Source organism: Zestosphaera sp., assembly GCA_038727705.1.
Taxonomy (GTDB): domain Archaea; phylum Thermoproteota; class Thermoprotei_A; order Sulfolobales; family NBVN01; genus Zestomicrobium.
In genome coordinates this window covers 1-757,268 of record JAVYVJ010000001.1, presented here as the reverse complement: position 1 = coordinate 757,268, position 757,268 = coordinate 1, and the positions used below count along the sequence as shown (strand labels likewise).

Sequence of the window (757,268 nt, the reverse complement as noted above, 5' to 3'; positions counted from 1 at the left end):
GCTACGGGAGAAGCACGTTAAAAGAGACTTGAGGAACAAGGTTGCGTCTTTCGTTATTAAGGTAGCTAGGGAGGAGAGAGCTGTTGTTGTTCTGGAGAAGCTTCCCAAGAGGTTTCAGGATAGAGCACTAGAGAAGAACGGGCTGAAGTCACTAGATGCTCACAGGCTTAAACAATCAGCCATCAGAGGCATCCAGAAGCAGGTAGTGGAGAAAGCACTAGAGTTCGGAGTAAAGGTATCGTTTGTAGACCCAAGAGGTACATCTGGAAAGTGCCCTCTCTGCGGCTCCAACTTATCTCCTATGACGGGCAATGCCCAGAGGAGAGGTTGGAGCCCTAGGTTCGTGAAGTGCACGAGGTGCGGTTTCACCCATGACAGAGACGTAATAGGAGCATGGAACATAGCTCTAAAACTAGATGTGAGCCCCGTGCCGTTGGGCTCGAACGGTGTCCATGACCCCTGCGTAGAGTGGCTAGTAGCCACGGTGAACCGCAGGGCAAGAGGCACAACCCGTCCTAGAAAAACCTACAAAAACCTAGGACGGGAAACAGAAGATGCACTAGGGAAGCCTTGATTTTAGTAGTGGGATCGAAAATTCCCCATATAAAGTTCTGCAAGACCTGTCCTTCATTTTTCATACTTCTTTATGAGATCACTAAGTAGTTGGTGATGCTCCTCTTCATTCCTGGCAAGAGCTTCTGCCAGATCTCTAAGAACTAAATGTGGAACTTTTTGAGCCAGTTCTTTGTAATGGTCTATCATCTCACTTTCTATAAGTAAGTGATCCTTAAGAAGCTTTATTATATATTGCTTTTTCCTCAGCTGAGGGCTCTATCTCTTTTAACTTCCTCAATGCTTCAGTATCTTTTTTAAGTGCTTCATCGTAAGCTCTTAACATCCCGTTCATTAACTCTCTATGAATCAGCGTTTCAATAGCTACTTTTTTAAGTACCTCTTCTAGATCCCGCATTTCCATACCGTGTAATCTAAGTACGCTCAGCGCATGCATATATGAATTTACGGCGCTTTCTTCCGTCTCGTGTGCTTTCCTAATTAATTCATAAGTCATTTAAGTACACCTATTTATAGTCTTTTGAATCAAAGCTGATAAATCAGCCTTAACACGTCAACATTTCACATTTTCATCAAGGCGAGGGATTAACCGCCAGGTGCTCCGTGAAAGATCACGTCTTTCCATATAAGCCCCCATAAATCGCTCTCAGTGAAGGCCTCTTTGCGTATGATCATCTCGTAGATCCTTTTTAGGAGCGCGTGATGATAGAGCTCATCTCTGAGGAGAGTCTCTAGAAGGAACTTAATTGCCTTGTTGCTTGTCCCACTTTCTATCGAATCCCTCAAATACTTTATCATCTCTTCCTCAGTTCTTATGTGATGTTCTATTTCATCACCTATCCTGACTAATTCTGTCTCGTCTATGACTGGTCTCTCCCCCCTAAGCAACTCTACCAGTGCATCATAAATCATGGAGTGTTTAAGAGAGTCTTGAGCAACAACTACCATAACTATTCTGACTACGTCATTCTTAACTTCCTTGGCAGAGTCTATTAATTTTCTGGAGTATTCCCTCTCTACTTTACTCATCTCACCAAATGAAGAATCCCGCAAAACTAATACCACCTCCATTAATTAACTAAGAAAAGTATTAAAGCTAAACAAGACTTAACTTTATGGAATAGCAATATTGAATTGCCTGTCTATCTAACATTACGAACTCATTTATTTAGGTCAGCAATGAAATTATTGGGGTTGGTGTGAGTTGCCTGCAGGTGAGGGAACCCCAGGCTCTAGGCTTTTTGACTCCGTCATTGTTAGACCGCCTACTAAAGACCTTACTAAGTGTGTTTCAACCCATCCTTTTAAAGATACGTTAGATGTGAACCTGGCGCTCAAACAACATGAAGAGTACATTAAGATACTTTGTGAAGAAGGCATCCACGTCTACACGCTACCTCAGCTTGAGGGCTCTCCTGACTCCGTATTCGTACAGGACACCGCGATAGTTAGGTCCTCTAAGAGACAGGCGCTGATCTCGAGATTCGGGGAGGCGAAGAGGAGGGGGGAAGAGGACAGTGTGGAGAATTTTCTCAAAAAAGCAGGATTTACCACCTACAGAGTAGGGCCGCCGGCGACGCTTGAAGGCGGAGACGTCCTGATTACCAACATTGGCATGGTGTATGCCGGCATGACTTCCAGGACGAATTCCTTTGGCATTGAGGCCCTGAGGCATTTTCTCGAAGACCATAAGGTAATAGCTGTTCCTACGAGTAAGGTGTTTCACCTACTCTCAGCAGTCAATTACATAGGAAATAAGGCGGTTGCAATAGTCCCAGAGCTTGTTGACCCACTATTTTTTGAAGGGTTCATGCAGATCCGCGTGCCATTGGAGGAAGCGTATGCAGCGAACATGCTGTATCTGGGCGACAACAAGATACTTCTTCCTGAAGGATACCCTAAAACTGTTGAGAGGTTGAGGAGCTCAGGATATAGAGTCATTGAAGTAGATGTGTCTGAGTTCAGGAAATGCGATGGAGGTGTAACGTGTCTAAGCCTTCCACTCTACTTAATCTAAACCTATAACGTGTTGACGCATTAAGAGTACCTCAGAATTAAGTAAGGCTTAAAGCTCGTACATCCGCATTTTTAATATATTCTAGATGTTATATAATAACAAAGTTTTTAAGGTCCTCCCACTATACTTATATTGTATGTAGTCTGGTGACTGTGAAATGAATCGAAATATCATCAAGTGGGTCGTAGTCGTTCTGGTAATTATAATCGCTCTAATTGCGTACGCACCGCCGAACGCTGAGTTCATGCCTGAGGAGAAGAGATTTCCCTACGTAACGTTCCCGCTACTGCCTCCTATACTCGCCATAGCCCTGGCGATGAGCACTGGTGAGATCATACCAGCGTTATTCGCCGGTGTCTGGATAGGTGGCCTCATGGTGGCTGGCTACAACCCTCTAGGAGCTACGGTCCAGTTGATTGACTGGTATATAAAAAACGCAACGGACTCTTGGAACGCCGCGATATTACTTTACGACTTCGTGTTAGGGGCCTTTATGGGTCTCCTATACGCGTCAGGCGCAGTACACGAAGCTGCAAGAGCGATCTCCAAGAGAATCAAGACCGCCAAGGGCGCGAGCACGGCGGCTTCACTCCTGGGAGTCGCTGTGTTTTTCGATGACTACGGGAACACGGTTATAGTCGGTAACTCCATGAGACCTGTTACAGATCAGTTGAGAGTCAGTAGAGAGCTGCTCAGCTATATAGTCGACTCAACGGCAGCCCCTGTCGCGGGGATAGCGCTCGTGTCCTCCTGGATCGGGTATGAAGTAAGTCTGATAAAAGACTCCATAGATACATTGAGGATGCAGGCAGAGCAGGGGGTTGTAAGTGCGGCGCCTGCCTACGAGGCATACTTCATGTGGCTGAATGCAGTTCCATACCACTTCTACTCCATCTTTGCTATTTTGATGGTATTTCTAGTGGTTCTAACGAGAAGGCATTACGGTCCTATGTTGCACGCAGAACATAGGGCTGTTAAGGAGGGTAAGGTACTTAGGGACGGGGCTACTCCACTGTTGCCGACGGAGGAGGTTTTGGGTGCTGAGCCTAAGTCCAGAAAGCTCGCCTCAGGCTGGCTATTCGCAGTGGCTATGCTGGTCCTAGTTATAATGACCCTCTTCGGCATGTGGGGAACGGGGGCTGAGAATTTATCCAGGTTCTGGGAGACGCCCTTTGTGGACGCGTTAATGAACGCTGACACTGCTAAGGCTCTCTTCTGGGCTGGTATGGCTACATACTTTGTGACGTTCGCATGGATACTCTTCGGGAGGATCATGAGCTTCAGGGACGTGATGAAACAGACGGTGAGGGGGATGTACCTCATGGTCCTGCCCAACACTATATTACTTCATGCGTGGTGCATCAAATCGGCCACAGATGCTATAAGCACCGCTGACTACACAATCCACGGCGCTGTAGCTGTAGGACTCTCGGCGTTGTTAGTCCCGCTGATAATATACGTGGTCTCCATGTTCATATCATTTACCACAGGAACAAGCTGGGGGACATTCGGTGTGATGATGCCGATAGCGATGCCTATGGCTTGGCAGTTAGCCCTACTGCAGTTTCCTAACGACATCAACATGGCTTACATGCTCGCATTCGCTTCTATAGGCGCAGTCTTCGGGGGAGGCATCTTCGGTGATCACTGCTCACCCATAAGTGACACAACGATAATGTCATCAATGTTCTCCGCAGCCGACCACATAGACCACGTCTCAACTCAATTACCATATGCTGTGACGGCAGGGTTCGTGGGCATAGTGCTCTACGCACTCCTAGCCGCAGGATTCTCTAATCCGTTAATCCTGTTGCTGATAGGCTTTGTGCTGCTCATACTACTGCACATGATTCTCAACAGGTGGTACAGCAAGAAAGCTAAACTACCGCCTGTAGTTCCTAATTACCCCACGTAATGTTTTTAGTAATATTAAAGTATAAAAACGTGAGCAACTACTTACTTTTCTACTAGCGGTATCTCGCCCAGCTTCTCCAAGGAATCTATATTGAATACCTTAATCAAGTTCGCCGAGACTGTGTACAGTTCGTCACCCACGTAAACTGATCTGACAGCATTCTCATGCTGTAGCAGCGTCTTCACCGCCAGATAATCGTTGTTGTAGGTTACCACGAGCATTCCACCCGACGTATATGACCAGGCGTAACCGCTGACAGGTATGAAGAGTAGGCTTCTATCTAGGTGCACTGTTACTGCGTGATGGTCATTGAGTGCCGGCGTCCACGCGGGAGATATTTTTACACTCGCTACCTCCTTCATGTTCGTTGGGTCTGACACATCGAAGAGCGAAATCTTGAGTTTGGAATCCTCCATACCTATGCCGAGTAGCCTATCCTTAGGTAGTGGGTGCAGGTACTCGCTGAAGCCAGGTATCTTCAGGTATCCAAGAACCTTTGGGGTCTCTGGGTTGGAGAGGTCGATCGCAAACAGTGGGTCGACTTGCCTGAAGGTAACTAGGAAGAAGACGTTCTTCATCAGTCTGGCCGAGTATATTCTCTCACCGCTGGCGAGTCCTCTGAGAGATCCTGCGACCTGCAATGACTTCAGCTCCACTGCGAACACATTATTGCTGGTTTCACCTGCAGAATACACTGATACCAGCAGTCTGGGCTCAGTATATTCACTAGGGATCCGGGGAGTCCCTTCCGAAGCCGGGACAGTGACCTTCCTTGTCGTGCATACTCCACCTCTACACTCCTCTACCTCAATTGTTTGAGGTCCTTGCGTCTCCTTGAGTGTGTAATACCTGAAGATGGGTTCGTACACTACTCTAACCGAGTAATTGTTGCTGGTCGTAGCTACTATGAAGTAATTCCCCATCTCTTCCATCGCGAACTGATCAAGCAGGTTGCCTGGAACCTCAAACGACCCCCTTAAATTCACCTCAAGGCCATCTATGCTGAAGACGTAGAATGCAGTAATTTCAGACTTAACCTTAGTGTTGACCTCTTCAGTCACTAATGCAAGCAGATTCTTACGATCCTCCTCAGGTAGTCCTGACAGATGCGTCTCAACCACCTTTATCCCATCCTCTACACGGCCCTCTCTGAGAATCTGCGATAATTTACTAGCTACTTCTCCAGGTAAATATTTCATGAAGGCCTCAAGCGTGGATAGGTAAGCCTCAACTACGTTGTAGGATCTTCCTTGAGCTACGTAGAGGTTCTCACGGGACATGTAGAGCCAGCTACCACCTCCGGTGATAAATGAGTACGTTGCGTATCTTAGGTCCTTCAGGCTCAGCGCTACTATCACGGTGTATGAGTTAGGGCTTCGGTCAACAGCGACCAGGGACTTTAGAGATACCGGCGCATTATTTACTAAAGGAACGGACGGTTCACTGAACGGCATGTTAGTCACGATGTAGAGGTAACTGCCCGAAAGCCTGGAGCTGAGCAGACTCCCGGTTATGGTGACTTTACCTAGTAAGGCAGGTTTGCTGGCGTCACTAATGCTGAACACGTATGCCGTGATGTTGGAAATCCCCGGAGGAACTATGAGGCACCTGCATTCCGCTTCAGCCCTCAATGGGTATGGAGCGCCTTGGCTCTCTGTCAAGACTATCAACTCGTTCTCATAGAGGAAGAGGCCTGTGACGTATTCGTCAAAACTAAGCGTGCTCAAAACCCTCTTCTCAGCGATCCCCACTACATGCACCTTACTTCCGGAAGCAACTGTGATCACCTTGCCGTCCGTCTTGACCACATCAGATTCATCAATCCCTTCAACCTGCACGTTGGTTTTAGAGACACTGGTGGTTGAGGAGCCTTGAGACGCGTCCTTGGAGGGAAAAGCCTCGAAGGCAGGAGTGGCTGTCAGGGTGGCTGAAGCTAATGTATTCGGCACCCCCCTCAAGTACGTGGAATACCTGGTGTACGGGTTGGACAGACGAGCGGTCAACGCGTTCAAGTTACTCACGTTTTTTAGATACTGTGAGAGCTCCTCATAGCTGTTGAAACTCCTCAACCCTTCCACACTTACTAGCTTCAAGTCAGCCTGTTGCGCGCTGGAAACGCCTGTTAGGTATCTGTAGATGGTCTGAGTGGTTGTTTGGCTGTAGTTGAGCACGTTAGTGAACATGGTGTTCGAGGCTAGGGGTAACGAGATCCCTATAGTAAGGATCACGAGGGCCACTAGCACGAATGTAGTTCGATTCACACGCATCACCTCAACTATATCTACCAACTAGAGACTAGATAACTCTACAGTTGAAACGGGGCTGTTCCAACATTAGAACACGGTAGCCTATGAAACAGTGGGGAGCTATTGCACAATCCCAGCCTAAGAAAGCCTGAGCCTGGACCTCATATTTAATGCCTCAGCAGTGAATAATATGAAAGCCAGGGCGCATGAGGCTATTAGTAAAACCCTGTCGACGTCGAGCAGGCTTGTGGTCGCTATCACGAGCACTTCACCCAGGGCTATGCCTAGAAAGAATAAAGAGTATATTGCAAGCCTCGGTATGAGCTTTCTGCCAAGGAGCACGTAGCCCTCTAATGTAACCATCCTAGTTATCACGTACCCATCCCCCCTTCTACCGATGAAACCCAAATCCTCAAGCCTCTTGAGATGGTAGTAAACACTGCTCACCGGGATCTCTAGCGCTCTAGCGATCTCCCTCACACCTCTAGGCTCGCTAGACTCTAGAAGGTAGACATAGATCCTCAGGGCGACCCTTCCTAGCTCATCAACCTGCACTGACATCAAACATACCAAAGATACATCTACGACGTGGACTAAAAACCGTAGATCAAGACACCTCCTCAAAGATCGCATAGCATCTATGGACTATCCTTCAGCCTACTTAACCTATCCTCCACATTTTTTATCTGTTCCTGAAGAAAGGCTCTTAACTCCTCCAGATACCTTACCTCATCCTCCCTACTCAAGGTTTCTAGCGTTTTTGTAGTCTGCCACCTCCAGTAGCAACCTCTAAACACCCAATCAGGGCTCTCTAAAGTATGTGGTTGCACGAAGGACCCGTGCTCTAAGCGATGGCTATATCTCCTCCAACCCATACGCCTTCACCTCTGATGGATGGTAGGTCCTGGTACTACTCAAGACCGGCTTCATTCAAATATCCTCCATAAATGAATTACCTTTAAGGATTTTTATTGTTCTGATAACAAAATATTGAATGTAAACAATTTAAGGTAGTGATGAAAGGTTCACGATGACTATAGCTGGATTCAAGTCCATGCAGTTGTTCATGAGCTACTTGAGAGTTTTTTGAGGTGACTAACCTATATTCACCTTATCACTGGCTTAGCCCAATTCCCGTACTTAACCCACGCAACGGAGCCTAAACCGCTGATTATGTTACTTAAAGCCATTGCAAGCCAGATCCCGTAAGATTGCAGGCCCATAACGTAGGATAGCAAGTAACCCAGACCTATCCTGACACCCCATAATCTAACCATGCCTATGACCGTTGGTACTGTGGTATGTCCAGATCCCCTGCCCACAGACATGCCTACGAAGAACATGGTGAAGAACGGTAGGCTGAAGATGAAGGTCTCAAGAAACAGCATTGCCTCTCTAAATATGAGGGGATCCACAGTGAAAACCTGGATAAGTTCCCTCCTAACGGTAAACACCGCAAACGCCCCTGCTGCAGTCAGTAAGCCTACAGATAGGGTGGCTCTGTATGCTATCTTTCTGGATCTACCGATATTACCGGCACCGAGATTCTGGCCGATCATTATGGCTGTCGGCATTGTTAAACCCCACATCACTGCGTCCGCTATGTCCATAACTATGAACCCTATCGCGGCAGCCGCTGTGGCGATCACTCCGAACGAGTTGATTAACGCATTCTGAAGCATGAAAGCGACGCTGTTGGAGGCGTGGAATACGTAGACAGGCCCGCCTATACGTAAGTTTCTGGAGATCCAGTACCTATCGATATTGCTGGTAAAAGCTATCCTCAAGTCAGGGAACTTACGCTTTGTCAAGTAGATCAGCGTGGCTACTCCAACAAGCCTCGAGAGGACTGTGGCTATTGCAGCCCCGGTAGCCCCCATCATTGGGAAGGGCGGCATACCCAATATGAGGAAGGGATCCCAGACTATGTTGATTAGTGCTGAAATCCCCCCAACGACTGCTGGGGTCCTTGTGTCACCGACTGACTGAAGGATGGTTGAGTAAGTTATTGAGAAGCCAGACAGTATTAGATCCATGAAGATTATTCCAGAGTAGCTCATAACTTCGTCAAATATCTCAGGCGGAGTTCTGATGACGTAAGTGAACAGGTAATACCTTAGCATAAAGTACGTAATGCCAAACATGAGGCTGGTGATCGCTGTGACTGTGAAGAACCTGGATGCCACATCACTAGCCCCTCCATATCTCCTGGCGCCTATATACTGGGATAAGAGTGCCATGTTAGCTGTCGAAAGTGCCATGTTGAAGGCGTTGAAAAACGTGAAGGGCGGCCACGCCTGCCTAGGGACGGCCATAGCCACGTCGCTATACTTGCTCAGCCAGAAAGCGTCGGCAACGTTATATGAAACGTTAACGAGCTGTACAATCATTAACGGAAACCCTAACCACAGTAACGTCTTAACTATGGGGCCGTTGACTATCTCGTTTCTGTATCTTTCGATCGTGATTGCTGATGTCCAAGCCACCTGTGGCACCTATTTTTACGTTTGCTATATTCTTTAGGAATATATTTTAGCCAGGCTTAATAAGCTATAGTACAGCCTAAGCCACGCAATGCCCTTATTAGGGTTCTCTAAATATATATGTGGTATCGTCAGGCGGCGGGTGTTAGCGTGGCTAGAAGAAGAAGGACGCAGGTGCTCAGACACCTAATCTTAGCTGTCCTAGCTACTGAGGTAGAGCTTCATGGTTATGGAATATATAAGAGGATTGTTTACGTGACTCAGTCCGTGTGGAGGCCGTCTATAGGGACTTTGTACAGAACCCTGAACGAGATGACCCGTGAGGAGCTTGTGAACAAGGTTGTCGTGAGTGGTAGGAAGGTTATCTACAGGATAACTGAGAGGGGGTTCGAAACCCTCGCTAAAGAGACGCTCCCTCACGCGACGAAATCGGCAGGCATATTGTCTGAGTTTATCGAGGCTTACAGAATGATGCATGGGAGGGGTGATCTAACTGCCTTACCTGAAGAGTTCAAAGAGAGACTGTTACGCCTACATAAGGCTTTAGAAGAATTTTTGAAGGAGTTTAAAATAACTTAAGCCTAGGCTCAGGTAGTTAGAGCTCCACCTCAGTACCTAAGCCTCTGGCTCTGGCGAGTTTGTAGGCGAGGGCGGCTGCACACACGTCCTGTATTGCCAGACCTACACTCTTAAATAAGGTTAGTTCATCACCCTCACGACCTTTCTTAATGCCTGAAGCCACCTCACCTAATTCAGCCACGTCATCAATCCTTATGAGACCTCGTTCTATCGGCACTCGTATGTCACCAGTCTCCTCAAGTACTGCCTTCCTAGAGTCAACTACGACTTTACTGAATTTAGTTATTGCACCGTCATCTAGCGCTCTATGGTCCCTCGCGTGAGCACCTATGCTCACAACATGTTGATTCCTACCTAACCACCTGCCAAAGATCACGGGCTCTTTGGTCGTGGACGCTTCAACAATGACCCTAGATCTTCTCACTAGGTCCTCATGTGAAGAGGCCTCCATGACTCTGAACCCAGCATCCATAGCCCAAGCCTTAAAGGACTTCATCGCCTCACCTCTTACGTCATAGATTATCACGTCATCCGTCTTGTAGACGGAGGCTATAAACTTGAGTTGTTGCTTTGCCTGAAAGCCCGTCCCTATTATCCCTACAGGTCCTGACTCCCTAGGAGCCATGTATTTCGCCGAAACCGCACTTGCTGCACCAGTTCTCAGAGCCGTCAGGATGCCGCCCTCCACAACTGCCACGGGAGTTCCGGTCACTGCGTCGAATAAGGCCACCACAGCCTGTATGGTAGGTAGCCCTCTACCAGGATTCTGAGGTATTAAACTAACTACCTTCACACCCACTCCGTAGCCAGGTACGTATGACTGCATGACACCCCACCAGTTGCCCTCAACCCACATAACCGTCCTGGAGGGGGTTACGGTTTCATTCCGCGAAAATTTAATGAATCCCTGCTCGATCTCAGGTATCAGTACCTCAGGCTTAAGCAATTCCTCAAGCTCGCGACCCTTAATCAGAAGAAGTCTGACCAAGTTAGAACCACCTATTGTTAGAACGTGTTAAGGTTAAAAAATGGAAATCAATGCGTAGCATTGAACAACCCTCGTCCTCTAACTCTAAAAGCCTGAAGGACGTAGGTTAAGAAGGAAAATTCTAGGAGGCCAAAATCCGTTGCTCTCGTACTCTCTTAACGTAGACTCTAGTTTTAACGATCCAGAGGGCCAGTATGACCGCTACTAGGGAAACACTACTGACAAAGAGGTCCACAGTAGTTTTCGAGATTACCGATATGTATATCTCCCTAATAGCTATAACCGCCGCCGTCTCCATTAACGCTAGTAGATACTCCTCACCCCTCACAGCCAGGACGCTTCTAAGGAGTTCCGAAAATATGAAGAGCAGTAGTATGTAGTCAACAATCAGCTTTAGCTCATTTACTGTTGAGGTGTAGGATACGAGTTGCCCCAAATCCCTTACAAGGTAGTATAGAGTTATGACTATCATGATGCCTAGAGTTGCTAGGATCACCACGTCTACCAAGTACATCATTAGGTTTACAATTCCCCTCACTTTAGCGTGCGTTGACGTAAGCCCCACGCTGATGCCCTTGGAATTATACCTGACTTAGCTTATTAATAAGTCATACGCTGTGGTTACTGACTAAAGGCCCGTGTTGGGCAAGTCTATGTTCAGATATTGCCGGCTAGCTTAAGTTGTGCGGTATTAGTGAAATTCAAATACGCTGAGGATCCAAATGCCCTAATAAGATCTGTGTGCTAGAATGCTAGGATTGCGTCCTTAATTCCGCAACCTTCTTGACAGCCTTGATTATGTTGATGTATCCAGTACATCTGCACAAGTTACCCCTCAGGTACTCTTTGATCTCCTCCTCAGTCGGTGTTGGTTTCTCCTTGAGCAGATATTCACTCATGACCACAAACCCTGGTATGCAGTATCCACATTGGACAGCACCCTCTTCAATGAAGGCCCTCTGCACCTCGCTTAGTTCACCTTCCCTAGACAATCCCTCAATGGTGGTCACCTCCTTCCCACTGACTTCTACAGCAAGTGTTAGGCAGGAGAGTGTAGGCTCACCATCGACCAATACCGTGCATGCCCCGCATTCACCCACACCACATACGTATTTCGTTCCGGTCAAGCCCAACCTATCCCTCAAGACATTCACTAGTAATTCATTAGGGTTGACGTCAAGCGACACCACATTGCCGTTAACCTTAAACGAGATCTTTACCATAGTTCTCACCTCCTAGCCCTGGCTAAAGACCTTACCAGCGAGTCATAAACTAGAGCCTTGGAGACCTCCCTTCTGTACCAAGCGGAACTCCTAACATCATCTATAGGGCTCACCTCGCTGACTACTGCCTCAGACGCTGCTCTAAGCACATCATCGTTAATCTTCCTTCCCTTCAACATAGCCTCACATCCCCTGGCTCTGATGGGCTTTGGAGCCACGGAGCCTAAGGCCACCCTAATCTCACTCACAACCCCGTCTTCAACGACCACATAAGTTGCCGCGCTTGCTATGGCTAAATCCACGGCAACTCTGCCTATCTTAATGAAGGAAGACCCTCCCTTCCCTCTCCTAGGTATTATGATCTCCTCGAGTAACTCATCAGACCTCAGCGTCGTCTTCCCTGGTCCTGTGATTAGTTCTTCTATTTTTATTGTTCTTGTTTTTTGTTTGCTTGTTAGTTTTGCTTTTGCTTCGTGTACTAGTAGTGGGGGTGCTGAGTCTGCTGCTGGGGATGCATTGCACAGGTTACCGCCCACAGTAGCCATACACCTAACCTGCACACTACCCATGCTCTTGGCAGCGTCATGAAGTGCCGGCACCTCCTCTCTAACCAGCTCTGATTTTTCTAAGTCACGCCATGTCGTCAGGGCGCCTATCCGTAACAATTCGCCATCCATGACTATATACCTTAACCTACTGATCCGCTTGATGTTTACTATATACTTAGGTACAACCGTTCGCATTTTCATCTTGACTAGGAGGTCGGTACCTCCTGCCAGGATCTTAGCCTCTGGCCCGTATTGGCTGAGCAACTGCAACGCTTCATCGAGGCTCTCAGGCTCGAAGTATTGAAAGTTGAAAGGAATTATGCGCGTATTCCTTAGGTTCACTGGGGCGGGTCTGGAGTTGAAGGTCACATACATCACCTCCCCCTGCTTTTAATGGCCTTGAGTAGCTTGTCCGGAGTCATCGGTAGCTCGTAGATCCTAACCCCTACCGCATTGTACACAGCGTTAGCTATGGCTCCTACCGCAGGATTCATAGCAGCCTCACCCAATCCCTTAGCTCCGAACGGGCCTGTGGGCTCGTAAGTATTGGCGATCACCACCTTGAAGTCCTCCAACGGCGGGATATCCTGTGCAGTAACTACCTTGTAATCCGTCATAAACCCCTTGCTGAGCAATTCGCCTGTCTCTAGATCGTATGGAGTGTCCTCCACGAAAGCCATGCCCCAAGCCATGGCGAAGCCTCCGTGAAGCTGGCCCTCAACAAGGTCCCTGTTAATAGGGGTCCCCACGTCGGCCCCAGCAACTACTTTAACAGGTCTCACCTTACCGGTCCAGGTATCGACCTCGACCTCAACAAAGTATACTGTGAAGCTTGGCGGTGCTGAGGTGGCCCTATAGGTCGTGACAGCCGCTATGGTGCCCCAGTTCCTTTGCCATGCTGCTCTAGCTAGATCCTTCAAGGTTATCTTAACGTCCGGCAAACCCTCCACGAACACCACGGCCTGCCTCAATTCCTCATCATACTTGATCCGCAAAGCTTCAGGACTAACCACCCTTCCCAGAAGCCTGATCGCATATTCGAGCACCTTCTGCTTCACTATTTGAGCCGCTCTCCTAGCCGCCTCGCCCCCAACGTAAGTACCTCTTGAAGCGTGGGTACATACATCATATGGAGTATTCTCCGTGGAGGCAGTCGACAAGTTTATCATATCGGGAGGAACCCCTAACTCCTCAGCTATTATCTTGATGTGAGCATCAAGAGTCCCCCCACCATGATCCTGAAGGGCTGTTATGTAGTCGAGAGTCCCGTCCTCGTTCAGCTTGAGGACCGCTCCTGAATAATCGATCACCTCACCCGATATCGGACCTCCAGCACCAGATGTGTGGAAGCCTCTGCCGACACCCACACCCCTTCTGAACCTACCTCCCTTATCCTCAGGTCTCCCCCTCGCATTCCACCCTATGAGCTCCTTACCCCTCATAAGTAACTCTGGAACACCATCCGACTTAATGACGGTCTTCACGGTTGGTCCTTGACCCCAGAACACGTCTCCTAAACCGACATAGTTCTTCAGCCGTAGATCTATCGGGTCAATACCCAGCATCTCAGCCAGCTCGTCCATAAGAACCTCAACCGCCCAGGTCACTTCAGGCGCGCCGTAACCTCTTAAGGCACAGCCAGGCACCTTGTTGGTGTAGACGGCCCTGCCCACGTACCTAACATTCCTCCACTTATAGAGGGACATGAACCACCCTAAAGATGTTCCCAGCAATGGGTAAGGCTGTATCTGATGGGCCCCTACATCAAGGATGTTCTCAAACTCTGCACCTGCGAGAGTGCCATCATTCTTGACGCCCACTTTGATCCTGAAAAAGAACGTGAAGTTGGAGTGATCTAACATGTCCTCTTCTCTGGAGTAGGCTATCTTAACAGGCCTCCCAGATTTTAAAGATAGCGCCACCGCTATGGGAATGAGTACATTGGTCTGTATGCTTGAACCGAAGCTACCACCTAAAGGTATCTTAACCACGTTCACCCTACTTAAGGGTATGTCGAATATTTGATGTATGAGAATCCGGGTATTGTGGATTGTCTGCGTTGTTGCGTATATAGTTATCCTACCATCGTCCTCGGGAACACAAAGAACTGCCTTAGGTTCTAGCTGCATGTGATACCTCCTACCACTTTTAAAAAATCTCTCGACCACCACATCAGCCTTCCTGAATGCCTCGTCGACGTCGCCCTCTGAATAGTCAAGGGCGGCTGCGATATTGTTCTTGACGTTAACAAACTCGTCTCCTTTCATGATCTTATCATGTATTAGAGGCGCCGCAGGACTCATAGCCTCAAAAGGGTCAAGCACTGGCCGATATACCCTCTCTACGTTAATCTGAATGGATTCAGCGGCCCTCTGGGCCAGCTCCTCAGTCGGAGCGGCGACGGCAGCTATCGGGTCGCCAACATATCTTGGTCTCTTAGTCAGGACTACGTGATCCTTGAACGTTACTTCGTTCACGCTAACCAGCCTAGGGTTAAAGAGCTTCTGCGGAACATCGGCGGGGGTTATGACTACAGCGCCTAACTTCTCAGCTTCACTGGCGTCGAAACTCTTTATGTCGGCAAACGCATACGGGCTTCTGACGATCTTACCTATAAGCATTCCCGGAATCTTCAAATCATTGACAAACCTGAGAGATCCCCTAACCTTAGGGACACCGTCTCTCCTAAGCGTCTTGGAGTTGAGGAACGTGATCTTAACACTCAATTAAATCAGTCCACATAACTATAGGGTGGCAACTATTTTTAACTTTATTTAATCTCACCTCAATATATACAGGGTCTTAAATTGAGTTATGGAGCCAGCCTGCTGGTTAAAGGAGGCACGCTTGTAACTCCTGACGGCCTTCTCAGAGCGGATGTTAAGATAGTGGAGGGTAAGGTAACAGCAATAGGAAATAACCTTACTCAAGCAGAAGTTGAAGAGGTTCTGGAGGCCAGCAACTTGCTTATTTTCCCAGGAGTGGTTGACGAGCACGTGCATATGAGGGAGCCAGGGCTGGAGTATAAGGAGGATTTTTCACACGGGACCTCAGCGGCCGCGGTCGGCGGTGTCACGACCGTTATTGAACACCCAAACACCCTGCCGCCTGTTGAGAATTCAAGTAAGTTGGTTAATAAGGCAAAGCTACTTGAGAGTAAAGCTTGGGTTGACTTCGCACTCCATGGTGTGCTTCATGACTCAAACTCACACGAGCTTGAGGATATGGTTGGTGCAGGAGCTGTTGGCTTTAAAGTGTATATGGGACCCACGGTCGGTGATTTACCCTCACCCAGTGAGGGAACCCTCTACGAAATACTTGCTAAATCCTCCCAGCTTGGGCTAACTCTGATGTTCCATGCCGAAGATAGGTCCCTGGTCGAGTTCTTCACTAAGAGAATAGCAACCTCCGGGAGATCGGATCTACGGATACACGAGGATTCAAGACCGCCCATCACTGAGGAGATGTCGATATTGAAGTTAATTATTCTGTCAAAGAGAACTGGCGGGAGGGCGCACATAGCTCACGTCGCATCAACCGAGGCAGTAGAACTGATTAGACGTGCAGCAGCTGACGGCGTCAAAGTTAGCGGTGAAGTGTGTCCGCACTACATAACCTTCACCAACGATGATTATGTCAAGTACGGTGCACTAATTAAGGTGTTCCCACCCATAAGGGGTAGGACACACAGAGAATCCCTGCTGAGAGCTATTAAGGAAGGCGTGATCAGCGCTCTGGGATCAGATCATGCACCGCATGCTAGGGAGGAGAAGTTGAAGAACATATGGGAGGCGCCTGCTGGGATTTCCGGAGTTCAGACGTTCTTTCTAGTATTTCTTGACTTGGCCTTGAAGGGTGAGCTACCAATAACTGTGCTACCAAAGCTAATGTCCGAGAACCCAGCAAAGCTCTTTGGTTTATGGCCCCGCAAGGGAGGTCTGAGAGTGGGCAGCGATGGAGATTTAGTGATTGTGGATCCTAGAGGACGCACGAGGGTTACTGAGGAGTGGCTACGATACAAGAATAGGGTCACTCCCTATCTTGGTTGGGAGTTTCAAGGTGAGATACGGCATGTAGTCATTAGAGGACATCTAGTGGTTAGAGGGGGCCTTCTAAGCGAGAAACCTGTCGGGGTCTGGCTTAAAAGGACTGAGTAAACGATTCCCGAATGCATAGCAGTACCTCACGCCACTGTTTTAGGTTTCGTATAAGGTCTATGATAGTTGGTGTTTAATTGCTCTTGAGATCTCCTGCCCACGGTGTAGGTGTTGTGTAATGAAGACCCGAGGGGCTTGATGAGGGGCTGTGGGTTGGAGTCGCTCTGAACAGGTGAAGTACGATGACGTGGTTTTCAATGAAGGAAGCCCTCGAGATCCGTGAAGTCAAGGACTGATACTAAACAACATCAAATGGCATGAAGCCCGAAGTCCTCAACTAGATCTCAGTTTTTAACTAATAGGTAGTGAGTTTAATTAGGGGCAATCCTAGATGGGATTTTCGGTCGAGGATCCACACAAACTGTTAAGTAAATGGCTTGAAACTAAGGAGTTCCTAGTTGTAGGTAAGAACGTTGCCAGAGTGGACGCCTTGAACAAAGCGTTGGGGAGGGTTAAATACACTGAGGACTATCTAACTAGTGAGGTCCTTTTTGTAAAGCAAGTTCTCAGCTCAGAGCCGCACGCGTTGATTAAACGCATAGACTCTTCTGAAGCTCTTAGAGCTCCGGGCGTTTGCCGAGTGATTACATCCAGCGATATCCCCGGAGTTAATCAAGTCGGGTATGCGTTGCCTGATCAGCCGCTACTTGCTGAGAGGAAGGTTAGGTATGTCGGTGAGGTGATAGCGTTGGTGGTTGCATCAGATCATGAGAGAGCGCTTAGTGCTGTGAAGGAGGTTAGAGTTGATTATGAGCCGTTGCCGTATGTACTCGATCCCCTAGAATCCATGAGGAACAATGTGTTGATACACGAAAATACGGGATCGAACATAGCCTTCAAAACTAGGGTAGTAAGAGGTGATGTGAACGACGGTTTCAGCAAATCCGATGTAGTGGTTGAGAATGAATACAGAACTCACCATCAGGATCACGCTTATTTAGAGACTGAGGCAGCTCTGGCGATTCCGGATCTCGAGGGTAGGATAACGATAGTGGGTAGCATACAATACCCGCACCTAGCGAGAGATATATCCGCTAAAGTGCTTGGCGTGCCATCAAGTCACGTTAAGGTGGTAGTTCCCTACGTAGGTGGGGGTTTTGGAGGTAAGGATGATGAAGGGCCTCTAGTGGCTGCTAAAGCGGCGTTGGCGGCGTACCTAACCAGAAAACCTGCCTTCCTACTGTACAGCAGGGAAGAATCAATATGCATACATCCAAAGAGGGAAGCGACCATTATAAGGTATAAGAGCGGTGCCGATAGGAACGGTAAGCTTCAAGCTATTGATGTCACAATAGTTCATGATACGGGTGCCTATGCTAATAGATCGCCTTTCATATTGTGGAGGGCCACTATGCATGCGTCAGGACCTTACGAAGTCCTCAACGCTAAGATAGATGGTTATGCGGTGTACACTAATAAAGTGTATGAGGGATCGTTTAGAGCCTTTGGAAACGCTTCAATACAGTTCGCTGTTGAGAGGCAGATGGATCTGCTGGCGGAGAAGCTAGGTATGGATCCTGTTGAGTTCAGGTTAATTAACATTCTGGAACCTGGTAAGCAAACCATTACAGGACAGTTACTGGATCACTCCGTAGGTGTAGGTGAGGCGGTTAGAAGGGTGGCGGAGGTAGCAGGGTGGAAGGGAAAGCGCGAAGAGTATAGGAAGTTCAACGAACGTAGTGACAGGTTCAAGAGGGGTATTGGGATAGGTGTTGCTTGGCATGGAATAAGCACTTCAAGAGGGGTTCCCGACTGGTCTAACGCCTACATAAAAGTTGAGAAGGACGGCTCAGTAACTCTATATACGGGCATCACGGAGATAGGGCAGGGGTCGCCTACATCATCACATGTTCAGATGGTGTGTGAGGTTCTTGGCATCCACTCAGACTACGTCAAGGTAGTTTTCGGTAGCACTGACGCGCCTGACTCTGGCGCAACCCACGCATCGAGGGGTACTAGCATAGGCGGCATAGGCGTTTTAGTGGCGTCTGCGAGGTTAAGGGAGAGATTGACCTCCCTCGCAGCCTCAATCCTAGGTGTAAGTCCTGAGGAAATCATACTTAAGGATGAGAAGGCCCAAGTCAAAGGAGATCCCGCCAAATATATCTCCTGGAGGGATTTAATCAAGGAGGCGCTCTCCAGGGGGGTTGAGTTAAGCGCTACCGGGTACTTCTTCCTGCCTAAAGGGAGGTTTGACGACGCTGCAGGGCAGGGAGTCGCCTACCCAGCCTACAGCTACATAGCGGTCGTAAGTGAGGTCGAGGTCGATACCTGGACCGGTAAGGTGAAAGTGCTTAAGGTGTGGCCAGCTCTAGCGGCCGGAAGGATAATAAACCCGCAACAGGTTGAGGGGCAGGTCGAGGGTGCAGTCGTTCAAGGAATGGGTTACGTCCTCATGGAGCAGTTAGTGTTCGATAGTAGGGGAAGGGTGATCAACGCGGACTTAACGGACTACGTAATACCGTCGATTAAAGACGTGCCTGAAGTAGCTAAGCCGATTTACGTGGAAGACATATTTAAGTACGGCCCCTTCGGAGCTAAGGGCGTCGGTGAAATGGCATTGATACCAATGCCTGCCTCGCTATCCAACGCTATGGCGAATGCGCTGAATGCCAACATAACTAGGTTGCCTTTGACGCCTGAAAACATTCTTAAAGTACTGGGTAGGCTGGAGTAGGTGATGGATTAATGTTCTACAGCATTCCTGAGGTGGAGTATATACGGGTTTCAAACCTAGATGAAGCGTTACAGTTGCTCAGTCAATACGGGCCGGAGGCTAAGATCCTGGCAGGAGGTACCGACCTCCTAGTCGATTTAAAGGTCGGTAGGTGTAGACCAAAAGTAATTCTAGATATGTCCGGTGTTAAGGATCTTCGTTACATAATCGATGATGGGGATAAGATCCGCATAGGAGCTCTGACTAAGGTGCAGGAAGTCGTGGAGTCGCCCGTGGTTAAGGCTAAGGCGCCCCTCCTCACCGAAGCTCTCTCCGAGTTAGGTTCCTGGCAGGTTAGGTGTATGGCTACTGTGGGCGGTAACCTGTGCAACGCATCCCCAGCAGCAGACTCAGCACCCCCACTACTAGTACACGAAGCAAAAGCAAAACTAACAAGCAAACAAAAAACAAGAACAATAAAAATAGAAGAACTAATCACAGGACCTAGGAAGACGGCTCTTCAGAGTTCTGAGTTATTGTGTGAGGTGGAGGTACCTTACGATGAGGAATTAACCAGAGCATATTCCTACATCAAGCTGGGTAGAAGAAATGCCTTCACGCTGTCAGTGGTCTCCGTGGCTGTAGCCGTTAAGGTTGTTAACGAGAGATTCAAGGATGTTAGGGTGGCACTCAATTCGGTAGCGCCAACTCCAGTGAGAGCGAGAAGCGTTGAGTCCTTCTTAGTTGGGAATGCAGTAAGGAGAGAGAGGGTGGAGGAAGCATCAGAACTGGTTCTGAAGGATATTATGCCGATAAGCGATGTTAGAGCCTCTGCAGAGTATAGGAGGCACGTGTCCAAGGTCTTGGTTAGGGACGCTCTAATCAGAGCCCTTAGGAGATCGGGTTGGGTCGGAGGTGGTTAGAAGTGTTGGTCAAGTTTAGGCTTAATGGAGAGGAGGTCGAAGTCGAGGCAAGACCTAACGAGATACTTCTTGACACCTTGAGACTTAAGCTGAACGTGAGGAGTGTCAAAAGAGGATGTGAGAAAGGTGAGTGCGGAGCGTGCACAATCCTGTTGAATGGAGACCCAGTAACTTCATGCCTTATACTAACGCCTCAGGTTGAGGGATCTGAGATCCTTACCGTAGAGGGTCTTGAAGAGGATCAGGAGTTCAAGAAACTTGTCGACAGTTTCGTCAGTGAGGGCGCCGTCCAGTGCGGGTACTGCACACCAGGATTCCTGCTTACCGCCTACGCGGCCTTATCTAAAGGGAAGATAAGATCGGTGGACGACGCCAAGAAGTACTTAGAAGGTAACCTATGCAGGTGTACAGGGTACAACAAGATAATTAAAGCGGTTGTTAAAGCAGTATCCTAAAGAGTACTGAACATCGGGTACGCGCTAGAATAAACGTTGTCGTAGATGAAGCTTTGATTTAGATGAATAAAATTCCTGAAACCTTAACACGTACAATCATATATACTCCGTAGACGATACTTATAATTGGTGGTTTGTATGGGTGCCGAGAGGGAGATTTACAACGATGTTCAAACAAACGGGATTATAGGACCGCACACCAAAATGATAGGACCCGTTGCTGACGGGGGGCAAATAATTTTCATCACCGCTCCAGGCTGTTGGGGGCCGATGATAACACCGAACCTCAGAGGGGGACACGAGGTAAACATTCCAGTGGCGGTTGAGGGTGCTAGGGTTGGTGACGCATTAGTACTCCGGGTTGCGAGTATAGAGGTTCTTTCTAAGGCGACGGCGTCAGGCATTGACAGTCCTAGGTCAGGGACTTACGTCGGGGATCCCTACGTGATGAAGAAGTGTCCATCGTGTAATGAGCCGTGGCCTGAATACTACGTTGACGGCTTAGGAGACAACGCTGTTAAATGTAGAAAGTGCGGAGCACCTGCATCGCCGTTCACCATGTCCAACGGATATACCATGCTCTTCGACTTAAGCCTTGGTGTGGGAATCACTGTCAACAAGAGGCTTGCAGAGGAGATAGCCAGGAACGCTGCTGACTGGAGCGCCCTTCCTAAGAACTCCAAACAGGTTCCGGTGTTGGTCTTGGGTAAGAGCGATATTGTGGGTTTAGCGACTAGAATACAGCCGTTTCTAGGTCAGCTAGGTAGCGTACCCGCTGTAGATATCCCTGATTCACATAACGCCGGTGACTTCGGCTGGTTTCTTGTGAATGCGCCGCACCCGTACTCAATAACTAAGGAGGATTATGAGACCAAACTGACTGACGGGCATTTAGACGTGGACTCGGTCAGGAAGGGAGCTGTCCTAATAACCCCTGTTAAAGTTGACGGTGGAGGGGTTTACGCGGGTGATGCTCATGCTATGCAGGGGGACGGTGAGGTAGCAGGCCACACAACAGACGTTGCTGCAAGAAGCGTGGTTGAGGTCTCTGTGATTAAAAATCTAAAGCTTAGCGGGCCTGTGCTCCTGCCTCCAGAGGATGACCTGCCGCCGCTGGCCAAGCCGTGGCGGAGGGATGAGTGGGAGAATGTTTTAAGTTTAGCCAAGAAACTAAAGATAGACGTAGAACCAGTAGCACCTCTTCAGGTAATAGGTTCCGGTCCAACGATAAATGAGGCAGTCGTAAGAGGTTTCGAAAGAGCCTCTAACCTTCTCGGAATGAGTATTGAGGAGGTAAGGAACAGGGTTACGGTCAGCGGTGCTGTGGAGGTGGGCAGACTACCTGGAATAGTGCAGATATCTCTACAGGTCCCTCTGAGGATTTTAGAGAGATTGCGAATGGATAGAATAGCTATAAGTCAATACAGGTTACCCTATTAATAGATCGCTTAACAGCTTCTTACCCTATAATACGCTAACTAGGTTTAAACCTGTCAGAAGTATCGTATAAGCGTTTACAGTCCCGGTGAGGGCCTTACGTTCAGGGGAGACAGGCTGACCCCAAACGCTTGAAATCGTAAACGGCTTAAAAACTAATGTCGATACCCCAATATCTGCTCATGTTAGCTCTCAAGGAATCTCTAGTTCTTTTGCTCAACCCTTCTGGAACGGCTCTGATGTTATCAGGGTGTCTACATCGAGACAGCAGGCCACCAATGTAGCTCAGGAGACCTGCTACTAGACCATCGCCGTAGCCTCCCTCGACTACACTGACCACGCTCCTTGTAACACCCTTAGCTAGAAGTTCTCCTAAGTAAGCACCAATGTTTCCGTATGTGATTTTGGTAGCGGCTAACGATGTAAGGGGATCTCCTAAGTAAGCGTCAAACCCTGCTGAAACGGCTATGGCATCTGGTTTGAACACCTCCACAATTCTCGCTATAATCTCACTAAGGACCCACATGAATGTCTCATCGCCAGCATTGGGTTGGAGAGGAATGTTAATCATCTTACCAGCCCCTGCTCCAGAACCCACATCCATCGCGTCCCCTGTTCCAGGATATATTCCATCCTGATGTAAGTCCACGTGAACCACTCTTCCATCACTCCAGAAGATCTCCTGCGTGCCGTTACCGTGATGAGCATCGAAGTCTATAATCAGCACCTTATTGACGCGCCTTAAGTAAGCTATGGCTGCTGCGGCTACGTAGTTAAATATGCAGAATCCTAACGTCGGCGCTCCTAAGGCCCTCCCCGATCTGCCCGCGTGATGCCCTCCGGGACGAGGAATCACCAGCACTAGCTCCCCGCTCTCAAGCGATCTTAGAGCTTCATGATATGTCGTAGTTAAGTACGACGCTGCCACTGAGTAGGTGTGTTCGGTAACATATGTGTCCAGGTCTATGTAGTGAAAGCCTTTGGCGGACTCCCTCCGTATATACTCTACATACCCGGCGTCGTGAACCGATATGAGGACTTCTAACTCTGGCTCAGAGAGCTCTGTAAAGTTCATCTGAGTGGAGAACCCTGACTTCGCTAAAGCTTCAAGAACTTTAACTGCTCTAGATGGATCCTCCGGGTGTCTACGGGAGGGGTCTAGGTGTAGCCTGTGTTTCGAGTCGTAAACTACCAACAACCCCCAGATACCTCAATATAGTATTGAAGTGTCAAACCAACTTAAATACACCTTTCCACCATAAAGGACGAAGTTTAATGGTTTAACATCATTCACGATCGTTATGTTAAGGTAAATAAGGGCAGAAAACCCTATTAAATAGAGTGTTGGCGATGCTCGAGCTGAGGAACGTTGATGTGTCGGTTGGCAAGCGCAAACTCTTGTCAAACATCAACTTGACCGTAGGTCTGAAGGAACTGCATGTGGTCATAGGACCTAATGGTTCTGGAAAGACCTCACTCTTAAATGCTGTGATGGGCCTTAAACCATATGAAGTTGTTAAGGGGCAGGTATTTTTCATGAACTCAGATGTAACTCAAGAACCTCCATATGTGAAGGCTAGGAAGGGCATCATACTGGCTTACCAGTTACCTCCTGCCATTAAAGGCGTGATGACTGAGAGGTTTGTGGAGGAGCTGATCAGGAGGTTCAATGCTGACAGGAGGTATGTAGAGGTGCTTTCCGAGGTTCTGGAGGTCAAGAATCTCTTCAGTAGGTACTTGTTTGATAAAATGAGTGGCGGCGAGAGGAAGAGGCTAGAAACATTTCTAACCTTGTTAACAAACCCTAAAGTGGCTATGTTGGACGAGCCCGACAGCGGCGTGGATATAGAGAGTCTTAACAACATGTCAGAGGCTCTGAAGATCGCCCTAAATAGGGGATCCTCGATAATACTAGTTACACATTCACTCCACATGCTCAGACTGCTGAGAGAGCAGATTAGCGCCGTGCACATGCTGTATGGAGGCACCATGATGTATTCAGGCATCTACGACGAGGTAGTACCCCTCATAGAGAGGCATGGGTTCTCCGGGGCTTTGACGCAATTAATCGCTAGGTGAGTCAGGGTGAACCGAGAGAATGTGGTTAAGGCGCTCAATAAACCGTCACCCTACGGACCGGATGTAGATCTAAGTAGATTCGATATAGCTCCTGCAGAGACGGGGGCTTTCAGCGATGTTACGACAGAGAGAATATCAGACAGATTAGGCCTTGGCAGAGAGACCTTCAGGAAGGCTGAATACCTTCAGGTGAACGAATCCGCCGTCGCCAGGGCAATGAGTGAGAAGCTCGTCAAGCACGGCGCTATAGTGTTACCGACCAGTGAGGCACTCAAGAAGCTTGAATGGGCTAGCAAGTATTCCTGGCGACTTGTAAGCCCCGACAGAGACAAGTACACGGCCGCTACCTACCTCTACGGGAGGGAGTCAGGATACTTCATATACATTCCTGCGGGAGTCAAACTTAAGGAACCCATCTACACATGTCTTTTCATAACCAGGAGAAATTATGCGCAACTGATACACAACATAGTGATTGTGGATGATAACGCGGAGTTAAACCTTATCACGGGCTGTGGTGTGCCTGACCAACCCCTCAACTCCCTCCACATAGGAGTTTCTGAGTTTTACGTAGGTAAGAATAGCAAATTGACGTTTGCAATGATACACGCATGGGCCCCTGATATGGTCGTCAGGCCGAGAACTGCTGTAGAGGTCTCTGAAGGCGGAGAGTATGTCAGCTACTACGTGATATACTCTCCAGTAGAGTCCCTGCAGACGTACCCGACTGTCCTCTTGCATGAAGACTCTAGGGCCACTCTAAACTCCGTGATAATCGGAGAGAAGAACGGAGTCTACGACGTTGGGTCAGCCATAGCACTCAACGGCAGAAATTCTTCGGGAGAGATAATCTCGAGAAACCTAGGTAGAGGAAGCTCGACCATATACGCTAGGTCTAGAATTGAAGGCAGAGTGGGACCTTCGAAAGGGCATATAGAGTGTTTAGGGCTCCTAGAAAGTAGCGAGGCCATTATAGACTCAAAGCCTGAGATAAGCTCATCAACTCCTGAGGCCGTCTTAACGCATGAAGCAGCGATAGGTAAGGTGGGAGAGGAGTTAATTAACTACCTCTTAAGTAAGGGATTCTCCGAGGATGAAGCCCGCGCGGCAATAATCAAGGGGTTCCTCAGCATAGAGGAGCCCAAACTACCACCGCAGGTCATGGAGACCATTAGGAGGACAATCGACTACATAGTCTCTAGAGCTACTGGGTAATCACACTTATAAACGTCGATCCGATAGTATAGGGTAAGCTGAAGTGCGGACAGTACTGATAACTCATACAGACCTTGATGGCCTGGCCTCAGGCGCTTTAATATTAAAGAAGCTAGGTAGTCTAGATAGGGTTTATTTTGCTCAGCCACACTACCTGCACAGCAAATTGGCTGGGGTTCCTGGTGGAAGCACTGTTTATGTGACTGACTTGGGGGTAAACAGCAATACATTAGATAAGGTTAAGGAGCAAGTTAAGAAGATACTGGTCTCTGGAGGTAAGGTATACTGGTTTGATCATCACGTGTGGGAAGACAGTTGGATTGCAGACATGACTAAGCTTGGCGTTGATCTCTATGTGGACAGGACTGCATGTAGTGCATGGGTCGTTAGTAAGTACCTTGATGTGAAGGATTCCGACGACCTGGTAAGGACTGCGTGTTCTGTTGATCTATGGCTAATGAATGACTGGAGGGGCAACTACCTCTCTAGATACGTAGGATACACAGGGGGTAACGCCTGGAAGGAGAGAGCCCTCAGAAAACTGGCTCAGTTCAGCGGCTCCGTAGATCATGAGATATTCGAAGTTACGGAGAAAGCTATTACTAAGGAGTTAAACGTGTACAGTAAGGCGCTCAAGAAAGCGAATGTAAAGGAATGTAATGGAGTAAAAATAGTGTATTATCTAAAAGACGAGGAAGAGCACCTAACGTCATATATAGCTAACACATTAATCGCTAGGTATGAAGCCGACGTAGCGGTAATATGCCGTAGAGGTTCCGTAAGCCTCAGGTCCAGGGAAGTAGATGTGCGGGAGATAGCTATGCGTATGGGGGGTGGTGGTCACCCGAAGGCAGCAGGAGCCAGTTTAAGACCAAGCATTATTATGAGGATCATGTACGTGATTGGGCTTAAGAAATTCTACGCTGAGTGGTGTGTTGATAAAGTGCTTGAGCATATCTGCATCCCAAACGCCATGCACTCAGAACGTAACGCTCAGACGTGCAGGTAGCAAAACCCCGACTATAAATTACACTTTCGTTAGTAATAATGTATGGTGTGTTGAGAGATTGTCAAAACCCCTGTACCGCCTCAAGAGGAAACTGACTGTTGAGAATCTATGGATCTACGTAATAGCATCGTTAATGATTGAGCCTACATACGCCTACCGAGTGAAGAAGCTGATAAATGAATTCTTTAGATTTAATCCGACGACCATAACCCTTTACTCAGTTATCTACAGACTTGCAAAAAGCGGGCTAATCAAAGAAGAGACGGTGTCAGGTGAGAAGATTTACAGACCAACTAGAGAAGGCATTGAGGAGTTAGAGGAGGCAGTGTTACTCATGGAGGACTTAGTGAGCCGTCTCAAAGAGGTTCTTCGCTCCAACAACTCTGGAGTGATCCACTGATGAAACATGCAATAGGTTTAGATCTTTCAGCCAAGCCTGAGAGATGCTCAGGAATCGCAGTAGTAAACACTTCACGCAGGGAGGTCACCGATCTGAGTTGCTTAGGTTCTGACGAAGAGATACTGAATTCAGTTCGCGACTTATCAGAATCCGTCATCGCAATAGATGCGCCCTTGACTGCGTACCCTCTGATGAGGGAGGTTGATAGGCTCATGATTAAATCTGGCCTAAGAGTGCTTCCGCCTAACTTCAGGTGGATGAGGCAACTTACCCTCAGAGGTTATAGTATAATGTCTGAGCTAAGTAAAGTAGGCTTTACTGTAATTGAGACCCACCCGAGAAGCGTCATGAAGCAACTTGAACTTAAGGACGTTAGGGAGCTTCTCAAACTACTGGGCATACGGCTGAATGGGGCTTGCAAGTTAAACAAGCACCTTGAAGACGCTTTAATAGCAGCTGCTGTAGCTTACTGCTACCTCACTAACTGCGTGACTTCCATAAGCGCGCATGACGGGACCGTATACTTGATAACTGACCGCATCCTGAGGGGCTAACGTTGATTCTTAGGGTTAGAATGCGGGTCTACAGTAAGGGCGCGCATGTCCTTACTTAAATTTCGCTATCCATCGGCAGATATGGTATCACTATCCCCTGGAATTTCCTGGCCCACCACCGCAGGTACTCCTGAATGGATTTCCTCTCATCCACACTGATGGTGAACCGTTTCTTAGCCCACTCAACCTCGTTAGAGCTTACAGTACCTTCACCCTTGCTTGCTGACAACCTAAGTAACGCATCAAGCTCCGCCAGAGAGAACCACTTGCTGAGCTCGACTATCCTGTCCGGTATTGCGTCATCCGTGAATTTTATGGAATACCTCCTGGCGTTGTTCAGAATAGCCTTTCTCCTCATTTCCTTATCCGGGTAACCTAGGATTATCGCAATGTCTATCCTGCCGGGTCTGAGGAGCGCTGGATCTATCAGGTCGGGGTTGTTTGCAGTGAGTATAGTGAAGGGTCTCTCGGGTCTCTGGAGGTGATACAGGATCGTTGAGATCTCACTTATATGCGCTTCATGAATTGTATACTTTCTTGACGATATGAACTCCGCATCATCTATTACCAAGGCGACCTTACCTCTTTGCTTGAAGATTTGCTGGAAGATCGCGTTGAGAGCCTTCTCAGTAGCTCCGTACCACATAGACCTGTAGCTCTGAGGTCTTAACTCTATAACGTTCAGATTCAACGCCGAAGCGAGAGCTTCAGCCATCACTGTTTTACCAACCCCTGGGGGTCCTGTTATGAAGGCGCCTCTCACTGAGAACGGTAGCTCCTTAAATATAGGGTTAACCAATACCACGTTGATCTCATCGATGAGCTTCTGGGGTAGATCGCTCATGGTCCAGGAGGGCTTCCTAATAGGTATTCTTATATCCCTGTACTCATTACCGTCGCTGACGATGACTCTGAGTTCGTTATGTTCCACTGATCTCAGAGATATTACTGAGAGTGGTGGGAGAATTTCATAAGGCGTTATGTCGACCCTCTGTTTTCTCAAGTCATCCACCAATCTAACCCAGAAACCCGTCACCACCTCGGATATCCTGCTCTTGATTTTTTCGTCATCCTCGTCGGGAGATACTAGAATGATCACAGGTCTTAAACCCTCCAAATCCTTGCCCTCCGCCGTAGTGATGGATGCCGACAGCATTTCAGCTCTCCTAAAACCACCCAAAACCAACCCCAGAATTCCGTAGAACTTCCTCCTAGACACTATCTTAGAGAAGACGTTGAGTGAGAGGGGGATCAGGGAAAATGAAATATCTCCGTCCCTGACAGGAACTCTAGATCTAATCTTCAGATAGTAGGCGAAGTCCAGGTTATCTATGTTCTCTAGATAGTTGTAGTGCTTGCTGAGCGTCGCCAGCAACCTATATGACACGTAGGACTCCCTGTAGGGGGCATATGCTACAAAGAGGTTCTTGACGTCCCTGTATAGATTGCTCCAAAGCACTTTAGCGTCTCTGAGCTTCCTGCTCATCTCTAACCCAATTGTAGGATATAAAACAACGCATATAAACGTAACTAGCCATGAAATCGCTTCTATCGCCTGGACGTCATGGGGAGTTGTCTAGCTACGTGTCATTAGTAACCCTCCTCGGACCTGTTTATTGAGGTACAGAGGTTCAGCCATAGTCGCCGCCTAATTTAATTTAGCAAGTGTTGTAAGGTATATTAGGGGTTTCGATTGTCTGGATTAAGAATCACAGTCATACCCATAGGAGGCGAGGCTGTTAGATTAAGACCTCTGACAATAGAAACCTCTAAGAGTATGGTTAGGTTCCTCAACAAGCCTCTACTAGAGCTAGCTCTTCTTAGGCTGGCTAAATCCGGCATCAGGGAAGTGTATCTGGGTGTCAGGGGATATCATAACTACAGGGATCTATTCGACTACTTCAGGGAGGGCTATTGGTTTAGAGAGAGGTACGGACTCAAGGAGGACTTGAGAATCAGGTACATGCCGAGATACGACACTCTAGGAAACGCTGATGCCGTAAGGTTAGTTATGGAGTATTACGATATTAGAGAACCTGTCGCTATAATTCAGGGTGACAACTTATTTGATTTAGATATCCAGGAAGTGTTCTGGGCTCACATTAGGAACAACGCCTTCATGAGTATAGTCCTCAAAGAGGTTGACGACGTCCAAGGATTCGGCGTTGCCGAGGTCGATGATAGAGGAAGAATACGCAAGTTCATCGAAAAGCCAAGGCCTGAAGAGGCTCCAAGCAGGCTCGCGAACACAGGTATCTACGTAGTGAGCCCGGAAATACTTGACTTCTTCAGGGAAGGTGAGGGGCTCAGGATGCTTAAGGAAGGTAGGATGGATTTCGGCAACGACGTGATACCCAAGCTCATAGAGCTTGGGTATCCAATACACGGATACGTGATGGGCGGATATTGGTTTGATGTGGGATCTCCGGACAGGTACCTAAAAGCTATGATATACCTTCTCTACAACATGAGTTCAGAGGATCTTGAGGCCAAGGAAATAACGAAGGAGGTTCTAGGCATGGGTAAGTCACAAACCTCCCTCAGACTACATAAGGAGATAGAAAGGAGGGTTAGTAACGGTGATCTGATTTTCGTCGGCAGGGCTTTGATAGGAAGGCACGTGAGTATAGGGAGCAGATGTATTGTGGAGGACTCAACTATAGACAATTACGTGATCGTAGGTAATAGGTGTGAGGTAATCAGGTCGACAATCATGGATAGGGTTAATGTAGGGGAGAGGGTTAGAGTGGTTGACTCGATAGTAGGCAGGCATGCCGCGATAGGCGATAACAGTGTAGTGTTAAACAGCGTAATCGGCGATGATGTGGTGATCGGGAATAACGTCAAGCTCGTCAACGTTAGAGTATGGCCTCATGAGCATGTCCCCAGCAACGCGTCAATAGAGAACTATGAGGTCAAACCCCACTATCATCAACAACGGTGAGAGGGAGTCGCTTGCTGATCGCGCCGCCGGAGATTAGGAAGGTGTGGGTCCTGACATTCGAGTATGCAGGGATTAAGAAATTAGGTGGTTTGGGGGAGGCCGTCAAGAATATCTCGGAGGGATTAAGCTCCTTGGGTTTTGACGTCACGGTAATCATGCCATCGCATGGTGTAGAGGCAGGATCCGAGATGGAAGGAGTTGATTGCAACGGGCTTCGCGTGGGTGTGGACGGTTCGCATTATCCCTACAGAATTAAATTCAACCTGCTGAGGCTTGGGGATAAACTTAAGGTAGTCTTGGTCAGGGGAGGCGATTCAAGAACTTCAGTAATACTCGATGACCCATACATATATGGAAGGGTGGAGGAAAAGGCGTGTCTACTCAGTAGGGCTGTCTCATGCCTGACTAAGGCTATCGGATTCCCCGATGTAGTGCATAGTAATGACTGGCACACCGCGCTAGCCGCTATGTCGCTTAAGATAGAGGCAGAGTTGAATGGGTTGGCCCTCCCATATCTACACCAAGTGCATCTGCCGGGATCGCCCAGGTTTTCATGGCACTACCTATCCCCAGAATGGTGCGCCCTCCCGTCAGAACAACACAGAGTCTGGAGAGTCTGTTGCCATAGGCTAGAGAATACCTACGATCTGTGGAATTCGGCGGGCGGTAACCTAGAGGCACTGGCCGTGGTGGAAGCTGATGGGATTGCCTCAGTTAGCCATAGCATGGTTAGTGAGTTGTTGAGGAGATACGGCGAGTGGCTTAAACCTAAGACCTGCGTCATATATAACTCGACTGACTGGTCATTGAATGAGGTCGTAAACTATGCTATAACTAGGTATAGATATAGCGGCAGGGATAAATTGAGATGGACTCTGTGCAAGGAGGTGATTGAAAGGCACAAGCATGTAGGACGGCTCTCAGAGGGGGAGGCACTGGTCCTCAGTACCGGGAGGTTAACACCGCAGAAAGGCTTCGAGCATCTACTCAGAAGCTTCAGGAAAATCTCAGACGGCCTGAGACTGATCTTACTAGGTATTCCGGTCGGCGATGTCGACTATGAAGACCTCTTGCGGCAGCTACTCGAGGATCTAGACGGTAGAGCGGTCCTGGTCACTGAGAGAATAGAACACCAATTGTACAAGTTATTGCACTACGTCGCTAATGCGTTCGCAGTTCCATCAGTCTACGAACCCTTCGGCATAGTGGCGATTGAAGCTATGGCGGTCGGAACGCCGCCGGTGGTGAGTGATGTGGGCGGTTTAAGTGAGATAGTCGAAGATGTAAGGTTCAGTAAGGAGGGATGCGGCGTTAAAGTGACGCCGGGTAGCGAGGAAGAGTTAGGTGAAGCGTTGCAGAACGTTGCCTACATGACCCTCTTTAGTGAAGAGGGTAGAGGGCTTGAGCGCATTACCTTCAAGCAACTTGTAGAGGCTCTTAAGGCGGACCCCTCAGCAGGTCACAAGGTAAGGGATAACTGCGTTAGGCGGGTAGATGAGAATTTCCGGATCCACAACACTGTGGCGCAGACACTTAAGTGTTATGAGTTAAGTAGGGAAATGGCATACTATAGATCCCTCTGACCCACGTCGAGAGGTTCAACCCCGCAATTTATCGGAATCTTGTTTGATGGCCCGGCCACTAGAAACCTTACCTAGATTCTCTCGATGCCTAATGCCCTAGCAAGTTCATATATGACTGGAGGCTTCCAGTACTCCCTACCTAATGACTTAATCAAACCTAAGACCCACAGTATCAGTAAGGCCAGCCCCACCAACGCGTTTATGAGCCATCCAATAATCGGTATGAAGCTTAAAATCCTCGTTACTATGGAAGCGACTATGATTATTATGAAGAAGGAGATCGACAAGTAAGCCCAATACTTAACGTACTTGTAGTTGGGCTTCAGAACTAAGGCCAGTACAGCACCTATTATTGAGAGTAGCCAAGCAATGAAACCCCATATCTTCTCCTCCTCACTTATCTCCTCTCCAACCCCTGCCAAAATTAACACCACAATAATATAGTGAGAGCTAATCTATATAAAGACAAGGCCTTCAAGATCAGTTGGGAATCGGGTTGAGATCCTACTTCAGGGTGTTAAGAACAGGTAGAACGAGATCACTATCATCATTAAAGCCCCTAAAGCCCTAATTGGCCTTTCTCTACTCAGTAAGACTTCATGTACGCTTCTCACTCTAGACACACCGACGAACACTAGAAGCACCAGGACTAGAGGAGATTCAAATATAGCGACATACAGCATCGTGAGAGGTAACCAAGTCAGAAACCCGTACTGGGACATGATGACGTTGTAGAGTATGTAGAGCCCTGCACTACAGGGGAGCAGCGTGAACGACACTATAAGTCCTAAGACGGCTGTTGAGAGAACTTCAGCCCTAAGGATTTTGTTGAGACCGAGCATGCTAGCTATCCTACAGGGTAATTCGTCCTCCCTGCAGATGAGCTGGTTCCCATCGGACTTCCTACCTCTGGCGAGACTAAGTAAGGAAGCTAGACCGTAGAATATCATCACTGAAGCCATTAACCATCTGGGCAGCCCGCTTGCCAAGATCCTCAGCAAGAACCCGAAAATCATGTATCCTGCAAACGTTGCGGCGATGAATGAAACGCCTACCTTAGCAACGTGTTTTACACCTATCAATGAAGCCGACGTTAGTATGGAGACAAACAGGACGAAGATGCATGGATCTACAGAGTCTGCCAACGCCCAAGACACTAGCAGGCCCAGCAACCCTGGAAATTCATTCATGGATCATCTTACCTAATATTTTATTTTACAATGTCTATATAAGTTGAGTTCAGAATACTATGCATGAGATGGTGGAGGATGTATTGGTCGATACGTGATGGACTAGCACGCTACGTCACCCTAGTGTTGCTACTGTCTTTGATTGTGCAGCCAGTTCAGGTTCTCTGTCTCGCTGGGGATTCGAGGGGGGTGGGTTATAGCTTAGTTATGCTTGGTTCTAAGACGTGTCCCTACTGTCAGGCGCTTCATAAGTTCTTCAGCGCTAACTACGCGGGGGTTTTCACAGTCCTTAACGTGGAGGACGTCGGCACTGAACTCCTCTACAAGATCGCTCTCCTGGAGGTCAGCTACAATCTCAGCTCCTCATACGCCGGCGCAACACCCCACACGCTGGTCTTCAACAACGGAACCTTAGTAGCTATAGTGATAGGGGATGTGGAGGGCAGGGAGTTCTGGGACAACATGATAGGGTTGAAGGCAACGGACAAAGTCCCAGTATATCTGGGGAACAACACCGAGATAGAGATCCCACGCAACGCGTTAGCAGAAATCACGACCAAACTAGAAACTCTTCTGAACACTACCACAACACCGCGCCCTAGTAGCATCGCCTCGGAGGCTACCGGACTTATCCTAGTAGTTGCTGGTGTCATGATCCTCCTAACATATATCATTATGCGTAGACGTCACTAGTCAATACTTTTTCCCTAAGTTTCAAGGCTGTGAATCCCGCAAGCATCACTGCAGTCGCGACCATTAATACTAGCACGGAGACTGGCACCCCGTAATATGACGTGAGGAATGTTCTTCTAGGTCCTAGAATGGAGGCATGCGTAATTGCCACGGCAAACCCCGCTAGGATGGATAGCAGGGACGCAACCTTTAAGGGTCTCTTTCTACTTGCGTGTGGTGTGATCCATGCGACTATGGTGACAGGCGCCAGCGGCAATAGCAGGACCGATGTAAGTACTGAAAGATCTACGACGAATCCAACCTTCATGAACGCCAGCGTCGATGAGATAAGCGTTAGCGCGGCTACTATGACGTTGGAGATGCGGTACGTGTTTAGGTCAGGCTTGCCGCGACTCTCTATTACGTCCCTCACGAATGAGGATGCCACCGCCAAAATTATAGAGTTGGCAGTAGATACTGCAGCAGCTATTATGGACATGTATATGAAGGAGGCTAGTACCGGCTCCAGACTCGAGAGTAGCTTAGAAGTTACTAGGTCAGGGACGGTGATGCTCTCAAGTAAACCCAGTTCGACGAGACCTCTAGCAACGAGGCCTACGTAAACCACCGCCAGTGTGTATGTGAAACCGAAGATCGAGAAGAGCAGTACTGATCTCTTGTATGAGGCCCTGTCCTTAGGAACGTACAGTCTTACAACCACCTGCGGGTTAGTTACAGCGAAGAATAACCAAGGCATCGTGTAAGCCAGGAAAGTCTGAAAAGACCAGAAGTCCGTCAGACCGAGCAGGCCTCCCTTGCCCAGGACCTCATTCAGCTGCGTTATGGTGATGCCGGAGTTTGGTATTAAGCGGTTCGTAAGCAAGAAGACTAGGAGCAGAGCTGCACTCAACATCCAGAGCCCCTGATACGCGTCAGTGGTCGCTACACTCCACATGCCGGCCAGTGCAATCCACGCGAGGACAAGGACGGCTACGACTACAACGCCAACTTCATAACCTAGTCCAAGACCCTCGAATATGGTGGCCGCACCTATCACCTGAGCCGAGACGTAAGGCACCATCGCAATCAGATAAATTATCGTGATAACGTAGCCAATCAGTTTAGAGCCATACAGATCTGAGAGCATCTCGGACGGACTGACCCAACCCCTCTCCCTGGCCATTGACCACACCCTAGGACCTAGGATAGCTAAAATCACTACTGTGACCAGCAGGTAGGCCAGTTCAAAGCCTAAAGCTCCGATACCGCTCGTGTATGTGAGTCCAACGAGCCCGACCATCATGAACGCACTGTACGTAGTGGCGGCGTACGTCATTGAGGAGAGAAACCAACCCAACCTGTAACTAGACACGAAGTAATCCCTGCTGGATTTAACTCCATGGCGCCTGGAGAGGTAAGCTATCAGGGAGCCTACCGTTATATAAACTACTAACACAGCAGTGAACGTCCAAATCAATGGACTCATACCAAATCGCCTATCAACAGGATGTTCGTCACCGTCAGCCAGGTTAGAGACAAACCAACCCAGAAAGCAAATAACTCAAGTCCTAAGACTTTCCTAAGAAACATGTAAGGGATTATGTAGAAAAGACACATAACAATGATGCTGGCCAAGATGTAGTGCTTCCTCAGACTTCCCGGCTTCATCCGGACCTCCGAACATATGTTCGACCAACACATATAAGCTTTAAGACCTCCATAGCGTTGGGGGCAGGGGATTTAGAACGAGTGTTCGTGAGAGAGTGTTAAAAGCCCTTGGAGTAAGGGCGGGTGAGTTAGTGCCTCAGAGCCACCTCCATAAGTCTCTCGGTCTTTCTAGGAGTAGGGTCTCTGAAGTCTTAAGTACACTTGAGCGTGAAGGCTTGATTGCCAGAGTTAAGGTAGGTAATCAGTATCTAGTTAAGTTGCTTGAGACTCAAGGGACTGCCGCATCAAGTGTTCTCAAGTCGCTGAAAATAGGGGTCGTGTGGTCAAGTGAATATCCCTTCCTAACAGTCTTCGCTAAACGAGTTAGAGAGAAGTTAAATATTTCACTAAACGTGGTGGTCTTCGCAAGCTCACTGCAGGCCACTAAATCCCTAGTCCTAGGGGATGTGGCATTAGCTCTGTCCCCTGCGATAACTCAAGTGCACTTTTATCTAGCTTTCAGAAATTTCAAGATAATCGGAGGCGGTGCCTACGGAGGATCGGCAGTCATGACGAGAGGAGATATTGTTTCAGATTATATGTACTCGAGCGAGCTATCAACAATGGATCTAATCAGGTCGCTGGTAGTGGGCGAAGGCATTATACCCGCTACTGAAGTAACTACTAGATACTTCAGAAGTCCTGAGGAGGTGATTAAGGCGGCCTCCACAGGTTTAGTTAAGTATGCTGTTGTTTGGCATCCTCTATATAGAAGACTACAGAGTATGGGCTATAAAGCCCTTGTGAAGGGTGAAGAGCTTGACATTCCGTATTGCTGCACCCTGGCTGTGTCCAACATAATACCTAGCGAGATCCGCCATAAACTCGGCAACCTCTATAGGGAGTCTCTCGAAACCTACAGTAAGACTCCTGAGAGATGGATTGAGTGGTACGCGTTGCAGGTGGGCATACCTAGAGATATGGTTATAGACGGCATTAGAGAGTACGGAATTAATCCTCACTTGGATAAGAAAGAATTACTGAGATACTTCAATAAAGTGCCAATTAAACTCCCTGACATGAACGCATTAGCAGGAGAAATTCTTGAAGCACCAGGTTAAAGAATTATCTGGTCACTTACACCTGGACTGGTCACTTACACCTGGAAAGGAAAGGCTTCCATGTTGTAGGCAGCATCCCAGAACATGTACTCGTAAATGGAACTCAGTCTAAAAGCTTTCGTCGCCTTAGCCCATACAAGCCTGTTAACATAGCTTAACGACTCGTCAACTATGTCGAGGATTCTGGCCACGTACTTAGCATACTCTTTGGATGAGTAAGTGGCTATCCATCTCTTGTAGAGTTCATTGGGGGAACCTTTAGCCTCAAGATAACGACCAACCTCAAGATATATCCAATAACACGGAGTCACCGCTGCCACACCCACGGGGAACTCCTCCAGGAGGGCGGATCTCCAAAGATGATTAACGTAAGCAAGGTTAGTGGGGTTCTGCGGCGCTGATCTCACTTTCTCAGGGCTTAGATCCCACACACTGAAGTACTCTCTATGGAGGGCTTTCTCAAAATCTATGATGGCTGAGGAGTCCTCCACGAAGGACCTAACCCACTCCTCCCTAGGGGCTTTACTTGCAAGTAACGCGAGGATCCGTGCGTATTCGTCCAAGTATAGTGCGTCTTGAATCACGTAATTTCTGAAGACAGCCTCGGAGAGAGTTCCTTTGCTCAACTCCTCTATGAAGGGATGCCTTACTATCGCATCAAATATCTCCTTGATCCCAGACCACAGCATCTCCGAGGGCTTCATGACATTCAACACCTCCTAAGATCCTTAATTACCTCGTCAGCCACCTTCCTCCCTGAGAGGAGCATCCCACTGAATATAGGGCCCATCCTAAACAAGCGGTTTAGTGCAGCAACAGCCATACCAGCTACGTAGAGGCCCTCCACAACCTTACCGGTCATCTCAGCTACCGATGACTCACCTGCCTCTGAGTACGCTGACCTCTCAGTAAATACCTTGACGCCTGCTGTGGGGTTCTTCTTCTCAAGTATTCTGAGGACCTCTGCCTCATGTCCTGTAGCATCTACCGTGGCTCGCGAACGAATGAAGAGCGGATCCACATGTAAACCTGCCATGTGGACTGCACTCCACTGAACTACAACCCCTTCCACTCTAAATGGATTCTCACGCACTATGAGATCCTCTGCAGTGATTCCGTGGAGTATCTTAGCCCCTGCATCTATTGCCCCAGTGGCGAGTTTGCTCATTAATTCAGATGAATCCACTGTGTAGAGGTCGTAGTCGCCCGCGTACTCATACTTTATGTTGAACTCTTTAAGTATTGATACGGCCCTTCCATCAAGCACTACCTTATGAAGTAACATCCCACCGCCTCCGATACCGCCGCCGAAACTCAATCGTCTCTCAAGCACTACCGTCTTAAACCCTGCCTGCGCTAGATACTTGGCTGCTGTAAGTCCTGAGGGACCGGCGCCGACTACCACTACGTCAGAGTTGGTAAGCTTAAGCCAATCATCTGCAGTCGATCTCCATATGGCTTTAGTGATCCTCGACTCTAGGGATTCCATATTAACATCCCTTGTAAAACTTGATTATTAAGGTTTTTATTTCTTAGTAATAATGTTTGTGGTGGTGATGGGCTTTGGACGGAGCTCGCTTATGGAGGGTTGCGATAACTATAGCTGGTAGCGACTCGGGCGGAGGAGCTGGGATCGAGGCAGACTTAAAGGTCTTCAGCACCCTGGGCGTCCATGGGACCGTAGCCCTTACTAGTGTCACAGCTCAGAATACGTATGAAGTGACTGCGATCCATGATATACCTCCCGAGATTGTTTACAAGCAAATTGAGGCAGTAGCTAGGGACATGGGGATAGATGCTGGAAAGACAGGCATGTTAAGTAGTAGTGGCATAATACACGCCGTGGCCAAGGCTGTTAAGGAGTTCTCATTCCCCCTGGTCGTGGATCCTGTGATGATTGCTAAGAGCGGTGCCAGACTGCTTAGGGAGGATGCTGTAGAGGCGTTGAAGAGAGAGATATTACCATTAGCCAAGGTGGTGACGCCTAACGTTCCTGAGGCGGAACACCTCACGGGGATAAGAGTTGAGAGTATAGAAGATTCAAAACTGGTGGCCAGGAGAATAGTTGAGGATTTCGGTTGCGAGGCGGTGGTCGTTAAAGGAGGCCACCTGGGCGATGAGGAATCAGTAGACGTTCTTTACTGGAGAGGCGGTCACTACATCTTAAGGGGTCCTAGAATCAGCACTGGCTGCACTCACGGAACTGGATGCACCTTCTCAGCAGCTATAGCTGCTGAATTAGCTAAGGGTTCGAACATCTACGAGTCCGTCAAGAAGGCTAAGGAGTTCGTGACTAGAGCTATAGAGTTCGGGACGAAGCTCGGTAAGGGGCATTGTCCCGTCAACCCGACTGCCTGGCTGGAGATCCCCGCATCTAAGTATCAGACCCTAGTGAAAGTTAAGGAGGCTCTTAAAATGCTGCTTGAAAATTCAAGACTAGTGGTTGAGGCGATTCCTGAAGTCGGCATGAACGTTGTTATGAGTGTGCCGCTACGGTATGTGAGGGGGGTTGATGATGTAGCGGGGGTTGCAGGCAGGATAGTTAGATGTGGTGGTGAGGTAAAGGCGGTGGGCCCGGTTGAGTTCGGAGCGTCATCACATCTAGCCAGATTAGTCATGGAGGTAATGAAGAGAGATGCCGAGGTAAGGGCCGCACTAAACATCAGGTTCGATGAAAAGTACGTTATTAGGGCGAGGAGCATCGGTTATGAGGTAGTTCACGTTGACAGGATGAAGGAGCCTGAAGACGTAGAGAGAGTTGAGGGGGGTAGTCTAAAGTGGTTGGTGGCGGAGGCTTTCAAGGCTAGTGGAAGGACCCCCGACATCATATACGATACTGGATGTGTGGGTAAGGAAGCCATGATAAGGATACTGGGTAAGGATGCTGTAGAAGCTGTGATGAAGTTGGTTAGAATTTTAAGTATGGACTAACCTTCTTGAATCTTGCGCTCCCTGACGGCATATGGGTTGTAATCCCAGCTCTGCGTGATTTCGCTCAGCCAACTGGTCAGCCAGGCCGATGTAAATGACTGAGGCCCAGCAATCGTGGCTACAGGTTTGGCCAGCGACTTGAGTTTCACGTGATGCTTTACAGCAGCAACCGCTGCCGCTATCTCCTCATGTGGGGCCGTGCCCACCTCTTTAGGTCCCTCGGCAATCTTGAGCTCCTCCTTTTTAGGCTCCTCTCCAGGCTTCCCCTCAGCCACACTTACTGCCGAGGGCCTGACCTTCTCTATCACTAGCCTTCTGTAGAGGTAAAGAATACACACTATAATGCCTATAATCAGGAAGGCATTGAAAAGACCTAGGAGTGCAGGCACTAGACCCTCAGTCAAACTGTCCACTCGATCCACCGATAACTTTCTTGTTCAAGACCTATTAATAAGCTTATCCAGGTGAGTCCAGATATGGTTTAAGATTAAATCTGTCATGAGTAGTATGTTTGGTGGTGTACGACGTCCGTCTGTCCTATTGAGTTCAGGTATGGCAGTGATGAGATGAGGAGGCTCTTCAGCCGAGAGAACATCCTTGTAAGGATGATCGATGTCGAGGTTTCCCTCATTAAGGGTCTGGAGGAGTGCGGTCTAATACCTGAGGGGTCCTGTGCGGGAGTAATTGAGTGTGCGCGCTCGGTGGATGTAGCTACAGTTGAGGAATGTGAGAGGAGGTTGGGTCATGAGGTGATGGGTTTGGCGGTAGCCATAGCTGAGGCGTGTGGGGAGCGGGGTAGATACGTACATTACGGCGCCACAAGCAATGACGTCATCGACACCGTGTGGGCTCTCACACTTAGGGAGGCACTGCGTTTAGTTAGACTCAAGCTGGTTAATCTCATCAACCTCCTGATTAAATTATCGAGAAACTATAGCACAACGTTAATGGTCGGCAGAACTCATGCGCAACACGCCCTCCCAATAACTCTAGGTTTTAAGTTTGCTAACTACGTGTATGAATTCACACGTAGCCTAGATAGACTGATGAGTGCGGAGTCAAGGGTCGTGCTGGGGAAAATGGCCGGGGCTGTAGGCACTATGGCTGGCTGGCAGGACAGAGGGCTTTGCGTTGAGTCAGTAGTTATGAGGGAACTAGGTTTAAGACCTCACTTGATAGCCACTCAAGTAGCGCCCAGAGACGGCTTCGCTGAACTGATTAGTTCCCTAGCCATAGTAGCCGCTCAAGCTGAGAGGCTTGGCATAGAGGTTAGGGAGCTTATGAGACCCGAGATCATGGAGTTGGCAGAAGGCGTTAAAGGCAGGGTTGGGAGTAGCACAATGCCCCATAAGGAGAATCCCGTGCTCAGTGAGAAGTTGGCTGGACTTGCTAAGCTATTGAGGGGGTTAGTCATTACTGCACTGGAGAACATCCCTCTATGGCACGAGAGAGATCTAAGCAACAGCAGCTCTGAGAGGTTGTTAATTCCTCACGCATTCCTAGTGGTGGATGAGATTCTTGAAACCGCCATCAAGCTTCTTGAGGATCTCAGGATTTATCCTGAGAGGATGCTTAGGAACATCGAGTTGAGTAGGGGGGCTATAGTCAGTGAGGCATTAGTTCTTAGGCTAACCGATAAGGGCATGAGGAGGCATGAAGCCTACGAGCTTGTTAAGGAACTAGTAAACAGGGCGCTGAGTGAAGGCACGGATCTTCACATTATAGCATCTACCGACGTGAGGGTAACTAAGTACCTCTCGCAGGATGAGATAAGGGAGGTTCTTGACTACAGGAAGTACTTAGGTAGTTATGCGGAGTTAATGGAACGGGCTATAAATTACGCAGAGGAGGTTATGAGGAGGGCTTCACAGGAAGTCATGTCTCAATCAGGTTGACGCTTATTTAACTAGGCGACACTCACATATTATGGGTTCCTGCAATGAGAGTCGTGATTTTAGGCGCAGGTAATGTCGGCGCTTTAGTGGCACATGATCTAAGCAAGGACTTCGAGGTGTGGGTGGCCGATAAAGACCATGCGAGGCTTTCGAGGGTTAGTAGGGTGGCTGAGGTAGTCACGCTCGACGCATCCAAACCTGAGAGTGTAAGCGAGCTAGTCAGGGGTTTCGACTTAGTTGTTAATGCACTGCCAGGGTTTTTGGGCTTCAGAGCGCTCAAGGCATCCCTGCAGGCTAAGCGTGACACTGTAGACGTGTCATTCATGCCTGAGGACCCACTCCACCTTAATGCAGAGGTCTCTAGACTTGGGATTAAGGTGGTGGTCGATGCCGGCTTCGCTCCGGGACTCAGTAACATCCTAGTAGGTCACATCTACAATAAACTGGGACCCATGGATGAGGGCGTCATAAACGTCGGAGGCCTGCCTAAAGAACCTAGGCCGCCACTCTATCATCAAGTGCTCTTCTCACCTTATGATCTGATAGATGAGTATTTGAGACCTGCTAGGTGTGTGGTAGAAGGCAGGGTCGTTGATGTAGATCCATTGCAGAGGATTGAGTCAGTCCGTGTGGGGAATTTCATCTTTGAACGCTTTATAAGCGACGGCCTCAGGACCCTATTAACGACTGTGAAGGCGAGGAACATGGCTGAATACACTTTAAGATGGCCTAGGCACTTGGAGAGAATGAAGACGCTGAAAGAACTCGGCTTCTTCAGGAAGGAGTTTCTGGAGCACACGATTAAGGTGATCCTGCCTGCGATGCAGTACGACTCACCAGACTTCTCCATAATGGAGGTATATGGGAGGAAGGATGATGTGACGTTGGGCTACTACATGTATGACGAGGCCAGCAGTGGCTTCACCTCGATGTCTCGTGTGACAGGCTTTATGACGGCGATAATTACACGTCTAGTGGCTAGAGGCAACATAGCACCCGGGGTGATCCCTCCAGAGTATCTAGGCATGGATGATAGGAACTTAGAGTACGTGCTGAGCGAGCTCAGGAAAAGAGGAGTTACTATTGAATCCACATCCCTTCGCAACACGTAGTTCTTAAGGGACTGCAAGAGCCTTCCCTCCACGTCCCAGCAAAGGTACAGGAAGTGGAAGTGATATACAGCCGTGCTATGTCGGAGCGTCAAGGTTTATTAATCCTTCATCCTAATTTAGCGGGGGTATATGTTGGCAGGTGAGTATGTTTGCTACACTTAGGATCTACAATACGAGAACTCGATCGCTAGAGATTTTCAGACCCCTCAATGGTAACAGGGTTTTCATGTTTGTATGCGGTCCTACGGTCTACGACCACTCACATATAGGTCACGCTAGGGTTTTCGTCTTCTTTGACGTGGTTGCGCGCTGGTTAAGGAGGTTAGGGTACTCACTATTCTACATAGTTAACATAACCGACGTCGACGATAAGATAGTTGGGAGGGCGGTCGAGGAGGGAGTGCATCCCCTAGACCTAGCCAGAAGATATGAGAGGTACTTTCTCGAGGACATGGCTTCCCTTAACGTGACCACGCCCAACCTATACGCAAGAGCCTCCGACTACTTGAAGGAGATAACCGAGCAGATAGAGACTCTTCTAGCTAAGGGATATGCATACGTAACGCCAACTGGAGTGTATTTCGACATAAGCACGTTCAGCGATTACGGAAAGCTTTCGGGCAGAGATCCTGAGGAGCTTGTCGTGCACAGGATAGAGCCTGACCCTACTAAGAAGAATCCCGGGGACTTCGCCCTGTGGCGAGTCAGGCCCAGACACGAGTTCGGATGGGAGTCTCCCTGGGGGTATGGCAGGCCGGGATGGCATATCGAGGATACTGCAATAACTATAAGGCATTTCGGATTGCAGTACGATATACATGGAGGCGCTGTGGAACTAATATTTCCGCATCATGAGGCCGAGATAGCGCAGGCAGAGTCCTTCAGCGGTGTTAAGCCTTTCGTCAACTTCTGGATTCATGTAGGGCTCCTGACCGTGGGCGGTGAGAAGATGAGCAAGTCGCTAGGCAACATAGTCACTATAAGAGAGGTAATAGACAAGTACGGAGCTAACACGCTCAGGCTGTACCTGCTTCAAACACACTATAGGTCGCCAATAGACTTCACGTGGGACGCTTTAGATAATGCACGCAGAACCTTCTCTAAGGTTGAGGTAGCCTATTCAAGGTTAAGACAGCTTGAGATCAGAAACGATGATGAGGTTAATGAAGACGAGAAGACCCTCTTAAGCAGGATTGAGGGAGCGAGGATGGACTTTGACGAATCAATGAATAACGATTTAAACACTGCAGAAGCGCTAGCAGCATACCTGGACGCGGTATCCGCTATAAATGAATACTCTAACAGAAGAAGTGATGTGAGCATTAGAACGCTTAACTCCGTAACGTTGACTACGGACTACATGAACAATGTGTTAGGTTTCACTATAGTTCCGGAGGTCCAGGGGGGAGCTCTGGAGGAGCTGGTGAAGCTAATAGTGGATGTAAGGTCTGAGCTGAGGAGGAGGAAGCTCTGGGATCTGTCAGATAGTATCAGAGACCGTCTGAAGGGATTAGGCGTAGAACTTCAGGACACCTCCTCAGGAACCAAGTGGGTTATTAGACCTCTCGGAGGGCAGGCAAGGTAATGGATGTTACCGAGATACTCAAGAAATTAATATCTGTGAAAAGCCTCCCGGGCGATGAGGGAGACGTAGCGGGTCTCATTAAGGACCTTCTGAGCGCGGCAGGAGTCGATAAAGTCCTCATAGACGGTATGGGTAACGTGATCGCCCCCATAAAGGGTAATGGTTTAGGAACCCTTGTCCTGGAAGGGCATATGGACACGGTTGACGCAGGTGACCTGCTGCAGTGGGAGGTTGATCCCTTCAGAGGCATGGAGGTTGATGGCAAGATCTACGGGAGGGGAGCTGTTGACATGAAGGGTGCTCTGGCCTCACAGATAAAAGCTATAGAGGGGCTGAAAACGCTGGAAAGTGATCTTTACATAGTTTACACGGTGCTTGAGGAAATGATTGAGGGGGTCGCATTAGGATTTGCGTTAAGTAGGTCTGTGGGGAGGCGCCCGGACGTGATGGTGACAGGAGAGCCGACAGGTCTTAAGCTGGGCTTAGGGCATAGGGGGAGGGCCGTCGTGAACGCCGAGATTCGTGGAGAGACTGCACACGCTTCCATGCCCTCTGAGGGCGTCAATGCTCTCGAAGGCGCGGCTTCACTGATATTGAGAATCGCTGACCTAACAAGTAGGTTGCCAAGGCATGAGGTACTTGGTAGTGAGTCCGCCGTTGCAACCCTCATAGAGTGCTCGCCGAAAATGCAGCCACAGATACCCGATAAATGCACGGTCATGATAGATCACAGAATCATTCCAGGCAGGAGCGGAGACGATATTCTCAAACCCTACGAGGAGCTGTGCTCAGAGGTTGGAAAAATTCATGGTGTTCATTGTCGGCAGTCGATAAATGAAGCGCTGATGAAATCCTGGACAGGGGTTGAGGTTAGGGTTAAAGAGTTCTTTCCTGGATGGGTCAATGATGACATAATTATGATTAAAGCGTTGCTAGGTCCTCTGAAGAGGCTCTACGGTGGTGTGACAAGGCATTACTGGAGATTCTCAACAGATCTGGTGATAATCAATGACTACAACGCTGAAGGCCTAGGGCTCGGTCCAGGGGATGACACGCTTGCGCATAAGGCCAACGAATGCGTCGACATCATTGAGTTAAGAAAGGCTGTTGACATGTATCGAGAGCTACTCAACATATTGAGTCAGCATATATCTAGTAGGCTTAAGTAGAGTTTCCTGAATACGTGATGATTAGCTTTTAGAAGGAGAGAGGACTTTTACAATGAACGTGAAGACAGGTTCCGCGCTGTTATCCCTCTAAATACGCTATAGCCTCAACCATTAAGTCAGCATCCCTGGGTATTGAAGCCACGCCAACTACCACCCTAGCGGGTTTATGATCCTTGAACAATTCGCTGTAGACCTCGTTAAACTCACCAAACCTAGCTATGTCCTTCAGGTAAACCGTAACTTTAACGATGTTATGTACGTCTCCTCCAGCAGCACGGACTATCTCAATCAAGTTGTTTAAAGCTCGCATGGAAGCTTCTTTAAACGTAGTTTTGATTAACTCCCCCGTAGCAGGGTTTATGGGTAGTTGCCCAGACACGAAGACCATGTTTCCGACTACAACAGCCTGTGAGTAAGGTCCTACGGGTTTCGGAGCCCTCTCAGTATAGACATACCTCACCTGAGATCACCTTGATTAACTTATGGAATAAGGTTATTAAAGGTTATTAAAGGAGAAGTAGTATTGGGGTTTGAGCTTTCGCCGGACTTCACGTTAGCTGATTTCAACTCGTACTCACTCCACCGCCCCTGTTTCCTAGTCTGCTCCTGAGATCAGTTACTTTCAGATGTACTAGGAAAGCTCTAGTGAGCTCATTGTGTAAAGTTCATCAGATTCAACTAGTTGAGTTGATGGTGTCTTAAATATGCAGGCAACATATGACATTCTCAGCGCCTAAAACGCTAAGAAGTACTGAGTTAGATACGGACTTCAACCACTGCAAGCATGCATGAAGCCCAAAACAGGAGGTGAGGACAACTGCGTTTTTATTATCTTACCACTTTATTATTAATGAGGCGCTAAGGAATGGCATACCTCCGGCCCGTCCCCTCCATCACTTGGGCTTCCGGATCACAAGGATGTTGAGGGGATGTCTCATGCCGGATTCTAGAAGCTCCACGTCATTCTACAGCATCCTTATTCTAGGGTCTGAGGATGTCTTGCATTCCTCCTTCATCAACAAACTACTTAAGGACGCGACGGCCTATGGGTCAAGGAATGTGGTGCTTAAGGTCGTAAGTCCGCGGGGGACTCCATACTACATTGAGCAGGTGAGGAATCTACTCCTCTCCAACATACACTTAAGCATCACTGTAGAATATGCTGGATCCTACCCGGAGGACGTTAAAAAAGTAGTCGAGGAACTGCGTGAGTCACAAGGATTAAGAGTCAAGGTTTACGTGTCTTCAGAAGTTCAAAATAGGCTCTTGGACATGATCGAGAATCTCGAAGTAGAGTATGATATGGTGGATGGAAGATGACAGGTTTCGAGGTAGTTATAACTGCCGACAGAACGATGATGTCTAATCACAGGGGTAAGGAGTTCTTGGGCTTCATGACCACAGGACCTGCCACAGGCATACCTGAATTCCTGTGGATGTGGATAGCGGCGCCAAAGGTCAGGGTCGATGAATTGGGAAGACCTGTCGAGGCGCCCTACGGCCTGAGGAAGATCGAAGCTAAGCTTCTGGACCTAGGATATAGTGCTGCAGTTATCGATCCCGACCATGTTAGCAAGCACCTGGACACGATGAAAGTCCTCATGATAGGGCATCACGACTACTTCGCATATGGACCGCCTAGCAGTGAGTGGTGGTTCATAACTGGTGAGGAGCCTGTCAACAGGAAGTCATTCATAAGGTTTATGAGGAGTGAAGCTGTGCGTAAGGCCAGGGAGCGAGGGGTCAAGATCATAGTCGGTGGTCCTGCAGCATGGCAATGGTTGTGGGAGGTCGAGTTGTGGAGGGAGTTTGGGGTCCACACAGTGATTGATGGTGAGGCCGAGTCGGTGATAGGCGATTTAGTTAAGAAGGCTCTGAATGATGAGAAGCTACCGCAGTATGTTTTCGTGGGACCTCATGAAGCCCCTTCCATAGACGAAATACCGGTGATTAGGAAGGCTAGCGTGAACGGCTTAGTGGAGATCATGAGAGGCTGTCCAAGAGGGTGTAGATTCTGCTCAGTGACTCTAAGACCGCTTAGGAACATCCCACTAGAAAGGATAGAGTCGGAGATCAGCATCAATGTAAGCAATGGCGTTGATAACGTGATACTGCATAGCGAGGACGTGCTACTCTACGGTGCCGAGGGCGTGAAGCCGAGAGAGGAACCTCTAATCAGGCTACACGAACGTGTGAAGAAGCTAATTCCTGGGAGTATAGCGTGGGCCCATACAAGCTTTGCCGCAACTAAGTTCGCTGAAGATAACTACAGACTAATATCTAAGCTGATGAATGAAATACTATACGACAAACAGAATTACCTAGGGGTTGAGGTAGGCCTTGAGACTGGAAGTCCTAACCTAGCCAGGAGGATAATGCCTGCTAAGGCAGCCCCATACCAGCCCGAAAGATGGCCTGAGGTAGTTGAAGATGCCCTAGGAATAATGCATGAGAATAGGATCATCCCTGCCGTTACCCTTATACTCGGAATCCCTGAAGAAACCCCTGACGACCTAGTTAAGACCATGGAACTTCTAGATAGGGTGCGGCATTACAGAAGCTTGATAGTACCTATGTTCTTCGTCCCTATGGGAGCACTCAAGAACAGGGACTGGTTCCGGAGGGAGGCTGTTAAGGGGGAGCACGTGGAGGTTATGCTTAAAACGCTTGATCATTCCATCTACTGGGCTGAAAGGATAATGGATGAGTTCTATATGAAGGGACTCAAACACCTACCCATAAGAGTAATGCTTAAGTTCTTCACTGCGTACGTTAAGCATAAGGTGGATAAATGGAGACCTCAGCTTGAAGAACTGGCCAGATTATGAGGTGATAACTGTGGGTAAGTCATACCTAATACCCGTAGCCTCTCCCCTCCATAACCCTGAACAAGTCTCTGAGGTACTCCTACAGTACTTAAGTGCGAAACTGCCGGTTGATGAAATACTTGGCCTAATAACGACGCGTGAGCACGTCGACAAGGCTCAGATAACTGCTGACGACTTAGCGGTGGTGGCTCCGATAACCGGGGGCACTGAGGAGCTGATCGTAGAGCTCGCTGGGAAGGCCAGGTTCACACTTATATTACCGCACAATCAGATGAATAGTCTGCCCGCCTCGCTGGAAGCGTACTCCATGCTGAGACTTGCTGAGAGACCTGCAACACTTATAGCTGAATGGCCGCTGTCGCAGAATGCTCTAAGCTTCATTAATGCCTGGAGAACCGTTGATAGCGTAGGCAAGTACGTACTAGGCATTATTGGAGAGCCTTCCCCATGGTTGGTCTATAGCGCCACTAACGAGGTTGGAGAGCTCCTGAGGCAATTACTGCCTGGCCTCAGAATCGTTAGAATTAATATGAATGAAGTTATAGAGTTGTTCGCCAACATAGGTGATGAGGAGGTCGCTGAATTAACTGGGAAAGTTATTGAGAATGCCGTCATGGTCAAGGTGCCATCCTCGGAAGTCCGGAAGGCTATCAAGCTCTACGTATCCCTTAAGAGACTCATAGCTCGACATGGGCTAAAAGCTCTCACGATACGGTGTTTCGACCTCATAAGGGACTTAGGAACCACTGCATGCCTAGCGCTCTCGCTACTTAATAGCGAGGGTTTAGTAGCAGGATGTGAAGGGGATCTCTCGGCACTGGTTACTATGGCAATCCTTAAGGAATTGACTAAGGGGCCTGTCTTCATGGGCAACATTTCATGGGTTGAGCGTGAGGAGATCCTCATCACCCACTGCAGCATTGCATTGGGAATGACGTGTAAGTATGGGCTGGACACGCACTTCGAGTCAGGGGTAGGCGTTGGGATAGCGGGCCATATACCTAGAGGTTCTCCCGTCACGCTCGTTAAGCTAGACCCTCTCTCGAATACCCTACGCATAATCAGGGGTACAGTAATAGATGGAGAGCCGTTAAGTAGCAAGCACTGCAGAACTCAACTTAAAGTAAAGGTGTCGGGGGGATCTGAAGTCACATCGCAGATCCTGTCAAACCCGATTGGAAATCACTATGTTCTAGCCCTCGGCGACTACGAGTTGGACTTACGTTACGTAGCAGAGATTACAGGACTCATATATGAAGACCTTGCACATTAAAACTTGGTAATAAGCAAACGTTCTACGGGGATCTATACATACAATCAGCGTTCTTACTGGTAAGGTTTTAGGTGGGGTGGGCATGTTAAGCCTCATGCGAGTGGCCGGATTAGTGTGATGGAGATTCTAAATCTTCCTGACTCCTTCAGGACTGCGAGTGAGTCAGTTATAAGGTGAGTTAGCTGATTAAATCTATATGGTGGTTTGGATGAGCATCTGGAATGTGAGGAAAGACGAGGAGAGAAGTTGGGGGGGTCGTCCACGTAGTTGTTTTTGTTTTCCTAAGTGCGTTAGGGGCTCTCTCAGCAACTCTAAGTAGCTTTCTTCAAGTTAGTTATGGTATTTCATGGTTCTACTTGGCGGTGGTGATCCAAATACTTGGCGGAGTGTGGTTCGGCTTATGGGGGGTTCTTGCCGGCGTTTTCTTCCCAATCGTAGGAGACTTGACTGGAGGGATACCTATATCGATCAGCATATCATTACTTCCAGCTAATCTCGTGCAGTCGTTGATTCCCGCCCTCGCCTTTAGACTTCTTAAGGCTGATCCCAGACTCAGATCAAGTCGTGACTGGATTACCTTCATCATATCATGCGTGATATTTAATAACGTGTTAGGGGCCTATCTCGGTACTACAGCAATGCTTTCATGGGGCTTTATAACGGGGGAGATATATTATGGCGTTATGGCTTCATGGTTCCTAGGTAATGTCTTACCGGCAGTCTCAGTTGGGGTGCCCGTACTTAAGGGGCTCTCACCGATGGTAGTTAATCACAGGGCTTTCTGTAAGGGGTGGTTGACTTAATCAATGTTCAGCGATAGAGTCTCTTGCAGGGTTAGAACCATAGCTGGGTACATAGATAGGGAATCCCCATTCCTCGACCTGAATCCTTTGGTGAAGCTCTCCTTAATACCCTTCACAGCGATCTACGTGGTCTTCATGAATATCCTGGAGGGTAACCTCCTGACATTGTCGGTGGTACTGTTAAGCTTTAAGCTCTCTAAAGTTAGGTTGAGTGAGCTGAACAGATATCTAAGGATCTTAGTAGGCTTCTTAGTGGTGATAATAGCTAGTTACATTGTGTTTGCCAAAGTACAGGGTTCCAACTCCTTAACCTGTACAGCCCCTAAACCACATGTCGAGAGTCTAGTGATTGGTTTAACGCTCTACTCTAAAATACTCGTGACGGTTCTCACTATGGTTCTCATGCTCTCAATAACTACCGAGGGCGATGTCGTTAAGGGATTAACAAGTCTGGGGCTGGACTTTAGAGCATCTATCATAGTCGGGTTGGTTTTTAAATTCCTTTACTACCTTCAGATCAAGTTCGAGGAAGTTAGGCTGGGCGAGCTCTCTAGGGGTTTAAGCTCATCCAACGCGGACATTGTAGGTAGAGTGAGACGCTTCCTACACAGGTTTCTCCCGCTCTTCGCCATAACCCTGCTGAAAGTGGATGAAGTGAGCGACGTCCTTGAGTTAAGAGGCTTCAGTCCAAAGGCCCGAGCTCATGTTAGTGGTGAGTTGAGGTTAAGTTGTAAAGATGTCGTTGTCCTCTCGTTGCTGGGTGCAGCAATCGCTATCATGATCTACCTGGGTCTGGAAGGGGTTCTCCAGCCCTCAAACTCGCCCATTTGTAGGATTCTCCTTCAATACTCGGTGGATTTGAGATGTCCTGCATAATAGAGGTTAAAAATCTGTGGTGGATGTATGAGGCGTCTTCTGACTGGACCCTAAAGGGCGTCAATTTATGTGTGGAGGAGAATGAGCTAGTGATCATAACAGGCCCTAACGAGGCTGGAAAGACTACCTTGGCTAGAAGTATGACTGGGCTGATACCCAACAGCTATAGAGGCTTTATGGACGGCGATGTTAGGGTCCTAGGCAATAGCGTGAGGTCTGTTAGACCATACCACTTGTCAGAGTATGTGGGATTCGTGTCCTCAGACCCTGAAATGCAGTTCCTGACTATGAGCGTTGAAGATGAGATCTCACTACGTCTCAAGCTCCTAGGTTTCAGCGCCGAGGAGATTCGTGAGAGAGTGGTTTGGTCTTTGAGTCAAGTAGGTCTGGATCCCTCCTTCTTAATTAAATCCCCTTACGAGTTGAGTAGCGGTCAGAAGCAGAGAGTAGCTATTGCTGCAGCTCTGGCATCAAGACCAAAAATATTAATTCTTGATGAGCCGCTCTCGAACCTTGACTGGGTAGGTGTTAACGAAGTGGTAAAGTCTATAGAATCACTGAGGCGTAGCTTCAGAGTGACCACCGTAGTCATAGAGCATAGAATGGACGTGTTTCTGCCCTATGCGTCCAGAGTCGCGTTGATGTATAGTGGTAGGATAGTGTTGGCTGAGGAACCGAACGAGTTCTTCAAGAGATTACCACCCGACTATGAAGACTTAATCAGGGTTCCTGAGCTGGTGAGGGTGCAGAAATACCTATTGCAACACAGGATTCTCGCAGACTACGACCTGAGGATTCAGGATATGAAGCAACTCCTGAACAAAGCCAGTGGAGTGGGTCACAATGTACTTAGTTGAGACCAGAGACCTGGCGTACGAGTATCCTGACGGCACGAAAGCTTTAAGTGGAGTAGACCTGGCCATCAAAGAGGGAGAGTTCGTGGGTATTCTAGGCAACAACGGCTCCGGTAAGACCACATTGGTTAGATGCATAGCCGGTTTAATTAAACCCTCATCAGGTTCAGTGTTGGTTAAAGGCAGGAATATTAGTGAATACGGGAGACGCGACCTAGTGAGACTTATCGGATTTATCTCCCAGGACGTCAACACGCAGTTGCTCAACGTAACGGTACTCAGCGAGATTCTCTTCACAGCAAGAGTTATTGGGGTTGAGAAGGAGCTGACCAAGATCAGGCTTAATGAAATTTTAAAGCAGGTGGGGATAGGTGATGATCTACTTGAGAAACCGGTTCTTAGCCTACCTAGGTACATGAAGTTAAGGGTGTTGCTTGCGTCCTACATGTTGGCGGGAACCAGGAATTTCATAGTCGACGAGCCCACCACAGGCCAAGATTGGTATCGTTCAGTGCAATTTATAGAAGTGTTGAGGCGCTTAAGAGAGGGCGGGGCAACCGTAGTGCTAGTCACTCACGATGTGGAGTTGCTCTCCAAGTACTCTGAGAGAGTTATTGTCATGCATTCAGGACGAGTGGTAGCTGATGGGGAGACCAGAGATGTGTTGAGTGATGTCAGTCTGTTAAGGAAGTACTCGCTTACGTCAACGTACACAGCACTGATAGCGCAGGAAGTAGCACGAGATGCTCGTGTACTCCTGCCGGAGGATTTGATAAAGTATTTGAAGGCGTTAGGATTTATAAAGTAGCGATCAAGCCAGTTATAAGTGTTCTTAACCCTTCATTTTTATGGGGGGTATGATGACTAAACAGCCTTTGTTAGATCATTACGAGTTCGGGTTGATTATCATCAACGGTGTTGAATACGATCATGACGTTGTGGTAACTCCTGAGGCTGTATTCAGTGATTGGTGGCGTGTTGAGGGACATAGACTCCAGTTAGCAGATGTTAGGGATTACCTTAACATAAGGGTTGACTTAGTGATAATAGGTACTGGCTATGATGGCATGATGAGAGTGGATGAGGAGGTGATTGAAGAATTCAGGAAGTTGGGTCGGGAAGTCTACGTTGCTAAATCTAGGCAGGCTGTACGTAAATACAACGAGGAAGTCAGCAAGGGCAGGAAGGTCCTTCTCTTCATACATTTGACATGCTAAATGCGGTTTCGAATGCATGATACCTTAAAATTGCAACTAACAGTTTACTTATTTGGGCTGGTATGATTGTCAAACTTCAGTTCCTTGTCTGAAGTGGCAGTGGAAGTCAAGAATCTCAGGAAAGACTATGGGGGCTTTACGGCTCTTAGGAATATTTCATTCAGCGTGAAGTCCGGTGAGGTGTACGGGCTCGTCGGCCCTAACGGTGCGGGTAAGACGACCACCCTTCGAATAATTGCTACATTAATCAGACCGACCGCAGGGGAAGTCTCCATCCATGGACTGAACGTGGTCAAAGATGATGAGAAAGTGAGGAAACTCATAGCCTACCTACCTGAGGAGGCAGGCTCCTACAAACACCTAACTGGAAGGGAGTACCTCAGGCTGATAGCTAGTGTATACGGATATGGGGAGGAGGTGGTTAACGAAGCTGTTGAGATAAGTGGACTGGGTAGAGACATAGATAAGTATACGGGTACATACAGTAAGGGGATGAAGAGGAGGCTTCAGGTGGCTAGGGCTCTGATGGTTAAACCTAGGGTGGCAATACTTGATGAGCCGACGTCAGGGCTTGACGTCATCCACGCGGTATACATAAGGAAAGTCATAAAAGAATATTCAAGAAGGTTCGGAATCACTTTCATAGTCTCCTCCCACAACATGCTTGAAGTGGAGTATCTATGTGACAGAATAGCATTGATAGACAGGGGACTTATAGTGACTGAAGGAAGGGTCAAGGAACTACTTGACAAACACAGTGTCGAGAATCTGGAAGAGCTTTTTACACGTTTGGTGGGGCCCCATGCTTAAGGAACTCGCGCTTAAGGAGATTAAGGTAATGCTGAGGGACAAGAAGATTCTGATTCCAGCAGTCGTCCTCCCGCTCATAATATTTGTTGCACTAGGGGGGATCATGAGGTTTGCCATGACGTCCACATTTCAGGAGGCGGTGAAGTCGGTAACTGAGGTGAATTTATATGTGTGTGACTTAGACGAAGGAGGTTTCACGCAGTTGATGCTCCGCTCACTTGAAGGCATACTTAAGAGCGTTACGTTAACACGTGAATGTAGTGAAGACGACTTAAGGAGGGCTTTATCAGGTGGTCAGTACTCCATAGCGGTCTTGATACCTCCCAACGCTACTGTAGACTTCAGCAACTCGATACCGGTAAGGCTGGTAGTCTACGGCAGGGTCTCCGGCATCTCATTTACCACGCTGGGAGGAACTGCGGCACCGGCTACCTTCGTGAACGTCCTCAGCGAATCGTTGAGAGCGTATTTGATAGCCTCAGGAGGCATGAACCCGAATTTCACGTTAACACCTGTTAGAGCTGTGACTCAGATAGTCTTCAGAAACATGACTATGGATGCCAGTACCCTTAGCAACCTAGCACTCTCCAGCTATGCTATGTTCTTCATCCCAGTTATTTTAGTCAGCAGTGGGCTCGGCTACGCAACCACCTTCATGGCTTACGAGAACGAGGAGAAGACGCTTGAGATACTTCTCTCACTTCCTGTTAAGAGGAGGACCATACTACTCTCAAAGGTTGTGGGGGTTTTCTTTCTCATACTACTCTCAACCATCTCATTCTTCGCAGGCTTCATGTTCTACATGACGTCACTATTCTCCGCTATCGGTGAAGCAGCTGGCGGTGGCGCTTCAGAGATAACCCCGCAGTTAAGTGCTCTTACAAGCATAATTAACCCCCTCACAATATTGCTGTTAGTTGTTTCTATCGTAATAACCTTGCTCAACGCGGCAGGCTTAGGACTCCTCCTGGGTTCCATATCCCCGGATGTAAGGACTGCCGGAACTTACTCTGGACCGCTTACGATGGTGTTCATAATACCGTCATTACTGCTAGCCTACGTTGATCTAACCTCTCTCGGTATCTGGGGTCCGGTGCTCGGCTTGATGGTATCACCCTTCATAACGCCGTTAGTAGTTATGAAGGCAGTTATAGAGGGTTATGAGTGGCTGGCTTTCACGTCAATAGTCTTCGGCATTACTACGATGTCTCTTTTCATATATGCGGCCTCAAAGATAATTAGTTCGGAAAGAATATTCTCAATGCAGTTTAGAATATCACTCCGGAGGAGGGTTCGAACCTCTTAAAAGAAGACAGAGCTGTTTGCCTCAAGCAGTAACTCAGCTGTGTTCGGATTTATTAACATATAAATACCTTTAGTGTTTGGTGGGTTATGTGAATTCGAAGACAACTGTTTTAACGGGTTTAAGAATTGTAGACGGAACTGGAAGCGCTCCCATTGAGAACGGAGTCGTTGTAGTTGAAGGTCGTTACGTACGTGATGTGGGTTCCACAGGTTCAGTCGAGGTACCTCGAGAGGTCGAAGTGATTGATCTAAATGGTTACACAGCGTTACCTGGACTAATAGACGCGCACCTTCACCTAACTGGTTTAAGATCGGGTGACTTCATAAGGGAATCACTACTGACACCCCATGAGGTTCTGGTGGCTAGGGTGATTCGAGATCTGGAGTCCTTACTTATGGCAGGATTCACTACAGTATGTGATGCTGGCGGTGCTATAGCTTTGGGACTAAGGCACGCTGTAGCAGAGGGAACTATCAAGGGACCCCGCATAGTAGCTGCAGGCTATGCGTTGAGTCAGACGTTCGGTCATGGTGATGATCATTACCTGCCTTTGGAGTACGTTGACGTCAGGACCTCGAGACTAAAGCCCGCTTTCGGGGCGTTGATTTGTGATGGTGTTGATGAGTGTAGGAAGGCTGCTAGGTATGCTTTGAGGGAGGGGGCTGACTTCATAAAGATAATGGCTTCAGGAGGGGTCCTATCAGAGAAGGACAGACCCGAATACACGCAGTTCACCCTAGACGAGATAAAAGCAATAGTAGAGGAAGCGGAGCACGCAAACAGATTCGTACACGCACACGCTGAGGGCAGCAAAGGAATCGCGAACGCCCTGAAGGGAGGGGTTAAAGTCATAGCACACGCTGATTTTATAGATGAAGATGGAATCGAACTCGCTAAAGAAAGAAACGCAATAATAGTACCAACATTCGCCGTAGACGAGCATCTAGTCAAATACGGTGAGGAGGTGAATATACCTAAATGGGGGTTGGAGAAGATAATCGAGCTTTATGAATTACACAGAGATAACGTAAAGAAAGCATACAGGGCTGGCGTTAAACTGGCCACAGGAACGGACTTCTTCGGTGGGGTTAAGGCGTTCAGACATGGGGATAATGCATTAGAGTTAATACTGTTTATTGAGAAGTTAGGTATGACTGTTCTCGAAGCTGTAGCGTGTGCCACCAGAAACGCTGCGGAAGCTGTTGGACTAAAACACTTGATAGGCACGATAGAGCGAGGTAAGATAGCAGATATCATAATACTGAAGCGTAATCCGCTGGACGACGTAAAGGCCCTTCTGGATAGCAATAACGTGGTTGCAGTGCTTAAGGAGGGTCTGCCTCTCAAAGATTCTGCACAGCTTTTTTATATCCACTAACTTAATACTTGGTCGCGTTTAAAGTGAATATTTTTGGCTGAAACCAGCATTGTGCTGTTAATGTATTCAAGTATTTAAACCCCAACCTAAAATACTACATTGAGGTGAACCTGAATTCAAAACGATGTTTCCCGATTAACTAGAGTCACAGGGTCGGCGTTGATTATGTTCATATTACTCGTGCTGTCATTGATGATGCACCAAGGTCTCGTAACTTACTCGCAGGCTCCAGGAACCACAACCTTCAGGGTTGGTTGGGGTGGCACGTCCTTCGATACCTTCAACCCCTTCACAACATACGCTCAGATCTCGTTGTGGGCGACGACGGACGTCTACGACACGTTAGTCAGGCTTGACAAAACCTACTCCATATTCATACCTGACCTCGCGGAGTCATGGACTATGAACAGCACTACTGTCGTGTTCCGGCTGGTTAACAATGCAACCTTCCACGATGGTATTAAAGTTACTGCAGAGGACGTCAAGTACAGTTTCGAGCTGGCTAATCAAAGCTGGTCAAGACTGGCACCAAGCGTTGAAATGGTTGAATCTATTCAAGTTTTAGACGAGCACACAATATCATTTAGGTGTAAATCTACCGCCATATTCATGCTTACAGCCGCACCGGCCATACCTATAGTTCCTAAACACATATGGGAGAAGATTCCAGACCCCTCCACTTACCACGACTACCCGCCAGTGGGATCAGGGCCTTTTAAGGTCACAGACTACAGGGAGGGACAGTATGTAGTACTGGAGAGGAATCCAAACTTCTTCAGGAGATCCTGGCTTCCTAAGGTGGACAAGATCGTAATAGCTTTCTACTCTGACGTAACCGCCGCAACAAACGCCTTAAGAGCAGGCGACATAGATGCCGTAGGTCCCTACATACCGGTCGCGATGATCGATGAAATAAAAGCCAACCCCAATATGGACATATTAGTATCGCCTGGCACTATGTACTTCTATATGGCCTTCAACATGTATCCACAGGGTAAGGGTAACCCCACCCTTAAGGATCCGATAGTAAGGAAAGCTCTAGCCCATGCAGTCGACGTCAATTACATTGCAGAGCTAACTTGGCATGGATATGCCAGGCCGATCGCAACAGTGCTACCGACTACACACATGTTCTATCACCCCAACTTAACACCCTATAAGTTCGATCTTGATCTGGCTAGGAAAATGCTCGACAATGCAGGCTACACTGTAGGTTCAGACGGTGTAAGGAGGGCACCTGACGGGACACCAATGAAATACTCACTCTTAGTGCCAAGCAACATGCCTGAAGCCGTCAGAGCAGCACAACAGATAAGCCAATGGTGGTCTCAGATAGGTGTTCAGGTTGACGTAGAGGCCATGGACACAGGTAGCATGGCAGCAATAATATGGACTAAAAATGAAAGCGGTGAAACAACGTTAGGGCATGATTTAGATATCTGGGACTGGTTCTTCTCCCCAAATGACCCTACGGTCTTATCTGTGTTCCTATCGAATCAAGTGATAATGGGCACCTCAGACAGCGGTTACGTCAACCCTGAGTACGATGCCCTATATAACAAGATGATGTATGCCCCTGACATAGAAACTGTGAAGCGGATTGCATGGCTCATGCAGGAGATTTTGCACGAGGATCTTCCCTACCTACCACTCTACGAAGTGCTGTCGCCACAAGCTTATGTAAAGAACTTTGCAGGCTTCGAGCTTGACTGGCCAGGAGGACCTTTTGGAGGCTACGACTGGACGGTGTTCCTTAAGGTACAACCAGTGCCACAACAAACAACCACTCCTGTAACTACGCCTACCACAAAGCCCACAACGCCGACGAGCACGCCAACTACGGTACCACCCCCCGCTGAAGCATTCCCAACGGGCCTGGTAGTCGGGTTGATCGTGGTCATCGCCATAGTCGTCTTAGGTTTAGTATTGCTGAGAAGGAGGTAAAGGGAGATCCTTAGTGGTTTCGAAGTACGTTGCCTACATACTAAGAAGGATGGTAGCAAGCTTAATAGCTATTTTTGCTATAGTGACAATCAACTTTATCTTATTTCGTGTTCTTCCAGGCAATCCAATACAGCTTCTGTTCAGAAATCCTAGACTCACTTTAGAGCAGATAAGGACTCTTGAGAGGCAGTTCGGACTAGACAGACCGTTGCTAGATCAATTCTTCATATACTTAGCTAACGTAATGCAGGGAAATCTGGGGATCTCGTTCTTCTATAAGACGTCGGTTACAGACGTACTGATACCTAGGATAATTAACACAATAGTCTTGGTGTTGCCAGCCACCATCACAGCCATACTCCTAGGCGTTCTTACAGGAATGATTGCAGCTTGGAGGAGGGCGAGCAAGACCGATGTAGTCATCATGACAACCGCTATGGGTCTCTACTCGCTACCCACATTCTGGCTCGGTGGGGTTCTAATACTTCTCTCCATATACTATATTAAGCTTCCCATCTCAGGGATGCTGACGTACGGCGTCACGTACCCTGACCTCACCTCCTACCTGCTGGACTTCCTCAGGCACTTCATACTGCCTTACACAACCCTGACCCTAGTTACCTACGGAGAGTTCACCATCATCTTGAGAAGCGCTTTGATAGACGTTCTAACTGAAGATTATATAATGGCAGCGAGAGCCCAGGGAATTCCAACCTACAGACTCTTAAGCAGGTATGCCCTGAGAAACGCTATGTTACCAACAGTAAGTATAATAGCTATAAACTTAGGCCTAGTGGTGGCTGGTGCGGTTCTAACTGAGACCGTCTTCTCTTGGCCGGGCGTCGGCAGGCTCATCTATGACGCCATACTGAATCGCGACTACCCAATACTTCAAGGAGCGTTCATAATAGTGACTATATCTGTGGTTCTAGCGAACCTCATAGCTGACATAATCTACGGGTATCTAGACCCAAGGGTGAGACGGTAATGTCGAAACCAACTCATCTCGTAACTTCATTAATTGATTTCTGGAGGGTGTATAAGAGGAACGGGTTGGGAGTAGTCGGGCTAGCTATAATAGTGTTCTTCACAGTTATCGGTCTTCTAGCGCCCGTCATAGTCACGCAAGATCCGTACAAAACTGATCCCTCTAAGTACATGCTACCCCCTAACTTCGAACACTGGTTCGGCACCAACGAGGTAGGTCAAGATCTCTTCGCTCTCAACATCTACGGCTCGAGGATATCTATAATAGTGGGCATCCTCGCCGCGCTAGTCGCCGTGACCATAGGCACTTCTGTAGGACTAGTCAGCGGTTATTTCGGGGGTGTGGTGGATGAGATCTTGATGAGGATCACAGACCTCTTCCTCGTTATACCTCCTCTGATCTTGATGATAGTCGTGGGTGCAATCTTAGGACCTAGTTTAATCAACGTCATTTTGATTATAGGTGTCCTGAGTTGGAGTCCCACAGCTCGGGTCGTGCGGTCCATGGTCCTATCGATAAAGGAATGGCCGTACGTTGAGTCAGCTAGGGCTCTCGGAGCTAGTAACCCCAGGATAATCTTCAGGCACATACTACCTAATGTAATGCCTGTAGTGTATGCTAACATGGCATTAGCGACATCCAACGCCATATTCTCTCATGCTGCACTAGTGTTCCTCGGTGTGGGAAACGTTAATGACATAAGCTGGGGAATGATACTTCACTACGCCTTCGCCTCCGGAGCGCTCTCAACGGGAAGGTGGTGGTACTTTGTTCCGCCAGGCATGTTCATCTTACTCCTCATATATGCATTCGTCTTAGTAAGCTACTCACTAGAGGAGGTCCTGAACCCAAGGCTTAGGCGCACCTGAGAGCGTTGCGAGGTGCGAGATCTAGATCGCTCACGCTGAAGGAAGAGCCGTGAATCCTCTGAATATGAGGGACGGAAGTTAATGCGGTGGGAGGCCTTGATGGAACTGCTGGAGGGATTGATCTTGACGCATAATCATCTACCAGGAAACGAGTGGGAGTTGCTAGCCACCCTCATAGAGCGGTAGCATTATGGTCACTCTATCCCCGTTCTTTAACACTTTGCAGTAAGCCGCCTCAACATCATTAACGAAAACCTGAAGGAGAGGACTCGCCTCCAAGAACTTAGACAACAAAGGTTTCAGACGCTGCAAGTAATCGATGAGCCCCTTAACGGTAACCGCATCCGTCGGTACCTCTACCATCTCCGCATGCGCACCGATCACGTCGGCTAAAGAACCTATGAAAACAACCACAACTCTGACCACACAATCACCCTCACATCATACCGTTGTGAGTCTAATTAACCTTAGATATTGAGTAAAAGCCATGGATTGTTTAAATCTCAGTGCTCGAGTCCTCAATCATCGATCAGAGGAGTTCATCTCATCACGGCGTGCAATCGTTGCCGACGGATTACAGCGATCCCAACTATAGTGGGTTTAGGAGATATTTTATATTCGCACCCTTCCCGAAAGGCCTCCTATCCTTCAGAGCAGGGAGAAGGTCAGGCTACTTACTCGATGTCAGATTAGCTTCCTGCAATCCGCACCCTACTGAATTTTAGAGAGGGGGTTGAGACCCCGTAGCTCGGTCTGACATCACTACCTATTTCTTCCAGTCCGTCTTTAAGAAGCTCGTATATGTTAGCCGTGATAACCCCATTCCCAACAGGCTTGACGAGCTCGCCGTTACTCACTACGTACGCGTGTGTTATGGTGGCGTTCAGATGACCGCTCACAGGGTTTGAGAGCCACTCACCTATAGTGTTCATTACCAATACACCTTTTCTAACTTCGCTGATCAGCTCCTCTAATGATGCTTTACCTGGTTGTAGGTGAAGGTGGTGTGGTTGGGGGACAGGTCCTGAGGAGTACGTCCTTGATGCGTTGCCCGTGGAATCCCGTCCTTCTATGGCGGCTGTATAGGTATCGTAGAGGTAGGTCTTAAGGACTCCCTTCTCAACTATAGCTAGATTGCTTGTGGAATGCCCTTCATCATCGAAGGGTTTTGAGCCGAGCGCGTGTGAAGATGCTCCTAAATCAACAATGGTTATCTCCCCGGACGTCAGTGCCTCGCCCAACTTTCCTATGAGTGGGGATCTGCCTCGTTGAACATTTAAAGCCGAGACTGCAGGGCCTAACATAATCGGCAACACGGAGTTGACTACTCGGCTGGCTAAAATTAACTCGTAACTACCATCTGGGAGCGCTCCAACTTTAATGAAGTCCCTAGCTCTAGCACCTACCTCAACGCCTACATCCCTCGCTCTCAGCTTCTTGTAACTTCTCTGAATATCGTAATCGAAATACGTTCCAATCCTCCCACTTTCATTGACCCTAGCGTATAGGTAGAGATTAGAGAGGGTCTCAAACCTCACTACAGGTCCTCCGTAAGTGCTGGCGTAGGAGACTTCGACCGTTCTAGCAACTACCTCCCCCCTAACGGGTTCAGCATCCTTACACCCCTCCTTGACAGCTTCAATCAGCTCTCCAGCCACTAAAGACAGGTCTTCTGGTGTGGCTTCAGCCGTGTCTCTGTCGAACGACTCACTTGCGTAGGACGGCGAGACCTTGTCGTTGATGCTGATCCAGTTCGGATCTGGTGGAGTGACTCTAGCTATAGATATTGCAGACTTCAGAGCCTTTATGATTCCCTCCTCACTTAAGTCTTGCGTACCGACGACGGCAACGGACTTACCAACGACGACTCTGATGCCCAAGGACGATAATTTAGTGGACTTAGACGCCTCAATAACGTTAGATAGTCTGAGCAGAGTCTCTGTCGCCTTACTCAGGTAGACATCAGCTTCGGAAGCCCCAAACCCCACAGCCTTCTTAACTATCTTTTCGAGATCCATTCTAACCACCGCCCACTATCAGCTCCTTAACCAACATGTGCGGACCACCGTCACCAACTCTGACACTCTGTCCTTCCTTACCGCATCCACCAAAGACTGAGGTAGCTATCCTGAAATCCTTCCCCACCGCCTCCACGCTCTTCAGGACTTCCAGTATAGAACCCGAAACAACTACGCCTCTGACCAGCTCGCCTAACTCACCATTCTTGATTAGTCTCGACGGCCCTGCAGAGAACGTAAACGTCCCTGCACCTGTATCGACCTGCCCTCCCATGCTACTCTTACCTACTAGGTAAATTCCATTCCTAACCTCCTCAAGCATTTCATCAAGATTCCAGTCTCTCGGCGCCATGTAAAAGTTAGTCTGTCTAACTATCGGCATGTGTGTGAAGTCTTGAGCCCTCCCATTACCAGAGACGGGTAGATTAAGTCTTGCAGCTGTCTCCCTATTAGTGAGGAACGCCTTAAGTACGCCATTCTCAACCACGACAGTCTTCCTCTTCAAATTACCTTCATCATCGAAGGGTATGAAATACCCTCCCTCGACCATACCCTCGTCGTATATAGTTACGAGTGGCGAAGCTATAGCCTCACCCAACCTGCCCTTAAGAACGGATGTGCTGGAAGCGACTAAATCCCCCTCGCTCGCGTGTCCGAACGCTTCATGAAGTATTAACCCAACCATCTCAGGGTCCGCCACAACCTTCGCCTTGCCTGAAGGGGGTAGGGGGGCTTTGACAGCCTTTCTAGCAAGCTCGCTAACTTCAATGGCAAAGCCTTCCCAGTCCTTGCTTTCAATGAACTCCCACCCCATCATAGACGATTCCTGGTTACTTACTCTCTCCATAGAGCCTGACTCGAAAGCAATGCTCAAGTGACTTAGACCTAACATGGAGGACTCATACTCCAACTCCACCCCGTCAGAAGTGACGATGAACCTGTGATCACGCTGTATGCCCAGCCTAGTCACAGCTGACTTAACCCCATCAACACTTAACCCAGCCTTGTTTACTTTTAGAGTAAGCTCTGACTTGACGTCGTCTGACACGTCCTCCGGCTTGATCTTAAAGAAGGATGTGAACCTACCTTTATATAACTCCCTCTCTCCTAAGCCTTCTACCCTCTTAGAGACTCTAGCAGTTGCTACCGCCCTATTGACAACCTCCTCAACACTTACCTTGTTCAACTCGTTAGTCGAGGAAAAACCGAAACTACCATTATAGAGGACTCTAACACCTAACCCCATTCTGAAGGTCTTCGAAAACTCCCTTAACACAGAGTTGTCGGCGACTATCAATTCGTAAGTCACCGACTGCGTCCTTACCTCAGCATATGAAACTCCAAGAACCTCCGCAACCCGTAGAGCGTACAAAGCTATATCTCTTAACAGAGGCTTCACCTACAATAGTTCTCAAATGTACAGTAAAATAAGTTGTGTAGTTAGATAGCCAAGGACCAAAGTCGAGTAAATAGCACGTAACCTTGAATTTAAGTAGCAAAAAGTAGATGTACGTAAGGTCTTCGTCCGGGTCATCGACCTAGCATTCCTCTTATCGTTTAAAAATGCAATGTCACTTTCTCCGCACAAGAACGAGACCTACAACGACCCCTACAACGCCTAAACCAACAACACCAACACCAACGCCTAGTGATGGCATAGTGTTGTATGTTATAACCAGGCATTCAGGTGATATACAGGATATTGCTAGGAGAGCTTTCCTAGAGTCTGGCATTGCTAAAAATATAACATTAAGAATGTCGAGTTTAAGTACATAGAGGCTGGGTGGTGGGTTGACACAATAAAGAAAAAGGACTACGACGTGGCATGGGGTGGTGGTCCTACACTCTTCGATACCGTGTATCAGGCAGGTCTTCTCGCCCCTCTAACATCACCAGAGGTCCTAGAGGCCGTTAGTCAGATCCCTGATTACATTGCAGGGGCCCCCATGAAGAGAGTAGGCTCTGATGGTAGAATATATTGGGTTGCTGCAGCCATGTCTTCATTCGGCTTTACTATCAACACAAGAACGCTGGCTAACTACGGCCTGCCTCAACCAGGTAGTTGGAGGGATTTAGGCAATATTGACTATGCTAAGAAGTTGGTTAGCTTAGGAAGTTGGGCAGTAGGCATAGCCGATCCGACTCAATCAACAAGCAATAAAGGATGTATGAAATAATACTTCAGGCTTACGGGTGGGATGAGGGCTGGAAAGTATTAACGACTATGGCGGCAAACTCTAAAGTATATTCAGGCTCTGCAGACGTCCGTGAGGGAGTAATTATAGGTGAGGTTGATGTAGGAATTACCATTGACTTCTACGGATACACAGCACACTACCAGAACCCAGACTGTAAATACATAATACCTGCAGGTGAGACCATAGTTAACGGAGATCCTATCGCCCTTCTGGCTACTTCACGCTACCCTGAGGCGGCGTAGGCCTTCATAGCTTGGGTTCTCACCGAGGGACAGTGGAAGGTCTGGTTCAACCCAGATATAAATAGGCTTCCAGTAAATCCAAGAGCCTTCGAAACTCCTGAAGGGATGAAAAGACAAGACCTCTACCAAGCGTTTCTAGAGATAAACAGGACGGTCGGGATACAGTTCGATGATAATGTAGCCCTCTCCTATGAGAAGGCGGTGATATACTACTTCAAGTCAGTCTTAGTAGATCTCAACAGCGAGTTAAAGCAGGTCTGGGTTAGGTTAGTGGATAAGTACCTCAAGGGACAGATAACACAGGATCAATTCAACCGCTACGTGAATAGATTAAGCGAACCACTCACGTACATAGACCCCATAACCAAACAGACTCTCAAGTTTACAGAGGAGGATGCGGTAAGAGTGACGAACGCAATAGCGCAGAATCCTAGTGCGATAGACCTATACAAGCTAGCCTGGAGTCAAGCGGTTACGCAGAGATATCAGCAAATCCTAAGTGAACTCGGCTGACCATTAACGCTCAGAGCAAACAGTTTCCTGTATCCAGGTCGCCGTGGGTCTTAATGAGATAGACTGCACCATTCGTTTCATAGTTAATAGCGGCTACGAACCACTCTACGCTAGGGTTGGGGGCATTGTTTGAATGCGATGGAGTCCACAGTTAGTTTCAAAGCTATGCCTCGTGCTTCAACCGCATCTTTAGGCACAGCCCGTCATGGGGGTGAGTGGAAGCACAAATAGGACGCGTTGAGAAGTTTTCTTCCATTCAGTAGTTGTTTAAAGATTTTAGGAATTGCCAAGACTTTAGCAGGCTCAGTGCACCTTCTTACAAGAGAAAGACACCACTAACTCAAAAATCAATATTGGGCGAGACTGACCGTCTTCAAGATCACCTGTCCTTAAACGGCAAGACCTGAGAGCGGGTTCACGAACATCAAGTCAAAAGAGTTAATGCATTACCTCAGGTGCTCTTAGTTTTAAGAGTCTCCGAGCTGAATCACATTACAGGAGTGAGGGACTATGAAGACCAAGGTAGTTAAGGTGGATCCCCTGAGACCGGATCATGGGGTTATTGCCGAAGCTGCTGAGGTACTCAGGAACGGTGGTTTAGTGGCTTTTCCAACTGAGACAGTGTACGGGTTAGGAGCTGACGCGTATAACGCCAATGCGGTGAGGAGGATATTCGCTGTTAAGGAGAGGCCCCCTGACAACCCGCTGATACTTCACATCGGGGATCCCGGTGACCTGGATCTGGTGGCCAAGGACGTGCCGCAGATAGCGTATGAGGTCGTTGGTAAGGTTTGGCCAGGACCTGTGACCTTAGTACTTAAAAGGAATGAGACGGTACCGCCTGAAGTGACCGCTGGTCTGCCCACCGTTGCCGTGAGGTGTCCAGCACATCCCACGGCACTTTCCCTCATCAAAACTCTAGGAAATCCCATAGCAGCTCCGAGCGCTAATCTCTCAGGCAGGCCTTCGCCGACGAGTGCGCGGCACGTGATTAAGGATATGAGCGGCAGGGTTGAGCTGATAATAGATGGCGGCGATACGTTCTTAGGAGTTGAGTCCACTATACTCAACCTGATGAGTGATCCACCTACACTGCTGAGGCCAGGCCCTGTAGGGGTTGACGTCCTGGAGAGGTTAATGGGGGTCAGGGTGATCGTGCCCTCCTTTGCTAAGGGGATAATGGAGGCCGAGAAAGCGTTAAGCCCCGGCCTTAAGTACAGACATTACTCTCCTGAAACACCCTTAACCCTGGCCGACTTAGGCCAGTGCTATGACACAGATAGCTACGTAGGGTGTGTTAAAGCAGTGGTTGAGGAGTATTTGAGGGCAGGCCTCAAAGTGATCGTTATATGCAGTAGTGAGACTTGCAGACATTACGCCGGGGTCACCACGCTAGAGCTTGGTTCCAGGCAGAATCTGTATGAGGTGGCGAGAAACCTCTTTAAAACTCTCAGGGAAGTTGATGAGGTAAGTGCAGATATAGCTGTCGTAGAGGGGTTTGAGGAGCGAGGTATAGGGCTTGCAATAATGAATAGACTCAGGAAGGCGTCAAGCAGAGTATTAAGTTGTTAAGTGAGGTCGAATAAAACCGTGGGCAAGAACGTTAGATGTACTCCGGGTAGGTCTCCAACAACATTCCTTCGATGCTTATTGGTCTTAGCTTGCTGATCAATTCCAACGCTTCGTCAAGAAGACTTTCCGAATTGCTATAAATTTCGAGAAGCAACTGCCCCTCCCTGACCTTATGGCCAGTCTTTACATGAAGCTTCACACCAGCCCCTTTGTCAAAGGGCGCACCAGCCGCTACAGCCAACTGTGTCAGTGATTTATTGTAGACATTCGTTACATATCCGTCTATAGGTGCTTTAACCTCGGCCTTGTACTTGCCCACAGGTATCTCCTCAGGCCTCACATTAGGATTACCTCCCATAGCCTCCACGATTGCCTTGAATGTCAGGTAGGCTTTTCCAGAGTCGAGAATGTCGGAAGCCACCTTGCGTCCCCCACCCTTGGGAGCCACTCCCGCCATCTCAAGCACTAACCCCGATAGAGCTACGGCCTTCTCCCTCACCGACATAGGTCCTTCACCCATAAGGGTTTGAAGCGCTTCCTGGGCCTCTAACGCAGGACCTATAGAATAGCCTATAGGTTGCCCTCCGTATGTTATGGCGCACCTTAAGTTAAGCCCTAACCTGCCCCCTACCTGAGTGAACAACGATGACAGGTTCCGCGCCTCCTCAACGCTCTCAACCTTCGCCTCTCTCCCCGTAGGTATGTCTATAATCAAGCTACTTATCCCCATGCTCAGTTTCTTGGATAATATCGAAGCTATCATCTGCGAGACCGGATCCAACTTTAACTGATGTTCCACACGTATGAGTATGTCGTCAGCAGGAGCTAGATTGAGGGTTCCGCCCCATATTATGAATCCCTTTACCTTCTTAATCAGGTTGAATACCTCCTCAACCGTGAATGTGACAGGTGCGAAAACCTCCATAGTGTCGGCAGTCCCGGCCGGTGACGTAATCGCTCTTGAGGAAGTCTTGGGTATAAGTACGCCTGCCGACGCTACTATGGGGACAGCAACTAAAGAGACCTTAGAGTTCCCCGGCACCCCGCCGATTGAGTGTATATCGTAGGCGGGCTCCTCAAATCTAAGTAAGTTACCTGCCTCAACCATGGCTCTAGTTAGGAATACGATTTCGTCTACATCCATACCCACACTTGCTTGAGCGGCTACTAAGGCAGCTATCTCTGCATCGCTTAGGAGACCAGATACTAGATCCTTAATGATTACGTATATCTCATCCTGACCCAGCTTAAGACCGCTGAGTTTCCTCCTGATGTAGTCGACAGCAGGAGTTGATGAGTGTATGCTTGCATCAACTTTATCAGGGCTACCTAGCGACTCCGCAACACTCTTACTTAATAATATAGCATCATCCTTAACATCGCTCACCATAACCCATGCCGAGGAGGTTCTCTCCCCGCTTCTGAGCTTAACCCTCAGACCGCCAGCAATTCCCATGCTTTCGGCTATGTTCCTCGGCACTAGAACCAACCTTAAATCTCCGACGTCGAGATCGAGGATCTTAACGTTAACGAGCATCTGAATCACCTTAGGAAATACTCTATCGGGAGTTTTATCTGTATACAATACCGTGAAGCCAGAAAAGGACGGGACAACATTGCTCGCAATGAAATCCGAACCTCTGGCCGTTATCTATTAATTTGGACCGCTGAAATTCCTCGTCGGGAATTAGATGTCTATTGAGTCTAATGTTAGCTGATTTTCAGTTTTGTATTCATCACCCTTAAAGTCGTCGTTAAAGATGTTACCTTGATGGATTTTCGTAATTCACTTATACCCGAGCTCTATGTCACCCACTTCTCAACGGCACTAGCTCCGCCAAGGAGGGCTAGATGAAGCCCTAGATGATCAGAGTTGATTTGCCCGACAAGTGGGACTACGGATAAAAAGACTCAAGCCTCCTTGTTGAACTCATCGAGTCCGCTATACGAACCCTCTAATTAATATATCAGCCAGGAAGTTGTTGGTACCCTCAACATATTAAGATCCGCTACAACATCTATTGAAAATCATGAATAACTACAAACATGCGAGCTAACTGGAAGACTTAATAGTGGCGTGTCAGGATAGCGCTTAAAAGTGGTTTCTCAATACAGTCCTGTGGTAGGGGGCCTAAGGCAGTGTGGCTGTTGCTGTCCACTATGTACGTTGCTTTTTTAGGACTTACGGACTTATTGGTAGACCTGGTAGCCATTAACTACTACGGCATTGACGCAGTGACTCTAGGCCTCCTTTCCGGATTGTGGGTCATTCTCTACGCGCTAACATCTAAGATTGCTTCAAGAACGGCTGAGAGTAGGGGGCCTAAAACCCTTATAATGATATCTATGCTAACTGTTCAGACCTTCATATACTTTCTGCTGGTCCTTAAGGGTATACAGTACCTCTTCATTGCTCAAGCGTTACACGCAGTCAGCGTCGCTCTGGCAAAGAACGCCGTCTCCATAGCTATACTGGACAATATGGATGAGAGGGAGTGGGATAGTGTTAACAGAAGGTATTTTCAAGTCACTCTGTTCTTCGAAGGTTTCCTACTCTATATCACGTCGTGGTTCTCCCTAAGCCTCGTGGTCGACTCCGCCCTCTGGTTCTCAATCGTATCAGGCGTGATATGCTCGTTACTATTCTACTACATACCTAGCGGCAGGTTCTCGTTAACCAGGTCTCTCTACAGAACTGAAAGGAGTATTAACACGTCGCTCACCGCCGTGGGCATACTGGCTTCCCTTGGTTACGAACCCCTGTACATACCTTCTAAAGCAAGAGCTTTCTCACGCGTATGGAGTTCTAAGGTCGCCCTGACAACGGCTGACGTCATGTTCTCAACTTCAGCATTCAAAGTGAGTAACTCTTTCCTGTTTACGCCGTTATCATTCATATTCATCAGATTACTTAACCTAAGCAACGAAGTTGTCTTAACGATCTACGGAGTAGCGAAGCTCTCGGCTGCCCTAGCTCTAACTCTCCTACCAACCTCCTTTGGAAGGAACCTGACTTTAGCAGCGTTAATACTTAGACTACTGGCTGCGTCCCTGATAATCTCGGCATTCCTTACGAAGAACTATGAAATAACACTTACACTTGCGCTTGTTTACCTGGCCAACGTGATCGTAGACTCTAAGCTCTACTCACTCTACATAGACGCATCCCTTGCCAGCAGCCCGGCAACGTACACGATATTATCCGAGATCTCCAGCTTCGCCGGCGCACTGACTTCAGGTTATGTCCTTACGCTGGGTGGCATGTCATTACTGTTGACAACTATGACAGCTTTAACTCTAGTAGCGGCTAGAGCACCCTTCAAGTCAGGAAATTGAGCCGAGGAATGAGGAACTTGTTTAGGTTAAGTGAACTTTAGCTCTCCTCCTATTCTCGGTCTTCAAGCCGGTGCTTTTCACTACTCCGTATGTCGGTGTTCTTTAGAGACGTAGTTGAGTTTCAAGAAGTGCGTTGCGCATGAAATGCAGGGGTCGTAGTTCCTGACCGCCTGTTCCGCTAGCCACTGTGCTCTAGTCTGGTCCAGCGTTACTAGCTTATCACCTAGTGCCAGCAGATCCTGTTCTATGCTTGCTAGGTTCTGGGAGGTCGGCGGTATTATATTAACGTTGACTACATAACCCTTCTCGCTTAGCGTGTACCTGTGATACAGTAGGCCCCTAGGAGCCTCCGTTACCGCTGCCCCCACACCCTCGCACAACATGCCTTCCATGTAGGGTTGCTTAGGCTCTCTGTAGTTGTTGATGAGTTCCTCAAGTTCTAGGACGGCATGGTATACCTCGGCCGCCCTGGCTATTATGCTTTGGAAGCTGTTGCTTAACGGTGCTTTGTAGCCGTGTGATTCAACAACTTCTCGGACTTCAGGTTTTAACAGATCGTAGTTGTTATTATACCTTGCCAGAGGACCTACGACGTAGGGCCCTCTACCCTTGAGTCTATACCTGAGCGATGTGGAGTACCTTGCCTGCTCTGTCGTTAGACATTCTTCGAACTCGTCCTCATGTATGTTGAGTCCTTTATTAGAGACTATTCTGCCGTGTAGCACTGGATACTCCTCCTCATTTCTGAGGGACAGGAATTCAATATCCCTCTTGAAGTCAGGTATGGGTAGTTCGAGCACCCACTCAAGTAACTCCTTCGCATACCCCTCTACCCTTCTTAAATCTCTTGTAAGGGGGAGTAACTCCTCCTTTCTTATGACTCTATGGAAGCCACCCACTCTGCAAGAGACGGGATGTACTGAGCGTCCACCAACCACCCTAACTACTTGATTACCCCACCCCTTCAAAACTAGGCCCTTCCTGACTATATCAGGTTGCTCCTTTGCAAGACTTAGAAGTGAATCGTGTCCTAGGAAGTCAGGCGCGTGGAGCATTAGCACGTGTAGCACGTGGCTCTCAACCCATTCGCCAAGGTATATGATCTTCCTAAGTTGCTCCACCTCATCAGAAACATCGATCTGCAATATTTTCTCGAGCGCTTTGCTGGAGCTCATCACATAGGCAACGGGGCATATCCCGCAGATTCTAGCCGTTATGTCAGGTACTTCATAGTATTTCCTACCATTTAGGAAGGCCTCAAAGAATCTCGGAGCTTCAAAGATTCCAACCTCGACTCTTAACACCTTGCCATTCTCTATCTCTAGGTAGAGGCTCCCCTCGCCTTCCACCCTGGCTAAGTAATCCACCTCAATAACTCTATTCGTATTCATCAATAACACCTCTAAACTCTTTCGACCAACCTGTGAACTGTTTGAAAAGAAGCTGTATATCCTTAGGTCTTATGTTAAGTTCTTTGAGACGTTTGTTTAATACGGCTGGTCTTGAGTCTGCCATGGGACCGTAGCAACCATAGCAGCCCCTGCTGTAGGAGGGGCATAACGCTCCACAACCACTCATTGTGACTGGACCTAAACACGGCATCCCTCTAACTACTAGGACGCAGACGTTGCCCTTCCTCTTACACTCCAGACACACGGAGTCGACGGGAAGTGAGGGAGTCTTACCTTTGAGCAGTTGTAGCACGAACAACATTAGTTGCTCCTTACTCACCGGACAACCTCGTATCTCATAGTCCACCCTAATGTACTTCGAGGGAGGTTCTGCATTTTTAAGAACTTCAATCCATTCAGGTCTGGGGTAGACCTGACGTTTAAACTCCTCAACGTCCGCCCAGTTACGGAGTGCCTGTATTCCGCCTGACGTTGCGCAGGCACCTACAGCCACGACTAACTTGGAGTCTTCCCTTAGCTTAGCAAGAAGTTCAACTTCGTGCGGTGTCGAGACCGAGCCCTCTACGAAGGTAATATCATATGGACCTGGTTCTGCAAACCTCCTGGCCTCATAAAATAGCGCGAACTCTATGTTATCCATCAAACGCAGTAACTCCTCCTCCATATTGAGGAACTGTAGCTGGCAACCGTCGCAACTAGAGAATTTAAACACAGCTACCTTCAGCTTCCTCATATCTGATCAACCCAGAAGTACTTACTTATGAACCAAAGCGGAAACACGGGACCGTGCTTGCACACGAAGTAAGGGCCCATCTGACAGTGACCGCATAATCCTACACCGCACTTCATCCTTCTCTCTAGAGATAGATAGATCCTGTTGGTCTTAAAACCCTTCCTGAGTAATTCTTGAGTTGCCTGCCTCATCATCACCTCAGGACCACATACAAAGGCATAGGTCTCGTCAGGATTCACGTTGACCACCTTTACTAGGTTCGTGACCACCCCTGAGTTGCCTTTCCACTCCTCGCTCGGGACGTCAACGGTCAGCAGTAATTCTGTGTCTGGGATGGATTCGTATTCCCTGTACTCATAGCTGAATATGAGATCTTTAGGTGTTCTCGCTCCATAAAGGATTATTAGTTTGCCGTATGCACTCCTGTTTCTGGCAATCTCTCTTATGACAGGTCTTAAAGGCGGGAGACCGATACCGCCTGCGATCAGGACTAGATTTTTATTAGTGACTAGTTCTATAGGCCACCCCACACCATAGGGACCCCTGAAGCCAACTATGTCGCCTTCCTTAAGTAAGGCGAAGGTTCGCGTTACTGAACCTGCGAACCTAGTCGTGTGCGCCACAGCCCTTGAGTCAGCGTCCACGTCGCTGACAGATATAGGCACTTCACCAACGCCGTGGACGTAGAGCATGTTGAACTGTCCTGGCTTGGGTAATTCAACCCCCTCAGGCAATCTGACGTAGTAGGTCTTTACGTTCTCGGTCTCCACTCTGACACGGGTTATCACGGTCTTCATGGGAATTAGAGACGCTGAGGCTCTACTCATCAACATCGCCCCTGAGAACCTTCTTCACGGACTCCCTGAGATCTATTCCTGTGGGACACCACGTGATACACCTTCCACAACCTACACAACCATAGGTACCGAATTGTTTTATCCAGTAGGTGAATTTATGTAGTACAAAATGTCTGTACCTGGCCCATAGATCTGACCTGAAGTGCCCTCCCGCCACCTGAGCGTAGGTGAAGTTCAGGCAACCGTCCCACACTCTGACTCTGTCAGCGAACCCGTCAATCTTAGGCACGTCAAGCACATCGAAGCAGAAGCATGTTGGGCATACCATGTTGCAGTTAGCGCAACCCAAGCATTTTCCTGCCACCTCCTTGAAGGCTTTCGATCCTATGTTCAGTTCAAGCAACTCAGGCAACTCGCTCAATTCAAAACCTGCTCTAGCCTTCTCACTAGCTTTACGCATTACTGTTTCGAAGTCCCTGTAGGTGGAGTCATCTATGGGCTCTACCTCCAGTAAGCTGAGGAGTCTCAGCCCGAGATCACTCCCAGCCTCTAGAACTAACCTACTGTCTAGCCTAGTATAAGCCAAATCAAAGGAATCTCTGGCTCTAGGTCCGGTACTCATAGTAGCGCAGAAACAGGTATTACCAGGTGCTGTACAGTTCTCTATTATGAGAGCTGTATTCCTTCTGAGTCGTGTGTAGTACTCGTCAACATTTAGGAGCACTCTGTCAAGCACTTTGAGGGCTACCAGATCACAGGGCTTTATGCCAAGGAAAGCTATCTTACGATTCACATAGTCCGGCATACTCATGTCCCACTTGGGTGAGATGCTGAAGAGGGTTAGGGTCGGTGGATAGAAGAATCTCTTGAGTGAGTCGGGACCGTGTCTAGAGAACTTACCCCTGACAAGGTAATACCTACCTGGATTCTGTACGTCCTCAACCCCCGATGCGAGTTCTTCGAAGGAATTGAGCTCGCGTAACTTCAGCACATCCTCCTCCACCTTATACCCAACTACGACATAATCAAGCCGCTTTAACTCGTTGAAGATCATCTCTATCCCTTTAGTGTGACCTACATATAGTCCTGAGACAGACATACACATCACCAGCCCCTGTCATGCCTTCACTACAAATCTTCCTAAAATTTTAAATTTTGAGTACGATGAATCGATGAGAGATCATTAAACCATATACAGAATAGGTTGCTTAGACGTTGGAAGCACCATAGTTATTCATGTAACTAGACATTATATTTTTATACTGCTTCCCAAGGCGGACGAATGTCTCACTCGAGATTTGTCGATGAGTTTAAGTTATAGAACTAAACTTGAGGGAGAATGTTTAGGTTAGTCGGGTTTTAAGTTGTAGTGGATTGCGTTACCTTATGGGGTTTGGTACTTAACAGTTTTATTGTTTCCTTGAGGACCTGCACGCCCGTTCCAACGTCATTCCAGTCAGTCCACTCAAGCGGTGAGTGGCTGATCCCCCTAACACTCGGAACGAATATCATGCCCGTCTTAACCCTTTCCGCCATGTTCTGGGAATCGTGTCCAGCACCGCTATTCATTCTTTTCGATCGTACGCCAACCCGCGCAGCAGCATCCTCAACGGCGCTGATTACCTCCGGCGAGAGAGGAGCTGGTTTATGGGTGAAGAGGGTCTGTACGTCAACCTTGACTCCATATCCTACTTCCAGCTGCTTAAGCTTCTCTATCACCTCATCCCTGAACATGAGCATGTTATCCTGAATGACGTCCCTGATGTCTATACCCATCTCCACCCTGCCTGGGATTATGTTGATTCCATTGGGGTGGACGTTTAACCTGCCGACAGTCCCGACTGTAGTTGGACCTATTTCCTTCGCACGTCTATTAATCAACTGAACAATTTCAGCCGCTGCTACTAGGGCGTCCTTACGCATTGTCATGGGAGTTGTTCCAGCGTGGTTGGCTTCACCCTCTATAGTTGCTGCAAGCCATGTTATGCCGGTTATGTTCTCCACAACCCCTAATGACACCCCCTCCCTCCAGAGGACGGGCCCTTGCTCTATATGTAACTCAACCATATACTCTACATCGTCCAGATTTCTCACGAAGTCCCCCTTATATCCTATCCTATCCAGGGCCTCCTCTAAAGTAACTCCTTCATCATTCCTAGCACTTAGGGCCTCTTCACTCCTTAGCTTCCCCACCAGAACCGAACTACCTAGGAGTGATGGTTTGAAGGCCGAGCCCTCTTCCCCTGTGAACACGACGATCTCTATTGGCCTTTCGTTAATGAAGCCCTCCTCTATCAAGCTCCTGACGGCCTCGATAGCTCCAAACACTCCTAAAGCGCCGTCGAACTGACCGCCGTTTATGACGCTGTCTAGGTGGGAACCCATCATAACAGCACCTACTCTTGTTTTTGCCCCTTCCAGTCTGCCGAATATGTTTCCAACGACATCAACCCTAACCTCAAGTCCTGCTTCCTCCATGAGCCTCACAGCATAGTCCCTCACCATCCTATCGGCTTCACTGCCCGTTGGTCTAGTCACCCCCTTCCCCAAATCGAGATCCTCGTAATTCTCCACCCTAACCGGTGGGTTCCTCCCAAACCTACCCGACTCCACGAGGCTCTCCTTAAGCCTCTTAAGGTTTATGCAACCCCCTGGGCGATCCCTACAATCTAAAGAACCTAAGCTATTACCCACTTAACGAGCACCTCCTGAGATACGCTACGATTATCAATCAACTCGAGGCATTTAAATTATAGATTATAACGATATCGAACATTTCCTGCCGGCAGTGCCTTACTTTTACTGGAGGTTCGAGTTTCATTGGACCTTGCAATCGACCTCTACACACTTGAGGCGACAATTATGAATGCAGTGAGTTCTAACCTCCAGCGACGAATCGTTCTTTAACCTTTAGGGACTTGCGTTCTTGACCTCCTTCAGGAGCTTGCCGTAGCCCATGCCTTCACGTATCCCTATACTCCTCATAGCTAGCCAGAAGGACGCAGTATTACTTGTAACGACGGGTAGCCCGGCCCTATCTTCAAGAGCGTTTACAACCTCCAAGGTCCTAAAGTTAGTGCAACTTATGAAGATTCCATCTACCGAAACCCCTTCAATAGCCTTCAGTGCCAGTCTATACGCTACCCAAGGAGGTTGGCGACCTATCTCAGCGTTTTTAACCAGCCCTAGACCTTCCACCTTAGGAACTTCGAAGCCGTTATCCTCTAGGAACTTTCTCTCCCTTACGTTGAGTTCCTCTACATATGGTGTGGCAATAACCACCCTCTTTACATCAAGAGATTTTAGCGCTTTGACCACGGCCTCAGCCGCTGTTATGGTCTTAACTCTGGACGCCCTCTCTATTCTTTCCCTCAGACTTAACTCCCACCCTACCCCCTCCAGGAGGGAGCCTGTCGTACATCCATACACAATCACGTCCACTTCTGCTGTGGCGAGATCCTCAGCAGCCTTAACGCTCTCATCAGCCATCTCTCTTAAAGTAGTTGGGAGCACCTCGGATAGGCGAACCCGAGCCGCATGAATGCTGACACCCTCGGGAGCCATCCTCCAGAACTCAGATTCCATGGTGGTGTTAGAGGAGGGAATTATAAGCCCGATCCTTCCACGCCAACCAAACATAACATCACCTGCAACATCTCTCCCACACTATTAATAAGGACCAAGTTGCTCGCCTTTAGTGTAGCACGCTGGGCGTGCGTTCGTGAAACGAGTTCCCACCGTAGATTCGATGATGAGAAGCAATAGATTAACTTCATTACCTGTGTGAATGGTAGCTGATTTGCATCAAGCCCAATCTTAATTAACTTATTAACCCTTGCCTTGATTAATGTATGGACCACATTCTTACAGGGGTGATGTAGTAGTGGTAAAACTATGGGACTCGATCAATAAAGTTCCAGGCGGTTTGATGGTTATACCACTAATAATAGGCTCACTGGTTAGGACGTTCTTCCCAGACTTCCTAAACCTCGGTAGTTTCACGACAGCCCTTTTCAGAGACAGTGCACTGCCTCTGATAGCCTTGCTCATCTTTGCCACTGGAGCGAACACCTCACTTAAGGTCGCCGGGATCGTGGCTGCGAAGACTGCTGCTCTGATGACTGCGAAGACCTTCCTGCCTGCATTGCTGGTCGTGGGTTACGGGTTGGTGTTCGGTAGGGTTGAGTTACTGCCCGGACTTTCGCTACTGGCTTTGATGGCGGGTACGATAAACTCCAACGGCGGTCTGTGGATAGCCCTCTCGTCGAAATACGGTAATCAGACCGACGTTGGTGCTTACATTGCTTCGGCGCTGAATGACGGTCCTTTCTTCACCATGCTGTTCCTCGGTTTAGCCGGTCTGGCGAACATACCTGCTCAATACCTGCTTGCGGCGATTCTTCCATACCTACTGGGTCTAGCGCTCGGCAATCTCGATCCAAAGATAGCAGAGATATTCAAGCCCACGAGCAGCATAACCATACCGTTCTTCGCGTTCGCGCTGGGTGCAGGGATAAACATAAGTGCGTTGGGTCAGGGTTTCGTCGGTGGGATAGTGATAGGATTACTCTCCACCTTCCTCACAGGGTCTCTAGGATATCTAGTCTATAAGACCTTCTTCAAGAAAGACACCAACCCTGGCGTGGGCTTCGCCATAGGAACCACGGCAGGGAACAGTGTGGCTGTCCCGGCACTAGTCGCTCAAGCCGACCCTAGCTATCAGGCGTTCGTCCCCACTGCAACGGCCGCCACTGGAATGGCGGTCCTCATAACTGCTGTCCTGACCCCCATAGTGACTCACTACCTTGTGATGAGGGAGAACAGGAGGGCAGGCTGACTTTTAATGAAGGTTTTCAGGTCGGTCCTGATAATCGCTGACGACTTCACCGGAGCTAACGACACCGCCGCACAGTTCTCAAAGCTAGGGTTTAGAACAATCTCCACATTAAATCCAAACCTGATTGCTAAGTACTTACGTGAGTGCAGCGTCGTAGCCATCAACACAGAGAGCAGGTCCGACGAGGCTTCAGAAGCCTATAGAAAGTTGTATGAAGTTGGGCTTAGGATCAAGCACTACGATGATATTCTACTATATAAGAAAATCGACTCCACACTGAGAGGTAACGTGACTGAAGAGATTAGAGGACTCTTCGACTCTGTACAGCCTGACCTAGTGATTTTTGCACCAGCATACCCGAAGCAAGGCAGGACCACAATAAGGGGTGTGCATCTGGTGAATGGGATTCCAGTGGACCAGACATTCTTTGGCAGAGACCCCAGAACTCCGGTTAAGAGCTCCTACATACCTTCGTTCTTCAGCAATGCCTTCGAGAAGTTATACACTCATGTCTTTCTAGAGGACCTCAGATCCGGTGAGTTCAGGAGCAGGTTGTACGCTTATAAAGTGATTTCCTTCGACGTAGAGAACGAAAACGACCTGAAGTCCATAGTAGAGTCTCTGATGGAGTTTAATGGAAGAGTCCTGTGGGTCGGCTCAGCTGGCCTCTCAGAGACGTTGGCTTATAATGTGATAGTTGGAAGTCCTGCTGGAAAACCTACATTACTCGTCGTGGGATCACTTAACGACGTTACCAGAAGACAGTTAGCCAGCTTCATTGGGAAGTTCAGCTGCAAACTTGTCAAACTAAGTATTAAGAGCTTACTCGCGAATTTCGAGGAGGAGCATTCCAGGACTATGAGTCAGGTAGCGGAAGCTTTAAAGATGGGAATAGACGTCGTGGTGACGACTTCATATGATTCAACTCAGGTTAACGAGGGGAAGGCAGCCGCTTCTGAGATGGGACTCTCCTCCTCCGAGCTCGGCGCTAGAATAGCTGAGGGCCTCGGCAGAATCGCATCTGGCATAGTGAGGGAATTCGGCACGAAAGCCTTCAGCGGTGTTTTCGTAACGGGAGGCGACACTGCCATGTCATTGATGAAGAACATGAACGTTGACTCGCTAGAAATAGTAGGTGAGGTCGAGCCAGGCGTCCCCCTCCTGAGGTCTGGAGATCTCTACATAGTAACCAAGGCAGGGGGTTTCGGTAAAGACTCAACCATAATACGTATAGTTGCTAGAGTCAAGGGTGAGTCACGTCATGTCACATCGTAAGGTGATAATAGGAATCACCATGGGTGATCCGGCTGGTTCAGGTCCTGAGCTGACCTTGAAGGCATTGCGTAAGGCTGACTACGACATCGCTAAGTACGTCATCATAGGCAGCCATAAGGTGCTTCTGAAAGCTTTGAGTATTGTCGGGTTTAGAAACCTAAGCATGTTCAAGGTTGACGACCCAACTATGCTTCCTGACGAGCCTAACGTGATTGGGGTGTATGACCTGGATAACGTTGACTTAAGCAGGCTTGTGTACGGCAAGCCCTCTGTCATGGGCGGGAGGGCCTCGTACGACTATATAGTGAAGTCAGTTGACCTAGCGTTAAGAGGTCTAGTGGACGCTATCGTGACAATGCCTATAAGCAAGGAAAGCCTCAACATGGCCGGCCACAACTACCCTGGTCACACGGAGCTGTTGGCAGAGCTGACCAGGGCGAGGGAGGTCAGGATGATGTTGGCCGCGAGGCACCTGAGAGCTGTTCACGTAACAACTCATATTCCTCTGAGGAAGGTCCCGGATTCTGTGAGAAAGGAACGGATTCTGAAGACCATAGAGTTGACTTACGAGTATCTCAGGAACTACTTTAATATACTAGAACCCAGGCTTGCTGTGGCAGGATTGAACCCACATTCAGGCGAGGGTGGGTTATTCGGCGACGAGGAAATTAAAGAGATAATACCAGCTGTAGAAGAGGCTAAGAGTAAAGGTCTCAACGTGTTAGGACCCTATCCACCGGACACCGTGTTCTATAGGGCGTATTACAACAAGGAGTTCGACGCCGTGGTGGCAATGTATCATGATCAGGGACACATAGCGGTGAAGATGGTGGGCTTCATGGAGGGGGTCAACGTAACGTTGGGTCTCCCTATAATCAGGGTATCCCCGGATCACGGCACCGTGTGGGGTAAGGCGGGTAAAGGCACTGCAGACGAGACTGCCTCCTACGAAGCGATTAAATTAGCTGTGGAGCTTGCTAAAAACAAGGTCAGCAAACAAATGCCATGACTGGTTTTCGGATGACGCCCCCCTTATTTACTTATTTAGTTCAAAGTTCACTTATTTTTTGCCTCTCGGGGACTTCTGAAGGGAGGGGTCGTTTCACATTAACCTCCTCCTGCATTAACATTAAAAGATTTATTTGGATCCTCGTCCTTGTTGTTTGGTGTGTCATGTGCCGAGTAACTTAAGTCCTGAGTCTTTCATAGCGGAGAAGGTTGAGTGGCTTAGAAGGGAGATAGGAGGAGAGGAGGCTATAGTAGCCCTCTCCGGCGGTGTGGACAGTTCCGTGACTGCTGTGCTGGGTTTCAGAGCTATCGGCAACAGGTTAAAAGCAGTCTTTCTAGAGGATGGATTCATGAGGTTGGGTGAGGCAGAGAGAGTCAAGAGTGTGTTCAAAGACCTCGGACTGGAGGTACGAGTGTTCGACGTGTCGGAGGAGTTCATAGGGGCTTTAAGCGGTGTTAGGGATGCTGAGGAGAAGAGGAAACGCTTCCGTGATACGTTCTACAAGGTCTTCTCAAGAATCGCTAAGGAGTACAGGGTCAACATCGTATTGCAGGGTACTATAGCTGCTGATATTGTGGAGACGAAAGGAGGTGTTAAGACTCAGCATAACGTTCTCGAGCAAGTTGGCATAAACCCGCTCACGAGCTATGGCTTCAGAGTTCTCGAGCCAATCAAGGATCTCTACAAGAGTCAGGTCAGGCTCGTGGCTAAGGCTTTAGGATTGCCTGACGAGATAGTGAGGCGCAGACCATTCCCCGGTCCCGGCCTCTCAGTGAGGATCCTGGGTGAGGTTACAAGAGAGAAACTCTCGATAATAAAGAAAGCCACAGCAATAGTCGAGGAGGAGCTGAGGGATATCGAGTGCTTCCAGGCCTTCCCAGTCCTATTGGAGGGAAGGGCTACTGGGGTTAGCCCTGAGGGTATGAGGAAATACGGATACATCGTAGCGTTGAGGGTGGTTGAGTCGCAAGACGCTCTGACCGCCAAATACCTAAGGCTTGAATGGGGGAGGCTCGAGAGAGTAAGGGACAGGATATTGTCGGAGGTGCCTGAGGTGGCGAGAGTACTCTACGATATCACTGACAAGCCTCCAGCGACCATAGAGTTTGAGTAGGTACACATCTCAGCAACTCGAACCTCCGTGCTTTAACACTTATAATGACTTCATCCCTATTCTTGTAGTGATGTCGATGACCCCGCATATTTACCGTGGTAGGGGCGTGTACTGGGGCAGTGAGGTATTCGATTTAATTGTTTCGTGGGCCGTCCTCACCTTCTCATTCGCTCTCGTTATGCAACATGATCTCAGACTACTGTATATTAGTCTTCTCTACTCCTCCGTTGGCGTGGGGACTGCGTTCTTGTTCCATGAGCTGGCTCATAGGGAAGTAGCTAAGGCATACGACCTCGTCGCCAGGTACAGGGCCTGGTACTTAGGACTTATGATAACTCTGGCCATCGCTCTCCTGAACATAGCTGTAAGAATTCCTATCTTGTTTGCGGCCCCCGGTGCTGTCATCATATATGCGTACTGGGGTCGTGTAGATCCGCATACCGAGCTGAGGATAGCTGAGGCAGGCCCGCTGATGAACATAGCCTTAGGTGTTGGGGCGTGGTTATTACTCACTGTGGTACCTGTTGAGGCGTTTGTGGCACGTGAGCTAATCTACTACGTAGCGAGGATAAACGCTTGGCTCGCTTTCTTCAACATACTTCCACTGCCCCCATTGGATGGCTCAAGGATATTCAGAAGATCTCTCATTGAATGGTCAGTGATTTTCATAGTGAGTGTGGTGATGCTGAGGCTTATTGTCTGACCTTGAGCTCCACGTTGTTAGGAAAGCTAAGACCTTGAATTACATAAGGTTATGTTCGGAAAACTTGGGTTTAGCACGTGACTCGCGATATTAAGTTCCACTTAAGGCGCAATTCTTGTCTTATAATGTTCCTCAGTTCATAGTTTTCGGCTAGGGTGGTTGACGGTTGAGAGATCGCTTTAGATGGGTTGTGTTGGCTTTGTGCGTTCTGACGAACATGCTTGTCGTCGCTTCCCAGCTTGCCGTAGCCTCCCCCTCAGTTCCCATCTTAATGACGGTCTTCGGAATCAGCTCGGCTGTCGCCGGCTTGATCACCTCTGTTTGGGCTGTGTCAAGGGTTATTGTATCAATTCCTGCCGGTGCTATCGCGATGAGGCTTGGTACCAGGTCCGCACTTGCTGTAGGGGTCTTGATCTCCGTCGCCGGCTGGGCTCTGTCCTCATCAGCCCCCGACTTTCTGAGCGTTCTATTAAGCAGATTCATCATGGGTTTCGGATCCGGCACTATAGCCACAGTCGCTCCCGTCACAATCTCCGAGTGGTTTAGTAGAGGTGAGCTAGGCACTGCAATGGGTTTCTGGGCGTCCTCCATGACTTTAGGGCTTGTGTGGGAGATCCCGCTCTCGGCTTGGATGATCAGTAACTGGGGGTGGAGGCAGGCTTACACCGTATTCATGTTTGCCTCCCTCCTTATGGTAGTTCCCATCCTTGTCATACTGAGGAGGCGACCACCTTACCCCTTGGATCCTCCAAGCAAGTTATCGTGGCATGAGGTGTTAGAGCCGCTTAAGAACCACACCTTCCTAAAGACGTGCATCGCTATATTTTTTGGTGTAGGTCTCTGGAGCGTGTATTCAACCTATGTAGTTAAGTGGTGCATGGCTAAAGGATATGGGTACATGGAGGCGTCACTACTCGGCACCGTCCTCAATGCAGGGTGCATAGTATCACAGATACTTAGCGGTCAGATCGCCGACAAGATGCTTAAGGACGGACATAAATCTCTTTTCATAGTCGGGACTACACTGACGTCTATAGCCACACTAGCCTTCACCTACACACCGCCAGGGCCTGTGACGACCGTGATAGTAGCGGCACTAGGGGCCGGGATAGCGCCAATCTTAGTAACGATGTTCTCAATACCCATCAGCGCAGCAAAACCAGAGCAGAGGAGTCTGGCAATGGGTTTGGCAGGATCATTCATATATGCGGCGTACACGCTAACATCACCAGTAGGCTACATGTATGATGTACACGGATTAACAGCGGCTTCAATCCTCACAGCAACAATGGGGTTAACGGGGGCGCTAATAATGCGCACCAGCCATTAGAGGAGGCTCATAGCCTACAGTGAACCTCTTACTCAGTGCAGGAGTGAGATCAGAGTTACTGTCAGCCGACCCGCTTGAACTTCAGGGTTGGGCATTCTAGTTGCAGTATGCCCGGTTATGTGTATAGCTTTAATCAACCTGATTCATCTATTGATTTAGGGTACTGGGAATGGATGTCTTAAGGACCTTCACTGCTGAGTGGCCTGGAAATCAATTCTTCAACCTAGCGTTTGAAGAAGGATTCTATTCCGTAGCACGAGAACCCACCATACGTTTCTGGCGTAATGATAGGGTAGTGATTATAGGGAGGTTTCAGTCACCTGTTCTTGAGGTTAACGCGGTGGAGGCTTTGGGTCTTGGCGTTAGGCTTGTGAGGAGGTTCACGGGGGGCGGTGCTGTATACCATGATTTGGGCAATTTGAATTACGCGTTGGCTCTGCCGGGCTACAGTCTCGACGTCGAGGAGGCATTCAGACTTGTCGGTGAGGCAGTGGCGGAGGCTCTGAAAGATCTGGGGGTTAAGGACGCTTACTACAGACCACTGAATGATATTGAGGTCGGCGGACTGAAGGTCTCCGGTATGGCGGCTCACAGATCGCATGACAGAATCTTCGTTCATGGGGCCATGCTCCTCTCGAGTGACATATCCGTACTCTGGAGGGTTCTCAAAGTATCCGAGGTTAAGCTCTCCGACAAGAGATTCACTGGGAGCAGGGTTAAGAGGGTGGTCACTGTTAGTGAGGCTCTCGGAAGAGCAGTTAGTCCTGAGGAGGTTATCGATGCAATCCTAGAGGTCCTTGCAAGGAGAATGAGGTTGAGGATCAAGCAGAGCGATGTAGGACGGGAGGAGTTGGTGAAGGCCCTAGATCTCTACAGGAGCAGGTACTCCAGACTTGAGTGGAATCTGGCGTACGTAGAGGAACTCAGAGACCTCCTCAATGAGGAGGAGTATGAAGCACTTAAGGAGATCTCGAAACCAAGTCCGCAGCAGGAAGAGGTGCTCTCGTCTTGGATGAAGTGAGAATAGCGTGTGCTGAAGTAAAGCGTCCCGGCGGAAAAGTCATTAAGGCGTGTCTCAAAATCCAGGGAAGTTTAGTGAAGGGTGCAGTACTGACGGGGGACTTCTTTGCCGACCCAGCAGAGGGATTTGAGGAGGTTCTGCAAGAACTCACTAAAATGGAGACTCCTGTGAGTAAGGTGGTGGAGAAGATTCTGGAACTGCTGAGAGGGAAGGAGGTGAGGTTCTACGGGGTAACTCTCGAGGATGTTGAGGAAGTTCTCAGCCTGATAGCACAGCGGGCAATCGATTCAAGTCGTCAAGACGAATCCGCGGACCTTCTCTCCAAAAACGTTAATAAGAGTTGAGTCGTTTACATTGAGGTGATGACACATGTTCTCAGATTACGCAGTCAGACGTAATCTGGGCTGGAGTATCTGTGGTCTCAAGGACGTGATATCCATACCGACCATCATCCCGCCCGACAACGGGTGGAGCACAGACCCCTTTAATTCCGTTGTGAGTAACAACAAAATATTCAGGGAGGTGCTAAGACGGACATGGTTCCAGCTTACTACGCGTCCTCTATCGATAGGAGGGTCACACCTGAGGAGAGACTTGAGGATGTTGAAAAGAAATTCAGAGGGTTTGTGGATATGATTGCTTCAGAATATCCTGAAGTGAGGGTGAAGGTTATGACAACTAACAAACTCAATCCCGCATTAATGAATCCTGAGCCAAGGATCGTCAATCCCGTCAGGAGCGCTACTGAGGAGGTCCTAGGGCGGTAACGTATAGACCTGGCGGGTTAGGCATGGCCACGTGGCTGACGAGTACCTGAGCATAGAGGAGCTCGAAAAATGGGTGAAGTCTACCTGAACGTATTGAACAAGATACTGACAATTTCCCAGTAAAGAATTACCCATAGCTTCATTCATAAAAACAACGTGATTATACATTTTACATCGGATCATCTTCTCCTCAACGGCCATGCCTTCCTTGCTCATCAGGACTTTTCGAGGGGTTTTGGGAGGTTTATGAGGGTTTGTTGATATTCTTAGGTGATTTGTAGTCCGCCTGGATGTAGGTATGTGGTGAGTGCTTCGAGGAAACCGAGCCTGTGGAGACAGGATGCGGGAGTTCCTCATAGTGTTGAGAAGATAATACTTCAAAGCCATGTTAAGGACTCTTACATCTCCTATTAAGAAGGTTTATTAAGTCGTGTACAACTACTATTTTGTAGGTGTCGTTATGAAGGGAGTTTCGAAGACCCTCATTGTAGCCATAGCAGTGGTAGTTCTCATGGTCGTAGGTTTACTTGCTTACTATGCCTTCATGCCTAAGGCGCCGTATAAGGTCACAATTTACACCGGGGGCACAGGGGGAGTCTATTATCCTATTGGTGTCAAGCTGGCCGACCTGCTTAACAAGTACGCGGGCGACAAGATCACGGCCTCAGCGTCCTCGAGTGGCGCGTCGGTAGCCAACGCGAGGGCTTTAGGAACGGGTGATGCTAACCTGGTCTTCATACAGAACGACATAGCCTACTACGCTCTCAACGGTCTCTACATGTTTGAGGGTAGCAAGGTAGATAAGATAAGGGGTCTCGCAGCCCTCTACCCAGAGATCATCCAGATTGTGGTCAGGGCTGACAGTGGGATCAAATCCATCACTGATCTCGCTGGAAAGAGGGTCGCTGTCGGTGCCGCAGGTAGCGGAACAGCGGTTGAGGCCGAGATAATACTTAAAGCTGCAGGAGTCTGGGATAAAATAACGGTCCAGAACCTAGACTTCACACAAGCAGCCCAGGCCCTCAAACTTGGCCAGGTTGACGCGGGCTTCGTAGTAGCCGGTATACCTACCTCAGCAATAATGGAGCTGGCTGCGACAACTCCCGTCAATCTAGTGGAGGTGCCTGACGCCCTCTTCAACACGCTGAAACAGCAGGGTTACCTCTTCTTCGTACCATATACTGTGCCGAAGGGTACCTACACCGGCATGGAGAAGGATGTGAAAACAGCGGCAGTAATGGCCATGCTCGCCATAAGCTCCGACGTGCCTGACGACGTCGCCTACACAATACTGAAAGTGATGTATGAACGCATAGACGAGTTAAGGCAGGCCCATTCAAGAGCTCAGGATATAAAACTCGAGACAGCGTTGAATGGAGTACCAATAAAGCTACATCCGGGAGCTGCTAAGTACTTCCAGGAGAAGGGCATCACCATACCCTCAGAGCTGAGACCATAAACGTGAATCAGATGGTGGGTAAAAGTAAGCTCGTCTTTTTGCTCGCAACCTTGTTTTTTGGAGTAACGCTCCTCAGCCTTCCAATAATCCAAGTGACTGAGGTAGTGATGGATAACACAGTGTACTTAATCCAACCCAATGTAAAAGTTACGGTAGCTTTGGAGTACTTGCACAGTGTAGAGTTGATGAAGGTTGTCGAAACCTACGAGGTAGTCGGGTGTGAGGTTAGGCTCGTCAAGCTCGTGTGGCCGGGACACGGGGCCGGGTTACCTTCAACACCGAACGACTTGCCGGTTCAGATTGTTGGCTCTGACGGGGGGTATACGGCTGAGGACATATCCTTAGGGCCGGTAGTGATGGTGAGCATGAGACATAGAGTAGATCCTACACTAACTGTTAATGGTAGAAGGGTTACGTGCAACGGGACTGTAGAGATTAAAGCCTGTGTGCGAGTGCCACCGGTCGCTCTCCTCCTGCAGGCCGTGCTAGGTAGTGTTAAAGGTTTAAATTATATTGCGTGATACTATCCTAGTGACCATTGGTTTAGGTGTCTCAGCATGGCTGAAGCACTGACCGTTGAGAGAGCCAAGTCTGGACCAATTGCTAAGATGATTCTGATTATGGGAATTCTGTTTGCGGTGTATGAGCTTCTGTTTGTCATGGGCCTCAACTTTTCCCTGTATACAATACTGAGGAATCTGGGTCTTGACTTTAGACCTCTCCTTTACGCTCCCGACATACAGCAGAGTATGGCCTTCCTGTTAGGCATACTCCTGTTAGTGGCTTTCATAATATACCCTATAAGGAAAAAGACTGGAATAGAGAAGGTACCTCTATACGACTACGTCCTTGGCGTCATGGGTTTCGCTTCAATGTTCTACCTGGTGATAGTGTATCCGATGGTTGTTCAGTACGGATACGTGGAGGCGACTTTGCTTAACATCTTAATCCCGTTCATGGCTATAGCCCTCCTCTTGGAGGCTTCCAGAAGATCCCTCGGAGTGGCGTTACCCACTATAGCCCTCGTTATAATGCTTTTCGGCATCAGCTACGAGGGCTTCAACCTGAGGCGATTCGTCAATCATATGTTTTATGCGAGGGAAGGAATTTTCTCAATACCTCTCTATGTGATGGTCTCCTACGTGTTCGCCTTCGTGTTCTTTGGTTCAATACTTGAGAAGGTAGGAATTGGGGACTACATAACAAAGTTCGTCATGTCCCTCGTGGGGCAGAGGTGGGGCGGCCCCGCGAAGACCGCTGTTGTGGCGAGTGCTCTCATGGGCACAGTCTCGGGAAGCTCCGTAGCCAACGTCCTGACTACTGGGACCTTCACTATACCCCTCATGAAGAGAGCTGGCTACCCGCCTGAGGTAGCGGGGGCGGTGGAGCCCGCGGCCTCGACCGGAGGTCAGCTCATGCCCCCGATAATGGGGGCCGCTGCGTTTGTCATGGCGCAGTTCCTAGGTAGACCCTATAAGGACATAATCATAGCTGCAGCTATACCGGCGATCCTTTACTTCACTTCAGTCTACGTCTTCATCGATAGAGTGACTAAGAAGTTGGGTGTGAGACCCGTCTCAAGAGAGTTACTGCCGAATTTCAGAGAGCTGGTGAGGAGTGCCTACCTCCTCAGCCCCATACCCGTTGTCACTTACCTATTACTTTCAGGGCTTGAACCTCAGTACAGTGCTCTCGGAGCCATCGGGGCGGCAATCATGTCTGCCTGGATCTACCAGAGGGGGATAGGGCCGGTTCCCAAGTTATTAGTAACTGGCGCAATCGCTCTGGTTGGAGCAACCTCTTACATCCTCGGATTGCCTGTGAGCGCCGCTGTGTTCTTCGCCGGTGTTCTTTCGGTCTTCGTGGCGGTAATAATCGGGTACACGATCAGGGAAAGCAGGGAGATGTCACTTGCGCTCGTCAAGGCGTTCGACTCGAGCCTAAGGAGCACCATAACCGTCTTCTTTGCGGCATCATGTGCCGGGTTAATTCAAGGTGTCCTTACGATGACAGGATGGGCGACCACCATAGGCTACCAGCTAGTGGAGATCTCCGGTGGAAACATATTCGTGTTGATGGTAACGGCTATGATGATTAGCCTCGTGCTGGGTATGGGAGTTCCCACAACAGCCAACTATATAATAACCTCAACAATCGTAGGGATCCCTATGGCGAGAGCTATAGCCTCGATAACAGGTGTGGAGTTTGAGATGGCTAAGCTCGTCGCACACATGTTTGTCTTCTACTTCGGAATCCTTGCAGATCTAACTCCTCCTGTAGCCCTAGCATCATATGCTGGCTCGCTCTTGGCTAAGTCGGAGTTCTGGAAGACCGCCCTCAACGCAACTAAGTACGCCTTAGCAGGCTACCTAGTACCCTATATATTCACTCTAGATCCTGTGCTCCTAATCCTTCCTGCAAGCGGTCTGAACCTCTACGTTGCCTACAGAATGACCTACGGAATAGCAAACACGCTCCTCTCCATACTCATGCTGAGCGCCGGCATAGTGGGGTGGCACGGTACCCATATAGGGTTAGCTCAGAGGGCTTTGCTGGTAGTGTTGGGCATAACCAACTTAACCCCATATGAATACCTAACTCCCGTGCTTGCGGCCGCGTATGTGGTGCTATACCTCCATAACGTGAGGAGATCAAAACATGAAGCAACGAAGACCCCAGGGACCGTGGTCCTCTCATCACCCGCCCAAGCAGTTAATCCAGCATCCCGTAGTCCTCCAGTATCTTCTTAATCCTCTTCAGCTCCTCGTGAAGCTGATAGCCCTGGAGAGTTAGGACTACAGTCTGCGACCTTCCATGATCCTCAAGCATGACTAAACCTCTCTCTATTAGTTCGTTAAGCAACTTCCTCAACCTGTCGTACGGCATATTTGCAAGCGTTGCTAACCTCGTAGGGTTAACTGCTTCTTTGCTCAGGGCATCGAGCACGTCGAACACTACCTCCAGCTTACTTCTCTTCCTGCTCATGGGTCAGTACCTGCATCATATGGTGTAGCGACATGAGGATTGCAGCGAAAGCCCTTAAGGTCTCTGAGACCAGTAGTCCCAGAAGGGAGCCCTGAGCAGAACTCAGAACTATGCTTAATCCCCTAACATAGTAGGAGAGTGATAGAATCGTTAGGAAAGACCTGGTCCTACCACGCACACTCCTTATCACAAGGATCGTAGACACCAATCCAGCGAGCATGTCTGGCGTCGTTACTAGCAATGGCACTAACATGTAAAACCTGCTGGACCTGCGTGGGAAAAGCATCACCATAAACCCCGCCATAGCCAGTGAAGATGTTGCGACGTACAACGTAGCCGCAAGTCGGCCTTCTGAAACGATGGTTGAAAGCAGACTGCATACCTGACTGAGGGTGAGCAGTATGAAGGATGTCGTGTATGCAAGGAGCTCGTCGGACTTGAGCCTGACGTAGATCCTGAGAAACAACGTACTCAAGTATGCGAAGGCCACGGCGCCGACCACTTCAAGAAGTGCAAGGACTGTTGAGTAGAGATCCATAAACCGTCAGCTCCTCGGAACTCACCTAACGTTTGGGGGCCACTGTGAAGATCCTATCCCCAACAGTTACCTCCACCACGACAAGCACAAATCCTCTAGGTGAGGCAAAAACATCTCCTTTCAAAACAACGGCACTACCGTTGCTGGCAAGCTTAGCCAAGTCCTCACCACTAACCTCGGTCCACGTGTCAGTGGACACGTACCTTGGCATGAATAAAGCTAGCATAACACCGTCATCCCTATCCTGTTGTATCAATCCCATATAATGATTCATGAGTCTAAGTGGGCCCCTCGCCCTGAAACCAACCTCCCTAAGTGTCACGAAGCCCCCAACTCCACTCACGAAGCCAGGCGGTCTGCCGGGAACTGGCACACTGTTAACACTCATGATTGCCTCAGCAGTTTCAGGAGGGACTGAGTACAGGCAGTAAACAATCAGCGGCCAGGAGATAGCGGTAGCAATAACCGCGATTAACATCGCTATGAGACCTCTACTCATGGCACCCCATCGTTAAGTAGACTTGCTACGAATGCATATAAATATTTAACTCACTCTAAGTGAGTTAAGCGTTCAGTGACTGCGTGCTCAACACAATGCCTGTACCTCCGCTTAAATTAGCTATTTAATGCAGCCCTCCCTGTTGAGGGTCGTGTACGGCAATCCACCCTCCTTGATGAAGCGCACTGCCTCTCTAGTAACGAATTCGCTGGTCCCTCTGAGCGCTTCGTGGGCGAAGCCCGCTATATGCGGTGTTAAGACCGTGTTCTCCAGCTTTACCAACTCTGAATCTTTTGGAAGAGGCTCTACAGCGTAGACGTCTAGTCCAGCGTAGATCCTACCCTCACTGAGGGCTTTTACGAGCGCCTCCTCATCCACTATAGGACCTCTTGAAACGTTGATGAGCACAGCGCCAGGCTTGAGCATCGAGAGTTCTCTATGGCTTAAGAGTCCCTTGGTCTCCGGAGTCAGCGCTATGGCTATCACCACAACGTCCGACGTTTTTAGGAGTTCCTCAAACTCAATGTACTTTAGGTCGAGGGCGTGTTCCACTTCAATCTTTCTCGACCTGCTCCAGTAGATAACCTCCGCACCAAGCGCGTTGAAAAGTTTAGCTACCTCAGAGCCTACCCTCCCTAATCCAATCACCCCTACTCTCTTACCCCTCAAGAGTCTCGTGGTCAAGTATCTTTGGGTCTCAGGATCCCAGCAGCTCGACCTGATGCATGCATCGCCTCTGACCACATTTTTCATCACCGCCAGCGTTAATGCTAGAGCGTGTTCAGCGACTGCCTGCGCTATCATATCAGGCGCGTTAGCTACGCACACACCCCTTCTGCTTGCCTCGTGCACATCCACTTTATCAACTCCTGATCCGTGAATTAGGATAAGCCTAAGATTCGGAGCGAGATTCATTAACTCTGCGTTAAGTGGTTGCCATGCGGGCGCTATAATTACCTCAGCATCCTTTAGGTTTTCCTCAAACCACTCCTTAGGTGGCATGCGACCCTCGAAATACACGTAGTCCACACCCTCCCTCTCCAGAATCTCGAAGACCGTTGAATACGGTTTAAACGTGAATACTACCCTAGCCACTAACACACACCTAGCAACATTTGCCCGTCATATCTAATAAGCTTTGCCAGTAAGATCCTCCTCCACCGTTTTAGAGTAACTGCGGGGATATCTCCCTAAGCAAAGTGATCTACGCATATTCCTCATGTTCCTTCACAAGGTAGGCTGTTTTTAATCTCATACGGGCCTGTAGGTCCTGCTCTATGGATAGTAATAAGTTAGCTTAGAGTAACAGTAACTAAAAACGCATCCAGCGGCTCGGCCAGTGCTAAACGTTATTAGGGAGTTAGCCTTCTTTTCTTAGGTGTTGAAGATGAGCGGTGTTAAAGCGTACATCCTCGTAGTCACGAGCCTAGGACTTGAATACGACATAGCTGATGAGCTAGTAAAAATGAGCAAAGATGTAAAGGTAAGCGTTGATGTGGTCTTTGGAGAGTACGATCTAGTGGTGACCGTTGAAGGTAGAGACCTGAAGGACATAGATAAGTTCGTAACCATGTTGAGAAGAGTTAACGGAGTTCACAAGACCTCAACACTCATAGCCTCCAGGAGCTAGTCCTCCATGAATTCAGAAGCGAGGAATCTCCTTCTCAAACTGCTGGAGGATAGAGATGCCTTCTTCGACAAGAATAACGTGCTCAACTCCGATGGTCGTAGACTGTTGAATAAGGTGCTGAAGCTAGTGCTTAGAGACCGGCCCAAGCTACGCGGTGTAGCAGGCAAGGTCAGGAGGAATCCGACATATGACAATGTCCTGCGTTTGACTAAGGAGCTTCTGGAGGGTCCAGCCGATCTGTAGGATCTCATGATGGCGACGAGGATCCCAGCTCTAAGCGCTCTCACTGCTGGAGTGAATATTCAGTGAAGGCAGGCTCACACAAGACATTCCTTTCCCTACACATCCTCAGGATTTTGTCCTCCACAGTTTTGCGCCACCCTAACTGCGCACTACTCCTGAGGTACTGAGCAGGTTCAAGTCCTAAGGAGTTGAAGAACTCTCTCAACTCGCCCTTGAATCTAAGCCAATCGTAGTATAGTACGGAGTTAGTTTCCCCAGCTATACTGATGACGCCTTCTAACTGACTTAAGTCATCATTCAACCCTGGTATTATGGGACCTAGGAAGACCCAAGTTCTAACACCAACTTCCGAGATCTCTCTCAGTGCCTTAACCCTAGCGCTGGGTGGCGGCGCTCTAGTCTCGACTTTTCTTACCAGAGTGTCATCAAGTGAGGTTATCGTGAAGCCAACATCAACAAGTTTTGATGCGCCTGCAAGTAGATCCAGATCTCTCAGCGCTAACGATGACTTAGTCTGTATGGAGACTCTGAAGCCTGCCTTCAGGAGAATCTCCATACACCTTCTCGAGAGCCTTGTAACAGCCTCAATCGGTTGATAGGGGTCTGTGATAGTCGAGAGTCCAACGATGCCGGGCCGAACCCTCCTAACCTCACTCCTCAGGAGTTCCACTAAATTCTCCTTAACGTAGATAACGTCGCCCCAACGCTTCCTTGGCTCCTCATACCTACAGTAGCTTCTGGCGTAGCAGTAAGCACATTTATGATAGCAACCCACATAGGGGTTGAGGGCGTAGTCAAGACCGGGTAGTCCGGATCTACTGAGTGCTGAAGACGCGCGGATGTTGACGTACTTGACGTTGCCCTCAACACTGCTTCCCCCAGTAAGTGTCAAGGGTTCTCACCTTACCATAGGTTCTTAGTATGTGCGAGTTCCTAACTATCTCCTCGACACGCACTCTAGTTAAACCGCTTAAGCTCTTCAGCGCCTCCTCAAGACTGCTGAATTTCTTTGGCACACTTTCAAAGAGTCTCCTTACGTTTTCCCTGACGAACCACACACCGATAGGTATGTTGAAGCCTTCGTAAATCTCTCTGTAAAGGACCACAGTAGCTTGCCTTCCAAGTCTGTGTAGGAGGTGTTCCGCCGCAGCCAACCTGGCGGCGTAGTAGCAACCCCCCGTCAGGGCGTACTCCGTCTTACCCATAGGACCTTCGTGGTCACCTCCCACCGAGACGGTACTTCCAGAGGGGTTCCAAGTACTTCCAGGGAACCACGCTTCAATCCATTCATAACTCCATACGCCCGGCAACAACACGGCTATGAATAGGTTCTGCATGTACTGTCTTACGTGAACCAACACCTCACCCAACTCAGGTAAGTTCCTCACCCTCCTCACAAGGAACTTTGAGACCATATCGTCCACGGCGGTTATTGACCACCTAGTAGGGACCAACCTCCTATTCTCATGTCTGCCTAAAGCACCAATCGAGAAGATCCTCTGTATTCTTGAGATTGGAAGCCCGTCCCTGTATAGCAGAAGAACCGCGTCAACAGCCTTAAGATCTGTGTCCCCATACACCTTCTCAACAGACCTGCCGAAATACGGGTTGCTCACCACCCTAACGTTCTTCAGCATGACCCTAGGACCTACGGGCGGCAACTCCTCACCAAAGAGAGGTCTCCTCAGATACTTTTTGTCAAGGAGCATCTCGGCGTCTACGGGCCTTTCTGATAGAGCTAACTCCTGCAACTTAGGGACAAAACCCGTACCAACGTCCCTAACCCTGACTTGAGTGACTCCAACCACCATTGAGAGCCTCTTAATCAGTATATCCTCGAGAGGCCTACCTATCCAAGCCTCAGGTAATTCATACTCGGAAGTGTCACCGACCTGAGGAGGTATTGAGGGTCCCACACTGACCCTCGGGTAGCCAATCCTGCCAACAAACACTGAAGGCGGTGAAGTGCCCTGAAGGATCTCGCTCAACTCGACTTGCCTTACGTTAATCTTGCTGTAGAATCTGACTAGAAGCGGGCAATACGTCAACCCGCAGAGATATCTGGAGCCCCTACAGATGCTACATAGTTCTCCTCTAACCACTCCCAAGGCCTAATTAATGTAGCGTTACTCGGAATATTAAAGAGTTATCCCGACGAAGCTCTCGCGATGATCCAGTCTACATCATCAAGACCCAATCTAACCCTGTCACCTTTACAGACTCTCTGCACCCCCTTAGTAGCACCTTCAACGCATATCAATCCCTTCAACGTCGTTGTAACATGCCTCCTTCTGAGATCCTCATACAACTCAGAAGGGATCCAAGCAATTCCCTTCAGAGGAAGGACCTGATCGAGGAAGGTGGCTGATACTATCGTTAAAGCAATCAGCACGAAGATGGCCGTGATTGTTGGATCTACACTCTGAGTCGCTATTAATGCGTATCTGAAGGGATTCGTGAGCGCCGCGGCGATGTAGCTCAGGTTACCAGTGCTCAACACTTCGGAGATTGTGAGGGGTCTGAGGCCATACTTTGAGGATTCTATGTAGACTGTTCCTGAGGGACAGAGATCGGTAAGAAGCGCGCTTACCAGCTGGACATAGGGGTTATTAGGGGAGGTGTCGGTAAGGGCAGCGTTCGTGAAGATTGACCCATCACTCAGCACGTAGACCACACTCTTGCCAACATCGATCCTCACCCCCAACACCACATTACCTCTCGACATTACTATCACATCACCTCTGCTGCGTCGCACGCTGGAGGCATATGCAAAGTATATGACTGCGTCGAACCTGCTTAAGTTGACCTTAGCCGGAAAGATGTAAGAACCGTTGAAGTTGACGTACTCCCCAGATATCCTGGACTCAAGTCTCAGAGATTCAAGCAACACGTTACTGTGGATGTACTCATCCGCTATGATGAGGTGGGCACCCTCGCGGACAAGGCCTGATATGATAGTGGCTTCTTCGGATGTGAAGGGTCTTTCAGGGGATACAACGATTAGAACCCGGCAGGTATCCGTTCTCGAAGTCAGCCACGTGAGTCCCCATGATCTAACCAATCTAACGTCATAGCCTAGATCCTTAAGTACATCAACCAGCGAGGAGGTACCGTCATATCCCGTGTTGATCGGGGATGCGCCGCTGACTACCACTCCAACAGGTATTGGCTCTGCAATGAACGCCATCAGAAGGAGTGCTAAGAGTGCTTTACCCAGCTCCCTCACTCCTATCACCACAAGACCCTCCCCTCAGATGATTGAGCAAAGTCAGTCCAGCGATCAGAGACATGACGGAAGCGACGTATCTCTGAATGAGCGCCAACGTGATGGCTACAACCAACATCACTAGACTCAGGTAGAGGAGTGCTGACTCGACTTTAACTCTAACCAAGTACGCCCATCACCTCCTCAACCAACTTAATGACCCCCTCAAGCAGCCCCACCAAGCGGGAGCCGCCAAGGATAAGAAAAACTGATGTAGCAATCAAGAGGAGTGCCAACCTAATACGAGAGTCTCGTAACATAGTCCAGACTAAGAATACGGCTGACCCGGCTATGAATGAGATGAAGGCCGACTGCACAACACTCGGCCCGTACGCCAGCAGAGTTACGAAGGTTAGAGTGAATGTCACAATAAAGAGGTAGAGTCCTACAATGAGTTTCAGCAACTTATTGATCCTGAAGAACGAGAGTACGTCAACGCTCATTAGCTCGAGCGTTGTGCGTCCATACGCAATTAACTCCTCAAAGACCCTAAGAGAGTATCCTACCAGGAGGGCAGTAGCGGAGAGGAAAACGTAGTGGAGGAACGGCGTCTCGACTGTTGGGTAGGAAGTCAATGCGCATACCGAAGAGGACATGAGCACGGGGAGGAGGAGAAGCGCTGACCTACCCATTCTGAGCACGGCTATGGAGGTCGGCAGGAGCAAGTAGTAAATGAATATATAGAGTGAGTACCGCCCCACCATTAATATCTGGAAAGGGATTGACGTTAGCATCACTAACGAGGCGCTGACGAAGTGCCCAGACATAACTAAATACGCGTACATAACTAACCCCACAAGCGAGACCGTTGTGTAGTCACCCAGTTTTGCAGAAACCATTAACGATATAGTAAATGACGCCAAGAGGAACACATTGAGTACTGTCTCATTCCTTAAGTATCGATTCCTCAATACGTCTAACCTCAGACTTCACCACCTCATCCTCACACATGTTGCCGAACCTGACCAGCTCATAGTATTGGGTAAGCATGTCCATAAGCTCCGTAAATCCTTCGTTCATAGCCCGACCAGCTTTCTCAACTATCCTAGTCTTGAGTTCCCTATGCGTCTCATGCCTCCCTACATGCATCTCCAGCCTGCTAGTCAGTTTGCTAACAACTCTCCAGAAAGACATCACAGCAACACTGTTTATCATGTTCTCGTCCCGCGGGAATTCAATAGATGCCGTTGAGGTTACTGGTATGCGGCGTGTTCTGCCGAACCTTATGGCGAGCGGTACCACGCCCAACGTTAGTGTGAATGAGATAACGACTATGAATACGGTGTCGTAGAAAGTCGCTGAACTATCGATTAGCATTGAGGACTTGGAGGGTGTGCCCCCCGAGATTATGGAGCTTTTCCGTAGTGCCTCCAGCGAGGTCTTAGACGCCACTAAGTTCATGAGGGTCTTCAACTCGTTAGTAAGTCTGTAGGAGAATGTCGAATCTCGTCCCTCTACCAGGGGCTCGACACTGACTACTGTAGTACTGGTGCTCCAGGGTCTAGGGAGAAGCCCGGTCTCGAGAGTGTCGTCAAAGTGCCGCTCAACCAAGTATTTGTTGATTTCTTCCACAAGCATACCCTCGTCGACCCCCTCTAAATTATTGAGAATGTTGAGTTTGTTAAGCACGGCCCACAACTCTTCGGCAGGGATTCTCCTGAGAATCTCCGAGACCGTCGTTGTTAGGTTCATACGCTCGATAATCTCCAGTACGCGCAATACAACCCCACTGTCTGAGCTCTGAGAGCTGGTAACAGGGTTGACTGTTGGTACGTGTTTGAGATAGATCGAGGCCACGACGTACATGTAGGATCCTATGACAAGGGAGTCCGTGTGTGACGTGTTAACACCCAGTTCTACCGCCTTCTTGAACTCGCCTAACTCAACGTAGTCAAGGAAATTAAGGATCTGAAGTCTCAAGCTACTTCTCAACCCCTCACTTACGTTAGGCAGTGTTTCACCCCTGGTCAGGTAGAGCATAAAGTAGGAGAGGTCGCTGTGGTCGCCATAGCTCACGAGCCCTGAGAGAACCTTTAACAGAACTCCTGAGAGGGTGGTGTAGCCCGTGCTGTTTAGATATAGGGTTGTGTAGAAGAGTAGCTGACTTAGATCCTTCACACCTATTGAGAGATCCTCAGATCCATTGAGCAGTCTAAGAGCTATAAGGTGCTTAGCCCCCACGAACAATGACGCAGGGGAACCGCTGAACATAAGATCCTGGACAGTTCTAAGCACTGAGCTAACTAACGTCCGGTTATCTTCAGCCAGGACCTTCCCTAGCAACACACTTAAGTCCTCTCTGCCAATGCTATTCAACCATGACGTTAGAACTTCTGGGGCTTCCTGAATCTCAGCAGACCTACCTCGAAGCTCTGGTGAATGTCTTCCCCCGGCGTATGCAGTGAGGGAACTAACTATGAGTAGGGAGAACACTAGGAAAGCCATTAGACCCCTGACAACCTTGAGGAGCACTATCCCGAAGTCCATCGCCTAGAATATAGGGGCTTCAAGGAAAATAAGGATGAGCCTACCCATTTCTTCAGGGTAAGCCTCTCGTGTTTAGGAATAGAAGGTGGATGTGAAGCCCGCTCCGCCTGCCCTAATCTCATACAGCGCAAGCCCATTACATCGAGGAGCTTCGGCAGGCTTGAGAAAGCAGGCTTTTTTGATTTCATTTCTTGAGCAAATACATTAAGGTCCAGTATGTCTAAGGTGTTGTTGGTGCTTAAGGAGGTCTGTGAGAAGCTTGGTGCCAGCTAACACTACTCTTTGTAGGTGAATTAAAGCAGAGCGTACATAAGGCTACTGGATCTACAGGTGACAAGTACAGGATCTCAGAAACCAGGATCAAGAGAATTCATGTGCTCAAACCTAGAGATAGTTAAGAGGGCTGGTATTGTTTGCCGTTAGGGGTTTCTATTCTTGATCCCACAGCCAGCTCATATTACCTCCGTGTTGGTTATGTATTTGTGGGGGCTGTTTTGAACAAAGTTGAGTCTATAGTGGACAGGGTTGCCAACGCGTCGGAGGAGGTCCTAGTTGAAAGGAGATGGGACGTTAAGTTGCTTGTTCTGTCCGTTATCGCGGGAGGTCATGCCCTGATCGAGGGTATCCCAGGCATCGCCAAGACCCTTACGGCCAAGACAGTCGCTAAGTTACTTAACCTCAGATTCAGCAGAATTCAGCTAACTCCTGACTTATTACCTGCAGATATTGTAGGTACTAAGGTCTTTAACCAGAGGACGGGGGACTTCGAGGTTGTTGTTGGACCTATAAACGCTAACCTGGTCCTGGCAGACGAGATCAACAGGGCGTCGCCTAGGACTCAGAGCGCTCTGCTTGAGGCAATGCAGGAGAGGCAGGTCACCATAGAGGGCTTCACCGTTAGATTGCCGGAACCCTTCACTGTTGTAGCGACTATGAATCCAGTAGAGCTGGAGGGTGTATTCCCATTGCCTGAGGCACAGCTCGATAGGTTTTTCATAAAGGTGGACATGCACTCGCTGAGCAGGAATGGTTTGATAGAACTCCTCAAGAGGGGATCTCTCAAGATTGAAGAAGTCTTCGAAAGTCTCAAACCCGTTGTTAGCGTTGAGGAGATATTTGAGAGCAGAAGGGAATTAAGTAGAGCGCATGTTGATGACTCGGTTCTAGACTACATGCTGAAGATCTATGAAGCGCTGAATAATCACAGGTATGTGAGGCTTGGCGTGACGCCGAGGGGGTTAATGATGTTACACACCCTGGCCAAATGTCTTGCTTTGGCAGATGGCAGAGACTACGTAATACCTGACGATGTTAAGGCAGCCGCTGTGCCTGCACTAAGCCACAGAGTACTTCTCAAGCCGGAGGTGATTGTTGAGGGAACGTCGAGTCGGGAGGTAATTGAGGAAGTCCTAAGAAATGTGGGGGTGCCTAGACCATAGGAAGGGTTAGAGTCAGCGTCACATACCTCAGCTACAGCGGCATCTACCTCCTAATACTGTCCTCCGTGCTTCTCACCGTAGCTCTCATTGTGTCAGGTACCCCGCATCCCTCTATTATATTTAGCCTAGTCGGCTTGAGTCTTGTTGGCTACGTCTCGGGGCTCGTGCGCTCTTTCGGTAGGCTTAACGCAGTTGATTTCGAGCATCCGGATTACGTGAGAACTGTTGTAGGTGAGGAGGTCTGCATTCTGCTTAACCTGAGTGCACAGCACCTCGAGTTAGTCAGGATAACCAGGGTTGAGGTTCTATGCGATGTTGGACTCAATGTAACAGGATATGATATCGACAGGAACTTATCAGGGCTGAGGCTGAGCCTCTACGCTCGTCCGCGTGTAGGCACTCACAGAATAAGCGGGCTGAGGCTCTACTTCAGGTTGTTGGGAGGGCTTGCGGATGGTTTTATAACCCTAGATGCAGACGTGGAAGTGCGTGCTATTCCATCATTTAAGACTGCTCACCTACCGTACGTGTCGGCCGGACTCAAACATGTTGGTGCCGGACCTTCAAGGACTCGAGGAGGAGGCACAAACATACTTGAAATCAGGGAGTACGTGCCAGGCGATGAGTTCAGGAGAATTGACTGGAAGGCTACAGCCAGACTCTCCAGGCTGGCTGTGAAAGAGTTCGAGAAGGAGATGAGAAAGGATGTGTTAGTGACACTTGTACTGAGTGACAGATTTTTCGATCCCGGGTCAAGAGCTCTTGAGTACCTAGTAAACGACGTCTGCAGGTTAGTCTCAGGTCTATTGCACAACAGTCTCCACGTAAGGTTACTCGTGGTAACTGAGAGAGGTTTCGTGTTAAGCGATAAGGTGGTGACCACCCTCAAGATTGGGAACCTGCTTGAGGCGTTATCTAGAGTGGAGTGGCCTGAGGAACCCCTCCTAACTTACTCAGCACTCAGGGTTGCGTCGTGGCTGCTGCTCCCAGTGGTTACTAACTCCTGCACCACGCCGTGCATGGTAGTAAATATAGTGAGTTTCGAGGACTTAAGCGATGTTGAGGCAGCGCAACGTATATGGAGAGGACTTAAGACTCTATCACACGAGGTATTCTTCGCCGTTACATCTCCCTCTCTAACCATCCTCAGGCATGAGGAGGTGGGGCTGGAGGATCTGAGCAGAGCATATCGGGAACTGGAGGTTTTGACCAGACTTTCCAGGCTGGTGCCTAATTGCATCGTAGCCCCGGACTTACCAAGCGTGTTGATTGAGAAAGTGCTAAGGCTGAGGATGTCCTTCTGAAGGAACTCAGTTAGGAAAACCGTGGTTGTTAAGATAGGTTTTAAAGATACTTACATAATCTGAATATGAAGTAGGGTGGCTTGTTTTTGGTTAGAGAAGCTGTCGTGGCTTCCGGCTTGATGAAGAAGTACGTAAGCAGGAAGAGAAGTGGGCTCCTGCGCAGTGAGGTCTTAGTGGTTGAGGCTCTGAAGGGCATTACCTTCAGCGTGGGCTATGGTGAGGTTGTAGGGCTTCTCGGACCTAACGGCGCTGGCAAAACGACCACGATTAAGATAATATCCACACTTCTACTCCCGGACTCCGGAAGAGTTACTGTGGAGGGCTTTGACGTAGTTAGGGAAGCCCCCTCCGTGAGAAGAAGGATAGGGGTAATGCTTAGTGTTGAGAAGGGGTTCTATGGTAAGCTGACCGGTAGAGAGAACCTTGTTTACTTTGGCTCTCTCTACGGACTGAGCGGGGCGGAACTCGCGAGGAGGGTTGATGGGATGCTTGAGCTTGTTGGCTTAAAGGAACTGGAAGCTGAGGACAAGCTCTATGAGGAGTACTCAACAGGTATGAAAGCCAGGCTGGCGCTGGCAAGAGCACTTCTGAAGGATCCACCTGTCCTCCTACTTGATGAGCCTACCTTAGGGCTCGATCCGGCTAGCGCTAGAAAGGTCAGGGAGCTAGTTAAGTCCCTGGCCTCTAGAGAGGGTAAGGCAGTCATATATACCACTCACAACATGTTCGAGGCTGAGCTAGTCTGTGACAGGATACTCCTGATCAACAAAGGAGTTGTGGTGGCTACAGGCACTCCGGAGGAACTAAAGAGCAAGATAAGTGATGTAAGGACTGTGGTTCTTCAGATCAGAGGAGGGGTTGGTAATCTGAATTCCTTCCTAGGAAGACTGAGTGAAATAGCTGTGGGCAACATCTCCATGGAAGGGCTTGACGAGGACTTCATTGAGGTTAGGTTCAACGTTAGGTCGACTGAGGAATCGCTGGACAAGATAGTTAAGCTAGTCGTGGCAAGTAACCTCTTCATGAGCTCTCTTAAGGTGATTGAACCCACGCTTGAAGATGTCTTTATATACCTCACTAGGGGCGAGGCAGGTTGAACGTGGTCGCCCTGGTTAGATCGGAGATGTTGCTTGTGTATGGTGAGTTGTTGAGGAGGAAGCAGGTCTTGTTCACGTACATCGCGTACCCCTACATAATGACCTTCTTCATAGTCTTCATAGGCTCCTCTGTAGGATCTGTAGAGTATTTCGAAGCAAGAGTCGGCGTCAATCCGCTACTTTTCTTCATGACAGCATCCTTTAACTTCCTCGTGATACTGGGTATAGTGGATGATGTACTGTGGAGTCCCATCTACGACGACAATATAGGTACGCTTCCCTACATACTCTCAAGTCCTACGCCCTGGTTCTTAAGGCTTCTCATAATACCTGTACCTCGCTTAATGCTGTCAGTGGTTCTCGGACTCACCAGTATTGTCCCCTTATATGTGTACTTCACAGGTTTTACAGGTCTTGCGATTTCGCTTACCTTGATGTGCCTAGCCGCTTTAGCTGGGCTACTCCTCTCGACCTTCGCGATACTCTTGGCTTGCGGACTGCCCACCATGGTTGGGGAGTCTTGGAGATTGCTCAACATAGTGAGACCCATTATGATGATTCTTTTGGGGGTCTACTACCCGAGGTTCGTGATGCCGCCCATAGTTCAAGCGATCTCCTACCTCCTTCCCTCATCGCATGTAGTGGATGCAACGCTCCTCACGCTAGTAAGTGATAGAATTCCTGAAATGACAGTGCTTCTACCTCTGCTAGGAGTCGGTACTGCATTGACCCTCCTTTACGGTCCGCCATCATACGGCAGCGCTAGATTCCTGGAGAGGAAGAAGTTGAGAGAGGGTGTCAAGACTTGAGACTCAATGTATGGAGTTTCATCAGCTCAGCTAAAGTGGTCTTTGAGAGCTACGTTAAGGCAGAGTTGCTGAGGAGTAGAGGATTCTTCATAGGGCTCATCTCGATGGCCACATGGTTGGCTGTCATAATGCTCCCTATGACTCTCTTCAGGGATCCTACCACCTCTGCCGAACTAATCTCATCCCACATGTTTGTCGGTGTGGCCATCTTCCAGGCCTACTCGGCAAGTACTTGGGATTGGGGATGGGAGTTGAGGGATGCGTTATTTAGGGGTGTTCTAGAGAACGTAATTGTTAGCGGATCTAGTATGTTCGTGCTCTACGTGGGTATAGTGCCAGTAACTCTCACGTGGCTGGCCCTCTCCCTGACAATAACGTACATGATGCTCTCATTTCTTGCCGCCCCGCCTGCTTTAAGCGTGGTTAACGCGGCGTTACTTACTCTAAGTATTTTCTCATTGATGGTCGTGCTTTTCAGCTACGCCCTGATACTTGGTGCTACTTTAATGGCGTCAGGCACTTCAGGTGCGGTGGTCGAGTTCATCTCCTGGATCCTCCCGGTAGCTACAGGGGGCGTCACACCCTTAGCTAATCTACCATCCGTCATGAGGCAGATAGCGTTGCTGACCCCCTTCAGCTATCCAGCGGAACTCCTGAGGCATTCTCTGGGACTCTCAACACCAGTTATACCTGAAGTAACTCTCATTGCGCTCTCCATCGTCTATCCCCTAGCTTTCCTCGCGTCCGCTTACACGTATTTCAGAATTCAATTACGTAGGATGCTCAGGGAAGGCGTCAAGACGGTGTCGCTGTGGTAGTCAGTCCAGTGAAGGTTCAGAGAGCGGTAACTATTATGCCTGCCGACGTAAGGAGGGCTCCTGTGATGTTCGTTAATAAAGGCTTCTCTCGTGCTATCAGTCTGGTGGTGATTGTAGAGAGCACCGGTGTGAGGGCGGTGACCACAGCGGTTGCTGAAACCCCGATGATGCCTATAGAACATACAAAGATATACATTCCTAAGGTCCAGTCAAGAGTTGCCGTGATTGTGGCTATCAGCAGTAGTAGTTTTAAATCCCCCTTCAGTGGCACTCCTTCGCTCAGGAGTCCCGCTGGTAGGAAGACAATAGCTATTGTTGACAGTCTTAACAGCGTTAGTGTTAACTCATCAGCGAAATTTAGAGCGACTTTAATCAGGGAGGCGGACACACCCCAGCTGACTGAAGCCATCACGGCATATGCCACGCCCCTCGCCTTTATGTTGAGGGGCCTTTCCCGATTTATACCTCCCTGCACAGCAATCACCACTCCAACGAATGCGAGAAGACTGCCGAACACCAGCGTAGCTTTAGCGAGTTCTCCCAGGAAGAACACAGCGATCGCCTGAGCTATGAATATGTAGGTGTAGCCGAGTACCACGGCTAGGAAGCCGCCTAGCGCTTGAATCGACTTTGTGTACAAGACGTCGCCGACTCCCGGCCCTATGATGGCTGACAACGTAACCACAGCTATCGCAACGTAACTCAAGCTATCTATTCCCGCACCCCTGACTAAGAAGAGAATGAGTAGCGTGGCCGAAGCTATGGAAGCCCTTAGCCCTGTAAAGGTTACCGGTCTTATGCGTCTGCTAAATCTGCTTATAATCGCTGGGCTCAGACTCCACAGAATGGACGCAATTACTATCAGCAGATAGCCCAGCAACATGAAACTCCCTCAATCCCTGACTCATGTTGCCTGCAGGAAGTCACATCGACACCCATATGGTGTGTATGAGTGAAATATAAAAGCTAGGTATTGAATAGTTCTCTAGTCTCATGCATGTTGGAGGTATTAGAGAATGAACACAGGCATATACCTGAACGTGCTAACCCCCATCAACTTAACGGCGGAGTTGCTGTATGCTTGCATCCTCTTCATATATGTGTTGATGGTAGTCTATGGCACTAAGTACACATACAACCTCATGACTAAGAAGGGGCTTCAACATAATGTCGCGGTTTATTTCAACAGGAAGATAATTCACATCCTGGCGGGAGGTCTCGTGGCGCTCCTGGTCCCGTTCCTCTTCACCTCACCAACCATACCCTTCGTACTGGCTCTAGTTCTAGCTCTAGTCACCTGGCTACCGCACAAGACCGGTAGATTGATGCCGTGGTTTCAGGTGAGGGAGAACATGTATGAGGTCAACTTCTGCGTAGCTTGGGGGACCATCCTGCTGTTATCTTGGCTAGTCTTCTCAACGCCTGTCTACGGCCTGATCCCCGTTCTCTTTATGTCTTTTGGTGATGCCGCGACAGGGGTGGTCAGAAACCTCATCTACAGGAGAAGAACTAAATCCTGGTGGGGCAACTTCGCCATGTTCCTAGTCTGCCTCCCAATAGGCTACTACTTCATAGGCCTGTGGGGAATTCCCGTAGCAGCCCTCTCGTCGTTCATAGAGCACTACGAATTCAACCCAATAGATGACAACATACTGATTAGCATAACATCCTTCCTGTCATTGATGATACTTTCGTACACAGGTTTGATAAGCGTGTGAGGAACTCCACAGCTAAGTGTTTTATATGTAATCGGTCCGTAACCGGCGTATAATCGACCTAGCCACACCTCAGGTTAAGGATACTACCCAGATCTTCAAGCATCCGCATGCCAACGCACATGCCCTCAATACCTTCTCTACACATACTCCTAACCTCAGTCCCACGCTCCTTGATCAGCACGCATAAGGAGGCTCTCGTCCTCCATAAACCTCTAAGGCCCTCCAAATCCTTCGCCAACTCCTTAACTATTAAGATGCTTAACGCAATCCTTGTTAAGTCACTCAAGTTGAATTGCTTTCTGGCCAGACTAATTAGTTGCTCAGAGAGCTTCTCATCAAGCCTGCTCAAGATGTCGGACATCTTCACGCGCATCTCCTTGCTTAGGGACAGCACACCATAGAGCCTAATAGGGTCGTGTAACATAGTGTTAAGTAATTCGCTGAGCTCTTTTGAGGTCTGGAGCGTGAGAAGTTCCGTTATGTAGTTGAGGAGGCGCGTTCTATGAGAGACGTTCTTCATCCCAGCCAGGAGATCGATCATAAGCACGTCCTCCACTTTAGTGAAGTGAAGAGATAGAACCCCCCTGAGGCCCTTTGAATCCTGCACCTTGACATGCTCAAGAACCTCGTGATTTAAGGATCCCAGGTCCACCCTTCTGGAAGGGCCTGAGGCCCCCAGTATTGTGTGATCATCTGCCATGTGCGCGTAGTAGGCACATTCAATGGGTTCGAGGGTAGTTGAGGAAGTGACTACAGCTTTCCCCAACACCGCGTCAAACATGCCTGACGTAATCGGTAAACTCATCAAGTCGCTGACTGTATAGCCGAAGATTCTTCTCCCATCCTTTCCTAGAGGAAGACCTACTAGACTAAGTACAGCGTGAAGTATACATATGTCGTAGTGATCGATGCTCGCATTCTTCACTAACTCTCTGTAGATGTTTTCCCCGTTGACCAGTTCAGGCACGTTGCTCCTTGCCTTCCTAACGTACCTTAGGAAGGTATTCTCCAGATCAATCCCAGTAAACTCCTTCGCAAGCTCCATGGCTCTGGCAGCATGCTTCATTATCTGGACAGTCTCTATGTTCGATATATCATCAAAGAACCAACCGTCGCTGGACTGCATGAGGAGCGCATGTCTCATCATTTCCAATAACTTGAGGGATTCGACCTTAGCATTATCACTGAGGGATGTCTTGCAGACATCTTTCAGATACTCTACAAGCAATCTCTCAGGCTTACCCGCTACGCTCACGTAGTTTAGGAGAGCCCTCCATGGGTCTTTAAACAGCTCTGACCCCTTATTAAAGTATGTGCTCACCAAGACGCTATTCAACCAGTCGATGGCTTCTCTAAGATGCTTCCTCCATTCCTGACTCCATGCCCTGCTTGTATCTACCCTACATCCGCAATCGTTCCTCCACCTCTCGACCCCGTGAGAGCAACTCCATGAGGATCCCTCAAATATCCTAACCTCATGCTCAGGTGGACTGAGTTCCAAGAACTCACTGAAATTAGTAACTCTGGCGATTCCCTGCTCGGTGAGAGTTCTTAAGGCATATGCGAGCGCTAGATGCCCGTGCCTTTTATGGTGTCCGTAGGTCTCCCCATCGGTAGCTATGACGACTAACTCTCTTTTACCTTCTTCGCTGAAAGCCTTAGCTATGCTCTCAGCTAGTGTGTCGCCGTTACACAACAAGTCTCCGAACGCCACGCCATGTGAAAGTCGAGCGTCGTAGAAGAAGAGGGTGATTGCCCTGCCTGAGGAGGTTCTATAAAGGTAAGGCATCCTGACGTTAATCCTCCCGCCACTCACATCCGCCCATTCACCACTCCGGGTTCTCACCATGCTGGCTTGATGAGGTGCTAGAATCGTGAATTTAATACTCAACTCTGCTAGGACGTCAAGAGTTTCATCGTCGACCGCCGTCTCAGGCAACCACATACCCTCAGGAGATCTTCCAAAGGCTTCTCTAAACGCTTCCACACCCCAGTAGGTAGCTAGGTACTTAAGCTCCCTCTTAGCAAGAGGCATTATCATGTGATTGTAGACCTGGGCTATTGCAGAGCCATGGCCTGAGAACCTTCCCCTGCTCACGTGGTCCGCTTCCACAACGGCTTCGTAGACGTCAAGTGCGTTCTCCCGAAGCCACGTCAATAAGGTAGGGCCGACATCAAAACTCAACCAAGAGTAGTTGTTGACAGCGTCGACTACATATCCATCTTTATCCACTATAGGTATCAACGCGTTAGGTCTGTAGCACTCCTCCATGACCTTCTCGTTCCAATCATGGTAAGGGCGGGCACTCGCCTCCTGAGTCACTCTTGAGAGCCAGGGATTCTCTCGAGATGGTTGGTAGAAGTGCGCGTGAATCACCACATATCTTCTCATGCCGACCCAAACACCGAATAATGTGTTGAGGACACTCTTAAAACCTTCTCTTGAGAGAAGGTGATCATTACAGCTCCTTCACCTATTTTTATTACAGGAATCACATCAAAAGCCTTAGATTAGCTGGAATTCTTAATATCGCTCCCTATGTTTAAGGAAAACCGCCGCCAGCGGAGGTAGTGTTAACACCAATGAGTAAGGTCTTTCATGATATGGTATGTTCTCGGACATTACGCCTGGGGCGTTGCTTACTCCTGAGCCCCCATAGGTCCTTAGGTCACTATTCAGTAGTTCCTCCCAAAAGCCCGATCTCGGCACACCCACTCGATAACTTGATCTGACGACAGGAGTGAAGTTGAGGACCACCAGCATTAAGTCACCGCTTGAGCCCTTCCTGAGGAAGGCTATGACGCTCTGCTCCCTATCCCTGAAGTCAACCCACTCGAAGCCTTCATGGCTGAAGTCCAGTTCATGAAGGGCTGACTCCCTCACATACACTAAGTTCAGGTCTCTCACCCAAGCCTGAACGCCTCTGTGTTCTGGGTGCTTAAGAAGGTGCCAGTCAACACCTCTCTCATGGTCCCACTCATCCCACTGGGCTATTTCATTGCCCATGAAAAGCATCTTCTTCCCAGGATGTGCATACATATACCCATAGAGGAGCCTCAGGTTGGCGAACTTCTGCCAGTCATCACCTGGCATCTTACGTACCAGAGACTTCTTGCCGTGAACCACCTCATCATGCGATAGTGGGTTGATGAAGTTCTCATAGAATACATACCACACGTTGAAGGTCAGTATGTCGTGATGATACTTACGGTATATGGGATCCTTAGACATGTAGTAGAGCGTATCATGCATCCATCCCATATTCCACTTCATGTCGAACCCCAATCCACCGTTCTCCACTGGTCTCGATACCTTAGGCCACGCGCTGGACTCCTCAGCTATAGTCAGAACGCCTGGGCAGTATCTGTGTACAACCTTATTGAAGGTTCTCACGAAGTCCACGGCCTCCAAGTTTTCCCTGCCGCCGAGGGGGTTAGGAGTCCACTCACCGGGCTTCCTTGAGTAATCTAGATAAAGCATCGATGCTACAGCATCCATCCTTAGACCATCGACGTGATACTTCTCGATCCAAAACAATGCGTTACTTATCAAGAAGGACCTCACTTCACCTTTACTGTAGTCGAACACGTGGCTACCCCAGTCCGGGTGAATTCTTTTCCTCCAGTCCTCATACTCGTATAAGCAGGTCCCATCGAAGAACACCAGTCCGTGCTCGTCCGTAGCGAAGTGGGAGGGAACCCAATCAAGCACCACTCCAATGCCATGTCTATGCAGTTTATCAACTAAGTACATGAAGTCTTGTGGTTTCCCATACCTGCTCGTTGGTGCGTAGTAACCCGTTACCTGATAACCCCAAGAACCATAGAAGGGATGCTCCATTACAGGTAGGAACTCCACATGCGTATAACTCATGTCAACTAAGTATTCACACAGCTCATCCGCTAACTCACGGTAAGACAGGAATCTATTACCTTCGTCAGGTCTCCTTCGCCAGGAACCTAAGTGAACTTCATATATGGATACAGGAGCTTCATATGAATTCCTAGCCTTCCTACTGCGTAACCACTCATCGTCTCTCCACTCGTAACTCAAGTCCCAGATTACTGAAGCCGTCTTGGGGGGCTTCTCCCATAAGTACGCGTACGGGTCGCCCTTAAATACCCTGTACTCACCGTTTCTAGAAACCACGTAGTACTTATATCTAGAGCCTATCCTAACCCCCTTGATGAAACCCTCCCAAATTCCAGAGCCATCCTTGCGAGGAATTAGCCTGTGTGAATTAGGTCTCCATTCGTTAAAGTCACCGACTACATAAACCTCTGTCGCGTTAGGTGCCCACACAGCGAAGTAGGCTCCCGAAGCACCATCAATGACTAGGGGATGGGCGCCTAGTTTCTCGTAGATCTTGAAGTGAGTGCCCTCCCTGAAAAGGGTAACATCGTGTTCAGTAATTAAGCTGTACTCGAGCACATCTCCACTCATAGAGCCCCACGTTGGATAAAATCACGCTACTTTAGAGCTTGCTCAGTTAGGCTAGTTAACTCCCTGAGTATTCTAATCACTTCGTCCAAGTCACTAACACTCAATTTACGGGCCAGCTCTTCATCTTCCAGCACATCCCTAACCCAACCCGAGATATACCCTCTCCTTAAGTGTTCCCTTATCACATCCTCAGGAGCAAGTCCGTACTTGATGACCGCATAGAGTTGCCTCAGACTCTTAATCTTGAGGTTTAGTGGAGTGCCCGTGCTGGGATCGGTTACCACGTAAGCCCTCTCGTCGTCAGCATTCTTTAAGACCCTCTGAAGCGACTCCCTAACCGCCCTCCCCTTATCAGTCAATATGAATACGTTTCTGGACCTCTCAATCACGTAGCCCTCGTCAAGTAATTCCCTCATGTATCTCCTAGTAGTGCTCCTGCTAAGTCCCACCAACTCGCTTAACTCATCACACCTAACTTCTCCCTCGATCTTAGTCAAGATATTGAGTAGCGAAGTCCTCACAATCCCGCACCTACTAAAAGATCCCGCAAGTAGGAAATAAATGTCATACCACGTATTTATAAGCTCCCACCCCAACTATGAGTCGGTGATTGCGGGATGCAATGCATGACACTCCAGGGACTTCCAAGGAATCACCTTATGGTGTGGCCTGAGGGCTCAAGCGCTACGCAACGATTCTATAAAAAGGTTTCATACGTGCCGGATACTGTAGAACTTGCCTCGCTAATGTGAGGAGTGAGAAGGGTGGTCGAAGAAGGAAGGAAGGAAATGCCGGAAGGCAATAGGGATTTAGGAGCTTTCGAACATGCCGGAAGGCACTTAACTCAGGAACCATTGATTGAGGTCAGGGAATACTCTGACCACGTTAAGATACTGGTTGAAGTATCAGACAATGACCCGCACTCGCTGATAGTAAGGCGCATAAATACATCCAAGATTGAGTTGCTCTTTAAATACAGGGGACGAAACGTACGGAAACTTATAATGTTGCCCGGTCCCGTTAAGGCAAACAGCTACGAGGTAAAAATAAAGAACGGGGTTGCAAAGCTAAACATACCTAAAGGTTAGTCCTCTATAAATAGAGGACTCGAGAACCTCAAATCTCCTAGTAGGTGGCCTGCCATAGAAATCCGGCCATGTTTGTTCAGGAGATTTCCATAGAACACAGATGACTCAACCTCCTACTCTTCAGGATGGTCCATCAATTCGTGATTCACTGTAAAAGATAAAAACCTTGAGAGGTTTACTAGTTTGGCGTGGGTAGGGCTGGGAGGGTCGCCGCCTCCTGGACCGAAGGCGTAAGGCGGGGCCAGTAACCCTTCGTGGCCTGGAATCCCTGACGACCTCTTCAAGGTTTGCGATGAAGCTCGCCCTGTGGGGTCGGCGGTGGTGGAGCGTCCCTTGGAGGAGGGACGTCAACCACCTCTGCAGGGGGAAGTTGGCCAGGTCCGGAAGGAAGCAACCTAACTCCTGACGCCGACGTTCACAGGTCACCGAGTGGAGGACGGCCTTGAACTCCGGGTCGTTAGGGAAACCGAGTCACGAAGGGAGCCACGCCACTAGCATTATCGTCCACGGAATATCATTCTAGTCTTTATCTATTCGAAACACACTTAGGATAGTGGGTTGGCAGACGTGGTTTCAGAGTGTCATGAATTACTGAGTTTTCCCAATGTTAAGAGGGACATCATTGAAAGGAGGCTTGCTAAGCTAGAGTTGCTGGGGTATAATGGATGCCGTGATTTGGGGGATTACACAGTGGGTGGTCTAAACGTCTTAGGTAGGGGGCATTCCTCAGTAGTTTTCGCAGCTGAGTTCAGAGGCCTTGATCTAGCCGCTGTTAAAGTGCTTAGAACTGACTCTAAACGTGATTCCCTGATTAATGAGTGCTCCTTGATGAAGAGGGCGTACCCCATAGCTCCTAAGGTGCATTTCTGCGATGATGAATTCATAGTAATGGAGTTGATAAGGGGGGTCAGACTGGGGGAATTAGTTAATCGCGTGACCAGGTGTGAAGATCTTATGTTACTCTGCGTCAGGGTTCTAGCTGCCTCACGCTACCTTGATGTGAAGGGGGTGACGCACAAGGAGCTAAATATCCTTAAGAAACACGTCATAATCGACGAACTCCAGAGAATCAGGATAGTCGATTTTGAATCCGGGTTTACGGGGTTCTCATGCAATGTCTGCAGGGTCTTCTCCTCCCTAATCATGAGGAATCACCATATCCGGGGGTGTTGCGATCTCCGACAGTCTTCAATGGAAACACTCCTGAAGCTACTAAGAACCTATAAGGAAAACAACTCAGCCAACGCGTTCGTAGATCTGATTAGGACCTTGTCTGCGATATGCCAACATAATTCGTGTAAATGCGTAGATTAGTGCCTATACCGCCCCTCCCTAGATAGTAGTTAAGGCGGTCTAAACGCATTTCCCTTAAAGCGTTCTTGAATTTTATGAGCTCCATCATGTCCTCCTCCAAGAAAGGTCCTACCCTCATTATAGCGAAGTGGCAGTCACTTGCCACAATCCCCCCACCAAACCCCCTACCCATTAATATATGGGTCAACGCCCTCACATCATGCGGCGAGGGAATGCAGTTATCCGGATGTGTGTGCATGCTAATGATCATGTTAGTTAAAGGAACATACGCTCTGTTCCTCTCACCTTCAATCAAGTATCCTTTACCGTCGTTCAAGATGACAAACAAGTGCTCTATGCCGGACTGACGTGTTAACGTGGAGTACGGAAGTAATAGGTTAACCGATTCCTTGACGACCGAGTTAATCACGTCGTTAAGTATCGATGTAACATCAACTCCGTTTCTGCAGACATTGGCCTTGTAACTGCTCACAAGGTTCTTCTCCCTAGCCTCATCCAGAATTAGGAGCTCCTTAGGAACTTCCTTCAACTCCTCGCAACAGTATTCGATTACATAGCTTCCGAAACCCTGCCTCACCTCCACTCTTGGTCTAACGCATCCGTAATCTTCAACCAACTCGTAGACACCTCCTTCCAGGTAGTAGATTAACGTCACTAAGGTAATCCATTTTCCGCTAACCTCCTTGAACTCCCTGGTCATATCATAACCCCTAATACCTGAATAGTAACATTTGCTGATTTATGTACGGGTCATATTTAGATAGCTCCTTAAGTACCGTGTTAAACGTTTCTTCAACGACGCTCAGACTTCCTGTTAAGTATCCGTTGAGAACTAGGTTGGAAGAAACTATTTCTGCATACAGTTCCCCGTTTATGAGACCCTCGTCAAGGGCTATTGAGGCCAGATTCGTTATATCCAAGTCCGGTAGGTAGTGACCACTCGAAAGTAAGATGTAACTCCTGAGCAGGTTTGATAAGGCGTGCTTTAAGTCATTAATCCTGCCGTTCCTCTTAAACCTATTATATGAGTCTATAGCGTCGTTTATTAGGCATAAAGCATCAGAATAGCTGGACATACGCAAGAAGGGTCCCTACTCTATGTTGGCGTGTCTCAGTTTAAGATCTTCCTCGGTCTTTCCAAGTCTTGCCATCAGTTCTGCAGTCACGGCATCCAGCATAACCAACGTCGTTATCTCAAACAGTGTTCCCAGCGGGGCCAGCGGTTCGTAGATACCTTTAAGTTGTCTAATGTTATAGTCGTCCTCACCGCTTATTTTAGTTCTACCGGGAACTCTAATTACCACATCCGACATCCTCCCCAACGGGGAGTCCGGGTATGTTGTTATGCTAATGACTATAGCGCCTAACGTTTTAGCGACTTCCGCCGCGGTGACTACTAACCTAGTTCTGCCGGAACCCGATATGGCCATCAACGCATCCCCCGGGTTAATGGGCGGGTTTATGGTCTCTCCGAAGACGTAAACGTTGAACCCGAGGTGGGAGAGCCTCATGGCGAAGGCCTTGCCCACCAATCCCGACCTACCTGCTCCTAGAACCAGGATTTTCTTAGAGTCGTAGTAGATGCTGACAAGCTTATTAATGAACTTCTCTATGTCCTCTAGCGACAGCTCGCTTAACGAGTACGTCAGGAACTTAGAGATGCTTGTGAACGCCTCTCTGAATACCTGCACCTACTCCCTGTCAGATATGCTGTATTAAGGTATAAAAATAATATTTGTTGTAGAGTGTTAATCTTGGATGATGTGGGAGGTGAACTCTGAGCAGTGAAGAGCGGCTTAAAGCTGACTACCACGTAATGGATTAGGGGATTTCCTCTGCGTGATCGCGAAGCCCATCTGTGGATCACGTTAATGCGTGAAGCATCGTCCGGCAGATGCATAAGCAGCGAACACACACGTGACCGTGTAGCCCCGGAGGACGCTTCAGTGCTCGAAGCTACATACAAGGGTGTTGACGGAGGAATCTGCTTTAAATCACTTCTTCCATTGGCTTTCAGAGCCCTTGAGGCAGGAGCCGATATATATGAGGTGTCAAGCCTCCTCAATTGGAGGGATTTCGAGGAGTTGGTTCTTGAGTACGCCAAACTCTCAGGGCTGGAGGGTCTCAGAGGGTTAAGAACTACACTGAGGAGATATGAATATGATGTGATAGCTGTTAACCTATTATCGGGTGCCGGTCTAATCGTGGATTGCAAACACTGGTCCCCCGGCTACGGCAAGAAAGGGAAGTTAAAGTATGTGGCCAGCGTGCATGCTCTCAAGTGTAGGTATTTGATTAACGAATGCGATGTTCTCTCCAAAAACTACGGGATAATACGTAAGGCTAAATGGTTTATACCGACGCTCGTGACATTGACCGAGGTTATTAGAGGACCTCTCGAGGGCACTCTCGTAGTCCCTATAAGGATGCTGAGAGACTTCATGGTAAATCTAGAGTACTATGTAGACTTAATCAGAGAACCAGGGCTAAAGATACTTAATAAATGCTGGTCAACCGGCCCTTCTTCCCGCGGTGAATGACGAGAGATTTTATGGTGTCGTGATGCTACGTGACTCCGATGCTATGCAGGTTGATATGGATGTTCCGTCGTCGTGTTGGTGGGTGCAGTTATGGGAGTGGATGTCGTCGCGTTCGTCATTACCTGACTTTCGGTGGTTATGGGTGATGTGTTGGACGGGGAGGTATTGGTTGAGGTTCTCTCTATATACAATCCGTAGACTCCTAACATCAACGACAACGCTATCAACACTATGAAGATCAATAACCCTCCTAAAGTGGTTTGCCTGGCTCTACACGTTATCTCCTTCACACACATTTTTCATACCTAAAATCATTAAGGAGGCGTCTTATTAAAAGCTAATATACTCTTAAAGACAGTGTTATTAGGTCAGGCTGATGAGCGAGCCGTACATCTACATAGTCGTCCTACTGCTAGTTGAGGCGTTGATCTACCTTGTTGTTAGGGTTAAGAGGAGCCTGCGTGAGACCTTGAGCAGGCACGGCGTTAATGTAGATTTCCTAACTGTGATGATAGACTTGGGCGATGCCTCCAGATTGCACAAGGTAGCGTCCTTCGGTAGAAAGCCTGTAAGATACGTCATCTTCATAGCCGGGATATTCAACATGGCATTCTTGGTAGCCTACCTCTACTTAATTTTGGCTAGCTCCTTAAAAGGCATATTTGCAGCGATTTCGTCTGGCGGGACCCCTACATCGCCTTTCGTGCCAGTGATACCTGGCGTCACTGTAGGCGTCGACATGCTGATCCCCCTGCTCCTGTCGATAGGCGTTGCTGTGGGTGCTCACGAGTTAATGCACGCTATAGCCGCTTTCATTGAGGGTGTTAAGATAGATTCTTGGGGTGTGGGGATCTTTGCCATATTCCCCGTAGCATACGTCAGGCCCTCCGAGACTTCCTTCAACGAAGTCCCCAGAAGGTCTAGGATTTCAGTACTCAGCGCAGGGATCCTGGGGAATTCACTACTAACACTTCTCTGCGTTGGCTTTATCGGTATTCTATCTCAGCAAGTGGTTGTGGTGCCGGTCATAATAGACCTTGACAGAAGCAACCCAACCCTCCCCGCTGTTCAAACTAACATATCGACGCCTTCCATAATTCTTGAGGTAAACGGAACTAAGATCTCAAGTCTCAACGCCTTCACCTCCCTGCTCAGCGAGTTCTATAATCATAGCTTGATCATTGAGTTGAAAGTAGAGAAATGTATTGTAGAGGGGTATAAGGCAGTGGGGACGGGGATTATTGACAACTACGCAATGTATAAGCCTGCAGGATCTAAGCTAGGCGTGTATTTAAGAGAGCTGATTTCGTCAACCACCCCAGATCACGTCATTACCACACTGACGTACCTTAATTGGGTCTTCGTGGTAAACTTTTCGCTAGCACTAATAAACGCCGCACCTCTCTTTATAACAGACGGGGGTAGAATAGTTTCAGAGATGCTAAGTAGGGTCAGCATGAAGGTTAACTATTTAGTGCAGGCAGTGACTTCAGTGGCTATAGTGATCCTACTCCTAATAGGATTAGCCAGTTACATCTAGAAGTTGGGATCCCGGCTTTAATAAAAACTGAGAGACCTCATCCGTTTCACTAAACTTCATAAACCTTGTCTCACGCTTTCCCGCTTAACTCCATAATAACTCTTTGGGTATAAATTATGCTTTCGTAGGCTGCTTTATCCGGTTCTCTATAGTGTGGATATATTTCCATAGAGATGAATCCTCTATAATCCACATCTATGAGGCTTCCGAGGATGGAGTAAAAGTCGAGCTCTCCCCTCCCAGGTACTAAGTGAAGGTGAAGTCCGTCTATCGTATCGCTGAGATGTATCACCCTTATATAATCCTTGTACTTCCTTATCACGTAGTTAGGGTTTTCATGATTCACTATCGCGTGCTCAACGTCTAAAACCAGCCAAACCCCGGGCAACTCCTTTAGAATTATTTCGTAAGTTTGGTAGCGGTTAATTATGGGGGTCTGCGGGGACAAGTAAGGCCTGACCTCAGGCTCTACAGCAACCTCGATTCCGTAACTCTTAGCGTTATCACGGAGTTCACCAAGGAGGGTGATGGTTTTCTTCAACACGTCGTCAAAGTCATCACTAGGTCCGTAGGGGAGTCCAGCACCTAGGTTAACTACAGGGCAATCTAGCTTCCTCGCTAACTCTATTCTACTCTTAGCGAATTCGACATCAAGGAATGGACCCCAACTTCCTTGAATGTTGTATATAGAGATCCCATAGTAGGTGGAAGCCCCCTTAGCCCTGACCAGATCTTCCTCGCTTACCTCCCTATACCTCCCGCACAGATGGGTACGCGCTACGTCAACTCCCTCATAACCCATCGCTGAAGCTCTCCTTATTACCTCGTGAAGGGGATAATCGATATACACGTTCGTATTGAGACCCAACTTCAACTTAAGACACCCTGTATATGTTCTCCGAAGGTATAAAAACATTGGGAGGCTGTCAAAGGCTTGGTTAATCGCTTTAAAGAGGCATGACTTCGTGACCATAGTTTCGGCACAGTCTTCAGATGCTGAGGTACCTTTGATTTGTGTGAGCTAACTTTTTAGGACCCCATACTGATAACACTATTGCTGCAGTAACTACGTTGAGGATTAGCAGGTAGAGACCGCCTGACGCAGTTCTAAGCGTTGGGAAGATTACGAGAGATAGGTTATTCATAGTGTGGAAGAGCATTACAGCTAAGATACTACCGCCGGTATTGTTATAGATCCAGGTGAACAGCAGCGAACCACAGATTATCAAGCTCATGAAACCCCAGAATGGGGTTTGAGACTGTATAGTCCCGGGCATGAAGAACAGCGGTAGGTGCCAGAGCCCCACATAAGTCCGAGCAAAATACTTGAGGTGAGGGCACTCCACCTTTCTTGAAGCCTATCTAACGCATACCCTCTCCAGCCCCACTCCTCCTGAAAGGGTCCTCCTAGGAAGAATATGTAGGTAAAGATCATGGCGACCGTGAAGAGATCGTAGGAGGTAGTCAATTCAGGCGGTGTTTCACCAGCAAGCATTGTTAGCAGAAGAGCGCTGCCTGTCATTACCGGAAAAAGGAGGAAAATAGGGATAAACCATACCTTCCTGAAGTTACAGTCCAGCCCTCTCTTAAGTAGGGACTTCAATCCACTCACTCCCTCATTCAGATAGGTTAGAGAGAATGCTGAGACGAGGGGGCCGAAGGCTGCCGGATTAAAAGGACCTAACAGGAAGTCTGTGATGATTGACGGCGTCAGCAATATTCCTCTCGCAACCAGGACTTGAGGTATCCAAAATATCCACGAAAAAGCGAAGGCGACTATGAAGTAAAGCAAAAGATTAAGATTACCTAACTTAAACATTCTCCAGACATCTCTTCACTATCAGTTCTTGGAGGTTAATAAATAACTGCCATAACTTAAGGTGGGAGACGTCCTGAGCCAGGTTCAGCGCGGCTTAACAGTTTCAGCAGGTGCTGTACTAATGTTATCTTGCTGAGGTCTTCAAGTGCTTCCAGCGCGTCGAGACAACTGTAGAGATCCTTACATGCTGAGATGACACCGTGGTTTAAGAGTACTGCGACCCTGCATCTTCTCAACGCCTCTGCCGTCGAGTTAGCTAACTCTAGAGAGCCTGCAGGCTTGTAAGGAACTGTCTCAACACACTCGCCGATCGAGTATGCTTCTACGAACTTAGTGACGTCTACTCTTAGTCCAGCGTCGTAGAGGGCGATGGTGTATGGATTATGTGTGTGGAGTATTGCGTAAGCCTCAGGTCTGGCGACGTACACGGCTTTGTGCATCCTCCACTCTATTGAGGGCCTTCTACTTGAGCTACTTATTACCTGGTTATCGCCCAGCCTTATGAAGACGAAGTCCTCTATGCTGAGGGAGTTTTTAGGCACTTGGGAGGGCGTTATGAAGAAACCTTCACCACACCTAATGCTAGCGTTACCCCCCAGCAGGTTGATGAGGTTTTTCTCGTAAGCTAACTTCATAACATAGCTCATTATGCCCAGCCTGTCCTTACAGCCCTCCATAACCATCATACAAACATAAGTCATTTACCCTAATAAAGTGAATCATTATATGCGAAGTCAACGTTGGGACCACGTCAACTTTAAGTTTTGGGTTAATGCGGTGGCACGCTGTTTAAAAAAGTGTGCATGTTTTTATACACAGCTCAAATATATAAAGTCATGTTTAAATATTAACATGTGGTGACATGAGTGTCTTACCTTGAGTGGATGTTAAGAGTTTTGAAGGAGTCGATCGAGCTAGCTGGATTACCTCACGAGGTCTACGATTACATGAGCAAACCTGACAGGGTCTTGATGGTCAAGATTCCAGTCAGGATGGATAACGGCAGTTTAACCCTCTTCGAGGGTTACAGAGTTCAGCATAATAACGCATTAGGCCCGTACAAGGGTGGTATAAGATTCCATCCCGAAGTTACCCTAGAAAGTGACATGGCGTTGGCTCTTGGTATGACTTTGAAGAATTCGCTGGCCGGGATACCCTATGGAGGCGGTAAGGGTGCAGTTAAGGTTGACCCTAAGAAACTATCTCTACGCGAGCTTGAGCAGTTAAGTCGAGGCTACGCTAGAGCTATAGCTCCCCTGATAGGCGACCTTGTAGATATTCCAGCACCTGACGTCGGCACAAACCCGCAGATAATGATGTGGATGATCGACGAATACAGTAAGCTGAAAGGGTATAATGTTCCTGGGGTATTTACCGCGAAGCCTCCAGAACTGTGGGGCAATCCGGTTAGAATGTATTCAACAGGCTTCGGCACCGTAATCGCTGCTAAGGCAGCAGCAGAGGCGTGGTTAGGCGGGCTTGAGAACAGGGTAATTTCCATTCACGGCTTCGGAAACGCAGGTCAGTACGCGGCTTACTGGGCTAAACACTACGGTGCTAAGGTAGTCGCGGTGAGTGATACTTCAGGCACTGTCTATGATCCTAACGGATTGAACGTAGACACCGCCATAAAGGTTAAGAACGAGACCGGTAAAATCATTAACTACCCAGGTGGTGAGAAATTAAGCGATCCTGATGCATCACTGTATGTAGATGCTGACATATTAATACCAGCGGCTATCGAGAACGTTATAACGGGTGAGAACGTCAACAAGGTGAAGGCAAGACTAATCGTTGAGGCGGCCAACGGACCCACAACCCCTGAGGCCGAGAAGGTACTCTATGATAGGAAGGATTTCATAGCCGTGGTGCCTGACATCTTGGCTAATGCCGGAGGCGTAATAATGTCCTACCTAGAGTGGGTTGAGAACCTGCAGTGGTATTTCTGGGATGAGGAAGAAACCAGAACTAGGCTAGCCCTGATAATGAGGGGCAACTTCAAGAGGACTGCAGATAGATGGGAGAAGCTAAAGGCTGAGAGAAAGGATAGAAAGGTAACAATGCGTGACGCTGCATTCGTTCTAGCCGTTGAGAGGGTTTACAAGGCCATGAAACTCCGTGGTTGGCTCTAACCGAGTTTTAAAATTAAAACATTTTTTGTTTCACTCTTTTTTAAGACTAATCATGCCCAATAAGCATTGTGGCAGGTTCACGTTCCTATGACAATTTCTTATTTAATCCTCTACACCACATATCAGTCGGTGGTATAATAGTGTTAAACAAACTTGCTAAATTAATTACTGAGTACTGCACTAACGTTAAAGCAGGTGATGAGGTTCTCGTGATTTCCACTTATGAAGCATACCCGCTAGTGCGTGAGATATGGAGGGAGGTAGTGGTGAAGGGTGGTTACCCGAGGTGGAGCCTAAACGATGAGATCCTCAATGAAATATTCTACAGACACGCGCCAGAGGAGCTCCTCAGGTTTCAGTCTAGGATAGACGAGTTCATGAGTGAGAACGTTGATGTAAGGATCTCCGTGCTTTCATCGACGCATTCGAAGCACCTAGTAAGCGTCGATCCTGAGAGAATCAAAATAAGGGCTCAGGCCATGCGTAAGCTGAGCGAGATATTCATGAGGAGAGATAGCGAAGGTCTTCTAAGGTGGGTTGTCACTGCGTATCCTACGAGGGCTATGGCTCAGGAGGCCAACATGTCCCCACTCGAGTACGAGGACTTTGTTTTCAGATCTCTCAAGCTCCACGCGGAGGATCCGGTCAGCGCCTGGGTGTCGCAGGCAAGCCTTCAGCAGAGAGTTGCAGAGGTTTTGAGCAAAGTTTCTGAGTTAAGGATACTGAGTGATGATACAGACATACTGCTCAATGTTGGTGGGAGGGTTTGGATCAATGATGACGGAAGGAATAACATGCCCGGAGGCGAGGTCTTCACAGGACCTCACGAAGATTTCACAGAGGGCTTCATCAGGTTTGACTTTCCAGCAGTATGGAGGGGGGTTGAAGTAAGGAATGCTAGACTAGTTTTCCAGAGGGGTGAGGTCGTGAAGGCTGATGCTGAAGTCGGTGGTGAACTCCTTCGGAAAATGCTTGAAACTGACGAGGGTGCAAGGAGGTTAGGTGAAGTAGCTTTCGGCCTGAACTACGACATAACTAGGTTTACCAAAGAGATACTGTTCGACGAGAAGATCGGAGGAACGACACACATGGCCTTAGGCGCTTCATACCTAAAGACAGGAGGAATCAACAAATCGTCGATACATTGGGACCTGATAAAGGATATGAGAAGAGGTAAAGTGTTTGCTGATGGAGAGTTAATATATGAGGACGGCAGATTCATCGCAGAGGTAGTCAAGTAGATTTATGTGAGTTAATCTTGGTCGAATGTGGAGGGATCCCAAAGTCCTCACATAGGGTTAAGATTTATAGTGGAGTAAGTACAATAATACATTTAGAGATGACTGGTGGGTTTTGATGAGCCTCTGGTCTTTATACGTGTTTGAGGGTTTCTTAAGCTCTTTAGACTTTATAGACTACAGTAAGCTGGCAGTGATTGTAGACACTCCTTTCGCAGATCTGCTTATAGATCCTCTAGTGAATAAGGGCTATGCCATAATCAAAGCTAAAGAGGAGAATCGCGAGAGATCCGTAAAGTTTGTCAAGCCGAACACTTATTTAGTTCTTGGGTCTTCCAGGCTTCCATATCGCTACACAGCCTGGGTAAGCTTCCAGGATAAAGTTACTGACACCGTATCGGATGCTGAGTCCGTCTTTTCCTCACTACTGACTGACGACGTTGGCGAGTTATTTCTCCTACTCAGGGCGCACACGGAGGATTTCTTCATCAATTACAGGATACTTGAGAAGTTTAGAGCGTTTAAAGGTAGCACTGGTAGAGCGGAGGCGTTAATTCTGGTGGAGAACGATCTAAGTCTTGTAGATAAGTTTAACTTAATTACCTTCCTGGCGAAGACGTTGAAAGAGAGATTAGTTAATAGAGTGAGTGTACTGAGGATAGATAGGTTACGCAAGTATTTTTACAGCGACGTGTTAGAGGACTTGGTGAGGTGGGCCCTAAGGCTCTACTCGGAAAATATAGGTAGGGACATTATAGGTAGGGACATCATACTGGCGGACACCAGGGAGACTAGGCACGTGTATTTCATTTCTCTATTCAGTATCAACGACGCTTCCTTATTGATAAGGAATATAGCCGGGGCTTCCAGTCTGGCTAAGTTCCTCACTTGGGGGGCCGTCTTCACAGGGGATTTGGGGTATGCATATCTAGAGGGTAACGCAGAGCTCCTTAACGAAGTAAGTATTACTGACATGATTAAGGCATGTGGCTGGACTATACATAAGGTGTTCATCCCTAAACAGTCTGATACGGATTATGTGCGTATGTTTCTAGCTGAAAGCAGTCAGGAGCTGATAGGCATCCTCGCTAGTGATATATGGCGAATTACCGAAGTTCTTAGTGGAGAAGAGAGGAACCTTAAGACCATCTTGCCTGCCATCAGATTGACTAGGGAATTCCTATCAGAGGTGGAGAGGGGCTCGCAATGACAAACTACCCTATATTTAGAGGCATGAAGCTAAGAACTTTCCTAGTTTCGCTGGTAATCTCATCTTGGATACTGCTGACCAGTCATGCATTAAGAGTCATGCAAGACCCTATAGGAATACCGCTGACTGGATCCTTAATAGTCATAACTCTCATTGCACCGCTACTTTACCCTAAAGATAGTCCGAGATACGACGCTTTATCGTTTTCCTCTCTATTCGTAAGCTACATAGTGATAGTCAACGTTGCTTTCTCCTTCTCTTCCGCCAGACTTCCACCGATAGGAGGTTTATACATAATACTGACGACATTGCTGATGATCACTGTGATTGCGTGGAACCTTGCAACCAAGCTTAGTTTCTGGGAGTTATCCACACACCTGCCGATATTCTTCTTCCTAGCTATGCTGCTCATGGACGAGCTCCCCGGTGTGGAGGTTAGTGCTTACATGCTCATCTGGATACCTGCGTTAGCAACCCTTGCATCTAGGAGCTTTAAGGTCTACTTGTCAGACGTTATGAGCATCTGCTTCGCCTTCCTACCATTTGTAGGTGTCTACTATCTAGTCCCAGACGTGACGATAGTTCCTCACATGCTTGTAGTGACAGCGGCAGAGTTAACTAATTTGATCTTGGCAGTGATAGCTAGTTTCACTATAGCTTCGTTCATCTCCATAATTACGCGAACTACGCCAGGTGGGGAGGTGAGCAACATTCTTGCTGTGGTGATGAGTCATCTGCTACCTCTCCTAGGTTTTGTGGGTTCCTTCTACTTAAGCATGTCGGTTTTGAGGTCTGAGCCGTTCTACAGCTATCTAGAGCTAAATACGGCCTCAGTTATCCTGGCCGGAGTTATAACCTCCTTCCTGACAATGTCTTCATACTACGTGAAGGTGGTAGTAAAGGAGAAAAAATATCTGATGTCGATCTTAGATAGACTGACACGTGAGATAGATGCACTGAAGCAAGTTTACGACGTAATGAAGAGCAGTGGCTTATGGAGTGAGGAAGAATTAGAACCTATCAGAAGCGTTATAGCCGAACTCGAGTATGCGGCGGGTAGCTCGAAACTCGAGCTGTCAAGGAGACTGATATCCACAGCCAAGTTCCAGGCCCTCCACAATGCTATGGAGTCTATAAAGCGTGACATAGACAAGGTCTCAACAAACATGCTAGAGTTATTTGACAAATCCTTAAACACTCTATCAAAGTCTATAGCTTTGATCACCGCAACACCCTACAGCAGCGAGTATTTGCGGGAGAAATTACCAGGCGTACAAAGCGCACGCTCTGTCACAGACATCCTGTCATACATAGGGGCTGTATCCGGCTTGTTGAGAGACAGTTGTTCAAGGCTTAAGGGTTTAATTCTAAACACGTACATGACCGTTGCTGAGCAATTCGGCCCTATCTCACTGAGGATAAATGGAATGGAAAGCGTTAATTGCTTTTCAAGCTCGGCTATGGTGAGAGACACGAATTCTATGTTGGCCATGTACAGCAGCTTGGTGGATTTCACACTACCCAAGCTGAGAACAATCCACAGCGGGTTAGTGAAACTTGGAAGTTTACTAAATGATATGTTAGGCAAGTTGAGTAGGAAGCCATTGAGGGATCTTGACTCAGCATTGCTAATTGAGAAAATGCGTCATATATTAGCGGACGTACCGGAAATAATCAGCGAGCCCGAAGTGATCTCGTACTTAAGAACATATGCGGCCACCTACACTAACTTACTCAACGTTACAAACGATCTATGCAACAGTCTTTACTCCGATATAAATAAAGTAGGCATGAAGATAAAATCGATGTACGGAGAAAAAATAGATGTAGAGGAACTACTTTTGAGCCGATTGAGAAGACATGTAGACTTAATTAGGTCTAAGGTAAGTAAAGAAAGTATTGTAACGCCGGACAGCTTGACGAGGGGGTTTAATGAACTCCTTACAGAGATGCCTAGCGTGCTTGAAAACGTCACCTTGGTCTTAGAGAGGTTAACCATCCTAAATAATCTCGCCGAGCACCTGAAGCTCTTTGGTGATTACATCATGTACGAGCTCTCTAGGAGAGGTACGGTGAATATTAACGAACTGCCATTCACTACAGAAGTCTCTATCCAGTTGCTGTGGATTCTGTTAATGAGTAGAACCGACATAGAGGTTCGTGAAGGCGTCGTGTATATGAAGAGGGGGTCTTAGGTATGTCGACTAGGTGTTTCGAAAACGGATTGGAATATAAGTGTTTGGTGCGGGTGACTGATACAGCGCTTGTTCTGGAGAAGAAGGAGGCGGTCGGCGAGTCTAGAAAAATATCCTTATCCCAAGTTAAGGTCTTGGAAAAAAGCAATGAAACGAGAATAAAAATCACAACGATCGACGGTGTTGTTACGGAAATAATTATAAACGAGTTGGTTAAGGGGGACATCGAACGATTCGTCTTCCTGTATAAGTTCATGAGTGAAGGACAGGAGATAACGAACATTATTGAGAGGACGCTACATAACTATGTTCTGTTATTATCTCCTATATTCAGGGTCATGACAGTTCTCACGAAAGGTAACGTTCCTGAATGGAATTTTCTCGCAGAAACCATGAGCAGACTACGGGAGTTTGTCGAGTCCGTAGATCTTCCTACAGGTTCGGCAGACGTTAGAAAGAATATAATCGATTATGTGAAGGCGTTAAGCACCTCCGTGGATAGGAGAAACGTATCTACACTACTAAGCGCTGCAAGAAATTATGTAAAGTATATTACAACTCGTTTCAGCGACTCGCTCAAGAGAATGTTGATATATGTCGATTTCTCGCACATGATCGACCTGACTCTGACAACATTCATATACTTCTACTCAAAGAATCTAGGGTTGCCTCTTCAGGCGGAGAGGGCTCACAACGAGTTCAAACACCTCGTTCAAGAGCTGATTTCTGGAATTCACATAAGTGATGAGGCATTCAAAGACAGGGTAGTAACATCATTCGAATTGGTGCTGGGAAGTTCCGGAAGTCCTGAGGAGGCCTCTCAAATGTTCTTGAGCGTTCTGCGGGAGGAAATAATCAGGTATATCTTACGGTCTACGTGAGTACATCACTATAAACATCTGAACCTGTAGAGGAATTCATCGCCGAAAACATGCGTTCAGTAACTTCTTAAGATCATGGAGTGTGTTAAGCATTATGTAACTTGTTCCCTCTGGCAACAGCACGTCGCCATGACTAAGAAGCACTGGAAGCCCCACGACGTTCAAGGCTTCGAAATCCCATTCAGAATCACCGACGTACATGAAGTCACTAAGTGGTATTCTGAGATCTTCTGAGAGCTTCCTTAGGACACCCCCTTTCTTGAGAGGGTTGACCACCTCTATTCCATAGGGAGCTAAATGATTGTTCTTATCAAAGACCAGCTTGTTGGCAAGTATTATGTCTATACCTAGTCTATTGCCGACCATCTCGGCAAGTACGTCCACTCCACCACTTAATATCGCTGTGATGACATTAGCCGATTTTAGGAAATCTATCAATTCCGTTGCACCTTCTGTTAACTCATATCTAGTGAGGGCTCTAACTATCTCGTCTCTGCTTGGAGGTCTGCCTAGAAACTTTATTATGGCTTCAAGATCCCTTCTCATCCACTCCTCATAAGATAGTTCCCCCTTGAGAAATTTCTCGGCGTCTCTACTCTCATTAACTATGTTTATAGATCCGAAGTACTCGTGAAGGGCTCTCCAAGAGGATCTCCACTTAACCAGAACACCATCCATATCGAAGACAGCTATTTTTACTCTGCAATACATGGCTTACTTCAGCCTCTTAAACTCTAAGAAACAGTACACCTCATAAGTGTTTAATGTAGTCCACGCCTCTCCGGTATGCGAGTAGCGAGGGTTCTCTCGTGCTATTGCTGAAAAGGCTTGAGACGGCTTCAGTAACTGCACTTTCACTGAATAACTTTGATATGCCGTTTAAAACTCCCAGTAGAACCATGTTGGCCGCTCTTGAAGAGCCAAGTTCTATTGCAATGCGTTTGGCTGGAACTAAAAAGAACCTTGCAGAGTCTATGGTACTGCTAATCTGCTTGAGCAGGACACTCTTAATCTCTGAACCGCTGCCTACGAGACTCATTGAGGTAGGGGGTTTCACCACGTCGTCAACTATCAAAACACCATCCCTTCCTAGATATTTCAGCGCCCTTGCGCATTCAATAACCTCCATACACACCATATAGTGCGCTTCTCCCTCATCGAAGAGGGGAGAGTAGACAATCCCATCAATGCCTACCCTAACGTAGCTCAGCACACTACCAAATCTCTGAGCCATACCCAACGTCTCGCCGGTCCTTACAGAATAGCCTGAAAGGACGGACGCTACCGCTATGACCCTAGACAGTGTTAAACCTCCCTGGCCTCCTACTGAGGATATCAGAATATTCACTATCTTGGATTCACTCACGTTGCCTCCACCTCAACTATAGCTTTGTACGGACAGTACCTGACACAGAGGCCGCACCCGACACAGTCTTCAGTTGACACAGCGACCTTCTCGTCACTCACATATAGGGCGGGACATCCAGTAACTCTTACACAAGCTAAACATTTAGTGCATTTGTCACTTAAGACTTTATACCTTCTCTTCACGCCCTCTCTTCGAACCTTAAGGATTGCGCAGGGGGCTCTGGCTATCAAGACGTTGACGCCCGGTTTCTTCAAGAACTCACTCACTTTAGTCGTCATCTCATCTAGGTTGAAGGGATCCACTACCGCTAAATTCTCAACCCCCACAGACCGTACAATCTCAACTATATCCACGGGCTTTACGTTTCTACCTGACTCAGTAGTTTCCCATGCTGGCGTTGACTGATGGCCTGTCATAGCCACTACCGAGTTATCAAGCACCACAACTAAAAGGTCAACCCTTTTATTAACTGCTTCAATCAACGGTTGTAAGCCTGCATGAAAGAATGTGGAGTCACCTATCGTAGCTATCACAGGTCTGTTATAACCACTTATCTTAAAGCCTATAGCCATAGAGATGCTGGCCCCCATACTGTGCTCTACCCATATAGCATTGAGCGGTGGGTTAACACTTAACGCATAACATCCTATATCACCGAATATGGGTATATCCTCACGCCTGTATCCAGCCTTGGCTATACCGAAGAGTATGGCTATGTAGGAATTTCTGTGGGGACATCCAGGACACATGGGTGGTGGACGCGATGGGACTTCTAAACTCTTCAGCCTAGGCTCCGCGCTCAGCACTCCGAACCCCAGTAGTTTAGAGAGGGTTTTAGCAACGAGAAGCGCGCTGAGCTCGCCTTCTAATGGAAGAAACCCGTTCGACTTACCGTATACGTTAACCCTGATTTTCTGTTCGTTAAGCAAAGCTTTAACGGACTCCTCTAGATATGGATCAAGCTCCTCAACGACCAATACCTCCTCACAATCACTTAGCGAGTTAAGCAGGAATTCTCTTGGGATGGGCCACAGAAGGTCGACTTTGATCACCTTAACGTTATTGCCGGTAGGGCGGTACCTGCTCAGAACCTCCATGACGTAGTTGTAGCTCACACCTTCAGTAACGATGCATTTGTTACCACCTTCAACAACTCTGTTTAGACCATATTGCTTAACAAGGCCTTCAACTAGTCTAAGTTGATTATTAAGCCACTTGTGTCTCTCAAGATTCCAAGACATGCCAGCCCTAACATATCTGGGCGGGTCAGCTCTGAACCCCTGAAATCCCCTAGGGAGTTCCGTACCTCCTGTGATCACTTCACCTACTGTATGATTCACCCTGGTAGTGGTTCTAAGTATAACAGGCAACTGCAGTGCCTCACTTAATCTCTGGGATACGACCATGAAATCCTTTGCTTCCTGAGGTGAGGAGGGAGACACCATAGGTAGCTTAGATAGCTTAGCGTACCACCTGCTATCTTGCTCAGTCTGGGTGGTCATAGGCCCTGGGTCGTCGGCAACTAAGATAGTCATGCCTCCGTTGACACCGGAGTAAGCCGCTGATAAAGCAGGGTCTGAGGCCACGTTAAGCCCTGGACCCTTCATAGTCACTAACGACCTAGCTCCTCCCAGAGAAGCCCCTAGTGCGATCTCGAACGCGACTCTCTCGTTGACAGCCCACTCAGCGTAAATATCTAGTCCAGAGCCATACTCGTGAAGGGTCATTATGATTTCACTTGAAGGCGTGCCAGGATAGCCTGTCACTACGTAAGTCCCTGACTCGACGACACCCCTAGCTATAGCCTCGTTACCCATTAACGCTATTCTAACGCCCTCAGGAGCCTTCAAGGGATTATAATTCCTCAAACCAACCTCCTCCTAGAGTTAAACTCCCTTATAAATGCTAAGGCTCTACTTAAAAACCAGGATGAAGTGGCTACAGGAATATCCCCGGACACTCTAGTAATCACATCTACCGAACCCTCGCCCGCGAAGTACCCTATGACCGGTAGGCTAAAATCTTTTGCCTTGTTATTAATAGTTCCAGCTATTTTGTCAGGGGATTCCGCTGCAGTAGGGACATAGGCCAGCACCACTACGTCATAGTATTCCTTCAGCATGTCCAGCAGAAGTAGATCGGTTAGCTCCTCTATGTAGGTATCCCCTCCCAGATCTATAGGGTTAACCGGCTCGGCTTGAAGATTGTAATCACGCAGCATGTTGGTCAGATCACGTGGAGGTCTAGGTAGTTCGAAGCCTTGTAACTCCAGGTTAGACGCTGTAAGGACCCCCAAACCGCCAGAATTCGTGAGTACTAACACTCTCGACGGGTTGAGGTCCTTACAGCGTCTTGAGAGCTCACATACTTCCACAGCGTCGGGAATGTCAGTCGCTAGGTACCCGCCGACTTTGGAAACGGCGGCTTTAAATACTTCGAAGTTGGGTGTTAGACCTCCTGTATGCGATCTAGCGGCTTCCGAGCTTCGCTTATCGACGCCCCCCTTAAGAATACACAGAGGCTTGCCGGTCCTCAGTAACTTAAGACCTCCTTCAATGAAGCGTTTGCCATCACGCAACCACTCCAAATACGTTATCACGGCCTCCGTACCCTCATCTTCACTACTATATTCCAAGACTTCCTCGACGGAAACGTCAAGACTGTTGCCTAGACTTACGAAGAAGGACGCGCCTGATGAGTACCTCTTCAATTCACTAATGACTACTCCGCCTACAGCACCGCTCTGAGCAGCAACCCCCACCTTCCCTTTAGTAGGAGGGAACTCTATGCTCGCATGTAAGGAATACCTGCTGATAAACACTCCTGCTGAGTTAGGACCTATGACGCGAATGTCTGAGGCTCTAATGATTTCCTCAAGAGCCTCCTGTAGGTCAGATCTACCAACCTCGCTAAACCCTGATGAAATGATTACCGCCAGCTTAACTCCAACCTCTACCGCTTCACCCACCAACTGAACAGCCATGCTCGCAGGTATGGCGACTACTACGGCATCAGGAGCTTCGGGGAGCTCTTTTAAACTCCCGTAAGACTTAAACCCTAATACCTCAGAGTATTTGGGATTGATGACGTAGATCTTACCTTGGAAACCGGACTTAACTATGTTCTCAAGTATAGTATTGCCTATTTTGCCCTTAACAGGGGATCCGCCGACAATTGCTATTACGTTAAGATCATCTAATGCTTCCTTTAACGAGAGCTTCATGCCTATACAGCCCTACATTTCAAGACTTCAAGCAAGATTTAAGGCTGACATTATTTTTGTCTTGGAGATGAGGTGATGTCTAAATTCCTGATCCCTAGTTGGGAGGAGATACATATGGCCGTCCTGAGGCTGGCCACCCTAATCCTGGAAGATGGATTCAGAACGGATTTGGTGGTAGGGATTCTTAGAGGGGGATACATAGTGGCGAGGGTGTTGTGCGATCTGCTTGGGATAAGCGATATAGGGGTTGTCGAGGTCAAATTCTATAAGGGTATTGAGGAGAGAGCGGAGAGACCTATAATCACTCAGCCGCTTACAGCGGATGTTAAAGGTAAGAGTGTGCTAGTGGTGGATGATGTTGCAGATTCGGGAAGAACATTAGAGGTTGTTACGGAACAGACAAGGCTGAGAGGGGCTAAGAGCGTTAAGACCGCCGTCCTTTACTACAAACCCAGGTCGATAATTAAACCAGATTATTATTCGCATGAAACTATTGAGTGGGTGGTTTTCCCATGGGAGTTATGTGAATTTATTAGAGAACTGATAATGCATGGACATATCGCCAATGGCGAAATACTTGCCCAGAAGCTGAGGTCGTTGGGTTTTCCGCACTCGGAGGAGTTTCTGAAGGAGCTAGCTGAGTATGTGGTCAGTGCCAGGACGCCTTAAGGAACCTCTAAAACACAGTGACGGTTTTAGCTAGGTTCCTAGGCTTGTCAGGATCCAGCCCCCTTCTAATGGCTGTGTGATAGGCCAATATCTGGAGTGGTATCACGTAAGTAGTTGCTGACGCTACCTCATGCAACGCTGGCATCTTGAAGCTCATGTCCGCTAATGCCAGCACGTCTTCAACGTTCCTAGGAGAAACCACAATTATTTGAGCGCCCCTTGCCCTCATCTCCTCTATGTTGCTCTTTATGAGGTCTCCCTCATCCTTGTTCAATACAACAAAAAGTACTGGGAAATCATTCTCAATTAGGGCTATCGGCCCGTGTTTGGACTCGCCGGCAGGGTATGCCTCAGCATGCACGTAGGCAATCTCCTTTAGTTTAAGAGCTCCCTCCATCGCTATCGGTAACCCCAATCCCCTACCCAGATAATACATACTACTCTTAGAATGTATCCTACTTGACAACCAAATCGCCTTATGTCCGACTTCCTCTAAAATAGATGAGGCGATTCTAGGGACCTCTTGAAGAGATTTGTAGGCTTGTGATGTGTCCGAAGGGCTTAAGAATCCGCTGAGTTCTCCGGTCCTGAGGGCCAAGTATGATAGGAGGGCTACTTGTGAGGTGAAAGTCTTTGTGGCCGCGACCCCTATCTCAGGCCCAGCTCTAATGTATGCAGTGAGGTCGGATTCTCTGGCTATTGTTGATCCCACTACATTGGTTACTGCCACAGTTACGGCGCCCCTAGCCCTAGCTTCCCTAATTCCTTTGAGGGTGTCTATAGTCTCACCCGATTGACTGACTCCTATAACCACATCGCCTTCCCTTAATCTGTTAATCCACCATGGACTTTCGGAGGATACGAGTGCCTCAGCCCACACACCAGCGTACTTTCTTAAAAGCAACGCTGCTAGCAGTGCAGCATGATATGAGGTTCCTGCCCCTAAAAGGATTACTCTCTCAGACCTGGTGAGAAACCTGGCCAGGCCCTCCACAGACTCACTTGCAGCGCTGAGTGTTGAGGCCAGGGCATAAGGTTGCTCGTAGATTTCTTTGATCATGAAGTGCTCATAGCCGCCTTTAGTGGCCATCTCCGGAGTCCATTCAATAGTCCTAATTCTGGGTTCCACGTTAACGGGTCTCCAGACAACGATTCCATTCTCATTCCTAATTTCCTCAACCAATATGGTGTCAGGGGTCACGTAGCCGACCTCGCCGTCCTGCAACACTATCACTTTCTTAGTGAAGTTCATGAAGGCCACAACGTCGCTGGCTATGAAGTTAGCTTGAGTCCCTACACCAATTATTAACGGTGACGTGTTTCTAGCGAAGAACAACTTGTCAGGCTCGTCCACATCCATGACTACAACAGCGTACGCTCCCTTCAGCAACCCCACCGACTTCTTAAAGGCCTCATATGGATTGTGCCCACTTCCTTTAAAGAACTCAATCAAGTGCGGCAACACTTCAGTATCCGTATCTGAACGGAACCTGTGTCCGTGCGTGGTCAGGAACTCCCTCAGCTCTCGATGGTTCTCTATAATCCCGTTATGCACGACAGCTATACGTCCGCTGCAGTCCGTATGAGGGTGGGCGTTCTCATCGCTGGGAGCTCCATGTGTAGCCCATCTAGTATGACCTATTCCTGCGATACCTGTGAATAAGTCGAACTTAAGCTTCTGCGCCACAGCATCTATCATACCCCTAGACTTCCTTACCTCAAGCACTCTGTCCCGCGTCATTATAGCAAAGCCTACCGAATCATAGCCCCTATACTCAAGCTTCTTAAGAGCCTCCTTGATAATCTCACCTAAAGGTTTGGTTAGGAAGTCCTCACTAGCCGTGACCCCTATTATACCACAGACCACTCCTACAGCAACCTCACATTATTATCATTGCTGATTATTAAAATTACACTGATTAATTTAAAATGGCTGAGGAAGTCGTCAGAACGGCTTAAGCCTCGATAACGGAGGGCTCGTGAGATGAGTAGGAGACTTGATGGGTTCATGCGTTTAGAGAAGTATGAGGTTGTGCTCTCAAAGCTTTTAGAGCACGTTAAGATACGTATAGGCATTGAGGCTATCTCAGTAACTGAAGCTACTGGAAGGATAGCTGCTGAGGATGTAGTCAGCCCGAGAGACTACCCCCCAGTAGACAGAGCGGCTCTCGACGGCTACGCTGTCAGATCTTTAGATACTTCCGGAGCCTCCCCCAGTAACCCAATACCTCTCAAGATAGTGGGCAACGTCAAAGCCGGTGACGTCCCCCGGCCTACAGTGGGTGTTGGGGAAGCAGTGGTAATATTCACTGGCGCTACCATGCCAAGGGGATCCGACGCAGTAGTGCCTTTCGAAGAGGCTATGAGGGACGGTGACTACATATACGTCCTGAAGCCTATGCATCAATACAAAAACGTTAGCAGAACAGGCGAGGATCTCAAGTCAGGCGACCTCATAGTGAGAAGAGGCACTGTAATTAGGCCGTGGCATATCGCAGCCCTGATAGAGGCAGGAGTTTTGGAAGTCAAAGTATTCAAGAGGCCTAAGGTAATCATAATAAGCATAGGCGATGAATTGGTGGCAGACCCAACACGCAGCACTGGCTACACCATACCTAACTCGACAGGCCCCCTGATCTACGCATACTTGAGGGAACTAGGGTGTGAGCCGGTGCTGAAGGGAGTCATCACTGACGACGCATCAGAGATAATTAACAGCGTCTCAAAATCGCTGGATGACTGCGACATAGTAATAACAACTGGAGGGACTTCAGTCGGCGGCACGGACTTAACTCCAGACGCTATTTCACGAATTCCGGGAGCGCAGCTGGTCTTCCACGGCGTCAACATAAGACCTGGCAGAACTGCGGGAGCTTATGTAGTTGGTGGTAAACCTGTGTTCATGCTGTCCGGCCTGCCGGTAGCTGCTCTAGTAGGTCTTGAAGTGTTTGTGAAGCCTCTCATCAGGCACCTTGTTGGCGCTGAGCGACCCCCGCAGCCCTCAGTAAGGGCTAGGGTTCGTAGGAGGATAGCTAATGTAGTTGGATTTAACTCGTTCTTTAGGGTAGTAGTCTACCGCGAGGGCGGAGAGTTAAACGTAGAGCCCCTGAGGTTGACGGGCTCAGGCATCGTCTCATCCCTTTTGAGGGGCAATGCAATATTGACTGTTAGTGAGAATGTTGAAGGTTATGACGAGGGCGATTACGTTGACGTCCTCCTAATAGGACCTATATATGAGGGAAGACCGGCTTTCCTAGACCAACAATCTTCATGATCATAGCGAGGCTCTAGGTGCTGTTGATGATATCTACTATGACGATAAGCTGAGGTCAAACTAAATTATTCAGGAAGGAGAGTAGTTCTTGCGGGACTCCCTTGACATCACCCCTCTTGGGGACTAACACGTAGTCGATGTTAAGCTCGTTAGCAGCTTCATGGTCTGTAAAATGGTCTCCGAAGAAAAGCACTTCCCTAGCTTCAACCCCTAACAACTTGATAGCCTCTCTCAGTTGCTCAGCACGTGATATGTGTGAGTCTCTTGTGAGGATGAGGTCCACGTGTTGAAGACAGCCAAGTCTATCTAGAACTAGCTCAGCAGTTTCTTTACTTCTCAACGTGACGACCGCTATGAGGTAGCCGGCATCTTTAAGTTTTTTCAGTACATGTATTAGCCGGGGATCACTCTCAACACTTAACGCTGACCTCAGTTCCTCCCCTTTAACCACTTCCTCGACTAACGCCATCTTCTCCTTAGGAAGCTCACTACCATGTCGAACTAAGTACTCAGCTATCGGGTAACGAGGTAATTCGAAACCTAGAATCTCCCTCAACCTATTTCTTACAACACTCCACTCAATACCTGTCCTCACCATGGTGTCGTCAATGTCAAGTATCAGTGCCCTGTATCGCTTCCCCATAACCCCCTAACACCTCAACGGAAGTAGGGGCTCGGTCTGCAGTGATGTGAATTGGCTTCGAGGAGATTGAGTTGGGCACGAGCACCCTGCATCGGCTACTTGAAATCTGCTCCCAAAACTCGCCGACAACATAATCCATCACCACAACACATTAGCATGCAGAACCTAATTAAACACTCCGTAGTAGCTGTTTTAGCACATTTTATATGCGAGCGTTTGGCGAGTGAAGCCAACAGTTCACTAAGTGCTTTGCATCTCCAACATTAAATGCAGGCGGCTCTTCCTTTTTACAGACATCCATCACGTATGGGCATCTCGTGTGGAATCTACATCCTGGTGGCGGATTGATGGCGCTAGGTATCTCGCCCCGGGATTCGATCTTGGCAGGCAATATCCTCTCATCCTCCTCAGTCATGACAGGTATTGAGGAAAGCAGCATTTGTGTGTAAGGATGTGTAGGTCTACGGAAGAACTCATCAGTATTGGCGACTTCACACATCTTACCTAGATACATTACTATAACTCTTTTCGAGATATTCCTGACAACGCCTAGATCATGTGTTATCAGCAAGTAGGAAACCCCGCGGTCTCTTTGAATTCTCGAGAGAGTCTTCAACACCTTAGACTGCGCTGAGACATCTAAAGCAGAGGTGGGCTCATCAAGTATTATGAATGCTGGATCAACGGCCAATGCCCTCGCCAAAGCTATTAATTGCTTTTCACCACCACCTAACTCACCGGGTAGCTTAAATAGATGCTCTTCTGCTAATCCCACATAACTCATCAACTCTAAAATCCTCCTAAATCTCTCAAGCCTTGAGCTCTTCTCATGCACTCTTATCGCTGATTCGAGGATGTCCTTCACAGTCTTTTTTGGATTGAGCGAGGTTGCAGGATCTTGAAATACTATCTGTATTTCCTTTTTCAATCGAAGAGGTCTCTTTTCGATGGGGATCCCTATGTTAATGCCTTTATACATTACTACACCGTCAGTCGGGGTGTAGAAACCCATTATTATATGCGCGATCGTCGTCTTACCTGAGCCTGACTCACCGACTAACGCCAGGGTCTCCCCGGCGTCCATAGTGAAAGTCACCTCATCCACAGCCCTAACTAACCCCCTCGGTGTTCTGAAGTACTTTCTGAGGTTTCTCACTACTAATAGATGCTCCAAAGACGTTTTCACAATGTCCTTGTCTTGCGTCGTCACTGCCTCACACCCCTGTCCACGGGGGACTCACCGTGATACATATGACACGCAACGTACCTGTGTTGAGATACTTTAACGTAGGACGGCTTCACACTCTTACATATCTCCATCATATGAGGGCATCTTGGGTGGAATCTACATCCTGATGGTGGATACCTATAATCGGGAGGGTTGCCTTTTATCCCCTCACCGATTTGCGTGCTGGCAAGCCTCGGCGTGCTGTCAATTAACATGCGGGTGTATGGATGCAGGGGTTCCCTAAATAATTCAGGGGTTAAGGCTTCCTCGATTATGTTCCCTGCATACATTACGTAGACTCTGCGGGTCATCTTAGCAACCATACCTAACGCGTGAGAGACCAACACCATACTCAAGCCTCTTTCCTCCACCAACTTATTTATGAGTCTAAGTATCTGATCTTGTATGGTCACGTCTAGATTGGTGGTTGGTTCATCAGCCAATAGGAGATCCTTAGCGGAGGCTAACGCCATCGCTATCACTACCCTCTGCCTCATCCCTCCGCTTAACTGGAAAGGATATGAGTCTAGAACCCTTGCGGTGTCAGGAAGCATTACTTTACGAAGGAGTTCATCAGCTATGCCTATTAAGTCTGACTCATTGTGGTCACTGTATGACTGCTTAAGTATGTCAATCATCTGATCCTTTATCTTAAAGACGGGATTGAGAGCCCCTAAAGGATCCTGGAAAATCATCCCTATCTCCTTCTTCCTAACGCTCAGGACGTACTTCTTGTCGGCCCTGATGAGGTCTACCCCCTTCCACAATACCCTCCCGCTAACGATCTGGCCTTGAGGTGGTAGTATCTGCAGAACTGACTTCAACAAGGTGGTTTTCCCGCTACCGGACTCCCCTATTAAACCTATCTTCTCCCTCTGAGCCACGTTGAGGCCTACATCGTCTAAAACGTAGTACGTATACCAGTAACTTCTGTAGTTTACGTTAAGATTTCTTACCTCAAGCAGAGTCATATTCACCCACCTGCAAAGACGTCTCTGAAGCCATCGCCGATTAAGTTGAATGAAAGAACTAGGACCACTATTCCGAGTAGGGGGCCTAACGTCATCCACCAGTAGCCGGGCAGATAGCGGCAGTACTCGGATAGCATAGTCCCGAGGTCTGGAGTCGGTGGTTGAGCACCCAAACCTACAAAGCTTATGGAAGCGCCTATGATTATCACCCAGCTCGCGTCAAGCGTGGCTTTAGTTAGTATAGGTCCTAACATGTTCGGCAGGAGCTCTCTAAACAGTATGTGTACGGTTCTAATCCCTACTGCTTTAGCCGCCCAGATATAGGGCTCATTACGTAGTGAGGACGTTATAGAGTAGACCATCCTCGTGTACCAAGGCCACCACATAAGTGTTATAGCCAACAATGCGTTGAAAACATTCGGCTCCAGCACAGAACATATTGCGAGCGCCAAAACCAGGGGTGGGACTGCTACAAAGACTTCTGAAGCCCCCATTATTATGTGATCTATTAGCGTGCCTTTGTAGTAACCTGCAATTAACCCTAAGATGGTTCCGGAGGGAACCACTATCCCGAGTACTACGCCAACCATCATGAGCGCATACCTAAATCCGAACACCACCCTAGTAAATACGTCTCTGCCGTACATGTCGGTCCCAAGTATGTGATTAGGATTCGGAGGTTGATACTTCTCCTTGAAGTTTATGTAGAGTCCCGCATGACTTGGATAAGGCGTCACGTATTCGGCCAGCAATGCCATCACTAATACAACTGTCAACATAACTAATCCTGCTACCGCTAGCTTATTTCTGGAGAATCTGAACCAAGCTCTTCTTATGCCCTCTATCTTAACTTCTCTCTCCTTATGGGCTAGGGCTCCGTAATCTTCACTCCTCACGATCCTTCACGCTCCCTAAACCTAAGCCGTGGGTCAATGGCGTAAAGTATTAGATCCGTTATGGTGTTTATGACTATGTAGACTACGCCTATGACTAGAACCACCCCCACAATCGCGTTCAGGTCCTTCCTCAACATCGCCATCATACCGTATCTTGACATACCTGGCCAGTTGCATATTGACTCCACTAAAAATGCGTTACCGACGGTGGCGGCTATGTCGAGACCCATAGTCGGAACTACCGCTATAATGGATGGTTTGAGGACGTACTTAAAGTATATTACTCTTTCAGGGATGCCGTGTGACTTCATGTTAAGCACGTAATCCTTACTAATGTTTTCGATCATGCCGGATCTGAGGATCCTGGCCTCCTGAACGGCTCCGCCTATCGAGAGTGCTACAGTGGGTATCAGCAGGTGTTTTAAAGCGTCCACGAATGCCGGCAGGTTACCATTAAGCAACGTGTCAACTGTCATTAGTCCGGTTATTCTCTGAATATTCATGAACTCCTCAGAAATCCTCCCTACTGCTGGAAGCCAGTTGAGCCAGTAGGCGAAAGTCAGTTGGAGTATGATGGCCCATCCGAAGGTGGGAATACATATGCCTATGTAGGCTATGACTCTTATTATGTTATCCATAGCTGCTCCAGGCTTCCTTCCGCTTAGGACTCCTAACGGGAACGCTACGATTATGCGGAAAACGGCTGAGGCGATCAGCAACTCTAGTGTAGCAGGGAAGAAGTCGGCTATGTCGGCACTCACGTCTCTAATAGTCACTAAGGATCTGCCAAGTTTCATCTGAAATACATCCATGAGCCAGTAGAAATACTGAAGGTACAGCGGTTTATCTAAATTCAGCATCTCCCGATATCTTTGTGCAACGTCTTCAGGCACGTCGGGGCCGAGGGCAGCCCTAATGGGATCCCCTGGTAGAACTCTGGCAAGCACGAATATCAGGAAAGAAAGCCCCAGCAGGGAGAGGAAAGATCTTACTGTCCTCCTAATAAAGACATTCCTGTATGCTTTCCTTAAAAAAGGCTTTAAACCAGCCATTTCAGGCACCTATGCTTTCCACCAAAGTGCGTTACTACCCCAATAACTCAGCTCTCTTCTCTGGATATACTTGAATCCACCTGCACTCCAGCTGGTATCCTACAAGAGGGGCGACCTCCCCCCTAGCGGCTGGGAAGTCAACGTAATAGGCCTGGTAAGCCCTGAGATCCACATAGTCGTACACGTAGAGGGTCGGATAGAGATTGAATATGTAATGCTGTATCTTGCAGTATTTAGATAACCTCTCATTGAAATTTATTGTGGAGATGGCGTCTTCAATCATTTTATCGAGTTCAGGTATGAAGAGCCACTCATTCTGATAGTACTTGCCGTAAGAGGAACTGTGATACCGCTTCATGAGCATCGCGCCTGCTTCAGCGTAGTCCGCGCTGTTGATCACGGTCACTGCGTGTGGGGAGGATTCTAGGGTACTCAGACCCTGGATCACGGAGAGCCAGGGTTGCTTGATTACATTTACCTTAAGTCCTATCTCTTCCAAGTTTGCTTTAAACAATAGAGCAGCTCTCTCCTCCCACGGAACCTCTGCAACCCACCACACATCAATAGGGTACTTATCTAGGCTACCCCAGTACTTCGACTTCTTCAATTCCTCTATAGCTGCTTGGACGTTCCTCTTTAGGATTTCAGGTGGTTGACAGAATCCGGCCAACGAGCTTGGAACAGGACCCAGACCTCTCTTCTGATAGGGGTTAATACCCTCTATGGCGGCTTCATAGTCGAAAGCGAGGGATATGGCTTTCCTCACATGTATATCATCCAATGGGGGTTTCTGTGTGTTTAACATGAAGTAGAATCCCCGCAATGTTGGAATGGTGGTTAAATTAATTCCCTTAATTCTACTCATGGCCTCGTAGTTCTCTATGGATTGCCACGTGTCAGTAATCTCGAGCTCCCTTTTACTCATCAGAGTTAGTATTGTAGTAGGTTCGGTAGTCCCTAACATTATCACCCTATCTGGGGCGTTAGGGGCGAATTTACCCCACCAGTTGACATTTCTACGCAGTACAACCGACTCCCCCCTCCTATATTCAGCAAGCATGTAAGCTCCTGAACCGGCATCGGCTGAACCCTCTGCGAGCCACTCAGTGCCGTAATCGCCTAACGCACCGTATGGACCTGGAGTCTTTATGTGCTGCTTTACAAGCTCGCTATCAAGTATGAAGAGTCGGACCAGTATTTGAAGGAACGGACCGAAAGTAGACTTCAAAGTTATCTGTATTGTGTAATTATCTACCACCTTGGTCTTGTTAATATCAACGATAGGCGTGAACAGGTATGCATACCCTCGACCTATAGTAAAGAGTCTCCTCAACGAGAACTCGACATCATGAGCAGTCAGCTCCCTACCGGTTACATGGAATTTAATCCCTTTCCTTATATAGAACGTCCATGTAAGTCCGTCAGCGGAGACAGTCCATCTCTCGGCGGCGTGAGGAATAATAGTGCCGTTAGGCAACGGATACACTAATGTGTCATAGACATTTATGAAGTAAATAGCGCTAGCTTCATCGCTTCCAACTGCAGGGTCTAAGTTGGGAACATTAGCGTTTGAGAACCTTAGAAGTCTCTCCCCTACAGGCGTTGTTGTTGGTGTGGGCGTGGGTGTTGGCTTGGGGGTTGTCGGAGTTGTTGTTGGTGTCGGTGTTGGCGTTGGCGTTGTTGGCTTAGGCGTCGTCGGGGTCGGAGTAGGCGTTGATGTAGGCGTCGGTGTGGGTGTGGTTATGAATATGACTGTAGCAACAGCGGCAACAACCACTATAAAAGCTATTATAGCAACATATAGTCTACTAATGCCTAACTTAAGGAGTGTATTCATTATACATCACACTACTATAGTATTATAGAGTTTTTAAAGTTTTAGAATGGTTAGCCTCTCAGAATGCAGGGCTAACAGAAATAAGTTTATATTGCATCTCCCAAGTTATGTTGGGGGTTTGATTTTGATAAAGATTCTTGTAGTCGTCCCGGTTGGGACGGATGTTAGGAACAGAAGCCGTAAGGCTGTCTGCGAGAGGTATGCATCTCCGGGCACAGTGATTGAGGTTGTTTCACTTACGCGGGGGCCTCTTTCGCTTGAGACGCGACGGGATCACGATGAAGCAGTACCGTTAATAATCGAGACTGTTGAGAGGGTAGGTGCAGTGAATTATGATGCGGTCGTGATTAGTTGTTTCTTAGACCCCGCGGTTGGGGAGCTCAGGAAGATGATTAAGGATAAGGTGGTAATAGGCTCGGGGGAGGCGTCCCTATATCTAGCTAGGTTTCTAGGGGAACCAATAACTGTGATAACCGTTGGGGCTATTAGAGAGACGCTTGAGATGATGGAGGAACACGTTGAGAAGCTTGGTCTCAGGGACGTGGTTGATGTTAGAGGCATTCCATACGGAGTTCTCGACGCTGACAGGGATAAAAACACGGCTTTAAAGCTACTTGCAGAAGAGTCTATGAGAGCTAAGGAGAATGGCAGCAGGGTGGTGGTCGTGGGTTGCACGGCCATGGCTGGTTTTGCGGAAGAACTTGAGGAAGTAGTGGGAATCCCGGTCGTAGATCCTCTCAAAGCATCCATAATCTTGGCTGAAGCTCTAGTTAGACTTTATGGAGGCGGTTGCGGTACTACCTAAAGCATGTATATTCATATTCGTGATGACTGCTGGGATGGTTCGTGATGGATAAACCCTTCGCAATCGTAAAAGGGGTGCATGTGCACCCTTACAATGAATTTAAATAAGGAACCATAGAATTTTTATCGGTGGTCTTGGTGCCTCAATACATGGAGTGGGAACTTTATCGTGCAGCTTACAAGCTCGTGAGCGAATTGCTAGGGTTGAAGCCGGATGAAACCATAGTAATTACCGCTGACACCGAGTCTGACGAGAGAGTAATCAACGTGACTGCTGGTGCGGCATACCATATTGGGGCCAAACCCTTGACAGTCTGGATGAGAGCCTCGCCTTTCGGCGTTGGGAAGCTCACGGACCCTGTTATACCGGTGGAAGCGCTTTCAGCCCTGCTGGCCAATGCCGACGTGTGGGTTGAGTTTAACTATAAGTGGCTTCTGTACTCAACAACCTACGAGAACGCCATGTCACAGAATAGGAGGTTAAGGCATTTATGTCTAGTCGGCATGGATGTCGACATGATGGTCAGAGTTATCGAACGCGTTGATCTGCAGGTGCTCAGGCACTTCCAGGATATACTGGCTGACATGCTAAGAAAGACTAGATACATTAGAATTACAACCCCAACCGGAACCAACGTCGAGTTTGAGAGAAGCCTCACCGGTTCAGTGCTAAATAATAAGGGCGAGGCGTTCACGCCGGGTTCACATATGTTGCCGGGTCAGATAAGCGTTGCACCAATATTTGATAGCATTAATGGTGTGATAGTTTTCGATGGATCTGTCTACCCACCGTTAGGACTGATTAAAGAGCCTATCAAACTGCACATCAAGAACGGCGAGATAGTGAGGGTTGAGGGTGGTGAGGACGCGATAGCGTTCGATAAGTGGCTTAGGGGGTTCAACCACCCTCAAATGCTTAGGCTAGCGCACCTGAGTTTCGGCATTAACCCTGGCGCTAAATTAACGGGGAATATCCTTGAGGATGAGCGGGTTTGGGGTGCTACCGAGTGGGGGATAGGCTACGTAAGCCGTAGGCTTACGGGATCCACCCCCATTGAGGCCCCATCACATACAGATGGAATATGCCTAAACTCCTCAGTGTGGTTGGATAACGTGCAGATACTGGATAAGGGGAGGTATGTAGAGCCTAGGCTTGCTGAACTAGCTAAGAAGCTTAATAAGCAGTAACTCGCTGACTTAAATGAATTACTGAAGCACTATTCAATGAGGCGAAGAGTTTTTAATTGTAAGCCATATAATATGGGGGTGTTTAATGCGAGTTGGTCTTCTGACAATAGGTCAATCACCTAGAGTAGATGTTCTCAAGGATCTAAGTAAACTGATGCCCGAGTATATCGAGATCATTGAAGCGGGAGCTCTCGATGACTACGATGAAGAATACATTAAGGATAGATTATCTCCAGCGCCTGAGGATGTAGTATACGTGAGCAGATTACGTACAGGGACTGAGGTCAAGATCTCAAAAAGTAAAATCATACCTCTGATGCAAAAGAAAGTGGATTATCTAAACTCAGTGAGAGTTGATCTGATAGCTATTCTGTGCACAGGAGAGTTTCCTGAGTTCACTTCGAAAGTACCGGTAATCTACCCTGAGAAAGTTTTGAAAGGCTTGGCTTCAAGCCTGGGGCTTCGAGGTAAGGTGGGCGTGCTAATACCAGACCAGAGTCAAGTAGGCTACGCGGAGAGTAAGTGGCGTGAATTCTTTGATGATGTAATAGTCCATCCCGCATCACCCTACAAGTCCACGCAGGAAGATTTCGTTAAAGTGGCTGAAAGACTGCGCTTAGAGGGCGTGACGTTGGTAGTCATGGATTGCATAGGCTATACTGTAGAGCATAAGAATTTGGTTCGAGACATTGTCAAGAAACCAGTTATAGCGTCTAGGACTATCTTAGCTAGAACGCTGGCAGAGTTATTGGGCTAGCACTGTGTAGAGAATCTTAATCTAGGTCAAAATGTTTTTATATCTTTTATTAGTAGCTCTATGTGTGTGGTGATGGATGATGGTAAACAGTAAGAAGGAGTTCGATTTCTTCTTTAAACCTAGGAGTGTTGCGGTGGTGGGGGCTTCCCCTGTGGAGGGCACTATTGGGAGGGCTATAATAACAAACTTAATCGAGAAGTTCAAAGGCTTAATACTTCCTGTGAACGTTAAATACGATGAGATCTTCGGTCTGAAGGCCTACAAGTCTTGCAGAGAATTGCCAGAGACCCCTGATTTAGTGGTGGTCGCCGTTCCTGCGAAGGTAGTTCCTCAAGTGCTCAACGAATGTGGGGAAAGGGGGGCTAAGTCAGCGGTAGTCATAAGCGCCGGGTTTAAAGAGACGGGTTCTGAGGGTGAGAAGTTGGAGAGAGATCTAGTGGAGACTGCAAGGAGACATGGAATGAGGGTAATAGGTCCTAATTGTTTAGGTATTTATGACGCCTACTCACACCTCAACACCATATTTAATCCGCCGGACAGACAGAAGATGCCGCCGCCAGGCAATGTCGCTTTTCTTTCCCAGTCTGGAGCTCTTGGTGCGTCAATACTTGACTGGCTTGCTGAGTCTAATATAGGGATGAGTAAGTTCGTTAGTTATGGAAACGCCGCTGACGTGAAGGAATGGGAACTACTGGAGCACTTGATTGAGGATCCCTACACCAAAGTGATAATGATGTATCTTGAGGGCGTTGAGGATGGGAGGAGTCTGGTTAAGGCTATAAGGAAGGCTACGATGGCAGGGAAACCCGTCATAGTGTTGAAGGCAGGTAAATCTGAGAGGGGCATGAAGGCAGTGGCATCGCACACAGGGTCTTTAGCCGGCTCTTATCAGGTCTACGAATCCGCGTTAAAGCAGAGCGGAGCCCTGGTGGTCAACGAGCTAAACGACTTTATACTAGCTGCTAAGACGCTCAGCTGGTTGCCTATGCCGCGTGGTGACAGGGTGACTGTAGTCACGAACGGTGGAGGGGCGGGCGTTCTGACTACAGATGCTGTTGAGCTTCTAGGGCTGACCCTCAGTGAACTCTCCAAGGAAACTAAGGAGTATTTGAGAAGTAGGCTACCGCCTGCAGCCTCGGTGGGGAACCCTGTGGATATACTGGGTGATGCGCCGCCTGAAAGGTATGAGGCGGCTGTTGAGGCTGTGTTGAGGGATGAGAACACTGACCTAGTGATTGTGATAGGCATTATGCAATCGCCCGCCTTCAGACCTGCGGACTTTATCATGAGTATGAAGAGGCTGCTAGTGGAGTACGGTAAGCCCATGATATTCGTAGCCCCGGGTGGGGCTTACACTGCTGATAATTTAAAGATGATGGAGCTGAAGGCAGGAATACCCACTTTTAAGACTCCTGAAGAAGCTGCTAGGGCATACCACTTTTTAGTGTCGTGGTACAAGGGTCATCAACGCTTGAAGAGCATCCACGCCGAGGGTGAAGGTAGTTAGGTAATGGGCCTTCATGCCGATTTTCACATTCACTCATACGTAAGCGACGGTGAGCCCTCTCCGACCAGTATAGTTAGGTATTCTCTAAGGAAAGGTCTTAATGTAATATCTGTGACGGACCACAACTCGTTCCTAGGTTCTATCCTAGCGTCCAGGACTGCCAAGGATTTAAGGAAGGTTGTAGTGGTCTGTGGGGCCGAGATCAGGACATATTGGGGTGATGTATTGATTCTGTGTCGAGAGCCTATCAAGATAGTTAGGGATCCCATAGAGCTTCGTGATGAAGCCCAGAGAAACTCCTGTCTGTTGATACCAGCGCACCCTTTTGACGTACTAAGACTAGGCATCGGACTTAGAATAAAATACGACTTTCTGTGGGATGGTTTTGAATTATTCAACTCTTCGTCGGATCCGATGAGTAATCTGATGTCATTCCTCTACCTCAAGAACATGGGGAGACCTCTTCTCTCAAACTCGGACGCACACACCCTAGAGGGTGTGGGAGTTTCGAAGAACATCATTGAAACTAACGATCCGAATCCCGAGGAAGTGTTAGAGGCTATACGTAGGGGTTTGATTAAGCCGATGCCCAGCTACTCAATCCCCGCATGGATCTTTAAGCTGAGGTGGAGCTTCAGGACAAAGCCCTTTCAGAGGCTCTTGAAAGAGCGTCACGAGCTCTTAAAGAGGTTGCGAGAATTACACCCTCATCTCTTAACCTGAGCACCTCCCTCGCCACCCTCTCTTGGTTCAACCAGCTCCCATATGCCCTACCAGAGCCCACAAGTTTTAACACTTCATTCTTAACCCATGAAGGAACCTCAGAGGGGTTTCGCAACGCGTAAGGAGTGCCTGGTAACGGTATGAAATAATGAATACGAATCCTTCCGCCCTTCTTAACCACCTCCTTCATATGAGCTAAGGTTAAACGGAGATCCTCAGGCGTTTCATCAGGCAGTCCTAGAATATAGTCGACATCCACTGAAAAACCCGTCTTGACGAGATCATCAACAGCCCTTACTACGTCCTCTGAGGTGTGGCCTCTATTGATTTTCACCAGCGACTCGTCTGAGCCTGATTGAGCACCTATGTTGACCCTTTCATTACTCACATGACTTTTCAGGAATCTAGCCACCTCCTCGTCAATATGCTCAGGCCTCATCTCCGAGGGAAAAGTCCCGAAGTATATCCTACCACCCCTCTTCTTCAGGAGACTTAGCCTCTCAACTAGGTTGAAGACATCACCACTTATTCTAGATGGGGCGTTGCATCCATATGAGAGGGCGTCGGGGGATATGAATCTAAGGTCCCTAATCCCCCTGTCAAGGAGTAAGCCACACCACCTCAAAACATCGTCTACACTCCTGTGCCTGACTTTAGTTGAATGAATGTAACTGACTTGACAATACCTACATGAATGGAAGCAGCCTCTTGACAGCTCTATTGGGTTGAACAATCCTAACGAAGGTGAGAAAGGCGGGTATTTGTTGATGTCCTTAACAAACCCTCTTCCGTTGAGGAAGAACCTGTCGGAATTAATGTAGAATAATCCAGGGACTGCGGACGGGTCTAATTTCCCAAATCCTAACTCAACCACCTGCGGTAATACTTCCTCCACTTCACCTACGAACGCGTAGCTAAACCCTAGAGATAACACCGTACCAAAGGGATCTCCAGTCGCGTGGGGGCCTCCACCAACACTCGCGATTCCCAGCATCTTCAACTTCTCGTTTACGTGAATAAGTCTCCTGTAAATAGATGGCAACTCAGTAGTCAGTAGGGTCTGCATGTAAAAGACTTTTGAGTACCTATCCTTCAACTCGCTAACTGTCTGAAGCACATTCTCCAGATCAACTAAGTAGAAATCAACTTCATCAACCAGACCGTGAGACTCAGCCGCCCCAAGGATCACGTGAACACTATATTTTACGCTGGACCAATACCCAAGCACTACGGCATAGTTTTTCAACGCGTCCACCGCTTGACGGAGGTCACTTACATCAGTGATTCAGCATCTTTTATTTAGGCACTCAAGATTTTTAAGTATTGGGAGCGGGTTGGGTTTAATTGCATGTCGAAGCGTTGGAGCTTCCGAGTGATGTAATAAATGCTTTGAAGGCAAGGGGTATAACAGAGCTTACACCCCCTCAGGCAGAGGCCGTTAGGAGAGGTTTACTCAAGGGAGCCTCGCTAGTGGTTGTAGCGCCTACTGCGAGCGGCAAGACTTTGGTCGGAGAGCTCTCGCTAATTAATTCCTGGATCAATGGCGGTAAAGGGGTCTACGTGACCCCATTGAAAGCTTTGGCTGAGGAGAAGTTCGAGGAGTTCAGACTATGGGAACGGTTAGGAGTTAAGGTTGGCATTACGACCGGTGATTACGATGAGCCCGGTGAGGAGTTAAAACGTTATGACTGGATAGTCGCTACTTATGAGAGAATGGATTCCATCTTCAGGCTGAAGCCTTCATGGTTAAATAACTTGCAGACCATAGTGATCGATGAACTACATATGGTGGGTGATGAGGAGAGGGGATTCATTGTTGAGTTAATTGCGGTTAGGTCGCTCCTCAGCAAATTACAGTTGGTAGGGCTTTCCGCGACAGTGGGTAAACCTCAGGTACTAAGCGAGTGGCTGGATTCAGAGCTCGTTGTTAGTGACTGGCGCCCAGTTAAACTAATTGAGGGTTTCTATTTATCTAGAAAAAACGTCATAGTATTCTCGGACGGGCGTTTAGAGGAGGTTCATAAAAAGTTCACATTACCACAGCACTGCTATATGAAGGCTGTCGACGAGAACTATCAACTCTTGGTTTTTGTGCAGGCTCGAAGAAGGGCTGAGGAGATGTCTTTAAAGTTAGCTACGTTGAATGCGGAGAACATCCCTGACGCCAGAGAGTTGGTCGATGAGCTAGAGTCTTCCGACGCACCGAGATCTGAGATTGAGTCACTCTCTAGAGTGATTGTTAAGGGACTTGCATATCATCACGCCGGACTTTCACTGTCTTCGAGGAGAATAGTGGAGAAAGGGTTTAGAGACAGAGTTCTCAGGGCAGTCATCGCCACCCCGACCCTCTCAGCAGGCATAAACCTCCCGGCCAGGAGGGTTTTGGTTTACACACGAAGGTTTGAAGGATTCATCAAACCTATTACGGTTGCTGAGTTTAAGCAGATGGCCGGCAGAGCGGGTAGGCCGCAGTACGACCCATATGGTGAGGCTATAGTTGCTGACGTGACTTCGGAGGAGGAGGGATGGAATTATGTCCTAGGGAAGCCAGAGCCCGTTAAGTCGACCCTCCTCCAGGATAGGGCCGTTAGGATTAACATGCTTGCGTTGATAGCGTCTGGAGATGCCAGAACACCTGATGACTTAATCAGCATACTTGGGAGGACGCTTGCAGGGTTCCTCCTCGGAAGCAGTACGATTACCTATGCGGTGAGCTATGGATTGAAAACACTTAAGGAGGAGAAAATGATTGAAGATAGTGGCGGGTTATTAAGAGCTACTAAACTAGGGGCAACGGTCTCGAGGCTCTATATAGACCCTCTGACGGCAGTCATCATAACCAACGACCTAGGGAAGTTAGTTACTGCTAGGCCTCTGTACTACCTAACACTGATAGCGCTAACCCCCGACTTCAGTAAGGTAAGGGTGACAAACTATAGAATGTTTTCAGAGGAGGCCCGTGCATCACTTAAGATGGGACTAGTTCCAGAACCGCCGGGGGGAATCGAGGAAATAGGGTACTATGACTGGTTGAGAGCCTACAAGGTAGGGCGAGTGCTTAACGCATGGATTGAGGAAATGCCGGAGGATGAGATAATAAGCAGGTATGGTGTCGGATCAGGTGACTTGCGAGTCCTAGTTGAAACTGGCGAGTGGCTAACATACGCGGCGTCAAGGGTGTGTGACGTGGTAGGACTTAAGGAGCACTCCAAGAGACTTGACCTACTCAGCGTGAGGGTAGGTAGCGGAGTTAAAGAGGAGCTGGCTGACCTAGTTAGGGTTAAAGGTGTCGGCAGGGTTAGAGCTAGATCCCTCTTTGAGAACGGTATCAAGACTGTTGAAGACCTAGCCTCGGCAGATCCGACTAGATTAGCTAATCTCAGAGGCTTTGGCCATAAAGTAGCACGTGAAGTAGTTGAGGAGGCTAGAAAGCTCATTAAGTTCAAGAACTCAGCACGGTAAATAATTTGCTTAGGTTTATCTCAGCTATAGTGGCAGGTACGTAGATGTTTAGGCTAGTTAGGATCTCAGGACATGCTTCACCGACCACCCCTACAATCTCGTCCTTAACCACAACTTCCGCCGACCTACCCCTTATAAAGGACTTCCTAGAGCTTCTCCTTAACTCATAGTTAACTCCGATGACCGTCATAAGTGATTTAAGCACGATGAGTCCGTCAGTTAGGGTGTACTCATCTCCGGCTAAACCGTATGCAAGCATCTTAACGTACGTCGGACGTGCATCGCCAGACAGTTTAACTACATCACCTACTTCAAAAATTCCGAAAGACCTTCTCTTAGTGCTATTAACCCGGATGGACATAAGTAGCGTCGGCGTCAAGGAATTCCTGACCGCCGAGTATATCTTCATTTTAGGATTCTTCAGCTTGACGAAATCCTCCTCGCTGATGAGACCCAGCACATCAGGGTCTGTGAGCATGAAGTTCATGACCTCCTGAAGCCCTAGCCCCAGCAGTATCTCCCTTACGTAGTCAGCAAACCTCTCCAACGGGTTGACACTTCCGAAATGCGGTGATGGGGTGATCCCACCGCCTAACTCGTTGTACCCATAAGCAATGGCTATGTCTTCTATGACGTCAACGTATGATAGGACGTCTATCCTGAACGGGGAAACCTCAACTACGATCTCCTTGGCATCAAAATGCAATACATTGTATCCCATCAGCTCTAGAAGTTTTGAATCCCCCTTCGCAAGGGGGTCGATACCTAGTAGCGACTTTATTGAATCCTTCTCAACCCTTATCTGCGCGCTCTCCAGCAAAGGACTTACCGAGTAAGTTGAGCCTCCCTTGATAAGCACTTTCTTAATTACCGGGTTTCTAGATCTCTCACTAACGGACGTAGTGACGAGATTTAATATCTTCATCATAAGGTGTGGTTCGGTGCCGGTGACATCTATCACTATTCTTCGAGTGTTCTCAGTCACCTTGTTGTCCTCGGGATTAAGTATTGGCGGAAAACCCATCACCTGTCCTTCTGAATCCACCAACAGTGGGTATCGGCCCCTGCGTACTAAGTGAGCGTATTTAACCCCCTTTTCCGTCTTAGTCAGAACTTCCTCAAGACTCATTATACTGTCATATCCTAAAGGTCTGTACCTGGCAGTTTCCACCTCAACATACTTAACTGGTAACTTTATTTTATCAAGATCATAAAGGCCTATGGCGGCTAACTCTCGATCCCCGCAGTAGCTGGTATGCAGCTTCTCTTGTAATTGAAAGAGCTGCCTCACCGACTCTTCATCAAGGTCTAGGTTCTCTACTATTGCGAAGTACGCATAAGGTCTGTAGGAAGGCGCGTTTCTGACATCTAAGTAAGTGCCTGAGTCCTCTACCACATATTTAATCGGCTTTCTAGCTCCTTTAAGAAGACCTATGGCTCTCCCTAAACCCTCAGCTGAGAAGAGATCGGGCCTATCGTGGCTTGCATCATATACCACCGTGTCCCCCCTGACCTCCTCCACTTCAGCCTTCAGGAGTTCAAGGTGTTTTCCCAGATCCTCTAGCGTGAGAGGGGTTTTAGCCACCCTCTCCACATCCCATAACTTGACCTCTACTTTAGGCATTTCTAAGCATCACCTCAGGTATTTTAGTTGCTTCTATCACGTCCAGGTCGTTTGAGTAAAGATCTCTTATGTCATCAACTCCTAGAACTATCATCGCTAACCTGTCTATGCCTATACCCCATGCAGCTACTTTATAGGTTGTCGGTAACGCGACGCTGGCAAGCACTTCAGGTCTGAACATGCCTCCAGGGAAGACCTCCACCCATCCTAACTTAGGATGCCTCACAAAACCCTCCACGCTAGGTTCCGTGAACGGGAAGTATGCGGGCTTAAATCGCACTTCCTTCATACCTAGGCGGCTCGCAAGTTCTTTGAAGAACCCGAGTAGCTCTCTAAATGTGACCTCCTTACCCACAATTATACCCTCCAGTTGGTGAAACTCCATCAGATGTGTTGGATCTGGGGTGTCAGGCCTGAAAACCCTGTCGAACGAGAAGACTCTATACTCACCAGCGCCCCTTTCATATATGGTCCTCATTGAGACCGGGGTTGTATGAGTTCTTAGCACCGGAGTTGCCGCCACTTCACTCCTCCAGTTATATCTCAAGACCTCCTCATGAACTTTCTTAGTTCTCTCAAGTACGTCCTTCTCACTGACCGGCAACTCCACGTTCTCTACATAATACACATCGGATTCCTTCCTTGCTGGATGATGTTGAGGCACGAATAAGGCGTCGAAATTCCATAACGAGCTCTCTAGGTAGGGTCCTTTAACCTCCTCGAACCCCATCCCTATAAGGATTTCTTTAATGTACATCATGAACTGTGTGTAGGGATGCCTTAGTCTCGGAGTGCGTTTGGGCACATCAACACCTAGATCGAACTCTTTTATTATGGCGGTCCTCCAAGAGCCTGACATTAGCATCTCCGAGGTAAGATTAGTTATGAGGTGCCCCTCAATTATTTTGCCTTCACTTAATAGTCTAAGGAGGTTCTGTGTTGGGTGAACCTTAATCTCTCTAACTTCATCAACCTCCACGATCCTCCTGTGTTTAAGGAGCACTACCCACTTAGGCACCTCCTCATAGATTACAGGCTTCACATGCCTCCTCATCAACTCTTTTATCTGGAGCGATTCTGAGGAAAGGCTTTCAACACCCCCGTTAACCAGCGTTATTAATCCTTTCTCGAGTTTCACTAGCCTATGCTTACGCAACTGACCTAAAGCGGCCTTGACCTCATCCTCGTTAAGCCCTAACTTCCTCAGATCCTCCAGGGGGGCACTCCCTCCACGCATCTGCAGGTGCTTTAGAAGCCGTTCCTCAGGGAGGCCTTCCTCAAGGTACTTGAGACCTAGGTTACTTAGCTTGATAGAGTAGCTTACACGTCTCTCCAACCTAACTAAAGACTTACTTTCGAGCTCCGCCAGGTCCCGCATAAGGTCTGACTCTCTGAGGCCGAGCATGTTGCCTACTTTAGTAACGGTTAACGCTTCCTCAGACGTAGCTAGACATTGGATTAACCTATACTGCCTCGGCGGCAGCACTATGTTCTCAGTCATCGCTTACACCGCTACTTGAGTATATGGAGGATAAGATAATTAAATTATTTAGCGTATCAGGATATAGTCGGGGATGCAATGACGTTCATTGAGGCTTATCCCAAGCAGCGTGAAGGAGTGCTGATGTGGTTTCCTGTCGCGATAGCCGAGTTCAATGAATGCAGAACTCGTGGTGAAAGGCTGGTGATTGAGTGCTATCTAAGTCACGTTCTCAAGAACCCATTGCTGAGATTCCTTACAATAAGGAGACTTGACAAGAATACAAAAGTTCTCACATACCCTACTATTGAGGTAGTGAAACTTAAGCATGAGGGTTGCAGTGAGTATGAATTGCTTAGAGACGCTGAGAAGGTCGAGTCAATATTGAGTGACAGTGAGGAGGCTAGAAAGTTCTTCAGCGACTTGATATCAAGACCGGAGGACTCAGAGCGAGGCAAGTCTAGGAGATGGTGGGCTCCTACACTATTCAGACCTCCTAGAATCGACACGCAGGAGGTGTTATTAAGAAGTAATATAGCAATACTGAAGGAGATACTGGCTAATCTTTGCCTGGATAGACGAATAAAACCTTCCTCCTGGACCCCTTCTTACATCCTGCTAAGGCTTGACGTCAACGCCGGTCGAGTCAGTATAGTGGAGAGGGATAGGGAGGAGACGTCCAACATATATTCGAAGCTGATGATGCGTGATGAGATAAGAAACTCCATAGGGCGGTAGGGCAATGCCCTCACTTACTACTAGGTTTTTGACAGTTCGTACAGTAGGTGACGTGCCTCAGGTAGGATGAGTTGGCTCATGGCAGTCTCAACAGCGTCAGGGGAGCCCGGAACGACGAATATCAATGCACTGCCGACTACGCAGGCGAAACTCCTTGATGCCATGGCTGCCGAACCGTGTTTCAGGAATGACAGGTACCTGAAAAGCTCTCCAAAGCCAGGCATGTCTTTCACGCAGTAACCTCTTAAACTCTCAACGCTTACATCCCTAGGACTTATTCCAGTACCTCCAGTAACTAGGATTACGTTGCACTCACTAAGTAGGCTCGTTAAAGCTTTCTTAATCTCCTCCCCGTCATTTGGAACTACTAACCTGTTTACGAGGGGAACACCATGTTCCACGCAAAGCCTCTCGACCGTTGGGGAGATCACGTCCTTCTTTAACCCCATACGTATTGAGTTGCTTGTGATCAGTAAACATAGCTTGACCTCAACTCTTGAGGACTCCCTCCTGTGCTCCTCCACCGGCATATCTGACTAGGCCTCCTAGCGTGTTAGCCCTTCTTAGAGAGTTCCAGATATTTCTCCACTATGTCGTATCCATGTCTAGATCTAAACCTCTCCCGCCCTTCTGGAGTGATGTTCAGTGGGGTCCATCTAGGTGTGAAGACCACGTCAACGTGGAGATCCTTAACTCCTTCAATCAAAAGCACTTTTTTATATACCTCGTAAAGTAAGTGCTTGCCGACCGGGCATCCCGGAGCTGTAAAGGTCATCCTGATCCTGACCACTCCAGCATCATCCACTGAGACATCGTATATTAGGCCGAGGTTCCATACGTCGATTTCCACCTCGGGATCCTCTACCTCCTTCAATGCCTTAATGACCCTATCTTTAACCTCATCCACCATTAGGGTGAACCTAGGTATCATAACGATTCCGTGTTATTTAAGTCGATAGGATTTCTTCGCTTCCTCTACATAGCTCAGCACACTCTTTAAACTTATTCCAAAGCTTAACATGGCCAGCAGAAACAACGGGTACTCACCTAGCACTATAAACACTCTAGTGAGGACGCTAAGGAGCGCCGCCACACCCCTGTCAGTGCCTACTAACGTCAAAACACCTGTTTGCGTTAGCTCGTAAATCCCGACATTTCCAGGCGTGACTACTGGAAGAAGCCACATGATCATGTATATAGAGTCGAATCCTAGCACCAGTTGCCACACATTGAGGGAGACCCCGATAAGCAGAGAGAGGGAGTATCCATGAAGTACATTAGCAAGTCTCTCCAGTATTGAGAGCGAGGTAGCTAACAGAATCAGGTCATGACGTGTCGCAAGCTTGAGGAACTCGTTGTTGTACTCCTCGTGAAACCTTAGCTCACCTCTCTTCCCTGAAGTTCTGAGAACCCTGTTTACTAGCGATTCAAGTTTCCTGCTTCTGGGAAGTGCCAAGAGGGCTACGTTAATTATTAGTAGTGCAACGGCAGGCATCACAAGAATCATGGCACGGGGTAACGAGACGTGGAGACCTACTAACGCGACGACCATGAAGAAAGTCATCGTTAGAGTGGTCACAACTCTGTGGGAGGCTATGCCCAGTATTGTCCTGCTTGACGCAAGTGAAGTGTACCTGTTCAGGAGTGCGAACTTAGTTACTTCCGTGATCCCTCCTATAGGGACTATCAGCTCGGTGAAGATAGATATGTAGGTTATCTTCAAAACGTCGCTCAGGGCAATCCCTCCAAACATTTTCACTAGAACATAGAAGGTCAGCGCATGTAGGGTGACCGATGCCATCCTAGAGGTCAGAGCTAGTAAGGCGTATCCTAGACTCTTCCTTCGCAACAGGATATCATAGACGAAGCTTATATCACTGAGGTACATGACTAGAAACAGTATTGTATATGATATGAGAGCGACCGCTAACGCCAGCAGTAGTGCTTTACGCATCGCGACCATACGTTAACCCTTACTAAGAGTAGATTAGCCCATTAAGAAAATATAAGCATGCGAACACACAATCCGCCCTACCTTAAGCCCGAGGATGCAGTATATTAGACAATTGATTAATCAAGACTTAAACAATAAAAGAAGTGACCCCCATATTATTCAGGGTGGTAAGGATGCCAGCCCTTAAGGAATGGAGGCTCTATATCCCTCGATTCTCCGTTAGCGTTAACGGTGCGAGACTGCCCTCACCCTATAGGGATGAGGATGAGATAACAATGGCGTATGAGACGCTCAACAGACTGAGCATTAATGACGGTAGCTCCTTTGTTTTCGTCTACGATGGCAAGAAGGATGTGGATTTTCACGTGGTCCTTGATCTGATAGGAAGAAGCGACGCTCCTATAGTGACCTTTAAGTCATTCAGTGAGGGATTAGCATATAGCATCAGAAACACGCCCTCCGTCCTCACGGCCGTCAGCGCCGACCCCCCTGCGGGGTCAGTGACTTTAACTCTGAACAGCAAAGGGAAGACCCTCATATCTAGGTATGAGTTGAAGAAGGAGTTCCTGGGCTTCTTAAAGACCGAGATCACTGACGAGAGAGCGTTAAGTGAGTTGATAGTTGAAGCCTCAACATCCACCACGTCCCGGATACTCACGAAACTCTCTAAGTCTAGGAGGGTTAGGAACGGTCAAGTCAGGGTGGTTAGTGGGTTTGTAAATAATCCAAGACTACTTGATAGAGTACTAGCTTCGCTCAAGCTTAAGAGTGCTGACTCCTCAGTGGCTGAGGAAATTAGGAAGTCGGGTTATAAAGGGAGTCTCGGCACGGCCCTTGCCCTGGTTAAGGTGGCTGAGAGGTGCAACGATGGTGAGAAGCTCGTTTTCGTCGGTGGATCCATATCTGAGGGCATTATCATACTGTATATGAAATGCTCCGGTGGCTAACTTGAGGAGAGTCTACGTGGCTGGAGTAGGGATGACTAGAGTAGGAAGGCACATGAATGTGGCATTGAGGGACTTGGGCGGGTTAGCGGCCCTCGAAGCTATAGAGGATGCAGGCAACGAAAAGCCTGAGGCAATAGTGGTCGGCAACATGCTAAGTAGTCTTGTGGAGCAGGAGAGCCTCGCATCCCTTATAGGGGATCACGTAGGTTTGAGGGGGGTCAGCGGCTTTAAGGTGGAGGGGGCGTGTGGATCTGGGGGCGCCGCCATAATGGCAGGGTACTCCCTAGTGGCTTCAGGCCTCTTCAGGAAAGTGCTTGTAGTCGGTGTTGAGAAACTCTTTGAGAGACCTTCAAGCGATGTGATCAGGGGTCTGGCCTATGCAGCTGACGCTGATTATGAACTGATATATGGAGTTACCTTCTCAGGACTTAACGCATTGATTATGAGATACTACATGGAGAGGCATGGTGTTAAGTATGAGGAGATCGCACAGTGGTCTGTGCTCATGCATGAGAATGCATCCCAAAACCCCTTCGCCCAATTAAGAAATAGAATTACATTAGAGGACGTCATGAACTCCCCCATCATAGCCGAGCCAATAAGACTCTACGATGCATGCCCTCTCAGTGATGGGGCGGCTGCAGCATACCTGGTCAGTGAGGACTTCAGGAAGATCAACGACTCGCCAGTAGTGATTGCGGGTGTAGGCAACGCTATAGATAGTACTGACCTATCCTCAAGAATAGAACTTGATGACATGCTTGCTTCAAGGATTTCTTTAGGGAATGCTATGAAGATGGCTAACATTGAAGTTAGGGATGTAGATGTAGCTGAAATTCACGACGCATATACGATCACAGCCGCGTTAAGCATAGAGTCAATAGGATTTGCAAACAGGGGTGAAGCACCTAAGATGTGGTGTGAAGGTAAATTTGCTCCTGGCGACAGACCAACGATAAATCCGTCAGGCGGCTTGAAAGCAAGAGGGCATCCTGTAGGAGCTACTGGGTTATATCAGTTGGCCGAGGTAGTGATGCAACTCAGAGGCGATTTCCCAGGAGTCAGAGTGGCGGCTGAAGTAGGCCTGACCCAGAACATAGGTGGGGTGGGGTCGAACATAACGACCGTCATTTTGAGGAGGTGAGTACTCGGTGACAACGATTCAGAGGGTTTGGAGGATAAAGGATGTGCTACTCAACATAATAGCCACTAAATGTTTAGAATGCGGCTACGTTGTCTATCCTCCTAAGGCAAGGTGCCCTAAGTGCGGCTCAGAGAGAGTGGTACGTGAGAACCTGCCACGCGAGGGTGAGGTGCTGACCTACACAATCATTCAGGTGCCGGCTAAGGGGTTCGAGGAATTCGCACCCCTTATAATAGCTTTAATCAAGTTAGGAGACGCTAAAGTGCTTTCCGAGATCGTGGAGGTCAGGCCTGAGGAAGTGAGGATCGGCATGAAGGTGGTGGCTACGGTAAGAAGGACTGCCAAGACTATTGACGGCGGGATTCCATACGTTGTTAAATTCAGACCTATCGAAGAGGAAGACGTTGGGAGGTAGTTCGGGGTTAGGGGCTTCACAACAGGCAACATCGTCCTGCAAGACTCTTTAAAGTTCCATGAAACTCAAAATTGCTAAGGTTCCTGGTTATAAACTCAGCAACGTGATTTAAGATGTGGTGAAATAATGAGCTCCTCAGAATATGTGGATATCTCGGATTTTCAGAAGCTAGACCTAAGAATAGGTCTAGTGGAGAGTGCGGAGAGGATCGCGGGCTCCAAGAGACTGATCCGGTTAGTTGTTGACTTAGGCGAGAAGGGAAGGAGGCAACTCGTAGCAGGCCTCGCTGAATGGTATAGACCTGAAGATTTGGTTGGTAAGAACGTAGTGGTTGTTACCAACCTCAAGCCGAGAAAAATGATGGGTTTCGAGTCCCACGGCATGTTGCTGGCGGCAGGCTGCGGTGAAGGGGAGATTCCAGTTATACTAACGGTTGAGAAACCCGTTAAACCGGGTACTAAAGTGTGCTAAGGAGGTTTAAGTTTTAGTTTTACCTGAAATGTTACACAATAAGTTCTGCGGGTGTTACTCTCCAGATTCCTTTCTACCCAACTTCTCGGAGATGGTTGCTTGAGCAGCAGCAAGCCTGGCTACAACTATTCTGAATGGGGAAGCGCTTACATAGTCCAGGCCTGCCTTGTGTAGGAACATAATGGACGCTGGATCTCCTCCGTGCTCCCCGCATATACCTACCTCTAGATTCGGATTGGCTTTCTTGCCTTCTTTGGTGCCCAGCTCAACTAATTTCCCGACGCCGTCAACATCTATAGTCTGGAATGGGTTCTCGGGTAGTATCTCGTACTCCAAGTATTGAGGCATGAACTTGTTCTCGACGTCATCTCTGCTAAAACTGAATGTACCTTGAGTCAAGTCATTGGTTCCAAAGCTGAAGAAGTCGACCTCCTTGGCTATCTCACCTGCTGTTAAGCACGCTCTCACAGTCTCTATCATTGTACCTATCTTAACGTCGCTTAAGTCAATGCCATACTCCCTCTCGACATCCTTTATAGCAGGTATTACTGCTCTCTGTTTGACGAATTTAACCTCGTTGACGTGCGCTACCTGTGGTATCATTATCTCTAGTACAGGTTTGTAGCCCTCCTTCTTCAGTTCAGCTGCAGCTTCTAACATCGCCCTGCTTAAGTAGTAGTATATCTCAGTGAAAGTAACCCCGACCCTCACACCCCTGTGACCCATCATGGGGTTGTGCTCCTTAAGGGTTGAGACCCTCTTGTAGAGGGTCTCAAGCTTCTTAAGCCTGTCTTCAAGTTCTTTAATCAGGGTAGGCATTAGCTCTCTAGCGGCTTGAGAGGTGCTGAGCTCGAGATACGCCGTTCTGACCTCGTAGAGGTCCTTAAGTATCTCCTCCGGAGCCGGCAGGAACTCGTGCAGCGGCGGGTCTATCAGCCTTATAACCACAGGCAATCCGTCCATTATCTTAAGCATCTCCTTGAAGTCAGGTTTTATCATCTCCACAAGCTTCCTCAGGTGTTCCTCCCTACCTTCCCTCGTGTCTGAAAGTATTACATTCCTCAAGGCTTCTAATCTTTCGGGTTTTCTGAACATCCTCTCTATCCTGAGTAGGCCTATTCCTTCAGCGCCGAACTTCCTTGCAATGAAGGCATCCTCGGGCACGTCCGCGTTGGCTCTGACGCCAAGCCTCCTAAACTCGTCAGCCCACCTAAGCAACCTATCTAGCTCGGATATCATCTCAGGTTCTACAGTCGGTACTCTACCCACATAGACGTTGCCGGTGTTACCATCTATAGTTATCCAGTCGCCCTCCCTCACCTGCTTCCCGTTAACCTCGAAGACCTTCCTCTCGTAATCCACTTTAATGGCCTCAGCCCCCACGACCGCGGGCTTCCCTATACCTCTAGCCACTACCGCTGCATGTGACGTCATCCCACCCTTAGACGTCAATATGCCTACCGCTGCATAGAAACCATGTACATCGTCGGGCTTAGTCTCGACTCTAACCAATATTACTTTCTTACCTTCCCTCGCCCTAATGACTGCGGTGTCAGGGTCGAAGACCGCTTCACCGCTGACCGCTCCCGGCGAAGCAGGTAGACCCTTAGCCACGGGCTCCGCTTTGGCTTTAGGGTCGACCCTCGGATAGAGGAGTCTAAGAACAGTGTCCGGCGAGACCTTCATAATCGCTTCCTCCCTCAGTATTATCCCCTCCTCAGCCATCTCCACAGCAGTCTTCACTCTGGCCACCGGGGTCATCTTAGCTACCCTGTTCTGCAGGAAGTAGAGCCTGCCCTTCTCTATAGTGAACTCTATGTCCATCACGTCTCTGTTTAACTTCTCAAGAGTCTTGCCAGCCCTTATCAAATCCTCATAGATTGCAGGCATCCTCTCCTTCAACTCATCAAGACTTAGCGGCGTCCTAATGCCTGCTACCACGTCCTCGCCCTGAGCGTTGGGCAGGAACTCCCCATAGGGTCTGTTATCGCCTGTAGCGACGTCACGAGTGAAGTAGACGCCTGTGCCTGAGTCCCAGCCCATATTACCGAATACCATAGTTACTATGTTGACAGCTGTGCAATCAGCTATCTCAGGCGTTATGTTGTTGGCCATCCTGTAGAATATCGCACGCGGATTCATCCAAGATCTGAAGACCGCTTTGACGGCCAGTTCTAGTTGCTTCCACGGATCCTGCGGGAACTCACCCCAGTTCTCCTTGATTAGTTTCTTATACTCATCAACTATCTTCTTCAGGTACTCCACTGAGAACCTCCACAGATTAGGGGCCGTGTCTGCTGGTGGTTGCGCGTCAAGCCTTATGGTATACTTGGGGTACTTGACCTTAATCGCTTCTAACTCGTTAGCGTACAGCCTCTCAGTCTGCTGCTTAAATTCCTCTTCATACTTGTCGAAGACCTGATTAAACAGTTCCTCGTTAATCTCGAGGACTATTCTACCGAACATGGCTAGGAACCTTCTGTAGGCGTCGTAGGCAAACCATTCGTTATTAGTGAGTCTTGCTAGACCCTTCACCACGTCATCGTTAATACCTAGATTCAGAACTGTGTCCATCATGCCGGGCATGGAGACCGCGGCTCCGGATCTCACAGAGACCAGCAACGGGTTCTCCGGCGAGCCGAAGATCTTGCCGGTCTTCTCCTCAAGTTGCTTCATATACTCCTTGACCTGATCCATCAAGCCCTCTGGCATCTCCATGCTTCTTATGATGTCCCAGATTTTCCTGATCAACTGATCCCTCACGTGAGGCGGTGGATTCCTCTCAAGCTCCTTAACTATGCTCTCTATCTCATCGCGGCGACATGTGAAAAACTCTCTGCATGCTTGGGTAGTTATTATGAATCCTGGAGGTACAGGCAACCCTAATTGAGTCATTTGTGCTAATGAAGCGCCCTTACCTCCCAGCGTCCTTTTATCCTTCCAATCGGCCTCTTCAAAACTGAATACGTACCTCACACCTCAACCCTCGCTTAATTACCTTAAGCGGAGTTTTTAAATGACGTTATCACTCTTCAATTACTCGTCTGAAATAACGAGCCTCATGCTGACCGAGACTTCCCCGGCTAACCACATGCTGATTACGTTCAGGATGCGGCGCCATCTCTTAACTAATTCACGAATGTTGGCAGGAGATGCTGTAAGGTAGTAAACTATCATTACCAGCGTTGTGTAGAAGAGGGGAACTACTTGAACAGCGTAGAAGCTGTACTGAGTCCTCCCTCCTAGAAACCACATTGCCACATACATTAAATAGGTAAGCCAAGTGAACACGTGAGTCACCCCCTTATCAGGGAGATCGCGGAGTGAGGGTAGGATAATCAGGGAGAGGGCGGCTGTAAGAGTGTACAGGACTGGGTTACCTGACGCAATCAAGTCGGCGATGAACTGACCACTACCTGCATCCCACACATAGTGCAGTGGGAACGGGTTTCTGCCTAATAACCAGTCCCATGGCATAGCCTGCGGCGGACCTTCCGTCGTCTTGACGCTTAAGTGCCATCTGAAGGCGCCTTCAACTGATGCATTCCACCACTGGAGGAAACCATCTCTAACTATGTACGGAATCCCCAGAAGCAGTAGGAGGAGTATTGGAGTGTATACAATCAGTAAGAACACCTTAGCAGGTTTCTCCCTCTTAATCCAGTAGAGCACTGCGGGAACCGCCGGGAATGCCCCGCTGAACTTGCTGGCGAAGCCAAGACCCACGAAGATCGACGTTAGTCCAAGTCTATTAGTTAGCACGGAGTAGAGGGTCAGCGTGGTGAATAGAGCCACAAATATATCGAGCATCGCCACCATAGACATCGACCTGAACGTCTTGTCAAAGGCCGTGATTAAAGCCGTGGCCAGCCCTAACACTAGCCAGGTATCTTTTTTCACTACCTCTCGAAACAACAGGAATATGAAGACTAGGATCAACGTGCCTGCGATGATCGAAGGCACTCTCCAGAAGGCAGGGTAGTCGCCTAGAAGAACCATGGAAAGTCCTATAAAGTACTTAACTAGGGGCGGGTGCTCTAAGTTCATATAGCTAAACACTCCCTCAGCATTGGGATAGCAATACCCCCTGATTACCTGCTTAACACCAGAATAACTGAGCAGACTTGCTATGAGGGATTGATTAACCTCCACACACAAGGCTGGCAGGAACTTCCCGTCCGAGCTGAACTTGTAGTACTCCTCACCCTTAATTATCCTACCACCTAAATCATTTTCTATAAATCCCTTAACCCTACTAACTATTTTCAAATACTCGTACTCACTCAATGGATTATACAGTTCCACAGTCACGATTGTCATGCCGCGCTGAGCTCTGTCTGGGCTCACCCCTAAGTACTTAATTATCGTATTTCTTGCCGCACTTACATACCAGCACTCATCGGATATGTAGTCCTCTATGCCTGAGGCGTAAGTGTACGTTAGATAGCCGTAAGCAAGCAGGAAAGCAATCACGACCAGGGCGCTTAAAAGTCTGTGTGCGGATTTCCCGACTTTCTGCCTTTTGAGTACGTCCACAACTATTGAACACCACCTTCATCAACTTAAAATTTAAGACATACGTTAAAAACAGTTTTAATGCGTCCAACCTACGTCAGTAACTCACGGCCCGCTATGCAAAATTACAAATCGATCTTACAAGAAACTAACAAATGGTCTGAAGCGTTATGAAGCCCCTCAGCAAAGTATTTTTGATCGTAAAACCTCCTATAGCAGGAGGTGAGTTGGTGAATGTACAGGGTAGCCGACATTGATTTGAGAGATGCTGGTTTCAAAGAGATTGAATGGGCGGAGAGACATATGCCCGTCCTGATGAGGATTAGAGATGAATTCTATAAAGAGAAGCCATTGGCAGGAGTCAGAGTTGCAGCAGTCCTCCACGTAACTAAGGAAACTGCTGTGTTGGTCAGGACTCTAACGGAGGGGGGTGCTGAGGTCTGGTTGGCAGGGAGCAATCCCCTCTCCACGCAAGACTCGGTGGCTGCCGCGCTAGCCAGCGAGGGCATTCATGTGTTTGCATGGAGAGGTCAGACCCAACACGAGTACTATGAGTGTATCGCTCAGGCGGCGTCGTCTAACCCTGACGTAGTAATAGATGATGGTGCTGATCTTCACGCGTACTTGCATGGAGTTCTCAGAGACGCAGGTTCAAGAGTTTGGGGTGGAACCGAGGAAACCACCACAGGTGTCAATAGGTTGAGATCCCTTGAGAGGGAGGGAGGGCTCCTATATCCCGTGATAGCGGTTAACGACTCGCTAACTAAATTCATGTTTGACAATAGATATGGTACTGGCCAATCCGTTATAGACGGCGTCTTGAGAGCCACGAACCTGCTTCTGGCCGGCAAGGTATTCGTGGTGGCTGGATATGGGTGGGTTGGTAGAGGCATAGCTATGAGGGCGCGCGGCATGGGCGCTAGAGTAGTTGTGACTGAGGTGGATCCTGTGAGGGCCCTGGAGGCGGTGATGGATGGCTTTGAAGTAATGAGCATGGGTAAGGCGTCTGCAGTAGGGGACGTGTTCGTGACTGCTACAGGAAATAAGGGAGTTATAAGGGAGGAACACTTCAGGTTGATGAAGGACGGTGCAGTGCTGGCTAACGCAGGGCATTTCAACGTGGAGGTGTGCGTTGAGGATCTGGAGAGGATTTCACTCCGTAAGAGGTCCGTGAGACCTAATCTGGAGGAATATACGTTACCTGACGGGAGGAAGCTGTATCTAATAGGTGAGGGGAGATTAGTGAATCTAGTGTCGGCCGAGGGACATCCGAGCGAGGTGATGGACATGAGCTTCGCAAACCAAGCGTTGGCTACGAAGTATATAGTCAGGAACAGATCTGCCTTAGAGAAGCGTGTTTACGTCCTTCCGAGGGAGATAGATGAGGAGATAGCCCAATATAAGCTGCGTTCGATGAATGTAGAGATAGACAAGTTGACGGAGGAGCAGATCCGCTACATTTCTGCTTGGAAATACGGCACGTGAAGATGGCTTAGGGCTTGCGGCTTTGATACTTAATCGGTCTTAGAGGAAAGACAGTACTTCATGCATGAATTCATGCAGAGCTCTAGCTCTTCATCCTTCTTCATGTTACAGAAGTCGGTACAGAGCTCCTCACACTTCATTATTGAAGAGCTTAATCCATCCATATCTACATCACTAGGGAGATATAGTCATGGAAGACTTTTTATAATTTCGCTCCTACTTAGATTATATGGTGTTATCATGAGTGACGCGAAATTTGAAGGAAATGAGCTACTAATCGGAGATATCAATAACGTGTGGTTTGAGTACGATAGGCAAACTGATATTCTCTACATAAACTTTGGCTACGATATAGAAGACGCTGATGAGGCAGTGTTAACGGAAAGCAACGTCGTGGCGAGGATTAAAGGGGGTAAAGTGGTCTCACTGACTGTCTTCGACTTTATGAAGAGATTGGGTATTGGAACATGAGCTTGACTCAACTATTTAATGAGGTCAAAAGCATTTCAGATCACCTAGAGTTAACCAGATTGGCTTTAGATCTCTCATCGTACCATAGGATACAGGGCTCAAGGGAGATATTGCGGAGTGCTGACTTCATAAGAGCATCTCTGGAGGACAGGGGTGTTGGAGTTTCCGTACACACATTTAGCTATGCAAGTCCTCAGAAATGGATAAGTCCTCTCGTCGGTTGGGATCTCCGTGATGGTGAAGTCCGTGTTACATACCCGTATCAGAAAACCGTCTCTTCAGTGAGGAGGGCATGGACCGCCGTTGCAGCACATTCACCGGGCGGTGAGTTCGCTGGGCGTGTGAGTTACGTCGAGAACGAGGAGTCTATACCAAGCGACGCTGAGGTGGTTTTGACGAGCAACAGAAGTCTAAGCATGTACCTGAGACTGGTTGAAAAAGGGGTTAAGGCTGTCCTCATTTACAGGAGGGATGCGGTACTCGACGGCGTACCCTACGTGAGTCTCTTTCCGACGCCTTCGGAGTTGCCTAAGATGAAGTCTCCAGTGCTGTGCATATCACGAAGAGATGCGGAGATGATGAGGTGGAGCATCCTCAAAGGGGAGAGGGTTCAAGTCGAAGGCTTCGTCAAGGCAAGCTACACCGACCCAAGGGATATTAAAGTAATATCCGCTGAGTTTGGCGATGGTGAAAAGGAGGTTCATCTAACAGCGCACTACTGTCACCCAAAGGGGACTATCAACGATAATGTGAGCGGTGCTGCCGCACTCTTATGTATAGCCAGAGCCCTCGGTAGGTCTATTAAGAGAACGGGATGTGAGTTGGGAGGGATGAGGGTCAGGTTTGTATGGATACCTGAGCATTACGGGTCGCTTGCTTTAGTTAGGAAGCTGCTTAAGGAGGGAGTTAAAATAGAGGGCGCGTTAAACTTGGATATGGTGGGTGAGAAGCAATCGCTTACAGGCTCTGTTTTGAATTTCATACGTTCGCCTGCATTACTGGCGAGCGGGTTTGAGGCCCATGCTTTCAGGAATTTCTACGTAGAAGTAAACAGAGGTTGGGGATTACCAGCCCTTAACGAAATTAAACCATCATTAAGGTTTGACAGTAGATGCTATGTGGCGGGTAGCGATCATGACTCGTACATCGTATTCGGGATTCCCGCAGTCTCCCTGACTAACTGGCCTGACAGGTTCTATCACACAAGTCTTGACATGATAGACAAGTTCAGCGCAAGTAACGCATTGCTCATCGCCCTCACGGCCCTTAAGACTGTGCTGACGTATGAACCGCGAAATAAGTCAGCGATGAAGCACTACATAAGTTATGTGTCGGAGCTTGAGTATTTCAGAGCCCGTGGCTCGCTGGCCATGCTGCGTCAGAGGATCTACACCAGCGTAAGGAAGCGTGTGAAGTGCATGGAGGTAGCTGAGAACTCGGGATTTCCTTCCACGCAACACATACTCAGGGTGTCTAAGGAACCTAGACTCCGCGAAGAACTGAGGAAGTTATTCAGCAGAGAGCCTTGGACCCCCACGGCCTTAGCTGTAGGGGCTCTGTACTCGTCGTGCGGGATCAGCGACAACGACTTAAGAAAGTTCATGTCTGCAGAGCTCGGCATCAGCATCAAGGAAAGCGACTTTAATCTAATACTTGAGGCGTTGCAGAGCTTAAGAACCGGTTCGTGAGGTATGCTATATGTTATTAGTGTATTACGGCAAAGGTAAGGGCAAAACTACGGCTGCAATTGGCACTGCATTACGTGCGTTAGGTTGGGGTTGGAAGGTCCTCGTACTGCAGTTCATGAAGGGTGAAGTCAGTGGCGAGTACGTGTTCATAAATAAGTTGTCTCGCATGCTTAGGAAGCAGATCTACGTGATGAGGCTAGGTTGCGAGGGATTCGTTAATCCGGAGGATCTCAGTAGCTATGCTGCATCACTTAATATGGCGCTGAGTTACGGATTCCTAGTGCATGTATATCCGTCCCTTACACGCAGGTTAAAGCCCAAGCTGGTAGTTTTTGATGAACTAGGTCTGGCTGTGCACATGGGTTTGATTGACGAGAGCTTAGCTATCAGAATATTGAGAAACTTTGTGAGTAACACCGAAAGGCACGCCATAGTTACCGGGCGATATGTGCCGAAAACGTTAAGGGAGATCGCCGATCTAGTGACGGAGGTTAGAGAGGTCAGGCATTACTTCAAAAAAGGCTTTGCAAACATCAAGGGTTTAGATATCTGAGTTTAGCGGACGAGGAATACGTATAAGTTGTAGGTGGCTATATAGTAGGCGAAGACTAGGGAGACTATGCTCATTAACTTTATCAGGATGTTTATGGAAGGGCCTGCCGCGTCCTTCATGGGATCACCTACAGTATCTCCTATGACCGCCGCTTTATGGGCCTCGCTTCCTTTACCGCCGTGAGACCCGGCTTCTATGAATTTCTTGGCGTTATCCCACGTGTTTCCAACGTTGCCTTGGAATAGCCCCAGTAACAGGCCTGAGATCGTAGCGGCGAGCAACATGCCGGCCAGGCCATAAGGTCCTAGAATTAAGCCGACGGCGAGCGGGGTTACGATAGCTATTATGCCCGGCAGAACTAACCTCTTTATAGCGTAGGTCGTCACTATAGCTACAGCCCTCCCATAATCGGGCCTGTCCTTAAACTCAAGTATCCCCGGCTTTTCTCTAAATTGTCTCCTAATCTCTTCTATAAGGACGAAGGCTGAGTCACTGACCGCGAGAATTACTATCGAAGTGAATACAGCAGGCATCACCACCCCTATGAACATGCCTGAAATTAGGCCGGCGTCTAGGATTGTCAGCCGCTGGAAGAGCTCAGTTAACTTCACGCCTGTGTGGTGTTGGAGTACAGAGGCGTATGCGCCTATGAAGGCTAAGGCAGTTAGGGCGGCTGAGCCTATGGCAAATCCCTTACTCACTGACTTCATGGTGTTTCCAGCGGCGTCGAGTTTGTCTGTTATAGAACGCACCTCCTCGCCCAGTCCCGCTTGCTCGGCTATCCCCGCGGCATTGTCAGTTATAGGGCCGTACGCGTCAGCACTTACGACAACCCCCGTCAAGGACAGCATGCCCACAGCGGATAGGGCAACCCCGTAGATGCCAAGCCAGAACTCTTGCGTGTACAGCCATAGAATCAAAAACGATATCAGTGAGGCGACGGAGATCATAAGTGCTGGTATGAATGCACTTAGTAGACCGTAAGCAAAACCTGTTAGGATGGTTAAGGCCGGGCCGGCTTCAGACATCCTAGCGACTTTCCTGACGGGGGAGTATCTAGCATTAGTAAAGTAATCGCTCGTCAACCCTATCGTAACCCCTGCCACTAACCCGGCGACTATGACGACCCAGATTCTGAGCCCTAGCTCACCTCCTATCAACTGCGTCACCGCGAAGCCCGATGTAATAGCTATCAGGATGGAGGCAACTACGGTGGCCGAAGTTAGTGACTTCGAAGGATCGCCTCCCTCCTTAGTACGTACAACGAAGGACGACAATATAGAGGCCACAATTCCTGCAGCAGCAACGAGCAAGGGGATTAGAGCGAAGCTACCCCATGAGTAAGTCGCGAAACCCCTCAGTTGGGTGGATGCTATGATCATCGTTGAGATTATAGCACCTACGTACGACTCAAATAAATCAGCGCCCATCCCTGCCACATCGCCCACATTATCGCCCACATTATCGGCTATGACCCCGGGGTTCCTGGGGTCGTCCTCCGGTATACCAACCTCAACTTTACCGACTAGGTCGGACCCTATGTCAGCAGCCTTAGTGTAGATCCCGCCGCCCACTCTTGCGAAGAGAGCGACTGACGAAGCACCGAAGCTGTAACCTATTATGTCATTTATTGCTTCAACACCCTCGCCGTAAATCACGTACTGAATAACTATCAGTAGTAGTCCAATTCCTACAGTCATCAAACCCATTACTAGACCGCCGTTGAACGCTAGTCTGAGCGCTTTGTTAATTCCATTCTCTTTAGCAGCGTGGGTGGTGCGCACGTTAGAGTCTACAGCTACCCTCATGCCGACATAGCCGGCGATGACTGAGGAGAGCGCCCCTAGGACGTAACTGAAAGCCATTCTCAGAGAGCTGAACAGTGCCAAGAGAACCGCCAGCACCACGGCTATTACGAATATGACTGTGTATTGCTTTTTAAGGTAAGCTCTAGCGCCCTCCTTTATGTATTCATGTATCTCAATCATCTTGCCGGATCCGCTGGGCTCTCTAACTATCCTGTAGGACATTAATAACGCGTACACGATCGCAACTAACGCGATTATCAGGATAGCGGATTCCACATACATGATCTGCACCTGAACTCTACATAAGGGTTAACGCTTAAAAGCTTTATTTGGGTAGAGGTTCTGTAAACACTAGGGTAGTGAACGTGATGCTGCTGAGGTGGTGTTGAGGATTTGACTATCCAGAACACGTCAATCTACTCTAAGGTAGGACTGGACGAGGTCTTGGCTACAGCCATACTCTCAAACACCTTGACCAGCAAGGGGGTGCGGGTCTATGTTGAGTTCGTGCCACAGACGATCAAGACTCCTCTTAAGATAGTTAGAAGCTATGCAGTGGGTCTCACACCGTCCCAATTTATCAGCATATATAGCTCAACAGGTTTCCACATCCTTTCAGAGAAGAAACTTGGCATCGTAACTAAGTATGATGACTCAGGGAAGGGGGAGATCCTCATGAGCCTTTCTGAAACAACCACATTAACCCAGACAATCCTAGAATATATTCAAACATTGAACGCGGCAGTAGAGCTTCCGGAGCAACTGCTTAAAGATGTGACGTCATACACCTCCGGACGAGTAAATGACATGAGTAAGATAGGTAAGGCACTGGCTAAAGCAGTAAAAGTGAATTACAACTCGACCGACTTCCCTAACGTGCTCTACACATACTTCCTCAACGTGATACGTTCAAGATCCTATAAATTGAATCCCGAAGTGGAGAAGGAAGCTACTAAGTATGATGAAGCTCTAAAACTCATTGACGAAATTCTCAATAGTGAGAACGTGATCCGTTATGGACCGTTGAGGGTTGCAGTGGTCTCACGCGATTTCGATAAGCAGATTATAAAGGATAACTACTGGCTGTTAAAGCCGCTAACGCACGACATGTTGTCAAAATTGTGTAGGGAGGATGGAGTAGGCATGGTGGTTCTAGAGACAGAGCTGGGACACACTTTAAAGGTGTGTTTGGGCGTCAGAAGCGTCAGCTTCGTCAACATAATATCGTCACTGCCTAAGGAACTCTCCAGCGAACTCAGCGTATCCTTAAGAGGAAGTCACGTTATGATAAAGTTTAAGGACCCGTCGAAGAGCTCGTTAGACACTATGTTGAACGTGGTTGATATAATTGCCTCTAACATAGTATCTTTGTTAACCAAGCAGTAAGGTCTGGCAGGTCATTTTAATGAGGGCTCTAGTTACCGGTGGGGCGGGCTTCATAGGTTCCCACGTAGTTGATTACCTGGTTAGGGAGGGTTACGAGACATTCATAGTAGATAACCTGAGTTCAGGCACTACAAGGAACATAGAACATTTGCTAAAGGGTAACAAGGTCGGGTTCTTAACCAAGGACCTAAAGGTCCTTGACGAAGAACTGAAGGCAGCGTTCAGAGACGTCAATACGGTCTATCACTTTGCCGCGAACCCGGAGGTCAGGATCTCGACGACGGAACCGCGCGTTCATTTCGAGGAGAACGTCGTGGTCACTTTTAATGTCCTCGAGTGCTGTAGACTCGAGGATGTTGAGGAGCTGGTCTTCGCCAGCTCCTCCACAGTATACGGCGACGCCGACGTGTTCCCCACGCCGGAGAGTTACCCAACGAGACCTATATCTGTCTACGGCGCCTCGAAGCTCATGTCCGAGAACTTGATAATGACATATAGTGAGGTATATGGTCTGAAGGCGCTTATTCTCAGATTTGCCAACATAGTCGGTCCTAGGCAAACACACGGAGTTATAGTGGACTTTATCAAGAAGTTAAGAAGCAACCCTAAGACATTGGAGATACTGGGTGACGGAACTCAAAAGAAGTCCTACCTGCATGTTAAAGACCTAATTTCAGGCATGAATAAAGCATTAAAACACCTCAGGTCGTCGGGAAGAAGCCAGGAGGTCTACAACATAGGTAACGTCGACTGGATATCTGTCAGAGAGATAGCCGATTTAGTAGTCGAGGAGATGGGGTTAACTGAGGTCAAGTATACCTACAAACCAGCCACCCCTGACGGGAGAGGTTGGGTAGGCGATGTCAAGTTCATGCTACTTGATGCAAAAAAGTTGATGAACTTGGGTTGGTATCCTACCCTGACCTCTAGGGAAGCCCTGAGAGAGACTGTAAGGTGGATGCTGGGGAAGGACTGAAGCTGGTTTTATGGTTTTAAGGAGCCGATATCGCTGGACTTAACCAGTGAAATCGGTGTAGGCTTCACACCTAAATCGTGTGCTGGTTTTATGGTTTTAGGATACTGGAAACTCCATCCTGAAGAGCGGGGGTCACTAAAAGGGCGCTATGAAGTCATCGGGCTTCGGTGGTTCCGGCTTCAGGCCCTTTCTCTGTCTTATTTGAGCCACTATATCGAATAGCAGAGATTCAGGAACGGAAGCCCATTTACTGAATTCAGTGCCCCAGAACGCCCGACCTGCCGTCGCTGATCTTAAGTCATTAGCTAAGTCTAGGGATTCAGCCACAGGTATCTCTGCTATAACTCTTGAGACATCGCTGCTAAGGGTTATCACGTCCAGAACCTTACCTCTCTTCTTTGTGATGACGGAGATTGCGGAGCTCATTAAGTCCACAGGGACCCTAAGGTCTATCTTCTGTATAGGCTCTAGTAAAGTTGGTCTGGAGAGCAACATTCCTGCGTAGATCGGATTCCTAATGGCTGGGTATATCTGTGCAGGCCCCCTGTGGGCTGGATCTTCATGAACGACGGCGTCGTGGAGTATTACCTTCACTCCTCTAACTCTCTCCATTGCTAGAGGTCCTTCATTCATAGCTAGCCTGAACCCTTGTATCAAGGTGTCTTTAATCTCCCTCAGGTATTGGATGCCAGAGGTCTTGTCCACGAAGACGTTGATTCCCTCATCGATCGCCCATATCTTCTTTCCCTCATCATAATCCCAACCGGCCTGATCCCTTAAAATCCTGGCCATCTCCCTTGGATCCATATTCTCTGTTATCGCTCCTTGTTGGATGAGCGTGATGGTCTCCTCGTTGAGGGGTTCAACACTCACGTAGAACTTATTATGTTTGTTAGGGGACTTACCCTCAAGAATCTGAGAGGAGGTTCTTATGGCTTCCCTATAGACTATTATAGGTGGCGTCGTGTCGACCTCTATACCGTAATTCTCCTTAAGGAGTGTAAGTGTGATCTCGAGGTGTAGGGGTCCCATACCTGCCAGGAGATACTCTCCCGTCTCCTCATTTATCTTAACTATCAGGTTCGGGTCCTCTATCGCCATCTTTCTTAAAGCGTCTATGAGTTTCGTCAGGTCTTGGGTCTTCTTAGGCTCCACGGCCATGGTTACGACAGGCTCAGTCACGTACCTTAGCCTCTCGAAAGGAGCTGCTACGTCTTTGAACATCATATTAACCGCTGTCTCGCCAGCCCTGGCTCTGTCCAGACCTAGCACTGCACCTATGTTACCTGCAAACACGGACTCCACTTGCTCCCTAAAGGGTCCCATGTAGAGCGATACCTGAAGGACTTTCTGCGATGTCCTCGAATTAACTAGCCAGACTTCCTCACCGGATTTCAGAGTGCCCGACATCACTCTCCCGGTCGCTACAAAACCTGCGTGAGGATCGAGCCTCATGTCGTTGATCATGTAAACTATCGGTCCTTTCGGATCTGCCTCCATCATGGCCCTGCCTAACTCTGTGTTTATATCGCCCTTCCATATCTTCGGGATTCGGTATCTCTGTGCATCCCTCGGGTTAGGAACATGGGTAATGACCGCCTCAAGGAGCGTCTCATGCAACGGCGCTATCTTCTGGAATTCCTCTACAGCCTCTCTACCTTTCTCATAGGCTTTAATCAGATCCATCACGTTAACTCCTTTCCTCTGAGCGTGGGGTACTGTCAACCCGATTTTATCCTTGGCCGAGCCGAAAATCACTTGGCCTTTGGCAACGTCTAGAGTCCATTTATCCCTGAATTCAGGGTCAGCGTTCTCGACTATGAGTCTGTTGACTTCCTTTATTATATCTACGAATCTCTTCTGTATTTCTTGAGGGGAAAGCTTAAGTTCCTTTATTAGCCTGTCTATCTTATTGATAAAGAGAAGAGGCCTCACCCTCTCTTCGAGCGACTGCCTAAGCACCGTCTCAGTCTGCGTCATTACACCCTCGACAGCATCAACTACCACTATGGCGCCATCAAGCACACGTAAAGACCTTGTAACCCTGCCTGAGAAGTCGACGTGCCCCGGCGTGTCAATCAGGTTTATTACGTAGCCCCTTCCTCCCAGCTCGTGATACAAGCTGATGTTGGCGGCTTTAACTGTAACTCCCCTCTTCTGCTCCACGTCAAGGTAGTCGAGGGCCAGGGCCTCGCCAGCTACCTTAGCTGATATTATGCCTGCGGCCGCCAGCAGCACGTCTGAGGTGGTGGTCTTGCCGTGGTCGACGTGCGCTATTATACCTATGTTCCTTACATGTTCCAAGTCACTCATTATTCTCTGCACTTGCTCTACAGTCTTGTACCTAGGCATGCCTATTACCTACAAAACTAACTTTAAGGAAGTTATAAGCTTAACCATTTCTACAGCTGGAGATGCGTTACTGACCCTGCCTAGATTTATCGAGGAATTTCTCAAGCGATGGACTCGTCGAGTCTGAGGAACTCTCCTCAACGATCTTCTTAAGTAGTTTAACCCTCTCCTCAGTCATCCCCTCAACCCTAAGGAGTTCTACGGCCTGAGCGTTTATGACTGCCTTCAAACTGCCAAACTTACGTAGGAGTCTCTCAGCCAACGTAGGCCCTATTTTAGGGAAGGATGAAAGTATGTAGATCTGCCATGACTTAATGTCCTCGGTCTTTGGTTTCCTGACTTTTCTATAGGTTGGTAGTAGAGTAACTACCTTGCCTCCTGAGGCCTTCGCCTTACTCTTTTGAGTTCTCTCAGCCACATACTTTATTAGTTCAGCAGTATGGTGTGAATCCTTAGTATAGAGGATCGGGACATTGAAGGACAGGATCGCTGCGATGAGCGCTGCCTCAACGGACTTAGGGTTCTCGACGTACCTCCCGATATCCAGTATGTTGCCCTCTATAACTAGTAGGGGTTTACACCCCTCAACACTCTTCAACCTCTTTAACTGATTAAAGAACCTTCCTTCGTAGACGGATTTGACGAGGTCGTTCACCCTTTTCCTTTCAATGATTATTTCCTCGTCAATAGCGTAGTCACCTACCTCGAGAACCTTAAAGACTACAGTAACCCCCATGCCTGACAAGTGAACGGGCACGTCAGACGATCTTTCACGTTCGTCAACGTACACTTTAACCGTGACTTAACACCTCACCAGTGTCCTTAAATAAACCTCACCCTTACAATGAGCCCGCATACCCGACACCTAAACTCCGGTATTGTATACAGTAAAAATATGTGGTGCGGTCGAGCATGCAGGGCTTAAGAGCACTTCTCAATCCACCTGCCCTCCTCCAAAACCTCAAACCTCATGCCGGCCCTCGTGAAGTACTGTCTAACATTCTCCAGTATCCCCTCAGCGCATACTGAAGAAGAGACTACCACTCCGGCAGCGCCCTCATGCCCCCCACCAGAGCCCCCTAAGCTCTTCGCTATTTGCGTGGCGATATCTGAGGCTATTGGGGTCTTGAGCGTGTTTATCGCTCTCTGCGAAGCTCTTACGTATATTCTGGTCTCTCCAGACCGTTGGGATATTGCTATCGCTACATCCGCTCCAGCATTAATGACTGTTTTGAGTACTGAAGCCTCATACGCTCCTACACAGGTTATTGCTAACAACAGATCCTTGTTTAGTTCATAAATACCGATTCTTGAAATACCCTTAAGTACTGCCACCACCTCACTCCTCACTACCTCAGTACCGGTGAGCAGTGAGTACGCTTGGTTAAAGCACTCGGGACACATGCTAGTGAGGTGGTAAAGGGCTTTGAAGCTCGTCGGCTTAGCTAGCCTCAAGTTCTTTGTATCGTAAAGAATCCCGGATATGAGAAGGGTTACTAGGTTGTTGTACGGTGTTATATTCAAGCACTCCATCATTAAGGCGAGGAGCTCACTGGTTGAGGCCGCATCTCTAAAATGAATTGATAGTAACGCGTCACTCGTCAGTTCGTTAGACTCGTGATGGTCTATAACTATGTACCTGGCGAGCCCCTCCCCTCCAGGGCTCATGACCTGGTATCTGCTTGATGCGTCGACAAACACGTGGAGGTCGCACTGCCCTGTTAATGCGGAGCTTAACTCACGCTCCATGTTTAGGCTCATGACTAACCTGCTGGCCACCTTATTGAGTCCCTCGGGAAGGATCACGTATGTTGAGGGGTTGTGATGTGTTGATTGAATCACATGCTTGAGGGCTATGGCTGAAGCAACTGCGTCCGGATCTGCGTCCTTATGCGTGGAAATACATATGGATGTGCAGGCTCTCACCGCTTTAACCAGTTCGTGGGCCAGTTCCTTGAGTTTTTCCATACCTGCTAAGTAACTCATGCTCAAGCGTCTCCAAAGCATTATCAACTACCTGATCTAATAAGGACTCAAGCTCCAAGGTTAAGGGCTCGGGGGAAGTGATTTCCAAGTCTAAGGTCACGCTAATACAGTCCGATTTTACCTCAGCCGATATCAGGACATTATACTCCTCCCTACGCCCCGAGAGGCCCTCCAAGGAGCTTCTGATTTTCTCCTCAAATAGCGTTGCGATATTTTTTAACTCTAGACCGTCTATTCGGCTTATGTTAAGACCCAGCGACTTAACGTAATTCCTACTATCCGCCTTTCTCCTCGCCTGGGATCACCCTATATCTCTCAAGCTCCTTCTTCACAGCCTCGAATTGCTTGCGTAGCGACTCCTCAATCTTCTCAAAACTCTGGAGTCTTACCTCAAGCTCTTCCTTCTTTTCCTGAAGCTCTTTAATAGTAGCGTCCTTATCTACCTTAACGAAAACAAAGCCTGTATTCTTGTAGACAGTGGTTTCAGGCGTGACGTTCTGCAGAATACTTAACGCCCTTTCAATGTCCTTCAGCTCCGAGGAAATCACTGATTTCTGAGTTATTATTGACGCGAGCTGCGACTCTATTTGCTGGTACTTAACGACAGCCTGCTCGAGCTCCGGCGGTATTCTCTGAGCCATACCATCACCCTCACATACTTAGCAACACGCACCTTATAAAACTTACCCTGAGCCCGCCCTACACGGGATGTCGGCAGGGCCCGCCCAGCGTGGTTTAAAACCCGAAATGCGCCGGACGAACTGCGCCACTTCATGTACTCCCAGCGTCTTAAGCTTGGGAGGGTAGTGCAATCTCCAGGGCCTTAAGCGTTTCTATGAGCGAGCTGGTTAACTTAAGGGAGTTGACGACTGGAGGTATTAGAGCGCTCGCATCCTGGCTTCTGGCTATGAGTTTAAATCCGCATTCATCGCATTTTATCTGCAACGTAACCCCCTTCAGCGTTAGCTTTGCCTCAGGAGCAAGCGACTTACAGACAGCATTGCTGATCAGACACTCGTCCGGCTCAAAAACCATCTCCACCACTACCTCGTGAGCCGGGCTACTCAACATTTAGACACCTCACACCGATCATCCTCCGAGAGCCTCTCATTGACTCCACGTCCTACCTCACTAACGAATTAATAATTGGGAATCGGTGCTGCACTTTCATCCGCTTTAATTACCTTCAAAACCCTGAACATAGGCCCGCAGGGTCTTCCGGTGGACGTGCAGTAGAAGGACACGTTAACGTCATCACCGTTGCCTGCGATAATCAACTCTATCGCTTCAGTTGATGCGACCCTCTCTGAAGTCAGTTCGGGGTTGAAGATCTCCGTGAACACTTCATATACTTCGTGCAGGAGTCCTTGAAGCGTCGTCCTACTTGCATTTAGCAAGAGCTTGTCAACGTTAAACGGCGTTTGCGCTTCATGCACCTCCCTCAACAGTTTGAGGGAGCGTATCAAGACCACGTACCGCGTCTTCAGGGACGCTTGACCACTACCTGGGATTAGGTATTTCAACGCTGAGGGATTGCCCTTCCTCTCCATAACCATTAAAACGCCTCGAGAGTTTTGACGCTTAACCAGCAGAGCAAGATCCTTATAGGTAGCCTTACCCCTGTTGAATCTAAGGGAGTTGGGTACAACTCTTACCAGATCATTAACGAAAGACCTAGTCCTTCTCGAGGGCTCCCGTGAGGTGGTTATTATGAGGGTCGCCACACATCTCACTTACTGGGCGGTCTTAGAAGTCCCTACCTCAGTCTGGGGTACGTAGGCACCTCCAGCGAAAACGGTGCCGCACTTAGGGCACTGCCAGATCCCGACGGAAACTCTCTTCATAACCACTCTGGCCCTGCAGAAAGGGCATGGGACCTCACCGTACCTTCTACTCATGATTTCTCTCCATCTCTTCCTTAGCGAGGACCCGTATCTGGCACCGAACCTGCCCGAGATCCCTGAAACCTTCAACCGACCCACTGTGCATCCCCTCACAAAATACTGCCGAAGGTTTTAAGCGTTGTTGTCAGGCATGCCTTCCAACGGTTTTAAACCCTCTTGAATCGTGGTGGCGGGTTCTGCAGTCTCCACATGAGTCCCCTCACGAGGTTTTAGACACTCATTGATCTTAGCTATTAACTCGCTACCCTTCCTTAAGGCCAGGGATACTGCCCCCTCAATCTCCTGCTTAGTCAAATACCCGTCGCCAGTCTTCTGAAGCCCGGCTATTAGCCCATCCTCCCCCACACCGATTATTATTTTAGACGATATTACGCTCTCCTCCTCAAGGGTTGGATCCACTATTAGTGAATCACCTAACTTGCCTATGGTGACTGTGACCGCTTTCCTCAATATGGGCAGAGGCCCCGAAGCTACGGTCTTATCAACGTGGATGGACTCGCCCTCGCCCAACACATGTTGAGGTATCTTAGCCGTCAAAAGGGCGGCTAAGACGGCTATCGACGAGGCGTCAACGAGGTTCCCTCCATGATCTAGGACGTAGATGTCTATCCACACAACCCAGACCTTCCTTCCAGGTATCACGGCCAGTTTACTAGTATCTATTACTCCATACTCTCTAAGAACCCTATCTATCACTCTAGCCAGTTCGATTGCGTTCTCATCCGGCGGCCCAGGCTCAAAGGCAGGCGATGCCGTAGGCACGAACTCTGCGGAAACCACCAACACCCCCTCATCCGGGGTGTCTGGGTATGGGGATCCTAACTCCAGCTTGACTCCGACCAGAACCTGCGTATCACCGAGCCTTACCAGGGCGGAGCCCTCAGCCTTAGGCAGGTAGTTAGTGACTATTTCCAGCCTCCTGAAGTCCTCCAGAGCCCTTTCATCAGATCTAACCCCCTTCTTGGCAAGCGCTGCGAGGGTCTCTGCTTTAAGTTTAGATATTATTACATCCGGTGAAGTCGGCGATACAGACATTTCTACTCCACCCTAACTAAATACTTATTACGTAGTGTCTCCTTCTGGAGCCTATACACCTCGTTTATGCCTTTAAACGCTAGGTTAAGCGCTTCGCTAAACTCGGAGGGCGACAGCACGCCGTTCAACTGGAGCAATGTTATCGCGTTGATGGATGGCGCCATCGCCACCGGCATGTCAGCCTCACCGTAGTTGTCCTCGACCTGATCCACGTCTAAAATTAGGTGCCCGTCAACCTTGCCAACCGCTACTGCCGCCACTAAATCCTTCATCGGTATTCCTGCGTCGGCGAGGGCTAGGGACGCTGCGTTGAGTGCGGCTGTCCTAGTCCCACCGTCCGCACTGATGATCTCTATAAATATATCTATTGACGTTCTCGGAAATAACTCGCTCATGACCACGGGCTCAAGGGCTTCCCTTATGACCTTGGACAGTTCTATTTCCCTCCTTGAAGGTGCTGGATTCTTTCTCTCGTCTGTGGAGAACGAGGCCATGTGATACCTGCACCTGAGTACTGCTCTGTGGGGCAAGACCATATACCTCTGCGGTGGTTCCCGAGGCCCGTAGACCGCGGCTATCGCTCTGGTCTTGCCGAATTCCACGTAGGCAGAACCGCTTGCGTTGCTGAGGACCCCAACCTCCATTTTGGCCGGCCTGAGCTCGTCAGGCCTTCTTCCATCATGACGCAAGCCATTCTCGTCGATGAGCTTAGGTCTTTCGCTCTTCAGCACCTGTCAAACCCCTCCTAACTTTCTCCACCATAATAAATTCTTTTATGCGGTCCGTCAGGCCGGATATGTGGGCTTCATTCTCAACCTTCCTGATGGCTCTCACCGCTATGTCTTCATGTTGTTTGTTCTCACACTTGACCAGCACCCTACCGTTATTGCCTATGATTAGCTTACAACCGGTCTCCGACTCTATCAGGGATTGCATGGAGCCCTTCTTGCCGATGAGTCTCGGGACTTTGACTGGATTTATATCTACGAGAGCCCCTCCAGTGGCCTTCCCGAATTCCTTGCCTTTAGTGGATATAACTGGATCCCGTGCTCTATCAAACACCTCGACCTTACCCACTACCACGTCTCCCACGTCAAGTATGTCCTTCAGGTTATCCTTGGCAGGGTTGATCGGCCTGCCGAGAAAATCAACTGCATGAAGAACTCCTGGGAACGGTGCCTTTATGTCAAGCTCCCAGCCTGTGAGTCCGATGTCGCTAACTATGCCTATGACTACGTCCCCGACCTTAGGGTAGTAGAAGCCCTCAAGCGGTATGACCCTGACACTCTTCTCCTGAGCGTTGAGCTCGAGGAAACCTACTACGGATGAGTAGTAGGCAGTGCCGACCTTATACACTGTTGTCGGCGTCAATACCTTGAAGTCCCCTTCCGCCAGCTTGTCGCCAGGCGTTACGAGGACCCTCTCAACCTTCTGCTCCGGTGGACTGCTCACCTCACATCACCTTCACGCTTAACTCCACATCACCCTTAGTTACTCTGTTAATAGAGTCTATAACCTCGTTCTGCATCCCGGCAGGTATCTCCACCTCCATGTAGAGTGCGCCGTCGCTTAGCCACCTCTCATTTTTAACCTCACCCAGCTTCTTCAGCTCGCTGTAGGCTCTTCCGGCGATCGCGGGCGGTACCTTGATGGTTATCAGAGCTTTAGCGACCTTAATTGGGAGCACCCTAACAAGCTCTTTAACTATTTTTGAGGCCTGCTCCTCCACAGTCTTGTAGAGGTCCACGGAGATCCTTGCCTCATCCATGGCCTTCTCAATACGTTGGGGCGGGATAGGGGTCTTTGTCTTCGGATCTACTACCGACTTAGCTATGTAGCTGACTATCAGCCTCTTTTTCTGCTCTATGAGCCTTCTCCTCTGATCTGTGGTCAGCTGGAGTTCCCCCTTCTTAAGTATAGTGTCAGCAACTACCCTCACGTCAGTCGTTCCGAACGCCCTGATCAGGTCCTGCGGCGATGCCTTATCGCCCTTCTTAACATTCTTGTAGACTATGTCACCTACCAGAACCTCCGCGACGTCCCCTAGTTCCCCCTCCTTATATTTGAGGGCCTTCTCCGGGTTGACCAGAATCTCAAATCTCGAGCCGCTCTTCTCCAGTCGGGCTATCACGTACTCCTTACTCACTTATTCACACCTGTCTTCGAGATGAAGTCAGAAGTCTCGTCGTAGGTAAGCTTCCTGAAGACACCGTCCTCCAACGTCACAATCCCTATCTCAATCAGTTCGGGTGTCAAGCCCTCCTCTGAAGCGGATCTAAGCGCTTTAAGCGCCAGCTCTACAGAGTCCTCCCTCTTTAGATCCTTCCTGTAGTTCTTCTCAAGGTATTCCATAGCTGGCTGCTCCCCGGAACCTACTGCCAGGGCTAGGTATGCGAAATAATAGCCGTTTATCTCGGTTTTGTAGACGTGGATCCCCTTCTTATCCTTACCGACGAATATCAGTGAGACTCCGAAGGGTCTCACGCCTGCGTGTTGTGTGTACAATTGTTTCACATCGCATACTGATTTAACAACGTACTCGACGTCAGCTGGTTCATCGTATATGAATCTGTAGTTGAGAGCCTCCTTCCTTGCGTAGTCTATTAGAATCCTGCCGTCAGCGGCGAGACCTGCGAAAGAGGCCCCCATATGAGAATCCACTAAGAAGATCTTAGCTATTGAGTTCATGTCTATTAGTGTTGAGATCTTCCTCTTCTCAGCTACTAGAACGCCTACACTATCAGTCCTGAGAGCTACTGTAGTCCAGCCCTTTCTGACGTTCTCCGCAGCATACTCCACTTGATAGAGCTTGCCATCGGGAGAAAATACCGTTATCGCCCTATCATACCCGAGTGCCGGCGGACCGAAAGCCATTCTCCTCAACCCCTTAAATGATTAAGCACGCGAAAGAATATAAACTTAAGTCTAACGCCGGTTTTTGATATGGAGGTAACGAGGGTTGGGTCGTTGGACTACGACTTTACGTAGCTCCAGAGTTGTTGTGGTAGGCGCTGGGGGTGGTGGGGACGTCGTTTCAGCCTACGTCTTCTGTAAGGTGCTTGAGGACGTTGTGGGTACGCGTGAGTGCCTCCCTGCGGGAGTCCTGTGGGAGAGATGGGTAGTTGACCCATACCCCGGGCCCGTGCCTAGAGCCAGCCTCAGGAACGCCAGGCTGGATAAATGTGTGTGGGTTGGCAAGGACACTTACGTCGTGCGTGGTGAGTATGCGTTCAGACCTCACACAGCGTACGTCGCTGAGGTGCTTGGAACAGAGATCCCTGCAGTCACTTTAGAGCACGGTGTTGAGGGGGTCTACAGATGCTTCAGCGAGTTAAGTGATGGGGCTCTGCTGATAGACCTGGACGTAGGCGGTGACATACTTGCTGAGGGGTGGGAGGAGGATCTATGGTCACCGCTCGCAGACGCGATCACGTTAGCAGCTACTGAAAGAACAGGGGGCTTGGTAGGTATTGCGGCACCAGGCGCTGACGGCGAGTTGCCTCAGGAGGTAGTGCTTCAAAGGATAGGTGAAGTACTGCGGGCTGGTGGCTACGTCGGGGCGCTGGGTCTGTGGGATCATCACAGAAGCCTCTACGAAGCTATAATAGATCGTGTAAAGACCGAGGCAAGTAAGGCGCCTTTCCTAGCGCTTAAGGGCGACGTAGGGGCTAAGCCGATAAGAGGCGGTAGTAGGGTGATGAACGTTAACGTAGCCACCCTAATGACGTTCTTGCTGAGGAGTGAAGAGGTAATCAAACTAAACAAGCTGGCTCAGGGGATTAGGTACACGAGATCGCTTGCCGAGACATGGGCTGAGGCAAGGAGGCTAGGAATACCCACCGAGCTAGACCTCGAGGTCATGGTAACCAAGAAATATGGGGTGGGGCCAGGAACCACACCCGAGTGGAACGCTCTCAGGGCGGCTGTGAGAGCCCAACGCTTAAAAACCTCTTTAGACAGTATGAAGAATGGGGGGACAGAGTAGCGGGGTGGGGTAGCCAGGTTAGCCCGCGGGGCTCATAAAGCCCCGGTGGACCACTCAAGTCCCCCCACCAGGAGTATTTCTGCGATCACTACCAACCTTATTTGATTGCCTGAGGGAGTTTACGAGCTATTAAGCTAATATTTCCAGCAATGTCCTCTGACCATTATTGCGGTAAGGCACTCTGTGGGGGGCCGATGGATCTTTACCTACCAAGAAACGATAATGTTTATAAGGGGCGAGGGGTATAGTAGTATATTGGGTCTACCGGGGTAATGGGAGACCCCGAGGTCGGTGGTTCAAATCCACCCCCCGCTACCACTTCTCCTCCGGTTAAGCATGATGACCTTGTAAGTTAATATTTCAGTTAAGCTAGATGTCTTTGGGGTATTGCTTTGGGTCTTGGAGGCTTGTTTATAGGTCCGGCTGGAATTCCTTTGGCTGCTAAGGGTTCAGGGGTTGTTGAGGGTGTTAGGAAGGTCAGGGAGTTGGGTTTAAGTGCGATGGAGATAGAGTTCGTGAGGGGTGTCTGGCTTAAAGGCGGGGACGCCTCCACACTCAAGGATGTAGCGCGAGGGGTGGGTGTTGTGCTAACGGTTCACGCGCCTTACTACATCAACCTTCTATCTAAAGAGGAGGGTACTGTGAAAGCTTCTACAGAGAGAATCCTTAACTCGGCTAGGGTAGGGCACTTGGCTGGGGCTTGGTCCGTCGTGTTCCATCCGGGCTACTACGGTAAGTTGAGTTCGGAGAAGGCCGTTGAAGTTGTGAGGAAGAGGCTCAGGGAAATTGCTGCTGAGCTGGTTGATGAGGGCATTAGAATATGGGTTAGACCTGAAACTATGGGTGGTTTGGCCGAGTTTGGATCTCTTGAGGAGGTAGTGGCTGTTGTGGAGGGTGTTGACATGGCTAACGTAGCCTTGGATTTCGCGCACCTCTACGCCAGAAGTAGAGGCATGTTCAACAGGGTGGATGATTTCGCCAGGGCTTTGGAGTTCGTGGAATCGAGGCTGGGTAGTGACGCGTTAAGAAGCATGCACATACATCTCTCAGGCATCGAGTATGGTGAAAGGGGGGAGAGGAAGCACGTGGACTTCAAGGATTCAGCCTTCAACTGGGCTGGAGTCCTGCACGCTTTACGGGACTACGGCGCTGAGGGAGTCATTATATGTGAGTCACCAAGTCTGGAAATAGATGCGCAACTGCTTCAGGGGAAGCTACGGGAATTGCAGGGGCGGTGATGAGGGTGTGAAGGCCTCGGGCCGTACTCTGAATTTATTAAATTTTCTGTAACTTAGTTAATGTTTTGGTGAGTGGGGATAGTTGAGTGTGAGGAGGCCGAGGTGAAAGTGCTTGGTAAGTCAGTCTTCATTAAAACCAAGTCGGGAGCCACTGCTTTCATACCTATCGACCAGATCTGCGTTGCGTTAGACAAGTTCAGGATATGTTACCCCAAGGACTCGAAGTTAAAGTGCGGCTGAACCAAAACTTGAAGGGAGCGAGATAGGAGATTGGACTAGCTTGCTAGAGTCAAACCTGCGATCACCGCCAACGCTATTGAGATAGGGGTCATTAGAGCGATCAGCAGTGTTGCAAAATCTGATTCCAGCTTGTGCACTTTCGCTATTACCACCGTGCTGACGGCCGGGGACATGACGCTCTGAATCATTAACCCCGGGAAAAACGCTGAGAGTGACTGCTTAAACGATGCCGCGAACACGTATAACGTTAATGCTGCAATGGGTGATATGACGTACTTTATGGTGAATGGGAGAAGCAGCCTTCCTAGCGATCTCTTAAGGTAATCTAACCTGAGCCTGGCTAGCTGGCCGCCTATTATTAGGAATGAACTATAGTTCGTGTAGCTAAGCAACGTGAACGCTGTGTCCAGCTTCAGGCCGAGACCGGGTTCTGTCAATCTGAGGGCTAAGGCAATTATAAAGGCCATTAGATGCGGCAACGACTTGAGGTAGTTACTTAAGTTTCCACCACCGCCCCTCATTCTTCCTGTCTTAATGGTGACGAAGAAAATGAAGGGGGCCAAGTATATGTTGAAAGCTATGAAGTAAGGCAATACGGTCGTGGGGCTCCCCGTACATCAGCGTCGCCAACGGTATAGCTAAAAACACGGAGTTCGCGAGAACCAACGAAGTAGTCATCGTAAGACGTGTTACCATATCCTTAATGACGAACCTAGTTCCACAGTATGACACGACAAATGTGATGCTCATGTGAATAAGTGAAACGCAAAGCATTATGAGAAAGTCTTCAACGCTGCTGATCCTCACTATGGAGAGAAATATAATCCCAGGCAACGTTATGTAGAACAGGAAGTTATTGACGAGTGAAAGCACTCTACTAACTCCACCCAATGCCAAAACATAACCTGCTATTATCAGTAACATAATCATCAAAGACTCTAGTACCTTCCATCACCCGAAATGCGATAGCAACAGTGCTGGAATATAAGCTTTACTTTCAATATGAGTCTCGCGAGATAACCGGGGTCAATCACAGCAACTCAAAGACGAACCCACCGGGATTTGAACCCCGGGATCTCCGGCTCCGCAGGCTCGAACACGTACGTCCTGAAGTTCCATGGAAATATGCTTAATATATGAACATACTTTATATTGTGATATTACCTTAACATATCATATACTACTACTTCATTGATTGGAGCTCGACATTTTTCTATGGAAAGTCCATGAAGTTTTTAAATTCCTTTCATATATCCTCTTTTCCTAGGTGATTCAACATAGATCTTTCAGTCTTTTCTTATTGCTTCGTATAGTATCCAGCAACGACCGGAACGCCGCACGCCATCTTTCAGTCTTTTCTTATTGCTTCTAAAGAATGACGCCGAACGAGACGCGCCTGCCGAACTGCTTCTCATACATCTTTCAGTCTTTTCTTATTGCTTCAGAAACGTTGTTCTTCCCGAGAACCGCTACGGCGAAGTCAGTCCGTCTTTCAGTCTTTTCTTATTGCTTCAGCGCATCATGGCGTTCCTAGACACGATGCTCAGTCTGCCGACGGGGGCGGTGGTGTCGGGCTTCAGGACGGACGGCAAACTTTATTTCATTATAGGCGGCTCGGGCATCATATCGTTGATCATCTTTCAGTCTTTTCTTATTGCTTCACGCGTCCGTCGGAATGTAGACCGATGCTCCTGAGCTGAGCGCTGTGTAGAGCTTTCAGTCTTTTCTTATTGCTTCAGCTCCGGCATGTTGTTCCTGTTTGCAGCAGGCTCGCTTTCAGTCTTTTCTTATTGCTTCGAAAAAAGAGCGAATTAGTGCCCGCTGACGCAGAACTTTCAGTCTTTTCTTATTGCTTCGTGCTCGAGGCAGTCGTTCATCAACACCTCGTCCGCGACGCCGTCCGGAATGAATGATCTTTCAGTCTTTTCTTATTGCTTCTCCGTTGGATAAGATAATTGAGAAGTGGAGGAGTAGAGCACTTTCAGTCTTTTCTTATTGCTTCCCTCATACCCTATCCCATTTGCTTTGCACATTGATTCGAGGCCCGCGTCGTAGCCTTTCAGTCTTTTCTTATTGCTTCCCTATGGGGGTAATAAGTTTGAATTCAGTGGTCCCAGTAATCCCAGTTCTCTTTCAGTCTTTTCTTATTGCTTCGCTCATCAGCTCTTACCCTCCATTGATACGCTGAATGTGAATGATGGTGATGTACCTTTCAGTCTTTTCTTATTGCTTCTCTGTTCCGAGGACAGAGCTTGAAGCACAGCTACGCGGTGTTGGTAAGAGCTTTCAGTCTTTTCTTATTGCTTCCTTTGACGGACTCTTGACGATTGTGGATAAGTACTTCTTTCAGTCTTTTCTTATTGCTTCATCGTCATATGTTTGCTCGTCCTGCCGAAGCCCGTCGGAATGAACGGACTCTTTCAGTCTTTTCTTATTGCTTCTGTAAACTTACAGTAAACCAGCCCATACAAACAGAGAGCTACATACAAACAACTTTCTTTCAGTCTTTTCTTATTGCTTCTGGTGGGACCCTCGTGTTTGTCTCTACATGGGCGGACACGTGCACGACCTGGGGTCGTCTTTCAGTCTTTTCTTATTGCTTCAGGCATTTCTTATCACGTCGAATATACCTCCGACAGCCCCGTCGAAGTACTTTCAGTCTTTTCTTATTGCTTCACACGTTGTTAGCGGTGTCTATCGAGTCCCAGTGTAGCCAGAGGACCAGTCCACCTTTCAGTCTTTTCTTATTGCTTCGCGTCCAATTCTTGTACGCTAGTCTCTTTTTATACGCCGCGTTGGCCTCTTTCTTTCAGTCTTTTCTTATTGCTTCTCTATAGTAATAGACGCAAACACTGGTGAGCGTCTGGAGCCACTACAGAAAATCCTTTCAGTCTTTTCTTATTGCTTCGTTATTCTTATTGTGAAGTTGTTTTTATTCTTGAATATGTATAGTGTCCAGTCTTTCAGTCTTTTCTTATTGCTTCGCTCGGCGCCTGTCCGTTCAACACTCAGTCGGAATGCATCTATTATCCGTGGATCGCTTTCAGTCTTTTCTTATTGCTTCGCAATATATGCCTTCAGGCGAGGGATAATCAATGAGTCCGAGCTTTATACTTTCAGTCTTTTCTTATTGCTTCACTATCACGTCCTTCACGACTCCTGAACTCATGCACTCACCTCAAGAAATGCTTTCAGTCTTTTCTTATTGCTTCTATTCTTATGTTGTCCAATATTTTTCGGGATAGTAATGTATTGTATTGTGTCTTTCAGTCTTTTCTTATTGCTTCCTGTCATTGTTTTGTGCTGGTTGTTTATAAATTTTTGTTGATCGATTCCGGAAAATCCATCAAGCCTCCTTAGGAACCGGATGGTGTTGCAAGCGTGATGTGTCCAAAGCCTGTTGCTCTTGATGTTCCCGTTCCTAGTGTGAGGATTGTTGAAAGGGTTTCTTCCAGAAGTGACCCTATGTTTATATGTTTTGCGTGTTGGTTGTAGTAGTATTCATTAAGGAAGAGGTTTACATAACCTGTAAGTGTGGGTATGGGGTTCTTGTCTTTGCTGTATCTTACCCACGTAATCTTTGTTGTCTTGTGAGTAGAGTACGGCTCATTGAGTAGTCTATGTAGGATGATGAGTGTTCTGATGAATGATTTCCACCTAAGAGCACCGGTGAGGTACAGGTTTATGTAAACTGGTGTGGAGAAGATGTTTATGGGTGTTGGGGTTAGTGATTTATGCTTGCCTCTCCTGAGCGGGTCTCTTAGAAGTGTGGGGGAAGAGAACACTATCTTCATCTTTTTTAGTCTACTAAGATCCGAGACTACTTTCTTGATATCTCTCACCACATCTATCTCTTCTACGGAGATGAGCTCTATATCAAGAACTTGAGCCTTAAAGCGATGGTGTCCGGATAGATTAAGTAGAGCTTGATACACGTCATCCGAGGTTGGACTGTATATGGCATTAGATTCGACTAGCCCTATATAGAAGCTATATCTCGCCATTTCATTATTGCTGTCATCTCTGTATACGTAGATGCACTTTACCTGCTTTCTTCCATCGATTACTCTCTCAACGTAGAGGGGGGAAACGTGGACCAATTTAGGAGCGCTTCCAGACATCTTCTCAAAGAACTGCCTTAACAGGGGATTACCGTCTATGATTAAAGACTTCACGAGCTTACCCGTAAATACTTCCTCTAAATCTCTTAGTTTCTTTGAATGCTTTTCAGCACTCCTTCCAATTGTAACAGTAGCCTTGAACAGACGTCTCTCCATTCTCTCATCACTCTCCCTTCTTCTCTATTTCAAGAGCTTCGCAAACAAGGCGTCCGAGATCAGTAAGCGTGAGAGTATCACCATCAACTATTATGAGTCCCTTCCCAGTTAGGTTTTTAATTACCTTGTACACCATTGATTCAGAGATCCCAGTCTCGCGTGAAACGCTCTCAACGAGATGACTTCTCTTCATAGTTCTTTTTTCGTAGAGAACCCTTAATACGGCGGCATCCTTAGAAGTAATAGATATTCGGAAAACCTCAGTGGGTAGAGCAACATCGTACAGTCCGTCCTCACGCATCAAGTGAATCCTGGCTCTGATGCCCGAGAGACTGCTGTACAGTAATACGGCGGTCAGCACCTCAAATATAATTAGCCTCATTCCCCCGGCGAGTAATGCTATAACCTCTCCTGCTGGGTGCTCTCTTAAAGCCCTAAGCACTATAGTAGCGTCTTCGTAGAAATTCATCCCTGAAACTGCAACGTCTACTACCTTAACTCCCGTCTTAACAACCAAGTCTTTAACAGTCTCAACAGCTTTCTCAACCTTTCTAACCTCGAACTCACCACCGCTCTTAGAATAAACTAACATAATAACGTCATCTACGTTTACGCCGATCTTCAGCAACCCCCTGATCGAGAGTTTCTCATCAAAGCCGACAGTGATGGCGAAGAGCCTCATAGTTTTACGCCCTAATTCTCTCCCTCATTCTAATGTATATCTTTAAACAAGATTTATAAACTTTCATTCCAAATCTTATTTTGGTGTAAAGATTGGAGAGTTTCATTTTAGAGCTGAGAGAAGCCATTGCGAGTGACATCACGAAGCTCATCCCAAATAAGATAGAAACTGGTGTATACGGTTATGCACTTCCTTGCAATCCTAAATCATATCTTATTTCAGGTCTTCAGCACTTCTTCGGCGCAGCCTTCATAGCGGCTAGACTAGCAGAGTTCTCCGAGATGAGCGAGTACGAACAGGCAACAGCTTTTCTAGCTGGTCTCCTACACGATTACGAAAAGATGAGGCTAAGTCTTCAGATTCTTAAGGAAAAAGCAGACGAGGTCTTTGCTAATGAGAGACTATACGATGTTTTAGACGGGTATCTCGGTGGGCGCTTTGACGATGCTCTGGAGGTAGCTTCGAAGCTGGAGAGCGGTGGGCTCCCGAGAAGACTTCAAGTTATTGCCGAGTTCGTTAGGCTCGGGGACTACCTAACCGGTGGGGAAGAGAGCTGGAACATAGCGTATGTTATGGATAAAGTCGGAGAGACGCTGAGTAAGCTTGGCGTGAAGCACCACCTAGTCCCTGTGGTTATAGGTAAGCAGAGACCTATTATCGCGATAGTTGCTGAAAAACTTAATGAAATACTTATGGAGGCCGAGCTCACACCGCTGGTCTCTACTCCGACAGGTTCTCTGTACTTATCTAGAAGTTGCATCGGAGGCGACGATATTAAGAAACTATACGACGGTCTAGCTAACTACATTTCTAACGAAGTTACAAAAGCGCTAGCACCGACCACCACCAGTAAGCCTAAGGTTGCAAGCCTAAGGTCTGTTGATGGCATCGTTCACGCTGGTGATAAGAAGCTGAACACCGGCCGGGTTATAAGTTCATTACCAAACCTACGTCAGCTCAGCATCAGCGATATAGAAGAGACCTTCAGAACCTATACCACACCAGCAGACAAGGTACTGTTAGTTATATGGTCGGTGCTCACCTATGCGAAAACACTCGGTAGCGTAAAAGAGAACCTTCGAGAAGCTCTCAGCGAACTTGAGCTGGGGTTCATCAGAGGTAAAGACGTTCAAGAAGTAATCAAAAACCTCTCCAACCACCTCAATGAGTTCGGTTCTCAAGACTTAAGCAACTTGGTAGAGAGGACTAAGGATAAGCTGGTTAAGAGGATGCTGTCAGCAGAAGTTGACGTTAGCGATGTGAAAGAAGTGGTTGAGAAAACAATTAGCATCAGGTACTTCGGTATAACAGGAAGTGCCCAGAAGAGACCTAAAGAGGGAGCGGTATGTGTTATCTGTCGAGAGAGGGTTTCGAAAACAAGAACCCTGCGAGCATACCTTGATAGATTCAAGCGTATTCTGGATATAAACGTCTCCGAGCTATTCCACCCAGACAGACAGGGTAGACCAGATGACTACAGAGCCTTAGAGGGTTTCTCGGACAGCGTGCCCATCTGTCCAGTGTGCGAGTACGAATCAATAATCTTTCCAGCTACAACATCCTTCTTTGACGGCATGTGGGCATCAAACATAATCTACTACCCGGCTATGAGCACGGACCTGCTGCAGATAGTCAGAGAGGTCGCCAGAGAATACGTGGTTCTTGGACTGAAGAGAAAGAAAAAGGAAGAGACAAAACCTTTGGTTATACCAGACTACGTCTCCAGCAGAATAATAGTTAAGACATCGGATGAGCGTGGACGCCTTGGAAAAGGCGACCTGCTAACAGCACTAGACCTCTGGTACTACATTGGCGGGAGTCTCGTACTGACGACCAATGCTCTGAGCATGCCACCACCCTGGAGCGGTCTACCCATAGAGATGGAGGTTAGCGACGTCGTTATGGAGGAGTCCGTACTCCACTTCGTACGAGAGCTGAAGATAGCTAGGGAGAGAAACGAGTGGAGCAGGACAAGGAGGTTGAGGAGAATACTATATGAGCAACTGAGGACGTACGTCATGAACCTAGATGAGGCAGAGGTAAAGATAGGTAAGACCAGGTTCACGAAGAGTGGGCTCATAACCACTGGTGCCCCGGCTCTGGACGTTTATTCGTACATGCTTAGGAAGCTCATGTGAAGCAATAAGAAAAGGGGTGGGATGGTATGTCCGTGCCCCAACCCCAAACCCAGTCCAGGATAAGACTACAGATCTACCCAAGCGAGATGAGGTACGTAAAGCCGCTGGAGACTATAGCTAACTACATCAGGAGTAAGACCAGGGGGGAGAGAGTGTCAAGACACCACATAGCAAGGATATTCAACCCCCTAGAGGAGTTCCTAGCGGGCTCCGGCGGTAAGGCAGATACTGTTGCCAAGATAATGGACTTGTTCGCGAGGCACTACGGGTTCGCCGACGAGCAGGAGAGAAATACGGTAAAGGAAGCGGCCATAAACTTGGTTGACTACGTAGCAATGCAGAAGTCGATAAACCCGGTCGGAGCCTTCAAAATGCTGAAAAACATGCGGATTCTACTGATAGGACTTGCGACTGGGCTACTTTCAAGCGTCTCCATTGAACCGCTTGAGAAGAAATCCTAAAAGAGGTGAAATCAATGTCCCAGACCCAACCCCAAGTCAAATCCCCATACGAGAACTCTATCAAAAAACTTAGGGAAGTGTTAGGGGACGACAACTTCAAGAAAATAGAACCATACCTACACACATACACGGGGGGAACAGAATCAGTAAAGCCCGTTGCAAAGCATATAACGATATACTGGATCGGGAGAGTAGAGGACAGGATGATACTGAGGACGGAAGGAGAAGACGACATAATCCTGAGCGAAGCAGCCGGCGAGGCTGTTCCAACACTCATTTTCAGGAAGCTGAAGGCTGTGTACCTAAGGGAGTTCATGCAGCTACTGAGAAGACAGTGGGAGTTACATAATAGCGTCATCAAGGCGGCTATAGGCGATCAAAACTACGACTTCCTAGCATCCTGCTCTATATCACCAGGCCTAGCCGGCGAAGGAAAAGGCGTAATGCACGGCAGGTGCATGAAGTGTCCAACTGACGTATTGATGGGTGCTACGAGTGCTGCCGCCAACTACAACCTAGCCAGCAGGTTTGTCGGAGATTCGGCATATGCATTAACTCCCAGCTACGAGAGAAGGACGGGGAACGCCGTAGACGAGATTACCTACACAACGATAATGATTAAAGAAGGTCAGAAAGCAGAGGGAGAGGAGGCGAGAACAGGCGCCCTGTTCGCCGAGACCTTCGTAGAGCCCGGCACACTCTTCGTAGGTAAAGTAGTGTTGTTCATGTCATCACCAGTAGAATTACTGTACGTCCTTTGGCTCCTGACGAGAACTATTAGAGTAGGAGCGAGGACATCTTTATGGGGGACACTCAAGGTCGTACCCGTAGCCACCGTAGCCGACCTATTTGAAGTCGGCTCAGCCTACGAAGCCACCGAGAGGTTGGCAGGCGAAGCAAACGAGGCAGAGGCTCGGAGGAAGCTCCTAGAATACGTAAGAAGTGTATCGTACGCCACCGGAGCAGGAGTCGTTGAGGTAACCGAGGATATCCTAGCTAAGCTGAAGAACGTAAACATACTTGACGCTAACCTAGTAAAAGAGCTCTGGACAAACTCCAGGAACTATATAGACGCCGTAAAGAGCTACATCACCGCCAAGTAACCTAGGATAAGAAGGGGCATCAGCGAAATGATGAAAACATACATCTGCACCCTGAGACTCTGCGACTACCTAACATACTCGTCGTCAGTCGGCTACGCCAACGTGATGGGCGTATCCTACGCCGTCTACAAGCCCCAGCCGTACCTTCACAACTACTCGCTGATGTACGGCTTCAGCGGGCTACTACACGCCTCGCTAGCGTCCTCAGCCATAGAGGTAGGAGAAATAGACTACTATTGGCTTGACGAGGTAGAGAAGAGGCTCTACGTCTATCCCGCTAGACCCCGCAGGGTTAACCTCAAGAGGATGTTACTGAATATTAAGGGCGAAGGAGCGGTAGAGATAGTGCAACCCAAACCTAAGTCCATGTACCCGTGGCATGTGGTACACCTATACTTCGCTCCGGGTTCGGAATTCGAGACAGTACTTGTGGCTAGATCAGCCAATGTGAAGATACCTAATGCAGTTAGAGTTGGCGTCAAGAGGCAGGGAATCTTCAGTGTTAAGTGTGAAGAAGCCGAAATCAAGAGTCGTACCAGTGGACCAACCGACCCAGTCAATCTTGGGGATCTCCTAAGAGATGGTGTAGAGCCAGCCTCCTACGTTGCGTTGCTGGACACTAAGACCGTGAGAAGAGGCGTTCCAAATTCTAACGTAATTGCAAAGGCATACTTCAACGAGCCAGTCGTAGCCACGCTAGAGTCTCGTAGCGGGATAAGATTCAGGGTGCCGCTCATTGACTTACGCCATTGAATTAGAGCCGGTATGTGTAGAGCTAGGTAATATCAGGATGAGAGGCAAAGCAGAGCTCACTTTAAGGAGATTTCAGGAAGAAACGATAGATTTTTTTAATTCTCCTCATCAATACCTTTTCCTTACAGCTCCAACCGGGTCGGGTAAGACCTTCACACTTCTCACACCTCTTCTCTCTAACATTTTATACGGAACAAGCTATGACGGTGCCCTAGGTATATACCCAACCAAGCCCCTGACCGTAGACCAGTTCGAGTCTCTTAAAGCAACCCTCGGAAAACTATCTGCTAGTGAGGCTAGAGAACTTGGGCAGGGAGTAGCAGTCCATGATTTAGAGTTCGAGGTCTTGAGGAATGATGGGAAGGTGAAATACTACAAGAACAAGGTAGGGATGGTATTGCTTACTAGGGATACTATCGAGAAGCTAAAGAATGCCCTGAGTGTGGGTTCTGGACGGCACGTTCTAGATATTATGCGCAGAACCATGTTAACTGAGAGCGTGGACTACCTAATAACCCTCGCTGTTCCTGAGTACCCTTACCTCATGTTCTCCCATATGTATAGAAGCCATCACGACCTAGCCAAGCTACTAGATCTGACGTCTTCAGGGGAATTCGTTAAGAGGGTTGTCGAGAAAATGCTGTCATCGATGAGCAATGAGGATGAGCTTAGACAGTACGTTGAGAAAATTGTTAAGAGGGTTAGATTGCTGGTAGAGGGCAGGGTCGCGGAGAGGGAGCTGGCTGAGCTCTCATCAGCTCTCCTATCACCTGTGCTCTTTTTTGACGAGTTCCACACCTGGGGCTTCTACGAGCTACCAACAGCCATATCACTAGTCCTACTACACAGGCTCTCTTCGCTAACCTCCACTAGGAGCGAAATGTATAAGGTGGTCTTCTCGTCTGCGACACCAAGCCGATACGTTCTAGATATCGTAGATAAGACTGCTGGAAACACGGCTGTTAGACAGGTAAGAGCCGACGCCGTAATCTGTGATGAAGGATCAGTCGTCAAGATAAGGGGCAAGACCATTGTTGAACTCGTCTCTATAAAGACGAAGCGAGCAGGTTACCCGGCTTGGATCGAGCTCGACGAGTGGCTGCCAACCATTGTTGGCTCGAAGTCGCAGGAAATCCTGAAACATAAGAGGGCGCTCGTGTTCGGCAGGAGAGTCTACTCTGTAGAAAAGTCGGCTAAGATGTTTAATGAGAACACAGGTGTTGCCCCGACGGTGGTCATGGGGCTTACATCTCCGTCTGGATTCCACGGCAAGGAAGAGCTGGTGGCGAAGAGAGCAAGTGGAGACCTGTATGTATTCGGGAACTACGCTGTTGAGCTGGGTGTAGACCTCCAGAATATATTCTATAGCATAATTAGTGCTACAAGTCTCGGGGAACTTGTTCAGAGGATGGGTAGAAGTGGTAGAGGAGGCATAGACTCAAAGGTCATAATACTCATACCCCAGAGTTACGCTAATACTCTAATTACTCATAGACTTAAAGGTAAATCCACGATACAATACAGTGAGTTCGTCAATGCCCTCTCATGGGTCATGGCAGAGGAGTCGGTCATCAAGAAGCTTGGGGACGGAGTGATACTGAGAAGTAGAGTTGGCAAGCTAAGACTGTACTTACCTCTCTCTAACTATATACTACTATCAGTTATGAGGCATAGAGACAAACCCCGCGACTTAAAACCTGTGCTTTCAGAGTTCATGAAGACCCTGCAGACAATAGAAATAGACAGGAAGTTTTTCTTATGGCTTAGAAAAAGGGTTTCAAAGAACCCAGACGTGCTTGTAGAGTTAGCTTCCTTCAGGCTCTCTCCAAGCGTTCCATATGTGCGGGCTGGTAGTAGAAACCAAATTGACGGAGAGTCTAGTCCCATTACCCTGCTCTCAAACTACGAGGTCGAGGTCGATACCTCAAGCGGGTTCAGGCTAGTCATTAAGGACGTTAAGCGCAGTAAAATAAAAGACGTAGTCACGGTAGGAATGCGCGCCCCCAATAGAGAGGTGCTGAGTAGTATTAGTGAGAGTATCCTTCCAAGCAGGCTAGCAATAGAATTGACCGGCGTCGTTAATAGTCAACTAGTTGAAATCCTTAAGAGGATGAAAGTGCCGCTTTATGTGAAGTACACTAGAGGGGAAGAGCCGGTATTCGAGGTTTTGCGTGCATACGGGGAGGCAATAGCGTTGGAGTGCTCGGGTGAGGTATACGCGTATCTATTATTGCTCTAGGTCGATGCACGTTGTTCCTGGTGGTGACGTATGACTGCAGAGACGAGAGGACGAGGGGGAAAGTTAGGCGTTTACTTAGAAAGTATTCGTTCACGATGCTCACCTACTCGGTCTACGTTGGAAGAGGGTCGAGAACACTCGCCGAGAGAATCTCTTCGCATCTATCTAGATTGCTTGACGAAGGAGATAGAGCGACTGTTATCCTCCTCAACGACTTTCAGTATGAGCTTCTCGTGGAGGTTGCCAAGAGGTCTGTATCCATACGTGGTGAGAGGATGCCAGTCATCGCCTTCTACGGTGTGCACAGAGCTAGAGTTACCGATGAAGGTGCTGGACGACCTAGCAATATGCAGAATGAGAGTGAGGCTGAGAGCTCAGACAACCCTCCAAGCGAGTCCCACCCCGGCTGAAGTCCACGGAAAGAAGGCATGGACTGTACTACGGAAACTGTTTGAAACCATGGTCGAGAATAGCATTCACCACGCTGGAGGAAAAGTCTTGAGCACCTACAATGAAAAAGACGTTGCCCTCTCAGCAGTCCTCAAGAATGGCACACGCACGTGGGGTATCTTGCTCAGGGGAAGGATAGACCTAGCCACCTTAGTCTACTTCAGAGGGTCTCTGTTCACCGTGCTGTTCGAGGTCACGGAATATAAGGAAGCCTCAAGAGTTGTGCGACACCGGTTACAGTCATATGCCTCCGCTCTATACGGGGAGATCGGTTTCCCAATCGTGCCGGTTCTGGTAATAGTGAGGGATCATGACACAGTCGAGGACGTGTTGGTAATGAGTAGTGATGCTAGTGTGTCCGGGCGTGACCTGATGAAGGTCATCTCCAGGCTGATGAAGACACTGTCCGATGAGAAAGAGCCTGAACCGCCTAGCGGAGAGATATGCGCGTTCTGCGACCCCCCGATAAGGAGGGTGTGCCCATACACGCACTAGGTGATCCCTAATGACGATACTGGTCGTTGAGGGAACATCGAAGATATATAGGAAGGAAGGCAATATCCTTGTATCAGACAAAGAAGGTAACAGCGTGGAGGCATCCGTACCGGACCTAGAGCTAGTAATTGTCGTTGGTGAGAGAGTTCTGGTAACGTCTTCAGCGGTGATAACTCTTCTCTCGAACGGCATACCGATAGTGTTCATCTCGGGAAAGCTGGACACCTATGGAGTTCTCTATGATGTCGTTCAGGTTGGAACCATCAACATTAGAGAAGTGCAGTACAGGTGCTTCTCAGACGAGGCCTGCAGGGCGATGTATGCCAGGTCAATCATATACTCAAAGATTAGGGGTCTATATAACGTTCTGAGATACGAGTACAAGTACTATAAAGACTTGATGAAGGATTACGAGGACGTAAAAATAAAGATATTAGAGGTTTTAGAGTTCGTAGAAAAGACCAACAACATTGATGAGCTCCGGAAACTGGAGGCAGTTGGCTCTAAATACTTCTGGAATGTCGCCACTAACCTCATACTGCCAGAATATGGGTTCACGGGCAGAGAGCCACGAAGAGGTGATGTTATAAACTCCTCGATAGACTTCCTCTACGCCATACTCTACGGAATTATAACCAAGTCGATAGTTACCGTAGGACTAGATCCCTTCTACGGGCTAATACACGCACTAAGAAGTGGGCGAGTGTCACTAACGTATGACTTATCGGAAATTTTCAAGCCACTAGCCGTGCATAGCGTTATACAAGCAAGCAGAAAAACAAAGTTAAAGACGCTAAGAGGCTCCAGGATGCTAAGCCCTAAAACGATCGAGATCTTAGTTGGACACCTTTACAACCGACTCTCACGGGAAGCAGAAAGATTCTACAACAGAAAGTCGATATGGATATTACCGCTAAGAGATATAGGAAAATTTAAAGACTCCATCTTAAAGAAACTTAAATACGAGCCCTATATCTATGACCCAACATCCGGTTCCTAAGGAGGCTTGATGGATTTTCCGGAATCGATCAACAAAAATTTATAAACAACCAGCACAAAACAATGACAGGAAGCAATAAGAAAAGACTGAAAGCTGGAAGGTCGTGTGAGTATTGCGCGTACCTATCCCTGGAGGAGTATGTTAGGAGAAGCAATAAGAAAAGACTGAAAGTGAACGCCGAGTCGCCGACCGCACTCAATGATTCAACGACTTTCGACTGAGCACCGCGCGAGTAAGTGAGAAGCAATAAGAAAAGACTGAAAGATCTTTAAGTTCACGCTCTTCGGCACTAACGCCACCGCTAGACCGCGCCAATCGCCTTTCAACTGACTCAGGAGAAGCAATAAGAAAAGACTGAAAGTCTGTGTCGACGTATCGCCGCTTCTCGGCGAAGTTGTTTGCGAAGCAATAAGAAAAGACTGAAAGAAGAGGAAAGAGCGGGGTACAGAAAAAGACTACCATACCGAAACTGGACACTATAGAAGCAATAAGAAAAGACTGAAAGTGGGTAGTAATCCAACCTCGGGCAATCCAAGCACGTAGTAGGCTGTAGGAAGCAATAAGAAAAGACTGAAAGTAGGCTAAGTCTTGTGCCGTGTTTTACGTAGCTTATTACAATGAGGGTCTTGTCTAATCCGAAGCAATAAGAAAAGACTGAAAGGATAACATCGCTTCTAACGTGGTCAGCAATGTGAGTGTGAACACCAACAATAACGGAAGCAATAAGAAAAGACTGAAAGTGACTGCCCAGCCCCCCACAAACTTATTTCTTTTCTCGAACTCAGTTACGAGTGAAGCAATAAGAAAAGACTGAAAGTCTATCTCAAGCTTTAACACATCGTCTGCATCTTCTAACGCTAAATGCGAAGCAATAAGAAAAGACTGAAAGGTGCGCGTTAATACGTCGTCAGGTACTACGTCTATTTCCTCCTCGGTTGTGGTGAAGCAATAAGAAAAGACTGAAAGAACCACGTTTCTGGCACTCGTAGCATCGGTTATTGATGCGTAAAAGCTTAACTGAAGCAATAAGAAAAGACTGAAAGATTTGCCGGGCGGCATCGCTCTGACGGTCAGCTCTGGGGACAATGCGGTATTCGAAGCAATAAGAAAAGACTGAAAGCATGCAGTCTCCCCTCTACGTCGTAGAACTGCAGAAAAATACCTTGACCTTTCCTCTCGATGATCTTGACTGGCTTGCTCGGGTCAGAAGCAATAAGAAAAGACTGAAAGCTGAACTACCTGACAGGAACTCTTGAAGATCTGAGAGTGAAGCAATAAGAAAAGACTGAAAGAGATGCTCTCAATTCTGTTGCTGGGCACGGTGATATTCAAGGTTGCTGGCGCGTTGCGCAAATCTTAAATTCCTCTTTTTCTGAAGCAATAAGAAAAGACTGAAAGGAATCTACTGCTCTCGGCCACGTCCGACCTGCCGACATATGTGAGGACATGTCCTTGAAGCAATAAGAAAAGACTGAAAGCAAAATATGCGGCAAGCTCTACTGGGAGCATGAACGAGGACGTAAGAAGCAATAAGAAAAGACTGAAAGATATCAAGTACTTAAGGGAACTGCTGGAGGAGACGGAGATAACACTTAAAAGACTGAAGCAATAAGAAAAGACTGAAAGCTTTTTCTAAATTAGTAGGGGGGTTGTTAAGGGGGGAATCATTTACTCCAGTGAAGCAATAAGAAAAGACTGAAAGCAGACAATAGCGTCCCTGGCTGTGGACATCAAGGCTCAGAGCATTGGCGCATTGAGAAGCAATAAGAAAAGACTGAAAGCAAATTCCTCAAAGTCCTGACTAAAAGGCTGAAAGCGCTTATCGTTCTTAACTTAGAAGCAATAAGAAAAGACTGAAAGTCAGTCCCCCTACATCCTGAGCTTACTAGCACGTCGTATATTAGTGTGTAGGGAAGCAATAAGAAAAGACTGAAAGAGTCAGGCGGGCAGGCTGTTCGACTTGTTTAGTCGTTCAGCTGTCAGTGGCGAAGCAATAAGAAAAGACTGAAAGTCTACGCGATTCGCGGCTCGCCGGACGACGAGTCTGTGAAGCAATAAGAAAAGACTGAAAGAGCGCAGCTTCAGGTGACTACGCTGCTGGTGTTGAGAAGCAATAAGAAAAGACTGAAAGCACACGAACACTGCCACCGTCAATGAACACCGTCAATGAAGCAATAAGAAAAGACTGAAAGGTAATGATACACTGCAACGCCGCCACGCATGTCCGCTAACGTCTGATACGGATTCGCAGGATTGAGCGTCGCGTGATGTGTTGTGACGATCGGCACTGAAGCAATAAGAAAAGACTGAAAGAATGATGTACGCCCAACGTCTGTCGAGCATGATCATATACGAAGCAATAAGAAAAGACTGAAAGAGGTCAGTCAGCGTTCGTCTGGACGCGTCGCGCGATATCCGCAAGGCGTGAAGCAATAAGAAAAGACTGAAAGACGTCATCTTGGTTTCGACGGGCAAAAAGTTCAGAAACGCAATCGTTGCGAGGTGAGGAAGCAATAAGAAAAGACTGAAAGAGGTCTCGTAGTTATGAGAGCTGTGATTTTGCTTTGAAGCAATAAGAAAAGACTGAAAGTCGATATAAACATGTATGTTCACATCAGGATCGCTAAAACGACACGAAATGAAGCAATAAGAAAAGACTGAAAGTATGAGGTTGAGTGCCCTCAGTTCTTAGTGGATATATGAAGCAATAAGAAAAGACTGAAAGGTGGACACATTCATGAAGGACTTACCTAGTTACACGGACTATGAAGAGGTTGAAATAGAAGCAATAAGAAAAGACTGAAAGTCTTCCTGACTCCCGGGACTAGCTTCACGTAATTACTTAAGAAGCAATAAGAAAAGACTGAAAGAATTTAGTGATTGCGGCGCTGAGCAGGCCGCATGTTCGGATAGTGGCAGGGAAGCAATAAGAAAAGACTGAAAGCAATTAGTGTTGGCGAGTGCAGCTATTACGTTTCGGCAATGATCAAAGTCGATGATGAGAAGCAATAAGAAAAGACTGAAAGTCATATGTTGCTCCCTGAACCAGCGCGTGCTTGACTGAATCATCTATCACGTTCATGAAGCAATAAGAAAAGACTGAAAGCGTCGGTCGCGGCGGCACCAGGTTTACACTTTGCGCTGGCGGCTCGCGGCGAGCTCAGCCGCGAGTGTCGCGGCGGCACCAGGTTTACACCGGTGTACGAATATCTTGTTCGAAGCAATAAGAAAAGACTGAAAGCTGGTGAAGCAGGTTTGTTCTGAGCGAAATTCGGTGAAGCAATAAGAAAAGACTGAAAGGAATCTCTTAACAGAACAATACAAAGCCGGAATAATCTCCTGGGATCAGTTAATAGATGAGAAGCAATAAGAAAAGACTGAAAGGGTCAAAAAATGTGTTTTTCTCTACTAACGACCAGTCATGCTTATATAGAAGCAATAAGAAAAGACTGAAAGACATCCTTCTCAACTCACTCAACCCATTTATCATACGGGTCTGAAGCAATAAGAAAAGACTGAAAGATTGATTGCAGAGAGCTACGCGGTTCAGATATTCGTGTCGGTTCGCATCGGAAGCAATAAGAAAAGACTGAAAGCTTCCAGAAGTCCGTAGACTTAGTCGTTACGTTGGTTGTTGTGCGTTAATGTTTATTACTGGGGGTAGCGATAGTTACTGGGTGATACCCCTGTTATTCGATCCGATACCTAAGGATAGGATTGACGACTTCTATGATTTCCGTGATGAGTTGAGGTTATTTGTTGATCACGTGGTGAGGTCTAGGTTGACCGTGGTTTCAGGTCTTCGGAGGACTGGAAAGACCTCCTTGGTTAAGGTTGGGTTGAGCTTGGTTAACGCGCCGTATATCTACCTGGACACGCGATTCACTATATATCCGGGATTTGAGGATATAGCCAGGGTTATCGGGAAGTCGCTTGAGGATTCTTTGAGGAGGCACACTAATTTGAGGGAGGCTCTAGCAAGTTACTTGAAGATGGTTAAGGGGGTTACTATAGGTCTTAAGGATTACTCGGTTTCAGTGGTTTTCAGAGGTAACGGGAAACTTGACCTTCAAGACCTCTTCCTAAGGCTCAATGAGTTCGGTGAGGACATCGGCTCCCCAGTGATCCTGGTCTTTGACGAGGCACAGGACTTGAGGAAAGCTACTTGGGCTAGATTCGACAGATTCCTCGCTTACGTTTACGATAACTTAAAGTACGTCAACTTAACGTTGACTGGATCGCAGTTCGGGATTCTGAAGGACTTCCTAGGGCTGGAGGACCCCGAGGCACCACTCTATGGGAGGCCGTACCTCGAGGTCAAGACAAGGAGACTCAGTGAGTCGGAGGGCGCGGAGTTCCTCAGGCTAGGATTTGAGGAGGCTAGAGCACATTATAACGAGGAATTAATAAGGGAGGCAGTGAGTAGGTTAGACGGTATTATAGGGTGGCTGACCTTCTTCGGCTACTCATACATCACGGGAACTGCTGGAGACCTAGAAGAGGTATTCAACAAGGCAGTAAGTCTAGCGGGAACCGAGCTAACGAACCTGCTGAGCGAGTTGAAGAGCAGTAGGTACAGGAACGTCCTCAAGACGTTGAGCACCGGCGGGATGTCCTGGAGCGAACTAAAGAAAACCCTGGAGAGGGTTGAGGGAAGAACTATCGAGGATAAAGCGTTCAACGAGGTTTTAAGGAGACTAAGCGCGTTCGGGTTAATTGAGAAGGTAGGTGAGAACTACGTGATAATAGATCCAATATACCGAGCGGCATCAGCGAACATCTAGAGACTATCACAGGTCTTACCCTCTACAATCATCTCACACTCAGTGAGGGCTAAGATTTTGAAGGTTCTTAGCAAGAAGTCGCCCAGCTCCCCTTACCCATGGAGTTCACTGCATGGGTGTGGCGGGCCCGCCGGGATTTGAACCCGGGGTCTCCGGCTCCGGAGGCCGGCGCCTTATCCTGGCTGGGCCACGGGCCCTAGATATTTATGGCTTCAATAATAAAATTAATTCTGCGCTTCGGCTTAGCAGCGTATTTTATTATAGTTTCATATGCGGAATATACCGACCTTAAGAAAAACGTGAGGTTAGTTGGTTGCAGTGCTTGAGATCTTCTTACTCCTTGCTTCCTTAAGGTACTGTATTGCGGCTGATATGCTTCCCCTAGCCTCTATCAGCGGTCCCCATCTGACTCTGAATTTCCTAGGTGCCAGCGGCCTCACCCTCTTCTTTATCTTCTTAGGTATGTAGGTGGTCTCCATATCTTTGAGTCCGAAGGTGCCGTCGATCATCTCAACGACTATGTCGCGGTCTATCAGCTTGAGCAACGCCTTCCTTAGCCTGTCCTCGCCCACTAAACCGCTTAATTCCTTCCTTAATTCCTTCCAGGCTAACGGTCTCCCCTTACTGCCTATGATCGCAACTATCATTTCTTCAAGCTCCTCGTCGCTCGGCGCTCTCATAACCAGTATCTCCTCGTCCTCGTAAATAATCTTAGGCTTTCTGCCCGCATTCTTAACAGTGCTAGCTCCTACCATCCTCTCACCCAAGATATATGAGTAGATTGTTGCATATAAACCAACTCCCTAAACAGCTTTAACACCGTTAAAGAAGGGAGGTATTACGGCATAAGAGCCTGCGCAACGTGGGGACCGAGCTGAGTGAAGCAATACTCCTGGGTATTCTTAGGCACTGAATTCACTAAATGAATTCACCCCACACCGTTTCCCGCTCTAGGTTTTTGTAGGTTTTCCTAGGGCGGGGCATCACGGTTTCCCTGAGCCCCCTCCCCACGGTCTGCCATGGGTCTCGGAAACCCAGGGTCACCAAGGATTTTTAAGCGCTCAGAGTTTATAAATTTGAAGGGGTATATCCCTATGGATTTGGATTATGTAACGATTAGTCTACCTTTTCACGCTACTGGAGATGTGGCGAAAAGCATCTACTGGACTGCGTGGTTGAGCAAAGCGTGTGCTCACAGAGTGTTTGAGCATGTTAAAGCGAACCTTGTGTTAGCTAAGCTGAGTGAGTATGACTTCATCAAGTTCACGAGAGAGTTGTGCTACAGCTTACTACCTAACAGGAGGTATGTTGATGGAGTAGCGACACTAGTGTACTCGAGTCTTCAGAGCGTTAGGAAGCTGAAGGTTGATGTATCAAGAGTAGAGCTCAAACCTTGGCTCTTATTCCAGAGCGAGGGAGAACCTTGGGCTAAGGGGAACCTGAACATACAGTTCACAGATTACGAGACGGTCAAGGTGCTGGTTTTCAAAGCAAGCGGTGGAAGCGAGAGAGTAGTCGTTAAGCCAGTAGTTTCTAAGAGGTACAACAGGCTACTCAAGGAGCTTGTTGATAGAGCTATGAGAAAAGAGATTGGCTATCCAGCTAGAGTGTACATTAGGAGCTATAGCGGAGACCTAGAGCACCTCTACGGCGAGTTGCAGATCAATGTTAAGCACAGCCTCTACCTAGAGATTATGAAGAGGTTCGATAAACCGTTGGGAAGCAATGTAGCGGGGATAGATGTGAACACCGATAGATTGAACCTGGTGGTGGTGAACAAAGATGGTGAAGTTGTGTGGATGCACACAGTCAGGTTTCCCCAGATCTTAGCCAGAGGTTTCCCGAGGAAAAGAGCCTGGAGCATTATTGGAGAGAAGATACACGAGGTTCTCAAGCATGCTTACCACCACGGTGCCTCAGCTGTTGCTCTCGAAAACCCAGGTGTAATCGGCTACTTGAGGTACTACTGGGTTAGAAACGGTGAAAGAGGAGGTAGAAACTACAACTACAAAGTAGCCGTGTTCAGAAGCTCGATCATTGAGAGAATATTGTGGAAAGCACCACTCTACGGTTTGAAAATAGTATATGTAGACCCCAAGGGAACAACTAGTTCACGAGAACACGCAGAAACCATGAAGAAGCATAGACTCAATAAACATACTGCTAGTGCATACCTAATCGCATCAAGAGCTCTAAACATCCTAGAGAGACCTACAAAAACCTAGCACACTAAAACAGTTGCACACCCTCGACTTTCCTCACCCCTTAAAAGGAAAAGCAATCACAAGTATATCACGTGGTGCTTGATGAAAGTCCTGACTTTAGTCGCCGAGATACCCCCTCAAATGAATAAAGCCTATATGAGGAAGTTACTGAAGATAAAGAACTACATCACCGAGGAAATAGGGGTCAATGTATCACTCGTAGTCATGTCGACAAACGATCAACCAAGACTAATAGTCTTTGATGAAGTGATCAGCCTGAACGAGAGCTTATCGAAAATACTTAAGGTAATAACGCAGGGACTAGCCAACGACTTAGGCGACCCCAACTTCCTGGAGAAGGCGGTAGGGGGTGTTGAGTCAGAGTAGGCAAGAGATCTTAACACATCGCTCTCCGTTCTAGGTTGTTTTAGCGTGGTTTCCTCTAACCCCCAACTCTCATTAGACTGTGAACTTACGTCACTCTCTAGTAGCTACCACTGCGCACGACCTCTCTCGAAGGCACGTAGTTACCCTCCAGTGTCTTGGCAACACCATATCCGACAATCCCAACTTCAGTCGGAGGGCGCTCAACGGGAGTTGAAAAGGATGCTACTTACATGCTTCTCACTCAAAGACTCAAAGATCTGTAAATGAGCCTCCCAAGCTCCTTCGAAATCAAACACGCCATTAAGGCATCAAACTTCTTTATGAAGCTACGCGCATCTAGCTCTGGTTGCGGAGGTGGGGCTATAAAAAGAACCCTGCGGGATCTGGGATCTAGACAGCCGTAATTCCATCTGTTCCTCTGGATTTGCCTGTTTAAAGTGTTTCTGCATATATTAGGTTTTCTTAAATATGTCCTATGGAAGGGTGAGATTGATTGGACACTGATATGAGGTTAATGGCGGTCGAGTTATTAAGTGCTTACAAGAAAATTCTTAAGTACAGAGACCTTGAAAACCTCACAGGCTTAACAGCCCCCGGCTTATGGAGGTATATAAATAAACGCATACGCCCGACTAAGGAAAGATCTCTTGAATTGTTTGAAGTGCTCACGAATCAACGAGTGATTGAGGAGATCCTTAAGGATAGGCTTGTGGAGGTCGACAACATAATAAGCCTGTCGATGATAATAGATGAGATCCCTATCTTGAAGATCTTATCCTACGTCATCTTCAAAGAGTTCCACCGTTATGACATAGATGCGGTGGTGACCGTCGAGGTCGACGGGATACCTCTCGGGGTTATGGCGGCGGACGTGCTTGACTCAAAGCTGGTGATAGTCAGGAGGAGGCCTGAAATTGGCGTTAAGGAGTACCGTCAGGTGAGCTACATAGCGAGGGACCCACCGGCAGTGGTTTCCCTGTTCATGCCTTCGGACGCGCTCAAAGCCGGTGATAGGGTTTTAATAGTTGATGATCTGCTGAACAGCGGAAGGACCTCATCCGCCCTAGTGAAGCTGATACGCATGAGCGGTGCCACACCGGTGGGGTTGTTCTCGATCGTGGCGATCGGGGAGAGATGGCGTGAGCAGATAGAGAACGAGATAGATAAGATCTACATAGTCCTGAAGGTCAGCAGATGATCTTCGGGAGTGGGGGGCCGGAAGGACGTCAAGGGTTCACTATGCGGCGGCGTTACAACATCCTTAAACAGCTTGTAGATATCTTCTCGACCTCGATACTGATAGAGGCTCTAGCCCCGTCGAAACTAAGCACCGTCAGCGGGTATAAGAGCGTTAAGGAGTTGAGCTTAGTCAGTTTCGCATACACCCCGCACTTAATAAAGGAACCTCTTGAGGGAGTGGTTAAAGATGCACTAGGCAACAGGGGGTTCAGACTAGGCCCTAGTTTGAGGAAGTACATCCTCAACGCGATCAATCACCCGCTCGTCCGGACTAACACAGCCTTCGGATATGTAATGCTCGCCGCACCGCTGGTTTACATTCTCGTCAAAGCGTGCCAGACGGACAGCAGGTTGGGGTTGGTTGAAAGCCTGATTGAGAGGTACATGCCCTCCGTGGTAGAGGGTCTGAAGAAAGAGCCGTGTACGGATTTTTATACAGCTCTGAGAAAGGCATCGATGAGCCATATGGGTGAGTACTTCGGCACCATCCCCTCAGCAACGAGCGCGGACCGGGGGGCACTCAGAAAGACCAGCTTGTGGAAAGTTCTGAGAGACTCAATGCACATGGATCTAGTAAGCCATGAGATAGTGACAGGGTTTAAGAGGGTTCTGAAGGTGTGCAGGTACCTGAGGGACGAGGTTCCCGAAGGCGATCTCCTGCAAAGAGTGAGCTCCGTCCATGCAGAGATGCTTAAGGAACACGTAGACACGTTGGTATTGAAGAGCAGGTGCTTAAACACAGCCCTCCTAGTTAAGTACTTATCACTCGCAAGGCCTTACCTCAATGATGGGGTGTGGGAGACGCTGGACGCGCACGTCAGGAGGTACGGGATAAACCCAGGGACTACATCCGACATAGTTGCAGCAGGTCTAGCACTCTATCAGGTGACCGCCTATATTATTGAGGATCCTCAACGGTAGGGTGGTGAAACTCAGGAAGGAGTTGTCCGCGTTAACCAGAGCCAACGCAGACCTATACATATTCTTGGGAGGGCCTAGAATTCCCTTGAGGGATGTAGAAGAGGTTCTTAAGAAACCCTTCTACATAGTTACTGGGAAGTACGACGACATATACGTAGCTAAGTCCACTAGAGCTACTGGCAGGTCGCTTGACGCACACGTGATTACTCTGGATCAGTACACCCTAGCCGGAATTAACGGCGTGGACCCGCACTACTGCATATCGAGAGTTGCGGAATTACTTCATAGCATGAGCTCGAGTAATGTGTTGATTTTCTCATGCATGCCAGCTCTTGGTTACTGCGATACTGTGGATAGACTGAACATTAGGGTAGGATTGCCGGAGCTTACTGAATTCATCAGTAATGTAAAGCCAAGACTCTTTGTGAGTTTAGGTAGTAGGGATTGCGTTGAGTTCTACGGGAGCACGCAGTTAGCCGTGATGAGCAAGCACACCAAACACCTCGACGTGGACCTCAATCCCTTAGATCTCCCTAGCCATAACCCAGGCGTCTTCACCGTCTAGGTAGTAGAACCTGACTCTCTGAACCTTCTTAAAGCCCAACTTCTCGTAGAGCCTAATAGCCGGCTCATTACTGACCCTGACCTCGAGATACACCTCGCTCGCCCTGTAGAAGTCTTTTAACTTCCTCAACGCCTCAACCATCAATGAGTACCCTATCCCCCTCCCCCTGTAGTCCGGGTGAACGGCGATGCTGATAATGTGCCCCACCTTCTTAAAGAGGGACTTGTTTATGAAGCCTAACCCCCTCTCAACCCTGCACATGATGTAGCCAACTACCGTCGAACCCGCGTCAGCGACCAGGAAGGCCTCACCCCACGTCTCAAGATGCTGCCTCCAGAAGTCTTCAGGGTAATGCTCCTTAAGTGAGATCATGTTTATGTTTATGACGGCAGGCAGATCCTCCGGCCTCGCCTTCCTTATGTGCGCTCCAGTCATTTAGGTACCCAAGTAATTAACGAGGGGCCTGCAATTATATTTAATACTCTATAGTGGAATTGTTGTTGGATGAACGTATAATGCTGAGGGAGCTGGAGTTCCACCCAGTTGATGAGATAAGGGGTTCTCGCTCTAGGCACTTAGAAGGCATTAAGATAGGCTTTGGACTCACGGGATCCGTCGCCATCTATAAAGTTATCGATATTATGCGTGAGCTAATCAGGAGGGGGGCAGAGATCCACGTGGTCATGAGTCAGGCGGCAACCGAGTTGCTGAATCCCACACTGGTCGAGTGGGCCGTCGGGAGTAAGGTGCTCACGAAGTTCGAGGGTGAGGTTGGTCACGTCTCTCTAGGGAGGGAGGCTAGCTCCTTCGTCTTAGCGCCGGCCACCGCAGATATAATAAGTAAGGTCGCTCATGGCGTGTGTGATAACCCTGTCTCGCTCGTCGCTGTCAACATGATGGGGCTCAGGAAGTCTTTGATAATAGTTCCAGCCATGCATTCAGGCTTGTGGCATTCACCCCCGGTAACGGCTTCATTGAACCGTCTTGAGGAGCTAGGTGCAACCGTAGTTCACCCGGAAGTCTCCGAGGGCAAGGCTAAGTTCCCAGAGGACGAAGATATTCTAGCGGCTGTGGAGGCCTCCACACTACGAGGGAGGGATTTACACGGGTTAAGACTGCTGGTTACGGCCGGCCCTACTAGGGAACGCCTGGACGACGTGAGATTTCTGACCAACTTGAGCTCCGGTAAGATGGGTGTGGCAATAGCTAGGGAGGCGTACTTCAGGGGGGCGGAGGTCACGCTGGTTCACGGGCCTCTGTCAACGAGCAGGCCGCATTACATTAAGAGCGTTGAAGTGGAGACCACGGAAGAGATGCTTAATGCTGTGACAGCGGAGGTCAGGAGTAGGAAATACGACGCAGTCATCCTAGCTGCGGCGCCTGTGGACTTCAGGTTTAAGGTGACCAGTGAAGGGAAGATCAAGTCGGATGTGGGCGGGCTAAGCGTGGAGTTGGAAGCCACGCCTAAGATATCGCTTAGCTTAAGGAGGGAGTACTCAGGCCTTGTAGTAGGCTTCGCCGCCGAAGTCGCCAGAGGGGATCTCGACAAGCTGGTTAAGTATGCGGAGGATAAGATGGAGAGTAGGGGTTTCGACATGATTGTAGCTAACGACGTGGGCCGGACTGACACCGGGTTCGCAGTCGACTATAACGAGGTAATCATAGTGACTAGAAAGGGTCGTAGAGAGGTAGTTAAGAAGTCTCTAAAGGAAGTGGTGGCAAGAAGAATAGTAGATATGGTTAGAGAGGAGTTAGGTAGTGCTCATTAGGGTGCCGCTCCACATCTCCGGCTTCTGGGTCCCCCACATAACCGACGACCCGCTGACTACAGGCTCACTGGGGGCTGGAATAACTTTAAGACCGTGGGTAGAGGCACACGTGGCGGGGAATGGGAAAGACGAGGTGCTCGTCGGCTCCAACATGCTGCATCACGGCCTGATCGAATGCGTTAAGAACCTCACTGGCGTTAACTTAATTAACGCCAAGATCACCACCCCGGCGTACCTAGGGGAGGGTTTAGGCTTCAGCGCCGCCCTCTCAATAAGTTTAGCTTCATCGGCGTTGCTCGGATCCGGGAGGGACTTGACTTTAGCCAGGGCAGGTGTCATAGCGCATGAGGCGGAGGTGACGATGATGACGGGGTTAGGCGACGTCGTTGCCGAGCTGCGGGGTGGCGGGCTAGTTGTCAGGGTGAAGCCCGGCGCTCCAGGGGTTGGCGAAGTCGATGTGTGCCCAATCAGGGACTCAATCAACTTGGTAGCTTGCCTGATTAGACGTGACCTTACCACGCCCCTCATGCTTAAGACCTACGGCAGCAAGATAAGGGAGGTGGGCGGTAACGTTTTCAGAAGGTTTTTGAAGGAGCCCTCGTTCGACAGGTTCCTCGAGTTAACACGGGAATTCAGCAAGTCCATTTTCTTACCCAGTGAGTTGGACTCCACGCTCATGGATCGACTAGGTAAGTACCTAAGATCTGGGGAGGTCTTAACGTACTTCGTTAAGAAGGGGACTTTAGCTGTGATCACTTCACGCAGACCTAGCGAGGAACTGCTGGAGTCGATCAAGGGGCTCGGCATCAGACTTGTAGGGGTGTTTGAGCCCTCGCTTGAAGGCACTGCAATGCTTATCTAACTCACTAGCTGTTTTGATGCCGGCAGAGTTCATCTAAACCATCGTCACTGAGGTGCCCGACAACGATTCAGTTAGGCAAGGAATATTAGTCCTGCAAAAGTAGTTATGCCATGGTGCTGAAAGGTGGAGATCAACATACCGCGTACCCACCCTAGATACGAGTCCTTGATCATTAGGGAGAAGTTAATTAAAGGGTTTGAGGAGGGCTACGTCGCTAGGGCGGGCTTGATAGCTCACGGCAGGGGGGAATGCTTTGACTACATCATAGGTGAGAGAACAATAGAGCCGGCTCTGAAGGCCATTGAAGCCGCTGCGGCCGCGTTGCTATTGGCTGAGAATCCGGTAATATCGGTGAACGGAAACGTGGCTGTCCTAGTTCCTGAAGGTGTGGTGAGGTTGGCGGAGGTTGTTAACGCTAAGTTGGAGGTGAATCTATTCTACAGGAGTGAGGAACGTGTGAGGAAGATAGCCGAGATCCTTAAGGCTTACGGGGCTCGAGAGGTGTTGGGAGTCGATGATGCAGTGGCGGAGATCCCCGAATTGCTGAGTGAGAGGAGGAAGGTCAGCCCCAGGGGGATACTAACCTCCGATGTTGTTCTAGTACCTCTTGAGGATGGAGACAGAACTGAAGCCCTGAGGAGGCTGGGTAAAACAGTAATAGCCATTGATTTGAACCCACTTTCAAGAACCTCTAGAGCAGCTACGATAACAATAGTTGATAACGTCGTGAGGGCGGTGCCTAAGATGATAGAATATGCAGAGAAACTGAGCACGGCACCGAAGGAGGTGTTAACCAACATATTGAGTAACTACGATAACAACGAGGTCCTCTCCCAAACGTTAAGACACATTATTGATAGACTAGGGAATCTATCACAAACGAGCCTCGGACTATCTCTAAGGTAGGTGGGAACGTTAAAAAGTCGTTCCACCAAGCCTCTCCCTAAATTTCCTGAATTCCTCTTCGCTCATGCTCCAGAACTCGCCGGAACCCGGAAAAGTGCCCTTTCTAACGTCTTCGGCATACTTAATTAGCGCCTCTATCGCTTGTTCGTATAGGTTAGCGTATTTTCTGACGAACGGGGGTGGTGCGGGGTTTATGCCTAGTAGATCATGTATAACCAGTATTTGACCGTCGCACTGACCACCTGCCCCAATGCAGATGGTCGGTACGCGTAACCTATTAGTTACCTCAGCCGCTACCTGCCATGTCGTGAACTCTATAACTATTGAGAATGCCCCAGCTTCCTGAAGAGCCTTCGCGGCCTCAACTATCTCGAGCGCGTCCTCAACGTTCTTACCTCTGAGTTTGTATCCACCGATCATCAGGTACCTTTGAGGGTTAAGCCCTATATGTCCCATTACGGGTATCCCCGCTCTAGTTAAGGCTTTAACGGTGTCGCATACCTCGAGACCCCCCTCAATCTTGATGGCGTCAGCCCCCAACTTGATCAGCTCACCGGCATTCCTGATAGCTTCAGGTATGCTTACCTCATAGCTAAGGAAGGGCATGTCAGCTACTACTAGAGCCTTAGGCCTCGCGTTAACTACTGCTCTGAGGTGATGTTTCACCTCCTCGAGTGTGACCGGAAGCGTTGACGCATAACCCATTATGACCATGCCTAAGGAATCGCCTACGAGTAACCCATCAACACCCGCTTTATCGGCTAAAGCGGCGTCGTAGTAGGAGTATGCAGTGGTCATGACTATCTTCTCGCCTGACTTCTTCTTCTTTATAAAGTCGTGTGGATATACCTTGTCATTCATATGAGCCCCACAATTATAGTGCTCAGCAATTAAAATAGCGTTGGGATTAATTTACACCACCAGATTTCATTCCGCGAGACTCCTTGAACTTAATCATTAACCACAGCAGCTCGTTGAAGGGGGTCTCCACACCAACTCTCTTACCCCTGACTACCACCTCACCGTTTATGTAATCGACTTCGGTTCTTCTCCCGTTCATCAAGTCCTGACACATAGAGGAGTAGTTCTCTCCCGTGGCTTTAACGACCCTCACCATCTCCTCTAGGGGGTCTTCATAGAATCTCACGTTAAACTTCTCTGCGACGTCACGCACTTCCTCAACAACCTTAACCGCCGCTTTGAAGAGGTTCTCATCCATCACTATATACTTGTTCTTAACGCCATGTAGTGCTGTCAGGGGGTTTACGGCCGCATTGACGGAGAGCTTAATCCATCTATAGGGTTCTATGTCGTTGACCGCGTTAACCGAGAGGATTTTCAGAAGCGATGAAATCCGCTTAAGTAACTCCGCAGAAACCCCTCTCGATCCCAAATAACTGGTGGATCCGCCAATCCATTCAAATTCATGAGAGCGGACTCTATACACGCCGTGGTTCAGCACTAGCGCTGCGGCCTTGCTGGGACCTAGAGTTTCAAGCGCCTCCTCATACGATCTCAACCCATTCTGACATGTCAGCAGGACGCCCTCCGGGCTTAAATGTGTGCTCACGGACTTCAGCGCCTCTGAAAAATCGTAGGCCTTGGTGGCTATCACAATTAGCTCGAAAGCTCTAAGCCTTTTCAATTCCTCATACGTTATGAAGTGGGCATCGTTAACCACTGCTACAGAGCCGTCGGTTAAGTGGAGTTTCAAACCGCTCTTCTCAACTAAGAGGAGTTGTTGACGGTCTTTAAACAGTACGTAGGGACGCACGCCGGACTCAATCAATGCATGAGCTATTAACGTCCCTACGGCCCCGCCGCCAACGATGAGAACTTCCTCAAGGCCCACCCCTAAGACACCGTCCTGTGAGGATAATCTTCACGAAGCTATATTTACTTTAACTCAGATCCTCTATACTTTTGTTGGTGGGGATCGATGAGAGGCGTCAATGGAGTGGCCATATCTATTAACGGGGTAGTGAAGAGCTTTGGTAAGGTCAGAGCCCTCGATAACGTTAGTCTTGACGTGAAGGAGGGATCGGTTTTCGGCCTGATAGGTCCCAACGGCGCTGGAAAGACCACCCTCCTGAGGATCTTAGCGACTTTACTCAAGCCGGACGAAGGCTCGGTTGAAATTCTTGGTTACAACCTGCCTCAGCACAAGACACTTGTTAGGAAGTACATATCGTACTTGCCCGAGGATGCTGGGTTATACTCGCGGCTGACGGGTTGGGAGAATCTATATTACTTCGCGATGCTTTATCATGGTAGGACTTCCAAAGCGTTAGAGGTGGCTGAACTCGGCGCTAGAATCTCGGGCCTGAGTGAACGTGATCTTCACCGGAAGACCTCAGAATACAGTAAGGGAATGAGCAGAAGGATAGCTATAGCAAGGACGCTCATGATAGGCTCTAAGGTAGTGATCCTTGACGAGCCAACTTCAGGCCTGGACGTATTCTCGGCCTACGCAATACGTAAAATGCTCAAGAACTACGTTAAGGACTACGCCGTCACCGTAGTTATCTCGTCCCACAACATGATCGAGGTTGAGGAGGTATGCGATGATGTAGCTCTTATAAATAGGGGGCGCATCATAGCCAAAGGACCGCCCGGTGATCTAATACGTACCCACGGAGGGAGGAACCTGGAGGAAGTCTTCATAAGTCTTGCGGGGGAGAGTGCATGAACGCCGTGTATGTGGTGATATGGAAGGAGATTAAGGACATGATGCGTGATATACGTACACTGGCGGCAATCGCGCTTCTACCTCTGTTCATGCTCCCGTTAATGAGCGTAACCTCCCTCTACGCTCAGGGCCTTCAACCGGGACGCGTCTCCATAATCAATTACGACGAGTCAGTGGGCTTCATAGGGGGTGTTAACTTCACCTCAGCGAGGTTCGTAAATGGGATTGCTGAGGAGCTGGTGAGGAACGGGTTCACAGTCATATACGGCGAAGCTTCTAATGTGGACGCCATAATCATAGTTAGGGACGGCTTCATACGTAACTTGACGTCGTTAACTAACAGAGCCTCGTTAGAGGTAACCAAGAGTTTAGGATCCGCTAAGGCGGATCAGGTTGAAAACATAGTCGCGGGATTCATCAGCAACTACAACTACGTAGTGGCTACGCTGAAGGTGCTTGAGCTCGGCAGTATGGCAGGCGTCAACGTATCGGCCGACTCGGTCTTGAGTCCCATCCAGACCAGAGTCAGCGTCGTGGGGGTTGGTGGCATTCCAGTAGGTTATGAGGAGACCCTAAAGGTCTACATAGCCAGATTCTTATCCTTTAGCTTAATATTCGTCACCACCCCCTCAACAGCCTACATAACCGATTCAGTCATAGGTGAGAAGGAGAGAAAAACGTTGGAGGCCCTGCTGAGCACGCCAGTGCCTAGGCCAACGTTGATCGTGGGCAAGATAGTATCGGCTTCGTTAATCGGGCTGATCACAGGGTTCACAAATGCTCTAGGTCTGCTGCTCTTTGCATATGTACCCTCGCTGATCTATGGGATCAGCTTATTCCACCTACTTCCACTTAACGTCATGATGGCTCATTTCACTGCGATATACCTGTCAGTTTTAAGCTCCCTTGCTCTAGTGGCTCCTGTGGTGATTAGGTCCGGGAGTTACAGGGCTGCGCAAGCCTTCTCGATGATCGTCATCAGCATAGCTTCAATAGTCTTCTTCGTCTCCCTCTACGTCGACATAGAGCAACTAAGCGGTGTCTACAGGGCACTACTTTATGCGGTTCCCTACACTCACGCATCGCTCTTCATAAAGTACACGGCCCTCAACATGCTCCAGGACGCATCCTTCCACTTAGCGGTGTTGATACTAGTTATATTGGCCTTGATATACCTGTCTGTAAGACTCTTCAGTGAGGAGCGAATAATATATGGGAGGACTTAGAAACGTGGGATCGAGTTACGCGGATCGCACCCTCTAGCTTGCTGAACGTTTATAAGACCGATGATGGTGTTTGTTTAGGTGGTGTGATTAGTGTTCGTGACCAGAATCCCTGAGTCCGGCGGGATTAATGCCATGTTTAGTGGGCTTGGTCTCGAGGGCCTTCAACCTAACCAAGGCGTCAGTCGTTTAGGTGGGATGACCTCGGCAAGCACCGAACACCCCAAAGATAAGATCGCATGTGTAGGGTTCAATGCGTTGGTGATCGATTAGATGAAGCCAGGATTGGCCGCCCTCTTGAGGAAGGAGAAAATAATAGTTGTTGCCTCTCTGACGGTCCTAGTGATCTCTGCATTCATCGGCTCCTACTTGAGGCTTTATCCCGTATTCAACGCCTTTAGGCTAGGCTACCAGCCAATGCTTAACGAGTTAGATCCTTACTCAGAGTACTGGACCGCCGAGAAGCTTCTTGAGAAGGGCCTCGGCTACTACTTCAGCTTAGTTAGATCGAATAACGAAACACACATCTTCTGGTACCCGTGGGGAAGGGACTTCGTACGAACCTCGCTACCGCTCACGCCGATGTTCTCAGTAATCACGTACTATGTAGCTAGGTTATTCAACCCTGGGTTGAGTCTGTATGAATGGATGGTCTACGTACCGGTGATTTTCTACATCCTGTCGGTCATAGGCGTTTACCTGAGCGCGAGAGAGGTGTGGGGCGATATTCCAGCGGCCGTGGCCGCCGTGATCGCTGCCCTAATGTTCAATAGTAGGCAACTCGCGGGTTTCACAGTGAAGTACTCTGCGGGGCTGGGATTCATGTTTCTTGCAATGTATTTCCATATAAGGGCGTGGAAGAGGAGGTCGTTAAAAGACGCTTTAATGAGCGGTATATTCATATCGTTAACTGCCGCCGGCTGGGCTGGCTTCAACCTGCTTTTAGCCGCCATGTTCCTGCAGGTAGTTCTCCAGCCTCTAATATTGCGTGTGTCTAGAGAGGATGCAATTATGTGGGGTCTGGAGACCCTGCCTCTAGCCCTGACCATCGCACTCATTCCCTTCTACGGGCCGCTCTACCTGGTTTTAAGTGTTGGCGTTCTAATACCGTTAGGCTTCCTAGTCATAGGTGTTGCACTGCTTTTCGAATATGTAGCCTCACTGAGGACGGTCAAGCTCAAGTATCCGCTATTAGCTAAGTGGCGTGTTATGTACTTGCTGATGATAGTCCTAATAGGTGTTGGAGGTCTCGCAGGACTCACTACAGGAGTCATACATGTTAAAGGCAAGGGTCTGGCAGCGATGGGTTTAGGAGGCTTAACGCACGTCTTAGTAGGCACTGTTCAGGAGTACACGCCCGCAGACGCCCAGAGTTTCATATGGAATAGCGGTGCCCCCCTAGTGATCTCGATTATGATGATTCCATACCTGGCCTACAGGGCTTTCATTAAGAGGGAAGTTTCAATCCTCTTCACAGGTATATTCATGCTCATATCCGTTTACGCGACGGTCAACATATCATATTTCTTCCCGCTCCTAAACTGTGTGGTGGCGATATCTCAAGCCGGCTTCATAGCCCTGCTAACGCCCTACCTCCTTAGGAGGAAGGACTTACTCCTCTCACTGTTGAGCACGTCGTTACTGGTAGCGTATCTATTCACTGTAGTGTTTCAAGGGGTTACCACGTGGGCGCCCTCGTATATGTCGCAAGTGCCTTTGATCCTGGACTCAGGTCTCGGGGTAGGCAGCGATGTTCCGGCATGGCTTGACACGCTTGAATGGATCAGAACTAGCACGCCCCAAGACTCCGTCGTTATTTCATGGTGGGATTACGGATACTGGATCAGCGTACTTGGCGAGAGAGCCACTGTAGCCGATGGGGCCACACTAAATTCCACGCAAATAGAGCTGCTGGCTAAAGCGCTTACAGGAACTGAGAAGGATGCTTATGAGATCTTCACCAAGTATTTCCACGTGTCTCCAGGCAAGACTTACCTAGTGCTCTACGACGTCGTCCTATTCTCGGAGCAGCTGGGCTCTGTCTATGTAGGGCCTTTAGTATTTCAGGGCGGGGTGTACATAGGGGCTGACATGGCTAAGGGTGTCTCAGCAATCTACAGGATAGCTGGTAAAACACCCCCCACCACCACTGCAACCCTAGACCAGTACACCTACCTCGTTCCCGACTGGACTAACTCAGAACTAACTAATGCAACGCTCTATAAAATCTTCCTACACTCCGTCCACGAGGTGTTCGGCGCCGGCGGGTACGTAGTGAGGTTCCTGTACGGCTCCCTCCAGTATCCTCAGTACGCACCCCAGCTAACTAAGCCGAATCTGACGCTCTTCAAACCCGCGCACATATCCGTCAGTCAACTCTATGAGGGAAGCAACGTTTACGTGATAGTGGCTACCTACGCAATGGATGGATGAGCCCTTTGAACGAAATCTGCGGAGACTACGTGTTGATCAACCCGTATGTATGGTTATCTAACGCATGCGTCTGCTTTACCGACAGGATTGAAGAGGTCTTCGTCCATTCTAATGAAAGCAAGCCCAAAGATCGTGAGGTAAGGGTGATTACACATGGCATGGCCTCTACACACACTCACTTGGGACTGTACCCTATAAGGGATACAGTATCCTTGGGACTGAATCTAGATTCGTGGGTTACTGATAAGGCGTGGCGCTGGGAGAAGTTCCTGAGGAGATTTCCTGAGGTCAGTTACCTCTCAGCCCTACTAGCAATAACTGAGTTACTATCATCCGGAGTTACCGCGTTTGCTGACATGCACTTCAATGAAGAAATGATTTGCAGGGCAGTTAGGGAAGCGGGTGTCAGGGCAGACTTAAGCGTGGCTATAATGGACGGCGGGGTCTTCGAGGATTATGAGGAGGCGCTCGAGGAGAACCTCAAGCTACTCAAGGTAGCGCGAGGAAACGATATTAGAGTGAGGTTCGGGCCGTGCACCCCTCGACTGCTGAGCCCCAGTCATTTCAGGGAGGTTGTGGAGTTAGCTAAGCAACACGGGGTGGGGGTCCATACACATCTGGCGGAAGTGCGTGAAGATCTAGCATGGCTCAAGGGCAAGTACTCCCTTTCACTGAGGGACTTCATAAGTATGACAGGCCTGCTTGAGGTTGATACTATAGTAGCGCATGCTGTATGGGCCGAGGAGGTTGCTGACGTGTTGTCTATGAGCAACTTCACAGTATCCCACCCACCGAGATCTAACGTGCTCCTCGGTGACGGGAGAGCTCCCATAAGGAGTTTCCTGAGGCGGGGTGTCAATGTTACACTAGGAGTTGATGTCGCCCCGACCTACAATCTGTTGGAGGACGTTAAGGCGTATATTTTCCTCCACTACAAGGGTGAGGGGCCCCCAGATATTCATGAGGCTTTCCGGCTTGCGACCACGAACGCGTACAGGGGGCTGGGTTTCGGCAGCGGAGATATAGTTCAAGGCGAGGTGGCGGATCTAGTGATTTGGTCTGTTACTGGACCTGCGTTCAGTGACCCATTGGCTAGAGTCGTGTGGGGATCACCTAGAGTGGAGGAGGTGTACGTGTCTGGCAGACTAGTTCTTAAGGATGGAATGCCCGTCTTAACGAGCCTGAGTCTTAACGAAGTCGCGTCTGCGTTGTATGAGTACGTCAGAGAATTTTCGAGAGCCGAGTCTTAACGCCCGTGATGAGCCCCTTACTCACCACATTCACTTCGTCGAAGAAGCATTCAATGGATGCCTTAAGCCCCTTATCAGTATGCGTTTCAAGGACTCTAGACCAGTCAATCTTTATCACGTAATAGGCGATAATGACAGAAGCCAATATAAGGAGGGGTGTTATTTGATACCCTAGACTCTCGCTTGCCAGCGCTATAACGCTACCGTAGAACACCACTAACGCCTTCAAGAAGACCTTACCAAGAAAAACTGCTATGAAGTAAGTCGCTACGGAGAATCCGGAGATTCCGAGTGGCAGGTAAAGCACGTCATCAGGCAGTGGTAGTGCTGCGAAGATAAATATGGCTATTGCGGTAGATTTCTTGGCGATCTTGTTAAAGAGCTCTGCATTCCTTCTGCTAGCGGGGCTTAAGGTCTTGGAGAAGCCTTTTCCAATCGTGTATATCACGAGCTTCCCGAGAGACGCTCCCAGCGCTGATGAAATCACTATGAGTAGCTTATCATATATATCAGGGTGTCTGATCGCGTAGGAGAGTATTATGATCAGGTAGGGGAGTGAGACGAACGGGATAGAATTACATACGAGACTGATTATAAGGGGTCCTAGGAGCGGTGAGCTGAGGAATCCTAAAGCCCGTAACACCATCCTCAACGCTTCAAGTATCATGAGCCCCTCTCCCTACGAATATAGCCTGAATTGCTTAATAAGCACCCTTAACATTAATGGAGATAGTGTGGTGTGATGCAACTCGAGCAAATCTTCAACACCACTGTCGAATGCCCGGCATGTGGAGTTAAAGCACTCAATGTAAGCGTCTACATTTACGAGACCCCGCTCATCGGCAGGATATTGCTTGAGGTGTGGAAGTGCAGTAACTGCGGCTATAGGAGGTCTGACGTGGGGACCGCTGAGAGCAGGGACGCCGTGAATATCGTCTTTCGAGTGGAGAGCTCGAATGACCTGAAAGCCCTCGTTGTGAAGTCCTCCTCAGCCTATATAGAGATACCTGAGCTAGGCATTGAGATAAGTCCCGGCCCAGCGTCACAGGGCTACATAACAACTGTTGAAGGCGTGCTGGAGAGAGTTCTTGATAACACTCCTTCCGAGTGCTTTAATGAGAGCAGTCAGTGCAGTGAGTTCGTCAAAAAAGTAACTAGAGCGATGAACGGTGAGATCCCATTCACATTAATACTCTCAGACCCCGCTGGTAAGAGCGAGGTAAAGAGAGTATAAAACCTATTCCACTTAATATGCTGATCATTCAACTTTAATCTCGAATTCCCCGGAGCCTCCTCTAACCTTCTTAAACTCCACCTCTAATATCCCGTTCTTATAGTTAGCTTTAGCGCTCTTAACGTCTATCTCATCAGGTAGGGCGACTTTTTTAAAGTATTTCTTGCCATCACTTGCCTGGATAGTCAACTCCTTCCCCACGGCTTTAAGTTTGATTTTATCCTTCTCAACTCCTGGCATCTCGACAATTACCCTTACCTTATCTCCCTCATCAATGACGTCTGCGAGAGGTTCTGTCTCCTCAGTTATCTTAGGTTTGATGCCCTCCCGTCTAACATTGCCGAATTCATCCACCTTGATCTTCCCGTCGGGACCTACGTAGATCCTGTACCCGTAAACGTACGGTCCGAGTCCCCTCTCACGCAATCTTTCAAACTCCTCAGGCCTCATTCTGAGCAGTCTCTCACTCTCCTCAACAAACTCCCTCATCTCCTCCTCCAGCTCCCTGAACAGTTCGTCGAACACATCGAAGAACGATCTTCTCCTTCTCCTGTCACTCATGGGTCCATCACCAAGTTAATTACAGCAATACAATATTTAAATGATAATTGTAAGGCATGCAGGAAGTCCTACCCCGACGCTCAGGGACTTGTGGTCTGCAATCGTTTAAGCAATCTCTGCTAGCACGAAGTTGTTCACACCCTCCCTTATTAAATCCGCTACGTCTGGATCTACAGCTACTACGTCGTATATCATGTTGACGTCCCCTCCCGTAGTCTCAACAGTCCTCAAGTTGAGGAAGCCTGAGACTTTGTTACGTATGGCTTTGAGTTCGGATTCCGTGTATGAGTGCGCTATCACGAATCTCCTTCGGACCCTTATGTTGGATCCTAGCGGGGAGTCAACGTGTGCGAACCACACCCTTGATACCCACTATTCATAAACACCTCAGCAAATAAAGCTTCCTCGGCGGGAACTCCTACTTAGAGGTGTTGGCGCTAGGGGCGCTTCTGAAGTCGTTGATGATCTCCTTCACCGTTTCGTCCACATAATCTACGTGCTTCCTCCTTATATGGTTCTCGGCAGTCACCTCATTGTTGAAGGACTGATCGCAGAGCAGACATATGAATCTGTCACCAACCTTAATCACTGCAGGCTCTACTTCAAGGATTAGAGGAAACACCTGCTTAACTATGCTTGATGCCAGATACGGGTTTCTGATCTTCTCCGTGACCCTCTGGATATAGCCCCTGACTCTAAACTTAGAAACTCTATACTTATAACTTATTGTGCTGGGGGATACACCATCGACAAAATACTCCTTAGCCACCATTATCATTAATGAATTACCGGCCAGCCTCTTAATCACTAAGTGCTTAGTAACAGCTGTTACAGGGTCCTCCAACTACTCACCTATGAAATAGGTAAAACCAGACTTAAATGGATCTCGGTCGGGCAGGAGCCATGCCCTCAGTGAATACTACTTCATAATTCTATTAATAATAATTGGAAGATATATTTAAAATCTTGGTATTATTTATAAAAAGGGTGTATATGTCAGGTGATAAGGTAATATCAGTTAAACTTCCAAGCGACGTCATAGATATGATAGATGAAATAGTGGCTGGAGAGACGTACAGCAATAGGAGTGACCTGATCCGAGACGCTATTATTTGGAAGCTTGGCAAGCATGGATACCACACCCCACTAAAGAGCACGTCTCTTTAGCCCATCAACTCAGCTGATGTGGGAATTATCTCGACGCCTTATCTTTATCTGCAATCTGATGAAGATCGCTTTAAAAGCGGCGTCAATGCCGACATAAAAACCTATAATCCTCTGATCATGGATGACGAGACTTCCAGTATAGCTTAGTTATATTCCCTGGTGAGTGTTAATATTGGGGTGTAGTGAGTGTCCCTTTTTTGGGAGCCCAAGTGGCGCAGAATCACCTTCAACGTCGCAGGTCTCCAAGTGGAGACATGTGTAGATCTGACTACCAACCTCCTAGTGTGTCCAGCGTGCGTTAAAATCGACGAGGTGTGTCCTAAGGATTCAGAGCCCCTAAGGTCTTCCGTGGGCGGGCCGGCCTTCTTCACTGCAGAAGATCTGATACATCACTTAAAGTCGCACCTAATGGCTGATGAAATTAAGCGGATTGTAATTAGAAGGGAAGAGGAAGAGGAGAGTGCTGAGGAAGAATCTGAGGAGGAAAGTTAAGACCGTATATCTAGGGGATTCTCTAAGTAGTAACCTAACTGCAGACGTTGAGAACGCTCTGATAGTTTCGTGGCCTAACACACCATGTTCGCTGGACGGCCTTAATTTGGGCGATCTATGCATAGATAGAATCCCTATTTATGTGGGGGATCCTAAATGCATAAATAATCTAGGATTTGAGGCAAGGAGGGTAATCTATAACTACATACTCTTCGGCGAGGAGGAAATCCTTAAGGATAAGATATACCCACCCAGTATTAAGGATACGCATCACTTCTGGTATGATGTCCTCCCTGAAAGATATGGTAACCTATACCACCCTAAAGATGGGTGGTGTTCTGTAATGAGGGTTCTGAGAAGAAGGCTTGAAGTCCCTCGCATCTACGCAAACATCGCGGGGATAGATCCTGTCAAAAAAGAGATAAGGATTGAAGGGGGTTCCATACTAGAGTACGAAAAACTAGTTAGTACAATTCCTCAAGACTTGTTATTAACCAGATTGAGGGGGGTTTCTTACGATGAAGTATTGAAGGATTACGTGCACGTACCATACAACATATCTGCGGTAATTGGTACTATAGAACAAGGGTTCGGAGATTATGAGGTGTTGGTCTATGCATTAGGGAAGAGAAGATTCATCTCCTCACACGTGATATTGGTTAAGTACCCTGCCACGGATCCTAACTCAAAGCAGGTTCTTATCTATGTCCTGACGCCTCTGAAGCGTGAGGTGCCCAGGAGCGAGATACTGTCTAAGAGCATCTCGGAACTGAGGAAAATAGGTATTAAGGTTAAAGGACTGTCGTTCATTAGATCCTACGTAGAGAAGTACGGGGTCGTGTGCAGGAGAGGCGAGGGAGCGTCTGTGAGGTTGCTTGCAGAGCTAGGTATTGAAGTCAGGGGTCGGTACGGCTCGTGGGCAGAGTTAAGTGTTTGCGACATAGTTAAAGAAGCCGGCATCGGTTAAAATCTACGCCTGGCGTTACCGCGTTATCTCAGAGTATTATCTGTGCGTTTCCGAACTCGTTTTCGTCGGGGATTACAGCCCCAATGAATGCCATGTCCTTCAACTTGCCATCACCCTCACAAGCCGTCAGGATTAGATCCTCAACCTCTTCGTGAGTTAGTTTTCTGGAGACCATGAACTCGATGTTATTGATTAGCAGCATCACCCTAGACTCTCTGGAAGTGTATGGAATCACATACACCTCCAACCCATACTCATGAAACAGCTTCTGAGCGACCTCCCAGACCAGCCTGACTACATCCTCGCCGAACGATGATCCGTCTGTCACCACTATAACGTCCACAGGCATAAGTCCCCCTCAAAAAATCCCTGTCCTGCGAGGGCTCTTTTAAGACTTAACCCCTATTGTGGTTAGGGTCCTGCATTCAGGGGGCTCCAGACCCTACTGACTTACCTGTGATGCATTCATTTGTTGATGTAGTTTAAGGAAGCCTAAAATGTTGAGGTCCGCTGCATCTATCTTCATGTCGTTACAGTAGATTTCCACACCGCTATATGTGGAGCCCTTCCTTTTAATCACCAATTTTAACTTATTCTCTCTGAGTATCTCCTTAACATCTTCATATTTCAGCATGTCATATAGTATAGAGTCGTTAAGCAACGACAGCGCATCTGGAATTAACGTCTCACACTTCTTCAGCGTTAGAACGGTGTTTATATAGTGTTTAATGAGCGAGGGGTTTGTCTCTAGGTATCTTTCATATCTTAAAGCATGAAGCTCATCGCATTCGAGACTCCTAACAAGCTCAGCAAGCAACTCCTCAAGCGCCGAGTTCGAGGAAGCCTCCACTAAATTTTTCATTAGCAACAGCGGTGAGTAAGTCGGTCTGAAGAGGTTGAGATATTTAACCCAGAAAGAACTGTAGCACTCAGTTCTGCAGGCATTCCTTAAAACGCGTGCCAGCCTCTGATGTCCATGTACAGGGTCTTCTAAGACTAGGCTGAAGATTAAGAGGATCTTATTTGGCTTCCCAAGCGTGCGGAGTTCTTTGAACCCCTGCCTCATTAGTTCAGCGATCTCCTCCTCACCGACCTCGTTCGGCGAGTTAATCAAGCTGACCAGCGACACCCTCTTTTTGAAGTACACACTCCCTCCACGATTCTGCCAACGCAGGATACTTAAAAACTTTAGGTGTTAAGGATATTGGTGGGGTCTTACTGAAATGCATTAAGTGGAGTAATGGCAAAGCAGTTTTAGAAAGCGCCCCCATACCACCCATCCCTTCAGGAAGTGCATTAGTAAAAGTCTTAAGTTCCCTTATCTACTCACCATTCAAGAACAGGAATTTACTCAAGAACATCAGGCCGGGGCTAACTTTAGGTAGCTTCGGCGTTGTGAGAGTTACTGAGCCTGGCATTGGAAGTAACGTCATGCCTGGCGAGGTGTACGGCGTAGTGCCGTACTCCCGTAGAGGGGTTCTTGGCCTGGATCTTGACGGCCTTGCATCAGAGTACGCGGTTGTCCCCGCCGAATGTTTGGTAAGGATGGAGGTGAGTCATCTACAGCAGTTAACGCCCCTCTACATGGAGTTCAGCTACATTGACGAGGTGGCTAAGTTGTTGAGAAGATCCAGCAGGACGCTCATAGTCGGTTGCGGATTCACTGCCTACGTTTTGGGGTTGCTCGCCAGAAATCACAGAAATGTTGAGGTGCTTTGTCTTGACGTAGATCGAGTTAAACAACTGCGTGAGCTAAGTCTGCCGCTTAGGAAGAGTGTGGAGGATGTGGAGAGGGGGGTCGATCTACTCATCATGGCGGGTGATGTAGACATTGATATAACGGAGGTCCTTAACGACGGCGGGAGGATCTATCTGACGCCGGGGGTCTTTGTGATGGACGTATGCTTTAAATGCACTCCATCAAGGATTAAGTTGATGAGGCCCAACTACTTCAGGCCGGAACGCGGCAAGACCTACGTTGACAGAGTGAGTAAATACATGTTGAGCACTCAAGTAGGATTCGTCAGTGACTTGAACCAGGCCATAAGCACCCTGGAGATCTTCGAAAGGATCATCATAACCTAGCAGATCCTGCCGCGTAAATATGATTATGTAGTAATTCGTAAAACGTTCCCCGCCCTGGATTATTCTATGGCGCCCTAGAGTGATTCACAGCAGCCCCTCGAATCCCTCTCCACGAGCCGCCGTGAACCTCAGGAATCTAGGCCCGCCGATAAATTCGAAGTGATATAGCACTCCAGAAGTCTGAGGATGCCAGCTATTATTCTAATGCCTAAGGTGGGTTTGTAGGTGGTGGCTTGTAACTGCGAAGACAAGCAGGCCTCTGTGAAATGAAAAACGGGTATCAGGGGTTGGCAGGTCAGTTCGATGGTCTATAGAAACTTTCAGGCGTTATAGGGCCTGAGGGTGTCTTAATCTTCTCCTTGGCTAGATCCCCTATTATCTTAACTCCCTTAGCTATCTTGTCTGGAGTTGGGAAGCTAAAGTTAAGCCGCATCGAATTCCAACCACCGCCGTTGGCGAAGAAGGAGGCGCCAGGCACGTATGCAACCCCCTTAGCGATAGCCTCAGCAAGCATGTCCTTCGTATTTACCTCTAGAGATGGGAGGAATATCATAATGAACAACCCACCTACCGGTTTAGGCCACCAGGTATTCTTAGGCATATATTCGGCAAGCGAATCAAGCATTACATCCCTCTTGACTCTATAGACCTGCCTAGCCTTCTCTATGGTCTTCTCAACAACGCCCCTTCTTATAGCCTCGAGAGCTATGTGTTGCGAGAGCGTGGAGGTGTGTAGATCCGTGACCTGCTTAATTCTTTCAAACATATCGATGACTACACGATCTCCTAGAACCCATCCTATCCTTAACCCCGGCGAGAGGATCTTACTGAACGTGCCTAAGTATACGACCCTACCCTCAGCGTCCAACGTCTTAAGAGGCGTCACGTCAACCCCGCTTTCGTAGGTAAAGTACGAGTATGGGTCGTCCTCAATAACTACTATATCATATGTGGAGGCTAGTTCAAGAAGCGCCTTTTTCCTCTCTATACTTAACGTGACGCCGGCTGGGTTATGCGCGACTGGTATCGTATATATGAACTTGACATTCCTACCCTCAGCATACACCTTCTTAAGCTCCTTCTCAAGGAGGTCGACACGCATGCCATTCTCGTCCACAGGAATGCCTATGATTCGCGGGCGTGCTGGCGTGAAGGCGTTTAAGGCCGCTAAGTACGTAGGCAACTCCACCACTATCGTATCGCCCTGCTCTATGAAGGCCCTCCCTATTAGATCCAGGGCTTGCTGGGATCCTGTGGTGACTAGTAGGGCGTCGTTGTTGTTGATCCTCACATCTTTCCTTCGCAGAAAGTTCATCAACTCTTTCCTGAATTCAGTCACTCCTGGAGTAGGTCCGTACTGCAGTGCCGCCTCACCGCGCTCATTGATGACTTCCTGAGCTATCTCGGCTAGCTCATTCTTTGGGAATGTTTGAGGATCCGGTAACCCCCCTCCAAAACTTATTATTTCTCTCCCCTCAGTAAGCTTAAGGAGCTCCCTAATGTCAGAGGCTTTAAATAGCTCAGACTTCCCAGCAAACATCTTTAAGTAATCAACCGTTGATATCTCACCATAATTAAAGGGTCGCTAAAGCTTTTAAGGATTTACTTTATTGTGTATTAGCATTTTCAGTCCTTTTTTATTACAGGCATAAACTTCAACCCATAGTATATTAACCCATTAGGGTCATCGCTTGAGTATTTCCTTAACACGGCCTCTACACGCATGCCTATAGTGAGCTCAGCCGGGTCCGCGTCGACCACCTCACCCACTATCAGAGGTCCCTCGTCAAGCCTCACAAGGCCTATGATCCTGGGCAGGTGCTGTTCGTGACCCTCAACCCTGTAGTAAGAGATTGCGTAGTTAATTAACTCACCAGTGCCCCTGGCTTCAGACACCCTTACGTTGCGCGATCCGCAGTACGGGCATCTAATGCGTTTGGGCACGGACAGTCTGCCGCAGTCATCGCACTTCGTCAGCAGAACTCTGTAGTGGTTATCTTTTGAACGCCAAAATATAGATATCGAGTGTTTCATTAACCCCACCCCCTCAGCAAAATCAACCACGAGCTGTTGTCAGGACCTGACATCGAATGCACTAAAGCAATATCTCCATCATACTTAACCCAACTGCGTCCATTAAATAGCTCACACACCTCATGTATCTGATAGAGCGGGGTTGCACCAATAGGATGGCCTCTCGCTTTCAGACCTCCCCCCACGTTAAGGTATGGCATCTTTCCTATGACTTCAGGAGATCTCCCTCTCTCAGAGAGTCCGAGAGCCTCAATCGTAAGGAAACCATATATGGTGTACGTGTCGTATACGTTGAGGGCCACGTTATGATCTATCTTGAGGTTATGCCGCTTCGAGAGCTTCTCATATGCAGTTGCAGTTGCAGTGAAGTAGGTTACGTCATCGCGGAGGTATGGAGGAGCGTTAACGGCGGCCTCCACGTCCACCAATTCAACGGGCGTTGAGCCGGTCCTTCCTATAGACTCATCATTGGTTACGAACAACGCTGCTGCGCCGTCCCCTATCGGGTGGGAGTCAAGGATGGTCACGGGTTCAGACACCCTTAAAGCCTTACTTAGCGAGTCAAGCGTGATGGTGAAGGGCAACTGAGCGTTCGGATTTCTAACAGCATTCTCATGCATTTTAATAGACCACTTAACTATCTCCTCCCTAGACACCCCGTATCTCCTCATGTACTCCTTCATAATTAGGGCAGCATAGTCGGGTGGAGACACATTCCTAGTACCCTCAACCTCATACTCGAGGATCTTACTGTAGGCGTTGTTTATTATCCAAGACGGGTACTCACTCATTTTCTCGAAGCCAACTACCAAGACCCTGCGGGCTCTTCCAGACTTGACAAGCGTCAGGGCGTAGTCAACGGCTGCGGCGCCGGAGACCTCACCCGTGCTTACAGTTAGCGTCTTAACCTTACTGAGACCCAGGTTCTGAGCTATTGTGGTTGAGGGATCTGCCTGATTGATGGTAAGTTCTGGCAGCGCTGACGACACTATCAGGTACTCAACATCGAAGAGGTTTAACCCCACGTCTGCGGTGGCTTTTGCCACAGCCTCGTCAACTAGATCCAGGTAACTCTTCTCGTAGTGTCTGTCCACCTTAGTAACCCCACTACCTAACACATATGCCCTCAACAGCATCACCCAACATTCCTGATAATCAGGTTTCTAAACTTAGCGTACTCGGCGTACGTTATATATCTCTTCCTGGAGATGAGCTCCTCAACAGTCGGCGCCTTACCAACTTTGTCAATTATCTTATCAGTTACGCTGAGACTCATGGCATCGGCACCGGCCCCTGAACCGAAGGGTGCGACTAGTATCCTCTCCCCCGGCTTAGCAATCTCGAGTACCTTGGCCAACCCAAGTAGTGCTGAGGCGTTGTAGGTGTTGCCTATCCACGGCGTGACTATCCCTGGAAGCACCTTCTCCCTCTGAAATCCAAGCATCCTCCCCACCTGAAGGGGGAACTTACCATTGGGTTGGTGGAAGACGGCGTAGTTGAAGTCGCTTGGCCTGAGACCGGACTCCTCCATGAGCATCTCGACGGCTGTGGTTATGTGGTGGAAGTATGCAGGCTCTCCAGTGAATCCCTCACCGTGTGCTGGGTACTTGGAGCCCTCCCTCCTCCAGAAGTCCGGCGTGTCAGTCACATAAGTGACTAGGGCATCGAAGACGGCCACAGACTCGTCCGAACTACCGATGATGTATGCTGCCGCGCCTGAGGAGGCCGTCAACTCTAACACGTCGCCTGGACTGGCTTGAGCTGTGTCAGAACCTATAGCCAACCCATACTTTACGGTCCCGCTCATGACTAGAGATACTGCAAGCCTGACTCCCTCACTCCCAGCCCTGCAGGCAAACTCGAGGTCCGTGGCGAGCTTCTTGGTTGATATTCCAAGGGCGTCAGCTATTATTGTTGAGGATGGCTTGACAGCGTAGGGCTTTGACTCAGTGCCTACAAAAACTGCCCCGACGTCCTGTGGATCCACGCCAGCCCTGGCTAAAGCGGATCTGGCTGCATACCAACCCATCGTCACTGTGTCCTCGTCAGATCCTGCCACAGCCTTCTCTTCAATCCATATGGAGTCAGTCAATCTCTCGTCAAAACCCCACTGACGCGCTATGTCCTTGGCCCTCACTCTGTACGTAGGTACGTAGGCACCCCAGCCTACAATACCTGCTTTAAGTGAGTGATGCATCAATACATGGACCCGTAAATGAAGATAAGGCCAAGGCTTTTATTGTTTTACGTGGAGCCAGCACGATGCATAATGCCCAGACTCGACCTCGACCATAGGCGGCTCCTGCGTCCTGCATACGTCAGTCGCGTAAGGACATCTTGGGTGAAGTCTGCACCCACTTGGTATGGCAGCCGCACTCGGTATCTCACCCTTAATCGGAACTTCCCTAATCTTCAAGCGGTTCGATGGGTCTGGCTCCGGTATCGCAGAGACCAACGCTATGGTGTATGGGTGGCGTGGGTTGTTAATCACCCTGTCCGTAGGTCCAGTCTCAACTATCTTGCCTAAATACATGACGGCTATTTTACCACATATGTAGTTAGCCACGGCTAAGTCGTGAGTTATGAAGAGGTAGGAGAGATTCCTCGAGCTCTTTAAGTCAAGCATCAACTGAAGGATCTCAGCCCTTATGGAGACATCAAGCATGCTGACAGGCTCGTCAGCTACTACCAGCGAGGGATTAAGTATCATCGCCCTGGCTATCGCAACCCTCTGCCTCTGACCACCCGATATCATGTGCGGGTACCTCTCAACGAACTCCTCAGGAGGACTAAGTCTAACCTCGCTCAGCGCCTTGTAAACTATCTCCTGTCTCTCCTCCTTACTCGACCCTATGGAGTGTATTATCAGAGGCTCCTCAAGAATGCTCCCTATAGTCATTCTGGGGTTGAGCGACCCGTAAGGATCCTGAAATATTATCTGTATATCACGCTTCAGTAACTTATCGACGTTATCCGGCAATTTATCGAACAAACTGACGTAGGTCCCGTCAACAAACACCTCCCGACTCATTAACTTCCTGACCTCGTCGGAGACTTTATAAAGTGCCTTCCCACCTGACACCTCTATCAGCCTAGCTATTAACCTGCCGGTCGTCGTCTTACCGCATCCGGACTCCCCAACTAGGCAGAAGATATCGCCTTCATCGATCTCGAAACTTATCCCATCAACAGCTTTAACACTCCTAGGAGGCTTACCACTTAAAACTTCAACTATACTTCTCTTTATAGGGAAGTACTTCTTAAGGTTCTCCACTCTGAGCTTAACCTCAACCACTTAATTCACCTCTTCAACCTGGGCTCTACCACCTTCTCCAGTGAGAGACCCAACAAAACGAATGTGAGTGAAACTATGGCTATCAGGAATCCGGGGGGAAGTATCCACCACCAATAGGCCATGGTTCCGTTTAGTCTTGCTTCAGACAGTATATTACCCCACGTTGGGAAGCCATGCTGTATGCCCAGCACCGAAAGACCGGCCTCCGTTATTATGGCATTAGGAGTTGAATACACTAGTGAGGCTGCTATGTAGGGTACTAGCTGAGGCAGTATGTGTTTGGAGATTATCCGCATATTACTCGCGCCTACAGCCTTAGCTGCCTCAACATATAGCTCGCTCTTTAGGCTAAGGGTCATAGACCTTATGACTATCGCTAAGCCACCCCAGCTGAACACTATCAACACAGCGAATATGGTTGCCAGCATAATAAGAGGTTTATTCTCGCCGGTGTAGGTCACTTGGATAGACTTACCAACAAGAATCAGTATGGGTAGTAAGGGTATCGATCCTAGGATATCTACAAATCTCTGTATGAGCTCGTCTATGAAACCACCGTAGTACCCGCTTACGAGCCCCGCTATAACTCCTATCGCCGAGGAAATCAGCGCTACTAAAAGACCTATAACAAGAGCTATTGGGAAGCCGTAGAATAGGCCCTCGGCTAAGTCCCTACCCTGATAGTCTGTGCCCATTATCCCATAGCAAGTCCCTACAACCACGACTAGAAATGTTTGAGACCTTCTCAGATACTTAAGGATGTCCTGTGATGATACTCCATCAACTCTGAAACTGAGTTGTATGTTGAACACATACCTACCCTGAAGAGGTGTCACCGCAACCTCCCTATTATCCGTTAGGATTAAAGCTCCAAATAGGTACTTACTGGGACGGAGCGAGATCTCATTGATATCTATCCGGGAAACCAAGTCTCTGTAGGCTTCAAGCATTGCTAACGTGAGCCCTCCAAGCTCGTCGAAGTCCACCTTCAGCACGGAGGTGTTTATGAAGTCAGCAGTGTAGTCTATCAGACGCCTTAGGGTAACGCCGTCAGGCTTTATCAAGTTCAAGACCAGTCTTAGATTACGGACACCCTGAGGCACACCTATGTTGACGCTTACCTTAACTCCCTGAGGGTAGTCTTTAACTCCAAGATCGTATGTCAAGTTATATGATATATCTAACCTTCCCGCGCCCTCGCTTACCTGGACTGGTTCTGCAAGTCTTAGGTCATAGCTTCTGTGTGTAACGCATGCATAGCCTAGTGAAGAGACCCACTCAGGTGGTGCGTTCTTAGGGTTATGCCTCCAATAAACCCCTACATTCCAGTACCTGTTATAATCGGGAGGCATAGTGATGACTGCATAGACAGAGATAATTACTAACGCCAACAGCAATGCGAATGCCACCTTGCCGGCAGACTGGCTCAGGATCTCCTTCCTCAACCAGACCCAAGAATCGTATGCTTTGCTTGCAAGGCTCATAGTCTCACCCTCGGATCTAAAGCTACGTAGAGGATCTCGAGTATGAATCGAGCAACCACATAAACGAGGGTGAAGACGTATGTCAGAGCCAATATAGTGGGTGCATCGCCACCGGTTATGGCCGCGTAGTACAGGGTGCCCATGCCCGGCCAGTCGAACACGGATTCAGTGATTATATAGCCCCCTAAAGTGCCTGCCAGTCCTAACAGGACGTTAGTGAGTATTGGCGATATTGATGGCCTTATAATGTACCTCCTCAGCACTTGCTTCTCCGGAAGCCCTCTAGCCACTGCGGCGGTTACGAAGTCCTCCTTAACTATTTTAATCAGCATGGCCCTGATGCTATATATCCAGGGTCCTAGTAAAACTATCACTATAGTTAGTATTGGAAGCCATACATAATTTAGGATTCCAATAAAAGCCGTGAGGTCGCCACTGAGGAACTTATTTATCTCATTTATAACCGGCCTGAATTGTCTGGGCGCTACTCTGAGTTGGTAGCCTAACGTCAGCAGGGTTAACATGCCCACCCACCATACTGGAAAGGCATTCATGATGGCGGCGTAAGCTACTATAACCCTATCTACGAACGACCCTATCCTATACACCACGAACGGTCCTATTAACAACGCGATAACTATGACAATGATTTCAGCAAATGTTATCATGAATATGGTTCGGGGGAGGCAGGAGGATATAACGTCGGCCACTGGGGAATAAGGCTGGAGACCAGCCACGTTGGTGACCTCAGGACTCTGCGTCTTACCCAAGTTAAGCATTAAGGTGTTCAGGGCCATGGGTATTATCCTAGCGTACCAAGGTTTATCCATACCCCAGTAGGAAATCAACTCACTCTTACGCTGATTAACCAAGGAATCAATCACAGAGGCGTTAGGTTTCTGTGGTAACATGATTAAGGTCTGCCTATAAGCACGCACCTCCTCATTTATTATTGCATTGATTATAGTGTCCACGTATCCGGTAATCCCCAGAATAAACCCAGTCAGGAATACAGCTAGTATAAGAGCTATGCATAGAAATACCGCTCTACGTATCAGGATTCCAGCAACTCCCAACCATCCGACACCCACAGTTACTTTCACTGGCGCTTTAAAAATTTTCGCTGTTTAACGTTAACTTGATTTTGACGGGTGGCTGATGGATGCTATTGATTAGTCTATGGATCGAATTTGGTCATAAAAGGGTTTGTATTCCAAAATGACTAAAAATCAATTTAGGTTCTTACTTTTTCCTGATAAACAGTACTACAGTCAACAACAAGTTAACTAAGGATAACACCAGAACTATCATTACATATGTTGATAACGTGCCTACAGTGCTACCTAATCCCTGTACAGTGCTACTTAGGTCATCTACCTTACTACTCACTGTCGCTACTCTGCTTAACGCGCTGTCCACTCTACCTGATAGTGTGGTGAACTGACTGTTGACGTTGGTATTGATGACAGAAGTGGAAACGTTGAACAGATATGCCATGTTCTTATTTATGTCAGACAGTTGCGAAACCAGATTTTCACCGATCGTTCCTAGAGCTTGTGATAGAGACGCCCTTAGCGACTCTATCTGGGTCTGCGTCTGTTTAGACACATCGCTTATTGCATCCCTTAGGGTTGTCTCCAGTTTCGCTAACGATGGCATGGATTCGAATGTAATTGTTGCGGTATCGATCACTGCGGCAGCCTCGCTTGTGGCTATCAACAGCAACTCGTAGTAATAGTAGGCCCTGAATTTGGACGTAACGTCCTTCCCTATGAATACGTTAAAGACCCCAGGTCCTACCTCAGTACCCATACCAACCGACAAGATCTTATTTGTGCCCTTTTCCCTCAATATGTACTTGAGGTTAAATGGACCCACACCAAGCACCATGGCAGATACGGTTCCATTACCTTCTATCTCTATCGATGCAGGGGCTATTATGTTAGTGAGTTTCGGAGGTACTATACCACCCAAGTTCCAAAAGTTTGGCGCGAGTGGATACGTGGGGTCTCTGAATGCCTTGATGACTGCCTTCTGAGCAAGCCTGTCGAAGGTGTCGAGATAGAACGGACCTTGAGATATCCAAGCATGGTTGTGTGAGGATATCCACGAGGACAGAGCATTCAATCTACCACTCCACTCGGCATCGCTGACCAGGCTTCTACCGTCAGGTAACGTAAAGTACTTGCTTGGTACGTAGCCGCCGGTCCTCCAACTGTCCGCAACATCCTTTATTGAGTCAGCGTGATCGGGGAACGGGACGGGGTTCAGTACGGGTAGGCCCGTCTTAGTTGACAGCGTCGTTGAGAACGTATACTTTTTCGCGTCGAAGACTAGGTAGTTCTCTACAATGAGGAGCTCTGCTGGGTTGATAGGGGTTAACGTGGCGAAGTATGCTATGTATGCTGGTTCAAAGTGCCAGTAGTTGACATAGACCTCCAGCGTGTTACCAACGGTTCTTAAGGCTACAAATTGATCGAAGATTACCTTATTAGGTCCTGATACCGCGGTCTCGTAATTTGCTTTAGTACTGTTGTAACATATGTCCAACCATAGCGCCCAACTAGTGAGTATGTCAGCCCAGGTGATTGTCTGGCCGTGGTGCCATTTACTGCCTAAATACTTAGACATGTCAAACTTAACGACGCTCGTTGCCTTAGTCCTTCCCAGTGTGTTAGCGTACACCCACTTGCCTTGACCGGCGTCCCACCATATGGCGTCTGAGGGGACGGAAAGCTTCCCATTAGGACCGGCAGTCTCAACCTCATAACTTGCCCTAATAGATATCGGCAGGCCGTTGTGTGGGTGATTCCACATCAGGGCATCATAGGTAGCTCTTTCAATATCGACACTGTAAACATCTGTGAAACCACCGTAGATGTTCCATATAGTCCTGGCGGTGTAGACCCACAACGTGCCAAACACTAGGTTTGGCTTATTCTCGATGTAGACACCTTTAGTGTTGAAGGGCGATCTCATCCCAGCGCCGAGATCCGTTGTGATACCTTTCATGGTCTTAAGCGTTGGATGTATGTCCATCCTAGTTACTATCCATATCCTTATGGAGTCATCAATACATTTCTCAGTAACGGTTCTGTACATCTCGTTCCTTTCCTCACGACTTGTGAACTGTCCGTTGTATATCTTTAAACCGAGGTCGTCTATGAGGTCGTTCCTGTACCACCACCAGCCTTCGGTCTGCCATCCAGGCATGTAGCCAACCCAGGGAGCGCAGAATTGATTAATGGTTCCTGAGTCATACTTATCTGGCGCTGATTTACCCCAACCCTCAGTGTAGATGTGCCACTGGAACTCAGCAGGGTCTGTATCGTAAACTATCCCGAGAGCCACGTCGAAAGTAGTCTCGACTTTATTGATCGTGAAGCCTATGTCCTCAAGAGCCGCAGCAATCAGCCTACCTATATCGAGTCTCTCGTCCTCTTGTCTGATGATGAAGGTTAGTGTTACTGGCTTGCCTGCGTAATACCACCTACCCCCCTGCAGGTAAGCGCCAGCGGCAGTCAGTTCGCTGGTGATCAGTTGCTTTGCATAGAGCGGTTCATACTTGAAGCCGTATTTCAGCACTATGTCAGATACCAGCGCATAGTCCGGATCGTAGCCGGAGAGGAATGTTTGCATCGGAGATGCGAAGCCTTTGTAGATGGAGTTTATTATATAATCTCTGTCAACAAGGTAGTTAATTGCCTGCCTCACCCCCTTGATGCCCAACGGATTTATTTTCTCACCATCGGCAGCCAGATCGACGAACGTCACCTTCTTATCTGCATCGTAGTAGTATTGGACAATGACGTTCGGAGGGACTTTAAGCATTGAAGCAATCTCCTCAACAGTCTTTCTGCTGTAATCGCCGGGAAGGTCAACAGTCTTTACGGGTGCTGGGTTGAGCACTAGGTCTACAAGACCTCCAGGCACCGTTACGTAGGACATAATGTCTTCTATTCCTTTAAAGGCGTCCATCTGCGTACCTCTTAAACCGTAGATGTATGCATCTATCTCACCGTTCTTAAATGCACTGACCAGGGTGTCTGGAACTGCTGGATACCTTACAAAGGTTATAGACTCTGACGCAGGTCCTACTGTTTGCTGTTGAGCCAGAAGTGGCATCATAGAGGTCAGCGATACTAATATAGCTAGTATTATGAACATTGACATACATTTTTTCATTTTACACACCTCAAAATATAAGTTTACTGAATCCCTAATAAATGTTAGCGCTATAAAGACTGTGGCGAAGCAGATGAAGTTAGTGTATGTGACATTGATGGGTCTGTCTCTGATGCTTACATCGCTAGCGCTGGGCTTAGCATTGTTGATCCCTGAGCTCAGACTCTATGAGGACTGCAGGGATCTTTACACGCCTGCCTTCAGGACCTTGTTTGTGTATTGGGGTAACTACTCCTTACCGGGCAATCTTAAGAACGTCTCACTGAACGTGGTGAGCACTCAGGGAATCACTCTTAACATATCGTACGGCGTCAGCTTCGGGGAAGCTCACAGCGTTGTCACCCAGTCAACCTTCAACTATTTCGTCAACAATTCCACCTACTTCTATCTGTTCATAGTACCTCATCAAGACACAGAACTAAGAGTATGTTTAAGTGGTTTACTCATGACCCTCAGATCATACCTGCTTTTACCAACCATAGCCTCATGGTCGGCAGGAACGGTCATGATCATGTACTCAGTCCTAATGCATTTTGAACGAATGCTTATGAAGTCTGTGAGGGGTAGAAAGTAGAAGTTATTAAAGGAATTCCTCATTTCCTCGCGTGTAACCAGCACGTAACGTAATGCTCTTCGTTAACTTTAACGGTCGGCGGTTCCTCACGTCTGCATATATCCATAACGTGGGGACATCTTGGGTTAAACCTACACCCTGTTGGTGGTCTTCTGAGATCCGGGGGTACCCCGGGGATCCAAGTTATCTTCTCCTTAGATCTAAGCCTGGGTATACTCCTTAACAGTCCTTGAGTGTACGGGTGCTTAGAGTCATTAAATATCTCCTCAGAAGGCCCATTCTCCACTATCTTGCCTGCGTACATTATGGCTATCTTATCGGAGATCTCGGCGATTATGCTTAGGTCGTGAGTTATGAAAATCATCGCCGATCTTTCTTCAGCCTTGATCTTCTTTAGTAGGTTCATTATCTGCGCCTGGATAACAACATCTAACGCAGTTGTAGGTTCATCGGCCACCACGAATCTGGGCTTGAGGATTAATGCCATAGCTATTACAACTCTCTGCTTCATACCACCGCTTAATTCGTGTGGATATCTTTTTAACAACTCTGGGTTGAGGCCTACCTCCTTCAACGCGTCCACAGCAATGCCGATCGCCTCCTTTTGAGTTATTCCTTTATGAACCATTAAGACCTCAGTCAATTGCTTCTCGATGGTGTAAACAGGGTTAAGGACATTCATCGCTCCCTGGAAAATCATGCTTACCTTACTCCATCTGACCTTTCTTAGGTCGCCCTCACCCATCTTAGTTATGTCGTTGCCGTCAATGACAACGTTGCCTCCTTCAATCCTCCCCGGAGGCGGAATCAGACCAAGTAGCGCGTAACCCAGCGTAGACTTACCGCACCCGGACTCCCCCGCAAGACCCATCACCTCACCCTCCCTAACAGTAAGCGTGACCCCGTCAACCGCCCTCACAACTCCTGCCAATGTACGGTAGTACACCTTCAGATCCTTAACCTCAAGCACCGCATTCAGCAGACTCAACTAAACGCACCTAAACAACATTAGAAAGACTAATTTAAACTTTTTTACTCTGTAATCCCATGTATATCTGATGATGAGGTGGGCAGCCTAGGACTCGATCGAGGATGAAGATCGCAGTTCACTCTGAGTAACATGTGTATCACCAGCTTCTTCTATTGACTTTAAGCAAAGCGACATAATACCGAATAAAGCTATACGGTACTCAGAACGTACAAAACAGGTTTACTACAGACTCGATGCTATTTCTCTAACGCACTCTAGCTCCTTAAGTCTACTGAAAATCCTGTGGACGGCCGTATTTACCTCGTCCTCATCCTTAGCCCCCGTTATTACCATCTTACCGCTACTGAATATCAGTAAGACGACCTTAGGTTCATCCATCCTGTGAATCAATCCTGGAAATTGCTCCGGCTCATACATCACATTGGGCAGCAGCAACGCCGCTTTCTCAAGGTCTACTTCGACACCTAAGCTGGCTGATGCAACTATGTTCTGTATCTGTATCCTAGGCTTCCCAACTATTATTATGCCGTGCCTGACGAAAGCCCTGACTATCTTCTTGAAGCCTTCAATCAACTGATTCTTGCTCTTAGCTCCTGTAATCACCATCTTACCCGAGTTAAATATGAGTGCAGTCAACCTAGGCTTACTCAGCCTGTAGATAAGTCCCGGGAACTCCTCAGGGTCGTACTCAACGTTTGACACGGTCCTAGCTACCGCACCTAAGTCCAGGTTCTGGTCGAGAGTGGCTGTCGCTACAATATTCTCAACTCTTATGATGGGTCTAATCTCCACTTTTAAACACCCAATAATTTAAAGCGGGCCTAGGCTTTTAAATAGGGTTATTCCCTATTCAAAGAATTACGTCAGGACCACACATTAGTCAGAATATGTAGTCCGCGATCTCCATGAGTGATGGAAGTTCAAAGACCCCTACATCCTCGTCAACTATGATCGGCTTAATCTCGTGGATCACTGCCTCATGCTTCAGCACCGGTGATATGTAGGTGTCCGGGGTCAGAGTTATCCTGGAGCCGGTCTGATATGCCCCTGTGGCCGGCAGAGTTATGAAGGGCTTCCCAGCACTCCTCAGCTTTCCTACCAGGAAGCACGGAAACTTACCGAGTCTGCCTACACTATCCCTCAACGTTATACTTGGATGTTCATGCCCCAAGATAAGATAATCCCAACCCCCCGCCGAACCCTCAGGCAACGTCTTGTGGCCGTGAATTATCAAATACTCCCCTACGGTGAAGGACTCCTCCAGCTTAAAATCAAACCTTCTCTTGAGTATGGGGAGGTAGTTGTCGTGATTCCCTCTAACAACAATTACCTCCTCCACGCGTGGGATGACGTGCGAGAACAAGCTAGCTAACTCTCTCCTCTCAGCATGGTTTAATCTATCAAAACTGTGTTTCAGGTCCCCGGCAATAATCAGCCTATCGACTTGCAATTCGTTAAGAAGCCTCTCAATCAGATCTAAAGTCCTCCTTAACTGGAAGCGCGGTAAGTAAATTCCTTTAGAAGCTAGCTCATCCTCATATCCTATATGTACGTCAGCTATAATCAAAGCTTTGTACTTCCTTAAGTAAAGCGCTGATGATGTACCCACTATCTCAACGCCTGGCATTACTTCCATTCATATCACGAATGAAGTTACTGCAAGCATTTAAAGTTTTGTTAAGTTATTACTTTGATGATGAGGCTTACAAGGGTTGATTGAGTGATAGTAGAACCCGCGTCTGAGACTCCACAGGAATAGGTTCACGAATTCGAATGGATTTAAAAGCGATTGCTAAGTTCAACTATCTTCCCACTCAACTCTTGAGGGCGTTCCGCTATGATTTTCCTCACGAACGCGGTGACGGTCTCTAAATCCACTGCGTTCCTGAAGCCGCTCTCAGGCATTCTCTTCGACGGCACTCTAACCCAGTCAAGAGCTATCCCGATAACCTTAATGTTGTCTGGAATGTAGTTTCTCGATTCCCTAATCAACGCGTGAACAGCCGCGGACGACACTATAGTAGGTAGTGAAGGGGTGAGTCCTTCATATATCGTGGAGCCTCTTATCGGGGTAAGGTCTGTGAGCAACAATATCAGGGAGTCCCTCCCTCTCATGAAGGAGCTCAACACCTTCAACAAGGTTAACGGGACTACTACGTTAAGGTATATAACCCTCCTAACAGTGTCCTCACTGAGGTTCTGAAATCCGGTCTGGTTGAAGACCGGTAACCCAAGTATCACTGCATCCAACGCGTTCGTCAGATTACCTATCTTATCTCCTAAACTCTCAACACCCTCCACGATGAAGTCATGCTTTACTAAACTTACACCCTTACCTTCACTCCTCCCACAGGTCTCCAACAGGAATCTTGCGAGCTCCTCACAACCTTTATTGCACTGTAGAATCAACTGATGTAAGTCGACTAGTGCGAGCGCTATATGACGCATTAGTTTGCCTGAGGCACCCATTATGAATAGCTTACTCAAGCAATTCCCTCAGAGGAACTTGATCAACAATAATCCGTAGATAGGTGAGGTTATAGGATCGGTTCTAACGTAAAGAGGAAATACCTCAGCATTGCGGGTGATGGATAAAGCCCTCACCTGTTTTAGCGAGTATTCCTCCACATCCGTGGATATCACGAGCACTCTATTCACCCTACTCACGTGCTTGTATACCGCCTCAGGACGGACTAAGTAGGTGTTATCGAAGTGATTGTAGACCAGCTCCTCCGCAACTCCCCACATTGAAGGGCTGGCAGTCGTTATGAAGGGCCTTTGGATGAAGATCTTCAATTCTTTTAAAACGTTGCTATATGATTGAAGGAGATCCTTAATCATGATAGCGTCTATGGAGTTCAGCTCACTCATGATTCTTGACTTACGCACTGAACCCTCCTCAGCTAACTCGCTTGCGGCAAGCGACGCTACTATATGCGTGTCAATCAACCACTCGCTTGAATCTAAACTCACCGGCTTACTGTCGCCCAACCTGTACTTTAGCTCCTCACTTAACTGCTTCTGAGCAATCAGTAGAATCTCGTGGCCGGTCCACGTTAGCTGGTCTATCAGCATGCTAAGGGTCTGCAACCCTTCCTCCGAGGAGTAAATCAGGACCTTCGACTCCCTGCCCTCATCGTAGGGGGCTATGTAATACATTAGATCTTCAGGGTCTACGTACGTAACCTCCTTACCGGCTATTGACGAGAATACCATCGCCGTGTACCTAGCTGATGACTCGTAGGAATCGCATGTGGTGACCATCACCCTGTTGGAGTCTCGCACAAAACCGGCAATCACTAAAGCGTGGGCTCTTAAGCTATTGATTCTCTCTTTGCTTAACGTTCCAGCTAATTCATTAATTAAATCAGGGCGTCTCTCAAGCTCGTCTCGCACCCACAACTCACCTTTTCATCAGGTCCGGGCAACCTAGGTATCAGCTCTGCCAGTATCTTCTTGGCTTTCACCACGTTCTCGGACATCACCCTAGCCACCTCCTCAGCCGTGACGGGCTTCTCAGCCCACACATCGTAATCTGTTATCAACGCTATCGTGGCGTAATGCATTTCAGCTTCCCTAGCTAGGTTGATCTCAGGAATTAAAGTCATGCCGACGATGTCGGCCTTGAACACATCCTTCCAGATCCTGGATTCAGCCCTGGACGAAAATCTCGGACCCTCTATACAAACGTAAGTTCCTCTAGGATGCATCCTTATGCTTAAGGACTGAGCCACTGACGTGATTAAGGACCTAAGTGTCGGGCAGAATGGGTCGGCCATGCTCACATGGGCTACCGCAGGCCCGTCGAAGAAACTGTATTCCCTCCTCTTCGTCATATCTATGAATTGGTCAGGAGCAACTAGATCTCCGGGCATGAAGTCATCCCTAAGAGATCCCACGGCTGATACAGCCACAATCCACTTAACCCCTAACGATTTGAGGGCCCAGATGTTAGCACGGTAGTTGATTTTATGAGGCGGTATCTTATGGCCCCTGCCATGCCTAGGGATAAAGGCAACAGATCTACCTCTATAGATACCGGTCACCACGTTATCCGAGGGATTCCCATATGGCGTGTATATCTTAAGCTCCTTAACATCCTCAAACATCCCTGGATCGTACAGCCCACTTCCGCCAATAATGCCCACCTCGATCCTAGCAGGGGGTTTTACAAACACCTGAAGCACCACCAGATATCTATCAAACCCAAGTTTAAAATTTAAAAGATGTCGCTACTTAAGCGCTGGTGCGGGGGAGGATTTACGCATTAATTTACTGGTAAATTATATCTCCTATCTTCTTTGTCACGACTTTTTAGCGCTGTCTCGGTGATATAAACTTTTTCGGTAAAACAAGGGATGTTTAAAAAGGCAATCGAAACGCTGAACCCCTAGTTTTATGTCAAATTTCTGGGTTTTATCGGCTGTGGTCTACATGCAAATCGCTGATCCGAAGGTTTAGAGTTTGAAAAATTTTTGAAGATTTTAGCGGATTGTGCGCATAATTCTAGGATCTCTGGATGGTCAGCTGAGATCGTGTAAAGGGTTTCTTCTGCTTTATTGCATATATTTGCGATTTCTTCAATGAAAGGCTTAATTTCGTTTTTTTAATGTTTCTAAAACTTCTTTCTTTATGATGAGTTCCGGCTTTAACAATGGTTTAGGTAAAGGGATCTCTTTAATGAGCGGTGGTGGTTTAGTTTCTTCCCAATCAGACCAATCTTTGTCGAGGATTCTCTTTAGAGAATGTAGAGTACTTGCAAGTTTTTGTTCAAGTTCTAGCACGTCCACGGAAGGATCCACCACCCCAGCTATTCGAAGTGCTGTGTATGGCAAAACTATTTTCTCCCAAGGTTTGAGTACTCTGAAAATTTTTAAGTCCACATTGGGAACAAAGAGACTATTATGCTGTACATAGCGTCAATGTAGTGGTAAAGGTTGGTCATATAGGTTTTCAAAATCTCTTCTGTTATGGTAAGTTTGAGCTTTATCATTGGGGCGTTTCTGAGGATTTTTGCAAGAGTTTGAGCGTCGATGTCGGGTAAGTTTTCGGCTAGCGAATGGGTGAATGACACCATCGTCAACTTATTTTTCTGAGCGTACATTATAGACTACATTTATGGGGACATTTAAGCGTTACGTAACCGTAACGTAAATATATCTAGGGAATGGTTCTCTTATTAACAGGTGAGCGTGATGTCTTTGTATTGTCCTAAATGTGGTGCACAACTTCCAGATGATGCAATATTCTGTATCAAATGTGGAACTAGAATTCCTGCTTCACCTATGCCGCAGGCACCATCAAAGCCTGTTATCGCCTCTTTAGAAGCTAAGTCGCTTAGGTGCCCTCACTGCGGTGCTCCAATTACGCCGAAATTCGGTGAGATGGTCATAAGTTGTGAGTACTGTGGAACTGCCGTAATATTGGGAAGCGAGGGGTGGAGAGGCATACATAAGCAGACAATGCTTCTGCTTAAGCTTGCAGAACAAGACTAAGGTGATTGCTGAAATTCGCAGCTTATTGGATAGAGGGTTACTGCATAGACACTTTTACGAAGGATCAAGGCTGGAGGAAATGAACTTAAGCTTTACTCCATACTGGATTGTCTCAGTTTCAGCAAGAACTTCGGTAATAGCTAGTGGCATAGCAGTCCAAGCTGGAGAAATTGCCGCAACAGCAGCTCTTTTCGGCGTTATGGGGTCAGCGATGAGCGGCAGAAGACGTGGAATAGGAATAACTGGGCCTCTTCTTGCAGGAGTGATGCTTGGCACTATGATGGGACCCGGCCAAGCAGGTGCAAAAAGAGCCTATCATAAGGACAATAATTACAACATAGCCATTGTAGCTGTCAAAGCATTTAACGAATATCAGCCAAGAAGCTATCAATATCAACTTGCATGAGAGAATGCTGTTTGATATTTCTAAAATTCCAAAAAGCGTAAAAATTTTGAACGGAGACGTAGGCGAAGAAGCAGCAAAATATCAGGCGAAAACTCTTGCAGACCAATTGCAATCAGAGAAGGCACATGCACAGTACCATATAATCCAACAACTTCACACAGATGTGGATGTTACAGAAACTGAACTGCTTTATGCGCCGATATGGTTCGCTCAATACGACCATAAAGGCAATAAGATAATCCAGTCATTGATGGCAACTCAGGCGGCGTAATCAACAGCATAGGCTTATAATTTGACAGAGAAACAACATTATGGGTCCTTTCGAACGTTTAATTTGTATTGAGGATATATTATTGGGTAAGAAAATCATTCATTGCCCTCATACTTATGGCATTTTTATAATTTTATTGCTGTTTCTTGTTTTAGTCGTCGGCTTAGTTTTCGTTGACGCTGTAGGTCTTGCTTTTCGTCAAGTTGGCTTCGGCTCGCAAGTGACCGTGCCGATTTTGGTGGCTACCTTTTTTTGGAAGTTATGTGAACATCCCATTGTTGAAGCTTAAGGCTGTGATTCCAATAGTCAAAGAGGATTATGTAAGCTTTTTCGGCATAATCTTTAGGATTCCACAGTTTGAGTGTGGAGAAACAACCACACTTGCCGCCATAAACATGGTGGTGCAATAATTCCCACGTTAGTATCTCTCTACCTGCTCTGGAAGCTACCATCAGCCACACTCTACGCTTTAATTGGAATAGCAATTGTTGCATCAGTAACACACTTGCTTGCCAAACCAGTTACAAGGACTGGGCATAGCCACACCAGCTTTCATCCCACCATTAACAGCAACGTTAGCAACCTACATTCTGCCCTCCAACGCACCCATCATAGTGGCTTACTGATAGGAGCAGAAATAACCAACCTGCATAAAATTCCAAAACTCGGAGCAAAAATAGCAAGCATAGGCGGAGCAGGAACATTCGACGGAATCTTCCTAAGCGGAATAATAGCCACCCTACTCGTCTAAAACCTAGACCAAACACCACACGTCTGTTAGTGTCTCTTAACAGAACGAATACAAAAGAACTTTCAGGATTGCGGGAATGCGTTCAAAATCATTCCTGGTGCTTCAATAACGGTTTGCTTGGCTTTCACTTTTCAGTTCTTGGAATTTTCTGATGGCGTATTTCGCGATTTTCATGGCTTCTTTGGCGTTTTCCACTCCTTAAAATTTGACCAACTTATGGGGTTCTAGGCGCTTGTAACTTTCAAAAAATTCTTGGATTTCCCTAAGCTTGTGGGAGTGCACGTCGCTTATATCCTTGTAGCCGTCAAACCTTGCGTCATTTACAAGCACCGACAATATTTTTGGGTCTATGCCCTTCTCGTCCTCAATTATTAATGCGCCTACAACCTAACCTTCACAAGGTAGCCAACTTCAAGAGGCTCATAACTGAGCGCCATAATATCCAACAGATCTTCATCGTCAAACCATGTCTGCGGAACAAAACCATACTCAACAGGAAAAACCACCGAGGAAGGTATTATGTGGTCTAAAGCAAAGGCTTCCCATTTAATATTATACTCGTATTTATCTCTTGAACCACTGATAACTTCGATAATTATGTTTAGGATTTCAGGAGGCTTTTCACCGCATGGAATGTCTCGCCAAAGGTTCATAAACAAATATCTCTAGCCAAACTATCTAACCTGGTATTTAGGGCTTTCTAATTTTCTCTGATAGTCTTCTGATAGAACTGTGGGTTGGTGGAAAGAATTTTATGAATGGTTATGTTTGTAAGAATATAAGAGCCCAGGTTTGGAGTTATTCGGCGAATATGGATGCAGGTGGGAATAATGATGGATCAGGATTTAGAAATGTCAAGCGTTGGCGAGGTTTCAGGCTGGGCTCTGCCGAGCGATGAAGAAGTTTTAACATTGCCTGTTGAAGAGCTCCTTTCACGCTTAAAGACCTCATTAAATGGGCTTTCCTCTGAGGAGGTGGAAAGACGTCTTGAATACTTTGGTTACAATGAGCTTGTTAGAAAAAAGAGGAGAGCAGCTATTATTGATTTTCTCTTTCATTTTAAAAGTCCGTTGGTAATAATTCTTCTTATCGCTGGGTTGATTTCAAGCTTTTTTGGAGATGTTGTAAATACAGTTATTGTATTTGTTATAGTGCTGTTTAGCGTGATCTTAGACTTTTATCAGGAGTCTAAGGCTGAAAGGGCAGCTGAAATGCTAAAGCAGAGGGTGGCGACAACGGCCACAGTTTTGAGGGACGGAGTTAAAAAGGAAGTTAGGCTTGCAGAGATAGTTCCCGGAGACATCATATTTCTTTCCGCAGGCGATATCGTACCTGCAGATGCTCGCGTCATAAGTGCGAAGGACTTGTTCGTGAACCAGTCTGCATTGACTGGCGAATCTTTCCCAGTTGAGAAAACGGGCTTACAGCTGAAAAGTTTCGACCCTTCGATAACGAAGTGGGACAACTATCTTTTTATGGGCACCTCCGTTGTGAGCGGGACTGGAACCGCCGTTGTCGTAAAAACCGGCAGCCATACAGAGTATGGAAAAATCGCCAAGAGACTTGCGGAAAGGGAGCCTGAAACAGAGTTTCAAAGAGGCATTCGAAGTTTTGGCTATATGATAATGCAGGTAACCTTTCTGCTTGTTCTTTTTGTGTTTTTCATTAACGCGCTTTACATGAGAAGCGTGCTTGATTCACTTCTTTTCGCTGTGGCTTTGGCTGTGGGCTTGACGCCGGAGCTTCTGCCAATGATCATCTCTGTGAACCTCTCTAAGGGAGCGGTGTCGATGGCTAAGAAGGGTGTCATAGTCAAGCGATTAGCAGCCATACAAAATTTCGGAAACATGGATGTCCTATGCACGGACAAAACTGGAACTCTAACGGAAAACAGGATAAAGCTTGTCCTGCACGTGGACCTTAACGGCGACGAAAACGATAAGGTTCTGCTTTACTCCTACCTCAACAGCTACCACCAGACTGGAATTAAAAGCCCCCTCGATGAGGCCATACTAAGATTTAGGGACGTGGATGTTAAGGGTTATATGAAAGTTGATGAGGTTCCTTTTGACTTTGTCCGCAAACGTCTCTCCGTGGTTGTCGAGTATCAAAATCAACGGTTTATGATCACTAAAGGTGCTCCAGAAGAGATCGCTAAGATATGCTCCTATTACGAGGTTGGAGAGGTTATAGCTGAAATAACGGATGAAGTGCGCAGAAATATCGAGCAAAAATATCTTGAGCTTAGCTCTGAGGGCTACAGGGTTTTAGCCGTAGCCTACAGGCGTTTAAGGGAGGACAAAACCGTTTACACGGCAGGCGACGAAACGGAAATGGTGTTTTTAGGCTTCATAGCTTTCCTCGACCCGCCGAAGGAAACAGCCAAAGAAGCCTTACAGCTTCTTAAAAACGCCAGTATAGAATTGAAAATTCTCACAGGCGACAATGAGCTGGTAACAAGAAAGGTTTGCGAGTACTTAGGCTTCGACATAAAGAGGGTTGTAACTGGAAGCGAAATTGCCCAGATGCATGATGATGCCCTTGCAAGAGTTGTTGAGGAGGCCAACGTTTTCTGTAGGGTTACACCATCCCAGAAAAACAGAATAATAAACGCTCTAAAAAGCAATGGGCATGTCGTTGGATTTTTAGGTGATGGAACAAACGATGCACCTTCGCTGAAAACGGCGGATGTCGGCATATCCGTTGAAAACGCTGTTGACGTTGCAAAGGAGTCTGCCGACATAATTCTTTTGCGGAACGATTTACGGGTGCTTCACGACGGGGTTTTGGAGGGCAGGAAAGCCTTCGGCAACACCATGAAATATGTTATGATGGGTGTAAGCTCAAACTTTGGAAACATGCTCAGCGTTGCCGGCGCATCATTGTTTCTGCCTTTTCTGCCGATGTTGCCCATACAAATACTACTTAACAATCTTCTTTACGACTTTTCCCAATCAACAATACCTACAGACGAGGTTGATCAAGAATACATTGAGAAGCCTAAAAGGTGGGACATACAGTTTATTAGGCGGTTTATGGTGTGCCTTGGGCCTGTCAGCTCCCTTTTTGACTTCATAACGTTCTTTATAATGCTTTTCATCTTTAACGCTTCTGAGCCGCTGTTCCAAACTGCTTGGTTCATTGAATCCCTAACCTCACAGACTCTCGTAATTTTCGCCATTAGGACAAGGAAGTCGCCCTTCTGGAAAAGCAAACCAAGTCGACTCTTGCTTTTCAGCACCATAGCAGTAATAACATTCACGCTGATAATTCCCTACACACCATTAGGGGAAATTTTCAGATTCGTAAAGCCTCCAGCAACCTTCTATATAGCATTAGCCGCAATCCTCGGCGCCTATATGGCATTAGCCGAAATCATTAAAAGCTGGTTTTACAAGAGATACGGCTACCGCCTAGAACAAACCCTAATCCCACCCAAGAAGATGGGTATATACCTCACCAAAACTGCAAAGCCCATCCAGAACATTTAGCTGTCACCTGTCTGAGCCCAGAAGACGAAATATCAGTTGACTCCCTCCTAGAAGATCTGGAAAAGTTTGGAATATCCCTTGATCGCCATCAAGTAGGCCATATGCTCCAATACTTGAAACGCGCAGGCTTCATAAGCTTCGAGTGATGACAAAGAAAAATTAAACGGGAAAAAACCACTAAAAGAATACGTAACAAAACAGCTAATGACCAGCGAATTATGGCCAAAAATAGCCCAAGACTGGCGTAAAATCACCGGAACCCTCAAAGAAAAACACGGAAAAGTAAATCCTGAATACCAAGGAGCTTCTACTTCAAGAATAGCCCCTAAAACGTGCAAGCCTCATTCGTTTAGTCGCTGCTAAGAGCAAACGTGCGCAGGCATGTTTTTATGTCATTTCATTAAGGTGAGGCGATGATAATTTAGGACATTAAAAATGGCCAGAAGACTGGCGTTTTGCGAATGTTTTCATTTAATGTTATACAGGTTTGTATTGTTGCTGAGACAACAAATATGCACCTTTGTTTGTTCCATAATTAACCGCTTATTAGGGGTGTATGTTTTATGGTGAATTAGTTTAGAGAATTGTGATGCTAGGTATTGTCCGAAGGTCATTAGTGCTTTGTTCACTTCTCTGGGCTCTTTGTCTGTTTCTTTAGCGATTCCATCTCAAGCGAAGGCAGATAAACATAAATAGCGCGATCCTTAATCGTACGCGTCTTACCCCTATCAGGCTTCGTCACAACCATCAACAAAAACAACAGCTCACAAGTATTTGTAATTTTACCAGTAAATTAGTGCGGGGGGTGGGATTCGAACCCACGCAGGCCTGCGCCATCAGGGCCTAAGCCTGACCCCTTTGACCTGGCTCGGGCACCCCCGCACCAAGAGATATTAGGGGTGTTCGGTATTAAAAAGAATTACGGGCCTTAAACTCGACTTACGCTTATTATGGTTTCGCAGGTTTTGATTGCGGGTGTCCATGCTGGCGGATCGTCACATGAGGTGTTGCGTGGTGGTGTTGTGATGGATTGTAGCGTTCCTGATGAGTTAGTAAATGAGCTGTTCGGCGAGGTGGTGGAGGGGTTGCCATGCTTCTGTCTTGAGAGGTGGCAGAGCCTCCACGAGACGTCGGCTAAGGTCCTGCTCAGTGATAGCGGTGTACATCCGCTGACGGTTGGTGAGCTTAGTGAGTACGGTGTTGACTTGAGCAAGATCTCGGGTCTTGAGGTGGGCTATGGGTGGACTAAAGGCTCCCCCAGCATTAGGGGGAGAATCTCTGAGCTGTATGGCGGTGCTGTAGGTGCTGAAGGTGTGGTGGTTACTAACGGCTCTGCCGAAGCTAACCTGACTAGCTTGCTGAGCGCGGTTAAGCCGGGTGACACGGTCCTAGTCGACATGCCCAACTACATGCAGATCCCCGGGCTACTCAGATGGGTAGGGGCCCGCTCTATACCGTTATGGAGAAAACCACCTAGCTGGAGATTCCCCCTAGAAGACGCTCTCGACCTGATGAGGAAGTACAGACCTAAGGCTCTCTTCGTGAACGACCCTAACAACCCTACAGGAACCGCCATGAGCGAGGCTGAGTTGAGCGAGCTCGCGCGGGAATCCGAGAACGTTGGAACGCTGTTGGTATTTGATGAGGTGTACTGGGGGTCTGAGCTGCATGCCGATAGGCCAAGCATATTGGAGGTCGCGGGCGTCGAGCACGCTCTGTCGGTGTCAGGTCTTTCTAAAGTGTATGGACTGCCCGGCTTAAGGATAGGGTGGGTAGCAGGTGATAAGAGGGTGGTGAATAGAGTGTGGGGCGTGAAGGACTACACGTCAATAGCGCCCTCAGTATTGAGCGCCTACATAGCGTCGATCATACTTGAATCAGGCAACGTCAAGAGGCTCAGGGAGAGGGCAAGAAGTATGGTGAGGACTAACCTAGAGGTTCTTAAGGGAGTGCTCGCCTTAGGAGGCGTGATCGATCCATACTGGCCTGAGGCCGGGGCATACCTCTTAGCCAGGATACCGTGGAGCAACGACACCTTAGCAGTATCCTACAAGCTGTTCAAAGAATACAGCATCTTGATCAACCCTGGCGAGTGCTTCGAGCTTCCCGGCTACGTCAGAATCGGAACAGGGCAGAACCCAGCAACGTACGGCAAGAGCGTTCATGCGTTAATCAACGCATTAAAGAGGATGGTTGAGACGCACTAGCTCCGGTTGAGGGTTGAACAGTGTTGCTCTTTCTAGCTCCATTGGTGGGGTTTGCGGCAGGCGTGCTGGGCTCGATGTTTGGACTCGGCGGTGGGTTCCTGCTAGTTCCACTGCTGAACATCGCTGGAGTCGACATGAAAGTGGCTGTAGGCACTTCAGCAAGCGCCATATTCTTTAACATGCTCTCATCAACCCTAGCATACTCGAGATATAGGTATGTAATTTACAGAGCAGGACTCCTCCTATCTGCGACCGCCATCATAACGGCGTACCTCGGCGCGCAACTGACCAGCCTGCTGGACGCAAACACACTTAGAGTATTGTTCGGACTGCTGCTCATCTTCGTTGGAGCGAGAGTATACCTAAACAGAGGAGGTAGAAGCGATTTGGATGGGAACGGGTTAAAGTGGAGCCTAAGGAATTACGCGATCTTGTCCTTAGGCGGCTCCCTTGCAGGACTCATGGCTGGACTACTCGGCATCGGGGGCGGGGTGGTGAACGTCCCGCTACTCACCTCGCTGGGGGTCACCATCCACTATGCAGTAGCTACGTCGTCTATGGCAATCACCTTAACCTCCATAACGTCAGCGCTAACGCATCACACTCTGGGCAATGTGGATCTGCAGCTTCTGGTTCTGCTAGCGCCCTCCTTAATCATAGGGGCTCAGGTCGGTGCGTCAGTAGCTAGGAAAACTAAGACCGGCACACTTAAGAAGGGGTTCGCTGTTACGCTTTGGTTTGTTGCAGCAAGGATGGTGCTTAAGGGCATAGGTCTGCCGATTCCTTGACGAGGGTTATTTACGCATCTAGGGAAATCACCTTGAAGCGCGTGACTTCAGAACCTCCAGGAGTTTGGTTCCCTTGGTTAGTTCCGACGCCACTAAATCCGCAACTCTCAAGGGCTCTGGAATAGCTGATAGATGCTGTAGCCTCACTACTATCCTAGCGGTCTCGTTGAGGCCTAGGCCGTATGGCGTGATCCTTAACTTTCTCTTAAGGGTCACTACTTCACAGGATTTTGTGTAGTTATCCTTGATTAAATCGAACCTCCTCCTCCAGTCGGTGAAGTGATTCATCAACGCCTTCCTAATCCTATCCAGCTTCAGCTCAGTCTTGAATATGACCGCGACCGGCACACGCAAATTGTTGTGGAGTTCTAAGGGATCCACGTAGTTAAACCCTGCTACGGTGACCCCGTCGAGAAAGAGTGTGTCGACTGCCTCAACGTTGAGGTCCCTCTCAAGCCACTCCACAAGTGCTTCTGCTTTAGCGGTTCCATCATCCCCATCCACCGTTATAGTGTCTATCCTAACGGACTTAGGGATCCTGCCAACGCATAATACCCCTGCCAACACGGTTTTCAGCTTTAATCCCTTGAACTCCTGCGGGAAGAAGCCGTCGTCAACTCCTGCAGTTATTAGATCGGCCTCCACGACCAGCACGCCTTCCTAACGCACTCACCACGAGTTACTTCGTAATCACCTTAACATCGTCCTTCAAGGACTTCACTATTATATTGCGGTCGACCGCTAGCTCAACCTCCTTAGTTTTACCATACCTGCCTCTATTGACCACCTTAGCTATGACTAGACCAGCCATCTCCAACTCACTCACTATATCGGAGACCCTGCGCTGGGTAACGGGCTCAAGACCCAAAGACCTGGTGATCTCACGGTATTTTATGTAGAGATCTCCAGTGCTGCTGAACCTTCCCCCAGCTAGGGCTATGGATAGCAGAACCATCTTGCTGTGTTGGGGCAGCGTCCTCACGACAGCTGAGACCATGTCGTTCTCCAGCTCCTCCCTAGCGACCTTCACATGCTCTATTCTAACAACGCCATCGCCCGACCTCTCGGCGACCTCACCGGCAACCCTGAGTAGATCCAGAGCCCTTCTGGCGTCACCGTGCTCCTTAGCGGCTATGGACGCGCAGTAATCAATCACGCCCTCGGCAATCACTCCGGACTTAAATGCTTTAGACGCCCTATCCTTCAGGATGTCCGAGAGTTGCAAAGCGTCGTATGGCGGGAAAAGTATCTCCTCCTCACTAAGGCTTGACCTTACCCTAGGATCCAGGCCTTCCCTAAAGCGAACGTCGTTGGTTATCCCTATTACTGAGACCTTACCCTTATCGAGCTCTTCATTCACTCTAGTGAGTCTGTAGAGGATCTCATCACCAACCCTCTTAACCATGGCATCCACCTCGTCAAGAACTATGACCACTATCCTTCCCGTCATGTTTATTCTGGTCTTAAGCCTCCTGAAGACCTCTGCCGTGGAGAGTCCTGTGAAGGGGACCTTGCCGCCAAGCGACTCAACCAGGGTTGAGAGGACCCTATATGTCGTGCTTTCATGCCTGCAGTTTATATAGACTGGAAGGAACTTATTGTTACCCACCCTCCTGGCGTACTCGTCAATCCTCTTCAACACGTACTTCACGACCGCCGTCTTCCCTGTCCCCGTAAGGCCGTAGATGAAGACATTGCTGGGTCTCTCACCCTTCAGCAAGGGTGAGAGAACCTCGGTCAACTTCCTGATCTGCTCCTCCCTGTGAGGGAGGTACTCGGGGATATAGTCAGATCTAAGTACCTCCCTATTCATAAAGACCGTGCTCTCAGACCTTATCAGGGTCTCAGTCACTATGTCTCTCGCACCGCTGCTCAACTCTACTCACTCCACAGGAAATTGTGGTTCCCCTAAATAGTGACCGATACAACTTAATAAGAACTTGCTAATAAATGGATCTCACGTTAATTATTAACCTAATCATGAGGGGTATCATTATGGAAGATAATACCGTCAGCGCTACAACCCCGTGGAAGAGTTCCCCGGAGATTAGTCCACTTGAAAGCGCGGCGACGGATAAGACCGTTTCAATAGATCCTCTCGAGTTCATCACGAGACGCCTAGGAGGCTCTCACTAAGGCTTAAGTCCGTGGCCACGCGTGCGTATATAAGGAAGCCGAGAAGCTTGCCAATGAAGGCAACAGGTAGCAGCAGGAGTGTGTAGGAGTTAAAGAACGCCGCAGCGTTCAGGTAGGTCCCTATAGCGACGAAGAAGAACGGCATTATGAAAAACTTGACCTATGGTTGTGAAGTGATCTAAGAGACTGTAGAGCTTCGTAGAGTATGAGAGGGTTGGATCGCTCTTAAGCTTAAGTGCGCTCAAAGCTAGTCCAGCGACGTACATTCCGAAGTACTCAGAGATGCCGAGCGAGCTGGCCGCAAAAGCCGTGGTAAATGCTAACGCGGACGCGAATGTCACGTAACCCTCCCATGACAAACTGCCAATGAATTTAGGTGTTATGATGAGTAAGAGGAATGACATTGCGAGGAAGGCCACGTGCGCCACTACTGTTACTACTCCATGCACCAACGGAGCCTTAAACACGGCGCTCTGCGTCAAGGCAGCAAGGACCACTAGAAGCAGATCGTCCATGAAGGACGCTGCCACAATCAAGTTCCTGAGCTCGGCAAGGTCTATTCGTGACTCATGCAGCATGAGGACGGCCACCTCGGTGGCTGTGTTAGCTAATGTCACACCAACTATTAGAGATGCTACTGGATCAACGCCTAAGCAAGTGAGGAGGGTAGCCACCAAGGCTGCAGTAAGCGACACGCCTAACGAGGTCAGTAGGGAGGCCTCCCTAAAATACTTCCTAACGGCATCCATGTTCACATTAACTCCGGCGTAGAAAAAGAGGAACAGCAGGACTACCCGCATCAACGCGTCAGTCATTTGGGAGTGACTGTAACCGATGCTGCCTAAGAGCATGCCTGCTAGGACATACACCGCCATGTTTGGGATGCCGTACCTGGCAAGCGTTAACGATACCCACTGACTCAAAGCGACAGCGACCAGTAGCTCAACGCTCATGACTGGACACCACCTTCGGGGAGGGTTATCTGACCACGTTAACTAATCCTCAACGCCCTCCCTGATCTCCCTAACCGCCTCCGATTCGAAGGTCACTTCATCGATACTATGCAAGGCTGCGCCCAACTCTCTTAAGGTTCCCTCCAACTCCTCGAAATTTATGTTATTGCCGTTCACCGTGACCACGAGACTCACGGTCTCCACGTCCATCTCACTAACGACTATTGACACTTCCTTCACGCCGGTGACTCTGGCAAGATTTCTGGCGAGCGTTATCAGTGTTGGACCCTTAATGGGTTTAAGTACGTCAAGCACTATTCTCTTCAAACCCATCGGTATGTACTCACCTTGAGATTTAAAGATCCCAATACCAACTAGTGGGTCTGAGGTTATAAGCGTTAAGCACGAGTGCTTTCATGCTGTGTTGGGTAGGCCCATCCATTCACTTAATCCTCACCCCGTTGACCTTCTTGCTAACCCACGAGTATCTCTTGACACGTTTCGAGCGCCCGAAGCCGCAGGCCGCGCAGTAGCCCTTCGCCGCGTTGTATGAGTGTCTGCCGCACCTCCTGCACCTTATGTGTGTCTTGCCCTTGCTTCTCCTACCCATCGACGTAGTTCCCTTCATCTGAGCTCACCCACAGCATTCAAACAGGAGACATGAATATTATGTTCTCCCCTCTGATCACCACAACGCCCAACCTTCTGGCCCCGTTCTCAAGAATCTCCTCCGTATCCTCCAGAACGATGTTTAAATGCTGGTCAAAGCTCCTTAAGACCCCTCTCAAAACCTTATTCCCCCTAAGCTTAACCAGCATTAACCTCCCTACATTCTCGTTCAGGAGACGTTGAGCCGCATCACTCACTCTCGACACCTACCACTTATGATCCTAGATTTATACTGCACTGGTTTTAAATATTTCCGAGCCAGTGATGCTTGGAGCGAGAAGATGAGGGGATACGCCCTTAGAAAGAAGGACGTAAGGGAATTCAGCACCCTCCTTGAGTCCAAGTTTCCGAAGCTGCTTGCGAGGTTAGGTGAGCTGGACACAGGCTTCGCTGTGGAGCTGGAGGACGCTAAGAACGTGAGTAGATTAATAGTCCTCAATGGGGTTCCCGCGTTGATAGAGCTTAAGGACGGTGGTAAAATCCCGACTCTAGTCCTGATTAAGTTGTCTGGGTTCGAGAGCACCCACAGTGCAGTCGTTGACGAGGGTGCGGTTAAGTACGTTCTCAACGGCGCCGACGTCATGGCGCCAGGCATAACGCACGTCTCAAGTTTTGAGAAGGGTGACGTCGTCTCTGTGTGGGGGCCCACCAGGGAGACCCCCTTATGCGTGGGGAGGGCGCTCATAAGCGGCGACGAAATCATGAAAATCCGTAAAGGGAAGGCGATAGAGAACATCCATTACGCAGGAGATAAAGTATGGAGAGTATGTCTTGAGTGGTTAGCGAAGAGGTAATCACTTAGGAAGTTAGGAAGTTAGCATACCTCACGCTATTCATGACTGGGATTGGGGTTTAAGATCCTGAACCTAGTTTCTAAGTACCTTCTATCGATGCCTAAGTCAAGATATTTCATCCAAGGAGGTTCGCTCCAGCCTTTCATGATGTACGCCAGTCTGCTTAACCCTGATTCACGGATTACTCTCCTGAAGGAACCTAAAGACACCCCCCTCATGCCTAAATCCACTATGAGATCCGAGACGGCGGTATCGCCGAGCGCGATGACGGCCTGAACGAATGACCACTCCACACTGTAGGTCTCGATCTCGACAAACCTGCCGCTTAAATACCTCCTAAACACCTCAAGGTTCTTCTCCCGTTGCTTCACGTGGTAGGCAGGCAGGTATTGGAAGGGCGTCCACGGCTTCGGTATCAGCGGGTTGATGCTTAACCTAATGAATTTAGGTGGAACCCTCCTCCCCTTAAGGAACCCCTTGATAAGGTCTCCAACTGCTCTAACACTTAGCTCGGCGTCCTCCGACGGAAAACCCGTGATTAGGTACAGCTTAACGTGTCTAAAGCCCTTGGCGGCGGCGTGATCCAATATGGACTCAAGGTGGTCAGAACTCACGCACTTACCTATTGAGCATGAGACGTCGGGCAACAGCGTCTCAGGAGCCACTGTTAAAGTGTTCTGCCCGCCGCATCTAACCAACTCTATGCGGCTTTCCGATAGGTAATCAGGTCTTAAGGAAGGGATGCTATATTCCACACCTTCAGAAATCAGCCACCTGAGCAACTCCTCTGAGTGCGGCACGTCGAAGAAGGAAAGCGAGTAAAACACTACCCTCCTCTTAGGCGAGGTCTCCAGCCCTCTCGAGATTAAGCCCTTCAACCTGTCTAGCGATCTGCACCTAAGTGGGAATGTTGCATGCCCCTCCAGGCAGAACGCACAGAATCTCCTGCAACCCCTTGAGACCTCGACCCTGATGCCGTGGCCGTAGGTCGGCTCCTCGTCTAACGGGTGAACTTGCCTCTCAGGAGTGATGGCGTCGTCCAGATTGTGGACTATGGCCCTACGCTTGACACCCTCAGGAGGGAACGTCACGATATGTTCCTCCTCACTCAACCTCCTCAGAGGATCGGCGGAACCCATGCAATCAATCACCCTATCAAACACAGGTTCCGCCTCACCCACTACAACGGCGTCCGCTATCCTGGCAAGCGGGAGTGGATTGGCGGTCGGCGCCACACCCCCCACTATTATTAAGGGCCTCCCCTCACCTCCCTCAGGGAGGATCCCCAAACCTGCTAAGGCCCTCGCCACGTAAAGGTAGTCAAGTTCAAATGACGCCGATATCATCAAAACATCTAGCTTCTTAGGGCTTAAGTTGAGGTCTAGAGCTTCAACGACGTCCTCCTTAGCGTCGTAGACGTATCTAAAAGCACGCACGCCTTCAATACTGTTCAGGTAGGAGTACGCTAAATGCATGAAGACGGAGTTAACGGCGGCTGAGTACGGCATAGGCAGGAAAACACCCACCTTTAAATCTGATGGACGTCCCTTCTTCAGAATCCGACCTAACTCCCTTCTAGGTTTAAAGGCAAGTCCTAGAGGTATGGAGCCACTCCACGTCATACATCCACACCATCAAGATTCAAAGACATGCGACCCCTGAACCTGAAACGTATAAGTGGGTGACGGGTAAGCGAAAGTTTTAAAAATTGGGGACAACTATGTATTGTGGGCCGGTAGCTCAGCCTGGAAGAGCGCTCGGTTGGCATCCGAGAGGCCCCGGGTTCAAATCCCGGCCGGTCCACCAGTCCTCTTAGACTCTCCATCAAGTTATCGACGACGTATTGGGCTATGCGTCGAAGCATGCGTGGTGTGAGGCGTCGATAACTCCCCTGCGTCGAGTCATCGACGAGCTGTGAGGCCTGAAAACTCCTAACCAGTTCTTCTAAAGAACTGATGTATCGCTCGACCTTCCTGCCGTCAGGCAGTCTGACGTACTCGTAGACGTATAGCTTCCCCTTAACACGCTTGACCAGAAAGCCCAACTCAATCCCCTTCTAGACACTACATTCTGGGAAACTTATCCTCACCCACGGCTTAATAGTTGATTAAGTTATTGATGTAGTGTGGTGAATGTCTTTAGTTCCTCCCTGCTTTGAGGATTCCCACGCCTGCGGGTGTGTTCACGAGGAAGTCCACCTCAGCATCGCTCAGCTTGTAGATCTCCCTCACCGCGTCCCTCCCCTCCAGCTCCTGCCTGAGTATAGGTCTTCAATCCTCTGACTAACGTACATGAAGACAACGTCAGTACTTGCAAGTTAGTAGCGAAGAGAGGTTTAAGCATGATACCAGTTTCCCATGCGTCATGGATGAGAGCTAAATGACGTATGAGTCTACATGATGATGTACGTAATGTTCTTACGAATCTCAATAATGCGTAGGAACCGAGAACCTGACATTATCTAGTGTTAAGCTCTATGAAGCTCCTGTCCATGCTTAAAGACTACAACTTCGTTAATGTTTTTCCTCTTCCTTAACCTAGGTTCCTCCGACGGGTATCCAAACGCTATTACAGCTTGAAGTTCACACCCTTGTGGTGGGTTAAGTAGCCTGTCGAACTCTTCTTTAAGTAGAAGGGGTACCCCAAGCCACACACTACCTACCCCTAGGAGCCATGCCGATATAATCATATTCTGAAGTGCTGCCGAGAGAGACTGTATCGCGAGCACTCTCTCATATTGAAGATATTCATCCCTGTGTATTCTCTTCCTTAGATCTAGGAAGGCGGCTATATAGAGTGGTGCATAATACATACCTTCATCTATTCTCTTCATCCACTTTACTATAGAGTCCTCTGAATAGGGTTCTAACAGGGAATCTCTAGCGTAGATCTCGTGAGCTCTCCTTAATAGTCTATGCACAGACTTCCTGGTCTCTTCATCAGCTATTACCATGAAGAACCACTGCTCGCCACCACTAGCTGTGGGGGCTCTAGTGCCTGCCTCCAAGATCTTAATTATAACTTCATCTGGTATAGGAGTGAGTTTAAACCTCCTAATACTAGTTCTCGTGAATATTGCGTCAAGACACTGAGTGTTGAGCACCCACGTATCCCCATTACTATTAGTATGATCAATGATTTAAGTCTACTGATGACGTCAATGGGTTAAGGAGGAAACAGTCTTCTTTAAGATCTTGAGGTCTTTAAACGAAGGACTAGGTTATTCGACGTGATTCACGTTTTAGGAGGAACTCTTTAACTAGCAGAGACACAAATATCAGAACGCCGATGAGATTGAGCACAGTATTTGGTATTAGCATGAGTATTGAAACACTTAAGAACGTTGCCCTCTCCACTAGGCTTAGCTTACGTCGTAGATAACCAGCTGTTCCAATGCTTATAGTTACAATCCCTACTAGGGCTTGAGCTATGTGCATTAACCCGAAAATGCTGTTAGGGTGTAATATATCATTGTATGTCAGGAAGTACCAGGGGATTATGTATAGAGGTGCTGAGGCTTTAAGAGCCTCTAGACTCACTGCCCCTATTGAGGCTTTAGAGAGCGAGGCGCCCGCGTAAGACGACACCGCCACTGGGGGTGTAATAGCTGATAAACAGGCGTAGAAGAATATGAACAGATGAGTTGCCATGCGGTCAAACCCGGCAAATATAAATATTGGAGCTGCTATGGAGGACGTTAGCACATAAGCAGCCGTCGTCGGCATGCCCATCCCCAACAATAAGCAGACTAACATGGTAAGAGCTACTGTTAGCCAAAGAAACCCCATCGACAAGCTCGATATTAATATGACTAACTTGCTTCCTAAACCCGTTATCGACAGTATACCGACAACCACGCCTACGCCCGCCAAAACGTTAGCCACGGTGATTGCCTCCTTAGGAGCTTCAGCCAGTCCATTGAGGATCTTCATTAAATCCTTTGGCTTCCTATCTACGAGAGTTATCTTAATGACTGCTATTATAAAGCACGCGATTATGGAGTCGAGTACGGCGCTTATCACCGAGAGTGTTGTCGCTAATCTGTAAACTAAAACCGCGAGAGGTACTAGCAGGTAGGCGTCCTTGACTGTTTCTCTCCAAGTTAATCTCTGGGTAACACCCATGAGTCCTTCCTTCTTAGCGATCAGATCTATGTATATGTAGATGGCTGTGAAGTACAGTAACGCTGGGATTATAGCGGCTACACACACATCCCAGTAGCTAACGCCTAAGGCCTGAGCGATTAAGAATGCCGCTGTACCCATTATAGGAGGCATTATCTGCGCCCCGGTCCCTGCGAGAGCTGTTATACCTCCGGCAAAGCTCGCTCTATACCCTAGTTGCATCATGAGTGGAATTGTGAAGACCCCGGTAGCTAGAACCGCCGTGACCGAAGCACCTGTTATAGTCCCGAAGAGGACGTTAGCAACTACCGTCGCTTTAGCCCCACCTCCTTTCGCTCTTCCTACACCCACCAGGGCTAACTTCATGTAGAAATCCCCGACCCCAGTCCTGCTGAAGAGCGATGAAAACACTACTAGCAAGAAGACGTACGTCGCTGAGATGAAGAGTAGTGTACCGTAGATCCCTGCAGTCCCGATAGCTATCTGCTCGAAAACGAGCTGAGGACTTACCCTATGTCCTACCTCTGGTATGTATCTTCCTAAGAAACCGTACACAGCAATGACGGATATGAATATAGTTAACGGTAACCCAGCCACTCTCCTAACGCCCTCGATAACCAGTAATATTAATAAAGTCCCAAATACTAGGTCCTGGTTACTCAATGGAGTGATGTAGGGAATCCTGGCATTTATCAAGTCAGCTATTTGGAGGAAGTAAGCACCGGTAACAATCACAAGGGCTATCAAAACTACATCTACTACTCTACCCACAGGTATTTTTAGATGTTTGTAGATAAAGGTGTAAATCAAAGCGAACGTTATGTGGATTATCATAAGTCTTGTGAGCTCGAAACCGACGTATGTAGCATACAATTGAAATGTAGTCCATACTAATCCCGTAACGTATAATGAGGCTCGCCTTAGGTTAAAGTCCTGACCCAGTAATATCTGGTTTAAGTTAAAGATCCCGCCGGGCTTGTGATTACTCATATTGAAAAACCCTCTTTTGGACGAAAATTTAGGTGGTTGCCTTTAAAAGGCCGACAGACCTAAAGTAGAGTTGCGCTCCTTCATGAAGGGGTGCAGGCGAGTCATATGCATGCTCTGCATCGAATCGACTGAAACCTGCGAACAAAGCGGTGAGTTTCTCTTTGTTTTCAACTAACGCCTTAGTTACATAATAGATGACCTCCTTAGGCACCTCCGTGCTGGCTACCAAGCAAGCCCAGAGACCCACGGTCTTTATATCTGCATCCACACCCTTATAGGTCCCTTTCTCAACTACATAGGGCGTTAGACCATAGTTTTTAAATCCTTCCCTCACAGTTTCGTTCAACGGAAGGACTATTATATCTGTCCCGGCAGTTAGCGACTCCCACGTAGGATGATTATACGTGCACACATCACTAAATACCTGAGCTAGACCCTGCCGGAAGACCTCGACCCTATAGTCATCTGTCGCGCCGAAGATTATATCGCCGCCAGCTCTCTTGACGTCATCGTAAGTCAGTCCGTACAGTTGTAACATGATCCTCGTAGCGTACTCGTCCAGACCACCTACCGAACTAGTCACTATGACGACTTTCTTACCGTTCTTAATCATTTGAGCAATGTCATCGAAGGTCCTTACGTTGTTCGCTGAAGCCCAATCCCTAGGAACAGCCACCAGCAGGAAGTAAGGACTTAACCTATTTACAACCATGGCTATGTTTGTGATAGGCGTCTCGTAAGGTGGCAACCCTTCTCTTGCAAAGAACACGTAGCTATCCATAGTTATAGCTAGCTCAGCGTCCCCTTTTGATACGAGCGGTATGTTCCCGATAGTACCAGGACCTGTCATCACGTCGATGACGGAACCCGAAGGTAGGTACTCCTTAATCACCGCCGCGAAGGCTGACCCCATCATATACCATGAGGAGCCCATGCTATGTGTCGCTATCCTCAATGTTACTGGTTTTGAAAGCGCAGGAGGTGTAAATGTGGGTGTTGTTGGTGTGGGCGTTGTTGGCTTAGGCGTCGTTATAGGGGTGGTCGGTCCTGTAATGATGAGTGTTTGAGTCTGCGTTATGATGTTCGTCACGACACGGGTCTCAGACTTCGTTACAGTTAGTGTAGCTGTTGGAGCGGCTGAAGACCCAGCCAGATATCCCATAACACCCGCAACAACTACTAAAACCACTAACAATCCAGTTGTATACTTACTTAAGGGGTTAGCACTCAAAGCAAGTACACCCCTTTAGTATCTTACATTTAGCTTTATATATCTTATCGACAATATATAACCTCCTCCTCCTCAAGCTTATTTATTTCATCTTCATTAAGGTTTAAGAGTGTCGTGAGTACTTCTTTAGTATGTTGTCCTAACAGCGGGGCCTGGCCTCCGACCTCTGAGGTTAGATTCTTCATCTTGAGAGGGGTTCCAACGACCGGCATTTCACCTATCTCTGGCTGATTTATCTTAACTAACATCTTTCTATGTGTGACTATATGTTCGTCCCCCCATACGTCTTTCATAGTGTATACTGGTGTGACTGGTATCTCATATCTCTCAAGTATTTCAGCAATTTTCTTCGTAGTTAGTTTTGATGTCCACTCTTCTACTATCTCCTTCACCTTAACGTGGTTCTTAACTCTCTTCATGTTTGTGTTGAAGTCCTCGTGGTTTATTAGGTCGTCCCTTCCTATGGCCTTGCAGAATCTGCTCCACATTTCGTTATTCCCAACCCCTATAGCAACCCAGCCGTCCTTCGCTTTGAAGGTATCGTACGGATAAATGAATTCATACCTATTGCCTATTCTGGTAGGTACTCTGCCTTCAACCAACCACATCATGTTGTAGGCTTCACACGCCTGGACAACGCAGTCAACCATCGCTATATCTATCCTCTCTCCCACCCCTGTCACCTCTCTAGCTTTTAAGGCGGCCAGGATAGCTATGGTAGCGTATAGAGCACCTAGAATATCTCCTATGGCCGTGCCCACTCTGGTCGGTGGCGATTCAGGCCACCCAGTGATGCTCATTATGCCTCCCATAGCCTGCGCTATCAAGTCGTAAGCTGTCTTATTTCTATACGGACCTTCCTGGCCGAAACCTGATATAGACGCGTATATTACTCTCGGATTGACCTTGTTAATCACGTCGTAACCTAACCCTAACTTCTCCATGGTTCCGGGAGCGAAGTTCTCTACAAGCACATCAGCTTTCTCCACCAATCTTAAGAATATTTCTCTACCTTTAGGTTTCTTAAGATCTATTACAACACTCTTCTTACCTCTGTTTATATTAATGAAATAGGCACTTTGATTATTTATGAATGGTGTGAAATGTCTTGAGTCATCCCCAGTTCCTGGCCTCTCAACCTTAATCACCTCAGCACCTAAATCAGCTAAGATCATAGTACAGTAAGGTCCTGCTAGAACTCTTGACAAGTCGATAATCCTAACACCCTCTAAAGGTTTCTTCAAAACACTTCACACCCCCTTTACCACCGGCCTAAACTTACAGGCGTAGTATATTATGCCTGATTCGCTCTCCTCGCCAATTTTTCTGAAAGTCGCTTCAACCTCAGTGCCTATGTCGATCTCCTCCGACGAGCAATCGACGATCTCTGCAGTTAGTCTACAGCCGTCATCAAGCTCTACTATAGCCATTATGTAAGGGCCATACTTCTCTCTCTCCATGGGTGGGGCCCTAATGACTGTGTATGAATATATCTTGCCTCTCCTACTCAGCTCAACGTACTCAAATTCCGTACTCTTGCATTGAGGGCAGACCTTCCTTAATCCTACGAAGAGCCTCCCACACTTTAAACACTTACTACCTACTAATCTGTACCTCCTTTCAGCTAATTGCCATATCCTTGGTGCCTTTGGCACGGACATGTTACTCATACGTCTCACCTCCTACTCCTCCCTAAAATATGGACAACACATGAGGCGCCTGAACCTCCGATATTGTGCGTTAAGCCTATCTCGGCGTTAGACACTTGCCTCTTACCAGCCTCATTGCGGAGTTGCAATGTCACTTCCACCACTTGAGCGATCCCCGTTGCACCGACTGGATGGCCTTTAGCCTTTAAGCCACCGCTCGGGTTCACCGGTATCTTACCTCCTAATTCAGTCATCCCCTCATCAATTAACCTACCACCCTCACCCTTTTTGACAAAACCCAGATCCTCGTAGGCTAGGATCTCTGCTATTGTGAAGCAGTCATGCACCTCAGCGAGGTTCACGTCCTCAGGCTCCACCTTAGCCATGCTGTAGGCCTCTTTAGCTGCTAACACAACAGACCTTAGGATTGTTATGTCGTCTCTGTCGTGGAGGGCTATCGTGTCAGTTGCAGTGCCGCTACCCAGTACGTAGACCGGCGTGTCCGTGAACCTTCTTGCTATGTCGGATCTCGCTATGATAACGGCCGCCGCACCATCGCTGATCGGTGAGCTGTCGAGTAGCCTTAACGGGTCCGCTACCAGAGGTGAATTGAGGACATCATCTATCGATATCGCTCTCTGATACTGCGCCTTAGGATTATAGGAACCGTGTTTATGGTTCTTGACAGCCACTTTAGCCAGTTGCTCTCTAGTAGTCCCGTACTGCTTCATATGCCTCCTGGCTATCAAGGCGAAGAGGCCTGGGAACGTCACTCCGTAGAATGCCTCCCACTCTCTATCAGCTGCTGTCGCTAAGTGATGTGTAGACTCACCAGTTGTCACATCACTCATCTTCTCAACACCCCCCACGAGGACTATGTCATGAAGACCTGCTGCAACAGACATAAACCCTAATCTAAATGCCATTCCTGAAGACGCACACGCAGACTCAACCTTTAAGGATGGCACTCCAGGAATCCCTAGGTAGTCAGCTAACAAAGGACCTAAATGCTCCTGCTCAACCCACATGCCTGAGCCCATATTACCAATGAACATCGCTTTAACGTCCTTAAGATCCACGCGTGCGTCATCAAGAGCCTCTAGAGCCGCCTCAACAAAGAGATCCCTTAGTTGCTTATTCCAATGCTCATCAAACTTAGTCATGCCTACCCCTATTACAGCCACGTCCCCTCTCATGATTACACCCCATATATCTTATCCCAGAACCTTAGATACGTTGAATAATCAACATATTTCTTTCTGCTGATTTGCTCATCAACTGTTGGTGCCAGCTTCTTCTTCTCTTCTATAGCTTCCTGTGACACTATGCTGAAAGCGTCAGCACCGGCCCCAGATCCGAATGAGACCAGCAATATCCTCTGACCAGGCTTGGCCTTATCCAACACTCTCGATAACCCAGTTAATGAAGATCCGGAGTAGAAGTTCCCGACCCATGGTGATATGAGCCCCGGCTTAACCTGCTCCAACTTAAAGCCTAACCTAAGAGCAACTCTAACAGGGAATGTCCCATTTGGTTGATGCGGCACGAAATAATCGAAGTCGCTTGGCTTAAGACCCTCTCTGCTCATTAGCTCGTTAGCGGCTAATGTGATGTGCTTGAAGTACGCTGGCTCTCCTGTGAACCTACCCATGTGTCTAGGGTATTTGATTTCATCTCTTCTCCAGAAGTCAGGAGTATCTGTGGCGACGGAGTATTGACTCTCAAAGTAAGCAACGCTGGTATTGGATTTAGGCCCAATTATGTACGCTGATCCGCCCGCGCCTGCTGTATACTCTAACACATCACCAGGCCATGACTGAGAAGTGTCAGCGCCTATAGCCAAGCCGTACTTGATCATTCTGCTTGCTACCTGAGCTATTACGGATATGACGGCCTCCGTCCCGGCTTTACAAGCGAACTCGTAATCAGCAGCTCTGATGGTTACCGGTGCACCTACGGCAACGGCAACTATGGTTGCTGTTGGCTTCACAGCGTAGGGCTTAGACTCAGAACCAACGTACACAGCGCCTATGTCTTTAGGGCTAACCTCAGGAGCCCTTTTTAAGGCATTCCAGGCAGCGTTTACCGCGATGACTACCTGATCCTCATCTCGACTCCTCACCGAGATTTCCTCGACCTGTAGCCCGCTCTTGACCCTGGCAGGTTCATCACCCCACACCCTAGCTATTTCGTCGAGTTTAATCCTGTAAACAGGAATGTATGAACCCCAACCATAGATGGCTGGGATCTCTCCCTTAAAGTTCATAAAGGTATACCCCAAAGACTAGGGGTAGATAGGGTTTAAAAAGATTATGTTAAGAGTTTTATAGACAATAGTCTAATCAACACTCTCGCAATAGAGGACACAATCCTGTATGCCTCACTCCTCTGGGGTATGGACGAGCACCTCTTCGAGAAATTTTAGTAGAGTCTCTACTCTATATATGAGCTTAAGCACCTCCTCTTTGCAAGTGATTACAGTATATGTGAATATGTAGGCTCAGCATCTTCTCACGGAAATACCTCACAGACCCACTTAAAACCTGCTCCATGGTCGTGGCTGTAGAGAGGAAGATTCCCACGAAGCCGATGGCATCGAACGCGTCTAGTTTGTCAACCTCTTTAAGCACCTTAGTCTCCTTGTCCATGGACTGAATGTCGTGAGTTAAGGCGTAGCTGTAGCTGTGATACAGTATTGCGCTTCCCACGGCCTCATATAGCTCATTCACTTATTCTAAGACTCCTTAGAAGCTACTAACTACAACTGCCGAGAGTTGCTCATGAAGCTCTCCTAAAAGTCCCCTCACAGGGCATGTAGCCTGTATAACTGATCCATAAGTCGTTTAACTCACACAACCAGCGCTAGTGAGTCGAGCACTCTAGGCTTGTAGAGCTCGGTAGTTGGTGGTAGGAATGTCTTATTCTTCCTCCTCCTCTCCTCTATCAGGGTGTAGAGTCGGCTAGTCGCTTCAGGCTCTCCGTGGTTCAGTATCACTTTCTTGGGTTTCGGTGACACACTCTCCAGATACGCTAGTAGCTGATTCTGGTCTGAGTGTCCCGAGAAACCCTCTACGGCGTCGACCTCCATGTTGATGGTCACTGACTCCAGCTTGTCCTCCACAACTAGGTTGATGTTCTTCACGCCGTCTCTTACCTTACGTCCTAAGGTTCCCTCAACCTGGTAGTTGACGAATATTATGGAGTTCTTAGGATCCGAGGCCATCGCTCTGAAGTACTCGACGGCAGGGCCTCCGGTGAGCATGCCTGAGGTGGCGAGTATCACGGCGGGCTCGTCCGAATCTATGATCTCCATCCTAGCTTTCCCCGTATCAACTACTTTGAACGACTTATGGAGGAACGGGTTCCTGCCATCGTTTATCAGACTACGCAATTCGCTCGAAAGCAGGTCCGGATACGCGGTGTGGATGGCGGTCACCTCATTTATCATGCCTTCAACGTAGACGGGCACCTCCGGAATCCTGTTTTCATCCATAGCGGCCGCAATGATGGCCAAAACCTCCTGAGCTCTGCCTACGGCGAGCGTCGGTATCAGAACCTTACCCTTCCTAGTGAGGGTCCGGTTAATCAGATCTATGAATTTGGCTTCCGCCTCCTCCCTCGGGAGCTGGGTGGCATTCCCGTACGTGGACTCCATTATTAGAGTATCTACTCGGGGGAACTCCGTATGGGCCTCATCAAGCAGTCTAGTCTTGCCGTACTTGAAGTCGCTGGTGTAGACCACGTTATGAAGACCTATCCCTATATGTAGGTGCGCTATAGCCGAACCCAGTATGTGGCCTGCTCTGTAGAACGTGAGCCTGATGTCAGGCGCTATATCGGTGACTTCACCGTATTTGAGGGTTATCGTATGGAGCAAAGCCTTATGAACGTCCTGAAGGTCGAAAGGCAGCGGTCTCCCCTCACGCCTCGAGATGTCCAGCAGGTCAAGCTGGAGCAGCACCATAAGATCCCTAGTAGCCTCTGTGGCGTAGACCGGCCCGTCATAGCCGAACTTAAAGAGGAGGGGGACTAGCCCGCAATGATCGAGATGGGCATGCGTAACCACGACCGCATCTATATCCTCTAGCGATAGATTAAGGATGTCCAGCTTAGGCATTGACTGCTTGAGCGCGGGTGCTGAGGGGTTATACCCGAAGTCCAAGAGGATTCTGGACTCCTGCGTCTCCAGAAGTATTGACGACCGCCCGACCTCCTGAAACCCCCCTAGAGCCGTCATCCTCACGTAAGGATCCTTAAACAGTGTGTCCCTATGTATACGATCGCCAATGCTTCTAAGTATTCTCCTCCTTAGATCCGACTGAGTCACCAAATACTTTATAGTTGACTCCAGAATCGATGACCGCAGGGGGGGCTTCCTCACTACGCGCGGCCTCCACCCTGACTCCATGAAGATCTTGTTATACAGTTGACGTTTATCCTTAAAGAATATTAGAGGGTTGACGGACTTAATGACTACCTCCCCCAGAACCTCGTCGAAGGTGATGTCATCTTTAGTGACGCCGGCGTCGGGCGGCACTTCATTGAGTACTATCTGCAGCACCTCGTCAACGTCTTTGCGTGATGACTCATCGACCCTGACGACAACCCTCTTCTTTATAACCTTAGCTATGGACTTTATCAGCTCCTCCTTCTCTAGGACGGACTTCACGTCCTTAAGGTATATGGCTATCTCGGGCCCCTCAAACTCTATCTTAGTGAGACCTGCCTCAGGCGGTATGTTCTTGTATATCTCCTCTAAAATCTTCATTCTTACTTTATCAACTAAAGTCACTTGAATCATACCTCTTAAAGGCTGAAGGTCTGGAATTCCGTTGCGTCCCTCCTCACCACAGCAACGTCCACGCCCTCACCACTGAAAACATCCCTCCTTGTCGAAGCCCTGATGGCCTCTAGGGCGAGCTTGACGGCTTCATCAACACTCATACCCGGCGAGTACCTGCTTTCTATTAGGCCGACGGCTACAGGACTTCCCGAGCCGGTGACCGTATAGTTCTCCTCAACGTAGTCACCGAACCACTGGACAGCGTAGAGTCTTGGCTCGGTGTCGTAACCGCCTACAATCAGCTGAACCTCGAAGGGAAAGTATTTGTATGCGTTGAGCAGGAGCCCCAGATATGAGACTAGGGTTCTCACAGGCACTGGAGCCCCCTCCTCGTACCTGTGCTTCCTAGCTAAGTATTGGAGTTGCGATGCAAGGATCTGCGCGTCAGCGACTAACCCAGCTATGGACATTACTATGTGATCATCTATCTTCACAATCTTCCTGACCCTCTTGTGGGCGATAAAGTATCCTTGACTAGCTCTCTTATCCGCCGCTATCACTACCGAATCCCTCAACCTAAGACCTACTGTGGTTGTTCCGTGCAAAACGCTCATCCACCTCACCTCAAAATCTATCTGTCAAGTCTTTTAAATTAACGGCCTCCGTCCACTATTAACTATATATTCTCACGCTATATAAGTTTATCTTTAGGTATAAGAGTTGAAGAAGGAACCTCACGTGATTGACTTACCTAAGAAGATAGTGGTCGGCAGGAACGTCGTTTGGCAGATTCCTAAAGTGCTTGAGGAGCTGAAATTAGGGAAGCGGGTGCTGATAATCACGGGCCCTAACGTGTGGGGTTTGGTCGGTCGTGTAGTGGACGAGATACTGACCTCCAGTGATGTCCAGTATGAGGTAAGCAAGGTCTCCAGACCTTCAGTCAGCGAGGTTAACGGCCTTGCAGACTCCTCAGGACGTCTCCAACTGGACGTAGTGGTAGGTCTGGGCGGGGGCAAGCCAATAGATATTGCCAAATGCCTTTCCACACGGTTAGGTTTGCCTTTCATAAGCGTCCCAACCACCTCATCACATGATGGGATAGCATCGCCCTTCGCCTCCCTTAGAGGTGGTGAGTCCGTGACCTCAGTGATGGCTAAACCCCCTATGGCCGTTGTGGCGGATCTGGAGCTAATAGCCTCAGCACCTGGCAGGGCGATCAAGGCAGGTGCTGGTGACTTAATAGGTAAGTTCACCGCAGTTCTTGATTGGAGGCTGTCCCACAGGCTTAAGGGGGAATATTATGGAGGTTATTCAGCACAGCTCGCCCTGCTCTCAGCTAAACACATCATCAACTACGCGGACATGATATCCAAGCCTGAGACAGATGGGATCAGCGTGGTGGTGGAGGGATTGATAAGCTCGTCAGTCGCTATGTGCATAGCCGGCAGCACCAGGCCGGCTAGCGGGTCGGAACACCTCTTCAGCCACGCTCTAGACATAGTTGCTGGCTACCCAGCCCTCCACGGTGAGCAGGTAGGGGTCGGCACCATAATGATGTCCTACCTCCACGGGCTTAAATGGCGTAAGATCAAGAAAGTCCTCAAGAGGATAGGACTACCAACAACCGCGAAGGAGCTGGGGGTTAAGGACGTTGACGTTATTAACGCCCTATCAATAGCCCATAAAATAAGGCCAGATAGGTATACAATCCTCGGGGAAAGCGGCCTAACGTATGAGGCGGCAGAGAGACTGGCCCGAGTCACGGGCGTGATAGATTAAAGCTCTCGTAACTGCCTAAATGCATCGCTTTGTTAAAAGATGTTTAAGGTAAGAGAGGATGGAAGTGTTGGGTGACGGTAATGCCTACGATAACTCTGGTTAACCACATAGTGGCTAGGGAGGGCCACGTATTCATACACGGTAAACCGTCTGAGGAATGCGTTGGTTGCAGGTTCAGAGCTGTGTGTGTAGATAAGCTTAAGCCGAATCACCTTTACGAAGTAATCAGGGTCACGGGCATTAGGAACCCCTGCAGGCTCTACGGGTACGTAACAACCGTCGAGGTTGAGGAGAAACCCGTAGTCTTGGTGATCCCTAAGAGGCTTGCATTAGAGGGACTTAAGTTCGTCTACACCCCCGTTAACTGCGGTGAGAAGAAGTGCCCGTATTTCACCACATGCAATGCGCCCTACGTTAGGGAGAGCCTGCCCGTGAGGGTTGTTAGCGTGAGGGGTAAAGTCAACTGCAGGGCGTCCAAAGAATCCATGGTGGCTGCGGAGGTAGTTTTAGCGGATTAATTTAGTGTTGATTTGAACTATCTCCTCCGTTATTGTATTCCCTCTCACGTACTTCCTCCTACGCTCGCCATCGTCTTTAGGATGGAAGCCCGGGGGTTCCGACAGCAGCAGTGCCTTCTTAACTCCTCCCTGCAGCGCCGCTATCATAGGAAAGCCTGAGTTGTCCGAGCCCCCGGTGATGAGCAGTTTCCACTCTGCCGGTAGACCCAGAACCGAGGCAGTGATGGTGTCCCCTATCTTTTTACCTATGAATGCGTTAACTTTCTCACCGGTGATGGTGAGCTGGAACGACTTAGCCCTGAAGACCTCCCCTAAAGACGTGTCAGACCCGACCTTCTCAGCCAAGAATGCGGAGGGGACGATTACCGTATCTTCCGGGACGGAGGCGTCCTCAACCAGCCTCACACTCAAGCTGACTTTCTCCTTATTGGCTTTGTTCTTCCATATTCTGAGAGTCGCCACACCTAGCGGTGCGTTAATCATGTCCTTTGTCTTGGGATTGATCCTACATACCGTCAGAACCCTGCCATTCTTCTGATCCTCGCCGTAGCTGAGCTCATCAGAGCCCACAACTTTGACTAGGACGGGCTTCGGCTCCCCGGACTCCGGATCCGACAATATCACTTTGAATTCAGGCATACGACTACTCACCTAACCTGCTACTCACGACATACGTACTTGAGGAAAATAATGTTTTCATGACGTCTAAGACATCGCGTCTTTCACGTAGATCTCTACCTATCCCTTTCCAGCCAGCGAGTGCGAACACCTCAAATCCGCCACAACCTTAGAAGGACACGAAGGTTATAAGCTTTACGGTCGCTCAATAAATGCTTGAGGACTCCCCCCATCTCTTAAACCCGTACTCACCCACTAAAGGCACGAAGACGCAGTGAATGGAATCCTCTACACTTAGAGAGCCCTCCATCTTCTCAACTATCTTAAGCACTTGCATGTAAGCAGTTCCAACCGGGATCACCATCCTGCCGCCCTCCCTGAGCTGTGAGGCGAGGGGGGTTGGTATGGACGGTGCTGCGGCAGTAACTATTATCTTATCGTAGGGAGCTGCCTCCGGATAACCTTTACTCCCATCGCCCACCAGGACGGTCACGTAGTCGCTGTAGCCGGTCCTCCTTAAGTTGTCTTCAGCGAACCTCGCCAGCTCGGGCACTATCTCGATAGTCCACACATGGCCCTCCGGCTTAACCATCTCGGCGATAAGAGCAGCCTGATATCCGCTGCCAGCACCCACTTCAAGGACCTTGTTCCCCTTAGAAGGCTTCAACGCCTCAGTCATTATAGCGACCATGTGCGGGGCGCTAATGGTCTGTCCGAAACCTATGGGTAATGGGGTGTCGCTGTAAGCTAGGTCTCTATACCTCGGGGGAACGAACTCCTCCCTCGGAACTTTAATCATAGCGTCAATGACCTCCTTGCTTCGGAGGATGCCCTCCCTAACCAGCTCCCTAACCAGCTCCTCCCTCCTAGCTTTAAAGATATCGCTTGAAGTCACCTTAAACCCAGCCAACAATATGGGGGTCTCCAAGCTTAAATAAATAGCTCAAGCTTAGGCCTCGACAAAGTGGCGGAGACCTCCGAAACCCCCTCCATAATGAAGGAGTTATAAGCCCTTCCTTAAGAAGCCCTAACCGTATGTGGTGAGGCCTATTATATAGGCTTCAGCATGAACACCGCGTTTTAAGTCCTCTATCAACTCTCTGTTAAGGTCTGCCGCAGACTTGGTCGCTCTGATGGCTAGAGTGCTTGAGTTAACGTATGAGGACTTCCGTACTATCAGCCTTCTCCCATCACTTAACTCAAGTTGCAGGTCTCCTGAACCCAGCACTACGTCACGTTTCCCGAGCTCATCAATTATCAATATGACGACTAGGGAGTCCTTACTTCTGATGATCTCCCTCAGCTCCCGGTTCAGATCTGCCAGCGCCTTGTCGGCGCCGACCCCTATTATGCAGTCCCCTCGAGGGCTTAGCTCGAGATCCTTAGTTATCTCGAAAGTAGTTTCATGTGTTGCTCTCACGTTGGCATGTCCTTTGAAACGCACGATATCAAGTCCTATCCTGTATCGAGTGCTTTCCGAGGAAATCACCTCCGACCAACTGCTTGAAGTTTATCGACGGTCGTTAATACGTTGGCTTCAATAGACTTCTGGAGCCCTCCACTCTCCCCAGACTTCCCTCAGCGTCTGTGAAACCTCACCTAGAGTTGCCTTACTCTTTATCGCTTCATAGATGTAGGGGAAGATGTTGACATCCTCCTTCTCGGCAGCTTTCCTGAGGCTGTCTAAAGACCCCCTGACTTTGACAGGGTCCCTCTCCCTCTTCAACTGGTCTAGCCTGACGATCACCCTCTCCCTGACTTTAGGGTCAACCCTCAGTATCTTCACGTTGGGCATTTCCTCCTCGACTAAAGTGTTCACACCTATTATTGGTACCTCCCCCTTCTCAACCTTCAATTGCCATTCGTAAGAAGCCCTTGCTATCTCCCTCTGCGGGTATCCGAGCTCTATCGCTTTAATCATACCGCCGAGCCTATCTATCTCGTCAATCATCCTCCATGCCCTCTCCTCTATCTGATCCGTGAGCCACTCTATGTAGTATGAACCGCCAAGCGGATCCACCGAGTCTACGACCCCAGCCTCATAGAGTAGGGCCTGCTGAACCCTGACCGAGAGCTTGACGGACTCCTCCGTAGGTAGTGAGAGCGCCTCATCATATGAGTTAACGTGTAATGACTGAGTGCCTCCCAGAACTGCGGCAAGCGCCTGGAGTGTAGTCCTTATCAGGTTGACCAGCGGCTGTTGCGCCGTCAGCAGGACCCCTGCAGTTTGTGTGTGGAATCTGAGCATCATAGATCTTGGATCCTTTGCATTAAATCTGTCCTTCATGATTTTGGCCCACATCCTCCTAGCAGCCCTGAACTTAGCTACCTGCTCGAAGAGGTTGGTTCTAGCCGCGAAGAAGAACGATAATTGCCCTGCGAACTCATCCACGTTCATCCCCCTCTCGATGACCCAGTTAACATACTCTATAGCGTCGGCCAGCGTGAAGGCCACCTCCATTGCTGGGGTGGCACCAGCCTCCTCGAAATGATACCCCGAAATACTTATGGAATTCCACTTCGGTATGTTCTTGGCGGCGTACATTATAAGGTCGGTCGCGTAACGCATGGAGGGCCTCGGCGGATATATGTAATTATTCCTCGCTATGTACTCCTTCAGAATGTCGTTCTGCACGGTCCCCCTAAGCAAGGACCTACTAACACCCCTGGACTCAGCCACCGCGACATACATTGAGAGCACTTCGATCGCCGTTGCGTTTATGGTCATGGATGTGGATATTTTATCCATAGGTATGCCTTGAAAGACTAAATCCATCTCCCTCACCGAAGGCATCGAGACCCCTACCTTGCCCACCTCATACCAGGCTAACTTGTTGTCTGGGTCTAGGCCGAGTTGGGTCGGCAGGTCGAAAGCCATGCTAAGGCCTGTCTGACCGATGTTTAGTAAGTACCTGTAACGTTCGTTAGTGTCCTCGGCTGAACCGAAGCCAGCGTACTGCCTTATAGTCCATGCCCTACCTCTATACATGGTCGGGTACACGCCGCGTGTAAATGGGTATGAGCCCGGAAATCCTAGCTTATCAACGTAATTCCATCCAGTGCCCTCAGTATCTAGGGGTGTGTAGAGGCCCTTGACCTCCAGCCCCTCCTCGGTGAGGAAGCGTGCTTTCGCCTCAGGAGATTTCCTTAGGGTGGGCTCCAAGACCTCCTTAACCCACACGTTAAAACGCTCTCTTAAGTCCTTCAGGTCATCCATGGCTACCCAACCTCTCAACTACCTCAAGCAGAACACCGCCTGTCGACTTAGGGTGTATGAAATTAATTTTCCTAGAACCCTTAGAGACTAACTTAGCCTTATCGTAAGTTAGGAGAGCCCCCCTACTCTTCAGATCCTCAACAACCCTGTCAACGTCCTCCACACCAACAGCTATGTGATGTATCCCCTCACCCCTCTTCTCGATGAACTTGCTGATGGCTGAGTCTGGGCTGGTTCCTTGAAGGAGTTCTATATGCGTATCGCCGACTCTGAGCATGGCGACCCTAACATTCTCCTCAGGAACTTCTTCAACGCCTTCAAGCTCGAGACCAAGCACGTCCCTATAGAATTTCAGAGAGTCCTCAAGACTCTTGACCGCTATACCTATGTGATCGAGCTTCACGCGTTACTCACCCCACAAGCCTTCTCGAAGACCTCAACTATCTTCCTTAAGGGCGTGCCCGGCATGAAGACGTCGAACACCCCCAGCCTTTTAAGCTCGTTCAAGTCCTCCGGCGGTATTATCCCGCCGACGACGAGCGGGATGTGAACCCCCCTCTCCCTCATAAGTTTGAGTAAGTCAGCCACTAGCTCTAGATGGGAGCCTGAGAGTATCGAGATGCCGATCGCGGCGACGTCCTCCTCAACAGCCGCCTCCACAACGTCCTCCGGAGACTTGTGGACCCCCAGATAAACCACTTCAAAGCCAGCGTCTCGTAAGGCCCTCGCTACGACTTTAGCCCCGCGATCGTGGCCGTCAAGACCTAACTTGGAAACAAGGACCTTCCTCCTTAACCCCATCGTTTGAGGCATTGTGTCTACGGTCGACGCGGTCACGTGAATCCCTATATATAGTGACGTCTGAGACTTAAAAATGACCTGAAGCGAGTTCTAAACAATCTTTAATAGGGTCAGAACCATCATCGCTTCACCTCCATATAGCTTATGAAGAAGCCCTCCGTCAGGCTTTTGTGTGGGAAGAGCCGCATCACGTCCTCTGAGCAGGAATATCTTGAGTAGCCTTTCCCAGACCATTCGATGGTTCTGCGCAGCCTGGCCCGATGTAACGTTATACAGTGTTCTTGAGAGCACCCTAATGATCAAGCGTCTGTTCAAATCATGAGAGAACTCCTCCATCCCCCTCAACACCCCCACCAGGAACCCCTCATTAACACCGTGGAATAAGAGGCAACTGGACACATAAACGCCACGCTATGCAGCCTGCTTAAAAACGTGGTAGACGTTATGTTAAGTGATGATGTCGCCGCTCCAGACTGAAGGGTGAGGATCTCGCGACGAACTGATCAACACTGTTTTATGTTTACGTAGTATGTGAATCGAGAATATCGCTCCTCAGGGCTGCGTGGTTTCACAGAACCCTGAACCTCCGCATCATAATCCTTAGACTCAAGGCGTCTTTAAGTACTTTCTGGCCTTCTTGTAGGTTCCCGTGGTCCTTTCAGGAATTAGTGAGGCAACCAGACCCTTTCTCTCCAGGACCGCGAGAGCTGTTAACACCTTCCACTTATGTTGCGCCCGCACCCTGATTATAGCCCTAGACGAGTTCGTGTCTAGGTAGAGCACTTTAGGCGATGCCTTAGAATAATTCAGCTTTCCGTACAACTCTATGAATGCTTCATCTACGTACTCCTGGAGTTTCCTGCAATCTAGGTTATCGTTCAACCCCACGAACCTCACAATAATGTACCTCCTCCTAGGCTTCGTCCGCGCCTCAAGCCCCCTGATCACCTGCCTCACTGTCCTCGAGTTAAGACTATCTGAAATAAGCCTAAGCTTCCTATGCGTTACCCTAACATAGAATAGAGCTAGCACCGAGGCCGCTAGGGCCAGCACAGCCACTGCAAGGAGCGCCTCATACATTAGGGCTGAGTCCAGCACTTCTAAGCACCGATAGTGGATTCGTGGTTAACGCTGATAAGGATTTAGCTTCCGAGAGCCCTAACTCCAGCAGGAGTGCGTAATACACGCTTGGGTGATGCATCTCGCTTAACGTGCGGGCCCCACTGCCTAAAGACAGAAGGAGAGAGCTCTTCTCGTAGAGACCTAACAATACATGCAGGCCTGGGAGATCCCTCCCCATGAGCAATGCGTCCATGATCTCTGACGCATTTATCACGACAGGCTTTCCCACGTTAACTAGCTTGGTGAAGGTCTTCTTAACCCTCCCGTTCGTGAGGAGCGTGTGACCTATTTCCACAGCGTCTATTGACTTAATGATGCGATTGTTTAACTTCAGCTCCCCTGGTGTTCGCGCTACCAGAACTTTAAACGCCCTTCCCTCCTCCCTCCTTGAGGGGGCCTCGAGGTTCAGCGCGCGTTTAGGGATCAACACGACGTTTCCAGCCGTCCTGACTTTGGTGAGGCCGTGTAGCGCCACCGCACCGTAGCCGTAGGCGTTTGCTTTTTCAGTCAGTTGCGTGAGCGACTCGGAAGGGATTTTATTGCTTAGGTCAACGTACCTTGCTCGCACTCCCTCATCACCCCCTCCATATACTTAATCAGGTCCTCCACCCTCCTAACCCCTATTACAGTCGCGGAGAGCCTGACGACGTCGTCCCCATCCATCAAGATTGCCCTACCTAGCAGAGCCTCCTGTTTACTGAGCCTCAGATGAATTACCGAGTTCTTAGCTCCGACACGTCTAGGCAGGGTAGCCATAAGGAGGGATCTGTCGACGACCGCTAACGAGCACACCACATGCTTGAAGGCAAGTACCTCGGATTCCCTCTCCTTCAGCCTGAACGTGATCAATATTATAGGATTGCCGTAATGCCCTTTAGCTACCTGCTCTTCAATGATGACGCCCGACCTCAGTTCGGGAGGCAGCAGATTAAGCACGGCCTGCTTTACTTTAGCAGGGTCCTCAGTGCTGTGTGAGAACGCTGTCAGTGTTAAATTAGTTAACGTGAGATTCCTGTGCATGATCACTTCTCAATTCCTAACTCCTTAGCCTTATCCCGCGTTACTATGAGGCGCGCGCCTCTTGAGGCTTCATGCCTCCTCTTTAATCCCCTCTCCTTAGCCTTCTTCTTCCACTTCCAGTGATGAGTCCCTTTAACACCTCTATTGCCGAGGAGGCCTCTCATGCGTCTGCCGGCTGCGGTCTTTCCTCTGAAAACTCTCCCCCTCTGCGATGGTGACGCGATCCAGCTTACGTCGCGGTCGGACCTTATCGCTGGGTGATCAGGGTCTACCAGGATTACCTCGAAGTACTCGTAAATGCCGTCTTCCCCTACCCAGTAGGAGCCGAGGACCTCAGCATTGCTGAACTTCCTGGCCGCCTTCTCCTCAGCTATCAACTGTTGCGGCTTCTCAGGAGCGTAACCATACACACCCATCCTCTTAGGTCTGCGGCCTGAGTTAGGTCTTACCTTACTCAGGCCTCCCTTCTTAACCCTGACCCTAGCCACTATGAAGCCTTGCTTGGCCTCGTAACCTATCGCCCTGGCTCTGTCAAGCCTTGTGGGTCTCTCAACCCTGGCGACTGTAGGTCCCCTCCTCCACGATATGTAGCGCTCCCTCATTAGTTCTCTCATAGCGCCTGATTCGAGATCTTTCCACGCCTCTGAGATATGGCTGTATATTGAGCGTCCCATGCTACTTCCCCACATCCTCAAATTAGATGCTACGGGGTTTAAAAGAGTTTGGTGCTTGGACGCAGGCTCATCTAGCCGAGACTATCTTGACCACATCGTTGTTGCGTAACTCGTATGACGCGCCCACCCTCTTGCTCTCCTTAGCCAGTAGGGCATATAAGAAGCCCTTCCCTAAATCCGTGTGCACTAGGTAGGCGAGCTCCTGCGCAGTCACCCCCTTCCTAACCAGGTAAGCGTCGGGCAGCACGTTGCCGTTACTGTCGGCGTACTTATGCGGATCCTCAACAGGGTACACCACTATCATGTTAAGGACTTTGAAGACCGCTGTGTTCAGGGATTGCTGCACCCCAGTCCCTCCGAACTTCCTCATGAACTCCCTCACCCTCTCCAGCACTGCTCTTTGTTTAGGGTTCAACTTATCTTCATCTACTATCGTGAAGTCAGGATCGCCCGGCAAGTACTTCACCAACCCAGCCTTAGCGGCCTTCCTCAAGACCATCTCATAGATAGAGCTTGCTGGGATGAAGACCCTGTCCTTAAGCTCCTTAGTCAGGCGTTTAACGTTATCCTCGGATTCAGGGATGTCCGCCTTATTGCCAACCACCACCATCGGCTTTGAGACTTCACGCAGCTTAACCACGAACCTCCTCAACTCCTCATCACGCCAGGAACTAGGCTTGGACATCTCGAGGCCGCTGGCCTTCAAAGCCAGGATCACGTGTTCCCGCCGTATGGAGAGGCCTGAGACCCGCTTGGTTATCGCTTCAATCGCCTGATCCCACGGCATGCCGTCAAGCCCTCTAGCAAAACGGAGCCAGTCCCTGCTTATTATACCGTAGAACCACTCGTTAACCTCCGTCTCAATGCTTAACACCTCCTCCAGCGGGTCATACGTGCCTGGCGTTACAGGCCTCCCCTCCTCATCTGTGGAGCCTGAGGCGTCTATTACATGAAGTAACACATCAGCCTGCCGTAAATCATCCATGAACTTATTACCTAACCCCCTCCCCTTATGAGCATCCTTTATCAGACCGGCAACGTCCATCAGCTTGACCGGTATTAGTCTCTCCCCACTCACACATATGGAATTTCTCGCGTCGCACCTAGGCAACCCCAGCTCCGCATGAACGCACTTGACTCGGACGTAAGCTACCCCGATGTTCGGTTCTATGGTCACGAAAGGCCTGTTTTCTATCTTGACGTCTATCATGGTTGCCGCGGAAAAGAAAGTGGATTTACCGACGTTCGTTTTGCCTATGACCCCTACGAGAGGGGGGTTCGGAGGCAGGCATAACACCTCAGTGGTAATATACGCACCGAGTCTTAAAAAGAATGTCGGGATGATGAGTGGGGGACGCCCCCGCCATTATCTGAAGATCCGTGGCAACGCCTCATCTCTAGAGCCACACACCCCTGTCCACTCTGCACTCGCCCTTCAGCTCGCGTAAATCATTCTCACCCACGTAAACACTGCAGGGTGGAACGTCCCTAGTAACCACCACCCCAGGGTATATCCATGAGTATGCCCCCACCTTAACCCCAGGCATTAGAGAGACATCTACACCCGTCTTAACGAAGTCCCCTAACACGGCACCGAACTTAACCCTTCCGGTGGACTCCCTCACACCCTTCACGACATAGCTTACAGGCCTCTCATCAAACCTAAGGTTAGCGGTTATTGTGCCGGCCCCTAGGTTACAACCTTCACCAATTATTGAGTCTCCTACGTAGGCGTGGTGTGATACGTGCACCTTACTCATTAACACACTCTCCTTAACCTCAACGTTATACCCTACCTTAGAACCGCTTGAGATCACTGTGTAGGGTCTAATATAGCTGTTTGGCCCCACCACGGAGTTACGTCCTATGTAGGCTGGACCCACTATGTATGTCCCGGAGAGGACCTCCGCACCCTCATCTATGTAGACAGGGTTCTTGATCGTGACGCCAGGCTCTACACTACCTTTGACCACCTGCCTGCTCCAGGAACTCATTAGATCCTTATTTAACTCAAGCAGGCTCCAAGGCCTTCCCAGATCCTTCCAGTAGCTTAATCTATAGACGTGGACTGGTTCCTCGCTAGCCAACATCGTCAGAGCGTCCGTCAGCTCATACTCACCCCTAGAGCTTAAAGGCAGGTCATTCAGGTACTTTGCCAACTTCTGGCTGAGGATATAAACCCCCGCATTGACCAGGTTGGAGTGAGCGCTCTCGGGCTTCTCCACTATACCCTTAAGTAAGGAGCCCTCACTAATTAGAACGCCATACCTTCTAGGGTCGCTGACTTCGTAAGCACCGATAACGTTCCTCCCCAGCTTGACAATATTCTTCAGATCCTCAAACCTCACGTAGACGTCTCCATAGATTATTAGAAAATAGTCAGAGCTGACCTCCTCAAGCCCTCGCCTAGCGGCGTCGCCAGTGCCGAGGGGTTTCCCCTGAAGGACTAGTTTTATATCGCATGAAACCTTTTCAGCTAACCTACTCACATACCCGCTCACCTGATCTGCCATGTAGTTGGACACTATTACAACTCTCTCAACGCCCAAGGTTGCTAGATTATCGATGTGATGTTCAAGCAATGGCTTATCAATAACGGGGATCAGGACCTTATTCCTTGTGTGGGTCAACGGCTCCAGTCCTCTACCGTATCCGGCGGCGAGGAGTATTGCCTCCATTAACTCGCCCATTATACCATGCGGCAATACATTATAAAGGCTGAAGAAAACGACCGCTGAACGCAGGTTACGGACAATCTAACAATTAATGAGTCCTCATCAAGCCCTACATCACGGTATTCACACGCCGAGAACTTGGGCTTCATGCTTGAGGCGCTGGGAGTACCTCCTCACCGCCTTCAGAGGGTGTGGCTTGAAGTAGCTTCGACTTATATATTTCAACCTTCCTTAGCGGGTATATCTTCTTACACGCGACGAAAATGTCGGTTGCCAGAGTTCCTAACATTATGGACTTGATGAATTCAGCGAGATTCATCTGGGACGCCTTCTCGGCAAGCACCTTCATCATCTCCCTCCTGATCGCGTTCCTCTGGCTTGTCTTACACCTGTATGTAGTCAGGGAGATTGCGGTGACTCTCATCGTGTGACCATCGCTGGTGGTCACGTTAACTATGGCACTGACCTTACTGGACTTCCTCCTTATAAGGGATCTCATGTAATCCCTAGCCAGCTCGTGTCCTTTAAACCGAGTGCGTGCCACGTCGCCGTCGACCTCAACCACCTGGAATTTAAGCATTACATGGTGTTTGCTGAAATCGCCTGTGAGGTCGAAGAGGGAGACCTCAAAAGTTCTGCCAATGACTCTGGAGAAATCCTCTGCGGGGGTTGTGGCTATCTCGGCGCTCCCAAAAACCTCTGGTGCTAACACCTTGTACCATTTCTTCAGTTTCCACTTATCCTTAACCTGCGGCGCTCTTGACATCTCCACGACCTAATACCTTTCTCAGGTAGAGCTTATAAAACTTTAGCACCTCCTTCACGGGGACCCCGCGTCACTACGACCTGTAAACCCCAACCACGTCTTGGGGGTTGCTCAGCGTCGCTTGATCGTGCGGTTCTGCCTGAGTGCGGGGTCACCTCAAGCTAGTGGAGGTGAGGTCCGCAGAGCTAAAGGCAGGGCAGGCAACATTAACGAATGCGAAACATCAACAATAATGAAACCTGAGCCTCGAGAGGGTAGGCGGGTGGCAGAAATCCTATTGAGTCCTGTGCTCTAAGATGGTGCCTGAAAGCATTCTATATATTCTTAAGAACTCCTCAATTATTGAGGAAGCGGTTCTCACAGCCTCAGAGGACGTGCTACCCTCGTAGACTGCGCTGTACGTGAAGCGTCCTTCCCCTACCTCGTGAGCTATTGCGTAGTTTCTCGGAGGTTTCATATCGTCTGGGAGTGTAGCCCTGTGAAGAGACTCTAGAAGCTTTGGATCTCCCTCCCTTACCTCAATCTTCACCAAGATTCTCAAGTTACAGAACCTCTGACGCGTTAGGCACTATTAGGTACCCTCCTTGAACCACGTACTTGGGGGCTGACGCGCGTCTGATGTTTTGGGTTAAGTAACTCAGAGGTATGTAATGCTTCCCGCTATACTCTATAATCACAGGTGTTTTAGAGGGATCAATTAAGTTGAAGCTCCAGAGCACCTTACCTATCACTGTTGCAGAGAGTCTGGCGGGGTCCCCCTTTATCACCACGTACTTGACCTTGGACGCTTCCACCCCCTCGCTCAACACTGGCTCAAGGCACGATTTCATGTACTTGATGTTCCTAATGAATTCAAGGTAACACTTCCTGAGATGCCCTGGACTGATCATCGACGAGAGGTAGCCCTCATACCCCCTAACGTCAAGCAACCAGGTCATGAAATACGCTAAGGTAGTTAGGTCCCTCACGAACCAGCTGAATTTAATGAGGTGGGTCTTAAGCTTCAGCCTGTCCTGCGGGATTTTGTAAACCGCAGCTACTGCCGTCAGCGTCTCGCTCAAACCCCCCTTAGCTGCAGTTAAAGTTATGTAGGGATCGAGTCCCATATCCGCCGTATATGTAGGTGATGTGAAGTACGGCACTAGCGGGGCATCCACACTCTCCAGCAAGCCTTCACTACCTAACTTACTGAGGAACTCTTTCTCATGATCGCTCGGGTTCAATTCCTTAAGCCTCGGTATGTACTTAGCGCAGACGGCTGAGGCGACTAATACTTTTATCTCTTTGGAGATGGGCACAAACTCGTTCAGCAGGTTCGTTATACCTGGGAGTAGTGAGGGGTATCTAACAACGTAATTGTGCTTCAAGAGTGATGTCTGGTTGGTGCTGGATGCCTGAAAAATCAGGCATTCACTGCAGTCTGTGTTGGGTATGTTAATCCCGATGACTCTAGCGGCAATATCTGCGCTTAAGCTGATGTAGTCCGGAAGGAACTCTGCGTCTAGCTCCATGGAGTTGAGGGCCTTAAACAGCACCCCGCCTGCTGTGATCGATTCCACATCGAAGCTCGACACAACCCTGACTAGCCTCCCGCTTTTCCTTATCTCGTTTAGAAAACTATGGAAAGCCTCAACGTCAGTTATGACTCTATTCGGCTGGGGCAAAAACACACCCGCTTAATCTAACTACTCTTAACCTTAATATTCGTGATCCCTACTTGACTTCTGTGTACGGTATTAGGGGCCTCTGAGTGAGGATCTTAGCTCCTTCAGGGTCGTACTTCCAATCTGAAGGAAGCTTACCCACTCTCTTGTAGTATTTAATGAGCCTATGTATCTTGGACTCCACAGCGATGAGACCTCTCTGGGAATGCGTGTCCTTAGGATGTTCGCTGAGGTGTCTTCTTAGGTTGACTGCTTTCTTTATCAGGTTGTAGAGATCCTCCGGTATCACTGGGTTCATCCCATATCTCTCCAGAACCTCGGTGATCTCTAGACCCAACACCGCCTTAGCTAGAGGAACTCCATATTGATCCCTCAGAATCACTCCAATCATCGAGGGTGGGTACCCCTTCCTAGCTAACTCCACTATGATGGTCTCTATCTCCTCAGGTGTGTACTGCAACCACTTCGGTGGTACTAGCGTCGGCGGTCTCGTAGAGTGTGACTTTCCTTTCTCCTTTCCCTTCCTCATCCCAGCACCTATTAAATCTCCTATATCTGGGATTTATAAGTCGTTCTCAACCACTCGACCATGGCCCTGAACGCTTTCCCCCTATGTGAGAGGGAGTTTTTCGCCTCAGTCGGCATCTCAGCAAAAGTCTTGCTGTGCCCATCCGGTATGAATATGGGGTCGAAGCCGAAACCGCCGAGCCCCCTGACCTCCCTAGATATCGTACCCTCCACGACCCCCCTGAAAAGTCTGAAGCCATGTTCAGGATAGTAGAGCACTATCACTGACTCGAATCGTGCTTGCCTCTCCGTAAGTCCCTCCATGAGCTTCAGAATCCCTCTAACGCCCAATGTCCTGTAGACATAACTGCTGTAGGGGCCTGGGAAACCGCCTAGGGAGGGTATGTAAAGCCCCGAGTCCTCTACGAAGAACGGATCACTCAGTTGCAGTGAGGCCTGCACAGCGCTGTAGAGCGCTATAGCCGATAGCTCGTCGGACTGTATTTCAATCTTGCTTAGCTCGGCCGGGCTTACATCCACGCACTCCTCAACACCAAGCCTCTGAAACTCCCTGACCTTGCCTGCGTTCCTTGAGATTAAATACAGTTTAAAGACCTCTCCGCACCCTTCTCTCCTCGACATACCTCCCCCTAAGCCTTATCTCCTTAACCTTACCTAATAAAGAGTCCGTCAGGCTCTCACCGCTGACGTCGCTGTACCCTCTTACAAAGCTCCCCAGCAAGACCTCCTTGTGGCCGAAGTGCGTGCTCTCCACAGCCCTTATGAAGAGATGTATGTCAGTGGCCAAGTCCTCCAACCTCCTGGAGTACCTGGCCAGGCCGAAATCTATCAAGAACACCTCCTCACCACTCACTATCACGTTCGAGGTGGTTAGGTCGCCGTGCACTATCCCCGCCTCGTGAATCTTAGCAACCATCGCTCCCAAGCTTCGCAGGTATTTGGAGACCCTGCTCGCCCCGCTCGACACGAGGTCCTTGAGCAGAACCCCTTCCACAAACTCCATCACTATCAACCCTTCGCCTGCGTCCACGTAGTAGATAGCCGGCACATTAAGTCCCCTCAATCTCAGCTCAGCGAGTATCTTAGCTTCGGTCTCGCTTCTCTCCCTGACGATCAGGGCGTCCAACCTGTGATCCCTGTAGGGCTTGCCCACCCTAACCTTGTAGATTGAGGTCATGCCATCGTAGCACGCCTTAACTATGAGTGCTTCGGCACCCAACGCTAGCAACTCAGGCATGCCAGAGCACGTCAACCTGGTCAAGCTTCCACCTCTGCCTCACGTGGGCTTCCTCAGGCTTCACGACCACGCCGTGCTTGAACATGAGGAGCCCGGTCCACGCTATCATGACGCCATTATCTACGGCGTACTGCGGTGGGACTATACCTAACTTGACCTTCCTGATTGCGCTCATCACTTCGAACTTCTCCTTAAGTATTGGGCTGGATGCCACGCCGCCCACCACGAGCACTTCCTTCTTCCCAGTGTGGGCTACGCCCCTCTCACTCACCTCAATCACGGCTGAGTACGCTATTTCCCTAGCACTGTAGCATAAGTCATTGAGAACGACACCGCCGGCCTTAGCCAGCCTCAGAGTTGCCGTAAGCAAACCGGAAAACGAGACGTCTTGCCCCTTGACGACATAGGGGAGTTCTACGAATTCTCTGCCTTCAGAGGCGCATCGATCAATTTGATGAAGTCCCGAGACCACGTATGGCGGGGCTAGGCCCAGCTCACGGGCCAACGTGTCGAGGAAGTTGCCGAGCGATATGTCGAGAGTCTCTCCGAAAATTCTGTACCTACCCTCTGTGAATGAGGCTATGAGTGTGTTTCCTCCTGATAGGTAGACTACCAGAGGATCTCTAAACTGGAATAACATCCTCCCTACCTCCACGTGTGCTAGTGCATGATTAACCGGGATGAGAGGCTTGTTAAAGTATGTGGCTATCCCCCTGGCTAGGGTGGCGCCTACCCTCAGGCAGGGTCCCATGCCCGGTCCTAGAGCCACTGCTACAGCATCTATGTCTCTTATAGTCACCCCTGCGTAACTCAATGCTTTGCTAAGCGCTCGGGGGGCGTTGTCCATGAAGTATTGGGCAGCCTCCTTCGGGTGGATGCCGCCTACCTTAGGTCTATATTCGAACCTGACGTCCGCTACTATGTGCGGGGTCTCATCCTTAACGATCCCGACCCCCAGGGTATGTGCGGAGGATTCTATACCTAAGACAAGCATCTTCTAACCATGTTCCAGCTATGTCTGCCTTACGTACTCGACGTGGTGGCAGTAGCCACAGTACCAACGTGGACTTGATCCCGCGTAGTACCCCATAATCCTACCGCATTTAGGACATATCCTCCTCTTCAGCTTTATCCTGCCCGTTCCTGGATCCACTTCATATAGCTTGTGTCTCTCGGCCAAGGCTCAGCCCCTCTTGACTAGGTATTCAGGCTCAAAGAACTTGAGCCTATCTATGGAGTCATATACGTTGGCTCTAAACGTTGAGCGATGAGAGCCGTACTCGCCCTTAACGTACCTCACAACTACGTGGTCGGGTGTCCTACCGTATAGCTTGGCAAGCGTCTCTCTGAGAAAACCTCTGTTAGGCGTTCCTCTACCAAGGTGTATGATCTCACCCATGACCTCCGTCCTCCCGACCACTCTGTTAGCCTTCTCCAGCAATACATTAACTATCACTCCTTGGTCGATAGCCACTGACCTCAGCGGCGTGTGACTCATCGCTACCACACCATTAAATTAAGAGGTGTGAAGGGTTTTTTAAGTTCACATCCCTAGACGCAGGGCGTACTTCCCTTCCTTCCTTATGTTCAGGTGTCTGCTGACCAGCGATCTCTCAGGATCCAATATCAGCACTACCCCCCTCCAATCCTCGGTGAAGGTCTCTCCACCGCAGTTAGGGCACTTAGACTCGTCCCTACCTACCAGGTACTTGCAGTTGCTGCATGCCTTAAACAGATATTTTCTACTCTTAGTCGCTGACGTCCTCATCACCCTACCTTAGCTTTCCTAAACCCGGTTGCCTGAGCGTTAGCCCAATCCTTATGTGGGCCGGTTGTGCTATTGACACATTAACAACCCTGCCCCTGACGACGTCCCCCTTAGCGAACGTGACCTTAGTCGCCTCGCCGACCAGGACGTCCCTCGCCTCATCGTACACCAGCTTATCGTCCGCTAACTGACTGACGTGAGCGAACGCGTCCACAGGACCTACATTAACGAATAAACCAGACCTCTTCACGTCAACGATCTCGCCTTCGATCACCTCATTGCTTACAGGGTAGAACGTCACCATGTCCGCCACCACTTTGTGGTATGTGGCTCCGTCACCGGGCAGTATCTTACCCTCAGGCTCTGTGGTGACTCTCCAGACGGAGACTATCACCCCGAGAGTCGGATCTATCCTCCCCACGTACCGTTCCTTGAGTTGCTTTAATGCAACCTTATCCAGATCCTCTCCGAAGAGCTCCGGCGGCACTCTGACCACATCCTCCACAGTGACTATCCTGAACACTTCGAGCCACCTACATAATATCTATCGAAAATTTAAGATCGGGTTATTTAAGCAGTAGTGAATCTACGCTTGCTGAACCACCAGGTAGCGACCCTGACCCCCGCTACCTTAAGAAGCTTCCTCAGCCTCTCGTCGAGGGTGACGATTATGTACTCCGGATTACTGGCGGCATACTTTAAGATCGAGTTGTCTCCAGATGCCTCCCCTTCGCCAGCCTTCAGCACAGCTACACGTTCCCTGACGTAGTTCAGGGCGTGTCTGGCCGGCGGCGCCTTCCTCACACTCCTGCTTGAGGCCAACGACTCCAGTTCCCTGACTACTGCGTCCAGGGTGTAGAGCTCCACCCTATCGCAGTCTAGGTCCTCCTGCAGTTTAGTACTTAGGTCCACACCCTCGGAGACCAGGAGGAGCGTGCTTGTGTCCAGCAGGAACTTACATAAGCGCATTAAGCCACCTAAATAACACAGGTTACTTGATTAATCCCCAGCCGACGAGCCTCCAGCGACCCAACACCTGCCTACTTATCGCGACCCTCAATCCGGGCCAAGTCACGATCGGTCTCCTTAAGGTTAAGGTCATAGACTCCCTGCTCAATGTGTCCACGCTTGCGAGAGTTACTGCAACCCCAGCGGTTATCATAACCACTTCCTTAGACTTAAGAGGCTCCACCTTCAGGAGCTCCTTAGTTCCGGGAACTCTCTCAAGAAGATTATACTCGACTGTGACCTGCATCACCGGGTCTGGGACTGTGTCCGCCTTGCCGCACACATTACCCACTAGACTGTCGGCCTTAGTCAAGGCTGGGTCGAGCTTCGTCCCAAGCGCCACTAAGCCGCCAGGCCTGGCCTCGCTGTAGGACCTCTCGCCGAACTTAATGCTTACCACCTCAGTGGTGATGGGCTCGTAAACCTCCCTACCTCCCTTACGTACCCTCAGACCAGGCTTTATCTCTATCTCATCACCCACCCTAATGACTCCCCTGAGCAAGGCACCGCCTATGACTCCCCCCTTCAAGTCTGAGGGAGGAGTTCCCGGCCTGTTAACGTCGAAAGATCGAGCGATAAACATCAACGGCGGTGAGGCGAGATCCCTCTCGGGGGTCGGCACAAGCTTCTCTATGGCTGACGTGAGTACATCTACATTTATCTTGTGAAGGGCGCTCACAGGTATCACGGGAGCGTTCTCCGCCGGCGTTCCCCTTAGAAACTCCCTAATAGCTCTGTAGTTCTCCAGCGCTTTCTCAGGGGACACTACGTCGACTTTGTTCTGAACCACTATCACGTTCTTGACGCCTATTATGTTGAGGGCTGCGAAGTGCTCCCTGGTCTGTGGTTGGGGGCACGGCTCGTTAGCGGCGACGACCAGTAGGGCCCCGTCTATGAGTGCTGCCCCGGAGAGCATGGTCGCCATCAGAACTTCGTGTCCTGGAGCATCTACGTAAGAAACGCTTCTCCTGTAGACGGCGTTCACACACGTTGGTTGAGGGACGTACTTGCGGTTAGGTTCGGCGTCAGGGCACTCGTATATGTCGCCGTCCGCGTATCCGAGTTTTATGGTCATCGCCTTCTTGAGTTCCTCCGAATGTCTGCCGGTCCAGATCCCTGTCAGGGCCTGGACGAGGGTGGTCTTACCATGGTCCACGTGACCGACAATACCTATGTTTACCTCAGGTTGTCTCTTCTCTTGATGCACTAGCTTCACCACCCCCGAATTCGGAGGCACTGTACCTTTCTATGAACACCACCTCCTTAATTCCCCCTACCCACCTCAGCAGGTCTCTAGACACTAAGTACTTCGTCACTTGTATGTTCTCACTCAACCTGTACTCCTTCGGCAACTCCACCTCAGCCACCCCGTCCTCCATCTTCAGGGCTAGCTTCAGAGACTCTATGTTTATGCTCTTCAACCTCCTCCTGATTACGTACCTAACCTGCTCTTCAGGGCTTTCGAGCTTCCTGAGTATCGTGAACTCCACACGTAGAGTCTTGCCGGCCAACGGGTGGTTGAAGTCTACCGTGACTCTGCCTCCGGTCACCGCTATTATCCTCCCAACGCTCTCATTTATCGTCACCTCCTTACCGACTTCAGGCACTATGTTATTTCTGAGGAAGGTTCTGGCCGGGAGGACTTTGACTTTATCCGGGCTCCTCTCACCGTATGCCTTGCCAGGCGGGACCTCTACCTCATACTTCCTGCTGAGTTCCTCCGCGTTAGCCACGGCCTCCTCGAATCCCTTAATCAACCTCCCCTCACCGACTATAACCAACTCCGGCCCGTAGGCTCTCCCTTCCTCGTATCTCTTATACTGCTTGGCGATGGACTCGACCGTCGTCTCTATAAGCTCTCCAGTCTCTCTTATGTATATAGCGTAATCCACCAGCAGCATGTCCCCACTCTTAAAGGCCATTCCCATACACCATATCTAAATCTACTAGACCAATGTATTTAAGCACTATAAGTTAGTGCGTGACTCAGGAGGCTTCCCTACGTATTCTGAGTTTGAACGGCTTGCCCAACTCTCCCACAACCTCGTACTCCAGCCTGAGGAATTGCTTCAGAACCCATAGAGCTGTGTGTGCGTGCATGCTGTACTCAGCGCCTGTTACTGCGGATGGTCCGTCGCTTAAGGCTAGGTAGATCATTATGTTGTCGGACATATGCCTGTCTAACGCAACGCCGTGGCTGAGGTCCTGCACGAGTTTCCCAGCCGCTTCAATGCCGACGGTCTCGGCCTTCTTACCTTTAGCCCCTAGGGCGTCTCCACCAAGCACTGAGTGCTCCGTCTCCGCCCAGAGCACTATGCCAGACCCAGGTCCTAAGTGGGGGTCTCTGCTTGGCTCGTAGAACTCTAGGCCTATATCTATCGGCTCCCTAACACCCCTATCCATTAAGTACTTCCTAGCGCTCTCCGCCTGCCTTAACGCAACGTCTTTAGGCAGTTTAACGCAGTGCGATACACCCCTAACCCTTCTCAGCAAACCCCTCTCAAGCAGGTTAATCGCTTTGAATGTCTTGGGGTTGTTGAGGGTCCTTACTCTGGCAAGTCCCCCTCCCTTAGGGTAGTGGCCCCTCCTGAGGACTTCGACCTCCACCTGATACCCCATCATACGCAGGATGGGTGTGGTTACGTGCTTCACATAGTCTATGGGTGGTGACCAAGGGACGTCCGTACCCCCGCGGAGCTCTATCTCAGCCCGCCTCTCGCTGAACGCCAGTATCGGGAGGATTGTCTGAAGGATTAACGTAATCGAGCCGGCGGTCCCCACGTCGAATAGAGTGTCGCTGGGACTTATGGTGGAGGGTCTGAACACTATCTCAGTGGATCCGACGCTCAAACCCTCTGTCTGCGCTCTGCATATTTGCTCCGCTGCTCTGATGGAGGTCAGGTGTTGTGGGCGTAGGCCCGGGTTATCGCGCTTCGCCCTTATGTTTATGACCTTTACGTCCTCCCCCGTTATGCATGAGAGCGCCACTGAGAGTCTGAGTATCTGCCCTCCGCCCTCACCATAGGACCCGTCTATCACTATCATCTATCTATCCCTGTAACCTCCCTTAACCTCTCAACGCCTCCCAGCTCCTCTATCATTCTGGCAACGGATGCCGGTACCAATTCCTTCCAGCTATCGTCGCCTAAGAGCATTGACTTCCTTATCGCGGTGGATGAGTACCTCCCCCTCTCGAAAGGCGGGGGTATCAGGACGTCATACCCAGCGTCTTTAAACAATCTCAGGACTAGCGGGTTTCTGGCTACGCCGTACCGGAACTTCGGCACGTACATCTGAAGGTATTGAGGCCACACCGAGTTCATCAGGATGTCCGGCACCGGGATTATGTAGACTCTTGAGAGATCGACGGAGCGCTCCCTCAGCGCCTCCCTAATCATCAAGACCCTTTCCCCAGCTGTGAAGGGATTGACGACTGTGTGGGACTCTTGGGCAGTGCCTATCGCTATTATCAGCTCGTCCACCCTGCCGAGCACCCACTCAATCACGTTAAGGTGCCCTAGGTGGATAGGTTGGAACCTGCCTGGAAAGACCGCTCTGGACACGTCACTCCACACCATATACTCGCCACCACATAATGAATCTGCAGCGAGTTTTTATGCAGTATGACGGGGCTCACGCGGGTTGCCGCAGTGCGGGGTTCCTGAATATGACTTCAGCACCCCTCAACTCGTCCGCTGCCGAGCCCATGTACTTAGCGATCTCCACCAGCTCGTAACTACCCTCATAAATGGCGAACTCCCCAGCCTTAACGCGGGAGAACGTGTCGACGTACCTCGCACCATGCCACTCACGCCCGTCCATCGTGAAAATCACTTCATCACCCAGCCTCAGGTTCAGCGCTTCCTCAAGGTCTTTCCCACATGCTGACGTGACTACGTTGCCGAAGTCATCGACGTGAACCACCTTAGCCCTAAGACCCTCCTTGACGGGCTCCACCCAGCTGAGATTCAAGGGGGGCTGCTTGAGTGTGTCGCGGGGTGTGGGGCTCCCTATCGAGTCAGGTCTAACCCCGCATGCCACCATGGCGGCCGCCGGAGCGTAGACGTCCCTACCGTGGAAAGTAGGGGTCACTTCAAACAACCTGACTTTATCAATAAGTATTTCATATGCTTCTAGCTCGTCCCCTAAGGCCGCCGGCAGCAGGATACCGTTGTCGGGACCGACATACATATAGTCCCGTGTCTTAAGCAGGAGGTTACGTCTAGCACCGCCCACCTCAGGATCGACTACCGCCAGGAAGACGGTGCCTTTGGGGAAGTACTTCCTAGAGATCTTGAGTACGTGCGCACCTAGAGTTATGTTGTACTTTGGTATGCTGTGAGTTATGTCCACTACTTCGGCCTCCGGGCACACCTTCTTTATGACTGCCCTCAGATGGCCCGCATAGTGGTCTTTAAGCCCGTAGTCAGTCAGGACCGCTATCAATCGCCTCACTTCCTCCTCGCCTCAAGACTTAGCTCAAGGTATGACTTTACTATGTTCTCCTCTCTGCTTAAGTCGAGGAGTTCCTTAACCTCGTTCAGCGCACTCACGTAGTCACTCCTTGACGCTGGGTTTATCACCTCCACCTCCACGAATGACCCGAGTCCGAACACCTCATCCAGGTACACTTTAACATTACAGCCCTCTCTAGAGTAGATCCTCCTCCTCTTAGAGACCGTGATTATGGGGAAGCCCGAGAGTATCAGGATCTTAGTTACGGTGTCCGGGTCGACGAGGGGTGCCGTCAGCTCCTCACGTGCTTTGATGCCCTCCTCCGTCACCCTGCCTTTGAAGGTCAGCTCGCTCGAGATCTCGTTGCTTATCAGGCTCTTCCTCAACCTCAGACGTAACGCGATCTGGCGCGCGGGGTTGCCCGCGCAGTGTGTTAAGCTAACGTACCTGTCCTCCTCGTCGAGGAAGTCCTCAAGCCTCCACCCGGCGGAGATCAGCTTCCTTTCAACGGCATTTAAATCTTCAACCCTTACTTTGACTTCATACTCCCTGACCGAAATGAAGGCCACCGATAAGTATGGGGTTTGAGGGTTTCTTAAGCTTTATATTTTCTCTCCCTACGTGCCTCCCCCCGGATATACCACCCCACGTCAAACAGGTTGGCGGCCACCTCCTCCAGGTCCTTGAGTGCGTCTAGATCATCGCAACCCCTTATCTTAGATATTCCTAAACCATAGACATTCCAGTCCGTTCCGACTACGGCGACGACTTCCCCCTTAGTGAGGGGTGGGTGGCAGCCCACTACAGACTTTCTGAGTATGTCCCCGCCATATAGGAAGGGCTTCAAGCCCTCCTGAGCGACCACCAACGCGTTGTACAGAACACCCTCCACTTGATACAGCTCCTGCAGCACGTTCGTTGAGGGAACGAATACGGGCTTACCCTTCCTGAGCCTGCCCAGGTAGACCCCTGCGGAGTAGGGGTCTATGCCGTTGGTGAGGAGAGCTTCGACCACCTCGGCCAACGTTCTGCTGATGAGGAAGACTTCCTGGAACTCTCCGCTGCAGATGAGGGCTAAGTGTTCAGCGTACCTCCTGCTTATGTAGTGATGTATGTATGGAGGGATAACCCCCTCGAGCTCCTTAAGCCCAGACGTCCTGCAACTCACTCTCCTGACTTCTCCAGCATGCACAGGAAGAATCCCTCCATGTGGTGTATGTGCGGGTACGTCCTCCCGCATAGGCGGACTTGGGGATTCATGTGGATGCCGTAGTAGTCCGTCACGGGCGGCGAGAGCATCACAGGGGTGTTGAGCCTCACTGTTCGCACGTCACCACTGCTCTCGAGGACCTCGCTCACCACCAGTTCGTTCTCTTCAGGCGCTATGGAGCATGTGGTGTACAACAACCTGCCGCCCTCCTTAAGTGTGTTTAGAGCGGCTCTAAGCATCTCGACCTGCTTTACATGTTGCCTCACCAGATCGTCGAGCGATGTCCTGGTCTTCCTGCCAGGATCCAGCATTATTATCCCCTCCCCCGTGCACGGCGCGTCCAGCAGGGCTTTGCTGAAGTAGCCCCTGAAGAGGGTGTCCGCCCTCCTTGCGTCGAGTTTGAGCAGTACTGCGTTCTTAACACCCATCCTCTCAACGTTGTTCCTCAAGATGCTCAGCCTGTCCCTCCGGGGCTCTAGCGCCACTATGAGTCCCTCGTTACCCATGATCTGAGCCATGTGGACTGTCTTGCCGCCGGGTGCGGCGGCCAAGTCCCCTACTGCGTCCTCCCTGCTGGGCGTGAGTGTCGGCGGCGGTATGAGCGACGCCTTACCCCTATAGAGGTAGTAGAGGCCCAGCAGATGCTTGTGGGTAGAGCCTATCGAGGGCCTTCCCGGCTCGCTGATCACCTCGTACGCCCCTTCGGACCATTCGATGGTTCTGAGGGTGAAGCCTAGGGCCTCCAGTCTCTCACCCAACTCACGGCAGTCGTTGAGCTTCAGTTTATTACACCTAACGACGTTCCTTAACCCCCTTTCGAAGGACCTCAGCAGTTCCTCCACCTCGCTGAAGTCACCGAACATCTCCACGTACCTGCTGACCATGTAGGGCCTGTAGCCGTACCTACTAGCCAATCCCTCGACCCTTGAGTTGATCCTAACCTTGCTCCTGAGGTGCTCCGCTAGGCCCTTCAACACCTCACACATCAAGGACTTAATACTCTATCATTGTTTTTAATTGTTGAGGGCCTGGGATGGGTAAGTGCGTGAGAGCAAGTTTAAGGATCTACGGCCTAGTTCAGGGGGTTTTCTTCAGATCCTCAATGCGTGAGGTGGCGTTAGGGCTTGGCTTAGTTGGCTGGGTCCGCAACCTCCCGGACGGGAGTGTGGAGGCGGTCATTGAAGGCCCTCCGAAGGAGGTTGAGGAGCTTGTCAAGTGGTCTCACAGAGGGCCGCCGACCGCGGTCGTGGAGGATGTGAAGGTAGAGTACTCGGAATGCCTCCATGAGTTTAGGACCTTCAGAATAAGGTATTAGGTCCTGAAAGTAATTAGCTAAGCAGGGCTGATGCTTAGAATAGATGGGGAAGGACGCCGCGCACAGGCCAAATCAACACCGCACTGGCCAACACCCTTGAGGAAAGCGTCGACATCGGGCTGTTGGGAGCGGCGGGCATACACCCCCGCCCCATCAAACCCGTCTTCTACGGGTGCCCTCCCCCCTCCCGGGAAACCCGGAAGGGAGCGGCCGCCTCTTTTCGGGGGGAGCTTCCCGCTTAGATGCTTTCAGCGGTTAGCTCTCACGGCGTAGCTGCCCGGCATGCCCTGCCGGACAGCCGGTACACCATGGGCCGCGGCCTCCCGTTCCTTTCGTACTAGGGAGACCTTCCCCTAAGGCGGCCCACACCCCCCGTGGGTAGAGTCCGAGCTGTCTCACGACGCTCTAAACCCAGCTCACGTTCCCCTTTAATGGGCGGGCAGCCCCACCCTTGGCGGCTGCTGCACCGCCAGGATGGGAAGAGCCGACATCGATGTAGCAAACCGCGGGGTCGATGGGGACTCTCGCCCGCGACGACCCTGTTATCCTCGGGGTAACTTTTCTGTCATGCCCGGCCCCCACTGAAGGGGGCACGAGCGTTCGCTAGGCCGCGGTTTCCCGACCAGACCCCTCGCGACGCGAGGTCTGGTAAGGCCGGCTTTTGCCCTTGCGCTCTACGGCGGAGTTCTGACCCGCCTGAGCCGACCTTTGGGCTCCCGTGTTACCTTTTCGCGGGAGTGCCGCCCCAGCCGAACCGCCCACCTGACGCTGTCCCCCGGGAGGACCCCGGGGTTAGACCCCCAGATCGCGATAGGCGGTGTTTCAATTACGGCTCACCCGCCCCCGGAAGGGCAGGCTCACAGCCTCCCGCCTACACTACGCACCGCAACCCGAGAGCCAACGCCAGGCTGCGGTAAAGCTCCACGAGGTCTTCTCTCCCTACGGGGGGATGCCGGCCTGTGCACCGGCTCCGTGGGCTTCACGGGGACCCAGGCTGGGACAGTGGGGCCCTCGTTGATCCGTTCATGCGCGCCGGAACTTACCCGGCAAGGCATTTGGCTACCTTAAGAGGGTCAGAGTTACCCCCGGCCTTCAGCGGCGCTTCACCCGGTTGTACCCGGGCTTCACGTACCGCCAGTGGCCAGGATTCACCCCCCGTACTAACCCTTTCGGGCTAGCGGGGAGCTGTGTTTTTATTAAACAGTCAGGACCCCCTAGTCACTGCGGCCCGCGGTTCCACGGGTGATCCGCAGAACCGCAGGCACCCCTTCTCCCTAGGTTACGGGGCTAATTTGCCGAGTTCCCTAGCCTGAGTTAGACCCCACAGGCCTTGGGCTTCTCACCCAGGGGCACCTGTGTCGGTTCTCGGTACGGACGCGGGGGGTCGTTCCCGAACCCCTTTTCATGGGCGCCAAGGACCGGTCGAACCCCCTAACGGGGGCCATTCCTCCCTTCAGCCGGTTCTCACCATTACGGTACTCCCCGGCCTTCGGGTAGTTAGCCGGGGCGGCTGCCCCGGTCGACCTACCTCGACGCGTCAGGGTTCGGGCCTGCGTTGCCGCGTCTACCCCCGCGGCACGGGAGTATTAACCCGTTTCCCTTTTGGCGACTCCGTGTTACGGGTCGCCTTAGGACCGGCTAACCCTCAGCTGACGAACGTTGCTGAGGAACCCTGGCCCTTACGGCCGTGGGGATTCACACCCCACTTTGCTGTTACTACCGCCGGGATCCGCACTCGGAGCGGGTCCATCGGACCTCACGGCCCGACTTCTGCCCCACCCCGACGCCCTCCTACCGGATCACGACCTCAGCGAGGTCGTGCCCCGAGGTCTCGGCGGCCGGCTTAAGCCCCGACGTATTTTCGGGGCCCGCGGCCTCGGCGGGTGAGCTGTTACGCACTCCTTAGAGGATGGCTGCTGTTAGGCCCACCTTCCCGCTGTCTTAGGCCGCGGACGCCCTTTACGCTTGGCACTTAGCCGGCACTTAGGGGCCTTAACCCCGGTCTGGGTTGTTCCCCTCTCGGCCCCCAGGCTTACCCCGGGGCGCCCCACTCCCGCCGTCTACGGTGGTCACGGGTTCGGAGTTGGACTAGGAGTCCGGGGTCTTCCGACCCACGGTGCCCCTAATCCGTAGCTCTACCTCGTAACCAACCTCAGACGGGGCTGAGCTAAGACTCATGTCGGAGGGAACCAGCTATCACCGGGCTAGATTGGTCTTTTGCCCCTAGGCGGAGGTCATGGGAGCGAATTGCACGTCAGCACCCCTTCGGGCCTCCACCGGGGTTTCCCCCGGCTTCGCCCTACCCCCGCCTAGATCGCCCGGTTTCGGGTCTCACGGCAGTGACTCCGGGCCCTTGCAGACCCCGCCCCTCACGGGGTTCGACCCCGCTGCGGGCTTGTCGGTTTCCCTACGCCTTCGGGGGTTAATCCCCTTAAGCTCGCCACTGCCGTGAACTCCCCGGCCCGTGTTTCAAGACGGACGATGCGACCCCGGTCAGCCCTCCTCGTACTCAACGGTCACCCGTTTTTCCTTCAGAGGACATCACTCCTTCCGAGCCGCACCGTGATTGGCCACCCGGTTTCAGGCTCTTTTCACCCCCCTCACGGGGTTCTTTTCAGCTTTCCCTCACGGTACTTAGTGCGCTATCGGTCTCGGGACGTATTTAGCCTTGGAGGTCAGTGACCCCCGGCTTCCCACGGCAGAACCAAGCCGTGGTACTCTAGCCTCCGGCGGAGGCCTCCACAGTTTCGCCTACGGGACTATCACCCTCTACGGTGGGGCTTTCCAGCCCACTTCAGCTACTGTGGGTCGGCCTCCTGGGCTCGAGGCCCAGCCGGAGGCTCGCAACACCACATCCCCGTCGGCTCGTCGCCAACGGGTTTGGTTTGGGCTAACCCCCTTTCGGTCGCCCCTACTCAGGGGATCCCGATTGGTTTCTTTTCCTCCCCCTACTAAGATGTTTCCGTTCGGGGGGTTCCCGACCCCTGAATGGGGTCGCCGGAGGCTGTTAACCCCCGGCGGGAAGTCCCATTCGGGGATCCCGGGTTCGACGGCTGCATGCGCCTCCCCCGGGCATATCGCAGCTTGCCGCGCCCTTCCTCGGCGCCCGAGCCGAGCCATCCACCGGACGGCTTGGCGTCGACGCCTCAGGGCGTTGGCCAGTGCAGTTTTGTTGAGGTCTGTGCGCGGCGCTCATCCTACACAGTACTTCGCGCCCATCAGTCCAGGAGGGATTCTCCCAGACCTCATTCAAGGGACCACCCAAACATTCACGTAGGCAACCACCCACTAACCCGGACATCAAAAGGAGGTGATCCAGCCGCACCTTCCGGTACGGCTACCTTGTTACGACTTCTCCCCCCTCGCAGAGGAAGGGTTCGACCCACCCTGCAGGAGAGCCCACAGAATGGGCCTCACCCTCCCCCCACTCGGGTGGAGCGACGGGCGGTGTGTGCAAGGAGCAGGGACGTATTCACCGCGCGATGTTGACGCGCGGTTACTAGGGATTCCTCGTTCACGAGGACGAGTTACAGTCCTCGATCCCAACCACGGCGGGGTTTGAGGGATTGCCTTCCCCTTTCGGGGTTGGATCCCGCTGTCCCCGCCATTGTAGCCCGCGTGCAGCCCGGGGGTTTCGGGGCATGCTGACCTGCCGTGGCCCCCTCCTTCCTCCGCCTTAAACGGCGGCAGTCCCCCTAGTGTGCCTCAGCCCCTGAGGACTGAGTAGCAACTAGGGGCAGGAGTCTCGCTCGTTGCCGGACTTAACCGGACATTTCACAACACGAGCTGGCGACGGCCATGCACCTCCTCTCAGCGCGTCAGGCAAGGTCGTTAGCCTGGCCATCATCCTGCTGTCGCCCCCGGTAAGATTCCGGGCGTTGACTCCAATTGAGCCGCAGGCTCCACCCCTTGTGGTGCTCCCCCGCCAATTCCTTTAAGTTTCAGCCTTGCGGCCGTACTCCCCAGGCGGCGGGCTTAACGGCTTCCCTGCGGCACTGGACGGGCCCTAAGCCCGTCCAACACCTAGCCCGCATCGTTTACAGCCGGGACTACCCGGGTATCTAATCCGGTTCGCTCCCCCGGCTTTCGCCCCTCACCGTCAGGCGCGTTCCAGCCGGCCGCCTTCGCCACTGGTGGTCCTCCCGGGATCAGCGGATTTCGCCCCTACCCCGGGAGTACCGCCGGCCTCTCCCGCCCTCTAGCCCGGCAGTATCCCCCCCGTCTCGGGGTTGAGCCCCGAGTTTTAAGGAGGGACTTGCCGGGCCGGCTACGGGCGCTTTAGGCCCAATAACCGTCCCAACCACTCGCGGGGCTGGTATTACCGCGGCGGCTGACACCAGACTTGCCCCCCGCTTATTCCCCCTCCATCTTACGGAGGGGAAAAGCCCCTCTTCGGGACACTCGGGGTGACCCCGTCACGGTTGCCCGCATTGCGGAGTTTTCGCGCCTGGTGCGCCCCGTAGGGCCTGGGCCCTTGTCTCAGGGCCCATCTGGGGGCTCCCGCTCTCACGGCCCCTACCCGTTATCGGCTTGGCGGGCCGTTACCCCGCCAACTACCTGATGGGCCGTGGCCCCATCCTCGGGCGGTGGTGCGGACATCCCCGCATCACCTTTTCGGTGAGGAACCCTTCCAGGCCTCCTCACCTATCGGGGATCAGCCCCAGTTTCCCGAGGTTGTCCCCGTCCCGAGGGTAGGTTAGCCACGTGTTACTCAGCCGTCCGCCACGCCCCGGTTGCCGGGGCGTGCGACTTCCATGGCTTAGCCTCACCCCGATAGCGGTTGGGTCCGGCAGGATCAACCGGAATCGCGGCCGCAGGCCGCGGGGTTGGGGTGGTTGCCTACTACGTGGTTTGGGTGGCCCCTGTCAGGCGTGAATGTGCCGGGGTTAGTGCCCCGGCTTATTCACGCCCCCATCTCCATGAGCGTGATCTCTGTCGCCGCGGTTGGAGGGCGGTTCTTCACTCTCGGGGTCTCACCCCGTGTCCGACCTAGCCGCCGTCTTAACCGCGGCGTTATCGCCGTAAATAATCTGGGGGTTGAGAGCTTATAAAGTTTAGCGGTTATTTCCGGGGTGCCGCTTTTGCGCTCTTTTAGCGTTTTTGTATAATAAACCTACTGTATTTTGTATATTTGCAACCTATATAAGTGTGGCTACACAACATACTTAACGGTGGGCAGGGTTGAAGATAGGCATCACAAGCAGGTCAGCCCTCGTGGTCGTGGATATGCAGAATGATTTCTGTGAGGGGGGTTCGCTACCGGTGATCGGTTGCGGATCGATCGTCAGCAAAATCAACGACTACATCAAGCTCTTCAGTAGCGCAGGAGTGACTGTAGTGGCGAGTAGGGACTGGCATCCTCCAAATCACGTGTCGTTCAAGACTAGGGGAGGGCCCTGGCCACCGCACTGCGTGGCAGGAAGTGAGGGTGCTGAGTTCGTTGAAGGGCTGCAGCTCCCGGAGGGTACTATAGTGGTTTCTAAAGCGACAGAGCCGGATTTCGAGGCTTACTCCGCCTTCAACTCAACCCCACTGCACTACATACTCAGCGTCAGGGGGGTGAGGAGACTCTTCATCGCAGGCATCGCCACAGATTATTGCGTCAAGGAGACGGCTTTGGAGGGGTTGAGGTTGGGCTACGAGGTCGTGGTGCTTGCGGACGCGGTAGCCGGCGTGAGTGAGGCATCGAGTGAGAAGGCCCTCAAGGAGCTAGTCGGAAGCGGGGCGGTGCTGGCGGTCAGCGAGGACCTTGAGGCGAGGTCGGGCTGAAGGCGCTTAAACTCCCTGAGGAGTTGAGAGGCCTCCTCAGCAGGGGTCCTGAAGACGTAGTCAGAGGGAGTGAGCCTAAGGAAACCATGAAGGAGACGCTGAGAAGATTGAAGGATTGCGATAAGTTGATAGCCGTCGGGGATCTGGTGTGTTACTCACTGATAGCTAATGGTGTGACTCCCGACATATGCGTGATCGATGGGAAGACTAAGAGGACGTGCGGAGCGCCAGGGATAGAGGAGGGGCGATTCAGTAAGGTATTGAAGTCCTGGAACCCCCCAGGCCACATAACTTACGCCTCATTAAGGATCCTGAGGAAGGCTGTGGCCGCGTTGAGGAACGACGAGAAGGTTCTGGTGAGGATTTCTGGTGAGGAGGACCTCCTAGCGCTTCCGTTGATAATTAGTTCGCCTGAGGGAAGCTGCGTAATCGTGGGGATGCCCAATGTCGGCGTCGGCTACATGAGGATCGACGAGGGGGTCAAGAAAAGAGTGAAAGAGATAATGGAGAGATTCACCACTGTCGACTTGAAACGTGTGGAGCGAGGGTAAGGCAAAACACGTGAAAGTAGTTGAGGCCCACCTACATCCCCTGCAGGCCATCACCACATTTCCGAGGCTGATGCCTTCCTCCTGGACCCGGACAGGTAGCCTAGCAATGCACCGGAGATCGCCGAGACCGCCGCCACAGCCACTAGGTAAACCCACTCGCTAGCATCTGTGTCGCCAGCGCCGCCGTCACTGCCCTTACTAGTAGGGGTCACGGTGGGAGTGGCGTTGGGGGTGTTGCTGTGAGTTACCTCAGCTTTACCGGCCTTAGCGAGGATTAAGAACCATATGGTATTCAAGATAGCCTGATCCAGAAAGTTTGCGGCACTCTCATCGTCGACTCCCGCCAGCGAGGAGCCCCTTTCAAGGTAGATCAGCGATACGACAGGCTCGACGCCGAGGCTCTTAGCCAGACCCACATACCCTCGGGCAGCGTTGGTGAGTCTTGAAATAAGTGAGGTTACGTTGGATTCAAAGCTTAGGTGGGTCTCCACAGCCGCATAGGAGGAGGCCTTGAACGCAAGCCCTAAGGACATCAGTACATTCCCCAAACCGCCTCTAGAGAGGAGGGTCTCAGCACTGTTTAAGTAGCTAAATAACTCGCTAACACCTGATACCGAGCCCGCGAGGGACTGCAGGTATGTAATCGAAGCACGGGAGAAGCTGAGCAGCGCCTGAGTCCCCGACTCTAAAGACTCGACAGGGATGCTGACACCGCACTCTCCGAGAACGTCGTAGATTAGACCCCACCCAAAGACGGATCTAGCCCTCATGTACGTGTAGGCGGCCTGGTACACGGCATTAACTGTAGCTCCCCGAAGAGCGCGTAGTTGGGTCAGCGAATAGTTCGATTCGTAGACCCGGCTAGCGATCTCCACCAACACACCAAGCCTGGATATGTCGAGGCGGGAGGCCTCAATGGACGACATCAACCTGTTAAAGTAACCCGTTGCGTTACTAACCTCGCCGCCTACTAGCTCCAGAACATCAGGCCAATTCACGTCACGGACAACCATATCCACCAGAAGCTTAGCGGTCCACACATAAACGAGCGCGCCAAAGTAGTCGGAGGCAGCCGCATAGTAGTTGCCAACACCATACATCTCCTCACCCCTCTTAGCCTCTGAGGCGGAGTTGCTTAGAAACCCCCTAACGTCGCTGAGGACGAAGGAGTTCGCCAACCTCCTGCCGTACACACTAACAGCATCACTGACGTTTGAGTACAATTCCCCATACTCAGACATGTACTCCTCAGCAACGGTCTTGAAGGTCTTAAGCACATTAGCGCTTAAATTAACATTATCAACTACCGGAAGACCTACTGGAATTCCGAAGTAGTTAAGCACGTCGTATATTGTGGAAGCCTCGACGACCGTGACCCCGAACTTCTTACCCCTCTCAACCACGTCAACCGAGGTGCCGGTTTTAAGACTTGTCGACATCCTCTGACCTGCAGGTATGATCATCAGCTTAGCACCGACGGAGGCCGCGGCCTCAAGCTTCTCTGGAATCCCGCCCACAGGGCCTATCAGAGTGTCAGGCATTATCATTCCCGTGACAACAGTTGAATTGCTTAGCGGCGTGTTCGTGAGGAGGGCTGTGAGAACGGCCGTCAAGGCCGCGCCCGCTGAGGGCCCCCCTACTATGGGGGTGTCGGACTGAATCTTCACAAGCACGGAATAGTTGCTGAGGTCAACACCTGAAACAAATCCCGCTACAAGGGACGCGACCTTCAGGGAGGACTGCATATCCAGCTCGGACAGAGGGTCGATGGACAGGTACACAGACCCATCGCCTGGGATGAGCGAGACCTTCAGCAACGTCGTCACACCGGTGTAGGAACCTCCCGAACTACTTACCGCTAGGAGGTGGAGATTCGCCTCCCTAACAACGCAACTGCACAACCCGCTCAGCAAGAGCGAGGTTGGGGTCAGCACAACGATGAATATCAATAGCGTCGTACCGAGGCAGCGTAGACCCCGCACCCCAATCACCACACCAACTAAGGTACAGCAATTTATAAATATTGCTAACCATAAGTGAGTAGTCAGACGTTCAGGGCCTGTGACCGCTGAAATGGGGGATACGTGTGCAGTACGTCGTAATAGATAACTGGGAGACGTGCCCTTCGCCATGGCTCCTAGCAGAGTACAGATACGTGGCGGAGCTGTTCGGGGACTCTCTAGTGATAGCTAACGTGCGTGGTAGGGCAATGTCACAGGTGTTAGAAGATGTGGCGGAAACCACCGCACTAGACCTCACAGAGTTCATCAGGTCTGAGTCAATGCGAGAGGAGAACGTCGTGATCCTGGACCCGCTCGCAGAGAAGGAGTTAAGACCTGAGGAGGTGAGGAGGGCTGATGCCGTAGTCATAGGGGGGATAATGGGTGACTACCCCCCTAAAGGAAGAACGCGGGAACTAATATCCGGGAGGCATCCCCACGCCATCCTCAGGAACCTGGGTAGGGAGCAACTGACGATAGCTGGCAGCGCATACATGCTGAAGAAGATCTCTGAGGGGCAGTCTCTAGGAGATATCGACGTGAGGTTTGGACTGACGGTAGAGCTCAAAATACTCAACTCAGAGGTAACTGTATATCTCCCTTACGCCTTCCCCTACGAGGGTGGTGTGCCGGTCCTGCCTAAGAAATATATAGAGACAGTGGCGATGAGGTCGGTCTACTTCGAGGGTGCCGAGGTCAATGACCTGTGTTTGTAGAGTTCATCAGAGGAGTTCGAACACATCATTCTAATCAGGAAGGATGCTTAACATCATCAAGGCTGCAAGAGTCCCGACCGCTGACCTGCAAGATACCGGCCGCCCCAGTTAAAGTAGTGATGACGGACCTTATAATCTGACGTGACTTGAGAGGGACCGTTAATCCTTGATCATGTCAACCCTAAACACGTATTTCCTCGGCGCGTAGTCAAGGACGCGTCTCGTGCCGGAGATCATCAACCGCATGGATTCACTCGCCTTCTGAACGCTCTGAATGGCTTCGGCCTCGGAGGTGCTGACAGTGTATAGGTGGATCATCCCGCCCTTACGCACTTTACTGCATGACATTTCAAGATATTCGATTGCCTTGTGCGGCAGGTTCATGATGATGCGATCGAAGGCCTCGTCCCTAACTATGGTGAGGAAGTCCTTAACGTCGTCAAGCACCGGCACCACGCTACCTTTCAGCATCTTTTTATTGAGTTCAATGGATTCGAGCAAACACTTGATGGCGTCCGGGTTTAAGTCAACGGCGTACGAGCTAACCCTCTTCAAAGAAGCCATGTGAAGTGAGAAAGGCCCCACCCCGCAGAACAGGTCGCCGACCACCTCACCCTCGTTGATCAACTCAGCAACTCTCCTATGCTCTTCCGAGAGCGACGGGTTGTAGTAAGTCCTCAAGACATCAACGGAGATGCTCAAGCCGTACTCCTTATGAACGGTCTTGCTGATGTTCTCACCGTACACATGCCTCAAAGCCCTAACTCTGAAGTCCCCGCTCACGGAACCGCCAGCGTACACAGCCCTAATATTGGGCGACAACCTAACTATCGCCTCACCCACCAGCCTGCCGTACCGACTTAGATCCTCAGGCATGTTGACTATAGCCACATCCCCTACGACGTCATACGAGGATGGTATCCTGCTAAGATCGTCGTCGGGGATCAGCCCCTTAAGCATGTCCTTAAAAGTCAACCCCCTATCACCGCCCTCAAAAGTTTCAAGGCACTCGGCAACGCTGAAGTTCCTGAGGACCCCCCTAACCGTTTTGAAGTCCGCAGCGTCGTTGACCGGCAACGCTACCGTGCCGTCATCCAACCTCTTGGCTTTATAGCCTCTGGCGTAGAGTCCACTCGATTTCAACGCTCTGATGGCGTGCTCAGCCTCAACGGCGGGGACCCTGAGACACAGCGGCATCCCTGTCTAGACACCAAAATAAATTTCCTGACGTAAATATTATTTTGGTGGCGGCAGTGAAGTTGGGGATAGTTCCGAAGCTTAACAGCGTTGAAGCGCTCCAGCTAGCTAAGCTTGTGCTCAAGCACGCCGAGAGTAAGGGCCTAGCGGTGTACCTCGACTCAAGAGCCAGGGATCTACTTACTTGGGATAAGTTCTTCCAGCTGGGTAGAGATCAGTTGGATATGTTGGTGGTCATAGGCGGTGACGGGACCGTGCTTAACACCCTTCATCTGCTGAAGGACGCGGAGGTGCCGGTAGCAACGATAAGGTACGGCAGGCGTGGGTTCCTATGCGACGTCCCCCCCTTCGAGTATTCCGAGATGATCGCTAGAATAGCCTCAGGGGACTACAGGCTGGTGGAGTACATGAGGTTGGAGGGCAGTGTGAGGGGGGTTACTGACATACCTCCGGCGCTCAATGAGTTAGCTATCGTGAGCTCGGGCAGTGGAAGAGCTAAAGTTATAAGACTTTACGTTCAGAAGGACGGTGAGGAACTCTACAGGAGGCTCGTTGGGGACGGGCTTATAGTGGCGACGCCCGTGGGCTCGACTGCATACAGCCTCGCAGCAGGAGGCCCGATACTGGACCCGCTGATGGACGCGTTAGTCTTAACGCCTCTCGCATCGATAACCCTGTGCACGAGGCCCGTGGTCCTGCCGTCGCAGTCGGAGGTGGCGGTCACAGTGTCCAGAGACTCGCCGGAGGCAGTTCTGATAGTGGACGGCGCCTACAGCGTGCCGCTCAAGCCGAGGGACTCAGTCATCATCAGGAAGTATCCCAAGCCAGCGAGGTTCGCCAGGTTCTATGTGGGTGATTACTACGTCAAGATCTTCGAGAGATGCTTGTAGTGAGGCCTACGTACTAGATGCTGCAGCATTCTTCGCGGCATATCAACTCTACTTGAGCACCAGCGCGTACACGGTCAAGGAGGTTATAGGGGAGGTCAGGGACGCTGAGAGCCTTAAAAACCTACAGCTGGCCCTCTCAGCCGGGAAGATAAGCCTCGACGAGCCTTCCGAGGAACACAGGGGTAGAGTAGCCCGAGTTGCTGAGGAGCTCATCAAGGCAGGCAGGCTATCAAAGACGGACCTAGAGCTCCTGGCGTTAGCGAGCAAATTACTGGAGAGGTGTGGTAGGGTGGTGGTAATAAGCGACGACAGGGCGGTCCAGAAGGTAGCACTTAAAATAGGTGCAGAGACCGTAGGCATAAAGTACAGGGAGCTCAAGAAACGATAGGAACGCTGGTATGGTTCGACGAGTCTGAAACATTTAATGAATTCTCACACATACTCTCTCGGGTGTCGGTAATGGAGATCATACTCAGGCCCGTTGGGGTCGTTAGGATTCAATACGCTGATGAGGAGGTCAGGAACTCCGATGATGGAGTGCCGGGAGTCATAGAGGTCTACGACGAGTTCAAAGGGGGGCTTGACGGGATAGAGGGATTCTCACACCTGATTGTAATTGCATACCTTCATAAAGTCTCCGAGGAGCAGAAGAAAGTCCTCAGAGTGAGACCCAGACGTCTGCTTAAACACGGATTCAGGCTGGATGAACTCCCTGAGGTGGGCGTGTTCTGCACCGACTCCCCCCACAGACCATCGCCGATAGCGCTCACAGTGGTTAGGCTGATCAAACGTGAGTCAAGATTACTATATGTCGAGAATCTCGACCTCTTCGACGGGACCCCAGTACTGGATATTAAGCCATACACTCCGGGAAGGTGTGTGGAGGATGGAGAGCTTAAGCTCCCTGAATGGCTGTCGAGGCTCTACGAGGAGATACGGGTTAGGGAAGGTGGCAGGAAACCGAAGGTTTGAAACGCTTAAGCCAGCAGGGTTTTAGAAACGAAACTAGCATCACTTAAAAATCCGGGTGATACAGTATTATTGGTGCGGGGGTGCCCGAGCCAGGTCAAAGGGGTCAGGCTGAGGCCCTGATGGCGCAGGCCTGCGTGGGTTCGAATCCCACCCCCCGCACCAGTTAACTAGGTGGAGTAATTCAACCGCGGGCCGCGTGAAAACCTGAACTACCTTCACATAATGCATAAATACCTCTACTGGGGTGTTAGTTTGTGTTGGGAGTGAATCGCGTTGAGCCTGCAAAGCATTATTAAGACGGATGTGCTCATAGTGGGTAGCGGCCTCAGCGGGCTTTCCCTAGCGTACTTCATTGGCAAACAAGGTAACCGGCCCTCAGTGACCATAACGTGTAAGTCAGCCCTAGGCTACGGTACCTCAACGTACTACTCTCAAGGCGCCTTCAGATGTGCGGTCGGCGGCTACAAGGCTGAGGAACACGCGAGAGACACGTTGGAGAGCGGCAGATACGTTAACAGAAGGTTCTTAGTTGACCTGCTCGTTAACGAATCCCCGGAAAGTGTTCTAGCACTTAAGGAAGTGGGTATTGAGTTCAGGGAGTCGAGGGGTATGTTGAGGGTTGTGGGCGGCGATTCCCTCTTCCCGGGCATGGATCTAGTAGCGCGTCTTGGAGGGTATATTGCGAGAACAGGGGTTAAAGTCCTTGAGAGAACCCACCTGCTCGATGCATTAAGGTGTGGTGACGGTACATACTTAACCACGCACATCCATGGAGGAAGAGTCCTGGCAATCAACAGCAAGGTCCTAGTCTTGGCTACCGGCGGGGCCGCTAACGCGTACCTGAGGAGCGATAACCCGCAACAACTTGCCTGCGATGGTCATGGGACAGCCCTCAAAATGGGTCTGCCTCTAATAGATATGGAGTTCGTCCAATTCTTTCCCTTAGGCATCGCCGAGAAAGACAGGCCCAGCTTCATAGCACACTTCACTAAAGGCAAGCTCCTGAACAGCCTTGGCGAGGACGTGTTGATTAAGTATGGATTGAGGGACCTTTACAAAGCGACTACGGTTCAGAGGGACCTGCTCTCAAGATATATGATGCTCGAGGTAAGCAACGGGAGAGGAGTTGATGGCGCTCTGCTAATGCATCCGGAACCCTCGACGGATCCACAATCGAGGACAGCGTATGAATTAATGAAGAAGTTGGGACTCCAACCCCCAGTCAGGGTGTTGCCGACAGCGCACTACACAATGGGAGGAGTTGAAGTGGATAAGGCGCTTAGAACGGGATTGCCGGGGCTCTACGTCATCGGGGAATTAGTTGGCGGGGTTCACGGGGCTAACAGGTTAGGCGGTAATGCGTTGTCAGCCTGTATGGTGATCTCACGTAAGGTGGCGGTCGACGTAACTGAATACCTGAACAAAGAATTCAGGGAGGACGTCAACACATCGCGAGGCCCTGAAGATTTCGGGGAGCTCAGAGAGGTGCTGAAGGACTATAAGTTTAGGGAGGGAAAGCTTAACGCTAAAGAGGTCAGGCTGGCTACACGCGACATCACGTGGAATTACGTCGGCATCCTCAGGTCAGCGGATGGCATCAGTAAGGGTATTGAAGAACTGCATAACTTGCTGGAGATGCTTGACGGAGTTCATGTAGGGAGCTACGAGGATCTTGCCAACCTCAGAGAGGCTGAGAACACCCTGCTGACGTCGTTAGCCATAGCGTACTCAGCACTGGTTAGGAGGGAGAGTAGGGGGAGCCACTTCAGGCTAGATCACCCGGAAGAGAAGCCGGAGTGGGTGAAAAACGTGAGGGTGTGGTTACGTGAAGGCAAGGTGAGTTATGAGGTAACGCCTGCCAGCTAACCTCCACATGGCTCCTGAGGAATGTTTCACGAGATGTTCAAATAGCTGAACAGTGCTGTGCAGGTGTTAGAGTTATAGTTGCTTGAGCCACATACAATGTGTGGTGTCAGAATGGGGAGAAGAATCATTACGTACCTAGCCTTGATATTCGTGGTTTCAGCTGCCTTAACATCCGCGGCCCTCATTATAAGAAACGTGTTCGAGGTTAGTATAGAGGGGATTGTCAACGTGCCACCCACCGGCGCAGTAATGGATATTGAGTTGAACGTGGATGAGAAGGAGGGTGAGAGAGTTATCAACCTAGGTGTCTTCAACATACCCGCCGGCAGTATCATCGTTAGACCGAATCTAACTAGACGTGAGGGCTCCTTCGCCATAGTCTTAGGCGGCGAGCTCACGTTGAAGTCTGACAAACACGTCTATAGGATCTTAATGCCCTGTTTAATGAGTGTTGGTAAGCCCTGCTACAGGATCATGATGTTGATACCGGGATACGACACGCCACTGAACGTTGAGGAGGGGGTATACAACGCCACGCTCACACTAAGGTGGACTGCCGAAGGCTCTGGAAAATTCCGTCTGAAACTAACTCTAGAGTACGGCGGGAACGCTCCTGAGCCGTCCATCGAAGTGATCGGAGTCAAGCCCGAAGCAACTGACGACTGGACAGTCACGCCTAACTCGACAAGGACGTACTCAATGCTTGTGAAGACATTTTCACAAACCTCAACGCTGGCGTGGATATGGATATTCGACCCCAATAACCTGAGTGCAGGCAGACTCACACTCAAGCTGATTGACAGCGACTCAGGGGACGTAGTTGCTGAAGAGTCTGTGAGAGCTTTCAGGGACGGGTTCTACTGGAGTGTGCTGGTTGAGGTAAGAACACCCGGCGAAGGTAACTACGAAATCGCTTGCTTCTTGGAGGGGGGCGCGGTATTGAGCGCCCGTATCACCAAGACCAAGTGAGGGACATAAACAGACGCGGGAACGCCTCGGCGAAGAATAGACCCTGCAGGGACCTGTGAGACCAGGATGGAATAGTGATTAGGCTGTATTACCCATTATGAAACCTAAGTCTCCTAGTCCCTCTCTTCCATGATCGCCTTAACTGCCAACCTTGCCGCCACTCCACACACCCCACCGCTCCTCGTCACGCCCCCGCGAGAGCTGAAGCTGCTTTGAAGACGTTGTTGTCCTCTAGGTTTAAGACCTCCTGAATAGCTCTTAACGTCATCTGTGAGCAGCCGTGATACTTGCGGTAAAGCTCCTCAGCAAGTGCGCCCACCCTCTCAAGCAAATCCTCACGACTTGACACTATGACCACCTATCAAAAACCGGCGTCCCGACTAAAAACCTTCTTGAGGGAATGCAAGACCCACAGCCGCAGGACGTCGCGTTCAGGGCTATGGATATGAAGCGGGTTTAGTCCTTAAAAAATTCTAGCAACCTATGCGCCCTAGTTACGCGCTCAAGCCTGTCCCTCCAGACTACGTGAGTGTCCTCAAACTTCATGGTTCCAAACCCCTTCAGCATTAATGGCGTGTGCACGAAGGCCAAAACCATTCTCTCCCTCACTTCAAGGGCTCTATGAGCGGGAACTATAGTTACTACAGGGTATTCCTCCGGTTGCAGGCCCACACCGTGAGTGTATTCAGTAAGCCTGTTCTCCACGAGGCCGTGCTTCACGAACAGTTCGTCAATATGCCTAATTACGTCGATGAATCTTCTTCCAGGACTTGTCAGCTCACATGCCCTGAGGTAAACCTCCCTCACACACCTAAAGCTCCTACCCACGACCTCTGGCGGTGAGTCGCCAATGAACGTAGTTGCTGAAGTGTTGGCGTAGTAGCCGTTGTAGTCTGAGGCCACCACCACAGTGACCAAGACCCCCTTCCTAGCCACTACATCGCTCATTGGCTCGGCGTGAACTCTTGGGTGAGGACCGACATTCACATATATATGTGGTTCCTCAGAGCCCGCTCTGTAGGCCTCATAGTATGCCTCAGCAGCTATACTTGTCTCAGGCAAATTCTCAGTAACCATGGCGAGGGTTTTCTCAAGAACCCTAGCTGAGATCTCCCCCGCTTTCCTAATCAACTCGATCTCGTAGTCGTCCTTCACAACCCTGAGTTCAGAAAGTATGGGGTTAATGTCAACTACCTCAACATCTCTGTTGGCTTTCTTAAACATCTCGTAGAATAGGGTAAAGGAATCCCTCTCAACGCTGAAGACCATGCCAACCCTCTTAGCCCCTAGCGTCCTGATGGTTGATGAGACCTTGCCCATAAGATCGCCCCCGTCGGTATACGTGATCACGTTAACCTCCTTGAGGGCGGATCTATCGTTGAAGAAGTCCTCTTCGCCTCGAGCGACGAACGCTGTAGGGGCTTCGTCAGCAGGGATTAGTAACGCCGGCCTAAGCCACTTGAACCCCATAAGATACTTAAAATCGGACAGGGTTCTAATCATGGCGCAGTCCACCCTCAGCCTCCTAAGACCCTCCTGCAGCTGTGATAGTCTCTTGCTCAAGACGGGTGCTGGTAGCAAGCAGGTCACCAAGTAGGTCCTAGCTCAAGAGCTAATAAACATTGCTCATAAAGAAAACTCAGTCCCGATCATAGGGGTTATCGGTGTGTGCCGCTGTATCTAAAGCGAAGTTCCGTCACGAGGGAGAAGACGTGAAGTCCTAAACAGTGTTCGTGGGTTCAGCTGGCCCGCAACGCCTCCCTTATGTAGTTCAAAAATCCCTCATCATCCCCCCTCTCCACGTATTCAAGGAGATCGTTGGCAGCCAGCGGATCCCCCAGCTGCGTCGCTATAGGACCTAGGAAAAAGAACTTGAACGTGAAGTTAGCTGTGTTAACGTCACCCTTATAATACTCGATCAGCAGAATGTAAAGCTTGGTAGGCGACGTGAATAACAAGTCAATTGCTCCCATACCATACCGCTTAGTGGTGAGGAGGCCGATGAGCCCTAGGAGTCCGGGTGCCACACGCAGGACGTGCCTTCTAACAACGTCCTTGAGCTCGCTAATCACCTCGTCATCCAAGAAAGATATCACCTCATTTCAAAAGCGCCTTTAGTAATCCTCACCTGAAACAACCTCTCCACTACAATCTCGGTCGGTAAATAATTTAAACCTTACTTCACATTATGCATGCATGTCTCACACGGAGTTTGCCAAGCTCTCCACGTCCTCACACACAGGGCTGAAACGTAAACCTAGGCCCCACGCACTTGAAGACTGAAGATTAGTGAAGACTTATTATCAATCGATCACAGTAATCAGGGGGATGGTGAATGGCGATAGGTTATTATTTCGACTTCGACGGCACTCTAAGCCCCATCGATGTTGGGAGGGATGCTGCCTACCCATCTCCCGAGGTCTTCGAGATGCTTAGACATCTCAGTGAGAAGCACGTCGTGGCCGTCGTAAGCAGTAAGGATTGCCACTTCCTCCTGAGAAGATTGCCCTACGTGCACGGGCTTGGATGCATCAACGGTAGTGAGGTGGTGGGGGGCGGCTACGTGGCCGTAGATGAACTGGTCTACAGGGGCGGGCTGGTTGAAGTTCTGGAGAGCATTCTTAAGATGCTTAGGCGGCGTGCCGACTGCTATATCGAGGAGAAAAGGACTCTGCAGGGGATCCTTGCCGGAGTCTCCATTGACTGGAGGGCCTCCGGCAGGATGCCTGACGGGCTTGACGATGCGCTTAAACTGGCTAAGTCACGCGGTTTAAACATCCTGAGGTATGGCGGCAATCCCTTCATCGACATATACGTATCGAGTAAGGGGAAGGATTCGGCCGTGAGGGTATTAAAGACGCTCCTAGGCGTTAGCAAGGTCGTCTACGTTGGTGATGGTGAGAACGACATACCTGCCTTCAATGTGGCCGACGTGAGGGTCTTAGTGAGACATAAATATAACAAGGGGCTTATGATAGAGTCGGAGTATGAGGTGGGTTTCGAGGAACTCCCAAGGTGGTTGATCGAAAATGCCTCTAGAATTGTATGATGTGCTAGTCAGTTTGGGGGCTTCCATACTCATAGTCCTGATGGGTTATGCAGCTGGCAGGAGCTTCAGGTGGGCTCTAAGGAACGCCTTAGAGAGGTTGGGGACTGACGAGTGGTTTAGGAAGTTCGCTATAGGCAAAGCCATACTTAGGGGTGGATACAGTCCTAGCGAGTTCTTCAGCCTTGTTGCGTCGTGGATAATATATGTGGCCTCCGTACTCACGGCGACGTACTACGTCTCCTCATCACTAGAGCTGACTGAGATACGCGACATAGCGTACGCGCTCCTCACGACGTACTTAGTGGGGTTCGTGAAGGCGTTCTCCATAATAATCACGGGCTTCATACTAGTGGATTCCTTTATAAGCTACCTCTATAAGAGCTCTGAGCTCAGGGCCGAGCAGGAGCTCCTCACGCCTGTGGCAGAGTACTTGCGCATTCTTCTCTACGTGGTCACAGTGGTGTTTGCGTTAGAGCAGGGTGGGATAAGCATTCAGGCGTTAAGCAATATGCTGACTCCGGTGATATGGGGGCTCACAGCGGTCATGATCATCATAATATTGGGTCATGTCTTGGGAAGGGTTCTGAGAAAATGAATTTCCTGTCAGTTATGTATCAGACTTCCCGTAGTAAGGGTCAGGAGCTCCTAGCGCAGAGGATGGTCAAGTGGGTTAGGAGGCTTGGTCACAACGCCTGGGTGGTGACCGGAATATATCATGACGGGAAACCCGTAGTTTCTCAAAGAACTATAGCAAGGCAGGAGAGGGGGTACATCGTATTCGAGAAAGACCCAGCGGTAGATGTACCCTCAATAAGGGTCGATAGTTTGAGGACCACGTGGCCGCCGAGAAGGATAATGTTCAGGGATTTCATAACGACGCTCAGGAACATAGACAGTGATGTGGGGATAGATTTCCTTGTAACGCATTCAACATTGTGGAACGGTCCTGAGGAAGCTGCTAAGTGGGTTCTGTGGAGGAGGCTTATGATAAGCATGGGCGAGGAGGGGGGTAGCGTCACCTACGCTCACATGTCGCACTACCAGCCGCCAGACCCGGGCAGGTATTCCCCAATAGAGAGGGCGTTCAGAATGGCGTGGAATGCGACGGCCTTCCCGGCGATCTTCAGAGCGGCAGACCTTATTCTGTGTCTGACCAGTGTTGAGGCTGAGGACATGCTCACATTGGGGGCTAGACCGGATCAGATGCACTTGTTCCCAGGGGGGCTGGATGACGACACTGCGGCTTTAATAGATTCCGCAGACCCTATGCTCGTACGTAGTAAGTACGGCATACCCGACGATAAGTATGTAGTGTCTTACTTAGGAACAATCGAGGAGAGGAAAAACCCTCTGGCGGTTGCTCAGGTGGCTAGGAAGCTCTCCACGCTGAAGGATGTAGTGTTCGTGATAGCGGGCAAGCCTGGAGATCAGTGGGAGGATCTACTCAGGGAGATCCGGGGTCTAAGTAATGTAGTACTTACTGGGGAGCTGGACGAGGAGATTAAGGCGTCGCTCATAAGGACCTCATACCTCAACATAATAATGTCGAGGATGGAGGCTTTCGGACTAACACAGCTGGAATTCATGTATGGAGGAGTCCCGGTAATAACTAGCGCTGTCTACGGACAGAGATGGCTTGTGAGGAATAATGTCGATGGAGTCCATGTAGGAGGACCTGAAGACGTTGACGGGGCTTCTAAAGCTATTGAAGAATTAGTGCGGAACCCAGATAAGAGGGAGGAGATGTCTAAAAAAGCCAGGGATAGAGCGAAATCCTTCCTAATGTCAACTCTTGCTAAGGAGTTGCTGGGCAAGGCTTCACAACAGTATAAGAAACGCTAACACAGCACACCCATTGAACGGCGAACTAGGTCAACTTTCTACTCGACCACTGCTGGTAAGGGAGGGGTCTGCCGGGAAGGACCGAACACCCCTTCCCAAGTCTTCGAGACGTGTTGTCCTCACCCTATAGAGGACGGGACTCAAAGTATGTATCTTACTCTTTGAGTTAGATGCTGCATGTCTTCATCAAACCTACTCATGTCATACTACTTCCACATTGCCATTATTATGGAAGACGAGGCCCGTGAATTCTTCATGGAGTGAAAGGAGGTGTGGCGGGCCCGGGGGGATTTGAACCCCCGACTTCCGGCTTAGGAGGCCGGCGCTCTATCCTAGCTGAGCTACGGGCCCAGCTCAAGTCTTATTTCGCAGTGAGTTATTTAAGTGTTTTTATGACGTTCTAGACGGTAGTGTCAGGTGATGTTGGTGTGAGGAAGATCTTTCACGAACTCTTCACTATTAGTGGGGTCATTGAAGTTATTTCCTCTTACGTGAGGTTGGACCCTCTGGGGGCTGAGTGTGTTAGTCTGCGTGAGGCTGTAGGTAGAGTTCTTGCCGAGGATACGTACGCGCTTCACGACCACCCGCCGTTCGACAGGTCTGAAGTTGATGGATATGCCCTCCTCTCCTCCTCCCTAATCGGTGTTGAGGAGGACGCGCCTGCCAAACTAAGGCTCAAGGGCTCGGTTAAGATTGGGGGGACCCCCATCATCGAGGTCGGTGAGGGGGACGCGGTTGAGGTGGATACGGGTGCTGCAATTCCGAGAGGCGCTGACTCCGTTGTGATGGTTGAGTATAGCAAGAAGCTGGGCGATTACGTGTACGTCTACACCTCAGTAACGCCGGGGGAGAACGTGGCTAAGACAGGTTCCGACATCATGAAGGGTGAGCTGCTGCTACGCAGGGGGACTGTGTTGGGGCCTGCGGAGCTGGCGTCGCTGGCGGCGGCCGGGGTCGGCAGGGTTAGGGTGTACGTGAGGCCTAAGGTAGGCGTGGTGTCGGTGGGTTCTGAGTTGCTGGACGTGGAGAAACACCCACTTCAAGACTATAGCGTGTTTGAAGTGACTTCACACTACGTGATCCCATTGTTGATGGAGCTCAGTGCAATCCCTAAGTTCTACGGTATAGCGCCTGACGACGAGAGCGCTCTGAGGGAGGTTCTAGAGAGCGCTCTGAGGGAGAATGATGTGGTCCTTACCGCGGGGGGCACGTCTGCAGGGGTTGAGGATCTAACTTACAGAGTGATTGACAGTCTGGGGGAGCCGGGGATAGTTATACATGGCCTGAAGGTCAAGCCAGGCAAGCCGACCATAGTGGCGGTCATTAACGGGAAGCTCGTATTCGGCTTACCCGGCTTCCCGCTGTCGGCGGCCATGATATTCAGGTCGGTCGTGGCACCCGTCATATCAAGGCTTGCTGGTCTGCCGCCTAATTATCTGGAGCTGGAGGTCAGGGCTAGGATTGCTCAGAGGGTCCTAGGCGTTAGGGGGAGGTCCACCCTAGTTCCTGTAGCCCTAATCGAGAGACAGGGCTCCTTAATAGCTCACCCAGTTCAAGTTCCCTCAGGGTCTATAAGAGTGATGACTTATACGGATGGGTTCGTGGAGGTGCCTGAGGACTGCATCGCCTTGACTGAAGGGAGTGAGGTCAGGGTCAAGCTATTCAGGAGGTATTGGAGTCCCCCGGAATTCGTTTTCATAGGTAGTCATGACTATGTTGTTGAGGAGTTAATGCGCTTAGCTGCGGAGACCCCTAACTATAAAGTCATCAACGCGGGGTCGCTCGGAGGTCTCCTAGCTGTCGGCAGGGGGGAGGCCGACTTGTGCGGCACGCATATGCTGGATGAGGAGAGCGGCGAATATAACGTGCCGTACGTCAGGAAGTTAGGGTTAGCAAAGGATGTTATGGTGATTAGAGGGTGGGTTAGGGAGGTAGGCTTCATACTGCCTAAGGGTAACCCTAAAAACATAACGTCCTTCAAGGACCTCTTTAGAGAGGACGTGGTTTTCATTAACCGAAATAGGGGGTCGGGTACCAGAGCGCTTATTGACATCAACCTGAGGAAGTCCGCGGATGAGTTTGGCATGAAGCATGAAGACATACCCAGGGTCGTTAGAGGCTATCTAAATGAGGCTAGAACACACACGGGCGTCGCGGTGGCTGTGTTGCAGGGAAGAGCTGATGTGGGTGTTGGAGTGAGGCACGCGGCCGCCATATACGGGTTAGAATTTCTTAAAGTGGGTGAGGAGATATACGATATAGTTGTGCGTAGAGACAGTATTAGCAAGCATGCAATCTCTAGGACACTTAAATTACTGGGCAGCGAGGAGGTGAGGAATCTAGTGTGTAAGTACCTGGGATATAAACCACACGAAGATACGGGCAGAACCATATTCCCGGCAGAGACTTAAAAACTGCGCACACGATTATGATCGTTATTCTCACGCATGACAAAGCTTTAAATAATTAGCCAAGAGATATGTATTGTGGGCCGGTAGCTCAGCTGGAAGAGCGCCGCCCTCGCACGGCGGAGGCCCCGGGTTCAAATCCCGGCCGGTCCACCATGATAATCGTTCGTTAATGAATTCGTTGAGAGAATTTTCATGAACTCACCATGCAAAGTGCGCCTATTTCAGGTGGTGAATCACACACCCAGCATGTACTTTAGCATCAGACTTAACATGATTGAGGTTGTGATGGCTACGATGGGGTGTTGCTTGAGAACCATGACTGTGGCGAAGGCAATGATGAATATGCTAAGCTCTACGGGTCCCACTAGACCATCCCGGATAAGCACGGTATGACCTACCTTAATGAGGGCTACTAATATTAGAGCTACAACAGCAGCGTTTATTCCTCTTAGAACAGTCTTAACTGCCGGGTTTTCGAAGTACCGTGATAAGCCCATCACGATCCCTAGGATAATAGCGTAGGCCGGAAGCACCACGCCAAGAGTTGCTATAGCAGATCCAGGGACTCCGTAGACCCTATAACCTATGAAGGTAGCCATGTTCACAGCTACCGGGCCTGGAGTGCTCTCAGCAATACCTAATATGTTGACGAACTCTTCGTCGGTCAGCCAGCCCCTCATTTCAACCATCTCCTTATGAAGGAGGGCTAGGCCACCGTAACCCCCTCCAAACATGAAGAACCCTATCTTAAGAAACTCCAGAAACAGATCAAGGAGCATGTTCATGCAACCACCAAAAACCTACGTCTCGAGGAGTTTTAATGCTTTCGCACCACATCGTTGTCGTTCGCTTAGGAAATATTAGATACGTTGCGTAGGTTATGGGTGGCGGCTCTTTATGCCGAAGTGGGATGTCTTCCTGCTAGGCGACTTGAATGTGGATTTAGTCCTGTTTGTGGGCAAGCTACCCAGACCCGACACAGACATTCAAGTCAAGGACATAAGGACCCTACTGGGGGGCGTTGGATACAATATGAGTGCGGCAATGCGCGATTTAGGACTTAATCCGTACCTAGTTGGAAGTGTCGGTAATGACTTCCTTGGAATGAAGCTTCTGGAAGGGTTGAGGAACCTGATGCTTGACGTTAGCGGGGTGAAGGTGGTGAGCGGGGTGAGCACGGGTCTAGTGGTAGTTTTAGTTCTACCTGACGGGAGCAGAGCACTGCTGAGCTTCAGAGGGGCCAACAGCCATACAGCCCTCTCAACGCATGACCTAACCTCCTTAGAGGACGCTAGGCACGCGCATGTCTCAGGATACATGCTCCTGAACATTGATGGAGGTAGGGCGGCAATAGAGGTTCTCAGGAGGGCTGGCGAGTTACGTATCTCAAGGAGTGTGGACCTGGAAGGGATTGCTTTCAGCAACGAGGAAAGACTAAAGCTCATTGAAGGACTTGCCGAGCACGTCTTCATGAATACGGAGGAGATGAAATCGCTCACAGGTCTTAACGACGTGGTGGAAGGTGCTCGCAGAATACGTAAGTTACTGAAGCCGGAAACCGTCGTGGTTAAGATGGGGGCCGAAGGCTCATTAGCACTAACAGATAGCGAGGTCCTGAGAGAGAGGGCACCACCCGTTGAGGCGGTGGACTGCACCGGTGCGGGCGATGTCTTCAACGCAGGATTCATCTACGGCACTCTAAAGGGATTAGAGTTACGTAAGGTGTTAAGAATCTCCAACGCATTAGCCGCGTATAAGTGTGGTAGGAAGGGTGATAGGAGATTGCCGGCCGGCCCTGAGATTCTTGACGCACTGAAAGACCTCTGGAGCGACGCTTAAATGATCCCCCTCAATGCTTACGGCAGGGCTATTCCCTTAGGTACGGAACGCCGCTCTTTCTGGGCGGTTTAGCCTTCCCTATGATGCCGGCCACCGCCGCGAGCGTCACTATGTAGGGTAAGGTATTTATTAACGTGACTGGAATAACGTCTTTAACTCCTGGCAGGATCTTAAACCATTCAGTCACAGCCCATGAGGATCCGAACAACACACCCCCAACCAAAGCTAGAAGCGGTTTCCAATTGCTGAAGACCACTAGAGCCAGCGATATGAAGCCTCTCCCGGCAGCTATCTCCTTGGTTATCGTTCCCAACCAGTCTAGACTCATGAAGGCGCCCGCAAGGCCTGCCAGGGCTCCTCCATATACGGTGGCTATTAACTGCAGCCTCTCCACATGAATCCCTAACGTATCAGCTGCCTGAGGCTCCTCACCCAGAGCCCTCAACTTAAGCCCAAAACCAGTTCTGAAGAGTAAGTAGTGCGTAAATACTGCGAGCAGCACACACAGGATGAAGATGGGGCTTACTAAGCCTGCAATCCTAGGCACCCTGCCGGCCTCGGGGACCTGCTTGTACCCAGCGACGCCCCAGAGGGCTATTATCATGTAGGGGACGAAGCCGAGCGCGAATATGTTTATCCCAACACCCGATACGATCTGGGCCCCCTTACCGTACGCTGATATCAGGCCGTGGATAAGCCCTATCAACGCTCCAGCCCCCACGCCCGCCAACACCCCCAACCACGGGTTGAGGGTGTAGGTCGCGACCGCCACAGAAACCAATGCCGAAACACTAATCATTCCCTCAAGACCTATGTTCACTATCCCCGCTCTCTCAGCAACTATCTCGCCGACCGCAGTCAGCGTCAGGGGCGTCATGGCGTAAGAAGTTGAGACCAGCAGGTTAATTATGACGTTCATGACGGAACTCATCAACTCAACACCTCCTTACCGCGTCGTCGGATGCCTACGTACTTACGTATGATATTTATCACCCCAGGCATCGCTAAAGAAATCACTATCACACCTTGAACCAGCCTAACCAGCTCGAAGGGCACCCTAGCCTCTATCTGCATGCCTCTAACGCCTGCGTTCAGCGCACCCACCAGCATTGACGCAAGGATTATCGCCACCGGGTGGTTAAGCCCTATCAGAGAGACCGCTATTCCATCAAAGCCCAGACCTGCTATATTTGAGAGGCCGGTCGTTATTGAGTAATGCGGCGGCCTGCCCGCAACCTCACCTATACCTGCTAGAGACCCCAGCACGGCACTGAAAACGAAAGAGATGATCATCAACTGGGATGTCTTCATTCCAGCATATTTAGCGGCGGCTAGGCTGGTTCCGACAGCCCGTAACTCATACCCCAGCACCGTGTACCACAGAATGAAGTACGTGATTAAAGCAGCAGTTATAGCTATAATTAAAGAAGCTGACAGCTCAGTACCGGTGAAGAGTAGCGGTATGCGCGCGCTGACAGGCACTGCAACAGTCTTCGACGCATCCTTGGGGTCAGGAAACACGTTAACCCTCACGTACTCGACCAACCAGAAAGCAATCCAGTTAATCATTATCGTGGTTATGACTTCATGGACCCCCCTATACACCTTCAGGAACGCGGCGATCAGCGAGAAGGAGACACTCAATCCTAAACTCGTTAAGACACCTACAATCAAAACCAAGGGTGAGTCAACCTTAAGCATGCCGGAAGTCATCACGAGCCCGAGAGCGCCGAGATACACCGAACTCTCAACCCCTATGTTGAAGAGCCCTGACCTGACGCTGACGGCGAAGGCCAGTCCCGTAAATATTAGGGGCGTAGCGTAACTTAATGTAGTCGACAGAGGATATGCATCCACGAGCGGGTTTCCGAACGCATGCGTGAATAGGCTGTAGTAAGCGTGCAACGCATCGTACCCGTAGGCCTGCATGATGAGACCTCCTATGGTAAGGCCGACAACCATCGCTACAAACACATTACCTGCCTTAACACATACCTCCTTAATAAACTCCCTCCTCAAACATTAACACCCCCTAACATTAGGCCGAGCTTCTCCTCAGTCAACTCACTGACGTGCTTTACCCCTATGAAAGTACCCTCATACATAACCGCGACCCTGTCGCTCAGCTGAAGCACCTCCTCAAGGTCTGAGGATATTAGGAGGACCGCCTTACCCTCCCCCCTCAACCGCAGAAGGAGGGACCTTATATATTCGGTAGCTGAAATGTCGAGACCTCTCGTTGGCTGCGCTGCCACTATCAACGACGGTTCTTTAGAGATTTCACGAGCAACCACCAACTTCTGCTGATTGCCGCCGCTAAGGAACTTGACCGGTGAGGAAACGCTTGGCACGACTATGCTGAACCTCTCTATCAACCCGGAAGCGTGCTTGACTACATTACCCCATAGGATGGTGCCCAACGGTCCTAGAAAGCCTCTAGAACGATGTATTCCTAGAACGCTGTTCTCACTCACCGTGAAGTCCATGATCAACCCCGCCGCGGCTCTGTCCTCAGGAATGTGGGCAACACCCATGCTGTACAGTTTTGACGGAGTCAGGTTTTCGACTCTGCGTCCATCAAATATGACCTCGCCCTTCTCCACCCTCCTCAGACCTGTTAAACCCTCCACAAGCTCCTTCTGACCGTTCCCCTCAACACCGGCGATCCCGAAGACCTCGCCCTCCCTGACGCTGAAGGAGACCCCCTTAACAGCCCAAGTGCCTAAGTCACTGCGAATCCATAAATCCCTAACGACGAGTAGATCCTTACCTACAGTGACGGGAGGTTTAGAGAGCGCGGGAACGACCTCCCTCCCCACCATCAAGCGTGCTAGGAGGTTTAAGCTGGCATCTTTACGAAGGACCTCACCTACTACCCTACCCCTCCTCAAGACCGTGATTCTGTCCGCAATCTCGAGGACCTCACGCAACTTATGGGTTATGAAGACTACGGATCGCCCTTTTTCCTTGAGCCTGCTTACCATGCTGAACAGCTCCTTAATCTCCGTTAAGGTGAGGTTAGTCGTGGGCTCGTCGAGAATTAAAACTTCAACATCCCTATAGAGCATCTTAAGAATCTCCACTTTCTGCCTGACGCCGAAGGACAGCTCCTCCACGGGAACGTTGAGGGGGATTTTCAAACCACTCATGGCCATAAGACCATCAATTTTCTCCCCCGCATTTGAAAGTCGCTCACTCGGCAGTCCCAAGACGATGTTTTCATACGCGGTGAAGGAGGGAACTAGCGAAAGATTCTGATGAACCATGCCGACACCAAGTTTGAGTGCATCAGCAGCGGCCGAGAACCTGACCTTCCTTCCCTTAACGTATATGGAGCCTGAGGTGGGTTTAAGGATCCCGGCCAGAATCTTCATTAATGTGGTCTTCCCTGCACCGTTTTCACCTAAGAGGCCATGAATCTCACCACGTCTTACTGAGAAATCAACTCCCCTCAAGGCGACGGTGCCGTCCGGGTATATCTTCGTTATGCTCTTCATTAAAACTAAGTGCTCGCCCGCCTCGTTATGGGTTGCGGTATTTTGCACTCCACCCGACCTAAAGAAAGAACATAGAATCCGTTTAAAAGGCTTAAGACCGAGGAGACCCCGTGGATTTTTATGGAAAAAGACCCGTCTGAACCCTCTTAGCTTAAGTCACGCCTAGAGCTTTTCTGACCTCAGCTATAGACTCCGCCGTGAACGGTATCTTAGATTCTATGTCCGAGAATTTGACCCCCCTCGTAGCCAGTGATTTGTTCGTCTTAAGTGTCTCCTGCAACTTGTATGCCTCCTCCCAAATCCATGATGGTACTGAGTTCCTCATGGAGTTGACAGCGTTTAGGATCTTGTCCTTGTCCTCGGCCTTGACGGTCCCTGCCTGGATACCTAACGTTAAGAACGTCTCCAAATCCTCCACACGGCTCATGGCTATACCGCCTTCAGCAATGCCTAACTCTAGAATCCCGCCATACTTTGTCACGTTCTTGTGCACCAGGTAGTTCAGGGCTTTCTTAGCGGCTGTGTAGACACCTACGTCAACCCTCTTCATCATCGACGCTATTATGAAGCCTGGCTTTATATAGTCTTGGTCAGCGTCAACCCCTATGGCGAAGGGCGGCCCCGTAGTCCTCCCGGCCCTGGAGCCAGCCTCAGCCACTGCCTCAAAAATCCCTAACCCAGTAGCGCCGGCCACGTTATACACGACCACAGCACCCTCTCCAAGCATGGCATCGGTAGCAGTCTTGCCCTTTCCAGGGTCGTTGAAGGAGCCTGTGTAAGTGTACAGAATCTTCACATTAACGTCCTTGCCTGTCTTCTGTTTGTATATCTGCTCGCCGTATCTTATACCCCAGTAGTAGCCGGCCTCGAACTTGTAGAGAACCGGGATCTCCATACCCAGCACGACGCCGACCGTGGTTCTATTGTAATGTGCTGCGAGCATCGCGGCCAACGCACCCACTACAGCGCTTCCCTCATGTTCCTTGAAGAGGACGCTCAACACATTACTTCGGTTCTCCACGACGCCGTCGATTATAGCGAAGAGCTGGTTAGGATACTCTGAAGACACCTGACTCACGGCATTCGTCAGCAGGAAGCCTACGCCTACAATGAGTAGGCAGTCCCCTGCGCGTGCCAGGGTCCTTAGGTTGGGTAGATAGTCCGCTTCAGACCTGCTCTGCAATTCTGTGAGCACTAAGCCGAACTCCTTGGCAGCTCTATCACCGCCTAGGTATGCCATGTCGTTGAAGCTGAGATCCCCCCTCCCGCCGACATCATACACTATGCATATCTTCGTGAGCTTCGGGGGCGTCGTCGCAGGCGTTGTGGGCGTCGTCGGTTTAGGCGTGGTCGGTGTTGTAGTAGGAGTAGGCGTTAGCTGGGGTATCAGTAGCCATATGCTCGCTCCTATTACAATCAACAGGACGATAATCACTAGAGCAAAAGTCTTGGAAATGCCTTTCGAACAGCAATGCACTTGAGTTTACACCTCAAATAATATTCAGGAAACCGGCTTAAAAGTGGCTGAGGCCCAACTTCCCTTCTGCCCTTAGAGGCGGGATTCCAAGGAGGGAGGTAAAGCCATCAACCCATCCCCACGATTTCAAGAGTGGATCTCACTTTCTCTCTTTAAAGCGTTTCTCCCTCAGACTGAGGAACCTATCCTCCACATACAGAAGCGCTGCTATGACCTTACCTATAAAGGGTATTGGCGTGAAGGACTCGCTCAGGAACTTGTTATCGTCTCGAGTGTAGCCTCCAGTAAACGCTAGTAGTAGCATGAAGAGAGTTAGGGAGGTGAGCGTCTCGGCGAAGAACCTTACGATGTAGTTGTTAATCGGTGCGTAAAGCAGGGCCGCCAGCAGAACTGAACATAAGGAGGAGATGTATATGTTAAAGACCGACCTCCAGTCAGCCTGAACACCTAACTTACTGGTGGTGCAGAGGAGGTAGAGGAGCGTCGGGATGCCGGAGACCGACAGGGCTGTGACGTAGCCTGTAGGGCCAAGAATCTCTATGAGGACGTAACTCGCTGGGAGCATTACGAGGAACTGGAGGAGGGACGAGTACATCAAGTCCTTAGTTCTTCCAAGACCGCTCAGCATGGCGCTCAGAGAGGTTGAGAACGGTGAGTACAGGTACCCTAGAGATATTAGGGTTAGGTAGTACGGCGCTGTTGTGTAGGACCTACCGTAGATGAGCCTCACCACATCGGTTGAGAAGACGCTGATCATTAGGGTGATGTGGACTGTGAATATGACCATGTACTTCAGTATTTTATTGAAGAAGCTTTTAATCCCGCTTAAGCCGCCCCTGGCCTCCAGCCTTGAGAAGGCAGGGAATAGCGTTATCGAGAACGGGGTTACCGTAAGCCCTATTAGGGAGATGAATTGATTAGCGGCTTGGACGTTACCTAGTTCAACGTTCGTGGCAACCCTGGCAAGCATGACGTACTGAATCCTCTGCAACGACGCTGTAAACAGACCTGACATATAAAGGGGTAGGCCGAACTTGATCAGGTCAAGAGCCCCCACAATCCTTTCACGGCGTCCTGCCGGTCCCACATACCTGAATAACATAACAACCCCTGCAACGCAGGCTAACACGTAGCTGATAACGTGCCCAATTATAGCGCCTGAAACGCCTAAGCCGATGACGACAAGCAGAGGGCTTAAGCACAACTTGATGAGGGACTGCAGGACAGTGATGAAGGACCTTGACTTCATCCTTCCTAACGCGCTGAACGCCGCGAGGGAGGTATTGAGGATGGTTATAGCGAAAGTAAGAAAGGCCGTCAATCTAACGTATTCGCTCAGCTCAGGTCTCCCCGTCAGAGCAGCAGACAGCTGACCGGCGAACAGGTAGTTAACAAGTGAGACGGTGGTCGCTATCGATAGCTTAAGTAGTAAGCCCCTGTGCACAACTTCACTCACTCTATCATCCCTCCCAACAGCCTTGAACTTAGACACGTACTTGACCAACGCTGAGTCGACGCCGAAGTCTGTAAGTAGGAGCAACACGTTAGAGGCCGTCAGGGAGACTGAGTACACGCCGTAGTTCTCAGGTAGCAGTATCCTCGCCACGACTATAGCTGAGAGAGCTAAGAACAGCGTTGAGAGGAAGTTGCCGGCAAACACTACCAGAGTATCCCGAGACGTCCTGACCAACAACCTATCGAAATCCTCTGACAACTTGCCTTCCGTGAATAACTTAGGGAGCCCATATTAAAAGTTAGAGCCACTAATGACACGCTCACCCTGAAGTCGTACTTCTGATTCCCTCTCAGCCCTGAGGATCGGGTTTGTTCATCACTACCATCTTTGACTAGCGCACGTCAGCGGGTTCAAAGAACTCCCGTGGCGCCGGGGGCGGGATTTGAACCCGCGTGCCCCGTCGGGGGCAGTGGGTCTCTTGCCTCTAATGCCGGACTTGACTCGAGCCCACCCCCTTGGACCGCTCGGGCACCCCGGCCAATTAAGTAGACGTTTCCGTCTAATTAAGTTTTTGTTTTAGAAGTCAGGTACTTCAACCAACGTCTTAGCTAGCTCGATCATCTTGCCCAGCTTCTCCTGGTGTTCTTCAAGGAATTTCTTGAGCCTCTCCGCCGTCGCTAACTTGCATTCACCGCACAACATCGACCCGCTTCTGCAGTTCCCGTAGACCTTGCTTAGCTCACCATCATCTGGCACGAGATGCATGGAGTTCAGCTCGAAGATCGGGCATTTATCTGGCTCACCGCCCAGCTTCCGCTGCTCTTCCGCCGTCGCCCTGCCGCCGGTGAAGGCTCTCATCAGCTTACCCACGGATTCCTCGGGAGGGTCTGACAGTGCGATGAAGGTCTCTGGCTTTGAGGAGCTCATCTTACCTCCTGTAAGCCCGCTTAGGAACTTATGGTATGTTGAGGCGGGCCTGGTGAAGCCCAACTCCTCATTGAATCTGTCGGCTATGTCTCTGGTCAGTCTTAAATGCGGGTCCTGATCAACCCCTACAGGGACTAGGACCGTCTTGAAGCCTCCGAAGTGGGGTAGCTCTGGGTGAAGTATGTCGGCTGCCTGAGTCAGCACCGCAACTATTTTAGCTGGCTCTAGATCCTCACCGTATATGGCCTCTAACTCAGCCATCGTGATTTTCTTAGCGAAGAGCTGTATCAGCCTATAGTACTCTTTCCTGTAGTTTGACTGGAAGTATATGCGGAGTCCCTCACTCCTCAGACCTAGTGCCAAGTAGTTAGCGACGTACTCCTCAAGAGCTATGTTGATGACCTCCTCCCTGGAGAGTTTCCTGACTCCGTAAGCCTCGACGTCAGCTATAGCTAAGAATATCTCCGCTCCCAGACTTTGGTAGTATATGATCTGATCTATGAGCATCTTGTGGCCTAAATGCATTTTACCGGAGGGCATCAACCCCGTCAGTAGGGCGAATCTCTCGCCAGTCTTAAGGGCGTTTAGAACCTTCTCGAAGTCCCTGTGCCCTATAACCGCACCCCTCCTGATGGGCAGCGGCATCACGCCGTAGAGCTCCAGTTGAGGAATGACCTCGTTGAAGGGCCTCATGCCGAAATAAGAGAACAGCTTCTCATAATCCCTCACGCCCTCCGAAGACCACGGGTCTATCCTAAACGCCACAATAGGCACCACCACACAGAAATAGACCCATCACCCTTATAAGCATAACCTTATGAAAAGGCCATCACGAAGCAGCCAGCCTGATGCTGAGGCTGTGAGGACTCGTCTGGAGTTTGGTGTTGGTGCCGCGGCCGGGATTCGAACCCGGGTCACGGGCTTTCCACGCCTAACGTTGCTCGAAAGGCCCGCATACTTGACCGGGCTATACTACCGCGGCGCCAAAACAAAAATAAAACAAGAGCTTATAAGGATGTACCTGGTGCGGCGGCCGGGATTCGAACCCGGGATCTCCGGCGCTCCGCGTGGACCACTCATGGCAGGCCGGCGTCCTAATCCAGGCTAGACGACCGCCGCCAATAAGATTAGGTCGGTAGGGATTATTAAGTTTTCCTCAGTGTCATCATCCCTTACACAGTCCCTAATCCCGCATCTCCCCTCACTCCTGGCAATCCATCGCAGGCGAGTTCCTTAGAGCTTTCTCTCGCGTTTGAGTAAGTACCAAGTAAGTGACATGAGAAATAAGACCATAGAAGCCATTAGGGCTATTGTTTGCGGCACCTCCAACACCGCCAACCCAGCATAGAAGAGAAGGGAGCCTAAGGACGAGGTTATAAGACCTATCAACAGCTTGAAGAGATTGTAAACCAGAATCAGGGAGGCTGTGAACAACAGGAGCTTCACTACAACCTCCCCCACTCCAGAGAGAGTGATGCCCAACGACATAGCGAGCAAAGCCCTCACAGGCGTGTAGTAAGTCACTACCGCGCTTATGAGGAAGGCAGCAGTAATTCTGTGTTTAAGGAAGCCAGCGATGAAAAACACTAGAAACACTAGTAATCCGATGATGAAGGCGGTAGGTACGAAGCCCCTCAAATAGTTAGTCACTAAAGCTGACGCAAGCCAACCGAGCCACACCCCTGAGACTAAGGCAACAGCCAGCCTCACGAAGAACTGCCCCCAGAACGATATGAATACACCGGCAAGAATCAGTAGGAACCCCTCTAAACCCATCCAAGCCACCAGGAGAAACATGCTGAGGTAGATTAAAAACCTATATAGCAAAACCTGAGCACCTAGCATACTCCTAGAGCGGAGGGCTTGACTAGGTTACTGGACGCAAGATTTTTAAATCGTTAAGACACACTTCAATAGGGCCCGTAGCTCAGCATGGTGGAGCGCCCGGCTGATAACCGGGAGGTCCGGGGTTCGAATCCCCGCGGGCCCACCACATTCCCTAGATTCCCCATTAAGTTATCGATAACCATGGAGGTCACACATCGGACCGTATGCGGTGTGGATGTATGACTAAGCTCTACAGAGGGGATAAAGTAGCTGGTGCTTCCTAACCTCATACACGAGGTGCCGGCCGCGGACTAATTCGCTATATCTCTAAAGGTGGTTGGAAGTCAGAGTCACTTCTGTGCAACGTTTAAGACTTTCAAACCTTCTTAGGGGTGCACAGCCCTGGCCATAAGTAGAGGTAAGCTGGACCAAGTGATTAGGAACTACATGAGGGATAAATTTCCAGGTGTGTTTAACGTGTTGGAACTCGCCTGCCGCAGGGCTACGGACAGAGGTTATGTGGATCTCTTGATTGATGAGCCAGAGAAGTTGAGGTATTTACTGGAGCAATTATACGGGAACCCCTCAACAGTAGAGCTCATCGCAAAGACGTACATTCGCTCTGTTCTCCTGGAGGTCGATAAGCCTGAACTAACCAATGAGCCTACTGCGCTACTCTTAAACAACCGCAAAGAATTCTCAAACAAACTTAAGGAGCTACTTGAGAAGCGGCCTTAACTGTCCAAGCCACAAGGATTCCACGTTATTCTTCTAGTAGAACGTCCCTTACCATAAAGGACAGGATTTCAGAGAACCACCGCTGAGAGCACCTAAAGATTTAAGTTTCGGTATGATTAAATGTATGGTTGCGGGGGTGCCCGAGCTCGGTCAAAGGGGGCGGGCTTAAGACCCGCTGGCGTAGGCCTGCGTGGGTTCGAATCCCACCCCCCGCACCAGAGCTTATTCATTGCCTCGTTAACGTTTGCCTTCGCCAGGAATCACTCACTAAGCCTGCGGGCATCTCCTAGCAGGTGGTTTAACACTGTTCGATTTGCAGAGCTTGCTACTCTCGTAGATTGATTTAACGCTGAATTTGGCTGATTACCTGCTTCCTTATGTTAGGTTGAGACCAGGATGTACATGGCTATTGTGAAGTAAGTTACTGATGTCACTATGTCACCTATGGTCGTTATTAAGGGTGCTGAGACTCCTGCTGGATCCACACGGTATTTTGCTAGGGCGACCGGCAACAGAGCTCCGATGACGTCCGCCAGGAGCATTGAGACTAGGAGGGCTGTGCCGACTACTAGCCCTACGTATAGGGCGTGAAGCAGTTCCCCGCTGTAGAAGAACCAAGTTATTGTGAAGGCGATGGCGAAAGCTACTGGAAGCAGTATTGAAGCCATGGCTAACGAGGTTAGGACTTCCTTGCGGAGTATCTTGAGGACGTCTTTAGGCTTCACCTCACCTAGGGCGAGACTCCTTATTATGAAGGTCGATGCTTGAGACCCTATATTGCCTGAGTTGTCCGAGAGCATTGGCAAGAATGCCGCGAGCACCGCCACCCTCTCAATGATCCCAACAAAGGACGCCACGATGCTTCCAGTTATGGCATTCATTAAGTAGAGGAATAATATAGGGGGAACTCTACGAGTGAGGATCGACTTTATGTCAGCACTCATGTAACTGCCTTTGATAACGTCCGTGAAGCCGCCGAACTTAACCAAGTCCTCGGAGAACTCGGCTATGGCAACGTCGAGTACGTCATCCAGGGTGACGATCCCCAATAACTTCCCCTCCCCATTCACGACCGGTAGCTCGACCACATCGTAAGTTACGGCAAGCTTGGCAGCTACTTCACGGTCAGATATTGCGTTAACGGTTGCCGGGGGCTTACTAACAACATCCCTGAGTAACTTACTCCTCGGCTTAGTCAGAAGTGCCTTGACCTCGATCCACCCGACCAGCTTACCCCCCTCATCCACCGCATACAGGTAGCTGTGCTTGTCGTAAGCTCCAGCACTCTCCCTAGCTATGTACTCCCTGACCACCTCATCAACCACTGCTACGGCTCTGAAGATAGGTATTCTCGTAGTCATGATGCCTCCAACACTCTCAGGGGGGTACTTAAGTAACTCCGAGATCTCCCTTGCCTTCTGAACAGGCAGTGCGTTAAGGGTCTTGGCAGCTACCTTAGGAGGTAGCTTCTGAATTAAGTCAACGGCCTCATCTATAGGGATCCTGCCAATCAACTCAATTAATTCGTCTATGCCCTTCAGAGACGCTATCTCATGCAGCAAGTCCTCACTAAACTTGGATATGACGGAACTCATACTCAGCAGAGGGATGTGAGGTATTATCTTACTCCTCAAGCTGGGCTCTAGCCGTTCCAAGACGTCCTTAATTACGTGCGGGTCCAAACCACTTAAAAAATTCTTCAGAGCAGCTATGTCGCCCCCCTCAACCAGCTCCTCAACCCTCTCCAGGATCTCTGAGAGCTCCACACTTAACAACGTCCACACCAAGACTAGAGGCGCGTAAGTCTTATAAAACTCACAAACATCCACCACACAGGACTTTCTCTTGAAAACTTTAAAATAATACCCACACCTACATCAAGGGTCTGATAAAGATGCGTGAGACATGCACTGAATTCCTCCTCACGCGGAGGAGCGTGAGAGTCTTTAAAGAAGAGGAAGTGCCTCTAGAGGCCCTACTGAAGGCCATCGACGTAGCTAGGTATGCGCCCAGCGCGCGCAACAGTCAACCCTGGAGATTCATCATAATACGTGATGCGGGAAGACTTAAAGAGCTCTCCAAGATACTCCAGCACGCTAGACCACTGTCCAACGCTAAGGCAGCTGTGTTAGTCCTCGCGAACACGGAAGAGTCGCCGACATCATACATGGTTGACGCATCACTTGCCGCAATGTACTTCTGGCTTGCGTTGCACTGCGCAGGTTTGGGCGCTGTCTGGATCCAGACGTTAAGGAATGTGGAGGAGCTACGCAGATTTGCCGACGTGCCGCCTAACTACATCCCGATAGCGCTCTTTGCGATAGGTTGGCCGGCCGAGCAACCGGAGCCGAGGAAGAGAAAAGACGTGGGTGAGATCGTCTACCTAGAGAGATATGGCTCAATGCTGGGCAGGTGAGCCTCCCTGTCCTGGAAGGCGGCTTTTCAGTATCCTAGGTAATATTATCGTTCAAGCAGATTACTAACATAAGGTTCAGAGCTTCTGAGGGTAGGTGAGAGAGCTTGAGGTTGGAGGAAGTGGAGGGAGGAATACTTAACGAGGTACGGGAGTTGCTCAGCTCCTGCAAGGGGTTCTGCAGAGACGAACGTGAGGAGGACGTGCTGAGGTTGAGGGAGGAGACCCTGTACGAGGGATGTGAGTACTGCATCATCAGAACTTACTTTGACGCAATCGGACTACCGACCTACTCCATCCAAACCAGCGGGGGGAAGTACATTGAATACACAATCCTAGAGGAGCACGTGGCTGAAGTGGGTGAGGACTTCATCCAGTTCATCCGTATCGATAACTTCTCAGAACATGTGGATGACTTAGTTGAATTCGGCATCATAAGTGCTGAGACTGCTGAGGAGCTGGTGAAGTGGGTATTAGACCGTAGAGGGAAACGGTTTTAAAGTTTTCTTCTCATGTTTTTTGGTGGGTGATGTGAGATTCTATATAGCGAGGGAGGAGGACATACTGAGCGGTAAGATAACCGACATCTACTTCGTCAGAACCAAGAGAATCATAAAGGCCAAGGGTCTAGAGGGTTTAAGGGTTAGGATGGAGGTACATGTTCTGAACCTGCCTGAGGGCTACCAGTGGGCGGTGTATGCGGGGCTTGAGGAAGCCATCCACCTGCTCGAGGGCAGGCCCCTGACAGTATACTCGCTCCCTGAAGGCACATTGATAGGCGAGAACACCCCGGTCATGGTGGTTGAAGGCAACTACTACGATATGTGCGAGTTCGAGACCCCTCTCCTCGGCATTTTAAGACACTATACATCAGTGGTCACTAAGGCGGCTAGGTTCAAGAGACTGGCCCTGGATAAGACCTTCTTCTACTTCGGTCTAAGGAGTGCTCATCCTGCGATTCACCCCATGCTTGATAGGGCCGCCTACATAGGCGGGATGGACGGAGTGTCTGGAGCTTTTAACGCAGAGACGCTGGGAGTTAAGCCCTCTGGCACCATGCCTCACGCGTTGATACTCATGTTCGACGACGAGGTGGCTGCCTGGAAGGCCTTCGACGAGGTCGTCGAGCCCGATGTGCCTAGGATAGCCCTTGTGGACACATATAATGACGAGAGATTCTCAACTGTTGAAGCCGTTAAGGCTCTTGACGAGAGACTTCACGGAGTGAGGATAGACACCCCCAGAAGCAGAAGAGGGGACATCAAAGCCATTGTGGAAGAGATAAAGTGGACCTTAAAGGTACTTGGTAAAGAGCGAGTCAAAATATACGTGAGTGGAGGGCTCAACGAGGAAACCATTAAGAAATTGAGGAGCCTTGTCGACGGCTTCGGCGTTGGCACATCCATAACCTTCCCACCTTCGGTGGATTTGAGCATGGACATAGTTGAGAAGCAGCACAACGGTGTGTGGACCCCGCACACGAAGAAAGGTAAGTGGCCTGGTGCTAAGAAAGTGTGGAGATGCGGCACCCTGAACTACGAGATAACGCCGTTTAACAGCAAACCCCAGACATGTAGTGAGGACATTATGGTTGAGTGGATCAGGGAGGGTAAGGTCGTCCGGGAGTTACCCTCACCTCCAGACATCAGGAACTACGTCATAAATCAGCTTAGGGAAGCCCCGGAACCCCTCTAGCCTGGGCGGCTGAAGACCCTACTGTATTTCTACCCTTTAGACTCAATCACCTCATTAGGGTCTGTAGGTTCTGAGGGGTTTCAGACCGTAGCGTCCTATTAACTCCATTACGTGGGGGTACGTAAGCACATACTCCCAATCCACGTTGGACGTCAGCCTCTCATCTATTTCCGACAGCAACATGACGAACTTGGCCACACTCTCGTCTGGGCTGAAGCCCACCATGGCGGCGACTCCGAAGTCCTTGCGCGGCTCTAACCCAGAGTCCAGGAGATTCCTCAGGGCCTGTAGCTGCAGCTCGAAGCCTTCAGGACCAGCTCCAGTGAGGTTCGTGAATTCCTGAGGGTTCGTGCCTTTGAAGGATACTCTAACATACATGTTGCTGAACTGAGCCAGCTCCTTAACGTAACTTGCATCAGCCCCCAGCAAAATGCCGTTAGTCTCAACTATGAAGAGGAGCTTCGAATCCTCCGCACGCTTAAGGATCCCCTTCAAATGCTCCCTCGACAACGTCGGCTCCCCTCCGGTCAGCCTTAAATACGTATACCCCCTCTTTGAAGCTATATCAGTCAACCTTTCGAAGACTTCGTTAGGATTCAGAAAGAATCCCAGATCATACCTATCCCTAAAATACCAAGACCAGCAGAATCTGCACCTCAGATTACATCCTATAACATCGGCCGAAGCAGTACCTCCATACCATCTGCCACCCCTAAACCTAAAGTACCTCCTCTCCACCAGACCCCTAACAACTCTAGTGACCAGAGGTTCAACGCTTTTTGAGAGTTCGAGCGGGTTATATAGAGACCTCTCAGACACCATAAAGATCCTTCCTTCCGGCCTCAAGCAATTCGGGTTCCCTGCCCATGAATTCAGCCGCAGTCAATAACTTAGTGCCCCTCAAGTGAGGGGACAACCTCCTGAAGAACTCGCCGTAGTTCAAATCCCTGAGCATGTGATGATCCAACACAAGAAACTCAGGTGCGTTATGAGATAGGTAGGTGGACAGCTTAAGTATCGCTGTATTGGGGTCACTTACATCCCTCTTGAGCCCAAAAAGGTAGGTGGGAGGGCCGTCGACTATAATCAAATCCGCTGGGTTCTCGACCATGAAGGACAGGGCATCGTCGTTAACGGGACCCTCAACGTCGGAGGTGTGAAGGACTGAACCTTCCGCGTCTTCGACAAATACCTGGACGACGTAGCCTAACCTAGGGCTAGGGCCATGGGGTGTAGGTCTCGAGATTAGGAGGCGTGTCCCCCCGTAGGTGCTGATGCTGGAGTCAGCGACTTTTACCTCCTTTGGGAGGCCTGCGACACGCTTAAGAAACTTGGAGGCTCTGACGCGCTGAGATAAATTTATGTTGTTCTTTGGATCTTTAATTAACAATGTTTTACCTTTATATATATCGATAGGGACCAGCTCCCCGAGATCGTGGTGGTCGTAGTGGTAATGTGTGATCACAATGACCTCAGATTCGTAAGCCCTCGTAGCGATCCTGGTTGCTACCTCCTCCAACCTCTTTAACTCAACTTCATGCGGGGGCAATCCATACCTCATCGGAGCTATGGACACTGCTGGATCGATGAAGAGGGCTATGTCTGAAGTCTCCAAGAAGGTAGCCATCGATCTTATGCCCAGGCTGTCGAACCCTATCAACTCAACCCTCGTAGCAGACACCGGAGAGGCTCTCTTCTAAGAGCCTTCCTCGATCACTGACTTAAAGAATTTCTGCGGTATCGGCTCCCTCTCCTTAACAACGTCAAGGAGTATTGATGGATAAACACTGGTAACGCCGGGTAGCTTCCGTAAATCCTCGATCTCCCTAGCCAATTCCTCCGAATCCTTAGCCCACACTTCAACTAAGAGATCGTGATCCCCGGACGTTAACGCCATGTAAGTTACATTGTCTTTGTCTTTAAGAGACTGGAGCACGTCAAGAACCTTATCAGGGTTTGTGTTAACCCCTATTAAAGCCACTATATCATAACCGAGCTTCTTGTTATTAGGCACTATCGTATACTTCTTTATAATGCCGCTCTCCTCCAGCTTAACTATTCTCCTCTTCACAGCGACATCAGATATTGAGAGAATCTTAGCTATCCTAGTTATTGGCGTTCTCGCGTTTGTGGCTAGCTCACGCAGGATTACTGCATCCCTCTTGCTTATCGCGTTTCCACGCATACGACCTCACACCTCACTTACTATGCACTCCAAGGTTAATAACTATAAATTGAATATTAAATATAGTTACATAATAATTATCAAAGTTTCAGGAATAAGCTATAAACCTTCTAGCCAAATAGCGATGAAATTCCTTCAGCTATCTCCTCTTCACTTACCTCTTTCTTCTCCTCCTCGGCCTCCTCCTTAGCTGGGGCGGGCTGCTGAGCTTGGGTCGTCGCCGGCGTCGGGGCCACTACTGGAGTAGTCACCACTGCAGGCGTAGCCGTCGCCTGCCTCAACACCTCATCTATGTTTATCTCCTTAAGTGCCGCAACTAACATCTTAACACGCACTTCATCCGCTTTAATCCCGGCAGCGTCTAGGATCCTCCGTATGCCCTCCTCACTTATCTCTTTACCGGCAGCGTGAAGGAGCAGTGACGCGTACACGTACTCCATATCCCTCCACCTTCCACCTCTTGATATACATGAGATTGGGAATTTTTAAGCGTTACTAGCCAGCCTAGCGCGGGTCTTGCTGTAGTTAATCAGGGCTGCTATAGCTGAGGCGGCCCTTTCAGGCATTGGGTATGCTGGGATGCCTGCATCGTTGAACTTCTGTATTGCCCAGTAAACCTCTTCACCACCTATGAATGATATTACGAGAGGCTTCGGAAGTCCTCCTAGCTCCTTAATCTTCCTCACAATGGAGCCCGCGATTATCGTCGGATCCGTCACCGCTGTCTGGCAGTAAACAGCTAGGACGGCTCCTACTCGCTCGTTCAGTAATGCAGACATGACCGCGTCAACATAGCCTTCGTTAGTTATCATGCCCGTGACGTCGATCGGATTGCCGAGCGACGCGAAGCCCGGCAGTTTAGGTTTAAGCTCGTTAACCAGGGTCTCGGGAGGCGATGATAGCTGGATGCCGTTCAGCGCTAGGGTATCCGTCACCAACACTCCCGCACCGCCGCCGTTAGTGACCACCACTAGGTCTCCTCCCTTATATTCCGGCAGGTAAGAGAGCGTTCTAGCCCAGTCGAAGGCTTCCTCAATATTCTTGGCTTCAAGTATTCCGGTTTGCTTGAAGACCGACGAGTAGATGACCACGTTGCCGGCTAGCGAGCCAGTGTGAGACGCAACCGCTTTAGCACCGACCTCAGTCTTGCCGGCCTTAATCACGATCACAGGCTTGACTGTAGAAACCTTGCGAGCCGCATCTATGAATCTCCTCCCGTCCTTAACCCCCTCAAGATATATTAAGATAACTTTAGTGTCCTCATCGTTTATAAGGTAGTCCAGCAGATCTGCATCATCTATATCCGACTTATTCCCGATACTGACTATAGCAGAGACTCCTATCTTCTCTACTATAGTCATTCCTATCAGGGCTATGCCTAACGCGCCTGACTGAGTCAAGAAAGCTATGCTCCCGGGGATCACGTCCTTAGGACCGAATGACGCGTTCATCCTCATAGGTGTGTACACAACACCGAAGATATTAGGCCCTAACACCCTCATACCATACTTCCCAGCCCTTCTCACAACCTCCTCCTCAAGATCGTGCCTGCCAACCTCCTTGAAGCCTGAGGATATGATGACCGCCACCTTAGCCCCTTTCTTGCCGGCTTCATCTATAACGTCGGGAACCATGGCCGCCGGAACCGAAACAACGACCATATCTATCTCGTCCGGAACTGCTGAGATACTTGGGTAAACCTTAATACCAAGTATCTCCTTAGCTTGAGGATTTATCGGGTATATCTTGCCCGTATACCCGTACTCCTTAAGATTCCTGAGTATCTCGTACCCAATCTTGCCCGGCTGCCTCGACGCACCGACCACCGCTATGGATCTGGGCTTGAACAGCGCTTCTAACCCACTCATCAATGACCCCTCACTAGAAAGATAAAACTAAGCTTAAATAAGCTTATTGCTACAGCGCCTCGAATCAATGTTTGCAGACGTGAGTTGGAGGAACCCTAGCTAATTATTTTGAGTTCTTTCAGTTACTTGGGTTTTCCATGTTTCTGGTTTCTGATGCTTGCAAGCGTCTGCTCCATATAGGTGTTGTGGAGCCTGCGAGCTGGTGAGCCGTTGGCGAGGGACGAGGCTCTGTGAACCACTCCCCGCCGAAGGCTCTGGAGCCGCAGGCAGGATGAACCCGGGACCACGGTAGCCAACGTGGCCGAAGAAACCGGGACAACCTAGTTAATGGGCATCGATAACCGCATTACTTAATCAGCATATCCACAAAGAGCCTGTCAACGTCTCTACTGACTATGAGTTCATCATTGCTGAACAGAAAGTCGTCGGTCTCTATCTTCACGGAAGGCAATGAGATTAGTTGCAAGGCGTTGGAATCTATCTCAGGCACGTGCACAATGCTCACATCGTCGAATAAATGCTTAATCTGAGAAACCTTCTTAAAGACCGCATTGCTCCTCTCGTCATACCCAAGGAAGACCACCAACCGCTTCACTTAACCCAACACCCCGAACAACGCCTAGGAATCACGGATTCTTAAAAAGATGAGCCCACGATGGTGAGTGCCCAACACGCTCAGAGAGGCCTTTATCCCTTAAAGCAGGGGCAGGTCTCGATCACCTCGAAGTTCGATGTCTGTTGAGCTTTTCTTAGATTCCGACATGCTCCCGTCCAAGGATTTACGGCCCCAACTAGCTAAAACAGGTGATGTGGATGGTGCCGAGCTTTCTTGAAGAGAGGCAGACTCAGGGTCACAGCGAGTCAACACACAGAAGCCCGGGAGGACCGCTAGTGCGGAGAGGTTTTGCTAATCGCAGGCTAAATGACCATTTTCTTCAAGGTTTCATAGGTTCTCTGGTATGATTCGAGCATGTCTCTAGTCAAGGATGGTTTAATAGTCTTCAATGCTTGGAGGAAGTACCTCATGCTTATAGGTCTTGGCTCAAACTTTTCCCGCAGAGCCAACATGACCGCCTCCCTAACCAGCGCCTCTAAATCGGCGCCTGAGAACCCTTCCGTCATCTCGGCTAACTTCTCCAACTCCACATCTTCTGCTAGGGGGACTTTCCTAATGTGGACCTTAAGTATCTGCAACCTACTCCGCTTGTCCGGGGGCGGGACAAATATTATCCTGTCGAACCTCCCTGGACGTAGTAAGGCTGGATCTAGTATGTCCGCGCGATTCGTCGCTGCAATAACCACCACGTTCTTAAGAGTCTGTATGCCGTCCATCTCAGCGAGGAGCTGGTTAACTATCCTGTCGGTGACTCCTGAATCCCCCCCTCTGAAGCCTCTAGCGGGGGCTATTGAGTCTATTTCGTCGAAGAATATTATTGCTGGTGCTACTTGTCTTGCTCTTCTGAATATTTCTCTTATTGCTTTTTCTGATTCTCCTACCCATTTGCTTAGTATTTCTGGTCCTTTTATTGCTATGAAGTTTGCTCCTGATTCCGTCGCCACGGCCTTAGCTAGGAGGGTCTTACCACAACCAGGAGGACCATAAAGAAGAATACCCCTAGGAGGTCTTACACCCATGTTCTCAAAGACCTGCGGGGCCTTGAGAGGCCACTCAACAGCCTCCTGAAGCTGTTGCTTCACGTCCTCCAGACCACCTATGTCGGACCACCTGACCTCAGGGACCTCGACGAAGACCTCCCGCAGTAATGAGGGGTGAACTATCTTCAACGCTTCCATGAAGTCCCCCTTCATCACCACCAACTTCTTGAGGATCTCCGGCGGTATTGGCTTGTTTAGATCTACCTGCTCACTTCTCATGAAGCGTCTTAAAGCGGACATCGCTGCCTCCTTAACTAACGCCGCTAGATCAGCCCCCGTGAAACCATGCGTTATACTGGCCAACTCATCCAGGTTGATGTCCTCCGCTAGAGGCACGTTCCTAGTGTGGACCTCTAGAATGGCCTTCCTAGCTCTCTTGTCCGGGGGCGGTATCTCTATTTCCCTGTCGAATCTTCCCGGCCTTCTCAGGGCTGGGTCGACTGCGTCTATCCTGTTCGTAGCCCCTATAACTACTATCTTACCCCTCTCCTGAAGCCCGTCCATTAGTGTTAGTAGTTGTGCTACTACTCTTTTTTCTACTTCTCCTATTACTTCTTCTCTTTTTGGTGCTATTGAGTCTATTTCGTCTATGAATATTATTGCTGGCGCGTTCTTTCTGGCCTCCTCGAAAATCTCCCTCAACCTCTGCTCAGACTCACCATAATACTTACTCATAATCTCAGGACCGTTGATAACTATGAAGTAAGCCCCTATCTCGTTTGCCAGAGCCTTCGCCAGCAAAGTCTTCCCAACACCTGGCGGGCCGTGGAGTAAGACTCCTTTAGGAGGCTCTATGCCCAAGTGCTTGAAGAGCTCTGGATGTCTCATAGGTAGCTCAACTATCTCCCTGATCCGCTCCTTAACCTCCTCCAGGTCACCTATGTCCTCCCAAGTGATCCTCGGCACAGCCCTCCTGACGGCCTCCTCCTTAACGGGCTCCTCCCTCAGCTCCAGATACGTATCCGCGTCAATGTAGACAACTTGCTGTGGCTGCGTGGCTATGACAACGAACTTTATGGGTTCAGGTAGGAAGTAATACGTTATGAAGACGACCTCCCCCCTCTTGACTGGCTTGTAAAGCAGTTGCTCCTTAACGTAGTCAATGAATCCTCTGTCCCACCTCATCGGTATCGTGGGAGCGAGCACCACCTTAGAACCCTTAACGACGCTGATTCTTCTCACGCGGACCATATCGCCCACACCAACCCCCAGCGCCTCACGCGTGTAACCATCTATCCTTATGATGTAGTCATCCTCATCCCTTATCGAAGGGAGAACCTGAAGCACTGCGGAGCCCTTGTCGGACTCCACCTCTATGTAGTCGCCGGAAGACACCTCGAGGGCGTTCATGACCCTCCTCGGGAGTCTGCCGATCTTACGCCCGACATCCTTAGCACCTGCAGTCTCAACCCGCAGCTCTACAGCATCATTACCAACCATTACCTATCCCCGTAGACAATTATCTCTTCAAGATATTAATAAGTAATCATAATACAGCCCGCCTGCGTAGGGCTTGACAAACCCCTAAACAACTTCCACCTTGGCTTAGATCTTGTCAAGGACGTCTATTCCACATATCTCCATGAAGTTGCGTAACACGACCAACGTGCCGTAAGTCACCGCGATCTTTAGAGCCCTGAGGCCTTCATCCACCTCCCTAGATATAGGCTCCGACTCATAGAATTTGTTGAAGAGGGTTGCTAAATTATTGGCGTAGGTCACTAGATCTTCAGGCTGACCGCTAGCTAAAACCTTGGCGACGAGTTCAGGGAACTTGCTTAACTCAAGGAGTAGGGTTTTGATGGGCTCCCTACCAGCTCCTGCACAGTCTGGAACTCCTCCTGAGAACCCCCCAACCTTCTCTAACACTGATTTAGCTCTAACGTATGTGTACTGTATGTAAGGTCCTGAATTCTGCTTCAAGTCGAGGGCCCTTCGTAAGTCTACAATCAGGGTCTTGGACGGGGACACAGACAGGATCATGTACTTAACAGCGGATCTAGCCATCTTAAGAGCCTGCTCATCAGAGACCTCAACACCTCTCTCGTTCATAACCCTCCTAACCATATCGACCAGCCTCTCAACGAGCTCGTCCACAGTCACGTACCTCCCCCTCCTCCCCGACATAGAGATCCCCGGTAAGTTGACCATCTCGTATGAGTAGTGAATCAGATTCTCAGCCTCCCTCTCGAAGCCTAATGCATGCAGTGCTAGTCTCAGCTGCGCTTGACTGAGCGTCTGCTCTATAGCTATCACGTTAATCACCTTATCAGCCGAGAACTCCCTGAACTTCCTCAGGGAGTACGCGATATCCCTGGTGGTGTATAGGGTTGTCCCGTCACTCCTCCTAAGTATTAAAGGCGGCACTTCAAGCGATTTAGGTATTCTCAGACGCTTCCTCAACGACTCATCCTTAACTAACTCCTCAAAGAAGAGCGCCGGTGCGTTCTTGTGAAGGCCGTAGTACCTGCTACTGAGAGCCCTCTCAATTACCTTCTCCACCTCGCTACTCCAGACTAAATCGCTCTCCCAATCCCACACATCTATGCCTACGTTCAGCTTATTGAGCGTCTCCCTAATCCCGTCGAGAACTTTCTCACACACCTCCCTAACGAACATGTATTCAGCTTCGCCTCCCTCATAACCTCTAAGTAACTCCATGACCTTAGATTCAGGGTCCTCGTCCCTAGCGATCTCCTCGGACAGCAGGCTGACCTCACGGGGTATTACGTCCGCGATCCTCGCTAAGTCGGCCATAAGCGAGTCTATCTCACTCCTGATCTCATTCGCTCTGAGTGAATCCCCTGAGACCTCAGCATTTCCCAACGACTTCTTAAGCCTCACGATATCCACTATGGTGGTCGTCGCCGCGTACACTAACCCAAGGTAGTGGTCCGGCTTCATATGTGATGGGATGTTTGGACGACCTAGCTTGTAATATCCGTACGCCAGGTATGCCGACTGAAGCCCTACATCATTCACGTAGTACCTCCTCTGAACCTCATCGCCCACGAATTTGTGAAGCCTGTATAGAAAGTCGCCGAGCACTGCGTTCCTGCCTGAACCAACGTGCAACGGATGCACCGGATTCGCTGATATGTACTCCACGATGACCCTTTCTTTCACGTGGTCCCCAGGAATTCCAAACCTCGCCCCCAGCTCAATGATCGAATTGAGGACCAGAGCACCGAATTTAGAATAGTCTATGAACACATTGACGTAGTTGCCCACAACATCAACACGGCTAACTAGCTCCAACCCTCTAAGCGACTCCGTCAGCGAGGAGAGTAACTCCTCCAACGGGATGTCACACATCCTTGAGATCCTGGTGGCATGTATGCTTAGATCGCCAAACTCCCTCCTAGGAGGCTCCTCAACAAGATCCTCAAGTACCGCATTAAGCTCTGCGGAAATACAGCGATCCTTAAGTACATTACCGACGGTCGTGATGATGGAGCGCCTCAAGTACGCGTAAGGATTACTCAGTCCCAACTACACTACCCCATCTAAACACCAGATAGTCGCATGCTTAAAAAATAGAAGTTATGTCTCTGAAGTCGACCGGGAGGAATTCTCCTAAGGAGACGTACCGGTCATACCTCTCCTCCAGATGGGTGACGAAGATGGAACATCCGTCGAACTTACCGTCACGGTCGCATCGAGATATCTTCACACCCTTCAATTGCTTAATAAAGCAATTAGCTGTTTTCTTATCGTAGTAGGGGCATATCTTATGGTACTTCTTAGCAGATCTGATCATCTTGTCAACCCATCTCTTCTTAGGGTCTTCCTTCTCAGACCTTATCGAAACAGTTGTTGAGCCTATATCGTCCCTCTCGCCCTTCAAATCCATAAGCTTGACCCCGATAATCAAGTCGACTAGAAAATATATAACCATGTATGACGATGATATGAGGACGATGCGACTATTAAATAACCTACTCCAGCCCGGCTATGACGAACCTCCCATCGTTCATGACATACGCCTTACCATCGTTAACTAACCTGATTAACGCCTTCCTGATTTTATCCTCACTGGCAAGCCCTGAAAGGTAAGCATGAAGCTCTTTGACACTCATCGGACGTTCTCTAAGTAGGTTTTTAAGAATCTCAAGCAGCTGATCCTCGTTAGGCGCTCTAAAAACAACTATGTCTGAATCCTCGTAAACTATCTTGAGACCAAGCTTTCTGTTCATGTCGTTTTCCTTGTCAGACTTCACCGTTATCCACCACACTTAACTCAATATTTCATAGCTTTTAAACATGTGAGACAATCTAAACATGTTGAGGTAATCTACCGCATGTCATGCCCCTGGTATAAAGACGGAATGTGCACATCGCCCAAACTCGAGCACCCGTCTAGCGATCCAGTATCGCTTGTACTGTGCCTTGGAGGTCACAACGAATATGCGGGATGTAGATACTTCTCAGAAAAGAGAATTCCCAGAGCCGGGCCTACCATGTCCTCTGTGGCTAAGTTCGGCAAGTCGCTCTTCATGATACACGCGTTAAGCGAGATCCCCGAATCCAACTGTGAGTTCTTCGAGGTCGAGAATCATGAGAGTCACTACCTGGCGGGGTGTGTCATCCTCGGAAGGTACCTAACCAAGTTCGAAGTAATGGAATGTGAGAAGGGCTGGAGTGCGTGCCCCTACAGGAAGATAGAGCTGGCTTTAGCACACAAGCGCAGTTAACGCCCACCACGCAATGCCGCTGCAACGGTGTAGAACCCCTGATCGGGGAATCCAACGCGGGTTGCTCGTCAAGCCGAATAAAATTAAGGATACGCCTACATGTATCTAGTATGGTGAGGACTGCTGAGGTTCAGGGAGCTCAGGGAGAGGGTAAAGGACGTACTCACGGCAGAGGGCTATACAGAATTCCTTAAGATTTTTTCCGAGGACGTCAAGAACGCCTGGGTGAGTAACGAACGTCGAATGATAGTATTGTGCGGCTCAGACCCGGTCAAAGTAGCCGGAGTCACTGTGGACATAGTGCGGCGTTACATAAGGAAGGTCAGAAAGCTGCTGGGCAGCGTGAAGCTGAACGTTATTCACGTATTCCACGACGAATTCCCGGACGCGCGCATGAGAGCCTCCATAATAAAGGACCTGATCTCCAGCAAGAAGCTCCTCGACACGCATGCAATAACACTGGAACAGACGGTATATGAGGCTAGCAAGAAGTATCTTGGAACGACTCAGGATATTCTAATCCTGGATCTCACGAACGATTTGAAACCGAATGATGTCGGGAGGTTCCTCGGCACTGTGAGGGGCGGCGGCCTCCTGATTTTGTGGACGCCCACCTTCAGGACCTGGGAAACCAGTACAACGGTGTTCAGGAGTAATTTAGTAACGCCCAGACACCCTAAGCACCGGAATGTCTTCATAGGGTACTTCGTCAGGAAGTTAATGAGTCATGAAGGAATTCACATCATCGACGCCGACACGGGGAAGTTAGTTAAATCCGGGTACGTCGAGAAGGCCCGCCCTAAGGAGGCCAAACCCATAGCAATACCCAACGATACAGTGTTTCCCAGGAAGATCTACGAGCTCGCGTTGACCCAGGATCAGGTCAACGTGATAAAGCTCGTCGAAGACAATCTAGTTCCTAAGCCGGGCTCCAAACACGTGGCCCTGGTGATCAACTCCGACAGGGGTAGGGGCAAATCATCGGCCGTCGGGATAGCTTTAGCCGGGTTAATTAAAGAGTTGATGAAGTTCAAGAACAGGGTCAGGGTAGCCGTCACAGCCAGTGAACCCTCATCCATCCAGTCCTTGATGTCATTAGCAGGGGAAGCCCTCACCAACCTTGGCCTCGAATTTAAGAAGGTGGTTAGGGAGGGCGACGTCATAGAGTTGAAGGGCGAGAGATTTAGCGTGGAGTACTGGGAGCCCTACACAATGATTAATTTAAGGGCTGATATTGCGGTGGTTGATGAGGCTGCGGGATTACCCGTGCCCCTGCTTCACGCAATATGGAGGAGGTTCAACAGAACTATTTACGCCACAACTATACACGGATATGAGGGCGCTGGAAGAGGTTTTTCAGTCAGGTTCCTCAAAAGACTGAAGGAAGACCCTAAGACGAAGCTGGTGATCTACGAAATGAAGGAGCCCATTAGATACTCAATCAGTGACCCGGTGGAGAGGTTCCAGTTCGACTCTTTAATGCTGGACGCTGAGCCGGATGAGCTCACTGAAGATGACTTAAGGAATATTAGAGAGGGCAATTTCGAGTACGTTGTCTACGATCCTGAATACCTCTTCTCTCCCGAGGGGGAGAAGGAACTCCGTAGCCTCTTTGGGATATATGTTCTAGCCCACTACAGGAACGAGCCTGATGACCTAGGTAGGCTAGCCGACGCCCCCCATCACAGCATGAGGGCCGTCAGACTTAGATCCTCTGGTAAGATCGTTGGCGCAGCCCAGCTGGCTGAGGAGGGAGGTCTTACAGACGAACTAATTGACGAGTTGCTCGCCGGCGGTAAGATACCTGGCAACATAATCCCAGACAGGCTCCTGAAGTACTTTAGACTCAGAGAGCTTGGCAGAGGCGTTGGCTGGAGGATAGTCAGGATTGCAGTACACATAGATGCTCAGGGTCTAGGCATAGGGTCCTACCTTCTAAGCAAATTAGTTGAGGAGGCAATATCTAGAGGATATTCATGGGTGGGGGCAGGCTTCGGCTTAAGCATGGAACTGCTTAACTTTTGGGTGATGAACGGCTTCAAACTACTACACCTGTCGCCCGACAGGAATCCCGTAAGCGGTGAGTACACAGCGCTGGTGGTCAGACCTCTAAATAGTGAGTGGGAGTCATTAATAGAGGAGTGCTCTAAGGATTTCCTGATTAAGCTTGTCGGTAGCCTATACTCAGTCTATCGAGACCTAGAGAGCGATGTTCTGTACCTGATACTGACGTCTGGCCCGAAACTCATCGAAGTCTCCAAACGAATTGCACCCACAACATCTCAGGAGGAGAGGGTGAAACTATACCTGGAGGGGTTGATGACTTACGAATCCGTTGCTGATGCAGTAAACATCGCGGTAATTAAGTCCGCCCTAGAAGGTAGACTAAGAATGCTGACCCCCTTAGAGGGGTGTATCTGCATATCCAGGTGCCTTAAGGGCCTTTCATGGGAAGAGATATCCCGTGAACTGGGCTGCTCAATAGCTAAGTCGGCCTCAACGCTGAGGAGGGCTGTAGGTAAGCTACTTGAGAGGGGGGCTAATAATAATGGATCCTCAGGCACCGAGGATGTAGCCTCCACCAGTAAAGACTGAACATCAACCCTCCCCCGAACCCTGGTTGGCCGTATAGCTTTTAGGGGGCGACTCCCTATACTATTTAGGGTGAATCCGTATTTAGTGAGTATAGAGTCTCTAGGGAGGAGTTGAAGAGGATCATCAAGACGCTTAAGACTTGGAGCGCGCATGCCACGACTTTGCTTAGCCTCTACATTCCGCCCGGAAGGCCTGTGGCCGACGTCATCAACACTTTAAGGCAGGAGCTATCCATAACTGAGAACATTAAGTTAAAAGCCACTAGATCGAAGGTCCAGACGGCTCTTGAATCCGCTATAGACAGGCTCATGAAGATCCCTAAGGTACCGCCTAACGGGCTTGTACTGTTTTCTGGCGTTAACGACAAAACTGAGGAGACGATAACGCTTATGTTGGAGCCTCCAGAGCCAATAAGCATTTTCTTCTACAGAACTGACAAGTTCTTCCACGTGGAATTTCTTGAGGATCTGGTGGAGGAGTCAGAGGTATACGGACTCGTGATAATAGAGAGGGATGAAGCCACTATAGGACTTCTCAAGGGGGACAGGATAATCTTGCTGGACGAGCTGGAAGGTTATATACCGGGTAAGCACTCGAAAGGCGGTTGGTCGCAACGACGATTCGACAGAGTTATTGAGGAGCTTACTGAGGAGTTCTTCAAGAGCGTGGCTGAGAAACTCAACAGCTACCTACTCCCATACCTGGAGCAAGGCAAGCTCAAAGGCATCATAGTAGGCGGCCCGGGGTATATGAAGCTGGACTTCATCAAGTCTGATGCGATAGACTACAGGTTAAAGCAGTTGATAATGCCAGAGCTGATGGACGTGAGCTCCCAGAGCATACCGGGCCTGAAGGAGCTGGTAGTCAGGGCACGGGAGCTTCTGAAGCAACACACCTACGTAAGAACCTTTGACGCTATCGAAGAATTCAAAACCCATCTAGCAAAGGACGACGGCCTAGCCACATATGGTGAGAAGGAAGTTGCAGAGGCCCTAAACCTGGGCGCCGTTAAATACCTAATAGTGACTGAAGACTACGAAAAAATAGACGAAATCCTCAAGCTGGTTGAAGAAAGGGGTGTGGAGGTATTTGTGATAAATAAGGAAGTGCCTGAGTACGACTGGCTCAAGAAAACATTCAACGGACTCGTGGCTGTTCTTAGGTATCAGCTAGGCTGAGCCTGGATGAGGGACCAGATAGCCGCCCTCGACCGCCTTCCTCACCGCCGTGAAGGACAAAGCCTGAACCACCGTCAGAGTCGCCACAACACGCTTGAGTGATTTGAAGCCCAATACACTTCTTAATAAGTTTCAAGGGCCTATATTGGTTAGGTAGTGATGATGTGCGGTGAAGCTAAGAAGCTGAGATCCCCGATCGTGGTTGTTTTAGGTCACGTGGATCACGGCAAATGCATCCACCCAGATGAAACCGTCCTCACCCCGAATGGAGAGGGTCTTAAGCTCCCTAAGTTGATTAAGGGTCTGAAGCCGGATTTCAGAAGCGGTGATTATGAAGTCTTCATTAAGAAAATTCCCGTGCTGACCTTAAGCCCTGATGGTAGCCTCAAAACCGCTGTCGCTGAGAGCGTTTGGAGAATTAGTTATAGGGGACCTATCTATAAAGTCGTGTTAAGGAGTGGGAGCTACGTCAGAGTCACGCCGGAACATCCGTTCCTGACCAGTCGTGGATGGGTTAGAGCGGATCAGCTTGAGATGAAGGATCTAATCGCTGAGCTTTCATCGAACGCAGGCATTGGCGATTTTAATATTCATGAGCGCAGCTACAACCACGCGAACGGAGTTGAAAAAGTTTCATTATCGTCAACAGTTCAAGACAGGCGAAACCCGGCGCGTTCCGAAGTGAATTACGCGAGTCGTGGAGAGGTTAGGTTCGAGGAAGTAATTAAGATTGATGTGAATGAGTACGAGGGATATCTATACGACCTCTCCGTCCCCGGGACACAGTCCTTCATAGCTAACAACATAGTGGTCCACAACACAACGCTCTTAGATAAGATTAGAGGCACTGCCGTAGTTAGCAAGGAACCCGGCGAGATGACGCAACACGTAGGCGCCAGCCTGGTCCCTGCCTCAGTTATAGAAAAGGTCATAGCACCGCTCAAACATGTTTTCCCAATAAAACTAACTATACCAGGCCTTCTATTCATAGACACACCGGGCCATGAAGCCTTCTCCAACCTGAGAAGGCGTGGAGGTAGTGTGGCGGACTTCGCGATATTGGTCGTGGATGTAATGGAGGGGGTTAAGAAGCAGACGATGGAATCCGTCGAGATCCTCATGAGTAGGAAGGTGCCCTTCGTAATAGCTGCTAACAAGATAGATAAGATTCCCGGGTGGAGGAGTCATCCCGACCTGCCGCTCACACTAAGTCTGAAGGGGCAGAGTGCGCAAGCGCTTGAGGAGTTGGACAAGCGTATCTACACGTTAGTTGGTCAATTATCGCAGGTTAACATACCTTCAGAAAGGTATGATAGGATAAAAGACTTTAGAAAATCAATAGCTATAGTACCAATCTCTGCTAAGAGCGGGGAAGGGATTGCAGAGCTTCTGGCGGTGCTGGCTGGAATAATACAGAGATTCTTAACCCACAGAATAATGTTCACCTCAGGCCCGGCCAAGGGTGTTGTGCTCGAGGTCAAGGAGATCTTGGGCTTGGGTCACTGCGCTGATGCAATCATATACGACGGTATTCTGAGAAGGGGGGATACGGTGGTCGTCGGAGGGTATGAGGGCCCTATCGTCACTAAGGTCAGGGCACTCCTAATGCCTAGGCCTTTGGAGGAAATGCGTATTGCCGGTGAGTCAGGTTTCACCAACATAGAGGAGGTGGTGGCGGCAGCGGGCGTCAGGATCAGCGCGCCCGAAATCGATAAGGTGTTGGCCGGCGCTCCACTGCATGTTGCGGAAAACGAGGGGGAGGTTGAGGAATATAGGAAGAGGATAGCGGAAGAGTTAATGCAGGTTAGGTTTACGAAGAATGTGGTGGGGGTCGTCGTTAAAGCAGATACTCTGGGGACTTTAGAGGCGGTGGTCTCCATGCTTGAGAACAGAGGGGTCCCGGTTAGATTAGCTGACGTAGGACCCCTAACCAGGAGGGAGGTCATTGAAGCTTCAATAGTTGCCAAGGAGAACAGATACCTGGGGGTTGTACTACTATTTAACGTGAAAGCCCCTCCTGACATAGAGGAGTTGGCAGTTAGTGAGGGTGTGAAGATATTCAAGGGGAATATCATCTACAAACTCATAGAGGAGTACGAGGACTGGGTCGCGGAGGAGAAGGCTAAGGAGTCTTACAGGAAAGCCCTAGAGGTAGTCTTCCCAGCGAAGTTTCAAGTACTTCCCGGTTACGTCTTCCGAAGGAGCAACCCAGCCATAGTAGGGGTTAAGGTATTAGGAGGCACTATAAGACCTGGTTACAGGATCATGAGAGCAGACGGTAAACCGTTAGGGAAGATACATCAGATACAGCTTAAGGGTAAGACACTCCACGAGGCCCGTTCAGGCGCTGAAGTGGCGATATCAATCGAAGGCGACGTATTGGTGGGGAGACACTTGGACGAAGGTGACGTAATCTACACAGACCCAACAGAGGACGATCTAATCACCTTCATAACTGACTTTAAAAATGAAGTCACGAAAGAAACGGTCGACCTGATAAAAGAAATCATAAAGATAAAGCAGAATGAAGACAGGAGGTTCGGCTTAAGCGTACTCATGAAATTAAGGGGGATTTAGGAAGGGATTCAACGCGCGAAAACTCAGAAATACCCGCACGATCCAGAGAAAACGAGCTCGATTTCATACTTAGCCCTGTCGGCCGAGTCCGCAGCGTGAACTATATTCTCCCTAACGGAAAGCGAGTAATCCCCTCTTATAGTGCCTGGCGCAGCCTCCCTACCATCCGTGTCGCCTATTAGTCTTCTCACCACCTTCACGGCCTCATCACCCTCTATGACCATGGCGACTATGGAACCCGATAACATGAACTTGACCAGGTCCTCATAGAATGGCTTCCCTTTATGTATGTCATAGAGTTTCTCAATACACTCTATGGTTGGGTATATCATCCTCATACGCGTTATTCTTAGGCCCTTGTTCTCAACCCTCTTTATGACTTCACCGATGAGACCTCTCTTAACCCCGTCAGGCTTCACTATGAGTAATGTCCTCTCCATCAAGTCGCCGAACCCCTGCCCTTCCTACCTAGGAAGTACTTAGACCAGGGGGTTCTCTTGGCATCTCTCCCCAGCTTGTAGTTCTTGAAACACTTGCTGGAGCAGAAGTGGAGGAGCGTGCCGTCGTTTTTGACCAGCGTTAAGCCAGTGCCTGGACGTACCTCACTACCACAGAATGAACACTTGTCGACGCGAACCACCGAGCATCACCTACCTTCTAGCGGTAAGCTTCCTCGCCTCTCTCTCAGTTTCTCTCAGAATTACTATGTCGCCAACACGTACCGGTCCTTTAACATTCCTGGTTAAGATTCTGCCCTTGTCCCTGCCCTCAAGAACCCTGACTCTAACTTGCGTGATCTCCCCGGTAACGCCCGTGCGACCAATTATCTGGAGAACCTCTGCAGGGAAACCGAACTCCTCGATCACGTCCGTGAGCTGTTGCGTGATATCCACCTTCTTGCCTTCCTCGCTCACTCCTCAGCACCTTAAACATGACTTGAAATACGTTTATAAGTGTTTCAGGTGTTAGGTCCCCAACTAACGTCTGTTTCAGAGCGTTAACTCTACAAAAAGTTGTGGATTCAGGTTCCCTATTAAGCTCCCTTGGACTTCAGCTCTTGATAAGCTCTGGCAAGCTCCTCTATTACTTCCTTAGCCTGTCCAGGCTCGACCACCGCCACTGCTGCCGCACCCACCTGCAGCCCCGCAGACTCGCCCAACCTTTTCTTACTAGGCACATACACGTACGGGACTTTCTTCTCCTCGCAGAGTAACGGGAGGTGCATGACAACCTCAGGAGGCTCCACATCCTCAGCTATAACCACTAGTTTAGCTATGCCTCTCTCAATGGCCTTGGTCGTCTCGTTAGCCCCTCTCCTAACCTTACCCTCGGTCTCTCTAGCCTTCTTAACCGCCTCATAGGCTTTCTCAGCCACCTCAGGCGGTGTCTTAAACTTTATATGTACGGCCTTACTCATCCTCATCCCCTCAGTCGTCGTACCAGACACTATACACATATGGAACTTTTAAGCTTTACAACCGGAAAGCCCCACAGCTTACAATAGGGTGGAATGGCTATGGATTTGCCTCGGTGGTAAGCTCGAGCAGACAGAGGAGAGCATTGATCCCCTGGAGCTCTAATTCCTCGGGAGTGCTAGGGGATTCCAGAACTTAATCATGCATGTATACGGCCTCAACGGCCGTCTCTTCGTCGCGCGCGGTTCTTAATATCCTAACGAATCCGAACCTAACCAACTGTACTTTCTCACCAGGGTTTAAGTCACGTACTGCCGGCTCGCTTAAGCCGCTGATGATCTGCAACTCCAGTCCCTTTGGAACTAAGACATTTAACTTTATACTATTCCTTACCGGAACCCACTGAACTATAGGTAGTCTCATTTCCTTGGCTTGTTTTAGGTCATTGCCGATGAACTCGCCTAACACCACATCCCCCTCAACCTTAAGCACCCTAGTATTGCAGAGCTCCATCAATCTAAACGCTCCAGCACTCACTATCTCGCCCAAGTCGTTACGATCTATGTATACGGATAACCCGTCCTCAGAGAGGTCCAGCAATACCTCCCTACTTCCGAGGGAGGGGTTCTCGGGATGGTTGGGAAGCACCACCCTAGCAGGGCCTGAGTACTTTAATATGCGTAGCTCAACCGGGTTGGAGACGCTCATGAACCTCTTAGACTTTTTATCTATGATCTTCCTGTTTAATGCCGCTATGTTTTCCCAGTTAATAGACGCGTCACTTAACTTAACTCCTACCTCCATAATGACCTCACGTATGGTCTGTGGTTCAATACCTCTGTTCCTTAAGGAGGAAACGGTGCCGAACCTTATGTCTGAGGGACCGCTGAACTCGCCTGGCTTGCCCGCGATCAACTCCTTTATTCTTGACTTACTAAGTATGAGACCCTCCAGATTGAGCCTGCCCAGGTTAAGCACCTCAGGGTAGACCCAGCCTAAATGCTGATACAGGTATCTCTGCTTAACGGTGTTCAGTGAATGCTCTCTGCCCCTGAGTATGTGTGTAACACCCATCAGGTGATCGTCAACCCCCGCAGCAAAATTGTATGTCGGCCATACAACATACTTGGAGCCTACTATAGGATGAGGGTGGGAATCAGTGTCAATCACTCTGAAGGCAACCCAATCAACCACGGAGAGGTCCGGGTGGTTCAGGTCGGTCTTAATCCTCACCACCGCATCCCCCTCTCCAAAATAGCCGGACCTCATTTTGTCGAAAAGCTCAAGATTGGCCTCAGGACTCAAGTTCCTGTGCGGGCATGCCGCACGCTTCAACTTAAACCCCCTAAACACTTCCTGACTGCACAGATCGACGTACGCAACTCCCTTGCGTAGCAATTCCTCAGCGACCCTATAGTATGTGTTCATTCTCAAGGACTGTATGTACTCCTCACCCCACTCAATGCCCAACCACCTTAGATCTTCTTTGATCTGCTGGTAGGCCTCAGGTAAAGGCGTCTTTATCCTCGGATCCGTGTCTTCAAACCTCAGTATCATCACGCCCTTGTACATCTTAGCGTATTCGTAGCTTAGGAGCGCAGGCCTCACATTTCCTAAGTGAATGTAGAAGTCAGGGTTTGGTGCGAACCTAGTCTTGACGAGTCTGTATGACTCAACGTTCGGAAGCGGTGGTAGCCCTTTCTTCCCCCCTTTCTCCCTCCTCTGCTCAAGGAGTTCAGGGAACTCGCTCAACAGCAGCCTTTCCTGCTCACTCGGATGTAGCGCGTTGACCTCCTTAACGACCTGCGAGATGAACTTAGCCAGGCTCCTGGCAAACGGCCTTAATTCAGGATGCTCCCCGAGGACTGCACTCATCACAGGGCCCTCTACAGCCTTTCCACCATGCTCGTAAGCGTTCTTGAGGGCTAACCCCCTGACCAACCTTTGGATGTCCGGAGGCAGTTCAGTCCTATCGCTCAACACAATCACCTACCTTAATAAACACGAGAGTTGTGGAAGGCCTAGACACCGGTACCTCATGGACTAGGACTACCACTCCACTTACGTCGGATCTAACGCTCCGGACCTCCCCTTTACCAGTTATTATAGACCCTAACCTTCCGCCGAGTTTCACACACATACCCTCCTCAACATCCACCATTACTTCACTACCGCTGATCTCGATCACTCTCAACCTGTCCTCAACACTTACACTAACGCATTCACCGGAGGGGCCACATACAGTAAAATCAGGCCTCCCCTCCGGTCTCATCATAAACTCTACCAACTCATAACACTGAACCCTCTTCAACGTATCTCCTACCTTAACATGGCAATCAGGTTGCTTATAGGGATCGGAGGATCTCCCCAAGCCGCCGACGACCTCGCCAGATTTTCGAGACCCTCTCAACCTCATCCTTAGTAATTCCTCTCAGTAACGTAGAGAGCTAAATCCTTCAGGAGATCCTTAGCCTCATGATCCACTGGCTGCGTCCTGCTTAGGTAGTCTAACCCCTTCATAAGGTACGTGTCGGCCAAGCCCTCAGCAAACTCTATGGCACCGGTTGACCTAATTAGGTCAGCAACCTCCTTTAACTCCCCAATCTTCACATCCCTCTTACCCAGGACGCTCATCAACCTCTCCTTCTCACCGGGATTCAGCCGGCTTAAAGCATGAATGACTAAGACCGTCTTCTTGCCCTCCCTCAAATCACTGTAGACAGGCTTCCCTAAAACAGCCTCGTCCGCCACTAATCCCAGGACATCGTCCCTGATCTGGAACGCTATCCCGACACCCTTGGCAAATTCCTCGAGATATGTGATCTCGCTACTGGGTGCTCCTGCCAGGAGCGCACCTATGACTAGACTCGATTTAAAGAGCCCGGCGGTCTTCTTGTAGATCATCTCAAGATACTCGTCGACCGTAACGTCCCACCTTCCCTCAAACTCCATGTCGAGCGCCTGGCCCTCAGCAACGGTTACGGCAGCCCACGTGAGTTCCTTAAAAGCGTTGATCAACCTGTCGCTCGGCACAAGGCCTGAGAGCTTCGAGAGGGTCTCGTAGGATTTAGCAAACAGCAAATCACCAGCAAGTATTGCTGTATCTTCTCCATAGACTGTGTGTACCGTTGGAACTCCCCTGCGGAACTGATCTTTATCCATTATATCGTCGTGAATTAGCGTGAAGTTATGAAGTATCTCGACAGACGCCCCAGCTATGAAGCCCAGCTTTTCATTCAGCCCGTACATCCTACCACTTAAGACGAGGGCCAAGGGCCTCAGTCTCTTACCGCCCGCCTTGATTAGATGTGAAGACGCGTCATAGAGCTTCGAGGGTTTGCCGCTGACGACCTCATCAATGATTTTGTTCACCTCTGACGCCACGTACCTCGCATAGCCCATCAACCTACTGAAGTCCCTGCTCATCCAGTATACCCAGATATAGTGCGGGCATAAAATTTAAACAAGTTTCCACACCTAAAAGGTTTGAACTACTCAGCCCGCCCGTCGAACCCCCTGCTCATCAACCACTCCCTCAACATTGAGGTAATGACCACGGGTCTACTTCTCAACTCCTCAAGACTTCTGCTTCCCGTCAGGGCTATAACAGCCTTAATGCCGTGTATGAAGGCACCTATATACTCATCCAGGCAACCACCGAAGTAGGACCTAAGAACGGGGGCCGCGATCCCCACTAAGTCAGCGCCTATTCTCAAAGCCTTTACAGCATCGATTGAGGTCCTAATGCCGCCCGAACCTATCACGGTGGAGTGAGGGGCCGCCCTCCGAGCCTCAATGATGGAGGCAGCTGTCGGTATCCCCCAATCGATCAGGTTCCCAGCAATCAACTCCTTGAGTTTATCGCCCCTTCTCTGCGCCCTATGCTTCTCAACGACCACCCAATTAGTTCCTCCAGCACCCGCGACATCGAATATTCTAACGCCGATATTGCTTAGATCCTTAACGACTTCGTATGAGAGGCCCTGACCAACTTCCTTAACTACCAGAGGGATTGAGAGCTCCCTAACAATTAACTCAACCTTTCTGACCAAGTTGCTGAAGTTGGGGGTACCCTCAGGCTGCACAATCTCTTGAGCTAGGTTTAAGTGAACGGCCAGCGCATCAGCCTCGACCATGCTAACCAGTTTTTCAATAGTTCTCAAGTCATATTTGATGAACTCGTACGCCCCTATATTACCTATGACCGGAACGCTTCTAGCATATTCCCTAACCACCCTGTATGTATACTCAAGTCTTGAATCCTCAACAGCCGCTCTCTGACTCCCAAGACCTAACCCTATACCGAACTTCTCGGCAACCTCAGCGAGCTTAAGATTTATTTCTTCAGTGCCCGGAGCCCCGCCTGTCATGGCTGAAATTAGGAGAGGGGCCCTTAACTCCCTGCCGAGGAAGTGAGTCCTGACGTCGACATCGCTCAATGACACTTCCGATGCCGCGTGATGTAGCAGAAACACGTACTCAAACCACGTCGTGCCAGGTCCTTCAACATGCTTGTTGAGGACCACATCTATGTGCTCCAGTTTTCTGGCACGATTCTCGCCGCTTAAACCCATAGCACTGACCCTACTACCTTCTTTCCCTCAAGGGCGTTTAATAAGTTGTTGGGAATCAAACCATTGATCACGTAGATCTCAACATTGTTGAGATCCAACATCAAAACCTTCCTGAGTTTACTCAACATGCCGCCAGTCACGTCATGAACACCCCAGAACTCAGCAATTCTTAACGCCTCATTAACGTGCATCCCGCTCAACACCCTAGCATTACCGAACTTCTTGGGGTTTCTATCGTAAACCCCATTCACGTCAGTGACGAAAATGACCTTCTCAACACCTAGGAACTTTGCTAAGTACCAGACAATATCGTCACCAGATATTACTCTGAAGCCATCCCTACTTAAAACCACGTCACCATAAAGGAGTGGTATGACGCCAGCGTCGACCATCTTACTCACAATCCATAGGTCGCAGCTCTCATACTCAACCCCCTCACACACCGATCTGGGCGGAATCCTCACCGCAGGTAGGCGTGAACTCAATAGCGCTTCAGCGACTGCATGACTCAGCAGATCCATGTAGAACGACGTTCTAGAGAAACACTCTTGATCTATGCAGCCGGCAGTCTTAAGACACTCCTCAACTACCGGATGACCGAAGGAACCCCCTCCATGCACGAGAGCCAGTCCACAATCTTGGTGGGAGGCCCTAAAGACAGACACCTCGCCAGCCAGCCTGATCACCGTATCTAAGCGGATGGAGAATGGCTCATCCTTCCTAGTGATGACTGAACCGCCGAGCTTGACCACGACCTTCAATCAATAGTCACCTCAGCACTTACTGCTTTGTCTGCATCCGGGAAAATCACTCCAAATCCTCTCTCCCCGTGAGGGGGGTAAACGCCGTGAATTGCATACCACAGAGCGTTGTACAGCCTGATCAAGTCGCTTAAGTCTTCACCCTCCCTCAACCCGGTAAATATGTTTACTATGCAGTTCCCCGCTAAGTGTGTTAGATAATCTGCGAGCGGGGGCGTGTGCAGGGTAAACGCGACTTCCGAGCGGCTGAACACCTCAGCCATGAGATCCTTGTCTAACTCGACATGGCCTTCACCAAACCTCCATATGTAGGGCTTGCCGACTATCTGCGCCTTCCTCAATGCTAGGACGCTGTGCGGCAAGCCAACCTTAACGTCCACGTGCCAAGCAGCTTCAACTATGTCCTCGTCCAGCTTACCCCCAAGCAACTCCAGAGCCGTGTTTGTCGCGTGGACGTATGCGTACTCCCTCGGCGTGTCGGAAGAAGCTCTAAGCCTCAGTTCCAACGACACGCTCATACCTACCTCAGACAACAAATGCCTTAGAAAGGCTGTAACCCTGCCCTCTACATACGCTGGATCAGTAGAGCCTGAGACTTCCACCCTGAGGCCTCCCTCGATGAGGGTAGCCTCTGCAACAACCTCATGCGTTGTTGGGAACACTATCAGTGGGTTATGTCTGCCAGGAATAGGTATGTGGAACAGCGGTACCCATCCGTAACCACTCTTAGTAAGCTTCATCACGATCAATCCTCTTAAATACCCGCAAACCAGACTAAATGAGGGATTGGCTACTTAAGGATCCTTATAGACGAATAGCCGACGACAAGTGACTTATCTCCTGAAATATCTCCTGAGGTAGCATACTTAAGGATTTCAGCGCCTGAGGACTTACTTAGGTTGGCGTAAAGCAACAGCGTCATGACTGGCGCAACCCCGCACATAGAGATATTCCTCCTGAGGACCACCTCAAACAAACCCTCCGGATCCAACGCCTTAATCCTGTCCAAGACTAGCTGGTCCTTCCTGATCGCGTTTTCATGGGGTTCATAGTGAGTTAAGTCAGTGGTTGAGATGATGACGGCGTCCCTACCTAACTCAGTCACGGACTTAAGGATCGCGGTAGCTAGATCCTTAGCCACTTCAGGCACTTGATACATTATCGATATAGGCACTATTTTCACATCTCTAAATAGATGCTGTAGAAACGGTAGCTGCACCTCGATAGAGTGCTCTTCGTAATGTGCCAGCTTATCCGACCTAGCGTATTGCGAGTTCTCAATTACCCTCCTGGCTAACTCTACATCAACGTCGACGCGACCTAATGGGGTTTCCCAGGCACCTTCATCCCAAACAGATACAGCCTCGCCAACTCCTGTGTGGTTAGGACCCAGCATTACAAACACGTCAGGTCTGCCCTCCGATGCCATCTTGGCGTAAGAGTGCGCAGCCACAGGCCCACTGTACACGTAGCCAGCGTGCGGTACTATGAAACCCAAGCTCTCCTTATTCCTGGTATCGGAAACTCTGGGGAGAACGCCAGGTCCTGGGCTATGGGTATATGCCCACTCAATCCTTCTGATCAGCTCTTCTCTTTTCCCCTCATAGAAATAACCGGCCACCGCCGCTTTTCTAAGGCTCATTTACTGAGCACCCTAGTCTCGAAGGTCTCGGGACCAACGCTCAGTTCGCCGGTCGACGGTATGAGCCCCCTCTCTCTGAGGGTTTGCCTAGCAAGTAACCAGTATATGACAGCCAAAGATTTCCTGCCTTTGTTGTTGCCTGGAATCACTAAATCGATATTGTTAGTTTTCGAGTCGGTGCTGACGATCGCCACTACGGGTATGCCTATTCTTGACGCCTCAAGTAACGCCTGCTGGTCGACCCTAGGGTCCGTCACTACTAATATGTCCGGCTCTATGTAGGCACTCAAGTTGGGGTTGGTCAGAGTGCCAGGTATGAACCTTCCCACGATAGCTTTACCACCGGTTATCTCAGCAAATCTCTGCACGGGCTGGAAGCCGTAGGGCCTCGCCGAGACGGCGAGAACTGACTCAGGTTTGTAGCTCGCCAGGAATTTACCAGCTACACGTATCCGCTCATCTATTTTCTTAACATCTATTATGTAAGGGCCGTCCGGCCTCTGCCTATACACAAACCTCTCCATGTGCTTAGTGCACATATAAGTGCCTATGTGAACCCCTGCCTCAAGATACAAGTTAAGCGGCACCAAGAGCTCGCTACCGGCTAACCTCTCACGATCCACGTCCTCACTCATCCCATCACACCTTCCTAGAATACATTACTAGTTCCTCAATTAGATTGAGATGAGAAATAAACATTCTCCTACAGCAGTACCTCTTAACACCCAACTCGTCAAGCACCTTACCCGGCTCTCTGCCGGATTTGACCCCCTCGACGAATGCATCCCACCTATCACCGATCACAGACCCGCATGTGAAACACCTGACAGGGAAGATAACCATCAGCTCATCACCTGTAAGACTTCTGCCTAAACCGTCTGGCAGAGTAGCGCATCCACTTCTCAGGCTCCGTCCGCCTAGGATCACCTGCCAGCATCGCCCTAGAGTATTCGCTGTAGATCCTCCTTAACTCCTCGTTGTTCGTGAAGGATGCGAGTGCCCGCGCTATCGCCGTCCTGACGGCGTCTGCTTGAGCCATGACACCGCCGCCCGTAACATACACATGAATATCTACCTTACCCCACACGTTCTCGCCGGCCAGCATCAAGGGCTCCATCATCTTCAGTTTGGCCATCTCTACAGGCCAGAGCTCTATAGGAACATCATTCACCCATACCCTGCCCTTGCCCTCCTCTATCACAGCCTTCGCAACGGCTGTCTTGCGCTTGCCCACAGCAATAACTACTTTTAGTCCATGCGGCGATGATTGCATGCTCATTTCCTGCCCCTCCACCCGAGTGCTTCAGCTATCTCACTCACTGACACCACTCTCTTAATCCCTGAAGAAGGAATTTTAATCATCTTCCTACCCTCAAACTCCTTAGGAACTCCGACAAAAACCTTTAACCTGCTCAACCTTGAACGTCCTTTGTTGAAGGTCTTAGGCAACATCCCACGCACGGTGTACTTAACTATGGAGACAGGGTTTTTAGGCCTCCTCGGAGAAGACTTGCCAGGATTCCTTAAAGTTTTGATTGAAAGCCATACCTTATAGCCCTCAATAACCCTCCTCTTATCCCCGCTCACCACAGCCTTCTCAGCGTTCACCACGTAGACCCTGTAACCCTCCTTGAGGAGTTGGGCTATGCTGGAGGCCAGCCTGCCTAAGATAGCGCCTTCAGCATCTATAATGACCACATTCTCAATTTCTTCATTCTGAGCGGTCATGCTATCACCCTCACTCCACTCCCTTGGGGATTAATAGACATCAACTCCTTAATACTCATAGCCTCTCCCCCCGCACCCTTAATTTTCTCAACGGCTCTAGATGAGAAGCTTAGAGCAGCTACTGTCACCCTCTTATTGACAAGGCCGGACCCTAGAACTTTCCCAGGAACTAACAGTACTTCACCCTCAGTAGCTACCCTGCTCAACTTAGATACGTTTACAACGACTCTTCTTCGTGAAGGCTTCTCAAGGATCTCGGCCACGTAGTCCCATATAGGGGCTTTGCAGCGGTTAGCCGTCTTCCTTAGATCATCTATCAGCGACCTTACGACTATGTTGGTAGGACCCGTCCTGGCCATCTCACTCACCACCCTGAACCTTAATAGAGTCTAACGCACTTAAAAAAGCGTCCAGTTTTGATATAATTACCTTGAAGGCTTCAGCTATTATAACCTCAGGCCTCAGAGCTCCAGAGGATTCTATGACAAGGTAGAATTCGTCCTCCTTAGAACTCAGATCTATCGCCTCAGTTGGACATACCCTAAGGCATTGCCTGCAAAGAATGCAGTTCTCTTCATGAGTCACCACCCTACCCTCACTGAGGGTCAGCGCCCCTCTAGGACAAACCTCCACACACCTACCGCACAGGTTACACAGCTCTTGCCTAACACACAACCTTGCGGAGTGCGTTACCGTAGATGTGGTGACCGGAGACCATTTTATGTGTTCGACCCCCCTCCCTAGTCTGGCGTAAGCCTCCAGAGATATCTCCTGCTTAGGCCCCAGCACCACCAAGGGGATATTACCGTAAACAGGCTTCACATCAGGATCCGTAACAGGGTTTAGATTATTAGAGTAGATGGTCTTCACCTCACCCTCCCTGGCAGAGTCTCGCAGCGACAAGACGGCATAACACTCTGCAGACTCCTCAGGACTTACGTCAGCACATTCCTCAGGGCTCTTATATCTTCGTAACGCTTCATTCGAGTCAAGAGGTATTAATCCCAACCTATGTGCTACTATCTCATCATGCAGAACTGACGTATTGTTGTCGAAAACCACGAAATCCACAGCCATCGTCGGAACGTACTCCATAGCCGCTCTCCTAACCGCGTTCAGAAGCGAGAGCGGGACGTCCTTAAAGAGTAGCTTTATAAAATTCCCGCTTCTCTCAACGACTCTGACTAAGTACGGCACTTTACACCCTCCTACCCCTTCTGCCGCCAGGTCTGCGCGTGGTGTCATGCGGAATAGGGGTTATGTCTTCAATACGCCCTATTATGAACCCCGTCCTAGCCAAAGCCCTTATAGCTGCTTGAGCTCCAGGGCCTGGTATCTTAGGTCCGTGTCCGCCGGGACCCCTGACCTTTATGTGTATAGCGTTTATACCTTTATCCATCGCTTTCTGAGCCGATCTGTAAGCTATCAGCATCGCGACGTAGGGTGAGGGCTTCTCCCTATCAGCCCTGACCACCATACCGCCCGACATGGTTGCTACGGTCTCAGCCCCGCTTAAGTCCGTTATATGAACTATAGTGTTGTTGAAAGAACTGTATATGTGCGCGATACCCCATTTAAGTTCTCTTGATGTGAAAGCCATCCATCACCACCTACCCGCTGTCTGTGAGCTCCTCAACGCCTTCCCCGCTAGCCTCCTGGATCCTCACCCTGCTTGCAACGGGGGAACCCTGCATAAAATCTATTATCTGCTCTTCATCCCTGTTAACCAGGTAGCCCGGCGAGGTCACTCTCCTGCCACCAATGGCTATGTGTCCATGGGTTATCAGCTGCCGGGCTTCATGAATACTCACAGCTAGACCCTTCCTATAAACCAGCGTCTGCAATCTTCTCTGGAGGACGTCCTCCACGGTTAAGCCAAGAATGTCATCAACAGTGCCGTTCTCATTCATTAAGAAACCGGACCGGTAGAGTCTCTTGGCCAGCTCCCTCTCCCTGACCATCCTCTCATCCGGCGGAAGTGAAAGGAGGTACTTAGCCCTGTTTCTTATATTCCTCAATATGGTTTGAGCAATCCATAACTCACGCTTATTCCTTAAACCATACCTACCAAGTAATTCCATCTCTTCAGCCAATCTATCCTTAATCCAGGGATGTCCGGGTCTTTCCCATTTCCTCCTCGATTTCCTAGGGTCACCCAAAGCGATTCCCCCCTACTCACCCTCCTTCTTCTGTTGCTGAGCGACTTTACCTTTAGTCACGCCTACAACAGGCCCTATCCTGCCTGTAGTGTGCGTCTTCTGCCCCCTGACCTTAAGGCCTAGCTGATGTCTCACACCCCTCCAGCTCCTCGTCTTGATCTCCCTCTCTATATCCCCTCTGGCTTCAAACATTAAGTCAGCTGTTATTAGGTGTCTATGCTCTCCAGTTGTGATATCCTTTCTCCTGTTCAAGTACCAGCTGGGGATACCGTACTTCATAGGGTTGTTTATGACGTCCTCAATCCTGTGAACGTCGGAATCACTTAAATAACCTATGCGTGTATGAGGGTCGAGCCCTAGAATACGCGCTATAGTCAAACCCGTGTGATATCCGATACCCTTTATCCGTGCAAGCCCGTAGGGGACGAGCTGATCCCCTCCGATATCAACGCCGGCAATCCTCACTATGTGTCTGAACCTAGCCTCGCTCATTCCATTATTCACCGCACACCTAGATTAAAGGTCATAGGCAGTATATAAGTTTTAGTCTCTTTCAACAGTCACAGCCATTTAACGTGCCTGCAAGGGTAGCGATGGATAACAGCAAAACTCACTTAATTAACCCACGCTTTAGGAACCCCTACCGCACTACGTCCTAAGGTCTCCCTCACTTGTCTTACGTCTCATCGGTAATTCACGACGTGTTTAGCGATGCACTTGATCACGCGTTAGCATCATTCGTGACGGGTCAGCAAACCCTGTTAAGAGACTAACGGACTGACTGGCTGAACGAGGAGGTAGGCGGGCGGAGCGGAGTAGGTGCATGCAGTGCTCACCAGCAGTGAAGCATGGATCCATCGAAGGAAATCCCTCATTCTACAAGGTGGAGAGGGACCAGCTTCCTTCCTAGCGTTTGGAAGTGTTGTGAGGCTGTAGGTCTCCTACTCCTACAACATTTCCGTAGTGATTTTGCGTATCTTTACTTCCTTTCCGCATCTGCTGCACTTATATATTATCAGGTCCCCTTCAGCCCTGTATCTCTCATCCTCTTTAAGCGGTTTGCCGCAGTAGCACACGAAACCCACCAGTCTGGCTGGATTACCAACCACCAGTCCATGGGGGACTACGTCCTTAGTCACCACCGCTCCGGCACCCACCATTGCGTACTCACCTATAGTTACGCCGCAGACGATCGTCGCGTTAGCCCCTATGGACGCACCCTTTTTAACTAGGGTTGGCACCACCTCCCACTCAACGTTATAGGACCTTGGGTATAGGTCGTTGGTGAAGGTGGCGTGCGGCCCTACGAAAACGTCGTCCTCCAGCACCACACCTCGATATACGGAAACGAAGTTCTGTATCTTAACGTTGTTGCCGATCCTGACGTCAACGTCTATGTAGACGTCCTTACCTATGTTGCAGTTTCTACCTATCTTAGCCCCCTTCCTAATGTGTGCAAAATGCCATATTCTGGTGTTTTCGCCGATTTCAACGCCTTCTTCAACGACTGCGGTCGGGTGGGCATAATACTTCCTAGAATCGCTCATTGTGAAACACCCTCCTCCCACAGAACCTCGACCCTGTCTAACTCCACCCTACCCACCCGCTGTTGCGCTGTTTCCGTTCTATGGCCTGTTAGCCTCAAGTAGTAATCAACTAGCGTTGAGGATGACAGCACGTTAAAGCCTTGACCCCAGACTCTATAGACTAGATAGTACCTCCTCACCTCCTCGCTGAGGGCTTCGTAACCCCTCACCAACGACGAGAAGTATATCCTGACGTCGCTGTCCTCGCAAAGTGTCAGGAGTCCTGTTATCAGAGCGTCACCGGTGCGTAGATGCTCATAGTACAGCTTACTGTAGGCGCTGGCGACGCATTGATCTAAGTCTGCGCATACTTTAGCACAATCACTTAGCCTTCTTGCTAGGTATTTGGCGACCACGTAGGAGTCCACATGAAGGTAGGGGTTTATTCCAACTTCTTTAGAGATCCTAACCTTGTCCACGCCACCATTATGTATGAACCAGATCTTACCTAGCCCGTAGTCCACTTCGAAGGGATGTGCGTTAGTGGTTCCCAGGGGCTCCGTCCCCGTAGCACGTGAATGCAGTTCCAGCAGTACTTTATCGTATCTGCTTAATTTACTGCTGAAAACTTCTAGGAGTTCTATTGACTGTGGACTGAATATGGGGTGCGCCGTCTTCTCATGAAATATTGAGAGTAATTCATTTTTAAATCCTGCTACAGCTAGTCCCCACCCATCATCATGGGCTTCCCTGCGACCTCTGGTCACTTCAGCGAGGTGAGGATCCTTACGTGAGGACTCGACGAACTCGCCCATCAACTCCTTCAGGTTAGCTTTCATGAAATCCTTATCCATCACACCGACCAGAACCCTGCACACAGTACTTCACCCAATAATCCTCTAGATGTGAAATATTTTATTACCAGAATGTCTTCACGGGACCTGCCTGCTAACACTCTGAACGCTGGTGTCGGGGTAGCTGCTCTGAGGATACCGATAATGAAGTTCACGTTGTTGTGTTAGATCTGCTTTAGCCGTGTGTCTGGACTGGGTGGGTGTGTGAGCTTAGGTCAGGAGCTCCAGATTATTTCGGCGTAGGTTCCACTATGTGTCTTGATGACGGACGTTTCAAAACGATTTAGTCGGTGTTTGAATGCCGTCGTTACTGGAGGGCAGGTAGCTTAGCCTACCTCCTCGTTCAGGTGTAGGGACACATATCATATGTTAATTTGAATGGGCTTCTCCGCACAATCACCCTGAACCACCTAATTTACGTATTCTCCTGTATCTGCTGTTATCGTGTATGATATTGACGGAGTCGAAGATTAGAATGTTGGGATTACCGCTTAACCTAACTATGTCTTCCGTTGTTAGTTTATCATATTCCGAGTGTCTGGTTAGGACGACGACTAATTCCCGCCCTTCTAAGGCTACACGTAGATCTCTCGTTAGGGGGACCTGAAGTGATTCAAGCACCTCATCCTTTGAAACTAGGGGGTCTTGAGCTATGATATTCTTACATCCCCTGGCCTTGAGTAGGGCTATGACCTCACGTGCAGGGGAAAGTCTAGCATCGTCTGTGTCACCCCTGAAAGCCACGCCAAGAACCGCTACGCTGACCCGATCTAATGCAAGGCCATAATCCCTTAAGAATAGCTCTACCCTCCTGACTACCTCGTAAGGCATTGACTCGTTGATCTCTCGAGCAAGTTTGATTAGCCTGGGTACAAATCCCTTACTCAGAGCCCTCCCGACAAGGAGGTAGGGATATATGGGGATGCAAGGGCCGCCAACCCCCGGCCCCGGCAGGTGGAGGTGGCAGTATGGTTGAGAGTTAGCGGCGTTTCTGACCTCATAGTAATCCACACTGAGAAGTTCTGAGAGGATGGCTAACTCGTTAGCTAATGCTATGTTAACATCCCTATAAACACCCTCCACTAACTTCGAGAACTCTGCGGCCCTGATTGAACTCATCCTGATAACCCCCTTCAACGCTATCTTAGAATAGAACCTAGCGACGCATTCAGTAGAGGAGGCATCGACGCCTGCCACGATCTTAGGGTAGTTAGCCTCTATATCTCTGAGTGCGTGCCCAACATATATACGTTCAGGACTGTAAGCCAGGTAGAAATCTCTGCCGGCAGTCAACCCGCTAGCCTCCTCCAGCCTTGATTTAAACATCCCCTCAGTTGTGCCCGGCGGCACACTTGATTCCAAGATCACCATATCCCCAGTCTTCAAGCCCTTCCCCACAGTGTCAGCCACCTGAAGTATTGCGTCGTAGTTCACTTCCTTAGTTAGCCAATCCACGTAAACAGGGACTGTGACCACATTGACGCAGGTCTCCGTGGAGTACTCAAGTCCGTTGGTGGTTAGTCTTAACAGCCCTGAGCTTAACCCTGAGTTAATGGCTTCCCCGACCTCCCTTTCCAGGAATTTGAGGGAGAGGGACGTCAAGGCGGATATCCTGCTCGGATCTTTATCAACTCCAACAACCTTTAACCCTTTCCTGAGGTAGGCAGCCGTCAGAGCGAGACCTACATAACCCAGCCCAAACACTGAAACGCTACAACCCCCACCGAACACTCTCTCAACTGGGTCAGGGGCGCTCATCGTCTAAATCCCACGTTAATGAAGCGTTACAACATAATAAGCATAGGTCTTCTTTAACTATTACGAGTCTACCACCTATGGCTGGGATAATTAGAAAGTTTATCTCCTAATGAAGATGAACGGCGATATGAAGTCGCCCCACTTACTTCCAGCTTCCTTAAGCCTCTCTTTCTGAGCCCTAAGGACATCGAATAACTCCCTAGGCGCGTCCGGTATGCCCTCATATATAGCCCAGATCCTTTCAACCTTCGACAGTTGTTGCGGCACCCTCACCATGAATTGCTTCACGTATAAGGCCTCAGGATAGTCTTTGTTAAGGTGCTTGCTAAAGAGTACCTTCAGATCCTCGTAGAGAGGTATGAGACCTGTCGGCGTCTCTACAGCCTCTACATCATTGTGAACCCTTAACTCCATCCACTTCAACCACACCTTCTTATCCACCTTCTCAGCAAGGTAGTTGCCGTTCTCATCCTTCAGGAAGTAGTTAACACCATACACTCTAGGCTTTACTTTAAGCTTCTCGGCAAACCTTAAGTGGAGTTCCGTGAATTTACCGACGGATATCGATAGGAAGTCCAGGATCGCGTACGGGTTGAACTCTCTTTCACCGGCCTTTCCTAGAACTGCAGTAGTCCTCTCAGATTCTAAGGCAGCACCCTTAGTGACTATGCCATGAACCCAGTCAAAAGATTCTTCGACGGGCGGCAACGTATCTGAGTCCCTCCCGCCGAATATCATGCCACCTACAGGAACTCCAAGCGGGTCGTCAATCCTGGGATCGAGTGTCTTAAGGTACCTTATGGATGTAGTGAACCTAGAGTTAGGATGTGACGGTGGATTATCCTTGCCAGGCCACCACTCACCAGCGTAGTTGATACCCTTGCCAGGCTCACCCACCTTCCCTGACCACCACACCTCACCATTATCCATCAACAGGATATTCGAGAATATCACCTCACTATCGGGTGAGGTGAGTATCTCGTATATTTCCGGATCATCCCTCGGGTTTATCCCGTCAACGATGCCGAACATCCCGACCTCCGGATTGACTGCCCTTGCTACACCGTCGAACTCCTTAATTATGGCTAAGTCATCCCCAACCACCGTGTCAGACATTAGAGCTGTGGACGTCTTCCCGCACCCGGCTGGAAAAGCGCCCGTGAAGTACGTTACCCTGTCGCCGGGGCCTTTGACGCCCGTTATGAACATGTGTTCACACAACCAACCCTCTCTCAACCCTCTATTAACGCATAGTCTTAGGGCAAGTTTCTTCAGACCTACCGTATTACCTGCATACTGAGTATTCACGCTGTATACCGTGTCATCCTCTAAGTCTATGTAGATCCTCCTCTTGTCGATGTTCTTGCTCCAGCCGTTCGCGTCGCGCTCGCCGGCTGAGTGAAGGAACCTCAAGTAATCCAGGTTCTCACCATATTTAACGAAGTAGTCATAACATATCCTGTAGAGAATATTCTCACTGTGGGTTACATAAGCTGAATCCGTCACTTGCACCGCATGCAATGTGAAGGGCGAGTCCCTAGGGCCAAAGCAGAAGAAGGACACGAACATCTCCTTCCCCTTCATTACGTCTCTGAACAACTCCTTGATTTCATTGAGGCCCGACCTCCTTTCATAGGTGTTTATTAGAGGTATTTTCTCTCCACTTGACAACAGTATCCTTGTGTTGCCCCTGTCACGTGCTAAATCCTTAGGTCCGTCGAAGTGTGCCGTGTGTCTCGCATTCCTAGTCGGCAGCTCCTCCCTGTTGGCTAGGGCTGCACGCCTGATGTATTCCAGATCGCCTTCGTCGCCCACGTTGACGTACACGGACGAAGGCTTAGCCACCCTAACTATGTCGGCTATCCACCTGTGAAGCTTAGGGTCAGGTATCCTTAAGAGTCTCTCAAGCATCTCCCCCCTCATGGAGGAGCGTAGAAAGCTCATATAATCGTATTCTTCAGAAGTAAACGCCTCCCTACTCAAGTTGTCCCCCGCTAAGGTATATAACTCAAAAATTAATAAAGTAGTGCGTTTCAAGGACTTATGTCAAAAGGTATTTCGAGTAACCCCTTAGACGCCCTGTATCTGGGTTTCTCGAGCCGGATCTCACCGATGAACCTAGTTGAAGGGAGGTGTTCCTTATTGCAGGCGTTTATATTCCAGACGCCTCCGTCCACGTCATAGAGTATGACCAGGGTCAGTTCTTTCACATCAGGCGGCACTGGAAATAGGTCATATATTACGTGACCATACATTCTTTCAGCATCCTCCCTTGATATAACCACAGTTTCTATGCGTAGATCACTCATAACCTTCGCATTAGCCAACTCTTCAACCCTCCTCATCTGAGTCTCGTCAGGTTTCGAGGAACACGTTACAGTCAACCTTCCATGCTTTCCAGACACGTATGTTGACGCAGTCCACATCGAACCCTCGCCAAGAACCCTGACGACAGCCCCCTTAACAACGTGAAGAGCTGTATGGGTTCTCATCTCATCAGGGTATACGTTAACACCCTCCTGCAAGGACATTACGCATCACGACCCCGTAGCAGTCCTATTAAGGCCTGTAACTTCAGAGGCTGTGACACCTAATAAGGCTTCGTACGGACGCCTACGTGCTTGAGCGAGACACCTCAAACATTCAGGCATTTCTAAACCTCACCATCATGACACCCTCTGAGAGAGGCTTATAAATATCCTCATCACCAACAGGTGTTAAGTAACGACCCCCCGCAGAGTTTAATACAATCGCGGTCTCCGTCCCGACGTCCTACTGGAGTCATGTGTAGGAGGTGATGCGATATCGGTTTGAGGTCCTTAAACTTGCCTAGCGGTTCTAGTCTGTCGTTCTATGAAGTTCATCAGGAAGACTACAACCACTATAAGAACGGATATCAACGCAAATACTTGTATTAAGTTATAGGAGTAGAGTATATCAACTATGCTTTCAACCGGGTAGGTCGTAATGATCTCAACCAGGTTAAGCACGTATCTAGCAAGGAGTGCTATAGTCAGGAGGGCCACCACGTCGCGCCATATTCTGATGCTCCTTCTAAGTATTCTGTGGATCATTCTGCCAGCAAACAGTATGGAGGCAGAGAGAGCCGCGAAGGGTACCATCACTTCAGAGTAAACCCTGATTGAGGCCGGGTCGTAGGAGAAGTCCCGAGAGGACATCAGTGACACAGTTAAGGCAATTCCGACCGACAGTGAGAAGATCGAGAGAACGCTTGAGATCCTGTATATAGATGACTGCTTCCACTTCCTCCAAACGACTTCATGAATCTGAAAGCCCCTGACTATCAGAAATAACCCGAGGACGCCCACCAGGATCTCCCAGACGTAAGCCGAGAGAGGCGATAGAGTGATGGCTGCGAAGACCACTAACAAAACGCCCGGAATTCCGAGGAGTATCTTAGAGAAGCGGGGTTCCTCGACCGCCTTTCTAAGATATCTCCCGATCAAGACGTAGGTCTCCTCAACCCCTCTGAGTTGCTCTATGACCACTCTCTCGACCGCTACTATGTTAGCCATGTTTTGAATGACTGGTATAATGAGTTCGTCCTCAGCACTATCCAAAACCAAGACAAAATCCTTGGAGTTAAGGGTTGACATCAGATAGGAAACCTGCTCCCTAAGCCTCCTACCTGCCTCAATGTTGCTTTCCGGATGCCCGGAGATAACCGCTACCTCAACGTCTTCCCCCTTGTTCTTAAGGTCTAAGTAGACGGAGAGCGCGTGGAACAAGACATTAAGATCTGAGTCGTCAGGTCGCGAAACACCGAACTTAACTGAAGCCTCAACGACTCTGTCATAGCCGATGATGGGCGTATCAAAACCGCTCAGAGAAATGTCGTCATCGTAGTCAACAGCTACAACCAATAACCTGACCAAGCCCCTCCTCCTTATTAATTATTGACTTTGCGATAGTTAAGCCTTTTCACAACAAAACACCATACCTTCACGTCAAGGAGGTTTAAACGGAATTCAAGGAGGCAGTTGATGAAAATCTCACGCCACTATCGTGGCGCCGGGGGCGGGATTTGAACCCGCGAGGGCGTTGCGCCCACTGGCTCTCCAGGCCAGCCCCTTGGGCCGCTCGGGCACCCCGGCTACTTCATGTTTATGAATACTCTTGGAGATTTATATTTTACGATTGTTGTCTCTCCCTCTTTCTCCACAAGGGCGGGTAGGCATCCCTACAAATAGTTACTCTTTTAGTCTTAGCGAAAACCCCCCTACGGGTCTGGAGTACTTCCTCAGTATGCATCTGAGCAATCCCGACCGCCACCAACTCCCCTTTAAGCGAGAACATGGCTACAGCATCACCTTTACGTATCTTCTCATGCATGATTGAAATCCCTGGAACCGTTAAATCAGCGCCGTAGGCGACCGCGCTGACTGCAACGTCATTTATAACTACTTTAGGTAGGTGTGAAGCCATGTACTCTCCCGGCATTACAGCGCTTGTAAGCATCCCCATCTCCCCTCTAGCACGCCACAGACGCACGTACTCAGAGAGTTCGTGCATCTTAACTAGGTTTGAAGCTTCGCTGAACGGACCTACTCGAGTCCTTCTTAACTCACGCATGTGCGCACCCACACCCAGAACGTCTCCTATATCGTGGATTAGCTTACGCACGTACGTGCCGTGCTCACAGTCCACGATAAGTAATGCGTAAGGGTGTTCATATTCAGCTAGCTCCAGCCTGAAGATCTCCCTAACCCTCACGGCCCTCTTGACCGAGGACCTGACAGGCGGCTTCTGATACACCTTCCCCCTGAACAGTCCGACGACCCCCCTTAGTCTCTCCAAGTCAACTTCTTTATGCAGTTGCATCACGGCCACATACTCTTTACTAGACTGCATCAGCAGCCCAACCAGCTTCACAGCATTACCTAAAGCGATGGGCAACACGCCAGTGACTTTAGGATCTCCCCGCCCTCGTCCTGTAGGACGCACGCCTACAGGTTCAAGGACTCTAGGGTACCGCCGTGACCTACCTTATCAAGGCCAAGGAGTTCCTTAACCCATGCAGCGACCTCGTGACTTGTAGGCCCTGGAGGCTTGTCAAGGTTAATCACGCCAAACCTCAACTTCTCATCTAGAGATCTTTGCTCAGGTATCTTTCCAAAACTCTCGTCAGTCCTAAACTCCCTGACCAGGACGTACTGCCTATTGACTCCGGCGAAGTCATCTAGCTTCTTGATAAACTCGATGCCCGAACTCAATCCCAACACCTTACTCATTCAGTCAAACTCTACGATGTGGAACTTATAAACACGACTAAACTAGTCCGGAGAAAGCCTTATCCTGAAGAACGAAGTAGGAACGTCCTTCTCCCGCTGCTAATGGCGGAGCTTGCCCGACCTGCTAAGCAATACAGTGAATTACTTAGGTACGGTCATCAATGTCTTAGTGTAGAGTAATTCCTTAGCGCTTACCCGGACCTTTTCCTTCATGAAATCCTCCAAGCCGTTGGATTTCAGCGCCTGTAGCACCTCCTCGTCCGACGCCCCCTTACTAATGTCCACCTTCTTATCTGTCGGCTCGATGTGATTTACGTTGGTTTTCCTACGTTTAACTCCTGAGAGGCTCTTAGGTCCTGTCACGTAAACGAAGTTCTCATCTATAATGTCGACTATGACGCATTTCCTCCCGGCTTCCCTTCCACGGATTTTAACACACACCCTCCCGACCTCGATTGCCGCCAACTCGATCACCTACCTGAAATTCATGCGGTGGAATTAATAAGGATTGCTCTTAGATTTTACCACCAGTAATTAGCTCGACGGCCTTTCTCGATATTTCAAAGACCTCGTCAGCGTTGAATCTAGCGGTGTTGATAATCAGGTCAAACACGCTCAAATCTTTAATGTCTATACCATAGTATCGGCTGAATCTCTTGGCCTCAGATTCTTCACGCGTAATGAGTTCATGTAAAGCCTCCTCGTAGTTCTTGCTGTCCCTCTCAGCGATTCTACGGGCTCGGACGTCCACAGGCGCTGTCAAATATATTCTGAGGTGTGCTAAGTCCTTAAGAATCCAGCCAGCTATATGAGCGTCTATGACTACACAACCCTTACTGGCCTCAACGATGGCGGCTTCGTCGACCAGCCTATCTATTGACGGATCCACCTCCGCAATCTTAGAAAACTCGCTTAGGGAAAGACCTTTTTGTGACGCAAGGCTTCTAAACATCGCCCCCGACGAGGTCAGCCTTAATCCAAAATGCTCAGAAAGTCTTCTGGCAAGCGTTGACTTCCCGCTTCCAGGCGCTCCACTAACCGCTATCACTAACTTGCAGGAGCTACTCAATATAAGGCCTCCTCTATGAACTCCTTACCGCCAGCTTTAAAGCCAGGGATAGGCATGAGGGGCAGAGAACGCCTCCGAAAAACCTCTCAGGTCTTCTGGATGACTTGACGTTCTTCTTCAGCGTGTAACTGGACTTCGGGACACCGCCCAGCTCCTGTCCGCAGATCCCGCACACTGCTATGTAAGATTTACTCCTCTTGTAGTGAACTACGCTCCTGCCACCTGGGGTTCGCCTCCAGCCCTTCTTCAAAGACCTTGACCTAATGGACGCCCCTGACATCGTCATCGACCATGAATAGGTGGTAAGCCAGATTTATAAAGTTTTCAATATAGAACCCTGAGGTCAAGTTAACGATCCAGCCGACCGGTCGCATCAGGCCTTCAGAGCATCAATCCCAACTATCCTGTTGTGAAGTGCCTGGTAACCTAGCAATGTAGCTAGGAAAATAAAGAGCTCATTAAAATAACCTTCAGGACCTGAGACCAGAGGCAGACTCAGTGGGGACGGTATGGGTCTGCCCCCACCATAGGTAAGCATAAAGTAGAAATACATGTACTCGGAGACCATCATAGACACGAACACGCCGCCCCACAAACACAGTAGGTTAACTAGAAAGAAGTTGTTGAGTCTCCTCTTCAGCCTACCGGCCCTCTCCTCAAGTATTTTTGCCTTCTTCTCCTGAGGGTTCAGGGTCTTATATTCTTTCTCGATGAGCCTCAATTCCTTAACGACTTCCATCACCCTCAACTTACTGAGCCCTATCCAGCTGGCCGTGTAGGACCAGGGAAGCATGAGCGTCAAGATCGTCATTACGTAAAGCAGGGTGAGCACGCTATATCCCCTTGACTATCTCAGCTAGGGACCTACCCGCATCCTCAGCCTTACCCTCCTCGTTGAGGATCACGTTTACTGACGCGCCGACTAGAGTTGCGCTAGATATGGAGAACATCCTTATGAAGTTCATGATCTCTTTAACCACGCTGACGTTGCTGTAGTCACTCCTGACCCTGGATGAGTCCCTGACCTGTCTCTGAACTATGATTTCAGGATCGGCCTCAACCACTATGATGGAATCAGGCATTAGCTCCTTAACCACGTATTCAGGGAGGCCTGGCCAGAAGCCTGTGGCGGTTTTTATGGCGGCGTGTGTATCTATGAAAACTGCTATCCTTCCTTCGGGGTGTTTGCCTGCGAGTGCGTCAATATATTTCCTTATCTCCTTAGCAACGAGGTTCTGTATCCTCTTCTGCTCGATGAGAGGTAACCTCCGCAATTCATCTCTACTTGACACCATACCTCTCTCTATCGCAAACTTTAGCATGAAATCTCCGTAGTTCAGAGTCTCGACTAGGTATCCATCGCCCTCGAGGAATTTCCTAGCGTGATGCAGGACAGTCGATTTACCGACCCCCGCAACCCCGACCACAACGACTACCCTCGGACCGGTGTTCAAGCCAATCACTCGCCCAGCAATTTCTTTAGTAGGGGATATGCTTCAAGCGCTCTTTCGTAGGTTATCTGAGCGTAGAACTGCTGTATTATGCCGACTGCGAGCAAAATGCCCATACCTGAGCCATAAACCCCGAAAACATCTGCCACCAGAGTTATTGAGGCAACTATTATCGAACTAAGTATGGCCAGGGGATATATGTACTTAGACAGGACCATCTCAAATGCCTTGGGGTTGCTCCTATGCCCCGGTATCAGCAGGCCGGACTTAACCAGGTTCTCGGCCTGCGCTGAAGGATTAAGTCCTGCGACCTCGACCCACATAAGGCCGAAGAGCACGGCCAGAACTATAAGTACCACCGCATATATGCCCACCCTGACAGGATTGACCAGCAGTTCAAGCATTGATGACGGAGAGTTTAGGTAATAGACTGCGGTGCTGAACACGTTTATCAACCAAGGAACGTTGGAGAGGTAGGTTGACGCAAGTCTGTAGAAAAGTATTAGGTCGGATATCAGTATCCCGACTAGGAGTATTGGTATGTTGCTGACGTAGAGGAACTGAAGAGGCATCCCGGACTTAACGCCGGGCATTCTATGGGATGTTATCGGTATGTTGACCTTCATGTCCTGCAGATACACGATAACTACTATAAGCATGAAGAGAGCTATGAGCCCAACCAGCGACGGCGCTGTAATGGTTCCTGAGGCGGTGCTTACAATGCCGAACACAACCCTAGTGGTGTCGAATGCCCCCCCTCTGAGGACGTTCACCATGTAGGGGATTATGCCATAGTATTGATTTGTCCCGGAGATACTAACAGGCGCGAATATGGACCACAAGATCGTTCTTGCTATACCTGAAAGGATGAATAAGCTAACGCCAGAACCTATGCCGTACCCTTTCTGCATGGCTTCATCCATAACCATCAAGATTAAAGCACCCGCTATGAATTGAAGGAAGAGCGCAACCGTTATGAATGCGTTTAACCTATAGTAGAGTGCGAAACCCAAGCCCTCGACAACCGCTATTATCAATGCCAGTCCTTTCTGGCTTTGTGTAAATAACTTCCTGTCCTCCGGATCCGTTAGGTCAAGCTCTATGAGCTTCGCCCCAGCCAGTATCTGAATTATCAGGCCTGCAGTTACGAGCGGGCCTATGCCTAATTGCGTCAGGGAACCACTCTGAGACGCGAAGATGACGTTAATGAGCGTCGGTAGCTCAACGCCCTGAATATGTGGATAAGCCGATAAAGGAAAAGCGTAAGTCGATGACATAACGTAGAAAGTGACGACGACCAGGAGGGTGTAGAAGAGCCTCTTACTTAAGTCTGGCTTCCTGGAGGGCTTAGGAGTCGAAGGCACGTATTCACCTACCTTGGCTAACCAGGAGAGCACACCCACCATCTATCCCTAATGTGTTAATTCTAGGTCATTATAAAGCTTACTCGAGGGATCCTATACAACGTTAGGAGTAGACCGTAGATCCCAAATCCCGCGCTCAGGTAGGTCACGGTTAAATCACTAAACAACCAACCGATGTGAGCTTCTACGAATTTTGAAGCAGTTCTTAACGTGCCCTGGCAATAACAGGGGATTCAGGGCGACCCTAGGAACTTTTGCTCGTTAATAAAACTACTTCACCGCCGGTTGTTTTTACCTTTTCCACAGCTCTCTTTGTTGCACTGGGGGTCAATATCCTTAACGGCCTTGTGGGCTCGCCTTCCCCAAGCAATTTGTTGAAACCTAACTTCTGGAGATCGACTTCAACCAAACCCTTTTCGGCTTTAAGCTCTCCGTTCCTTAACAATACCTCCACCATCTCTGAGAGCTCTCTTAGATTGATAACCCTGAGCTCATCCTTAACTATAGTTGGGTTGGGGTTCTTAAACCCGTGCTTACCGAACCAGTCAGGATAGTACTTGACGATCCACGTCCATTTATGTTTATGCATGCCGGCAGCGCCCCTACCGCCTCTGCTACCAGCCTTCCTGTGCTGACCTACGCTACCATAGCCATGGGTCCTGCTCCCCCTTAGCTTCCTAGATTTCCTCTCCTTCCTAACTACCATCGAGGATCACCTTAAACCATCTTATGTATGAGCTTATTTATCTCGCTACCCCGGTAGCCTAACTCCCCATCACTCCCCAGGGGCTTTTTAGTGCTTCTCTTGAAACCTCCCTTAGGGGGATGAAGTCTGAAGACGGGCTTTATAACGTCGTCAAGCTTATGTAGCTGTAGTTTACCCTCAATCAATGCCTTAACAAACTCGTCAACACTCATGCCGAACCTCTCCCTGATGAACCCCTCGGTAATGGGTTTATTACCTACTAACTTGCCACGCTTCAGCAGTAACTCCTTAAGCGTATTCTCGTCTATCTCCCCCCAAGTAACCCACTCTTTAATCACTCTAAGCATCCCGTCCACGGAAGAGTTCTTTGGGTAGATGACGGTCGTGTACTTCCTGGTCAACCTGAGTTTCCTTAACGTGTTCTCGACATCCGGTGGGACGTCCGCGAGACCCCTAACCCTAACTATGGCGTAGAGTGAACTCACTATGAACCACCCCTAACCCAGTCATATGGAGTTACGAAGCTATAAGTCTTCTTCAACGCGTCAAATACAGCGTAGGCAAAGTTTATAGTGGTTCTCGTTTCTCCTTTAGACCAGGTCCACGCGTCCCGAATGCCGGCATACCTCAGGACGACTTTAGCTACGTCACCGCCCACTAGGCCCGTGCCCTTAGGAGCGGGAGCCAGGGATATTCGTACAGAACCGCCTTTCCCATCCGTCTTGAAAGGTATACTATGAGGCTCCGTGCAGGAACACGACCAGCTACCACAACCCCTCCTTACAGGGGTTATATTGAGTTTCGCATTCCTCACAGCCTTCTCTATAGCCTGCCTTATCTGCCTTGCCTTACCTATGCCCAGCCCAACGTATCCGTCGAAATTCCCTATGACTACAACCACCCTAAACCTGCTGGACTCACCGGCGTCCGTCTGTTTCTGAACGATAGCGACGTCCAGCACTTCATGCTTTAAGTTAGGCAGTAAGTAGTCAACGATCTCAGGCTCTCTGATCACGATGTTCTGATCGAAGACTTCCTTAAGACTTGTTATCCTACCCTCCTTGACCATCCTGCCGAGTCTGGTCTTCGGAACCCACTCACCCACAGATTCACTCATACTCACTCACCTGAAGAAAACTCCCCCTTTATCCTGTCACTTACTTCTTTGAAGTGATCAGGCAGGCTACGCGGATCTAAGCCCCTGCTAAGGTATTTAGCGAATCTAGCCCTAAAGAGCTCCTCACCCTGGTTAAAGAGCTGCTCCGCATACTTGGCCACGTGAACCCCTTCAACCCTCTCAGTCGACGGCAGGACCTCATCGGCCACCGGCACTTCAACACCGGCGTCCCGCAAGCCCATTATCGCCGCGAAAACGCGGGCGCCTTTAGTAGCTTTATGCAGGCCTATATCAGGAACAGCGTAACTCACACCCCTCCTGACAGCGAGGAGGCCGACAAGCAGGCCGGTTAGGTAGGCAGCCGACGTATTGTTGAGATCGCCCAGCCAGCCATGCTTACGTAGGGACTTACTGCTAACGCCCACTATGGTGTGGTCGCCGTTTGGAGAAAATTCGACGACCTGAACTATGATCTGAGTGTTTGTCTTCCTGACTATGGCCCTGACCCGTTGCCCTGACTTTATGATCCTATAGCGTCTGTAGTAGTCCGTCTTTCCCTCCCTCCTCCTTCTTCTGGGAACCCTGTAGGTAGGTCCACGCGCCATCTCATCTCACCTTTATACCCAATTCAGTGAGGTGTCTTTTAAGGTCCGAGAGATTCCTGAACATCCCGCCCTTAACACGTAGGTATAGCCTTCTATATGTCTTTCTATCTATCACTTCCTGATCCCTCAAGAACCTTAAGTAGGTTCTTAGCTTCCTCGACGTGTTGACATAGATTTCGTCCTCACTCCTTCTAGCTCCCTTGCTGCCTTTCCTCCTTCCATAACCCCTCCTATGTCCCTTCTTTCTCTTCTCGTGCAGTTCTCTCCATCTCCCTCTGGAATTACCCTTAGCCTGCTCCACCCATATGACTCCAGAATCTATGAGTCTCCTCACATCATCCTTAGTCAATGCTGACTCCACATCCTCAGCCTTGGAGGGGTCTATCTTAACTCTTGACACACCTACCCCCAATATTTCAGCCGCCAACCTCTTCTGAAGTGTTAAGTCACCCATACCCTGAATCACCTCCCATTAGCTACTAAGACTCCTAACTCCTTAGCCTTAGTAAGTATTTCAGCCCTCTTACGCCTCCCCACAGTCCTGCCGACATACACTATGACTTCAGCAGGGTTAAGTCCCTCTAGTTCTTTGACGCTATAAACTACCACAGGCTTCAGTCCTGACGGGTGGAGACCTCTTATCTCCTTAGGAGTCCCAAAACCTGACGAGACTCTAGGAGGCAGGCCCTTAAGCCTTAAGCGTAAGGGGTTATCTACACCTCGAGGCCTCCTCCACTTCGGATTATTGATGAACTTCCAGAACTTCCACCACTGATGCCTCAGGAATCTGACCCTCCTCTTACTCCTTATCAGCTTTACCTTCCTATTCATGCCGCTCAAGCCTCACCACCCTCCATGAGCTCCCTTCTATATATGTAGATACCGTCGGCAAATACACGTCTGTCGAGGCCTCTTATCCTGGTGGCCTGCTCTATGTTTGCGGCGGTTTGACTGACCTCCTCCAGATCAATACCCTCCACAATTATGTCGTTCTTCTGAACCTTCACCTTAGCGTTACCCATTATCCTGGCCACTCTAGGACTCCTCTCACCTATGAAGTTCTCTATGAGGACTTTATCGCCGTCGACCTTAACATTTATGGGGAAGTGCGAGTAAACCACCCTCAGCCAGTACCTGTACCCTTTAGTGACGCCGATCACCATGTTCCTTATGTGAGCAGAGACGGCGTAGACTTGAGCCACATCCCGCCTCCTAGCAAAGGAGGCAGTCACAATCACTTCACCGCCCTCAACGAATATCTTGACCTTCTCAGCGTAGCTGAAGTCCCTGACTACCAAACCCTTAGGTCCTTTAACGCTAACCCTGCTACCCTCAACCTGCACCGTGACATTCTCAGGAATCTTGACGCTATCCCTAACGGCCGCAATCCTAACCATCGACCACACCCCCTAGTAGATGTATGCTAGGAGAACACCCCCAACCTTCCTCTCAAGGGCCTCCTTATGCGATATGACGCCCTGCGGGGTTGACAGTATGAGCAGGCCGATGTCCCGCGATGGCAGAATCTCCTTCAGCCAGTCAGGCATGCTACGTAGCTCCGCATATTTTATCGGCACCCTGGGTTTTATGACCCCTACATTGTTTATTCTGCCGAGGAGCTGGACTTTTATCTTGCCGGATCTACCGTCATCTATGTACTCAAACTCGCCAACATATCCATACTTCTGCAACACTCTCAGAACCATCGCGATCAACTTAGAAGCAGGCATTATAACCGCCTCCCTCCTCCCTCTGAACTCACTGTTCTTCAGGGTTGTTAAGGCGTTAGCCAACGTGTCCATTATGACCATTCATCTCACCCTCACATATACTTCCTGAAGCCCAGTTCCTGAGCTACCTCCCTAAAGCACTGTCTGCAAAGATATATTCCGTACTTCTGTATAACAGCATCTTGAGACCCGCAACGCTGACATACCTGCACACCCCTACCGTACCTCCTGGCTTTAGGTAGCTTGAACTTACCCATCGCTACATCACCCTGACGTTCAGCTCCTTCATTAAGAAAACTACTGCCTCCTGCTTTGAGACCCTCTGCCTGTACGGGATCCTTGACCTCTTTACCCTCCTCCGCATCACCCTAAGCCCTGGCTTCTCGAGCGTGATGCAAACATCCATGCCGAAGATGCCCAACTCGGGATCATACTTCACACCTGGAAGCATTATGTGCTCCTTAAGGCCTATGGAGACATTGCCGAAATCGTCAATGCTTGACGCTTTAACACGTCTGCCGACAGCGTCGAGGACCTTGCTCAGAAATTCTAGAGCCCTCTCACGCCTTAAAGTCACGGCTACCGCGATGGGCTCTCCCTTCCTAACACCAAATTCCTTGATAGTCCTCTTAGCCTTCCTCTCCGAGGGTTTCTGCCCAGTCAACATCTCAAGAATCCTCTCGGCTTTCTTAAGCCTCTCCCCAGACTCTCCGACCCCTATGTTGACGGTCACTTTAGCCAGCCTAGGCTTGATCATGGGGTTGGATTCCCAAACACGCAGGACCTTGTTAATGAGGTCCTCATCGACGCTCCTTAAGTCCTTACGAGCTATACTCATATAGCTCCCTCAGGAACCTTAATCACCGGTCCCCCACGACCTATCACGAACACCTTATCCAAGGTGGTGAAGAATTCATACCCCCTGAAGTCGCGTAACTGAACCTGCTTGCGGTAATGCCTCATCCCTTCATGCACCTTAAGAATCTTAGCAACCCTGCCCACGTTCCTGCCCCCCGTTATTATGGCAGGCGCCTCAACCCCGATGGGGTAGTAGTCCTCGATCCTACCGTCTCTAAGGGAGAGTTTGAGCGTGCCTAAGGTTTCGAAAGCGTCTTCAACCGGCTTCCTAGGGTCTGAGACTCTTACCAGCACGTTCCTTCCATCATGAAGGTTGAGTTGAACGTGACCTCCTTTAACCACGCTCTTATTCTCTATTCTGCAGAGCTTGAAGGAAGCCTCCTCCTCACTGATGGCCACTAACCCCAGCACCTTAGTAGGCACTGGAAGAACTCTAAACAACTCCCCAGTCCTCACGACCTCGATTACGTCCATAACGCCGACCGGGAATTTATAGTCCTTACGCACCCTGCCATCAACCTTGATATTACCCTCAACTATAATCTTCCTGGCCTCACCGCTGGTCTCAGCCAAGCCCATGAGATCTCTAACAACTACGAGCAGTGGCAGTGACCTGCTGACGGGGTGAGGACCTGGCGAGGGTTTCACAGTCCATTTATGCTCCTTCCTAAGCACCGGCCAGAAGGCAGGAGCTTCCAGACTCTTGATGTGCCTGCTGCTTCCTTTCCTACCCATTTACCTCCCCTCCTTCACTTTGGTTAGGTTGCTTATTAGCGCTACCGCCGCTCTCGGCCTTAACCTCCTCCTTCTTAACCTCTTCAGGCTTACCTCCCTTCCTTTCAACCATCTTCGAACGCTTCTTGTCACTAAGATCTAACTTGATTATCATTACCTTAGAGGGATGTACCGGATAGTAGACGGGGGTTCCATCAGCCTTCTTTATGGTCACTCCCTCGATGTGTAGGGCGATCTCTTCATAATCCACCTTAACCACTTTACCTTCATGTCCTCTCCAATCGCCTCTCAAAACCCTTACGACGTCGCCTGTTCTCACGTAGAGCCTCTTAACCCCTAACTTCTCCCTCAGCTCCTCAGAAAGTTTAGCGCACATGAACTTACGTCTGAGGTGCGGCGGTGCTCTATAGATCTGCAATCTCTGCTTACTGGGTTTGATTGATGGACTCATCGCTCAGCACCTCATATGATTATTGAAGCTAGTGTGGCTATCTTGGGCCACCTCTCAGCCGCCTCTCTAGCCATTGGCCCCCTAACTTCAGTTCCTTTAGGAGTTCCGTCGGGCGCTATGACGACGCACGCGTTATCCTCGAAACACAACCATCTGCCGTCATGCCTTCTAAATGGCCTCCTTTGCCTTATGATGACTGCCTGCAGGACCTGCCCCACAAGCTCCGTACTGCCCTTCTTAACAGCAACCGTGACCAAATCGCCTACGGTCGCTGAAGGACGTCTTCGCAGCCTAGTCTTCACTCCAGGGATCCCCACAACCATGACTAACTTAGCACCACTGTTATCCGCCACTTTGAGGCTAGTTCCAAGAGTTATCCCAGCCGCCCTGCCTAAGCGCTCAATGGCTGCACCGCCCTTCTTCTCAGACATCACTGACCACCCTTCTTAATGATTCCAAGAATAACCCAAGCAACTGACTTGGCGAGAGGTCTAGTCTCCCCTATCAAGACTTGATCCCCGAGCTTCAAGGGAATGCATGGAGGGATTCTAGCATGGATCTTAGACCTACGTCTCTCATACCTCCTGTACTTGCTTACGTAAACCAAGTACTCCCGCTCAACGACAGCCACTTTCTTAGCCCTCAGCTTGACCACACTGCCCACAAGCAGGCCGCCCCTGACCTTAATACTCCCGTGCCACGGGCATTCAGGATCTCCACACACCTCAGTAGGGGGTTGAAGACCTTCAAACCTAACCCCTATATCGCGTACCTGTGAGCTGCTCACCTCAACCACCCACCAACCTCCTCATCCTATCCTCAGGTCTCCCCACTAGAGCATCACCATCCACTAAGACATTAGTTCCGTCTTCAAGCTTAAAAGTAAAAACACCACCGTTCTTAGGTACGTGCATAAGCTTCCCGTCCTTCAGCAACTTCAGCATGTTTTTAGTCTCGCCGACCACGCGTCCAGACACATTAATCAGGGATTCGTCGGTATGAGTGACGACTGTGACGATAAGACCCACTAACTCATGATATCTTAGATTTCTAGGAGTCCTCCTCATTATTCCCCCTTCCCGACCTCTCGTTCTTTAAGCTCCTCCTCCCGATTAACGGTGAGTATTCTAGCAATGTTTTTTCTGACTATCCTTATCCTGGCCGTGTCCTTAAGAGTTCCCAATCTAGCCTGAGTTCTCAGCTTGACTAACTCGGTTCTCAGTTCGTCAAGCAGTTTAACACGCTCCTCCCTACTCCTACCTCTCAGATCTTTAGCGGACAGACTCATGCCGCACCACCTTCAGCCGGCCCACCTTCGCGATCCGCTAGAACTTGCTGAGGTTCCTGACTGACGGCATGTGCTTCAGTGGTCACTTTCACGACGTCGTCAGGCTCGCTCGGCTTGACCAGCAGTACCTCAATTCCGTAAATGCCTGGCTTAAGGAGGAGGTGTACGATCGCCCTGTCCAGCAACCTGTCTAGGTGCTGGCCGGTCTTGTAGACCTTTCCAGCCCTCAGCTTCTCGTAGCGAGCCCTCTCACTCACTATCTTACCGCTAATCACTATCTCAACACCCTGAGCCCCGGCAGCTAAGACCCTCCTGAGAGCCACGAACGCGGCCCTGCGGAAGTGGTAGCCCTTCTCAATGGCTAACGCTATTCTGCTCGCAACTATTCTCGCGTCAAGGTCTGGATTCTCAACCTGAGTGACGACGAGTTGCGGATTCTCTATCTTGAAGTACTTCTCCAGAACCTCTGTGAGCTGCTTTATCGTCTGGCCTTTCCTGCCTATGATCATCGACGGTCTGTCAGCGTAGAGAACCACTCTAGTGCCAAGCGGGGTCTTTATCATCTCAACCCTCGAGTATCCAGCCCTAACGAAATTCTTAGCAAGGAACTCGTCTATCTTAAGCCTGACGAGGTTAAGGCCTAGGAAATGCTCCTTAATATTGACCAACACACTCACCTCTCCGTGACTATGACCTCAAGGTTGACGGTAGTCCTAATCTTGGGCGTAGCTCTTGCGAAGGCTCTCGGCATCCACCTCTTAACGTAACGCCCCTTATGGACGGCTATGTGGCTTATGTAGAGACGCTCCGTATCTAAGTTCTTATTCTCAGCGTTGTTCTCTACGTTCTTAAGTAATTTGAGAACTTCACTAACGGCTTTAACCGGGTACCTGCCGACAGGCGACTTCCACCTTGGAAAGGTGGAGGAAAGCCCCTTCTTGTGAGCGATGCTTAACTTATACCTTACGTAGGGCAGGGGGGTCTCCATCCTAAGCACCCTCTCCAGGAGGTTCTCAGCATCCCTCAGCTTCATTCCCCTGATGACCTTGAAGATCTCATAGCTCTCCTTTAAAGAAATAGGTACATCCCTAACTACAGCCTTAGCGACTCTGCCCTCATCCTTCACTCTAACGGAGTACCTCCAGACCGGCACCATCTACTCCCCCTAAATCCTTAACGACTACCTTTTAAACTATAAATAACCTTAAAAAGTTATTTCAACCACCACGTACCAGGCGATAGGGCTGGAGGAAGGGAAAGCCGGTGCTGAGCACAACTGCTTATATTCTGAGTAAATACTTAACTAAGTCGGGGGATGATACGTGAAGACGCCTCTTAAGAAGGTCAGCGAGTTCGAGTGGGAAATACCAACTAGCTATAAGGACTGCATGAAGGTCCCTGCGGTAATATTCGCTGACGACTTCCTCATTTCGAAGATGAGTGAGGATCTGACGCTGGAGCAGGCAGCGAATGTCGGTTGCCTGCCGGGGATTGAGAGGGCCTCGTACGTGATGCCTGACGGGCATCAGGGGTACGGGTTCCCGATAGGGGGGGTGGCGGGAGTAAGAGCTGAGGACGGGTACGTATCGCCCGGGGGTGTGGGCTACGACATCAACTGCGGCGTTAGGTTGCTGAGAACTAACCTTAGTTTAAAGGACGTGAAGGATAAAGTCAAGGAACTTGTTGACACTATTTTCAGGAATGTGCCCTCCGGCGTTGGCAGTACTGGCAAGCTGAAGCTCAGCTTCTCAGAGCTGGACAGGGTGCTGAACGAGGGGGTTGATTGGGCTATTAGCAAGGGATTCGGATGGGATGAGGATAGAGAGTTCATAGAGAGTTACGGCAGAATAGAGCACGCTGACGCTAGCAAGGTCAGCAACACCGCTAAGTCGAGGGGGGCCGATCAACTAGGCACTCTGGGGGCAGGCAATCACTTCCTTGAAATCCAGGTGGTTGACAAGATATACGATGAGAGACTGGCTAAGGCTATGGGAATAGATCATGAAGGACAGGTGACGGTAATGGTCCACACAGGATCTAGGGGGTTAGGACACCAGGTAGCGAGCGATTACCTAGGGGTTATGGAGAGGGCGATGCGTAAATACGGCTTCAACCCTCCCGACAGAGAGTTGGCCTCAGTGCCCTTCAACTCCAGAGAGGGTCAAGACTACTTCAAAGCAATGGCTGCTGCCGCTAACTATGCGTTCACTAACAGGCAGATAATAACCCACTGGGTCAGGGAATCGGTTGCCAGCGTCTTTAAGACAAAGCCCGAGAGCCTGGACTTAAGGGCCATCTACGATGTGGCGCACAATATAGCTAAGCTAGAGGAGCATGAAGTGGACGGCAGGAGCGTTAAGCTGGTGGTACATAGGAAGGGTGCTACGAGGGCGTTCCCACCCGGGCACCCGGAGATACCCAGAATTTACAGAGGCATAGGTCAGCCGGTCCTGATACCTGGATCTATGGGAACTGCGAGCTACTTGATGGTAGGAATTCCTGACGGTAAGAGGACCTTCTACTCAGCGGCTCACGGAGCTGGCAGATGGCTCTCTAGAAATGAAGCGATGAGGAGGGGCAGAGCAGATACAGTCCTCAGCAAGCTCCTTAATTCCGGGATATACGTCAGAGCCACATCTAAGGAGACTGTGGTAGAGGAGATGCCTGAAGCATATAAAGATGTCGACAGAGTGGCCCTAGTCTCTCATAGAGTTGGAATAGCGATACTGGTGGCTAGGATGCGCCCTATAGGGGTTGTCAAGGGCTAACAACTACTGAAAGCAAACACCACATTACTCGGTTCCTCCTTAGATCCTGTGTATGCATTGCGTCGGATTCTCCAGGCATGCGGTGGTGGAGGTATCTAGAGACATGAAGGACGCGTACCTATTGTAGTAAGGCCCCCCAACCCGACTGAAGAGAGTGACCACTCTTCCCCTATGGTTTAGCTTGAACCCCTCGTAGGAGGGTTCATGTCCCCTCACAATTAGCCGGATCTTAAAGCGCTTCATGAACCACTGCGTCACGGGCATCCCAAATAGGTAGCCCGCCCCCCTCGGTGATGGACTCCTCTCGATATTCAAGTCCACGGGATCATTCCACAGTATCTCCTCCACCAGCTTCCCCTGCTCGTGCTTACCAGAGCCTAGGAAGTACTCATTGAGGGACACCTCAGAATTGTAATTCTGCGTTGGCAGGCCGCCGTGAAGCGCTATGAACGTGTTTCTAGCATGTAGAACGAGGGGCATACATTCAAACAGCTCTAGGAACTTCTGATAGATTTCAACCCCTTTCGTATATCCGTAAAGTCTCTTGAGAACCTGAGGGAAGTCGTGGGGTATAGGCAGTAGATGAGGAGGTGGTTCATGATTGCCTCTCAGAAGCGTCACCCTCTCAGGAAACTCTTTCTTAAGCACTAACGCGAACAGCAGACACTCGAGCTGCTCCGAACCCCTATCCACGTAATCCCCGAGGAAGACTACCTCAACACTGCCTTCCTTAAGCAGGTTGACGTTAAGCTTTGAGAGGATTTTACCGAGGGTTTCCAGATCCCCATGCGTGTCACCAACTATGAAGAAGGTCTTACCGCTTTCCTTAGTTACAATAGGCCCTCCCAACATCCTCAGCTCCTTCCGAAGAATCTCCTCAGTTACACTACTCACGAACTTCTCGACACGTGAGTAATCACTCAATACATCGCTAACTAGACCCTTAGCATAATCCCAGGCACTACTCATGACCCGTATTCCGCCTCCTCATAGATACCATTAATTAATATATATTATTATAATTTAACGATCTTTAAACGATGACTTGAATAGCTGTGATCTCCAGTTTTGGTGGGCCCGCGGGGATTCGAACCCCGGACCGCCCGGTTATGAGTCCCGTAGGCTTTAACAGCCTATGCCGGGCGCTCTGCCTGGCTGAGCTACGGGCCCCTACGTTATCTTACTTTAACGCTTTTTAAATTTTCAGTCGTATTTCACGCACGGGCTTCAAGCACGTCCCGCAGGTTCAGCTCTAGAGCGAAACATTTATTACTAGATACCGTGAAAATATCTTGTGGTGAGTCAAATGCCCCTGAAGGTAAAGGTAGATTGGAATCTGTGTATAGCCGATGGCGTCTGCTATGCGCTCTGTCCTCAGGTGTTTGAGGCAGGCGCCGATGGGAAATCACAGATAGTTAAGGAGTACAGAGGAAGCGACGTGACTGAAGGCACTGTCCCAGACGACCTGGCTGATTGTGTTGAGCAGGGAAGAACTGCCTGCCCGGTCGGAGCGATACTAGTGGAGAAGGCGTGAAAATAGCACGTGCTAATTTCAGATAACTTAGTTAAGGCCACTTCTAGTTTTCATCGCACAAGATAAAACCGCTTAATTTATAAGCGTTGTAACGTAACGTTAAGCGTATCGTAAACATCGGAGAGGAAGAAAATGGGAGAAACCAGACTAAAAGTAACGGATCTAAAACCGGAGATGAACGGAGTTCGTCTCGTGGCACGCGTAGTTAACGTGGAGCCCTCCAGAACCATAAACACTAGATCAGGCCTCAGAACGATCACTGAAGTGATTGTGGGAGATGAGACCGGGAGAGTTAAGTTAACTCTATGGGGAAGGTCTCTAGCCGATAAGTTGAAGCAGGGAGACACTGTAGAGGTCAAGAACGCCTGGACGACTGTGTTTAAAGGGGTAGTGCAACTTAACGTCGGCGGGGAAGAGAACATCTCGCCAAGCTCTGAGAGCGGACTGCCCGAGCCTGAGGAGATACCGGATAAATACCCGCAGGCACCTGAAGGCTACAGACCAGAGCAGAGGAGGACCCCCGGAAGGAGGTTCCCGAGGACGAGGAGGCCCTTCAGGAGGGAGAGATCATCCGGCTTTGGCGAGGATGAAGAGTGAGGCGGACTTAATGATCACATACGAGGAAATCAAGAACAAGCACCCCTTAAAGCAGGGCGTGGAACTGGGGGTTGAGGGGGATAACTACATAGTTGGAATCAATGAAGAGAAAGTTTACTCATTATCATTGAGCGCATTCTACGTGTGGCAACTATGCGATGGAAGCAAGAGCGTTAACGACTTAGTGAACCACGTGCTCGAAGATCTGAAGTCATCTCCTCAAGAGATAACTGAAGACGAGCTGAAGGAAGTACTCGTGCTGATCCTAAGTCAGCTTAGTGATGCTGAATTGATAAAGTTCGGTGAGGACTGACTCTAAACCCAGCACCGTACGTGAATATCTTTTTATACGTCGCTTAAAACAAACTCAACACAACTACATAAATCAAGCATTTTCCGTGCGATAAGCCTCAGAACTTCATAGACACCCTCACCAGCAACTCCACGTATGCTGAATAAGTGTGTGTAGTGGTCTCTATAATCGCTGCAGCCAAAACCTTTCGCAAGTGGGGTTGCATGCCCCCATGAACTAAACGCTCGGTAAAGAAGGTCCTCACTAACTCCTCCACACACTAAACCTGCGACCGGGTTGCAGACCGTGGTTAAAGTGTCTACGTGCCACTTAATCTTCTTAACACTCCTCATTAAGTGCCTTAACACTCTCAAATACGGCTTCCGAATATTTGAAGAACCCACATAGATATAGTAGCCCTTGGTGATTTGAATGCTTCCAAGGGATTTAACATTGATTATAGCGTCGTCGCAGCTAACAACAAGCGCGTAGGATGAGTAGACCCCGCCCACATGCACACCGGCGTGTTAAGGTAGTCTTACGTCACGGCTTCCACCACAGCCGGCTCTCGAGCAGAGGACGTAACTATCTCTATAGACACTTTACTTACTTCATCCAACGCTTTGAGCAGTTTAAGGCCTAGCTCCGTTAGCCTGTAGACCTTGTAATTACCTTTCTCGTTGATCACCTCAGCTATACCCAGCGTCTCCAGAACATGGAATGTCGCCAATACCTCATATCTTGGCAGTCCGGAGAGAGCCACCACATCCCCGGGTGTGACTACCTTGCCGACCATAGCCTCTAGAATCTTCTTAAGCCTCTCCTTAAACTCGTTCACCCTTAAGCACCAGATAAGTTCTCAGTAGAGTACTTAATTTAAAAGCGTTAAGGTTTTTCGGATTGCTTGCAAAGCGATGAGTGAGCCAGCTCCCGACCCGAGTCCAAATCTACTATCGCCGCGCTAGCACTGCTACTCGACAGGGTTAAGACGCCGTAAGTTCTTGCGGAAGCCAGATAACCTGAGAGAGTGCCTGGATTGATGGCTAAGCAGGTCTTGAAGACCTCGACTTTAGGTATATGTGTATGTCCGTAAAGAACTAAGTCGTAATAGCCTGACATACAGAGAGAATGAACAAGCTTTTCAGTAAGTTGCGGGCTCTTAAACCCGTGAAGCATGATAACTCTCCAACCCTCTATAATTTCCTCTAGAGGCTGTTCAGTGAGTCGAGGGGCCAGGGTTTTCAGAAGGTCTACATCACCGTCGTTGTTACCGAAGACCCCCATTACACTAGGCAGTAATTCCAGAAGACCCTTCAAAGTAAAAGGCGATGTGAAATCCCCGAGAAGAACCGCCAAATCGTATCCTTTCTTAATCACTACATCCTTCAGCCTGGACAGGGCCTCAAGGCTGTCATGCAGGTCAGATAAAACGAGCACCTCCATTCGAAGCACCTCTCCATACGTCGAGAACCAAGAAAAAAAGTGGTTTAGAAACCAAAAATTAACTCTTGTTCATCACTTCGCTAGTTGTGGTTAGGCTGGATAGTCTTCAGGAACTTTAGCCCTGAAGTACTTGCCGGTCTCGGGGCTCTTGAAGAGCCCTATCTTAACCCCCTTCCTACCTTTCGGCGCTAACGCCCAGACCTTCTCAGGAACCAGCTCTACCTCCTTCCCTGTGGTCGAATCCTTGACCTTCACGGGCTTCTTGCTCATGGCTATCACTCACTAGATTATGAATTTCCCCCTACTTAAACTTAACTTCAAATCTTCACTTAAACCTCGCTCGATCTTTAAAGTAATACATCAAATTATTTGATGTATTACTTCAGATAGGAGTTCATAATTATATCTTAGTTGACTCACATACCCTAATGAAGATTTACATGCATGATTAAAGAACAACCATCTGAAATCCTAATCAAGAAGTCATAGCTCAGGGTTCCCTCGCACTCATGGCGGGCTGGTCTCCAAGCACTAGCTCTCATAAAGCATTGGATGCGGGTACATCCTCGGCGTTCTAGTTATTTTAATTCAGACATTAAATTAATAGTGTGGTGTGTAAGGTGGACGAGAGGTTCCTCATGATGATACCCGGGCCCACGTTCTCAGAGCCGAGCACCTTACTAAGCTTAGCTAAGGTTACAAGACCCCATACCTCAAGTGAAGTTGAAGCTGTTTTGAAGGAGTCTCTCGAGATTTTGAAGAGATTGCTGAACACTGACGGGGAGGTCATCGTTATGCCTGGAAGCGGGACATCGGCGATGGAGTTCGCGATAGATAATTTCGTGAAGCCCGGGGACAGAGTACTTAATCTAGTCAGCGGATTCTTTGGAGAGTATCTGGTTCAGGCAACAAAAGCTAGAGGCGGGATCTCAATACAGGTTAGGTCTAAACTCGGTCAAGGCTTCAGAGGGGGTGAGGTCAGGGAACTTGTATTGAGGGAGGACGTCAAGGCAGTCACAGTGCAGCACGTCGAGACCTCATTAGGCGTTGCTAACCGCATCAGGGAGATAGGTGAGGCTTTGAAGGGCAGTGATAAACTGTTCATAGTGGATGCGGTTGCCTCTTTGGGAGGCATGGAAATCGACATGAGGGAATGGGGTATTGACGTGTGTTTCACAGGCTCTCAGAAGGCCCTGGCAGTGCCGCCTGGGTTGGCGATAGTTGCTTTAAGTAAGAGAGCTGTTGATATGTTGGAGAGTAGCACCAACGAACTATTCTTCTTCAATGGCCGTAAATGGTTGGCGATGATGAGGAGCGTAAGAAACTACTTTTCAACCCTGCCTGTCAACATGATATATGCGCTGAACGAGTCCCTCAAGAGGATAAGCTCGGAGGGCTTTGAGAACAGGTACGTAAGACACAAGGTGATGGCGGAATCCTTCAGACAAGGTGTAGAGGAGTTAGGACTCTCTATAGTAGCGGAGAAAGACTTCAGATCTGACACGGTAACTGCTGTCTGGCTACCTGAAGGCATAAAACTCCAAGACCTGAGCTCGGAGATGATGAATCGCAATGTAGTGATAGCGGGGGGTTTAAGCGAGCTAGCTGGGAAGATGTTTAGGGTTGGTCACATGGGTGAGGTTAACGCAAACGATGTGCTATCCACCATAGCGGCACTGGAGAGGAGTCTTAAGAAGCTAGGATACCCTGTCAAGCTAGGTAGCGGTGTAGGGGCGGCGCAGGAGGTGTTAAGTGAATACGGCTTCTAACCTCTACGATTCTTATAGCAAGGGATAACATCACCTGAAGGTATAAGGATTTAAAACCCTCTTCAACAATGTTTATTGGGAGCCGGGGTAGCTCAGCCGGGTAGAGCGCCGGGCTGTTAACCCGGTGGTCGGGGGTTCAAATCCTCCCCCCGGCGCCAAACACATCAACACGGGCAGCGTGGCATACAATGTCCGAGTCGTGGGTTCCTTACGTTGAGGAAGGTCTAAAGCAATACCTTTCGAGAGTTGAGGAAATACTGAATAGCCGGGACTTAGTGCGTGAGGAGTTGATAAAGACTGGACGTGAGGTTGTGAGGATGTCAGGGTATGTGGTGACGAACATACATACCGACAGATGGGGGGAGGTGGAGGCTAACCTGAGCAGATTGATGGGGTCCTATAGGAAGCTCCGTGAAACTCTGAAGAGGCACCCGTGCTATGAGTACTCCAATTTGGTTGTTGACCTCGTAAGTGAATACGTTGAGGCCCTAGTGCTGTATCATTTGGTCAGGAACCATAGGCTAGCCACACCCGAGGAATTGGAGGTGGATCATGTCCCCTACCTACTCGGCTTACTGGAAGTTGTCGGCGAGTTAAAGAGGTACGTCCTCAAGCTGCTCTCGGAGGAACGCCTTGAGGAGGCGCAGGAATTCTTCAATGTCATGGAGGTAATATATGAGCATCTACAACACTTAGATTACCCGGACGCCGTCCTACCTAACGTTAGAAGGAAAGTTGACATAGCTAGAGGAGTGACGGAATCCCTGAGATCTTTCGTGACTGACGTGATGCTGAGATACAAGCTGGTTAGGAAATGCTGAACGTCTACACGTCGAAGACTAGTTGAGAGCAGTAAGCCTCTGCATCCATCTATAGATGTTCATGTTCTAAGCGTTTGTAACTACTACATTCAGAAAGCCATGCTAAAAAGACGCCTTAGTTATGACTACAAACTCTATGAGGTCATGTGGTCCCCCGGGAGGGATTCGAACCCCCGACCCCCCGGTCCCTGCCGGAGGGGTTTGTTAGGCTTAATGTACCCTCCGGGGCTGACTACAGCCGGGTGCTCTAACCGCTGAGCTACCGGGGGACCCAATATTTACTACGTTTTAAGGAGGTTAAAAACGTTTCTCATCCCACTCCAAGATCCCGGGACTTTGACCGCAATTTGGGTCTAGCCTTAAATACTTAAGGCGAGTACAGCTTTATTGAGGGGCTGTTATATTCGGCGGTAGACATAGGGAAGTCAAGTTCAATGTGCGTAGTATAGGGAGGCTCATAATAGATTTAAAGCAGTTGCATAAGAGGGTTTTCTTCTACAGGGTTAAGGTACAGGATAATATAGAGAGGTTGCAGAGCAGGCTCACTCAGGTGGACGAGCCCCAGATCAGGAATGAGATACTGAATAACATACGTATATACGTGAACCTCTGTAAAACCCTCCTTCAGATCGAAGCTGTCCTAGAGGTTCTTATAGTTAAGCTGGAAAGCCTGGGACTCCTAAACATCTCTGTCAGAGATATCTCAGTGGTTAAGGAGGTCCTCACTAGGCTAAGGAGTCAAGTGAGTGAGATCCCAGACGTTTCTATGGTGGTTGACGATCTGATAGATAGGTCCAACGATTTGCTGGAATTTGGTATCAACACTCCGAGGGAGAGCTTCACAACGCCTGAAACCGATGAGGTTAGGAAGGTCCTTTCGGAGGCTGAGGTCATAGCCAGGGAGCGTCTGAAGGAGACGGCCGTTTTAAACCGTGCGTAGGATGTAATGATCATCCTTAACTTCGAGCAATCCCCTCTTAATGAGCCATTCAACAGCGTCTCCGTAGTATTCTCTCCCGACATCTATCTCATACCACTCCCTAAACTTTTCCACCAGTTCCTCGTAGGTCCAGACCTTCTTATATCTACCCTCCTCATTCAGTAACCTCTTGAGGAATTGAAAGGTGTCCTCCAGCCTGGTCCATGGATACTGGAACCAGATCCACTCACGGACCTCCATGCTGTAGTAATCCGGCTTGAACTTAGCGACAGGCGAGATCCACTGGAGTACCGCCACCCTCACATCACTGACGTTCCAGTTCTTGCCAATAAACTCCTTAGCTAGCAATACAGAATCCCCCGTGTCCACTATGTCGTCAACTATGAGGACTTTACCGCCGTTAAGGTCTAAAGTGTAGGGATACTTAATCAAGGCCTTCTCCTCAACCTTAGCGGCTTCAGTCCAGTGCTGCGACTGAAGGGATATGAGGTTTTCAACCAACAAGAAGTCACATACGAGTCTCGCGGGCACGAAGCCGCCTCTCGCTATCGCGACCACCACGTCAGGTCTGTAGCCTGAGGCCTCAACCTTTTCTGACAAGTCTCTAGCCCAGTCAACTACCTCATTCCATGAGACTAATTTAGTCCTAACCTTAGGCATTAAAGCACCCCGAAACATTATTTTACAACGAGCAGGAATAAAAACTTAATTTACGTCCGAAAGCTGCGCCACAATCTCCCCACCGGCTGAACTGCTTAAAACAGTAAAGTTTATTAGAATCTAGAATGTAGGTGATGTCGGTGTCCAGTATTGATTTGGGACGTATGAGGTTAAGTGAAGTAGAGAAGGAAGCTAAGAGATTCTGGGAGTCCCACAGCATACCTAGTAAGTGGAGATCGTGGAGTGACGGAAGACCTGTCTTCTCCTTCCTTGAAGGACCTCCTACGGCAAACGGCGTCCCGCATATAGGACACCTGAGAGGGAGGATATACAAGGACTTCGTCCTCAAGTTAATGAGGCTCAGAGGCTATAACGTTTGGGCGCAGGGGGGCTGGGATGAGCAGGGGTTGCCGGTGGAGGTCGAGACCGAGAAGAAGTTGGGGATAAAACATAAGAAGGAGATAGGCACCAGGATATCTATGGAGGATTTCATAAGGAAGTGTAACGAGCTGGTCGACTACTATCTGAGATTCTGGGAGTCATACGCAACGCGTGACATAGCCCTATGGCTTGACCTCGAGAACGCGTATGAAACCAGGGAACCGCACTACGTGGAATATGTGTGGCGCTTAGTTAAGAAGGCGTATCAGGAGGGACTTCTTTATGAAGGTTTCAGGGTGCTGCCATTCTGCCCCAGATGTGAGACAGTGCTTAGCGACGCTGAAGTTGATTTAGGTTATGAAGAGAGAACTTCCCCCTCAATCATAGTCAAGTTTAAGGTTGCGGGTGCGGGGAACACGTACTTGCTCATATGGACTACGACACCGTGGACCTTAATTGACAACGAGGCTGTCGCAGCCAATCCTGACGGAGTGTACTGCAAACTGAGGGTCGGAAACGAATACTGGTGGGTGGCAGAGTCTAGAGTGGATGAAGTGGCCACGCTGACTGGCTTGAGGGGCGAGTGTGTCGAGAAGGTGGTAGGACGCGGGCTCGCCGGTTTGGAGTACGAACATCCATTAGTTGATGAAGTTCCGATACACAGAGCTCACAGTAACGCTCATAAGGTACTGACCGGGGAGTTCGTCTCTCTGAATGAAGGGACTGGACTTGTCCACATAGCACCTGGTCACGGACCCGAAGATTTCGAGTTAGGATCTAGAAACGGACTCCCAATAACGAGTAGTGTAGGGATCAATGGGGTCTTTAACGAAGACGGCGGAGTCTTTAGCGATCTCCACGTGGATGATGCATCAAAGAAGGTGGTTGAGGTTCTGAAGTCCAAGGGGCTACTTCTCCACTCAGGCACTATAAGGCACGCATACCCTCACTGCTGGAGATGCCACAACCCATTAATCTACAGAGCGGATAGGCAGTGGTTCATCAAGATAACAGATATGAGGGAGAGGTTAATGAACGAGCTTGAGAAAGTCAATATGTACCCACCTAAGCTGAAGGACCGGTTCACTAATTGGGTGGCTAATGCGAAAGACTGGACTCTATCAAGGTCCCGTATATGGGGGACGCCGCTTCCGATATGGAGGTGCAGGGACGATCTGAACAAGGTACTGGTTGTTGGTAGTTTGAGCGAGTTAAGGGGCTTAGCCGTCGACGCTGAAGGGCTAAACGACTTTGAGCTCGTGCACCGACCCTGGATAGACAGGGTGCAGATCAGAACGGAGGAGTGTGGTGAATGGGTTAGGGAGCCCTTTGTAGTGGACGTGTGGATAGACAGCGGTGTAGCGTGGGGTGCAGGAGTCGACGGTTTCAGGAATGCTGAATTGTTCAGCAAGCTGTTCCCTTACGATTTCATAACGGAGGGGGTCGATCAAACCAGGGGTTGGTTCTACTCACTCCTCGTAACTTCAGTCATACTTACTGGGAGAGCGCCGTACAAGAACATACTCATTCAAGGCTTGATTCTTGACAAGTATGGACGTAAGATGTCTAAACATCTGGGAAACGTCGTTTACGCTGAGGAGGCTCTCAGGAAGCACGGTGCTGATGTTTTAAGGCTCTACATTCTCAGCACGTACCCCCCTGGAGATCCCTTCATATATAACGAGGATGAAATCAGGAATGTTCTCACATCGATGAACATAATTTGGAATGTGTTTAGGTTCGCTCACACCTACATGTCACTAGACAAGTTCAACCCAGAAACCCACAAGGTGGAGGAGCTGATATCCAACGCAAGGCCTGAGGACCTCTGGATTCTCTCCAGGGTCAATACTGTGATGAAGAACTACTTGAGCGAGTTAAGCAGTTACAACATACACCTAGCCGTTAGGGACGTCATTGACTTCTTTGTCGAGGATCTAAGCCACAGGTATCTGAGACTGATAAGAAGGAGGGTGTGGGAGGAGGAGAGCGTTGACAGGTTCACAGCGTACTCCGTCCTCTACTATGTCCTGAGGAGGGCTCTGAAGATGTTGGCTCCAGCAACACCCCACCTAGCGGAGGTGCTTTGGCAGAGGTTCTTCAGATATTATGACGCTGCTCTTGAGGAGAGCGTGCACCTAAGCGTTTTAGAGGGCGTCGACGAGAAGTTCATAAGACCTGACTTAGAGGAGGGGTTTGACAAGGTTTTCGAGGTTTTCAGCGCTGCGGCTGCGTTGAGAAATAATTTAGAGCTCAAGCTGAGGTGGCCTGTAAGGGTCGTGTATATCTCCGCGGAATCCGCGACGTTGAGGAGGTTGTCAGGGTTGGAGGAGTCCCTGAAGTTCCTCAGTAACGCTAAGGAAGTAGTCCTCACCGATCAGTTACCAAGTGAGTGTAACGAGAGCGACACGTACTCCACTTTAAAGACGGACTCATTCCTCGTGTGCATGCCCAGGAAACTCGATAAGGACTTGCTTAACGAGGCCCTCTCAAGAGAGGTGATTAGAAGGGTTCAGGTAATGCGTAATAGAGCGAACCTGGTCGTGGATGAATTCATAGATGTTGGAATTGAGACTGAAGAGCCGGAACTTAAGGAGGCGTTAAACGCTATGAAAGATTATATAGCGAGGGAGGTCAGGGCTAGAAACATCTTCGAAACCATAAGTAGTGACATGAGCGTCACCGAGTGGGATATTGAGGGAATGAAGATAAGAATCGGGATAAGGAAATGCGTGATGTGAAGCTACTGGTAGTTGGGTCGCTGAACTATGACGTAATGCTCTTCGTCGAAAGATTCGCACCTCCCAAAACCCGTGTTAATAGGCTGAAGACATTTCTAGGTGGGTCCGGAGGCAACGCAGCCGTCAGCGCAGCTAAGATATTGGGTCCTGGTAAGGTAGCCTTTTTAGGGGCTGTGGGAGATGATGAAATAGGACGCCTTCAACTCAACGACTTAGAGAGACATGGTGTTATAACGAACCACGTCGTCAAGATTTCAAGGACTCCTTCAGGGCAGTCCTTCGTGGCCGTCAGCCCGGACGGCGATACTGCGGTTTATAGCTACTACGGTGCTAACGAGTTCCTTCAGGTGGAGCACGCCAGCAATGCCCTCGCCACAGTTGGTGAGGATTTTGAAGGTTTGTTGGTCATGAACCCACCATTAAACGTGGCTAGATTTCTAGTTGGTGAGGCATCACGCCGCTCTAAGAAGGTCTTCTGGGATCCAGGCATGCTCGCCGCTGGCGGGTTGCGTGAGTTAAGTCCTGTGATGATGCACGTCGATTACCTCATGCCAAATGAGTGGGAGCTCCTGATGATGACGGGCGCTAATAACGTTTTAGGAGCTCTTGATAAGTTAGCAAGGCACACACGCAGACCTAAACTAGTGATTAAGTCAGGTGTGAGGGGGTCCTACTTAGTTGACTTAAGCCTCGGTACTTTAACCCATGTGGCTTCAGTGGACCCGCAGGCTCTCGGACTTAAGTTAGTGTCAACATCTGGTTGCGGTGATACGTACACAGGGGTTTTCACTGCCTACAAGCTATGCGGGTTCGAGGATGTTACGGCGATGACTTACGCTTCATGCGCTTCCACCATAAAGGCTTCTAAAGAGGATCCACGCGGCGCGCCATCAAAAGAAGAGCTTGAGGATCTTCACGCGGAATGTGTTAAGATAGTGAGTGTTGAGGAAAGGCATATTAGCCTCTGAAACGTTTCTAGACCAAAGGCAGGGGTTTGAAGGGATGGAGGAACTTGTTTGCAATCCCATCAGACATAGACTTAATGCACTTCTGATCGGGCTAAGAAACGGTGTTATTTTAGGCTCAACTGAGGCTGCCTTGAACGCTTTAGAGTTAATAAAGAATGCCTCAGGCGAGTGCAGCAAGGAGTTCAGGGATTTCCTCAGGGAATGCATTCCATTGATAATTGCCTCAAGACCCTCGTCGCAGGTCCTAGAGAATCTAATCCGCATGTATCTCGAGAAGTTCCTAACCGTGGCAAGTGAGGGAGGGTTAAAGAGAGCTATCGACGAGACCCCAACACTGGTAGATCAACTGGTCAATAGCTTGAATCAGGTGAGAGAAGCGATTGCCGAAATAGGCTCTAAAAGAATTGAGAGCGGTGACACCATATTAACTCACTCCTACAGCACAACCGTTATGAGGACCCTTGAAAAAGCTCTTGAGAGGGGGGTTAGCTTCAACGTCTACGTAACCGAGTCAAGGCCTGTCGGCGAGGGCAAGACGACAGCCAGCATGGTAAGTAAGCTAGGAATCGACACGACGCTCATAGTGGACTCGGCCGTCAGGTACGTCATGAAGTATGTTCGTAAAGTCCTAGTCGGTGCGGACGCAATAGCTATTAACGGAGCGGTGGTGAGCAAAATTGGAACCTCGGCTGTAGCGTTGGCTGCGAAAGAAGCCAGAGCACGCCTCTTCGTCCTGGCAGGACTCTACAAGTTCTCGTTCGAGACCGTATTCGGGGAGCTGGTTGAGCAGGCTGTTCTGAGGAATCCGGAGCTAATCATACCTGAAGATAGGATCGCGGAACTTGCTGGCAGAGTTACTGTAGACACCCCGCTCTTCGACGTAACCCCGCCGGAGTACATAGATGCAATAATAACGGAGAAGGGGGTCCTAGCCCCCCAGGCGATACCCATGTTAATAATGATGACATACGGCTGGCCTCCTAAAGTCAGGTCTTTGGGGGATTTGTTGGAGGAGGTGGGCAGGTTGTGACCAGAGAGTACGAGTTGTCTAAATATGTGGTGGAGGTTCGTGAGGGTATAAGAACGATGGCCGTAAGGGGAGCCGGTAGGATAGCTAAGTACGCGGCAAGCGCGCTGAAGGACGCAGCAGAATGCTTTAAAGGGTCGGATGTGAACGAATTCCTTCGTTACATGGAGTACGTAGGTTCCTATTTAAGGAGTGCCAGGCCAACCGCGGTCTCACTGCCCAACGCTGTGTCGTACGTGATGAGCAGGCTTAGAAGAGGTCGCCCTACATCCATTGAGGAAGGTAAGGAGATAGTTATATCGGCTGCTGAGGAATTCATCAGATACGCGAATGAAGCCGTTAAGATAATAAGCGACTTAGGCGCCAAAAGAATCGAGAACGGCGACACTATAATGACGCACTGCCACAGCACTGTAGCCACGTCACTAATAGCCACTGCCCATAAAATGGGGAGGGTCAGTAGGGTCTACGTTAAGGAGACGCGACCTGCCCTTCAAGGACTCATCACCGCTAAGATCCTGGCGGATGAGGGTCTTGACGTGATACTGATACCCGACTCCGGAGTAAGGTACTACATGAAGAGAGTGGATAAGGTGGTGGTCGGTGCCGATACCGTGGTTGCGAACGGGGCGGTAGTTAATAAGATAGGGACTTCATTAGTAGCGCTAGCAGCCAAGGAAGCTAGGGTCAGGTTCTACGTCGCCACAGAAACATTTAAATTCAGCCCCTACACGTTGTTAGGCGAGCTAGTGCCTATAGAGGTCAGGGACCCAAGGGAGATAGTCGATGAAGCTTGGCTAAACGATAATAAGAATGTTAGGGTGCTTAACCCCGTCTTCGACGTAACCCCGCCGGAGTACATAGATGCAATAATAACGGAGAAGGGGGTAATGCCTCCTCAAGCTGCACTGTTGATACTGGTTGAAGAATACGGGGCCGAGTTAAGGGAGGTAGGTGTAAGTCCTTCAATATTGGGGGAAGAGGAATCCAGTGAGTAACAGTAAACCGGGGACGCCCTCTTCCTAAAGCAGGATTGCCTTTATACCCAGTTTCGAAGCTACGTAATCTGCGAAGACCCTGCCCTGCGAACTTCTCGCGCTGTTTACTATTAACACCTTCGGTTTAGAGTTTTCAACATACTCAACAAGACCTCTGAAGTCCGAGTGGTCGCTGAACGCTACTAAGAAGTTGGTGTCATCTATCCTTCTATACGGACGTGTGAACTCCCAGCCACTGAGCATTACGTGGCTTGCCTTAGCATTGCCTTTAAGTTTTGAGTAACTGGTTGAGTGGGTCAAATACACGTACCAACCGTCTTTAAGTACCTCACCCCCCTCTCGCGAGTCTATGTGGAAATAATCACCAAACCGCATCCCATGCCTTTCCGCAGTCCTAGTTAGTGTGTACTGTTTGTGATTGAGTATGAAGGGCGCTATAACCCCACGTTCACGCAACACCTGCATCACCTCCTGGACCTTACCGTAGTATGCATACACATGCACAGGACCCCTGCTGAGCAGCTCATTAACTAAATCCGCCAGCACGGTCTCTATGAAGTCATCGAACTCTCTAACATAGGAGGGATGTCCGTAGACTGCATCCATGATCAGTATGTCGGGCTGAAGGACCTCGGTTCCCCAACCTACTTTCTTGAAGTCACTAGTATATCCTATGGTAATCCCATCCTCGTGCTCTACCAGGACCTGTGCTGTCCCAGGTATGTGGACAGCTTTCTTGAGCGTGATCCTAAGCTTGCCTAACCTATACCTCTGCCCGTAGTCAAGCGGATTGTGAAGTGTGGGATCCGCAAAGCTGTTCATAATTGAAATCCATTCGAGGGTAAGCGGCGTTCCTATGAGCCTCTGCCTGCGACGTAGCGAATCCGATAACCTCACGGTATGGTCGCTGTGTATATGCGTCACGACCCTCTCACAAGAGCTCTCATGACCGTCAATCACTAAAGACCCGTCAATCACTATACCTCCGTGATTGTTTATCCTCAGCATCGACTCTGCAACTGCGATGTCGACATTCAACCGCCTAAACCCCGCCTAAAAACTAATACTGAATACAAAGATAAAAACGGAATCATTATAAGGTACGCCTGGTCAAGGTGGGGTGCAGATTCACTAGTCCGATAGAACTGTAGTGCCTGAAACGCCCTTGACTACATCATAACCCTTATAGAGGTGACCTATGGCAGCCCTTCTTCCACCCCTCCTCACAAACCTGAGCACAGCCAACACCTTAGGTCCCATGGATCCAGGAGCGAAGTGACCCTCACCGTAATACTTCTCTAACTCAGAAACCGTGACCATGTCCAGCTTCCTTTGGTTAGGCTTGCCGAAGTTCAAATAGATTCCATCAACGTCTGTTAGGATTACGAAGGCGCCGACACCCAAAGCCGTGGCGAGGACCTCACCGGCTAGATCTTTATCAATCACCGCCTCAACACCCTGCATAGTTCCGTCAGCATTCCTTACAACAGGTATTCCACCACCACCTGAAGCCACCACTATCCACCCCTCATCCACCAGCTTCTTGATTGCACTGACCTCCACGTTATTGTAGGGATCCGGTGACGGGACCACCCTCCTATAACCTCCTCTAGGGTCAGGCTTGAAGACCCACCCTTTCTCAATAGCCAGCCTCCTGGCCTCCTCCTCAGTGTACCAGCTACCGACGTACTTAGTTGGATTGCTCCAAGCTGGATCGTCTCTTCTCACCTCAACTTGGTTGATTATCGAGATTACCCCTTTAACCGAGTCCTTAATCCCCTCCTTATTGAGGAGGTTGTTTATAGACTGAGTCAACAGATAGCCCAACCAACCCTGCGACATCGCTCCGGCTATGTCCATGGTTAAAGGAGGTATCTCGTCTTTAGATCTCTCCATCCACTCCATTATAATACCTACTTGAGGGCCATTGCCGTGAGTGACGACTACTCTATAGCCCTCCTTAACTATCCTTACCACAGTCTCAGCCGCTCTATAGGCGTTCTTCCAGTAATCCTCGGGAGTTCCTTTGTCACCTTTAGACTGGAAGGCATTACCGCCGAGCGCTATCAACACGTACTTCTCACTCCTGAATGACGCGTGCATCACTGCGACACCAGCCTATGGTGGGTTCTACTAAATATTTTTGCCGTCATAATTAAATATTTTTTACAATCGAAAAGCCCTACTTCTCGAGGGTCGGCAACAGCACGAAAGGAACTACTTAAGTCTCCTCTTAAGTCTAGAGTAGGTTGTACTCAGAGTCTCAGGCATTACCTTAGTCCCTGAGACTACTGGCATGAAATTGGTGTCCCCCAGCCACCGAGGTACTACATGTACGTGTACGTGTGATTCAATTCCAGCGCCGGCAACCCTCCCCATATTGACCCCTATGTTATACCCCTGAGGGCTGTATTCCCTGTCGATGGCTTCAACGATCTTAGAGAACACGCTGAACATATCCAACACCTCATCCTGAGTCAGGAGTTCGAGCCTCGCTACATGCCTCACCGGCGCGATCATCACGTGAGCGGTGTTGTACGGAAACAGGTTAAGCATTGCCAAGCTATGGTTAGACCTTAGAATGACGTAGTTATCCTCGTCGTTTCCGCCCACCGCCTTACAGAATATGCATTCCTCCGAGAAGGCTTTAGTTATGTAACTCATTCTCCAAGGAGCCCAGAGTATCTTCAAGCCCGACAGCCCTCACCCATCTAACTAAATAACCTTAGACTTAGAGGGATTATAAGACCGGGTTAGGGGGGTTCCACCGTCCTCAACTGGCTTGGAGCGTCCCTGCATCCAGGGGGCTGCAGGTCGCTGAGCAACGCATACCTTATAAACCCCGCACGAAGCCAAGGATAGCCTCGTACGGCGTTATTAGCGCTGCTACGTATCCAAGTAAATAGAGGACTATCTGCGGTAATCCTGGCGTGACCCAGATGATCTGGTCCGGATTTAGAAGACCCCTCTCCACGAGTTCCCTGAGGTTACTCTTAAGCCTCTCTTCATGAGCGTCGTCCATTGTGAAGGTTTTACGGCACTCGAATAAGGTGATGTCAGACTCCGAGGGTATGGTTAGGAGGTAAGTGAATCTAGAATTCAGGAAGTCACGGATCCTCATAGGCTTTCCGAGAATCAGCAATGACAGCTTGCCCCCCTTAACGCATCTTAGGCTCTTGTAGTTGTTCAGCCTTTTCAGACCCTGTATGAGATTTGCTAACATAAGCAGTACCGGAATTGCTAGGGAGTAGATAAGGGTCAGGTAGGTCACTGGCTTAGGGTATACGGTGGGGTATGCTAGAGTCACGAGTAGCAGGGCTAGGAAGTCAGCGCCCCCCATCATGTCAAGCACGGCCAAAACCAGAACTAAGACTGCAGGGATCGATGCTAACATAAGTTCTAGGGGTCTATAGTTTCCGGACAGGAAGTTAATCGACACCGCAATAACGGTCGCCGGAACCCACACATACTCTTTGACTTCCCTATACCTAAGATCAGATATAGAGGCATATGAGAGCGTGATCAATGTTGAGAGAGCGAGAACTAACTCCTCGAAATTCAACCTGGCTATTCCTCAGCGTCCCTAATGCCTTCCTCAGCAATTATGAAGACTGCTTCGCCCTCAGGTAGATGCGGTGCGTCGACCACCCTCGCAATTCTTTTGTTACCTCTGCCCTTCCTTAACTGCACTCTGACGCCCGGCGCATGCGCCAGCACGTGACCTCCGACAGCCTGCGTTGGGTCACCATAGTAGAGATCAGGTCTCGCCATAACCTGGTTCGTGACAACTACGGCGATGTCAAATGCCTCCGCTATTCTCGCCAGATCATGCAGGTGTTTGTTGAGCTTCTGCTGCCTTACAGCAAGGGACTCTCTGCCAGTATACTCGGCTCTGAAGTGACTGATTACAGAGTCTATCACGAGCAACCTTATGTTTTCGTTGGGCAGTAACTCGTTAGCCGCCTCCTCAACCAGCGATATCTGATGATCACTGTTTATGGCCCTAGCCCATATGATATTCCTCATGGCCGTTTCTGGATCCAACCCCACACCCCTCGCCATGGACTCCACCCTCTCCCATCTGAAGGTGCCTTCCGTATCTATGTACAGCGCCTTCCCGCTTAACCCGCCTCTATCCTCAGGCAGCTGAACGTTAATCGACAGTTGATGGCATATGTTCGTCTTGCCAGTTCCGTACTCGCCGAAGAGTTCCGTAATGCTTTTAGTCTCAACGCCACCGCCGAGAAGGGAGTCTAAACTCCTAGAGCCGGTCGTTATCCTACCTATCTTGGCCCGCTCTATCCTCAAGTCAAGAGCTGTCTTAAACTTAAGGCCTAGCAAATCCCTAGCCCTAAGAACTATCCTCTGAGCGGTCGGGAGGGGTATGCCAGCAATGCTGGCGAGCTCCGCCGAATTTGCAGCAGCTATGGATTCAAGTGTTTTGTACCCAGACTCAATAAGCTTGGAAAGCACCGTCGGCGTTAACTCCAGATCCTCTAAGGAGGCTATTTTCCTGTTAGGCGATTTAGATTCTTCCAAGATACTCACCCAAATTCATAAGCTATTAAGTACCTATTAAATTGCTTGGATTCAACGTGGTTAAGAACTGAGGGACAAGCCTTTATTTCGTTTGGCGTTAGCCCTTCGCCGCCATCCCCAAACCTGAAATAACTCCGAGGGGACAGTCTAAAACCGATATTATTTAAGAACCCCGTATTACTTGGGGAGGGAAGTGAGAACGTTAATTATTCATGCAGAGGAATTCAGCACGAGGATCACTGAAAAAGCTCTCAGAGAGGCTGAGGAGCCCCCAGAGCTCAACGCTCTAGCGCTCAAGAACGCCTTAGTTGCCTTCATGAGCGTTGAGGAAGGCGATGAGAGTGCTGTGGATGAATTGGTGGTGAGGTTCACGAATGACCTCAAAAGCCTCGCGGCTAGTTTAAGACCTTCTGCAGTAGTCCTATATCCCTACGCACACCTCTCCAAAAACTTGGCTAAACCCGGGGAGGCGCTGAGGGTTCTGAAGGCTCTGGAGGCAAGGACGCGTGAAGTCCTCGAGGGAATTCCCGTATATAGGACACCCTTCGGCTGGTACAAACAGTTCACGATTGCATGCTATGGTCACCCGCTCTCAGAGCTTTCGAGGGAGTACAGACCGGAGGAGCTCTCAGGCGCAACAATCCCGGCCGCCAGGTGCTTTATCTTAGATAAAGAAGGCAACCTTCACATGGTAGACTCGGGTCAGACATACGTTAGCGGTCTCGATTTGATGTTCTTCAGACATGCATGCATAACCAAGGAGGTCAGCAGAGAATGGAGGATGGAGGAGAGGGTTAGGGAACTTCTAAGCAAGTTCTCCTTCAGGCTGATAAAGGATGGTGCGAAAACCCTTATGTATAGGGTTGGGCCAGGCGTCGACGTCGATGACACTTTAATAGGGTTGAGCAGGTCCATCGTCACAGAGCTTGCGAGGGAGTACAATATACGTGGAGCAAGAGTCATCATCGACAACTATATAGCAACGACGTGTGAAAGCGATTGCATCAACGCCAAGCATGCTGCCCTGGCCGACGAGTTAGGGATGACCGGTGGACCCCTACCGTATTACATTTACGAAGTAGCTACGGTGCATAAGACCTTCAAGGCCGACGACTTTAGAAGCTCGCTGAGCGTCCTAAGAAAGCCTCATTTGACGATATTCGCAAGGGATAAGGAGGAAGGCATTAAACTTGTCACGCGCCTGGTCGAGCACCTGCTAGGCAGGCTTGAATCGCTGGAGCTGAGGGACAGCCTGGTGCCGGTCATGGTGATGACCATCAAGAGTTTCGAAGAAGGCGTGTGGAGACCAATTAGCAAGCTGCTAAGCAATTCATTCGATGAGGTAGTGTTGATCGTCAGGGAATGCGATGAGGATGAGTTACGCTGTGGTCTGGCTGTAGAGTTACACTACGTTGACTCAGGAGGCGTGCCCACATTGGTGAGCAGAACATCGATGGGCAGTAGAACGAACAATGCGCTAGAACCCTCCAAGCAGATGCTGATCATCTCGTCGGAACTACTCGGCCCATCTGAGGTCCTCATATACGCGTTAGTGGACAGGGCGCACAAACTGGAAGCCTCAGGTAAGACCCCCTACCTACCACCACTTATAATGCCGGTACAAGTTAGGATAATACCCGTTGACAGCAATACCGTGGCCTACGCAAACAGCGTGGCCGAGATGCTAGCGAATGCAGGCGTGCGTGTAGAGGTCGACAGCAGAGAATTAGGGCTTGGGAGGAGGGTTCGTGAAGCTGGTGTGGAATGGATACCCTACATAGTGGTAGTAGGTGAGAGGGAAAAGGAAACAAACACCGTCAACGTTAGGGTGCGTCACCTCGGCATCCAGAAGTCACTAAGCATTGAAGAATTCGTGAATCTGCTCAAACACCAGCAGATCCCCACGTCGTGAAGGTCACGCCCCCAGGCATGTGAGTTCCCCTCATACACTTCCTCGCCAGCATTGGGTTGACCTCCTCCCAATCCTTGAGGGGCGGGGAGCTCGCCCCCCTACTAGATCTCCACGAGCTCTAGGATGTCGTGGTAAGTGTTCTTACCACATACCCTGCAATAGTGATATAACTGGTTAAACTCGCTGAGATCATGGCTCACATTAAGTATCCACTCCGTATTGCACTCCCTGCACTTTAGCTTCCAGGGACTCAAGAACCATACCACCAAAGTAGTTGTGGGGAAGCATTTAAAAGCTCTAGTGAGTATTTGATTAATGATGAGCGGAGGTGGGCCCGTAGCTCAGCTAGGCAGAGCGGCGGGCTCCAGTCCTCTACGGGTCTGAAGACCGAAAAGGGATGATAGGGAAAACCTGGTGAGAGACCCGTAGGTCGGGGGTTCAAGTCCCCCCGGGCCCACCACATAAGAGAGAACGGGCTCCTAACCTCGACGAAAATTAGCCGTAACCCTCCCCACTCTCAGGGAGTCCAGATACCCTAGAAACTTAGGGCGCAGGGGGTTCGACGGCTTTCAGAACCCTTCTTTTCTCCAGTACTCAGTTAATCTTTTACGTTTTAACTCACGGGCTCTCCTGTTTAGGTATTTGTAAACCGTGGAGTGCTCCCTCCCCTGGACAATCATCTCGACAGCCTCTCTAGCCAGGTAAGCGCCCTCATAATCCCCTATGATAGCTACTACATCATCGTACACGCTTATATCGCTTCCCGTCAGTTGCTCTATGTTTGCCCTAACCCTGCCCTCCTCGCCTATGATCCTCGCCTTGACCCTGTATAGGTGGTTCGGTGCATCCCCGACCACCTCTTTAAGATTAATCAACACTAGGATAGTGTCCTCTTCGAGGAGTCTCCATGCCTTCTCAGGATTGAATCCTGAATCAACAGCTTTGATGAAGTCCGAGGCCCTCAGCAACATGTCGGCGGGGGTCCTCGGGGTTGCGGCCTCTATGACGACGTTGCTGTTCACGCTATCGACAGTTATTACGGTCTGAGTTTTATTCTCCAACTCCTTCAGAGACTTGCCCTCCTCACCTATGAGGACGCCGAGCCTCTCGGGTCTGACTCTTAGATAGATTCTTGCCAAGCTATGTGTCGATCTACTTGAGTCACCCAATTTGAATCACCTGTGGTTGATGGGATGAGGGTCTCTTCGCGGTGTGTAAGGTTTGGTTACCTCGTATTGTCCATCACCTTAATCCTAAGTAAACAAGAGGACTTAAAACTCCACGAATTGATCTCTCACATCGCTTGACATGCTTGTCACATACTTCAATATGCTCTCCTGCGGGGGTACCTCAATACCGGCCTCCTTTTCAAAGAACCTTACTATGTTGCTTACATCCCTTCTGAGCAACTCCATGGCGTTGGGATGGGTTACATGCACTGCCTGACTAACGTCTATTATGTAGTGCTTGCTGTTCCAAACCATTATGTTATACTCGCTTAAGTCGCTGTGTATGAGCCTCGCCCTGACGTACGCCTTGCGAAGGTCCTCAACTATAGAGTTGAACATTCTCTCATACTCATCACGGGTTAGGACCGCCTCCTTCAGCAACGGAGCCCTGACCCCGCCCTCACCTATAAACTCCATGACCAACACATTCTCATGTTGATCTATAGGTTCAGGAACTGAGACGCCTGCCCTGTATAGATCCACGTAATTATTGAACTCCTTCCTAGCCCACAGAGTAACTAGCTTTCTTGTGGATTTAGGGACATTCTTGTCGAACCTGTAATCACCAACTATGTATTTGATCATGCCCCTCCTGAACTCAGCGGAGGATGTTAGATAGATCTTGATGGCGAGATCACTCCCTCTAGAATTCGTCCCCCAGTAGACTCTGGATTCCTTGCCAGCGCTGACCACGCCCTTAAGGGCAGATATGGTGCCTCTCCTCATCAACTTAAGGACTGCCTGAACAGTCGCTCTGTCAAAGACCTCCTCCACAGTCTCGAAGAGATCCTCATCTATTAACTTACGTTCCTTATCTCTAAACCTGAGGGTAGCATCAACGACCGAGTCCTCAGACCCCCTGTCCGATATCAGAGTTCACCAGCGCTCTCAATCAGTGAGGGTTCTAGAAAACCTCCTTCAATGAGCTTTTTCCTCTCATCCCGGCTGTATTTGTACAGCACATCACCTCTGCTCTCATCGAACTCCCACTTCCCCACTAGAACAACGTCCTTCACATTTATCCATACCTTGTGCCTGAGTTTACCAGGTATTCTTAGCTTACGTTCCTTCCCATCCATGCATACGGCTTTCATGTAGTTTCCGCCCATAGGTTCGGTAACTACGCAAACTACAGTTCCCTCCTCAGGGTTGGGGTAAGGGGTCTCGGAGACCTCCCCAATTTTCTTCTTTCCCAATACATCACCTAATATTTGAGGTACTTAACGTCTTTATAAGTTAAGGCCAACACCGCGTCCCCAACCTTGAGAGGCTTCGTGATGACCGACCTGACTAAATCGCCGTCCTCACACTCTGCTACAGCCTCGTTGCCGTGTATATCGGCTATAAAGCACTTAGTAACTGAATAATCGGCTGTGTCCAGGACTCTGAAACCCTCCTTAATGAGGGATCTAAGGCTCAAGTTCATCACCCTACCCTCACGCAATGCATGAACCACTACCTTATCCCTCCTTACTTCAAGGACCTCCACCAAAGAGCCCCTCAGATCTATTAAATCCCCAGCTGAGAAAAGCGGTATTCTCAAAACTATCGACACCTTACTGTACCTCCTGCCTTTAACAACACCGTGGAGTTTCCAAGACTCCGTCACGTAACCGCCGAGGAGGTTCTGCAGATATGTTGCAGCATGCCTGGCGACGGAGACGTTGCTGAACTTCACATCAACGCCCTCGTGAAGTTCCTCGTAGTCAGTTACGCTCTCGCTGATGCTTCTACTCTCCCCCAATATCCTAGCGATTCTCCTAACTAAATCACGTGGCGGGTCTCCTGTGAATCGTATCTGAAGGACTGCCTCATAGTTCCTGACCTTACTGTTTAGACATCTCGGGCACAGCCTTCCGACGACCTCGTACGTGGTAGCGAGCTTCTGCTCCACAAGCCGTCCTTTAAGCGAGGCTCTGATGAGCAGCTCGGCATGGCCTCCGTAAATCCCTAAAACATCAATATCTATTCCTGAAAGATTCGGGTTTACGACGTCCTTCTTAAGGACCGCCTCCCTCAGGTAGTATTGTAGGGCCTCCGTAACCCCTCCGTGAAACGGGGTCCAGGAACCCTTAATGTAGAGTGACCCGCAGACAGTGCATCTCACTAAAGTCACTTTACTTGGGAGTCTGACTAAGTGCCTCTCTCTAAGAAAGCAGTCTAGGCAGAGACCCTCCACCAACGGCCCGTCAGGGGTCTCTGATCTTCCGCATCTCAAGCAGAACCTTCTTGATGTACTCATAACTTCATTACCTGCGCGTAGGGGGTCTCATTAATCCTGAGCACCGCATCCGGATGCACTAAACCCTCATTAATGGCTCTACTAACGGAGACCGTGCCGACGAGGACCGCTACCTGCGCGTTCCTGACGTAATGCATGGCTTCATCTATGGTTGCTAGGAACCCGCCAAAGAACTCTTCGTTCACGACCAGTGAAACATCCCCTTCCTTGAGGGTTTTGCCGAGTAACTCCTTATCACACACCGTCACAACTTCCTTAAAGTCCTGCGAGATCCCCTCGGTTTTATGTATCCTCACATATACCAGGATCTCGTCCAGCAAGCCCACCTCATACAGGCTTGACAGGGGCTTCAGCGCCGCAGGCTAAACATCTAATTATCCACACCTTACCTTGCTTCCTGAGCTCTGTCTGGTAGGACCCGCATGTCTTACACATCACGTAGGACTCAAGGAACCTCCTGAATAAAGCGTTCAGAGTCTGCGAGGAAACTCTAGAGTATATCGTGAAAACCCCTGAGTCATCTATAGTCCCTCTAGCCGCCAGCTCCTTCAGGAGGTATCTAGCACATACTTTAGGCTCCCTTAATATTACCTCACACACTGTCTTGAAGTTCTTAACTTGAGTCTGAAGTCCAACGTGGACTATCTCGAGCGGCGGTATGTCTAGACTAACGGTCAATGCTCTCCTCTCGGGCAACTTACTGTAGAGCTCCTCCAACAGCTGTTCATACGGTGGCAACCCACTCAACCGCCACACCCCCTAATAGACCACATCAAAACTTTTAAGTTGAGTAGCTAAATCGTGTTGTTGAGGCTAGATATACGAGATGAAGGTCTACATAGAGACGTATGGATGTGCGTTAAACAACGCTGACACAGCGCTCATGAAGCAGGTGTTAATCGGTAAGGGGCATGAGATAGTGGATTCGATGGATGAGGCGGACGTAGTGATCGTGAACACCTGCACTGTAAGACTGGATACTGAGCAAAGAATTGTTAAGAGGCTCAGTAGGCTTAAAACGCAGGTGGGGAACGGGATCAAACTAATTGTAGCTGGATGCATGGTAGCGGCGCAGCCGTACACGATATCTAAAGTGGTTCCAGAGGCATCCCTGATATCCCCGCAGAACGTCATCAGAATACATGAAGCCGTTGAAAACGACGGGCGAATTGTCCTGCTAAGCGGGGAAAGGGACACTACGTGGTTAGCGCCCTTAGTAGAAGGATCCGTAACCTCCATACCGATAGCTGAAGGATGCCTTGGTAATTGCTCCTTCTGCATAACCAAGATAGCTCGGCGGAGGCTAAGATCCTACAGACCTGAGTTAGTGGTTAGGGTTGCCAAGGAGGCAGTGCGCAAGGGCGTCTTCGAGCTGGACCTCACGGCCCAGGACACTGCTGCATACGGAATCGACCTTGGCGACATTAGACTACATGACTTAGTGCGGATGATCACTGAAGAGGTTAAAGGGAACTACATGTTAAGGGTAGGCATGGCAAACCCAGATAACCTGATGCCAATACTCGACGACTTCATCGACGTGCTAAAACATCCGAACGTGTTCAAGTACGTTCACATACCCCTTCAATCAGGTAGTGATAAAGTCCTGAAGCTAATGAACCGGAGGTACACATACGATCAGTACAGGTCGCTGATCCTTGAGATAAGGAGGAAGATACCGGAGGTTCAAATAGCCACGGACGTGATAGTCGGACATCCGGGCGAAGACAATGAAGACTTCGAAGACACTCTGAAAGCACTTGAGGAGTTGATGCCTGATAAAGTTCATGTGGCCCAGTACACAATACGTCCACGGACGAAAGCGGCCTCGATGAGGCAGGTCTCGGATTCCGTCAAGAAGTCCAGAAGTATTGAGGTGAATAGAATTGTCGAGAGCATAGGTAAGACCGTTAACTCAGCATACGTTGGTTCGAAGGCATGGGTCATGGTTACTGGCAGGTCCTTCAGGGGCTCGCCGGTAGGTAGAACAATCAACTACAAGCCGGTGGTAATTAGCGACCTCAACACAGTAGGGGTCAGCGGTTATGTGAAAATCACCAACTCCACATTCTACGATCTGAGGGGTTACTGGGTATGACGCCGGCTATGCTTTACCTCTCCGCTCTTCGCTAATTCTACGGTTGTAGTAGCTCCTCAGTTCCTCATCGCTCATCACTCTGTACTCGTCAGCGAGAACCTTCCTAGCATCCCTGTTCCTCAGAAAGTAGTGAATCGAGTAACTGCATATAGGCACTATCCTGAGGTTCCTTACTTCAGCATCCCTCACCGCGGCCTCGACCAGCCTAGCAGCATACCCCCTCCCCCTATATTTCTCAGGCGTGTAGGTCTCCAGCAAGTACATCTTCCCACCATCCTCCCTGAAGGAGAGCCATGCCTTAGAGCCGTCCTCAAATCTAATGATGAAAACACTCCCCCTCCTCTCAACATGGACATCCTCCACTCACTACACCCAAATTCTCTAGTTTAAACAGAATTTAGGTTTAGAACGCATCAGCCAGCAACAAAAACGGGCTCCACCCTTCAGGGCAGGGAGTAGGCCAGCTCCATCCTCGAAGGACAATGTTTTTCAGTTGCAGGCGTCGCTGGAAGCCCTGCCGAAATTTGAAACTTAAATACTTCTGACTGTAAACAATATAATATGGGCTTAAGCGCCGCCGTAGCTCAGCCTGGTGGAGCGCTGCCCTGGTAAGGCAGAGGTCCCGGGTTCAATTCCCGGCGGCGGCTTCATTAAGTTATGTGCGGATTAAACCATACCACATGCGAAGCACACTCTTTATACAAATGTATAGATATAGTTGTCAATAAGATTCTTTTTCCCAATAATTATGTATTTTTGATCTAGATATGCCTTTAGATTATGTTGTAATAACTTTATTTATCTAAGTAGTATAGATATTACGATTTATCTATTTAAATTAGCTCGAGACCATCCGATCTACAGCGGTGGGAGTGTGCGCGGGGCTGTTGCCGGGAGAGTTGTAGGAATTGTTGATGAGTGTTTGGTGCGTGTTGATATCGGAGGCAGGCTGATTGATGTTGAGTTGAGCAGACATCTCTGCGGTGATAGTGTGTTAAGTGCTGTCAGGTCTGGTAGGGATGTTTTCCTCAAGGTTTCGTTGCACAATGAGTCTAGGGGCAGGGCTATAGGGGTTCTCAACATGAGTGAGGTCCCGCCTAACTACTCGGCAATAGATCCCTCGAGACCTGATGTGTTTTCGAAGTATTCCTACCTATGGATGAGGATGCCTAAGTATTCGAAAGTCATTAGATTGCAACACATACTGCTCAAGAGCCTCAGGAATATCTTGGATTCCGAGGAGTTTGTCGAGTTACTCCCGCCGGTTTTAAGTGTGGCCAGCGATCCAGGGTTGAGGGGTGCTAGGAAGGTCTCCACATATGTTTACGGTACACGATATGAGCTGTCCTCAAGCACTATAATGTATAAGCAGATCGCTGCCACTGCTTTAGGGAGGATGTACTTCGTGGCAAGGAATGTGAGGGAGGAGCCACCGGAGAACGTGATGACTGGGAGACATCTGATAGAATTCACGCAGTTAGATCTAGAGTGGGCTGGAGCGTCGATGTATGAAGTGATGAATCTCGGCGAGAGGCTGGTTTATGAGTCTTGCGAGGAGGTCGTCGAGAGAGCTAGGGACCTGATCGAGGAGTTCAACCCTGGGTTAAGGTGTTTTAAACCGCCATACGAGAAGCTCACATTCAGGGAGGCGCTGGAAAGGGTTAGGAGCCTCGGATTCGGGGTTAAGGAGGATAGAGAGCTACCTCAGGACGCTGAGGAGGCGCTGAGTATGGAGATGAACAAGCCCTTCTGGCTCATAAAGTTTCCGTCATCATGCAGGGGCTTCTACTACATGCCGGACGATAGTGAGGCAGGATATAACAGGGACTTCAACTTAATATTACCAGGGGGGTTCGGGGAATTGATAGACGGTGGCGAGCGGGAATATAGATATGACCACATCTTAAGGAGACTCAAGGATTTAGGTGAAGACATTAGCAAGTATTCATGGTTTCTTGAAGCAGTAAGGACTGGCATAACCCCCTCAGCTGGGTTCGGACTTGGCGTCGAGAGGTATACAAGATATCTGCTTAAGCTGAGATATGTATGGGAGGCGGCTCCGTTCCCTAAACCTCCCGGAGTCGTGGGCACACCTTGAGGGGGAAAGAAGAACTGAAAGTGGACAACCTAGATCTACAAATAATAGATTTACTGAGAAGCAACTCAAGACTCAAGTCTAGTGAGATAGCTAAAAGACTTGGCAGACCTAGGACAACAGTGGTTCAGAGGATAAGAAGGCTTGAGGCATCCGGGGTGATACAGTCATACACCGTCAGAGTAAGACCTGAGGCGCTGGGGTACAGCTACTACACGTATGTAGCTATTAAAGTGAGGAAGGGTCTGACGGGCAGGCTTGACCAACTTGAGCTAGCGAAGAAACTGGTCAGTGAATCCAGAAGTAGGAGTGAGCTACCGTACATAGAGGAGGCGGTGATAGTGACCGGTGCTTACGACATAATCCTTAGGGTGTGGGTCAGGAATTGGGAGGAGTTGTCAAGGTATCTGCTCAAGTACCTCCCATCGATAGAGGAGATAGAGTCTACGGAGACGTTCATGGTATTGAGAAAGGTTCCGGACAATAGATCATAGAGCTATATAATTATACAAAATTATCAAACATACCACCCCTTTATAAACTTTACTGTCAATGAATCCACGCACACATGTGCAGTAACTTACTTAGTTATTGAAACCCACATGTTATTGGAGAGGTGAGATGGCAGGACATAAAATAAACCTGAATGAGTTGAAGAGGATAACCCCAGGACTGCTCCCAACGCTGAACTTCATGTCAATGAAGGTCTACGGCAAGAGCTTGAGCGCTCTAATATTGGAGTCAAGCAACGGCATAACAGAAGATAAAATAAGGAAACTCCTAGTCAAGATCTATCAGAACGAAGAGGTACCAGACATTCTAATGGACAGGATTAGAAACTAAAAACCTATAGTAGAGACCAATCACGCGGGTTCTCGTCGCCGAGTATACCTACGCTGAACTTGCCCTTCACTAGGACTGTAGCCAGGATCACAGCTGCGTAAAGTAGTTTCCTGTTCCTGTTCAGTGACTCAAGCACTTCAACCAACTTAACGGTAGTCTCGGGTTTCATTTACGTACTCACCAAGTAAATTATTCTTAACAAAGGCATTAAGTTTACTGTCAAATATACAAATGTGGGTGATGTACTTGAGGCTTTATAAAGTAGGAGAAGATAAGTATTTCTATGAGCGGCTAAGATGTAGTGGCGTCGACCATGAAGCTGATAGAGCCAGAATTCCTGGAAGCCCTCTACAGGGTTAGAGCTGTTGGCAAGTTCCAGATAGCTAAGGAGCTAGCCAGTATCCTCAACGAGGACCTCAGGTCAGTGTTAATGAGAATTAACAATCTGCTGAAGATAGAGTACCTATGGTTCTCCACCGAGTACTCACTGCGTGCTCTGGGCCTTAAACTGATGATAATCGTGACGGACAAGAACCTGCTCACGGAACCCTCGGCTAAATTCATGAAGTTCATCAGAGCGACTGCTTACGTATTCCCGGACAAGTACTTCTACTCCCTCTACATTCCGAAGGACGCGGGGGACGTGTCCATACCCTCAAAGCTTCTTGAGGGTGCCGTTATTATGGAGTTCCATGAGAGGCTGAGGAACAGAACCTCATTTACTAGATACGGCATCGACACGGTTTTCTCGCCTGAGAAGGGATTTAGCAGAGAATCATTCAAGAGGCTGGAGATGACGGTAAGGGACTTCATGGTCAAGCAGAGTGTTGAGGCGAGAAACTCGGATGACCGGCTTAGCAAGATAGTCTTTGACGCCGTGGACTTGGGGATAATTAAAGAGCTGGAGAAGAATCCATTCGCTAAGCAGTCCGAAATAGCTAGGGCTTTAGGAGTCTCACTAGGTAAACTCAGAAGGCATGCCGCGAATCACATGCCCTACTTAGTTAAGGGCATTAGATTGATGTGCCTCCCCATATATCCGGCGGCTCTAGGAACAGCCCTCGTTATGCGCATTAAGTCCAGAAGCTCGAAGGATGTCGTGAGTTTGTGTGAGGCCCTAGTCACCCATCCCGTAGTTGTTTCCTGCGTCTATAACGTGAGCGATGGATCCAGCTTGGCGCAGTTCATAGTCCCATTCTCAATGGTCAGACACGTCGCTGAACTCTTTGAATCTATTGGCAGGGAGTACGGTTTTGAGGTCTCTAGGGATGCGATGTGGCTTGCCAACATCGAGTTCGGCAAGAGGTTTACGTTGCCTTATAAGCGCTGGGAGGAGTATGTCCCCAAGATGTCTTGGAACGTTGATGAGTTGAGGAGGATCTTCGGTGGGTTTGGAGGGAAAGGTAATTAAAGATTGTGTTTCCGACTTCACATTCGACGCGGCCCACTACACTCCAGTAAGTGGGGAGCCACTCCTCCACGGACACACATTTAAAGTGGAGGTATGTGTTGAAGGACGCTCAGGACCCCTATGGGTTGCGGATTTCATCGAGCTAAGAAATATCGTGAGAGGTTTGATAGAGCCCCTCAACTACTCACTACTGGTTCCCAGCAGGCACGCAGGCAAGATATTGTTCAACGCGCCTTTCAAAATCAAGGAAAGGACCTTCGAGTGCATGTCGGTAACGGCAGAATGCATAGGAAGCCACATATGTAGTGAGTTAAGGCAGATCTACAGGGATGAAGGGCAGAGAATAATGGTGATAATTGAGGAAGGAGTTGGGAACAAAGCAGTTACCAAGTGCTAAGGCATTCGCTCATCGACACTCTCTAGCAACATCACTTATAGGGAAATCGTGGTTCATGACGTGGGGTCAACTTAGTTAATGCGTGAAATTAACCTCCTCAGGAAAACATTTATAATCACTAAGCATATCACATGTAGGGGCCCGTAGCTCAGCTAGGATAGAGCGCCGGCCTTCTAAGCCGGAGGTCCCGGGTTCAAATCCCGGCGGGCCCGTCAGTTTTCAATAAGTAACACACCGTGGGAAAACTGGAATACACCGCTTTATATATGATTACGCTTAGTATCCGTATCTTGCTTCTAGCATCGACACGATTACCTGGGGTACGTGCTGTGCTCCAGCTACTATGGTTTTGACTCCACGCTTCCTCAGCTCTCTAGCGTACTCTAGGTAGCTCTTGACTAGGTCGAAGGTCTTGACCCTGTATGCGGCTTGAGCCCATTCGGGCATACCTCTTATCTCGAATGTTGTTACCAGGGGTAGCACTACGTACACCTCGTGACCGAGGGGCACCAGCTTCCTGGCAGTATCCGAGAGGGTCTGCCCGTACTGCTGGTCCGGGTTCGTGGCGAGGAAGAAGACGAGGCTCTTCTCCCTCGGTAGCATTGACACAACCTGCTTAAACGCCTTCTCGAGTGCTGTTACCCTCTTCTCAGCGTCCCTATTCCCGCTCCCGCTCGGTGCGTAGTCTGCGAAGGGCTCTAGAACCCTGCGGTAGCTCCTTGCAAGTTTAGGCGTTCTGTACACTCCGTCCTCGCTGAAGATTACGACCCCCATCAGGTCCCCACGTCTCGACAGGTAGCTGGATATGGATGCTACCACCCTGCTGGCGTACTCGAATGGCGTGTGCCCATACGGTCCTGCGAGGCTGTCGGCGGTTCCGTCCACCACGAACACTACTCTGTTCATGGTCTCCAGCTCCATCTCCTTAACCACTAGCCTACGCTTAGACGCCAGGTACTTCCAGACCAGCCTCCTAATGTCGTCCCCAACCCTGTACTCCCTAATGCTGTACAGCTCCACTCCGTACCCAGCCCTCCTACTCCTCGTAAGACCCGTGGTCCTGGTGAAGACCATGAGCCTCCTAACCGTGGTTTCCGAAGCCCTCGGAACGCACCTCACCGCCCCGGTAGCGTCTACGGTGTAGTCGAACCTGAAGAACCCGAAGACATCCCTCACAGCCAGCCTCAGAGGACCTACGGCGTGCCTCCCAACCCTAGACCTAAACCTAAGCGTTAGGGTGACAGAGCCCCTGGCGGGTATTATAATGAGTGAGGCTCTAACACCCCCTACGAGCTTCAGGTACTGAGAATAGGCTACGGAAACCTCGGCAGTGACGACCGGGACCGGCGTCGGGTTCTCGATCACTACGCGTACCTCTACGTCCTCCCCCTCGACAGCGAAAACCCTGGATACGGTGGCTCTACACCTAGATACTGCGTAGAGCTCCAGCGTTGCGTAGAGCCTCAGGCACGCTAGCAATACTAGGAGGGATACCCCGATGCTGAGTAGGTAGGGTGAGTAGAGGGCTCCGAAGACTGTGAAGAGTGCGGAGATCACCAGTAGAGCCTTAGCCCTCTGAGTAGCTGTTATAGACTCCTCCTGCGGTAGGACCTCCACAACGATCACCTCAGTAGCACGTATTCAACGCCCCTCTCCTTAGTGAGGCTCTGACCCATGGTCTTGAGGAACTCCTCGCTCCTCCTAATCATCTTCTTGGTGGTCCTGTTCCAGGATAGGACTATCGGTAGTCTCCTCCTACCGGAAGCCTTAGCGTAGAGCCTGCACATATCCCTAACGTACCTACCGCCACTATCACCTACCGGTAACACCTTTACAGCGTCTGTCTCGCAGAGACCTACGCCGTAGGTGAGCCTGACCGCAGAGTCCACGAGCTCGAAGAGCTTCGTGAAGTCCCCCTTATCCAGGGACACCTTACCCCTCATCACGGTGTCTCTGAGCTCACCGGTTAGGTAGAGCTCAACCTCCTTCTGCTCCTCGAGCCTTCCGTCGGAGACTGTCTGAACCCTCCTAGAGGTGTACCTATACATCGCAACAGTCGACGCCAGGACCAGAATGGAGGCTACATACGCTAGGCTCTTAGCGTACTCGACTAGGCTGTTTACCTGTGAGACTAGCGGTGGGAACCAGTACGCTGGGTGGATCGTCCTGAGTACTGTGAGCAGAGCAAGTGAGAAGGGGTCGGCGTAGAGGGGTAACTCCACTCTCTTCTCTAGCGTGTCCGCCTCGACGTCAACTGACTCGTACTTAGACCCGTCTAAAGTAACTCTACAGTCTGTGCTACCTCCACATAGGTAGCCGACGAGCTCTAAGACCATATCCCTGTACGAAGTCACGTTAGAGGTTAGGACCTGGTTGAGGAGTAGAGACCCGTCGCCAAGCACTGCGACCCTTGCCCAGCCAACATCTTCTAGAGTCATCACCGGCTCCCCGCCCTCCGCAACGCCTACCACCGTGTGCTGTGGAGCTAGCACCGAGGATGCCTTGTCCAGCACTATAAGGTAGCTGGAGTTAGTGGGCAGGGTGATTAGGGCTGTGGCGTAGGGGAGCCCCGTGATCGGGTTGCGGACTGCTTTACCAGATACCCTCGCAGATGATCCTAAAGCCTCGAGGAGGGAGTTTGAAGTGACGTTCTCGTCGGCGATCAGTGCCGCTGGGTGTCTACAGTCTCTGAGCCTCTTAACCACGTCTTCAGCCTCAGACCTCGTGTACCCGACCTCCGGTGAGATCGTTATGAAGAGACATCTCTCAGCTCCTTGAAACAGCTGGTCGAGCTCATCGTACGACCTGATCGCTACGGTCTGTGGGTAGAGGTCTTTGAGGGTCTTCACAAGCTCGAAGGTCCCTATGGGACCGGTGTTGAATGGTGAGGCGCCTCTGTAGACCGCTATCAGCGGGGGTCCTTTCTCAATCATTGCTATGATGGCTATCAATACTAGTAGAAGCATTACTGCCGTACTTACTACCTTCACCTCTCTGGTGAGGGTTGGGGGTTCTCCCCTACTCACGGTGGACACCTACCAGCAGGGACTTTAGCTCTCTCTAGAGACTGAGTAAACGTATGAGGACAGCCTGAGGACGTAGAGGGCCGACGAGAGTAGCGTGAACGCTACGAGCAGGGATACCAGCGATGTTGCCACCATAGCTCTCTCCATGTATCCTACTGAGAGCATCATGAACATTACCGAGAGTGCTAGCAACACTGTACCCAGGGTTAGGTAGATCAGGTAGGAGTACTTCTTTAGGGTGCGAATCATGGTGCCACACCAACCATCTTGAGTAGGTAGTCCAGGGTTAAAAAGATGGTATCGTAGTAGGAGATGTAGACCTCCCCGATGTGTTCTACTACACCTAGGAGGTCCGGTCTCAGGAAGGCGTCCACTGAGAGACCTACAGCTCGCATAGAGCGGTACACCCCCGCTACATACATTGTTGCGGCAGATGCCAGAGAGAGGATCAGAGCGATCTTCACGTTCAGCTCGAGCCCCCTAAACATCTTAGTAACAACCATCCACACAATTGCTGAAGCTACTATCAGCGTTAGAGCCCTCACCGCAATGTTTAAGATTCCTAACGGGAACCTGAGGAATTGTAAGACAAATTCTAGGACTATAATCGAGGCGTAGTACAGGGGTGGGGCGAAGACCAGCGCCAACAACATGTTCCTAACCGAGGTTAGGGGGAACTTCAACCAAACGTCTAAGTCCTCAGTCCCCTTCAGCTTCTCCATGGCTAGGTCTCTGGGCTTCGCTAGGAACACCACCGCGGTCTCCGAGAGAGACGACATGTACTTGTACAGAGCCACCCCTACAGCGACGGCTACCATCAGCGGGAAGAGAGGGTTGGCTGAAAGTAACCCCAGTATCTGGGTCTTCCCAGCAGAGCTTACTACAGCGTTCAGCAGTGCACTGATGAAGCCCTCTACAGCTATCGGCACGATTATTAGTGGGGCGATGAAGGCGACCAGCAACGGTAGAGACAATAAGAGGTTCGAGTACCTAACATATTTCTCCTGTCCCCTCCTGTACCGGCTGGAGAACACGTCGAGTAGGGAGAGCACCAGTAGCGTCGGCAGGAACCTGGAGGCGAAGCCGAGGTCCACACCCATAACGCTAATGGACCGCGCCACGAAAACCAGCGAGAGCATCATTGGGGAGGGGAAGGCTACGGATGCCACCGCAAGCGGGAACACCGCGAGACCGGCGACGGCTCTAACGGGGTCGACAGCTAGACTTGGTATGACGCTGGGGAAGTCGAAGGCGAGCCTCAGGAAGTTGGTAGCCGAAGCCGTCAGAACGTCGAGGAGGGTGGCGAGAACCACTATGCGTGGAAGAGCCTTGAAGAGCAGGTGTAGCATTACTTACCACCAACCAGCTTCCTCAGGTACGCGTCGCTCCTCCCGTCGACCTCCTTAGACTCCAGCTGGGCGTACTTAGCGAGCTCGTACGCCTCAGTCAACCCCTCGAACGCCTCCCTACCGACCGTTACACGTGATAGGTACTCCCTGTGGGTCTCCCACGGCTGTCTAACCACGCCGTGCTTAGACTCGATGAACTTTACACCAGTCCAGTAGTTCCTTACAGCGGTTCTCAGTGACCCAACCCCCAGCTCGGGGAGGTGTACGTTGCTAGTATGTGGGCGCACGATGCCGGATAGAGCCCTGGATAGGCGGTTAAACACTCTAAACAGTGCGATGGAGCCTAAAACTACCGCTATCGGAACCGCAACGTAGGCTATAAGCGATAGGTCTACCCTCGGAACCTGAACAGATGGTGCGGTGAGACCAGCCGATGCCTTAGGTAAGAGATTCGGTAGGGAGCTGTCGAACTTCCCTAGGTCCGGGATGATTGGGTCAAGCGGCTTGGTATAAGTATCGGATGGTTTGAGAGTCTCCAAGACCTTTGTTACTCCCTCAACGACCTCGGGTTTTAGGGAGAACCCTGTCCTCGTTAGAACATCAGCGAGTCTTTCAGCTAGGCTCTCGACTTCAGCGTATCCTATAGACCTACCTACAAGTCTGGACACCTCAGTAGCTACGAGCACGTCCTTAGGGTCCACACCCCCCGCTGAGTATGTAGACTCCATCATTTTGAACAGAGACTCGATGTCCTGCGGCGTCACCGTGCCTGAGGCGTACTCGTCGATTAGGGAATTCACCTGCTCGCGGAGTCTAGTATTACCTATGCTGTTAGCCAGGTCGTGTAGTGCTTCAAGCGGTATAGGCACTCCAGACTCGGAGAAGCCGTAGAGGCTGTCCAGAACGTTGAGTGATTTAACTACGTCCTCGTATGGAGCGCCAGACTCCAAGACGCTCCTCATGGCGTTAGCTATGTCGGCGTCTGTGAGTCCACTGGTTGCCGCAGACCTCAAGACGTTGTTTAGGGTGTTAAACAACCTTGGATCCAGCCCCATCTTACTCAGCGCTTCGTTGATGATGGCGTCTGGGAAGCCCGGCGTGTGTCTGTCGGTCTGAGCGTAGGCTATAGCAACGTTGAGTACTAGGATGGCTAGCAGAACCGGTAAGTAGTGTACTGCCCTCAAGGTTTGGGCACCGGGACCTTCTTCAGTACCTCATCCACGATGGATGTTGGGGAGACCCCCTCGATCTCGTACTCAGGCTTCAGTATGATTCTATGTATTAGTGCTCCGCCAGCAACAGTCTTAACGTCGTCGGGTATAACGTAGTTTCTTCCGTGTATGTATGCCCACGCCTTGGAGAGCCTCAGTACCGCTATGCCAGCCCTAGGGGACCCACCGAGTTTTACAGCTGGGTGCTTCCTAGTCTCCTCAACTATCGAGACTATGTAGTCGTAAACAGAATCCTCTACAGAGACCTTAGTAACCTCAGTTATAGCTGTCAATACTTCCTCCCTGGTCAGGATGGGTTTGAGGCTCTCTATGGACTCATCTATCCTGTCTATACTCTTGAGCATCTCCTTGAAGCCGTTGGTCGAGGTATAACCTGTTTCGATTTTAGCTAGGAACCTGTCGAGCTGAGCCTCAGGTAACGGAAATACTCCCTCCAACTCCACGGGGTTCTGCGTGGCTAGAACTATGAAGGGCTCCTCAAGCTTGAACGTCCTACCCTCAATGGTTACCTGCCTCTCCTGCATAGCCTCGAGCAGAGCTGACTGGGTTCTGGGGGAAGCCCTGTTAATCTCATCTGCTAGGAGAATATTGGTGAATATGGGTCCCTCCCTAAACATGAACTCCCCACTCTTCTGGTCGTATATGTACGCACCTATTATGTCCATGGGCAGGAGGTCCGGAGTCATTTGAACCCTCTTAAACCTCAGGGAGAGAACTCTAGAGACAGCCTTAGCCATAGTGGTCTTAGCCACCCCGGGAACACCCTCGAGGAGGACGTGCCCCCTAGCCAGGAGGCACGCAACGATCATCTTAACCTCTCTCTCCTTCTCTATGAGAATATCCGAAGACGTTAGGACATCTAACACCTTTCCAAACACCAGAACCACCACTAAGTTTAGAGAAAAGAGGCAAGTATATAAAGTGAACTGGCGGTGCAGAACTTGAATCAAACCGGTGATTGCCCGTGTTCATTAACTAGGTTGTTTTAGTTTTCTGGTAATCTGGGCTTGGTTCAGATGCATTACTCCTACCCTGAGTTCAAATCCCGGCGGGCCCACCACATAGGCCCGGGCTCCTGCGCACATCAAACACCTCAACACATGTCTTAAATGTGAGAAAACCAAGTCTTCAAGAACCTAGATGGATCAAGTACTTCGTGAGCTCCGATGAGTTCCCCATCAGCACTTAGACGGCCTTAAATATTGTGAGATATCTATTATCCTATCACCATAGTGAGTTTTCACTATATGTCCTGCTAGGTCGTATACTCTGGACGCTCTCAGTATTACAACGTAATCGCTTGACGCTATTACGCCGCTCTCCCCTATTACTCTCGTGTCTGCCTTATCGGCTAACACTACCTCCGCTAAGTCCTTTACAACGCTCCTCAGCGCTTCCGCGTGTTGGGCTGAGTGACTGACGTTCTTGTCCAACACTATCGTTACTGAGTCAGGCTTCAATCTGCCTAGCTCCACGCCTAGCAGACTGACGACGCGTTCAAGGCTGTCCATGACTACACCTCGCCTGTACGACTTCCTTAAGTCCCTGACGAAACCGTCATCACATAGAAAGAGGTTTAAGCCCTCCACGGCCGTATGGACTGTGAGCAACACGTTATAACCGTCAATGACAACGTGCATGTGGGACACGCTCTCCACACGTTTTTTCCTTATCGACTCCGCATCACTGTCGCTGTGTATACATCTAAGGAGTAATGTCCTCTCAACGCTGCTTAAACCGTACCTGGAGGTGACTAGGTCGAGCACTGCCTTCTGATTGTAACCTCTATTGAGCAGGTGTTTGTAGTCCCTGGCGGCCTCAATAACCTCGATTCTAATTGAGTTAATCAACTAGGATTACCTTGCCCTACCATGTTCTCAACAAGCTTAAGCACTAAGTCGGCAACACTCCTAACGTCGCTGACCGCCACGTAGCCTGTGGCGTGATCCCCTCTGCCACCACCGCGTCCCCCTAAAGCCAGCGCCATCTCCCTCATCAGCTTGCCTGCGGGCAACTCCCTGGACGCCTTAAATCCTTCGGAGATCTCCACATTCATGCCGCCAGCATCCCTGGGTGTTAGTACAACGAGTATGAGGTTCTCATGGCGTCCGGTAAGATCCTTCAGAACTTCCCGTAGCGCCTCCTCATCAACCACGTCCAGACTCACTACCGAGATCCTCAAACCCTTAAGCACTTTCACTGAAGACTCGACAGTGTTGATGAAATCCTTCAAGTACGATTTCCTGAAGACGGAAATCTTCGTCTTCATGTCCTGCAGTTCCTTAAGTAATGCCTGGAGACGGAGGGTCAGATCCCCGCCCACCAACCCCTCCGCGGTCCTTATCTTGCCCTCCAACTCCCTAGCATACTCACTCACTTGAGTGCCCGCTACGTACTCAAGCCTTACCACACCGTCAGCTATCCTATCTGTCCTAACTATCTTGAGCGCGCCGACCTCCCTTGTGTTGGTTAAGTGGGTCCCGAAGCAGGCTTCAGCGTCCAGACCCTCTATCTCAACCACCCTGATCACAGGTTCCAAAACAACCCCGCCCTCGTACAGAACGAACCCGTATTTCCTCTCCGCCTCATACTTGGGCATGAGGCGGGATCTGACCTCCCTGCCCTCAAGGATAACCTTATTGGCCAGGTCCTCGATCATCCTCACCTCATCCTCTGTGAGTGACTTGTAGTGAGTTATGTCTAGCCTAGCCCCCTTCTCAGTCTTCTCGGCCCCCGCCTGCCACACGTGGCTTCCAAGCACCTTCCGAGCGACACCCAGTATTATGTGTGTAGCTGTGTGATGCCTCATCAACTTATACCGCCTCTCCCAGTCGATAACCCCCTTCACAACGCTGCCGACGTACGATTCGGGCATGGACTTCTCCACCTTATGCAGTATAACGCCGTCAACCTTCTGGGCATCGATCACTCTGTACGACTCACTACCTACGTACAGGTAGCCGGTATCAGGCTCCTGACCCCCGCCCTCAGGGTAGAAGGCGGTTCTCTCAAGAACCACATAGTTCTGTACCACCTTAACAACGCGCGACGTGAATTCCCTCAGGTATGGATCCTTATGGAATAGCTGCTCGGTAGGGTCTAGATTCATGACGTTCTCAACCACCTCCTTCGGGACCTTAACCCTCTCTTCCTTACGCACTGGCGCCCTAGAATGTCTGGCGGTTAACTTGTTATAGAAGTCCTCAGGTATCTTAACCTCTATGCCCGCCTCCCTACCTACCTCAGCAACCACCTCAGGTGGTATTCCGTGACTGTCATACAGCTCCATGAGCTCCTCCCCGCTCAACCCCTGTGACCCTCTCCTGAAGTACTTCAGGATTAGGGATGGTGCTCTGTCAAGAGTCTCGCGGTACTTGCTCAGCTCGTGCTTCAGGACGTCCTCCACATAGCTTTCTTTACCTCTGAGTTGAGCGTAGAGGTCGCTCCAGAACTTAACCTGCTTCTCAAACAGCGTGTACGTGCTTCCCAGATCTGCTTTAAGCGATGTGAGGAGTCTGAAGATCCTCCTCAACACGAGCCTCGCAAGATAACCCTCACCACTGTTTGATGGAACCACGCCGTCGGCCAGCAGAAGTGAGGCCGTCTTGACATGGTCCAGTAACGCGTAAACCTTTATGGCGTTATCGAGAATGACTCCAAGCTCAGGGGGGCTAATGCCTAACTCCCTTGAAACCTCGCCCTTAAGCCTAACGTAGAGCGCCTCGTTCTTCGGATTGAGCCTGCCGACGTACTTAACGCTAGCCCTCAACACCTCTTCAGGAGGTTCCTCAACACCGAGGATCCTGTGGTAATCACTGAGTAAGCTACCGTATATGGCGTGGAAGGCTGTCGGGGACTTCTGAGTCAGCCAGGCAATCCTCTCGATGCCGTACCCAGTATCAACTATCTTGAGAGGCATTTCCTTGTAGGTGCCGTCGGGCAGCGAGTCATACATCATGAAAACCAGGGTAGCTACCTCAAGACCCCCGACGGCGACCTCAAAGCAGGGTCCAGCGTTACCCCCGCCCTCCCACCAAGACTCCTTAAAAACTATCTCCCCCTCAGGCACGCCTATCTCCTTAGTGAAGAACTCCCTGGCATACTCGGCCGTCTCGTGCGTGAAGTACACCTCCTTGCCAGGATAGTTGAAGGCGTGATGACCGCCCATTATGAAGTTTGTTAGATGCCTTCCGAACGTGTATCCAACGCTGTCGATGTCCTCAAGCCTTACGCTCGGCTGAGCTATGACCAGAGGATTGGCTGGGGGAAGGACGAGCCCTGACGTGACGTGAGGCTGAAAAACCACTATAGACGCTATCGTCAAGTAGATGTCGTCCCTCCACCTAGCCACGACCGGGTAAGGCTCTACGACCTCGTGCCCGTGTTTCTTGAAGAAGTTGAGGAACTTGTCTCTTGCCTCCTTAACCGTCAGGGGGCCTGAACCTAGCCTCAGATTAAAGAATGTGTAATCCGAGCAGGGCGCGTCATTACAGTCCTCCCTAACGACCTTAGACCAGAAGTTAACCCCACACACCTTGCACGCAAGCCTGCTGAACCCCTCCCTCTCGAACATCCTGACTTTATATATCTCCGAACTGCCCACCACTATCGACACCTAACTTATGAAATATCTAACGGTCTGATAATATTTATTATTTCTACTGTTGACTGGCTAAGCGTGTTAGAGGCTTAGGCCCTCACAGAGCAATGCTAGGTTCAGCCGAAGAGTGACGAAATTCCTTCAGCTATCTCTTCCTCACTTACCTTCTTCTCCTCACCCTCTTCCTCAGGCTTTCCCTCCTCCTCTGAGGGTTTCTGTGAGGTCGGAGTCGCTTCCACCGCAACTGTTTGAGGGGCTACCGGGAGGTTCAACTCTGGATTCCTCTGCATCAGGATGCCAGCTAGAGCCTGAGCCACACCTGCAGCACTCCTCAAGACTAGTGGGGCGGTCTCCGGAGTCACGTATCCAGCCTCACCAGCCAGCCTTACGGCCCTTAGGTAGGCTCTACTTATGACTTCAGGCATTACCTCAGGCAGGGGTAGGGCTGTCTCAAGAGCCAGCGTTCTCCCTGTGTGGACTGCGGACAGTAGCTCGTTTCTGAAGCTCTCAACATCTAGCCTCAACTTGTCCTTAGGTATGACAACTCCTTCATCCCATACGACCTTTAACGAAAGCTTAACTGGGTACGCCTTGATCTCAAGCTTCCGGAGGAGCGAGGCCAGCTCAGGACTGACTACGTCGCCTGCTGACGCGACCTTGGACTCCTTCGCTATCCATATGACGCCCTCCTTAACCATGGTTCTTAACTTAAGCTTACCAAACACAGACATCATGGGGCCAGGCGGTATTCCAGTAGGTCCTTCGGGAACGTATATGTCTGAGGGCGCCTTCTCCCCGGGTTTAATGTACCTAAGCATAACCACCCTATCCACTAAGTTGGCCAGCGTGAATGCGTTGAGGTCAGTGAATATCAGCATGTTGGGGCCGGTCAGGTAGTTGATGAATTCCTCCACGCCTCGTGGTCTGAGCTCGTTAAGAGCCCTAGCTACGAGAGTGTTGTTGAAGACTCTGATAACGCCGTACTTACTCAGGACCTCCTTAATATTGCTGAGCTCCCTTGACGGAACCCCTTCCATGTTTATCAAGCCAATCGCTCTATGGCTTGATACCAACCTCTTAATCTCAGCAACTATTGCCTCCTTCTCCTTGATGGATCTTCTTTCCACGCCCTTCCTAAGCATCCTCTCGTTCTGTAGAACCTCCACTAACTTAACCAGCTTGCTCCTAGTCGAGCCCTTCACAGCATCTCCACCTCCACCGCAGGCCCCATCGTGGTTTTGAAGTAGATCTTAGCGGTGGTCTCGAGGGGTTTCGTATACTTACTCTTGATAAAGTTTATCACCGACATGGCGTTCTCCGTCAGGTGCTCCAAGGGCATCTCCTCGCTCCCTATCCTGCAACCAACCCATGCCTGCTCCTTATTCCTGAGCCTGGTCGAGTTGGTGTACCTGGATATTAGGGCCTTGACATTGGCTGACGCGGGAACGGGTATCGGGAACTTGCCTCGAGGTCCTAGAGCAGGGCCTAAAGTCCTGCCGACCTGAGTCATCAGGTCAGGCTGAACTAGGAAAACGTCGTATCTCCTGCATATCTTCCTCACATCCCTCTTGGAGAGGTTCTTGAGGTCGTCTGGAGTTAGGACGTCGGCCCCGGCTTCCCTAGCCTGCAACTGAAGGTTGCCTGAAGCTATGACCAGGATCCTCGATCCCCTCCCCAAACCTTTAGGGAGGTGCACGAAATCTCTGAACTTAACTTCAGAGCTTTTAGGATCAGCGCCTTTAAAGACCACTACAAGCTCTACAGACTGCTTAAATCTACGGCCCCTCCCTAACTCCAAGGCAGTCTTTATTGCCTCAGCCAGTTTCTCCTCACTTAAGACCATCCACTATCACCCACCCTTCTTCCATTCACCCTCATATTTAAGGAGTATCGGATCGTACTCACCCCTGTTGATGAGCTTGAGCACCTCCTTACCTTCCTTCCCATCGATAGTGAGGCCTATAGTCGAGGCAGAAGATACTAAGGTCTTTACCGCGGCCTTCAGGGATTTAGCGTTCATCTCATTTTTCTTCATCAACGCGACCTTAACCACGTCATCCATGGTTAGATTGCCCACCTTTTTATGTGCTGGATCGCCCGAGGGCTCCGAGACGCCGGCCGTCCTTAGTAAGAGCGAAGTAGTTGAGGGTGACTTCACCTCCAGTCGGTAATTCTTCGTTTCAGTGTCCACGTGAATGAGTAACGTCACCTCAACGTCCTTGAGGTGTTTAGTCACCTCGTTCATCTTACCAACTACTTCATCGACCTTAAGCCCCAGTTGGGCTATAGTGGGCCCTACAGGAGGTTGCGGGGACGCTGCCCCTCCCTTAACCTTCAACCTTACAGTACGCCACACCATGCTTCATCACTTCTTAGCCGGTTTAACGTCATCTGCAGGCAGGGTGACCTCCATCTTGAAGGAGGCCTCCAGTATGTTCAGGGTGACCGTTTTTCTGATCAAGTTAACACTTACGACCTGAGCCTTTAAGCCTTTAAACGGGCCTGAAATAACCTCCACCACATCGCCCGGATGTAACTCCTCGAGCGGTGAGGTAACCTTAATCAACCTCTCCACCTCATCCTCCGTCAGCGAGCCCATGGCCTGCCCCTTTACATGCTTTATATCCTTAGCTACTTTATGAACTATGTGGTGTCCTTCAGTCTCTATTATTATGTAGCCCTTAACCTTAGGAGGTATTACTATCGAGTAGATGCCCTTCGTGCCCGAATTCTTTATCATCGACTCAAGCATCAAGGCCACGTTAAGCTCCTGACCGGCAGTAGTCCTCAGGATAACGTACTTGAGTTGCCTCCCGCCCTGCCTCACCCCCTCAGCATCGCTCAACGCGAGACACCTCTAAATATACCCCTGAACGTAAGAAAGTACTAAGTGGATAACGAAGCCGAGAAGGCCAACTAGCATTAACCCTCCTAGAGTGACCTTAAGTAAGGTCCTGTACTCGTCGCTCTCAGGCTTCTCGGAAATCGTTATGATCTTCCTCCACATAGTCACTATCTCATCCAGCTTCATTGCCTCACCGCACTAAGTTCTAGTGTTAAAGAGATTATTAAGTATTAACTCTGGACTGAAGGGTAGCAAGTCATCGTAGCTCTGACCAACACCAACGTACATGATCTTCTTCCCGAGAGTCAGCACTATGCTTAAGGCTGAACCACCTTTAGCATCAGCATCAACTTTAGTGAGTATGATCGCGTCAACTCCCGCGACCTCGTCGAACCATCTCGCCTGAGCTACCGCGTCATTCCCTACCAAGGCGTCGAGAATCAAGACCTTCAAGTTAGGTTTAACCACCCTGATCACCTTTCTGATCTCCTCCATCAAGTCCCTGTCGGTGTGCATCCGCCCAGCAGTATCCACGAGCACGACGTCGTATTTATTCTTGATTGCGTGAGTAACGCCGTCCTTAGCCACGGACGCAGGGTCGGCGCCGTACTTACCCTTAAGTATGGGTACGCCGACCCTGTTGGCATGAATATCCAGTTGCTCTAGAGCTCCAGCCCTGAACGTGTCGGCAGCCACTATCAGTGGCTTCAACCCGTTTTTAGCGAGCTTATACGCCACCTTAGCTATGGTGGTGGTCTTACCAACCCCGTTGACCCCCAGAAACACCACCACGTAAGGCTTAGGCGAGTCCCCGACCACATCACTTAAGTCTCTACCGAACATGCTGCCTTCCAGCAGCTCCCTTATAGAATCTTTAATCACGTTGAGTACATACTCTTTAGGGTCGCTTAAACGGGGAATCTTGGCGTTGACTAGTTTGCTTGCCAGCTTAGCGCGCAAAACCTCAACTGCCTCAAAAGCGACGTCGCTCTCAAGTAAGAGCCACTGAAACTCGTCGAAGGTGGCGTTGAACTCCTTCTCACTTAACTCCTTCTTACTAATTACCTCTCCTAAATTCTCCACAAGACTAGAGACCGCCTCTCTGATTCTACGAAACACGTTAACCACTCTTCACTACGAGCCAGACGTTTTGGATTGTTGCACTCCGACCTGTCTGGCCTGAGCTATGATAGAGTTAACCAGGTTCTCAAGCCTCTCGTAGTGCCTTACCGCCTTAACCAACTCCTTCTGAAGTTCGTCGGCAAACCCCCTGTATTCCCTCTCCCTCCCAGACAAAACATCGAGCGCCTTATCAAGTGGCAGCTCGACGTAGTACTCCAGACCTACGTGGGTTATGACCCTCTCAACGCTCTGGGGACTAGCCCTAATGAGGACGTAACCTCTCCGGTCGGCAGGTGCGAGGAACTCGCTAGCGCCGGCATTCTTGAACTCGCTTAAAGCGTTCATGCTGGACTTGACTTCGTTCAACTCGTCCTGTATCTGGTTGAGCTGATTCTGTAAGGCCTCTATATACTTCCTGAGCTCCGTCAACTGTGCTAGGAGCGCCTCAAAACTCACTACCTGCTTCTCACCTACTTCCTTCCTAGCGCTCAACTTCACCAACCCTTAATGTTGGCTAACTCCCTCACGTGTTTGCTCCTAGCGTCCTCAGGACTTATCTCAATAACCTCAAATATCTTTAAATGCTCACGTTTAAGCTTGTGCCTACTACCCATCAGGGAGTAGACCTTCTCAAGAGCCTCCTCCCTGCTGAGGGCCCTGACCTCGACGGTGAACTTCTGCCATAACCTGCTCCTGTCGGGGCTGAAGAGCGCGACACCGCCAATCCTGAATGTCTTTACTTCATCACCCACAGCTCACACCATACATTAGTGATTGACAAGGCTTATAAAGAGTACATCAGGGGACTCAGGTACGGATGATCAGCCCGTGGTCAGCAAAGGTGGTGGTCTGAAGTCGCTTAAGATCCTGCGAAATTCAGGATCTCCATCAACCTCATTATCTCAGGACCTGTAGTCAGCTCCCCGACGACGGCGCCGTTATTGTTCATAATTAGGCCGACCTTAACGAAACCGACGCCGAAGTTAACGGTGGCCGTCCCAACTCTAACGCCAAAGAACTCCTCAAGACTCTTCAACTCCTCATCATTGGAGTCAGGATGAAAGACGCCGCTGTAGTCGTTGAGAACCCCCACAGACCCAACCGTGAGCACTCTGGCAACGGCCCCCCTCCTGATCGAAGACACGCCCAGCTCACTCCGCACTAGGTCGGCCTCCACATCACTTACCTCGGGGTGAAGCAGGGCGAACCTATTATTGGCCAACACCACATTACCTAATGCGGTGAATGTCGTCTGGATGACCTTCACCGGCACACCAGCGCTTCTAAGCTTGTCCAATTCCTCGTCCCTCACTATCTTAGGAAGTAAGACCGTTCTGTCATTACCCGCCACAAGCACCCCTATCAGCGTTGAATCAGCGATCCTAACCTCAATTAAGTCAGTTCCAAGAACATTCTTCAACGTTTTCTTAGCCTCTTCGTGAATCCCTTCAGGAACTATGGTGATTCTGTTGTTAGTGAAAACGTAGACCCCGACGTTCGGGTTGCCGAAGATCCTGAGCTTCTCAAGCACCATAGCTATACCTCAGTCCCAGCTGAGCGCTGGCCACCCCCCTCCCCAGACCCCTTAGACCCCCGCTCAATGATTTGAATCGCTAGGGATGCCTTGACGATCTTGCCCTCCTCATCAAGCTTATTCACGCTCACGGCTATTCGGGCTGGCAGGTTGTCCGCACCCCTCGAGAGGAGGTACTCGTTAATCGATGCATCAATGACGACCTCCTCAGCCTTGGCGTGTTTTTTGACGAACTCACGCACATATCTTACCGCCCTGAAGTTCCTTCTGGCGAGTCCAGTCCACTTGAGCCTGTTGAGGTTTATCACATATATTGTGCCCTCGACCACATGACCCACCTCACACGTTCTTTAGCTTGCTCCTCCTCCAGTGCCTGAGCCTCGGCCTCCAGGGGACCTTCCTTAAGGTTTTAACCACCACCCACACAGGCACCGCGCAGTTGCTCTTAGATTCGCTGGCCAGACGCAACTTCCTGGCCACATGTTTGGCTTTAGCCACCTACATCACCTCTTCTCCCTAAACACTATCTTATAGTCACGTCTTGTTCTAGCGTCTATGACGTACAGAATCTCTCTGAGCATATCGTCATCCACAGGCTCCTTCAGCTGTCCTGAAAGGGCTAGGTTGATTATGTAGTCTTCAACAGCCCTGGCTAACTCAGGCTTAACCAGCTTGACATTAGCTAGCCTAGCCCTGGCTTCAGGGGTCATCGACCTGCGTAAAACCTCCTGCCTTTGAGCCTCCCGAGCTACTTCCTCCTCCCTCCTCCTAGCCTCTTCCTGCCTTCTAAGGAGCTCCTCCATTTGCCTCCTCTTGATCTCCTCTAAGTCGGTGTCGTAGTACTCGTTGCTCATGTATCCGTCACCCATACTTACTCATCTCAGGCCTCACTGCAACCAGCTTCTCGAAGACCTTGTTAGCTATGTTGTCCAGGATAGACCGGCCTTTAGGGGATAGGATTCTCCCCCTCTTCTCAACCTTAGCCACGAGGCCTGCAACCTCTAGCTGGTGGAGCATGTGCCTAACTATAGAGCTTCCACTCCTCCTGAAGTGAGGGGGGGCCGAACCCCTCTTCTTTAGTCCGCCGTAGATGTTTCTGAAAGAACCTACGCCTATAGGCTCATCGCTTATGTAGAGCTTCCGCAGTATGCTTGCCGCCCTGACATACCACCAGTTACTGGATTCAGGAACTTTCTCCTTAATGGATCCTGTCTTGGCGAAGGCGGACCATGCGGGAGGCTTAACGGTCTTCACATTTTCCTCCAAGTACTTAGCTAACTCCTCAATAAACAGGTCAGCCGGCACTTCCTTCACGTGCACCATATAGCCACTCTCCCTCCCATCAAATTAAGCGTTCGGTTTTATTAAGCTTTATTCCCTCGAGCCCAGGATGTTTTACGCCAGTCATGACTAAATGCATTAGCAACGTTTATTTGAGTCACTGCGACATTACTGATGTGGGTGGTATGTTGGAGCTAAGGGAGTTCAGTTCTAAGATATCAGACTTAGTAGGGAGGAGTTCCAGGAGCGTTGTCACGGTCTTCACGCTAGTTCCCAGCATCGACATCTTCTTCAGGTATAGGGAGGCTAGAGGGGCTGGGTCAGGGTTCTTCATAGGGCCTGGACTCATAGTTACTAACGCGCACGTAGTTATGAATGCTACGGAGGTTGTAGTCCTCATGCCGAAGCGCGGCAAGGAGAGGGCTAAAGTGCTTGTAACCGATCCGTACAGGGATCTGGCATTGCTCAGGGTCGGCGTAGAGGACGTGGAGCCCCTTCCCTTAGGAGACTCAGACGACCTCAAGGTGGGGGATCTAGTGTTCGCTATAGGATCTCCGCTTGGTCTGCCGGGGCCTTCGGTCTCCATGGGTGTTGTAAGCGCTCTGGGCAGGACTATAATGGGTGAGAACATAGCGCTCGAGGACTTGATACAAACAGACGCAGCGATAAACCCCGGCAACAGCGGCGGCCCCCTGGTTAATGTTGAGGGTAAGGCGGTGGGCGTGGCCACCGCGATAATACCGTACGCGCAGGGCATAGGCTTCGCAATACCAATAAACACGGTAAAGAGATTCGTCCAGATGATCAAGGAGTACGGAGGAGTGGTCAGGGCCTGGCTCGGCGTCTACGTGACACCACTAACAGAGGAGGCGATTAAACTTTACGACCTGCCGGTCAGTGAGGGCGTTGTGGTAGTCAACGTGGTTCCAGGCTCCCCGGCAGATAGGCAGGGTCTGACGGTGGGTGACATAATAGTTGAGGCAGGTGGGAAACCCGTCAGGAAGGTGAGTGATTTACGGGCGGCGGTCGAGGGGAACATAGAGTCAGAATGCGTTGACCTGAAGATAGTCAGAGGTCGTAAGACTCTCAGCAAGTGCGTGCCGCCCGTGGTGGAGAGGCTGTACTGAAAGTAGTTATAATGATTAAGGTCCAGCATTCAAAGACTTAAAGTTTAAATTGAGGCGGTGGTAACTCTATACTGGGGCGGCGGTCGTCTAGCCTGGTCTAGGACGCCGGCCTTCCAAGGCCCCAGAGGAGCGCCGGAGATCCCGGGTTCGAATCCCGGCCGCCGCACCACTGACAGCCACTCCAGTTGGACGATGGAAACATCATTTAAGTTTCGGAACGTAGTGAGTAGCTGGTGGTAAGAGTGGGTTGCAGTGGATATAGGTTCCTGGAACACGTTGGAGACGCCTATTTCGAGGCTCTCGGGGAAACCCTCGAGGAGGCCTTCGCGAACGCAGGAAGGGCGCTCTTCGACGTCATGTTGAACACCTCTAAAGTTGAGTGCAGGGTGAGGAAGCTGGTGGTGGATGAGGGGATGGACGCTTACAACGCTCTCTACAGATGGCTTGAAGACTTACTGATAGTATATAACGTGGAGAGGCTGGCCTTCACGCAATTCAACATAGTCTTCGAGGGGGAGGTCAGAAGTAACGCAGACCTTAGCAAACCGCTTAGATTCCTCGGGGAGCTGTGCGGCGAGCCTGTCGACCTCGACAAGCATGAGGTCAGGAACGAAGTTAAAGCCGTAACGTACTCACTAATGAAGATATTCAAGGACGACGGCTGCTGGCACGTCAGCACAGTGCTTGATTTGTGAACGATGTCTGAAAGATTTAATAATCCCTGAGGTATCTAATTATTCGGGCCGCCGTAGCTCAGCCCGGGAGAGCACCCGGCTGAAGGTTCTCGGATACCGGGGTGTCCGGGGTTCAAATCCCCGCGGCGGCACCACTAAAGAATTATCTTGAGTACCTCCTCACACGAATGGACGAGGATGGATGCAACTGCCCACGCATCTAGGGGTTTGTGATAGATTGAGTAGGTGGCTACCGCGTTAGCAACCACCTCGTCAGAGAATTCGCCGTGCGGGAAGCCCCCGATAATAACTGGAAACCCTCCATTAAGGGCCTCTCTACATACGCTTCTTGGACTGTTTGGGGTTCCTTTCTCATCCAGCAATATGGCTCCCGGAACATCCAATTTTCTAAGCAGGTTCGTTATTGTAGAGGGATACAGTCTGAGGAGTGGTTTCTCAGAGTCTGGCGGTGTGGACCCTGATATAAAGAGCTGCTCCATCAAACCGACGAACCTGTTGTAATTCCTCGGTATATGAGTTTCAGAGCTAACCTCGATAACGTAGTCCCCGCAGGTATGTATGAAGACCTGAAGCCTCCCCTCAATATTCAGTGGCGATGAGAGCAGCTCAAGCAACACTATATGGACTATATCCGGCCTCCCCCTCTTACCAGCGTTGGGGAGGTCTTTCATCGCGTGGTAATGTATGGACTTATCAAGAAGGACCTCCGTAGGCTTCTTACCTCTGAGCCTAGCGTTCTTAAGCACTGCTGGATGCATGCATATCTCTCTTGGAACAGGCTCCAACGAGGCTTCCGCGATCACAACCTTGAGTGAGGACACGTCACATCACCTGCGACCCCTCCAGATCGATAGCACTTACAGCATTCCCTACGTTTCTAGCTACTTCCATCACTTTAATATTGCCCCATATTTCAGCATGTAAACACCCATGCGATCGGAGGGGTAACGCTCGTAGCTCATGCCTAACACGACCTGCATTTCCACCCCTGGCAGGAAGTCTAACGGGTCTAATGATGGCTTGAAACCTGGTTTAAGGTTCCAAGCGATTCTAATTATTGATACTACAAAATAATTAGGTGCTGAGTTGGTGAGGAGACGAAGCTTGCTGAGGGATCTAGCTGTGCAACGAGCCATGATATTGTACGATACCTCGGTCGTGATGATTCATGAGGGAAGACCTAACATAGCGCGTGAGCAGGTGGAGTTGGGCTTGAGATTGCTACGTAAGGCCGGCGTCCGGAGACCGCTTCCATATAGGAGGTACATCTGCAGGAGATGCCACGTTCCTTTAGTGCCTGGGCTGTCGGCAAGGGTCAGGTTGAGGGGTAACAGAAGGCAAGTTATAATAACTCTGAAGTGCCTACATTGTGGTTGGGTGATGCGGCAACCATGCATGAGAAGAAAGTGAGGAAGCTTGGGAGAGTTTTAAGCGAGCCAGCTAGAGTGAGGGTAGGTAAGGGAGGACTGAATGAGGGGGTTCTCAACGAGATACGTAGGTACTTGGAGAGAGAAGGTACCGTCAAGGTCAAAGTTCTGAGGACGGCCGCAGGTCGTGTTGATGTAGAGAGGTTGGCGTTGGAAGTCTCAACAGAGTTAGGTGCGGAGTTAAGGGACGTTAGAGGTCACACATTCACGATAGCGCGTAGAAAGCAGCCCGCCTGATTTGGTGCCGCGGCCGGGATTTGAACCCGGGTCACGGGCTTTCCTCGCTGACGCGGCTCGAGAGGCCCGCATACTTGACCGGGCTATACTACCGCGGCGCCAAAACAAAAATAAAACAAGAGCTTATAAGTGTTAGGGTCATCGACCGTTTCAGGCTTTAAGCTCCGCTAAGGTTTCTTTTTTCTCTTAGCTCGATTGGCCGATGCTGACGCGCCGGACCACTTAAGGATCGCCAGCCCTCCACCGCCGGCGCCGCTACTTTTACTTGCTACTTCGGACTGGCGGGATGGAGCAGTCGTGGAGTCCGTGATGAACCAACTCACAGGGATCCAGAGCAACTATGGGTGGAGAGCGGTAGGGTCACGTGCTTTAAGCCGTTAATGCTTCGTACCCCTCACGATGATTTTTAGATATGTGGGACGATCTTCGCTTACGTAGGTAGTAAATGACGAGCATTGCCACGATGATTTGAGGTAGGTCCAGTACGTACACTGACCGGGCACCATTCTTGAGCTCTATGAACAGTGGGTATGGAGTTACGCTTAGGTTGCTTGAGATGATCCTGCTGCCTAGGTAAGTGTAGTACGTTATTATGAAGAGCGTGCAACTCATGAGGAGAACCCCCCACGTAGTCCTGGATTGCAGGGCTACGTGTAACGCCATCGATATGACGAGCGTTGTGAACGATGACACGCTTAAGACTATGAGCGTGCGTTGCGCGGAATCCGCATAAGCATTGGACGTTGGAAATAAAATGTTAACTATCGCGAGGGTCAGTGCGAAGATGATGAGGAAAACCATCACATACGTGAGTCTCTTGAAGACCTTAAGCAGAGGCTCAGCATTTCCGGCATCGCTCATCTTAACTCACTAGACCCTCTTCTCATCACATCATTAATTAAGACTAGAGCGGTTAATATATCCACCCAGTTGAGGACGTCATAGAACCCCGCACCAGTTGATGAACTCCCAGGACTCGAGTTCAGGGATTTATTGATATATCGCCGCTTAAGTATAAGGTATTGGGGGTGCGGCTGACTGTCGAGTATGACCTGATTGCGAGCGGCTACAGAAGGAGACCCTGGCCCATAGTTTGTAAGGCAGTGAAGGAAAGCACTTCATGGTTTGCGGATTTAGGCTCAGGGCCTGGCCAGAACGCTACCTACATTGCCGCATTAAAGAGTGATTTAAAAGGCATTTTGGTGGACATCTCGCTCGAGATGCTCACGAAGTTCCTCAAGCAACATGCCGAAGGACATCTTCACAGACTGCATCCCGTGCTTGCTGACATGGAGTTCCCCCCTCTGAGAAGCGAGTCACTGGACTCCATTCTGCTGATATCGTCGCTTCATCACATCATGCCACGCGACAGCAGGCTGGAAGTTTTGAGGGAGTGCCACAGAATATTGAGGGGGCATGGGCTCCTCCTCACCGTCGTGTGGAGTAGGTGGCAACCGATGCTAGTGCTGGAGGTGTTGAGGGATTTTCACTCCTACATCCTCTACAGGAAGGAGAGTCCCTGGGATCTCACCAGATGCTCTAAAACTACCTGCAGGAGATACCACCTCTACAGCCTCGGTGAGCTTGCGAGGGATCTCAGGGACGCTGGATTCAAAGTAATAGAAAGGGGGGTTTACAGACCTCAAGAGGGGAGTGAAGCACCAAGCAAGAACTATTATTGCCTGTCCGTCAAAGGGTGAGGAACCTAACCCCTCAAGTTCTTACACATGTAGGGTGAGCTAGGGTGCCTTGTGTAGCCTAAAGCCCTGTAATACCCACGTACGCCAACTCCGGAGAGCACCAGAACCTCCTCGACGTCGTACTCCTCAAAGGCCACCCTCTCCGCCTCAGCCATCAGTTTTTTGCCGATACCTCTGTGTTGCCACTCCAGGTAGGACTTGGGTTGAGTCCCAGGAGCTACCGGCATGCCGTAGACGTGTAGCTCGCGGATCAACGCCTTCCTGCCGCTCGAGACCTCTGGTCTATGGGCGTATTGTGAAGGAATCCTCAGCCTGAGTATCCCAGCCACTGCTTCGGTCGCGTGGTCCTCAAGGGCCAGGAACTCCTCGATTCCCTCGCTGGCTTGGTACGTAGTTCTAGTTAGTTCGAGATCCTCATGCCTGATTAGTGTGGGTCTCTTCAGCGATGCTCTGCCTACTTCCCTCCACCTAATCTCGTTTATCTTAATGCCCTTCCTCACGCAGGCCTCCTCTACCAACTCCCTTAAGTCGCCCCTCCTAGGCCCGTCGATGATTAGCGGGGCCGGCACGTCCCTCTGAATCCTCTGAACCCGCACATACTTAGGTATGTACCTCATCATCTCCGATATCAACTCAACCGCATCTTCAGTGCTCAACGCCCTGTAGTCCCCTCTCTTCCACATCTCGTAGAGCTCCGTGCCCTCCATGACTAGAGTTGGATATATCTTCAGGTAGTCAGGCCTGAAGTCAGGATTCTCAAAGATGGTTTTAACCATTTCTAGATCCCTGCTCACGTCACTGCCAGGAAGGCCGGGCATTATGTGATACGCTACTTTGAAACCAGCGTCCTTCAGTATCCTCGTCGATTTGATGACGTGTGAAACGTCATGACCTCTCTTAACCCGCGTCAAAACCTCGTCGTAGATGCTCTGAACACCTAACTCAACTTTAGTGGCGCCGAGTGCCAGCATTAAGTCAGCATGACTCTCCAACCCCCAATCAGGCCTGGTCTCCAGCGTTAAACCGACGCATCTCACACCCGCACCCTCATTCCTCATATGTTCTTCCTCCAACGTCGTTGCCACGGGGTCCCTAAGGTTCGGGAAGTCGTTCATAGCTCTGAAGGCCTCAGTGACGAACCAAACCTGGTAATCCCGAGGGTACGCAAGGAAGGTACCGCCCATAACCACCAGCTCAACCTTCGATGGGTACCACCCTATATGATCTCTATACTGCCTCAGCCTCGTGTGGACCTGGAGGTACGGATCGTAGTTAATTCTCTTAGCCCTCATTAGGGCGGGTTCCTCGCCCACGTAGGACTGCGGAGTGCTGAACTCCGGCCCGCCAGGGCAGTAAATACACCTCCCATGCGGACATGGGTGAGGTCTAGCCATGATTGCTACTGGAGCAACCCCGGATAAGACTCTAGTCACCTTCCTTACGCCGACCTCCACACCCATTAACCCATTCACTACAGGAGGGATTAGATAAAGAACTTAATATAGACTTGACCTTCAGAGTCCCTACCCGCACTATGCAGCATGTCTATCAGGACCTCGTTGCTCACGCTTAAAGCTTTCCCTAACTCGCTCCACCTAACCTAGAGCTACTCCCCACTACTTACATATTACTGGACATACAAACAACCACGAACTAGATGAGAATGACGCCGGGGGCGGGATTCGAACCCGCGAGGGCGTTACGCCCACTGGCTCTCAAGGCCAGCCCCTTGGACCGCTCGGGCACCCCGGCCAATTAGATATACCTCAGTAAAGTTTTAAATAAAATGATCGCCGGGCAAGTTAGTATGCGAGAAATACGGTCTTACAATGTTTCCCTTTAGCGGACGCTCAGCAGACTCATGGGTTTTCCACTAGAAACGGGGGACACGCGCCGAGAACGCTAAAAACATAAAGTGCACGCGCCAAACCTAAAAGACTGAAAATAGCTCCTGAACCCGGATTACCTGAGCAGTTCTACCTCTATGTAAACGTCGTCAGGTATTCTTATCCTCATTATCTGACGCATCACTCTCTCATCCGCATCTACGTCGACCAGCCTCTTATGTATCCTCATCTCCCACTTCTCGTAGACCTTCGTTCCCTCTCCGTGCGGTAGTCTAAGCAAAGGGACCACTAGATGCTTGGTCGGCAGAGGTACTGGACCCTTTATCTTAACGCCTGCCTTCTTAGCTATGTCTACTAGGTTCTTAGTCACGTCGTCCAGGTGCTCTACGTTAGTGCTCCAGAGCCTTATCCTTACCTTAGACGTCATTATAGTACCCTTTCAGGACTTTTTACTTCTTGACCTCGGCCGGCACTACGTCCATTATGACACCTATCCCGACTGTCTTCCCCATATCCCTTAAGGCGAACCTCCCCAGCTGAGGTATGTCGCTGTACTTCTCGACCACCATAGGCTTAATTGGCTGGAACTTCATGACGGCTGACTCGCCTGCTTTAATGAACTGCGGGTTCTTCTCGGCTATCTGGCCTGTCTTAGGGTCAAGTTTGCCTATAATCTCGGTTATCTTGGAAGCCACCGACGCGGTGTGCGCGTGAATTACCGGCGTGTACCCGACGTGGATAGCTGTCGGGTGCTGGACCACGTAAACCCTGGCAGTGAACTCCTTAGCCACTGTAGGTGGGTTCTGAGGGTGACCTGCTACATCACCCCTCTTTATGTCTGTCTTGGAGATTCCTTTGACGTTGAAGCCTATGTTGTCGCCCGGCAGTGCCTCATCCATCTGCTCGTGGTGCATCTCTATAGATCTGACCTCTCCTGAGACCCCGGCGGGCATGAAGACTACCACGTCTCCCTTCCTCAGCCTCCCGGTCTCCACTCTGCCTACAGGCACGGTCCCGACGCCCGTTATGGAGTACACCTCCTGAACAGGTATCCTGAGAGGCTTGTCGACAGGTTTAGGCGGTGGCTGCATGGAGTCTAGAGCCTCGACGAGGGTAGGTCCGTTGTACCATGTCATGTTAGGCGATCTCTCAGTCAGGTTCTCGCCCAACCATCCGGACACAGGGATGAACGGTATCGTCTCGACCTTATATCCAAGACCCCTCATGAACTTCTTCAAGGTGTCAACAACCTTCAAGTACCTGTCCTTGCTGAACGGGGGCTCAGTTATGTCCATCTTAGTTATCGCAACGACTACTTGGTCGATGCCCATAGTCCTGGCTAGGACTATATGCTCCATAGTTTGACCTTCCCTGCTCATACCGGCCTCGAACTCCCCTGTCTTGGCCGACACCACCAGTAACGCGACGTCGGCCTGGCTGGCCCCCGTTATCATGTTTTTAACGAAGTCCCTATGTCCTGGAGCGTCGATGATGGTCCAGTAGTACTTAGGTGTCTCGAACTTCATGAAGCTCAGCGCTATCGTGAGGCCCCTGTCCCTCTCCTCCTTGAGCTTGTCGAGGAACCACGCGTACTTCTCCGACTCCTTACCTGCCTTCTTGGCAGCTTCCTCAACTTCCTTGACCATCTTAGGATCGAGAGCGCCTAGCTTAAGTAGGGTATGACCTACTAAAGTGCTCTTCCCGTGGTCTACGTGCCCGATCACCACTAGATTCATGTGCTCCTTCTTCGGCCTGCTCATTCACTCATCACCTTACCACACATAGATAGTTTCACATTCCTTATAAAATTTACGTACGCATTTAAAAATACGTTCCATCACCTTGAACTTAGGGCTATCCTCTCTATCTCCTCCTTCTTAGATATGGCATAACTCTTCGGGTCACCGCTCGCCGCAGCTATTATCTCATCAGCGAGGCACTCGGCTATCGATCTCGCCGACTTGAAGGCCGACTGCCTAGCGCCGTCAGTCATGTGCCTCAGAGCGAGGTCAACCCTCCTCAGAGGCGCTACATCGACCGCAACATGGTACACTATACCACCGTACATTATCCTCGTCGTCTCCTCACGAGGTCCTGAGTTCTCCACGGCACGCACGAGGACTTGCAGCGGATTCTCATTAGTCCTGAGGTGGATGAGTTCAAAGGCCCTCTTGACCACGTTATATGCTAAGTGCTTCTTACCAGCGTTCCTACCGTGTTTCATAAGGTGATTAATCAGTCTCTCAACTATGGGTACTCCTGCCTTACCGAACCTCCTGTGCTCATGCCTACCACCAGTATGTGGTACGTAGGCAGGCCTCAACGAGAGATACTTCTTAAGGCTTGGGTCCCTGACGACTATATTGTCGAAACCCCACTTACCGAAGAGTTTTACCTCCAGAGGCCTTACACCAGACTCCTCTAAGCCCATCGCACTCAGCCTAACCTAAAGATTACCTAAACGACTTAATAAGGATTTAGTCGCGAAGATCTAGGCATGGAGGGGGTTTGCATTCTAATCATGGAGAATCACGCGTGGCTCGATGGGATGCTGACCCCCTTGAGTGAGGGTTTGGTTGCATTCCCTTCATGCGGAGGGTTCGGCTTCAAGCCCGGTCTAAGGCATGCAATACTCGTTTCCCCGTCAACCTCTATAATGGAGCCCCTCTAACCGCTTGGACTCATATATGTTTGAACCTACCTCCGCATCTGCACCTGTCATACCGCCCATACCTCCAAGCCTTCAATAGCTTATGCCCAAAAAACCAAAGCCGTAGTGAGAACGCTTAACTACTTCAACTATCTCCCCGTATAATTTTCTAAACCCCCTTGCTGAGGAGCTTCACTAGTGACTCATGTTTCCTATCCACTCACTGGGATTCCGTGTTTAGAGCTAGGCCCTGGATTGCGGCGTTTAACAACACCTCGATCTCGGGCAACGTCACACTGTACGACCTCACACATACCCCCAACTCTACCTATGACAAAATCGCTGGATCGACCCTGCTTCTCATGTCAGCCAGCTTAGAACTCGAACCCTCAGGGCTGGATCCCATATACAAGCGTTGAACTTAGTAAAACAGGCGATAAGCCACGACGTCCCTATGTAGCGTCTTGCTTCTCGTAAGCCATGCTACAGATAGAGAACTAAAGTTTATAATCCTCCTCACCTAGAGGCAAACGAGAGTGCAGAAGCGTCTTACGCCCGCCAGCATGGCGAGAGGCGGAAAGATATATGGGAACAGCGCCGGTTGAGACCCGAAGTAGGGGAAGCCCCGCCGAGGCATACTCAGGTGGTGTTGCTTGAGCAAGGATAGGAGAGACGACCTGATCAGGATCGTCGGGGTTGAAGCGGTGGTGATGAATGATATAGAGGATCTTATGGATCTGGCGGCACTCCACTGCTACCTAGAGAATAACGAACTATTCACACTGTATAACATACCTAGCGAGATAGCAGTAGCTATAGAGAAGATGAACAACCCAGTGGAGGACGAAACACCTGCTGAAACCGCTGGCGGCAGGGAGTCTATATTCGACATACTCCTGCTACTGGCGCCCAGACTCAGGGAACTCAGGAACATTGTGAGGAAAGTGGTCATAGATTCATACGATGTAAGCAAGGGCGTGTACAGTGCTTCAATACATATGAGAGTGGACGGTATAACAGTTCAGAAACGCGTGATACCAAGCCACGCCATATTCCTTTCAATACTGCTTAACAAACCAGCGTATGTGACAGCGGAGGTCCTAGAGATATCTAGGAGGTTCACCCCCCCTGACGATGAATACTCTTATGAAAGCGAGTAACAGTAATGCATGATACTGAGTCTACAACAACTCATGGAAAGCTAGGAGAGCAAACCCCCATGTACCGCCCTGAGACAGCAACGTTTTTAAACCCTACTTTAACCTAACTTACTTGGGGGTGTAAACCCCCGGAGAAATAAAAATGGCGGCGCAACAGCCTCCGAAGAAAGAGGAGAAGAAGAAGAAGGAGAAGAAGTAATCCCCAAGATTTATTTGATGATCCTTCCCAGCTCTTTCAAACCTAAGTGCCTGTTTTTCATGAACGCTTCTTCGTCTTCCTTTAAATCACTCTATCTGAAGGAATGCACTGCAATCCAGCTTAAGACCTTGAAGTATTCTAACTTAGCCCGCTATTAGAAGGTCTTACCTTAGGGGTTTTTGTTTCTTGCCCTTTAGTAGCGCGTCTAGGGACACGCCGTTAACCATGATGACTTTATACCGAACCCCCGGCAAATCACCCATAGATCTACCCAGGGTACCCCCTATGCCGGCGATGACGACTTCGTCGTGCTCGTCTATGAACGTGACCCCACCGTCCTGAGGCACGAAGGCCGTGACTACCTTACCATTTTTAACCAGTTGCACCCTAACACACTTCCGCAGAGCTGAATTCGGTTGCCGTGATTCTATACCGACCTTCTCTAAGACTATGCCTCTCGCCATAGGGGCTCCCTCCAGCGGATCATGCTTTTTCTTGAGTTTCAGCATGCGTATTCTGAAGTCACGCTGACTCCACCTAAATTTGAGCCTCTTAAGCTTCAGCTTCCTGGCAGCGTAGAGACCCTTAGGCGCCTTGCTCCCCGGCACTCAACCACCACCTAGAATAGGTAACTCCACTACTTTTAAGCATTATCTCCATGTAGACGAACCGCGAAGCTGTTAAGACACTGAAACAGAGTCTATGTCATAATACCTCTTAAGTATCTTCCTTGCCTTACTGACGTTCTTCCCGTCCTTACCTATGGCGATGCCCTTATCCTCCGGCACCACCTTAACCATCAGAACCTTCCTGCCGTCCCTCAGCTTGTTTAACCTTACGCTCACGACCCTGGCCGGCAGGAACAAGTTCTTCACGAAGTCCTCGAGAGTTTCAGCCCACTCCACTATCTCTACACGCCTCCCAAGTATCTTAGTCAGTTGTTTCACATTCCTGCCCTTAAACCCGACCACTGTGCCGGCTGTGCCTGGCGGAACTATGAATATTAAGGTGTTCGACTCATCGTCCACCACACAGTCCCTGGCGGTGACGCCTGTGATGTCGCCCAGAAGCGCGATGTACTTCAGCTCATCACCAGTCAGCTTGACAGGCAATCTACTACTCACCCGCCTCTAAGATCCTGGACTCTCCGGCATCGAGGATCGCGACCACCGATACCGGGAAGGGCTTACCTAAAATCGCCCCTAAGTCATAGCTACTGCCGGGGTATTTAATGAGTTTGATGTTGCTCATTCTTGAATAGTACGTTATGTCCTCGGCCAAGTGCTTAGGTATATTGCTGGCTACGATGACGCCCAGGGCCTTGCCGGATTTAATGACCTTCACAGCCCTCCTGGATCCAAGCACCACCTTACCCGTTTTGAAAAGCAGTTTTATAGGTGTTTCGAGGGATACTTCCTTCGACATTCACATCACCTGCTCTCCTCTCTCACCAAGGATTTAATTTTCGTTGGATTCATTTTAAGCTCTACTAAAGCGGTACCTATTGGTGCAAGCTGCCCTATTATGACGTTCTCCGCGACCCCCACAACCTGGTCGGCCTCACCCTTGATGCTTGCATCGAACAAGTTCTTAACAGTGACTTCGAAAGCTGCTCTAGCCAAAACACTTGGCTTCTCACCGACCACGCCATGCCTACCTATAGGCCTCAAGCTACCGGATTTAGTCATCATGTCGGCAACCAACATCACATGCCTTAAATCTACATCTAGCCCCTGCTCGTTCAACGTGTTCTTTATCTCCCGCATTAGGGCCTCCCTAGCGGCCTCAATCCCTAGCACACCCTCAATCTCGTGGACGCTGTTAGTCCTCACCTTCTTAGGATCAACCCCCTCCACCTTCAGCACCGCGTCGAGGTTGGAGCCCGACGTTATAAGAACGTAGTACTCCCTACCGGATTCCTGGTCTCTCCTCTTCTGAAGTATCACCTTCTTAATGCCCTTAATGCCCTTGATCTTGATCTTGAGCAACCTATCCCTGAACTTCTGAGCCTTTATTATGTCGCTGTAGTTCCTAGGTATCTCAATGATGATCATATCGGGGGACTCACTGGACAACGATACCTTGTCGACCAGCGACTTACCTCTCGAGAGCGTCTTAGCCACGTCCTCCGGCTTGAGGCCCTTATCGTAGAGCATCTCGGGATCCAACCTTACGTACAGCTTCATCTCAGAGAGGTCTATGTCAACAGACTTTGTGACGTTCTCCAGCACGGTCAACTCTATCTTCCTTGCAACCTCCCTGGCCTTCATCTCATCATACTTGTGGACGTCATCTAGGTGTATCTCCATGATGGGGGTCTCAGGAACCCTCTTAGCGTCGACGAGCTCTATCAGCCTAGGAAGGCCTAACGTGACGTTAAGTTCCCTGACCCCCGCGAAGTGGAAGGTCCTCAAAGTCATCTGAGTGCCGGGCTCACCTATAGATTGAGCCGCCACAGTGCCTACAGGCTCCCCCGGATCCACCAGGGACTCCAGATACGTCCTAACACAGTCATTAACGATGGCCACGAGCTCGGACTCGTTCAACTCTGACTTAACGTCAACCCTGAATAGAGTGACCATCATCTCGTTGTAGATGGATTCAGGCACGTAATCCCTGACCGAGTCCACGACCTTCTTCACTTTAAAACACACTTCCCTAAATCTCAAGGCTTCTCTACTCAGCTCATCCTCGCTAGTGAGACCACGGAAGACGTAGAGATTCATTAATTGCCTCCTAACCTCATCCACAAGCTCTGACGGTATGCTCACCTTATTTAGCACGTTGCTCACAATACGGTAAGGCTCCGAAACCCTCTCAAGGATTTCCTCGGCCTTCGTGACTGCGGGTTTAGCTCTGACCACCGCTTTCTTCTTGCTTGAGGTCACCTTCTTCCTAGTACCCCCAGACTTCTTCCCGCTCATTCAATCCTCCACCCCACATGCCTCTTTACAACCCTATCAACGTTAACCGCCTTACCGAAGGAGGTGTTCTTGGGGTCGACTCCGTCCTCGCCATAGCGGAACTGTATTAAATCGCCGTAAGTGCTTCTAACGGTACCGTCATACTCAACGACGACGTCTAGCAAAGAGTTTATAAGCCTACGTTGCATGTAGCCACTCTGCGAGGTCCTGACCGCAGTGTCCACCAGGCCTTCCCTACCTCCAGCAGCGTGGAAGAACATCTCTATGGGTGTGAGGCCCTTGACGAAGGAGCTCACGACGAAACCCCTTGCCTCAGGTCCTATATCACCCTTCCTAAAGAAGGGCAGTGTCCTGCCGGTGTATCCTCTGTGAATCCTCTCGCCCCTGACGGACTGCTGGCCAAGCATGGCAGCCATCTGAGTTATGTTTAAGGCACTGCCTCTGGCGCCGGTCTTAGCCATTATGAAGACGTTGTTAAATGGATCCAGATACTTCACCGCGACCTCGCCCGCCTCGTCCCTAGCCTTAGACAGTATCTCAAGAATCTTCAGCTCAAGCGATTCCTCCAGAGTCCTGCCAGGAGTGACTTCAAGCTTCCCCTCCTCATAGAGTGCTATGGTCCTGTTAACCTCCTCCAACGCCTTCTTAAAGACCTCCATTATCTCGCTGTATGCGCGAGGAGGTATCAATATGTCGTCTACAGTCATTGTGAACCCCCTCATCTCAATGAATCTTAGGAAGAGCCTGAAAACCCTGTCCATGAATGACCTGCCGAAGCTGGGACCGTACTCCCTAACTATGTAGTGCAGCATTGACTCAGGCTGTTGCGCACCTATAGTGTTCTTATCTATGACGCCCATCAAGAACTTCCCTTTCTTAACTATTACGTACGAGTCCCAGAAACACTCCTCGCTAGTGCATTTAAGCGCGCCGCTGGAGATCTTAGCCTCCTTAGTGAAGTTGAAGTCCTCCGGCAGGAGAAGGCTTATCAGTTGCTTCCCAAGCCACGCCTGCTTAGGGGCCAGGATCGCGGGCTCCGGTATCTCGCCTTCGTAGTTTATACTTGCCAGGAGATCCGACACCCTGTCCTTCGTCAGCAGGACTGCTTTCGAGGAGAGGAGGTAGCCGCCGCTTATGTAGTCCTGTATACCGCCTATTATAGGACCTCCATACCTTGGCGTGAGTATGTGCTCCTGAACCAAGAGTAGCGTGCGGGCTTCCGCCTGAGCCTCAGGAGTCTGAGGCACATGCAGGTTCATCTCATCCCCGTCGAAGTCGGCGTTGTAGGGCGGACAGACGGCTAGATGCAGCCTGAACGTCCTGCCGGGCAACACCTTAACAATGTGCCCCATTATCGACATCCTGTGCAGCGAGGGTTGCCTATTGAAGAGGACTATATCACCGTCTATCAAGTGACGCTCAACTATGAACCCCGGCTTCAACCCCTCAGCCACCGCCTTCAGATCCTTATTGTATCTGAGATCCAGCCTACGCCCGTTCGGCTCTATGACGTAATTAGCGCCTGGATACTTGAAGGGGCCGTTGAGAACGTACTTCCTCATATCCTCTATATTCCATGACGTCACCCTAACAGGAACCGTTAGATTCGTAGCAACCTCGACAGGAACCCCTACCTCGTTAATGCTCAGGTAGGGGTCCGGTGAGACGACTGTTCTAGCCGAGAAGTCGACACGCTTACCTGATAGGTTGTTTCTGAAGCGTCCTTCCTTACCCTTAAGCCTCTGCGCCAGGGTTCTGAGCGGGGACCCCGACCTCCTCTTAGCAGGAGGCACCCCAGGAACTTCATTATCTATGTAGGTAGTTATGTGGTACTGAAGCAGATCCCACAGATCCTCTATTATTATCTCCGGCGAACCAACGTTGATGGCTTCCTTAAGCCTCTCGTTAGTCCTTATTATGTCAACCAGCTTGTGGGTCAGGTCGTCCTCAGCGCGGATGCCGGTTTCAAGGAGTATGGAGGGCCTGACGGCTATGGGGGGTATGGGTAGGACCGTTATCACAGCCCATGAGGGATGCGATACCTCCGGATCGTAACCCATTACCCTCAAGTGTCTGTCCGGAACTCTTGACAGCCAGTCCCTAATGAATGTCGGAGGGAGCTTGCCCAACGGCCCCTCCTCAATGAAGGTAGTCGGCTTCTCATAGCGTATTCTATACTGCTTCTCACCGCAGTGCGGGCACTCGAAGACCTTCATAGCCCTCCTTTTAACGTGCTCAGAAAGCGAATCAGCTAGCTGAGGCCACCTATCCTTCAACCTGTCCAGCAGGTCCAGGTACCTGTCAACCTCCTCCTCAGGGAGCTTGAGTCTACCACATTTCCTACACGTGGCTTTAAGGATCTCGTGTATGTGCTTGACAAAGCCTATGTGTATGACGGGCCTGGCGAGTTCTAGGCTACCGAAATGGCCGGGACATGTAGCGAGTTTATTACCGCATGTCTCGCACTTCTGATCAGGCTCTATGACGCCCAACTTAGGGTCCATAACACCTCCTTTCACAGGCATGCCGTTCTCGTCATAGACGTCTGGAGTCACTATAGCCGTTACCGACATCTTACGTATCATGTCAGGCGAGAGTATGCCGAACTTAATGCTTCTGACCTCCTTTCCGTTAGGCATCCCTAATCACCCGAGAACCTATCTCTGAGTACTAACTTCGGATAGATTAACATACTCATCATCTCCTGTACCAACAGCTTAAACGCGTATGAAACCTCAACGGGAACCAACTTACCCTCATCGCCATGCACCGGACATACGTATCTGCCCTTATTTCTGTCGAACCATCCTAGCAGGCCGCACTTCTCACAAACATATACTGTATACCTATCCGAACTGTCTAGAAGCCTCTCCTTAAGCAGTACGGGTGCTCCATGGCCTATTATGGCGTCCCTTTCCATCTCCCCGAAGCGCAAGCCGCCCTCCCTGGCCCTGCCTTCGGTCGGCTGCCTGGTGAGCAACTGCACAGGCCCCCTGGACCTCGAATGCAACTTGTCAGCGACCATATGGTGGAGCCTCTGGTAGTACACTACACCTATGAAGACGGGGGTCGATATGAGTTCGCCCGTCCTGCCGTCATACATGGGCTCGGTGCCGTCCTGCGGGTAGCCGTAGAGGAGGAGCTCCCTCCTCAAATCATCAAACTTCTCGCCGAAGAACGGAGTCCCATCGACCAACCCCCCTCTGAGCGACCCTACCTTACCGGCTATCGACTCTATCAACTGACCCACCGTCATTCTGGACGGCAGTGCGTGAGGATTGATTATAAGGTCTGGCGTCACCCCGTCAAAAGTGTACGGCATGTCATACTGAGGTACAAGCAGGCCGACCACACCCTTCTGGCCGTGTCTAGACGCGAACTTATCGCCTATCTCAGGTATCCTCAGATCCCTGACCTTGACTCTTATGAACTTATTGCCCTCACCATCAACCGTCACCACCACAGCGTCCACAATCCCCCTATCACCGTGTCTGAGGCTGACGGACGAGTCCCTCCTAGTCTCACTCGCCAAGCCGAACTCCTTATACTCCTCAAGGAACCTGGGCGGCGACGTCTTGCCCACTAGGACCCTGCCAGACGTTACGTCGACTTCAGGCGGTATTATTCCGTCACCATCCAGATATTCGTAGTTCTCCTTACCCCTGTAACCCTTAACCTTGATGTCGGGGATGCCTATCATGTCCCGCTGCCCACCAGGGTATCGGAGCTCCTCAGTGCTGTACTCCCTGAAGAACGTGGATCGGGCGAGCCCCCTCTCAACCGAGGATTTATTCATTATAACAGCGTCCTCCATGTTGTAACCGGTGAACGACAGTATCGCAACCACGAAGTTCTGTCCAGCAGGCCTTGAGTTAAACCCGATCAAGTCTAGGAACCTGGTCTGCACAACCGGCTTCTGCGGATAATGTAGGAAGTGGGCCCTACTGTCAAACCTTAAATGGAAGTTGGCGGCGTTTAACCCGACGGCCTGCTTAGCCATCGCGGCTTCGTAAGCATTACGTGGTGACTGATTGTGATTACCGTAAGGTATAAGAACTGCAGCGACCCCCAGGATAGACGGGGAATATAGCTCTAGGTGAGTGTGCTCTTTACCTGCGTCCTCAGGGTCCAACGCGATTAGGGAATTGTCCTCCTCCTCAGCATCTAAGTACTCGACCACGCCCATGCTCACTAAGTCACTGAATGACAGCTTACCGGCACGGAGCTTCTCAACAACTTCGCCGGAGATCTTGAGCTTACCCTCCTCAAGGATGAGCAGCGGCCTTCTAACTCTGCCGCTGTCGCAATTGACGTGAACCTCGTTGATGTACTCGCTTCTGCCGTAATAGATGTTCACCTCATGATGTAGCTTACCACTCCTCCTCAGCTTCCTCAGGCTCCTAACCAGCTCGGACGCGTCCTCGCCGGGGTAGTAACCTATCAAAGTGCCGTTGAGGAATATCTTAGCATAGTTGGGTATGGCCTCCGCCAACTCCTCGTCGCCCTTCCTGAGCCTCTCGTACGCCTCAAGCAACGGGATCATCCCTAGTTCCTGAAGGTATGGGAGGATCAAGGATTCATCAATACCTGCAGTAACGTAGGCAGATAGTGCCAAGTTCTTGACGAGACCACAGTTAGGGCCTTCGGGAGTTTCGAAGGGGCATATTCTCCCCCACTGTGTTGGATGCAGATCACGAGCCTCAAAGTGTGGTTGTCCCCTACTCAGCGGGGCCACGGTCCTCCTCAAGTGGCTGAGCATTGAGATCCAGTTGGTTCTATCGAGTATCTGACTCACACCTGTCCTATTACCGACCCAGTTCCCTGTGGCTAGTGCGTAGTTAAGCCTCTCAGTTATTATGTCGGGTCTAGCAAGCGCCTTTAGTGAGAGTCTCCTGCCCTTAGTCAGTCTGTACCTCTCTATCTGGTACCTCAGGTCCTTAACGTAGGCCTTAAAAGCGACCCGAAAGAGCTGGGCGAGCAGGTCGCCGGCGAGCCTTAACCTCCTGTTAGCATAGTGGTCTTTATCGTCAGGCTTCCTTCTCCCAAGCATCAACTCTATCAGCTTGCAGGCCATCTGACCCAGATATAGAGCCTTCAGGATTCTAGCGTTCGGCGTGTTACCTAAGTGAGGCATGAAGTACAGATCAAGTATCTGGAGGACTCTGTTACGCCTAGCATCAGGATCTGTTATTCCTATGGTAACCCTTGAGGCTAGGTAATCTAACGCCTCTACATGCTTCTTAATCTCCCTAGCAGCGTATAGGGACGGAATCAGCTCCTTCTGGATCTCAGGATCCGGCGATACTGCGAGAGCTATCTCCATGTCCGTTTCAAGGCCTAAGGCCCTCATCATAACCGCGAACGGCACCTTCTGGGGTATTGACGGGAAGTTGATGACCAGAGTCCCGTCCTTCAGCCGGTCAAGTATTATTGGAACCCTGTAGCCTGCCGACGCTGAGATCACTTTGGCGGTATGGGTTATTGAGGAAGCCTCTTTGCCGTAGTCAACAAATACCCTGTTAGGGGCTAAATCCTCTTGGCCGACTATAACTCTCTCCGAACCGTTGATTATAAAGTAGCCGCCGGGATCCCTCCAGTCCTCCTCATACTTAATCAACTCCTCCTTACTCAGCCTGCTCGTGGGATCCAGGACAGACCTAATCATGACTGGCAGGTATCCGAGCGGGACATTGTCTTCAATGTACTCAAACCCGTCCTCATGAATTACGATCTTGAGGAACATTGGCGCGCTATAAGTCAGGTTACGGATCCTGGCGATGGTGGGGTTTAAGTTCTCGAGCCCACGTATAACTGCACCCTCGATTTCCCTGACCTCCGGCTCGCCGACCCTGATGTCAAGAACCTCCATGTATATCTTCTGGTGAGCTATGTCTATCCTGCCCAACTCCTTAACGATCTTTTTAACTCCTGAAGTAACGAACTCATTATAGGAGTCGAGGTGCTGCTTTGCTAGGCCCTTCTCCTTCAGGAAGGACTCAATGAGTAGCCAACGTACTTCCTTATCGATCTTTACAGGATCCTCCATACATGATCACCCGGCTATAACAAACCTGTAAACAATGATCTTGCCGGCTGTAGGGGATTTACGGGTAATCCTAACTATATCGCCGGGCTTAGCTCCTATGGCCCTGGCCACAGGGTCAGACGCCCTCATGTAAGGAAGTTGCTCAGGCTTAACGCCTAGAGACCTCAGAACCTCCACAGCCTCCTCAGGTTTCAGAACCTCATGCTTAGGCACCAGCTCATGCTCCAATATGTTAAACTTCTCGCCTGCCATATCACGACCCTCTCCCGCTAAACAAGAAAATCAGAACACACATTTTAAGCTTTAAACCTCACATTATCAAAACAAAAGTTTTAAAGGGAGTTAATAAGTATAACTGTTGGACGGGCCCGTAGCTCAGCCAGGTAGAGCGGCGGGCTTTTAACCCGTAGGTCCCGGGTTCAAATCCCGGCGGGCCCGCCACAATCTACCTCTACGATCTAAGAACAGAGTCCTGTAAGCTGGGGGGATTGCATTACGGTATCAGGTAATATATTATAGGAGACTTAAGTATCTCTGAAACCCTGTCCTCGTCCATCAGAATTAGCGAGAGCGCCATCACGTACTTCAGGTTATAGGCTTCGACCAGGTAGCTAAAGTACTCAGCTATTTCCTTGTTAAGTATAGCGTGGATGGAGATTACGTAGTCACCCTTCTGGAGGGCTGTATACGACCTCCCCCTCGCCTCTAACCCTATGATTGAGTTCTCCTCAGCAGTTATGACTAGAGGTATTTCAAGCGATACGGACAGGTAGGAGGCGATGCTCATAGAGTAGTCAGGCAGGGACAGGAATTTGTTGACAAAAAGTCCAGGTAATTTATCCATGAGTTTATACTTTAGGTACATTGAAACGAAGTTGATGAACTGAGGTTCTGTGAAGGCCTTCCTCAAATCCCATCCGATCTTATTCATGAACCTGCCGACGTACTTCTTGGCGAACTCATCGCTCATTAAAACGCTCAGCAAGCGTGCAGCCATAGGTGTCGCCGGAACTGTGATGCCGTGATAGTACTTACTCAGGGCGGCCTCGCTCAGACCGAGCGTGTGGGAGAGCTCGACGTTCTTAAACACCTTCCTAGCTGAGGATAGCGCGAGTAGTGAGTCAGCCCTAATCGTTAGATCACGTGCCTTCCTGCTTAAGTACCACCTCACCCAACATCACACTAATAATGAGATGCCTAGGAGGTATTAACTCTTGTAAATGCCCAGCCGCAACCGTTTCTATATTCATGGAGGTCTATTAGGATTGTTCAGCACTGTTCAGTCGTCTGCAACCCCTCATAATGAAGTATAATAGCCTCACCGACGTATAGTTAAGTGATGATTTGGGTCTATAAGCGCTGAGATAGCATGATGAGAAACCCACGCGATGATAGCAGCTCAAGTCTCCCGTACCCGCCCGCGACACGGGTTTTTAAGCTCGACAATCACGAGGCACCCAAGGATAAGGACCCTCCCCTCAACTATGAAACTCCCTCATGACGATGAGGCTTCAGACAAATGCCTTCTCATCAAGGCTCAGTTCCGGAGGTACACATCACCGAAACCGATCTCTTCCCTTGGCGTTTGGGGGTTCACTGACTTACGATTCAGCATCCGCCCCCTAATCTATGCCTTGTATAGGTGTTGGGATACTTTACTAGGCCTCCTCTCAGAGGACCCTCCACTCATGATGTAAATTACGAGCATCCTATATAAGTATTCAGAGCCTGAAGCAATTTGCTGGGGGAGACCACCTCCATCACTTATTATCCTTCTACAGGGCTTAAAATTGGGGCTGTGAGGTCGACGACGGGCGGACTGAGGGGATGAGGAGCCACTGTAGCGCTGAGCTCCAACAAATCATGGAATTGCTGTTAGGCTGAGGACCCCTTCCTTAATACCTCCCTATTCTTGACGAACTTAGTTAGTCTAAACCATAAATATAGCAGGAGTGCGTTTAGCATTAAATAGAAAAGAAAGCCGAGCACCTGCATCGGTAGGGACCGATCACTCAGCGCAAGCACGTATACCAGGAACCTAATTATGAGGGGTTGTGCCACTATCGCCAGAAGCCCGTAGGATATTAGTGCAAGCGGGATCGCTAGGCTTCGAAGTAATTTCCTCATACCTCATCACCAGCAGACTCTACAACGTAAATTCCTAAGACTGAGGCAATATATGAATGCTCGGTCTGAGGGGGAGGGCGTTCCTCTTTTTCCCGTTATAGTCCGGCGCGCTACCGTCATCCGCTCTATACACGCCCAGTATCTTCACCCCTGTTTCATCCTCTACGTATTTCTTGAACCTAGTGAGAACTGCATACTCGTCTATCGAACCAACCCTGACTATGGTATCCAATAACTCAGGAGGCAATGAGGCTATGAGATCCACGAGAGTTCTGGCTACTCTGGGAGCATGTCTTGAGTCAACTACACCGCTGGATACCAGATACTTTATTACATCGCCTATCCGGCCGCCTCCCCTCAGAATCCTCACAACCTCAATCAGGTGCCTGTACTCCGTGTTGGGCACCACGTACACGACGGCCTCACCGCCCTTGACAACCCTTGACAAGCTCTTCAAGTCGTCGATGAACCTCTCTAGGAACGCGTAATCTAACTCCACAACATCGTCGATCATCCCCATTAACTCCTCCCTAGACGGCAGTCTCTCAGTAGTTAGGAGGCTCTCCACGCCGATCTTATGCCACAGCTCCTCAGTTATGAAGGGCGTTACTGGATGCATTAACTTAAGCCACAAGATCATTAAGTCCCTCAACACTCTAGAAGGTCTCTCAACCATCTTAAGATATTTCAGGACGTCTTGATGTATGTTGTAGAAGATCTTAAGGCACGCCGCCCTAATCTTAACGTCGGCTAAATCGCTGTAAGCCCCCACCGCGTTCCTCGCAAACCTAGAAAGCAACCACTTCTCAGGCAATCCGACGTCATCGCTTAACCCCACGGATTTGAAGACCTCTAGAACCAGGTTGTGGATGCTGCTTAGTTTGATGCGTATAGCATCTACAGCGTCTATGTCAAGATTCAGATCGCTCTCAACCTCAGCGCCCGAAGCTATGGCCAGCCTCACCACGTCTGGTGAGTAGGTGTTGATCAGCCAGTGAAGTGGGAATATATTCCCCCTTGACTTGGCCATCTTCTCCCCCTGTATGAGCACCCACCCGTTAGCCACTATTTGCTTAGGCCACAGAGCCTCCGGGAATATGGCGGTGTGATTGAATATGAAGAAGGTCAGATGGTTTGGTATCAAGTCCTTACCGCTATGACGCGAGTCCAGCGGATACCAGTAGAGAAACTCCCTCCTCAAATCCCTCAACACCTCAGGATCTAGACCGAGCTCCTTGCCCAACTCCGCCGCATCGCCTAAACCTAGCATCACGTAATCCCAGAACTTGTAACTCAGCTTCTCAGGCGGTATCCTGCGACCTCTTATACCATGAATGACTGTGTAGAAAGCCATGTAGATTGTGGAGTCGCTTAAGGACTCGATTATCCAGCCTGGCGCCCAAGGCAACTCAGTGCCTAACCCTCTACTCCTCGTACACGCCTTCTCCTTAAGCCAGTAAATCGTGTTGAGGAATTGAGTCCTCGCCTCCTCGGGGATTACCCTCATCATATTCAAAGCCTTGACAGCCAGTTCCTTCCATGCAGGATCGCCGTAGTTAATGAACCACTGATCCTCAACCACCTTAACCACTATCTCAGTGCCGCACCTGCAGTACACGGGAGCATTCATTACCTCATACATGGAGTCTCCGAAGCCGCTCTCCGAGAGGAACCTCTTAATCCTGTCGCGAGCCTCCTTAACCGGGATGCCTGCAACCCACTCACTAACAAACTCCCTGGACCCTTCAATAACTTCAGAAATAACGAGTCTAGCAAGGTCTGAACGCATGACCCCTGACTCATATTCAGTACGGTAAACTTCTCTAGTCGCCTCATCGAGTGCCTCACGATCCTCCTGAGACTTAACACCTAACCTCTCGACGACGTCCTTAGCTGGTACCTCACTGAAGCCCCCCACAGTTATTAGCGGTATGGGCTCTAAGCCCTCCCACGTCCCCCCCGCTCTAGTGAGCACGTAATCTCTGAGCGCGACGTAATCGTAGGGAGCGTGCGCCGGTACACTCATAACCACGCCCGTCCCAAACTTGGGACTGACGAACGAGGCCTCAATCACCTGAACCACACGGCCTGTGAGGGGATTCACAACCTGCCTGCCTATCAACTCCCTCCCGTCGATCTCCTGGAGGATCTCCACAGCCCTCTGGAAGCTCAACTTCTCGGCGGCATCACATGAAGTAACCCAAGTGTCGAGTCCGTTAGGGGTCTTCACGCGTGAAACACAGTACCTGACATTAGGGTTGATCCACAAGTTGGTAACGCCCAACACGGTCTCAGGTCTCAAGGTAGCTACGACGTAGCCTAAACCGTCAAGGCCCTTAAACCTTATCAGGTAGATTTCATCTATCTCAGGCTCTACATCGCCCTTCGTGTCATGCATTCCTACCGGCATGTTGTGGTGAGGACACCACCCCACAGGGTGAGACCCTCTAGTCAGGTACCCCGACTCGAGGAGCTTCCTGAACTGCCAGCGAATAAACGACTTGAACTCAGGGTCGATGGTAGTAAATTCCCTCCTCCAGTCTATGGAGAGCCCGTAGAGCTTCATAGCCTCCTTAGAGACCTCGTGGAAGAACCTAGCCACCGATATAGGGTCTTTCAGTTTCGCGAGCTCCTGCTGATCGACTTGAAATACCTTAGCTAAGTTACTCACGTACTCCACATTACCTGCAGCCAGCCCCTCCGCCAGAGCCAGTATGGGAGTTCCTGTATAGTGGAAACCCATAGGGAACAGCACATTATACCCCATCCCCCTCATGAACCTGGCCAGTATGTCAGGGATTAAGTATGTCCTGGCATGCCCGACGTGCGCTGGTCCGTTAGGATACATGAAGGCCGCAGTTAGGAAGTACTTGGGAGTCCCCTCCTTCGGGTCGGCATTGTAGACCCCGCTCTCAGCCCATACTCTAGACCACTTGCGGGCTATGTCCACTAGGTAGGAGGTGAAGTCCTCCTGCCTCTCACTGTCCGTGATTTCCTCACCTAATAACTAACGCAACACGCTAGTTATAAATAATTATAAATAATAACTTTGAGTTGTTTAAGTCTTGCGGGGCTAGACGCTTGGGGGTCGACCTGAGGGAGCTAATTGAGGGAAGCCCTGCAGTCAAAGTTATTAACGACTTAAGGGAGCTGAGGGGTAAGGCAGTCGCTATCGACGCCTACAACGCGCTCCACCAGTTCCTGGCAGCAATAAGGCAGCCCGACGGGACGCCGCTGATGGACGGTAGGGGACGCGTAACCAGTCACCTAAGCGGGCTCTTCTACAGAACGATAAACCTGGTTGAGTCCGGCCTCAAGCCCGTCTACGTCTTCGACGGGAAGCCGCCCGAGCTGAAGGCTAAGGAGATAGCGGAGAGGACGGCAATCAGGGAGGAGTCCCTCAAGAAGTATGAGGCTGCATTAGCCGAGGGGAGGGTTGAGGAGGCTAGGAAGTATGCTCAAGCTACAGGCAGACTGACGACGGAGATGGTGGACGACTCCAGAAAGTTATTAAATGCGATGGGCATACCTTATGTCAACGCCCCGTCAGAGGGGGAGGCCCAGGCAGCGCACATGGCTAGGAAGGGTGACGTGTGGGCCTCAGTTTCCCAGGACTACGACTCTCTACTCTTCAACACCCCTAGACTTCTGCGGAACATAACTATCAGCGGCAAGCGTAAGCTGCCGGGCAAGGAAGTGTATGTCGATGTAAGACCTGAATTAATTGAGCTAGATAACCTCCTAAAATCACTTGGCGTAACACGCGAGCAACTAGTGGATATCGCAATACTTCTGGGAACAGACTTCAACCCTGACGGTGTGAAGGGTGTAGGACCTAAGACAGCCTTCAAGCTAATAAAAACCCACGGCACCCTAGATAACGCAATTAAAACACTGCCCAACGTTAAGATAGACTTCAACTATGAGGAAATCAGGAAGATCTTCCTCAATCCCCCGGTGACGAGCACGTACACGATAAAATGGGCGGAGCCGGACGCAGAAGCAATAAAGAGAATCCTAGTCGATGAACGTGACTTCTCGGAGGAGAGGGTCAACAGCGCTATAGAGAGGTTGAGGAAAGCATACAGAGAAAGTTTTAAAGCATCTCTCAAGGGACTCGATGCTTGGGTTAAGAAATAGCTTTCCGACAGCGAAAACCACCTCGACATGCTCCACAGCCTCTACTACCCCAATCCATAGACCTCGCAACCGAAGCCTGACCCTTTAAGGTCAGGGTGGGAGCCTTGCACTGGGGGGATTTGAGGTTTTGCAGGCCGCGATATCAAGAGCTTGAGTAACTATATGTAGTGGCTTTCTTAATGTAGTAGTAGCCAAGCCCGTGTTGCGGGTATGTGACCAGCTCGGCAGAGTTGATGTAAAGCCCTCCGCTCCTGAAGAGCCTCGAAGTCACGACGAATGTTTCGAATTCGCCTCCCTCACCTACAGGGCTCACTGAAGCGTTTCTAACATCGCTCAGGAAGTCTTTAACCCGCACTGCATTGATAACGCTCCCTAACCACCTTAAGTTAAGTCCGTAGGCTTGGATCGCCGTCACTACGAAGCTTAGGGACTTAACCTCCTCGTTGAGGAGGGATTCCTGATCGCGGCCCCAGAGGGGTGGCATGTGCCTCAGACCGAGCTCCTCAGCGATGAGATCTACTCTATCCTTCTGATACTTAGAGGCGACAGCGCCTGAGACTATGTAGTCGTACCTCATGTTTAAGTCCAGCACCCTAAGCGATGAAATTATCTCACGAACCTCACGTTCCTTAACACCGCTGACTTGGACAACTATTTTGTTGAGACCCATTAAGTCCGCGTGAAGCTGCGATAGACTTATGTTGACTGTGTGGAACATCCATGAATCGGTGACCGCGGGGATAACTATAATCAGCAGATCAACTTGTACCCCCCTCCTCAACGCTTCGATTAATGCATAGTGGGAGTCCTTACCTCCTGTGTATAGCGCAACCCCACTCTTCAACCAAACACCTCAAGACGCTAGAATCTTGAGAACTGTGTTCACAGCTGCTGCAAGGCACCTCTCGCCGTCGTGACTGTAACACATGCCTAAGACTATCAAGTCACCGTCCCCAACGCCGTACTCACCAACTAAGCGGTTCAAGGCCTCAACACGCACTTCCTCAAACCCGCTGGGCGTGGGTAGGTAGAGGGTCCTGCCTGAACATGTGATTATCAGCACTCCGTCAGCCCCCTCCCTAACGACCAAGTCCCTGAAGAGTATCACGCCCCCCACTACAGGCACGTAGGAGTAGCCGTTACTAAGGATAATCCCTGAGACCCTACAGTTCATACACATCTCGCTTAACTCCAGGTTCGGGATCAACTTAATGAGCCGCTTGAGCTTGGTAGCTAGCTCCTTACCCGTTTCAGTCAACTTAGTGCCATGAGGTCTTGAGGTCTCGACAAGACCTGCCTCCTTTAACCTACTTATTAAAGTCTTAATGCTCGCCTCCCCCAATCCGAGCTCCTTCATCAGTTCATGCCTACCGCACACGCTGTGACGATGAAGCATGTCTAGAACTCTGAAGACATGGTATGGCGAGAACCCTGGCTTGACACCCCCCCTCTCCTCAGCTATCCTAAGTAGTAATCTTATCTCACTCATTGCCTTCAAGTATATTCTACCGCAACAAGAGCTAAATAAACTTTATTTGGGTTCCCATGTGAGAAGATAGGGTGAGCTAGTTTGAGGAGCATGCAGGGTAAGGATTTCATATCGGTCGCTGACTTCACCGCAGAGGAGTTGAAGTTCGTGATAGATACAGCCTCCAGTCTTAAACAGAGGTTCTACAGCGGTGAGAGGGTAATACCTGTGCTTGCAGGTAAGGCAGTTATGATGATATTCCAGAAACCAAGCACAAGGACCAGGATCAGTTTCGAGCAAGCCATAGTGCAGTTAGGAGGACATCCAATAACCGTTAACTGGCAGGAACTCCAGCTGGGTAGGGGGGAAACAATAGCGGACACCGCTAGGGTGTTAGAGAGATACGTCGACGGTATAGTTGCCAGGGTTTACAAGCACAGCGACCTTGAGGAGTTGGCTAAGCATGCAGAAGTGCCAGTCATAAACGCCCTGAGCGATAGAGAGCACCCCTGCCAGGCAGTCGGGGACATGCTAACCATATACGAGAAGAAGGGAAGACTTAAAGGGGTAAACCTGACGTACGTCGGCGATGGAGGGAATAACGTAGCGCACTCGTTACTCCTGGCGGCTAGCAAGCTAGGGCTTAACGTGAGAATAGGCACGGCAGAGGGGTACGATCCCAACCCCGAGATCCTCAAACTGGCTGAGGAGGAGGCCTCCTCCTCAGGCGCAACAGTTGAGATCGTCCGAAGCCCTGAAGAAGCCGTAAGGGCTGCCGACGTAGTCTACACTGATGTGTGGGTGAGCATGGGTCAGGAGGCGGAGAGGGAAAGACGCGTGAAGGACTTGAGCAAGTTTAGAGTAACGCCCGAGTTGATGAGGCTGGCCAGAAAGGACGCTATCTTCATGCATTGCCTGCCAGCGCTCAGGGGTATGGAGGTAGTTGATGAGGTTATCGACGGTCACTGGTCTGTGGTCTGGGATCAAGCCGAGAACAGACTCCACGCCCAGAAAGCAATACTGGCTTTACTTCTTTGAACCTCGAGAAGAGATCCCTGAACCACCCCTTTTTCTGCCATTTCTTCCTCCCTTCCTCCCGGTCCTGCCAGGCTTAGCTCTTACGTCTCTACCCCTCCCTTTCCTACCGCCTCTTCTCCTCCTACGGATTTTACGCGCCCTCCTCTGGGTCTTAACTGAAGTGCTCGGTGATGCGCGAGATTTGAACCTGTTGGCACGAGCAATTAGTTCATCTCTGGTGATCACCCTCTCCACACCTTCGCCGACTACCTTCAAGGCCAGGAAGCTGTGGCTTGGAATTCCATCTATGCTCGAGTCGTAGGCTATCAGATCCTCCTCCAACTTAATGGTCTCCGGCACCAGCCTGAAGCCGGCGACTTCTAGGGCATCTCCACTCTGCTGACGATGCTCCGAACCTTCGTGCGCTACATCGCCTTCAAGAACTTTCAGTATTTGTAGACTCTTAACTAATGACGGCACTGTAAGTAGCTGAACGTGAGAAGGAGGCGACTTTCTAAGATGCATGAAGAACGATAAGCTATCCATGGTCACGCCCGCAGCGTCTGAGCCCTTGCAGAGCTCCCTTACATAGTCGAATCCGGTCAGATCGTCTACCTCGGTTTGCTGAATGTAATCCATGCCCTTCTCGAACGCCTCGAAGGATAGACTCCTAACCACTCTATAGAGCGACACCTTGACGTCGTCAAGCAACGGGAGCTCCTGCCTGACCAAGCATCTAACTACGGCGTCAGGCAATGGTTGATCAACCCGCTTACGTGCGGTTAAACCTACCTTTTATAACCAATTTTTCTAAGGAATTCGTGGCGATGCCTCTTATTTTCAACACCCTCAACGCCAACCACAGTATAACCATCGACAACCCCAACGACACTTCTACCCTGATTGGTCGTGGCCACGATAACCTGGACAGGGTTCGCTGTGGCAGTGTATATGCTACATACTTCCTGAACATTCTTAATCGAGTTCAGCACGTTTATAGGCCACGCGTTCTTGATGTATATGATGAAGGTATGTCCAGCGCCTATTCTGAAAGCGACCTCCTCAGCCAGCTTAACGAGTTCCTCGTCATTCCCATCACTCCTAACCAGCCTCTCACCGCTGGCCTCGTTGAAAGCTAGACCAAACCTAATTGAGGTGGAGGACGTGATTAGCGCTTCGTATAGATCCTCAACGGATTTTATGAAGTGTGTGTGTCCTAATATGACGTTAGTGCCTTGAGGGACGGGAACGTCCACCACCTCAAAACCCTTCAGCTCCCCCATCTTCACCCCCAATTAAGGAAGTTAATCAGTGTTTTAAAACTACAAGCCATCGTGATGGGGGATATGACTAAAGACCTGCCTAGCGAAGCACACCGAATCTTCTAGAGGTTCAACGCTTAATATACCTCCGGAACCGTTGCCCGAGACCCTGTCACCGACCACCCCAAGTAACTCACGGATGAACCTCCTGGTGATGCCCGACCTCTCGCTCACCCTAAGAGAGGACGCAGAAAAACCCGAAAGCTTTTCCACGTTAGCGTTAATGCAGGGCACCAGATCGTTGACCCCGCAACAGAAGAGCACCTTCATTAACCTGCGAAGCGAGGAAGGAACTGCAACCGTAAGAAGCCTCACAGCTAATTCCTCGTCCGTAACTGTGGTCTTGATTAGAAGAACCCCACCGTACCGCGTCCTGCAGACCTTAATCCCCGGATCTAGATAGAAGAACGAGTCGCCTAACTCGTTTTCAGCGAACTCCTCCCTACCGTACTCAACTGTGGCTATGTATGTCGGAGGCCAGCACCCCTCAGCGCCCAACACAGAGTCTCTCCTTGACGTACCTAAAGAATGACGGCGGTGACCAAGCCACCCAAGCCGGGAACCTCTTCACGAAGTCATACGCCTCCTCCCAGCTCTCAAGCCCCAGCTCCCGTGCCAGCTCCTCCAAAGTCAACGAGAACCTGATATACCTGTATACCGTATCAAGGACTTCCTCAGTGACCGCCACTTCCTTACCGTTGCTCAACTTCACAGTTAACTCGCACATCTACCCGACCCAAAACCACTTAATACGTAGAGCTTATAAACTTGAAAACCCGACGAGGTTACAGATACTGCAATAAAGATTATAATGCATGTTATTCAATCATTAGTGAGGATGGGTGATGCATGCCTAGATGTATGCGGGGCCCCTGGCGTTGCAGGGGTAGGCCGCCCGTAGGTGTTAAAAGCAGGCTTAACCTAGAGGAGGTTTTCTACCTACCTATCAAGACTGTGAAGGGCTTGCAACCAACCGAGTTTGTGGAGGTGTATGATTACGAAGTTGAGGCCCTCAAGCTCATACACCTGGACGAACTCTCAACAGACGAGGCTGCTGCAAGGATGGGGGTTTCGAAGGCAACCTTCTGGCGAATACTTGAGACATGCAGGGTTAAGATAGCTGAGGCCCTCGTTGAGGGCAAGCCGTTTAAATTAGTTTCAAAATCTAGGGAAAATATTGAGGGGAGAGTCAGCGCGTAAAGCTTATTAACTTTTGAAACAAGTATCAAAATGGTGATGAAGAATGTGGTGGAGAGAACTATATCCAGGTCATGGACCATGGGCTCACCTACCGCCTTGGAAGAGGCCCGGGCATTGGTGTGGCAGGAGCTGGTGTCGGTGGTCATATCCCTATTCACCGCTGCCATGGATGGATAAGGAAGGCGAAATCAGGTACTTAGAGGAAGTAAGGAAATACTTAAGTGATGTAGTGCTGAAGGACATAGAACAGAGGCTTCAGGAGCTGAGAGAGGGCAAGCAGTAGGGGTCAGGCTGTGTGATAGTAGCGATTCCAGTCTACAGAATCCCTCAAGACCTGGTGTACGTCTACCCGCACTTTGGAAGAACACTGCACTTTGCGCTCGCTGAGATCAGCTATAAGGACTGCAGGGTCTTGGAGATAGTTGAGAACCCCCAACGCAGATCATGAACGTGGATCAGGGCATAACATAATAGATTTTTTTAGTGATGAAAGGCGTCGAGGTGTACTACATCCCGGTCAGCGGGGTTACTAGATTTGAGGATGCGTTAGGCATGTTTAAGCGAGGACTTCTGGAGGAGGTCCGAGAGACCAGCAGGCGCGGGCAGCCCCCGCATAAGAATAAGGATCAACTCCTGTGCTGGTGCTATTACTTCCTTACATTAATCTGTTATCGCGTAGCAAGATGCTTTAGGTTCGAATATCTCTCCATTCCGCCTTAAGTTCCTGAGTATCTTCTCGAGGCTTTCCTCATCTATTCCATAATCAGAGATCTTCTTGCGGAGATCCTTGTACTTAACACACTCCTCACCTGATTTGAGTATATCCCTAATTAACTTGACAACCGTTACCTCCTTCTCCCGCATGCTCTTGGGCTTTCCAGTCATTATCAGGTCTATATCTATAGCTCCCGTCTCCACGTCCATCCCTACATGCTCTAAAACGGAGTTCATTAGCCTCACTGCCTCAACAGCGTCCTCAGCCTCGACCTTGTTCTTTAGCTTCATCTTGGCGTGCGCCTCAGCCAACCTAACCAGAGCCTCAAGCTGCCTGGTGGTTATGGCTAGCGGGGCGTCCTCCTTCTCAGCACTCTTCTTTCTAAGTTCTATATAGTATTCCTGAATTATCTTCTCAGCCTCCTCAGTTAGCTCAGGCCTAACATACCTTCTCGCATATGCTATGTACTTGCGTAGCAGGTCAGGCTGAAGTTCCGACTCCACATAGCCCGCTTTCTCATGAGTCTTCAGAACATAGCTCGAGAGCGAGGTGTCTTTCGTCAGATCCGGCAGGTCCTTCACTATGAATATTAAATCGAACCTAGACAGGATAGTTATCGGGAGGTCTATGTTCTCTGCGACGCTCTCGCTGCTCACGTACCTACCTCTCTTTGGATTCCCCGCAGCGATGACTGTGGTCCTGGCATTGAGTCTGGCAACTATGCCTGCCTTAGCTATACTCACGCTGCCCTGCTCCATGGCTTCATGAATGGCCACCCTATCCTCATCACGCATCTTATCAATCTCGTCGATCCCGACGATCCCACCGTCCGCAAGGACCATGGCGCCGGCCTCGAGAAAGTACTCGCCGGTCTGTTTATCCTTAACTACGGCTGCAGTGAGTCCGGCGGCACTGGAACCCTTACCTGTGGTGTATATCCCTCTGGGAGCTATCCTCGCCGCGTACTGAAGTAGTTGCGACTTGGCGGTTCCCGGGTCACCAACCATCAGAACGTGTATATCCCCTCTCAACCTAGTCCCGTCACGCGTTACCTTAGGATTGCCGCCGAAGAGCGCTAGAGCTATGGCCTCCTTCACATCCCACATACCGTAGATTGTGGGGGCTATACTCGCTATTATTTTCCGCCTTATCATTGGATCTCTAGCGATCTCCAAGATCTTAGCTTCATCTTCGGCGCTGAGCCTTAACTCCTCCAGCAACCTCTGAGCTACGATCACGTTATTCGCTTCTATATACGGAGTGTAGATGATTCTGTTGAACCTGCTTGACCTAGCTAACCTGACGACCCCTACGACCGTCACCCTATCACCCGGTCTGGCAGCATCGACCAGGTCGTCGGTGAGAACAACCTCAATGGATCTAGGTATCTGACCAGCAGGTATCTCCTCAGGCCTCTCCTGGACTACCACTAGCTGCCAGTCCCTGTACTTAGACCTCTCCGGCTCTAACTTTATGGTACCCCTATACCTAACCCGCTCCTCCTCAACTAGCTCGTTCACACATATAGGGCAGTACGGAGGCCTCTCCACGTCCTCCTTAAGCTCCTCCTTCTCACCGGGAGGCCACCAGAACTCGTGCTCGTCACCTGTGGGTAGCACGTGAATGAACAACGCCTTATAGAGCTTACTCTTGCGAGGGGTCGCCTTGACTATGACCCCATCAACCGCTATCAGCTTACCGAGGTTCTCACTCGCAACACTGCGTATCGCCGTAGCCCTAACCCACCCGCTGAGCCTGGCATGGAACCTCTCATACCTGACCGCATGCTCCGGGTACTCACCCCTTATTATCTCCTTCATAGCGCTACTGAAGGCGTCAAAGGCCTCGTCAGGACTCTCCTCCACGAACTCAACTAGGTTGACATCATATGCGGCAAGATCCTCATAATCGATCGGGAGGGATCTGCCACCCTCTCTAATCATCCTCCTTATCCTATCCTTATACTTAAAGGATCCGTCACTGCCTCTGAAGTTGCTCAGGAATGACTTAATTAAACCAACATCCACCTTACGTTCATCAGCGATCTCACGGAGGTCTACGCTGGATACCCTATTGCTTTCGCTCAAACATAACACCCCTCCACCCGCTGACCAACGACTTCAGCACCCTCAGGAGAGCTCCCTCCTCAAGCAGGATCTTATCCATGAACTCCTCCAGCTCATCCTCTTTCGAGAGGAGGGCGAGCTTCATGATTTTCCTTAACCTATATTGAATCAGGTCGTCGAAATTGCTCTCAAGCTTCACTAAACTCAAGGCGGCCTCAGGGTCTGATGCGGAAGCCTCCCTTGCCCTATTCAACAATCTCTTGACCTCCGGGTAAAACCTGGGCTTAAGTTGCGTGAACTCATAATCCCCACTCTCCCTCTCGTTAATGAGGGCCATGGCTACGTCCTGAGGCCCTACGGAGTTCTCCTTAACCTCAACTAGGCCCTCCTTACTTAAGTACTCCGCCAACCATAGGGGGAGCGAGGCCTCAACACCTTTAGTGAGGATCTCGAAGCCCTCGCCAATGCTGACCCTGCCCAAGTCCCTAAACACAGCTACCTTAACGGGACTCAGCTCATGGTAGTACATCGCCAGACATAGTAGGGACCTTATCATCCGTACTCCAAGCATTATCTACTCACTACACAGAATTTAAACCCGTTGGGTGTTTGGAGTCGCTTGAGCAGGAAACACTTAAAAACTCGTGTCGAATCAATGTAAAGGATAGGGCCCGTAGCTCAGCCAGGTAGAGCGGCGGACCCCAGCGGGCCGAGGCTCTTAACCCGTAGGTCCCGGGTTCAAATCCCGGCGGGCCCGCCACAACGTTATTACGCAGCAACGAGTGCTCGAGTTAAATAGGCGTGAGAGAAAAAGTTGATTAAGGTGTGGATGAAGAGCGGTCACCGTCTGAATGCGTGATGAGGGCTCGTGTTACTGACACACTGCAGGTCAACCACTCACGACAAACACTGCAGGTGAGTTTCACGTAGGTTACGTGTAAAGAGCGGCCCTAACACGGACTTTCATGTCGAGAACATGGAATATATAATTACCACCCAAACATATACTTGGGTCTAACAAATGTTCGAGATTCGATGGCACGGGCGCGGTGGTATGGGCGCTGTGACAGCAGCCGATCTAACTGCCTCAGCCGCCATCAAGGCCGGCCTCTACGCACTAGCGTTCCCAGAATTCGGCGCCGAGAGGAGGGGGGCCCCGGTCACCGCCTACACTAGAATAGATGAAAGGACCATCTACGACCGGACCCCTATAACCAACCCCGACGCCATAGTGGTGCTGGATCCGTTCATGGTGTCGTCGCCCAAAGTCCTCGCAGGACTGAAGGAAGGCGGCTATCTTATAGCCAACACTACCCGAGAGCCTGGGGATCTACTTGAGCAGCTAAACCTTAAACACCTGAAGATCTCTGTAGCCACTGTAGATGCTACGGAGATAGCGATGCGGGTCTTCAAACAACCCATAGTTAACACTGCGATGATAGGGGCCCTCATAGGCGCAACCAACATAGTGCCCCTAGATAAAGTGGTTGAGGTTGTGAGGGAAAGGTTCTCCGGCAGGCTGGCCGAGACCAATATACAATTAATTAACGAGTCATTCAAGTTACTTAAGGTGGTAAGACCTTGAGCACTAGACTGCCCTCGTGGAAGGAAGTATCTATAGGTGCTGTGGTCCTGGAGCCGGGCTCCACAAGAAGGTACAAAACCCACGACTGGAGAACTTTAAGACCTATCATAAACCAGGACAAATGCATCAGGTGCAGGATATGCTGGAGCTACTGCCCTGACTCAGCGATACTGGAGCTCGACAAGACCTACGTAACCTCCGCTAAGAGGAAGTACGATGTAACGTATGAAGTAGATTACGATTATTGCAAGGGGTGCGGAATATGTGCACAGGAATGCCCCGTGAAGGCAATAGAGATGGTTCCGGAGGTGAGGTGATTGGGTAAGACGCTCCCGCTTTCAGGCAACACAGCGGTGGCTTACGCCGTCAAGTCAGCGGATGTCGACGTCGTTTCAGCGTACCCTATAACACCGCAGACAACAATAGTTGAGAAGATAGCTGAATTCGTGGCGAACGGCGAGCTCGACGCGGAGATGATACACGTGGAGTCAGAGCACTCCGCACTCTCAGCGGCCGTCGGGGCTTCTGCGATGGGCGCTAGGGTCTACACGGCATCGTCGTCGCAGGGCATAGCCCTAATGTACGAGATCATGTTCATAGCGTCGTCTCTAAGGTTGCCGATAGTGATGACTATAGCCGCCAGGGCGCTCTCAGCTCCCATAAACATATGGAACGACCACAGCGACTTCATGGCTGTATCTGACACAGGATGGATCATGACCATGGCTGAGAATAACCAGGAAGCTCATGATGACGTCATCATAGCCTTCAAGGTAGCGGAGGACCCTGAAGTACTATTGCCGGTCATCACAGCCCTCGATGGTTACTTCATGACGCACACGATCGAGCCGATAAATGTTGTTGAGAGGGAGGAGGCTTTAGACTACGCCCCCAAGAGGAAGAGCTGGTATGTCCTAAACCCTGACAAGCCTATCACCATGGGCGCGTTAGGAGATCCTCAATGGTATTTCGAGTTTAAGAGACAGCAGTATGAAGCTCTTAAGAAGTCTAGGGAGGTGTTCGATAGGAGTTTGGAGGAGTTCTCAAGGAAGTTCGGCCGGCGTTACAGCGCAGCTGAGCTGTACGGTGAGGAGAACCCTGAGGTAGTGTTTGTGGCGATGGGTCACGTAGTGGGCAACGTGAAAGCGTACTTGAACAGGATGAGGGAGAAGGGAATGCGTGTCGGCGTCCTTAAGCTGAAGCTCTACAGACCGTTCCCGGAGGACCTGGTCCTCAAGTACTTGGAGGGGGTTGAGGTAGTTGGCGTGATTGACAGAGCTTTAGTACCGGGCTCTCCCTCAACAGGACCGCTCTACGGCGATATAGTGTCAACGCTGGCCAAGCACGGCAGGGATGTAAGGGTAGTGGATTTCGTGACGGGCCTTGGAGGAAGGCCTGTGACCCACGAACACATAGAGGTCATATTGACTAAACTGGCCGAACTCAAGAACAAACCCGTCCGCGACCTGCCTAAAGAACCATTGTTTATAGGGGTGAGAGAATGAGCAAGACACTAACCCTTAGGGACCTACCTCGTGAGGAGATGTTCGCCCCGGGGCATAGGATGTGTCAAGGATGCGGAGCCGCCCTGCTGATGCGCCACATAACCAAGGCCTTACCTAAGAACACCGTCATAGTTCAGGCCACAGGATGTGTGGAGGTCACCACTACACTCTATCCAGAGACCTCCTGGATGCATCCGTGGCTTCACATAGCATTCGAGAACGCGGCGGCAGGTGCTTCAGGGGTCGAGGCAGCTGTGAGAGCTCTAAGGAGGAAGGGCTCACTACCGCCCGAGAAGGACATTAAGGTGGTGGCCATCGGCGGTGACGGAGGCACGTTCGACATAGGCATACAGGCTCTTTCAGGCATGCTTGAACGAGGTCATGACGTGCTCTACATAGTGTACGATAATGAGGCATATATGAACACAGGTATTCAAAGGAGCGGTGCAACGCCCTTCGGGGCTTGGACGACTACCACGCCTGTTGGAAAGGCATGGCACGGTGAGTGGAGGAATAAGAAGGATATAATAGCTATAGCACTGGCTCATCGAGTGCCCTACGTCGCCACGGTGAACCCTGCATACATTCCAGATCTCTACATGAAGGTCAATAAGGCGATGCAGACTCTCGGACCTAAGTTAATACATGCTTACTCACCATGCGTTCCCGGTTGGAGATATGAACCGTCGCTGACTGTGACGATAGCCAAGCTAGCTGTTCAGACAGGTATATGGATCAACTACGAGATCGAGAAGGGGGTGCTCAACGTAACGACGCCAGTGCCTAAGAGGAAACCAGTTACGGAGTATCTGAAGCTACAGGGGAGGTTCAGACACCTAACGAGTGAAGAGACGAAGAAGATTCAGGAACTCGTAGACGAGCGCGTGGCCTACATCAACAAACTAGCGGGCAAGGAAGTAATAGGCCCTGTGGAAAGCTGATTTAACTGGCGGAACTATTTTTAGTACTTACACTTCACTAGGACCAAACCTCGATGACGTCTCCCTAATTAGTCTCAAGTACTTCCTCATTAAGTCAAGCCTGACCATGCGTTCCAGGCCCTCGACCTCGACCTCGAACACCGCCGGCTCGTAGTCGTTATAAAAGTCAATCACCTCGCCGGAGCTACTGACTAGAAATGTTGGTTGCTGGATCTTCTTCTCAGTTAGGTATCCTCCAAGACCTATAATGGGTACGTTGTTCTCTACCGCCCGAACAACGCCCAGCTTAAGCGTTAGTTCGGGATCCCGCTCCGTCAGTAGGGGAGGGTTAACTGCCACTATCGCGTCGCTTCCAAGGAATTTACAGATCCTGCCAACCTCAGGTATCTCCAACTCCTTAATGTACGTGAAGCAGAACTTAACCCCGCCGACCTGCAGGACTTCAGGATTCTTATTTGACGAGATCCTATCCCCAACAGGGACTGTATTGCTGGCCCTGTATAGGGGTTGCCCAAGCGGCGACATCACCCCGGTTGATAGGTATGCTTTATCTCCCCCTTTCCTTATAACAGGCGTTACGATTATCGACACACTCCTCCGTCGAGCAACGCTCAATAGCTTCTTATTGACGCTCTTCATGAAGCTCTTATAGTTTGGATACCTCCTGTACCCGTTCAGAAAGTCGTTGAGTGGTGACACCAGCGATAGTGTCAACAGGATTGACACGCTGTCTGAAATCTGACCCAAAACCTCGTCAATAGCCTCGGCATATCTCCTCGAGCTGCTACCCAGGTCGAGCCTGACCACCGCCACAGAACTCCTCTTATAACTCATACCCCGTTACACCCAGTAAATTATGAGAGCGCAACTCCTCATATAGCTCCAGCAAAAGGTCGGCATAGGGAGCGTCGTTAGTCTCTATACTTCTCATCTTCCCCTCTAGGACTCTGGTCCTCTCCTCACTAACGAGTCTATTATACCTCTCTGTTAAGTAGTTGAAAACCTCAATACCTAAACGTAACGGAATCAAACTGCCCCTACCTCTAGAAACTGCGTACCTGCGCTTAATAAGAGTCTCAAGTATCTTGGCGTACGTAGAAGGTCTTCCGATCCCCCTCTCCTTCATGAGGCTAATTATCGATGCTTGAGTATGTAATGGAATCTCATACCTGGACTTGAACTCGTACTTGAGGTTGGGAGTGTCTAAAGAGTAGTGCCCCGAGGGAGGGACGTTACGCACCTTAATTACGTTTAGAACCCTATTAAACCCGTCAAAAACCACTCCTTCCACCAAATCCTCAGTGACTGTTGGGAGTGCCACGCGCTGAAGATCCTTGAAAACCAGTTCAACAATCACTTCAACACTCCTCCTACTCACCACTGCGGGAGTCATTTGAGAGGCTATGAATCTCTTGAAGATCATCTCGTAAACCCTGAAGTGCTCATTCCTTAACATCTTGGGAGGCTCTATGAGTCCCTCACTTATGAGCTCCCTTAACATCTCAACATCAACAGGTCTTGTAGGCCTTATACATTCGTGAGCGCCACCAGCCCCCCATGCCCTTCCCTCGTAATAGTTAATCCATAAGTCACCGAACTTCTCGCTGAGATACTCCTTAGCCACGCTCATCCCCACATCAGAGACTCTAGTGCTGTCCGTCCTGTGGTAGGTTATAAGCCCGGATTCGAAGAGACCTTGCATAACCTCCATGACTCGGGTTGCAGGCAAGCCCAGAACGTTTGAGATCTCTGAAAGTGCTGCGTCGGTGGTGTATGGTGGTGGGGGATTTACGCGTTCCACTCGAGACTCCCAGTTTTTAACGTGCATAACAACACCGCCTACGTAATCCTTACTAATTAAATCACTCAGATCCCTCGGTATCTTCACCCTGACTCTGAAGCCTTCTAAGTCGATCACTAGGTAGAGTGCTTTAGAAGCCTTATGATCCTTGAAACCGTTGATTATCCACCCAAGCACTGGAGTCTGAACCCTGCCTGCACTAAGGTTTCTGTAGGACTCACTAAACCTCTCACATAGCGTCAAGTAGGTCCTGTAGGAGGTAGGGGGACCTCCTCCCCCACACGCCATAGATCTAACATGTTTACAGAAGTAATCCCTCCAGAACTCATTCTGTAACATGCCTGAGAGTGAAAAACCTACCCACCTATCCTCAACTCTCCTCAGGAGCTGAGCCTTAACAAGCCTCACGTCCAGGTCGCGAGGGCTTACTAAGGCATTCAGAACGGCGTTGCGGGTCACCTCATGAAACTCAATGCGTTTTAAGTTACTGTTATACGGCCTGAGGGTGTGATAGAGATCGTACGCTATCTTCTCGCCCTCCGTGTCCGGGTCGGTCCCGATGAGAACCTCATCGACCTCGTAAGCGACGTCCCTCAGGGCCTGAACGATCTCTGAAGCGTTGAGCACGTCCTCCGACCCGCAGACAGGGCACTTAGTCCGTGCTTCCACCGCGACGAATTGGTGACCACAACTTCTGCATCTACTTAAGGGGGCGAACACGGGGATGAAGCCGGGTTTGCCTGAGCTGTCCCTACGACGTAGCACTCCATAAACGCATTCAATCACTCCCTCATCACAGAAGCTCCAGTCAGTAACTAGTTCGTAGATATGTCCGCCGCTAGCCGTTATCAGCAACGTGTAATTACCCAGACCCACCTCATACACCCTCAGCCTACCGTATTCTCTGCTACTTGGCCTTCCAAACATGCGGGCTATAGTCTTAGCTTTATTGGGGGACTCAACTATCATTAGGGCGGTCTTAAATTCCACTCTACTCTTAAGTCCCTCAGGGACTTCCCCCTTCTGGATAGCGAGAATCTCATTCCTAGTACGATCTACCTCATTAAGCACTCTACCTAGATCCACCTCATCTAAGCTCCTAAATCTGAAACCCTCTATGAGGAATCTCAGCCTCCTGCCGAGAGCGTTAAGCATCCTCATGTCAGTCGCCACAACTATAGAAAGCCCCTTGCTTATACCGCCCAGGTAGAGTCTTGAGGTTCTTCCACTGGCTTGCACGTACGTTGAAGCGTCAGGTATCAATAGGTGGAGGGAGTCGCCCCCATCAACCACCACTGCTTCAGGATGGTTCCTCAAACCCTCCAGAACCTCAGGCTTCCTGAGTAACTCCTGAACTCTCGTGTAAGCCTCTAAAAACAAGGCCTCACCGGGAGTTTGGGGCGCTTTACTACCCTCAATCAGCTTCCTAGCGTCCTCAAGGAAGAGAACGCCAGACCTTCTCACGATTCGTCTTAACCTGAGGAAGGCCCTCTCTATGAAGCGCTTACTATCAGCGTCTGGAACAACCCCCCTCAGCAACGGCAATAGCCTCAGTAGGTCAGCAGGCTCCAGCCCCTCAAACCTCAGGTTAATCCTGTGCCTCGGCACGTCGATGAATAACGCATACCTTATCCGGACCGGGAGATCCACGCCCCGGACTAGCACGCCGTAGTAGGTGGCAACGCCCACAAGAACGTCAACCTCCCCTGAGATGAAGTGATCTAGGACATCTATTTTCCTGCTATGCATGGCTTCAGCGTTAATGCCATTTGCCCTCAACGTAGCGGCAACCCTCTCAGCGAACCCCGCACCGAGATCAGCAGGAACGAAGACTAAACCGCCGCCCCCCAGCTTTTTAGATAGCTCTACAACCCTCTCTGACGCCTCCTCTAAATTACCGACCTTAACGTAGGCGTCCTCCACGTTTCTTATGAGTTCAGGCCTAGCCCCTATCTCGAAACCCATTAACTCTCTAAATAATCTAACCCTGTCTCCTCTGGGGTTCCCAGTAGCGGACGCTATTATCAGAACCTTGCCATCACCCCTACGCCTTCTCACCTCACGTCTCAACCTCATCAACTCGCTCAACGCTCCACCGGACCCCCCTCTCAGCCCGACCTCCCTCACGAGCCTAAGGATCCTCAACCCCTTCTCAATATCTTCCTCAGTAAACCCCATGAGATTCAGTATGTAGTTCACAGCCCTGGACCCCTTGAGGACCGCGTCCACGTCGTCAACGAACACAAACGTGAAGTTATGCCTTCTCACCTCGTTGAAGTTCCTCATGAAATACTTGGAGGTCGTTATCAGTATGTCAAAGCCTTCAGGATCCCTGAGTCTGCTCTCCCTCTCCATTCTCTCCCTTCTCCCAAGCTTTGAGTGTATCGCCAAAACACTGGCTCCACCGCCTAAACGTTCAAGCAACTCCGTTATCCTTCTCTCAGCCTGCACGACCAGCGTTGTTGTAGGTACTATGATGTAGGACTTCCTACCCCTGTAGGCGTAGTAGAGCGCTGTAACAAGACCGAAGGTGGTCTTACCAACCCCTGTCGGAGCTATCATGGCGAAAGACTCTCCCTTACTAACCCTCCTGATCCACAGATTCTGTACGCTCCAAGGCTCACTGCCGACGCATCTTCTGAAGAACCTACTTAATCTCAGCTCCTCACTACGTGCCTCATACAGGGGCCTCAACCCCCTCAACCTACCCATCTTCCGCAACACGCTGGCTACAGAGTCTACGTCACCGTCTCCCTCAGAGACCGTTGGAAGACAATCACGACATGGCAGTCCTCTACGCAACCTAGTGTCACTTATGAAGCCCCCGCAGTTCGGGCATGAAGCCCCATACACGACCAAGTCAGCTTCTATTAACTCCCTATCAATTGACATCCTCAACCTCAAGATTATAATCCTGGTTCAAGGAATTATTAAGAATTGCATGAGCGTGAGACTCGTCAGTCCTCACGTTAAATTTATTCTTAACTATAAAATTATAGTGTAATAATTACAGTGGTGTTCCTCACGAGATCTTCAGATAGCTTCAACCTTCGTGGTGACGATATATACAATGCTTTGGTGGTGGAGGGCTTCAGAATGGTTAAGTGCGTTAGTGGGGAGTACTACGACGAGTCCGGTGGATTCCATGGGATTCCGTATTACACTGCCACCGATTGCCTCTGCGGTTTCTATGATTGGGGTTATGTGTGCGTTAAGGGCTCAGATCTAGAGATTACTGATTACCTGAGTGAGCTGGACCTCTACTTGTATGCTAAAAGCTTTCCAGGGGTCCTCATTGACAGGGTTGCGAACACGGCTGGCGATGAGAGTGTTGAGTACCTTGGGTTTGAACTTGTTGACAAGTTCGGCGGGGAGAGGGGCCTCAACATAGTGCTCGACCACAACCTCACACCTATTGACCATCACTTTATACTCTCGTGCAGATTATGGGACGTTATTGAGTGTGTAAGAAGTGTCAATAGCTGGATCTACGACCTGCTGGGGTTGATTAGCGAGGAAGGGGAGGCGATCCTGTCCAGGTGCTCACCACAGGATCTGGAGTTAGTCAGTTGCAGTATCTGCGGGGCTATCATGAAGAAGTACCTGTACAACCAGCACGTGAAGGGGCACGAGACTAAGGAGACTGCCGAGGAACTAGAACTGTTGCAAGGACTTCTCAGGATGGTGGAGGAGCCACCAACACTTGAAGAGATCATAGAAAACTTCCCTAAAGCTATAGGGAGGCATAGGGACGAAGTCCTTAAGTTACTCAGGGACAAGTGGTTAAGCTCCAGACACGCGGACGCCGTAGCTAACAACGTGAATAAGCACCTCGAGAGGATGGGAGAAGCCGTCGGCCTGCATAACATCGGCAAGTTGGTTGAAATGTGCAGACTACTACTTAGGGAGGTTCCGGATTACGCGCTGGATGAATTCATAATGAGGAAGACCGTTCTGCCAAGCATGCTCAGCGAGGCAGCCGTAAAGGAACTAACGATGAGACTCAAAACACGCGAGAGTGAGGATTATGACGAGGATTTCCATTGCATATAGGAAGGAAGGGGAGGGAGGCTAGGGCGAGAATCGGGTGCAGGGTTGGACAGCAGCTCTCAAATAGATAGATTTTAGACGTTCATTAGTATTTTATCTTGATGAGCATAGAGAAGCATCATACGATGAAAGAGGCCGACAGGATCCCCGGTGTAAGCGTTAGACGACATTCAGATCTGGGATAAGCAAGGATTAATTAGGTGCGCGAGGACGCCTGGAGGCAGGAGGAGAGTACCTGAAAGCGAGTTGAAAAGGCTCCTTGGAATAATTTAAAAAACTAAACACAATCCTCTTGGACAATACACACCTATTCTGGTTCAGTTGGGGGAGCCTAAAGCTGGCCGCGCATAAAGGACATATTACGATTCCGTTCAAGGTTCATGAACATTCAAGGAAGTTCATGCGCTGGCAGGTTAAAGGCTCAAGGCTTGTGAGATTTAATGTAATGAATACTATCTTCATGCCACTTTTAGAAAGACGGTTGAGGAGAGGAAGGCTGAAGGCATACTAGGTATCGATGTTAACGAGAGTAGCATAGAGCTGGCTGTCGTGAAGCCGAACAAGGTTAAGTTCATCAAGATAGATATCAGCTGAGGTGAAATACATTAGAGACAGATACTTCAGGAAGGGGAGAAGCATTCAGAGTAAGACTTCAGGGAAAACAAAGGCTGAGCTGTTAGCAAAGTATTCTGGAAGGGAAAAGCGGGGGATAAACAACATACTCCATAGAGCAACGAAGATTATAGCTGGTATAATCGCCGAAGAAAACGTTGAACCAGTAATGGATAAACTCACTCACATTAGGGGGAGGTAGGAAGATGAATAGGAGGCTTCACGCCATGTCGTTCAGAAGAATTCAGTCTTATATTCCCTAAAGGCTGTGGAGCGCTGCTTTAATCCTGAGATGGTTGATGCTGAGAACACTTCCAGGACATGCCCGATATGTGGGGAATTGAGTAAGCCGAATGAGCATGTCTTCAAGTGTAGGAAGTGCGGCCTCCAAGCAGATAGACACATTCTCGCTGCATGGAACATCGCCATGAAACGTTTAATGTGGGGTGCTTTACCGTTGCCTCCGAAAGCCCTCCATGAGCCTCAAACAATGGAGGTGAGAGGGAAGGGGCGAAAATCTATGAATCCCACAACTGTAACTGCTTGATGGACGCTCCTACGTCAAGCATTAAGCTAACGTGTCGAGCCTCGGGGAGGGAGTCGTCTTACAGCACTCAAGCGGAGCTACTCCATAGACCACCTACGTACTGACGTTTGAGGAGGCAGAGCCTATCTTCGTCAGTGAAGAGAAGAGACATCATTGATTCAGGAGAGCGTCGTGACATCATTCGCGATATAACTTATTAACGGGCTATTAAATTCATGTAATGATGATGAGGAGAAGGGACTGAACCGTGATTAGAGCTGTCTCAGCTGAAGTCGTGAGGCCGGATGAAGCCCCCCTTTGCGGTTGATCGCAATAGTCACCGCTCAAGATGAGTCTAAAACGCTTGTGTTTATTAAATCAAAGCATAGGTGTTGTTAGCGTGGTGTTAGCATGAGCTATAGTAAGTCTGCCCTCGCGGGGATATTTGCTGGACTGCTGAGCGGCGTTGTGATAGGGTTGCTTTATATCGCAGTTCTCTCCAGCCTAGTCAATGAACTGGTGATTGAACTCTCTAGGCAGATGTCATCAACTTACGGCGTGCCGTACGAGATCATATATGATCAGCTCTCCGGAACCACGTCAATCACTAACCTCATAGCCCCGTTTGTTTACCCACTTCAGTACGCTTTAATAGGCGCGATTTTCGGGCTCCTGCAACACTACCTAATGGTGAAGCTTAAAACCAGGTTAATGACCTCCGTACTGCTGACTGGGATTATATTTACTTCACTCCTCGGTTACATCCCGTTAATAGCCGTGCAGTATTTCGGAGGGCCCTTACTATCAGCCGTGATGGGGAAGCTAAGTCCTTCGATATACCTGTACTCAGGCCTCCAGGGAATTCTCTACACACTCTTCCTAATCATCATTCATCGCGTCAGAGGTCCCTGGAGTAGAGTGCTGGAGGCTAAGCCCTCAACGTATTAACAAAGTTCTTGAGGGTGATTACGCGTGCTTGTAGACTCGGTGATCGCGGCCTTCGTGGCCATTACCCCTGGGCTCGCTGGCCTAGCTTACATTCTTCGCCGAAGGAAGGTTGGGTGGCTCCTCCCCGTGTTAGGGGGTGGTGGGTGGTTGATCGCGTTACTGCTCAGAACCCCAGCATTGTATGTGAGCGCTAGCGTCCTCGAGAGGAGTACGTACTTGGTGATAGCTTCCTACATGGCTGGAGTCTTCGAGGAGCCTGTTAGATACCTTATACTCAGAAGCCCTGTAGTCAGGGACGATAAGGTAGGTAGTGCTGTAGTTTTAGGTTTAGGGTGGGGGCTTGTCGAGGCTTTGCTGCTGTACGTAATACCTGTCCTCACCTACAGCCACATGAGATACGGCCTCCTCGACCTGATGCCGGGGGCTGTAGAGAGGAATGTAGCCATTACCGCACATGTTGCTTTCTCAACGCTTGTAGCAAGATCCCTGAGTAACATTAAGTACCTCCTTCTGGCGGTAGTAACCCACGGGACGCTCAACATGGCTGGAGTGATGACGCTGGAGCTAACTAACAACCCCTGGTTAACGGAGGCCTCCCTGGCCTTGATCGTCACGGCATTAATTATATCCATCACGCTACAACGCAGTAGGATGACGCCTCCAGATTAGCTATGACCTCAGGAGCTTTGCTATGGTCTCCTCATACGGTTCTGTGGCAATGCCCTTCTCAGTTATTATCCCGCTCACTAAGTCCGGAGGAGTCACGTCGAAAGCGGGATTCATGGTCTTAACTTCAGGAACTGTTATCAAGAGTCTTCCAAGAATTCTGCGTACCTCATCCGGATCGCGTTCCTCAATAACCACCCCCTCAATTCTCCCCACAGGGTCTATGGTGGAGGTAGGGGCGGCGGAGTAAAAGGGTACTCCATGATGGTGTGCCAGAACGGCTATGGTGTAGGTTCCTATCTTGTTTATGACGTGTCCTGACGTGAGTATTCTGTCCGCACCTACCACCACCTTATTCACAAGGCCCTTACTCATGACGTAACCCACCATACTATCGCTGATTAAAGTCACTGGTATGCCTTCCCTCATGAGCTCCCACACGGTGAGGCGGGCTCCCTGAAGCATAGGTCTGGTCTCGGTAGCTATTACTTTAACCCTCTTCCCAGAGTACCATGCCGATCTAATGACGCCGAGGGCCGTTCCATAGCCGGCGGTGGCCAGAGACCCTGCATTGCAGTGTGTTAGTATAGTGTCCCCGTCCGCAATCAGTTTGCTACCCACCTCACCTATGGAGATGTTAACCCTCACGTCCTCCTCATATATTCTAAGAGCTTCGCCTATGACGCTCCCACGTAACTCCTCAACACTACCATACCTCCTGAGCACCACATCCTTCATCCTGTTAAGGGCCCAGAAGAGATTGACGGCGGTCGGCCTAGTCCTTGAGAACCTCTCTATGGATTTAAGTAATTCAGACCTAAGCCCCTCCAGGTCGCCGACGTACTTGCTCGCCGCCAGGGCGACGCCGAAAGCTGCTGCCACACCTATGGCTGGAGCCCCTCTGATCTCCATACTCTCTATGGCTTTAGCCAGCCTCTCGTACTCTTCCGTCTCCAGGTACTCCTCCTCCCAAGGCAACTTCAGGGTGTTCAACCACCTGACTCTACCGTCAATCCACTCTATGGCCTTAACTCGCAGAGACACGTCAAACACCAAATTACAAGTTTAAATACCTGCTTTTATAGAGTGAGCTAACACAGCTTGAGGAAGCTGGTTGAAGTAATCCCATCCATGACTGGGGATAGATGTCCACCAGCCTGTTCTACGGCTGCGGGGAGGGTGTTAGCCCTTGACTGCGTGGGTGGAAGGTCTGAAGGAACGATTAATTAGTCTTAAAGATGTTATAACACATTAGTGGGGTGCTGAGCAGGTGGAGAGATCAGTTAAGATCGTTGGGGTCAAGGACGGGAAACTGCTCGTCAAGGGACCTCCGGATCTCTTTGCTGAGTCAAGGGTAGGATCGAGAACCCCTGAACAAGTCATCTTCATATTGGATTTAGTTGAGCTAGCATATCTCGTATATGCCAAGGAGTGTGAAGTCGTGGATGTTGATGAGCGCAATCTCAGATTGGAGGACATCTTCTCCAAGTATTCGCAGAGTAGGTATGATTGGATTAAATTCACCACGTTCACCGACCTAAGGGGGAGGGGCAGGGTTGCACTACCTGGTTACGGTGAGAACATACTTCTCTTCGAGATGAAGGGACAGAAATACGCGGTCTACGTAGTAGAGGAAAACTCCCCCCTCGACACTAAGGAGTTAATGTCGTGGATCGAGAGCGCCCTACTGAAGAATCTGGAGCCCCTCCTAGCACTCGTGGACGCCAACGGGGATGTGACTTACTACACCTTAAGAATATGCAGGGTAGAGGATTTAATGGTGTAGGCCATGAAGATCCCGCTGGAACCGGTTAGGGGAATGAGGGACTTAACGCCTCCTGAGTCAGACTGTCTGGAGTACCTTGGGAGCACCTTCGCGAACGTTGCCAGTAAGTACGGATATGAGCTGGTCATCCTGCCTACAGTGGAGTTTTTCGAACTGTTCGCCATCAAGTCAGGCCCCGAGATTAAGAGGAGCATGTATGTGTTCGCCGATAAGGGAGGACGGCAGGTTTGCCTGCGACCTGAATTCACAGCAGGGGTTGCCAGGGCTTACCTCAGGTTAATGCGCAATAGACCGAAGCCTGTTAAGCTCTTCTACGTCGGGTCAGCGTTCAGGTACGAGGAGCCCCAAGCAGGTAGGTATAGGGAGTTCTTCCAGGCGGGTGTGGAGTATTTAGGCGACTCATCCATCTATGCAGATATTGAGTTACTACTCCTGATAAGAGACTACTACAGGGCGGTAGGTCTCACAGGCTACAAGGTGAAGATGGGGACGATAGCGATCTACAGGAACCTCTTCAGTGAGTGGGGAATACCTGAGGAGACTCAAGACCTAATAATACACTACCTCGACAAGAGGCAACTGGATGACGCGCTGAAGCTTGTTAAGCGGTATAGCATGTCAGGCGCCCCAATAATCGAGGAGCTGAGCACGGTGAGCTCCCCGGAGCCTGATGAGATCAGAAACCTCGTGGATCGAGTTGGATTAAGTAGGGAGTCCCTCGAGGAGGTGGAGAGGCTTATTAAAGTGTTGGAGATCGTTAAGGGTCTCGGCGTTAGCGAGCCCTACATAGACTTAGGCTTCGCCAGAGGACTAGCGTACTACACAGGCTTCATATTCGAGATAACGGTTCCCGACGCGGGCTTCAGCATAGGGGGTGGCGGTAGGTACGATAAGCTAGTCTCGCTATACGGTAGTGAGGATCTACCTGCCACGGGCTTCGCCCTAGGACTGGATAGACAGCTCCTTGTGCTCAGGAGTAAGGGCTGGAGCCCGCCCAGGAGGTACGTCAAGACCGCCCTGATAGTCCTCGATGCGGACATAACATATGTGGATAGAGTAGCAACTACGTTTAGGGAGCTCGGGCACTCCGTGGACGTTAAGGTAACCACTAAGAAGAGAATGAGCGATGTCCTAAGTGATGTCTCAGGAGGGGATTACGAGTATGCAGTCTTCATAGGGGAGAAGGAGGTCAAGGAAGGGTTGGTTAGTGTGAAGAACCTGAGGAGGAAGGCCCAGAAAGTTCTCAGGCTGGAAGGACTTAACGCGGGTGATCTTCCTTGAATGGTCAGGGCGGAGTTAGGGACGTAAGGCTCTGGAAGGGGATGCTCGTACAGGATTTAGTAAGGCTCTACGGCGATATACACGGGTTCACGGCATCTAGCCTTTACGAGGCGTGTGAGGTGCTTAGGGAAGGCGTCAAGAGAGCTGATCTGAAGTTTCTTTCATTCACAGGCAATTTAGTAGCTACTGGGCTTAGGGGGGTTATAGCCCAGCTGATAGATGAAGGGTTCTTCAACGTGGTGATCACCACTTGCGGCGCTCTAGATCACGATATAGCTAGATCTGTAGGCGGCTCCTACCTGAAGGGCTCCCTGGACGCCGATGACGTGAGGCTTGAGGAGGAGGGGATTCACAGGTTAGGCAATATCTTCATACCTAAGGATTCATATGGACCCCCTGTTGAGGCGTTCGTCCAGAACCTAATGCGCAAGGCTTCCCTCATGAAGGAAGAGTGGGGCGTGAGGGAGCTCGCTACGTTGGCAGGCGAGGAGTTGAGGGGCGTGACCAACTCTATACTGGGGGCTGCCAGCAGGAGGGGGGTTCCCATATATGTGCCCGGCGTGGTCGATGGAGCATTCGGAACCAGCCTCTTCATACAGTCGCAGTTCACTAGGTTTAGGTTGAACCTACTGAAGGATATGAAGGAGCTCTCCGACCTGGTCTTCCAATCCAGGGTCAGCCTAGCGTTGGTTCTTGGGGGAGGTATAAGTAAGCACCATACGATCTGGTGGAATCAGTTCAAAGGCGGTCTGGACTACGCTGTCTACGTAACCACCGCTGTCGAATGGGACGGTAGCCTCAGCGGGGCTAGAAGTAAGGAGGCCATAAGCTGGGGTAAGATAAAGCCTAACGCAAGGCACGTGACTGTCTACGGCGATGCTACACTCATACTCCCGTTGCTGGCGACCTGCATGATCGACTCCACGTGAGCACGCTACGTTAGCTCAACCCTTATAAGTTATTCTAGCTAGAGATTTGAGGTGGGGAGAATGGACGAGGTATTAAGCGTTGAGAAATTTAGAGCGCTATCGCCTTCAGAGTTCTTTTACCGCAACAAGGAAATCGCCGGCTTCAGCAATCCTGCGAGAGCCCTGTACCAGACTGTGAGGGAACTGGTCGAGAACGCGCTCGACGCCACGGACACTCACTATATACTCCCGGATGTGAAGGTGATAGTGAAGTCCGAAGGCCCTGGAGTTGGGGGTGTGGACGTTAAGGCCGATGCGGGCGAGAGCTATGAGGGAAACCTGTACAGCATCCAAGTTGAGGACAACGGGATCGGCCTGCCACCGCAGCACGTGCCGAAAGCCTTTGGGCAACTACTATACAGCTCTAAGTACGTCCTAAGACAGTCGCGGGGCATGTTCGGCTTAGGCGCTAAGATGGCCATCCTATACGGGCAGATAACTACTGGAAGACCTGCAGAGATAATCACGTCACAGATACTGTCTAAGAAGATCTACTACTTCAAGGTAAGCATAGACATAGCTAGCAACTCCCCCTTAATTCATGAATACTCTATTCTTTCCAAGAACACGGACTGGCACGGGACCGCCGTTAAGGTTTACCTGATAGGAGACTGGCAGAGGTCTAAGCAGAAGGTCTACGACTACCTCAAGAGAACTGCCGTGATAGCGCCGTATGCTAACATATATTTCGAGGATCCTGATGGCGACATAGTTATGTTCAAGAGGTCGACGGAGGAGATGCCGGCACCGCCGCGCGAGGTCAAACCACATCCCTACGGGGTTGACATTGAGTTACTTAAGAGGATGCTCTCCGACACTACTGCCGGCACTTTGAAGGACTTCCTTATTAAGGAGTTCCAGAACGTTGGAGAATCCACGGCGCTGAAGATAGTGGAGGCTGCGGGACTTAAGCCTGACCTCAAACCATCCGAAGTAAGCATAAACGACATAGCGGAGCTCATTAAAGGTGTTAAAGCCGTTAAAATTAAAGCACCGTCAGGCAGGCACCTCTCGGCACTAGGTGAGAAGTTGATAGAGATCGGTTTGAGGGAAACGCTGAGGCCTGAATTCGCGGCGGCGACAACTAGAAACACCAACGTTTACGAAGGACACGCGTTCGTGGTTGAGGCTGGGATAGCCTACGGCGGTAAGATACCGTTATCGGAGAGCCCCATACTGCTTAGATACGCTAACAAGATACCTCTCCTCTACGATGAGTCGGCGGACGTTATGCGCAAAGTCATCGACAGGATTGAGTGGAACAGATACGGCGCTCCAAGACCGTCACCTCTGGCGGTGTTAATACACATATGCAGTACGAAGGTACCTTATAAGGGCGTGGGTAAGGAGGCCGTCGCCGACGTCCCTGAGGTGGAGAAGGAGATAGAGCTAGCAGTGAGGGATGTAGCGAGGAAGCTGAAAGCCTACCTTTCCATGAAGGCGAAGGAGTATGAGGAAGCTGAAAGGGCTGTGAGCATAGCTAAGTACATACCGGACGTCACCCGCGCGCTCCTCAAACTTTCTGACGGTAAGGTTAGGCAGGAGGACGTGGAGAGGGAGTTACTGAACCTACTTAACAGGAAACTCACTCTACTTAAGATCAAGTCCCTTAAGGATGTCGTGATTGAGGTGAGTTAATCATGACTCATGAACCGCGCCTGACTAGGAAGGATGTTGAAGCCCGTAGCAAAGCAATGGAGATACTGAAGAGCAAGTTCATAGCCCTAGTTGATGAGGTAATGGCCGGCAGGGCGCCTACTCTAGTAATACGGAAGAGGACGCTGACCAACACCATATACGATGAAGTGAACGGGTTGCTCAGACTAGGTAATGAGACTCTTAAGAGAAGCTTCTTAAACGTGGGTGAATCTAAGAAATTTATGCAGACTCTCCTCATAGCAAGCATAATATATGAGGCGCTCAAAAACAATGAGTACCCAACGATAAGAGATCTGTACTACAGGGGAAAGCACACAATCAAGTACCGTGATCTAGTAACGCGTAAGGTTAAAGAGGAGAATACGTGGGAAGAGCAGAAAGAGTCTGACGCCGTGATACGCGATCTTGAAGTGTTCATCGACATGCTCAGAGAGGACATGTTAATACTTAGTAAGGAGAAAGGCAAGATAGTTGGTAACATGAGGATCAGGTCGGGGGACGATGTTATAGACTTGAGTAAGATGGGGCATGGCGCTTACTCCATAGAGCCCACCCCAGACCTCATAGAGTTCCTGGACTACGACGCTGAGTACGTCTTAGTGGTTGAGAAGGACGCCGTATTCCAGCAACTACATAGAATAGGCTACTGGAAGACCAATAGGGCACTACTAGTTACTAGTGCCGGACAGCCGGACAGAGCGTCCAGAAGATTTGTTAGAAGACTGAATGAGGAACTGAAACTTCCGGTGTACATTCTAACCGATAGTATCCCGGCCGATGAGGTAGTGGTGGTGAGGGATCCGATGAACATGGAGGTAAAGATAGGGCCTGTCGAAGAACTAACTAAGAACTACTTCTCCGACTTGGAGATGGAGAGATCCGAAGCCCCCCTGGAGGTGCTTTCATGGAGTCCTGCTACAGGGAGAATCACGTGGTCCCCCATTGCCTACATATATAGGCATGCGGTAAAAGAACCGATACTGAGGATAGAGACTAAAGGTCGTGGAGTGATTAGAGTTACCAAAGCGCACTCTCTCTTCGTGTTTAGGAATGATAAGGTGGAGGTCATTCCAGCCAAGGATGTGAAGCCTGGTGATTTCATAATCGTGGCCAAGCGATTGCCTACCCCAACAAGGTCCGATAACCCAGTTATAGTCATGGCCGAACTACTAAGAAGATCCGTCCAAAGACTCCCTAAGAGGTTTAAATTACTCAACACCCCCAAACTGCTCCTCGTAAACGGGCGTGAAGTCGGGCTTGAGGAGGCCTCTGACGAGGATCTATATAGTGCTGAATCACTCAACCTTTCTAGGTCAAGATGTCCCATCCCGAATAGAGTAGAGGTGGACGAGGATTTGGCATGGCTTATGGGCCTCTATACGGCAGAAGGCGGCAGGGAGGGTGATAGATGCCTTACGTTCAACCTTGATCTCAGGCAACGTGAGATCGCTGAAAGAGTTGCTGGGATCTTGAAGAAGAAATTCGGTGGGCAGGTTAAAGTAAGCGTCGACGAAATGAAGGGCCGGTTAAAAGTGGTGGTTGCTTCCAGAATATTGCGCGTGGTCTTCGAAGAGCTGAGGTTAATCGGAACAGCTAGGGATAAACGTGTACCCAACATTATACTCAATTCACCTAGAAGCGTCGTCCTAGCCTATCTGAAGGGTCTTATAGATGGAGGCGGATATGTTGACGAGTCCGGGAGCATTGTCTATTCAACTCGAAGTCCTATATTAGCACGTCAGGTTTTCCTCCTGCTTCAATTCCTCCACGTTAATCCAGAATTAGTTCAAAGTAGGGCTGACCATGTTATAAGTATTAGCAGGAGTTCCCACCTAACACCGCCTGAAGTGTACAAGTACTTATCTGGTGAAGAGTCGGCATTGCACTGCGAATTACTAACTGAACAGATTCACGGTTTACCCGCTAGTGAGGCACCTGAGAAGGAACTAACAAAGTCAACGATCGAGGGATTAACCTCGTACTCCTTGGATGGTGGCACCATCTACAACCTCCTTCTAGGCGATGATGCAGCGGTAGTAAAGGTGGAGACCGTCAGGGAAGAGAGTTACGAAGGTTACGTTTACGATTTCGCCGTACCCGGCGGTAATTCGTTCATAGGCGGGTTCGGCGTTGTGTACCATAACAGCGATCCTTACGGGTGGTATATCTACAGCGTATTTAAGGTAGGATCTATAACGCTCTCGTACGAGAGTGAGAGGTTGGCCACCCCTCAAGCAAGGTTCTTGGGAGTAATGATGTCAGATATTTACGGATCCCTCGAACTAGGCAAGAAGCCCTACCTGACCGAGAGCGAGAGAAGGAACTACATCATTAAAGCCAAGGACATGGATGTTAAGAGAGCCAAGGAATTAATGAATTACAAGTGGTTTAGAATGCCACGCTGGAAGGCAGAAATAGAAATATTTATGAACACTCGATCAAAGCTCGAGATAGAGGCCCTAACCAGCAAGGGACTCAGGTTTTTGGCTGAAAAGTACCTGCCCGATAAAGTTGAGGCCGGTGATTGGATTGCTTGACTTAAAAGCTAGTGGAGTGCCCGAGGTGCTGAAGAGCATAAACTCCAGAATAGATCAGACAATGCTCAAGCACGACAAGGACATCGATGAGTATCTGAGGTTTGCCGAGGAATCCGATAAATACTCGTTCAGAGCCCTGGTAGTCCCCTCCACAGTAGTTCACCATATAACGCCTGTCGTCAGGACCTCAGTAGCAGGGGTGGCAGGCTTCCCCTACGGCTATCACCCGGTGAGTGCCAAGGTAAAGGAGATTGAACTCATAGGAAGCGCTGGGGGGAAGGAGGTGGATGTAGTCCTAAACATCGTCAACGTGAAGTCCAAGAGATTTGAGGAAGTCGACGCTGAAGTGAGGGAGTTAGTCGAGAGTGCGAGGAGCGTAGGTTTAGGTATTAAGATTATAGTTGAGACCAGTGCTTTAACAGACGAGGAACTTGCTAGGGTGTGTGAGATATTGCTGAGACATAGGCCGGACTTCATAAAGACGAACACAGGCTTCGGCTCAAGGGGCGTCAGCCCTAGGGACGTGGTCCTTATCAAGAAGTTGGTCGGCGGAGAACTCAGGATTAAGGCGTCAGGAGGCGTAAGGAACGCTATGGAAGCCCTCAATCTTGTGTTGCTTGGGGCTGATGTGATAGGGACAAGCTCGGGGGTGGAGATAATTAAGGACAGAGATAGAATATTGGAGCTGATCCTCACACAGGGTGGGAATGCCGCACCTGAGCCCGGGCGTGGAACTCGATCCGACTGAAACCTCAACCTGTGATTACCAAAAACCTGCGGGCTCGTGGAGGAACCCAATCCCTCAGAGCGAGATCAGACGCCCATTCTGGCAACATAACGCGTTAAGTCCGTTAAGGTCGCTATACCTTTAACTAGACCCTCACGGCTCATGATGATGACGGCTCTGACGTGCCTCTCAAGCATTAACGATGCCGCCGTTCCTACGGTATCTTCCGCGCTTAATGCAGGGATTAAAGGCCTCATGACGTCTCTCACCGTCACGTTCTTCAGGGAGGTCTTAGAGCCAGAATCTCCAACTACGTTCATCAAGCTGACAAGCGCATCTAAGATCTCGTCAAGGGTTATAATCCCTACCACCCTATCCTCCTCGCTGGTCACTGGAAGTGAAGAATAGCCTTCCTCCACCATCAGCTTCCTGGCTACAAGTATGGAGTTAGTGTCTTTGATTGTAGTCACGTCCCGGGTCATGATCTCCGAGAGCGGTATGGGGACTCTGCTAAGCGCTTTAGCGATATCCCACTTTGTCAGCAAGGCAACCACGTCCCTACCCTCAAGCACTGGGAGACTGCTTATGTTCTTCTCAATCATGATGTTGGCAGCCTTGTTCAGAAGCACCTCCCCTTTAACAGTTATTAATGGCGAGTTCATCACGGAGGACACATGCAACACTGACACCGGGTACCTCCTCACCCTACTGGTGGCAACTTTAGTAACTATGTCCTTCTTAGTGACTATACCCTCAGGGAGGCCCTCCCTGTATATCAGCGCTCTGTCGGTGCCTCTCCTACCCATCTCCTTGATTAAACTTACCAGAGACTCGTTCTTACTTACCTTTAGAAACTCCTTCGAAGCTACCTCCTTAACTAGGAGTAGAGAATCCATGCACTACACCTGCTTCAGGGCGTTGAGGATATCATGTTTGGTCAGCAGTCCTATGAGGTTGCCTCCTTCATTAACCACCGGCAACGTCCCTATTCTATTCTTAGTCATGATATCAGCAGCTATTGAGAGGTCCTCATTAGGCTTCACGGTTATGGGATCTGGTGTCATGACGTCACCGGCTATTGGAAGCGAGTATACACGGACAACGCCCTCGAAACCTCTGCCGCTGATACCACGTTTCTTGATGAACTTCAACCTGCCAGTGCTGAGCAGGCCCTCTATATTCATGAACATCACGTCAGACTTCGTCACAACCCCCACAGGCTTATCCTTCTCAACTACGACCACCTTACCTATCCCGCTCTCGTTCATCAAGTCAATCACATAGAATATTGAGTGGGAGAGCGACACCACTGGCGGGCTCTTATTCATGAAGTCCTTTACCTCATACCTGCCATGGTACTTCTCAGCGTAAGCCCTCACAAGGTCGGCTCTAGTCACTATCCCTATGAGCTTCTGGTCCTTATCTAGAACCAGTAGGGAACCAATGTTCCTCTTAATCATTATCTGAGCTACTGCTTTAATGGTTCTGTTGTCCCTAACGGCCAGCACTGGAGTGGTCGCTATCTCGTAAGCGAAGAGCATTTCGAGGGGTTTTATATATTTCTTCCGATTATATAGTATACGGACGAAGTCGCTCTTGCTTATTATACCATAAATGGTCTCCATGTCCTCCTCAGTGATCACGACCTTACCTATCTTGTGTCTAATCATCAAATTCCTGATGTGAGCTAAGTTATCGCTCTTCTTAGCCGTTATGACTGGACTACTCATGTATGATGTGACTCTGGGAGGCATCTCAACCAACCACCAATCCGTAAATAACGTCCCTCTCAGTTATTATACCTGTAACCACTCCGTTTTCAACCACCAGCAGGGACGACGTTGCAGTCTTGACTATCATCGACGCAGCCTCGCCTAAATCTGCTTGAGGATCTATAACGAACACCTCCGTGTTCATGACATCCGGAATCCTCAATGATGCGAGCTCACTCAAGAACCCGTATTTCAGCATCCCATACACCTTATGCGTCCCTATCAAGTCTATCACATCCTTCCACGTAATCATACCCCTCAGCGATTCACCGTCTATCACCGGCAACCTCCTGATCCCCAAAGACACCATCATCTTCATAGCCTCCCCCAACGAGGCAGTGCTGGGAATCGTGATGACCTCCTTACTCATCACCTTACACACCGGAATGCCCACATACTTAATAGAGAGGTACTTCATTATCTCAAACTCTGTTAACACACCCACATACATCTCGTTGCTTGTCACTGGGACCGCCCCCAACCCGTAGTTGACCATCAACTCAAGCACCCTATAGAGCGGTGTATTTACATCAACCTTCAACGGGTTCTCATGCATCACCTTACCAGCAGGGACGTTGAGGGCCTCGTGAATGGTGTCTAGCCCGGACGCTTTAACTAAGTTGTGTTTGGGCCCGCCGCCCAGATAATCTATTAAATCCATGGCTGTGAGAACACCCACCACCTCACCACCTCCGGAAGCCACCGATATCAACCGCGAGTTATGCTTGCTCATGAGCTCGCACACTCTAAGTATCGTGGACGAGGTGTTCACCGACGGCACGTCCCTCCTAACGATAGGGCTTAACTCGGGCTCCCTCTCATAGACCCTGTCCTTAAAGTTTGGCCTGCCGTCACTCCGCAACCACCTGTTCTTCTCACGCAACCTACGTGGGGTGTAAACCTTAACCAACCTCACAGACCCCCTAAATAATTATTACACAGGTCACTCCTGTCAACGATCCCCACCAGGACTCCGATGTCGTTGACTATAGGTACCCTACCGAAGTCATTCTTAACCATCATGAGTAGCGCATCACGTGCCTTATTATATGGTTTAAGAGTCACTGCCGGGGAGGTCATAGCCTCCTTAACCCTGGGCCCCACGCGAGGCCCTGACTCGGACTCAAGCTCTATCCTTGTGTAACCCTTCCTAAGCAAGTCATGTTGCGTTATTATACCGACCACCACTCGATCTCTGCCCCTGACGACCGGAAAGCCTGCATACTTGAGTGTTAGCATTTTCCTCCAGACCCTACTGATGAAATCCTCCGGACTCACATACTCAACCTCGGTGGTCATGATCTCGGATATGCGTTTCTCATGAGTTTTAACGTCAGCGGACAGGACCTCACGTAGGAAGGAATCAAGCGAAAGCATGCCAACGTACCTCCCAGTAGACTCGTTCACCACTGGTACGTACCACTCGTCAAACTCAATCATAGCCCTGAAAGATTTAGTAGCGTCTTCATCGGTCTTGAAGACCAGTGGCGAGTTCTCCATGACCTGAGAAACCAACACGTCGGACTTAGTCGAGGCCACGCCGAGCACGTGCTCCCTCCTGAGAAGACCCTCTAGGAAACCCCCCTCCCTAACCACGGGAACCACCCTTAAACTCAGGTCACGCATGAGGGCTCTAGCACGCGTAAGCGGAGTTTCAGGGTGCACTCTAGGATAATTAGGATGTGTAAGAGACCCAACTTTCAAACTCACACCAATTAACTATATGCTTACCCAGAAAATATACTTTCAGCTTAAGTGGTTGGCGTGCTCACAACTTACTGGTTGTGACCTCAACGATTTTAGACGGGCCCGGCACGTGCTTAACTACCTCATCGACCCTCAGATCCTCCACCAAATAGTCCGTCTTCTCAATCAGCTCGATGAACTCAGCAGCTACCTTACTCGGGCTCTCATCCCCTGGCTCCAGTGTAATCAGGGCAACGCATCTACCTCTCAGTAGCTCGGCCGGACCCACGACTATCTCATAGTACCTCCCATCAATAACTTGAAGACCTACGGAGATCCTCAATCTAACACCCTTTATGAAGTTTTTCTTACCATAAATCATGAAGGATCCTCTGGGCAGGTACTGACCCGGTGGAGCTGCGGTGCTTACCTGGGAGCCCTTCACCCAAAAAACATCCACTGAGGGGAGGGATTCCCTCCACGCCCTACTATATGACGCTGCCAGGGAGGCGACATCAAGCAGATCCTCCTCTGAGGGTTCTGCACCGCCAGTGAAAACGAGAAAGACAGGCGCCCCGTGAATGTCGGCATGCATGAATATGTCCCCCTCCCTTAAGAATTTACGGATTATCTTCTCATTCTGCCCGGCGTCCCTGCCCCCTATTGCTAGGAATCCGTTCCTGGTAACGACCCACCGAAAGACATGATACCATTGGAACCTTCTTACCAGGGGCTTCTTCCTCAGCCTGCCCTCCACTCTTAACTCAGCCTCACGCAACCTCGCCTCGAGAGCCTCTAGACTCTGTTTAGTCCTGCCTAGCTTACTCTCCAGGCTTTTCAACTCTTTCACTAGTTCAAAGTATTGCGTCTTAAAGTCCTTCACCACAGTGAAGTTGAGGATCTTACCCTCCAGATCTACTCTGTAGACTCCGGTACTTGCGTCATACCCGGCGATGCCGCATGAAGCCACAGCCCCCCAGCCTTCACCTCTCACCTTACTTGATACACATAGCCAAACACCCTCCAGCAGAGCGTAGTTCTCTTGAACGAGCCTCAGAGCTTCGCTTAACTCACTGTAGGTCTTTAGCAACTTCTCATACTCTGCGCGCGCCTTACTTAAGGTAATTTCCACCCTCGACCTCCCCCCCACCTCATCAGAGGCCTCGCGACCTACCTTAACGAAGAACTCGTCGACCGCTTCGTTGAATGTATTGAAATAGTGGATGTTGCAACCCTCTCCCAACTTCCTAGGGATGAAGGGATGGAATGAGACGTAATCCCCGCCACAGGACACTATGATTGGCTTAGGGTTCTCGATGACAGTGCTTATGAATGACTTAAGAGATTCCTGGACGAACCGCAACTCTTCAGTGCTTAAGGACCTCGACGATCTAGCCCTGATACTTTCCTCCAGAACCTCATTAACTACCTCTGGAGGAATTCCGAAAACCCTTACGAGAACCCTGCCTAAGTCCCCCTCCTCATCACGTACTTTAGTAGCAAATTCCTCACTACTAACCAGCCTTACGTCAGGAAATGCTGGGGGGTATTCATACTGAACACCGGGTCTTATCATCCTGTCCTTAGTCTTCAGGTCTGTGGTGCTGATGAGTATCCTTCCAGTCGGGTCCGTAAGTACGATGACTCCCCTAGGTAGGAGCTCTGCGGTGAGCCTCAAATAACCCTCCCGCCCCCTGAGACCGAGCACCATAATCCTCTCAAAGGCGTACTGCGAGACTTCAGTCACCGTGCATCCCCTCAGGTAACGTCTGAAGAGCACGACCCTGCCTGAAGAGCTGCCTGAAATGAAGTGAGTAGTTAGACAGACCCTCAAACCCGCTTCAACCACTAGGAAAGCGTGCCTTCCATCTCTGAGAATAAGTTTAAGAAGTAGCGAGTCACCGCTCAACTGGAACACGTTATCCACCCTTGAGCCTAACAGCACCGCACCTAACTCCTTAGTCAGGACGGCCACATCCAACGAGCTTAGAGCCCTCTTGATCCTCACCTGAGCCACCTCCCAGTGCTCGCTAGGCGTGGATCAAGCTGACGCAGAGGAGCTCCCTAGGACTTAACCGCACACTGAAGCCGCATAAACCATCACTAACGTTAAAGACCCCTGACGAGCACAAGACCGTGTATATCAAATAACCTCCATTTCTGACCATGCGGCTCAGGGACCCCACATCACTTTCAAGTGACTTTCTGCAGGTCAGCACGGTGATCGACAGCACTAGATCCGCTACACGATCTCTGAAGGGAGGGCTTGACAAGTCACCCACTACAACATCCCCCAGAACGCTTAAGTTCTTGAGTCTCTCTCTAGTCGATTCGCACATGGACGGGCTTAGATCCAGGCCAACGTAGAAGGGAATTACCCCAAGTGACTTCAAGAAAGCCGCCAGGCCCCCTGTGCCGCAACCAACGTCTAGAACTACTCGGACGTTGCCCGTAACGCTCTTCAACAGAACCGCGCCAGCGAGCACCCTGTACTTACTTAACTGCTCCTCCAGATAGAGTTCGTCGTAACCACCGCTCAACTCATCATACCATGTCAACACGTCATACTCACTCAGATCCTCGGATGGATCATCAGTCAACTCGGATACCTCTATCAGATAGCTCCTCCAACGGGTGTAGGTGATGCATGAACCCTCAAGCTCTCAGATACGAACTCCACAACTCTCTATACTTAGCTATCTTCTCATCATTCCTTAAAGTCTGAAGTAGACGACTGTCAATGTTGAGCGAGATTAAGTACGTCCTCTCACCCTCCTCACTCATAGTGGCTCTGATGCCCTCCCTCACGCTAACTAACCCCACGTTACCCAACTCCTCAACCGCTTTCTTAATGCTCTCCTCAGAGGCCGGCACACCGCCTAAAGTCTCAACAAACACTCTATATTCACCGATCAGCTCGCTCAGCCATAGGGCTCCCATACATGTGTAAAGCACTCTGAGTACATCCCCCATGACGCTTTTCAAACCTTCAGTAGCTTTGAGGAAGCTCTCCATCAACCAAACACCCAATTAGTGTTATAGGCCATGGAGCTTATATAGCTCTACCCTCAGCCCTTGCAACTTGCTAACAGTTAATTAGGACCTCTTAAGTTAAGACCACGCATAACTCCTAACTCGCGCAAACATGGTAGGTGAGGACTGTGTCGGTTTGCCTAATAAAAAAGATTATTTAAGGCGAGCTAAACCATAGTATATCGCGTTAAAGACGAAGAGGAAAGTCCCTGCTGATTGGGCCCTGTACGTAGGGTCGAAGCCGAACATTACCAGGCGACCCTTACCCAGCTGCAGGTCCAGTAGTGAGGCCTTACCGGCCAGCGCCCCCTGTCCCTTGATGAACCCGCTGAGCCAGACCTTATCCGATGTGTCAGGATATCTAGACACGACGTATTTTGAAGGGGCTATGAATGCAGGGCTGCTTAGTGCAAACACCCCAATCTCCGGCGTTAACCCGCACCCAAGGAAATGCGTTGTATTGACGTAAGCTCTGACGATGGTTCCTGGTAGGGAGACCCCTGTCATCTCAGCGAGTTTAACTTCCGTCGTCATTTCGTAGGTTATAGGCAGGCTACAGGCTCTGTTAAGCAGTACAAGCACACCTCCATCCTCAACGAACTTTCTCAGCCTTGCCAACCCGTCCGTGCCGATGCCGTTCTTAAGTGGATAGCCCGTGATGCCTGTCACTATCCTTGTGGCTGGCGATTCATCAGGTATTATTATCGCGTTGTATTTGCCTAAGTCAACGGTGGTTATGTTATTATCACTTATTACATCGTACTTGAAGTTATACCTCCCTAGAATTATCTTAATCCATCCCGCGTTCATTGACTGAGTGCCGGACCTCTGAGGTGCGTAGAGAGCTATCCGCGGCTCACCCCGTATCTCATACAGAGGAACCTTCAATGTCGCGTTCACAGCATAGATCTTCAGACCGAACTTCTCGGCCAGGGAATTCATGTAGCTGTAGGTGGGTGTCTTAGCATTGAGTACAGGAACCACCACAGCGCCTGACTCCAGGGTCATTCCGTCAACTTTTGTTGAGGCCCCGGCGTGGAAATAGACCCATAGACCGTCTCTCAGTAAATCGTTTACCGCCTTAATGCCTGTGAGGGTGTGGTTGAATACGTAGGCGTACGTCGCTGTTCCAGTCACAGACCCTTTAGGCGGTGTACATGTTGAGAGCGAAGCACTAACGCTAACGCTTAAGATTTCCTTGCTGTTCACCTGAACCACGGGAAGGTTCCACATTAGTCCGTAGGACCAAGCGGTCACGTCGTAGAAGTACTCGATCCCAAGCACCTGGGTTTCAAGAATGTTTTAGCAAATCCCCTATTAGGCTGGTTCATCAAAATCACGTAGGTGCCGGCTTGGTAGGTCACACCATCGTAGAAGAAGGAAGTCCGTAATTGCCTGACCTCTATGCCTAACTGTGTTAGCCTGTTTATCATCTCACACAAGTAGGCAGGGTCTCTAGAATATGGAGGTATCAGAAAGGCGTACGGCGGTTCGTTCATACCCCTCTCAACGTTATCCTTGGCCGCTAGGTAGGTGTAGTAGAGGCACTGGAACCTGTTCAGAGCTACATTCTCCAGCAGGGACCACCACGCCGTTATACGATAGTTGACCTGATCCCTTAGAGTCCACCAACCGCCTTCCAACGGCTGCATGTGGTACGTAGCTTGGGTTTTTGCAGCAGAGCTTAGTTCACTCGGCTGAATATATATCGGGTCAGCGCCGTTGCTCCTAGCTATCTCCCAAGTCATGCTGACTATGTTGCGGAGGGACCAACTCGAATCCGTGTAGCCAGGGTAGAAGAGGTCGTAGACCTGCAAGGACGTGACTCCGTGGTGCCCGTTAGCCTGGAGGCCGGTCACAACAGCTCCTCCAGCCATGAACTTCAGTTGTTGGATAAGGGGATTAACGTTTGGATTTATTGGATCCATCTCAGGAGGCACGAACATACGGTAACCGTAAGACCCCATCTGGTGATTATCGACTAAGATCTGCGGTCTCCAGTACAGTATGGATGACGTTATGACTTGAGTCTCATACAAGTTAAGGGCGTACCAGTCTCTATTATTATCATGAGACACCGGCACACCGTAAACCGGCGGGATCGTCCCCGCATAAGCGGTCTTTGAGTATGTGTAGTACCAGTCTCTATAGACGTCATGTCCGTCCGGATTAGCTGTAAGGTAAGAACACTATTATGACGTTGTTAAGTATGTCGACCGTCTTAGCGTCGTTCCTGGTAGCCAACTCATACACGAACTGCATCACCGCCTCAGAATGATCCACTTCGTTGGAGTGTTGATCACCCATCAGAAATACAATAGGCTTACCTGCACGCGCTAGTTGAACAGCATCATCAACGTGAACTGTTCTCGGATCACTTAACTTGCGAGCTATATCTCTAAGTACTCCAGACGGGCTAGGTTGTCAGGACTTGAAACCACGACCAATATGATTGGTCTACCGCCTGAAGTCCTGCCGATTTCAGCAACCTCAACCCTGTCCGATAGGTTGGCGACTAGTCGAAGATAGCTGACTTCATCACTCCAGTACGTCAGCCTGTAGTTATCACCTATGAAGTAGCCAAAGTATTCCTCGGGCGAGGGTATTAATTTCTGATCACTTAATATGGGCAACCATGAGCGGCCTCCAATGCCCACAACACCCGTAGCATTCACGGCCAACACCACTAAGGCTAGTGTAGCAACCGCCATGAGGTGAGCACGTTTTATAGCTACACCTCAAGTTCATTATTATTGGGACAAGTTATATATATTCGAATGATATTATTGTTGTACTAAATGTACTACAAGCCTAGAAAGCTAATGCGATGCGGATTTCGGCGGGTGAGGTTTGCATCGCATTAAATCCGTAAGGACCTGAGATCCAACGCATCACGTTAAAGTCAGTTTAGGTAATGTAACTCCCCTCTGCCCTTGGTATTTGCCCTTGTAGGGCTTCATAACCGGGTTCAGTGTTTTAGAGAATATGATGTGCGCGAACCTCTGACTCCTATATACCTTCACCGGGAATATGGATCCGTGCACTTCTAAGGTTATGTTGCCCTCGAAGCCCGCATCGATTATCGTGGGTGGTATTGTGAGACCCAGTCTGGCGAAGGAAGATCTGAGCTCCACAAAGCCCATTATATCGTTAGGTAGTTTAACGTACTCGAGGGTCGTCATAAGGACCCTCTCGCCAGGATATATCACGAACTCATCGCCAGATATTATTTCATAGAACTCGCTCAAATCTGCGGTGCAGTCTTTAGTGTCAAGAACCTTGTTAACCGGCTTCAGCCTGGCTATCTCACTACCGATGCGCAGGTCAATCCCATTCTCCCTAATGATCTCCTCATCGTATGGGTCTATCACTAACCTCCCAGATTTTAAGTACCACGTCAAGTCGAAATCCGAGAGTATCAAACACACCACCAATAACATACTGAGTGACGACATTAAAGGGCAGTGGAGCAGTGGCAACAACATGCTTGATAGCCGGTCAGTGGGCTCCTAAGACATCACGTGTCAGAGACCGCCACACTCCTCATTCCAGGATCTCCTCACGTCGAGGCATAATAACCTTTATCGGCGGAGTCCTGCCAAAGGACTTAAGTGACCTCAGGCTATCTTCTTAGCCACGCTCTCGGCCTTCTCCTTAAGCACTGTTTTGAACTCCTCAGCAACCCTCTCAGCGACTTCGAGGATCTTCTGCTGCTCAACGCCCTCCAACACTTTCTTAAGGAACTTTAAAGCGCATCCCTTGCTGTGGAAGCTGTAGCTCCTCCCGCCTAAAGTCACAACCACGCCCTGACCTTGGCTGAACTTCCTTCCACACACAATACACTCTAGCTTAAGACCCAACTCAACACACCTCAAAACAATATCTTAAACTGAATCTTAATATTAGCCTCGGGAGTTGAGAGTGCGTGAGGTCGTAGTAAGCGAGTTCATAATCAGTGCTAGAGGCGATTTCCTGAAAGTCTACAGACTAGTTGAGGAGTTTGAGGGCTGGGTGAGTTATGCGGACGTCGCGACCGGCTTCATGAGGGTACGTCTTCACGGAGCACCCTGTAGTGAGGGGTACGTCGCTAGGGTGTTGGGGCTGGTGGAAAGTGTTAGCGGTTTACTGGACTGGTGTAGGTGTGGGGTACTGTATGTGCGGAACCTCCAGCAACTAGGGGTCGTGAGGAAGTGCCTTGCCGCACCTGAAGCGCATTCAATTAGCTGCATCACGTTAGGCGACACCTTAAGGTGCGCTAAAGCTCTGGGAGGGGGCCACGTCCTTGTAGAAGTCAGGAGAGTTGGGAATGCGTTTAAGCTGAGAGCCTACCCAGTCCGCAAGACCTTAGGAGCCTCCCCGACGGAACTCCCAGTGCAGTCCTACGACTGCAGAATTGATTCAGTGAGAGACTTATTAAGTGTGCTGTGTGAGTTTAGTAAGTACTTGAGCAGGTGTCTCGATGAGGCTGCCTAAGTCGGAAATGAGTAAGGCTTTAATGTTCGGACTGCTGTTCGGAAGCCTCTTAGGTTTTATGTCCTACGCATTGAGAGCGACGCTAGGCCCGACGAACATGAGCGTGGACATAGTGCTTCTGACCACTTACCTCGTAAGCTATCCCATCTATGTGGCAGTACATAGGATGAGAGGGGGCGGGGGACGACCTAGGGGCCTCTCACTCATTTACTCCTCATCCTTCATAGCCTGGATAGCTGTGTTCGAAATGCTCGTGCGCGGCCTGGGTGCCCCTCGATGATCAAGGGAGTGGTGTTTGATCTGGATGGAACTCTTGCAGACACTGTAGACCTGCACGTCTCGACGTGGATTGAGGCGTGCCGGAGGCTAGATATACCAGTCGACGAGAAGTTCGTGAGAGGTCTTGTAGGTCTGTCCGCCGAGGACATAGCTAGGAAGCTGGTGAACGAGGAAACACAGGCCTTGAGGTTGGCAAGACTCAAGAGAAGACTCTACCTGACCAGAGTGGACGAGGTGAGACTCTACCCCGAGGTGCCGGAGGTTCTAGAATGTCTGAAGCGTGTCCACAGCTTAAGACTCGCAGTGGCCTCATCCACTAACGTTGAAACTATAGAGACTGTTCTTAACGCTAAAGGAATCAGAGACTTCTTCGACTCTGTAGTGGGCAGTGACTTAGTGAGCAGGGGGAAGCCAGATTCTGAGATCTTCTTGAGTGCGCTTAGGATGATTAACGTAAACCCGACAAATGCCATTATAGTAGGGGATACTGAGTACGATGTGATGCCGGCGAACGCCTTGGGGGCGGTCTCGGTTCTCATATGTAGAGAGGAATGCAGGAAGGTTGATGTAAGGCCTCAGCACGTCATAAAGGATCTGCGGGAACTCGCAGGTTTAATCGCAAGCTATAGATAGCGTGGTTAGCGGCTACTGACGTTCTCACCTAAACCCTGCATCAAATCATCACAGGAGCTTTCCAGCAACTGTGGCAGTTCAGGAACCACCCTACTAGCCTCTTTAACCATCAACCTCACAGCCTCTCTGAGCTCCCATTGGGCATGCGGTGATAACCTCAAGCAGGCTATGTGCATTAACTCCCTTAAGTTGACGGTCATCAGTAACCTCGTAGTCACTGCTTGAGGCATGACGTACCTCGCGTCTTCGTACGGGATCCCTGCCTTCACCATCTCGTCGTAGAGTCTGTAGGCATTCTCCATGAAATCCCTGAACCTGCTCTCAAACCCGGATTTGACGACTGTCTCGGGAACTACATACCCCTTCTCGACAGCTGAGTACCTCTGACTCTCCTGCGTATATGATGCTATCCTGTGCCTGACCAGCTGGTGGGAAGCGACTCTGGATATCCCCTCAATCAGGAACGTGAAGACCACGTGCTCTAGGACGGTCGGATACTTGAAGGACTCAACAATATGTCTCCTCACATCGTCCTCGCTGTAGTGCTTCAGATAGTGCTCCGCGCTCTTCAACCCGAGCTTGCCGGCCGAGGTCTTGATGGCCAGCACTATCAACCTCCTAGCGTCCTTCGGAAGCCCTCCAGTCCAAGCGATCAGCTTCACCTCCATACGGCCCACCGAACCCGCTACCTAACCACCCTCCCACAACCCGCAGTATATTCCTCCCTTAGGTCTCTGAGAACTACGCCCCCTCCCGGCTTGACCTCCTTGAACGTGCGCGTCCTGAACCTGAGAACCTTGACATCCTCGTCAAGCCAGCAGTCAGGACTTAACCCTGCCTTGAAGCAGGTCTCCGCAAGGAACGCCTCATTGTCCCAGCAATACTCAACAGGGACTTCAGGCAACAGCAATCCACTGTAGAAACCGTGTACAACCATTAGGCCGTCCCTACCTATGATGAACCCCTCAGGCCTTCTTCTAGGATCTCGCGGGAGTTCCTCCATACCTGATAGGACAGAGACTTCGAACACCACTTCATCCAACTCCTCGATCTTGAGCGGTGTGAACCTCGGGTCCTCCGTTGCGGCAGCTATGGCCGCGTGGATGACGTTAAGCGCTAAAGGCTCGACAGGCTTCACGTAGCCTATGCATCCCCTTAACTCACGCCCTCCACGACCTCTGAGCTTTAACAGCGTGACGAATGACGCTCCAAGCTTCCTCAGCCTCTGCGGTGTGTCGTCAGGCATCCTCATCACCACACCACTCCTCAAGTACCCCTCCACAGCGCTTCTGGCAAGCCTGACTAGGAAGAACCCGTCCTCCAATCCCACTTCCTCAGGATCTACGTAAGTCTCAGCCATAGTCTAACCTAATAGATTACTGCGACTCCGTAATTAATTTATTCGCCCTCTCAAGAGTCTCGTTAATTGTTCTCCAATGGTTACCCTGCCAGTATAGCCTGCCGCACTTACCACACTTCCAGAACTCATCATATTTACTCACTAACTCACTCTTAAGCAGAGACAGCGCCTCAGCACCGCTTATCTTAGTTAAGGGCGTGTTGCACCTGGGGCATCTGGTCCTCGAGGGGTCGAAGAACAGCTTCACACCTGTTCTAGCAGTCACGCACGCGAGCATCTCGGCCACGTCGTCTGAGATCACGAGAACGGCGTTTAGGCCCCTGCTCCTCGCCCTCCTGAAGAGGGATTCATCCCTAGTTAGGAGGACTCTACCGTCCTCCTCGGCAACACGCAACAGCTTCCAATCCTCAAAACTTTTAGAGTAGAGTGTGTCGTAACCCAGCATCCTCAGCCAGCGAGCCAGGTTCCCAAGCATCGCGTCAGCAACGAACTTCATTATGCGCTACCAAACTATAGTCATTATCACTTGTAATAAGTGTTGACAAGGCTTGAACCATATTCTGAGACGCTATTCCCGTTAACCATCCCAGGCGACGCTCAGCAGTATAAAAATCACAATGCTCAGCGCGAATTGATTAATGCCCGCCACACAGTAAGCCACAATCATCATGTGCTACAATAATGTCTGAACCGCGTGTTGAGCGGAGGACCTGCAACAGAAGCTGGTCAGCCGCTCCGAGTCCTGTAGATAGAGACCTTAACGCCGAGTAGCTGGCCGGGTATGTTCTTGTTGAACCTGACTATGAGCGTTCCGTTCCTGCCGCTCCCGTGAACCTTAATAACCCGTCCTGTGTACGTGTTCCCTTTAGCGTCCTTCGCAAGGATCTTAGCCCCGACTAAGTTGTGGGGCTTCTTAAGGATGGTTGTCAAGACCTTCACGAATACCTGACTACTGTTCTGCCCTCTGGAGCCGACTCTATAGCCTACCAGCACCCCCACACCCAGCTCTACCGGAATTCTCGAACTCATCCGCTAATCCCTGCAAGAATTAATGATGAACCCTCTTAAAATATTTTCCCTCGCAACCCAGTTAATACTCGACATTCAGGTCTTAGACTCCTCGATCTTCTTTAACTGCCTTCTGTACATATCGAGGATCTCCTTAGTCGTTGTTGCATCGTCGGGCGACTTCTCGAGACGCCATCTAATAAATCTCGGAAACCTTATGGAGATGCCGGCGCCCTTCCTCACTAAATCCCTGCAGCATGTGTGCGCTGGCGAGAGCGTTAACTCAGCTCCTATTATCTCGGCCACGTAGTGAGGCATCACCCACACGTCAGGCACCATCTCCGAATCCACATTGGGCGGTTTATAACTGAGTGCATGAGGCTTCAGCATTTCAGTCATCTCCTCTAGATCTCTGTCCTTGAAGCCCGTGCCGACTTTACAGACAGTCTTGAAGGAATCGCTCTCCTCGTCGTAGGCGGCCATGAGCAACGCCCCGTATCTGCCGCTCCTCCTCCCCCTGCCGGCGAACGCCCCCACGACCACCAGATCAACCGTATCAACCATCTCGCTCTTGTAATCACGCTTATACTTAACCCACAACCAGCCCCTAGCCCCGGCTTGGTAGATGGAGTTGTCGTGGATTGCCTTCACCATAACGCCCTCAGCACCATCCTCAATAGCCTTGAGGAAGAACTCCTCAAGCTTCTGAGGGTCTTCAGCGAGGACGTTGTGCGCTATCTTGAAATTCTCGACCTCCTTAACTATCCTCCTCAGAACCTCCCTCCTGTAGGGGAGGGGCTTGTCCAGCATGTCCTCACCTTCGTTCAGCATCACGTCGAAGATGAAGACGCTTACAGGGATCTCCTCGACAGCCTCATGGACGTCGTGCTTCCTCTTCCTATGCATCAGCTCCTGGAAGGGCATAAGGAAACCTGTGTCAGGGTCTACAGCCACTATCTCTCCCTCGACTATGGCCTCAGAACTCAATATGTTATCCCTAGCCAACCTCGCAACATCCGGGTACTGATGAGTTATATCCTCCAGATTCCTCGAGAAGATCCTGACCTCATCACCTTTCTTATGGATCTGCCCCCTCTCACCGTCGTACTTGTACTCAACAAGCGCTCTACCGCCGACTTTACTCAGTATGGTCTTAGGGTCACTCTCCCTCTCAGCGAGCATGGGCTTCACAGGTATCCCGACCTCCGGCTTAATCTTCTCTATAGCGCTCGTGCCTTGGGTGGCCAGCAACTTACCCACTAAACCCAGATCCCCCGCCCTGACGTAGTACGCCTTCTCTATAATTGTGTCGTAGTCCGCACTGCCGTAGAACACTATAGCGAGCGCGTCTATGACCGTCATGTCCTGAATCCCAGTCCTCATACTGCCGGTGACGAACCTAGCTATATATCTAGCCTCTAGGGGGGAGGCCTCCTTAAGGAGGCCGGCGATGAGGTTTATCTTGAGGGTTCTACTCCCCTCGCCGCTGGCTATCGCGGCTCTAGCCAGCGTCTCATAGAGCCTTTCAACGCTGAGCTGGCCTGACCCAGCACCCTTACCAATAAACCTGCTCAAGTCCCTTGCGGAGCCCTTCTCACCCTTCTTCAAGTTCTCTATGACGAGCCCTGGATCGCCGAGCTCCCTGAGCATCTTATCTACCTCCGCCTCCTTAACCCCCGTGGCCTTAGCTATGGTCTTAACCAGTAGCTCTTCATCCATGCCTATCTCAGGCATCCCCCTCCACTCAGGCCATATCTTACCGAGTATGATGTATATTACCTTGTCAATAACCTCCTTAGGGGTGTCTTTAAGGAGGCCTGCAAGCAAAGCAGTCTTCGCATTCTTAGAGGATACTTTCTCAATCTTATCTAGAACATCGACGACAACTCTAAACTCCGTGCATCACACCCGAGATAAACTACGGTTAGCGGGGCTTAAATACACATACAGATAGCGGTGTGTGAAACGCTTAAATACTCGATTGGGCCATACAATTTGATGATGAGAACCCGGCAAGAAGGTATCCATGCCTTCTCAGTGTTACGCTGAGGTCAACGACTCTCGGAGATAGTGGTGTATGTTGAATTATATGGAGGTTTTCTCACGCATGTTAGACCACACGTAAGACACCGCGGCCTCAAGCTCTCTGAACAGGAGATTATTTATCCTGCCCCTAATCTCTATGTCGTACACGTACCCCCTCTTCTCATTGATTCTGTAGGACTCTATGAGCCCTCTGTCACGTTGCTCCTCAAGAATCCTGGCGAGGAATGAGGTCATCAGCGGGTGGTTGGCGGGTAACGCCTCGGAGAGTATTATCCTCATAGTGTCTTGAGACACTATCACGTTCGCGACCACGTTGTTGTCCACCGTTATGACATCGACCCGTGATGCCTGCATTAGCGACGCGTCGAGACTTCTCTCACCCTCGAGGATCCTCAGCAACTCCTCCAAGTACTGTAGCTCGTTCCTCAGCTCCTCTATCTTCCTCCTCACGTAATTCCTCAGGTCCTCGTTGTTAACCTTAACCTCACTGCTCAAACGGGATCACCCCACATAGTCGAGGAGAGTCCTCCTACGCCCACCCGTCCTAACCTCACTCTGCAGAACCTCCCTGTACTTAGATGCTATCAGCTTGAAGTCCTCCTCTAGAGCGGCTCTCGGGGATGGGTTATAAAGCGCGGCCGCCGGGTGATAGGTAGGCACTACCGTAGTGCTTCTCCCGAATAAGTTGATGCTGTAGACCTTACCCCTCATTCTAGTGACACCGTACCAACGGAGACCGCCGAGGTCCTCGAGAACGTACCTACCTGAGTAACTGCCTAACGTGACTATGATTGAGGGTTGAATCAGCTGGATTATGCTGTTCGTGAAGGGGGCGCAACTCATTATCTCGTCCTCGAGGGGCTCCCTATTCTCAGGCGGTCTGCACTTAACGACGTTCGTTATGAACACCTCCTCCCTCTTAATACTGTTCACCTCCAGAAGCTGGGTGAGGAGCTTCCCCGCAGCGCCGACGAAAGGCCTGCCCACCTCGTCCTCACTCCTCCCCGGAGCCTCCCCTATGAACATGAGCTTAGCGTTCAGAGACCCCTCCCCCGGAACCGCCTTAGATCGGCTCCCTGATAACCTGCACTTAACACAGCTGGAGATCTCAGAGGAAAGCCTAGCCCAATCATCGCTTCTGCCCAACTAAACATCCCTAAATATACTTGAGGATGAGGCACATATAACTTGATGGCGTGAAAAAGATTGCGTGGACGTCTTGAGAACCGGCATGTAGGGTTAAGCCGCCTTACCCACCACGTACAGGGCCCTGAACTTATCTATAATCCTGACATCGCCCCTCGCACTTAACTCCTTTATAACCCTCCTAGCTAAAGACATTCTCACGCCCAAAGCGGTAGCCAGTTGGTAGGTCGTGACCACGTCAGAGGATTTGATAGTGGATAGCGCTCTGTTCAGAAGCGCGTCGTCGATCTCGAGTGATGCAATAGCTGATGCACCTTTATCCCTCCTCTCAGGCTTTTTAACTTCCCCTAACTCCTCTTTCCTCTGCTGCTTCTCAGCAGCCGATATAGTTTTCTTCTTCTTACCGCCGCCCAAACCACTCACCCCGTATCATATGGATCTCACCGGAATTAATAACTTTCAGTTGGAGAGGCTAGACCCTTTAATGTCGTGGGCAGGGGGAACACGTAATGCGGGCTTATCAACTAGGACCCCACAGTACTACACATATTTAGGGGTTGTAACATAGATTACTCTTGAGTGATGATGGCTGGTATTTCGGATCGGTGAAGAGTAATACCAGAACTGATTGCTTGCTTTAAACACGTTGCTGATTAGATTAGTTTGAGGGTTCAGCTGTGATAGTGGAGGGAGACCTGGTGCTGATATACGTTGACGAGAGGAGGTCTAAGATAGTTAGGGTGGCCGGGGGCAAGATCCTCCACACCGACAGGGGGTACTTAAGACTGGACGATCTCATCGGACTCGAGTGGGGGTCTAGAGTTAGGCTCAGTACAGGCGTTACAGCATATGTTGTAAAGCCAACGCTGACGGACCTCATGATGAAGTTCTTCAGGAGGGCTACTCAAGTCATATACCCTAAGGACCTGGCGTACATGTTACTTGAATCCGGTGTTGGGGAAGGATCCAGAGTTGCTGAGGCCGGGGTAGGCACGGGCTTCCTGACGGCAGTTCTGGCTTGGTTTGTAGGACGTGACGGGCGTGTCTATGGGTACGAGATAAATGAAGAGTATGTTAAAGTAGCTCTAAATAACCTTGAGAACGCAGGGCTCTCCGAGCGAGTAGTCATAAAGAATAGGGACATAACGCAGGGGATAGATGAGAGGGATCTGGACGCGCTGTTCCTCGACATGCCTAACCCGTGGGAGGTCTTCCCCCATCTGAAGAACTCTCTAAAGCCTTCAGCCCCCGTGATAATGTTCGTCCCGTCAGTCAATCAAGTTCTGAAGGTCTTGGAGCACGTCAAGGGGTTTAGGCGTCTCATCAAAGTTAAAGTCTCTGAACTTCTTCTAAGGGAGTACCAGGCGAGCCCGGAGGCGTTAAGGCCTAAGTCTGTGGGCGTCACACACACGGGATATGTAATTACATCCCGCTTCATAGACCTGTAGCGAGTGCCTGAGAACGAAGTCCTTCAAACCCTTTCCACCTGCTCCCCGAACCTCCTAACGGAGTCTGAGACCCACCTCAGGTAGTCTGGATTGCCTGAGGCTATGCTCAGGGATATGATCTCAGGTACCTCATATGGATGACTCCCCCTAATAAAATCCATCAAATCTTTCAGCCTGCCCGATTCCGTCTTTATCACAAGCAGAGACTCCACGTCCTCGACAACACGTCCCTCCCACCAGTAGATAGACCTGACCCCATTCAAAACGTTCACGCAGGCGGCCAAACCAGCCTCAACAAGCTTCCTAGCAAGCTCAGCCATCTCGCCCTCAGGACCCGTAACCAGCACAACTGAATACTGGAGAATCTCATCACCTGATGCGGAACTCAACCCACACACCCTTATTAAACTACTCTTGGTTATCTTAAAATGGTGTTATAATTGGTTGGGGACTTCTTAGAGAGCGTCGTGGTGAGAGTTCTCGCAGACGATCAAGTGATGTTCGGAACGCAGTGTCTAGGGCATCACGGCATTTCGCTTCTGGTTGAGGCGTACGGCCGGGACTCCGAGATCACGGTCTTAATTGACACAGGTGGTAACGGAGACGTCGTCCTCCACAACATGAGTCTGATGGGGGTGAATCCGAAGGACATAGACTTAATAGTGTTGACCCACAGGCACTGGGATCATGTCGGCGGTCTCTATAAAGTGCTTGAGGCCGTCGGCAGGGAGAGGATACCTATAGTCGCGCACCCTAACCTCCTGAAGCCCGGTCTAGCGTTAGAGCCTAAGCTTAGATGTACGGGGGTTCCGATGGACTTCAGGGAGAGGGTCGCTGGGCTAGGCGGGATGCTGGTGCTCACGCGAGACCCTCTGAAGCTTGCGCCGGGATTGATGACGACCGGCGAGGTGAGGAGGTACATCCCCGTTGCGTGGCAGGGATTCAAAACCGTTGACGACGACTTCAGGCTGGTTGATGATGTTATGATGGACGACATCTCCGTGATCGCCGTGTTGAGGGATGGGATTGCCTTAATGACCGGTTGCAGCCACTCAGGCATAGTGAACATAGTCAAGCACGCTGTGGACCTCACAAACGCTAAGAGGGTTAAAGCCATTGTCGGCGGCCTGCACCTAATTAAGGCACTCCAAAACGAGGTAGAGGATGTGGTCAGAGAGCTCTCACAGTACGAGATAGACATGATAGCTGCAGGCCACTGCACGGGATTCAGAGCTCAGGCAGAGCTCAGCAAAAGATACGGCGATAAATTCATCCCCCTCCAGGCAGGTATGGAAATCACCTTAAGATAACGGTGATGAAGAAACCGTCGGCGAACAACCCAAGCCATCCTATATTAGCTAGATCCCATACTTCCTTATGGGATGTCCTCATGTACAGCAAGGCCTGGGTATTCACGTTAGGCACTGAGGTCGTGAGCGGGAGGGTTGTGAACACCAATGCCTCATACATAGGCAGGAGACTCACGTTGCTAGGGTTCGACGTTCTGGGGGTTGTGTCGCTGGTGGATGATGTGGGACTCATATCAACGTTCCTGTCCTACGTGCTTGAGAGCGAGCCCGACCTGATAGTGACCACCGGCGGTCTGGGCCCCACCTACGACGACGTAACCCTCGAGGCGGTTGCTAAGGCGGTGGGGAGAGGGCTAGCGATCAACGACCTCGCTCTAGAGATGGTCAGGAAGAAGTATGAGAAGCTTAAACTACCCCTGACTCCCGAGAGGATTAAGATGGCCCGCCTGCCTGAAGGATGTGAGGTCATACCTAATGAAGTGGGGACAGCGCCAGGGTGTTTAGTGAGACACGGAAGGACGTTAATAGTTTCACTTCCGGGAGTTCCTAAAGAGCTTGAGGCCATGTGGGAGTCCTGGGTGGAGCCAAGGCTTAAGGGTTTAGGCGTTAAGAGGGTTTTAGCCGAGAGGACTTTCACCGTAACCAACGTTCCCGAGTCATCAGCCGCTAGGGTGGTTAAGGAGCTCCTCCACAAGTACGGGAATATCTACATAAAGACGCACCCGAAAGGTCGTGAGATGGGGGCGCCGGTCCTCGAGGTTTACGTTCAGGTGTCTGCTGAGAGACTGGAGGACGCGGAAAGGACTATCGAAAGGGTTTTAGAGGATCTCAAGAGAGAGTTAATGAATGAGGGTGGAGTTATTTCCTGAAGTGAAGTGCGTGAGCCCAACACCCCCCGCAACCTCCTCCCACGATATGCTGAAGGGCATTAGCAGTTGCTGGAACATGGACTTAGCAGTTCTCAAGTACTCCGCAGTATCCACGTCCTCCACTTTAGCCAGTTGGACGGGCTTAACACCGCTCGACCCTCTGACCTTCACGTAGAGCACGGTCACACCGCTCTCGACAGGCACGCCGTGCCTCTTGAGCTGGAGCGCCGCCTTAACGTGGATAGGCGTGGTCTTAACGTAGGACTCTACGTCCTTACTCAACGTAGTCTTGAAGACGACGTCGTCCAGCGTGAAGTCCTTATTCCGCAGCCTGAGGTACAACTCCCTGACCTCGCGCCTGATTTCATCCTTCACACCCTCAAGAGAGTCTGCAGTGCCCTCAACCCTGCTGATGAGTTCTAGGATCCTTATGAAGGAGTCCTGAAGTATCTTAGGCACGTTCTTCTTCTTCCCGACCAACCCCTTAACGTCCACCCTGCCTCCTTCAAGAACCCCTATATAGTTCTTCTTGAGGGCGAACGCCACGTACTTGTACGTCTTATCCTGCTCTATCTCAAGAGAGAGCTCATCCTCCACCCATTCAATGAGGGTGTTTAAAGCCTTAGGTTCAGGACTCCACACAAAGAGCGAATCGGTGTCCCCGTAAAGTACCTTAAGGCCGAGTTCTCCGGCTTTGGAGAGAGTTCTGGTTATCACGTATCTGCCGAGGGCCGTGACGGACTCGGCTAGTGAGGGCGTGTAGAATGGGAATGACTCGTGGCCGAAAACCCCATAGCTCGCGTTGACATATACCTTAAGAGCCTTCTGAACCACATCATACCAATTCTTCAGCTCCTCCACCTTAGCCTGCTTAGCGAGCTTCTTGTAAACCCCGACCCTGAAGTCCCTCAGAAGCCCTACGAGCGCCGACGTTATGCCCTTCCTAGACACACACACCCTGTGCAGGATCTCCCCCTTCTCGTCCGTCACGTTAATTAATTCGCCGTCCTCACACCACCCGCTCGGAGGATCTATAGTCTCGTAACTGAGGTTCCACACTTTGATGATGCTCGGGTATAGGGAGGCGAAGTCCAGCACAACCACGTTGAAGTAGACGCCCGGAACCGGGTCGATGACTATCGCTCCTGCGTACCTCTTACCTCCTATCTTGGCCGCGGTCTTGACCTCCCCCTTAAGTCTCTTAAGCTCCTCCCTCTCAGGTATTAAGTAGTTGCTCCTCCGATGTTCCCAGTACATGAGGTTCTTAACCCATGCGGAGACCTTATGCCTGGTGACGTCCTCCAGCGACATCTTAGCTAGACGCATTATCAACACTATCAGCTTCCAGACGAGTTCGTTGTTGAATGTGGTTAGGTTAAGCGAGAGCTCTGCGTCCTTCATGTTATACTCAACGAGTCTGTCCATCGTTAGGTCACTCACGCTCACCTCTATCACCACCTTAGTCTCGCCAAGTAATGCCTGAGCTATTGCGTCGAGGGTTTTCTCTTTATATGCTTGACTGAATGCGTAGTTCTGGATCGCCTCAATGCTGAAGAACTTGTAGAGGTCTATGTGGAACCCATGTCTGATGCCCACAAAATCCCTAACGTCCTCTATCGGTATGTAGAGCGGGTCTATGCCGAGCGCCACAGCCCTGTTGTGAAGGTAGGGTAGGTCGAAGTTATCGCCGTTGAAGGTTATAATGAGGGGGTAGCTGTTCATCGTCCTGAAGACCTCCAGCACCAACCCCCTCTCACTGTCGAAGATCTCGACCTCCGTGTTGAGATTTCTTAATCTGTCAACGCTCTCGATGTTGAGTCCCTCCCTGTAGACAACCAAAACCCTCCTGAGACCGTCGCTTCCAGCCAGGGCGATGCTTATGATCGGGTAGTGGGCCTCGGAGGGGTCTGGGACCCTTAATCTCGTCGGCGTGTAGACCTCTATATCGACGGCCAGCCTCCTCATCCTCGGTGGTCTCTCCTCAAAGAGGGGGGCCATCCTGAGGGCTAGCTCCAGCAATTCCTCCTCGCCTTTGACCACATTCTTGTACAGGCTCATCACGTCATCGCCGAGCTTGGGCTGGATCATGCTTACCCCCCTCCCGTTGGCTGTGTACCTCATGCCAGGTATTAACCCGTTGTCGAAGACGTAGCAGTCGTGATACTTTATGTTCGCCTCCCAGGCGCTTGCGACGAGGGTGCGCATCCGCGGTATCGCGAGAGGGTCCTTAGCAACGACCTTAGTGAGCGTGACGTCCTTGACCCTCAGCAGGTCATGTTTCCTGACGACCTCGACCCTCTCGAAAGACTTATCCTTAATTATCTTCTGGCCAAGCTCCTCAGGGGGGGTATCCGTCAGGAAGTAAGGCATGTGACCTGTCTTATCGACCCAGATGTACGTTCTGCCACTAACATCGTCGTAGAACTTGAGGTAAGCCTTCCTCAGCTCGCCGCTGTAATATGAGCCGAGGAAGTACGACTCAGGAACCTCATCGGAGAACTCAAGACTGCTGATAGAAGAGGAATAAGGTGAGTTCCTCATCGAGTCAAGGAAAACGTCAAACTCGACGCCGCCAACAGAAACGCTGAAACTAGGTCTCCTCAATGGCGGGCCAGAGGTCTCAGCCCCTCCGGAACGGCCTGAAGAAGGAAGGACTTCAGTCCCGGATCCCGAGCCCTCAGTAGATTCACGTTTAATGAATTCAGTAAGTCTCCTAGAGCCACCTGCCTTAGCCCCGCCGTTCACGTAATTCCTTCTACCTCTAGCCACACCCAACCCTAAAGATTTAGTTGTGAGTAACACTAAATAACGTGTTAAGACAATAATTCCATATGAACTAATGAGAACAGAGAATACTTAAAACACGCGACGCCATACTACCTTGGGCCCGTGGCCTAGCCAGGATAAGGCGCCGGCCTTCGGAGCCGGAGATCCCGGGTTCAAATCCCGGCGGGCCCGAGATTCTTTACATCATTGATTAAAAGTCCTTCCAGCGTTCCCTGTTCCGCAAAAACCCCCGAGAACTTCCCCGTTGAACGCCTCCGCGAAGACTCAACGCGTCTGAACAATCATTCACTCAGACAGGTATTGTTAGAGCGTAGATCACCTCCGACGAGGTGTGGATGTAAACGAGAACAACGTAACTCTACTCATACTACCCGATCGCAGGGCTATCACGATCGTAACCAATCACAGCAGGATTGTCCTGGGCTACGCCGATAACCTTACTGTAGTTCTCCTCTTGCTTAACACTCCTGGAGAACATCACGTAGAGCTTGAGCCCCTAGGTTTGTGAAGTGCGGGAAGTGCGGATTCACCCACGACAGGGATGTAGTTGGTGCATGGAACATAGCTCTAAAACTAGATGTGAGCCCCGTGCCGTTGGGCTCGAACGGTGTCCATGACCCCTGCGTAGAGTGGCTAGTAGCCACGGTGAACCGCAGGGCAAGAGGCACAACCCGTCCTAGAAAAACCTACAAAAACCTAGGACGGAAAACGGGATCTTCTAATCATACTTCTCAGCGTAGTTTTGCTAACATGATAGCTGGATCGAGAGAATAAAACCTCTAAATCAGATCCATTGAGGACTTGAAGCGCTGCCTCATTTCCAGGGGCTTCTCTATAATCAGGAATGCTTTGTCTTCAACGAGCATCCCGTAGATGCCTATCCCTACACCCCGTTATAAGGATCGATATTAATTCTAGTTTGTGATTTATGTTTTTGAAATTTAAAGACTAGGTGTTTAAATTTATTTGAATAGTTTGTTAAGGTTAATTATAGGGTGTTGTTATTGTAACTAAAATTTTTTAATTGATAAAGTTAACGATAGGTTTATTAACTTTGAAGTCAAAATTTAAAAACGAGATGTCAAAAGCGGCGAGAGGTTTTCAGGGACAAACTCCAGGAAGGCTTTCCACGCTTTTAGCATCTCATCAGCCAAGTAAGGTGAGTAGAGAAATGGAATTGAAAAGTAAAGGAATAGTAGCGGTTTTAGTGCTAGTGGTTTCACTAGCGGTCCCAGCAGTATTACTAATTACGCTATCAACAGCAGTCACAACATTTGCAACAAGTGACTGGACTACAGAGCTTTGGGGTTGGGATAGAGTCAGCAATTCATGGGTTTCCGGAAACCTAGCAGGATATCCTGAGGGAGATCTCGTCGGCTTCAAATTCATTATCACGAACAAGCAGAACGTGGCTGCGCAGGTACCACAGATAAACTCGTTCTACGACTACTTCAACGCCGGGAAAAACGCAGTAGGTATAGATGCAGAGGTGATGTGGATGTACGCCAAGGGTCCTCGGAGCTCGATAGACTTCACATCTAGATTCCCTCCTGCCAGCTATAATTCTATCACGCCAGACGTTTACAACGCGTTCTTCAAATACCAAGGTGGGGTGAGGCAAAACTATTATCAATTCAATGCAGGAAGCTTCGGGACTCTAGGACCAGGTGAGACGTTGATTATATACTTCCAGGCACACCTCGCTGAAACAGTCTATTGGAAAACCGTCATGACGCCCATAGACCCCGACGAATCGGGGTCCCAACAACCCGTGCCAGGACCTCACAACGGTGCTGCATCTTTCCCCGGAGCCTCGCTACAAGTCGGGTTAGCATTAGTTTACACAGGGACGAAGACAGAGACGCAGAGTATCCCGGTCACCTACGCCTCAGGAAGTATCTCTGGGTACAAGTTCAACGACTTAGACGCTGATGGGGCTGACATGGAGCCCGACGAGCCAGGTTTAGAGGGTTGGGTCATAACGTTAGATGGATACGATGAGGTTGGACATCACATAGTCCTGCAGACAACCACCACATCTACCGGAAGCTATACCTTCTCCGAGCTACCGCTCGGAACCTTCAACATTATGGAGACGCTCAAGGCGGGATGGAGCCAGACATACCCACCAGCACCAGGAACACATCAAGTAACAATAACAGAAGAACAAAGAGTCGTGACCAACAAGAACTTTGGGAACTATCAACCAGGTAACATCAGTGGCTATAAGTGGAATGACCTTAACGGTGATGGTGTGTGGAGCTTAGGTGAGCCTGCTCTTGAAGACTGGACTATTAACCTGTTGAAATGGGATGGCAGCGACTTCGTGCTGGTGGATCAAACCACAACAGATATTAACGGCTACTACGAATTCACAGGACTGACGGCAGGCCTATACAGGGTAAGTGAGGAGCTACCCACAGGATGGACGCAAACAGCGCCATCAACAGGTAGTTACATAGTAAACGTCGCTTCAGGAGCAAACATACAGAACAAAAACTTCGGCAACTTCAAGAACGTCGAGATAACTGCATGCAAATACGAGGACGTGACTGGTGACGGATTCTCATCGGATGACACGCCCGTAGCTGGATGGACTGTGAGGCTCTATAAGGACAACGTACTGTTCGATGCTAAGACTACTGGCAGTGACGGATGCTATACGTGGAGCGATCTAGGACCTGGAAGCTACAAAGTCGACGAGGTAATACCCGCAGGATGGACCTCACTAGATGCTTCGACAGAACACGACTTCGGGACAGTAACAAGCGGAGGAACATACAGCCACACATTCACAAACTTCAAACTAGGCAAGATCAGCGGCTATAAGTGGAACGACCTAAACGGCGACGGTGTGTGGGACACTAATGAGCCAGGTCTTGAAGGGTGGACTATTAACCTCTATGGAGACTCAACCCTCATAGGCACGACGACAACGAACATTAACGGCTACTACGAGTTCGTGAATCTACCTCCGGGAACTTACACAGTTAGTGAGGTTCTTCAGGCAGGGTGGAGTCAGACATACCCACCAGCACCAGGAACACATCAAGTAACAATAACATCAGGAGCAAACATACAAAACAAAAACTTCGGGAATAGGATGCCGTTGGTGTACTGTTGGGAGACGGCCTACGCTTACGGCGGTAGCTATGCGATACCTTTCACTAACTACGGGTTCAGTAATTGGGGATGGACTAACGGACCTATAGGTTACGGAACATACACGTGGGACATATATGCAGGTGCGGGTCGGAATGACCTCACTAAAGGAACTAAAGTCGGGAGCGTGAGTATAGTGTATGATAGCGCTACTGGAACCCTCACTTGGAAGGTAAATCTAGTGAGTCCATACATACTTGAGAACGATGGGCATAAGGAGGAGGTTCACGTCTACGTTGGATCTAATCCATTACCAACATATAAGAAGGGACGGACTACAGTGCAAACAGTGGCTCCAGGACAGTATCCATACACAGGTAGCGAAGGTAGTGTATCGGGGCTTTCAGGCCAGGTCTACGTGATCGTGCATGCTGTCGTAGGCATACCGTGCGAACCGATGGTTTAGAAGCACTAAAACGAAGAAGTATAAAACCTGTTTTTCCTTAATCATCATTTTTGTTTAACTAAAAACCCTACTTCCTGAGTAACCCTAGTAATGCACCAACTATAAAGCCTATGGAGACAGGCCCAACCGTCATTAGTCCTAATATCGTTATGAAGTTCTTTGCAGTATTAGCGAGCTCCCCAAACGTGGAGAGGGTGTTCTCCACGGATCCGCCCAGAGACCATATTGAGAGGAAGGTCCCTAAGACGAGTATTGCTATGAAGGCTATTATGTACTTAAGCACTTTAACGGCAATGTAGCCTAGACCTAGCCCCAGGAGGAACTGAACGAGTATAACGGCAGATACCTTAGGATCCGCTAAAACCTCGCTTAACAGGCTCTCCAAACTCAAGACAATCCCCACCTATGTTATGAGGTCTCGCTATATTTAAATACTCCTCATCGGAGGGATAGATCCCCGAAGGTGTTTTGGACATGTTTAAACTGGCTTAAACCCCTAGCTTATATAGTTCTGCGTTCCTACTATGTTATCGGGTATGGGTGTGATGTTCTGCGGACACTCCTTCGTCCGAACGCTTTGAGGCGATGCGGGGTATGTCGGCAAGCAGTGAGCGCAGGAGGATTTTGATGGTACTGTCCGTTACAACCCTCGCTTCATTCCTGACAGGGTTGAATTCAAGGCTGGCTATGGTTGGCTTCCCTATAGTTGCCCGTGAGCTGAACGCTAGCGTCGGCGAGATGTTGTGGATTGTTCAGGGCTATATGATAGGCTCCACCATCATACAGCTTATAGTTGGTGGTCTGGCAGACCTCTACGGCAGGATTAAGTTGTTCAACATAGGCTTTCTGGTATTCTCAGTGGCGGCCCTCACCGCGGGGCTGGCCGGCAGTCCCGTTCTCCTCATCGCTTCCAGGATAATTCAGGGCGTGGGAGGGGCTTTCCTAATGACTCTCAGCATAACTATACTCACAGATAACGTGCCCGGCAATGTTCTGGGGACGTGGCTCGGCGTTAACCAAGTTGCGTGGAGGGTTGGCGCGCTGCTCGGCCTATCCATAAGCGGGTTCGTGATAGACTCGCTGGGATGGAGGTGGCTCTACCTAGCATACGTGCCCGTAGGTCTTGCGGCACTTTTATGGAGTGCTAAAGTCCTGCGTGAGACGTACTCTAGGACGCGCCCGCCCTGCCTAGACGTCGGCGGCTTCACATCATTCACCGCCTTCACCTTCTTCCTCCTCATGTACCTGACCCTCCTGCTCAGCGGCATATCCTGGGGTTTGAGCGTGCTTCTAGTGATTGCTACGCTATCATCGCTAGCTGCCTTCGTGGCTTGGGAGATGAGGGCTCGGTGCACCTCACTGGACTTCACCGTGTTCAGGAAGTGGCAGTTCACGGGAGGTCTGATAGCCCAGCTACTCTACGCCCTTGGGTTCGGCTCAACCCTGACGTTACTGGTGCTCCTCCTGGAAGTCGCTAAAGGAGTTTCCGCGTCAGTCACGGGTCTGGCAATCATGCCTTTCGAGGCAACCTTCCTGATCTTCGGAGTTATAGGTGGCAGGCTGTCGGATAAGGTTGGCTACGCCCCCGTAACGCTCGCCGGGTTGGTCGTTTCATCAATATCGCTCTACATGCTCTCGGAAGTCACTGCCGACGCCGGTCTGACCACCACCATACTGGCGACCGTGCTTCTCGGGATTGGGACTGGAGCCTTCACAGCGCCTAACACAAGCTCTATAATGAGTGCTGTGGAGCCGGACAAGAGGGGCGTAGCATCAGCACTCAGGATGCTCACGTTCAACATAGGCTTCCTAGCCAGCCTCAACATGGCTGTCCTAACCCTAATTCAGTACATCCCGTACGATGTAGCTACTCGGATCATAATATCCGGCGAGCTAGTGGACGTCGAGGGTTACGCAAACAGCATGGCCACAGCACTCGGTAAGTCCTTCTTAGTTCAAGCTATAGTGATGGCTTCAGCCATACCCTTCACACTCACCAGGTTCAGGAGAAAGCAGACGAGTCCCCAACGCTGAGGACGACTCTATATCAGCGTGAAATACTGGCCAACTCACGATTCACACCACCCGAAGCAAGGTGAAGACGGCAAAACACAAGCAAGTAGGTCGCCTAAAAGAATCCCCTACCTTCCAGGGTGTGGAGAAGGCCGGTTACCGATTTACAACTTACCTGCTCATGCTCCATTTCAAGGTGGGAGTGAAGTTATCGAGTCTCTTAACTTCTCAACAACTTCATCCGGCTGAAGTAATTTCACGACGCGCGTCGTGGTATACCCCTTCATCCTCAAGGCGTGTGCTAGGTATGTATATTTAAGTGTGTGGGCGCGGGGATGTAGTATGAAGAAGTTCGAGCCCTTCACCAGCCCGTGCTCCTCCAGCCCCTCGACAATCGATTGGGTCAGCGCCCTATAGTACTGGTCTAGAGATTTTAGAAAACCCTTACCATTTTTAAGCTCTTCAATGGTGCTCCGAGCCCTCTCCCTGACCCAACTATCGTAGTTGAACCTCGCCTCAACATCCTCGATACGGATTATTAGGTCCAGAGCGTTTAAGACACTCGCCAAGTCCCCCTTGATGAAGTATATCTTCCCGTTCGGGAGCCTTAAGTAGAGGGTTTTCGTGGAATCAACCGTTAGCAAGGCGCTGTAGGTTGCCTGTATCAGGTTATCAAGTTCTAGCGGGTTTGAAGCATCCCAGTCGGCAACGATGAGGCTTGGCCTGCCGCCACCGCCTTCCTTGCCGTGCGTAAACACTTTAACCACTAAATCCCCAATGCTGGCGCTCTTCTTCCAGTGAATACTCCTCGGGTGATCGCCGGGGTAATACTCTCTAACACCCACATAATCACCTGCAAGGGTCCCGACTGTCTGACGTTCAATGGATTCAAGGATCTTGGTAGGGATTACCCATCTAAACCTAAACCTAGCTCCGACTCGTCGACTGCTACTTAAGCCCTCCTCACCAACAATGTCGCCGACTATGCCCTCACCCACCCTCAGAGGGGTGGCCCCGGCAACGCTTGCCCCAGCCCCCTCACCATCACTGCCTCCCCCGCGTGACGCCCTGTGGCTCTCAATGAGTTCTAACCTGCCCACATATATTGTCGGAGTTCTAACTAGGGACACATACCTGCTCAGCAACTCTCTAACCCTCCTGACTATTACCATCGACTTAGGGATCGCCTTCACCCTGATCGCGTATGGGCCGTGGACGAGTCTCGAGAAGTGTCTCAAGTCGCTTAAAGCAACCTTCAGAAAGTACGTGTGCACACCTGCCGTCCTAGGCGATAATCTGACGGTAAAAGTGTTGGAACCCCTCGTAGAGCCTCTCATCACTGGAATGTCATTGATTACTATGCTGTACGAGGAATTGTTGAGGACATCAACCCCAACCGTGACCTCAGCATGTTCGCCTAGATAAATTGAGTACGAAGTCCTCTCTAAGAGGACCCGCGACCTGGAGAGATGTAAGTACGAGATGGTGGTCAAGACAAGTATTGACGTTACGTACGACATGGCAGGGATCAAGGTGCATGGCCTCAGTAGGTAGAGCGGAGTAAAGACCAGGACTATTGAAGACAGTCTCAAGGAGAGCAACCCCTCCAAAGGTTCGCGAGCCACTACATCATGGACGTAAGGGGTGAGAACAGATAAGATGATGCTAGCCAGCGTGGAGAGCGGGGTCTCTCCTACAGCAAGCAAACACCACGTCAAGCCCGTCAAGAGTCTGGGGAAGCCCGTCAGACGTACGTAAAGCACTGCGGCAACCGAACTGTACACAATGTAGATGAGATCACCCAATGTCAGCGCATTATAGAAGCCTGTCACAATCATCAGGGAGGACGCCGCGAGAACTAAGGTGCTGACTCTACCTAAATACATAGTAAATCACCAGACTCAGAACGATTGCCAGAAATACGAACATGTAATACGTCACACCACGGGTACTCACTAGGAGTCTAAAGTACTCTAAAAAGGATTGCCTAACATCCGCCTGATCTATAATCAGGTTCCTGCCTCCTAAGATGCATTGAATGAATTCCCTGTTTAGGTTGAGCAACTTATTTGTGAAGATGTGCGGGGATGAGATGAAGACCAGACGACCCTCACCCACATCAGCTAGAACCGCCAGGGGGAACGGTCCCAGCGGCTCGTTAATGTCCATGTAGCCGTCCTCATCAACATCCACGTACGAGAAGTTACTAGTATATGACAACACCACCAAACCCTCAGTCACTACATGATAAGGTACGTAAGGGACGACAATCGTATTGCAATAACTTGAGAAACCTAGGGGGTGAAATCTATCACCGTAGTTGTAAACCATGTCACAGATGGTTCCGCCCTCAACCTTCATGGTGATGTTCAGATGTTTAATCAAACTACCTATGAACTCAGGCGTGCCTGAAGCCACTACGTAACCACCCCTACTGAGGAAGTTCGTGATTTCCTCTATTTCATTAGATGCTACACTTTTTGAACGAATGATTAGGTACGCGGTTTTCAAAGCCTCCACATCACGTAAGACGTCCGCCTCCAACGATATGGAGGCGTTAAAAACATGCGCGAGCATAGAAAGGCCTTCATCACCGTAGTTGACGATGCTGTAACTGGTTGTGGATGGATATACGTATATCGCGGCAGACCCCATCATTAGACCTAATAGAACACCAACCAGGATCAACTCCTTAATCCTCATTCCTCATCACCTCCTCCGCCAACTTTAATGCCTCAACGTAGTTCTGCCTCCTCCTGGAGTACAAGTCCAGCTCAACTAACACCAGGAATCTCCAGAGAAGTTCCCTAATCCCTGTAATGCCCGAAAAGGTTCTGCTGAAGTGCTCTCTCAACGTCTCACTAGCCTCGGGTGTGGAGACCTTCAGCCTTCGAATCGTTGCGTAGTATAGATCGGCAATTCTCGAAGAGATCATGTAAGGCTTAGTTAGGGAGGCGTGCGGGCCTCCCATCGATCTCCTCGAACTCCTGTCGCCACCCCTCACGAGGCTCCGAAGCATAAGTGTAATTCCCTTCTCACTACCTGCTGTGAGGACAACCGCGGGAACCGAAATTAGACCCAGTAACAACGTTGCGACGGGGTTGATCACTAAGACTGAATCTCTGAAAATGTAGGGGTCTTGGCCAGGCGTTGAAGGCTCGACAATGACCGACAGGTCCGTGATTAAGGATGGGAGAGGGCTCGCGAATGCCCTCACCGTAAGACTGTCGTTAAGTATGTACTCGCCGGCGAATCTCCCACCCACGTACACCTTAACCACTAGGTGAGCGTCTGCCGGGTTCTTATTAATAAGCACTAGTGTGAGAAACCCGTCGTTGGTGAAAAAGGGCTCAGAGAATCCGATCTCAACCTCAGGCGTTTTAGATACAGCCAAAACAGTCTTAGAGACGGTCAGTCCAACACTCTCGGACGTGGGCTCCACGACTATCTCAATCAGGTTAACGCCGGCTGAGACGTTTAGTGCAAGGGTGTCCAAGTAGTAGAGAGTCACACCGGGGATTAAGGTTATGTTGCCGACCGTCATACCGTTAAATCTGATCAATGAGCTGTAATTGCTATCTGAGTGAATTCTTAAAACCATGGTATCACCCCTGCGGATTGTAGCAGGAGCTTCCACGGAGATGTTGGGGACCTTATAGGCTACCTTAAACAGTCTGTAGCTTGTGAGGATCCCTCCGTCCGACACGTTACGCGCTACCGCCACAGCAACTAACGATAGCCCAGACCTAGTAGTTGAACCTACGAACTCACTGGCCTTCGGTATTCTGAACAGACCTGAATAGCCCCAAGGACTGGGAGTCACGTTGATGGTCGATACCCTGCTTAGGGAAGGCCACGTGAGGATGTAAACACTCTCCAGCCTTAAAGCCGGGTTACCTAACACTACCTTCAGCTCTACAACCTCCCCCGGAATGCAGGCCTCCTTACTTAACTCTAAGTGTATAGTGTCTGAAGAGCCCATACGCTTGGAGAGGGCTGCGTCGATTAAATGGGGTATGATCTCTTCAGCTATCCTATCAACGCTGGAGGATATGCTTACCCTCAACATAGTGGGGATCGCTGGGTCGTGAGCGCATGAGCTCAACATACCTACATATTGACCAATCCTGCCGGGAAGTTTAGACTGAAGAACAGTCAATTCAGCAACTACCCTCTGAATCTCCTCCCTAGTCAACACGTCTTGAGTAGCCGCTACAGCGTAGTCGTAGTACTCAAGCAATAGGCTGTATACTTCCTTATGTAACCTGCCCAGCTCACCAGGTATGGATGCTTCCCTGAGGGCATGAAGCACCCGATCCGCTCCAGGAGTTCCGTAAGACGCAGCATCCAAAGCTTTCTCAAGAAGAATCAGTAAGCATGAACAATCAACAAGCTCTGGGTTGGAGGCCTGGATGGGCTGAGGCAAGATTACTGCGAGGATCAGCAACGTAGCTAAATATAATAGAATTGCTGTCCTCATCCCACAAGAACCTCGTACACCCTAATCCCCACTATCATCATGAAGACCGTGAGTAACATCGCGTGCAACAGCTTGACGGGAGTGTTCGTTTTCGGGAAAGGTCTCATGATGGAGTAGCTAATGTAAAATGAGAGTATGTTCAGAGCCACGTAGGCATCTATCCTTGACTCCCTCAGAAGCAGAAGTAATACGTTGAATGAGGAGGTCAGGCCCGTATAGAGCATTACGAACCTTTCAATGAGGCCCACCACTATCCATCACCTCATGGGTGAAGTACACACCCCCTGCGAAACTCCCTGCCTCAACTAACATCACGTCCTTACCCACTATCCTACTCAGCGCTACAGAAACCAACATATTGAAGGGATTCACAGGCAACCCTCTGAAGTTATCTAAAGTTTTGTTCGGTTCTATCAGCTCTATCTTCAGAAACCTCCCTGACTGCCTTACTAGAACCCTACTACATAGACCAAGCGACTCGACGAGCACTGAATTCAAACCAGATTCAATCACCCCCTCCCCAACCTCCTCAATCTGGGATACGTCCTTAAGCACGTCATCAACCGGTATTGCTAAGTAAGGCCCTCCATACCTGACCCCTAGCCCCGGATCAACGTCCTTGAGCTTGCCCGCCTTAGCTATAATCAACCGTAAACCTTCATCACTCCGGACTACACAAAGCTTAGACTCGAGCAGGTCCACATCCTCCACAATACTTGTCAGGGCTTTGCTGAGGAGCCTGGAGTACTCGATTAGTGCGTTAGCAATAATTTCAGTGGCTGCGAAACTCGACACGAGTAGTACTAACCCCATGAGAATTGATGAGAGAGCCACCCCCACCAAGGGGGGTTTGTCCGTGACGAGACCATAGAGAAATGCTAGAGCGGATATCGCTAAGATGTTAGTGCCTAGAATCAGTAGATTCCTGTTCATGCCAGCCACCCCGCCGCCAGAGGCTTAAGAAACACGTCCAGATCAGCTATATGAGTCGCGTTGCTAAGCCCTCTCTCGAAAAGGTATGCTTTACAAACGTAGAGAAGCAGGCTAAACGCTAGGAAAGAGACGTTAATGCTGAGTAAGGGGCTCACATAAATGGCTATGAATAGAAGGGACGTCAAGCATAGAGCAAAACCCCCCAACCGATAATACTCCCTTAACAATCTGTAGTAAGTAGTCTCTATCATAGAGGCTAGGCAGAACCTAAGCGGGGTCCCTAGACCAACCCAAATACCGATCAGAACCCCTGCTAGGAGGGCTGGAGGCGTTGCGTAGCTGAAAGACCCCCTAACACCTAGGGAGTCCCAATGAAGGCTAGCTAACATCAATAGAACAGCAAGCAATGGGATTTCCACAATGAAGTCAGGTAATGAGAGGAACTCAACAATCAAGTAAACCAGCGTGGCGGCAGTGAGTCCAGCGGGAATGAATGTTGGGTTCACGCCCTTATAAATCCCGTAGAACGTTAAGTTGCAGACCGTGAGCAATGTGAAAGCTACTATAGCTAGGGCGTAGATGCTGGGTCCTAGCAAGATCGTGAGCAAGTTTGACACACAGACCCCAAGAAGACTCACTATCTCAAGCCGCATATCAATCAACTACTTAGGCACTGGTACCTTCCTGAGGGCCTCCTCAACCAGGGATTCAGGCGTTACGCCTTCCGCCTCATACTCCTCCTTAACCTTGACCTTGTGAGCTACTACTGGAACTGCAAGAGCTTTTACGTCATCGGGGATCACGTAGTCCCTTCCATTCATTGAGGCGTAGGCCCTGCTTAACATTGCTAAATGTATTGACGCCCTGTGCGAGGGTCCGTAGAGAACGGCTTCATGATCCCTTAAGTAGGATATTAACCTGACGATATACTCGACAACGACCTCGCTGAGGTGGATCAGGTGCTCTAGGGCCCTGCTCACCTCAAGCACGGTATCAAGTGCTGTAATCTGCTGTAAGGCTGGATCCACCGCCATCTCCGCCCTCTTAATTATCTCGACCTCTTCGTCGGGAGGGTTGTAGTAGCTCGGAACTCTGGCGGCGAACCTATCGGCCAACGTCTCCATTATCTGATACCAGCCTGTAGCAACTCTTGGTGAGACCTCAGTAGCTATGACCATAAAGGGTTTAGGAAGTGGGTAAGGGACCCCGTCAACAGTCACCCTATACTCTTGCATCGCCTCCAGAAGGGCCGCCTGAGACCTTGTGGGGACTCTGTTAAGCTCGTCGAACATGAGTATGTTGGTGAAGATAGGCCCCTTGACGAACTCCTTACTGCCATTCAACCTGTAAACATGAAATCCTAGAATGTCTGTTGGGAGTATGTCCGGATGTCCTTGAATCCTTCTGAACTCGCCCCCCATCGCCTTGGAGAGGGATTTGGCCAGAAGAGTCTTACCGGTTCCCGGGTAACCCTCTATCAGAAGATGCCCACCGCTGAATAAGGTAGTGACTGCCAGTTTAACTGTTTCCAACTTACCAACATACACTTTCCCAAGCTCATTCATGAAGTCCCTCATAATCTGTTTGATGTTATCGAGATCCAACCCCTCATCCCTCACTTCCCTTTCAAGAAGCCAAATAAGTTTTTCAGTGAGTTGATTAAATGCGGTGACCATGTTACTGTCAAGTAAACGACCAGGATCATCGTCAAGATATAGGAAGCTAGCGTTGCCCAGTACAACATCGCCGTATAACTCTGACTTAAGTTAGGACTTCTACCTGGTGAGCCCAGCACAAGAGCTTTTGATAAATTCCCCTCGACCCTGCCCACGTCAAGGTTCGGTGAGAACATCATCAGGGACGCCCTGACGTAAGCTATCGCCTGCGCGTTGGAATCACCTATAAAGACGGGCATTATGACGTAGCCTAGGAGTCCCTCAATCGAGTCCCTCTCAACCTCTATGAAATAGAGCCTTGTCCCATTGAAGATCCTACTCCACGAGTTAACGACCCTGTATCCCTGAAGCCTTAGGCAGAGTTGCCACGTGTGGAACCTGCCGGGCGTGTCAGCTACCTCAACATAGCCGAAGTGGGGAACGCCATCTTTCACAAGGACGACCTCATAGACGCTGAAGGCCCCCAGGACCCTCGTCAAGTAACTGCTGTAGGACTGATGCGTGAGTGTTAAGTCCCCTCTCCCGCTGAAGACGTATCTCGGCGGATTGTTCATGAAGTCGCTCAGCTCGTTGTCACCGAGCACTATACCATCCCTCCGCAACGCATCGTTAATGTTGGGTGACGCTATGTAATGCAGTGTCACAGCGTAAACTGAGGTGAAGATGAGCGTCACGGCGAGAACTCCAGCAACGAATCCCCACTCAATCCTGGACCAGCTTCCAACGGATCTAGGTGTTAAGCGCCTTAAGCCCGCGTACCTGTCGGCCACAAAAAACGCGGCGAGGACCGAGAGCGTTGAAAAAACTATTGAGAGGGGGGAGTGAAACAACTCCATGCCCACCTCCACACCGTAACTCATACTGCCCCAAATGACGAGGAGGACCCTCACTAAATTTCCGAGAAAACCTATGAGGACGGCCAACATCAGAGACGTTGCAACGCTAACTATTTTCCTCCTCGCAGTGGAGGGACTGAATGCAACCAGATACGTCACCACCGGAATCACAGCGAAAACCGATAAGAGTGACACTATACCAGTGCAGGCGATCTCAACATTGAATACCGCGGGGCCTGAGGGAGTCACAACCACTATCTGAGCGTATACAGGATTCTCGATGAATGTAACTCCAGTCAGCACGGCCACTGCTCTACCAACGAACCTTGATAAGTGTGGCGTTACGGAATCTATGACCGAGGTCGGCAGGGGGACAAGCATGAAGAGCGAAAGCAAAGGTATTAAGTCTTTCAGCGTGAGTGGATTATAGATAAAGATAATGAGAGCCAACACAAGCAGAACTAAACTTAAGCTTCCATATTGGACGGCGTTCCCTAAATCCAGGAAGGAGGAAATATAAAAAATGAGGCTTAAGTCAGCGAGCAACACCGACACAATAACCTTACTGACCCTCACCTCGTAGGATAGACCGACGCTCCTGAAGAGATAGTAGAAGAGGGTCAGTGTTGAGGCTAAGACTACAAGTAAGTAGTTGTACTCCTCGACGAACATCAGTTTAAGGTAGCTTTCAACAATCCCCCTATAGGCGGATTCAGATAGGAGGGCGATGAAGCTAGTGAGGATAGTGAAACCGGCTGTCAACATCCTCACGCGGCTTCCCGAATCATTAGCCGTCACGTAACCCAAGCCCCTAAACTACTGAGACTCAGATCAATAAAAACTGAGGTCGAGAAGTTGCTACACGAGCTTCCCGCCTTCTAAGGTCCTGCTCACTCCTACACCGTATTCAGTGTTTAAGTCCGTCGTTGTCAGCAGTATAGCCATCTTAAACTCATGTGTGAGTCTCCTAAACAACGTCAAGATTCTGGACGATGTGACGTCGTCAAGATTCGAGAACGGCTCGTCAGCTACTAGTAGTTTAGGTGTTTTAACCACTGCTCTAGCTATAGCCACTCTCTGCCTTTCGCCACCGCTTAGCTCGCTCGGATACCTCCGTCCCAGACCCTCCAGACCTACGTAACTAAGCACTTCAGCAACCCGCCTGCGTCTCTCACTTCTCGGCACATTAAGGAGGGCTAATGGTAATTCAACATTATCGTGGACCGTGAGTCGGGGAAGCAGTGTGAACTCCTGATCAACGTAACCAATATACTTAAGCCTCAGAGTAGATTTAGCTGAATCATTCAGTCCGGCTACATTGCTACCCATGAATTCCACCATCCCATCATCGGGCATCAGCTGTAGTGAGGCTATCTTAGCTAGAGTCGTCTTACCGACGCCGCTACGACCCCTGACAATTAAGGTCTCGCCAGAGCCTAAGGTGAGGGAGACGTCCCTCAGAACGTCCTCACCACCAACAACCTTACTAACGCCCCTCAACGACAGTATGATCATCGCGATCACTTCAGGAGGAAAACATGCACATTACTGTAGATTAATGCTCTAGACATGCTTAAGCGGTTTATACTCTTAATCTTATACACATCCACCGGCGACAGCACATACCCGAATCTGAAGTTATCGAGGTAGAGTAATGTAGGTGTGTCCCTGGTATGTCCCTGCGTAGCTCTAAACCCACATAAAATCTCCACACTCAGATCCCGGCCGACAAGGTACTGCATTTTAACGTCACCGCATAGCATACCATCGCTGAAGAATTTGACGAGATTACGCACCCCAAGAACCTCACCCTCACCATATCTCCAGTAGAAGCTGATCGAATCACCGCAACATATCACGCTAGCAACCGTAGCTACAGACATGAGCAGAGAGACCGCTAAAACAATGGTCACGTATAAATGGAGGAGTCTACCTCTCCTACTCAGCAAGGACGAAGCAACAATAGTGGCTATTACAAGGTAGTTAAGCACCCTATGCAGTACGCTCATTAGAACCGGGGATGCGAGGACTATGTAGAGGGTTGCGGTCGTTATTGGGAGGAGTATCGGGGCCAGCACCGGGGGCGAGTTCTCACCCCCCTCAACAAGTAATGGTATGAGGAGCAGGATGAACGGCGCCACGTACAGAGCTACCGACCAGTCGAAGACCAAGTTAGTTCCAGTGGCAAGTACGGTGATGACCACAAGCATCAGAGGCATTACTGAGAACCCGACCGAGCCATGCCCCAGGAGGACATACCACCCGTACAGGGCAGTACTGAATGCACCTAGTACGAGAATGTCGTTGAAACCGGGTCTATACTTAAGTCCCTCCCACCCGTATGCGGTCATATAGGTGAGGTAAACAGGGCTTAGAATGAGGAGGAATATTAGAGGACCTCTGAGATTCAGGGGAAGATCTCCAACACCCCCCAAATACTTAGCGACTGCTACAAAAATGTAGCTACACATGAAGGCTATAAACATCAGTGGGGATAAGGGGTGTGAGATAACTAGAGCCAGCGATGTTAAGGCAGTCAAGACTAAAGCTGACCTACTGATTCCCACTACCAGCAAGAAGATGAGGACGGTCAGTAGGGGATATGAGTGAACCTCCTTCAGAGCTGTTGACGTGAATATTATGAAGGACGGTATTGAAGTAAGGACAATCGTGCTTAATAAGGCGCTACGGAGCCCCGCACATCTCTTCACTGTTACGTAAACAAGTATGGCTAGGCAGGCTGAAGTGATGACAACTCCGACGTACCTGAAATACAGTTCAGGCTCCAGGTTTGTGAGCCTTGAGTATATGGCGGCTTCAAGCAAGGTGGCCGGCCACCTGCCGTGATAGCCTTCGAGGGATGGACTGCTCAATACCCTAAACTCAGGGTTCCTCAATAACTCCTCGCTCAGCCTGATCAAGGGCCATACATCCGTTGAGAACGGCTCGTTCGTGAGTAGGGTGGGGATGAGCCGAAGTAGTGTGGCGGTCAGCAGGACTAGTAAAAGCGCTCTACATCGCATGTTTTCTAAACCCCCACACGATTCCCAACGTCAGGAGAGTCATTTCTGAAGAGAACACCACGGAGACGTCCTCTAGACCTATTTTAGGCTGGACCACGTAGTTCAAGACCCTCAACACCACCAGGCCTCTCAAATGCTCTGAGATAATGAGGACTGTCGCTAATGCCACAATCCCGTACATGAAGGCTATGAGAAGCAGTAACGTGATAAGCGAGCCTCTTGAGAGACCTAACGATCTAAACACCTCTAAACTCGACCTCAAGGCTCTGACAAGGCACTCACCTATTAGAGGATTGCTCACCAATACAACCGTTGCGATAGAGTAAGCGAGGGTGGAGATAAGATCCTTATGGAAACCCAGTCTAGCCATGTAGGCTTCCGGAATATCCCTGTAGACCGTGGGGTTGAAGCCGCTGCCCTGTTGAGCGAGTATCAGGAGCGCCCTCCTAATCAGAGACCCCTCCTCACGGCTTAAACCAATTCTTTCCGCTAGCGTGTTTAAGGAACTTAAGTTACTTGCACGCAACACAGCCACAGAGTAATAGTCGCTACCTATGCCTCTAAGTGTTCTAGCTACCCCCAGACTCGTTACCACCTCATGGTTGAGGAGGCTCGGTAGACGTATAACATAGCAGATTATGCATAACACCGTCTCTCTGGTGAACGGCGAGTAGAGAGGTAGCACGTCATCCTCCTTCAAATGAAGTTCAGAGGCTAACCCCTCACCCACGATAACGCAGGGATCATTGAGAAGCTCAACGCCGGTCAGACCCAGCAGTACGTCCCTCTCCAACCCCCTTACTACAACCACCCTACCCATGGTGTATGCTGGGGTGAGCACGATGAACTCCACGCTAACGCCACTGACGTTGTGTAGTAGGCTTCGCACACGGACTTCACTCACAAGTGAGGTGAGGGGTGAAACTGCATAACTCGATACGACTAAACCCTCCCCAGTAGGACCGAGCACGAGCTCCTCGTAGAGACCGTAGAGAGAGTTAACATAACCTAAAACACTTATTGACATAAACAGAAGCATAGACAGCAACGTTATAAACCCTAGATGTGTAGTTGCAGGCAAGCACTTAACAAGAGTTTTAAGAACCGCCAGACGCATTAAGCTCACCCAATCTGAACGCTACGTAGCTGGCAGGAACCTCCGCCAACGTCATAAATAGCGCTGGTGCTAGGTCGCTAAGGCAGGGCTGAGGGCCTAGGAGTAACGAGTCGCTTAAGAACCTGAGTGCAACGCTTCCTACATACAGGATTAAATGGCTTAATGTCACACTGTAAATGGAGAGGAGGCCGACAAGCATGCATGCCAGCGAGGTGAAGACCGTACTTAGTTTGAAAATGCTCAAACCCTGCAACCTAAGTGCCTTCAGCTCCTGCCTGAGTTCATACAACACCTTTATGTTGACTACATATAGCAGAGGAAGGTAGACCACTAACAGTAGTAAAGCATAGAGGTTGGAGAAGTCGGCTAGCTCCCCCAACAGGGATCTAACTGCTAAGCTACTCACCTCCGCTGAATCGGCGATGCACAGGAATCCACCATCCAACTGAGTGATGGAGTGTTCAACTATGACCACACCCTCAAGACCTGCAACGTGCAGGTAGGCCGGGCATATGCTGAGGCATTCATCGCGGAAACAGACGTTAAGCGTCACGCCCGGGGAGGCGTTAAGTACTCTAAGCAGTGGAGCGCTGATCGACGCTTTAGGACTTACGCACGTAACGCTCGAGTTAAGTGATTTAATGGCTAGGACTGTATTCAGCTCGTAAACACTTTCCGTTGCAACTACTGGTAGCTGGTGCATCGTGTTATTGCCAACAACCCTCAGCACCCCATAACCCACATGAACGCACTTGCCCCCTACCTGGTTGTCGCTCAATACCAAGGAAGGTCCGCCGTAATACCTTGTTAGAGCATCTGCCTGGGTTTTCAGCGCGACGATCGATGACGTGAGGGTCAGCGATACGAGCACAGGAGGCAACAGTACCAGGAGCAGTAGTGTTGCCTGCCTCTTCCTGATGACCGAGAGCGCTAGCACTTTGAACGCGTGTGCGTAGCTCACGATCTCATCCTTAGGTTGATGTACTTCCTGTACGCAGCTCCTAAGGCTGTGAGGGTCGAATACAGCGTCAACACTGTCAGAACCGGCTCTAGCCTTATACCCCATGGAGTGTAATTAAGTGCTAGTCCTATCAAAGGCACTACAGCCAGCGAGAGCCCTATCGATAAGGCGAGCCTCTCCAGGTCACTAAGAGACCCCTCCTCCGGATAAAGGAGTTCCACCGTAGTGTAGCCGACTATAAAGAGGGTGAAGATCGACCCCGCAACGTACCTTAGGTAAATTGCCTGAGGGATGAGGCTCGTCAGGCAAACCGACGCGATGGTGATTATTGTGAGTGATATCGTCACCCAAAACCAGGTGCTATAATCGAACCTTAGAAGGTATTCTACAAAGACCTTAGGGGGGTTCGGATCCATGATGTTCAGTTTGCCACTCACCACTTCATCGTAGGCCCTCCTTAAATTTCTATAACCCCTGCCGAGGGAGTTCACGTACTCCTCAAGAGTCTTACCGTTCATGGTACAGGAACCTCCACAACCTTAACGTGTAGGTGAGCCCACCTACCACTGTACGTCCACTCACCCCTATTCGTGTCGTAGAGCCATAGCTCGAAAATAAGGGTTACGTTCTTACCTACCGGTAACCCATTAACCATTACGGGCAGGCTCGCTTTGACGAGCTTCTCATTATTGTGGGCGACGACTACTGTGAAGTTCTCAAGAGTTTCAAGAACGCTTGGCGTGGTGTTGGTGGGTAAATCCTTGACACTCCCCACTTTATACCTAATCTGGGCCAGTACTGGATAACCCATGTAGTTGAAGACGTACATGCATAAATCAACGCTACTGCCGATAATCACGTACTCTGGATAATCCCCTATCCTACACTCTCTATTCAGAAGACCTAGGGCTGTGAAGGCTTCAGTCACCTCAGGCCTCAGTATAGCGGCTGTCGAGATGACGGAGCCCACCACAACCAGTGCAAGAATTACTGCGAAGACCTCATCGCTTACCACGTTCACCAACTATCACCCACTTCCTCCTGCTCCTAAACCACAGGTAGATGTACACTCTGGGAAGTAGGAGGTACGTGAGCAACGGCGTGATAAGCAACGTAAGTGCCGTGCCGTACCTCTTCAGATTATTTACGAGGAGGATCTCACCAACCTTGGATTCAACGCTACTTAAATTAGTGCTAATCGAGTCCATAATCTCCTCAGCCCTGCTAATGTCGCCGACCTTTAACAACTCCAGAACCTCATCGAGGGCCTCAACATATTGACTTACATCAATACCCTTCCTGCCAAGATCTGCGACTCTCGAGTAGATGCTGATAAATCTCTCATGAGGGGTCTCACACCAAGCTATTATGGAGGAGATTAGGAGGGTAACAACAAGGATTGACGCCACGGCTGATGAACAGCCCTCCAGCTGGCACACCCCGTATATCAAATAATATTTTAATCCTTACTTATATGTTATAAGGGGAGTTCCACGTCATACGATGACCTGACGGTCATCATACCCACTCTTAAGGAGGCAGACGGACTGAGGTACGTGTTGGACGAGGTTCTTGCCGTTGGAGTTCCTAGAGAGAACGTCCTAGTAGTCGACGGAGGCAGCGACGACGGGACTCCGGAGGTAGCCAGGGAGAAGGGTGTTAGAGTGATCTTTCAAGAGGGTTCAGGCAAGGCCGACGCTATCAGGACCGGCGTTAAAATTATTAAGACACCGTACGTCCTGATCATGGACGGCGACTACACCTACCCGGCAACGCACATACCTGAACTCTTAAACAGGGCTAGGGAGGGCTACGAACTCGTCCTTGGTTCTAGGAAGATCCTTGAGAGGGGATCGATGAATCCCGTATTCAAGTTCGGGAATTGGTTCATCACTAAGTTCGTAAACATACTCTACGGCACTAAGTTCTCAGATGTCCTGACGGGAATGTACTTGGTTAAGACGGACGTGCTGAAGGAGATCTTCTATGAGATGAGGGGCTTCAGCGTGGAGGCCGAGATATTCTCCCACGTAGCCAGCACTTCAGGGAAGATAATTGAAGTCCCAATAAAGTACAGAGTCCGGAAGGGAACTAAGAAATTGGGCATCGTGCATGGGTTCAAGATAACCTGGGACGTGGTCAGGCTCACGTGGAGGTATAACCCGAGCTACCTGTTATTCCTCTTCGGGTCAATGCTTCTAATACCTGGGCTGACGCTGGGCGCTTATGTGGCTTACCATTACTTCTTCGTGGGAGTGAATTACTTCCTCAAAGGGCTTGTCGCGATACTGATGACTTTAGCAGGTTTTCAGTCATTCTTAATGGCTATAATGTCCTTATATACGAAAAGAGCTGAGATCCGATATCTACGCAAGGTGAATGAATTGAAGGAGTTCCTGGAGAAGGTAGGAAAAACTGGGGTTGACGATAAGTGAATGCGTGCTCACTCAGTTCAGGACTTACCCTCAGCTCCCTCGGTGGTGGTGAGCCCAGCCTCCTTGGACTCGCCCTCAAGCTTCTTTAATTCTGCCTCGATCTCCTTTTCAATCTCCTCTATGGGTTTTGGCGGCGGTGTAGTCGCTAACGTGTAGCCTATCCACGCAAGGATTGCGAATACCCCCGCCACAGCCACAAACCCTGTCAGCTTGAGTATGAGTAAAGCGTACTCGGTGGCGAATACCAGCCAACCATAAATCACTATAACCAAAGCAGAGGCCACAAGGAGTAATGAACCTATGAGTTGATCCCTACCCACTTAAAGACACCCTAAGTAGATTTTATGAGGGTCAAATATATAAGGTTAGCACTTCAATCATATACGGACGTCCTTCCCTCTATGGTGCGGGCTTGACTTAAGACAGTTACTTAAACTCCTCAACCGCTCCAGCACCGTGATCACGTTCAGTAATACCCCAACAGACATCGACGCTTTAGCGTAGACCTGTTGCGAAATAATCAGTAAAGTCAGTGAGATGACCGTCAGTAGTCCCCTCTCCCCCCTCTCCATGAGGCCGACGCCCTCAAGGTTGACGCCATGTTGTATGGCTATAGCTCTTAGATAGCTTATCAGGAAGGAGGTTCCGAGAAAGAGTGTGAGTAGAACCCAGTCAATGCCTAGAAGACCTATCGAGAGTGCGAACATCAATTCCTCAACCCTATCACTCACGGAATCTAGGAGGGCGCCCCTGGGCGAGGAACTGCCTGAAGCCTTAGCCACGGCGCCGTCAAGCATATCGCAGACCAAACTCGCTACCAGGAGTGCTAATACAGCTGAACCCTCACCGAGTAAAGCAAAGCACGGGGCCACGAGACTCAGTAACAGGCCTGCGAGCGTAATAATGTTCGGAGTTACTCCTAATCTCCACAGCATTAAACCCAGGCGCAGTAGGGCAGGGGTCACTAAAACCCTAATTCTACCAAGCACCTCACGCACCACTAAGTAGAATATCCATGGCTTAAAGATATTAACCCGAAAGCAGGGTCAATAACGGTGTTGAGGAATCCGGGATCTGAGCATGTGATGAAAGCGTACTTCACTGAATGACCTCAACAGACCTCCACTCACGTTATGATCACTTCAGCTGTTCCCAGCCATCATTTATAGTCATTTTGACCTAGAACATCCTCACATCATTAACGTATAATGGCGTAATGTCAACGAATACCGAGCAATGCTTAAATAGATATAGCACGAATCAACTCAAGTTAAGGTATGAAATATGGGTTTCAGTGGTTTAGAGGGACTCAAGTGGGTTGAGCTTCACTTCACAGACCTAGCCGGCTCCCTAAGACACATTATTGTGTCCGCTAAATCCCTGAGTGAGGTTCCGATAAACGAGGCGTTCAGCAAGCTTGACGGGAGTAGTGTTAGGGGTTTTACAGGAATTGAGGAGAGCGACCTAATTCTTAGGCCTGACATTAAGACACTCACTAAACTTCCATGGGGCGAAGGTCTTGGGAGAGCTATTTGCGGTGTTTATTGCGGTGAGGCTAGGTTCCCTAAAGATCCTAGATACGTTGCTGAAAGGCTAGATAGGGAGTTTGAAGCGCTCAACATTAAGCCATTCGTCTCGGTAGAGCTGGAGTTCTTTATATTTGACAAGGTCGCGGTGGAAGTCAATCCATGGAGGCAGACCTACGAGATACATAGCAGTGAAGCACCTTGGGCGAACTCGCCATTCATGAACAGGCCTAAGGACGGGTACTACAGCACCTACCCAAAAGACAGGTTCGCAGCTCTTAAGACAGAGTTAGGTGAGGTTCTACTCAATAACTTCGGCATCGAGGTTGAGGCAATACACCACGAGGTCGCTGCGACCTCACAACATGAGATAAACTTCAGGGGCGGCTCACTCACGTATGTCTCGGACTCCGTGCAGACGGTTAAGCACGTTATCAGAGTCCTCTCGTTCATGAAGGGTTGCGTAGCCACGTTCATGCCTAAGCCCATACACGGGGATAACGGGAGCGGCATGCACGTGCACGTGAGCCTCTGGAGGGGCGGTGAGAACGTATTCTACGATCAGAACGATGGATACGCGGGCTTAAGTCAGGAGGCCAGGTACTTCATAGGAGGTCTCTTAGAGCACGGTAGGTCGCTCTCAGCCTTAGTCAACCCCACAACGAACAGCTATAAAAGACTGGTTCCAGGGTATGAAGCACCTACGTACCTGGCCTGGAGCAGGGGTAACAGGAGCGCGGCCGTGAGGATTCCCACCTACTCAAGAAGCGATAAGGCCCTCAGGATCGAGTACAGACCTCCCGACCCAAGCGCGAACCCGTACCTAGCGACAACGGCTATAGTCCTTGCCGGCCTAGATGGCATAAGGAAGAAGATAGATCCGGGGGACCCAATCGATGAGAACTTATACGAAGTAACTGCTAGGAGATCAACCCATAACATCAAGACATTGCCTAGGACTCTGGACGAAGCCCTCGACGCTCTCGAATCGGATAACGGATGGCTGAAGCCAATCTTCCCGGACGAGCTTCTGGGAAGCTACGTGGAACTCAAGAGGACGGAGTCGAAAACCGTTAACTCATACCCCACTCCAGTCGAGTTCTACAACTACCTAGACATATGAGGCCCTGACCCCAGTTCTCGGGGGACGCGGCCCTTCACTACGAGGACGTAGCTCACCATCAAAACACATACTATATATTTGCCACTGCCAGTATTTAGTGGTGATCAGCGTTGGCTGGTGTGAGGAAGCTCGTGCTCGTTACAGATAAGGACCATGCACTCCACAAGCACTTCAGCGGGTTAGCCGAGAAGCTGTCTAAAGAGTTTAACATCCCGCTAGAGTACAGGTGGAGTGATTACGTGTATGTCACTCAATACGGGGATTCAGACGAGTTAGGCCTCACGTGGTTGCCTCAGCTCTTCGCAGAGCTCGACGACGGGACCGTCGTCAAGATCCTGACACAGCCCAACCTCAGCGACTCCGGCTACCTAGATGAGGAAAGGGATTACAGGGCGTCTGCGGAGACCCTCAAGAAATACTTAAGCTGAGGGTGTGCCGCTAATTGAAAGTAAAAACAGTGGTCGCCAAGATAGTTGAGGGGGATGTGGAGAACCTGGAGGTCAGGGAAGCCACGGGTGTAGGCGATGTTGTCAAGGACGTGGTTGTAGAGCTACTTAAGACCTGGGATCCTGAAAGGCATGACCTAATAATAACCAGGCATGAGGCAAGCGAGTTAAGCGAGTTGAAGGAGAGGATTCCGGTCTACGTCCTGAGCCCCTCAAGCGAGTGGAGGGAGGAGGAGCTCGTGGAGAAGGAGATAATAGCGGTGTTTCCATACGTGAGCGATGAACTGACGAACGAGATCCTGAGAACCCTGGCAGAGTACAGCAAGTTCAAGGAATGATTTTCCGTCCGGAGGTCTGGCTCATGATGAGCGGTATCCTACCTGAACAATGATTGAAGGACCACTAGCTGATCACCTGCCCACGAAGATTCCTCCCACCTAAACCCCGTGAAGAGATTCAGGAGACGCAGTTAGTCACAGTCCAGCCTGTCGCTCACGCCCACTTCCGACGCTATTTGATTCAGTTCCCTGCACACGTTCTTATGTATCGGTACACCTATCTTGAGCCTAGTCTGCACCGTGCGCCAGGCCTTCTCCCCCGGCAACCATATTCTGTCAGCACTGGGGTGCTTTGGAAGCGATTTTATCTCCTCAACATATTTCTCCAGCCTGGAGTAGAACTCCTGCATCGACATAAAAGATTCGATGTTTATTGCCGCGAAAGCGTGCCCCACGTTAGCGGGTCTATCCCCCACAGTATAGCCGACGTGAATGCCCCAAGCAGCCCCTGAAAGCACTCCGGCGATTATGTCCACTATGAACGCTAACCCCGACCCCTTATGACCTCCGAACTCCTCCCCTAAACCCCCTAACGGCAGGATGGAGGCCCTACCGCCCTTAATTTCGCTCAGGACTCTGGTAGCGTCACCGCTGAGCAGGGACCCGTCCCTGCCTAGAACCCACCCCTCACGAACAGCCTTACCTAGCTTGGCGTAGATCTCTATCTTGCCGACAGGCACTACAGCTGTTGCGGCGTCAAAGAGTATGGGGGGCGGCCTAGGTCTAGGAATGCCCACGGCTATTGGGTTAGTGCCTAACACCCTGCTGGTCGTGTTGACGTACGCAACCAGCTTCTCAGAATTCGTCATCGAGACACCTATCAACCCCTTCTCCACAGCCTTGAGGGCGTAATAGCCGGCGATCCCGTAATGCTGGCTGTTCTGAACTAAGACTAGAGATACGCCGAAAGTCCTGGCCTTCTCAACAGCTATCTCCATGGCCTTAACGCCGACGGGATGCCCTAACCCTCTGTCAGCGTCCACCAGGGCCACAGCGCCGCTGTCTCTAAGCAACCTGATGTTGGGCCTAGGGTTAACGCAACACTTCATCAACCCGCTGACATATCTCCCAACCCTCTGAACGCCATGGCTTGAGATGCCCATAAGATCGGCCGTCACCAGCACATCAGCGACGATCTTGGAGTCCTCTCTAGGGAGTCCGGAAGCAACAAAGAGTCTCTCAGTGAATTCCTTAAGAATGTCACTCCCCACCCTCACATACTCCTCAGGAGGTGTGGGCGGTTCACGTTCATAAAGCTCGAACCTTCCTTCAGCATCAGACATGGAACGCATCCCTCTGATCTACCGCACACCAAGCTATATATTTTCAGCATACTTGACGTAGCCGATGCCCGCATTGAACAGAATCAACGAACCACCCTGACCGAATCTATCTCGATACATGCCTTCACCCTGTTCTCTTGAGTCACGTGCCTGTAGACACCCTCCGCATCCCCTCTGAAGGGGTAGAATACTGAGTCGTCTATCCACGCGTCAAGCCTCTGCCTGTGCTCACCTGCTTTACCGTGTCCTATACTAGCAACCTCAACACCGTCTACATAGAACTCGGCCCCCTCAGAGTGCCATGAAAACCTGTACTCGTGCCAGTCGGTTAGCTCAATATCCTGCATCGAAGGCTTTGAAGCCGCTATTTTTATCGGTGCCAGGAAAGGCAGTAAAGTTAAGCCGTGCTTGTACAGCGTTACGGATCGGAAGAGCTTTATAGGGTAAAACACGTTGCCCAGCTGCGCGAAGAAACCCTGAAGCGGGTACTTACCATATGCTCGAAGATAGATAAACCATATCGGGAAGCTCTGGGCAACCCGCATGGAGTGGTTCCAAAGACCCCATCCAGCACTCCCGAAATGACTTCCTGCCATCCTTACCTTAAACTCCACAGACGCGCAACACGCCCAGGGCAGGTCATCAAAGAACCCGTCGCTAATCTCCGCGTTCGAGTAGTATAACGCTTCACTAGGACCGCTACAAAGTCTGGCGACGCTGTTGAGGACCTCATAGCTGGCATAATTATCCTTTCTCCAAAGCCATCTGCCTGACGGGCTTTCAAAGCCTTCGAATAAGCTGATCTCCAACACGTCAACCCGACATACCTCTACATGATCCGTTAAAATATAAAACTAGTAGGGGGCGTTGATCTGCTACGCTGTAGCCGACGCCAGTGGTGGCATCTATGCTTCACCCTCGACTCCACGAGCCCCCTTAGATAACGTTCCTTAGAGACGGCTCAAAAAATCTCTCAACCCGTTTAGAGAGGGCTCCGGCTCTTGCTGTACGCGTCTGCCTGACCAACGCCCCCCAGATCCCCTTGATAGGAGAAGTGAGAGCGCCTGAGTTAATGTACCCTTCCTGCCTCTGCCCCTTGACCTGCCGATTAGCTGGGTCACTATGTTCTTCTCAACGAAAACCTCGGCTACCGGGCAAACACTCACGCATATTCTGCAACCCGTGCACCTAAGTGGGTCGACCTCTGGCCTCCCATCGACGACGTCAACAGCGCCTCGGGGACACCAGTTAACACAGCTAAAGCAACTCACGCACTTAAGCCACCTAACACCCACCTTAATGGCTGTGAGCACCTCCTCGAAGGCCTCGCTTGAGGAGGCGCTTAAGACCCCATCAACACTGATCTCCGTAACCCCTGCGAACGACTTAATTCTAACATACTCCCCCGCGTGTTCATGCCTATATCCAAGGACCCTCCACTGACTTAGGTAGGCCTCGAGGGGTAATGAAGGCGTCACCTTAACGGAGACGGCCTCGGCCGTCTGGGAACCCCCAGTGAGTGTAGCCTCGAACCCGGATCTAAGCACATATTCCGAAACCCACGAACGGTTGCTCAAACCCGCCCAACGCTCCACCCTCTTCCTCCCCTGAGCCCCGGGGTCATGCCACCTCCACAGGTGCTTCGTCACGTACTCCTCGGGCATCGCACGCTCTGAGAACCATCGTCTCAGGAAGCAATCCCACCTACCCCACATATCGGGGTACTTCCTCTGCAACTCATGGTACTCAGCCACATTAGCTGCGGGGCAGAGGTAGCAACCAAGCCTCTCAAACCCCTCGAAGTATAGGGGATTTACAGGCAGTCTCTTAGCGTGTATGTACGACCACAAGGCTATCTGATCCCACTCCTGAATAGGGGTCATCGAGAGCACGCTCGGCAACCACCTGTTCCTCCAGACGTTGCCTGAGAGGGACCTGTCGACCGACTCGAAGGCCCTCTGACCCACTACTGATAAGACGCCGCCTGGGAAGTTGGTCCGATATACCCTAGCTATAGGTACTAACTTAATGACTTTACAGCACCACCTATAGTCCTTGCCCGGGGGTCCGAAGACGTTGGCAGCATCCCAAAACTTTCCATCAGCGTCGGCAACAAGGGACCTCAGACCGTAGGCCCTGCTGACCTCCTCAACGTTGTGGATAGTCTCAGGGAGCTCCAGGCCGGTGTCGTTGAAGAGCATCACCGGCTCGACGCCGGCCTCGAGCGTCAGGTGGAGCGTCACCAGGGAGTCCTTACCCCCTGAGTAGGAGACAACCACCGGAAGTCCTGTCTTAGCGACCATGACGGCGACGCTCTTAACCCCCTTAGATATTCGGGATCTCACCCACAGGTCGTTCCCCTTAATCACGTCCTCCATGACCGCCCTAACCCTAACAGGTTCCTCGGGACCTCCCCTGAAGAATGTCTGCACTCTAAACCTACCCTTCTTAACTATGGCTAGAGCCTTGGGGGTTCCTGACCCATCCGTCACCACCGCCTGCTCGCCTTCCCTACCTCCCTCACCCAGAGGTTCTAGGGGTTTGGGCTTCTCGACTACAAAACTCCTGACCAGCCCCTCCTCGACAGCCAGGCCCGCACTATACTTACTCAACCTCCACCTCCAGCACATCAACCCGGGATCGAAATGAAGTCTTCCGACAACCACGCCGCCGACGATGACCTCACGCATGTCATCAACGTGCGGGACCTTATTCAAGAAGAAGAGGCCTGAGTCAAGACCCAACAACCTGACCAACGTGGAGTCGCCAAACTCGTTGGTAATCCCCTCCGCAACCATCCTCAAGTCACCGGAGAATCCAGGGCGCATGTCGCCGGGCTCCCCGACACGCAGCTCATCGCCTGAACCACCGCACTTACCGCACGTAGGCTCCCTCAACGGAATGTTGCAGTTCCTACACCAATACAGTTTAAGCCTGAGACCCCAGCGTCTCACAGACCATCCACCACCAAGACCAACTTAGCGAGCGCTCTTTTATCTCCGGGAGCGGGGTTGATAAATCGGGAGAGGCTCGCCCGGACGCGGACTGCATGTTCGCTCATACACTGCGAGACCGGAAGTCCCTCGCCCGATTCCTCAGGTAATCCAGCAGAACGTCCACACCCAACCCTTTAAGAGCGCTTATCCTGTAGGGCTCACCACCGCTAATCTCACTAACCCTCCTGCAAACATCGTTCAACCTCGCTTCATCCACCTCGTCGATCTTGTTCACAGCCACCACCAACTCCCTCCCGGCGAACATGGTCTTTATAGACTGCAAGAGGTCGAGCTGCTGCTCCACGGGGTAGTAGCTAGAGGACCTCGGATCCACCATATAGATAATCACGTCAGCGAGGAACTTGATGGCGACGAGAGCTCTTCTCTCTATCTCATTCAACTCTGATATAGGCCTGTCAAGCATTCCTGGAGTGTCGAATACCTGCATCTTTAGGTGATCAAACACGACGTGCCCGGAGACTATGTTTTTAGTCGTGAAAGGGAATGGGGAGACCTCCGGTTTGGAGGTTGATATCCTGCCGACGAGCGTTGACTTACCGACCTGAGGCATTCCGGCAACCACGACCTTAAGTGAGGTGAAGTCTATGCAGGGTAGCTTCCTAATCTCACTTACGGCGGACTCAAGCCTCCTCAAGTCCTTGTCCAGCCTCCTCATAATGGAGAGGGATCTGCCGACAAACTCCCTCAGGTCGTCCCTCGCCTCCCTGCCTGTTAAAGCCAGCTTAACCCGAAGTCTGTACTGCTTCCACAGCTTCCTAACGACCTTCCTGAAGCCGCGTAGTCTTGAGTAGAGGGTGGCGTAGTCCGTTATCCCCGAAATGGCGAGGACCTCCGCGTAGAATGGGTTTAAACCCCTCGGATTCGGGAGTTTGCTCAAGACGTTGAAAACCCTCCCATCAAGGACTTCATACATCCTGTCGAGTCTCGCTAAGTACCTCATGACTGCCTTCTTCCTCACACTCCTAGCCAGCGTGACGGGCTCCGAGTAAACCATCATTAACTCCTCCCTAACCTCATCGTATCCCCAGACCTTAACCCCTCTGAGGGCTGCGCTCAAACACTCCTCCTCCACAGCACCTCACCAGATCTCCTAATCTCCACCACCCTGTGGAGCGGTATGACAGCGTCGGCGAAGACTACCCTATCCTTCATAAGCTTCACAACATCGCTCATCCTGACCTCCTTCAGACCGCTTCCGACCTTCCTGTCCACAACCACCATAACGTACTCACCTAGCTCCTCAGGAGGGGTTGTGTGGATGATCTTCTTAATCAGTTCGTAGTTCTCAAGCCTCTTAATCGCCAACACCCCACGTCACTCACGTCCACACCACTATGTGGGTTTGAATACTTATATTCTGATTTAGCTCCACTTAATTAGGTGCTTTGTATGGCGTACGAGAGAGTGGGGACCGGAGCCACTGCAGTCGGCATCAAGACTGAGGAGGGGGTAGTCCTGGCCGCTGAGAAGAGGGTTGCTTATGGAGGGTTCGTCATGAGCAGGGGCGGGAGGAAGGTCTTCGCCGTTAAGGAAAGGTTCGGACTCGCCTTCGCAGGGCTTTTCTCAGACATACAGACCCTCAGCAGGACTATGAACGTCCTTATACACTCCTACGAGCTAGAGAACAACAGACCCATCAGCGTTCACTCGGCCGCGAGGCTGCTCTCGGTAATCCTCTACCAGAATAAGTGGTTGCCCTTCATATCCGAAGTGATTTTCGGAGGGGTTGATGAATCGGGCACACACCTCTACGTGATGGATATGCTGGGCTCTCTGATAGAGGATGTCTACGCGGCCATAGGCTCCGGAGCCCCGATAGCCATAGGGATAGTGGAGTCCAGGTATAGAGAGGGGTTGAAAATTGAGGAGGCTGCTCAGGTGGCGGTTGAGGCGGTCTCAGCAGCCATAAAGAGGGACGCTCTATCAGGAGACGGGGTTGATGTAGTCATCATAACCCCCAAGGGAGTGAGTGAGAAGACCATCACCCTAACCGCTTGAGAGGATTAGGACTGCATGACGTTTTTCAAGCAGCTCAGGGCTCAGAGGCTTCAGAGCAAACTATCAGAGCTTGTCAACACCACATACGAACCCTCAAGCGTGAGTAAGGTAGTGGGTCTGGACCTGTCGTATGTCGGCAATGTAGGGTTCGCTGTAGCCACGCTCCACAGCTACCCTGATTTAGACCTCCTCAAGTACTCGGTAGCGTCGGATGAGGTTCACATACCATACATACCTGGGTTGCTGGCGTTCAGGGAGGCGCCCCTCATGTTCGCTGCGTACGAATTGCTGAACGCGGACCCGGACCTAATACTGGTTAACGGACACGGAATAACACACCCGAGGTCCTTCGGTGTGGCATCACACGTAGGTGTGATTCTGGAGAAGCCCACCGTAGGCGTTGCCAGAAGGATACTGGCTGGGAAGGAGGTTGTAGTCGGTGAGGCTAGGTACTTAGAGCACGGCGGGGTTTTAGGGGGGTATGTGATGACTCGGGGGAACACGAAAATCTACTTGAGTATAGGGCACAAGGTGAACATAGAGTTCGTCGTCAAAACCTCCCCCACACTATTTAAAAACCACGAACTACCGGAACCAATATATACCGCTGACAGAATTTCTAAGCTGGTGAGGTCGGGAGTTGTACGTGGAGCTCGAAGGTAGGGTAGTGAAGGGCTTTGGCGTCGGAGCTAGGTACGTGGCGATGCCGCCCTACAACATAATACTCACTGAGTTGATTGAGGACGAGCCGTTCCCCGGAACACTGAATATAGAGATCGGCAAGACGTATGAGGAGTTAATCAGAGAGTGCACACCATCTTCTATAAGGAGTGTCGTAGTTAACGGGGTTGAGAGGGGAGGGTTTTACTACTGGTTCGGCAAGCTCCCTGAGCTTCCGGATGAGTGGGTCCTCATAGTTAGACCGCATCTAAGTAGACACAACCCAGACGTAGTGGAGGTGATCTCCAACAATAACCTTAGAGAGAAACTGAACCTGAATGACGGGGCGCGGGTGCATCTCAAAATATACTGCGGTAATTTATAGAAAAATTACTCAACCCTCAACACTTTTTAGTGGAGGGACCCAAGGCACTATCAACTTGCCGGTCCTATCCATCTCCGCCCAAATCTCCCACTCCCTCCCAGTCACTTCTTCAATCATATCTATCTCGCTGGCGGATAGGTGTGCGAACCTCCCCTGCAGTTGCATGTAATTCTTTACGTGTTTCCTCGGCGATGGTTTGTACGTCAGCCTGAACCTGCCGTTCTCATACTCCCACAAGACCCAGAGCCCTGTCTCCACAGCGAGTCTGGACAGCTCGACCGTCAGGTCGGGCGGCGTGAACCATCCCTTAGGGCAGGGCACTAAGACGTGTATGAATGATGGACCACCGCTTCCAAGCGCCTTGTCCACCTTATTCATGAGGTCTAGCGGAGGCCACAGAGTGGCTGTAGCCACATATCTAACCCCTGGATGTGTAGCCATGATTAGAGCAACGTTCTTCTTCATCCTCTCATTCCCTATCCTCCTAACCTTCCCCGACGGGGTGAAGGTGGTCGTCGCCCCCCAGGGGGTTGTGCTCGAAGCCTGTATCCCCGTGTTGGCGTATGACTCGTTGTCGTAAAGTACGTAGAGGAGCCTAGGGTAGTCGTAGCTCATGCCCATAGAGAGCCCGGCGAACCCTATGTCGGCGAACCCTCCGTCGCCCCCGAACACCACCACGTTAACGTCCTCTAGCCTCCTCTTACCCTTCTTCATGAGCGCCCTGAACGCTGCGGCAGTCCCTGCGCCCGCGGCACCGCCGCCGCCGAGTTGGGTGTGGAACCAAGGTACCGCGTAAGGTGATGTCAAGAACTGATGGGCATTAGCTACGTACATACAGCCCGTCGGACCTAGGACCACCGTGTTGACGCCGGCGGCCTTGAGGACTAGTCTATATGCCAGCGCAGGGCCGCATCCAGCACACGTCCTCCTACCAGACGTGTAGTAGTCTTCCGGCGGAATCTCCTTGACCGACTTGAACTGCCTGCGCTCACTGCTCATATGTCCTCACCCCTCAGCGTCAGCCAGAAGACACGCTTACCTCCTGGCGTGTCCCCCGTTCTCACGTAATCGTGCAGTATCTTCAGAGCCTTAACGAAGTCAGCAGGTTTAGGTTCCCTACCCCCTAGGAAGAGGAAGTCCAGCGCTGGCTTGGGATCGTCGTACGTCGCGGCCCTCACCTCATTGAAGAGGACCCCCGCACTGTCTGGAGAGCCGAACGAGTAGGAGAAGTCCAGAACGCCGATTCCCTCAACACCGCTTAAGACCTTCTTAAGATCCCAGGCCGGTAACGGTCTGAAATACCTTAATCGCACAACACCTGCTTTAATCCCGTCCCTCCTAACCTCATTGACGGCGTGTAATGCGTTAATAGTGTAGGCACCCATAGTCACCAAGGCTATCTCAGCGTCATCCATGCGGAACGTCTCAATAAACGGGTCATAGGTCCTCCCGACGTAGTTGGCGTAATCCCTCCACGCCTCAGCAATTACTTCCCTAGATCTTTTCATAGCTACGTCCACATGCTTTCTCTGCTCAGGACCTATCAGTGAAGGCGCTATGTGCTGCGCTTTGGTTACAGGGCCTTGAGCCGGGTCCAGCGTGTAGTGGGGTCTGTAAGGAGGCAGGAACTCGGCCACGTCCTTTTTGGAGGGCGTATCAACGGGCGCGGCTATGTGAGTTATGGTGGCACCATCAACCGCTATGAAGTGCGGTAGCATGACCCTACGATCCTCAGCAACCCGGTACGCCACTAAAGTCATGTCAAGCGCCTCCTGCGGGTCCTTAGCCCACGAGATAAGCCATCCTGAGTCCCTGAAGAATAGTGTGTCGTTCCACTCCATCCCGAAGTTCCCAGGATCGTCGAGCGCCCTGCAACCGGCGATCGCCACTACAGGCAGTTGATCCATCGCGGTGACTACTATAGCCTCGGCAGCGTAGATGAGCCCAACCCCCGAACTGCCGACGAAGGTCCTGGCACCAGCGGCTGAGGCGTGCTTCACTATCTCGAACTGCGAGTGTTCTGAGTCAGCTACTATGATCTCCGCCGTGAACTCACCGTTAGCTATCATCTCAGCGAGCGCGTTCATGACGCCCGTGTACGGCCTTATTGGGTAGGCCGCTATCACGTCCACGTCAGCTATCTTAACCGCCTCGGCTATGGCTCTAGCGCCAGTTATAGGTCTCCTCCTAGGTATTTGAACCGCCTCCAAGTCAGTTCTTGTAAGTGCCTTCACACACCATCACCTCAACAAAATCAGTAGCCATACTCTCTAGTGACCAGAGCCAGCCTCCTGAGTTCAGGATCCTCCAAACCCTCAACCCTCTCCAACTCGCTCACCATCCTGATGGCTTTGGCGGGGCACACACGAGCGCAGATACCGCAGCCCTTGCAGTACTCGTAGTCCACCTCAACGCTCTCGAAGTCTATGGAGCCGTCAGGGCAGAAGTACGTGCAGAGTTTGCAGTCCACACATTTAGCCTTATCTATCACAGGCGCCTCGATCCTGGCGAACTCCGTCTTAAACCCTATGTTCCTCCCGCCGGGATGCGGGCCGAACTCTATCAGTCCTGGGGCCATGGCCTCCCACCTAGGCATTACCCTGATCCTGTCCTCATAGCTCCTAGCCTGCGAAAGTGCTCTCTGATACTCCCTGTAGGTTTCAATGCTCCAAGGCCCTGGCCTGAATTCAGGTGTTTTAACGCTCACTCTCCCAGCCGCTTCGGACTCTTCAGCGCGGACCCTCACCTCAGTGACTGAGGCGTCCTTATATGCTGAGGCGATTGCCTCCCCGGCACCCTCATCTATCTTCAGCGCTTCTAGCGCATTCAGCACATCCTCCAAACCCACCACGTTCCACGCCTTCAGCAGAGCGCCGATCAGGCCGAACGCCACGTTCGTGTGGTACTTGCTTGCGCTGACCGTGACGAGCTTGCCGAACCAGTCGCGTGTCAACTGATACTTCTTGAGCAGTGCAAGCACCTGCGACGGGGTAAGCCCTGTGTTGACTACGAAGACCGCGTCATCCTTAATCCCGTCGAACAGCGTTGCTCTCTGAGACGTCTCCTTAAGCAGTGAGACCGAGTCCATGACCACCACAGCGTTGAAGAGCCTTCCAACAGGTTCTACCTCCTCCGGCAGGAGGACCTCAACCCTGGGATTGCCCATGACGACGTAGAACATCATCGGTATGTTAACCCGCTCCGGGGAGTCATCGTACCTCATGTAGTAGTAGGACTCACGCCCGGCGACCACGCCGGCCATAGCCAGGACTCTGGCAAGGGTTGTTGATGATCCGGTGTGCCACACACCCCTGCCGTGAATCACGACCCAAAAAAGGTCCTCCAGGACGTTGAGGCTTGATTTGCGTTCCTCAGTCAAAAAGAATCACCCCTTCACAGCAGGCCCACGAACAGTCCTGCTATAATTATCGAGATGGTGGTCACGGTTGCGAAGCCCGCTATTACGTAGGCCGGCATGAGAGCCTGGAGTATCGCCTCCCTCTCCTCCTTAGTCTCACCGACCGCGTTAGCCACCTCGTTAGCCACTAAGTACGTTGCCGGGAACCCCAGCATCTGAGCAACACCTATCCCGACGGCCAAGTTCCTAGAGCCTACGAGCCTCCATGCAGGCAGGAGGTACATGAAGACGAACACACCGAGTAGAGATGCCGCGAACACCACCACCAGCTGGTACGCGAGTATCAAGAGATCACCCGCTTTAATCTTAGCTAGGGAGGGTATTATAGATGCGAACACTATGACCATGAACCACCCGGAGCCCTTGGCCAGGTCGAGGATCTTGTTCGGCACAAGGCCGACGTAGCTGACGGCAACCCCCAGAATCAGAGCCCATATCGAGTAGTTCAGGCCTGTGAGCGAGTCCAGGAACATTGAGAGCCACGCGAAGAACGCCGTGATCGCCAGCAACACGAAGTCCGTTAAGTACCTCTGATACCTCTTACAGTCGATTACGTGGTACCCCGGATACTTCCTCTCAGCCGACTCACTCTTCTGTATCTTGATCTGCCCCTCCCTATATAGCTTAACTATCTTCCTAGCCTCCCTAACCCCAAAGTATGACGCGATTGGAGTGCCAACGAACTTCTGCACTGCATACACTAAAGTGCCCAACGCGGCTGCTAGGGCATAGCCCTTCGCCGACGCCCCGTTGACCATTATCTGGGTTGCTATTATCCCGCCGTTAATTATGGGTATGCTGACCACAGTCTCCGGCTTCCCTATCAGAACATACCCTACACCACCTAGGACGACCGCCACGGCGATCATGGAGATCACCGCCGCAACCACCGTCCTCCACTGCTCTATGAATTGACGTATCTCTATGAGGGTCCCCATGTGGAATATGAGGAAAGCTGCTGCATAGGTAGCTAAGGCGGTGAGGCCGGCCCTATCTATGAAGTTGGGTGGGAGCACTCCAGTGAGGAATCCTATCAACGCCAGCATAAGTGCGACAAACACTGAAGAGAGTTTAGCCTTAGTCACTGCAGCCGCTATATCCCCTACTGCGAAGAGAGCCAGCAACACCGCAATCCAGAAAGCCGCGTTCTCAATGGATATGGCCACCTACATCACCTCCCAATGAGCTCCAGAGCTATGTTCGCATAGAATTTGTGAAGGAGTCTGAACGTGTTCAGGTCAACCCATTCGTCAGGACCGTGATTATTACCTCCCTTAGGCCCGAAGTCAATGCACTTAACCCCTAGCGGTGTGAAGTGCCTTGAGTCCGAGGCTCCCGGAGCCTCTATCGTGTAGGCGTTAAGACCTAGATTGTTGAGAACTCTGACCGCTGACTGGACGAGCCCGTCAGTTGGCGGGACGTAGAGATACCCACCACCCTCATCAACCACGTCCACCCTGACTTCAGGCGCTATCTCCGACGCCGTGCGGACTAGCGCCTCCTTAATGACGTTGACATCCTCGGTCATAGCCCTTATATCAACCTCGACCACATGCTTGCCGTCGCGGAAGCTGTACATGTTAGGGGTTATGGAGACGCCGTTATCGCTGTAGAGCCGCACCGGCACGGCGGCTCTGCTTAAAGGCATGAGCAGGCGCAGTAGCGCGGTGAGCCCCTCATCGACCTCTACCTTCTCGCCACCGCCGGAAGGCTCAACGTACTCGATGGAGACCGTAGTTGGCAACACGTTTGTCTTGACGAAGACGCCGTCGACGCGGGCGGCCTGAAACTCCGGGTTGCTTAGCATGAAGTACGAGGCCGCGATGAGCGGGTGCGTGTCGACCCCCGGCACGAACCACGCGGAGTGTCTCGTCGGAACCACCGGAGTCCTCAGCTCGAAGCTCCTCCTCCTGAGAGTGCCTGCTATAAGCACCTTCCCCTGAGGAGCCTCCAGAATTGCTTTGAAGATCTTCCTCCTCCTGACTATAGGAGACATTCCCAAACCGTCCCCGTTGATTAGGTATTTTGGTAGTGAGTTTTCTTTGGCTAGCTTTTCAGCCAGTGCCTTAGCGCCGTGGACACCCCCTACCTCCTCGTCTGTTGTGAAGGCATATAGAACCCTTCCTTTGAGCTTGCGCCTCATCAACTCCTTGAGAGCCAGCATCACCCCCACAACGTTGCCTTTGTCATCCACAGTGCCTCTCCCGAAGGCCTTGTCCCCGACCACAGTGAGTTTGAAGGGTTCGTGAGTCCACTCATCGACCTTCACGGGCACTACGTCTAGGTGAGCCATAAACATGACTGAAGGCTCTCCCTCACCGACGCTACCGTACACTGAGTAGTACCCACCGCTTTCCAACACATTAGCCTCAACACCCCAACCAGTCAGCACGTCCTTAACCAAATCCACCGCATCCCTGCCGGGCCTCACCCCTCTAGCGGGGTCGTTCGTAGTGTTTATGCTCACCAGTGAAGCCAATAGATCCAGTGCAGGATCACCCAACTAAGAGTACACCTCAATGTGAGGTGGTTTTGAGGGGTTAAACCAGTTCTCACTAACCTGTCTTAGCGGGTCATACCAAATTAGTTCGGTAGCAACTTTTAAAGGTACCCCACAATATTTTGGCTGTGCATTAGATGCGATGATGGTGTATGAGGGGTAAGATACGGGGTACCTTAAGCATAGTTCACAAGGATGAACCACTGCACGAGTTCACGAAGGAACATAGGAGGTCATTCATCATAGTGCCTTTCGCCACCCTGATAGGTACTTCGGTCTACTACCTGGCAGAGTTTAAGGGGGGCTCAAGCGATGATTTGAGGCACTTCTTCAGGACACTTGACAGGGACCCATACGTCCTAAACTACAGGATAATTGAGAGGAGGGCTAACCAAGCCAGGCTCATAGTAACGAGGAGACAGATGGGGACTCTGAAGGCTCTGTGCCTAACTGACTCAGTCCTGAACGGACCTATAGTGATTAAGAACGGGGTGAGGTACTACCCGGTGGTGACTTTCAGCAGGAACCTCAAGCAATTACTCACGGCTATCAAGGAGAACGCCCCCACTGACACCGAGGTCTGGCTCAGGGTCGATGATGCCATAGTTAATGAGGTCGATCCATACAAGACCTTCACAACAGCTCAGGACATGGTGTCTAAACTCTCCTACATGGAGCTTAAGTCCCTCATCACCGCGTTTCAGCTAGGGTACTTCAACTGGCCTAGGTACCAGGACTCACGCGAGGTCTCCAAGTATTTGGGAATATCACGCTCGACCTTCATTGAGCACTTGAGGAAGGCTGAAAGGAAGATCATCAAGTCAATAATGGAGTCGCTTGACGTGACTCCTTAAGAAGGCGTGAGCGACGCTGAGGGTGAAGGACGGAGAGGCATCTAAGAATGATTGCGTGAACTTAAGGCGTGAGTTGTCAGGGGTCGCGGTGGAGCGGTGAATCCAACCTCATGCGATCAAACGAACTCCTCCAGCGAGTTGAGGGAGGTAGTAATTTAATAAGGGGCGGCGTTTAATGATTTTAAGGTGTGGGGCAGTGGGTAGTGTTGGTAAGGTAGGGCTTAAGGGGTATGTGAAGACCAACATCTTCCTTACGGCTTACGATGAGGAGTTTGTTCAGGAGTTGCTTAGGAGCTTAGGTGGGCGTGGCTACAGAATCCTTGAGTTCAGCAAGAGTGAGGTGGTCGACCACATCTACTTCATCTCAGTTGAGGGGGACGCGAGAGAGGTAGAGAACCAGCTCAAGGATAGAACCCCCTGGTTTAAGGTTGAGTTGCTGGAGTTTAAGTGAGGATTCCTTCGACTTAGAGGAGGTTCGCGGTTTTCAGCAATGCACGGACTCATCACCCACTCAGTCCGTGGTCCGCTCCTCACCCTCATTCCAGTCCTAACGCTAAATTTAAATTAATTGCTTGCCTCACCCTATATTCTCAGGTGGTGAGGGGTAGACTCCGCCAGATTCGTGGTCAGGGTTGACAGTAAGGGGCGTGTCACCATACCCCTCTTCATCAGGAGGGAGTTAGGGATTGAGGCAGACACTCTGGTCGAGCTGATCGTTGACCAGGCGGGCAGGGCACTACTCATTAGACCTGTAGCCCCTTCTGGGGAATATCTGATGAACCTGAACGTGGAGCTAAGCACCCCGGAGAGGGTGAGCGACCTGGTCAACCTGATAGTCGAGAGCGGCGGCGAGCTGAAAATGATTAGATGCATCCCCAACCCCCAGGAGTGTTCAGTGACCGTGAGTGTCGTAGACTTGAGGGCGGGCGAGGACATGATCAACACACTCCTAAACAAGGGATTCACGGTCAAGATTGCGGAGGAATCGAAGCAATGAATCGCGTGGTGGTCGGCTGCTGCGGATTCCCCATGTCCAGGAGTAGGTATTACGGACTCTTCGAAGCGGTGGAGCTGCAGGAGACATTCTATAACCCGCTAAACCCCGAGAGTCTTAAGCGCTGCCGTAGGGAGGCGCCCGAAGGCTTTAAATTCGCTATGAAGGGGTGGCAGGCAATAACCCATCCCCCGGAATCACCCACGTGGCGCAGGTCCAAGTTCAGACCGCCTGGAGGATGCGGGAGCAGGTACGGGCACCTAAGACCAACTAAGGAGGTGATGGAGGCTTGGGAGCTCGTGAGAGAGGCTGCCGAAGCTTTGGGAGCTACGTACGTAGTGCTTCAACTACCCCCCTCATTCACCTACAGTAGGGAGAACTTAACGAACGTCAAGGACTTCCTCTCAGCGACCTGCGGCGCGACCTTCAGAATAGGTATTGAGTTAAGAGGTGACTGGCACGGACACGATGAGGAGCTGAGGAGCGTTCTTGAGGGCTTCAGCAACGTGGTCCACGTCACGGACCCCTTCAGATGGTTCCCTCCCGCAAAACAGTCAGGCAACTGTTACTTCAGGCTGCACGGCATAGGGGGCCGTGAAGTGAATTACAGGTATAAATACAGCGCTGAAGACCTGGTTAAGCTTAAAGAGATGCTTGAAGGGCTGAAGCCTCCTTCCGAGGTCTACGTGATGTTCAACAACGTGCATATGAGGGAGGACGCCCTCAACTTCATGAAGTTAATTCACCGGCACCACAACCCCTCCAGCTAGCTAAGCAACTCTAGAGTATGATGCTCACGTAACGTGAGTTAAGTTTTTATAAGCCCCCCTAATAGGGGCTTAGACAATAAGTATGCAGGGATGGTGTATGGATCGCAACGTCCTAATAGAGCTTGTTAACGTGTGGAAGGTGTACCGTGTTGGCCGGGTCGATTATCCTGCGTTGAGGGGGGTGTCGCTAAGCATCAAGAAGGGCGAGTTCTTAAGCATTATGGGACCTTCAGGCTCCGGGAAATCCACCCTCCTAAACATCATGGGGGCTCTAGACAAACCAACAGAAGGTGAGGTCGTCTTCGAGGAGCTTGCGATGACAAAGCTCTCTGAGGACAGGCTGGCAGAACTCAGGAGCAAGAGGATAGGTTTCGTCTTCCAAACGTTCAACCTGCTCAGCCACCTGACGGTGATTGAGAACGTCGAGCTCCCTATGATAGTTCTCGGAACCCCCTCTAAGAAGCGCAGAGAGAGGGCGGTCGAGGTACTGAGTAAGTTCCTGCCTTCGTCAGCATTTAACAAGAAGCCGCTCGAACTCAGCGGGGGAGAACAGCAGAGGGTGGCCATTGCGAGGGCTCTGGTCAACGATCCCGACGTAATACTCGCTGACGAGCCCACGGGAAACCTGGATTCAGCGAACGCACACATGATCACGGAGATTCTCAGGGGGCTCAGTAACGAGGGAAAGACGGTAGTTATGGTGACCCACAACACTGAGTTGACGAAGTACTCCGATCGAGTGGTGAAGTTGCGGGACGGCAGGGTTGTTGAGGTGGTTGGGGAGTGAGGTACGCAGTTACTAAGGGGGAATTTCTTAGGGTTCAGTTACTGATTGCTTTGATGATTCCCGCGTTTCTGACACCACTTATGGCAGTGACGGCTACGGCAGCCGGCACGCAGTTCAGCCTGGTCGGGGCCTCATGGGGGAGTCCGGCAACCCCTGCTTGCGTATGTCCAGGATCAAACGCTCAACTACTCACGGTGAGAGTGATGTATACAGGCGTTGAGACCTTGCCGGGGGTTAAAGCGGTGCTTTACCTACCGTGGGGGTTCAGAGATACGTTGACCAAGACACAAGTAGCTGAGGTCGAGTACACTCAGCCGCTGGCAAGTAAAGACATCATCAGCTTGGCGTTCCGAGTTGATGTGGAGGGCTGGGTGAGTGCGGGGGAGTACCCAGCTACGTTGGCCATATACGACAGCACCTCCGGAGCCCAACTCGACGAGCTCGGTCTCACACTGACGCTCTCAAATGCAGCAAACATAACCGTCGTCGGCGACCGTATAACACTACACCCAGGATTCACCAGCGCCAGCATCACGCTGAAGAACATCGGTCGGGGCGGTGCGCACGGCGTGACCGTCAGCATTACCTCCTCTCAGCAGGTGGTGATACTCACCCAAAACATCGGTGTCGGCGATCTCATGCCCGGTGACTACGTGAACCTCGAAATCCAGCTCTACGTGCCATCAACGCTGACCAACAGCCTCGTACCGCTAACCCTGAACGTGAATTACGTCGACGAGTGCGGGCTCAGCGTGGCTCGCACGTTAGTGATCAACTCGTTAGTGGTTGAGCGACTTGATATATCAAGACCTATCTTAACAGCCTTGAACACCACTTTAGAGGCGGGCATTCCAAGGACTGTAGTTATATCGGTGCTCAACAACGGGACGGCGACTATTAAAGGGTTAAGGGCGACTTTCACCATACCGTCGCAACTAGTCCTGCTCAACGGCTCATCGCAATGGCTAGTCGACGTGCTAGAACCTGGGGCGATGGCGAGCACGCGCATGACGCTCACCCCTATAGGGGTCTCAGGGGAGAGGACCCTAATTCAGATCCCGGTAACCCTGAACTATGTGGATCAATACGGAGTGAGCAGGAGTGACTCCACGTCAATTATCTTGACGGTGATTCAACCACAAATAGCCTTGACTGTGGATGTGAGGCCGCAGGAACTCACGGCGGGGAAGGTTAATGAAGTCACGCTTTCAGTGAGCAATACAGGAACAACGCCCGTCTACGGCGTAAGCCTGACCTTAGTCGTGCCGCAATCACTGGTTCTAAGGGACTCACTCAGCAAGTGGAGCCTCGGCGACCTGGGGGCAGGTGAAGTGAAGAGACTGAAGCTTTACTTTGCTGTGCCACTCTCGGCGAGCGGGGATGTGCAGGCGAGTGTGACGCTCAATTACGTAGACCCCTCAGGGGTTACTAGGGCGGAATCCAGGAACCTACTCCTGACGGTCGTGACGTGCGGTGAACCCCTACTGATCTCACTGAATCCTCAGGAACTAAGGTATGGAAGCAACCTCCTGAACGTAACCCTCACCAACAATTGTTCTGAAGTCCTTCGGGATGTCACGGTAGTGATCACGCAAACCCAGCTGGTCTTCAGGAACCTCTACGGGGCCTGGCGCGTAGGGGATTTAAGCCCTAGGGAATCCAGGACATTGACCCTAGAGGTTTTCGTCCCGTCGACCGTTGGAAACGTCATTCAGATAACCGTGGCCGCATCCTACAAGGATGTTGCAGGGGCGACACAGTCCGAAAGCAGGTCCTACGGAGTGAGCGTGAAACCTGGACTCACCCTCCTTAAGGTGACTGTGACCCCTGACTCACTGAGGGCTGGCAGGAGTGGCATCACGATACGCATTAGCAACGAGGGAGAGAACCCCGTCTACAACGTGCTTGCCACGCTAACACTGCAGGGTGCTACATTCAGTCAGTTCGACGGGAGCTGGTATGTCGGCGACCTGATGCCCGGCGATTCAAGAGACCTCGACGTGACTCTAGTGGTAGGTCAGACAACTACAGCAGTGCAGATTGTGGCAAGCCTGAGCTACGTAGATAGTGGAGGCGTCACCAGGGTCGAGAGCAAGACAGCGCTGCTGGCAGTCACACCTAACAACGCGCCGAACTTCAAGGTAATGGTTGAGCCCTACACTATAGCCGGCGGCAGGAACTCCACCATGAGCCTGACGGTAACCAACACGGCTGACATAAGGTTCAAGGAAGTGCTGGTGACTGTGGCGACGGGCGGCCTCTCTCTGGTGGGTTTCGACGGTAGGTGGTATGTCGGCACGCTAGAGCCGGGCGAATCCAGAACACTGCGATTCACGGCCTACGCAGGGTATGTGGAAGCAAGGCAGAGCGCGAGCATGTCGATCACGATAACGTCCTACAGCCCGGACTTAAGGTCCGCCGTCACCGAGAGCTACACACTACCGCTTGCCATAATCCCCGACCCCCTTAGGGGGTTAAACATCACGGCGTCATCGACCACAGTCACGGCCGGACGCGTCAATAACGTCACCCTCCTCATCACCAACCCAAACAGATTCGGCGTCAACTCAATCACCTTGAGCGTGACGCCGCCGAGCGGGAGCGGTGCCATGCTGATGGCCTCTGACACGTATTACGTGGAGTCTATAGGTCCTGGATCCACAGCAACCCTCACATTACCTTTGTACGTGCCCTCCACATCGCCCACAACGTTGTCGATAGCTGTGAGTGCGAGCTACTTCGACGGAACCATGATACGTTCCACCTCAAAGAGCCTGAGCTTCATTGTCGCGCTACCGCCATCACTCAGGATGACCAGCTACGCAGTCCTGCCGCAGACGATCACCCCAGGGCAGACCTTCTCTATCTCGATGTCCTTATCCAATACAGGGCTTGGAACAGCCTACAACGTCACGGCCAGGGTGCTGTGGAACCCGTTCCTGACGCCGTTGCTCGGTTCTGAGATGTTCGTCGGCGACATGTCTAAGGGGGCCTCAACCACGATCACCTTCAGCTTTAGGACCTCGAGCGAGCTGGCGGCAGTGCTGAACGCCACGACCGCAAGACCCGCCAACCTCACCGGGGCAGGATTTCCACTCACGGGAACTGCAACGCGTACACCACGCACAACCACCCACGTTGCCGGAGCCGCTGGATGGCAGGCCATATACGGTAACGCATCCTCTTTAAGAGTCGTAATCACGATATCCTACGCTGACAACGTTGGCAAGCCCTACGAACTCACCATAACCATACCCCTCACCGTGGGGAGCAGCAACACCGCCACACAGACCTCACCAGCCACTACTGCCTACTGGACGCCGACCACGGCGGTGCTGATCGCAGTGCCGGCCGCTGTGGTGGCCGCACTATATGCGCTACGCAGGTTGAGGAGGAAATGAGGCTGCAGGACATACTCTTCCTCGCCTTCAAGGCCCTGTGGACCCGTAAGGTCAGGGCAACCCTGCTCATACTGAGCGTCACCGTCGGCGTCGCAACTATAGTGACGCTCACGTCGCAGACGGAAGGCATTGGGATGAACGTGATCACGATGCTCCAGAAGCTTGGTCCCGACACGATAATTGTTAGCGCCTTCAACAGGAGGATAACGGACTCTGACGTCGCGATCATATCCATGGTGGAGGGGGTTAAGGAGGTCATACCCCTCATAAGGGTCGCTGGGACCGTTAACCTGGGCGGGGGGTCTGTCGAGACCGTGGTCTACGGGGTTAGCTCCTACGGATTGAAGGAATTGCTCGGGGACGTGAAGCTCGTTGAGGGCTCGCATTATCAAGACGCTGCAACGCCCCTAGCCCTCGTAGGGAATCAGATAGCCCTCTCAAACACCACTAGTCAGTTGCTAGTCCTTCCAGGTCAGGTGGTGATGCTCAGCCTCCGAGGAGGCGCGGTCGCGCCAGGAGGGGGTGGTCAGACGACCTCCTCAACCACGATTCCCTTAGTCGTGTCGGGCGTGCTAGCTCAGTACGGCTCGATGCTCTTCATATCGCCCGACACCGGCATATTCATGCCGATCCAAGCGCTACAGCGAGCCCTGAACAGGGGATGGTATGACCTGTTAATAGTTAAGGCGGTCGACTCAAGCCGTGTAGACGTGGTGGTGGAGGGGTTGAGGAGCATCTACGGAAACTCGATATCCGTGACCTCGCCAAGTCAGGTCACTCAGACAATGCAGGGGGTGATCACGCAGCTGACGTTACTTCTCGGGGGGATCGCCGCCATATCGCTTGCTACAGCAGCGCTGGGGATACTCAACATGATGCTCGTAACCATTACTGAGAGAACTAGGGAGATAGGCACCATGAAGGCGCTGGGATTCAAAAACAGACATATATTAGCTCAGATAGTCACTGAGGGCTGCCTAATAGGGGTGTTGGGAGGGATTGCGGGAATAGCCACGGGCGCGGTCGTCTCACACATAATACCGGGTCTCCTAACGGGGGGCATGATGAGGCAGTCCGGTGCCTCAGCCCCCGTAGCCTCTAGAGGCGTTACCAGTCAGATAGCGGGGTTAAGCATGACCTACACGCCTTACGTGAACCCCTACATAGTAGTCGCTTCATTCACCTTGGCAGTGGCGGTTAGCGCGGTCTCAAGCGTTTACCCGGCGTGGAGAGCCGCCAAGATGGATCCCGTCAAGGCGTTGAGGCATGAGTAGGAAGTCCTTGAAATTGCTGAACTAGAGTTGATGATTGCCTGCACTGAGATCGCCCGCATGCTGGAGCCTCCAAACGAGACCCACTATCCGACAGCGAGTGTGAGGGGGTGCTGGGTTGCCACATGCAATATTTTTAAGCTTTCTGGCACTTGTTTTTGGGCGAGATGTATGGCGCAGGCGAGCGAGTTTAAGGGCAGGGGGGCAGTGATTGTAGAGGCGGCAACCCCTCCGATATGCGGTAGTTGCGGCAAGCTGATATCCCCGCATGAGAAGGCCGTGAGGTTCATGTGCCCTAACTGCGGTGTGGTGGTTATTTGGAGGTGCAGTAAGTGCAGGGATCTCTCGAACCCGTATAAGTGCCCTAACTGCGGGTTCGAGGGTCCTTGAGGAGGTGGTGGCCTTGGGTAAGGTCGTGGTCTCACTTCGTGTGAATCCGGACAGCGATGAGGTGGATCTCGACTCCCTAATCAACGGCATTAAGGCTAAGCTACCCCAGTACTACGACATCCTCAGGCATGAGAAGGAGTACGTGGCCTTCGGGCTCTATGCGCTGAGGCTGTACATAGCGATGCCGGAGGACTTCGAGGGCGGGACGGACGAGCTTGAGAGGACCCTCACTGAAGTGAGCGGGGTAGCGTCCGTGGACATAGACTTCGTGACGAGGACTGACGCCCTCTGACAGCCGTGGCCCCGCTAAACCCCACCCGACCGTGGGATGCGTGTACAATATAAGCGTCTAAAGACAATACTCTTCTGAGGGTGGGTAGTGTTCAACAGGAGTAAGGAGTACGTCCTGAGGGTTGCTGAGGCAGGTAAGAACGACGCGTTCAGGGGTAAGGTCCGGATCCCTGAGAGGATCCTCAACGCCATAGGTGCTGAGGAAGGGGACGCTGTCGAGATAGTGGGCAGGAAGAACACGGTAGCTATAGTGTGGCCAGCACTGCCTGAGGACGATGATAAGGACTTGATAAGGATGGATGGCGTGCTAAGGAAGAATGCCGGCGTCAGCATAGGGGACAGGGTGCTCGTGAGGCGCATCGAGGTCAAGCAGGCCCTCACTGTCAAGCTGGCGCTCACGGACGCCTCAAGCCAGGTGAGCGGCGGGGAGTCAGCGCTCAGGATAATTAAGAGGAGGTTGCTGAACTACGCGGTTGTGGAGGAGGATGTAGTTCCGTTCCAGCTTCTGGGTTCGGTCATGTTCCTGAAGGTGGTCTCGACAAGACCTGCGGGGCCGGTGGTAATAGGGGAGCAGACCAGGCTAATTCTGGTCAACAAGCCCGCGCAGACCCTCAGGATGATGAGGGTGACTTACGAGGACGTCGGCGGCATGAAGGATGTGGTTGAGAGGGTTAGGGAGCTTGTTGAGTTACCCCTCAAGCATCCGGAACTCTTCAGGAAGCTCGGCATAGAACCCCCTAAGGGAGTCCTTCTTTATGGTCCTCCTGGTTGTGGTAAGACCCTCCTAGCTAAGGCCGTGGCAACCGAGGCTGATGCCTACTTCATAGCGATTAACGGTCCTGAGATTATGAGTAAGTATTATGGTGAGTCTGAGCAGAGGTTGAGGGAGATTTTCGAGGAGGCCAGGAAGAACGCGCCAGCAATAATATTCATAGACGAAATAGACTCAATAGCACCAAAAAGAGAAGAAGTAATAGGAGAAGTAGAAAAAAGAGTAGTAGCACAACTACTAACACTAATGGACGGGCTTGAGGGCAGGGGGGACGTCATAGTTATAGGGGCTACGAACAGGATAGACGCAGTCGACCCAGCCCTGAGAAGGCCGGGAAGATTCGACAGGGAAATAGAGATACCGATGCCCAACAAGCAGGGGAGGTTCGAGATACTCCAAATACACACTAGGAACGTGCCTCTAGCGGAGGACGTCAACCTGGCGAAGCTGGCTGAAGTGACGCATGGCTTCACGGGAGCTGATCTAGCGGCTTTGGTTAAGGAGGCGGCCCTCAACGCGATAAAGAGGGCTCTCAACGGCCTGAACCTAGACGATGACCTGCCGCCTGACATATACAGCGGCTTGGCCGTGAGCATGAACGACCTGATGAACGCCCTCAAAGCAGTCCACCCAAGCGGGCTCAGAGAACTCTTCGTCGAGGTCCCTGAGGTCAGGTGGTCCGACATAGGTGGTCTGGAGGACGTGAAGCAGGAGCTGAGGGAGGTCATTGAGTGGCCTCTCAAGAACCCGGAGTCTTACGAGAGGTTGGGCGTTGAGTCCCCTAGGGGTATTCTTCTTTATGGTCCTCCTGGTTGTGGTAAGACCCTCCTAGCTAAGGCCGTGGCGACGGAATCAGGAGCAAACTTCATAGCAATAAAAGGACCAGAAATACTAAGCAAATGGGTAGGAGAATCAGAAAAAGCAATAAGAGAAATATTCAGAAGAGCAAGACAAGTAGCACCAGCAATAATATTCTTCGACGAAATAGACTCAATAGCCCCCCTGAGGGGGGTCTCCGGGGACTCGTACGTGAGTGAGAGGGTTGTGAGCCAGCTACTGACGGAGATGGACTCGATAGAGAAGCTTGGGAACGTCGTCGTGATAGCGGCGACCAACAGGCCGGACTTAGTGGATCCCGCTTTACTCAGGCCGGGTAGGCTGGAGAAGCTCATCTACGTACCGCAGCCGGACTTAAGGGCGCGGCTGGACATACTCAGCGTCCTCACCAGGAAGAGCCCGCTAGCCCCCGACGTGAGTCTGGAGGAGCTTGCCAGGAGGACGGAGGGCTATTCGGGGGCCGACCTGACCGCTTTAGTAAGGGAAGCTGCCTTCAGCGCTCTGCGGAGGAGCCCCGACGCGTCGCACATAAGCCGGGAGGACTTCGAGCGCGCGTTGCGCAAGATACCGCCGTCGCTGACTCAGGACATAATTAAGTTCTATGAGGTTTGGTCCTCCAGAACCAAGCAGAGGTTGCCTCACGTGCTGACACACCCCTACCAGATATGAGATTCGAACCGGACAGCATAAAGCTTAAAACCTCCCAGCCCCAATTATGTAGGCAATCTTAAGCGGTGGCAGTAGAGTTGAGCGCTACTAAAACAACAGTCAACGTAGCTTTTAAACTGCTTGAAGTCATGGTGAAGAATGGGTGTGTGGTTAGGGAGGACCAGCTGTACACCGAGCTACGCAGCGAGTTCAGCATGTCGTACAGCGAGTTCGTCAGGATCTTAATGCTTCTGGAGATGCGGGGGCTCATCAGAGTCACTACGGCTAGGGGCAGCGTCAAGAACGTGTTGCTCAGCGACGTCGGCAGGGAGCAGTTAGGCGTTAAAGACAAATGCATTGATTAGGTCTCAGGCTTTACTCCGTAAAGCTCCCTCACGTTGTCAACTAGGCACTTCCTAAGCGCTTCCTCATGCCCGCCCTCCTTGGCAAGGAGCTTGCCGACCTCCCCAGCCAGATCCCACGGGTACATCACGACCCCCGGCCTCCTGGGATCGTCTATGAAGTCGCTCTCGACCAGAACTCTCGAAGGGTTTAACTCCAGAATGTTGAGCAGGAGGTCCTCACGGCCGAGGACTGTCGAGTGATAGCCCAGATTCTCAGCAGCCCTGACGACGGCCAGGCTTGCATGGTGGAAGACGACCCTGCACTTAGAAGCCCCAGCAGACTTCACGAGAGCGTCGACGGACGCGACCGTCGCCGAGCCGCCCTGCTCCGTGTGTAGATGGAGCACCGAGTCCGTGTCGCTGCATACCTCAAGAACCTCCCTCAGCACCACATCATTAACTACTACGGACTCAGGCAACGTCTTGTAGTGAGGACGCCCGAACTCCCCGAACCCCTCTATGAGGCCCTCCAACCTCAACCTCCTAAGGCTCTCCAAAGCCCTCCTAACCATGCTGAGAACCTCGTCAACCCTGTTGACGCCCACAGCCCTGACAAGCTCGTCCACGTAAGCCGGGTGGACGCCCGCCAGGCAGGCCACGCTAAGGCCCTCGGACCTGGCCTTCAGGCATTCGCGTGCATGAATATCGAAGGATTTAAGAAGCCCATTAAGATCTCCTCTGAGGCCGTAATTCGTTGGCGGCAGTGAGACCAGAGCTATGAACCAGCCGCCCGCCTCCCTGAACTTCCTGCCCACAAGCGAACCACCCAATCCTGCGGGTGATACATGTGCGTGAGCGTCAGACACGGGGAACATGCGGACCACCACACCACTGATAGCTATGTGGGAGTCCTAATTAACGGTTGCGTGTAATGAGACAGCAATGCGTAGGTCTTAACGAGTATTGAAAATATAAATATCATTTGATTGAGTTATATGTTGGTGGGTCTAAATGAGTTCCGTAGTGAGGGAATTCAACAGCATAGCGGAGTTTGTGAAGAGTATAGACGATGACTTAAACGATTACAGGAAGAAGCTCGCCGAGCTCCTCCGCAGGCTGGAGGAGCTTAGAGTCAAGGTCGAGCAGGAGAGGAAGATTAAGACCGTGCTTACGAAGCTCGGCGTCTCAGCGGAGGCGGTGGAGTCCCGGAACGTGGTCGAGTTCAAGAACATCAGACTCATCATGAATCCAACGTCGGATCAGGAGTTGAACAATCTGGAGAGCGTCGTTGAATCGATTAACAACAAGATAACTCTGCTGGCCTCCATAAAGAAGGATCTAGAGATATTGGGAGGGCTTGACGTGGAGATCAAGCTGACGGCCATATACATAGACGGCCTGCCGAAGACCCTTATAATCAAGTACGTGTGAGAGTGGCGGGAAGCTGGTAGTCGTGCCCCATCCAGAGGTTTTGAGGGTAACTCAGAACATCAGAACAGGGACTCCTCCCTGTACAGCCTTCGGTATATTATGGATCTGAGTCTCAGGACACCGTACACGGCCACCACAGCCACCACCACTACGGCCGCTATCGGCAGGTATCTGAAGAAGAGGGTTATCGGCTGAGGACTCATGTACACGGTTACCACGGTGTTTTTATCTAGGCTCACAGTCTTAACCTCATCGTAGTAGCCCGGTGCGGTGATCTCAAGCCTCATGGTACCGTAGAATAGACTGATCTCAACGTAGCCCTCCTCAGCGGTGTTTAGCACTGTGACTAGAGCGCCCGTGTCCACGCTGAAGACCTTTATCGTAGCGCCTTTGATCGGCGTATCGCCCTCCATAACGTTGACTCTGAGCGTGTAGTACCTCCTCGCAAGAGGTGCTGTAAGGGATGTGTGGTTAGTTAGTTTGATTGTGAGCGCCTGCGAGGGGCTGTAGACCTTCTCATATTCGCTGGTCGGCCTCACCTGCACTACGTACGTTCCGTAGGGAAGGCTCATGGTGGCATTCCGGGTCACGCCGGTTAGGCGTCTTGTGTTGTTCACGTAGACGTCGAATGTTCCGGTGAGCATGTTTATCGTGGCGTCCCTCAAACTCAAGTACAGCGTGTAGAGGTTCCTAGGCAACCTCACGATCCTCGCAGTGTCCGCGGAGAGGGTTATGTTGAACGTCGACCTTGAGTAGATGGCCTCATAACCTGATGCCGGCCCGACATTCACGAGGTAGCTACCGTAAGGCAGTGTGAAGAAAGTCCTCGGCGTTGCAGCGTCGACAGTTCCAGTAACGCCGGCCACCTCGATCTGAACCGGGGCTATCAGCTTGGTCGTGACCTCGTCCTCAACCCTGACTTCAAGCAGATACATTCTTCTGTTAAGCGTCACGTTCAGCAACACATCCTGCGAGACGAGGAGGGTGGTTACGTACTGCTCGTAAACCCTCTCATACCCTGGGGCCGGGGCTATCCTGAGTTCGTGCGTCCCGTAGAGGAGGGTGACCTCGGCAAGCCTGCTGGTGCTCGACGGTATTAAGACCCTGCCGTCCGCCATCACAGTGTACGGAGCTATCAGCCCACCTGTGATCGGGTCGCTGACGTTCAAACCGACTTTATATTCCTTATAGGTCAAGCGTATCTCTAGTTGCACGTCCCCGAAGTAGCTGACTTCAATGTAGGTGGAGTTGGGGTTCACGTACGGTCTGCTGTGATTAACCAACACCTCATACCTAACGCCGGGCAGTATGTTGTCGAACACTACAGTGCCGTCGGCGCCCGGAGTCCTAACTAGGACGCCGCCCGGGTACTTGAACGTAACTCTTGCCTCACTCGCGGACTCATTACCGGGCGGGATCACCCTGATCACCGCCCTGCCCGCGGTGAGGCTGGAGACTAGGAGGGGCTCCTTGTCAACCAGCATGTAGATGTTCCTCAACACGAGGAGTTTGTTACCGCTACACACCACGCCGGCGGTGAAGTCGCCCGTAAGGTCGGAGTCTACGTAACCCCCCTCAAGCCCCGCGAAGTTCAGCGTCAAGTCCCGCCTGAAGATAGGCACCACGTAAGGCTCCACCCTGATCACCTGGAGCCCTGAGCGAGAGGCTGCGAATATTGCTGGGTTGCCATCACCTAGGAATAGGCCCACCTTCTCCACAGGACTTCCATACACGTAGGTGTATTCGAGCGCATAATGCTCCGGCACCCCGGAGATCAGCCTGTAGGCCTTAACCCTGCCGTCGCTGAGAGACAGCACCAGGAGACTGCCGTCCTTCAGAGTCATGCTAAACGGAATTCCCGCATTCCCTATGTACTCCGTAGTTAGTGAGACCCTCCTGAGCGTCAAGTCAACCCTGCTTACGTTCACGTAGCCGGCTTCAGGGTCGTAGTGCGTGATCACGTACCTCGAGTCCTCAACACCCTTGAGGAAGGACACGTAGGAGCCGGTGGGAGGCACCTTGAAGTTCACGTACCCAACCCTCTTAAACCCGTGCGGCGCGTCCGAAACGTCAAGAACCTCCAGGTTCGCCAGAAGGAACTCGGGAGTCCTGTAGAGGGCCGATGCCGGGGTTGTCAGCGGTTTACTGGGTAGGGTTATAGGCGGGAGGCCTACCGTGCTCACATACCCGGGCACCTTCGAGGTATTGTAGGTGAGTGTGTATGGTTTGAAGTAGATGTCCTGCACGGTTATGTTGACCATCATACCCCTCGGCACAGGTATACCCACCCTCCCATCCTGGCCTGCGTTGAAGCCGTAGGCATACCTGAGCCCGGTCTTAACGTCGTACGCAACCACGTTAACCAGAGCTCCTGAGGCGGGTGTGGACACACCCTCCACTACCTGCGTCACGTTAACTACCAGCACGATGAAGTTGGACGTTGCCCAGACGACCATGAGCTTCGACGCGTCGTAGTAGTATGAGCTACCTGTGAACACTGTTAGCGGGACGATGTCCTGCGGCATTATGCCTGGGTAGGAGGGGGTTGCGTTCCCAGGGTAACCCCCTATCTTCAGCACGTTCGGAATTCCCTCGCTGAATACGTAGACGTAGCAGGAGGAGCACAGCCCGCTCACAGGGCCTCCCTCACTAACTAGTACCGCGATCCTGTAGCCCCCGTCCGCAGTCCTCAGGACCCCTGCCTTCCTGACGTAGTAGTCAGCGCCTAGGACGGATTCAAGGGTCTTGTAGATTCTCCCGCCACTTATCTTGAAGAGCAGCACCTCACCCATGTCAGTACCTATGGCGACTCTCGCGGCAGGCCATCCGTCGGTGGTGAATGACGTGACCCTCCCGACCAGCGGGTAGAGCTGAAGGATTTTAGGCGTTTCGTACGGGTTGCTGACGTCGAGCACCGCCACGTAGTCCCTGGATCCATCGGTAGCCACGCTCATGACCGCTGTCCTGTTAAGCATCAACAGCTTGACTATGCTTAAGTTGCCCGGGATTTGAGGCGTGAGCGTGTACGCGTAGGGAATGTTAAGCTCGAGCGTCTGCGCGTTGACCGACATGTGCGGAGTAGCTAGGAGTGAGAGAACGAGGAGTGAGAAAGTCAAGGCGGTGGTGATGGTTGCCGCCCTCTCCCTCTCAGAAGTTGAACTGAGCGAGTACATGCTAAGCATACACCTAAAAATATATTATGTTCGTTAACATTTATATGTTTAAAGCGGTAATTCAATATAGGTGAGTGGTTGAGTTCATCTTCGAAACCCAAGCCCACGTCAGGCTTGTTAGGAAGGCTAGGCAGGAAGAAGAGGGAGGAGGTCGTTGTAGCGTCTCCTACCGCGCAGTTCAGCGAAGCCGCTAAGGTACTCTCTTACGAACTCTTAAGCATTAAGAAGGGGTACAGGATCCTCGAGACCTACCCAATACTCGAGCCGTTCGCCTCAATAAACATAGTTGAGGAGGAGGCGAACGGCAGGCTGTTCTACGAGGTCTACGAGATCTCGCTGACCCCTGAGGAGAGGGACATCTACAAGCAGATCTACGAGCACATGATGTGGGAGATGAAACCCGTGGCCAGCCTATCAGGGGACGCGATAAACGAGATAAGGATCACCGCCAGGAGGATCATGGACCTCTTCCAGATAAGATTCCCCAGAACACCCTCCCTCTCATGGAGTAAGATCAACTACTACATAGAGAGGGACTTCCTCGGGTACGGGATGCTCGACCCGATCTTCAGGGACAGGTACGTGGAGGACATATCGTGCAACGGCCCGGGGAAGTCCGTGTACGTGTGGCACAGGAAGTATGAGTCACTGCCGACCAACGTCATCTTCAGGAACGAGATAGAGCTTGACGAGTACGTCCTCAAGCTCGCCCACATGGCCGGCAAGCACATATCGGTCGCGTACCCTGTTCTCGACGCAATACTGCCGGGCGGGCACCGGGTGGCCGCGACCTTCAGCAAGGAGGTCTCGACCTCCGGATCCTCCTTCACGATAAGGAAGTTCAGCGAGTCACCCATAACGATAGCCGACATGATCAACTTCGGCACCATATCCTCCGATATAGCCGCATACTTCTGGCTCGCCATGGACTACAAGCTGACCACCCTAGTGCTCGGCGTTACTGGAGCTGGGAAGACAAGCACACTTAACGCAATGGCGACCCTCCTCCGACCCACCTACAAGGTGGTCACGATAGAGGACACGCCGGAGCTCAAGCTACCTCTGGAGAACTGGGTTCAGCTGGTCTCAAGGCCCTCATACCTCGGGGGCGCCGGCGAGGTGTCACTCTACCAGCTCGTGAGGGTGTCCCTCAGGTACAGGCCGGACGTGATAATAGTGGGTGAGGTCAGGGGTGATGAGGCGTACGTGCTCTTCCAGAGCATAGCCACAGGGCACTCAGGCATCACGACACTTCACGCCGAGAGCATAGACGCGGCGGTGAAGAGGCTCACGTCACCCCCTATGAACATACCTCCGTCCTACATACCCCTCGTGAACATAGCCCTCCTGATTAGGAGGGTGACGCTGGTCGACGAGAGGGGTAAGCCGAGGCCCGCCAGGAAGATAACGAACGTGTGGGAGGTGAGGGGTGTCGGGGAGTACGATGAGATCGCCAAGTGGGACCCCGCCAAGAATAGGTTCAGCATAAGCCTGGAGAACAGCGCAGTCCTCAGGAGGGTGTCGGAGTTGACGGGTAAGACCAGGGATGAGTTGTTGGAGGAGCTCATCAGGAGGAAGATGCTGCTAGAGTGGCTGGTGGCGACCCGCAAGACCGCCTACAGGGACGTGGCTACCTGGATTCAGAGGTACTACCTAGACCCAGTAAGGACTTTGCGCGAGGGCCCCCTCTATGGCTCCACGACGTAACAGGAGCAAAGGCAAGGACCGTGGGGAGGGAGGTAAGGACGTAGGCAAGGAGCTGAAGGCGATCACCAAGCCCTGGCGTAGGACCCCCACGTTCGACGACCTCTTCACGGCGGCATCGCTGACGGTGTTCGAGTCCTGGGGGGCCAGGCTGGCCAGGAGTTTCGAACTGGATAAGTCCATACTTAAGGCGGGCATGACGGTCCACCCGACCATATACGCGTCGAAGACCCTCATGCTGACGTTTACGGCGGCTTTGATAGTGGGGCTCGCCGCGTCAACGGCCTTAATACTCGTGCCCATGCCGTTCATCGCTAAGGTGGTTGTGGGGCTTGTCACGGTCATACTGCCTATAATGGTCTTCGCCGTTAGGCTCATCCAGCCGTCGCTGGCCGCCTCTGAGAGGAAGGCGAGCGTTGAGAACGAACTACCCTTCTTCATGGCCTACGCGTCCACGATGGTTAAGGGCGGGGTTAGTCTGGAGAGGATAATAGAGAGGGTTGCGAACCTTAAGGTCTTCAAGGCCATGAAGGAGGAGTGCATGAGGGTGATCACCTACATCAAGCTGTTCGGCTACGACCCGGTCACGGCCCTCGAGAGGGTTGCCCTGCTACACCCCAGCTCCAGGTTCAGGGACCTGATGCTCGGCTACACGACCACGCTGAGGAGCGGGGGTGACGTAACGCACTACATGGAGATAAGGACTCAGGAGCTGTTCGAGCACAGGATGAGTGAGGTCAGGTCGATGACCGAGAGGCTTGCCTCATTCCTCGAGCTCTACATAGTGTTAGGGGTCATAATGTCCGTAACGATATTCGTGTTCTTCTCCGTCTCGGGAACCCTCTCAGCAGTCACCGCCGGCAGAACTACGGGGGCGGTAGTCGTCGACGTGACCATGCCCTCACTCTACAACTTCATAGTCCTGCCGACGCTCGGGTTAATGGTCCTCCTAATGATACACGTCTCACAACCCAGAACCCCTGTGAAGATCATGGAGCCCTACATAACGCTGACGGTCTTAATACCCATATCGATAGTGATGTTCTTCGTGTCCCTCTTCATAACGGGGGGCATGAACGTCCTGAAGGGCTTCATAGGGACTAGGGAGGTGGTCTCGCTCGTGGTCTCCCTGACCATAGCCCTCCTGCTCCTCACGATACCGCCGTGGCTGGTTCACAGGAACGTGATGAAGGGCCACAAAGGGCTCGTGAGGTCCACCGCCGACTACCTGAGGGAGTTGAGCGAGATAAGGAAGACAGGGCTGTCCCCCGAGAAGTGCATCGTGCAGCTCTCCACCAAAGACTTCAGGAACCTCATCCCCCTCGTGAGTAAGGCCGGCGCGGCGCTCACCCTAGGCCTAAGCCTCGAGGAGGCTCTGAGGAGGGTTCTGAAGACCATCAGGGAGTGGTTCGTCATAGCGATCTTCAGATTCCTTACGGACTCGATAGTAGTTGGGGGCGGAGCGCCTGAGATCATAGACGCCCTAGCAAGGTTCACCCAAACGCTCAGCGAGCTGGAGGAGGAGCTCAGGAGGAGGCTCAAGGCGTACGTGATACTCCCGTACTTCGGCGCCGTCATGCTGGCATCATCGCCGATAATAATAGTCAACATGCTAATAACGGCGGCGGGTGTCAACCCTGAGGCGATAGCGCCGCTCATAGGCATACTCAGCATCGGCTCGCTCCTCAACTCATTCATAATGGGGCTAGTAGCCGGCAAGTCAAGCGAGATGAGCGTCGCGGCGGGATTCAAACACGCAGCACTGATGACGGCAGTAACGACAGCCACGGTGCTTGGGACGCTGGCCTACATAAGCGGCACACTACCAATCTAGGAAAACAATACAACTAAATCACCAGAGCTAAAGCAGACTGCAAACATCAGCAACACCATGTACATAAATAACAAGCCGAAAAATACTAAAAGAAACACCCTACATGACCCGAAGCGCTCAAACAGTGTTAAGAACATAAACGTTTATATACCGCCTCATAATAATAGTATTTGGTGATATAAAAACAATGAAGTTAAACAAAGCCATATCACCCATACTAGCAACCGTAATTCTGATCGCCGTAACACTCATAATCGCGATAGCGGTCATAGGGTGGATAATGGGGGTCTGGGGATCGCTCGGAGCACCGTCGGAGAGCCTCTCCGTAGTCAGCGGTCAAATAAAATGCGTAAATGGAGGCTTTTCACAACTTGAGTTGACTATAATAAATAAGGGTAACGCAGATTCAAAAATATCAAAAGTCGAGGTTGTCGGATTCACCACAACTACCGCCGCCGGGACAGTCGGTAAGGGGTCAAGTGCCACTATTACCGTCGGACTCTCCGGCTCAGGATGTATGCTCGGTGCGTCCTACGACGTTAAAGTTTACACAGAAGCTGGTAACGTCTACCCTGGTAGAGTCTCCGCCACGACCACGCCAACGACGTAATTTATTAGTTGAATCTAAATCAGTTTTATCAGTTTTTAACTCAACCAAGGTCAGGGTCTTTCGGGGTTAACTTTGAATGAATAAGTGCCAGATATTGGATGCAAATCACGGTCGGGATGGAGTTAACTCAGTCAGGTGGTGGTTCTTTATCGCGTTACTTACGTGTTTCCCAATCTTCCTCTTCCACCTGACTCTACCACTATCACCCCTCCCTTCCTATAAAGACGAGATTATTTACGTTAGATGTGGTCTGGACTACGTTGCCAACCTTACCGCGCCTTACACATGCAACTTCGAACACCCACCCCTCGGTAAGTACTTGATAGGTTTCTTCGAGTTGTTCGGGTTTGGGAGGTTTGCCTACATGTTTCTGTTTGTTGGTTCCTCCGTTTTCGTGTTCCTGATTGCAAGGAGTCTCGTCAGCTCTGGCTCCACAGCATTGCTCACTACGTCCTTCATTATCCTTGATACCGTGTTTATCAACACTTACAGGCATCTCCTCCTAGACCCTCCCGCCGTCTTCCTTCTTCTCCTCTCACTCTACCTAATGCTGGTCAGAGGCTCCCTCATATTGTCCGGCCTGTTCTTTGGTTTGAGTGTTGCATGTAAGCTCAGCGTGTTGCCCTACCTGCTGGTCTTCGCTTACGCTATAATGGCCGGCGGCGGTGGCTGGAGAGCTTCATTAAGGAGGTTGGCGCTCTTCACGGCCGTGGCTCTCACAGCATATCTAAGTACCTATGCGGCTGACTTCAGTCTAGGGCCCTACTCTGTAGTTCAGCACCACTTGGAGATGATTTCCTACATGTCCTGGAGGCACGGCCTCACGTTGCCGATGGCCGTTAACGGGTTGTTTAAACTCATCAGTAAGGTTGAGGTGTGGCGGTACGGCGGTGAGTTCTCACTCTACTTTACCACTACCAACACATCCTTCCTCACACTGGTGGCCAACTCGACCATCACCCCCGCCTCAGGTCTTTACGTGGTTGTAGGGGTGGGGCTCGGTTCCATCCTCTGGTACGCTACATTGCCTTCACTATTAATCAACGCTTACTGGGCGATGGTTCGACGTCTGAACTCAGCTGAGAATCTCGTTACGCTGGCCGGATGGCTCTCCCTAGCAACAATACTTCCGGGCCCTCACGACTGGTATTACATCAACGCACTGCCCGCCCTCTACCTGAACGTGGCCCTAACGCTGAGTCGTCTGGTGAGGGGCAGGCGTGGTTCGACGGTCCTGATCTCCTTAACACTTGCTCAAGTCCTCATCACCCTCACGACTCTAGCCGGCGTCCTGCCGTTCGATATTGTGTACATTCTCAGCAACCCTACGTAGTGATGGGCAATCGCCCGGCAGGCGTTCCAGCTCTCCGTGAGGACGGTCACCCTTCAGTCAAGTATGGGTTTATGTCATGTATGGACTGAAACTCCCGCAACAACGTTTAGTAAAGTCACCAGCCTTTATTAGCTTCCTTAACCATATACTAAACGGAGTGTGGGTGTGAGTGATTTGAAGGGTCAGTCCGACTTAATCTCGGCCGTAGTCCTGGTTTCAGTAGTTCTCGTGGCTAGCGTGAGCTTCCTCAGCTACGCCTCCTCCCTCCTCGCTCAGAGGACTGCTGAAAGCGATTTAAATAACTTCCTCCAGAAGGAGGTCGCCAACACTGTGATCTATAAGGAGGGCGTCGTGAAGAGCAGTGCCACCCCTCCAGGAACCCTAACAGTCTACTTAGGGGTTGTGAGGGTGGACAGCACAGCAACCACCTACTACTACCTAGCCTTAAACAACACTTATTGCAACATGAACGGGGTAATAGGCGGTGGGGACTTCCTGCAGGTGCAGGGAGGCCTAAGCGTGCCCTCAAGCAGGGTCTACATACTGCTCACCGATGGTCAGCACCTGCCGCTGGACACGTTCACACCATACAGATCCTCAGCAACCACGGTGAATCTGGGCGTCCTCCCTCACAGAGGGGGCAATGAATTACTTATGGTGAACTTCACGAAGACGGAGAGAAAATCACCGCCTGCAAACCCGAATTGTTGGGTGGTCATACTCTTCGTTCAGGCGGGCAATAACTACTACGAGGTGGGGAGGTACTATGAAGTCAAGAGTTAGGAGGACGGAGAGGGGTCAGTCGGAAGTAATAGCGGCGATGATACTAATACCCCTACTGATAGTGGTGTTCTCAACCATAGCTACAAGCATGTTTAAGACGAACGTCACGGGGACCTCAAGCCTGGCGTCCAGAGCCAGGTTCGAGCAGGAGAGAAGCTCTGAGAGCCTGCAGGTAGTGTGGGTTGATGAAAACACGTGTAAGGTGGTCAACGTGGGACCCCTTGACGTGATTATAGTGAGGATATGGGTGAACGACGACCCTCAACCCCTGAACGACCTAATCAAAAAGGGGGAGGAAAGGATGACCCTCTCAAACAATGCAGGAGTTAACGAAATAGACTACGCGGTAACGTCGAGAGGCAACGTGTACCCGCTCAGGAGCATGTGCGAGCAGAGCCGCACCATAATAAACTATTATCAGACCACCATCACAGGAGGTAGCCCATTCACAAGCGAGGACATCCTGAACATGACGAGACTAGTGGGTACTGACTATGCCAGCAAGAAGATCATAACCAGGGTGAGCGGTGTAGGCAACGCCTCAGTACTCTATTGGAGCGACTATCCAATTGCTGATTGGTACTTCAATAGTGGTGGAGGGTGGGTGAAGGATATAGACAGCTATTCATGCCTGACATGCAATCCGCAAATCTCCCAAACCCAGATAGATACTCAACTAAAAGACAACATAGACCTCGACGGTAATGGCGTGAACGAGGTCTCTATAGTCAAGGTAACTACGGAGGGTAAGAACCAACCATATATACTGAAATTATCTCCCGTAACTTTAGGCAAAGGAGGGAACTACGATGTGAACATTACGTTCGTTAATCTTCTGGCGACTAGAGACAGTGTGGATTTAATAGCGATTTACTTCAAGCTCGTGGCTTGGCTTAGCACCTCACCATCGCAGCAGATAGCTGTGGGTTCGGCCGCCATGTTGCAAGGCATAAACGGTACTGCGTTCGCCAGCGGCAGCACTGCAGTGGGTTCCTACGCTAAGGGCTCCGGCAGTAACATCTTCATAGCTACGGGCAGTATCATCTTCCCAGTGAGGGCTTACGACTCCTACAAAAAAGTAATCCTGCCAAATGAGGACTATAACCTGACTCTAGCCTTCAGGATAAATATACCGTCAGCCAACCCTAATCTTGAGAACATAAGGATTGAGTACGTGGCAGTCACGGGGGCTGAGCTTAAGTGGAGGCCGTAACCCAGTGAAGGTTTACGACCCCCCACGGCATGACTTACTTTCTAAATAAACCCATAGGGAGACGGAGGGTTTATATTTAGTTTCTGGCAATTACTTACGTGGTGGTGTGTTTGGGTCTCCCCAGCGAGTTAGCCCGTGTTGTTGAGTTGACCAGAACCCATAACAGGTGGAGGAGGTTTGAGTGCGTCAACCTGATCCCCTCAGAGAACGTGATGTCCCCACTCGCTGAGGTCGCTTACATGACTGACATGATGCATAGGTATGCTGAGGGGAAGCCCAGGAAGAGGTACTACCAGGGACTGACGTACGTCGATGAAGTGGAGCTCCTCCTTATGGATCTCATGTCCCGACTCTTCAGGGTCAAGTTCGTTGAGCCTAGACCCATAAGTGGGACCATAGCTAACGCCACGGTCTTCAGGGTTCTTGGCGGGCCAGGCGATAAGGCCCTCATAGCCCCTGTTCAGGCAGGCGCCCACGTCTCCCACACGAGATTCGGAACCCTCGGCGCCCTCGGTATTGAACACGTTGAGATGCCTTTCGATCAGGAGGGGTGGAATGTTGACGTGGATAAGGCTGTTAAGATGATTGAGTCCGTTAAGCCCGCTTTCGTGACTCTTGGAGGTTCCGTGTACATGTTCCCCCACCCAACTAAGGAGATCGCAGAGGCAGCTCACGCCGCAGGAGTTAAGCTGGTTCACGACGTAGCCCACGTCCTCGGCCTCATAGCGGGTGGGGTGTGGAGGAACCCAATACATGAGGGCGCTGACGTCATAACGTCCTCAACCCATAAGACGTTTCCAGGGCCTCAGGGCGGCGTGATAATGACTGACGATGAGGAGCTCTATAAGGAGGTTTCGAAGGTCGTCTTCCCGTGGTTCCTCAGCAACCACCACCTCCACAGACTGCCCGCCGCCGCTGTGACCGCCGTTGAGATGATGACGTTCGGGGAGGAGTACGCAAAGCAGGTGGTGAGGAACGCCGTAGCTTTCGCAGAGGCGTGCGTTGGGGAGGGGTTCAAGGTCCCCACCGAACACCTAGGATTCACGAAATCCCACATGTTCGTAATCGATGTGAGGGGACTCGGGGGAGGCGCTAGAGCCGCAACCCTGCTGGAGCAGGCGAACATAATAGTCAATAAGAACCTGCTGCCGTGGGACCCGCCCGAAGCCGTTAAGGACCCATCAGGAATCAGGCTCGGAACCCCTGAGATGACTAGGTTCGGGATGAGGGAGGACGACTTCAGGGAGGTCGCCAAACTCATGCGCGAGGTGCTGATCGACGGGAAGCCCCCTGAGGAGGTCAGGAGGAAGGTAGTAGAGTTCAGGAAGAACTTCACCGAAGTGAAGTACGGCTTCAACATACCTGAAGAGCTTGAGGAGACCGCGGCTAAGATCCCGCTACTCCTCTAGCAGGAGGCGGAAGCGTTTTCAGTTCACTTGAGGCCAACTTTAAATCTTGTGAAAAAGTAAACAACTTGAGATGATGAACGATGACCGAGACGTTAACTAAGAGAGAGAAGATGAAGATTCTAAGAGCTTTAGAGTCGGATGCGGAATTCAGGTATGCGGTAGCAGGCTACATAGGACTCACTGAGATATTGAAGAGGCTTGATAGGCTTGAGGAAGGACAGAACAAGCTGTGGGAGGAAGTGAGGGCATTAAGGGAAGGACAGAACAAGCTGTGGGAGGAAGTGAGGGCATTAAGGGAAGGACAGAACAAGCTGTGGGAGGAAGTGAGGGCATTAAGGGAAGGACAGAACAAGCTGTGGGAGACCGTGAATAGGCTCTCAGTCACTGTGGAGAGGTTAACCATCACAGTTGAGGAGGAGGGAATTGACGTAGTCACCCACAGGTTGAGGGAGGAGTTGGGTATTAACATCAAGTTGGAGAGGTTGTTTATCGACAGCGTAGGTGAGGTTGACATGTTTGGGGTGAGCGGGGACTTGTGTGTGGTAGGGGAAGCTACGGTGAGGTTAGGTGAGGGTCTCATTGAGGAGTTGGAGAGGAAGGTAGGGCTCCTCAAAGTAGTGAGGCCCGACCTGCTGAGGCCTAAGCTCATAAAGGTAGTGTATGTGGACTACGCAACGCCAAACGCCCTAAGCAAGGCCAGGGAGAAGGGTGTGTGGGTGCTCAAGTGGAGCGGGGATCTAACGCCGAGAGTTCTTCAGGAGATCGCGTAGGCATGTCCTTGAAGCGCTCACCTACGTGAGCTTGTACTCCCTCCCAGCATGCAGGTAAGCCAGTCCCTCGCTAACCATCGCGTCCAGCAACTCCCTCTCCTCACGAGTGAGGTCTTTAAGGTCCTTCAGCGTTATGGGGAACTTCCTCCTGAAGTTATCAAGGAACTCCTGAGACACTACATAGCCCTTCACGACCACGTAGTTGCCCGAACGAACCAGCGCATCGACTGAGATCCCCCTTGACTTAGCATCCTCAACCCTCATTATCGAGCCCTCAGCGACTGCCATCTGCTTCGGCTCCCTAGGCCTCCCCTCAGTCTTGAGGGACTTCATGAGGAGGTTGAACTCCTCCTCAAGTTTAGTGACCCTCTCACCCAACACTCTAACAGCCTCCCTCAAGTCCTTCAACTCGTTCTTGACCTGGCTTAAATCAGCCTCAGTCATGTTGCGGCGCGTGAGCGGCTCGCTCACAACGCGTGCGGTGGACGGCACGTCGTCTTCTTGGGCGCCGTGGCTGGCTACACTCCCCCTAGATTCACCGAACATGCTTAGATCCTTAACCCCTGACTTGGCGAAGTACCTTCCCTTGACTGACTTGACGACGTACCCTGCCTCCCTCAGCCTTAGGAGGGCGACCCTCACCGCACCTATAGTGACGCCTAAGGAATCAGCTATCTCCCTGGGGGTAGCCCCTGGACTTGATTTAAGGTACTCAATTATCTTCTTGTAGATATTCTCGCTCATCATGTTTAATTACCTTTCAATCAATATAAAGCGGGGGATCTGAGGGTTGAAGCGTGATAGAGTTGTTAGAGAGCTGACGTGGATGATAGATGAGAGCGATGACGTGTGGAGGAAGGTGGCCTTCTACTCCGACCCGAGGGTTCAGGAGATACTTGACATCCTCTACGTTAGGTGGTGTGGAGCCGGGTATGAGAAGACCCCACTGGACTACGCGAGCGACGAGGAACTGAAGGAACTCTACGATAAGGCAATACACATAAGGGAGGAGGACAAGGATAAGGCAATGCTCAGCATGTACAGGAAGGTGGCACTGAGTAGCGATAAGGAGTGATGCACGGGGTTCGAGGCACGGCTACCTGTTGACCGTTAGTTGATGGGCTTATCGAGCACGCATTCACTCTACCCACTACCTACGACCCACTGGCTCATCAACTATGTAGGGAAGTCCAATCACACCAACATATGAACGCCGATGGATTGGAGAGACCCCCCTCATGAGGGGGGAGTCCGTTTCTGGACTGGGTGTATGTAGTCCTTAGGGGCTTTGCTGAAGGCCTCCAGGTACTTCCTCAACGCTTTTGGTATGGTTACAGTGCCGTCGTCGTTCTGGTGGTTCTCCAGAATTGTCGTGATGGTTCTGGTGCTGGCTATGGCTGTCGAGTTGAGCATGTGCAGGTAGTCCTTAACCATCCCCTTCCTCCTCAAGTACTTCACGTTGAGTCTGTAGGCCTGCCAGTCAAGCACGTTACTGCAGCTAACCAACTCCCTGAACTTGCCTTGAGCGGGGTACCACGCCTCGAGGTCGTACTTCATCGCCGCCCTCAGGTTGAGCTCCCCGGAAGCTATGTTGACGACCCTGTAGGGTATTTCAAGCCCTCTGTAGAGCTCCTCAGCATTGCTTATGAGGAGGTCGAACACGCCCCACGACTGCTCCGGCATCGCATACGCGAACTGCTCAACCTTATGGAATTGATGAACCCTGAAGATCCCCTTTATATCCCTGCTTGCGGCCCCGGCCTCCTTCCTGAAGCACGGGCTGACGCCCACGTAGAGCTTCGGCAAATCCTCCTCAGGTATAGCCTCACCAGCGTGCAACGCTGCCAGCGGATGCTCCGCAGTAGCTATTAAATACAGGTCTTCACCCTCAACCTTGTAGAGGGCGTCCTTAAACGCCGCCAACTCCTCGACAGCACCCATGTACTTACCCCTAAGCATGTAGGGGGGCAACACGAGCCTGAAGCCCTTCCCAGTCAGGTAGTCTATAGCGTAGGAGAGGAGGGCTAAGTCGAGCCACACTAAGTCATCGAATAGGTAGTAGAACCTGGATCCAGCGACCTCGCCGGCCTTAGCGGTGTCCCCCAGCATGAGGACGTGTTCAAGCATGTCAGCATGGCCGACGAACTCCATATCAACCACCTCATACTCCATCCTGACCCCCTTACCCTCAGTCTCCGCGAGGAAGTCGCTCAGGTGCGCCCGCTGAACCCTCGCCCTACCCCAAGCACGGACAACAGCGTTGTAGCTCTCGTCAGGACCTATCGGAACGGAATCGTGGAGGAGTGAAGGCATCCTATCCAGGAGGGACTCCCTCCCCGCCTCAACCTCCTCAAGCCTCCTCTCCATCTCCAAGATCTTGGCCAGCAACTCCTTAGCCTCAGCTACAGCGGCATCCTTCTCACCCGGCGGCAGGGACGCTACCTTAGAGCTGATCACGTTGTGCTGATGCCTGAGCTTATTGAGTTCCGTCTGAACCCTCCTCCACTCCCTATCGAGCTCCAGGAAACCGTCGACGAGGGAGGTGTCCATGAACCTCCTCCTCAATACCTCCCTCATCACGTCAGGACTCTCCCTCAACACCTTCAGAGTGGACCAAACCAAACCGGACACCCGCCTACTTCTCTAGAAATAAATAACAGCAACTATAAAAATACCTAAACACCATAACGCAGTTAATTTAAACGTGATGGCGTAGGCAGAGCGTTGACGGGAACGTGGACGCCGAGGCAACGGACCTCATCAATCCCAATACTTCCTAGTTCTGATGAAGCTCCTCTCCAGCTCGTAGAGGGTCAGGTAGAACTCCTGCTCGTTGTTCGCGCTCAACGCTTTGACAGCGTTGTGGGGGCCTACCCCCCTGGCGGCCAATGCTATGACCGCTTTCCTGCCGAATCCAAGGACCAGCCTGGCTGACGCCGCCAGCTCCTCATACCTCCTCTTATCGTCCTCGCCCATCACATACTCATACTTGACGCCGTGCTTTATAGCCTTCCTGACCACCTCACTCAAGTCCTCACTGCCGAAGTGCACGCCTACCACTGAGTAGCCGCACCTAGAGCAGGAGATCCTGTCGGGTAGTTCCTTAATGACGGACTCCCAGGAGTTGCCGCAGTTGAGGCAGTACAGCCTTACCCTCTTCTCAAGCAACCTCTTCCTAAGGAGGTCCGCGATGACGTTCTTCGGAAGCCCCTCAACCTCCACTCTGCCGTAGCCGCCGGCAACCCTCAGACCCTCCAGCGCTAGAGGGGAGGGCATACGCCCGATGACCAGTCTCGTAGACATGGTCCCAGACCTGACGCCTTCGATGAAGTCCTTAATTACTTCGGTGTCGACGTAGCGAGTCATGACCTCGTTCAGCACCTCACCCCTCACCACGTTATTGTCCATATACCTGCTCACCAGAGTCTTGATGACCTGCGTCGGCGCGTCCTCTGGAATGACCCCCAGCCTCACGAGCACCCTCCTAGCAACATACCTAGCCAGTGTCGACCTGAGGAGGGAGTCCCTCAAGCCTGTGGAGAGGTCTTCGACCCGCAGACCCTCCACGATCAAGGAGGCAACAACACGCTCGTCAACCTCCTTAGGCAGGAGGAGGTAGACTCTGTAGGGGTCGGACTTTACGACCGGATCCACACCCAACATCTTACTTAAGTAGTATGAAATCAGGTAGGCGAGTCCTAGATTACCTCTACTGCCTAAGCAGGCGTGGACAACCGCTAGGACATTCGCATCCCTACACACCTCAACCACTACATCCCTGTCCGTCGGTAGTGGGTAACCCTTGCCGGTATGCGTGTTCAGGACATCCCTAACGTGATCCAGAGCCACGGGGTCTTCGAGGAAGCTCAGGTAGTTCTCAAACCCTCTGCCAGAAGCCAGCAGGCGCCTCAGCGCGCAGACCTCCCTAGCGACCCCATAGTCGACGGGTATGTTCTCGCCAGACCAACTCGGTATCAGGGCTTCCTCACCACTGCCGGGCTCCACATAAACCTTCTTAGCCTCATCGTCAACGCTGAGCACCCTCCACACCCTGCCCGACAGGACTATGCTGGATCCCTCACCAGCCGAGAGCGCTATGAATTCCTCGTCCAGAGTGCCTATGTGCCCTCCGGAAACCACGTCCACGACGTCGTATTGAGGGGACTCGACGATCATGGTGGTCCTCAAGTAGTATATCCTGCCCCTCCCGGTGGTCACGTACCGTCCGTCAGGGCCTGCCTTAACGTACCTTAATTCCTGGAGGAAGTTGAGGACCTCGAGCAGCTCCTCCTCACGCAGCTCCATGTATGGGTAGGACCTCCTGAGCAGCTCCTGAGCCTCCTCCACCGTGAAGCCGCCCTCCAGGCCGAGCCCTACAAGGAGGTGGGCCAGCGCGTCCAGGGGCTTCTTGAAGGCCCTAGACTCCTCCAAGTCGTAGTTGGACGCCCTCCTAACCAGCACCAGAGACTCTGTCAAGTCGTCAACGCTCCTGCCCACCACCACATACCCCACCGCCTTCAGCCAGACCTTATGCGATGACCTCCCAATCCTTTGGAGGAGCTTCACAGCCTGCCTAGGCGACGACACCTGAATCACCGCGTCAACGTAGCCCACATCTATGCCGAGCTCCAGGCTAGAGGTCGACACGACCGCCTTGAGGAGGCCCTCTTTAAGCCTCATCTCAACGTCCTCTCTAACCCCCTTCGAGAGGGATCCATGGTGGACCTCGACCGGGATGCCGCGTCTGCCCAGCATGGAGCCGAGCCACTCAGCCTCATCCCTCGTGTTTGTGAAGATTATGACGCTTCTGAACTTCGTGAGGAGGTTCGAGACTGCATCAACGACTGCATGACGTTCGAGGGACCCTCCGGTAGTGTCGGCCGGGGTGATTACCTTGACCTCAGACTCCCGGGAGGCGGGGATTACAGCTTCAGCGACAACCCTTCCCGGCGCCAGCACCTCCTTAACCTCATTCACGTCGCCAATGCTTGCTGAGAGAGCTATGCGCTGATACCTCCCCGCAAGCCTTGCAATCCTCTCCAGATCAGCTAGGAGGTGAGTCCCCCTCTTACTGTTGATTAACTCATGGAACTCGTCAATCACCACCCACCTTACGTTCCTCAAATACCTCCTCAACGCCTCGTTCACCAGCAGGTACGCAAGAGTCTCCGGGGTGGTGATCAGCACGTGCGGCGGCGACTCAACCATCAACCTCCTTGCACTGTTCGGGGTGTCACCGTGCCTGACCGCAACCTTGAAGCCCAGCCTGCCACCCAGAGCCTCTAGCCTGCGCAACATGTCCCTGTTGAGGGCTCTGAGAGGCGTTACGTAGACCGCGGCGATCGGCTTAACCCCGGCCCCCTCCTCAACCATCCTCGAGAATATCGGGAGGACCGCCGCCTCAGTCTTCCCGCTGCCTGTCGGGGCGACTATGAGGGTGTGACGCCCCGAGAGAACGGACGGGATGGATGCCTCCTGGACAGGCGTTAGCGTGGTCAGTCCTAACTCCCTCAACACCTCAACGAGCTCGCAATTCAGCAGACCTGCAGCACTGCCGTGCATCCCGACCACAACCCGGGGTTCAGGCATCAGCCAAACTAGGCCTGAACCACCCTGCGTTAAACACGGGGAATCAACCTTTATAAGTATTCATAGAGGAGTGTAGAGAGGTGTTAGAATGTTTGAGGAAAAACCTGAGGGGAGCGCGGAGGAGACTGAGGAGGAGGCCTTCGAGAAGGCGATAGATCTCGGGGAGGCTGAATCAGGGACTCCGGAGGAGTTCGAGGAGGTCTCAGTGCCTAGGGCCCCCTCCTTCAGCCTGAACTCCCTGGAGGTCATGCTGAGCGTGGACGAGCTGCTTGTTAAGGCTGTGAACAACCCGGAATCCCTTAGGGAGGTGTCCAGCATGATAAGGAAGTTAAGGGAGAAATCAACGCGACCCAAGAGACCTCAGAAGAAGTTGAAAGAACCCACTAAAGAGAAGGGGGGTAAGAAGGGTAAGGAAGCCCCCGAGAAGGTGAAGGGGGGTAAGGCCGGGGCAGGGAAGGGTAAGAAGTAGGTGCTTGGCCCTCTGCGTTACTAAGAACCCTGCGGTGGAGGACCCGCAACAGCGCTCCGGGTTAGGTTCGAACGCATTAGGTCTGCGAGGGGTTGTCCACATGCCTGACTACCTTGTCGTAGGGAACCCTCTTGTCGAAGATTACCGTCGCCTTCTTAACGCCGCCCTCCACGTGGAGCTTGACCTTATCCACGAGAACCCTGCCCGATATTAGGTCCCCCTCACTCCTTCTAGGCGCTATGTACTCCTTAAACTTCCTCCGCAGCATTCCGTGGAACACGTCGAAGTTGCTTAAAATCCTCAGCGTGTCTTCCAGATCCTCAGTCACCCCTGACTCGCTTGAGAGGCCCCTCAAGACCTCGGCGACCTCCTCCGCAGGGCCCTCCACAACCACGTGCCCGAACTCCATGAAGACCTTAACCCCTAAACCGCATCACCACACATTAATGCGTTGAGCAGTATTAAGGTGGGAGTGACTGCTTTTTAATCCGGCGGAGGTAATTATATGTGGGTTCGGCGTAGTTAATGAAGGTGGTGTCAGTGTTCAGCATTAAGCACCCTGACGGTCTATCGTTCAGAAAGTACTTAGTCAGCGTTGCGAAGCCGTTGAGCGACATACCCCTCAGGGTGTCTGAGGAGGGTTTTCTGGTGAGGGGTTTAAGCCCCGACAAGAGTGTCCTGGCCGAGGTCTTCATACCGCCCGGCGTGTTTGAGGAGTACAACGTGAGCGGAGTGAACGACCTCACGATAGAGAGGGACGAACTGCTCAAGATACTTAAGAGGCTGGGTAAGGGCGACTCGCTGCTCCTCAAGTATGAGGAGGGCGGTGGGAAGGTCAGGGCCATGCTAGTGAACAGCAGGTCAGGCATTGAGCGTGGCTACGACGTTAGGGTGGCGAGCCTTGAAGGACCCATAGACCCTATCCAAGTGGAGCTGCCGATCTCCATGAGGGTCGAGACCTCGATAGTGCAGAGGTTGCTTAAGGACGCGAAGCTCGTGGGGGAGGAGCTGACCATAACGTATTCAGGGGACGCTGTGGAGTTCCTGTCGTCCAGCGAGGGCGGGGAGTTCAGGACGGTCCTCGAGAGGGGCAAGCAACTCCTCGAGCTGACGTCGGAAACTAAGGAGAGGGTCTCCAGCACCTACGACATAGACCTCCTCAAGACGGCCACGGTAGCGCTCTCCGCCTTTGACGTGGCCCTCATATGCTTCGGCCCCTCACTACCGCTCAAGATATCCCTCACGGGGGAGGACGGGGTTGGCGTAACGCTGTGGATAGCCTCAAGGTGAGGGATGAGAGCACCACACCTAACTCCCCGGCTCTTGAGTCCTTTGCTGGACCAACCCGAGCTTCACAGCAAGCTCTGCAGCCTTCCTGACGGCCTCCTCAGGACCGCTTGCCGAGACGTTGAAGGTTATGTTCGTGTTGACTAACCTTATCCGGTACCTCCTACCCCCCTCTACCTCGACCTCCTCAATCACCTCCAAAGCAGGCTTACCGCCCATCGAGAACACCTGCCGGACCCCCGCCAGCGTTTGTCGGAGGTCCCATCAATCAAGACATCGCGGGACTTAATAAACTCGATCAACGCGCCTCAACCGCCTTCAACCCCTCCGGATTGCAGACCTTTGAAAAATTTTTATACTTCTGCAAGACAGTATATCGTGGTGAGTAACCTGTTCTACTACTACGATAGGTACGAGCCTAAGGGATTACCGAAGATCGTGGTGGAGCCGCCTGGGCCTAAGTCCAGGGAGGTTATTGAGAGGGACCACGATCTCCTGATGCAGTCGTTCGTGAGGTGGTATCCCCTAGTCGCTAGGAGTGCGTACGGGGTCGTCATCGAGGACTTCGACGGCAACTTGTTCGTGGATCTCAATTCAGGCATCGCCGTCATGAACGTCGGCCACAGCCATCCGAGGGTGGTTAGGGCGGTCGAGGAGCAGGTCAGGAAGCTCATCCACTACTCGCTGACGGACTTCTACTACGAGGAGGTCGTGGAGTACGCTGAGGGGCTTTCGGAGGTGCTGCCAATAGCAGGTAGGAAGAAGTTCTTCTTCGGGAACAGCGGGGCGGAGGCCATTGAGGCAGCTATGAAGATAAGTAAGGGGTCTGCTGAGGGGAGGAGGCCCTACATAATGGCATTCATAGGGGCTTTCCATGGCAGGACGCACGGAGCTATGTCGCTCACGGCGAGCAAGCCGGCTCAGAGGAAGGGCTTCCAGCCACTCTTGCCGGGCGTGATACACGTCCCGTACCCCTACCCATACAGGTGCCCCTTCCACGTGGATCCCGAGGAGTGCGGCGACGCTGTAGTGGGGTTCATAGAGGAGTGGGTCTTCAGAAGGATGGTGGACCCGACTGAGGTCGCGGCCGTCTTCGTGGAGCCCATCCAGGGTGAGGGGGGCTACGTAGTGCCGCCCGACGACTTCCTCCCTAAGCTCAGGAAGCTCACCAGAGAGAACGGGATCAAGCTAGTTGCCGACGAGGTTCAGTCAGGCTTCGGGAGGTCGGGCAAGTGGTTCACGGTGGAGCACTGGGGGGTTGAGCCGGATCTGATAGCCATGGCTAAGGCAGTCGCCTCGGGACTGCCGCTCGGCGTTGTGGCGGGCAGGGAGGAGGTCATGAGGCTGCCCCCGGGCTCCCACGCAAGCACCTTCGGAGGCAATCCAGTAGCCCTGAAGGCGGGGACCGAGGTCCTGAAGATCATTAAGGAGGAGAGGCTGCTTGACAACGTGGAGAGGGTGGGCGGCTACGTGATGAAGAGGGCTAGGGAGTGGATGGACAGGTACGAGATAGTGGGTGACGTGAGGGGTAAGGGGCTGATGATCGGGATCGAGCTGGTTAGGGACAGAAGGACTAAGGAGTACGCTAGGAAGGAGCTGGAGTCCTTCCTGAGTAAGTGCTTCAAGAGGGGGGTAGCGGTGATAGGGGCCGGGTTCTCAGCGGTCAGGATAGCCCCACCGCTCGTCATCTCGCAGGAGATAATGGAGAAATCCATGGATATGATGGAGGAAGTGCTGAGGGAGGTAGTAAGGGAGCACGGCATTGCTTGAGGAGGTAGTGATCAACGCGTTGAGGAGGCTTGGGGCGGCCACCTACGAGGAATTACGCAACTACCTGATCAGGGAGGGCGAGGACTTCCTGGACGTGGAGTTAAGGGAGACTGTGGCAAGGCTAGTTAGGGAGGGGAGGGTGGAGAAGCTCCCCAACCCAGAAAAACTCAAACTAGTTTTTACTCCGAGGCATGCAGGACCCGCATAGTGCGCACGGCGTTGCTCAACCCAACCCTGGAGTCTGAGAAGCGCTCAGTACATCGCCCGGGAGACAGGTCAGTAGACCGCAAGCCCGCCATAGAAACCAGTTGGTGGGGCCGCGGGGATTTGAACCCCGGACCACCAGCGCTCCGGGACCATCCCCGGCGGGGAAATCCCCCCAGGCTGGCATCCTAACCAAGCTAGACGACGGCCCCACACCAAATATCTCTAGACCGCGTCCTCTTTTAAATGTTTAAAATACGTTTCTACATGGTCGGTCAAACTTGATGAGACTATTCGTCGCGGTGGAGATAGAGAATAAGGATGTGCTGAATGAGGTGATTAAATTCAGGGACGCGGCGGTCGCATGCTCAAAGCAGAGGGGTATTAAAGGGGTTGAGGACGAGAACATACACCTGACGTTGAGGTTCATAGGGGAGGTTCCCGACGATAGCCTGCCGCCGATAAGTGAGTGTGTGAGTAGGGTTGGGCAGCATACTAAGTTCCAGATGAAGGTTGAGGGGGTGGGGGCCTTCCCCTCAGCCTCTAGGCCGAGGGTGGTGTGGGTCGGGGTGTCTGAGGGATTCGATAAGTTGAGGGTGATTAGGGGGGAGTTGGAGCGGTGTCTGAGGCCCTACGCTCAGCCCGACAGGGAGGAGTTCGTCCCCCACATAACTGTGGGGAGGGTTAAGGGTTCTTTCGACGTGCAGTGTCTGAGGAGGGTGTTGACGTCCTACGAGAGCACGGTCTTCGGCGTTTCGCAGGTGACCCGAGTGAAGCTGAAGAGAAGTGTCTTGAGGCCTGAGGGGCCCGTATACACTGACGTGGTCGTGGCTGAGCTGAAGGATGGTTGAGTTGAGTGAGGAACTCCTTAAACTGCTTGAGGAGGTTAGGGAGGAGCTGAGGCCGACGGAGGAGGAGGTCGCAGCAGGCCTCAGACTCTTCGAGGAGGTTAGGGAGGTCATAGAGTCCACACTGCGTGTGGACTGCGACTTTAAAGTCACGCTGGAGGGCTCCTTCGCCAAGGGAACCTCCCTCAGAGGCGACATAGACCTGGACGTCTTCATACTGCTGAGTAGGGAGGGCTTAAGCAATGAGTGGATTGAGGAGGAGGTCATAAAGCGGCTGCTGGAAGGCGGTCTGAGCAGGTACGATGCACGCGTTAAGTACGCCTCACACCCCTACATAACTCTGCGAATCCAGGACTTCGAGGTCGACGTGGTCCCCGCATACTGGGCGAGGGAGGTCAGCGAGATAACTACAGCAGTCGACAGAACCCCCTTCCACACCAGATACATCAACTCCAGACTCGACGAGGGGATGAGGGATGAGGTCAGACTGCTGAAGAAGTTCATGAAGAACATGGGCATCTACGGGGCGGAGGTGAGGGTCGAGGGCTTCTCAGGGTACTTGACGGAACTCATGGTAGTCAAGTATAGGACGTTCCTGAGGGCGGTTGAGGCGATGAGCGGGTGGCGTGAAGGGGAGGTGATCGTGGTGGAAGACAACGTGCTACGCGAGTACGGGTCGATCAACGCGGTCAGGAAGGCCTTCAGAGACGACGCCCTGATAGTGCTTGACCCCGTTGACCCGAGAAGGAACGCCGCCTCAGCGGTGTCTGAGAGAACGTTGAAAGTGGCTGTAGCGAGTGCGTATTCCTTCATGAGGAAGCCGTCCAAGGCCCTGTTCCACTGGGAGCTGAGGCCGGCGCAGCCCGCCGAGCTGACGAAGTTCCTTGAGGAGACAGGTAGGAGCGTGCTGTTGCTGAAGTACTCCCTCCCCAAGGGCGTGCCCCCCGACGTCCTGTGGGGGGAGCTCAAGAAGCTGAGCAGGAGGGCCGCCAACCTCCTGAGGACATACAGGTTTGAAATCATAGACTATGACTGCTGGAGCGATGAGGCCGCGCAGGCGTTCATAGCTCTAGACATATCCTACGGGGGAGGGCTGCCGGCCTACGAGGTCAGGGTAGGACCGCCAACCCTACGAAGCGGATTCCACGACTTCATGGAGAAGCACAGCACCTCCAGCAGGACGTCTGCCGTCTGGATAGCTGGGGACGGACTCCCTAAAGCGCTGGTAAGGAGGAGGTACAGAGATCCGGAGGAACTCCTGCGTGAGGCGGGGCCTCGTGACCTGTCAACTAAGGACTTGGTGCTCATAGAAGTAATTAGGGGCTGTGAAAGCCTCCCGGAGCGCCTTAAGGCAAACGAAGAGTTCATGCGATGGCTGACCGCCTTCACGATGAAGGCGCACCCGTACCTCCTTAGGTAGTGCTACACACGGCAAGGGCTACGCACTTAAAAACCTTCGTAAGAATAAATGCAAGGTGTTTGAATGCCGCTCAGGGAGAACATAATTGACGCGAGATTTAACGGCAGGGAAGTGGAGTTCAGAGTTCTCGGCGCTCAAGACTCAATCAGAGGGGTGATAGATGAGGTGTCCAGGTACGAGATAGGGCTGAGGGTCGGTGATGCAGCGTACGTGCTCTTCAGACACGCAATCCTGAACGCCACAGTGGAGGCCTCAGACCTCCACGGCTTCAGCTCAGAACAATTAGATGATACGGTGCTCGGCATAGACCTGATAGGAGTGGAGCTGGAGCTACATCTCATAGACGGCTCCGCGATCTCAGGCACGTTAGCTAAGATATCCAAATACGAGTTAGGCGTCAAGAGCGGGGATAAAGGCGTCATAATACCTAAGTCCTCGATAGCTTACGCTATCATCAGAGGAGAGCAGAAAGGGGCTGAGTAACCTACTAATATCTCAATTACTACCTCAACACCCCTGCACAATTAGTACGGGGGGTGCGGGAACTCCCATGCCTAACTACCGGAACCCCATAACACCTCACCCCTACGCTCAGGGGGTGCCGGCAGAGGCATGGTCACCCTGACCTAAAGAAGAGGAATTCGAAGATAATTAAGTTAAAAAAACAACCCCAAGTAGTGGAGACTGAAGTTAATTAAAAGCAAAGTTCATGAATTCATCGGTTCTGTATTAACTCGCCAGTGATTACGTTGTCAACCATCACTCATCATATGATCACCAGATAAGGTTGAACAACTTCTCCAGGAGTTTAACACTCCAAAATTGGGTTTCATTTTCTTATTTAAGGTATATTAATAACTTTCAGGTATATAATAAATTGGGCGTTGTAGTTGAGGTGTGGGAGGGCTGAATCGGACATCTTAGCCACGGTCGTCCTAATCGCCACAACCCTGATCCTGGGAGTAATCGTGGTGGGATGGGTGATAGGGATATGGGGGTCTACGGGAGGACCTTCAGAGAGTTTAACGGTTACGGGCACTGAGGCTGAATGCATCACAACACAGGGGGTGCTTTCAGTAAGATTGACCGTGAACAACAAAGGTACGGCAGACGCGGTGGTAAATAAAGCCTACATCCCAAATCTCGGGGCCGCGAGCCTGTATGAATACAACGGACAGCAAGTTAACGGCAATACAGTGACGGTTAGCAAGGGAGAGTCCGGCACGCTGGTTGTGAGGGCCCCCTACACAGGGGCATGCCCAATCGAGGTGACCTACCAGGTCAACGTCTACACGCAGGCTGGCAATGTATACACCACCATGGTTAAAGTGGCGAAATCCACAACGCCGAGCTAACCCCACGACAGCTGATAAAATGACCTGGGTCCCCGTCATAAACCCAGAAGCCGGAATCTAATTACCTTGACCTCCGTGTCGTCCGTTATCCTACCCCCGCCGTAGATCTTCTTAAGCTCTAGAATCAGGTCCTCCTTGCTTCTGAAGCCGTCGTTCAGAGCATCTGCATCGCTCAGCTCGCGAACCCTCTTGGTTACGACGTTCTCGATGTATGCTCTCCCCACATGCACGTCGCCAACCTTGACATCGACGACCTCACCCTCCCTTAGGTTGGAGCGGAGCCTGACCGTAGTGGTCTTCTTACCAAGCAGTATGCTCCTCCCATACTCCCTCCTGAAGGCAAGGACCTTCCTCATCCCCGCACCTCAGGACCTTCCTGGAGAGACTTCAGTCAGCAGGTTTTAAGCTTCTGTCCCTTCTGTAGTCCTCGAGCAGATTGCTGAGGTCCTCGTAGGTGAGACCGTGGAGCTTCTTCCTCCTCTCCTCAGCCAGCTGAGGAGCTAATGCGGCGGCCCTGATGACGGAGTTTTTGTCGACCGCCACAAGGCACTCGTTGACCTCCACCACGTCCTCCGAAGCTACTGCCGGTATCAAACGCTCCTCAATCAAATGCCTGCTTAGATCCACCGCTTTAGGCGGAAGCACGAAGGCCATGCTACCGCTGTCAACCAGCTTCCCAACCTCCCTCACAGCCTCCGTGACGTCGTAGGTGAAGACTACCGGGGTCCTGGCCTCCTCAGACCTCACCAATTTAAGGCATCTATGGTTGTAGACAGGGATCAACACGTGCGTACCTACGTAGAGCTTGAGGATGGCGTTCTCGTAATTAACTAGTCTAGATTTAGTGGATGAATTCTCGCCCTCCAGAACCCTCACATAGGACTCGAGACTCCTGACCCGTTGAGCGAGTTCGCCAACCTTCCTATCCCTGAGAACCCTCTCACTGATGTCGGACGTCACAGCCTCCAACCGCGAGGTTAACTCACGCACCACCCCCTCAAGCTCAAGAACCCTCTGCCTGTAGAGCTCCTTCTCCCTCTCCAACTCACTTACCTTCTCCCTTAGGGCCTCCTCAACTTTACTGATCTGAGGGGGTGTGGGTTGCCTGGGGACGGGCAACTCCTTCCTGCCCTCCCCCTTAACGTACTCGTTTATTATCTCCTCAACTATCGTTGATAGGGTCTCATTAAGCAACACCTTAGCCCTGTACCTCTGCAGATCGACCTCATAGAGACCCATCTCCCTCAGCTTACGCGACAGTTTCTCCATCTTCCCCTGAAACTCGCTGTACGCCTTAAGAGCGGCGGCCAGAGCGTCTCTCTCGTGAGCGTTCCTCACGGACAGTGAGGGATGCAATGCCGTGAACTCGGCGACCATCACCTCCTTCTCCGCGGTGTTCAGAGATCTTTCGGGGACGTACAGCATGGCGCCTAAAGAGGCCGCCAGCTTCCTGCACATCTCGGGCGGCGGGTTCTTGTCGGTTGCGATGACCGCAGGGTGCCCGAGCTTGATGAGAACGCTGGAGATCTCACCCCTGTCTAGCTCCCGGCCCGACGTGATGTAGATCGGAGTCATGTCTAGATCCAGGACCGCTAGCCCTACACTCATTCCGGGGTCGTAGCCTACGATTAGATAGCGCTTCTCCTCGTCCCCTCTAGATTCCCTGAGTAGATCACTTAGAAAGCTCTTACTAAGCACGGGCCTAATTTTAACGACCACGTCCTTACCTCTCGCCTGCCTGACGACTCCGTACAGCCTCTCCCGGGACGTGTAGGCTACGAAGACAGCTCTCTCAACGCCGCCCCTACTCCTCCTGACAAGGAGGTCGTAGTCTATCCCAGCACCCTCCAGAGCCTCCTTAACCTTCTTCACATGCCTTGCGACAATCCCATGCAGGTTCCTCATAAACTTCTCAGTTCTGGAACCGCCCGCGACGCCTGAACGCCCTGGGTAGACGTAAATCTTAACCTTATTCTCGAAGACGTTCACCCTGGTGCCGTACCCCTCCTTAGCGAGGTAGGCAATGACAAGGGCGGTCTTGAAGGGATCCAACTTACCCTTACTGCCAGCAAGCCCTACCTCCTCAGCCATGGTCTGCAGGTCAAGAGCCCTTCCAGACTCAACGTTCACCTGAACCACGCTTATCTCCGGAGGCAACAGCCTGAGCAGCTTAACGAGGTTCCTCCTATTACCCCCTAACTCAAGGACGTTGTCAGTCGCGAGAACTGAAGGCCTTAACTCCCAGAGCTCCCTTATCAACCCCCCGAAACTAACTTCCTTCACGGTCTTGAGGGAGCCCCCCTCAACAACCACTAGAGCATAGGCAAACTGAGATAGATCCCCACCTGATCTTACGATATCAACGCCAACTATCTTTTCAGAGCCCATCCCTCAAACCCTTCACGAACTCCAGACACCTGCCAACATCCACTTCCAGACCATATGTCCTTTTGAAGAATTTAACTATGTATGAGACGTCCCTCTGAAGGACTTCCTCGGACGCGGGATCCCCTCTAAGGAAATACTGAGGCCAGTCAATTACGTAGGGCTTCTCACCCCCACCCACGTCAACCAGGACGTTGTACTCACTTAAATCGCCGTGAACAAGCCCCACATCCAGGTAGGCGCTCCTGAGGGCGGACATGATGGCATGTAATATAGTTTCAGGCGATAAAGCAGCCCTATACCTGTAGAGCTCGACACCCTGCACGTACTCCATGACCACAGAGTGGTCCACGTGCCCGTAAACCTTGGGTACGTAGGGCGTGCAGGGGCTCAAGACCTTCAAGGCTTTATACTCCCTCTCAGCAGCTGTCTTGGACTGGACGAACCACCTGCTCTCGTCGGCCGCGTAGGGCCTCACCCTCTTAACCCTCTGGAAGCTGACCCTCCCTATCTTGTAGAACTTAACGGCCACCAGCCTCCCTGCAGGAGTCTTGGCAACGTAGATCTCGCTCTCCTTCCCAACGCCGACTCTAGTACCCAAGTACCCCAGAACGCCTGAGTCACTCAACTTCCTGAGAGCCGCTAGATCAAGGCCCAGGTACGTGAGTCTGAAGCCCTGCATCGCGTGATGCTTGACGAGCGCCCTCACCTCGATTAAGCTACGGAGGGACTTGATGATGCGTGAGGGCGGAAGCCTCAGCAACCTCTCCAACTCCTCCAGGGGGACGTACTCATACCTAGGTGCGAGGGCGTTCACAACGTCGAGCACCCTGAAGTCCTCAGGACTCAACCCCCTGTATATGAGGGCCAGCTCCCTCAGGACGACCACCTGCTGAGAAGACGAAGAAGACTTGAGAACGTGTTCAGCGAACGACCTGACATCACGCATCAGACCCGGGTTCTCACATCACCTAAACCAGGAGGAAAACAGGGGGTTTAAGAACTCTCTAGAAGAGCATCACCCTACCGCTTATTACCTCCTCAGTTATGCTGGTCACGTTACCTATCTCCTCATCAACTATCCCGAACACGTCGGACTTGACGGCATTAAGCGCTTCACGCCCCGTCGGAGTCAGCCTGACTAAAGCCATCTGAGGCTCATCTATCGGATGACCTATCTTGGAGAGGAGCTCCACATAGACTTCCTGAACCTTAGGTACCTCCCTAATTATCCTTGCCGCGATCTTGCTGGCGAGCACGTTGTAGATCTTACCGACGTGGGTTACTGCGTTCTTGCCGGCAGTGGCTTCAAGACTCATGGGCCTCATAGGGGTTATCAACCCGTTAACCCTATTCCCGCGTCCGGTCATCCCGTCATCACCGTGCTCCGCCGAGGTACCCGTGACCGTCAGGTAGACGACGTTGTTCTCAGGCATGTCAGCGCTGTTGATCACCACCTCAACATCGTGCTTGCCAGCCCTCTCATCGCTTGAGAGCTCCCTGGCTATGAAGTCCCTGACCTTATTGTCCAGCTCCTCCTTAACCGACATGTAGTGGCTTAAATCAGGTATGAGATGCGATATCATGGCAGCCGCTATAGTCAGCTTGATGCGGTCCCCAACCCTGAGCCCCATCACCTTTATATCCTCGCCGACTTCAGGCATGGACTCTTTAAACCCGCGCGAGTTCAGATACCTCTCGACGCCGAGAACTATCCTCTCAAGCGTTGAGAGCGGCGCGTAGCCGACGCCTATGCTGGTGTCATTGGCCAGCGGCTTCTTCTTCACCTTCACCCCAGTCTCGTAGGTCTTGACTAAATCAACGCTTCCAGGCCTTATCATGTAGTCTACGACGATGTGCCTCTCAGGGTCTAAGAACCTGAAGTTCTGGGCAACCCACTTCTTGACAGCGTCCACAACCAACGTCCCCACAGGAACCCTGTCTATGCGTCCGTTATTCAAGCTAACGTACTCAGTAGCCCTCCCCGCCACTATTATGTATATCGGGTGAAGAACCTCCCCGCCACCGAAGCAGGGCTTCGACTGCCCGCCCACTACCAGGACCTTGTCCACGTTATGATGGAGTATCGCGTTGTAGTTCTCCAGGTAGTACTTCGATAGGGAGACGCTGGAAACCTCTGAGGCCGCGTCGGCTATGTAGTCAGGGTGCCCTAGACCCTTCCTCTCAACGAGCTCCACCCTCCACTCATTCATCGGAGGAGTATCGGCCAACTCGATCTCTATGTTCCTCGCCATACGCACTACCTAAAGGAGATAACACTGACTTTAATTTTAAATATTAGCTCTGAGGAATAGACTGCAGACTGCCTGAGGGGGTCCTTAAATACCTGTCAAGACAGCAGGCAGGCAGCACTAACTTAACTGACTCCTCCCTATAACCAGTTATGATCCTCCAATAACCGCTTAACGCGACCTCAAGCTCGGGATCCCCGACGTCGATGAGGAGGTGCTTAACGCTAGACAGTTTCGAAGCTGTGGAGAGCACGTATATGTTCTGCCTGCCGACCTCACGCAGAACCCTTGCGCTGAATTGCTGGTTCCCCCTGCCGAAGAGGTATCCCTGCCTCCCGATGATCGAGACCACTATAGCCGCCTGCTCGTATCCCCTCATGAGGTTCAGCACATCCGACTCACTCAAGTCAAGCCCTACGACCGCTCTATTAAAGAGCGCGTCAACACCTAATAAAGTCTTCTTAAGGCCCAGCAGATCCGCTACAGCCTTAGTGGTTGTTCCAGGACCTAGGAAGTAGAGGACGTCATCACGCATGAGTTCCTCAACGAAATACTCGGCAATGCCCCACTTATCCTCCTCGGAACCCCCGGCGAAGTCCTTAGAAGGTATTACGTAATCCTCCACGAGGGGGGTCAACGCGTATCCATAAACACGCACGCTGAGGACATCCTCCTTAAGCCTGGCCTCGTCGACGTCAGCTACTTCAACGTAGTCGAGAACGACTCCCCCCATGCTGAAACCCGTAACGACCTCAGCCGCGGCCTCCGGCGACGCGGCGAACACCCCGGAATACATCTTCACTCCAGATGGTATGCCGAGGACAGGGACCTCAGCCCTGCAGGCCTCCAGAACGTCCCTCGCCGTGCCGTCCCCGCCAACGAAAGCTATTAAATCAACGCCCCGCCTAACGAACTCGGAGACTACTTGAACCGTGTCCTCACGGGAGGTAGCGGTCTTGCCGGGGGAAGGCAGGTTCAGACACGAATATCTGAGCACCCCCTCAAACCCGGCTAAGTAGTCGCAACCCATAGAACCGCCTGCGGAGATGATAACCCCCTTAAAACCCTTTCCTGTCAGGGCATTCAGGAATCTAGTGACTTTGAGGGGGGCTACAGGCCTGGCCCCTCTCCTTAAAGCCTCATGAAGTAATTCACCGTCAGTCCCTTTAAGACCAACCGAGCCGCCCATGCCGGCCACAGGATTTACGATAAGGCCTAACCTCACCTGAGGAAACCCTCCAGCCAGGGTTGGGGGTACACGCCGCCGGATCTGCTTAAACCACTCAAACTAGGGACCTTCGTCCTTAAGCTTCTCGACATACCTGTAGGTGGGTGCTAAAGTCTTAGGGTGGTTAGCTGTCAGCACGTCAAGCCGCCCTACCGAGGTGTTAGTAGGGGATGACTTAACCAACTCAGGACTGCTGTAGGCTAGGTCCACCACCTCCTTGTAGGCGTTGGCCAGGGCGTCGATGTTCTCCTTACTCTCACTCTCAGTGACCTCTATCATGTGCGCCTCCTTAACTATTAAGGGGAAGTATATGGTCGGTGCGTGGAAGCCTCGATCGAGGAGCGCCTTAGCCACGTCCTCAGCGCTGACTCCAGTTTCCTTCAGGAGCTTCTCGAAGCTCACCACGAACTCATGCTTGCGCCACCTACCCTCACCATAGGCGAGTGAGACCCCCCTCAAACCGGCCAGCTTCCTCATGAGGTAGTTGGTATTTAGGACGCTCAACTCCGCCACTTCCCTGAGTGAGGGCCCGAGGGTCGCTATGTAGATGAAGGACTTCACGATCGGGACTACGTTGCCGTAGAACCACGAGATCCTCCCTACAGTCCTGCTCAGATCATACCTAAACACGTACTTACGTCCGTCGAAATCCACTATCGGAACCGGCAGGTATTCCTTGAGGCCGCTCTTAACGCACACGGCCCCGGCGCCGGGGCCTCCGCCCCCGTGGGGGGCTGAGAATGTCTTATGCAGGTTCAGGTGGATTATATCGAACCCCATATCGCCGGGCCTCACGAGCCCTAGGATGCCGTTGAGGTTAGCTCCATCATAATACATGAGGGCGTCCCTCCCGTGAAGCAGGTCCGATATCTCAACAATCTTGGACTCGAAGATGCCGAGCGTGTTGGGGTTGGTCAACATCAGGCCGGCCGTGCTATCGCTTAACACAGCCTTCAAGGCCTCGATATCCGTCTCCCCGTCCGGAGCCGTAGGTATTTTGACTACCTTGAAGCCCGCCATGGCCGAACTAGCTGGGTTCGAGCCGTGCGCCGCCTCAGGAACTATCATCTCGACCTTGCCGGTGTTGCCCTTGTCCAGATGGTACTTCTTTATTATTAAGGCGCCGACGAACTCGCCCGCCGCCCCCGCCGGCGGTTGGAGCGAGCACTCGTCCATTCCAGTTATCTCGGAGAGCCATTTCTGCATTAGGTACATTATCTCCAGAACCCCCTGAACGCTGTCCACGTCCTGATATGGATGCAGGTCGACTATCCTACGGTCCGATGCGAGCTCCTCCGATACCTTCGGGTTGTACTTCATGGTGCAGGAGCCTAGGGGGACGGGGCCTAGATCAACACCGTATGACATCTGAGAGAGTCTGGTGAAGTGCCTAACGACCTCCACCTCACTCAAATTCGGTATCCCCGGCTCAACACTCCTGAGAACATGCCTAGGGGCCTTGCTTAACGCTTCCTCAGCCTCGCCGCTGAATTCATCGTCCACCGCGAAGGTCTGCTTGCTAGATCCGCCCAGCTCAAACAACACCGGTTCATCCCACTTAGCCTGCCTGAAGACCATCATCCACCCCTCCCAACGACCTCCCCCAGCAACTCCACCAGCAACTCGATGTCACGCTTCGTGTGGAGTTCGGTAACACACACCAGACCGCAATCACCGAGCTCTCCGCGGAACCTTCCCAGATCAGGGCCTGCGTAGACACCCCTGCTGGCCAGCGTCCTGAGGACCTGAGCAGCATTAACGGGGAACCTGACGCCCACCTCACGGAAGTGAAGGGCTTCAGGGAACAGTAGATCAACGGACTCAAGCCTTGAGAGGCTCTTCACTAGGTAATGAGTTCTTCCAAGTATAGCTTCCCCAAGCCTCCTGAGCCCCTTGGAGCCAAGTAGCGACAGGTGCACGGCCGCGGCCAACGCCTCGAGAGACGCGTTAGTAGTTATGTTGGAGGTCGCCCTCTCCCTCTTTATGTGTTGTTCTCTAGTCTGCAATATCATGGTGAAGCCCCGCTCCCTGCCGTCTACCGTTCGTGTAGCGCCTATCAACCTGCCTGGAAACTGGCGAAGTAATTCCTTGTCATCGTTTATGCCGAGTATTCCTGCGGAGGGGCCTCCGAAGTTAAGCCCCACACCCAAACCCTGAACGTCGCCCACAACCACGTCGGCCCCCATGGCTCCCGGGGCCTCGAGAACGCCGAGCGCTAGCGGATGTGTGTAGACTATGCTCAGGGCGTTGACCCTGTGCGTCTCTTCAATAACCTCTCTAACCACCGATTCAACGACTCCGAAGAAGTTGGGCGTCTGCACGAAGACTGCGGCCACCTCGTCCGACAGCTTGCTTCTAAGATCACTCAAGCTGATCTGCCCGGACTCCCTATCGAGACCTACGTTAACGAGCTCTAACCCCGCCCCGAAGCCCCACGTTCTGATCACCTCCACTACCTCCGGATGGACGGACTCGCTAATCAGGATCCTCCTCCTCTTTTTAGCACGTGCAGCCATCAGAACAGCCTCAGCGGAGGCGGTGCTCCCATTGTACATTGACGCGTTAACCACCTTCACACCGTAGAGGTCGGCCATGAGGCTTTGATACTCGAACAACGCCTGGAGAAGTCCTTGAGCTATCTCGGCCTGGTAGGGGGTGTATGCGGTGTAGAACTCGGATCTGGAGACGAGGGCCTTAACGGCCGAGGGCACGTAGTGCTGGCAAAGCCCACCCCCCATGAACGAGGGGACCTCGCTTAAGCGGTTCTTGGATATTAAGGTATTGAAGAGCCTCACCACCTCGTATTCAGCTAGGGTCCTGCCGAAACCTACGTTAAGATCCCTTGCGAGGAGGAGCTGCGGCGGCACGTCGCTGAAAAGCTCTGAAACATCCTTCAATCCGAGATCTCTTAATAGCTCCCCCCTGATCTCCGGTGATGAGTTGGGTATCCAGTTATGCATCACACCAACCTCTCAAGGGAAAATACCACGTTTTCAGTTAAAAGGTCTTCACCAGTATTATATCGGGTGTTTAACATAGTTAAGGAGGTACCCCTGCTTGAGGTTCAGAGGGAGTTAGGCGGCAGCGTCGGCGAGTTCGCAGGCTGGCTGACCTCAATGGATTACGGTAACCCGATCGAAGAGCATGTCAACACACGAACCTCCGCCTCAGTGTTTGACGTGTCGCACATGGGTAGGTACGTGATGAGAGGTAGGTCCGTCTTCGAGTTCCTGCAGAAGCTAGTCTCCAAGGACTTAAGCGATGTTGAGGAGGGGCGGATGAGCGGGCCGGTGTTGCTTATGAACGAGAACGCCGGCATAAGGGATGACATAATGCTGTATAAAGTCAACGACAACCTATGGCTCGCCGTCGTCAACGCCCCCAACGTCGAGAGCGATAGGGAGTGGATGCTTGCCTGGAGGGATAGATGGAGGTACACGGACGTGGAGATCGAGGACGTCACACTAAAGTCCGTTCTGATATCCATACAGGGACCTAAGGCGGCTGAAGTGATGGAGGGGCTGGGCTTCAGCAACGCCAAGGACCTCAAGATACTCGAGTTCGCCTACGGAGCCGAGGTCCTGGGCAGGAAGACCGTGCTCGTCAGCCACTCCGGGTGGACTGGTGAGGAAGTCAGGTCATATGGATTCGAGATATGGACTGACGTGAACCACGGCAAGGAAATAATTAGGAAGTCCGTGAGTCTAGGGGCTAAGCCGGCAGGGCTGATAGCCAGAGACTCCCTGAGGCTTGAGATGGGCTACCTCCTGGTGGGGCAGGACATGAGCGAGGACCTCAACCCTATCGAGGCCAGATATTGGTTACCATTATCGCTGGAGAAGGAGGAGTGCGTCGGGTGCCCTAAACTCAGGGAGATATACGAGAAGGGAGTGTCCAGAATTAGAGTTGGCCTGAAGCTCAAGAAGGGGGTGAGGGCCATACCAAGGCACGGCTCAGGGATATACGCCGGCAACAACCTCGTCGGGAGGGTGACTAGCGGGGTGTTTTCCCCATACCTAAACGCAGGGATAGGCATGGGCTACGTCGATGTCAGCCACGCCTACATAGGCTCGCGGTTGGACGTGGAGATCAGGGGCGTCAAGCAAAAAGCTAAAATAGTTGACTTCCCCTTTATTTAAGGGTGGGTAAGTGATGGACGAATCTCCGGTCTTTCACATCAAGACCAAACTGGGTGAGTACTTAATCCCTAAGAACCTGCTGTACACTAAGGATGATGAGTGGATTAAGGTGGAGGGGGAAGTCCTCACTTTAGGGATAACGGACTACGCCCAGAAGAAACTCAAGTACATAGTTAGTGTCGAGCTGCCTGAGGTTGGGAGGAGGGTCTCGTCCGGTGACGCCGTAGCTTCACTTGAGTCCGTCAAAGCTGTCGCAGAGGTCTACACACCGACTTCCGGCGAGGTTATTGAAGTCAACGAGGAGTTGGTAGATAAGCCCGACCTAATAAACAAAGACCCCTACGGGAAGGGGTGGCTGATCAAGATAAGAGCGCCCGGCCTGGACAGAAGCAAGGTCCTAAGCGCTGAGGACTATGCGGGTAAGATACTGAAGGAGGAGTCCTCCTAGCGCATCATAGAAATTTTTAAGTTTTAAAGCCATCGTATAACTTGTGGGATTACGTACCTCAGACTCCCTCCCAGGATTAAAGTGCTCGAGGCCGCGGGGGCGGTAGCCGACAACAGAGTCGTTAAGGTGGGTGAGAAGACTTTTCGGGTCATCTCGTCTGAGGGCGATCGTGAGTACAGGGTGTACGTCGATCTTGAGAGGATGGAGGCATGCAGCACGGATAACGGGACCGTCTACAGGAACTACGTAGGCTACCCGATAATATCAGCGCTGTACCTGACCAACGCCATCCCATACGACCCCGCGGTAGGCGCATCGCTCTCAGGCATAAACTGGAGGCATCTTAATGAAACCCTTAAGAGCTACGCACTGGTTGAGGCGAAAGTTAAGGAAATAACTAAGGAGAGGGGGGTGACACCGGAACGCATAGACGAATACGTGAACGAGGTCTACACCACTCTGAGGAAGCTAAAGTTTTTGAAGACGGAGGAGTGCCTCCGAAACGAGCTTTAGTGAGGAACCCACCACTAAGGCAGGACAGGATGGGCAGGCGGCCTAAGCCAGGGTCGAGAAACCGGACTATCATGGCTGTTGAGTATTTAACTCTCTATAATGGAACTATTAGTAGTGATGACGTTGAAGGCCAAGGTAGCTGTGATAGATGGCTATCCGTTGCTGATGAAGCTATACGAACCCTATAAACATAGGATAAACGAGTACAATTTAACGATTAAGGACAGCGGGTATTATCTAAAACCACTCCATTTCGTGTACCTTAAGTCTCCGAACAAGCTTGTCAGCATTAAATACGTTTATTTCGGAAGATATTGGTATAGGGTGCATAAACTCACGAACCCGCGCAAACACAACTCGAAGGTCAGGTGGATATACATAGGTAAGGAGAAGCCGGACCCAACACTGCCGGACCCCCCGCTGAACCCCTTTGAGGGCATCTACGTCTTAGCTTTTGAGAGCGACATCCTACTCAGCGAGAAGAGCTACAGAGCGCTCGTCAGGATATCGGAGAGCATGCACGGTGTCAACGTGTTTGAGGGTAGGGTGAGGGGATTGAAGGCGGAGTTAAAACCTGAGCACTTCTGGCCTTTCATTATTTAATTCATTCCGCAGCCCCTCTAGATAGCGTTCCCTCTCATCGTCGTTCAGCAATGTCTTAACGAGGCTTTGAGGGAGTTTAGTGAAGATCTGCTCCGGCCTACCTATCCTGTGGGGCAGTCTAACCAACTCCAGCGGATGTTCCTTAACGAGGGGCTTCTCAGAACTCACGTTAATGACCCTAAATATCCTTTCAGCCGACCCGGGGGTTATTGGGTAGAGCATGACCGCTAACGTCAACACCGTAGTGAAGCCCAGGTTAAGCGTTACCTTAGCATCCTCAACATCCTCTCTAACCTTAGCCCAAGGAGCTTTAACGTTCACATACTGATTACCTCTCTCGCCGAGCTTAACTATCAACTCACTAGCGTCCCTCAACCTAGCGCGCAACATCAGGGATTTATAGGAGTTCCATGAGTCATCTATGAATTTCCTGAACTCCGCATCAACGTCCCCAGCTGGGCTCACATCCTCGACAACGCCGTCGAAGAACCTATTTATCAGGGTTAAGACTCTGTGTATGAGATTGCCTATGTGGTCGTTGAGCTCGTTGTTGACGAACCTCACGAACTCCGACCACTTGAAGTTGGTGTCCTTGTCCTCAGGCCTCATCCTGATTAGGGAGTACCTCCAGTAATCCACGGCATCCACTATCTTCAGCGCCTCGTCAATCCAGACACCGACCCTCCTACTCTTACTGAACTTCCTACCCTCATACATCAGGTACTCCGTGGCAGATATTACTGTAGGCAGGTTGTACCGATCCCTAGTGGCCATAAGGAGCGCCGGCAGTATGACAGCGTGGAACGGTATGTTGTCCTTCCCTATGAAGTAAGCTGTCCGAGACTCACCGTCAAGCCAGTACTTAACCCACTCAGACTCCCTACCCAACCTCGAGAAGTACTCCTTAGTGGCTGACAGATACCCCAGCAGAGCGTCGAACCACACATACACCGTCTTATCCCCAGAGTTCGGGAAAGGCGCCGGGATACCCCATTTATTATCACGCGTAAGCGACCTGGGAGCGAGACCCGTCGTCTTTATCCAGGAGACTGTGAAGTTCCTCACATTCTCTTCGAGGAACTCGTGTCCGGTTATCCAGGAGAGTATCTCGCCCTCCAGCATGTCGAGTCTGAAGAACCAGTGTCTCCTACTTCTGAAGACAGGAGGGGAACCACATAGAACGCATCTAGGGTTTACCAGCTGGTCAGGCTCTAAGAGCCTCCCACAATTATCACACTGATCCCCCCTAGCCCCCTCGAAACCGCAGTAGGGGCAAACACCCTCAACGAACCTGTCAGGAAGATATATGTTGTCCCTGGAGCAGTAGGGAATCACCTGCTCCCTCTCCTCAACGAACCCATTCTCGTAGACCCTGGTCAGGAAATTCTGAACGAAGTCTTTGTGGATCTCGCTCTCCGTCCTGGTGTAGTTGTCAAACGATATCCCCCATAACTCCCAGAGCTTAACTATGTACTCGTGAGAAACATCGGTCAGTTCCTTAGGGGTCACCCCCTTCCTGCGTGCCTCAACCTCGATCACAGTCCCATGCTCGTCGCTACCGCTAACGAAAACTACGTCCTCGCCAATCATCCTCAGAAACCTTGCGTAGACGTCGGCGGAGAGGACACTGCCAATCATGTTACCCAAATGCGGGACCGAGTTTATGTAAGGCCATGCTGAGGTAACCACCCACCTGCCTATCGTAGCCCACCTCATTAACCATAATTTCGGACTACATTAATAAAAACAACGGACGAAAATATTAACTCCCTAATTACAATGTTAGCCTGGCAGGGGTCTGCTAGTGTGTAGCTACTACACATATCCCTTCCTCAAAGACCTTGATGAGTATTTCAGAGAGAGATACGGCAGCGAGATCGGCCTAGAGAGGCTGTTCAGCGTGGGGCACTTGAGAACCAGGGTTATGGAGAGGGTTAGGAACGCTGTCCTAGACGGTGGGCAGACCACAAGGACGGAGCACGGGGAGGATGAATATCTATCCTTCTACATGGGACTGCTGGTTGCAGGACTGGCTGACAGGTGGGCGCTGATGAAGTATGTGGATAGCGAGGTTAAGGCTTTCATCACCCTCTTAGAGGGGGAGAGTAGCAGGTTTGTGTGGGACGTGTCTCGGAGGCTGGGCGTGGTAGGCGAGTTGTTGGCTAAGGATGATGAGTGCGGGCACAAAGTTGTCCTGGAGACCAAGCCGAGACCTGAGTTCTCATGCTTCCAGTTCAGAATGACTATCCCCAGATACCTGATGTGTGCTGAGAGGCTACTGGGCGAGGTCAGCTGGTCGCTTGCCAGCACGTATGTGGAGAGAGGCTACGTATACCTGTCTAAGAAGAAGTACGTCCGGCTACTTGAAGACCCCCTTAAGGAGTATCTGCTGAGGATCTTCGAGACCCTTAGTCTGAAGGTGATTAACAGGGATGCTGTGGAGGGCCTGAAGGATGAGGTTAGGAGTCTAGTCCGTAGCAAGCGTGGCTACACAAGCGATGAGGCCCCTGAAGGGGGTCAAACCCTATTAGGGGAGGTTAGGGAGGAGTTCTTCCCCCCCTGCATAGGTGATTTAATCACGTCGTTGAGGGCGAACGAACATCTAACCCACAGCCAGAGGTTTGCCCTGGCGACCTTCCTCCTGAACATAGGGGCTACAACGGATTACGTGCTCGATTTAATGAGGAACGCGCCGGACTTCAACGAGAGGGTGGCTAGATATCAGGTAGAGCACTTGGCGGGGCTGAAGGGAGGAGGCAAGAAGTACAGCATGTATAAATGCGCCAACATGAAGGAGCTAGGGATGTGTGTAGCCGAATGCGGTGTCAGGAGCCCTATCCAGTACTACCTGAGGCACCTCAGGAGGGCTAGACAACGCGGCGGAAGCGAATCCTCTCGTAGCCAGGGGTCTTGAAGCCCTTTTCAACCCTGAACTTCAGCACGTTAGGGGGTTCAATCCTGTGGGTAACCCCCACCTCAGCGTCGACTACCTCAAAGCCAGGCGGGAATACCCAAGCAACGCTGTAATCGTATGTAGCGACCTCCGCGTTGTAGGTGTTCTCGTAGGTGTTGACGCCGTCAACCAGGTCCCCCCTGAAGTGAATCAGGAACTCTATGTAGGGCCTCTTTAGAGAGCCCCTGAAACCCACGTCCACTAGAAGAACTTCAGGCCTGACGTCAACCCCGTTAATCTTCACTACCTCCTCATCAAGGAAGGACTGCATGTTGCCCCTCATCAACTCCAGCTCCCTGCTAAGTCCACCCTTGATGGCTGACGCAAGCTCCTCAGCCGCGTCTACGTACTCATAAATCACTATTTGATGAAAATCGCCCGTAGGCAAAACCACGAAATACCCGTAGGCATATATGGGCTTCAAGTTATCAGGACCTTTCTATCCTCCTTAATCACTCTCAGAACCACTGCTGTTGATGTTCTCTGAACACCCTCTAGAGACCCTATGACGTCCAGCATCTCAGAGAGCTCCTTATGATCCTTGACATAGACCTCAGCAACCAAAGCCCACTCGCCAGTCACGTCGTAGACGGTCTTAACGTTAGATATGCCGGCCAGCTTACCCACTATATCGTTGTACTTCCTGACATCTATGGTCAAAAATATTAGCGCCCTGAGGTTAAGCCCCACGAGCTCCGGCGACACCTCAGCAACTATCCTCTTTATGAATCCCCTTTCCTTCAGCTTCCTCAAACGCATGTAGACTGTGGAGGGGCTCACCCCCAACATCTTCCCAAGCTCGGAATACGTCACATCCGCGTTCTCCTGAAGAACGTTCAAGATTTTCTTATCCAGCTCATCCAAGCCTTGAACCACGCGCACCCACCAAATAAGATGTGTTGGAAAGGTATAAAAAATTAATGGTTTAGGCCTTGGGCGCGCTTAAATATTCTACCAACTCCCCACCAGGCATGTTGAAAGTAAGACGTAGTGGATGGTCGTTGCTAAACTCTATTCTCACAGCATCCACAACATCGCAGAGAGGCAACACTTTAGTCACGTAGCCCTCATCGTACGGGGTCCTCGAGCCCTCACCGACCTCCAGCTCTATCAGGGACCCTCCGGCAAGGGAGAATTTAACGTCACCGCCTACCTCCGGCGCCTCAAGCCTCAGGCACTGATTATCCATGGCCTCAAAGACTATGGTTCCGCCGCCTCTCAAATCGTTTAAGGCGGTCTTGAAAGCCGCCGAGTACACGGAACCCCTCACGTTGAACGTCAGACTTAGCTCAGGCACCTCGGTCACGGGGACCTCTATAGACCTGTACCTAAACCTCTTAACACCTAGGGATTCTATGACGAACTCATAGAAATCCTCACCAGCCCTAAGAACGATCTTATCAGACCTCCTAGGTCTCGGCAACGTCCTCATCAGGCTACTCAAGTTAACGCCGATAGAGGTCTCCTCACTCAAGTTGTAGGACAGGAAGCTGGACGAAGGTATGTGCACACTCACCAAAGCAACCTGAGCAGGATCGAGAGCCCTTACCGTGAGACCGTCCTCACCGAAGTTAAACAACGCCTCATCAACTATGCTTGAAACAACCTCTAAAACCCTGCTGAACACCTTCCCACTAGGATATTCAATAACGACCCTGAATCCACCCTCACCCATCAAAGAGCCCCACATATATAACTCAGAGAAACCAATAATAAATAGTGATGAGGAACACTGGACCCGAAGAGATGAAGAACCGTGTGAGGACTGACTCCACGCAATCTAAACATAACTTAAAAACAGTCTTACAATCAGTATTAATTGGTGGCTCCGGTAGCTCAGTCCGGGAGAGCGCGGGGCTGTGGACCCCGAGGTCCCGGGTTCAAATCCCGGCCGGAGCCCCACCGATTACCTGAGAATGTCACTTACCACTACAACAATGGCCGATGAACCACTAACCAATAGGACCGCTCCACCAGTTAATGATAATGTGAAAGCCACCGTCATCAACCCAGTCATATAACCACTTCATGAGTGAAACGAATCTAACACTTTTAAACATTCGGCAGGTTCAAACCCTATTAACCATTCATTTGATATATATACAGAAATACAGAACCGCCCTATTAGCTACTTTGGGCGAAGTCGAATACCTAATGACTTCACAAGCCGGACATGAGCTTTCAAAACCCACTAAATCCGGGTAGACAACATGACAGTCCTCATGAAGAAGAGTAACAACTCTATCTCGTGCTCTCTAGTTATTCTTACCTCCCTACAGGCGTCCTTCAGCCCTCCCTCCTAACCCTCACTCTGCTGGGATCTCTCAGGCACATTAAATAACCACGTAGTGGTAAATTTAGTGAAGTGATAGTTTCGCAGATTCATTCCTGCAGGGGGTTGAGTGTGGAGGAGGACAGGCTGTATGAGCACCTGCTCAGGGATGAGTTGAGGATCGCCAACAGCTACATAGCCAGTAAGAGAAAGCCACTCCCTACACTCCTCAACGAGGAGTATCCGCATGTCCTCACGATGGACGGCGGTGTGCACATGTTCCGCAGGTCTGAGCTTCTGTACGCTAAGGCTGAGTTAGGCGGGGAATCCGAGAAGCTGATGCTACCGATCTACGTTGAGTTGCTCCCCAGTCAGACAACCACTACGGCCGTCGTAAGGGACGAGGTGGCTGCTAAGCTTTTAGCCAGGATATTAAGTGTTGAGTGCTCCACCCCACTGTACTTATACCCGGTTCAGCTGATGGAGTTGCGAAGGAGGATCAAGACACTGATTCAGTATGTCGTTAGTCCTGAAGTGCTCAAGGACGTGGGGGAGGACTAAAACCTTACGGCTGTGAATTTCGTTCCGCAGAGTGAGGGCCGATGTTTAAAGGTCCTATCTCGAGAAGGGACTGGTTCCAGGCGGGAATTTCTGGAGGAGATCTCGGATGAATTCAGCCAGTCTGTTGACCGCGTCCTCCACTATCTTCATTCCCTTCTCCCTAGTGGCCTTAGTCGCGTCGCCGAGGATTCCCAACTTAAGCGTCTCCTTCTGGAAGTAGAACGCCGATATGTTGTGGTGCGGGAACCCTCCCTCCTCAGGCATGTAGGTCGTGCCGCCGAGGTATTTCGAGTCTATGAAGGTCGGCGACTTCTCCTTACCGGCCTTACTCATGTCCACCAACTCAGGGTAGAGGGCGAGGGATATCGACGTCTCACACTCGTCAGCGTGTTTGAAGGGCTCCTCACAAACTTCGTTGATGGTCCTCCTAGCAAGCTCCCAGAGGGTCGCTACAGCCACAAACACCCTGACCTCAGGAACTATGTCATGTAACGCGCCCACCAGAACCCACTGCTGGCCGTGAGCGTTCAGAATTATTATCTTCTTGAAACCGGCATTCACGAGACCTCTTATAACGTCCTTAACGTATTCCTTCAAAACGTCCGAGCGTATGGGCACAGTTCCTGGGAAGCCGAGCTGATGGTACATGTGCGCACCATACCATATAGGCGGAGCCACTACAGCGCCTGTCCTCTCAGAAACCAGCTCAGCCACCTTCCACGCGTTTAAGGCGTCAACACCCAGTGGGGAGTGGGGGCCGTGTTGCTCTATAGAGCCTACAGGGACTATAGCTACGTCACACACTCTCTCTGCGTAATCTTTAAGTTCAGTCCACTTCATCTCCCATAGCCTTTTCGCAGGCATGAACTACACCATTAATATATGGCGCAACCATTAATAAGAGTTTCCTCGTTTAAGGCGAGTGTATTCTGAGGAAACCCTTAATTGAGGATTCCAGACTATTGCTTAGCGTAGCAGATCACCCTCAGGGGTCTGCCTCATAACCCACTATCCACTACATTCCGTGAATGTGAGGAGCTCTCTAAAAGCCGGTGGGTGTGTCAGTGACTTAAATTAATCTGGTTAACAGCTCTGATTTTCTAGCCTCCGCTTTCCTGACTACCTCCTCTATATAGTTTCTACCTGTACTGTCTATAGTCACTATTAACGGGCCGAAGTTCTCGACCTCGAACATCCATAGAGCCTCAGGTATGCCTAAGTCAAGCCACTCAACCCCTATGACACTCTTTATAGCGTTAGCCGCCAACACGCCCGCACCCCCGGTGAAGGTCACGTAGGTAGCCCCGTACTTACTGCATGCTTCAGCGGTTTTGGGGCCCATGCCACCCTTTCCAACTATCACCCTAACACCTGCTTTCTCAATTACCGTGTATTCGTAGAGCTCCAGCCGTGCGCTTGTGGTGGGGCCTGCGGAGATTACCTCCCACCCACCACCCTTCTTACTAACTACGGGACCGCAGTGATATATTACACCACCCCTTAGGTCGATTGGCAGGGCCTTCCCCTCCTTAAGGTAATCGATCATCCTCCTATGGGCTGCATCCCGGGCCGTCACCACGACGCCGCTAACGTATATTATATCACCTACCCTAAGCTTCCTGACTTCCCCCTCACCCACCGGAGTCTTTAAGTAGTAGATCGCCACATCGACCACCTCACTGGGTTATCGTGTAGCTCGCGTCGGGTTTAACAGTCGCTGTAGCTCGTCTCGTGGCCCAACACTGAAACACCACTGCGACCGGGTAGTTGGCGGGATGCCTGTGTGCGTACTCTATATGTACTGCGAGAGCGGTGGTTCTGCCGCCCATACCCATAACACCTATGCCGAGGTGGTTGACGAGCCTGTGCAACTCCTCCTCAAGCCTTGCAAGGGCGGGGTCCTCGTTTCTAGTGCCCACCTTCCTTAAGGAGGCCGCCTTCTTGGCGAGCGTCATAGCTATGTCGGCACCTCCGCCCACCCCGACACCGACTATTGTAGGCGGGCAGGGCATGGCCCCCGCCTGAAGCACGGCATCCAACACCACCTCCTTGATGGCGTCAACACCTCTTCCAGGCGGTATCATCCTCAGCACTGCCGGATACTCGGAGCCCCCGCCCTTGGGCACCACAGTAAACTCCAACTCATCCCCAGCGACCACATCCCAATGTATGTATGGTATGTATCTGCCGGTGTTGTCCCCTGTGTTTGTGGAGGTGAATGGGTTGACGCTGTTGGGCCTTAACGGTATGGCTTGAGTGGCCTTCCTAACCGCCTTAACCAGCGCTTCCTCCACGGCGTGGATGGCTGGGAAGCCGTGCCCAACCCTGACGTAGAAGATCATAGTCCCAGTGTCTTGGCACATCGGTCTCTGAAGCCTCTCAGCCAGCTCTATGTTGTCGAGTATGGCTTTGAGCTGCGCCTTAGCTACCTCACTCTCCTCCTCTAGGTAAGCCCTCCTTATGGCCTCCTTAACATCGGGAGGTATCGATATTACTGCCCTCCTTATGGCTTCCACAGCAGCTTCTTCGATCACGTTGAGGAGATTAAGACTCATTCTTTTGATCACCAGCTTCCGTAGGGGCGGTGCACCTTGATGTAGTTGCTGTCCAGGGCCAGCTTGACGAATTTCTTGGGACGCTGTATGAGCTCCCGTACCTCATCCTCAAGCTCTGAGGAGCTCATCACCCTTCTGGCGAGTCCCAACTCAATCGCCTTCTGGGCCACGGCCACGGCCTCCCTCACATAGGCCTCATCCTCATCCATCCTAGGCATTATGTACTCCTCATGAATGCCCCTCTCCTCAGCATATCTTGCCAACGCATATGCAGCAGCCATGAACATCTCGTCAACCATCTTCCTGGCCCTAACCGTAAGGACCCCCCTGAACACCGCCGGGAAGCCGAGGCTGTTGTTTATCTGATTAGGGAAGTCGGACCTGCCTGTAGCGACTATCCTAGCACCCCCTTCCTTAGCCTCCCAAGGCCATATCTCCGGAACTGGGTTCGCCTCAGCAAAGACTATCGCGTCCTTATTCATCTCCGCAACCCACTCCTTCTTAATCACACCCGGACCTGACTTAGCCGCCGCTATGACTACGTCAGCCCCCTTCATGGCCTCCTTAATGCCGCCCGTAACACCCTCGCCGTTGCTCTCGACAGCTATTGCATACTTCCACGGGTTCTCCTTCTTCATAGCCTCCACATCGGACCTGTCCCTATGGAGAATGCCCTTACTGTCGACAGCCACGATGTTCTTAGGGTTGGCGCCGGCGACCTTAAGGTACTTGTATAGGGCTATGTTGGCAGCGCCCGCGCCAATCAGAGCTATCTTAACCTCACTTAACTTCTTACCCACTATCTTGAGCGCGTTAACCAGGCCGGCCACGTTGACTAGGGCAGTGCCTTGCTGGTCGTCGTGCCAGACAGGTATCTCAGCAATCTCCTGCAACCTCTCAAGTATGTAGAAGCATTTGGGGGATTCTATGTCCTCCAGGTTAATCGCGCCGAAACTTGATTCCAGGGCCTTAACTATGTAGACGAACTTGTCTGCGTCGTGCTCGTTGATGACTAGGGGAATCGCATCCACGCCGCCAAGGTACTTGAAGAGGAGTGACTTACCCTCCATCACCGGCAGGCCGGCCTCAGGACCTATATTACCGAGGCCTAACACCCTGGTGCCATCGCTGACTACTGCCGCGTAATTCCACCTCAGAGTGTAGTCGAAGGAGGCGTCCTTACCCTGTTCGAAGATCTTCCTGCAAGGACCTGCAACACCAGGCGTGTACCACACGGAGAAATCCTCCAACCTGGTCACAGGAACCTTAGGAACGACCTCAATCTTACCCCCATACTTTAGGTGCAGCTCGTTCGAGACTGAGTACCAATCAACCTTCCTCTCCTGACTCATGTCGTAACACCATAAACTTATGTATGCTCTAGACTTATAAGGACCTCTTAAGAATAACGCTCATGAACCCTCAAGGAACTCTAGCAAGTTAAGAGGACTGCTCCTCCACACGCCCAGCCCGGACATCGCGAGGTGCCGCCCTAACACGATGGTAGATCACTAATAGAAGAATTGTAGTCATCAAAGCCGCATCAACCACGATTGAGCTCGAGTAAAGCAGTATGAACCCGCCCACTATGAAAGCTGCTCGCTGGGTTGCAGGTATGCGGCCCTTCATGTACCCCGCTATACCTAACAGATATTGAGAAAGCCGCTCTCACCGTCAAGCATGGTCTTTGGAGCCGTTAAGCCGCTTTGAGCTAGGAGAGCGCTGAGAACGCCACTCTGTGCTGCTCTAGCAGGTTGCAACGGTTTTATAACGGACTCGCCACGCGTCACCTCCATAAGTCCGGATGCCTGCGTTGCAGCGATTCCTAATGCGTTACCAAGCCCGTCCGTATTTAGGCCCAACAATTTCCCGGCAGCCGCTGCAGCGCTCAGCACTCCACATGTAGACGTTGTGTGGAAGCCTCTCCTGAAGTGCGACGGATTTACAGCAACGCCCATCCTTATAAAGATATCGTACCCGACAACTATAGCCTCTATCAACTCCTTCCCAGAGGCATTGACTTTCTCACCCACGGCAAGAGCCGCTGATATGACTGAAGCACCGGGATGACCCATAGCAACCCTATGACCGTCGTCAAGTTCATGTATATGGACCAAAGCACCGTTAACGTATGCTGCGTTGACCGACGGAACTGCACTACCATCCCCTATCACGGTAGATTCGCCTACGCCTCCTAACTGCTTTACAAACTTAGTTATGGTCTCGCCGAACTCAGTCCGAGAGCCTGCTAAAGCAACACCCACATAGTCAAGAAAACATGTTTTGGCTTTCTCGACCACCTCGCTCGGCAGATCCTCATACCTCACCTCATAGATAAATTTAGCCAACTGATCAACTAAGTTAGCCTCCACCGCACACCACCAAATCCAAACCCAGACACTTGTTATAAATTCTTATTGAGTGCGCAACCCGTTCTGAATCCTCAACACCAAGACCTAAATAGCTAAAAGCCTTAGTACACCAACATGTCTGTAGAACAGATCCTAAATGTTAAATAATCCCGCCGTCGAATTCCCTCTTCGGTAGGCAAAGTGGCCAAGATCCTGGTTACGGCACCTCTGCACGAGGATGCCATGAAGGTGCTCCGCAACTCCAGGGAGGCTGAGGAGGTTGTAGTTTTGAGGGAACCGCCCGCATCTGAGGGCGAGTTGGTGGGGCGTGTCGCTGACGTTGATGCCATCATAGCTGTCAAGTCTGTAGTTCCCTTAACAGAAAACGTTATAATGTCAGCTCCTAAACTCAAGGTAATAGCGCGCAGCGGGATCGGATACGACAACGTTGACGTGAGGGCAGCCACGGCTCGTGGTGTATGGGTGACGATAGCGCCTGCAGAGGAGGTGACCGAAAGCGTGGCTGATCATGCCTTAGCACTGTTACTCTGCCTAGTTAGGAAGGTGTGTAGAGCCGATGGTTTCATTAAATCGGGTCGGTGGATCTCCAATAGTCCGGAGCTCACGTCAGCTTTCACAGCTCCGAACCTCTACGGAAGAACTATAGGTATAGTAGGATTGGGTAGAATTGGGTCGCGGGTCGCTAGGAGAGCTATAGGATTCGGTATGAAGGTAATATACTACGATATAGTCAGAAAGTACGACCTTGAGGAAAGATATGGAGCGGAATTAACGCCCTTAGAACGCCTCCTTAAGGAATCAGACTTCATCGTGATTGCAGTGCCGTTAACAGATCAGACACGCAACATGATTGGTGAGAGGGAACTAAGACTTATGAAGAGGACAGCGTTCATAATAAATATAGCTAGAGGTCCCATAATAAATCATAACGCATTAGTTAAAGCTCTTGAAGAAAGGATAATCGCCGGAGCGGCGTTAGACGTTTTCTATAAAGAACCCCTACCACCGGACGACCCTCTGCTGAGATTAGACAACGTAGTGTTGACACCTCACATAGCTGCCAACACGTACGAGGGCAGGAAAGCACAGCAAATTGTAGCCGTCGAAGAAGCTCTAAGGGTTTTGAGGGGGAAGAACCACTGTATCCAGTAAACCCGGAAGTTAAGAAGGTAAAGACGCTGTAGGATTGACAACACGATTTTTGGAGCTCACCGATCTTAACGATGTGTGTGATAAAAAACTTACCTGGGGATTGCTAGGTCCTCCGCTCCTCTCCTGCTCTGAATGGCTTCTGGGAAGTACCTAGCTATGTGCTCCCTTATCATTATTGCCTGTAGCGCCATCTGCACGCCCTGATCTTTAGTCGTGGGCACGCCGTGAGTCTCCACGGCCGAGTTGCCTGTCTTTATGTGTACTGGAGCCGCCAACCTCACTATCTCGGGTGCCTCATAGTTCCTTATGAAGCCGCCCGTGGATCTCGGGTTGTCCACATGTATGTCTAGAGGTACCTTAACAGCAGCCCTGAGTGCGGCGATCATCGGTAGCTGTAGATCCCTAGCCGGGTTTATGCTGTCCGCACCTAAGGACTCGAATAGTTTGAAGGAGGCGGGGTTTCCGTGGCCGCAGTGCGCTGAGAGCTTGAACTTTATATCGCTCGGCAACTCGCCGGCTTTCCTCATCTCATTGACCACCCATAACATGCCCTCATCATATATCAAGAATCCCCTGACGCCAAACCTTAAAGCCCTCTTAATGTCCTCGATAGCGTACACCAGGTTCTCAACGCCCCTTAACCTGTACCCTAACCTGGCACCCTCAGGGGTTCCTGTAGCTCTCTGAGCACTAGTGTCGTAGGCAGCCCTAGGACCGACGGACATCACCAACTCCACCTTAAAGTCCTTAGCAAGCTGAACCATCTCCTCAAGCTCCCTGTCTGTATGACGCATGATGCCGTAAGTCTCGGTAATCCTGTTCACGACAACCCCATAGTTCTCAGTAGTCTCCAGAACAGCCCTCATAGCCACCGCAGTATTGACTGTGGGGATCTCAATCCTGAAATGAGCCCCGTCAGGGAACCTCAGGTTAGATGTCGGGAGCTCGTAAAGGTCGTGGTCCGGAAGACCTAACTTTTTAAGGAATTTCCTAGTCTCCTTACCAACCAATAGTTCTACCACGCTTTTACCACCAAATGAGATGTTTCCTTAGGCTTAAAAACTTTAATGGAGGTTCGCTCATACACATCATTAATAAGGACTCGCCGCCATGCTTCTATGGGTTACCTGTTGCTTCCACCTTTCGGAGATTCAAACACACAGATCGTTAGCGCACATCCTTCGTCAGTCATGTCAGCCATTACTAACTCTGAGGCAGCCTCCCCTTTATTCTTGAGTTCGTCTGCTATGTACATGACCATGTTCGCTATGGGACAGAATGTATGAGGCGGCACCTTCCTCTCTGAGAGTTCCTTATCTATCTCCTTATGTATGCATCCCTTAACGCTTACGTGAATCACCCTGCCAACGACCAGGTCGTCAAACTCTCTGACGAATTCTAGGCTATGACTCATATCCTTAGCTATCCCCAACTCTTTAACGGTCTCGCCAACCTTACCGAGTATCTCACCCCAGTCCTCATCCTCTCTGACTTTACCCTTTATCTTCTCGGCGAAGAAGTCCCTGCCAATTAAGTATGTTCTGAACCTGGAGCCCTCACCGCGTTGTTCGTAGAGAGCCTTCTTCAGTCCTTTAACCAGCACGTTGAAGTACTTAATGAGCTCCTCGCTACTCATCAGCTACCACCCCCCACTTTCCCACCGAAGGGGAACTTCCTGCCGAACTCCTCATAGAACGTGATCTCCTCAAGAGGCAGTCTAGGACGCGGCTTCGGTTGCTCGTCCGGATACCCCAACGCAATGATCGCATCCAGAGTGTACTCCTCAGGTATCTTAAGGAGCTCCTTAACCTTAAGCTCATCCCTAACATCTATCACAGGCGCCACGAGCCAGCACGCACCCAGGCCCAACGCATGCGCGGCCAACAACATGTTCTCAATGGCGGCTGACACGTCGTAGGGCGCGTCCCACACGTTCCTCCTCCCAACAACAACTATTAACACCGGCGCGTCCTTCATGAAAGCCGAGACCTCGCCGGTGATGAGCTTCCTGTAAACCCTCTTCCTCTTCTCTTCATCGGATATTTGAATCCTCTGGAACAACGCTCGAGTCATGTACTCGGACTTGAACCTCCTGCCACTCCCCGCAGCACCCCACCTGCCGAGGAGCTCCCTCTTAGCCTTATCCTTAACGACTATGAATCTCCACGGCTGAGCGTCCTCACCGCTCGGCGCCCACCTACCTGCCTCCAATATCTTCATTAAGACGTCGTCCGGCACGTCAACATCCCTATACTTACGGACACTCCTTCGAGTTAAGATAACCTGCATAAAGTCCCCTGGACTTTGAGACACTGCAGTTGTCACCATAGATAGATAATCAGTCAGAAATATAAGCTTTAACATCACCAAACCCCCATTCTGAAGAACAAGCCCTCTGGGGTGGGAGAAGGAGGTGTTAAAAGAGAGCTCAATACCCCCAGCTACGTCACCCTCGAAAGATGAGGGTCTGTAGTTACGGACCTCACGGAGGCGCGTCTCTGAGATCCATGAAATGACATCATCATTTAGGGAGGTGAGGACCTAAGCTGATCGGGATACCTATTCCTTAGCATATAGTGAGCGTGGTATTCTCTCTCTTAAGACTTTGAGTTCGTAGTCGCTTGGCTCCGGGGTGGTCACGACCTTCTCAGGGACGTCTAAGGTGAAGCCCGTGTTGCTGATTACCTCCTCAACAGTTATTCCGGGATGCACGCTGACTAACGACATTTTCCTCCTCACCCTGTCGAACTTGAGCACGGCCATGTCCGTAATGACCATTATGTCGCCGCCTCTTATCCCTAACTCCGCCCTATCCCTACCCCCGACATAACCGGGTGAAGTTATGAAGTACACCCTCTCCTTAAGCTTCCTCTTCTGGTGCCTCATAATAATTATGACCTTCCCGGCCGATGAGACTATGTCGTTACCACCACCACTCCCTGTGAAGTGTCTTTTCCTACCCTCAGACTCAACTATCGATGAATTGACGTTGCCGTGCATGTCTATCTCAAGCACCCCCACGAAGCCCACGTCAATCTTACCTCCTTGAAGCATGTACCCTAAGACCTCCACAGCATTGGTGAAGTAGGCTGACATGGACCAAGCCTTCAAGTCCGCTAGACCGACGCCGTAATCCGTTGAGTCCGGGTTCACAACCCCGTTCTCGAAGAATATAGTGGCTCTCGGCGCGTGCGTCTTCTTCGCCAGTATGGCGCAGGCCATTGGTAGTCCAAGACCCACCAACACGTTGTAATGGTCTTTAATCTCCCTGGCACCAGTCACAACCATTAACTCTTCAGGAACGTACTTCATGCATAACCACCCTAAAGTAGTGTCTTCGCCAAGTATATTAACCTTGAAAGCTCGCTGGAGCTCACCGCTTTCTTGAGGAACTCGTTAAAGTTCCCAACGCTTAACACATACTCCTCGAGGTACTTGCGAAATGAATCATCATCACACTGCATTTTCGCGTAGGAGCTTATGTGTCTCTCATCATGGTAGTAGTATCCATAGAGATTCGTCGGGTAAGCGCCGAACGGCTGAGCCACTATAGCGTCAACGCGGTAGTTAGGGACGTATATGAGGTCCCTGTCAACACGCTCTCTGGGAACCACCTCCTCAACGGATACTACCACTTTCTTGCTCGAGAACACCACCTCCTTAATGTCGAATTTAGGTCCGTAGATGTATATGTTGCCGTCCGTGTCTGCGGTTTGGGCGTGAATAACGGCGACATCAGGTCTCAGCGACTTCAGAATCACGTACTTCTCACCAGTGAAGGGACAGTTGAGTTCCGCGACCTCACCCTTCCTGAGGAGCTCACTATAGAGGTCTGAAGCTATCAGTGATTTAGTCGGCATGAAGCTCAACCCCAGAGCGCCTCCCAAGAACCTGGAAACCATCGCGAAGTTGCTGTACTCGTTTATACGTATCCTCCTATCCACTATGGCTCTGTTAACGCAGTCTATCCTACCGAGCCTGTCGAGAGACCCGCCCCCGTAATTCACCTCATTAACAACGCCTGCACCTACCATGAGGTCCAGCGCCATGTCGCCTATGGACTCTGACACAGTCAAACCACGTTTTCCCTGCCTTATTATCTCATGAGCTAAGGCCATAGCATTTCTGGTGATGGCGAAGCCCGCCATAGCTATGTGTGAGCCGTCGGAGATAAACCTCCTCACAGCTTCGGAAGCCTCCATAAGTTTTGACTCAACCTCACCCAACACACATCCCTCAACTATTATTTCAACGCATCGTTTTTAATTTTTCAACGTAACTCACTACCCACTCAGCAACAAGCCGCCAGTCAAGTTCATTACTTCTACTAATCATTGAGGAACCATAAAGGCTTTAATTAAAAAAAAAGAATTTCAAGGTAAGCTCTATAACGGCAGTCCGAGTAGCTTAGGCAACCACAATGCTAGATCAGGTATCAGTATTAGCAGGAAGTATATTATTAGGTAAGGAACCAACATCACCCACGCCTCCCTCATCACCTTAGCGTCAACACTCCCGCCAACAGCCCTAACGGTTGTGAAGAGCACTGTACCGATGGGCGGTGTGACAGTCCCTATTAAGTTGCCGAGCGCGAAGATCGCGTTGATGTGGTATGGGTTTATACCCATGGGCCGGAGCACCGCAGCGATCACTGGGGCTAACGTTATGTTAAAGATTATTAGGTCTAGGAACATTCCCAATATTAACAATAGAACCACAACAGCCAAGAGGGTTAGCAACGGGGATATGTAGCTCATCGAAACGAAGACCTCGTCAAGCACCACATACACCTTAGACATGCTCCAGACGTAGCTTAACATATATGAGGTCGATATTAGAAAGAACACTGAAGCCGTGGTGGTAGCTGAACTCACCACTATATCGCGTAAGGCCCTAAGGTTTAACCTCCTGTAAGCTAGAGCCAGGATCAGTGATGTGAGTCCCCCTATAGCACCGGCCTCGCTGACCGAGAGGAGGCCTGTGTAAATGCTTCCCAGAACGCCGAGAGGGACCGACGCCAGTGGAGCTGCTTTAAGTATGTTCCTGACGATTTGCTTAAGCGGGTACTTAGTCGTGTCGGGCTCCCCGTACTTGCGTTTAGTCGATACTATAGCCTCCCAAATTAGGAGTATTGCCGTAGCAATAATGCCCATGGATCCAACAACAGCGAAGTTAGTTAGTACTGAGGTGTTAGTTGATACGGACAAAACCAATGCCGGTATAGATGGTGGTATTAGCGCACCCAGAGGTCCTGCAGCAGCTAAGACTGCGATTACATGCTCCTTCGGATACTTCCTCTTCTCCATCTCACTACCCAGGAGGACTGAGAACGTCGCGGCAGTAGCCACGGCCGAGCCTGTAAGTAATCCGAAGATAGCGGACCCAATAATACCTATGAACGGGATCCCGTATCTCTTCTTACCTATGAGCGGATAAAGAAGCTGAACTAGCAGGGACGCAAGCCCTGTTATCTGAAACACAGCGCCCATGAACACGAAGAGGAATATCGCTATCAGAGCGAAGGAGCTGAAAGGCTGGTAGAAGGCCTTAACGATGAGGTATGGGTAGACGCTACCAACTATCACCGCCACCACTAGACTACCCAACCCTAAAGCCATCGCCAGCGGCACTCCAGCGAAGGCCAGAGCAAGGAATATTATGAAGAAAGATGCAGTGGCCAGTGCGGGGGTCTCAACACCTATCATTGCCTATCACCCGAAACCATGCCCACAGTCACTAAAACGTATCTAATCAGCATGAAGGTGAAGCCAACGACTAGCGCGGAGTAGTACGCTGCGAAAGGCCACCTCATGTACTCGGTGACACCGCGAGTGAGGAGGGGGAACGTTTGGTAGAGGAACCAGAGCATCAAGACTATGAAGGCTATTTTTACCAACTCCACAAACACGCTGTAGGCCCTACCGACCTTCCCGCGCGTCACTATTCTGTCGTAGAGTATCTTCGTTGCAACGTGATCTCCCTGCCCTACAACGAGCGACATGCCTAAGTTCACCATCCACAGATGTATCAGCAAGGAGAACTCATCCTCGTACGGTGTGGCCATTTGGAAGAAGTACCTGGCGACACCGACGTAGACCAGGAAAACTATTAACACGAGTCCCAGCAACGTGGCCGGGAACTCGAACAGGAATATTATTTTATCAAGAAAAGAGAGGATCTTACCAACGGTCTTGGGCATTATTGATTACCTCTCTCCTCTCCAGATGGTCGCGTTACTTCTTGCTAGCTCTGTAGTTCTCCAGCCAGCTAATGACGTCCTCTCCTATGTCGGCTTTCTTAGAGGCGATGAACTCCTTGTATTTCTGCAGGAAGGGCGCTGGGTCTGGGTACGTGACAGCCTTCATAGTTCTCTTTAGGAAGTCCAGGGCTATCTGCTCGTACAGCACGTCCCAGGTGTTCTTGATCTGCATAGCTATTTTCAGAGCCATGATCACGTCATTCTGTATGTCCGCGGGGAGGGCCTCGAACTGTTGCTTATTAACCAGTATTACGTGAGTCCCTATCATCCATGGGAAGACGGCGAGGTAGTTCTCTATTTCATACCACCTTGAAGCCACGTACCCTGTGAGGTCTTGATCGTGCCCCTCTATAGTCCCTGTCTGCAGAGCCGTGGCTATCTCCGTGTAGGCCATCGGCACTGCAACGAAGCCTAAAGCAGTCGCGGCGTCAACCACTATAGGACTCTGTATCACCCTAACTTTAATGCCCTTTATGTCGTCAATGGTGTAGATGGGCTTCTTCACCGTAGCAAACCATCTCTGCCCATAATATGAGGGACCCAGGATTATCACGTTACCTATCTCATCCCCGGCCTCCTTCAGCCTCTTAGCGCACACATCGGACTGAGCGAACGCCCAATACTCCTCCAAGTTCTGGAAGAGTCCTGGAGTATCGAAGAATAGCAGCTTCTTAGTGAAGGACGAGAGCACCGACACTGAGGTGGTGGTCATGAAGACCGTTCCAGTCCTCACGTGCTCTACGTTATCCCTCTCCGCACCCAGCTCGGCCGCTGTGTGAATGATCACTTTAACTCTGCCGCCCGTCCACTCCTCCACCAGATACTTGAATATCTTGTGTATCAGGTTATGGTCGTTGCACTCACCCCACTCGTTAAGGCTACACGGGTTAGGAGGCATGTGCGTCGCTGTATGTATCTCTATGACAGGCTGGGGGGTTGTCGTGGGCTGGACGGTTACGGTCGCCGTCAAGGTCCTGGTGGCTGTGGCGGTTACGGTAGCAGCACCGGCCGTTACTGTACGGGTGACGGTAGGGGCTGCAGGCACTGACATGCTGCCTATGAAGTACCCCGCAACACCTACCACGACGACCAGTACTAGGAAGACTACCATTAAGGATGTGGATACCTTGCTGCTCATTTTGAAGTACACCAAAATATGTTATATTTGAGGTTTTTAAGTGTTTCAAGCGCTAAACTGAAGACACCGTGGCCTCCCGCACCCTCACGATCCTTGTAGAGGACGGCGGGCTTCCGCCCAAGGCTTCAGGTCCGCGTCCGTTGCACGCCCGCGACGACCGGAAACCGTGTTGGCGAGGACTTCAGACGTAAATGCTAAGCAGTGAGGTTGAGTGAAAAGAGGGCTGGGCTATGCTAAGAAATTGGGCAGCTCTACACCCAATCTCATGGCGGTTTTCTTGAGCAGGTTGAGTGTTTCATGATCTAACGGTACGCCTTCCTTAAGGCGTTTCCTCATTAGGTTTATCTCTATCTCGCCGGGCAGATATATTTCAGAAACCCCACTAGCCTTCGGCGTTTCTTTGATTATTTTCTCGAAGTCCTGCATGTCCTTCAGGTACTCGTCGTAGGGTCTGAAGGCCTCCACGTTTATTGCTTCTATGAAGAAGCCCGTCCTGGAGGGTCCGCTGTAGTCGTCTAGGGCTTTTACGTAGATGCTGTAGGCTGACCCGGTAAGAATCCCGCTCAATATATCCACAGCCACCGCCAGGCCATACCCTTTAGGACCCCCTATCGGCGCTAAGGTCCCCCTTATCGCGGCTTCAGGGTCCGTCGTCGGTCTGCCCTCCTCGTCGAGAGCCCAGCCCTCAGGTATCCTCTCCTTCTTGAGGGCGGCTAATCTTATCTTTCCTCTAGCCACCACGCTGAGGGCCATGTCCAGGGTCACGTGCGCTCCGTCCTTAAACGGGAAAGTGATGCAGACGGGGTTGGTTCCCAACCTCGCAGTCTTACCTCCCCACGGCGCCATGGCAGGAGCCGCATTCGCTAAGACTATCCCCACCATCCCGCTCTCAGCTATCTTGATACCATAGTAGGCAGCCATCCCGAAGTGACTGGAGTTCCTAACACCGACCACGCCTACGCCATACTTCCTGGCCTTCTCAACAGCCGCGTTGACCGCATGCATTGCTGCGACGTAACCTAATCCGTTGTTGCCGTCTATAAGGCATGTGGCGCCGAAGTCACGCACTACTTGAGGTTTGGCTTTCGGGTCTATGAGGCCTCTTAAAATCCTCTCAACATAGCTGTGGAGCCTGACCACACCATGTGAATCCACGCCACGCAGGTTAGCCATAACCAGTGCGTCCGCGACGACCTCAGCATCGCTCTCGCTTACCCCGACACGCAATAACACAGCCTTGCAGAACTCGCGAAGTTCCCCCGAATTCACCAGGACCTGGTCCACTCTCAGTCACCATCTAGTATTAAACCTCGAAAAGCACCTTTAAAGACTTACCGCTGGCAGCAACTTCAAACGCCTTACCGCACTCGTCAAGCTTGAACTTATGGGTGATGAGCTTAAGCAATTCCCGGGAGAAGTCCTCCCTCCTCATAAGCCTTAGAGCGTCAATGTAGTCACCCAAGTATATAACGCTCCCCTCAACATTCAACGTACCCCTCACGAGCGGGTAGACCTCGACCTCCGCCCTATGGCTCAGAAGCCCTAGAACGACGATCTTACCCCCAGGCCTCAACCACCTGAAGGCCTGGGCGAAGCTCTCGTTGGTTGCTACAGCATCTATAACGTAGTCAGCCTTAGAGCCCTCAAAGTAATGCTTCACAGCATCGTCAGCGTCGCTCTTGGAAACATCTACAACCTTCCTGACCCCTATATCCTTCAGCAGCTCTATCCGGGGCTGAACCACCTCAGTCACGACGACGTTCACACTCATGTACTGGAGGGTGAGGGCTGTGAGCGCTCCAATAGGCCCGCCGCCCACGACAAGCACGTTGTCTGAGGGCAACAGGCTCGTATGTCTGAGCGCACGCAGGACAACCCCTAACGGGTCCGCCAGGACGGCGACCTCGTACGGCACTCCATCAGGGATCTTCCAAGCGAACTTGCTTGGCACGTCAACATACTCGGCGAAGACGCCGTCCCTAGTTATGCCATACACGATCTTGTTCTCACATATATCCATCCTACCCTTCCTGCAGTAATAGCAATTACCGCAGTACACGTTAGGCTCGATCACAACCCTATCCCCGACGCTGAAGCCCTTCACATTCCTGCCGACCTCTGCAACAACGCCTGCGGCCTCATGACCCATTATTATCGGGGTTCTGACGTTCCTCCTCCCGCGATAGACCTCTAAGTCACTCCCGCATATACCGGCTACCTTAACGTTAACCAGCACACTATCATCAGCGAGCTTGGGAGTAGGCACCTCCTCGGAAGCCACCTTATAAGCTTCTTTAAACAGACAAGCCTTCACTTTCAAACACACCAGGAGTTAACTTGCTTGCAGACTAAAAAACTTATTACCCTCAATTCACGAATCTCTCCTTGAGGGGGTGTGCAGACCATCTCCAGAAAGGTTGTGAAGCCTCTTCTCATAGCGGCGTTACCCGTGAGGAGTGCTAAGGACGTCGAGAGGATGCGTGAGGTAGTTGATATAGTTGATCTCGTCGAGCTTAGGGTTGACTACATGGATGATCCTCTAGCATTAGATTATGAGGGATTGAGGAGTGACAAGGTTTTGATCACGCTGAGAGACGTTGCCGAGGGCGGGGCTAAGAAGCACGCCGATGAGGTCAAGCTCAAGTTGCTGAATAGGCTTGACGACCTCGGAATGCTTTACGACGTTGAAATGCTCTTCATAGAGAAACACGGCAATGAAGTCAACTACGAAGGCAAGATAGTCTCACATCACATAATCGATTCCTCACACCCGATAGACGCCGAAGGATTGCGTGGGAGGGCGAGGAAGTACCTGGATAAGGCTTTAATAGTTAAGGTGGTCACAGTCCCGTTCCCGGGATATAAGACCTTCCTCACATCCCTGCTGGAGCTGGGGGACAACGTCGCCGTGATGCCCATGAGCACTAACCCGCAAGAGAGGATAGCGTTCACGTTGCTAGGTTCGAAAATACTGTTCTGCTGCATAGAGACCCCGACAGCCTTAGGTCAGATCCGATGTAGCGATGTCAAAGCGGTTTTAGACACGATAACGAAACGCACTAGCTATGTTCCTGACGTGAAGTAAAGAACCTACAGACCTTTTAACTGGTAATGTATAACTGAATAGCTCTAGCGTATCACTCAACACTGCCTCTAGATGTGACCTCCACGTAGTTCTTCACACCGCTAATCAGGTCATACCTAGGCGTGAAATTGAGTTCAGTCCGGGCTCTTTCAATCACCAGGGGTCCTTGAACTGGGTAGATCAGGTGGCCGGGCATGTCCCCGAAGGAAACGCTGGTGTTGGGGTAGAGGGACTTGATGGTCTCCAAGACTTCTCTGAGGGTGCATATCGTGCCAATACCTATGTTGTACACCTTACCAGCCGGCCTCCTGGCCTTAAGCGCCAGATACACGGAATTGGCGGCATCGGCCACATGCAACGGCTCCACCCTCATACTTTCAGTAAACGGGATGGTAGCCGCCTCCCCCTTCACGGCAGATTCAATAATGTAGTTAATCAGTCGAGTGCCTCCCCCATAAATCCCCGGACCGTAGATCATCGGGAACCTCAAAGCGATGAAGTCCAGCCCGTAAAGTTCACTGTACTTGAGGCCCATGAACTCCGACGTCAGTTTAGTGATACCGTACACGGAGTTAGGTCTCTTAGGGTGGTCCTCATGCACGGGCGCCTCGCCAGTAACGCCGTACACGGCCTCAGAGCTCGCGTAGACGAGTTTCTCAACATCCATCACCCTCGAGATCTCGAGCAGGTTAAGCGTCCCCTCAACATTAACTTTAAAGGCCTTAGGCGGGTTGTCTTCAGAATCCTTCGTCAGCATGGTGGCCAGGTGAACCATGTGTTTAACGTCAAGCTTCCTAACGGTCTCCAACACTCTGGGGACGTCAAGCAAGTCACCCCTAACAAACCTAATCTTATTGAGGTCGGCCTTGTAGAACCGCCTGAGCACGTCTGGCTGTACTGTAGCCACGTCATAAGCGATGACGTCGTAACCTTCATCACTTAACCTCTTTAAGACGTGCAGGCCGAGGAAGCCGCACCCTCCGGTAACTAGAACACTCACGCACAACACCCCACTACATCTGGGGCAGTGGACCTAATAAGTTTCAATATTGTATTTACACAATCCCTCAACACCGGTGTTGAGGGAGGCATAACTTTATATTGTTGAACCCCGGTAGGTTTATGAGGTGTATAAAGTGGGCAAGACCGTGAGGGTAGTTAAGTTTGATCAAGCTGAGGAGTTCCCTGCACCACCACCATCCAAGAAGGTAAGCAAGATATTGATAGATCCTGTCGAGGGCTCAATCAACGCGGCCATAGGTGTGGCCACGTACCCGCCTGGCGAGAAGGGGGCTATGCACGCGCATGAGAATTGCGAGGAGTACATGATTGTCTTAAGCGGAAAGGCTAAAGTCGTAAGGGAGGACGGTAGTTACGAGATAGCTGAGGCCAGGGACCTAATATACGCCCCACCTCAGGTCAAGCATGCGTTAGAGAACGGCGGCGATACTGACTTAGTGTTCGTCTGGATATACGTGCCTCCGGGCGAGGAGAAGAAGATAAGGGAGAGGAAAGCTAAGAAATAGCTCTGAGATTATCCAGGCACGAAGCACTTTTAAATCACGTTAAATTAAATCAAGCTCCCTCAGCTTTTCAGCGGTCGGCACGCCGTCAGGTGTCCAGCCACGTACCTCGTAATACTTCCTCAGCATCTCAGCCAGGTTCGGTGCCTTGCCCGCCGTCCCGCCCTCACTGAGCGGCTCGAGCATTCTGGATGGTAGAGCGTCGTCCTTGACTGTTACCCCCCACTCCAAGTTTAGAAGTCTCTTCAGGTTGAAGGACCTCTCACCCACCTTAACCAGCTCTGCAGCGTTAATCTCCCACCCTGTCGTTAGCTTCAACAAATCAAGCACGTCCTTCACCTCAACGCTGGCTGAGATAGCATACTTGCACATGACGAGGGAGTCGAAGACCTCCATGTAGTCCTGCATCACTTTAACAACATGCCAACTCTGATCCACTTGGAAGCGGTCTATAGGTTCCTTAATCCCCAGCTCAGGATATACCGAGCCCTGAGCCACTCTGTGAGGCCAGGCTAGGTGGCACGCACCCCTGTTCATGGTGGCGTAACTCAGCCCTTGAACAAAGAACGCCCTGCCGTCGTGGGCAGGTACCTCCAACCCTTTGACGTGTAGAGCGTACCTGCAGGCGTCGCCGCCTATAGCCTCGCACGCCCTCTTAACCCCTTCACCAAGCAGGAACCACAGCCTACCGTCCCTCTTGACGATCCTCTCTATGGCGTCAAGCATGACTGCAGGATCGCCGAAAGCCAGCCTAACACCCCCAGTATCGCCGTCCGTTATTAAACCCTTCTCATACACCTCGAAAGCGAAGCCCAACACACCACCAAGCGATATGGTGTCGATACCGTACTCGTTGCAGAGGTGGTTAGCCAGTATTATTGATTCAGTATCATCTATGAGTAGGTTGCTGCCAAGCATGCCGACAGTCTCGTAGTCAGGCGTCCTAGCCACTATGTGGGAAGACCCCACCTTGATCTTTGAAGTCCTCTTACAGCTTATTGGACATCCCCAGCAGGGGGCGAGCCTATCCAAGTACTTCTCAGCCAGGTACTCCCCGCTGATCTTCACAATGCTTTCATCGCTCCACAAACCCTTAGAGAAGTTCTTTATCGGTAAGTTACCGAGCTTATAGTACCGCTGGACCGCCCCAGTAGTGCCGAACTTCTTGAGCCGCTGACCGCCGGCCGACCTAACCATCTTAGCCACTAGGTTCCTGGTATATTCCTGCAGCCTCTCCCTGTAGGCTATGGGGACTTCCTTACTACCCTTAACCGCCACAGCCTTCAACCCCTTGTAACCCATCACAGCCCCGACGCCGCTCCTGCCGGCCACGCCACCGTCGCTGGCGACTATGCTGGCATACCTCACTAAGTTCTCCCCAGCCCTACCTATGGCTAAAGCGCAGGAATCCCTCCCCATCAGCGAATTCAGTTCGCTGAAGACATCGGAGGTGTTCTTGCCCCACATGCCCTTAGCGCTCTTGAGCTCTACACTATCATCCTCTATGCTGAGCCAGACAGGCCCCCCAGACCTCCCGTGAATCACCACGGCGTCGTAGCCCGCCTTCTTAAGCTGGAGGGCGAAGCGAGTTCCTGCATGAGCTTCACCCCATGCATTACTCAGCGGGGATCTCGTCGCTATCGACACTCTGGCACTGGAAGGTATGAGGGGATTGTTGAAAGGCCCGGTCGCTATAATCAGGAAGTTACCGTCGCTGAAGGGCTCACTCCGCAGTTCCATCCGATCCCTAATTATGTGTGCTGCAAGACCCGAACCCCCTAAGTAACGCCTAGCAACCGTGGAGTCAAGCCTCTCAACACGGACGTTACCGTTGGATAAGTCAACGTAGAGTATATTTCCAGCATATCCTGGAAGATCCGGCATACAGTTTCACACCAGCATATTATCCACGCCCGCAATAAAAATCTTCCCAATGCGGGCCTGCAATCCTGGGAAGTTAAGGAGGGCCCTACGAGGACATCATGCTGAACACCCATGAGAGAGTGCTTTATAACGACTAAACCAAGACTGAGTGTGAGGGACCCACATGGAACTGGAGATCACTACAGTAATCCCCAAGAGGACCGTGCGCCTGAGTGACGTGGACTTAAACAAAGACTTAAAGAGCATTTTAGACGAGTTATGTACGAGCAGTGAAGAATTCTGCATCAACGAGGATGAGCAGGTCATAATCCTAGCGTCCGGTACTAAAATCCTCCCGTACAACGAGGACCTCAGCAGGATCAAGCCCTCCGAACTGAAGCAACAATCGGGAGGCAACTCCGACGTAATTAAGATTATCATAGCTCCTGTGCTGGAGGGCGGCTGAGCTTACTGAGGCTCAACACTCACTTCCCTCATTAAGGGAGTTTTGAAAAACCCTCCGCTGATACGCCTCAGTAAGTCCTCACCTACCGCTGAGTTCGGTGTTCCAGTATCCGCTTAATCCTCTTCCTCCTTACCTTGTCCTCCCTCTCCCTCTCCTCGAACTTCATACCTAAGTACCTTATGGTGGCTCTGAGTCTGGGGATAGTGATGTTCTCCAACGCGTTCACCTTCCTCTTCACCTTCTGAACCTCCCTACCAACCTCAATCATGGAGATCTCCACTTCAGCGAGCCTGAGGACGTCCCTCACCAACTCTTCATAGCATTTGCTAGTGTCTTCTAGTGTGAGGGGGTACACGCTGTAGTCGTACTTCCCCGCCGCCACCTCATACTCCAGTAGAGGCAACCTCACGCCGGCGACCACCCTAGATCCCATAACCACCTTAGAGTCCACTACTCTGGATCTGGTGAACTCTTCAACGACCCAGGGGGGAGTGTACGAGGTGGTCTTCACGAACTCCCTACCACACCTCACGACCTCTTCATGGACCTTCAACCTGTACTCGATAGCCTCCCTATACAGTGAAACCAGCTCTTGAGTCAGTATGAGTAGCCTGTCCCTAAGCACTCTATGGAGGCGTCGGGCGGTGGCCAGCCTCCGCTTAAGCCTAATGAACTCTATCTTAGTAGGCCTAGCCAGCCTGAGTATCTGTTGCGACACTACCCCTCACCGGCGACCTGTACTTCGGGTGGTACCTCCTAATATTCTCAACGCTCACCAGCTTCAACTCCTCCTCAGGTAGTGAGGAGAGGACTTCCCACGCCAGGTTGAGCGTGGACTCCACATCCCTCCTCTCGAACTCACCCTGCTTAACGAACCTCCTCTCGAAGAGATCGGCAAAACTCAAGTACTTCCTGTCCCTCTCGCTTAAGGACTCAGCACCAATTATCGCGGAGAGCTCCCTCAGGTACTGACCCTCCGTGTAGGCAGCTATCAACTGCATGAAGACCTGGTAGTGATCCTCCCTAGTCTTCCCAGGCCCTATACCGTCCTTCATCAGCCTCGACAACGAGAGCAGGACGTCGACCGGAGGGTAGATCCCCTTCCTGAACAGGTCCCTGGAAAGGACTATCTGACCCTCCGTTATGTAGCCGGTCAAGTCAGGTATCGGGTGGGTTATGTCGTCGTCAGGCATCGTGAGTATGGGCATCTGAGTGATCGAGCCCTTCCTGCCAGTCACCTTGCCAGCCCTCTCATATATGGTGGCGAGGTCGGTGTACATGTAACCCGGATACCCCCTCCTCCCAGGCACTTCCTCCCTAGCCGCCGAGAGCTCGCGTAAGGCTTCACAGTAGTTAGTTAAATCGCTCATTATCACCAGCACATGCATGTCATGCCTCCAGGCAAGGAACTCGGCTGTGGTTAGGGCTACGCGTGGGACCGCGATCCTCTCAATAACAGGTGATGACGCCGTGTTAATGAATGAAACAACGTTCTCCACGTTCTTGGCCCTCTTAAGGGATTCCATGAAGAAGTAGGCCTCCTCATGAGTAACCCCTATAGCCGCGAAGACCACCGCGAACCTCTCCCCCCTCCCTCTAACAGAGGCCTGCCTGACTATCTGGGCAGCTATCCTGTTGTGGGGTAATCCGGCCCCGCTGAATATGGGCAGCTTCTGGCCCCTTACGATTGAGAATAGAGCGTCTATAGCGGATATGCCGGTCTCTATGAATTCCGACGGCGGCTCCCTCATAGCGGGGTTCAGTGGGGCGCCGTTAACGTCCATCCAATCCTCAGGTATTATGTTGGGGCCCTTATCCAGCGGATTCCCCAGACCGTCGAAGACCCTCCCGAACATGTCTAAGGAAACGGGGATCTTAAGCGTCTCCCCCTTAAATCTCACCTTAATGGCCTCTACGTTAACCTCACTGACCCCACCGAACACCTGGATGACGCAGAGATCCCTACCCACATCTATGACTTGGCCCACCCTCGACTCACCGTTCGGCAGGATCACCTCAACGACTTCATTGTACTTAATGCCCTCAACAGACTTGACTATCAGCAGAGAGCCCCTAGCACTTAAAGCCCTCCTAATCTCCTTAACACCCAACCTGAGAACCGTCCTAACCACCCCTCAAGGAATTAAAGTAGCTCGTCAAATCCCTGACCAGCGCCTCGTAGAAGTTTTTAAACTCCTCATTACGCACCTCCTTCATCCTGGCGATACGGGATATAATGGGGGACTCCCTAACCCTGCTCAAGGGGATGCCGTCGCCCAACGCTTTAGAGGCGCCCTCGTAGAACTTAATTATTAGGTCAAGCATTAGAACACTCTTCTCGGGGGAGCTGTAGGCGTCCACCGAGTGGTACGCACTCTGCTGTAGAAAGTCCTCCCTAATCATCTTAGCCACGTCCAGGAGCAACTTATCGGAGTCGGGAAGAGCCTCAGGACCGACCAGCCTGACTAACTCCATGAGCTCCGACTCCCTCTGCAGGATCCTCAAAGCCTCACCACGCAACCTTAACCACCCGCTGAACTCACGCTCCCACCAGGTAGCCACAGTATCAACATATTGGGAGTAACTCAACAACCAATTAATCGCTGGGAAGTGCCGCCTGTTAGCCAGCGAGACGTCTAAAGCAAGCAACGTGCCCACATACCTGAGGGTGTTCGTAGTTACGGGCTCGCTGAAGTCGGCGCCGGGCGGCGAGACCGCCCCCAAGAGAGTTAACGAGCCGGACCTCTCAGGACTCCCCAACGTAACCACTCTGCCCGCCCTCTCGTAGAACTCGGCCAAGCGGGATCCCAGATAGGCGGGGAAGCCCTCATCACCGGGCATCTCCTCAAGCCTGGCGCTTATCTCCCTCATGGCCTCTGCCCAGCGGGAGGTCGAGTCAGCAACCATCAGCACATCGTAACCCATGTCCCTGAAGTACTCACCTATAGTAACCCCGAGAAAGACGCTCGTCTCCCTGGCGGCCACAGGCATGTTGGAGGTGTTAGCTATGAAGACCGCCTTCTCGGAGAGGGGTCTACCTGAAGACGGGTCTGTCAGCCTCCTGAAGCTGTGCAACGCGTCAGCCATCTCGTTACCCCTCTCCCCACACCCAACAAATATGTTGACTTGAGTCCTGCTCCACTTAGTTAGCGTGTGCATCAAAACCGTCTTGCCGCTTCCGAAACCTCCAGGCACTGCCGCCTTACCGCCCCTAGCTATAGGGAACATTATATCCAAGACCCTAGTCCCGGTTATAAGGGGTTCCACAGGCTCTAGACGCTGTCTGTACGGCCTAGGCTTGCGTATAGGCCACCTGCTCATGAGACTCACCTCCTTCGTTGTGCCACCACCCACGTCCACCACAGCGATCAAGTCCTCAACAGTGTAGTCCCCGTCCTGAACGATCTCCTTCAAAACGCCTGAGACTCCTGGAGGGACCATGATCTTATGCTGTAGTATCGGCGTCTCCTGCACGTAACCTAATACATCACCGCTTTGGATCTTATCACCCGCCCTGACGTTCGACCTCCTGAAAGCCCACTTAACGTCCCTAGGCAGGGCCGGCAGCTTAACACCTCTGCCTATGAAAGCGCCCGATAACTCACCGATAACTGAGAGCGGTCTTTGAAGACCGTCATACACCTTGCCAACTATCCCCGGACCAAGCTCTGCCGACAGGAGCCCTCCAGTGCCCTCCACAGGCTCCCCCACCTGAAGCCCCGACGTGTCTTCATAGACCTGAATAAACGCTCTGCCGCCCTGCAGCCCTATAACCTCGCCGATGAGCCTCTCCTCACCGACTAAGACAACCTCGTAGACCATCGACCCCTCCATACCCTCAGCCACTATTAAGGGACCTGAAACCCTAATCACCCTGCCTCTAACCATCCCCTCACACCTCAACACTAACGCCTAAATACGATTTAACCATACGTGAGTAATAATCCTTCACATCTATCTGAGGGACCTCCTTAAGACCGGGTATGAAGACCACCAGCTGCTCCCTGCTCACTCTCTCCACCTTATCTATTATTAAATCTCTGAACCTCTGCTGAATCACTATAACGCCCACAGAAGGGTCCCCGTAAAGCCCTGCCAGAATTTCAGCGAGCTTCTGCTTGACGTTCTCCGAGCTCTCGACCTCCACAAGCCTCCTGACCCCCGCAAGCTTGAAACCCTCCAGGAAGCTCAGCTCGCCAACCACCACCACGTCCTTCCTACTTGGGAAGCGACTCATAGAATCTTGCCCACCCCGCAACCTCCTCCTGAATTACGTCGACCGGATACCCGGAGGTAATCAAGTAAATAACTTGGGAGAAGGTCCGCAATTCCCAGTCCTTAAGCAGGATGTAATGAAGCAAGGTCTCAGCCGACGGCGGCGCTGCCCTCAGCAGGTTGTGGCACAGGATCGTAGGGAAGGCTGCAAGCAGAAACTCGAGCGCATGCGTGTCCGAGGAGGAATTGGCTAGAACCCCCCTCTGCGTAGGTGTCAGAGGAGTCAGAACACTCGCTAAATCACGCCCCTCCCTCAGAGCACGCCTCAAGGAATGCTTAAGACCCTCAAACCTCTCAACACAACCTACACACTCCAAAGCACGGGTGGATACCCCCAGAGCCTCAAGCGCAATTCTAAGCTCCCTAAAGTATGACTCAATAAGCTCCCCGACCAGCTTGTGGATATCTAAATCACCAACTCTAAAACCCCTGTACTTCCTGAGGGTTTTAACTATGAAGTCAGCTCCAACATACCCCCTCAGGACGGGGAGCAAACCATCAACTTCGGCGACACCCCTCAACGTCCTGGCGGTCTGAGGGCTTAAGTACACGACATCCTCACTGCCGGCGCTCAGGACCCCTGCAAGATCGTTCAAGACGTACCTGCCTACGTGAAGGTTGATCAGCCTCGACACGCTGTCTGAAGGCTTGATCAGGCGGATCTCATCCCTCACAAACCCCTCCCAACATCTAAGTAACCTGCTGTAGATGGTCGGACGCGGTAGGGGGGATTCGCCGTGAATTTCCCTAGCCATGCACGAGCTGATGTCGAGATCCTGCAGGGACGCCAGAAAGTCCGTGAAGGTGCGTGCCACGAGATCGCTGAGCCTGCCCACCAGACTCGGGCTTAGGGTCTTATGCAGGCGTAGCTCCACATGATTGAAGAAAACTTCATCATTGACCGTCCGAAACACAGCGCTAGCCTCCGAAGATCTCCCCCCTCAACCTCCTGTAGAGGTAGGGGGTGACTCTCTCAAGCCTTGTCAGATACGTATTGTCCACACTTAATGAACCGTTGCCGAACTCCACGACCACGCCCCCCACGTATCTAGGGTGCAGCAACCCGACCTCCTTAACCCTGCCCTCAATGCCTAATTCCTTCACAACGTCCCTGACAAGCGGTAGATCCCTCTCAACCACCATCAACCTCATCACCTGCTCGGGCGGTCCCTCCTCAATACTTTCTCTAACCAGCGTTCTCAGAGACTTCCTTCTAACGTCTTCAGAGATCAATGCAAGCCTTTCCAAGGCATCGCGAATTAAGTCCTCAACCAACTTATTCTTGAACTCAAGCAACTCCATATTGAGCTTCATCGACTCCTCGCTGACTTTCTTAGACAGCTCGTCCCGCAACTCCCTCAGCTCAGCCTCCCTAGCAGCATTAACCCGTTCCGCGTACTCCCTAGTAGCTTCCTCCAAGATCTTCCTGGCCTCGGCCTCAGCGCTCCTCAGCAGGCCCTCGGCCTTAGCCCTTGCCTTCCTCAAAACCTCCTCCCTAAGACTTTCTAGGCTCATCCCCGGCCAACCACACCTCAAATAGGTGATGCAGAGACCAGCAGAATCAGGAGATAGCCTAAAACCATGCCAAGAATCCCCAACATCTCAACGTAGGCGGCGAGAATTAACGAGGGCACGAGCATCCTGCCCCCAGCCCTCGGCAGTTCAACTATTCCTGACATGCAGATCACCCCCTGATACCAGGCCGAGAAAAGCTCCGCGGCCATCACGAACAGCCCCACACCTAGGAAAGCACCTGCCTTAGCCCAAGTCATCTCGGCAATGCCGGGCATGACGGATGTCAGGGTGAGTAGGGCGAATATAAGGCCGTAGAACGTCTGCGTCATCGGGAGGGATGAGAGAATGAGAACTAATTTGAAGGTGCCTGGATCCTCGGATATCACTGAAAGGCCTGCTGAGGCGGCTTTACCTATCCCTATCGAGGAGCCGGCCACACCCCCCGCGACGCCTAACACAGCTCCCAGCGACGCTATGACCGAGGGACTGAAAAGAGACGTGATGTCTGCGGACATGGGGTCACACACACCTCACTGCTTAATAAACGAGGAACCACTTTTAAGTCTTAATCAAGCCCTGCCATGCTTCACTACCTGACCCTCCCTATGGGGACGTGCCTGTCCACCTTAATGGTAAAGGGCGTGAACTCGGACCCGTTACCCTCATACCATTTAAGCAGGAACTCAACGAAACACAGCCTCATCGAGTGGACAAAACCCCCTATAGTCCCGAAGATCAGGTTAAACGCGTTCATGAACAACACGACCGCAAACATCAGCAGAAACCCTACAAGGGGTCCTACGATCGGCGCGACCCCCGAGAAGTACTCCAGTATGCCTAAGGACAGCCTGTTGAAGTTGGCCGCCATCACGTACGTCGCTATCCCCAGACCAGCTATCCTGGAGTAGGATAGGACGTCGCCAAGGACCCCCGTCAAGTTGAAGATCCACATGAAAAGCCCGACACCCCCCATCTGCTTGACGGTGCCCGCTATCATGAGCAGAACCCCCGCGAGTGAAGCGTAGAGCATGTAGGTATACCACTCAGGACCTAACACGAGCAAGTCGTACCGGAGGAATTCATGGAGTACGTACGGTATGCTGAAGACCTCCGCCACCAACAGACCAGACTCGCTCAACACCCTCCCCACATCACCTGCTTTCACGCCGACGAGGAGTGAGAGGGCGTGACCCACGTTTATGTGCACTAACCCTATTATCAACGCGAGAATCAGGAAGAACATGGGGTCAGACAGGTTCAGCAACGAGGGTACTAGCATTGACTCAGGCCTGACCCCACTGGCAACTACGAAGCAGATGACTCCATTCCTGAATGCTATTGAGTAGCCGGCGAAGGTGTTCGAGAGCACGCCGAAGAACGTGGCAGATGCAGACAGCACCGTCATCATCCTCTTCAACGCTACGTAGCCGGGTGAGTACGGATTATCCACGAAGCCGCTCCTGTCGAGCACGTACCTAATAATGAGCAACAGCACCAACCCGTAGACTGCGTCAGCCATCATCAAGCCGAAGAAGACTAGGAAGGAATACGTCAGGATTGGCGTAGGATCCCACTCACCAGGTGAGGGCACGCCGTAGAACCTGGTCAGGAGCTCGAACGGTCTGAAGAACCTCAAGTTCCTCATTTTAGTGGGCGGTTTCTTATCTGTTGACACACCCACCATCAAGTACGTCCCGACCTCGGCACTGAGCCTGCCCTTAAGTACACTCAGGGAGCCTTCAGGGATCCAGCCCTCCATGGCCAGGAGGTACTCACCACTGGCTGCGTTGAGTAATGCGTTGAGTCGCGACTCAACGACCTCCTTAACCACCTTAGCGAGTGCTAGGAGCTCCGCGTTCCTGCCTAAAATATCTCTAAGGTCTCTATCAATCTTAGACAGCAAGTCCCTCAAGTCATCAACCCGCCTGCGCAGTTCAGTCATGTAATCGTACAACGGGATTTCCTGCTGAGGGAACTCGAGAACCTCAGCCTTAACTTTAGCGAGCGCCTCACCAACCTCACTCAACATCCCCGTGAGTCCTATCAGCATCACTATGAATTCCCCGTCGACAACGCCATACACGACGGTTAGGTCCTTAGGCAGTGCAGTGAGGAGGCCCTCTAAGTCCTGCGCCCTACCCACAGCCACAAGCGAGAAGAGAATTTCACCGGTAAAGGAGAGCTCTGAGACCTTGACCGCACTCCCGATCCTATCCTTGAGGAACTCTAGGACCTTAAGCTGCCTCAAGCACGTGTTAATGTCCGAGACCGCGCGTTCCCTGTTTTTCACGAGGTTTTCTATCTCCTCGTAGACCTTGCCCAGCCTGACGAGGACGTCGTCCAACGTGTCCTCAAGACCCTCAACACTTAACTCCCTTCTCACATCCACAATCGTGAAGTCGTAGTGACCCTCAAGAGAGTTAATCAGGTTCGAGAGCGCACGAACCCTCTCAAAACGTTCTGAAAGCGCTTTTCGGTCCTCCTCACTCAACTCACCCACGACCTCTACATGCATGACGCCGAGGCTCTGCAGGAGGGCCAAGGCCTTACCGCTCAAGTCCTTAGGCACTAGTAGCCTAAGGTAGTGAAGTCTCTCGGGCGTCGAGAGTAACAGCATTCTATATCTCCCTTAAACCAGTCACGATCTCCACTATCTCCTTAACCAGGCTGTCCCTCCTCTCAGTGAACGCCTTCACTATTCTGGCCCTCCGCTCTTCAGCCGAGGACCTCAGGTCCCTCAACCTAGCTTCAAACTCCTCCTCGAGTCTCCTCCTCTCCTCCGGCGTGACCAGGTTGACCAGAGGCCTGGACCTCAGCCCCTCAGCCTCGCTCTTAGCACTACTTAATATCTCCTCGGCCTTAACCTTAGCCTCCTCAACAATCCTCCTAGCCTCCTCCTCAATCTCGCTGATCGACACCGCTACCCACCCTCAAAAATTCCGTGGACTACTATGTAGATAATTAGGCCCCTCCCTTTAAATAACTTGCAGGGGGATACAGCCTTAATCCCCGTGAAGCTTCAGGACTACTTAAACATCCTGTCCTTCAGGAAGAGGGCAGTATCACCCAAGTAATCCTCGATTCTGAGCAGCTCGTTGTACTTGGCTGTCCTCTCACCCCTGGCAGGCGCGCCCGTCTTGATGAGGCCGGTCTCCAACCCAACTGCTATATGGGCTATCGTGTTGTCCTCCGTCTCACCGCTCCTGTGGCTGATTATCGCTCTACCACCGTTCGTCAGGAGGGTTCTCACAGCGTCCTCCGCCTCCGAGTACGTGCCGATCTGATTCACCTTAACGATGGCGCCGTCTATAAACCCCTCCCTGAGGTACTCACTGATCAAGTCCTCCCTAGTCACCGTAAGGTCGTCACCTATCACTAGAGCCCTACCTCTGACAGCCTTCCTCAGCTCCCCATACATAGTCGGGGATTCCTCGTCGAAGGGGTCCTCCAAGTATGTTATCGGATACCTAGACACCATATCCAGGTACATCTCCAGCAACTCCTCAGCGCTTAAGAGCCTCCCGTCAACACTGTACTTACCGCTTGAAGCGTCGAAGAACTGGCTTGCCGCAACGTCTATCCCTATAAGCACGTCGCCACCAAGGACATATCCGGCCAGTCTGACCGCCTCCGCCAACGCGTTCAGAGCCTCCTCAACCCTTCTCATCGGCGGGGCGAACCCCCCTTCATCGCCGACGTTAACTGCGTTCGAACCGTATTTACCTTTAAGGAACTTCTTGAGCCCCCAATAGACCTCAACCCCTATTCTTAGGGCCTCACTAAACCTGTCAGCGCCTACCGGAATCACCATGAACTCCTGAAAGCTTAACTCATTGCCGGCGTGGGCCCCACCGTTAATTATGTTCATGAGCGGCGTCGGCAGTAGCCTCGCTTTAAACCCCCCTATGAAGTTAAAGAGCGGGATCCCCATCGTGTCGGCAGCGGCTTTAACACTCGCTAGCGATGTGGCGACGCACGCGTTACCCCCAACCCTAGACTTATCCTGGGTCCCGTCACTCTCAACGATCTTCCTATCAACGAGCCTGTAGTTTGAGGAGTTAAGGCCCGTCAGGGCGGGTGCCAGAACTTTGTTGACAGCCTCAACAGCCTTAAGAACACCCATACCTAGGAACTTAGATCCACCGTCCCTCAGATCCACGACCTCCCTCCTCCCCCTTGAAGCGCCGGCAGGGGCTATGGCCCTGCCGTACCCGCCGCCCTCAGTAACCACGACAACCTCGACGGTCGGGTTACCTCTCGAGTCAAGCACTTGAAGACCCTTAACATAATTAATGTCGAACTCCATACACATCCCCAAGCAATACAGCTCACCGCAGTAATAAATACGGAGGCTATAGCGGGGAGCAGTCCCTGAAGGATCCCTATGCGGCTCTCTAATCCTACGTAGGCTACGGGGATTCTTTGAGGCCCCCACCCTTTTAAGTAATTCTATTGAGGCAGTAATACTGTGAGGTGTTGAACGCCGTGGCGGTTGGCCTGGATCAGATTGATAAATTCGTCGGTCAGGTGATTAAGGATGAGTACGGTAGGGTCCTCGGTAAGCTGATGGCTATATTCAGCAACGTCTCGGGCGAGGTTGAGTCTCTCGAGATAGTAATCAATGACGCGTTGTATGAGAACGTCCCAATTACCAGGGTTAAGCTAACGCCCGACGGCCCGGTAGTGGTGCACGAGTGGAAGGTGTTAGCCCTAAGCACTGAGAACAAGCTGGACAGAGTTAAGAGGAGGCTAAGGGCTACTGAGGAGTTGTTCAGGAAAGGCTCCATCCCCGCACACGCGTATGAAGAGCTGAAGAGGAGGTTGGACAGCGAGTCCAAGATGCTTAAGGATGAGGTCAGCAAGGTTAAAGAACTCCTCAGAAGGAGGGCGGGCGAGTTGGAGGACACGATAATACGGCTGGAGAAGGACTTGACTAACATGCAGATCCTCTACATGAGCAACGAGATAAGCGATCAAGCCTACAAGGTCGCTTCCGACGTGCTCAGAAGCAACAAGGCCAAGGCACTGGATGAGAAGAGGGATGCGGAGAAGCATTTGGATTTGATCGCGAAGCTCGAGACCGAGGCGGGCGAGATAAGACCTGTGAGTGAGGCTCCAACCCCCGCATCCTTGGTTAAGCAGCAGGCAGACCAGGTGAGGGTTGAGCAACCCATACAAGTTCAGGTAGTCGACGTCTCGTAACAACAGCGAGGGGAGGAGTGCGGCTTGAGCGTTTTTAGTGAGGGTGGGGGTGTGATGAAGTGGCTTTCAGGACTACGCACGCTGTTCAGAGGAGAGTCTAGGGTAGATCCGAAGAAGTTCATCTCGCTACTCATAGTCCACGTCGACTCGGCAAAGCAGGAAGTATCTGATGCGGTGGCTAGACTGAAGAGCAGGTACGACCACCTAGTTAAGGCAACGATCTCCGCCAGTGTGGGCAGGGAGAACGACAGGGCGCTAATATACGCCAACGAAGCCACGCAGGTGAGGGAGATGACCACTAAGCTCGTCGTGGTGGAGAAGGTCCTCGAGCAGGTGAAGCTCAGGCTCGAGACCTTAGAGGACGTCAGCAACATATCGGCGCCGCTGATAGAGGTCTCCAACCTACTCGTCGTCGCTAAAGACTACGTTAAGGATCTAGTGCCGAACCTAGCTTACAACATAGACACCTTAATCAGTGAATCCCGGAAGGTCATAGCGTCGACGACCGACTATGCGAGAGTGAAGCCGGAGGACGTGATAGAACATACGCCTGAAGCCAAGAAGCTGCTTCAGGAAATAGAGAAGGCGGCCGCAGAGACCATAAAGTCGCAGATGCCTGATATACCCGTCGACATACTGCTGCCGATTAAGGTCAGAGGTAATCTGGAGGAGAGGGTTAAGAGGGAGGCTGAGAAACTGCCTGAAGCGAGCAGGCATCAGGAGAGGCCGAAGGCCGTTGACCAGAGCATGCTCGAGAAGGCTCTGCTGGAGTACATAGCGACCCACAACGGTTTCGTCGATGTGAACCACTTCAAGGACTCACTGGGCGTCAGCAAGGAGGAAGTCTACAAAGCATTGAACAGGCTGCGTGAGCAGAACAAGATAATCTTCTAAGGTTTTAGAGGGGGAAGGGGTGGTTGATTAGTGAGTAGCAACTCACTACCTTATCTAGAGAATATTGCGAGGCACTACGCCATACAGGCTGTGATGAACGATAGGGAGGGGAACTACGGGGAGGCAGCGAAGAACTACAGGAACGCCATAGACGTCCTAGTCAAGATAATACAGCTCTACCCTGAAAACCCGCTGAACGCCATATACAAGGACTGGATAAAACAGTATCAGAAGAGGATAAAGGACCTGGAGAACTTTAGAGCCTTACCGCTATCCACCTCCGGATCAGCCAGGGAGGAGAGCCCTGACGACGAGATAGAGGCCCTGGTGGTTAAGGATAAGCCTAACGTGCGGTTCAACGATGTGGCGGGCTTAGACGACGTTAAGAGAGCCCTCTACGAATCAATAATCTACCCCACTAAAAGACCCGATCTCTTCCCTCTAGGGTGGCCTAGAGCACTCCTCCTCTACGGACCGCCAGGCTGTGGTAAAACCTACGTGGCGGCGGCGGTCGCTAACGAGATAGAGGGAGTCTTCATTCACGTTGACGCAGCATCCATAATGTCTAAATGGCTCGGCGAGTCAGAGCGTAAGGTCGCCGCACTCTTCAACAAGGCTAGGGAGATCTCAGCGCGCGATCAGAAGCCGGTGATAATATTCATAGATGAAGTCGACTCACTCTTCGGCACCTTCAGTAGCGAGATAGGCGGTGAGGTCAGGGTGAGGACTCAATTCCTTAAGGAGATGGACGGCCTCCAGGATAAGGGGAGCGCTCAGAAGCTGGTCTACGTGATAGCGGCCACAAACAAGCCTTGGAAGCTTGATGAGGCCTTCATAAGGAGGTTCCAGAAGAGGATCTACGTGCCGTTGCCGGACAGGGAGTCAAGGAGGCAGCTACTCAAGCTGTACACGTCGTCGCTGAAGCTCTCCACCGACGTGGACCTGAATGAGCTGGCTGACACTATGGAGGGCTACACTGCAAGCGACATAAGGGACATAGTGATGAGCGCACATCTAAGGACTGTGAGGGAGTTCTTCTCTAAGGGAGACGGTTCAGGGGATCCGAGGCCGATAGGTAAGGAGGATTTCATAGAGGCTCTCAAGGAGAGGAAGCCAAGCGTTAACAAGGAGTTAATCAAGGTATACGAGACCTGGGACTCTAAATTCAAGGCAAGCTAGCATCGGATCCGATCCCAGATCCCGCACACAGTATTACCGTTCCTGCCCTACAACGAGTGAGTTGAGGGGGAGGGTCAGCCCCCCTCGAGTGCGAAGCATACAGCTTCACGCCCGACCTCATACGTACCATCATTACCCACCCCTCGGGAAGACCTGATGGTATGGGTCTCAACACGAATGTAATACAGGTTAACATTGGGGTTAGGCTTTATCTATTCCTAAACCTTTTAAGAAATAGGAGGAGAGTAATAAGGTTCGGTGAATCGAGTTTGGAATCTTTGAAGGTGGTTAAGAGGAGCGGGGGTAGTGAGGCTTTCAAGCTAGACAAGCTCACAAAATCAGTGCACCTAGCCATGAGCTCAGCGGGGTTCAGCGACCCCTCCAACGCGGCGACAGTCATAGACGAGGTAATAAACGAGGTTCTAAAGAACCCGGAGGGACTCACCACAGTAAGGATAGCGGATCTGGTCGAGAAGGTCCTGATAAGTAAGGTCGTTGTTGATCCTAGGTATGAGCTGGCTGCACGTAACTACGTCCTCTCAAGAATCTACAACGACGTGTTCGGTAAGAACGGCTGGACTAGCTTTAATCCTGAAGACTCTAGGATGAGTTACTACTCACTAAGGGTTCTGGCAAGCAGATACCTGATGAAGAACCCGTCCAACGGCAGGTTCCTCGAAACGCCGAAGACCCTCTTTGAGAGGGTTGCCGGGCACATATCTAGTGCCGAGGCCCAAGACCGTGAGAAGTGGTTCCGCGAGTTCTACAGACTGCTGAGCGAGTTAAGGTTCATCCCTAACTCACCGACGCTGATGAACGCCGGCACCAAGCTCGGCATTCTGTCAGCATGTTTCGTCCTTCCAGTTAGGGACTCCATGGTGACGCCCGAGGGGGAAGGAATATATGACATCGTAAGAGCTCAGGCCATAGTCTTCCAGCAGGGCGGCGGCACTGGCTTCTCCTTCTCAGAACTCAGGCCTGAAGGGGATGTAGTCTCCTCCACCGCCAGCGTGGCTTCGGGACCTCTCTCGTTTATGAGACTCTTCGACGTAAACACGGATGTTGTGAAGCAGGGTGGACGTAGAAGAGGGGCTAACATGGGGGTTCTCCACGTATGGCATCCCGACATAATGAAGTTCATCAGGAGCAAATCAGGGGAGCTTAAAGACAGATCCCTCCAGAACTTCAACATATCGGTGGGGATGTATGACTGGTTCTTCAAGCATATGTCGGAAGGAAGGCCAATACCCCTGATAAACCCCCGCAAGACCTCAATAGATGGGAGCAGCGATTCAAGGAAGTATGCAGTCGTGTGGGCAAGGCACTACATGGACGAAGAGTGGGTTCAGGAGGTTATAGTGGATGAGCTCGAGGCGCACGGAGGTTCAATACCCCTCGATGAGTCGCTCATAATAACCTGGGATGAGGCGCTAGCTATAGCGGAGAGCGAGAACGCTATAGTCGGCTGGGAGGATCCGAAGGCCATGTTCCAGGAGATAGTTAAGAACGCGTGGGATTCCGGAGACCCCGGACTTCTCTTCATAGACACTGTCAACAGGAGACACCCGACATGGTATGTTGGTAAGATAAATGCTACTAACCCATGCGGTGAGGAACCGCTCCTGGAGTGGGAGTCATGCAACCTCGGGAGCATCAACCTGGAGAAGTACGTGCAATACGTTGACGGCAAGCCAACGATTGACTGGGCCGGGCTGGGCCGCGACGTGATGGTCGCTGTGAGGTTCCTAGACGACGTGATAGACGTTGCTAAGTGGCCCTTACCCCAGCTGGAGTGGGCTGCCAGACGTACTAGAAAGGTTGGCCTAGGCGTCATGGGATGGGCGCACATGCTCATAACGCTAGGCATCCCCTACGACTCTGTCGACGCCCTCTATCTAGCATACTATTTGAGTGAATGGATTGCATATAACGCATACAGAGCCTCCGTTGAGTTAGCTAAGGAGAAAGGCCCCTTCCCAGTCTGGAACCCTAAGCTCTACCGACCTTTCTGGATCGCCGCGAAATCCTTCGATGAGGTACTCAGTGCTGCAGGCGTTGATCTCATGACGTCCAACAACGTTAGAGCGATAGTTGAAAGCAGACCAGCAGTCGATTGGAACCAGCTCCGTGAGGAGATGATTAGGTACGGGCTTAGGAACGCAGCACTGCTCTCGATAGCACCTACCGGCACCATATCAATAATAGCTGACACCTCATCCTCAATAGAGCCTATCTTCGCTCTAGCGTTCACCCGTGTGGTGACGGTCGGCACGTTCGTGGAGGTCAACAACTTGTTCCTAAACAGTCTTAGGGAGTATGGGCTCGATAATCCAGAAGTGATAAGCCTGATAACCGAGTCCGGTTCAGTCAGGCATAATCCATACATACCTAGGAAGCTCAGGGAGATATTCGTGACAGCACACGACGTGGAGCCGACCTGGCACGTCCTCCACCAGGCTGTGTGGCAACAGTGGGTCGACGCGGGCGTGAGCAAGACGGTGAATATGAGGGCTGAGGCAAGCGTCGACGACGTGAGGAACGTCTACATGCTCGCCTGGAAGCTTGGTTGTAAAGGTATAACGGTGTATAGGGATAAGAGTAAGTCGCAACAAGTGATATACTTTGGAGCTAAACTCACACGCAGGATGGCCAGGGAGAGGAGAATGGAGGGCGTTGGGGAGCCGGCAGAGACCCCGCGTAAGGGTGATGAAGCGGGGGAGGAGGAAGTGAAGTCCAGCGAACCGCTGCCAGAGGCCGGGAGGAGACCTCAGGTAAGGTACAGGATCTCCTCGAGATACACTCTTCAGGAAGGTGAGGCTGGAGACTGCTACACATGCGGGTACTGAAACACCTGACACGAAATACCTCATAAGTCAGCTGAATTGAGCCGGCGGGGAAGATGTTTCAAATCACTGCCGCTCCGCGTTCTCCGACTCCTTACTCAGTTCCTTAAGTATTCTCATGTATTCTTCCTTCTTCGCCCTCTTCAAGTACTCCCTGTTTGAGTGAGCAACTATCCTCTCCAACAACTGATCCTCGTAAGGCACCCCCACAAACTCAACCTCCTCGTTTATCGCTATCATGGGGACTGAAACAACCCCGTATTTATCTGCTATGTCAGGGTTCTCGTACGCCTCAACCACATTGGACGTCACTACCTTATTCCCGGCCCTGAACGACTCGAAGGCGAACATGTTAGCTAGCAGTGCAGCGTAGGGGCAGTAGGGGCAGGTAGGAGTCACAACCACGTCCACCTGTACAGGACCTCTCAGCTTGGATATCTCCCCAGCGGTCTGTGCGCTCAACCCTGAGTCACCAGTGCTTAACCTGATTACAGTCTCTATGAAGCCCCTTAGCTCCTCACCCGCCGGCATGCCGAGGTACTTAATGAAACCGTCAAGCATCGCTATCGTCGGAACTCTTGAGATCCCGAATTTCCTGAAGAGGCCTTCCTCATCAGCCTCCCTCCTGACGAGGACATGCCTCACGAGCCTGGCCCCACTGGCTACGGGGCTGGCGTTAGATATCACGTCGATGAGCCTCACAGTATTGGCACAGTACCTACACTTGCTGTCGACGAACGTGTAGACGTCGACAGGGTTTCTCATGTCCTTCAGGGTGGCCTCAAGCTCCTCCACATCCTCCTTACTTAATCTAACCCTGAACATTTCGTCAACCCACTCATAGCCCATCTCTCACACCCTACTTAATCACTGAGCAATCGCTGATTATAAGTCTTGCTTAATAATACTTAATATTAAGGACTCCACGCTTAATAGGTAGTGAGCGCCGTGGAAAGGGGTGTCAGGAGATTCCGTGGACTCTGTTTTCGAGAAAGAATGTGCTATGAGTGCCTAGCAACGGTAGATTTGGAAAACGAGACCCTAACCATAAGACTGGGCTCTGAGGTCAGAGGGGTCCTCGTCAAGGTCAGAGGAGGGCTCTCGCTAAACATGCTGAAGACGTTGAGCACTGTCAGAGGCGTTCGCGGTATAACCATTAACCTACATGAGATTGGTAGCGTGAGGAAATATCAAGTAGACAGTGAGAGAGCGGATCTGAAAGAGTACTTCAAAGCGAGGATTGAGGGGAATCTCTCGTTCGTGGAGCTGACTTACGGCGGTGAGGAGATAAGGATATTAATGAACGACAACGACGCCGTTAGATTCGAGAAACTTATAAATAGGTTGAGGGTTAAGGGCTAAATCCCTCTCAACCGCTTAGGGTCTAACGATGAAAGACCTCAAAACGATATCGGGGTTCGTGTCCACACTATAGAGAAAGCGGAGCCTGACCACCTTAAGCGTTTTCAACTACTTCATAGCTACGTAGAGTGTTGAGCGAGTTGCCTTGAGTCCCGGCTCGCCGTGCTTCACGTGTTTAGTGGTCGGGGCATACTCACCGAGGAAGTGCCCTATCATCTCAGGCACTATCCTAACGGGCACGAACTCCTTACCGTTATACACATCGATAGTCAGCCCGACCATCTCAGGCAACACCACCATATCCCTTACATGAGTTCTTATCTTGACACTCCTGCCCTGGGTCATTAACTCCCTGGCCTTCCTGATCTCCCTAAGCAGTTTCATCCTGGGTGATTCGTCCGATCCGTACTCCCTCCTCCTGCGCATTATGTCGGTGGACGACTCCCTAAGCAACGATCTCCTAGCTCTTGCCGGAAGTATCTGAAGTAACTGATCCATGGGCATGTTTATGAGTTCCTCCAGCGTCTTACCCCTGTACCTGAACCTCTTCCACTCAGGGGGTATCTCAACGCCCATCGACATCGCTCACACCCATAACTAAGGGGAACGAAAGCTTAAAAATAACTCACTGATCAGGCAGTATGGATATCAAGCGCTTCTTAGCCTTAGCTATTACATCGCTACCTACCGTTAGAGTCTCCCCACCGTCGACCAGTATCTCATCATCCAGTATGACGGTCTCCACCTTAAGATTGCCCTCGGTGACGGCTCTAGTCACTTCATCGAGGCTCCTGGGCAGGGGCCATCCCGGCGGTTCGGAGGCGTCCAGCATGACTAGGTTCGTCTTCACCCCCTCCTCCAGAGGACCTACGTTAGTTAAACCCATCAGTAAGGGATTCCTGACGGTCGCAGCGTAGAGCACGTCCAAGGGATGTTTCGAGGTCCTGTGCACGACCTCCCTGACCACATCCACCATACTGTATGAGGGTCTCACACCCACACCCAGACCCTCCCCTGGTTGCCAGCGATCCAGTTGATCCCCCCACCTGATGACCCTCTCGCCGGAGCCCCTTACGGGGTTTACGTAGATAACTTCAACCCCCTTCACCTGATGATCCTCGATCTCACCCCCTATGACGAAAACCCTAAGACCGTATTCCCTGGCCAGAGTCAGGGCCTTCTCACTCAACTCGTAACATACGGCAACACCGGCTGAAACCCCCTCCACCTTACCGTGCCATCTATTAAGCAATAGCTTCAACTCATTATCGGGTGTGAACTCGTCGAGGCCGCAGTTAAGTGGGGGGGCTAAGACCGTGCTGAAGCCCAGATCATGAGCAGCTCTAGCAACCTCATCCAGATACACATCAACCACTAAAGCCGATGTGACCCCTCTGGAGATAAGCTCAGCCAACCCCATAGAAGCCAGGAAATACATGTCAGTCCTAGTAAGTTTCCTCAGGTAGTCAAGGCCCGCGCCCAAGTCCGCCACATACCTCCTATACCTCAGCGGGTACAGTGAAAGGCTGGTGAATGCGGTGCTGAATCCCGGCATAACAAGTCTCTCCCTGCCGGCAATCAATAGTTCAGGATACCTCAACTCCTCCGGCGGCTCCCCCTCACCCACAGCCACGACCCTGCCCTCGTCCGAGAATATGAACCCCTCATCTATTAATGTCTTCTCCTTAATAGAGAACGTCAATATTGAAGCGCCGTTTATCAGTATCTTAACCACAGTGCTCTCACCCACGTTAACCTAGGTTAGGCCACCCTTCCTCACGAACCACTCACCCAACAAACCCGCAGTCAAATACCTCCTGCCTTTCGCGATCCTCAGATCGTCCCACTCCTTCAGCACCCTGACAGCCTCGTTAGCGACCCTGACAGCGTCTTCAACACCCGCCCCAGGGGAAAACTCCTCTGTGACCCTATTAGCTATCGCAGCGCAGACGGCGCCTCCTCTACCGCCGTATATGTTGGCCAGCGTGAAGATCGTCGCCGCCTCCATCTCGAAATTTAACACGTTAACTTCAGAGAGCCTTAAATGTATGTCAGACCACCGCCTCGGCAAGTAATTTCTGAAGCCCGGCCTCCCCTGACCCACGTAGAATGAGTCACTGCTCGCCGTAATCCCCACGTGATATCTAACACCCAACTCCTCGGCCGCCTCAATCAACGCTAGGAGCACGTCATATGAGGCTACCGCCGGATATTCAGCGTCCACGTAGATCCTACTGACCCCATCATACCTAACGGCGGCGGTCGTGATTATCAGATCACCTAACTTTATGTCCCCCCTCAAAACCCCGGTGGTGCCGACCCTTATGAAGGTGTCGGAGCCGACTCTGAGCAACTCCTCCACAGCTATGGCGGCGGCGGGGCCCCCCACCCCAGTGGACACCGCCGCCAGGCCCACACCCCTATACCTACCGACGTATGTCACATACTCCCTGTGAACGCTTAGCTCCCTATACTCATCCCAGTAACTGGCTATCAGAGGCACCCTCCCCGGATCCCCGGGAAGCAGGACATACCTAGGCAACTCACCAGGCCTCACACCGATGTGGTACTGCCTGCCTGACTCATCCACGGGGTTCGACGCTGATCTGAGCCCCACACTGCCCACCAAGTGAAACTCACTAAAGTCTTAATTAAGGAATGCTAATGCTTGGAGGATCCCCCGTGAAGGCATTCTAAACGAAAAACAATGCGTGGATGTGTTAAGGCGGTATTTTCTCATCCTCCTTATCGAACATCTCCACCGTCGTCCTCAGCGCTATCTCAACAGCCTTGATCATGGTCTCTAACGACATGCTGGGCGGCACGCCGGCCCAGTCACCCCTCTTAACGGCCGCCTGCTCGGGAAGTAGCGGCAGATGCATGTAGCCAGCCTTCCTCGGGTAGCCGTACATAGCCGAGTGGTGTAATGCGATGTACGTCACGAAATTGCACAGGAATGTTCCGGCAGTATTGGAAACTATTGCGGGTATGCCGCTCTCCCTCAACCTCCTGAGGATCGCCTTCTTAGGTAGTGTGGTGAAGTATGCTGAAGGGCCTTCAGGCTCTATAGGTTCATCCACAGGTTGCTCACCGTCGTTATCAGGTATCCTAGCGTCCTTAACGTTAACCGCAACCCTCTCAACAGTGACGTAGGATATCCCAGACCAGAGCCCCAGACCTATGTAGATGTCAGGGACGTTGGAGCTCAGAAGCCCCCTCAGGACAGGGCCGGCCCTCCTGAACGAGACCGGCAGGACCGCCGTCACGACCTCCAGCCCGGGCATCTCCTTAGCGAGGGCTTCAGGCAGCCTACGCACCACAAACTCCGACGGATTTAACTTATCACCACCGAAGGGCTCAAAACCTGTGAGAAGGGCTTTCATGATACCCGCCCAATATCTACTAAACTGTTAGGTTATTTATCCCTTTAGGCGTTTTCGTAAGCACCTCAGGACCGTCCGGCGTTATTAAGACTGTGTCTGAGTGCCTAAACCCACCAACATTAGGCACATATATACCTGGTTCAACACACAACACCATGTTCGTGTCCAGGGCCGTGACATCCCCCTCAGCTAAGTTGGGCTTTTCATGTATCTCCAAACCTATGCTGTGTCCTGTTCTGTGGGTAACGAATTTGAGGGCGTTGTGCGCCGCAAAAACTCCTCTCGATACTTTATCAGACTCCTCAGCCAACACACCCGGTCTCAGAACCTCTATCGCCTTTCGCTGGGCCTCCTCCATCAGCCCGAAGTACTCCTCGACCTCGGGCTTGACTCTACCGACTAAGAATGTTCTCTCGTTCTCAGCCCTATACCCCTCCACAGCTATGTCAAGCGTCACTATTACCACATCACCGTCAACGACCTTCCTGCCGCTGACCATGCCGTGAGGGTAGTAAGACCTGAACCCTGATAACGCAGCCGCTACGGTCCAATTCATCCAAGGATAGAGCCCTTCATCGCCAAGCAACTCAGCCAACCTGACCTTCATAGCATACTCAGCACGTGCCGCGACCACGACTTCCCTACCCCTCTCCTCCAAGCCCCTCATGACCTCCTTCATGCCGAAATCCGTTATATCTGCCGCCACTCTGATCCTTTCAACCTCACTCCCATCCTTAACCATCCTCAGGTGGGCGAGCTCTTTCGAAAGATCCACCACCTCCAGAGCCTCCGACACGGACTTCACCTTAGTATGCATCGTCAATGAATCAACGTCAAGCCCCACTCTCCCTGCATCACGTAAGCCCTCTTTCAGTATGTGGTAGAATTCCTCCTCATGGTAGTAATGCTTGATTGTTGGTATTGGGCTTCGCTCCCTAGCATGCTCTAAATCTAAATACGGCACTATTAGTGTTGGGTCTCCCTCTGAAGGCACTATAACCGCTATCGGCCTGGAATATATTATGGCTTGGAAGAGGCTGACGTAGTACGTGTTCTCAGGCTTCAGCACTACAGCCACGTCGACGCCCTTAGCCGCAAGGATCCCCTGCAAATTCTTGAGTCTTGAGTCATACGGGAATTTCGGAAGCATCATCGCCCCACGCCACCCTCACTACCCCGCGACCCTCGCGACTCAATCAACATGTATAGGAAGAGTGCAACCACACCTAGTAGGCAGCCCACCACACCGCCATACAGTATTATACCAACTATGAGTGAGGGAGTCATTTCCTACCACCCAGTACTACAAACACCAGGGAAATCAGTAGGGGGACAACCCAGGCCGCGATAGTTCCGTAAAGCGAGTTGTAGAGGTATATCGTCGCTGAGGCTACGAAACCTAACAGGGCTGCAGTAAACGCCCCCCAACCACTCAACCTTTTGGTGTAGAGGCCTATGAGCGCTGGAATCACCGGGGGCGTCCTTAAGGCGTAAGAGAACATGAGGAGCCACAGAATGCCTGGAGCATACTTGGCGATAATTATGGTTAATATGCCGAAGAAGAGGGCAACCACCCTACTCACCAGGAGTTTCCTGCTCTCCGGCGCTCCCTTCATGAAGAAGGGGGTGACGACATTCGCCATAACTATTGCAGCGTTTCCATTGACGTTAGCGGCGAAAGTAGACCACGCAGCAGCCACAAACCCAAGTAAGTATATAAGCCCTAGGGAGGCTGGGAGTAGGGTAGCCACTACCTGAGGCGATGCTGAGGACGGGGCTACGTTCAGACCTGCGGCGCGGCCAGCAAGCCCTATGAAGCCGCACGTTAACGCTACCGGCATGAACAGGACCCCGCTTAGCACTAGCGACTTCCAGGCGTGTGAGGGGTTCTTAGAAGCGTATATCATCTGCCAGAGGAATGAAGAGGCGAGAGTCCCCCCTAACAAGGAGAGGAGGAATGTGAACATCCAGTTAATCGAATCGGGCGTTAAGCCCAGGAGCGCCGGTGAATACTTCTGTAAACCGGCTACAACACCGTCCACACCACCCAACGTCGAGGAGATGTAGAGCGCGACTATTGGTAGGAGTATGCTTATCATGGCTAGCTGCATGACATCAACTAGAGCCACCGCATAAAGTCCGCCATATGTACTGTAAACCAAGTAAAACACGCCAGCAACAATTAGTGAGGAATCGAAATCCAATCCTGTTAATGCCTGCAGGACGTAGGCGCCTCCAAGAGTTGACGACGCCGCACTTAACGTAGTTATGATCAGAATCTCCCAAGCCGTGAACTGCTCGAAGAGATTAACCCCCCCAACACGTGCCTCACTAAACCTGTGCCTGAGATACTGGGGGAAGGAGATAGTTCCGGGGGGCGCGTCCCTCTTTATGCGAGGCGCAAATATAGCCAGTATGATCAAAGCGCCGCCGACCGCTAACGCGTACCACACAGGACCTACCAGACCGTACCTATAGCCGGATTCACCGCCGGCCATGACCGTGTAGTGGCTCTCCCAAGCCGCCAGGATGGTTATTGAGAGTAACGCCAATCCCATCCTATGGCCAGCTAGAAAGTAGTCGCCAAGACTCCTGACCCACCTACTACTGACGATCCCTAGGACGGTCCACATAACAAGCAGTGCGACTAGAACGATTAGAACTAACATCAAATCTATCAGGATGGATCACCTCAAGTAGTAATGTGTTAGCCAAAGATTTAAATATTTCTGATGAACCACCCCTGCAAGTCCTTTACAACCGGGAACCCCTCAGCGAACCTTAAACACCGGAACAACTGACTACCCTCACGAAGGACTGAATCAATGCTGTAGCCATCAGTAACGCACAACAGTCCGTGCTCACCCCCTCCGAGACATCGGTTCCTAGGGCTCGATGATTACGTTATTTAAAAGAGTGAAACTACATGTTCGTGTGGGAATAGGCGATGGCTAGGGTTGGGATAATAGACACTACTTTGAGGGACGCCCACCAGTCGCTACTAGCCACCAGGCTGAGGACTGAGGACATGCTCCCAATCCTGGAGAAGCTTGATAAGGCTGGTTTCACCAGCCTTGAGGTCTGGGGTGGGGCTACCTTCGACGTTGCTGTCAGATATCTTAAGGAGGACCCCTGGGAGAGGCTTAGGAAGGTCCGTGAGGGGGTTAGGAGGGCTAAGCTCCAGATGCTCTTGAGAGGGCAGAACCTAGTTGGCTACAGACACTATCCGGACGACGTGGTTGAGAAGTTCGTCGAGCTGGCCTATAAGAACGGCATAGACATATTCAGGGTCTTCGACGCCCTCAACGACTCCAGAAACCTTGCCGTGAGCATAAAGAAGGCTAAGTCCCTCGGGGCTACAGTTCAAGGTGCCATATGCTACACGATAAGCCCAATACACACCGTCGACTACTACCTGAGGTATGCTGAGGAGCTGGTCTCGATGGACGTTGACGTGATAACCATAAAGGACATGGCCGGGATACTGGATCCCTACACTGCCCACACGTTGGTCACGGAACTTAAGAAGAGGTTCAAGGTTCCGGTAAACGTGCACACCCACACCACCAGCGGCATGGCCGTAGCGACTTACGTCAAGTCTGCGGAGGCCGGCGCCGACTACATAGACACGGCGGTAAGTCCTCTCGCCTTCGGAACGGCGCAGCCGGGAATACAGGCAGTCTACTTCTCACTCAGGGAGGACCTCAGACCGGAGGTGGACCTCACCATCATTAACGAGATCTCCGAATACCTGGAGAGAGTGATTAACGAGAAATACGCTAAGCTGATGACCATCAAGGCCCTAACACCCGACCACAACGTCCTAATACATCAAGTCCCCGGCGGGATGGTCACGAACTTGATCGCGCAGTTGAAGGAGCTTAAGGCGGAGGGCCGGCTGAAGGAGGTGCTGGAGGAAATACCAAGAGTTAGGGAGGATCTCGGATGGCCTCCCTTAGTGACACCACTCTCCCAGATCGTAGGGACTCAGGCAGTGCTGAACGTACTGCTGGGCAGGTATAAGGTGGTGGCTAAGGAAGTCACTAACTACGTGGCCGGCTACTACGGAAGACCTCCAGGACGCATAAACCCAGAGGTGAGGGAGAAAGCGCTGAAGAGCGTTGAGGAAGTGCTGGCAAGGCCGGCGGACCTGCTTAAGCCAGAGCTCGGCAAATGCTATGAGGAGGTGAAGAGAATGAAGGTATTGATAACCGACGAGAACGTCATGACCTACTGCCTCTTCCCGGACGTGGCTAAGGAACTCCTTATCGAGCTCTACGACGACTACAAGAGCCAGGAGATGGAGGTTGAAGCATTAATAGCGTACTCGCAGTAAAACCAATTACGTAAGTCCCCCTATAGCATTGAGGACTGGGAGACGCCTCGTGCAGTTGTTTTGGGTTTCATAATTTGTTTGCGTTGGTTGTTGTGGATGTAAATGCTTAGGTGCTTTACACATGGTGGTCTCGATGAGGGGTCGCCCTGAACACCCCCCCCCAAGCCCAATGCAGGGAAAACAAGACAATAAAATCAATCAACGCAAACCCATACAGGAGCCGAACCCTAACCTAACTTTGGCATACACACCATACTCAGATTGTTAAGAACTCATTCCCGCAGCGATCAACGCACTGCTAGCAAGCATAAATATCTTGAGTATTTAAGTAAATATAATTAAAAGTAATTAATTAAAATTTATTCGGACCTATAGCTATATCTCAATGAGGTGTTATAGTGTTCGAGAAGCTATTCAAGCCTTTCTGCATTAGAGGTCTTGAAGTACCGAACAGGATAGTAATGCCGCCGATGGTTGTTGGCTACGCTGGCCCACATGGGGAGATCACCGAGCAGGCGCTCTCATATTATGAGGCTAGGGCGCGCGGCGGCGTTGGACTCATAATAGTTGAGGCCTCGTACATCCGTGAGGACGGCAAGCTGGTCTCGGGGGAGATAGGGATATACGACGATGAGCTCGTGCCGGGGTTGGCTAGGCTGGCTGACGTCATTAAGATCCACGGCAGCAGATCCGCGATTCAGATAGCTCACGGCGGCGTGCAGGCCCACGTAGGTCAACCGCTTGGACCCTCAGCCATCGGCAGGAAGGTGGTTCCGCCTGCCAAGACCCCGAGGGAGCTCAGGACGGAGGAGGTGGAGGCGTTGGTCGAGGACTTCGCTAGGGCGGCGCTCAGGGCCCAGCAGGCCGGCTTCGACGCTGTTGAGGTTCACGGAACGCACGGCTACCTAATAACGCAGTTCCTCTCACCGCTCACTAATAAACGCACGGACAGGTACGGTGTTGATAGGGTGTTATTCGCTGTTGAGGTCGTTCAGAGAATTAAGAGCCTGTGCGGGAGGAACTACCCGGTGATATTCAGGTTAAACGCCAACGAGTTCATGGAGGGCGGAATCACCACTAACTACGCTAAGGAGGTTGCTAAAAGGCTTGTGGAGGAGGCCGGCGTGGACGCCTTCGACGTGACCGGCGGGAACTACGACACGATGGACATGATCCTCATGCCCTACTACTACACTGGGGAGGGGTTCTTCTTCAATCTGGCTAAGGAGATAAAATCCGCCGTAAACGTGCCAGTCATAAGCGGGGGCCTCATAACCGACCCAAGCGTGGCTGAGGAAGCCATAGCTAAGGGTTTGGTTGACGCGGTGTTCGTTGGGAGGCAACTGATAGCAGATCCTGAGTGGCCTAAGAAGGTCAGGGAGGGCAGGTTGGACAGCATAAGGATCTGCCAAGCATGCAATGAGGGTTGCATAGGCAATAGGGTATTCTACGGTAAACCAACCTGGTGTGCGGTCAACCCGATCTCAGGCTTCGAATACAGGTGGTCGTCCGAAGACCTCTTGCCGAGAGCGGCACAAAGGAAGAAAGTAGTTGTTGTGGGCGGCGGCCCAGCAGGGCTTGAAGCCGCGAGGGTGCTTGCCATCAGAGGTCATGAGGTGGTTCTAATAGACGAGGGAGAAGCTCTCGGAGGCACCCTCAAAGTCTCCTCGGCCTCAGACTTCAAGAAGAGGCTTGAGAGGTTGGTTAGGTGGTATGAAGCCCAGCTGAAGCAGCTTGGAGTCAGGCTGATGACCAAGGTTAAAGCAACCCCGAAAACACTTGAGGAACTAAGACCGGACGCCGTGGTGATCGCCACGGGCTCCAGACCACTCATCCCAAAGATACCCGGCGTTGAGAGCGCGGTGGTAGCCGATGACGTGTTATTGGGAAGAGCGCCTGTAGGGAGGAGGGTGATCGTTGTCGGCGGCGGACTCGTAGGCATTGAGACAGCACTGCATCTAGCCATGAACGGCAGGGAGGTAAGCCTGGTTGAGGCGCTGCCCGAAATAGCTAAGGACTTAGAACCCGTGTCCAAGATAGCGTTGCTCAGGACGGGAGGACTGCTCAGTAGGTACGGTATAAGAGTCTACACATCAACCCCGGTCATAAGGGTGGAGAGAAACGGCGTTGAGGTAGTGAGGCCGCCGCTCGAGAGGTTCTTCATCGAGGCAGACACAGTGGTGTTAGCGGCGGGGAGGGTATCCAACATAGATCCGCAGTTAGTTAACGCTGCAAGAGCGGTGGCTAAGGAGGTCCACATCATAGGGGATGCTAAGGAACCGAGGAAAGTCATAGACGCAGTGCATGAGGGATTCTTCACGGCGTTAAACATTTAAACCCTTTTTTTATCACCGAAACACATATACTCAAAGACTAAGTTATTCCAACATCGTTGATGCCCGCATCGCTCAGGATGGAGGGGGCGGAGTCCTAGATCCGACCCAAGTCCCTTGCCTGATGACGCGAACCCTAGGCGACCCGCCACCGCGGATCAACCTCATAAGTCTCGATCACCTGATAATAATCGTGATCATGCATGGTAAGGCTGTCTAGAGGTAGTGTGTTTCTGGATGTGGTGATTGGGGATATAACTGAGTTCACCGGAGATGCCGTGGTGAACCCGGCGAATACGTACATGTTTATGGGTGGAGGGGTTGCAGGGGCTATAAGGAGGAAAGGCGGGGTTGAAATAGAGTTAGAGGCTAGGAGGCATGCACCAGTGCCTATTGGTAGGGCCGTGACCACCTCGGCCGGCAAGCTTAAGTGTAGGTACGTTATTCACACACCAACCGTCGAGGCCCCTGGAGGAAGATCCAGCGCGGAGAAAGTGTATGAAGCGACTAAGGCAGCTCTTAAAGAAGCCCGCAGGGTTGGAGTAACAACGGTGGCGTTCTCGTTAATGGGTGCTGGGGTCGGAGGCTTAACCCTCGAGGAGTCCTTGAGATCTATGGTCAAAGCGTTTGAGGAGTTAGGTCGCGGGATGAATCTCCATCTATATGTCCTGAGCGGGGACATGCACTTGAAAGCGGTAGAGGTTCTAACTAAAATGGGTTGGACGGAGGGCTGAGCCTTAGTAGGCTTGCATGCTGTAAGTAGTTCTTCCAGTGTGTGGACTGTGGTTGGAGGACCCTAGGGGGAATAGAGTTTGGCAGGAGTGGTTTTACATAAAATCGACGCGTGGTGGTTGAGACTAAAGACGCATGCGGAGAGATTCAATATTTCCGCAGGCGTGGGTTAAAGTACATCTCAAGCCCTCTACCTATCATCATTACCGACATCACCGTTAAAGCTATCATTAGACCTGGAGGGAGGAACCACCACCACATCTCCAGTATCACTGCATTCTTGATCATCGCGAAGTGAAGTATGGTCCCCCAGCTTTTTATTGTGGGGTCTCCGAGTCCCAGGAAGCTTAGGGATGACTCAGTTATCATAGCCATGGCAGTCCTCACAACTATCTCCACCAGTATTATCGGCGTCACGTTAGGGAGTATGTGCCTAAATATTATCCTGGTTGATGAAGCCCCTAGGGCTACGGCAGACTCTATGTACTGCCTCTCCTTTATCGAGAGGGTGGCGGACCTCACCAGCCTTGCCACAGCGGGCCATGCGGTTAGGGCTATGGCCAAGATCACTGAGTAGAACATCGGCACCCCCTTAATCCTAATTATTATGGCGGCCAGGAACAGCGCGAAGAGCAACGTAGGTATCGAAAGCCATATGTCAGTCAACCTCATCAATGCCTCATCAAGCTTCCCGCCGTGGTAGCCGGCCATAAGCCCTACCACCGACCCTATGGACGTCCCTATCAATGCAGCTAAAAACCCTACCAGAAGGGAGGCCCTGGTGCCGTAAATTATCTCACTGAAGATGTCCTGCCCAATGTCGTTAGTGCCGAGGATGTGTTTGTCGCTGGGCGGCTCATAAGGCCTGCCTACCCGAGCGTAGGGGTTGTAAGGAGCTATGAAGTCAGCGAAGATCGCCACGGATAGTATTGCAATGAATATCCCTAACCCAACCACGGCAGCTTTATCGCGTTTGAAAACGACCCAGAACGCCTTCAACCTATCGGCAACGCTGCCTTTGCTGAGTGAGGTGTTGAGCTTCATTTATACCTCACCCTCGGATCCAAGTAGGTGTATAAGACATCCGTAACTAAGTTGACGAGAATGACGCTTAAAGCCAGCACGACAACAGCGCCTTGGAGGAGCCAGTAGTCCCTGTTGAATATTGCTTCGTAAACCAGTCTTCCGGTGCCAGGGTAGGAGAACACGGTCTCCGTCAATATTGCGCCGTCTATTATGAAGGCATATCTCATACCTAACACAGTCACTATAGGTAGCATGGCATTACGCGCCACGTAGTGAGACTTGATGTACTTGTCTGGCAGTCCCTTAGCCCGTCCGGTCGTCACAAAGTCCTCACTTAAGATATCTATAACCACGTTCCTCACGTATATCAGCTCCGCAAGAACTCCTCGAAACGTTAGGACGCCGAAGGGCAGGGCGTAGTGCCATAGGTAGTCAAGAAACCAGTCAAGAGACCAGTCAAAGCTCTTTCCAGGGGTCACGGCTCCGAAGATCGGGGTTACTTCCAGCTTTATGGAGAACATGTAGAGGAAGACTATCGCAAGCCAGAAGTATGGTGTCGACCTTATGAACATGGAGACACTCATAAACACCGAGTCCAACTTACTCCCCCTTCTCCAGCCCACCTCAATACCTATCTTGTAGACCAGATAGTTCGACAGGGTTATCGAGGGTATCAGCAGTGCTAACGTGTAAGGGAACTTCTGAAGGATTATATCCATGACGGGAGCCTTGTAATGAAGGGAATGCCCGAAATTACCTTGAAAGAGATTAACTATGTACGACAGGTACTGTTCGTAGAGGGGCTTATCAAGACCGAAGGACGCTCTCAAAGCCTTTATGGTTTCAGGAGCTATTCTAGGGTCATTCTCCAGCTCGGCGAGCGGGTCCCCCGTCATTCTGACTAGAACAAACACTATCGTTATGATGATGATAAAGGTCACAAGGGAGGTGATAACTCTTCTAATTAAAAAGGTCTTCACTATTTAACACCCGGAGACGAGGACATGTTATCTCCTTCTCATGAAGAGGAACACTACTGCTACCACTATTATTATCGCTATCGCGCCTACAGCTATCCAAGTGTAGTCAGGACCTGCAGGAGGGGTTGTTGGTGTGGGCGTTGGTGTTGTTGGTTTAGGGGTTGTAGGGGTCGTTGTGGGAGTTGTTGTTGGTGTCGGTGTTGGTGTTGGCGTTGTGGGCTTAGGCGTAGTAGGACTCGTAGTAGGCGTGGGCGTCGGCGTAGGTGTTGTTACCGGGGTTGGGCATGTTCCGGGTTTCAGCTGAACTCTAAGCAGAGTCACACGGTTGAACACGCTGTCGGCAGTGTCTCCCGTGAACCAGTTGGTGAACCTGTCTGTCCGGTATGGATTAGGGTAGAACCTGTAGTAGAGGTTGATTACCGGAGACTCCAGCGCGAGGTATTCCTGGATCTTCCAGGCGATCTCCTTACGTTTCGCTGGATCGAACGTGGTGAGCAACTCCTCGGTCAGCTTGTCTACCTCCGGGTTGGCGTACCTAGCCCAGTTGCCTGAACCTCCAGGTCTGCTGTGGAACCTGTTGTAGAGCCAGCCTATATCTGGTGCCCAGCCGCTGCCCAACAACCAAGTCATTACCTTACCTTGCTGGATGAGAGGCCATAGAGTCGCCCACTCGTAGTAGTATACCTCAGCCTTGATTCCCCCGTTGGGTATTTTAGCCAGCTCCGCCCTAAGTAGTTCGGCGATCCTAGCTCTAATCGGGTCGTAGCCAGGTGTGGGGGAGTATATCTCCACTACAACAGGCTCGCCCTTCGGGCCCTCCCTAAATCCATCACCGTTAACATCTTTAAACCCTATCTCATCCAATATCTCAGCAGCTTTGGAGCGGTTGAAGTAGACGAGCTTCTCAACGTTAGGATTATACCACGGCGTCGAAGAGCCTATCGGGCCTACCACGCCGGGGCTGCCCGGCATGCCGTAGCCTAGGAGAACGTCGTTTATTATGCTCTGTTTGTCGATGGCGTAAGACAGTGCTAGCCTGAACTTTGAGATGTTGAGCGGCCACACCTCGTTGTTGAGGCCCCAATGATAGAAGTACTCTGAGGCGTACACGTGTATGGCTACGTTGGGAGTGGCCAGCAACTTAGGCACTACAGGTGCTTCAACGCCCCACGCGTAAGCATCCAGCTCACCCTTCTGAAGCCCCAGTATGATCACGCTGACGTCCGTCATAGGGATTAAGATGAGTTCATCTATACACGGCCTCCCGAGCCAGTAGTCCTTATTCGCCGCAAACTTCAGGTACTGCCCGGGAACCCTATCAACGAACTTGAAGGGTCCGCTACCAATCAAGTCACCGGGTTTGGGTGAGTACTTAGCGAGCTCGTCGCCGAGGGAGTTAAGCAGCGGCTCCCATATATGTTTAGGCATGATCCTTAAGGCGTTGAGGGAGTTGAGGATGAACTGAGCGTCGGGACTCTTGAAGTACACTTTGACAGTGTATTTATCGGCGGCCTCAGCCCTGTCCACACTCCTGAAGTATCCATAGTAGTAGGTCCATGACTTAGTAGCCAGGACATTTATGGTGAAGGCGAGATCCTCAGCCGTGAGCTCAACACCGTCATGAAACTTTATGCCTTTCCTAACCCCTATTGTCAAGATCTTGTAGTCGGAGCTGTACTCCATCCACTCCACGGCCTCGAATGTGAGGGTTCCGTTGATGACTCTGACAGGCCTATCATATATCACGTCCAAAGCGGTCAAGTCCCAGGTGGATCCCGCGACCCACCAATTCAGAGTGGGGGGTTCTGAAGGCCACGCAATCCTGAGGGTGCCTCCATAACATGTGCAGGGCGTCAGCCACACACTATAGCTCGCACCCTCTATCTTTAGAGCGTTACTCACCGTGGTTCCAGGACCTAGTATAGCGACTAGAGTAGAGGTTATAACAAGTATAGCTAGCAGTAAAGTTATACTGCTTCTCAACCTGGTCAAGCTATACACCACGACACTATAATCCTGGTTAGGGTTTATATTTTTTTCCTATGCGTGTATTATTATCTGGCTCATACACCGAGCGAGTGCGGGGGACCAGTTACGGACACGCCGGTCTTCAGCTCGCGTGAGGTCCAGTAATCGCCACGTCTGAAAGCTTTTTGAGGGTGAGGAGGGTCGGCAACCAGGTCCCCCCTAAGCTTAAAATAGTGAATTGTATGTATGGGTGGTTGTCTAAAATGGATGAACCCGTAGAGGAGCGGATCAAGAGCAAGTCTTTAAAGTACTTAGAGGATAATCACGCAAAATACGTGAGGATTCTGGGCGACCTCATCTCCTACAGGTCTGTGGCCGCTTGGAGGGATAAGGATGTTGAGGGGTGCGCCGGCCACATAGCGGATTTGTTGAGGGAGAGGGGGTTTACAGCCACTCTCAAAAGCGGTGGGGGCGCTCCAGCGGTCTTCGCTGAGGTGGGTTCAGGCTCCAGAACCATCCTCATATACAACCACTACGACGTCCAACCTCCGGACCCTCTAGAATTGTGGGACTCGGACCCGTTCAAGCTAACGATTAAGAGTGGCTACATGTTCGGGAGGGGGGTTGCTGATAATAAGGGCAACATAGCCGCTAGGATAGGTGCTGTGGACGCGCTGATGAACAACCTTGAAGACCTCGACCTGAAGATAAAGTTCCTGATTGAGGGGGAGGAAGAGATAGGTTCCCCCACACTCTCGAAGATAGTTAGTGACAACGTGGAGTGGGTTAGGGCTGACGGAGGAATATGGGAGACCGGGTACGTGAGGAGGGACGGCAGGCTGGGCATCTCCCTCGGGTTCAAGGGGATGCTGTACGTGGAGATAGTGTTGAGGGGGGCGTTGAGGGATGTCCACAGCGGGAACGCCCCGCTAGTGCCTAACCCTGCGTGGAGGCTTGCCAAGCTACTGACGCGGCTGAAAGACGACGATGGTGTGATCCACGTACCCGGGATCTACGACGACATAGACCCTGAATTCCTCAGCACTGCCGAGGAATTGATAAAGCAGGTGAATTACGAGGAGTTGGAGGAGATGAAGAAGGAGCTCGGCATTAAGGAGTTCGTGAGGGGTCTGAGGGGTCTTGAAGCATTGAGGGAGCTCCTGCTGAAACCGTCGCTCAACGTCTCCGGGCTCTACTCGGGTTACACCGGGAAGGGCTCCAAGACAATAGTGCCCTCACTGGCCGGTGTCAAGATAGACATAAGGCCCGTGCCTGGCCAGAAGCCTGAGAAGATCTTGGAGGGCCTGAAGAGGTACTTGGAGGGCCTGGGCTACGGCGATGCTGAGATAACGATACACAGCATGTACCCCTCAGGGTATACCAAACCTGGTGAGAGAGTGGTCAGGGCTTCAGTGGAGGCTGCTAGAGAGATCTACGGGAGAGACCCTGAAGTAGCCCCGATCTCAGCGGGTTCAGGACCTATGTACCTCTTCACAAACGTTGCCGGCATTCCAATGACGGGGGCAGGTGTTGGGTACTACGACTCCAGGGGACACGCACCCAACGAGAACATAAGGGAGGCAGACTTCCTGACAAGCATGAAGCACGTCGCAATAACCCTTCTGAAGTTCGCTAGGGAGACATAGCCGCAATCGAATGTCAGTGTTTTCTAAGCCTCGGGTTGTAGTGTTCCTCCAGCACGTAACCCAGTTGCGTGAAGCCCAGGACGGTCATGGTTATCATTAGGCCTGGTGCAGTTACCCACCACCAAGCCCCAGAAGTTAAGGCCCCGGACCTCCTAGCCCAGTATATCATAGTCCCCCAGGACTTAAGCGTCGGGTCCCCGAAACCCAGAAAGCTCAGCGCCGCCTCAGCCATCATCGACGCGCCGACCCTCAGCATGACGAGCGCTGCTATGGTGGGTATCATTTGAGGCAACAGGTGCTTGAATAGAATTCTGGAGGTGTTGGCGCCAACAGCCCTCGCCGCCTCCACGTACGGTTGAGACTTAAGCATGACTACCTGAGCCCTCGTGTATCTTGCTATCCCGGGCCACGAGAACACCGTTATGATCGCAACTATGTTTAGGTATCCCTGCCCGACGAAGGCTGAGAAGAGAACCATGAACGGCAGGACAGGTATCAACAGCACCGTGTCTGTGACCGACATGATTGCCTCATCAATAAGTCCCCCCACGTAGCCGGCCACCAACCCGGCCAGCGTCCCTAGAGTCACTGACGTCAGGGCCGCGACGATGCCGACGAAAAGTGAGATCCTGGCACCGTACACAAGCTCGCTGAAGATGTCTTGACCGACGTCATTAGTCCCTAAGAAGTAAGTGAGTGAGGGTGGCTGGAAAGGCTTGCCAACCCTCCTGTAGGGGTCGTAGGGAGCTATGTGCTGGGGGAACAGAGCCATAGCCAGAGGCACGAGCACTAGCACGAGCCCAACGATGCCTGACTTACTCTTGAGGAGGGATGTGAGAGCCCCTCTAACTCCGGTTGCAGTCACGTCAACCTCACCCTCGGGTCTATGACCGCCGCGACTGCCTCAGCTAGCGTGACCAGCAACAAGGTCACGGCGGACGTTATTATAACGACACCTAAAATCATCGGGTAGTCCTGCATTAGTATCGCATCGTACATTAGCTTCCCCACGCCGGGGAGGGAGAACACAGTCTCAATTATCAAAGCCCCTCCTATGGAGTACCCGAGATCTATCGAGACCAACGAGAGGAGGGGGGCTAGGATCGTCCTCAATGCGTGCCTGAAAAGCACTAACCTCTCCGGAAGACCCTTAGCCCTGACAGCCATTATGAAGTCCTCGGAGAGGACGTTAATAGCTAGATTTCTCGAGAGGACCAGGTAGGCTGAGGTAATTAACACTGTGAGGGTCACGAAGGGTAGGAATAGGTGATGGGCAACGTCAGCAACGTACTCCAACGTTGAGGCGTAGATCCTGCCGTAGGTGTAGGCACCATAAAGCGGGAATAGGCCAAGCTGGTAGCCGAAGAACGTTAGGAGTAGGAGGGCCAGCCAGAAGGCAGGCATGGAGCTGAAGAACATTGAGGCATTGAAGAGCGTCCTGTCAAGGACTCCTCCCCTCTTACTCGCCATGAGAATCCCTACGAGGATCCCTATCAACGCGGAGAGGAGAATCGATGATGTTGTGAGGAGGAGCGTCCACGGCAGGGCCTTCATTATCACATCCATAACAGGCTTCCTATAGTAGAAGGAAACCCCAAGATTCCCCTCCATGAAGAACTCACGGAGGAAGAGCACGTACTGCTCTACGATCGGCTTATCCAGGCCGAACTGCCTTATGAGGGCCTCCCTAAACTCCGGGGATATATTGGGGTTCTCGATCAAGTAAGCGAAGGCGCCCCCAGGCATGAGTCTGGGCATAACGAACGCTACGGTGAGCACAACCATGAAGACGAAAAATCTACTTAAAACCTTCCTGAGTATGTACGCCCTCAGGTGCACTTGAACTCACTTTCTCCTCAGCATGTAGAGAGCTATAACGACTACTAAGGCAACCACCGCCACACCGACTAAGACCAACGAGTAGTCTACCCCAGTCTTAGGGGGCTCTGTTAGCGACGCAACGGAAGTCGTGGTCGGGGTCGTGGGTTTGGTCGTTGTTGGCGTGGGTGTCTTAACCAACTTCACGCTGTAGAGGTTCATGAATGCGAAGAAGTTGTCCGGCCGCAGGAAGGGACCTACGACCCAACCATCAAAGTTATCGGTTCTATATGTGAAGACGAACTCCTGGTGAGCCAAGACTAGAACGGGCAGGTGTTCGGCCAGCTTCCTCTGCACCCCCCAAAGCGCGGAGATCCTCTCGTCAACATCGATTGTGAACCTCTGCTTCTCTATAAGCGCATCAAGATCCGGGAAGGAGCACCTGCCGAAGTTGAAGCCCCCACTGCTGTGGAAGAAGTCATAAACAATGTCGGGCTCTATATCACCACCTAATATGGCGACCATGTCGAAGTCCCCGGTAACGAGCTTGCTCAACAGCGTTGTTATCTCAACTGATTGATGCTTAACGCTGACTCCAGCCTCCCTCAGGCCCTGCGACAGCATTTCAGCGGTTCTGACGACCATCGGGTCCCCTGCGAACGAATATATGGTCACTTCCAACTTATCCCCGCTGGCGGTTTCCCTCCAACCATCACCGTTCCGGTCCTTAAGACCTAACTCATCCAGGAGCTTCTTAGCAGTCTCAACGCTGTATGGGTACAATTTTTCCTTAGGAGGTAGGTCAGGGTTTGACCAAGGTTTCATGTTAGGAGGTATGAAGCCAAGGGATCCTGGGAGGGCGTTACCTGAGAATACCGCCTCAACCACCTCGCTCACGTTTATTAAGTGGTACATCGCGCGTCTGAAGAGGGTTTCATTCATAGGGTACTTGCCGCAGTTAAAGAACACGAAGTGCGCACCGGCTTCCGTTGCTTTGTGGAGCTTCACGTTCGGGGCGTCCTTGAACTTGTCAACGCTTGCGTAGGGGATGCTCCAAGTAACTGCGTCTATCTCGCCTTTGGAGAAGGCCAACAGCATTGAATCAGGGTCGGACATCACTATGAAGAGTAGTTCATCGATTAAAGGCCTTCCGAGGTGGTACTTAACGTTAGCGCTCAGCTTGTAGTACCTCTGCGGCTCGTGCTCAACGAACACGAAAGGCCCTGACCCAACAGGCCTTTCATTCTTGTACGTAACTACGTTATCCAGGCCTTCCCAAATATGTTTGGGCAGTATACGTATAGTTCCAGCCACTTTATAAAGGAATGCAGCGAACGGCTCCTTCAACACGATCCTAACGGTATAGTCATCCACCACCTCAGCCCTGTCTATCAGGGCTGCCACACCGGCCCACGGAGTCATACCGCCCACCTTCGCCAAGAGATTATACGTGAAAGCGACGTCCTCGGCCGTCAACTGCTTGCCGTCATGCCATGACACATTACTGAAAAGACTGAATGTCCACGTCCTGCCGTCCTGCGAGACTTCCCAATCCCTAGCCAACCTGCCCGCGAACCTCAGATCAGGCGTCATTACGACCAGGGTATCGTAGATGCAGTCTATGATGGCCCCCTCCAATGATGTAGTGTAGACCAACGGGTTTAACGTCCCAGCCTCACCCAACAAAGGAATCCTTAAAGTCCCACCAGGGCTCATCCAGGGCTCTCTCCTTATGTAGCCATGTATATCGACCTTGAGCGAGTCTTGCTCTAGCCCTGACGCCTGAGCCGAGACCATCAAGCAGAGGGACGCAATAATCAACGCGCTGACAATGGCCAAGCGATTCATGTCTGAATCACCTAAATTGCTTTATGAGAACCGTATTTAAATGTATCTATGTAAAATTTTATTCATAATCCAAGGGGATTTCCAAGGAAGCATTTCAACCTAACACACGGCTATTCGTGAAATTATTGACGCATATGTCGGTGATGGCAATATATTGTTGTCGCATACCAATTATATAAGCCAAACCCCCTATTAGAATAAATTCGGGTGGTACCTTGAGTAAGAGACTACAACCCAACGATTTTGAGTTCTTCACATCAGTCTCTCAGGTTAGCTTGAATCCTGAGGGGCGTTTAGCGGCCTTCACCGCAACTAAGCCATCCCTGACGAGCAACGACTACAGGAGTTGGGTTGAGGTATATGACGTAACGTCCGGTGAGAGGGTCTTCGCAAGCCAAGGTAATAAGGACCTGCTCCCCAGATGGTCGCCCTCCGGCAAAAGACTCTACTTCCTGAGAGTGTCTGATGACATGAGGATTCACCTGGTTGAGCACACGCTCGGCGACGGCACCCGAACCCTGCTCACCTTGGAGAAGCCCATCAAGGACTACAGGATATGCTGCGATGACGTCGCTTACGCCATAGTTCAGGATGTTAAAGGCGCTCCGGACCCCGACCTGATATACACTGAAGAGACGCAGGTGTGGCACGACGGGGCGGGGTTCATCACGCACATCATCACCAGACTTTACAGGATAGACTTGAGGTCCGGCTACATGGAGCCCCTGACAGGCCCGGAGCACAACGTGCTCAACTTCGACGTTAACGGGGAGTGCACGAGGGGGGTGCTCGCCCTTGCCGAGAATAAGGCTTCACCCCTGCTCTCGCGGCTCTACCTCTTCAAACCCCCCTCCCTCGAGTTAAAGCAACTTGCCGGCGGTGCGGAGTACTTCGTCGAAGGCATAAGTGTGGAGGGATCGCTGGCCGCCATCTCCGCCCACAAGATGGAGCGAGGGCTCACCACGCACACGAGGCTCCTGCTCATAGATCTGGACAAGGATGACATCATCCTGTACGACACGCCCCTAGGCAAGGCCGTGGGTGGAAGAATCTACAACGATGTCGAGGGGCCTGCCTTCAGCTTCACGAAACCTAGGATAGCGGGTGGTAAGGTATATTTCACGTTAAGCGATGGGGGTAGGATCCCGCTGTACGTGTGGGAGGGTGGCAACACCTACCGGGAGCTAATGAGCGAGGAATCCGTGGTTCTAGACTTCGACATCGCTGGGAACACTGTAGCGTACACCAGATCCGATGGAGTAACCCCTGTAGAGCTGTACTCGCTCGACCTGAATCGGATGAGTATAAAGAAAATTACGAACTACAATCAGTGGCTCAACCAATTCAAACTCTCGAAACCAACTCACTTCTCGTTCGTAGCGAGTGACGGCACCCCGGTAGAAGGATGGGTGTTGAGACCCGTAGAAAGGAGGCTAGACATTAACGGCAAGTCACCGGCCATCCTAGAGATCCACGGCGGTCCGAAGAACAAGTACGGACACTCATTCATGTTCGAGCATCAACTCCTAGCCTCACAGGGGTTCTACGTCATCTACATGAACCCGAGGGGCAGTGACGGATACAGTGAGGACTTCGCCGACATACGGTTCAGGTACGGGGAGAGGGACTATGAAGACATAATGGAGGGAATTAACCACGTCCTGAATCATGAGGACGGGATAGACCCGGAGAGACTTGGGGTGGCCGGGATAAGCTATGGAGGCTTCATGACGAACTGGATCATAACACACACCGACACATTCAAGGTAGCGGTGTCAGAGGACGGAATCTCAACATGGCTCGGGGAATACGGCGTAGCCGATATCGGATTCCTGTTTGTCCCGGATCAGATAGGGGGAACGCCATTCAATAATCGGGAAGCCATGGAGAGGAAATCCCCAGTATATTATGCCCACAACGTCAAAACACCAACGCTCTTCATACACGGCCTAAATGACTATAGATGCTACCTAGAGCAGGCTCTAGTCATGCACACAACACTTAAACACCTGGGTAAGAAGAGCGCCATCGCGCTGTTCAAAGACAGCTCACACACGTTCAGCATGACTGGGAAGCCGAAGGCTAGACTCAAAAGATATCAGTTGATTTTAGACTGGTTTGAAAAACACCTCGGAGTGAAGACTTAAAATAAAACAACATCGCAACTGCCACTACAATATCTTCTAAAGCTCATCAACTTTCACCCCACGTAAGGGCGGGGATTCCAAATTATGCAGAAATGCCTGCAAACCCTTTATCCCATAAAGGGGAGTGGTGCGGCGGCCGGGATTTGAACCCGGGATCTCCGGCTTGGGAGGCCGGCGTCCTGACCAGGCTGGACGACCGCCGCCCCAGTATAAAACATGTTTGGCGATCAATTTAAGTTTTTGTGTTGGGGATTACGGCCGAGATCCTGCCTCCGGAGGCAGTAGCTCATCCTCCGAATGCCCTGTCCCCAGCGTCGCCCAGCCCAGGAACTATGTAGCCCTTCTCGTTTATTTCCCGATCTATTGCGGCTGTGTAGATCCTCACCTTAACTCCTAGCTCTTCACCGACTCTTCGTATCCTCTCTACAGCTATTGGCGTCGCGATTGCTGAGGCTATTACGTAGAGCTTCCCTCTGCCGTACCTGCTGAGGACTTTAAGCACGGTCTCTATGGTTGAGCCCGTGGCCACCATAGGATCCACTATGATCACCGTGTCGTCAGGCCCTACTGCCGGCATTCTGACGTATTCCACGTCCACGTCGAAGCTCATATCACTCTTCATACCTCCCTCCTCAACCCTCCTAGCCGAGATTATCCCCTGCCTCGCCTGGGGGAATACCTTTATCAAACCTTCCGTCATAGGCCACGCAGCCCTTAAGACGGTAACTATCACAACCCTGTCTAAGCCCCTGATCCTCACCCCCTCGGCGCGCACCCCAAGAGGGGTCTCAACGTGAACCCTCTCCAGTTCGAAGTCCTTAATGATCTCGAAGCCGAGGGCCCTGCCCAACCTAACCAGAGACTTGCGGAACTCTATCTGCCCGGTATTCCTATCCCTAAGCTCTGTTAGGACCGCCTGTATGTATGGGTGCGTCAACACCTTAATATCCACAGCGCATCACCCAAGTATTAAGGACGAAGCCAGTAATTAAAGGAGCGCTCATATCAGACGATTAAACCCCGAACCTCCTCTCCCTCCTCTGGTAGGACCTGATGGCCCTTAGCAAATCTATCCGTCTGAACTCCGGCCAGTATGCGTCGCAGAAGTAGAGCTCGCTGTACGCTATATGCCACAGGAGGAAGTTACTTATGCGCAGTTCGCCCGAAGTCCTTATAACTAGATCCGGCTCCGCCAAGTCGTCTGACGGGAGGTCGGAGGATACCATTAGGTACTTCCTGAAGAGGTCCTCAGTTATCTCGCCCGGACTTACCTTACCATCCATCACCTCCATCACTAATGCTTTTATGGCGTCCAGTATCTCCTGCCTGCCGCCATAGCATAGCGCAATGTTGAGGAATCTATTCATGTAGGGGCTGCTGAGACTCTCCACCTCAGCTATTTCGCTCCTGAGATCCTCTGGAACGAGGTCCAGCCTGCCCGCAAACTTGACGCGCACACCGTACTTCTCATACGTTCGCTCACTCACGAACTTATTGATACTCCTCCTCATGATGTCGAACAAGAACCTCCTCTCATCCTCCGACCTCTTGAGGCAGTTCTCGTAAGACATGGCGTAGACTGTAACCACCTTAACCCCAAGGTCCCAGAGCCAGTTGAGAACCTCCTCAAGCCTCTCATACCCAACCTCGTGCCCCACGTTTGGGTCGAGCCCTAGGCTCTTAGCCCACCTCCTGTTACCGTCGGGGATTATGGCCACATGCTTCGGCATTGGACCCCCTGCAACCTGGTCGTGCAGCCACTGCTCGTAAAACCTGTAAACAAGCCTGCCGAGAGGCCTTGACATAAACCTCAATCTACCGCTGAGACGTCTAACCCACCGGACTAGGGAATTCATCAACTCCCCAAATACCCGTAAATTTTACATAACAGAGCTTAAAGGTTAAACTCAACCCCTCCCGCCCTAGGGAGATGGGGGACTACGGCCGTGGGGAAACCCTCCTGAGACCAGACTTATTAACCTCAACAAATATCTATAGTCTTAGATTAGCCAGCGGCTCGCACGGTGGTTAGAGTGGGTGTGTATCAGGGTAAGGACTTCAGGAAGGTGTCCGGCGGGAGGAGAAGGCCTCACAGGATGAACAGAAAACACGAGTTGGGCAGATTCCCCACCATGACCTCCCTAGGCGGTGAGGACGAAGTTAAGATTATTCGTGTTAGGGGCGGGAACATTAAGATACGACGTGAGAAGGCTAGCCACGCAAACGTCCTTGACCCGGCCACCAACACCGTTAAGAGGGTTAAGATCGTCAGGGTTCTCGAGACGCCAGCCAACAGGGAGTTAGCGCGGCTTGCAGTCATAACGAGGGGGTCAATCATCGAGACCGAACTAGGCCCCGCTAAGGTCACCTCAAGACCCGGCCAGCACGGAATAGTTAATGCGGTGCTGATTAGGCAGTAAGTCTGAGGCCGGCCTCGCAAGCCTTACAGCCGCAACACATAAACAACAACTCTAAAGTGGTGGTGCATACTGCATAAGTACATTATATGGCCTGAGTACGTAACGCTAACGCTGAGCAGGAGTTCAGGCAGGAGAGTCGGGAGAAGCCTAGCACCCCCTAGAGTAACCCCTGAGTTAGTTCTTAAGGCGTGCAACGAGCTGGGATGGAGGTGCAGTGTGGAGGGGGGCAAGTACCCGCGCACGTGGTTTGAGTCCCACGGTTTTAAAATAATTGTCGAGTTTGAGAATAAGGTCGGCAGCAAGAACTCAGTAATCAAAGCTTTAGCAGGGAAGCTGAAGGAAATTGGTGGGAAGACCGTATAATGCGCTCGAGTATTACATAGCGTATTACATACGCAGATCGAAATACAACCTCTCAAGCTAGTAAGGTATTACATTAATTATTACTTTTAAGTCCCCTTGCAGAAGTAAAGTCTTGGCTTGGGATCCGCTTTGATCAAGTTGGGGTATTACCTGCATAAAGTCCCCTCAGGGAGATTAATAATTAAGATTAGCGGGAGGAACCCGCCTAAGCTCGGAAGCAGAGTGCTGGACGGTAAGGGTAACCTGCTGGGGATCGTTGTAGACGTCATAGGGCCTGTGAGCTCACCGTATGCCGTAGTGAAGCCCCTAAGCCCCGGGGTTAACTTAGCGCAGTTTGAGGAGGTCTTCCTTAAGGCGGGCGGGAGGTGATCATCACGTCCTGCGCCTCATCCTCCATAATTTACGATGAGATCCGCGGTGAATACATATGCACCGAGACTGGGGAGGTTCTTGAGGAGAGGGTTGTCGACACAGGTCCTGAATGGAGGGGTTTCGAAGTCAGTAATGGGGCCGGTAAGGTCAGGGGTAGCGAGCCCGTGACCAGCAAGGTTCATGACTACGGATTAACAACCTCTATAGATGAGCTCACGCTCGAGGGCAGAAAGCTCAACGACCTAAACAAGTCGATAAGGGCGTCGAGCAGGGAGAAGAAGATTGTGAAGGCGTTGCAACTGGCGAACACCGTGATTAACAAGCTCAACCTCCCTAACTCCAACCTAATCAAGAACGACGCCGGGATGATAGTGAACAGGCTCTACCGCAGGGGGTTAATCAAGAGGAAGAACATGAAGGCGATGATAGCCGCAGTCCTCATAACAACCCTCAAGAATTACAGCATACCCTTCGACAGTAGGGAGATCCTCAACCTATGTCAGGTGACTCAGAGGGACGTTTGGAAAGCCCTCCTGAAGATACACAGGGATTCGGGGGAGAGGATCCGTGTGGGTGTAGTCGACCCCCTAAGCTATGTGAGGCAATATTCAAACACTCTGGAGGTCTCACCGGAGACCGAATCCCTGGCCATGAACCTAGTTACAGCCGCCAGGAGGTTAGGCATAACCTCAGGCAAAGGGCCGCAGGGCGTAGCAGCAGCCTCACTCTACCTGGCCTCAATACTGATGAATCAGAAGCTCACACAGCAGGACATATCAGAGAAGCTCAACGTCACTGAGGTAACCCTGAGGAACCGCTATAGAGACCTAGTTAATGAGTTAAGCATAGTTGTTGAGCTCTGACCCCCTAGCGACCTAGATCACATCATCTAGTGGCCGTCAGGTAGTTGTAGAGCCCCAATATAGCTCTATAGGTGGCGCCTCTGAAGGCTGGCATCCCCTCCTCTAAGTCCCTCGCGTAGGATAGCTCTACATCCTCCCTCAGAATAGTCTCGTACACCACCCTCGGATCCCTGCACCCCTCTGATAGGAGCTTCTCAATGCGGTAAATCCAGGCAGTAAGTTTATCCTTAACTCTCTGAATAAGGATGTCTGGATCCACGTCCACCACGCCGTAGTGTGAAACTGCGACCTTCCTAGGCCTCAGCGCCAGCATGTTGCTCAGGCTTCTCAGATATTCCGAGGCGTTGAAAGGCGGCACGGTCACCGGATATGCCCTCCCACTGAAGTAGTTAGCTATGGAGTCCCCAGCGAAGAGTATGAGGTGAGGTTTGAGTAGGTAGGAGACGTGGTGTTGGGCGTGACCCGGTGTGTGGATAGCCTCCAAATCCATGCCGCCTAAACTTATCGTCCCGCCATCAACCGCAGGCAACACGAATCCCTCCTCCACGGGTTCGGGCTTGCCGAAGGCTTGGGCGAGATCCCCAAGGACTTCCAGGGAAGACTGCCAGAGTTTAGTCGGATTCACCAAGTGCCTAACGCCTCTAGGATGCACTACCACCGTCGGACGCTTTAACTCCCTGACTAGATCGCCCACACAACCTGCGTGATCCATGTGCACGTGCGTCAGGACTACGTAAACCGTCCTCCGATCCGCTCCAATCCCCCTCAAACCCCTAAGAACGTCCTTGTAAACCACTTTAGGGCCCGGGTCAACCACCGCTACAGCGTCATCACCGGCAATCAGGTAGGTGGAGAGCCACCCCCTGCTACCCAGAGGCTCTGAATCCACTAAGTAGACCCTATCCGTTAAGGTCTCAAGCAACGCACCTAACCCCCTCCATGAGGAAGGAATCCAGAACCCAACCAACAAACATGGGTCTGAGGAGGCAGTCCGGGATGTGGGACTTCATTCCAACCGCCTCAAGTCCATGATTAAGGCATTCGCACAACAATCCCTCGACACCGCCCACCATTAGAGAACGCAGCCGCTTTATAAGCACTGCCCCCCTCTGAAGGCGAGTCCCTGACTGCCGGACCATTTCCATGGTGCGGGGGGTGGGATTCGAACCCACGCAGGCCTGCGCCATCAGGGTTCCCACCTGATTAGGACCTGAGCCTGACCCCTTTGACCTGGCTCGGGCACCCCCGCACCAATAAGATATCTCCTAGAACCTTTTATAAGCACTACCATCTTGAGCTAGATTCAATTCGGGTTCCCTACGAGTTAAACCTCGACCTTCAGGGCGGGGAGTCCAGTTCACTGAGTCTTCTTCTGACTAGGTCCGCCACCATTTTACCATCGGCTCTACCTCTAATCACCTTCATCACTTCACCCATCACTATGCTGAACGCCTTCTCCTTCTTAGTGAGTAACGTTTCCTTAAGCCTCTCCACAGTCTCACGCACTACCCTATCCACGTCCTCCTCGGTCATGCCGGCGTATTTAGCGATTAACTCATCCATTCCCACCTTACCGAGGTGTGAGGCGTATTCACGCAGTATCTCAGGGATTGCGTCCCTGCTCACAGACCCTTCACCGACCTTGCTGAGCAGGGTTTTAAGGACGTCCTCACCCACTGCACTCACGTCCAGGCCCTCAGATTTAAGGCCCTTCAGGTGCATCATCAGCGTGGTCGCTATTACGTGCGGCGACACCCTGCCCTCCAGCTCGTCCACTAGGTTCAGGTACGTATGTATCAGCGGATCCCTAATGAGCTGCTCGGCAAGCGGTCTCGCGAGTTTGTGCCTCTCAACCAGCACCGTCAGTAGCTCCTCAGGGGTCGGTGGCCTGAATGCCTCGGCCCTACCAAGTAGTTCCTGAGTTACTGGGATAGGCTTAACATCGGTCTCCGGATACATCCTCATAGCTCCGGGCTGCGGCCTCATGTATTTAGTGGTGCCGTCAGGGTTGGCCGCGCGGGTCTCCCTAGGTATTCCAACCAGGGCATAACGCGCCCTCTCAACGACCGCCTTGAGCGCCCTCTCAGCGGAATCCCTCTCACCCACCACAAGAACGTACGCGTCCCGAGCCTCGTCAAGACCCAGATGCTCGAACACCCTTCTTTTCTCATCCCCACCTATCCCGTAGGAGGGGAGCTCGTCACTGTGTATAATGCCTCCGACACCGCCCCACGCTTTGGCGTAGTCCGAGAGCTCTGTCCCGAACCTCCTCCCAGGCATCAACTCCACCTTCAGCAACCCTGCGAACCCCTTAAGCGGTGTAGCGTAAACCCCTAAGCCCTTACTTATCGAGGACGCTATGAGCTTACTCTTGCTGCCCGTAAAGAGCTCCGTAACGTCCTTAATGATGCACGGTAGGTCGCTATCGGAGACCCCCCTCCTAATGAGCTCCCCCTTAACCTCGAGCAGCTTCAGCTGCCTCATAACCTCATACTCTACTACCTTAGGAATTAACTCGAGCTTGCCAACCCCCTTAACCTCAGTCTTAACCCCGCCACGTATGGATATGTTTAGATCCTGTCTTATGGTCCCTAAGCCCCTCCTGACCCTGCCGCCGAGCCTGAGCAGCAGTCCTATCTTGAACGCCACCCTCATCGCCTGCTCCGGACTGCCTATGTCCGGTGCGGTGGCTATCTCCACTAGAGGTATGCCGAGCCTGTCAAGGTTATACCTGACGTAACCCCTGCCCTCGTCCACCTTCCTGGCCGCGTCCTCCTCCAGACACACCGTCTGTATCCTTATCACGGACTCCTCGTCCAGTATGTGGCCCCCGACAGCCACGATGGCCGTCCTCTGGAAGCCGGTAGTGTTGGATCCATCTACAACTATCTTCCTCATCACCTGTATCTCATCGACAGGCGTTGAGTTAAGCGCCTTAGCTATGGCGAGAGCTATGAGGACTGCTTCCATATTGAGGTCGTGCGGGGGCTCCTCATCGAGCTCCACCATACAAGCATGACCCTCGGGCACCTCATATATGATGTTCCTCCCCTTCATGACCTCATACTGCGCCGCCGGATCCACCTCACCAACCTCACTTCTGGCAACCCTCAGATACCTCGTCACCTCCTTCTTCGGGGCCTCGTCGCCGGCCAGCTCCGCAGGGCATGCACAGAAGAGCTTCTCCCTAGTCGCTAGCTGCTGGTGTATCTCTATACCCACCTTAAGACCTAGGGCTGCGTAATCAACCACCGTGGAACCACCTCGGGAAGGTCTCACACCCGTGTACTCGATTGAACTCGTGCACCATGTCCCTCTGAAACAGTTCCACGTACTCATCCCTCTCAAGACCTGGGTAGTTGCCTAAGATCCATGAGAGCTTGACGTACGCGACCTCGCTCAACATATCATGCCCCGACACGGCGCCTGCTCTAAGCAATCTCCTCCCAGTGCTGTAGACGTTCAGGTTAACCCTGCCGAACACGGTCTGCGTCGTTATCACTACGATCATGCCTGACTCCGAAGCCCTCGCCACGCTATCGACGCATGCGTTCCTCACGTGCCCCAGACCCGTCCCCTCAATCACTAGGGCCTTGTAGCCTTTGTCAACAAAGTAGTCTATGATATCGCAATCCATTCCAGGGTAGAACTTAAGCAGTGCAACCTTATCGCTGAAGCCACACCTACTCAGGAACTCCTCCCTGCGACTCCTGCGGATGAAGGCCCTGTTAATAATCCTCAACCTCATCTCAGGGAACTCCACCCTAGCCAGCGGCAAGTCGTTCACAGTCTGGAAGGCATCCCTCCTGCTCGAGTGCATCTTCCTAACCTTAACACCCCTGTGCACCAGGACATATTCATCCGACATGGTTCCATGCATGCACACGACAACCTCGCCGAAGGGCGCGTCTCTGAAGACCGGGAGGGATGCCCTCATGTTTATGGCTGAGTCAGAGCTCGGCCTGTCACTACTCCTCTGCGACCCCACCAGGACTACAGGGGCCGGTAGGTTCGACAGAGCGAACGCCAGCGCGGACGCGGTGTACGTCATTGTGTCAGTCCCGTGGGCTACCAGCACCCCATCCACACCGGACTCGATGAGTCTGCCCACCTCACGACTCAGCAGGCTCCAATACTCTGGAGTCATGTCCTCGCTGAAGAGCCTGCTGAGTTCAACCACCTCCAGCTCCGACGCGTAGGAAGTGAATTCCGGAACCGCCTCAAGCAACTCCCCTGCAGTTATAGCTGGCCTCACCGCCCCGGTCTCGTAGTCAACCTTGCTGACTATAGTTCCTCCAGTGCTGATGAACGTCAGCTTAAGGCCTCCCCCACCCTTGACGAGGCTTCTGGACGGCTCAGCCTCCCGGAACTTTATCACACCGCTCTCCAGAACCTCGATCTCCGCCCCGCTGACGTCGACGCCCACGTTATATCCGTTGTCCAGCTTGACGACCAGTATGTTGGTCGAGCTGAACTCACTCTTAGGGAGGACTACCCCCTCATAAACTATTGAACCCTTCTTAATTCTCACCCTATCTCCTACGTTGATCTGCGAGTCCAAACCAACACCTCAAGACGGAACTACTTAAAAACGGCTACTACGCTGTAGCCCCCCTCCCCTTCCTAGGGATTGAGGAGGGCGGTATCACCGTGGGCACCGGGAGCCCTGCATCCTTCCTCTTCCGGATCCAATACTCACGCCTGTTCCTCTGCCTGGGCGGGAAGTTCCTCTTAGGCTTCCTCTCCACCTTAGGCGTCTGACCCCTCACTTTACCGGCCTTAGTCATCGAGCCGTGTGTAGGCATTTCTCCAACCCGCATTAGTTTAAACGTAGGAGTTATTAAGTTTTATGTCATCGCCGCGCGTCAGGCCCGGCAGCCGTCTTCAAGCATATATAAGTTGCCTAAGCATTGATACTTGGTGCTAGTGTTGAAGGTAGTCGCTCTCGACACGCTTGTAGGATCCTTAATAGGGGATGAGGAGGGCAACGTCCTGGTAAAATCGCTGAGTCCATCAACGAACATCAACGAGCTGGTCGAACGGGCTCTGAAGCTGGAGGACGGCGAGGTCACCGAGGATTTCATCAAGTCTTTGAGGGAGTTGGTGAACACCTACGGTGATCAGGTCGAGGTTGTCGTTACGGATGACGGACACGCTAGGGCTGCGTCCGCCCTCAACATAAAGGCTACTGTAAGTCCTGAGAACAGCGCCCTCCGCAGGCTACGCAACACGCTCATCACCACGCTAATCAGCGAGGGCGTCGTCAAATCCGAGGGTGAGTGGGTCTCATTCCTGAACCAAGTGATGATTCAAGCAACCAGGATCAAGCTCAGAGGGTTCGCCGCCAAGAGGGATCTCCTGGCGATTCAGGCGATAAGGTCCATTGACGACATAGACAAGACGATAAACCTGTTCGCCTCGAGGATGAGGGAGTGGTACAGCGTGCACTTCCCAGAACTCGACGACCTTATAGAGGACCACAAGCTCTACGCCACAGTTGTTTACGAGTTCGGGAGTAGGGACGGCCTCTCCGTCGAGGGGTTGAGGAAGCTTGGCTTCAGCGAGGGCAAGGCTCAGAGAATCTACGACGTCTCGAGGAGGAGCATGGGCGCCGACCTCTCTGAGGTCGATGTTGAGAGAATCAGGGACTTCGTCGGGGTGATCCTCAACCTCTACGACCTCAGGGACAAGCTCTCGGAGTACTTGAGTCAAGTCATGAAGGAAGCGGCCCCCAACATAACGGAGCTCGTCGGTCCTACGTTAGGCGCTAGACTGCTGTCCTTAGCCGGGAGCCTCGAGGACCTCGCCAAGATGCCTGCGAGCACCATCCAGGTTCTAGGCGCTGAGAAGGCCCTCTTCAGGGCCCTCAGGACTGGGGGCAGGCCGCCCAAACATGGCGTGCTCTTCCAGCACCCGGAAATACACGTAGCGCCCAAGTGGCAGAGGGGGAAGATCGCTAGGGCCGTAGCGACGAAGCTCGCGATAGCCGCTAAGGCCGACTACTTCACCGGCAGGTTCGTGGCCGACAAGCTGAAGAAGGACCTGCAGGACAGGATAGCCGAGATCAAGGAACTCTACGCCAAGCCACCTGCCAAGCCAGCGCCCGCGCCGGAGAAGGCTAAGAGACCTGAGAGACCGCCGTTCAGGCGAGGCAGGAGGGGGAGGGGCGGGAGGTGATGGGACGTGATTGAGGTCGTCAATATCAAGCCCCATGGGAAGTACGCCGGCGTCTACTTGGTGGAGCTCGAGGACGGGAGTGTTAAGCTGGCCACTAAGAACCTATCGCCTGGGAGGAGGGTGTATGGAGAGAGGCTCTACCTCTACGAGGGTGTTGAGTACAGGGAGTGGAACCCGTATAGGAGCAAGTTAGCGGGAGCCCTGCTGAAAGGGATAGAGGGCCTAGTGCTCAGCCCCGGCAGTAAAGTACTCTACCTAGGGGCGGGCTCCGGAACCACGCCGAGCCACGTCTCGGATCTGATAGGTGAGGAGGGATCCCTCTACGCCGTCGAATTCGCACCTAGAGTCATAAGAGACCTGCTGAGGGTGTGTGAGGACCGCAGGAACATGGTCCCAATCCTCAACGACGCGCGATTCCCGCAGAGGTACTCACACATAGTGCCCCTGGTAGACGTCCTATACGCGGACGTGGCTCAGCCTGAGCAGGCGGCAATAGTGAACATGAACGCCAAGTACTTCCTGAGGGGGAACGGACACCTCTACCTAGCGATAAAGTCTAGGAGCATCGACGTGACTAAGGAGCCGGACGAAGTCTACAAGAGCGAGATAGAGACGCTTGTTCGCGGTGGATTCGACGTAGAGGACGTGGTTCATCTCGACCCGTTCGACAAGGACCATGCCATGGTGCTGGCGAGGTATAAGGGGTAGACACCCCATAAGGTGCTGGTTGAAGGCCTGATTAACTTTATTTAGCCGCCACATCCATATTTACATGGTAATAATGGAGAGCGGGACCTCAGGAAAGGAAGTGTTTAAGAGGCTGTATGAGGGGGTCAGCCAAGTCCTGGATAGGGTTAAGTTTAAGTACGAGGCAATAAGCTTTCCAGTGAAGCATAGGGAGAGGTCCATAGACGTTGTCGCCGTGAGCGAGGAACACGGTAGCCTCATAATAAGGCTGAAGAACACCATGCAGGTAAATAAGAACGAAGCCCAGGACCTGGTTAAATCCTCTCTAGCGCTGAACGCGCTACCACTCGTGGTTTCGGAGATGCCGGAAGTGTTCGACAACGTGATCGTTGAGAGGGAGGGCGTCTACATAGTCGGTCTGAAAACGCTTCAGAACATATACTCCGGTAAGGACGAGCTGGTGACTCTCTATAGGAAGGGTGAACTATACGTTAGGGTGGATAGTGAGAGTCTCTCCAGGAGAAGGAGTGAGCTGGGGTACTCGCTGACCTCACTCTCAAGACTCCTCAACATATCTAGGAAAACCCTGGAGTACTACGAGAGGAGGGGGGGTAACGTAACTGTAGAGGTGGCGGAAAAACTCGCCGCCACGCTCGGAGACGACGTGGTGAAGACGATAACCCCGACAGACCTACGCAGGGAGTTCGTCACCAAAGCCTCCAGGGAGGTCGTCAGCGAGGACGTAACGACCCTTAAGACGAACCTGAGAGACCTCCTTAAGATGGGGGAGGGCAGTATTTACGAGATAAGGAAGTCAGCACCGGACTACATAATAAAGGATGACGAGACGTTGATGACCGTGGACGTCACAAGCTCCCGCAAGTACGGGGTTAGGGAGATTCTGATTAAGACCCACGAATGCGTGAAGTTCTCCACGGTCACGGACGTGGGGGTTAAGATAGTCGCCGACGACAGTGGTAAGGCTAAGGTGATAATGGACGAGCTCTCCTCACTTAAGCGGGGCAACGTAGAAGTGATTAGGGTGTGAGCAACTTAATGAAGGTGTTCATAAGCGGCCCTCCCGGCGTGGGCAAGACCACAGTGTTTATGAGGGTTGTCGACATGATTAGGGGTGAGGGGTTCACCGTAGGCGGTTTCATATGCCCTGAAGTCAGGGATCGCGGGCGTAGGGTGGGGTTCGAGATAGTTGACTTGATGGACGGGAGCAGAGGATGGCTGGCCAGGCTATGTGGGGACCTTGAGGAGGAACCGCGTGTAGGTAGGTACTGCGTTGACGTGGAGGCAACCGCCTCCATAGGCGTTAAAGCTGTCGAGAAAGCGATCTCCAGCGCCGACTTAATAGCCGTAGACGAGGTCGGCCCTATGGAGCTGGCGGTGCCGCCCCTCAAGACATCCATACTTAAGGTGCTCAGCGGGGATAAGCCTTTGATGGCGGTGATCCACTGGAGGCTCAAGAGCGAGTTGCTAAGGCTTGTAAGGGGTAGATGGGAGTTAATGGAGATAACGCAACTCAACAGGAGCCACATCCATAGGGACATATATTCCAAGATACGCATTACACTATATTAGCTCCTAAAACCATAGATACTAATGGGTATGGAGGTTCGGTGTCATAGATGAGGCTGGAACTGGAGCGACGTATACTTGAGGTCGTGAAGCAACATAGCAGGAACGGTGTCATACAGAGCGAGTTGTGGAGCATCCTAGGCGTTGACAACAGGGAAGGCTCTCGAGCCGTCCTCAGTCTAATGAGGAAAGGACTGATAAGGAGGGAGCAGGTAATACATAAAGGCAGGAAGACCTACGTCCTCAAGTACACTCCGGAGAAGCTGGAGAAGGTGAATCTCAAGGTCAACCTAAACCCCGTGATTAAGATACCCTGCTTCACATGCAAAGAGCTTTACAAGTGCGGGATGGGCGGGTTCTTCAACCCATACAAATGTAACTTACTGACGTACTTCATCCTCAACAGCTCTGAGAGTTGAAGGCCCCCACGTTCAGGAACCCCTCAAACACTCAACCAACATATCGTGGGGTGCGTCAGTCCTAATACATTGAGGAGATAAATGCGTTCTGCTAGCGTTGAAACCGCCTCCAGTCAGGCAGCCTATGACTCGCTGGACGGGCGGCGTGTTTACCTTGTAGAGCCTGGCTAGAGCAACTAGATTATACATAGGTAGGTGTGTTAACTCCCCCCCTATGACCTCTAGGAGGTTCGACAGCCTATCCACTGTCTGAAGGTAGCTGAACTCATTAAGGCCCCTCCTCAACTCGTTTAAGAATTGAACGTCCACCAAACCTCCACGCCAGAGAGGGCCCAGGGCTTTGAGCCGACCCCCACAATACACGCACTCACCCTCAGCAGGTTCGGGAACAAATTCCCTGAACCCGCAGCGCTCGCACATGAGTAAATAACCCACGTTCGCGCTGAGCACCTCAGCGGCTTTGCTAGCCCCCCTCAACACCTTTACGAAGACCCTGTAATAGTGTCCTGAGTGAAGCGAGAACAGCGGGAGGGCAGCTCTATCACGCACCGCAGCCCTCCTCGCCACAAACGCTAGGAGCACACGTAATCCTACATCAGCACCGACGTCGCTGGGCAGTATTCTGGCGTCGTACCTACGGGACCCAGCTACGTGTTTGGCGCCGCTCAGCGGCGCCACGTCGGTGGCGGTGATCGCTAAGACACCCTCGCTCCTGGTGGACCAGATTCCTGCGTCGACGTAGGGTGCTGGCGAGCCGTAGGGATCTACGTCGACTAAGACGAAGGAGATTCCAAGAGACCTCAGCAGGTATAGTATGGCGTTAGCGTCGCCCTTCATTGCTCTAGCCCTACCCTCCAGGCCGTTCATACGGATGTTCTCCAGCGTTAGCTTGAAGGCGTTGGGGTCTATGTCGTTAGCATAGATCTCATCCACCTCAGGGACCTCAACGCCGTACCTGACGGTCCTCACGCCGGTCCCTGAGAATGGGTCGGCGACTCTGACGGGCTTCTCGAAGGATCGAGTCCTGAGCAAGGTCTTCAAAACCATGACTGAGATGTCCCTGTTGAGCACCTGCGCCGGGTTGTAGAAGACGGGGGCCCACGCAGGCTCGAACACCCTGTCAGGCCGCAGGTATTTAAGCGGATTAGGTATCTTAACTTTAGCTCTGCCCTCATCGATGATCACGAAATCCTCACCCATTACCCACTCACCAGGCAGGTTCAACGTGTTGCACGACTCTGACACAGGTCCTTAAGTAAGGATTTAGGTTGATATCTTAAAAACATCGCCCAACCGCAGTACTCATTAGGGTGTGTGGATGCTCGACTTAATACTCATGACCATCACGGTGTTGCTGGTCCTAGCGAGCGTGACCGGATACGACAAGTACGTGGCCGCCAAAATCCGGAGCAGCGTTAGACGTGAACGAGGGCTTGAGGGGCTGCAGGGCGGGGTCGGTCACTACGAGGCCGACAGCTTCACTAAGATGAAGATCAAGAAAGTCAAGGCGTCGAGGATAGGGAGTTACTTAGTGATCACTCTACTCATAAGTGAGGGTGAGGACAGCGGTAAAGGCGAGGCCGTCGAGATAGACAATCCCATCCTCCTCACTTACTTGGAGGATGAGGGCGTTATCACTTCATGAACTGCGTTTCAAACTGTTTTATCAGCTCGATGCTCTGCTTAGTGTCTATAAAGAGTCTTGAGGCGTCTTCAACGTCCTCCGGCAGGACTTCCTGATGATTCCTGCGCTCAGCTATTATGTGCGCTGGCCTGAGGAGCTGGACCGCGTATCTGAGGCTGTGTGAAGCACCTATGTCGGCAAGACGTTCTAGAGCTTCCTTACTGAGGGGGACCTCCTCCTCGTCAGCCCTAATAAGTATTATCTGCTTCACTTCCTCCCTACCGTAAGGCGTGACCGGTATTATCAGAAGCCTGTCCAGGAGGTCTAGAGGTATGCCGTGAGGCGCCTCTATCTCAGTGCCCCTAATCTTCGTCATGCCCCTGTTAGTAGCGAGTATTAATATCGGGGAGAACTCCGACTCGAGGACCTTAGTAAGGAATGAGTAGGCCTCGAGGTCTAGGAGGTGTGAGTCATCTATGAAGAGAACTCCCGGCACTATCTCCCCCTTACCCTCCTCCAGCCACTTCCTCACCATTGAGTTAACAGACTTCCTGACGTCCTCATCTATCTCCTTCTCCAGCTCAACGCCGAAGATCGAGGTTATGGAGAACCTCTGGCTTGCTACGTAGAGATCTAGATCGTTGAATGAGAACACCCTAACTATCTCCTTATCCCTCCTGACAGGCCCTGAAGGCATCTCCTCCTCCACGCGGGTGGAGTCTATGTCGTACTGCTTGACCTCCTCAATACCTTTAACCCTTCCGACCTTATGGATCACTCCAGTCTCCGCATCTATCCATATGTGGTCACCCCTCCTAATCCTGAGTTGAACTAGCTGGCCGGTTACGTCCTCACCTACGGAGAGCGTCACTGAATCATCCTTAGTCTCCAACGTTATCTTAGCTTCCCCCGGTATTCTGGCATATGGGTTGAAGGGGTGTTTAACATAGCCTATCTTCACGCCCTTAACCACGCCCTCATAGACCTTCCTAACCTCCCTGACTCTAACGCCTATGGCCTTACGCACCGCCCTCATCAGGATCTCCGTCTTCTTAACCTCGGCAGAGTATATCTCAGCCCCGTCCATAGCTACGAAGGGGGTGTCCTCACCTAGCTCCCTAGCTATGGCGACGGCGAGCGCTGTTTTCCCAGTGCCCGGCGGGCCTACGAACAATATCCCTTTACCCGTCATCCTCCCCTGCCTTATCAGGTCCACCACCACCCCCGCAGCCCTCCTAGCATCAACCTGGCCTACAAGGCCGTCGGCCACGGGCTTGGGCTCCCTCCTCTCATCAAGGCCTAGACCTCTGATGTGACTGTGGATGCTTAAAGTTACCTCAGGCCTCACGGTCTTTATCTCTCTGATCTCACCGCTCATGCATACCCCCAATAATATATAATAAATATAGAGACCCCTAATTTATTAGCTGCCAACGTGTTTTCGTTTGGGGACAAGCCATGCCTCAGAAGCCGCAACAGCAAGCATCGTCGACCTCGACCTCCAAGGAGTTGAGGATAGTTGCTAGACCGGTGGCGACCCTCGACGCCGTTAGGAAGGACCCAGACAAGCTGAAGCTTCTAAACATAATAGGGCGTCTAGGAGCGATCTCGGAGAGAGGCCTCACTAACTTGGTGTATCTTCTCGTTAATGAGAAGAAGATGGGGCTTAAGTACACCTTCATAATGGTCGATCAGATACCTAACAGTAAGGAGTTGAGTGAGGACGTTAGACTACTCCTGTACCTGGGGTTGGTTGAGACTGAGCCTACGCTCAGGAGGCTCAGGTTAACGAGCTCGGGGAGGGAGTTCATGGAGCAGAATAAGCTTGACGAGAACGCGCTGAACGAGCTATTCAACGCAGTGGACGAGCTCAAGGAGAGAGTCATAAGTGAGGAGAGGGCTGCCGAGTTCTCGGCTAGGGGGGCAAGAGGCAGGAGAAGGTTCAGGCGTTGAGGGGCTAAGCCCTCACAGCTTCAGCATCTCACGGATTTCCTGAGGTAGGGTATCCTTGTATTTTTTGATGAACTCCTCCTCCTTAGCCCTCACTTTAGGATGTTGCCTCTTCGCGTCCGGATACATGAACGGGATCCCGTTGATTATCGGGTACCACCGGCCGCACTTCCCGCACACGAGAACGCCGTGCAGCACGTCCTCCCTAACGCATGAACTACAATCCAGGGAACTTGAGTCCACATCAGTGATGAGCTTCTCAACCCTCCCGCAGTAGTGATCGCAGAAGGGCTTGCTGACGGAGTATTCCTTCTCCTCGACCCTCGACTCCACCACGTAAAGTTTAAGGGGGAAGCCCTTACACATCGGACACGCGAGCAGGTTCAACAGGGGGTGTCTCATCCTAATACCTCACTAATAATTCCCAGGAGGTTCTTAAGAATCTCTTTAGCTAGCGCCTCCGTCTCCGCCTCCACGAAGACCCTGAGGAGTGGTTCAGTCCCCGAAGGTCTGACTAGGAACCAGAAGTTACTCCCAACAACCTTAACACCGTCCACGGTCACTGCCCTGTAGTCGCTGTAGTGCTGCAGAATTCTTGAAATCACTTCGTCTGAGAGGCCCCTATCCCTCAGCGGAACTTTAGTCTTGATCAGGTGCATCTTCGGGAGCGCGTCGTGGAGGGCCCCCAGCGGAAGTCCCTCAGCACTGAGTAACTCAAGCATCAACGCTGCGGACATCCCGCCGTCCCGGACGAGCTGATGTGGCGTGTACATGAAGCCCCCGTTCTCCTCAAACCCCGCCATAGCGCCCAAACTCTGCATGGTCCTAGCTATCACTATACTGCCGACCCTTACCCACGTGACCTCTATCCCGTACCTCCTCAAAACCTCCTCGATGATGGTGGAGGAAGACACCGCAGTCACGACCCGTTTAGGGGTCTCATCCCTTCTGTTGACGGCTATATGCCTACATAGGAGGGTCGCCGACCTGTCGCCGGGCACGTAGCGCCCTAGGTTGTCTATGAATATGGATCTGTCGGCGTCCCCGTCGTGAGCTACTGCGAAGTCCGCCCCGACGGACTTAGTGATTTCGACGAGATACCCCAGGTTCTCCTGGGTTGGTTCGGGCTCTCTGAAGGGTTGAGGGCTTAAATCACTGTTCACGGTTAAAGTCTTAACCCCCAAGCCCCTCAGTATGTGGGGTGTTGTGAGGGCGCCGACGTTGTTAGCAGCGTCAACCACCACCTTGAACCCTCTGCTCCTTACTCTATCTGAGTCAATCAGGCTTAGAACCCCCCTGACGTAGAACTCGTTAACGTCTTCCAGGCGCGTCCTCCTGTGGCTTAATTCCCTCCAAGGAGTGCGTCTGAACCTCCCCTCACTGAAGAGCCTCTCTATCTCCTCCTCCACCTCCCTAGGTGCTTCAATGCCGTCGTGAAGAACCACCTTAATGCCGCTGTACTGCGGCGGGTTGTGCGATGCCGTCACCATGACGCCGCCGTCGAACCCCCTTCTACTCACGTAGTATTGAAGCGCTGGGGTGGGCGTTAACCCAGCGTCGTAGACCCTCACACCGGCGGACGCCAGGGCGCCCGCCACTACGTCATGAATTAAGTCGCTGCCGGCTCTTGCATCCCTCCCGAGCAGTATCGACGAGCCCTTGCCGAAGTAAGACGCTATTGCTAAAGCGAGTCTGAGCACGAACTCAGGGGTCAGGTCCTCGTTTACAATCCCTCTGACGCCGTCCGTCCCGAACAGCCTCATGATCCTCACACCACCCTAAAACTAGGCAGTCACTCCACACTATAATATAGCTGGTTATCCCTATATAGTTTGGGTGATGAAGTTCAGGGTATGGATCGATGTCCTGACCTCCAAGCAGGCCACACTCTTCGGCTTCCTAGCCAGGGAGTTGCTGACAAGGGGTTATGAGGTGCTGGTCACCTGCAGGGACTACGAGTACACGGTGGGCGCCCTTAAGAGGGTAGGCCTGAACCCGGTCGTCGTCGGTAGGTATGTGGCTGGGAGCCCCTACGATAAGGTTTTGGGGGACGCTGACAGGCTCTTCGGCCTAACCGCGTACGTGGAGAGGTTCAGGCCGGACGTGCTGATCGCGTACCCGAACCCGCCGGCCGCCAGGCTCGCCTTCGGCGTGGGGATCAAGTACGTGGCAGTCACCGACTCCCCTCACGCCTACATACCCAGCAGGCTATCCCTGCCCCTAGCCGATGTGGTGATAGTGTCGGACTGCATACCTGAGGATGAGGTCAGGAGGTACATACTCAGAGACGCTGAGCTGGTTAGGTATGGCGGCGTTGATGAGGTGGCCTGGCTAATTAGAAGCAGGCCCGACGTAGAGTACGTCAAGTCATTAGGCCTGATGCCGGGTGAGTACGTCATCGTGAGGCCTCATGAGGCGCACGCGACCTACTACAGAGGGGTTAACGTGGCCTTCGATTTGGAAGAGTTCATTATCGAGGCACTCGGGAGGGGGTTGAAGGTGGTTTTCCTCCCTCGATACCCTGAACACGAGGAGCTGGCCAGGAAGATGGAGTCAATTGCAGGGGGAGGGGTGGTTCTGCTTCGGGGATCCTACGATGGAGTCAGCTTAGCCTTCCACGCTAGAGCCGTGGTCAGCGGGGGTTCGACGCTGGCCAGGGAGGCGGCCTTACTCAACACAGCAGGCATTACGTACTATCCGGGCGTCCTGCACGTTAACGAGTGCGTGAGGGCAAGGAACTACCCGCTGTTTAAGGTCTCTTCGACTAGGGAGGCGTTAGAGTTGGTTGATGGGCGGGGGTCCTTCGTGAAGGACGCCACGGAAGTCACGAAGAGACTCGCGGAGGACTTTGAGGATCTCATTGAAGTATGTCTTAAGGTGATCGAGGGGGGCGAATGAACCCTACGGAGACCCTAATCCTAGGTATAGATGAGGCCGGCCGCGGGCCCGTTATAGGGGACATGTTCGTCGCGTGTGTGGGCTTCAATGAGGGCGGTGAGGGAAGTCTTATAGGTTTGGGTGTGAAGGACAGTAAGCGCCTCAAACCGCGTGCAAGATCCGCCCTATTCCCCAGGATAGTTGAGGTGGCTAGGGTGGTGTTCGTCAGGAGATACAGTCCCGGACAAATAGATGCAGCCAACGTGAACGATTTATTCGTAAACGCAGTAACGTCGGCCGTTAAGTCCGCGTTTGAGGCGGGCTTCAAGGTAGGCAGGGTTTACGTTGACGCGCTCTCCTCCCCCAAACACAGGCTCAAGATCGTTGAGGGGCTGCCGTCGAGCGTGGAGTTGGTGTATGAGTTCGGAGCGGACAGGAAGTACCCGATAGTCGCCGCGGCATCAATAATCGCTAAATACCTGAGGGACGCCCACGTAAGGACCCTCCATGAGGTCTACGGAGATTTCGGGAGTGGCTACCCATCGGATCCGAGAACCATTAAGTGGTTAAGTGAGCACGCAGTACTTGAGGTCCCCATCGTTCGCAGGAGTTGGTCAACGCTCGCGAGGCTGGGTATGAAACCCGTTAGGAAGGATCAGGGGCTTCTGAAATGGCTTGGAAGCAAGTGACACCTTATTCAGGATTTAAGTTGTTGCATCCTTAAAGATTTATAGGAGGGAGCGTGCCGACTAACTTACCTGCCGAGGCCAAGGCTAAATGGGTTAAGTACCTGGAGGCGAGAACCACTGAGGAGAAGATAGAGGCCTTGGAGGAGTTCCTGTCCGCAGTGCCTAAGCATAAAGGTACTGAGAACCTGGTCGCTTGGTCTAGAAGGAAGCTCTCAGAACTCAGGAAGGAGCTTGAGGAGAGGAGGGTTAGGAGAGGGGGTGGGGGCCCTACATTCTTCATAGAGAAGGAGGGCGCGGCACAGGTCGTCGTCTTAGGTTTTCCGTCCTCCGGCAAGAGCTCAGTGCTCAGAGCCTTAACCAACGCCAAGCCTGAAGTGGGTCAAATACCCTTCACAACTAAGTTCCCCGTCCCCGGCATGATGTCCTTCGAGGATGTTCAGATTCAGCTAATTGACACCCCGGCCTTCGTGGAGGGGGTGTCGAAGGGAGGCATAGGGTGGGGAACCAGGCTATTGGGGCTGGCTAGAAACGCTGACGGACTGCTTCTCGTCCTGGATACCTCAAACAACCCTCGTCGACAGCTGGAGATCATGCTCGATGAGTTGGGGGGCGTCGGCATTCACTTAATGAAGCCCAGGGGGCAGGTCCACATAGTTAGGGGTAGAGGTCTTCAGGGCGTCAGAGTGGTCGTGAACGGGAGGCTAGTTGGTTGCACTGCCGACGAAGTCAGGAAGCTCCTCGAGAGTTACAGGCTCTACAACTCTGAAGTCAGGGTGGTGGGTGAGGTAACCCTTGACGAGATCGAGAAAGCCATTTTCGAAAGGATAACATATAAGCCGTCATTGATACTCCTAAACAAGATCGACCTTCTGACCGGCGGGCAGGTCGCCAGCGCCGTGGAGTCGATTAGAGGTATGATACCGGGTGTTGAGGTCGTGCCGGTCTCGGCGTTGAGGGGTGAGGGCTTCGAGCAGGTTCCACGCATGGTCTTCAGAATGCTGAACTTGATAAGGGTGTACACTAAGGAGCCGAACTCCGAGACCCACTCCCCGAAGCCGATGGTGCTTAGGGAGGGCGCCACGGTGGAGGACGCGGTGAAGGAGATACGTGAGGAGTTCATGAAGTTCTTCAAATACGCTAGGCTGTGGGGCCCTTCAGCCAAGTTCCCCGGGGAGAAGGTCGGGCTTACGCATAAGCTGATGGACGGGGACGTCATTGAAATAAGGACCACGATTAAAGGTATTTAGCGGGCAGTTGGTGATAGGCAGGATGGTTAAGAAGAGGGGGAAGGGCAAAGGCGCTAAGACTGGGGAGGGTGAGGGAAAGCCTGGAGAGACGGAGGTGCAGGAAGCCGTTAAGGGGGGTGGTAAGGAGAGGAAGTCCGCCCGCAGGAGTGTTGACGTGGATGCGTGGGTTGAGGAGAACGTGGATGAGTTCGTGGCGTTAGCAGGGCTGACCTCATTAGGTCTAAGCAGGGATCAGTATATAGACCTGCTTCGTGACATACTGACTCAACTCTACGGCTCCCCGACCACCTACACGAGCGTTGAGACCGTGGTCAAGAGGTACAGCAGGCATAAGGACGGGATAAACGAGATTGTAGCTAACAGGCTTGTGCAGATGTTGGAGACCCTGACGCCCGAGCAGCTGGACTTCGTAGTCCTCAGCGTTAAGGATTCGGCACTGATTGTTGCGCCGAGAATCTACCATCAGCTCGTGAGGAACGGTAGGGAAGACCTAATCGAGGTCCTTAGGATTAAGTGGTTTAAAGCCTGGCTCGCCAGGAGGTACAGGTCACCCCCACTAATCTGCCCCGTATGCAACTTCAACTCCTTAATGCCCGACCTGACCTGCGCTGTTTGCGGGGCTACGGTCAGTGAGCGACGGCTGAAGAGGGATGTGAACTTCGAGAGGATGTTGAGGGAGTATGTTAGTGAGTTATCGTGCAGCGATTTGAAGGAACTGCTTAACTACGACACCATACTGCTTAGTAGTGAGGGGCTAAAACACCCGGCCCTAGTCAGAGGTCCTGTGGATGTCGAGGTATATTTATCCCTTGCAGAGAAGAGATTAATTAGGGATATGTACACAAGTAGGTGTAGGTCCTCAGGCGATGAAAGTCCTAGATGACTTGAAGAGCTTGATGGAGCTGGTCTACAGCAACGAGGTGGTGTTAGTAGCGATTCTCGGCCCGAACTTCCAGAGGACGCAGTCAATACACAGGATCTTAAGAAGGCTGGAGGAGAGGTCTAGGGGACTGGTGCTGACGGCAGTGCTCCACGTTGATGACGCCGGCGACGAGAACGTAACCATATCCCTATTCTTTAGAGGCGTGGAGGTAGTCAGGCAGAACAGCATGTTCGGAAGTGAGAAGAGAGATTATGAGGTGCTCAAGTGGACCATCTCACACGTTCTAAACAGCAGGGGGGTTGAGACCCCCTTCTGAATCACTCGAGCAACTTAATGAAGTGCTCCGCACCCACCCTACCGCCGGTGATGGTGACGCCCTCCAAAAGCAAGAGCCTCTCCTTGAACCTCGGGCTCGATCTGCCGTTAAGCGTGTAGCCACCCAAGCGCCCGTCTTCGTGCACCACCCTGTGGCATGGAACCAATATAGGCTCGTCATTGCCTCTGAGGACGTTAGCCACGCTCCTCGGATGTGATTTGAGGACCCTGGCTAGGCGTGAGTAGCTCACCACCCTCCCTGACGGAATTATCGTGAGCAGTATTTTGACCGCCTCTCTAAAACATTCTCGGGAGATATGCGCGCTCACACCCCCTTCAAGATCTTCATCAACACACAACAGTTTCAAAAAACTCACTTACCGAGACTTCTCAGCGAGCTTCGCGGAGGTTATGGTTATCCTGCCGTTCTCCTCATCCCTCTCAAGTACGAAGTCAACCCCCCACCTCTCAACCATACTTTTAGGGATGTAGAGGTTTAGAGGGAGCGTGTAGTACTCGTACTGGTAGATCTTATCCTTAACAACCTTCTTACCGACTATCCTCCTTGCAGTGACCTTCCTTCGGCGTACAGACATTCCATGTCACACTCAAGAATAACTGTCAAGTGTCTTTATAAGGATAACGCCTACCGGCGTCGAGTGGGGGGTACGGGATCTTAAACAACTCCTCATCCTGGACGTAGGACTTACCCAGCTTCAACGCCGTCTCAGCCTTGCACAGCTCGTACCCGAGGTAGAGGGCGTGCTCCATGCTTACGCCCCACTCCCTCGTCAAGGCCCTGCCCACGTCAAGGGCCCCCCTACCTACGTACCTTCTGAGGAGGCTGTTACTACTCCTCTCATACACATCCACGACTATGAGCTCACGCTCTCTGTCGACGTACACCTTCAGGTAGTAAAGCGGGTCCGGACTGAGGGACGTTACCTCACTGACTTCACGCGTTAAACCTTCACTGACTTGAGGTGGTTGCACGTTGAGGTCCCTCTTATCCTTCACTATCAGGAGGTCCACACCCTGATTCACTGGAGGGGACTTCTTTATGTAGGACCTGTAAACCAGCTCCCTGCTGACCGACACCTCAAGCGCGGCGTTACGTGTCTTAACGCTCGACTCGGTCACCAGCAATGAGGAGGCCCCTAACTCGAACCCCATGCTTGTGAGGAGGGCTATGACCCCCGGGGAGTCAGCGTCTATCAGTTCGTACACGTTAGCGGGGCTGAAGAGTATCGGGCGTTTGAGTTCTTTCTTGACCTCACGTATTTCAAGGAGGCTCTCAGTGAAGCCGAGCATGGGGGGCTTGGTCACTATATCGATTATCACATTCCTGATCCCAAGCGCCTCAAGGGTTTCGATAACTCCGCCGACGTCCCTGCTCGGCCTCACCCCCTCGTCGGCCCCGGCCGGTATGACCACCACTACCTGATCGCTTCTCAAGTACTTGACGACCGTGTCTAAACTCCTGCCTGAGACGTTGAGTATCAAATCACTTGAGTCAAGCAAGTCCTTAAGACCGCTTTGATGCACTGCCTCGTAGATCAAATCAATCCCGGCTAGGAGGTCCTGATCCCTAACTAAAGCTAAGGACCTCCGCACTGAGTCCAGATGCTCACACGTCACCCCACAACCCACAACCACACCCTCATACCCAAGTAGCTTCAGCCGTTCAAGCTTCCTTGACAACGCCGCCACGGAGTCGTTGCCGCCAACCATGTGTTCGTAGAGGAGGTTTAGGGGTGGCGGATCCATGGCGAACTTGACGTTCTTCACGGTGAACAGGGCCTCCCTACTACGTATTACGTGGCCTATCCTGCTGGAGTAGTAGTTGGTGAGGGATTCCTGGATAATGTTATCGGCGGGGACGTCCGGACTGAACTCGAACCCCCGGCTAAGCAGTCTAATCATCTCCGGGAGGTCGCCGAGGTACCTAGGCCCCTTAACCGCCTTCACCCCCACGGCCTTCTCAACCTCTCTGGCTGATCCCATGCTTAAGCCCGGGATTATAACTAGGTCGTAGCTTCCAAGCTCGCTACGTAGCCTCCCCAGCTCCTCAGATATGAGTCCGGTTGTAGCCATAGAGGCTACGGGCACGCTCAGCTCGAATATGCGGGGCTCAACCAGGCTCGAGACCTCCTTAAGCACCTCCTCAAGCATGGGTCTGGCGACCTTGGAGGTCGCTAGCAACACCTTCAAACACTCACACCCCAGCTTAAACCCAAAATATAAGTCTAGGTCATTATATTAGTGGGTGTGTGAGTTGACGGATGAGGTGATCGATATCCTAAGGCTCGAGGGACTGGCTATCAACGGCCTTGTCAAGGAGTTCAAGCTAGTTGAGTGCGAGAAGAGAGGCAATATGAGGATAAGTAAGCTCGTGGTCAAGCTAACTACAGGGGAGGAGTATGAGACTCCGTGCGATGAGTACCCAAGAATCTCACGAACCTACGTCCTCCTGAACAGCTACAGGAAATTCACGCAGACCGCTTAGGTGGGTTCAGCCCTGACGCAGATTTACATGACTGGCCTCACCACCGAGCCCCTCTCAGCGGTACTCAGGCGGTCAGCGGACTACCGTGAGCCCTGAGGGCAGGGTTGTTGATAGGTACGCAGAACCTGAAAACCGTCTCTAATCCGGAGACGGACGCTGACCTCTAGGTCGGGGGTTCACGGGAGCGTCGTCAGTGTCTAGCGTCTAACTCACCGGGTCGTTGGTAATACCTTTCATCATCATAAGTACTTAACCTTACCCCGTATTTAAGCTCTCCTACATAGGAGTACGGGCGTGCCTAAAAATTCATGCAGAAGGGAACTCAGCCGCGATTTTGTGACTTGCTTCCTTAAACTTTGGAAAAAAGCTCCTCTTACACGTCTTAGTCCTTCTTAGATATTACGATCTCTATTGTAGAGACTCTTGACTGCCTGCCTTCAGCGCTGGTGACTACCTGGCTGCCTATCCTTATGTCCCTCACTAAGACTTTGTCGGGCAGGAACCTGTTCCTCACGATCTCGACCGTGTCGACAGCCTTACCTATAGCCCTGCCTCTGGCCTTCACTATTATCTCCGGAACTCCCTGGTTGAGCAGGGTTAACGTCGCCAGCACGTAATTCATTACCGGCTTCTTACCCACCAAGACTACGTTGCTTGACATAGGTCCTTGAGACATTCACTCCACCTCTACTCTTGTTTTTATATCGTTATATTGTATACGCTCGCCCTTAAAAGTCTTTCGCTTCCGACGATTACACGGTTGGGTCTAAGCGAGGCCCGCAGTAATCTGGGGGAGGGGGTAGTGCAACACCCCTCGAGGCTCCTGCCTCGTGGGCTACCCCGAGCTATTTTCTTTCCGCTGTTCATGGGTTGCTGATGTCCTTCGTACTTCAAGGGAATGATTTATAAACTCTTACGTAAAGTGGGGATTTGGAGTGCGGATGAACTCGATGAGCACGGCGAGGGGGGCTCTGCCTGCACTCGGCCCCGCCGAGGAGGGCTGAGTGAAGCCCCGGGCAGCCGGGGTGGGGGGTGGGCAGGCTCCCGCAGGCGGGGCTGGGGAGGAGGTCGTTGAGAGGTAGGCCATGTGGAGGTTAAACACAAAGACACTGGAGACGGTGAAACGCCGCCGCCCGCCGGGAAATGGTAAGGTGGATTACGTGGCTCGTGAAGGCTGTGCATGGGGATCCACGCTCTTGAACTCGAGGGGGGTCCGTGGAGCCCCCCTGAAGCCGCACCATACATGGTGATGGGAGATATATGGTCGGGAGTGGAGGTAGAGGTATTGGGATGAGGGTGAACTCCCTCGGTAGGGGGTCCTGTGAGTTCTGAGGAGCTTGTTGTGAGGCATAGAGGCTGGTTGAGCGAGTCCGAGTTCAAGAGACTTCTCGATGTGGCTGAATACCTTGGTAGGGAGGGCGACGAGCTAGCATTCAGAATCTCTAAACATAAGGTAGTGAGTAAGAGGTTGAGCTTGGACGAAGTCCTCGGCATCCTCGATGAGGTCGGCGTGGGCTACGACGCTGAGTTCGTCGAGAAGCTCAAGAGGTTTTTCAACAGGTCCAGGGGATCGGTGACTCTAGTATTCAGCGGTGGCAAGGTGAGGGCCGCGTTCGAGAGGTATTTGGGCGACGTCTACCAGACACACCTGAAGGAGGTGCTCAGGTATGATAGGCTAAGCAAGTCTTTCTACACACATCCTATCAGGTATCACGAGCTGAAGAAAATACTGACGGGCCTGGGCTTCGGCCTCAACGATCTGACGGGCTTCAAGGACTCACTCCCCCTGCCCACCAAGGTGGGGTTTAAGGGGTCCCTCAGGGAGTATCAGTCGGAGGCCCTCAACGCCTGGCTGAACAACTCCGGACGCGGGATAATAGCACTGCCAACGGGGTCGGGCAAGACTCACATAGGGGTGGCCGCCCTGTCGAGGGTTGGTGAGGCAACCCTGATAATAACGTACACCAAAGAGCAGCTGATGCAGTGGGAGAAATTCCTCACGAGCCTCACGGACATGCCCCAGTCGCTGATAGGGCGGTACTACAGCAGGGAGAAGAGAATCCTCCCGATCACGTTAGCCACCTACCAGACAGCCTTCAAGTACATAGAGAAGCTGGCGCCGCACTTCAACATGCTGATAATAGATGAGGTTCACCACCTGCCGGCGGAGAAGTTCAAACACATAGCGGTCACGTCCCCGGCCAAGTATAGGCTCGGCCTCTCAGCAACGCCGTACAGGGAGGATGGAAAGCATGTGGAGCTCTTCCCGCTCATGGGCGGCGTCGTCTACTACAAGACCGCTCAAGAGCTGGCTGAGAAGGGGTTCCTGGCTAAGTTCAGGATCCAGACCATAAAGGTTGAGTTAAAGAGTGATGAGAAGAAGGAGTACGTACGTCTGAGGAAGGCCTTCCGCGAGCTAGCCGGGGGTCTGGACTTCAAGACCTTGGTTGAGCTGGCTAAGAGAGGCAACTTCAAAGCGGCTAGAGCGCTGGAGGTACACAGTGAGATGGTTAAGGTGCTCTCCATGAGCAGGTCTAAGATAGAGACGGTTAAGGAGATCGTGGAGCGTGAGCTGAGTGAGGGGAAGAAAATAATTATATTCGCGCATTACGTGGCTCTAGCGGAGGAGATAGCTAAGGAGACTGGGGCCTACCTGCTGACCGGCGAGCTGGAGGAGGGTAGAAGGCGGGCGATACTTGATCAATTCAGGAAGGTGGGTGGCGGCGCCCTGGTCGTCACTACGGTGGGCGACGAGGGTCTAGACATACCGGACGCTTCCGTGGGCATCCTGGTTGCCGGCACCGGTTCGAGGAGGCAGTTCATACAGAGGTTGGGGAGGCTCCTGAGGCCCCAGCCAGGCAAGGAGGCAGTGCTGTACGAGATAGTGGTTAAGGGGAGTAGTGAGGAGCTTCAAGCCAGGAGGAGGAAGACCATGAGCCTCGACGACCTAGCAGGTGTAGAGGACGGCCCTGATAAGAATCTCTAGGAAGAGATCCCTGTACCTGTCCTCCAGAATACCGTTGATCACTACAGACCTGTTTAGGGGGAGTTCCCCTAAGAGGACGTGCTCATCAACGCTGAGGAGCGGCTTCATGAGCAACCTCAACTTCGGCACGTCCTCAACGCTTAAGCAGTCCCTCACAGTCACCTCACGCGCAGGTAGCTCGAGGCCCGAGAGTATGTAGTGCGTGGTCCAGTAGCTCTTCAGATAGCCTCTGACACTCATTGGTTGGACGGATTTCAACGAGCGTGTGATCAGGACATGCCTGACGTTGATGAGCCTACTTAAGTACTCACTGGGTTCTAAGCCGCCCTCCGAGTCAAAAACGTCGCACAGGGACCCCTCCTGCGAGTCGCTCCGCAACATCCTCAAGAACTGCAGTTCCCCAATAGTGAATTCCCCGGAGAACCTAACGCCGTCCGACTCGATCACGTGCTTGGCCTCAGCCCAGGCATCCTCCTCAAGCACTAGGTCAGGCTCCCTACAACTTAAGGGACTCTCAGTGATTAACGACGCTGCAGGTATCCCCAACCTAAGCGTGATGCCCCTCACCCTGACCTGAGCGCTGAGGGGTTTCAGCAGGACGTAACTGGATTTCCTCACCCCCTCACCCAACATCTCCTCAACTACGCACGACTCGTCAAGGTACCTGCCCATTAAATAGACCTTACTGCCTCTCTCAACCCTCATCTGAGCACTCAAGTAGGTAATGCGATACGATGTTTTAATATTGCTGTTGAGACCTATCCCAGGGTTTCACCACGATGGGTCGCGGGCATTTGCAGCTCCTCAATGATTCATAGCCTCCTTGGATATCAGCAGGTACGTTGCATCCCACACGCGCGATGAGCTACGAAGCCCCGAGGAGGAGGTCGAGGACCCCCGCGGCCCGCCTGAGAGTCCTCCGGAAAGTGGAGGATGGAGGCGTGGAAGGGCGACGGGCATCATCTGCTGAGGAGCGGTCAACCATGGTAGGAAGCAATTCTTACCGCATGATCGACAATCCTCTCGACATGTCTTAAGATCAATATCCTAGCTACCGCAGGGTTCGGCAGTGTTTCCTTACCTCCTATCTCCTTAAGATAACTTAGATACAGGTTATCCACTACGTTGTCTATCTCCTGAACTTGCTCGAAACATGACTTACAGTCCTCGAACAACGCGTTGTAGGCGTTCTCATACGCTCTGCTAGCCAGCTCCAGCAACCCCCTCACATCTCCTAAGGACTCGTCGCTGAGTCTTCTCACATACCTATCGACGAGGGTTATCTCCCTGCAGTACCTGCTTATTCTGTATACGTCGTAGAGCGCGTCGAGGAATGCGTGAACCCTCCTGAAATCCCTCCCTAGCGGCTGATACCTGATGGCGTAGACCAGCAAAGCTTCGGTGATCTCCCTCTTTAGCATGTCAAGCAACGTGACGTCCTCCCCTATCTCCTCAGCGAGTCTCTCACGCGCTTCACCGCTCTTAACCTCGGTCAGGTCCTTGGTTTTACTGAGAATCTTAGAGGTTATTAGGTAGACATCCCTCAACTTACTCTCTATCCTTTTGAGGTCCCTTAGACTTGACTCGCTCATGATCAGATTACACCCCTCAAGAATTTATTCGTCACCTCATTCTTAGGATTCACGAAAACATCCCTGGCAGGTCCTTCCTCAACTATGACGCCGTCGTAGAGTAGGGCTACGTGGTCAGCGACCCTCACTGCCTGATGAGGCATGTGGGTCACCATAACTACGGTCAGCTCCTCCCTCAACTCCCTCAACGACTCCTCTATCATGAAAGTGTTTGACGGGTCTATATTAGCTGTAGGCTCGTCAAGCAACAGCACATCAGGTCTGGCGGCCAACGCCCTAGCCAGACAGAGCCTCTGTCTCTGACCCCCACTTAAGGAGTGCGGGTAGTCTTTAAGCCTGTTCTTCACCTCATCCCACAGCATGACCTTCCTTAATGCCCACTCAACGAGCTCGTTGAGTTCCCGCTTACTCTTCACGACGCCGTTGAGCCTGGCGGGGAGGGCTACGTTATCGAAGATCGTTAGATGTGGGAACGGGTTCGGCTCCTGAGAGACTAGGACGACCCTCCTCCTTAGTTCGTACGGGTTAATCGCGGACGTGTCACGACCCAACACCTTTATAGAACCCCTCACCTCAACACCGTCGATGAAGTCGGTCAGCCTGTTCAACGTTCTGAGCAAGGTCGACTTCCCCGAGCCGCTGGGCCCCATAATGACTAGGATGGTGTTCCTGCGGACCCTGAGGTTTACGTCACGCAGTACCTCAACCCCCTTAATCCTAACCTTAAGATTACTCACCTCTATGGCGTATGGATTCATAGTCTAACGCCTCTGAGCAGACCTCTCGTAAGCGAGAAGAGGGTTAAGTATATGACTATGAGGAGGAGGGTAGCCCCCCAGGCAACTCTGTGAAAGACCTCATATGGTGAGAGGGCGTAAGCGAATATCAGGACCGGCAGGGAATTACTTGGTTGGAGAAGCCCCGCAAACACGGAGTTCATCAGGAAGCCCATGGTGAATAGGAGCGGCGCCGTGTCACCGAAGGCTCTTACGCATGACATCAGGACTCCCGTGAGTATGTACTTCCTGGAGACACCCACGTAGACGTGCCTCAAAGCCTGAAACCTGCTCATACCTAGAGACATGGCCGCCTCACGCACGGTCTCAGGCACAGACCTCATGGCGGATGTGAAGTACACGTAGGTGTATGGTAGGACGACTATAGCCAGTGAGAGGGACCCCGCGAGGAGCGATTGGGTACCCATCCGAACAACGACGACGGAGTAGACGAACATAGACACTATGAGTGAGGGTATTCCGGAGAAAGACCTCACGACCACCTCGAAGGCCTTGCTGAAGATGCTGTTCGGGAACTCGGTCACTAGGAACGCCGTCAGGAAGGCTACAGGGCCTGAAATGATGATGGCTAAGGATGTTGCAAGCACGGAACCCAGGAGGGCGGGCGCTACACCGCCCACGCTAGAGCTTAAAGGCGTGGGGGGTAGCTCCATGAGGAAATTCACCCCTGCCTCAAGGAGGGTTCTGCCGCCCTCAACTATCGCTGCGTGAAGTATGGAGGCTAGCGGGATTACCGCCAGCGCTGAAGTCAGGAGCGTCAGGGACGTCATCAAGTAATTCTTTAACTTCCTTGCGAGGAGGTTTCTAGACATGTATTCTCCCCCTCCACGTGTAGATCATTTTAATCCCGACGTAGCTGACCCCTAGACTCACCGCGAGCAGTAGGGAGCCGCCGGCGAACAGAGTTGGTAGGGCGTAGGTATAGAGTCTAGCACTCTCGAATTGACTGGCTATCAGTGAGGGTATCGTGTGTGTCGGGTCGAAGATGCATAAGGTAGGCTTAACGGCATTTCCTATCGTCAAAGCCACTATGGTCGTCTCGCCCAACGCCCTGCTAAAGCCCAGTAGGGAGGAGGCAATCACGTAGGGCCTGAGTAGCCCAAGTAACAGTTTGAAGACTTCATACCTGGTAGCCCCTAAAGAGAGAATCCCCTCCTTATACTTCGCCGGTATCATTCCATACCCCTCTATGAGGAGGGCGGTGACGTAGGGAGTGGTTGCGGTGGCCAGGACTATGGAGGCGGTCAGCACTGAGTAGCCGGTTATCGGTCTGCAGGAGAAGATAGGTAGGAATCCTAGGTAATTGTGTAACGGCTTCATCACCGAGTCCCTGAGGTAAGGGCTCAACACTAAGGAACCCCATAAGCCGTAAACCACTGTGGGCAGTCCCCCCATGACTTCCACAACGTTCCGCAGGAGTCCCGCCACATGCCTAGGCAGTATCTCGGTGGTGCTGAACGTGAGCGCCACTGATAGCGGGAGCGCAAATAGAGTGGCCAGAGCGGACACGTACAGAGAGCCGAGAAAGGGGGCGGCCAGCCCGTAGACCTCACGCCCAGGATCCTCCGCAGGACTCCACACGCTCGAGACAAGTAAGTCGACGCCGAACCGCATGAAGGAGGGTAGGGCTTGATGTAACATGAAAAAACCCACCGTTATGAAGAAGCCCAGAACTCCGATCACCAACGGCAGGATTGAGTAGAAGACCACCTTATCGGATTTAGGCAGAAAAATCACCTTACTACCACCTAACTACGTCCCTCCAACTTCAAGCAACTCAATTGCCTTCAGATTTACCCTCCTTACCTCCTCAGTTATTGGCAGGTATCCGGGCACCATGCGTTCCTGACCCTCAGTGTTTATCCACCTGATGAATTCCCTCAACGCCTCCACAACGGCCCTGTCTGGATATGTTCTGTAGATGAAAATGTAAGAGAAGGAGACTATCGGGTATGAATCCCTCCCAGGAGGGTTAAGCATTTGCGGCAGGACATTGCTCCAGTCGTCCAGAGGTGACTGGGGAAGGAACGCCGTGGAGTTCCTGACGGCGTTGAGGACTGTTTGGTCTGTGGGCTTGACACATACACCCTCCGCGTTCCTCAACGCCGCGGTAGGTAACCTCTGGGTTATCGCGTAGCTTAATTCGACGTAGCCCAGTGAGTAGGGGGTGGTCTTCACCACCTGCGTCACTCCTTCATTTCCCTTACCCCCAACTCCCCTGCCGACCGCGTCGACGGGCCAATCGACTGTGAAGCCAACCAAGCCTTTGCTCCACACCTCCGGTGAGGCTTTGTTAAGATATGCAGTGAATACTGATGTAGTGCCGCTTGAGTCAGACCTGTGAACAGCCACTATCTCTTGATGAGGTAGCACTCCCCTAAGGTCCGGGTTGACGTCCAGGATCCTCTGGTCATCCCAATACCTAATATCACCCCTGTAGATTAAGGCCATGACATCGCTACTTAGGCAGATGCTTCTACCCTCAGGCACTTCAGGGATGTTGTACACTATAACGACGGAGCCGACGACCACGGGCAACTGCATGACCCCACCCGCATACTGTTCGTGCAGCTCCCTAGAGAGGGGCGGGTCACTCCCCGCGAAATGGACGACCTTATTGAAGAACATATCCCTACCGGCGCCGCTGCCCACGCTCTGATACTCCACCCTAAGCCCCACAGTTTCAGTGAGGGCTCGAGACCACTCAAACATCTGTGGGGCTAGGAAGGAAGCGCCAGCGCCGGATAAGGTGACACTGCCCCAAGGCCTCGTTGTGGCGGCTGGCGATGTTGACGTGAGGACGGAACTTGCCGTCGAAGTGGTTGTAGAGGTACCTGCCGTCCGCATCAAGTTAAGTGCCTGGAAATACATGGCGACCGAGAAGGACGCAGCCACTAAGGCTAGCAGTACCAGTGTGAGGGCTTTACTCGATTTCCCACCATCACCGCTCATATTACTCCACCAAATCCTGGATCGGCTCTTTCTTTTTATTCTTTAAGTATAGAAATTATATTAAATATAAGGAGTGCATTAAAATATATAATCTATTTAGTGGAAATAGCTAGGGAGTTCAGGATGAGGTATAGGAGGAGGGTGCAGGTCGTCGGCGGTTCCACCTACACGGTCTCACTACCTAAGGAGTGGGTGAGGAGTCTGAACCTGAAGCATGGGTCTGAATTAGTTATTGAAGTAATGCCTGACTCATCCCTTAAAGTGCGTTCCAGTGAAGAGACACATCCTGAGGAGCCGCTGGAGGAGGAGCTAGAAGTGAGCAGTGATGCCGTAGAGATATCGATGATAAGGTTGATTGCATCCTACGTTGTGGGTTACGATATGATGACCGTCACCTGCGGTGATTGCCCCACCACCAAGCTGGAGGAGTTTGTTAGACTGGTGACTGAGAAGACCATAGGGCTGGAAATCACTGAGAAGGATAAGGACACGATAGTGTTGCAGTGTCTTGCCAACATCTCAACATTCCCGTTCTCAGAAGTGCTAAGGACTCTCGTCAGACTCACTCTGAAGTCGTTCGAGAATATTGAGGAATTCTTGAGGAGTAAGACAACCGAAGTTCGTGAGGTTCTGGAGAGGGATGACTTGATAGATAAGCTCTACCTATACGGCTTAAGGCAACTGAATCAAGTCCTTCTTGGCAGGATTAACCATTCCTCAATAGGGCTGAACTCAACCGCCCACACAATCTACCTGGCTATGACGCTCAAACTCCTAGAGAGAATAGCTGACCACCTGTCTGACTTGGTTGAAGACCTGGAGAAACTCAGCACGGACACCTCGAACACGCACTACAGGCTACTAGATTACGTTGAATCACTGCGTACTAAGTACATTCAAGTAACCAACTACCTAATACTGGAGCACGAGTCGAAGAAACCGGAATCCCTAGGCCTCCTAGTCGACGAGCTGAGGAGGCTTGAATCCAACGTAGCCGGAGACCCAGCACTGCTCGAGCACGCGGGTAAGGAACACTTGACTAGGATCTCCGCCTACTTGAGGGATCTCATAGAGTTGTTGGTGGATACCTATGAGCTAGATAAGCTGGTTGTAAGCCTCACATGACGCTACCCATACGATGCCTGAGGTGTAGGACGACTGAGGCAGAGTAGGTAAAAACCCAAGCCCCCACAACTGAAAGCCTCGTCTTTTAGGTCCCGAACACCTAGCTAATGAGGCACTGGTAAGTCCGAAAGACCGAAAGATTTATATATGAATATATATTCATATGAGTGGTGATACACTTGAAGGGTTTAATCGTTTGCGTTTGTCAAGGCACGTGCCCGTCGTTTCATAAGATGAACGTGTTTGAAGTAGTTAACCACTTCAGAAGGAATAAGAAAGTTGACTTCGTAGTGATCCACCCGCAACTCTGCGCCGCCGACGGCGATAACTTCTGGAGGGCGTTGCTGAGTGGTGACAGGGGCGTTGAGAGGGTTGTGGTGGCTGGCTGCGATCCAGCAATGCAGCGGAAGATGTTCGGGTGGATTTTCCGGGAACTAGGTTTCGATGAGTCCAAGTTTAAAGGTGTTGAAGTAAGGAACATGAGCACTGAGGAAGCCATCAAGGCCGTTGAGGAAGCTCTGAGTGCGTGAGGTGTTTAGGCTTGACTAGGAACTGGTATCCAGTAATAGACTACGAGAAGTGCAGCGGGTGCCTAACCTGCTATAACTTCTGCCCGCACGAGGTGTACGGCCTGGGCACTGACGGGAAGCCGGTGGTGGTCAAACCGGATAACTGCGTTGAGCTGTGCAGGGGTTGCCAGAAAATCTGCCCCTCATCGGCAATCAAGTATTATGGAGACGAGCGGTGAGGAATTCCAACCCTTTAATTCTTTCGTAGCCTCTTTAAGCCTGGTTAGGTGTGGTAGGTGGGTAGATCCCTCAGATTGTCGGACGTGTTCAAGGAATTGAGGGCTGCCGGTAAGTGTAGGTTGAAGGAGATACCGCTCGACTTGGACAGAGTTATCGAACTACCGCAGGAGGATATAGTGATTGTTGCAAGGTACTTAAGAACTCTCGGAGAGACCAGCAGACTGAAGATCCTCCTACTACTTAGGGAAGGACCACTCCCCGTATGTGTCGTATCTCACGTACTAGGGCTTGATCAAACGCTGGTGTCCCACCACATGCAGGATCTCGTGGAACTAGGCCTCGTGGAAACAGCTAGGAGAGGTAGATTCAAACTCTACAAATTAACTGAGAGAGCCCGTGAGGTGCTTGAAGCGCTGCTTGACGTCGGCTTATCGATTAAGGCCAACTCAACCCCATCTAAAAAGCGAGGATCACCAAACACTCCTCACAGGATTCGCAGGGAAAAATAAATCACCCCCATGCGGGTCTGGAAGCACGGCCAGACATGCATTACTACCGAATCACAAGTCTTCAACATGTTCGTGGAAAAACAGCCCATATTGGAGGTCCTAGTAATTTTACTGAATTATCCTCTGCTCGACCACTATCATCGTAGTGGTCCCCCGGACCTGGGGGATTCTCCTCACCTTATTTATTATTATATCCCTCAGTGACTCGTGTGTAGGGGCCTCTATCTTTATGACGACGTCATACATCCCGTAGACTTCATATATCTCCTTGACGCCCTCGACGTTGGCCAGGGCGTTTAGCACGTCAGCTTCCGACCCTATCTCTGTATTTATGAGAACTATGGCCATGGGCATTATTATTCACTAATAATATATTGTGAACTCAAAGTTAAAAAGCATTAAAACGCAGAGCATTTAAGGATCCATGCGGGGACGACTTAACTAAAAACCTTGATGATGTGCCTTGTAAGGCCTGAGTGCGTGATGAGGACCAGGCTTCTGACGCGTTCCCCACCAACCACAGGCGCTTACTCATCCTTTCCTGAAGACCTCGCTGAGATGCTTCAGCGATTCCTCGCCGACCTTCTTTGAGGCGTCCAGGTAGCCTGCCTCGAAGAGCTTCACGTTCAGCTCCCGAGCCCCTAGCTTAAGGACTTCGTTGATCGCGGACTCCCTCCTCACTATCGACGATTTCTCGAGTAGGTAGGTCGCGAACCCAAGCATCACTACGTTAGCGCCCACAGTGCTGCCGAGACCCATGGATATGTCTGAGGCGTCTACTAGGTAAAGATTTCGGGTGGACCCCCTAAGCATGTTGACCAGCTCCTCGACTGACGGCATCTTAACCCCGGGCAGTGAGGGCCTGATGACCTTGTTGTTGACTATGGCCACCGTGTTGACGCTGTGCATTGTTGAGTAGCGGACGGCCTCTATCAGCTCCATCGATATGTGGAGGTTCACGTCATCCTCCGGGGGTAGGGGGGCCATCACGTCGTCGCCGACCCTCATGAAGACGGTGACAGAGCCCCCTCTCTGACTCATTCCGTGAGTCTCAGCTATGTAAACCTTATGCCCCTCGTTGAGCGCTGCCTGACCGAGGATCCTTGCGAGGGTCAGTAACCCCTGACCGCCGACACCCGATATGAGTATGTTGAGCGTGGAACTCACCTCCAGAACCTCTCGACTTCCTCCTTATTGTAGTCCTTCAACGGCACTATAGCTTTAGTGGGGCAGACTTGAGCGCACGCGCTACACCCCACACAGAGCTCCGGATCTATATACGCCTTCCTACCTTCCTTAGTCGTTATGGCAGGGCAGAGGAACCAATCATAGCATATACCACAACCCACACACTTGTCATCCAGGACCACGTAGGGCACGATCTCAACACCGGCCCTCCTTACATCCCTCACGGCCTCCAACGCGCATCTCCTCCTAGCTATTATGACGGCAGGCTCCCTAGCCTCCCTAACATACCTCAGCGCTTTCTTGACAGTCTCGCGCACTGCCTTAACGTCGTACGGGTCTACGACTTCAATGAACTTGATGCCGAACCCTGCGACGATGTTCTCCGCCGGTATGTAGCGGGTGCCGTCACGACCCTTCGTTGAGGGGGCTGGCTGATGGCCGGTCATCGCGGTGACCTCATTATCAAGTATTAAGACCACCATAGGGCTTCCATGCCATAGCGCGTTCAGCAACGGCGGGAGGCCGGCGTGGTAGAACGTTGAGTCACCTATTATCGCTATGACGTTGTCGTCCGTCGTGACGCTCAGGCCGTACCCGACCCCTATACTGCTCCCCATCTCGATCATCACGTCCTGCATTCTGTAGGGCGGGTTATAGCTCAGTGAATAGCAACCTATGTCGCCGGACGCTATGTAGGACATCTTCTCCTGGTTGACAAGCCTCCTCAACTCGAAGAAGAGGGGCCTGTAGGGGCAGCCCGGACACAGCGTCGGTATCCTGGCCGGCACACCGTCCCGAGGCTGGGGCCTTGCCTGAGGCCCCACATACCCCAGGTTGAGGAATTCGGCGATCGCCCTCCTCACCCTAACGTGATTTAACTCGAACTCATAACCAACTAAATCCTTACCTCTAACCTTCACTCTAAACCCGACGTCGTAGAGCGCCGCCTTAACCCCTTCCTCCACAATCGGGTCCAGCTCCTCAACAACCAATATCCTCTCGACGCCCTCGGCCGCCCTGATTAAGAGTCTCTTCGGCAACGGCACTGTAGTGCCTACCTTGAGGAGCCTGACCTTATCCCTGACTCTGAAGTGCTTGAGCGCCTCAACCACGTACCCGTATGCGTTACCGGAGGACACTACTAAAACCCTCCCATCACCTTCAACCCTATTGAAGGGAGCGTCGTTAACAGCCTCAGAGATCTCCCTCCACTTACTCAGGAGCCTGACCTTATTCCCCCTGGCGTTGGCGGGCATCACAACATATCTGTCCTCCTTAACAAACCTCCCCTTACTCCTGAGCTCCGGTATCGGCCCTAACTCAACGACCCCCCTGGTGTGACTCACCCTCGTCGTCGTGCGTATGATGACGGGGTGTTTGAACGACCTGCTGAAAGTTAGGGCGTATTTAGTCATTTCCTTGGCTTCACCAGCGTCGAAGGGCTCGAAGACAGGTATGTAGGCGTGGAGGCCGTACCACCTGTTGTCCTGTTCGTTCTGGCTGCTGTGCATGCTTGGGTCGTCGGCCGTGACCACGATGAAGCCTCCCTCAACCCCGGTGTAGGCGGAACTCATCAAAGGGTCTGCAGCCACATTCACCCCCACATGCTTCATAGCCGTCAAGGCGTTAACACCGGCTAGTGAGGCGCCGTACGCGGCCTCGAAAGCCACCTTCTCGTTAACACTCCACTCGGCATGTATCCCGAGGACATCCCTCACGGATACGAGGGATTCCAAAATCTCTGAGGAGGGCGTGCCTGGGTAGGCGGCAGCAAACCCTAAACCCCCTTCAAGAGCCCCGCGCGCTATAGCCTCATTACCAAGCAGTAAGTACTTACCCGTGCTCAGGCTCGCCAAAGATTTAAAACTCACGATCTCAACCCTAAGTCTATACTTCAATGATTATTATTATATCTTAACGAATTTAACAGATTTAAATGGTTTTAAACAGCTAATGCACGAGCTCCTTGAGGAATGATGCGTATATGGGTGACGGCCTCAGAGGCCTGCTCCTGAACTCCGGGTGGAACTGCACACCCAGATAGAATCGACGGCTCCTCAACTCCATGACCTCGGGGAACCCTTCAGAACTGAGCCCGCTCGCTATGAGGCCCTCCCTCTCAAGGGCGTCAACGTATTCAGGATTTATCTGGTACCTGTGCCGGTGCCGCTCGTAAATGGGGTTGGCGCCGCCGTATATCCTCCACGCAAGAGTTCCGGGAATCAGCCTGATTTCCAGGGAGCCCAGCCTCATTGACCCACCCTTAACTATAGTCCCCCTCTGGGAGCTCAGCAGGTCTACGACAGGGTGGGGGGTCTGGGGGTTTACCTCAGTCGTGTTCGCGTCCCTCAACCCGAGGACGTTCCGCGCGAACTCAACGACCATCAGCTGGAGCCCGAAGCAGATGCCGAACACAGGTAGCCCAGCCTCCCTGAAGGCCTTGATAGCCCTCAGCTTCCCCTCCACACCCCTCTCACCGAAGCCGGGCAGTATGACAGCACCGTCGACCAAGCTCGTGAACTCCGACGCGTCTCTAACACCCCTCTCGATATCCGTCGCCTCAACCCAGACGAACTCCGGCTTCACCCTCAGCGAGGCCCCGGCGTGCTTCAGAGCCTCAACTATGCTTAAGTAGCTGTCGGTGAGCTTCGTGTACTTGCCCACCATGGCTATCCTGACTCTGCGCTCAGGGTTCCTGAACCTCTCTAAGTACTCAATCCACGGGCTTAGGTCAGGCTCCACGTACGTGAGCCTCAACCTCTCGGCAATCACCTTCGTCAAACCCTGCCTGTGGAGCTGCAGGGGGACTTCATAGATGACCTCCACGTCAGGATTGCTGAATATGTTTGAGGGCGGGAGGTTGCCGAAGAGGGACAGCTTCGCCCTAGCGTCGCTAGTCAGGGGCTCAGGGGATCTCGCTACGAGGATGTCGGGCTGTATGCCTATCCTGCGTAGTTCCTGCATGCTGTGCTGGGCGGGCTTCGTCTTGAGCTCGCCGAGGGTCGAGAGCTTCGGCACTAGGACGACGTGCGTGAAGAGCACGTTCTCAGCCCCCCTCTCAAGCCTTAACTGCCTGGCGGCCTCCAGGAACGGAAGTCCCTCAATATCCCCTACAGTGCCCCCGATCTCGACGACAACCACGTCACTGCCGTACTTACTGGCCACGAGATTCAGCTGATTCTTTATCTCGTCAGTTACGTGGGGGATTATCTGGACGGTCTGCCCGAGGTAGTCTCCCCTCCTCTCCCTCTCTATGACGATGCTGTACACCTTCCCGGTCGTCAGGTTATTCTCCTTCGAGAGGTCCACGTTAAGGAACCTCTCGTAGTGCCCTATATCGAGGTCAGTCTCACCCCCGTCCTCCGTCACGAAGACCTCCCCGTGCATGTAGGGGTTCATGGTTCCGGCGTCCACGTTAACGTAGGGGTCTATCTTGATGGCGGTCACCTTATATCCGAGACCCTTAACTAGCAACGCGATCGAGGCGGACGTCACGCCCTTACCCAGCCCTGAGAGCACGCCCCCCGTTACGAAGACGTACTTAACCAACTTCACTCGCCCCGAACCCTCATCTCCTTAACCTTTAAAGCCATTTTAAGCGGGTCCCTCACGACCTGCGGAACGTACTTAAGTATGTTGGTGGGCGACGACCTCCCGTCGATGAGGTAGGCGAGCTCGCCGGCGACGGCGTTTATGAAGGCTGCTGCCGAAGCCGCTCTGAAGGGGTCCCCTGACCTGGCCAGGGACGTGGCGGTGATGCCGGTCAGCACGTCGCCGGTCCCCCCGCAACTCATGTCCTGATGCCCGACGCCCATCCTCCTCTTAACCCTGCCGTCCGGAGCCATTATCACGTCCACATACCCTTTGAGGAGCAGTGTCGCCCTGTAGCGCCCCACAACATCCCTGGCTATGGCGATCCTCGCATCCACCGTGTCTTCGAAGGCCCTCATTTTCTCGGCGTCCATGCCGAGGAGCTTAGCCGCCTCCCCTAGGTGGGGCGTTATGACGGCCTTCAAGCCCTCCAACTCCCCGGCCCTAATTACCTTCAGCGCGTCAGCGTCCAGAACAAGCGCCTTACCGCACGCCCTAACGGCTTTAACCAGCTCCTCCACGAAGCCCCTGACGCCCTCACTCACCGTAAGCCCTGGCCCCGACGCCACCACGTCAACCCTTCTCACCAGCTCCATCACCTCGATCACGTGGTCCCTAGTGAGGTAGTCACCACTCAAGGGAACCCCTATCACCTCGGGGGAGAACCTGGACTCAAGGACGTACTCAGGCGCGGCCAGGTATACTAGGTCAGCACCCGCGGCCCAGGCGCCGAGGGCGGTCAGCCAGGGAGCGCCCACATAATCCCTCGAGCCTGTCACAACCAGGACCTTGCCGCCCTCACCCTTCTTAGCTTTAAAGTCCTTCTTCCTGAACCATACCTCCACGTCCCCGGGACCCACGGCCCTGAAGGCGTTGGGCGGGATCCCTATGTTGACCACTATCAACCTTCCAACAACCCCCGGCGCCTTCAGAAGGCCTGGCTTAGGCGCTACTAGAGTGACTGTGGCGTCAGCCCTGACGACGTCCCCGGGGGCCTCGCCGGTGTCCGGGTCTAGCCCTGAAGGGACGTCGATAGCTACCTTGAGCCCGCCTGAGTTGTTTATCGACTTAATGGCTTCAGCGTAGAGGTCTCTGGGCGCGCCCTTAACCCCTATACCCAGCAGCCCGTCAACCACTACGTCCGCGCTGAAGAGCATGCCGGGGCTGTAGTCGCGGATCACCACGTTAGCCTGGTCCCTAAGGATCTCCAAGTTCGACCTGGCGTCCTCGTGCTTGATGAGCCTTGAGACCAGGAAGACCTGAACCTCATAACCGTCACCGGCCAGATGCCTAGCCATGACGAAGGAATCCCCTGCCTTACCACCGACCCCCGCAACGACTGCGACCCTCCCCGCAACACCGCCCGTCATCTCCCTAACCACCCTGGCGACGCCGGCGCCGGCGTTCTCCATGAGTAGTTGAGTGCTGACGCCCCAGAAGATTGAGTTGATGTCTGCAGCCCTTAACTCATCGCTTCTGAGAACTTCCATTACTCGCCCTTTCTAGTTATAGGACTCCATGCTTTTAAGGTTATTTAAAGCATGGAGATTACTATCAGGCTGAATGATGTTGAGTATCAGTGTCTCCAGCGAGTCCTTCCTCAATTCTCTTGTGCTGACCAGGCTTGATGGTGAGCGTGATGTAATAAACGCTGGACTCCTCAGGGAGGAGCTCAGCAGGTTTAGCGAGTTCTTCACAGCCGCCTCCGGTGGTAAGACGTTATGGAGTGTGCAGAAAACGTGGATGAAGAGGGTCCTGACCGGCGAGTCCTTCGCCCTCATAGCCCCTACAGGGGTCGGTAAGTCGACCTTACTGCAGGTCTACTCCCTCTACGTGGCCTCCAGAGGTAGGCCGGCCCTCTACATAGTCCCCACTAAGTACCTGGCAGAGCAGACCTTACGGTCACTCAGGGAATTTAGGGTTGGGGGCGTGCAGGTGAACGACTCCGAGGCCCTTAAGTCGGGGGTCCCGCTGCCTGAAGGCAGGGTTGACGTGCTCACCCACGCCTTCCTCCACAGGAGGAAGGCATCCCTCAGCGGTTCTAGGTACGGCTTGGTGGTGGTCGACGATTTCGACGCGCTGCTTAAGTCATCCACGCTGATGAACACGATACTCAACCTGGTAGGGGTGTCCGAGGAATCGATTAAAATCGCTCAGAAGCTCGTTCAAGCTAAGAGGGAGATGATGTACTTCAGATATGCGGGCAACGTTGAGAAGGCCCGCGAGCTACTCAACACCGTGAGCGAGCTGGAGCTGAACCTGAGTAGGAGCCTCAACTACGTGGGCATGGGGCAGATCCTCATAGCCAGCGCTACGGGTAGGGGGAGGAGCGAGAGGGTGAAGATCCTCCGCGAGCTCCTGGGGTTTGAGGTAGGCTCCATAACCGACTACCTGAGGAACATGGTCGAGGTTGTGGAGCCCTTGAGTTCCGTGAGGGTTGAGGACCTTGTTAGGAGGCTACATAGAGGGACCCTCCTATTCGTCAGCAAGGACTTGGGGGTTGGGAAGGCGAGGGAGCTGGCCGCCAGCCTGTCGAGCGCCGGCGTCAAAGCGTTGCTCGCCGGGAGTAGGAGGGCTCTCGAGAAGCTTAGGGACGGGAGGGTCGACGCGCTTGTCGGGGTTTCAACCTACTACGGCATACTGACCCGCGGTCTGGACGAGCCCCTCCACATATACAACACCGTTTTCTACGGGTTGCCTAAGTTCGACATGGATCTGGAATCAACGCTCCTCAACCCCCTTACGTTAGTCAGGGTTGTCAGGGAGTTGCCCGCCCACGGATACGCCATCGGAGAGGAGGACAGGCAGTTAGTCGCCAGAATATCGTCGCTGAGGCCCGGAGCCCTTAAGGTCCTCTCCCAAGGTCTGAGGGGGGGTCTGGAGCTGGAGGGCTTCCTAAGAGAGTTGAGTCTGGAAGTCCTTAAGGCTAAGGAGAGGGTTGAGGGACGCATCAACGAGCTGCTGGAGAGGGGCGGTGGGAGACTCAGCCTGAGCTTCTGCGTCATTAAGCGCGCCGGCGGGAGGACCGCCGTCCTGCTGCCGGACGTGATGACTTACCTGCAGGCGTCCGGCCGCAGCAGCCGCCTCTACGGCGGCCACATGACTCTAGGGCTTTCAATACTGCTCTACGAGGATGAGGACCTGCTGAGGATCTTCCAGCGTAAGCTGCACTACCTACTACCGAGCTACTCCCCGGTCAGGCTCGGCGACGTTGACCTGGAGCGCGTTGCGAGCGATCAAGCCCTGAGTAGGTTGGGTGGGGTTGGGGAGTCAGTTCTGGACAGGATTAAGTCCGTGCTCATGGTGGTTGAGTCCCCCACTAAGGCCAGAACAATAGCCAGGATGTTCGGCACCCCTGGGAAGAGGTTCGTCGGGAACTACGTGATGTACGAGACTGTCATAGCGTACGACGGTAAGGTCTACCTAGCCACGGTCGCTCCGAGCATGGGTCACGTCCTGGACCTCGTCACTGACGAGGGCCTCCACGGCGTGGTTTTGAAGGGCTCGGCCATACACCCCATCTACACAACCATAAAGAGGTGTGCTGGCTGCGGCCATCAGTTCACTGAGGAGTCTCAGACGTGCCCGAGATGCGGGTCTGTGAGGGTTAGGGACAGCAGGAAGGTGTTGGAGGCGCTGAAGAAGATAGCCAGGGAGGTCGACGAGGTCTACATAGCCACCGACCCCGATGACGAGGGTGAGAAGATAGCCTACGACCTCTACACGGTCCTCAAGCCCGTTAACAGCAGGGTTAAGAGGGTTGAGTTCCACGAGATCACTAGGCAGGCCCTCATGAAGGCCCTAAACAGCCCGAGGGACGTGGACCTGCTGAGGGTCAGCGCTCAGGTAGTTAGGAGGGTTGACGATAGACTCATAGGCTTTGAGTTAAGTAAGATACTTCAGGAAGGCCTCGCCAAGCACTGGTTGGGCGGCGGTAGGGTGCAGACCCCCGTCCTCAGGTGGGTTGTTGAGAGGTACCTGGAGTACGAGAGCTCTAAAGGCTTCCTGGTTAAGGTTCAGCTACCCAACGGCCTTAAGATCAGCTACTTCACGCCAAGCCGTGAGGGAGCGGAGAAGGCGGCGAGGGATGTTGAGGAGTCCGGCGTGACCCTCGAAGTCCTTGAAACCTACGAGAGGGAGGTCAACCCACCACCACCCTACACCACCGACACCCTGCTTACGGACATGGTGCGTGAGTTGAGGGTGTCGCCGACGGCCGCTATGAAGATCGCTCAAGAGCTGTTCGAATCAGGGCACATAACATACCACAGGACGGACAGCACCCACGTCTCGGGGGTGGGGATCGAGGTGGCGAGGGACTACGTTGAGAAGGCGGGTCTCCTCAACCTATTCACCCCTAGACCATGGGGGGGTGAGGGGATCCATGAATGCATCAGGCCGACCAAACCCCTTGAGAGCCTCGACGAGAGCGAGTTCCTCTTCATGAACAACCTGACGTACCTGCACAGAAGGGCCTACCAGATGGTGTTTAAGCGCTTCGTAGCGAGTCAGTTAAGGCCCTCTAGGATACTCTACGCGAGGCTCAACGCCCTCCTAGGGGGGAACCAGGTGAGGGTTGAGGTGCCGCTTAAGGTGCTGTCGGAGGGCTTCACAAGGGTTGCTCCGGTAAGGACCTACGAGGACCTGACCGCCGCCGCGAAGCACGTCGTCAGGCCGCTCAGTGTTGACGTGGTTAAAACCTCTAGAGTGCCGCCCCTCACAGCCGCCGACGTGGTGAGGATGATGAAGGACCACGGGATAGGTAGGCCGAGCACATACGCTAAGGCGGTCGAGAATAACGTTAGGCACGGGTACGTGATCCTCTCCAAGAGGAGGCAGTTCCTAATACCGACTAAGACCGGCTTTGAGGTGCTTAAATTCATTCAGGACAGGTACGAGTTGCTTACGAGCGTCGAGTTCACTAGGGGGTTGGAGACGCTGGTTGGCAGCATTAAGTCCGGCAGGATCTCCATCGAGACCGCCCTGACCTACCTGCTGAGTGAGTTGATAGCGCTTAAGACGATAAACAATGTAGTCACGAACTGGGGCGAGGGACTGCCGCAGGAGACGGGTTAGGCCCTGCAGGGCTTCACCCAGCGACGCAAGCTTAAAAGTTCCCGTAGCACTAACTATTGAGGTAATTGATATGTCTCAAGAAAGGACAACCGTCTCAGTTATTAAGGCCGACATAGGCTCCCTCGCGGGGCACCATGTAGTCCACCCTGACACCATAGCCGTGGCAACGAGGGTGCTCGCTGAAGCTAAGTCGAGAGGGTTGATAGCGGACTTTTACGTCACGAACGTGGGCGACGATCTCCAACTCGTAATGACGCACAGGAAAGGGGTTGACGCGCCGGAGATACATGAGCTCGCCTGGAACGCGTTCAAGGAGGCTGCCGCAATCGCTAAGGAGTTAGGGCTCTACGCAGCGGGGCAGGACCTGCTGAGCGAGGCTTTCTCAGGTAATGTGAGGGGGCTGGGCCCCGGCGTCGCGGAGATGGAGTTCGTTGAGAGGCCGTCCGAACCCATAGTGATCTTCATGGCTGATAAGACGGAGCCTGGCGCGTTCAACCTCCCCATGTATCGAGTCTTCGCAGACCCGTTCAACACGGCAGGCCTCGTGATCGACCCTAAACTTCACAACGGGTTCAGGTTCGAGGTCTTCGACGTGTTCGAGAGTAAGGCCGTCATGCTCTCAGCGCCTGAGGAATCATACGACATACTCGCGCTAATAGGGACTCCCGGAAGGTTCATTGTCAGGAGGGTCTACAGGAAGCCCGACGATGAGATAGCGGCGGTCGTGAGTGTTGAGAGGCTGAGCCTCATGGCCGGCAGGTACGTCGGGAAGGACGACCCGGTGGCAATCGTCAGGGCACAGTCAGGGTTCCCAGCGGTTGGCGAGGTCCTAGAGCCCTTCGCATTCCCGCACCTCGTCGCCGGATGGATGAGGGGCTCGCACCACGGTCCCCTGATGCCTGTCTCTCAGAGGCACGCCAAGTGCACCAGGTTCGACGGACCCCCGCGCGTGTTGGCGCTGGGCTTCCAGGTCAAGAACGCCAAGCTCGTCGGGCCGGCAGACCTCTTCGACGACGTGGCGTTCGACGAATCACGCAGGACCGCCCAGCAGGTGGCCGACTACATGAGGAGGCACGGACCCTTCATGCCACACAGGCTGGGCCCTGAGGAGATGGAGTACACGACGCTGCCGTCAGTCCTGGAGAAGCTTAAGGACAGGTTCTTTGTGGAGAAGGCCTACGAAGTCAAGAAGCCTAAGGTCGCTACATCCCTCCTCACAAGCAAGGAAGGGGACTAGGAGGCCGAAGTTGGTGCGGAGGCCCCGCCTTAACAGGTGGTCAGCGTGAAGTACGTTCTGGCGATAAACTTCAAGACCTACAGGACCTCCTACGGCTCGAGCGCCGTCAGGATTGCAAGGGAGGCCGACGAGGTGGCTAAGGACTACCCAGGCCTGGTCGAGGTGATTCTGCTACCGCCGGTCACGGAGATACTCAGGATCGCTAATTCAGTGACCTACAGCAGGGTGTTCGCCCAGCATGTGGACCCTGTTGAGGAGGGGGCTTACACGGGGCACGTGACCCCTGAGATGGTTAGGGAGGCTGGGGCAGCAGGCGTCATGTTGAACCACAGTGAGAGGAGGCTGCGGCTCGACGAGATAAACCTGATTCTCGGGAGGGCCCGGAGGCTGGGCCTGAGGACTTTGGTCTGCGCTGACACACCGGAGGTCGCGGCCGCCGCATCGATCCTGAGGCCAGAGATGCTTGCTGTGGAGCCTCCGGAGCTCATAGGGACGGGGATACCTGTCTCCAAGGCTAAGCCGGAGATAGTGAGGAACACCGTTGACAAGGTCAGGCGCCTGAACGAGGAGGTGGTGATTCTGACCGGCGCTGGCATAACCGCAGGAGATGACGCGGCCGCGGCCGTGAGGCTGGGGACGCAGGGGGTACTGCTTGCGTCCGCAGTCATGAAGGCTGAGAACCCCGGCAGGGTCGTCAGGGAAATGGCTGAGGCAATGGTGAGGACCTCAGGCACGGGTTAAGCCCTGCGCTAACACACCGTCCCAAGCTTCACCGCAGGAGTTTTAGCCGTGACGACCCCTAACTGGCGTGCTTGAGCTTCTTAAGCTCCTCTAGTAGGGTGTCCACATCCTCTTTAGTGTTGTATAGGTGTGTGGATACCCTGATTCCGGAGATCCCCGACGCGCCTCTGTGGGACACCGCAACCCCCTTCCCGCCGAGCGCTCTGACCGCCTCACGCTCCTCCCTCTCGCTCAGCCCGGTTTTGACTAGAGTTATTCCCGACCAGTGCCTCCGGTCCTCACTGTAGCCATATATCTCGTAGCCCTCACCCAGCAGTGCGTCGTGGAGATACTTCTTGAGGCACATCACGTGCTCCTCTATGCTCTCGATCCCGACGTTGTTGATGAACCGGGCTGCCTCGTATAGGGCGGCGATCAGCATGTAGGGCTTCCCACCGCCCCACTCAAACTTCAACGCGTGCTTGGAGACCGGCGGGAGGGCCCACACGTTCTTGTCGGGGTCCGGCCAGTAGGAGCCCCAACCCCCTTCAGGCTCCTCCCTGTTGAGTATCCCGTAAGGGTAGGGGTCTAGGTCCTCAAGCAACTCAGCCCTCACGTACATGAAGCCGGACCCCACGTAGGGGTTAAGCATCCACTTCTCACCGCCGACGCACAGGGCGTCAACCCCGTCCTTACGAACGTCAACCCGTAGCGCGCCCACGTGCTGCACGCCATCGACTATGAGGAGGGCGCCGTGCTCGTGGGCGATGTCGGCGGCCTCCCTCAAGTTCATCCTCCACCCAGACACCCACTGAACGGAGGACATCACGACCGCCCTAACACTCCCGTCCATAACCCTCCTCAAGTCCTCGGCCCTGTGGACCCCGCCGCCACCCACGATCCTGATCCCGCAACCCCTGACCCTGCAGAGGGATTCGAGAATGGAGGTGATTGTGGGGAAGTCCAGGTCGAAACCCACCACAGCATCCCCGTTCCCCAGTCTGAGGGACCTGAGGAGGCTCTTCAGACCCTCAGTCGTCTGCACGGTGAAGGCTATCTCCCTCGGTTCGGCGCCCACAAGCCTGGCTAACTCCCGCCTCCCGCGGACCACGTAGTCCTCGAGGAGCTCCTCAACCCCGGACTCTTGGGCGGCTGCATCCAGCAAGTCGTTGAGGAGTCTGCGGACGCTCGAGGGCATCAGACCGACTGAGGCGGTGTTTAGGTAAGCCTTGAACCTGCTGATCGCTGGGAACGAATCCCTAACACCATTTAACAATGAAGTGCACCAAGTCATAATTACTCCGCAAGACTATATAAGAAGACGATATAAAAAGACGATTCGACGAACTCCCTCAACCAGAACACCCTGTGCGTACCTCCACGTGATGATTACCACTATCCTTGATTCGCAACTAGATACCGCTTAATTGTTTTTCATAAACTCGCGTAACGCCTCAAGCATTGAGTTCACTTCCTCCTCAGTGTTGTAGATGTAGTAACTCACCCTGACGGTACCCAGCTTCGCTCCCACGTACTTGTGGAGTGGTTGGGCACAATGATACCCACTCCTAACAGCTATGCTGTGGGCGTCCAGGAATGACGCGACCAGATTAGGGTTCACATCGTCCACGTTGAACGCAATGATGCCGCCCCTCACATCTAGGTCAGATGGTCCATATATTCTGACGTGCCTGCTTAATAGGTCATCGTTGCTGACTTGCTTGAGGGTGTGGGCAATGAGGACCTTCTCATGGAGGGTCACATTCTCCATCCCTACCTTGAGGAGATACTTAACTGCCTCACTTAAGCCGATCGCCCCGGCTATGTTGGGGGTGCCTGCCTCCAGGTTCCACGGCATGTTCAGGAGTTTCACTTCAAACACACCGTCTTCAAACACCACGCTCTCAACGGTGCCGCCGCCTGTGAAGAACGGCTTTAAAAGCTCCTGAATCTCCTTCCTAATGTAGAGGACCCCTATTCCAGTAGGCCCCAACATCTTATGTCCGCTGAAAGCCAGGAAGTCCGCATCGAGGTCTCTGACTGAAACGGGTATGTGGGGCACGCTCTGCGCCCCATCCACGACAAGAAATGACTCATTCTCCCGCGCTAGCTTGGAAACCGTCTTTACGTCTACTATGGTCCCTAACACGTTGCTCATGTGGCTGAGTGCTATAACTCTCGTCCTCTCATCCACCAATTCAGTCAGTTTCTCATAGTCTATGGTGTAGTCCTCACCTAATCCGACAACCCTGAGTTCAGCCCCTCTGAGCTTGGAGATCTGGATCCAGGGGAGCATGTTACTGTGGTGCTCCATTATGGAGATCACGATATTATCCCCAGGGTTCAGCATCGGAGCGAGCATGTAGGCAGCCATGTTGAGGGATTGGGTAGCACCGCCTGTGAACACTATCTCCTCGAAGTACCTCGCTCCTATGAAGCCCCTCACAATCTCGTGAGCTTCCTCATACATCCTGCTTGCCTCCATCGAGAGACTGTGGATGCCCCTGTGCACGTTACTGTTGACATTTTCGTAGAAGTTTTTCATGGCCTCAATGACGTGAATGGGTTTCTGAGACGTGGCGGCGTTGTCGAAGTAAACAATCCTCCTCTTAGTAAGGAGGGGGAAATCCCTCCTTATAACCTCCGGGCTTAGCATCGTGCAACACCTGACAATAATCTAATTGTTTCACAGTAAATAAATTAGTTATTGATAAGGAACATACTGAGGCTGGGGATTCCGCTTAATAACTCCCTCTATAAATTTGTTATTGGTGATACAACAATACGATTAAGGAGCTACTGAGGGAACACAGCACGCCGCCGAGGGAGGTCTATTTCGACCTGGAGAACTCTGGCTATGTGCCTGACGAAGTAGTTGAGGCTATGGTGCCCTTCTTCAATAAGTATGGCTACGGCCATCCAGCGATAACGCATAAGCCGGGCTGGGAGGCCCTAGATCTCCTTATGGAGGCTAAGGAGCTTGTGTCGAAAACTGTCGAGGTCGGTGATCCAGAGGGCTTCATCTTCACGCACAGCGGCACCGAGGCTAATAACTTAGCCATACAAGGCTACGTCATAGCTAACAGGGAGAGACTGAAAGGTAAGAAGATACTGGTTTCATCCATCGAGCACTTGAGCGTCATATTTGCTGCAGAATTCATTGGGGAGCTCTTCGGACTGAAGGTGGTGAGGGTTCCGGTAGATGGTGAGGGTTCCGTCGACCCCGAAATCCTCAAGTACTACGTGGATAGGGATACTGCGCTAGTAAGCATCCAGCTAGTCAATCACGAAATAGGGACTATTCAAAGGTTAAGGGACTTAGTGGATATAGTTAGGGACGGTAGTCCTGAAGCGGTTATCCACACCGACGCCAGCAGTGCTTACGGAAGGGTAAAGGTTAACCTGAAGGAGTTAGGCGTTGATATGATGACCTTAAGCAGCCACAAGATACACGGTCCCCGAGGGGTCGGGTTACTCTACATCGGGGAAGGCGTTAGGGTTGAGCCCATAGTAAGGGGGCAGCTAAGCGTTGAGAAGCTCTGGCCTGGTGTTGAATTAATTCCCCTGATAGCCGGTTTCAAGAAGGCGGTGGAGTTGATGCTCACCGAGTTCGAGGAAAATGTGAGCTACATGACCAGGTTAAGGGATAAGTTGATGACAGGAATCTTGAGCTCGGTCAGTGAAGTCATAGTTAACGGGCCTCTGGGCGATAGGAGAGCCCCTGACAACGTGAATGTCTCGTTCAGGTATGTGGAGGGTGAGGCACTCACTGTCGAGCTCAGCCACTACGGGGTCTATGTCTCGAGCGGCAGCGCATGTAGTTCAAGGTTCCTCGAACCCAGCCACGTCCTCCTAGCCATCGGGAGAGAGTATGAGTTAGCTCATGGAAGCATACTGTTTAAGGTGTCAAGATATCACAGGGAGGACGACATAACGTACGCACTTGAGGTACTGCCTAAGTCCGTTGAGAGGCTTAGGAAGATCAGCCCACTAACCCCTAAGAAAGTTTATAACTATCGAAATAACAGTGTTATATGGAGGCAAGACAAGTGAGTTCGCGAATCCCGCTTCCATACTCGCCGGAAGTGCTTAAGCACTTTAGAAATCCGAAGAATGTCGGACCCTTGGAGAATCCGACGGTTCAGTCAGTGGCAGGCAGCCCTGCGTGCGGCGACGTCATAAAGCTCTACCTGAGGATAAATGACAAAGAAGTTGTAGAGAAAGCAACGTTCGAGAGTTATGGATGCGCTGCCAACATAGCAGCTGCAAGCATACTTACAGACTTAATAATTGGGAAGACCTTGAGAGAGGCTTGGAGTATCAAGTGGAAAGACATCTCTGACAGGTTAGGTGGTCTGCCACCAATAAAGTACCACTGCAGCATACTTGCTGTGGGAGCCCTTAAGAGGGCTGTGAGGGCTTACTACACCACGGTGGGCAATATGCCTGAGTGGCTGCCTTCAGACTTGACAGTCGAGGAGAGACAGGCCGTTGAGGAGGAAGAACTCATTAAGAGAATATATGGGAGACAATTTAAGGAGTCAATAGGTAAGTCAGATGGATGAAGAACGAATTTTCGACCTACGTAGCGATAAGGTTGGTGGATGTACGGGCGACCCTGTAATCAAGTTAATGAAGCTGATCAACGAAAAACTTAACGATTTCGAAATAGTATTTTACAAGGATATTCTACCTCCTGACGTGCTTAGGATTATCTTAAAGAAGAAGGGATACGTATTGGAAATTCTTAGAGGGCTAGAAGGCAATGCGTTATTAGCTAGGATCAAGAAGTGTAACCCTTGAGAGTTAGTGCTTATGTTTCACGGTCCCCGACCTTTATAATTAGTATGAAGCTATTGCCTTCAGGTATAGTCTCTACAGACCCTAATTCAAACCCTTCTACAGCTTCCTTAATTAGCTTAACGCAATCCATGTTATCTAGCAGAACCCTTAATGAGCATCCAATGCTTAGTGTGTCAATTACTCTCACCACTCTTATGAGAGGCTCTGGACATGGGATGCCTCTTAAATCGAGGACCTCATAAACCACAGTGAGTCGCCTTAGAGTTAGTCGTGAACAGGTTTTTCATTAACTCGTTGTATATCCTCATAGCTAGTTCTCCATCCGTCAATCCATTTATTATTGCCCGGCCATCATTGAATAACACTACTTCATAGTCTTCTACAAGTGCCTTCAGCAGATATGGCGTCGTCAAAACTACTTTAACACATGGTGATTGAGTACTTAGCCCTTGAACGTTGCACGTGTTTATATTTACGGGTTTTTCAGGATACACTTGAACCGCGTGGGACCCACACTCTCTTAACCCTTATAAACTCCTGAGATGTGATGAATTCCAACTTGTTTTGTGAGCAGGCAGGGCATGAGGGATTCCTAACTAATCTAAACTTAGTTACTTGATTCCTCAGTGCGTCAACATATATTAACTCACCACCTGAGCTCAGCCCTAAAATATGCTTAATGACTTCGTTAGCCGATATTGAGGTAATCAGCGAAATGGTTGTATTCATCGTTCCTAAGATACTACAGGCATTGCCTACCTCCGGCGGCGGCTCAGGCATTAGACATCTAAGGCAGGCAGTAACTCGAGGCCTTATTAGGATTACTTGTCCGTACCAAGTGCTGGCTCCCTGCATAACCCACGGCTTACTAAGCTTAAGGGACGCGTCATTTATCAGGTACCTAGTCATCATGTTGTCTGTTCCGTCAACTATAATGTCCACATCCTTAACTAGATCCTCTATATTTCGTGGGTTGACTTCACTTACAACATAATCAATCCTCGCATATGGGTTGATCTTCATTAATTTCTCAGCACAACTGAGAGCCTTCGGTTTCGCTTCCATGGCATCTTCCACTGTGTGGAGGTGCGAACGTGATATATTACTTAATTCCACAATATCTCTATCGATTATCCTCACGTAGCCGATCCCAGCCCTCACAAGTAGTTCCACTGTCGCGGTTCCCGTGGCCCCACACCCAATCACAGCGACCCTGCTTTCAAGGAGTCTCAACTGGCCGTTAACTCCTACCTCCCTGACTATGAGCTGCCTTGAGAACATCTCAAGAAGATCGAAGCGTTTTCCCATTCTCCTCTCCCTTTAATAACTGTATTATTTATTAAAAACATTATAATAGTGTTATTAAAGGTGGTCCGCATGGGTGCGAGGCTCGTCCGACTTGATTCCATGAAGTGTAGTGAAGTGGATTTCAAGAAGTTCTTGGAGATGTCAGGGGATATCCTGAGGACGGGCGGTGTGAAGGGTGCGATCATGGTTGACTCATTGAACAACGTCGTTGAGGGCAATGCGTTATGCGATGTCCTCAGGAGGCTTGGCTGCACTTACGTGCCCGTGGTGAAGGCAGGTTCTGAGGATGTTGAGGGATCCTTGTTCACACCGTTGGAGTCCCTGGGCTTCTACGATGAGTTAAGTCCTCCGCCCGCGCGCGTCTTCATGAGTACTGAGGAGCTGCTGTACAGAAACTGGCCCACGCCACTAGTGCTCCTGAAGAGCATGTCAAACAACTCCCTCAGGGTCTGGGCTAAGCTCGAATGGTATAATCCCTTCAGTTGTAGTATTAAGGATAGGATTGCTTGGTACATGTTGAGGGAGACCCTGAGGAGATCCAGTGGCTTAAAGAAGCTCTATGAAGCCACCTCAACCAACACTGGGTTGGCATTAGCTGGTCTCTCAAACAACTACGGACTGAAGACCCGACTCTACGTACCTTCAACAGCTCAGCAGTGTGTGGATTATATATTCAGGTTGCTGGGGGCTGAGGTAATTAGGGGGAGGGCCTCTATAACCGTTGAAATGATTGAGGACGTTAGGGAGGACGCCTTGAGGAACGGAGCCCTCAACTTAAATCAGTTTGAGAATGACTTGAACTTCGAAGCCCACCTAAGGTATACCGCCAAGGAGATAGAGCTTCAGGCGAGGGAGGCCGGCTTAAGGCTGACCGCCGTGGTGAGTGGGCTTGGCACCTCAGGACATCTCTCAGGGATCTCCCACTATATGAAGAACAGATATGGAGACCGTGTGAGGATCATCGGCGCCCAGCCGACTCCAGGGTCCATAATACCTGGCATCAGGAGGATTGAGACGGGGATGAAATGGGTGCATCTGGTTAGGGTGGATAAAATATATGATGTAACCCTCGAGGATGCGTTGGAGGGGGTTATCAACGTGGCAAGAGGGGATGGGATAATGATAGGTCTCAGCGGAGGCGCCGTAGTTAGCGCAACGAGGAGAGCAATCAATGATGGGTTAATCGCCGACGGCGATGTGGTAGTCATAATACCCGACCACGGGCTAAAGTATGTGGAGATAATAGAGAAGTGTGAAGACTACATAGTCTAACGCATCAAAAACATACCTCCATAGCATCGTCTTCAGCGTCATGCGGTACGCAATATTGGACGTCTCAGGAGTGCTCTGAAGGCTAACGTGTCGTGATCCTACCATTTCTCAGAATATCCTCAATCCACGCGACGTACTTGGCCTCTAGGTTCAGCGTCCTCAGCTTTCTGACCACCTTCGTGACGTCGTACTTGACCCTGCGGACCTCCACACTCCACCCGTCTGCGTCGATCATCATGTACGAAGCTCTCGGATCCCCGTCCCTCGGCTGGCCGACGCTCCCGGGGTTCAGCACCCTTATTGAGTCCACCTTAATGTCGGTGGGGATGTGGGTGTGTCCTGTGAGGACTACGTCGGCGTTCACCGGTCTGGGCCTGAGGGCGACCTGGCTAGGGGTTAAGGCGAGCCTCAACTCCTCAGCGGTTAGGGTGGGCTTTAAATATCCGTAAAGCGGGTTCCTAGGCGACCCGTGGGCCACGTAGACCCTCAGCCCGCCCGCGGAGACCTCGCGCGTCCTGGGAGCGGTGCTCAGCCACTTGACCTGCTCCTCGCTGAGGAGTCTGCGGGAGATGTTGAGCCGCGTGTACTCACTAAGCTCGCGCATTTCGGGGGCGCACATGCAGTCGCCGTTAGTCACTACGGCGTGGTCGTGGTTCCCCATGACGATTACCTCAGGTCTTAAACCCCTGATTGAGTCGATGACTACGTGGGGCTCGGGGCCGTAGTCAACTAAGTCGCCTAGGAACCAGATGTAGTCCCACCCCCCAGCGTCCTCAAGCACTGAGTGCAACGCGTCGGCGTTGCCGTGGACGTCCGACAGCACCAAGACCTTCAAGCCACCGCACCCAGGCGTTAGTCGGTTTCACAGCCTAAAAAGCCGAACTTGTTGCCAGCGGGTTCTGCTTAGGTGCTTGCATAGCTTGAAACGCCTTTGGCATATCCTGTATGTCGCTGGACTCACTTTGAGATCGAGTCTCTAGCGGTGGCTACAGAAGTGCTTCCTACTCAGGGCGTGGACTACCCTCAGCGGCTTTGAGTCCAAGTAGTGCCAACTTAGACCTCCGGAACTGCCTCGCCTGCCAGCGTTCTGATTCCCCCTCATTAACTCAGGTGCCGGAGGCGTCGATAGATGCCCAGCGAACGTGTTCAACCTCTCTAAAAGAGCGGCAACGCTGAACCTCTCCCTCCTCCACCTCAGGAAAATCTTGACAACAGAAGCATCGACCTCAACCCCATTAACACCCTTCAGGAAGCCCAGCAACCTACTTGCGAATCTCTCGTGCTTGCCTAGAAACGCGTTAACAGCGCTTGAGAGGTCCTCCGCAAACCTCCTGAAAGAAACCCCGTATTCCGAAAGCGGGACTGCCCAGCAATCAACGAACATGTGGGGAATACTATACTCGTCTAGAAACGAGAGGATCAGGCTAGTCTTCCCAGCCCTACGAGGCCCCACGAGAGCCACAAGCCTGGCGTTCTCATATCCCATATGGAGACTTTTAAGCTCTTCATCAAACATATAAATCCCTCCTAGAAGTCTTAGGAGCTAAATCAAAGAGCAACGACTTATCACAATGACTGGTACTTATGTCAGTTAATAAGTCTGCACGACCACAGATTCATCAAACCCGGAAGCTAATAGTGAGACAGAATTGAAAGCGTTTATAAGGAATGCGGGCCCGCCGGGATTTGAACCCGGGGTCTCCGGCTCCGCAGGCCGGCGCCTTATCCTGGCTAGGCCACGGGCCCCGAATAAACATACAACCATAGATAATAAAACCTGATTACCCACGCGACCGGGTGTCTCGTATCCAGGCAGGCTACAGGCTGTAACGGACCGCACCGTTAAAACTACAGAACATGATTGACCACACTCTTCTCAAGCTTGGTAAAGCATGCCGTTCGCTAGCGTGTAGGTTTTGTCTGCGGGGAGTCTAGCTACCTCAGGGTCGTTCGTCGTTATCGCCACGGCCCTCCCCAAGCACTTTAGATCCTTCAGCGCCCTGAGTACTTCCTCCTTGCTTTCTCTTGTGAGGTAGGCTGTCGGCTCGTCTAGGAGGAGTATTTCCGGATTGTAGATCAGCACAGCGGCCAACGCGACCTTAGTCTTCTCCCCACCGCTTAGCCTGTACGGCGGTCTACTCAGTAGGTGCTCCACTCTCAACCTGCGTGCGACTTCCGCGACTCGCTCTCTAATCACCCCCTCATCGCCCTCGAGCTGTCTCAGTGCGAACGCGATTTCGTCGTACACCGTAGCGTTGAAGAACTGGTCATCAGGGTTCTGGAAGGTCACGCCGATCCTCCTCCTAGCCAGCGGTAGTTGATCATATATTGACCTCCCGTCAAGCAGGACCTCACCGGCTTCGGGCTTCAGGAGCCCCGCGGCCACGAGGATTAGGGTGGTTTTACCGGATCCGTTAGGCCCCGTTATGACCGCTAGTTCGGAATCCCGTAACTCCAGGTCAACGCCCCTGAGGACGTAGTCCTCGTTCCTGGAGTACCTGAACCACACACCCCTCAACTGAAGTCTAGCTACCAAGGCGTGACGTCCCCCGCAACATGAATGAGTGCCTCAGCAAGGGCTATGAGCAGCGCGAGCGCGTCGAGCTTCGTGATCCCCCACCGCCCGCCTTGACTTGACGCTCCGTACGCTGCGGTGAGCGTTCTGGCGTTCAAGGCCAAGAGCGTTCTCCCACCCCTCTCACTACCTCTTACGAGCAGGTCGCCGACCACCGCAGCGTACGCAGGTAGGTCCTTAAGTCCTGGCCTCCTCAGGATGCGTGCCTCCCTGCCCAACAACGCCCTGGAGGCGTCCCTCAGCAGCGTCGGGATCAACCCAACACACACAACCAAAGTTAACGCGATTCCACCTAGCCTAAGCTTGCTGAGGAAGTCAGCCAACCCCTTCCATCCAAGGACGGCCGTCATCGCCAGCAGGAAGCTCGCCGCGCTCGTGGCCCTCAGCACGTAAAGCAGGTAGAGGGGTGCGGAGCCTTCAAAAAGAATGCGCGATAGAGCTACTAGGGAGAACGCCAGTACGTACACAAGCGCTGACGCAGCCCTCCTTAAGTGCTTCCTCAAGTTGTTCGTGGCGAGCAACAAGGTGGTTGAGGCGATGAACGTGAGAAACACGACGCACCAGCTCGACGTGAATGAAGTCAAGACGATGATCGCGAGCGATGCTAACATGAAGGCGTGTGTGGCCTCACCGCCTCCCTGCATACCCACAACGTCAAGCACCTCTGAAGCCGACTCGAAGAACTTCCTGATTATCCCGGTGCTCAAGCCCTCACCCAACCCTCAGCGCCTTCCTCAGAATGTAGCATGTAAGCACGATCACCGCAGTGCCTAGAACCCCGGCAATCACGTACCCCACCGCCTTAGGGACTCCGGGGACTGCGTAATCCCTAAACGGCGTCCACTCGACCCCAGCCTCACTCAACCCGAGCTCCTCAGCCACTAAGTCCAGCGGCTCACGGTAGCTCAGCTCTTCAGCTAGGATAACCCCGAAGACAGGGCTGGCGAGGAGGAGAACCGCCAACATGATGAGCGACTTACGCGAGAGCGTCACGATCACCCCACAATCCCAGGCGACTTGAGGCGTAGGTAGCTGACCACAGAGCCCGTTATAACCCCCTCGACGAGCCCGAGAACTGCGTGCCAGAACATCATAATGTACGTCGGCAGGATTGAACCCCAAGAGACGCTCAACTCAACCCCGCACGCAAGCCCGGCGAGCGCCAAGCTAAGCCAACCAGCGACGAACCCCGCCAACCAAGCCCTCCGACCGAGCTTCATAACCGCCTTAAACGCTACGTAGCCCGCGAGGACGGCTATGACGCCCATGTTCAGCACGTTAGCGCCGATTGAAGTTATCCCGCCGTCGTGAAAAACAAAAGTCTGCACCAGGAGCACTAAGGACATGGAGAGCGTGCCCAACCAAGGACCCAGCATGATGCCCGCTAAAGCCCCGCCGACCAAGTGAAGGCTAGTGCCTCCGGGTATCGGCCACGCCAGCATCTGAGCCACGAAAATGCTGGCGCTCAGCGTCGTGAAGAGCGACATTCTCTCCCTGTCCAGCACCCCACCCCTTGAGACCGTGCGTACCGAGAGGAGCAGAACCGCCAGCACCACGGCCAGCGAAGCCCCCGCGACCGCTGGGGAGAGGTACCCGTCCGGCACGTGCATGCTAGTGCACCCTTAATATAAATTAGTGCACCCTTATAAAGCTTCAGCCACCCCAACACACTGAAGACGTAGGGCCGGTAGGTGGGGAGGGTTTTGTGTATTCACCCACCCTTAATTAGGGCGTGGTTTTATATTTGCGCCCCCGATATATATAGCCCGGGCGTTACGGCATGAACTCAATACTCATAAGCGGGTGCACGGTCGTAGACGGTTCTGGGGAACCCCCCTTCAGGGGATGCGTGGTTGTGGAGGGCGACAGAATAGCCTTCGTAGGTAGGGGGGAGGAGTGCCGCGGCCTAGATGCTGAGAGGGTTATAGACGCTGCAGGGCTCTACGCAGCACCGGGGTTTATAGATGTGCACAGCCACTTCGATGAGACGGTGCTCATGCATCCGTCGGCTGAGAGCGCACTACTCCAGGGAATAACTACGGGCGTAGGGGGTAATTGCGGGTACTCCCCAGCCCCTCTCCATGGATGGTGGCTCTGGAGCTTCTGGGATGAGGACGTCTTCCTAAAGCTCCACCCGTACAAGTACTATCCGGACTCCGTCGTCCTCCCGCTGGAGGAGGTCAAACCCCTCCTGAAGGAGGAGTTAGGCCTAGATGTTAGGTGGGGTAGCTTCCGCGAGTACGTGGAGGTACTTAAGGGCGTGGGCATAGGGGTGAACCTGGCCGTCCACGTAGGGCACAACACGGTTAGGGCGCAGGTCATGGGCAGGGACTACAGGAGGAAGGCCACCCGGGAGGAGGTCGAGGAGATGAAGAGGCTCGTTGAGGAAGCCATGGAGGCGGGGGCCATAGGACTCTCCACAGGCCTGGACTACGAGCCGGGGGCGCACGCCGACACCGACGAGATCGTCGAGCTCGCCACGGTAGTCGCCAGGTACGGGGGCGTGTACTCCACACACTGGAGGAGGACCGGGATCCGGAAGGCCTCCTCAGGAGGCCTGCCGCGGAAGATCGAGGGGGTTCAGGAAGCCGTGGAGATCGGTAGGAGGGCCGGTGTGAGGGTTGAGGTCTCACACCTACTGCCAGGTTACACAGTCTACCCAGACAACGATGAGGTTTGGAGGGTTGCCGCGCGCGAGACGGTGAAGGTGATTGAGAGGGCCCGCGAGTCCGGGCTTGACGTGGGCTTCGACGTGATCCCAACTGAGACCGGGGGTGTGTTCAAGATACGCTACCTCGCGTCACTCCTAGCCCCGTGGCTCCGCGAGGCAGGGAGCCTGGATAGGCTGGGGCATCTGCTGAAAGCCCGGGACTACAGGGAGGAGGTTAGGAAAAGCATACTTGAAGGGAAGGTGTATTCACTCAACCCACCCCTGCTGGCCGAGCAGGCCAAGTACATAATCATATTGAAGAGTGGGGTTCCAGGCATTGCGGGCCTAACCCTGGACGACGCCTCCAAAAAACTGGGTAAGGACATAATCGACTCCGTGCTGGAGATCCTGACGCAAGACCCCGCGACGGAGGTCGAGGTTACGAGGATGCTGGAGATCCACGAGGCCGCACTGGAGGAGCTCGTGAAGCACAGGCTCTCAGCAGTAGTCACGGACACGTTCCTCCTAGGCATGAAGTGGGGCATGAAGGCCCCACCACACTACCTGCCGCATCCCAACACGTACGGCTGCTTCCCGCGGTTCATCAAGAGGTTCGTCCTAGATAGGAGGCTACTGACCATAGAGGAGGCCGTCATGAAGATAACGAGCATCCAAGCCAGCAGGATGGGTCTAGAGAGGAGGGGTCTCATCAGGCCGGGCCACTACGCCGACATAGTAGTGTTCAGACTTGAAGAGCTGAACCACCCGGATGAGGGCGACCCCAGACAACCCCCAGGAGGGGTGAAGTACGTAATAGTCAACGGCGTGGTAGCGGTTGAGAACGGCAAGCTCACGGGCGCCCGCCCCGGAAGGGTTCTGCTGAGGGGGCTGGGCTTTCATAGGAGTTCGATATCCCAGCCTACCTCCACACCAGCCCCTCCCGAATCCCTTTAGGATAAGTCCTGCCCTTCAGGGTCGTGGAGGGAATCGGATGCTGTAGCCGTCCTTTAGCACGTTGTCCCTATCTATTGCTTGGACACCTTACCCTCGAGGAGTTTAGCCTTAATAGACTTGACGGCCTCTGCGAAACATTCCTCCATTTCATTCTGCGTTACTATGCAGGGCTTCCTGTTTCTCCTCGAGATGAATGCCTTGTAACCTATCTTCCCTACGTTGCCGCCTTCATGCTCGAATCTCATCACTGCATCCGCGACTCTTGATTCGAGTCTGTATGTCAGGTCGTCTGTGAACGCCCCTATGCGGGCCACGAGCTTGCCGCGGTTCCTCAGGTAGTTCATCTGGTTGTACAGGTCCTTGACGTGTTTGGCTATGTCTGTCAAATGCCTCACCAGGCACACGCTGTGGAACACTACAATGTCGGCGTCCGCGCTGTCAACCAGCTCCAGTTCCTTTGCGACTAACTGGGTCTCGTTGTAGGAGAAGGGGTTAATCCCTCTGAACACCACATACCTGTTCACTATCTCTTCAGCAGTCTTCGAATCAATGCCGTGCGCTGTGAGCGTCCTCACGATGGATTCCTTCAACACTTCTTTAGTGTATCTATAGCTTATGATCAGCACCCTCATGCCGTTCTCCACTGCTATGCTGAGGAGGAGCGTCAGCAGCTCCGGGTGGTCTGAGTCAGGCGGGTGCACGAAGTTCACCACTTGCCCTCTGTGCAGATGGTTAAGAGTCTTCCTGAGTACATCACACGTCACCCTCGCCTCCCCGCTCTCAAGCGCTACGTCCTCAAGCACGGGCGGTACCATGACCTCAATGCCCCTGCCCCCACTTATCGTGAACGGCACTTCAGCCAGCGACGCCGGCGCGCCCCTGACCTTCCTGACTTCGAGGAGCCTCACGAGGAACTCGTCCTCAATCCGATGCTTCATCACGAGAATCGCGTCGGCGACGAACTCTATCCCCCCTAACTGAACCCCCTCCTGCCCGTAGGGTACCTCCGCGATGAGTACCCCCAGACCGTTCGTCACTTGGGGCAGGTTGTAGAAGTAGTTCTGAAGCCAGGCCCTCTTAGCGGCGTCATCCCCTACGGAAGCTAGCAACGCGTTAATGGAGTCAACCACCACTATGTCGTAGCCCTCCATGCCGATGAGCTTCAGCATCTCGACTGAAGACTCCATGTCGAGCGTCACCGGGATCCTGATGAACTTGAAGAGGCCCTTAGCCTCTACACCCCTTAAGTCCAAGCCCAACCTACCCATGAACGTGAAGAGCTTCTCCTTATCCTCCTGGAAGGAGATGTAGATGCACTTATGACCCCTTAAGGCGTTGTGGTAGCAGATAGTTGAGGCTAGCGTAGTCTTACCGGAACCCGGGTGGCCGGCCACAATCATGACGTACGGAGGCACTATAAAGTTCCCGAGGAGCTTATCTAAAGCCTCAATACCTAGGATGAAAGGCTCCAGCGATATCGCCTCTAATAATAGAGTTCCATTCTGAATTTAAAAATCTTAGCCAAACGGTTCTCATTCCTTAACAATCCCTCGACCCTGGTTAAGGTAATTAAGGAAATCAGGTCAGGATGTCGACCCACCACGTACGGCCCAGCGCAGTGCCCAGCCTAACTACTAGTGCGGTTGAAACGGATTTGAGGGAACTGGGCGTTGGAATCAGCTGATTAGAGCAATGAAGAAGTCGTTGACGTTCGTCCCCGTGTAGCCTGTGAGTACTGCCAACCCTAACTTCCTGAAGAATGTGTAGCTGTCGTTGTTCCTGAGGTGGGTTAACGGATCCAGCCCTGACTCCAGGGCTTTCCCGAAGACCTTCGAGCTCGTGATGGCGCCTGCAGCGGGGCTCACGCCGTCCATCCCGTCGCTGCCGACGCATAACGCGACGGCTCCCCCCACATCCCTGATTTCGATGGTTAGGGAGAGGCACAGCTCCTGGTTCCTCCCGCCAACCCCGTCCCCCCTCACCGTGACCGTAGTCTCGCCCCCCGCTATGAGGGCTGCTGGCTTCCTGACGGGGGTGTCCAGGGCTGCGACGGACTTGATGACCCCTGCCAGCACCTTCCCAACCTCCCTCGCCTCGCCTGTCAGGTAGGGCGTCAGCAGGAGTGTGTTGTACCCCAACTCCCTCGCCTTACCCTCCATAACCCTTAATGACGCGATGTTGCTGGCGACGATCATGTTGTAGGCTCTGCGGAACAGGGGATCGTCAGGCTTGAGCGTCTCCCCAACCAGACCGCTTAAACCCCTCGCCACTAACCTCCTAACCGACTCTGGAACCTCCCCATACACCCCTCGACTCCTCATAACCTCGTACGCGTCCCTGAAGGTCGTCCGATCCGGATAGGTGGGGCCGGACGCAACGACGCTCAGGTCGTCCCCCACCACATCACTTATTATGAGGGAGGCGACCTCACCCCTAACAAACCTGAGGAGCTTACCGCCCTTAACCCGCGATAAGTGCTTCCTCACCGTGTTGAGCTCGTATATGTCGGCGCCTCTAGCCATCAGCAGCCTCGTGACCTCGGCTACATCATCGATGCTCAACCCCTCCTCAGGGACCTCGAATAGAGCTGAACCACCGCCCGAGATGAGTGTGAGGACTAAATCATCCTCACCCACGGCCGACTCCAGGTAGTTGATTAACCGCATGGAGGACTGGAGGGTTCGCTCCCCCGGCAGCGGGTGATCACCTCTCAGGACCTCCACACCGCATAACTCCCCCTCAACGACGGGATTTATGACAATACCCCCCACCACCCTACTGCCTAAAACACTGCATAGAGCCTCGAGCATCCTCGGTGAGGCCTTGCCGAAGCCAACTACGTGAACGCCTCCAGGTCTATAGGTTCTCTCACCGACTGCAACTGCTGGACCCTCGGCCCTAACGTGCCTCGCCACGGCTACGTAGGGATCCGCAGCCCTCCAGCCCTCCAGAACTACCCGGAGAGCGTCGCGCGCAAGACCCTCGCACCCAGTGACTTCAAGTCCTGCAACCTCGGGCGTGGAGAGCAAGACACCCCCTCACACTACGATATGGCGCTGAGGCATAAATACATCTGACCTCCTCCCCGTCCTAAAGGACGAGGCTTTCAAGTTATAACAACCGTAGATATCCAACACCGGCATCCGGCCAAGCCACTTGACTGTTTCCACCTAAAAAGACGTTCCTAACCGGTTTCCAGGCGGTTACTCGTCGCCCATCCTACCTGGTGGCAGGGGTTTTCCCAACCCCCTTCCTAGGGGTTGCGAGGTACGTCAGGAAGGTCGCCAGGAAGCCCAGGAGCAGGCCGTACCAGAGGCCCTCAACTACGTTGAGGTAGTAGATTGTCAGGCTGCCTAAACCCCATGAGGCGAAGGCGTAGGGGTTCCAGCCCCCGGCACCCACACCAACCCTCATCCTGGATTTGAGGTAGTAGTCCGTCCACAGCACGATGCCGGCCGGCAAGGAGACTGAAGTCAGTATGGAGAGCCACTGCGTCGCGAATGAGTGCAGCTTAACGAGCGCCAGCACCGCGGTCAGGAAGGCCGCCGTCATGACCACCTTCCTCCTGTCAGCAACCCTGCCAAGGGACTTCAGGCTTAAAGTCCATGAGAGGGACGCTGAATACAGCTGGTTGTCCGCCGACGTCCAGGCCAGGAGGAAGAGCGTTATTAGGGCGAGCGGGGCCAGCCCAAGCGCCCCGTAAGAGCCGTAGAGATCCATGCCAGTCACCGCGGCAGGGATTCCTGAAAGTATTATTATGAAGCTCCAGAACCCGAGGAAGTTCACGAACGCGGTTATGATGGAGTCCAGCGAGCTCCTGCAGAATCTCTGATAGTCGAAGGAGAGCACTATGGAGCCGTTGACGAACGTCCCCAGAACCGACCCGAAAACCACCGGAAGCACGTTCACGTCGAGCCCTCCCGGGCTGGGGGCGCCCCACCTCGACACGCTTGAGGCAACGCCGCCGGCAATCAGAATCGCTAAGAGCGGCACACCAACGTAAGCAAGCTTGACCATGTGCTTCACGCCAAGGTAGGCGGTGATCGAGAAGAACATCGTCATGGCGACTACGAGCACGTAGTACATACCCTGCTGGGCGATCCCGAGCGTGTAGGTAATTCCCTCCGCAACAACGCCTATGGAGAACGCCAACCACCCGACACACACAACACCGGCCCAGAGCGACGGCACCACAACACCGGCTGAGCCGAAGACCCTCTCAGCAGTCAACGCGTAGGTGAGCCCCTCCCTGGAAGCCATGTAACCGGAGAGGGCTGAGAAGACGCTTAAGACGAGGTTGGCCAGCAGAACACCGACAACAAACGTGGTGAACGGGAACGAGGACCCCCACCACGAAGCCAAATACGGGGCTGACGGATCTAAAGTCAGGCTGGCCCAAAGCATCACGGTAGCAATCAGGGACAACCTAGCCACGACAGGAACCGGCGATAGAGCGAATTCCCTATCCGCAACACCTGAACCCAAAACACTCACCACCCCAACACAGCATGGTGAGAGAATACTGAAGTATTAATTTATAAGCTTTTGTTAACTACTTCATACAATAACACGCAAAAGATTTAGCAGATTTTACAATGAAAAAGTAAAATTAACTAAAGCACGGCACAGTCTAAAACTCGACCATCGCAATTTAACACGCCTCCATGAAGACTTTCAAAGACACGCCAAGTTAATGTTGTATAAACATGCAAAGCAAAGCTTTTAAAGCCAGGGCTCTAATACTGTGATCAGGTGCTGAAGGGATGCGCCAGACTACTGCGGGACCCGGTGTCGTCGAATCCCCTCCACGCGGTAGTCCGACGCATCTCAGCAACGTCCTGACACTCCTAGTCGTCGTTATTATCTACTATATGTGGGCCCCTGCCTAGCAGGGGCCCACACTATATTCCATTCTTGTTGTTCATGTAAATCGCTCCGCCCTACATCATAATTCCTTTTTCCTTAAACGCTCGCCCCAGGCCACGTAAGACCTCCCGTGCGATGAGGTGTGAAGTAATGGTAGGTGGTGTGTGTGATGTGTTTGGATCGGGTTTTTGGTAAGCTTAGATTAGTTTTTAGTTTGAAGGAAAACCGCATGAGGTCGCCCTCAGACGGGGGCGGCGGTCCCAGCGTGCACCCGCTCACTAGGGCCGGGCTGAGCAAGTTGATCACCGTGGTTATAGTTGCTGTGGTGCTGGTTTCGATCGCGGGGGCCTTCACCCTACTCAACTACGCACCCACCCAAGGAGTTGGCACGTCAACCCGCCCGGCCACGACGCCGACCTCGCTCAAAACACCCACCACGACCACTCTGCCCGCGGGTTCCGTCGGAGGTGGTGGGAGGGTGTTGCGTGTTGGTATCGGGATTGACGCCGACACTCTAGACCCGGCCGGGCAAACCACCACAACCATATCCAACATAGTGAGGTTCTTCGCTGAACCGCTGTTCCTGGTGGATTCAGACGGTAGCTTGAAGCCCCTGCTCGCCGAGTCGTATGAGGTGTCCCCTGACGGCAGGAACTACACCATCAGGTTGAGGGGCGGCATTAAGTTCCATGACGGGACCCCCCTCAACGCGTCGGCAGTCAAGTACTCCCTCGAGAGGCTGCTGAACCCCAACGTAAAGGTGCCTAGCAGGGCGTACTACACGATAATAAGCAGGATAGAGGTCCTGGACGAGCTTACCGTCAGGCTCGTGCTGAAGGAGCCCTACGCCCCCTTCATAACTGTGCTGAGCTTCACTCAGGCGGCGATCATCTCGCCTAAAGCCGTTGAAGCGCTGGGGGACTCCATAACAACGTCGCCGCTCAACATAGGCACTGGACCCTTCAGGTTTAAGGAGTGGGTTAAGGGCGACAGGATAGTGCTGGTCAGGAATGAGAACTACTGGAACGGGACGCCGTACTTCAGCGAGGTAGTGTTCAAGGTGGTCCCCGACGCCCAGACCAGGACGGCGATGCTGCTGGCCGGTGACTTGGACATAATAATACAGCCCTCAGCGACGGATGTCGAGATGCTCTCCCGGAGGAGTGACGTGAGAGTCATAGCCACCGCGTCAAACAGGGTGATGTACGTAGGGATAAACACGCAGTACGGCCCCCTGAGGGACGTCAGGGTCAGGCAGGCGCTCAACTACGCGGTGGATAAGGACGCCATCGTTAAGAACGTGCTATTCGGCCTAGGGCAGGTGATGGACTCGCCCGTCCCTTCATACACGCTGGGGCACGTGACCTTAGGGCCCTACAGCTACGACCCAAGCAAGGCCAAGGAGCTGCTGAGGGAGGCCGGATACCCCAACGGATTCAGAATCACTCTGATAACGCCCACGGGGAGGTACGTGTTCGACAAGCAGGTGGCGGAAGCCATCGCGCAGTACTTGAGGGAGGTCGGCATAGAGGTCGAGGTCAGGACGTACGACTGGCCCACCTACGTATCAACTGTGTTAGCGCCCCTCAACAAGACTGAGGTCCAGCTATTCCTGCTTGGGTGGTCCCCCGGCAGCCCCGACCCGCACTTCTACCTATACCAGAGGTTCCACTCGACGCAGTTCACCCCGAACGGCTTCAACAACTTCTTCTACAACAGAAGTAGGGTGGACAAGCTGTTAGATGAGGGGGTCAGGAATCCGAACCCCGCTGTGAGGGCCGCCATATACGAGGAGGTCAACAGGCTGATTTGGGAGGACGCTCCGAACATATTCCTCTACCTCCAGTACTTCATAGTCGTCACGAGGGCCGACCTAGTTAACGTGAAGGTCTTCCCGTATGAAATGTTCGACCTGACCTACGCCAGGCTTAGCTCGTGAGGCGGGGCACCATGAACCTCCCCATATTCCTGCTCAAAAGGTTTTTCAGCATCCTAACGACCGTGCTGTGCGTGACCCTCCTTTTATTCGTGCTCCTCAGAACGATCCCCGGGGACCCCGCTAGGCTCCTGGCAGGGTTCGACGCCCCTCCCGAAGTCGTGGCTGAGATAAGGGTGAAGTACGGCCTGGATAAGACGCTTCCCGAGCAGCTCCTGAATTACATGGTGAACCTAGCACGCCTCGACCTAGGCAAGTCGATAAGGACGGACTCGTCGGTGGCGTCAGAAGTCCTCTCCAGACTCCCGAACACGCTCACACTCACGCTAACGAGCCTGAGCCTCTCCCTAGGCGTCGGAATCCCTTTAGGGGTCGTAGCGGCTGTGAGGAGGAACACGTGGATTGACTACGCGGTAACGGCCCTAGTGTCTGCAGGCATCGCAATGCCCACGTTCTGGTTCGGACTGATCCTCATGTTCGTGTTCGCAGTCAACCTCAAGCTCCTGCCGGCCGGCGGGTCCGGCACCCCTGCACACCTACTACTGCCCACCCTGACCTTAATGCTGCCCGTCATGTCGCCTATAGTCAAGACCACCAGGTTCTCCATGCTTGAGGCGCTCGGCCAGGACTTCGTCAAGGTGGCCCGGGCTAAGGGGCTGAAGCAATCGGCAGTCCTGTTTAAACACGTCCTCAGGAACGCGTTAGTGCCTGTGGCCACGGTCGCCGGACTTCAGTTGGGGGTTCTAATGCGTGGTGCAGTGATAACTGAAACCATCTTCGCTTGGCCCGGCGTGGGGAAGTTAGTCGTTGACGCGATATTCGCCAGGGACTACCCGATGGTTCAGGGAGCCATCTTCATCCTGGCGCTGATATACTCCCTGATAAACCTCGCGGTCGACATCCTCTACACAGTGATAGACCCCAGGGTGAGGGTCGGTGGTGCTTAGAAACACGCTTGAGGGCTCGCTGCAGCTGCTCAGGCTGCTGAAGAACCATAGATCAGGGCTCGCAGGCCTGACCATAGTCATCTTCTTCACGCTCATGGCGGCCCTCGCAGACTTGGTGTCCCCCTACAGCCCGATCTCAGGCAGTCTAAGCAACGCCTTAAGGCCGCCGAGCACTGAGAACCTCTTAGGGACCGACGAGCTGGGCAGGGACCTCCTCTCAAGGCTGATCCACGGATCCAGGGTGTCCTTGACGATAGCCCTCATCAGCACCTCGCTGGGCGGGGGCGTGGGAGCCCTCCTAGGCCTGCTCTCAGGATACTTCGGCGGCGCGATAGACTACGCGGTAATGAGGGTCACCGACGCACTGCTCTCAATCCCGTCAGTACTTATAGCCATAGCTTTAGTTGCGCTCTGGGGGCCCAGCCTCCAAAACATAGTGCTCGCGATATCGGTGGGGCTCATACCCTCCTACGTCAGGCTGGTCAGGGGCGTCGTACTCCAGGTTAGGAACTACGAGTTCGTGCTGGCCGCCAGACTCCTCGGGATCAACCCCCTCAAGATAATCTTCAGGCACGTGCTGCCCAACATATCCTACGTCGTCGTCTCGCAGTACACCCTGGACCTAGGGTCCTCAATACTGTTCGCGGCCGGCCTGGGCTTCCTGGGGATCGGCGTCCAGCCACCAACCCCTGAGTGGGGTTCGATGATAGGCTCCGGGAAGACGTACATGGTCAGAGCCCCGCACGTAATCATATTTCCAGGCATATTCCTCTTCATGCTCGTAGCGGGTTTCAACCTCCTTGGCAACGCGTTAAGGGACGTGCTGGACCCACGCAGCAGGGTGAGGTACGCATGACGCTCCTCAAAGTGAGGAATCTGCACGCGTCCTACACGCTCGGCAGGTCTAGGATCAAGGTCCTCAACGACGTCACGTTTGAGGTGGGGGAGTCGGAGAGGGTGGCGGTGGTGGGTGAGAGCGGCTCAGGCAAGTCGACGCTGGCGCTCATCATGGCCAGGCTCAACGACGACAACCTAATCGTCGAGGGTGGTGAGGTCAGGTACCGCGGCCTCAACATCCTCGACCTGAATGAGGGGGAGCTCGCGAGGCTCAGGGGGCGGGAGATCGGGGTTGTGCTGCAGAACCCGTCCACGTCGCTTAACCCGCTCTACCCCGTCGGCGAGCAGATCGCTGAGGCTTTAAGGGCCCACGGCTACAGCAGGGGGGAGGCCTTCGAGGAGGCCGTGAGGCTGCTGGAACGGGTTGGGATCCCGGAGGCCGAGAGGAGGTACAGAAGCTACCCACACCAGCTCAGCGGCGGCATGAAGCAGAGGGTCGCGGTGGCTATTGCGGTAGCGCTGAGGCCTAAACTCCTGATAGCCGACGAGCCGACTTCAGCTCTCGACGTCTCGATCCAAGCGCAGATATTGGACCTACTTAAGGAGCTGAGCACGGAGCACAGAACCGCCTTAATACTGATAACGCACGACATCGGCGTGGCGTACGACATATCCGAGAAGGTCTTGGTAATGTACGGCGGCATGGTCGCCGAGTTCGGCAGCTCTGAGGGCGTGCTTAGGGAGCCACTACATCCGTACACCAAGTACTTGATGAACTCCCTCACCAACGGGCTTAAGGAAGGGCTGGGCCGGCCGGCCAACAACGCACGCAACGGGTTTAAAGACGCTGGAGCATGCCCATTCAGCGTTAAATGCGAGCACGCCTCCGAGGGGGTGTGCAGCGGCGAGATGCCGAGACAGCGTTTAGTCGGAGGGAGGCTGGTTGCGTGCAACCTCTACTAGGTGGTGGGCAGCGTATGAGTGACGGCCACACACTACTGAAGGCCGTGGACCTGAGGAAGCACTACAGAATTGCCTCCGGATTCCGGAGAAACCTGTTGTTAAGGGCTGTGGACGGGGTCAGCATGAGCGTCGACAACGACGAGATCGTCGGGCTACTCGGTGAGAGCGGCTCCGGGAAGACAACTCTGGGGAGGCTCCTGACGGGGGTTGAGGCGCCTGACGCAGGCAAGGTATTCATCGAAGGCGAGGAGCTGGCCAGGTACTTGAGGAGCAATAGGGTTAGGGTTCAGATGATCTTCCAGAACCCGGACACCTCGCTGAATCCTAGAATGCGTGTCAGGGACATACTGATTGAGGCGTTGCGGGCGGGGGGGCGTGACCATCACCACCCCGACACCTTGGTCGCCGAGCTTCTTGAAGACGTTGGGTTAGGCAGGGACTGCGCCGACTACTACCCACACCAGCTCAGCGGCGGCATGAAGCAGAGGGTGGCAATAGCCAGAGCGCTCTCAGTAAGGCCTAAGTTCGTAGTGGCTGACGAGATGGTCTCCGCTTTAGACGCGACCGTCAAGAATAACATCCTCAACCTAGTGAAGAGGCTTCAGAGACAGTACGGCTTCTCAATGCTCTTCATAAGCCACGACCTGCCTGCGGCCGTGCGCGTCAGCGACAGAGTCCTCGTTATGTACCTTGGCAGGGTGGTTGAGGAGGCCAGGTCTGAAGAGCTTGTCGAGAGCCCGGCACACCCGTACACGCAGTACCTGCTCTCATCACTGCCCTCACTATATCTTAAGATCCTCGGCAGGAGCGGTGACGCGCGGGTCAGGTTCTCCGGCGAGCCGCCGAGCCCGTTAAGCATTCCGAAGGGGTGCAGGCTCCACACCAGATGCCCTTACGTCAAGGAGGTGTGCAGGAGGGACGAACCCCCTGAGGTGAGGGTGAGCGCCACCCACAAAGTGTTCTGCCACCTGCGCAGCTGACGCATCAGACCTGACCCACGCCTGAGGCGGCTCAGCAGTCATTTACCCATCACCGTAAGTTTCGTGAAGAGCTCTATGAGTATCTTCGACGCTAGAAACGATGTGACGTTCCCCGTGTCCACCAGGGGATTCACCTCCACCACGTCGAACGCCGCAAGCCTCTCGTCCGCCACGCGGGTCAGCAAATCCATGACGAACGTCGGCTGGAGGCCCTCAGGCTCGGGCGTCGCCACACCCGGTGCGTAGGCGGGATCCATCACGTCCGCGTCAAGCGAGATGTAGAAATTACTGCAGGCGCTCAGGAAATCACCCACCCTGCCGCTGACCTCCCTCAAGGTCATTCTCATCAACTCGTATGCGTTGAGCATGTTGAGCCTGGCCTCCCTGGCCTCCCTGAGCTCCTTAGCGTCGACCGCCCTGAAACCAACCACCATCACGTTGCCAGCCCCCACGAGCTCGCTGACCCTTCTCGTCACGCAGGCGTGGCTGTACCTGAAGCCCAGGTAGTCAGCCCTGAAGTCTAGATGCGCGTCGAGCATTAGCACGCATGGAGCCCTCCCTAAAGACTTAACCAAGCCGTCGACGATGCCGTACGTTACCGTGTGATCACCCCCCACGAACCCTGCCTTCCTGGACTTGAGGAGCTCCTCAGACACCGCCGAGATGTTCTTCAGGGTGGCTTCAGCGCTGCCGTGAACCACCGCGATATCGCCCTCATCAACCGGGGGGTTCTCCTCCAAAGCAAACCCGCTCCTGAAGGAGTATGTCTCCAGCGACTGGGACGCCAGCCTTACGGTGAGCGGTGCCAACCTGGAGCCGCTCCTGAAGCTGTTGGTCGAGTCGAAGGGTACTCCCACGAAGCTGAGTTTAGTCCTCCCCCTATTCCCATTGATGCCCAGGAAGACGTGTGGGTTAGCAACTAAGTACAGCTCAAGCATCACGCACCACTCTATGATGATGGCCCGCAGGGCTTTATAAAAATCAGAGAAGTATTTCTGTGGGTGTTGAGATGGGCTCAGACAGCGGCGACAAGTACGACAAGATAGTCGACCTGGCTGCACGTAGGGGGTTCTTCTGGCCTTCGTACGAGATCTACGGAGGGCTTGCTGGGTTCTACGATTTGGGACCCCTCGGAGCCCTGCTTAAGGAGAGTATAAGGAACGTGTGGCTTGAGTACTTCGTCCTAAGACACCAGGACATGGTTGTCCTGGTCGAGACCCCCGTCATAGCGCCTGAGATAGTCTTCAAGGCGTCGGGGCATCTCGACAGCTTTACAGACCCTGTGGTTGCGTGTAGCGGGTGCGGTAAAATCTACAGAGCCGATCACCTCCTGCAGGAGGTCCTGGGTCTAAGGACTGAGGGGATGGGCCCGGGCGAGCTGAACTCCCTCATTAAGGATAGGGGTGTTAGGTGCCCTTCCTGCGGCAGTGAGTTAGGTGAGGTCAGGACCTTCAACCTCCTCTTCCAGACTAACGTCGGGCCTTACAGACACGGGACTGCGTACCTAAGGCCTGAGGCAGCTCAAGGCATGTTCACCTCGTTCAAAAGGGTCTTCACCTCCATGAGGTATTCACTGCCCCTCGGCATAGCTCAGGTCGGGAGGGTCGCCAGGAACGAGATATCCCCTAGGCAGGGCATGGTTAGGCTGAGGGAGTTCACCATAATGGAGGTCGAGTTCCTCTTCGACCCTGAGGAGCCGGGGGAGCCCGACTTCAGCAGGTTCCAGGAGAGGCTCAGGATACTCACCGCTGAGTCTAGGAGGAGGGGGGTTGAGGAGGTAATCTCGGTGAGGCCTGAGGAGGCGGTGGCCGAGGGCATAATCCTCAACCCGTGGCTCGCGTACTGGATGACGGTCGCGCAGGCCTTCACCAAGGAGTTAGGCATCGGCGGGGATGAAGTCCTCTTCGAGGAGAAACTGCCTGAGGAGAGAGCCCATTACTCAAGACAGACGTTCGATCAGCTGGTCTCCATATCTAGGTGGGGGTGGGTCGAGATCTCCGGCCACGCCTACAGAACGAATTACGACCTCGCCAGGCACATGCAGTACTCGGGTGAGGACATGACTGTCTACAGGGAGTTGAGGGAGCCTAGGGAGGTCTTAACGAAGAAGGTGGTGGTTGATGAGGCCCTCCTGAAGGAGGCCTTCGGAGGCGACGCCGCCAAGGTCTCCAGAGCCCTGGAGAGCCTGGAAGTCGGTGAGGTGGAGGGGATGATTAGGAGGGGGGAGGTGGTGGTCGGGGGGTTCAGGGTTCCCGTCAACGCAGTCAGAATCGAGGAAGTGAGGGAGGTCGTGAGGGGGCGTAGGTTCGTGCCGCACGTCGTCGAGCCGTCCTTCGGGGCTGAGAGGCTCGTGCTGGTTGCTCTGGATAAGGCATACTCTGAAGACGGGGGCAGGGTCTACCTTAGACTACCGCCCAGGATAGCTCCCTACAAGCTGGCGGTGTTCCCCCTGATGGCTAAGGAGCAGCTGAGGGCCCTGGCGAGGAAGATATATGAGGAGGCCGTGAAGGCGGGGTTGACAGCCCTCTACGACGAGGACGGCAGCATAGGTAGGAGGTATGCTAGAGTGGATGAGATAGGGGTGCCCTTCGCCGTGACTGTGGACTATCAGTCGCTGAGCGACGGTACTGTGACGATCAGGTTCAGGGACACCAGGGAGCAGGTCAGGCTCAAGGCGGATGAGGTCGTTGCCTGGGCGGTCGCCAAGATCTATGCAACGCGGGTGCTTCCCTAACACTTAGCTAACGGTCACTACATAGCGGCTTTATATTATCTTAAGACACCTATTACTTTTTGGTGGTACCAACTGAGCGATGAGGGCGGTTCGCAACAAACTCAGAAGAGGGACGTCAGGCAGCTGGTCGCCATAATACCTCCAGCCAGCGAGGTCCTGGGTAAGGGGGTGAAGAGGGTTCTGGAGAGGAGGGTCAGGGTAAGGCTTGGGGACGACGTCCCTGAAGGGGTTCTCCAGATCGCCCGCAGACTGGCCGACGAGCTAGGTATTAAGGACAGTGTCCAGCTCTCGGTCTCCGGCAGGAAGTTGATTCTTAAGGCCCTGACGTCTGAGGAGCTCCCGGAGAATGAGGTTCGGGCCAACGAGGATTTCATGAGGAGGAACGGGGTGGCCGATAACTCCATGGCCACCGTGAGGTCGGCCTGATGGAGGGCCCACTGATCCTGAGGAAGCTTGAGGACAGCACCCTCAAGAGGGATAGGGAGCTAGCCAGGCTGAGGGAGTTGGCTGAAGGCCTCCTCAATCGGAGGGTCTCCTACGACGTGGTTAAGGACTACATCGCTAAAGTCAGCAGGACCAGGAGTGGTTTGAAGCGCAGCATAGAGTCGTGCAGCTCGCCGGGCATGGGTAAAGAGTTCGTCGAACCCATTCAGACCCTGATAACGTTCGCGCTGATGGTGTCGATAGGTGATGAGGAGGAGGTGTTAAACGACATCAAGGACTACCTGCTGAGGGAGGGGATGAGTGAGGAGGTGGCGTTCATAGACGGTGAGCTAACGAAGCTCAGGGAGTTAAGCGCGGTGGCGTCTAAAGCGCTGAAGAGCCTTAGCCAGGAGCCCGGCACGTGAAGGCATCACCAGTTCTGAAGGACACGCCCTGCATGAGGGGACGCTGCATTAAGTATTTAATGCTATATACAGTATATTTTAAGTAGAGTGATCGGTGGTCATTTTGGCCGAGGAGAGTATAAGGATCGATGAGGTGCCTGGACGTGGGGAGAGGGAAAGCCTGGCTGAGTCAGCGATCACCGAACAGCTCATAGCTCTGATGAGGAGGTCTGCAGACCTATACAGGGAGTTGCAGACCCTCCTGAAGGAGCTGGACGACCTCAATAAAGTCGGCATCGAGAAGATGCACGGCAGGGTCCACCTAATTAAGGACGAGGTCGAGGAGGGGGCTATGAACCTATTCGACTACGTGGTCAGGGTCTCGCCCGCGTTAGCTATGGAGAACATCTACATAGATATAATTCAAAGCGTCGTCAGGCTGGCGGAGCACGGTGAGGCGGCGGCCAACAGGTGCCTGCTCCTAGTCACTAAGGGATTCGACAAAATGCCTGACAGCATGTACGTGTACCTCGACTCGACGATAAGGAAGATCCTGGAGATGATAGCTATAGTGGTGGACATGCTGGGTAAGCTGAACAACCTCAAAGCGGTTAAGGAGCTCTTCCAGAGGGAGGTAGGCTTGGAGAACAGCGTGGACGAGATCTACAGGGAGCTAGGGCTCGAGATAATAAAGAACTACTCAAGCGATGTGGGGGCTCTACTCCTCCTTAAGGAACTGACGGACAAACTCGAGGACTCTGCGGACATACTTAAGAGGGTGGGGACGAATCTCAGGCTCATCTCACTCCACAGATAGGGTTCTCAGGAGTTGTGGCAGCGGCGATGCCTACTTAATAGGTTCTAAGGCCATAGTGTTCAACGTAGATCTGGCCAGATGCATTTTCAGCACGAGCTTCATCGGGAAGCCTGTAGGGGTTAAGAAGCCTAAGGACGTTGAGGAGGTCGACAAGCCCCTCGAGCTCTCCCTCATCGAGGCCTACTACCTGGCGGAGAAGGGGGTTCTGAGGGTGTTCAGAGGCTCTGAGGAGCTGAGCCTCGAGGACTTCAGGGCGATGTGTCGGGAGCACATACCCGAGTTCGACGATCTCTACAGGACCTTCAGGGAGTTAAAGGATTCAGGATTCATCATAAGGTCTGCACTCAAGTACGGCACCGACTTCGCCCTCTACAGGAGGAAACCCGGGCTAGAGCACGCACCGTACCTAGTTAAGGTGCTTAAATACGGGCAGGTCATAGAGCCTGGCGACTTAATCAGTTGGGGGAGGCTCTCACACAGCGTGAGGAAGGAGCTGATACTAGCGATGACCTACCAGTCGGGCATGATAACCTATATAGCTTTAAAATGGTTTAAACCATAGATACTATAGGGTCGGCGTCAACCGGTGAACCTGTTTGAGCTATCCTGACAAGCATCGCACGCCTTACGACGAGAGACGCGGGTGGTCTAGAAGGCATGAGAGATTGGAGAAGCCCTACGAGGACGAGGAGCAGAAGTTGAGGGGTGAGCTGAAGCCGCTGCCGCTCGGCGATAAGTGTAACATGCTGTGCCCCTTCTTCAGATGCTCTAAGAACGCCTTAGTGATAGTCAATAAGGTGGTGAAGGGGCACATGCAGAAAGTGGCCATGTGCAGGTGGATAGGCGATTCATGCCTGGGCTACAGGTGTCAGTTCGCGTTCTGCGATAGGAAGGCCCTCCTGCCTGACGGTAAATGCGCGTTCGCCGTGAAGTTCAGGGAGGCCGACAGGGAGTTCATAAAGGAGCTCGATGAAGCTAAGATAGACGATAAGGTCAGGACTCTTCTGGCCCGTAGAAGCGGGCGCAAAGACTCGTTCCTCGAGTAGCTTTAGACCCACCCCACCTCCTGTAGAGCTTATTATCTATATTGAGAACGTCCAAGACCTTGCCCACCATGAAGTCTATTAGATCCTCAATCGTTTGCGGCTCTGAGTAGAATGCCGGGGAGGCAGGCATTATGACGCCGCCGCTTAGCGACACCTTAAGCATGTTAAGTATGTCGAGCGTGGACAGCGGCGTCTCACGCAGGACTAGGATTGTGGGGCGCCTCAGCCTGAGCGAGTTAAGCGTTGCCCTGCTGATTAAGGTCGACTGGATGGAGTTAGCGACTTCACCCAAGGTCTTAAGGCTGCAGGGCATGATCACGGCACCCTCAACCACAAAGGATGACGAGGCCACAGGGGCTGTGAAGTCGTACTCGCCGTAGACAAACTTAGCGAGCCTGCCCAACAGCCTCATCAACCCGTCCTCACTTAAACACTCACTAGCTGACACGATCTTAGCCTCCTCACTCAACACGACGTGGACCTCATGACCTAGGTTACTCAGCACCTCCACAAGCCTCAAGCCGTAGACAACGCCGCTACTGCCAGTTATGCCCACAACGAACCTACCCACTCAAACCCACCCCGAAACGCCATCATATTAGGGGTATCATCAGTTAAAACTCTGCGTGTTCAGTTCTAATCGAGGGGCTTCATCAAGCAAATGCGTCGCGGACGCCGCTGGATTTCCACGCCGGGTGACTTCAGCCCTGCGCGGGCAAATCATCCCTCATACCTTTCGAGCCTCATCACCTGCGAGAAGAGGGCCGGGCACTCCAGCGCTACATCATACTCCAGCGTAAGGGAATTTAAATCTTCTCGGAATTGGCTGGCCCACGTGGTGACTGGCAGCGGGCCGCGTGCCCGTTACTCGTAGCCCAGCATGCTGTAGATCCTGTGGAGGTAGCCGAGCACTATAGCGTCCTTCACGCCTGGAGGTGGGTCTGTGAAGAGGTATATCCTCTCCTCACCCTTAATTTCCTTGATAAGCCTCTCAGTTACCAGCGCGACTGGGTCCGGTATCTTGACCCTGCTCTGGATGTCTTGGAAGGTCTCGAAGGGTTTCTTCCTCTCCTCCAGTATTGTCCACATGGTTTTCTTGCCTATGCCCGGTATCAGCTCGAGCGAGTGCAGCTTTATGGTGACGGGTGCCGCTATGTTGAAGAACGTCACGAAAACCTTCTCCAAATCTTTGACGGCGGACTTAATTGCCTCCGGGAGGTATGACTTAGCTACTGAGGTCAGGTCGTCGTACCGAATCGGATCCCCCCACACATACCCGACCTTATCCCTCAGCTCACGGAATCTGAAGCTGACGCAGACCTTCTCCCCTTGGGAGACCCACATGCCTGGCTTAGGGTGGAACTCTATCAAAGTGAAGTACGTTGATCCCACCGCCTGAGCCAACGGTTTGTTCTTGTGTGATGGGTGGTGGGTGTCCAGCGGATTACCGCTGGGCATGAAGTCGAGGACTATGGCGAACTCCTCCCTCACCACCCTCTTATCCCCACTGGAGGGAGTCCTAGAACTCATGAAGCATCTCCTTCTATCAACACTTACTCCGTGCAGTAGGTGGTGACTGTGTTTAGCACCTCCTCCAGAAATCCAGCCTCCAGCGTCCTGCCCTCAAAATTCAGGAGTATTTTAAGGGTCTCCGAATCCTTAGGAACTACGTTGGCTATGATCACCGCCGTTATCTCGCTTAAGCCCATCTCCCTCAACTTCTCAGCCAGCTCATCACCGCGTCGGCACTTGTTGAACCTGCGTAGGTAATCGAGAACGCGCATCTCTATACTCTCAAGCTCGATACCCTTCCCAGTCAAGCCCTCCAGTATCTTCTGGACCTCGGCGTGCGCGGCATTCCTTGAGGAGAGAAGCCTCATCTACCTCACGCACTGGCCAGTCTTAAATGCTCAGGGTATGTGATGAGGGTCTTCCTCTTATCGCCTAGGTGTAGCTCAACTATGTAGGCCCTCCCCCTCTTCCCAATCACCACACCGACCTTGCCTATGTACCTCCTATGCGGTAGGGCGTCGTGGATCGCTGGGTTAGGCGTTATGTAGACCTTATCACCTACCTTATACTCCTTCAGAACCTGGCTCAGCGGAGGGATCGCCCCCCTCTCCCTCACGTTCTTCCTCAGCAACTTCCTCGTCCTGTGCCTGTACCCGTGGGATGTCCTCACCATCAACCACACCTAGGTTAATATAAGCTGGTCTTCCTTAAAAAGCTAAGCCAAACGCGTGCCTGATTCAGTTGTGGAGGATCCTCAGGTCCGCGTGCCCTCCTCGACCCCCAGCTCACCGTAGTATATCTTCAGGTCCTCTAAAGTCAATCTCTTCGTGTTTTTGATCTTCTTCTCAACCTCCTGCTTCTTCCTGTTCAGGACTTCCTCCTCCCTACTCCTCCTCGAGTTGGTCCTGTGCTTCCTCAACTCCTCCTGCAGGGCGCGGAGCTCGCCGACCTTAGAGCCTATCTCCGTGAATAGATTATCCAGCCTCGCCTTAATCTCCGCCGAAGTCTTGATGGATTCGTCAAACCTCTTCTTGAGGGCGTCGCGCTCGCCCTTCAGCCGGGCCTCCCTCTCCCTGAGGGCATTTATCTTATCCGTGAGCTCGGCCACCCTCTTGTTGAGGTCCTCCAGGATTATCCTAAGGCTCTGGTACTCAGCCCTTATCGCGTTGTACTCCTCCTTAAGCTTCCTGGACTCTATGGCTTTAGCCAGCTCGTCCTCAAGCCTGGCTATCTCCCTGACGAGCCTGTTCTCAACCTCCATCGGAAGTGATTCAGTTATTATTCTCCACTCAAGCCTTTCTATCTCCTCCCTGATCCTGGCTAGGGAGTGGGGGCCACCCTCCCTAAAGTTATTCATACTCTCCCTTATGCTCGTCAGCCTGCCTCTGACTTCCCTCAATCGGTTGATGGTCTCCCTTCTTTGCGATATTAACGCGTCTCTGTTCTCTCTGAGCTTGCTCTTGACCTCCCTCACCTTCTCCAGCTCGCCTCTGACGTTAGCTAACTTATTCCTGAGTTCAGCCCTCTCCTCACGCAGAGTCCTTAGCTTCTCGATTAGCTCGAGCCTCTCACTCTTTAGTCTCTTTACCTCCTCCCTTACCTCATCTATCCTCCTGACGATCTCGTCTACACTCAACTAAAACTACCTTATGAGGATCCTCACATCCGCTACCTTAGCCCCCATGCCAGCCTCGAAAACCATCACAGGGTTGAGGTCAACGTCGGTGACTGACTCCTGATCCTCCATGAATTTGGCGAGCTTCATTATTATGTCAACTATGGCTTCCTTGTCCCTAGGCGGGGTCCCCCTGTAGCCGTCGAGGATCTTAGCGGCTTTAATCTCGGTGAGCATGGTCTCAGCATCGTATCTGGTCAGCGGCGTTATCCTGAAGCTCACGTCCTTGAGGACCTCAACAAATATCCCTCCAAGGCCGAACAGCAGTACAGGGCCGAAGGTCGGGTCCCTCGTAGCGCCCACAATGACCTCAAGGCTTGAGGGCACCATCTCCTGCACTAAGACCCCTGCAACCCTCGCCTCAGGCGCTTTAGCCTTAACGCTGTGCATTATGCCGTCGAAGGCCCTGAGGACCTCCTCCCTCGAGCCGAGATTCAGTTTGACGCCGCCCACATCGGACTTATGCACTATGTCCGGACTGACTATCTTCAGAACTACCGGGTACCCTATCTCCTCAGCCAGCCTAACGGCCTCCCCAGCAGAGCGAGCGAGCCCGAACTTAGGGGCTGGGAAGCCGTACCGAGCTAAAGCCTCGTATGCCTCATGCTCCAATAACTTAGACCTTCCCTCACTCCTCGCCTTACCGATCAAACCCTCCACATACTCCTTAACGCTACCCATACCGGTAAACCCTAGATATAGGTGAAACGAATTTAAAAAGCTATAGGTCCCTGAAGCGATGTGGAGCGAGCGCGTTAAGGCGGGCTTTAACCGGTGCCTAGCACCGACCACCACGAGCCTGGAGGGACTGCTTCAATCCCTGCTCGGCCCCTCACTGTACTCCTCCGTCACGAAATCCTCCCCACCCGCCAGAACCCTCTGGAAGGAGGCGTACGCCTCGTCCATACCCCACATCTCCTTAGACGACACTAGGACGACCTCCCTGAAGACCTCCCTGAAGATGTTGCAGAGCTCCTCACCGACCTCCGGACTTATGAAGAGGGAGTCGCTGCCAGCCGTAACGCAGCTGTACTCCTCGTCGAGGAGCTGGAGTGCGTGGAGCCTGACGCTCAACTCAGGGGGTTCCTTAAGCCCCTGCACGCTCGTCACCAAGTCCATCTTATTCAAGACTAGAACCATTGGGAGCCTCAACCTAAACATAGTGGAGAGTGCGAGGAGCAGTGCCGAATAGCTTGAATGAGGGGTTGAGGCGAGGTGTGAGTCAATCATGAAAGCCACGAGCGACTTGCAGCCCTTAGTGAGCTCCTTAAGGAGTAAGGGCCCTAACCTCCTGAAAGCCACTATCTCCAGCTGCCCTGGAAGGTCTATGAGGACGTAGTTCCCCCTCACCTCGTCGACCTCCCTCCTCAAGTCCCCAACGTAGTTGACCAGGTAGTCGACGCTGAGCACTAGCGCGCCGTTAGGCCCTAGACCGTACTTAGTCATGAAGTCGCGGGTGGTGATGTAGTTCCTCACGTCAACGTCCGGAACGTATGGGAGGGACTCAGCAGCGGGGTCCAGGTTGACCTTAACCACGTCCAGCCCATTAGCCTCCATCCACTGAGCCGCAGCCGAGACGAAGGTTGACTTACCCGAGCCCGCGGGCCCTGCGACGATGATGAAGTACATGACGCACCCCCATTATGGTTCGCTACCGCTTAATTAAGGCAACGAGCGGTAGCTACCTCCAGAAACCCCTCCCCCGCTTCAGGCCACCGACGACGTTGATCCTGAACCCACAGCTAGGGCACGTGTTACCCTCCCCAAGCCTCCATTCACTAACGTAGAAGCCGTACCTACGTATGAGGAGCTCACCGCAGTTGGGGCAGTACGTGTTCTCGAGCGGGTGTCCAGGCACGTTGCCGACGTAGACGTACCTAAGCCCCTCACCCTTAGCCACCTCAGCAAGCTTCTCGAGAACCCTGACAGGGGTTTCAGGGAGGTGCGCCATCTTATAGTGGGGATAGAATCGAAGCAGGTGGAACGGCACGTCAGTCCCCAGAACGTCGATGACCCCCCTAACTAATTTTCTGAGGTCCTCAACGCTGTCGCCGTGCTTGGGGACCACCAGGTCCGTCACCTCCACGAACACCCCCCTACTCTTCATGAGGGCTAGGGTGTTGAAGACGGGTTCGGGGTCCGGGACCCCCATGAACTTCCTGTAGAAGTCCTTGCTACCGTTGCCCTTAAAATCAACGGTCGCGGCGTCTAAGAACCTCGAGAGCTCCTCCATGGCCTCCACAGTCATGTAACCGTTAGTCACCATGGTGTTGAACAGCCCTCTCTTCCTAGCCAACGAGGCCACGTCCATCATGTATTCGAAGAAAATGGTCGGCTCGTTGTAGGTGTAGCTTATGCCGTCGGAACCCCCTCTGACGGCCTCATCGACCAGGTCCTCCGGGGTGATGAACTCCCCGAACACATCCCCCCTCCTCGACTGACTCAAGGTCCAGTTCTGACAAAACATGCACATGAAGTTACATCCCGCGGTCGAGATTGAGAGAACTTGAGAGCCTGGGTGGAAGTGCGTGAGCGGTTTCTTCTCTATAGGGTCTAGATTGACTGCGGTGAGGAGGCCGTAGACCAACGTGTAGAGGGTCCCTCCACCGTTGTACCTAACGCCGCAGGCTCCGTAACCGCCCTCGCTTATAGGGCATCTCTTGTAACACAAACTGCAGACCACCTTACCGTCGCCGACCCCAACCCAATGCCTGGCAACCCTGACCCAGGGCTTGCGTAGATCGGGCGCTCCACCCATAATCAGGCCCCTTAACCCTCACTCATAGACTAGGGTTTCACAATTAATAAGGGGCGCTCAGAGCCTGCGGGGCCCCACCATGGCTGAGGACGTCTACATCGATCGCAACTTATAAGACCTGTGAGTCTAGTGTGTATTGGTGGTTGTGTGGGAAGAAGGAGCAGGAAGCGGTATAAGGTGTTCAGACCCCCGCAGAAGACGCTGCCTAGGGTCTTCCAATGCCCTGCCTGCGGGTCCATCACCATAATCGTCGATGTCGAGCCCTACGTCAACGACTCCGGCGAGGAGAAGAAGCGAGCGCTAATTAAGTGCATGAACCCGAAGTGCGGCCTGAGGGCCGAGCTGCAGGAGCTGCCATCGATTTTCGAGGCCGTTGACGCGTACTCCAAGTTCCTGGACCTCTACGGCAGTGAGGAGCTCAGGACGTGGTTCGAGAAGGGGGAGGCTGTTGAGTGAGCGTGGGTGCTGGGTCGACTCCTACCTCAGGGGTAAGGTGAGCTCCGGGGAGAAGATACACTTCACGCTGCTGGACCCCGATAAAATAGGCGATTTAAACAATGCCGACAGGCTTGCGGAGGCCATGGTGTCTGAGGGGACTGACGCCTTCCTGGTAGGGGGTTCGATAGGGGTGTCCGAGAGGGATGTGGACGCGTTGGTGACCAGCCTCAAGAAGTGGGGTCTGCCGGTGATACTGTTCCCGGGCAACGTATCTGGAATCTCTAAGCACGCCGACGCCATACTCTTCATGTCCCTCATGAACTCCGACGACCCCTACTTCATAATAGGTGCTCAAGTGCTTGGAGCGCCTGTAGTCGCCAAGTACGGAATCGAGGTACTGCCAACTGGGTACGTTATAGTGGGGTACGGCGGCGCGGCCGGGTATGTGGGTAGGGCTAGGCCAATACCCTACGAGAGACCGGAGTTAGGCGTCGCCTACGTCCTGGCAGCCAGGTTCCTAGGCATGAGGTACGTGTACCTGGAGGCGGGCTCAGGAGCTCCTGAGCCCATACCCCCCAAGTTCGTGAGGGCCGCGTCCAGGGTTAAGGGCGAGTCAGTGCTCATCGTGGGTGGTGGGATAAGGAACTACGAGCAGGCGAGGGACGCGGTAGGCTCAGGCGCCGACGCAGTCGTGACGGGAACGGCTGTCGAGGAGAACGCGGAGAGGGCTAAGGAGATAGTGAGGGCGGTTAAGAAGAGGTAGTGACTCAGACTTCAAACCAGCTTAAGAGATATAACCACCCCGTACTTCCTCTCTATGCTGGATAACCTTCTTTTGAGCTTGCGTGCGGACCTAGCCTCCTCCCTCGGCACTGTGACCGTTACCACGCCCCCGTCGAACGTCACCTCAGCCGACGGGAGTAGCGTTAGTATGGCCTTCCTGACAGCCGCCTCCAAGCCCTCCCCAACAACGTGCTTCACCGGGACGACCACAGTCTGCTCGCCGAAGGTGTACATCTCATACTCCAGCTGACCACTGAGGAAGTCCCTGACCTCAATGACGGGTCTCGCTAGGTCGGCCTCCCGCAGGCCTGTAGGGAGTTTGACGCTCATACTGACGTCGTAGACCTTACGCACCTCACCCTCCTCCAGGAAGAGGACTGTGTCAACAACCGACGGGATCATCCCCAGATCTATCCTTCCTATGAACCTCTGCAGCGCGTCTATAGGTGATGTGGCGTGAACCACTCCGATCATGCCTATGCCCGCAAGCCTTAAGTCGACGTAGAGCTTGAAGTCGTTGTCCGTGCGCAGTTCGTCGAACACCGTGTAGTCAGGTCTTGAGAGCAGGAGTATGTCGTGGAGCTCGTCCGGGGTTGCGTAGGTCTTAGAGTACTGGGTTACTTCGGGCGGGAGATGCATGTCCCTAGGAGACTCTATGGTCTTGACCACCTTACTCTTCCTCTTGTAGTATTCGGCCAGAGCCTGGGCGAAGGTGGTCTTACCCATTCCGGGGGCACCGGCTATCAGAATGCCTTCAGCCTTCTCCTCAAGCCTCCTCATGAGCTTTTCAGCCAGCGTGTAGTCCTCCAGCTTAGGCCTTACGAGAGGCCTCACCGCAGTTATCTCCCAACCGTCGCTCATGGGGGGTCTAGCTATTATTATCCTGTACACGCTCATCTGGATTATTATCGAGTTAGGCCTCTCGATCTCTATGACCGCGTCAGGGTCCGTGCGGGCCACTTCGAGGATCTCATCAGCTATCGCCTCAACCTCCTCCCTAGATAGGGGGGTCTCCGAAAGCTGGACTAGCCGCCACCTACCCGGCCTGCCTTGCTTGGCGTGCGGGGGAGCGCCTTCCTTCAGGTGGACGGACATGGTTCCGTCGCTGAAGAACTTCTCGAGAGTGGTTAGGCGGCTTCTAGGGGGCTCCACGTAGAGGACATTAACTCCGAGGGCTTCGCTAGCCAGTTGCTGGGTCTTGGAGGACGTCACCAGCGTGACGCCGGCCTCAAGCGCGTACCACCTGATCAAGGCGTCTACATCGTCAGCCCTCCTGCCGCTGCTGACCACATCAACCGGCATCCCCTTCGAGGCGCACGCAGCCCTGACGAACCTCATCTCCTCAAGCCCTAAAACGCCGAGGGACTTGCCGTTCTTGGCCAGCGACTCGAAGTAGTCTATGAGTTCCTTAAGTAGGACCAGCCTGCCTTGAACCCTCCCATCCCTAACCAGCATCTTAAGAACTCCATTAGTTATGACGCTCGCGTCAGGCACGTACGTAACTTCACCGATCTCCCTCACATCATGCACCGACTATACTACGCTCTAAACAACTTATAACGACGTGGGCCGCAGGAGGCGTGTTAAGGCATGACTATAGCTACCGCTAGGAACGCTACCCCGAGCCCCAACATTATCAGAGAGAACTCCTTCATCCTCATGCTGAAGAGGAGCTTCCCCAGCTTCACCATGCCGTATATCGCATACCCTATGGCGACCAGGGCTATCATGACTACACCCACGATCGCCAGTATGGTCGTCAGGCTGCTGGAGCCCAGGCTCTGAAGGGGGGTGAAGAGATCATTCAACACGTTGAGCACTTCAACACCCAACTACCTCACCGATATACTCCTCAATACCACGTGATTTCTTAAAAAGGGTCAGCTTCTTTAAGTGGGGTTGCGGCGGCGGTCTCGAAGGCATCATCGGCTCCGGGGGTGGGTCAACGCCGGAAGAACTTGCGTGACTTGAGCATCGTATGGGTTAGCTCAGGGTGATTAAGGGATATCTCAGACACCAACTCCTTGATCAGGGCGTAAGCCCTGCACACCCCCTCATCGCCGACCCTTACGGACTCGCTGGCCAGCCTCAGAACCCCGTATACGTACGCAAGAGCCATCACGTCCACCCTCTGCACGGTGCAGAAGGGGCAGACCACCGGAGTCCCTCCAATAGTTAGCCCGCTGAGGTCGGCGGGCGCAGCCCCACTCGATCCAAAGATCACGTACTCCATTAACGCCTCATCAAGGTCCGTCAAAGTGTAGGGTAGAAGGATCGCCTGAGCCCCCTGAAGTACCTGGGAGCCACTGAGGCCCTCAAGCACCCCCACAGAGTTCGTTATTGACTCACCGGTCGAGCACCTGCATTCAGCGCTCAACCCACCTAGTTCACGGTAGTGAACGTTACCCCCAACGGTCAGGGCGTTGGAGGCTAACTCACGCACGGCGCTCAACACCCCACGGGGGGCGACAACCCCTACACGTCCGTTAAACCTCGCCTCAATCTTCGAGAGCAGGCAGGTTAAGACCGCGCCCTCCACAACCCTGTCGGGCGGTATGTAGACCGTTATGAAGGGCTCCCTGCCGAGCCTTACCCTCCCCGAGAAGCTGTGTTTTATGCGGCTGGTGAGGGACTCCTCCAGGCAGCGGCTGCACAGCCTCTCGCCGGAGCTATGCCTGTAGTAGAAAGCCCCCCTCCTCCCGCACACACTGCAAGCGATTTCCGGCATGGCCTCAACCCCGGATGTCACGGAAGCTCCTTCAGCAACATCATGACCTTAGCCATGACCTCGTCGTACACGGCCTCGTTAACCCCTTCACTCACGATGGACATCACCTCGATGACGTCCTTATCCAGCTCGAATGACCCTTCAACCAGCATCTCGTAGACCTTGCTGAAATACGTGCTCAGCGAACGCGGGTCTATGAGGCCACCCAACCACATGTTGAGTGCGTAACCAACTAGGTGTAGGAGGAAGGCGTTCACGTATGCCGGCCCCCTCGCCTCAGCCACGTTCTCTAAAACGCCGGCCAGCTCTGGCACTGAAGGCAGGTGCTTAGTCATGATGCCCACACCGCATCCGTAGAACGTGGAGGGGCGCGTGGTTTCGGGCTCATGGCCTCCTCATTCTCCTTATCCTCTCCAATATGTCCAGCAAGTATATGACGTCCTTTAACTCGCTCGAGTTCAGGCCCTCCTCCTTGGCCAGGGCGTTGATGTACGTATTTAACTTCCTCGCAATAACCTTCTCAAACTCCCTCAAAACCGCCGAGGTGACAGCCTCCACAGCCTCGTCCTCGCTCTTAACTATCTTCACCGCCCCGTGGACCGGGCAAACCACCTCCCCGCTCCTCAGCCTGAACAGAGGCAGGCCGCAGAGCGGGCATGTCTGCTCAAGCATTACAGCGCCGGACCTCATTAAGTCACTCATCCGCTTGACGACATCACCCCTGTCATCCGAGCTCACGTCAATCACCCCCAACACTTAAGAACTTGTGGAACGGAATAAATCCTACATGCCTTGCGTGGTGAAGTGAATCCACCCACGCACTAAGGGCTTGCCGCAGTTGCCTGCCCTGCCAACCCTCGCCTCAGGCATGACTAAGTGCTTGACCGCGCGATCCACGGGTCTGTAGGCCCTCACCGCCAGATCCCGACCCACCTTAACAGCCTCCCTGCTGAGGTCCGCTGACCTATACCCGCATTTAATGCATTTCCAGCCCTTCCCGCTACCTGAGGACTTCATCCTGCGGCCGCAGGCCGGGCACAGCGGGTTCCTGCGAACCTCCGTAATCAGGTCTAGAACCTCCAGGAGATCTGAGTGGATGACCAAGCCACGTCCTTCCCAATACTTACTACCACCGCACACCCTGATTAAGTCGCCGGCGAGCAGCTTCCTCGCAACGTCGCTCAACCCGGTCTCCTTGAAGAAAACCGCCCACACAACGCCATCGCCGTCCTGCCCGCCGAGCTTAAGCAGCACGTCGCCCCCCGGAAGCGTCAGCGGCTTGCCGGTCACTATCGCCCTCACACAACCCGTCTGGTAGGGTCTGAACGACTTAACGCTTCTCTCCACGTGGTGCGCGTTAACGGCCTGGTTAGTCTTGTAGATGACCCACCCCTCGTAATCCTCACATATCCTCAGCTTGTTGAAGGCGTTTAAGACCTGCTCAGGGTCCTCACCCCTCACACCTAGGAGGACGGGGTTAGGGCCTGAAGGCGTGATGAGGGGTTTCCCACTAACGTGGTCGTAGTTGAGGAAGGTCGAGTCACGGAACTCTGCGTCAACGGCCTTAACAGAGGCTGCGTCAACGCACCTCTCCCTCAAGTAGTTCCCTCTAGACCTGTAAGCTATTAACTCGTAGGTGCACGTTCCCAGACATCTTGAAGCCCCTATAGCTGCCAGCGCGCCGACCAGGCCCCTCGAATACCCAAGAGGCGTCTCCAGCGAATCACCTAACTCCTCAACAACCCCCAGCACGTAGTCCTTATGTACGTAATCACTTAAAGCCTTAACGTAGAGCCTCCCAAGCGAGTCGGGGATCCCCCCATAGAGGAGGGCGAGGCCGGGTTCGACGCCCGCGTTCCGGACCTCCGGGAGGTAGTTGCGGAACTCCCCCAGGATCAAATCCCTCAGCGCTGGGATGCTGTCCTCCCTCAACTTAACCGAGAAGGAGAGCGAGGCATTCCCCCTGGTTTTGAAAGGGATTACGGGGTTCAGCCTCACCAGGCGTGGATAGTCCGTGAAAACGACTTGAGGTAGTTCCTCAACGATTCTTCTCAAAATCCTGAAGGTCAGATGCGTCGTGCATCCCTGAAAATCCGTGTCTGTGTCGTCTAGCCCTACATGAACCTCCCTAAGACCCTCACCCACCCTTCTTAGTGACCTCCTTACCCTCCACGACTATCATGGTTAGGGTGGATCTGACGTTGGAGATCTTCCTGACCTTGCTCGAGATTACCTCCTTGAGGGCCTCCGTCGTCGGGGCTTTTATCTTCACGACTATGTCGTACACGCCGTACACTATGTAGGCCTCGTAGACCCCCTCTATCTTGAGCAACTCGCTCATCACTTCCTCCTCAGTCCCTATGTTCGTGTTTATCAGGACTATGGCCTCGGGCACCTAGCTATCACCAAGATTAACTACCATGATGAGAATATAAACTTAATTGCTGCTAAACGGTTGAGGGTTACGGTCGGGAGTGGTGGTCAGGCCCCCAAGAATATACGTGGTCAGGCTCGGTGGCGACGATCCAAAACTATCGACTGCGTTGAAGCTCGTCAGGCTGGGTTACGCTGAGAGAGCGCACCTCGGCAGCCTGCCGGCACGCTCTCTAATACTCAACCCCTACAGCAACAGGATCCTCAGCCCGGAGGACTCGGCAATCATATCCAGGAACGGCCTCACAGTCCTGGACACGTCGTGGAATTCTAGGCTGGAGGCCCTCAGGGGGCTGGCTGGAAGAAGGTCCTGCGAGCAGAGGGTTCTGCCCGTCCTGAAGGCCGGGAACCCCATTAACTTCGGCCTCCTGACCAAGCTAAGCAGCGCTGAGGCAGTTGCTGCAGCCTTATACATCACCGGCTTCAAAGACCTCGCGCTAGAGGTCCTGAGCAAGTTTAAGTGGGGGCCCACGTTCTACGAGCTCAACAAGAATTACCTCGAGAGATACTCCAGGGCTGCCTCGAGGGAGGAGGTCCTAGAGATACAGGCTGAGGTCCTGAGAGCCCATGGCATCGGGTAGGGCTGGGGGCCACGCCCCCTAGCGTTGGGTAGATGAGGCCGTGATCACTTCCTCACTATCTTGAATGCGGGCGGGTTTATTCTCTGCGATCTGCATTTAGGGCATTTGCTCGGCTTCCTAGGCTCCTCCAGCCCTTTAAACACGTAGCCGCACGACCTGCAGGTGGGGGGCACCATCGCCAGGTAGTAGGAGCCCCCGTATGCCCTCTTCAGGGTCTTGGCGACGTGCTTCAAGTGCTCGTAGACCTCGCCCGGCGTGACCCTCAGCCCGAGTTCGGATATTATGTCTTCCGCAGTCAGCGGCCCCTCACTCCTGAGGAGTAGATTCAGAATCCTCTCCCTAGTGGTTAACTCAACACCGCCCACCGGCTTCAACCACCCCCCAGCGGTCGTGATTCCCCGCCGCTTGGGCGCTGGTCCCTGAGCGGCAACTCATTAGCGAACCACACCACCGTTTCCCGCTCTAGGTTTTTGTAGGCTCTCCTAGGGCGGGTTGTGCCTCAACCCTGCGGTTCACCGTGGTCACTGACCACTCTACGCAGGGGTCATGGGCACCGTTCGAGCCCAACGGCACGGGGCTCACATTTAGCTTCAGAGCTATGTTCCATGCTCCTATTACGTCTCTGTCATGGGTGAAACCGCACCTCGTGCACTTCACGAACC

At 51.1% G+C, this 757,268-nt stretch carries 780 protein-coding genes, 31 tRNA genes, 2 rRNA genes, 1 other RNA gene, 5 pseudogenes and 5 CRISPR repeat arrays; of the genes and pseudogenes, 324 read left to right on the top strand and 495 right to left on the bottom strand.

Features of this window, described 5'->3' with window-relative positions:
• Positions 1-574: zinc ribbon domain-containing protein (locus tag QW772_04095; protein ID MEM0038087.1), on the top strand; the 574-nt coding region annotated here is incomplete at its 5' end.
• Between the two features lie 213 nt (positions 575-787).
• On the opposite strand, the gene QW772_04090 is transcribed toward QW772_04095, so the two are convergent.
• Together QW772_04090 and QW772_04085 are read right to left on the bottom strand one after the other, a co-directional pair.
• Positions 788-1,069 carry a hypothetical protein gene (locus tag QW772_04090; protein ID MEM0038086.1) on the bottom strand — a complete coding sequence of 94 codons (282 nt, stop codon included), beginning with the start codon at positions 1,067-1,069 and terminating at the stop codon, positions 788-790.
• Positions 1,070-1,158: 89 nt separating this feature from the next.
• Positions 1,159-1,602, bottom strand: coding sequence for a ferritin-like domain-containing protein (locus tag QW772_04085; protein MEM0038085.1), 444 nt, complete (start codon positions 1,600-1,602; stop codon positions 1,159-1,161).
• Between the two features lie 175 nt (positions 1,603-1,777).
• On the opposite strand from QW772_04085, the gene QW772_04080 reads away from it, so the two are divergent.
• Positions 1,778-2,590, top strand: a complete 813-nt coding sequence (locus tag QW772_04080; GenBank protein MEM0038084.1) for an arginine deiminase family protein — start codon at positions 1,778-1,780, stop codon at positions 2,588-2,590.
• 157 nt (positions 2,591-2,747) lie between these two features.
• Positions 2,748-4,505 carry a Na+/H+ antiporter NhaC family protein gene (locus QW772_04075; protein MEM0038083.1) on the top strand — a complete coding sequence of 586 codons (1,758 nt, stop codon included), beginning with the start codon at positions 2,748-2,750 and terminating at the stop codon, positions 4,503-4,505.
• A gap of 41 nt (positions 4,506-4,546) precedes the next feature.
• On the opposite strand, the gene QW772_04070 is transcribed toward QW772_04075, so the two are convergent.
• The 4 genes from QW772_04070 to QW772_04055 all read right to left on the bottom strand — a co-directional run bounded on the left by QW772_04070 (position 4,547) and on the right by QW772_04055 (position 9,237).
• Positions 4,547-6,772: a beta-propeller domain-containing protein gene (locus QW772_04070; protein ID MEM0038082.1), complete on the bottom strand. Its 2,226-nt coding sequence runs from the start codon at positions 6,770-6,772 to the stop codon at positions 4,547-4,549.
• Positions 6,773-6,889: 117 nt separating this feature from the next.
• Positions 6,890-7,312: a winged helix-turn-helix domain-containing protein gene (locus tag QW772_04065; protein MEM0038081.1), complete on the bottom strand. Its 423-nt coding sequence runs from the start codon at positions 7,310-7,312 to the stop codon at positions 6,890-6,892.
• Positions 7,313-7,389: 77 nt separating this feature from the next.
• Entirely contained in the window at positions 7,390-7,626 is a 237-nt protein-coding gene (locus QW772_04060; GenBank protein MEM0038080.1) for a DUF5320 domain-containing protein, read from the bottom strand.
• Positions 7,627-7,857: 231 nt separating this feature from the next.
• A complete protein-coding gene (locus tag QW772_04055) occupies positions 7,858-9,237 on the bottom strand; it encodes an MATE family efflux transporter (protein ID MEM0038079.1) in 1,380 nt (459 codons plus the stop codon).
• A gap of 147 nt (positions 9,238-9,384) precedes the next feature.
• Between QW772_04055 and QW772_04050 the strand changes: the two genes are divergently transcribed.
• Complete coding sequence (locus tag QW772_04050; GenBank protein ID MEM0038078.1) at positions 9,385-9,813, top strand: PadR family transcriptional regulator; 429 nt, start codon at positions 9,385-9,387, stop codon at positions 9,811-9,813.
• Between the two features lie 16 nt (positions 9,814-9,829).
• Here QW772_04050 and QW772_04045 read toward each other — a convergent pair whose 3' ends face one another.
• The 5 genes from QW772_04045 to QW772_04025 all read right to left on the bottom strand — a co-directional run bounded on the left by QW772_04045 (position 9,830) and on the right by QW772_04025 (position 15,298).
• Positions 9,830-10,801 (bottom strand): ornithine cyclodeaminase family protein, encoded by a 972-nt coding sequence (locus QW772_04045; GenBank protein MEM0038077.1) that lies wholly within the window; start codon positions 10,799-10,801, stop codon positions 9,830-9,832.
• A gap of 121 nt (positions 10,802-10,922) precedes the next feature.
• Positions 10,923-11,318: a phosphate-starvation-inducible PsiE family protein gene (locus tag QW772_04040; protein MEM0038076.1), complete on the bottom strand. Its 396-nt coding sequence runs from the start codon at positions 11,316-11,318 to the stop codon at positions 10,923-10,925.
• Positions 11,319-11,553: 235 nt separating this feature from the next.
• A complete protein-coding gene (locus QW772_04035) occupies positions 11,554-12,024 on the bottom strand; it encodes a (2Fe-2S)-binding protein (GenBank protein MEM0038075.1) in 471 nt (156 codons plus the stop codon).
• 5 nt (positions 12,025-12,029) lie between these two features.
• Complete coding sequence (locus tag QW772_04030) at positions 12,030-12,947, bottom strand: xanthine dehydrogenase family protein subunit M (GenBank protein MEM0038074.1); 918 nt, start codon at positions 12,945-12,947, stop codon at positions 12,030-12,032.
• Positions 12,947-15,298 (bottom strand): molybdopterin cofactor-binding domain-containing protein, encoded by a 2,352-nt coding sequence (locus QW772_04025; GenBank protein ID MEM0038073.1) that lies wholly within the window; start codon positions 15,296-15,298, stop codon positions 12,947-12,949. Before QW772_04025 ends, QW772_04030 begins: the two co-directional genes overlap by 1 nt.
• Positions 15,299-15,379: 81 nt before the next feature.
• Between QW772_04025 and allB the strand changes: the two genes are divergently transcribed.
• The 5 genes from allB (at position 15,380) to QW772_04000 (ending at position 22,203) form a co-directional block, all read left to right on the top strand.
• The gene (gene allB / locus QW772_04020; GenBank protein MEM0038072.1) at positions 15,380-16,729 is read left to right on the top strand and encodes an allantoinase AllB; all 1,350 of its coding nucleotides are present in this window, start codon (positions 15,380-15,382) and stop codon (positions 16,727-16,729) included.
• A 331-nt stretch (positions 16,730-17,060) separates the two neighbouring features.
• Complete coding sequence (locus QW772_04015) at positions 17,061-19,406, top strand: xanthine dehydrogenase family protein molybdopterin-binding subunit (GenBank protein MEM0038071.1); 2,346 nt, start codon at positions 17,061-17,063, stop codon at positions 19,404-19,406.
• Positions 19,407-19,417: 11 nt separating this feature from the next.
• Positions 19,418-20,308, top strand: a complete 891-nt coding sequence (locus tag QW772_04010) for a xanthine dehydrogenase family protein subunit M (protein ID MEM0038070.1) — start codon at positions 19,418-19,420, stop codon at positions 20,306-20,308.
• Between the two features lie 2 nt (positions 20,309-20,310).
• Entirely contained in the window at positions 20,311-20,763 is a 453-nt protein-coding gene (locus QW772_04005) for a (2Fe-2S)-binding protein (protein ID MEM0038069.1), read from the top strand.
• Positions 20,764-20,901: 138 nt separating this feature from the next.
• Positions 20,902-22,203: an acetamidase/formamidase family protein gene (locus QW772_04000; GenBank protein ID MEM0038068.1), complete on the top strand. Its 1,302-nt coding sequence runs from the start codon at positions 20,902-20,904 to the stop codon at positions 22,201-22,203.
• A 145-nt stretch (positions 22,204-22,348) separates the two neighbouring features.
• On the opposite strand, the gene QW772_03995 is transcribed toward QW772_04000, so the two are convergent.
• The gene (locus tag QW772_03995; GenBank protein MEM0038067.1) at positions 22,349-23,398 is read right to left on the bottom strand and encodes a hypothetical protein; all 1,050 of its coding nucleotides are present in this window, start codon (positions 23,396-23,398) and stop codon (positions 22,349-22,351) included.
• A gap of 152 nt (positions 23,399-23,550) precedes the next feature.
• Between QW772_03995 and QW772_03990 the strand changes: the two genes are divergently transcribed.
• Genes QW772_03990 through QW772_03970 form a run of 5 tightly spaced genes read left to right on the top strand, consistent with a single transcriptional unit; the run spans position 23,551 to position 27,457 of the window.
• Positions 23,551-24,279 carry an ATP-binding cassette domain-containing protein gene (locus QW772_03990; GenBank protein MEM0038066.1) on the top strand — a complete coding sequence of 243 codons (729 nt, stop codon included), beginning with the start codon at positions 23,551-23,553 and terminating at the stop codon, positions 24,277-24,279.
• 6 nt (positions 24,280-24,285) lie between these two features.
• On the top strand, positions 24,286-25,494 hold the full coding sequence (locus QW772_03985) for a SufD family Fe-S cluster assembly protein (GenBank protein MEM0038065.1): 1,209 nt from the start codon (positions 24,286-24,288) through the stop codon (positions 25,492-25,494).
• A gap of 43 nt (positions 25,495-25,537) precedes the next feature.
• A complete protein-coding gene (locus tag QW772_03980) occupies positions 25,538-26,503 on the top strand; it encodes a DHHA1 domain-containing protein (protein ID MEM0038064.1) in 966 nt (321 codons plus the stop codon).
• Between the two features lie 58 nt (positions 26,504-26,561).
• On the top strand, positions 26,562-26,903 hold the full coding sequence (locus QW772_03975; protein MEM0038063.1) for a PadR family transcriptional regulator: 342 nt from the start codon (positions 26,562-26,564) through the stop codon (positions 26,901-26,903).
• Positions 26,903-27,457 carry a DUF429 domain-containing protein gene (locus QW772_03970; GenBank protein ID MEM0038062.1) on the top strand — a complete coding sequence of 185 codons (555 nt, stop codon included), beginning with the start codon at positions 26,903-26,905 and terminating at the stop codon, positions 27,455-27,457. Before QW772_03975 ends, QW772_03970 begins: the two co-directional genes overlap by 1 nt.
• Positions 27,458-27,512: 55 nt before the next feature.
• On the opposite strand, the gene QW772_03965 is transcribed toward QW772_03970, so the two are convergent.
• Positions 27,513-28,943, bottom strand: a complete 1,431-nt coding sequence (locus QW772_03965) for an ATP-binding protein (GenBank protein MEM0038061.1) — start codon at positions 28,941-28,943, stop codon at positions 27,513-27,515.
• 207 nt (positions 28,944-29,150) lie between these two features.
• Between QW772_03965 and QW772_03960 the strand changes: the two genes are divergently transcribed.
• The gene (locus QW772_03960; GenBank protein ID MEM0038060.1) at positions 29,151-30,401 is read left to right on the top strand and encodes an NDP-sugar synthase; all 1,251 of its coding nucleotides are present in this window, start codon (positions 29,151-29,153) and stop codon (positions 30,399-30,401) included.
• An 11-nt stretch (positions 30,402-30,412) separates the two neighbouring features.
• A complete protein-coding gene (locus QW772_03955; protein MEM0038059.1) occupies positions 30,413-31,984 on the top strand; it encodes a glycosyltransferase in 1,572 nt (523 codons plus the stop codon).
• 71 nt (positions 31,985-32,055) lie between these two features.
• Here the strand turns inward: QW772_03955 and QW772_03950 are convergent, their stop codons facing one another.
• Together QW772_03950 and QW772_03945 are read right to left on the bottom strand one after the other, a co-directional pair.
• A complete protein-coding gene (locus QW772_03950) occupies positions 32,056-32,406 on the bottom strand; it encodes a DUF4870 domain-containing protein (protein MEM0038058.1) in 351 nt (116 codons plus the stop codon).
• An 87-nt stretch (positions 32,407-32,493) separates the two neighbouring features.
• Positions 32,494-33,174 carry a transmembrane electron transporter gene (locus tag QW772_03945; GenBank protein ID MEM0038057.1) on the bottom strand — a complete coding sequence of 227 codons (681 nt, stop codon included), beginning with the start codon at positions 33,172-33,174 and terminating at the stop codon, positions 32,494-32,496.
• A 63-nt stretch (positions 33,175-33,237) separates the two neighbouring features.
• On the opposite strand from QW772_03945, the gene QW772_03940 reads away from it, so the two are divergent.
• Complete coding sequence (locus QW772_03940; protein MEM0038056.1) at positions 33,238-33,867, top strand: hypothetical protein; 630 nt, start codon at positions 33,238-33,240, stop codon at positions 33,865-33,867.
• On the opposite strand, the gene QW772_03935 is transcribed toward QW772_03940, so the two are convergent.
• Together QW772_03935 and QW772_03930 are read right to left on the bottom strand one after the other, a co-directional pair.
• The gene (locus QW772_03935) at positions 33,848-35,332 is read right to left on the bottom strand and encodes a sodium:solute symporter family protein (protein MEM0038055.1); all 1,485 of its coding nucleotides are present in this window, start codon (positions 35,330-35,332) and stop codon (positions 33,848-33,850) included. The two genes, QW772_03940 and QW772_03935, sit on opposite strands and share 20 nt — an antisense overlap.
• Entirely contained in the window at positions 35,329-35,514 is a 186-nt protein-coding gene (locus QW772_03930) for a hypothetical protein (protein ID MEM0038054.1), read from the bottom strand. The genes QW772_03935 and QW772_03930 overlap by 4 nt, the downstream gene beginning before the upstream one ends.
• A 95-nt stretch (positions 35,515-35,609) precedes the next feature.
• Between QW772_03930 and QW772_03925 the strand changes: the two genes are divergently transcribed.
• Positions 35,610-36,614 carry a hypothetical protein gene (locus QW772_03925; protein MEM0038053.1) on the top strand — a complete coding sequence of 335 codons (1,005 nt, stop codon included), beginning with the start codon at positions 35,610-35,612 and terminating at the stop codon, positions 36,612-36,614.
• Between the two features lie 35 nt (positions 36,615-36,649).
• On the opposite strand, the gene tenA is transcribed toward QW772_03925, so the two are convergent.
• Together tenA and QW772_03915 are read right to left on the bottom strand one after the other, a co-directional pair.
• On the bottom strand, positions 36,650-37,318 hold the full coding sequence (gene tenA / locus QW772_03920; protein ID MEM0038052.1) for a thiaminase II: 669 nt from the start codon (positions 37,316-37,318) through the stop codon (positions 36,650-36,652).
• Positions 37,319-37,323: 5 nt separating this feature from the next.
• A complete protein-coding gene (locus QW772_03915; protein MEM0038051.1) occupies positions 37,324-38,103 on the bottom strand; it encodes a sulfide-dependent adenosine diphosphate thiazole synthase in 780 nt (259 codons plus the stop codon).
• Between the two features lie 74 nt (positions 38,104-38,177).
• Here QW772_03915 and QW772_03910 point away from each other — a divergent pair, with 74 nt between their 5' ends.
• Positions 38,178-39,545, top strand: coding sequence for a bifunctional hydroxymethylpyrimidine kinase/phosphomethylpyrimidine kinase (locus tag QW772_03910; GenBank protein MEM0038050.1), 1,368 nt, complete (start codon positions 38,178-38,180; stop codon positions 39,543-39,545).
• On the opposite strand, the gene QW772_03905 is transcribed toward QW772_03910, so the two are convergent.
• Positions 39,542-39,967, bottom strand: a complete 426-nt coding sequence (locus QW772_03905; protein MEM0038049.1) for a hypothetical protein — start codon at positions 39,965-39,967, stop codon at positions 39,542-39,544. The genes QW772_03910 and QW772_03905 overlap by 4 nt on opposite strands.
• A 117-nt stretch (positions 39,968-40,084) precedes the next feature.
• Here QW772_03905 and purB point away from each other — a divergent pair, with 117 nt between their 5' ends.
• The 4 genes from purB (at position 40,085) to QW772_03885 (ending at position 45,306) form a co-directional block, all read left to right on the top strand.
• Positions 40,085-41,440 (top strand): adenylosuccinate lyase, encoded by a 1,356-nt coding sequence (gene purB, locus QW772_03900; protein MEM0038048.1) that lies wholly within the window; start codon positions 40,085-40,087, stop codon positions 41,438-41,440.
• Between the two features lie 44 nt (positions 41,441-41,484).
• On the top strand, positions 41,485-42,552 hold the full coding sequence (locus QW772_03895) for a saccharopine dehydrogenase C-terminal domain-containing protein (GenBank protein MEM0038047.1): 1,068 nt from the start codon (positions 41,485-41,487) through the stop codon (positions 42,550-42,552).
• 145 nt (positions 42,553-42,697) lie between these two features.
• On the top strand, positions 42,698-44,137 hold the full coding sequence (gene cysS / locus QW772_03890; GenBank protein ID MEM0038046.1) for a cysteine--tRNA ligase: 1,440 nt from the start codon (positions 42,698-42,700) through the stop codon (positions 44,135-44,137).
• The gene (locus QW772_03885; GenBank protein ID MEM0038045.1) at positions 44,137-45,306 is read left to right on the top strand and encodes a M20/M25/M40 family metallo-hydrolase; all 1,170 of its coding nucleotides are present in this window, start codon (positions 44,137-44,139) and stop codon (positions 45,304-45,306) included. The genes cysS and QW772_03885 overlap by 1 nt, the downstream gene beginning before the upstream one ends.
• A 79-nt stretch (positions 45,307-45,385) precedes the next feature.
• Here QW772_03885 and QW772_03880 read toward each other — a convergent pair whose 3' ends face one another.
• Positions 45,386-45,766 carry a Rid family detoxifying hydrolase gene (locus QW772_03880; protein MEM0038044.1) on the bottom strand — a complete coding sequence of 127 codons (381 nt, stop codon included), beginning with the start codon at positions 45,764-45,766 and terminating at the stop codon, positions 45,386-45,388.
• 476 nt (positions 45,767-46,242) lie between these two features.
• Between QW772_03880 and QW772_03875 the strand changes: the two genes are divergently transcribed.
• The 14 genes from QW772_03875 to QW772_03810 all read left to right on the top strand — a co-directional run bounded on the left by QW772_03875 (position 46,243) and on the right by QW772_03810 (position 60,452).
• Positions 46,243-46,626, top strand: a complete 384-nt coding sequence (locus tag QW772_03875; protein MEM0038043.1) for a DUF5751 family protein — start codon at positions 46,243-46,245, stop codon at positions 46,624-46,626.
• The gene (locus QW772_03870) at positions 46,623-48,134 is read left to right on the top strand and encodes a radical SAM protein (GenBank protein ID MEM0038042.1); all 1,512 of its coding nucleotides are present in this window, start codon (positions 46,623-46,625) and stop codon (positions 48,132-48,134) included. Before QW772_03875 ends, QW772_03870 begins: the two co-directional genes overlap by 4 nt.
• A 10-nt stretch (positions 48,135-48,144) precedes the next feature.
• Positions 48,145-49,407, top strand: a complete 1,263-nt coding sequence (locus tag QW772_03865; GenBank protein MEM0038041.1) for a hypothetical protein — start codon at positions 48,145-48,147, stop codon at positions 49,405-49,407.
• A 356-nt stretch (positions 49,408-49,763) separates the two neighbouring features.
• A complete protein-coding gene (locus QW772_03860; protein ID MEM0038040.1) occupies positions 49,764-50,210 on the top strand; it encodes a hypothetical protein in 447 nt (148 codons plus the stop codon).
• Positions 50,211-50,213: 3 nt separating this feature from the next.
• The gene (locus QW772_03855; protein MEM0038039.1) at positions 50,214-51,086 is read left to right on the top strand and encodes an energy-coupling factor transporter transmembrane component T; all 873 of its coding nucleotides are present in this window, start codon (positions 50,214-50,216) and stop codon (positions 51,084-51,086) included.
• The gene (locus QW772_03850) at positions 51,074-51,943 is read left to right on the top strand and encodes an ABC transporter ATP-binding protein (protein MEM0038038.1); all 870 of its coding nucleotides are present in this window, start codon (positions 51,074-51,076) and stop codon (positions 51,941-51,943) included. The genes QW772_03855 and QW772_03850 overlap by 13 nt, the downstream gene beginning before the upstream one ends.
• The gene (locus tag QW772_03845) at positions 51,930-52,748 is read left to right on the top strand and encodes an ABC transporter ATP-binding protein (GenBank protein MEM0038037.1); all 819 of its coding nucleotides are present in this window, start codon (positions 51,930-51,932) and stop codon (positions 52,746-52,748) included. Before QW772_03850 ends, QW772_03845 begins: the two co-directional genes overlap by 14 nt.
• Positions 52,749-52,800: 52 nt before the next feature.
• A complete protein-coding gene (locus QW772_03840) occupies positions 52,801-53,157 on the top strand; it encodes an Mth938-like domain-containing protein (GenBank protein ID MEM0038036.1) in 357 nt (118 codons plus the stop codon).
• Positions 53,158-53,223: 66 nt separating this feature from the next.
• On the top strand, positions 53,224-53,967 hold the full coding sequence (locus tag QW772_03835; protein MEM0038035.1) for an ABC transporter ATP-binding protein: 744 nt from the start codon (positions 53,224-53,226) through the stop codon (positions 53,965-53,967).
• Entirely contained in the window at positions 53,960-55,273 is a 1,314-nt protein-coding gene (locus QW772_03830) for an ABC transporter permease subunit (protein MEM0038034.1), read from the top strand. Before QW772_03835 ends, QW772_03830 begins: the two co-directional genes overlap by 8 nt.
• Before the next feature lie 79 nt (positions 55,274-55,352).
• A complete protein-coding gene (locus tag QW772_03825) occupies positions 55,353-56,651 on the top strand; it encodes an amidohydrolase family protein (protein ID MEM0038033.1) in 1,299 nt (432 codons plus the stop codon).
• A gap of 192 nt (positions 56,652-56,843) precedes the next feature.
• On the top strand, positions 56,844-58,595 hold the full coding sequence (locus tag QW772_03820; GenBank protein MEM0038032.1) for an ABC transporter substrate-binding protein: 1,752 nt from the start codon (positions 56,844-56,846) through the stop codon (positions 58,593-58,595).
• 13 nt (positions 58,596-58,608) lie between these two features.
• Positions 58,609-59,583: an ABC transporter permease gene (locus QW772_03815; GenBank protein MEM0038031.1), complete on the top strand. Its 975-nt coding sequence runs from the start codon at positions 58,609-58,611 to the stop codon at positions 59,581-59,583.
• A complete protein-coding gene (locus QW772_03810) occupies positions 59,583-60,452 on the top strand; it encodes an ABC transporter permease (GenBank protein MEM0038030.1) in 870 nt (289 codons plus the stop codon). The genes QW772_03815 and QW772_03810 overlap by 1 nt, the downstream gene beginning before the upstream one ends.
• 162 nt (positions 60,453-60,614) lie before the next feature.
• Here QW772_03810 and QW772_03805 read toward each other — a convergent pair whose 3' ends face one another.
• From QW772_03805 to QW772_03790, 4 genes are all read right to left on the bottom strand, one after another.
• Positions 60,615-60,878, bottom strand: a complete 264-nt coding sequence (locus QW772_03805; GenBank protein MEM0038029.1) for a MoaD/ThiS family protein — start codon at positions 60,876-60,878, stop codon at positions 60,615-60,617.
• Between the two features lie 263 nt (positions 60,879-61,141).
• On the bottom strand, positions 61,142-62,470 hold the full coding sequence (locus QW772_03800; GenBank protein MEM0038028.1) for a metallopeptidase TldD-related protein: 1,329 nt from the start codon (positions 62,468-62,470) through the stop codon (positions 61,142-61,144).
• A 1-nt stretch (position 62,471) separates the two neighbouring features.
• Positions 62,472-63,869, bottom strand: coding sequence for a TldD/PmbA family protein (locus QW772_03795; protein MEM0038027.1), 1,398 nt, complete (start codon positions 63,867-63,869; stop codon positions 62,472-62,474).
• 172 nt (positions 63,870-64,041) lie between these two features.
• Complete coding sequence (locus tag QW772_03790; GenBank protein MEM0038026.1) at positions 64,042-64,203, bottom strand: hypothetical protein; 162 nt, start codon at positions 64,201-64,203, stop codon at positions 64,042-64,044.
• Positions 64,204-64,218: 15 nt separating this feature from the next.
• On the opposite strand from QW772_03790, the gene QW772_03785 reads away from it, so the two are divergent.
• The 4 genes from QW772_03785 to QW772_03770 all read left to right on the top strand — a co-directional run bounded on the left by QW772_03785 (position 64,219) and on the right by QW772_03770 (position 66,995).
• Entirely contained in the window at positions 64,219-64,647 is a 429-nt protein-coding gene (locus QW772_03785; protein ID MEM0038025.1) for an extracellular solute-binding protein, read from the top strand.
• Complete coding sequence (locus QW772_03780; protein ID MEM0038024.1) at positions 64,635-64,910, top strand: hypothetical protein; 276 nt, start codon at positions 64,635-64,637, stop codon at positions 64,908-64,910. The genes QW772_03785 and QW772_03780 overlap by 13 nt, the downstream gene beginning before the upstream one ends.
• A 105-nt stretch (positions 64,911-65,015) precedes the next feature.
• The gene (locus tag QW772_03775) at positions 65,016-65,423 is read left to right on the top strand and encodes a hypothetical protein (protein ID MEM0038023.1); all 408 of its coding nucleotides are present in this window, start codon (positions 65,016-65,018) and stop codon (positions 65,421-65,423) included.
• 510 nt (positions 65,424-65,933) lie between these two features.
• The gene (locus tag QW772_03770) at positions 65,934-66,995 is read left to right on the top strand and encodes an L-threonylcarbamoyladenylate synthase (protein MEM0038022.1); all 1,062 of its coding nucleotides are present in this window, start codon (positions 65,934-65,936) and stop codon (positions 66,993-66,995) included.
• A gap of 31 nt (positions 66,996-67,026) precedes the next feature.
• On the opposite strand, the gene QW772_03765 is transcribed toward QW772_03770, so the two are convergent.
• Positions 67,027-68,532, bottom strand: coding sequence for an AMP phosphorylase (locus QW772_03765; GenBank protein MEM0038021.1), 1,506 nt, complete (start codon positions 68,530-68,532; stop codon positions 67,027-67,029).
• 602 nt (positions 68,533-69,134) lie between these two features.
• Here QW772_03765 and QW772_03760 point away from each other — a divergent pair.
• The gene (locus QW772_03760) at positions 69,135-70,331 is read left to right on the top strand and encodes a hypothetical protein (protein MEM0038020.1); all 1,197 of its coding nucleotides are present in this window, start codon (positions 69,135-69,137) and stop codon (positions 70,329-70,331) included.
• An 80-nt stretch (positions 70,332-70,411) separates the two neighbouring features.
• Here QW772_03760 and QW772_03755 read toward each other — a convergent pair whose 3' ends face one another.
• From QW772_03755 to QW772_03730, 6 genes are all read right to left on the bottom strand, one after another.
• A complete protein-coding gene (locus QW772_03755) occupies positions 70,412-71,722 on the bottom strand; it encodes a nickel-dependent hydrogenase large subunit (GenBank protein MEM0038019.1) in 1,311 nt (436 codons plus the stop codon).
• Positions 71,709-72,476, bottom strand: coding sequence for a hypothetical protein (locus QW772_03750; protein ID MEM0038018.1), 768 nt, complete (start codon positions 72,474-72,476; stop codon positions 71,709-71,711). The genes QW772_03755 and QW772_03750 overlap by 14 nt, the downstream gene beginning before the upstream one ends.
• Complete coding sequence (locus tag QW772_03745; protein MEM0038017.1) at positions 72,473-73,303, bottom strand: FAD/NAD(P)-binding protein; 831 nt, start codon at positions 73,301-73,303, stop codon at positions 72,473-72,475. The genes QW772_03750 and QW772_03745 overlap by 4 nt, the downstream gene beginning before the upstream one ends.
• Positions 73,296-74,372: a 4Fe-4S dicluster domain-containing protein gene (locus QW772_03740; GenBank protein MEM0038016.1), complete on the bottom strand. Its 1,077-nt coding sequence runs from the start codon at positions 74,370-74,372 to the stop codon at positions 73,296-73,298. The genes QW772_03745 and QW772_03740 overlap by 8 nt, the downstream gene beginning before the upstream one ends.
• A 260-nt stretch (positions 74,373-74,632) precedes the next feature.
• Entirely contained in the window at positions 74,633-75,967 is a 1,335-nt protein-coding gene (locus tag QW772_03735; protein MEM0038015.1) for a M20 family metallo-hydrolase, read from the bottom strand.
• Between the two features lie 216 nt (positions 75,968-76,183).
• Positions 76,184-76,912, bottom strand: a complete 729-nt coding sequence (locus tag QW772_03730; protein ID MEM0038014.1) for an aspartate/glutamate racemase family protein — start codon at positions 76,910-76,912, stop codon at positions 76,184-76,186.
• A gap of 208 nt (positions 76,913-77,120) precedes the next feature.
• On the opposite strand from QW772_03730, the gene QW772_03725 reads away from it, so the two are divergent.
• The 12 genes from QW772_03725 to QW772_03670 all read left to right on the top strand — a co-directional run bounded on the left by QW772_03725 (position 77,121) and on the right by QW772_03670 (position 89,538).
• The gene (locus tag QW772_03725) at positions 77,121-78,110 is read left to right on the top strand and encodes a 2-keto-3-deoxygluconate permease (GenBank protein MEM0038013.1); all 990 of its coding nucleotides are present in this window, start codon (positions 77,121-77,123) and stop codon (positions 78,108-78,110) included.
• Positions 78,111-78,116: 6 nt separating this feature from the next.
• On the top strand, positions 78,117-79,385 hold the full coding sequence (locus tag QW772_03720; GenBank protein ID MEM0038012.1) for a four-carbon acid sugar kinase family protein: 1,269 nt from the start codon (positions 78,117-78,119) through the stop codon (positions 79,383-79,385).
• Positions 79,360-80,394: a 4-hydroxythreonine-4-phosphate dehydrogenase PdxA gene (gene pdxA, locus QW772_03715; protein ID MEM0038011.1), complete on the top strand. Its 1,035-nt coding sequence runs from the start codon at positions 79,360-79,362 to the stop codon at positions 80,392-80,394. Before QW772_03720 ends, pdxA begins: the two co-directional genes overlap by 26 nt.
• A 157-nt stretch (positions 80,395-80,551) precedes the next feature.
• Positions 80,552-81,508 (top strand): glutamine-hydrolyzing GMP synthase, encoded by a 957-nt coding sequence (guaA, locus tag QW772_03710; GenBank protein ID MEM0038010.1) that lies wholly within the window; start codon positions 80,552-80,554, stop codon positions 81,506-81,508.
• 70 nt (positions 81,509-81,578) lie between these two features.
• Positions 81,579-82,211: a hypothetical protein gene (locus QW772_03705; GenBank protein MEM0038009.1), complete on the top strand. Its 633-nt coding sequence runs from the start codon at positions 81,579-81,581 to the stop codon at positions 82,209-82,211.
• A 193-nt stretch (positions 82,212-82,404) separates the two neighbouring features.
• Positions 82,405-83,541, top strand: coding sequence for an MFS transporter (locus QW772_03700; GenBank protein MEM0038008.1), 1,137 nt, complete (start codon positions 82,405-82,407; stop codon positions 83,539-83,541).
• Between the two features lie 169 nt (positions 83,542-83,710).
• On the top strand, positions 83,711-84,562 hold the full coding sequence (locus tag QW772_03695) for a biotin/lipoate A/B protein ligase family protein (protein ID MEM0038007.1): 852 nt from the start codon (positions 83,711-83,713) through the stop codon (positions 84,560-84,562).
• Positions 84,550-84,906 carry a hypothetical protein gene (locus tag QW772_03690; protein MEM0038006.1) on the top strand — a complete coding sequence of 119 codons (357 nt, stop codon included), beginning with the start codon at positions 84,550-84,552 and terminating at the stop codon, positions 84,904-84,906. The genes QW772_03695 and QW772_03690 overlap by 13 nt, the downstream gene beginning before the upstream one ends.
• Before the next feature lie 168 nt (positions 84,907-85,074).
• Positions 85,075-85,329 (top strand): hypothetical protein, encoded by a 255-nt coding sequence (locus QW772_03685; GenBank protein ID MEM0038005.1) that lies wholly within the window; start codon positions 85,075-85,077, stop codon positions 85,327-85,329.
• Between the two features lie 460 nt (positions 85,330-85,789).
• The gene (locus tag QW772_03680; GenBank protein ID MEM0038004.1) at positions 85,790-86,788 is read left to right on the top strand and encodes a TAXI family TRAP transporter solute-binding subunit; all 999 of its coding nucleotides are present in this window, start codon (positions 85,790-85,792) and stop codon (positions 86,786-86,788) included.
• An 11-nt stretch (positions 86,789-86,799) separates the two neighbouring features.
• Positions 86,800-87,309: a DUF1850 domain-containing protein gene (locus QW772_03675; GenBank protein MEM0038003.1), complete on the top strand. Its 510-nt coding sequence runs from the start codon at positions 86,800-86,802 to the stop codon at positions 87,307-87,309.
• A gap of 36 nt (positions 87,310-87,345) precedes the next feature.
• On the top strand, positions 87,346-89,538 hold the full coding sequence (locus QW772_03670; protein MEM0038002.1) for a TRAP transporter fused permease subunit: 2,193 nt from the start codon (positions 87,346-87,348) through the stop codon (positions 89,536-89,538).
• Here the strand turns inward: QW772_03670 and QW772_03665 are convergent.
• The 4 genes from QW772_03665 to QW772_03650 form a co-directional block, all read right to left on the bottom strand.
• Positions 89,501-89,773: a winged helix-turn-helix domain-containing protein gene (locus QW772_03665; protein ID MEM0038001.1), complete on the bottom strand. Its 273-nt coding sequence runs from the start codon at positions 89,771-89,773 to the stop codon at positions 89,501-89,503. The genes QW772_03670 and QW772_03665 overlap by 38 nt on opposite strands.
• The gene (locus QW772_03660) at positions 89,754-90,311 is read right to left on the bottom strand and encodes a hypothetical protein (GenBank protein ID MEM0038000.1); all 558 of its coding nucleotides are present in this window, start codon (positions 90,309-90,311) and stop codon (positions 89,754-89,756) included. Before QW772_03660 ends, QW772_03665 begins: the two co-directional genes overlap by 20 nt.
• Before the next feature lie 25 nt (positions 90,312-90,336).
• The gene (locus QW772_03655) at positions 90,337-90,810 is read right to left on the bottom strand and encodes a hypothetical protein (protein ID MEM0037999.1); all 474 of its coding nucleotides are present in this window, start codon (positions 90,808-90,810) and stop codon (positions 90,337-90,339) included.
• Between the two features lie 120 nt (positions 90,811-90,930).
• Entirely contained in the window at positions 90,931-91,905 is a 975-nt protein-coding gene (locus QW772_03650) for an NAD(P)-dependent oxidoreductase (protein MEM0037998.1), read from the bottom strand.
• A 292-nt stretch (positions 91,906-92,197) separates the two neighbouring features.
• On the opposite strand from QW772_03650, the gene QW772_03645 reads away from it, so the two are divergent.
• Together QW772_03645 and QW772_03640 are read left to right on the top strand one after the other, a co-directional pair.
• A complete protein-coding gene (locus QW772_03645; protein ID MEM0037997.1) occupies positions 92,198-92,440 on the top strand; it encodes an Lrp/AsnC ligand binding domain-containing protein in 243 nt (80 codons plus the stop codon).
• A 6-nt stretch (positions 92,441-92,446) separates the two neighbouring features.
• A complete protein-coding gene (locus QW772_03640; GenBank protein ID MEM0037996.1) occupies positions 92,447-92,683 on the top strand; it encodes a hypothetical protein in 237 nt (78 codons plus the stop codon).
• Positions 92,684-92,723: 40 nt separating this feature from the next.
• Here the strand turns inward: QW772_03640 and QW772_03635 are convergent, their stop codons facing one another.
• The 6 genes from QW772_03635 to QW772_03610 are packed head-to-tail and all read right to left on the bottom strand — an operon-like array spanning position 92,724 to position 98,435.
• The gene (locus tag QW772_03635; GenBank protein MEM0037995.1) at positions 92,724-93,575 is read right to left on the bottom strand and encodes a radical SAM protein; all 852 of its coding nucleotides are present in this window, start codon (positions 93,573-93,575) and stop codon (positions 92,724-92,726) included.
• Entirely contained in the window at positions 93,547-94,785 is a 1,239-nt protein-coding gene (locus tag QW772_03630) for an Nre family DNA repair protein (protein ID MEM0037994.1), read from the bottom strand. Before QW772_03630 ends, QW772_03635 begins: the two co-directional genes overlap by 29 nt.
• 44 nt (positions 94,786-94,829) lie before the next feature.
• Positions 94,830-95,921 carry a DUF4350 domain-containing protein gene (locus QW772_03625; GenBank protein MEM0037993.1) on the bottom strand — a complete coding sequence of 364 codons (1,092 nt, stop codon included), beginning with the start codon at positions 95,919-95,921 and terminating at the stop codon, positions 94,830-94,832.
• On the bottom strand, positions 95,893-96,075 hold the full coding sequence (locus tag QW772_03620; protein ID MEM0037992.1) for a hypothetical protein: 183 nt from the start codon (positions 96,073-96,075) through the stop codon (positions 95,893-95,895). The genes QW772_03625 and QW772_03620 overlap by 29 nt, the downstream gene beginning before the upstream one ends.
• Positions 96,068-96,859, bottom strand: coding sequence for a hypothetical protein (locus tag QW772_03615; GenBank protein MEM0037991.1), 792 nt, complete (start codon positions 96,857-96,859; stop codon positions 96,068-96,070). The genes QW772_03620 and QW772_03615 overlap by 8 nt, the downstream gene beginning before the upstream one ends.
• A complete protein-coding gene (locus tag QW772_03610; GenBank protein ID MEM0037990.1) occupies positions 96,834-98,435 on the bottom strand; it encodes a hypothetical protein in 1,602 nt (533 codons plus the stop codon). Before QW772_03610 ends, QW772_03615 begins: the two co-directional genes overlap by 26 nt.
• A 494-nt stretch (positions 98,436-98,929) precedes the next feature.
• On the opposite strand from QW772_03610, the gene QW772_03605 reads away from it, so the two are divergent.
• The 5 genes from QW772_03605 to QW772_03585 all read left to right on the top strand — a co-directional run bounded on the left by QW772_03605 (position 98,930) and on the right by QW772_03585 (position 103,902).
• On the top strand, positions 98,930-99,874 hold the full coding sequence (locus QW772_03605; protein MEM0037989.1) for a MoxR family ATPase: 945 nt from the start codon (positions 98,930-98,932) through the stop codon (positions 99,872-99,874).
• A gap of 134 nt (positions 99,875-100,008) precedes the next feature.
• Positions 100,009-101,178: a DUF58 domain-containing protein gene (locus QW772_03600; GenBank protein ID MEM0037988.1), complete on the top strand. Its 1,170-nt coding sequence runs from the start codon at positions 100,009-100,011 to the stop codon at positions 101,176-101,178.
• An 86-nt stretch (positions 101,179-101,264) separates the two neighbouring features.
• Positions 101,265-102,275: an ABC transporter ATP-binding protein gene (locus tag QW772_03595; GenBank protein MEM0037987.1), complete on the top strand. Its 1,011-nt coding sequence runs from the start codon at positions 101,265-101,267 to the stop codon at positions 102,273-102,275.
• Positions 102,272-103,084, top strand: a complete 813-nt coding sequence (locus tag QW772_03590; protein MEM0037986.1) for an ABC transporter permease — start codon at positions 102,272-102,274, stop codon at positions 103,082-103,084. Before QW772_03595 ends, QW772_03590 begins: the two co-directional genes overlap by 4 nt.
• On the top strand, positions 103,081-103,902 hold the full coding sequence (locus QW772_03585) for an ABC transporter permease (protein ID MEM0037985.1): 822 nt from the start codon (positions 103,081-103,083) through the stop codon (positions 103,900-103,902). The genes QW772_03590 and QW772_03585 overlap by 4 nt, the downstream gene beginning before the upstream one ends.
• Before the next feature lie 16 nt (positions 103,903-103,918).
• On the opposite strand, the gene QW772_03580 is transcribed toward QW772_03585, so the two are convergent.
• Entirely contained in the window at positions 103,919-104,785 is an 867-nt protein-coding gene (locus QW772_03580; GenBank protein MEM0037984.1) for a DMT family transporter, read from the bottom strand.
• A 133-nt stretch (positions 104,786-104,918) separates the two neighbouring features.
• Here QW772_03580 and QW772_03575 point away from each other — a divergent pair, with 133 nt between their 5' ends.
• A complete protein-coding gene (locus QW772_03575; protein MEM0037983.1) occupies positions 104,919-105,620 on the top strand; it encodes a dolichol kinase in 702 nt (233 codons plus the stop codon).
• Positions 105,621-105,678: 58 nt separating this feature from the next.
• On the opposite strand, the gene QW772_03570 is transcribed toward QW772_03575, so the two are convergent.
• The 3 genes from QW772_03570 to QW772_03560 form a co-directional block, all read right to left on the bottom strand.
• A complete protein-coding gene (locus tag QW772_03570; GenBank protein ID MEM0037982.1) occupies positions 105,679-108,012 on the bottom strand; it encodes a DUF3536 domain-containing protein in 2,334 nt (777 codons plus the stop codon).
• Between the two features lie 132 nt (positions 108,013-108,144).
• On the bottom strand, positions 108,145-110,064 hold the full coding sequence (glgB, locus tag QW772_03565; GenBank protein ID MEM0037981.1) for a 1,4-alpha-glucan branching protein GlgB: 1,920 nt from the start codon (positions 110,062-110,064) through the stop codon (positions 108,145-108,147).
• Positions 110,065-110,090: 26 nt separating this feature from the next.
• Positions 110,091-110,585 (bottom strand): winged helix-turn-helix transcriptional regulator, encoded by a 495-nt coding sequence (locus QW772_03560; GenBank protein MEM0037980.1) that lies wholly within the window; start codon positions 110,583-110,585, stop codon positions 110,091-110,093.
• A gap of 243 nt (positions 110,586-110,828) precedes the next feature.
• On the opposite strand from QW772_03560, the gene QW772_03555 reads away from it, so the two are divergent.
• From QW772_03555 to QW772_03545, 3 genes are all read left to right on the top strand, one after another.
• On the top strand, positions 110,829-111,152 hold the full coding sequence (locus QW772_03555; GenBank protein MEM0037979.1) for a hypothetical protein: 324 nt from the start codon (positions 110,829-110,831) through the stop codon (positions 111,150-111,152).
• Between the two features lie 185 nt (positions 111,153-111,337).
• Positions 111,338-111,642, top strand: an RNA gene (gene ffs, locus QW772_03550) — signal recognition particle sRNA.
• Between the two features lie 77 nt (positions 111,643-111,719).
• Entirely contained in the window at positions 111,720-112,466 is a 747-nt protein-coding gene (locus QW772_03545) for a protein kinase (protein ID MEM0037978.1), read from the top strand.
• On the opposite strand, the gene QW772_03540 is transcribed toward QW772_03545, so the two are convergent.
• The 3 genes from QW772_03540 to hxlB are packed head-to-tail and all read right to left on the bottom strand — an operon-like array spanning position 112,414 to position 114,157.
• Positions 112,414-113,166, bottom strand: a complete 753-nt coding sequence (locus QW772_03540) for a hypothetical protein (protein MEM0037977.1) — start codon at positions 113,164-113,166, stop codon at positions 112,414-112,416. The two genes, QW772_03545 and QW772_03540, sit on opposite strands and share 53 nt — an antisense overlap.
• Positions 113,167-113,176: 10 nt before the next feature.
• Positions 113,177-113,542, bottom strand: a complete 366-nt coding sequence (locus QW772_03535) for a hypothetical protein (protein MEM0037976.1) — start codon at positions 113,540-113,542, stop codon at positions 113,177-113,179.
• 15 nt (positions 113,543-113,557) lie between these two features.
• Positions 113,558-114,157, bottom strand: coding sequence for a 6-phospho-3-hexuloisomerase (hxlB, locus tag QW772_03530; protein MEM0037975.1), 600 nt, complete (start codon positions 114,155-114,157; stop codon positions 113,558-113,560).
• Positions 114,158-114,337: 180 nt separating this feature from the next.
• On the opposite strand from hxlB, the gene QW772_03525 reads away from it, so the two are divergent.
• Positions 114,338-115,006, top strand: coding sequence for a hypothetical protein (locus tag QW772_03525; GenBank protein ID MEM0037974.1), 669 nt, complete (start codon positions 114,338-114,340; stop codon positions 115,004-115,006).
• A 41-nt stretch (positions 115,007-115,047) separates the two neighbouring features.
• On the opposite strand, the gene QW772_03520 is transcribed toward QW772_03525, so the two are convergent.
• A complete protein-coding gene (locus QW772_03520) occupies positions 115,048-115,302 on the bottom strand; it encodes a hypothetical protein (protein MEM0037973.1) in 255 nt (84 codons plus the stop codon).
• Positions 115,303-115,382: 80 nt separating this feature from the next.
• On the opposite strand from QW772_03520, the gene QW772_03515 reads away from it, so the two are divergent.
• Positions 115,383-116,546, top strand: coding sequence for a site-2 protease family protein (locus tag QW772_03515; GenBank protein MEM0037972.1), 1,164 nt, complete (start codon positions 115,383-115,385; stop codon positions 116,544-116,546).
• A gap of 70 nt (positions 116,547-116,616) precedes the next feature.
• Here QW772_03515 and QW772_03510 read toward each other — a convergent pair whose 3' ends face one another.
• The 4 genes from QW772_03510 to QW772_03495 form a co-directional block, all read right to left on the bottom strand.
• On the bottom strand, positions 116,617-117,420 hold the full coding sequence (locus tag QW772_03510) for a sugar phosphate isomerase/epimerase (GenBank protein ID MEM0037971.1): 804 nt from the start codon (positions 117,418-117,420) through the stop codon (positions 116,617-116,619).
• Positions 117,421-117,535: 115 nt separating this feature from the next.
• Positions 117,536-117,823, bottom strand: a complete 288-nt coding sequence (locus QW772_03505) for a hypothetical protein (GenBank protein MEM0037970.1) — start codon at positions 117,821-117,823, stop codon at positions 117,536-117,538.
• On the bottom strand, positions 117,778-118,338 hold the full coding sequence (locus QW772_03500; protein ID MEM0037969.1) for a hypothetical protein: 561 nt from the start codon (positions 118,336-118,338) through the stop codon (positions 117,778-117,780). The genes QW772_03505 and QW772_03500 overlap by 46 nt, the downstream gene beginning before the upstream one ends.
• A gap of 83 nt (positions 118,339-118,421) precedes the next feature.
• On the bottom strand, positions 118,422-119,051 hold the full coding sequence (locus tag QW772_03495; protein ID MEM0037968.1) for a class II aldolase/adducin family protein: 630 nt from the start codon (positions 119,049-119,051) through the stop codon (positions 118,422-118,424).
• A gap of 180 nt (positions 119,052-119,231) precedes the next feature.
• On the opposite strand from QW772_03495, the gene QW772_03490 reads away from it, so the two are divergent.
• From QW772_03490 to QW772_03470, 5 genes are all read left to right on the top strand, one after another.
• Positions 119,232-120,497, top strand: coding sequence for a Glu/Leu/Phe/Val dehydrogenase (locus QW772_03490; protein ID MEM0037967.1), 1,266 nt, complete (start codon positions 119,232-119,234; stop codon positions 120,495-120,497).
• 140 nt (positions 120,498-120,637) lie between these two features.
• Positions 120,638-121,738, top strand: a complete 1,101-nt coding sequence (locus QW772_03485; protein MEM0037966.1) for an aminopeptidase — start codon at positions 120,638-120,640, stop codon at positions 121,736-121,738.
• A gap of 115 nt (positions 121,739-121,853) precedes the next feature.
• Complete coding sequence (locus tag QW772_03480) at positions 121,854-122,945, top strand: hypothetical protein (GenBank protein MEM0037965.1); 1,092 nt, start codon at positions 121,854-121,856, stop codon at positions 122,943-122,945.
• A 23-nt stretch (positions 122,946-122,968) separates the two neighbouring features.
• Complete coding sequence (locus tag QW772_03475; protein MEM0037964.1) at positions 122,969-125,140, top strand: hypothetical protein; 2,172 nt, start codon at positions 122,969-122,971, stop codon at positions 125,138-125,140.
• A 53-nt stretch (positions 125,141-125,193) separates the two neighbouring features.
• On the top strand, positions 125,194-126,021 hold the full coding sequence (locus QW772_03470; protein ID MEM0037963.1) for a hypothetical protein: 828 nt from the start codon (positions 125,194-125,196) through the stop codon (positions 126,019-126,021).
• A gap of 36 nt (positions 126,022-126,057) precedes the next feature.
• Here QW772_03470 and QW772_03465 read toward each other — a convergent pair whose 3' ends face one another.
• Genes QW772_03465 through QW772_03450 form a run of 4 tightly spaced genes read right to left on the bottom strand, consistent with a single transcriptional unit; the run spans position 126,058 to position 130,613 of the window.
• Complete coding sequence (locus QW772_03465; GenBank protein ID MEM0037962.1) at positions 126,058-126,732, bottom strand: HAD-IB family phosphatase; 675 nt, start codon at positions 126,730-126,732, stop codon at positions 126,058-126,060.
• A gap of 40 nt (positions 126,733-126,772) precedes the next feature.
• The gene (locus tag QW772_03460; protein ID MEM0037961.1) at positions 126,773-127,387 is read right to left on the bottom strand and encodes a 2-oxoacid:acceptor oxidoreductase family protein; all 615 of its coding nucleotides are present in this window, start codon (positions 127,385-127,387) and stop codon (positions 126,773-126,775) included.
• Positions 127,384-129,258, bottom strand: coding sequence for an indolepyruvate ferredoxin oxidoreductase subunit alpha (locus tag QW772_03455; GenBank protein MEM0037960.1), 1,875 nt, complete (start codon positions 129,256-129,258; stop codon positions 127,384-127,386). The genes QW772_03460 and QW772_03455 overlap by 4 nt, the downstream gene beginning before the upstream one ends.
• A complete protein-coding gene (locus tag QW772_03450) occupies positions 129,255-130,613 on the bottom strand; it encodes a CoA-binding protein (GenBank protein MEM0037959.1) in 1,359 nt (452 codons plus the stop codon). The genes QW772_03455 and QW772_03450 overlap by 4 nt, the downstream gene beginning before the upstream one ends.
• A 75-nt stretch (positions 130,614-130,688) precedes the next feature.
• Between QW772_03450 and QW772_03445 the strand changes: the two genes are divergently transcribed.
• A complete protein-coding gene (locus QW772_03445; protein ID MEM0037958.1) occupies positions 130,689-131,282 on the top strand; it encodes a phosphoribosyltransferase in 594 nt (197 codons plus the stop codon).
• A gap of 7 nt (positions 131,283-131,289) precedes the next feature.
• Here QW772_03445 and glmS read toward each other — a convergent pair whose 3' ends face one another.
• The gene (gene glmS, locus QW772_03440) at positions 131,290-133,149 is read right to left on the bottom strand and encodes a glutamine--fructose-6-phosphate transaminase (isomerizing) (GenBank protein ID MEM0037957.1); all 1,860 of its coding nucleotides are present in this window, start codon (positions 133,147-133,149) and stop codon (positions 131,290-131,292) included.
• A gap of 117 nt (positions 133,150-133,266) precedes the next feature.
• On the opposite strand from glmS, the gene QW772_03435 reads away from it, so the two are divergent.
• On the top strand, positions 133,267-134,556 hold the full coding sequence (locus tag QW772_03435; protein MEM0037956.1) for a molybdopterin molybdotransferase MoeA: 1,290 nt from the start codon (positions 133,267-133,269) through the stop codon (positions 134,554-134,556).
• Positions 134,557-134,611: 55 nt separating this feature from the next.
• On the opposite strand, the gene QW772_03430 is transcribed toward QW772_03435, so the two are convergent.
• The 6 genes from QW772_03430 to QW772_03405 all read right to left on the bottom strand — a co-directional run bounded on the left by QW772_03430 (position 134,612) and on the right by QW772_03405 (position 141,183).
• Positions 134,612-135,199, bottom strand: a complete 588-nt coding sequence (locus tag QW772_03430) for an HAD hydrolase-like protein (protein MEM0037955.1) — start codon at positions 135,197-135,199, stop codon at positions 134,612-134,614.
• Positions 135,200-135,401: 202 nt separating this feature from the next.
• A complete protein-coding gene (locus QW772_03425) occupies positions 135,402-136,409 on the bottom strand; it encodes an ABC transporter ATP-binding protein (protein ID MEM0037954.1) in 1,008 nt (335 codons plus the stop codon).
• Positions 136,406-137,398 carry an ABC transporter ATP-binding protein gene (locus QW772_03420; GenBank protein MEM0037953.1) on the bottom strand — a complete coding sequence of 331 codons (993 nt, stop codon included), beginning with the start codon at positions 137,396-137,398 and terminating at the stop codon, positions 136,406-136,408. Before QW772_03420 ends, QW772_03425 begins: the two co-directional genes overlap by 4 nt.
• 2 nt (positions 137,399-137,400) lie before the next feature.
• Positions 137,401-138,294, bottom strand: a complete 894-nt coding sequence (locus QW772_03415; GenBank protein ID MEM0037952.1) for an ABC transporter permease — start codon at positions 138,292-138,294, stop codon at positions 137,401-137,403.
• A complete protein-coding gene (locus QW772_03410) occupies positions 138,291-139,346 on the bottom strand; it encodes an ABC transporter permease (GenBank protein MEM0037951.1) in 1,056 nt (351 codons plus the stop codon). Before QW772_03410 ends, QW772_03415 begins: the two co-directional genes overlap by 4 nt.
• A 34-nt stretch (positions 139,347-139,380) precedes the next feature.
• Positions 139,381-141,183 (bottom strand): ABC transporter substrate-binding protein, encoded by a 1,803-nt coding sequence (locus tag QW772_03405; GenBank protein MEM0037950.1) that lies wholly within the window; start codon positions 141,181-141,183, stop codon positions 139,381-139,383.
• Between the two features lie 46 nt (positions 141,184-141,229).
• On the opposite strand from QW772_03405, the gene QW772_03400 reads away from it, so the two are divergent.
• The 5 genes from QW772_03400 to QW772_03380 all read left to right on the top strand — a co-directional run bounded on the left by QW772_03400 (position 141,230) and on the right by QW772_03380 (position 146,162).
• Positions 141,230-141,988, top strand: coding sequence for an aspartate/glutamate racemase family protein (locus QW772_03400; GenBank protein ID MEM0037949.1), 759 nt, complete (start codon positions 141,230-141,232; stop codon positions 141,986-141,988).
• 128 nt (positions 141,989-142,116) lie between these two features.
• Positions 142,117-143,175 (top strand): hypothetical protein, encoded by a 1,059-nt coding sequence (locus QW772_03395; protein MEM0037948.1) that lies wholly within the window; start codon positions 142,117-142,119, stop codon positions 143,173-143,175.
• 85 nt (positions 143,176-143,260) lie between these two features.
• Positions 143,261-143,932 carry an AroM family protein gene (locus QW772_03390; protein ID MEM0037947.1) on the top strand — a complete coding sequence of 224 codons (672 nt, stop codon included), beginning with the start codon at positions 143,261-143,263 and terminating at the stop codon, positions 143,930-143,932.
• Positions 143,933-144,008: 76 nt separating this feature from the next.
• Positions 144,009-145,439 (top strand): CoA-binding protein, encoded by a 1,431-nt coding sequence (locus QW772_03385; protein ID MEM0037946.1) that lies wholly within the window; start codon positions 144,009-144,011, stop codon positions 145,437-145,439.
• A 3-nt stretch (positions 145,440-145,442) separates the two neighbouring features.
• The gene (locus tag QW772_03380) at positions 145,443-146,162 is read left to right on the top strand and encodes a PHP domain-containing protein (protein ID MEM0037945.1); all 720 of its coding nucleotides are present in this window, start codon (positions 145,443-145,445) and stop codon (positions 146,160-146,162) included.
• On the opposite strand, the gene QW772_03375 is transcribed toward QW772_03380, so the two are convergent.
• Positions 146,074-147,417 (bottom strand): TIGR04013 family B12-binding domain/radical SAM domain-containing protein, encoded by a 1,344-nt coding sequence (locus QW772_03375; GenBank protein MEM0037944.1) that lies wholly within the window; start codon positions 147,415-147,417, stop codon positions 146,074-146,076. The two genes, QW772_03380 and QW772_03375, sit on opposite strands and share 89 nt — an antisense overlap.
• A gap of 89 nt (positions 147,418-147,506) precedes the next feature.
• Between QW772_03375 and QW772_03370 the strand changes: the two genes are divergently transcribed.
• On the top strand, positions 147,507-149,624 hold the full coding sequence (locus tag QW772_03370; GenBank protein ID MEM0037943.1) for a DEAD/DEAH box helicase: 2,118 nt from the start codon (positions 147,507-147,509) through the stop codon (positions 149,622-149,624).
• On the opposite strand, the gene pheT is transcribed toward QW772_03370, so the two are convergent.
• Together pheT and QW772_03360 are read right to left on the bottom strand one after the other, a co-directional pair.
• The gene (pheT, locus tag QW772_03365; GenBank protein ID MEM0037942.1) at positions 149,605-151,248 is read right to left on the bottom strand and encodes a phenylalanine--tRNA ligase subunit beta; all 1,644 of its coding nucleotides are present in this window, start codon (positions 151,246-151,248) and stop codon (positions 149,605-149,607) included. The genes QW772_03370 and pheT overlap by 20 nt on opposite strands.
• Positions 151,241-152,749 carry a phenylalanine--tRNA ligase subunit alpha gene (locus tag QW772_03360; GenBank protein MEM0037941.1) on the bottom strand — a complete coding sequence of 503 codons (1,509 nt, stop codon included), beginning with the start codon at positions 152,747-152,749 and terminating at the stop codon, positions 151,241-151,243. Before QW772_03360 ends, pheT begins: the two co-directional genes overlap by 8 nt.
• 123 nt (positions 152,750-152,872) lie before the next feature.
• Between QW772_03360 and QW772_03355 the strand changes: the two genes are divergently transcribed.
• A complete protein-coding gene (locus QW772_03355) occupies positions 152,873-153,466 on the top strand; it encodes a hypothetical protein (GenBank protein ID MEM0037940.1) in 594 nt (197 codons plus the stop codon).
• A 20-nt stretch (positions 153,467-153,486) separates the two neighbouring features.
• Here QW772_03355 and QW772_03350 read toward each other — a convergent pair whose 3' ends face one another.
• The 3 genes from QW772_03350 to QW772_03340 are packed head-to-tail and all read right to left on the bottom strand — an operon-like array spanning position 153,487 to position 155,429.
• Positions 153,487-153,996: a molybdenum cofactor biosynthesis protein B gene (locus QW772_03350; protein ID MEM0037939.1), complete on the bottom strand. Its 510-nt coding sequence runs from the start codon at positions 153,994-153,996 to the stop codon at positions 153,487-153,489.
• Positions 153,997-154,019: 23 nt separating this feature from the next.
• Positions 154,020-154,376: a metal-sulfur cluster assembly factor gene (locus tag QW772_03345; protein MEM0037938.1), complete on the bottom strand. Its 357-nt coding sequence runs from the start codon at positions 154,374-154,376 to the stop codon at positions 154,020-154,022.
• A 33-nt stretch (positions 154,377-154,409) separates the two neighbouring features.
• Positions 154,410-155,429 (bottom strand): lysylphosphatidylglycerol synthase transmembrane domain-containing protein, encoded by a 1,020-nt coding sequence (locus QW772_03340; GenBank protein MEM0037937.1) that lies wholly within the window; start codon positions 155,427-155,429, stop codon positions 154,410-154,412.
• A 155-nt stretch (positions 155,430-155,584) separates the two neighbouring features.
• Between QW772_03340 and QW772_03335 the strand changes: the two genes are divergently transcribed.
• From QW772_03335 to metG (QW772_03320), 4 genes are all read left to right on the top strand, one after another.
• On the top strand, positions 155,585-156,367 hold the full coding sequence (locus QW772_03335) for a hypothetical protein (protein MEM0037936.1): 783 nt from the start codon (positions 155,585-155,587) through the stop codon (positions 156,365-156,367).
• Positions 156,360-157,511, top strand: coding sequence for an acetyl-CoA acetyltransferase (locus QW772_03330; GenBank protein ID MEM0037935.1), 1,152 nt, complete (start codon positions 156,360-156,362; stop codon positions 157,509-157,511). Before QW772_03335 ends, QW772_03330 begins: the two co-directional genes overlap by 8 nt.
• A gap of 7 nt (positions 157,512-157,518) precedes the next feature.
• A complete protein-coding gene (locus tag QW772_03325) occupies positions 157,519-157,926 on the top strand; it encodes a Zn-ribbon domain-containing OB-fold protein (GenBank protein ID MEM0037934.1) in 408 nt (135 codons plus the stop codon).
• A gap of 126 nt (positions 157,927-158,052) precedes the next feature.
• Positions 158,053-158,397, top strand: coding sequence for a methionine--tRNA ligase subunit beta (metG, locus tag QW772_03320; GenBank protein ID MEM0037933.1), 345 nt, complete (start codon positions 158,053-158,055; stop codon positions 158,395-158,397).
• A gap of 54 nt (positions 158,398-158,451) precedes the next feature.
• On the opposite strand, the gene ppdK is transcribed toward metG (QW772_03320), so the two are convergent.
• Both ppdK and QW772_03310 read right to left on the bottom strand, forming a co-directional pair.
• Complete coding sequence (gene ppdK, locus QW772_03315) at positions 158,452-161,373, bottom strand: pyruvate, phosphate dikinase (protein ID MEM0037932.1); 2,922 nt, start codon at positions 161,371-161,373, stop codon at positions 158,452-158,454.
• Positions 161,374-161,433: 60 nt separating this feature from the next.
• On the bottom strand, positions 161,434-162,933 hold the full coding sequence (locus QW772_03310) for a glycosyltransferase family 39 protein (protein MEM0037931.1): 1,500 nt from the start codon (positions 162,931-162,933) through the stop codon (positions 161,434-161,436).
• 213 nt (positions 162,934-163,146) lie between these two features.
• Between QW772_03310 and ahcY the strand changes: the two genes are divergently transcribed.
• From ahcY to QW772_03290, 4 genes are all read left to right on the top strand, one after another.
• A complete protein-coding gene (gene ahcY / locus QW772_03305) occupies positions 163,147-164,397 on the top strand; it encodes an adenosylhomocysteinase (protein MEM0037930.1) in 1,251 nt (416 codons plus the stop codon).
• A gap of 240 nt (positions 164,398-164,637) precedes the next feature.
• Positions 164,638-164,868 (top strand): DUF2283 domain-containing protein, encoded by a 231-nt coding sequence (locus QW772_03300; protein ID MEM0037929.1) that lies wholly within the window; start codon positions 164,638-164,640, stop codon positions 164,866-164,868.
• Positions 164,865-166,556 carry a DUF4910 domain-containing protein gene (locus QW772_03295; GenBank protein MEM0037928.1) on the top strand — a complete coding sequence of 564 codons (1,692 nt, stop codon included), beginning with the start codon at positions 164,865-164,867 and terminating at the stop codon, positions 166,554-166,556. Before QW772_03300 ends, QW772_03295 begins: the two co-directional genes overlap by 4 nt.
• Positions 166,557-166,566: 10 nt before the next feature.
• Positions 166,567-167,109, top strand: a complete 543-nt coding sequence (locus QW772_03290) for a cob(I)yrinic acid a,c-diamide adenosyltransferase (protein MEM0037927.1) — start codon at positions 166,567-166,569, stop codon at positions 167,107-167,109.
• A 2-nt stretch (positions 167,110-167,111) separates the two neighbouring features.
• Here the strand turns inward: QW772_03290 and QW772_03285 are convergent, their stop codons facing one another.
• Positions 167,112-169,199, bottom strand: coding sequence for a sodium-translocating pyrophosphatase (locus QW772_03285; protein ID MEM0037926.1), 2,088 nt, complete (start codon positions 169,197-169,199; stop codon positions 167,112-167,114).
• Between the two features lie 111 nt (positions 169,200-169,310).
• On the opposite strand from QW772_03285, the gene QW772_03280 reads away from it, so the two are divergent.
• Positions 169,311-170,303 (top strand): hypothetical protein, encoded by a 993-nt coding sequence (locus QW772_03280; GenBank protein MEM0037925.1) that lies wholly within the window; start codon positions 169,311-169,313, stop codon positions 170,301-170,303.
• 19 nt (positions 170,304-170,322) lie between these two features.
• A complete protein-coding gene (locus QW772_03275) occupies positions 170,323-171,279 on the top strand; it encodes an NAD-dependent epimerase/dehydratase family protein (GenBank protein ID MEM0037924.1) in 957 nt (318 codons plus the stop codon).
• Between the two features lie 135 nt (positions 171,280-171,414).
• On the opposite strand, the gene QW772_03270 is transcribed toward QW772_03275, so the two are convergent.
• From QW772_03270 to psmA, 12 genes are all read right to left on the bottom strand, one after another.
• Positions 171,415-173,631: an elongation factor EF-2 gene (locus QW772_03270; GenBank protein MEM0037923.1), complete on the bottom strand. Its 2,217-nt coding sequence runs from the start codon at positions 173,629-173,631 to the stop codon at positions 171,415-171,417.
• Between the two features lie 67 nt (positions 173,632-173,698).
• Positions 173,699-174,421, bottom strand: coding sequence for an ERCC4 domain-containing protein (locus QW772_03265; protein MEM0037922.1), 723 nt, complete (start codon positions 174,419-174,421; stop codon positions 173,699-173,701).
• Between the two features lie 131 nt (positions 174,422-174,552).
• Positions 174,553-175,638, bottom strand: coding sequence for a DHH family phosphoesterase (locus QW772_03260; GenBank protein ID MEM0037921.1), 1,086 nt, complete (start codon positions 175,636-175,638; stop codon positions 174,553-174,555).
• 254 nt (positions 175,639-175,892) lie between these two features.
• Positions 175,893-176,258 carry a prefoldin subunit beta gene (locus QW772_03255; protein MEM0037920.1) on the bottom strand — a complete coding sequence of 122 codons (366 nt, stop codon included), beginning with the start codon at positions 176,256-176,258 and terminating at the stop codon, positions 175,893-175,895.
• Between the two features lie 148 nt (positions 176,259-176,406).
• Positions 176,407-176,688, bottom strand: coding sequence for a hypothetical protein (locus QW772_03250; GenBank protein MEM0037919.1), 282 nt, complete (start codon positions 176,686-176,688; stop codon positions 176,407-176,409).
• Between the two features lie 68 nt (positions 176,689-176,756).
• Positions 176,757-177,341, bottom strand: a complete 585-nt coding sequence (locus QW772_03245) for a hypothetical protein (GenBank protein MEM0037918.1) — start codon at positions 177,339-177,341, stop codon at positions 176,757-176,759.
• A gap of 9 nt (positions 177,342-177,350) precedes the next feature.
• On the bottom strand, positions 177,351-177,599 hold the full coding sequence (locus QW772_03240) for a 50S ribosomal protein L37ae (protein ID MEM0037917.1): 249 nt from the start codon (positions 177,597-177,599) through the stop codon (positions 177,351-177,353).
• 33 nt (positions 177,600-177,632) lie between these two features.
• On the bottom strand, positions 177,633-178,556 hold the full coding sequence (rrp42, locus tag QW772_03235; GenBank protein ID MEM0037916.1) for an exosome complex protein Rrp42: 924 nt from the start codon (positions 178,554-178,556) through the stop codon (positions 177,633-177,635).
• Between the two features lie 2 nt (positions 178,557-178,558).
• A complete protein-coding gene (gene rrp41, locus QW772_03230; GenBank protein MEM0037915.1) occupies positions 178,559-179,284 on the bottom strand; it encodes an exosome complex exonuclease Rrp41 in 726 nt (241 codons plus the stop codon).
• The gene (rrp4, locus tag QW772_03225; protein MEM0037914.1) at positions 179,265-180,008 is read right to left on the bottom strand and encodes an exosome complex RNA-binding protein Rrp4; all 744 of its coding nucleotides are present in this window, start codon (positions 180,006-180,008) and stop codon (positions 179,265-179,267) included. Before rrp4 ends, rrp41 begins: the two co-directional genes overlap by 20 nt.
• 1 nt (position 180,009) lies before the next feature.
• A complete protein-coding gene (locus QW772_03220; protein MEM0037913.1) occupies positions 180,010-180,702 on the bottom strand; it encodes a ribosome assembly factor SBDS in 693 nt (230 codons plus the stop codon).
• Entirely contained in the window at positions 180,699-181,430 is a 732-nt protein-coding gene (gene psmA, locus QW772_03215) for an archaeal proteasome endopeptidase complex subunit alpha (protein ID MEM0037912.1), read from the bottom strand. The genes QW772_03220 and psmA overlap by 4 nt, the downstream gene beginning before the upstream one ends.
• 85 nt (positions 181,431-181,515) lie before the next feature.
• Between psmA and QW772_03210 the strand changes: the two genes are divergently transcribed.
• The 4 genes from QW772_03210 (at position 181,516) to QW772_03195 (ending at position 184,019) form a co-directional block, all read left to right on the top strand.
• A complete protein-coding gene (locus QW772_03210; GenBank protein ID MEM0037911.1) occupies positions 181,516-182,541 on the top strand; it encodes a DUF1152 domain-containing protein in 1,026 nt (341 codons plus the stop codon).
• Positions 182,540-182,859, top strand: a tRNA-Met gene (locus tag QW772_03205). Before QW772_03210 ends, QW772_03205 begins: the two co-directional genes overlap by 2 nt.
• A 74-nt stretch (positions 182,860-182,933) precedes the next feature.
• Positions 182,934-183,779: a TIM barrel protein gene (locus tag QW772_03200; GenBank protein ID MEM0037910.1), complete on the top strand. Its 846-nt coding sequence runs from the start codon at positions 182,934-182,936 to the stop codon at positions 183,777-183,779.
• A 72-nt stretch (positions 183,780-183,851) separates the two neighbouring features.
• Positions 183,852-184,019 carry a hypothetical protein gene (locus tag QW772_03195; protein MEM0037909.1) on the top strand — a complete coding sequence of 56 codons (168 nt, stop codon included), beginning with the start codon at positions 183,852-183,854 and terminating at the stop codon, positions 184,017-184,019.
• Positions 184,020-184,054: 35 nt separating this feature from the next.
• Here QW772_03195 and QW772_03190 read toward each other — a convergent pair whose 3' ends face one another.
• From QW772_03190 to csa3, 3 genes are all read right to left on the bottom strand, one after another.
• Positions 184,055-184,612: a hypothetical protein gene (locus QW772_03190; protein ID MEM0037908.1), complete on the bottom strand. Its 558-nt coding sequence runs from the start codon at positions 184,610-184,612 to the stop codon at positions 184,055-184,057.
• A 687-nt stretch (positions 184,613-185,299) separates the two neighbouring features.
• Positions 185,300-185,532: a CRISPR direct-repeat array (repeat unit 27 nt; unit sequence CATCTTTCAGTCTTTTCTTATTGCTTC).
• A gap of 465 nt (positions 185,533-185,997) precedes the next feature.
• Positions 185,998-187,306: a CRISPR direct-repeat array (repeat unit 24 nt; unit sequence CTTTCAGTCTTTTCTTATTGCTTC).
• Between the two features lie 69 nt (positions 187,307-187,375).
• The gene (gene cas6, locus QW772_03185) at positions 187,376-188,296 is read right to left on the bottom strand and encodes a CRISPR system precrRNA processing endoribonuclease RAMP protein Cas6 (protein MEM0037907.1); all 921 of its coding nucleotides are present in this window, start codon (positions 188,294-188,296) and stop codon (positions 187,376-187,378) included.
• Between the two features lie 7 nt (positions 188,297-188,303).
• Entirely contained in the window at positions 188,304-188,978 is a 675-nt protein-coding gene (gene csa3, locus QW772_03180; GenBank protein ID MEM0037906.1) for a CRISPR-associated CARF protein Csa3, read from the bottom strand.
• 92 nt (positions 188,979-189,070) lie between these two features.
• On the opposite strand from csa3, the gene QW772_03175 reads away from it, so the two are divergent.
• The 9 genes from QW772_03175 (at position 189,071) to QW772_03135 (ending at position 202,401) form a co-directional block, all read left to right on the top strand.
• A complete protein-coding gene (locus QW772_03175; protein MEM0037905.1) occupies positions 189,071-191,116 on the top strand; it encodes an HD domain-containing protein in 2,046 nt (681 codons plus the stop codon).
• A 26-nt stretch (positions 191,117-191,142) separates the two neighbouring features.
• On the top strand, positions 191,143-191,577 hold the full coding sequence (locus tag QW772_03170; GenBank protein ID MEM0037904.1) for a hypothetical protein: 435 nt from the start codon (positions 191,143-191,145) through the stop codon (positions 191,575-191,577).
• A 14-nt stretch (positions 191,578-191,591) separates the two neighbouring features.
• On the top strand, positions 191,592-192,680 hold the full coding sequence (gene cas7d / locus QW772_03165; GenBank protein ID MEM0037903.1) for a type I-D CRISPR-associated protein Cas7/Csc2: 1,089 nt from the start codon (positions 191,592-191,594) through the stop codon (positions 192,678-192,680).
• Between the two features lie 27 nt (positions 192,681-192,707).
• Positions 192,708-193,433: a hypothetical protein gene (locus tag QW772_03160; protein ID MEM0037902.1), complete on the top strand. Its 726-nt coding sequence runs from the start codon at positions 192,708-192,710 to the stop codon at positions 193,431-193,433.
• Complete coding sequence (locus QW772_03155) at positions 193,417-195,672, top strand: DEAD/DEAH box helicase (protein MEM0037901.1); 2,256 nt, start codon at positions 193,417-193,419, stop codon at positions 195,670-195,672. The genes QW772_03160 and QW772_03155 overlap by 17 nt, the downstream gene beginning before the upstream one ends.
• A gap of 20 nt (positions 195,673-195,692) precedes the next feature.
• Positions 195,693-196,082 carry a CRISPR-associated endonuclease Cas2 gene (cas2, locus tag QW772_03150; protein ID MEM0037900.1) on the top strand — a complete coding sequence of 130 codons (390 nt, stop codon included), beginning with the start codon at positions 195,693-195,695 and terminating at the stop codon, positions 196,080-196,082.
• Entirely contained in the window at positions 195,994-196,617 is a 624-nt protein-coding gene (locus QW772_03145; protein MEM0037899.1) for a hypothetical protein, read from the top strand. The genes cas2 and QW772_03145 overlap by 89 nt, the downstream gene beginning before the upstream one ends.
• A gap of 10 nt (positions 196,618-196,627) precedes the next feature.
• Positions 196,628-197,617 (top strand): CRISPR-associated endonuclease Cas1, encoded by a 990-nt coding sequence (gene cas1, locus QW772_03140; protein ID MEM0037898.1) that lies wholly within the window; start codon positions 196,628-196,630, stop codon positions 197,615-197,617.
• 67 nt (positions 197,618-197,684) lie between these two features.
• Positions 197,685-198,737: direct repeats of the CRISPR family, unit length 24 nt; unit sequence GAAGCAATAAGAAAAGACTGAAAG.
• A gap of 254 nt (positions 198,738-198,991) precedes the next feature.
• Positions 198,992-199,809: a CRISPR direct-repeat array (repeat unit 24 nt; unit sequence GAAGCAATAAGAAAAGACTGAAAG).
• A 97-nt stretch (positions 199,810-199,906) separates the two neighbouring features.
• Positions 199,907-200,723: a CRISPR direct-repeat array (repeat unit 24 nt; unit sequence GAAGCAATAAGAAAAGACTGAAAG).
• A gap of 571 nt (positions 200,724-201,294) precedes the next feature.
• Entirely contained in the window at positions 201,295-202,401 is a 1,107-nt protein-coding gene (locus QW772_03135) for an ATP-binding protein (protein MEM0037897.1), read from the top strand.
• Between the two features lie 119 nt (positions 202,402-202,520).
• Here QW772_03135 and QW772_03130 read toward each other — a convergent pair.
• Positions 202,521-202,598, bottom strand: a tRNA-Arg gene (locus QW772_03130).
• A 108-nt stretch (positions 202,599-202,706) separates the two neighbouring features.
• Positions 202,707-203,156: a hypothetical protein gene (locus QW772_03125; GenBank protein MEM0037896.1), complete on the bottom strand. Its 450-nt coding sequence runs from the start codon at positions 203,154-203,156 to the stop codon at positions 202,707-202,709.
• Between the two features lie 339 nt (positions 203,157-203,495).
• On the opposite strand from QW772_03125, the gene QW772_03120 reads away from it, so the two are divergent.
• The 5 genes from QW772_03120 to QW772_03100 all read left to right on the top strand — a co-directional run bounded on the left by QW772_03120 (position 203,496) and on the right by QW772_03100 (position 207,717).
• Positions 203,496-204,626, top strand: coding sequence for a hypothetical protein (locus tag QW772_03120; protein MEM0037895.1), 1,131 nt, complete (start codon positions 203,496-203,498; stop codon positions 204,624-204,626).
• Positions 204,627-204,707: 81 nt separating this feature from the next.
• Positions 204,708-204,992 carry a hypothetical protein gene (locus tag QW772_03115; protein ID MEM0037894.1) on the top strand — a complete coding sequence of 95 codons (285 nt, stop codon included), beginning with the start codon at positions 204,708-204,710 and terminating at the stop codon, positions 204,990-204,992.
• A 493-nt stretch (positions 204,993-205,485) separates the two neighbouring features.
• Positions 205,486-206,190 carry a phosphoribosyltransferase family protein gene (locus tag QW772_03110; GenBank protein MEM0037893.1) on the top strand — a complete coding sequence of 235 codons (705 nt, stop codon included), beginning with the start codon at positions 205,486-205,488 and terminating at the stop codon, positions 206,188-206,190.
• A 41-nt stretch (positions 206,191-206,231) separates the two neighbouring features.
• The gene (locus QW772_03105) at positions 206,232-207,152 is read left to right on the top strand and encodes a triphosphoribosyl-dephospho-CoA synthase (protein MEM0037892.1); all 921 of its coding nucleotides are present in this window, start codon (positions 206,232-206,234) and stop codon (positions 207,150-207,152) included.
• Positions 207,133-207,717: a hypothetical protein gene (locus QW772_03100; protein MEM0037891.1), complete on the top strand. Its 585-nt coding sequence runs from the start codon at positions 207,133-207,135 to the stop codon at positions 207,715-207,717. Before QW772_03105 ends, QW772_03100 begins: the two co-directional genes overlap by 20 nt.
• On the opposite strand, the gene rimI is transcribed toward QW772_03100, so the two are convergent.
• A complete protein-coding gene (rimI, locus tag QW772_03095) occupies positions 207,676-208,152 on the bottom strand; it encodes a ribosomal protein S18-alanine N-acetyltransferase (protein ID MEM0037890.1) in 477 nt (158 codons plus the stop codon). The genes QW772_03100 and rimI overlap by 42 nt on opposite strands.
• Positions 208,153-208,214: 62 nt before the next feature.
• Here rimI and coaBC point away from each other — a divergent pair, with 62 nt between their 5' ends.
• From coaBC to QW772_03080, 3 genes are all read left to right on the top strand, one after another.
• Complete coding sequence (gene coaBC, locus QW772_03090) at positions 208,215-209,486, top strand: bifunctional phosphopantothenoylcysteine decarboxylase/phosphopantothenate--cysteine ligase CoaBC (GenBank protein ID MEM0037889.1); 1,272 nt, start codon at positions 208,215-208,217, stop codon at positions 209,484-209,486.
• Entirely contained in the window at positions 209,476-210,348 is an 873-nt protein-coding gene (locus tag QW772_03085) for a hypothetical protein (protein ID MEM0037888.1), read from the top strand. Before coaBC ends, QW772_03085 begins: the two co-directional genes overlap by 11 nt.
• Positions 210,349-210,477: 129 nt before the next feature.
• A complete protein-coding gene (locus QW772_03080) occupies positions 210,478-211,254 on the top strand; it encodes a 4-phosphopantoate--beta-alanine ligase (protein MEM0037887.1) in 777 nt (258 codons plus the stop codon).
• Between the two features lie 9 nt (positions 211,255-211,263).
• Here the strand turns inward: QW772_03080 and panB are convergent, their stop codons facing one another.
• Entirely contained in the window at positions 211,264-212,115 is an 852-nt protein-coding gene (gene panB, locus QW772_03075) for a 3-methyl-2-oxobutanoate hydroxymethyltransferase (GenBank protein MEM0037886.1), read from the bottom strand.
• Positions 212,116-212,161: 46 nt separating this feature from the next.
• Positions 212,162-213,106 (bottom strand): 2-dehydropantoate 2-reductase, encoded by a 945-nt coding sequence (locus QW772_03070; GenBank protein ID MEM0037885.1) that lies wholly within the window; start codon positions 213,104-213,106, stop codon positions 212,162-212,164.
• 87 nt (positions 213,107-213,193) lie between these two features.
• Between QW772_03070 and QW772_03065 the strand changes: the two genes are divergently transcribed.
• The 4 genes from QW772_03065 (at position 213,194) to QW772_03050 (ending at position 218,849) form a co-directional block, all read left to right on the top strand.
• Positions 213,194-213,943, top strand: a complete 750-nt coding sequence (locus QW772_03065) for an ABC transporter ATP-binding protein (GenBank protein ID MEM0037884.1) — start codon at positions 213,194-213,196, stop codon at positions 213,941-213,943.
• On the top strand, positions 213,940-215,169 hold the full coding sequence (locus QW772_03060; GenBank protein ID MEM0037883.1) for an ABC transporter permease subunit: 1,230 nt from the start codon (positions 213,940-213,942) through the stop codon (positions 215,167-215,169). The genes QW772_03065 and QW772_03060 overlap by 4 nt, the downstream gene beginning before the upstream one ends.
• 270 nt (positions 215,170-215,439) lie before the next feature.
• Entirely contained in the window at positions 215,440-217,599 is a 2,160-nt protein-coding gene (locus QW772_03055) for an STT3 domain-containing protein (protein ID MEM0037882.1), read from the top strand.
• A 5-nt stretch (positions 217,600-217,604) separates the two neighbouring features.
• Positions 217,605-218,849 (top strand): amidohydrolase family protein, encoded by a 1,245-nt coding sequence (locus QW772_03050; protein MEM0037881.1) that lies wholly within the window; start codon positions 217,605-217,607, stop codon positions 218,847-218,849.
• Here QW772_03050 and QW772_03045 read toward each other — a convergent pair.
• Complete coding sequence (locus QW772_03045; GenBank protein ID MEM0037880.1) at positions 218,821-219,516, bottom strand: VTT domain-containing protein; 696 nt, start codon at positions 219,514-219,516, stop codon at positions 218,821-218,823. The genes QW772_03050 and QW772_03045 overlap by 29 nt on opposite strands.
• 75 nt (positions 219,517-219,591) lie before the next feature.
• On the opposite strand from QW772_03045, the gene QW772_03040 reads away from it, so the two are divergent.
• The gene (locus QW772_03040; protein ID MEM0037879.1) at positions 219,592-220,083 is read left to right on the top strand and encodes a ZPR1 zinc finger domain-containing protein; all 492 of its coding nucleotides are present in this window, start codon (positions 219,592-219,594) and stop codon (positions 220,081-220,083) included.
• Positions 220,084-220,107: 24 nt separating this feature from the next.
• Here QW772_03040 and hsp20 read toward each other — a convergent pair whose 3' ends face one another.
• From hsp20 to QW772_03025, 3 genes are all read right to left on the bottom strand, one after another.
• A complete protein-coding gene (gene hsp20 / locus QW772_03035) occupies positions 220,108-220,644 on the bottom strand; it encodes an archaeal heat shock protein Hsp20 (GenBank protein MEM0037878.1) in 537 nt (178 codons plus the stop codon).
• Between the two features lie 105 nt (positions 220,645-220,749).
• A complete protein-coding gene (locus tag QW772_03030) occupies positions 220,750-221,004 on the bottom strand; it encodes a hypothetical protein (protein ID MEM0037877.1) in 255 nt (84 codons plus the stop codon).
• 58 nt (positions 221,005-221,062) lie between these two features.
• On the bottom strand, positions 221,063-221,488 hold the full coding sequence (locus QW772_03025) for a C2H2-type zinc finger protein (GenBank protein ID MEM0037876.1): 426 nt from the start codon (positions 221,486-221,488) through the stop codon (positions 221,063-221,065).
• 149 nt (positions 221,489-221,637) lie between these two features.
• Between QW772_03025 and QW772_03020 the strand changes: the two genes are divergently transcribed.
• From QW772_03020 to QW772_03010, 3 genes are all read left to right on the top strand, one after another.
• Complete coding sequence (locus QW772_03020; protein MEM0037875.1) at positions 221,638-221,811, top strand: ribbon-helix-helix domain-containing protein; 174 nt, start codon at positions 221,638-221,640, stop codon at positions 221,809-221,811.
• Positions 221,812-221,997: 186 nt separating this feature from the next.
• The gene (locus QW772_03015) at positions 221,998-222,303 is read left to right on the top strand and encodes a hypothetical protein (GenBank protein ID MEM0037874.1); all 306 of its coding nucleotides are present in this window, start codon (positions 221,998-222,000) and stop codon (positions 222,301-222,303) included.
• Positions 222,272-223,270, top strand: coding sequence for a hypothetical protein (locus tag QW772_03010; protein ID MEM0037873.1), 999 nt, complete (start codon positions 222,272-222,274; stop codon positions 223,268-223,270). The genes QW772_03015 and QW772_03010 overlap by 32 nt, the downstream gene beginning before the upstream one ends.
• 28 nt (positions 223,271-223,298) lie before the next feature.
• Here QW772_03010 and QW772_03005 read toward each other — a convergent pair whose 3' ends face one another.
• Both QW772_03005 and QW772_03000 read right to left on the bottom strand, forming a co-directional pair.
• On the bottom strand, positions 223,299-223,619 hold the full coding sequence (locus QW772_03005; GenBank protein ID MEM0037872.1) for a hypothetical protein: 321 nt from the start codon (positions 223,617-223,619) through the stop codon (positions 223,299-223,301).
• 93 nt (positions 223,620-223,712) lie between these two features.
• Positions 223,713-224,417, bottom strand: coding sequence for a hypothetical protein (locus tag QW772_03000; GenBank protein ID MEM0037871.1), 705 nt, complete (start codon positions 224,415-224,417; stop codon positions 223,713-223,715).
• 248 nt (positions 224,418-224,665) lie between these two features.
• Between QW772_03000 and QW772_02995 the strand changes: the two genes are divergently transcribed.
• Positions 224,666-225,355 (top strand): hypothetical protein, encoded by a 690-nt coding sequence (locus QW772_02995; protein ID MEM0037870.1) that lies wholly within the window; start codon positions 224,666-224,668, stop codon positions 225,353-225,355.
• A 295-nt stretch (positions 225,356-225,650) separates the two neighbouring features.
• Here QW772_02995 and QW772_02990 read toward each other — a convergent pair whose 3' ends face one another.
• From QW772_02990 to QW772_02955, 8 genes are all read right to left on the bottom strand, one after another.
• On the bottom strand, positions 225,651-226,895 hold the full coding sequence (locus tag QW772_02990; protein ID MEM0037869.1) for a PLP-dependent aminotransferase family protein: 1,245 nt from the start codon (positions 226,893-226,895) through the stop codon (positions 225,651-225,653).
• Between the two features lie 86 nt (positions 226,896-226,981).
• Entirely contained in the window at positions 226,982-227,389 is a 408-nt protein-coding gene (locus tag QW772_02985) for a Zn-ribbon domain-containing OB-fold protein (protein ID MEM0037868.1), read from the bottom strand.
• Positions 227,389-228,525, bottom strand: coding sequence for a thiolase family protein (locus QW772_02980; protein MEM0037867.1), 1,137 nt, complete (start codon positions 228,523-228,525; stop codon positions 227,389-227,391). Before QW772_02980 ends, QW772_02985 begins: the two co-directional genes overlap by 1 nt.
• A complete protein-coding gene (locus QW772_02975) occupies positions 228,525-229,586 on the bottom strand; it encodes a hydroxymethylglutaryl-CoA synthase (protein MEM0037866.1) in 1,062 nt (353 codons plus the stop codon). The genes QW772_02980 and QW772_02975 overlap by 1 nt, the downstream gene beginning before the upstream one ends.
• Positions 229,587-229,625: 39 nt before the next feature.
• Positions 229,626-230,684 carry an ATP-binding cassette domain-containing protein gene (locus QW772_02970; GenBank protein MEM0037865.1) on the bottom strand — a complete coding sequence of 353 codons (1,059 nt, stop codon included), beginning with the start codon at positions 230,682-230,684 and terminating at the stop codon, positions 229,626-229,628.
• A gap of 5 nt (positions 230,685-230,689) precedes the next feature.
• Positions 230,690-232,168 (bottom strand): ABC transporter permease, encoded by a 1,479-nt coding sequence (locus QW772_02965; protein ID MEM0037864.1) that lies wholly within the window; start codon positions 232,166-232,168, stop codon positions 230,690-230,692.
• On the bottom strand, positions 232,165-233,259 hold the full coding sequence (locus QW772_02960; GenBank protein ID MEM0037863.1) for an ABC transporter permease: 1,095 nt from the start codon (positions 233,257-233,259) through the stop codon (positions 232,165-232,167). Before QW772_02960 ends, QW772_02965 begins: the two co-directional genes overlap by 4 nt.
• Positions 233,260-233,410: 151 nt before the next feature.
• A complete protein-coding gene (locus QW772_02955) occupies positions 233,411-236,341 on the bottom strand; it encodes an ABC transporter substrate-binding protein (protein ID MEM0037862.1) in 2,931 nt (976 codons plus the stop codon).
• 85 nt (positions 236,342-236,426) lie between these two features.
• On the opposite strand from QW772_02955, the gene QW772_02950 reads away from it, so the two are divergent.
• Positions 236,427-236,927 (top strand): hypothetical protein, encoded by a 501-nt coding sequence (locus QW772_02950; protein ID MEM0037861.1) that lies wholly within the window; start codon positions 236,427-236,429, stop codon positions 236,925-236,927.
• 19 nt (positions 236,928-236,946) lie between these two features.
• Here QW772_02950 and QW772_02945 read toward each other — a convergent pair whose 3' ends face one another.
• The 7 genes from QW772_02945 to QW772_02915 form a co-directional block, all read right to left on the bottom strand.
• Positions 236,947-237,909 (bottom strand): ABC transporter ATP-binding protein, encoded by a 963-nt coding sequence (locus QW772_02945; protein ID MEM0037860.1) that lies wholly within the window; start codon positions 237,907-237,909, stop codon positions 236,947-236,949.
• A gap of 231 nt (positions 237,910-238,140) precedes the next feature.
• Positions 238,141-238,710, bottom strand: a complete 570-nt coding sequence (locus QW772_02940; protein MEM0037859.1) for a TATA-box-binding protein — start codon at positions 238,708-238,710, stop codon at positions 238,141-238,143.
• A gap of 88 nt (positions 238,711-238,798) precedes the next feature.
• Positions 238,799-239,554, bottom strand: coding sequence for a metallophosphoesterase (locus QW772_02935; GenBank protein MEM0037858.1), 756 nt, complete (start codon positions 239,552-239,554; stop codon positions 238,799-238,801).
• Positions 239,555-239,697: 143 nt separating this feature from the next.
• Complete coding sequence (locus tag QW772_02930) at positions 239,698-240,405, bottom strand: hypothetical protein (GenBank protein MEM0037857.1); 708 nt, start codon at positions 240,403-240,405, stop codon at positions 239,698-239,700.
• A gap of 9 nt (positions 240,406-240,414) precedes the next feature.
• Positions 240,415-241,320, bottom strand: coding sequence for a hypothetical protein (locus tag QW772_02925; GenBank protein MEM0037856.1), 906 nt, complete (start codon positions 241,318-241,320; stop codon positions 240,415-240,417).
• On the bottom strand, positions 241,281-242,096 hold the full coding sequence (locus QW772_02920; protein MEM0037855.1) for an S-methyl-5'-thioadenosine phosphorylase: 816 nt from the start codon (positions 242,094-242,096) through the stop codon (positions 241,281-241,283). Before QW772_02920 ends, QW772_02925 begins: the two co-directional genes overlap by 40 nt.
• A 414-nt stretch (positions 242,097-242,510) precedes the next feature.
• Positions 242,511-242,801 carry a hypothetical protein gene (locus tag QW772_02915; protein ID MEM0037854.1) on the bottom strand — a complete coding sequence of 97 codons (291 nt, stop codon included), beginning with the start codon at positions 242,799-242,801 and terminating at the stop codon, positions 242,511-242,513.
• Between the two features lie 312 nt (positions 242,802-243,113).
• Here QW772_02915 and QW772_02910 point away from each other — a divergent pair, with 312 nt between their 5' ends.
• The 4 genes from QW772_02910 (at position 243,114) to QW772_02895 (ending at position 244,500) form a co-directional block, all read left to right on the top strand.
• Entirely contained in the window at positions 243,114-243,413 is a 300-nt protein-coding gene (locus tag QW772_02910) for a zinc-ribbon domain-containing protein (GenBank protein MEM0037853.1), read from the top strand.
• Positions 243,397-243,819, top strand: a complete 423-nt coding sequence (locus QW772_02905; GenBank protein ID MEM0037852.1) for a hypothetical protein — start codon at positions 243,397-243,399, stop codon at positions 243,817-243,819. The genes QW772_02910 and QW772_02905 overlap by 17 nt, the downstream gene beginning before the upstream one ends.
• A complete protein-coding gene (locus tag QW772_02900; GenBank protein MEM0037851.1) occupies positions 243,812-244,090 on the top strand; it encodes a hypothetical protein in 279 nt (92 codons plus the stop codon). The genes QW772_02905 and QW772_02900 overlap by 8 nt, the downstream gene beginning before the upstream one ends.
• A gap of 278 nt (positions 244,091-244,368) precedes the next feature.
• Positions 244,369-244,500: a hypothetical protein gene (locus QW772_02895; GenBank protein ID MEM0037850.1), complete on the top strand. Its 132-nt coding sequence runs from the start codon at positions 244,369-244,371 to the stop codon at positions 244,498-244,500.
• A gap of 721 nt (positions 244,501-245,221) precedes the next feature.
• On the opposite strand, the gene QW772_02890 is transcribed toward QW772_02895, so the two are convergent.
• Positions 245,222-245,494 (bottom strand): inorganic diphosphatase, encoded by a 273-nt coding sequence (locus tag QW772_02890; GenBank protein MEM0037849.1) that lies wholly within the window; start codon positions 245,492-245,494, stop codon positions 245,222-245,224.
• Positions 245,495-245,671: 177 nt separating this feature from the next.
• On the opposite strand from QW772_02890, the gene mgtA reads away from it, so the two are divergent.
• A complete protein-coding gene (gene mgtA / locus QW772_02885) occupies positions 245,672-248,332 on the top strand; it encodes a magnesium-translocating P-type ATPase (protein MEM0037848.1) in 2,661 nt (886 codons plus the stop codon).
• Positions 248,333-249,129: 797 nt separating this feature from the next.
• On the opposite strand, the gene QW772_02880 is transcribed toward mgtA, so the two are convergent.
• Positions 249,130-249,214: transfer RNA gene (locus QW772_02880), tRNA-Leu, on the bottom strand.
• A 143-nt stretch (positions 249,215-249,357) separates the two neighbouring features.
• On the opposite strand from QW772_02880, the gene QW772_02875 reads away from it, so the two are divergent.
• Positions 249,358-250,539, top strand: a complete 1,182-nt coding sequence (locus tag QW772_02875; GenBank protein ID MEM0037847.1) for a pyridoxal phosphate-dependent aminotransferase — start codon at positions 249,358-249,360, stop codon at positions 250,537-250,539.
• Between the two features lie 20 nt (positions 250,540-250,559).
• On the top strand, positions 250,560-251,327 hold the full coding sequence (locus QW772_02870; GenBank protein ID MEM0037846.1) for a sulfite exporter TauE/SafE family protein: 768 nt from the start codon (positions 250,560-250,562) through the stop codon (positions 251,325-251,327).
• 27 nt (positions 251,328-251,354) lie between these two features.
• Here QW772_02870 and QW772_02865 read toward each other — a convergent pair whose 3' ends face one another.
• The 7 genes from QW772_02865 to QW772_02835 all read right to left on the bottom strand — a co-directional run bounded on the left by QW772_02865 (position 251,355) and on the right by QW772_02835 (position 255,282).
• Positions 251,355-251,981, bottom strand: coding sequence for a DUF99 family protein (locus tag QW772_02865; protein MEM0037845.1), 627 nt, complete (start codon positions 251,979-251,981; stop codon positions 251,355-251,357).
• A gap of 25 nt (positions 251,982-252,006) precedes the next feature.
• Positions 252,007-253,140 carry an orc1/cdc6 family replication initiation protein gene (locus QW772_02860; protein MEM0037844.1) on the bottom strand — a complete coding sequence of 378 codons (1,134 nt, stop codon included), beginning with the start codon at positions 253,138-253,140 and terminating at the stop codon, positions 252,007-252,009.
• Positions 253,141-253,434: 294 nt separating this feature from the next.
• Entirely contained in the window at positions 253,435-253,608 is a 174-nt protein-coding gene (locus QW772_02855) for a hypothetical protein (GenBank protein MEM0037843.1), read from the bottom strand.
• A complete protein-coding gene (locus QW772_02850; protein ID MEM0037842.1) occupies positions 253,553-254,416 on the bottom strand; it encodes a cation:proton antiporter in 864 nt (287 codons plus the stop codon). Before QW772_02850 ends, QW772_02855 begins: the two co-directional genes overlap by 56 nt.
• A 42-nt stretch (positions 254,417-254,458) precedes the next feature.
• Entirely contained in the window at positions 254,459-254,749 is a 291-nt protein-coding gene (locus tag QW772_02845; GenBank protein ID MEM0037841.1) for a DUF211 domain-containing protein, read from the bottom strand.
• Positions 254,750-254,858: 109 nt separating this feature from the next.
• Positions 254,859-255,044 (bottom strand): 50S ribosomal protein L37e, encoded by a 186-nt coding sequence (locus QW772_02840; GenBank protein MEM0037840.1) that lies wholly within the window; start codon positions 255,042-255,044, stop codon positions 254,859-254,861.
• A 19-nt stretch (positions 255,045-255,063) separates the two neighbouring features.
• Positions 255,064-255,282, bottom strand: a complete 219-nt coding sequence (locus QW772_02835; GenBank protein ID MEM0037839.1) for an LSM domain-containing protein — start codon at positions 255,280-255,282, stop codon at positions 255,064-255,066.
• A gap of 84 nt (positions 255,283-255,366) precedes the next feature.
• On the opposite strand from QW772_02835, the gene QW772_02830 reads away from it, so the two are divergent.
• Positions 255,367-255,879 (top strand): PUA domain-containing protein, encoded by a 513-nt coding sequence (locus tag QW772_02830; protein MEM0037838.1) that lies wholly within the window; start codon positions 255,367-255,369, stop codon positions 255,877-255,879.
• Between the two features lie 35 nt (positions 255,880-255,914).
• On the opposite strand, the gene QW772_02825 is transcribed toward QW772_02830, so the two are convergent.
• Positions 255,915-257,501 carry a hypothetical protein gene (locus QW772_02825; protein MEM0037837.1) on the bottom strand — a complete coding sequence of 529 codons (1,587 nt, stop codon included), beginning with the start codon at positions 257,499-257,501 and terminating at the stop codon, positions 255,915-255,917.
• A 107-nt stretch (positions 257,502-257,608) separates the two neighbouring features.
• On the opposite strand from QW772_02825, the gene QW772_02820 reads away from it, so the two are divergent.
• Positions 257,609-257,685, top strand: a tRNA-Ala gene (locus QW772_02820).
• A 661-nt stretch (positions 257,686-258,346) separates the two neighbouring features.
• Here the strand turns inward: QW772_02820 and QW772_02815 are convergent.
• From QW772_02815 to QW772_02770, 10 genes are all read right to left on the bottom strand, one after another.
• Positions 258,347-258,982 carry a nitroreductase family protein gene (locus tag QW772_02815; protein MEM0037836.1) on the bottom strand — a complete coding sequence of 212 codons (636 nt, stop codon included), beginning with the start codon at positions 258,980-258,982 and terminating at the stop codon, positions 258,347-258,349.
• 112 nt (positions 258,983-259,094) lie between these two features.
• Complete coding sequence (locus QW772_02810) at positions 259,095-260,993, bottom strand: TRAP transporter fused permease subunit (protein ID MEM0037835.1); 1,899 nt, start codon at positions 260,991-260,993, stop codon at positions 259,095-259,097.
• A gap of 28 nt (positions 260,994-261,021) precedes the next feature.
• A complete protein-coding gene (locus QW772_02805; GenBank protein MEM0037834.1) occupies positions 261,022-262,224 on the bottom strand; it encodes a TAXI family TRAP transporter solute-binding subunit in 1,203 nt (400 codons plus the stop codon).
• Between the two features lie 44 nt (positions 262,225-262,268).
• Positions 262,269-263,468, bottom strand: coding sequence for a CaiB/BaiF CoA-transferase family protein (locus QW772_02800; GenBank protein MEM0037833.1), 1,200 nt, complete (start codon positions 263,466-263,468; stop codon positions 262,269-262,271).
• Between the two features lie 6 nt (positions 263,469-263,474).
• Positions 263,475-263,894, bottom strand: a complete 420-nt coding sequence (locus tag QW772_02795) for a Zn-ribbon domain-containing OB-fold protein (GenBank protein ID MEM0037832.1) — start codon at positions 263,892-263,894, stop codon at positions 263,475-263,477.
• Positions 263,895-263,899: 5 nt separating this feature from the next.
• Entirely contained in the window at positions 263,900-265,069 is a 1,170-nt protein-coding gene (locus QW772_02790) for a thiolase domain-containing protein (protein MEM0037831.1), read from the bottom strand.
• Positions 265,070-265,071: 2 nt separating this feature from the next.
• Positions 265,072-266,139: a hydroxymethylglutaryl-CoA synthase gene (locus tag QW772_02785; protein MEM0037830.1), complete on the bottom strand. Its 1,068-nt coding sequence runs from the start codon at positions 266,137-266,139 to the stop codon at positions 265,072-265,074.
• Positions 266,140-266,323: 184 nt separating this feature from the next.
• Positions 266,324-266,602, bottom strand: coding sequence for a hypothetical protein (locus QW772_02780; GenBank protein MEM0037829.1), 279 nt, complete (start codon positions 266,600-266,602; stop codon positions 266,324-266,326).
• 119 nt (positions 266,603-266,721) lie between these two features.
• The gene (locus tag QW772_02775; GenBank protein ID MEM0037828.1) at positions 266,722-268,674 is read right to left on the bottom strand and encodes a beta-CASP ribonuclease aCPSF1; all 1,953 of its coding nucleotides are present in this window, start codon (positions 268,672-268,674) and stop codon (positions 266,722-266,724) included.
• 5 nt (positions 268,675-268,679) lie between these two features.
• A complete protein-coding gene (locus QW772_02770; protein ID MEM0037827.1) occupies positions 268,680-269,270 on the bottom strand; it encodes a proteasome subunit beta in 591 nt (196 codons plus the stop codon).
• A 106-nt stretch (positions 269,271-269,376) separates the two neighbouring features.
• Here QW772_02770 and QW772_02765 point away from each other — a divergent pair, with 106 nt between their 5' ends.
• Both QW772_02765 and QW772_02760 read left to right on the top strand, forming a co-directional pair.
• Positions 269,377-270,435, top strand: coding sequence for an NAD(P)-dependent glycerol-1-phosphate dehydrogenase (locus QW772_02765; protein ID MEM0037826.1), 1,059 nt, complete (start codon positions 269,377-269,379; stop codon positions 270,433-270,435).
• A gap of 80 nt (positions 270,436-270,515) precedes the next feature.
• Entirely contained in the window at positions 270,516-270,953 is a 438-nt protein-coding gene (locus QW772_02760) for a UPF0179 family protein (GenBank protein ID MEM0037825.1), read from the top strand.
• Here QW772_02760 and QW772_02755 read toward each other — a convergent pair.
• The 33 genes from QW772_02755 to QW772_02595 form a co-directional block, all read right to left on the bottom strand.
• Positions 270,942-271,592: a 30S ribosomal protein S6e gene (locus QW772_02755; GenBank protein MEM0037824.1), complete on the bottom strand. Its 651-nt coding sequence runs from the start codon at positions 271,590-271,592 to the stop codon at positions 270,942-270,944. The two genes, QW772_02760 and QW772_02755, sit on opposite strands and share 12 nt — an antisense overlap.
• Positions 271,593-271,776: 184 nt before the next feature.
• The gene (locus QW772_02750) at positions 271,777-272,481 is read right to left on the bottom strand and encodes a protein-L-isoaspartate O-methyltransferase (protein ID MEM0037823.1); all 705 of its coding nucleotides are present in this window, start codon (positions 272,479-272,481) and stop codon (positions 271,777-271,779) included.
• 117 nt (positions 272,482-272,598) lie between these two features.
• A complete protein-coding gene (locus tag QW772_02745; protein MEM0037822.1) occupies positions 272,599-273,060 on the bottom strand; it encodes a DUF371 domain-containing protein in 462 nt (153 codons plus the stop codon).
• Positions 273,061-273,108: 48 nt separating this feature from the next.
• Positions 273,109-274,806: a methylmalonyl-CoA mutase family protein gene (locus QW772_02740; GenBank protein MEM0037821.1), complete on the bottom strand. Its 1,698-nt coding sequence runs from the start codon at positions 274,804-274,806 to the stop codon at positions 273,109-273,111.
• The gene (gene mce / locus QW772_02735; GenBank protein MEM0037820.1) at positions 274,781-275,191 is read right to left on the bottom strand and encodes a methylmalonyl-CoA epimerase; all 411 of its coding nucleotides are present in this window, start codon (positions 275,189-275,191) and stop codon (positions 274,781-274,783) included. The genes QW772_02740 and mce overlap by 26 nt, the downstream gene beginning before the upstream one ends.
• Positions 275,188-275,625, bottom strand: coding sequence for a cobalamin B12-binding domain-containing protein (locus tag QW772_02730; protein ID MEM0037819.1), 438 nt, complete (start codon positions 275,623-275,625; stop codon positions 275,188-275,190). The genes mce and QW772_02730 overlap by 4 nt, the downstream gene beginning before the upstream one ends.
• A gap of 54 nt (positions 275,626-275,679) precedes the next feature.
• Positions 275,680-275,988, bottom strand: coding sequence for a hypothetical protein (locus tag QW772_02725; GenBank protein MEM0037818.1), 309 nt, complete (start codon positions 275,986-275,988; stop codon positions 275,680-275,682).
• 207 nt (positions 275,989-276,195) lie between these two features.
• On the bottom strand, positions 276,196-276,687 hold the full coding sequence (locus tag QW772_02720; GenBank protein ID MEM0037817.1) for an Rpp14/Pop5 family protein: 492 nt from the start codon (positions 276,685-276,687) through the stop codon (positions 276,196-276,198).
• Entirely contained in the window at positions 276,662-277,279 is a 618-nt protein-coding gene (locus QW772_02715) for a hypothetical protein (protein MEM0037816.1), read from the bottom strand. The genes QW772_02720 and QW772_02715 overlap by 26 nt, the downstream gene beginning before the upstream one ends.
• The gene (locus QW772_02710; GenBank protein ID MEM0037815.1) at positions 277,255-277,731 is read right to left on the bottom strand and encodes an RNA-binding domain-containing protein; all 477 of its coding nucleotides are present in this window, start codon (positions 277,729-277,731) and stop codon (positions 277,255-277,257) included. The genes QW772_02715 and QW772_02710 overlap by 25 nt, the downstream gene beginning before the upstream one ends.
• A gap of 2 nt (positions 277,732-277,733) precedes the next feature.
• Positions 277,734-278,405 carry a 50S ribosomal protein L15e gene (locus QW772_02705; GenBank protein ID MEM0037814.1) on the bottom strand — a complete coding sequence of 224 codons (672 nt, stop codon included), beginning with the start codon at positions 278,403-278,405 and terminating at the stop codon, positions 277,734-277,736.
• Positions 278,406-278,472: 67 nt separating this feature from the next.
• A complete protein-coding gene (locus tag QW772_02700) occupies positions 278,473-279,702 on the bottom strand; it encodes a redox-regulated ATPase YchF (protein MEM0037813.1) in 1,230 nt (409 codons plus the stop codon).
• 100 nt (positions 279,703-279,802) lie between these two features.
• Positions 279,803-281,095, bottom strand: a complete 1,293-nt coding sequence (locus QW772_02695) for a sugar phosphate nucleotidyltransferase (protein ID MEM0037812.1) — start codon at positions 281,093-281,095, stop codon at positions 279,803-279,805.
• Between the two features lie 130 nt (positions 281,096-281,225).
• A complete protein-coding gene (locus QW772_02690) occupies positions 281,226-281,846 on the bottom strand; it encodes a 30S ribosomal protein S3ae (protein MEM0037811.1) in 621 nt (206 codons plus the stop codon).
• A 274-nt stretch (positions 281,847-282,120) separates the two neighbouring features.
• Positions 282,121-282,387, bottom strand: coding sequence for a hypothetical protein (locus QW772_02685; GenBank protein ID MEM0037810.1), 267 nt, complete (start codon positions 282,385-282,387; stop codon positions 282,121-282,123).
• A gap of 1 nt (position 282,388) precedes the next feature.
• Positions 282,389-283,510: a hypothetical protein gene (locus tag QW772_02680; GenBank protein ID MEM0037809.1), complete on the bottom strand. Its 1,122-nt coding sequence runs from the start codon at positions 283,508-283,510 to the stop codon at positions 282,389-282,391.
• Between the two features lie 49 nt (positions 283,511-283,559).
• Positions 283,560-284,039 carry a 30S ribosomal protein S15 gene (locus QW772_02675; protein ID MEM0037808.1) on the bottom strand — a complete coding sequence of 160 codons (480 nt, stop codon included), beginning with the start codon at positions 284,037-284,039 and terminating at the stop codon, positions 283,560-283,562.
• A gap of 20 nt (positions 284,040-284,059) precedes the next feature.
• Positions 284,060-284,659, bottom strand: a complete 600-nt coding sequence (locus QW772_02670) for an XTP/dITP diphosphatase (GenBank protein MEM0037807.1) — start codon at positions 284,657-284,659, stop codon at positions 284,060-284,062.
• Complete coding sequence (locus QW772_02665; protein ID MEM0037806.1) at positions 284,625-285,299, bottom strand: Kae1-associated kinase Bud32; 675 nt, start codon at positions 285,297-285,299, stop codon at positions 284,625-284,627. The genes QW772_02670 and QW772_02665 overlap by 35 nt, the downstream gene beginning before the upstream one ends.
• Positions 285,268-286,269: a KEOPS complex N(6)-L-threonylcarbamoyladenine synthase Kae1 gene (gene kae1, locus QW772_02660; GenBank protein MEM0037805.1), complete on the bottom strand. Its 1,002-nt coding sequence runs from the start codon at positions 286,267-286,269 to the stop codon at positions 285,268-285,270. The genes QW772_02665 and kae1 overlap by 32 nt, the downstream gene beginning before the upstream one ends.
• 18 nt (positions 286,270-286,287) lie before the next feature.
• Positions 286,288-286,455, bottom strand: a complete 168-nt coding sequence (locus QW772_02655) for a 30S ribosomal protein S27ae (GenBank protein MEM0037804.1) — start codon at positions 286,453-286,455, stop codon at positions 286,288-286,290.
• Positions 286,456-286,458: 3 nt separating this feature from the next.
• Positions 286,459-286,773: a 30S ribosomal protein S24e gene (locus QW772_02650; GenBank protein MEM0037803.1), complete on the bottom strand. Its 315-nt coding sequence runs from the start codon at positions 286,771-286,773 to the stop codon at positions 286,459-286,461.
• 45 nt (positions 286,774-286,818) lie between these two features.
• The gene (gene spt4 / locus QW772_02645; GenBank protein ID MEM0037802.1) at positions 286,819-287,043 is read right to left on the bottom strand and encodes a transcription elongation factor subunit Spt4; all 225 of its coding nucleotides are present in this window, start codon (positions 287,041-287,043) and stop codon (positions 286,819-286,821) included.
• A gap of 4 nt (positions 287,044-287,047) precedes the next feature.
• Positions 287,048-287,566 (bottom strand): DNA-directed RNA polymerase, encoded by a 519-nt coding sequence (locus QW772_02640; GenBank protein ID MEM0037801.1) that lies wholly within the window; start codon positions 287,564-287,566, stop codon positions 287,048-287,050.
• Between the two features lie 47 nt (positions 287,567-287,613).
• Complete coding sequence (locus tag QW772_02635) at positions 287,614-288,012, bottom strand: hypothetical protein (GenBank protein ID MEM0037800.1); 399 nt, start codon at positions 288,010-288,012, stop codon at positions 287,614-287,616.
• 22 nt (positions 288,013-288,034) lie between these two features.
• On the bottom strand, positions 288,035-289,258 hold the full coding sequence (locus QW772_02630; GenBank protein MEM0037799.1) for a translation initiation factor IF-2 subunit gamma: 1,224 nt from the start codon (positions 289,256-289,258) through the stop codon (positions 288,035-288,037).
• Complete coding sequence (locus tag QW772_02625) at positions 289,233-289,973, bottom strand: FKBP-type peptidyl-prolyl cis-trans isomerase (protein MEM0037798.1); 741 nt, start codon at positions 289,971-289,973, stop codon at positions 289,233-289,235. Before QW772_02625 ends, QW772_02630 begins: the two co-directional genes overlap by 26 nt.
• Positions 289,974-290,037: 64 nt before the next feature.
• Positions 290,038-291,096 carry an RNA 3'-terminal phosphate cyclase gene (gene rtcA / locus QW772_02620; protein ID MEM0037797.1) on the bottom strand — a complete coding sequence of 353 codons (1,059 nt, stop codon included), beginning with the start codon at positions 291,094-291,096 and terminating at the stop codon, positions 290,038-290,040.
• A complete protein-coding gene (locus QW772_02615) occupies positions 291,093-291,629 on the bottom strand; it encodes a nicotinamide-nucleotide adenylyltransferase (GenBank protein ID MEM0037796.1) in 537 nt (178 codons plus the stop codon). The genes rtcA and QW772_02615 overlap by 4 nt, the downstream gene beginning before the upstream one ends.
• Positions 291,630-291,684: 55 nt before the next feature.
• Positions 291,685-292,506, bottom strand: coding sequence for an SAM-dependent chlorinase/fluorinase (locus QW772_02610; GenBank protein MEM0037795.1), 822 nt, complete (start codon positions 292,504-292,506; stop codon positions 291,685-291,687).
• Positions 292,503-293,075, bottom strand: a complete 573-nt coding sequence (cyaB, locus tag QW772_02605; protein MEM0037794.1) for a class IV adenylate cyclase — start codon at positions 293,073-293,075, stop codon at positions 292,503-292,505. The genes QW772_02610 and cyaB overlap by 4 nt, the downstream gene beginning before the upstream one ends.
• Before the next feature lie 26 nt (positions 293,076-293,101).
• Positions 293,102-293,698, bottom strand: a complete 597-nt coding sequence (locus tag QW772_02600) for a hypothetical protein (protein MEM0037793.1) — start codon at positions 293,696-293,698, stop codon at positions 293,102-293,104.
• Complete coding sequence (locus QW772_02595; protein MEM0037792.1) at positions 293,671-294,702, bottom strand: RsmB/NOP family class I SAM-dependent RNA methyltransferase; 1,032 nt, start codon at positions 294,700-294,702, stop codon at positions 293,671-293,673. The genes QW772_02600 and QW772_02595 overlap by 28 nt, the downstream gene beginning before the upstream one ends.
• A gap of 47 nt (positions 294,703-294,749) precedes the next feature.
• On the opposite strand from QW772_02595, the gene QW772_02590 reads away from it, so the two are divergent.
• A complete protein-coding gene (locus QW772_02590; GenBank protein MEM0037791.1) occupies positions 294,750-295,031 on the top strand; it encodes an acylphosphatase in 282 nt (93 codons plus the stop codon).
• Between the two features lie 102 nt (positions 295,032-295,133).
• On the opposite strand, the gene QW772_02585 is transcribed toward QW772_02590, so the two are convergent.
• Positions 295,134-298,179, bottom strand: a 23S ribosomal RNA gene (locus QW772_02585).
• 157 nt (positions 298,180-298,336) lie between these two features.
• Positions 298,337-299,837: ribosomal RNA gene (locus QW772_02580) — 16S ribosomal RNA — on the bottom strand.
• Together the 16S and 23S rRNA genes form the textbook arrangement of a ribosomal RNA operon.
• A 375-nt stretch (positions 299,838-300,212) precedes the next feature.
• Between QW772_02580 and QW772_02575 the strand changes: the two genes are divergently transcribed.
• Both QW772_02575 and QW772_02570 read left to right on the top strand, forming a co-directional pair.
• Entirely contained in the window at positions 300,213-300,800 is a 588-nt protein-coding gene (locus QW772_02575) for a nicotinamidase (GenBank protein MEM0037790.1), read from the top strand.
• Positions 300,801-300,823: 23 nt separating this feature from the next.
• Positions 300,824-301,351 (top strand): GTP-dependent dephospho-CoA kinase family protein, encoded by a 528-nt coding sequence (locus tag QW772_02570; GenBank protein ID MEM0037789.1) that lies wholly within the window; start codon positions 300,824-300,826, stop codon positions 301,349-301,351.
• Positions 301,352-301,401: 50 nt separating this feature from the next.
• On the opposite strand, the gene QW772_02565 is transcribed toward QW772_02570, so the two are convergent.
• Positions 301,402-303,342, bottom strand: coding sequence for a S16 family serine protease (locus QW772_02565; protein ID MEM0037788.1), 1,941 nt, complete (start codon positions 303,340-303,342; stop codon positions 301,402-301,404).
• A gap of 95 nt (positions 303,343-303,437) precedes the next feature.
• Here QW772_02565 and QW772_02560 point away from each other — a divergent pair, with 95 nt between their 5' ends.
• A complete protein-coding gene (locus QW772_02560) occupies positions 303,438-304,067 on the top strand; it encodes a hypothetical protein (GenBank protein ID MEM0037787.1) in 630 nt (209 codons plus the stop codon).
• Between the two features lie 159 nt (positions 304,068-304,226).
• Here the strand turns inward: QW772_02560 and QW772_02555 are convergent, their stop codons facing one another.
• Positions 304,227-305,264: a class I SAM-dependent methyltransferase family protein gene (locus QW772_02555; GenBank protein MEM0037786.1), complete on the bottom strand. Its 1,038-nt coding sequence runs from the start codon at positions 305,262-305,264 to the stop codon at positions 304,227-304,229.
• 56 nt (positions 305,265-305,320) lie between these two features.
• Between QW772_02555 and QW772_02550 the strand changes: the two genes are divergently transcribed.
• The 6 genes from QW772_02550 to QW772_02525 all read left to right on the top strand — a co-directional run bounded on the left by QW772_02550 (position 305,321) and on the right by QW772_02525 (position 309,961).
• On the top strand, positions 305,321-306,154 hold the full coding sequence (locus QW772_02550; GenBank protein ID MEM0037785.1) for an NAD(+)/NADH kinase: 834 nt from the start codon (positions 305,321-305,323) through the stop codon (positions 306,152-306,154).
• Positions 306,111-306,542: a hypothetical protein gene (locus tag QW772_02545; protein MEM0037784.1), complete on the top strand. Its 432-nt coding sequence runs from the start codon at positions 306,111-306,113 to the stop codon at positions 306,540-306,542. The genes QW772_02550 and QW772_02545 overlap by 44 nt, the downstream gene beginning before the upstream one ends.
• A 71-nt stretch (positions 306,543-306,613) precedes the next feature.
• Positions 306,614-307,126, top strand: a complete 513-nt coding sequence (gene tsaA / locus QW772_02540) for a tRNA (N6-threonylcarbamoyladenosine(37)-N6)-methyltransferase TrmO (GenBank protein ID MEM0037783.1) — start codon at positions 306,614-306,616, stop codon at positions 307,124-307,126.
• 74 nt (positions 307,127-307,200) lie between these two features.
• Positions 307,201-307,288, top strand: a tRNA-Leu gene (locus QW772_02535).
• Between the two features lie 111 nt (positions 307,289-307,399).
• Positions 307,400-308,992: an FAD-binding protein gene (locus QW772_02530; GenBank protein ID MEM0037782.1), complete on the top strand. Its 1,593-nt coding sequence runs from the start codon at positions 307,400-307,402 to the stop codon at positions 308,990-308,992.
• A 111-nt stretch (positions 308,993-309,103) separates the two neighbouring features.
• Entirely contained in the window at positions 309,104-309,961 is an 858-nt protein-coding gene (locus QW772_02525) for a hypothetical protein (GenBank protein ID MEM0037781.1), read from the top strand.
• A 184-nt stretch (positions 309,962-310,145) separates the two neighbouring features.
• Here QW772_02525 and QW772_02520 read toward each other — a convergent pair whose 3' ends face one another.
• The 3 genes from QW772_02520 to QW772_02510 all read right to left on the bottom strand — a co-directional run bounded on the left by QW772_02520 (position 310,146) and on the right by QW772_02510 (position 312,045).
• Positions 310,146-310,319 carry a hypothetical protein gene (locus QW772_02520; GenBank protein MEM0037780.1) on the bottom strand — a complete coding sequence of 58 codons (174 nt, stop codon included), beginning with the start codon at positions 310,317-310,319 and terminating at the stop codon, positions 310,146-310,148.
• Between the two features lie 98 nt (positions 310,320-310,417).
• Positions 310,418-311,551 carry a Xaa-Pro peptidase family protein gene (locus tag QW772_02515; protein MEM0037779.1) on the bottom strand — a complete coding sequence of 378 codons (1,134 nt, stop codon included), beginning with the start codon at positions 311,549-311,551 and terminating at the stop codon, positions 310,418-310,420.
• A 149-nt stretch (positions 311,552-311,700) separates the two neighbouring features.
• Positions 311,701-312,045 (bottom strand): hypothetical protein, encoded by a 345-nt coding sequence (locus QW772_02510; GenBank protein MEM0037778.1) that lies wholly within the window; start codon positions 312,043-312,045, stop codon positions 311,701-311,703.
• A 251-nt stretch (positions 312,046-312,296) separates the two neighbouring features.
• On the opposite strand from QW772_02510, the gene QW772_02505 reads away from it, so the two are divergent.
• The 3 genes from QW772_02505 to QW772_02495 are packed head-to-tail and all read left to right on the top strand — an operon-like array spanning position 312,297 to position 314,852.
• Positions 312,297-313,010 carry an HAD-IIB family hydrolase gene (locus QW772_02505; protein ID MEM0037777.1) on the top strand — a complete coding sequence of 238 codons (714 nt, stop codon included), beginning with the start codon at positions 312,297-312,299 and terminating at the stop codon, positions 313,008-313,010.
• Complete coding sequence (locus QW772_02500; protein ID MEM0037776.1) at positions 312,991-313,605, top strand: hypothetical protein; 615 nt, start codon at positions 312,991-312,993, stop codon at positions 313,603-313,605. Before QW772_02505 ends, QW772_02500 begins: the two co-directional genes overlap by 20 nt.
• Positions 313,602-314,852, top strand: coding sequence for a glycosyltransferase family 4 protein (locus QW772_02495; protein ID MEM0037775.1), 1,251 nt, complete (start codon positions 313,602-313,604; stop codon positions 314,850-314,852). The genes QW772_02500 and QW772_02495 overlap by 4 nt, the downstream gene beginning before the upstream one ends.
• A 273-nt stretch (positions 314,853-315,125) precedes the next feature.
• On the opposite strand, the gene QW772_02490 is transcribed toward QW772_02495, so the two are convergent.
• A tRNA-Arg gene (locus tag QW772_02490) sits at positions 315,126-315,203 on the bottom strand.
• A 59-nt stretch (positions 315,204-315,262) separates the two neighbouring features.
• Between QW772_02490 and QW772_02485 the strand changes: the two genes are divergently transcribed.
• Both QW772_02485 and QW772_02480 read left to right on the top strand, forming a co-directional pair.
• Entirely contained in the window at positions 315,263-317,263 is a 2,001-nt protein-coding gene (locus tag QW772_02485) for a molybdopterin biosynthesis protein (protein ID MEM0037774.1), read from the top strand.
• Positions 317,264-317,340: 77 nt separating this feature from the next.
• Positions 317,341-317,416: transfer RNA gene (locus QW772_02480), tRNA-Ala, on the top strand.
• A gap of 80 nt (positions 317,417-317,496) precedes the next feature.
• Here the strand turns inward: QW772_02480 and QW772_02475 are convergent.
• Positions 317,497-318,048, bottom strand: coding sequence for a chromate transporter (locus QW772_02475; protein MEM0037773.1), 552 nt, complete (start codon positions 318,046-318,048; stop codon positions 317,497-317,499).
• A gap of 112 nt (positions 318,049-318,160) precedes the next feature.
• Between QW772_02475 and QW772_02470 the strand changes: the two genes are divergently transcribed.
• Positions 318,161-319,102, top strand: a complete 942-nt coding sequence (locus tag QW772_02470) for a carbohydrate kinase family protein (protein MEM0037772.1) — start codon at positions 318,161-318,163, stop codon at positions 319,100-319,102.
• Between the two features lie 28 nt (positions 319,103-319,130).
• Here QW772_02470 and QW772_02465 read toward each other — a convergent pair whose 3' ends face one another.
• From QW772_02465 to QW772_02420, 10 genes are all read right to left on the bottom strand, one after another.
• Positions 319,131-320,033, bottom strand: a complete 903-nt coding sequence (locus QW772_02465; protein ID MEM0037771.1) for an ABC transporter permease — start codon at positions 320,031-320,033, stop codon at positions 319,131-319,133.
• Positions 320,033-321,121 (bottom strand): ABC transporter permease, encoded by a 1,089-nt coding sequence (locus QW772_02460; protein MEM0037770.1) that lies wholly within the window; start codon positions 321,119-321,121, stop codon positions 320,033-320,035. The genes QW772_02465 and QW772_02460 overlap by 1 nt, the downstream gene beginning before the upstream one ends.
• Entirely contained in the window at positions 321,118-322,599 is a 1,482-nt protein-coding gene (locus QW772_02455; protein MEM0037769.1) for an ABC transporter ATP-binding protein, read from the bottom strand. Before QW772_02455 ends, QW772_02460 begins: the two co-directional genes overlap by 4 nt.
• Positions 322,600-322,750: 151 nt before the next feature.
• Entirely contained in the window at positions 322,751-324,076 is a 1,326-nt protein-coding gene (locus QW772_02450; GenBank protein ID MEM0037768.1) for a BMP family ABC transporter substrate-binding protein, read from the bottom strand.
• A 139-nt stretch (positions 324,077-324,215) separates the two neighbouring features.
• A complete protein-coding gene (locus QW772_02445; protein MEM0037767.1) occupies positions 324,216-325,766 on the bottom strand; it encodes a flippase in 1,551 nt (516 codons plus the stop codon).
• Positions 325,767-325,956: 190 nt separating this feature from the next.
• Positions 325,957-326,070 (bottom strand) — tRNA-Ser (locus tag QW772_02440).
• Between the two features lie 38 nt (positions 326,071-326,108).
• On the bottom strand, positions 326,109-327,239 hold the full coding sequence (locus QW772_02435; GenBank protein ID MEM0037766.1) for a tryptophan--tRNA ligase: 1,131 nt from the start codon (positions 327,237-327,239) through the stop codon (positions 326,109-326,111).
• 105 nt (positions 327,240-327,344) lie between these two features.
• Positions 327,345-327,441: transfer RNA gene (locus QW772_02430), tRNA-Glu, on the bottom strand.
• A 40-nt stretch (positions 327,442-327,481) separates the two neighbouring features.
• A tRNA-Gly gene (locus QW772_02425) sits at positions 327,482-327,578 on the bottom strand.
• A 114-nt stretch (positions 327,579-327,692) separates the two neighbouring features.
• Positions 327,693-328,286 (bottom strand): hypothetical protein, encoded by a 594-nt coding sequence (locus tag QW772_02420; GenBank protein ID MEM0037765.1) that lies wholly within the window; start codon positions 328,284-328,286, stop codon positions 327,693-327,695.
• Positions 328,287-328,375: 89 nt separating this feature from the next.
• Here QW772_02420 and QW772_02415 point away from each other — a divergent pair.
• From QW772_02415 to QW772_02405, 3 genes are all read left to right on the top strand, one after another.
• Positions 328,376-328,452: transfer RNA gene (locus tag QW772_02415), tRNA-Ile, on the top strand.
• 266 nt (positions 328,453-328,718) lie between these two features.
• Positions 328,719-329,024, top strand: coding sequence for a hypothetical protein (locus tag QW772_02410; GenBank protein ID MEM0037764.1), 306 nt, complete (start codon positions 328,719-328,721; stop codon positions 329,022-329,024).
• 130 nt (positions 329,025-329,154) lie between these two features.
• Positions 329,155-329,242: transfer RNA gene (locus QW772_02405), tRNA-Leu, on the top strand.
• 162 nt (positions 329,243-329,404) lie between these two features.
• Here the strand turns inward: QW772_02405 and mgtE are convergent.
• The gene (gene mgtE, locus QW772_02400; GenBank protein MEM0037763.1) at positions 329,405-330,808 is read right to left on the bottom strand and encodes a magnesium transporter; all 1,404 of its coding nucleotides are present in this window, start codon (positions 330,806-330,808) and stop codon (positions 329,405-329,407) included.
• Positions 330,809-330,918: 110 nt separating this feature from the next.
• On the opposite strand from mgtE, the gene QW772_02395 reads away from it, so the two are divergent.
• The 3 genes from QW772_02395 to QW772_02385 all read left to right on the top strand — a co-directional run bounded on the left by QW772_02395 (position 330,919) and on the right by QW772_02385 (position 333,132).
• Positions 330,919-331,440, top strand: coding sequence for a nitroreductase family protein (locus QW772_02395; GenBank protein MEM0037762.1), 522 nt, complete (start codon positions 330,919-330,921; stop codon positions 331,438-331,440).
• Between the two features lie 104 nt (positions 331,441-331,544).
• The gene (locus QW772_02390) at positions 331,545-331,937 is read left to right on the top strand and encodes a hypothetical protein (protein ID MEM0037761.1); all 393 of its coding nucleotides are present in this window, start codon (positions 331,545-331,547) and stop codon (positions 331,935-331,937) included.
• Positions 331,938-331,968: 31 nt separating this feature from the next.
• Positions 331,969-333,132, top strand: a complete 1,164-nt coding sequence (locus QW772_02385) for a nicotinate phosphoribosyltransferase (GenBank protein ID MEM0037760.1) — start codon at positions 331,969-331,971, stop codon at positions 333,130-333,132.
• A gap of 54 nt (positions 333,133-333,186) precedes the next feature.
• On the opposite strand, the gene QW772_02380 is transcribed toward QW772_02385, so the two are convergent.
• From QW772_02380 to QW772_02335, 10 genes are all read right to left on the bottom strand, one after another.
• Positions 333,187-333,954 carry a radical SAM protein gene (locus tag QW772_02380; GenBank protein MEM0037759.1) on the bottom strand — a complete coding sequence of 256 codons (768 nt, stop codon included), beginning with the start codon at positions 333,952-333,954 and terminating at the stop codon, positions 333,187-333,189.
• Positions 333,944-334,813, bottom strand: a complete 870-nt coding sequence (locus QW772_02375) for a hypothetical protein (protein MEM0037758.1) — start codon at positions 334,811-334,813, stop codon at positions 333,944-333,946. The genes QW772_02380 and QW772_02375 overlap by 11 nt, the downstream gene beginning before the upstream one ends.
• A gap of 15 nt (positions 334,814-334,828) precedes the next feature.
• Positions 334,829-335,317: an Lrp/AsnC family transcriptional regulator gene (locus QW772_02370; protein ID MEM0037757.1), complete on the bottom strand. Its 489-nt coding sequence runs from the start codon at positions 335,315-335,317 to the stop codon at positions 334,829-334,831.
• 110 nt (positions 335,318-335,427) lie between these two features.
• Positions 335,428-335,757, bottom strand: coding sequence for a 50S ribosomal protein P1 (rpl12p, locus tag QW772_02365; GenBank protein ID MEM0037756.1), 330 nt, complete (start codon positions 335,755-335,757; stop codon positions 335,428-335,430).
• A 45-nt stretch (positions 335,758-335,802) separates the two neighbouring features.
• A complete protein-coding gene (locus QW772_02360) occupies positions 335,803-337,185 on the bottom strand; it encodes a CoA-binding protein (GenBank protein MEM0037755.1) in 1,383 nt (460 codons plus the stop codon).
• Between the two features lie 346 nt (positions 337,186-337,531).
• Positions 337,532-337,780 (bottom strand): hypothetical protein, encoded by a 249-nt coding sequence (locus QW772_02355; GenBank protein MEM0037754.1) that lies wholly within the window; start codon positions 337,778-337,780, stop codon positions 337,532-337,534.
• Positions 337,781-338,103: 323 nt separating this feature from the next.
• Positions 338,104-340,281 carry a CDC48 family AAA ATPase gene (locus QW772_02350; protein ID MEM0037753.1) on the bottom strand — a complete coding sequence of 726 codons (2,178 nt, stop codon included), beginning with the start codon at positions 340,279-340,281 and terminating at the stop codon, positions 338,104-338,106.
• A 105-nt stretch (positions 340,282-340,386) separates the two neighbouring features.
• The gene (locus QW772_02345) at positions 340,387-342,333 is read right to left on the bottom strand and encodes an arginine--tRNA ligase (protein ID MEM0037752.1); all 1,947 of its coding nucleotides are present in this window, start codon (positions 342,331-342,333) and stop codon (positions 340,387-340,389) included.
• A gap of 37 nt (positions 342,334-342,370) precedes the next feature.
• Entirely contained in the window at positions 342,371-342,694 is a 324-nt protein-coding gene (locus QW772_02340) for a hypothetical protein (protein MEM0037751.1), read from the bottom strand.
• 85 nt (positions 342,695-342,779) lie between these two features.
• Positions 342,780-343,061, bottom strand: a complete 282-nt coding sequence (locus QW772_02335) for an ArsR family transcriptional regulator (protein ID MEM0037750.1) — start codon at positions 343,059-343,061, stop codon at positions 342,780-342,782.
• Positions 343,062-343,106: 45 nt separating this feature from the next.
• Between QW772_02335 and QW772_02330 the strand changes: the two genes are divergently transcribed.
• The 3 genes from QW772_02330 to prf1 all read left to right on the top strand — a co-directional run bounded on the left by QW772_02330 (position 343,107) and on the right by prf1 (position 347,308).
• Positions 343,107-343,535, top strand: a complete 429-nt coding sequence (locus QW772_02330; GenBank protein MEM0037749.1) for a hypothetical protein — start codon at positions 343,107-343,109, stop codon at positions 343,533-343,535.
• Between the two features lie 120 nt (positions 343,536-343,655).
• A complete protein-coding gene (locus tag QW772_02325) occupies positions 343,656-346,130 on the top strand; it encodes a GNAT family N-acetyltransferase (protein MEM0037748.1) in 2,475 nt (824 codons plus the stop codon).
• Between the two features lie 110 nt (positions 346,131-346,240).
• Positions 346,241-347,308, top strand: a complete 1,068-nt coding sequence (prf1, locus tag QW772_02320; GenBank protein MEM0037747.1) for a peptide chain release factor aRF-1 — start codon at positions 346,241-346,243, stop codon at positions 347,306-347,308.
• Here the strand turns inward: prf1 and QW772_02315 are convergent.
• Entirely contained in the window at positions 347,300-347,422 is a 123-nt protein-coding gene (locus QW772_02315) for a hypothetical protein (GenBank protein ID MEM0037746.1), read from the bottom strand. The two genes, prf1 and QW772_02315, sit on opposite strands and share 9 nt — an antisense overlap.
• A 48-nt stretch (positions 347,423-347,470) precedes the next feature.
• Between QW772_02315 and infB the strand changes: the two genes are divergently transcribed.
• On the top strand, positions 347,471-349,885 hold the full coding sequence (infB, locus tag QW772_02310) for a translation initiation factor IF-2 (protein ID MEM0037745.1): 2,415 nt from the start codon (positions 347,471-347,473) through the stop codon (positions 349,883-349,885).
• 23 nt (positions 349,886-349,908) lie between these two features.
• Here the strand turns inward: infB and ndk are convergent, their stop codons facing one another.
• The 53 genes from ndk to QW772_02045 form a co-directional block, all read right to left on the bottom strand.
• Positions 349,909-350,325, bottom strand: a complete 417-nt coding sequence (gene ndk, locus QW772_02305) for a nucleoside-diphosphate kinase (protein ID MEM0037744.1) — start codon at positions 350,323-350,325, stop codon at positions 349,909-349,911.
• Entirely contained in the window at positions 350,325-350,525 is a 201-nt protein-coding gene (locus tag QW772_02300) for a 50S ribosomal protein L24e (protein MEM0037743.1), read from the bottom strand. Before QW772_02300 ends, ndk begins: the two co-directional genes overlap by 1 nt.
• Before the next feature lie 10 nt (positions 350,526-350,535).
• Positions 350,536-350,799 carry a 30S ribosomal protein S28e gene (locus QW772_02295; GenBank protein ID MEM0037742.1) on the bottom strand — a complete coding sequence of 88 codons (264 nt, stop codon included), beginning with the start codon at positions 350,797-350,799 and terminating at the stop codon, positions 350,536-350,538.
• 119 nt (positions 350,800-350,918) lie between these two features.
• Complete coding sequence (gene rpl7ae / locus QW772_02290; protein MEM0037741.1) at positions 350,919-351,302, bottom strand: 50S ribosomal protein L7Ae; 384 nt, start codon at positions 351,300-351,302, stop codon at positions 350,919-350,921.
• Between the two features lie 193 nt (positions 351,303-351,495).
• On the bottom strand, positions 351,496-353,280 hold the full coding sequence (locus QW772_02285; protein MEM0037740.1) for a glutamate--tRNA ligase: 1,785 nt from the start codon (positions 353,278-353,280) through the stop codon (positions 351,496-351,498).
• Positions 353,270-353,716: a DUF2118 domain-containing protein gene (locus tag QW772_02280; GenBank protein MEM0037739.1), complete on the bottom strand. Its 447-nt coding sequence runs from the start codon at positions 353,714-353,716 to the stop codon at positions 353,270-353,272. The genes QW772_02285 and QW772_02280 overlap by 11 nt, the downstream gene beginning before the upstream one ends.
• Before the next feature lie 2 nt (positions 353,717-353,718).
• Positions 353,719-354,726: a polyprenyl synthetase family protein gene (locus tag QW772_02275; GenBank protein MEM0037738.1), complete on the bottom strand. Its 1,008-nt coding sequence runs from the start codon at positions 354,724-354,726 to the stop codon at positions 353,719-353,721.
• A 65-nt stretch (positions 354,727-354,791) separates the two neighbouring features.
• On the bottom strand, positions 354,792-355,874 hold the full coding sequence (fni, locus tag QW772_02270) for a type 2 isopentenyl-diphosphate Delta-isomerase (protein ID MEM0037737.1): 1,083 nt from the start codon (positions 355,872-355,874) through the stop codon (positions 354,792-354,794).
• Complete coding sequence (locus QW772_02265) at positions 355,865-356,626, bottom strand: isopentenyl phosphate kinase (GenBank protein MEM0037736.1); 762 nt, start codon at positions 356,624-356,626, stop codon at positions 355,865-355,867. Before QW772_02265 ends, fni begins: the two co-directional genes overlap by 10 nt.
• A 5-nt stretch (positions 356,627-356,631) precedes the next feature.
• Entirely contained in the window at positions 356,632-357,375 is a 744-nt protein-coding gene (locus QW772_02260; protein MEM0037735.1) for a hypothetical protein, read from the bottom strand.
• 50 nt (positions 357,376-357,425) lie between these two features.
• Positions 357,426-358,277: an AmmeMemoRadiSam system protein B gene (gene amrB, locus QW772_02255; protein MEM0037734.1), complete on the bottom strand. Its 852-nt coding sequence runs from the start codon at positions 358,275-358,277 to the stop codon at positions 357,426-357,428.
• A complete protein-coding gene (gene rpsB / locus QW772_02250) occupies positions 358,274-358,912 on the bottom strand; it encodes a 30S ribosomal protein S2 (GenBank protein ID MEM0037733.1) in 639 nt (212 codons plus the stop codon). Before rpsB ends, amrB begins: the two co-directional genes overlap by 4 nt.
• A 4-nt stretch (positions 358,913-358,916) precedes the next feature.
• Positions 358,917-359,120 (bottom strand): DNA-directed RNA polymerase subunit N, encoded by a 204-nt coding sequence (locus tag QW772_02245; GenBank protein MEM0037732.1) that lies wholly within the window; start codon positions 359,118-359,120, stop codon positions 358,917-358,919.
• A gap of 7 nt (positions 359,121-359,127) precedes the next feature.
• Complete coding sequence (locus QW772_02240) at positions 359,128-359,556, bottom strand: 30S ribosomal protein S9 (protein ID MEM0037731.1); 429 nt, start codon at positions 359,554-359,556, stop codon at positions 359,128-359,130.
• The gene (locus QW772_02235; GenBank protein MEM0037730.1) at positions 359,553-360,005 is read right to left on the bottom strand and encodes a 50S ribosomal protein L13; all 453 of its coding nucleotides are present in this window, start codon (positions 360,003-360,005) and stop codon (positions 359,553-359,555) included. The genes QW772_02240 and QW772_02235 overlap by 4 nt, the downstream gene beginning before the upstream one ends.
• Entirely contained in the window at positions 360,002-360,364 is a 363-nt protein-coding gene (locus tag QW772_02230; GenBank protein ID MEM0037729.1) for a 50S ribosomal protein L18e, read from the bottom strand. The genes QW772_02235 and QW772_02230 overlap by 4 nt, the downstream gene beginning before the upstream one ends.
• Before the next feature lies 1 nt (position 360,365).
• Positions 360,366-361,202, bottom strand: coding sequence for a DNA-directed RNA polymerase subunit D (locus tag QW772_02225; GenBank protein ID MEM0037728.1), 837 nt, complete (start codon positions 361,200-361,202; stop codon positions 360,366-360,368).
• A gap of 1 nt (position 361,203) precedes the next feature.
• Positions 361,204-361,605, bottom strand: coding sequence for a 30S ribosomal protein S11 (locus QW772_02220; protein MEM0037727.1), 402 nt, complete (start codon positions 361,603-361,605; stop codon positions 361,204-361,206).
• 10 nt (positions 361,606-361,615) lie between these two features.
• Entirely contained in the window at positions 361,616-362,164 is a 549-nt protein-coding gene (locus tag QW772_02215) for a 30S ribosomal protein S4 (protein ID MEM0037726.1), read from the bottom strand.
• A 12-nt stretch (positions 362,165-362,176) separates the two neighbouring features.
• Positions 362,177-362,656, bottom strand: coding sequence for a 30S ribosomal protein S13 (locus QW772_02210; GenBank protein ID MEM0037725.1), 480 nt, complete (start codon positions 362,654-362,656; stop codon positions 362,177-362,179).
• Between the two features lie 455 nt (positions 362,657-363,111).
• Entirely contained in the window at positions 363,112-363,711 is a 600-nt protein-coding gene (locus tag QW772_02205; protein ID MEM0037724.1) for an acyltransferase, read from the bottom strand.
• A complete protein-coding gene (locus QW772_02200) occupies positions 363,708-364,568 on the bottom strand; it encodes a class II glutamine amidotransferase (protein MEM0037723.1) in 861 nt (286 codons plus the stop codon). Before QW772_02200 ends, QW772_02205 begins: the two co-directional genes overlap by 4 nt.
• Before the next feature lie 372 nt (positions 364,569-364,940).
• A complete protein-coding gene (locus QW772_02195) occupies positions 364,941-366,302 on the bottom strand; it encodes a nucleotide sugar dehydrogenase (GenBank protein ID MEM0037722.1) in 1,362 nt (453 codons plus the stop codon).
• A 99-nt stretch (positions 366,303-366,401) separates the two neighbouring features.
• Positions 366,402-368,285 (bottom strand): phosphoenolpyruvate carboxykinase (GTP), encoded by a 1,884-nt coding sequence (locus QW772_02190; GenBank protein MEM0037721.1) that lies wholly within the window; start codon positions 368,283-368,285, stop codon positions 366,402-366,404.
• A 50-nt stretch (positions 368,286-368,335) separates the two neighbouring features.
• Positions 368,336-368,833 (bottom strand): alanyl-tRNA editing protein, encoded by a 498-nt coding sequence (locus QW772_02185; GenBank protein ID MEM0037720.1) that lies wholly within the window; start codon positions 368,831-368,833, stop codon positions 368,336-368,338.
• Between the two features lie 288 nt (positions 368,834-369,121).
• A complete protein-coding gene (locus tag QW772_02180; GenBank protein ID MEM0037719.1) occupies positions 369,122-370,198 on the bottom strand; it encodes a DUF373 family protein in 1,077 nt (358 codons plus the stop codon).
• Between the two features lie 131 nt (positions 370,199-370,329).
• Positions 370,330-370,417 (bottom strand) — tRNA-Ser (locus QW772_02175).
• 37 nt (positions 370,418-370,454) lie between these two features.
• Positions 370,455-371,195 carry an RNA-guided pseudouridylation complex pseudouridine synthase subunit Cbf5 gene (locus QW772_02170; protein ID MEM0037718.1) on the bottom strand — a complete coding sequence of 247 codons (741 nt, stop codon included), beginning with the start codon at positions 371,193-371,195 and terminating at the stop codon, positions 370,455-370,457.
• Positions 371,196-371,269: 74 nt separating this feature from the next.
• Positions 371,270-371,554 (bottom strand): tRNA pseudouridine synthase A, encoded by a 285-nt coding sequence (locus QW772_02165; GenBank protein ID MEM0037717.1) that lies wholly within the window; start codon positions 371,552-371,554, stop codon positions 371,270-371,272.
• Between the two features lie 141 nt (positions 371,555-371,695).
• Positions 371,696-372,019, bottom strand: coding sequence for a 50S ribosomal protein L14e (locus tag QW772_02160; protein ID MEM0037716.1), 324 nt, complete (start codon positions 372,017-372,019; stop codon positions 371,696-371,698).
• Positions 372,020-372,068: 49 nt separating this feature from the next.
• The gene (locus QW772_02155; GenBank protein MEM0037715.1) at positions 372,069-372,623 is read right to left on the bottom strand and encodes an AAA family ATPase; all 555 of its coding nucleotides are present in this window, start codon (positions 372,621-372,623) and stop codon (positions 372,069-372,071) included.
• 13 nt (positions 372,624-372,636) lie between these two features.
• Positions 372,637-372,909 carry a 50S ribosomal protein L34e gene (locus tag QW772_02150; protein ID MEM0037714.1) on the bottom strand — a complete coding sequence of 91 codons (273 nt, stop codon included), beginning with the start codon at positions 372,907-372,909 and terminating at the stop codon, positions 372,637-372,639.
• Between the two features lie 87 nt (positions 372,910-372,996).
• On the bottom strand, positions 372,997-373,455 hold the full coding sequence (locus tag QW772_02145) for a hypothetical protein (GenBank protein ID MEM0037713.1): 459 nt from the start codon (positions 373,453-373,455) through the stop codon (positions 372,997-372,999).
• A gap of 1 nt (position 373,456) precedes the next feature.
• Positions 373,457-374,077, bottom strand: coding sequence for an adenylate kinase (locus QW772_02140; GenBank protein MEM0037712.1), 621 nt, complete (start codon positions 374,075-374,077; stop codon positions 373,457-373,459).
• 5 nt (positions 374,078-374,082) lie between these two features.
• Positions 374,083-375,480, bottom strand: a complete 1,398-nt coding sequence (gene secY, locus QW772_02135; GenBank protein MEM0037711.1) for a preprotein translocase subunit SecY — start codon at positions 375,478-375,480, stop codon at positions 374,083-374,085.
• 202 nt (positions 375,481-375,682) lie between these two features.
• Positions 375,683-376,144, bottom strand: a complete 462-nt coding sequence (locus tag QW772_02130; protein MEM0037710.1) for an uL15 family ribosomal protein — start codon at positions 376,142-376,144, stop codon at positions 375,683-375,685.
• Between the two features lie 11 nt (positions 376,145-376,155).
• Positions 376,156-376,629: a 50S ribosomal protein L30 gene (locus QW772_02125; GenBank protein MEM0037709.1), complete on the bottom strand. Its 474-nt coding sequence runs from the start codon at positions 376,627-376,629 to the stop codon at positions 376,156-376,158.
• Complete coding sequence (locus QW772_02120) at positions 376,629-377,261, bottom strand: 30S ribosomal protein S5 (protein ID MEM0037708.1); 633 nt, start codon at positions 377,259-377,261, stop codon at positions 376,629-376,631. Before QW772_02120 ends, QW772_02125 begins: the two co-directional genes overlap by 1 nt.
• Before the next feature lie 2 nt (positions 377,262-377,263).
• Positions 377,264-377,866: a 50S ribosomal protein L18 gene (locus QW772_02115; protein ID MEM0037707.1), complete on the bottom strand. Its 603-nt coding sequence runs from the start codon at positions 377,864-377,866 to the stop codon at positions 377,264-377,266.
• Between the two features lies 1 nt (position 377,867).
• The gene (locus QW772_02110; GenBank protein ID MEM0037706.1) at positions 377,868-378,320 is read right to left on the bottom strand and encodes a 50S ribosomal protein L19e; all 453 of its coding nucleotides are present in this window, start codon (positions 378,318-378,320) and stop codon (positions 377,868-377,870) included.
• An 8-nt stretch (positions 378,321-378,328) separates the two neighbouring features.
• On the bottom strand, positions 378,329-378,697 hold the full coding sequence (locus tag QW772_02105) for a 50S ribosomal protein L32e (protein MEM0037705.1): 369 nt from the start codon (positions 378,695-378,697) through the stop codon (positions 378,329-378,331).
• 5 nt (positions 378,698-378,702) lie between these two features.
• Entirely contained in the window at positions 378,703-379,263 is a 561-nt protein-coding gene (locus QW772_02100) for a 50S ribosomal protein L6 (protein MEM0037704.1), read from the bottom strand.
• 12 nt (positions 379,264-379,275) lie between these two features.
• The gene (locus QW772_02095; protein MEM0037703.1) at positions 379,276-379,677 is read right to left on the bottom strand and encodes a 30S ribosomal protein S8; all 402 of its coding nucleotides are present in this window, start codon (positions 379,675-379,677) and stop codon (positions 379,276-379,278) included.
• 11 nt (positions 379,678-379,688) lie between these two features.
• On the bottom strand, positions 379,689-379,853 hold the full coding sequence (locus QW772_02090; protein MEM0037702.1) for a 30S ribosomal protein S14: 165 nt from the start codon (positions 379,851-379,853) through the stop codon (positions 379,689-379,691).
• Between the two features lie 2 nt (positions 379,854-379,855).
• Complete coding sequence (locus tag QW772_02085; protein ID MEM0037701.1) at positions 379,856-380,434, bottom strand: 50S ribosomal protein L5; 579 nt, start codon at positions 380,432-380,434, stop codon at positions 379,856-379,858.
• Positions 380,431-381,189, bottom strand: a complete 759-nt coding sequence (locus tag QW772_02080; GenBank protein MEM0037700.1) for a 30S ribosomal protein S4e — start codon at positions 381,187-381,189, stop codon at positions 380,431-380,433. Before QW772_02080 ends, QW772_02085 begins: the two co-directional genes overlap by 4 nt.
• The gene (gene rplX / locus QW772_02075) at positions 381,182-381,640 is read right to left on the bottom strand and encodes a 50S ribosomal protein L24 (GenBank protein ID MEM0037699.1); all 459 of its coding nucleotides are present in this window, start codon (positions 381,638-381,640) and stop codon (positions 381,182-381,184) included. The genes QW772_02080 and rplX overlap by 8 nt, the downstream gene beginning before the upstream one ends.
• Before the next feature lie 11 nt (positions 381,641-381,651).
• A complete protein-coding gene (locus QW772_02070) occupies positions 381,652-382,071 on the bottom strand; it encodes a 50S ribosomal protein L14 (protein MEM0037698.1) in 420 nt (139 codons plus the stop codon).
• On the bottom strand, positions 382,071-382,427 hold the full coding sequence (locus QW772_02065; GenBank protein ID MEM0037697.1) for a 30S ribosomal protein S17: 357 nt from the start codon (positions 382,425-382,427) through the stop codon (positions 382,071-382,073). Before QW772_02065 ends, QW772_02070 begins: the two co-directional genes overlap by 1 nt.
• Position 382,428: 1 nt before the next feature.
• Positions 382,429-382,707, bottom strand: a complete 279-nt coding sequence (locus QW772_02060; protein MEM0037696.1) for a ribonuclease P protein subunit — start codon at positions 382,705-382,707, stop codon at positions 382,429-382,431.
• Positions 382,707-382,922: a 50S ribosomal protein L29 gene (gene rpmC, locus QW772_02055; protein ID MEM0037695.1), complete on the bottom strand. Its 216-nt coding sequence runs from the start codon at positions 382,920-382,922 to the stop codon at positions 382,707-382,709. The genes QW772_02060 and rpmC overlap by 1 nt, the downstream gene beginning before the upstream one ends.
• 2 nt (positions 382,923-382,924) lie before the next feature.
• Positions 382,925-383,596 carry a 30S ribosomal protein S3 gene (locus QW772_02050; protein MEM0037694.1) on the bottom strand — a complete coding sequence of 224 codons (672 nt, stop codon included), beginning with the start codon at positions 383,594-383,596 and terminating at the stop codon, positions 382,925-382,927.
• A gap of 5 nt (positions 383,597-383,601) precedes the next feature.
• The gene (locus QW772_02045; protein MEM0037693.1) at positions 383,602-384,081 is read right to left on the bottom strand and encodes a 50S ribosomal protein L22; all 480 of its coding nucleotides are present in this window, start codon (positions 384,079-384,081) and stop codon (positions 383,602-383,604) included.
• A 169-nt stretch (positions 384,082-384,250) separates the two neighbouring features.
• On the opposite strand from QW772_02045, the gene QW772_02040 reads away from it, so the two are divergent.
• A complete protein-coding gene (locus QW772_02040; protein MEM0037692.1) occupies positions 384,251-385,696 on the top strand; it encodes an RtcB family protein in 1,446 nt (481 codons plus the stop codon).
• Positions 385,697-385,735: 39 nt separating this feature from the next.
• Here the strand turns inward: QW772_02040 and QW772_02035 are convergent, their stop codons facing one another.
• Together QW772_02035 and QW772_02030 are read right to left on the bottom strand one after the other, a co-directional pair.
• Positions 385,736-386,665: a metallophosphoesterase family protein gene (locus tag QW772_02035; protein ID MEM0037691.1), complete on the bottom strand. Its 930-nt coding sequence runs from the start codon at positions 386,663-386,665 to the stop codon at positions 385,736-385,738.
• 100 nt (positions 386,666-386,765) lie between these two features.
• A tRNA-Ile gene (locus tag QW772_02030) sits at positions 386,766-386,866 on the bottom strand.
• A gap of 136 nt (positions 386,867-387,002) precedes the next feature.
• Between QW772_02030 and QW772_02025 the strand changes: the two genes are divergently transcribed.
• The 3 genes from QW772_02025 to QW772_02015 all read left to right on the top strand — a co-directional run bounded on the left by QW772_02025 (position 387,003) and on the right by QW772_02015 (position 388,140).
• Entirely contained in the window at positions 387,003-387,230 is a 228-nt protein-coding gene (locus QW772_02025) for a ferredoxin (GenBank protein MEM0037690.1), read from the top strand.
• Positions 387,231-387,404: 174 nt separating this feature from the next.
• Positions 387,405-387,827 (top strand): OB-fold nucleic acid binding domain-containing protein, encoded by a 423-nt coding sequence (locus tag QW772_02020; protein ID MEM0037689.1) that lies wholly within the window; start codon positions 387,405-387,407, stop codon positions 387,825-387,827.
• Positions 387,817-388,140 (top strand): PqqD family protein, encoded by a 324-nt coding sequence (locus QW772_02015; protein MEM0037688.1) that lies wholly within the window; start codon positions 387,817-387,819, stop codon positions 388,138-388,140. Before QW772_02020 ends, QW772_02015 begins: the two co-directional genes overlap by 11 nt.
• A 32-nt stretch (positions 388,141-388,172) precedes the next feature.
• Here the strand turns inward: QW772_02015 and QW772_02010 are convergent, their stop codons facing one another.
• The 4 genes from QW772_02010 to QW772_01995 all read right to left on the bottom strand — a co-directional run bounded on the left by QW772_02010 (position 388,173) and on the right by QW772_01995 (position 389,832).
• Positions 388,173-388,631: a DUF123 domain-containing protein gene (locus QW772_02010; protein ID MEM0037687.1), complete on the bottom strand. Its 459-nt coding sequence runs from the start codon at positions 388,629-388,631 to the stop codon at positions 388,173-388,175.
• A 26-nt stretch (positions 388,632-388,657) separates the two neighbouring features.
• The gene (locus tag QW772_02005; protein MEM0037686.1) at positions 388,658-388,957 is read right to left on the bottom strand and encodes a hypothetical protein; all 300 of its coding nucleotides are present in this window, start codon (positions 388,955-388,957) and stop codon (positions 388,658-388,660) included.
• Between the two features lie 47 nt (positions 388,958-389,004).
• Entirely contained in the window at positions 389,005-389,562 is a 558-nt protein-coding gene (locus tag QW772_02000) for a metallophosphoesterase (GenBank protein ID MEM0037685.1), read from the bottom strand.
• 90 nt (positions 389,563-389,652) lie between these two features.
• Positions 389,653-389,832 carry a chromatin protein Cren7 gene (locus QW772_01995; protein ID MEM0037684.1) on the bottom strand — a complete coding sequence of 60 codons (180 nt, stop codon included), beginning with the start codon at positions 389,830-389,832 and terminating at the stop codon, positions 389,653-389,655.
• Between the two features lie 350 nt (positions 389,833-390,182).
• Between QW772_01995 and QW772_01990 the strand changes: the two genes are divergently transcribed.
• The 3 genes from QW772_01990 to QW772_01980 all read left to right on the top strand — a co-directional run bounded on the left by QW772_01990 (position 390,183) and on the right by QW772_01980 (position 392,152).
• Positions 390,183-391,331 (top strand): alanine--glyoxylate aminotransferase family protein, encoded by a 1,149-nt coding sequence (locus QW772_01990; GenBank protein MEM0037683.1) that lies wholly within the window; start codon positions 390,183-390,185, stop codon positions 391,329-391,331.
• Between the two features lie 81 nt (positions 391,332-391,412).
• Positions 391,413-391,489: transfer RNA gene (locus QW772_01985), tRNA-Asn, on the top strand.
• Positions 391,490-391,519: 30 nt separating this feature from the next.
• Complete coding sequence (locus QW772_01980) at positions 391,520-392,152, top strand: haloacid dehalogenase (GenBank protein ID MEM0037682.1); 633 nt, start codon at positions 391,520-391,522, stop codon at positions 392,150-392,152.
• 147 nt (positions 392,153-392,299) lie between these two features.
• On the opposite strand, the gene QW772_01975 is transcribed toward QW772_01980, so the two are convergent.
• A tRNA-Tyr gene (locus QW772_01975) sits at positions 392,300-392,421 on the bottom strand.
• A gap of 206 nt (positions 392,422-392,627) precedes the next feature.
• Between QW772_01975 and QW772_01970 the strand changes: the two genes are divergently transcribed.
• The gene (locus QW772_01970) at positions 392,628-393,092 is read left to right on the top strand and encodes a hypothetical protein (protein ID MEM0037681.1); all 465 of its coding nucleotides are present in this window, start codon (positions 392,628-392,630) and stop codon (positions 393,090-393,092) included.
• Here the strand turns inward: QW772_01970 and QW772_01965 are convergent.
• The gene (locus QW772_01965; GenBank protein ID MEM0037680.1) at positions 393,078-393,752 is read right to left on the bottom strand and encodes a phosphoribosyltransferase; all 675 of its coding nucleotides are present in this window, start codon (positions 393,750-393,752) and stop codon (positions 393,078-393,080) included. The two genes, QW772_01970 and QW772_01965, sit on opposite strands and share 15 nt — an antisense overlap.
• A 140-nt stretch (positions 393,753-393,892) precedes the next feature.
• Between QW772_01965 and ileS the strand changes: the two genes are divergently transcribed.
• Genes ileS through QW772_01945 form a run of 4 tightly spaced genes read left to right on the top strand, consistent with a single transcriptional unit; the run spans position 393,893 to position 399,867 of the window.
• On the top strand, positions 393,893-396,874 hold the full coding sequence (ileS, locus tag QW772_01960) for an isoleucine--tRNA ligase (protein ID MEM0037679.1): 2,982 nt from the start codon (positions 393,893-393,895) through the stop codon (positions 396,872-396,874).
• Positions 396,862-397,842 (top strand): carbohydrate kinase family protein, encoded by a 981-nt coding sequence (locus QW772_01955; GenBank protein ID MEM0037678.1) that lies wholly within the window; start codon positions 396,862-396,864, stop codon positions 397,840-397,842. Before ileS ends, QW772_01955 begins: the two co-directional genes overlap by 13 nt.
• Before the next feature lie 34 nt (positions 397,843-397,876).
• Positions 397,877-398,872 carry a hypothetical protein gene (locus tag QW772_01950; protein MEM0037677.1) on the top strand — a complete coding sequence of 332 codons (996 nt, stop codon included), beginning with the start codon at positions 397,877-397,879 and terminating at the stop codon, positions 398,870-398,872.
• Positions 398,869-399,867: a ribose 1,5-bisphosphate isomerase gene (locus QW772_01945; protein ID MEM0037676.1), complete on the top strand. Its 999-nt coding sequence runs from the start codon at positions 398,869-398,871 to the stop codon at positions 399,865-399,867. The genes QW772_01950 and QW772_01945 overlap by 4 nt, the downstream gene beginning before the upstream one ends.
• A gap of 24 nt (positions 399,868-399,891) precedes the next feature.
• On the opposite strand, the gene QW772_01940 is transcribed toward QW772_01945, so the two are convergent.
• The 5 genes from QW772_01940 to radA form a co-directional block, all read right to left on the bottom strand.
• Positions 399,892-400,905, bottom strand: coding sequence for an MBL fold metallo-hydrolase (locus QW772_01940; GenBank protein ID MEM0037675.1), 1,014 nt, complete (start codon positions 400,903-400,905; stop codon positions 399,892-399,894).
• A 93-nt stretch (positions 400,906-400,998) separates the two neighbouring features.
• Positions 400,999-401,970, bottom strand: a complete 972-nt coding sequence (arcC, locus tag QW772_01935; GenBank protein ID MEM0037674.1) for a carbamate kinase — start codon at positions 401,968-401,970, stop codon at positions 400,999-401,001.
• 114 nt (positions 401,971-402,084) lie between these two features.
• Positions 402,085-402,558 carry an HIT domain-containing protein gene (locus tag QW772_01930; GenBank protein MEM0037673.1) on the bottom strand — a complete coding sequence of 158 codons (474 nt, stop codon included), beginning with the start codon at positions 402,556-402,558 and terminating at the stop codon, positions 402,085-402,087.
• A 142-nt stretch (positions 402,559-402,700) separates the two neighbouring features.
• Complete coding sequence (locus QW772_01925) at positions 402,701-403,429, bottom strand: A24 family peptidase C-terminal domain-containing protein (GenBank protein ID MEM0037672.1); 729 nt, start codon at positions 403,427-403,429, stop codon at positions 402,701-402,703.
• Between the two features lie 5 nt (positions 403,430-403,434).
• Entirely contained in the window at positions 403,435-404,406 is a 972-nt protein-coding gene (radA, locus tag QW772_01920; GenBank protein MEM0037671.1) for a DNA repair and recombination protein RadA, read from the bottom strand.
• Between the two features lie 193 nt (positions 404,407-404,599).
• Here radA and QW772_01915 point away from each other — a divergent pair, with 193 nt between their 5' ends.
• On the top strand, positions 404,600-406,318 hold the full coding sequence (locus QW772_01915) for a threonyl-tRNA synthetase editing domain-containing protein (GenBank protein ID MEM0037670.1): 1,719 nt from the start codon (positions 404,600-404,602) through the stop codon (positions 406,316-406,318).
• 101 nt (positions 406,319-406,419) lie between these two features.
• Here the strand turns inward: QW772_01915 and QW772_01910 are convergent, their stop codons facing one another.
• On the bottom strand, positions 406,420-406,584 hold the full coding sequence (locus tag QW772_01910) for a hypothetical protein (GenBank protein MEM0037669.1): 165 nt from the start codon (positions 406,582-406,584) through the stop codon (positions 406,420-406,422).
• A gap of 64 nt (positions 406,585-406,648) precedes the next feature.
• Here QW772_01910 and QW772_01905 point away from each other — a divergent pair.
• Positions 406,649-406,778 (top strand) — tRNA-Trp (locus tag QW772_01905).
• Between the two features lie 109 nt (positions 406,779-406,887).
• On the opposite strand, the gene QW772_01900 is transcribed toward QW772_01905, so the two are convergent.
• From QW772_01900 to QW772_01875, 6 genes are all read right to left on the bottom strand, one after another.
• On the bottom strand, positions 406,888-407,487 hold the full coding sequence (locus QW772_01900; protein MEM0037668.1) for a KH domain-containing protein: 600 nt from the start codon (positions 407,485-407,487) through the stop codon (positions 406,888-406,890).
• A 102-nt stretch (positions 407,488-407,589) separates the two neighbouring features.
• Positions 407,590-408,321, bottom strand: coding sequence for a serine protein kinase RIO (locus tag QW772_01895; GenBank protein ID MEM0037667.1), 732 nt, complete (start codon positions 408,319-408,321; stop codon positions 407,590-407,592).
• Positions 408,322-408,416: 95 nt separating this feature from the next.
• Complete coding sequence (locus QW772_01890; GenBank protein ID MEM0037666.1) at positions 408,417-408,743, bottom strand: translation initiation factor aIF-1A; 327 nt, start codon at positions 408,741-408,743, stop codon at positions 408,417-408,419.
• Between the two features lie 8 nt (positions 408,744-408,751).
• On the bottom strand, positions 408,752-409,765 hold the full coding sequence (locus tag QW772_01885; GenBank protein ID MEM0037665.1) for an NMD3-related protein: 1,014 nt from the start codon (positions 409,763-409,765) through the stop codon (positions 408,752-408,754).
• A 20-nt stretch (positions 409,766-409,785) separates the two neighbouring features.
• Complete coding sequence (locus tag QW772_01880; GenBank protein ID MEM0037664.1) at positions 409,786-410,109, bottom strand: DUF424 family protein; 324 nt, start codon at positions 410,107-410,109, stop codon at positions 409,786-409,788.
• 7 nt (positions 410,110-410,116) lie between these two features.
• Entirely contained in the window at positions 410,117-410,536 is a 420-nt protein-coding gene (locus QW772_01875; GenBank protein MEM0037663.1) for a translation initiation factor IF-2 subunit beta, read from the bottom strand.
• A 79-nt stretch (positions 410,537-410,615) separates the two neighbouring features.
• Between QW772_01875 and QW772_01870 the strand changes: the two genes are divergently transcribed.
• A complete protein-coding gene (locus QW772_01870; GenBank protein MEM0037662.1) occupies positions 410,616-411,887 on the top strand; it encodes a tRNA (N(6)-L-threonylcarbamoyladenosine(37)-C(2))-methylthiotransferase in 1,272 nt (423 codons plus the stop codon).
• Between the two features lie 6 nt (positions 411,888-411,893).
• On the opposite strand, the gene QW772_01865 is transcribed toward QW772_01870, so the two are convergent.
• Positions 411,894-412,250, bottom strand: coding sequence for a GNAT family N-acetyltransferase (locus tag QW772_01865; GenBank protein MEM0037661.1), 357 nt, complete (start codon positions 412,248-412,250; stop codon positions 411,894-411,896).
• 210 nt (positions 412,251-412,460) lie between these two features.
• On the opposite strand from QW772_01865, the gene QW772_01860 reads away from it, so the two are divergent.
• The 4 genes from QW772_01860 (at position 412,461) to QW772_01845 (ending at position 414,825) form a co-directional block, all read left to right on the top strand.
• A tRNA-Thr gene (locus QW772_01860) sits at positions 412,461-412,534 on the top strand.
• 227 nt (positions 412,535-412,761) lie between these two features.
• On the top strand, positions 412,762-413,985 hold the full coding sequence (locus QW772_01855; protein ID MEM0037660.1) for an asparagine synthetase A: 1,224 nt from the start codon (positions 412,762-412,764) through the stop codon (positions 413,983-413,985).
• Complete coding sequence (locus QW772_01850) at positions 413,982-414,476, top strand: Lrp/AsnC family transcriptional regulator (protein ID MEM0037659.1); 495 nt, start codon at positions 413,982-413,984, stop codon at positions 414,474-414,476. Before QW772_01855 ends, QW772_01850 begins: the two co-directional genes overlap by 4 nt.
• A gap of 127 nt (positions 414,477-414,603) precedes the next feature.
• The gene (locus tag QW772_01845; protein MEM0037658.1) at positions 414,604-414,825 is read left to right on the top strand and encodes a hypothetical protein; all 222 of its coding nucleotides are present in this window, start codon (positions 414,604-414,606) and stop codon (positions 414,823-414,825) included.
• Positions 414,826-414,829: 4 nt separating this feature from the next.
• Here QW772_01845 and QW772_01840 read toward each other — a convergent pair whose 3' ends face one another.
• On the bottom strand, positions 414,830-414,994 hold the full coding sequence (locus QW772_01840) for a hypothetical protein (protein MEM0037657.1): 165 nt from the start codon (positions 414,992-414,994) through the stop codon (positions 414,830-414,832).
• Between the two features lie 144 nt (positions 414,995-415,138).
• Between QW772_01840 and QW772_01835 the strand changes: the two genes are divergently transcribed.
• The 3 genes from QW772_01835 to QW772_01825 all read left to right on the top strand — a co-directional run bounded on the left by QW772_01835 (position 415,139) and on the right by QW772_01825 (position 416,845).
• Positions 415,139-416,236: a winged helix-turn-helix transcriptional regulator gene (locus tag QW772_01835; GenBank protein MEM0037656.1), complete on the top strand. Its 1,098-nt coding sequence runs from the start codon at positions 415,139-415,141 to the stop codon at positions 416,234-416,236.
• The gene (locus QW772_01830; protein ID MEM0037655.1) at positions 416,211-416,633 is read left to right on the top strand and encodes a 6-carboxytetrahydropterin synthase; all 423 of its coding nucleotides are present in this window, start codon (positions 416,211-416,213) and stop codon (positions 416,631-416,633) included. Before QW772_01835 ends, QW772_01830 begins: the two co-directional genes overlap by 26 nt.
• Positions 416,634-416,770: 137 nt before the next feature.
• Positions 416,771-416,845 (top strand) — tRNA-Arg (locus tag QW772_01825).
• A gap of 64 nt (positions 416,846-416,909) precedes the next feature.
• Here the strand turns inward: QW772_01825 and QW772_01820 are convergent.
• The 21 genes from QW772_01820 to QW772_01720 all read right to left on the bottom strand — a co-directional run bounded on the left by QW772_01820 (position 416,910) and on the right by QW772_01720 (position 433,664).
• A complete protein-coding gene (locus tag QW772_01820; GenBank protein MEM0037654.1) occupies positions 416,910-418,250 on the bottom strand; it encodes a DUF58 domain-containing protein in 1,341 nt (446 codons plus the stop codon).
• Between the two features lie 5 nt (positions 418,251-418,255).
• Complete coding sequence (locus QW772_01815) at positions 418,256-419,659, bottom strand: hypothetical protein (GenBank protein ID MEM0037653.1); 1,404 nt, start codon at positions 419,657-419,659, stop codon at positions 418,256-418,258.
• Positions 419,660-419,683: 24 nt separating this feature from the next.
• Complete coding sequence (locus tag QW772_01810; protein ID MEM0037652.1) at positions 419,684-419,908, bottom strand: hypothetical protein; 225 nt, start codon at positions 419,906-419,908, stop codon at positions 419,684-419,686.
• Complete coding sequence (locus QW772_01805) at positions 419,905-421,008, bottom strand: hypothetical protein (protein MEM0037651.1); 1,104 nt, start codon at positions 421,006-421,008, stop codon at positions 419,905-419,907. The genes QW772_01810 and QW772_01805 overlap by 4 nt, the downstream gene beginning before the upstream one ends.
• Entirely contained in the window at positions 421,008-422,192 is a 1,185-nt protein-coding gene (locus QW772_01800) for a DUF4129 domain-containing protein (protein ID MEM0037650.1), read from the bottom strand. Before QW772_01800 ends, QW772_01805 begins: the two co-directional genes overlap by 1 nt.
• Entirely contained in the window at positions 422,189-423,130 is a 942-nt protein-coding gene (locus QW772_01795; GenBank protein MEM0037649.1) for a MoxR family ATPase, read from the bottom strand. The genes QW772_01800 and QW772_01795 overlap by 4 nt, the downstream gene beginning before the upstream one ends.
• A 288-nt stretch (positions 423,131-423,418) precedes the next feature.
• The gene (locus QW772_01790) at positions 423,419-424,090 is read right to left on the bottom strand and encodes a DUF434 domain-containing protein (GenBank protein MEM0037648.1); all 672 of its coding nucleotides are present in this window, start codon (positions 424,088-424,090) and stop codon (positions 423,419-423,421) included.
• Positions 424,087-426,846 (bottom strand): alanine--tRNA ligase, encoded by a 2,760-nt coding sequence (gene alaS / locus QW772_01785; protein ID MEM0037647.1) that lies wholly within the window; start codon positions 426,844-426,846, stop codon positions 424,087-424,089. The genes QW772_01790 and alaS overlap by 4 nt, the downstream gene beginning before the upstream one ends.
• 110 nt (positions 426,847-426,956) lie before the next feature.
• Entirely contained in the window at positions 426,957-428,042 is a 1,086-nt protein-coding gene (locus QW772_01780; protein ID MEM0037646.1) for a 50S ribosomal protein L10, read from the bottom strand.
• A complete protein-coding gene (locus QW772_01775; protein ID MEM0037645.1) occupies positions 428,039-428,683 on the bottom strand; it encodes a 50S ribosomal protein L1 in 645 nt (214 codons plus the stop codon). The genes QW772_01780 and QW772_01775 overlap by 4 nt, the downstream gene beginning before the upstream one ends.
• Before the next feature lie 6 nt (positions 428,684-428,689).
• Positions 428,690-429,199 (bottom strand): 50S ribosomal protein L11, encoded by a 510-nt coding sequence (locus tag QW772_01770; GenBank protein MEM0037644.1) that lies wholly within the window; start codon positions 429,197-429,199, stop codon positions 428,690-428,692.
• 6 nt (positions 429,200-429,205) lie between these two features.
• Positions 429,206-429,685, bottom strand: a complete 480-nt coding sequence (locus tag QW772_01765; protein ID MEM0037643.1) for a transcription elongation factor Spt5 — start codon at positions 429,683-429,685, stop codon at positions 429,206-429,208.
• Between the two features lie 12 nt (positions 429,686-429,697).
• Positions 429,698-429,871, bottom strand: coding sequence for a protein translocase SEC61 complex subunit gamma (locus tag QW772_01760; protein MEM0037642.1), 174 nt, complete (start codon positions 429,869-429,871; stop codon positions 429,698-429,700).
• A 12-nt stretch (positions 429,872-429,883) separates the two neighbouring features.
• The gene (gene ftsY / locus QW772_01755) at positions 429,884-430,804 is read right to left on the bottom strand and encodes a signal recognition particle-docking protein FtsY (protein MEM0037641.1); all 921 of its coding nucleotides are present in this window, start codon (positions 430,802-430,804) and stop codon (positions 429,884-429,886) included.
• 15 nt (positions 430,805-430,819) lie between these two features.
• Positions 430,820-431,299: a prefoldin subunit alpha gene (gene pfdA, locus QW772_01750; GenBank protein ID MEM0037640.1), complete on the bottom strand. Its 480-nt coding sequence runs from the start codon at positions 431,297-431,299 to the stop codon at positions 430,820-430,822.
• 2 nt (positions 431,300-431,301) lie between these two features.
• A complete protein-coding gene (gene rpl18a, locus QW772_01745) occupies positions 431,302-431,559 on the bottom strand; it encodes a 50S ribosomal protein L18Ae (GenBank protein MEM0037639.1) in 258 nt (85 codons plus the stop codon).
• A gap of 107 nt (positions 431,560-431,666) precedes the next feature.
• Complete coding sequence (locus QW772_01740; GenBank protein ID MEM0037638.1) at positions 431,667-432,341, bottom strand: translation initiation factor IF-6; 675 nt, start codon at positions 432,339-432,341, stop codon at positions 431,667-431,669.
• Positions 432,342-432,343: 2 nt separating this feature from the next.
• The gene (locus QW772_01735; protein ID MEM0037637.1) at positions 432,344-432,670 is read right to left on the bottom strand and encodes a 50S ribosomal protein L31e; all 327 of its coding nucleotides are present in this window, start codon (positions 432,668-432,670) and stop codon (positions 432,344-432,346) included.
• Between the two features lie 10 nt (positions 432,671-432,680).
• The gene (locus QW772_01730; protein ID MEM0037636.1) at positions 432,681-432,839 is read right to left on the bottom strand and encodes a 50S ribosomal protein L39e; all 159 of its coding nucleotides are present in this window, start codon (positions 432,837-432,839) and stop codon (positions 432,681-432,683) included.
• A gap of 5 nt (positions 432,840-432,844) precedes the next feature.
• A complete protein-coding gene (locus QW772_01725) occupies positions 432,845-433,210 on the bottom strand; it encodes a DNA-binding protein (GenBank protein ID MEM0037635.1) in 366 nt (121 codons plus the stop codon).
• A complete protein-coding gene (locus QW772_01720; GenBank protein ID MEM0037634.1) occupies positions 433,203-433,664 on the bottom strand; it encodes a 30S ribosomal protein S19e in 462 nt (153 codons plus the stop codon). The genes QW772_01725 and QW772_01720 overlap by 8 nt, the downstream gene beginning before the upstream one ends.
• Before the next feature lie 143 nt (positions 433,665-433,807).
• Here QW772_01720 and QW772_01715 point away from each other — a divergent pair, with 143 nt between their 5' ends.
• The 4 genes from QW772_01715 to QW772_01700 all read left to right on the top strand — a co-directional run bounded on the left by QW772_01715 (position 433,808) and on the right by QW772_01700 (position 435,578).
• Positions 433,808-434,749, top strand: a complete 942-nt coding sequence (locus QW772_01715; GenBank protein ID MEM0037633.1) for a trypsin-like peptidase domain-containing protein — start codon at positions 433,808-433,810, stop codon at positions 434,747-434,749.
• Between the two features lie 76 nt (positions 434,750-434,825).
• Positions 434,826-434,918: transfer RNA gene (locus QW772_01710), tRNA-Gly, on the top strand.
• Positions 434,919-434,991: 73 nt separating this feature from the next.
• Positions 434,992-435,444, top strand: coding sequence for an archease (locus QW772_01705; protein MEM0037632.1), 453 nt, complete (start codon positions 434,992-434,994; stop codon positions 435,442-435,444).
• A gap of 47 nt (positions 435,445-435,491) precedes the next feature.
• A tRNA-Phe gene (locus QW772_01700) sits at positions 435,492-435,578 on the top strand.
• Here QW772_01700 and QW772_01695 read toward each other — a convergent pair.
• Positions 435,579-436,265, bottom strand: coding sequence for a 16S rRNA methyltransferase (locus QW772_01695; GenBank protein ID MEM0037631.1), 687 nt, complete (start codon positions 436,263-436,265; stop codon positions 435,579-435,581).
• Positions 436,266-436,533: 268 nt separating this feature from the next.
• On the opposite strand from QW772_01695, the gene QW772_01690 reads away from it, so the two are divergent.
• Both QW772_01690 and QW772_01685 read left to right on the top strand, forming a co-directional pair.
• Entirely contained in the window at positions 436,534-436,854 is a 321-nt protein-coding gene (locus QW772_01690; protein ID MEM0037630.1) for a ribonuclease P, read from the top strand.
• Positions 436,836-437,108, top strand: a complete 273-nt coding sequence (locus tag QW772_01685; GenBank protein MEM0037629.1) for a YhbY family RNA-binding protein — start codon at positions 436,836-436,838, stop codon at positions 437,106-437,108. Before QW772_01690 ends, QW772_01685 begins: the two co-directional genes overlap by 19 nt.
• 2 nt (positions 437,109-437,110) lie before the next feature.
• Here QW772_01685 and QW772_01680 read toward each other — a convergent pair.
• Positions 437,111-437,206: transfer RNA gene (locus QW772_01680), tRNA-Glu, on the bottom strand.
• 271 nt (positions 437,207-437,477) lie between these two features.
• Positions 437,478-437,969, bottom strand: coding sequence for a hypothetical protein (locus QW772_01675; protein ID MEM0037628.1), 492 nt, complete (start codon positions 437,967-437,969; stop codon positions 437,478-437,480).
• A gap of 167 nt (positions 437,970-438,136) precedes the next feature.
• Here QW772_01675 and QW772_01670 point away from each other — a divergent pair, with 167 nt between their 5' ends.
• The gene (locus tag QW772_01670) at positions 438,137-438,808 is read left to right on the top strand and encodes a class I SAM-dependent methyltransferase (GenBank protein MEM0037627.1); all 672 of its coding nucleotides are present in this window, start codon (positions 438,137-438,139) and stop codon (positions 438,806-438,808) included.
• Between the two features lie 5 nt (positions 438,809-438,813).
• On the opposite strand, the gene QW772_01665 is transcribed toward QW772_01670, so the two are convergent.
• From QW772_01665 to QW772_01645, 5 genes are all read right to left on the bottom strand, one after another.
• Positions 438,814-440,280 (bottom strand): tRNA uridine(34) 5-carboxymethylaminomethyl modification radical SAM/GNAT enzyme Elp3, encoded by a 1,467-nt coding sequence (locus QW772_01665; GenBank protein ID MEM0037626.1) that lies wholly within the window; start codon positions 440,278-440,280, stop codon positions 438,814-438,816.
• A gap of 195 nt (positions 440,281-440,475) precedes the next feature.
• Positions 440,476-440,560 (bottom strand) — tRNA-Ser (locus QW772_01660).
• A gap of 210 nt (positions 440,561-440,770) precedes the next feature.
• Complete coding sequence (gene rpsJ / locus QW772_01655; GenBank protein MEM0037625.1) at positions 440,771-441,082, bottom strand: 30S ribosomal protein S10; 312 nt, start codon at positions 441,080-441,082, stop codon at positions 440,771-440,773.
• A gap of 22 nt (positions 441,083-441,104) precedes the next feature.
• Positions 441,105-442,415, bottom strand: a complete 1,311-nt coding sequence (tuf, locus tag QW772_01650) for a translation elongation factor EF-1 subunit alpha (protein ID MEM0037624.1) — start codon at positions 442,413-442,415, stop codon at positions 441,105-441,107.
• Between the two features lie 77 nt (positions 442,416-442,492).
• The gene (locus QW772_01645; GenBank protein ID MEM0037623.1) at positions 442,493-443,086 is read right to left on the bottom strand and encodes a 30S ribosomal protein S7; all 594 of its coding nucleotides are present in this window, start codon (positions 443,084-443,086) and stop codon (positions 442,493-442,495) included.
• Between the two features lie 66 nt (positions 443,087-443,152).
• Here QW772_01645 and QW772_01640 point away from each other — a divergent pair, with 66 nt between their 5' ends.
• Together QW772_01640 and QW772_01635 are read left to right on the top strand one after the other, a co-directional pair.
• The gene (locus QW772_01640; GenBank protein ID MEM0037622.1) at positions 443,153-443,326 is read left to right on the top strand and encodes a hypothetical protein; all 174 of its coding nucleotides are present in this window, start codon (positions 443,153-443,155) and stop codon (positions 443,324-443,326) included.
• Between the two features lie 632 nt (positions 443,327-443,958).
• The gene (locus tag QW772_01635; protein MEM0037621.1) at positions 443,959-444,465 is read left to right on the top strand and encodes a hypothetical protein; all 507 of its coding nucleotides are present in this window, start codon (positions 443,959-443,961) and stop codon (positions 444,463-444,465) included.
• A gap of 363 nt (positions 444,466-444,828) precedes the next feature.
• Here the strand turns inward: QW772_01635 and QW772_01630 are convergent, their stop codons facing one another.
• The 7 genes from QW772_01630 to QW772_01600 all read right to left on the bottom strand — a co-directional run bounded on the left by QW772_01630 (position 444,829) and on the right by QW772_01600 (position 453,886).
• Positions 444,829-445,272 (bottom strand): 30S ribosomal protein S12, encoded by a 444-nt coding sequence (locus QW772_01630; GenBank protein MEM0037620.1) that lies wholly within the window; start codon positions 445,270-445,272, stop codon positions 444,829-444,831.
• Between the two features lie 72 nt (positions 445,273-445,344).
• On the bottom strand, positions 445,345-445,788 hold the full coding sequence (locus QW772_01625; protein MEM0037619.1) for a NusA-like transcription termination signal-binding factor: 444 nt from the start codon (positions 445,786-445,788) through the stop codon (positions 445,345-445,347).
• On the bottom strand, positions 445,781-446,089 hold the full coding sequence (locus QW772_01620) for a 50S ribosomal protein L30e (GenBank protein MEM0037618.1): 309 nt from the start codon (positions 446,087-446,089) through the stop codon (positions 445,781-445,783). The genes QW772_01625 and QW772_01620 overlap by 8 nt, the downstream gene beginning before the upstream one ends.
• A 5-nt stretch (positions 446,090-446,094) precedes the next feature.
• A complete protein-coding gene (rpoA2, locus tag QW772_01615) occupies positions 446,095-447,588 on the bottom strand; it encodes a DNA-directed RNA polymerase subunit A'' (GenBank protein ID MEM0037617.1) in 1,494 nt (497 codons plus the stop codon).
• Positions 447,585-450,227 (bottom strand): DNA-directed RNA polymerase subunit A', encoded by a 2,643-nt coding sequence (rpoA1, locus tag QW772_01610; protein ID MEM0037616.1) that lies wholly within the window; start codon positions 450,225-450,227, stop codon positions 447,585-447,587. The genes rpoA2 and rpoA1 overlap by 4 nt, the downstream gene beginning before the upstream one ends.
• Before the next feature lie 2 nt (positions 450,228-450,229).
• Positions 450,230-453,634, bottom strand: a complete 3,405-nt coding sequence (locus QW772_01605) for a DNA-directed RNA polymerase subunit B (protein MEM0037615.1) — start codon at positions 453,632-453,634, stop codon at positions 450,230-450,232.
• Between the two features lie 6 nt (positions 453,635-453,640).
• Positions 453,641-453,886 carry a DNA-directed RNA polymerase subunit H gene (locus tag QW772_01600; GenBank protein ID MEM0037614.1) on the bottom strand — a complete coding sequence of 82 codons (246 nt, stop codon included), beginning with the start codon at positions 453,884-453,886 and terminating at the stop codon, positions 453,641-453,643.
• Between the two features lie 112 nt (positions 453,887-453,998).
• On the opposite strand from QW772_01600, the gene QW772_01595 reads away from it, so the two are divergent.
• Positions 453,999-454,075 (top strand) — tRNA-Lys (locus QW772_01595).
• A 52-nt stretch (positions 454,076-454,127) separates the two neighbouring features.
• Here the strand turns inward: QW772_01595 and QW772_01590 are convergent.
• The 3 genes from QW772_01590 to leuS form a co-directional block, all read right to left on the bottom strand.
• On the bottom strand, positions 454,128-454,805 hold the full coding sequence (locus QW772_01590) for a hypothetical protein (protein ID MEM0037613.1): 678 nt from the start codon (positions 454,803-454,805) through the stop codon (positions 454,128-454,130).
• A gap of 704 nt (positions 454,806-455,509) precedes the next feature.
• Positions 455,510-455,761: a hypothetical protein gene (locus QW772_01585; GenBank protein ID MEM0037612.1), complete on the bottom strand. Its 252-nt coding sequence runs from the start codon at positions 455,759-455,761 to the stop codon at positions 455,510-455,512.
• Positions 455,762-455,795: 34 nt separating this feature from the next.
• The gene (leuS, locus tag QW772_01580; GenBank protein MEM0037611.1) at positions 455,796-458,711 is read right to left on the bottom strand and encodes a leucine--tRNA ligase; all 2,916 of its coding nucleotides are present in this window, start codon (positions 458,709-458,711) and stop codon (positions 455,796-455,798) included.
• Positions 458,712-458,842: 131 nt separating this feature from the next.
• On the opposite strand from leuS, the gene fen reads away from it, so the two are divergent.
• A complete protein-coding gene (gene fen, locus QW772_01575) occupies positions 458,843-459,901 on the top strand; it encodes a flap endonuclease-1 (protein MEM0037610.1) in 1,059 nt (352 codons plus the stop codon).
• Between the two features lie 142 nt (positions 459,902-460,043).
• Here the strand turns inward: fen and QW772_01570 are convergent, their stop codons facing one another.
• Together QW772_01570 and QW772_01565 are read right to left on the bottom strand one after the other, a co-directional pair.
• A complete protein-coding gene (locus QW772_01570) occupies positions 460,044-460,745 on the bottom strand; it encodes a diphthine--ammonia ligase (GenBank protein ID MEM0037609.1) in 702 nt (233 codons plus the stop codon).
• A gap of 9 nt (positions 460,746-460,754) precedes the next feature.
• Positions 460,755-461,390 carry a DUF4443 domain-containing protein gene (locus tag QW772_01565; protein ID MEM0037608.1) on the bottom strand — a complete coding sequence of 212 codons (636 nt, stop codon included), beginning with the start codon at positions 461,388-461,390 and terminating at the stop codon, positions 460,755-460,757.
• A 90-nt stretch (positions 461,391-461,480) separates the two neighbouring features.
• On the opposite strand from QW772_01565, the gene argF reads away from it, so the two are divergent.
• Complete coding sequence (gene argF, locus QW772_01560; GenBank protein MEM0037607.1) at positions 461,481-462,407, top strand: ornithine carbamoyltransferase; 927 nt, start codon at positions 461,481-461,483, stop codon at positions 462,405-462,407.
• Here the strand turns inward: argF and QW772_01555 are convergent.
• From QW772_01555 to QW772_01540, 4 genes are read right to left on the bottom strand one after another with little or no spacing between them, the layout of a single operon-like run.
• Positions 462,396-463,142: a hypothetical protein gene (locus QW772_01555; protein ID MEM0037606.1), complete on the bottom strand. Its 747-nt coding sequence runs from the start codon at positions 463,140-463,142 to the stop codon at positions 462,396-462,398. The two genes, argF and QW772_01555, sit on opposite strands and share 12 nt — an antisense overlap.
• A gap of 32 nt (positions 463,143-463,174) precedes the next feature.
• Complete coding sequence (locus tag QW772_01550) at positions 463,175-463,669, bottom strand: adenosine-specific kinase (protein MEM0037605.1); 495 nt, start codon at positions 463,667-463,669, stop codon at positions 463,175-463,177.
• Between the two features lie 39 nt (positions 463,670-463,708).
• The gene (locus QW772_01545; GenBank protein ID MEM0037604.1) at positions 463,709-464,209 is read right to left on the bottom strand and encodes a hypothetical protein; all 501 of its coding nucleotides are present in this window, start codon (positions 464,207-464,209) and stop codon (positions 463,709-463,711) included.
• Positions 464,196-464,435, bottom strand: coding sequence for a hypothetical protein (locus QW772_01540; protein ID MEM0037603.1), 240 nt, complete (start codon positions 464,433-464,435; stop codon positions 464,196-464,198). The genes QW772_01545 and QW772_01540 overlap by 14 nt, the downstream gene beginning before the upstream one ends.
• A gap of 122 nt (positions 464,436-464,557) precedes the next feature.
• Here QW772_01540 and QW772_01535 point away from each other — a divergent pair, with 122 nt between their 5' ends.
• The 3 genes from QW772_01535 to QW772_01525 all read left to right on the top strand — a co-directional run bounded on the left by QW772_01535 (position 464,558) and on the right by QW772_01525 (position 465,356).
• Positions 464,558-464,908, top strand: a complete 351-nt coding sequence (locus QW772_01535; protein MEM0037602.1) for a DUF134 domain-containing protein — start codon at positions 464,558-464,560, stop codon at positions 464,906-464,908.
• A 36-nt stretch (positions 464,909-464,944) separates the two neighbouring features.
• Positions 464,945-465,085 carry a hypothetical protein gene (locus QW772_01530; protein MEM0037601.1) on the top strand — a complete coding sequence of 47 codons (141 nt, stop codon included), beginning with the start codon at positions 464,945-464,947 and terminating at the stop codon, positions 465,083-465,085.
• A gap of 118 nt (positions 465,086-465,203) precedes the next feature.
• A complete protein-coding gene (locus QW772_01525; GenBank protein MEM0037600.1) occupies positions 465,204-465,356 on the top strand; it encodes a hypothetical protein in 153 nt (50 codons plus the stop codon).
• A 212-nt stretch (positions 465,357-465,568) separates the two neighbouring features.
• Here QW772_01525 and QW772_01520 read toward each other — a convergent pair whose 3' ends face one another.
• Both QW772_01520 and QW772_01515 read right to left on the bottom strand, forming a co-directional pair.
• Complete coding sequence (locus QW772_01520; GenBank protein MEM0037599.1) at positions 465,569-467,710, bottom strand: minichromosome maintenance protein MCM; 2,142 nt, start codon at positions 467,708-467,710, stop codon at positions 465,569-465,571.
• Positions 467,694-468,260 carry a hypothetical protein gene (locus QW772_01515; protein MEM0037598.1) on the bottom strand — a complete coding sequence of 189 codons (567 nt, stop codon included), beginning with the start codon at positions 468,258-468,260 and terminating at the stop codon, positions 467,694-467,696. Before QW772_01515 ends, QW772_01520 begins: the two co-directional genes overlap by 17 nt.
• Positions 468,261-468,356: 96 nt before the next feature.
• Between QW772_01515 and QW772_01510 the strand changes: the two genes are divergently transcribed.
• From QW772_01510 to porB, 5 genes are all read left to right on the top strand, one after another.
• Positions 468,357-468,449 (top strand) — tRNA-Lys (locus QW772_01510).
• 261 nt (positions 468,450-468,710) lie between these two features.
• Positions 468,711-469,274 (top strand): 2-oxoacid:acceptor oxidoreductase family protein, encoded by a 564-nt coding sequence (locus QW772_01505; protein MEM0037597.1) that lies wholly within the window; start codon positions 468,711-468,713, stop codon positions 469,272-469,274.
• Positions 469,275-469,306: 32 nt separating this feature from the next.
• Positions 469,307-469,591, top strand: a complete 285-nt coding sequence (locus tag QW772_01500) for a 4Fe-4S binding protein (protein MEM0037596.1) — start codon at positions 469,307-469,309, stop codon at positions 469,589-469,591.
• A complete protein-coding gene (locus QW772_01495; protein ID MEM0037595.1) occupies positions 469,592-470,779 on the top strand; it encodes a ferredoxin oxidoreductase in 1,188 nt (395 codons plus the stop codon).
• Positions 470,776-471,720: a pyruvate synthase subunit PorB gene (gene porB / locus QW772_01490; protein MEM0037594.1), complete on the top strand. Its 945-nt coding sequence runs from the start codon at positions 470,776-470,778 to the stop codon at positions 471,718-471,720. Before QW772_01495 ends, porB begins: the two co-directional genes overlap by 4 nt.
• Positions 471,721-471,747: 27 nt before the next feature.
• On the opposite strand, the gene QW772_01485 is transcribed toward porB, so the two are convergent.
• Both QW772_01485 and rgy (QW772_01480) read right to left on the bottom strand, forming a co-directional pair.
• Positions 471,748-472,554: a hypothetical protein gene (locus tag QW772_01485; GenBank protein MEM0037593.1), complete on the bottom strand. Its 807-nt coding sequence runs from the start codon at positions 472,552-472,554 to the stop codon at positions 471,748-471,750.
• The gene (gene rgy / locus QW772_01480) at positions 472,544-476,425 is read right to left on the bottom strand and encodes a reverse gyrase (GenBank protein ID MEM0037592.1); all 3,882 of its coding nucleotides are present in this window, start codon (positions 476,423-476,425) and stop codon (positions 472,544-472,546) included. Before rgy (QW772_01480) ends, QW772_01485 begins: the two co-directional genes overlap by 11 nt.
• 111 nt (positions 476,426-476,536) lie before the next feature.
• Between rgy (QW772_01480) and QW772_01475 the strand changes: the two genes are divergently transcribed.
• The 5 genes and pseudogenes from QW772_01475 to QW772_01455 all read left to right on the top strand — a co-directional run bounded on the left by QW772_01475 (position 476,537) and on the right by QW772_01455 (position 480,326).
• Positions 476,537-477,574, top strand: a complete 1,038-nt coding sequence (locus tag QW772_01475; protein MEM0037591.1) for a hypothetical protein — start codon at positions 476,537-476,539, stop codon at positions 477,572-477,574.
• 95 nt (positions 477,575-477,669) lie between these two features.
• A pseudogene (locus tag QW772_01470) lies at positions 477,670-477,838 on the top strand (helix-turn-helix domain-containing protein).
• Positions 477,839-478,166: 328 nt separating this feature from the next.
• Entirely contained in the window at positions 478,167-478,385 is a 219-nt protein-coding gene (locus QW772_01465; GenBank protein MEM0037590.1) for a hypothetical protein, read from the top strand.
• Positions 478,386-479,120: 735 nt separating this feature from the next.
• On the top strand, positions 479,121-479,657 hold the full coding sequence (locus QW772_01460; GenBank protein ID MEM0037589.1) for a hypothetical protein: 537 nt from the start codon (positions 479,121-479,123) through the stop codon (positions 479,655-479,657).
• Between the two features lie 24 nt (positions 479,658-479,681).
• Entirely contained in the window at positions 479,682-480,326 is a 645-nt protein-coding gene (locus QW772_01455) for a YhfC family glutamic-type intramembrane protease (protein ID MEM0037588.1), read from the top strand.
• On the opposite strand, the gene mtnA is transcribed toward QW772_01455, so the two are convergent.
• Entirely contained in the window at positions 480,327-481,367 is a 1,041-nt protein-coding gene (mtnA, locus tag QW772_01450; protein ID MEM0037587.1) for an S-methyl-5-thioribose-1-phosphate isomerase, read from the bottom strand.
• Between the two features lie 226 nt (positions 481,368-481,593).
• Between mtnA and QW772_01445 the strand changes: the two genes are divergently transcribed.
• From QW772_01445 to deoC, 8 genes and pseudogenes are all read left to right on the top strand, one after another.
• The gene (locus QW772_01445; protein ID MEM0037586.1) at positions 481,594-482,109 is read left to right on the top strand and encodes a hypothetical protein; all 516 of its coding nucleotides are present in this window, start codon (positions 481,594-481,596) and stop codon (positions 482,107-482,109) included.
• A 3-nt stretch (positions 482,110-482,112) separates the two neighbouring features.
• A complete protein-coding gene (gene hisS, locus QW772_01440; GenBank protein MEM0037585.1) occupies positions 482,113-483,390 on the top strand; it encodes a histidine--tRNA ligase in 1,278 nt (425 codons plus the stop codon).
• Positions 483,387-484,319 (top strand): deoxyhypusine synthase, encoded by a 933-nt coding sequence (locus QW772_01435; protein ID MEM0037584.1) that lies wholly within the window; start codon positions 483,387-483,389, stop codon positions 484,317-484,319. The genes hisS and QW772_01435 overlap by 4 nt, the downstream gene beginning before the upstream one ends.
• Before the next feature lie 60 nt (positions 484,320-484,379).
• Positions 484,380-485,996: a DNA topoisomerase VI subunit B gene (locus tag QW772_01430; protein ID MEM0037583.1), complete on the top strand. Its 1,617-nt coding sequence runs from the start codon at positions 484,380-484,382 to the stop codon at positions 485,994-485,996.
• 2 nt (positions 485,997-485,998) lie between these two features.
• Positions 485,999-486,784: pseudogene (locus QW772_01425) on the top strand (DNA topoisomerase VI).
• Between the two features lie 36 nt (positions 486,785-486,820).
• Positions 486,821-488,155, top strand: a pseudogene (locus QW772_01420) (LAGLIDADG family homing endonuclease).
• A gap of 3 nt (positions 488,156-488,158) precedes the next feature.
• Positions 488,159-488,554 (top strand): annotated as a pseudogene (locus tag QW772_01415) (DNA topoisomerase VI).
• Between the two features lie 25 nt (positions 488,555-488,579).
• Entirely contained in the window at positions 488,580-489,302 is a 723-nt protein-coding gene (gene deoC, locus QW772_01410) for a deoxyribose-phosphate aldolase (GenBank protein ID MEM0037582.1), read from the top strand.
• A 65-nt stretch (positions 489,303-489,367) separates the two neighbouring features.
• On the opposite strand, the gene QW772_01405 is transcribed toward deoC, so the two are convergent.
• From QW772_01405 to QW772_01345, 13 genes are all read right to left on the bottom strand, one after another.
• Positions 489,368-490,177, bottom strand: a complete 810-nt coding sequence (locus QW772_01405) for a CBS domain-containing protein (GenBank protein ID MEM0037581.1) — start codon at positions 490,175-490,177, stop codon at positions 489,368-489,370.
• Positions 490,178-490,180: 3 nt separating this feature from the next.
• Positions 490,181-491,035: a CBS domain-containing protein gene (locus QW772_01400; protein MEM0037580.1), complete on the bottom strand. Its 855-nt coding sequence runs from the start codon at positions 491,033-491,035 to the stop codon at positions 490,181-490,183.
• A 1-nt stretch (position 491,036) separates the two neighbouring features.
• The gene (locus QW772_01395; GenBank protein ID MEM0037579.1) at positions 491,037-491,963 is read right to left on the bottom strand and encodes a CBS domain-containing protein; all 927 of its coding nucleotides are present in this window, start codon (positions 491,961-491,963) and stop codon (positions 491,037-491,039) included.
• Between the two features lie 2 nt (positions 491,964-491,965).
• Entirely contained in the window at positions 491,966-492,763 is a 798-nt protein-coding gene (locus QW772_01390) for a CBS domain-containing protein (protein ID MEM0037578.1), read from the bottom strand.
• 58 nt (positions 492,764-492,821) lie between these two features.
• Positions 492,822-494,747, bottom strand: a complete 1,926-nt coding sequence (rqcH, locus tag QW772_01385) for a ribosome rescue protein RqcH (protein ID MEM0037577.1) — start codon at positions 494,745-494,747, stop codon at positions 492,822-492,824.
• A 22-nt stretch (positions 494,748-494,769) separates the two neighbouring features.
• Positions 494,770-495,339 (bottom strand): class I SAM-dependent methyltransferase, encoded by a 570-nt coding sequence (locus tag QW772_01380; GenBank protein MEM0037576.1) that lies wholly within the window; start codon positions 495,337-495,339, stop codon positions 494,770-494,772.
• A gap of 55 nt (positions 495,340-495,394) precedes the next feature.
• Complete coding sequence (locus QW772_01375; protein MEM0037575.1) at positions 495,395-495,769, bottom strand: hypothetical protein; 375 nt, start codon at positions 495,767-495,769, stop codon at positions 495,395-495,397.
• Between the two features lie 156 nt (positions 495,770-495,925).
• Positions 495,926-497,056, bottom strand: coding sequence for a hypothetical protein (locus QW772_01370; GenBank protein MEM0037574.1), 1,131 nt, complete (start codon positions 497,054-497,056; stop codon positions 495,926-495,928).
• Positions 497,026-497,850, bottom strand: a complete 825-nt coding sequence (locus QW772_01365) for a hypothetical protein (protein ID MEM0037573.1) — start codon at positions 497,848-497,850, stop codon at positions 497,026-497,028. The genes QW772_01370 and QW772_01365 overlap by 31 nt, the downstream gene beginning before the upstream one ends.
• Positions 497,851-497,941: 91 nt before the next feature.
• Positions 497,942-498,166, bottom strand: a complete 225-nt coding sequence (locus QW772_01360) for a M14 family zinc carboxypeptidase (protein ID MEM0037572.1) — start codon at positions 498,164-498,166, stop codon at positions 497,942-497,944.
• Complete coding sequence (locus QW772_01355) at positions 498,163-498,483, bottom strand: hypothetical protein (protein ID MEM0037571.1); 321 nt, start codon at positions 498,481-498,483, stop codon at positions 498,163-498,165. The genes QW772_01360 and QW772_01355 overlap by 4 nt, the downstream gene beginning before the upstream one ends.
• Before the next feature lie 180 nt (positions 498,484-498,663).
• The gene (gene dcd / locus QW772_01350) at positions 498,664-499,200 is read right to left on the bottom strand and encodes a dCTP deaminase (protein ID MEM0037570.1); all 537 of its coding nucleotides are present in this window, start codon (positions 499,198-499,200) and stop codon (positions 498,664-498,666) included.
• A 189-nt stretch (positions 499,201-499,389) separates the two neighbouring features.
• Positions 499,390-499,632, bottom strand: coding sequence for a hypothetical protein (locus tag QW772_01345; GenBank protein MEM0037569.1), 243 nt, complete (start codon positions 499,630-499,632; stop codon positions 499,390-499,392).
• Positions 499,633-499,687: 55 nt separating this feature from the next.
• On the opposite strand from QW772_01345, the gene QW772_01340 reads away from it, so the two are divergent.
• From QW772_01340 to QW772_01330, 3 genes are read left to right on the top strand one after another with little or no spacing between them, the layout of a single operon-like run.
• Positions 499,688-500,245, top strand: coding sequence for a hypothetical protein (locus QW772_01340; protein MEM0037568.1), 558 nt, complete (start codon positions 499,688-499,690; stop codon positions 500,243-500,245).
• Positions 500,232-500,525 (top strand): hypothetical protein, encoded by a 294-nt coding sequence (locus QW772_01335; GenBank protein MEM0037567.1) that lies wholly within the window; start codon positions 500,232-500,234, stop codon positions 500,523-500,525. Before QW772_01340 ends, QW772_01335 begins: the two co-directional genes overlap by 14 nt.
• Complete coding sequence (locus QW772_01330; protein MEM0037566.1) at positions 500,522-501,157, top strand: HAD family phosphatase; 636 nt, start codon at positions 500,522-500,524, stop codon at positions 501,155-501,157. The genes QW772_01335 and QW772_01330 overlap by 4 nt, the downstream gene beginning before the upstream one ends.
• A 5-nt stretch (positions 501,158-501,162) precedes the next feature.
• Here the strand turns inward: QW772_01330 and thyX are convergent, their stop codons facing one another.
• The 8 genes and pseudogenes from thyX to QW772_01290 all read right to left on the bottom strand — a co-directional run bounded on the left by thyX (position 501,163) and on the right by QW772_01290 (position 507,140).
• A complete protein-coding gene (gene thyX / locus QW772_01325) occupies positions 501,163-501,825 on the bottom strand; it encodes an FAD-dependent thymidylate synthase (GenBank protein ID MEM0037565.1) in 663 nt (220 codons plus the stop codon).
• Between the two features lie 17 nt (positions 501,826-501,842).
• Positions 501,843-502,517, bottom strand: a complete 675-nt coding sequence (locus QW772_01320; GenBank protein ID MEM0037564.1) for a TIGR00296 family protein — start codon at positions 502,515-502,517, stop codon at positions 501,843-501,845.
• A 16-nt stretch (positions 502,518-502,533) separates the two neighbouring features.
• Positions 502,534-503,013 (bottom strand): Mut7-C RNAse domain-containing protein, encoded by a 480-nt coding sequence (locus QW772_01315; GenBank protein MEM0037563.1) that lies wholly within the window; start codon positions 503,011-503,013, stop codon positions 502,534-502,536.
• A gap of 230 nt (positions 503,014-503,243) precedes the next feature.
• Positions 503,244-503,546: a 50S ribosomal protein L35ae gene (locus tag QW772_01310; GenBank protein ID MEM0037562.1), complete on the bottom strand. Its 303-nt coding sequence runs from the start codon at positions 503,544-503,546 to the stop codon at positions 503,244-503,246.
• A gap of 75 nt (positions 503,547-503,621) precedes the next feature.
• Positions 503,622-505,409: pseudogene (locus QW772_01305) on the bottom strand (ATP-dependent DNA ligase).
• 201 nt (positions 505,410-505,610) lie between these two features.
• Positions 505,611-506,066: a hypothetical protein gene (locus QW772_01300; GenBank protein MEM0037561.1), complete on the bottom strand. Its 456-nt coding sequence runs from the start codon at positions 506,064-506,066 to the stop codon at positions 505,611-505,613.
• Positions 506,067-506,072: 6 nt separating this feature from the next.
• Positions 506,073-506,717, bottom strand: a complete 645-nt coding sequence (locus QW772_01295; protein ID MEM0037560.1) for a uracil-DNA glycosylase — start codon at positions 506,715-506,717, stop codon at positions 506,073-506,075.
• Positions 506,718-506,810: 93 nt separating this feature from the next.
• Positions 506,811-507,140, bottom strand: coding sequence for a hypothetical protein (locus QW772_01290; GenBank protein ID MEM0037559.1), 330 nt, complete (start codon positions 507,138-507,140; stop codon positions 506,811-506,813).
• 254 nt (positions 507,141-507,394) lie between these two features.
• Here QW772_01290 and QW772_01285 point away from each other — a divergent pair, with 254 nt between their 5' ends.
• Entirely contained in the window at positions 507,395-508,165 is a 771-nt protein-coding gene (locus tag QW772_01285) for a tRNA (adenine-N1)-methyltransferase (GenBank protein ID MEM0037558.1), read from the top strand.
• Positions 508,166-508,188: 23 nt separating this feature from the next.
• Here QW772_01285 and cutA read toward each other — a convergent pair whose 3' ends face one another.
• Entirely contained in the window at positions 508,189-508,554 is a 366-nt protein-coding gene (cutA, locus tag QW772_01280) for a divalent-cation tolerance protein CutA (protein MEM0037557.1), read from the bottom strand.
• 51 nt (positions 508,555-508,605) lie between these two features.
• Here cutA and QW772_01275 point away from each other — a divergent pair, with 51 nt between their 5' ends.
• Both QW772_01275 and QW772_01270 read left to right on the top strand, forming a co-directional pair.
• A complete protein-coding gene (locus QW772_01275; protein MEM0037556.1) occupies positions 508,606-509,475 on the top strand; it encodes an MBL fold metallo-hydrolase in 870 nt (289 codons plus the stop codon).
• Between the two features lie 5 nt (positions 509,476-509,480).
• Positions 509,481-510,344 carry a nicotinamide mononucleotide deamidase-related protein gene (locus QW772_01270; GenBank protein ID MEM0037555.1) on the top strand — a complete coding sequence of 288 codons (864 nt, stop codon included), beginning with the start codon at positions 509,481-509,483 and terminating at the stop codon, positions 510,342-510,344.
• Here QW772_01270 and QW772_01265 read toward each other — a convergent pair.
• A complete protein-coding gene (locus QW772_01265; GenBank protein MEM0037554.1) occupies positions 510,315-513,146 on the bottom strand; it encodes a DNA-directed DNA polymerase I in 2,832 nt (943 codons plus the stop codon). The genes QW772_01270 and QW772_01265 overlap by 30 nt on opposite strands.
• 81 nt (positions 513,147-513,227) lie before the next feature.
• Here QW772_01265 and QW772_01260 point away from each other — a divergent pair.
• Together QW772_01260 and QW772_01255 are read left to right on the top strand one after the other, a co-directional pair.
• A tRNA-Arg gene (locus tag QW772_01260) sits at positions 513,228-513,302 on the top strand.
• A gap of 1,000 nt (positions 513,303-514,302) precedes the next feature.
• The gene (locus QW772_01255) at positions 514,303-516,699 is read left to right on the top strand and encodes an SdrD B-like domain-containing protein (GenBank protein ID MEM0037553.1); all 2,397 of its coding nucleotides are present in this window, start codon (positions 514,303-514,305) and stop codon (positions 516,697-516,699) included.
• Between the two features lie 67 nt (positions 516,700-516,766).
• Here the strand turns inward: QW772_01255 and QW772_01250 are convergent, their stop codons facing one another.
• On the bottom strand, positions 516,767-517,090 hold the full coding sequence (locus QW772_01250) for a hypothetical protein (protein ID MEM0037552.1): 324 nt from the start codon (positions 517,088-517,090) through the stop codon (positions 516,767-516,769).
• A 236-nt stretch (positions 517,091-517,326) separates the two neighbouring features.
• Here QW772_01250 and QW772_01245 point away from each other — a divergent pair, with 236 nt between their 5' ends.
• The gene (locus tag QW772_01245) at positions 517,327-518,733 is read left to right on the top strand and encodes an MFS transporter (protein ID MEM0037551.1); all 1,407 of its coding nucleotides are present in this window, start codon (positions 517,327-517,329) and stop codon (positions 518,731-518,733) included.
• Between the two features lie 170 nt (positions 518,734-518,903).
• On the opposite strand, the gene QW772_01240 is transcribed toward QW772_01245, so the two are convergent.
• From QW772_01240 to QW772_01170, 15 genes are read right to left on the bottom strand one after another with little or no spacing between them, the layout of a single operon-like run.
• Positions 518,904-520,598 carry a DUF58 domain-containing protein gene (locus QW772_01240; GenBank protein ID MEM0037550.1) on the bottom strand — a complete coding sequence of 565 codons (1,695 nt, stop codon included), beginning with the start codon at positions 520,596-520,598 and terminating at the stop codon, positions 518,904-518,906.
• The gene (locus QW772_01235; protein ID MEM0037549.1) at positions 520,585-521,415 is read right to left on the bottom strand and encodes a DUF4350 domain-containing protein; all 831 of its coding nucleotides are present in this window, start codon (positions 521,413-521,415) and stop codon (positions 520,585-520,587) included. The genes QW772_01240 and QW772_01235 overlap by 14 nt, the downstream gene beginning before the upstream one ends.
• Entirely contained in the window at positions 521,405-523,192 is a 1,788-nt protein-coding gene (locus tag QW772_01230; GenBank protein ID MEM0037548.1) for a hypothetical protein, read from the bottom strand. The genes QW772_01235 and QW772_01230 overlap by 11 nt, the downstream gene beginning before the upstream one ends.
• Positions 523,189-523,443: a hypothetical protein gene (locus tag QW772_01225; protein MEM0037547.1), complete on the bottom strand. Its 255-nt coding sequence runs from the start codon at positions 523,441-523,443 to the stop codon at positions 523,189-523,191. The genes QW772_01230 and QW772_01225 overlap by 4 nt, the downstream gene beginning before the upstream one ends.
• The gene (locus QW772_01220) at positions 523,427-524,125 is read right to left on the bottom strand and encodes a hypothetical protein (GenBank protein ID MEM0037546.1); all 699 of its coding nucleotides are present in this window, start codon (positions 524,123-524,125) and stop codon (positions 523,427-523,429) included. Before QW772_01220 ends, QW772_01225 begins: the two co-directional genes overlap by 17 nt.
• The gene (locus QW772_01215) at positions 524,122-524,742 is read right to left on the bottom strand and encodes a hypothetical protein (GenBank protein MEM0037545.1); all 621 of its coding nucleotides are present in this window, start codon (positions 524,740-524,742) and stop codon (positions 524,122-524,124) included. Before QW772_01215 ends, QW772_01220 begins: the two co-directional genes overlap by 4 nt.
• A gap of 45 nt (positions 524,743-524,787) precedes the next feature.
• The gene (locus QW772_01210) at positions 524,788-525,744 is read right to left on the bottom strand and encodes a MoxR family ATPase (protein MEM0037544.1); all 957 of its coding nucleotides are present in this window, start codon (positions 525,742-525,744) and stop codon (positions 524,788-524,790) included.
• Positions 525,741-527,435 (bottom strand): archaeosortase/exosortase family protein, encoded by a 1,695-nt coding sequence (locus tag QW772_01205; protein ID MEM0037543.1) that lies wholly within the window; start codon positions 527,433-527,435, stop codon positions 525,741-525,743. The genes QW772_01210 and QW772_01205 overlap by 4 nt, the downstream gene beginning before the upstream one ends.
• A gap of 60 nt (positions 527,436-527,495) precedes the next feature.
• Positions 527,496-528,152 carry an ATP-binding cassette domain-containing protein gene (locus QW772_01200; GenBank protein ID MEM0037542.1) on the bottom strand — a complete coding sequence of 219 codons (657 nt, stop codon included), beginning with the start codon at positions 528,150-528,152 and terminating at the stop codon, positions 527,496-527,498.
• A gap of 5 nt (positions 528,153-528,157) precedes the next feature.
• Positions 528,158-529,660 (bottom strand): hypothetical protein, encoded by a 1,503-nt coding sequence (locus QW772_01195; protein ID MEM0037541.1) that lies wholly within the window; start codon positions 529,658-529,660, stop codon positions 528,158-528,160.
• Entirely contained in the window at positions 529,650-530,777 is a 1,128-nt protein-coding gene (locus QW772_01190; protein ID MEM0037540.1) for a hypothetical protein, read from the bottom strand. Before QW772_01190 ends, QW772_01195 begins: the two co-directional genes overlap by 11 nt.
• Positions 530,758-531,738 (bottom strand): hypothetical protein, encoded by a 981-nt coding sequence (locus QW772_01185; GenBank protein MEM0037539.1) that lies wholly within the window; start codon positions 531,736-531,738, stop codon positions 530,758-530,760. Before QW772_01185 ends, QW772_01190 begins: the two co-directional genes overlap by 20 nt.
• A complete protein-coding gene (locus QW772_01180) occupies positions 531,735-532,256 on the bottom strand; it encodes a DUF1616 domain-containing protein (GenBank protein MEM0037538.1) in 522 nt (173 codons plus the stop codon). Before QW772_01180 ends, QW772_01185 begins: the two co-directional genes overlap by 4 nt.
• The gene (locus QW772_01175; GenBank protein MEM0037537.1) at positions 532,253-532,759 is read right to left on the bottom strand and encodes a DUF1616 domain-containing protein; all 507 of its coding nucleotides are present in this window, start codon (positions 532,757-532,759) and stop codon (positions 532,253-532,255) included. The genes QW772_01180 and QW772_01175 overlap by 4 nt, the downstream gene beginning before the upstream one ends.
• Complete coding sequence (locus QW772_01170) at positions 532,740-533,189, bottom strand: hypothetical protein (protein ID MEM0037536.1); 450 nt, start codon at positions 533,187-533,189, stop codon at positions 532,740-532,742. Before QW772_01170 ends, QW772_01175 begins: the two co-directional genes overlap by 20 nt.
• A 21-nt stretch (positions 533,190-533,210) precedes the next feature.
• Between QW772_01170 and QW772_01165 the strand changes: the two genes are divergently transcribed.
• The gene (locus tag QW772_01165) at positions 533,211-534,173 is read left to right on the top strand and encodes a glycosyltransferase family 2 protein (protein ID MEM0037535.1); all 963 of its coding nucleotides are present in this window, start codon (positions 533,211-533,213) and stop codon (positions 534,171-534,173) included.
• A gap of 17 nt (positions 534,174-534,190) precedes the next feature.
• On the opposite strand, the gene QW772_01160 is transcribed toward QW772_01165, so the two are convergent.
• The gene (locus QW772_01160; GenBank protein MEM0037534.1) at positions 534,191-534,493 is read right to left on the bottom strand and encodes a transcriptional regulator; all 303 of its coding nucleotides are present in this window, start codon (positions 534,491-534,493) and stop codon (positions 534,191-534,193) included.
• A gap of 57 nt (positions 534,494-534,550) precedes the next feature.
• Positions 534,551-535,162: a CDP-alcohol phosphatidyltransferase family protein gene (locus QW772_01155; protein MEM0037533.1), complete on the bottom strand. Its 612-nt coding sequence runs from the start codon at positions 535,160-535,162 to the stop codon at positions 534,551-534,553.
• Positions 535,163-535,457: 295 nt separating this feature from the next.
• Here QW772_01155 and glnA point away from each other — a divergent pair, with 295 nt between their 5' ends.
• The 3 genes from glnA to QW772_01140 all read left to right on the top strand — a co-directional run bounded on the left by glnA (position 535,458) and on the right by QW772_01140 (position 537,606).
• Complete coding sequence (glnA, locus tag QW772_01150; protein ID MEM0037532.1) at positions 535,458-536,822, top strand: type I glutamate--ammonia ligase; 1,365 nt, start codon at positions 535,458-535,460, stop codon at positions 536,820-536,822.
• 119 nt (positions 536,823-536,941) lie between these two features.
• Positions 536,942-537,250, top strand: a complete 309-nt coding sequence (locus QW772_01145; GenBank protein MEM0037531.1) for a hypothetical protein — start codon at positions 536,942-536,944, stop codon at positions 537,248-537,250.
• 14 nt (positions 537,251-537,264) lie between these two features.
• Positions 537,265-537,606 (top strand): DUF2286 domain-containing protein, encoded by a 342-nt coding sequence (locus QW772_01140; protein MEM0037530.1) that lies wholly within the window; start codon positions 537,265-537,267, stop codon positions 537,604-537,606.
• Positions 537,607-537,737: 131 nt separating this feature from the next.
• Here the strand turns inward: QW772_01140 and QW772_01135 are convergent, their stop codons facing one another.
• The 5 genes from QW772_01135 to QW772_01115 form a co-directional block, all read right to left on the bottom strand.
• Positions 537,738-538,898 (bottom strand): Ldh family oxidoreductase, encoded by a 1,161-nt coding sequence (locus QW772_01135; GenBank protein MEM0037529.1) that lies wholly within the window; start codon positions 538,896-538,898, stop codon positions 537,738-537,740.
• 74 nt (positions 538,899-538,972) lie between these two features.
• Positions 538,973-539,698 (bottom strand): hypothetical protein, encoded by a 726-nt coding sequence (locus tag QW772_01130; protein ID MEM0037528.1) that lies wholly within the window; start codon positions 539,696-539,698, stop codon positions 538,973-538,975.
• A gap of 141 nt (positions 539,699-539,839) precedes the next feature.
• A complete protein-coding gene (locus tag QW772_01125; GenBank protein ID MEM0037527.1) occupies positions 539,840-541,843 on the bottom strand; it encodes a phosphoadenosine phosphosulfate reductase family protein in 2,004 nt (667 codons plus the stop codon).
• A gap of 103 nt (positions 541,844-541,946) precedes the next feature.
• Positions 541,947-542,963, bottom strand: a complete 1,017-nt coding sequence (locus QW772_01120) for a GTPase (protein ID MEM0037526.1) — start codon at positions 542,961-542,963, stop codon at positions 541,947-541,949.
• Positions 542,960-543,211 (bottom strand): RNA repair domain-containing protein, encoded by a 252-nt coding sequence (locus QW772_01115; GenBank protein MEM0037525.1) that lies wholly within the window; start codon positions 543,209-543,211, stop codon positions 542,960-542,962. The genes QW772_01120 and QW772_01115 overlap by 4 nt, the downstream gene beginning before the upstream one ends.
• 84 nt (positions 543,212-543,295) lie before the next feature.
• On the opposite strand from QW772_01115, the gene psmB reads away from it, so the two are divergent.
• From psmB to QW772_01100, 3 genes are read left to right on the top strand one after another with little or no spacing between them, the layout of a single operon-like run.
• A complete protein-coding gene (gene psmB, locus QW772_01110; GenBank protein ID MEM0037524.1) occupies positions 543,296-543,904 on the top strand; it encodes an archaeal proteasome endopeptidase complex subunit beta in 609 nt (202 codons plus the stop codon).
• 15 nt (positions 543,905-543,919) lie between these two features.
• Positions 543,920-544,567 (top strand): endonuclease V, encoded by a 648-nt coding sequence (locus QW772_01105; protein ID MEM0037523.1) that lies wholly within the window; start codon positions 543,920-543,922, stop codon positions 544,565-544,567.
• Positions 544,551-544,949 (top strand): DUF120 domain-containing protein, encoded by a 399-nt coding sequence (locus QW772_01100; protein MEM0037522.1) that lies wholly within the window; start codon positions 544,551-544,553, stop codon positions 544,947-544,949. The genes QW772_01105 and QW772_01100 overlap by 17 nt, the downstream gene beginning before the upstream one ends.
• Positions 544,950-544,958: 9 nt before the next feature.
• Here the strand turns inward: QW772_01100 and QW772_01095 are convergent, their stop codons facing one another.
• The 5 genes from QW772_01095 to QW772_01075 are packed head-to-tail and all read right to left on the bottom strand — an operon-like array spanning position 544,959 to position 550,870.
• Complete coding sequence (locus tag QW772_01095; GenBank protein ID MEM0037521.1) at positions 544,959-545,948, bottom strand: thiamine pyrophosphate-dependent enzyme; 990 nt, start codon at positions 545,946-545,948, stop codon at positions 544,959-544,961.
• Positions 545,945-547,183: a hypothetical protein gene (locus tag QW772_01090; GenBank protein MEM0037520.1), complete on the bottom strand. Its 1,239-nt coding sequence runs from the start codon at positions 547,181-547,183 to the stop codon at positions 545,945-545,947. The genes QW772_01095 and QW772_01090 overlap by 4 nt, the downstream gene beginning before the upstream one ends.
• Before the next feature lie 20 nt (positions 547,184-547,203).
• The gene (locus tag QW772_01085) at positions 547,204-548,328 is read right to left on the bottom strand and encodes a 4Fe-4S binding protein (protein MEM0037519.1); all 1,125 of its coding nucleotides are present in this window, start codon (positions 548,326-548,328) and stop codon (positions 547,204-547,206) included.
• 14 nt (positions 548,329-548,342) lie between these two features.
• The gene (locus tag QW772_01080) at positions 548,343-549,533 is read right to left on the bottom strand and encodes a hypothetical protein (GenBank protein MEM0037518.1); all 1,191 of its coding nucleotides are present in this window, start codon (positions 549,531-549,533) and stop codon (positions 548,343-548,345) included.
• Between the two features lie 5 nt (positions 549,534-549,538).
• Positions 549,539-550,870 (bottom strand): M20/M25/M40 family metallo-hydrolase, encoded by a 1,332-nt coding sequence (locus tag QW772_01075; GenBank protein ID MEM0037517.1) that lies wholly within the window; start codon positions 550,868-550,870, stop codon positions 549,539-549,541.
• Positions 550,871-551,019: 149 nt separating this feature from the next.
• On the opposite strand from QW772_01075, the gene QW772_01070 reads away from it, so the two are divergent.
• The 11 genes from QW772_01070 (at position 551,020) to QW772_01020 (ending at position 562,247) form a co-directional block, all read left to right on the top strand.
• Positions 551,020-551,721 (top strand): helix-turn-helix domain-containing protein, encoded by a 702-nt coding sequence (locus QW772_01070; protein MEM0037516.1) that lies wholly within the window; start codon positions 551,020-551,022, stop codon positions 551,719-551,721.
• A 196-nt stretch (positions 551,722-551,917) separates the two neighbouring features.
• The gene (locus QW772_01065) at positions 551,918-552,172 is read left to right on the top strand and encodes a hypothetical protein (GenBank protein MEM0037515.1); all 255 of its coding nucleotides are present in this window, start codon (positions 551,918-551,920) and stop codon (positions 552,170-552,172) included.
• Positions 552,173-552,343: 171 nt separating this feature from the next.
• Entirely contained in the window at positions 552,344-552,718 is a 375-nt protein-coding gene (locus QW772_01060) for a hypothetical protein (GenBank protein ID MEM0037514.1), read from the top strand.
• Complete coding sequence (locus tag QW772_01055) at positions 552,715-553,485, top strand: DUF72 domain-containing protein (protein MEM0037513.1); 771 nt, start codon at positions 552,715-552,717, stop codon at positions 553,483-553,485. Before QW772_01060 ends, QW772_01055 begins: the two co-directional genes overlap by 4 nt.
• 97 nt (positions 553,486-553,582) lie before the next feature.
• Positions 553,583-554,272: an ABC transporter ATP-binding protein gene (locus QW772_01050; protein MEM0037512.1), complete on the top strand. Its 690-nt coding sequence runs from the start codon at positions 553,583-553,585 to the stop codon at positions 554,270-554,272.
• A complete protein-coding gene (locus tag QW772_01045) occupies positions 554,269-557,673 on the top strand; it encodes a hypothetical protein (GenBank protein ID MEM0037511.1) in 3,405 nt (1,134 codons plus the stop codon). The genes QW772_01050 and QW772_01045 overlap by 4 nt, the downstream gene beginning before the upstream one ends.
• A complete protein-coding gene (locus QW772_01040; protein MEM0037510.1) occupies positions 557,670-558,947 on the top strand; it encodes an ABC transporter permease in 1,278 nt (425 codons plus the stop codon). The genes QW772_01045 and QW772_01040 overlap by 4 nt, the downstream gene beginning before the upstream one ends.
• A gap of 168 nt (positions 558,948-559,115) precedes the next feature.
• Positions 559,116-559,334: a zinc finger domain-containing protein gene (locus QW772_01035; protein ID MEM0037509.1), complete on the top strand. Its 219-nt coding sequence runs from the start codon at positions 559,116-559,118 to the stop codon at positions 559,332-559,334.
• Positions 559,335-559,347: 13 nt separating this feature from the next.
• On the top strand, positions 559,348-559,626 hold the full coding sequence (locus QW772_01030) for an elongation factor 1-beta (GenBank protein MEM0037508.1): 279 nt from the start codon (positions 559,348-559,350) through the stop codon (positions 559,624-559,626).
• A gap of 87 nt (positions 559,627-559,713) precedes the next feature.
• Positions 559,714-561,903, top strand: a complete 2,190-nt coding sequence (locus QW772_01025; protein MEM0037507.1) for a CDC48 family AAA ATPase — start codon at positions 559,714-559,716, stop codon at positions 561,901-561,903.
• A 77-nt stretch (positions 561,904-561,980) separates the two neighbouring features.
• Positions 561,981-562,247 (top strand): hypothetical protein, encoded by a 267-nt coding sequence (locus QW772_01020; GenBank protein ID MEM0037506.1) that lies wholly within the window; start codon positions 561,981-561,983, stop codon positions 562,245-562,247.
• Here the strand turns inward: QW772_01020 and QW772_01015 are convergent.
• Positions 562,244-563,101 (bottom strand): TatD family hydrolase, encoded by an 858-nt coding sequence (locus QW772_01015; GenBank protein MEM0037505.1) that lies wholly within the window; start codon positions 563,099-563,101, stop codon positions 562,244-562,246. The two genes, QW772_01020 and QW772_01015, sit on opposite strands and share 4 nt — an antisense overlap.
• Before the next feature lie 136 nt (positions 563,102-563,237).
• Between QW772_01015 and QW772_01010 the strand changes: the two genes are divergently transcribed.
• Positions 563,238-563,657, top strand: coding sequence for a hypothetical protein (locus tag QW772_01010; protein ID MEM0037504.1), 420 nt, complete (start codon positions 563,238-563,240; stop codon positions 563,655-563,657).
• Positions 563,658-563,716: 59 nt separating this feature from the next.
• Here QW772_01010 and QW772_01005 read toward each other — a convergent pair whose 3' ends face one another.
• Positions 563,717-566,839 carry a carboxypeptidase-like regulatory domain-containing protein gene (locus QW772_01005; GenBank protein ID MEM0037503.1) on the bottom strand — a complete coding sequence of 1,041 codons (3,123 nt, stop codon included), beginning with the start codon at positions 566,837-566,839 and terminating at the stop codon, positions 563,717-563,719.
• Positions 566,840-566,908: 69 nt separating this feature from the next.
• On the opposite strand from QW772_01005, the gene QW772_01000 reads away from it, so the two are divergent.
• The 8 genes from QW772_01000 (at position 566,909) to QW772_00965 (ending at position 576,486) form a co-directional block, all read left to right on the top strand.
• Complete coding sequence (locus tag QW772_01000; GenBank protein ID MEM0037502.1) at positions 566,909-568,537, top strand: type II/IV secretion system ATPase subunit; 1,629 nt, start codon at positions 566,909-566,911, stop codon at positions 568,535-568,537.
• Positions 568,521-570,368: a type II secretion system F family protein gene (locus QW772_00995; protein MEM0037501.1), complete on the top strand. Its 1,848-nt coding sequence runs from the start codon at positions 568,521-568,523 to the stop codon at positions 570,366-570,368. The genes QW772_01000 and QW772_00995 overlap by 17 nt, the downstream gene beginning before the upstream one ends.
• Before the next feature lie 187 nt (positions 570,369-570,555).
• On the top strand, positions 570,556-570,978 hold the full coding sequence (locus tag QW772_00990) for an archaellin/type IV pilin N-terminal domain-containing protein (GenBank protein ID MEM0037500.1): 423 nt from the start codon (positions 570,556-570,558) through the stop codon (positions 570,976-570,978).
• A 94-nt stretch (positions 570,979-571,072) separates the two neighbouring features.
• A complete protein-coding gene (locus tag QW772_00985) occupies positions 571,073-572,311 on the top strand; it encodes a hypothetical protein (protein ID MEM0037499.1) in 1,239 nt (412 codons plus the stop codon).
• 165 nt (positions 572,312-572,476) lie between these two features.
• Positions 572,477-573,094, top strand: a complete 618-nt coding sequence (locus QW772_00980; GenBank protein MEM0037498.1) for a hypothetical protein — start codon at positions 572,477-572,479, stop codon at positions 573,092-573,094.
• Positions 573,078-574,307 carry a hypothetical protein gene (locus QW772_00975; GenBank protein ID MEM0037497.1) on the top strand — a complete coding sequence of 410 codons (1,230 nt, stop codon included), beginning with the start codon at positions 573,078-573,080 and terminating at the stop codon, positions 574,305-574,307. The genes QW772_00980 and QW772_00975 overlap by 17 nt, the downstream gene beginning before the upstream one ends.
• A 110-nt stretch (positions 574,308-574,417) precedes the next feature.
• The gene (gene glyA, locus QW772_00970; protein ID MEM0037496.1) at positions 574,418-575,716 is read left to right on the top strand and encodes a serine hydroxymethyltransferase; all 1,299 of its coding nucleotides are present in this window, start codon (positions 574,418-574,420) and stop codon (positions 575,714-575,716) included.
• Positions 575,717-575,796: 80 nt separating this feature from the next.
• Positions 575,797-576,486 (top strand): hypothetical protein, encoded by a 690-nt coding sequence (locus QW772_00965; protein ID MEM0037495.1) that lies wholly within the window; start codon positions 575,797-575,799, stop codon positions 576,484-576,486.
• A gap of 21 nt (positions 576,487-576,507) precedes the next feature.
• On the opposite strand, the gene QW772_00960 is transcribed toward QW772_00965, so the two are convergent.
• Positions 576,508-577,233: a winged helix-turn-helix transcriptional regulator gene (locus QW772_00960; protein MEM0037494.1), complete on the bottom strand. Its 726-nt coding sequence runs from the start codon at positions 577,231-577,233 to the stop codon at positions 576,508-576,510.
• A gap of 43 nt (positions 577,234-577,276) precedes the next feature.
• On the opposite strand from QW772_00960, the gene QW772_00955 reads away from it, so the two are divergent.
• Positions 577,277-577,561, top strand: a complete 285-nt coding sequence (locus QW772_00955) for a hypothetical protein (protein MEM0037493.1) — start codon at positions 577,277-577,279, stop codon at positions 577,559-577,561.
• 161 nt (positions 577,562-577,722) lie between these two features.
• Here the strand turns inward: QW772_00955 and serS are convergent, their stop codons facing one another.
• Together serS and QW772_00945 are read right to left on the bottom strand one after the other, a co-directional pair.
• Complete coding sequence (serS, locus tag QW772_00950) at positions 577,723-579,108, bottom strand: serine--tRNA ligase (protein ID MEM0037492.1); 1,386 nt, start codon at positions 579,106-579,108, stop codon at positions 577,723-577,725.
• Positions 579,109-579,246: 138 nt separating this feature from the next.
• The gene (locus tag QW772_00945; protein MEM0037491.1) at positions 579,247-582,075 is read right to left on the bottom strand and encodes a DEAD/DEAH box helicase; all 2,829 of its coding nucleotides are present in this window, start codon (positions 582,073-582,075) and stop codon (positions 579,247-579,249) included.
• A gap of 88 nt (positions 582,076-582,163) precedes the next feature.
• Here QW772_00945 and QW772_00940 point away from each other — a divergent pair, with 88 nt between their 5' ends.
• Positions 582,164-582,544 carry a hypothetical protein gene (locus QW772_00940; GenBank protein MEM0037490.1) on the top strand — a complete coding sequence of 127 codons (381 nt, stop codon included), beginning with the start codon at positions 582,164-582,166 and terminating at the stop codon, positions 582,542-582,544.
• A gap of 76 nt (positions 582,545-582,620) precedes the next feature.
• Here QW772_00940 and QW772_00935 read toward each other — a convergent pair whose 3' ends face one another.
• A complete protein-coding gene (locus QW772_00935) occupies positions 582,621-582,953 on the bottom strand; it encodes a hypothetical protein (GenBank protein ID MEM0037489.1) in 333 nt (110 codons plus the stop codon).
• A 116-nt stretch (positions 582,954-583,069) separates the two neighbouring features.
• Here QW772_00935 and QW772_00930 point away from each other — a divergent pair, with 116 nt between their 5' ends.
• The gene (locus QW772_00930; protein MEM0037488.1) at positions 583,070-583,834 is read left to right on the top strand and encodes a hypothetical protein; all 765 of its coding nucleotides are present in this window, start codon (positions 583,070-583,072) and stop codon (positions 583,832-583,834) included.
• 18 nt (positions 583,835-583,852) lie between these two features.
• On the opposite strand, the gene QW772_00925 is transcribed toward QW772_00930, so the two are convergent.
• Entirely contained in the window at positions 583,853-584,050 is a 198-nt protein-coding gene (locus tag QW772_00925; GenBank protein ID MEM0037487.1) for a hypothetical protein, read from the bottom strand.
• 162 nt (positions 584,051-584,212) lie between these two features.
• On the opposite strand from QW772_00925, the gene QW772_00920 reads away from it, so the two are divergent.
• The gene (locus tag QW772_00920) at positions 584,213-585,601 is read left to right on the top strand and encodes an acetyl ornithine aminotransferase family protein (GenBank protein ID MEM0037486.1); all 1,389 of its coding nucleotides are present in this window, start codon (positions 584,213-584,215) and stop codon (positions 585,599-585,601) included.
• On the top strand, positions 585,594-585,809 hold the full coding sequence (locus QW772_00915) for a hypothetical protein (protein MEM0037485.1): 216 nt from the start codon (positions 585,594-585,596) through the stop codon (positions 585,807-585,809). The genes QW772_00920 and QW772_00915 overlap by 8 nt, the downstream gene beginning before the upstream one ends.
• Before the next feature lie 101 nt (positions 585,810-585,910).
• Here the strand turns inward: QW772_00915 and QW772_00910 are convergent.
• Positions 585,911-586,017 (bottom strand) — tRNA-Pro (locus tag QW772_00910).
• A gap of 72 nt (positions 586,018-586,089) precedes the next feature.
• On the opposite strand from QW772_00910, the gene thpR reads away from it, so the two are divergent.
• The 4 genes from thpR (at position 586,090) to QW772_00890 (ending at position 589,428) form a co-directional block, all read left to right on the top strand.
• Positions 586,090-586,656: an RNA 2',3'-cyclic phosphodiesterase gene (thpR, locus tag QW772_00905; protein ID MEM0037484.1), complete on the top strand. Its 567-nt coding sequence runs from the start codon at positions 586,090-586,092 to the stop codon at positions 586,654-586,656.
• Positions 586,649-588,073, top strand: a complete 1,425-nt coding sequence (cca, locus tag QW772_00900) for a CCA tRNA nucleotidyltransferase (protein ID MEM0037483.1) — start codon at positions 586,649-586,651, stop codon at positions 588,071-588,073. The genes thpR and cca overlap by 8 nt, the downstream gene beginning before the upstream one ends.
• Before the next feature lie 63 nt (positions 588,074-588,136).
• Positions 588,137-588,556, top strand: coding sequence for a hypothetical protein (locus QW772_00895; protein MEM0037482.1), 420 nt, complete (start codon positions 588,137-588,139; stop codon positions 588,554-588,556).
• A gap of 407 nt (positions 588,557-588,963) precedes the next feature.
• Positions 588,964-589,428 carry a hypothetical protein gene (locus QW772_00890; GenBank protein ID MEM0037481.1) on the top strand — a complete coding sequence of 155 codons (465 nt, stop codon included), beginning with the start codon at positions 588,964-588,966 and terminating at the stop codon, positions 589,426-589,428.
• A 35-nt stretch (positions 589,429-589,463) separates the two neighbouring features.
• Here the strand turns inward: QW772_00890 and QW772_00885 are convergent, their stop codons facing one another.
• From QW772_00885 to gcvPA, 7 genes are all read right to left on the bottom strand, one after another.
• Complete coding sequence (locus QW772_00885; protein ID MEM0037480.1) at positions 589,464-589,784, bottom strand: ASCH domain-containing protein; 321 nt, start codon at positions 589,782-589,784, stop codon at positions 589,464-589,466.
• A 31-nt stretch (positions 589,785-589,815) separates the two neighbouring features.
• Positions 589,816-591,816 (bottom strand): DUF460 domain-containing protein, encoded by a 2,001-nt coding sequence (locus QW772_00880; GenBank protein ID MEM0037479.1) that lies wholly within the window; start codon positions 591,814-591,816, stop codon positions 589,816-589,818.
• The gene (locus QW772_00875; GenBank protein ID MEM0037478.1) at positions 591,806-592,762 is read right to left on the bottom strand and encodes an RIO1 family regulatory kinase/ATPase; all 957 of its coding nucleotides are present in this window, start codon (positions 592,760-592,762) and stop codon (positions 591,806-591,808) included. The genes QW772_00880 and QW772_00875 overlap by 11 nt, the downstream gene beginning before the upstream one ends.
• 58 nt (positions 592,763-592,820) lie before the next feature.
• Positions 592,821-594,068 (bottom strand): methionine adenosyltransferase, encoded by a 1,248-nt coding sequence (locus QW772_00870; protein ID MEM0037477.1) that lies wholly within the window; start codon positions 594,066-594,068, stop codon positions 592,821-592,823.
• A 43-nt stretch (positions 594,069-594,111) separates the two neighbouring features.
• The gene (locus QW772_00865; GenBank protein MEM0037476.1) at positions 594,112-595,290 is read right to left on the bottom strand and encodes an ATP-NAD kinase family protein; all 1,179 of its coding nucleotides are present in this window, start codon (positions 595,288-595,290) and stop codon (positions 594,112-594,114) included.
• A gap of 63 nt (positions 595,291-595,353) precedes the next feature.
• Positions 595,354-596,874, bottom strand: a complete 1,521-nt coding sequence (gene gcvPB / locus QW772_00860) for an aminomethyl-transferring glycine dehydrogenase subunit GcvPB (protein ID MEM0037475.1) — start codon at positions 596,872-596,874, stop codon at positions 595,354-595,356.
• Positions 596,871-598,253 carry an aminomethyl-transferring glycine dehydrogenase subunit GcvPA gene (gene gcvPA, locus QW772_00855; protein MEM0037474.1) on the bottom strand — a complete coding sequence of 461 codons (1,383 nt, stop codon included), beginning with the start codon at positions 598,251-598,253 and terminating at the stop codon, positions 596,871-596,873. The genes gcvPB and gcvPA overlap by 4 nt, the downstream gene beginning before the upstream one ends.
• 66 nt (positions 598,254-598,319) lie before the next feature.
• Here gcvPA and gcvT point away from each other — a divergent pair, with 66 nt between their 5' ends.
• The 4 genes from gcvT (at position 598,320) to QW772_00835 (ending at position 600,996) form a co-directional block, all read left to right on the top strand.
• Entirely contained in the window at positions 598,320-599,432 is a 1,113-nt protein-coding gene (gene gcvT, locus QW772_00850; GenBank protein ID MEM0037473.1) for a glycine cleavage system aminomethyltransferase GcvT, read from the top strand.
• Between the two features lie 13 nt (positions 599,433-599,445).
• On the top strand, positions 599,446-599,880 hold the full coding sequence (gcvH, locus tag QW772_00845; protein MEM0037472.1) for a glycine cleavage system protein GcvH: 435 nt from the start codon (positions 599,446-599,448) through the stop codon (positions 599,878-599,880).
• Between the two features lie 81 nt (positions 599,881-599,961).
• Entirely contained in the window at positions 599,962-600,393 is a 432-nt protein-coding gene (locus QW772_00840) for a hypothetical protein (GenBank protein ID MEM0037471.1), read from the top strand.
• Between the two features lie 117 nt (positions 600,394-600,510).
• The gene (locus tag QW772_00835; protein MEM0037470.1) at positions 600,511-600,996 is read left to right on the top strand and encodes a hypothetical protein; all 486 of its coding nucleotides are present in this window, start codon (positions 600,511-600,513) and stop codon (positions 600,994-600,996) included.
• Here the strand turns inward: QW772_00835 and metG (QW772_00830) are convergent.
• Positions 600,961-602,712 carry a methionine--tRNA ligase gene (gene metG, locus QW772_00830; GenBank protein MEM0037469.1) on the bottom strand — a complete coding sequence of 584 codons (1,752 nt, stop codon included), beginning with the start codon at positions 602,710-602,712 and terminating at the stop codon, positions 600,961-600,963. The genes QW772_00835 and metG (QW772_00830) overlap by 36 nt on opposite strands.
• Before the next feature lie 88 nt (positions 602,713-602,800).
• Here metG (QW772_00830) and QW772_00825 point away from each other — a divergent pair, with 88 nt between their 5' ends.
• Positions 602,801-603,910: a hypothetical protein gene (locus QW772_00825; protein ID MEM0037468.1), complete on the top strand. Its 1,110-nt coding sequence runs from the start codon at positions 602,801-602,803 to the stop codon at positions 603,908-603,910.
• On the opposite strand, the gene QW772_00820 is transcribed toward QW772_00825, so the two are convergent.
• The 3 genes from QW772_00820 to QW772_00810 are packed head-to-tail and all read right to left on the bottom strand — an operon-like array spanning position 603,864 to position 605,624.
• Positions 603,864-604,373 carry a hypothetical protein gene (locus QW772_00820; protein ID MEM0037467.1) on the bottom strand — a complete coding sequence of 170 codons (510 nt, stop codon included), beginning with the start codon at positions 604,371-604,373 and terminating at the stop codon, positions 603,864-603,866. The two genes, QW772_00825 and QW772_00820, sit on opposite strands and share 47 nt — an antisense overlap.
• Positions 604,370-604,825, bottom strand: a complete 456-nt coding sequence (locus QW772_00815; GenBank protein ID MEM0037466.1) for an Lrp/AsnC family transcriptional regulator — start codon at positions 604,823-604,825, stop codon at positions 604,370-604,372. The genes QW772_00820 and QW772_00815 overlap by 4 nt, the downstream gene beginning before the upstream one ends.
• A gap of 49 nt (positions 604,826-604,874) precedes the next feature.
• Positions 604,875-605,624, bottom strand: coding sequence for a hypothetical protein (locus QW772_00810; GenBank protein MEM0037465.1), 750 nt, complete (start codon positions 605,622-605,624; stop codon positions 604,875-604,877).
• 150 nt (positions 605,625-605,774) lie between these two features.
• On the opposite strand from QW772_00810, the gene QW772_00805 reads away from it, so the two are divergent.
• Both QW772_00805 and QW772_00800 read left to right on the top strand, forming a co-directional pair.
• Positions 605,775-605,851 (top strand) — tRNA-His (locus QW772_00805).
• A gap of 502 nt (positions 605,852-606,353) precedes the next feature.
• Positions 606,354-606,782, top strand: a complete 429-nt coding sequence (locus QW772_00800; GenBank protein ID MEM0037464.1) for a DUF61 family protein — start codon at positions 606,354-606,356, stop codon at positions 606,780-606,782.
• A gap of 54 nt (positions 606,783-606,836) precedes the next feature.
• On the opposite strand, the gene QW772_00795 is transcribed toward QW772_00800, so the two are convergent.
• The 5 genes from QW772_00795 to QW772_00775 form a co-directional block, all read right to left on the bottom strand.
• Positions 606,837-607,646, bottom strand: a complete 810-nt coding sequence (locus QW772_00795) for a creatininase family protein (GenBank protein ID MEM0037463.1) — start codon at positions 607,644-607,646, stop codon at positions 606,837-606,839.
• A gap of 205 nt (positions 607,647-607,851) precedes the next feature.
• A complete protein-coding gene (locus QW772_00790) occupies positions 607,852-608,448 on the bottom strand; it encodes a FumA C-terminus/TtdB family hydratase beta subunit (GenBank protein ID MEM0037462.1) in 597 nt (198 codons plus the stop codon).
• 10 nt (positions 608,449-608,458) lie between these two features.
• Positions 608,459-609,337 (bottom strand): fumarate hydratase, encoded by an 879-nt coding sequence (locus QW772_00785; protein MEM0037461.1) that lies wholly within the window; start codon positions 609,335-609,337, stop codon positions 608,459-608,461.
• Positions 609,338-609,345: 8 nt separating this feature from the next.
• Positions 609,346-610,689: an NADP-dependent malic enzyme gene (locus QW772_00780; GenBank protein ID MEM0037460.1), complete on the bottom strand. Its 1,344-nt coding sequence runs from the start codon at positions 610,687-610,689 to the stop codon at positions 609,346-609,348.
• A 291-nt stretch (positions 610,690-610,980) separates the two neighbouring features.
• Complete coding sequence (locus QW772_00775) at positions 610,981-611,709, bottom strand: MmgE/PrpD family protein (GenBank protein MEM0037459.1); 729 nt, start codon at positions 611,707-611,709, stop codon at positions 610,981-610,983.
• A 180-nt stretch (positions 611,710-611,889) separates the two neighbouring features.
• On the opposite strand from QW772_00775, the gene QW772_00770 reads away from it, so the two are divergent.
• On the top strand, positions 611,890-612,861 hold the full coding sequence (locus QW772_00770) for a hydroxyacid dehydrogenase (protein ID MEM0037458.1): 972 nt from the start codon (positions 611,890-611,892) through the stop codon (positions 612,859-612,861).
• Between the two features lie 89 nt (positions 612,862-612,950).
• Here the strand turns inward: QW772_00770 and QW772_00765 are convergent, their stop codons facing one another.
• The 10 genes from QW772_00765 to QW772_00720 all read right to left on the bottom strand — a co-directional run bounded on the left by QW772_00765 (position 612,951) and on the right by QW772_00720 (position 622,539).
• Complete coding sequence (locus tag QW772_00765) at positions 612,951-613,883, bottom strand: U32 family peptidase (GenBank protein ID MEM0037457.1); 933 nt, start codon at positions 613,881-613,883, stop codon at positions 612,951-612,953.
• Positions 613,884-613,984: 101 nt separating this feature from the next.
• Positions 613,985-614,497, bottom strand: coding sequence for a hypothetical protein (locus tag QW772_00760; protein ID MEM0037456.1), 513 nt, complete (start codon positions 614,495-614,497; stop codon positions 613,985-613,987).
• A complete protein-coding gene (locus QW772_00755) occupies positions 614,497-615,150 on the bottom strand; it encodes a nitroreductase family protein (protein MEM0037455.1) in 654 nt (217 codons plus the stop codon). Before QW772_00755 ends, QW772_00760 begins: the two co-directional genes overlap by 1 nt.
• A gap of 270 nt (positions 615,151-615,420) precedes the next feature.
• Positions 615,421-616,173, bottom strand: a complete 753-nt coding sequence (locus QW772_00750) for a CoA-transferase (protein ID MEM0037454.1) — start codon at positions 616,171-616,173, stop codon at positions 615,421-615,423.
• An 11-nt stretch (positions 616,174-616,184) separates the two neighbouring features.
• The gene (locus tag QW772_00745; protein MEM0037453.1) at positions 616,185-617,087 is read right to left on the bottom strand and encodes a CoA-transferase; all 903 of its coding nucleotides are present in this window, start codon (positions 617,085-617,087) and stop codon (positions 616,185-616,187) included.
• A gap of 159 nt (positions 617,088-617,246) precedes the next feature.
• The gene (locus QW772_00740; protein ID MEM0037452.1) at positions 617,247-618,566 is read right to left on the bottom strand and encodes a TRAP transporter large permease subunit; all 1,320 of its coding nucleotides are present in this window, start codon (positions 618,564-618,566) and stop codon (positions 617,247-617,249) included.
• Positions 618,563-619,060: a TRAP transporter small permease subunit gene (locus QW772_00735; protein ID MEM0037451.1), complete on the bottom strand. Its 498-nt coding sequence runs from the start codon at positions 619,058-619,060 to the stop codon at positions 618,563-618,565. The genes QW772_00740 and QW772_00735 overlap by 4 nt, the downstream gene beginning before the upstream one ends.
• Before the next feature lie 34 nt (positions 619,061-619,094).
• Positions 619,095-620,258, bottom strand: a complete 1,164-nt coding sequence (locus QW772_00730; GenBank protein MEM0037450.1) for a TRAP transporter substrate-binding protein — start codon at positions 620,256-620,258, stop codon at positions 619,095-619,097.
• 228 nt (positions 620,259-620,486) lie between these two features.
• Positions 620,487-621,542 carry an Ldh family oxidoreductase gene (locus QW772_00725; GenBank protein ID MEM0037449.1) on the bottom strand — a complete coding sequence of 352 codons (1,056 nt, stop codon included), beginning with the start codon at positions 621,540-621,542 and terminating at the stop codon, positions 620,487-620,489.
• A gap of 19 nt (positions 621,543-621,561) precedes the next feature.
• Positions 621,562-622,539 (bottom strand): alcohol dehydrogenase catalytic domain-containing protein, encoded by a 978-nt coding sequence (locus QW772_00720; protein MEM0037448.1) that lies wholly within the window; start codon positions 622,537-622,539, stop codon positions 621,562-621,564.
• Positions 622,540-622,653: 114 nt separating this feature from the next.
• On the opposite strand from QW772_00720, the gene QW772_00715 reads away from it, so the two are divergent.
• Positions 622,654-623,343 (top strand): type I 3-dehydroquinate dehydratase, encoded by a 690-nt coding sequence (locus QW772_00715; protein ID MEM0037447.1) that lies wholly within the window; start codon positions 622,654-622,656, stop codon positions 623,341-623,343.
• A gap of 52 nt (positions 623,344-623,395) precedes the next feature.
• Here QW772_00715 and QW772_00710 read toward each other — a convergent pair whose 3' ends face one another.
• Positions 623,396-624,343 carry an NAD(P)-dependent oxidoreductase gene (locus QW772_00710; protein ID MEM0037446.1) on the bottom strand — a complete coding sequence of 316 codons (948 nt, stop codon included), beginning with the start codon at positions 624,341-624,343 and terminating at the stop codon, positions 623,396-623,398.
• Between the two features lie 127 nt (positions 624,344-624,470).
• Between QW772_00710 and QW772_00705 the strand changes: the two genes are divergently transcribed.
• Complete coding sequence (locus QW772_00705; protein ID MEM0037445.1) at positions 624,471-624,869, top strand: cupin domain-containing protein; 399 nt, start codon at positions 624,471-624,473, stop codon at positions 624,867-624,869.
• A gap of 39 nt (positions 624,870-624,908) precedes the next feature.
• Here QW772_00705 and QW772_00700 read toward each other — a convergent pair whose 3' ends face one another.
• Complete coding sequence (locus QW772_00700) at positions 624,909-626,750, bottom strand: aldehyde ferredoxin oxidoreductase family protein (protein MEM0037444.1); 1,842 nt, start codon at positions 626,748-626,750, stop codon at positions 624,909-624,911.
• 163 nt (positions 626,751-626,913) lie between these two features.
• Between QW772_00700 and QW772_00695 the strand changes: the two genes are divergently transcribed.
• The gene (locus QW772_00695; protein ID MEM0037443.1) at positions 626,914-627,195 is read left to right on the top strand and encodes a hypothetical protein; all 282 of its coding nucleotides are present in this window, start codon (positions 626,914-626,916) and stop codon (positions 627,193-627,195) included.
• A gap of 82 nt (positions 627,196-627,277) precedes the next feature.
• Here the strand turns inward: QW772_00695 and QW772_00690 are convergent, their stop codons facing one another.
• The 10 genes from QW772_00690 to eno all read right to left on the bottom strand — a co-directional run bounded on the left by QW772_00690 (position 627,278) and on the right by eno (position 637,291).
• Positions 627,278-627,913, bottom strand: a complete 636-nt coding sequence (locus QW772_00690; protein MEM0037442.1) for a V-type ATP synthase subunit D — start codon at positions 627,911-627,913, stop codon at positions 627,278-627,280.
• Entirely contained in the window at positions 627,885-629,327 is a 1,443-nt protein-coding gene (locus QW772_00685) for a V-type ATP synthase subunit B (protein ID MEM0037441.1), read from the bottom strand. Before QW772_00685 ends, QW772_00690 begins: the two co-directional genes overlap by 29 nt.
• Complete coding sequence (locus tag QW772_00680) at positions 629,320-631,083, bottom strand: V-type ATP synthase subunit A (protein ID MEM0037440.1); 1,764 nt, start codon at positions 631,081-631,083, stop codon at positions 629,320-629,322. The genes QW772_00685 and QW772_00680 overlap by 8 nt, the downstream gene beginning before the upstream one ends.
• A 4-nt stretch (positions 631,084-631,087) precedes the next feature.
• Complete coding sequence (locus tag QW772_00675; GenBank protein MEM0037439.1) at positions 631,088-631,432, bottom strand: V-type ATP synthase subunit F; 345 nt, start codon at positions 631,430-631,432, stop codon at positions 631,088-631,090.
• Positions 631,413-632,384 (bottom strand): hypothetical protein, encoded by a 972-nt coding sequence (locus QW772_00670; GenBank protein ID MEM0037438.1) that lies wholly within the window; start codon positions 632,382-632,384, stop codon positions 631,413-631,415. The genes QW772_00675 and QW772_00670 overlap by 20 nt, the downstream gene beginning before the upstream one ends.
• A 4-nt stretch (positions 632,385-632,388) precedes the next feature.
• Entirely contained in the window at positions 632,389-632,985 is a 597-nt protein-coding gene (locus QW772_00665; protein MEM0037437.1) for a V-type ATP synthase subunit E, read from the bottom strand.
• Between the two features lie 17 nt (positions 632,986-633,002).
• Positions 633,003-633,500, bottom strand: coding sequence for an ATPase (locus QW772_00660; GenBank protein MEM0037436.1), 498 nt, complete (start codon positions 633,498-633,500; stop codon positions 633,003-633,005).
• Between the two features lie 74 nt (positions 633,501-633,574).
• Positions 633,575-635,602: a V-type ATPase 116kDa subunit family protein gene (locus QW772_00655; protein ID MEM0037435.1), complete on the bottom strand. Its 2,028-nt coding sequence runs from the start codon at positions 635,600-635,602 to the stop codon at positions 633,575-633,577.
• A 1-nt stretch (position 635,603) separates the two neighbouring features.
• Positions 635,604-635,903, bottom strand: coding sequence for a hypothetical protein (locus tag QW772_00650; GenBank protein ID MEM0037434.1), 300 nt, complete (start codon positions 635,901-635,903; stop codon positions 635,604-635,606).
• A gap of 107 nt (positions 635,904-636,010) precedes the next feature.
• Positions 636,011-637,291, bottom strand: coding sequence for a phosphopyruvate hydratase (gene eno / locus QW772_00645; protein ID MEM0037433.1), 1,281 nt, complete (start codon positions 637,289-637,291; stop codon positions 636,011-636,013).
• A gap of 179 nt (positions 637,292-637,470) precedes the next feature.
• Between eno and QW772_00640 the strand changes: the two genes are divergently transcribed.
• From QW772_00640 to QW772_00625, 4 genes are all read left to right on the top strand, one after another.
• Positions 637,471-638,187, top strand: a complete 717-nt coding sequence (locus QW772_00640) for a CdvA-like protein (GenBank protein ID MEM0037432.1) — start codon at positions 637,471-637,473, stop codon at positions 638,185-638,187.
• Between the two features lie 24 nt (positions 638,188-638,211).
• Positions 638,212-639,081, top strand: a complete 870-nt coding sequence (locus tag QW772_00635; GenBank protein MEM0037431.1) for a hypothetical protein — start codon at positions 638,212-638,214, stop codon at positions 639,079-639,081.
• Between the two features lie 30 nt (positions 639,082-639,111).
• The gene (locus tag QW772_00630) at positions 639,112-640,260 is read left to right on the top strand and encodes an ATP-binding protein (protein MEM0037430.1); all 1,149 of its coding nucleotides are present in this window, start codon (positions 639,112-639,114) and stop codon (positions 640,258-640,260) included.
• Positions 640,261-640,529: 269 nt separating this feature from the next.
• Complete coding sequence (locus QW772_00625; protein MEM0037429.1) at positions 640,530-643,106, top strand: adenosylcobalamin-dependent ribonucleoside-diphosphate reductase; 2,577 nt, start codon at positions 640,530-640,532, stop codon at positions 643,104-643,106.
• A 63-nt stretch (positions 643,107-643,169) separates the two neighbouring features.
• Here the strand turns inward: QW772_00625 and QW772_00620 are convergent, their stop codons facing one another.
• Complete coding sequence (locus QW772_00620) at positions 643,170-643,952, bottom strand: thioredoxin family protein (GenBank protein MEM0037428.1); 783 nt, start codon at positions 643,950-643,952, stop codon at positions 643,170-643,172.
• Positions 643,953-644,042: 90 nt separating this feature from the next.
• Here QW772_00620 and QW772_00615 point away from each other — a divergent pair, with 90 nt between their 5' ends.
• The gene (locus QW772_00615; protein MEM0037427.1) at positions 644,043-644,465 is read left to right on the top strand and encodes a hypothetical protein; all 423 of its coding nucleotides are present in this window, start codon (positions 644,043-644,045) and stop codon (positions 644,463-644,465) included.
• A gap of 108 nt (positions 644,466-644,573) precedes the next feature.
• Here the strand turns inward: QW772_00615 and QW772_00610 are convergent, their stop codons facing one another.
• The 7 genes from QW772_00610 to QW772_00580 form a co-directional block, all read right to left on the bottom strand.
• A complete protein-coding gene (locus QW772_00610) occupies positions 644,574-645,047 on the bottom strand; it encodes a 30S ribosomal protein S19 (protein ID MEM0037426.1) in 474 nt (157 codons plus the stop codon).
• 43 nt (positions 645,048-645,090) lie between these two features.
• On the bottom strand, positions 645,091-646,215 hold the full coding sequence (locus tag QW772_00605; GenBank protein MEM0037425.1) for a hypothetical protein: 1,125 nt from the start codon (positions 646,213-646,215) through the stop codon (positions 645,091-645,093).
• Between the two features lie 6 nt (positions 646,216-646,221).
• Complete coding sequence (gene udp / locus QW772_00600) at positions 646,222-647,091, bottom strand: uridine phosphorylase (protein ID MEM0037424.1); 870 nt, start codon at positions 647,089-647,091, stop codon at positions 646,222-646,224.
• 94 nt (positions 647,092-647,185) lie between these two features.
• Positions 647,186-647,848: a pyroglutamyl-peptidase I gene (gene pcp / locus QW772_00595; GenBank protein ID MEM0037423.1), complete on the bottom strand. Its 663-nt coding sequence runs from the start codon at positions 647,846-647,848 to the stop codon at positions 647,186-647,188.
• Positions 647,849-647,867: 19 nt separating this feature from the next.
• Positions 647,868-649,001, bottom strand: a complete 1,134-nt coding sequence (locus QW772_00590; protein ID MEM0037422.1) for a Xaa-Pro peptidase family protein — start codon at positions 648,999-649,001, stop codon at positions 647,868-647,870.
• Complete coding sequence (locus QW772_00585) at positions 648,998-649,135, bottom strand: hypothetical protein (protein MEM0037421.1); 138 nt, start codon at positions 649,133-649,135, stop codon at positions 648,998-649,000. Before QW772_00585 ends, QW772_00590 begins: the two co-directional genes overlap by 4 nt.
• Positions 649,132-650,517 (bottom strand): sodium:solute symporter family protein, encoded by a 1,386-nt coding sequence (locus tag QW772_00580; protein ID MEM0037420.1) that lies wholly within the window; start codon positions 650,515-650,517, stop codon positions 649,132-649,134. Before QW772_00580 ends, QW772_00585 begins: the two co-directional genes overlap by 4 nt.
• A 278-nt stretch (positions 650,518-650,795) precedes the next feature.
• Between QW772_00580 and QW772_00575 the strand changes: the two genes are divergently transcribed.
• The 3 genes from QW772_00575 (at position 650,796) to QW772_00565 (ending at position 655,251) form a co-directional block, all read left to right on the top strand.
• Entirely contained in the window at positions 650,796-652,184 is a 1,389-nt protein-coding gene (locus QW772_00575) for a pyruvate carboxylase subunit B (protein ID MEM0037419.1), read from the top strand.
• A 398-nt stretch (positions 652,185-652,582) separates the two neighbouring features.
• Positions 652,583-654,520 (top strand): FAD-dependent oxidoreductase, encoded by a 1,938-nt coding sequence (locus QW772_00570; protein MEM0037418.1) that lies wholly within the window; start codon positions 652,583-652,585, stop codon positions 654,518-654,520.
• Between the two features lie 200 nt (positions 654,521-654,720).
• Entirely contained in the window at positions 654,721-655,251 is a 531-nt protein-coding gene (locus QW772_00565; protein MEM0037417.1) for a macro domain-containing protein, read from the top strand.
• A 145-nt stretch (positions 655,252-655,396) separates the two neighbouring features.
• Here the strand turns inward: QW772_00565 and QW772_00560 are convergent, their stop codons facing one another.
• From QW772_00560 to QW772_00550, 3 genes are read right to left on the bottom strand one after another with little or no spacing between them, the layout of a single operon-like run.
• Positions 655,397-656,293 carry an ABC transporter permease gene (locus tag QW772_00560; protein ID MEM0037416.1) on the bottom strand — a complete coding sequence of 299 codons (897 nt, stop codon included), beginning with the start codon at positions 656,291-656,293 and terminating at the stop codon, positions 655,397-655,399.
• Positions 656,290-657,255, bottom strand: a complete 966-nt coding sequence (locus tag QW772_00555; protein MEM0037415.1) for an ABC transporter permease — start codon at positions 657,253-657,255, stop codon at positions 656,290-656,292. Before QW772_00555 ends, QW772_00560 begins: the two co-directional genes overlap by 4 nt.
• A gap of 27 nt (positions 657,256-657,282) precedes the next feature.
• Positions 657,283-659,247 carry an ABC transporter substrate-binding protein gene (locus tag QW772_00550; protein MEM0037414.1) on the bottom strand — a complete coding sequence of 655 codons (1,965 nt, stop codon included), beginning with the start codon at positions 659,245-659,247 and terminating at the stop codon, positions 657,283-657,285.
• Between the two features lie 239 nt (positions 659,248-659,486).
• Between QW772_00550 and QW772_00545 the strand changes: the two genes are divergently transcribed.
• The gene (locus QW772_00545) at positions 659,487-660,869 is read left to right on the top strand and encodes a M20/M25/M40 family metallo-hydrolase (GenBank protein MEM0037413.1); all 1,383 of its coding nucleotides are present in this window, start codon (positions 659,487-659,489) and stop codon (positions 660,867-660,869) included.
• A gap of 13 nt (positions 660,870-660,882) precedes the next feature.
• Here QW772_00545 and QW772_00540 read toward each other — a convergent pair whose 3' ends face one another.
• From QW772_00540 to QW772_00530, 3 genes are read right to left on the bottom strand one after another with little or no spacing between them, the layout of a single operon-like run.
• Entirely contained in the window at positions 660,883-661,734 is an 852-nt protein-coding gene (locus QW772_00540; GenBank protein ID MEM0037412.1) for an ABC transporter permease, read from the bottom strand.
• Positions 661,731-662,708 (bottom strand): ABC transporter permease, encoded by a 978-nt coding sequence (locus QW772_00535; protein ID MEM0037411.1) that lies wholly within the window; start codon positions 662,706-662,708, stop codon positions 661,731-661,733. Before QW772_00535 ends, QW772_00540 begins: the two co-directional genes overlap by 4 nt.
• A gap of 6 nt (positions 662,709-662,714) precedes the next feature.
• Positions 662,715-664,535 (bottom strand): ABC transporter substrate-binding protein, encoded by a 1,821-nt coding sequence (locus QW772_00530; GenBank protein MEM0037410.1) that lies wholly within the window; start codon positions 664,533-664,535, stop codon positions 662,715-662,717.
• Between the two features lie 215 nt (positions 664,536-664,750).
• On the opposite strand from QW772_00530, the gene QW772_00525 reads away from it, so the two are divergent.
• A complete protein-coding gene (locus tag QW772_00525; GenBank protein MEM0037409.1) occupies positions 664,751-666,682 on the top strand; it encodes a S9 family peptidase in 1,932 nt (643 codons plus the stop codon).
• A 125-nt stretch (positions 666,683-666,807) separates the two neighbouring features.
• Here the strand turns inward: QW772_00525 and QW772_00520 are convergent.
• From QW772_00520 to uppS, 3 genes are all read right to left on the bottom strand, one after another.
• Positions 666,808-666,885: transfer RNA gene (locus tag QW772_00520), tRNA-Gly, on the bottom strand.
• 83 nt (positions 666,886-666,968) lie between these two features.
• The gene (gene upp, locus QW772_00515) at positions 666,969-667,634 is read right to left on the bottom strand and encodes a uracil phosphoribosyltransferase (protein MEM0037408.1); all 666 of its coding nucleotides are present in this window, start codon (positions 667,632-667,634) and stop codon (positions 666,969-666,971) included.
• Positions 667,635-667,695: 61 nt separating this feature from the next.
• Positions 667,696-668,538 carry a polyprenyl diphosphate synthase gene (uppS, locus tag QW772_00510; GenBank protein MEM0037407.1) on the bottom strand — a complete coding sequence of 281 codons (843 nt, stop codon included), beginning with the start codon at positions 668,536-668,538 and terminating at the stop codon, positions 667,696-667,698.
• A gap of 177 nt (positions 668,539-668,715) precedes the next feature.
• On the opposite strand from uppS, the gene QW772_00505 reads away from it, so the two are divergent.
• From QW772_00505 to QW772_00490, 4 genes are all read left to right on the top strand, one after another.
• Positions 668,716-669,102: a 30S ribosomal protein S8e gene (locus tag QW772_00505; protein ID MEM0037406.1), complete on the top strand. Its 387-nt coding sequence runs from the start codon at positions 668,716-668,718 to the stop codon at positions 669,100-669,102.
• 66 nt (positions 669,103-669,168) lie between these two features.
• Positions 669,169-669,465 carry a signal recognition particle subunit SRP19/SEC65 family protein gene (locus QW772_00500; protein MEM0037405.1) on the top strand — a complete coding sequence of 99 codons (297 nt, stop codon included), beginning with the start codon at positions 669,169-669,171 and terminating at the stop codon, positions 669,463-669,465.
• A gap of 117 nt (positions 669,466-669,582) precedes the next feature.
• Complete coding sequence (locus tag QW772_00495) at positions 669,583-669,834, top strand: Gar1/Naf1 family protein (protein MEM0037404.1); 252 nt, start codon at positions 669,583-669,585, stop codon at positions 669,832-669,834.
• Complete coding sequence (locus tag QW772_00490; protein ID MEM0037403.1) at positions 669,831-670,700, top strand: transcription initiation factor IIB family protein; 870 nt, start codon at positions 669,831-669,833, stop codon at positions 670,698-670,700. Before QW772_00495 ends, QW772_00490 begins: the two co-directional genes overlap by 4 nt.
• A 22-nt stretch (positions 670,701-670,722) precedes the next feature.
• Here the strand turns inward: QW772_00490 and QW772_00485 are convergent, their stop codons facing one another.
• The 6 genes from QW772_00485 to QW772_00460 all read right to left on the bottom strand — a co-directional run bounded on the left by QW772_00485 (position 670,723) and on the right by QW772_00460 (position 675,505).
• A complete protein-coding gene (locus tag QW772_00485) occupies positions 670,723-671,622 on the bottom strand; it encodes an MBL fold metallo-hydrolase (protein ID MEM0037402.1) in 900 nt (299 codons plus the stop codon).
• Positions 671,615-671,770: a hypothetical protein gene (locus QW772_00480; protein MEM0037401.1), complete on the bottom strand. Its 156-nt coding sequence runs from the start codon at positions 671,768-671,770 to the stop codon at positions 671,615-671,617. Before QW772_00480 ends, QW772_00485 begins: the two co-directional genes overlap by 8 nt.
• 74 nt (positions 671,771-671,844) lie before the next feature.
• A tRNA-Leu gene (locus tag QW772_00475) sits at positions 671,845-671,949 on the bottom strand.
• Positions 671,950-672,038: 89 nt separating this feature from the next.
• Positions 672,039-673,952, bottom strand: a complete 1,914-nt coding sequence (gene gatE, locus QW772_00470) for a Glu-tRNA(Gln) amidotransferase subunit GatE (protein MEM0037400.1) — start codon at positions 673,950-673,952, stop codon at positions 672,039-672,041.
• Positions 673,945-675,261 (bottom strand): Glu-tRNA(Gln) amidotransferase subunit GatD, encoded by a 1,317-nt coding sequence (gene gatD / locus QW772_00465; protein ID MEM0037399.1) that lies wholly within the window; start codon positions 675,259-675,261, stop codon positions 673,945-673,947. Before gatD ends, gatE begins: the two co-directional genes overlap by 8 nt.
• Before the next feature lie 37 nt (positions 675,262-675,298).
• The gene (locus QW772_00460) at positions 675,299-675,505 is read right to left on the bottom strand and encodes a 30S ribosomal protein S30e (protein ID MEM0037398.1); all 207 of its coding nucleotides are present in this window, start codon (positions 675,503-675,505) and stop codon (positions 675,299-675,301) included.
• 115 nt (positions 675,506-675,620) lie between these two features.
• Here QW772_00460 and QW772_00455 point away from each other — a divergent pair, with 115 nt between their 5' ends.
• From QW772_00455 to QW772_00435, 5 genes are all read left to right on the top strand, one after another.
• Complete coding sequence (locus QW772_00455; GenBank protein ID MEM0037397.1) at positions 675,621-676,877, top strand: C/D box methylation guide ribonucleoprotein complex aNOP56 subunit; 1,257 nt, start codon at positions 675,621-675,623, stop codon at positions 676,875-676,877.
• 6 nt (positions 676,878-676,883) lie between these two features.
• Entirely contained in the window at positions 676,884-677,585 is a 702-nt protein-coding gene (locus QW772_00450; protein ID MEM0037396.1) for a fibrillarin-like rRNA/tRNA 2'-O-methyltransferase, read from the top strand.
• A gap of 64 nt (positions 677,586-677,649) precedes the next feature.
• A complete protein-coding gene (locus tag QW772_00445; GenBank protein ID MEM0037395.1) occupies positions 677,650-678,612 on the top strand; it encodes a helix-turn-helix domain-containing protein in 963 nt (320 codons plus the stop codon).
• Between the two features lie 8 nt (positions 678,613-678,620).
• A complete protein-coding gene (locus QW772_00440) occupies positions 678,621-679,154 on the top strand; it encodes an NTPase (GenBank protein ID MEM0037394.1) in 534 nt (177 codons plus the stop codon).
• A gap of 47 nt (positions 679,155-679,201) precedes the next feature.
• On the top strand, positions 679,202-679,570 hold the full coding sequence (locus QW772_00435) for an Lrp/AsnC family transcriptional regulator (GenBank protein MEM0037393.1): 369 nt from the start codon (positions 679,202-679,204) through the stop codon (positions 679,568-679,570).
• 12 nt (positions 679,571-679,582) lie between these two features.
• On the opposite strand, the gene QW772_00430 is transcribed toward QW772_00435, so the two are convergent.
• Positions 679,583-680,815 carry a tRNA (guanine(10)-N(2))-dimethyltransferase gene (locus QW772_00430; GenBank protein MEM0037392.1) on the bottom strand — a complete coding sequence of 411 codons (1,233 nt, stop codon included), beginning with the start codon at positions 680,813-680,815 and terminating at the stop codon, positions 679,583-679,585.
• Between the two features lie 73 nt (positions 680,816-680,888).
• Here QW772_00430 and QW772_00425 point away from each other — a divergent pair, with 73 nt between their 5' ends.
• Complete coding sequence (locus QW772_00425) at positions 680,889-681,215, top strand: hypothetical protein (protein MEM0037391.1); 327 nt, start codon at positions 680,889-680,891, stop codon at positions 681,213-681,215.
• Here QW772_00425 and QW772_00420 read toward each other — a convergent pair.
• Positions 681,205-682,572 (bottom strand): RuvB-like domain-containing protein, encoded by a 1,368-nt coding sequence (locus QW772_00420; GenBank protein ID MEM0037390.1) that lies wholly within the window; start codon positions 682,570-682,572, stop codon positions 681,205-681,207. The genes QW772_00425 and QW772_00420 overlap by 11 nt on opposite strands.
• Before the next feature lie 80 nt (positions 682,573-682,652).
• Here QW772_00420 and QW772_00415 point away from each other — a divergent pair, with 80 nt between their 5' ends.
• Positions 682,653-683,147, top strand: coding sequence for a hypothetical protein (locus QW772_00415; protein MEM0037389.1), 495 nt, complete (start codon positions 682,653-682,655; stop codon positions 683,145-683,147).
• Positions 683,148-683,159: 12 nt separating this feature from the next.
• Here QW772_00415 and QW772_00410 read toward each other — a convergent pair whose 3' ends face one another.
• Positions 683,160-683,546 (bottom strand): Trm112 family protein, encoded by a 387-nt coding sequence (locus QW772_00410; protein ID MEM0037388.1) that lies wholly within the window; start codon positions 683,544-683,546, stop codon positions 683,160-683,162.
• Entirely contained in the window at positions 683,543-684,907 is a 1,365-nt protein-coding gene (glmM, locus tag QW772_00405) for a phosphoglucosamine mutase (GenBank protein ID MEM0037387.1), read from the bottom strand. The genes QW772_00410 and glmM overlap by 4 nt, the downstream gene beginning before the upstream one ends.
• Before the next feature lie 76 nt (positions 684,908-684,983).
• Between glmM and QW772_00400 the strand changes: the two genes are divergently transcribed.
• The 5 genes from QW772_00400 to QW772_00380 are packed head-to-tail and all read left to right on the top strand — an operon-like array spanning position 684,984 to position 689,156.
• Entirely contained in the window at positions 684,984-686,042 is a 1,059-nt protein-coding gene (locus tag QW772_00400) for a DUF354 domain-containing protein (protein MEM0037386.1), read from the top strand.
• Positions 686,039-686,710 (top strand): ribonuclease HII, encoded by a 672-nt coding sequence (gene rnhB, locus QW772_00395; GenBank protein ID MEM0037385.1) that lies wholly within the window; start codon positions 686,039-686,041, stop codon positions 686,708-686,710. Before QW772_00400 ends, rnhB begins: the two co-directional genes overlap by 4 nt.
• Before the next feature lie 53 nt (positions 686,711-686,763).
• Positions 686,764-687,957 carry a GTPase gene (locus QW772_00390; GenBank protein MEM0037384.1) on the top strand — a complete coding sequence of 398 codons (1,194 nt, stop codon included), beginning with the start codon at positions 686,764-686,766 and terminating at the stop codon, positions 687,955-687,957.
• Between the two features lie 22 nt (positions 687,958-687,979).
• Positions 687,980-688,840, top strand: a complete 861-nt coding sequence (locus tag QW772_00385) for a hypothetical protein (GenBank protein MEM0037383.1) — start codon at positions 687,980-687,982, stop codon at positions 688,838-688,840.
• Positions 688,824-689,156, top strand: coding sequence for a hypothetical protein (locus tag QW772_00380; GenBank protein ID MEM0037382.1), 333 nt, complete (start codon positions 688,824-688,826; stop codon positions 689,154-689,156). Before QW772_00385 ends, QW772_00380 begins: the two co-directional genes overlap by 17 nt.
• 1 nt (position 689,157) lies before the next feature.
• Here the strand turns inward: QW772_00380 and QW772_00375 are convergent, their stop codons facing one another.
• From QW772_00375 to QW772_00365, 3 genes are read right to left on the bottom strand one after another with little or no spacing between them, the layout of a single operon-like run.
• Positions 689,158-689,523 carry an MGMT family protein gene (locus QW772_00375; GenBank protein MEM0037381.1) on the bottom strand — a complete coding sequence of 122 codons (366 nt, stop codon included), beginning with the start codon at positions 689,521-689,523 and terminating at the stop codon, positions 689,158-689,160.
• A gap of 9 nt (positions 689,524-689,532) precedes the next feature.
• On the bottom strand, positions 689,533-689,751 hold the full coding sequence (locus QW772_00370; protein ID MEM0037380.1) for a hypothetical protein: 219 nt from the start codon (positions 689,749-689,751) through the stop codon (positions 689,533-689,535).
• Between the two features lie 25 nt (positions 689,752-689,776).
• Positions 689,777-691,360, bottom strand: a complete 1,584-nt coding sequence (locus tag QW772_00365) for a dihydropteroate synthase-like protein (protein ID MEM0037379.1) — start codon at positions 691,358-691,360, stop codon at positions 689,777-689,779.
• Between the two features lie 70 nt (positions 691,361-691,430).
• Between QW772_00365 and QW772_00360 the strand changes: the two genes are divergently transcribed.
• Positions 691,431-691,661 carry a hypothetical protein gene (locus tag QW772_00360; protein MEM0037378.1) on the top strand — a complete coding sequence of 77 codons (231 nt, stop codon included), beginning with the start codon at positions 691,431-691,433 and terminating at the stop codon, positions 691,659-691,661.
• A 382-nt stretch (positions 691,662-692,043) separates the two neighbouring features.
• Here the strand turns inward: QW772_00360 and albA are convergent, their stop codons facing one another.
• Positions 692,044-692,337 (bottom strand): DNA-binding protein Alba, encoded by a 294-nt coding sequence (albA, locus tag QW772_00355; protein ID MEM0037377.1) that lies wholly within the window; start codon positions 692,335-692,337, stop codon positions 692,044-692,046.
• 645 nt (positions 692,338-692,982) lie between these two features.
• Between albA and QW772_00350 the strand changes: the two genes are divergently transcribed.
• A complete protein-coding gene (locus QW772_00350; GenBank protein MEM0037376.1) occupies positions 692,983-694,647 on the top strand; it encodes a DEAD/DEAH box helicase in 1,665 nt (554 codons plus the stop codon).
• Here the strand turns inward: QW772_00350 and QW772_00345 are convergent.
• The 6 genes from QW772_00345 to pstS form a co-directional block, all read right to left on the bottom strand.
• Positions 694,609-695,352, bottom strand: a complete 744-nt coding sequence (locus QW772_00345) for a hypothetical protein (GenBank protein ID MEM0037375.1) — start codon at positions 695,350-695,352, stop codon at positions 694,609-694,611. The two genes, QW772_00350 and QW772_00345, sit on opposite strands and share 39 nt — an antisense overlap.
• A gap of 272 nt (positions 695,353-695,624) precedes the next feature.
• Positions 695,625-696,239 (bottom strand): PhoU domain-containing protein, encoded by a 615-nt coding sequence (locus QW772_00340; protein MEM0037374.1) that lies wholly within the window; start codon positions 696,237-696,239, stop codon positions 695,625-695,627.
• A 2-nt stretch (positions 696,240-696,241) separates the two neighbouring features.
• Positions 696,242-696,997 carry a phosphate ABC transporter ATP-binding protein gene (locus QW772_00335; protein ID MEM0037373.1) on the bottom strand — a complete coding sequence of 252 codons (756 nt, stop codon included), beginning with the start codon at positions 696,995-696,997 and terminating at the stop codon, positions 696,242-696,244.
• Positions 696,994-697,848: an ABC transporter permease subunit gene (locus QW772_00330; protein ID MEM0037372.1), complete on the bottom strand. Its 855-nt coding sequence runs from the start codon at positions 697,846-697,848 to the stop codon at positions 696,994-696,996. The genes QW772_00335 and QW772_00330 overlap by 4 nt, the downstream gene beginning before the upstream one ends.
• Positions 697,841-698,773 (bottom strand): phosphate ABC transporter permease subunit PstC, encoded by a 933-nt coding sequence (gene pstC, locus QW772_00325; GenBank protein ID MEM0037371.1) that lies wholly within the window; start codon positions 698,771-698,773, stop codon positions 697,841-697,843. The genes QW772_00330 and pstC overlap by 8 nt, the downstream gene beginning before the upstream one ends.
• 15 nt (positions 698,774-698,788) lie before the next feature.
• On the bottom strand, positions 698,789-699,988 hold the full coding sequence (gene pstS, locus QW772_00320; protein ID MEM0037370.1) for a phosphate ABC transporter substrate-binding protein PstS: 1,200 nt from the start codon (positions 699,986-699,988) through the stop codon (positions 698,789-698,791).
• Between the two features lie 99 nt (positions 699,989-700,087).
• On the opposite strand from pstS, the gene QW772_00315 reads away from it, so the two are divergent.
• The 4 genes from QW772_00315 to QW772_00300 all read left to right on the top strand — a co-directional run bounded on the left by QW772_00315 (position 700,088) and on the right by QW772_00300 (position 702,371).
• Positions 700,088-701,113 carry a phosphate uptake regulator PhoU gene (locus tag QW772_00315; GenBank protein MEM0037369.1) on the top strand — a complete coding sequence of 342 codons (1,026 nt, stop codon included), beginning with the start codon at positions 700,088-700,090 and terminating at the stop codon, positions 701,111-701,113.
• 170 nt (positions 701,114-701,283) lie between these two features.
• Complete coding sequence (locus QW772_00310; protein ID MEM0037368.1) at positions 701,284-701,643, top strand: heterodisulfide reductase subunit A-like protein; 360 nt, start codon at positions 701,284-701,286, stop codon at positions 701,641-701,643.
• Between the two features lie 11 nt (positions 701,644-701,654).
• Complete coding sequence (locus QW772_00305) at positions 701,655-701,861, top strand: ferredoxin family protein (protein MEM0037367.1); 207 nt, start codon at positions 701,655-701,657, stop codon at positions 701,859-701,861.
• A 57-nt stretch (positions 701,862-701,918) separates the two neighbouring features.
• Complete coding sequence (locus QW772_00300; protein ID MEM0037366.1) at positions 701,919-702,371, top strand: metalloregulator ArsR/SmtB family transcription factor; 453 nt, start codon at positions 701,919-701,921, stop codon at positions 702,369-702,371.
• 108 nt (positions 702,372-702,479) lie between these two features.
• Here the strand turns inward: QW772_00300 and QW772_00295 are convergent, their stop codons facing one another.
• The 5 genes from QW772_00295 to QW772_00275 all read right to left on the bottom strand — a co-directional run bounded on the left by QW772_00295 (position 702,480) and on the right by QW772_00275 (position 708,640).
• On the bottom strand, positions 702,480-702,719 hold the full coding sequence (locus QW772_00295) for an Lrp/AsnC ligand binding domain-containing protein (protein ID MEM0037365.1): 240 nt from the start codon (positions 702,717-702,719) through the stop codon (positions 702,480-702,482).
• 183 nt (positions 702,720-702,902) lie between these two features.
• Entirely contained in the window at positions 702,903-703,538 is a 636-nt protein-coding gene (locus tag QW772_00290; GenBank protein ID MEM0037364.1) for an indolepyruvate oxidoreductase subunit beta, read from the bottom strand.
• Positions 703,535-705,457, bottom strand: coding sequence for an indolepyruvate ferredoxin oxidoreductase subunit alpha (iorA, locus tag QW772_00285; GenBank protein ID MEM0037363.1), 1,923 nt, complete (start codon positions 705,455-705,457; stop codon positions 703,535-703,537). Before iorA ends, QW772_00290 begins: the two co-directional genes overlap by 4 nt.
• Positions 705,458-705,509: 52 nt before the next feature.
• Positions 705,510-707,108 carry a CTP synthase gene (locus tag QW772_00280; protein MEM0037362.1) on the bottom strand — a complete coding sequence of 533 codons (1,599 nt, stop codon included), beginning with the start codon at positions 707,106-707,108 and terminating at the stop codon, positions 705,510-705,512.
• A 2-nt stretch (positions 707,109-707,110) separates the two neighbouring features.
• Positions 707,111-708,640, bottom strand: coding sequence for an NAD(P)H-hydrate dehydratase (locus QW772_00275; protein ID MEM0037361.1), 1,530 nt, complete (start codon positions 708,638-708,640; stop codon positions 707,111-707,113).
• 73 nt (positions 708,641-708,713) lie between these two features.
• Here QW772_00275 and rgy (QW772_00270) point away from each other — a divergent pair, with 73 nt between their 5' ends.
• The 3 genes from rgy (QW772_00270) to tpiA all read left to right on the top strand — a co-directional run bounded on the left by rgy (QW772_00270) (position 708,714) and on the right by tpiA (position 714,204).
• Positions 708,714-712,226, top strand: a complete 3,513-nt coding sequence (gene rgy / locus QW772_00270; GenBank protein MEM0037360.1) for a reverse gyrase — start codon at positions 708,714-708,716, stop codon at positions 712,224-712,226.
• A 70-nt stretch (positions 712,227-712,296) separates the two neighbouring features.
• Positions 712,297-713,463, top strand: coding sequence for a fructose-1,6-bisphosphate aldolase/phosphatase (gene fbp / locus QW772_00265; GenBank protein ID MEM0037359.1), 1,167 nt, complete (start codon positions 712,297-712,299; stop codon positions 713,461-713,463).
• 45 nt (positions 713,464-713,508) lie between these two features.
• Positions 713,509-714,204 (top strand): triose-phosphate isomerase, encoded by a 696-nt coding sequence (gene tpiA, locus QW772_00260; protein ID MEM0037358.1) that lies wholly within the window; start codon positions 713,509-713,511, stop codon positions 714,202-714,204.
• Between the two features lie 58 nt (positions 714,205-714,262).
• On the opposite strand, the gene QW772_00255 is transcribed toward tpiA, so the two are convergent.
• Both QW772_00255 and QW772_00250 read right to left on the bottom strand, forming a co-directional pair.
• Positions 714,263-715,459: an aminotransferase class V-fold PLP-dependent enzyme gene (locus tag QW772_00255; protein ID MEM0037357.1), complete on the bottom strand. Its 1,197-nt coding sequence runs from the start codon at positions 715,457-715,459 to the stop codon at positions 714,263-714,265.
• Positions 715,460-715,606: 147 nt separating this feature from the next.
• Positions 715,607-716,839 (bottom strand): cysteine desulfurase, encoded by a 1,233-nt coding sequence (locus tag QW772_00250; GenBank protein MEM0037356.1) that lies wholly within the window; start codon positions 716,837-716,839, stop codon positions 715,607-715,609.
• A gap of 131 nt (positions 716,840-716,970) precedes the next feature.
• On the opposite strand from QW772_00250, the gene QW772_00245 reads away from it, so the two are divergent.
• From QW772_00245 to QW772_00235, 3 genes are read left to right on the top strand one after another with little or no spacing between them, the layout of a single operon-like run.
• The gene (locus tag QW772_00245; protein MEM0037355.1) at positions 716,971-718,236 is read left to right on the top strand and encodes a cysteine desulfurase family protein; all 1,266 of its coding nucleotides are present in this window, start codon (positions 716,971-716,973) and stop codon (positions 718,234-718,236) included.
• Entirely contained in the window at positions 718,218-718,748 is a 531-nt protein-coding gene (locus tag QW772_00240) for an iron-sulfur cluster assembly scaffold protein (protein ID MEM0037354.1), read from the top strand. Before QW772_00245 ends, QW772_00240 begins: the two co-directional genes overlap by 19 nt.
• A complete protein-coding gene (locus QW772_00235) occupies positions 718,741-718,986 on the top strand; it encodes a hypothetical protein (protein MEM0037353.1) in 246 nt (81 codons plus the stop codon). The genes QW772_00240 and QW772_00235 overlap by 8 nt, the downstream gene beginning before the upstream one ends.
• Before the next feature lie 10 nt (positions 718,987-718,996).
• On the opposite strand, the gene QW772_00230 is transcribed toward QW772_00235, so the two are convergent.
• Together QW772_00230 and QW772_00225 are read right to left on the bottom strand one after the other, a co-directional pair.
• Positions 718,997-719,233, bottom strand: a complete 237-nt coding sequence (locus QW772_00230; protein ID MEM0037352.1) for a sulfurtransferase TusA family protein — start codon at positions 719,231-719,233, stop codon at positions 718,997-718,999.
• 236 nt (positions 719,234-719,469) lie between these two features.
• Positions 719,470-720,294 (bottom strand): HesA/MoeB/ThiF family protein, encoded by an 825-nt coding sequence (locus QW772_00225; GenBank protein MEM0037351.1) that lies wholly within the window; start codon positions 720,292-720,294, stop codon positions 719,470-719,472.
• Between the two features lie 69 nt (positions 720,295-720,363).
• Between QW772_00225 and QW772_00220 the strand changes: the two genes are divergently transcribed.
• Positions 720,364-721,566, top strand: a complete 1,203-nt coding sequence (locus QW772_00220; protein MEM0037350.1) for a pyridoxal-phosphate dependent enzyme — start codon at positions 720,364-720,366, stop codon at positions 721,564-721,566.
• An 82-nt stretch (positions 721,567-721,648) separates the two neighbouring features.
• Here the strand turns inward: QW772_00220 and QW772_00215 are convergent, their stop codons facing one another.
• The 7 genes from QW772_00215 to QW772_00185 form a co-directional block, all read right to left on the bottom strand.
• On the bottom strand, positions 721,649-722,401 hold the full coding sequence (locus QW772_00215; protein MEM0037349.1) for a metallophosphoesterase family protein: 753 nt from the start codon (positions 722,399-722,401) through the stop codon (positions 721,649-721,651).
• Positions 722,402-722,542: 141 nt separating this feature from the next.
• On the bottom strand, positions 722,543-723,052 hold the full coding sequence (locus QW772_00210; GenBank protein ID MEM0037348.1) for a hypothetical protein: 510 nt from the start codon (positions 723,050-723,052) through the stop codon (positions 722,543-722,545).
• A gap of 185 nt (positions 723,053-723,237) precedes the next feature.
• A tRNA-Arg gene (locus QW772_00205) sits at positions 723,238-723,312 on the bottom strand.
• Between the two features lie 130 nt (positions 723,313-723,442).
• Positions 723,443-724,102, bottom strand: a complete 660-nt coding sequence (locus tag QW772_00200) for an ABC transporter ATP-binding protein (protein ID MEM0037347.1) — start codon at positions 724,100-724,102, stop codon at positions 723,443-723,445.
• The gene (locus tag QW772_00195; GenBank protein MEM0037346.1) at positions 724,096-724,848 is read right to left on the bottom strand and encodes a hypothetical protein; all 753 of its coding nucleotides are present in this window, start codon (positions 724,846-724,848) and stop codon (positions 724,096-724,098) included. Before QW772_00195 ends, QW772_00200 begins: the two co-directional genes overlap by 7 nt.
• Positions 724,849-724,852: 4 nt before the next feature.
• Positions 724,853-725,134 carry a PDGLE domain-containing protein gene (locus tag QW772_00190; protein ID MEM0037345.1) on the bottom strand — a complete coding sequence of 94 codons (282 nt, stop codon included), beginning with the start codon at positions 725,132-725,134 and terminating at the stop codon, positions 724,853-724,855.
• Between the two features lie 2 nt (positions 725,135-725,136).
• Positions 725,137-725,751, bottom strand: a complete 615-nt coding sequence (locus QW772_00185; GenBank protein MEM0037344.1) for an energy-coupling factor ABC transporter permease — start codon at positions 725,749-725,751, stop codon at positions 725,137-725,139.
• A 170-nt stretch (positions 725,752-725,921) separates the two neighbouring features.
• Here QW772_00185 and QW772_00180 point away from each other — a divergent pair, with 170 nt between their 5' ends.
• Entirely contained in the window at positions 725,922-727,745 is a 1,824-nt protein-coding gene (locus QW772_00180) for a D-aminoacylase (GenBank protein MEM0037343.1), read from the top strand.
• A 71-nt stretch (positions 727,746-727,816) separates the two neighbouring features.
• Here QW772_00180 and QW772_00175 read toward each other — a convergent pair whose 3' ends face one another.
• The 3 genes from QW772_00175 to QW772_00165 all read right to left on the bottom strand — a co-directional run bounded on the left by QW772_00175 (position 727,817) and on the right by QW772_00165 (position 732,230).
• Positions 727,817-729,196 (bottom strand): ATPase domain-containing protein, encoded by a 1,380-nt coding sequence (locus QW772_00175; GenBank protein ID MEM0037342.1) that lies wholly within the window; start codon positions 729,194-729,196, stop codon positions 727,817-727,819.
• 225 nt (positions 729,197-729,421) lie between these two features.
• The gene (locus QW772_00170; GenBank protein MEM0037341.1) at positions 729,422-730,774 is read right to left on the bottom strand and encodes a glycerate kinase; all 1,353 of its coding nucleotides are present in this window, start codon (positions 730,772-730,774) and stop codon (positions 729,422-729,424) included.
• 190 nt (positions 730,775-730,964) lie between these two features.
• Positions 730,965-732,230, bottom strand: coding sequence for a hypothetical protein (locus tag QW772_00165; GenBank protein ID MEM0037340.1), 1,266 nt, complete (start codon positions 732,228-732,230; stop codon positions 730,965-730,967).
• Positions 732,231-732,840: 610 nt separating this feature from the next.
• Here QW772_00165 and QW772_00160 point away from each other — a divergent pair.
• The 5 genes from QW772_00160 to QW772_00140 are packed head-to-tail and all read left to right on the top strand — an operon-like array spanning position 732,841 to position 738,274.
• The gene (locus tag QW772_00160) at positions 732,841-734,550 is read left to right on the top strand and encodes an ABC transporter substrate-binding protein (GenBank protein ID MEM0037339.1); all 1,710 of its coding nucleotides are present in this window, start codon (positions 732,841-732,843) and stop codon (positions 734,548-734,550) included.
• A gap of 11 nt (positions 734,551-734,561) precedes the next feature.
• Positions 734,562-735,494 carry an ABC transporter permease gene (locus tag QW772_00155; protein MEM0037338.1) on the top strand — a complete coding sequence of 311 codons (933 nt, stop codon included), beginning with the start codon at positions 734,562-734,564 and terminating at the stop codon, positions 735,492-735,494.
• Positions 735,484-736,350: an ABC transporter permease gene (locus tag QW772_00150; protein MEM0037337.1), complete on the top strand. Its 867-nt coding sequence runs from the start codon at positions 735,484-735,486 to the stop codon at positions 736,348-736,350. The genes QW772_00155 and QW772_00150 overlap by 11 nt, the downstream gene beginning before the upstream one ends.
• A complete protein-coding gene (locus QW772_00145) occupies positions 736,347-737,294 on the top strand; it encodes an ABC transporter ATP-binding protein (protein ID MEM0037336.1) in 948 nt (315 codons plus the stop codon). Before QW772_00150 ends, QW772_00145 begins: the two co-directional genes overlap by 4 nt.
• Positions 737,295-737,308: 14 nt before the next feature.
• Entirely contained in the window at positions 737,309-738,274 is a 966-nt protein-coding gene (locus QW772_00140; GenBank protein MEM0037335.1) for an ABC transporter ATP-binding protein, read from the top strand.
• A gap of 38 nt (positions 738,275-738,312) precedes the next feature.
• Here the strand turns inward: QW772_00140 and speB are convergent, their stop codons facing one another.
• Positions 738,313-739,212 (bottom strand): agmatinase, encoded by a 900-nt coding sequence (gene speB, locus QW772_00135; GenBank protein ID MEM0037334.1) that lies wholly within the window; start codon positions 739,210-739,212, stop codon positions 738,313-738,315.
• A gap of 71 nt (positions 739,213-739,283) precedes the next feature.
• On the opposite strand from speB, the gene glyS reads away from it, so the two are divergent.
• The 6 genes from glyS to QW772_00105 all read left to right on the top strand — a co-directional run bounded on the left by glyS (position 739,284) and on the right by QW772_00105 (position 743,698).
• Positions 739,284-741,008 (top strand): glycine--tRNA ligase, encoded by a 1,725-nt coding sequence (gene glyS / locus QW772_00130; protein ID MEM0037333.1) that lies wholly within the window; start codon positions 739,284-739,286, stop codon positions 741,006-741,008.
• A gap of 168 nt (positions 741,009-741,176) precedes the next feature.
• A complete protein-coding gene (locus tag QW772_00125; protein MEM0037332.1) occupies positions 741,177-741,434 on the top strand; it encodes a hypothetical protein in 258 nt (85 codons plus the stop codon).
• Positions 741,434-741,856: a hypothetical protein gene (locus QW772_00120; protein ID MEM0037331.1), complete on the top strand. Its 423-nt coding sequence runs from the start codon at positions 741,434-741,436 to the stop codon at positions 741,854-741,856. The genes QW772_00125 and QW772_00120 overlap by 1 nt, the downstream gene beginning before the upstream one ends.
• A 103-nt stretch (positions 741,857-741,959) precedes the next feature.
• Positions 741,960-742,652: a hypothetical protein gene (locus QW772_00115; protein MEM0037330.1), complete on the top strand. Its 693-nt coding sequence runs from the start codon at positions 741,960-741,962 to the stop codon at positions 742,650-742,652.
• The gene (endA, locus tag QW772_00110; GenBank protein MEM0037329.1) at positions 742,594-743,214 is read left to right on the top strand and encodes a tRNA-intron lyase; all 621 of its coding nucleotides are present in this window, start codon (positions 742,594-742,596) and stop codon (positions 743,212-743,214) included. The genes QW772_00115 and endA overlap by 59 nt, the downstream gene beginning before the upstream one ends.
• Before the next feature lie 34 nt (positions 743,215-743,248).
• Positions 743,249-743,698, top strand: coding sequence for a hypothetical protein (locus QW772_00105; GenBank protein ID MEM0037328.1), 450 nt, complete (start codon positions 743,249-743,251; stop codon positions 743,696-743,698).
• Here the strand turns inward: QW772_00105 and QW772_00100 are convergent.
• From QW772_00100 to amrS, 8 genes are all read right to left on the bottom strand, one after another.
• Positions 743,646-744,269: a UbiX family flavin prenyltransferase gene (locus QW772_00100; protein ID MEM0037327.1), complete on the bottom strand. Its 624-nt coding sequence runs from the start codon at positions 744,267-744,269 to the stop codon at positions 743,646-743,648. The two genes, QW772_00105 and QW772_00100, sit on opposite strands and share 53 nt — an antisense overlap.
• 293 nt (positions 744,270-744,562) lie before the next feature.
• On the bottom strand, positions 744,563-745,228 hold the full coding sequence (locus QW772_00095) for a DUF655 domain-containing protein (protein MEM0037326.1): 666 nt from the start codon (positions 745,226-745,228) through the stop codon (positions 744,563-744,565).
• Between the two features lie 23 nt (positions 745,229-745,251).
• On the bottom strand, positions 745,252-745,578 hold the full coding sequence (locus tag QW772_00090) for a hypothetical protein (GenBank protein MEM0037325.1): 327 nt from the start codon (positions 745,576-745,578) through the stop codon (positions 745,252-745,254).
• Between the two features lie 5 nt (positions 745,579-745,583).
• Positions 745,584-745,883, bottom strand: coding sequence for a 50S ribosomal protein L21e (locus QW772_00085; protein MEM0037324.1), 300 nt, complete (start codon positions 745,881-745,883; stop codon positions 745,584-745,586).
• A gap of 81 nt (positions 745,884-745,964) precedes the next feature.
• A complete protein-coding gene (locus tag QW772_00080) occupies positions 745,965-746,846 on the bottom strand; it encodes a hypothetical protein (protein MEM0037323.1) in 882 nt (293 codons plus the stop codon).
• A 6-nt stretch (positions 746,847-746,852) separates the two neighbouring features.
• Positions 746,853-747,566 carry an acetate--CoA ligase family protein gene (locus QW772_00075; GenBank protein ID MEM0037322.1) on the bottom strand — a complete coding sequence of 238 codons (714 nt, stop codon included), beginning with the start codon at positions 747,564-747,566 and terminating at the stop codon, positions 746,853-746,855.
• Between the two features lie 132 nt (positions 747,567-747,698).
• Positions 747,699-748,514, bottom strand: a complete 816-nt coding sequence (locus QW772_00070) for an ATP/GTP-binding protein (protein ID MEM0037321.1) — start codon at positions 748,512-748,514, stop codon at positions 747,699-747,701.
• Between the two features lie 52 nt (positions 748,515-748,566).
• A complete protein-coding gene (amrS, locus tag QW772_00065; GenBank protein MEM0037320.1) occupies positions 748,567-749,643 on the bottom strand; it encodes an AmmeMemoRadiSam system radical SAM enzyme in 1,077 nt (358 codons plus the stop codon).
• A 147-nt stretch (positions 749,644-749,790) separates the two neighbouring features.
• Between amrS and QW772_00060 the strand changes: the two genes are divergently transcribed.
• Positions 749,791-750,099: a hypothetical protein gene (locus QW772_00060; GenBank protein ID MEM0037319.1), complete on the top strand. Its 309-nt coding sequence runs from the start codon at positions 749,791-749,793 to the stop codon at positions 750,097-750,099.
• Positions 750,092-750,844 (top strand): geranylgeranylglyceryl/heptaprenylglyceryl phosphate synthase, encoded by a 753-nt coding sequence (locus QW772_00055; protein MEM0037318.1) that lies wholly within the window; start codon positions 750,092-750,094, stop codon positions 750,842-750,844. Before QW772_00060 ends, QW772_00055 begins: the two co-directional genes overlap by 8 nt.
• An 11-nt stretch (positions 750,845-750,855) precedes the next feature.
• On the opposite strand, the gene QW772_00050 is transcribed toward QW772_00055, so the two are convergent.
• The 7 genes from QW772_00050 to QW772_00020 all read right to left on the bottom strand — a co-directional run bounded on the left by QW772_00050 (position 750,856) and on the right by QW772_00020 (position 755,987).
• Entirely contained in the window at positions 750,856-752,394 is a 1,539-nt protein-coding gene (locus QW772_00050; protein ID MEM0037317.1) for an ATPase, T2SS/T4P/T4SS family, read from the bottom strand.
• A 53-nt stretch (positions 752,395-752,447) separates the two neighbouring features.
• A complete protein-coding gene (locus QW772_00045) occupies positions 752,448-752,696 on the bottom strand; it encodes a hypothetical protein (GenBank protein MEM0037316.1) in 249 nt (82 codons plus the stop codon).
• Between the two features lie 110 nt (positions 752,697-752,806).
• Positions 752,807-753,613 (bottom strand): hypothetical protein, encoded by an 807-nt coding sequence (locus QW772_00040; GenBank protein MEM0037315.1) that lies wholly within the window; start codon positions 753,611-753,613, stop codon positions 752,807-752,809.
• Positions 753,610-753,936, bottom strand: a complete 327-nt coding sequence (locus QW772_00035; protein ID MEM0037314.1) for a hypothetical protein — start codon at positions 753,934-753,936, stop codon at positions 753,610-753,612. The genes QW772_00040 and QW772_00035 overlap by 4 nt, the downstream gene beginning before the upstream one ends.
• A gap of 40 nt (positions 753,937-753,976) precedes the next feature.
• Entirely contained in the window at positions 753,977-754,330 is a 354-nt protein-coding gene (locus tag QW772_00030; protein ID MEM0037313.1) for an Sjogren's syndrome/scleroderma autoantigen 1 family protein, read from the bottom strand.
• A gap of 45 nt (positions 754,331-754,375) precedes the next feature.
• Positions 754,376-755,737, bottom strand: coding sequence for a tRNA(Ile)(2)-agmatinylcytidine synthase (locus QW772_00025; GenBank protein ID MEM0037312.1), 1,362 nt, complete (start codon positions 755,735-755,737; stop codon positions 754,376-754,378).
• A complete protein-coding gene (locus QW772_00020; protein MEM0037311.1) occupies positions 755,730-755,987 on the bottom strand; it encodes an Lrp/AsnC ligand binding domain-containing protein in 258 nt (85 codons plus the stop codon). Before QW772_00020 ends, QW772_00025 begins: the two co-directional genes overlap by 8 nt.
• A gap of 82 nt (positions 755,988-756,069) precedes the next feature.
• Between QW772_00020 and QW772_00015 the strand changes: the two genes are divergently transcribed.
• Positions 756,070-756,606 (top strand): DUF367 family protein, encoded by a 537-nt coding sequence (locus QW772_00015; GenBank protein ID MEM0037310.1) that lies wholly within the window; start codon positions 756,070-756,072, stop codon positions 756,604-756,606.
• Positions 756,607-756,650: 44 nt separating this feature from the next.
• On the opposite strand, the gene QW772_00010 is transcribed toward QW772_00015, so the two are convergent.
• Positions 756,651-756,971: a transcriptional regulator gene (locus tag QW772_00010; protein ID MEM0037309.1), complete on the bottom strand. Its 321-nt coding sequence runs from the start codon at positions 756,969-756,971 to the stop codon at positions 756,651-756,653.
• Between the two features lie 97 nt (positions 756,972-757,068).
• A partial coding sequence (locus tag QW772_00005) for a zinc ribbon domain-containing protein (protein ID MEM0037308.1) occupies positions 757,069-757,268 on the bottom strand: 200 nt, incomplete at its 5' end.

Bases quoted from the DNA above. Each gene is read 5' to 3' on its own strand.
- QW772_01640 (MEM0037622.1), top strand. From the start codon at position 443,153: ATGGAGGGGGTTTGCATTCTAATCATGGAGAATCACGCGTGGCTCGAT.
- QW772_02220 (MEM0037727.1), bottom strand. From the start codon at position 361,605: ATGGCTTTCACATCAAGAGAACTTAAATGGGGTATCGCGCACATATAC.
- QW772_03160 (MEM0037902.1), top strand. From the start codon at position 192,708: ATGATGAAAACATACATCTGCACCCTGAGACTCTGCGACTACCTAACA.
- QW772_02875 (MEM0037847.1), top strand. From the start codon at position 249,358: ATGGATTGTAGCGTTCCTGATGAGTTAGTAAATGAGCTGTTCGGCGAG.
- QW772_04000 (MEM0038068.1), top strand. From the start codon at position 20,902: ATGGGTGCCGAGAGGGAGATTTACAACGATGTTCAAACAAACGGGATT.
- QW772_03895 (MEM0038047.1), top strand. From the start codon at position 41,485: ATGAGAGTCGTGATTTTAGGCGCAGGTAATGTCGGCGCTTTAGTGGCA.
- QW772_02980 (MEM0037867.1), bottom strand. From the start codon at position 228,525: ATGCTGTTGAGGGCATATGTGTTAGGTAGTGGGGTTACTAAGGTGGAC.
- QW772_03495 (MEM0037968.1), bottom strand. From the start codon at position 119,051: ATGATGGTTATGGAGGGCTGTAAGGACAGGCTGGGCATAATGAGCTAT.
- QW772_02195 (MEM0037722.1), bottom strand. From the start codon at position 366,302: ATGAGCGCCCCTGACCCAGTTGAGAGAGTGTTCGGTGGGGGTTGTAGC.
- QW772_01070 (MEM0037516.1), top strand. From the start codon at position 551,020: ATGAGGGGTAAGATACGGGGTACCTTAAGCATAGTTCACAAGGATGAA.
- QW772_03830 (MEM0038034.1), top strand. From the start codon at position 53,960: ATGCTTAAGGAACTCGCGCTTAAGGAGATTAAGGTAATGCTGAGGGAC.
- tuf (MEM0037624.1), bottom strand. From the start codon at position 442,415: ATGAGCAGGCCGAAGAAGGAGCACATGAATCTAGTGGTGATCGGGCAC.
- spt4 (MEM0037802.1), bottom strand. From the start codon at position 287,043: ATGAGGACGTCAGCGACTAAGAGTAGAAAATATCTGTTTAAGGCATGC.
- QW772_03730 (MEM0038014.1), bottom strand. From the start codon at position 76,912: ATGTTTGGTTGGCGTGGAAGGATCGGGCTTATAATTCCCTCCTCTAAC.
- QW772_00425 (MEM0037391.1), top strand. From the start codon at position 680,889: ATGCTCGACTTAATACTCATGACCATCACGGTGTTGCTGGTCCTAGCG.
- QW772_02115 (MEM0037707.1), bottom strand. From the start codon at position 377,866: ATGGCGCGTGGACCTACCTACAGGGTTCCCAGAAGAAGGAGGAGGGAG.
- QW772_02165 (MEM0037717.1), bottom strand. From the start codon at position 371,554: ATGAGTAAGGTGTTGGGATTGAGTTCGGGCATCGAGTTTATCAAGAAG.
- QW772_01810 (MEM0037652.1), bottom strand. From the start codon at position 419,908: ATGATTCGCACCCTAAAGAAGTACTCCTACCTGATCTACCTAACCCTG.
- QW772_01535 (MEM0037602.1), top strand. From the start codon at position 464,558: ATGCCTAGATGTATGCGGGGCCCCTGGCGTTGCAGGGGTAGGCCGCCC.
- QW772_00420 (MEM0037390.1), bottom strand. From the start codon at position 682,572: ATGAGCGGTGAGATCAGAGAGATAAAGACCGTGAGGCCTGAGGTAACT.
- glyS (MEM0037333.1), top strand. From the start codon at position 739,284: ATGGGCTCAGACAGCGGCGACAAGTACGACAAGATAGTCGACCTGGCT.
- glmM (MEM0037387.1), bottom strand. From the start codon at position 684,907: ATGAGGCTGTTCGGGACGGACGGCGTCAGAGGGATTGTAAACGAGGAC.
- QW772_03170 (MEM0037904.1), top strand. From the start codon at position 191,143: ATGTCCGTGCCCCAACCCCAAACCCAGTCCAGGATAAGACTACAGATC.
- QW772_03450 (MEM0037959.1), bottom strand. From the start codon at position 130,613: ATGAAGCTCTCGTTAAAGGAAGCATTAGATGATCTTAACGTAATAGCA.
- QW772_01515 (MEM0037598.1), bottom strand. From the start codon at position 468,260: ATGCTTGGAGTACGGATGATAAGGTCCCTACTATGTCTGGCGATGTAC.
- QW772_00235 (MEM0037353.1), top strand. From the start codon at position 718,741: ATGGATGAAGAACGAATTTTCGACCTACGTAGCGATAAGGTTGGTGGA.
- QW772_03420 (MEM0037953.1), bottom strand. From the start codon at position 137,398: ATGACTCTGCTTGAGGTAAGAAATCTTAACGTAAACTACAGAAGTTAC.
- QW772_00895 (MEM0037482.1), top strand. From the start codon at position 588,137: ATGCCGCTCAGGGAGAACATAATTGACGCGAGATTTAACGGCAGGGAA.
- QW772_00085 (MEM0037324.1), bottom strand. From the start codon at position 745,883: ATGGTGAGGACATCCCACGGGTACAGGCACAGGACGAGGAAGTTGCTG.
- QW772_02085 (MEM0037701.1), bottom strand. From the start codon at position 380,434: ATGAGTATAGCTCGTAAGGACTTAAGGAGCGTCGATGAGGACCTCATT.
- QW772_00075 (MEM0037322.1), bottom strand. From the start codon at position 747,566: ATGGGTAGCGTTAAGGAGTATGTGGAGGGTTTGATCGGTAAGGCGAGG.
- QW772_02465 (MEM0037771.1), bottom strand. From the start codon at position 320,033: ATGAGTTCCGTCATGAACGTCATAATTAACCTGCTGGTCTCAACTTCT.
- QW772_02230 (MEM0037729.1), bottom strand. From the start codon at position 360,364: ATGGCCAGGACGGGTCCTACCAACATAGTCGTAAGGTCGCTGATAGAT.
- QW772_03790 (MEM0038026.1), bottom strand. From the start codon at position 64,203: ATGCCAGACTCTAGGAAAGCTCTCCTAGCAATATCCTGTATATCACCT.
- QW772_02785 (MEM0037830.1), bottom strand. From the start codon at position 266,139: ATGAACTTTAAGGGAGAGATCCCAGCCATCTATGGTTGGGGTTCATAC.
- QW772_04015 (MEM0038071.1), top strand. From the start codon at position 17,061: ATGGGATTTTCGGTCGAGGATCCACACAAACTGTTAAGTAAATGGCTT.
- QW772_03040 (MEM0037879.1), top strand. From the start codon at position 219,592: ATGCAACTCGAGCAAATCTTCAACACCACTGTCGAATGCCCGGCATGT.
- QW772_00565 (MEM0037417.1), top strand. From the start codon at position 654,721: ATGGTAAGGCTGTCTAGAGGTAGTGTGTTTCTGGATGTGGTGATTGGG.
- QW772_03570 (MEM0037982.1), bottom strand. From the start codon at position 108,012: ATGAGAAGATATGTGGTGATTCACGCGCACTTCTACCAACCATCTCGA.
- QW772_03285 (MEM0037926.1), bottom strand. From the start codon at position 169,199: ATGTATGTGGAATCCGCTATCCTGATAATCGCGTTAGTTGCGATCGTG.
- QW772_03935 (MEM0038055.1), bottom strand. From the start codon at position 35,332: ATGAGTCCATTGATTTGGACGTTCACTGCTGTGTTAGTAGTTTATATA.
- QW772_00675 (MEM0037439.1), bottom strand. From the start codon at position 631,432: ATGAGTCGCTTCCCAAGTAGGAAGGACGTGGTGGTGGTTGGCGAGCTG.
- QW772_02240 (MEM0037731.1), bottom strand. From the start codon at position 359,556: ATGAGCATGCAATCATCGCCGCATGGACTAAAAGTAGTTATTGCTGTG.
- QW772_02080 (MEM0037700.1), bottom strand. From the start codon at position 381,189: ATGGGTAGGAAAGGAAGCAGCAGGCACATCAAGAGTCTGGAAGCTCCT.
- QW772_01095 (MEM0037521.1), bottom strand. From the start codon at position 545,948: ATGAGCAGTGAGCGCAGGCAGTTCAAGTCGGTCAAGGAGATTCCGCCG.
- QW772_03885 (MEM0038045.1), top strand. From the start codon at position 44,137: ATGGATGTTACCGAGATACTCAAGAAATTAATATCTGTGAAAAGCCTC.
- QW772_03445 (MEM0037958.1), top strand. From the start codon at position 130,689: ATGTCTAAATTCCTGATCCCTAGTTGGGAGGAGATACATATGGCCGTC.
- QW772_03680 (MEM0038004.1), top strand. From the start codon at position 85,790: ATGAAGGGAGTTTCGAAGACCCTCATTGTAGCCATAGCAGTGGTAGTT.
- QW772_00370 (MEM0037380.1), bottom strand. From the start codon at position 689,751: ATGTCTGTACGCCGAAGGAAGGTCACTGCAAGGAGGATAGTCGGTAAG.
- gcvH (MEM0037472.1), top strand. From the start codon at position 599,446: ATGGACGAATCTCCGGTCTTTCACATCAAGACCAAACTGGGTGAGTAC.
- QW772_03120 (MEM0037895.1), top strand. From the start codon at position 203,496: ATGGATTTGGATTATGTAACGATTAGTCTACCTTTTCACGCTACTGGA.
- QW772_01460 (MEM0037589.1), top strand. From the start codon at position 479,121: ATGAGCTATAGTAAGTCTGCCCTCGCGGGGATATTTGCTGGACTGCTG.
- QW772_03065 (MEM0037884.1), top strand. From the start codon at position 213,194: ATGAGAGGCGTCAATGGAGTGGCCATATCTATTAACGGGGTAGTGAAG.
- QW772_04060 (MEM0038080.1), bottom strand. From the start codon at position 7,626: ATGGGTTGGAGGAGATATAGCCATCGCTTAGAGCACGGGTCCTTCGTG.
- panB (MEM0037886.1), bottom strand. From the start codon at position 212,115: ATGAATGACAAGGTATATCCACACGACTTTATAAAGAAGAAGAAGTCA.
- QW772_03060 (MEM0037883.1), top strand. From the start codon at position 213,940: ATGAACGCCGTGTATGTGGTGATATGGAAGGAGATTAAGGACATGATG.
- QW772_01965 (MEM0037680.1), bottom strand. From the start codon at position 393,752: ATGCCTAAGGTTAGGACTAAATTAGTCTCATGGAATGAGGTAGTTGAC.
- QW772_02675 (MEM0037808.1), bottom strand. From the start codon at position 284,039: ATGAGGAAGGGAAAGGAGAAAGGAAAGTCACACTCTACGAGACCGCCG.
- QW772_00620 (MEM0037428.1), bottom strand. From the start codon at position 643,952: ATGGGCTATGAGTGGGTTGACGAAATGTTCAGGGTTAGATTAAGTAAG.
- QW772_00295 (MEM0037365.1), bottom strand. From the start codon at position 702,719: ATGGCCATAGTTCTCATAAATACAGAGATAGGGTCGGAAGCTGACGTG.
- QW772_01725 (MEM0037635.1), bottom strand. From the start codon at position 433,210: ATGGGTGACGGATACATGAGCAACGAGTACTACGACACCGACTTAGAG.
- fni (MEM0037737.1), bottom strand. From the start codon at position 355,874: ATGGGTTTAAGCGGCGAGAATCGTGCCAGAAAACTGGAGCACATAGAT.
- QW772_00585 (MEM0037421.1), bottom strand. From the start codon at position 649,135: ATGACTCCCTCACTCATAGTTGGTATAATACTGTATGGCGGTGTGGTG.
- QW772_03515 (MEM0037972.1), top strand. From the start codon at position 115,383: ATGAGCGAGCCGTACATCTACATAGTCGTCCTACTGCTAGTTGAGGCG.
- QW772_01335 (MEM0037567.1), top strand. From the start codon at position 500,232: ATGAGGCTGCCTAAGTCGGAAATGAGTAAGGCTTTAATGTTCGGACTG.
- fbp (MEM0037359.1), top strand. From the start codon at position 712,297: ATGTCTCAAGAAAGGACAACCGTCTCAGTTATTAAGGCCGACATAGGC.
- QW772_02495 (MEM0037775.1), top strand. From the start codon at position 313,602: ATGAATTTCCTGTCAGTTATGTATCAGACTTCCCGTAGTAAGGGTCAG.
- QW772_02845 (MEM0037841.1), bottom strand. From the start codon at position 254,749: ATGGGTTTGAAGAGAATAGTGCTTGACGTACTTAAACCCATTAAGGGT.
- QW772_02775 (MEM0037828.1), bottom strand. From the start codon at position 268,674: ATGATTCAAGTGACTTTAGTTGATAAAGTAAGAATGAAGATTTTAGAG.
- QW772_04035 (MEM0038075.1), bottom strand. From the start codon at position 12,024: ATGGTAAAGATCTCGTTTAAGGTTAACGGCAATGTGGTGTCGCTTGAC.
- QW772_02090 (MEM0037702.1), bottom strand. From the start codon at position 379,853: ATGGGTAAGTTCAAGCTACCTAAAGCCAGGAGGTACGGTAGGGGTGTG.
- QW772_03290 (MEM0037927.1), top strand. From the start codon at position 166,567: ATGTTATTAGTGTATTACGGCAAAGGTAAGGGCAAAACTACGGCTGCA.
- QW772_01955 (MEM0037678.1), top strand. From the start codon at position 396,862: ATGCGTGATGTGAAGCTACTGGTAGTTGGGTCGCTGAACTATGACGTA.
- QW772_03340 (MEM0037937.1), bottom strand. From the start codon at position 155,429: ATGGTCGCGATGCGTAAAGCACTACTGCTGGCGTTAGCGGTCGCTCTC.
- QW772_00760 (MEM0037456.1), bottom strand. From the start codon at position 614,497: ATGAGTAGCGAGGAGCTCATTAAGTACTTCAACGTGCTGGTTAAAGGA.
- QW772_01055 (MEM0037513.1), top strand. From the start codon at position 552,715: ATGAATCGCGTGGTGGTCGGCTGCTGCGGATTCCCCATGTCCAGGAGT.
- QW772_01605 (MEM0037615.1), bottom strand. From the start codon at position 453,634: ATGGAGGATCCTGTAAAGATCGATAAGGAAGTACGTTGGCTACTCATT.
- QW772_02350 (MEM0037753.1), bottom strand. From the start codon at position 340,281: ATGGTTGGTAATGATGCTGTAGAGCTGCGGGTTGAGACTGCAGGTGCT.
- QW772_00930 (MEM0037488.1), top strand. From the start codon at position 583,070: ATGAAGGTGGTGTCAGTGTTCAGCATTAAGCACCCTGACGGTCTATCG.
- QW772_03755 (MEM0038019.1), bottom strand. From the start codon at position 71,722: ATGAATACGAATAGAGTTATTGAGGTGGATTACTTAGCCAGGGTGGAA.
- QW772_02855 (MEM0037843.1), bottom strand. From the start codon at position 253,608: ATGCCGTTCTTCTTCGTCGCTATAGGGACCTACCTGAACGCTGCGGCG.
- QW772_01760 (MEM0037642.1), bottom strand. From the start codon at position 429,871: ATGAAGCTGGATGAGATAGTGACTATGTGGAGGAAGATCATAACGATT.
- QW772_02595 (MEM0037792.1), bottom strand. From the start codon at position 294,702: ATGTGTGAGGTGTTGAAGGGCCTAGCGGAGCACCTCAGGAGCAAGGTT.
- rgy (MEM0037360.1), top strand. From the start codon at position 708,714: ATGATGTTGAGTATCAGTGTCTCCAGCGAGTCCTTCCTCAATTCTCTT.
- QW772_03915 (MEM0038051.1), bottom strand. From the start codon at position 38,103: ATGGAATCCCTAGAGTCGAGGATCACTAAAGCCATATGGAGATCGACT.
- QW772_02060 (MEM0037696.1), bottom strand. From the start codon at position 382,707: ATGAGGAGGACTCCTAGAAATCTAAGATATCATGAGTTAGTGGGTCTT.
- QW772_03125 (MEM0037896.1), bottom strand. From the start codon at position 203,156: ATGGTAGGAGCTAGCACTGTTAAGAATGCGGGCAGAAAGCCTAAGATT.
- QW772_01035 (MEM0037509.1), top strand. From the start codon at position 559,116: ATGGCGCAGGCGAGCGAGTTTAAGGGCAGGGGGGCAGTGATTGTAGAG.
- QW772_03575 (MEM0037983.1), top strand. From the start codon at position 104,919: ATGAACACAGGCATATACCTGAACGTGCTAACCCCCATCAACTTAACG.
- QW772_02635 (MEM0037800.1), bottom strand. From the start codon at position 288,012: ATGCGCTTATGTAAGTTCCTGCTGGACACAAGCACGCTCCTCCTGGTC.
- QW772_01315 (MEM0037563.1), bottom strand. From the start codon at position 503,013: ATGAAGTTCGTTGCTGACGCGATGCTTGGGAACCTGGCTCGCTGGCTG.
- QW772_00960 (MEM0037494.1), bottom strand. From the start codon at position 577,233: ATGATGAGCGAGAATATCTACAAGAAGATAATTGAGTACCTTAAATCA.
- cca (MEM0037483.1), top strand. From the start codon at position 586,649: ATGGTTGAGTTGAGTGAGGAACTCCTTAAACTGCTTGAGGAGGTTAGG.
- QW772_03360 (MEM0037941.1), bottom strand. From the start codon at position 152,749: ATGACTGAGAACATAGTGCTGCCGCCGAGGCAGTATAGGTTAATCCAA.
- QW772_03250 (MEM0037919.1), bottom strand. From the start codon at position 176,688: ATGTTGAGTAGCCCGGCTCACGAGGTAGTGGTGGAGATGGTTTTTGAG.
- QW772_00680 (MEM0037440.1), bottom strand. From the start codon at position 631,083: ATGGTTAGAGGCAGGGTGATTAGGGTTTCAGGTCCCTTAATAGTGGCT.
- QW772_00935 (MEM0037489.1), bottom strand. From the start codon at position 582,953: ATGGAGTTCGGGCACGTGGTTGTGGAGGGCCCTGCGGAGGAGGTCGCC.
- QW772_04085 (MEM0038085.1), bottom strand. From the start codon at position 1,602: ATGAGTAAAGTAGAGAGGGAATACTCCAGAAAATTAATAGACTCTGCC.
- QW772_02360 (MEM0037755.1), bottom strand. From the start codon at position 337,185: ATGAGTGGGTTAGAAGCGCTGTTCAAGCCCAGATCCATAGCGGTGGTC.
- QW772_00070 (MEM0037321.1), bottom strand. From the start codon at position 748,514: ATGTACTTCATCATCGTCGCAGGGCCCGCGGGCTCGGGTAAGTCAACC.
- QW772_03055 (MEM0037882.1), top strand. From the start codon at position 215,440: ATGAAGCCAGGATTGGCCGCCCTCTTGAGGAAGGAGAAAATAATAGTT.
- cas7d (MEM0037903.1), top strand. From the start codon at position 191,592: ATGTCCCAGACCCAACCCCAAGTCAAATCCCCATACGAGAACTCTATC.
- QW772_00445 (MEM0037395.1), top strand. From the start codon at position 677,650: ATGGTAATAATGGAGAGCGGGACCTCAGGAAAGGAAGTGTTTAAGAGG.
- QW772_01835 (MEM0037656.1), top strand. From the start codon at position 415,139: ATGAAGCTGATAGAGCCAGAATTCCTGGAAGCCCTCTACAGGGTTAGA.
- QW772_00145 (MEM0037336.1), top strand. From the start codon at position 736,347: ATGACGCTCCTCAAAGTGAGGAATCTGCACGCGTCCTACACGCTCGGC.
- QW772_02755 (MEM0037824.1), bottom strand. From the start codon at position 271,592: ATGCCTGAATTCAAAGTGATATTGTCGGATCCGGAGTCCGGGGAGCCG.
- QW772_01245 (MEM0037551.1), top strand. From the start codon at position 517,327: ATGGTACTGTCCGTTACAACCCTCGCTTCATTCCTGACAGGGTTGAAT.
- QW772_00545 (MEM0037413.1), top strand. From the start codon at position 659,487: ATGGATGAACCCGTAGAGGAGCGGATCAAGAGCAAGTCTTTAAAGTAC.
- QW772_01255 (MEM0037553.1), top strand. From the start codon at position 514,303: ATGGAATTGAAAAGTAAAGGAATAGTAGCGGTTTTAGTGCTAGTGGTT.
- QW772_03665 (MEM0038001.1), bottom strand. From the start codon at position 89,773: ATGAGCAGGAAGAGAAGTAAGCTGGAGGTAGTGTTCGACGTGCTCGAT.
- QW772_03610 (MEM0037990.1), bottom strand. From the start codon at position 98,435: ATGGACTTCGGGATAGTGCTCCTCAAGGTTGTCAGGGGTCTAATGGCT.
- porB (MEM0037594.1), top strand. From the start codon at position 470,776: ATGAGCAAGACACTAACCCTTAGGGACCTACCTCGTGAGGAGATGTTC.
- QW772_00875 (MEM0037478.1), bottom strand. From the start codon at position 592,762: ATGCGTGATGTCAGGTCGTTCGCTGAACACGTTCTCAAGTCTTCTTCG.
- QW772_03855 (MEM0038039.1), top strand. From the start codon at position 50,214: ATGTTCAGCGATAGAGTCTCTTGCAGGGTTAGAACCATAGCTGGGTAC.
- QW772_03810 (MEM0038030.1), top strand. From the start codon at position 59,583: ATGTCGAAACCAACTCATCTCGTAACTTCATTAATTGATTTCTGGAGG.
- QW772_01320 (MEM0037564.1), bottom strand. From the start codon at position 502,517: ATGGCTGAGACTTACGTAGATCCTGAGGAAGTGGGATTGGAGGACGGG.
- QW772_03405 (MEM0037950.1), bottom strand. From the start codon at position 141,183: ATGAATACACTCCTTAAGTTAGGCATTAGTAGACTATATGTTGCTATA.
- QW772_00945 (MEM0037491.1), bottom strand. From the start codon at position 582,075: ATGCCTGAACCCCGGGTTGTGGTCGGGATGCACGGCAGTGCTGCAGGT.
- QW772_03275 (MEM0037924.1), top strand. From the start codon at position 170,323: ATGAGGGCTCTAGTTACCGGTGGGGCGGGCTTCATAGGTTCCCACGTA.
- QW772_00250 (MEM0037356.1), bottom strand. From the start codon at position 716,839: ATGCTAAGCCCGGAGGTTATAAGGAGGGATTTCCCCCTCCTTACTAAG.
- QW772_03295 (MEM0037928.1), top strand. From the start codon at position 164,865: ATGAGCTTGACTCAACTATTTAATGAGGTCAAAAGCATTTCAGATCAC.
- QW772_03705 (MEM0038009.1), top strand. From the start codon at position 81,579: ATGTCGATGACCCCGCATATTTACCGTGGTAGGGGCGTGTACTGGGGC.
- QW772_03385 (MEM0037946.1), top strand. From the start codon at position 144,009: ATGATGGTAAACAGTAAGAAGGAGTTCGATTTCTTCTTTAAACCTAGG.
- QW772_00180 (MEM0037343.1), top strand. From the start codon at position 725,922: ATGAACTCAATACTCATAAGCGGGTGCACGGTCGTAGACGGTTCTGGG.
- rpoA1 (MEM0037616.1), bottom strand. From the start codon at position 450,227: ATGCCTAACGGAAAGGAGGTCAGAAGCATTAAGTTCGGCATACTCTCG.
- QW772_00730 (MEM0037450.1), bottom strand. From the start codon at position 620,258: ATGAGCAGCAAGGTATCCACATCCTTAATGGTAGTCTTCCTAGTACTG.
- QW772_02625 (MEM0037798.1), bottom strand. From the start codon at position 289,973: ATGGCCTTTAAGAGTGGGGACATGCTGCTGGTGGATTACGCTATATAC.
- QW772_03430 (MEM0037955.1), bottom strand. From the start codon at position 135,199: ATGGGGAAGCGATACAGGGCACTGATACTTGACATTGACGACACCATG.
- QW772_00380 (MEM0037382.1), top strand. From the start codon at position 688,824: ATGAAAGTCCTAGATGACTTGAAGAGCTTGATGGAGCTGGTCTACAGC.
- QW772_00330 (MEM0037372.1), bottom strand. From the start codon at position 697,848: ATGTCTAGAAACCTCCTCGCAAGGAAGTTAAAGAATTACTTGATGACG.
- kae1 (MEM0037805.1), bottom strand. From the start codon at position 286,269: ATGCTTGTCTTAGGTATAGAATCCTCCGCACATACCCTGGGGGTCGGG.
- QW772_01485 (MEM0037593.1), bottom strand. From the start codon at position 472,554: ATGAGTTATAAGAGGAGTTCTGTGGCGGTGGTCAGGCTCGACCTGGGT.
- QW772_03465 (MEM0037962.1), bottom strand. From the start codon at position 126,732: ATGTATTGCAGAGTAAAAATAGCTGTCTTCGATATGGATGGTGTTCTG.
- QW772_00660 (MEM0037436.1), bottom strand. From the start codon at position 633,500: ATGTCCGCAGACATCACGTCTCTTTTCAGTCCCTCGGTCATAGCGTCG.
- QW772_00735 (MEM0037451.1), bottom strand. From the start codon at position 619,060: ATGCCCAAGACCGTTGGTAAGATCCTCTCTTTTCTTGATAAAATAATA.
- QW772_02795 (MEM0037832.1), bottom strand. From the start codon at position 263,894: ATGAGTAACATGTCCGTGCCAAAGGCACCAAGGATATGGCAATTAGCT.
- QW772_00780 (MEM0037460.1), bottom strand. From the start codon at position 610,689: ATGAGTCAGGAGAGGAAGGTTGATTGGTACTCAGTCTCGAACGAGCTG.
- QW772_01105 (MEM0037523.1), top strand. From the start codon at position 543,920: ATGACGTTTTTCAAGCAGCTCAGGGCTCAGAGGCTTCAGAGCAAACTA.
- QW772_02690 (MEM0037811.1), bottom strand. From the start codon at position 281,846: ATGTCAAGAGCGCCGCAGGTTAAGGATAAGTGGAAACTGAAGAAATGG.
- QW772_00925 (MEM0037487.1), bottom strand. From the start codon at position 584,050: ATGGGCGGTAAGCCTGCTTTGGAGGTGATTGAGGAGGTCGAGGTAGAG.
- ahcY (MEM0037930.1), top strand. From the start codon at position 163,147: ATGTACAGGGTAGCCGACATTGATTTGAGAGATGCTGGTTTCAAAGAG.
- QW772_02130 (MEM0037710.1), bottom strand. From the start codon at position 376,144: ATGGTAGTTAGGAAGGAGAGGAAATCTAGGAAGCTAAGGGGGAGCAGG.
- argF (MEM0037607.1), top strand. From the start codon at position 461,481: ATGCAGGGTAAGGATTTCATATCGGTCGCTGACTTCACCGCAGAGGAG.
- QW772_02275 (MEM0037738.1), bottom strand. From the start codon at position 354,726: ATGAGCAGGGACTTCAGTAGGTTGATGGGCTATGCGAGGTACGTGGCG.
- QW772_02850 (MEM0037842.1), bottom strand. From the start codon at position 254,416: ATGAGCGTTGAGCTACTGGTCGCTGTCGCTTTGAGTCAGTGGGTATCG.
- QW772_00185 (MEM0037344.1), bottom strand. From the start codon at position 725,751: ATGCACGTGCCGGACGGGTACCTCTCCCCAGCGGTCGCGGGGGCTTCG.
- rtcA (MEM0037797.1), bottom strand. From the start codon at position 291,096: ATGATAGTGATAGACGGGTCCTATGGTGAGGGCGGAGGGCAGATACTC.
- metG (MEM0037933.1), top strand. From the start codon at position 158,053: ATGAGCTCCTCAGAATATGTGGATATCTCGGATTTTCAGAAGCTAGAC.
- tsaA (MEM0037783.1), top strand. From the start codon at position 306,614: ATGGAGATCATACTCAGGCCCGTTGGGGTCGTTAGGATTCAATACGCT.
- QW772_02545 (MEM0037784.1), top strand. From the start codon at position 306,111: ATGTGGGTGATTACTACGTCAAGATCTTCGAGAGATGCTTGTAGTGAG.
- QW772_03540 (MEM0037977.1), bottom strand. From the start codon at position 113,166: ATGACCAGGGAGTTCAAGGAGGTTAGCGGAAAATGGATTACCTTAGTG.
- QW772_02235 (MEM0037730.1), bottom strand. From the start codon at position 360,005: ATGACCGCTCAGAATGAAGAAATTGAGAATGTGGTCATTATAGATGCT.
- QW772_00695 (MEM0037443.1), top strand. From the start codon at position 626,914: ATGGAACTGGAGATCACTACAGTAATCCCCAAGAGGACCGTGCGCCTG.
- QW772_03300 (MEM0037929.1), top strand. From the start codon at position 164,638: ATGAGTGACGCGAAATTTGAAGGAAATGAGCTACTAATCGGAGATATC.
- glnA (MEM0037532.1), top strand. From the start codon at position 535,458: ATGGGTTTCAGTGGTTTAGAGGGACTCAAGTGGGTTGAGCTTCACTTC.
- arcC (MEM0037674.1), bottom strand. From the start codon at position 401,970: ATGCACGCGTCATTCAGGAGTGAGAAGTACGTGTTGATAGCGCTCGGC.
- QW772_02990 (MEM0037869.1), bottom strand. From the start codon at position 226,895: ATGTTTGCTGGGAAGTCTGAGCTATTTAAAGCCTCTGACATTAGGGAG.
- QW772_02555 (MEM0037786.1), bottom strand. From the start codon at position 305,264: ATGCCGCTGTGTCTCAGGGTCCCCGCCGTTGAGGCTGAGCACGCCATC.
- QW772_03345 (MEM0037938.1), bottom strand. From the start codon at position 154,376: ATGGTGGATGAGGTTAAAGATAGGGTCATTAAGGCATTGAAGGAGGTA.
- QW772_02245 (MEM0037732.1), bottom strand. From the start codon at position 359,120: ATGGTTATCTTCCCTGTCAGGTGTTTCACATGCGGGTCTGTGATCGGT.
- QW772_03525 (MEM0037974.1), top strand. From the start codon at position 114,338: ATGCGTGAAGCATCGTCCGGCAGATGCATAAGCAGCGAACACACACGT.
- QW772_02710 (MEM0037815.1), bottom strand. From the start codon at position 277,731: ATGCACAGGAATCTCACGTTAACTAATTTAACACTGACAGCGTTCTCA.
- cas1 (MEM0037898.1), top strand. From the start codon at position 196,628: ATGACGATACTGGTCGTTGAGGGAACATCGAAGATATATAGGAAGGAA.
- QW772_03255 (MEM0037920.1), bottom strand. From the start codon at position 176,258: ATGGCTCAGAGAATACCGCCGGAGCTCGAGCAGGCTGTCGTTAAGTAC.
- uppS (MEM0037407.1), bottom strand. From the start codon at position 668,538: ATGAATTCCCTAGTCCGGTGGGTTAGACGTCTCAGCGGTAGATTGAGG.
- QW772_02695 (MEM0037812.1), bottom strand. From the start codon at position 281,095: ATGGGCGAGTTAATGGAGGCAATACTCCTCGCCGCCGGATACGGTAGA.
- QW772_02105 (MEM0037705.1), bottom strand. From the start codon at position 378,697: ATGAATAGGAAGGTAAAGCTGATAAGGAGTAAGAGGAGGGTCAGATTC.
- QW772_01005 (MEM0037503.1), bottom strand. From the start codon at position 566,839: ATGCTTAGCATGTACTCGCTCAGTTCAACTTCTGAGAGGGAGAGGGCG.
- QW772_02525 (MEM0037781.1), top strand. From the start codon at position 309,104: ATGGGGAGAAGAATCATTACGTACCTAGCCTTGATATTCGTGGTTTCA.
- QW772_00415 (MEM0037389.1), top strand. From the start codon at position 682,653: ATGCCTCAGAAGCCGCAACAGCAAGCATCGTCGACCTCGACCTCCAAG.
- QW772_01995 (MEM0037684.1), bottom strand. From the start codon at position 389,832: ATGAGCAAGAAGCCCGTGAAGGTCAAGGATTCGACCACAGGGAAGGAG.
- QW772_04065 (MEM0038081.1), bottom strand. From the start codon at position 7,312: ATGTCAGTGCAGGTTGATGAGCTAGGAAGGGTCGCCCTGAGGATCTAT.
- QW772_03645 (MEM0037997.1), top strand. From the start codon at position 92,198: ATGAGCGGTGTTAAAGCGTACATCCTCGTAGTCACGAGCCTAGGACTT.
- QW772_03400 (MEM0037949.1), top strand. From the start codon at position 141,230: ATGGTTAGCCTCTCAGAATGCAGGGCTAACAGAAATAAGTTTATATTG.
- QW772_02210 (MEM0037725.1), bottom strand. From the start codon at position 362,656: ATGAGCGAGGCTAGGTTCAGACACATAGTGAGGATTGCCGGCGTTGAT.
- QW772_01600 (MEM0037614.1), bottom strand. From the start codon at position 453,886: ATGGCAGGCGAGAAGTTTAACATATTGGAGCATGAGCTGGTGCCTAAG.
- QW772_02110 (MEM0037706.1), bottom strand. From the start codon at position 378,320: ATGGGTGACTTAACACTTCAGAAGAGGTTGGCGGCTGAAATATTGGGG.
- QW772_00240 (MEM0037354.1), top strand. From the start codon at position 718,218: ATGGAGGCAAGACAAGTGAGTTCGCGAATCCCGCTTCCATACTCGCCG.
- QW772_03505 (MEM0037970.1), bottom strand. From the start codon at position 117,823: ATGCCCGGGACTATACAGTCTCAAACCCCATTCTGGGGTTTCATGAGC.
- QW772_01015 (MEM0037505.1), bottom strand. From the start codon at position 563,101: ATGTTCCCCGTGTCTGACGCTCACGCACATGTATCACCCGCAGGATTG.
- infB (MEM0037745.1), top strand. From the start codon at position 347,471: ATGTGCGGTGAAGCTAAGAAGCTGAGATCCCCGATCGTGGTTGTTTTA.
- QW772_00810 (MEM0037465.1), bottom strand. From the start codon at position 605,624: ATGGGTGAGGGTGGATTCAGGGTCGTTATTGAATATCCTAGTGGGAAG.
- cysS (MEM0038046.1), top strand. From the start codon at position 42,698: ATGTTTGCTACACTTAGGATCTACAATACGAGAACTCGATCGCTAGAG.
- QW772_02910 (MEM0037853.1), top strand. From the start codon at position 243,114: ATGTCTTTGTATTGTCCTAAATGTGGTGCACAACTTCCAGATGATGCA.
- QW772_03580 (MEM0037984.1), bottom strand. From the start codon at position 104,785: ATGTTGCTGGGCTATCTGCTGATAGTAATTGCGTCCATTCTGTGGAGT.
- rpl12p (MEM0037756.1), bottom strand. From the start codon at position 335,757: ATGGAGTACGTGTACGCGTCACTGCTCCTTCACGCTGCCGGTAAAGAG.
- QW772_04030 (MEM0038074.1), bottom strand. From the start codon at position 12,947: ATGTATGTGACCTTCAACTCCAGACCCGCCCCAGTGAACCTAAGGAAT.
- QW772_03005 (MEM0037872.1), bottom strand. From the start codon at position 223,619: ATGCCTGTGGACGTTATAGTGGTGACAGACGGATCATCGTTCGGCGAG.
- QW772_03990 (MEM0038066.1), top strand. From the start codon at position 23,551: ATGCTCGAGCTGAGGAACGTTGATGTGTCGGTTGGCAAGCGCAAACTC.
- QW772_03750 (MEM0038018.1), bottom strand. From the start codon at position 72,476: ATGAGGAAGCTGAAGGTAGCTGTGTTTAAATTCTCTAGTTGCGACGGT.
- QW772_04075 (MEM0038083.1), top strand. From the start codon at position 2,748: ATGAATCGAAATATCATCAAGTGGGTCGTAGTCGTTCTGGTAATTATA.
- QW772_02825 (MEM0037837.1), bottom strand. From the start codon at position 257,501: ATGACGTGGAGTGGCTCCATACCTCTAGGACTTGCCTTTAAACCTAGA.
- gcvPB (MEM0037475.1), bottom strand. From the start codon at position 596,874: ATGATGGTCTTCAGGCAGGCTAAGTGGGATGAACCGGTGTTGTTTGAG.
- QW772_03725 (MEM0038013.1), top strand. From the start codon at position 77,121: ATGTATGGACCACATTCTTACAGGGGTGATGTAGTAGTGGTAAAACTA.
- QW772_01180 (MEM0037538.1), bottom strand. From the start codon at position 532,256: ATGAACGGTAAGACTCTTGAGGAGTACGTGAACTCCCTCGGCAGGGGT.
- QW772_02650 (MEM0037803.1), bottom strand. From the start codon at position 286,773: ATGAGTCACACGCCGCTGAGGTCAGTGGCTATCGACCAAGGAGTGATA.
- QW772_02035 (MEM0037691.1), bottom strand. From the start codon at position 386,665: ATGAGTAGTGCCTGGGATTATGCTAAGGGTCTAGTTAGCGATGTATTG.
- QW772_01585 (MEM0037612.1), bottom strand. From the start codon at position 455,761: ATGAGGAAATTACTTCGAAGCCTAGCGATCCCGCTTGCACTAATATCC.
- pheT (MEM0037942.1), bottom strand. From the start codon at position 151,248: ATGCCTAAAGTAGAGGTCAAGTTATGGGATGTGGAGAGGGTGGCTAAA.
- QW772_03045 (MEM0037880.1), bottom strand. From the start codon at position 219,516: ATGATACTTGAAGCGTTGAGGATGGTGTTACGGGCTTTAGGATTCCTC.
- QW772_03965 (MEM0038061.1), bottom strand. From the start codon at position 28,943: ATGAGCAGGAAGCTCAGAGACGCTAAAGTGCTTTGGAGCAATCTATAC.
- QW772_01530 (MEM0037601.1), top strand. From the start codon at position 464,945: ATGAAGAATGTGGTGGAGAGAACTATATCCAGGTCATGGACCATGGGC.
- QW772_02840 (MEM0037840.1), bottom strand. From the start codon at position 255,044: ATGAAGGGAACTACGTCGATGGGTAGGAGAAGCAAGGGCAAGACACAC.
- QW772_00655 (MEM0037435.1), bottom strand. From the start codon at position 635,602: ATGCTGTTACTCTCGACGCCCGAGAGACTTCACTACCTTAGGCTACTA.
- QW772_03820 (MEM0038032.1), top strand. From the start codon at position 56,844: ATGATGCACCAAGGTCTCGTAACTTACTCGCAGGCTCCAGGAACCACA.
- QW772_01135 (MEM0037529.1), bottom strand. From the start codon at position 538,898: ATGCGTTCCATGTCTGATGCTGAAGGAAGGTTCGAGCTTTATGAACGT.
- QW772_02810 (MEM0037835.1), bottom strand. From the start codon at position 260,993: ATGAGTAATCACAAGCCCGGCGGGATCTTTAACTTAAACCAGATATTA.
- QW772_02590 (MEM0037791.1), top strand. From the start codon at position 294,750: ATGGGTAAGTGCGTGAGAGCAAGTTTAAGGATCTACGGCCTAGTTCAG.
- QW772_03535 (MEM0037976.1), bottom strand. From the start codon at position 113,542: ATGTCCAGCTATTCTGATGCTTTATGCCTAATAAACGACGCTATAGAC.
- amrS (MEM0037320.1), bottom strand. From the start codon at position 749,643: ATGGGTGGAGCGCCCGATCTACGCAAGCCCTGGGTCAGGGTTGCCAGG.
- QW772_00835 (MEM0037470.1), top strand. From the start codon at position 600,511: ATGACGTTGAAGGCCAAGGTAGCTGTGATAGATGGCTATCCGTTGCTG.
- hsp20 (MEM0037878.1), bottom strand. From the start codon at position 220,644: ATGAGTGACAGGAGAAGGAGAAGATCGTTCTTCGATGTGTTCGACGAA.
- QW772_01235 (MEM0037549.1), bottom strand. From the start codon at position 521,415: ATGAGGATTAAGGAGTTGATCCTGGTTGGTGTTCTATTAGGTCTAATG.
- QW772_00090 (MEM0037325.1), bottom strand. From the start codon at position 745,578: ATGAGGCTTCTCTCCTCAAGGAATGCCGCGCACGCCGAGGTCCAGAAG.
- QW772_04070 (MEM0038082.1), bottom strand. From the start codon at position 6,772: ATGCGTGTGAATCGAACTACATTCGTGCTAGTGGCCCTCGTGATCCTT.
- QW772_02705 (MEM0037814.1), bottom strand. From the start codon at position 278,405: ATGGGACGCTCAATATACAGCCATATCTCAGAGGCGTGGAAAGATCTC.
- thyX (MEM0037565.1), bottom strand. From the start codon at position 501,825: ATGGAGGTGAAGCTGATCGCTTGGACTGGAGGGCTTCCGAAGGACGCT.
- QW772_02370 (MEM0037757.1), bottom strand. From the start codon at position 335,317: ATGCGTGGAAACGCGATAAGCAAGAGGGATGCAGTAATCCTGCGTGAG.
- QW772_02380 (MEM0037759.1), bottom strand. From the start codon at position 333,954: ATGGTGTCTGAGAGGTCTCTATATAACCCGCTCGAACTCTCAAAAAGC.
- QW772_02340 (MEM0037751.1), bottom strand. From the start codon at position 342,694: ATGGATTTGAAGGGCGAGAGGGACGATATAGGCTCAACAACTGTTTCG.
- QW772_04040 (MEM0038076.1), bottom strand. From the start codon at position 11,318: ATGATGTACTTGGTAGACGTGGTGATCCTAGCAACTCTAGGCATCATG.
- QW772_01770 (MEM0037644.1), bottom strand. From the start codon at position 429,199: ATGGTGTGGCGTACTGTAAGGTTGAAGGTTAAGGGAGGGGCAGCGTCC.
- QW772_01405 (MEM0037581.1), bottom strand. From the start codon at position 490,177: ATGGATTCTCTACTCCTAGTTAAGGAGGTAGCTTCGAAGGAGTTTCTA.
- QW772_02770 (MEM0037827.1), bottom strand. From the start codon at position 269,270: ATGAGCGTTTTGCACGGAACAACCACAGTAGGTCTTAGGTTGAGGGAT.
- rnhB (MEM0037385.1), top strand. From the start codon at position 686,039: ATGAACCCTACGGAGACCCTAATCCTAGGTATAGATGAGGCCGGCCGC.
- QW772_02955 (MEM0037862.1), bottom strand. From the start codon at position 236,341: ATGTCAATGTTCATAATACTAGCTATATTAGTATCGCTGACCTCTATG.
- QW772_02985 (MEM0037868.1), bottom strand. From the start codon at position 227,389: ATGAAACACTCGATATCTATATTTTGGCGTTCAAAAGATAACCACTAC.
- QW772_01505 (MEM0037597.1), top strand. From the start codon at position 468,711: ATGTTCGAGATTCGATGGCACGGGCGCGGTGGTATGGGCGCTGTGACA.
- QW772_02500 (MEM0037776.1), top strand. From the start codon at position 312,991: ATGCCTCTAGAATTGTATGATGTGCTAGTCAGTTTGGGGGCTTCCATA.
- QW772_01840 (MEM0037657.1), bottom strand. From the start codon at position 414,994: ATGAAACCCGAGACTACCGTTAAGTTGGTTGAAGTGCTTGAGTCACTG.
- QW772_00990 (MEM0037500.1), top strand. From the start codon at position 570,556: ATGAAGTTAAACAAAGCCATATCACCCATACTAGCAACCGTAATTCTG.
- QW772_03410 (MEM0037951.1), bottom strand. From the start codon at position 139,346: ATGGCTGGTTTAAAGCCTTTTTTAAGGAAAGCATACAGGAATGTCTTT.
- QW772_03780 (MEM0038024.1), top strand. From the start codon at position 64,635: ATGTATGAAATAATACTTCAGGCTTACGGGTGGGATGAGGGCTGGAAA.
- QW772_02965 (MEM0037864.1), bottom strand. From the start codon at position 232,168: ATGAGCCTTGCAAGCAAAGCATACGATTCTTGGGTCTGGTTGAGGAAG.
- QW772_02015 (MEM0037688.1), top strand. From the start codon at position 387,817: ATGAAGAGTGAGGCGGACTTAATGATCACATACGAGGAAATCAAGAAC.
- QW772_01950 (MEM0037677.1), top strand. From the start codon at position 397,877: ATGGAGGAACTTGTTTGCAATCCCATCAGACATAGACTTAATGCACTT.
- QW772_02860 (MEM0037844.1), bottom strand. From the start codon at position 253,140: ATGAATAGGGAGGTACTTAGATCTGACTATATCCCCGAGTACCTCCCT.
- QW772_00995 (MEM0037501.1), top strand. From the start codon at position 568,521: ATGGCTCCACGACGTAACAGGAGCAAAGGCAAGGACCGTGGGGAGGGA.
- QW772_00880 (MEM0037479.1), bottom strand. From the start codon at position 591,816: ATGGGCTCTGAAAAGATAGTTGGCGTTGATATCGTAAGATCAGGTGGG.
- csa3 (MEM0037906.1), bottom strand. From the start codon at position 188,978: ATGAGGCTCTTCGCCATCACTGTCGGCTTTGATGAGAAACTCTCGATC.
- QW772_00530 (MEM0037410.1), bottom strand. From the start codon at position 664,535: ATGAATCGCTTGGCCATTGTCAGCGCGTTGATTATTGCGTCCCTCTGC.
- QW772_00575 (MEM0037419.1), top strand. From the start codon at position 650,796: ATGGCTAGGGTTGGGATAATAGACACTACTTTGAGGGACGCCCACCAG.
- glgB (MEM0037981.1), bottom strand. From the start codon at position 110,064: ATGAGTGGAGATGTGCTCGAGTACAGCTTAATTACTGAACACGATGTT.
- QW772_02975 (MEM0037866.1), bottom strand. From the start codon at position 229,586: ATGCATCACTCACTTAAAGCAGGTATTGTAGGCTGGGGTGCCTACGTA.
- QW772_01805 (MEM0037651.1), bottom strand. From the start codon at position 421,008: ATGCTACACCTGCTCTTCAAGGCTCTTCCACGCATAGTGGTTCTCGCC.
- hisS (MEM0037585.1), top strand. From the start codon at position 482,113: ATGAAGATCCCGCTGGAACCGGTTAGGGGAATGAGGGACTTAACGCCT.
- QW772_02760 (MEM0037825.1), top strand. From the start codon at position 270,516: ATGCCTACGATAACTCTGGTTAACCACATAGTGGCTAGGGAGGGCCAC.
- QW772_03720 (MEM0038012.1), top strand. From the start codon at position 78,117: ATGAAGGTTTTCAGGTCGGTCCTGATAATCGCTGACGACTTCACCGGA.
- psmB (MEM0037524.1), top strand. From the start codon at position 543,296: ATGGCGTACGAGAGAGTGGGGACCGGAGCCACTGCAGTCGGCATCAAG.
- QW772_01645 (MEM0037623.1), bottom strand. From the start codon at position 443,086: ATGGGCTTAGAGGAGTCTGGTGTAAGGCCTCTGGAGGTAAAACTCTTC.
- thpR (MEM0037484.1), top strand. From the start codon at position 586,090: ATGAGACTATTCGTCGCGGTGGAGATAGAGAATAAGGATGTGCTGAAT.
- QW772_03675 (MEM0038003.1), top strand. From the start codon at position 86,800: ATGGTGGGTAAAAGTAAGCTCGTCTTTTTGCTCGCAACCTTGTTTTTT.
- QW772_03765 (MEM0038021.1), bottom strand. From the start codon at position 68,532: ATGCTCGTTAACGTTAAGATCCTCGATCTCGACGTCGGAGATTTAAGG.
- QW772_02615 (MEM0037796.1), bottom strand. From the start codon at position 291,629: ATGGTGTGGAGTGACGTGTCCAGAGCGGTCTTTCCAGGCAGGTTCCAA.
- rrp42 (MEM0037916.1), bottom strand. From the start codon at position 178,556: ATGTCTGTATCGCCGACTTCACCGGATGTAATAATATCTAAACTTAAA.
- QW772_01190 (MEM0037540.1), bottom strand. From the start codon at position 530,777: ATGCGTCTGGCGGTTCTTAAAACTCTTGTTAAGTGCTTGCCTGCAACT.
- QW772_03480 (MEM0037965.1), top strand. From the start codon at position 121,854: ATGAGCCTCTGGTCTTTATACGTGTTTGAGGGTTTCTTAAGCTCTTTA.
- QW772_00665 (MEM0037437.1), bottom strand. From the start codon at position 632,985: ATGAGCCTAGAAAGTCTTAGGGAGGAGGTTTTGAGGAAGGCAAGGGCT.
- QW772_03115 (MEM0037894.1), top strand. From the start codon at position 204,708: ATGAAAGTCCTGACTTTAGTCGCCGAGATACCCCCTCAAATGAATAAA.
- QW772_01565 (MEM0037608.1), bottom strand. From the start codon at position 461,390: ATGAGTGAGATAAGATTACTACTTAGGATAGCTGAGGAGAGGGGGGGT.
- QW772_00095 (MEM0037326.1), bottom strand. From the start codon at position 745,228: ATGAGTTCTAGGACTCCCTCCAGTGGGGATAAGAGGGTGGTGAGGGAG.
- QW772_01270 (MEM0037555.1), top strand. From the start codon at position 509,481: ATGAAGAAACCGTCGGCGAACAACCCAAGCCATCCTATATTAGCTAGA.
- QW772_00155 (MEM0037338.1), top strand. From the start codon at position 734,562: ATGAACCTCCCCATATTCCTGCTCAAAAGGTTTTTCAGCATCCTAACG.
- QW772_00120 (MEM0037331.1), top strand. From the start codon at position 741,434: ATGGAGGGCCCACTGATCCTGAGGAAGCTTGAGGACAGCACCCTCAAG.
- pstS (MEM0037370.1), bottom strand. From the start codon at position 699,988: ATGAGCGGTGATGGTGGGAAATCGAGTAAAGCCCTCACACTGGTACTG.
- QW772_00975 (MEM0037497.1), top strand. From the start codon at position 573,078: ATGAAGTCAAGAGTTAGGAGGACGGAGAGGGGTCAGTCGGAAGTAATA.
- QW772_00870 (MEM0037477.1), bottom strand. From the start codon at position 594,068: ATGGCGAGGAACATAGAGATCGAGTTGGCCGATACTCCTCCGATGAAT.
- QW772_04010 (MEM0038070.1), top strand. From the start codon at position 19,418: ATGTTCTACAGCATTCCTGAGGTGGAGTATATACGGGTTTCAAACCTA.
- QW772_03970 (MEM0038062.1), top strand. From the start codon at position 26,903: ATGAAACATGCAATAGGTTTAGATCTTTCAGCCAAGCCTGAGAGATGC.
- QW772_02025 (MEM0037690.1), top strand. From the start codon at position 387,003: ATGCCCCTGAAGGTAAAGGTAGATTGGAATCTGTGTATAGCCGATGGC.
- gcvPA (MEM0037474.1), bottom strand. From the start codon at position 598,253: ATGCATAACTGGATACCCAACTCATCACCGGAGATCAGGGGGGAGCTA.
- QW772_03145 (MEM0037899.1), top strand. From the start codon at position 195,994: ATGAAGGTGCTGGACGACCTAGCAATATGCAGAATGAGAGTGAGGCTG.
- albA (MEM0037377.1), bottom strand. From the start codon at position 692,337: ATGTCTCAAGGACCTATGTCAAGCAACGTAGTCTTGGTGGGTAAGAAG.
- QW772_02020 (MEM0037689.1), top strand. From the start codon at position 387,405: ATGAACGGAGTTCGTCTCGTGGCACGCGTAGTTAACGTGGAGCCCTCC.
- QW772_00965 (MEM0037495.1), top strand. From the start codon at position 575,797: ATGACCGAGACGTTAACTAAGAGAGAGAAGATGAAGATTCTAAGAGCT.
- QW772_03875 (MEM0038043.1), top strand. From the start codon at position 46,243: ATGCCGGATTCTAGAAGCTCCACGTCATTCTACAGCATCCTTATTCTA.
- QW772_00225 (MEM0037351.1), bottom strand. From the start codon at position 720,294: ATGGGAAAACGCTTCGATCTTCTTGAGATGTTCTCAAGGCAGCTCATA.
- QW772_01775 (MEM0037645.1), bottom strand. From the start codon at position 428,683: ATGGTCTTAAGTGAGGAGAAACTGGCTGAGGCAATAAAGACTGCCTTG.
- QW772_00140 (MEM0037335.1), top strand. From the start codon at position 737,309: ATGAGTGACGGCCACACACTACTGAAGGCCGTGGACCTGAGGAAGCAC.
- QW772_01720 (MEM0037634.1), bottom strand. From the start codon at position 433,664: ATGGTGCACGTGAAGGAAGTGCCGGCTGACCTGTTTATTGAGGAGTTA.
- QW772_00750 (MEM0037454.1), bottom strand. From the start codon at position 616,173: ATGAAGTACGTTCCTGAAGAGTTAATGGTTGTGACTGGTGCCAGGGAG.
- QW772_02890 (MEM0037849.1), bottom strand. From the start codon at position 245,494: ATGAACCTTTGGCGAGACATTCCATGCGGTGAAAAGCCTCCTGAAATC.
- QW772_00435 (MEM0037393.1), top strand. From the start codon at position 679,202: ATGAGGCTGGAACTGGAGCGACGTATACTTGAGGTCGTGAAGCAACAT.
- QW772_00560 (MEM0037416.1), bottom strand. From the start codon at position 656,293: ATGAAGCTCAACACCTCACTCAGCAAAGGCAGCGTTGCCGATAGGTTG.
- QW772_03670 (MEM0038002.1), top strand. From the start codon at position 87,346: ATGGCTGAAGCACTGACCGTTGAGAGAGCCAAGTCTGGACCAATTGCT.
- QW772_00160 (MEM0037339.1), top strand. From the start codon at position 732,841: ATGAGGTCGCCCTCAGACGGGGGCGGCGGTCCCAGCGTGCACCCGCTC.
- QW772_01240 (MEM0037550.1), bottom strand. From the start codon at position 520,598: ATGTATTTAGGTAGAGTCAGCACCTTAGTTCTCGCGGCGTCCTCCCTG.
- QW772_02790 (MEM0037831.1), bottom strand. From the start codon at position 265,069: ATGAGAGGGGACGTGGCTGTAATAGGGGTAGGCATGACTAAGTTTGAT.
- QW772_01870 (MEM0037662.1), top strand. From the start codon at position 410,616: ATGAAGGTCTACATAGAGACGTATGGATGTGCGTTAAACAACGCTGAC.
- QW772_01620 (MEM0037618.1), bottom strand. From the start codon at position 446,089: ATGTCGAAGGAAGTATCCCTCGAAACACCTATAAAACTGCTTTTCAAA.
- QW772_00795 (MEM0037463.1), bottom strand. From the start codon at position 607,646: ATGCCTGCGAAAAGGCTATGGGAGATGAAGTGGACTGAACTTAAAGAT.
- QW772_01200 (MEM0037542.1), bottom strand. From the start codon at position 528,152: ATGATCATACTGTCGTTGAGGGGCGTTAGTAAGGTTGTTGGTGGTGAG.
- QW772_02470 (MEM0037772.1), top strand. From the start codon at position 318,161: ATGCCGAAGTGGGATGTCTTCCTGCTAGGCGACTTGAATGTGGATTTA.
- QW772_01980 (MEM0037682.1), top strand. From the start codon at position 391,520: ATGTCCGAGTCGTGGGTTCCTTACGTTGAGGAAGGTCTAAAGCAATAC.
- QW772_02185 (MEM0037720.1), bottom strand. From the start codon at position 368,833: ATGTCCTTGCAGGAGGGTGTTAACGTATACCCTGATGAGATGAGAACC.
- QW772_00700 (MEM0037444.1), bottom strand. From the start codon at position 626,750: ATGCCGGATCTTCCAGGATATGCTGGAAATATACTCTACGTTGACTTA.
- QW772_00940 (MEM0037490.1), top strand. From the start codon at position 582,164: ATGTTTGAGGAAAAACCTGAGGGGAGCGCGGAGGAGACTGAGGAGGAG.
- QW772_01400 (MEM0037580.1), bottom strand. From the start codon at position 491,035: ATGCCTCCCAGAGTCACATCATACATGAGTAGTCCAGTCATAACGGCT.
- QW772_03380 (MEM0037945.1), top strand. From the start codon at position 145,443: ATGGGCCTTCATGCCGATTTTCACATTCACTCATACGTAAGCGACGGT.
- QW772_00275 (MEM0037361.1), bottom strand. From the start codon at position 708,640: ATGGAAGTTCTCAGAAGCGATGAGTTAAGGGCTGCAGACATCAACTCA.
- QW772_00385 (MEM0037383.1), top strand. From the start codon at position 687,980: ATGGTTAAGAAGAGGGGGAAGGGCAAAGGCGCTAAGACTGGGGAGGGT.
- QW772_00400 (MEM0037386.1), top strand. From the start codon at position 684,984: ATGAAGTTCAGGGTATGGATCGATGTCCTGACCTCCAAGCAGGCCACA.
- QW772_03270 (MEM0037923.1), bottom strand. From the start codon at position 173,631: ATGCCTAGGTACAAGACTGTAGAGCAAGTGCAGAGAATAATGAGTGAC.
- QW772_00885 (MEM0037480.1), bottom strand. From the start codon at position 589,784: ATGAGGAAGGTCCTTGCCTTCAGGAGGGAGTATGGGAGGAGCATACTG.
- QW772_01230 (MEM0037548.1), bottom strand. From the start codon at position 523,192: ATGAGGACAGCAATTCTATTATATTTAGCTACGTTGCTGATCCTCGCA.
- QW772_00335 (MEM0037373.1), bottom strand. From the start codon at position 696,997: ATGAATCCATACGCCATAGAGGTGAGTAATCTTAAGGTTAGGATTAAG.
- QW772_03870 (MEM0038042.1), top strand. From the start codon at position 46,623: ATGACAGGTTTCGAGGTAGTTATAACTGCCGACAGAACGATGATGTCT.
- QW772_02100 (MEM0037704.1), bottom strand. From the start codon at position 379,263: ATGGTTAGGATTGCGGCCGTTAGGGATAGCGTCAAGATTCCTGAGAAT.
- QW772_01845 (MEM0037658.1), top strand. From the start codon at position 414,604: ATGGCAGGACATAAAATAAACCTGAATGAGTTGAAGAGGATAACCCCA.
- QW772_02475 (MEM0037773.1), bottom strand. From the start codon at position 318,048: ATGAACATGCTCCTTGATCTGTTTCTGGAGTTTCTTAAGATAGGGTTC.
- QW772_00345 (MEM0037375.1), bottom strand. From the start codon at position 695,352: ATGAGGGTTGAGAGAGGCAGTAAGGTCTATTTAATGGGCAGGTACCTT.
- QW772_02205 (MEM0037724.1), bottom strand. From the start codon at position 363,711: ATGAGCGATTCTAGGAAGTATTATGCCCACCCGACCGCAGTCGTTGAA.
- QW772_00755 (MEM0037455.1), bottom strand. From the start codon at position 615,150: ATGCAGGTTATCTTAACTCGAAGGAGTGTCCGTAAGTATAGGGATGTT.
- QW772_03695 (MEM0038007.1), top strand. From the start codon at position 83,711: ATGGATGTCTTAAGGACCTTCACTGCTGAGTGGCCTGGAAATCAATTC.
- QW772_03745 (MEM0038017.1), bottom strand. From the start codon at position 73,303: ATGAGTAGAGCCTCAGCGTCTCTAATTCCCATGAAGACCGTGATAACC.
- QW772_03850 (MEM0038038.1), top strand. From the start codon at position 51,074: ATGTCCTGCATAATAGAGGTTAAAAATCTGTGGTGGATGTATGAGGCG.
- QW772_02150 (MEM0037714.1), bottom strand. From the start codon at position 372,909: ATGACGATGTCAGGGGCGTCCATTAGGTCAAGGTCTTTGAAGAAGGGC.
- QW772_03105 (MEM0037892.1), top strand. From the start codon at position 206,232: ATGCGGCGGCGTTACAACATCCTTAAACAGCTTGTAGATATCTTCTCG.
- QW772_02395 (MEM0037762.1), top strand. From the start codon at position 330,919: ATGCGTGAGACATGCACTGAATTCCTCCTCACGCGGAGGAGCGTGAGA.
- QW772_03520 (MEM0037973.1), bottom strand. From the start codon at position 115,302: ATGTGTGTGAAGGAGATAACGTGTAGAGCCAGGCAAACCACTTTAGGA.
- QW772_02830 (MEM0037838.1), top strand. From the start codon at position 255,367: ATGAGGGGATACGCCCTTAGAAAGAAGGACGTAAGGGAATTCAGCACC.
- QW772_03350 (MEM0037939.1), bottom strand. From the start codon at position 153,996: ATGCCGGTGGAGGAGCACAGGAGGGAGTCCTCAAGAGTTGAGGTCAAG.
- QW772_02670 (MEM0037807.1), bottom strand. From the start codon at position 284,659: ATGTCGAGGAGAGAAGGGTGCGGAGAGGTCTTTAAACTGTATTTAATC.
- QW772_01040 (MEM0037510.1), top strand. From the start codon at position 557,670: ATGAGGCTGCAGGACATACTCTTCCTCGCCTTCAAGGCCCTGTGGACC.
- QW772_00410 (MEM0037388.1), bottom strand. From the start codon at position 683,546: ATGAGACACCCCCTGTTGAACCTGCTCGCGTGTCCGATGTGTAAGGGC.
- QW772_00460 (MEM0037398.1), bottom strand. From the start codon at position 675,505: ATGCCTACACACGGCTCGATGACTAAGGCCGGTAAAGTGAGGGGTCAG.
- QW772_03020 (MEM0037875.1), top strand. From the start codon at position 221,638: ATGTCAGGTGATAAGGTAATATCAGTTAAACTTCCAAGCGACGTCATA.
- rpsB (MEM0037733.1), bottom strand. From the start codon at position 358,912: ATGAGTGAGGACGTGGATCGTGAGAGGTTAGCCGGTAGCGAGCTCTTG.
- rplX (MEM0037699.1), bottom strand. From the start codon at position 381,640: ATGAGTCCATCAATCAAACCCAGTAAGCAGAGATTGCAGATCTATAGA.
- QW772_03655 (MEM0037999.1), bottom strand. From the start codon at position 90,810: ATGAGTAGAGGTCTCATAGCGATGTTAATCGCGGTTATTGCTACCGCT.
- QW772_00220 (MEM0037350.1), top strand. From the start codon at position 720,364: ATGGGTGCGAGGCTCGTCCGACTTGATTCCATGAAGTGTAGTGAAGTG.
- QW772_01740 (MEM0037638.1), bottom strand. From the start codon at position 432,341: ATGGTGCTTGAGAAGCTCAGGATCTTCGGCAACCCGAACGTCGGGGTC.
- eno (MEM0037433.1), bottom strand. From the start codon at position 637,291: ATGGAGTTCGACATTAATTATGTTAAGGGTCTTCAAGTGCTTGACTCG.
- QW772_03660 (MEM0038000.1), bottom strand. From the start codon at position 90,311: ATGGATCTCTACTCAACAGTCCTTGCACTTCTTGAAGTGGTCGGCGCC.
- amrB (MEM0037734.1), bottom strand. From the start codon at position 358,277: ATGAGCCTTAGAAAAGCGGCGGTGGCCGGTTATTTCTATGAGGGGAAA.
- QW772_00610 (MEM0037426.1), bottom strand. From the start codon at position 645,047: ATGTCGATGGGCGTTGAGATACCCCCTGAGTGGAAGAGGTTCAGGTAC.
- tenA (MEM0038052.1), bottom strand. From the start codon at position 37,318: ATGAAGCCCTCGGAGATGCTGTGGTCTGGGATCAAGGAGATATTTGAT.
- QW772_00440 (MEM0037394.1), top strand. From the start codon at position 678,621: ATGAAGGTGTTCATAAGCGGCCCTCCCGGCGTGGGCAAGACCACAGTG.
- QW772_01195 (MEM0037541.1), bottom strand. From the start codon at position 529,660: ATGCGATGTAGAGCGCTTTTACTAGTCCTGCTGACCGCCACACTACTT.
- QW772_03940 (MEM0038056.1), top strand. From the start codon at position 33,238: ATGAGATGGTGGAGGATGTATTGGTCGATACGTGATGGACTAGCACGC.
- QW772_02455 (MEM0037769.1), bottom strand. From the start codon at position 322,599: ATGAAGAGCATAACGAAGATATACCCGGACGGCACCGTCGCCTTGAGG.
- rimI (MEM0037890.1), bottom strand. From the start codon at position 208,152: ATGACTGGAGCGCACATAAGGAAGGCGAGGCCGGAGGATCTGCCTGCC.
- QW772_02935 (MEM0037858.1), bottom strand. From the start codon at position 239,554: ATGGAAGTAATGCCAGGCGTTGAGATAGTGGGTACATCATCAGCGCTT.
- QW772_03475 (MEM0037964.1), top strand. From the start codon at position 122,969: ATGAAGCTAAGAACTTTCCTAGTTTCGCTGGTAATCTCATCTTGGATA.
- QW772_01330 (MEM0037566.1), top strand. From the start codon at position 500,522: ATGATCAAGGGAGTGGTGTTTGATCTGGATGGAACTCTTGCAGACACT.
- rpsJ (MEM0037625.1), bottom strand. From the start codon at position 441,082: ATGACGTCTAAGGTAAGGATAAGGCTCTGGAGCACTAACGTAGAGCAC.
- QW772_01715 (MEM0037633.1), top strand. From the start codon at position 433,808: ATGTTGGAGCTAAGGGAGTTCAGTTCTAAGATATCAGACTTAGTAGGG.
- QW772_01010 (MEM0037504.1), top strand. From the start codon at position 563,238: ATGAGTTCCGTAGTGAGGGAATTCAACAGCATAGCGGAGTTTGTGAAG.
- QW772_03640 (MEM0037996.1), top strand. From the start codon at position 92,447: ATGAATTCAGAAGCGAGGAATCTCCTTCTCAAACTGCTGGAGGATAGA.
- QW772_00590 (MEM0037422.1), bottom strand. From the start codon at position 649,001: ATGATGCTTCCGAAATTCCCGTATGACTCAAGACTCAAGAATTTGCAG.
- QW772_01430 (MEM0037583.1), top strand. From the start codon at position 484,380: ATGGACGAGGTATTAAGCGTTGAGAAATTTAGAGCGCTATCGCCTTCA.
- QW772_00785 (MEM0037461.1), bottom strand. From the start codon at position 609,337: ATGAGTCTTAATCTCCTCAACGTGATCGAAGAAGCTGCTGTGGAAGCC.
- QW772_02280 (MEM0037739.1), bottom strand. From the start codon at position 353,716: ATGAGGTTGAGAGGGTCTCGAAAATCTGGCGAGGTCGTCGGCGGCTTG.
- QW772_03355 (MEM0037940.1), top strand. From the start codon at position 152,873: ATGTGGTTTCCTGTCGCGATAGCCGAGTTCAATGAATGCAGAACTCGT.
- QW772_02950 (MEM0037861.1), top strand. From the start codon at position 236,427: ATGAAGTTAGTGTATGTGACATTGATGGGTCTGTCTCTGATGCTTACA.
- QW772_01050 (MEM0037512.1), top strand. From the start codon at position 553,583: ATGGATCGCAACGTCCTAATAGAGCTTGTTAACGTGTGGAAGGTGTAC.
- rpl7ae (MEM0037741.1), bottom strand. From the start codon at position 351,302: ATGAGTAAGGCCGTACATATAAAGTTTAAGACACCGCCTGAGGTGGCT.
- QW772_03800 (MEM0038028.1), bottom strand. From the start codon at position 62,470: ATGGATCTCGAAAAGATAGTTAAGAAGGCTGTGGGGTTTGGGGCTTCC.
- QW772_03740 (MEM0038016.1), bottom strand. From the start codon at position 74,372: ATGTCTGTCTCAGGACTATATGTAGGTCACACTAAAGGGATAGAGATG.
- QW772_01550 (MEM0037605.1), bottom strand. From the start codon at position 463,669: ATGGGGGAGCTGAAGGGTTTTGAGGTGGTGGACGTTCCCGTCCCTCAA.
- QW772_03390 (MEM0037947.1), top strand. From the start codon at position 143,261: ATGCGAGTTGGTCTTCTGACAATAGGTCAATCACCTAGAGTAGATGTT.
- psmA (MEM0037912.1), bottom strand. From the start codon at position 181,430: ATGGCTTTCGGTCCGCCGGCACTCGGGTATGATAGGGCGATAACGGTA.
- QW772_01675 (MEM0037628.1), bottom strand. From the start codon at position 437,969: ATGAGCGATGCCGGAAATGCTGAGCCTCTGCTTAAGGTCTTCAAGAGA.
- QW772_00340 (MEM0037374.1), bottom strand. From the start codon at position 696,239: ATGAGCGAGTCAAGTCTAAGGGACCTCAAAAGGATAGAGAGTAAGTTG.
- QW772_00580 (MEM0037420.1), bottom strand. From the start codon at position 650,517: ATGTTAGTTCTAATCGTTCTAGTCGCACTGCTTGTTATGTGGACCGTC.
- QW772_01310 (MEM0037562.1), bottom strand. From the start codon at position 503,546: ATGAGTTCGAGAATTCCGGTAGAGCTGGGTGTGGGGGTGCTGGTAGGC.
- QW772_03770 (MEM0038022.1), top strand. From the start codon at position 65,934: ATGAAGACCAAGGTAGTTAAGGTGGATCCCCTGAGACCGGATCATGGG.
- QW772_03435 (MEM0037956.1), top strand. From the start codon at position 133,267: ATGAGTAGGAGACTTGATGGGTTCATGCGTTTAGAGAAGTATGAGGTT.
- ndk (MEM0037744.1), bottom strand. From the start codon at position 350,325: ATGGAGAGGACATTACTCATAGTGAAGCCTGACGGGGTTAAGAGAGGT.
- QW772_03775 (MEM0038023.1), top strand. From the start codon at position 65,016: ATGAAAAGACAAGACCTCTACCAAGCGTTTCTAGAGATAAACAGGACG.
- QW772_02000 (MEM0037685.1), bottom strand. From the start codon at position 389,562: ATGGAGGTGCTCGTTTTATCTGACCTGCATGACAGCCTTGAGGCCCTG.
- rpoA2 (MEM0037617.1), bottom strand. From the start codon at position 447,588: ATGAGCGGGAAGAAGTCTGGGGGTACTAGGAAGAAGGTGACCTCAAGC.
- speB (MEM0037334.1), bottom strand. From the start codon at position 739,212: ATGCTTGAGCTGTACTTAGTTGCTAACCCACACGTCTTCCTGGGCATC.
- QW772_00740 (MEM0037452.1), bottom strand. From the start codon at position 618,566: ATGATAGGTGTTGAGACCCCCGCACTGGCCACTGCATCTTTCTTCATA.
- QW772_02095 (MEM0037703.1), bottom strand. From the start codon at position 379,677: ATGGTCATAATGGACACGTTGGCTAACGCCTTAACAACCCTGAAGAAC.
- QW772_02120 (MEM0037708.1), bottom strand. From the start codon at position 377,261: ATGAGTGAATCTGTGGGTGAGTGGGTTCCGAAGACCAGACTCGGCAGG.
- QW772_03260 (MEM0037921.1), bottom strand. From the start codon at position 175,638: ATGCTTTGGAGACGCTTGAGCATGAGTTACTTAGCAGGTATGGAAAAA.
- QW772_04090 (MEM0038086.1), bottom strand. From the start codon at position 1,069: ATGACTTATGAATTAATTAGGAAAGCACACGAGACGGAAGAAAGCGCC.
- QW772_03840 (MEM0038036.1), top strand. From the start codon at position 52,801: ATGACTAAACAGCCTTTGTTAGATCATTACGAGTTCGGGTTGATTATC.
- QW772_03845 (MEM0038037.1), top strand. From the start codon at position 51,930: ATGTACTTAGTTGAGACCAGAGACCTGGCGTACGAGTATCCTGACGGC.
- QW772_01355 (MEM0037571.1), bottom strand. From the start codon at position 498,483: ATGGCGGTTGCTACACTAGCCTTAGTGGTGTTGGCCGTGAATGCTACG.
- QW772_01540 (MEM0037603.1), bottom strand. From the start codon at position 464,435: ATGTGCGAGTTAACTGTGAAGTTGAGCAACGGTAAGGAAGTGGCGGTC.
- QW772_03930 (MEM0038054.1), bottom strand. From the start codon at position 35,514: ATGAAGCCGGGAAGTCTGAGGAAGCACTACATCTTGGCCAGCATCATT.
- metG (MEM0037469.1), bottom strand. From the start codon at position 602,712: ATGAGGTGGGCTACGATAGGCAGGTGGGTGGTTACCTCAGCATGGCCT.
- QW772_02070 (MEM0037698.1), bottom strand. From the start codon at position 382,071: ATGTCTGAGAAGAAGGGCGGTGCAGCCATTGAGCGCTTAGGCAGGGCG.
- secY (MEM0037711.1), bottom strand. From the start codon at position 375,480: ATGGTGGGTGTGCTCTCCTGGTTAGCCAAGGTAGGTGAATACGTGCCT.
- QW772_01685 (MEM0037629.1), top strand. From the start codon at position 436,836: ATGCATGAGAAGAAAGTGAGGAAGCTTGGGAGAGTTTTAAGCGAGCCA.
- cas6 (MEM0037907.1), bottom strand. From the start codon at position 188,296: ATGGAGAGACGTCTGTTCAAGGCTACTGTTACAATTGGAAGGAGTGCT.
- pcp (MEM0037423.1), bottom strand. From the start codon at position 647,848: ATGAAAGCCCTTCTCACAGGTTTTGAGCCCTTCGGTGGTGATAAGTTA.
- QW772_02505 (MEM0037777.1), top strand. From the start codon at position 312,297: ATGGCGATAGGTTATTATTTCGACTTCGACGGCACTCTAAGCCCCATC.
- QW772_03945 (MEM0038057.1), bottom strand. From the start codon at position 33,174: ATGAATGAATTTCCAGGGTTGCTGGGCCTGCTAGTGTCTTGGGCGTTG.
- QW772_02260 (MEM0037735.1), bottom strand. From the start codon at position 357,375: ATGAAGCTTACTAAGAGTGGTTACGGATGGGTACCGCTGTTCCACATA.
- mgtA (MEM0037848.1), top strand. From the start codon at position 245,672: ATGATGGATCAGGATTTAGAAATGTCAAGCGTTGGCGAGGTTTCAGGC.
- QW772_01220 (MEM0037546.1), bottom strand. From the start codon at position 524,125: ATGAACAGGAATCTACTGATTCTAGGCACTAACATCTTAGCGATATCC.
- QW772_00210 (MEM0037348.1), bottom strand. From the start codon at position 723,052: ATGGGATATGAGAACGCCAGGCTTGTGGCTCTCGTGGGGCCTCGTAGG.